This is a genomic window from Paraburkholderia sp. BL27I4N3 (assembly GCF_003386115.1).
GTDB lineage: Bacteria > Pseudomonadota > Gammaproteobacteria > Burkholderiales > Burkholderiaceae > Paraburkholderia.
In genome coordinates this window covers 2,407,451-3,330,196 of record NZ_QREJ01000001.1, presented here as the reverse complement: position 1 = coordinate 3,330,196, position 922,746 = coordinate 2,407,451, and the positions used below count along the sequence as shown (strand labels likewise).

Below are 922,746 nucleotides of genomic sequence, written 5' to 3'. Positions count from 1 at the left end.
ACGCGCATCCATGGTCGGGGACTCTGAGGCATGCCAATCACGACGCTGCGTGACGAGTATTTGTAGCGCGCCCAGAAGCCGTCATCGACGCTGACCCGCTGCGAATCGCTCTCCCACGCATTTGAGTAGCACGCTCCCACCCTGAACGAAGCGGCTTGCAGGTCATTGCCCGATTGGATACGCATGCGAGCTGAAATTCGCGGATCGTAGTCTGGAGTCGCAGTTGTTACGTGATGCGTTGGTGCGCATCCGGCGGTGAGGGCGAAGATGCCGACTAACATCAATGCGCGCATCATCGTGCTTCCTCAATTTTCAGCAGTTGTCCCGATAGCACAGAGAAAGTAAGGTTGAAATCTAAGCCCTTAAACGGCGCGAAAACGACTATCAATTCATTGTCGTTCAAGCCGTTCACCCAGAGGAAACGTCCGCTTACGAGCGATTCCTCGGTCTGGTCTCTATGCCAAAGTCTCTGCCATTCGGGAACCGACGGCGCCCGCGCCGTCCATTCGCGGCCTGAAAGTGCATCGACCCAATTAATTGATGCGCCATCATCAGCGATGTTCAAAGTGCTCATTTCTCACCGAGAATATGTGTTGTTTATCCGGGTTCATTTTGGTAAAGGCTCCTGTGGATGCAATTGCCAGTTGTACATGCCTACTGGCTTCGGCATATTTTTATGGTGTCTCCACCATATGTCATCGCGAATCCGTAGACTTCACGCGATTGCCCGCGAGAGCTATCTACTTCAGAGACGAGACTAATTCTTGCGCGGACGCCGTTCTTGCAAAGGGAGAGGTCGCCGTCTGTCGAAGTTCGTTGCGCCCACCCACGATTCAACAGCGCAAGGCGATACCTTTCCGCGAGATCGCGACTCCATGAGCTTGCATTCACATTTACAAAGTCGACGGCTGTTTGCCCCCCAACGGAACGGTTTAATCCTCCACACACTCCGAACAGACATGTGTTTCCACCCAATGATTGGCCCTTGATAAGATTGTCGGTGGCCTCCGCTTTCTGATCGTCGGTTTTTCCAACGTTATCTGGAATCATGCCGACCACCACCCCTGCTCCTTTCTCACGAGAAGCAGAAACCGAACCACCTGCATAGACATTGCCATCGTGCATATTGATGGTAACGCTGCCACCAAGACCTGCGCCGGCCTGTAGGGTCACGTAGTCAATGGAAGCGGAACGCTGTGCCGCCATCGCGGCCTGTGCCGCATTCTGATCTGCATGCGTATCATCAGCGCTGTAGTGGAACAAGCTGCTTGCCGATGTCTGCCGGACCATTCCTCCATATGACGCCGCCGAGAATGAACTTCCGTTATAGCTGAGCAATTGTTTCTGTTCGTAGATATAACTGGCACCTTCATTTTGCAGCGGGGAGTACTTCGTATAGTCAGCGGTTCCCGGCGCAAATTCGGCTGCGCACTGTACAAGCGCACATCCCGCCGCCTCTAGACGACGTTCCTTGTCCGCGTCGCCATTCGCCAGATTTATGATGATCTGCTTCTCTTCCGGATGCAGCTGTCGGTTGTACATGTCTAGGTCTTAGGTACGGCTCCCTATGCTCTCTATTCGCTCGGATAGTGCCTCGGCAAGGCGATCAAGACTTTCGACATTACCCCACAAGACAACGCGGGTACCGTCCAGATCGACTGTCAACTTGCCACTATGCGCATGTATGTCGTCCGGCAATCGAACGTCTTTGTAGGAGTATGACCGTGCAGCCATGAAGCACACTACAAGGTGTTGCTCGTATGCGCTAAATCTATAAAATGCTCCTCCCGAGCGGAAAGCCGAGTCGCCAAACGATGCGACCGCTCGCGCTTGCGCGATCAATCGGCCGGCGTTTCTATCAACTGCTCGAGAGGCTGCTGGTAGCAGGACAAAGATCAAGAGTACGAGGGCAATCAGCAGTCCGATCACAGCCACCCCTTCTAAGGGGCTAAGAGTTGTCTGGAAGTATGGTTTCATTGTTTCGTCGGGGATTGATACGTTGGATCGACAGAAGCGTTGATGGGCGTACTAAAGCCCGCGCCGATACCAATGGAAACGCCATTGATGTAGCGTGTAGCGTCGTACCACGATTTTTCCTGCCACGCAGTTACATTGCTAGGCGTTACCTGCACGCCAAAGTACTTGCCAATACCTACCCCGATCGACGTCGGACCTGAAAATCGGGGATCGCCCGAAAAGCTGATGTTCGCGCCGAGGTCGCCCAAGCTGCCGAGCGCAATGTCTGGTTTCAGCGAGGCCAAGCCGTCGCTCGGGCTATATGAAAAATTCGGTCCCACTGCGATACCCGGAGAGAGGGGTACCCGACACGGCGAGGGCACCGTTGGTCACCACCTTGCCCGCCGTATTCGACAGATTCCCGGCGAGGGTGAGCGTGCCGGTTCCCGCATGCTGGATCGAACCTGAGTCGTTCGTGACCGATTGGCAGGAGATCGCGAAGTCCGTCGCATTCGATGCGACCGAACCTCCCGTATCATCGATCGTGCCGCCTGCGGAGATGCGCTGGTCGGCCGTGCCGGACTGCGTGATGTGGCCACCCCGGTTGACCAGGTTGCCGCTGCTGGACAACGCGAGCGTATTGCCCTCGATCGTGCCGTTCGAATTGTCGACCGACGCACCGCTCACGATCGTGGCCGCACCGGACAGCACGCCGTTCTGGTTATTGAACGCGCCGGTGCTGCTCGCGTTCAGAGTGCCGCCTGCCGTGATACTGCCCGCGTGATTATCGAGCGTCTGCGCGTGCACCGTCGCATCGCCCAGCGCATTGAACTGCCCCTGGTTCGAGATTGAGCCCGCCGATACATTCTGCGCGCCGTTGCTGCCGACCACGCCACCTGCCGCGCCTGTTGCCGTCGTACCCGTGGCGTTGACGAGCGCACCGCTTGTGGTGACGCGCTGCGTGCCATTGCCAAGCATTGCCACACGGCCTGCGGTGTTGTCTAGCGACACGGCGTTCACGGTTTCGTTTCCGGCAGACTGGATAATGCCTTGCCGGTTGTTCACGGCACCGGCAACGCTGACGTTCTGCGTCGACTGCGAGACGATCTGGCCGCCCTGATTCGACAGCGCGCCCGCCGTAACCGTTTGCGCGCCCGTGGAAGAAAGCACACCGGTGTCGTTCGTGAGCGTGCCCCGTGCGGTGGCCGACAGTGCGCCTCCGGCAATAACACTCGCGCCGAGGAGACCCATGTCGCCATTGCTGGCCAGCAATGTGAGGTTGCCATTTGCTGAGGTCTGGCTGCCGCCCAGGTTCAGTGCTGCCCCGGACAGACTCGCGTTGCCACCTGCCGCCGTGTGCCCGATCGCGGCGAGCGCGCCCGAAGTCGCGACCGTCAGGTCAGCCGCGTTCGCGATCGTGCCGTCGCTATTGATGCCCGCGCCGAGCGTGCCTGTGGAGTTCACGCTACCCGCGCTGACGTTCATGTTCTGCTGCGCGGCGAGGGTGCCGGTATTGGAAAGCGCACCCGACGTGTTGACGGACACCGACTGCTGGGCGTACGTCGTGCCACTGTTCTGGATACTGTTCGCGGTGGCTGCAAGATTGGCGCTCGCCGTGGTCTTGCCGGCAAGCACAAGCTGGCCGTTGGACTGCAGCGTCAGGTCGCCCGCCTGCGCGGCGAGCACTCCCGCATTCGATACGCCTACCCCGAATTCGTTGCTCGCCAGAAATATCCGGTTGGCGTACATACCTCCCAACTGACTGACATCGATGGCAAGCGCCGGAGCGGCTCCATTACCGGCGATGGGTGAGGCGGCCAGCGTGTCGTGATCGACGTGATTCGCGCCGGCCACCACGTTCAGCGTATTGGCATACAGTGCAGCGTTCGCCGCGACGGCTCTGGCGATCAGGTCCACCTGATCCACATTGGTCGCGTTCATGCCCGCGCCCTGAACGGTAATCTGGCCACCCTTCACATCAAAACCAGTCAGACTCCCGTTCGCGCCATAGGTCGGATTGCCGGTGGTGAGAATGGCCCGTGAAGTGTTGATAAAGCCGCCACCATCCAGAATCAGGCCCGCGGAATTCGCTATCACTACTTCTGCGCGACGGCCGGCTACTTCCACATATCCGCGTAACTGGGAGGGATTATTGCTGTTGACCTGATTAACAATAATCGAAGCCGACTGACCCGGCAGGTAATTCGGATTGCCGTTGATATAACCCGCCTGCTGTGTGTTCACAACTGTCGGCGAATTATTAAGTACGATTCCAGGCTTCTGAACGTCGAACTGGCCGTACGTATTAACTGACACGCCAGCGCCGGAAGGCCGGTTCACATTGACCTGCGGGATGCCGCTTTGCGTCTGGATCACAGACGGCGCGTGCGCGCCACCCGGCACGATCTGCGCGTGAGCGGGTGGCGTCGAAATCACGAACGCACCCGCGAGCAGCAGCGAGCCGAATGCGGCGTGGCGCAGCGCGAAGCATGACACTGCCCGGGGCGGTACCTTACCGCCCGACTGCGATTCTCCCAGGTTCGTTTTGCCTTCAGCAGTGGCGGTTTCCGATACCGCCACCAGCATTCCCCGAAGCCGGCTGTATATCAGCCTGTAGGTCTTTTTATTCATTCTGAATAATTGATATTGCGAAACTGTAACAGGATGTAATTTACATCAGAACTTCACTAGAATGCGAACCTGGAATTGTTAAATTGCATCGGGTTCGTTGGAATATTGAAAGATTATTCTTCTTGGACGGGCGAGTGCCGTGGCGAAAGTAACTCAGTCCGTGCCGCTCAGAAAAGCCCGTGGGCTGAGGCGTCCAATTGGTGGAGGGATGCGAAAAGCTGGCTGGCGGCACGGATTCGCTACTCACGACAGCATGTCTCGGAGGCAAGCGTAAGCAACCACGTGCAGCCCGTGACAGCCATCAGAGCGAACGTTCTGTGGGGTTTTTGTTTTGACGCAACGCGACTTCGGACTGTTCGTCGAACAAGGCAGTCACCTCAAACCAGTCACCTGCCAGCCTCAGCGCAATTCCCGCTTGCTGCATCCAAAGAGATCCTCGCTGCGTAAATCCCCTCAAGGACCGCAACCCCCCCCGCACACCTCTTAAATTCACCGCGTGTCCCCAGCTCGAGGAGACGCGTCCATGCCCCATTCCGCACCGACCTCACCACTACCGCGCGGCTCACGGGTCGCGGTCATCGGCGCCGGCATCTCGGGTTTGGCCAGCGCGTATCTGCTGGCGCGCAATCATCGGGTCACGCTGTTCGAATCGGCCGGCTACCTGGGTGGCCACACCAACACAGTGGATGTCACGCTCGACGGCCGCACGCATCCCGTCGACACCGGCTTCCTCGTGTTCAACGACCGCACCTATCCGAACCTGATCGCGCTGTTCGCCGAACTCGGCGTACAGTCGCATCCGAGCGACATGACCTTCTCGGTCTCGCTCGACGAAGGCCGTCTCGAGTGGGCCGGCACAAGCCTGAATACAGTGTTCGCGCAGCGCCGCAACCTGTTTTCACCGACCTTCATCGGCATGCTGCGCGACATCATGCGGTTTAACGGCAGCGCGCAAACCAACCTCGAACTGGCGATCGAAACGCGCGCGTCGATGGGCGAGTTGCTGACGGAAGGCGGCTACGGCGGCGCGTTCCAGCGACAATATTTGCTGCCGATGGCCGCCGCGATCTGGTCGAGTGCTACCGCCGACATCCTCGCGTTCCCGGCCACGACTTTCCTGCGCTTCTGCCTGAACCACGCACTGCTGCAAGTGAATCGCCGGCCGCAGTGGAGGACTGTGGTCGGCGGCGGCCGCGAGTATGTGAAGCGTCTAACCAGCACGCTCGACGACGTCCGCATGAGCACGGCAGTGCGCGGCGTGCGCCGCGACGCCGACGGCGTCGACGTGTTCACTGACCACGGCACCGAGCGCTTCGACGCGCTGGTGCTCGCCACTCACGCGCCGACCACGCTGCGCCTGCTGGAAGACGCCGATCATGACGAGCGCGGCGTGCTGGCCGCCGTGCGCTACCAACCGAACGTCGCGGTGCTGCATACGGATACGAATCTGCTGCCGCGTCGTCAGCGCGTGTGGTCAGCGTGGAATTATCTGGGCAACCGCGGTGTCGACGGCACGCATCCAGTGTGCGTCAGTTATCTGGTCAATCAGTTGCAGCCGCTGCCGTTCAGGACGCCGCTCGTCGTCACGCTCAACCCGGTCGCCCAGCCGGCGCCGGGCACCGAACTACGCCGCTTCGTCTACGACCATCCGCTGTTCGATCTGGCCGCGATCGACGCGCAGCACCGTCTGCCTTCACTGCAAGGCAAGCGCCGCACGTGGTTCGCGGGCGCGTGGACGGGCTACGGTTTTCATGAGGATGGTCTGAAATCGGCGCTGCGCGTCGCCGCCGATTTCGATGCATCGCCGGCATGGGCCAGGCTATGAGCGCGTCGAGCGACAATGCCGGCGCTGATCCAGCAGGCTGGCTGCTGACCGGCAAGGTGATGCACGAACGTCTGCGTCCCAACCATCATCGCTTCACGTATCCCGTGTTTTACGTGCGATGCGACCTGGATCGGCTGGCCTCGCTCGATAGCGGCTGGTTCGGCATCGACCGCTGGCGGCCGCTCAGTCTGTATCGACGCGACCACGGTCCGCGCGACGGCAGCGACCTCGCCACATGGATGCGCGAGCAACTATCAGCCGCGGGCATTGAAGAAGCGAACGGCCGTATCTGGCTGCAGGCTTTTCCGCGCGTGTTCGGCTACGCGTTCAACCCGATCAGTTTCTGGTACTGCCACGACCGCGACGGCCGGTTGCGCGCCCTGCTGGCTGAAGTGCGCAACACCTTCGGCGAGCGCCACAGCTATCTGCTCAGCGCAAACGGCAACGCGGCGATCACCACGAACACGCGGCTCATGTGCCGCAAAGTGCTGCACGTGTCGCCGTTTTGCCGCGTGGAAGGCGGCTACACCTTTCGCGTGAAGGAAGCGCCCGGTAGCGCGTCGGTCTCCATCGACTATCACGACGCCGACGGTCTGCTGATCCGCACCGCACTCGGCGGCCGCCTGACGCCGCTCACGCGCGCGGCCGCGTTCGCCGCGCTGCTGCGTCAGCCGCTCCTGACCGTGGGCGTCGTCGCGAGAATTCACTGGCAGGCTTTGCGCCTTGCCCTCAAGAAAACGCCGTTCCACGGCAGAAACCCCGCGCCGGCCCGCACCGACCACGCGTCCACCCACCACGCCGCAGCCGCCAAACCATCCGCCGCCGCGCGCCCCATTTCGTCCGATTGAGGAGATTCAGTCATGGCGCTTTCAAGAACCCTGAGCGGGCACCAAACCGCCCCCGCGTCAGGCCGTCTGTTTCTGTCCTTGCTCGAGCGGATCCAGGTGGGGCATCTGATCCTCATCACGCCCGATGGTCAGCAGCGCGTGTTCGGCGATCCGCACGCGGCGCCCGGCGCGCGTCTGGAGATGCGTGACTGGCGCGCGTGCGGCGCGATTCTGCGCAAAGGCGATATCGGTTTTGCGGACGCATGGCGCTCTTTCTGGGTCGATACGCCCGATCTGGCCGCGCTGCTGCGCGTCGCGATCCGCAACGAGCGCGCGCTGCAACGCACGGTGTATGGCGGCTGGCTCGCGCAGCTCTGGTACGGACTGCGTCATAAGCTGAGGCCGAACACGCGTTCGGGCAGCCGGCGCAACATTCACGCGCACTACGACATCGGCAACGCGTTTTACGCGCAGTGGCTCGACGCGACTTTCACCTATTCGAGTGCGGTGTTCGACGGCAATTTCCATCAATCGCTCGAGGACGCGCAGCTCGCGAAGTATCAACGCATCATCGATACGCTTGGTTTGCGCGACGGTATGCACATTCTGGAAATCGGCTGCGGGTGGGGCGCTTTTGCGCTGCACGCGGCGCGTCTGGGCATTCAGGTGCATGGCGTGACGATCTCGCCGGCGCAACTCGAATTCGCCCGGCAGCGTGTGAACGAAGCAGGCCTGAGCGAGCGCGTGCAACTCGAACTGCGCGACTATCGCAGCTTGACCGGTCAGTACGATGCCGTCGTATCGATTGAAATGTTCGAGGCCGTCGGCGAAAAATTCTGGCCGACGTACTTTCGGATTCTGCGCGAACGTCTGCGACCGGGTGCTCGCGCGCTAGTGCAAACCATCACGATCGACGACTCGCATTTTGCCGCTTATCGCGCGACGAGCGACTTCATTCGCGAGTTCATTTTTCCTGGTGGCATGTTGCCGAGCCCGCAGCGTTTCGCCGAGGCCGCGCGGCGCGGCAAGCTCACGACGCGCACCTCGCTGGCGTTCGGCCGCGATTACGCGGAGACCTTGCGTCGCTGGCGCGGCGCGTTCGAAGCGCAACTCGATACGATCCGCGTGCAGGGTTTCGATGAGATTTTCGTGCGCACGTGGCGGCTGTATCTGGCGTATTGCGAAGCCGGCTTCGACGAAGGACGCACGGATGTCATGCAGTTCGTGCTTTCGCAAGTGGACTGACGTGCGCGCCTTCGTCGCTCTCGTCCTGGCGTTGTGGGTGAGCGCCGCTTGCGCGGACTGGCGCGGCGACGTCCAGTCCGCACAACTCGTCGGCGAAGGCGATTTCAGTGTGCTGGGCTTCCGGCTCTATCGCGCGCAGATGTGGAGCGAACGCGTGCCGGTCGATTACGACGCCCGCTTCGCGCTGCACATCGTGTACGCCCGCGGCATCAAACGCGAGCGCCTTGCGGACACCGGTATCAGCGAGATCAAGCGTCTGGCGGCCGCGCCGATTCCGGCCGACACGCTGGAACGCTGGCGCGCTGACATGCTGCAGGCCTTCGTGGATGTCGGTCCCGGCGACCAGTTGAGCGCGGTGTATCTGCCGGACAAGGGCGTGCGTTTTTATGCCGGCGAGCGCATGACCGGCGAGTTCGACGATCCCGCCTTCGCGCGCGCATTCTTCGGTATCTGGCTCGATCCGTCCACGCGCGCGCCTAGTTTGCGCAAGCAATTGCTGGGTATGGAGCGGTAGCTACCGCAGGTTGCAGGGGCGCTATTCGTTGACGCCCCGGTTGCTCTGCTTCTCGCAATCGGAGCCGGTGGCGGGCGCTCCTATGGATGCCGCATTGTCACCCGGCGCAGCAGCGGCCTTCGCGCGCTGCCGACGCAATTGATAAACGTTGCCTTGCGCATCGAAAGAGGCGGGCGACGATTGCGTATCACCGCGTGCGGCGCTGCCACGCGAACGCCGCGCTTCATTGTTCGCCTGCGCGTCGATAAACGCACTCGCATCGTCGAGCACCGGCGCAAAGCTGCGCAACGGCCCGGCAAACGCGCCCACCAGCAGCGCATGCCCGACGCGCGGATAGTGCTTCACTTCGACATCCGCGTCGCCCGACGCACGCAGTTTTGCCGCGAGCCGGTCGGTGTTGCCCGGATCGACGGTCGTATCGCGCTGGCCGGCGGCGAGGAACATCGGCGGTTCGTCGCCGATGACAAAGTTGATCGGCTGACTTGCGGCACGCAATGGCCGCGGGAAAATTTCCTCGAGCGTCGCGTCGTGCAAGGGCAGAAAATCATACGGGCCAGCCAGGCCGATCACGCCGCTGATATCGCTTTTGCTCATCTGCTGCGCGGCGAGATAGCGGCCGTCGGTGGCGAGCAGCATCACGATATGCGCGCCCGCCGAGTGTCCCATCAAAAAGATTCGCGACGGGTCGCCGCCGAACTCGGCCGCGTGGTCGCGTGCCCAGCGCACGGCCGCGGCCGCGTCGTCGACGAAACCGGGGAACGCGGTGTCGGGCCACGTCCGATAGTCCGGCAGCACGGCAACGAAGCCGCGCGAGGCCAACGCCGCGCCGACGAACAGATAGTTGCCGCGCGAGCCGTTCTGCCAACTGCCGCCATAGAAGAACACCACCATCGGACGGCCATGCGAAGAACGGGTTGGCGGCGCGTCGGCGGTGGGTACGTAGACGTCGAGTTTCTGGCGCGGCGCGTTGCCGTAAGCCAAGCCGTTTTCGGCGCGGAACTGCTTGTGCGATACGGCGGCATTCAGTACGCCGGCCGCGCTGCAGCCGCCGAGAGCGGCGTGGGCCAGCGTGGCGGTCAGGGTGAGAAGGCGTCGAGGCATGAGAGAGTCGAGTCAGTCCGAAGAGATGCGTTCGAACAATGTACGCGCCAAGCCCACGAGCGGATGCAGGCCTTGCCATGATGCCGCTGGCTCACGCGGCATGAAACGGCGGCCACGGCGAAATGCCGGCCGCTTGCAGCAGCAGAATGAGATTGAGCGCCAGCACGACGACCGTGCCGAGAGTTGCCGCGAAGGTCGTCGCACGACGATTCCGGTAGCGGCCCATCAGGTCGCCGCGCGAGGTGAACCACACGAGCGCGATCATCGGCACGGGCAGGGCGATGCTGAGCACCACCTGGCTCAGCACCAGGGCGCGCGTCGCGTCGACGCCGCAGGCCACTACCGCGAAAGCCGGCGCCATCGTGATCAAGCGCCGGGCCCACACGGGAATATGAAAGCCGACGAAGCCCTGCATGATCATTTGCCCGGCCATCGTGCCGACCACTGAACTCGACACGCCCGATGCGATCAACGCGGCCAGGAAGAGTCCCGCCGCGGCGCCGCCGAGCAGTGGCGTGAGCGTGCGCCACGCGGTCTCGATGCTGGCGATCTCCGGGTGCCCCGCATGAAACGCGCTCGAGGCCATGATCACCATCGCCATGTTGATGAACCCGGCCACGCCGAGCGCGACCACCACTTCGATATTGGAAAAGCGCAGCAGCCTCGCGCGCTCGCCGTCGTTGCGCGGTTTGACGCGATTCTGCGTGAGCCCCGAATGCAGGAACAGCACATGCGGCATTACCGTGGCGCCGATAATGCCCACCGATATCGTCAACGCATTGCTATCCGGCACCCGCGGCGTGAACGTGTGCGCGATCACCGATGGCCAACGCACGGGTGCGATCAGCAACTCGGCGAGATACGACAGTCCGATTACGCCGATCAGCGCCGCGATCGCCAGTTCGAGCGGGCGGAAGCCGCGCTTCTCGAATTGCAGCAAACCGTACGTGACGGCTGCGGTGATCAGCATGCTCGGTATCATCGGCAGATGCGTGAACAACGACACACCGATCGCACCGCCGACGAACTCGGCCAGATCGGTCGCCATCGCCGCGATTTCGCTGATGCCCCACATCGCGAGCATGGATCGGCGCGGCAGCGCTTCGCGGCATAGCTCGGCGAGATTGCGCCCGGTGACGAGACCGAGCTTGGCCGACAGCGACTGGAACAGCATCGCGACGACATTCGCGACCGCCACGACCCATAGCAGCGTATAGCCGTATCCCGCGCCCGCCTGGATGTTGGTGGCGAAGTTGCCCGGGTCCATGTACGCGATCGACGCCACCACTGCCGGCCCGACGAACGGCAGCATCGCGCGCACGCCACGGCGCCGTCCCGCCAGGGTTTCGCGAATGTCGAAACAGGTCTGCTCGGTGAGAGTCTGCGGCACGGTGCCCTGGCTTATCGCTTCGTTCATAGCGGCTCCTGTACGTCGTCAAGCGTTCAACGCAATAGGCACATGACGGCCGGCCAACGGGTCCAGCGCGATCAGCGTCGCGGCGCCCCGTTGCCGGTGCAACTGACACAATCGATAACTCAGCTCACGCGCTCATGTTCAGCGAACCGTTCACGCCGTTCGGGAAGAAGCCGCCTTTGGTCGCCGCCGAACTCGTCAGATAGACGATGTTGAGGACGTTGCTGTAGTTGCGGCTGAATGCGAGCCCATTGCTGTCCAGCGGCACGATGTTGGACGTGCCGGCGGTCGCGCCGGTGATGCCCTGATCGTCGTGGCCGTTATGATCGAGGCTGTTGCGTGCAGCCGAAATCGCGTTGGCGGCGGTGACGAGACTCGTCATGTCAATGCCTTTCGAGTACAGTACCGTGCGCACCAACCCGGCGTGATACGCCTCGGCCGCGAGAATGCCGGCCGCCGCTTCGAGGAACGTCTTGTTGGTGATGAGCGGCGAGGCGCCTTTATAAGCCGTTACGCCGACGTCCTCGAAGATGTAGGCGCCGAGCAGGAAGTTGTTGTCGTTCGCATACGGATTGAACGGGGTGCCGGCAGGCACGAGGCCGGCAGCGCGCGCCGCGTTCGAAAACGCGCCGTTCGGATCCGTGCCGCCGATGTCGATTGCCGGCATGGCAACCGCAGCCGAACCCAACGCGCTGCGCAGGAACGTGACGTGCTCGCGCTCGTCGTTGGCGATCTCGTTGGCGTACGCTTTCACCACCGGATCCTGAAAGGGCACTTGCTGCCCCGGAATCACCGTGCCCATTGTGCCGACGCCGGCCGTCATGCTCGCGGCGAGCCCGGCTCCGGTCGTCGCGTACGTATAGAACTGCGATTCGAGGTACTCCAGATTCAGCGCGAAATTCAGGATTTCGGCGTCGGTCGGCGCGCTCTGGGCCGACACGTTCGAAACCGAGCCGCCCCCGCCGCACGCGCTGATCAGCGTGCCGCCGACAAGTCCCAGACTCAGGCCGCCGGCGTTGCGAAAGAACTGTCTGCGTTGCAGGCGGCGCGTGGCGCGCCGATCGAATGCATCAATAAGGGATGCTGATTTAGTGCTGGACTCCGACATGGCGATGCTCCTCAAATGGTTCGCTGCCGATACCGCGGACTCGCGGCGCACACGCGCGGACAGCCGTTGCTCTCGCGCTGCAAAGACGCAAAATCGCGGACGCAAAGAGGCCTCCGTTCTTCTGAGAAGAACTAAATGATCAAGGGAGAAGAGCGAGTCCTCATTCGCCTTTACGGGGCGAATACTCGGCTAGATGCAAACCTCGAAAAAGATTTCTGTTCGCGTGTGCAGCATGAAGTGCGCGGCATGTGAGGAGCCGGTCGAGCATGCCGCCCGACATCGCCGCGGATCGTTTCGTCCGGCAAGTTTGGCTCGGCTCGCGGAGGATCGGCTGCGATCCTCTGTACAATTGGCCGATCGATTGAACATCGACCTTCCATTCGACCCATATCGACCGAATTCATGGCTATTACCTACAAGACTCCCGACGACATCGCCAGGCTGCGCATTTCCGGCCGCCTCGCGGCCGATGTGCTGGCGATGATCGGCGAGCACGTCAAGGCCGGCGTCTCCACCGACGAGCTGGACGCATTGTGCAACGACTACATTGTCAATACGCAAAAGTCGATTCCGGCAAATGTCGGCTATCTGGGTTTTCCGAAAACGGTGTGCACCTCGGTCAACTCGGTGGTGTGCCACGGCATCCCGAATCGCGCCGAGATCCTGAAAGACGGCGACATCATCAATATCGACGTCGCGATCATCAAGGACGGCTACTTCGGCGATACGAGCCGCATGTATTGCGTCGGCCAGCCGAGCACGGTGGCGCGCCAGCTGGTCGACACGACCTATGAAGCGATGCTCGCGGGCATTCGCGAGGTGAAGCCGGGCGCCACGCTCGGCGACGTGGGCCATGCGATTCAGAAGGTGGCGCAGCGCGACGGCTTCTCGATCGTGCGCGACTATTGCGGGCACGGCATCGGCAAGGTCTACCACGAAGATCCTCAAGTGCTGCACTACGGCCAGCCGGGGCAGGGCGTGCGTCTGAAGCCGGGCATGGTCTTCACGATCGAGCCGATGATCAACGCCGGCCGCGCCGGCACCGCGGTGCAGCGCGACGGCTGGACCGTGGTCACCAAGGACCGTTCGCTGTCGGCGCAATGGGAACACATGATCGCCGTCACCGACGACGGCTATGAACTCCTGACACCGTGGCCGGACGGCACCGGTAGCTACGAAGCGCCATGACCCTGCGTGGCGCGTACCGCGTCCGGGCACTTGCGCCGGAACTGGGCGCGCAACGTGCTGCTGAGTCGGGATACGCTCCGTATGTCGCTTCCCGAGGGGAGTTCCTGCGGCGCATACCCTGTTCCGGTAAAGAATGATTTGACTCTCGCGCCGGTTCGGTTAAAGCTACGCCTTAGGGTTTCAAGGGGTTTTCGTCTGCATGAGTCCGTCATTGACCGTTCGCCGTATCGCCGCTGATCAGGGCGCTGTTTTCCGCGAACTCCGTACTGCGTCGCTGCGGGAGGCACCGTATGCCTTCGGCGCCACGCTTGAGGACGCGTTGTCGGCCGACGCCGCCAGTTTCGACGCCACCGCCGCGGATCATGCGGTTTCCTTCACCTCCACCACCTTTATTCTCTACACCGAGGGCCATCCGGCGGGACTGATCGAAGCGTACTTCGACGATACCGCGGCGCGCCGCGCATTCGTTTGCGAACTGTGGGTGGCGCCGGCCGTGCGCCATCTGCGCGGCGGCGAGTTGCTGGTCGACTCGGCCGCCGCCTGGCTCGCGAACGAAGGCGCCACGGAAATCTACGCGTGGGTCGCCGACGCCAACCGCAATGCCATGCGCTTTTACGAGGCGCTCGGCTTCGGCCCGACCGGCGAGCACCGTCGCGTCACGCGTGCGCCGGACCAGGCCGAAAGCCTGCTGGTGCGCCACGTGCCGACCACGTCCCAGGTGTTTCAGCAGTGATCTCGCGAGCGGCGCGACAGTCTGCCGCTCGATTCCCTTCCGCGTCTCTTCAGCGTCGGTCGCCAGTTTGTCGGCGCGATGCGCGGCCTGAACGTCCGCAGCAAGGCCGTCGCGTTGCCGGTGCGGGAGCGCGTCGCGATGGCGGCGGCCCGTTCTCCCGGCGAAAAAGCTGGCCGCGCGCGTCGACGCCTGTAAAATACGCAAAATTTTTTGCCGAACGCTATGTCGCCCAAGAAATCGCCCTTTTTCGAACTTCGCAGCGGCTCTGTCGACACGCTCCTGTTCGTGGTCAAGACAACCGACCTCGACGCCATGCGTGCCGAACTGACCCGGCGCTTCGAGGCGACCCCCGAGTTTTTCGCTAACGACGTCGTCGCGATCGACGTGCGCCGTCTCGCCGAAAACGAACGTGTGCCGCTCGCCGACATCGCGCAACTGCTCGACAGCGTACGCATGCGCCCCGTTGGCGTGGTCGCCAACGCGCAGCAGGCGTGGGCGGCGGAGTCGCAGCTGCCGTTGCTCGAAGCGCGTGACCGCCGCGGCGCCGCTAACGCTCCCAAATCCGCAGACGAAGACAACGCTGCCGCAGCCGCGCCGGCTGTCACCGCCGCGACGGCCACGCCGCCTTCCGATCTATTCGAACTCGCCGCCGCCGCGCCGGAGAACGGCACGCCGGCCACGGTCGCTGCCGTCGAGCCCGCTCCCGCCGCGGAGCCGGTGCGTCTCGCCACGTCGTCGCAAACCATGGTGGTCGACAAGCCGCTGCGCTCCGGTCAGCGCATTTACGCCAAGGGCGACCTGGTCGTGCTCGGCCTCGTGAGCTACGGCGCGGAAGTGATCGCGGAAGGCAACATCCATATTTACGCGCCGCTGCGCGGCCGGGCTTTGGCCGGCGTGCAGGGCAATCACGACGCGCGCATTTTCTGCACGTGTCTCGAGCCGGAACTCATCTCGATCGCAGGCATCTATCGAACGACTGAGAACCCTTTGCCGGCTGACGTGCTCGGCAAGCCGGTGCAGATCTGGCTCGAAGAAGAAAAGTTGATGATCGAACCGCTGCGGCTCACCTAAACGACGTGAAGCGCGCCGCGTCGGTCAAGCGTGATGCACGCGGCGTTTCACGGCAAATATGGCCGCACATAATTGACGAATTTGACGAACACAAGGTAAGGGTAATGGCAAAAATCATTGTGGTGACTTCGGGCAAGGGTGGCGTGGGCAAGACGACCACGAGCGCGAGTTTTGCATCAGCCCTCGCTCTGCGTGGCAGCAAAACCGCCGTGATCGACTTCGACGTCGGCCTGCGTAACCTCGACCTCATCATGGGTTGTGAACGCCGCGTGGTGTACGACCTGATCAATGTGATCCAGGGCGAAGCCAATCTGAACCAGGCGCTCATCAAGGACAAGAAGTGCGAGAACCTGTTCATCCTGCCGGCCTCGCAAACGCGTGACAAAGACGCGCTGACCATGGAAGGCGTCGAGAAGGTCATCAACGACCTGATCGCGATGGACTTCGAATTCATCGTGTGCGATTCGCCGGCCGGTATCGAATCGGGCGCGCTGCTCGCCATGCATTTCGCCGACGAAGCACTGATCGTAACGAATCCGGAAGTCTCGTCGGTGCGCGACTCGGACCGCATCCTCGGCATTCTGTCGTCGAAGACCAAGCGCGCGATCGAAGGCAAGGAGCCGATCAAGGAACATCTGCTGATCACCCGCTACAACCCGAAGCGCGTCAGCGAAGGCGAGATGCTGTCGCTGACCGATATCCAGGAAATTCTGCGCATCGACCTGATCGGCGTGATTCCGGAATCGGAAGCGGTGCTGCACGCATCGAACCAGGGCTTGCCGGCAGTGCACCTTGACGGTACGGATGTGGCCGAAGCCTATAAAGATGTCGTGTCGCGTTTCCTCGGCGAGCAGAAGTCGCTTCGCTTTACCGATTACCAGAAGCCCGGGCTGCTGCAGCGCCTCTTCGGCACCAAGTAAGGGGAGCGCACGTAATGTCGATTCTTTCGTTTTTGCTGGGCGAGAAGAAGAAGTCCGCGTCGGTAGCGAAGGAACGCCTGCAGTTGATCATCGCGCATGAGCGCGCCGGCGGCCATGCGCCTGCCGATTACCTGCCTGCGTTGCAACGCGAACTGGTGGCCGTGATCTCGAAGTACGTGAAGATTTCTCATGACGATATTCGCGTGAGCCTCGAACGTCAGGACGATCTCGAAGTGCTCGAGGTCAAGATCGAAATACCGCAGGCCTGATCGTTCAAAGGTCTGTTCCGTCTCGCGGCCGGTTTCTTATCACGTGCTGCGCGCTTCGCTGCGTTGCGTCGAGATGACGTGATGCAGGGCGGCGCGCGAGTGTGCCGCTCCGTTGTGCCTCTTTGTCATTCCTGATTCCCCTCTGTGTTCGTGCGCATGGGCATGCATGGGCTTTCTCGCGCGCGTCAGCGGCGCGTCGAAATAATCCGTTGCACTTCGGCCTGTGGCGTTACACGCCCACGGTCAGCCGCTGCGTCCCCTCGCGCATTAAATGGATAACGCCGCCTTCGGCGCCTATCTACAGAGGGATAACATGAACAAGACCTTTCGTTTGCTGCTTGCCAACACCGTATTGATCGCCGCCGGCGCAGCCGCCGTGGCATCGGCCTCGGCCGCGGAAGTCGTCGTGATCGCGCCGTCCGCGCCGCCGCCGGTGCGCTACGAAGCGGTGCCCGCGTCGCGCGTCGGCTACGTGTGGGATCAAGGTCATTGGCGCTGGGATCACGGCCGCTATGTGTGGATCGGCGGTCACTGGCAAGCCGAGCGTGTCGGCTATCACTGGGTGCCGGGCCACTGGGTCGCGCACGGCCCGAATTATCACTGGGTTGAAGGCCACTGGGCGTAACGCCATGTGCTTCGGCATGCACGGCGCGGCGAGTGCCGCGCATGCCATCCCTTCCGTTTCGACAAGCACGGACAAATGCATGCACCGCGCCGCGCGTTCGGCGTAGCGCTCGCCCGCGCGCGCTTCAGGAAACCCTGTGATGAAAAAGAATCTGCTTCTGATCGCCGTGCTGGCGGTCATGCTGGCCGGCTGCGTCGTCGTGCCTGCGCGGCCGATGTATCTGCGCGCCCCGGCCGTCGTCGTCTACCGACGCGGTGCGCCGCCGTTGGCGTCGTCGACGGGCGGCTCACCGTCGACTTGCGCAACCGGCCGGCCGGGCGCTTCGACCTCGGGCACTTCCGGCGTCGGTGCGGGCGCGGGTTGCGGCAACGGCGTCATATAGCGCGCGGCCAGCGACTCATACAGAGGCGGCGCAAAGAGACGCGACACGCGGCTCGAAATCAACGCGGTGGCCATCAGCGAAATCACCAAAGCGTGGCCGTTGATCATCTCCATCACAATCACGAACGACGTAATCGGCGACTGCGTGACGGCGGCCAGGTAGCCGACCATGCCGAGCGCGATCAGCATCGGCAGGTCCATCGAGTCGAACACTCGGTGCAGCAGATCGCCGAAGCCCGCGCCGATCGACAGCGACGGCGCGAAGATGCCGCCTGGAATGCCCGGCAAATAGGAGCCGACCATCGAAATCATCTTCATGAACGGATAAAACACCGACAACTGCGCGTGGCCGTCGAGCAAACCGCGCGCTTCGGCGTAGCCGCTGCCGAAGGTCGTGCCGCCCGAAATCAGGCCGACCACCGCGATCACGAAACCGCACACCGCGGCGAACGCGACCGGCCGCTCGCTGTGCAACTGCCGCAGCGGCGCCGGAATCCAGCGCGCGGTATTCAGCAGGAGCCAGCCGAACAAACCGCCCGCAAGGCCCGTGACGATCGCCGTAAGCAACACCGCGAGTGCCAGCACATTAGGAAAGTGCGCGCCGATCTGGATGGTGCCGAAATAGGTGTAGTTGCCATTCAAGCCGAGCGCGATTACGCCAGCGATGATAATCGCGGTAATCAGCACGCCGCTCGCGCGCGCCTCGAAGCTGCGCGTCAATTCCTCGATCGCGAACACGATACCGGCGAGCGGCGTGTTGAACGCCGCGGACAAGCCCGCCGCCGCGCCGGCCAGCACGAGTTGCCGTTCGATCAGCGCATTCGAGCGTGGATACAGCCGCCGCAAATTGAACATCAAGGCGGCGCCGACCTGCACGGTCGGTCCCTCGCGGCCGATCGTGAGGCCGCCGAGAATCGCTAGAAACGACACGACGATCTTGCCAAACAGAATCCGGAAGGTGAGCAGCCGTGACCCGTATTCGCTCGTCCGGGAGTGAAGGGCGGCGATGACCTGCGGAATGCCGCTGCCTTCGGCGCCGCGGAAGAACTTGCGCGTGAGCCAGACGGCGAGCGCCGCGACCGCGGGAGTGATGATCAGCGGTGCCCACACATGCCGTTGCTGCACGGAGCGAAATTCGTTGTAGCCCCAGTCGATCAGTCTTGCGTACAGTACCGCGGTCAACCCGACTGCAATCGCACCGAGCCAGAAGACGCCGTATTGGCGCCACAGTCGTCTCGCGCGTCGAACGATGGCGGAAGAGCGGATCGGGATGGGCCGGGACATGAGCGTGTGTGGCGCAAAAGGGTGCAGTATAAGTCGCGCCGCGCCCATCACCTGTGTGAAAGTATTCTGAAATGGTGTAAAAGGGCTGCGTGTCAGCCGCTGAACGTAACCCGCCGTAGTAATGACCGAAAGGCCGATGTCCGATTCGGCAAAGGTTATCGGATTCGTCGGCTAAAATACTGTGATGTCCGAACAACTCACAGGTCCTCAATGAAGCGCGTCCTTATCGTCAAGGTCACTTCGCTCGGCGATATCGTGCAAGCCTTGCCCGTGGTCGCCGATATCAAGCGCGCGTTTCCCGGCGTTCAGGTGGATTGGGCCGCCGACGAAGCATTCGCCGAAGTCGTGCACTGGAGCGAGAATGTAGACCGCGTGTTGTGCGCGCCATTGCGCCGCTTCAAGAAAGCGCGCCGCTGGGCCGATTTCAAATCGATCTGGGCGTCCATCGCCGAGTTGCGCGCCTATCGCTACGATTTCATCCTCGACATTCAGGGCGTGTACAAGAGCGCGATTATTGCGTTTCTGGCGCGCTCGTCGCGACGCATCGGCTACCGGGCGCCGGATCTCGGCGAGCAGGGCGCGGCGTTCGCTTATACCGGCCGATTCGGCCCGCGTCCGAAATGCAATGCGTGGCATGGCATGCGCATCAGCGCGGGCGAGGCACTGGGCTACGAAATAGAAGGCCCGGCGGTCTTCAATCTGCGCTTGCCGGAACCGGCCACGCTTCCGTTCGAGACGAACGGTGCGCCGGTCGCGGCGTTCTTTCACGCCACCTCGAAAGACGACAAAAAATGGCCGGTGAGCCATTGGGTGGCGATCGGCCGCGAACTCGCGCAGCGTGGTTTTCAACTGGTGCTGCCGTGGGGCTCAGAAGGCGAGCGGCTCGAAGCGGAGCAGATCGCATCGCAACTGCCGGGCGCGACCGTCCTGCCGAAAATGAGCGTGACGGAAATCGCGCAGATGATCGACGCGTGCTCGCTCGTGGTCGGCACCGACACGGGCTTCGTCCACCTTGCGCACGCGCTGCAGAAGCGCACCGTGATGATCTTCGTGGCGACACCGCCGTCGCATTACGGCATTGAGTCGCCATACCGCTCCGTCTCCATCGGCGACGGCCAGTCGGTGCCGCCCATCAGCGCCGCGCTCGAGGCGATCGACTACGTTCACACCGAGGCGCACGACGTGACGGCACAGCACGGGTCCGCAGCGGTCTGAACGCGGCGTCCCGACGTCTTGCGCAATCGTTTGCTCGAAAAGAAAAGAGGCGTGACGCGCAGTCCGCTCAAACAACCGAGCGCCGCCTCGTGACGCCTCCGAAAACGCCCGTGTCGGGGAACAGCGGGCGGAGAGGAATCGCTGCAATCAATACATTCGGCTACGCATTGAGCGGTGACATCGTGTACACGCTTGGTGTCGACGCGATGACCGCCGTCTGGCGACCGGCCGGGGTGCATCTCGGGTTCATCTGCGGGATAGGGTGCGAATGTCCACACGGTTTCGTGCAGCACCTCGACTTCCCCGCAGCCGCGAATTCAAAAGGCGCCGCGCATTACAGGCCTGTTAAATCTGTCGCTTTTCGTTGAGCGCCGACTTGGCCATTCACGCATTATTCGCGTGACCAAAGGCGACGGCGCGCTGGATGCATTCGTGGGTGCATTGTCCGGCAGATTCACCTTGCGCCGCGTATGCGCCGCCAGCAAGGCACGCGCCGAACCGGCACATTCAAACCAGTATAGGCGGTGATTTCCTCCGATGTGAATTCGACGTGATCGCGCCTCGCGCGCAGTGAGTTACGCGCGTCGATCATGTAACACCTTGGTGATTTTCCCTTACAAATCGCAACGCTCGCGCAGCGCGCCGTCGTGTTCAATCGAGTCATTCGGGGTTTCGGCTCGAATGACTCTGACACGATGGAGAACAACAATGAAACGCTTGATCCTCAGCCTGATCGCAGGCACGCTGCTCGCAACGGCACTTGGTGGTTGCATCGTCGCGCCCGCGCCGGGCTACTACGGCGGCGGTGGCTACTATCATCACGGCGGCTATTACTACCGGTGATCCAACTGACCGAAGCCGCGGCGCCTGCGATGGCGCTGCGGCACCCGTCCGCGTCAGGCCAACAGCATTTCGAACGCAATGACCGCGGCGATGGCCGCGGCATTCGCAGCCAGCGCTTCCACCACGATGCCTTTCCATGTCGCCGGACGAAAGCGCAATGCAAGCAATAGCGAACATAGCAACGCCAGTGCAATGATCATCACGACGTCCGCGTTGTGAAGGTGAACGTTCATCCCTGCCTCCCTGCCTCCCTGCTGCCTGAAGGGTTATTTGAGTCGAGTATAGGCATGTCAAAAAGACGCGCAAGGCAGGGAATTTACTCAGCAAATGCTCGGCTAGCGAAGGGCGCCGCTCGCGTTACATCAGCCGTGTGTCGCGTGTTTCGCGCATGCACAGCACGCCGATCATGCTGACGGCTGCGGCGATCGACACATACGCGCCCACCCATGGCAACCCGCCGCGCGCGGCGAGCATCTGCGCGATATACGGCGCGACGGACGCGCCGAGAATCCCACCGAGGTTGTACGACACACCGGCGCCGGTATAGCGCACATTGGTGGGAAACAACTCCGGCAGGAGCGCGCCCATCGGCGCGAACGTCACGCCCATCAAAAACAGTTCGATCACAAGAAACAGCAGCACCAGCGACGTCTGTCCGCTGCCAAGCAACGGCGCCATCGTGAAGCCCGACAGAATCGCCGCGATGATGCCGACGATCAGCACCGGCTTGCGTCCAAAGCGATCGGCGGCCCAGGCCGACAGCGGCGTGGCGAGTGCCATGAATACCACCGCGATACACAGCAGACCGAGGAACGTCGGCCGCGGAATATGCAACACGGAGACGCCGTACGACAGCGAAAACGTGGTGGCGTTGTAGAAGAGCGTGTAGCAGACCACCATCGCGAGCGCGCCGAGCAGGGTCGGCACCCAGTGTTGCGACAGCAGCGTGGCGATCGGCACCTTCACGCGTTCCTGACGTTCGATCGCCGCCTGGAACGCCGGCGTCTCGGCGATTTTCAGGCGCACGTATAAACCGAGCGCGACCAGCACCGCGCTCACGAGGAACGGCACGCGCCAGCCCCAACTGCGGAATTGCTCGTCGCTCAACGAGAGCGCCAGCGCGAAGAACAGGCCGTTGGACGCAAGAAAGCCGATCGACGGCCCGAGTTGCGGGAACATGCCGAACCAGCCGCGTTTGCCGGGCGGCGCATTCTCGGTGGCGAGCAGCGCGGCGCCGCCCCATTCGCCGCCGAGGCCGATGCCCTGGCCGAAGCGCAAGATGCACAACAGGATCGGCGCGAGGCTGCCGATCGAGTCGTAGCCGGGGACGAAACCGATCAGCGTGGTGGACAGGCCCATCACCAGTAGCGACGCCACCAGCGTCGATTTACGGCCGATCCGGTCACCGAAGTGGCCGAACAGGAACGAGCCGATCGGCCGCGCCACGAAGGCGATGCCGAACGTGACGAAGGCCGACAAGGCCTGCGCCGTCGCCGAGCCGTGCGGGAAAAACACCGGTCCGATGACGAGCGCCGCGGCGGTCGCATAGACGTAGAAATCGTAGAACTCGATCGCGGTGCCGATAAAGCTCGCGAAGATGATCCGCGAACTCTTGTTTTGCCCGGCCGCATTGGGCTGGGCCGCGGAAATCGGCGACGTGGACATGCAGGGTCTCCCTATATCGTGATGCCGCCGGACGCCCGGTTCGTGAGCCGGTGGTGCGTGTGGAGACGACATCTTTGTTCAAATTCGTGGGCCTCGCTTTGTCCGCGGGCCGGCGGGCGGCTCGTGTGACGCAGGCGACGCGAACAACGAAGCAACAGCTTACAACGGCAGCCGGCGAAGTTCGCCCGCGAAAGCGGCCATACCAGGGCAATAACCAGGCGGGAGGCGTGCGACGGGCGAGGTAAGGCGGGGCGGCCGGTGCGGCGCGAAGCCGGGATGCTTTCCGATCCGGGCAACGGCGGGTCGCACCATGCATCAAGCAGGCGGCGCTGGCGGATGGCGCGGCGGCGCTGCAATCGGGCTCATGCCGCGCCGGCGGATGAGCGGGCGGGGTGAGCCATGCCGGAAGGCTCCGGCGCGGGGAATCGGAAAATTATAGCGAGCGCGGCCGCGCCGCAGCAAGGCAGCGCCGGTTTTGCCGCGCGCCTGGCACGACACGAACCGTGTTCAATCGATGGTCTGCGCTTGCGGCGAGGCGAGCTCGCGGAGCTGGAATTTGCCGTTGTCGTTGAACAGCCAGTCTTCGAATAGCTCGAGCTGGCCTCGACCGTTCAGCAATTTGCCGGGCGGTTGCGGCAGCGGCGCGGCGCGCCGCAAGCTGGCGAGCGCGGTGCTCTCGGCTTCGTCGTCGCCGTTGGTGCGATACACCGCCGACTCCAGCACATGGCCATTGCCATCCACCGTGAACGACACGACCACGAGCGAGCGCAGCATCGCTTGCGGCGTGCCGCGCAGCACGTAAGACGGATTGCGTTCGATGATGCGTCTCGCCACGGCCTCACGGTACTGGTCGAGCGTCGCGCTGTTGATGGCGGCCGCGGGCGTCGGCACGCTGGCGCGTGGCGGTGGTGTGATGGTGCAGCCAGCCATGCCGATGACCAGGCCGACAGCGAGGAACATGCCGCGCACATGCGCGGGCCGTACGCCGACGCTGCAAACGCAGCGTCCGTTGCAATGGCGAAGATGACGCGTGCGAGTGAACATGATGAGGGAAACCACAAACACAGAGCCTGATTTGATGGTAGTCAAAATCCGCCAGGAAGCAATTGGCGTTCGCCCGCTCTATGTGGCCCAACCGACTGTAATAGGCGGAAATATGAGCGAATTGGTTGGCGGCGAAAACACGCCTACACTTCGATGGCCTCTTTCGAGAGGCATCGGTGTAAGTCTTTCATTTAGCCCGCTTCGCGCGGGCTTTTTCTTTTGCGGTGAGGTTCACTTGGGCACGTGCGGCGCGAAAAACAAAAGGCGAACCCGATAACGAGTCCGCCTTTCTATCCGCAAGCTGCGTGCAGTAGCCAAGCAGGAGCCAGGCAGGAGACGAGCGCAGGATGCGCGCTCACCGCATGCCGCGCGTCCGCTTACTTCAACGCTTCACGTGCCGCCTTCACCGCCGCGAGCACCTGCTCGGGCGCCGTGCCGCCCGGATGATTGCGGCTCGCCACCGAGCCTTCCAGCGTCAGATACGAGAACACGTCTTCGCCGATCAGATGTGCGACGTTCGGCAGTTCCTTGCGCATTTCATCGAGCGTCAGATCCGCCAGATCGCAGCCACGATCCGCGCAGACGCGCACGGCCAGCGCCACCGCTTCGTGCGCGTCGCGGAACGGCAGGCCACGCTTGACCAGATAGTCGGCCAGATCGGTGGCCGTGGAGAAGCCTTGCAGCGCGGCGTCGCGCATGGCTTGCGGCTTCACCGAAATACCGGCGACCATTTCAGCGAAGATGCGCAGCGTATCCGCAACCGTATCGACGGTGTCGAACAGCGGTTCCTTGTCTTCCTGATTGTCCTTGTTGTATGCGAGCGGCTGGCCTTTCATCAGCGTGAGCAGCGCGATCAGATGGCCGTTCACGCGGCCGGTCTTGCCGCGCGCGAGTTCGGGCACGTCCGGGTTCTTCTTCTGCGGCATGATCGACGAGCCGGTGCAAAACCGATCCGCCAGATCGATGAAGCCGACGCGCGGGCTCATCCACAGCACGAGTTCTTCGGAGAAGCGCGAGACGTGCGTCATGACGAGCGCCGAGGCCGCCGTGAATTCGATCGCGAAGTCGCGGTCGGACACCGCATCCAGCGAGTTCGCGCAGATGCCGTCGAAGCCCAAAGTCTTCGCCACCGCGTGACGATCGATCGGGTAGCTAGTGCCGGCGAGCGCGGCCGCGCCCAGCGGCAGGCGGTTCACACGCTTGCGGCAGTCGATCATGCGTTCGGCGTCGCGCGAAAACATTTCGACGTAGGCGAGCAGGTGATGGCCGAACGTGACCGGCTGCGCTACCTGCAAGTGCGTGAAGCCCGGCATGATGGTCGAGGCGTTCTTCTCCGCCATGTCGAGCAGGGCCGTGCGCAATTCCGTCAGCAAACCGCCGATCCGGTCGATCTCGCCGCGCAGCCACAAGCGGATATCCGTCGCCACCTGGTCGTTACGCGAGCGGCCGGTGTGCAGGCGCTTGCCGGCGTCGCCGATCAGCGCGGTCAGTCGCGCTTCGATGTTCAGGTGGACGTCTTCCAGATCGAGTTGCCAATCGAACTCGCCTCGCTCGATTTCGCCCTTGATCTGCGCCATGCCGCCTTGGATCGCGGTGAGGTCGTCGGCGGCGATGATCTTCTGCGCGGCCAGCATCGAGGCGTGCGCGAGCGACCCTTCGATGTCGACGAACGCCAGACGCTTGTCGAAGAAAACCGACGACGTGTAGCGTTTGACAAGCTCCGACATCGGCTCCGAGAAGCGAGCCGACCAGGCTTCGCCTTTTTTGTGCAGTTGGGACGTCATGGTGTTGGGCAGTTAAGCGGCAGTTGAGCGAGCGGTGAAGAGGCTGGCGACGCGAATGCACATGCCGTGCAAAAGTGACGCCGAAGCGAGGAAAGACAGGGATTTTAACACTGGCCGGGAGGCTTAAAGACGCCGTGCGCCGCGGCTGTGTCCCGTCGCCTACTCGCGCATCAGCACCACCAGTTTCAGATCTTCGCGATGCGCGGGTTTGAACGTGATCTGGTCGTACACGATGCGGCCGTCGCGCGGATGGTTGAACTCGCGCCGTCCGCCTTCGCGGCCGCCCACATCCTGCGAGGCCCAGAAGCGCGCGAACGCGTCGCTCGCGGCGGTGAGCGAGTCGATCAGCGCACGGGTGGGCGCGTCGTTCAGATGGCGGATCGAATCGGCGCGGAATTCGGCGGCGAGCCGCCGCGCGCGCGTTTCCCAATCGACGATCAACTCACGCGCGGCCGCTTCCGTGAAGGTATAGCGCAGCAGATTGCGGTCGTGCGCGCCGTCCAGCCAGCCGACGAACAGGTCCGTGGCGCGCTCGTTCCACGCGAGCGCATTCCACTGGCGGTCGAGCACATAGGCCGGCGCACTGACAAGCTGCACGGTTTGCAGCAAGGTGGCTGGCGCATCGGCGGCGGCCGGATCGGGCTCAGCCGGGTCGCGCTGGGCGGCCAGTTCGAACAGATACGCCCGTTCGGCCCGCGACAGTTGCAACGCGACGGCGATGCGCGCGAGCGCGTCGGCGGACGCGGAGACCGGGCGCCCCTGTTCGATCCATGTGTACCAGGTCGGACTCACGCCGCACAGTTGCGCGACTTCCTCGCGCCGCAATCCCGGTGTGCGGCGGCGTGGACCCGGCGGCAAGCCGACCGCTTGCGGCGAGAGCCGCTCACGGTGAGCGCGGATGAAGTCGCCGAGCGCGCGGGCCGGGGTGGCGTCGAGCGGCGGCGGGTTGTCGGCGGAAGACGGCGTGGTCATGCTGAGCGGGCGATAGGTCGACGAAGGCAGGGAGGTAATGGCGATACCAGAATAATCGCTTAACTTGTACCGGTACACAGCGGGCCCTATTGTAACGGCTGGAATCGCACAACGCGCTTCCAGCGCTGCCCCAAATACATAACCGGAGCCTTCCATGAAGCATCACGATCAGGTCGCCGACGCCTTTGGCTCGACCGCCGCCGCCTATTTGACGAGCCCGACCCATGCCACCGGCGCCGATCTGCGGACGCTGGCCGAATCGATCGCGGCGACGCCGGATGCGACGGTGCTCGACATGGGTTGTGGCGCCGGCCACGCGAGTTTCGCGGTCGCGCCGCACGCGCGAGCCGTGGTCGCCTACGACATCGCGCCGCAAATGCTGGCGACCGTGGAAGGCGCCGCGAAGGAGCGCGGTCTCGCCAATATCCGCACGCAGCAGGGCGCGGCCGAAGTGCTGCCGTTCGCCGATCATTCGTTCGACTGGGTGATCAGCCGGATGAGCGCGCATCACTGGCACGACGTGCCGCTCGCACTCGCCGAAGTACGGCGCGTGTTGAAGCCGGGCGGCAAGGTGCTGTTCATCGATATCGCCGGCAGCGATCATCCGCTGCTCGACACGCATATTCAGGCGATCGAGTTGTTGCGCGACGGCTCGCATATTCGCGATTACCGCGCCGACGAGTGGATCGTGTTATTTGCCACGGCCGGGTTCAGGGCATCGATTCGTGAGCGCTGGCGCATCGATATCGAGTTCAGCTCGTGGGTGGCGCGCATGCGCACGCCGGAAGCGCGTGTGGTGGCGATTCGTTCGATGTGGGCGAATTCGCCGGACGAAGTCCGTCAATATTTCGACGTGCAGGAAGACGGCTCTTTCAAGCTCGACGCGTTGATGATCGAAGCACAATAAAAAGCCGGGCGCGACGAACAACGTCGCGCCCGGCTTGTGTGCTCAAAGGCGTGCAATCAAGCGCTTGCGTGCTTAGCCCGTATTGCGCAAGCCCGCTGCAATCCCGTTGATGCTCAAATGAATCCCGCGCCGCACGCGCGCGTTGGTGTCGCCCGCGCGGTGACGCTTGAGCAACTCCACCTGCAAGTGATTCAACGGATCGAGATACGGGAACCGGTTCTTGATCGAACGCGCGAGCAGCGGGTTCTCCGCGAGCCGTTCGCTCTTGCCCGTGATCTCCGACAACACCTTCGACGTACGCTCCCACTCCGCGACGATCCGCTCGAACACGTGCTTGCGCAGCTTCTTGTCGGACACGAGCGCGGCGTAGCGCGAAGCGACCGCGAGGTCGGTTTTTGCCAGCACCATGTCCATGTTCGACAACAGGTTGGCGAAGAACGGCCACGTCTTGTGCATTTTCTTCAGCAGCGCGAGACGGGTCTTGCGTTCGGCGTCGGTCGGCGCGCTGTCCAGATGCGCGGCCACCGCGCTGCCGAAACCGTACCAGCCGGTCAGCAGCAACCGGCATTGGCCCCATGAGAAACCCCACGGAATCGCGCGCAGATCTTCGATCTTGCGTTGCTTCGGATCTTGCAGTTTGCGCGAGGCGGGCCGGCTGCCAATGTTCAACTCGGCGATCTCCGCGATCGGCGTGGACTCGAAGAAATACTCCTTGAAGCCGGGCGTTTCGTAGACCAGCGCGCGGTAGGACGCCATCGCCGCGTCGGACAACTGCTGCATCGTTTCCTCGAACGCGGGCAGTTGCGCCGGTGCAATGCCGTGCGGCAGCAACGACGCTTCGAGCGTGGCGGCGACCACCGTTTCCAGATTGCGCCGGCCGATTTCCGGATTGCCGAACTTGCTGGCGATCACTTCGCCTTGCTCGGTCAAACGGATCTGACCGTCGACGGTGCCCGGCGGCTGCGACAGAATCGCCTGATAGGTCGGACCACCGCCACGGCCCACGGTGCCTCCGCGTCCGTGGAACAGGCGCAGCGTCACGCCGCGTTCGTTGAAGAGCGACACCAGCGCGAGTTCGGCGCGGTACAACTCCCAGTTCGACGTGAGGAAGCCGCCGTCCTTGTTGCTGTCCGAATAGCCGAGCATCACTTCCTGCTCGTTGCCCTGATGTTCGATCAGCGCGTCGACGCCCGGCAGCGCGATCAGGTCGCGCATGATGTGCGGCGCGTTGCGCAAGTCGGGGATTGTCTCGAACAACGGGATGACCATCAGGCCCGCTTGCGCCGGATCGTTCGCGTCGCCCAGACGGCCGTGCAGCAGGCCGGTTTCCTTTTGCAGCAACATCACTTCGACCAGATCGCTCACGGTTTCCGTGTGCGAGATGATGTAGTTGCGCACTGCGCGCGCGCCGAATTTCTCGCGCGTGATGCGCGCTTCCTCGAGCACGCCGAGCTCGCTCTTCACGAGATCGGAGTAGTCCGCGTACGGCAGGCGCAACGGACGCGGCTGCGCCAGTTCGGCGAGCAGCACCTTGAGCTTGTCTTCTTCCGTGAGCGCCGCGTAGTCGTCCTCGACGCCGGCGCGCTTGAGCAGTTCGGCGATCACCGCTTCGTGAATGTCGGAGCTCTGGCGCAAGTCGATGCTCGCCAGATGGAAGCCGAACACTTCGGCGGCGCGTGCGAGCGGCGACAGACGCGGTGCGGCGAGCGGTGCGCCATGATGCTCGGCGAGCGAATCGATCAGCACGTGCAGGTCGCGCACGAATTCGGCCGAGTCGCCATACGGCGTGGCGCGGATCGGCGCTGCGCCGCGGCCCGCGCTGCGCACCGGCACGCTGCCTTCGCCGAGGCGCACGCGCGCGCTCGCGGCGAGCCGCGTGTACATGCCGATCAACGCCCGGCGATACGGCTCGTCGGTACGATGCGGCGACTGGTCGGGCGAGGCGGCGGCGAGTTCCTTCAGGGCGTCGCTGGCGCCGGCCAGCAGGTTCGACACCGACAACTCCGCGCCGAGCTTGTGCACCTGCTCCATGTAGTGCTCGAAGATCACCGCGGCCTGGCGGGTGATGGCGTTTTCGAGCGTTTCGGCCGTGACGTTCGGATTGCCGTCACGGTCGCCGCCGATCCAGCTGCCCATCTGGAAGAACGGCGGCAGGCGCGCGTCGATGCCGTGCTCGACGAGCGCTTCTTCGATATCGGCGTAGAGCGCCGGGATTTCAGTGAGGAAAGTGGCGCGGTAATACGACAGCGCGTTCTCGATTTCGTCGGCCACGGAGAGGCGCGAATCGCGCAACATGCGCGTTTGCCATAGCGACGTGACGCGGGCGCGCAGCATCGCTTCGTTGTGCGCGCGCTCGCGGTCGGTCAACTGCTGATCGCGTTCGGCGAGCAGGCGCGCGACGTCGTGCTGCGCGTCGAGAATGCTCTTGCGTTGCACTTCGGTCGGGTGCGCGGTGAGCACCGGCACGATCAACGCGTCGTTGAAGAACTGCTGCAGGACCGGCGTGGCGGCCGCATTGGCTTCGACCAGCCGTTCGAGCGCATGGGCAATCGTGCCCGGTTGCGAGGTCGAACCGGCCAGTTCGTGAATCCGGTGACGGCGATTGCGGTGGCGGTCTTCAGCAATGTTCGCGAGATGCGAAAAGTAGCTGAACGCGCGCACCACGCTGACCGTTTGCTCGGGGCTCAGCGAGCGCAGTTTCTTGTCGAGCGTTTGCGCGGCGGCGCTGTCGTCTTCGCGGCGAAAGCGCACGGCGGTCTGGCGGATCGTTTCGACGACATCGAACACCGCGTCGCCTTCCTGTTCGCGCAGCACGTCGCCGAGCAGGCGTCCGAGATAGCGGATGTCCTGGAACAGCGGATGGTCTTTGTCTTCGCGCGTGCGGCCATTGCTCTTCGGCGCGGAAGCGGAAGCCGGCGAAGACGATTCCTCCGGCACGGCCTGCAGCGCGGGCGCTTGCGGCGCCTCGGCAACCACCTTGATCTTCACGGAGCCGCCCTTGGCGGTTTTTTGCGCCTTGGCGGCGGACGCGGCTTGCGTCGTCTTATCCGTTTTGACTGCCTTCACGGGCTTGTCCGTCTTGACGGGCGCGGAGGTCTTGGCGGCCTTGCCGGCTTTGGCGGCGTGAGCAGCCTGAGCGGGTTTGCCGGCGCGTTTGGCCGATGTGGACTCAGCAGCGGTGGTGGCCGAGGCGGCGGCAGAAGCGGCGGGCTGGGCGGCGTCGGCCGCGCGAGTGTTGGGCGATGCAGTGTTGCGGCGGGCAGGGCGCGCCGATCCGGAAGACGTCACGATGGGTTTCCTCAGGGAAGCCAGGGTCTGTTGAGTGATGAACTGCTACTGCGGAACTGCACTATGAACTGCAACGTGAACTGCAACGTGAACTGCAAAGGGAACTGCGCGAAACGGTATGCGCCGACGGCGATACGCCTGAGAGGAGACTGTGCGCCACAACGGTGCCGCGCGTTCGCACGACACTCGTTCGAGGCACCTGCGGCACCTGAGCCAGGTCAGGCCGCATCGCATCATCCCGCATGCGGCGGCCCGGTGCGCGAACGACCGTGCGTGAACATGCCGGGATGGGGCAGGCGCGCACCGCGCGAAGCCCGTCTCCTCTATCGATACCGCTTCAGCACGGTGCCTGGCTGCGTCTTGGGACGCAAGGCCGCGTGCTAACATTGTTTGTTATTACATCCCGTCATTCGATCAGCAAGCTAATGAACACCGAGACGTTTTCCACGCCACCCCACACGCTTGTGATTGCGTCGCGAGAAAGCCGCCTGGCCATGTGGCAAGCGGAGCATGTGCGATGTGCGCTGCACAAATTATATCCATCTTGTGACGTAAAAATCCTCGGAATGACAACACGTGGCGATCAAATTCTCGATCGCACTTTGTCGAAGGTTGGTGGTAAGGGCCTCTTCGTGAAGGAACTGGAAGCCGCGCTCGCCGACGGCCGCGCCGACCTCGCCGTGCACTCGCTCAAAGACGTGCCGATGGAATTGCCCGCAGGCTTTGCGCTGTCCACCATCATGGAGCGCGAAGATCCGCGCGACGCGCTGGTCTCCAACGATTACGACTCGCTCGCAGAGCTGCCGGCCGGCGCCGTGGTCGGCACGTCCAGCCTGCGCCGCGAAGCCATGCTGCGCATGCGTTATCCGCACCTTGAAGTGCGGCCGCTGCGCGGCAATCTGGACACGCGTCTATCGAAACTCGATCGCGGCGATTACGCGGCGATCATTCTGGCCGCAGCCGGCCTGAAGCGTCTGGGTCTGGGCGAGCGCATCCGCGCGCTGCTCGATCCTGAAGACAGCCTGCCCGCAGCGGGCCAGGGCGCGCTCGGCATCGAGATTCGCGCCGATCGCGCCGACCTTGCTGCGTGGCTCGCACCGTTGCATCACGACCACACGGCAGCCGCCGTCGAAGCGGAGCGCATGGTCTCGCGCGCGCTCGGCGGCAGTTGCGAAGTGCCGCTCGCCGCGTATGCCATGTGGCGCGACGGCGCGCTGCATCTGCGCGGCATCGTCGCCACGCCGGACGGGCAACGCGTGCTGAGCGCGCAGGCGTCGGCGCCGGCGCCCAGCGTCGAACGCGCGGTCGCGCTCGGCCAGGAAGTGGCGAACGCGCTCGAACAGCAGGGCGCAATGGACATCGTGCGCGCGCTCAGCACCGCCAGCGGTCCCGCCGCGGCGAAGCAGGGCACGGCGGAGCACGGCGCGGCGGACAGCGCGGCGACCGGCGAGTGATGGCGGCCGATATCCCAGGCAACACTTCTTCATCCGTCGACAAGGCGGTGTTCACGGTCGTAATTACGCGACCGGCCGGTCAGTCGAACGAATTGATTGCGCTGCTGGCCGCCGCCGGCATCGCCACGCTCGACTTTCCGCTGATCGACATCGCCCCTGTCACCGACGACGCGCCCTTGCGCGCCGCCTTGGCCTCGCTCGAACGCTATGCGCTCGTCGTGTTCGTGTCTCCGAATGCCGTCGATCATGCGTTTGCCCATAGCGACGCGATCTGGCCGCATGCGCTGCCGATCGGTGTGGTCGGACCGGGCAGCGTGCAGGCGCTGGCGCGCCATGGCGTCGCGGCGCCGGCGTACAAGGTGATCAGCCCGTCGTCCGGTTCTGATGAAGACACCGCGCGCTTCGATTCCGAAGGCCTGTTCGCCGCGCTCGATGCGGCGCTCGGCGCGACCAGTCTCGAAGGCAAACGCGTGCTGATCGTGCGCGGCGACGGCGGCCGCGAATGGCTCGCCGAACGGCTGCGCGAAGCCGGCGCTGAAGTCGACACGGTCGCGGCATACCGGCGCCTCGTGCCGGAACCGTCGATCGCCGCCTGGGCGCGCGTGCACGAGTTGCTCGCGGGCGAGCCGCACGCGTGGCTGCTCACCAGCTCCGAAGGCGTGCGCAATCTGCACGAACTGGCGCAAGACCACCTCACCGCCGGCGAGATCGCGCAACTCAAACGCGCCGCGCTCGTCACGCCGCATCCCCGTATTGCGCAGACCGCGCGGGCATTGGGTTTTGATAGCATGACGGTGTCCGGCGCGGGAGATGAGCGCATTGCCCGCGCCTTGATTGCCGCCGTCCCGCCCGTCGTCCAACCGGTATCGTCCAATCCGGCTCATTCACCGGCTAAATCACGCATGACTGAAACGAACGCATCCACGAACGCTTCACCCCAGCCGGCCGCGACCACTGCGTTGCCGCCGAATCAACCCTTCACGCCCTACGAAGCGCAAAAGCGCCATAGCGCGAGCGGACCGCTGCTGTGGTTTGTCGTCGTGATCATGGCTTGTGCCGCGGGCGTGGGCGGCTATGCGCTCAATCGCAAGGTCGAGCGCACGGAGCAGCAGATCGTGCAGCGCCAGCAAGCCAACGACACGCAGACCAACGAACTGCGCATCAAGACCGAGCAGGCGCTCGCCACGGTGCATCAGTCGGAGTCGCAGGTTGCGCAACTCGAAGGCAAGCTCGCCGATGCGCAAACCTCGCAGCAGGCGCTGCAACAGCAATACGCGGATCTCGCGCGCAATCGCGACGACTGGACGCTCGCCGAAGTCGGCCAGATGCTCTCCGCCGCCAGCCAGCAGTTGCAGCTCACCGGCAACACCCAGCTCGCGCTGTTCGCGCTGCAAAGCGCCGACACGCGTCTCGCTGCATCGGACAGTCCGCAAGCGGTCGCCGTGCGCAAGGCCATCGCGCAGGACATCGACAAGCTGAAGGCCGCGCCTTCCACCGATCTCACGGGCATGGCCATCAAGCTCGACAACGCGATCGACCAGGTCGACAACCTGCCGCTTTCGGGTGAAGCGCCGATCGCCCACGCCACGCCGCGAGCCGCGACATGGGCCGACACGGCCAAGGTGGCCGCGGCCACCGGCGAGCCGCGCTGGAAGGTGTGGTGGCGTGAAGTGAGCACCGGCATTGGCCAGCAGTTGACGAGCCTCGTGCAGGTGCGCCGCATCGACAACGCCGACGCAATGCTGGTCACGCCCGATCAGGGCTACTTCGTGCGCGAGAATCTCAAGCTGCGTTTGCTGTCGGCGCGTCTCGCCTTGCTGTCGCGCAACGAGACCACGCTGAAGTCCGACCTGCAGGCGGCGCAGAATGCGCTCACGCGTTACTTCGACAACTCGTCGAAGAAAACGCAGACCGTGACCGATCTCGTCAAGCAGGTGGAGGCGGGCTCGGCCGCGGTCGAATTGCCGAATCTGAATACGAGCCTGCAGGCCGTCAATCAATACCGGAGCCGAGGTTAATCATGGCGATCCGGGGACTTCTATGGCTGGCGTTGCTGTTCGTCGTCGCGGTGGTGCTGGCGGTGGTCGGGCGCTTCGACATGGGCCAGGTGCTGCTGATCTATCCGCCGTACCGCGTCGATATATCGCTGAATCTGTTCGTGGTCGGGCTGGTGGTGCTGTTCATCCTGATCTATGCACTGCTGCGCATCTTCCGCAATATCTGGCGCATGCCACAGCGCGTGGCCGCTTATCGCGCGCGCTCGCGTGTCGCGAAAGCGCATGCCGCGTTGCGTGACGCGATCGGCAATCTGTACGCCGGGCGTTTTTCGCGTGCGGAGAAAGCCGCCAAAGACGCGCTCGCGAATGGCGACAACAAGGGCGCGGCCGGGTTGATCGCGGCCACCGCGGCGCATCGCATGCATGAATATGCGCGGCGCGACGAGTGGCTCGCGCAGATCAACGAGGCCGACTGGCAGGATGCACGCCTGATGGCCACCGCCGACATGCGCGCCGACGGCCGTGACGCGGACGGCGCGCTGACCGCGCTGACGCAAATGCAGTCACAAGGCGGGCGGCGCATTCACGCGCAGCAGATCATGTTGCGCGCGCAGCAGCAACTGAAGAACTGGGGCGAAGTGCTCAAGCTCGTCAAGACGCTGGAAAAGCGTGAGGCGATTCATCCGGCGGTGGCGGTGCGTTTGCGCCAGCTCGCGGCGGAAAACCTGCTGCGTGACCGGCGTCACAATGCCGATGCGCTGCTGGAGTTGTGGAATTCGTTGTCGGCTACTGAGCGTCATTCGCCGCGTCTCGCGGATCTTGCCGCGGAGTTGCTGGTGGCGCTGAATCGTCCGCAGGAAGCGCGCAAGATCGTCGAGGAAGCGCTCGCGCAGAACTGGGATGCGCGCTTGTTGCGTCGGTATCCGGATACGGCCGGCGGTGACGCGTTGCCGCTGATTCAGAAGGCCGAAGCGTGGCAGAAGGATCGTCCGGAAGATGCGGACTTGATGTTCGCGCTGGGGCGCTTGTGTCTGCATCAGCAGTTGTGGGGCAAGGCGCAATCGTTCCTTGAGCGCGCGCTGAAGCTCGCGGATAACGAGACGCTGAAGATTCGCTCGCATCGTGCGTTGGCGCGTTTGCACGAGCAACTCGGCGATGCGGACAAGGCGAGCCAGCATTATCGTGAAAGTGCGCTGGCGATGAATATTGTTTGAGGTTTTTTGAGCGGCGCGTTTGTTGTTGGTGCGCTGGTTTGAGAGCTTGAGATTGCTGGTTGATGAGTTGATGGCCGCAGCGGATGCTGCGGCCATTTTTTTATTCATGCTTCACGCCGTGCCTGTTCTGTGGTGTTTGATTTGATCGCTTAGTGCTGCGCAGTGGACGGTTGTTGCGCGGTGTTGGAGGACAACTTGATCATCGCGCTTTTCGTGGATGGTTTTTTGCGGGGCGAAGCGTTTGCTTCTCCGTTGGGCGCTTTTGCTCTTTGCGATGCTTCAGCTAGCAAGTTCGTCGCGTGCTGCGCTGTGATGCGGCTGCGCGGGATGCCCTTCGCGTCGAGTGCAATCACCTGGAACAACTCGCGGTCGCTTTCGAGTTCCTGCTGGTATTGCTCGGCCGTGTCTACCAGCAATTCGAGCAGTGTTCGGTGACGCTTCCTTTCGTCGTGGGTAATCGCAGGATTTCTAACTATTGAGGATGCGAGTGTGATCAAGGTGGCCAGTTGACTCACTTGGCGGTCGCATAAATCGAATGCGGAAAGGGCTAGCTTTTCGTACTGGAGTGCGTCGACTGGCGGGCGCGAAGCTGGTTGATTTTTGACGGACCTGGTCATGGTGCGATCTCCCTGTTGCTTCTTTCGATCGCCCGGACACGCATCTTTTGGGGGAGGGTGAGCGGGCACGTGGCAGGGTGACAGACCGGTGTTACGTCAAGCCGGCGAGCCTCGCGGCTCCCCTACCAAGGCCCGCCCATTGAATATAGACGTGCAGAGGTAGACGCACTCCCGCCTGAGCGGGGTGCGGACGTAACATCAGGCTGTCATTCCTGGTCGCTGGGTGTTTCCCGACGACTTGATAATTATAAGTGAGTGGGGCTGTCTCGGATTTGGTTTTGGGGGGTAAATGGTGGGGGGGCTGAGGGGATAAGGGGGAGTAGGGCGGGAGGGCGACCGCCCGTGCCTTGCCTATTTCCGATTCGATTTCCTAGTTGTGACTGCTAGCGGTCCTTACGATGGTGGGCTTGTGAGTAGCCGGAAGAGTGGGAAGCGCGGGACCGAAATCGGCCCTCAACGGCCCCTCGTATTCCCGGGAAACCGACATTAGGCACTCCGGTGCCCGTTCACCGTCTTCACGAAAGAGATGCTGCTGCTGTGCGGCCCGGAACGCGAGTCGCTGGCTGACCATTCGCGCGCGATTGCGGCAATGGAGGGTGACGCGCTGCTGACGCCCGGCAACGCCGCTACGACTACGTGCTGGGATTGTTATGAATGTGCTCTAGGAAGCAGACGTGCAACCACGTGCGAACACCACTCTACTGCGGGCCGATGAGATGATTGCTTGAACATATTTTGCCCATATGTGCATTTTGTGTTGCAATTCGTAACTTCTTGACTTTTCTGTCGCAGGCGTCAAAGCACGCGACCTATCCCGCAAGCATAAAAATGACCGAAAAACTCAATCCTCAGCAATTTAGAGCTATGGAAGTAGACATCCCCGCTCTCGTGGAGACCATTGCAGGCGGCAGAGCTATCCTTTTTGTTGGATCAGGTTTTGCGAGAAACGCTATCGCCTTGGATGGTACGAAACTTCCAACCGCACAGGCTTTGGCACAGAAGATCGGAAAACTTGGCGATTTTGACTCGGACGACGATCTCCGTTACGCATCCGAAAAGTACCTCCGCATGAATTCGGGTGACGAACTTGTCACGATGCTTTTGGATGCATTCTCGGTGAGAGAGGTACTTCCACATCAAACAGTTGGACTTGCCCCTGCATGACCGGACATGCAGTCACGCTTAGGTTGATGAATTTGCTCGTTGGCGAAACTCGCGTGGTGAGCAGTATTTCAGGGCGCTGTGCGGATGCGACTCGTTGTAGTGGTCAAACGCGATGGCCAGGTTCTGCAACGCCGTTCTCGCGTCCGGCTTGGGCATCCACGAGACGTAGTCTCTCTTCATAGTTTTGACGAAGCTCTCGGCCATCCCGTTGCTCTGCGGACTTCTGACCGGCGTCGTGATGGGTTTCAGGCCCACTTTTTTCGAGAACGTCAGCGTCTCCTCGGCAATGTAGCAGGAACCGTTGTCACTGAGCCATTCGATTTCGTTGTCGGCCTTCAGCGCACCATCGAAACGGTTTTCCACAGCCTGAAGCATGACATCACGCACCATGTCACCGGTATAGCCTCCAGTGGTCGCAGCCCAGCTCATAGCCTCCCGGTCGCAGCAGTCCAGTGCAAAGATGACGCGCAACGGCGAGCCGTCATCACAACGGAATTCGAAGCCGTCCGAGCACCAGCGCGCATTGCTCCGGTCCACCGCGACCTTGCCGTCGTGCCGGCGCGTTGACTGGGCATGGCGAGGCCGGCGTTGGAGCAGCAGACCGTGGGTATGCATAACCCGATAAACCCGTTTTGCATTAACGCGAGGCTGTCCCTGCGCGTCCCGGTTTCGCCGCAGCAGGGCCCATGCACGCCGATAGCCGTAAGTAGGCAAATCAGCAACCAGCCCCTGAAGCTCCGCGACGAGCGGCATGTCGTCACGGGCGGGCGTTTTGCGCTTGTCGACCCATTCAGCTTCGCGCTTTGATTTCACCGCTAGATTAGAGCGCGACACACCCAGGACTTCACAGACCGTCTTCATCGGTCGTCCCCCGGCAGCAATGGCGAGCGCGCAATCAATTTTTTTGCCCGGCCGTACTCCACTGCTTCGCGGAGGATTTCCACTTCCATCGTCTTCTTGCCCAGCAGTCGCTGGAGTTCACGAATCTGCTTCATCGCCTCGGCCAGGTCGGATGCCGGTACCACCTGCTCGCCGGCACTGACTGCTGACAGACTTCCGTCCTGATAGAGCTTGCGCCAGGCGAACACCTGGTTTGCATTCACCTGATGACGACGGGCAACTCCGGAAACGGTTGCGCCGGGCTCGAAGGTCTCGCGCACTATCGCGAGCTTCTCCTCGACAGAGCGCCGGCGGCGCTGTTCGGGCTGGGTCAAAACTTCAATGGGTTCCACGTTAGAGCTGGGCTTAAACATAGGCGTAAGACTACCTCAAAGTTTAAGCGTTACCTCGTGTCCGGTTTTCGCGGGGGCCGGCCCAACAGTTATCTCAACCGCGCCGTGGCGGCGAATTTACACGACGAACTATGATTTAGTCATAGAGGAGGCGGCGAAAAGCGCTGGATTGCGCATAGAGCCTGCTGATTTGACCGACTTTCCCGGGGACTATCTGGCCAAAAGAGCTACCTGCGTTCATTTGAACGGGTCTGTTCGCAACTTGCAAGTAGAAGATTTAAATGACCGCTTCAAGCTGACGTCGTCATCATATCTTTCGGCGGAAACATTCACTAATTCAGCTTGGCACTTCCCGTTCAAGCGTGATCTGGAAATGTGCACCGCCTTAGTATTTGTCGGCTACTCCTTGTATGATATAGAAATCCAAAAAATTCTCTATGAAAACCCAGATTTCGCCCAAAAGACATTTTTCATAACATCACCAGGTGTTTCGGAGCGTGAACGCTTTACACTCGCTCCTTTTGGAAATTGCCTTCCAATTGGTGCTGAGAGTTTTGCGGAGAATATATCAAATTATTTGCCGAAATTCCTGCTTGAACGAAGCGAAGACTTGCTGACCAGTCTTATGAAGTATGATCTATCTGAAAATATACAGGTAGCTAGGGATGCTGATGCTGAACGCTTCTTGATGATTGGAGATGTTAGCGATGCATTGCTGGAGACGAGCCTTCTCGTCGGGGACGGCGCTCCCTTAGCCGTTCGTCGGACGGATGTGAAAATCGCAGTAGAGGCGGCAACAAAAGGATCTCATATCGCCGTTATATCGGACTTCGGCAATGGAAAGTCCGTTTTCCTGCGCTGCTTAACGATCCTGCTGGCGCAGAAGGGCCAAGCTATCTACATCGTGGACAATCCTGATGACTATAATCGGGAGGACCTCGAGATTCTTGCAAAATCGCGTAAGCGCGCATTCTTGGTAATTGATAGTTACGATCAGCACGCCGATTTTCTCCAGCATTTTTCCGATTTATCTCCAGTAAATATCACCTTGTTGGTTGCGGCTCGCACCGCTAAGCATGAGAGAATGCAGGACACTTTGGGCAATCTGAAGATAAACTTTCACGAGTTTGTCATCGATGAGCTTGATGATATCGAGACGGAAGAGCTCGTCGAAATAATTGATAACGTTGGATTATGGGCTGATCTTGTAACTCTAGGTGGGGACAGAAAAGCGGATATAATCAAAGCGAGACATCGTGGGCAATTGCAGCAGACATTGCTGAGCATTTTGCAGGCACCTCAGATGATCACGCGAGTTGCTGAAATCGTTAAACCTATATTCGCCAAAAAAACTTACAAGGATACCATTTTTGCAATTAGCGTGCTTTCAGCACTGGATTTCCCTCTCAAGCCAAGTATTATTTCCGAAGTGGCTGGCAATGATGAAATTTATAATTCTGCATTGCGAAATAATGAGGATTTCAAAAGTCTTGTTAGGTTCGAACGGGGCTCAGTCTTTGCAAGATCGAGCGTATTCTGTCTTTCGCTTATTCGCAATCATTTCATTTCGACATATATAGTTGATCAGCTATTAGCTATTGCCAAGCGAATGGATGAACATGGGGCGAGCGGCCAGCAGAACGATATTTTAAAGGCCCTGCTGAGATTTTCCGGCGTCGAGCGCCTATTTCCTGAGCGTCAAAGAATTAATAATCTCGTTAGATATTATGAGGAAGTTAAGAGGCGTATTACGTGGCTCAAACAAGATCCTCATTATTGGCTTCAATTTGGGATGGCGCTCCTCGCGCATGACGAATATGAAAAAAGCCAGAGAATGCTGTCCCAAGCTTATGAATGGGCAGAAAAGAAGAAGAATTACCACACTATGCATATTGATATGCAACAAAGCCGTTTATACATGAAAATTTCGGCCAAAGAAACCGATGCAAGCCAAAGTTTCAAATACTTTAAAAAGGGTCTGGAGTTCTTGCGGTTGGTCCCCGACGATGTCACAAAGTTTAAGTATGTTGAAAATCTGTCGCCGATATTTTCGGCGAAATTTGAACATTACAGTCACGGTCAACAAATAGAATTTATCAAGGCGTGCCAGAAATTGAACCAAGAAATGCGTACATTCATTGGTCGCGACGGAACTTTCTATGGTGCCGAGCGGAGATTGTCCGACGCCATGACCAAGCTTGAGAACATAATAAGCAACGGCTCAAAAATAATCGAAACTGCTGCTTGAGGGTTAAGCGCGGACTTTGTTTATGTATATACTTCTGCGCCGATAGATGCCCGGCCCGCGTGAGCAGCAAGCACATCGGGCCGGATTCGAACGTTACTGGCCGATTAGGCGGTTATATTCCGCTTCGGTCCGTACGTCTACCATCGCTGAGGACTGCCCAGCTCGATGAGGAACTCCGCCATTCATGGCCAACATCGCATCGTCAAATAGTACGACTGCGATGCGCCCATTGATCGTGTCGTGCAAAAGCAGCTGACGGATCGAGCGGACCTGCACCGTGTTGAGCTGCGCTTGCGCGACGGCCCGGAGTCGACCCCGAGCGGCCGTCCAATCCAGATGCCTCCGACTGACTGTTTCTGATGGCACAAGGGCCGCTCGCAAGTCACTGGCGCCTTACCACGGATTTGCGGTAAGGCGCCGTAGAGCAGGAGTCGCTCGCGAAATGTTTCTCGCCCTCGATGCGTCTACCAGTCGACCCTCTTCATGTCATCGGGTTTCCAGGTCTTATCGAAGAACGCCTGCTTCGGGCTATACAGACGCAATAAAATGAAATAGCCCTTGTTGGGTACTGTCTGAACCCAATTGCCTTGCTTGCCCGCCGGCGCGCTGGGACCAAAATAGATGTCGTAAGAGCCGTCGGAGTTTGGGGTCGGCTTGTCCATGGAATTTAACGATGGCAATGGCTGACCGTTCTCCAGCCCAGACGCCGTGATCGGGTCGTAGACCGTCACCGACCAGAAATTCGCTGCTGGTACATTTGGTGGCAAGTGCAGTTGATAGGTCCTTCCTCCTTCGAGGAAGTTGCCGTCGGCGTCGCGCCAGGTTGAAGGATACTTCGCGCCTTTCTCGACCATATCGACAACCATGCCCGGGCTCGCTGCATAGGCGGACGTGAAGTAGGCAATGCGCTGGACCAGATTCGTAAAGGTGCCGCTTGCCTGGAAGGAGGGATTCTGCCCTGCAAAGACGTTCTCCCATTGGCGGTCCGGATAGTATTTGCCGCCGGGCTGACTGGCGAGTCCATTCCAGATCTCGACCTTGCTCATTCTGAACGCCGTCCTTGCCGCCTTGTCGAGCAACTCACGCTGGTGATCCGTCGGCTGGAATGGCTTGTCCTTCTCGATGCCAATGGCAGCCATCATTCCTCGCCAGTCCATGTCGGCGGGATCGACCGTCTCGTCATTAACGAAGCGCGCGAGCATGTCAAAGTAGGTGCCGTCGTGCGGGAATAACATGTTCGCGGGAGTCGTCGAACCATCGGGAAACTTCATCGCGGTTGCGGAATCCTTCTTGCCCAGCGGATAAATCCGTGTGCCCGCCACCAGCGCGTTTGCGGGGGCCAGGTTTTTTGGATCGCTAAAGAACGCGCGGAAGAAAACAAGAACATTGTTGGTCCTTGACCGATAGATGTAGTAGCCCTTTGGCGTCGGTCCGTTGTAGTTCCACGGCACGATCAGATATTTGCCGCCCTTGCCGCCGTCCGGCCCAACAAAACCGAAATCTCCAAGGTAAGCCTTCCCGTTGATCGTAGGACCAGTAAGTGGACGCTGGAAGAAATCGTCGAGAATGCCCTGATTATTGGGCGGCACTTCGACAACAATTGGGCCGTCTTTCGCAAGGTTGACGTAGCCCATTGCGTAGAGGCAATCGGAATTGGGCGTCGTCACCTTCGTTTTCGCGTTCAACCGCTCCTTCCACACCGGCAGGACGTTGTATCCGGCGCCGTAAGTTTTTTCAGATCCCTCCTTCATTGCAAATATGTTGACCGCAGGCAGAGACCACAGGTACACCTGCACCGCGCGCTGGAAAAACAGCTCGTCGCTGAGGAGATCAGCGGAACCGGCAGTGGGGTAATCGCCGGAAAATGGCGCGTTAGCCAGCGCGCTGCGGCTCGCGGCGATTGTCTGTGCCGACGATGTCTGCGCAGAAACGTTATGCGCGAACGCCGTCAGGAGTGACATCCAAATCGGCGTCATTACCCGGAAGGCAACGGCCGTACGGTGGGTTTTCATCGGGCTCATCCATTCACCTCCTCGAAGTCCAGCATTGTGGATTGTTCAGCGTTAATACGTCGATCGCCCTGTGGAAGCGGAAAGTAGGCATCGGTTTCCCCTTTCGCGGTTCCAATTCATTGCGGGAAAAGAAAAGTGACGATGAGTCGCCCACCCCACCCATGCGGTCCTGAGTCGGGACCCGTTGCCCAATAACGCACGCCGCCGCCAATGCTCACCGGTTGCTTGCCGAATTTCAGCAGCTTGCTGACGGTCGCATTGATCGGTGTCGACCACTGATGATTTTTCCAGTCGTAAGTCGATTCGGTGTTCAAACCAAACGTCCATGCGTCCGTCGTCGTATAACTTAGAAACGGCTGAAAGAACGTGGAGTTGACTCCTTGCCGGTTGCCATCGCCAGCGAACGACCAGATGTGGTTCGCAAGCGCGCCATAGGTCCATCCGTTGGCCTGCCATAGCAGGACAGCCGTTGGGCCGGCGCCCCATTTTTCTGCGCCTAGTAGCCCGTTTGTCTCCGTCGGCAGGAGAAACACCGGGCCGACACCCCAGATCAAGCCACTGTCAGTCGGTTTCTGCGGTGAGAGGAAAAAACTCTGGACGACATCGCCGAGCCCGGTTTGTGATCCGGATCCTGGTGCGATGTTGTCCTGAGATACGACGGGCAGGATGGTTCTTGAAATTAGATTCCAGGTGTCGTTGAGGTGAAACGGAATGACCGGCTGCAAGTTCAGGTAGTACTTGTCGCCGTCGTGGTGAGGACCGACGTTGCCGTCGTAATTGAACTGGAACGGGACGCTGATCAACGCCGCAACCGGATTACTGAGTTGCTTGGCCAGATCAGTGTCGTCTTGAGAATGGACAGGCGGCGATGGCAGGAAGAACCCAAGAGAGCAAGCAGACACCATCGCAAGCCTGCGGATGCTTGTCATCGCCTAGATCCTCGGATTGGCTATGAGTGCGCTAACTACGCGCCGGGCTGTGTAATAGTCTCTTTTTGCGCAAGAGGTTGGGACGCCGGCAATGTGCCGACCAGATTGGGTATATAAAGTCCAGAGAGAAAACGCAAGAAGAATTGTAAGAAGGACAGCTGAAAAGCAATTAGTGCCGAGTCGAATCTCTGCGATGCCGGACTATCGGCAAAAACACCACGTAAATTTTGTTTTCCGATGCATTCTTCGAGGGCGCGCACTCATGATTTCTTAAAATGCCATTTGATGCACACGCGATTGCTGTCTACGCAAGCTCGCGGTCGGGTTTGAAGCGGAAGCCGTCATGCGAGGCGTAAGCGGCTGACGCCTCGAAAGCGAACCATCTATCCAGAGGAGCGATCCATGCAGCAGCTGGTGAGACATCCAATTGTCCTCTTTGTCATCTCTTTCGCGCTGATGTCAATTGCGGCCCGGCTTGGTAGCCGCACTCTGCGTTCGCGGATACAAATCGACGAAGACGCCCGTGACGACTTCAAAATCGTCCAATCGGCGACCCTGACTCTGCTCGCACTGGTCATCGGCTTTGGTCTGTCCATGGCGGTGGGCCGCTATGACCAGCGAAAAAACCTTGAGGAGGAAGAAGCCAACGCTATCGGAACTGAGTTCATTCGCGCTGACCTATTGGCCGAGGGCGAAGCAGCCATGATCCGCTCGCTTCTCGTGCAGCATCTCGCATTGCGTGGCTGCGGCGTATGGCCCTTCATCGAACAGGCGCTTCAACTCCATCCGCGCCTAATCATCGACCCGAAGGTCAACTCGCATACTCGTTCCGTGGGAGGCAGTCACGCCAACGGAACTACCCTACCGCTGTGAAAGTTACATTGCGAGCCGGCTGATGTCGAATGCAAAACTGCCATTCGAGGGACCGCAACTCCTATCAATCGAACGACCACAACTGGCCGACCTGAGCCCACGGCGTGCAGCTCAGATCCTCGTTTGACTGATGATGACGTGCAAGGGACGCAACCGTTGAACCGTCGCGCCTCGGCTACGTGAGATTCAATCCCCCATCCGAGAGCAGGATTTCGCCCGTCAGATAATCCGAAGCGACTAACAAGGCAACTGCTTGAGCAATATCCTCGGGGTTAGCGGCCCGTCGCATAGGCGAACGCTCTTTCCAAAGCTTCTGGGCCTGCGTCCACTCTGCGGTGAGAGGCGTGTCGACCAGGCCAGGGGCGACAGCATTCACGCGGATGTCGGGGGCAAGCGAAAGCGCGAGCAAGCGCGTCACGTGGTTTAGCGCCGCCTTTGTCGCCGCGTAGGGAATGGATGCCCCTTTAGGCCGGACCCCCGCATGCGAACTGACGTTCACGACGCAGCCCGACCTTCCTCGTGTGGCGGCTTCACGCAGTGCGGACTGTGCCTCGGTTACAAGGCGAAACGGCGCGACGACATTGACTTCATGCAACTCGTGCCACACGTCCGGCGTGGCCGCCGCCAGATCGCTATGGGGGATAACTCGACTGATGCCGGCGTTATTGACCAGAACGTCGAGTCGGCCCCAAACGCCGATTGCCTCGCGGATGAGATTAACTCTCTCTGCGTCGTTGACTAGATCGGCTTGCACGTAGGCGGCAGAACCGAGGTCCCGGGCCAACGCGAGGCCCGCATCGACGGAACTGCGCGAGTGCAGAACAACGGAAAATCCATCCTTTGAAAGTCGGCGCGCGATCGCGGCGCCAATTCCGGAGGTCGAGCCGGTTACAAGAGCAACAGGGCTTGAGGTCTTCACAGTGGCCATGCGGGCCCTCTAAAGGCCAATCGTTGGTCGCCGATTGTCGGCGATTCAAGGCCGTGTGTCGAATGGCTCAAAGTGCCCCGACTACAACCGCTCGCCCTCGGCAGTCGTTGGCCAGCATCCGTCGAATTCAACATGCCCGACGGCACAGAGGTCGCTTCTTGGCACGCGCGAAAAGCCTCGGCAGTGCATGATTGCCGAGGCTCGCTCGTCGCTCCTTACTTATTCACCATCTTCGCCGGCACACTGATCGCCAGCAAGCCCCCAAGCACCATGAAAGCCGCAAGCATATACATGCCCGAATCATTCGCCGCCGTAGCCTGCTTGAGCCACCCCACCGCATACGGGCTCAAAAACCCCGCCAGATTCCCGATCGAATTGATCATGGCGATGCCGGCAGCCGCTCCCGTCCCCGCCAGAATCGCCGTAGGCAAACTCCAAAACAGCGGCAAGGTCGTAAGAATGCCCATCGTCGCAAGCGTCAGCGACGCCATGGCCAGCACGGTGTTATGCGCCCAAACCACGGAAAGCACCAGCCCGATCGCCCCCGCAAACGCAGGCAGCGCAATATGCCAGCGCCGCTCGCGCTTACGGTCGGCGCTGCGCGACACGAACACCATCGCAACCACAGCACCCGCGAACGGAATCGCCGAAAGCAATCCGATCATGAACGCATCCGTCACACCGGTCGCCTTAATGATGGTAGGCAACCAGAAGCTCACGCCGTACAAGCCCATCACAAACGAAAAGTACGTAAGACTGAGCATCAACACACGCCCACTCGTGAACACCTGGCGAATCGGCATGTCATGTTTGGTCGCTTCTTCCGCGGAAACATGCCGCTCAAGCAACTGCTGCTCTTCCTTGGTCAGCCACTTCGCCTTCGAAATCCGATCGTCCAGCATGGCGAACACCATGATCCCGACGATCACCGAAGGAATTCCTTCGAGCAGAAACAGCCACTGCCAGCCATGCCAGCCGTTCAAGCCGTTAAAGGTCTTCAGGATATAACCCGACACCGGCCCGCCGATCACGCCCGACAACGCGATTGCCGTCATGAACCACGTTGTCATGCGGCCGCGCCTATGCGCAGGATACCAGTAGGTGAGATACAGAATGATGCCTGGGAAGAACCCCGCCTCAGCAAGACCAAGCAAAAACCGCATCACATAGAACATGGTCGGCGTAGTAACGAACATGGTCAGCATGGAGATTACGCCCCACGACACCATGATCCGCGCAATCCACACTCGCGCGCCGACCTTATGCAAAATCACGTTGCTCGGAATCTCGAAGATGAAATAGCCGACAAAGAAAATCCCGGCGCCGAAACCATACACCGCATCGCTCAGCCCAAGATCGCTGGTCATTTGCAGCTTGGCGAAACCGACGTTGACGCGATCCAGATACGCGACCACGTAACAGAGCATGAGAAGCGGCGCGAGCCGCCAACTGACCTTGCGGTAGGTGGCCTCTTCGAAAGTGGAAGGCGGCGCACCCGCGCCGGGATGGTGGAGCGGATTTGCGGGACTAGCCATGGTGTCTCCTCTTTTCTTGTGGAATTGAAGTACCGCCGTCGATCGATTCTATCCGCGCTGCGTGCTCTGCATGACGAATCGATACCCGGGGAAAACACTGACTGCGGCGAGGGCCGCTGCACACGAAACCCTCGCGGGCCAGATGCGGCGCGGCGCTACACGCAGCGCCCGCCGTCCACTTCCAGACACACGCCGGTGACGAACTCCGCCTCGTCCGAAGCCAGGTAAAGCGCGGCGTTGGCAATGTCCTGCGGCGTCGAGAAACGCCCGAGCGGAATGCCGGCGAGAAAGCGCTGGCGGTTTTCCGGCGTATCTTCGACGCCCATGAATTCGGACAGCAGCGCCGTTTCTCCGATCACCGGATTCACGCAGTTCACGCGTATGCGGTCCGGACCGAGTTCAACCGCCAGCGACTTGCTCGCGATAATCACCGCGCCTTTGCTGCCGTTGTACCAGACGAGCCCAGGCCGCGGCCGCACACCTGCCGTGGACGCAATATTGATGAAGCAGCCGCCGCCTTGCTCGCGGAAATACGGCACGAATTCCTGCACGCTCCAATAGATGCTTTTCACATTCACCGCATAGACGCGGTCGAATTCGGCTTCCGTCACATCCATCACCGGCTTGTTGCGATGCGTGGTGCCCGCGTTGTTGACGACGATCTGCACGCTGCCGAAGTCTTCGAGCGCGGCCTTTCGCAGCTTTTGCCAGTCTTCACGCTGGGCGACGTTGCCCGCCACCGCGATCGCCTTGCCGCCGGCCAACGCGATTTCGCTCGCCACGCGCTCGGCGGCGGGGCCATTCAAATCGTTGACCACCACGTTCGCACCTTCGCGCGCGTAGGTCTTCGCAATGCCTTCACCGAAACCCGAGCCGCCACCCGTGACGATGGCTGTTTTACCTGTCAACCGCATGATGTCTCCGTTGTTTGTTGTGGATGGTGATGCGTGTGTCTGACTAACCGTGCTTGATCGCGATGGTCTTGAGCACCGTGAAGCCGTACAGCGCTTCAAAGCCCTTTTCGCGTCCGTGCCCGGAATGCTTGACGCCGCCGAACGGCAGTTCGACGCCGCCGCCCGCGCCATAGTTGTTGATGAACACCTGGCCGGAGCGCAAACGTCGGGCGAGCCGCATCTGCCGTGCGCCGTCGCGCGTCCAGATGCCGGCGACGAGGCCGAACGGCGTGCCGTTGGCGAGCTTCAATGCTTCGTCTTCGTCGCTGAACGACATGGCGGCGAGTACGGGGCCGAACACTTCGTCGCGAGCGAGGCGGTGTCTCGCGGGCACGTCGCGCAGCAGCGTGGGCGCCTGATAGAAGCCGCTTTCCGGTGCTTCGGGAATCACCTCGCCGTGCGCCGCCATGGCGATGCCGTCGTGTTGCGCATCCGAAAGGAAATCCCACACGCGCCGCTGCTGTTTCGCGTTGATCAGCGGCCCGCAGTCGAGGTCGGCCTGCGAAGGGCCGACGCGCAACGCGTGAAACGCGCCGCTTAGCCGGTCGAGCAAGGGTTCGTAAATGGCCCTGTCGATCAGCACGCGGCTACCCGCCGAGCAGGTCTGCCCGGCGTTTTGCACGATCGCCGACACCAGCACGGGCAGCGCCGCGTCGAGGTCCGCGTCGGCGAAAACGATTTGCGGCGACTTGCCGCCGAGTTCCAGCGTGACCGGCACGTGATTCTCAGCAGCCATTTGCGTGACGAGCTTGCCGGTATCCGGCGAGCCGGTGAACGAAATGTGATCGATGCCCGGATGACGCGCGAGCGCCGCGCCCGCTTCATGGCCGAAGCCGGTCACTATATTCAGCGCGCCGGCCGGCAAACCCGCTTCAGCAGCCAGTTCGGCGACGCGCAACACGGTCAGGCACGCATCCTCGGCCGGTTTGACGACGCATGCGTTGCCGGCGGCAAGCGCCGCGCCCACGCTGCGCCCGAAAATCTGCATGGGGTAATTCCACGGCACGATATGGCCGGTCACGCCGTGCGGCTCACGGATGGTCAGCACCGTATAGCCGGCCTGGTAGGGCAGCGTTTCGCCGTGCAGCTTGTCCGCCGCGCCGGCGTAAAACTCGAAATAGCGGGCGAGGGCGGCCGAATCGGCGCGCGCCTGCTTGAGCGGCTTGCCGGTGTCGCGCGCTTCGAGTTGAGCGAGTTCTTCCTGGCGCGCGGCGACCAGGATGGACAGCCGGTACAGGATGCGGCCGCGTTCGGCGGCGCTGGCTTGACCCCAAGGGCCTTCGAACGCGCGGCGCGCGGCGTGCACGGCGGCGTCGATATCCGCCGCGGTGCCGCGCGCGAGTTGGGTGAAGGGCTGGCCGTCCGAGGGATCGAGTACGGAGATCGTCTCGCCGCCTGAGGCGGCGGACCATTCGCCGCCGATGAAATGCCGGGCTTCTTCCATGCATGCTCCTTGAGGTGTCACGAGCACCGCGCTGCGGTGACGTGGTGTTCACAAACCAGAGGCACAATCGAGAGACGCCAGACGATTATCGCCCCGATCCAACGAGGGATGCCATCGGCCGATTGGCTATAATGGTGTATTCCTCACTGTCCGGCCGCAGCGCCGCCGCTCGAGGCGAGTTTCACGTTGCATCCCGTTCGAGCGAGCGCGCCGCACGCCGTGTTCCGAATTCCATCCCGACCAGAGAGCGCTCATGAGCTTCAATAACGTCCCCGCAGGCAAAGACCTTCCGCAAGATTTCAACGTCATCATCGAAATCCCGGCGCAAAGCGATCCGGTGAAGTACGAGGCGGATAAGGAAACGGGCCTGCTCCACGTCGATCGTTTCATCAGCACGGGCATGCGCTATCCGGCGAACTACGGCTACATTCCGCAAACGCTGTCGGGCGACGGCGACCCGGTCGACGTGCTGGTGATCACGCCGTTCCCGCTGCTGGCCGGCTCGGTGGTGCGTGCCCGCGCACTCGGCATGCTGCAAATGACCGACGAATCCGGCGTGGACGCAAAGCTGGTCGCCGTCCCGCACGACAAGGTCTGCCCGATGACCGCCAACCTGAAGTCGATCGAGGACGTCCCGGCGTACCTGAAAGACCAGATCAAGCACTTCTTCGAGCAATACAAGGCACTCGAGAAGGGCAAGTGGGTGAAGGTCGAGGGCTGGGCGGACATCGAAGCCGCGCACAAGGAAATCACCGAAGGCGCCGCGAACTACAAGAAGTAAGCTGCGTCGCACCTGGTGAATAGAAAGAACCGCGCGAGCCTGCAAAGGCCGCGCGGTTTTTTTCATGGCTAGTCGAAACACGTGGCCGGTGCGCGCCGCGTAGTCCTGGAGGGGGGACATAGACGCAGTGCATCGACAGGATGAACCGAAGCCATTTTTATATCTACGTGTAAACCCGTATTATTGGCCGCCTGCATGCGCGTGCCCTGGCGTCAGCCCTCACGCTGCGCCGACGCAGCGTCAATCCGCGTTTCCTGGAGCCCATCTTTCGGATGCTGAATCGCAAGTCCAACCCGTCGTCTTCGTCGCAACGCTGGTCGAACTGGCTGTATGCCGTCGCCAGCGCGATCTACCGCAAGCGGCCGGTATGGATGGTGTCGTTTTCGACCAGCGAAGCCAGCCTCTCCGAAGGCTTGCGAGCGGCCTGTGCGTCGACGGCCATGCTCGCGCTCGGCAACGTGCTGCACGAACCGTTATTCGCGTGGGCGGCGATCGGCGCGTTCTGGACCTGCCTCGCCGATGCGGCCGGCTCCAATCGCGCCCGCTTTGCATCGATGATGGGCTTCGCGGTGCTGTCCACGCTGTGCGGCGGCCTGACGGCTTACGCTTCCGGAGCGGGGGCCGTGTTCGCCGCGCTCGCGGTGCTGGTGTTCACGACACTCGGCGCGTTCGGCAGGATCTGGGGCGCGGCCACGTCACAGGTGACGATTCTCGCGGCCACCGCATGCGTCGTGATGGTCGACCGGCCGATGCATAGCGTTCGGCAAGGCATGGCGTTTCTCGGCATCTATCTGGTCGGGTGTCTGTTTGCCGTGGCGCTCAGTCTGACGGTCTGGCGCATCCATCCGTTCGGCACGAGCCGCTCGTCGCTGCGCGCCGTGTACCTGCGTCTCGCCGATCTCGCGGTGGACAGCGCGCGGCTGCTCGAACGGCGCGCGGCACGCGGCGAGTGGGCCACGCACGCCGCGAAATTTCGCGCCGATGCGCGCGCCGCGCTGGAGCGCTCGCGCAAAGTGCTGGCGCGTGTGCCGGCGTCGAGAACGGGTGGCCGCGAAACCTACGACACGCTGCTCGACTTGCTGACCGACAGCGAAGCGTTGTTCGCGTATCTGATCGCCGTCTCCGGCGCATGTGAACGAGTTCCGGACCACGCATGGCGCGCGCAACGCGCGGCCCGGCTGCTGACGGTCATGGGCGACGTGCTGCGCGGCATCGGCGCGGCCGCCAACGATGCACAGTGGGAACGTCTCGCCGATTTGCAACTGCGCTTGCGGCGTTTTGCACGGCGGCTCGAAACCGCCTTGATGGAACCGGTAACGCTCAAGTCCGATTTCGAACTGGCCGACTTCGCGCCGGTGCACGCGCAGCCGGAAGGCTGGCGCGACAGCACCGCGCGGCTTTTCACGCGCATCTGGTCCACCTTCAAGGCCAACCTGTCCGTCGAGTCCGTGGGCCTGCGGCATGCGGCCCGCGTCGGCGTGACGACCACCACCGGCTTTCTCGTGATCCGCGCGCTCGGTTTGCCGTTCGGCTACTGGGCCACCATGGCGACGCTGCTGATTCTGCAACCATCGATTGCCGCGACCTGGCCGCGGAGTATCGAGCGCGCGGCGGGCAGCATTGTCGGCGGCGTGCTGGCGGCGGCGATCGGTTACGCGATCCATTCGCCGCTCGGCATTTCGCTCGCGGTGTTTCCGCTGGTGATGGCGACCATGGCGCTGCGTCCGGTGAGCTACAGCCTCTTCGTGCTGTTCCTCACGCCGACCTTCGTGCTGGTCGCCGACTTCGCGACGCCGGGCGCCAGCGAATTCGCCTATGCGCTCACGCGGCTCGGCAACAACGTGCTTGGTTGCGTATTGGCGCTGCTGGCTACGTTCTATCTCTGGCCGACGCGCGAAAAGATCGACTATCGCGCGTATCTGGGCGAGGCGGTGCGCGCCAATCTCGCCTATCTGAGAGCCGCGCTGGAATCGCCTCGCCGCAGCGAGAAAGAGATGGAGCGCTTGCGACGTGCCGCGGGTCTGGGCAGCAATAACGCAGAGGAAGCCATCGGGCGCATGCGCCTCGAAAAACTCGAGGACACGATGGTGGACACGGTCACGCTGACCGTGTTGAGCCTCTTGCGAAGAATGGCCGGCACCGCCACGCAACTGCGCTTGAGTACAAACCGGCGCGACATGCACGATGAACTCGGCGCGTGGATCGCGACCGTGAGCGCGGACATCGACGCCGCGTTGAGTCGCACCTTGCGACCGGTGCGTATTGGGCTCCCGGCGCGAGAAGGGCTCACTTCACTGGAAGCCGATGCGGTGGGCGAGCTTGCGCTGATGCATCGGCTTCTCAACGAGCGGATGCGTGAGGCGAGGGGATAGCCCGCGGCGGTGCCAGAAAGAAGGGCAAACCTGAGGCGCTGTCAGGACGCGCCGGTTTTTTCTTCGGCTTGTTCTTCGTCGACAGCCGGTTCGGGTTCGGGCAACGGCATCACAGATTCGAGCGTGCGCAGTCCCGCTGCGAGCGCCCGCTTCTCGGAAGGCGACAACCGCTTGACCCAATACTCCGCGCGCGAAGCAGTAGACCGATCCATCAATTCGAACGACGCCAGCACCTGCACCGGCTTGCGCGAACGCGTATAACGCGCGCCTTCGCCGCTGACGTGTTTCTCGAAGCGCGCCTGCACATCGACGGCGATGCCTGTGTAGACGCTGCCGTCCGAGCATTCGAGCAGATAAAGAAACCAGGCCATGAATGCGCTTCAGCCTTTGAACGGATTGTGTTCGCGCAACTCGTCCACATACGCGTGGATGCTGTTCTTTTCGTTGTCGAGAAAGTGGCCGACCGCATCGGCGAACGCGGGATGCGCGAGCCAGTGTGCCGAGCGCGTGACCGTGGGCAGAAAGCCGCGCGCCATCTTGTGCTCGCCCTGGGCGCCGCCTTCGAACGCGCCGAGCTTTTCCTCGATGCAGAATTCGAGCGGCTGGTAATACGCGGTTTCGAAGTGCAGGCACGGCACGTGTTCGAGCGCGCCCCAGTAGCGGCCATACAACGTGCCGCCGGTTTTCGCGTCGCGCTGATACACCACCAGCGAACTCGCGATCGGCTTGCCTTCGTATTCGGCGATCACGAGCAGCAAGTTCTCCGGCATCGACGCGCCGATCATGCGGAAGAAATCGAGGTTCAGATACGGACTCGAAAAGTGCTCGCGGTACGTCTGCCGATAGCACTTGCTGAAGAAGCGCCAGTCCGCGTCCTGAATGTCCTCGCCGCGAATCCGGCGCATCGTCACGCCGGCCTCGTGCACTTTACGACGCTCGGCGCGAATGTTCTTGCGCTTCTTCTGTTCGAGCGTGGAGAGGAAATCGTCGAAGTCGCGATAGCCGTCGTTGAGCCAATGAAACTGCACGCCTTCGCGTTGCATCATGCCCATGTCGGTCAACGCTGTCGCTTCCGTTTCGGTGGGAAACAGCACGTGCAGCGACGACACGTCGGCCTGCTCGGCGAAGGCCATCAGCGTCGCGGCCAGGTGCCTGAGCGCATGCGTATCCGCCGACAACAACCGGTTGCCTTGCACCGGCGTGAACGGCACCGCGCACAGCAGCTTCGGGTAATACGGCAAACCGTTGCGCTTGTAGGCGTCGGCCCATGCCCAGTCGAACACGTACTCGCCGTATGAGTGCCCTTTCAGATACACGGGCGCGGCGGCCACGAGCTTGTCCGTGCGCGGGTCGCTCAACGTGACGAATTGCGGCGCCCAGCCGGTATCAGCGACCGCACAGCGGGTCGCATGCAAGGCGCTCAAAAACTCATGCCGCAGAAACGGCGTCGGCTGAGACTGCTGCGCGAGCAGGGCATTCCACTCGGCGGCGTCTACCTCGGAGGGCGACGCCAGAATGCCCGTGCGATAATCAAAGCGTTCCTGGTTCAATCTGTGTGACTGTTCCCAATGAGCGGCGCGGCGCGCTAGTGGTAATCAGGCGCCACGCCGTTCGTTTATCCGATTTGTCCATTCCGTCGAGCTAACCAGCCGCGGTACTCGCAAGCCACGTCGGCTTGCCTGTCGATCCTGCCATGAAGACCCGAATCGCTCTTGCTCAAATCAATGTCACCGTCGGCGACTTCGCCGGCAACGTCGCGAAAATCGTCGCTGCCGCGCGTGCCGCGCACAACGATGGTGCGAAGCTGCTGATCGCCCCTGAACTCGCGCTGTCCGGCTATCCGCCCGAAGATCTGCTGCTGCGTCCCGCGTTCTATGCGGCGAGCGCGGCGGCGCTGGCCGACCTCGCCGTGCAACTGAAGCCGTTCGCCGGCCTGCATGTGATCGTCGGCCATCCGCTGCGCGACATCGCGCATAACGCGGCGCACGGCCATGGTAATGCAAACGCGCCGATCGAGCGCGGCCTGCCGCCGGTCGATACGTTCAACGCGGCCTCGCTGATCGTCGACGGAGAAGTGCGCGGCACTTATCGCAAGCAGGATTTGCCGAACACCGAGGTGTTCGACGAGAAACGCTACTTCGCGTCGGATCCGCAGCCGTTCGTGTTCGAACTCGATGGCGTGAAGTACGGCGTGGTGATCTGCGAGGACGCTTGGCATGCGTCGGCTGCGCAAATGGCGAAGGCGGCGGGCGCGCAAGTGGTGCTGATTCCGAACGGCTCGCCGTATCACCTGAACAAGGAAGCGGTGCGCTTCGACATTCTGCGCGCGCGGATTCGCGAGACCGGACTGCCGATGGTCTACGTGAACATGGTCGGCGCGCAGGACGAACTGGTGTTCGACGGCGGCTCGTTCGTGCTCGACGCGCAAGGCGAACTGGTCGCGAAGATGGCGCAGTTCGAGGAAGCGACCGCGATCGTCGAATTCGAAGACGGCAAGCCGCTGCGCGCGCCGATCGCGCCGGAGCAGTCGATCGAAGCGCAGGTTTACGCCGCGCTCGTGATGGGCGTGCGCGACTACATCAACAAGAACGGTTTCCCGGGCGCGCTGATCGGCCTGTCGGGCGGCGTGGATTCGGCGCTGGTGCTGGCCGTCGCATGCGACGCGCTCGGCGCGGACCGCGTGCGCGCGGTGATGATGCCGTCGCGCTACACCGCGGATATTTCCACTACTGATGCCGCCGACATGGCGCGCCGCGTCGGCGTGCGCTACGACGAAATCGCGATCGCGCCGATGTTCGACGCGTTCCGCAGCTCGCTCGCGGAAGAATTTGCCGGCCGCGCCGAAGACGCCACCGAGGAAAACATTCAGGCGCGCATTCGCGGCACCTTGCTGATGGCGCTGTCCAACAAGTTCGGCTCGATCGTGCTGACTACTGGCAACAAGAGCGAAATGGCCGTGGGCTACTGCACGTTATACGGCGACATGGCCGGCGGCTTCGCGGTCATCAAGGACATTGCGAAAACGCTGGTTTACCGGTTGTGCCACTACCGCAACCAGGCTACTGCCTTCGACAAGCAAGACGTCATTCCCGAGCGGATTCTGACGCGCGCGCCGTCGGCGGAACTGCGCGAGAACCAGACCGATCAGGACAGCTTGCCGGAGTACGACGTACTCGACGCGATCATGCGCATGTACATGGAGGAGGACCGCTCGCTCGCCGAAATCGTCGCGGCGGGCTATGCGGTCGACGACGTCAAACGCGTCACGCGCCTGATCAAGATCAACGAATACAAGCGGCGTCAGGCGCCGATCGGCATTCGCGTCACGCATCGCGCGTTCGGGCGCGACTGGCGTTACCCGATCACGTCACGCTACACCGAACCGGTGGAGTGAGCTTTAAGCGAACCGCTGCGGACTTACCCGTAGCACGCGCCGGATTGCCGCAATGCATCCGGCGCGGCGTAGAATAAAAATCATCCTTTTCCTTTTCACTCTTCCAGACACGAGACGAGGTTCGCCATGAAGCGCATCACTGCAGTCATCAAACCGTTCAAACTCGACGAAGTGCGCGAGGCGCTCGCTGAAGTCGGCCTCACTGGGCTGACCGTGACCGAGGTCAAAGGCTTCGGCCGCCAGAAAGGCCACACCGAGCTCTATCGTGGTGCAGAGTATGTGGTCGACTTTCTGCCGAAAGTGAAGATCGAAGTAGTGGTGGCGGACAACCAGTGCGATCAGGTGATCGATGCGATCATCGGCGCGGCACGCACCGGCAAGATCGGCGACGGCAAGATTTTCGTTGCGGACGTGGAGCGCGTGATCCGCATTCGTACCGGCGAAGAAAACGAAGCAGCGGTTTGACGCAGCCGGGTTCGTTGTCTTAGGCAGGAATCGAGCGGCGGAATTTGCCAACGTAGTCAGCTGTACGACCTCAGCCATGAATGCACCGCGCCGGTGCGCTCAGGCAGTGGTAAAACCGTGCGCTCAAATAAAAAACGGTGCGATACCCTTGCGGACATCGCACCGATACGCGCCTCTCGCAGCAGCGTGAAAAAGATTCTCTTGAAGAACTCTTGATTACACCCCGAAGGAAATTCCTTCGGGGAACACCGTTCGATTAGAACGAATGTTGAATACCTGCGTACACGCCAGATTGGCTATGACCCGGCAGCGGGTTGTCCGTGGCGGTCGACGTACCTGCGTTGTTTGCATTCAGGCCGTAGTTAGCCGTCTTGCTGTTTTGCGTCGTCGCGATCTGGATGTCCAGCAGCGTGCGCTTGGACAGGTTGTACGAGCCGCCGATCGTGTAGATCGTCGCGTTGCCTGCGCCATTGTTGCCGTTCACGTGGTAGACCGCTGCAATCAGCGCCGCTGCCGGCGTTGCTTGCCACGTCACACCGCCCCATTCGTGATCCAGAGTTGTCGGCTGGCCCGGCAGAACGCCTTGGGCACCTGCCGAGCGGACCGCCTGGTAAGCCGCCTGAACCTTGAACTGGCCGAGGAACACGTTCACGAGAGCCGAGTATTCACGCGATGCCGCGAATACGCCGTTGCCGATGTTGCCCGGGTTGACCGTGCTTGCGTTCGGGCCGTACAGGACGCCGTTAGCCGGGTTGCGGATTTCGTCGTACAGACCGCGAATCTGGAACAGCGAGCTCGTGTAGGTGATCTGCGCGCCAGCTTCGCGACCTTGAGCGGTCGTGCCGTTGCCGTTCCAGCTCGTTGCGTTCGACAGCGCGTATTGACCGTAGAAGTCAAAGCCGGCGATCTTCGGCGACTGGTACGCGAAGTTGTTGCTCGATTGCGGCCAGTTGCGGCCACGCACCAGCGACGCCGACGACCAGTTCGATTGACCGAACGGGTCGAAGTCCCACACGCCGTTCGAGATGTACAGCATGCGGCCCATCGTGAACGTACCGTACTGGTCGTTCGACAGGCCAACAGTTGCCCAACGATTGAAGAGACCGCCGCCGCCAGGGCCTGCACCCGTCATGGTGTTGAAGGAGCCTTCCAACTGGAACAGGACCTTGTTGCCACCACCGATGTCCTCAACGCCCTTCAAGCCCCACAGGCTGGTACCCCAGTCACCGCTTTCCGCGCGCCAACGGTTCGTGCTGCCCGTTGCCGAGCCAGCTGCGTTCGAGCCTTGCGGAACGCCCGTCATGTATTCGATACCGGCGTCAAGGCGGCCGTACAGCGTCACGCTGCTTTGGGCGTGCGCAACAACACCGGCTGTCATCAGCGCAGCGGCGAGCAAAGCTTTCTTCATCTTCTCCTCCATACCCTGTCAAAAAGTGAAACCCAGTACTGCGAATGGTGCTCGGCCGCGATTGCGCCGAACAGAAATCGGTACCAGGGAGATTAGCGGGTGGATTGGGTCTCCTGCCGTGACGTGTAGCCTTGGGGCTATCTGGTCGCCATGCCGATCCCTCGCCGACCGGTTCTCCTCTGTGCTTTGAAGTGAAACTACTTTTAATGAACTTTGTTTTGCTACTTTGGTTACTAATTTATCAAAAATACCCTGAACTGGGAGAAGAAATTAGTACCTGCCTTGATCGATGTCTCCAAATTGCAATAACAATGTGCGCGACGACCTGCTGCAAGCGCTTCGAAAAACGCGGAAACCCTTGCGTGACAAGGGAATCACGGATCGGCGAGGGTAAGGTTAAGGATTGCCACTATTGACGCTTGAAATGCGGCAGAGTAGGGCGAAAGAGCGGGAGCGGACGGCTCGCGGAGAGCGGTTTTGGCGGCGGAAATCGCCGGAATGCACAGGTGAGCGAAACAAAAAAGGCGCTAGAAAGCGCCTTGTAATACTACTTTGACTACAACCCAAATAGCGGGCTGCGTTCAAGTCACTATTTGAGCTTCTATTTAAGGCTGCCGGAGAGGAACTGCTTGAGCCGGTCGCTCTTCGTGTTCCTGAATACTTCGTCGGGGTGGCCTTCTTCTTCTACCCGGCCTTGATGCAGAAACATCACGTGATTCGACACGTTGCGCGCGAAGGCCATCTCGTGCGTGACGACGATCATCGTGCGGCCTTCTTCGGCGAGCGTCTGCATGACCTTGAGCACTTCGCCGACCAGTTCGGGGTCGAGCGCGGAAGTCGGCTCGTCGAACAGCATCACATCCGGATGCATGGCCAGCGCGCGGGCAATCGCCACACGCTGCTGCTGGCCGCCCGACAGATGCGACGGATACTGTTTCTCCAGGCGCGGCGCGAGCCCGACCTTTTCCAGATATTCGCGTGCGCGGTCTTCGGCTTCCTTGCGCTTCAGACCCAGCACGTTGACCGGCGCCTCGATAATGTTCTCGAGCACGTTCATGTGCGACCACAGGTTGAAGTGCTGGAACACCATCGATAGCCTGGTGCGCACCCGCTGCAATTGCTTCGGGTCCGACACGCGCAGCGCGCCGTTCTTGCCGATCTGCGTGCGCACCTCTTCACCATCGACGAAGATGCGTCCCGAGTTCGGCTGCTCGAGAAAGTTGATGCAGCGAAGCATCGTGCTCTTGCCAGAACCGGACGAGCCGATCACGCTGATCACGTCGCCGGCGTTGGCCTTGAGCGACACGCCCTTGAGCACTTCGTTGTCGCCATACTGTTTGTGAAGCTCATCGACGAATAGCTTCTGCTTTTTGGTGGTCATCAGGATCCTTGGGCGTGCTTACTTGCTGAGGGCGCGGTGCCTCGGGTTACTTGCCTTGCGGCCGCAGGTAAGCGAGCCAGCGGCGCTCGGCGCGGCGGAACAGCCACACGAGCGCGAATGAAATGCACAGATAGAGCAGGGCGGCAATGCCGAACGCGTTGAACGACTGATACGTCGCGGAGTTCACATCGCGCGCGATCTTGAGGATGTCCGGCACGGTCGCGGTGAACGCGACGGTGGTGGCGTGCAGCATCAGGATCACTTCATTGCTGTAGTAGGGCAGTGCGCGGCGCAGGGCCGACGGCAGAATCACGCGCCGGTACAGCGTGAACGACGACATGCCGTACGCACGCGCCGCTTCGATCTCGCCGTACGGCGTCGCCTTGATCGCGCCGGCGAAAATCTCGGTGGTGTATGCGCAGGTGTTCAGCGTGAAAGCGAGCAGCGTGCAGTGCATGCCGTCGCGGAAGAACGCATTGGTGAGTTCGTTATTGCGAATGATCTCGAGACTGTACAAGCCGGTGTAGCAGAGCAGTAGTTGCACATACAACGGCGTGCCGCGAAAGATGTACGTATACAGCCACACCAGCGTGGAGAGCCACTTCTTCTTCGACACGCGGGCCACCGCGAGCGGAATCGACAGACAGAAGCCGAGTCCGATCGACACCACCAGCAGCCACAGCGTGATCGCGACGCCGGTGATGCGGTAGCCGTCGGTGTACAGATAATTGCGCCAGTATTCCTGAATGATCTCGATCATAGATCCGCCTTTCGCACGCCGGTCGAGTAACGCTTTTCGAGGTACATCAGCACGAAGTTGGACACTGTGGTGATGACGAGATAGATCGCCCCCGCGAACAGGGTGAAGAAGAAGAACCGCAACGTGCCCTTGCCCGCGTCCTGCGAAGCCTTGACCACGTCGGCGAGGCCGATGATCGACACCAGCGCGGTGGCCTTGACCATCACCTGCCAGTTATTGCCGATGCCGGGCAGCGCGAAGCGCATCATCTGCGGGAACATCACGCGCGAGAACACCTGCCAGCCGGTCATGCCGTATGCGGCGCCGGCTTCGAGCTGGCCGCGCGGCACCGCGAGGAACGCGCCGCGGAAGGTCTCGGTGAAGTACGCGCCGTAAATGAAGCCGAGCACAGCGACGCCGGCCACGAAAGGATCGATGTCGATCTGGTCCCAGCCGAGCAAATCGGTCAGGTTGTTCAGCCAGATCTGGATGCTATAGAACAGCAGCAGCATCAGCACCAGGTCGGGCACGCCGCGCACGAGTGTGGTGTAGACGGTGCCGACGCCGTAGGAGAAACGGTTTTTCGACAGCTTTGCCGCCGCGCCGAGCAGGCCCAGCACGAAAGCGAACGCCAGCGACAACACCGCCAGTTTGACGGTCTGCCAGGTGCCGTTGAGGAGCAGCGGGCCGTAGCCTTGAAGGAACATAGGGGGTCCTTGACGATGTGTTTGCGACACACCGCGAAAGACGCGGCCAACTCTGCGCCGCGTTTGCCGCGAGCTTTGGGCTCGCTGTGACCTGCGGCGCACAGCGCACCGCTGTGCAAATCATGACTGCATGACCGTTGCCGGTCTTGCAGCGCGCTTTTCGACTCTTGTTGTGAAACTGCGGGTAAATCTACTGCCGACTGTATTACGAAGCCTCGCGAAAGCCCATGCGGGCGAGCCCCGAGTTTCGTGCGTGCTGCGTGTGTTTCCTCGACTCAGCGTCTGGCCTTAATTGGCCGTCGCTATTCTAGGCGGTCAAAATTGTCGCGCCGCCCGGGGTTGCGGCTTCGCAGCGCGACGCGTCCATTCGACGCAACGAGACAGTCTGACGCGGGTCTGAAACCGGCCGCCGACTCGTCGCGGCCCGCCATGCCGGACCCACCGGCGCACGTTCGGCGCCAACGCGATCGCGAAAAGGGCGGTATTTTACCCGAACAGGGACGAGGCGCCAGTCCGGGACGCCGCCGGCGGCAAACTGGCGTGCGCGGCCGTTGTGCGAGCGCGACGTTATCGCGTTCCTTCACCACGCCTGATTGCGCGGATTTATGAAACGATCCGGTGCACCCGCGCGGATTGTTTAGTGGAGGCCGTGCCGATACATTCCCGGCATCACTGTTTACTCACCAGGAGTCCTTCCATGTTCGAGATTCGCCGCTCCGAAGAACGCGGTCACGCCAACCACGGCTGGCTCGACTCGTATCACAGCTTCTCGTTTGCCGACTATCGCGATCCTCAGCACGTGCATTTCGGCCCGCTGCGGGTCATCAACGAAGACCGTATCGCCGGCGGCGAGGGCTTCGGCACGCACGGCCATCGCGACATGGAAATCGTCACCTATGTGCTCGAAGGCGCGCTGGCCCACCGCGACAGCATGGGCAACGGCTCGACAATCCGTCCCGGCGACGTGCAGCGCATGAGCGCGGGGACCGGCGTGCAGCACAGCGAGTTCAACGCGTCGCAGGACGAGTCCGCGCATCTGCTGCAGATCTGGGTGATTCCGCAACGCGCGGGCGACCAGCCGAGCTACGAGGAAAAGCGTTTCGACGCCGCCGACAAGCGTGGCCGCCTGCGCGTGGTCGCTTCGCCCGACGGCCGCGACGGTTCGGTGACGATCCATGCGGACGCGTCGATTTACGCGGCGCTGATCGATGGCGAAGAAACGGCGACGTTCGCGCTGCCCAAAGGACGCCTCGCCTATGTGCACGTGGCGCGCGGCGCGCTGACGGTGAATGGAAAAGCGCTCCATGCAGGGGACGCCGCCAAGCTCAGCGACACGGAGACGGTTACCCTGGAGAAGGGCGAGAACGCTGAAGTGCTGCTGTTCGATCTTGGGCAGCTCAACGGCTAAGCCGTTATCGCTCGGTGACGCTTTCACTGAAGGAATAGTTGAAGGCGCAACGAGCACGCCTCACGCATGCATCACGGTAGTCCGCGCGCACCGCGCCGCACCGTGTCGCGCCGTAGTAAAAAAACGCCACGGAGGGCAAGCCTCCGTGGCGTTTTTGCATTCAGCAGCACAGACGGCCGACGGCCGCGCGAGCCGCCTGCGCATCCACACTGAGCCGCTTACTGATTGGCCGCCGGCGCCGAAGCCGCGCCCTTACGCTGCTCCCAGTGCTCGCGCATTTTTTCATGACGCGACTCCATCTTCGCAAAGCGCTGTTTGAGCGCCGTGCTGACGGTGGTCTTTTGCTGGTCGTTCAGGCCGTTGTAGAACTTGAGCCAGGCATCCGAAGTTTGCTGACGCAGTTGCGCGTCTTTCTGTTCGACCTGCTGGTGCGTGGCGGCCATGGCGTTCAGATCCAGGATCGGCTGCTGCTGCGCGGCCTTGAACTGGTTCTTGATCTGCTCATGGTTGGCGCGCATGGCTTCGTGGTTCTGCTTCATGGTGTCGAGCGCGGCCTGCCACTGCTTTTCCTGATCCGCGTTCAGCTTCAGCTGATCGTGGAGCTGCGTCAGTTCCTTCATGAAGTGGCCGTGCCAGCCGCCAGGGCCGCCATGGTCGGCGGTGGGTTGTGCAGCATAGGCAGCGCCCGCGCCGATGGCGAGAGCAGTGGCGGCGACGGCGAGAACGCGCGAGATCTTTTTGGTAGACATGTGAGACTCCCTGTAATGGAATAGCCGACGATGCAACCGGTTAAAGTGGACGGCGTGCATCCGGTAAGACAGAGCGTAGAGAACTGCGCAGGTCGCTGTGTTACGTGGCAGGATGCGGCTGTTACGGGTGATTACGCACAGCTTTCACCGTAACACCCGGTAACCCTTGGGGCCGGTTTGAAATCCAAAACCCTTCCTGCCGCGCGTTAAACTTCATCCCATGGCTACTCAAATACTTGTTGTCGACGACGACGTCGAATTGCGCGATCTGCTCCGCGACTATCTGGCCCGCCAGGGCATCGAGGTTTCGGTGCTGCACGACGCGGGCTCGCTCGAGCGCCGGCTCGAACGCGAGCGTCCGGATTTGATCGTGCTCGACCTGATGATGCCGGGCGTCGACGGGCTCACCGCCCTGCGCAAGCTGCGCGCGTCGGGCGACGACATCCCCGTGATCATGCTCACGGCGCGGGCGGACGACGTCGACCGGATCGTCGGGCTGGAACTCGGCGCGGACGACTACCTCGGCAAGCCGTTCAATCCGCGCGAGCTGCTGGCGCGCGTGCAGGCCGTGCTGCGCCGGCGCCGCACGCTGCCGTCGGCGGCGGCGCCGGAACAGCGCGAGCCGTTCAACTTCGGGCGCTTCAAGCTCGACTTCCAGTCGCGCACGCTGTATCTGGAAGACAAGCCGCTCACGTTGTCGGGCAGCGAATTCGCGCTGCTGAAGATTTTCGTCAATCACCCCATGCGCACGCTCACGCGCGAGCGCCTGCTCGAACTGCTGCACGGTCCGGAATACGACGGCACCGACCGCGGTATCGACGTGCAGGTCTGGCGTCTGCGCCGCATTCTCGAAACCGACCCGTCCACGCCGCGCTTCATTCAAACGGTGCGCGGCCGCGGCTACGTGTTCGTACCCGACGGCGAACAGAATGCGCCGGCCCATTGATTCGCTGTTCGGGCGGCTAGCGCTGCTGGTCGTCGCCGTGCTGCTGCTGTCGCATTTCGCGTGGTACGCGCTCATGCGCCTCGAGCGCAGTCAGCTGCAAACACGCTACGCGGTCGAGGAAGCCACCTTCCTCGTCGACGCGGTGCGTCAGCACGTCGCCCGAACGCCGGATCAGCCCTTGCCGTCGCGCGTCAAACTGGTCGACCCGGCGAGCCCGGAAGTGCCGCCGGAGGTCGCGGACATGCCGCCGCCGCTCGAACGTTTCGTCGAAGACGTGCGCGATCGCATGCCGTCCGGCACGCAGGTGCGCATCGGCCAGCCGGGCCGCCCGCCCACGCTATGGGTGCGCGCGCCCTCCGACCGCAGCTGGATCGTCGTGCCGGTGCAGCCGTTGCGCACGCCGCGCTCGCTCGACCGCACGGTGCTGTGGCTTGCCATCATTTTCTCGTTCGCAGTGATGGCGGCGCTGTTCGCCGCCTGGGCGCTGCAGCAGCCGTTGCGCTCGCTGGCCCAGGCGGTCGCGCGTTTCGGCCGCGGTCAGCCGGTGCCGCCGGTGCCGGAGCGCGGGCCGCGCGAGTTGCGTCAACTCACGCACGGTTTTAATCAGATGGTCCAGGAAGTGGCGCGCACGGAGAACGACCGCGCGGTGATGCTGGCGGGCGTGGCGCACGATCTGAAGACGCCGCTCGCGCGTTTGCGGCTGCGCGCCGAAATGATGGACGAAGCGAAGATGCGCGACGGCGTGGTGCGCGACGTCGACTCCATGACGCATATCGTCGAACAGTTTCTGGTGTTCGCTCACGACGGCGCTGATCGCAGCGAGGCGGTCGAAGTGGACGCGCAGTGCGAGCGGATCGTGCGCAGCTATCGCGCGGTGGCCTCCGGTACACCCACCGTGCAGACCGAACTCAACGCGGGGCCGGCGTTCCTGCTGCCGGCCGCCACGCTCGACCGGATTCTGTCGAATCTGCTCGACAACGCGCATGCGTATGGCGCGCCGCCGGTCGTCGTCGCCACGGCGCGTACTGCACAAGGCTTCACTTTGTCGGTGAGCGACAACGGCAGCGGTATCGCGGCCCAGGATCTGATCAATGCGAGCCGGCCGTTCGTACGGCTCGATCCGGCGCGCGGCGGCAACGGCCATAGCGGTCTCGGGCTTGCCATTGTCGAGCGGCTGGTGCGGCGTGCCGGTGGCGAGTGGGAGATCGGCAACCACGGCGGTCGTGGGTTGCGAGTCTTGATGAGCTTTCCGCTCGAAGTGTTGCCGCGGGCCGCGGCAACTTCGGAGAGTGCCTGGGGTTAGTCGGTGCGCGGCGTGGGGCTCGGCAGCCCGTGCCGCGTCTTGAGATCCGGGCGCAAGGTTCAAAAGGCGCGGCCGGAAACCGTTGTGCTAATCCGAAAACAACGTATTCAGCGCATTTGCCGCGTCGCTATCCACCGTATTCCACGTGACCGTTTCCGCTTCGAAAATATAGTGGGTGGTGTATTTGCCGAGACGTGCCAGGATCTCCTCCTGAATCAGTTCCGGCGCGACGGCCAGTTTCAGATACCACGCGGTGGACGACAGGCGCGTCTGGAACGCGCCGTATTCAGCCAGCAGATGGTCGAACGCGTCAGCATCCTGATCGCGGCAGACGATGACCAAATTTCCCTTCATGCGAATCTCCCGTTAAAGCGGTAGCGGCAACCTCGATATCAGGGTTGATGATACCTGCTTCGTCGGAGATGCCCGAGGTCGCGTCTTGCCTTGCGTCAGATTGCGGACTGATTGAGACGCCGGTGTCCGGCCTTTGCCGGACGCATCACCAGACGTTGGCCATTGTGCGGGTAGGCGGCGCGGTGTCGTCGGGCGGCAGGGCCTCGGTGCGGTCGCGGCCGCCCGATTTCGCCGCGTAAAGCGCCATGTCGGCGCGGCTCATGATCCGCTCGGGCAGATCGTCGAGCGAGAGTTCGGTGATGCCGATACTCACGCTCAAGCCCACCGAAGGCGGCAACTTCGGCGAAGGTATCGCTTTCAGGCGCAGCCGCAAGCGTTCGACGACTTCGTGGCCGCCGGCCAGGTCCGTGGCCGGCAGCAGCAGACCGAACTCCTCGCCGCCCAGGCGGCCGATCGCGTCGGCGCCGCGCAGTTCGGCGCGGCAGGTATCGACGAAATGTTCGAGCGCGCGGTCGCCGGCGGCATGGCCGAAGCGGTCGTTGATCTGCTTGAAGTGGTCGAGGTCGGCGATCGCCATGCACAACGGTTCGTTGCCCGCATGCGCGCGTTCGATCTCGTGGCGCAGCAGGTCGAGAAAGTAGCGCCGCGACAGCGCGCCGGTCAGCGCGTCGTGGCGCGCCTCGGCCGACAGCAGCGTGTTGGCGGATTGCAATTGTTCAGCGAGGTCGCGCGTGGCGCGATGGTGGCGCCGCTCGCGCACATACGACACCGTGATCACCCACGCCAGCGCGACCGTGCCGGCCAGCGTCAGAAACACCAGCAAATGATCGCGCTTGTGATTGCGCAGCAGTTCCGGCCAGGCCACGAGCGGATCGACCAGATGTGCCGACAGTCCCGAGTTCAGACCGCCGCGCGTCTGATAGAGCGACGGCATGGGTCGCTCGGACAGGCCGAATAATTGCGCGGCCACGGCGGACGGCACCCACGGCGCCTGTTCGCGTACTTGCGAGTCCACGCTGATCTGGATGTCGGGAATCGTGTCGCGCAGATACGTGGTCTTGCGCTCGGCCGGCGTCATGTGCGTGACGCGCGAGTTCGGCAGTGCGCGGCCTTCGAGCTCGCTGTTGTGCGCCATGATAATGACGCCGTTGTCGTCGGCGACGAAGGTGCCGGCGTGCGCGACCCAGTGGCGCAGCCGCGCGATGCCGACCTTCGCGACGACCACGCCGACCAGCAGGCCGTCCGCGTATGCGGGCGCGGCAATGAAGATGCCGGGCTCGCCGCTCGAGCGGCCGACGCCATAGGCTTCGGAGAATGCGCCGAGCAGCGCGTTCGTCAGATAGCCGCGCACCCGCATGTCGGTGCCGACGAAAGAGCGCTCGGCCGCGAGCGGATTGTCGATGGAGTTGCTCGAGGCGACGCAGACTCCGTTGGCGTTGACGAGCCAGATCTGGTCGAGCCCCGAGAAGCCTTGCGCGTCGTGCAGGAAGTTGCTCACGGCGTTCATCTGCGCGTCTTTGAGCAAGGCGGCGCGCAGGACGGGTTCCGTCACTCCACTCTTCACGGCATAATTCTGGGATTGCACCAGAGCGCGCTGGACCACGTCCATTTCGGCCATGGTGGCGGGGATGGCGCGAGACATCGCAAGGTCGCTGGCGATCACCTCCGCCATGTTGTCCACGACCGAGGTGGACATCTGCCGCTGCGCACGCAGGGCTGCGTCCAGCTCTTGCTGTACCATCCGGTCCGCAACCATGCCGGCCACGAACCAGCAAACCAGGACGATCAGCATGAAGCTGACCGGTCCGGCTGCCTGGCGCAAGGTTGTCCTGTTCATCGACCCTCTGATCCGTCTGGCTGTGGCATGCAACTAGCTCATTCGTGGCAGCGCGCTCGCGCAGTTTCACCGCTGTGGAAGCGGTCGGCAATACGCCGTCGCTGTGGCCCGGGATAAACCGATAACAGGCGTCGTCTTCTGATTTTAACCGTCATGGGGCCAGACGCCACCGTTATTGCGGGAATGCGAAGTGCGTCCACCGCGTCCATCGGGTTCTTAACGGCAGCCCGGCCGGATTCTTGACGGTTGTTCGGGTTTGTCCGGTGAGTTCCAGGCCATCGAGGCAGCGCCGCGAGGGTCGACGATGTGGCCGGTGCGCCACGATAAAAGATCGGCAGCAGGGTCGGCGCATGCTGACTTAAAGGGCGGTGAAAGCAGGTTCTCCGCTATTTATCGCTATTTGCCGCGAAAGGTTGTGCCTGAAACATAGGATGGTGTAGTGTCGTGCCGTCCAAAACAAGGAAAGCTCGCCAGCCCTTACGGGCGGCGCCTGCGGCGACAGGAGTCTGGCTTGACGGCTGAGGTCCTGGGCGGTTCGTCCACGACACATTCGTCACCGGTTCACGTGTCTCCAACGCTAACGATTTACCGCGCTTACGCGTTTTGCCATGCCTGATTTCCGCTTTCCGGACCGTCCTTCAGATTGCCGCGCCGAAGCCGCGTCCTCCTTGCTAGGCTTGAACGCCTGGTTCGTCGGGGAGGGTCTCTGATGGACTTCAGCTTCAATCTGAAGCGCACCGCCAATGCATCGGCATGGCGGGTGCTGCCCAATCGCTGGGACTTCGTCGCCTTCCCGCTGATCATCTGTGTGATCGCCATGGCGGCGATCGGCTTTCACGAGACCTTGGCGCCCATGTCGACGCTCAAGACTCAAGCCATCTCGCTCGATCCGGCGAACCTGCCTGAATATGCGATGCGCACCACGCTGCGCATGCTCGCCGCCATGGTCGCCTCGCTGATCTTCACGCTGGCGTATGGCACGCTGGCCGCCAAGAGCCGCCGCGCCGGCCTCGTGCTGGTGCCGATTCTCGACATCCTGCAGTCGGTGCCGGTGCTGGGCTACATTTCGTTTACGGTCACCTTTTTCCTGGCGATGTTTCCAGGCCGCGTGCTCGGCGCCGAACTCGCGGCGATCTTCGCGATCTTCACGAGCCAGGCGTGGAACATGACGTTCAGCTTCTATCAGTCGCTGCGCACGGTGCCGCGCGATCTGGACGAAGTCTCGCGCGGCTTTCACCTGACTTCATGGCAGCGCTTCTGGAAGCTGGAAGTCCCGTTCTCGATGCCGGGCCTCATCTGGAACATGATGATGTCGATGTCCGGCGGCTGGTTCTTCGTGGTCGCCTCCGAGGCGATCACGGTCGGCAACAGAACGATCATCCTGCCGGGCATCGGCGCCTACCTCGCGCAGGCGATCTCGGACAAGAACCTGCACGCGATCGGCTGGGTGATCCTCGCCATGACGGTCGTGATTCTCGCCTACGACCAGTTGCTGTTCCGCCCGCTCGTCGCGTGGGCCGACAAGTTCCGCATGGAAAACACCAGTTCGGGCGACGCGCCGGAATCGTGGCTGCTCGATCTGATTCGCCGCACCCGCCTGATCCACCGCTTGCTGGTGCCGCTCGGCTGGATGTTTGCCAAGGCCGCGCGCGTGCCGTTCCGGCTGCCGGCGTTCCAGGGGCCGCGCTTCCAGATTCCGCAGATGCAGAAGAGTTCGCGCGTCGGCGATATCGTGTGGGCAGCGCTGGTGCTGCTCACGACCGTCTACGTGGTGTATCGCGTCGTGATCTATGTGCGCACCGGCGTGTCGCTGGACGAAGTCTGGCACGTGTTCGTGCTCGGGCTGATCACGCTGCTGCGGGTGGTGGTGCTGATCGCGATCGCCTCCGTGATCTGGGTGCCGGTGGGTGTGCTGATCGGTTTGCGCCCGGCGCTTGCCGAGAAGATCCAGCCGCTCGCGCAGTTCCTCGCCGCGTTCCCGGCCAATCTGCTGTTCCCGGTGTTCGTGATCGCGATCGTGCGCTTCCATCTGAACCCGGATATCTGGTTGTCGCCGCTGATCGTGCTCGGCACCCAGTGGTATATCCTGTTCAACGTGATTGCCGGCGCGACCTCGTATCCGAACGACTATCGCGAGGCGGCCAAGAACTTCCACATTCGCGGCTGGCAGTGGTGGCGCCAGGCGATTCTGCCGGGCATTTTCCCGTACTACGTCACGGGCGCGATCACTGCGTCGGGCGGCGCGTGGAATGCGAGCATCGTTGCGGAATTCGTGCAGTGGGGCGACACCAAGGTGGCCGCGCACGGACTCGGCGCCTATATCGCGCAGTCCACCGCCGCGGGCGATTATCCGAAGATCATCGTGGGTATCGCCGTGATGTCCCTGTTCGTGACTCTGTTCAACCGCCTGCTGTGGCGTCCGATGTACGCCTACGCCGAAGCCAAGCTCCGGCTCGATTGAAGAAATAAAGGCAAAACGCGATGCAAAATCCTAAAGCTGCTATGACCGCCGCGCCGATCCAGATTCCGCCGAAGCCGCCGCGCCTTGGCGAAGAGATCCTGCGCGTCAAGGACGTGTGCCGCGGGTTCAACAAGTCGCAGGGCGAACTGCTCGTCCTCGACGACGCAAACCTGTCGCTGCGCGAAGGCGAGATCGTGGGATTGCTGGGCCGTTCGGGGTCGGGCAAGTCGACGCTGTTGCGCATCATCGCCGGTCTGATCGAGCCGACCGACGGCGAAGTCACCTATATGGGCAAGCCGCTCGACGGCCCCGCCAAGGGTGTCGCGATGGTGTTCCAGACGTTCGCGCTGTTCCCCTGGCTGACCGTGCTGCAAAACGTGGAAGCGGGTCTCGAAGCGCAAGGCGTCGGCGCGAGCGAACGGCGTACGCGCGCGCTGGCGGCGATCGACCTGATCGGTCTGGACGGTTTCGAAAACGCCTATCCGCGCGAGCTGTCGGGCGGCATGCGCCAGCGCGTCGGTTTTGCCCGCGCACTGGTGGTCGATCCCACGCTGCTGCTGATGGACGAGCCGTTTTCCGCGCTCGACGTGCTGACCGCCGAAACGCTGCGTACCGACCTGCTCGATCTGTGGACGCAAGGCCGCATGCCGATCAAGGCCGTGCTGATCGTCACGCACAACATCGAGGAGGCGGTGTTCATGTGCGACCGCATTCTGGTGTTGTCGTCGAATCCGGGCCGCGTGATCGCCGAGATCAAGGTGCCGTTCAAGCATCCGCGCAACCGTCTCGATCCGGCGTTCCGCAAGCTGGTGGACGACATCTACGCGAAGATGACCGCGCGTCAGACCGACGAAAAGACCCGGAAGGGGCTCGAGCTGCACAGCTGGCTGCCGCATGTGTCGACCAACCTGATGGCCGGTCTGATCGAAACGCTGGCCGCCGCGCCGTACCACGGCCGCGCCGACATGCCGGAAATCGCGCGCTCGCTGCACCTCGAGGTCGACGATCTGTTCCCGGTCGCTGAAGTGCTACAGCATCTCGGTTTCGCGGATATCCGCGAAGGCGACATTTTCCTGACACCGCCGGCGCGCGTGTTCTCCGAGTTCGGCACTCAGGAACGCAAGATGATGTTCGCCGAACATCTGCTGCGTCACGTGCCGCTCGCCGCGCGAATCAAGACGGTGCTCAACGAACGGCCGGGGCATCGCGCGCCGCGCGTGCGCTTCGAGCAGGAGCTGGAGGATTTTCTGTCGGACAGCGCCGCGGAAGAGACGCTCGACGCGGTCATCAACTGGGGCCGTTATGGCGAGATCTTCTCGTACAACGACCAGACCGAAATCTTCAGTCTGGAAGACGTGGAGTCTTGAGCGCGTCCGCGTTGCGCGTTTGAGTCGATCAAGACGCGTGAGGCCGGTTCGAAGCAAAAACGGCAGGGGCGACCCTGCCGTTTTTTCATTGCCGTGCGGTTATTGCAGACTGCCCCAGCGCGTGACGGCCGGTTCCGCGGACGCCCACTTCCAGCCCTTTTCCTGCTGACACGCGCTCGCCGTATACCAGTCCTCATGCGCGCTCGGTCCGTCGCCGTCCTGTACCGAGAAGACGAATTCCTTGCAGAGCGCGAGGGCCGAACCGAACGCGCGCGTCACGCGCACCTGGCCGTGGCCATTCTCGATCGGCAACGTGTGCTTGACCGCCCACGGCCTTGTCTCACCGACCGGCATGGCACCCGCCAACGCGGCGATCATGTTCTGCTGATCGGTGTGCATGACGCGCATGTAGTGGCCGACGGCCTCGTCGGTTGCAGCCTGCACGGCAATGCCGACACCGATGGCGATGGCCGGATTGGATGTCACCAGCCCGGACGCGACGCCCGCCGCCGCGCCGCTTGCCGCGCCGACCGACGAGCAGCCGCTCGTCAGCACACTTGCGCCGACGCACAGCGCGCCGGCCAGCACCAGCCGCAGCCGGCTGCCGGACCAGGCGGCGAGGCGCGGGCGGCGCGCTGTGAAGGCAGCCGTTTGCGAACGCGCCGTCATTGCAACGCGCCCCAACGTTCGGTAGCGGGTTCGGCCGACGCCCATTTCCAGTTGTCGCCGTCGCGGCAAATCGAAGCGACGTAAAACGCGCTGCTTGCCGGCACGTTCTTGGTGGCCGTCTGATCGACCGAGAAGACGATTTCCTTGCAGTCGAGCGCGCCCGCGCTGATCGTGCGGCTGACAGTAACGCGGCCGTGCTCGTCGTCTTCGATCGGCATCGAATGGGTCACACTCCACGGGGCGATTGCGCCGACGTCGAGCGGCCCGGCGATTTTGGCGATGCCGTCCTGGGTATTCTTGTGAACCACGCGTTCCGAGTACTGGACACCCGCACGCGCCGCGGCCACTGCGCCGAGACCGATGCCGGTCGCGACGGCCGCGTTGCTGGTGACTTTCGCCGCGAGCGCGGCGCCTGCGATACCGGCGCCGGCGGTCGCGCCTTCCGAATAGAGCGAGCTACAGCCGCTCAGCGCCGACGAGATCACCACGGCTAGAGCGACGAGCGCCGTTGCATTGGGACGTCCGCGCCCGGCTGTTCTTTTTGCCCATTCGGCCCACACCACACTTTTTTGCATTTCCCTGTCTCTGCTCCTGCAAGTGCCTTTCGTCCGCGCTCGATAACAGCTGCGCGAACGAGCAACACGCGTTCCCCACCTAGCAATGCGTGTGCCGCATTTTGCAGGATGCTATTTGTAATTGGCAGAGGGAAAATGCAAGCAATTGCAAAAGATGGTGCGAGACAAAAGGGTTTCTGTTTGGGCAGGCCCCATTTTGATTGGCGGTGCGAACGGATTTGACTTGCTTTTCAAGGCGCACGAAGCGCGCTTTCTGGCAGCGGTTGGCCAGCCGTTGAAGTCCGCGCGCAGCCAATCAATCCGGCACGCGAGGCACGCACTCACGCCGCTTCACTCCATGAGTGCTGCGGCATAAGTTTATTGGTCGGGGTCTTCTTCGGCGCTTTCGTCGCCGTAAGCGCTCAAGCGGTTGTACAAGGTTTTAAGACTCACGCCGAGCGCTTTGGCCGCGCGCCGTTTGTCGCCGCCGCAATATTTGAGCGTGCCGAGAATGATCTGCTTTTGCGCGTCGGCGAGCGGCGTGCCGATCCATACGCTCATCGCGTCGCCCTGCGTCGTCGGCTTTTTCACGCGCGACGCGAGATGCGGGTGCGGCAACTCCACGATCTTTTCCGCAAGAATGAATGCGCGATAGACCGCGTTCTTCAACTCGCGCACGTTGCCCGGCCATGACCAGGTGCGCAGCGTTTCAATCGAGCGCTTGCTGAAACTTTTGCTCGTGCCTTCCTGCTGATTCAGCAGCGCGAGGAAGTGTTGCGCGAGCAGTTCGCGGTCGTTCTCGCGCTCGCGCAGCGGCGGCGCGCGCAGCGGAAATACCGCGAGCCGGTACATGAGGTCTTCACGCAGACCGTTTTCCTTGACGGCCACCGCGGGGTCGCGATTGGTCGCGGCGATCACGCGCACGTTGCCGCTGATCAGGTCATTGCCGCCGACCCGATAGAAGGTGCCGGTTTCCAGCGCGCGCAGCAGCTTGACCTGACGGACCGGCGCCATCTCGGTAATTTCGTCGAGGAACAGCGTGCCGCCGTTCGCGTGTTCAAAGTAGCCGACGCGGCCCTGGACGGCGCCCGTGAAGCTGCCTTTCTCGTGGCCGAACAGTTCGGCCTCGATGAGTTCGTCGGGAATCGCGCCGCAATTCACCGCGACGAACGGTGCATCCTTGCGGTTGCTTTGATCGTGAATCGTGCGGGCGATCAGCTCCTTGCCGGTGCCCGATTCGCCGATGATCAACGCGGTCGCGTCAGTGCCCGCGACGCGCTCGATCTGCTGGTATAGATCCAGCATCACCGGCGACGAGCCATACAGCAAGCCGTACGATTTGAGTCCCACGATGCCGTCCGCGACGCGCTGCTTCGCCATTGCCGAAGCATTGCCTCCGCCGGTGACGGTGGGCGAGGCGAGGTCGATTGACGCCATAAACGGGGGTCCTGTGCAAATGAATGTGTTGTTACGGCGCGCAGGCCTGGAACGAGATTAACCAGCGAGGCCGCTATCTCTCAAACATTGATTTAACCACTTTGGCACCGTTTTCGGCAAACGATCTGAGGGTTGGAAAACTGCATGGACGTCCGATCGGTCGAAAGTGCCCGACTTGGGGTTTGCTTGCTACGAGCAAGGCGAACTTACCGGGCACGGCGTTTGCGAGACCGATCCGACACGCGTGTGCTTTTTCATGCGATCGCATGGCATATGTTGCGCTACGGCGGCGATCGGCATTCGCCAATTTGCAGCGTTATGCGCACTCGCCGGAACGCACACGCAACGCTGAACTCAGACCAGGAGTGAATGATGACTGACACCACGCAACAGCTTGCACTCGGCGGCCAGAAGATTGTCGAGGATCTGCGAGTGCTGCTGAAGGACTCGGAAGAAATGCTGCGCCTTGCCGCCAATGTGCCGGGCGAAGGCGTCGGCGTGTTGCGCGACAAACTCGGCACGCATGTCGAGACGCTGCAATCGGCGCTTGGCGACGCACAGCAGAATGCGCAACGGCGTTATCGAGCCGCCACCATCAATACCGAACGCTACGTGCGGCACAACCCGTGGCGTTCGATCGGCATTGCCGCGGGCGTCGGCTTTGTACTCGGCGTGCTCACCGCGCGCTAAGGCGCTTCCCAGTTTTAATCCGCTTCATGACGACAAGGAGTTCACGATGGCACGACCCAAGATCGGCATCTTCGGCGCACTGATGGCGCTCGGCGGCTTTCTGGCAGTGCGCTACGTGCAGCAGCGCAACCGCGCCGCGCAAGTCCCGGTGGGGCGCGAGTTGAATCGTTGGGAAAACGAGGGCGGTACGGTCGCGGCGCCGACCGCCAATCAGGCAACTACGGCGGGTAGCGCAAGCCCGAGCGCGCATGGCGCCAACGGCTCCGCTTACCCGAACGGCAACGGCGGCCCTTGGCCGTTCCCGCGTAGTTGAGCCACTTGTCCGCACTGCATCGCCGGCTCGCCGCAAGGACGGGCGGCGCCCGGTATGCATTGCTAATTTGTCTCCGTAAAGCCGTATAATAGGTAAATAAACAACAATGACGGTTTGGGCAGGCGGGTTTGCCCTCATATTGTTGCAAGATTGAATCAAGTCGTCCGGCTTGGCACGTTGGGTTGGAGTTGGTGGGTGCTCACATTAGCGCCCGCGGCAACGGCCAGGCGACAGGTCGGCGGCACGCATTTCAACATGCGCCTTTGCATGTTTTCCCACACCCACGCTTGCAGGCTTTCGAGACGCGATGCCACATGTACTGATTGTCGATGACGATGCCGGTACCCGCGAGGCACTTTCCGCCATCATCGGGGAAGACGGCCTGACCACCGCCACCGCGGGCGATTTGCGCGAAGCGCGCATTCAACTGGTCCGGCAGATGCCGGACGTCGTTTTTACGGACCTGAAGCTGCCGGACGGCAGCGGGGTCGACCTGTTCGAAGATCTGGATCCGCGCTCCGGCGTGGAAGTGATCGTGATTACCGGCCATGCCACGGTGGAGTCGGCCGTCAACGCGCTAAAGATGGGCGCGACCGATTATCTGGTCAAGCCGATCAACATGCAGCGCGTCAAGGCGATTCTTTCGCGCTTGCCGCGCGCCGGCGACCTGAAGGCGGAAATCGGCACGTTGCGCGGGGAACTGCGCCGCATGGGCCGCTTCGGCCTGATGCTCGGCAATTCGCCGGCCATGCAGGAGGTGTACGACCAGATCGGCCGCGTCGCGCCGACGGCGGCCTCGGTCATGCTGGTGGGCGAGTCGGGCACCGGCAAGGAAGTCGCCGCGCAGACGCTGCACCAGCTCAGCTTGCGTCGCAAGCACGCGTTCCTTGCGGTTAACTGCGGCGCGATTTCGCCGAACCTGATCGAATCGGAAATGTTCGGCCACGAGCGCGGCTCGTTCACCGGCGCGGATCGTCAGCACAAGGGCTATTTCGAGCGCGCGAACGGCGGCACGCTGTTCCTCGACGAAATCACCGAGATGCCGATCGAGTTGCAGGTGAAGTTGTTGCGCGTGCTGGAAACCGGCATGTTCATGCGGGTCGGCACGACCAAGGAAATCGAAACGGACGTGCGCCTGATTGCGGCGACCAACCGCGATCCCGAGCAGGCCGTGCTGGAAGGCAAGCTGCGGCTCGACTTGTACCACCGGTTGAACGTGTTTCCGATCAGCCTGCCGCCGTTGCGCGAGCGGGGCAAGGACGTGGAGCTGCTGGCCCAGGCTTTCCTCGACGAACTCAACGAACGCCACAGCACGAAGAAGCATTTCCCCGCAGCCGTGAAGGACATGCTGATGTCCTATCCGTGGCCGGGCAATGTGCGCGAATTGAAGAACTACGTGCAGCGCGCGCACATCATGTCCGGTACGGATTCGGACAGCACGGCAACGGTGCCGCTGCAGATCACGCTGTCGAAGCCCGCGGCCGGTACGGCGATCACGATTCCATTCGGCACGTCGCTCGCCGAAGCGGATCGTCAACTGATCCTGGCCACGCTTGAGCAGTGCGGCGGCGTGAAGACGCGAGCCGCCGAGATTCTCGGCATCAGCTTGAAGACGCTGTATAACCGCCTCGTCGAATACGGCAACGACGCACGTGAGGACGGCGACGCCGCCGACGAGTCGCGCGCACTGGGCGGCGCGGACGCTTAACGCGGCCAGCGCTGCTGGCACACCCGGCGCAGCCAGCCGGGGGCGCAACCGTAACGGCACAAGCCTTGCTGCGAACCAGTGAAACGCAAACGAGGATAAACAATATGCCGGACTACGCTGCCGCCCCCGCGCTTCCCCTGCCGATTCAGGCTCATCGTCCCGAGCCGATCGAGCCGCCGTCGCCGCCTCCGATTGCGCCGCCGAGTCCGGGCGAACCCGACACCATTCCGGTTCCAGGTCCCAGTCCCGATCCGAGTCCGCAACCGATCGAACCGATCGAGCCTGTCGCTCCGCCGATCGGCGATCCGCCGCCGCAGCCGACGCAAACGCCACAAGCCGGCCAGCGTCAGCCTTCGCAGCCGCCACGTATGCAACTCTGACACGTTCTTCGGTTGCGCCGCAGTACGGCGCGCCGAATTTATGTATTTGTTACAAAGCCGGCGCATCTTTTACCGGCAATTTACCCTCGCGACCCCTAGACTGTATTGGTGCCGCCGATCTGGCGGCGGGCTTCCCGTGGAGGCATGGATCATGAGACATCCAGCATTGCGACGTTCAGCGCGCCATTCGAAGCGCGACTCCCGGCCGGGCGGCAGCAAGGATAGTCCGCCGGAATTGCACGATCCGGCAGGACAGAACCGCGTCGCGCCCGATGCGCCGCCAGACGGCGAGCACAACCAGGGCGGCGTGCGTCAGGAAGGGCTGGAGTATCAGCGCGACCTCGGCTCGGAGCAGGACGCCTGAGCCGACTGACGGCCGGTAAGAGCGTTTCGGTTTCGTCATACAAAGCAGAACAAATTTCTTCGCGGCCGGGCGGCGTCGCGTGTTTTTGCTCGTCCGTCACATTTGCATACATTTTTATTTCTACGATTGTTAAAAACGGCACGCGACTTGCATGCACCTTTTCGACACATATCCGTATGCAACGAAACAACTGAACTAGGTGGAGCACCAATGAGCAGACTGATCGTGGTATCGAATCGTGTCGCGCCGACCCAGGAAGGCCGTCCCGCAGCGGGCGGTCTCGCGATCGGCGTGCTGGACGCGCTGAAGGAAAGCGGCGGGGTCTGGTTCGGCTGGAGCGGCGAGACGGTGAGTGAGCCCAGCGCTCCGGTGATAGAAAAACAAGGCAATGTGACGTACGCAACGGTGGGCCTGACCAAGCGCGACTACGACCAGTATTACCGCGGTTTTTCCAATGCGACGCTGTGGCCGACGTTCCACTATCGCAATGACCTGTCGCGCTACGACCGGCAGGAATACGCAGGCTATCAACGCGTCAACGCGACGCTCGCCAAGCAGCTCAAGGCACTGCTCAAGCCCGACGACATCATCTGGGTTCACGATTATCATCTGCTGCCGTTCGCGCGCTGCCTGCGCGAACTCGGCGTGAAGAATCCAATCGGCTTCTTCCTGCATATTCCGTTTCCGGTGCCGGAAGTGCTGCGCACGATTCCGCCGCACGAAGAACTGGTCAAGGCCATGTGCAGCTACGACGTGATCGGCTTCCAGACCGATGCGGATCGCCAGTCGTTCGTCGACTTTATCGAGCGCGGCCAGCATGGCACCTCGAGCGAGGACGGCATGGTGCACGCGTATAACCGCTTCCTGAAGGTGGGCGCGTATCCGATCGGGATCTATCCGGACGCGATCGCGAAGGCCGCCGAGCAGTTCACCGACCGTAAGCCGGTGCGCAGCCTGCGCGACGGCATGCGCGGACGCAAGCTGATCATGAGCGTCGACCGCCTCGATTATTCGAAGGGTCTGGTGGAGCGCTTCCAGGCGTTCGAGCGGTTGTTGCTGAACGCGCCGGGTTGGCACGGTCGCGTGTCGCTCGTGCAGATCGCGCCGCCAACGCGCGCCGACGTGACGACCTACCAGCGGATTCGTCAGACGCTCGAGGGCGAAGCGGGCCGCATCAACGGTCGCTTTGCGCAACTCGACTGGACGCCAATCCAGTACCTGAACCGCAAATACGAACGCAATCTTTTGATGGCGCTTTTCCGCCAGTCCCAGGTCGGCTATGTAACGCCGCTGCGCGACGGTATGAATCTCGTCGCAAAGGAGTACGTGGCGTCACAGGATCCGGCTGACCCGGGCGTATTGGTACTGTCGCAGTTTGCCGGCGCGGCCGAGCAGTTGCCTGGCGCACTCGTCGTCAATCCGTTCGATCTGTCGCAAATGGCCGAGGCGTTGGAACGCGCGCTCTCCATGCCGCTCGCCGAGCGTCAGGCACGTCATGCCGACATGATGGCGCCAATGCGCGAGAATAATCTGTCGGTGTGGCGCGACACCTTCCTCGCGGATTTGCGCAACGTCGCGACGGCATCGTCGGTGGCGGCCAAAGCGGTAAAGCGCGCTGACGTGACCGCGTCGTCGTTGCCGGAGTAACGGTCGCGCGGCTAGCGTTAGAGCCGCGCGTGCTGGTCACGTCATCTGATTGACGGTGTGAAAGTAGGAGCGCAGGGCGTGGCTCGCACAACGTGAGCCGCGCCCTTTTTGCGTTCGTGCGGCTGAGAAAATCCCTTGCGCTGGTCTCAGTCAGGCCGGTTGGACATTGGCACGATGCATGACGCGCATCGTGCTGATCACTGCGGCGACCGCCGAAAAACACGCGGCCACGTAGAGCGCAATGGTCGGTCCATGCTGTGGCGCGATGCCGAAGATCAGCGCGACCAGTGCCGCGCCGAGCGTCTGGCCGGTCAGGCGCGCGGTGCCGAGCATGCCGCTCGCGCCGCCGCTGCGCTCGCGCGGCGCGGCGGACAGCATGGTGCGATTGTTCGGCGACTGGAAGATGCCGAAGCCGGCGCCGCACAAGGCCATGCGCCAGGCGATTTGCATGGCGTCCGGATGCGCGCCGAGTGTGGCGAGCAGCAGCAACCCGGCGGTCATCGCGGCAAGTCCGACGCCGCCTAGCCATCCCGACGACACCTTGTCCGACAGTACGCCCGCAATCGGCGCCGCGATGATGATCACGGCAGGCCACGGCGTCATGAGCAGACCGGTTTCCACCTGCGACAAACCCAGCGAGTCCTGCAGCATGAACGGCAGCGACACGAAGGCGAGCATCTGCGCGCAGAACGAACAGACCGACGTGCCGATCGAGAGCGCGAAGATGGGAATCCTGAGCAAATCGATAGGCAGCAAGGGCGCGGGCTGCGTCAACTGACGGCGCACGAAGAAATAGCCGATCACCAGCGCGCCGAGCGCTTCCAGCGCGACGTAGCCGAATCCCTCGCCGTGGCCGAGTCCGTCGACGGCGAAGATCAGCAGGCCGAAGACGAACGCGTTCATCACCGCGCTCAAATAGTCGTACGGCGATTCGTGGCCGGGGTTCATCGGCAGCGCCTTGAAGCCGCCGACGATCGCCGCGATGCCGATCGGCACGTTGATGGCGAACAGCCACGGCCATGAGGCGACCGCGAGCACGCCGGACGCCACGGTCGGTCCCACCGCCGACGACACCGCGACCACCATCGCGTTGATGGAGACGCCACGTCCGAGCTGCGCGGGCGGATAGATCATGCGCACCAGCGCCGTATTCACGCTCATGATGCCTGCTGCGCCGAACCCCTGAATCACGCGAGCGAGCGCGAGAGTCGGCAGCGAAGTCGACAACGCGCAACCGAATGACGCCACCGTGAACAGGATCAGCCCGGCCAGATAAATGCGCCGGTAGCCGATGCGGTCGCCGAGCGAGGCGAGCGGCAACAGCGAGATGGTGATCGCGAGCTGATAGGCATTGACGACCCAGATCGAGCCGGCCGCGCTGGCGTGCAGGTTGCGCGCGATAGTCGGCAGCGCCACGTTGGCAATCGCGCTGTCGAGCACCGCGAGTGTGAGGGAGAGCGCGATAACCAGCATCGCCCAGTAGCGCTGCGGAATCGGCAAACCTTGTTCGGTGTCTTTGCGCAGCGATGTGTCGGGGGCGAGGGTGTCGGCCGCTTCGGCGGCGATGGTGCCGTCGGTGCTGTCCTTGCGCGGTGGTTGTGCGTGCATCGATTGTTCGAGTTGTAGTGGGGCGGTCCGCCGCTCGCGCGCGCCGCGTGCCGTCGTCGAGGAGCCGGCCGGCGCCGCCTGAGCGCGCCGGCCGGCGCGTCTTCCGCGTTATTTGAGTTCGTACAGGCCGGTGTGAGTGGTCGAGTCGAGTTCGTTCAGATGCGTCATGAAGCGCGCCACCGCGTTGGTGGTGTCCGCGTTGATCGGCAGATTCGGCACCCGCAGCGCGTGCAGACGGAAGATGTAGCGATGCGCCTTGTCGCCACGCGGCGGCGCGGCGCCGCCGAAGCCGACCGTGCCGTAGTCGTTGCGCACCTGCAGCGCGCCTTGCGGCAGCAGCGAGCCGTCCGCCTTGCCGGCGTTGCGCGGCAGCGAACGGGCGTCGCCCGGAATATTCACCACGACCCAGTGCCAGAACCCGCTGCCGGTGGGTGCGTCGGGATCGTGAACGGTGAGCGCGAAGCTTTGCGTGTCGGGGGGCGGCGCCTCCCAATGCAACGCAGGCGAGATGTTCTCGCCGTCCACGCCGAAGGCCTTGTCGTGATATTCGTGGGCTTTCGGCATGAAGCCGTTGGTGGGAAATTCGTCGGACCAGAGACGGAAATCTGCCATGGTGTGCCTCCCTTCTTGAGTGGTTCTGGGATGGTCGGGGCGTGCGGTCTTGCGGCCGGTTTGCAGGGCAGGGCGCCGTGCGGAAGTACCCCGAGTTAGCCAATCGAGTGTATCACCAGCGGCCTGAAGATTCGTGCGGGCCGGGCGGACTACAAGCGGCTTTCAGCCGCGTTCCTCGAAACTCGGCGCGTCGCTCTTCAGCCACTCGACGAGCCGCTGCAAGACACCTTCGATATCGCGATTGGCGCCACGCAAAGCGCATTCCCATATCACCGCGACGCGCCAGCCGCTGGCGAGCAGCGCCGCGCAAACCTTGTCGTCGTTGCTGCGATTGCGGCCGATCTTGTCGCGCCAGAATTCCGGCCGCGTTTGCGGCCATTTGAAAAGATGACAGTCGTGGCCGTGCCAGAAACAGCCGTGCACCAACACCACGGCGCGGTAGCGCGGTAAGACGATGTCCGGGCGTCCGGGCAGATCGCGCGCATCCAGCCGGAACCGAAAGCCCTGTCGATGCAACAGGCTGCGGATCAGAATTTCCGGTTTGGTGTTGCGACCGCGAATGCCGGACATCATCCGGCTGCGGGTGGCGCTATCGACGATGTCGACCATCTCTCTTCTAGCGCTTGAAGAGCGGGTCGGCGGGCCGGCTATTCACACCGACTGACCGTTCACGCGTAGAGCGAGAGGGTTTGCTTCGAAGCATGGCGAGTGTCCTCGGCGAGCAGGGCTTGCACGTGCGGCAGCATGATGCGCGCCACTTCGCGCATTACCGGCATCACGACGCTGTTGCCGAACTGCCGGTAGGCTTGCGTATCGCTCACCGGGATTCTGAAGGTATCGGGAAAGCCCATCAGCCGCGCGCATTCACGCGGCGTGAGACGGCGCGGGCGCAGCGACTCGCCCTGATAGACCAGGATCTCGGAGCCGTCCTTGTGATAACGCGCCGACAGCGTGCGCGTCACGCTGGTCGGATAAGCCATGCCGAAGCCGAAGCCGTTGCCCGCCGCACGATGTTTCTCCGCGTAGTTCTGCAGGTAAGTCCAGAGATTCGGCGTGAGGGTGTACTTGGGTTGCACGCGTCGGCCGGCGTGGTCGAAGAAACGGTCGTGGTCCCACGGCAGCACCGGCTCGCTGCCATCCGTGCGATGCAGAATCGAGCCGAGACGCGGGCCTTCTTCCGGCAGGCGCAGGTCGTCCCACGAAAACGAAGTCTTGCCGCGAAAGCCGACGATGATGATCCGCTCCCGATGCTGCGGCGTGAAATGCTGGCCGTCGACCACGCGATAGTGCACTTCGTAGCCGAGTTCGTCGCGCAAGGTTCGCAGGATCACGTCGAAGGTGCGGCCCTTGTCGTGCGAGAGCAGGTTCTTCACGTTCTCCAACAGGAACGCGGCGGGTCGTTTGGCGGCGATGATGCGCGCGACATCGAAAAAGAGCGTGCCCTGGGTCGTGCATTCGAAGCCGTGCGGCCGGCCCAGCGCATTCTTCTTGCTCACACCCGCGATCGAAAACGGCTGGCACGGGAAGCCGCCGAGCAACACGTCGTGGCTCGGCACGTCTTCAGCCGGAAACGAGACGATGTCGCCGATCAGCGCATGCTCGGCGCCGCCGGGGTAATTCTCGCGGTAGGTTCTGGTAGAAAAGTCGTTCCACTCGCTCGTAAAGACGCAGTCGCCGCCATGCGCCTCGAAACCCATGCGAATTCCGCCGATGCCGGCGAACAGGTCGATAAAGCGGAACTGAGCGTCGCCGCCCACGCTGCCGCGGGTTCGCACGCGGTTTCGCAGCAGATCGCGCAAGGCCGGTTCAAGCATCGCCGGGCACTGCGTTTCGCCTTTTTCCCAGCGACGTACCGTCTTGATGTCCTTGCCGACATGCGCGGCGATTTCGCGTTGAGTGAAGCGGGCGCGCGCTTGCTTGAGCAGTGCGAGCGGTGCGGCGACGGTCACGGGTGTCCTTGCTGGGAATTTTTGCGGACATTATGACCTAAGGTCGTCCCATTTCCCTATTTTTTGCGTAGCTTGGGCAGAAAATTTCGCGCGTTTGAAACACTGCACAGGCGAGTCCACGGCTAAATGCGGCTGTCACAGTTGCGCGTGTACGCTTATAACGTGACGCGAATTCCCCGCGTTGCGACGTGTTGAGGCCGCGACATGGTTCGCGGCCTTTTTTTAATCGCGCAAACGGAATGCCGCCGGCCCGGAACGAACCGGAGTTCAGGCGCTCAGCCGGTCAGACCCGGTGGCTGGTGCCGGCCGGGTAGGGCGGCGGGAACAACGCGGCGGAGGCCGGCGCCAATGCGTCCCAGGCCAGTTGAGGTTCAGCTTCGTACTGATCGAGCTGGAGCAGGAGGCTGTCGACCGTGCACAGTTGCGCGTGGGAAAGATTGCCGGCGTCGAGCAATTGGTACAGACGCTTGCGCCAATACCCGGCGGGCAGGATCGGGCCGCCCAGATCGCCGTGTAAAGACGGCCGCATCACCCGCGCAATATGGGTAATGTCGCGATCGATCAAAGCGGCTTGGGATGATCCCGAAACGGTGATGGCTGTGCGATCCATGGCGCCTCCTTGGCAGCTTTACGGCACGCCGCAGCGGGACTTTAGGCCTGTTTGAAAATATTTTCTTGCGATACGGTCTGAGGAAACCAAACCATGCGCGGGCACGGGCACACCCGTTGCTCACTACGGATACTGGCGTAATGTCGCGCCGGCATTCCAAATAGTGGAGCCGAACATGAACAAGGACCAGGTGAAGGGTGTGGCTGAGCAGGTTAAGGGCAAGGTCAACGAAGCAGTCGGCAAGGCCACGGACAACCCGGGCAAGGAAATCAAGGGCGATCTGCAACAAGGCGCGGGCAAGGTGCAAAAAGCCTATGGCGACGCGAAGGAAGACGCCAAGGACAATGCCAAGCGCAACGCGCCGTAATTTGGTTTGCGACGAGGGTCGACGGAAAAGGCGCTGCGGCGCCTTTTCCTTTTGCCGATGCCTTTGCGTCGCACACCGGACTTTTCTGCCGATGGCGGATTTTGCCTGGGAGTAACCCGGGGTTGGGGTCGGGAGCATTCCGCATGCCGTGCGCCGCCTTTAGACTTGGCGCATCCAAATACGGAGACGGCGCCCATGACACCCGAAAAAGTTCTTTCGATGTTCGAACGGCAATACCTCGAGGGCAAAACGCCCGTCGACCTGGAACAGACCTGTGCGAGCTTCGCCAGTTGGCTCGCGGCCGCCTGGGACTTGCTCGACGGCGAGCAGAAGACGCTGTTGCTGAGCGTCGGCGCGTCCTTGTGGCGCGAAGGTTATAACTCGCGCGCCGGCACCGCGACCAAGGATCTGTGGTGAATGCCGGTTAGCGTGCACGTTTTGCGTTCGCGAGCCGCCGGTTACGTCGGCTGTAAAACCTTGAGTGTCGATATACGCGTTGGGCCGCGCCCGCACGCGTTGCGCCGAGTCGGTTTATATTTGGCGATCCTGGGTTGGGATCTTCGCCACCGGTCGTCCGGCCGGCAGCGGACGCCCGATTCTCTTTTCAGCCGCCGCATTCGCACAAGGGTTACACCGTCAGATGACCGACCTATCCGCTTTTCCGATCACGAAGAAATGGCCTGCCGAGCATCCGGACCGGATTCAGCTTTACTCGCTGCCCACGCCCAACGGCGTGAAGGTGTCGATCATGCTCGAAGAAACGGGCTTGTCGTACGAGCCGCATCTCGTGCGCTTCGATACCAACGATCAGATGACGCCGGAGTTTCTGTCGCTCAGTCCGAACAACAAGATTCCGGCGATCATCGATCCGAATGGGCCTGACGGCAAGCCGTTGCCGCTGTTCGAATCCGGAGCGATCCTGATTTATCTCGCGGACAAGAGCGGCCAGTTGATTCCACAGAATGCCGCCGGCCGCTATGAGGCGATCCAGTGGGTGATGTTCCAGATGGGCGGCATCGGGCCGATGTTCGGCCAGGTGGGTTTCTTCCACAAGTTTGCCGGCAAAGAGTACGAAGACAAGCGTCCGCGCGACCGCTATATCGGCGAAGCGAAACGCTTGCTCGGCGTGTTGGACCGGCAACTCGAAGGACGTGACTGGATTCTGGGAGACGCGTACTCGATCGCCGATATCGCCACGTTTCCTTGGGTACGCAATCTGATCGGCTTCTATGAAGCAGGCGATCTCGTCGGCATTCAGGACTTCTCTAACGTGACGCGTGTGTTGGCCGCGTTCGTCGCACGTCCGGCCGTGGCGAAGGGACTGGATATTCCTAAGCGTCCGTCGTAATCGATTCATGCGGCCGGGCTGCGAGCTTCGTCGGTCGGCCGCCGTTAGCCTAAATCCGCCACGAGTTCTTTTGCGTGGATCTTGCGTTGCCTCTCTGTCTTCTGTCGTTCGCGTGGCGGCGCGTCGACCAAGTCATCATTGTCCGCGAAGTCCTCAACCATGTGATCGACGAATGCCCGCACTTTGTTTGCGGCGGGAGATAACGGTTTTGTCGATTGGGCAATAGAAAGTCTGTGCGTCATTTGCACTGATCGCCCGGCGCTCGTTGCATCCTCGAGTGGCTTTACGTAGAGCAGGTAGCTTTTACGACTATTGCCCAGCGAGAACGAAAACATTTCCGCGCCGTGGAGAAGCGAGATGATTTGTTGAACTTCTCATAGCCGAATCCTTACCAACCGTTTCAGAGCTTATGGGCTATCAATACCCGCGCGGCGAGCTATCCGCCCCGTCTTCTCCAAACAGGCATGAGTCACATTCAACACACCCGGATTGCCGGTCTCGACGGCTTGCGCGCGCTTTCCGTCATTGCCGTATTTCTTGCGCATACGGGTCTCGCAGGCGTCGTGGGCGGCGGGTATGTCGGCGTCGACGTATTCTTCGTCTTGAGCGGCTATCTGATCACGAGCCGGCTGATCGCGGAGCATCACCGTAACGGCCGCATCGATTTGCCGAGATTCTATTGGCGGCGCGCTCGCCGGCTTTACCCGGCCTTGTTACTGATGCTTGCCGGAGTCGCGCTCTATTGTCTGGTGTTTCCCGGTTCTTTGAGAGTGGAGTTTGAAGTCCTGCCCGCTTTCTTCTATGTAATGAACTGGGTCCGCGCGTTCGGCATTTACGACGCGCATCTCACGGGACATACGTGGACGCTCGCGATTGAAGAGCAGTTTTACCTCGTCTGGCCGCTCATCCTGTTGGGCGTGTTGAAATTCTGGCCACGTCGGCTCGTGCTCGCAGTCGCACTCCTCGCGGTTGCAGTGATCGCGTGGCGCTCGTTTCTGATGTCGCAGCACCTTTCGATGGCGCGCATTTACTGTGGCTTCGATACGCATTCCGACGGACTGCTGATGGGGGCTTTGCTGGCGGTGATGCCGCGCCAATGGACGGCTCGGGCCGGCAAGTTATGGCCCCTTGCCGTAGCCATTCTGTTGATCGTGACGTTGAGCGAAAACGCACTCGATTTTTCGTTGCTGGCGTGGGGTTACCCACTTACGCCGTTAGCCGCGGCGCTCATTATTGCGAAGGTCGTCACGGCGCAGCAGGCCGCGCTGGTGCGCTCGCTCGATATCGCACCTTTGGCTGGGCTCGGTCGAGTTTCGTACGGGTTTTACCTGTGGCACTACGTTGTCCTGCAGTCGATGCTTTACGGTGGGCATGAGAGGATGGGCGCATTTTTCGGTCGTTTCTCTCACCCGAATATCGCCATGGTGACGATCACTTTTGTCATATCAATGGCGCTCACGTTGGTCTCCTGGTTTGCCGTCGAAAAACCGGCGATGCGATTGCGGTTTCCGTGGCGGAGAAGCGCGGCGATGGCCTGAGTCGCCGCCGCGTCGAGAAACGGAGTCAGCCGCGAGTTGATTGCTTAAGCGGCGGTGTACGACGTGCCAAGTTGCACTGTTGCCTGTTCTAACGCCGAGAGGTGGTTCATGAATCTGGTTACGACGCTGCGCCGCGGGCATCTGCTGAAACATACCGATCTATCGGGAGTCGGTCTTGAGATAGGACCGTATGATCAGCCGACCGTGTTCAAGTCGGAAGCAGACGTGCGATATCTGGACTGGAAAGACAGGGAGCAACTGGTCCGGGAGTGCACGCACCCGGACATGATCGCCGACATACCCGAAATCGACTACGTGGTTCATTCGAATCGGTACGGCGAGTACATCAGCGATAAGTTCGACTACGTTATCGCGAATCATGTGATGGAGCACGCGCCCAACATGATTCAATGGCTGTCCGATCTATGCGACATGATGCGGCCTGGCGCAGTGCTGTTTCTTGCCCTGCCCGACAAGAAGTTCAGTTTCGACAAATACAGGCAGGACACGGCGTTAAGTCATTTCGTGGCCGAGTATGTCGCGAGTGTCGAGGACATCCCGCGTGAACATCAAATCGAATGCGAGATCTATTACGACGAAGCATTCGTCAACAAGCCGATGCACGTGGCCGATAAACTCGATATGAACCGTATCAGGCACAAGCTGCAGGCGCCTCCGCATGTGGGCATTCACAGCCACGTTTTCGAGAGCAGCACGATTGTTTCCAAAGTCCTGAAGCCGATCCTGATGATGGGTTTCTTCGAATTCAATCTCATCGATTTTGTGCCGGCGCGCGGTGAAACCGGCGGAGAGATGATCATTGTGCTTCGCAAGGAACCGCCTCGCGTTGAACTCACTACTGCGGAGTTCTACAGCGCCCCAGTGGATGCTGAGACAGCGGAGCGCCTCGCCGAGGCCGAGACAGCGCTTGCGGAAACGCGGCAGAAGTTTGTGGCGACACAGGAGCAGGTTGTGACGATGCAAGAGGCGGCTGCTGTTATGCAGGAGAAAGTTGTCGCGATGCAGGAGGAGATTGCTTCGAAGGATTCGACGATCAGGGCGCTGGAGTCGTCGACGTCGTGGCGGATCACGGCGCCGTTGCGCGCCGCGGTAACCAGGCTTCGAGGGCGTGGCTCGAAAGGGCGAAACATATCGTATTGAATGCGCGCGTGGGCTTGCTTTTCAATTCTCCACGTCTCCTGGCCGTCCCGCGATTGACTCGGATCGCCTTCGCTGGAGATGCTGGCACTGGCAATACCGCTTCTTTGTGTGATATTTGCTGAGACATCCTTCACCATTTATCGGAGAGGCCATGAAACCGATCAAATTGCGTGTGCCGCGCGAGGAAGCGGCCGATCTGCCGGACGATCTCACCGCGTGGGCGAGCGTGTCCGGTATCGATCCCGGACTGACCGTGTTGAGCGAGCCTGGGTCCGCGACCGACCGTAGTTCGCCGGTCTTGTATCAGATATACGTGAGTCAAAGCTTCTTCGAGCAGTTTCCGGAATGGCGCATGTATATCGAGCAGTAGCGGATGACGGTCCCAGGAAGTATGCGTTGCCGCCATGCGGGCAGAAATGCCGCGACCGTATGGCCGGCCGATTGCAACCATCATACGAAATCCCTGGTTATATTTGCCGATAGGTGTATGTAAGATAACAGTTCACATCAGCGCCCCGAGCGCGGTGTGTGTGTTTTGAGCCGCAGCATTGCTGCGGCTTTTTTTTGCCCGCGTTTTTGCGCAGTGGCTTGAGCGCGAATGGTGTTTTCCCTGGCGTTCGATTCTGGGGCACGGCGGTTGCGCGACCTTGGCTGCATACGCGGACCGCCGCGTCGGGAGAGTGATCATGCCTTGCCAATCCTATGCACCGTATCGCGGGTTCGAAATTGACGTTCAGGTCACGACCGGGAAGACGTTGTGTTTGCACAATGTCGGACGCCGGTACAAGGTGTCCTGGACTATCAGTTCGTCCAGTCAGCCCGCACAAAAGGTTGCAAGTTTTCCAGAGCAACTGGAATTCATGTCTGAGGTCGATGCGTTCAGGTATGCCGAGAAGCGTGCGCGGACGTTCATCGACTGCATGCTTTCGGGGAATTCGGCTGTTGCGTCCGGTCGTGATTGGGAGGGCGTTCGCGAGGACGCGCCGCGCGTTTGACGTTGATGTCTGCGTTTGGGCCGACGCGAGCGTTCGGCGGTGGCGTCTTGGCGATCGGCCGAGCTGGCCGGAAGGTCCTCGGGATTCTGTTTCCCTTGCGCGCCTCTGGCCGGCGGCGAAACGCGATGCCGGATGCCGCGTTCACGCATGTTACGATCTCCGCCGTCAGGCCGTCAGGCCGTCCGACGGACGGTACGCACACGCGGCACAACTGAGCGTTCAGCATGCCCATCAACTATCTTCGTGGCTTTACTGCACCGGAACGGACCGATGTGACCAACCGTCGTTTGGGGCGGTCGCTGGCATTTGTCGCCGGAGCGGCGAATGCGGGCGGATTTCTGGCCGTTGGTCAATACACTTCGCACATGTCCGGGATCGTCTCGTCGCTGGCCGATAATGCGGTGCTCGGGGAGGCAAGCCTTTTCGTTTCGGGGCTCAGTTCGCTTTTTTCGTTTCTTGTTGGCGCGGCTGCATCTGCCATCCTGATCAATTGGGGGCGTCGGCGGGATTTGCACAGCATCTACGCGACACCGCTTGCGATCGAGGCAATTCTGCTGCTGTGCTTCGGGTTGCTGGGCTCCAACCTTGAACACCATCGGGTTCTTTTCGTGCCTGCGACCGTCTGCGTCCTGTGCTTTGTCATGGGTCTACAGAATGCGATGATCACGAAAATTTCGCGATCGGAGATCCGTACGACCCACGTCACCGGCCTGGTTACGGATGTCGGCATCGAACTGGGCAAAATGCTCTACTGGAATACACGGTCGATTGCAGGGGAAGAGGCCGTTAGGGCGGACAAGCAGAAGCTCGCGCTGCTCGGTTCGCTGCTTCTTTCGTTTATTGCCGGCGGTCTGGCGGGGGCCATCGGTTTCAAATATCTCGGATTTATATCGAGCGTGCCGCTCGCTATCGTTCTGCTCACGCTAGCCGTTGTGCCTCTGGTCGATGACGTGCGTGGTACGCGCTGCTAGTGCGCACTTAGCGACGGTGCCCATGGCTCACGCGTAAGTCCGAACGTCTCCATTAGCTGCGCCCAGCTCACCCGCTATCTGCCCGAGCGCGATCCGCTGCTGCCAATCGAAGCGTGCTCCATTTGCCTTGCACCAGATGCGCCCTGATTCAACCAGGTGATCGGTGCGCAGCCAGTCGCCGGCGCGGGCCATCGCCACGAGTTGCGCGACGACGAGGTAGCAAAGTAGCTCGGCGCGTGAGTCGTCACCGAGGTTATTCGCTGGCGAAATCAAGTTCTTGTTGGCCACCGAAACGAGTGGTGATCTTCGATTCGCGAACTTGAGAGATGCTGGGACGCTATCTGGTCCCCCTGACAGGAATCGAACCTGTATCTAGCGCTTAGGAGGCACTTGTTCTATCCATTGAACTACAGGGAGATGGATATCTGCAATGGGACGACTGAGCCCTTGCTGCTACTGGCTGCGGCCTTGTCCCGTGGGCGTTTCCGGCCTTTTCTGCTTCTTCCTAAATGAAGCGCCGCGACAGCCCGCGAAGCCAGTTTACAGCAGTCTTTGCTACCGTTTCGCTACTGCGTGACCCTGTAGCCACGAAACGAGGCTTGGCACTGCAACAGTTCGGAACGAGGTAAAACATGGCTTCAGTCCTGCCAGTCGGCAGTTGTTGGCGTGCTCAAGTACGCCAGCGAGGGCAGAGTATAACAAAATGCGATTAAATCTAGAGACGCCGCAATAGCCCGGACGCGGCGAGCGAGGTCGAGACCGGTGCTCACGGAACAGGGCGGCCACTTCTTCAGATCTAGCCCCGACAAAGCCGTCCCACAAAGCAAACGGCCCAGCAGTCAACGCCTGCTGGGCCGCACGAACCTCCAACGCCTGCAACGAACCAAAACAGTAAAGCAGCGTGCCGGCAATCCGACAAATCCGCCTCAGAACTCCACCACGGCGAACTCAGCCTTGCCCACGTCGCACAGCGGGCATCGCCAGTCTTCGGGAATCGCGGCGAAGCGCGTGCCCGGTGCGATGCCTTCCTCGGGCAGGCCTTCTTCCTCGTTGTAGATCCAGCCGCAAATCAGACAGACCCAGCTCTTATATTCAGTCACTTCAATTACTTCGCTCACGACGCACTCTTCTCTAGTTCAATGCAAAACCCGCTCAGTCTGCCCCTTTTTTGGGCACGGCGGCGACCCGCAATATTACCGGAATTCGTCAATCCGGCAGAAAACTCCCGATGCGGCAACGCCACAGAGCGCCCGCGTCACGGCCGTACACGCTTGACGAACCCGGTCATACACAGCGTGTATGCTCTGATCCGCAGCTGATCTTTTGGACCGGCGCGCCGGCGCGCTTGACATGAACTGCGACGATCGGCCTCAGGCCACTCAGGCCAATCGAGGCGCCGTCGTCGCCGGCATATCCCGCGCGTGACTCTCGTTTCCCAAAAAGGAGAAAAACGATGTTCAAGCACAAATGGTTGGTCGGTGCGGCATTGGCCGGATTGCTCGCGGTATCCGCCGCGGCGCAGGCCGCCGGCGTGTCGTTCGTGCAGCCGGCGGACGGCGCGACCGTCAGCAATCCCGTCCACGTGGTGTTCGGCGTCGACGGCATGAAGATCGCGCCGGCCGGCACGATGACGGAAGGCACGGGCCATCATCATCTGCTGGTGGACGGCAAGCCGCTGCCCAAGGGCGAGGTCATTCCCGCGAACGACAAGTCGCTGCACTTCGGCAAGGGCCAGACCGAAACCGATCTGACGTTGCCGCCGGGCGACCACACGCTGACGCTGCAGTTCGGCGACGGCGCCCATCGGTCGTACGGTCCGGAAATGAGCAAGACCATCACGGTGCATGTGAAGTAAGCCGCTGCACCGGACAGCCGGGCGCGTGCCGACGTGCTCCGGCTTCTGGACCCTGCGCACCGGGCTTGTTCGCGGTCCGCAAGCCGGCCATTCGATCTATCTCTTCCGGCATACGGGCACCCGCTCGCGCGCCCGGTACAATGGGCAGTTCCGACCCATCGCTGTCTTCTCCAATTCTCCATGTCGCTTTACACCATTACCGGGGCCCAACTGGCGTTCGGTCACGTCGCGTTGCTCGATCACGCGGATTTCTCTCTCGAAGCGGGCGAACGCGTCGGCCTGATCGGCCGCAACGGCGCGGGCAAGTCGTCGCTGCTGAAGATCGTCGCCGACCTGAGCAAACCTGACGACGGCCTCGTCACGCGTCAGCAGGGCCTGACTTCGGTCTACGTGCCGCAGGAGCCGGAGTTCGATACCGACGACACAGTGTTCGACGCGGTCGCCGCCGGCCTCACGCACGCCCGCGCGCTGCTGGACGAATACGACGCGGTCGCCAACCAGCTCGCCGACGAGCCGGAAGGCGCGGAGCACGACGCGCTCATGTCGCGCATGAACACGCTGCAATCGTCGCTTGATCATTCGGACGCCTGGAACTGGAGCACGCGCGTGGCCACCACGCTGCAACAGATCGGCCTGAACGGCGAGGCGCGCGTGGGCTCGCTGTCGGGCGGAATGCAAAAGCGCGTGGCGTTGGCGCGCGCGCTGGTCGTACAGCCCGACGTGCTGCTGCTGGACGAGCCGACCAATCACCTCGACTTCGACGGCATCCGCTGGCTTGAGGACCTGCTGGTCTCGCTGCGCGCAGGTCTGCTCTTCATTACCCACGATCGCGCGTTTCTCGATCGCGTCGCCACGCGCATCGTCGAACTGGATCGCGGGCGTCTGCTCTCGTATCCGGGCAATTTCTCGGCATACCAAACGCGCAAGGCGCAACAGCTCGAAATCGAGCAAGTGGAAGCTGCCAAGTTCGACAAGCTGCTCGCGCAGGAAGAAGTGTGGATCCGCAAGGGCGTCGAGGCGCGCCGCACGCGCAGCGTCGGCCGGATCGCGCGGCTTGTGGAGATGCGCAACGAGCGCGCGGAACGCCGCAACGTGCTGGGCAACGTCAAGCTCGATGTCGGTCAGGGCGAGAAGTCCGGCAAGATCGTCGCCGAATTGACCGACGTGACCAAGCGCTACGGTGCGCGCACGGTGGTCGACAGCTTTACGGCCACGGTCATGCGCGGCGACAAGATCGGCTTTGTCGGTCCGAACGGCGCGGGCAAGACCACGCTGCTCAAGATGATCCTCGGCGAATTGGCGCCGGACGAAGGCACAGTGCGCATCGGCACGAATCTGCAGGTCGCGTATTTCGACCAGATGCGCGCGCAGCTCGATCTGGAAAAAAGCCTCGCCGACACCATCAGCCCGGGCAGCGAGTGGGTCGAAGTCAACGGCCAGAAGAAGCACGTCATGAGCTACCTCGGCGACTTCCTGTTCGCGCCGGAGCGCGCGCGTTCGCCGGTCAAGTCGCTGTCGGGCGGCGAGCGTAACCGCCTGCTGCTCGCGCGTCTGTTCGCGCGTCCGGCCAATGTGCTGGTGCTCGACGAACCGACCAACGACCTCGACATTCCCACGCTCGAACTGCTCGAAGAGCTGCTCACGGAATACGACGGCACGGTGCTGCTGGTCAGCCACGACCGCGCGTTTCTCGACAACGTCGCGACCTCGGTGATCGCGTCGGAAGGCGGCGGCAAGTGGCGCGAGTACGTGGGCGGCTTCACCGATTGGCAGATCCAGCGCGACCGTTCGCAGCAGATGGCGCTGGACGCACAGAAAGAAGCGGGCAAAGACACGGCCGTGGCCAAAGACAGTTCCGCGGGCCGCAATGCGCCGCAACGCGCCGTGAAGCTGTCGTTCAAGGAGCAGCGCGAACTGGATGCGCTGCCGGAAAAAATCGCCGCGCTCGAAGCCGAGCAGAAAGCGATAGGCGCACAACTCGAAGACGGCTCCGTGTTCGCCAAAGACGCGCAGGAAGGGACGCGTTTGACGGAGCGCTATGCGGCGATCGACGAAGAACTGCTGGTCGCGCTCGAACGCTGGGACGAGCTGGAAAAGCGGCGCAAATGAGGTGCGGGGGCGGCGCGGGATTGCACCGCGCCACCGCCGTCCCTTATCCAGACGGCCAATCCCGTGCATCGTGAATTGCCGCGCGGATCGAAATCAGTAAAATACCCCGCGAACAGGCTTCCCCGGCGTTCGCACCGGCGTCGACGTTGCCCGCCCTGCTATATGCGGGACAGGCTTCGAGCCGCCGTCGAGCGCGCCAACGGGAAGCCATGCGACAAACAGTTTGCCCGCACGGCGGGCACCCCACCTAACCCCGTTGTTTCGTTTCGCTTTTTTTGAAAACTCAACGCATTGTCCACAGCTTTCTGAACAGGACCTGTGGACAACGATGAACCGACGCATCCGAGTCAACCATGTCTACGAAAAAGCCAAACGCCGCGTATAGCGAAGCGTCGATCAAGGTGTTGAAGGGCCTGGAGCCGGTCAAGCAACGGCCCGGGATGTATACCCGCACCGAGAATCCGCTGCACATCATTCAGGAAGTCATCGACAACGCATCGGACGAGGCCCTCGGCGGCCACGGCCGGCAAATCACCGTGACGCTGCACGCGGACCATTCGGTCTCCGTCGAAGACGACGGCCGCGGCATTCCGTTCGGTCTGCATCCGGAAGAAGGCGTGCCGGTCGTGGAAATCGTGTTCACGCGCCTGCACGCGGGCGGCAAGTTCGATAAAGCCGCCGGCGGCGCATACACGTTCTCGGGCGGCTTGCACGGTGTCGGCGTGTCCGTCACCAACGCGCTGTCCACGCGCCTCGACGTCACCGTGTGGCGCGACGGCAAGATCGCCGAATTGAGTTTCGCCAACGGCGACGTCGCCAAGGAACTCGAAGTGCGGCCCGCCACGAAGGGCGACAAGAAGTCCGGCACACGCGTCACCGCGTGGGCCAATCCCAAGTACTTCGATTCGCCGAACCTGCCGCTCGGCGAACTGCAACGTCTGCTGCGCTCGAAGGCGGTGCTGCTGCCGGGCGTTGAAGTCACGCTGATCAACGAGAAAACCGGCGAACAGCAAACCTGGAAATACGAAGACGGTCTGCGCGGCTATCTGCTCGAAGGCATGAACGGCAGCGATCTGCTGATTCCGCTGTTCGAGGGCGAGCGTTATGCCGAAAACTCGCGCGCGAGCGAAGAGACGTTCGCCGAAGGCGAGGGCGCCGCATGGGTCGTCGCATGGAGCGAGGAAGGCACGCTCATGCGCGAGTCGTACGTGAACCTGATTCCCACGCCCGCGGGCGGCACGCACGAATCCGGCTTGCGCGACGGTCTGTATCAGGCGGTGAAGAGCTTCGTCGAACTGCATAACCTGCAGCCGAAGGGCGTCAAACTTTTGGCGGAAGACGTGTTCGCGCGCGTGTCGTTCGTGCTGTCGGCGAAAGTGCTCGATCCGCAATTCCAAGGGCAGATCAAGGAACGCCTGAACAGCCGCGACGCGGTCAAGCTGGTGTCGTCGTTCGCGCGGCCGGCGCTGGAATTGTGGCTGAATCAGCACGTCGAGCTCGGCAAGAAACTCGCCGACCTCGTCATCAAGCAGGCGCAGGCGCGCACGCGTGCTGGGCAGAAGGTCGAGAAGCGCAAGAGCTCGGGCGTCGCGGTGTTGCCGGGCAAGCTGACCGATTGCGAATCGACGGAAATCGGCCGCAACGAACTGTTCCTCGTCGAGGGCGACTCGGCGGGCGGCTCCGCGAAGATGGGCCGCGACAAGGAATACCAGGCCATCCTGCCGCTGCGCGGCAAGGTGCTGAACACGTGGGAAACCGAACGTGACCGGCTGTTTGCCAATAATGAGGTGCACGACATCTCGGTGGCGATCGGCGTCGATCCGCACAGCCCGGACGACAAGGTCGATCTGTCGAACCTGCGCTACGGCAAGATCTGCATTCTGTCGGACGCTGACGTCGACGGCTCGCACATTCAGGTTCTGCTGCTCACGTTGTTCTTCAAGCATTTCCCTCAACTGATCGAACGCGGACATGTGTGTGTGGCGCGGCCGCCGCTGTTCCGGGTCGACGCGCCCGCGCGCGGCAAGAAGCCGGCGCAGAAGCTGTACGCGCTCGACGAAGGCGAACTCGAAGCGATCCTCGACAAGCTCCGCAAGGACGGCGTGCGCGACACGCAGTGGTCGATCAGCCGCTTCAAGGGCCTCGGCGAAATGAGCGCGGAACAGTTGTGGGACACCACGATGAACCCCGACACGCGGCGCTTGAGCCCGGTGGCGCTCGGCGCACTCGACTACGACGCCACAGTCGCGCGCATGACGATGCTGATGGGCAAGGGCGAAGCGGCATCGCGCCGCAGCTGGCTGGAAGAAAAGGGCAACGAAGTGGAAGCGGATATCTGAGCGAGCGCTTTTGTGGGCATTTTTGCCCGCGCTCTGACTTCGCCTGACAACTTCACGCCAAACACGGATACGGAATCTAGATGGACGACGATAACACTCTCGACCTTTTCACCGAGCCGCCGCCCCCCGAAGGCGACTTTCTCACGCTCGGCAATTACGCGGAACGCGCGTACCTCGACTATGCGGTGAGCGTGGTCAAGGGCCGCGCGCTGCCGGATGTGTGCGACGGCCAGAAGCCGGTGCAGCGCCGCATCCTGTTCGCGATGAACGACATGGGGCTGTCTGACAACGCGAAGCCGGTCAAGTCGGCGCGCGTGGTCGGCGACGTGCTCGGTAAGTATCACCCGCACGGCGACCAGTCCGCGTACGACGCGCTGGTGCGTCTTGCGCAAGACTTCTCGATGCGCTATCCGCTGATCGACGGTCAGGGCAACTTCGGTTCGCGCGACGGCGACGGCGCGGCGGCCATGCGCTACACGGAAGCGCGCCTCACGCCGATCGCGAAACTGCTGCTCGATGAAATCAACCAGGGCACGGTCGATTTCATGCCCAACTACGACGGCTCTTCCGAGGAGCCGAGGCTGTTGCCCGCGCGCCTGCCGTTCGTGTTGCTGAACGGCGCATCGGGTATTGCGGTCGGGTTGGCCACGGAAATTCCGTCGCACAATCTGCGCGAAGTCGCGGCCGCGACGGTCGCGATGATTCGCAATCCGAAAATCGAACACGCGGAGTTGATGCGGCACATCGCCGGGCCGGATTTCCCGGGCGGCGCGCAAATCATTTCGAGCGACGCCGAGATTTCCGCCGCGTACGAAAGCGGCCGGGGCAGTTTGAAGGTGCGGGCGCGCTGGAAGATCGAGGAACTCGCGCGTGGTCAGTGGCAACTGGTGATCACCGAATTGCCGCCGAACACGGCCGCGCAGAAGGTGCTCGAAGAAATCGAAGAGCAGACCAACCCGAAGATCAAGCTCGGCAAGAAAGCGCTCACGCCCGAACAACTGCAAACCAAGCAGACCATGCTGGCGCTGCTCGATGCCGTGCGCGACGAATCGGGCCGCGACGCGCCGGTGCGTCTCGTGTTCGAGCCGAAGTCGAGCCGCATCGATCAAACCGATTTCGTCAACACGCTGCTTGCGCATACGAGCCTTGAATCGAATGCGTCGCTCAATATGGTCATGGTCGGCGGCGACGGCCGTCCGCGTCAGAAGGGCTTGAGCGAAATCCTGCACGAGTGGATCGCGTTCCGCTTCGCCACGGTGACGCGCCGCACGCGGCATCGTTTGAGCAAGGTCGACGACCGGATTCATATTCTCGAAGGCCGGATGATCGTCTTTTTGAATATCGATGAAGTCATCCGCATCATTCGCGAATCCGATGAACCGAAGGTCGCGTTAATGGCCGCGTTCGGTTTGTCCGATCGCCAAGCCGAGGACATCCTTGAAATCCGGCTGCGTCAGTTGGCGCGGCTTGAGAAGATCAAGATCGAGAAGGAACTCGCCGAACTGAAGGACGAGAAGGCCAAGCTCGAAGAATTGCTCGGCAGCGAATCGGCGATGAAGCGTCTGCTCATCAAGGAAATCGAAGGCGACGCCAAGCAGTATGGCGACGAGCGCCGCACGCTGATCCAGCAGGAAAAACGCGCGACGTTCGAAGCGCGCGTGGTCGACGAGCCGGTGACGGTCGTGGTGTCGCAGAAGGGTTGGGTGCGCGCGTTGAAGGGTCACGGACTCGACGTCGCGGGCTTCACGTTCAAGGCCGGCGACGGGCTCTATGCGGCGTTCCAGTGCCGCACGCCGGACACGCTGGTCGCGTGGGGCAGCAACGGCCGCGTCTATTCGGTCGCAGTGGCGATGCTGCCGGGTGGCCGCGGCGACGGTGTGCCGGTCACGTCGCTGATCGAGCTGGAGTCGGGCAGCCATCTGATGCATTACTACGCGGCGTCCGCGGATCAGGCGTTGCTGCTGGCGTCGAGCAACGGCTTCGGCTTCGTCGCGAAGGTCGGCGACATGGTGAGCCGCGTTAAGGCCGGCAAGTCGTTCATGACGATCGACGCCGGCGCCGTGCCGCTCGCGCCAATGCCGATGCTGCCGGACGCGACGCACATTGCGTGTCTCTCCTCTGGCGGACGTTTGCTGGTGTTCGGCCTCGACGAGATGAAGACGCTCTCGGGCGGCGGCCGCGGCGTCACGCTGATGGCGCTCGACGACAAGGAAACGCTGGTACAGGCGCTCTCTATCAACAACGCGGGCGTCGTGTTGATCGGCACGCGCCGCGGCGGCCGTGTCGATGAAGAGAAGGTGAGTGGCGCCGCGCTCGCGCCGCATATCGGCAAACGGGCGCGCAAGGGCCGCGCGCCTGAGAGCAAGATGAAGCTCGAAGGTATGCGTCCGGTGCTGGCCGCTTAACGAAGATTGACGTTGGAACATGGCAAGCGTCTGCTAGCATTCGAGACGCTTGTCGTGCGTAGTTCGTGCGTAGTGAGAGTACAAAACCGGGGAGCAGCATGGCCATTACGGTCGACATGCTGCGATAACAACTACAAAAACGGCGCGAAAGCCACGGGCGTCATGGAACTGCGTGCATTGCACGCGGTCGAATGCGCTCAATAGCCGCTTGCTAATAGCACTCGTTATAAGCGGCGTGGCGTCGTCGGGAGAGGAAAACAACATGAACAAGGCTATCGAACTCGCGCTCTTTCTCCATTTGCTCGCGGTTGCTGTGTGGGTAGGTGGGATGGTGTTCGCGCATTTCTGTCTGCGCCCGGCCATTGCCGATCTCTCGCCGCAATTACGCTTGCCGTTGTGGGAATCGGTGTTCGGCCGCTTCTTCAATTGGGTCGCGGCCTCGGTGCTGGTGATTCTCCTCACCGGCGGCTTCCTGCTCATGCAATTCGGCGGCGGCCATGCCACCTGGCCGCTGCATGCCATGGCCGGCCTCGGCATCGTGATGATGCTGATCTTCGGGCATATCCGTTTTGCCGTATTCCCGCGCATCCGCCGCGCGGTGCAGGCGCAAAAATGGCCGGATGGCGCACGCGCCGTCGGCACGATCCGCCGTCTGGTGCTGATCAATATCGTGCTCGGCGTGGTGACGATCGGCGTTGCGGTGCTGTCGCGCGGTTTTTAAGGCGTCTAGATCAGCGAGCCATACGCGAGCCACAGCCCGCACACCACCGCTACCGTCCCGTACACCAGGTACACCGGCACCTTCAGCTTGGCGAAGCACATGGCGGAGAACAGTGCGGTCAACAGATAGATCGGTTTGAACGGCACATGCGCGGCAATGCGTAGCACGGCCACCGCGAGAAATGCGGTGGTGACCGCGCGCAGAATCCGCATGCCGTGCTCGAAGCGCGGATTGGCCTTCAACTGATGCAGATGCCGCTGTGCCAGCACGACGAGGCACCCCGACGGCACGAACAGCGCGAGGGTGGCAATCAGCGCGCCCACCCAGCCATCCACCAGATAGCCGAAGAACGGCACCACGTTCAACAGCGGTCCGGGCGACAGCGGCGACAGCGAAAACGCCAGCGTGAAGTCGTTATCGGAGACGCCGATCGCCGGCGTGACGAACAGCGTCTTGAGCACCGGCAGCGCCGAGAAGCCGCCGCCGAACAACGTCATGCCGGCGCCCGCCAGCCGTGGCCACAGCAGCGCCAGCTCATAGCGATGCGGCAACGGCATCGCGAACAACGCAAGGAAGATGGACAGAGCGCTCAGCATCTGCCAGTCGCCGCGCGCGAACGACACGACGACGCGCGCATTGCGCACCGGGCTAACGAACCAGCCGGTACCGAAGGCGGCCCCGAGCATGACGACATAAGCGGCCGGACTGCGCGCATAGAACAGCGCGATGCATCCCAGCACCGTCGCGCCCCATTCGAGCTTGCCGCGCACGAGCGCACGCGTCTGTTTGTACCAGGTGATCGCGATCAGTGTGGCCAGCACGACGCTGAAGTGAGCGAGCAAGGTTTGCGAGGCGGCGGCGCGCACGAACGGCGTGCGGTAGAAGATCGCGAACAGCGTCATCAGCATGAAGAAGGGCAGGACGCTGGCAATGCCCGCGACCCAGGCGCCGGCGCGTCCGCGCAGCGCATGTCCGAGTTGCACGGCGACGTTGCAGCCCACCGGGCCGGGGACCATCCAGGCGAGCGCGATCAGATCGGAGAAGGCGATACGTGAGAGGCGTCCTTCGCGTTCGACATAATGGTTTTCAAGTTGCGCCATGAGCGCGAGGCCGCCCCATGACAACGCGGACAGGCCGAACACGACCCGGAACAGCGTCCATAGCGGTTCCCGTTCGCCTCGTCTGGCAGCATCGTGGCTCGTGATCGTCTGCATGGCGCCAAGAGCGCCCGGTACGCGGGCGCTAGTCCTTTGAGATCATCGTTGAGTGGTCCGACGCGGCCGGCGGGCGGCATCGCGCTGTGATGCGGTACAGCGAAAATGTAGCCGGTTTTGCGGCGCTGCGGGTGACGACCCGCGACGACGCGCAACGGGCGCCGCGCTCAGGTGTTGGTGCTGGATACGCTGCTGGTGCTGTCGGCCTCGTGCGCGATGCGGCGGCCCGTCATGCCGCACACGCCGAAGCGGTCCAGCAGCGCCGCAATGGCGTCCACCGGCACGGGGCGCGAGAACAGGAAGCCCTGCGCCTCGATATGACCGAGCGCGGCGAGCCAGGCAATCTGCTCTTCGGTCTCCGTGCCTTCGACCACCACCGTGAGACCGAGCGAACGGGCCAGATTGACGATCGCGGTGACCATCACGCAGACGCTGCGGTCGCCCGGAATTGCCTGGATGAACGAACGGTCCACCTTCAGCGTGTCCACCGAGAAGCGGTTCAGATAGGACAGCGACGAATAGCCGGTGCCGAAATCGTCGAGCGCGATGCGCACGCCGAGGCGCTTCAACGCGAAGATTTTCTCGGAGACCAGTTCGGGATATTCCATCATCGCCGTTTCGGTGATTTCGAGTTCGAGGCGGCGCGCGGAGATGCCGCTCTCTTCGATGGCGTGCGAGATCGTTTCGTACAGGTCGCCGCGCCAGAATTGCACCGCCGAAATGTTCACCGCGAGCGACAGCGTGTCGTAGCCCTGTTGTTGCCACAGCGCGAGTTGCCGGCAGGCGGTCTCGATCACGAAGTCGCCGATCGGCACAATCAGTCCGGTCGATTCCGCAACCGGAATGAACTCGTTGGCCGGAATCAAACCGTGTTGCGGATGATTCCAACGCACCAATGCCTCGAAGCCGGTAATGCAGCGGCGCGTCAGATCGATCTTCGGCTGATAGGCGAGGAACAGTTGCCCTTCGGCGAGCGCCACGCGCAATTGCTGTTCCCACTTCATCAAGTGATCCGCGCGGTGCGACAGTTGCGGCGAATAAAACTGATAGCAGTTCTTGCCCGCGTCTTTCGCGCTGTACATGGCGAGGTCGGCTTTCTTCAGCAGGTCGATCTCGCTTTCGTTGGCGACCGAGTAGAGCGCAATGCCGATGCTCGCATGCAGCACGAACGAACTGCCGCGCACGTCGAACGGCTTGGCGAACGCTTCGGCCGCGGCTTCGGCAAGCGCGACGGCGCGCTTCTCGACGTCGTCGCCCTTGATCACGACGACGAACTCGTCGCCGCCGATGCGGCTCAGCGCACCGCCTTCGCCGACCGCGGCGGCGAGCCGCGAGGCCGTCATTTGCAGCACGATGTCGCCGGCATTGTGGCCGAGCGTGTCGTTGACGGTCTTGAAGTTGTCGAGGTCGATAAAGAGAATCGCGAGGCGGCCGAGGTTGGTCTGCTGCGCCACGTCGTGACGCAGTGTCTGCAACGTCGCGTAGCGATTACGCAGACCGGTGAGCAGATCGTATTCGACCAGATGCGTCATCTCGCGCTCGCGGCCGAGCAGCTTGCCGATCAGGCCGGTGGCCACGGCGAAGAAGCTCAGCATGGCGAACGAGATGAAACCCGCCATCATCAGATAGACGTTGCGCGTGTGGTTGTAGTCGGCGAATTCCTCGGCTTGCGAGAGACCCACCAGCACGCCGAGCGGATAACCGTCGATATGCCGGTACGACACGATGCGCGTGACGTTGTCGATCGAATCGACGTAGGTGCCCGACACATGTTCCGAGTTCGGATACGAACCGCTCGCCGAGAACACGCCGTTGGCGGTTTCGGTGCTGCCGGTGCGCCGCGCGAGCACGGTGCCGTTGTCCGAGATCACCGCGATCACGCCTTCACGGCCGATCGCCGCGTTGTTGTAGAAGTCGGTGGTGAAGTAGCTGGGATCTTCCGAGACCACCACCACGCCCGCGAACGAGCCGTCTGGATGATTCAGACGCCGCGTCATCTGCAGGGTCCAGTGGCCGGACACACGGCCGAGCACGGGCTTGCTGATAAACAACTGGTCGTCGTTCTCGTGTTCGTGGACCTTGAAGTGTTCGCGGTCGGACAGGTCGATGCGCTTGGGGTTGAGTTCCGCCGTGTTGGCGATCAGCGTGCCGTGTTCGTCGATCAAGGACACCTGCACCAGCGTCTCGCTTTGCACGACGCCTTTTTCCACCGTGCTCGCCAGATCGAAATGATTCGGCGTTTTCTCGAACTCGAATTTGACGAAGCGGGTGATCTGATCGACCTGGTGAATCGCCTTGACCGTGTGCTGCTCCAGCGCCGCGGAGAGTATTGCAGCAGAGGCCATGGCCTCGCGATACGTGGCTTCTTTCTCGACCGACAGGCGCGCGAAGATCACGGTCCAAAGCAGGATCAGGACCAATACGCCGAGCGCGGGAATGGCGAGCAACGCACGCCGGCGCGACACTGCGGGGTCGCGGCGGGCTTTGGCATCGCGCTGGTCGGAGAAGCGGGATTGGCTCATCGGGCGGCCCGTGCCTGGGTGCCGGCCGGTTGCAAACGAGCGAGCGTCGACTGCGCTGAATTCATGGGTGGCTGCATGGTGACCAAGGTGCCGGAACTGCTGCGCAGAAGAAATAAGCGTGGCGCCGTGCCTGACCATCCGCAGGTCATCGGGTACGTCTTGATATTACTTAATGCCACTGGATTAAGGAAGAGGCGGGGCATCGGGTATACGAGGGCGCGGCCAGATGCCCGTTGCGACGAATTTGGCATCCTGTGCAACCGCTCTCGAGGCCGCCGCATCGCGGTCATATTCGGATATTTCATCGGGATTCGGCGGCGAGGCGCGCCAGCATTCAGGTGTGCCAGGCCTTTAACAGGCCTCTCCCGATGCGAGGTGCATTTAATAGTGCAAACGATGCGGCGTTTTGTGGTCAGGCGCGGCCAGGCGGGGCGAACCCTATGCCGCTTCCTGTTGCGTGCCCGGCGCATAAGCAAGGCAAGGGGCGTGCCGGTCAGGGCAGGCGAAACGTGCCGTCGACAATCGTCACCGACGAGCCGCCAATCCATGTCTTCCCGCGCGCGTCGTCGTAGTGCACCGAGACCTGGCCGGCCCGGCCCAGGGCGGTGCCTTGACGGGCTGAATAGTGCGTGCCCGGGCGCAACTGCTGGGCGCTCAGCAGGCCTGCAAGCGCGGCATTGGCGCTGCCTGTCACCGGGTCTTCCCCGACGCCGAAACCGCCACCGGCCATCAGGCAGCGCACCTCGAAGGTCGCCGGCCCGTCAGCCTCGTGCGGACCATACACGGCGAGGCCGTGCGTACCCACCGAATGCGCAATGTCGGCGAGCGCGCCCGCATCGGGTGCTAACGCGAGGCATTCGCGCGCCGATTTGACGCGAACCACGAGCCACGGCGCACCATTGTCGACCGCGCAGGGCGGCGCGCTGAAATCGATTGCATTGCTACGTAAAGCCGTAGACAGTGCCGCGTAGCGATCCTCTGCAAGCGGCGTGACGCGCGCGGGCGGCGCGGCGAAAGCCCACGCGCCGTCCGATCCCGGCAGCGCCTCCAGTTCGACGAGTCCCACGCCGCATTGCTGCACGAGCTTGCCGGCCTGCTTCGGCTGATAACCGCTTTCGAGCAACGCGTGCGCGGTGCCGAGCGTCGGATGACCCGCGAACGGCATTTCGCCGAGCTTACTGAAGATGCGCACACGATAGTCGGCGGCCGGGTCGGTCGGCTTTACCAGGAACGTCGTTTCGGACAGATTGGTCCAGTGAGCGATGGCCTGCATCTGAGTCGTATCGAGTGCGTCGGCATCGAACACGACGGCAAGCGGATTGCCTTTGAACGGCACCGACGTGAACACGTCGACTTGTTTGAAACGGACAGTGTGGGCGGGCATCGGGCGCAGTCCAGCGAATCAAACGAATGGATAGGATGGGCGGATTCTATCCGTTGACGACGTAACGATCCACCTCTCACAAATGCAAAACGCGCCGCGGGTGGCTGACACCTCGCGACGCGTTGCTGTCTCGCTGCGCCGGACGGCCGGCGGCTCTGACTGCGTTACTGCGTTACCGCATTACTCGACTTCGGCGATCATCTCGATCTCGACGCACGCGCCGAGCGGAATCTGCGCGACGCCGAATGCCGAGCGCGCATGCTTGCCGCGTTCGCCGAACACGTCCGCGACCAGTTCGGACGCGCCGTTGGTGACCAGATGCTGTTCGGTGAATTCGAGCGTCGAGTTGACGAGACTCATCAGCTTGACGATGCGCGTGACGCGGTTCAGATCGCCGACATGCGCGTGCAGCGTGGCGAGCAGGTCGATGGCGATCGAGCGCGCGGCGGCCTTGCCTTCCTCGGTGGTGAGCGTGGCGCCGAGCTTGCCGGTCCACACCTTGCCGTCCTTCTTGGCGATATGTCCGGAGAGATACACCGTGTTGCCGCTTTGCGCGCTCATCACATACGCGGCAGCCGGCGCGCCGGCGGTCGGCAGTTCGATGCCCAGTTCCTTGAGCTTGTCGTACACATTCGTTTGAGCCATGGTGTGTCCTTGGTCAGTAATGGAATTCCGTGGGCGCGCGCCGGGCGAAAATCATGCAAACGGCGCGCATGAAAAACGCCCTTAGCGCGCGGCGGCGTTCAGAGCTTCGCGCGGATCAGCGCGCCGAGACGCGACACGCCTTCGTCGATTTTTGCCGGCGGCACCGTCACGAACGACAGGCGCAGCGTGTTGTGTTGCGGCTCGTTCGCGAAGAACGGACCGCCCGGCACGAACGCGACGTTCTGCGCGACCGCTTCTTCCAGCAGCTTCATGCTGTCGATCTGCGCGGGCAGATTCACCCACACGAACATGCCGCCTTCCGGGCGATTCCAGCTCACGCCTTCCGGCATGTAGCGTTCGAGCGAAGCCAGCATCGCCGCGCATTGATCACGATACAGTTCGCGAATGGTCGGCACGTGCGTGTCGAGGAAGCCGTCCTTGATCACTTCGTACACGATGCGCTGCGTGAAGCTCGGCGTGTGCAGATCGGTCGCTTGCTTGGCTTGCACGAGTTTGAAAATCAACTCTTCGGGCGCGATGATGTAGCCGACCCGCAGGCCCGGCGCCAGCACCTTCGAGAACGAACCGAGATGGACGATGTGGTCCGGCGCCATCGACAGCATGGTGGGCAGCGGTTCGCCGGCGTAGTCGAGCGCGCCGTACGGGTCGTCTTCGATCACCGGGAACGGTGCGGTCTTCGCGAACTCGGCGAGCGCGCGGCGGCGTTCGACCGGCAGACGGCGGCCCGTGGGATTCTGGAAATTGGGTTGCGCGTACAGCAGGCGCGCGCCGGCGGTTAGCTCGGGCGTGAGGCCTTCGGGAACGAGGCCATGTTCGTCGGTCGGCACTTGCACGTAACGCGGCTCGTACATGGAGAACGATTGCAGCGCGCCGAGGTAGGTCGGCGTTTCGACCAGCACCGGGCTGCCCGGGCACACCAGCACCTTGCCGAGCAGGTCGAGCGCCTGCTGCGAGCCGGTCGTGATCAGCACCTGAGTCGGACGGATCTGCGCGCCGTTCACCGAATAGCGCTTCGCGATCCATTCACGCAGCGGCAGGAAACCTTCGGTCGCGCTGTATTGCAGCGCCGCGGCGGGTTCGTCGCGCAGAATGCGGTCGGACGCGGCGCGCATGCGTTCGGCCGGAAAGGTAGCCGGCGAGGGCAGGCCGCCCGCGAACGAAATGACTTCGGGCCGCTCCGTGACCTTCAGAATCTCGCGAATCGCCGAGCTCGTGAGCTTGCGTGCGCGTTCGGACAACTGCCACGTGGGGGCTTTCAAGTCGCTTTGGTCCATGGTCTCCTCTGCTGGTACTGGAACCGGTCAAAACTTCGATTATCGCGCGAGTCGGCGACCCGCGCGCGCTGCTTATTTAAGGGTCCGTAGACCGTCGGGCGTTTCAAATTCGGCGATGAGCGCCGGCGCGCCTTCCGTGGGCTGCAACGCGATCAGATGCGTCGCGCCGAGCCAGCGCAGCTGCGCCGCCACCGTGTCGGCTTGCGGATGCAGGCCTTTCAAGGCTTTCAGCGAAATCCCGGTTTCCGGCAAGGACGTCGACGGATGCTTCGTCGTGTCCCACTGAATCAGCGAGGGCAGTACGCCGTCGCCGATGCCTTGCCAGGCGGGAAACGCGCCGTCGTCCGGCACGGTGAGGCCCCACGTGAAATCGCCGCGCGTCAGCGGCACGACTGGAGCAATGCGCTGCGGATACTGCGCTTGCCATGTCGGCAGGTGTTTCGGCCGCTCGACCCGGGCAACCCAGTGCGATAGATACGGCCCGTTTTCGAGCCGCGCGTGTGTTGCCGGGTCGTCGAGCGCGAACAGTCGGGGGCGCGGCGCGCTGCCGTCGGCGGGCGCGTTGTCCTGGGACACGGCTTGCGGATCGATCGCGATCACTTCCAGATACACGCCGCCCCACAGGTTCAGCAGGCGGTTATGCGTGCGCATCAGCGGATGCGAGCCGCCGCCGGACGGGGCGACGCCGAGCGTATCGGCGACGTACTGCGTGCCTTCGTCGAGGGTGCGGGCGGAAATGACGAGGTGATCGAGGCGGAGCGGATGAGCAGTCATGACGGAGCGGGGAAACGGTTTTCTGCGGTAAACCGGGGCGGGCCGGGTGTCGCGGCAACGCCGCCGGGGCCGTTAGCATAACCGTTTGCCGGATCGGCGGGCCATGCGGATGGTGTTTGGCAGGGTTTTGCCGGAGAGCGTAGGCGGCGTCGTAAAACCCGCTGTGCCGCCATCCCATCCTTTACTTGTCTCAAATGTAGCGACGCCGACCGGCACAGTAACGGTACAATCAATTCGATACTGTTCGGTACAGTTGGAGCCCGTCATGTCCGTCCCGCTTGCCCAGATTCCCACCCCGCACGACACCGCGTCGCTCACGCTCGTCGAGCAACTCGTCCAGTGGGCGCGCCGCCGCATCGAGGAGCGCGTGTTCCGCCCCGGCATGCGCATGCCGTCGATCCGCAAGCTGGCGCTCGACAAGGGCGTGTCGCGCTTCACCGTGGTCGAGGCGTACGAACGGCTCGTGGCGCAGGGTTTTCTGGAGTCGCGGCGCGGCTCCGGGTTTTACGTGCGCGAGCGGCTGGGCGGCGCGGCCAGCGCTACCGCCGAGATTCATCCGCACGCCGCGGCGCCGGCGCCGGCCACGATCGACGTGGTCTGGCTGCTGCGCAACATGCTGCACACCGGCGCGCGGCCCGAGCGCAGTCCCGGGCTGGGTTATCTGCCGGCGCGCTGGCTCGACGGCGACCTGATCACCAACGCGCTGCGCACGCTCGGCCGGCAGAGCGGGGCGCAGATGCTCGGCATCGGCACGCCGCAGGGTTTTCTGCCGCTGCGCCAGCAGTTGCAGACGCGGCTCGAGGAACTGGAGATCGGCGCGTCGCCGGATCAGATCGTGATGGTGTCCGGCATCACGCAGGCCATCGACCTGATCTCGCGCATTTACGTGAAGCCGGGCGATGCGGTGATCGTCGGCGATCCGGCGTGGTTTCAGATGTTCGGGCGTTTCGCGTCGCAGGGCGCGCGACTGGTGGGCATGCCATACACGCCGGACGGCCCGGATCTCGACGCGCTCGAGTCGCTGGTGCAAACCTGGCGGCCGAAAATGCTGGTGATCAATTCGGTGTTGCAGAACCCGACCGGCACGTCGCTCACGGCGGCCCAGGCGTTCCGCATTCTGCGCCTTGCCGAAGCGTACGATTTCATCGTCGTCGAGGATGATATTTACGGCGATCTGTGTCCGCCGAGCTATCCGGGCACGCGCCTCGCGAGTCTCGACCAGTTGAAACGCGTGATCTATCTCGGCAGCTTCTCGAAGACGCTCGCGCCGAATCTGCGCGTCGGTTTCATTGCCTGCGCGCCTGAAGTGGCGACCGCGGTCAGCGACCAGAAAATGCTGGTCGGCATGACGAGCCCGGAACTGAACGAGCGTGTGCTGTACAAGATTTTGACCGAAGGCCATTATCGGCGGCATGTCGAACGGCTACGCGTGCGGCTCGACGGCGTGCGCGAAAAGTCCGTGCGGATGCTGGAGAAGACCGGCCTGAAGCTGTTCCTGACGCCCATGGCCGGGATGTTTCTGTGGGCCGACACGGGCGTCGACGCCGACGCGCTGGCGGCCGCCGGTCACGAAGCCGGCTTTCTGCTGACGCCCGGCAGTCTGTTTTCCCCGCAACAGTCGTCGACCACCTGGATGCGCTTCAATATTTCCAACTGCGGCGATCCGGAACTGGCCACTTTTTTGTGCCGCTATCTCGACAGCGTGGCGCGCCGCGCCTCTTGAAACCGCGCCGGCTTGCCCCCAATTAGGCGGACAATCCGGCGGGCCGCGCATTCAGCGGCCGACACATCGGCCTAGTGCCGGCCCAGCGGCCTGCAGACAGCAGGCCGACGGCAGGCCGAGGTCGCCGGCGAACCGCAACGCACGGCGCCACGCCCGACTTGAACCCCCATTCGCAACAGAGAGGAAGTCCGACCATGGCACAAGAAACCATGAGCTTTCAGGCAGAAGTGAAACAGCTTCTGCACCTGATGATCCATTCGCTGTACAGCAACAAGGAAATTTTCCTGCGCGAGCTGATTTCGAACGCCTCCGACGCGGCCGACAAGCTGCGCTTCGAAGCAATCGAAAACAGTGCGCTGTACGAAAACGATCCGAACCTGCGGATTCGCGTGTCGTACGACAAGGCCGCGCGCACCATCACGCTCGACGACAACGGCATCGGCATGAGCCGCGACGAAGCGATCGCCAACCTCGGCACGATCGCCCGCTCGGGCACCAAGGAATTCTTCGGCAAGCTCTCCGGCGACCAGCAGAAAGATGCGGCGCTGATCGGCCAGTTCGGCGTGGGCTTCTATTCGGGCTTCATCGTCGCGGACAAGATCACGGTCGAAACGCGCCGCGCCGGTTTGCCGGCCTCGGAAGGCGTGCGCTGGGAAAGCGCGGGCGAGGGCGATTTCGCGGTCGAGCAGATCGAGCGCGCCGCGCGCGGCACGACCATCACGCTGCATCTGCGTGCGGATGAAGATGAGCTGCTGTCGTCGCATCGTCTGAAATCGATCATCCAGAAGTACTCCGACCACGTTGCGCTGCCGATCCTGATGCAGAAGGAAGAGTGGGACGCGGAAAAGAGCGAGATGGTCACGAAGGACGAGGACGAGACCGTCAATCAGGCCAGCGCGCTGTGGACGCGCTCGAAGAACGAGATCACCGACGAGCAGTACAAGCAGTTCTATCAGCACCTCTCGCACGATCATCAGGATCCGCTCACGTGGACGCATAACCGCGTGGAAGGCCGCAGCGAGTACACGCAATTGCTGTACGTGCCGACCCACGCGCCGTTCGACATGTTCAATCGCGATTATCGCGGCGGCCTGAAGCTGTACGTGAAGCGTGTGTTCATCATGGACGACGCCGAGCAACTGCTGCCCGCGTATCTGCGCTTCGTAAAGGGCGTGGTCGATTCGGCGGATCTGCCGCTGAACGTGTCGCGCGAAATCCTGCAGGAAAGCCGCGACGTGAAGGCGATCCGCGAAGGCGTAACCAAGCGTTCGCTGTCCATGCTCGAAGAGCTGGCCAATTCGGATAACGAGGCCGACAAGGAAAAGTACGCCGGCTTCTGGAAGGAATTCGGCCAGGTGCTGAAGGAAGGCATCGGCGAAGACTTTGCCAACCGCGAGCGGATCGCGAAACTCGTGCGCTTCGCGTCGACGCATACGGAGACGCCGGAGCAGACCGTGTCGCTGGCCGACTACGTGGCGCGCATGAAGCCCGAGCAGACCAAGATCTACTATGTGACCGCCGACACTTGGCAGGCCGCGACCCACAGCCCGCACCTCGAAGTGTTCCGCAAGAAGGGCGTGGAAGTGCTGCTGCTGACCGATCGCGTGGACGAGTGGATTCTGTCGTTCCTGAACGAATTCGAAGGCAAGCCGCTGCAAAGCGTGGCGCGCGGCGATCTCGATCTGGGCGCGTTGAACGACGAAGAAAAACAGGCACAGGAAAAGGTCGGCGAAGAGTTCAAGCCGCTCGTCGAGAAGATGAAGGAAGCGCTGAAGGACAAGGCCAAGGACGTGCGTCTCACGTTCCGCCTGACCGATTCGCCGTCTTGCCTCGTTGCCGACGACGGTGAAATGAGCGGCTATCTGCAGCGCATGCTCAAGGCCGCGGGTCAGACGGCGCCGTCGTTCCATCCGATTCTCGAAGTGAATCCGGAGCACGCGCTGGTGAAGGGCCTGCACGCGGACAGCGCGAACTTCGACGACTGGTGCCATCTGCTGTTCGATCAGGCATTGCTCGCCGAAGGTGGCGCGCTGGACGATCCGGCGAGCTTCGTGAAGCGCACCAATGCGCTGCTGCTGGCGCGCGCGAATTGAGCGTGGGTCGAGTTTGATGCCGCGGCGTCGTTCTGACGCTTGAGGTTGAAAAATGCGCTGCTTCGGCAGCGCATTTTTTTTGCCCACGGCGTGTGACTGGACGTGAGTTGGCGAAGCGAGGTTGGCTCCGCCTCCGCCGCTTCAGGGCGAGCGTTCAACGCGCGGGCGCCGGCCCCTCGAGATGACGTACTTGCGAGAGCACGCTACCGGCCAATTCCTTGGCCTCGTGACATGAAGTGTGATCGGCCAATACTTTCGCAGCAAGACTGCCGATAGCCCTGCTGGTCTGTTTCGACGTGTGATGTTGAGCCAGCGCTGAGCCCGCCAGTTCTTTCTCCAGTTGCGCGACGCCCGCGCGCCGTAAAACGACCGCAGCGAGATGAGCAATGCTGTCGGATGTTTCCTTCGATTTTCCAGTATTCAAAGCTTGCTCCATGTTGTAGTTGATCGATCGGATCGACTTACGGCGGCTACTCATAGTCGACTTGAATTAATTATGGTTAACTAACTAAACACAATCAATGGAATTAAATCGAGATTGGTTTATGAGATGTAAAAGCGCGGTTTTGTCTTATGCTCGCGCGATTTTCATTCGGAGACTTGAAGGGTTATTTCCAGTCTTTAAGCATTGAAAGCACCAAGTCCTATTTTTGTGATTACGCCTTCGCATGCCAACCACAACACACTGAAATCTCATGTCCGATTCCGCTCTGGCAGTCCCTCTCGATTCCGTTCATCTCCTGTGGTCCATCTTGCGCGAGCAAGGTTTCGATGCCGCCGCACGGCACGCAGTCGAAATGGCCGTGGCAGGCGCGACGGCGCAGTTGCACGCCGACCTGTGCGCGAGCGCCGGGCGTTTCGAAGAGGCGTATCACAGCGCGTCGCAGGCGCAGGCGTGCGCTAACGGAGCGCGCCATGGGCGGGTCGCGTTGTTCGCCGACGCGCTCGGCTATGCCGCCGCCGCGCAGCGAAACAGCGAGCGAGCGGTGGCCGCGCAGCCGGTCGAGACGACGATCGACTGGGTCGCCTGGCTGATGTCCACGTGCGGCGCGCACTCGGCGGCCGCGCGAATCTTGCGTGCCTATGAGCGTCGCGCACCGCAGGAGGCGCGCGCGCCGTGGTGGTTGTCGATCGCGTTGGCGGCGCTGCCGGAGACGAGCGCGCGGGACGAGCGTCGTGCGGCGTTGTTGCGGGCGTATGCGCTCGACCCCGCGATCGATCCGGCGTTGCCCTTGCAACTCGTGCTGGCGTTGCGCGAGATTCGCGATTGGCCGATGGTCGAGCGTATCTGCCGCGAATGTCTTGCGCGCAATCCCGCCGATGCGGAGATGGCGTGGCAGCTCAGTCACGCGCAATGGCAGTGCAACGACGCTGCGGCAGCGGAGACCACCATGCGCGCCGTGGACGCCGTCGCGCCCGGCAATGCGGACGTGCTGGCGGCCGTCGGCATGTATCTGAACGAGCAGGCGCGCTATGAGGACAGCGAGACGGCGCTGCGTGCGGCGCTCGCAATCGATCCGTCAGCGGTGCAGGCAGCGGTCGATCTGGCGGACCTGGAACTGCGGCGCGGCGATTGGTCGAGCGCGTGGCCGCGTTTCGAGGCGCGTCTTGCGCGCGAAGACCGCGAACAGAACAATGTCGTCAGCGTCATGACGCGCTTGTGCCCGCGTTGGCATGGCGAAGCGCTCGCCGGCAAGACCCTGGTCGTGCACAGCGAGCAGGGCAACGGCGACGACATCCAGATGGTGCGCTTCGTTCCGCAACTGGCGGCACGCGTGCGTGACGAAGGCGGACGGCTGGTGCTGGCCGTGCGTCGCGCGCTGCAACCGCTGTTCGCGCGTTGCTACGCGAATTGCGTGTCGATCGAAGAGGGCCCGCTCGGCGCACCGGATTACGCATTGCCGCTCATGAGCCTGCCGCTCATGCTCGGTCTCGAACCGGAACAGGTTCGCGGCGCGCCCTACCTGCAAGCCGATACAACGAAGGCGGCGGCCTGGCGCGAACGGATCAGCGCGCACGCACCCGACGCGATGTGGCACGTCGGTCTCGTCTGGTCGGGCAGCCCGACGCATCGGCGCGACGCCATGCGGTCGATTCCGCTTGCGGCGCTGACGCCGCTGCTGGCGCTTCCGGATGTCGTCTTCCATCCGCTCACGCCCGGACGTCACGCCGATGTGACGGCGCTCGCCGCGCAGGGATATCGGCTGTGCGATCTGACCGGCGACTACATAGACGGCTTCGACGACGTGGCGGCGCATCTCACCGCGCTGGACGCGCTGGTGACGATCGACAGCGCGCCGTTGCATCTCGGTGGCGCATTAGGGCATCGCGTGCTGGCGATGCTCGATCACGTCTCGCATTGGTCGTGGGGCAACGACGAGGCGCAGCCCTGGTATGACTCGGTCGAGTTGTTCCGGCAGCCGCAGCCTGCGCAATGGGCGCCGGTGGTCGAGCGGGCCGCAGCGCGTCTGAAGACGCTGATGGCGGCGAACCGGACGGCCCGAACGGCGCAATCCACGCCAGCTTGAGTCACACACGCAACTGATCCACGTCGATGCACGAACCCGATTTCTCTCTCCCCACCAGCGTCTCCAACGATATCTGTGCAATCGCCGCGCACGCCGACGCCTGCTTCGCGGCAGGGCGTCATGACATGGCGATTGCCGACTACGAACGCGTTCTCGCGGCGCAGCCGCACAATGTGCACGCGCTCCATCGCCTTGGCCTTGCCCTGTTTCGCGTCGATCGGCTCGACCGTTCGCGCGTGTATTTCGATCAGGCATTGAATGTCGCACCTGAGCGCGCGGACATCTGGGAGCATCGCGGCTTGATCGCCGCGCTGGGCGGCGACTTGATCGCGGCCGAAGCGTTCTACCATCGCGCTGTGGCTTTGAGTGGCGGCACCGCGAGCCTGCATCGCAATCTGGGCGATTGCCTGAAGCTTTCGAAGCGTCTCGTCGAAGCACGCGGACATTATCTCGAAGCGCTTGAACTCGAACCGACCTTACATCATGCCGTTCGCTCGCTCGCGCGAGTCAGTACCGAGCTGGAACGCTATCAGGACGCAGCGGACTACTGGCTGCACGCGTGGTCGCTCGAGTCGACGCATCTGCCGGACGCGCTCGAATTGATCGCGGCGTTGTCGAAAGCGCGGCGCGGCGCGGAGATCGACAGCGTGCTCGCTGACCTGCGCATTCGCTTCGCCTCAGATGCGTCCGCGTTGCAACAGTTGGCCTTTGCATTGAACGAGGCAGAGCGTTTCAGGGACGCGATCAGCGTCGCCATTGAGGCGCTCGCCGTCGATCCTCTCAATGGCTGGCTGCACCACAACGTGTCGTTTGCGTTCAACATGCTGGGCGACTTCCCGGCCATGCATGCGCATGCCGTCGAAGCCGCGCGGCGGCTGCCCGATCATCCGCTGATGCAATTCAACCTCGCAGCCGCGCAACTGCGCGCGGGCGACTACGAAAACGGCTGGAAGCAATATCGATGGGGTGAAGCCCTGCCGGAAAATCACGATCTGGTTCGCCCCGCTTACCCAGAATGGCAAGGCGAGCGGGTAACGGGCCGCCGCTTTCTGCTGGTCGGCGAGCAGGGGCTGGGCGATCAATTGCAGTTCTTGCGTATGGCCGACTGGTTGCATCGGCGCGGCGCACAGGTCGATGTCTGGGTCGAGGCTCCGCTCGGCGAAGTGGCGCGAAGCGCGGCCGGCGTGCGTGCCGCGTGGACGAGCGCGCCGCCCGGACCGTACGACTACTGGTGCCGCATGCTGAGCATGCCGGAGTCCATGAAGCTGGAGCTGCCGATGTTGCCGCTCGCGACGTCTTATCTGCGAGCGGAACCGGCGCAGGTGCAACGCTGGCTGGCCCGGCTCGACTCAATCGGTGCAGCCGATGCGCGCGATCCGCCCGGAAAACGCGTCGGCATTGTCTGGGCCGGCAATCCGGCGTACGAGCTCGACCGTTATCGGTCGATTCCGTTGCGCCAATGGCTGCCGGTTTTGCAGCAGACCGGCGTGCAATGGTTCGCGCTGCAAAAGGGCGAGACGCAGAACGACGCCGTGGCGTCGCGTGCGGATAGCAGCATGCACAGACTCGGGCCGGAAATCGGCACGTTTGCCGACACGCTGGCGATCGTGCAGTCGCTCGATCTGGTGATTACGGTGGACACGGCGGTTGCTCATCTGGCCGGCGCCTGCGGCACGCCTGTCTGGGTGCTGGTGCCCACGTTCACCGACTGGCGGTGGCTGACGGCGCGCGACGATAGTCCGTGGTATCCGTCCGCGCGACTGTTCAGGCAGCGCGAGTTGGGGCGTTGGGATACGGTGCTTGACGAGGTGGCGCAAGCATTGCGCGATTTTGTCGCTGGCTGAAAACCGGGCGGTCTGACAGCGCCCGGTTTTTCAGTTGAAGATGGCCGCGAAATAGCTTCGCTTACTTCTTGCCCATCAAGGTATCCATCGTCTCGCCACGCACGACGATCTCGGTACGGCGGTTCAGCGCGCGGCCTTCCGGGGTATCGTTGGCCGCTACCGGGTTGTTGTACGCGTTACCCTTCGTGCGAATGCGGTCCATTGCGACGCCGCGCGCCACGAGCGCGTAACCCACCGCGGTCGCGCGCGCTTCGGACAGTTGCTGGTTGTATTCGAGCGTGCCGACATTGTCGGTGTAGCCCTCGACCACAATCGGTTTCTTGCTGCGCTTGAGCAGCACGGCCGAACGATCGACGACCGTGGCCGCGTCGCCGCGCACGTCGGATTTGTTGAAATCGAACAGGGCGGTTTCGGGCAGCTTGACCGCGACACCGCCGGCGACCGGCGCCACCTCGATACCGACAGCCTTGTTCAACGACGTCTCGGTGTCGCGGTTCAGTTGCGCCGCGCAGCCTGTCACCAGCAGGACCGAGATCGCGCATGCGGTTGTGCTCAGAATATTCTTCATCTTCGTGTCTTTTCCTTGGTTGTGCGTTCATGTGGCGCGCCGTTCGATTGCGGGCGGCCGGCTTTGCAAAGCACGGAGGTTTTATCGCGCGACGCAAGTCGTGGAGAATCGGAACTATCTGAAATCGACACGCCGGTGAGAGCGCTTCGCTACCTCTGTCGTAATGGATGAAATCTGCTGAAGGGCAAGGCCTGGGTGTTGGCGAATGGTCCGACAGCCGCGCCGTTATAATCCGACACCATGTCCATCCGTTTCGATGCCGCCGACGCCCACTGGCGCGTCGCGCCCTTACCCGGCTTCAGCGCCGCCCAGAAAGACTGGCTGACCCGTGGCGGTTCACTGACCGCGCATCTGCGTGCGCTCGGTGCCGTCGCGGTACGCGTCACGCACGAAGGCGTCGCGCTGCCGTGGGCCGACGAGCGCGCGGCGCTCGGCCTCGTGTCGCGTGCGCCGGTCTGGGTTCGGGAAGTCGCGCTGTCGGTCGACGGCATACCGTTTGTCGCCGCGCATAGCGTCGCGCCGCTCGCCGCCAGCGCCGGTGTTTGGCAGGCCATGCGGCGTCTGCGCACGCGGCCGCTGGCTGAGTTGCTGTATAGCGATAGCAGCGTGGCGCGTTCGTCGCTGGTGAGCCGCAGGTTGACCGCGCGGCATCCGCTTTATCGTCTGGCCGCGCGTGAAATTGAAGGGTTGCCGCCGCACGCGTTGGTCGCGCGCCGCTCGGTATTCGAGCGCCATGGCGCGCCGTTGATGGTCACCGAATGCATGTTGCCCGCGTTATGGACGCATCTGGCGACCTTGTCCGGCGCGAGCCGATCGGACGAGCGGCTCGCGCATCCGCGGGTGCGCGAACACGGCCGTCCGCTCGAGCACACCGCATCGCGCGCGCATCCCGCGATGCGCGCGTCCGACGAAGGGAGCCGCTGATGCTGCGCGGTTTTCCTCCGGTCGCCGCCGCGGATACGCATACGCTGATTCTCGGCAGTTTTCCCGGCGAGGCGTCGCTCGCCGCGACACAGTACTACGCGCATCCTCGTAACCAGTTCTGGCGCCTGCTCGGTGCCGTGCTCGACGAACCGCTCACCGAACTCACTTACGAGGAGCGTTTGCGCCGCCTGCTCGCGCACGGCATCGGCGTGTGGGACGTGCTCGCCGCCTGCACGCGCGAAGGCAGTCTCGATGCCGCGATCCGCAACGCCAGTCCGAATGATTTTGCCTCGCTGCGCGCGCACGCGCCGAAGCTCGCCAAAGTCTGCTTCAACGGCAAGACGGCGGGCCGCTTTGCGCCGGTGATCGGCGCGGCGGGCTATGCCACCCTCGTATTGCCTTCGTCGAGTCCGGCGAATGCTATGCTCTCGTTCGACCAGAAATTGCGTCTTTGGCGCGACATCCTTACATGACGAAATTGATCAGGCGCGCTTCGGCTGAAGCGCGTGCCTTCCGCAACCGCGACGCTGACGCCGCCGGTGGAAAACAGAAAACGCAGAAACCGCAGAAATCGCAGAACCCCGCGCGCAACAAAACGCGCGTTTCGCACGACGACGATCTGCACGACGCGCCGCAAATCGAAGCGCCGCGCAAACCGCGCTTCGCGCCAGTGACGTTCTCCGAAGAAGGCGGCGTGCGCTTTCTGCATTTCGGCACGGAGTGGGTGCAAGGCGCGATGCGTCTGCGTAAGCCGGATCACATCGAACTCGAATACGCGCAGCAGATGATGGCCTGGCTGCTGTTTATCGAAACGCCCAAGCGCATCGTCCAGCTCGGTCTGGGCGCCGCGGCGCTGACCAAGTTCGCGCATCGCTTCCTGAAACGCGCGAAGGTCGAGGCGGTGGAGGTGAACCCGGCGGTCGTCGTGGCCGCGCGCACGATGTTCGAGCTGCCGCACGACGACGCCCGTCTGACCGTGCATGAAGCCGACGCATGGGATTTCGTCAACGACCGCGCCAACCACGGCACAATCGGCGCGTTGCAGATCGATGTCTACGACGCAACGGCGCGCGGTCCGGTGCTCGACAGCGTCGGCTTCTATCGCGCGGTGCGTGCGTGCCTGACCGACGCGGGCGTGGTGACGGTGAACCTGTTCGGCGATCACCCGAGCTTCGTGCGCAACATGAAGCGTCTGAACGAAGCCTTCGACGGCCGCGTGGTCGCGCTGCCGGAAGTGCACGACGGCAACCGCATCGCGATCGCGTTTTCGGGCCCGGCGCTCGAGGTGCCGTTCGCGGCGCTGCAGGCGCGCGCCAGGCTGATCGAAGCGGAACTCGGTCTGCCTGCGCGCAAATGGATCAAGGGCCTGCAGGAATCGACCGGGCAAAACGGCGCCGCGTTCTCGATCTGATTGCAACGACCCATCCGGTCGGGCCGCGCAAGCCGGTCCGATCCAAAGCAGTGCATGGGCTAAGTGTCGCAGCCGGTGCGCCGCGCGCCGTTGCGTCCACGCGACGTTCGCGGCCCTCATCCATCGCGCATTGAACGGCCGGTCCTCTTCCTCGCGATGCGGGCCGGCCTGTCAGACCCAAGCGGCACGGCTTGATGCGCCTCGCCGCAGCGCTTTCACTCCTCTTGCAGAAACACCTTCGCGCCGACCTCGAAAGCGCGATCGTGCTGGGGTCGCCCCTGCTTGACCGCGCTCTCGCCGCTCCTATACTCTTTCGAAGCTTTCGGGGCACCCGTGGGCATTCGCGGGGCCACCCCTCGCAGCGGGATCCACCACCCGTCAAACACGGGCCAACATTTCAATAATAGGGAAGAGGAGACGTCATGGCTCACGACGCCGACGCGAACAAAGCCAGCAAGCACTGGCTCTGGTTGCTGCTGTTGCCCTGGATCGCGATGATCTGGGTGCCGTCATATAACAAGGTCGAACCGGTGCTGTTCGACTTTCCGTTCTTCTACTGGTATCAGCTCCTGTGGGTGCTGATCAGCGCAATCATCACGGCGCTCGTGTACTTCAAGACCAAGACGCGCTCCAGCGGCCGTCCGCAGGGGGGCGCACGATAATGAACGCCATCGCAACTTTCGTCTTCGTTCTGTTTTTCATCGGCGTCACGATTCTCGGCTTTATCGCGGCCCACTGGCGGCGCGGCGATCTGGCGCATCTGGAAGAGTGGGGCCTCGGCGGCCGGCGCTTCGGCACCATCGTTACGTGGTTCCTGCTGGGCGGCGACCTGTACACCGCGTACACCTTCATCGCCGTGCCGGCGCTGGTGTTCGGTGCGGGCGCAACGGGTTTCTTCGCGCTGCCTTACACGATCCTGATCTATCCGTTCGCGTTCGTGGTGTTCCCGAAACTGTGGAGCATCGCCAAACGTCAGGGCTATGTGACGTCGGCGGACTTCGTGTCGGCGCGTTATGGCAGCCGCATGCTCGCTCTGGCGATCGCCGTGACCGGCATCGTCGCGACCATGCCGTACATCGCGTTGCAACTGGTCGGTATCGAAGTGGTGATCGGCGCGCTCGGTTTCGACACCAAGGGCTTCGTCGGCGATCTGCCGCTGATCATTGCGTTCGCGATCCTGGCGGCGTACACGTACACCTCGGGTCTGCGCGCGCCGGCCATGATCGCGGTGGTCAAGGACGTGCTGATCTACATCACGATCTTCGCCGCGATCATCGTGATTCCGCCGCAACTGGGCGGCTTCGGTCACATTTTCAGCGCGGTGCCGCCGGCCAAGCTGCTGCTGAAGGCGCCGGACGTCTCGAGTCTGAACGGTTACAGCGCGTACGCGACGCTCGCGGTGGGTTCGGCGCTCGCGCTGTTCCTGTACCCGCACTCAATCACGGCGGTGCTGTCGTCGAAGTCGGGTAACACGATCCGCCGCAATATGGCGATGCTGCCGGCTTACTCGCTGGTGCTCGGCCTGCTCGCGCTGCTCGGCTTCATGGCGTTGGCTTCGGGCGTGAAGGACATGCCTGAGTTCGCGCCTTACTTCAAGGCGTTCGGTCCGAACTTCGCAGTGCCGGCGCTGTTCCTGCATTACTTCCCGTCGTGGTTCGTGGGCGTGGCGTTCGCGGCGATCGGCATCGGCGCGCTGGTGCCGGCGGCGATCATGTCGATTGCGGCGGCGAACCTGTACACGCGCAACATCCACAAGGAGTTCGTCAACCGCAACATGACGCATGAGCAGGAGACCAATGTCGCGAAGCTGGTCTCGCTGATCGTCAAGGTCGGCGCGGTGGCGTTCATTCTCGGCCTGCCGCTCACGTACGCGATCCAGTTGCAGTTGCTCGGCGGTATCTGGATCATCCAGACGTTGCCGGCCATCGTGCTCGGTCTGTACACGCGCGTGCTCGACTATCGCGGCTTGCTGGCGGGCTGGGCGGTCGGTATCGCAACCGGCACGTGGATGGCGATTTCACTGAAGCTGGCCGGCTCGATCTTCACGATCCACCTGTTCGGCATGGCGATTCCGGGCTACGCCGCGGTGTGGTCGCTGATCGTGAATCTGGTGGTGTCGGTGGTGGTGAGCTTGCTGGTGCGCGCGGTCGGCATGCAGCGCGCTGAAGACCGTACCCGTCCGGAAGACTATCTGGACGTGGTCGAAAGCTGATCGAGGCATGCTTCATGTCGTACCGCTCTACGCGGGCGGCAGCCTGAAAACAGCAACGCCCGCACACGAAAGTGTGCGGGCGTTTGTCTTGATGAGGCACTCTAGGGCAGGATAGCGGAACCGTCCTTCACCGTATCGAGCGCGCCGCCATGGCTTCTGCCGATTCCCACACTGTGATTCCACGCCGCTCGGCGCTCAGCCGGATGGTTCGCGCGGTTACGTCGCCTTACTACCGCTATCGCCACGCCAGGGTGCTGCACAGTCTGCGTGTCGGGCTGGCCATGCTGGTGTCGATTCTGGCGACCACCGGCATCGACATTCCGCACGGAATCTGGTCGTCGGTCACTTTGCTGGTGGTGATCGGCGGCTTGCAGCATCACGGCAACATCCGCAAGAAGGCGGCGGAGCGGGCGGCGGGCACGCTGCTCGGGGCGTCGATCGGGCTCGCGCTGATCGTGTTGCAGAACCTGACCGACTCGCCGCCGCTCACTTATGTGCTGATGTCGATCGTCGCGGGCATCTGCGCGTGGTTTGCGATCGGCTCGTCGGGCTATATCGGGCTGTTGACGGCGATCACCATGTGCATCGTCGCGGGTCACGGCGACAACCAGATCGACGTCGGCCTGTGGCGTACGGCGAATGTGCTGATCGGCATTGTGATTGCGCTGGCGTTTTCGTTTGCGCTGCCGCTGCATGCCACCTATTCGTGGCGCTATGGGCTCGCGACCAATCTGCGCGAATGCGCGCGAATCTACACGCGGCTGCTGGAGGGCGAGACCATCAACGAGGAAGAGCAGGTCAAGCGCTTTCTGGCGATCAACAAGCGGCTCGTGCAATTGCGTTCGCTGATGCCTTCGGTGGCGAAGGAAATCGAGGTGCCGCAGTCGAAGCTCGAAGAGATTCAGCGGCTGCACCGCTCGGTGCTCAGTTCGCTGGAGTTGCTCGCCACTGGTCCGCTGATGCACGCCGACGCTACGGCGCGCGCCGCGTACGCCGAGCAATGCGGCGTCGAGGTGCGCACCGTGCGGGCGATTCTGCTGGGGATGGCGCGCGGCCTGCGTTTTGGCCGGGCGACGCACTTCGGCATTCCGTCCGCGTCGGCGCTCGCGCAGACGCACGGCGACGCGGCGCTGAGGCTGCCGCCCGAATTTCAGGGGCCGTACTGGCTTGGACAACGGCTTGCCGAACAGGTGGACCGCCTGCGCGAGCGGTTGCTGGAAACCGAGCCGAACTGGAACATCGAACGGCGTGCGTGGCCTTTGTTGAAGGCTTGATGGGGCGGCGCCCGCTCCTGGGCGGCGCGGCGGGCTGACCGAATCGAGAGCAGTGACGAGCGCAATCGCGGCCGCCTTCGCGAGCGCCGCTGCGCTGCTGCGAACGCGGCACCGCGGCAACCGCGGCAACCGCCACAATCGTCGTAACCGCCGCTGGTGTGCACGCTCACTGTGGTCTGCGGCGCCGTCGCGCTTAACTATCGGGCGCTGTCACCATCCACATGAGACCGAAGCGATCGACCACCATGCCGAAGCCTTTGCTCCAGAAGGTTGGCTGAAACGGGAGCGTTACCTGACCGCCGTCGGCGAGCGCATTGAAGAACTGTTTGGCGGACCCGTCGTCGTCGGCGGTTAGCGAGAGGCTGAAGCCGTTCATGGTGGCGGCGGGATCGCAATGACCGTCGGAGGCCATCCAGTCGGTTGAACCCATGCGCACATTGGCGTGCATGATTTTTTCTTCGAGACCGGGTCGCGCCTGATTTTGCGGATCGGGCGGCGCCTCTTTGTAGCGCATCTTGAAGGTGACTTGAGCGCCGAGCTTAGCGCAATAATAGTCGAGCGCTTCCTCGCACCGTCCATTGAAAAATACGTAAGGTTGAACAACCATGACCGTCTCCGGAAGGGGTGAGCAGCGCGACATCCCGCAAGAGCCCACGGATTGAAGAAGTACCGCGCCGCCGCGCGCAGCGCCGCCGGAAGAATGAGTGCCTTGTCACGAAAGCGGAATGTGCGAGAACACAGATTCCAGATGCACCACTACCGCGACTGTGCGGGGGCTCCGCTTATGAGCTGGCGGTGTGAAGCGGCTTTCTTTGCCTACTTTCTTTGCCGCGGCAAAGAAAGTAGGTGCCGCCCCGCACAGCAATGCTCTCAACTTAAGCCTCGAAGGGCTTGTATACAGGGCGTTAGCCCTGTAAACTTCATCGCATAACTCACTGATAAATCAACGATATGAACTCAAATACCAGCGTCCTCAAGGCTTCTGGCTGAGTTCTCCGAATTCCTGTTCGATCCGGCGCTCGCCGATCGCGTGCGTCGTTCTCCCACCGCCTTTACCCGCAATCGCACACTGACCTTGCCGCGCATGGCCGCGCTGATGATGTCGGGCATGTGCGCCAGTGTGCAGGCCGAACTTGACGCGCTATTCGGCGCACTGGGAAGCCGCGGCGGGCGCACCCGCGCTGTCAGCGCACAGGCCTTCAGCAAGGCGCGACGGGGCGTGTCTGCCGAACTGTTCGAGCTGGCCCGCGCCCGCCTGATCTCGCTGGCCCAACCCCATATCGATTCGATGCGCTGGCACGGCCTGAGGCTGGTCGCCGCTGATGGCAGCCGCCTGCGTGTGGGCACGCGTCGCGGCCATGAACTGCGCGCCGATCACTACGCGTTTGCGCTATTCCTGCCGGGTTCCGAACTGACCCTGCACGCTGCACTTCATCCCGCCGACGGCGGCGAGCGGCAGATGCTGTTCGAAGCCCTCGATGTGCTGCAACCGCATACCGACCTGCTGCTGCTCGATCGCGGCTATATCGGCAACGCGATGGTGGCCGCGCTCGCACAGCGCGAAATCCCGTTCTGCATGCGCGTCGATGCGCGTAACTGGAAATGCGTCAGCGCCTTTGCCCGCAGCGGTAAAGCCGAGCGTGTGGTGACACTGGACGCGCCCAGCGAACTGGATGCCCGCGACTATGAACTGGCGCGTACGCCCACCACTGTGCGCCTGATCCGCGACGTCACGCCGGGCGGTCGCGTGCGGGTGCTGATGACCTCGCTGCTCGATGGCGGGCGTTATCCGGCGGCATCGTTCGGCGCGCTCTATCATCAGCGCTGGCGGGTCGAGGAAGCGTTCAAACGACTCAAGCACCGGCTGCGGCTGGAAGCCGTCACAGGCCTCGATTACCTGGCGTTACAGCAGGACTTCGGCGCAAAAATCCTCGCCGACAACCTGTTCACCCTGCTCAGCGATCTCGATGCGCCGCACGACGACAGACATGCCAGCCGTCCCAACCGGGTGTATGCACTGGGCGCACTCAAGCCCATCCTCGGCGCGTGTCTTCTGCGCATCCAGCGCTGCCTGGACGGCCTCGCCGGTGTGCTGGAACTGATCCGCCAGACCCGATGCCGGATACAGCCCTCACGCTCCTATACAAGACCACCCAGAAAGGCCAAGCCCCACTTCCATCTCGCGTACAAACTCGCATGATCCAGCGGAGCTTAAGTTGAGAGCATTGCCCCGCACAGGGGCGACGCCAATAGACCACCGAGAAAGGCCCTTGCAAAAAGATTCTAGTCGTCGATCAGGCGTCAATTGTGACTAAATGTCGTAGACGCGACGGCGCGCGACGCGGTTCAAACGCAGCAGCAAACAGGTGCTTCAGGGGAGTAAACGGCACACGGCCCTGAACCGTGGAGTCCAGGGCCGTGTATGTCGCGCAGCGGCTAAAAGAAGCGCAAGCGACTCTTACCGCAAAGCTTCGATCAACTTCTCCAACTTAACCGCATCAGCGGCAAACGCCCGAATCCCTTCCGCGAGCTTCTCAGTCGCCATAGCCTCATCATTGACGAGAAACCGGAACGACGCTTCATCAACCGGCACGCGTTCAATATCCGCATCTTTAGCGCTATCCGGCGACAGCTTCCGCTCCACCTTCTCCGTGCTCTCCTGCAGCTTCTGCAGCAAATCCGGACTGATAGTCAGCAGATCGCACCCAGCCAGTTCGAGAATCTGCCCCGGCGTGCGAAAACTCGCGCCCATCACCTCGGTCTTGTAGCCGAACTTCTTGTAGTACGCGTAAATGCGGCGCACCGATTTGACGCCGGGGTCATTGGCGCCGCCGTCTTTCGCTTCGTCCCACGCGCTGCCGGCGTTCTTCTTGTACCAGTCGTAAATCCGCCCGACGAACGGCGAGATCAACTGCGCGCCAGCCTCAGCACAGGCCGCCGCCTGAGCGAGCGAGAACAGCAGCGTCATGTTGCAGTGAATGCCTTCCTTCTGCAGCACTTCCGCCGCGCGGACACCTTCCCACGTGGAAGCCAGCTTGATCAGCACGCGTTCGCGGCCGATACCGTGCTCCTTGTACAGCGAGATCAGTTCGCGGCCCTTGGCGATCGACGCTTCGGTGTCGAACGAGAGGCGCGCGTCCACTTCCGTCGACACGCGGCCCGGAATGATCTTGAGAATTTCGGTGCCGAAGGCGATCAGCAACTGGTCGATGATCGCGCCGACCGGCTTCGACGCGTGAGCCTTCACTGTCTTTTCGAGCAGCGGCTTATAGTCGTCTTTCTGCACCGCTTTCAGAATCAGCGACGGATTGGTGGTCGCGTCCTGCGGCTTGTACTGGGCAAGCTGCTGGAAGTCGCCGGTATCGGCCACGACGGTGGTGTATTGCTTGAGTTGATCGAGTGCGGTTGTCATGTTCGAGCCTTCAAGGCGCGTGCGCGCCGTGGTTCAGGAGAAATGAGGTTGCCACCGGTCTGAAACGCAAACCAGTTCCGGCGGCCGCGGGTCACGCTGCAGCGCTGCCCGTCATCGTGCCGGGAAATTTTGACGGAAAGCGCTGCCGGATGCTTCTATTCTATGGCGGATCGGCTGATGCAGTGTTGACACTTGCCCATGGCGATCCGTTCACATCGATATCACGCGGCATTTTCCGCCGATCGATCCAGCGCTGACCGATTCTGCCGAGCGGATTTTACCGACTGATTATTGCCAACCGATTTTGCCGGCAACAGGCAACAGGCGAAAGGCGGCTGGACGTCGAGCCGTCGCCTCGCGCAGCGGACGCATCAAGCGCGCAGGGCGTTCAACACCCGCTCCGCGGCAGCGCGGCTGTCGCCCGCCGCCAGATCACCAGGCCGCCGCCTCGCGCCGCAGGCGCATCAAGCGCGCCGCGCATTCAACACGACTTGCGTCAGCACACCCGCCACCAGGCCCCAGAAAGCCGAGCCGATGGACAGCAAAGTCAGCCCCGACGCCGTCACCATGAACGTGACCAGCGCCGCCTCGCGCTGCTTCAGGTCCTGCATCGCGTTGGCGAGGCCACTCATGATCGAGCCGAACAACGCCAGCGCCGCGACGGACACCACCAGCGCCTTTGGCAAGGCCGCAAACAGTGCGGCGATGGTCGCGCCGAAAACCCCGGCGATCAGATAGAAGATGCCGCACCACACCGCCGCCATATAGCGCTTGTTGCGGTTTTCGTGCGCTTCGGGGCCGGTGCAGATCGCCGCGGTGATCGCCGCAAGATTGATGCCGTGCGAACCGAACGGCGCGAGCAGCAACGAGGCGATGCCGGTGGTCGAAATCAGCGGCGCCGAGGGCGTGGTGTAGCCGTCCGCGCGCAGCACGGCGATGCCCGGCACGTTCTGCGATGCCATCGCCACGACGAACAGCGGAATTCCGATGCTGACGCCGGCCGCTACCGAAAACGCCGGCATCGTGAACACCGGATGCGCCAGCGCGACGTGAAAGCGGCTGAAGTCGAGCAGCCCGAGCCCGCCGGCAGCCGCGGTGCCGACGATCAGCGTCGTGACGATCGCGTAGCGCGGCGCGAGCCGTTTGACGATCAGATAGGTGAAAAACATCGTCAGCACGAGCGCGGTCTGGAATTGCGCGGCGCGGAAAATCTCGATGCCGATCTCGAACAGGATGCCCGCCAGCAAAGCCGAGGCGATGCCCGCCGGAATCTTCTTCATCAGCGTGTCGAACCAGCCGGTCAGGCCGACCAACGTGAGCAGCAGCGCGCAGACGATAAACGCGCCGATCGCTTCCGCATACGCCACATGCGGCAGCGAGGACACCAGCAGCGCCGCGCCGGGCGTCGACCAGGCGATCACGATCGGTGCGCGAAAGCGCAGCGACAGGCCGATCGTGCAGACCGCCATGCCGATCGACAAGGCCCAGATCCACGACGAAATCTGCGCGTCGGATAGATGCGCGGCCTGGCCGGCCTGGAACATCAGCACGAGCGAACTGGTGTAGCCGGTCATCATCGCGACAAAACCGGCGACGATGGCGGACAGCGACGTGTCGGCGAAAGGATTGAGGCGCCCGGGCGGCGCGGCGGCCGGGGACAAATGGGGCGTGCTAGACGGACTCATGCAGATGCTTTCTTATCGAAGATGGTAAGGCGAAGGTAGAACGTGCCCTGCTATTTGCTCAGCATGCGCATGGCGGCCTCGAGGCCGGCGAGCGTGAGCGGGTACATGCGATGGCCGAGCACTTCGCGGATCGCGCTGACCGACTGCCGGTACGCCCACAAGCCTTCCGGTTCGGGATTGAGCCACGCGTGATGCGGGAAATGATCGGCGAGCCGGCGCAGCCAGACCGCGCCGGCTTCGGCGTTGTTGTACTCCACCGAGCCGCCCGGCTGCAGGACTTCGTACGGGCTCATGGTCGCGTCGCCGACGAAGATCAGCTTGTAGTCCGAGGTGAATTTGTGCAGCACGTCCCACGTCGGCATGCGCTCGGCGTGACGGCGGCGGTTGTTTTTCCACAGAAAGTCGTACACGCAGTTGTGGAAATAGTAGAACTCCAGGTGCTTGAACTCGGCTTTGGCGGCGGAGAACAGCTCCTCGGTGCGCTTGATGTGATCGTCCATCGAGCCGCCCACGTCCAGCAGCATCAGTACTTTCACCTTGTTGTGCCGCTCTGGCACCATCTTCAGATCGAGCCAGCCGGCGTTCGCGGCCGTGCTGCGGATCGTGTCGGGCAGATCGAGCTCTTCGGCGGCGCCTTCGCGAGCGAAGCGGCGCAGGCGCCGCAGCGCGATCTTGATGTTGCGCGTGCCGATTTCCACCTGGTCGTCGTAATCGCGATAGGCGCGCGCTTCCCAGACCTTGACGGCGGTGCGGTTGCCCGCCGCGTCGCCGCCGATGCGCACGCCCTCCGGGTTGTAGCCGCCATTGCCGAACGGCGACGTGCCGCCCGTGCCGATCCACTTGCTGCCGCCTTCGTGGCGCTCCTTCTGCTCTTCGAACAGTTCCTTCAGGCGCTCCATGAGCTTGTCGAGGCCGCCCATCGCCTCGATCTGCGCTTTTTCCTCCGGCGACAGGTCGCGTTGCAGCTTCTTTTTCAGCCAGTCGAGCGGGATGTCGAAGGCGAGTTCCGAAGCTTGCGCGACGCCTTGGAAATACGCGCCGAACGCCTGGTCGAACTTGTCGAAGTACTGCTCGTCCTTGACCAGCGTGATGCGCGCGAGATAGTAGAACTCGTCGAGCGACGGCGCGATCACGTTGGCCTTGAGCGCCTCGAGCAGCGTCAGGTATTCCTTCACCGACACCGGCAGTTTGGCGGCGCGCAGCGAGTAGAAGAAGTCGATCAGCATGCTGGGTCCTCTGCGGCGGCGGGTGGTCGGGGCGGCGCGCTTTTCAGTGGCGGCCTCGCGACCATCCGGCTCCTGGTCACGATCATCGGCGCTCGTTGAACGCTCGATCAACGGTTATTGCGGTTCATGAAGATCAGCCGCTCGAACAGGCTCACGTCCTGCTCGTTTTTCAGCAGCGCGCCGTGCAGCGGCGGAATGATCTGCTTCTGGTCGGACGAGCGCAGCGCTTCCGGCGGAATGTCTTCGGCGAGCAGCAGTTTGAGCCAGTCGAGCAGTTCCGAGGTGGACGGCTTCTTCTTCAATCCGGCGACGTTGCGCAGTTCGAAAAAACTCTGCATGGCGGCCGCGAGCAGTTCCTTCTTGATGCCGGGGTAGTGCACCTCGACGATCTGCTGCATGGTGACCGGATCGGGGAACTTGATGTAGTGGAAGAAGCAGCGGCGCAGGAACGCGTCCGGTAGCTCCTTCTCGTTGTTCGACGTGATGATCACGAGCGGGCGCTGTTTCGCGCGGATCAGCTCGTGCGTTTCGTACACGTAGAACTCCATGCGGTCGAGTTCACGCAGCAAATCGTTCGGAAATTCGATGTCGGCCTTGTCGATCTCGTCGATCAGCAGCACGGTTTGCTCGTCCGACTCGAACGCCTGCCACAGCACGCCCTTGACGATGTAGTTGCGGATGTCCTTGACGCGCTCGTCGCCGAGTTGCGAATCGCGCAGGCGCGACACCGCGTCGTATTCGTACAGACCTTGCTGCGCCTTGGTGGTGGACTTGATGTGCCATTGCAGCAGCGGCATGCCGAGCGCGGCGGCGACTTCTTCGGCGAGCATGGTTTTGCCCGTGCCGGGCTCGCCCTTGATCAGCAGCGGGCGCTTGAGCGTCATCGCGGCGTTGACCGCGAGCTTGAGGTCGTCGGTGGCGACGTACTGCGATGAGCCTTCGAAACGCATGGCGAGCTGCTCTTTTTTGGGAAAAAACCCAGTATAAGTCAGAAGGCCTGTTGGCCTGAAACCGCCTCGCGTAAGGTGTCTTCCGCGGTGCCGTGGCGTAAAAGAGTGCGCACGCGGCGTCCGCGAGCGGGCCGAATGCTCGCCCGGCGCGCCCGGTGGGCGGGCGAGCCGGGCGAGAGCGGGCTGGGCGGGGCGTCGGTTGCCGTGCTGGCCGCGGTATCGAACGGGTGCGCACCAGCGTGAGCAGCCCATATGCGACGGTGGCCGCCATGCCCCGCGGATCGGCTGCGGCGAAGCAAAGCGGCGCTAGCCGTGGCTTTGCGGCGGCTGGACGCGCCGCCGCCCCGCGCGGTGGACGTTCGGCGCGGCGTCGCGGTACAATTAGCCCGATTTTTTTGGCCTGCGTGGCTACCCTATAAGAATGACGGCGCGGGCCGTTGCCTTCTGGTCGCCCGTTTCCCCTCAAGCCAGGTTACATGCTATGAACAAATTCGTTGGCAAAAACGTCGTGATCGCAGCGCTGTCGGTGCTCGCGGGCTATACGGCCAGTGCGCAGGCAGCGGATGTCGTCGGCAACGCGAAGGCGGGCCAGGGCAAGGTCGCGATGTGTATTGGCTGCCACGGCATCCCTGAATACCGCACGGCTTACCCTGAGGTCTACCGCGTGCCAATGCTCGGCGGGCAGAACCAGGCGTACCTCGAGAACGCCCTGCATGGCTACAAGAAGGGCGACCGCCATTTCGAAACCATGCGCGCCATTACCGCGTCGCTGTCGGATCAGGACATCGCCGACATCGCGGCCTACTACGCAGCGCAAAATTCCTCTTCGAAGAGCAATCCCGACAAGTGACCGGCTGCGGCTCGTCCATCCAGTCACTCGGCTAATAAATTCGCGGGATAGGAGAATTCATGAATAAGCCCCAACAGGCACTCCACACGGTGTTCAAGGCTGCATGCGCGTCGGCGGCAGTGATCGGTCTGGTTGCAGCGAACCTCGCGCACGCGGCCGACGCAGGCAACGGCAAGGTGCTGTCCGACAGCCACAACTGCGCGGCGTGCCACGGCGTGAACCTGAACAAGCCGGTGAGCCCGGAATATCCGAAGCTCGCGGGTCAGCACTCCGACTATGTCTACTTTGCGCTGCGTCAGTATCAGATGGGCAACGGCAACCCGCATTTCGGCCGCAACAACCCGATCATGCAGGCCCAAGTGCAAAGCCTGTCGCAAAGCGATATGAAAGACATTGCGGCTTATGTCGAATCGCTGAACGGCGATCTGGTGCAGAAGAAGTAAGCGCGTCGCACCATCTTCGCGCTGCTTTCGGATTGAACGACACCCCGCTTCGGCGGGGTGTTGTGTTTTTGGAGCCGCGGTCTTTGCCCGCTCGCCCCCGCTCGCCCTTGTACGCGCGACGCCGGCCTCAATCGCGCGTGGCGCGCCGCTCGATGCGCTGCAGATACGCGTCCGTGTCCGGCGGCGTGCCGGTGCGCTGCGCTTCCCAGATGGTTTCGCCAAGGCAGTCCATGATCGCGTGCTGCGCTTCGTGGGTCGAGCCGAGGCGTGCGGCAAGCCGTTCATGCGCCGCGCGAATGCCGGGCGGCTGGTCGATCGAGAGCTGTTCGGTGATCGCCAGATGCATCGACAGATGCAGAAACGGGTTGGTCTGGCCGCGTTCGGGCGAGTAGTCCTGAGCCTGGGCGGCGTCGCCGTCGGTCAGGTCGGCGTGGTATTCGGGGTGTTCGACGATCCAGTCGGCGGCAATGGCCTCCAGCGGCGTCAGAATTTCGCCTTTGCGCTGCTTGCGCCAGGTGTCGGTGAAGAAGAGACGGACTTCGTCGCGGCTGGGATTGAACATCGTGAGACCGTGCGTTGAGTGGGCGTGGGACGTGAGCCTGTGAAGGCGTCGGTTCGCGAAGCGGACGAGCCGACGAGGCAGGGCGTCATTTTACGCCGGGGCGGCGCGGGCTGCTGGCGGCGCTCCGGCGCTGAGCGAGGCGCCGGTTGCGCTTACAGATCCGGCGGCGGCGTTTTCGGCCGGAACTCGCACAGCGGCTCGATCACGCAATGCCAGCATTCAGGCCGGCGCGCCTTGCACACATAGCGGCCGTGCAGGATCAACCAGTGGTGCGCGTCCTGTTTGAACTCGGCGGGCGTGAATTTCTCCAGCGCCACTTCGACCGCGCGAACGTCCTTGCCGGGCGCGAGGCCGGTTCGATTCGCAACCCGAAAGATGTGCGTATCGACCGCAATGGTCGGATGACCGAACGCCGTGTTCAGAATCACATTGGCCGTTTTCCGGCCGACGCCCGGCAGACTTTCGAGCGCTTTGCGATCCTCGGGCACTTCGCCGCCGTACTGGTCGAGCAAAATGCGGCACGTCGCGATGACGTTCTTCGCCTTGGTGCGATAGAGGCCGATAGTCTTGATGTAGCCGGTCACGCCTTCCTCGCCCAGATCGAAAACCTTCTGCGGCGTGTTCGCGACCGGGAACATCTTGCGCATGGCCTTGTTGACCGACACGTCGGTGGCCTGTGCGGACAGCAACACGGCGATCAGCAGTTCGAACGGAGTGGTGTACTCGAGTTCGGTTGTCGGATGAGGATTGAGACTCTGAAGCGTCTCGTAGATGGCGCGGCGTTTGTTCGCGTTCATGCTGGGCGTGACGGTGCGGTTAGCGCTTGTCGGACGGCGTGCTGGTGTCGTCCGCGGCGAGGCCGAGACGGCGGCGGCGTGCTTCGGCGGCGTCGATCTGCGCCTGCACATCCGCGCTCACGCGCTCGGTGTTGAGCGGGCCCTGGCCTTTGGCGGCCAGTTCCTCTTTCTTCTTGCGAGCACGTTCGAGCGCGGCCTGGATAATCGCGCGTTTCTTTGCATCGGCGTCGTCCGCGGCGGGCGCAGCCGATGGCGTCGCCTCGCTGGCCGCAGTTGTTTCGGTAACCTGAGCAGTGGGAGTGCTGCCTGCTCGCCGCGCTGCAGCACGTGCTTCGGCAGCCTCGCGCTCGCGTGCGAGACGCGCTTCGCGCCGGTCGTGGCGCGCGCGCGCGGCGTCGGCCTGCGCCTGGCTCCATGCATTCCAACCGGTCGCTTCACCCGTGACCGGCGGCAAGGCGATGCAGTCGACGGGGCAGGGCGGCACGCACAGGTCGCAACCCGTGCAAAGCTCGACGATCACCGTATGCATCTGTTTCGGTGCGCCAACTATTGCATCGACTGGACAGGCCTGCATGCACAACGTGCAACCGATGCAAACTTGCTCGTCGATAACCGCCAACGGGCGCGGCCTTTCGACGCCATTGGCGGAATTGAGCGGAATCACCGGCTTGCCGAGCAACGCGGCAAGCCGCGCGATGCCTTCGGCGCCGCCCGGCGGGCACTGGTTGTAATTGGCCTCGCCGCTTGCAACGGCTTCGGCATAGGGACGGCATGCGGGGTAACCGCACTTGGTGCATTGCGTCTGGGGGAGCAGATCTTCGATGCGGTCTGCGAGGGTTCTGGTATCTGTCACGGTCACGGCGTGGGGCTCTGACTGGTGCTTTGGCTTGCGGCCGCACAGCTTGAACTAAATAGCACATTATCGCCGATTTCCCCAATTGCCATCCGCAATCCATGTGCCATAATCGAAGCGCTTTTTCGAAAGACCGCAGAAGGGTATTCCCCCAACCAGCCCGTTCAGTGCTGTCGGTGCAAGGCCCGAGGAGAGGCCGGCGGCGCGATCCGGATAACGCGGCTCACGAAGACGATGCCACCATGAATCAGCCGAAAATCAAAAGAGATCCTGAAGGCACACGGCGCCGCATTCTGCTCGCGGCGGCCGAAGAGTTTGCAAATGGTGGGCTATTCGGCGCGCGCGTCGATCAGATCGCTCGCCGCGCGGAAACGAATGAGCGCATGCTCTATTACTACTTCGGTAGCAAGGAGCAACTGTTTACCGCGGTACTCGAGCACGCGTTCAGCGCGCTCAACGAAGCGGAGCGCACGCTCGAACTCAATGGCATTGCCCCGGTCGAGGCCATCACGCGTCTCGCGCATTTTGTTTGGGATTACTACCGCGATCATCCCGAGTTGCTGCGTCTCATCAATAACGAGAATCTGCACGAAGCACGCTATATGCAGAAGTCCACGCGCATCCGCGAAATGATCTCGCCGATCGTCGCCACGCTCGGCGGCATTCTCGAACGCGGTCAACGCGCGGGGCTGTTTCGCACCAATGTCGATCCGCTGCGCTTCTATGTCACGCTGTCCGGCATGGGCTATTACATCGTGTCGAACCGCTTCACGCTCGAAGCCACGCTCGGCCGCGATTTCAGCAGCGCGAGCGAGCGCAGTGAAGTGATTCAGATGAACACCGAGTTGCTGCTCGCCTATCTGTTGCGGAAGTAACGTCGCGCCGCGCACCGAGGCTTCGGGATCCTCAGAAACGACAACGGCCTCCGAAGAGGCCGTTGTTTATCGACTATGCGTGCGACGCTCAGGCTTCGACTTTTTCCTTCGCAACCTTCGGCGCCTTGTTGTGCTCGAGGATGAAGTCGCGCAACTGCGGATAGATGATGGTGCGCCAGCGGCGCCCTGAGAAAATGCCGTAGTGCCCGCACTTTTCCGCGGTGAAGTGACGCTTGTTCGCTTCCGGAATGCCCGTGCACAGATCGTGTGCGGCATAGGTCTGGCCGTCGCCGGAAATATCGTCCAGTTCGCCTTCGATCGTGAAGAGCGCGGTCTTCGTGATGTCCTGCGGTTTCACCCGTTCGCCGGAGACGTCCCACGTGCCTTCGGCAAGGCTGAATTCCTGGAAGACCACGCGGATCGTGTCGAGATAATAGTCAGCGTCCATGTCGAGCACGGCGTTGTACTCGTCGTAGAAGCGGCGATGCGCTTCCGCGTCGTCTTCGTCGCCGCGCAGCAGGCTCTGGTAGTAATCCCAGTGCGACGCCGCGTGGCGTTCCGGATTCATGGCCACAAAGCCGGTGTGCTGCAAAAAGCCCGGGTAAACCTTACGGCCCACGCCCGGATAATTCGGCGGCACCGTGAAGATCACGTTGTTCTCGAACCATTCGTACGAGTGCTGTGTGGCGAGCGAGTTGACCGAGGTCGGGCTTTTGCGCGCGTCGATCGGGCCGCCCATCATCGTCATGGTGCGCGGCGTGTCTTCGCCGCGGCTCGCCAGCAGCGAGATGGCAGCGAGCACCGGCACGGTCGGCTGACACACCGAGATCACGTGCAGATTCTTCGCGCCGATGTGACGGATGAATTCCTGAATGTAGGCGACATAGTCGTCCAGACCAAACTCGCCGGCTTCGAGCGGCACCATGCGCGCGTCGATCCAGTCGGTCAGGTAGACCTTGTGATCCTGCAGCAGCGTTTTAACGGTGTCGCGCAGCAGCGTGGCGTGGTGTCCTGACAACGGTGCGCACACCAGCACGACCGGTTCATCTTTCAATTGGATGACAGCGTCGCTGTCGTCCGCGAAACGCTTGAAGCGCATCAGGCGGCAGAACGGCTTCTCGATGATCGTCTGTTCGATGATCGGGATGTTATGGCCGTCTTTGACAATCTGATGAAGATTGAACTCGGGCTTTTCGTAATCTTTACCAAGCCGGTAGAGCAGTTCGTAACCGGCTGAGAGGCGCGTGGCGCCAGGCACGTAGGCCAAAGGGCTGGCGGGATTCGCAAAGGATTTCGATGCGGCCTGAGCCCAGGCGGTGAGGGGGCTCAACATCGCCCGTTGGAATTCGTGCAGTTGGTAGAGCATGGGTGCTCCGTTTTAAGCGGTTCGCATGGGGCTTCGCAAACACGCCTGTGGCGTTGCAGCGGGCCAAATTGTTTGTAGGCACATTGTTTTTCGGCCGACAGTCTCGTCGATCATATCGAACAAAGCGTACTTGTGCAATGCAGCATTTTACGCGCACATGGCACGCAAACTGTCATTAAATCATGCTACTGGCGATGTTGCCGCGCCGCTATCCGGAGTTGCAGCAGCATCAAGTTCCGTGTCTCCGGTGCCGTTACGGGAGGGGTGCCCGGTTGCCTGCGCCATGGCCTGTTCATGTTTCATCAGGTTCAGGCCGGTGTGGACCAGCGCCACGTGCGAAAACGCCTGCGGAAAATTGCCGACAAGACGCTTCGCAGCCGGGTCGTATTCCTCCGCGAGCAAACCGACATCGTTGCAGAGCGCGAGCAGCCGTTCGTACATCGCGATCGCTTCGTCGATACGGCCTTGCAGCGCCAGGTTGTCCACCATCCAGAACGAACACGCTAGAAACGTGCCTTCTCCCGGCGGCAGGCCGTCGTCGTATTCGGTCGTGCGATAGCGCATCACGAAGCCGTCGTGCATCAGGTCGCGTTCGATCGCCGCCACGGTGCCTTTTACGCGCGGATCGTTCGGCGGCAAGAAGGCGACTAGCGGCATCAGCAGCACGCTCGCATCGAGCTGGTCGGTGCCGTAGCACTGCGAGAACGCGTTGAGCACGGGATTCCAGGCCTTCTCGCAGACTTCCGCATGAATTTTCGCGCGGGTGGCGCGCCATTCGTCGAGCGGCCCGTCGAGCTTGAACATTTCCGCCGACTTGATGGCGCGGTCGTAGGCGACCCACGCCATGACCTTCGAGAAGGTGAAATGCTGCCGGCCGCCGCGCGTTTCCCAGATGCCTTCGTCGGGTTCCTGCCAGATCGTGTCGAGGTGCTTCAGCAGCGCGCGCTGCACGTTCCATGCGGTGTCGTCCGCCTGCAGGCCGCCGACGCGCGCCAGATGCAGCGCATTCATCACTTCGCCATAGACGTCGAGCTGGCGCTGGCCGACCGCGTTATTGCCGATCCGCACCGGTTTCGCGTCCTGATAGCCCGGCAGCCAGTCGACTTCGAATTCGGGCAGGCGCCGCTCGCCGGCGATGCCGTACATGATCTGCAACTGGTCCGGCGCACCGGCCATCACGCGGCCGAGCCAACTGCGCCATGCGCGTGCTTCGTCGTAGTAGCCGCCGCGCATCATCGCGAGCAGCGTGATGGTGGCGTCGCGCAGCCAGCAGTAGCGGTAGTCCCAGTTGCGCGTGCCGCCGAGTTGCTCCGGCAGCGACGTAGTGGGCGCGGCGACGATGCCGCCGGTCGGCTCGTAAGCGAGCGCCTTCAGCGTGATCAGCGAGCGGCGGATCGGTTCGGCCCAGCGTCCTTTGACCGTGCTGCGCGCCGACCATTCGAGCCAGTGATTCTCGGTGCGTGCCAGCGAGGTGTGCGCATCGCGCGCCGGCGGAATGCGCAGATGCGAGGCCGCATAAGCCAGCGAGAACGGCACCCGTTCGCCTTCGCTGATGGTGAATTCGGCGACTGTCTTCATGTCTTCGCCGCGCAAGTCGACCGGCGTGCGCAGCACGGCGGTGTCCGGTCCGACGATCGCCTTGATGCCGCTGTCGTGCTTCAGGCGGTCAACCCACGGAACCGAGAAGCCGTAATCGAAGCGCAGCACCAGTTCCATTTTCATGGGCACCCTGCCGCGTCTGCCGACCACGAGCCGCACCATTTCCGACCAGCCGTTACCCGGCGGCATGAAATCGATCAGCGTGACGGCGCCCTCGGGCGTCTCGAAGTCGGTTTCGAGGATCAGTGTCTCGCCACGATAGCGACGCGTGATGGTCGGCGGCGTGTCCGAGACCGGCGAGATCAGCCAGCGGCCGTTTTCGGGCGTGCCGAGCAGGGCGGCGAAACAGGCGCCGGAATCGAAGCGCGGCCAGCAGAGCCAGTCGACGGATCCCTCGCGGGAAACTAGCGCGGCCGTATGGCCGTCGCCGATGAGCGCATAGTCTTCGATAAGTGCGGGCATGGGGAGCGAGTCAGTAGTGCGCGCGGCGAGTCGCGCCCGCGCGAGGTGTCGTTGAAGTGTCGTTGCCTTTACCCGACTGGCTGGATGCGTTTTGGTTCATCGCCAACGCAGCGAAACGCGGGTTGGTAATTGTCAAATCAATGCCTACAATCAGATTTCATACCGACGCCCGGAGCTTTCCGGATTATGACCCAGCCCCGCCCATGGCGCATACAGACGCCGTTTCCGAGGACTAAAGCTATGCTGAACCCGTCGAAATCTGATTGCATCACGATTCTCTCGGCCGCCAGCGAACTTGCCGACGATTCGATGCTGCCACTCGATCATGGCCGCCTGGGCCTGACCCGCAACGGCTTGATGACCGCCGCCGCCTTTCTGGTCGAACGGGCCTGCTTCCGCCGCTATCAGACAGGCGACGGCCATTATGCCGTCGGCGCGCTGTCGCTGCAGGGACGCCTGCGTCTCGACCAGCTTTCGAACGGTTGACTGACGGCGCTTCATGCACACCGGATGGTGACTTCGCCGCACTGGCCGCAAACTCTCTATGCTTCGGCCGAACGAACGGTGCTTCGCCATGCCGTCCGGGTTCATCGCTTGCATCGAGCTTCACGGCCAGTCGGCGCGTGAAGCTTTCGCACATCTCATGTCCTGACTCGATGCGGGGCGCAGCCGGGCCGGCGCTGCGCCCGGTCGCGCGTTGCATGCTTGCGTAACCCTTGCGTAAGCGCTTGCCGCCGTTCAGAAGTGCGACGACCCCACGCCGAAGATCCCAATGATGCCGATGATGATCAGATAGAGCGCGACGATGTAGTTCAACAGGCGCGGCATGACGAGAATCAGAATACCGGCGATCAACGAAACCAGCGGGCCCAGGCTGAGTGTGACGTTCATGAAGACTCCGTAGTGTGAGACGCGATTAAAAAAACGCCCCGTCAGGCGGGACAATTGCTACTCATGCTGCCGATTGCCGTTGGACCGGATGCCGGTCGGCGGATTCGCTGCATGATCCGACACAACGCTTTTATACTTCTTTCGATAAGAACAACGCTCGACCGATCGCGCGGCAGACCAGCGACACCATGACAACCGATTCAACCAATAACCGCTGTCCGAGGAGGTCATATGCTTCGTCGTCACCGAGCCGCCGCGATGCGTGCCGTTGCGGATTTCCACTTGCCTTCTGCTGCTGATCCCACTTCACGGCGCGTAACGCATGGTCCACTGCGCTCCGCCCGCTCGATAATAAAAGGTTTCGTGCTCATGGTCTCGATTGTTGCTTCGCATGCGTTTGCGCAAGATTCCGGCCCGGCTCCCGCCGACGGCGTCTATGACATGCTGGTCGGCACCTATACCGGCCCAAAGAGCGAAGGCCTGTACGTCTATCGCTTCGACACGAAGACGGGTGAAGCGACACGCCTCTCGGTCGCGCAGACGGTCAATCCGTCCTACCTCGTGGTGAGCCGCGACCGCCGCTTCGTCTACGCGGTCAACGAAATGCCCGGCGACAATGGCCCGGCCACGCAACGCGGCGGTATCAGCGCGTTTCGTTTCGACGCCGCGAGCGGCCAGCTGACCTTTCTCAACAAAGTCTCCTCGGACGGCAACGATCCGTGCTATCTGAGCCTTTCGCCGGACGGCAAGTATTTGCTGACCGCGAACTATTCGGTGGCCGCGGATCCCGGCGGCAGCTTCGCAGTTTTCCCATTGCAGGCCGACGGCCAGGTCGGCGCGTCGGTGCTCACCGTGCATCACGAAGGCGGCGGCCCGGTGAAGGGACGTCAGGACAATTCGCACGTTCACTCCACGGTGTTCTCGCCGGATGGCCACTATCTGTTCGCGCAGGATCTCGGCGCGGACAAGCTGTACTCGTATCGCTACACGCCTGACGGCAGCCGCGGCCTGTTCGGCCCGACCGACTGGCGTTACAACCAGGAAAAAGCCGGCTCGGGTCCGCGCCATTTGGTGTTCGGTGCCGACGGCAAACACGCATATCTGACGAGCGAAATGGCCGCCACGGTCAGCACGTTCAATTACAACGACGGCAAGCTCACGCAGGTGCAAACGTTGCCGCTGACCGAACCCGGCTTCAAGGGCGCGGTGGGCGCGGCGGCGATTCATCTGTCGCCGGACGGGCGCTTTCTGTATGCCACCAATCGCGGCGACGCGAACGACATCGTGATCTTTTCGGTCGATCCCACCAACGGGCACCTGAAGAAAATCGGTCATCAATCGAGCATGGGCAAGTCGCCGCGTGAATTCGCGATCGACCCGACCGGCAACTGGCTGATCGTCGGCAATCAGAACAGCGATACCGTGTATGTGTTCAAGCGCGATCAGCAGAGCGGTTTGCTCGAAGCGAATCCGAAGCATTTCGAACTCGGCGCGCCGGTCGATTTCAAGCTGGTCTCGCCGTCTTAAGACGAGATGCCGACGACGCGGTGAAAGACGAGGCGGGTGATGTCGACGCGCCGCGCGCGGGATGAAAAAACGGGCCGCTGTTATGAAGCGGCCCGATTTCTTTTTTTGTGGTCGATTTCGCGGCGAGGTTGTTTGCGCTTGCGTCTTCGGCCCTCGGAAGCGCCGGCGATCAACTGCAATCAGCGGCGTTCACCGGCCATTCGCCGCTCATTCCGCCTGCCCCGGCGCCAGCACTTCGCGGCTGCCGTTGATGCCCATCGCCGACACGAGGCCCGCGGTTTCCATCTGCTCGACGAGCCGCGCCGCGCGGTTATAACCGATGCGCAACTGCCGCTGCACCGACGAGATCGACGCGCGCCGCGTGCGCACCACGAAGGCGACCGCTTCGTCGTAAAGCGGATCGGCTTCCGCATCCGGCGACTCGCCGAACAGGTCTTGCGCCGCGCCGCCGTCGGTGGCCGGGCCGTCGAGAATACCTTCCTCGTACTGCGGCTCGCCGAACTGCTTCAGATATTCGACGATCCGATGCACTTCCTCGTCAGCGACGAACGCGCCGTGCACACGTTGTGGATAGCCGGTGCCGGGCGGCAGGAACAGCATGTCGCCCTGGCCGAGCAGCGACTCCGCGCCCATCTGATCGAGAATCGTGCGCGAGTCGATTTTTGACGATACCTGGAAGGCCACCCGCGTCGGAATATTCGCTTTGATTAGGCCGGTGATCACATCCACCGAAGGACGCTGCGTCGCCAGAATCAAATGTATGCCGGCAGCGCGAGCCTTCTGCGCGAGGCGCGCGATCAGTTCTTCGATCTTCTTGCCGGCCACCATCATCAGGTCGGCGAGTTCGTCGATTACGACCACGATCAGCGGCAACGGCGCGAGCGGTTCCGGCGCTTCCGGCGTCAGCGAGAACGGGTTGCCGAGCTTCTTGCCCTTGGCCTCGATATCGCGGATTTTCTGGTTGAAGCCGGCCAGGTTGCGCACGCCGACTGCGGACATCAGGCGGTAGCGCTTTTCCATTTCGCCGACGCACCAGTTGAGCGCGTTGGCCGCCAGCTTCATGTCCGTGACCACGGGTGCGAGCAGATGCGGAATGCCTTCGTAGACCGACAGCTCCAGCATCTTCGGATCGATCATGATCAGGCGCACTTCTTCCGGCGTCGCCTTGTAGAGCAGCGAGCAGATCATCGCGTTGATCGCCACCGATTTGCCCGAACCGGTCGTGCCGGCCACCAGCATGTGCGGCGCCTTCGCCAGATCGGCGACGACCGGATGGCCGGTGATGTCCTTGCCCATGGCGAGCGTCAACTGCGAATGCGAGTTCTGATAGACGCTGGCTTCGAGGATTTCAGAGAGGCGGATCGTCTGGCGCCGGGCGTTCGGCAATTCGAGGCCCATGCAGGTCTTGCCGGGAATCGTCTCGACCACGCGGATGGACGTGAGCCCGAGGCCGCGTGACAGATCCTTCATCAAGCCGACGATCTGACTGCCGCGCACGCCGAGCGCCGGCTCGACTTCGAAGCGCGTGATGACCGGGCCGGCCGACGCGCCGACGACGGTGACCGGTACCTTGAATTCCTGCAGGCGCTGTTCGATCAGCAGGCCGGTTTCGATGAGTTTTTCTTCGGAGACCGGTTCGACGTCGATGTCCGCGGGAGCAAGCAGGTCGAGCGTGGGCAATTCGACCATCGATGCCGCGGGCGCGCGGAACTCGAAGCCGTTGGCGGGGCTGTGGCCGCGCAGGGGAGGGCGTGGTTGGACGGCGGGTTCGGTGGGCTCTGTGGCCTCGGTTGCTTCGGTTGCTTCTACGGATGGGGCCGCGTTTGTGAATGGCGCCGCGAGCGATGCCGATGCTGCCGGCGCTTGCGGTGGGATAGCGGCGTTGTCAGGACGTTCTTCAACGGCGAAAGATTCGTAGTCAGCGACATCGGATGCCACGGGCGCGGTCTGAACCGCGAAGCCCGGAAAGCGAACCACGTTCGATGCTTGCGGCGCGAGGTCCTGCGGTGGCACCGCCGTAGGCAGGTTCGACGCATGCGCGTTAGCCGACGAGCCTGAAACCTGCGGCGCGATGCTTTGCGGCGCCGCTGCGGTGCTCATGTTCGCCGCGTGTGCTGCGGTCGGTGTCTCCGAGACGTGCGGCATGACATTCTGCGGCGGCGTTGCGGCGGTTATGTTCGCCTCGTGCCCAACGGTCGACGAGTCCGATGCTTCAGGTACGCCTGACAGGGCAGGGGCGTGCGCCGTTTCGGTTTCGACGGGCGTGGCGGACTCGACAGCGCGCGCCATGTTCAGCGATGGCATGGCGTCATGCGTCGGGCCGGCTCCGCTCGACACACCGACGCGGCTGACACCCGGCACGCTCGATGACGAAGCCGTGTGCTGCGCGAGTACCGCATCGAGTTCGGCTTCCCAAGGCGCGAGCGTTTTTTCGATCACCACTTCAGCAGCCGACGCAGGCGCGGCGAGCTGCGGCTCGACGCGCGGTGCGATGACTTCTGAATGGTCCGCAGCCTGGCTGAGCGTCGGTGCGGTTTCAACGCTCGGGCTCGTGTGATGGTCGGCGTATGTTGTCGATACAGTCGGATCGTCTTCGAACGACGTTTCATCCTCGTGCGCTTCGCTTGCTTGCAACTGCGCAGCGAAAACCTGGAACGGCGTCGGTGTAGCGGCCGGCGGCACATGCTGCGATCCAGGTGCAGGTGCAGGTGCAGGTGCAGGTGCAGGTGCAGGCGAAACAATCGACACGTGCTCAACCACTGGCGCAGTTATTGGCGCAGGCGTAGACGTAGACACAGACACTGGCGCAGACGTCGGCGCTGGCGTAGCAACCAGCCCGTGCTCACCCACTGGCGCCGCCGTCAACGACGGTCGAATAATCGGCGGCTCGATTGGCCACTGCACGACGGGCTCGTGGCTCACTTCGGGCGGCACCTCGACCACTGCTTCCATGCGCGGCGTGTCGGGCGGGGCGTCTGACGCGTGATCGGCCGGGGCGCTGTCTGCAGCTTCAAGCGAAGGGCGATGCGCATCCGGCGTCAAAGCCGCTTCAGCCGCATCCGTTCGTGGCACATCGACAATCGACTGCTCAGGCTCGAACGACGGCGCCGCGTTCGGCGCGTCCGTCACTTTCGCATTTTCCGAGCCGGTGCTGCGCGCGAGGCTCACGCCCGCAATATCGGTCCAGCGTGCGGCGTTTTCCGCGATGCTGCGAAGGGTCTCCTGGACGCTGGCAGGTGGCGTGACTTTCTGCGTCACCGGCATTGGACGCGTGTAGCTCGGTGCCGGCCGGCTCGCTGCTCGCGTCGGCGTGACTTCGTTCGAACGCGGGGCGCGCGAGAAAGCTTGCCGGGGCGCCGACGTGCGGTTGACGGAAGCCGCCGAGGCCGCTGTGTCATGGGCCATCGTCGAAGGACGGCCCGCGCCGGCCGCCGCATTTCCAACTGAACCTGCGGCGGAATGAGAGCCCACGCTGCCCGACACGGCCCGCGCCGTTGCTGATGACGTATGCACCGCTGCCTGAGTTACCTTGGCGGCAGCACCCGCAGCTCCCGCAGCTCCCGCAGCGAAAGCGCTCCCGGCTACCGATCCCACGTGCCGTTGCTCGCCGGCAGAACGACGTCCAACCTGCGACGCGCCAACGCGAGCGGAAGCTCCGGAAGCTCCAGACACCCCCGACCCTGCTGCCGCACCCGAGACTGATCCCGCCATCGATCCTGCTCCCGGCAGAGCCGCCCGCGTCCCCGACTCGCGCAACCAGCCGGCCGGCGCAACCGGTTCAGCCGGCATCCAGGCAGCCTTGTCCGCTTTGAGTGGTTGCGTTTGCATCGGCCCATGTCGCGGCGGTGTCGCCGCGGCGCCCGTGCGCAGCACCGGCTCGGTCTGCGTCGCCTGGCCGCGCGGCGCGGCCGCGCCAGTGCGCCAACTCGCTGCACCGCTACGCGCCGCTGCATCCTTGCCCGCCACGCTCGCTGCGGCACCAACCGCAGCCGCGTCGCGTCCACGCGCCGGCGGACGCCAGACCGTCGGGCGCGCGTAACGACCATTGGTTTTAGGGGCCATCGTATTGGTGGCCGGCGAAACATGCGACGGCAAACCGTCATCGACGCTGCGATGGCGGCGCGCTTCCTCGTCGCGTTTCGCGAGGCCGCGCGACAGGCCGAGGCCGAACGCGCCGTCGGCCCAGGCAGCGAAATCGCGCCAGCGGAAGTCGATCAGCCAGGGCAGGCTGATGAAAAGCAGCGCGAGCGCTGCGAGAGGCGTGCCGATATGCCCGAGCAGATGGCCGAAGCCCGTGGCCAGCGCATGGCCGAAGCCGTTCACGCCGGCCATGCCGATCAGCGACGCCTCGAGTGTGCAGCTCGCCACCAGCACGCAGACGAAGCCGAGCCACAGCCGGATCGTGCCGGGGCCGCGCAGACCCGCGCCGCCCGGCAGAACCGACTTCACGAGACGCCACAAAAGAGGAATGAACCAGACGGCTGACCCGCCGAACCAGCCGAAAACTACCGTGTGCATACTAGACATCAACGAATGACGGACGCGCAAAAACGCAATCCGACGAGTTTAACCGGCGAAGCCCGATGCTTCGAAGGCAGACGCAAGTATGCTGGCGTCCAATTGAAAAACAGACCGGCGCGCGGCGTGCCGTCGGTGAAAAACAACGGCTGTCGGGACAGCCTTCACCCGTCATATGGACCGTCTGGCGCGCGGCGCCGCTGTGCAGCCCGCTTCGGTCAGCAGCGCGCCGAGGCGTCGACGGGAGGATCCGCGACGCGTTCATTTCGCGCTGCTGTCGAAGGTCAGCGTGTCGCCGTTGTCGAGCACCAGTTGCATCTGCTGCGGCGCGCGCATCTGCACGCCGGTGCGGTCGATGTGCGTGAGCGCATTGAGATAGGCGCCTTCGATCTGTCCGCCCGGCGTCATGCATGCCATGCGCGTGCCGCCGAGCGTGCCGAAGCTCAGCTTGCCGTCTTTCAGCGCGTACGAGCCCATGTAACGGTTGCAGCCGGAAAAGCCGCTGGCGTGGCGCTGGCCGGTCGAGGTCGAAAGCGTGAGGGTAATCGGCGCGCCCTGGTCGGCGGACGGAATCGCGCGCGCCGTGCCGTCGGCCTGTTTCCAGGCGCTCAACACCCAACTGGTGTCGTCGAGCAGTTGCGCGGCGGCGGGATTGAATGGATCGGGCGCGGCGGCTTGCTCGTCGGGATGTTTCGGGATCGCACAGGCGCCCAACAGCGCGGCGACGCTCAACGCGGCAATGGCGGTGCGCAGATACGGGGTGAAGCGCGCAATACGTCGCGCGGAGGAGCTTTGGAGCATGGCGTCGTTCCTCTTCAAACTGGCGAAGGCGTAAGGGTAACGCACTAAGCTCGCCGCACGCGAGAGCAACGGCACGCGAAAGCGCTGATTCGGAGCGCCGCGGCGCCCTTGCGCGCCGCCTGCTTGCTACGCCGTTGCCCTGCACGCGTGAAGCATGGTGCGGCCGCCGCGAGCAAGGCGCGGCGAGGGGCCCGCATGTTAACATCGTGCTCTACCCAATCCCACCCTCATCCGACTTTTATCTGGAGACCTCATGCAGATCGGCCAACGGATCGGCACACCCCTTTCTGAATCCGCCACGCGCGTCATGCTGCTCGGCGCCGGCGAGCTCGGCAAGGAAGTGATCATCGCGCTGCAGCGGCTGGGCGTCGAAGTGATCGCCGTCGACCGTTACCCGAATGCGCCGGGTCACCAGGTGGCGCACCGCGCGCACGTGATCGACATGACCGACCGCGCCGCGTTGCGCGCGCTGGTCGAACAGGAGCGCCCGCACCTGATCGTCCCCGAGATCGAGGCAATCGCGACCGACGCGCTCGCCGCTATTGAAAGCGACGGTCTCGCCGAAGTGATCCCGACCGCGCGCGCCACGCAGCTCACCATGAACCGCGAAGGCATCCGCCGTCTCGCCGCCGAGGAACTCGGCTTGCCGACCTCGCCGTATGCCTTCGCCGATTCGCTCGACGAGCTGCGCGCGGGCATCGCCAAAGTCGGCTATCCGTGTGTGGTGAAGCCGGTCATGTCGTCGTCGGGCAAGGGGCAGTCGGTGCTGCGCAGCGACGCCGACGTCGAACCCGCATGGCAATACGCGCTGGCCGGCGGCCGCGTGAATCACGGCCGCGTGATCGTCGAAGGCTTTATCGACTTTGAATACGAAATCACGCAATTGACCGTGCGCGCCATCGATCCGGCAAGCGGCGAAGTCAGCACGTATTTCTGCGACCCGATCGGCCACGTGCAAGTGGCGGGCGACTACGTCGAATCGTGGCAGCCGCAGCCCATGAGCCCGCTCGCGCTGGAACGCTCGCGCGAGGTCGCGCACAAGGTGACGGCCGCGCTCGGCGGCCGCGGCCTGTTCGGGGTGGAACTTTTCGTGCGCGGCGATGACGTATGGTTTTCGGAAGTGAGTCCGCGTCCGCACGACACGGGTCTCGTCACGCTGTGCTCGCAACGCTTTTCGGAATTCGAATTGCATGCGCGCGCGATTCTCGGTTTGCCAGTGGATACGTCGTTGCGGGCGCCGGGTGCGTCGGCGGTGATTTACGGCGGGCTCGACGAGGCAGGCATTGCCTTCGAAGGCGTCGCCGCGGCATTGGCGGTGCCGAACTCGGACTTGCGTCTATTCGGCAAGCCGGAGAGTTTCATCAAGCGCCGCATGGGCGTGGCGCTCGCCACCGGCGAGAACACGGACGAAGCCCGTTCGCGCGCGAAGCAGGCCGCAGCGGCCGTGCGGCCGGTGTCGGCAAAGTAAGTCGCGGCGCAACGCATGGCGAATCGCTGTAATGAGGCGATTTGCCATGCGCTGCCCGACCCGCGTGCCCGGCACCATTGCCGCGCGCGCAATCTGAATGATTGGGCTCGTCGGGCTCATCGGAGTAAAGGTACGTATGGCGCTGGAAATCCGCAACACCACGCGGCGCGCTTGGACCGGCCGTCTCTGCGCACTCGGCGTGCTGCTCGCGCTGTGCGCGGGATTGTCGGGGTGCGGCCTCGCGGCGGCGCCGTGCCGGGTCGCCTCGGCAGGCTTGAAGATCGTGCCGCTGGTGGGGCATGTCGCCGCCGCGCCGACCGACGCGTGCGCCGACGTGATCGATCCATAACCGATCCGTCGTCGGACGTTTAGCCGCAGCGCGAGGCGCAATGGGCGGCGCGTCACCCGTGTTAGATTGGTAGCAACGATCGAGGCATCCAATGAAGAAATGGCTTGTTGCAGTCGCCACAGCGGCGGGTCTCGCGGCGCTATACAGCGAGGCGTGGGCCGCGCCGTTGCAGTTCTCCGAGATTCAGACCAAAAACCGTCAGACGCACAAATACACCTGCGCGACCGGCAAGATCCTGCAAGTCACTTACTGGAACACGGCGAACGGCCAAAGCTTCGCGCTCGTGCCGGTGAAGGGCAAGCAACTGCTGTTCGTCAACACGCTGTCGGCGTCCGGCGCGAAATATCAGGCCGGCAGCTACACGTGGTGGACCAAGGGCCCGCGCGCCGACCTGTATGACGCCATGGCCGGCCAAGACGCGCCGCCCATGCTTTCCGACTGCATCGCCATCAATCGCTGAGTGCGAGATATGGCGGCATTCTCCACCCATGCCGCCGTTTCTTCTTTCCCCCTGCCTTGCGGCGCTGTCCGCCGGCGCACACCGTTTCCATTCGAGTAGTAAGCTGTCCCGCATGGCATTGCCGCCGTGCCGCCGCGTCATGCCGTCGTAGTCATGCCGGGCATTGCCGGCGTCGTTTTCGATCGCCAGTTTCCGGGCCCCGGCGACGGGGTCGCGGCCCGCGTCCGTATCATCAAGCGAGACCCTCAATGAAAGCATCGGACCTGTTCGTCAAATCGCTGGAAGCCGAAGGTGTCGAGTACGTGTTCGGCATTCCCGGTGAAGAAAATCTCGATCTGCTCGAATCGCTGCGCCGCTCGAAAATCCGTCTGATCCTCACGCGCCACGAACAGGCGGCCGGCTTTATGGCCGCCACGTACGGCCGTCTCACCGGGCGCACGGGAGTGTGTCTGGCCACCCTCGGACCGGGCGCGACCAACTTCGTGACCGCCGCGGCCTACGCGCAACTCGGCGGCATGCCGATGCTGATGGTCACCGGGCAAAAGCCGATCAAGTCGAGCAAGCAAGGACATTTTCAGATTGTCGACGTGGTGCGCATGATGGAGCCGCTCACCAAGTACACGCGGCAGATCGTGTCGATCGCCAATATTCCGGCGATGGTGCGCGAGGCGGTTCGTCAGGCGGAGGAAGAGCGGCCGGGCGCCACGCACCTTGAATTGCCCGAAGACGTCGCGCATGAAGAAGGCGACGGCAAGCCGATTCCGAAGAGCTACAGCCGCCGTCCCGTCGCCGAGGAAAAAGCCGTGGCGCGCGCGGTCGAGGCGATCACCAGCGCGAAGCATCCGTTGCTGATGATCGGCGCGGGCGGCAATCGCAAGACCACCACCAAGATGCTGCGCGAGTTCGTCGACCAGATCGGCATTCCGTTCTTCACGACGCAGATGGGCAAGGGCGTGATCGACGAATCGCACCCCATGTGGCTCGGCAATGCGACGCTCTCCGACGGCGACTTCGTGCACCGCGCGATCGACCACGCGGACTGCATCATCAACGTCGGTCACGACGTGATCGAGAAGCCGCCGTTTTTCATGCGCAGCGGCGACGCGGGCGAGAAAACGGTGATTCACGTCAACTTTCTCGGCGCGGAAGTGGACACCGTGTACTTCCCGCAGATCGAAGTGGTCGGCGATATCGCCAACGCGGTGTGGCAACTCAAGGAAAGCCTCAAGGAGCGGCAGGAGCATTGGGACTTCACGCGCTTCAAGGAAATCAAGGAGCACTTCGAGGCGCATCTGGCCAAAGGCCAGCACGACGACCGCTTTCCCATGTATCCGGTGCGCGTCGTCAACGACGTGTACGAGACCACGCCGGTGGACGGCATCGTGTGTCTGGATAACGGCATGTACAAGATCTGGTTCGCCCGCTACTACCGCGCGCACGAACCGAATTCGCTGCTGCTCGACAACGCGCTGGCGTCGATGGGCGCGGGCTTGCCGTCCGCGATCGCCACCAAGATCGTGCACCCGGACCGCAAGGTCATGGCCGTGTGCGGCGACGGCGGCTTCATGATGAACTCGCAGGAACTGGAAACGGCCGTGCGTCTGAAACTGGATCTGGTGATTCTGATCGTGCGCGACGACGCCTTCGGCATGATCCGCTGGAAGCAGGAAAACATGAACTTCCCGGACTACGGCATGACGCTGAGCAATCCGGATTTCGTCGCGTATGCCGAGAGCTACGGGGCGAAGGGGCACCGCATCGAAACGGCGGGGGAATTCGCGCCGCTGCTGCGCGAATGTTTCGCAACGCCCGGCGTGCATGTGATCGATCTGCCGATCGACTATTCGGACAACGAGCGCGTGCTGAATCGCGAAATCAAGCGGCTTTCGGCGCAACTGTGAAGGCATCGGATCAAGGAGACGCGTCATGTTGCAGAAGACTTACCCGTACTACCTGGCGAACGTTGCGGTGGCCGCCAACACCGACCTCGAAGTCACCGATAAATTCAGCAGCGAAGTCGCGACCCGCGTCGCGATGGCCGACGCCGCCGCGATCGACAAAGCGATCGGCCATGCCGTCGACGCCATGCCCGCGTTGCGCGCCTTTCCCCCGTTCAAGCGCCAGGCGGTGCTCGAACATTGCGTGAAGCGCTTTCGCGAGCGCTACGACGAGCTGGCGCTGGCGCTGTGCATCGAAGCCGGCAAGCCGATCAACGACTCGAGAGGCGAGGTCACGCGCCTGATCGATACGTTCAAGGTGGCGGCGGAGGAATCGGTGCGCATCGACGGCGAGATCGTCAATCTGGAGATATCGCCGCGCGCCAAGGGCTATCACGGTTATGTGAAGCGTGTGCCGATCGGCCCGTGTTCGTTTATCTCGCCATTCAATTTCCCGCTGAACCTGACCGCGCACAAAGTCGCGCCGGCTATCGCGGCGGGGGTGCCGTTCGTGTTGAAGCCGGCGAGCCGCACGCCGGTCGGCGCGCTCATCATGGGCGAGATTCTGGCGGAGACCGGCCTGCCGAAAGGTGCATTCTCGATTCTGCCCGCGCATCGCGACGGTGCGGATCTCTTCACCACCGACGAGCGCTTCAAATTGCTGTCCTTCACCGGCTCGCCGGCGGTGGGCTGGGACCTCAAAAAGAAAGCCGGCAAGAAGAAGGTGATTCTGGAGTTGGGCGGCAACGCGGCGGCGATCGTCGACGGCGATCAGGGCGAGAAGCTCGACTACGTGGTCGAGCGGCTCGCGTTCGGTGCGTTCTATCAATCGGGGCAGAGCTGTATCGGCGTGCAGCGGATTCTGGTCCACACGAAAATCTACGATGCGCTGCGCGAGAAGCTGATCGCGAAGACGAAGTCGCTGGTGATGGGCGATCCGAAAGACGAAAAGACCTTCGTCGGGCCGATGATCTCCGAATCCGAGTCCAAACGCCTCGCCGGCTGGATGGACAGCGCGGTGCAGGCGGGCGCGAAAATCGTCGCGGGCGGCAAGGTGGACGGCGCGATGTTCGAAGCCACGCTGCTCGAAGGCGTGAAACGCGACACGGATCTGTATCGCAAGGAAGCTTTCGGGCCGGTGGCGATCCTGGAGCGCTTCGACGATTTCGGCGCCGCGCTCGCAACCGTCAACGACAGCGATTTCGGGCTGCAAGCGGGCGTGTTCACGGATTCGCTCGCGCATGCGCATCGCGCGTGGGACGAACTCGACGTGGGCGGCGTGGTGATCAACGACGTGCCCTCGTTCCGGGTCGACAACATGCCTTATGGCGGTGTGAAGGATTCCGGGCTGGGGCGCGAAGGCGTGCGCTACGCGATCGAGGACATGACCGAACTGCGCTTGATGGTGATGCGCGAGACGTGGTGAGGCGGTCAAGTGGTAATGCGTGAGCGGTGAGGCGGGACACGACCTAGCCGCAAAGACGGCTGAGACGCGCCGGCGCCGAACCCACATGCTGTCACACAACTGTCGTCCCCACGAACTACGCTGCGAGCGGGGCGCGCCACGGCTTTGCCGCGATTCTCCGGCGGCGGCGGAGCGTCTCGGCGGCTGGCTTTCACGGGCGTAAGCAGAAAGCCGCCGCATGCGCCATGAGTGTTTTTGCTGAAGTGCTACAATACCGGCCTTTCCGGCGGGTGTTTCCGCCGGCCGGAGCCGGCCGCAATTTTTCCCGCCGTACCGACAGTACCAACGGGTCCCGTGCGGAACGCCGTGGCTCCGCCTTCATCACAATGCCCTCTGCGGTTCCGACCGCTACCGCGCGCACGCGCGAAGCGCATTTTTAGCGAAAGCCACCATGTCCGACACAGCCGTCACGCCCAGTACTGCGACTTTTGATCAATTCGGCCTCGCGCCCGACATCCTGAAAGCCGTCAAAGAGTCGGGCTACACCATCCCCACGCCGATCCAGGAGCAGGCGATCCCTGTCGTGCTGGCCGGCCGTGACATGATGGGCGCCGCGCAAACCGGCACCGGCAAGACCGCGAGCTTCTCGCTGCCGATCATCCAGCGTTTGCTGCCGCAGGCCAGCACGAGCGCTTCGCCCGCGCGCCATCCGGTGCGCGCGCTGATCCTCACGCCGACTCGTGAACTGGCCGACCAGGTCGCCGCGAACGTGCAGGCGTATGCGAAACACACCGCGCTGCGCAGCGCGGTGGTGTTCGGCGGCGTGGATATGAATCCGCAATCCGAGCAACTGCGCCGCGGTGTCGAGATTCTGATCGCCACGCCGGGCCGTCTGCTCGATCACGTGCAACAGAAAACGGCCAATCTCGGCCAGGTGCAGATCCTCGTGCTCGACGAAGCCGACCGCATGCTCGACATGGGCTTCCTGCCGGATTTGCAGCGCATCCTGAACCTGCTGCCGAAAGAACGTCAAACCCTGCTGTTTTCGGCCACGTTCTCGGGCGAAATCAAGAAGCTTGCCGCCACGTATCTGCGTGACCCGCAGACCATCGAAGTCGCGCGCAGCAACTCGACCGCAACCAACGTGACGCAGGTCGTGTACGAAGTCGCCGAGGGCGACAAGACCGGTGCGGTCGTGCAACTGATTCGCGAACGCGGTCTCAAGCAGGTGATCGTGTTCTGCAACAGCAAGATCGGCGCGAGCCGTCTCGCGCGCAGCCTCGAGCGCGACGGCGTGGTTGCGACCGCGATTCACGGCGACCGCACGCAGAATGAGCGGATGCAGGCGCTCGACGCGTTCAAGCGCGGCGAGATCGAAGCGCTGGTGGCTACGGACGTCGCCGCGCGCGGCCTGGATATCGCCGAATTGCCGGCGGTGATCAACTTCGATCTGCCGTTCAATGCGGAAGACTACGTGCACCGGATCGGCCGTACCGGCCGCGCGGGTGCTTCGGGCGATGCGCTGTCGCTGTGCAGCCCGAACGAGCGCAAGCAGTTGGCCGATATCGAGAAGCTGATCAAGCGTCCGCTAGACGTGCAACGCCTGACGGTGGAAGCGCCGGTGCGGCATCACCATGAAGAACGCGCGCCGCGTCGCGAGCGCAGCAGCGACGGCCGTGAGGATCGCGGCAGCCGTCGTCGCACGGGTGCGTCGTCGTCGGGTTCGTACGACCGGCCGCATCATCATCGCGCGCAGCCCGTGGATGATTTCTTCCTGAAGCCTTATGAGCCGTCGCCTTCTTCGGTTCGCAAGATCGAGGAGGCCGCTGCTTCCGCCGCGCCGCAGAAGGCGGCGTCCAAGCAGCCGCTGGCAGCGCTGCTGGGCGGGTTTGGGATGCCGCGGAAGTCGTCCTCGTCTACCTGATTTGTAGTTCGCTGCTTGCGGCTCGGTTTATCTCAAGGGACCGGGCTCGGGCGCAAGCAGGGCGCCGTTTGAAGCGCGGCAAAATTTGAAGCGTGTCGAATACTTACGCCGCACCGCACGCCGTGCCGGTTGCCGCAGCCGGTTTGCGCAATGCGGGCCGCGCACGGCAAGATTTTCAGACGCGAATCGCGCTCACGCTTTCGGTAAGCCCATCCGTTTTGACCATGCTGCCGTGGCGGCAGCATAAAAGCCGTCTAGCGTCGTATAGGTCGCAGCGTTTCCCAGATCGAGCCCAAGATGCCGTGCCGCGGCGCTCAGCGCTTCAAGCGGCTTGTCATGGTCCAGTGCTGTGGCTCCGTTCTGCTTGCTGAGTTTTTCGCCCTCTTCATTCGTGACGACGGGCACATGCAGATATTCGGGTGTCGGCACGCCCAGGCAGCGCTGCAAATAGATCTGCCTAGCCGTTGAATCCATCAAATCCGCGCCGCGCACGATGTGCGTGATGCCCGCGTCCGCGTCGTCGACGACCACCGCCAGTTGATACGCCCATTGGTCGTCCGCGCGCTTCAGCACGAAGTCGCCGACCTCGGTGGCCAGATTTTGAGTCTGTTTGCCTTGCCAGCGGTCTTCGAACGTGATGATCGCCGGGTTGCCGTCCGGCACGCGCAAGCGCCATGCGCGCGCCGGTTTGCCGTGCAGGCCGTTGCGGCAGGTGCCGGGATAGGCGAGCGTCGTATTGCGCGTGTGCGCGTTGAGCAGCGAGTCGGCGATTTCCTTGCGCGTGCAGCCACATGGATAAATCACGCCCGTCGCTTTCAATTGCTCCAGCGCTTCCTGATAGCGCGCCATCCGCGTGCTTTGCCAGGCAGGCGGTTCATCCGCATGCATGCCGAAGCGTTGGAGCGTGGCGAGGATGTCTTCCGCGGCGCCGGGCACTGTGCGCGGGCCGTCGATGTCTTCAACGCGAACGAGCCATGCGCCGCGATGAGCACGTGCGTCCAGCCAGCTTGCGAGCGCGCTGACCAGCGAGCCGAAGTGCAATGGCCCGGTGGGCGAGGGCGCGAAACGTCCGCGATAGGTCATGGGCCAGTGGTGGCGTGGTACGCCGCCGCCATCACGCGGCGCGCGCCGCCTTGCCGTCCGGATGGCATTCCGGACACGTCTTGCCCGCCACGTACAGCGGCGATTCTTGCGCTTGCGGCGGGACCACCGCGCGGCAGCCGAAGCATTGCGTGGTCTTGCTAGGCTCGAGCTGCGGATTGAGCGCGGTGCGGTAGTCGAATACGAAGCAGTCGCCGTGATAATGCGCGCCGCCCACTTCCTCGAAGTACTTCAGAATGCCGCCTTCGAGTTGGTATACGTTCTCGATGCCGACTTCCTTCATGTGGATCGCGGCCTTCTCGCAGCGAATCCCGCCCGTGCAGAACGACACGACCGTCTTGCCTTCCAGGTCCGCGCGATTGTGCTCGATCACTTCGGGAAACTCGCTGAATTTCGTAATGCGGTAATCGAGCGCGTTGTCGAATGTGCCGACGTCGACCTCGAACGCGTTGCGCGTGTCGAGCATCACGACTGGACGGCCCTGGTCGTCGTGACCGCGGTCCAGCCAGTTTTTCAGCGTGGGCGCGTCGACGAACGGCGCGCGGCCGAGTTCCGGCCGGATGGCCGGCTTCTTCATCGTGATGATCTCGCGCTTGAGCTTGACCAGCATACGGGTGAACGGCTGCTTGTCCGACAGGCTTTCCTTGAACTGCAGATTCACGAACTTGCCTTCGAACAGCGCGTCGTGGCGAATGTAGTGGATGAAGGCGTCGGTGTTTTCGCGCGTGCCGGCGACGAACAGGTTAATGCCTTCCGGCGCGAGCAGAATGGTGCCCTTCAGGCCGAGCGCATTGCAGCGTTCCGTGACGAACGGGCGCCATGCAGCGGTGTCTTCGATAGTCGCGAAATGATACGAAGAGAGATTAACGATACTCATGAGTGTCCAGCGGTAAGAAGTGACCGGCCTCGCGGAAAACGGGGGCGCATTGGGCTGCCCGCCTTCAAACGCCATGCGGCGCGGCCACGTCGAATAGGGCGAAACCCGTATTATCCCTCAACCCGGCGCTTTACCCGACTCGGCCGAATGGGCAAGGGTTTGCGGTAGCGCAAATCGTTCGTCAACTTGCTGTCGATTTGCTCTGCGCGAGCGTCCGCTCGCGTGCCCGGCCAACGTAGAAGCGCCTGTGCAAGCGGCTCGCCTATTTGTGTCCTAAGCCGATCGGCTAACGCGCTGCTTTGGCCTGAAAACTCCGGAAGGGTGGAGTTACAATGTCGCCCATGTCAGATCCCCGCTTCGTTCATCTCCGCGTTCACTCCGAATTCTCGATTGCCGACGGCATCGTGCGTCTTGACGACATCGTCAAGGCCGCTGCCAAAGACGGTCAGGGCGCGCTCGCCCTCACCGATCTCGGCAACGCCTTCGGCCTCGTCCGTTTCTACAAGGAAGCCCGCGGCAAAGGGGTCAAACCCATTGCCGGCTGCGACGTCTGGATCACCAATCCGGACGACCGTGACAAGCCTTCCCGATTACTGCTGCTAGTGAAAGACCGGCGCGGCTATCTGAATCTGTGCGAACTGCTCAGCAAGGCCTCGCTCACGAATCAGTATCGCGGCCGCGCAGAGGTCGAGGCGAGCTGGCTGGAATCCGGTCTCGGCGAAGGGCTGCTTGCTTTGTCCGGCGCGCAGCAGGGCGACATCGGTCTCGCGCTCGCGGCGGGCAACGAAGAAGCGGCAAAGCGCAACGCGTTGCATTGGGCCAAAGTGTTCCCGGGCGGCTTCTATATCGAGTTGCAGCGCTGTGGTCTGCCCGGCGGCGAGCAGTATGTGCAGCAGGCGGTCGCGCTCGCGGCGTCGCTGAAATTGCCGGTGGTCGCCACGCACCCCATGCAGTTCATGACGCCGGACGACTTCACCGCGCACGAAGCGCGCGTGTGCATTTCCGAGGGCGATATTCTGGCGAATCCGCGCCGCTCGAAGCGCTTTACGTCCGAGCAGTACTTCCGCACACAGGAAGAGATGGCGGCGCTGTTCGCGGACATTCCGTCGGCGCTCGCCAACTCGGTTGAAATCGCCAAGCGTTGCAACCTCACGCTCGAACTCGGCAAGCCCAAGCTGCCGCTGTTCCCGACACCCGACGGCATGTCGCTCGACGACTACCTCGTGCAGCTGTCGAAAGAGGGGCTCGAAAAGCGTCTCGAGCAGTTGTATCCCGACGCGGCCGAGCGCGAAGCGCAACGCGAAACGTATTACGCGCGCCTCGAATTCGAGTGCGGCACGATCATCAAGATGGGCTTTCCCGGCTACTTCCTGATTGTGGCGGACTTCATCAACTGGGCCAAGAACAACGGCGTGCCGGTCGGACCGGGCCGCGGTTCGGGCGCGGGTTCGCTGGTCGCGTACGCGCTCGGCGTGACCGACCTCGATCCGCTGCGCTACAACCTGCTGTTCGAACGTTTCCTGAATCCGGAGCGGGTGTCCATGCCCGACTTCGACATCGACTTCTGCCAGCACGGCCGCGATCGCGTGATCCAGTACGTGAAGGAAAAGTACGGTGCGGACGCCGTGTCGCAGATCGCCACCTTCGGCACGATGGCGGCAAAGGCGGCGGTGCGCGACATCGGGCGGGTGCTCGACCTCGGCTACATGTTCACGGACGGCATTGCCAAGCTGATTCCGTTCAAGCCGGGCAAGCACGTCACCATCGCCGACGCGATGAAGGAAGAGCCGCTCCTGCAGGAGCGCTTCGACAACGAAGACGAAGTGCATCAGCTACTCGAACTCGCGCAGCGCGTGGAAGGGCTGACGCGTAACGTCGGCATGCACGCGGGCGGCGTGCTGATCGCGCCCGGCAAGTTGACTGATTTCTGCCCGCTATATACGCAGGGCGATGAAAGCGGCGTCGTGAGCCAGTACGACAAGGACGACGTCGAAGCCGTCGGCCTCGTGAAGTTCGACTTTTTGGGTCTGACCACGCTCACGATTCTCGACTGGGCCGAGCGCTATATCCGCCGTCTCGATCCGTCGAAGCAGGACTGGTCGCTCGGGCAGGTGCCGCTCGACGATCCAGCGTCGTTCTCGATCCTGAAGAAAGCGAATACGGTCGCCGTGTTCCAGCTGGAAAGCCGCGGCATGCAAGGCATGCTGAAAGACGCGCAGCCTGACCGCTTCGAGGACATCATCGCGCTGGTCGCGTTGTACCGTCCGGGCCCAATGGATCTGATCCCGAGCTTCTGCGCGCGTAAGCACGGCCGGGAAGTGGTGGAGTATCCGGATCCGCGCGTCGAATCTGTTCTGAAAGAGACCTACGGCATCATGGTCTACCAGGAGCAGGTGATGCAGATGGCGCAGATCATCGGCGGCTACTCGCTGGGTGGCGCCGACTTGCTGCGTCGCGCGATGGGTAAGAAGAAGGCCGAGGAAATGGCCGAGCATCGCGAGTTGTTCCGTCAGGGCGCCGCGAAGAACGGTCTGACCGCGGAAAAAGCGGACGAAATCTTCGACTTGATGGAGAAGTTCGCGGGCTACGGCTTCAACAAGTCGCACGCTGCCGCATATGCGCTGCTCGCGTACTACACCGCGTGGCTGAAGGCGCACCATCCGGCGGAATTCATGGCGGCGAATATGTCGCTCGCCATGGACGACACGGACAAGGTCAAGATCCTGTTCGAAGACTGTCTCACGAACAAGATGGCGGTGCTGCCGCCGGACGTGAATCTGTCCGCGTACCGCTTCGAGCCGGTTGCCGAGCCTGACGGCAAGCGTTCGAAAACGATCCGTTACGGCCTCGGCGCAATCAAGGGCAGCGGCCAGAACGCCATCGAGGAAATCCTGCGCGCGCGTGAAGAAGGTCCGTTCATCGACATCTTCGATTTCTGCAACCGGGTCGACCGCCGCATCGTCAATCGCCGCACGGTCGAAGCTTTGATCCGCGCCGGCGCGTTCGACACCTTGCATGCGAATCGCGCGCAACTGATCGCGTCCGTGTCGCTCGCCATGGAAGCCGCCGAGCAGGCGAGCGCCAATGCCTTGCAGGCGGGTCTGTTCGACATGGGCGACGCGCCCTCGCAAGGTCATGAGCTCGTGGACGAAGCGGAGTGGCCGGAAAAGAAGAAGCTGCAGGAAGAGAAGGCCGCGCTCGGCTTCTACCTGTCGGGCCATCTGTTCGACGCCTACAAGGGCGAAGTGCGCCGCTTCGTGCGCCAGAAGATCGGCGAGCTGAAGGAAGGACGCGACAAGCTGATCGCGGGCGTGATCGCCTCGCTGCGCACGCAGATGACCCAGCGGGGCAAGATGCTGATCGCGTTGCTCGACGACGGCACCGGCCAGTGCGAAGTCACGGTGTTCAACGAAACGTTCGAGGCGCACAAGCAGCTGTTCAAGGAAGACGAACTGCTGGTCGTGCAAGGCCAGGCGCGTAACGACGCGTTCACGGGCGGTATCCGCTTCACCGTCGACACGGTCATGGACCTCGGCCGTGCGCGCTGCCGTTATGCGGAGGCGGTCAAGGTGCAGATGAACGGCAATGCGGACGCGCTGGCGTTGCGTCGCGTGCTCGAAGCGCACAGCGCGGGTAAGGACGAACCGCAAGCTGTCGCGGCGCCGGCGGCATCATCGCGTGGTGGAAATGGCGGCGGCAACAGCGGCGGCCGTAATGGCGGCGGCTATGGCGGAGGTGGCCAGCGTCAGGCGGTACAGATTCCGAACGGGCTCGCCGTGCAGGTGGTCTATCGCAGCCAGAATGCGGAAGGTGAAATGCGCCTGGGCGACGCATGGCGCGTGAAGCCGACCGACGAACTGCTCGCAGCGTTGCGCGGCGAGTTCGCGGGAAGCTCGATCGAGATCGTCTATTGATCGGTGATGCTGCCGGCGCGGCTTACGTCCCAGAACCTACCGCCGCGCCTTCTCCCCCAGCCGCGCCAGCTTCAAAAACCGGTAATACACCGTCTCCGCATTGAACACCGCGATCATAAAACCGGCGCGGCCGTCCAGGAAACCGCGGCGCAGCAGGTAAGTCCGCACGAACGCCCACGCGCCGCGCCCGAGCGCCTTGCCAAAGCTGCCGCGTTGCCCCGCCGCGTGACGTTGCTGGGCACCCGCCGTCGAATATGCGTCGAGCTTGCGCAACACGCCTTCGAAGTCCTCGTAGGAGTAATGCATCAGCTTGCCGTCGAGTCGCTGCGCGGGCGTGTCGAACACCAGTCGCTCATGCACCAGGTCGTCGGAGAATCGCGCGGCGCCGCGTTTGAAGAGGCGCGGAATCCAGTCCGGATACCAGCCGCTGTGATGAATCCAGTGGCCGCAAAAGCTCGACAGCCGGTCTACCGCGTAGACCTCGGCAGTGGGAGTCGTCATCGCGGCGCGAATCGCGGAGGCCAGTTCCGGTGAGACGATCTCGTCGGCATCGATCGAAAGAATCCAGCTTGTGCTGAGCGCGTCGACCGCGCGATTCTTTTGCGGGCCGAAGCCCGGCCAATCGGTTTGCTCGATCACGCGTGCGCCGTGCGCGCGGGCGATCTCGGCTGTGCCGTCGGTGCTGCCGCCGTCGATCACGACGATCTGATCGGCGAAGGCCACGGCTTGCAGACATTCTGCCAGCCGCGCCGCCGCGTTTTTGGTGATGATGGCGACGCCGAGGGTGGTTTCTTGCATACCTGAAGTAGCGTGGTGGGCGGAATGACGGAACGGGTCGCGCAAGCGGAATGCGCCAGGCGAGTTGCACGAGGAGTATACACAGCCGGTTCTCAACCTTCGACGCTCACCCCCAAGCGTTTACAATGCTCTTTTTCGATATTCCGCCCGGCCGGCCTTCCGTCCGCCGCGCGGCTGCCGTTCCGCCTTCTCAGAGGATTCCTTGAGCGCGAAGCCAACGTTAAGCAAACCCATCGGTTCAGGCGAGGCGTCGTCGGCCGCCGTCGTCTTTAAACGGCTGTGGCCGTATATCCAGCCGCTGATCTGGGTTCTCCTAGGCGCAATCGTCGCAATGGCCGTCAGCGCCGCCACCGACGCGGCGATCCCAGCCTTGCTCAAGCCTCTGCTGGACAAGGGCTTCGGCGCGCACGCCAACGACAAGACCAAGTGGTTCGTGCCCGCCGCGGTGATCGGCCTCGCCCTGGTTCGCAGCCTGTCGCAATACGCGTCCGGCTATCTGCTCGCCTACGTGACGAACAAGATCCTGCTCGACCTGCGCCTGAAGATGTTCAGCCGCATGATTCACACGAGCGTCGCCTTCTTCCAGCGCGAAACCGCGAGTACGGTCATCAATGCGATCGTCTTCGAAGTGAACCAGATTCTCAACGTGCTGCTGAGCGTGCTGGTCACGCTGGTGCGCGATTCGCTCACCGTTGTCTTTCTGCTCGGCTATCTGTTCTATCTGAACTGGCGTTTGACGCTGATCGTCGCGGTGCTGCTGCCGGCCATCGGCTGGCTGGTCGGCAAGATCAACCGCCGTTTGCGCCGTCTGAACCGCGAGCATCAGTTGCTGACCAACGAGCTTTCGTACATCGTCGAAGAGTCGGTGGGTGGCTACAAGGTCGTCAAGGTGCACAACGGCGAGCAGTACGAGATGGACCGCTTCGAGGCAATGAGCAAGCGTCTGCGCGGCTACGCCATGCGCATGACCGTGTCCGGCGGCCTCGCGCAGCCGTTGACGCAGTTCCTTGCGTCGATCGCGCTTGCTGTAGTGATTACGATCGCGGTGGTGCAGTCGTCGTCGGATCAGACCACCGTCGGCGGCTTCGTCGCCTTCGTCACGTCGATGCTGCTGATCATCTCGCCGCTCAAGCATCTGATGGACGTGAACCAGCCGCTGCAACGCGGCATGACGGCGTGCGAACTGATCTTCGGTCTGATCGACGAGCCGTCTGAACCGGCAGGCGGCGGCAAGCCGCTCGATCGAGCGCGTGGCGAAGTGGAATTCCGCGACGTCTCGTTCAACTACAGCGCTAACGCGACACACAACCGCCACACGCTCGACCAGGTGTCGTTCAAGGTGGCGCCGGGCGAAATGGTCGCGCTCGCGGGCCCGTCGGGCAGCGGCAAGACCACGCTGGTGAATCTGCTGCCGCGCTTTTTCGATCCGACCGCCGGCCAGATTCTGGTCGACGGCGTGGCGATCCCCGAATACGATTTGCACGCGTTGCGCAGTCAGATCGCGATGGTGAGCCAGGACGTGGTGCTGTTCAACGATACGGTCGCCAATAACGTCGCCTACGGCCAGACCGCGGATCCCGAGAAGGTCAAGGCGGCGCTGCGCGCTGCCAATTTGTGGGACACCGTCGAGGCCATGCCGAAAGGCATCGACACATTGGTCGGCGACAACGGCTTGATGCTCTCGGGCGGCCAGCGGCAGCGTCTGGCAATCGCGCGCGCGATCTACAAGGACGCGCCGATCCTGATTCTCGACGAGGCGACCTCGGCGCTGGATTCCGAGTCCGAGCGGCACGTCCAAGCCGCGCTGGAAACCTTGATGAAGGGCCGCACGACGCTCGTCATCGCGCACCGCCTCTCGACCATCGAGCGCGCCAACCGGATTCTCGTCATGGAAGCGGGGCGCATCGTCGAGAGCGGCAGCCATCGTGAACTGCTGGCGCGAGACGGGCTGTACGCGCATCTGCACCGCATCCAGTTCCAGCAGACCACGGCCTGACGCGCGCGACACGTCGTTCCGCCATTCGGCTTTCCATTCACGCGGTCCGCTGGCCCGGACCGCGCATGACTTCCCCTTAACATTTGACGAGGCGCAGGCGCGCGCGGTCTGAATGAAGAAACTTGGACTCTCCAGTAACGCCCTGCGGCATAGCGGCGGGCTCGAGCGCTACGCCATGGATCTGGTGCGGGGCTTCGCCGCGCTCGGCGTCGAACCGGCTTTCTTCGCGCGCCGCTTCGACGCGTCGTTGCCCGAATTCAAACTGGTCGAGCCGCACCGTATCAACGTCTCGTTCCTGCCGGGCAAACTGCGCGATCGCTGGTTTTCGTGGCGCTTGCGCGCGGCGCGGCGCGCGGCGCAGGTTGATGTGCTGATCGGCTGCAACCGCGTGGATTCGTCGGAGCTGGCGATCTGTGGCGGCACGCATCTTGGTTTTCTGCGGGCGACGGGGCGCGCGCAGAAGCCTTCGGACGGCTGGCAGATCGCGCTCGAGCGCCGTCAGTACGAGCGCTCGAAAGTGGTCGTGGCGCATTCACAGTTGATGCACGACGAACTGCGCGAACTATACGGGGTCGACGAAGCGAAGATCCGCGTGCTGTTTCCGCCCGTCGATGCCACACGTTTCGCGCCGACCGACGCCGCCACGCGCGCCGCGTTGCGCCACAAATATGGTTTCGCCGACAACGAAATCGTCCTGCTGTTTCCGTCGAGCAGCCATGAGCGCAAGGGCTTGCCGCTCATCGAAGCCGCGCTGCGTGACACGTCGCTGCCCGTGGTTGTGGCCGTGGCGGGGCGGCCGCCCGCGCGCGCATCCGAACGGCTGCGCTATATCGGCTACGTGAAAGAGCTCGCGGAGTGCTATCAGGCCGCGGACTTCACAATCCTCGCATCGACGTATGAGCCGTTCGGCCTGGTCGGCATTGAATCGGTGATGTGCGGCACGCCGGTCATTTTCCCGTCGAGCATCGGCTGCTGCGATGCGATCGCGCCGCACGCGAAGTTCGTTTTCGCGCCGGACGACCTCGCCGACCTGCGTGCCACTCTCGAGCGGGCAGTGCGCGCGCATCGCGATGGCACGCGTCGCGCGCCGTCCGAACTTGCCCGCGACGCGGTGCTTTACGACGCAAGTGTGGCCGCTCACGCCAGCGAGCTGTTGACGCTGGCGCGGCAGATCGACGCCGCGCGTTAGGACTCGCCGCTGCCTTGCCGTGTAAGGCGCGGGCGGCCCTGCTGGCGCGGTGTTGCGTCGTTCGGCGGCAGGGCCACATGTTATAATTTCGAACTACCAACGCTCGAACTCAAATCGAGCGGAACGCCCCATTTTATTTCATCGAGCTTTCCATGCCGGCCTGGACAGGCGGCGGGCCAAAGGCGCCGCGTCCCGAGCCGCGCCAGCCCGCCGTGACGGGACCGTCGCCGCTGCGCTGGAGGCCTTCGGGAAGAATACCGCTGGAGATTGTGCATGGCGAACGCGACCTCACGCCGGGTATCGGCGTACTGCAAGATCGCGGCGGGAACCCACGCGCCGATGAGCCTATGAGTCGGCTTGCCGGGCGTCTTCGTATTTTTGCGCGGGCTATCCCGCGACTGCTGATCAAGCCACTGCGCCGCGAGTCGCGGCATCCGCGCCGTATCCTGATTGCGCATCATCTGTTGCTGGGCGACACGCTGCTGCTCACGCCGTTGCTCGCCAAGCTGCGCGAGCAATACCCTCAGTCGCAGATCGTTCTCGCCTGTCCGAAGGCGATCGTGCCGCTGTACGCCGGCCGGCCCTTCGACGTCACGGCCTTGCCGTTCGATCCGCGGGATTCGAAGTCCGTGCGCGACGTTCTGCTTTCCGGCCCTTACGACCTCGGCATGGTGCTCGGCGACAATCGTCATAGCTGGCTCGCGCTGGGCGCGGGTTGCCGCTGGATCGTCGGACACTCGGGCGATCGGCCGGCCTGGAAAAACTGGCCGCTCAACCGCAGCGTGCCGTATCCCGACACGGCGGCGGCCTGGGCCGACCTCGCCACGGAACTGATCGACGGGCCGCCGCCGCGCGCTTATCGCCCCGCCGACTGGCGCGCGCCGCAACATGCGGCGCTGCCCGAGCCGTCGCTGCTGACCCAGCCTTACGTCGTGCTGCATCCGGGCGCGAGCACCAGCGTCAAACGCTGGCCCAACGCGCGCTGGCGCGATCTGGCGCAACGCGTGGAAGCACTCGGCTATCTGCCGGTATGGACCGGCGGTCCGGGCGAGGCCGAACTGATTCGCGCGATCGATCCGGACCCGCATCATCCGAACCTGGCGGCGCGGCTCGGCCTCGGCGAGTTGTGGCATCTGTTTGCCGGCGCGCAAGCCGTGGTTTGTCCCGATACCGGCGTCGCGCATCTGGGGCGTCTGATTGGGGTGCCCACGCTCGCGCTGTTCGGGCCTGGCAACGCGCTGATTCACGGCGCGGGCCGCTATTGGCGCGAGGTGCCCTTCGTGCCGATTACGATCGCCGACATGCCGTGCCGCGATCAGCCTTTTATTTTCCGCCGAGAGGTAGCATGGGTGCGACGCTGTGATCGCAACGAGACAACCTGCGTCGCGTGGCGCGGCGACCATGCCGACTGCATGGGCCGGCTGTCGGTCGAGTCGGTATATAACGCATTGCAAAATGTTCTGGTGAAAGTGTAATGACTCACACGGCTGCGCGAGTGGAGCGCGTGTTCTGGGTTGCCTGTCCGGTCATTCTGTTCGTGGTGATGTTCGGCCACATGACGGCGATCGTCTTCAACGCGCTCGCCCTGATGGCGCTCGGTGTGGCGGCGGCGGCCTGGTCGCCCGAGCGGCCCTCGCCGCGGCACTGGCCGCTGGCGCTGCCCATCGCGGGCTGGGCCGGCTGGAGCCTCGCCTCGGTTGCGTGGTCCATGTATCCGATGATCAGTCTGCACGCCTGGTGCGACGAAGTGCTCTATCCGCTGGTGTCGTTCTGGGGCTTCTGGCTATTCGGCACCCAACTGCGGCGGCCCGAGCCCGTGGTGGCCGTCAACTGGATCGCCTGCGTGGCGGTCGCCGTGATCAGCGCGCTCAACTGGGGGCATTTGCAACCGCCCACCGCCAATACCTTCCCCATGCATTTCTATAACCGCGTCGGCCACACCAGCACGCTCGCGGTATTTGCCATGGCGCTGTTCGCGGGCTTCATGCTGCGGCCTCGTTGGCGCGTGATCGGCGCGAGCGGCATCGTGCTGTGCCTCTTCATTGGCCTCGCAACGCTCAACCGGTTCTTCTGGCCGGCGGCTGCCGCGACGCTGCTGGTCGCGCTGTTTCCGCTGTACCGGCGGCGCCTGCCGCTGGCGTTGCTGGTCATTGCCGTGGTGGGCGCGGCCGGCGTCGGCACGCTCGAACTTAGCTCCCGCCTGCGCACGGCTGCTCTGCCTCCTTCCGTGCAGCAGCCGCACGACCTGGCGATCGACGGTCATCCGGTCTATGTGCCGGGTTCGCTTTCCGCGATCGGCGACACGGTGTCGGCCGACACGCGTCCGAAGCTATGGGCGTTCTATATCCACGAGGCCGAGCGCCACCGGTGGATCGGCGTGGGTTTCGGCAAGCCGCTGCCGGGTATCGTCTATCGCAGCGAGATGCCGGCCAGTTTGCTGGCGGTCGAACCGCAAGCGCTGACGCATGCGCACAACCTGTTCATCAACACGTGGTTGCAGACGGGATTCGTCGGCGTGGTGCTGCAGACCGTGCTGTTGCTGTGCCTCGTTTTTCGTTTCTGGCGGCTGCGGCGAGTCAAGCCGTGGCAGTGCGCCGCGGGCGTTGCGCTGGTGGCCGGTATGATCGCGAAAAATTCGACCGACGACTTCATGTGGCAGACCACCATGCTGGCATTCTGGGCTTTTGCGGGCCTGCTGCTAGGTTGCGCGGAACAGGCGCGCGCGCCGGGCGCAGCGTCGAGCGGGACCGCACGTGGGCAATCCACGGCGGCGCGCAGTGAACAGCGGCGCGAAGCGCCAACGGCCGAGTTGGGCGAATAACCAGGATGACAAACGTGAACACCCGCTCTATCGAAGCCGACCGCACCCCGCTGCGCATCCTGTTTCATATCAACGATTTCGGCAAAGGCGGCACCGAGACCGCGTTGCTCGCCTGGCTGAAGACGCTCGACCGGCGCCTGTTCGCGCCGAGCCTGTCGGTGGCGTATCCGACCGACGACCTGGCGTTCTGGCGCGCGCAGTCCATTCCCGAAGACGTTCCCGTTCACGTGCTCGCCTCGTCGAAATGGATGTACGCGCTGCATGACGCGGCGCGCCGGCGCAAGCTGGGCACCGGCGAGAAGTTACTGCACAAGCTGTCGACCTACGGCGCGATCCGGCCGCTGCTGGCGCTGCGTATGCGGCATCTGGTCAAGCAACACGATCTGGTTTGCGATTTCGACTTTTCGCTGCGCCATATGGCGGGCAGTGGCAACGTGCCCTGGTTCGGCGTCAATCATTTCAGCCTGGCGGCACGGCTCGGCGGCAAGAGCGCGCGGTACATCGCCCGGCGCGTGCGGCATTACGCGCGTTACTCGGCGATCACCGTGCTGATCCCCGCCATGCTGCACGAGGCGCGGGAACTCTTTTCGACAACCGGCGTGGAGATGGACATTGTCGAGTTGCCGAATGTGATCGACGTCGACTCGCTGCGGCAGGCCGCGCGCGCGGAGATCGAACGTCCGGCTGAGTCGTTCATCGTTTCCGTGGCGCGTCTGGACGAAGGTCAGAAGGACCACAAGACCTTGTTGCGAGCCTACGCCCAGTTGCGCGAGCGCGGCCGCTGCGAGGCGGCGCTCGTTCTGATCGGCGAAGGGCGGGACCGGCGCGAACTGGAGCAACTCGCCGACCAACTGGGGATCGGTGCATCGGTACAGTTTCTTGGCTTCTGCGCCAATCCGTTGCCCTATATCCGGCAGGCAGAAATGCTCGTGCTGAGCAGCCGCTATGAGGGTTGCGCCGTGGTGCTCGGCGAGGCGATGGCGCTCGGCACGCCGGTGCTGTCGACGGATTGCCCGACCGGTCCGCGAGATATGCTGGAAGGTGGCAAGGCCGGTCTGCTGGTGCCGATCGGCGACGTGGACGCCATGGCGCTCGCCATCGAACGCCTGCTGACGGACACCGAGCTGCGCCGCAGCGTCGCGCAAGCCGCGCTGCAAAAAGTCGAGACGTTCACGCCGCCACGCGCCAATCAGCGGATGCTGGAACTGGCGGTGCGCCTGCTGGCGAAGCAGGGCTCGCCGTCGGGCGTGCTGGAGCCTCGCTGAAGCGCAAGCCCGAGATTCACACGCCGCCAGTCACTAGCGGCAACACCGTCAGGTCTGGATGCGTGCCATCTACGATACTGCGGCCCACGTGCACGGCTTCATACACGGCTTCGTCCTCGCCGGCAAAACTCTCTTCGCCGTCGGGGTGAAACGGCACCGCATGGCCGGGAATGGCCGGGTCCGCGCCCGGATGGCAAACGTAGCCGATATACGTGTAGCGCAGATTCGCCGCGCTCGGCGTGTGCCCTTCGCTGGGCGGGTTCTTCAGGAACGGCGCTACGTGAATCTCGAATCCCTCGTACTCCACCATCTGCCAGGCTGCGGTTTGATCGGCCATGGCCGCCTCCGTCTAGTCACGCGCTTGTCAAAAAGTCTAGGTGATTTAAACGTAACGCGCGCTCAAAACGGCTACGGCTAAACCGTTACGGCTTGATGGCGCCGAGTTGCTTGAGCAGCGTCAGGTTGTCTTCGAGGTGCCAGTTTTCGACAATGTGGCCGTCTTTCACGCGATATAGATCGAAGGCCTGGAAATCGACGGTCTGGCCGTTGCCTTTGAGGTTCTGGAACTGCCCGGTGAAATGACCATGGAAATGCAGATGAACCGAGGCGCGATCGCCGGCCACCACGAGGTCGTCGATTTCCGCGTGCAGGTCGGGCACCGCCGCGCGAAAACCTTTCGACGCCTGCAGCGGACCGTCAGGACCTTGCGGGCGTCCATCCGGCAAGGTGCGGTCGATGAAGGCGGGCGAGAGTGCGAGCTTCGCGTAGGCCTCGTCGCCGGTATTCCAGAAGGCGGCATATCGGCGGGCGGTTCGCACGACTTCGGCGCTTTGCGCCGAGTTCGACGCGACGGCGACGTGGTGCGGCACGGGCAGGTCTGCGTCGCTGGCGGCGTGGGCGCTCAAGGCGCCGGCGAGGCTCGCGGCGATCAGCACGTGGCGGCCGATTCGCGAGAGGGAAGAGGTGGACATGGTGCGCTCCCGAGAGAGTTGAAGTGGATGAAGCGTATTCTCCGGAGTAAGGCCGTGTTTGATAATCAGTCTGTCGCTTAAAGGATTATCTGTTTTTATTTGAAAATGACCGCGACGCCGTGAACGCCCGGGCGACGAAGTAACAGAGTCCTTCCAGCCGACCGCGCGACATCTATCGTCAGATAGAATGGTGCGCTTTGCCCGTACACGACTCCGCCCATGTGGTTCAAAAACCTTCAGCTTCACCGTCTTCCCGCTCCGTGGTCCGTCACTCCGGAACAGATGCAGAAGTGGCTCGCGCCGCACGCGTTCGCGCCCGGCAACAGCGTCGAGATGCAAAGCCATGGCTGGGCATCGCCGCGCGATAACGACTCGCTGGTCTATTCGCTCAATGGCCAGATGTTGCTGGTGTTTCGCGCCGAAAAGAAACTGCTGCCGGCGTCGGTCGTCACGCAGGTGACCAAGGAACGCGCGCTCGAACTCGAAGATCAGCAGGGCTTCAAACCCGGCCGCAAGCAGATGCGCGAACTCAAGGAACAGGTCACCGACGAACTGTTGCCGCGCGCTTTCAGCATTCGCCGCGACACGCGCGTGTGGATCGATTGCAAGAACGGCTGGCTCGTGATCGACGCGGCTTCGCAAGCGGTCGCCGATGAAGTGCGCGGCCTGCTGGTCAAGTCGATCGATCAATTGCCGCTCGGCACGGTGCGCGTCACGCACTCGCCGGTCGCCGCCATGACCGAATGGCTGCTGTCAGGCGAGGGCCCCGCCGGCTTCACGCTCGACCAGGACACCGAGTTGCGTTCGCCCACCGAAGGCAACGCGACCGTGCGCTATGTGGGACATACTTTGGATGCCGAAGATATGCGCCGTCATATCGAAGCCGGCAAGCAATGCATGCGGCTCGCAATGACGTGGAACGACCGCGTGTCGTTCGTGCTGACGCCCTCGCTGACGATCAAGCGCATCGCGCCGCTCGACGTGCTGAAGGAAGCGAGCGACCCCACCGCGCAAAACGATGACGAACGCTTCGACTCCGACGTCACGTTAATGACCGCCGAACTCGACCGCATGCTGAGCAATCTGCTCTATGCGTTGGGTGGCGAGCAGGGCGGCGAAGCCATGCCGCAAGCCAAGGCGGCGTAAGCAGCTTCTGGTTTCATGGTTCGTTGCAGGCCGGCGCGTTGAAGTCATTTCCGCGCCGGCCTTTTTTGTGGCCAATCGATCTGGGCGCGAAAGCGCATCGGCGTGAGCGGCACAAAAATACGCGAGCGAGGCGTGGCAAATGTGCGCTGTCGCTTCGTGGATCACTCCCGGGCCACGCGCGCCCGCGCCGCCAAACTGGTTAAGATGGCGATCAGCAGAACGCATCAGTCACGGAGGACTCGCAATGGTTCGTCTGGTCATGATTCTGTTGGGCGTCGATTATCTGCGCACGCGCTGGCGATCGTTGCGGATTGCCGGTTGCATCAGTTTTCTGCTCGGCGTGTTCGTGTTCATCGACGCGCTCGATAGCGCGCTCTATTTTCCCATCACCCCGTTTGTCTCGTTGCTGTTGCTCGAAGGCCTTGCCACGCTAGCCGTCGCCTGGACCGGCATGGGCGGGCAACGCACGCTGCGCTACGTGAAAGGCATCGCGTTCACCACTGCCGCGGCGCTGATTCTGATCGGCCACGAGCACGGCAATTTCATTCTGTCGATGATCTTCGGCACGCTCTTTTTCGCCGATGGCCTCCTGCAGATCGTCGCGGCAAGAGTGGTCCGCTTTCGCACATGGCGGCTCGCGATGATCGGCGGCGCCGTCGAAATTGCGCTGGCGATTTTCTTCTATCAACCCTATCCGACCCACTACGTGGGCACGGTGCCGTACTGTGTCGGACTCGGGCTGATCTTTGGCGGATGGAACATGATCCTGCTGAGCACGCGGGTGCGGCGGCTCGCGTCGAACCCCGCGGTCGCCGCCGGCGACTCCGCGGCCGACGCCGGCATTGCCGCCGCGAGCGCGCTGGCCGCCTGCCGTCTGATCGCGCACGAATGGGACGGCCCGCCGGCCGCCGACGAAGCCGCGTTGACCGTGCATGTGTGGACGCCGGTCGGTTCGGCCAAGGGCGAGGCGCGCCGGCAATTGATCGTGGATCGCTATATCGCGGCGGTGGATCGCAACGGCGTGATATCGACCGGCCATGCCGCGCTCGAATCGCCCGAGGGCGTCTATATCAGCCTGTATCCCGGCGTCGAGATCGATCGTTCGCCGGACGACTTCGCGCGGCTTCTGCGTGCCACGCGCGAGAACGACATGCCGGGACTATTCCAGCCCGATTACCCGACCGAAGCGAAAGCGTGGTGTCCGTCGACGGTTCAGGTGCGCATCCGCAACTACGATCCGGTTCGCCTGAGCCGCTTCTGGGAGACGTATCGACAGGACACGACTTACAACCTCACGCATCGCAACTGCTCGAGCAGTGTCTCGCGGGCACTGGAAGCCGCGATCGAAGGCGCCTCGTCGCGCGTGTGGGGTAATCTTGGCGGCTGGCAGCCGTTTTTGCGCGTGATCTCGACGCCGGAATTGTGGGTCGCCGCGCAAGTGCGCAAGCGAGCCGCGACGATGGCGTGGACACCCGGCCTCACGCTCGACTACGCGCGTGCGCTGAGCATGCTGGCCGACCCGCGGCCTTCGGGCTGGGTCAAGATGGCACGGCTCGCGGTGCGCAGAATGGTTCGCTCGCGTCAGCGGTGGCGCGAAGAGGCCCGTCACGCGCACGTTGCCGACGACGCGGCGCGCGGCACGGTGCGCGAATGACGCGCGCCGGGTGCATGCGCTGCCTAACTTCGGCGTCGCGGCAGAAACGGCAATCGCATCAACGGCTTGCAGTTTTTGCCGGATAGTTATGCACAGATTTGCGAACAGATTCTGTGGATAAATCTGTCCCGCGGAGCACATGGTTCACGAACTTCCGTTCCGTTTGAATTCAATAGGTTAGTTGTTGGCACGCTGGCTCCGGTTGTTCATCTCATCGTGGCACCGCAGTGTGTTGCGAGGAATATCGTGGGGAAAAATCGTTCGCAAGCGTTAGCGAAGGGACGCTCCTTAAACCTGGCGACGCCGATCGCGGCCGCATCGTGAACGATGGCAGTCGACTGTCTGGCCGAGTGAACGCAAGGCGAAAGGAATCAACGTCCACTCCCGACTCACGAATCAATGCGCTCTCACTCCGTGGGCACTGACAAGACGCTGTTCAAAAGTTGTATCTGGCAGGTGGATGACTGGCGTGGAGCTGTTTTCCTAAGTCGCGTGTAGGTGTAGATGAAGGCCAGCATATCCTTGCGAAAAGTAAGCGCAATCTTGGGAGATTTCGGATTTTCTGGTCACTGCGGTCCGGATAGAGTGCTTGGTCCTGAGCCGAGTGCTACTAATGCGGATAACTACGAAAAGAAACAGAATTAAAGAGAGTCCAGCGGGAATGGTGGCCCGCCTGCTGACCGCACTCGTGCTGCTCACGATCGCGTTCGGGGCCAACGCGGAGGCAGGAGATGGCGTGTGCGCCCCTCTTTATGTCAGATCGGGAGCGATACAGGGAACGCCGACCTGTTTCGCAAACGCATGGGGTAATACTCCAATCAATCTGTCGAATCATTATTGCGTCAACGAGCCGTCGCGAATCACGAGGTGGTGTGGAACGCCGCCAGACGATACTAGTGCCGATAACAGTTGTTCGGTAGCCGACCCGGTCTACGCGAGTTCAGGCGCAACCACGGTCAGGGAAGTTGATTTTCATAGCGGTGACGATCGGCCTTTTGTATTCAGCCGCACCTACCGCGGCCGCCCGGTTGCACGGCCGGATTCCGGCTTGGGGTCACTTTGGTTTCACAACTGGCAGCGCCAGCTTAATCTTGCGAGCGTAAATGGCATCCCGGCACGGGTAACGGCTTACCGTGAAGATGGCCATCCAGCGACTTTTAATAAGGCTTCTGGCGGATGGCGTCCTGCGGACGGAGCGCCACTGTTGCTGACGCAAGCCTCTTCATCGTGGACGCTCGATGACTTAACCAACGGCAGCAGGGAAGCCTATTCCGCACAAGGCGTTCTGTTGTCTGTTACTGAACACGATGGTCGGGTGGCTACGCTCACATACAGCGATGCGAATACCCCAGCTTCCGTGGCGCCAGCAGCGGGACTGCTCGTCGCGGTTACCGACCACGCGGCAGGATCGAACCCGTACTACGACTTAAGTATCCGTCTGACCTACGATGCCAGGCAGCGCATTACCCAACTGACGGATTCAATCGGGAACGTTACGCAGTACGCCTACGACGGATACAACAACCTCGTTTCCGTTACCTGGCCAGATGGAAACGTCCGCCGTTATGCCTATGAGGACGCCCGCTTCACCGGTGCTTTAACTGGTGTGATTGACGAAGCAGGGACTCGCATAGCGACTTGGGCATACGACGCAGTGGGGCGTGCCACGGCAGTAACCCATCCGAATGCACAGCAGAATGTGGCGTTTGCCTATGGCGTTAACACATCGACCATAACCAGTAGCCAGCGCGCAACGACCGTGAACTTCGCCCCGTTCGGAGGAATGTTGCGCGCGACGGGAAGCGATGCTGGCTACAGCATGGGTTGGGACGCGGGGGGCAAACTCACGAGCGAGGTCGCACCGTACGGGAAGAACGTCCAGTACGAGTATGACGATAGCAATCGCCCCATCCGGGCAATTTCGATCAGTAGTTCCGGCGCGACAGCGATCACGTCGGTGCGCTACGCTGACTCCGCGAGCCTGCGCCCATATATGGTCGCGACACCAGGATGGCTCCGTACGTATGTTTATGACGCGAATGGCAATCCGACCGGCATCAGTGAACGACGGACAACGGATACGACAGGTGCGGACGGATTGGCGGCGACCCTGGCCGATGGCCCAACCCGTGCTTATGGGATGGTGTTCGACTCATCGAACCGGCTGACGTTCGCCCAGATGTACGACGACGGTCAGTTAACCGGCGAATGGGGAATAACGCAAGACGCGACTGGCAACCTCCGCTCGATCAATGACAGGAAGTCTGGCAAGGTACTTTTTATAGGTCTTCGAGATTCAGCGCACCGGGCAATCCAGTTCAGTAGTCCGGGCTTCACTGCGAATCCCTATTACGATGCACGTGGACGCCTGATTGGTTTTCAGTACTTTGAAGACGCGAGCCCACTCAATGGCAACGTTAAACGCGCTCTCAAAGTCAGTTATACCTACGCGGCTGACGGAACTCTGGCTGCGCGTGCGGGTACCGTGTCGACAAATCTTGGCCCGGACCTGTCCATCTCCGATGGCGAGATTGATAAGTGGCTTGAGAATATCGAGTCTGGAGTCTTGCCCGCAGGGCCATCGCTGAACCTGCTCGGTATGGTTAAGGCATTGCAGTTCGCGCAGGAACCGGGGCTGGAGCCGGTGTGTCCCGAATGCGCAATTGCTGCGGGCGCTCGATTTGCGTGGCTCGTGTTCCAGCTTGCCAAAGATCCGATGTGGGCAACGAAAAATGGAATTCAGCAAGCGACAGAAGCGAAACAGTGCAAACCTACGGGCGGTAACAATGCTGCAGACATTGTCTTCAAAAGGGACCACTATATAAACCGAGCGGTGCGCGACGGTCTTAATCTCGATCACGCGGAGCCGCAGGTGGCTGATGAGATTAATGCAATGAGGTCGGATATGCTTCCCAACACAAACACGATCAAACAGATTACCGTGGATGGACTTCCTGTGGAATTCCGGGCATATGTGCACGCGGACGGACAGGTGAGTGTTGGCACAATTTTCGTGGTCAAATGATGCTTCGTGAACTAACTGATGGCGAAAGAGCCTTTATTCGCAGTATTGCATTCCGGCTTGATGACAAGGAGAGGGGCGAACTCCTGTCTGACCTTGAACGGGCCCGTGCAGAACCGACACTTGACGATGGGTCGTTGATTCTTTTCCACATCGAGGGTTACCAGCGGCCCCACCATGTCGGGCAGCACACATTTCCATTTGAGGGACGGGTACTGGATGCGGACGGCGCAGAAGTTTGTGTTCTGTTATTCGCTGACCCGGGCAACCGACTATTGGAACTCGAGTTCCTACGTTGGGCAGACGGGGGGCTGCAGGGACCGGATTGGGCTACATTACAAATAGTCCCAAAACCGTCACCCATCCAATAGCGCCGGGCCGTACTCCAAAGAGCGCGCCCGTGCCGCCTTTTTACGGCGGGATTCAGGACAGTCCTTCTGTCGGGGACGAAGCTTTTCCCGCACGCCGCCCCGCCAAGCTTCGTGCGGCGGGGCTGTTTATCGCAGAGTGTGATTTGTCCACAGCCCCGCGAACAGATTCTGTTGATAACTTCCCCGCGCGATGCCGCGGCCAAATGAGTACTTTCAACCAATATGGCGGGTGTATGCTCAACCCGTCAGTTTCTGTTTGAGAGCACTCGACCACACCGCAACCCGGCCGTGGCTCATTGAAGATCAAAACCGCGCCGCGCGCTTTTTTGTCCGCAGCGGCAGCGGCTTTTTACAAGCGCGAACGCGATGGACACGATGAACCCGGCGGCATCCATCGGGCGGTCGGATGAATGAGCCGCAGCGTTTCACGGTGCGCCACGTCAGCGTCTACCGTTACTCGGAGCCCGTGCGCTTCGGCGAACATCGCATGATGTTCCGGCCGCGCGCGAGCCACGATTTGCGGCTCGTCACGAACAAGCTGGTGATTACGCCCGAGCCGTCGCGGCTGCATTGGCTGCACGACGTGTTCGACAACTCGGTGGCGGTCGCGAGTTTCGCGGGCAAGGCGAGCGAATTGCGCTTCGACAGCGAAGTGACACTCGAGCACTTCGAAGCGCCCATGCCCGATTATGCGCTCGAGCCGTATGCGGTGAACTGGCCGTTCGCGTACACCAACGAGGAAGCTTCAGATCTCGTGAACGCGCGCAGCCGCCAGTATCCGGACAGCGACGTGGACGAATGGGCGCGCCGCTTCGTGCCGATCCTGGGCAGTTCTGCGAAGACCGGCGGCAAAGGTGGCAAAAGCAGCGCGGGTAGTGGCGGCACGATGGCGCTGCTACGTGCCATGACGCTCGAAATCAAGAGCACGTTTTTCTATGTGCGCCGCACGGAAAAAGGCGTGAACCGTCCCGGCGACACATTGCGCAGCCGCAGCGGCAGTTGTCGCGATTTTGCCGTGCTGATGATTGACGCGGTGCGCTCGCTCGGCCTCGCGGCGCGCTTCGTGAGCGGCTATCTGTTCGTGCCCGAGCATGACGCCACGCAAGGCGGCGGCGCGACGCACGCGTGGCTGCAGATCTATTTGCCCGGCGCCGGCTGGGTCGATTTCGACCCGACCAATAGCATCGTCGGCAATCGCCATCTGATTCGCGTGGCGGTGGCGTGGAACGCCTATCAGGCGCTGCCGTTGTGGGGCACGTGGCATGGCGCGCCGCATTCGTTTCGCGGCTTGCAGGTGGACGTGAGCGTGACCGAAGGCGAATGACGGCCAGCCAGCGCGAATAAGGCGAATGAACGCGCGCCGAAAATCACGGCGCGTCGAATCGAAAAGTGTTTGCGGGAGTGACGCTGCGGGCGGCTCGCCGTCCGGGTCAATTGAATGTTTCAACTGGAAAAGGGCGCTGCGATGAAATTGCGCGTTGGCTACGAGCTGGTCTATGAGTGCGTGCAACCGACGCCGATGATGCTGATGTTGAACACCCACTATTCGCACGCGAAAGAGGTGCTGAATCCTGATGTGCTGGTGGTCGATCCGCCGGTGCCGATCCGCCAGTATCGCGACTCGTTCGGCAATCTGTGCAGCCGGCTGGTGGCGCCGCCGGGAAAAATCTCTTTTTCGACGAGTGCGGTGCTGGAGGTGTCGTCCGAGCCGGAGATGCGGCCGCCGTACACCGAACAGCATCCGGTGGAAATGCTGCCCGACGATACGCTGGTCTTTCTGCTCGGCAGCCGCTATTGCGAAACCGATCTGCTCTCCGAATTCGCGTGGCAGACCTTCGGCAAGCTGCCGCTCGGCCGCGGGCGCGTGGATGCGATCTGCGACTACGTGCACAACCACATCGTGTTCGGCTACGACTTTGCACGGCCGACCAAGACCGCCTGGCAGGCGTGGCAGGAGCGCAAAGGCGTGTGCCGCGACTTCGCGCATCTGGCCGTGGCGCTATGCCGGGCCATGAATATTCCAGCGCGTTATTGCACGGGCTATATCAGCGACGTCGGCCTGCCGCCGCCGTACGCGACGATGGACTTCGCCGCGTGGTTCGAGGCCTACATCGGCGGATGCTGGCAAACCTTCGACCCGCGCAACAACGCGCCGCGCACGGGACGTGTGCTGATGGCACGCGGCCGCGACGCCGCCGACGTGGCGCTCAGCAATGCATTTGGGCCCACGCAGTTGTTGAAGTTCGCGGTGGTATGCGAGGCGGTCTAGCTGTGTTGCGGATAACGACCTCAAGCCACCCGGGCGCAGCGTAGCCCGCGCCCGAGATTGATCACGACATTCGGGCAAGCCGCTGCGGCTTCATTCCCCGAGCGCCAGTGCGCGCTTCCGGCTTCGCACCAGCGCCGCGCCGATCGACACCGCCGCGCCGATGCCGCCCATCGTCAGTGAAAGAATGACGATCAGCGGCCCGGTTTGCGTGCGCGCCGAGAATACGCTGACCAGCAAGCCGGCGAGCGGCTGAGTCATGTTGTTCAGAAGGATCACCACGCCGGTCGTCTTGCCGTAGTCTTGCGCTGGAATGATTTGTTGCCGCGCGCTGCGGATGTAGACGTTGAACATCTTGTCGAAGCCGACGATCAGCAGGAAGCCGAGCGCATAGCCCCACGGTGCCGCGCTCGCGCCGGCGATCACGCCGCCCGCGCAAATCGAGACGAAGGCGACCAGTCCCAGCGTGCGCGCCGGCCATGCGGCGCGTGCGATCGTCAACAGGATCAGCACCGTGGCGACAGCGCCGGCGGTTTGCAGTCCGGCATAGTAGCGATTCGATTGCGCGTGAAGGCCGGTCACCATGGCCGCGGACGTGGCGAGCGTCACGCCGATCACCAGATTTTCGGCCGCGGCGAGCAGCACGACTTTCTTCAGGCCCGGCAGCACCAGCACATGACGCAGCGCGATGCGCAGCGGCAGCGTCCAGTGGCCCGGCGCCAGAGGCGGCGGCTCGGCGGCGCGAAAACCGCTGGTGCGCTGCCACAGCAGCAGGGCGGCATCGGCGAGAAGAAACAGCATGCCGGTTACGCCGACCACCCATTCCCAACGCCACAGGCCGAGCAGCAGCGCGGCGAGCATCGGACCGAGCACGAAGCCCAACTGGTCGGCCAACTGCGAGTAGGCGAGCACGCGCTGGAACTGCTGCGTGCTGAAGATCTGCGGCAGCATGACTTCACGTGCGACGAGGCCTTGGCTCGTCAATACGCCGCACACCGCCGAGAGTGCGATCAACCAGCCGATGCCACCAAACAACGCATAAGCGAATATGCCGCCGAAGCAGGCCAGCGCCCGCACCGCCTGGCTGACGCGCATCAATCTGAGCGGCGAGATGCGATCGCACAACGCGCCGAAGAAAGGAAACACCAGATAGCGCGGCAGCGTTTCGATAAAGAACGCGAGGCCCGACCACGAGACTTGATGCGTGGTCTGGAAGACGACGAGCGGCACGAGAAACAGCAGGACCTGATCGGCGAGACGCGCGACAAACAGCGAGCAGAAGAAAGCCTGATGGTTGACGCGCACCGTTCATGTCCCGCCGTTAATGGGTCGAGACCGATCCTATCAAAGATGGAGCTGTCGCGCCCTTCGTCCGCTCGCTGCGCTGTGAATGCACAACGCATGCAAGCGGCCCGCGCGCCGACGCCAGCGCGCGGTCAGGGGCGCACTTCAATCGCCGCGATAAGCCGCTTCGAGCGGCGCGATATCGAGCTTGACCATGCTCATCATCTGTTTCATCACGCGGCTCGCCTTGACGGTGTCCGGGTCGCGCAGCATCTCGCCGAGTACGTCGGGCGCGATCTGCCACGAGACGCCGAAGCGGTCCTGAAGCCAGCCGCATTGCCACTCCTTGCCGCCGTCCAGGAGTTTCGTCCAGTAACGGTCGATTTCCTCTTGCGACTCGCAGTGCACGAACAGCGAAATCGCCGGTGTGAAGGGGAACTGCGGGCCGCCGTTCAGGGCCATGAACTCCTGGCCCTCGATCTCGAACGTGATGGCCAGCACGTCGCCCGCCGGCCCGGGTCCGGCGTCCGTGTAATGCATCGTGGTGGCAATGCGGGAATCGGAAAACACGGACGTATAGAAGCGGGCCGCCTCTTCGGCATTGCCGTCGAACCACAGGCACGGCGCAATCTTTTGCATGACGTTTCTCCTCCTTCTCACCGAACGGACCGCGCTTTACTTCATGCAGTCCATCATGGCTTTCTGGATTTCTTCCGGGCTCAGGTCGCGCTTGTGCGTGGCCAACGACCAGCTATGGCCGAACGGGTCTTTCACCTGACCGTACCGGTCGCCCCAGAACATGTCGGTGACAGGCATGACGACGGTCGCGCCGGCGTCGACGGCCTGTTTGAAGCTGGCGTCGACATCTTCCACATAGTAGTGAATCGTAACCGGCGTGCCTTTCAGCGTGTTCGGGCCGAACGACTGGTGCTCGGGCCATTCGTCGGTCAGCATCAGCATGGAATCGCCGATCTTCAGCGTGGCGTGCATGACCTTGCCGCCAGGGCCCGGCAGGCGGACCTGTTCGACGGCGTTGAAGGCTTTCGTGTAGAACGCGATGGCTTCGGCGGCATTGGCGCAGATCAGATACGGGGTGAGCGAATGCATTCCCTCGGGGATCGGTTTGACAGCGTTGCTGGACATGACGGCGACTCCTTTAAGTAACAGGTTCGTGAGTTGAAAGACCGACTCGGTCGAGTCAGGTCTTCAACGTTACGACGGTTACGTGACCGGTGAATCGACACTCCGGGAAAAATATTTTTCAGGCGCGCGTCTCAACCGGCCGGATTGTCCTCGTCGGGCGGCGCGGCGGACGGCGCCGGCGCGCCACCACGCGGCGCGCCGAGGATGCTGATCTGGAACGTCGGCGTCGCCGCGAGCGATTGCAACGTGGCGTCTTCGGGAATGTGTTCGAACAGCGGCAGAATCACCGAGCCGCCGATCACCGCGCGCCGGCTGTCGTCGGCGGGCCGCAAGCCCCATACGTCCTGATAGACGACCGGCACCGCGCTGCCGTTGCGGGTGGTGTTGCCGATATACAGCATCACATGCCCACCGATGTAGATCAGCGTGCGCAACGGCTCGCCGTGCTGCGCCAGATAGTCGAGCCGCTGCGCGGGCGTGGACGACGACAGGTCGATCATGCGGCCGGCGCTCATCTGCGTGGACGAATGGCGCGGCAGCCAGACGCCGAACGCGGCGAAGATGCTTTGCAGTTCCGACGAACAGTCGTTGTAGAGCCCGCTATTGCCCCAGCCGTACGGGCGGCCGATCAGCGTTTTCATCAGCATCGCCAGATGGCGCGGCGTGGCGGCGAGCGGCGCCGGCGCGATTTGCGCGTCGCTCAGGGCGGCGGTGCGGATCAGCGCCTGGCCGTCCGCGTCGCGGGCCGGGACGAGTATTTGACGCGCCGCTGCCGGCTCGGCTGCGGCGCCAATGTCGCTCGCGGCAGGTTTCGCTTGCGCCGGTCGCGCGGCGTTGGCGGGCACGATCGGCAGCAGCGTGCCGGCCGGCGCGTCGAAGCGGAACACGCCGCGGCTGTCGCGCACTGGCGCCGACGCCACGATCACCGCACCGAGCGCTTTGCCCGTTGCGGCGCGCCATGTATCGACGAAGCGATCGTCGGCCATGCCGACGCCGTCGCTGCGCACCCAGCCTTGCACGTCGGGCGTCTGCACGTAATGCCACGCGCCGTCGACGCTGCCGCCGAGCACGTAAAGCGGCGTGCCGGGACGCACGGCCGAGATCTGCAGGTTGTCGAACGGATAGCCTTCGCCGGCCAGGCGGTGGTCGTAGAACGACGGGTCGGTGGTCGGCAGTTCGCGCACCATCAGATTGCTGGTGGCGATTGCGCGGCGCTGCGGCTGATAGACGGCCGTCTGCGTGAACTGCGCGACATTCATGTTTTGCGCGATGGCGTCGATCCACGCCTTGTCATGCGGCCGAAAATTTTCGCCGTAGCCGATGTCCGCGCCGCTCTTGCCGGTGTTATCGAACCTGGCGATGCGCCGCTGCTGCAACGCGGCAATGTCCGCGCCTTGCTGGCGATAGACGCGCATCGTCACGAAACTGGCATTCCACGGTGAAGGCGCCGCGGTGCCAGTGCCGAAGTAGCGTGCGTAGAGCGCCTTGAAGTGCGCCTGCTGTTCCGCCGCGCTCAGGAACGGCTGGTCGTAGCCTGGACTGTCCGGTTCGAGCCAGTGATCGACGTTCTGGTCGTAATGCGCGATGGGGAACAGCGTGACGGTGTCGAGTTGGGTGTGCGTGTCATGCGTCGGCGACGGGTTGCTGCACGCGGTGATCGCGGCGAGCATGGCGCATAGCGCGGCGCCGCGACGGGCGCTCGGCCAGGCGGCGGCAAGGCGGGATGGAACGGCAACGGGCATAGGTTTCGGCGAAGAAGGTCCAGGGCACGATGATACGGTGTCGGCGCATTGTGCGGCACGTTCGACCGGCGCCGCGCTGTGCACGCCCATGCATAATGCTTATGTGGTTTCATTGGGCGTTCGCATTGTTCATGGCGGCTGCGCGATACCGCGCTTTACGCGCAGCTTTCCGCAGCCGGCGAGCATTTCACGACGCTCACCGCTCAACCCGACAGATGGCTTCCAACCAACGTTCGTACGAGGTCGCCTAACCAGGGAGAACAACATGCAAACCAGCGCGCGCAATCAATTCGCCGGCGAAATCACCGAACTCAAGCATGGCGCCGTGAACGACGAAGTCACGCTGCGCACTCAGGACGGCCTGGAGATCGTCTCGATCATCACCCATGGCAGCGCAACGTCGCTCGGTCTCGCGGTGGGCAAACAAGCCTTTGCGCTGGTCAAGGCGTCGTCGGTGATCGTGATGGTCGATGCCGCGAAGAATCAGGTGTCGGCGCGCAATTGCATCGCCGGTACGGTGTCGGCGCTCACGAAGGGCGCGGTGAATTCCGAAGTGTCGATCAGCGCCGGCGGCGCGCAGATCGCGGCGATCATCACCAATGAAAGCGTCGATCGCCTGGGTCTCGCGAACGGCAAAGCGGCGACGGCGATCTTCAAGGCATCGAGCGTGATCATCGGCGTCGATCAGTAATGGTCGTGTGGTTGTTCCGTTGGTTTCCGCCTTGCGCGGAGGCCGACGGGTCTGCCGGAACCGGAAGGAGAACGGGCTTTGCTGTGTGGCCGTCGCCGTGCGCGTGCGCGCCGTGAAGGAAATGGCGGCTTGCTTTAAACTGCACGACTCGCTGTTCCTCCTTCCGCTTTCATCACGGACGCCGTCATGTTCGAAGTCTCCTCTGCCTCGCATCTGCCCAAAGCCGCGCACTACGAAGAACTCGTCGCGCAGGCGCGCTCGCTGCTCGCCGGCGAAACCGACTGGATCGCCAACGCCGCGAATTTTTCCGCCTTCGTGTTTCATTCGCTCAGCGATCTGAACTGGGCCGGCTTCTATTTCCACGACGGTCGGGAACTGGTCGTCGGACCGTTCCAGGGCAAGCCCGCGTGCGTGCGAATTCCGCTCGGCAAGGGCGTCTGCGGCACGGCCGCGCAGACCCGCGAGACACAGGTGGTGCGCGATGTGCACGAGTTTCCCGGCCATATCGCCTGCGATTCGGCCTCGCAATCGGAAATCGTCGTGCCGCTCGTCGCGCCGGACGGCACGCTGATCGGCGTGTGGGATGTGGACAGCCCGAGCGTCGCGCGCTTCGACGAAGAAGACGCGAAGGGCATGGAAGCACTGTGCGCGGTGTTCATCGAAGCAGCGCTTCCGCGCGCCGCGTAAAAAACGGAACGGCGGCGCCTTCTGCTTTTCCGTATATAGAGTCAATGCAGTTCCGGGATCGGTCGGCGGATCTCATCCCGCCATAGTTCTCTCCAACGCGCTCGAGGCAGCTCGCGAGCGCGACGAACCGCCTCCAGGTTCTGGCGACACGCATGCGTTCCGCCACCACTGCCACCGCCAGCCCGCTGACATTTCAACGTCCGCCGCCGCGGCCAATTCGGCGGGGGCGCGAAAGCCGTTATCATACGCACGGTTGCCCGCAACATCGGACCGGAATTTCGGGGCTACTGGTTGCGCCCACGCGTCAAAAAACGCTCGATCGCTTTCACTACTCAGGAAAATCAAAGGCCGGCGCGATGCACGTCCCCCTCTACGCTGAAACGCGTACGCGCGATGCCGCGCTTGCGTCGGCGCCTTATGGCATGTTTACCTGCACCGCGGACGGCACGTTCGACTCCATCAACGCCGCTTTCGAGAAGCTGACGGGATGGGCGGCTGAAGAACTGATCGGTCGGCGCACCTTCGAGTCTTTGTTCGATCCCGCCGAACTGGCCAAACGCCGCGCCGAATTGCCGCCGCTTGCCATGGTGACGTCGCGCTATGAAGGCGAGTGGAGCTTTTTGCGGCGCAACGGTACGCCGGTTCGCGTGGTGCTGGCGTTGGCGCCGCTCGTCAACGAGCCCGCCCAGGCCGCTTGCGCGGCGCTGTATGTGGGCATCGCCATCGACATGACGCGTTACGCGCAATCGGAAGCGCGCCTCTGGTACGTCGCGCATCACGACGGCGTGACCCGCCTGCCGAATCAAACGCTATTCACCGAACGGCTGGAACTGACGATTGCGCGTTGCGAGCGTAGCGGCAGCGGTTTTACCGTGCTGATCGCCGAGCTCGATCATCTGCGCAAACTGCGCGACGCGCTCGGCTTGCATGCGGCTGAACTCGTGCTGCAGATTGTTGGTGAACGCTTGCGCGGTCTCTTTCCGAACGACGGCACCATCGCTTCGATCGGCGGCACGCAGTTCGCGTTGCTGGTCAACGAAACCGGCCCGGCGGCCGATGCGTTCGCCGCCGAAGCGCTAGGCCGCATCGCCGAGGCGATCGACTACGCCGGCACCGCGTTGACCATTACCGCAAGCATCGGCATCGTGGCTTATCCGGCCGACGGCGGCGATGCGCCTACGCTGATGCGTCGCGCGGGCGTGGCGCTGTCGGCGGCTTCGGCGGTGAACGGTAACGCGGTGCGGCGGTTTTCCACCGCGCTCGAAGGCCAGGCCGCGCGCCGCTTCGAACTGCAGACCATGTTGCGCGACGCAATCGAGCGTCAGCAACTGCATCTCGTGTATCAGCCGCAGGTTACGCTGTCCAACGGCCACATCGCGCAAGTGGAGGCGCTGCTGCGCTGGAACCATCCGCAACGCGGCCTGATCAGTCCCGTCGAATTCGTGCCGGTTGCGGAGGAGGCGGGTTTGATCGAGCAGATCGGCGAGTGGGTGATCCGGACCGCGTGCCGCGACGCCGGCAAGTTGCTGCGGCTGACGGGCCACTTGCCGCGCTTCGCGGTGAACGTCTCGCCGCAGCAGTTCCAGCGGCACAATCTGTTCGAAACGATCCGCGAGGCATTGGAAGATGCCGCGCTCGACCCCTCGTATCTCGAAGTGGAAATCACCGAGGGCGTGCTGCTCGGTGACACCGAACAGGCTTTGCAGACGCTTTTTGCCCTGCGCGATCTAGGCGTTGAGGTCGCAGTGGACGACTTCGGCACCGGCTATTCGAGCCTGGCTTATCTGACGCGTTTTCCGCTGAACCGTTTGAAAATCGACCGCTCGTTTGTGATGCGCATGAGCACCGATCCGCAGTGCGCGGCCCTGGTGGGCGCCATCATCGCGATGGCGCACGCGCTCAAACTGCGCGTGACGGCCGAAGGTGTCGAAACGGCCGAGCAGGCCGCGCAACTCGAAGCGCTCGGTTGCGATGAAGCGCAAGGCTTCTGGTTCTCGCGACCGGTTACTGTTGCGGCACTGCGTAATCTGCTGAGGCCTTTGGGCACTCTTTGAAGCCGGGTTGCCGCAAGCATGGATCGCCGTGCGCGTGGTGTGTTTAGCCATCCGTATCAATTCTTCAATCGATGCAACGCGTCGCCGCGATGAACGGCATGCTTGCCACTCTTCTCGCTTTGTACCTCGTAGTGTGGGTCGGATGTCGAGGCATCGACGGTTCTGCCGTCCACGGTCGTATGAGTTGAAATGACACGCACGACTTTGCCGTGCGTGACGCCTTGCGGCGTGTTCCAACTGACACGGTCGCCAGACTTCAGATGTTGGGACATGTGGCGCTCCTTTTTGCCGGACCAAGGGCAGCAGTGAAACTGCCTCGCTCATCAGGCTTCGCATGATTCGCACAGGTACTGTTCGCATTGGCCAGCAAGCCGCGTGCCTTCGCACGTGAAATGTAAGGGGTGGGAACGTATCCTGCTTCGGTGCGTCAGGGCACTTACACCGTAACGGAGCGAAGACTCGAGATGAACGATCTCTTAACCCGACTCTTTCACTTCCAGCCGTCGTTGCTCGTCATGCTGACGCACGACGCCCTTCATATCGTGCTGGCCGTGCTGATCCTCGCGGTCGGCTGGTGGCTGTCGAACCGCATCGGCTCCATGTTCGCCCGCACGCTCGCGCGCACGCATGCTGACCCGACGCTCGCACCGATGCTGGCTGCCATGAGCACCTGGGCCGTGCGGGTGCTCGTATTCATCGCGGCGCTCAGCGAAGTCGGCATCGCCACTGCGAGCGTGCTCGCGGTGCTCGGCGCCGCCGGTCTCGCGATCGGACTCGCGCTGCAAGGCACGCTGCAAAATATCGCGGCCGGCATGATGCTGCTGATGCTGCGTCCGTTTCGAGTCGGCGACGTGATCGAGGGCAGCGGCGCGGCAGCGGGCATCGTGCGCGAAGTGGGGCTCTTCACCACGCGCATCGAACGCGGCGACGGCAATGCCGTGTTCGTGCCGAACAGCCAGATCTGGAGCAATCCGGTGATCAACTACAGCAGCGGTGGCACGCAGCGCATCGAGGTCGAAGTGGGCCTTGCGCAGCGCAAGGACGTCGACGCCGCGATCGGCGAATTGAAGAAACTCGTCGCCGACGAACCGCGCGTACTGAGCGGCGCCACGCTCGCGCCGGTCGTCACCGTCGCCGACTATCCGGACGACGGCGGCGCGACACTGCGCATCGCGGCGTGGGTGCGCACGCCGGACGCGTCGCTGACCAGCGGCGACCTGCACGAGCACGCGCAGGCTGCGCTCGAACAGGCCGGTTGCCCGGTTGCGGCTTAGGTCGCGGCGCTGTCTTTAGCGGAGCCTTTTACTGTCCGTCGGCGCCGGTATAGAGCGAGGCGTCTCGTATCATCAGGCCACCGTCTCTACAGCCAGGCAGCGGTCACTCATGTTGAACGCGATCGATCTGGCTCGACGCCGCGGTGCAGGCTCAATGCATACGCGGATGGGCGAGAAAGAATCGCACCATTTCCGCGGCGGCGTCGGGGCCGGACGGGTCCGTGTACGAACCGCGCTGACTGCCGCCTGCCCACGCGTGGCCCGCGCCGTGAATCGACCACGACTCCGCTTCCACGCCGTTCGCCGCGACATGCCGTTGCCGCGTATACGCGCGCCGTCCGCTTGCGGCGCCTGATTGCTCGCTGACGGTAGTGGTGCCCGCGTCGAAGGCCGCGACGATCTCGGCCGCATTCGACGGATGGACGGTGGTGTCAGCGTCGCCATGAAACACGATCAACGGACGTTGCGGTGTGCCATGCGCGCGTTTGCGTTGCGCCTTGCCGCCCTTCATCGCGCCGAGCGCCGAAGGCAAGTCCTTCGCGCAACCGTAGGCGAGGCCCGAATGCACGCCAGCCGCGGCGTAGAGATCGGGCGACGTCTTCAGCATGATGTCCGCCATCGCGCCGCCCGCCGACAGGCCCGCGACATACACGCGCGCCGGATCCACGCGATAGCGGCTCATCACTTCTCGCGTGATGCCGGCGATCAACGACGGCTCGCCCTGGTCGCGTAGTTGATCGGCGGGCTTGAACCAGTTCCAGCATTTCGAATGATTCACCGCTTGCGCCTGATTCGGATACACGACGATAAAGCCATGACGCTCGGCCATTTCGTTCATGCGCGTGCCGGCGGCGAAATCGTCCGCGTTCTGCGTGCAGCCGTGCAGCATGACGATCAGCGGCAATGGTTCGCTGTTGTAGACAGCCGGCACGTAAAGTTTGTACTGGCGTTGTCCGGCTGCGTTGCTGAACGTGTGCGTGCTGAAGGTGCCCGGCGAGTCGGCGTCGAAAGCCGGCGCGGCAGGGGCGTGCGGAGCGGGGCGCGCCTGGGTCTGCGCTTGGCTTTGCATCTGCGACCACGCTTGCGCCCATTCGCTCGCATTCGACGGCGTGTTCGACGCTGGTACGTGGTCCACGCGGGCCTCGTTCGCTTTGCCGCCCGCGAGCGCGCGCTGAACCGCCGCGGTGGCTTCCTGCGGGCCCTTCGTGCGCAATAGCTCGAAGGCGTCTGTCATCGATTTCAGGAAATCTTCGTTCATTTTCATGATGGTTGCAGTGACCTGTGTGGGCCGTGGATGAGCGAGTCGACTGATGAGCCGCTGCTTCAGCCACGGTAATGAGTCGAGCGCCGCGCCTAGCTGATGCGGCCGGCGAGCGCCGCCTTGACCGCGGGCGACGCGTGAAAGGCGCCGAGCACCACCACCGATGCAATCGTGGCCGCCGCGAGTTCGGGCGGCACATCGGCTGCGATGCTGGCGAGGCCTAGCACGTGAATGTCGAGTTGCTCGTGCGCGGCTTGAGCCGCCTCGAGGTCCTGCCGCGAGAAGTGCTGCATGCCCAGCACCATGGCGCGCCGGATCACCGTCTCCGCGACGACCTGGGCATGCACCGCGATCTGGTTGCGGATCGCCGTGCGGATCAGGTCGGTGCGGTTCGAGTAAAAGCCTTCTTCGACCAGCAGGTCGATCTGGCCGAGGTCGATCGGACCCAGGTTGATGGTGATTTTTTCGGTCTCGCCGCCTTTGGGGCGTGAGGCGTCGACGAGCTTGAGTTTCGGCATTTGCACTCCGGGTGGCATCCGTAGACCATCCAAATAACATCCAATGGGATGGTTATACGCTTGTCGACGGAGTACGGTCAAGGAGGAAATTGGGGGCTCGTTCGGGAGTTACCCGGCAGTTGGCCGATGAATTGGCGTGAGACGACAGCATTCTTTTTTATCAGTAGAATGCTGCAATCGCAAAGGGCCGTATTGTCCCGAAGCCGGCCTTCAGGGCCACCGGGCTAACAAGTCTCGTTGAAGCCGTGATGCCATTAGCACGCGCGCTGCCGCGAGATGAGCGGACAGGTCGAATGCATAACTTGTCCGGCCGATGCAGTTCGGGAGGAAGGGGTACGCAGCCGGAAAATGAGTTGCTGCTGCGACAACTGAAATATCCATGGCGACGCTTCGTCACCGGGACCTGAGGAAACCATCGACGCTGAACCGGCCGGTCTGCTGGCCTGGTATCGCACCAGATTCCAAACCAACTTCTCGTGGTACTTTCCTGGCCGCCATACTGTGTATTCCAAAACGCAAATCGATCCGGTAGTGAGCTTCCTCAACTCGCAGGGCGAGCAGGTGCGGGGCACGATCATCAATCTCCAGCGAAAGTCCCTGGTGATGGAGGTCTATAACCCGTACTCGATCGTCCAGGTCAGTGAGGTACTGAGCGACCTGTCGGTCAAGATGGGCGTGGAGCACGCCTATTCGGGCAAGGCGGTCGTGATCAGCATGGTTAACACGGGCCTGACAGCCATTGTCTCAGTCACGCTGATCGCCGAGTGGCGGGAACTGAGCGGCGGCGTGCTGGAGGCGCGCGCGGTCGGGGAAGAAGCGCGCCGGTTCTCGCAGGACTGGGCCGAGCGCTTCAAGATCCGCCGTGACTACCAGATCGCGGTCAACCAGATCCGGGCTTTTCTCTCGGACATGTCCCGCTGGGTCGAGCAGGCGGATCTGGCCGACACCATGCCGAAGGATGGCAAAAGCCTGCGCGAGGATTTCTTCCTCGAACTGGCATCGCCGCTGATGGAAAGGACCAAGGTCTACTTCGACGAATTCGAAGGCGAGGCGCGTCTGGTCGACGAAGAACTGGCGCCGGCACACCGTGCCTTTGCCCAGGCCGCGCTCCATCCGCTGCTGCTGCGTTCGCCCTTCGTCTTCCGCACCTTCACCAAGCCGCTGGGCTATGCCGGCGACTACCAGATGGTCAACCAGATGCTCGACGATCCCCGCCAGGGCCCGAGCACCTATTTCCAGATCGTCAACGCGGCCTTCCTGCAGACGGCCGTGGCACGCGCGCACCGCAATCGCGTCGAGTTGCTGGTGGACTACCTGACCCGGCTGGCCAATGAGGCGCGTGCCGCGCGGCGGCCGTTCCGGGTCCTGAACGTGGGCTGCGGCCCCGCTCAGGAGATTCAGCGATTCATGCGTGAATACGACGAACCGGAGTGGCTGACGTTCGAACTGCTCGACTTCAGCCAGGAGACACTGGACTGGACGCGCGACCGCCTCGCGGCGATTGCACAGGAAACGGCCAGGCCCATGACCATCAGCTACACGCATGACTCGGTCCACCACCTGCTCAAGCGCCGGATGGATGCGGACGCACCGGACGTCCGCGAGTTCGACGCTGTCTATTGCGCCGGCCTGTTCGACTACCTCTCGGACAAGGTCTGCGCCCGGCTGAACCAGCATTTCGCCAGCCGCACCCGACCGGGCGGCCGCCTGCTGGTCACCAATGTCCACGCCGACAACCCGGAGCGCCTCAGCATGGAGCACGTGCTGGAGTGGTACCTGATCTATCGCAACGAGGCACAGATGGCCGAAATCATGCCGGAAAACTGTGGCGAGCCGCGCCTGTACACGGATGCGACCGGGGTGAACGTATTCGCCGAGGTAATGATCGGCCGGCAACAAGTAGCCTGAGATGACGACATCCCTGGCTGGGCTGCGTTCGAACTATCGTGAAGAACTGCGCGACTACCGGTTGCTGTGCAGCAAGGCTGGCGGCCTGACCGTGATCGTGCTGGTGCTGATGGGCGTGGCGCTGGACTATGTCGTGTATCCGGCCGAGCAGAAGCGCTTTGCCATCATTCGGGTGCTGACCAGCGCGGCCATCGGCCTGGCGTTGCTCTCGCTGTACACGGAAACGGGCAAACGCCAGGTGCAGGTCATCACTTTCTTCTGGCTGCTGCTGCCGCAGGCCATGATCTCGTGGATGATTTATGTCACGCAGGGCGGGGAGTCGCTGTTCTATGCCGGGCTTATGCTGACGATCTTCGCGGTCGGGATTCTGTTCCCCTCCGGCTACTGGCAGACGCTGGCATTCGGCCTCGCCACCGTCTTGCTCTACTACATTGCCTGCGCGGCGCATCCGGGCGGCATACAGAACCCAAGCAAGTTTCAGTTCCAGCTCATCCTGATCTTCTTCTGCGCGTTGGCCAGTTCCATTTACACCTACTTCAACGAGAAAGGCCGCTTCCAGCTTTTCCGGCTGAAGGACGAGGTGGCGCACAAAAACGACCAGCTCGCGCTGACCAATGAAAGCCTGTCGCAGATTAAAGGCCAGTTGCTGCAGCAGGAGAAGATGGCTGCAATCGGTACGTTGTCCGCAGGGCTGCTCCACGAGGTCAACAACCCGGTGAATTTCTGCCTGATGGCCATTGAAATAGCCATGGAAGAACCGGAGGTCAAGGACAGCCCGTCGCTGCAGGAGTGCCTGACGGACGTCAAGCAGGGCATGCACCGCATCCAGCATATCGTGTCGGACCTGAAAACCTTTGCCTACCGCAAGCCCGGTGCGGCGGCAGACGACGTGCCGTTCCTGTTCGAGAAGGCACTTGACTCGTCGATCCGGCTGAGCGCGCATGAACTGCGCGGCGTGAGCGTCACGCGCGAGCTGCCCGGCGATACCCTCGTGCTGGGCGACGAAGCCGCCATCATCGGCGTGCTCATCAACCTGTTTTCGAATGCCGCGCTGGCCATGCACAAGGCCGGCACCGCATCGCCGAAAGTCCATGTCACGGCGCAATGGCGGGACGACCGGCTGCACGTAAATGTGCGCGACAACGGCCCGGGGATCGCCGCGGAGAATCTGGCACGGGTGTTCGAACCATTCTTCACTACGCGCGAAGTCGGCCAGGGCTTAGGCCTTGGTCTGTCCATCAGCTATGCGGTGGTGGAGCGGCACGGCGGCACACTGTTTGCGGAAAGCCAGTTGGGCGAGTGGACGGCGTTCAACTTCGACCTGCCGCGTCTGGAGTGATGTGGAAATGAGAGAGACCCAACAAGCGCGGCAGACTGTCGTTTATGTCGATGACGAGGAGTTGGCTCGCAAGTACTTTGCGCGCTCGGCGGGTCGCGATTATGACGTGCTGCTCGCCGGCAACGCGGACGAGGCCATGTCGATCCTGCGCCGCGAAGGTGCGCGGGTGACGATTTTGGTGACCGACTTCCGCATGCCTGGCCGGCACGGCGACGACCTGCTGCGGCAGGTCTCCCAGGAGTATCCGCATATCGTCCGGATCCTGGTGACGGCCTACGCGGACAGCAACGCGCTCCTGGGCGCGGTCAATTCCGGCGAAGTGTTTCGAATCCTGGAGAAGCCGCTAGGCGTGGCCACGGTCCGCGAGGTGCTGGCATCCGCGGCTACGGCCGCGGTGTCGCGCCCGAAGTGATGCAGCGCATGCCGGTCGACCCGTTATCACGAACGCGGGCGTGAGCGGCCGGGACATGATTTTCTGCAACCGCGTCATGCAGTGCTGCGGCGAGCGTATCAGGATCGCGTCCGCGTCCGGCGCCGGCATGACCGTGACGCTGGAATTCCCAAATTTCAAGGATCGAATCAGGAGTTACCCATGAGCGATACGATTGCCAACCAGACGCCGCCACCGGCGATTCTGTTCGTCGATGACGAAGCCACCGCGGTCAAATATTTCGAGCGTGCCATCGGTGCAATCGCGCCGGTGGTGACGGGCGCCTCCGTGGAGGACGGCAAGGCAATGCTGGATGCCCACGCCGGCAGCCTGGCTGTGCTGGTGTCCGATCAGCGTATGCCGGGTGAATATGGCAACGAACTTCTGCGCTATGCGCGCGAGCGCTATCCCCACATCGTCCGAATTCTGACGACGGCTTATTCGGAGCTGGACCAGACCGTCGAGGCCGTCAACCAGGGCCAGATACATCGCTATATCAAGAAGCCGTGGGACATCAGCGCGCTGCGCATGGAGATGAAGCAGGCGCTGGAGTTGTCGGGACTGCGCAAGGAACGCGACCAGCTCGTGCGCGAGAAGCTGAGCGTCCTGCAGACGCAGACCGTGGCTACTCGCATCGGCATCGTGCAGACGTTGTGCGTCAGCCTGATCGGGCCAAGGCGCTTTCAGCCGGTGGAGACCTATCTGGCCGGTGCCGATCTGGCCGGTACGCGCAACGTGGAGCCGGACTGGCAGCGTATGGATTACGCCGATCTGGTACGGGTCGAGAGCGAATGCAGCGGCAGTTTTGGCCATGCGGTTGGCACGCGCCTGGCGGAACTGCGTACGCGGAATGCGGGGCGCAGCGCTGTCGATGCGGTGCAGGTTTTCGCTGACGTTCTCGGCGCCACTGTACGCGGCGATGGCGATGCGCTGATCTGGACTTCGCCGGCCACGTTGAGTGAGTTCCTCACCCGACCCGTGGCGCAGGCCGTATCGGCCGAGCACGCCGCCTGGCTCGCCTGCCTGCTGTGGCTGGAAGAAGCTGGCGGCGCCCTGCGGTTTGCGCGTGAAGGCGACACCATCGTCTGCCGCGCCGGCACACGCGCCGCCAGTTTTGCGGCCGACCGCCTGGCGCTCTGGATCGAGCGCTTCTCGGAGCGGGCGTTCGACTAGGCGAAGGAGACGATCCGCTGTGCGAGAACCCACGCATGACCGGCTGCGGCAATCAGTGCTTAGGCGCCCGCGCGCCCTTGACGCCGTAGGACCATGTGCGTGGCTTTCTCCGACGCTACGAATTCGACGCATTCGTATCCCAGAGCCCGCAAGTCAACCCCTTCGAACAGCCGTTCTCCTCCGCCGAGCAGGACGGGCGCGATAGCAATGTGCAGTTCGTCAATGAGGCTCTCGCGAAGATACTGCTGAATCGTTTTCGCTCCACCGCCGATGCGCACGTCCATTCCGCCGGCCGCCTCGCGTGCCCTTTCAAGCGCTTCGCGAATGCCACCCGTGACGAAATGGAACGTCGTGCCGCCTTCCATCTCGATGGGTGGACGTGCATGATGCGTCACGATGAAGACCGGAACGTGATACGGCGGATTGTCTCCCCACCAGCCTTTCCAGTTCATGTCCGGCCAGGGCCCGCGAACGGGGCTGAACATGTTTCTGCCGAGAATCCAGGCCCCGACATTCTCAAAGCCGCGAGCCGCGAAGTCGTCGTCTGCCCCGGTCGTGCCGCCGTCCTTGCCGAACAAGGCCCGCTGGAACGTGCGTGTTGGAATCAGCCAATGGTGCAGATCCATCCCGCCAATGCCGAGCGGATTGTCGATGTCCTGGTTTGGGCCTGCTCCGTATCCGTCGAGCGAGATGGTAAAGCCGTTAACGCGAACTCGTGTCATCTTGTGTCTCCGCCTGGACGCCTAACTATTCGTTCTGGGACAGTGCCGTGTAGGAACTCTACAAGTGGCGCGTCTGGACGTGTTCGTTTGCAGGCGTTGAAGTGTTCAAGTACGACGGGTATTGCATTCGGGAAGGGAAGAACGGCAGCCAGAGGAGAAGCTGGCTGCCGATCTCTTTACAGATGTTTGTTTCTAAACAAAAAGCACTTTCACATCAGCACAATATCGTACTGCTCCTGGCTCAAATTCGACTCCACCTGCAGCGACACCGGCTTGCCGATGAAATCAATCAGCATTGCCAGATGCTGCGACTCTTCCTCGAGAAACAGGTCGATCACCTGCTGCGACGCCACCACGCGAAACTCGCGTGGATTGAACTGGCGCGACTCGCGCAGAATCTCGCGCAGCACGTCATAACACACCGTGCGGGGCGTCTTGACCTGCCCCTTGCCCTGGCAAACCGGACAAGGCTCGCACAGCACATGAGCAAGAGATTCACGCGTACGCTTGCGCGTCATCTCCACAAGGCCGAGTTGCGAGAACCCATTCACCGTCACACGCGTGCGATCGCGCGACAACGCTTTCTTCAGTTCGCCCAACACCTGATCGCGATGCTCGACGTTCTCCATGTCGATGAAGTCGATAATGATCACGCCGCCCAGATTGCGCAGACGTAATTGCCGCGCAATGGTGTGCGCGGCTTCGAGGTTGGTCTTGAAGATCGTATCGTCGAAATTGCGCGCGCCGACGTAGCCGCCGGTATTCACGTCGATGGTCGTCATCGCTTCGGTCTGGTCGATCACGAGATAACCGCCCGACTTCAGATCCACCCGGCGCGACAACGCGCGCTGAATTTCCGCCTCGATGTTGTACAGATCAAAGAGCGGCCGCTCGCCGGTGTAGTGGTGCAGCTTCGACGACACCGCCGGCGTGAACTCGGCCGCGAAATCCGCCAGCATCTGATACGTCTCGCGCGAGTCGACCTGAATGCGCGACGACTCGTCGTTGACGAAATCGCGCAGCACGCGTTGCGCGAGATTCAGATCCTGATACAGCAGGCTGGTGGGCGGCATGCGCTGACCTTGCGACAGAATCGTCGCCCACGTCTTGCGCAGATACGCGACGTCGCCGGCCAGTTCCTCGCTAGTCGCATCTTCGGCGATAGTGCGCACGATGTAGCCGCCTTTCTCGTCGGCGGGCAGCACGGCGGTCAGACGCGCACGCACGGCTTCGCGCTCGGCTTCGCTCTCGATCTTCTGCGAGATGCCGATATGCGGCTCCTGCGGCAGATACACGAGCGTGCGCCCGGCGATGCTCACTTGCGTGGACAGTCGCGCGCCCTTGGTGCCGATCGGATCCTTCACGACCTGCACCATCAACGTTTGCCCCTCGAAGACGATTTTTTCGATCGGCTGATGCGGTGTCTGATGCTGGGGCTCGCCGGCAATGCGCGGGTGCCAGATGTCGGCTACATGAAGGAACGCGGCGCGTTCGAGACCGATGTCGATGAAGGCGGACTGCATGCCCGGCAACACGCGTACGACCTTGCCGAGATAGACGTTGCCGACGCGGCCGCGCGACAGCGTTCGTTCGACGTGAAGTTCCTGGACGGCGCCTTGCTGGACCAGCGCGACGCGCGTTTCCTGCGGCGTGACATTGATCAGGATTTCTTCATTCATGGTGTTATTTTAGAAGTCGATGCGCGCTGCACGCAGGAGGGCAGCGGATTCAAAAAGCGGCAAACCCATGATACCTGAATAGGACCCGTCGATATGCTCGATAAACTCCGCGGCGCGCCCCTGCACACCGTACGCGCCCGCCTTGCCGAGCGGCTCGCCGCTCGCGGCATAGCGGCGGATCGCGTCTGCGTGCAGTGCAGCAAAACGTACCTTCGACACGGATAGCGCAGCCGGCAGTAGCGTGCCTTCGGCATCGACCACGGCCACGGCCGTCAGCACTTCATGGTCGCGGCCGGCGAGGCGCTTGAGCATCGCGACGGCGTCGTCAGCATCGACCGGCTTGCCGAGAATCGCGTCGTCGATCGTGACGGTTGTATCCGCAACCAGAATCGGCCGCGCGGCATGGCCGCCGGCCACGAGGCGCGCGCGCGCCGCATGCGCCTTGGCGACGCACACCCGCTGCACGTAGTCGTGCGCGCGTTCGCCGGGCAGTTCGGCTTCGAGTGCTTCGGCGTCTTCATCGGGACGCGGCAGCAGCAGTTCGAAACGCACGCCGAGCTGTTGCAACAACTCCTGGCGGCGTGGACTCTGCGAAGCGAGGTAGACGAACGGATGCAGCGAAGCGGCGGACGTGGACATGAACAGGTCTCGATGAAGCGGATTGCGTGAGGGCGCGACGGGTGTCGAGCGTCGATCGGTGCGGTGGGAAACCAGCGGTGCGAGCATGACGACGCGTGCTACGCGCACGTTGTTGTGCACGCCAGCATGCACGTCGGTCAGCGCCGCAAATGCGAGCCGAAAAACACGGCGAAGGCGCGACTGCAACATGCGACTACGACACGCAACCTGGCGTCGCGCCCGCCAACCGCACCTGCGCATTCTCAGCGCCGCCTCATTCGCTCACACGCGATGATAGGGGTGATTTTGCGTGATGGTCCACGCGCGGTAAAGCTGTTCGGCAAGCAGCACGCGGACCATCGCGTGCGGCAAGGTCAGGCTGGAGACGCGCAGCAGCATATCGGCACGCGCTTTCAACTGAGGATCGAGTCCATCGGCGCCGCCGATCAGGAACGCCACGTCGCGGCCGTCCTGCTGCCAGCCGGGCAGGGCGCCGGCGAGCTGCATGGTGGTCCAGTCCTTGCCGCGTTCGTCGAGCGCGACAATGCGCGCGTTCTTCGGCAACGCGGCTTCGATTTTCAACCGCTCGGCGGCCATCACGCTTTCCGCGGGCCGTCCCGACGAACGCTGCTCGGGTTTGATTTCGCGCAACTCGATGCGCAGCTCGGGCGGCATGCGCTTCGCGTATTCGTCGAAGCCGGTGGCGATCCAGTCCGGCATCTTGTGGCCGACGGCGAGGATATGCAGTTTCATGACGGATCGAAGATCGCGAATGTCATCGCGGACCGGAACGGTGTGAGTCGCCCAAAGCCCGCCGGCTGACTTACTTGCGGCGCGCGGCCGTCTTGCGCGCGGGCTTCTTCACGGCCGGCGCTGCTTCGTCTTCGTCTTCGTCCTCATCGGGTTCGCTCGAACGCGCGCCGCCAAACGGGTCCGGCGTGGACAGCTTGATGCGCACCGGCTTGTCGCCCCAGATTTCCTCGAGGTTGTAGTACTGGCGCAGCGCCGGTTGCAGGATGTGCACGATCGCGTCGCCGCAATCCACCAGCACCCATTCGCCGATGTCCTCGCCTTCGGTACTGATGATGTCGCCGCCGTTTTCCTTGACGCTCTCGCGCACGCTCGAAGCGAGCGCCTTGGTCTGGCGATTGGAGGTGCCGCTCGCGACGATCACGCGATCGAACAGCGCGGTCAGGTGGCTGGTGTTGAACACCTTGATGTCTTGCGCCTTGACGTCTTCGAGAGCGTCGACGATCACGCGTTGCAGTTTGCGAATATCCATAGGGTTACCGGTGGTACAGATGATGTTGAAGAATATAGTCCCACACTGCGGTGGGGACATGGCTCGCCGCCTGGTCTTGCTGTTCGTCGCCCGCGAGGGCGAGCCGCTGGCTCACCTGTTCGCGCAGATGCGCGCGAATGTCGGTGGCCGAAACGTTGAACGCAAGCGTCGTATCGATCAGCAAGTGGCCGCAGGGCGTGGCTTGCAGAACGTCGGCGCGGGCACGGCGCGCGTCGATTTCTTTTGCGACCACGGGCGGAATCGACGCGAGGTCGAAGCCTGGCCGCGTGGCCGCGCAAATATGCGCAAAGTCGAACAGGCGCCGCCAGTCGTGCCATGTATCGAGATGCACCAGTTGATCCGCGCCGATCAGGAGCGCAATCGAGGCGTCCTGACCTTCGCGTTCACGCCAGCGTTGCAGCGTGTCGACCGTGTAGGTCGGGCCGTCGTGCTCGATCTCGTCGGTCGCGACACGCACGGTCGCGCCCGGCAGCGCCAGCTCGCTGGCCGCCGCGCGCGTCATGGCCAGCCGATGCACGGCCGGCGAGACGTCGGCTTTCTGCCAGGGCTGGCCGGCCGGCAACAGCACGAGTTCGGTCAGATGCAGCACGTGCGCGAAACGCCGCGCGAGCGCGAGGTGGCCGTCGTGGATCGGATCGAAAGTGCCGCCGAGCAGTCCGATCCGGCGAGGCAGGGCAACAGGATGAGCGTTCGGCTTCAGGTGAAGATCCTTTGTCGTGACGATGCGCGGCGCGGTGCGGGCCTGATGAGCCTCACACCCACTCGCGCGGCACGAGAAAATCGCTATAAAGACGCGCTTCCGGCGTGCCCGGTTCGGGGTGCCAGTTGTAGCGCCAGTTCACCACAGGCGGCATGGACATCAGGATCGATTCCGTGCGCCCGCCGCTCTGCAGCCCGAACAGTGTGCCACGGTCGAAGACCAGATTGAACTCGACGTAGCGCCCGCGCCGGTATGCCTGGAAATCGCGCTCGGCCTGGCCGTATGGAATGCTGCGGCGCTTTTCGATGATCGGCAGGTACGCTTTGAGGAATGCGTCGCCCACGCTTCTGAGCATCGCGAACGATTGGTCGAAGCCCGGCGCCGAGAAATCGTCGAAGAAAATCCCGCCGATGCCGCGCGCTTCGTTGCGGTGCTTAAGGAAGAAATACTCGTCGCACCAGCGCTTGAAACTCGGGTAGAGGTCCGCGCCATAAGGTTGCAGCGCGTCGCGGCAAGTGCGATGAAAATGCTGCGCGTCTTCCTCGTAGCCGTAGTACGGCGTCAGATCCATGCCGCCGCCGAACCAGAACACCGGCTCTTCGCCGGCCTTGGTCGCGATCAGCAGACGCACATTCATATGCACGGTCGGGCAATGCGGATTGTGCGGATGCAGCACGAGCGATACGCCCATTGCTTCGAAACCGCGGCCGGCCAGTTGCGGACGCGCGGCGCTCGCCGAACCCGGCAAGGCGTCGCCGGCCACGTCCGAAAAACCGATGCCGGCCCGCTCGAAGAAGTTGCCGCCTTCCAGAATCCGCGTGTAGCCGCCGCCGCGCAGCTTCTCGCCGGGCGCGCGCTGCCATGCGTCGGTGGCGAACGGCGTGCCGTCGAACGCGCCGAGCGTGTCCGCGATATGCGTTTGCAGGCCTTGCAGCCAGCTGCGCACGGCCTGTGCGTCGTAGCTCGAGTCGGTCATGAATGCAGATGCTGAGGGCGGCACGCTCGTCGTGCCGCGGGTTCATCGTGAAGGGCGACGGCCGGGCCGGCGTCAGGGGGAACCTGCGAAGGCGCGGCCATACGGTTTTTCGCTGCGGGCGGGATACTGCCGCCGCGGCGGGCTTCGGTCAGGCCACGTTGGGCCTGCGTCGGTTCATATCGCCCCAGGTCATGCCGCGGGCGCGGATAGCGAAGCGAAACCCGCCGCGAAAACCCGCAGTGTAGCGCCGTTGGCGCCGCACGCGGGCGAGTGGGGTCGTGGCTTAGTGCTTGCCGTCGGTCTTGACGTCGTGCTTGCGATTCAACGCACGGTAGCCGATGTCGCGGCGATACTGCATGCCGTCGAACGAGATCTGGTTGATCGTTTCGTACGCGACCGACTGCGCGCTGCGTACCGAATCCGCCAGTCCCACCACGCACAGCACGCGGCCGCCCGAGGTGGTCAGCTTGCTGTCCGCCAGCGTAGTGCCGGCGTGGAACGTGACCGAATCCGCGGTTTCAGCCGGAATGTCGTTGATGCGGTCACCCTTGCGCGGTGTGTCCGGATAGTTGTACGCGGCGAGCACGACGCCGAGCGCGGTGCGGCGATCCCACTCCAGTTCCACCGTATCCAGCGTGCCGGCAATCGCCTGCTCGACCACCTTCGAATAGTCGCCCTTCAGACGCGCCATGATCGGCTGCGTTTCCGGGTCGCCCATGCGGCAGTTGAATTCGAGCGTTTTCGGGTTGCCTTGCGCGTCGATCATCAGACCGGCGTACAGGAAACCCGTGTAACGGATGCCTTCCTTCTCCATGCCGCGCACTGTGGGCAGGATGATTTCGCGCATCACGCGGGCGTGCAGTTGCGGCGTGACGATCGGCGCGGGCGAGTAGGCGCCCATGCCGCCCGTGTTCGGACCCTGGTCGCCGTCGAGCAGACGCTTGTGATCCTGGCTCGACGCGAGCGCCAGCACATGCTTGCCGTCCACCATCACGATGAAGCTCGCTTCCTCGCCGGTGAGGAATTCCTCGATCACGACACGCGCGCCGGCGTCGCCGAGCTTGTTGTCCGACAGCATCATGTCGACGGCGGCGTGCGCTTCTTCCAGCGTTTGCGCGACCACCACGCCCTTACCCGCGGCGAGGCCATCGGCCTTGATGACGATCGGTGCGCCTTTGGCGTCGAGATACGCGTGCGCGGCGGCGACGTCGGCGAAGGTTTCGTATTCGGCCGTCGGGATCGCGTGGCGCTTCATGAACGCCTTGGCGAAGTCCTTCGAGCTTTCGAGCTGAGCGGCTTCCTTCGTCGGCCCGAAAATCTTCAGACCGCGCGAGCGGAACAGATTGACGATGCCGGCTGCCAGCGGCGCCTCCGGCCCGACCAGCGTGAAGGCGATCTGTTCCTGTTCGACGAAATCGGCGAGCGCAGCCGGCTCGGTGATGTTGACGTTGCGCAGACGCTCGTCCTGGGCGGTGCCGCCGTTGCCCGGAGCAACGTAGACGAGCTGAACCCGCGGCGATTGCGCGAGCTTCCATGCGAGTGCATGTTCGCGACCGCCGGAACCGACGACGAGTAACTTCATGTGAATCCCCGAGACTTAAAAACCATAAACGGCTGACGCAGCACGCTCAGCCGTGGAATGACAGCAAGGTTCGCAAGGAGCCCGCAGCAGCCGGTGGCGGCGCGCAGGGCACAGTACGAACGCGGGTGGTCGCGCGATGTGAGGTCACACGCCCGCCCGCTCAGCAACGACACGAGGGCCAGCCGGCGGCGCGGACGTGGGTGCATGCAAGTGCAAGTGCCACTGCAAGTGCATGCGCCACGCGCTGCCGTGGCACGCTCATTCGTCGGCGATCGCGGCGTTTGTATAGACTTCCTGCACGTCGTCCAGATTCTCCAGCGCGTCGAGCAGCTTCTGCATTTTCACGGCGTCTTCGCCGGTGAACTCGACTTCCGTCTGAGGTTTCATCGTCACCTCGGCCAGTTCGGCCTTGAAGCCGGCGGCTTCCAGCGCCGACTTCACCTTCGGGAAATCGTTCGGCGGGCACAGCACTTCGATACTGCCGTCTTCATTCGTGACGACGTCGTCGGCGCCGGCTTCGAGCGCGGCTTCCATCAGCTTGTCTTCCGCCGTGCCGGGCGCGAACAGGAACTGGCCGACGTGATCGAACATGAACGACACCGAGCCGTCCGTGCCCATGTTGCCGCCGTTCTTCGAGAACGCGTGACGCACTTCCGCCACCGTACGCGTGCGGTTGTCGGTCATGGTGTCCACGATCACCGCCGCGCCGCCGATGCCGTAGCCTTCGTAGCGGATTTCTTCGTAGCTTGCGCCGTCCACGCCGCCCACGCCACGCTGGATCGCGCGGTTGACGTTATCTTTCGGCATGTTGGCGTCGTACGCCTTTTCGACGGCGAGCCGCAGGCGCGGGTTCGAGTCGATGTCGCCGCCGCCCATGCGCGCCGCGACCTGGATTTCCTTGATGAGCCGCGTCCAGACCTTGCCGCGCTTGGCGTCGGCCGCTGCTTTCTTATGCTTGATGTTGGCCCATTTCGAATGACCCGCCATACCTGTTCTCCATCGCGCGCGCCGGTGGGGCGCACGCATTGTGCAATTGTCGTTGCGATGTCGGGCGCTTGCTCGTGTTCGCGCGCCTGTGCGCGCGTTCGCGGTATTGTGCGCCTCGCTGTCAAACCGCCCGCTGCCTGACTGTCCGGCTCAACTGTTCGTGGCCAACCCGCCGTGGCTGAGCGTCTCGAGCCTGCTCGCGGTCCGCCGGGCCCCGCTGGCGGGACCGCGAGTCGGCAGCGCGATTGGGACGGGGCGGTGCGGCTGGCATGCGGCAAACGCCGCGCCGGCCTGCCAGGCCCCGCGAAAGGCGCGATGCGCCAGGCGGTGTGGTCGACGGTAATGCGAGTTGAGCCGCTCTTTGAGCGGATTCGAATTTTATCACGCCGCAGGGGCGCGGCAGAGGACGAGATAGCGGCGAACGCCGCGAAAAGTGCGTGATGACGGCGGCCGGCGCGCGCCGTCACGCGCTTTTCAGGCCGCTTTCAGTTTTTCGTGCCGAACAGGCGGTCGCCGGCGTCGCCGAGACCCGGCACGATGTACGCGTGCTCGTTCAGATGCGAATCGAGCGAGGCGACATACAGCTTGACGTCCGGATGGGCGTCCTGGAACACCTGCACGCCTTCGGGCGCGGCGACCAGCGCGAGGAACATGATGTTCTCGCCGGCCACGTTGCGGCGCTTGAGCACGTCGACCGCGTGCACGGCGGAGTAGCCGGTGGCGACCATCGGATCACACAGGATGAACACGCGGTCTTCGAGGTCGGGCAGACGCACCAGATATTCCACCGGCCGATGGTCTTCGGCACGATACACGCCGATGTGGCCCACCCGCGCCGACGGCACCAGTTCCAGCAGGCCGTCCGACATGCCGATGCCGGCCCGCAGCACCGGTACGATCGCCAGCTTCTTGCCGGCGATCACCGGCGCGTCGATTTCGACGAGCGGCGTGGTCAGGCGGCGCGTGGTCATGGGCAGATTGCGGGTGATCTCGTAGCCCATCAGCAGCGTGATTTCACGCAGCAGTTCGCGGAACGTGCGAGTCGAGGTATCCCGGTCGCGCATATGCGACAGCTTGTGCTGGATCAGCGGGTGATCGAGGATGAAGAGATTGGGAAAACGGCTGTCCTGGGTCATGGCGGGTGCGCACGGGGCGGCTAGAGGGATCGGTTCGGCGCGCCGCGCGGCCGGGAAACCGGCAGGCTGGCGGACGCGCCACGGCGCAAGTTTACCGAAAGAGTGCCGCCGGAAGATACCGGAGATTGCAGCGGCCCGCCGCAGTCCGGCACCGATTCTTCTAGAATCGGGGAAACTTGCCGCGCGAGGGTCCGGGATATCTCGCCGGGGCCGAGGCCGAGGGGAGAGCGCGCGAGGCGGTCCGGGGTTATCGCGAGAATGCGGCCCCGGACCTGTCGCTTTACGCCAGGCCTCTGAGGAACGTAAGAAAACTTGCGGCGGCCCGGTGTCTGGCACGCGGCACAACTTCACGAGGAGCACACATATGGACATGGGAATCGCAGGACGCACCGCGCTGGTGTGCGCGGCCAGCAAAGGCCTGGGGCGCGGCTGCGCGGAAGCGCTCGCCGCCGAAGGCGTCAACCTGACGATCGTCGCGCGCACCGCCGAGACGCTGGAAGCGACCGCGGCGGAGATTCGCAAGCAAAGCGGTGTGGAAGTGAAGACGGTGGCATGCGACATCACCACGCCGGAAGGCCGGGCCGCGGCGCTCGCCGTCTGTCCGCAGCCGGACATTCTGGTCAACAACGCGGGCGGCCCGCCGCCGGGCGACTTCCGCGACTTTACGCACGAAGACTGGATCCGTGCGCTCGAAAGCAACATGCTCACGCCGATCGAGCTGATACGCGCGACCATCGACTCGATGAGCGCGAAAGGTTACGGGCGCATCGTCAATATCACGAGTTCGGCGGTGAAGGCGCCGATCGACGTGCTCGGGCTGTCCAATGGCGCGCGCTCGGGGCTGACCGGCTTCGTCGCGGGACTCGCGCGCAAGGTCGCGCCCACCGGTGTGACCATCAACAACCTGCTGCCGGGGCTGTTCGACACCGACCGCATCGGCGTCACGTTCGCGGCGCAAGCCAAGGCGCAGAACATTTCGGTCGACGAGGGGCGCAGGCAGCGCACGAAGACGATTCCCGCCGACCGTTTCGGCACCCGCGAGGAATTCGGCGCTGCCTGCGCGTTCCTGTGCAGCGTGCATGCCGGCTATATCACCGGACAGAACTGGCTGATCGACGGCGGCGCCTATCCCGGGACGTTCTGAACGGCACGTCCTAAAGCATCACCACAAGCACCACCACAAGCATCACCACAACAACGACAATCACAACGGTTTCAGGAGTCTTACGTCATGACCACCCGCATCGCGCTGATCGCGCACGATCACAAAAAGGACGACATCGTCAAACTGGCCGGCGAATACGTCGATACGCTCAGGCGCTGCGACATCGTGGCGACCGGCACGACCGGCGGGCGCATCGCCGACGCGCACGGCCTCGTGGTCGAGCGGATGCTGTCGGGCCCGCACGGCGGTGATCTGCAGATCGGCGCGCAGCTCGCGGAAGGGCGCGTGGACATGGTGATCTTCCTGCGCGACCCGATGACGCCGCAGCCGCACGAGCCCGACATCAACGCGCTGGTGCGCGCGTGCGACGTGCACAACATTCCCTGCGCCACCAACATTTCGACGGCGCGCATGGTGCTCGACTCGCTGACCTTGCGACTCACGCAACAGGTTTGAGCTTTCGCTCCCGGCACGCCTGAATCAAAACCAACCTCAAGGAGACGAGATGACCAAAGCAATCCGATTCGATAAAACCGGCGGTCCCGAAGTGATGAAGTGGGTCGACGTCGAAGTCGGTGAGCCGGGCACGGGCGAGATCCGCGTCAGGCAGACGGCGGTCGGGCTGAACTATATCGACGTGTACTTCCGCACCGGTCTCTATCCGTTGCCGTTGCCCGGCGGTCTCGGCATGGAAGCGGCCGGCGAAGTGACGGCGCTCGGCCCGGGCGTCAGCGGTCTGAAGGTGGGCGATCGCATCGCATACGTGGGACGTCCGCCCGGCGCGTATGCGCAGGAGCGTGTGCTGCAGGCGGCGCAGGCGGTGAAAGTACCCGACGCGTTGAGCGACGAGCAGGCCGCCTCGGTGATGCTGCAAGGCCTCACCGCGCAATATCTGCTGCGCCGCACGTATCCCGTGAAAGCCGGCGACACGATCCTGATCCAGGCCGCGGCGGGCGGCGTCGGTCTGCTGGCGTGCCAGTGGGCGAAGGCGCTTGGCGCGACGGTGATCGGCACAGTCGGCTCGGATGAGAAAGCGGAGATCGCCAAGGCGCACGGTTGCGATCACGCGATCGTCTACACGCGCGAGAACTTCACCAAACGCGTGCGCGAGATCACCAACGGCGCGGGCGTGCCGGTGGTGTACGACTCAATCGGTAAAGACACGTTTACGGGCTCGCTCGATTGCCTCGCGCCGCTCGGCATGTTCGTGAGCTTCGGCAACGCGTCGGGGCCGTTGCCGCCGATCGATTCGTCGGAATTCGCCGGACGTGGCTCACTGTTTTTCACGCGGCCAACGCTCTTTACCTACATCGCCAAACGCAGCGACTACGAGGCAATGTCCACCGAGTTGTTCGACGTGCTGGTGTCGGGCAAGGTCAAGACGAGCATCAATCAGCGTTACGCTTTGTCGGACGTTGGCCGGGCGCATGCGGATCTCGAAGGGCGCCGCACAACGGGCTCGACGGTGCTCCTGCCGTAACGCACGACGATGACCCGAGCGCGATAGTAACGGCCGTATAAAAACGAAGCTCATTGAAGGACTCGCCCAAGCCGTAGTGAAACCGGCGCCGCACGCGGCAACACCAGGCCCAGCCCACCCAAGGCTGTTCCATCGCAGGATGGAACAGCCTTGTTCGTTTACGCGATTTTTATACACGCCACTCCATCTTTGACCAGGCCTTTACACGGATCGGCATAACGTTGCGGCTATCCAAAGTCCGTGTAATGGAGAACAAAAATGGATGTGCTGTATGTCGGAGGGCTGGTGCTGTTTGCCGCGCTGACCTTCGCGTTGATTGCCGGCTGCGAGAAGTTGATGCAGTTCCGCCGTGGGCAGGGAGCGCGCTCATGAACTGGATTCTGTGGTTATCGGGCGCGGCGACCGCGCTGCTGTTCGCCTATCTGGTCTATGCGCTGTTGCGCGCGGAGGACATTGAATGAACTCGAACAATGTCCTGCAAGCGGGCCTCTTCATCGTGGTGCTGCTGGCAGCCGCTGTGCCGATGGCCCGCTATCTGAGCGCCGTGATGGACGGCAGTTCTCGCGTGGTCCGCTTCGGCGGTCCCGTCGAGCGTCTGCTATATCGCATCGCGGGCGTCGATCCGTCGAAGGAAATGAGCTGGAAGCACTACGCGATCGCCACGATCGCCTTCAACGTGCTCGGCGTCGCGTTTCTCTACGTGCTGTTGCGCGTGCAAGGCTGGCTGCCGGGCAACCCGCAGCAGTTCGGCCCGATGACGGTCGACGGCGCGTTCAACACGGCGATCAGTTTTGTGACCAACACGAACTGGCAGGATTACACGCCCGAGCAGACGGTGGGTTATCTAACGCAGATGCTCGGTTTCACCGTGCAGAACTTCTTCTCGGCGGCCACCGGCATCGTGGTGGTGATTGCGCTGATTCGCGGCTTTGCGCGTCACACGGCACAAACCATCGGCAACTTCTGGGTTGATCTGACCCGCGTGACGCTGTACGTGTTGCTGCCGATGTCGGCGATCGTCGCGGCGCTGTTGATGAGCCAAGGGGTGATTCAGAACTTCAAGGCCTATCAGGACGTGCCGACGCTGCAAACCACCACCTATGCCGCGCCGAAACTCGACGCGCAAGGCAACCCGGTGAAGGACGCCAAGGGCAATCCGGTCACGGTCGATACGCCTGTGAAGACGCAAACCCTTGCAATGGGCCCGGTCGCGTCGCAGGAAGCGATCAAGATGCTCGGCACCAACGGCGGCGGCTTCTTCAACGGCAACTCGGCGCATCCGTTCGAGAACCCGACGCCGTTCTCGAACTTCCTGCAGATCTTCTCGATCCTGATTATCCCCGCGTCGCTCGCGCTGGTGTTCGGCCGCATGATTGCGGACCGCAAGCAGGGCGTGGCCGTGCTCGCCGCCATGACGATCGCGTTTGCGGTCTGCGTGTTCGGCGAGATCAGCGCGGAGCAGGCCGGCAATCCGGCCATTGCCGCCTTGCATGTCGACCAGTCGGCTAACGCGCTGCAATCGGGCGGCAATGCGGAAGGCAAGGAGACGCGTTTCGGCATCGCGCAGTCGGGCATCTTCACGGTCGCAACTACCGCGGCTTCGTGCGGCGCGGTCACCAACACGCACGACTCGCTGACGCCGATCGGCGGCCTCTATCCGATGCTGCTGATGCAGCTCGGCGAAGTGATCTTCGGCGGCGTGGGTTCCGGCATGTACGGGATGCTCGTGTTCGCGATGCTGGCCGTGTTCGTGGCCGGCCTGATGATCGGCCGCACGCCGGAATACGTGGGCAAGAAGATCGAAGCGTACGAGATGAAGATGGTGTCGATCGTCGTGCTGCTCACGCCGCTGCTGGTGCTGGTCGGCACGTCGATCGCGGTATTGAGCGACGCGGGCAAGGCGGGCATCGCCAACCCCGGCGCGCACGGTTTCTCCGAAATCCTCTACGCGTTCAGTTCGGCGGCCAATAACAACGGCAGCGCATTCGCGGGCCTCACCGTGAGCACGCCGTTCTACAACTGGCTCACCGCAATCGCGATGTGGTTCGGCCGCTTCGGCACGATCATTCCGGTGCTCGCGATTGCCGGTTCGCTGGCCGCGAAAAAGCGTATTGGCGTGACGGGCGGCACGCTGCCCACGCACGGTCCGCTGTTCGTCGTGCTGTTGCTCGGCACGGTGCTGCTGGTCGGCGCGCTGACTTATGTGCCCGCGCTCGCGCTCGGTCCTGGTGTCGAACATCTGATCATGATGGGCGCCCATTGAGGCGGCCCGTCGGGATGGCACAAGCGGCCAACGACTGAACAGGCGCAAACGGGAAATTCGAGGATTCAATGACTGAACATAATGCAACCCGGTCCATGTTCGACCCAGCGCTGCTGCGCCCGGCGATCGTGGACTCCTTCAAGAAGCTGACGCCGCGCACGCAGTTCCGCAATCCGGTGATGTTCTGCGTGTACGTGGGCAGCATTCTCACGACCATTCTCTGGATCGCCGCGCTCGGCGGCCAGGCCGAGGCGCCTGCGGGCTTCATTCTCGCGGTCACCTTGTGGCTGTGGTTCACGGTGCTGTTCGCCAACTTCGCGGAAGCGCTCGCCGAAGGCCGTTCGAAGGCCCAGGCGGCGTCGCTGCGCAGCGCGAAGAAAGACGTGATGGCCAAGAAGTTGAACGAGCCGCATCCGAAGTCGCCGATCCGCATTCTGACGGCTTCCGATCTGCGCAAGGGCGACGTCGTGCTGGTCGAAACCGGCGACGTGATTCCTGCCGACGGCGAAGTAATCGACGGTGTCGCGTCGGTCGACGAATCCGCGATCACGGGCGAATCCGCGCCGGTGATCCGCGAGTCGGGCGGCGACTTTTCGTCGGTGACGGGCGGCACGCGCGTGCTGTCGGACTGGATCGTGGTGCGCGTCACGGCGAATCCGGGCGAAGCGTTCCTCGACCGCATGATCGCGATGGTGGAAGGCGCGAAGCGTCAGAAGACGCCGAATGAAATCGCGCTGACCATTTTGCTCGTCGCGTTGACGATCGTGATGCTGCTCGCCACCGCCACGCTGCTGCCGTTCTCGATGTTCTCGGTCGAAGCCGCGAAAGCGGGCCACGTGGTGACGATTACCGCGCTGGTCGCGCTGCTGGTGTGTCTGATTCCGACGACCATCGGCGGTTTGTTGTCGGCGATCGGCGTGGCCGGCATGAGCCGCATGATGCAGGCGAACGTGATCGCAACCTCGGGTCGCGCCGTGGAAGCGGCCGGCGACGTCGATGTGCTGTTGCTCGACAAGACCGGCACCATCACGCTCGGCAATCGCCAGGCTTCGCAATTCGTGCCCGCGCCGGGCTTGACGGAAGAAGCGCTCGCGGATGCCGCGCAACTGTCGTCGCTTGCTGACGAAACGCCGGAAGGCCGCAGCATCGTCGTGCTGGCGAAGCAGCGCTTCAACATCCGTCAACGCGATATGGCCTCGCTGCATGCCACGTTCCTTGCGTTCACCGCGCAAACGCGCATGAGCGGCGTCGACCTGCCGGGGCGTGAAATTCGCAAGGGCGCGGCCGACGCGGTGAAGAACTACGTCGAAGCCAACGGCGGCCGTTTCCCGAATGAAGTCAGCAACGCCGTGGCCGACGTCGCGCGGCGCGGCAGCACGCCGCTGGTGGTCGCCGAGAAAGGCGAGCAGGGCGCGCGCGTGCTCGGCGTGATCGAGTTGAAGGACGTGGTGAAGGGCGGCATCAAGGAACGTTTCGCCGAACTGCGCAAGATGGGCATCAAGACCATCATGGTGACGGGCGACAACCGCCTGACGGCGGCGGCGATTGCCGCGGAAGCCGGGGTCGACGATTTCCTCGCCGAAGCCACGCCGGAAGCGAAACTCGCCACGATCCGCGCGCACCAGGCCGAAGGGCGCCTCGTCGCGATGACCGGCGACGGCACCAACGACGCCCCGGCGCTCGCGCAGGCCGACGTCGCGGTGGCGATGAACACCGGCACGCAGGCCGCGAAGGAAGCGGGCAACATGGTCGACCTCGATTCGAATCCGACCAAGCTGATCGAGATCGTGGAGATCGGCAAGCAGATGCTGATGACGCGCGGTTCGCTCACCACGTTCTCGATTGCCAACGACGTCGCCAAATACTTCGCGATCATTCCGGCCGCGTTCGCCACGACCTATCCGGCGCTGAATGCGCTCAACGTGATGCATCTGGCCACGCCGACCTCGGCGATCATGTCGGCGGTGATTTTCAACGCGCTGATCATCGTGCTGCTGATTCCGCTGGCGCTCAAGGGCGTGCGTTATCGCGCGCTGGGCGCGGCGATCCTGCTGCGCCGCAATCTGCTGATCTACGGTTTGGGCGGGATCATCGTGCCGTTTATCGGCATCAAGCTGATCGATATGGTGCTGGCCGCATTCGGTTGGGTCTAAGCGTTAGTGCGCCAGTGCGCCAGTTCGCCAGTTCACAAGGAATCATTCATCATGAAAAATCTGTTGCGTCCGTTGATCGTGATCTTCGCGGTGCTCGCCGCCGTCACCGGACTTGCTTATCCCGCCGTGATGACCGCGGTCGGTCAGGCGGCCTTCCACGATCAGGCCAACGGCAGCATGCTCGAACAGGACGGCAAGGTGGTCGGCTCGAAGCTGATCGGCCAGCAGTTCGATGCGCCGCAATACTTCTGGGGCCGCCTGTCGGCCACCAGTCCGATGCCGTACAACGCGCAGGGTTCGGGCGGCTCGAACCTCGGCCCGACCAATCCGGCGTTGCTCGATGAAATCAAAGGCCGCCTCGACGCATTGAAAGCCGCCGGCACCGATATGTCGAAGCCGGTGCCGGTTGATCTGGTGACGTCGTCGGGCAGCGGTCTCGACCCGGAGATCAGCCCCGCCGCAGCGGCTTATCAGATCGAACGCGTCGCCAAGGCACGCAAGCTCGCAGCGAATGACGTGCAGGCGCTGGTGGATCGTTATACGAGCGGCCGTCAGTTCGGTATTCTCGGCGAGCCGCGCGTGAACGTGCTGCAACTGAACCTGGCGCTGGACGAGATGAAGCACGGCTGATCGACGTAACGCAACAGCGCTTCGCTTCACAAAGGCGGCGTCCGCGCGACTCCGCCTTTACCTTTTGACGGCGCCACGCAATAGACGCGACAGTGCCCGTTATTTGCGGCCGCGCCGACGCCGTGCCACCATGCATACACCGACGCTCGTCCAACGATGAAAACCATTGAGCATGAACCGCCCCGATCCCGATGAGTTGCTCGACAAGCTGCAACGCGACGAAGAAAAACGTCAGCGAGGCAGGCTGAAGATTTTTTTCGGCGCGTCGGCGGGCGTCGGCAAAACCTATGCGATGTTGCAGGCCGCGCGCCGCCGTCATGACGAAGGCGCGGACGTGGTGGTCGGTATCGCCGAAACGCATGGCCGCACTGAAACCGCGGCGCTGCTCGACGGTCTCGACGTGCTGCCGCTCGCGCATATCGAATATCGCGGCCGCAAGCTCAACGAGTTCGATCTCGACGCCGCGCTGGCCCGCAAGCCGGCGCTGATTCTCGTCGACGAACTCGCGCATTCGAATGTGCAAGGCGCGCGGCATCTGAAGCGCTGGCAGGATGTGTATGAGCTGCTCGACGCGGGCATCGACGTCTATACGACGGTCAATGTCCAGCACCTCGAAAGTCTGAACGACGTGGTCGGCCAGATCACCGGCATTCGGGTCTGGGAGACGGTGCCGGACCGCGTGTTCGACCGTGCCGACGAAGTCACGCTGGTCGACCTGCCCGCCGAGGAACTGCTCGACCGGATGCGCGACGGCAAGGTGTATATGCCGCAGCAGGCCGAGCGCGCGGTGCGCAACTTCTTTCGCAAAGGCAATCTGATCGCGCTGCGGGAGCTGGCGTTGCGCCGCACCGCGGATCGCGTCGATGCGCAAATGCACGAGTACCGCGCTGACCGTTCGATCCAGCGCATCTGGCAGGCGCGCGAGCGCTTGCTGGTGTGCGTCGGCCCCGGCCCGGAAGCGCCAATGCTGGTGCGCGCGGCGGCGCGTCTGGCTGCCAGCCTGAAGGCCGACTGGATTGCCGTCTATGTGGAGACGCCGGCCTTGCAGCGTTTGCCGGATGCGCGCCGCGAACGCACGCTCAACGCGTTGAAGCTCGCCGCGGAACTCGGCGCCGAAACCGCCACGCTCGCGGCCGCCGACGCGGCTGTCGCGTTGATCGGCTACGCGCAGGCGCGCAACGTGTCGAAGCTGGTGGCCGGCGCGTCGGCACGCACGGGCTTGAGGCGCTGGCTGCGTCGTCCGCTCGGCGAACGGATCGCCGAAAACGCGGGCGATCTCGATCTCACGTTGATTCGCGCCTCGTCCGAGCGCGACGGCGGCGAGCATCGGCATCTGTTGAACACCACCGCGAACGCATGGCGCGAGGCGCTGAGCGCGGCGCGCGAGCGCCGCTCGCCGCCGCGCGCCTACGGTTTCGCGCTGTTGATCTGCGCGGCCATCACGTTGCTGGCCAGCCAGTTGATCGACCATATCGATCTGACCAATCTCGTCATGCTGTATCTGCTCGGCGTGATCTTCGCGGCGGTGAAGCTGGGGCGCGGGCCCGGCGTGCTGCTGTCGTTCATGAGCGTGGCCGCGTTCGATTTCTTCTTCGTGCCGCCGCGCATGTCGCTGTCGGTCTCCGATACGCAATATCTGCTGACCTTCTTCGGCATGCTGCTGACCTCGCTGGTGATCAGCCATCTCACCTCGAGCCTGCGCCACGAGGCGAGCGTGGCGCGGCGCCGCGAGCAGCGCACCGGCGCGATGTACGCGATGGCGCGCGAACTGGCCGCGGCGCTGACCACGGAACAGATCGTCGGTATCGGCAGCCGTCATGTCAGCGAGGTGTTCGGCGCGCGCGTGGCGATTCTGTTGCCGGACAGCGCCGATCAGGTGAAGCAGAAGATCGAGGATCCCGACGCGGCGATCACGCTCGAAGGCGAGATGCTCGATAGCGATGTCGGCCAATGGGTCTACGATCAGCAGAAGCCGGCCGGCCACGGCACCGACACGCTGCCGGCCGCCGCCGCGCTTTACCTGCCGTTGAAGGCGCCGATGCGCACGCGCGGCGTGCTCGCTGTCGTGATGCGCAACGAAGGCGAGCTCGACGTGCCCGAGCAGCAGCGCATGCTCGACGCGTTCGCCGCGCAGATCGCACTGGCGCTTGAGCGGGTGCATTACGTCGACATCGCGCGCGATGCGCTCGTCAACATGGAATCGGAGCGCTTGCGCAACTCGTTGCTGTCGGCGATCTCGCACGATCTGCGCACACCGTTGACGACCATCGTCGGCTTTTCGTCGATGCTGGAGCAAGCGCCCGAGTCGCAGCCCAACCGTGAGTTGGTCGAAGCGATTCACGAGGAAGCGCTGCGCATGACCGGCATCGTTACGAATCTGCTCGACATGGCGCGGTTGCAGGCGGGCAGTCTGCAACTGAACCAGCAATGGACGCTGCTGGAAGAGACGGTAGGCGCCGCGCTGCGCGCGTGCAAACGCGTGCTGGCGGATCATCCGGTGCAGGTGAAACTGCCCGCCGATCTGCCGCTCTTGCACCTCGACGCCGTGCTGATGGAGCGCCTCTTCTCCAACCTGTTCGAGAACGCCGCCAAATACACCGCACCGGCCACGCCGCTGACGATCGGCGCGCAGCGTCTCGATACGGACGGCAAGTCGTTCGTGCGCGTGACTGTGGACGATAGCGGCCCGGGCCTGCCGGCCGGCATGGAAGCGCGCGTGTTCGAGAAATTCACGCGCGGCGAGAAGGAGTCGGCCAAGCCGGGCATCGGCCTGGGACTCGCAATCTGCCGCGCGATCGTGGAAGCGCACGGCGGTACAATCGGCGCGCTCAATCGCGTTGCGGCGGACGGCCGTGTCGAGGGCGCGCGCTTCTGGTTCACGCTGCCGGTGGACACACAGCCCGACGCACCGGATGCATTGGAAAACGAAGGCGCCGATTCCTTGACCCGCGCCGACACCGCCAGCGATTCAACTCTTAATTCGCTTTCCAAGCCTAGTCATGAGTGACCCGAGCATCACCGTCGTCCTGATTGAAGACGAAAAGCAGATTCGCCGCTTTGTGCGAACCGCGCTGGAAGGCGAGGGCATCGTCGTGCACGATGCCGAAACCGGCAAGCAGGGTCTTGTCGAAGCCGCGACGCGCAAGCCGGATCTGGTGATCGTCGATCTCGGCCTGCCCGACACCGACGGTCTCGACGTGATCCGCGAACTGCGCGGCTGGAGCGAGCTGCCGGTGATCGTGCTGTCGGCGCGCACCCAGGAAAGCGAGAAAGTCGCCGCGCTCGATGCCGGCGCGGACGACTATCTCACCAAGCCGTTCGGCGTGTCCGAATTGCTGGCACGGATTCGCGCGCACATGCGGCGGCGCAATCAGGGCGGCGCGAACGAGACGCCGCAAGTGCGCTTCGGCACGGTCATGGTCGATCTGGCCTTGCGGCAGGTGAGCCGCGATGGCGCGGCGGTCCATCTGACGCCGATCGAATACCGGCTGCTGGCGACGCTCGTGCGCCACGCCGGCCGGGTGCTGACGCATCGCCAGTTGCTGCGCGACGTGTGGGGGCCGTCGCATGTCGAGAGCCATCACTATTTGCGCATCTATATGGCGCATCTGCGCGGCAAGCTGGAGCGCGACCCGGCGCAGCCGGAACACATCGTCACGGAGACGGGTGTCGGATACCGGCTGGTGGGCGCGATTTGAGCGTGTCGGGGCACTTTGCGGCGACAGGGGCTTTTCCGGCAGGGCGGCTGCCGGCCGGCCTCCAGCAAGTTTGGTATGATTACAGACCGTAAGGACGACCTTGCGGTTTCACAAACGGGGACGGCCCCATCTGACCATGGAGCTGTCTCATGTCCTGGATTCTTCTGTTGATTGCCGGTTTGCTCGAAGTCGCGTGGGCAGCCGGTCTCAAAACCTCCGAAGGTTTTACCCGGCTCTGGCCGTCCGTGTTCACGATCGTGACGGCGCTCGGCAGCTTTGTGCTGCTCGCCATGGCCATGCGTCAGTTGCCGCTCGGCACCGCGTACGCGGTATGGACGGGGATCGGCGCGGTTGGTGCGTTCATCTTCGGAATCGTGATGATGGGCGAGGCGCTGAGCGTCGCGCGAGTCGCGAGCGCGGCGCTGATCGTGATCGGATTGATCGGCCTGAAGCTGTCTTCCGGGCACTGAGTCTTGCACTTCAAACCGCCGCCGGGCGTCGTCAGCCATCTGTCTGCGCCCGGCCCGCACCTCCATTAAAGCCGCCCATTTATTCGCCGCTCTGCGTTCTGCGAATTAACGTGGCTATAATGAGATCGAATCCAACCTGAAATTGTCCGCGGCCCATTTGGCGCGACCGGCTTGGCGCGGGTCTGACGACTTCGATGCTCGGCCCCATTTGTGGCCCGTCGAAACGCCCGGCACGCACAGCGCGCCTGGAGGCGGCCATGCTTGAATCACTTTCGCTCGCGGCGGGGCTCTCATGGGGCAGCGGCCTGCGCCTCTATCTGACAGTCCTGCTGGCCGGCGTGTTCGCCCGTCTCGGCCTCGTCCATCTTCCCGATACGCTGTCCGCGCTGTCCTCGCCGTGGGTCATCGGCGTGGCGGGCGTGCTCACCGTCACCGAATTCCTCGCCGACAAAATCCCCGCGTTCGATTCGCTGTGGGACGCGGTCCATACTTTCATTCGTATTCCGGCGGGCGCTGTGCTTGCGGCCGGCGCGCTCGGCCATGCCGATCCGGCGCTGCTGACCGTGGCCGCGCTCGCGGGCGGCACGCTCGCCGGCACGGCGCACCTCGCCAAGGCCGGCACGCGCGCGTTGATCAATCTGTCGCCGGAACCGGTGTCGAATGTGGTGACCTCCACCGCTGAAGACGGGCTCGTGTTCGGCGGCATGCTGCTCGCGCTGTTCGTGCCGCTGGTGTTTCTGGTGCTGATGATCGGTTTCCTGATGCTGGCCGGCTGGGCGTTGCCGCGTCTCTGGCGCGGGGTGCAGGGCGGTTTTCGCGGTATGGCGACGCACATGGTGTCGCGCTTGGCCAGGAGCAGGCACGATTGAGCGATACGGTACGGGGTTCCGCCGCGCGCAGAGCGTTACCGACGACGACGCGCCGGTTCGGTGGCATGGATCTGGTGCGCCAGTCCATTCGCATGACGTCGCGCGACTGGCGCGCGGGCGAGTTGACGATGCTTCTGCTGGCGCTGGTGCTGGCCGTCGCGGCGCTGTCGAGCGTCGGCTTTCTGGCCGACCGCTTGCACCAGGGGCTCGAGCGCGACGCGCGGCGCATGATCGCCGCCGACTTCATCGTGCGGGCGGATCATCCAGTCGATCCGCAATTCGCCGGGCAAGCCAGGGCGCTCGGCCTGAATTCCGCCAGCACCGCGATCTTTCCCAGCATGATCAATTCGACCGGTGCGCAGCCGGTCTCGCGGCTCGCCGCCATCAAGGCGGTGTCGCCGGGTTATCCGCTGCGCGGCGCGTTGCGCATTGCGTCGGCGCCGGGCGCGGCGGACCATCCTGCGCACTCGATTCCGCCGCCGGGCGTTGTGTGGGTCGATCAGGCGCTGCTCGACGCGTTGAAGGTGCATGTCGGCGATAGCGTGAAAGTCGGCGGCCGCAACTTCACGATCGGCGCGGTGATCACGCGCGAACTCGACCGCGGCTTCTCGTTCGTCAATTTCTCGCCGCGCCTGATGCTGCGCGCCGACGACGTGCCGTCCACCGGTCTCGTCACCTACGGCAGCCGCGTAACTTACCGCCTGCTGGTCGCGGGCGCGGACGAGTCCGTCAAGCGTTTCGCGCAGTTTGCGCATGAGCGAGTGGACGGCGGCAAGATGCGCGGCGTCGCGCTCGAATCGTTGCAGGACGGTCAGCCGCAAGTGCGCCAGACGCTCGATCGCGCGAGCCACTTCCTCACGCTCGTCTCGCTGCTCACCGCGTTGCTGGCGGCGGTGGCGATCGCGATGGCCGCGCACAGGTATATGCGCCGGCACCTGGACGGCTGCGCGGCGATGCGTTGCCTCGGCGTCAGCCAGTCGACTTTGCGTGCGCTCTTCACGCTCGAATTCGTCGGGCTCGGGTTGATCGGCGGCGCGCTTGGCGTGGCGCTCGGTTTTCTGGGGCATCTCGCGCTGCTCACGTGGCTCGGCAGTCTGATCGACGTCGCGCTTCCCTATCCGACGGCATGGCCGGCGCTCGAAGGCATCGCGGCCGGCCTCGTGCTGCTGCTGGGCTTCGCATTGCCGCCATTGTTGCCGCTCACGCGCGTGCCGCCGGTGCGCGTGCTGCGCCGTGAGTGGGGCGAAGCAGGGCGCACGGCGTGGGCGGCTTACGCGCTCGGCATCGCGCTGTTCGCCGCGCTGCTGATCATTGCGGCGGGCGAGTTGAAGCTCGGCGGAATCGTCGCGGGCGGCTTCGCGGGCGGGATGCTGGTGTTCGCGTGCATCGCGCGGCTGGCGCTGTGGGGCGCGGCGCGTGTCGTGCGCAGCGAGCGCGTGAATGCGAGCATCGGCTGGCGTTATGCGCTGGCGTCGCTCGAACGGCGCAGCAGCGCCAGCGCATTGCAGATCACCGCGCTCGGCATCGGCCTGATGTGCCTGTTGCTGATCGCGATGACGCGCAACGACCTCGTGGCCGGCTGGCGCAAATCGACGCCGCCCGATGCGCCGAACGAATTTATCATCGACATCCAGCCCGACCAGCGCGACGCCGTCACGCAGTATCTGAGCACGCACGGCGTGCCCGGCACGGTGCTCGCGCCGATGGTGCGCGGACGGCTCACGGCGATCAACGGCAAGCCGGTCAACCCGGATTCATTCAAGGGCGACGACGCCAAGCGTCTGGTGGATCGCGAATTCAATCTGTCGTACACCACCGAGCTGCCCGACGACAACCGCCTCGCCGCCGGCACCTGGTACGGCGACACGAAAACGCCGCAGATTTCGATCGAGCAGGGCCTCGCCAAACTCATCAACGTGAAGCCCGGCGACATGCTGCGTTTCGACGTGACCGGCTTGCAGATCGACGCGCCGGTCACGAGTGTGCGCAAGCTCGACTGGGGCTCGTTCAAGGTCAACTTTTTCGTGCTGATGCCGCCCGCCGCGCTGCAGGATTTCCCGGCGACGTTCATCACGAGCTTCCATTTGCCGCATGAAAAACAGTCGACCATCGACGGCCTGATCGGCGCCTATCCGAACCTCACTGCCATCGACACCGGTCCGATTCTCGCGCAGGTGCAGCGCGTGTTGCAGCAGGTGATCGGCGCGGTGCAATTCCTGTTCGCGTTCACGCTCGCGGCGGGCGTGCTCGTGCTGTACGCGGCGCTCGCGGGCACGCGCGATGAGCGTATGCGAGAATCCGCGCTGCTGCGCGCGCTGGGCGCGTCGCATCGCCAGGTGCGGGCGGTGCAGATCGCCGAGTTCGTCGCGATGGGCGCATTGGCGGGCGCGATGGCGGCGGCCGGCGCGCAGGCCATCGGCTACGTGCTGGCGACGCGCGTGTTCGAGTTCTATCTGAGTTTCAATCCCTGGTTGTTGCCGGCGGGCGTTGCCGCCGGCATCGCGTGCGCCGGTGTGGGCGGCTGGCTGAGCCTGCGGCATGTGCTGGCGCGGCCCGCGTTGCAATCGTTGCGGGACGCGTGAATTTTCTTATCGGTTGGTGAGCAGGTATGAGTGATTTGAACGACGAGGTGTCCGCGGCGCAGCCGACGGCCTTCGAACTGGTGGGCGGCGAAGCGCGTGTGCGCGAACTGGTCGACCGCTTTTACGATCTGATGGATCTCGAAGCGGACTTCGCCGGAATCCGTGCGCTGCATCCCGAATCGCTCGACGGTTCGCGCGACAAGTTCTTCTGGTTTCTGTGCGGCTGGTTAGGCGGACCCGATCACTACATTAGCCGCTTTGGGCACCCGCGTTTGCGCGCGCGGCATCTGCCGTTCGCGATCGCCTCCAGCGAGCGCGATCAGTGGCTCAGGTGCATGGCGTGGGCAATGGAAGATGTCGGTCTCGACGAGCCGCTGAGAGAGCGCCTGCTCGGCTCGTTCTTCGAAACGGCTGACTGGATGCGCAACCGGAATGGCTAACGCGTCGAGCTCGGCATCCGGCGCGGCATCGCCGCACTACGCTGACTTGCCTCAGGAAGCGCGCGAGGTCCTCGACTGCTGGTTTGGCGTACCGGGCGCGCCGGAATACGGCACCGAGCGCAAAATCTGGTTTTCACGCAATGCGGCTTTCGACGCGATGCTGCGCGAGCGCTTCGGTGCGTTGATCGACGCGGCGCGTGAATCCGCGCTCGATAGCTGGACGCAAACGCCACTCGGCGCGCTGGCGCTTGTCATCGTGCTGGATCAGTTCTCGCGCAATTGTCATCGCGGCACAGCGCGCGCGTTTGCTGCCGATCAGAAGGCATTGCTCGTCACGCGGCAAATCGTCGTCAGTGGCGCCGACCGCGAGTTGCCCACCGTGCACCATCGCGCGTTCGCCTGTCTGCCGTTCGAGCACGATGAAACGCTCGAGGGCCAGCGCGAGTCGCTGCGTCTTTTCAGGCAACTGGAAGCGGAGCCGGGTGGCAAATCGTACTACCGGTCCGCGGTGCGGCACGCGGAAATCGTCGAGCGCTTCGGGCGCTTTCCGCATCGCAATGCGACGCTCGGGCGTCCCTCGACGGCTGAGGAAATAGCCTTTCTGGGTACGCCCGGTTCATCGTTCTAGGCGCGCGGCGCCGGTACTATTCGTCGATCACCGCTCTCGCGGCCCTCGGGGTAAGCACGCAAATCACGCCAGTTCGCTCGCGTCACGCCCGAAAGGCAAAGCGGGCGCTCGTGCATGCATGCGGCCGGTTATAACGGGAAAAGCGGGAAGCGGGCGGGCGCCTAGCGGCCCCCGGACACGTCGAGCAGCGCGCCCGTCACATACGAGGCGGCATCGCTCAACAACCAGACGATGGTCTCGGCCACTTCATCAGCCGTGCCGGGGCGGCCCAGCGGCGTGGTCGCGCCGAGCTGCGCGGCGCGCTCGGGTTTGCCGCCGCTCGCATGAATCTCGGTGTCGATCAGGCCGGGGCGCACCGCGTTCACGCGCACGCCGCGCGGGCCGAGTTCCTTGGCGAGTCCGAGCGTCATTGTGTCGACGGCGCCTTTCGAGCCGGCGTAGTCGACGTATTCGTTCGGTGAACCGAGACGCGCCGCCGCCGACGACACGTTGACGATCACGCCGCCCGCGCCGCCGCGGTCCGTCGACATGCGCCGTGCGGCTTCGCGCGCGCAGAGATACGCGCCCAGCACGTTGACGTCGAACATGCGCTTCAGGCGCGCGAGGTCCATGTCGGCAAGCTGGCTGGACGGCGCGACGATCCCGGCGTTATTGACGAGCGCGTCGATCCGCCCGAACTTCTGCTGAAGCGCGTCGAACATGGCGAGCACATCGGCTTCATTCGCGACGTCGCCGGCGATGGTCAACGCGCGGCCGCCGGCGCGCTCCACTTCAGCGGCAGTATCTTGCGCGGCAGCGAGATTGCGCGCGTAATTCACGCCGACGGACCAGCCGCGCGCACCCAGCAAACGCGCCGTCGCGCGGCCAATGCCGCGGCTGCCACCGGTGATCAGAACGGCTTTCGTCATCGCAACCTCGACGTTAAGGGGAAGTCAGACCGCGTCGCGCTTGATCGCCCACTTGTCGGCGACGGGCGGTTGATAGCGTTGCAGCTTGCCGATCAAGGCGACAGGATCGGCGTCGATCTGCAGGATGTCGAAATAGGTCTGGCGCATGAAGCCTTCGTCGACCGTGTGCTGAAGCATGTTGATCAACGGATCGTAGAAGCCGTCGATATTCAGCACTGCCACCGCTTTCTGGTGATAGCCGAGTTGCGCCCACGTGTAGACCTCGAACAGCTCTTCGAGCGTGCCCGCGCCGCCCGGCATCGCGACGAACGCGTCGGACAGGTCGGCCATCATCTTCTTGCGATGATGCATGTCGGGCACCACGTGCAATTCGGTCAGGCCGTTATGGCCGACTTCCTTGTTGACCAGCAGCTCGGGAATCACGCCGATCGCGCGGCCGCCTTCGGCCATCACCGTGTCGGCGATCACGCCCATCAGGCCGACCTTGCCGCCGCCGTACACCAGTGCAAGATCGGCTTGCACCAGCGCGCGGCCGAAGGCGCGCGCCGCTTCCGCATACAACGGTTTGGCTCCGTTGGAAGAGCCGCAATACACGCACACCGACTTCATGCTCAGACGTCCTTCGGTTCGTTGCGGGGCGCGGCGCCTTCCTTGGGCGGCAGGTAGTCGTAAAACTCGCGCTTGGGCAGCTTGCCCGACACGAGGTCGTCGAAAATCTGCCGCGAGCGGCCGCGCAGATAAGGCGCCATCAGCGACACGATCTGCACGCTCACCTGATGCAGTTCCGCGCGAATCGCTTCCTGCTCGTTGTATTTGCGCGGATTCATCACGAACTGATACGAGAGCCAGTACGTGCCGATCACGCCGACGTTGGTAGCGATCACATGAAGCTCTTCCGGCGTGACGACCATTTCGCCGTCGGCCACGAGCTGCTCGCAGAACTGGCTTGCAAAGCGCACCTTGTGGCTGATGATCTGCTTGAAGTGCGTTTCGAGCGTGCGATTGCGCGCCAGCAGATCGTTCAGATCGCGATACAGGAAACGATAGCGCCACGTGAAATCGACCATGTACTGCAGATACGACCACATTTCGTCGATGGTCGCGCGGTGGTCTTCGGGGAAACGCAGACGCTTTTCGATCTCCTGCTCGAACTGGCTGAAGATGCTGTTGATGATGTCGTCTTTGTTGCGGAAGTGGTAGTACAGGTTGCCTGGACTGATTTCCATTTCCTCGGCGATCGTCGTCGTCGTGACGTTCGGCTCGCCGATTTCGTTGAACAGTTTCAGCGACAGTTCGAGAATCCGTTCGCGCGTGCGGCGGGGAGGTTTGGCTTCCATGTCGTCCGGCCCTGGTTACGCCGGGGGGCACACGGCGGCGTGCCGCTCTTCGCGTGATCCGCCCGGACGCGGTTGGTGTATCGGACGATTATAAACCGAGCGTTCTAATCTCAAACGGATAGTCAGGGTTTTCATTCCCGCGACCATTTCGCGCGTCGCTCGAACGCGCTTCCACGGCGCTAAAACAGCGTGCGGCGCGCCTTCACAGCCATGCCTGAACCCAATGCACGACGAGCGGCCCGACGATCAACAGCCACGTCATCAGGCACATGCCCAGCGCGGCCATCACGGCCGCGCTGCCGAGATCCTTCGCGCGGCGCGACAGTTCGTGGCGTTCGAGCGAAATCCGGTCGATGGCCGCTTCCACGCTCGAATTCAGCAACTCGACGATCAACACGAGCAGCACGGAGCCGAGCAGCAACACGCGCGACACCGGCTCGACCGGCACCAGCACGCCGCAGGGAATCAGGATCGCGGCGAGCGTGAGCTCCTGGCGAAACGCGCTTTCCTCGCGAATCGCGACGCGAAAGCCGGCGAGCGAATTTTTCATCGCGTGCCAGGCGCGGGTGAGGCCGCGATTTCCTTTGTAGGGATTGAAAGGCAGCGGCGCGAGCGGATCGTCGGGACTGAGCGGTTCGTTCTGCGTGTCGTGTTGCGTGCCGTTCGCAATGCTCGCGCCGTTCGAACCATGCGCGTGATCTGCATGATTCGGCGTGCCTGGCTCGCTCACGTCGTCGAACGGTTCGATGCTCGCGGTGTCGTTGTCGTTACGGTTGCCGGTTTCGACGGCACGCAGCGCGCCGTTCGACGCGCGCCCCACGGTGGATGGTCTGGTTCGCATGGACGGCTCGGCGCGCCGCATCACGCGGCGGCGCTTTCCTCGCGATACGAGGCGCGCGGCAGCGGTTTCAGATGCGCGGCGAATTGCTCGGAGGCCGCCGCCCACGAGAAGCGTTCGGCCCACGCGCGCGCATGGTTGCGATCGATCTTCAAGGCTTCGAGGCAGGCTTCGCGCAGGTCTTCATGCATTGCGCCCGCGCCGCCGTCGCCGAGTACATCGATCGGACCGGTGACGGGATATGCCGCGACCGGCGTGCCGCAGGCGAGCGCTTCGAGCAGCACCAGCCCGAATGTGTCGGTGCGGCTCGGGAAGACGAAGACGTCCGCCGCCGCATAGACCTTCGCCAACTCGGCCTGGGTCAGCACGCCCAGATAGTTCGCTTGCGGATAGCGCGACTTCAGTTCGGCGAGTGCCGGACCTTCACCGGCAACCCATTTCGAACCGGGCAGATCGAGCTTCAGAAATGCCTCGACGTTTTTCTCGACGGCCACGCGTCCCACGTACAGGAAGATCGGCCGCGCGCTATTGAGCACCTTCGAATCCATCTGGTGAAAGATGTCCAGGTCGACGCCGCGCGTCCACAGCACGACGTTGGTGAAACCGAATTTTTCGAGGTCGCTCTTGACGACCGGCGTAGGCGCCATCACAGCCAGCGACGGCTTGTGAAACCAGTGCAGGAACTTGTAGGTCGCGGCGAGCGGAATGCCGAAACGCGCCTGCACGTACTCCGGAAAACGCGTGTGATACGCGGTGGTGAACGGCAGCTTGTGCTGGATTGCGTAGGCGCGCGCGGCCATGCCGAGCGGACCTTCGGTGGCGATGTGCAACGCGTCGGGCGAGAAGGCGTCGATACGCTCGCGCAGTTTGCGGCGCGGCAGCAGCGAGAGGCGGATCTCCGGATAAGTCGGGCAAGGGATCGTCTTGAATTCGAGCGGCGTCAGCAGATCGACGTGATGGCCGAGCGCGCTGAGTTCGCGCGTCGTGTTTTTCAGTGTGCGCACGACGCCATTGACCTGCGGTTCCCATGCGTCGGTGACGATCATGATCTTCATCGGTTTCGGCCCATTAGAGGAGTTGACAAGCAGGGACTACGCGGTCGCCCGGGCTTTTTGCACGCCCATTTCCGGGGAGCGCATCACGGTCCAGTAGATCACCTTGAGTTCGCCTTCATACGTCTCGACGAGAGCCGACAGGCTTTCGACCCAGTCGCCGTCGTTGCAATACAGGACGCCGTCGATATCGCGTATCTCGGCTTTATGAATATGCCCGCAGACCACGCCGTCGCAGCCGCGGCGGCGCGCTTCGTCGGTCATCACGCGTTCGAACGAGGAGATGAAATTCACCGCGTTCTTCACCTGATGCTTGAGGTACTGGGACAGCGACCAGTACGGAAAACCGAGCCGGCTGCGGATCCGGTTGAACCAGCGGTTCAGGATCAGGATCATCGTGTAGAGCGTGTCGCCGAGATAGGCGAGCCACTTGGCGTGCTGGATCACGCCGTCGAACAGATCGCCATGCACGATCCACAGACGCTTGCCGGCGAGCGTGGTATGGAACGCCTCGCCGCGCACGTGGATGTCGCCGAACGCGAGGTCGCAGAACTGGCGCGCGGCTTCGTCGTGATTGCCGGGCACGTAGATCACTTGCGTGCCTTTGCGTGCCTTGCGCAGGACCTTCTGCACGACGTCGTTGTGAGCCTGCGGCCAGTACCAGCCTTTCTTCAACTGCCAGCCGTCGATGATGTCGCCCACCAGGTACAGATACTCCGACTCGTTGTGACGCAGGAAGTCGAGCAGATAGGGCGCCTGGCAGCCGCTCGAGCCGAGATGGATGTCGGACAGCCAGATGGTGCGGTAGCGATGCGGCTCGGCGTGATCATCGTCGTGCAGGCCGGTGCGGGCGTCGAGCGGCAGTGGCGCCACGGGCAACGGCAAGCCGTGACTGGGGTTGGGTTCCGGGCGGAACGCGACGGGGTCGACGCTCGGGCCGGTCTGGCGGAACAGGGAAGTCGCGGACGTTTTGGGGTCCATGGCTCACGCGTCGAGTTGCGGTGCCCGTATTGGGCCGGGTGTGCGTGACTGTGCCGTGACAGTCATGAGAAGTTCTTATTACTGCGGGGCGGGGAGGCGGGGAGCGGGAAGAGTGATGGCCGCGCTGGGCTTAACTCGCGCGGCGTGGTGACTGGCTATGGGGTGGTGATCGAGAGATCGACACGACTGCGACCGGCGCCGCGCCCAGTGTTGTGGCGGCCCGACAGCAAAGCGCATTCGCGTCCGGTCGGCACGGCCGCGAACGGCATGATGTGCGCGGCGTGACGGCGGCCCGACAGGCGGGCGACATCCCGACCGGCAACCCGGCGCGGGTCAGCGCGAGACGCTGACGACTCGCGTGCCGGCGAGGCGGTCGTGCAGGAATCGGCGCTGCGGATCGAAACGGCCGGTGGCCGCCCACAGCAGGAACCAGATGCCGGCGATCATCAGCGTCTGCGGCAGCTTGAGTCCGAGCAGCGGATGCAGCGCCAGCGGCGGCAAAAACCACAGCCACGCAAGCGCGTAGCGGGCAATGGCGCGGCCGGTGGAAAGCGGCGCGCCGTCGGCGGCGACCACGCGCAGACGCCAGGTTTTCATGGGTAAGGTCTGGCCGCTATGAGTCCAGAACCAGACGAAATACAAGCCGAGCACGAGGCCGATCCACGCCGCCAGCAGGTTGTGGTGGGTCAGGCCGTTGCGCTGCTGCGTCAGCGTGCTGAACAGATAGCCAGCGACGAACACTACGCCGAACAGGATCAGCGCTTCGTAGAGCAACGCCGCGAGGCGTCGGCGGACGGTAGGTGCGTTGCCGTTGCTGCTGTCGGCGGCGATGGCCTGGCTCGCGAACGGTTCGGACACGGCGGCGCCTGGGCTCAGGAGCCGTTGAAAATCGACGGCGCTTCGGCTGGCGAAACCGGCAGCGGCGTGGCAGGCACGAAGCTGCCGGCGGCGGGAATCGGCGGCACGACGACGGGGCTCGGCAGCGAAGCCGCGGCGGCGCTGGCCGCTGTCACGTGGCTTGCGCCGTGCTCACGCGCGTTGACGAGCCGATCGATCCCCTTGATCTCCGTGCGGCCCGAGGGCGGCGCGCTGACCACGCTGGGGCGCCGCTTGCGCTCGCTGGCGGCAAGGCGTTCTTTCTGCTCTTCCGGTAACTGCTGATAGGCTTTCCACGCGTTCTGGCGGGTTTCGCGCGGCAATTCCTTCGATACCTGATAGTTTTCACGCGCGACGCGCCGCTGGTCGGGCGTCATGCGGGTCCATTCAGTCATGCGGTCATGCAGGCGTTTTTGCGCATCGACCGACATTTTCGGGTAACGCGACGCGATCTTGATCCATTTTCGCTTGCGTTCTTCACTGAAGGAGTCCCATTGGGCTTCGAACGGCGCCAGCGCGATGTGCTCGGCCGAAGTCAGCCGCGACCACGCCATCGGGCTGTTGCTGCCGGGCAGGCTGGGCAATTCGACGGCGAGCGTGGGCGCGGGCGCCTTGGCGGTGACGTTGCCGCCCGCAACAGGCGCGCTGGCCGGAGACGGGCTCGGATAAAAGCGCGGATAAGTCGCGGCAAACGACACCAGGGCCGCGATCGTGCATCCGAAAACAACGGCCAGGCCGCGCTTGTAACTCACCCGAAGAATCTCCCGCTCAGTGGGCGCGTGAAAGGTACGCGTTGAAACCGTGGTCGAGATAGGCATTGAGCGGCAGGTCGTCGCTTAACATGGCGGCATCGATATCGGCGAGTTCGGCGGTGCGTTGCTGATCTTCCCAATAGGCAATGCCCACGAGGCTGATCACCAGCGCGGCCAGCGGCCACGCAAGCGCGAAGCGGCGCAGCGGCGAACGGCGGCGCTGCGGCAGTTCGACCGGCGGCAGGCCGGCTGCCATGCCCGCGCCGGCAAAGGCCGGCACGAACACCGGCGCGCTCACGGTTTCGGGCTTCTTGCGGGCGAGCGCGGCATGGCGCGCCGCAGCGAGCCGATCGGCGGTGGCGGACGGAATGCTGGCAGCGTTTTCGTCGAGCGCGCGGCGCACCTGGCGGGCGAACTCGAGTTCTTTAGTTTCTAGGGAGCTCATAGCGTGATTCCTTTGGCCTTGAGCGCTTGCGCCAGCGTGTGGGTGGCCCGCGAGCAGTGCGTTTTCACACTGCCTTCGGAGCAGCCCATAGCGGCGGCAGTCTCGGCGACATCCATATCTTCCCAATAACGCATGAGAAACGCCTCCCGTTGACGTGCCGGTAACTTTTGGATCTCGTCGTCGATTAACTGCAGGACCTGTTCGCGCTCGAGTTTCTGTTCGTTGCTCTCCGAGCCCGCCGAGCCCTGCTGGGCTTCGAAGGTTTCGAGCGGGTCGAAATCTTCGTCGTCGGCGTTGCCGAGCGACGAGAAGAGACTCACCCAAGTATTGCGTACTTTGGCACGACGGAAATAGTCGTGCATCGCATTCTGCAGAATACGCTGAAACAGCAGCGGAAGTTCGGCTGCCGGACGGTCGCCGTATTTTTCGGCGAGCTTGATCATCGCGTCCTGCACGATATCCAGCGAGGCGTCGTCGTCCCGCACGGCGTAGACCGTCTGCTTGAATGCGCGCCTTTCGACGCCCGCCAGAAAATCGGCGAGTTCCTTGTCTGATGCCATCCGTTGGGGGTCGGCGCAGCGAGCGTGCGCGTAATCGGTCGAAAAATGTCGTAAAACTCGCGGATGCTAACAAACTTTTGCGCTGCTGGGGCGAAACGTGATGCACCTTGCATCTCTATAACAAGGTTTCGGTCGCTTTTGGTTAGTTGGCGAGTTTCGGTTGATGGCGCCACGGCAAGATTTGCTTGACCGCGCGGGCGTCTGCAGATATCGTCGCTGGTTCGCAACATAAGTGACTTGTCTCAATTGAGGTGTGGCCCAAGAAGCTCACCTGTCAACTGGACGCGCCGCTTGAACCCGAGCCACAAGCCCGGCAGAGAGCACCCGATCAAATTTTTGCCGAAATTTCGAAAGGTGAATTAATGAATATGCCCAGCGCGGAATTCTCCACGTCGGATACGACACCCCATCCTGAAGCTGACTCTATCGGCGCCACCGTGCTCATGAAGGCACTGGCTGACGAAGACGTCGAGTTTGTGTGGGGCTATCCCGGCGGCTCGGTACTCTACATTTACGACGAGCTGTACAAGCAGGACAAGTTCCAGCATATCCTCGTACGCCACGAGCAGGCCGCGGTCCACGCCGCCGACGCTTACTCGCGTTCCACCGGCAAGGTCGGTGTGTGCCTCGTGACCTCCGGCCCCGGCGTCACCAATGCGGTGACCGGCATCGCCACGGCATACATGGATTCGATTCCGATGGTCGTGATCAGCGGTCAGGTGCCCACTGCCGCGATCGGCCAGGATGCGTTCCAGGAGTGCGACACGGTCGGCATCACGCGTCCTTGCGTGAAGCACAACTTCCTTGTGAAGGACGTGCGCGACCTCGCCGCCACCGTCAAGAAAGCCTTCTTTATCGCCCGTACCGGCCGTCCCGGCCCGGTGCTGATCGACATTCCGAAAGACGTGTCGAAAGCGCCTTGCCAGTACGAACCGCTCAAGACTGTTTCGCTGCGCTCGTATAACCCGGTTACCAAAGGCCACTCCGGGCAGATTCGCAAGGCCGTGTCCTTGCTGCTGTCGGCCAAGCGTCCGTATATCTACACCGGCGGCGGCATCATTCTCGCGGATGCATCGCGCGAGTTGAACCAGTTCGCCGATCTGCTCGGTTATCCCGTCACCAACACGTTGATGGGTCTGGGCGGCTACCGCGCGAGCGACAAGAAATTCCTCGGCATGCTCGGCATGCACGGCACGTACGAAGCCAACATGGCGATGCAGCACTGCGACGTGCTGATCGCGATCGGCGCGCGTTTCGACGACCGTGTGATCGGCGACCCGGCGCACTTCTCGTCGCGTCCGCGCAAGATCATCCATATCGACATCGATCCTTCGTCCATCTCCAAGCGCGTCAAGGTTGACATTCCGATCGTCGGCGACGTGAAGGAAGTGCTGAAGGAACTGATCGAGCAGTTGCAAACGGCCGAGCATGGCCCGGACACCGCGGCGCTCGCCGACTGGTGGAAGGACATCGAAGCCTGGCGCGCGAAAGACTGCCTCAAGTTCGACCGCAAGAGCGATATCATCAAGCCGCAGTACGTGGTGGAAAAGGCGTGGGAACTGACCGACGGCAATGCCTTCGTGTGTTCCGATGTCGGCCAGCACCAGATGTGGGCGGCGCAGTTCTATCGCTTCAACAAGCCGCGCCGCTGGATCAACTCGGGCGGTCTCGGCACGATGGGCTTCGGCCTGCCGGCGGCGATGGGCGTGAAGATGGCGCACCCGGACGACGACGTGCTCTGCATCACGGGCGAAGGCTCGATCCAGATGTGCATTCAGGAGCTCTCCACCTGCAAGCAATACGAGACGCCGGTGAAGATCATTTCGCTGAATAACCGCTATCTGGGCATGGTGCGCCAGTGGCAGCAGATCGAATACAGCAAGCGCTATTCGCATTCCTACATGGATGCACTGCCGGATTTCGTGAAGCTCGCCGAAGCGTACGGCCACGTCGGCATGCGTATCGAACGCACGGCAGATGTCGAGCCGGCGCTGAAGGAAGCGCTGCGCCTGAAGGATCGCACGGTGTTTCTCGATTTCCAGACCGATCCGACCGAAAACGTCTGGCCGATGGTTCAGGCCGGCAAGGGCATCACCGAGATGCTCATGGGTTCGGAAGATCTATAACGACGGCGCGTTGAGTTAAACGCAGCGCCGGCTTCGTCATGCGCGCCTTCATGAAAGGCGACAAGCGGACGAAGCGGCGCGAACCGTTCGCAGACATCGACAAAACATCTGGAAGAAGCGAATCATGAGACACATCATTTCCGTCCTGCTGGAAAACGAACCGGGCGCGTTATCACGCGTGGTGGGTCTGTTCTCGGCACGCGGCTACAACATTGAAACCTTGACGGTGGCTCCGACCGAAGACCGTTCGCTGTCGCGCATGACCATCGTCTCCATTGGCTCGGACGACGTGATCGAACAGATCACGAAGCATCTGAACCGCCTGATCGAGGTGGTGAAAGTGGTCGACCTTACCGAGGGCGCCCACATCGAACGCGAGCTGATGCTGATCAAGGTGAGGGCGGTCGGCAAGGAACGTGAGGAGATGAAACGGATGTCGGATATTTTCCGCGGCCGCATCATCGACGTCACCGAAAAGACCTACACGATCGAACTGACGGGCGCGAGCGACAAGCTCGATGCCTTTATCGAAGGGCTCGACGCCACGGCGATTCTCGAAACGGTCCGCACGGGCGGCTCGGGGATCGGTCGCGGCGAGCGCATTCTGAAGGTGTAACGCGCGAGCGTTCAACCGTCTCGATCCAGGCCGGGCCGTGCCTGCACCAACCCGGCCACGCAACACACTATTTGCAGCATTTGATTTTCACTGAATCATCGAATTTAGCCAAGGAACCGACATGAAAGTTTTCTACGACAAGGACGCTGACCTCTCCCTCATCAAGGGCAAGCAAGTCACCATCATCGGCTATGGCTCGCAAGGCCATGCGCACGCGCTGAACCTGAAGGAAAGCGGCGTGAACATCACGGTCGGTCTGCGCAAGGGCGGCGCATCGTGGAGCAAGGCTGAGAACGCCGGCCTGCAAGTCAAGGAAGTGGCGGAAGCCGTCAAGGGCGCGGACGTGGTCATGATGCTGCTGCCGGACGAGCAGATCGCCGAAGTCTATGCGAAGGAAGTGCACGCCAATGCCAAGCAAGGCGCGGCGCTGGCATTCGCGCACGGCTTCAACGTTCACTACGGTCAAGTGATTCCGCGTGCCGACCTCGACGTCATCATGATCGCGCCGAAGGCACCGGGCCACACGGTTCGCGGCACCTATTCGCAAGGTGGCGGCGTGCCGCACCTGATCGCTGTCGCGCAGGACAAGTCGGGCGCAGCACGTGACATCGCTCTGTCGTACGCTGCGGCGAACGGCGGCGGCCGTGCCGGCATCATCGAAACGAACTTCCGCGAAGAAACGGAAACCGACCTGTTCGGCGAACAAGCCGTGCTGTGCGGCGGTACCGTCGACCTGATCAAGGCCGGCTTCGAAACGCTGGTGGAAGCGGGTTATGCGCCGGAAATGGCGTACTTCGAATGCCTGCACGAACTGAAGCTGATCGTCGACCTGATCTATGAAGGCGGCATCGCGAACATGAACTACTCGATCTCGAACAACGCCGAATACGGCGAGTATGTGACGGGTCCGCGTATCGTGACGGCTGAGACGAAGAAGGCGATGAAGGCTGTGCTGACCGACATTCAGACGGGCGAGTATGCGAAGAGCTTCATCATCGAAAACAAGGCTGGCGCACCGACGCTGCAATCGCGCCGCCGTCTGACGGCTGAACACCAGATCGAAACGGTCGGCGCCAAGCTGCGTTCGATGATGCCGTGGATCGCCGCGAACAAGCTGGTCGACCAGTCGAAGAACTAAGCTGCTTTTCCAGCTGATGTCCGGTGCGGCGCTATGCCGTAACAGCCGGACAGATCAAAAAGCCGTCCAAGGGTGCTGAACCCTGGGCGGCTTTTGCTATCCTACGGTTTTACGTGCGACACGCACGCTCGTGTCCGTCAGCCCCACGTTACGGGGCATCGACTAGAGGGTTATTGAGGAAGGTCTCGACTGGACTCACCATGCCCTCCGCAGGCGGCTCCCTTGTGAGCCGCACTTTAAGCAGTAGATGTGTCCTTAGGGGCACACCTTAGTAGTGAACACGGGACACGGTGCATTCCGCCGTCAACCGTATTGCATTGACCTGATTATCGTCAGGTCCCGCCCAGTCAGCGGCTTCATCTCCGCCGACAGGGCGGGGTGATGTTTGCAATTCCTGCGCCTCAGGGCAACGGAGTCGCTAAACGATACGAGCGAAAAGCTCGGCGTGTCATTGTTCGGCCTCGCTGGCTACATTGGCGAGGGTAGTGAACCTGCTGTACGACCAGCAGTAGCCTAGGAAGACATGCGTCACTGGCAACGGTGGGGTGTGAAGCTCTTCTAACAATGTATCCCCCCGGAAGTTCGGGCGGATGGTGGTTGCGAAATGACCATCCGGAGACTCCCAGCAGCAACGGGGTTGAGGGGCTAGGCTGGCTGATACGGTTAACGCAAGTGAACTGCTGATAAACCTCGTAAGTAGGACGGTGCCAAAGCTGCTGACAGGCATCAACCAAACAGGTGTGCGGTCGGATAACCCGCTGTAAATTCGGGTTACGTCGTCATCGGACCGCCGGGGAATAGGCAGAACCTAAGTCAGTCGTGTGACATGCCGGGAACGTGGTAAGCCTGTATGGTTGCCGGTCGTAGTTTGACTGGCAGGCGAACCGTGAGGGACGCTGTTGATTGTGCAGGTATGGGATGACGGAGAAAGCGAAAGCCGGTCTGTAATGGGTCGGATAGGGGTTGGGACATTACCCCACGCGAAAGCGGGCAGACTTCCGTCTGGTCTACCGTCGCAAGATGGCTGATTAACCCTTTAGCTGGAAGATGATTGCTGTCGGACTTCTGGACCGTCAGCATATGTTTTAACCCCCTTGCGGGAGCAGATCGCTCCCGCAAGGGGCGATCTGTTCTCCGCTCGGGATTCACTTCTTCGAGTAGGAGAGCAGCATGAGAGTATCTGTCCGAAAGGACGGATCTGCGCTTTCCCACGCGCCGGACAACTGGTATGCCGTAGATTGGCGGCGGGTTGAACGGAACGTGAGAGGGATGCAGATTCGAATTGCGAAGGCGACGCGGGAAGGCAACTGGCGCAGGGGGAGAGCCCTGCAACGGATGTTGACTCGCACGTTGTCCGCGAAGCTGTATGCGGTACGACGTGTTACGCAGAATCAGGGTGCGCGAACGGCTGGAGTCGATCGCGAACTTTGGGACTCGCCTGAGAGCCGATGGCTTGCTGTCGGCAAGTTGAAGCGGCGTGGATACAAGCCTCTGCCTTTACGGAGAGTCTTTATCCCCAAGGCCAATGGGAAGGAGCGCCCTCTGGGTATTCCGACCATGCGGGACAGGGCGATGCAAGCCCTGTATCTGCTGGCCTTGGAGCCGGTGTCGGAATCGACGAGCGACCCGAACTCTTACGGGTTCAGGCTAAACCGCTCGACGGCCGACGCTATGTCACAGATTTTCGTTGCCATGTCCCAGAAGGGCTCTGCTCGCTGGGTACTGGAAGCGGATATCAAGGGCTGCTTTGACCACATCAACCATGACTGGTTGGAAACCCATGTCCCAATGGACAAGGAAATCCTCCGGAAATGGCTGAAAGCTGGCCTGGTTTACAAGGGGCAGCTTCAGGCGACAGAGGCCGGTACGCCGCAAGGAGGGATCATTTCTCCGACGCTGGCGAATGTGACGTTGAACGGGCTAGAGCGAGAACTGCTGGCGCACCTCAGTGCGAAGTTTGGGATCGCAAAAGCCAACAAGCTTAAAGTCAATGTAGTGCGGTACGCGGACGACTTCGTGATCACCGGTGACTCGCCAGAGTTGCTGGAGCAGGAAGTCCGACCTTGGGTGGAAGCATTCCTTGCCGTTCGAGGTCTGCAGCTGTCCGAGGAGAAAACGCGTATCACACACATCGATTCGGGCTTCGACTTCCTGGGGTGGAATTTCCGTAAATACTCGGGGACCCTACTCATCAAGCCGAGCAAGAAGAACGTGAAAACGTTCTATCGCAAGGTGGCGGATACGATCAGCGGTCACAAGACGGTAAAGCAGGAGAATTTGATTCGACTGTTGAACCCGATGCTACGGGGCTGGGCGCAGTATCACAGTCCCGTGGTCGCCAAAGAGGCATACAGCCGTATGGAGTCTTTGATTTTTCGAAGACTTTGGCGGTGGTCGACGAGGCGGCACCTGAACAAGAATGCCGACTGGGTGAAGAAGAAATACTTTCACTCGGAGGGCAATCGAAATTGGGTGTTCGCTGTTCCTGTAGCTCGTGACGACGGTAGTAAGGGGTTGCTTAGCCTGTACCAACTTAGCGGTACGGAAATTAAGCGACACAGGAAGGTCAAAGGAGCATTCAATCCCTTTGATCCTGAGTGGGAGCAGTATGGCGAACAGTTGCGACAGGCGCGCATGGAGCACTCAATGCGTTACCGGAAACAATGGGTCTCGTTGTACATGTCGCAAGACGGGCTTTGCTCGCATTGCGGCTGTGCCTTGACGAAGGAGACCGGCTGGCATGACCATCATCTGGAGTATCGGATGCATGGTGGTACGGACGCTCTCTCGAACAGGGTTCTGCTTCACCCGCACTGCCATCAGCAGGTGCACGCAGGTAAAATTGCGGTAACTAAGCCGGCCCGGTCCTAAGACCGGGCTTTGTTTGTAGATTTGAGCCGTATGCGGGGAAACTCGCACGTACGGTTCTTAGGGGGCCCTTCTTCCGCGAGGAAGGGGGGCTACCCTCCAAAAACACAGAAGCCATTCATGAATTACCCTCATCCGATCATCGCGCGAGAAGGCTGGCCGTTCATCGCCATCGCGGCCGTCGTTGCATTGCTGGTTCACTTCATCGCGGGGTTCGGCTTTTCATGGCTGTTCTGGCTCCTCCTGATCTTCGTCGTGCAGTTCTTCCGCGATCCGGCGCGTCCCATCCCCACGCAGGCGAATGCCGTGCTGTGCCCGGCCGACGGCCGTATCGTCGCGGTCGAAACCGCGCATGATCCGTATGCCAATCGTGAAGCGCTGAAGATCAGCGTGTTCATGAACGTCTTCAACGTCCACTCGCAACGCTCGCCGGTGGATGGCGCGATCTCCAAGGTCGAATATTTCCCGGGCGCGTACCTGAATGCCGCGGTGGACAAGGCTTCGACCGAAAACGAGCGCAATGCGGTGGTGATCGAAATGGCCGGCGGCCAGACGGTGACTTCGGTGCAGATCGCCGGTTTGATCGCGCGGCGCATTCTTTGCTACGTACGGGCAGGTGAGCCGCTCACCCGTGGTCAACGTTACGGATTTATCCGCTTCGGTTCGCGCGTCGACGTGTATCTGCCGGTGGGCAGCCGTCCGCGTGTGTCGATCGGCGAGAAGGTTTCGGCGTCGTCCACGATCCTCGCTGAACTATAAAGCGGCACCAAGGAGGTTTCCGAATGGCCGCATTCAAACCGCGTCGACCCCGTAACAGCGGACCGCTTCCGCGTCCGTTCCGCCGTAACAAGCCGATGGTGACCGAGGCGGCGGTCGACAGCCGGCGCGCCCAGCGTCAGCAGTTCCTGAGAAAGCGCGGCATTTATCTGCTGCCGAACGCCTTCACCACGGCGGCGCTGTTCTGCGGCTTCTTTGCCGTGGTGCAGGCCATGAACGTGCGTTTCGAGGTCGCGGCCATCGCGATCTTCGTGGCGATGGTGCTCGACGGCATGGACGGCCGCGTCGCCCGCATGACGCATACGCAAAGTGCGTTCGGCGAGCAGTTCGACAGCCTCTCGGACATGGTGTCGTTCGGCGTGGCGCCGGCGCTGGTCATGTACGAGTGGATTCTGAAAGACCTCGGCCGCTGGGGCTGGCTCGCGGCGTTCGTCTACTGTTCGGGCGCGGCATTGCGTCTCGCGCGGTTCAACACGAACATCGGCGTGGTCGACAAGCGTTTCTTCCAGGGCATGCCGAGCCCGGCCGCGGCGGCGCTGATCGCCGGTTTCGTGTGGCTCGCTACGGACAACCGCGTGCCGCTCAAGCTGGTGTGGTTGCCGTGGGTTGCTTTCGTGCTGACGATTTACGCCGGCGTGACAATGGTGTCGAACGCGCCGTTCTACAGCGGCAAGGCGCTCGACGTGCGGCATCGCGTGCCGTTCGGAGTGATTCTGCTGGTGGTGGTCGCGTTCGTGCTGGTGTCCTCCGACCCGCCGCTGATGCTGTTCGGCCTGTTCGTGCTGTACGGCCTGTCCGGTTACGTATTCTGGGGTTATCAGGCGGTGCGGGGCAGGGCGAATCCGGCCCGGTCGGTGTCAGTCGACCGGTAGCACCGGTGGCGACGGATTTGCGTGCGCTGCCAGGCATGGCATGGAAAACGGCAGCCTTCGGGCCGCCGTTTTGCTTTCGGCGAGGTCGCCCCGCGGCGCTCCGCGGGCCCTCTCACGCAGGTCCGGCGCTAATTGCACGGCAGCGGGAATGTCGCTATAGTCGTTGGATCAATGCGTCTACATTTCTTGCCGAGCCGCGCAACGAGTCTCGACACGCGGCGTACCGCTGACCGTGCTTGTGCCGGAGTGTGCGCCGCGCGGACCGTCACGCCGAACGTCACGCTTTTGGTCACGCTGATCGTGTTTATCCCCGGTTCGCTTCGTCCGTGATCGAGCGTCGCCAGTGGTAGCGCAAACAGCCAATTCCAATATCCCCTCCCCATAATTGAACGACTCCGCAGGAGACTCGACATGTCCGACAAACTGATCATATTCGACACCACGTTGCGAGACGGCGAACAATCGCCCGGCGCGTCGATGACGAAAGAAGAGAAAATCCGTATCGCGAAGCAACTCGAGCGGATGAAAGTGGACGTGATCGAAGCAGGCTTCGCGGCAAGCTCGAACGGCGACTTCGATTCGATTCACACCATCGCGAGCCTGATCAAGGACAGCACGGTCTGCTCGCTCGCGCGTGCGAACGACAAAGACATTCAACGCGCGGCCGACGCGCTCAAACCCGCCGATCACTTCCGCATCCACACGTTCATTGCAACCTCGCCGTTGCACATGGAAAAGAAGCTGCGCATGACACCGGACCAGGTGTTCGAGCAGGCGAAGCTGGCCGTGCGTTTCGCCCGCAAGTTCACCGACGACGTCGAGTTCTCGCCCGAAGACGGCAGCCGCTCGGATATGGACTTCCTGTGCCGCGTGCTGGAAGCGGTGATCGCCGAAGGCGCGACCACGATCAATATCGCCGACACAGTGGGTTATGGCGTGCCGGAGTTGTACGGTCAGCTCGTCAAAACGCTGCGCGAGCGCATTCCGAACTCGCACAAGGCGGTGTTCTCGGTGCATTGCCACAACGACCTCGGCATGGCGGTGGCGAATTCGCTGGCCGGCGTGCAGATCGGCGGCGCGCGTCAGGTCGAGTGCACGATCAATGGCCTCGGCGAGCGCGCGGGTAACACGTCGCTCGAAGAAATCGTCATGGCGGTGAAGACCCGCAAGGATTACTTCGGCCTCGACATCGGTCTCGATACCACGCAGATCGTGCCGGCCTCGAAGCTGGTGTCGCAGATCACGGGTTTCGTCGTGCAGCCGAACAAAGCCGTGGTCGGCGCGAACGCGTTCGCGCACGCATCCGGTATCCATCAGGACGGCGTGCTGAAGGCACGCGATACCTACGAAATCATGCGCGCCGAAGACGTAGGCTGGAGCGCGAACAAGATCGTTCTCGGCAAGCTGTCAGGCCGTAACGCGTTCAAGCAACGTCTGCAGGAACTGGGTATCGCGCTGGACAGCGAAGCGGAATTGAACACGGCATTCGCGCGCTTCAAGGAACTGGCCGATCGCAAGTCGGAAATCTTCGACGAAGACATCATCGCGATCGTCACGGAAGAATCCGCCGAGGCGCAGGAGAGGGAGCACTACAAGTTCCTGTCGCTGTCGCAACATTCGGAAACCGGCGAGCAGCCGCACGCGAAGATCGTGTTCACCATGGAAGGCAAGGAAGTGACCGGCGAAGCGCGCGGCAATGGCCCGGTCGACGCCACCCTGAACGCGATCGAAACGGAAGTGGGCAGCGGCTCCGAACTGCTGCTGTACTCGGTGAATGCGATCACCACCGGCACGCAGGCGCAAGGCGAAGTGACCGTGCGCCTGTCGAAGAGCGGACGCATCGTCAATGGCGTCGGCACCGATCCGGATATCGTCGCGGCGTCGGCGAAGGCGTATATCTCGGCGCTCAACAAGCTGTATTCGAACGCGGACAGGTTGAATCCGCAGCGTTCGGAGTGAGCGGCGTGGCAGCCGCGCGCTAACGGCGTGACGGCGTAGATAGCGTTGTCGTTGTCGTTATCGTCGGCCTATGAATCGGAACAGCCCCGTGCCTTGATTGGCACGGGGCTTTGTTCATTGCGAGCCGCGTTACTCCGTCGCCGCGCGCCGCATCGACCAGCCGCGTGACGCGCGCGCCTGTGCCTGCACCTGATGCCGCACTTCGACGGCGATGCCGCGGCGCGGCGCATCGGCCACGAACGTGTCGAGCAGTTCGCGTACATCGTGATCGACGAAATCGGCGCGCGTCGCATCGACGATCACGGTGGCGCCGTCGGGAATCTGTTGCAGGTAGTGCTTGAGCGGCACCTTGCCGAGAAACGACACGTCCTTGCGAAACGACAGCAGATAGTGGTCGCCATGTTGCGCGAGCACGATCGGACTGCGCAGATTCGCATACAGCGCGAGCAGCACGCTGCACAGAATGCCGAGCACGATGCCGATCAGCAGATCCGTCGCGAGCACGCCGACGAGGGTGACGATAAACGGCGCGAACGGCGCAAAGCCCTGTTTCGCGATGGCGACGAACAGCGACGGCTTGGCGAGCTTTATCCCCGTGAAGATCAGAATCGCCGCGAGACAGGCGAGCGGAATCAGGTTGATGACACTGGTGAGCGCAAACACGCTGACGAGCAGCAGCATGCCGTGAATGATCGCCGAGAGCCGGCTTTGCGCGCCCGCATGCACATTGGCTGAACTGCGCACGATCACCGACGTGATCGGCAATCCACCGATCGCGCCGGCAATCAGGTTGCCGATACCTTGCGCCTTCAGTTCGCGATCCGGCGGCGCGGCGCGTCGCTCGGGATCGATCTGCTCGACGGCTTCAAGGCTCAGCAGCGTTTCCAGGCTCGCGACGATCGCCAGCGTGATGGCGACGCGCCAGACATCCGGATTGATCAGCTGCGCGAAGTGTGGCCCGAAGTCGGCCCATTCGAGAGCGACCCGCAACGCGGCGAACGATTCCAGCGGCGGCAGCGCCACGCGATGTTCAGCGGGCGGCGCGAGCGACGGCGCCAGCACGCCGAGCAGCAACGTCGCGCCGATCCCCAGCAGAACGACGGCGAGCGGCGCCGGTACGCGGCGCACCAGTGCGAAGCGGCGAAATGCGCGAGTTTCCCAGCCGATCAGAATCGCCAGCGACAGCACGGTGATCACGCAAGCCGCCAGCGAGATCGAACCGAACGGCGTGGCAATCGCCGCTGCTGTCTGCGCGGTGGCTTGCGCACCGGATGCGGCATCCACGCTGGACAGCCCCAGCGCGAGCGGAAACTGCTTGACGATCAGCAGCACGCCAATCGCCGCAAGCATGCCCTTGATTACCGGCGACGGCACATAGGCCGCAAAACGGCCGGCCTTGAGCATGCCGAAACCGAACTGGATCGCGCCGGACAGCAGCACGGCCGCCAGGAACGCGGAGAAGCTGCCGAGCTGCGCGATCCCATCGACAACGATCACGACAAGGCCCGCCGCTGGCCCGCTCACGCTCAGACGTGAGCCGCTCAGCACGGCCACCACCAGCCCGCCTACGATGCCCGAGACGAGCCCGGCAAACGGTTCGACGCCCGATGCGTTGGCGATGCCCAGACAGAGCGGCAGAGCCACCAGAAAAACGACCGTGCCCGCCAGCAGGTCGCGCTGAAATGTGGAGAAAAAAGCTCGAAGGTTCATGGTGTCGGTGCAGTAAGGAGTGGCGCCTGGTATGCGGCGAAAGCTGAACCGGATCGGATTCGCAGAAAGTCTCGCGCGGCTATCGCGCTAGGCGGCCGCGCTGTGGGCGGCGGTCGCGCAGGTCATGGCGTCGTCGGCGTCGTAGCCCGACGTGAGGACCTTGAGGCGGCCGTCTTCGAGCGCGAAGATCCAGCCGTGCACGAGCGGCGCCGGATCGGCGTCCCGCACGACGGGGTGCGCGCGCAACCCGCGCACCTGTTCGAGCACGTTCAGCTCGGCGAGGTGATTGACACGCTCACGTTCGCTCTCGAGGTCCCGCAGTTCTTCGCGATGCGCGCTGGCGAGCGAGCAAAGCGGCGCGATCCGCCGATTCACATGCGGCAGGCTCGGTTCGGGCGGCAGCAGTGCGGCGCGCACACCGCCGCATCCGTAGTGGCCGCAGACGATCACGTGGCCGACCTTCAGCACCTTCACCGCATACTCGAGAACGCTCGCCGAATTGTCGTCGTCGGGCTGAAAGAGGTTGGCGATGTTGCGGTGGACGAACAGGTCGCCCGGCTCACAATGCGTAATGGTCTCGGCGGGCACGCGGCTGTCCGAGCAGCCGATCCACAGTACGTGGGGATTCTGACCTCGCGCCAGATCACGGAAAAACTGGGGGTTGCGCACGGCGGTTTCATGCGCCCACGCAACATTGGCAACTAGCAGGCGTTTGGGACGGTTCATCGAGAGCGGCTCCGTAAATGGGGCGTATTCATTCGGCGCCGAAAATCACGGCTAAACCGTGCGGCCTCATGTGAGGCCCGCGCCGAATCAATTCTTACGAAAGCCTTTCTATCAAAAAATAAATCCTCTGTGCACGAAATAATATTCGCCGTGATGCGCAATAAATAAAAAAAAGCCGCCCGGGAAGGCGGCTTCGTAGATTCATGCGGATTGGTTCGCGAGGCGCTCAGAACAGGCTGCGACGATCCGGATCGTGCAATGGATCGGGTGTTTTCTGCGTAAGCCGCACGATGCCCTGCTCGTCGAAATAAAAGCTGTACATCATGTACCAGACGTTGTCTTCCAGGTAGCGATAGGTCCAGACTTCGCGTTTCATCAGCGGGAAGTAAGAGGTTTCGACCGGGCGGCCAAAGTTCACCAGCACGTCGCTCTTGGTCCATTTGCCGATTTCGGCGCGATAGAACTCGTTCGGTTGCAGCACCTGGCGCACGTTGACGATCTTGCCGGCCGCGTCGATGTCGGCTGCGGTGGTGGTTTCGCCCATCGGCTGGGTCGGCCACATCAGCCGCTTGCCGCCGTCCGGCAGGTCGTAGCTTTCGCGCGGCGGGCCGAGGCGCGCGACGATCGTCGATTCGTCCGCGCCCTGGGTGTATTGCTGCCACGGCTGCACGCAGCCGGCGAGCGCCAGCGCGCTCAGGCAAACAAGCGCCGCGCGGCGCAGGCGCCCAGCGGCAGGCGCTCCGATCGAGGCCGCCGTGCCGTGATGGCGGTTGAACATGTATTCCTCCGATGGCGTTTGAGTAGCGGTTTTTATCATCGAGACGCATTATTTTGACACGCGCTGCGGCAAAAGATTGCGCTGCGTGCAGAGCCGGCCCGGCAATACGACAACGCTTGCGCCAGCTTGCTTATTCCATGCTGAACGACCTATGATCCGCGCTTTCACCAGGCAGGCGGGGCGATGACGATGGCGAAGTGGCAACGGAGCGCGGCAGCGGCGCTGGCGGCAATGTCGATGGCCGTGGCGGCAGCGGTTGCGTATGCAGCAAGCGAGCCGGGCGCGACGGCGACTAACGCGGCGGCTAACGCGGCGGCCGGCCCAGCGGCTAGCCTGGCGGCTAACGCGGCGGCTAAACCCGCGAGCAAACCCGCCGGCGCGCCGATCCAGTTGGCGCTTATCGAAGGCATGTCGGGCCCGTTCGCCAACGCGGGTGCGGCGGTGGAGCGCAACCTGCGCTTCGGCGTCGAACAGGTCAATGCGCATGGCGGCGTAAAGCTCGCCGACGGTGCGCATCTGTTCGAACTGGTCGTGCTCGACAGCAAAGGCGGCACCGAAGAAGCGCTCACGCAACTGCGCGCGGCCGCCGACCGCCGTATCGGCTACATCATGCAGGGCAACAGCTCGGCGGTTGCCGCCGCGCTGATCGGCGCGATCGACAAGCAGAACAGCCGCGAACCGGGCAACCGCGAACTGTTTCTCAACTATTCCGCCGACGACCCGGCGCTGACCAACGCCAACTGCAGCTTCTGGCATTTCCGCTTCGACGCGCACGCGGGCATGCGCATGGATGCGCTGGCCGACGTGATCCAGCGCGACAAGGCGGTGAAGAAGGTCTATCTGCTGAACCAGGATTACAGCTTCGGGCACGACGTCAGCAGCCTCGCGCGCTCGACGCTGGCGACGAAGCGTCCGGACATCGCGGTGGTCGGCGACGAATTTCATCCGATTGGCCGCGTGAAGGACTTCGCGCCGTATATCGCCAAGATCCGCGCGAGTGGGGCGGACGCCGTGATCACGGGCAACTGGGGCAACGATCTGACGCTGCTGGTCAAGGCCGCGCGCGAGCAGGGGCTGGACACGAAGTTCTACACGTTCTACGGCAACAGCCTCGGCGCGCCGGCAGCGTTGGGCGACGCCGGTGTCGGTCACGTGATTGCGGTGGCTGACTGGCATCCGAACGCCGGCGGTGCGGCGTCCGATGCCTGGTACGCCGCCTTCCGGACCCGTTTCCCGGCCGCGCAGGACGATTACCCCGTGCTGCGCATGCCGCTCATGATCGAAACCCTGGCCGCGGCGATGACCCGCGCCGGCAGCGCCGACCCGACGGCAGTGGCGAAAGCGCTGGAAGGAATCCGCTTCGACAACGGCTTTCACGCCTCGCGGATGCGCGCCGACGACCATCAACTGATTCAGCCCCTTTACGTGATGGAGATGGACAAGGCCGGCACGCCGGGCGTGCATTTCGATAACGAAGGCTCCGGCTACGGGTTTCGCACGGTGCTGGCGTTGCCGCCCGAGCGCACCGTCTTGCCGACCGTCTGCAAGATGAAGCGGCCGTAACGCGGATCGGGCGCGCGCCATCGCCCGGCACAGCCGGGTTCGCGGCCGGAATCGGCTGTGCTACAATACGCGTCCCGTTATGAGGCAAGCCTGTATCCAGGGCGTGTCAAATACGGGTAACCCACGGCACGGCCTTTCTTCCGTGACCGCCTGTCTAGTTCTTAAGGAAATCGACATGTCCGCAGTTGAAACAAGCAAGAAGTCCGAAGTCGTTGCGCAATTCGCACGCGCAGCCAACGACACCGGCTCCCCCGAAGTTCAGGTCGCGCTGCTCACGACCCGCATCAACGAACTGACCGTTCACTTCAAGGCACACACGAAAGATCACCACAGCCGCCGCGGTCTGCTGCGCATGGTGAGCCGCCGTCGTAAGCTGCTCGACTACCTGAAGGGTAAGGACGCGGATCGTTACCGCGCACTGATCGAGAAGCTGGGTCTGCGTAAGTAATCGGCCAGTCGTTCAGCAAGATGCCTGTGTCAGTTCCACTGATACAGGCATTTTGTTTTTGCACGGTGCGCTTCATGTGATGCGCGCCGGCTGTTCTCCGCAGTAGCGTGCCGGTTCATGCGGCGGGAGCAGCGAAGCAGTAATCAGGCAGTAGAGCAGGCAGTAAAGAAGGGATTCACGGCCGGGCTTCAGGGGCGGAGCTTTGTGTCATTCCAGCGGTTCGCGCGTACTCATCGTAAGGCGTGGTTCTCTGGAATGGCATAACACTACTCTTCCCATGTGGCGCCGGTCCTGGCGTTGCCGCGCCGCTTCTGGTCCGCGCGGCATTACGAAGAGGAAAAGCAATGACTATGTTCAATAAGATCGTCAAAGAATTTCAGTGGGGACAACACAAGGTTCGCCTCGAAACCGGCGAAATCGCTCGCCAGGCGAGCGGTGCCGTGATCGTCGACGTCGAAGATACCGTGGTGCTGGCCACCGTGGTCGGCGCCAAGACCGCCAAGCCGGGTCAGGACTTCTTCCCGCTGACCGTCGACTACCTCGAAAAGACCTACGCCGCCGGTAAGATCCCGGGTGGCTTCTTCCGCCGTGAAGGCCGTCCGTCGGAAGGCGAAACGCTGATCTCGCGCCTGATCGATCGCCCGCTGCGTCCGCTGTTCCCGGAAGGCTTCTACAACGAAGTCCAGGTCGTGATCCACGTCCTGTCGCTGAACCCCGAAATCCCCGCCGACATCCCCGCGCTGATCGGCGCGTCGGCGGCGCTCGCCGTGTCCGGTCTGCCGTTCAATGGCCCGGTCGGCGCAGCACGCGTGGCCTACATCAACAATGAATACGTGTTGAACCCGACGCGTCCGCAAATGAAGGAATCGGCGCTCGACCTGATCGTCGCCGGTACGGAACGCGCGGTGCTGATGGTGGAATCGGAAGCGCAGCAACTGAGCGAAGAAGTGATGCTCGGCGGTGTGGTGTTCGGTCATGAGCAAATGCAGATCGCGATCGACGCGATCCACGATCTGGTCCGTGAAGGCGGCAAGCCGGAATGGGATTGGCAACCGGCGGCGAAGAACGAGCCGTTGATCGCACGCGTGACGGAACTGGCGCAAGCCGACCTGCTGGCTGCGTATCAACTGCGCGACAAGCAAGCCCGTTCGACCAAGCTCAAGGAAGTCTACGCGGCGACGTCGAAGAAGCTGGAAGAAGAAGCTGCAGCGGGCGGCACGGTGGCGGCCGACAAGGCAACCGTCGGCAATGTGCTGTTCGACATCGAAGCGAAGATCGTCCGTACGCAGATCCTGAACGGCGAACCGCGTATCGACGGCCGCGACACGCGTACCGTGCGCCCGATCGAAATCCGTACCGGCGTGCTGCCGCGTACCCACGGTTCGGCACTGTTCACGCGCGGCGAAACGCAAGCGATGGTGGTGGCCACGTTGGGCACCAAGGGCGACGAGCAGAACATCGACGCGCTCGAAGGTGAGTACCGCGAACGCTTCATGCTTCACTACAACATGCCTCCGTTCGCGACCGGCGAAACGGGCCGCGTCGGTTCGCCGAAGCGCCGTGAAATCGGTCACGGCCGTCTGGCCAAGCGCGCGCTCGCTGCATGCCTGCCGAGCGCCGACGAATTCGGCTACTCGATTCGCGTCGTGTCGGAAATCACGGAATCGAACGGTTCCTCGTCGATGGCTTCGGTGTGCGGCGGTTGCCTCGCGCTGATGGACGCCGGCGTGCCGATGAAGGCGCACGTCGCCGGCATCGCCATGGGCCTGATCCTGGAAGGCAACAAGTTTGCCGTGCTGACCGACATCCTCGGCGACGAAGATCACCTCGGCGACATGGACTTCAAGGTGGCGGGCACGGAACAAGGCGTGACCGCGCTGCAGATGGACATCAAGATCCAGGGCATCACCAAGGAAATCATGCAGGTCGCCCTCGCGCAAGCGAAGGAAGGCCGTATGCACATCCTGAGCAAGATGACCTCGGCGGTGTCGGGCGCGAACACGGTGCTGTCGGACTACGCACCGCGCATGATCACCATCAAGATCAATCCGGAAAAGATCCGCGACGTGATCGGCAAGGGTGGTTCGGTGATCCGCGCGCTGACCGAAGAAACCGGCACGACGATCGATATTTCGGACGACGGCGTCGTCACCATCGCCAGCACGAGCAGCGAAGGGATGGCCGAAGCGAAGAAGCGTATCGAGAACATCACGCTGGAAGTCGAAGTGGGCCAGGTGTACGAAGGCACCGTGCTCAAGCTGCTCGATTTCGGCGCGATCGTGAACATCCTGCCGGGCAAGGACGGTCTGCTGCATATTTCCGAAATCGCCAACGAGCGTATCAAGGACATCAACGACTACCTGAAGGATGGCCAGCAAGTGAAGGTCAAGGTCATCCAGACGGACGAAAAGGGCCGCGTGCGTTTGTCGGCCAAGGCGTTGCTGAACGAAGGCGCGAATGGCGCAAGCGGCGCGCCGCAAGGCGAGCCGACGCCGCAGTAATGCGGTAGCGGAACAACGGCCGGCAGCGCGAATGCGCGCCGGCCGTTTTTTATGAAGGCTGCAGGGTGGATTGCGTTGCAGGTAATTAGAAACGGGTACTCTACCTGTTCATTCCGGCATGCAACGCAATCCAATCTTGGAGTTGACGCAGATGAAAGCGATCGAAATCACCGAATTCGGAGCGCCGGAAGTCCTGAAGCTGGCTGAGCGGCCCACGCCGCAGCCTAAAGCAGGCGAGGTGCTGATCAAGGTGGCCGCATCCGGCATCAACCGTCCGGACGTGTTCCAGCGCAAGGGCGGCTATGCGCCGCCGCCGGGCGCATCGGATCTGCCGGGGCTGGAAGTGGCGGGCGAAATCGTCGAAGGAAACATCGACGAGAAGAACAACCCGTTCGGTCTGAAGGTAGGCGATCGCGTGTGCGCGTTGCTGGCCGGCGGCGGCTACGCGGAATACGCGGTTGCGCCATTGTTGCAATGCCTGCCGGTGCCGGCCGGTTTGTCCGATGTCGAAGCTGCTTCGCTGCCCGAAACATTCTTCACGGTGTGGAGCAATGTGTTCGACCGTGCGCAACTCGGCAAGGGCGAAGGCGCGCCGAACGAAACGCTGCTGGTGCAGGGCGGTTCGAGCGGCATCGGCGTGACGGCGATCCAGATTGCGCATGCGCTCGGCTTTCGCGTGTTCGCAACCGCCGGCTCGGACGAAAAGTGCCGCGCATGTGAAGCGCTCGGCGCCGAGCGCGCGATCAACTACAAGACTGAAGATTTCGTCGAAGTGATCAAGTCGCTGACCAACGATCGCGGTGTCGACGTGGTGCTCGACATGGTGGCCGGCAGTTATGTGCCGCGCGAGCTGACGGCGTTGGCGGATGGCGGCCGCATCGTGCTGATCGCGTTGCTGGGCGGCGCGAAAGCGGAGCTGAACCTGAACGAAGTGTTGCGCCGCCGTTTGACGGTGACGGGTTCGACGCTGCGTCCGCGGCCGATCGAATTCAAGGCGAAGATTGCCGCGCAGTTGAAAGAGCACGTCTGGCCGCATCTCGAAGATGGGCGCATCAAGCCCGTGGTGCATCGCGTATTTCCAGCCGCGCAGGCTGCTGACGCGCACACGCTGATGGAGAGCAGCACGCACGTCGGCAAGATCGTACTGTCTTGGGGTCAGGACGCTTGACAGGTCGGTTTGACCCGATCCACCCCACGCAGTAAAATTGCGCGTTTTGCGCACGCCGCATGAAACCGAAAGGCGGACTGTAAGCGCAAACGAAGTCCGCCGCCAAGACAAGACGAGACGATGTCGAAACAACGAGCCAAGCTGGTAGTCGGTAACTGGAAGATGCACGGGCGCCTCGCCGAGAATGCCGCGTTGTTGCAGGCGGTGGCACAAGGCGCGGGCGAATTGCCGGCCGACGTGCGCGTCGGCGTCTGTGTGCCGAGTCCGTATCTCGCGCAGTCTCAATCGTTGCTGGACGGCAGCCGGGTCGTGTGGGGCGTGCAGGACGTGTCGGCGTTCACGCACGGCGCCTATACCGGCGAAGTGGCCGCGCCGATGGTGGCGGAGTTCGGCGCCACGCTCGCGATCGTCGGGCACTCGGAGCGCCGTGCCTATCATCGCGAAAGCGCTGAGCTGGTCGCGGTCAAAACGCAGCGCGCGCTGGAAGCGGGTCTGACGCCGGTCGTTTGCGTCGGCGAAACGCTTGAAGAGCGCGAAGCCGGTTCGACCGAGCAGGTGGTCGGCACGCAGCTGGACGAAGTGCTGGCGAAATTGTCGGTGCAAGAGGCGGCGAAGCTTGTCGTCGCGTATGAGCCGGTTTGGGCTATCGGCACCGGCAAGAGCGCGAGCGCGGAGCAGGCGCAGGCGGTTCATGCGTTCCTGCGTGCGCGTCTGGCGGCAAAGGGCGCGGCGGTGGCGGATGTACCGTTGCTGTACGGCGGCAGTGTGAAACCGGAGAACGCGGAAGAACTGTTCCGCCAGCCGGATATCGACGGTGGCCTGATCGGCGGCGCGTCGTTGAAAGACCAGGATTTCCTGGCGATCTGCAAGGCGGCGGCCGCAACGAGCGTCGCCGGTTAAGCAGGGCGCCTTGGCGAGGATGACCCCATCCCGTGCAACACGCAGTGTGTGGCGCGGTTAAATAAAGACTCAGGTGAGTGTGATGCTGTATTTGAAAACATTGATTATCGTCGTTCAGCTGTTGTCGGCACTTGGGGTGATTGGCCTCGTTTTGCTGCAACACGGCAAAGGCGCCGATATGGGCGCGGCTTTTGGTAGCGGCGCGTCCGGCAGCCTGTTCGGCGCGACCGGTTCGGCGAACTTTTTGTCGCGTACAACGGCGGTTCTCGCAGCGGTGTTTTTTGTCACCACGCTGACGCTCACTTACCTCGGCGCGTATCGTGCGAAACCTTCCGCAGGCGTGCTGGGCGCGGCTGTCACCGCACCGGTCGCGGCCTCGGCTGCTTCGGCGCCGGCAGGTGGCTCGGCTGTTTTGCCGGCGTCGGCTGCGTCGGTCCCGGCGACCGACGTGCCGAAATAAATTTTCGTTCAAACGTGCTTTTGTGCGTTGAACAATCTGTTTAGACCAGTTACAATCTAAGTCTTGAAGCGATTCGCGGGTTTTATAAGTTGTTTTCCCGGATTGCATGCAGTGCCGACGTGGTGAAATTGGTAGACACGCTATCTTGAGGGGGTAGTGGCGAAAGCTGTGCGAGTTCGAGTCTCGCCGTCGGCACCAAAATGTTATCTAAATGCCAGCCGCTTGCTTCGCTTCGGCTGGCATTTTCACTTCTGGCGTGCGGCTTGCGTTGGGCTTGCGGCATGTGCGTTTCGGAAGTGATTTCGCGTCAGGAGTGCTATGCTCCTGACGGCACTCAGAACCAACCGATTGAGGATAGTCTTGAACCTCGCAGCCTATTTCCCCGTCTTGTTGTTCCTCGTTGTGGGCACCGGTTTAGGCGTAGCACTGGTCAGTATCGGCAAGATCCTCGGTCCCAACAAGCCTGATACCGAGAAAAACGCACCGTACGAGTGCGGCTTCGAAGCATTCGAAGACGCGCGCATGAAGTTCGATGTGCGCTATTACCTCGTCGCCATTCTCTTCATCATTTTCGATCTTGAAACCGCGTTCCTGTTTCCGTGGGGCGTCGCCCTGCGCGACATCGGCTGGCCCGGTTTCATGGCAATGATGATTTTCCTGCTCGAATTCCTGTTGGGCTTCGCCTATATCTGGAAGAAAGGCGGCCTCGACTGGGAATGATGGATTAATCGCCGGTTTGCGTGGGTGGCCAAGGCTTGCCACCCCGTCTGGAGTGGAGAGCAAATGAGTATCGAAGGGGTCTTGAAGGAAGGGTTTGTCACCACCACAGCTGACAAACTGATCAACTGGACGCGCACCGGCTCGCTGTGGCCGATGACGTTCGGTCTTGCGTGCTGTGCGGTCGAGATGATGCATGCGGGCGCTGCCCGTTATGACCTCGACCGTTTCGGCGTGGTGTTTCGTCCGAGTCCGCGTCAGTCGGACGTGATGATCGTCGCCGGCACGCTGTGCAACAAGATGGCGCCGGCTCTGCGCAAGGTCTACGACCAGATGGCCGAGCCGCGTTGGGTGATCTCGATGGGCTCGTGCGCGAACGGCGGCGGCTATTACCACTACTCGTATTCGGTGGTGCGCGGCTGTGACCGGATCGTGCCCGTGGACGTCTACGTGCCGGGTTGTCCGCCCACGGCGGAAGCGCTGGTGTACGGCGTGATCCAGCTGCAGGCCAAGATTCGCCGCACCAACACAATCGCCCGTCAATAAGGCCAACGCCTCCCCCACAATATGGCAAGCAAACTCGAGACCCTGAAAGCGAACCTCGAGGCGGCCTTTGGCGGCCTCCTGCTGAACCTCAGCGAAGCAATCGGTGAGTTGACGATCGTCGTGAAGGCTGGCGACTACCTCAACGTGGCAACGCGTCTGCGCGACGACCGCTCGCTCGGTTTCGAGCAATGCGTGGATCTGTGCGGCGTCGACTATCAGACTTACGCCGAAGGCGCTTACGACGGTCCGCGTTTCGCGGCCGTGCTGCATTTGTTGTCGGTGCAGAACAACTGGCGTCTGCGCCTGCGCGTGTTCGCACCGGACGACGAAGTGCCGATCCTGCCGTCTGTCGTCGAAGTCTGGAATTCGGTCAACTGGTACGAGCGCGAAGCATTCGACCTGTACGGCATCGTATTCGAAGGTCACCCGGATCTGCGCCGCATCCTCACTGACTACGGTTTCATCGGTCACCCGTTCCGCAAAGATTTCCCTGTCTCCGGTTATGTCGAAATGCGTTACGACCCGGAAGAGAAGCGCGTCGTCTATCAGCCTGTGACGATCGAGCCGCGAGAAATCACGCCGCGCGTGATCCGCGAAGATCGCTATGGCGGTCTGAAACACTAAGAGAACGCCATGGCAGAGATCAAGAACTACACGCTCAACTTCGGCCCTCAGCACCCGGCAGCGCACGGTGTGCTGCGCCTCGTGCTCGAGCTCGACGGCGAAGTCATTCAGCGCGCCGATCCGCACATCGGTCTGCTGCATCGCGCGACTGAAAAGCTCGCCGAAACCAAAACATTCATCCAGTCGGTGCCGTACATGGACCGTCTCGACTACGTGTCGATGATGGTCAACGAGCACGGCTACGTGATGGCGATCGAAAAGCTGCTCGGCATCGAGGTGCCGGTGCGCGCGCAATACATTCGCGTGATGTTCGACGAAGTCACGCGCGTGCTGAACCACCTGATGTGGATCGGCGCGCACGCGCTCGACGTCGGCGCAATGGCGGTGTTCCTGTACGCGTTCCGTGAACGCGAAGACCTGATGGACGTGTACGAAGCGGTGTCCGGCGCACGGATGCATGCGGCTTACTATCGTCCGGGCGGCGTCTATCGCGATCTGCCTGACGCAATGCCGCAATATAAAGCGTCGAAGATCCGCAATGCCAAGGCATTGTCGAAGATGAACGAGAACCGTCAGGGTTCGCTCCTCGACTTCATCGACGATTTCTTCACGCGTTTCCCAAAGTGCGTCGACGAATACGAAACGCTGCTTACCGACAACCGGATCTGGAAGCAACGTCTGGTCGGTATCGGCGTGGTCAGCCCGGAACGCGCGCTGAACCTCGGCATGACCGGCGCGATGCTGCGTGGTTCGGGTATCGAATGGGATTTGCGCAAGAAGCAGCCGTACGAGGTCTATGACAAGCTCGATTTTGACATCCCGGTGGGGGTCAACGGTGATTGTTATGACCGATATCTGGTACGCGTCGAAGAAATGCGCCAGTCCACACGCATTGTGAAACAGTGCATTGAGTGGCTGCGTAAGAATCCCGGCCCCGTGATGATCGACAATCACAAGGTTGCGCCGCCGTCGCGCGTGGGCATGAAGTCGAACATGGAAGAGTTGATTCACCACTTCAAGCTCTTCACAGAAGGCTTCCATGTGCCGGAAGGCGAGGCATACGCCGCGGTCGAGCATCCGAAGGGCGAGTTCGGCATCTATCTGATCTCCGACGGCGCCAACAAGCCGTATCGCCTGAAGATCCGCGCACCGGGCTACGCACACCTGTCCACGCTCGATGAAATGGCGCGCGGTCACATGATCGCCGACGCCGTGACGATCATCGGCACGCAGGACATCGTGTTCGGCGAAGTGGATCGCTAGGACGTATTCATCAGAGCGCGCCTTCAGATTGCACCGAAGCGCGCGTCAAGCAAAGGAACGCCGGGTCTGTCGCATCATGCAGCGCGCGACAGGTTTTCGTTCGGTAGGAATTGAAAGAGTCGTGTCTGAAAATGATCTCAGCTGAAGGCCTGAAAGAAATCGATCGCGCGATCGCGAAGTATCCCGCCGATCAGAAACAGTCCGCCGTGATGTCGGCGTTGGCCACTGCTCAGGAAGAGCATGGCTGGCTGACGCCCGAACTCATGCAGTTCGTCGCGGACTATCTCGGCATGCCGGCAGTCGCCGTGCAGGAGGTGGCTACCTTCTACACGATGTACGAGACCTCGCCGGTCGGCAAATACAAGATCACGCTCTGCACCAACCTGCCGTGCCAGCTCGGCCCGGACGGCGGCTCGGACAGCGCTGCTGAATATCTGAAGCAGAAGCTCGGCATCGACTTCGGCGAAACCACGCCCGACGGCAAGTTCACCCTGAAAGAAGGTGAGTGCATGGGTTCGTGCGGCGACGCGCCGGTGATGCTGGTGAACAACCATCGCATGTGCAGCTTCATGAGCCGCGCGAAGATCGACCAGCTGCTCGAGGAACTTTCGAAATGACGTCTTTACACGATCGTCACATCAAACCGCTGATTCTCGCCGGCCTGAACGGTGACAACTGGCATCTCGAAGACTACGTGGCGCGCGGCGGTTACGCCCAGCTGCGCCGTATTCTTGAAGAGAAGATTCCGCCGGAGCAGGTGATCGCCGACGTCAAGGCGTCGGGTCTGCGTGGCCGCGGCGGTGCAGGCTTCCCGACCGGTCTGAAGTGGAGCTTCATGCCGCGTCAGTTCCCTGGCCAGAAGTACCTCGTCTGCAATTCGGACGAAGGCGAACCGGGCACGTTCAAAGACCGCGACATCCTGCGCTTCAATCCGCATTCGCTGATCGAAGGCATGGCCATCGGCGCGTACGCGATGGGCATTACGGTCGGCTACAACTATATTCACGGCGAGATTTGGGAAGTCTACAAACGCTTTGAACAGGCGTTGGACGAAGCTCGCCGCGCCGGGTTCCTCGGCGAAAACATCATGGGTTCGGGCTTCTCGTTCGAGCTGCATGCGCACCACGGTTACGGCGCCTATATCTGCGGCGAAGAAACCGCGCTGCTCGAATCGCTGGAAGGCAAGAAAGGCCAGCCGCGCTTCAAGCCGCCGTTCCCGGCGAGCTTCGGCGTGTACGGCAAGCCGACCACGATCAACAACACCGAGACGTTCGCCGCAGTGCCGTTCCTCCTCGCAATCGGCCCGCAGAATTACCTCGAAATCGGCAAGCCGAATAACGGCGGCACGAAGATTTTCTCGGTCGCCGGCGACGTCGAACGTCCGGGCAATTACGAAATTCCGCTCGGCACGCCGTTTTCCACGCTGATGGAACTCGCCGGCGGCATGCGCGGCGGCAAGAAGATCAAGGCCGTGATTCCTGGCGGCTCGTCGGCACCGGTGATTCCGGGCGACATGATGATGCAGACCGACATGGACTACGACTCGATCGCCAAGGCCGGCTCGATGCTCGGTTCAGGCGCGGTCATCGTCATGGACGAGACGCGTTGCATGGTGCGCTCGTTGTTGCGGCTGTCGTATTTCTATTACGAAGAATCGTGTGGTCAATGCACGCCTTGCCGCGAAGGCACGGGCTGGCTGTACCGCGTCGTGCATCGTATCGAGCATGGGCTCGGCCGTCCGGAAGATCTGGATCTGCTGAACTCGGTTGCTGAAAACATCATGGGCCGCACGATCTGCGCGCTCGGCGATGCAGCGGCCATGCCGGTTCGCGGCATGCTCAAGCACTACTGGGACGAGTTCGAATATCACGTTGCCCACAAGCATTGCCTTGTCGGCGGTCATGCCGGCGCAGCGGCGGCGTCGGAAACCGTAGCGGCTTGAGTCTGCGGATCGATAAGCAGATAAGTACGCAGAAGAACACGTCATCCGCGGGATTCATCGCCTGAAACGGGCGATGAACGGGCGAACGATTGAGCGGTAACAGGTTAAGGAAGATTGACCATCATGGTTGAACTTGAAATAGACGGCAAGAAAGTAGAGGTGCCTGAAGGCAGCATGGTGATCCAGGCTGCGCATAAGGTCGACACGTACATTCCTCACTTCTGCTATCACAAGAAGCTGTCGATTGCGGCCAACTGCCGGATGTGTCTGGTCGATGTCGAAAAGATGCCGAAGGCGGTGCCCGCATGCGCCACGCCGGTATCGGCCGGCATGATCGTGCGCACCAAGTCGGACAAAGCGGTGAAGGGCCAGCAAGCCGTGATGGAATTCCTGCTGATCAATCACCCGCTGGATTGCCCGATCTGCGATCAGGGCGGCGAGTGCCAGTTGCAGGATCTGGCCGTGGGCTATGGCAAGTCGGGATCGCGCTATAGCGAAGAAAAGCGCGTGGTGTTCCACAAGAACGTCGGCCCGCTGATCTCAATGGAAGAAATGTCGCGCTGCATTCACTGCACGCGTTGCGTCCGTTTCGGTCAGGAAGTGGCCGGCGTGATGGAACTCGGCATGCTGGGCCGCGGCGAGCATTCGGAAATCACATCGTTCGTCGGCAAGACGGTGGATTCGGAACTGTCGGGCAACATGATCGATCTGTGCCCGGTCGGCGCGCTGACCAGCAAGCCGTTCCGCTACAGCGCCCGTACGTGGGAACTGTCGCGCCGCAAGTCGGTGAGCCCGCATGATTCCGTCGGCGCGAACCTCGTGGTGCAGGTGAAGAACAATCGCGTGATGCGCGTTCTGCCGTTCGAAAACGAATCCATCAACGAATGCTGGATTTCGGATAAAGACCGCTTCTCGTACGAAGGCCTGAACAGCCCCGAGCGTCTGACCCAGCCTATGCTCAAGCAAGGTGGCAAATGGGTCGAGACCGACTGGCAAACCGCGCTCGAATATGTGGTGAAGGGACTGAAGGGCATCAAGGGCGACCACGGCGCGAATGCGCTGGCCGCGCTCGGCAGCGCCCACAGCACCGTCGAGGAATTGTTCCTGTTGAAGCAACTCGCGCAAGCGGTCGGCACGCCTAACGTCGACTTCCGTCTGCGTCAGTCGGATTTCTCCGCACCGGTCAGCGGCACGCCGTGGCTCGGCACGGCGATCGCCGATCTGTCGAACGTCGACGCCGCACTGGTGGTCGGCTCGGATCTGCGTCGCGATCATCCGCTGTTCGCCGCGCGTCTGCGTCAGGCCGCCAAGGGCGGCGCGAAGCTTACGCTCGTGCAATCCACTAACGACGATGCGCTGATTCCGCAAGCGGAGCGCGTCGTGGCAGCGCCGTCCGCATGGCTCGAGGCGCTGGCTGGGATCGCCGGCGCGGTGTCGGAAGCGAACGGCGTGGCACTGCCGGAAGCCTTCGCCGGCACGCAACCCTCGGATGCGCACAAGAAAGTCGCGAAGTCGCTCGCCACGGGCGAACGTCGCCTGGTGTTGCTGGGCAACAGCGCGGTTCGTCATCCGGACTTCGCTGTCATTCACGCAGCCGCCCAATGGATCGCGGACGCGACCGGCGCAACGCTCGGCTTCCTGACGGAAGCGGCCAACACGGTCGGCGCGCATCTCGTGAACGCGTTGCCGGGCGAGGGCGGTCTGAACGCTCGCGAAGTATTCGAGCAACCGCGCAAGGGTTATGTGCTGCTGAACGTCGAACCGGAGTTCGACACGGCCAATCCGGCGCAGGCTTTGGCCGCGCTGAAGCAGGCTGAAATGGTTGTCGTGATGTCGCCGTTCCAGACCGGCGCGGAATACGCCGACGTGCTGCTACCGATCGCTCCGTACACGGAAACGGCCGGCACGTTCGTCAACGCCGAAGGTACGGTGCAGACGTTCAACGGCGTCGTGCGTCCGCTCGGTGACACGCGTCCGGCATGGAAGGTGTTGCGCGTGCTGGGCAGCCTGCTGGGCCTGCCCGGCTTCGAATTCGACACCTCGGAAGAAGTGCGCGCGGCCGCTCTCGGCGACGGCGAACTGAACTCGCGTCTGTCGAACAAGACGGGCGCCACGGTTGCACGCGGCAAGGCGGCGAAGGCAGCGGAAGGCAAGTTCGAACGTATCGCGAACGTGCCGATCTATCACGCCGATGCGCTGGTGCGTCGCGCCGAGTCGTTGCATTTGACCGCTGCAGCACGTGCGGCGAATACGGTCGGTCTGCCCGCTGGGCTGTTCGACAAACTGGGTTTGAAGGAAGGCGACGCGGTGCGCGTGCGCCAGGGCGAGCAATCGGTGCAGTTGCCGGCCGTGCGTGACGCTAATCTTGCGGAGACGGTCGTCCGCGTATCGGCGGCTACGCCTGCCGGTGCAGCGCTGGGCAGCCTGTTCGGTGAACTGGTGGTGGAGAAGGCGTAAATGAGCTTGTTCGATACGATCAACTCGGGCGGCACCCAGCTTCTCGGTGTGGCATGGCCCACGGTGTGGGCACTGGTGCGCATCCTGGTGGTGGCCGTCGTGATCCTGCTGTGCGTGGCTTACCTGATTCTGTGGGAGCGTAAGCTGATCGGCTGGATGCACGTGCGTCTCGGCCCGAACCGCGTCGGCCCCGCAGGTTTGCTGCAGCCGATCGCCGACGTGCTGAAGCTGTTGCTGAAAGAAGTGATTCAGCCTGCGCAAGCGAGCCGCTGGATCTACCTGATCGCGCCGATCATGGTGGTGGTGCCGGCGTTCGCGGTCTGGGCGGTGATTCCGTTCCAGGCGGGCGCGGTGCTCGGCGACATCAACGCCGGACTGCTGTACGCAATGGCGATCTCGTCGATTGGCGTGTACGGCGTGATCTTGGCCGGCTGGGCGTCGAACTCGAAGTATGCGTTCCTCGGCGCAATGCGCGCCGCGGCGCAGATGGTCTCGTACGAAATCTCGATGGGCTTCGCGCTCGTCGTCGTGCTCATGACCGCCGGCACGCTGAACCTGTCGGGCATCGTCGCTTCGCAGGAACATGGCATCTTCGCGTCGTACGGCTTGAACTTCCTGTCGTGGAACTGGCTGCCGCTGCTGCCCATGTTCGTCGTGTACTTCATCTCGGGCATCGCCGAAACGAACCGTCACCCGTTCGATGTGGTGGAAGGGGAGTCGGAAATCGTCGCGGGCCACATGATCGATTACTCGGGTATGGCGTTCGCGCTGTTCTTCCTTGCCGAGTACATCAACATGATCGTGATCTCGGCATTGGCTGCAACGCTGTTCCTTGGTGGCTGGAGCGCTCCGTTCGGGTTTCTGTCGTTCATCCCGGGCATCTTCTGGCTGGTCCTCAAGGTTTTCTTCCTGTTGTCGGTGTTCATCTGGGCGCGTGCCACATTCCCGCGCTATCGCTATGACCAGATCATGCGTCTGGGCTGGAAGATCTTCATTCCGGTCTGCGTGGTGTGGCTGGTGGTGGTCGGCTTCTGGATCATGTCGCCGTTGAACATCTGGAAATAAAGGGCGGATGAACCCATGACCGCAATCCAAAACTTTTTCAAGACCTTCTTCCTCACGGAACTGCTCAAAGGCCTCGCGCTGACCGGACGTTATACGTTCCAACGCAAGGTGACCGTGCAGTTCCCGGAAGAGAAGACCCCGATTTCGCCGCGTTTCCGCGGCCTGCACGCGCTGCGCCGTTATGAAAACGGCGAAGAGCGCTGCATCGCCTGCAAGCTGTGCGAAGCGGTGTGCCCGGCGCTCGCCATTACGATCGAGTCGGAAACGCGCGCGGACAACACCCGTCGCACCACGCGTTACGACATCGACCTGACCAAGTGCATCTTCTGCGGTTTCTGTGAAGAAAGCTGCCCGGTCGATTCGATCGTCGAAACGCACATTCTCGAGTATCACGGCGAGAAGCGTGGCGACCTGTACTTCACGAAAGACATGCTGCTGGCCGTGGGCGATCGCTATGAAGCGGAGATCGCGGCGAACAAGGCAGCCGACGCACCGTATCGTTGAAGCGCTTTATCCAGTTAAAGCAGTAAATGCAGCAATCACGGCCTGTTGTCGGGCCGGGCGCCGCAGCCCGAACGCCGCGGCACGGCGCACCTGTGCGGCTGTTCTGGCGGTATGCCAGCGGTATGTCAACCACAAGTGCCAAAGAACAATGCCTGACGATGGCCTAACGATGAACCGGTAATCATGGAATTCACGACCGTACTGTTCTACATCTTCGCGCTGCTCCTGGTGGTTTCAGGGCTGAAGGTGATCACCTCGCGCAACCCGGTGTCGTCCGCACTGTTTCTGGTGCTGGCGTTCTTCAACGCAGCCGCGATCTGGATGCTGCTGCAGGCCGAGTTCCTTGCGATCCTGCTGGTGCTGGTCTACGTCGGCGCGGTGATGGTGCTGTTCCTGTTCGTCGTGATGATGCTGGACATCAACATCGACGTGCTGCGTAAAGACTTCAAACGCTTCGTGCCAATGGCCACGCTGGTGGGCGCGATCATCGTGATCGAAACCGCGCTGATTCTCTGGCACGGTTACGGCGCGACCGCCACGGCGCTGCGTGACACCACGGCCGCCGCGAATGGCATGGGCGACTGGTCGAACACGCGCCTGATCGGCAAGGTCATCTACACCGACTATATCTTCGCGTTCGAAGTGGCCGGTCTGGTGCTGCTGGTGGCGATCATCGCGGCGATTGCGCTGACCACGAGTCATAAGAAAGACAGCAAACGTCAGAACGTCAGCGAACAGGTCAAGGTACGGGCTCAAGACCGCGTGCGCGTCGTGAAGATGAAATCGGAAAAGACCGCGGCAACCGTCGCGGCGGAAGAAGCCGCGGCAGCGGCAGCGGCAGCGGCCGACTCGGCACCAGCCAAGAACAGCTGAGCGGACAGGAGATAGAAATCATGTTGACCCTTGCCCATTACCTTGTCCTCGGCGCGATCCTGTTTGCGATCAGCGTCGTCGGCATTTTCCTGAACCGTCGCAACGTCATCATCATTTTGATGGCGATCGAATTGATGCTGCTCGCGGTGAACACCAACTTCGTCGCGTTCTCGCATTACCTCGGCGACGTGCACGGCCAGATCTTCGTCTTCTTCGTGCTGACGGTTGCGGCAGCGGAGGCGGCAATCGGCCTCGCGATTCTGGTGACCCTGTTCCGTAGTCTCGACACGATCAATGTCGAGGATCTCGATCAGCTCAAAGGTTAATTTCAGGAAAAGCGGTTATGTCCACGATACTCAATGAAAACCTGCTGCTGGCGATCCCGCTGGCACCGCTGGCCGGCTGTCTGGTTGCCGGTCTGGCCGGAAAAGCGGTAGGGCGAGCCGGTGCGCATTCGGTCACGATCCTCGGCGTCGCGATCTCGTTCATCCTGTCGGCGATCGTCTTCTTCCAGGTACTGGACGGTGCGAGCTTCAACGCGACCATCTACGAATGGATGTCGATCGGCAAGACGAAGTTCGAGATCGGCTTTCTGGTCGACTCGCTGACGGCCATGATGATGTGCGTGGTGACCTTCGTGTCGCTCATGGTGCACATCTACACGATCGGCTACATGGCCGGCGAGGACGGCTACCAGCGCTTCTTCTCGTACATCTCGCTGTTCACGTTCTCGATGTTGATGCTCGTGATGAGCAACAACTTCCTGCAGCTGTTCTTCGGCTGGGAAGCGGTGGGTCTGGTGTCGTATCTGCTGATCGGCTTCTACTTCACGCGTCCCACGGCGATCTACGCGAACATGAAGGCGTTCATCGTGAACCGCATCGGCGACTTCGGCTTTCTGCTGGGTATCGGCCTGCTGTTCGCGTTCGCCGGTTCGATGAACTACGGCGACGTGTTCGCGAAGCGCACCGAACTCGCGGCACTGACCTTTCCCGGTACGGACTGGGGTCTGCTGACGGTGGCGTGTATTTGCCTCTTCATCGGCGCAATGGGTAAGTCGGCGCAGTTCCCGCTGCACGTCTGGCTGCCGGATTCGATGGAAGGCCCGACGCCGATTTCCGCACTGATTCACGCGGCAACCATGGTGACGGCCGGTATCTTCATGGTCACGCGCATGTCGCCGCTGTTCGAACTGTCGGATACGGCGCTCTCGTTCGTGATGGTCATCGGGGCGATTACCGCGCTGTTCATGGGCTTCCTCGGGATCATCCAGAACGACATCAAGCGCGTGGTGGCGTATTCCACGCTGTCGCAACTGGGGTACATGACGGTCGCGCTGGGCGCGTCGGCCTACTCGGTCGCCGTGTTCCACCTGATGACGCACGCGTTCTTCAAGGCGCTGCTGTTCCTCGGCGCGGGTTCGGTGATCATCGGCATGCATCACGATCAGGACATCCGCAACATGGGCGGCCTGCGCAAGTACATGCCGATCACGTGGATTACGTCGCTGGTCGGTTCGCTGGCGCTGATCGGCACGCCGTTCTTCTCAGGCTTCTACTCGAAAGACTCGATCATCGACGCAGTGAAGCTGTCGCATCTGCCGGGTGCGGGCTTCGCGTACTTCGCGGTGGTGGCGAGCGTCTTCGTGACCGCGTTGTATTCGTTCCGTATGTACTTCCTGGTGTTCCACGGCGAGGAGCGCTTCCGCGGTCCGAAGCATCCGGAATCGCCGATGGGCATCGAAGCCGCGGCGCATGCGCATGACGCACACGGCCACGACGCGCACGGCCATGGTCACGACGACCACGCTCACGAGCCGCACGAAACGCCGTGGGTGGTCTGGCTGCCGCTGGTGCTGCTGGCGATTCCGTCGGTGGTGATCGGCGCGATCGGCATCGGCCCGATGCTGTTCGGCGACTTCTTCCAGCACGGCGTGGCGTTCGACAAGGTGATCTTCATCGGCGAAAACCATCCGGCGTTGCATGAGATGGCCGAAGAGTTCCAGGGCTGGGCGTCGATGGGCCTGCACTCGGTTGCGGGTCTGCCGGTCTGGCTGGCGCTCGCGGGTGTGGTGGTCGCGTGGTTCCTGTACCTGGTTCGTCCGGACCTGCCGGCTGTCATCAAGCGCGCGTTCGGCCCGATCTACACGCTGCTCGATAACAAGTACTACATGGACAAGATCAACGAAGTCGTGTTCGCGCGGGGCGCCGTGGCAATTGGCCGTGGTCTCTGGAAGGAAGGCGACGTCGTGGTGATCGACGGCATCGTCAACGGCAGCGCACGCTTTATCGGCTGGTTCGCCGGCGTGATCCGCTTCCTCCAATCCGGCTACATCTATCACTACGCGTTCGCCATGATTATCGGCATGCTGGGGCTCCTGACCCTGTTTGTAACGCTCGGCGGCAAATAAGGCGAGGGACACTAATGCACGCTTATCCGATTCTCAGTATTGCGATCTGGTTGCCGATCCTCGTCGGCCTCCTGGTCCTGGCCATCGGTTCCGACCAGAACCCGGCTCCCGCGCGCTGGATTGCGCTGATCGGTTCGGTCGTCAGCTTCCTCGTGACGATTCCGCTGATTACCGGTTTTGATTCGAGCACCGCCGATCTGCAGTTCGTCGAAAAGGCGAACTGGATTGAGCGCTTCAATATCACGTATCACCTGGGTGTCGACGGCATCTCGATGTGGTTCGTCGTGTTGACTGCATTGATTACGGTGATCGTCGTGATCGCCGCGTGGGAAGTGATCACGAAGAACGTGGGCCAGTACCTCGCCGCGTTCCTGATCCTCTCGGGCATCATGGTCGGCGTGTTCAGCGCGGCCGACGGCATGCTGTTCTACGTATTCTTCGAAGCGACGCTGATTCCGATGTACATCATCATCGGCGTGTGGGGTGGGGCGAACCGCGTGTACGCGGCGTTCAAGTTCTTCCTGTACACGCTGATGGGCTCGCTGTTGATGCTGGTCGCGTTGCTGTACCTGTACATCGAGACCGGCACGTTCGACCTCGCCACGTGGCAGCATGCGCAGATCGCCATGACGCCACAGGTGCTGATATTCATAGCGTTCTTCATGGCCTTCGCCGTGAAGGTGCCGATGTGGCCGGTTCACACGTGGTTGCCTGACGCCCACGTGGAAGCGCCGACCGGCGGCTCGGTGGTGCTGGCCGCGATCATGCTGAAGCTGGGCGCATACGGTTTCCTGCGCTTTTCCCTGCCGATCACGCCTGACGCGAGCCACTTTCTGGCGCCGGTCGTGATCACGTTGTCGCTGATCGCGGTGATCTACATTGGCCTCGTCGCGATGGTGCAGGCCGACATGAAGAAGCTGGTCGCGTATTCGTCGATCGCGCACATGGGTTTCGTCACGCTCGGCTTCTTTATCTTCAACCAGCTCGGCGTGGAAGGCGCGATCGTGCAGATGATCTCGCACGGCTTCGTGTCGGGAGCGATGTTCCTGAGCATCGGCGTGCTGTACGACCGTATGCATTCGCGTCAGATCGCCGATTACGGCGGTGTCGTCAACGTGATGCCGAAGTTCGCGGCGTTCGTAATGCTGTTCTCCATGGCGAATTGCGGCCTGCCGGGCACCTCCGGTTTCGTCGGCGAATTCATGGTGATTCTGGCGGCTGTCCAGTACAACTTCTGGATCGCGGGTGGCGCGGCAGTCACGCTGATTCTCGGCGCGGCCTACACGCTGTGGATGTACAAGCGCGTGTACTTCGGCGCGATCGCCAACGATCACGTGAAGGGTCTGCTCGACATCAACCGTCGCGAATTTTTCATGCTGGCAGTGCTTGCCGCACTGACGCTGTTCATGGGCCTGTATCCGAAGCCCTTTACCGATGTGATGCACGTATCCGTGGAAAACCTCCTCGCCCACGTTGCGCAGTCAAAGCTGCCGTTGCCTCAGTAACGCCGAGCGAGGAATTTAGAGACCATGCAAAACGCCCCTATGACTGCTCTGTTGCCCGACGCGCTGGTGATGCTCGCCGTTGTCGTCGCGTGGCTCAACGACACGTTCGTCGGCCAGGCCGGTCGCCGTACCACGTACTTCATCGCGTTCTTCTCGACGCTGGTTGCCGGCGTCTGGTTCGCGATGAACGCGTTCGACCCGCAAGTGCGCTACTACTTCGGCCATATGTACGTGGTGGATTCGTTCGCCAACGTGATGAAAGCCGTGGTGACGCTCGGCTACGCGGTGTCGATCGTGTATTCGCGCCGTTACCTCGAAGATCGCGGCCTGTTCCGCGGCGAGTTCTTCCTGTTGGGTATGTTCTCGCTGCTCGGCCAGCTCGTCATGATCTCCGGCAACAACTTCCTGACGCTGTATCTCGGCCTGGAACTGATGTCGCTGTCGCTGTATGGTGCGATCGCCCTGCGTCGTGACGCGGCGCCTTCGAACGAAGCGGCCATGAAGTATTACGTGCTGGGCGCGCTGGCTTCCGGTTTCCTGCTGTACGGCATCTCCATGCTGTACGGCGCGACCGGTTCGCTCGACCTGAACGAGGTATTCAAGGCGATCGGCACGAGCCACTACGACCCGAGCGTGCTGCTGTTCGGCGTGATCTTCATCGTGGCGGGCGTGGCGTTCAAGATGGGCGCGGTGCCGTTCCACATGTGGGTGCCCGACGTGTACCAGGGCGCGCCGACGGCGATGACGCTGATGGTCGGCGGTGGCCCTAAGGTTGCCGCGTTCGCCTGGGGTCTGCGTTTCCTGGTGATGGGCCTGTTGCCGCTGGCGGTGGAATGGCAGCAAATGCTGGTGATTCTCGCGGCGCTGTCGCTGATCGTCGGCAACATTACCGGTATCGTGCAACGCAACGTCAAGCGGATGCTCGCGTATTCGGCGATCTCGAATATGGGCTTCGTGCTGCTGGGTCTGCTGGCCGGTGTGGTCGACAGCAAGACCACGGGCGCCGCCAATGCATACGGCTCGGCGATGTACTACAGCATCGTCTACCTGATCACGACGATGGGCACGTTCGGCGTCATCATGCTGTTGGCTCGCCGCGATTTCGAGGCGGACACGCTCGAGGACTTCAAGGGTTTGAATCAACGCAGCCCGGTGTTCGCGTTCGTGATGATGATCATGATGTTCTCGCTCGCCGGCATTCCGCCCGCGGTCGGCTTCTACGCGAAGCTCGCGGTGCTGCAGGCCACCATGAACGCCGGCTTGACCTGGCTGACGGTGCTGGCCGTGATCACGTCGCTGTTCGGCGCGTTCTACTACCTGCGTATCGTCAAGCTGATGTATTTCGACGATCCGCAAGACAAGTCGCCCATTCTCGCTGACACCAGCACGCGTGCCTTGCTCGCGTTCAACGGTGTGGCAGTATTGGTGCTCGGTATCGTGCCGGATCCGTTGTTGAAGGCCTGCCTGCAGGCTATCCAGCACACGCTGCTGCTCTGATGTCGGCAGCGGGTTGGTTTATCGTGCTGTTGGCGCTGGTCGGCGCCAACCTGCCGTTCCTGAATCAGCGCCTCTTCGCCGCCGTGCCGTTGAAAGCGGCGAAGAAAAGCGCCTGGATCCGGATTGCCGAATTGATCGTGCTGTACTTCGTGGTTGGCGCGCTTGGTTTTCTGCTGGAAGCGCGCGCGGGTAACCGCTTTGAACAGGGGTGGCAATTCTACGCGATCACGTTCGCACTCTTCGTGGTGTTCGCATTCCCTGGCTTCACCTTCCAGTATCTCGTCAAACGCCGCTGACGGCGTCTCGCCGTCGGCGCACCCTGTCCTAAGGTCCGCATATGGCTGAACTTCCCGATCACGACGCCGCGCTCAAAGAGACCTGCATTGAGAGCAAAACGATCCATCAGGGACCGTTTCTGACGCTCAAATGCGACACCGTTCGCCTGCCGGATGGTAAGCACGCCACGCGCGAATATGTTCAGCATTCCGGCGCCGTCATGGTGATTCCATTGTTCGACGACGGCCGCGTGCTGCTCGAAAGCCAGTATCGCTATCCGATGGGCAAGGTCATGGTCGAGTATCCGGCCGGCAAGCTCGATCCGAACGAAGGCGCACTGGCCTGCGCGATACGTGAACTGCGGGAAGAGACCGGTTATAGCGCGCGCGAGTATGTTTATCTGACGCGCATTCACCCGATCATTTCCTATTCGACCGAATTCATCGATATCTATCTTGCGCGCGGTTTGACCGCCGGCGAGCGCAAGCTCGATGAAGGCGAGTTTCTCGAACTGTTCACGGCAACCGTGCCGGAGATGTCCGAGTGGGTGCGTACCGGCAAGGTGACTGATGTCAAGACGGTGATCGGCACGTTCTGGCTGGAGAAAGTGTTGTCGGGTGCGTGGCCATTGGCGGAGCCCGAATAACGCTGTAGCGAAGAATACGCGCGCGCCGCTAGCCGCTTCGGAAGTCTGAGAAAGCCCTTGTTGGTCTAAGACCGGCAGGGGCTTTTCTCATTGCGACGCGCGCGAAATTGCGCAATTGCCGGCATGTTGGCCGGCGTCTTAAAAGTGTGTCGTTTGCCTTATGCCATTCGACAGTCTCGTCCCGCGGCCTTTGTCCCTCTAGTATCGACCTTCGAGATCGACTTCCACTGTTCGTTTTATTTCGGATGACGAAGTGGTGGCGGGCGCATTTGATTTTGGGTGTGGATCAGGTTGTCACTTGACAACCTGATCCACACCCGCTAAATTGGAGGACATCAGATGGTTCGAGGAACCCATTCCAAGAAAGAGGTTGAGGCCGCGTTGGTGTACGCCGAGAAAAACGGCTGGCGTGTTCAGGGTGGTGGCAAAGGTCACGCTTGGGGACGAATGTACTGTCCTGATAAAGACGCGGAGTGTCGGTGTGGCGAGTTCTGCATATCGAGCGTCTGGAGCACGCCGAAGAATCCGGGCAACCACGCCAGACATCTGAGGCGCATCGTCGACAACTGCACGGCTCGCCGGTAGCAAATCCGTTCTTTGGGTGAAAGCTTTGGGACTGAATGAAGGCAGGAGTAACTTATGGAATACGTATTCACGCTGAAGTACCGTCTCGCGGTTGAAGACTGCGATCTTGACGCGATCGTCGAGCGTCTGGGCGAAGCCGGGTGCGACGACGCCACCGTGGGTATCGGGCAACCGGGCCGCATCGCGCTGTTTTTCACTCGCGAAGGCGAGTCCGCATTCGAGGCGGTGGTCAGCGCTCTCCAGGACATCAAGCGGGTGGTGCCGTCCGCGCGTCTTATCGAGGCCGGCCCCGATTTCGTAGGCCTGACTGACGTCGCAGAAGTCGCCGGCGTGTCGCGGCAAAACATGCGCAAGCTGATGCTGAGCCACGCAATCGACTTTCCGCCGCCGGTCCACGAGGGCAGTGCGTCAGTATGGCATCTGTCGGACATCCTTGACTGGCTCGCTGCGCGCGGCGGCTATGAAATCAAGCCAGACGTGTTCGACATTGCGAGAGCGGTCAAGCAGATCAACCTCGCAAAAGAGGCACGCGAGCTTGAGCCCCGGCTTGGCCGTCAACTGGAATGTCTCGTCGCGTAAAAGCGCTAGGGCAGGCAGCGTGCGAAGCTTCGCAAGCGTAGGTGATCGGCACGCCTGTTTGCCTTCCGGAGCACCTTCGGCAGTCCTTTGCGCAAAGCGTTAAAATCGCCCACCGCGTTCGGATTGTCCGCAACTTCCGGCGCCGGTACCCTTGTCCGTAAAAATTTACGAACGACCGTTCACAAATTTACGTTTTGCGCTAAACTGGCACGCAAGCCCTGATTCCACATGAAGGTCCTCGATTTACAGTGTCCGCATGGCCATCGGTTCGAAGGCTGGTTCGCTTCGACTGATGACTTCGAATCGCAGCAGTCTCGCAAGCTCGTCGAATGTCCGATCTGCGGTGCGAACGAGGTGAGCCGTTTGCCGTCGGCCCCGCGCCTGAACCTGTCGGGTGCGACCGAAACGAAAGCGCCAGCGGGCGCGGGGGAAATGCAGGCGCGTGTCATGCGCGCCCTGCGCGAGGTACTGGAAAAGACCGAGAACGTGGGCGACCGCTTCGCCGAGGAAGCACGGCGCATTCACTACAATGAAGCGCCCGCACGCAATATTCGCGGTGTCACGACACCGGAAGACGCGAAAGCCTTGGTCGAAGAAGGCATTGAAGTGATGCCGCTGCCGGTCCCAGCTGCCTTGAAGGAACCGCTGCAATAGCGCAGTGGCTCACTGGCGGCGGATGGTGGCGGCCAGGAGACACGACGCATGGATCTGGACTATTCCGCTGCTGATAACGCGTTCCGCGCAGACATCCGCGCCTGGCTCGAAGCGAATCTGCCTCGTGAGCTGAGCGACAAGGTACTCAATCACAAGCGTCTTGCCCGCGAGGACTTCGCAGGCTGGCATAAGCTGCTCGGCACGCGCGGCTGGTCGGCAATCGCGTGGCCAAAAGAGTATGGCGGCCCGGGCTGGGACGCGACCCAGCGGCACATCTGGGACGAAGAGTGCGCGCGCATCGGCGCGCCGTCCGTGCTACCTTTCGGCGTCTCCATGGTGGCGCCGGTACTGATGAAGTACGGTAACGAGGCGCAGAAGCGTCACTATTTGCCGCGCATTCTCGACGGTACGGACTGGTGGTGTCAGGGTTATTCCGAGCCGGGCTCGGGTTCGGATCTGGCCTCGCTGCGCACACGCGCCGAGCGCGTCGGCGACCATTACGTGGTTAACGGTCAGAAAACGTGGACCACGCTCGGCCAGTACGCCGACATGATGTTCTGCCTGGTGCGCACGGACAGCGGCGCCAAAAAGCAGGAGGGCATCTCGTTCCTGCTGATCGACATGAAAACGCCTGGCATCACCGTCCGGCCGATCATTACGCTCGACGAGGACCACGAAGTCAACGAAGTCTTTTTCGAAGACGTGAAGGTGCCGGTCGAGAATCTGGTTGGTGAAGAGAATCGCGGCTGGACTTACGCGAAATATCTGCTCGGCCACGAGCGCACCGGCATTGCGCGGGTCGGCCAATCGAAGCGCGAACTCGTTTTTCTGAAACGCCTTGCGCTGAATCAGAGAAAGAACGGCAAGCCGCTTCTGCAAGACCCGGTGTTCGCCGCGAAAGTCGCGAGCCTCGAGATCGAGTTGATGGCGCTCGAAGTCACCGTGCAACGCGTCGTCGCAAATGAAACGGGCGGACGCGGACCGGGACCGGAAGCGTCGATGCTGAAGATCAAGGGCACGGAAGTGCAGCAAGCACTGACCGAACTGATGTTCGAAGCAGTCGGGCCGCTCGCCGCACCATTCGACGTTCCGTTCCTCGAAGGCGAACGCGAACACAGCCTGGCCGGCGACGACGATGCCGCGCCTCTCGCCGCGTACTACTTCAACTTCCGCAAGACGTCGATTTACGGCGGCTCGAACGAAATTCAAAAGAACATCATCGCGCAGATGATTCTCGGACTCTGAGGAGCGACGCATGGACTTCACTTTCAACGACGAACAGCAGCAATTTGCCGATGCGCTGCGCCGGTATCTGGACAAGAACTACGGGTTCGAGGCGCGCCAGGCGATCGTGCGATCGGAAACCGGCGTGTCGGACGCGCATTGGGCCGCGTTTGCCGAACTGGGTCTGACAGCGTTGCCGGTGCCGGAAGCGCAAGGCGGTTTTAACGGCGGCCCGATCGACATGCTGGTCGTGATGCAGGAACTCGGCCGTGCGCTAGTCGTCGAGCCTTATTGGGCGACTGCGGTCGGTATCGAGGCGTTGCGCCTTGCAGGTAGCGACCAGGGCGAAGACGCGTCGCTGCTCGAACGTGCTGCTCAAGGCGAGATCAAGCTGGCCGTGGCATTTCACGAACCGCATGCGCGCTACGATCTGTTCGCGGTCGAGACAGGCGTAAGCGGGCAGGGCGAGCAGCAGACATTGAGCGGCACGAAGTCTGTGGTGCAACACGGCGGCCAGGCGGATCACTGGATCGTCCCGGCCCGGCTGAATGGCGAGATCGCGCTCTTCGTCGTGGCGCGCACTGCGGCCGGCGTCAGGATCACCGACTATCGCACGATCGACGGCCAACGCGCCGCCACACTCGAGTTCAACAACACGCCCGCGCGCCGGCTTGCCGGCAAGCACGCCGGCGCGGCGGCGCTCGAACATATCGCTGACTACGGCACGGTGCTGTTGTGCGCCGAGGCGATCGGCGCGCTCGACGCCCTGAATCTCGCCACCGTCGACTACACCAAGACACGTCAGCAGTTCGGCCAGCCGATCGCGCGGTTTCAGGCTTTGCAGCATCGCATGGTCGAGATGCTGATTCACGCCGAGCAGGCGCGCTCGGTCACGTATCTGGCCGCGATGCGCTACACGAGCTCGGATGCGGACGAACGTCGCCGCGCGGTTTCCGCCGCGAAGGCGAGGGTCGGTCAAGCCGCGCGTTTCGTCGGCCAGCAGGCGGTTCAGTTGCATGGCGGCATGGGCGTCACGAATGAGGTGGCCGCGGCGCATCTGTTCAAGCGGCTTGCTATCATCGAAACCACACTGGGCGATGTCGATCACCATCTCGCGCGGTTCGCCGCGCTACCTGGCTTCGTGACTGCCGAAGCCTGATCGGACATTCGAATTGGATACACGGAGGTGCGAGGATGGGCTTGAGTTACGAAGACTTCATAGTCGGCACGAGCATCGAGATCGGCAAGCACACGTTCACGCGCGAAGAGATCGTCGAGTTTGCACAGAAGTTCGATCCGCAACCGTTTCATCTGGATGAGGTCGCCGCCGCCGAGTCGCCATTTCGCGGCTTGGTCGCGAGTGGCTGGCATACCTGCTCGGTCATGATGGGCATGCTGGTGCGCAACGCGTTCGCGGGTTCCACGTCGATGGGCTCGCCCGGTATCGACGATATCCGCTGGTTGAAGCCGGTGCGTGTCGGTGACACGATCACCATGATGAACGCCGTGCTCGACAAACGCGTCTCGGAGAGCAAGCCGGATCGCGGCATCGTGTCGACGCAGTGGGAAGGCATCAATCAGCATGGCGAAACGGTGATCACGGTGCGCTCGAAGGGACTATTCGGCCTGCGTAATCCAGGCGCCGCGTCATGACGGGCAGCGCGGCGCCCGCCGCAACCTTCGGCAGCGCGGCGGCATTGCGCGCGTTGGTGGGCGGCGAGCCGCTCGTGAGCGAATGGCTGACGGTGGATCAGGCGAGCGTCGATCGTTTCGCCGAAGCGACCGGTGACCATCAATGGATTCACGTCGACCCCGAGCGGGCGCGGCGCGAGTCGCCGTTCGGCGGTCCCGTGGCGCACGGCTTCCTGACGCTATCGTTGATTCCGGCGCTGCTCGGCAAGACAGTGGCGCTCGAGCAGCGCATGGGCGTCAATTACGGATTGAATCGCGTGAGGTTTACCGCGCCGGTGCCTGTCGGCTCACAGTTGCGCGCTAAATTCGCGATCGAGTCCGTTACGGAAGTCGATAACAATGGCGTGCAAGTGGTGTGGAACGTGAAGCTGGAGCGGCAAGGCAGTGAACGGCCGGTGTGTGTCGCGGAGTTCATTACGCTGCATTATTTTTAGCGTTTCGGCGGCACATGCGAGTTAGAAAAAGCGCGAGCCGGCATGAATGCCGTTCGCGCTTTTTCACAGAGGCAAAACGCAGATTCAGACGTGGCTGCGCATTCAATGTTTCGCGTATTGCGTCGCACCGAACAGTATTTCCTTCGCCTTGTCGTCCATGAGCGGTTGACGCGCGGACGCCAGCACTTCGACCCCGCGCACGACCGCTGGACGTGCGGCGATCTCTTCATGCCAGCGCTTCACATTCGGAAACGCATCGAGTTCCAAGCCCTGGTTTTGCCACGAGCGAGTCCACGGGAACGAGGCGATATCCGCGATCGTATAGTCGTTGCCCGCGAGATACTTCGTCTTGCCGAGTTGCGTGTCCATTACGCCATAAAGGCGCTTCGTTTCGTTCGTGTAACGGTTGACCGCGTATTCAATCTGCTCCGGCGCGTAGTTGCGGAAGTGGTGCGTTTGACCGAGCATCGGACCGAGACCGCCCATCTGAAACATCAGCCACTGCAGCGTGGAATAACGCGCGGCCGGATCGGTCGGCAGAAACTTGCCGGTTTTCTCGGCGAGGTAAATCAGGATCGCGCCCGATTCGAACAAGGCGAACGGCTGACCGTCGGCGCCCTTGGGGCCCTCGGAATCGACGATTGCCGGGATCTTGTTGTTCGGGCTGATGGCGAGAAACTCGGGTTTGAACTGGTCGCCCGTGCCGATATTTACGCCGTGAACGTTGTACGCGAGACCCGTCTCTTCGAGCATGATGTGAATCTTGTGGCCGTTCGGGGTTGCCCAGCTATAAACGTCGATCATCGTAGTTCCTTTGTCTCGTGAAAGCGGCGCCTCGAAGGGCGCCGCTGTTGACGAAAATTAGAGCATAGATCGCGCGATGCTGCTGGCGGCGCTGCAAGTCAGTCGCGGCTTCGCGGCGCCGGGCTGAACTTCCGGGCTGGGCAGGGCTCGGCTCAGCTCAGCATCAAACCCGCGTGATCGGCGTCTCCACACGAGCCGCCGCGCCCGCATCCATATAACGCGCGAGTTCAAGCTTGGCGATCGCGTTGCGGTGCACCTCGTCGGGGCCGTCAGCGAAACGCAGCGTTCGTGCCGACGCGTAGGCATACGCGAGCGGAAAATCGTCGCTGACGCCGCCGCCGCCGTGCGCCTGAATCGCCCAGTCGATCACCTGACACGCCATGTTCGGCGCAACGACCTTGATCATCGCGATCTCGCCGCGCGCGCCTTTGTTGCCGACAGTGTCCATCATGTAGGCCGTTTTCAGCGTGAGGAGACGCGCCTGCTCGATCATGCAGCGCGCTTCGGCGATACGTTCCTGCGTGACGCCTTGCGCGGCGACCGGTTTGCCGAACGCGACACGGTGCAGCGAACGTTTCGACATGAGTTCGAGCGCGCGTTCAGCAAGACCGATCAGACGCATGCAGTGATGGATGCGTCCCGGCCCGAGTCGGCCTTGCGCGATCTCGAAGCCGCGGCCTTCGCCGAGCAGCATGTTGCCGACCGGCACGCGCACATTCTCGAGCGTGATTTCCATGTGCCCGTGCGGCGCGTCGTCGTAACCGAACACGGTGAGCGGACGATGCACGGTGATGCCGGTGGCGTCGGCGGGAATCAGTATCATCGACTGCTGCTGGTGACGCGGCGCTTCCGGATCGGTCTTGCCCATGACGATATAGATCTTGCAGCGCGGATCGCCCGCGCCGGACGACCACCACTTGTGGCCGTTGACCACGTAGTAATCGCCGTCGCGCACGATGCTGGTCTGGATATTGGTCGCATCCGACGATGCCACTTCAGGCTCCGTCATCAGAAACGCCGAACGGATCTGACCTTGTAGCAGCGGTTCGAGCCACGCGCGCTTGTTGTCGTCGCTGCCGTAGCGCTCGATCGTTTCCATATTGCCGGTGTCGGGCGCGTTGCAGTTGAATACTTCAGGCGCCCAGGGCACGCGGCCCATGATCTCGCACAGCGGCGCGTATTCGAGATTCGTCAAACCGGCGCCGCGCACGGAGTCGGGCAGGAATAGATTCCACAAGCCGGCGTCGCGCGCTTTGTGCTTGAGTTGTTCGATCAGTTCGGTTGGCAGCCACGCGTTACCGCTTTGGCGATTGCCTGCAATCTCTGCATAGAATGCCTGCTCGTTCGGATAGATGTGCTCGTCGAAGAATGCGAGCAGTTTTTCGCGCAACGCCTGAACCTTTGGGGTGTAATCGAAATTCATGTAAGACCTCGCGAATGACAGGTAACGGACGACGTTTTGTTCAGAGCGCAGCAGAACGCGCAACCAGACGCGCGATTCAGCACGCGGTGCCAGTCAGCGCACTTTCTGCGCGTAGCGCCAGGCGAGTTCGGCCATCGGCTTCGCGCGGCGGCCGGCATCGAGCGCCTGAGCGCTGGCTGCCGTACCGTCGACGACGCGTTTCATGATCCCTTGCAGGATCGCGGCGATGCGAAACATGTTGTACGCCAGATAGAAATTCCAGTCGCCGTGAATCTCGAAGCCGGTGCGTTGGCAATAGCGCTCGACATACTGTTGCTCGTCAGGAATGCCGAGGGTCGCCCAATCGAGGCCCGCAATGCCGCGAAATTGCGCCGGGTCGACGTGCCACGCCATGCAGTGATACGCGAAATCGGCGAGCGGATCGCCGAGCGTCGACAACTCCCAGTCGAGCACGGCGAGCACGCGTGGTTCCTCGGGATGAAAGATCAGATTGTCGAGCCGGTAGTCGCCATGCACGACCGATGCGCGCTCGCCCGTTTCGGCCGGCATATGCTGCGGCAGCCATTCGATCAGGCGCTGCATCGCATCGATCGGTTCGGTCTCGGATGCGATGTACTGCTTGCTCCACCGACCGATCTGGCGTGCGAAGTAATTGCCTGGCTTGCCGTAGTCGGCGAGACCCACGGCCGGGACGTCGACGCTGTGCAGCGCCGCGATCACGCGGTTCATTTCGTCGTAGATGGCGGCGCGTTCGGCGGGCGTCATGCCGGGCAACGATTGATCCCACAGCACGCGGCCCTCGACGAACTCCATGACATAAAACGCGCGGCCGATCACGCTTTCGTCCTCGCACAAGGCGAGCATCTTCGCGACCGGCACGTCGGTGTCGGCGAGTGCGTGCATCACGCGATATTCACGTTCGACGGCGTGCGCCGAAGGTAGTAATTTCGCCGCCGGCCCTGGTTTGGCGCGCATCACATACGAGCGTGACGGCGTGAGCAGCTTGAACGTCGGATTGGACTGACCTCCGGCGAATTGCTCCTGTGTGAGGGGGCCGGAAAATCCGTCGACATGTTGGGTCAGCCAGGCGGCGAGCGCGCCGGTGTCAAAGCGTTGCCGCTCGCTGACAGGGCGCGTGCCTTCGAAATCCGAATAATCCGGTTGGTGTTCTGGTTCGCCGGTCTGTGTGGCTTGCACCATCTGTCTCCTCCAGTTCGGGGTTCAGCTACGCTTGTATTGAATGAATTGTGCGTAGAGCATTTCCATCGTGGTGTTGCGGACGTCGCGATGCAGCGGCGACGGCGGTGAATAGTTGATCGTGCGCAGCACCCAGTCACGCGGCGCGGCGCCCACGTCGAGCGCGTTGATGCAGCCGGTGGCTTGCGCCAGATGGCCGAAAAACGTGCGGCCGCCGGCCGTAAGAGCATGCGACAGGATTGCCCGGTTCACGCCGCCATGCAGAACGAGCAGCACGGTGTCCCACGACCTGTCTTCGCGCAGCGCCGCGACCGCCGGCAAGACGCGATCGAACAGCGCGCCGATGGTCTCGCCGTTAAGAAACTGTGTGCTTTCCGGCACGATACCGTCGAACACGCCAAGAAACGCCGCTTCTATGTCTTGCAGCGGAATATTGCTGAGCTTGCCGCCGCGAATCTCTTCCCAGGCGGGTTCGATTTCGAGTTCGATCTGCTGGCCGGTCTCGGCCAACACGCGCCGCGCGGTTTCGATGGTGCGCGGCAAACCGCTGACGATCACCCGGTCGAAATGGACCTGCTGTTGCGCGAACACGCGGCCCGCCGCGCTGGCCTGCTCGCGGCCGTTAGCGTTCAGCGGCACGGTTTCGGGACCGATCGCGCGGCCGGAGTCGTCGAAGTACGTGACGTCGCCGTGACGCATCAAAAAGATGCGGCGGCGCTTGGGCAGTTGATAGTCGGGCATCGTTCCTTCGTTCACTTATAGACCGGCGCGCGTTTCTCGAGGAACGCGGAAATCCCTTCAAGCCCGTCACGGTGATGCAGCGAGGCGACAAAACTGTCGCGCTCCGCCACCAGATGATCGGCGAGCGGCTGCGTGCCGGCTGCGCCGATCAACCCCTTGATGCGCGCGACCGAGTTGGGCGAAATCTTGCCGAGCTCGTCGGCCCATGCGACCGCGGCGTCGCGCACGGTGCCGGTCTTGACCAGCTTGTTGACGACACCGAGTTCATGCAGGCGTGTCGCCCCGATCGGTTTGCCTTCGATCAACACTTCCGTGGCCAATTGACGCGGCAGGGCTTGAGCGAGAAACCACGACCCGCCGCCGTCGGGCGTCAGGCCGACGCGTGCATACGACATGACGAATTTGGCTTCGTCCGCGGCCACGATCAGGTCGCAGGCCAGCGCGAGCGAGAATCCCGCGCCGGCCGCGGCGCCATCGACTGCGGCGATCACAGGCTTCGACGAAAGACGCACCGCCGAGATCCATTCGCCGAGCAGATCGATGCTCTCCGCTTGCACGGACGGATCTTTCGCGCGGTTCTCCAGCAAGCGGTTCAGATTGCCGCCCGCGCAGAAGAAGTTGTCGGCGCCGGTGATCACGACGGCGCGAATCGACGGATCGCGTTCCACCGAGCCGAGCGCCTCGATGCCGGCGGCGTACATGTCCGGGTGTAGCGCGTTGCGTGCGCCCGGGTTCGAGAGCGTGAGGACTAGTGTCGATTCGCTTTCGGTGGGGCGCGAAGTCAGCAGTTCGGCGCTCATTGTTGTGTCTCCTGAGTCTTCGTTTCGATGTCGGCCGCGTCGCGCTGGGTCAACGACATGCCAAGTTGCGCTCGCCGCGCGAGCCATGGCGACGGACGATAGCGCGGATCGCCGAGCACACTGAACATGTTGCGCAGGATTGCCAGGATCGTTGTCGAGCCGAGCGCGTCGCCGAGGGCTAGCGGGCCGCGCGGGTAACCGAGGCCGAGCGTCACGGCGAGATCGATGTCTTCCGGCGTGGCGATCTGTTTTTGTGCGATGTCGCAGCCGATGTTGACAATGGTCGCCACCACGCGTTGCGCGACGAAGCCGGTCGAATCGCGGATCACGGTGACGGGCACGCCGTCGGCGGCAAAGAGCGCGTGCGCCGCGTCACGCGCGCTGCGCGCGGTGGCGGGCGTTGTCATCAGCGTGCGGCGTTGCGCGCCGACGAGCGGGAAGAGCGCATCGATCGCGACGACGCGGGTTGCGTCCAGCGCTTCATCGACCGCGGCCGTGGTCGCATCGTGACCGAACGGTGTGACGACGATCAGCGAATTCGCTGCGGGCATGGCGCCGTCGTCGAGCTTCACGCCGGCTTTCTCGATGAGTTGCACGACCGCGTCGCGGGCTTGCGGATAACGCTTGCTGACCCAGACGCTTGCCGGCAGTCCGGTCGGTATGGGCGCTTCGGCGGCCACTTGCTGCTTGCCGTCTTCGTAGCGATAAAAGCCTTCGCCGGTCTTGCGGCCGAGCAGTCCGCCGGCGAGCCGCGTGCCGGTAATCGGCGACGGCGTGAAGCGCGGCTCTTCATAGAACTGATGGTAGATCGACTCCATCACCGGATGCGAGACGTCCAGCGCCGTCAAATCGAGCAACTCGAATGGGCCGAGGCGAAAGCCGGCCTGCTCGCGCATGATGCGGTCGATGTCGGCGAAACTCGCCACACCTTCACCGGCCACGCGCAAGCCTTCGGTATTCATGCCGCGGCCCGCGTGATTCACGATGAAGCCGGGCATATCCTTCGCACGCACCGGCGTGTGACCCATGCGGCGCGCGAGATCCATCAGCGCATTGCCTGCCGCGGGGTCGCTGCGCAGACCGTCGATCACCTCGACGACCTTCATCAACGGCACGGGATTGAAGAAGTGATAGCCGACCACGCGCGACGGGTCACTGCAGCCGGCGGCAATTGCCGTAATGGACAGCGAAGACGTGTTGGACGCCAACACGCAGCGGCCGCTCACGACGGTCTCGAGTTCGCGGAATAGCGCCTGCTTCACGTCGAGTTTCTCGACGATCGCCTCGACGACCAGATCGCAGCCGGCCAGTTCGCCGATGCTCTGCGCGCCGCTCACGTTCGCGAGCGCCGCAAGCGAGCGGGCCTGATCGAGCTTGCCTTTAGCGGTCAATTTGGCGAAAGTCTCGGCGAGGTAGTCGCGCGCGGCGCCGATCGCAGCAGGGTTAGTGTCGTACAGACGCACACTGAGACCGGCCAGTGCGGCGATCTGGGCGATACCGCGGCCCATTGCTCCGGTTCCGACAATGCCGATAGTCTCGATGCTGAAATTGCGAGAGGTCATTGGAAACTCGACTCCATGGTTATTTTAGAATAGCACGATCGTGCAATTTACTGGATGATTGATCGAAGGCCGCTGTTGTGACGTCGATGAGCGGTCGCAGACAACTCAAGGGAAGGAGACACCCAATGATCAAGCTGTGCGGTTTCGCGCTGTCTAACTACTACAACAAAGTGAAGTTCGTGCTGCTCGAACACGACATTCCTTTTGAAGAAGTGTCCGTAAAGCCGAGCCAGGACGAGGCCATGCTTGAGCATTCGCCGCTCGGCAAAGTGCCTTATCTGCAGACTGAAGACGGTGATCTGAGTGAATCGCAATGCATTGTCGAGTATCTGGCCGCGCGCTTTCCCGACAAGGCGATTTTCTCCGCCGACCCATGGGAAGCGGCCAAGGAGCGCGAACTGATCATGTTCGTCGACGTGCATCTCGAACTGACGGTGCGCAATCTCTACAAGGAAGCATTCTTTGGCGGCACCGTGACCGAGGCGACCAAAGGGCGTGTCGAGAAACTGCTCAGGCATCACATTGCCGGCTTCAAACGGATCGCGAAGTTCGGGCCGTATCTGAGAGGCGAGCGTTTCAGCGTCGCGGATACGGCCGGTTATGTGAGTTTGCCGCTGGTGGGCATGGCGACGCAGACCATCTACGGCAGCGATTTTCTGCTCGACGCTGGGATCGACTGGAAGAGCTATATGAAAGCGATCAACGTGAGACCTGCCGCGCAGCGTGTGACCGAGGACCGCAAGGCGTATGTCGCGGCGTCGCGCCCGGTTTGACGGGCGCGGCCCGGAACCAGGCGAACCGGGGCGTGCCGCGCACGCCCGGGCCGCTACGCGCGATGGCGAGGAACGTTGGTTCGTTCTCAGCATCGCGCGCCACATGCTAGAGGCGCGCCAGCCGCTCGAGTGCGGTGGCCAGCGTGCTTTCCTGCTTGGCAAAGCAGAAGCGCACGACGCCCGATTCATGGGCCTCGTGATAGAAGGCCGAGACCGGAATGGCCGCTACGCCGATTTCGCCGGTCAGCCATTGCGCGAATTCGGCTTCGGGCAAGTCGCTGATCGCCGAATAGTCGACGCACTGAAAGTACGTGCCCGTGCACGGCAACAGTTTGAAGCGTGAGTTCGCGAGGCCGGCGCGGAAGAAGTCGCGCTTCTTCTGATAAAACGCGGGCAGGCCGAGATATGGCGCGGGGTCGTTCATGTAATCGGCGAGGCCGATCTGCATTGGCGTGTTGACCGTGAACACGTTGAACTGGTGCACCTTGCGGAACTCGGCGGTGAGCGCGGCGGGCGCGGCCACATAGCCAACCTTCCAGCCCGTTACGTGATACGTCTTGCCGAAGCTCGACACCACGAAACTGCGTTGCGCAAGTTCGGGATAGCGCGCCACGCTCTCGTGCGGCGCGCCGTCGTAGACCATGTGCTCATACACTTCGTCGGACAGGATCAGCACGTTGGTGCCGCGCACGATCTCTTCGAGCTTGCGCATGTCTTCCGCGCGCCACACCGTGCCGGTCGGATTGTGCGGCGTGTTGATCAGCAGGAGCCGTGTTTTCGGCGTGATCGCGGCGGCGAGCTTGTCGAACGGGATCGCGTAGTCGGGCGCGTCGAGCGTGACGAACACCGGCTTGCCGCCGGCCAGTTCGATGGATGGCAGGTAGCTGTCGTAGGTCGGCTCGACCACGATCACCTCGTCGCCCGGGTGGACCGTGCAGAGAATCGCGGTCAGCAACGCTTGCGTCGCGCCCGCTGTCACGGTGATCTCGGTGGTGGCGTTGTAGCGGCGGCCGTACAGCTTTTCGATCTTGTCCGAGATCGCCTGACGCAGCGGCGCGACGCCCGCCATGGGCGGATACTGGTTGTGGCCGTCGCGCATGGCGTTCGCGACCGCATCGACGATGCGCGGATCGCAGTTGAAATCGGGAAAGCCCTGGCCCAGATTGACCGCGCCTTTTTCGGCGGCGAGCGCGCTCATCACAGTGAAAATCGTCGTGCCGACGTCCGGCAGCCGAGACGGAAACGTGGGGCTCGAAGGCGTGTCGTGCGGTGCATTCATGGCGCTGTCCGGAGCGTGGGCAAAAGGGTTAGACAAAGGCGTCGGGTGAAACGGGCGAAGCCTGATTGTAGGGAATCGCGGCGCGCTGTGCGCACCATGGAACTCACGTTAGCCGTCTGGCCAGGGCCATGCGGCTGGCGGGTCATGCGGTTAAAGGCTCGCCGGCCGCGTTCAGCGACATGCCGATGGCGGCGACGAACGGCGCCGGTTGGGCGATCTGAAACCCGAAGTCGCGTGCAATCCGCTTGGCCAGCTTCAACACGGCGCGATCCTTCGAGACCAGCCAGTCGGCCTGCGCGGCGTGCGCAAGCTCGAGAAACTTCTGGTCGTCGCGGTCTTTGCATTTGGGCAAGGGCCTTGCATCTTCCGCTTGCGCTTCGGGTTCGACCAACTGCGCGAGCCGTGAAACGACCGCCAGCGCCACGGCCTTGTCCACATTCCGATGCACGAATTGCGGATAGTCGAGCACGTAGGTAAGTTCGGCGAGGCAGCGTGCGTCGATCAGCGCGATCAGCGCGCCGCTTTCGAGCGCGGCCGCGATCGGCCGCGTGTGCGGGTCGTCGAACACGAGAATGTCGATCCACACGTTGGAATCGAGGACGACGCGCAAAGCGTCGGGTGAGGCATGGGAACCGGGCATTCGTTACAATCTGGCTTTCGTCTTTGACCGCCAGGCACGGCGTGCCTGCAAGCCTCTATGATAATCGTTCTGTCGCCGGCGAAATCGCTCGACTACGAAACCCCGCCTCACGTCAAAAAGCACACGATCCCCGATTTTGTCGACGACGCGGCCGAATTGATTGGCGGATTGCGTCGTTTGTCGCCGCAGCAGATCGCCTCCCTGATGGACATTTCGGATCAACTCGCGCACCTCAATTTCCAGCGTTACGCGGAGTGGTCGCCCAAGTTCGGCACGCACAACGCCAAGCAGGCGGTACTGGCGTTCAACGGCGACGTGTACGAGGGCTTCAATGCGAAGACGCTGTCGTCGGCGGATCTGGACTATGCGCAGAATCACGTGCGCGTGCTGTCCGGCCTGTACGGTTTGCTGCGGCCGCTTGATCTGCTGCAGCCGTACCGGCTCGAGATGGGTACGCGTTTCGCCAACCCGCGCGGCAAGGATCTGTACGCGTTCTGGGGCGAGCGGATTACGCAGGCGTTGAATGCGCAACTGAAGAAGAATGCCGTGGCGTCGCGAGTGCTGGTGAACTGCGCATCGGGCGAATACTTCAAGTCGGTCAAGCCGAAGCTGCTTGAAGCGCCGATCATCACGCCCGTTTTCGAAGACTGGAAGGGCGGCCGCTACAAGATCATCAGCTTCCATGCAAAGCGCGCGCGCGGCCTGATGGCGCGCTATGCCGTGGAGAATCGCCTCGACCGGCCTGAGCAACTGAAGGACTTCGACGCCGACGGCTACGCGTTCGACGCCGAAGCCTCGAACGATTCCACTTACGTATTCCGCCGTCGCGTTGCTGAATAAGCGTCGCCGCGCGGACAAGCAGGGAAGAACATCATGACGTTATCGATTACAAGCAACTTCGACGCGGGTGCGATCGAAGTGCTCTCCTGCGAAGAAGCAGGCAACATCCGCTTGCGCGTGCGGCCGGACAGCCATGCCGAGTTCGCGCAATGGTTTTATTTCCGCTTGTCGGGCGCGGCGGGCCAACGCTGCGTGATGACTTTCGAGAATGCGGCAGCGTGTGCCTTTGCCGAAGGCTGGCGCGACTATCAGGCGGTGGCGAGCTATGACCGCGTGAACTGGTTTCGCGTGCCTAGCTCGTACGACGGCCGCGTGCTGACGATCGATCACACGCCGGATTTCGACCGTATTTACTACGCGTACTTCGAGCCGTACAGCGAAGAGCGCCACTCGGAGTTTCTCGGCGCGGTGCAGCAGATGCCGCAGGCCACGCTCACCGAGTTGGGCACGACCGTCGAAGGGCGGCCCATGTCGCTGCTTACGCTCGGTACGCCGCAAACCGGCGACACGCCCAAGAAGAAGATCTGGCTGATCGCGCGCCAGCATCCGGGCGAAACGATGGCCGAATGGTTTATCGAGGGTCTCGTGAAGCGGCTCGCGGGTTGGGGCGATTGGGCGGGCGACCCGGTCGCGCGCAAGCTCTATGATCACGCGGTCTTTTACATTGTGCCGAACATGAATCCGGACGGCAGCGTGCACGGCAATCTGCGCACGAATGCGGCCGGCGCGAATCTGAATCGCGAGTGGATGGCGCCGGATGCCGCGCGCAGCCCCGAGGTGCTGGTGGTGCGCGACGCGATTCACGCCACTGGTTGCGATCTGTTCTTCGATATCCATGGCGACGAGGCGCTGCCTTACGTTTTCGTGGCCGGCTCCGAAATGCTGCCGGGTTTCACGGAGCGGCAAGGGCAGGAGCAGAAGGCGTTCATCGAAGCGTTCAAGCAGGCGAGCCCTGATTTTCAGGACAAGTATGGCTATGCCGCGAGCAAGTATCGCGAGGACGCACTGAAGCTGGCGTCGAAGTATATCGGCAACGAATTCGGCTGCCTGTCGCTGACTTTGGAGATGCCGTTCAAGGACAACGCCAATCTGCCCGACGAACGAGTGGGCTGGAACGGCGAGCGCAGCGCCGCGCTCGGCGCTGCAATGCTGCAGGCGATCTTGCGGCACGTGGAAACATTTGCCTGAACGTCGCCGCACATAAAACGAGGCACACACTTCACAGTGTGTGCCTCGTTTTTCATTAGGGCGCGTGGTTCACTTGGCGCACTGGCAGGCGGACGCCGCCAGCGTGACCCGTTAATGAGTTTTCTTCTTCGCCACTGCCTTCTTCGAAGCTGCTTTGTTCGAGCTTGCTTTCGATGATTTGCCCGAGCTTGGCTTGGACGACTTGGTGGTGGCTTTCTTCGTAGTCTTGCCGCTCGCCGAGTGCTTGCCTTTGGCGCTCTTGTGCTTGCCCGACGATGCATGCGACCCCGACGGTTCCGAACTGCGCGCGCGGGCCGGCGGCACCGGATCGTTCCAGCTGAACGCGAGCATCTGCGCGCCGACGTAGCCGCAGCGGAACTTGAGATCCGCGGGATCGCCGCTGCCGCTCTGGCGGATGCCGAGCCCTTCGACGGTGACGATATTGTCTACCTTGACGCGCTGCTTGCCCTCGTCGAACGAATCGTTCCACGGCGTGACCGACGCATGCGCGCTGTCGAACGAACTAGGAGGAAATTCGACGTGGTCGAAGGCGGTCGACGTGCTGGCGACAAAGTTGCCATGGGCCGCGCAGTCCGCAACGAGCGGGTCCGCGTGGAGGTCATTGACAAATTTGTTGACGAGATCGTTGTGCTGTTCGAGTTGATCGGCGAGTGCGGGAGCAGAGCATATGAGCGAGAGACTCGCCGCACATGTTGCCAACCGGCCGACCAGCCGCAGCAATCGGCGCGGTACGTTGGTGCGATCCATCTAGTTAGTTAGACGCTAATGAGACATGAGGCACGTAAGATGCCCGGCAAGAGGGTGGAGTTCAATCCTGACACAAATATTTTCCTGTTGGGAGTGTGTGGACCCGGGCGGCTCGACGAAGCCGAGTCGCTGTTCGCCGTCAATATGCGTTCGGTGCCCGCGCGAGTGTCAGGTGCGTGGTCCGCCCAGTCGGTATCTCCGCACATCATAGGTGGTGACCCACGCCGGACGGTAGACCGAGATCAACGCCGTGGACATGCCAGTGAACCACGATTCCCCGATGGCAAGCAGGAACACGCTGAATGCGTAGCCGGCGGGCACCACGGCCATCGAACCGTCGGCGAGTGCGATATGAATGCCGAGGGCGGCGGCCGCCGTGAGCGACACGGCGATGGCAGGCGAAACAAAGCCCTGGCCGAGAATGAACATGAAGAGATTGCGTGGCAGCCACGCGATGCTGATGCGCTGGAGCAAAGTGGAAATGCCGACCGGCAGTGCACCGTACACGAGGAACGTGAGTGCGATGCCCTGCCATGGCGCATCGAAGACGACGGCGGCAAGACCCGTGACCACCGCCATGGCGATCAGCGCCAACGCCCAGTCGAACAACGTGACGACTAGCGTGGCGCCGAGCAGATGCATGACCGTGCCGTCGTCGAGCCACGCATTACTTGCCCACAGCACCGACACTGCGACGATGATCGCAAGCCAGACATGCTGCAGTGTGCCGTCCTGAAGTCGTTTGAAAGGATTTTTCCACAGCGCGAGCGCGACCACTATCGCAGTGGCGATCCAGCCACCGACAGCGACCCAGAACGGAAGCGGTGTGTAGAGGAAACCCATGAGTCTCATATTACTCGTTGGACGAGAAAAGGTGTGAGCGGATTCCATGCCAGCAGGCGCAAACGCTGTCGGAAAGTGCTCGCCCGGATTCCATTGCGCGCGCCGGCCGCGTTCATCCAGGGCCTGGTGCGAGCGGGTCCAGTGCGGGCCCAACGCACGGCGCGTCTCCATACGGTGCACCTGGTTCTGCCGCCATGGGCAACAATGCGGCGGTGTCGTTAGCCGGCAACGGATACTGGAAGCGCCGCCGCGCGCGACGCCGTAGCGGCACCATGCCGGGCTGGCCCATGATCGGGCGCACCGGGCCGTCGCCGCCATTACGCAGCACCTGCAAATGGTTCGACAGCCAGCCGTTATAGAGCGCGACCGCGGCCGCGCGATTGGGCGCGCCGAGCTGCTGGAATATGCTGGTCAGATGGATCTTGACTGTGCCTTCGCTGATGCCGAGCGTGCGTGCGATCATCTTGTTGGTGCTTCCCATATGGACGCAGCGCATGATCTGCTGCTGACGGGGCGACAGTACGTTGGCCAGTCTGGCGCGTCGCGGCGGCGGGCTCTTTTCGTCGAACGGCCGGATGGTGATGTCCGGTGGCAGCGGGGGATCGAGCGCCAGCGCGCCGGGCGGCACGTAGTGACCGCCCAGCAACACCATTTCGAACGCGCGCACGATCAAGCAAGGATCGGTGTCGCGCGGCACGACGCCGAGCACGCCTTCGTCCATGAGATCTCGCACGGCGGTCGGCGAGATCTGATCGGACAGCACGGCAATGCGCAGATCGGGGTAATGGCTGAGCAGATGGCGAATATCGGCGATCGACATCCAGTCCTGCCAATCGACCAGCAGCAGGTCGGGCCGCTGACGCTTGAGCGTGCGTTCGACCTGACGCCAGTCTTGTGCTTCGTTGAAACGCGCCAGGCGGTCGATTTGCCGCAGCAGTGCTTTGAGCCCGTCACGTCGTTCCGCGTCTGAGTTGAGTATCGAGAATCGCATGCATGTCTCCAGATGAGTCGGGCGAAGTGGCGCGATGCGTGCGCACGGCGCGTGAGAGCCGGATGCGTTCGCGATGCGTCGCCATGCCTATGATGACAAATTCCCTTCTGTTTGACGGCCTGTCCAAAAGGCATAAGAGGAATGACGTAAAACCGGGCGAGCACAAAAAAGCCCCGCGCGCGGCGGGGCTTTTTAATGTCGACTCCGACACGCAAAAATGCGCCGGCGAAGAGGGTCAATGGAAGTGCGGCTGCGCGGGTTCCGCGTCCTCCGGCATTTCGGCGTGGACGATTTCGCCGAGCGGATCGGCATACAGCGGTACGCCGCAATCGTCGCAATATTCCGGCTCGAAGCGGCCGGCGTGGCGGCGCACTTCGGTCACCCCGGTTTCCTTGAGCAACGCGACGATCTCTTCGAGCGGGTCGTCCGAAGCGGCGGTTTCCTGCGGTTCTTCGTCGATGCCGGGTTCGCCGTTCTCACGGCCGTACAGCGGCCACACGACGCCGTAGATCACGTCATTGCTGCCGCGGCGCGTGAAGCCGACGCGGTATTCGTCGATGCGGCGCTCGCCGAAGCCTGCGACAACGGCGCGCAACTCCTGCGGCGCCGCGCCGATCGTGTCGAACAGATAGCGCACGGCAGTGCGCACCGTGTGAGGACGCACGCGTTCGTCGGCGTCGCGGCAGGCCGAGTAATAGGCGTCCGGCAGCAGGCATTCGAATTCGCAGCCCGGCAACACCAGCGACAGATTGGCGCCGCCTTGCGTAGCCCATTGTTCAAGGCACTGCCCGCGTTCGATCCGGTTGCCGTGCTCTTCTTCCTGCCAGCGGAATGTCGGTTCGCCGACCGGCGCCGCGACCACGGCCAGCAGGAAGCGCGGGTCGGCCAGTATCGGCGAGGTTTCCGGCAACTCGCCGAAATTCAGTTTGACGTTGCCGCCAGCCATGGCTGCCTGCGCGAGTTGCTGGGCGATGCGCCAGGTTTCGACATGATGACGCGGCAATTGATCGATGCTGTACAGGAACGGCGCAAGGGCGACCCGCGTGTTGGTCGCGAGCACGTGCGCTTGCAGATGTGCGCGCAGGGCGTCGGCGGCGTCGGCCTTGAGCGGGCCGGACGGGATCATGTAGCGCGTCCATGCGAGCACCGGCGCGGCGATCAGCAGCGCCTCGTAAGGCACGCCTTCATGTTCGACGATGAACGACTCGCTATGGGTTTCCGCCATATCGGCGAGCGCCCCGTAGGCATCGGGATGATTTTGCTGCAGATGGTCGAGCGCGGCATCCAGCGTAGTCTGGTTGGCGTTGCGAACGATTTTGGCCAGCAGCGCATCGAGTTTCGCTTCCCAGAAGCGGTCCTCGGTGCGGCTGCCCGACGCGAAAAGCGCGAGCGAGAGACCGACAAGCTTGTCGGCATCGGGGGGGAGACGTTTGGCGATTCGCGAGCGCATAAATCCGGAAATTGGGGTGCACAGAACCTTATATTCTAGTCTTTTCTATGCCGCCATATTGTTTGGCCGGCAATGCCGGATGAATTAAGACGTTTCTACACTAAAAATCAGAGCTGCCGAGCGGACCTAGAGGGGCCTTTGCATGACGAACTGACCTGATGATATAAGACGCCCCGGGCGCATGACTCGCTCCTATACTGACCCTTTCAGGGCGCTCGATAAACCTACGTCCGCTCGTCACTGGAGCTTGGCGCAACAGGAGATTCATCGTGAAATCGGACCAACTGATCGAACGTCTTGCCGCGGTTTTCGCGCTGATTATTCTGGTAGGCGGCTCGCTGCTGGTGCTGGCGCCCTTTACGACCGCGCTGCTGTGGGGCGCGATTCTCAGCTATAGCTCGTGGGGCTTGTACCGGCGGCTGACCGCTGCTCTGGGCGGCCGTCGCAAAGGGGCCGCCACGTTGATCGTGTTGATCATTCTGGTTGTGGTGCTTGGCCCGTTTGTGTACGCGGGCTTTGCCTTTGGGGCGCACGTGCACGAGATCGTCGCGCTGGTGCAGCGGCTCTTCGAGGCCGGCTTGCCGGATTTGCCACCGTGGGTTGCCCGGATTCCGCTGGTGGGTTCTAACATCGAGGCATTCTGGGAGCGGCTCACAAGTAGCAATTCGGAACTGATCGCGCAATTGCGTACGCTCGCGGCGCCCGCCGGCAAGTGGATTCTGGCGGCCGCGATTGCTATTACGCACGGTCTCGGGCTGCTGGCGTTGAGCATCGTGCTGGCTTTCTTTTTCTACACAGGGGGGGAGGGCGCGGCCGCCTGGCTGACTGCGGGCATGCGGCGTATTGCCGGCGAGCGCGCCGATTATCTGTTGGCACTCGCCGGCAGCACGGTGAAAGGCGTTGTCTACGGAATTCTCGGTACGGCGCTCGTGCAAGGTATTCTGGCTGGTTTTGGATGCTGGATCGCCGGTGTGCCGGCGCCGGCGTTGCTCGGGTTGGCCACATTCTTCCTGTCGGTGATACCGGGCGGCCCGGTTGTCGTCTGGTTGCCCGCGGCAATCTGGCTGTACCACGGCGGCGCGACTGGGTGGGCGATCTTTTTGGTGGTGTGGGGCGTGCTGGCCGTCGGCATGTCCGACAATGTCATCAAGCCGATCCTGATCGGCAAGAATAGCGACATGCCTCTGATTCTGGTGATGCTAGGTATCTTGGGCGGTGCATTTGCTTTTGGATTCCTTGGGGTTTTCATCGGACCGACTTTGCTGGCGGTCGCGTATACCGTGCTTCACGACTGGACGATCGGCGCGCCCGCTGCGCGCGCCTCGACGCCCGACGTAAAGGCGCTCGTTGTCGATGAGTCAGGCGCCGTAAAAAAGGCGCCCTGAATAAATTCCAGATAACGCTTGCAAGGCGGAGTCCGGCTCGCTAGAATCTCGCTCTTTCGTGCTTCGGACAACGGAGCGCGGGAGGCGGGAGAGCCAGCAGTGGCAAGGCTTTCGGCGAAGCGGGCAGGTTCAGAAAGTTAGAAAAACCTGTTGACGGCGTAGCGGAAATTCTTCATAATCTCGTTTCTCTGCTGCTGATGCAGCGACGCAGAACGAAGTGGTGCCGGGTGGTTGTGATGTTGACGACTGGCGGTGCGGGTTCGGTAGTGAATGCGTAATCGATCTTTAAAAATTAACAGCCGATAAGTGTGGGCGCTTGATGCGCGACGCGCCGGCGGGTCCTTCGGGATCTGCCGGAAGAAGCGAAAGTATCAAGTCTCACACAGTAATGAAAGGAAGGTTTTTCCATTGAAAGATGGAGAGATCATTCGTCAGTACGTTGAGTGAGCGACCGGTTCTTAACTGAACCGAAAAACAGTAACAGGTTTGAACTGAAGAGTTTGATCCTGGCTCAGATTGAACGCTGGCGGCATGCCTTACACATGCAAGTCGAACGGCAGCACGGGAGCAATCCTGGTGGCGAGTGGCGAACGGGTGAGTAATACATCGGAACGTGTCCTGTAGTGGGGGATAGCCCGGCGAAAGCCGGATTAATACCGCATACGATCTGTGGATGAAAGCGGGGGATCTTAGGACCTCGCGCTACAGGGGCGGCCGATGGCAGATTAGCTAGTTGGTGGGGTAAAGGCCTACCAAGGCGACGATCTGTAGCTGGTCTGAGAGGACGACCAGCCACACTGGGACTGAGACACGGCCCAGACTCCTACGGGAGGCAGCAGTGGGGAATTTTGGACAATGGGCGCAAGCCTGATCCAGCAATGCCGCGTGTGTGAAGAAGGCCTTCGGGTTGTAAAGCACTTTTGTCCGGAAAGAAAACCTCTGGGTTAATACCCTGGGGGGATGACGGTACCGGAAGAATAAGCACCGGCTAACTACGTGCCAGCAGCCGCGGTAATACGTAGGGTGCAAGCGTTAATCGGAATTACTGGGCGTAAAGCGTGCGCAGGCGGTCCGCTAAGACAGATGTGAAATCCCCGGGCTTAACCTGGGAACTGCATTTGTGACTGGCGGGCTAGAGTATGGCAGAGGGGGGTAGAATTCCACGTGTAGCAGTGAAATGCGTAGAGATGTGGAGGAATACCGATGGCGAAGGCAGCCCCCTGGGCCAATACTGACGCTCATGCACGAAAGCGTGGGGAGCAAACAGGATTAGATACCCTGGTAGTCCACGCCCTAAACGATGTCAACTAGTTGTCGGGTCTTCATTGACTTGGTAACGTAGCTAACGCGTGAAGTTGACCGCCTGGGGAGTACGGTCGCAAGATTAAAACTCAAAGGAATTGACGGGGACCCGCACAAGCGGTGGATGATGTGGATTAATTCGATGCAACGCGAAAAACCTTACCTACCCTTGACATGTATGGAATCCTGCTGAGAGGTGGGAGTGCCCGAAAGGGAGCCATAACACAGGTGCTGCATGGCTGTCGTCAGCTCGTGTCGTGAGATGTTGGGTTAAGTCCCGCAACGAGCGCAACCCTTGTCCCTAGTTGCTACGCAAGAGCACTCTAGGGAGACTGCCGGTGACAAACCGGAGGAAGGTGGGGATGACGTCAAGTCCTCATGGCCCTTATGGGTAGGGCTTCACACGTCATACAATGGTCGGAACAGAGGGTCGCCAACCCGCGAGGGGGAGCCAATCCCAGAAAACCGATCGTAGTCCGGATCGCACTCTGCAACTCGAGTGCGTGAAGCTGGAATCGCTAGTAATCGCGGATCAGCATGCCGCGGTGAATACGTTCCCGGGTCTTGTACACACCGCCCGTCACACCATGGGAGTGGGTTTTACCAGAAGTGGCTAGTCTAACCGCAAGGAGGACGGTCACCACGGTAGGATTCATGACTGGGGTGAAGTCGTAACAAGGTAGCCGTATCGGAAGGTGCGGCTGGATCACCTCCTTTCTCGAGCTAAACGCGTCAGTTGTGTAAAAGCAATGCGTTGAGCGCTCACGCTTATCGGCTGTGAAATCAGGACAGACTCAGGGGTCTGTAGCTCAGTCGGTTAGAGCACCGTCTTGATAAGGCGGGGGTCGATGGTTCGAATCCATCCAGACCCACCAAAGTCTTGTCTGGTGTGCTGATCGTCTGAAACCTCTGGGGTAGCTGTATGACTGGGGGATTAGCTCAGCTGGGAGAGCACCTGCTTTGCAAGCAGGGGGTCGTCGGTTCGATCCCGTCATCCTCCACCAATCCTCAATGCGTAGCGTTCTGCGGGCAGTAAAAGGCAGAGCGTTGTGCATTGGCGATTGAGCCAGTCAGAGTGATATGAAGCAGAGCTTTATATCGGCTGTCGTTCTTTAACAATCAGGAAGAAGTAGTAAAGAGATTCACGAAAGATCACTTAGAGATGGGTGGTTGAGTAGGTGAATCAGGGTTGTGATTGTATCAATGTATGAAAAGAGAGATCGAAAGATCGCTTTTGGAATACGGCGCAACACGAATACTCAACCTGTAGCGAGGGTGGCGAGCGTGTGATTCCCCGTGGATCATGCAGGAGACACACCCGTTATAGGGTCAAGCGAACAAGTGCATGTGGTGGATGCCTTGGCGATCACAGGCGATGAAGGACGCGGTAGCCTGCGAAAAGCGGTGGGGAGCTGGCAAACGAGCTTTGATCCACCGATATCCGAATGGGGAAACCCGGCCCGTATGGGTCATCCGTAGCTGAATACATAGGCTACGTGAAGCGAACGCGGTGAACTGAAACATCTAAGTAACCGCAGGAAAAGAAATCAACCGAGATTCCCAGAGTAGTGGCGAGCGAAATGGGACCAGCCTGTACTCTTTATCTTCATTGTTAGTCGAAGGCTCTGGAAAGTGCCGCCATAGCAGGTGATAGCCCTGTAGACGAAAACAGCGAGGAAGAACTAGGTGTACGACAAGTAGGGCGGGACACGTGAAATCCTGTCTGAAGATGGGGGGACCATCCTCCAAGGCTAAATACTCGTGATCGACCGATAGTGAACCAGTACCGTGAGGGAAAGGCGAAAAGAACCCCGGGAGGGGAGTGAAACAGATCCTGAAACCGCATGCATACAAACAGTCGGAGCCTCTGCGAAGGGGTGACGGCGTACCTTTTGTATAATGGGTCAGCGACTTACATTCAGTGGCAAGCTTAACCGATTAGGGCAGGCGTAGCGAAAGCGAGTCCGAACAGGGCGATTCAGTCGCTGGGTGTAGACCCGAAACCAGGTGATCTATCCATGGCCAGGATGAAGGTGCGGTAACACGTACTGGAGGTCCGAACCCACTAACGTTGAAAAGTTAGGGGATGAGCTGTGGATAGGGGTGAAAGGCTAAACAAACCTGGAAATAGCTGGTTCTCTCCGAAAACTATTTAGGTAGTGCCTCGTGTATCACCTTCGGGGGTAGAGCACTGTCATGGTTGTGGGGTCCATTGCGGATTACTACGCCATAGCAAACTCCGAATACCGAAGAGTGCAATCACGGGAGACAGACATCGGGTGCTAACGTCCGGTGTCAAGAGGGAAACAACCCAGACCGCCAGCTAAGGTCCCCAAATATTGCTAAGTGGGAAACGAAGTGGGAAGGCTAAAACAGTCAGGAGGTTGGCTTAGAAGCAGCCATCCTTTAAAGAAAGCGTAATAGCTCACTGATCGAGTCGTCCTGCGCGGAAGATGTAACGGGGCTAAGCAATATACCGAAGCTGCGGATGCACATTTATGTGCATGGTAGGAGAGCGTTCCGTAAGCCTGCGAAGGTGCACTGGAAAGTGTGCTGGAGGTATCGGAAGTGCGAATGCTGACATGAGTAGCGATAAAGGGGGTGAAAAGCCCCCTCGCCGTAAGCCCAAGGTTTCCTACGCAACGTTCATCGGCGTAGGGTGAGTCGGCCCCTAAGGCGAGGCAGAAATGCGTAGCTGATGGGAAGCAGGTTAATATTCCTGCACCATTGTTAAATGCGATGGGGGGACGGATCGCGGAAGGTTGTCCGGGTGTTGGAAGTCCCGGTCCTTGCATTGGAGAAGGCGCTTTGGCAAATCCGGGCGCAGGATTCAAGGGTGCGAGGCCATTCACTTCGGTGAAGAAGCAATCGGAAGTGGTTCCAAGAAAAGCCTCTAAGCTTCAGTTTAACAAGACCGTACCGCAAACCGACACAGGTGGGCGAGATGAGTATTCTAAGGCGCTTGAGAGAACTCGGGAGAAGGAACTCGGCAAATTGGTACCGTAACTTCGGGATAAGGTACGCCCCTGTAGCCTGATGCGCCTGCGCGCAGAGGGTGAAGGGGTTGCAATAAACTGGTGGCTGCGACTGTTTAATAAAAACACAGCACTCTGCAAACACGAAAGTGGACGTATAGGGTGTGACGCCTGCCCGGTGCCGGAAGATTAAATGATGGGGTGCAAGCTCTTGATTGAAGTCCCGGTAAACGGCGGCCGTAACTATAACGGTCCTAAGGTAGCGAAATTCCTTGTCGGGTAAGTTCCGACCTGCACGAATGGCGTAACGATGGCCACACTGTCTCCTCCCGAGACTCAGCGAAGTTGAAGTGTTTGTGATGATGCAATCTCCCCGCGGCTAGACGGAAAGACCCCATGAACCTTTACTGTAGCTTTGCATTGGACTTTGAACCGGTCTGTGTAGGATAGGTGGGAGGCTTTGAAGCGTGGACGCCAGTCTGCGTGGAGCCGCCCTTGAAATACCACCCTGGTTTGTTTGAGGTTCTAACCTTGGTCCGTAATCCGGATCGGGGACAGTGCATGGTAGGCAGTTTGACTGGGGCGGTCTCCTCCCAAAGTGTAACGGAGGAGTACGAAGGTACGCTAGGTACGGTCGGAAATCGTGCTGATAGTGCAATGGCATAAGCGTGCTTAACTGCGAGACCGACAAGTCGAGCAGGTGCGAAAGCAGGTCATAGTGATCCGGTGGTTCTGTATGGAAGGGCCATCGCTCAACGGATAAAAGGTACTCTGGGGATAACAGGCTGATACCGCCCAAGAGTTCATATCGACGGCGGTGTTTGGCACCTCGATGTCGGCTCATCTCATCCTGGGGCTGTAGCCGGTCCCAAGGGTATGGCTGTTCGCCATTTAAAGAGGTACGTGAGCTGGGTTTAAAACGTCGTGAGACAGTTTGGTCCCTATCTGCCGTGGGCGCTGGATATTTGAAGGGGGCTGCTCCTAGTACGAGAGGACCGGAGTGGACGAACCTCTGGTGTACCGGTTGTCACGCCAGTGGCATCGCCGGGTAGCTATGTTCGGAAGAGATAACCGCTGAAAGCATCTAAGCGGGAAACTCGCCTTAAGATGAGATATCCCCGGGGCTTCGAGCCCCTTGAAGGGTCGTTCAAGACCAGGACGTTGATAGGTCAGGTGTGGAAGCGCAGTAATGCGTTAAGCTAACTGATACTAATTGCCCGTAAGGCTTGATCCTATAACAGGTGTGTTTCGCGATGATCGTCAGTGCTTCAGCACTGGACGGGCATCCCACCCCCGAAGGGGGCAAGGCCACTCAGGTTAAGTGATCGTGTTGTGCCAGAAACAACACAACCCCAACAGCTTTACCCCTGGTGAGCATCACCAGAAACTACTTCTTCCCGATTGGCTGTATTGCTCCACAAGCAGTGCAGCAACAAGTCATGCCTGATGACCATAGCGAGTCGGTCCCACCCCTTCCCATCCCGAACAGGACCGTGAAACGACTCCACGCCGATGATAGTGCGGATTACCCGTGTGAAAGTAGGTAATCGTCAGGCTCCCCAGCAGCAAACAGAAACCCCACCCCGCAAAGGTGGGGTTTCTGCGTTTAGCCCGCCGCCATACGCGGAAAAACCCGCCGCATAACCCCACCGCAGAACCCGCCTTCACTCCCGCCCCATCCGCCGCGCATCCGCGTAACCCGTCAGTTCCAGATACGCCCGTCCGGCATCCACATCTTCACGCCGCAGGATTCGTCGATTGCGAGGTAAGGCGTCGGCAAACCCGTCTTGACGGATGGAGGCTAGCCGACGATCGCAGTCGGTTGCCAGCGCCTCTCCCCGCGCCAACTTGCCAGCATCCCTCCGTCTTAACATTCATCCCAAAATACTGTATAAATATACAGTGAAAACTCGTCACCTCTGCTTGCTCGATGCCGGGCAGGGCGGAGCATTCCCTAATTCAAGAGCGTGTCTATGGCAGCAGCGATTCAGCTTGCGACGACCGCCCTGACGTCTCAATTACGGCGTCAGGTATGGCAGGGCAATGAACTTGCCGAGGCAGATTCGCGTGTGATTTCCAGCGGCTATGCCGCGCTGGATCGGGTGTTGCCGGGACAAGGCTGGTCAGCAGGCGGTCTGACGGAGTTGTTGATCGAGCATGGTGGAGTGGGTGAAGTACGTCTGCTAGCCCATGCACTGTGTCATCTGACGAAACACGCCAAGCGGCATGTCATGCTCGTGGCGCCTCCGTATCAGCCGTGCGCCGCCGCATTGAGAGCTTGGGGTGTCGATGTCGAGCGAGTCTTATGGGTCCGCTCGAGTGAAGACCAGGCCTTGTGGGCCGCCGCTCAGGCCTTGAAGCAGGACGGCATCGGCGCGGTCCTGGTTTGGCTGCCGAATGCTCGTGCCGACAAAGTCAGGCGTCTGCAAGTGGCGGCTCAAGAATCGGCATCGCTGGCATTTTTGATTCGGCCTGTCGAGGCCGCCACGCAATCTTCCCCGGCGCCATTGCGAATGATCTGCGAGCCGCTGCTGCCGGCCAATGCGCAGACGATCAACCGTCGTCAATGGCTGCAGGAGATTGGTTTGTCGATCGACATCTTCAAGCGTCGCGGGCCGCCGCTAGCCGAGCCTCTTCGTCTCGTTTTACCTTTACAAAGCGTCTTGTTGCCGGAAAACGGAGTCGGTGGCCATCAAGGGCCAGAGATCAAACATGCTGTGGATCGCAGTCACATTGCCACTCTTGTCGCTGGAAGCGGTGAAGTCTCTCGCGCCGCTCCCGGATGGTTCGCTCGCGAAGCCGAATCGGCGTGAATCGAGCGACGAGACAAGCCAACTTCACGATGCCGACAACATCGTCGAAGAGCGTTGTTACGCGCTAGCCGACCACGCGCACATCCTGATGCCGGATCTCGACGCACTGCGTGCCGGCGTGCACGCGGGGCATTCGCGTTCGTACGCCTTGGCGTTGGCGCCGGGGCTTGAACTGCTTGCTGCCGATCTCGCCCGCGAAACTCAGGCATTCGAAGCCATAGCGCTTGCCTTGCTGACGTACACACCCAAAGTGTCGCTTGCCGACGCGCACACCCTGTTGCTGGAAGTCGGCTCCGGTTTGAGGTTGTTTGGCGGCTTGCGCGCGTTGTTGTCGCGGATGTCTGCCACGGTGGCGGAATTCGGCTATACGGCACGCATCGCCTGTGCGCCGACTGCCTGGGGCGCGTGGCTATTGGCGCAGGCCCGCGCCGCTCGGCAGAAGAATCGTTGGCACGTGGTCAAGGAGACCTCACTCGCGCGTGTCCTCGATGGCTTATCCGTATCGCTGCTGCCGGTCACGCAAACGCATCGCGAGGCGTTTGCGCATGTCGGCTGCGCGACGCTGGCCGATTTGCGTCAATTGCCACGCTCCGGTGTCGTGCGACGTTTCGGCGGCGGCATTCTTGATTTGCTGGCACAGGCGTACGGCACGCGCCCGGATCCACGCGAATCGTTTCGTGCGCCGGCGTCGTTTCATGCGCAACTGGAGTTGCCCTCCCGGGTCGATAACGCGGATGCGTTGCTGTTCGCCGCGCGTCGACTGATCGTGCAGTTGGCCGGCTGGCTGAGCGCGCATCATGCGGCGCTCAGCGGCTATACGTTGCTGCTCGAGCATGAATTGGCGTCGCGTCATGCACCGAAGACATCAAGCCTGAAGGTCGCGTGGGCCATACCGTCACGCGATGCCGAGCATCTGATCTGGTTGCTGCGGGAAAAATTGAATCAGACCGTGCTGGCGGCACCGGTTATCGAATTGAAGCTGGTAGCGGATCAAATCGGCGAATATGCCGGCCAGTCGGATACTTTGTTTCCCATGCCCGAATCCGATGGTGATTCGATTGCGCGTCTGCTCGAACGCCTGAGCGCGCGATTGGGACCGGAGAATGTGCTGCAGATGTCGGTGCAGGACGATCATCGTCCCGAGCGGACAATGCGCGTCGAAGCCTACGAGGCGCGAGCGTTTTCGCGCAAGAAGCGTTCGCCGGCGAAAGCCCGGACAAAAATTAAAGCAGACAACGCCTGGTTGACCGATGCATTGCAGCACGCCGCATCGGCGGAGGAAGGGGACGCGGACGGAGATGCGCTTGCGCGAGTGGCACAAGCAACACAAGCGACACAAGCGACACAAGCGACACAAGCGACACAAGCGACACAAGCAGTCCAACAGCCCAACGAAACCGCCAACGCAAAAAGACATCACCAATCCGGCGCGCAACCGGCCAGTACCCAAACTTCGCTTGATCTACCCGACAGTGCGCTGCCGTCGCAGCCTCGACCGCTCTGGATGCTCGACAAACCGCTGCGCCTGATGATGCGCGACCAGCGGCCGATCTATCGTCGGCCATTGAAAATGCTCACGCGCACCGAGCGGATCGAAGCGGGATGGTGGGACGGCAACCGGGTGGAGCGCGATTACTATGTCGCGGCCGACGACCGGGGCCACATGTTCTGGGTATACCGCGAACGCCTTAGCGGCGAGTGGTATCTGCAGGGTTTGTTCGGCTGATTATCATGCCACTAACCCAGCCGTCGTTCCTCTCGCAACAGCCACTCGCCTCTCAGTTGCCGGCGTATGCGGAATTGCATTGTCTGACTAATTTCTCGTTTCTGCGGGGCGCATCGCATCCCTATGAACTCGTCGAACGGGCGATGTCGCGCGGCTACAGCGCGCTCGCCATTACCGACGAATGCTCGTTGGCCGGCGTCGTGCGCGCTCACACGGCGTTGAAGGAAATCAAAGAGGAGCGGGACCGTCAGCGGAAAGAGCGCGAGGACAGGGCCAAAGCTGCGCAATCGGAAGCGCCTTCGGAAGACGCGACAAAAATCGAAGCGTCGCAGCAGGAACCCACGGAAGCTGCGGAAACTGAGGCACTAAAACCCCTCCCTCACCTGATCATCGGCAGCGAACTCAATCTGACCGACGAAACCGGCGAACCCTTCTGCACCCTGGTTGCGCTTGCAACCAACCGCAACGGTTACGGCAATCTTTCCGAACTGATCACGCTGGCTCGATCACGAGCGGACAAGGGCAGCTATCGCCTTAGCCCATCCGACTTCACCGATTCACTCCCCCATCTTGAGCATCTAAAAACCTTACCCGATTGCGTCCTGATGCTCGTGCCGCAGCGCGCGGCGACGCTCTCGCATACGCTGCGTTGCGCGCATTGGCTCGCCTCGTTCGCTGCACAACGGGCGTGGATCGCGCTCGAACTCTGGCAAACGGGCAGCGACGATCTTCAGATCGACGCCTTGCGCATGATTTCAAAAGCGAGCGGTTTGCCGCTGGTCGCGGCAGGCGGCGTTCTCATGCATGCCCGATCGCGCAAGCCGTTGCAGGACACGATGACCGCCATCGGCCTCGTCACGCCGCTATCGCAATGCGGCCATGCGCTCGAGGCGAACGCGGAGCGGCACATGCGTACACGTGTGCGGCTTGGCAAACTGTATCCGCGCGACACGCTGGAAGAAACGCTGCGTATCGCCGCGCTATGCCGTTTCTCTCTCGACGAACTCAAGTACGAGTATCCCGAGGAACTGGTGCCCGCCGGCGAGTCGCCAGCGAGTTATCTGCGCAAGCTGGTCATGGCCGGCGCGATGGAGCGCTGGCCCAAGGGCATGGACCTGAAGCGAATCGGTCAGATCGAAAAAGAGTTGGGGCTGATCGCCGATCTGAAATACGAAAAGTATTTTCTGACGGTGCACGATATCGTGAGTTTCGCGCGCTCCAGAAACATTCTCTGCCAGGGGCGAGGTTCAGCGGCGAATTCGATCGTTTGTTATTGCCTGCACGTCACGGAAATCGATCCGGTGCACATGAACATGCTGATCGAGCGTTTCATCTCGCGCGCACGCAACGAGCCACCTGATATCGACGTCGATTTCGAGCATCAGCGGCGCGAAGAGGTGATTCAATATATTTATACGAAGTACGGCCGTCATCGGGCGGCGCTGACCGCATCGCTGATTACGTATCACGCACGCAGTGCGCTGAAAGACGTCGGCAAGGCGCTGGGTCTCGAGGTGTCCTTGATCGAGCGGATCAGCAAGTCGCAACAATGGTGGGACGGCACGGATGCGGTTGCCAAATATCTGGCCGAAGCGGGCTTCGACGCCAACTCGCACATCACGCAGAATCTGATTCGCCTCACGAAGGAGTTGCGCGCATTTCCGCGTCATCTGTCGCAACATGTCGGCGGGTTTGTGATTGCGAAAGACAAGCTGTCGCGACTCGTGCCGATCGAGAACGCGACGATGAAAGACCGCAGCGTGATCGAGTGGGACAAGGACGATATCGACGCGCTCAAACTGCTGAAAGTCGACGTGCTGGCGCTCGGCATGTTGTCGGCGATCCGGCGCGCGTTGGAATTCGTCGCGTTGAGGCGCGGCTTTCCGAAGTTCAGGGTGCAGGATATTCCGCGCGAGGATCGAGCCGTCTACGAAATGTGCGGCCATGCCGATACGATCGGCGTATTCCAGATCGAATCGCGGGCGCAGCAAAGCATGTTGCCGCGTCTGAAGCCCAACAAGTACTACGATCTCGTAATCGAAGTGGCGATCGTGCGGCCCGGGCCGATTCAGGGCGGCATGGTGCATCCCTATCTGCGCCGCAAGCAGGGGCTCGAGGCGGTCGACTACGCGAAGGATGAATTGCGTCCCGTGCTCGAACGCACGCTCGGCGTGCCGATTTTCCAGGAACAGGTCATGCATCTGGCGATGGTTGCGGCGAAATATACCGGTGAGCAGGCCGATCAGTTGCGGCGCGCGATGGCCGCATGGCGGCGCAGCGGCAACCTCGCGAAGTATCAGAAGGATTTGAACGAGCGGATGCTCAAGCGCGGCTACGAACAGGAGTTCATCGACCGCATCTGCAAACAGATCGAAGGCTTCGGCGAATATGGTTTTCCGGAGAGCCATGCGGCGAGCTTCGCGCTGCTCGTCTACCTCAGCGCGTGGTTGAAGCGCTATGAACCGGCTGCTTTTCTGGCGGGTTTGCTGAACAGTCAGCCGTTGGGGTTTTATTCGCCGTCGCAACTCGTCCAGGACGCGAAGCGTCACGGCGTCCAGGTATTGCCGCCCGACGTGACGCTGAGCGATTGGGAATCGACATTCGAGAGACGTGGTCATGAAGGACAGCGGATCTCAGCGGACGAAACCTGTTTGCATCGTCAGCAGGCCGTACTATCCGCGCAGCAATTGCGCGATCTTTCGCTGCGGCGTCTGACGGTGAGCAGGACGGTCCGGCGCGCGGCACAGCGATTGACTGCCCGCGTGTTTCAACCGTCGAACACCTATGGCGCGCGCGGCCCCGCTGTGCGCATCGGCATGCATCTGATCAAAGGCTTCTCGCAAGCGGCCGCTGAACGCATCATGGCCGCACGGAACGAGGCGCCATTTACCGATGTCGACGATCTGGGCCGCCGCGCGGCCCTGACGCGGCGTGATCTCGAAGCGCTGGCCGCGGCGAATGCGCTGGTCAGTATCGCGGGACATCGGCGCGAGGCATGGTGGGCCGTGACGGCGCAGCACACGGTGCCCAAACTGCTGCGCGATGCGCCGATCGCCGAAGCGCCGCTGACATTGCCGCAGGCAGCCGAAAGCCGCGAAATCGTCGACGACTACGCGAGTATTGGCCTCACGCTCAATCGACATCCGCTTGCGCTATTGCGTGCACGCCTTGCAAAGCATCGTTTTCGCACGGCCGCGGAACTCGCCGCATGTCAGCACGGCACGCTGGCGCGAGCGTGCGGCATTGTCACCGTGCGGCAGCGGCCGGGCACGGCAAACGGCACGGTGTTCGTTTCCATCGAAGACGAGACCGGTTCGATCAACGTGATCGTCTGGCCGTCGCTGGTGGAAAAGCAGCGCAAGGTTTTGCTGGGCGCATCGTTGCTGGCGGTCTACGGTGTTTTGCAGCGCGACGACGGCGTAGCGACCGGTGGAGACAATGCCGGCAACCCGATGAGCGCGAATCAGGCTAAGGCGAAACGGAAAAACAAGGGCGAGGTGATCCATCTCGTCGCTCATCGCCTCGAGGACCACAGCGAATGGCTGGGTGAATTGGCCACGGCGAGCCGCGATTTTCATTGAGGGCGGTTCGCGGTGGCCACGCGCGCCGGCTCGACGTACGGCCGTCGTGCCGGCGCGCATCGACCGAATAACGACACGGGCGACTTGCCGCGTTCAGCTCTGGCTGCCAGACAAAACGTTCTACGCTTGTGCGGCGCCGCGCCACGGAAACGCCGCTAACACTTGCCGAATCGCCGTATCGAACGGCGTGCGCCGGCCTATGCCAAGCGCTTCGAGGCGGGTCGATGCCAGGTGGCAGTTATGCGGCCGAGGCGTCGAATCGGTCGGCACAGGTTGCGGCGTCAGATGCGCGTCGAGTTGCAGCGCTTCGGCGAGGCGCAAGGCGATCTCATACTTGTTCATCGGTTCGTCGCCGGACCATTGCACGACGCCGCGGATCGCATCGCCTTGCGCGTGCCGTTCGAGCATCTGCCGGATCACGAACGCGACGTCCGGCGTGAAGGTGGGGTAGCGGATCGCCCACGCATCCATGACAGCGGGTTTGCTCCCGGTCGCGGCCGACCCGGCGATCGCCGGCACGAGACTCGTCACCGCTGACTCCGCCCAACTGACGATGGGGCCGTACAGCAGCGGCAAACGCAGCACGCAGCCGAGGTCGGTCGATTCCGTCAGCGCTCGCTCGCCCTCAAGCTTGCTGTGCCCATAGGCGTTGAGCGGCGCGGGCACGGAATCGTGCTGGTAGGGCGGGTGCGTGCCGTCGAACACGTAATCGGTCGAGATCGATAGCGTCCATGCGCCGCGCCGGTTCGCCGACGTGGCAAGGGTGCGCACCGCATCGACATTCAGCGCGCGGGCCAGCGCGGGGTCATGCTCGCACACGTCCGGTCGACGCTCCGCCGCGGCAATCACGAGCGCGTCCGGCGCTTCGCGTTCGACGAACTGCTCGACCGCCCGCGTGTCGCGGATATCCAGCGCGACCTTGCCCGGCACCGGCCGGCTGAACGCTGTGGCGACGACTTGCCAACCGGTCTGCTGCGCCAGTTCGGCGACGAGCGCGCGGCCGAGCAGCCCGGATGCACCAATGACGGCAATTTTGAACATGACGTGAACTCGCTTAACGGGCCGCGCCGGGCGAACTGCTGGTCGTGCCGTTTGCGACGCCCGTCACGGTGTAGCCGGCTTCGTCGATGGCAGCCTTCAGCGTCTCGGCCGGTTGCGCCGATTCCACGGCGACGCGCCCGGACGCCAGATCCACGTGGACTTGCGCGGTGTCGTCAAGTTCGCGGATTGCATTCGTGACCGCCGTCACACAATGCTGGCAACTCATGCCTTCAACCTGAAATTCGATCGTCATTGGGATTGCCTCGAAAAAATGGATAGTGCGACCGTTGAATTATGCCTGCCGATACGCAATTCCGTGGATGACCTTCCCACCATGGGAAGGTGTACGATCGACGCACACACTGGAGAAACGGCCATGAATATCGGTGAAGCGGCCCGCGCGTCGGGCCTCACGGCGAAAATGATCCGCTACTACGAGAGCGTCGGTTTGCTGGCGGCGAAATCGCGTACCAGCGCCAACTACCGCGTATACGGTCGGCAAGAGGTTCACTCGCTGCGCTTCATCCGCCAGGCGCGCCGGCTTGGCTTTCTGATCGAAGACATTCGACGGCTGCTGGCACTGTGGCACGATCGCTCGCGGGCCAGCGCCGAGGTGAAAGCCATCGCCCTGGAGCACGTCGCGGAACTTGATCGCCGCATCGCCGAACTGACCGACATGCGCGACACGTTAGCGCACCTCGCCGACCATTGTCACGGCGACGAGCGTCCTGATTGCCCGATCATCGAACGTCTTGCCGACACCGATCTGGTTTCGGGGCAGGGTTGTCATCCTGTTTGAGATTGTGTTTTGCGGAAGGTGCAACCTTTTGCTGTGATTTATCGCAACCGCGACCGTATTTGCACCGCAATCGTGCATAAAAATATGGGGCGGCATGAGCTAGAGCGACAAATTGAAGTCAACCCGAGTTAAATCAATCACTTGACCGCACCACGCGCGTGCACCATTCCAAAACGGAATGCACGTCATGCGGGCATTTCACTAGTCAGGTTGCACTATAGGGCTATAATCCGGGTTAACCCTTTTACGGGAAATCCCTGATGCCCAATCCACCGGGGATTCAATCTGATCCTTGGAGAACATCATGTTTGCATACGTACTGGAAAAGCTGAGCACCTGGTTTGAAACCGCTGAACGCACCCGTCGTGAAGCCTACCTCGCATCGTCGTCGGATATCGTCCAGCTCGAACAACGCATCCGTTCGCTCGAAACCAACGGCTACTCGCTGTAAGTTTCATCGGCATCGCGTTTGATCCGGCAGCGCTCATTGCGCAGCCACGGCAGTAAAAGCGTCAAGCCCCGTCTATACGGGGCTTTGTCACATCTGGACTACGAGAATTGCAGTCGGGCGGCGTTTGAATGCTACGCGTGGCGAATATCGACTAGCCTCGCGGCGACCGTCGCGGTAAGGTAAAGCGTTTTCCGCGAAATCCGGCTTTCCCAAACTCAACCGGTCCGCCCATGCCATCTGTCCGCCCGCTCAAATCCATTCTGGCCGTGACCATTGCAGCCTCGCTGACCTCGATCTTCGCCGGGTCGGCTGCTTATGCTGCGTCGACCAGCGCGCGTAAGCCGGTGATTCTCGACTCGCAGAACGGCATCAACGACGGACAGAGCGGAACCGTTTTGCAGACCGCGCCGTTTTCGCATCAGCCGATCGTCGAAGCGCCGCCCATTGCGACGCCGGCCGAACTGGCACCGAATTCGTCGATCCCGATCGTCGTTGCGCCTTATATCCAGTTGCCAGCAGGCGGAGGTACGCCGCCGCCACGACCGCAGCCGCAGCCCCGCCCGGTGCCTCGGCCGCAATAGGCGCTCGCTTTCAGTTTCAGACCCAGCCGGCGTACGCGGCGGACCGCTACCGCCGCCGTATCGTCCAGTGCGTGGACCTTGGCAAGAGCTGGAGACGCGAGCGCTTCCGGCAGTGCTTTTCCATTTCAGTCAATGCCTGGCCGCGCATGGACAGATCGTCGACGCACGTGCGCGCATCTGATTGACCCAATTTCCCCTTTTTGATCAACGATCACAATGCGCTCCTGGGCGCGAGCGCAGACACGACTCATACGCCGACGCATCGCGTGCGCCATTGGGGTTTGGGCGCATGGCGCACGCGCAGCCGTCCGACGACAATCATCGCGCGCGGTCTCTCGCCAGCGACTCGGGCGAGACATCGAGCCCAGCCCGACCGCATCGAACGAAAAACAGAACAAGGAGACATCGAATGCCGACTAATCAATGGATGCGGCAGGCCGCCTGCGCCTGCGTCACGCTGCTAGCACTGGCCGCGCTGCCTGGCGCCGCGCTTGCCAAAGACACTCCGGAAAAACCCGCGCTGACCATGGCAGTCGGCGGTCTGCCTGGCCTCTACTATCTGCCGGTGCTCGCCGCGCAACAGTTGGGCTATTTCAAGGACGAAGGCCTCGACGTCACGCTAGAGGATTTCGCGGGCGGATCGAAAGCATTGGAAGCAGTCGTAGGCGGCAGCGCCGACGTGGGCGCCGGCGCATTCGAGCACACGCTGTTCATGCAGGAGAAAGGGCAGCATTACCGGGCGTTTGCGTTGATGGGGCGCGCGCCGCAAATCGTCGTTGCCGTGCTGAAATCGAAGGCCGATCAGTTCAAGACGCTCGCGGACTTCAAAGGCGCGAAAGTCGGCGTGAGCGCGCCGGGTTCGTCGACGGATCTCGTGCTCACCGTGGCTTTGCGCAAAGCCGGCGTGCAGCGCAACGAAATTTCGGCGATCGGCGTGGGGAGCGGCGCCTCCGTGCTCGCGGCGGTAAGCGGCGGTCAGATCGACGCGCTCTCCAACGTCGATCCGATGATGACCAAGCTGGCGCGCAGCGGCGCAATCAAGGTGCTGGTCGATACGCGCACCGTGAAGGGCACGCAGGAGGTATTCGGCGGGACGATGCCGGCGGCGACGCTGTATGCCTCGGACAATTTCATTCAGAAGTATCCGAAGACGACGCAAGCGCTCGCCAACGCAATCGTGCGCGCGGATCACTGGCTGCAGTCCGCGAGCGATGCCGATCTGCTGAAGATGGTGCCGCCGGCCTATCTGCTCAACGACTCTGCGCTTTATGTCGAGGCCTTTCACAACGTGCGCGACGCTTATTCGCCTGACGGCTTGATGCCCGCGGACGGCCCGGCGACCTCGTTGCGCGCATTGTCCTCGTTCGATAACCGGCTCGATCCGAAAAAGATCGACCTGAACGCGACATATACCAACGACTTCGCCCGTAAGGCCGCGGCCCAGTTCAAGTAGTCGGCGGCTTGGGCTGACCGAGCAACCGGACCGGCCGCGCGCGTCGGGCGCGCGTGGCGGGCGAAAACAACGCTAAGCCCGGCTCCGCCAACTGCGTGCGGCTCAGTGGCCGCAAAAACGTGAAGGCTGCAGAAAGCTCGCGGCCAACAAAATCTCGTAGCCCAACACAAAACTCAGTCGCCGCGATACTCCACCTTAAACTGCGCAGCCTTATCTTCGCCAAGCGCCTGGACGAGCCAGGGCATCTGGTCCTTCAGCGTTTTTGCCAACGTATACGGCGGGTTCAGAATGAACATGCCGCTGCCGAAGAGCCCGAAACCATCCTCTGGCGGATTGCTGACAGTCAGGCTCACGTGCAGCCAGTTCTTATCCTGCAGTTTCTTCAACTGCTCGGGGAAGCGCTGCGACTCCGGGCGCCTCACCTGTGGATACCACACGGCATACGTGCCGGTCGGAAAACGCTTCAGGCTTTCTTCGACGCAGCGCAGCGTGCGAATGTAGTCACGCTTGTCCTCATACGACGGATCGAGCAGCACCAACGCGCGACGCGGAGCCGGCGGCAGCAAGGCAAGAATGCCGTCGAAGCCGTCGCCCGCATACAGCATGGCGCGACGGCCCGCGTCGCGGAAATTGTGGCGCAACACGTCAATTTCGGTGGTGTGTAGTTCGAACAGGCGCATGCGGTCCTGTTCGCGCATCTGCCGCCACGCGATATACGGAGAGCCGGGATAGAAGCGCAACTGGCCGTCCGGATTGAGCGCGCCCACTTCGTCGACATAGTCCGCGAAGATCGGCGGCAGGTCGTCGCGTCCCCACAGTTTGCCGATGCCGGTCCGGAACTCGCCGGTCTTGGTCGAGTAACCTTCCTTCAGCGAATAGACGCCGGCGCCTGCATGCGTGTCGATATACCAGTAGGACTTGTCCTTCTGGCCGAGGTAGCGCAGGAGCTGCAACACGACGGCGTGTTTCAGAACGTCGGCGTGATTGCCTGCATGAAAGGCGTGGCGGTAGCTGAGCATGATGAGGAGACGCTGAAAGAGGGCATGCCGCTCCAGGGCGGATTCGGCGATGCGGATGCAATGCGGCTGCACAATGGGCATGCGGCGCCGGTGTGCAGCGCGGTCGCGTATTGTACGCGACGCCGCGTTGCGCACCGTGCATGACAGCGGATTGCACGCGTGACGCGACCATGGCCGCGAGGCTGCCACGGCCATGTTACGCGCTCACGCGAGTCCGGTCAGTCGTGCGCGTCGCCGATAATTTCCTCGATTCGCGTTTTGATCTCCGGCGTGATGCGCTCGGCCACCTCGGCGGACTTCATGTTCTCGCCGATCTGTTCGACCCGCGATGCCCCCGTGATCACCGTGCTGACATTCGGGTTCTTCAGAATCCAGCCGATCGCAAGCTGGCCGATCGTGCAGCCCAACTCGTCCGCCACTTTGCCGAGCTTGCCGACTACGTTGTTCTTGCCCGCGTCGGTGACCTGCGTGCGCAGCCAGTCGTAGCCCTGCAATTGCGCGCGGCTGTCGGGCGGCACGCCGTCACGGTATTTGCCGGTCAGCAAGCCGGATGCAAGCGGGCTCCAGGTGGTCAGACCGAGGCCGATATCCTCGTAAAGCCGCTTGTATTCCTGCTCGACGCGGTTGCGATGGAACAGGTTGTACTGCGGCTGCTCCATGACCGGCTTATGCAGATGATGCCGCTCCGCGATGTCGTAAGCGGCGCGGATTTCATCGGCGCTCCATTCGGACGTGCCCCAGTACAGCGCCTTGCCGCGGGTGATCATGTCGCTCATGGCCCAGACGGTTTCCTCCACCGGCGTGTTCGGGTCCGGACGATGACAGAACACGAGATCGACATAGTCGAGTTGCAGCCGTTTGAGCGACGCGTCGATTGCGTTCAGCAGATATTTGCGGTTCAGCGTGTGGTACTGGTTCGGCGCTTCCGCGAGTCCCCAGAAGAATTTCGTCGACACCACGTAGCTCACGCGCGGCCACGCCAGTTCCTTGAGCGCCTGGCCCATGATTTCTTCGGATTTGCCGCCGGCATACACCTCGGCGTTGTCGAAGAAGTTGACACCCGCGTCGCGCGCGGCCGCGAGCGATTCGCGCGCCGCGTGGGTGTCCACCTGATTGCCGTAGGTGACCCACGAGCCGATGGACAGTTCGCTGACCTGCAGGCCGGAACGGCCCAGACGTCGATAATTCATGCATGCCTCCTTGTTGGTGATGCCACCGGAATCCCGCCGAAAACGTCCAGTTTAAAGAGATACGTTTCGACGTGCTTTTAACCGGTGGAGTTCACACGGTTCATGCACAATAGCAGCGTCGGCCGCAGTGCAGCATTCAGCCGAACGGTCTATGCCGTTTGGCTGACTTCACGCCGCCCGCGGCCCGTGGTCTCATTGTCATCAACTGCATGGAGGTTCTGGATGTCGTCAACGAACACGAATCTGAGTGGCAAAGTCGCCGTGGTTACCGGCGCCGCAAGCGGCATCGGCAAGCAGATTGCGCTGACTCTTTCCGCAGCAGGCGCGGCTGTCGCGATCGCCGACCTGAATCAGGACGGCGCGAACGCCGTCGCTGAGGAAATCAAAAAGGGCGGCGGCAAGGCAATCGGCGTGGCGATGGACGTCACGAACGAAGACGCCGTCAATCAGGGCATCGACAAAGTGGCCGCGGAACTTGGCTCGGTCGATATTCTTATTTCCAACGCCGGCATTCAGATCGTCAATCCGATCGAAAATTACTCGTTTTCGGATTGGAAGAAGATGCAGGCAATCCACGTGGACGGCGCGTTCCTGACCACCAAGGCGGCGCTCAAGCACATGTACAAGGACGATCGCGGCGGCATCGTGATCTACATGGGCTCGGTCCACTCGCACGAAGCGTCACCGCTCAAATCGGCTTATGTCACGGCCAAGCATGCACTGCTGGGACTCTCGCGCGTGCTCGCCAAAGAAGGCGCCAAGCACAACGTGCGCTCACATGTGGTGTGTCCGGGTTTCGTGCGCACGCCGCTCGTCGACAAGCAGATTCCAGAACAGGCCAAAGAACTGGGCATTAGCGAGGAAGACGTGATCAAGCGCGTCATGCTGGGCGGCACGGTCGACGGCGTCTTCACCACGGTGGAAGACGTCGCGCAAACGGTGCTGTTCCTGTCTACCTTCCCGACGGCGGCGCTGACCGGCCAGTCCTTTATTGTGAGCCACGGCTGGTACATGCAATAAGGAGGTGCCTATGGCGCAACGCAATCTCAAGCGGGCGCGCGTCGGCGCGCCCGGCGACGGGGAAGGCGAGGGCGCCGGTCCGGCGCCCTCCGCGCATCCCGGCCGGCATCTCCACTTGCCCAAGTACGAAACCGTCGCCTTGATGCTGCAAGGGGGCGGCGCATTAGGCGCCTATCAGGCGGGTGTTTTTCAGGGACTTTACGAAGCGGGGATCGAGCCGAACTGGCTGGCGGGCATTTCGATCGGCGCGTTGAATACGGCGATTATCGCCGGCAATCCGCCCGAAAAGCGGGTTGAACGGCTGCTGCAATTCTGGGAAACGATTTGCCAGCCCGCCTTCGGGCCGCCGTTGCCTGCGTTTATCGAGCACGCGCTCTTCAATTCCAGCGACGCCATACGCAAGGCCTTTACGGCAACGCAAGCCGTGGGCGCCATCGTCGAAGGGCAGAAGGGCTTTTTCGTGCCGCGCTTTCCGCCGCCGTTGCCCACGGTGTCCGGGCCGCCGCAATTGGCCAGCTACTACGACACCACGCCGTTGAAGGCCACGCTCGAAGCGTTCTGCGATTTCGACCGGATCAATTCGAAAGAAATGCGCGTCTCGGTGGGGGCGGTCAATTGCGGCACGGGGAATTTTGCGTACTTCGATAACACCCATACAACGCTGAGGCCCGAGCATTTCATGGCGTCAGGCGCGTTGCCGCCCGGCTTCGCGGCGGTCGAGATCGACGGTCAGTACTACTGGGACGGCGGCTTGATGTCGAACACGCCGCTCTATGAGGTGATCCAGTCCACGCCGCGTCGCGACACGCTGGCCTTTCAGGTCGATCTCTGGAGCGCGATCGGACCGGTGCCGGACAATATCACCGACGTCCAAGGGCGCATGAAAGACATTCAGTATTCGAGCCGCACGCGTCTCGTGACCGATATGCTGCAGCGGTCGCAGCGTTTCCGGCACGTGTTGCGCGAAGTGCTGGATCGCGTGCCGTCCGATCAGCGTGACGATCCGTGGTGCAAGTTAGCCGAGGATCTGTCGTGTTCGAAGCGCTACAACGTGGTCCATCTGATCTACCGGCACAAGGAATACGAAGGGCACTACAAGGACTTTCAGTTCGGCCTGTCGACGATGCGCGAACATTGGCAAAGCGGTTTGGAAGACATCCGCCATTCGCTCGCGCAACCCGAGTGGCTCGACATGCCGGATAACGATGCGGGCTTTGTCACGCACGATATCCATCGGGATGCGCGCTGAAAGAGCGACGAGCCTAAGCGCCGCGTGACCGAAGCGCGGCGCGGCAATTGTGGCAGTCCTTGCGGTATCGAAAGCGGCTTTGTTCGAGCAACAAGCAACAAGCAGCAGGCACGTTGCAAACTGCAATCGGGCCACAAATAGAAACGGCGCCCTGAAAAGGGCGCCGTTTCCGCAATCATTCGCAGCAGAGCGCGTGCAATGAATGCCCGCGCCCGCCAGCACCTTACTTCAACACGTGAGCGACCGCATTGGCCACCACGTCGAGATTGCGCGTATTGAGCGCGGCCACGCAGATGCGACCCGTGCTCACGGCGTAGATGCCGAACTCTTCGCGCAGACGGTCCACTTGCGGCGCCGTCAGACCCGAGTACGAGAACATGCCGCGTTGCGCGTTCACGAAGCTGAAATCGCGATCCACTCCGCTAGCCTTCAGGCGTTCAACCAGACCGTTACGCATGGCGCGAATACGGTCACGCATTTCAGCCAGTTCGGTTTCCCACGTGGCGCGCAGTTCCGGCGAGGCCAGCACGGCCGCGACCACCGAGCCGCCATGCGTTGGCGGGTTCGAGTAGTTCGTGCGGATCACGCGCTTGAGTTGCGACAGCACGCGAGCGGCTTCTTCCTTGCTCGCCGTGATGACCGACAGCGCGCCGACGCGCTCGCCGTACAGCGAGAACGACTTCGAGAACGACGACGACACGAACACGTTCAGTTCCGACGCGGCGAAGAGACGCACGGCTGCAGCGTCTGCTTCGATGTTGTCGCCGAAACCTTGGTAAGCGATGTCGAGGAACGGCACCAGGTTGCGCGCCTTGACCACTTCGACAATCTGCTTCCATTGCTCGACGCTCAGGTCCACGCCGGTCGGGTTGTGGCAGCACGCGTGCAGCACGACGACGGTGCCCGCTGCGTAGCTGTTCAGCGCGCTCAACATGGCGTCGAAATTCACGCCGTGGGTTTGCGCGTCGTAGTACGGATACGACACGACTTCGAAGCCTGCGCTTTCGAACAGCGCACGGTGGTTTTCCCAGCTCGGATCGCTGATCGCGACCTTCGCGTTCGGATTCAGGCGCTTCAGGAAGTCCGCGCCGATCTTCAACGCGCCCGTGCCGCCCAATGCCTGCGCGGTCACGACGCGGCCCGCTGCGATCAGCGGCGAGTCGTTGCCGAGCAGCAGTTTCTGCACGGCGGCGTCGTAAGCGGCAATGCCTTCGATCGGCAGATACCCGCGCGGCAGCGCAGCTTCGACGCGAGCCTTTTCGGCGTCGCGCACGGCGCGCAGCAGCGGAATCTTGCCTTCTTCGTTGAAATACACGCCGACGCCAAGGTTGACCTTGGTGGTGCGCGCATCGGCGTTGAAGGCTTCGTTCAGGCCCAGAATCGGGTCGCGGGGAGCAAGTTCGACGGCGGAGAACAGAGACATGATGGGTGGCAGCAGTAGTGAGAAGAGGGCGGCTCCGATCGCGGACGGCCGGCCCAGCGGCGTCCGGCGCAAAACGTGGACGCGCTGCGGGCGGCGGCGACCGAGCGCAACTTCGCATTGTAACGAATTCGCGGCCGTTTTTCGGACGGCAACGCCGCTCGTAGGGAATTTTTTGCTTGAAAAACAGGCACTCCGGCGCCACTTGGCAACAACGGGGCTCCCCGCCAAGCCGCCTGGAGAAAGCCGGAAAGCGGCCCGCAGCCGGCGAAATCAAGGCTCGTGGCGGCAGTTCCGTCGTCGTGAGCCAATGTCGTGCAACTGCGCCCAAAGGGCCACACCATTGCGTCCGCATCTGCCCGCGCAACTCCCCAAAACCCTACGCAGACCCGCTCGATCTTCGATTCACGCAACCCGTTAGAATAGTTCTTTGCCCCCAAGGCCCGGTACCGCCCCCATGTCCGAACAACATCTGACTGAAGCCGACGAAACGCTGGACGAATCCAAATTTGTCCGATTCGAAGGCTCGCCGTTCCAGCTCTACCAGCCGTATCCGCCCGCCGGCGACCAGCCCACGGCGATCGACACGCTCGTCGAAGGCGTCGAAGATGGCCTCTCGTTCCAGACGCTGCTCGGTGTGACCGGTTCCGGCAAGACCTTCACGATGGCCAATACGATCGCGCGGCTCGGCCGCCCGGCCATTGTGTTCGCGCCGAACAAGACGCTCGCCGCGCAGCTCTACTCCGAGTTCCGCGAGTTCTTCCCGCGCAATGCGGTCGAGTACTTCGTCTCGTACTACGACTACTACCAGCCGGAAGCGTACGTGCCGCAGCGCGATCTGTTCATCGAAAAGGATTCGTCGATCAACGAGCACATCGAGCAGATGCGGCTGTCGGCCACCAAGAGTCTGATGGAGCGGCGCGACGTGGTGATCGTCGCCACCGTGTCGGCCATTTACGGTATCGGCAACCCGTCTGAATATCACAAGATGATTCTGACGCTGCGCACCGGCGACAAGCTCGGCCAGCGCGACATCATCGCGCGTCTGATCGCCATGCAGTACAACCGCAACGAGGCCGACTTCCAGCGCGGCTCGTTCCGCGTGCGCGGCGACACGATCGATATCTTCCCGGCCGAGCATGCCGAGATGGCGGTGCGCATCGAGTTGTTCGACGACGAAATCGAAACCCTGCAACTATTCGATCCGCTCACGGGCCGCGTGCGCCAGAAGATTCCGCGCTTCACGGTGTATCCGTCGTCGCACTATGTGACGCCGCGCGATACCGTGGTGCGCGCGGTCGAAACGATCAAGGCCGAACTGCGCGAGCGGCTCGAATTCTTCTATAGCGGCGGCAAGCTCGTCGAAGCGCAGCGGCTCGAACAGCGCACGCGCTTCGACCTGGAAATGCTGCAGGAACTCGGCTTCTGCAAGGGCATCGAGAACTACTCGCGGCACTTCTCCGGCGCGGCGCCGGGCGAGCCGCCGCCTACGCTGGTCGACTATCTGCCCTCGGACGCGCTCATGCTGCTCGACGAATCGCACGTGCTGATCGGCCAGCTGAACGGCATGTACAACGGCGACCGCGCGCGCAAGGAAAATCTGGTCGACTACGGTTTCCGATTGCCGTCGGCGCTCGACAACCGGCCTCTTAAGTTCAACGAGTTCGAACGCAAGATGCGTCAGGTTGTGTTCGTATCGGCCACGCCGGCGGACTACGAGCAGAAGACAGCAGGTCAGGTGGCCGAGCAACTGGTGCGTCCGACTGGCCTCGTCGATCCGGAAATCGAGGTGCGCCCGGCGCGCAGCCAGGTCGACGATGTGCTCGGCGAGATCAACGAGCGCGTCAAGGTGGGTGACCGCGTGCTGGTCACGGTGCTGACCAAGCGCATGGCCGAACAGTTGACCGAGTTTCTGGCCGACCACGGGGTCAAGGTGCGTTATCTGCACAGCGACATCGACACCGTGGAGCGGGTGGAAATCATCCGCGATCTGCGTCTGGGCACCTTCGACGTGCTGGTCGGGATCAACCTGTTGCGCGAAGGGCTGGATATTCCGGAAGTGTCGCTGGTCGCGATTCTCGACGCGGACAAGGAAGGCTTTCTGCGCGCCGAGCGCTCGCTGATCCAGACCATCGGCCGGGCGGCGCGGAACGTGAACGGCAAGGCGATTCTCTATGGAGACAAGATCACGGACTCGATGCGCCGCGCCATCGACGAAACCGAACGGCGGCGCAACAAGCAGATTGCCTTCAACCTGGAGAACGGCATTACGCCGCGCGGCGTGGTCAAGCGCATTCGCGACATTATCGACGGGGTGTACAACGTCGACGACGCCCGCGCCGAACTGAAGGAACAGCAGGCGCGCGCGAAATTCGAGGACATGTCCGAGAAGCAGCTTGCCAAGGAACTCAAGCGTCTCGAAAAGCAGATGATGGAGCACGCCAAGAACCTCGAATTCGAGAAGGCCGCGCAGACCCGCGACCAGCTCGCGTTGCTGCGCCAGCGCGTGTTCGGCGCGAACGTCGGCGATCACGTGTCGGGCGTCGATTAAGTCGTCCGCGCGCCTGGGGCGCGGCAATGCGCCGCGCCCGGTTAATCCATGCCGGGCACTCGCCCGCCATCGCCTCACTTCCTCCCCAGCGCTTCCTTAAGTCTGCCTTAAGACCCTGCTGCCACAAGGCTTGCCGCGCGCTCTCATTTGTTCTCCCTCGCGATCAATGATAAACTCGACCAATATTGAGAATGGTTCGCATTAACGTTCGTAACGGCCAGCCCGCCGGCGATCGATCGGGGCGCTCATGCGCCGCTGCATCGCAAGGCGTGCGCGACGCACTGTTCCAATGGGTTCGATTCCAGTCTGATAAAAACAAGGAGTTTCAATGCGGATTTCTTCATTTGTACGTGGCGGCGCGGCAGCGGTGGCCGCGGTCGCGGCTTTCTCGGCAGCGGCGGCGGAATATCCCATCGGCAAACAGCAGATTCACGGCGGCATGGAAATCAACGCGGTCTATCTGCAGCCGATCACGATGGAACCCGAAGGCATGATGCGCAAAGCCTCGGATTCGGACATCCACCTCGAAGCTGACATTCACGCGGTCAAGAACAATCCGACCGGTTTCGCGGAAGGCGACTGGATGCCGTATCTGCAAGTGCACTATGAACTGACGAAGGCCGGTTCGACTCAGACGCAAAAGGGCGACCTGATGGCGATGGTCGCCAACGACGGCCCGCACTACGGCGACAACGTCAAGCTGCAAGGCCCGGGCAAGTACCACCTGAAGATGATCGTCGAAGCGCCGATGCAAACAGGTCATATGGCGTTCGGCCGCCACGTCGACAAGGAAACCGGCGTGGGTCCGTGGTTCAAGCCGATCACCCTCGAATACGACTTCGCCTATGCCGGCATCGGCAAGAAGGGCGGCTACTGATCGCCGCGCATCATCGCGCGCGAGCACGCGTGGCCGCGCGTGCGCGGGTGATCAGCGAGTGTCAATGAGTGACCGAACGAGGCTGAACGAGCCAGTGCAGCAGACGGCGCGTCGGCGGTCGACCGCCAACGCGCTGCGTTTTCCGGAAGGGCTAATGAGAATCAACCGAAAGATCGCGACCTTCGCCGCCACGATTTTGCTGGCAAGCGCGGCCCATGCAGCCGACCTGCCGACCTTCAAGCTGGAAATGAACGACGGCAAGCTGAACCCGGCCCGCATCGAAGTGCCGGCGGGGCAGCGCATCAAGATCGAAGTGCGCAACACGGGCAAAGGCGCGGCCGAATTCGAAAGCGTGCAGTTGCGTAAAGAAAAGGTGTTGGCGCCGGGCGCGGATTCGTTCGTTGTGATCGCGCCGCTCGAACCGGGCGAGTACAAGTTTTTCGACGATTTCCACCAGCAGGCGCAGGGCGTCATCGTCGCGAAGTAAGGGCTTGGAACGCGAGTGCAGGCCGTGAACGGCCCGTCGTTCGCACAAGCAGTAGAAGGGCAGAGGGAGAGCTTGATGGGGCAGATTCTATTCATCGTGTGGCGGGAAAGTGTCGAGGCGTTGCTGGTCGTCGGCATCCTGTACGCGTGGCTGAAAAATGGCGACGACGACGCGCGCCGCGGTTTGCCGTACCTGTGGGGCGGCGTGGCGGCCGGTTTGATTGCGGCGGTAGCGCTCGGCGCCGCGCTGGTCGGTTTCACCGAAGTGCTCTCCGGCGACGCGCAGGATTATTTCCAGACCGCGATGGTGCTGGTCGCCTGCGTGCTGATCGTGCAGATGGTGCTGTGGATGAAGCAGCACGGCCGCACGCTCAAGCGCGACATGGAACAGTCGCTGCAGAAAAGCCAGCGCGATTCGAACTGGTGGGGTGTCGCGTTGCTGGTGGCCCTGGCGATCGCGCGTGAAGGCAGCGAGACGGTGATCTTTCTGTACGGACTCGGCTTCGGCCAGTCGGGTCACGTGGGCGCCAGCCAGATGCTCGCGGTCGTGATCGGTCTGGCGCTGGCGTTCCTGACCTTCTATATCCTGCAGTTGGGCGGCAAGATCTTCTCGTGGCGGCTCTTTTTCCGCATCACGGAAATCATGCTGCTGTTCCTCGGCGCGGGTCTGTTTCAGACCGGTGTGGACAAGCTGATCGACAAGGAAATCCTGCCGACCATCGTCGGCCAGATCTGGAATTCGTCGGCGATCCTCGACGATTCGAGCACCTTCGGTTCGCTGGTCGCCACGCTCACCGGCTATCGCGCTCACCCGGCGCTGATGAATCTGATCGCTTATGCGGCTTACTGGGGCGTGGTCTACCTGCTGCTGCGCCGCGCGAATCGCAAGCCGGCACGACAAGCCGCTGGGCGCACGGCATGAGTACGGTAATGACCCGCCCGGGCCGCCTCGCCGCGGCCGGGCAGTGGATGCAGCGTCACGGTGCCGCGATTCGCGGCATTCAGTGGGTCGTGGTGGCGGTGTACGCGTTTCTCATTCTGGTGCCGGCAGTGATGCCGCTGCCGGACGACTCGGCGCACTTGTGGAACAACCTGACGCTCGCGGCGCAGTTCGTGTTCTGGGGTATATGGTGGCCGTTCGTGTTGCTCTCGATGGTCATGCTCGGCCGCGTCTGGTGCGGCGTGCTGTGCCCCGAAGGCGCGCTCGCCGAATTCGCCAGCAAGTACGGGCGAGGCTGGGCGATCCCACGCTGGATGCGCTGGGGCGGCTGGCCGTTCGTCGCCTTCGGCATCACCACCATCTACGGACAGATGGTGAGCGTCTACCAGTATCCGAAAGCCGTGCTGCTGGTGTTAGGCGGCTCGACCTTCGCGGCGATGATCATCGGCTTGCTCTACGGGCGTGAGAAGCGTGTCTGGTGCAAGTATCTCTGCCCCGTCAACGGGGTTTTTTCGCTTCTGGCGCGGCTCGCGCCGTTTCACTACAAAGTCGATGAAGAGGCATGGCGCCGTTCGTACAAGAACGGCGAGCATGGGCATCGCGTGATTCCGATCAATTGCGCGCCGCTCGTGCCATTGCGCAACATGAAGGGCGCATCGGATTGCCATATGTGCGGCCGTTGCAGCGGCCACCGCGACGCGATTGCGTTGACGTGGCGCGCGCCGTCGTCGGAAGTGGTGCAGTTGGGCGACAAGCAGGCCAACCCGTGGGACACCGCGTTGATCCTGTACGGCCTGCTCGGCATCGCGATCGGCGCGTTCCACTGGACCGCGTCGCGCTGGTTCGTCGATCTGAAGATTTTCCTCGCGAACTGGCTGGTCGATCACGACATCACATGGCCGCTCGACACCAACGCGCCGTGGTTCCTGTTCACGCATTACCCCGAGCAGAACGACGTCTTCTCGTGGCTCGACGGCACCATGCTGATCGGCTACATCCTTGCCACGGCGCTGGTGTACGGCACCGTGCTGCTAGTGCTGCTGATGGGCGCGACGCGCATGCTGGGGCGCTTCGATGGCGTGCGTCTGCATCATTTGACGCAAGGACTGATTCCGATTGCCGGCGCGGGCGTGTTTCTCGGCCTGTCCGCGACCACGCTGTCGCTGCTGCGCGCGGAGCATCTGTCGTTGTGGTGGGCGTCGGATATGCGTATCGCGATTCTGGCGATTGCCAACCTGTGGAGCGCATGGCTCGCCTGGCTCGTAACGCGCCGCTACAGCGAGCGTTTCGTTCAACGCGGCCTCGCGATGGTGTGGTTCGCCGCGGCACTGGCCGTGGTCGACAGCGCGTGGTGGCTGATGTTCTGGGGCTGGGCTTCCAAGTAACTCATTCGACGCATTAGCGCGCTTGCAGTAGTCCGCGCCTGCCCAAACAAAAAGCCGTGGAGATGAAATCATCCCACGGCTTTTTCATTTTTCGCATGATCGACGCACGTTCAAGCGTGTCGCCGTATCGAGTGAGAACCAAAAAAGCGGCCTGGCTTGCTGCGACGGCTGGCTTGGTGTCTGCACGAAGGGGTCTAGTTCTCACGTGCAAGCCGTCGTGGCTGGCTACTGCCCAACACCTCTCTGGGAGGTGGTCCCCACAATACCCGGTACTAACTGCTGTTCGTTCCTACTTCGTCAGGATCAGCTTGCCTAAGCGCGTTGCCCGCAGCTGGTAGGTCTCGCCGTTATGGACGATGCTGACGTGGCTATGTCCTTGCAGCAAAGCGTCGCTGTGAACGACCCGCTGCGACGTCTCGCCCGAACCGTTGGTGCGATCCGACGCGCCGGGTTTCTGACCGGTCACCGTTGCCGTCGACGTTTTCGGACGGCTGGTCAGCGCGGCAGCCGGGCGGCGCAGGCTGAGTGTGGAAGGGCGCGTGAGATCGGTCATTCGTTTTAGCTGTTAGTCGATTCGATGGACTAATTCTAAATGATAACTATTCCTATTTACAAGAAAGAGAAATTGATCGGATTTGAGTTTCGATAGTGAGAGAGGCTTTAGGGCGGAACAGGGTCGGGAAAACGACCGCCAGGTCGTTCGGCGGTCTTGCGCTCGATGGCGGGCAGCGGTGCCCGCGCGATGTTCAATGCAACGTGCCGGGCTCCTGCTTCGCCTGCACGTATTGACGAATCAGCCGAACGGTGTCGATATCGTTCTCCCGATACGCCGACTTCACGATCTCCTGCGTCTGATGCGCATCCGGATCGGTCGATTCGGGCAGCGTGGTCGCGTATTCGAAGCGCAGGAACAACTGCAACTCGTCCGGCTGCTCGATGGTCATGGTGAGCGAGCCGCCCACGTAGTCGGCCGTCGGCAGAATGTCGTAGCGCACGCTCTGGCTTTCCTCGAGCGTGACGCGGTCGCGCACCGTGGCCTGGCCGTAGTGCAATTCCCGTTCGAGTACGTTGCCTTCGCGCGAAAGGATCGTGCAACTGTCGAGCCCCATCACGAACAACTGCGGCTGTTCGGCGCGCAGCACGAGACCTTCCCACAATTGCGCGCGGGTCATCGATTCGACAAACGGATTCAACGGGTCGTTGATCTGGATAAGGTGTTCGAAATTCAAAACGACAGCTTCCTATGAAAGCGTTTAAGCGACGGCGAGCCCCGAACGGATCGTGATCGAATGCGTGAGGATCTTGTGAACCGGGCACTGGTTGGCTATCTGCAAAAGCCGTTCCCGCTGCTCGTCGGACAGATCGCCTTCGAGCACGATCTTACGGTCGATGGTCGTGCCCGCGTCGCCGGTTTCGAGCGACAGCGTCACGCGCACGTCGGCGAGCGGCCAGTCCTTGCGCTGGGCGTACATCTTCAGCGTAATCGACGTGCATGCGCCGAGGCTCGACAGCAGCAGCGAAACGGGCGTCGGCCCGCGATCACCGCCGCCGAGCGACTCGGGTTCGTCGGCTAGCCATGTGTGCTTGCCGTCGTCGAAATGAACCTGGAAATTCGTCGAGCCGATGTGGGCGGTGACGGTGGACTCTGCCATGCGCGCTCCTGAACAGGGACGGAAATTGCCGCGCGCCACGGCCCGTTATCAGTGAACGGCGTGGCGCGCGGCCTGAATTGCTATTGTGAACGAATTTACCGGCCTTCGCGCCTTAGCTGCGACACGCTCGCTGGCGATTCAATGCGTGATCGCGCCCATGCGCCCAGCCTGGTAGTCGACGACGGCTTGGCGGATCTCGTCTTCCGTGTTCATCACAAACGGTCCGTAGCGCACCACGGGCTCCTTCAGCGGCACGCCGCCTAGCAGCAGCACCTCGAGCGGCTCCGCGCCCGCGGTGAGCGTCACCGAGTCTCCGTCGTTCTGAAACACGACCATTTTCTGCGCGTCGATTTCCTGACGCGCTTCGCCTTCGCCGTAAAAGCCCTTACCGGACAGGCTGTACGCAAACACGCGATAGTCGTCCGGCACTGGCTGCCGGATCGTCGCTCCAGGTTGCAGCGAGAAATGCTGGTACAGGATCGGTGTACGCGTTTCGATTGCTGCTTTAACGCCGAGCGCTTCGCCGGCGATCACCTTGACGCGCACCTTGCCGTCCGCGGAGGTCGCCACGGGAATGCTCGCTGACGGCATCTCCTGGTAGCGCGGCGCGATCATCTTGTCGCGACGCGGCAGATTCACCCAGAGCTGCAGGCCGTGCACGCGTCCGCCCGTGCGCACGAACGACGGGTCCGGCATCTCGCTGTGCACGACGCCCGCGCCCGCGGTCATCCATTGCACGTCGCCGGCGTGCAGGGTGCCGGAGTGGCCGGCAGAATCCTTATGGCCGAACTGGCCCTCGAGCACATACGTGACCGTCTCGAAGCCGCGATGCGGATGGTCCGGTGCGCCTTTTGCCTCGCCCGGCGCGTAGTCGATCGGCCCCATTTCGTCGAGCAGCAGGAACGGATCGAAGTCCATCAACAGGCGGGTCGGAAACGGGCGGTGGACGATAAAGCCGCCACCCTCGGTCGTGCGAACGGCCGGAAAGGTACGTTCGATCGTGCGGGTCGTGCTCATCAAAGTCACCTCAAAAAATCGGGAATAGCGTTATTTTTGAAACATGGAGCTATTATAGGGACCGTTTTAGGGGGTGCCAGCCGTCCTCACGCAATGGATTGTTCTATTACTGGAACGATGAGATGAAGATCGATTCACACAATCTGAATGACCTGATGTATTTTTCGCAGGTCGTCGAACACGGCGGTTTTTCCGCCGCCGAACGCGTGCTGGGAATTTCCAAGTCGCGCCTGTCGCGCCGGCTGACCGAACTGGAGGCGTCGCTCGGCGTGCGGCTGCTGCAGCGATCCACCCGCAAGCTGGCGTTGACCGAAGCTGGTCAACTGTTCTACCAGCATTGTCAGGCGATGCTGAGCGAGGCGCAGGCGGCCGTCAACGTCGTCCAGCAACTGCGCTCGTCGCCGCGCGGTACGGTGCGCGTCAGCGTGCCGGTCACGGTTTCGCAGACCATCCTGTCGCAGATTCTGCCCGAATTCATGCATCGCTACCCGGAAGTGCGCGTGGTGATGCGCGTCACGAACCGCGTGGTCGATCTGTTCGAGGATTCGATCGACGTCGCGCTGCGCGTGCGCTCCGATCCGCCCGAAAATGCCAACATCGTCGTGCGGCCGCTGTGGCGAACGGAACAGATGCTCGTCGGCGCGCCGAGCCTGTTGCAACAGAACGCGCCGCCGTTGCTGCCGGCCGACCTGAACGGTTTCGAAACGCTCGACGTGCCGACCGGCGACGGGCGCCACGTCTACAACCTGATCGCGCCCGACGGCACGCGTCACGCGCACGAACACGAACCGCGCCTCGTGACCGCCGATCTGATGACGATTCGTGAAGCGGTGCTCGCCGGCGTCGGTATCGCGGCGTTGCCGGAGATGATGTACGGCGCTGCGCTGCGAGCCGGGCAATTGTCGCCGGTGATGCCGGGCTGGACCTTTCCGACGCCGCAGTTGTACGCTGTATTCGTGTCGCGCCAGGGAATGGTGCCGGCCGTGCGCGCCTTTGTCGATTATCTGGTCGAGATGCTCGATCCCGACGAGGGTAAGCACATCATGGGCGAGTGTCCGACGCGCGAGGAAAAGGTCGTGCTTGCGCAGCCGATGTTCGCGATCGCGTCATAGCAGTTCTCACGGGCCGTGGCATCGCTTTTAGCATTTAAGCGTGGCCTGTCATGAGTACTTTCAATGGCTGTTTGCTTGATTGCGCGGGCTCGCGGGCATATAGTGAAATCCCTTCGCTAAGGAGTCTCTTATGCGGAAACTCATGGCCGCTATGATAGCCGGCCTGATAGGGCTGACCGCGCTGTCCGTGTCGATCACGGCTGTCGCATGCGGTGATTCGAGTAGCTATCAATCTTCGACCGATGGCAAATGATCCCGCCGCCCGAAGGCGCCGAGTGCGCACAAAAAAGGCCTTCATCTGACGATGAAGGCCTTTTACTTTTTGGCCCTTGTTTCAAGGGCTTTTCACCACATTACCTGCTTTTCGGCTGGGTCACGAAGCCGATCTTCGTGAGGCCGCCGGCCTGTGCGGCCGCCATCACCTGCGCCACTTTCTCGTACGGGACCTTGCGGTCCGCGTCCAGATGCAGCTCAGGCTGCGGGTTCGCTTGCGCGGCTTCCGCGATCTTCGCGCTCAGCGCGGCTTCGTCGACCTTCTTGTCGTCCCACGTGACGTTGCCGTCGGCGTCGACTGTGACCGTGACTTGCGCGGGCTTGGTGTCTTCCTTCTGACTGCTTGCGTGCGGCAGATCGATTTTCACCGCGTGACGGATCACCGGAATTGTCACCATGAAGACGATCAGGAGAACCAACATCACGTCGACGAGCGGCGTCATGTTGATTTCGTTCATCAGGCCGTCGTCATCGTCGCCGGCGAAGGGGCTCATTGCCATCGGAGTGCCTCGTCGATCAGTTCGTGCGTGCGGCCAGACGCAGGCCGTCGCCGCGCTTGGACGACGACAGGCGCGCGCCCGTCACGAAGAATGCATGCAGGCCATGCGCAAAGCGGCTCAGTTTGGCGACCAAGGCCTTGTTGGCGCGCGTCAGTGCGTTATAGCCGAGCACGGCCGGAATCGCGACGAACAGGCCGAACGCGGTCATGATCAACGCTTCGCCGACCGGACCCGCGACCTGATCGATCGACGACTGACCGCTCGCGCCGATGGCCAGCAGCGCGTGATAGATGCCCCACACCGTGCCGAACAGGCCGACGAACGGCGCCGTGCTGCCGATCGACGCGAGAATCGCGAGACCGCTCTGCATGCGCGCGACGCTTTCGTCCATCGTGTCTTTCAGGCAGCGCGTGACCCAGTCCGACACGTCCATGCGGTCATGCAGATGGGGCTGCGTCTGATGATGATGATCGGCCGCTTCCTGGCCCGACAGCGCCAGCGCGAGGAACGGATTGTCCTGCGGCGTCGACGAACCTGCGCCGAGCTTCTTCACGCCGTCGGCGAGATCATCCGAATGCCAGAACGCCTGTTCGGCATTCTTCGTGAGGCGGTTCAGGCGCATCACATTCCAGCCTTTGATGACGATCACGCTCCACGACATCACCGACATGATCAACAGCGCGAGCGCGATGCCGCGCGTCACGAAATCCCCTTGCGCCCAGACGTGCGCCAGTCCGTAGTTTTGCATTGCAATTCCTTTTTTTAAAAGCTGCCTCAATCGTTCAGATTGAAGTCGTAACGCTGGGTGGTCGGGACCCGTACTGGCTGCCCGTTCTCAAGATAGGGTTGGCAGGCGCTCGCGCGCACCGCTTCGAGCGCGGCGTCGTCGAGGCGGCTGAAACCGCTGCTCTTTTTCAGAGCGACGTTTTCGAACTTGCCGGTCACGCCGACCACTAGACTCACGATCACCGCGCCAGTCTCGCCGCGGCGCCTGGACAGCGCCGGGTAATCCGGCTTGACGATATTGCACGTGAGGTGCGATATGTCTTTGGGCGCGCTGATCTCCATCGTCTGACGGCCGATCGCCGGAGCAGCAGGCGCGGGCGGTGCAACCGGTGCGGCAGGCGCGGGTGGCGCGGGTGGCGTGGGATCGGGCGCGGCGACGGGCGTGGGTGACGGCGCGGCGGCCACCGGTAGAGGCGTGGGCGTCGGTTTGAGCGTCGGGGCCGGTTTAGGCTGAACCTTCGGCTTGGTGCGAACCGGCGGCGTCGGCGTGGGGGGCGGCGGCGCGATCGACTGAATCGCGACCGGCGCGGCAACCGGCGCCGGCGGCAGCAACTGCGCGGTCATGACGCGCGACTCGAGCACGGGCTGCACGGGCTCATGACGCAAGGTCATGACCACCGCAAGCAGCGCGACGTGAATCGCTGCAACCACGGCGGTTGCGGTCAGGACGCGGGAGTTCAGTCGGGTGGACGAAGCCGGCACGGCGCCGGCTGAAACGATAGGCGAGGCCGGCATGTTAACGTGGCGGCGCGCTGTCGATGCAGCGCGTCAGACAGGACATCGTCATGTTCGAAAAATCAGCAGCGAAATGAACAAAGTAGTCACGAAACCAATCAGCAATTCCATCTCGAACTCCTGTGACGGGTGAGCGGGTAGCTGGCTGGTACGAATACTGGCTTGCTGACGGCAGTGGGATAACGCTGGAACAGCGAGAACGGCATTGGGCGCGAGGCGCCCGAGGCGCGGAGCGAGCCGCGCCTTAATGGCTGGCTTAGGCCGCTTTGCGTTCGTAAAACGTCAGCGGTACAGCTTGCGGGTGATGCTCGAAACCACAGCGGCTCGCACAGACGCCGCTTTTCATCATGACGTCGCGCACGGAATCGGCGCACTTGCCACAGCAGGATGCGACGCCGAGCTCGAACTGGAGCTCGTCGAACGAATCCATGCCTTCCTCGATCGAAGCACGGATCTTTCGGTCAGAAACAGACTTGCAGACACAGACAATCATGGCAGGCGTCATAGCTAACGTTAATGCGAATTATTATCATTTTGTTTGGGCCGTTTGGCAAGCGTCCTGCGTGATTTTTTGTAACAAAACCAGACTCTTAGAAGGGTTTCGTCTATGGAGCGGTGACGCGCGTTGTTGGCGGGCGGCGCGCGAAATGGCCTAAAAGCCGTCGAAAAGCCGCTCGGTGCCCCGAAAAAACGCGCTTGGGCGGCAGTTATGCGGCTTGGGAATCAGGCGCTGCCGTGCGGCGCGAGGGAATCGACACCTGTTCGACCGTGGCGTCGATATGCAGCAGGGTAGCGGCCAATTGCTGCTGATGTGTGCCGTCGCCCGTGGAAAAAAAACGGGGCAGAACGGTGGCCGCACTTTGCGGCGCCGCGCGCAAACCATGCTGGTCGAGCACGCGTTCGAGCTGCCGCGCAATGGCGACGCTCGTGTCGATCAGCATCAGCCGGTCGCCGACGATATCGCGAATCGCCGCATCGAGAAACGGGTAGTGCGTGCAGCCGAGCACCAGCGTGTCCGCGCCAGCGTCGAGCATCGGCTGCAGGTAGCCGCGCAGCAGCGCACGCAATTCCGCGGAGCCGACGTCGCAGCGTTCCACGGCCTGCACGAGCCCGTGGCCCGGCTGGCAGAGAAAGCGGCAATCCGCCGCGTAGCGTTCGAGCAGCGCCTGAAAGCGGGCGCTGCGCAGCGTCACTTGTGTGGCGAGGACGCCGGCGACACGGGTTTTCGATTGCAGCGCCGCGGGTTTGACGCCAGGTTCGACGCCGACCAAAGGAATAGGCAGCTTTTCGCGAACCAGCGCGATCGACTGCGCGGTGGCGGTATTGCAGGCAACCACCAGCGCTTTCGCGCCTTGCTTGACGAGCCATTCGCCGATCGCGAGCGTGCGGTCGGCGATGAAGTCGTCGTCGCGCTCGCCGTAGGGGGCGTAGAGCGAGTCGGCGACATACAGGATCGCTTCGTCAGGCAGTTGTGCCCGGACCGCCCGCAACACCGACAGACCACCCAGCCCCGAATCGAAAATGCCGACCGGTGTGCGCGTTCCGGCGCCAGACGTGAACATTCCTGTATTCGCGGTGGAGGATTCTGCGGGCATAGACGGCGAGGACGCGTGCGGCACGGCGCTCAAGGGACACTCGGAAAAACGGGACGGTGCGCAAGTATATCGCCCGCGCGGCGTGGATCATCGCAAATAAACTGAGCCATGAACGGCGCGCGGGTGGGTGCGGCGTGGGCCGATCACGACTCGACCGAGCCCATTGCGGATTGCTGGTAGTTCTGGATGCCGATCTTGTCGATCAGGTCGATTTGCGTTTCGAGCCAGTCGATATGTTCTTCGGTGTCGTCGAGAATCTTCGTGAAGATTTCACGGGAGATGAAATCGCGCACCGTTTCGCAATACGCGATAGCTTCTTTACAGGTGCTCTGCGAAATCTGTTCGAGCTTCAAATCGCATTCGAGGATTTCTTTCGTTTCCTCACCGATCAGCAATTTGTGCAGGTCTTGCAGATTCGGCAGACCGTCGAGCATGAAAATGCGTTCGATGAGCCAGTCGGCGTGCTTCATTTCACCGATCGATTCGTCGTATTCGTGCTTGCCGAGTTTCTCGAGACCCCAGTGCTTATACATCCGCGCATGCAGGAAGTACTGATTGATGGCGGTCAGTTCGTTCTTCAACTGCGAGTTGAGATATTCGATGACCTTCTTGTCGCCTTGCATGGTGTGTCCTTATAGGGGCTTTGAATTTCCCAGAACAATAAACGGCGAAACGCAAAAAGCCAAGGCAAAAAATCAGATTTTCGCCTGATTTCAGAGGGTTTTTCGCGTGATGCGTACCGTTCTCATTTCATCATAAAAAAGCCGGGGTTTGAGGCCCCGGCTTTGAATTATTCAGCGGATGTCAATAGTTCAAACCGTCGCGACCGGAATCTTGCCGATCTTTGCTTGCCATTCCTTCGGCCCGGTTTGATGAACGGAAGTGCCGTTCGAATCGACGGCCACGGTCACCGGCATGTCCTGCACGTCGAACTCGTAGATCGCTTCCATGCCGAGGTCTTCGAACGCGAGAACCTTCGCGCTGCGAATCGCTTTCGACACGAGGTACGCCGCGCCACCCACCGCCATCAGATACGCGGCCTTGTGCTTCTTGATCGCCTCGATGGCGACCGGACCGCGTTCCGCCTTGCCGATCATCGAGATCAGGCCGGTTTGCGACAGCATCGTCTCGGTGAACTTGTCCATGCGCGTTGCCGTGGTCGGGCCTGCGGGACCGACGGCTTCGTCGCGCACCGGATCGACCGGGCCGACGTAATAAATCACGCGGTTCGTGAAGTCGACCGGCAGCTTCTCGCCCTTCGCGAGCATGTCGGCGATGCGCTTGTGAGCGGCGTCGCGGCCCGTCAGCATCTTGCCCGACAGCAGCAACGTCTGGCCCGGCGTCCACGCAGCGACTTCTTCAGGCGTCAGCGTGTTCAGATCGACGCGCTTGCTCTTCTCGGTGTCCGGTTCCCACTGCACCTTCGGCCATGCGTCGAGCGACGGCGCTTCGAGCTTGGCAACGCCCGAACCATCCAGCGTGAAGTGCGCGTGACGCGTAGCCGCGCAGTTCGGGATGATCGCGACCGGCTTGGACGCGGCGTGCGTCGGCGCGGCCATGATCTTCACGTCGAGTACGGTGGCGAGGCCGCCGAGACCTTGCGCGCCGATCCCGAGCGCGTTGACCTTCTCGTGCAGTTCAACACGCAACTCTTCGATCCAGTCCTTGGGGCCGCGTGCGATCACGTCCTGAATGTCGATCGGGTCCATCAGTGATTCTTTCGCCATCACCATCGCTTTCTCAGCAGTGCCGCCGATGCCGATGCCGAGCATGCCCGGCGGGCACCAGCCCGCGCCCATGGTCGGCACGGTCTTGAGAATCCAGTCGACGATCGAATCCGACGGATTCAGCATCGCGAACTTCGACTTGTTTTCCGAGCCGCCGCCCTTGGCCGCGACCTGCACGTCGACGGTATTGCCCGGCACGATCTCGTAGTGGATCACGGCCGGCGTGTTGTCTTTCGTGTTCTTGCGGCCACCTTCCGGCGGGCTCACGATCGACGCGCGCAGCACGTTGTCCGGGTTCAGGTAACCGCGGCGCACGCCTTCGTTGATCATGTCGGTGACGCCCATCGTCGCGCCGTCCCAACGCACGTCCATGCCGACCTTCACGAACACCGTGACGATGCCGGTGTCCTGGCAGATCGGGCGCTTGCCTTCGGCGCACATGCGGCTGTTGGTGAGAATCTGCGCGATGGCGTCTTTCGCGGCGGGGCTCTGTTCGAGCTCGTAGGCGCGGCCGAGCGCCTGGATGTAGTCGAGCGGATGGTAATAGCTGATGTACTGAAGCGAATCAGCAATGCTCTGAATCAGATCTTCCTGTTTGATGACGGTCATGGCTAGCTCAGTGGGGACGGTGGCGCTTGTTGTCAGTCGCGCGCCTTCAGGGGAGTGGAACCTTTAGCGGAGCCCACGGCGTGCAAGACGGCGGGCTCTTCGAAATGCTTTGGATGCGTGTGCGTGGTGAGGCGGTCGACCAGCGCCATTACGAGCGCAGACACAAGGAATGCGACGTGGATGATCACTCGCCACATGATCGTATGCGTCGAATTCTGGTCCGGGCTGATGAAGGTCTTCAGCAGATGGATGGACGAAATGCTGATCAGCGCCATCGACAATTTGACTTTGAGGACGCCGGCGTTCACGTGATCGAGCCATTCCGGTTCGTCTGGATGACCCTCGACGCCGAGGCGCGACACGAACGTTTCATATCCCCCGATGATCACCATGATCAGCAGGTTCGAGATCATGACCACGTCGATCAGGCCGAGCACGACGAGCATGATGTTGGTTTCGTCGAGCGTCATGGAAGCCGTGACGAGATGCCAGACTTCCTTGAGGAACAGCACGACGTAGACGGCCTGGGCCACGATCAGGCCCAGATAGAGCGGCAACTGCAGCCAGCGGCTCATGAAGATGATGGAAGGGATCGGGCGCATCGGGCGGCGCTGATGGGCGAAGTCGGATCGCGGAGCGGTCATGGGCAAGAGTCAGACGAAACGCAGGTGACGGAACATGGACTAAATGCGCGGACTAAATGCGCCGGCGCGGCATGCACGGTATGCGGCACATACATGACAAACACGCGGCCTATACGCGGCCTGTGCGCGGCGGACCAGGCGCGCAAACCACGGAGTGGACGGCGCGACCCACGGCCGGAGAAGACCGGACAAGCTCGCATCAGGCGCGCTATTGTACAGCGCCGGGTGAATTTGCTGCGTTGCGGCGGGCAGGATGGCGGCGCTGCGACAGGCGGCGCGCTTGACCGAGTACCTTGCGGACGGCGGCCGAGGGCTGGCGGCCGCGCCTTAAACAGTCACGACACCACGGGCGGCACCCGTCTGGCCTTCAGGCTCGCCAGCCCGATCCCCGTGACCACGCAGGCAAGCGCGATGCCGTGCGCCAAGGTGGGCCGCTCGCCGAGAAACGCGATGCCGTAGATCGCGGCCGCCACGGGCAGCACGGCGCTGAACACGCCCGCGAGACTGCCCGGCACATGACGGATGCCCTTCATCCACAACCAGAACGAAAAGATGCTCGCCGACAGTCCGTACCACAGCACCAGCGTCCAGACGCTGAGCGGCACAGCGCGATAGTCGAAGTCGAGCAGCGCGCTCGCGCCGAGCGGCAGCATCAGCAGAAGGCCGAAGAGATGCGTGTACGCGCAGATGTCGATCGGTGCGAGCGTTTGCGTGAGACGTCGTGACAGGATGATGTAAAGCGATTCGCAGCACACCGCGCCGAGCACCATCAGGTTGCCCGCGAACGACGTCTCGCCGCCCGAACTCCGATCCACGTGCGCGAGATTGATGACAACCACGCCGACGATCGCCAGTGCGATCGACGCAAGCGCCCGACCGTTCGGACGCTCTTTGAGGATGAGCCACGCGAGCAGCGCGACCACCGCGGGGATCGTGCTCATGATGACGCCGGCCGCGAGCGCGCTCGTGCGTTGCACGCCGCCGAGCATCAGCAGCGTAAACCCGAAGGTGCCGAACAGGGCCTGCAGGAAAAGGTTGAACCACTCGTCACGCTTCACGCGGCGCAGTCTGGACACGCGCAGAAGCGGCCACAGCACGACTATCGCGATCACGAAGCGCAGTAGCGCGAACAGAGGGACGGGGAGGAACTCGACGATCGATTTACCGATTCCGACATTGCTGCCGACCAGCAGCATCGAGGTGATGAGAAGCAGGGAGTAACGATTCAAGCTGGAATCCGGACGGCTAGTTCAGTTAGCATTGTAAGAGGCCGTGCGAGCCAGCGTAAAGGCGCGTCACGGGTATGCGACGCTCGCACGGCGTCACGGCATGCGGCGTGTTCGTCCGCGGCGGGTCTATGCGCGGGCTCGGGTACATGATTGTCGTGGAACGCGTAGCATGCGTTGCTTCGCGCTGCATTCATCATTCGACGCTGGAGTCACAGGAGCGGCGTTAGGGTTTTCGCTGGCTATCCGGCGCGTTGCGCGTAAGTGGCTGGTAAGTTGCAGCGCTTATGTTTGAGCGTGAGGGCGGAACGTCGTCTGACATGCACTCATGCTGCGGTGCCGCATGAGTGTTACATGCAGACGGATGCACCGTGGCGCAATGATCGGTGATCGGCGCGCGAGGGTTGGAGACAGCGCCGCTCGTTGCGGCGTCAACAAGACAGAGGGCGCGCAACCGGCGCGCCGGCACAGGTTTTACGTTTCATCTTCACCAAGGGGTTGTCGATGTCAGCGATTGAATCGGTTCTTCACGAACGCCGTGTTTTCCCTCCCTCCGCTGAAGCAGCGGCAGGTGCCGCGATCTCCGGCATGGACGCGTACCGCGCGTTGGCCGCCGAGGCGGAACGCGATTACGAAGGTTTCTGGGGACGCCTCGCTCGCGAGACGCTAAGCTGGAATACGCCCTTCACCAAAGTGCTCGACGAATCGAACGCGCCGTTCTACACGTGGTTCGAGGACGGCCAGATCAACGCGTCGTATAACAGCATCGACCGTCACGTCGAGGCCGGCAACGGCGAGCGCGTCGCAATCATTTTCGAAGCCGACGACGGCACCGTTACCAACGTCACGTATCAGGATCTGCTGCAGCGTGTATCGCGCTTCGCGAACGCGCTGAAGAAGCGCGGCGTGAAGAAGGGCGACCGCGTGGTGATCTATATGCCGATGTCGATCGAAGGCATTGTCGCGATGCAGGCATGCGCGCGGATCGGTGCGACGCATTCGGTGGTGTTCGGCGGCTTCTCGTCGAAGTCGCTCAACGAACGGCTGGTGGACGTGGGCGCGGTCGCGCTCGTCACCTCCGACGAACAGATGCGCGGCGGCAAAGCCTTGCCGCTGAAGAACATCGCCGACGAAGCGCTGGCAATGGGCGGTTGCGAAGCAGTCACGAGCGTGATCGTCTATCAGCGCACCGGCGGCAAGGTCGCATGGAACGAAGGCCGCGATCTGTGGATGCACGAACTCACGCAGGCTGAATCGGATCAATGCGCGCCCGAATGGGTCGGCGCCGAGCATCCGTTGTTCATCCTGTACACGTCCGGTTCGACGGGCAAGCCGAAGGGCGTGCAGCACAGCACCGGCGGTTATCTGCTGTGGGCCGCGCAGACGCTGAAGTGGACCTTCGACTGGAAGGCGTCCGATGTGTTCTGGTGTACTGCTGACATCGGCTGGATCACCGGCCATAGTTACATCACGTATGGTCCCTTGACGCTCGGCGGCACGCAGGTCGTGTTCGAAGGCGTGCCGACCTATCCGAACGCCGGCCGCTTCTGGGACATGATTGCGAGGCATAAGGTCTCGCTGTTCTACACGGCGCCGACCGCGATCCGCTCGCTGATCAAGGCCGCTGACGCTGACGAGAAAGTGCATCCGAAGAGCTACGACCTGTCCACGTTGCGCATCATCGGCACGGTCGGCGAGCCGATCAACCCGGAAGCGTGGATCTGGTATTACGAGAACGTCGGCGGTAGCCGTTGTCCGATCGTCGATACGTGGTGGCAAACTGAAACCGGCGGCCACATGATCACGCCGCTGCCGGGCGCGACACCCCTGGTGCCGGGTTCATGCACCTTGCCGCTGCCGGGCATCATGGCCGCGGTCGTCGACGAAACCGGCCAGGACGTGCCGGACGGGCAGGGCGGCATTCTGGTGGTGAAGCGCCCGTGGCCGTCCATGTTGCGCAACGTGTGGGGCGACCCGGACCGCTACAAGAAGAGCTACTTCCCCGAGGAACTCGGCGGCAAGCTGTATCTTGCGGGCGACGGCGCGGTGCGTGACAAAGATACGGGCTACTTCACGATCATGGGCCGTATCGACGACGTGCTCAACGTGTCGGGCCACCGGCTCGGCACGATGGAGATCGAGTCGGCGCTGGTGTCGAACCCGCTCGTCGCGGAAGCCGCTGTGGTGGGGCGCCCCGATGCAACGACCGGGGAAGCCGTGTGCGCGTTCGTCGTGCTGAAGCGCGCGCGTCCGGATGGCGAGGAAGCGGTGAAACTCGCCAACGAACTGCGCAACTGGGTTGGCAAGGAGATCGGTCCGATCGCCAAGCCGAAGGACATCCGCTTCGGCGAGAACCTGCCGAAGACACGTTCGGGCAAGATCATGCGCCGCCTGTTGCGCTCGCTCGCAAAGGGCGAGGAAATCACGCAAGACGTATCGACGCTGGAGAACCCGGCGATTCTCGATCAACTGGGCGAGTCGCTTTAAGCTTGTATGGGTCTGTGTGAAGGGCAAGGGTTTGTCGACGGCATACCCTTGGTCCCACGCAGATTGCTGGTCATGAAGCCGCGTTGTTGAAGCCACTGGGCGGACAATCCCGATTGCCTGGCCGGTGGCTTTTTGATACATAGGCGCATGGCCGCGCCGCACCACTCCTCTCATGCCACGCTCAATCCCCTGCCTGAACCGCCCGCGGTCTCGGCAGCGATGGCGCGCGCGCATCAAAAGTATTGGCGCTTCAACCTCGCATTGATTGCGACGTTGATGACCTTGGGCTTCATCGTGTCGTTCGTGTTGCCGCTGATGGCGCCCGCTCTCGCGCAGGTGCGGGTCGGCGGCTTCAGGTTGCCGTTCTACTTCGGCGCGCAGGGTGCGATCCTGATCTATCTCGCGCTCATCGTCGTGTATATCGTGCTGATGCAGCGCGCCGACCGCCAGTTGAAACGCGCCTTTGACGCGGATGCCAGCGCCAGCGCTAGCGTCGGCACCGACGCTTCGGTCGCGCGCGGAAACTGAGCCGATGAAGCTCACGAACCGGCTGATCAGCTCCTACGCCCTTTACACGCTCGGCTTCCTGCTTTTCATCTATGTGATGTGGCGCATCGAGCGCACCACCGGCCCCGGCGTGTGGATCGGCTATGTGTTCCTGTTCGTGCCGATCGCGGTCTATGCGGTGATCGGCCTGCTGTCGCGCACGTCCGATCTGGTCGAATACTACGTGGCCGGGCGGCGCGTGCCGTCCGTCTTCAACGGCATGGCGACAGCGGCCGACTGGCTTTCAGCAGCCTCGTTCATCGGCCTTGCCGGGTCGATCTATGCGACCGGATATGACGGTCTCGCTTATCTGATGGGTTGGACCGGCGGCTATTGTCTCGTCGCGTTCCTGCTCGCGCCGTATGTGCGCAAGCTCGCGCGCTACACGATTCCCGATTTTCTCGGCACGCGGTTTTCGAGCAACGCCGTGCGCGGCCTTGCCGCGCTGGCGGCGATTCTATGTTCGTTCGTTTATCTGGTCGCGCAGATCCAGGGCGTCGGCCTGATTGCGACGCGCTTTATCGGCGTGGATTTCGCCGTCGGCATCTTCTGCGGACTGGCGGGCATTCTGGTGTGTTCGTTTCTTGGCGGCATGCGCGCCGTGACGTGGACGCAGGTCGCGCAGTACGTCATCCTGATCGCGGCGATCCTGATTCCCGTGTCGATGATCGCGCACAAGGACGGCCTCGGCTGGGTGCCGCAATTCAACTACGGCCGCTTGATGGTGCGTGTCGAAGGCCTCGAGAAGCAGGTGCGCGACGCGCCGCTCGAGCAGACCGTGCGCGACGATTATCGCCGCCGTGCCGCGTTGATGCAGATGCGGCTCGACACCTTGCCGCAATCGTTCGTCGACGAGAAACTGCGTCTCACGCAGGAAGTCGCCGATCTACGCCGTCATAACGGCCCGCTGCGCGAGATCAAGGAGCGCGAGCGGTCGCTCGAACAGTTTCCACGCGACGCCGCCGCCGCGCAGATCGTCTGGGCCCAGCGACGCGATGAAATGCTGATGCGCGCGGCCGCGCCGGTGCCGATGCATGAGCCGTTCCCCGCCGTGAGTGATGAAGACCGGCGCATTCATGAACGCAATTTTCTTTCGCTGCTGCTGTGCCTGTCGCTCGGCACGGCGAGCTTGCCGCATATTCTGACGCGCTATAACACGACGACCTCGGTGGCCTCGGCGCGACGCTCCGTCGGATGGACGCTGTTCTTCGTCGCGCTGTTCTATCTGACGGTGCCGGTGTTGGCGGTGCTGATCAAGTACGAGATATTGACCAGCCTGGTCGGCCATCACTTCTCCGACTTGCCGCAGTGGCTCATGCAATGGCGCAAGGTGGAGCCGAGCCTGATCAGCCTTGCCGATACGAACGGCGACGGCATCGTGCGCTGGAGCGAGATTCAGATGCAGCCCGACATGGTCGTGCTTGCCGCGCCGGAGGTTGCGGGGCTGCCGTATGTGATGTCGGGGCTGATCGCGGCGGGCGCGCTGGCCGCGGCGCTCTCCACCGCGGACGGTTTGCTGCTCACCATCGCCAATGCCTTGTCGCACGATGTGTACTACCACATGGTCGATCCGAATGCGTCGAGTCAGCGGCGCGTGACGATCTCGAAGATTCTGTTGCTGGGGGTGGCGCTGTTCGCGTCGTATGTGGCGTCGCTGAATACGGGGAACATTCTGTTTCTGGTGGGCGCGGCGTTTTCGCTGGCGGCTTCGAGTCTGTTTCCGGTGCTGGTGCTCGGCGTGTTCTGGAAGCGCACCACGCGGCTCGGCGCGGTGGCGGGCATGGTGGCGGGGCTGGTGGTGTGCATCTATTACATTGTCTCCACGTACCCGTTCTTCACGCAGATGACGGGTTTCGCCGGCGCGCGGTGGTTCGGGATCGAGCCGATCAGCTCAGGCGTATTCGGCGTGCCGGCGGGGTTTCTGGTGGCGATCGGCGTGAGCCTGATCGACCGGAAACCGGACGCTTACACGCGGGCGCTGGTGGACTATATCCGGCATCCTTAGGCCGGTTCGCGCATGGGTATGGCGCGGCGCGCGAAGTTTGCTATAATTCGGCTCCCCGCCGGAGAGATGGATGAGCGGTTTAAGTCGCACGCCTGGAAAGCGTGTATAGGTTAATAACCTATCCGGGGTTCGAATCCCCGTCTCTCCGCCAGGAACGAATGATAAGCCGTTGAATCCGTAAGGATTCAACGGCTTTTTGTTTTCTCGCCAGCCTTTCTGGCATCTCGCCGCCGCAAAGATTCTGTAATCTGTAGAATGCGCGGATGGAGACACATAGCATCCGAGACGCAAGCTCTTTGCGCTACGTGACCGGCCTCGATGGACTCCGAGCCATTTCGATGATGCTGGTCGTTCTATTCCACTACACGAGCTATTTTTCCAGCAGCCTCTCGGAGTCGGGTGGCGCATGGTCCGGCATCGTGCGTATCGCGTCGACCGGCTGGATAGGCGTGGACGTGTTTTTCGTGATCTCGGGCTTTCTCATCACCACGACGCTACTAAAGCGGCCCGTCAATTCAGTCGCGTCCTACGCAAAATTCATCCAACGCCGGGCCATCCGGTTGCTGCCGGCCTACGTCGCGAGCTTGCTGATATTCACGCTTGTCGCGCTGCTGATCGACCCGCATAGCAAGGTGTTGAAAAACGAGTACCTGCTATGGACATTCACGGCCAGTCTGCAGTCGCTGTTCGGCGATCGGGTCGCGCTGGCCGATCAACATTTCACCATGGCGCATTTCTGGACGCTGGCCGTGGAATGGCATTTCTATATTGTCTTCCCGATTCTCGTCGCCCGTTTCCATTCGTACTTTCGCCCGGCCTTGGCGCTCCTGCTGGTGGCGATATCGTTCAGAGTGGCGTGCCATTTTGCCGGAATTTCCGATAACGGCATCTATACTTTCACGCTTTGCCGGATCGACTCGATTGCAGTAGGCTGCCTGCTCGCGCTCGTGCCTTCCCACCTTCGTTCCAGGCAGTCCGCAGCGGCAGGCGTACTCGGTGCGGCGATGTTCATGGCGATCTGGATTGCGTTGGCATGTTCAAATGTCCCGTTCAAAACCCTGGCGTGGCTTCAGACGTTCGGATATACGCTGCTAGCCGTGTCAGTCGCATTGATGATTTACCGGGTCATCCATTCCTCTCCGCGTTCGCCGATCGTGCGAGCGCTGGAATTCAAGCCGCTTGCCTCAATAGGGCGCGCGAGCTATAGCCTGTACATCTGGCACGTGCCTTTTTATCCCGCCATTGCGCTGCTGGCGCAACGCAATTTCGCGGACATCCGGCTTGCGTATCTGGTCGCGGTAGCGGCCGGCGTCGTGGTGACGGCGGCGCTCGGCGGCCTCTCGTATCTGCTCGTCGAATCCCGATTCACCCGGGCGCGTCCGCCGGTTCTCGCCTGAAGGCACCGAGCCGTTTTGTCGCTGCCGGCGCCGCGCGCCGCGCGAGGCCGTAAACCAAAACAAATCATCTTGCTCTAAACTGGCGGCCGTCCAAGCCCGCCCAGTCAACAGCACGAACACCATGCCTCCAGCGCCCGCCGAACCGCCCGGCTCTTCATCCGTTAGTTTGCCGAAACACCCCGCCTTTCAACGTTTCTGGTGCACTCGCATCCTCTCGTCGCTGTCGTTCCAGATGCTTGCGGTGGCAATGGGTTGGCACATTTACGCGCTCACGCATAGCGCCTTCGCACTCGGCCTCGTCGGCCTCGCGCAATTTCTGCCGATGTTCGTGCTGACGCTCGTCGTCGGCCAGGTCGCCGACCGTTACGACCGCCGCCGTATCGCGGCCATCTGCCAAAGCCTCGAAAGCGTCGCTGCGTTTTTATTCGCTGTCGGCACCTTCGGCGGCTGGATCAGCGCACCCATGATTTATGTGCTGGCCGCATGCGTCGGCGCGGCGCGCGCCTTCGAATCGCCCGCGGTCGCTTCGCTATTGCCGGGCGTCGTGCCGCGCGGGCAGTTGCCCAAAGCGACGGCATGGGCCACTTCGGCGAATCAGACTGCGCAGATCGCGGGCCCGGCGTTGGGTGGTCTGCTCTACGGCATCGGCCCCGGCGCGGCCTATCTCGCCTGTACGCTGTCATTCGCGGCTGCGGCCGCAGCCGTGTCGGGCATCTCGCTACAGGCGAAGCCGGCAAACCGCGCACCCGTCACGCTCGAATCGGTGTTCTCGGGCATTGCCTTCATTCGTCGCGAACCGGTGATTCTCGGCGCGTTGTCGCTCGATCTGTTCGCCGTGCTGTTCGGCGGTGCGACCGCGCTGTTGCCGATCTTCGCGCGCGATATCCTGCACACGGGGCCGCTCGGACTCGGCCTGCTGCGTTCGGGCACCGCCATCGGCGCACTCGCGGGCACTATCTGGCTCGCGCATTTCCCGCTGCGCAACCGGCCGGGCGCGGCGATGTTCGGCGGCGTGATCGCGTTCGGCGCGGCCACGGTCGTATTCGGTCTATCGCATCAATTTCTCGCGTCGCTCGTCGCGCTGATGGTGCTCGGCGCCTCCGACACCATCAGCGTGGTCGTGCGTCTTTCGCTCGTGCAACTGCGCACACCGGAAGAAATGCTGGGACGCGTCAGTGCGGTCAACTCGCTTTTCATCGGGACGTCGAATCAATTGGGCGAATTTGAATCCGGCGTGACGGCGGGGTGGTGGGGCGCGCAACCGGCCGTGCTGGTGGGCGGCGTGGCGACCATCGCGGTCGCCTTGCTCTGGATGCGCTTCTTCCCGGAACTCAGACGCACGCGCTCGCTGGAGCGCGAAGAGGATCTGGCGCCGAGCCGTTGACCGACGCAACACCCTGCTTCAGGCCTGCGCGGCGCTCACGCGCAGCGCGGTCCATCGCACCGTCGCCAGAATCGATGCCGCGACGATCAATGCCCCGCCGACCCACGCGGTCACCGAAATTCGCTCGCCCAACCAGATGCAGGCAAACAATGCCCCGAACGCCGGTTCGCTGCCCATCAGCAGCGAGACGCGCGTCGGGCTGCTGCGCTTGATCGCGAAGTTCTGCGCGAAGAACGCGAACAGCGTGCACGCGATCACCAGATAGCCGACATAGCCCCAGAACGCCGCATGATCCGCAACCGAGGGCACGGGTTGCCACTGCTGCGGCGCGAACAGCCAGGCGGCCGCGGCGCTGCCGAATGCCACCACGCCAGACTGAACCGCTGTCACCGACAGCGCCGGCAGCGCCGTATCGCGCATCACGCGTTTGGTCACACACACCGTCAACGCGCGCAACAGCGCCGCAAGCAGAATCAGCGCGTCGCCGGGATTGAGGCTCAGTTCACCGTCGCCGGCGAGCAGCCACGCGCCCAGCAGCGAAAGCGCCACCGCCAGCCATTCGATGCGGCTCGGCTTGCGCTTGAGCAGCAACCATTCGACGAGCGGCGTCAACACCACGCACAAGCTGATCAGAAACGCGGCGTTGGCCGCACGCGTCATCAGGATGCCGAAGGTTTCGCACAGAAAGATGCCGAGCAGCAGCGCGCCGGCGACCAGCACGCCGCGCAGTGTGCGGGCGTCGGCCGCGCGCAGGTGGCGCAGGGCAGGCGACAGGATCACGAAAGTGATACCGAAGCGCAGCGCGAGCAAACCGAGCACCGGATAAAACACCAGTGCGCTTTTGACGACGCCGTAACTGGTGCCCCACACGACGGCGACGGCGAGCAGCATCAGATCGGACAACATGAGCAGGCGTTCTTGTTTCGACATGGACGACCTCGAGCTAATAAGATCGTATTGTCGAACTTTGCGCCACGCGTGATAATCGGGTCTCGGCGCATAGCATTTGTGTCGAAAACGCATCAATGCATGACCACACTCACGGACCCGGAACGATGACCCCAAGCGAGCTTTTCGCCTTGCTGCCGGACATGGCGGTTTTTGCACGCGTCGTCGACGCCGGCAACTTCTCGGTGGCGGCGCGGCAACTCGGCAGCACGCCGTCCACGGTCAGCCGTCAGATCAAGCGGCTCGAAGACGCGCTGGCAAGCCGGTTGCTGGAGCGTTCCACGCGCACGGTGCGGGTGACGGAATCGGGCGCTCAGGTGGTGCGATTCTGTCGCGACATGGTGAGCGCCGCGTCGGGCGCGGTCGACGCCGCCGGGCAATTGGCGGGCAGGCCGCAAGGCAAGGTGAGCGTGAGCGCGCCGACCCAGTTCGCGAGGTCGGTGATCCACCCGCTGATTGCCGGCTTCTTGCGCGCTTTTGACGAAGTGGATCTGCAACTCCTGTTCACCGATCACGACGTCGACCCGCTCGCCGACGATGTCGATCTGGTGATCCGCCTGACCGAGCATCCGCCGCAGGGACTCGCGGGGCGCCGGTTGGGCGCGGTGCGCTGGCTGCTGGTGGCGACGCCGGCGTATTTGCGTGAGCGAGGCACACCGGCGCAGCCACGCGATCTGCAGAAGCACGCCTGCATTTACCTGGGCGAGACCGCCGACGACAACCGCTGGCGCTTTCGTCGCGGCACGGAGACACAAAGCGTCGACGTGAAGGGTCGCTACATTGCCAATCATGCCGGCGCGCGACTCGAAGCCGCGCTGCAGGACTTCGGCATAGCGTGTGTACCGGAATTTGCAGCCGTCGAATCGCTGCAGAGCGGCGAACTCGTGCAGGTGCTGCCCGACTGGAATCTCGAAGCGCGCGCCTACGTGGGCTCGGTGTGGCTGCTGTATCCACCAAATCGTTTTCTGCCGCCGAAGGTGAGGGCATTGATCGACTACCTCGTCGAGCATCTTCACGACACGCTCGATACCGCATGAGAACCACCGCGCGCGCGACGAAAGTGGAATCGCCCGCGTAATTCATGATTCAATGCAGTCCCAGTGATTCGATCGATGACGAGGAGAACCAGCATGAGCACGCGCGATACCGGGCCGATTGCGGCCACTGTCTACCGTGGCGCTTCGATTGAGAACACGCATGTGGCGCACGTCGCGGTGGTCGATGCGAGCGGCCGCGTATTGGCGTCATTCGGCGATCCGTCACGCGTGACGCTGGCGCGTTCCGCGGCGAAGCCTGCGCAAGCGTTGGCGGTGTTGGAGACCGGCGCACTGGAGCGTTTCGGTTTCGACGAAGCCGACCTTGCGCTGATGTGCGGCTCGCATAGTAGCGAAGCGCGCCATATCGAACGGACACGACAGATGCTGGCCAAGGCGCAGGCGAGCGAAGCCGATTTGCGCTGCGGCGGCCATCCGCCGTTATCCGACGCCGTCTACATTGACTGGATCAAACGCGACTTCAAACCGGGCGGCGTATGCAGCAACTGCTCCGGCAAACACGCGGGCATGCTGGCCGGCGCGCAATCGATCGGCGCATCGATGGAGGGGTACGAACGACCCGATCACCCGATGCAGGTGCGAGTCAAACATACGGTCGCAGACGTCTGCGATTTACCCGACGAAGCGGTGCAATGGGCGACAGACGGCTGCAATCTACCGACACCGGCTTTTCCGCTCGATCGCCTTGCACGCCTGTTTGCGAAACTGGCCGCCGCACAAGACGACGTATAGTCGAACGTACAGTCCGTCACAGCGCGCACGACGGCGCTCGCCCGAATCTATCGCGCGATGACAACGCATCCTGAGTGGGTAGCGGGCGAGGGGCGTTTCTGCACGCAACTGATGCGGGCTTTCGACGGCGCGCTGGTCGGCAAGGTTGGCGCGGACGGAAGCTACGCGATAGGCGTCCGTGCATCGGAGCAGACAAAGAAGGCGGGGGCGCAAGGCGCGCTGGGCCTCGCGATAAAAATCGAGGACGGCAACGTCGGCATACTGTACGCGATAGCCGCGGAAGTACTCGCGTTACTAGACATTGGAACGCGGAAGCAACGAGCGAAACTCGCGGCGTTCCACGCCCCAAAGATGTTGAACACAATGGGCATCCAAACGAGCCGAATAACATACTCGATCGCACTCACCCGCGCACCGAACGCCGCCGCGCGCTGAACGACCGCATCGGCGCGCGCAGCGCCGCCGGAAGAATGACGCCCTTGTCACCGAGGCGGAATGTGCGAGAGCACAGATTCCAGATGCACCACTACCGCGGCTGCGCGGGGGACCCGCTTATGGGCTGGCGGTGTAAAGCCGCTTTCTTTGCCTACTTTCTTTGCGGCAGGCAAAGAAAGTAGGTGCCGCCCCGCACAGGGGCAACGCCAATAGACCAAAAAGAACTCAAGGAAAGGCCAAAAAACTTAGGAAAACAGACAAAAAAGCTCACTCAAGCCGCAACCCCACACCCCACAACCCCAACCGCATTCCGAATAGCATCCGCCAACTCCGCCGCAGCAAACTTCGCCACATACCCGTTAGCCCCAGCATTCTTCACATGCGCCTCATTCGCAGCACCAGTAAGAGAAGAATGAATAATGACTGGAATATCCCTCATCCGCTCATCAGCCTTGATCTGCCGCGTGAGCATAAACCCATCCATCTCAGGCATCTCAAGATCTGTCAAAACAAGCGCAATGCTATCCTTGACACGAGTCCCATTAGCCTGCGCCTCACGCGCGACCTGCTGCAAGGTATCCCAAGCCTCTTCCCCGGTCTTGGTCATCACATAATCCGCGCCAATAGCACTCAAAGCCTGCTCAATAAGCTTCCGGGCAAACCCGGAATCATCCGCAGCAAGAATCTTCGCTCCCTGCGGAATCCCCAACGCATCTCCAACTGAAGTCGGATCCACACTAGGATGCTGTGACGGAAACACATCCCGCAAAACCTGCTCGACATCGATCACTTGCGCCAAGCGTGAATCCCCGGTATTCCCATCGATCCGCGCAATGCTGGTAACCAGGTTGCCCCCAGCCGCACCTTCGGCGGACAACACCTGATTCCACTCCAGCCGCACGATATCGTCGACCTCTTCAACCGCAAACGCCTGGGTCGATCGCGCAAACTCCGTCACCAGCAAAATATTCAGCCCGCGCGTGGGCTCACACCCCATCAGTCGCGGCAAGTCGATTACGGGAATGATCTGGCCGCGAATATCCACCGCGCCCATCACGAACGGCGACGAACCGGCGATCGGCGTAACCGTCGGCATCGTCGAGATTTCCCGCACCTTGAAGACGTTGATGCCATAAAGCTCGTGCGCGTCGCTACCGGGCACCGAGCCCAGGCGGTACAGCAACAACTCGAACTTGTTGGAACTCGTCAGATTGCTGCGTTCATCGTTCGCGCGGTTTTCTACTGCCATCGAATCTCTCCAGGATTGCGGTGCGTGTGATGCGCCATCCAACCGTGTCGTTCGATGCTGGCGCGCGCCCTACCTTTCTGTTATCGGCGCGGCGCACGGAAAGTTCAGCGATTCCGCACGGTTTTCCTCACATCCTCTGGTTAACACGCAACCGATATCGAGGACGAGGCGACACGAACACATTGGCCGCAATACAGGCCTGTCAAGGCATTGATATGAAGGTTACCTGCCGTTACAGAAGCGACAGCGTCGTATCACATGCCGCACGGCGCGCCTCATAGAATTCACAGCGATTAAAGCGTGGTGCCGTCAGCGGCCCGCAAGCCGACTGCAAGGAAAGCACGTAGTCGGCCCGACGCCTGAGGCGCACACGCATCGCCGTCGTTTCGCTTCCACCCCAAGGAGAACGTATGATCCGCTTGCCTCTCGCCACTATCACCAGCGCCTGCATGGCTGGACTGCTCGTCGTCGCCGGCGCGGCCAACGCTCAAACAACGCCGGCGGCACCGGCAGCGGCCGCGGCAGACGCCGGCCGTCTGCATGCCGCCGACCAGACGTTCATCGCGGACGGCACCAAGGCCATCGCGACGCAACGCGACGCCGCGCGCATCGCGACCTCGCGCTCTACCGACCGCGACGTCAAGGCCTTCGCGGAGCGCGTCTCCACTGACAACGCGAAAATCTCCGACGCACTGCGCGCGGCAAGCCCACGCGGCGTCGACGTGCCGAAGAACGATCCCGACGCAGCCGTGCTCGCGAGCATCAACAATCTGCGTGGCGCCGATTTCGACAAGGCGTATATCGAACAGGTCGCGCTCGCCGGCGAACAGAAAGCGCTGTCGGCATTCCAGGCGGAAATCGCGTCGGGCCGCGACGAGCAGTTGAAGGATGCGGCGAAGAAGGCATTGCCGACGATCCAGGAACACTACGCCATGGCGCAGGATCTCGCCAAGCGTAAGCACCTGCCGACCGCGCAGTAAGCGGTTGAACGCGCGTCACGTTGCGGCGTGACGCGCGGCCGTCCGGATGCGTGGTTTTCGGCGATAATCGGCTTCGCTCTTTCGAGTCCGCTGCGCGCCTGGTCTTGCGGCGCCCGCAACCCGAAAGCTCTCACGATTTTCTCGCGCATTCGATCGAAGCTCTCCGCATGAGCAAGCCCGCCAATCTGCCGCAACAGCTGGACCATATGCTTCGGCAAGCCGTCGCGCTTCAGCAGAACGGCGCATTCGCCGAGGCCGAAGAACTCTATCGCGAGATTCTCGAACTCAAGCCCCGTCATTTCGACGCGCTGCAATTGCTCGGCGCGTTGGCGCTGCAAGCGGGCCGCTTGCAAGAGGGTGTCGAGTTGCTCAGAAAAGCGCTTGCCATCAATGCGAAACAGGCGCCGCTTCATTCGAATCTCGCCTATGCGTTGAACGCCTTGCAGCGGTTCGATGAAGCTCTCGCGAGCGCCGATCGCGCACTGGCTTTACAGCCGCAATTCCCCGACGCCCTGAATAACCGCGGCAACGCGCAAGCCGGTCTGAATCGCCCGCTCGATGCGCTCGGCAGTTTCGATCGCGCGATTGCACTGACGCCGGATTTCGCGCAGGCCTGGAACAATCGCGCGTGCGTGCTGCGCGATCTGGGCCGTCCCGCCGATGCGCTCGCAAGCTGCGATCACGCGCTGGCGCTGCAACCGAACTATCCCGACGCGTGGAGCAATCGCGGCAATGCGTTCAGCGACCTGAATCAGCCGGAGGAAGCGGAACGCTGCTACCGTCGCGCACTCGAGTTGTCGCCGGCATTCGCCGATGCCTGGAACAACCTCGGCCTCACGCAGATCGATCTCAACCAGCACGCGCTCGCGCTCGTGAGTTACGAACGCGCACTGGCCGTGAATCCTGATGCTGCGGAAACGCATTGGAACGAAGCACTGTGCCTGCTGCAAATGGGACAGTTCGAAGCCGGCTGGCAGAAATATGAATGGCGCTGGGAGCGCAGCCGCATCAAGGCGAGCCGGCGCAGTTTTGCGCAGCCGCTGTGGCTGGGCGATTTTTCGATCGACGGCAAGACGATTCTGTTGCACGCGGAGCAGGGTCTCGGCGACACGCTGCAGTTCTGCCGCTATGCCGCGCAAGTGTCGAAACTCGGCGCGAAGGTCGTGCTCGAAGTGCCGCGCGAGTTGATGCGTCTCATGGCCACGCTCGACGGTGTGGACCAGTTGATCGAAGCCGGCCAAACGCTGCCGTCGTTCGATTGTCACTGCCCGCTGCTGAGTCTGCCGCTCGCATTCAGAACCGGCCTCGACAGCATTCCATCGGCAACGCCCTATCTTTTCGCTGACGCCGAAGCGGCTCGCCAATGGCGCGACCGCCTTCACGCAAAAGCAGACGCGCGCCTCAAAGTCGGACTTGTGTGGGCCGGCGGAAACCGTCCGCATGTCGCGGAACTGCGCAAGAACGATGCGCGCCGTTCGATCGCTTTCGCGCAACTCACGCCGCTTCTCGACGTGCCGAACGTGCAGTTCTTCAGCCTGCAAAAAGGACCGGCGGCGCGGCAACTCGACAGCGCCGCGCGGGGCGAACATGTGATCGACTACACAGAAGAACTCGACGACTTCGCGGACACCGCGGCATTGGTGGCGAACCTCGGCCTGGTGATTTCCGTGGACACGTCCACCGCGCATCTGGCTGGCGCACTCGACAAACCGGTCTGGATTCTGAACCGTTTCGACACCTGCTGGCGGTGGATGCTGGAGCGCACGGATACGCCCTGGTATCCGCGTGCCCGGTTGTTCAGACAACCGGCGCTCGGCGATTGGGGCAGCGTGACGCAAGCCGCGCGTGACGCGCTGAACGCATGGGCAGCGGGTACGGCGCATTCACGATAAGGACCCCGTTCGCACCCGCCACGATCCCTGCTCGCTGGCCGACGCAATTGCTCTGACGCGCGTAGACTGAACGTCCGCTTATCGACGGCTAAGCCATGGGGAGTCATCAATGGAATACAGACATCTGGGTGCGTCCGGTTTCAAGGTGCCGGTACTGAGTTTCGGCACGGGCACGTTCGGCGGCAAGGGCGAGTTCTTCCAGGCGTGGGGCGCGACCGACGTCGCCGAAGCGCGGCGTCTGCTCGACATCTGCTTCGATGCTGGCGTCACCATGTTCGACACCGCGGACATCTATTCGACCGGCGCTTCCGAGTCGGTGCTCGGCGAGGCGCTCAAAGGTAAGCGCGACAAGGCGATCATCTCGACCAAGGCGACCTTCCGTTTCGACGACGGCCCGAACAGCGTCGGCTCGTCGCGTTTCCATCTGATCCGGGCCGTGGACTCGGCGCTCAAGCGCCTGCAGACAGATTACATCGATCTGTTCCAGTTGCACGGCTTCGACGCCAGAACGCCGATCGCCGAAGTCATGTCCACATTCGACGATCTGGTGCGCGCGGGCAAGATCCGCTACACCGGCGTGTCGAATTTTTCCGGCTGGCATCTGATGAAATCGCAGGACGTGGCGGACCGCTACGGCTATCCGCGCTATGTCGCGAATCAGACCTACTACTCGCTGGTCGGCCGCGATTACGAGTGGGAGTTGATGCCGCTCGGCATCGATCAGGGCGTGGGCGCGGTGGTGTGGAGTCCGCTCGGTTGGGGGCGTCTCACCGGCAAGATCAAGCGCGGCCAGCCGCTGCCCGATTCGAGCCGCCTGCATAAAACTGCCGGCATGGGGCCGCCGGTGCCGGACGAATATCTGTTCCGCGTGCTCGATGCAATCGATGAGATCGCGGCGGAAACCGGCAAGACCGTGCCGCAGATCGCGCTGAACTGGCTGCTGCAGCGGCCGACAGTGTCGACGGTGCTGATCGGCGCGCGCAACGAGGAACAGTTGCGGCAGAACCTCGGCGCGGTGGGTTGGAATCTGACGCCCGAGCAGGTGGCGAAGCTCGACGAGGCGAGCGCCGTGCGTCCCGCGTATCCATACTGGCATCAGGAAGGATTCGTGGAGCGCAATCCGAAGGCGGTGTAAGCGGGCCTTCGCCCGAAGGCACGCTGATTGAACATGCCGAGTTCGAGCGGATGCAACGGGACGCCCTGCGCTTTCGCGAACTCGCGCATCGTCGCGTAGCCGATGTGTCCGGCTTCGGCGAGAGACTGTGCGCTGAGTTTGCCGATACCCGTAGCGGCGCCCGTCGCGAAGATGATCTGCGTCTGCGTTTTTCTTCTCCGATCGACGAGAGTGGGGCGGCTCGTCGGAGCCCGCCCAGACAAAAAACGTATCGAGCGCGTCAGGCAATGCCGCCGTTGGCGCGCAGAATCTGGCCGTTGACCCAGCCCGCGTCCGGACCTGCGAGGAACGCCACCACCGACGCGATGTCGTCCGGCTGGCCGAGGCGTTGCAGCGGCGGCATCTTCGCGAAAGTCTGAATCTGTTCTTCGGTCTTGCCGTCGAGAAACAGTGACGTCGCGATCGGACCCGGCGCCACGGCATTGACGGTGATGCCGCGGCCGCGCAGCTCCTTGGCGAACACATGCGTGAACGCCTCGACCGCTGCTTTCGTCGCGTTGTAGATCGCATAGCCCGGCATGTTGAGCGCCAGCGTGGTGCTCGAAAAATTGACGATGCGGCCGCCGTCGTTCAGGCGCGCCGCAGCTTCGCGCAAGGTGTTGAAGGTGCCGCGCACGTTGATGTCGAAGGTCTGGTCGAAGAGGGCGTCGCTGGTGTCGGCGAGCGGCACGGTCTTGAGCACGCCGGCGTTGTTGATCAGCACGTCCACCTTGCCGAGCTGCTGTTCAGTGAGTTCGAACAGGCGGCGCACGTCGTCCGCGTTCGATACGTCGGCTTTCACCGCGATGGCTTTGGTGCTGGCCGCCGTGAGTTCGGCGACGAGCCGATCGGCTTCGGCCGAGCTGGATGCGTAATTGACCGCAACGGCGAAACCGTCCTTGGCCAGACGTTGAGCAACCGCTGCGCCGATGCCGCGCGACGCGCCGGTGACGATTGCGACCCGAGCGTTGTTGAGCATGTTCACGATTCGCTTCCTTGAGTCCGATGAGTGGGTGAGATAAATCATGGACGTTTTCGACACCTAGATAATCGGGGTAGACTTGGTATTACCATTCCATTTGCTTTAACAATAGCCCGTGCCGACCTCCCTACCGGCGCCACACACAGGCAACAACAGGCACCGACCATGGATCGTTTCGAGGAAATGCGGGTTTTCATCCGGATCGCCGAGCGGCAAAGCTTCACGCGCGCCTCGGACGATCTGCAGATCCCGCGCGCCACCGTCACCAACCTGATGAAGCGCATGGAGCAGCGGCTCGGCGCGCGGCTGCTTGAACGCACCACGCGCACCGTGCGTCTCACGCACGACGGCGAGGCGTATTACCGCCGCTGTGTGCGTCTGATCGCCGACATGGAGGAGGCCGAGGGCTCGTTTTCGAACCTCGCGCCGAAGGGTCTGTTGCGGGTGAATTTGCAGGGCACGCTGGCGCGGCATTTCGTGGTGCCCGCGCTGCCGGCGTTTCTCGCGCGCTTTCCGGGCATCGAACTGAGCATCGGCGAAGACGACCGGCTCGTCGATCTGGTGCGGGAAGGCGTGGACTGCGTGTTGCGCGCGGGCAATCTGCAGGATTCGTCGATGGTGGGGCGCCGCGTCGCGCAACTGGCGCAAGTGACGGTCGCGAGTCCGGCGTATCTCGCCGCGTTTGGCGAGCCGGCCGAGCCGTCGGCGCTGTCCACGCATCGGGCGGTCAACTACGTGTCGAGTGCGACCGGCAAGGCCGTGCCGCTCGAATTCAGCGTGGCGGGCCGCGAGGTGGCGATGGTCCTGCCGTCGGCGGTATCGGTGAGCGGCACCGAGCTCTACACCGGCTCGGCGCTCGCCGGGCTCGGCATCGTGCAGGTGCCGCAATACCGGGTGGCGGCCGAACTGGCGGCGGGGCGGCTGAAAATCATCCTTGCGGACTTTCCGCCGCCGCCCATGCCGGTGTCCGTGCTGTATCCGCAGAACCGTCAGTTGTCGTCGCGGGTGAGGGTATTCGCGCAGTGGCTGCGCGATATTTTCGAAGCGGCTGCGGCGACGTCGGACGGCGCGCTGTGAACGCGCTCGCTTAGGCGGCCGTGCGGCGCGGAGAAATCCTGAACCGGGCCGAGCGGCACGATGCCGGTCGGGTTGATGCCGCGATGGCTCTCGTAGTAATGCTGTTTGATATGCGCGAAATCGACGGTCTTCGCAATGCCGGGCAACTGGTAGATGTCGCGCGTATAGGCGGACAGATTCGGGTAATCGGCGATGCGGCGCAGATTGCACTTGAAGTGGCCGACATACACGGCGTCGAAGCGGATCAGTGTTGTGAACAGCCGGATATCGGCTTCGGTGAGTTGCGCGCCGGTCAGATAGCGCTGTGTCGCGAGTTGCGCTTCGAGCCAGTCGAGCGTTTCGAACAGCGGTGTAACGGCTTCTTCGTAGGCTTGCTGCGTGGTGGAAAAGCCGGCCTTGTAGACGCCATTGTTCAGCGTGTCGTAAACGCGCGCATTGATCGCGTCGATTTGCGGACGCAACGGCGCCGGATAAAAATCGCCGGGTTTCGCGCCGATGCCGTCGAACGCCGAATTCAGCATGCGAATGATTTCCGACGATTCGTTGCTGACGATCGTGGCCCGCTGCTTGTCCCACAGGATCGGCACCGTGACGCGGCCGCTGTAGTGAGGATCGGCGGCGGTATAGACCTGGTGGAGCAGCTTTGCGTGATTGACGCTGTCGGGCACGACGCCGGGGCCGTCCGCGAAGGTCCAGCCGTTCTCCAACATCAGCCAGTGCACGACCGAGACATCGATCATTGCTTCGAGGCCCTTGAGCGCCCGCATGATCAAGGTGCGATGCGCCCACGGGCAGGCGAGGCTCACGTACAGGTGGTAGCGTCCCGCTTGCGCTTCGAAGCCGCCGCTGCCGCTCGGACCCGGCGAGCCGTCGGCGGTGACCCAGTTGCGGAACGCCGCGTCCTTGCGCACGAAACGGCCTCCGGTCGAGTGGGTGTCGTACCAGCGGTCCTGCCATTTCCCGTCCACTAAAAGTCCCATGTCGCTGCTCCTTGTGCGTGCGCGTCGGCGTGCTACGGCCGTGCGCAATGAATGTTCCAGACGCGGCGCCGGCGGCGTTTGCAGTGACGCGTCGGCGGCTCGTGCGGCTTTTCCGAAAGCTTACGCGAACTGTGCTCGCCGCCGACGTTGCCGTCATATCACCATAGTGGACTGGCGTCGACGCTTTGCCGTACCATCGTTTCGTCGAACTCGTTCGAAGGAATGGAACATGTTGTCGGAAGACGAACTGGCTTTGCTCGACGCGATTCGCGAGACCGGCAGCCTGTCGCGCGCGGCGGCGCGCCTCGGCAAGGCGCCGTCCACGGTCTCGCACGCCGCCCGGCAACTGGAGACGCGCTTCGACGCGCTGCTGTTCGACCGGCGTCGCTACCGCTTGCAACTCACGCCCGCCGGCCAGCTTCTCGCGGATGAAGCCGCGCGATTGATGCTCGACATGTCGCGCATGACGCAGCGCGTGAAGCAGATTGCGAGCGGCTGGGAAGACCGTCTCTGGATCGTCACGGACGAGATCATCGAATTCGAACTGCTGATGCCGGTGGTGCGCACATTCGATGCGCTCGACTCCGGCGTCAAGCTGCGCTTTACGCACGAAGTATTGAGCGGCACCTGGGAGGCGCTGCGCGACGGCCGCGCGGATCTGATCGTGGGCGCGACCAATGAGCCGCCGGCGATTCCCGGCCTGCGCTGGTTCGAACTCGGCGTGATGGAATGGGTGTTCGCGGTGTCGCCGCGGCATCCGTTAGCGGCCGTCGAGGGACCGCTCGGCCGTGAGCGAATCCTCGAACATCGCGCGGTGGTGGTAGCGGATTCATCGCGTGCGACGGCGGGGCGTGCTTATGGTGTGATCGGCGGACAGGCGTCGCTGGCCGTGCCGTCGATGCGCGCAAAAATCCTGGCGCAGCGCGACGGCCTCGGCGTGGGCTGGTTGCCGCGTCAGCGCGTCGCGTCGCTATTGAAGCAGGGCGAGCTGGTCGAAAAGGCCACGGCCGATCCGCGCGAACCGAACGTGCTGTACGTTGCGTGGCGCGGTGATCATGAAGGGCGCGCATTGCAGTGGTGGCTCGAACAGTTGCGGCAACCGCGACTGGCGAAGCGCCTTGTGCGCGGCGTCGATATGTCGATCGGCGCGTGACGCCCACGCCGTTGGTTCGCGCCTGAGCGGCGTTTTTTATGCAGCCATTAGCCGCGTCTCGTGGGATCATACGCGCCGTGCTGGGCGATTCTGCTTTCCGCACGGTACGCAACAAGAGGAGCAGGGCGATGATCGATGGACTGGTGGGCGGGCGGTTGTACGGCGAGGCGCAGATTCGCACGGGGCAGAACGGCAGGCGTTTCGTGACCTGCAAGGTGCGCGCGGCCACCAACGACGGCGACACGATTTTCGTCAACGTAATCGCTTTCGACGACGACGTGCAAACCGCGCTGCTCGCGTTGAGCGACGCGGACAGCGTCGCGCTGAGCGGCACCTTGACGCCGAAAGTCTGGACCGACAAGAACGGACTCGTCAAACCGGCCGTGGACATGGTCGCCCACAAGCTGTTGACGGCTTACGCAGGCCGCCGCGAAGCGGACGAATGAGCGCTGCCCGGCGGCTTGCCGCCGGCGTCCCTGAGATACTCGACGAAGCGGTCCGCCACAGGTTCCGCGTCGCCGCTCCTGCGCACTGCGCACTGCGCGATGATCAGATCGGGAACACGAGGTAATTCGTCGGTCGTGGTTAACCCCACGTCATAGTCGGCCCACATAATGTCATCCTCAACCGCGCAAAAGCCGCCTACCATCAGGGCGGGCGGCAAAAAAAACGTCGGGGGGAAGTCATCATGAATCGCTATCGTTCGCTGGGCGTAGTGACGGGCGCGGCGCAGCTCGCCAGCGCCGATGTTCTGTGCCGCTTGACCGCTGCCTGGGACCGGCCAGGCGCGGCGCGGTCCTACGATCTGATTCTCGAGCAGCGGTCCTGGCAAGGGCCGGCCTCGCAGAGCGAGGCGAACAGTCAGTTCAAGATTCACGTGTTCGACACCATGCGCGCGTTTGAAAAGCGCGGCGTCGAGGCAATCGTGCTGCCGTGTTTCCTGAGCCATACCTTCATCGATGAACTCTCGGCGAACGTCGCCGTGCCGGTCGCCAACATCATGACGGCGCTGTCGGCGCACGTGCTCCACGCGTTTCCGTCGGTGCGGCGGATCGGCGTGCTGACTTCGGACGCCATCCGCAATAACGGTCTCTTCGAGCGTTATTTCGACGCCACGCGGTTCGACGTTCTGCATCCGCGCAACGAAGCGGGCGTCGATTGCGTGACGAGCGCCGTCTATAGCGATGAAGGCATCCGCAACGGCCGTCTCCATGGACGCCCGGTCGAGTTGTTGCGCGCGGCGTGCGCGGACCTCATCGCACAGGGCGCGGAAATCATTCTGCCGGGCCTCGCTGAAATCGCGCTGGTCGCGCGCGCGCTCGGCCGGCTCGACGTGCCGCTCGTCGACGCCAATCTGGTCTACGCGCGCTACGTCGCGGCAGCTCAGTTTTCGCAGCACGAGCGGCGCTTCAAGGTGGGCGTGCTCGGCGGCGTCGGGCCGGCGGCGACGGTCGACTTTCTGGGCAAGCTGGTGCGCAATACGCCCGCCGCGTGCGATCAGGACCACATCAAGATCATGGTCGAGCAGAATCCGCAGATTCCGGATCGCACCGCCGCGCTGCTCGGTAACGGCGACGATCCGACGCTCGCACTGTATGCCGCCTGCAAGACGCTCGAGGACGGCGGCGCGGATCTCATCGCGATTCCGTGCAATACGGCGCATGCGTTCGTCGAGCGGATCCAGCCGTCGCTCAGCATTCCGATTGTCAATATGCTGACCTGTACCGTCGATTATCTGCACGAGAGCTTTCCGGGGCTGCGTGAAATCGGCGTGCTCGCCACTTCAGGGACGCTGGCGAGCCGCGTCTATGAACGGTCGCTTGAAGCGCGGGGGCTCGTGCAGGTTGCGCCTGGCGAGGCGGCGCAGGCGCGGCTGATGAGTGCCGTCTATGGGCCGAAAGGCGCGAAGGCGGGCTTCACGTCGGGCGAGTGCTGCGACGATCTCGCCGCTGCCGTCGACGATCTGGTTGCGCAAGGCGTGCAGGTGATCGTGCTGGGCTGTACCGAGTTGCCGCTGTTGCTGCGCGACGCGACGCTGGCGTGCGCGGGCGGCCTGGTCGTCAGGCTGGTCGATCCTACCGAGGTGCTGGCCAGGCGGTGCGTGGCGTATGCGCTTGGGGAAAGCGGCGCGCTGGATGCGACGCCGCCGGCTGCGATGCCGTCAGTGGGCCGATCAGCGCGGAAAGCCTTTGGCGTCAACCGCGACGCGCTCGTGCCGACCTCTCGCCGGCTTGCAAAAGCCTAGCGCGACAGCGGCTCTCATTCCCGCGCCGCTTCGAACGGCTTTAAACCCTTCTCATCCCGATCGGCACAACGCTTGCTGCCGTGCTCAGCGGCGCGCGTTTTTCGCCGCCGGCCACCGCCTGACGCGCCTCCCAGGCACCGCTTTGCCGCGTCGTGGAAAACTGTATAAATATACAGTATAGTATCCCGTTGCGAGCAGGGCTTCGGCGTGCGTCTCCGCCGGCCAGCCGCACCGAACTTGCGCGGTCGCGAGGCGTCCGTGAGAGGTGGTCCACTCATTCAGACGGTCGGAAAAATTGGCATCTAACGGCAAACACGGCACAAACGGCACTATCAGGATTCGCGGCGCACGCCAGCACAACCTCAAGAACGTCGACCTCGACGTACGAACCGGCGAAATGACGGTCGTCACCGGCCCGTCCGGTTCCGGCAAGTCGAGCCTCGTGTTCGACACGCTGTATGCGGAAGGGCAGCGGCGTTACGTCGAAACATTCAGCGCTTACGCCCGGCAGTTTCTTGACCGTATGGACCGGCCGCAAGTCGACCGTGTCGACGGCGTGCCGCCGGCCATCGCGATCGACCAGACCAATCCGGTGCGCAGTTCGCGTTCCACCGTCGGCACCATGACGGAGCTCAACGATCACCTGAAGCTGCTCTACGCGCGTGCCGCCGAACTGTTCGACCGCAAGACGGCTCATCAGGTGCGTCACGACACGCCGGAAACGATCCACGCGGAGTTGCTCGAACGCACGGCGGAGAACGAACCGAGACTCGTCGTCACATTCCCGGTCGAGTTGCCGGAATCCGCGTCGGAGCAGGAAGTCGAGCAATGGCTATCGGCCAGCGGCTATACGCGCGTCCAAGCGCAGCGCGAAGTCGATTCGCCTACCGGCAAACGCAAGCTGCTCGACGTGGTGGCCGACCGCTTCCGGCTTCGTTCGGTGGACAAGCAGCGGGTGGTCGAGGCAATCGAGGCCTCGCTCAAGCGCGGCGGCGGGCGCGTCAATATTTATGTGCTGCCGGCCTCGCCGGAAGGGCCGGAAAGTCAGGAAACCGAACCGAAAATCTGGCGTTTCTCCACCGGCTTGCACAGTCCGGAAAGCGATCTGCGCTACGCCGACCCGCAGCCCGCGCTGTTCTCGTTCAACTCGGCGTACGGCGCGTGTGAAGTCTGCCGCGGCTTCGGGCGCGTGATCGGCGTCGACCTCGGGCTGGTGATTCCGGACGCGCGCAAGACGCTGCGCGACGGCGCGATCAAGCCCATGCAAACACCCGCGTGGAAGGAGTGCCAGGACGATCTGATGCGCTACGCGGCGAAAGCCGATATCCGTCGCGGCACGCCGTGGGGCGAGTTGACGGACGCCGAGCGCGACTGGGTCATCAACGGTTCGCCGGACTGGAACGGCAAGTGGCAAAGCCACTGGTACGGCGTCAAACGCTTTTTCGAGTATCTCGAATCGAAAGCGTACAAGATGCATATTCGCGTGCTGCTGTCCAAGTACCGCAGCTATACGCCGTGCGAAACATGCGGCGGCGCGCGCCTGAAAACGGAATCGCTGTTGTGGCGCCTCGGCAGCAAGGCGAACGCGGACGAGGTGCTGCCGCCCGGCAAGCGTTTCCTGCCGCGCGGCGTCGACTGGACGCGCGGGCAACTCGAAGCGTTGCCCGGTCTGACCGTGCACGATCTGATGCTGATGCCGATCGAACGCATCCGGCGCTTCTTCGACGAAATCAGCTTGCCGAGCGCCTTGCTCGACGACGCACTCAAACTGCTGCTCGCCGAAGTGCGCACGCGCCTCAAATATCTGTGCGACGTGGGCCTCGGTTATCTGACGCTCGACCGGCAAAGCCGCACTTTGTCGGGCGGCGAGGTGCAGCGGATCAACCTGACCACGGCGCTCGGCACCTCGCTCACCAAGACGCTCTTCGTGCTCGACGAACCGAGTATCGGCTTGCATCCGCGCGATCTGAACCGCATCGTCGAAGCCATGCACCGGTTGCGCGATGCGGGCAATACGCTGGTGGTGGTCGAACACGATCCCTCCGTGATGCTCGCGGCGGATCGGTTGATCGACATGGGTCCGGGGCCGGGCGAGCGCGGCGGCTCGATCATTTACGACGGCGTGCCCGAGGCGATCCGTTCGTCAGGCACGCTCACTGGCGAGTACCTCGGCGGCCGGCGGCATGTGGCCGACGCGGCGCATTGGTCGCAGCGGCCGGTGGATGCCACCACGCCGCGCATCGTGCTCGAAGGCGCGACCGAACACAATCTGCGCGATGTCACCGTGGAGATTCCATTGGAGCGGCTCGTCTGCGTGACGGGGGTGTCGGGTTCCGGTAAATCCACACTGCTGCAAGACGTGCTGTATCCGGCCATGGCGCGGCACTTCGGACTCGCCACTGAATCGCCCGGCTCTTTCAGAAGCCTGAGCGGCGCCGATCAGGTCACCGACGTCGTGTTCGTCGACCAGTCGCCGATCGGCAAGACCGCGCGCTCGAATCCGGCGAGTTACGTCGGGGCGTTCGACGAAATCCGCAAATTGTTCGCCAAGGCGCCGCTTGCACAGCAGCGCGGCTACGGCCCTGGCATGTTCAGTTTCAATTCGGGCGAAGGCCGTTGCCCGACCTGCGGCGGCTCGGGTTTCGAACATATCGAAATGCAGTTTTTGAGCGACGTGTACCTGCGCTGCCCCGATTGCGACGGGCGGCGTTATCGCGCTGAACTGCTCGAAGTGAAGATCGAACGCGGCGAACCGGCGCGCGCGCTGAGCATTGCCGACGTGCTGGAATTGACGGTGAGCGAAGCCACCGCGTACTTCGCTAAAGATGCCGAAGTATTGCGTGTGCTGCAGCCGATCGTCGACGTGGGCCTTGAATATGTGAAGCTCGGCCAGCCGGTGCCCACGCTGTCGGGCGGCGAAGCGCAGCGGCTCAAGCTCGCCGGTTTTCTCGCGGAATCGGCCCAGGCGCGGACCGCACGCAGCGCGAAGCAAGCGGTCGCGAAACGTTTGTTCATGTTCGACGAACCAACCACCGGCCTGCATTTCGACGACATCGCCAAGCTGATGCAGGCGTTCGGCAAGCTGCTCGCAAGCGGCCATTCGCTAATCGTGATCGAACACAATCTCGACGTGATCCGTGCGGCCGACTGGTTGATCGACCTCGGTCCCGAAGGCGGCGACGGCGGCGGGCGCGTGCTGTGCGCCGGCACGCCGGAAGACGTCAAAACATGTCCGGAGTCGCATACCGGCGAAGCGCTGCTGCAATACGACCGCGCCATGGGCGCGGCGGCCGAACCGGCGTCGCAAGGCATTCCGCTGCAAAAGGCGCTGAGCGCCGCGCGCGCGCGCCGGGCGATCGAAGGCGAAGACGTGGTGCGCATCGTCAACGCGCGCGAGCACAATCTGAAATCGCTGGACGTGGACATTCCGCACGGCAAATTCAACGTGATTACCGGCGTGTCCGGTTCGGGCAAGTCCACGCTCGCCTTCGACATTCTGTTCCACGAAGGGCAGCGCCGTTACCTCGAATCGCTGAACGCCTACGCGCGTTCCATCGTGCAGCCGGCCGGGCGTCCCGAGGTCGACGCCGTGTACGGCATTCCACCGACCGTCGCGATCGAACAGCGGCTCTCGCGTGGCGGCCGCAAGAGTACGGTCGCGACCACGTCCGAGGTGTGGCACTTCCTGCGTCTGCTGTATGTGAAGCTCGGTTTGCAGCATTGCATTCACGACGGTACGCCGGTCACGTCGCAGAGCGTCGAATCGATCGCGGCGCAGTTGCTGCGCGATCACAAGGGGCAGCATGTCGGTTTCCTTGCGCCGCTGGTCGTAAATCGCAAGGGCGTCTACACGGATCTGGCGAAGTGGGCGAAAGCGCGAGGCAATACCCATCTGCGCGTGGATGGCGAATTCGTGCCGGTGGACCCGTGGCCGAAGCTCGACCGTTTCCGCGAACATACGATCGAATTGCCGGTGGCCGACCTCGTCGTGTCGCCGGACAATGAAACCGAACTGCGTCGGGCGCTCGATCAGACGTTGGAAGTCGGCAAGGGCGTGATGCATCTGCTGGCGCCGTTGGACGGTTTGCACGACGCGATCAGCGGTGGCCGCGCCACGGCGAAACTCGGCGCGGTGAAGGTGTTGTCCACCAAGCGCGCGTGTCCGACGTGCGGCACGAGTTATCCAGAACTCGATCCGCGCATGTTCTCGTACAACAGCAAGCATGGCTGGTGTACGACCTGCGTCGGCACGGGCCTCGCGCTCACGCGCGAACAGCGCGCAGTGTACGACGATACGATCGTCGTCGAGGACAATCGTGGTCGCGAACAAAGCCTGCCGTCGGAAGAACAGGAGCCCGAAGGGCTTGTCGACGAACCGTGTCCGGATTGCGCCGGTACGCGTTTGAATCCCACCGCGCGCGCGGTCACGTTCGGCGCGCAGGCGATTGTCGATGTCGCGCAATGGACCGTGTCCGACACGCGCGCCTGGATCGACACGCTGGAGATGACCGGTCGCGATGCGGAAATCGCGCGTGACGTGGTGAGCGAAATCGGCAGCCGTCTGCAGTTTCTCGAAGAAGTGGGCCTCGGCTATCTGAGTCTCGATCGCGCGGCGCCGAGCCTGTCGGGCGGCGAAGCGCAGCGCATCCGGCTTGCCGCGCAGCTCGGCAGCAACCTGCAAGGCGTCTGCTATGTGCTAGACGAACCGACCATCGGTCTGCATCCGCGTGACAACCAGATTCTGCTGAACGCGTTACGCAAGCTCGGTGACAAGGGCAATACGCTGGTGGTCGTCGAGCACGACGAGGACACGATCCGCCGTGCCGATCACATCATCGACATCGGGCCGGGCGCCGGCAAACGCGGCGGCACGCTGGTCGCGCAGGGCAGTGTGGCGGATCTGTCGGCGCAGCCCGATTCGCTGACCGGACAGTTTCTTGCACAACCGATCGTGCATCCGCTGCAGCCGCGTCGCGAAGTGGTCGCGCCGGGCAAGCGCGCGGCCGCGGTGCCGGAGAACTGGCTGACCGTGCATGGCGGCAAGCTGCATAACCTGCGCAACGTTACGGTCGGCATTCCTTTGTCGCGACTCGTCGCGGTCACTGGCGTCAGCGGTTCCGGCAAGTCCACGCTCGCACGCGACGTGCTGATGACCAATCTGCTGGATGCCGTGGGGCGTTCGGTGTTGTCATCGCCGGCCACGCGGCGCGCGCGCGCCGCGGCCGAAGAAAAACCGGCAACGAACCGGCGCTCCAGCGTGCTGGCGCGCACGGCGCCGCGCGCGCCCTTGAACGTGACGCATGCGTGGCAGGGCTGCGATTCGATCAACGGCTGGGAAACCATCGACCGTGTACTCGAGGTCGATCAAACGCCGATCGGCAAGACGCCGCGTTCGTGTCCGGCCACCTACATCGGCGTGTGGGACGCGATCCGCAAGCTGTTCGCCGGCACGCTCGAAGCGCGCGCGCGTGGCTACACGGCCTCGCGTTTCTCGTTCAATACCGGCGAAGGCCGTTGCCCGGCTTGCGAGGGGCAGGGCGTGCGCACCATCGGCATGAGCTTCCTGCCCGACGTGAAAGTGCCTTGCGATGTGTGTCACGGGCAGCGCTTCAATCCGGAGACACTCGCGGTCACGTGGCGCGGCAAGAATATCGGCGACGTACTGACCATGGAAATCGACGAAGCCGTCGAATTCTTTGCGCCCATCACGAACATTGCTCATCCATTGCAGTTGATGAAAGACGTCGGGCTCGGCTATCTCACGCTGGGTCAACCGTCACCCACGTTGTCCGGCGGCGAGGCGCAACGCATCAAGCTCGTCACCGAATTGAGCAAGGTGCGCGACGACATCACGCGGCGCGGGCAGAAACCGCCGCATACCTTGTATGTGCTGGACGAACCGACCGTGGGCCTGCATATGGCCGACGTCGCCAAGCTGATTCGCGTGCTGCATCGTCTCGCGGACGGCGGCCATAGCGTTGTCGTCATCGAGCACGATCTGGATGTGATCGCCGAGGCGGACTGGATCATCGACCTCGGTCCGGAAGGCGGCGTAGGCGGCGGCTCGATCGTCGCTGCTACCGATCCCGAAGGCTTGTCGCGCATTGCGGCGAGTCACACGGGCGCCGCGTTGCGGCCGGTTCTCGCGCGATCGCGTGACAACAACACTGTCGCGGCGGGAGAGGGCACGAACGGCTAATGCAGCAGAGCGGCGCGATCGAGGGAGCGCCGCTTCTCCCTGCTCGTTTATTTGTTTGTTGAACCCGCGAGAGTTTGCCGACGCGTGATTCATGTCGCTCTGGCGAGGCCATTCGGTCCGCGCGGAATTGCTCTGCTTGTGACGTTCACGTCGCGCGGACGTCACTCGTGTCCGGCATTGCCCGCTTTGTTGGCGTAATGTAATTTGTTGGAATTGTTTTGTAATTCAATTCAACGTGTAATTGGGATGCGTATAAAGAGTGTCGTAAATACCGCTAAAAATATTTTTAAAGACTTCTTTCCTTCTGCTATCGTCTCGCCGTCGGCGGCGGTCATAGCCCGGCGCCCGATTACCACGACAACGTCATGCCCACCATCCACGCAAGTCACGCTGCGAGGGCGTCTAAACGCCTGCCCAGTGGGACCTCCGCATTCCGGTTTAGACGTTCGTCGGGTAGTTTTTCGTGCATCGATGCACGCCGAAAGTGCAGTAAATTCCCAATTGTCGGGCAGAAACATCCGAATGCTTATCTGCTCCACAAACGCTTATTCTTTTAAAGCGGCGCGAATTTGGCATGAGTTAGAGTTACCTCTCTAAACTAAGTATGCCGCCATCAAAAAAAGTTTGACCGTACATTTTTTGTCCTGCTATTGTTGCCTCCCATGAAACGCGTGTGACGTTTGCGCAAAAAGTTCCAGGCGCTACGAGTTATAGAGATCAGGTTCTCTCCAGCGTTCATGCAAGGCAGAAGCGAACGGCTCAAATTTAATCTATTAGTAGTTCTACTTAGATCGGTTGTTCGGCTCACATGACGCACGGCCACCGTCTTCCAGAGAGGCGTCCGTGTCGTCGGATCGGAGCCGGGTAGTGTCACGTCCGTTTTGGACTCCGAATCAAAGGCCACTGGTTGCCAGATGGTTGAAGTGAATGCTGTTTGTGGCAGGTAAGCGCACTGCAGTTACAGAAATGGACGGTTCACGCCGGAGGAGTAAAGGTGGGTACGAAAGTCGAAGGGCATTTTCCGGCAGCAGCGGCCCGTATGGAGAGGCCAGGGCGCCCGCGCGAGTTTGGGCGCAAGCAGCAAAACCCAGTACGCCGCTTTGGCGGCATCGCAGTTGTTCTGCTTTTGCACATCGTGCTGATTTATGCGCTGATCAACGGCCTCGCCACCAAGGTCGTGCAGGTCATTCAGCATCCGATCGAAACGAAAATCATCGAACCGGTGAAGCCGCCGCCTCCGCCGCCGTTGCCCACGGTGCAATTGCCGCCGCCGAAGTTTGCGCCGCCGCCGCCGCCGTTCGTGCCGCCGCCGGAAGTGCAGGTGCAGACGCCGCCGCAGCAGCCGACTATTACGCATCAGGCCGCACCGGTCGTCTCGGCGCCCGCCGTGGCGCCACCCGCACCGCCGGCGCCGCCCGCGCCGACGAAGCCTGTGAGCACCGAAGTCGGCGTGGTGTGTCCGAACTCGGATCAGATCCGTTCGTCGATCCGCTACCCGAAGGAAGCGCAGGAAAACAACGTGACGGGTGATGTTGTTGTTGAATTCGTCGTCGACCCGCAGGGCCATATTACGAATGAACGCGTTGCCAAATCCTCGGACGACTCCTCACTGGATCGTGCCGCATTCAACGCAGTCAAGCAGTTCACGTGCGTTTCCCAAGGCCAGGCTGTCCGTGTGCAAGTTCCGTTCTCGTTTAACCTGAACTGAATTCACAGGCTGTTCGGTACCGGTAGCGATTTATCAGTCTTAGTTTAGAAGTTGTACTAATGAACTTGGAGCAGGCATGAAGAAGCGTACTCTCGCCGCACTGGCGGCAAGCATGTTGATCGCCGTGACCACGGTGGATTTCGTTGCACCGCAGATGGCCCACGCGCAGGCCAGCGACGCCACGGCGTCGGCTGCCGCGGCACCGGCCACCGCCGCGCCGCAAACCGCCAGCGCGGCCGCTGACGAAGCAGTGCCGCCGCCGGCACCGGCTACATCTGAAACGGTCAGCAACCCTTACGGGCTCAGCGCCCTCTGGAATAACGGCGACTTCGTCGCTCGCTTCGTGCTGATTCTGCTGGTGCTCATGTCGATGGGCAGCTGGTACATCATGATCACCAAGTTCGTCGAACAGTTCCGCGCGAACCGCCGCGCGAAGAGCGCGGACGAACAGTTGTGGACCGCACCGTCGCTGGTGGAAGGCGCGAAGCTGCTCGACGAAACATCGCCGTTCCGCTTCATCGCCGAAACGGCTATCGAAGCGGGCGAGCATCACGAAGAAGCATTGCTTGAGGCCGTGGACCGCAACACGTGGATCGATACCTCGGTCGAGCGTGCGATCACCAATGTGTCGAACCGGCTGCAAGACGGCTTGGCGTTTCTCGGCACGGTGGGTTCGACGGCGCCGTTCGTCGGCCTGTTCGGTACGGTGTGGGGGATCTATCACGCGCTGACGGCCATCGGCATTGCCGGCCAGGCATCGATCGACAAGGTCGCGGGTCCGGTGGGCGAGGCGCTGATCATGACGGCGATCGGTCTTGCGGTGGCAGTGCCCGCGGTGCTCGGCTACAACTTCCTGGTTCGTCGCAATAAATCGGTGATGGAGCGTGTCCGGGCATTCGGCGCGCAACTGCATACCGTGTTGCTGGCCGGCAGCCGTCGCCCGGCGCGTGCTACGGCTCGCGAAGCGTCGCTGGTTCAATAAGCGGAGTCCGTCATGGCAATGAGCGTTGGGCAGGACGACAACGACGAGGTCATCTCCAGTATCAACACCACGCCGCTCGTCGACGTGATGCTGGTTCTGCTGATCATCTTTCTGATCACGATTCCGGTCGTGACGCATACGGTGCCGGTGCAATTGCCGAAGGAGACGATTCAGCCGCTGCAGACCACGCCGAAGAGTATCGTCATCGCGGTGAATCGTGACGGCGACTTCTTCTGGAACGAGAAGCAGGTCGATGCTCCGACGCTGCTGGCGCGTTTGAAGACCGTGTCGGTCATGACACCGCAACCGGAAGTGCACGTTCGCGGCGACCAGAGCGCGCGTTATGAGTTTATCGGCCGGGTCATCACCGAGTGCGAGCGTGCCGGTATCGCCAAGGTTTCGTTTATCACTGAGCCGCCCGCACGCGGCGGCTGATTTTGAGCCCGACAGGAGCCAAAAATGGGAATGAACGTATCGTCAGGCGGCGGCAGCGAACCGGATGTGATGGTCGACATCAACACCACGCCGCTAATCGACGTGATGCTGGTGTTGCTGATCATGCTGATCATCACGATCCCGATTCAGACGCACGCCATCAAGATGAATCTGCCGGTCGGCAATCCACCGCCGCCGATCACGCAGCCTGAAGTGGTGCAGATCGATATCGACTTCGACGGCACCACGACCTGGAACGGCCAGCCGGTGCCGAATCGCGCGGCGCTCGAATCCAGGCTCGCGCAAGTGGCCGCCGAACCGGTTCAAGCCGAGATCCATCTGCGGCCGAACAAGCTGGTGCCGTACAAAGATGTCGCGGAAGTCATGGCGTCCGCGCAACGGCTGGGCGCGACCAAGATCGGCCTGATCGGCAATGAGCAGTACATGCAATAGGGAAGGGCAATGCAAACGATTCACCACCGCTTCAAGCGCGCCGTCATCGCGGCCGCTCTCGTGCTGCCGCTCGCCGCTCATGCCGCCGACACCTTGCGGCCGGACGTGGCGAAGCCGCTGAATGCCGCGCAGGATCTGTATCGCGCGCACAAGTACAAGGACGCGTTGACAAAGATCGATCAGGCGGCGGCCGTGCCCGGCAAGACGCCGTACGAAAGCACCATGATCGAGCAGATGCGTGGCGCGGCCGCGGCGGCGGCGGGCGAAACCGGCGTGGCTGCTCAGGCCTACGAAACGTTGCTGGGTTCCGGCAAGCTGAGCGGCGCTGACGAACAGCGCACGACGGCGGCATTGGCGGGCATCTACTTCCAGCAGAAGAACTATGCGCAGGCGGCGAAAGTCGCGCAGCGCTATCTGAAGACCGGCGGCAGCGATCCGGACATGCGCACGCTGCTGGTTCAGTCTTACTACCTGTCGAACGATTGCGCGAGCGTGGTGAGCCTGCTCAAGCCCGGCATCGATGCACAGGTGCGTGCGGGTCACGCGCCTGACGAATCGCAACTGCAATTGCTCGGCACGTGTGCGCAACGCGTGAAGGACGATGCCACGTACCGCAGCACGCTCGAGAAGCTGGTTGCCTATCATCCGAAGCAGTCTTACTGGGAGGATCTGTTCTCGGCGATTCGCAATAAGCCGGGCTATTCGTCGAAGCTCGATATCGACACGTATCGCCTGCGCCGCGCTACCGGATCGCTCTCGACCGCCGACGACTATATGGAAATGACCCAGCTGGCGATCGTGGCGGGCACCACCGCGGAAGGCAAGCAGATCATCGATCAGGGCTTTGCGTCGGGTGTTCTGGGACGTGACGCGCAAGCGGACCGCGAAAAACGTCTGCAGGCACTCGCGGCCAAACGCGCGCAAGCGCCCGCCGATCCGGCAAATCCCGTTGCCCCCGTCGACGTGGGTTTCAACCAGGTTTTCGCGGGGCAGGCGAAGCAGGGGCTGGCGGCGATGGATGCCGCGATCGCCAAGGGTGGACTCGACCATCCGGACCAGGCGCAGCTGCATCTCGGCGAGGCGTACTACATCGCGGGCGACAAGGCTCGCGCGGTGCAAACCTTCCGTGCGGTGAAAGGCACCGATGGTTCAGCCGACCTCGCGCGTTTGTGGGTTCTGGTGGCGTCGAAATAAGAGCACCCCCGCTCCCTTCAGGTTTTCTCAGTTAAGGCGCGTCCCCTCGCGGCGGACGCGAGGGAGTGCGCGCGTTCCAATTAACGTGGGCTCGTCTTCGATGTCGATGTGTGGTTGCAGCCGCAACTATCAAAAGGATTGTTGGGAGCGGGCAAAGTCTTCTGGATAACAGATTGATGCGGTTATCCATGGCGGACTGTCAGCAGGGCTATCAGGGACGTTTTAGGGAGAACGTTGCGCTAGACGAAACATAATTTGTATATATCAAACTATTTTTGACTACGGGATTCTGTCTTGCTATGGTCTTGCCACTCAATAACAAGGCACATGTTGCAATCTCTATAGGAAGCAAAATCCGCGCGCTGCGCCAACGGCTCAGTCGCACGCTGGATGAAGTGGCAACGACCGCGGGTATTTCCAAGCCCTTTTTATCGCAGGTGGAGCGGGGTCATGCAACACCTTCGATTACCTCGCTAGTCGGTATTGCGCGAGCTTTGGGTGTCACGGTGCAGTACTTCGTCGACACGCCGACCGAAGACAAGTCGGTGCGTAGAGGAAGCGAGCTGAAGTACTTCGGATTTGACGGAACCGCCAATCTGTTTGGAAGGCTGACGAACCTGTCGGTCGGCGGCAAGCTGGAAGTGATCCTCGTCAGGATGCCGGTGGGGCAGAACCCGTCGGAAGTCACCACGCATGCCGGCGAAGAATTTTTGTATGTGATGAGCGGCCAGATCTCGCTCACGCTGGAAGGCACAACGTTCGTATTGCAGGCAGGCGACACCGCGCATTACGAGTCAACCGTGCCGCACTCCTGGTCCAATACCGCGCGTGAAGAAGCGGTGGTCGTGTGGGTCGGGACGCCGAGATTGTTTTAGTGTCGCAGGCCGTGCTTTAGAAAAAAGCAGTCACTCGATATTTGTAAGCATTACTTAAGTGTGTGCCCGCGATTTGGGAAGCCGGACCGACGCATGGCGGAACCCACTCGCGCGGCAGTAGATATGTAATCGATTGGAAAGCGCTGCGCATTCCGATTGCAATAAATTAGTAGTCCGACGCTGACTTATTTGAAGTTGCTTTAACGGAACGCGGCGCAAGATCGCCGTATATCGAGTAGAGCGGTTCACGAGACCACTCTTCACATACTGCTGTGGCCTTACTGACGAGCGAGAAGGGGAAAAATGAAACAAAGGGCATTGGCGCTGGCCATTAGAAGAATAGTCTGGGCTGAACTGGCGTTGTCGGCCGCAATCGCCGTACCGGCGTTTGCGCAAAGCCAGCCGGCGACCACCGGCACCGCGGCAGGCGCGACGACGACGGAAAGCACCCCGGCAACGGGCACGGCCGCCACACCGTCTGCGGACAACACCACCGCGACGCCGGCGGGCAAAGGCGTCCAGCAACTCAAGAAATTCGAGGTGACCGGGTCGCTGATCCGCACGGCGGACAAGGTCGGCAACACGGAAGTTCAGACCATCACGACCAAGGATATCCAGCAAAGCGGCTACACGACCGTGGCCGATTTCCTGCGCGGCACGTCCGCGAATTCGGGGAGCAGCTGGGGTCAAACGACAATGAATAGCTCCGCGCAAGGCGGCGGCGGTATTGCATTGCGCGGTCTGAGCGAGAAGTACACCCTGGTGCTGGTGGACGGGCAACGGGTGGCGAATTACGGCAAGGCGGTGAACTTCACCGACACGTTCTTCGACGTGAATTCGATCCCGCTCAACATGATCGACCACATCGACATCGTGAAGACCGGTGCGGTCTCGGTGTATGGTTCGGATGCCATTGCGGGCGTGGTCAACATCATCACCAAGAAAGACTTCCAGGGCTTGCAGATCGATGGCCAGCTCGGCAAGGCGCAGCACCCGGGCGACGCGCAGGGCAACTTCAGCGTGCTCGGCGGTATCGGCGACCTGAATGGCGACCGCTTCAACGTGACAGCCGCCGCGAGCTATTACCGCGACACCGGCTCGTCGCTCGGCGATCGCGACATGACTGCGGGTCAGGACTTCAGCCAGTTCCCGGGTGGTCTCGCGGGCCCGCTCGGTCCGAACCAGCAGTCGTACTGGACCACGGCCGACGGCACCAACATGGCGCTCAATCCCTGTCCTCCGGGCAGCGTGTCGGCGAACGGCGCATCCACGTGTAAATCCAATCCGGCCAGTACCACCTCGCTGGTGCCGGCGATCACGCGCCTGAACGCGAAAGTGCGCGGCACGTTCAAGATCAATGACGACATGCAGGCTTACGCCGATTTGTGGGTGAGCCGCAACGAAACCGTGCAGAACGAAGGTCCGGCCGTGCTGAGCAGCCAGACCAACGCGTTCAACCCGGCCACCGGTTCCGCGTTGCCGATCTCGCGCACGGTCTCGGGCACCAATCCGTACAACCCGTTCGGCGTGCCCACGCTGATCAACTATACGTTCCCGAATACCGTCTCGGCGGATACGGTGTCGACGTTCTGGCGCGCATCGACCGGCGTGAAGGGCTCGTTCACCACCCCGAAATTCGGCGATTGGGATTGGTCCGCGGATTACGGCCATTCGCAGAGCACGGTCGACACGACCTACGGCAACGCGATGAATGTTGCAGGCCTCGAGAACATTCTGCAGAACGGCGTATTCAACTTTTCGAACCCGTCGGCCACGCCGAACGGTTTGAACGGCGTCTTCCAGAACGACTATGAGCAGGCGATCTCGAAGCTCGACAGCGTCACGGCGAAGACCTCGACGACCAACCTGTTCACGCTGCCGGGCGGTCCGGTCGGTGTCGGTTTTGGTACGGAATTCCGTCACGAAAGCAACATCATCAACTCGCGTACGTATAGCGCGCTCGGCATTACGGCGCCGGCCAACGTGCAAACGGTCGACGGTGAGCGCAATGTGGCCGCCGTGTACTATCAGGTGGATATTCCGATCATCCACAACCTGACGTTCACGCAGGCGGGCCGTTACGACCACTACAGCGATTTCGGTGGTGCGTTCTCGCCGAGTTTCGCGTTGCGCTTCCAGCCGGTCCGGGCTCTCACGGCTTTCGCCTCGTATAGCCGCGGCTTCCGCGCGCCGACGCTGGTCGAAAACTCGCAGGCAACCTATCTGGCTCACCAGAACCTGGTGGACCCGAACGACCCGAGCGGCACGCCGACCAAGCACTTCACGACGGAGCAGGTCAACGGCAATCCGGCGCTGCAGCCTGAGCGCACCAAGAACTACAACATCGGCTTCCAGCTTTCGCCGGACTCGTCGACGGATATCGGTGCGGCGTTCTACAAGATCCACATTGACGGTGTGATCGGCACGGACGATCCGAACGCGGTGATGGATGCGAACAACCCGTCGAACGTGATCCGCAATCCGGACGGCACGGTGGCGTACATCAAGGAACAGTTCGTCAACCTCGGTTCGCTCGACACCGACGGCTTCGACATGAACTTCCGCAAGTCGGTGGGCACGAAGTACGGCACGTTCACGCTGGCGGGCGACTGGGCCTATGTGTGGCACTTCAAGCTGAACAGCCCGGGTGCGCCGACGCAGGACTTCGCCGGCAACAACCTCGCGCTGTTGCAACCGTTTGGTGCGTCCAATCCGCGCTGGAAGGGTAATACCAGCCTCTCCTGGGATTACCGCAAGCTGACCACCACGCTGACGTGGCAGTACACCGGCCCGTACACCAACGCGGTGGCGTCCGAGTTCGGCGACGGCGGCACGCTGTCGGTGGCATCGTATAGCCAGTTCAACCTGATGGCCACGTATCGCGGCTTCAAGAACTGGACGATCTACGGCGGCATCAACAACATCTTCGATCGCAAGCCGCCGTTCGACGTCGAGTGGCAGGCCACCCCGGATATCACGGGCTACGACCAGTCGCTTTACACTAACATCGGCCGCTTCTTCCAGGTCGGCGCGTCGTACCGCTTCTGAAGTCCTCGATGTTTGTGATGCACCCGCTGTCTGTCCAGGCGGTTGGCCGCTCCGGCTCCCATTGTTGGTGCCGGAGCGGCGCAAAATTGTTAGCGATGTACCGAGGCATGCCCGCGTGCACAATGCTCGTTCAGAATCACGGCGAGCGGCGGCGGGCGGCAACGAGTTAGCGCGCAGAGCAGCGCTGGCGGGGCAAAGCTACAGGAGCGAAGGCGTCATGCCGGCACTCTTGCCGATTCGATTTACCGCGCGCCGGCCTGAAGCCGGCGCGCGTTCTTACGCATTCCGAAGATGAGACTTGTGAAGTTTCACTGGTCGCGCGCCGTGCGAACTGCAGCGGCCGCGGTGCGCCTGCCTGGCACTGCCGCGCGGATCGCGCTGTGCGCAGGGGCGTGTCTGGCATTGGGCGCGGTCGGCGCGCAGGCACGACCCTCGATCGCGCAGTACGACGAACCCAAATATCCCGCCGGCTTCACGCACTTCGACTACGCGGATCCCACGGCGCCGAACGACGGCAAGCTCAGCTTCCAGAACTTCGACGAACTGCAGAGCTACGATTCGCTGAATCCGTTTCTCGTACGCGGTGCGCCCGCGCCGGACATTCTGCATCTGATGTTCGATACGCTGATGCAGCGCAGTTGGGACGAGCTCGCCTCTGAGTACTCGCTGATCGCCGACGATGTCGAGGTCGCGCCGGACCTCGGTTCGGCCACTTTCCACATCAATCCCGCCGCGCGCTTTTCGAACGGCGATCCGATCACCGCGGCCGACGTCAAATACTCGTTCGACACATTGACGAGCCCAAAGGCCTCGCCGCTCTTCAATGCGCAGTTCTCGGTCATCAAGAGCGCGACCGTGATCGACAAAAACACGATTCGCTTCGAATTCAAGCACGCCGAACGCGACGCAGCGCTGATCGCCGGCGATTTACCGATCTTCTCGCCGAAGTGGGGCATGCGCGCGGACGGCATACGTCTGCCGTTCGACCAGATCGCGAACGAACCGCCGATCGCGAGCGGCCCGTATCTGATCGAGTCACGCAAGAACGACAAGCAGATCACTTATCGCCGCAACCCCGATTACTGGGCCGCGAATCTGCCGTCGCGGCGCGGCATGTTTCGTTTCGCGAGCATCACCTTCAAACTGTATCGCGACCATTACACGCAACTGGAAGCGTTCAAGGCCGGCGACACCGACGTGCTTGTCGAATACAGCGCAACGCAATGGGCGCGCAAGTACGTCGGCAAGAACTTCGACAACGGACTACTGAAGAAAGGCGAATTCGCCGACGGACCCGCGCAAATGCAGGGCTTGCTGATGAACCTGCGCAAGCCGATGTTTCAGGACCCGCGCGTGCGTCACGCGCTGACGATGGCATTCGACTACGACTGGATGAACCGCATGATGTTCTACGGTCAATACCGGCGCACCAGCAGCTATTTTGCGGCGAGTCCGTTCGGTGCGACCGGCATGCCCGGTCCGAAGGAACTGGCCTTGCTTGAGCCGTTGAGGGCCGACGTGCCGCCGGAAGTATTCGGCCCCATGCTCAAGCAGCCCACGACGATCGCGCCAGATTCCTTGCGCGGCAACTTGCGCGTGGCGCGCGATCTGTTGGCGCAAGCGGGCTGGCACTATCGCGACGGCGCCTTGCGCGACGCCAACGGCACGCCGATGACGATCGAGATCATGGACGATCAGCCCGGTATGGATCGACTGATCCTGCCGTACATGCAGGCGCTCGGCATGCTCGGCATTCAGGCGCATATGCGCGAGATCGACAGCGCGCTGTACCAGAAGAGGCTGGATAACTTCGAGTACGACATGACCACGTTCATCTATCCGCCGGTGACGATTCCCGGCGCGGAATTGACGCGCCGTTTCGGCAGCGCGGCGGCGTCGGAAGTCGGCTCGGAAAACTATCCGGGCATCCGCTCCAAAGCGGTCGACTCGCTGATTCACTCGGCGCTCTCCGCCGACAATCTCGACGACCTCGAAGCGGCAACCCGTGCACTCGACCGCGTGCTGATCTATTCGTTCTACATCGTGCCGGAGTATTACGCGCCGGGCGCGCGGATCGGATACAAGTCGACGCTCGGTCATCCGGACAAAGTGCCGACGTCGTATGTATACGAAGACTGGGTGATCGACTACTGGTACAGGAAAACGCCGGGCGCCCAGACCGCATCCTCCACCGCGGCTACGGCCGCTACGGCTCACTGAGGCACAGCATGCTTGCCTACATTCTCAGACGCTTGTTATTGATGGTGCCGACGCTGCTCGGCGTGGTCACGCTGACCTTTGTCGTCACACAGTTCGTGCCGGGTGGGCCGGTCGAGCAGGTGATGACGCAACTCCGCCACGGCGCTGGCCGTGGCGGAGAGGCGGGGGCGGGCGGCGGCGGTTATCACGGCAGCCAGGGCGTCGATCCGCAGCAGATCGAGCAGATCAAGAAACAGTTCGGCTTCGACAAGCCGCCGCTCGAACGCTATGTGCTGATGCTCAAGCACTACGCGACGTTCGATCTCGGCCAGTCCTACTATCAGCACGACAGCGTGTGGGACGTCATCAAATCGAAGCTGCCGGTGTCGATCACACTCGGCTTATGGACGGTGCTGCTCACGTATCTGATATCGGTGCCGTTGGGGATCGCGAAAGCGGTGCGCAACGGCTCGCGCTTCGATACCGTCACGAGCGTGCTGGTGCTCGCCGGCTATGCCATTCCGGGTTTCGTGCTGGGCGTACTGCTGCTGATGTTATTCGGCGGCGGCACGTTCTGGCAGGTGTTTCCGATGCGCGGCCTCACGTCGGATAACTTCAACGATCTCAGTGCGTTCGGCAAAGTGCTCGACTATCTGTGGCACATCGTGCTGCCGGTCACGGCCTCGGTGGTGGGCAACTTCGCGATCGTCACGATTCTGACCAAGAACACGTTCCTCGAGGAAATCGGCCGACAGTATGTGCTGACCGCGCGCGCGAAAGGCGCGCCGGAGCGCGACGTGCTGTGGAAACACGTGCTGCGCAATGCCGCGATTCCGCTGCTTACCGGTTTGCCGGCGGCCTTCGTCGGCGCGTTTCTGAACGGCAATCTGCTGATCGAAACGCTGTTCTCGCTCGACGGCATGGGCCAACTGTCGTACGACTCCGTGATTCGCCGTGACTATCCGGTCGTACTCGGTTCGCTGTTTCTGTTCACGCTGATTGCCCTCGTAACCAAACTCATTGCTGACGTCTGCTATGTCCTCGTCGACCCCCGCATCCAATTCAACCGCCTGGACCGCTGACGCGGCCGGCGCGGCGCACGCGGCGTCGCCGTCTCCGTGGCGGCGTACGTGGCTGCGCTTCAGGCGGCAGCGTCTCGGTTACTGGAGCCTCGTGATTTTCGTGTCGCTGTTCGCCATCAGCCTGCTCGGCGAGGTGTTGTCCAACGACCGCCCGTTGCTCGTCCGTTACGACGGGCACTACTACTTCCCGATCGTGAAGGACTACCCGGAGACGCTGTTTGGCGGCGACTTTCCGGCGCGTACCAATTACCTCGATCCGTATATCCGCTCGCGACTCGAATCGAATGGCAACTTTGCGATCTATCCGCCAAATCATTTCCACTACGACACGATCGACTATTTCGCCGCGCATCCATATCCGGCGCCGCCCACCGCAAACAACTGGCTCGGCACGGACCAGTTCGGTCGCGACGTGCTGGCGCGGCTGCTGTACGGCTTCCGCTTGTCGGTGCTGATGGCGCTGGCGCTCACGGTGTCCGGGGTGGTGGTCGGCGTGCTGACTGGCGCGGTGCAGGGCTTTTACGGCGGACGCACCGATCTGGTCGGTCAGCGCCTGATCGAAATCTGGAGTTCGATGCCCGACTTGTACCTGTTGATCATCTTCGCGTCGATCTTCGAGCCCACGTTGTGGCTGCTCTTCATTTTGCTGTCGATGTTTGGCTGGCTCGTCCTGTCCGACTACGTGCGCGCCGAATTCCTGCGCAACCGTTCGCTCGATTACGTGAAGGCGGCACGTACCATGGGTCTCAGCAACTGGCAGATCATGTGGCGTCATGTTCTGCCGAATAGTTTGACGCCGGTGATTACCTTCCTGCCGTTCCGCATGAGCGCCGCGATTCTCTCGCTGACCAGCCTCGACTTTCTTGGCCTCGGCGTGCCGCCGCCGACACCTAGCCTCGGCGAACTGCTGCAGGAAGGCAAAAACAATCTCGACGCATGGTGGATATCCATGTCGGCGTTTGCCGCGCTGGTGATCACGTTGCTGTTGCTGACCTTCATGGGAGACGCATTGCGCAATGCGCTCGACACGCGTTCGCGCGGTTCGGCTTTCGGCGGAGGTCCGCGATGATTGCCACTCAGGCGCCGATCGCTCGGCCGTTGCTGGAAATCGATCGCTTCTCCGTGCGCTTCGGCGACAAGGTCGCTGTGCATGAACTCAGCCTCTCCATTGCACGCGGCGAGCGCGTGGCGCTGGTCGGCGAATCGGGCTCGGGCAAGAGCGTCACCGCACTGTCCATTCTGCGGCTTGTCGAGCATGCAGAATTGAGCGGCCGCATGTTGCTCGACGGCGAGGACCTGCTGCAAAAAACCGAGCAGCAGATGCGCGGTCTGCGCGGCGCCGACGTCGCAATGGTGTTTCAGGAGCCCATGACGGCGCTTAATCCGCTCTTCACGATCGGCAAGCAGATCGCCGAGAGCCTGCGTCTGCATGAAGGTTTGAGGCCGAATGCGGCGCGCGAGCGCGGCATCGAGTTGCTCAGGCGCACGGGCATTCCCGAGCCGGAGCGGCGCATCGACAGCTTTCCGCATCAGTTGTCCGGCGGCCAGCGGCAGCGCGCGATGATCGCCATGGCGCTCGCCTGCCGTCCGCGCTTGCTGCTCGCCGACGAACCGACCACGGCGCTCGACGTCACCGTGCGCCAGCAGATTGTCGATTTGCTGATTTCGTTGCAGGAACAGGAGGCGGCCGAACGCGGCATGGCCGTGCTGTTGATTACGCACGACCTGAATCTGGTGAAACGTTTTGCGCAGCGCGTCGCGGTGATGGAGAAGGGCGTGCTGGTCGAAACCAATACGACCGACGCGCTATTCGCGAGCCCACAGCATCCGTATACTCGGCGGCTGCTCGACAGCGATCCGCAACGCGCGGTCGAACCGGTCGAGGCGGGCGCGCGCCGGCTGCTCGAAGTGCAAGGACTGGCCGTCGATTACCGCACGTCGGCGAAAGGCTGGCGGTCCATGTTCGGGCGCTCCACGTTCCGCGCGGTGCACGATGTCGACCTGAGCGTGCGGCGCGGCGAAACGCTCGGCATTGTCGGTGAATCGGGTTCGGGGAAATCGACTTTGGCCGCGACCGTCCTCGGTCTGCAACAGCCGGCCGCCGGCCATATTCATATCGACGGTTTGCCGCTGTCCGCGCTCAAGACGGCGAGCTCGCGCCGCGCGCTGTATTCGCGCATGCAAGTCGTGTTTCAGGACCCGTTCGGCTCGCTGTCGCCACGCATGACGGTGGAGCAGATCATCGGCGAGGGTTTGGCCGTGCATCGGCCGGAAGTGGATGCGAAGGCGCGGCGCGCGCGCGTCGGCAGCCTGCTCGAAGAAGTCGGCATGCCAGCCGACGCGATGCTGCGCTACCCGCACGAATTCTCCGGCGGCCAGCGTCAACGTATTGCGATTGCACGCGCACTGGCCGTCGAACCGGAATTGATCGTGCTCGACGAGCCGACCAGCGCGCTCGACGTGTCGATCCAGAAACAGGTGCTGAATCTGCTGACAAATCTGCAGAAAAAGTACAAGCTAAGCTATCTGTTCATTACGCACGATCTGGCGGTGATGCGAGCCATGGCGCATCGCGTGATCGTGATGAAGTCCGGACGCATTGTGGAGGCGGGCGACACACTCGATGTGCTGCATGCGCCGTCGCATCCTTATACCCAGTCGCTGCTCGCCTCGTCGCTCAATGTGCCGGAGCCCGGCACGGCCGCGACTCATACGGGACCTGCCAATGATTGACGAACGTTGGGCGCAAGCCGCCCAAACGCTGAAGAGCCGCGCCGCGTTCTGGTCGCTGCGCATTGTGGACGAACAGATCGACGACCACGAGATTCGCAACGACATCGCGCAACCGCTGCGCACCGTGCGCGATCGCGGTGCGATGCTGATCGCGTGGGTGGGCGCGGGGGCGGGTTATGCCGCGACCGCGAATCTCTCGGCGGCCGGTTTGCAGGCCGCGCTCGATTTAGCCACCGCACGCGCTGAGGCGAGCGCGGCCTTGTCGCTGATCGACCATCGGGAAGTCGCGCGACCCGCGGCGAGCGGCCAGTACGTGTCGCCGAATGCGCAACGCGCGTTGCCGAACCGTGCCGAATGGCTCGAGCTTCTCGGCGCGGAATGCGCGGGCGCGAACCTGGATGCAAAAATCGTCGAACGTGTGGCGGCAGTGCAGATCACGCACACCGATCAACTCTACGTCACCGGCGACGGTGTACGCATCGACCAGCAGTTCCGTTTCGTGATGCCGCAATTGAGCGTCGCCGCGCACGCGAACGGCGATACGCAAGTGCGCACGCTGGGCGGCAACTACGGCACGCTCGGACAGGGCGGCATGGAAGTGCTGACGCGTTTCGGCTTCGAAGGCTCGGGCGCGCGCGTCGCAAATGAAGCGCTGCAATTGCTGGCCGCGCCGAATTGCCCATCGGGCAAGCGCGATCTTTTGCTGATGCCCGACCAGATGATGCTGCAGATTCACGAATCGATCGGCCATCCGCTCGAACTGGATCGCATTCTCGGCGATGAACGCAACTTCGCGGGCTGGAGCTTCGTCAAGCAGGACATGTTCGGTTCGTATCGCTACGGCTCGGAACTGCTGAACGTCACCTTCGATCCGTCGCTGCGCGAAGAAGCCGCAGCCTACGCATTCGACGACGACGGCACCGAAGCGCACAAGCAATATCTGATTCGCAACGGCGTGCTGGAGCGTCCGCTCGGCGGCGCGTTGTCGCAACAGCGCGCACGCATGCCGGGCGTCGCGAACTCGCGTGCTTCGAACTGGAACCGGCCACCGATCGACCGCATGGCGAATCTGAATATCGAGCCGGGCGAGAGTTCGCTGGAGGCGATGATCGGCAATATCGAACATGGCATTCTGATGCGCACCAACACGTCCTGGTCGATCGACGACCATCGCAACAAATTCCAGTTCGGCTGCGAGTTTGGCCAGTTGATCGAAAACGGCAAGCTCACGCAGGTCGTCAAACAGCCGAATTACCGCGGTATTTCCGCGAATTTCTGGCGCAGCCTGAGTGCGGTGGGCAACGCGAGCACGCGCGAAGTGTATGGCACGTCCATGTGCGGCAAGGGCGAGCCGGCGCAGATCATTCGCGTCGGCCATGCGTCGCCGGCTTGCGTGTTCAGCAACATCGACGTATTCGGAGGCGCATGATGAGCCAGTTCATCTCTTCGCGCGCTGCCACGTCGGTGGATTGGGAGCGCCATTTCACTTTGCTCGCCGATGCGATCGAGCGTCTGCAGCAAGGCGGCGAAACTACGCTCAGTTCATTTGCCGGCGAGCAGTCCGACTTCATCCGTTTCAATTCGGGCAAGGTGCGGCAGACCGGCAGCGTGTCGCAAGGCAAGCTGACCTTGCGTCTGATCGACGGTGCGCGTCAGGCCTATTCCACGCTGACCGTATGCGGCGATCTGCAGCAGGATCTCGACGAAGTGAGCGCCGCCCTCGCCACCTTGCGCGAAGGTCTGCGCGGTGCGGCGGACGATCCGCATCTACTGTTCGACACGTCGAAATGGCAGCGCACCACGCAGCGCTCCGGCAAGCTGCCGAACCCCGACGGGCTCGCGCACATCGTCGCGGAATGCGCGCGAGGGCTCGACTTCGTGGGCTTCTATGCGGGCGGCACCATCGTGCGCGGTTTCGCATCGACGAACGGCAGCCGCGGCTGGTATGAAGTGGACAACTTCAATTTCAGCTGGTCGCTGTACGACCCGAGCGGCCGCGCGATCAAAACCACCTACGCCGGCGACGACTGGAGCGATGCCGTGTTCGCGGGCAAAGTGGAACAGGCCGCGACACGTCTTGCCGTTCTGGCGCGCACGCCGCGCACGTTGGCGCCGGGACGTTACCGTTCCTATCTGGCGCCCGCCGCGCTCGCGGAGCTGCTCGGCGTCACCGCATGGAGCGGCTTCTCCGCTCGCGCTCAGGCGAGCTCGCGCAGCGAGTTGTACAAGCTGCATGTGGGAGAAGTCGTAGTCGACCCGCGCGTGACGATCAGCGAAGATCTCGGTCTCGGCATCACGCCAGGATTCAATGACGACGGTTACCTGCGTGACAGCGTCCCGTTGATCGAGGCCGGCCGCAGCGCCGAACGCCTGACCAACGCACGCAGCGCACGCGAATACGGTTTGACGCCGAACGGCGCGTTGGCCAGCGAATCACCGGCCGCGCTCTCGATGCAAGCGGGCGACCTGCTGGAAGAAGAGGTGCTAGCAAAGATCGACACGGGTCTCTACATCGGCAACCTCTGGTACGTGAACTTCTCGGACCGCATGAATTGCCGCCTCACCGGCATGACGCGCTTCGCGACGTTCTGGGTCGAGAACGGAGAAATCGTCGCACCGCTGGAAGCCATGCGTTTCGACGACAGCCTGTACCGTTTGCTCGGCAGCGAACTCGAACAACTCGGCGCGCAAGCGGAACTGCTATTGAGCGATTCGACATGGGGCGAGCGCGCCACGGGCGGCATGCAATTGCCGGGCATTCTGGTGAGGTCATTCGAATTGACGTTATAAGCCTATGGATCAACACGAAAAAACAAAATCAAAACCTGAGAGCTTGCCGGAGGGCCTGACGCTGCGCGCACGGCGCGTGGCCGACGCGGAACAATTTCACGCCATGCTGCAATTGCCCGTGGCGATGAACGGCAATCCGCAGGTGCCGTTTCGGACCGTTGCCAGCACACGCGAGCACCTGGAAAAATTCGAGGCCCCTGGCGTCGCGATCGCGGCGACGGTCGGCGACACGCTGGTCGGTCAGGCCAGCCTCAGTCCTTTCAAGGGACGCCGCGCGCATGCCGCCTCGCTCGGCATTGGCGTGCACGACGCATGGCAGCGGCGCGGCATCGGTCATGCGCTGATGGCGGAGCTGCTCGATCTGGCCGACAACTGGCTCGGCCTGCGCCGCGTCGAGTTGCATGTCTACACCGATAACCACGCGGCACTCGCGCTATACCGCAAGTTCGGCTTCGAGATCGAAGCGCATCAGCGCGGTGCCATATTGCGTCGCGGCGTACTGATCGACTGTTACTTCATGGCGCGGCTGCGCGAACCGGCGCCGTGGATGTCGCCGCCATCTGTCGCCCATCTAGCAACGGAATAAAACCATGAACGAAACAAGGTTGCCGGACGACGCCGAACATTACAAATGTATTATGGTGCGCGCGTTCGAATCGTCGGACATGGATGCGTTCGCCGAAATCATGAGCTTGCCTGGCGTGCGGCGCGGCACGCTGTCGGTCGGCTATCGCAGTCCTGAACAACTCGCGGCGTGGTACGAGCGGAGCCTCAAAGGCGGCGTGAACGTGTGCGCGCTTATCGACGGACGCGTGGTCGGCCACGCGGGCCTGGAGGTCCACCGGTCGAGCCGCGCGCACTGCGCGCATTTAGGCCTCGCCGTGCACGACGCATATCATGGCCGCGGTGTCGGCACCGCGCTTTTGCAAGGCTTGATCGATTGCGCGGACGCGTCGCTCGGTTTGCGCCGCATCGACCTCACGGTGTTTGCCGACAACGCGCCGGCCATCGCGCTGTATCGCAAGTTCGGCTTTGTCGAAGAAGGCCGTTCGCGCGGTTTTGCCGTGCGTGACGGTGTGCTGGCCGACGCGCTGCATATGGCTCGCCTCGTCGACGCACCGCGCCTCCAGACAATCTGAACGGATTCATTGAGTGCCATTTTTCTTCATCGACCGCCCGGTCTTCGCATGGATCGTCGCGCTCGCCATTGTCGTGGCGGGCGCGCTAGCTATTCCGCAACTGCCGGTGGCGCAGTATCCGCGCCTTGCGCCGCCGCGCATTGTGATATCCGCCATGTATCCGGGGGCGTCGACTGAAGTCGTGGACGAGAGCGTCGGCAGCATCATCGAGGAGAGTCTCGATGGCGCCGACAATATGCTTTACTACCAAACGACCAGCGACAACCTGGGCGAACTCGAAATCGACGCGACCTTCGCGCCCGGCACCAATCCGGATCTCGCGCTGGTCGACATCCAGAACCGGCTCAAGCAGGTCGAGCCGCGTCTGCCGCAGCAGGTGGTGCAGCAGGGCATCAGCGTGTTCAAGGCGGCCAACACGTTCCTGATGCTGGTCGCGCTGAGTTCCACCGACGGCACGCGCGACTCCGTGCAATTGAGCGACTATCTGAGCCGCTACGTGTTGCGCGAGTTGAAGCGCGCACCCGGCGTGGGCTCAGCCCAACTCTGGGACGCCGACGAAGCGCTGCGTATCTGGCTCGATCCCATGAAGCTGCGCGAATACGGCCTCGGCGCCGCCGAAGTCAACGCCGCCATCGCCGCGCAGAACGCGACCGTGACGGCGGGCACGCTCGGCGACGCGCCATTCGTGCCGGGCCAGCAATTGACCGCCTCGGTGAGCGTGAAAGGCCAGTTGATCTCGCCGGCCGAATTCGGCCAGATCGTGCTGAAGGCGCGGCCGGACGGCTCGGCTGTGCGCCTGCGCGACGTCGCGCGCGTCGAACTCGGGCGTGACAACTACTCGTACTATTCGCGCCTGAATGGCAAGGCCGCTGCAACGGTCGGGATTCAACTCGGGCCGCGCGGCAACGCGCTCGAAACGTCGAACGCGATTCGCGCGCGGCTTGCCGAACTGGCGAAAGGCTTGCCTTCGGGCGTCGCCATCGAAATCCCGTTCGACAACGCGCACTTCGTGAAGATCGCCATTCACGAGGTGCTCGTCACGCTCGCGGAAGCGGTCGTGCTGGTGTTCTTCGTGATGTGGCTGTTCCTGCGCAATCTGCGCTATACGCTGGTGCCGACCGTCGTGATTCCGGTCACGCTGATGGGCGCGTTTCTCGCCATGTATGCGTGCGGTCTGTCGATCAACGTATTCACGATGTTCGGCCTCGTGCTCGCCATCGGCATTCTGGTCGACGACGCGATCGTGGTGGTGGAGAGCGTGCATCGCGTGATGGAAGAAGAGGGCTTGTCGCCACGCGAGGCCACGCGCAAAGCCATGTCGCAGATCGGTGGCGCGATTGTCGGCGTGACGGCGGTGTTGACGGCGGTGTTCGTGCCGATGGCGTTCTTTCCCGGCGGCGTTGGCGGAATCTACCGGCAATTCGCGGTGGCGATGATCGCGTCGATGCTGGTGTCGTCGTTCATGGCCTTGTCGCTGACGCCCGCGTTGTGCGCGAATCTGCTGAAGGCGCACACGCAGTCGGTGCGTCAACGCGATGCGCGCCGCGGCATTCGCGGTTTCGCGGCGCGTGCGGCGAGCCGCTTCACGTCCGGCTTCGATCGCGCCGCGCGTGGTTATCGCGGGTTGACCGCGCGCACGTTGCGCCGTATCGGCCCCATGCTGGCCATCTACGCGGTGCTGGTCGGCGTGTGCGGCGTGCTCTACTGGCAGATGCCCGGCGGTTTCCTGCCGAGCGAGGACGAAGGCCAGTTGCAGGTCATGATTCAATTGCCCGCCGGCGCCACCCAGGCGCGCACGCTGGCCGTGGTGCAACGCGCGGGAACGATTCTCCATGCCGAGCCCGCAGTCGCGAACGTTACGAGTGTGATCGGCTGGAGCTTTTCGGGCAGTGGTCAGAACGTGGCGATGGGATTCGTCGAACTCAAGGACTGGGGCAAGCGCGATATCGATGCACTGGCCCTGCGCGACCGGCTCAACGCAAAGTTCGACCAGATTCTGGACGGTAGCGTCGAGGCTCAATTGCCGCCTTCGGTGCCGGGACTCGGGCATTCGGACGGGTTCGTGTTCCGCCTCGAGGATCGCGGCGGCGTGGGGCTCGACGCGCTGAAGGCCGCGCGCGAGCAACTGTTCACGCAGGCCAAGGCGAGTCCGGTGCTGGCCTCGGTGCACTCGGAAGATCTGCCTGACGCGCCGCGCGTCGAGCTCATCGTCGATCGCGCGAAGGCTTATGCGCTCGGCGTGTCGTTCGACCGCATCGCGGACGTGCTGGGCAGCACCTTCGGCTCGACCTATATCGACGATTTCCCGGCCGGCGGCCGCATGCGCCGCGTCATGATCGCCGCGGACGCCGCCGCGCGCATGACCGAAGACGATTTGCTCGCGCTCTCCGTGCCCAACTCGACGGGCGGCATGGTGCCGCTCTCGGCTATCGCAACGCGTCAGTGGACGATCGGCCCGGTGATGCTGACGCGCTACAACGGCTACCCGTCGCTCGACGTGAGCGGCCACGCGGCGCCAGGCTACAGTTCCGGCGCGGCCATGGCGGAGCTGGAGCGGCTTGCGGCTTCCCTGCCGGTCGGCGTGAGCTACGACTGGGTCGATGCGGCACGCGAGGAAACCGCGGCCGCGAGACTCACGCCGCTGTTGATCGGCCTGTCATTGCTGGCGGTGTTCATGGCGCTGGCCGCGCTCTACGAAAGCTGGACGATTCCGCTTGCCGTGCTCATGGTCGTGCCGCTCGGCGTGATCGGCGCGGTTGCGGCGGTGCTGTTGCGTGGCATGCCTAACGATGTGTACTTCAAGGTCGGCATGATCACGGTGATCGGCCTCGCGGCGAAAAACGCGATTCTGATCGTGCAATTCGCACGCGATCTGTACCAGGGCGGCATGCCGTTGACGCGTGCGGTGACCGAGGCCGCGGGCGCCCGGTTCCGGCCGATCGTGATGACCTCGGCGGCGTTTCTGCTGGGCGTTGTGCCGCTCGTGGTGTCGAGCGGCGCGGGTGCCGAAAGCCGCCGCTCGATCGGCACAGGCGTCTTCGGCGGGGTGCTGGCTGCCACGCTGTTCGGGCTGGTGTTCGCGCCGGTCGCGTTCCATGCGGTCGCTTCGCTCACGCACGGACGGCGGCGGCTGGCGGCATTGCATCGCAGGCGCGCCGAACGGCAGGGCCGCCGTGCCGCGACCGCGATCGAACGCGAGTCGCTCGACGAGTCGCCGACGGCCTGAGCGTTCAGATAGCTGCGTCGTGACCGGCGTGGTGCGCTGGCCGGCGCCGTCAGGCGCCGCAGCGCAACTTCCAACGCGCCCGATTCTTCGGGCGCGGCAAGCCTTCAATCCTCCGATGTTTATAGTTATTGTGCACTGCAAGCACGAATTGTTCATACGTATAAAACCGCCAATGTTTCAATATAGAAACGTTTTAGGACGTTCGAAAAATGCGTTTGGAAACGATTAATAGATATCGATTGGTTAAATACAGGCCGATTGCACCCGGTGGTCAACAAATTCCCGATTTGCGAATAAATCGGCTATTGAATGGTCATTATTTGCGAGGTTTGCATTTCAAGTTTGAAACACTTTTGGATACCGCTTTGCCATACGCAGGTCATAATCAGGAGGCGTTGCGGAGCCCCGGCACGCGCTCCGTCAGTGCCTCGAAAGCCTTGCTGGCGGTGGTTTGGCGGCAAGCTGCCGAAATCGCCGGGTGTGCCCGGCTGAGGCGCGGACTCATCACGCCGTTGTCATATCAAACGCGAGATAACGGTTTTCTTCATACGTTCTACTTCTCGACAGTAATTTGTTTTTCAAATTTACTATAGCGAGCCATTCCGCTACCATCACGCTTAATCCGTTAAGCGGCCAGCTGCGATTTCCGCTGGCAATAATCATTCCGTCATAACGGCGGCTAACGGCGATCGGGGTCCACAATGTACGACAGTTTGGGGAAATATCATGCCGCACATGCACCTTGATACTGCGAGGATCACCTGGTTACATACGCCGACGCTGAACGTGCGTGGTGCGACGCGGCGCATCGGCGTGTTGCTGTTTGACGGCTTCTGGCTGCTCGGCCCAGGCACGGTGGTGGAGATGTTCCAGACGGCGAACGAACTCTCGGGTTCGCGCGCCGGTGAGGAGCAGCCTTACGAAGTGCAATTCCTTTCCATGGACGGCGGCAGCGTCGCCAGTTCTTCTTCCGCGCGCATCTGGACGGACCGTATCGACGCGCGCTTCGCCAGCGGTTTCGACGTGCTGTTCATCGCAGGCGGCTACGGCGCGCATGTGGCCGCGCGCGACGAGCGGGTGCTCGGCTGGCTGCGCGCGGTGCAATCGCGCACGCGTGCGATCGAAACGATCGGTGAAGGACGGCTCGTGCTGGAAGCGGCTGGCCCGACGGATAGCGACGGACCGCAAGTGAACCGCTATCTCGGCAGTGTCACGGGCGAGTCCGCGCTCAACGCGTCCAATGACCGTAACGACTGTGCCCGCAGCGCGCTCATGTTTATCAAACGCGATCTCGGTGCGGAGCTTGCCCGCAGCGTCGCCGACCGCGTGATGCCCGGCATGGCTGCCACCTGGGTGCCGCTACCGGCGGAGGGCGGCACGCTCAGCGTGGCCGAGAAGATCCGCGCGGCGGCCCGCTGGATGGAGGCCAACTGCGACCGTCCGGTTTCAGTGGCCGACGCCGCGCAGGTCGCGGCGATGAGCGAGCGCAATTTCCTGCGGCGTTTCAAGCATGAAATGCAGGTCACGCCGTCGGACTATCTGTTGCAGGTTCGCCTGCGCATTGCCTGCAACTTCCTCACCGAGACTGAACTGCCTGTCGACAAGATCGCGCGGCGCAGCGGTACGGGCAACGGCGATCGTCTCGCGAAGATTTTCCGCAAGCGCATGGCGCTGTCTCCAACCGAATATCGCGCGCGCAGCCGCGTGGCGAGCGAGGCGTAACATCATGCAGGCGCCCGAGCCGGCGGCGGGGCGCCTTACGACACTTGGACGCGTTCTCCGTCGTGGCGGCAGCGTTTTCGCCGGTCAGGCTTCTTACGAGCACAGCGGCAATGGGCAACAAGGTGATCGCGACGGCATTGCCGGAGGTGAAACTCATCGAGCCCGAGGTGTTTTGCGACGAGTTCGGCTTCTGCTTCGAGAGCTTTAGCTCGGACGAGTTTAGCGACGACGTCTCGCAAGCTTTTCAATGGGTGCAGGACCGGCATTCGCGCGCGGTGCGTGGCGTGTTGCGGGGCTTGCACTACCAGGTGCAACGCCCTCAGGGCCGGCTCATGCGGGTCGTGGTGGGCGAAGTGTTCGCCGTCGCCGTCGACGTGCGGCTCAATTCGCCGAACTTCGGCAAGTGGTGCGGGGAATATCTGAGCGCGTCCAATTACCGGCAAATCTGGGTGCCTCCTGGCTTCGCGCACGGTTTCGTGGTGCTGTCCAATACCGCCGAGTGTTTGTGGAAGACCACGGAATACTGGTTTCCCGAACTGGAGCGCTGCATTCTGTGGCGCGATCCCGACATCGGCATCGAGTGGCCGATCGATTTCGAGCCGACCCTTGGCGCGAAGGATGCCGCGGGCCGGCGTCTTTACGAAGCGGAAAACATCGCCTGAGCCAGGCGCACGGTCTTGCGCGCGCTCCGGCGCGCGCCGAGGTGTGCGCCGAGGTGCGCACTCGACCGTGCCGCGGATTTTCAGCGCGCCACCATCACCGCGCCGACGCTTGCGGTCACCACCAGCAGCGTGCCCATGATTTGCAGAATTCCCATCGGCTGATGCAGTACGACGAAGCCGGCCAATGCGCCGATCGCCGGCTCGACGCTCATCAGGATGCCGAATGAAGCGGCCGGCATGTGCCGCAACGCCACCATTTCCAGCGCGTACGGCAGAAGGGGGACCAGCAGCGCGAGGCCCGCTGTCGCCATGACCTGGGCCGCCGCCACATGCAGACCGCTTTGCGCCAATCCGAATGGCGTGGCCACGAGCGCCGCAGCGATCAGCGACACGGACAGTCCTTCGAGTCCCGCGAACAGGGTGCCGGTCTTCTTCATCAACACGATATAGGTGCCCCATCCGAGCGCCGCGCCGCAGGCGAGCAGCACGCCGAGCGGTTCACCGATCCAGCCGGCCCGATCGCGCGAGAGCAGGATCACGCCGGCGATCGCCAGCACAGGCCAGAGCAATGCGCGGGCGCGACGCACCGCGAAAGTCGCGACGGCGAGCGGTCCGAGAAAGTCGATCGCGACGGCGAGTCCCAACGGAATGCGCTGAAGCGCCGCGAAAAAGCACAGTGTCATGCCCGCCATCGCGGCGCCGAGCACACCCGCGGCAGTCCAGTGAGCGCGCGAGTAACTCAGAAGGCGCGGACGCACCAGCAAGGCGAGTACCAATGCAGCCCAGCACAGGCGCAGCCAGGTGGTGCTGAGTGAACCGTACGTGGCCATCGTCGGTGCGGAAAGTGCGGCGCCGAACTGCACGCACGACATCGACAGCACGCACAGCAGGGCCGCACCGGCCGCGCTGCGAGCGGGTTTCACGCTGGTTTGCGCGGGATTCAACGCGGGTTGGAGAGTGGTGTCCTGCATGGTTGTCGGCGAGTTGGCGTTCGTTCGGGGGTTCGTCATTGCTATCTTATCGGTGCTCGCGGTATTAAGATAAGTTGATATTTCTTATGCCGACTTCAAGAACCTTTATGACCCGAGATCTCGACAGCAGCCTGCTGCGCGCCTTTGTCACCGTGGCGGAGACGGGCGCGGTGGGCGTGGCGGCGACGCGCCTCGCGCGCACCCAGGCCGCGGTGAGCATGCAACTGCGCCGGCTCGAAGACGAACTCGGGCAGCGTTTGCTCGACCGCTCGCCGCGCGGTGTGCAACTCACCGAAGCGGGACATCTGCTGTTGCCCTATGCCCACACGATACTCGGCGCGGGCGCCGATGCGCGCCGCGCGTTGAGCGCGGGGCAGGTGTCCGGCACCGTGCGGCTCGGCATGCTGGAGGACATTGCCGTCGGCCGATTGCCGCGGGCGTTGCGGCGCTTTTCGATTGCTTATCCGCAAGTGGCGTTGGAGATCGTCGTTGACAGCAGTGCGGCGCTGTCGAACCGGCTCGCGGATGGCAGCCTCGATGTAGTGGTCGGCGATCCCGCGCTGGTCGACGCGGCGCCGCATCTCACGTGGAAGCAGCCGCTCTTCTGGGTCGGCGCGCGCGGCTTCAACCGCGACGCGCAGGCGGCGTTGCCGGTGGTGGCGTTCGGCGACGCGTGCCTGTGGCAGCAGCAGGTGTTGACGGCGTTGCGGCGCGCGGGGATCGCGTGGCGCATCGTGTGCACGAGCACGAGTCTGCCGGCCGTGCAATCCGCGGTTGAAGCGGGGCTCGGTGTGTCCGTGCTGCTCGACGGCAACATTCGCTCGGAGTCCATGCGCGTGCTCGGCCAGGCCGATGGTTTGCCCGACGCGCCCACCGCGGACTTCGGTCTCTTCATGCGCGAGGTTGCCGGCGCGCAGGCGGCCGCCGTGCAAACCTTGCAAACGTTCCTCTGCGAGGAATTGCATCTCGGTCTGCGCGAAGGCGAACCGCAGCTTGCGCCGGCTTTTGGCTAATACGTCCGCAGCGGCTTTCATGTGAGTTTTTACGACATTTTTTCTTGAGACGCACCCACGCGAAATCTACACTTCGGGCATCTTGATACCGCGAGGTGCTCAACGTGAAGCGACGTGCAGCGAAGCAACAATCCGTTCGTATCGACTACGTGTGTCACGGCGTGGGTCGTGTCGAGTTGCGCCGCTTCGATCCGGCTCGCGATTCGTTCGTGGCATTGACGGCGCTGTTGCATCGGGCCTTTACGCAACTCGGCGCGATGGGCCTCAATTGCACGTGCGCGGATCAGACCGTCGAGACGACACGCATGCGCGCAACGCGCGGTGATTGCTACGTGGCGGTGTGCGACGGGCGCATTGTCGGCACGATGACCCTCTACGCGACAGAGCGTGGATCGGCGTGCGAGCTATACCGGCGCGACGGTATCGCGAGCTTGCGCCAGTTCGCGGTCGAGCCCGCGTGGCAGGCGCGCGGTATCGGTACGTTGCTGATTGCCTTCGCCGATCATTGGGCCGCGGCGCGCGGTTATGCGGAGCTTGCACTCGATACGCCACAAGCGGCCGCGCATCTGATTGCGTTTTATCGTGGGCAGGGGTTTCGCATCGTCGATTTCGTACGCTTCGATGGCAAGAATTACGACAGCGCGATCTTGAGCAAGCCGTCGGTGGCGACGCGGACGCTCGCTAACTGGTCGCATCGGTTGAGTGCGCGTGCGCCGATTGCGCGGGCGGCGTGAAGACAAGGAAGGTCAAACGAAGCGATAAAGAAAACGAACAAGTGGTGCAGTGCAATGCGTGGGTGAAAACGTCTGGATGCAGGGCTAGCCTGAAGTGAGAACCCGGCGCGGTCAGCAACAATTGCAATACGGTGCGGCAAGTATTGCAACGGAGTGCCGGTTTGCGCGCCGGGGCAAGTGTGATTCAACCTATACAGTCGACGCGTTCATCAGCGTCGCATCACGCCCATCAGCAAGGTAACGAGGAAGATCACCACGAAGATGAAGAACAGGACCTTGGCGATTTCAGTCGCGCCTGCGGCAATGCCGCCAAAGCCGAATACCGCGGCGATGATCGCGATGATGAAGAAGATTGCAGCGTATCGAAGCATGGGGCCTCCCACCGATGGATTGCTGGATTAAATGGAAAACGGCGACTCGTTGTGGGCACTGCGTGCTTTGACGGGTTATTTGCCGGCGAGCGGAATAGAGCAATAGGTGTGCCCAGACCGAACGCACCAGAGGGAGACCGTGCGATTGTGGCGGCAGCTTCGCGTTTCTGCCTGGCCGCGTGATGCACGGCGTCAAGATCGATCTGCCGCTGCGGAGACAACCCGATCAGGTGGAAAGCGATCCGCTATATCGCGAGTACGTTCTGCGGTTGTCGAAAGGGAGGGTGTGTTCTGGTCACGATCGCGATCACGACGCGGCGGCTGCGTCGTTCACGAACTGCCGCGGCCGGCCACGCCGGCCGCGGCAAACGTCATGTCGATGTCGATATAAGTCAGCTCATCAACGCGCGGCGGCGTCCGTGACTTCATCGTTCCAGTAGGGCGGTAATGCCTTATACGGATTGCCGCCGGAGAGCGACGTGACATACACGCCACCCGCGCCATGTGTCTTCGCGTATTGCACGACACCCGGCAACTGGGCAGCGGTCGCGCCGTACACCATGTGCACGAAGCGGCTCTTCGGATAGGCGGCCTGCCAGCTCATCGGCTGATATTTCGCGTAGCTCTTCGCGGTACTTTCGAATACGACGAACTGGTCGGCCGTCGGCAAGCTCGCGTAAAGCTCGGGAATGTTGGTGCCCGGATTGGCCGTCACGGAGTAGGTGGCGTTCAAGCCTTTGATGTAGTTGTAGATCGACTGATAGAACTGGATGTGCGACATCTGGCTGTCGGACGTCATCTCGTCGATGAAGAAGCCGTCCACCTTATACATCGCCACGTAGGCGTTGATGTCGGTCACGACCGCGGAAAGCGAGCGCTTGCCGTACGAGGTGGAGATATAGCCCAGCACCTTGCCGCCGGCGGCGCGAAGCTTGGCGGCGGCCGCCGCGTAGTTGGGATCTTCCTTGGCGCCAGGGCCGCTGTTGGGATTCAGGATGGCCGTGGTCGGCACCTTGCGCGCCGAGGTCACGAGGCTGTTCCAGTTCGCGACGCTGCTGGTGGCATTGAAGTAGGAAGGTACGACGAGACTAGTGGTTGTCGTGGTCGTCGTGGTGGCCGCGAAGGCGGTGCCATTCAGGCATCCCACAACTAGCAGGCCCGCGATCAGTCCGGCCCGTTTCAGACTTCTACCTGTGCGGCCCAAAAGACGGACTGCTTCCGCCGATTCCGAAGCCACAAACGCAACTGCACCCATTCCCCGATTTTCCAGCATGTAGCCTCCTGACGCGGCGTGGTCACCGCTGTCGATTGGCCCGCCGTGGATACGGCGGGCAACTGGCAAACTCCCGCAAGGGAGTCCCTGTAGCTTTGCGTCGCCGGATCGCTCCGGGTTTGCCCAAACTGCGCTTACGGCATCTCCTGAATTTTCTTTAGGGTGCCGATTTATTTATTCGCAGCGTTTGAATCGAATGCCCGTGAAGGATATCGGAAAATTAATTCCTGTCTATGCGTTTCGGTACTTATTGCTGGGTGCGGTGCCCGAGCCGAGACGGCGAGCAGTCAAATGCGCGTGTTAGACATGTCTTAAAAAGATTTGGCGATTTCGACGAAGTACTGGGGCACATCTGATTTAATGATCAGAAGAATTAAGCGCCGCGAGCGTGATCGGGACTGTCTGAGGTGATTTTCCAACACACCGTCGATTCGCTTGACGAATTAGTTTCAGGCAGTGCCGCCTTTACTGTCCGGCTTTTAGAGCCGCGCAATCGTTTGCCTTTGAATTCAAGCGGATGCATTTGCCTTTATTTAACTATCTGGATTCACGCGATGGCATAAGCGAGCTTGAGACACCCCATGTCATGTGATATCTTCCACCGCCTTACCAGTAAACAAACAAAAAGTCGGTATCGCATCCGCCGCAACGCTGCTTTTGCGCGATGTAAATAATGCCGACGGGCCGGCTAGAAAATCCGCAAGCGGAAACTTTCTCCCCATAGGGAGAACGCCGCTCGCGTTCAGACTGAACGGGGAAAAGATTTTGGCGATGAAGAAGCGGACCCGGGCATGCGCCGGCGGGGACTCTTGCGGGGTTGTGGAACGTGCGGGCGAAAGATTTCTTACGCGAACCTTGATTGCGGTAGTGCTTGGCGCGGCCGGTATTGCACCGCTTGCGGCACACGCAGTGACTCAAGCAGCGACGCAGGCTGAAGCTGCACCGTTGCAGTCCGCTGCGGCGGCTCACTCCGCCGCGTCTCAACCGAACCTCGCTTTCTTCTATGCAGCCAATCCGCCTGTCGGCGAATTGCAAGCATTCGACGCCGTCGTGATCGACCCCGCCACGGGTTTCGAACCGGCGGCTCATCTGCTGGCGCACACCACGTGGATCGCGCGCACCAGTGGCGCCGAGTCCGCGGGTTCAGTCGAGGCGTTTTTCACCAGCCAGATCGAGCCGTTGTGGCAGCGCGGCTATCGTGGCTTCCTGCTCGACACGCCCCTCGCTGTGGCCGCAGCCAGCCGCATTCATCAAGCTCATCCGGACGCGCGCCTCGTAGCGGGTGGCGCCGATGTCATGCGCAACGCGCTGCCGGTGGCGAAGTCGCTTTACGCGGTAGTCGGCGATTCGCTGGTGCGCGGTATCAACGATAGCGGCCAGCTTCTGGAAGTCCCCGAAGCGTTGCGCGCACAACGCATCGCGGATGCACGCGCGTTCACGCAACAAAGCGGTGTGCCGGTGGTGTCCGTCGAATATTGCGCGCGCAACGACCGCGAATGCGCCCGCGAGACCGCCGCGCGCGTCGTGTCGGCCGGCATGCTGCCTTATGTGACGAGCACGGCACGCGACGTGGTCGGCATCGGCAAGATCGAGGTCCTGCCGCGCAAGATTCTCGTCGTGCAGGACCGCGATACCAAAGATCCGCTCGACCTGAGCGCCGGCGTGCGCGATCTGGCCACGCCGCTCAACTATATGGGTTACGACGTCGAGTACGCCGACTTCTCGTCGCGTCTGCCCGACGCCATTACGCCGGACCGTTACGCCGGTGTCGTCGCGTGGATCCAGCGCGGCGCGGTGCCGGATCCCGAGGCGTGGCAGCGCTGGGTCGCGGCTCGCATGGCGGATCACGTGCCTGTCGCCTTCCTCGGCGCGTTCGGTTTCGACGCGGCCGGTTCGGCAGGCGCGGCGCTCGATCTGCAAGCCGTGGGCGGCACGCTGGCCGCACCGGTCACGGTGGTCAGGAGCGACCCGATGGTCGGCTTCGAAATCAGCCCGAAGCCCGAACCGCGCGATCTGCAAGGCGTGCGCGTGGGCTCGCACAGCCAGTCGTTGCTGCGTGTTTCGGCCAACGGCGTGCTGGTCGATCAGGTCGCGCTCACACCGTGGGGCGGCTACGCGCTCAGTCCGTACACGGTGGCCTCGCTCGACAGCATCGAGCAGGAACGCTGGGCGATCCAGCCTATGGCGTTCATGAAAGCCGCACTGCATTTGCAGGACATGCCGTCGCCGAGCGTCACGACTGAAAACGGCCGGCGTCTGCTCATGTCCCACGTGGACGGCGACGGTTTCGCCTCGCGTGCCGAATTCCCCGGACCCGACTATTCCGGCGAAGCGCTATACCAGCAGATCTTCACTCGCTATCAGGTGCCGATGACGCTCTCGGTGATCGAAGGCGAAGTGGGTCCCAAAGGGCTGCATCCGGATATCTCGCCGCGTCTCGAAGAGATCGCGCGCAAGATGTTCGCGCTGCCGAACGTCGAGATCGGCACGCACACGTACTCGCATCCGTTCCAGTGGGAGCAGGTGGACAGCAAGACCGGCGCACAGGTGGATCGCGGAGGCGGCGACGCGGCGTTCTCGCTGAACATTCCGGGGTATCACTTCAATATCGACCGCGAGATCACCGGTTCGATCGACTACATCAACACGCGCCTCGCGCCGCCCGGAAAGAAGACCGTGCTGCTGCAATGGTCGGGCGACTGCCGCCCGCCGGGTTTCGTCGTGCGCAAGGTGTACGAAGCCGGGGTCTACAACTTCAACGGCGGCGACACGGTCATCACCCGATCAGCCAATAGCTGGACCAATATCGCGCCGATCGGCGTGGACAAGGGGCCGGGCGCTTATCAGGTGTATGCGCCGAATCAGGACGAGAACGTTTATACGAACGACTGGCAGGGGCCGTTCTATGGCTTCACGCGCGTGCTCGAAACTTTCTCGATGACCGACAAGCCGCTGCGCTTCAAGCCAATCGACATCTACTACCACATGTATAGCGGCACGAAAGTGGCCTCGCTGCGCGCGCTCGACCAGATTTTTTCGACGGTGCTCAAGCAGCCGGTCATGCCGGTCTACGTGAGCGAGTACATCCGCAAGGTGCTCGACTGGCACACATTCGCGGTGGCGAGAGAAGTGGGTCCGCAAGCCGGCGAGTGGCTCGTGCGCGGCAATGGCGAGGTGCGCGAATTGCACTGGCCGCAAGCAACCAAACCGGTGCTGGCCGACGCATCGGGTGTGACCGGTTTTGCAACAGGCCCCGACGGCACCTATGTCCATATCGACGGCGGCAGCGCCCGCTTTGCGATCGGCGCTGTCGCGAACGCGGCGCCGTATATCGGCGAAGCCAACGGTTTCGTACGCAATTTCCAGCGCACGGCACAGGGCATGCGTTTCGAGTTCGCCGGTCACTACCAGCCATTCGTCAAGCTGGCCAACGCGCAGCAGTGCAGGGTCAGCGTCGACAGGCAGGCTGTCGCCACGCGTCGTGAAGGCGATTTCCTGCGTTTCGATACGCGGGCTGACCTCGGACCCAAGTTGAACTACCAGTCGATCGAGGTCGCTTGTGGTCGATAATCGCCCTCGCATCGCGCCCACGTGGCTCGTCCTTCTGCTCGCGGGCGTCGTGTTGATCACGCTCTATCTCGTGCATCCGCGCGGCGGTCTGCGCAGCCGGATGACGTCGACCGACGCGCCGAGCGATCTCAGCATCGCGTATCTGGAAGCATGGCTGCGCGTGCAGCCTGGCAACCCGGAAATTCTCTCGGTGCTCGGCACGCAGTACGTGCGTCTGGGCCGCAACGAGGACGCGCGCCGTATCGCTGCCCGCATGGAGGCGATTCCGGACGATCACCTGCGCCGCGCGGCGCAGTTGCTGCGTCTGACCGTCGACACGCGCGAGACGTTCGCGCTGCCCGCCAACGATCCGGGCCGCGAGGCCGCGCTCGGCCGTTTGCGCACGCAGCTCACGAATGCGGCTGCGCTGACGTGGTCGAATGCCGATCTGCAGATGCTGGCTGAAGCAGCCGCTTCGGTGAATGCGCAACAGCTTGCCGGGCAGCTCTATGCTCGCCTCGCCGAACAGGATCCGGCGCAGCAAACGCGCTGGAACCGCGAAGTCGTGCGCTTCGCCATGTATGGCGGCGACTATCGCGGCGCGGCGAACGGCTGGTTCCGTTTGCAAGCCAGCGCGGCGACGTTCGATGCGAGACGTCAGTGCTTTATCGAAGGCATCAAGGCCTTGCAGTCGGGCAGTCTGCTCGATGACGCGCTTGCTGCCGCCGATCAACACGGTGCCGAATTCAGGCACGATCACGACACGCTCGTGGTGCTGCTGAATCTTGCGCGCGCGGCGCATCGTCCGGATCTCGTGGACCGTTACGCGAAGGCGCTGGCCGGCTACGCGCAGGCTCAGCCTGAAGAGGACGGCGCGCTGCGGCTCGTCGACCTTATCCGCGAGCGTGCAAGTGAAGAGGGCGCGCAGGGGCAGTACGCCTATATGGATGGTCCGCAAGTTCGGGCCGGTTTTGCCATGCGCGCGAGTACCCATGGTTCGCGCGAGGTGCATGTCGTGCGCGTCGCTGCGTCCATCGCTGCACCGGCGTCGGCGAAACCCGCTGCTGCGGCGTCCGCCGCAACGGCATCAGGCGCTGCGGCTGCGCCGGCTGCCGCGTCGAACTCCGCCGCTTCCAACGACGTGCCGGGCCTCCTCTATCAGTCGTTCCTCGAATCGAGCGATCTGCCGAACGCTCAGCGCGTGGCGGCGGAGCAGGTCAGCAAGAACCCGGGTTCGCCGGTCTGGACCAGGCGCCTCGCTCAGGTCGCCGAATGGAATCACGCGTCGCCGCTCGCCTTGCAGATGTGGCTCGCCTACGCGCAAGCCACGCACGATCCAGAAGGCTGGAAAAACGTAATGCGCCTCGCGCCGATGCTTAACGACGACAACGCCTATCTGGCCGCGTTGATCCAAGCATCGAATGCTTCGCCCGGCGACCTGAAGCTCGTCGACTCCGTAGTCGCGGCTTACGAACGCCTCGGCCGTCCTGACGACGCGCTGGCGTTCCTGCGCGGCCGCCAGCGCAATTCGCCGGCGGAAGCGATCGACGCGCGTTTGGGTCAGCTCGCCGAGCGCTCGGGTCACGACGACGAAGCGCTGAGTTATTACCGCAAGCTGAACCAGCTTTATCCGTCGAACACGCAATACGCGCTGCGCACGGCAAGCCTTCTGTATCGTCACGGCGACTACAAGGGCGCGCTCGACACGCTGCTCGCCGCGCGCCGCGGCGCCAAGGACGACGACGTGCTGTTCTGGCGCAACGCCGCGCAGCTCGCGCGCCTGCTGCAGCGTGACGACATCGCGAACGACGCCTACAAGCATTTGCTGGCAAGCGGCCAGGCGGCGCCTGAGGACCTGAGCGCGATGACGTACTTCTACGACGCCTATCCGGTCGACGCGGCGCGTACGTCCGAGCTGCAGTTCCGTCGCGATCACTCGCAGCGCGCGCTGCAGAGCGCGATTCACTGTTACACCGATGCCGGGCAATACGACCGCGTCGACGCTTTGCTAAAGAGCCTGACACCCGAACAATTGACGGCTGGCGAAGCCGACCCGGCATTCCTGCGCGTGCGGGCCGAATACTATCGCCAGATCGATCGTCCGTTCGACGCGCTGCACGATTTGCAGCACGCTGTGTCCCTGCCCGGCACGACGCTCGACTTGCGCGCCGCACTGCTCTGGACGCTGGTGGACTACGGCAGCGAAACGCAATTGCGCGAGGCGGTCGCCGAATGGCGCGATGCGCCCGCCCAGGCGCCCGTTTTGTGGGGGCCGCTCGCCGCCGCGCAGATGCGTTTGAACCGGCCGGAAGCGGCGCTCAAGTATCTGCGCCTGCAGTCGGCGTCGATGTCGCGCGATCCGTTGTGGCAACTCGCCTACGCCGAAGCGCAGGAAATGGCGGGGCGCAGCGATCTCGCCTGGTCGATCCGCCGCAACGTCTGGCGTCAGATGCAGCAGGAAGAGGCCGAGATTCGCGCCAACAGCGCGCAAGGTCAGATCGTGCTGCGCACGCGCGCCTCGCAGGGCGGCGAAGTGCGTGAGCAGATGCTCGGTCGTCGCGTCACGCTTGCGTCGATCTTCGAAAACGCGGACGTGTCGAAGGCTTTCCTCATCGATCTGCTCGCGAGCGACGCGGGCCGCAACGACAACGCCGATGCGCGCCGCACGTTGCTCGGCGACGCGGCCGGCCTGCCGCCCGCGCAACCGGTGAAGGCACCCGCCGCGGCGAAGTCGCCGGATCAGGCGCAATTGACTTCGTCGGTGGCGCGCGACGTGGCGCTCGCCTGGGCGATGTCGCATGAAGCGAGTCCGCTGGCGAAGCGCTGGCTGGCTCGCCAGTACGCCGACGTGCTGATGCAGCCTTCGGAACAGTTGATCGCGATCGCACTCGCTGAAAACGACAAGCCCGCGATGGAGCGTCTGCTCGACCAGCAAGGTGCGCGCTTGCCGCTCTACAACCGCATCGATGCTTCGATCGCGGTGGATCGTCCGGGCGCGGCGGAAAACCTCGCGTTTCAGGGCCTGGAAGGCGCGCCCTACGATTCGGAGTTGCACAGCCGCCTGCAGCAAACCGCGCTGACCTGGCCGCAATCGCTCGACGCGACCGTGACGAGCTTCGTCGAACATCCGCTCGACTATATCGAGCAGACGTTGGCGGGCAGCATCAAGGTCGCCGATCTCTACATGGTCGGCGTGAACGGTGTCCAACGCTTTCAGCACTCGACGGATGAGTCGCAACTGACCAACGTGCCGTCGGTGGATCGTTCGGTGGAGTTTTACGCGCGCCGTCAAACGTACGACACCGCCTTCATGGTGACCGCCGGCCGCCGCGAAGCACTCGACAGTTTCTATAGCGTGTCGGTGGGCGCGGAGTGGGGCAGGAACTCGCCGCTGTCGATCGCGCTGAAAGCGGGCCGCAATCAGACGGCACGCGAATCGCAGGCACTGCTGGTCGGCGGCATGAAGGACAACGTGGTCGGCACGATCACGTATCGCGCGACGCAGCATCTGTATGCGACGGGCACGGTCGAAGCCGATCGTTTCTATAGCCAGGCGCGCAACTACCTCGGCAGCGGCGTGCTCTCGACGGGTGAGATCGGTTATCGGATCCGCACGAACTATCCGGACTTTACGGTACGTCTGATCGGTACGCATGGCGACTACGGTGCGAGCGGCTCCGCCGACGGTCTGATTTCGCGGCTGATTCCGGCGAGCGCCGGGCCGGTCGATGCATCGACCTTCGTCCCGCAGACGTACTCGCAATACGGGGCGTTCTTCGGTTTCGGTAACGATCTGATCGACCAGTACACGCGCGCATGGCGGCCGTTTCTCGACGTCGGCGTGCTGCACGACTCGTTCCAGGGTTGGGGGCCATCGATCAGTCTGGGCCTCGCGGGCACCGTGTTCGGCGGCGATCACGCGGCACTCTTTTTCTCGCATCAGCGCGTCTCGCGTCTCGGCACGCCGGTGACCCAGATCGGCGCGCGCTATAGCTGGTTTTATTGAACCGGATTTCGCATAGTTATCCCAAGGAGAATTCTTCATGTACGGCATTAAACGATTGGCTCGTACGAGCGCCTGGTGTGTCGCGGCAGCCGCGCTGGCCCTGATGGTGAGCGCCTGCGGCACGGTGCGCCAGACCTCGGGCCCCGCGCTCGCGCGCGGCGACAAGGTGGCGGTGGTGTCGATCGCCAACTACACTGAAACGCCGGATGCCGGTCACAGCGCCGAGTCGATCGCGGCCAACACGCTGCGCGCGGGCGGGATCGCCGATGTGCGCATCGCGCCGGCCGATTCGAACCGCAACTCGCTGTTCGACACGACGCAGCGCGCCGACAGCGACAAGGCGCTCGAATGGGCGCGTTCGCAGAACGCCCGCTATGTGCTGTCGGGCGCGGTCGAGGAATGGCGCTACAAAACAGGCGTGGACGGCGAGCCGGTGGTCGGCGTCACGTTCGAACTGATCGACGTGTCGAACGGCGCCGTGGTGTGGAGCGCGACGGGCACGCGTACGGGCTGGAGCCGTTCGGGTCTGTCGAGCGTGGCGACCTCGCTGATCGCCAAGGTTCTGTCGCCATTGCAAGCGCGTCAGTAAAAGCATCACCAAGCATATCCCCAAGGTTGCGGTTTGCGCCCGAAGTGCGGGCCGCCGGCCGCAACCCGACATGTGAAAAGGAAATGGCCGTGAATACCGCAGCCGTGGAAAACAACCCAGGCGCCTCGAAGCCGCGCCATGCGCATCCGTTCGGCAATCTTGGACGCGTGCGCCGCTTTCTGGCGCCCGCGGTGGCGCGGCCGTTCGCGATCGTGGAGACTGTCGTGCTCGCGCTGGCCGTATTGGCCGTGGCCCGCTGGCTTCATCCTGAAGACCCGTTGCTGCTGCACAATGGGTTTCCGTGGCTATGGCTGGCATCGCTGCTCGTGGCCTTGCGCTACGGCAGCCTGCTCGGCCTGCTGAGCGGAGCGTTGATGCTCGGCGCGTGGGCGCTCTTTTATCCGCACGGCGGCCCGTTCCCCACGCTGTATTTCGCGGGCGGTTTGATCCAGACGATTCTCGCGGGGCACTTCGGCGATACGTGGGGCAGCCGCGCCGAGCGCGCGTCCTCGCTGAACGATTACCTGAACGACCGTCTCGTCGCGTTGACCAACAGTCACTATCTGATGCGGCTCTCGCACGAGCGGCTCGAAAAGGATTTGTTGTCGCGTCCGACCACGTTGCGCGATTCGATTACCGAGCTGCGCCGTCTGTCGGTCGCTACCGATACTGCACTCGCCGTGCCGGCCGCGGGCAAGGAAAACGATCCGCCGGGCGGCGATCCGCAGGGCGGCGATCCGCTCGGCGGCGCGAGCGGTCTGCTCGAATTTGTCGCGCAAGCCTGCCAGATCGAAGTCGCCGCGTTGTATCCGGTGCATCACGGCAAGCTCGGCGCGCAGGCCATCGCGCGGATCGGCGATCCGTTCGAACTCGCCGTGCATGACGAACTCGTCACGCATGCGCTGAATACGCTGAGCGTCGCGCATCTGAAGAACGAAGACACCGTCGTGCCGGTCAGCCAGTACCTGGTGTGCGCGCCGCTCGTATCGGCGGACGGTGAACTGCGCGCGCTGCTCGTCGTCAAGCGCATGCCGTTCCTGTCGCTCAACTTCGACAACCTGCAGTTGCTGCTGGTGTTGCTCGGCTATTACGCGGACGGTGTCGAGCATTCCGCATTCGTACAGCGCATTCTCGACCGTGTGCCGAACTGCCCGTACGAATTCGCGCTCGACCTGAGCCGCCTCACGCGTCTTCAACAGAAGGCGGGCGTGGCGTCGTCGCTCGTCGCGCTCGCGTTTCCGCGCGATGAAGAGGGCGACTCGCTGTTCGAGCACGTCATGCGCCGCCGCCGTTCACTCGACGTGATGTGGCCGGTGCAGACCGCGAAGCAGTCGGTGCTGGTGAATCTGATGCCGGCCACCGATACGACCGGCATCGACGGTTATCTCGCGCGAATCGAAGCCAGCCTGACGGCCCAGTTCAACACCGACCTCGAACGCGCGCGCGTCGGCGTTCATACGCTCCACCTCGAGGGCGACGAGCCGGGCGCGGCGCTGATGCGTCTTCTCAAACGAAGCGGCCTCGATGTCTAAGACCCTTTCTCTCATCGTCGGCGCGCTCGCGGCCGTGGTGGCCGTGATCGTGCAATATCTGGCGATCGCGAGCCTGCTGCAACCGGCCGGCGCGATCGATCCGCTGCTGCGCTTTTTCGCGTTGCAGGCGTTGGCGGGACTCGCGGAGGCGGTCGCGTTCCGCTCGTGGCTACCGTTGAACTATCGCGAGCCGCGCGGCATTACGTTGCTGTTCCTGTGGCTCGCCTGCACCGTCGTGCCGCTGTTCGGCGGCCTCGTGGTGCTGATCAGTTGCGTGTGGGCGGCGCTCTTTCCGGGCAGCAAGGAGAGCGATCAACTCGCCGATGTGCCGCGCCCGGAATTCGTCACTTACCTGGTGTCGCGCGTATCGCACGGCGGCGGCGCGCGTCTGCAGGCGCGCCTCGCCAACACTCAGGTATCGCCCACCGACCGGCTGTCCGCGCTGGTGGCGATCCAGAGCATGCCGACCCGCACCACGGGCACGTTGCTGCGCGAGTTGCTTGCCGATCCGCTCGAAGACATTCGGCTGATCGCTTACGGCACGCTGGACCACGCCGAAAACGAGATCATGCAGAAGATCTTCCGCACCAGCAAGGCGCTGGAAGCGACGGACAACGACGTTGAGCGCCACGCACTGAACCGCCTGCTCGCCGAGCTGTACTTCGAACTTGTGTACCAGAACCTGGTGCAAGGCGCGGTTTACCGCCATACGCTGCAACAGGCCGACCGCTACGCCCAGGCGGCGCTCGAAACCGATCCGGGCGACGCCGCGCTGTGGCTGATTCGCGGCCGTCTCGCGCTGGCGAACGGCTTGCCCAATGCCGCGCATGAATACATTGGCCAGGCGCTCGCACTCGGTTTCCCGCGCGAACGGCTGGTGCCGTGGCTCGCGGAAGCCGACTTCCTGCGCGGCGACTACGCTCGCGTCAAGCAGCTTCTCGCATCGCTGGGCAATGCCGCCGCGTTGCCCACACTCAAACCGGTTGTGAAGTACTGGTCATGATGAAAGAACTCCCGATCCGCCGTGCCGCCGATGCCGATGTCTGCCTGCTGCTCGAAGGCACGTTCCCGTTCGTGCGTGGCGGCGTGTCGAGCTGGGTCAATGAAATGATCCGCTCCTACCCGGAGACCCGCTTCGCGATTGTGTTCATCGGTAGCCGGGAACAGGACTACAACGGCGCTGCGTATGCGCTGCCGGACAACGTGGTGCATATCGAAACGCACTTCCTGTACGAGCAGGTCGTGGCGGATTTTCAGCCGCGTGCCGTCGCCGGCGACACCGCGGCGTTCGCGCGCTCGCAGAGATTGCACGACGCCTTGCGCGATCCGCGCAGCGGGCTGGATGTCGGCGCTCTGATGGCGAGCATGATTCCGATGCTCGGGGCGAATGGCGCGTTGAACGAAGAGCAGTTCCTGTCCAGCCGCGCGGCCTGGGACACGATCGTCGATCAGTATCAGAAGTACTGTACCGATCCGTCGTTCACCGATTACTTCTGGACCGTGCGCATCATGCACAAGCCGCTGTGGCAACTCGCGCGCGTCGCCGAGAAGCTGTTGCCGGCGAAGGTCTATCACACGGTATCGACGGGATACGGCGGCTTTCTCGGCGCATTGATGCATTACCGCACGGGCCGTCCGCTGCTGATCTCCGAGCACGGCATTTACACGAAAGAGCGCAAGATCGACCTGTTGCAGAGCCAGTGGATTCGCGACAACCGCGGCGTGTTCGAACGCGATATTTCTCGCGTCAGCTATTTCCGCGAATTGTGGGTGCGTTTCTTCGAAGCGATCGGCAAGCTCGCGTACGACGCCGCTGACGATATCGTCGCGCTGTACGAAGCGAACCGCCAGCGCCAGATCACGGACGGCGCGCGCGTCGAGCGCACGCAATGCATTCCGAACGGCATCGACGTCGACGCGCTCGCGCCGCTAATAGCCGAACGCAAGCCGCGCTCGCACCGCGTGGTCGCGTTGATCGGCCGCGTGGTGCCGATCAAGGACATCAAGACCTTCATTCGCGCGATCTTCATTGCGTCGCGCACCATGCCGGATCTCGAAGGCTGGATCATCGGGCCGGAAGAGGAGGATCCCGCTTACGCGCTCGAATGCCGCGCGCTCGTGGAGAGTCTCGGCTTGAGCCGCAATGTGAAATTCCTCGGCTTCCAGCGCATCGACGACATGATGCCGCAGATCGACGTGATCGCGCTGACCTCGATCAGCGAGGCGCTGCCGCTGGTGGTGCTGGAAGGTTTCGCGGCCGGCGTGCCGGCCATCACGACGGACGTGGGCTCGTGCCGTCAACTGATCGAAGGCGCGGACGACGAAGATCGCGCGCTCGGCTCGGCGGGCATGGTGGTTCAACTCGCCGATCCGGCGGCCTTCGCGCAAGCCGTGCTGGCGCTGCTCGCCGATGAAACCCGCTGGCAGGCCGCGCAACAGGCCGGCCTCGCACGCGTGCGCCGCTATTACACCAGGAAGCAGATGATCGACAGCTATCGCACGCTGTATGAGCGTCTCGCCGCCATGCCGGATCGCGAGCGCAACTATACGGCCGCCGATGCGGCGCGCTGCCCGATGCATCACGGCACCCAATCAAAGGCGGAGCCGCACGCGAGTTCGGCGCAGCCCGTTCAATCGCAGGAGACACGCTGATGGCGGGTATCGGCTTCGAATTACGCAAGATCATGCGCCGCGACACGCTGGTGGGCGTGGCGCGCGCTTACGCCTACGCGGGCCTGATCAGCTCGGGACCGTTGATCCTGTCGATCTTCGGCATCCTGATCATCGGGCTGATCAGTCTGACCTCGGTGATTCCGAGTTTCGCGATCGTGCAGTTTCAGGTGTCGGTCACGTATCTGATCGCGCTCAGCCTGATTCTGACCGGGCCGCTGCAACTGTCGTTCACGCGCTTCATCTCCGACCGGCTGTTCGAAAAGCGCGACGACCTCGTGCTGTCGAACTATAACGGCGTGGTGCTGGTGTCGTCGGTGCTGGCGAGCGTGGTCGCGCTGGTCGCGATGCTGGTCGGCTTTCGCGAGGAGCCGCTGATCTACCGCTTGCTGATGATTACGGGCTTCGTGGTGGTCAGCAATATCTGGATCGCTGTGATCTTCCTGTCGAGCGTGAAGCAGTACCGGCAGATACTGATGGTGTTCGCAGTCGGTTATGCATGCGTGGTGTGCCTCGCGCTCGCGTTGAACGGCTATGGACTGGTCGGCCTGCTCGGCGGCTTCGTGGCGGGGCACATCGTGCTGCTCGCCGGTCTGTCGGGTCTGATTTACCGCAACTACCGCAGCGAGCGTTTCGTTTCATTCGAAATGTTCGAGCGGCGCTTCGCCTATCCGAGCCTCGCGCTCGTCGGTCTGCTATTCAATATCGGCGTGTGGCTCGACAAGTTCATGTTCTGGTACGCGCCGGGCACGGGCACGCACGTGATCGGACCGCTGAACGCGTCGGTGATTTACGACATTCCGATTTTTATCGCCTACGTGTGCGTGATGCCTGGCATGGCGACGTTCCTCGTGCGCATCGAGGCGGATTTCGTCGAGTACTACGACGCCTTCTACGACGCCGTGCGCAGCGGCGCGACGCTGCGCCATATCAACGAAATGCGCGACATGATGGTGGGCAGCGTGCGGGCCGGCCTGTATGAAATCATCAAGGTGCAGACAGTCGTGCTGCTGCTGATCATTGCTTTCGGTGAGCGCGTGCTCGGCTCGCTCGGCATTTCGCCGCTGTATATGCCGCTGCTTGTCGTCGACGTGGTGTCGGCGAGTCTGCAGGTGTTGCTGCTCGGTCTGCTCAACGTGTTCTTCTATCTCGACGGACGGCGTATGGTGCTGCGGCTCACGGGCGCATTCGTCGTGCTGAATGGACTCTTCACCGGTATCACGCTCAGGCTCGGGCCGGATTTCTACGGCTATGGATTTGCGCTGGCGTTGCTGGTCGTGGTGATGGCAGCCGTGAAGGTGCTGGACCGCAAATTCATGTCATTGGAATACGAAACGTATATGTTGCGGGGTTGAAGGGCGGTATATCGTTTCCGTGGCCGATCGGCGGCATGATCGCGGGACAGGTCTTCTTGCCGTCGACGGCGTTGCCTGAATAACATGACAGGGGAGCCGGATTTGTCAGAGCACGATCACGACCGACGTTTCAGCCTGCGTGCGCTGCTGCGTCATGTCAGCCGGTTCGCGCGCATGGCCGCGCTCGGCGCGCTGGCTTCGGTGGCGCACGCGCAGAGCGCGGCGCACGCGCCAGCGGGACCGTCGGTAGCGCTGTACTACGGCACGAATCCGCCCGTCGAGGAACTGGCCGCATTCGATATCGTGGTGGTCGACCCCGACGCGCACTTCGATCCGCGCGCTCACGCGAGTGCGCATCCGGCGTGGTTCGCGTATGTGAGCGTGGGCGAGGTGAACCCGCATCGTGCGTATTACCGCGCCATGCCGCGGCAGTGGCTGCCGGGCGTCAACGAGGCATGGGCCTCCCATGTGGTCGATCAGACGGCCGCGCAATGGCCGGCGTTTTTCGTCGACAAGGTGATCGCGCCGTTATGGAAAAAGGGCTATCGCGGCTTCTTCCTCGACACGCTCGACTCCTACCACCTGATCGCCAAGACTGATGCCACGCGCGCCGCGCAGGAAGCGGGGCTGGTGCGGGTCGTCCGCGCGATCAAGAAGCGTTATCCCGACGCGAAGCTGATTTTCAACCGCGGCTTCGAGATCTTGCCGCAGGTCCATGATCTCGCCTGCATGGTGGCGTTCGAATCGCTGTACCGCGGTTGGGATGCCGGCAAGCAGCGTTATACGGAAGTGCCGCAAGTAGATCGCGACTGGCTGCTGATGCAGGCGGCAACGATCCGCGATCAATACAGGCTGCCGGTGCTGTCCATCGACTATTGCCCGCCCGCCGACGGCGCCTGCGCGGCCGCCACCGCCGCACGGATTAAGGAGGCCGGCTTCGTGCCCTACGTCACCGATGGCGGACTCGCGACCGTCGGCGTGGGTGCGGCCGGAACCGGCAACGCACGGCCGTGACAACCGGATTGAATCAAGACGGCTTCTCTGCCTGCCAAAGCCCCACTCATAGTTTGCTAGTCGCTCGCAATCCAAACGGCGGCTAGGTTCTCATCCTCAGTACGCATGGGCGTCATGCCCGGAGCGCAAACTGCTCCGCGACGATCATTGGATTGCGCAAAAACCTGTATGAATGTACAGTACCCTGCATGAAATCTCGTCGCGCTGCTGCAACGGCGGCGGCGCGTGCGGCGGAGCATAGGGAGAGAACATGTTTCGATTTTTGGGCTTGGGCATCATGCTGTGCGCGGCGGCTTCAACGGCAATGGCCGGCGAGCACTATGTCGAGGCCTGGAACCCACCGGAAGCGCGAGTTGGCAAGCCGCATTGCGCAGTCGTCGCCCGTCGGCCTGTCGCGAGTCGGCACATCGTTCCCCACGCAATGAAAGCTCGCACGCGCACCGCGCCGGCGCCGGTTGGGAGACTCGTCGCGAAATCGGATCGGCGGGAAAGCGTGCCTGCACACGCACCGGACATGTCCGAGATTCCGCGGCAGATCACGCCCGAGGGCAATGTGCTGCGAGTCAGCTCGCGAGGTGTCACGCCTGAGGTGACACGTTAATGGAGTCCCAGACTTATCACGGCTACACCGTCTGGGGTCACGCCATCTTGCAGCAGGAGGACATTTTGCAGCCCGAGCGATACGGCGCTAGCGGGACCATCACGCTCGCCGGCAAGCTGGTCGAAGCGTCGGGCATTCTCGCCTACTTCGATACCGAAGACGAAGCGCAACGTGCGGGTCTCGAATGGGCGCGTGCATGGATCGACGGTCACGGGTGAGCAGCGCGAATCCGATGCGCGGACTTCTGACTCGGCGAGCGCGACCACCGGCCGTGATAAGGCGTTCATCGCACGCATGCGGAAAGCGTTTTTCGTAATCTCGAATGTTCAACGCGCGCCGCGGCTGCGTTGAAGGCGTCCGCGCTCCGCTGCATCCAGGCGGGAACGCTATAGACGGTTCGCCGTGGCGCAAGGCGCTCCGTACTGTGGGGCGTGCTGTGTGCTCGCCGACATCGTGCAACGACGACCGCGCCCACGCCGCTTACCGCAACTGCGTCACCGCGAGCAGGAGCACCATGCTGCCGATCGCGCCATCCAGCACGCGCCATGCCGTCGCCCGCTTGAAGAGCGGCGCGAGAGCGCGCGCACCGTAACCCAGACCGATAAACCAGATTCCGCTGACGGCCATCGCACCCAGCGCAAAGGCGACCCGCGCGCCTTCGGGTTCGCGTGCGCCGGCCGTGCCGATCAGCAGGAATGTGTCGAGGTACACGTGCGGATTGAGCCATGTGAACGCGAGCGTCATCAGAATGATCGGCACGGCGCGCTGCACGGGCGCCGCGCTGACGTTCTCGCCATCCAGCACCGCATGCTCCGGCCGCACCGCGCGTCGCAATGCGTTGATGCCGAACCACGCCAGATAGGCGAGCCCGACATACAGCATCGCGTGGACGAACAGGGGATAGCGCTCGACCAGCACCGATGCGCCGCCCACGCCCGCGCCGATCAGAATGAAATCCGACAACGCGCACAGCACGACGATCTTGCCGACATGCGAGCGCATGATGCCCTGACGCAGCACGAAGGCGTTCTGCGCGCCGATGGTCACGATCAGGGATGCGCACAAGGCGGCGCCGTGGGAAAAAGACAGCCAGTTCATAATCGATCCAGTAGACGGGAGCCGGGAACGAAGCTAGTCTGCGGGTTTGCCGATCATAAGAGAAGCTAATTCACTTAATGCCGATTAAGGAACGCTAATGCTCGACTATGCGTTGCTCGACGCGCTGGCCGCCGTGGTGCGCCACGGCTCGTTCGACCGTGCCGCCGGCGAACTGAATGTGACGCCGTCCGCGGTATCGCAGCGGGTCAAACTGTTGGAGGAGCGCGTGGGCAGCGTGCTGGTGAAGCGCGGCCAGCCCTGCGTCGCGACCACCTCGGGCGCGCTGCTGTGCCGCCACACCGAACGCGTGCAATTGCTCGAAGCGGAACTGACCGGCCGGCTGCCGGCGCTGCCCGGCGCGCTGGTCGAACCATGGCCGGCGCTGCGCATCGCCGTCAACGACGACAGCGTGGGCACCTGGTTCATCGACGCGGTCGCGCCATTCTGCGTCGAGCGGGAGATGCTGCTCGATCTGGTGATCGACGATCAGGACCACACCGCGCAGCGGATTCGCGACGGCAGCGTGCAGGGCGCGGTCACCACGCAAGCCGAGCCGGTGCAGGGTTGCCGCTCCACGCGTCTCGGCCGGATGCGTTATCTGGCGGTCTGTTCACCGGACTTTCTCGCGCGTCACTTTGCCGACGGCGTGACGCGCGAGAGCTTGCGGCGCACGCCCTGTGTCGATTTCAATCCGAAGGACCAGTTGCAAAAGCGCTTCATGCGCCGCATCACGCGCGCGGAAGTCGATCCGCCGTTGCACTGGATTCCGCACGTCGCCGGTTTCTTGCGTGCCTGTGTCACGGGCCTCGGCTGGGGCATGTGCCCGGAGCGCATGATCGCCTCGCATCTGACTAGCGGCGAACTGGTGGAGATCGCGCCGGGCAAGCATATCGACGTCGATCTCTACTGGCAGAGCTGGCGTTTGTCGATCGGCTGGCTCGACGACTTCGGCGCGATGCTGCGCAAGCGGGCGACCGAGTTTCTGGACTGACCTGCAGGGACGCCGACCGGTTGGCGCAGAAGCAATCAGCCCGCTGCGGTCTCGGCATTCGTGTCGTAGTTCGCGGGCCAGGGCGTGTCCGTCAATGTCTTCAAACGTCCTTCGTGCATGGAGAAGATCCAGCCGTGAATCCGCACCGGGCGCGGTGCGCGCTGAATCAGCGACATGGCTTGCAGCGCCTGCACTTGCGCCAGCACGTTGAGCTCGGCGAGTCGATCCGCGCGCGCCTCGAAGCTCGGCAGCTCGCGCAATTCGGCGGTGTGCAGCGCGCACAACCGGCGAATTCCTCCTATGCGGCGATTGACGTTCGGCAACTCGGGCGCGGGCGGTCGCAATGCCGCCTGCACGCCGCCACAGCAGTGATGCCCGCAGACAATTACATGTTCCACCTGCAGCACGGTGACCGCGTATTCGAGCACGCTCGACAGGCTCTCGTCGTTATCGGCGACGAGATTCGCGATGTTGCGATGTACGAAAATCTCGCCGGGCTTCGCCCGTGTAATGGCTTCCGGCACGCGGCTGTCGGAGCAGCCGATCCACAGCACATTCGGTTGCTGATTGCCGGCGAGGCGCCGGAAATAAGCGGGATCGCGGGTAATGATTTCGTCGGACCAGGCGAGGTTTTCGACGAGCATGTGTTTCGGAGATGTCATGAATGGGCTTCCGTTGATGCAATATTCGCGTTGGGGAGTGCGCTTGCGCAATGTTTCATCGACCCCTCTGCAGGTTGATCGGGATGGCTGAGCAATATCGAACAGGCACGGACATTGTGCGGGACTCGGGATGAGACCGTAGTGATCACCGCATGATAGTTTTGTCATCGTGCGGGCGCGTGCTTCGCCTAGCTGATCGGCGGATGCTTCGGAAAGCGCAGGCTGAAGGTGGTGCGCAAGTGCGGTACGCTTTCCACGCTGCATTCGCCGTCATGTTCGTCCATGATCGACTTGACGATGGCGAGTCCGAGGCCGGTGCCGCTCGCCGAGTTATGCCGCGATGGATCGACCCGGTAGAAACGGTCGAAGATGCGCTCCAGATGCGGCGTCGCAATGCCGGCGCCGGTGTCCGACACCGATATGTGCGCATGGCGCCGGCGTTCCGCGCATCGCACGTCGACAATGCTGCCGCGCGGCGCGTGGGTCAATGCATTTGAAATCAGGTTGCTGAGCGCCCGCTGCACCATCAGCACATCGCCTTCGAAGCGCGCGTTGCCCGAGACGACGATCTCGACGCCGGCGTCGGCGGCCATCACTTCGTAATAGCCGGCAATGCGCAGCGCTTCGGCGCGTGCGTCGACACACTGCAGCGTCAGCCGGTGGCGAACGCTGTCCGCGCGCGCGAGAAACAGCATGCTGTCGATCAGGCGCGCGAGGCGCTGGCATTCGTCCACGCTCGATTCGATCACGCTGCGATATTCGTCGGCGGAACGGGGTTGAGAGAGTGCCACTTGCGCTTCAGCCAGTAGATTGGTGAGCGGAGTGCGCATGTCGTGCGCAAGGTCGGAGGAAAATTGCGTGAGACGCGTGAACGACTCATGCAGGCGCGCGAGCATCCGGTTGAACGCCCGGCTCAGTTCCTTTAGTTCGCCGGGCATCTCGTGTTCGGGCAAGGGCTCCGCAAGATGGCGGCTGGAGATCTGCTCGGCGCGCGCCGTCAAACGGGCCAGCGGCCGCAGTCCGAAGCGCGCGATCGACCATGCAAGCAGCGCATTCGCCAGCGTCCCCGTCACGATGACGACCAGAACGTTGAGCGCATAGGCGCGCAGCAGCGCGCGTTCGCCGCTTGCGTCGTATTGGACGACCACTCGCACCTGCGTGCCGGCGCCATCGCCGAGCGGCGCCATCGCCACCAGAAAGCGCAGCGGCAGGTTTGCGATCGACACGCGCACCGGCGCCAGGTCGGTGCTGACGGTCATCGTCTGCGCATTCGGCCAGTAGCCGTTGGTGCGGATGAGCGGTGCGCTGTGCGCGTCGAATAGCGCGATATCGAGGTTCTGATGACCGTATAACTGGTTGTGCCACGTCTCGCGATCCGCGCTGACCGCCTGGATGCTGGGCATGGTGTGGAGACGCAATTGCAGCGCGGCGAGGGTCGTGGTCATCTCGCGAGCCGACGCCGCTTCGATACGCGTTTTCAGGCCGTGATACAGCAATACGCCATTGAATATGAGTAGCACCGAGGTCGAAAGCGCGAACAGGATCGACAGCCTCGCACGCAAAGTCCGCGGCACGAGCAGCGCCGCGAGTAGACGTCGAATCATGGCTGCGCCGGGCCGCGCTCTTCCAATACGTAGCCCATGCCTCGCACGGTGTGGATCAGCTTGGGTTCATAGTTGTCGTCGACCTTTGCGCGCAGGCGGCGGATCGCGGCGTCGACGACATTGGTGTCGCTGTCGAAGTTCATGTCCCACACCTGGGAAGCGATCGTCGAACGCGGCAGGATTTCGCCCTGACGGCGCATCAGCAGCCATAGCAATGCGAATTCCTTGGCCGTAAGCAGAATCATGTCGCCGTGGCGTGTGGCCTTGCGGCGCGTCAGGTCGAGCACCAGGTTGGATACTTGCAGCGAAGCAGCGTCGCGGGTTTGGCCACGTCGCAGAATGGAGCGGACACGGGCCAGCAGTTCGGCGAAGTCGAACGGCTTGACGAGATAGTCGTCGCCGCCCATGTTGAGGCCACGCACCTTGTCGTCCACCTCGTCGCGTGCGGTGAGCAGCAGGACCGAAGTCGAATGAGTGCGGCGCAGGTTTTTCAGCAACGTCCAGCCGTCCTGGCCGGGCAGCATGACGTCGAGCACGATCAGATCGTAGTCCTCCGTCAACGCCCGGTGCTGGCCGGTCACGCCGTCTTCCACCCAATCGACGATAAAGCCCGCTTCGGTCAAGCCTTTCCGAAGATACGTGCCGGTTTTGATTTCGTCCTCGACGATCAGGATGCGCATGATTTTCTTTCAGTGCTGCTGGTCAGCGGCCGGCGCGAGTGGGCGCGCATGACGCGGACGCATTGGGTGCATCGAGTTCGTGATGCGCTGCGGCGGGCGGACCGGAGGGCCGCGGCATGGTGCGGGTCATCGTGGAAAATACCTCGAGCGAAAGCAGGCCTCGCTCGATGAACGGCTCCTGCGGACCAGCCGGCGGTCCATATGCCGAAGGACAGGCGGGGTCGCCGCCGTCGAACAGCCCGTCAGGTTGATTCCACCAGAACGCCAGCGAACTGAGTGCAATGACGAGCAGCGCGGCCCCGAGCGAGACCGGATGATCGATACGCAGTCGCTCCCAGCGCTCCGGGACGTTTGCGCCGAAGTGCGTGATGCGCGTCGTCAGGCTTCGCATTCGTTGAAAGTGGCGCATACGGTTCACTTTGAGGACGGGACGAACCTATCGTACGGATACCTGATCGCTGCCAGCATGAGATAAACATGACAATTCCGTCATATATGTCGTGTGCATCTTTTATGGCGGCGCATGGCACGCATGACAGGATCGTCATGACGATCGCGTTCGGCGAGTCGCTCCGATCTGGCATGAGGACTCGATCGGACGGAAACGGAGGTTGGATTGTGCGGAATGCGAGGGAGTTGGCAAGAGTCGCCGATACAGCGCCGAGGACGTGAAGCGCGAGCGGGCCGTGGTGCGCGCGTTCCACGGCGGACGCGTTTCAGATGCGGTGGATTGAAGCAGGGAACAGGCCGCTCACTTGCCGAACCGATCGCATCGGTCGGCCCATGAGCAGCGAAGTGTTATCTAGTGCAGACGAATCACCGGGTGCACGCGTCTGCGCAACCAGTGGCTCGCCGAATCGAGCGCCATGCGCGCGAAGCCGGTCAGTGTCATCACGTGCCGCCGATAGATGAGCTTGTAGACCGCGGTGGCCAGCCATCCGTCGACGAACACCGGCTGCGTCAGCAAGCTGCTGCTGAGGCTGCCTATGGTGCCCTCACGCCCGAAGCCGACCAGCGTGCCGGCGTCGCGGTACACGAACTCGGGCAGCGCTTCGCCCGCAATCCGGCACTTCAACACACGCGCAAGAAACAGCGCCTGCTGATGCGCGACCTGCGCGCGCGGCGCGAGGAACGCGCCGGCGTCGTCGGCGGGACAGGCCGCGCAGTCGCCGAGGCCGAATACGTTTGCGTCGTTCGTGCACTGCAAGGTGCGATTCACTTGAATCTGCGCGTTGCGATTCACCGCGATGCCGTCCAGCGTGCGCAATACAGGCGGTCCCGAGATGCCCGCCGTCCAGATCGCGATGTCGCTCGCGAGCGGAGCGCCGCCGTCGGTCAGCACGGCGTCGGCGCGCACTTCGGTGACGCGTGTTGCGCTCAGCACGTCCACGCCGAGGCTGGCGAGCATGCGCTGCGCGCGCGCTGAAATCGTTTCGGACAAAGCGGGCAGCACGCGCCCGCTGCTTTCGATCAAACGGATGCGGAAGTCACGTACCGGATCGAGCGAGAACGGCGTGTAGCGATTCAGCAGACGTACCGTGTCGCGCACCGCGGCGGCGAGTTCGACACCGGTTGCGCCCGCACCGATGATGTTGATCGACACCGGCGTGTCCGCCTGCGCGGTCCGCGCCCGGCGTGCGTGATTCGCACGCAGACAGGCATCGAGCAGCTTGCGGCGGAATGCTTCCGCATGCGCGACCGATTCGAGGGGCAACGCATGTTCGGCGGCACCTGGCACGCCGAAATATTGCGTCACGCTGCCCATGGCCAGCACCAGCGTATCGAAAGCGATCTGTCGCGACGGCAGAATTTCGCGGCCGTCGGCGTCATGCAACGCACTCAGCGTGATATGCCGCTCCGCGCGATCGAGCGCGGTGAGTTCGCCCTGTTCGAATTCGAAGCCATGGCGTTGCGCCTGCACTGCGTATTGCAGTTGATGGGTCGCGGGATCGAGTTGGCCTGAAGCGGCTTCGTGCAGCATGGGCTTCCAGAAATGCGTGGGCCAGCGGTCGACCAGCACGATTTGCGCGAGACCCGCACGCCCGAGCGATTCGGACAGACGCGTGGCCAGACCGAGCCCACCCACGCCACCGCCGACGATCACGACGCGATGCGCCGCCATCCTGTCCATGCGTTGCGCGGACTGCGCGTGGTGCGCCCGTTGCGCCTGTTGCGTTGTCGTGCCTACCGGCTGATCGATTGCGGCCATGATCGCTATCCTCCTGAGGTTGTTCGTGCCGGGCCGGTGCTGGCGCCGCGTTGCGTGCGATTCCATACATTTCCCGGCTCATCTGTGAGGCCAGTATAGAATCGGCGGAAACCGCAGCACAATTTAATGTTTATACAAAACATATAGGTTTTCACTTATGTTAAAAGCCGCGACGTTTCGTCAGTTGAAGACCTTGCATACGATTGCGAAGCTCGGCAGCGTGTCGCGCGCGGCCGAGGAATTGCGGCTCACGCAACCGGCTGTTTCGCTACAGGTGCGGCTGCTAGAAGAGGCGGCGGGCGCACCGCTCCTGCAGCGTGTGGGCCGCGGGGTGCAACTGACCGCGGCCGGTGAGATCCTCGCCCGCTATGCGCTGGAGATTCTCGACCTGTGGAACGGCGCGGCCGACGATCTGGCCGCGTTGCACGGCGAGCAGGGCGGCACGCTGCGCATCGGCGCGATTACCACCGCCGAGTATCTGATCCCGCCGTTTCTGGTGCGATTCACCGAATCGCGTCCGCAAGTGAAGGTGCAGTTCAAGGTCGGCAATCGTGCCGACATCATCCGTATGCTGGCGACGCATGAAATCGATCTCGCGGTGATGGGTAGCGCGCCGCGCGAATTGCGCACGGCTGCGACCGCGTTCGCCAAACATCCAATGGCATTCGTCGCCTCGCCCGCGCATGCGTTGATGAAGAAAAAACGGTTGTCGCTCGACGATCTGCAAAGCGCGAATCTGTTCGTGCGGGAACGCGGTTCGGGCACGCGTTCGACCGTCGAGAATCTGTTTCGCCTTGCGGGCCTCAAGCTTCATATCGGCTCTGAACTATCGAGCAATGAGGCGATCAAGCAGCTGGTCGAAGCGGGACTCGGTATCGCATTCCTGTCGCTGCACGCCTGTTCGCTGGAGTTTCAGGCGGGCTTGCTCGCGCTGTTGCCCATGTCCGCCAACCCGATCGAACGCGACTGGTATGTGATGCACGTCTCGGACAAACGTCTGCCGCATGTGGCTGGGCTGTTCCGCGATTTTCTGATCGAGCATGGCATGTCGGGCGCGGTGCCGGTGCCGCTGCCTGCTGTGGCCGCCGCCAAAAAACGCCGCCAGGCGCGCCAGGCGGGCGGTGCGGACGCGGCGTAGAGCCGCCAAAAAAGCGTGGGGCTTCTCGCGATTCGCTTCGACGTTTGCGCTTCGCCAGCGCTGCGGGAAGTCCCTATACGGCCTTTCCGTTGCCCACGGAGCCTTACCGGACGGGACTTGCGACTTACATCGCCGGAGATCGAAGTAAAGGTTGGGCAGACGATATTTTTGCCCGCGCCGATTGTCTTTACAGTGGCGTCCAGACATCTGAGAAAAGTGGACGCCACATCCCCGTGGCGAGCCATTGTGATTGACCTGGCCGTTACAGGAGTCGGAGACAATGAGCAGCAACAGCATCACTCAAGTCGAAACGTTCGGTTTCGAACGCATTCCGGATCGCTCGCGCTATGCGCGGCCGATCGATCTGTTCCGCTTGCTGTTCGGCGGGTGCAACACCTTTTCCACCTCCGTGCTCGGCAGCTTTCCGGTGCTGCTCGGTTTGTCGTTCAAGGCGGGGGTCTGGTCGATTGTGCTCGGCGTGCTGATCGGCTCATGCATTCTCGCGCCGATGAGCCTGTTCGGTCCGCGCAACGGCACGAGCGACCCGGTCTCGTCGGGCGCGCATTTCGGCATTCACGGGCGGATCGTCGGCTCGTTTCTGGCGGTACTGACAGCAGTGGCGTTTTTCTCGCTGGCGGTGTGGAGTTCGGGCGATGCGCTCGTGGGCGGCGCGAATCATCTGCTCGGCTTGCCGGTCAACTGGATGACGCTGAGCTTTGCGTACGGCCTGTTCGCGGTGCTGGTGCTGACCGTATGCGTGTATGGCTTCCGCTTCATGCTGTGGGTCAACAAGATCGCGGTGTGGGCGGCGAGCATTCTCTTCGTGGTCGGTCTGTTCGCCTTCACCAAGTCGTTCGATGGCGCATACGCCGGCAAGGTCGCGCTCGGCTCGGTGGGTTTCTGGCCTGCCTTCGTGAGCGCCGTGCTGGTCGCGATGAGCAATCCCGTATCGTTCGCCTGCACGCTCGGCGATTGGGCCCGCTATATTCCGGAGAACACGCCGAGAAAGCGCACGATCCTCGCGGTGATGCTGGCGCAACTGGCCACCTTCGTGCCGTTCTTCTTCGGTCTTGCCACGGCGACGATCATCGCCAGCAAGGCGCCGGATTTCATCGCGTCGAATAACTACGTGGGCGGTTTGCTGGCCATCTCGCCGAACTGGTTCTTCCTGCCGGTGTGCCTGATCGCAATCATCGGCGGCATGTCGACGGGCACGACCGCGCTGTATGGCACCGGCCTCGATATGTCGAGCATGTTTCCGAAATTCCTGAACCGCGTGCGCGCCACGTTGCTGATTGGCAGCCTCGCGATCGGCTTCATTTTCGCCGGCCGCTTCGCCTTCAATCTGGTCGAAAGCGTGTCGACGTTCTCGGTGCTGATCAATGTGTGCAGCTGCCCGTGGATGGTGATCATGATCATCGGCTTCGTCACGCGGCGCGGTTTCTATTTATCCGACGACTTGCAGGTGTTCAATCGCGGCGGCCGCGGCGGTCACTACTGGTTCACGCACGGCTGGAACTGGCGCGCGATGGGCGCGTGGATTCCGAGCGCGGCGATCAGCCTGTGCTTCGTCAATCTGCCGGATCAGTTCGTCGGCCCGCTTGGTCAGCTCGCCGGTGGTCTCGACATCAGCATGCCGGTTTCGCTGACGCTCGCGGCCGCACTGTATATCGCTTTGTTGCAGTGCTTTCCGGAACCGGACGGCGTGTATGGACCGCAAGGCCGACGTTGGCTGCGTGGTGGTTCGCAGCACAATGTGACCGTGCATCCCGTGGTGCCGGCGACTAAGCTTAAGGCAGTCGCTCAGTCGCGGGCGCGGGCGGAACGCGAGCGTGAGGCAGAACTGGATATGCAGGACGCGGGTTGAAGCGCACGCCAATGTGCGCGGCTTCGCGCAGTACAAGCAATGGTATTTAATTTGAGTAGGCAAACAGCATGAGCGAGTCAGTAAAGCGCGCGTTTGAAGGGGTAAAACTGTTTCCGTTCTGGCTGGACAATCCGCGCGCGCCGGCTGTCGAACGGGAATTGATCGGTCCGACCACCGCCGATCTGGTCGTGGTGGGTGGTGGCTTCACCGGCCTCTGGGCCGCGATTCAGGCGAAAGAAGCCGACCCGTCACTCGACGTCGTGCTGGTCGAGGCGGGCAAGGTGGCCTATGGCGCCTCGGGACGTCCGGGCGGCATCATCTCGACTTCGGTGATGCACGGCCTGCCGAATGCGACGCGCGTCTTTCCGCAAGACCTGGATGTACTCGAAAAGCTCGGGCAGGAGAATCTCGACGGCTTCAAGGAATCGTTGACGCGCTACGGTATCGAGGCGGACGTCGAATGGAACGGCGAGATGACGGTCGCGGTCGATCCGGGCCACCTTGGTCATCTGAAGGGCGATTACGAGCTGCACGTCGCCCATGGACACGACGTGGTTTTACTCGACAGCAAAGGCGCACGAGAGCAACTCGATTCGCCGCTATTTGCCGGGGCGATGTGGTCGCGTAATCGCAGCGGCACGATTCATCCGGCGAAGCTCGCATGGGGTTTGAAGGCCACCGCACTGAAGCTCGGCGTGCGTCTGCATGAACATTCGCCGATCACGCGTCTCGAAGATTGCGGCGCGAAGATGATCGTGCACACGCAGGCGGGCCGCATCGAAACGCCGCGCGTGCTGCTCGGCACGGGCACCGCGGACGTCGGCGTGACCGACATCAAGCGCCGCGTGATGCAGGTGCGCGATCACATCATCGCGACGGCGCCGTTGAGCGAAGAACAGATGGCGCGCATCGGCTGGAAGAACCGCCAGGGGATTTACGACACACGTACGCAGCTTAATTACTTCCGGCTCACCAAGGACAACCGCATTATCTTCGGCGGACGGGTGAGTTATCACTTCGGCGGCAATCCGAACCCTGCGGAAGATCGCGACGAAAGCACCTATTACAAGCTCGCCGAAGCGTTCTATCGCACCTTCCCGCAACTCGACGACGTGCGCTTCACGCATGCGTGGGGCGGCCCGATCGACTACTGCTCGCGCGGCGCGGTGTTCGCGCGGCGCTATCACGGCGGCAAGAGCGTGTTCGTCGCCGGTTATACGGGCTTTGGCGTGGCGGGCAGCCGCTTCGGTGCGAAGATGGGCCTCGATATGCTGTGGAATCGCGAGACGATCATCACGTCGCTCGATATTTCACGCAAGGGACCGTCGTACATTCCGCCGGAACCCGTGCGCTGGATCGCCGCGAAGATCACCTTCAACGCCTTCGACGGCGCGGATGATCGTGGTGGCTGGCGTCGTCTGTGGATCAATTCGATCAAGGCGCTCGGTTTTCCGATGTAATGCGAAGGCGTCCGCGCAGTGTGCGTGGACGCAGTTTTTTCTGGGGCATAAAAAACCGCATCTTGAAGAATGCGGTTTTCGACGAAGCGGCAATGCAATGCAGTACTCGAATCAACCGCAGTACACGATGCTGTACTTCTTGGTCGCCACCGGCATATGCCACGTGCCCGAGAAGCCTTTGTGCAGGATGAAGGCGTCGCCGGCGGCATAGCGTTCGCTGCGGCCGTCGTCGCTGGTGATCACGACTTCGCCTTCGATCAGCACGCACACTTCGTGAATGGGCAGGTCGGCCAGCTTCAGCGTGCCCGCATCGCATTGCCATACGCCGGCGGACAACATGTTGGTGGCGTCGGAGTAAGCGTTGAGGGCGTGCGGTGCCTTGGCGCCGTCGAGAATGACGTCGGCCGGATCGTGCAGCGCCGGGTTCAGACCGGAAGCGCCAGGGCCTTTAGCGTCGATGCGGGTGAAAGTAATGTTGCTCATGTGTCTCTCCTGGTTGATTGGATCGAAGTCGCACTCGTTGAGACGAGGCGAAAAATGGATTCGAAGCCGGAGTCTGAGCCAAAGCTGCGTAGCGATGAATTTCGATTTGAAGACATTCAGATTGAGCGGCGTCGATGTATAGCAGGCGATGCCGCCGCGGGTGCGATTTGCTCCGCGTCTGACCTGAAACTTTCATATAGAGGACAAGCCCCATGCAACACGCCAAGCAGTTTTATATCGACGGTCAGTGGGTCGACCAGGCCAACGCGGCCACGCTCGATGTAATCGATCCGTCCGCCGCTGCCGCGTTTGCGCAGATTTCGCTCGGCAGTGCGGCGGATGTCGATCGCGCCGTCGCGGCGGCGAAGCGCGCGTTTCCCGCCTACAGCGAGACGACGATCGCGCAACGCATCGACTTGCTGCAAGCGATCCTCGACGTCTATCGCAAGCGCTATGACGACATGGTGCATGCAATCAGCCGCGAGATGGGCGCACCGCTGCAGTACGCGAACGACGCGCAAGCCTGGACCGGCGTCGCGCATCTGGAAACCATGATCCGCACGCTCGATACCTTCGAGTTCGAGTACGTGAAGAGCGGCATTCTGATCCGCAAGGAAGCGGTCGGCGTGTGCGGGCTGATTACGCCGTGGAACTGGCCGGCCTTGCAGATCACCACCAAGGTCGCGCCCGCGCTCGCGGCCGGCTGCACGATGGTGCTCAAGCCTTCGGAACTGGCGCCGCTGTCGGCCATTATCTTCGCCGAGATTCTCGACGAAGCGGGCGTGCCGGCCGGCGTGTTCAACCTCGTGAACGGCGAAGGCCGCACCGTGGGCGAAGCGATGTCGTCGCATCCGGATATCGACATGATGTCGTTCACCGGTTCCACGCGCGCGGGCGTGCAAGTCGCGAAGGCCGCGGCGGATACGGTCAAGCGCGTGCATCAGGAACTGGGCGGCAAATCGGCCAACCTGATTCTCGAAGACGCCGATCTGAAAGAAGCCGTGATGCGCGGCACGCGCGCGTGTTTCGACAACAGCGGCCAGTCGTGCGATGCGCCCACGCGGATGTTCGTGCCGCGTGCGCGCGAAGCCGAAGCACTCGCCTATGCGAAAGAAGCCGCGCAAGCGCTGACCGTCGGTCCCGCGGATGCGAAGGGCACGGACCTCGGCCCCGTGATCAGCGAACAGCAGTTCGACAAGATCCAGCGGCTGATCGGCGTCGGCATCGAAGAGGGCGCGGCGCTGGTGGCCGGCGGCGCGGGCCGCCCCGAAGGATTGAAGGACGGCTACTTCGTGCGTCCGACGGTATTCGGCAAGGTCACGCCCGACATGACGATCGCGCGCGAGGAAATCTTCGGGCCGGTGCTGTCGATCCTCGCCTACGACTCCGAAGACGAAGCGATCGCCATGGCCAACGACAGTCTCTACGGTCTCGCAGGCTACATCCAATCCGGCTCGATCGAGCACGCGCGTGCGGTGGCGAAGCGCCTGCGCACCGGCACGATCTATCTGAACTACGCGGACTACAACCCCGAGGCGCCGTTCGGCGGCTTCAAGCAATCGGGCAATGGCCGCGAGTATGGTGAGTTCGGTCTGGAGGACTTTCTGGAGATCAAGGGCGTGGTCGGTTACGAGGCTTGAATCTCTACCGCGCGGCGAAATAACTAAAGCAGCAGCTCGATCGAATGAAACAGCCGGCGCTGCTCGGGCTCTTGCGAGCGCGCCCCTTCGTCGATCACTTCACGCAGGCATTCGAGAAAGCACGCGGCCGCCGGACTCGTCGGCGCGCCGCGGCGTGAGGTGATGCTGACGATGGTTTCATCGACCGTCTCGCGCAGCGGCAGCGCCCACAACTGCTCCTTCGCGAGCGTCACTTCGACGAGCGGCCACGGAAAAATGCTGAGCATGTCCGTGTGTGCAAGCAAACCGAGTACGACCGCCAGCGAATGCGCGAGCAGAATGGTATGCGGCACCTGCATGCCGCGCTTGCGGAACACATTGTCCGAAATCGACTCGCGACTCGCCGGGTCCCAGTTCAATATCCACTCCGCGTCTTCCAGTTCGAGCAGCGTGCGGCAACCGGCCTTGGGATGATCGCGCCGCGCGACCACGGCCGAATGCGTGGAAAACAGCGGTACGTTGTGAAACTCCGATTGCGGCGACGCCGGTGGCGGGCGGCCGATTGAAAAGTCCAGGCTGCCGTCGCGCAAACGCGGCTGAACGACCGCCAGCAAACCTTCGAAGAACTCCAGTTGCACTTCCGGCATGCGCTGCCGGAAGCGCTGCACTGCGGGCGGCAGAAACGTCAACGCGACCCATGGCGTGACGCCGATCGACAGTTTGCCGGCCGCTGCGCCGCGAAGTGCTTCGATCTCCGCTTGCGCCCGCTGCAGTTGCCCCAACACCAGGCGCGCATGCACGACCAGCGCGCGACCGAACTCGGTAAACGCGACGCCGCTCGCGCTGCGTACCACCAGCGGCGCTTGCAGATCGGCTTCCAGTTCGCGCATCGCCTTGGTCACGGCGGCGGGCGACAGGTCGAGCGAACGGGCCGCGGCCCGGATACTTCCAGTATCGGCAATGGCCGCTAAGGTGCTGAGCTGATGCAGTTTCATCTGACAAGGCGGGCGGTGAGGTGGCAACCACGAGTTGCTGCCGCAACGATTCTACGCCTGCCACTGGAATTTCGGCATCGTTATGCTGGGTTCACGCTTTCAATGACGGAGACACGACGTGAACACCATGGCCATTCCGGCGGGCATCGCCGAACTCGAAGACGAAATGATCGCGCTGCGCCGCCAGATCCACGCGCATCCCGAGTTGGCTTACGAAGAGTTCGCCACCGGCGACCTGGTCGCCGAACGTCTGCAGGAGTGGGGCTACACCGTGCATCGCGGGCTGGGTCAGACAGGCGTTGTCGGTCAGTTGAAAGTCGGCGATGGCGCACGCAAGCTAGGGCTGCGCGCCGACATGGACGCATTGCCGATTCACGAAACCACCGGTCTGCCGTACGCGAGCAAGCTGCCCGGCAAGATGCACGCATGCGGACACGACGGCCACACGGCCATGCTGCTTGCCGCCGCCAAACACCTGGCGCAGGAAAAGTGCTTCAACGGTACGTTGAATCTGATTTTTCAGCCTGCCGAAGAGGGCTTGGCCGGCGCGAAGAAAATGCTCGAGGACGGCCTGTTCGACAAGTTTCCGTGCGACGCGGTGTTCGCGATGCACAACATGCCGGGCTATCCGACCGGCAAGTTCGGTTTCCTGCCGGGCTCGTTCATGGCTTCGTCGGATACGGTGATCATCAAGGTGACCGGGCGTGGCGGTCATGGCGCGGTGCCGCATAAGGCCGTCGATCCGGTGGTGGTGTGCGCGCAGATCGTGCTGGCCTTGCAGTCCATCGTGTCGCGCAATATCGCGCCGCTCGACATGGCGATCATCACCGTCGGCGCGATTCACGCGGGCGAAGCGCCGAACGTGATTCCAGAAACCGCCGAGATGCGCCTTTCCGTGCGCGCATTGAAACCCGAGGTTCGCGATTATCTGCAGGAACGCATCACGGCGGTGGCTTGCGCTCAGGCGGCCGTGTTCGGCGCGCAGGCGCACGTGGACTATCAGCGTCGCTATCCAGTGCTCGTCAACGATATGGCCATGACCGGGCTCGCGCGGCAAGTCGCGCTCGACTGGCTCGGCGACGACGGCCTGATTGCCGACATGCAACCGCTCACCGGCAGCGAAGACTTTGCGTTTCTGCTCGAGCGTTGCCCCGGCAGCTACCTGATCATCGGCAATGGCGACGGCGAGGGCGGTTGCATGGTCCACAACCCTGGCTACGATTTCAACGACGCTTGCCTCGCCACCGGCGCCGCCTACTGGGTGAGGCTCGCGCAGACGTTTCTGGCCTGAGGCCGCAGCGTTTGCATAAGCGGGCAAAACCGCCGCGCATTAGCAGGAAGACATCAAGGAGACACAGATGGACTATTCCGCCGCACCGCAATCCGCCGGCACCGACGCGTTGAGCATGCAGAGCACGCCGGCCGCGCAGCCTGTCGAACGTACGAGCCACGCCAAGGCGATTGCCGCGATCACGCTCGGCAACGGCCTCGAGTTTTTCGACTTCACGATTTACAGCTTCTTCGCGACGATCATCGGCAAACTGTATTTCCCGGTGGAAGGGCAACTCGCGCAACTGATGCTGGCGGTCGGCACGTTCGGCGTCGGTTTCATCATGCGGCCGGTGGGCGGCATCGTGCTTGGCGCGTATGCGGACCGCGCGGGCCGCAAGGCCGCGATGAGTCTCACGCTGTGGCTGATGACGCTGGGCTCCGCGATCATCGCGTTTGCGCCGACGTATGCGGCGATCGGGGTTGCCGCGCCGTTGCTCGTGATTCTCGCGCGATTGATTCAGGGATTTGCTTTGGGGGGTGAGGTCGGTGCGTCGACGTCGTTGTTGCTGGAGTATGGAAGCAATAAGACGCGTGGGTTCTACGGCAGTTGGCAGTTCGTGAGCCAAGGTTTGAATACGGTGTGCGGGTCGTTGTTGGGCGTCGCGTTGGCGGCGGCGCTCTCGACCGCGGCGCTGGAGAGTTGGGGGTGGCGTGTGCCGTTCGTGATCGGCATGGCCATGGGGCCGATTGGGATCTATATCCGGCGGCATCTGAATGAGACGCTGCCTGGTGTGGAAGATGGCGCGGCGGGTTCGCAGCCAGGTTCACAGCCTGCCTCGCAGCCGGTGCGCAAGTTGTTTCGCGACCATTCGCGCGTGATCACGACGGGTGTGTTGACGACGATCGGTGGGACCGCGGCTAACTACATCGTGCTGTTTTATCTGTCGACCTACGCGATCAGGATTTTGCATTTGCCGATGTCGTCGGCGCTCTGGGCTGCGTGGACCGCTGCCGTGGTGACGGTGATCTGTTCGCCGTTCGCCGGCGCGTTGTCCGATCGCGTTGGGCGCAAGCGTGTCTTGTGGATTTCGCGCGTGTTGCTGATTGTGGCGGTGTATCCGGCGTTCATGATGATCAATGCTTCGCCTACGGTGCCGGTTCTGTTGTCCGTGGTCGCCGGATTGGCCGTGCTTGTTGCTTTTACTGCTGTGCCTAATATCGTTATGTTGCCGGAGATGTTTCCTCGCGAGATTCGTGCTACCGGGATGTCGATTGTCTATTGCCTCGGGGTTTCTATCTTTGGTGGGTTTGCACAGTTTTTCGCTACGTGGTTGATCCAGATTTCTGGCAGCAACCTCGCGCCGGCTTGGTATCTGATTGGGTGCGGGGTGGTTTCTTTGTTGCCGTTGCCGTTTATGCGGGAGACCGCGGGGCAGGATATTGGTTAGGTTTTTTGCCGGCGTGGCGGGTTGGGGTGTGTTCTCGCTGGTGTTGGCCTTTCCGTGCTTTGTTAGCGGTCTATTAGCGTTGCCCCTGTGCGGGGCGGCACTTACTTCTCTTTGCCGACCGCAAAGAGAAGTAAGCAAGAGAAAGCGGCTCACACCGCTAATTCTTAAGCGGGTCCCCCGCACAGATGCGGTAGTGGCACATCTGGAATCTGTGTTCTCGCACATTCCGCTTTCGTGACAAAGCGCTCATTCTTCCGGCGGCGCTGCGCGCGCCGTCGCGGTCGTTCAGTACCGTTGACGGCTTTGCGGTTGAGCGTCTCGTCGAGACGTTGGCAGTTTTCTCGCGGGCAACTCTTAGGGCGCGCGGTCGGAATGTCTATTTGTGCGTGACCCTTCAAACTGCCATTTTTTGCTGCCTCGTCTACTCTTTCAACGTGGTACCGGCCGCCCCCCGCGCGGATAATGCAGGAATCCATACAAACCGATCACGCGTCATCGGATGCAAACACCGCGCCGATCGAAAAACAGTGGACCAACCTCGAGCGGCTCGCAGCTGAAGCACCGCGACGGCGCGCGTAGCGCCGCCGGAAGAATGAGCGCCTTGTCACTGACGCGGAGTGCGCGAGAACACGGATTCCAGATGCTCCACTACCGCGACTGTGCGGAGGACCCGCTTAAGAATTAGCGGTGTGAGCCGCTTTCTCTTGCTTACTTCTCTTTGCGGCCGGCAAAGAGAAGTAAGTGCCGCCCCGCACAGGGGCAACGCTAATAGGCCACTAACAAAGCAAGGAAAGGCCAACACCCGCGAGAACACAACCAACCCGCCACGCCGGCAAAAAACCTAACCCCATTCACCGCACCGCCGACTCCCCCCCATCTGCCACCGGCGCTTCATCCTCGGCCGCGGCATCGCGGGTTTCGGGCATGGCCGCCCACACCAGCAAAACAGCCAACGCGCCAGCCGCAGCCAACCCAAAAAAACTGACAGCATTGCCGAAGCGATCGGCGATGAAACCCGCAGCGGTAGTACTCAACGTAGCCCCAATCCCGGCCGCCAGCCCAAACAACCCGATACAGAGGTTATAACGCCCCTTGCCGCCAGCCACATCGGCGGCAATCAACGGCAGCATCACGCCGAACACCGCGGCGCTCAACCCGTCGAGCATCTGCACCGGCACCAGCAAATAAGGGCTGCTGATTCCAGCAAACAACAACGCCCGTATCGGCAACGCTGAGAACCCGAGCAGCAGAATCGGCCGACGCCCCCATCGCTCGGCCGAACGTCCGACCCACGGCGACATCATCGCCACGATCGCCTGCGGCACGATGATGCACGCCGCGATCACGAGTTGCACGTTATCGCCCATGCCGGCCGTCACTTCGCCGGCCGCGAGATTCAGCATCGCCGCATTCGACAAATGAAACAGCACGATGCACGCCGCGAACAACAGCATCCGCTTGTCGCGCAGCAACTCGCGCAGACTCTCGCGCCGCTCGATCTGCTGCGGCGTCGGTCCGGCCTTGGGCAGCTCGACGGTGTCGGTGCGTTGAATCATCGTCAGCGCGAACAGCGCGGGCACGGCGAGCGCGGCGGTCAGCCAGAACACCGCGCGCGGCGAATAGTATTCGCCGAAGACGCCCATCAGCCCGGCCGCGACCGCGCTGCCGATCGACGCCCAGCGCGCGTTGCGCCCCAGCCGGTCGCCGAGATTCGCCCGTCCCACCAGCGCGAACGAGATCGCGGCGAGCGCCGGCGTCAGCATGCAACTCGCGAAGCCGTGAAAGACTTCGGCGGCGATCACCGGCAGCACCGTCGGACTGACGGCGAGCAGCACCGCGCTCAGGATGATCGCGACGATCGCCCAGGCCGCGGCGCCTTTCTTGTTGCGCAAGGCATCGACAGCGGCGCCGCCGGGCACCTGGCTCACCATCGCGCTGATGGTGCCTACGGAGAGCGCCATGCCGATCTCGCCCTGCGTCCATTTATGCGAGGCGAGATAGGAGGCGATGAACGGTCCAAATCCCGTTTGCACGTTGGCGACGAAAAAATTCAGCCAATCGAGCGCGCGCAAGCTGCGCGCCGTTACCAGAGTGCGGCCTGTCATCGGGCCGCCCGTGCGTTGGACACCGCCGTGGACGTAGCCGCGGCGGCCGGCGCCACCGCAGCGGCGGGCACGGAAGCAGGAGCGGGCGACGGTGGTGGCGCCGGCGACACCGCGCGTATCGGTTTGTCGCTCGCGTAAGGCGGTGTCGCGTTGATCTGCGCATCGCTCAGATCGATGAGCGGATGCAATTCCTTGTCCTTCGTGACGAAACGCAGCGCCGACCAGTTGGCGGCAATCGTGCGCCGTTCGGTGCTGACCATGCCGTTGACGTCGAGCACGACCGCCTGCGGTTGCGCGTTGGCGTCGATCAGCACGTCGATCACGCGGCCGACCTTGGCGCCGTTCGAGCGCTCGACAGTGGCGTCGATCAGCGGCAATTGCACGGCAGCCGCGGCCGCCTTGGCCGCGTTCGCCGGAACCGCGGCGGCATTGAGCGTAATGGGAGCGGTTTTCGCCGCTGGCGTGAAGCGGAATGCGTTCCACGGAAAGGTCACCTTGCGGTCGCCGACACCCAGGAAGCCTTGCAGGTTCACGACCATCTCGCGCGGCTTGCCGCCGGCGTCCGCGATCAGATCGACCGCGCGCCCGACCACCTTGCCATCTGGCTTTCGCACTTCGCTATCGAGCAGCGCGTGCGCCTCATTGCGCTCGATGGTGCGCAGCACGATCAGCGGCGGGGGCGGCGGTGGAGGCGGCGGAGGCGTCGTGACAACAGGCGGCGGGGGCTCGACTTTGTGCGGCTTGACGACCGGCTTCTTCGGCCTTTTCGATTGCTCGGGTTCGGCCGCCTCGGTCTCGACAGGCTCGGGCGCGGAGGCGGCCACGGGCGCGCTGGCGGGCTCGACGGGCATCACCGTGGCTTCGACAATCGGCGCCTGCTGCGGGCCCCACAGCAGGCTGCAACCGGACAGCGCGAACAGCGCGAACACAGCGAGAAGCAAGAGACGCCAGGCAGGACGCGAAAAACCGCCGCTCATCAAGAAAGACTCCATGGGCCGGTGCGGTCGGGCGCAGTGGGCCGCCGCAGTTAGACAGGTACGGGCCAGAGTGTAACCCGCGGCGTCGGGCGGCCCCGGTTTGCAGGCGATCTGACAGGTTGCCCCAAGCACGGTTTGTGCCGCGGCTGGCCGATTGACCGGCTCGTCGAACTCCGTTTTCAGGCGTGAAAACCCTCAAAAGCCTTTCAGATCTATGTGACCCACCGTAGGTGTAAACGAGCGGGCCGCGAAGCTGCTTTGGCGTCCGCTAAAGGATATAAGCATCGCGACATGTCAGGCATGCCATCCATGCGATGGGAGATATATTTGTGTTGCCCTACATTTCGAGACAGCAGAGAGACTCACCCACATTAAACCAACGCAACGAGACGACCCTGATGGCGGCCGCACCGCGACCGCTTCAGCACGCTGATAAAGGAGGCACTCATCATGATGGAACCCCACGCCCAACCGATTTCTGACGTCGGCGCCGAATCATTCGACGGAAAGGGCTTTCTCGACCGCTACTTTGAAATCTCTTCACGCGGCAGTTCGCAGCGCCAGGAAATCGTCGCGGGTATCACGACCTTCCTCGCGATGGTCTATTCCGTGTTCGTCGTGCCGGGCATGTTCGGCAAAGCGGGCTTCGACACCAGCGCGGTGTTCGTCGCCGTGTGTCTGACCACGGCGTTCGGCTCGCTGCTGATGGGCGTATGGGCGCGCCTGCCGATCGCGATCGGCTGTGCGATTTCGCTGACCGCGTTCACCGCGTTCGGCCTCGTGCTTGGCAAGGGTCTGCATCCGAACGTCGCGCTCGGCGCGGTGTTTCTGATGGGCGTGGTGTTCACCGCGATTTCGGTGACGGGTGTGCGTTCGTGGATTCTGCGCAATCTGCCGACGGGCATTGCGCACGGCACGGGGATCGGCATCGGCTTGTTTCTGTTGCTGATCGCCGCCAACGACGTGGGTCTCGTGGTGAAGAATCCGGGCGCGGGTTTGCCGGTTGCGCTCGGCAATATCACGGCGCTGCCGGCCATCATGTCGGTGGCGGGTCTCGCGGCCATCTTCGGTCTGGTGCGCCGCCGCGTGCCGGGCTCGATCCTGATCGTGATCGTGGCGATTTCGGCGATCGCCTTCGTGATCGATCCGGCCATGTCGTTTCACGGCGTGTTCGCGGTGCCGTCGCTGAGCGCGCCGGGTCACGCTTCGCTGATCGGTGCGATGGACATCAAGGGCGCGTTGTCCATGGCCGTGCTGCCTAGCGTGCTGGCCCTCGTGATGACCGCGGTGTTCGACGCTACGGGCACGATCCGCGCCGTTGCAGGACAAGCGGGGCAACTCGATGAAAACGGCCGCATCATCAACGGTGGCCGCGCCTTGACGGCCGACTCGCTGAGCTCGATTTTCTCGGGCCTGCTCGGCGGCGCGCCGGCTGCCGCGTATATCGAATCGACGGTCGGCGTGGCGGCAGGCGCGAAGACCGGCATGGCCGCGGCGGTGGTCGGTCTGCTGTTCCTCGTGGTGATGTTCTTCTCGCCGCTCGCCGCCCTCGTGCCTTCGTATGCAACGGCGCCCGCGCTGATGTACGTGGGTCTGCTGATGCTTTCGAACGTCAGCAAGCTGCATATGGACGACATGGTCGACGCCATGTCGGGCCTGATGTGCGCGGTGTTCATCGTGCTGACCGCCAACATCGTGACGGGCATCATGCTCGGCTTCGCGACGCTGGTGATCGGCCGCGTGGTCAGCGGCGAATATCGCAAGCTGAACGTGGGCACGGTTGTCATCGCGATCGTGCTGGTCGGTTTCTATCTCGGCGGCTGGGCGATCTGATCGTTATGTCGTGAACTCGGGTGCTGCCCGGGTCTCGCCGGGTGCAGTATCGGACTGTTGAATCTGTGCTGGAAAGCGAGAGCAGGGCGGTGCGTTTCTGGCTGCTTTGCTTGAGCCCGTAGTCGTTTGTTCTCCACCTTTGACGCGGCGCGTTGCAGGCTTGATCTGCGGCGCGCCGCGTATCTTTTTGCCGTGCTCCCCACTTTACGTTTCGCGGGTTTTACGAAGACGCGCACCTGTCCTTGACTTTACTTGCTTCGTTTCTATACTTAACCTCATGGTTAAGTTTAACGAAGCGCTACTGGATCGCACCTTTGCCGCGCTGTCCGACCCGACACGGCGTGCGTTGCTCGCGCGTCTGTCGTCGAAAGATCTGTCGGTCAGCGAACTCGCCGAGCCGTTTGCGATGTCCTTGCCCGCTGTGATGAAACACCTCGACGTGTTGAGCGAGGCGGGTCTCATCACGCGCAGCAAAACCGGCCGCACAGTGGCGTGCCGCCTGTCCGCCGGGCCCATGGAAGAAGCCATGGAATGGCTCGGCCGCTATCAACGCTTCTGGTCCGAATCACTCGATCGTCTTGCCGCTTTCGTCGAAGAGGAACAAGCTCCATGTCCACCCAGCCCAGCCTCACCCTCCAGCGGCGGCTCAACGCCGCGCCCGCCAAAGTCTTCCGCGCCTGGACGGAACCGGCGCAATTCATGACGTGGATGCATCCGGGCGGAGCGGACGTGGTGCGCGTGGAAATGGATGTGCGCGTCGACGGACGTTACGCGATCGTCTATCGCAAGCCGGACGGTAACGAGGTCGAGGTCGGCGGTGTGTATCTGGAGGTGGTGCAAGACCGCAAACTCGTTTTCACATGGGTGTGGCGCTACAACCCGGAGCATGAATCGCAGGTCACGCTGCTGCTGGAACCGGACGGCGACGCCACATGGCTCACGCTCACGCACGAACGTCTCGCCGACGACGCGCAGTGCGACGATCATCGCCGCGGCTGGGCCGATGGGATCGATTCGCTGGAACGCTACGTGGCGTGAGTTCGTTTGTTGTCGTTAGTCTGCTCGATGCAGCAAAGGAGACGCATATGGAACCGCAACACCGTACGGGATCGAGAGAGGAATGGCTGAGCGCCAGCAAGGCATTGTTAGCCGAAGAGAAAGCGCACATGCGCGCGGGCGACGAACTCGCGCGCAAACGCCGCGCGCTGCCTTGGGTCAAGGTCGACAAGACGTATACGTTCGATACGCCGCAGGGCCGCAAGACGCTAGCCGATCTGTTCGATGGACGCAGCCAGTTGATCATTTATCACTTCATGTTTGGCGCGGACTGGGAAGAGGGCTGCGTCGGCTGCTCGTTCCTGTCGGATCACATGACGGGGATCGTCACGCATCTGGAGCATCACGATGTATCGTACGTGACGGTGTCGCATGCGCCGCTCGCGAAGATCGAGGGTTTCAAAAAACGCATGGGCTGGACCTTCCCGTGGGTGTCATCGGCCGGCAGCGATTTCAATTTCGACTATCACGTGTCGTTCACGCCCGAACAGTTGGAGAGCAAGAATGCGTTCTACAACTTCACCGAGCAGGACGTCGGCATCGACGAGCAACACGGCCATAGCGTGTTCTACAAAGACGGAAAGGGCGACGTATATCACACGTATTCCGTCTACGGACGCGGCGACGAACGCTTCATCAACACGTACGCGCATCTGGATGTCACGCCGAAGGGCCGCAATGAAGATCACAGTCTGACCGATTCGGTCAGACATCACGACCGCTATGAAGAGAAGCCGCAACGCGGCTGCGCCGCATGTGGTTCTTGATGGGGTGCAACGCCAGCCTCGATCTGCGCGGTTAGAGGGGGCCGTCAAACACCCTGGCGTCCCGCTTCGTAAAACAGCGCGAACATTTGTCGTGCCTTGATGGAACGGCTAGCGTCCAGTTTCAAAGCGACATGTCGAAGGCGGGCCTGAAAAACAGTTCGATCGCCATCACGACGAGTCCCATCGCGGCCGCTGACAACGTCAGTGTGCCGTATTCGTCGTAGCGTGCATCGTAGAGACACGCCACGACGAAGAGAATCGCCAGCAGATTAGTTAGCCAATCGAAATTCAGCGCCAAAGTCATCGATCAAATCCGGGCTCATGTGCGGCTCGGATTGTCGAATCGCACCATCAGGTGAGCGCGATTCTATCGAGTGGAGCTTACGGATTCGCAACGACAACGCTTACACTAATTACGCCCTGGCCATCATGTCGTGTTCGATCCAGTCGATCACCGACGTGCGCTTCGGTTCCCACCCGAGTAGCTTGCGGGCGCGTTCACCGCGCACGCGGCTATTCGAGCCGAGGCCGTACGAGGCCATTTCGTAGCCCCATTCCTTTTGCGCGTCTTCGAGCGGCCAGTCTTGCGGCTCGCCGAGCTTCATCGCGCGCGCAATCGCAGCGCTCATGTCGCGGAACGACGCCTCGCCGCTTTCGACGAAGTAGAAGGTACCCGCCGGCGTTTTGTCCAACGCGAGGCGATACAGTTCGGCGACATCGTCGATAAACACGTTCGACCAGATATTGCCGCCGCTGCCCACATGACGCACCACGCCGCTTTTCCGCGCCTGACGCACGAGGCGCGGCAGTTGCACGCTCGCGCTGCCCGGCACCGCGCCGTGGCCGTAGATCAGCGTGTTGCACAACACGGCCGAGCGGATATTCAGCTTGGCCGAATTGAGCACCAGCAGGTCGATCGCGACGCGCGCCACTTTGTCGGGAGTCGGCTCGGGCAGCGCGTCTTCGTGATAGATGCGCGCCTGACCCGCCTCGCCGCCCGACGCATCGCCGACGATGCTCGAACCGCTCGTATGCAGAAACGTTTTGCCGGAGCCGGCGAGTCCGTCGATCAGCGCCTTCACCGCGCCTTCATGATCGCTGCTCGCGGCGTTGATGACGGCGTCGGCGGCTTGCGCTTCGGCGATCAGCAACGCGCGGTCGTCGAGCGTGCCGATCACGGGTTCGATGCCGAGGCGTTGCAGCTCGGCGCTATGTTCGGGGTTGCGGATCAAACCGTGCACGGAATGGCCGGCGCGCACCAGATGCGCTGCAATCGAACCACCGATAAAACCGCTTGCACCTGTGATGAAAATCTTCAAGACGTTCTCCTTGATGAGAAACACGATGACATGCACGCAGTATCCGCCGACTTGATTCTCGCAAAAACCGTGTTAGTCTCAAATCAATCTTGATTTCAAATCAACAATGAAAACTTCGACGGACGAGTTGCTGGTGTTCGTCACGGTGATCGACAGCGGCTCGATCACCGCGGCCGCGGAGAAATTGAATCAAACCGTCTCCGGCGTGAGCCGCGCGCTCACGCGCCTCGAAAGGAAACTCGACACCGCGCTGGTGCGGCGCACGACGCGCCGTCTGCAACTCACCGAGGAGGGCGAGACCTTCCTGCAGCGCGCGCGAGCGATTCTGGACGCGATGGAAGAGGCCGAGGAGTCCGTCACGCGCGGACGCGCGCGGCCGTCGGGGCGGCTGCGTGTCGATGCGGCGTCGCCCTTCATGCTGCATTGCGTGGCGCCGCATATGACGGCGTTTTCGGCGCTGTATCCCGAGATCAGACTGGAGTTGACCAGTAACGAACGGATCGTGGACCTGCTGGAGCAGAAGGTGGATATCGCGATCCGCATCGGCGAATTGCAGGATTCGACCTTGCATGCGCGCGCGCTCGGCACCAGCAAGCTGCGCGTGCTCGCAAGTCCGGTGTATCTGGCCGAATACGGCGAGCCGAAATCGGTGGAAGCGCTGCGCGAACATCGGCTGATCGGCTTTACGGCGCCGGAGCATCTGAATCGCTGGCCGTTGCGGGAGGGGCGCAAGGGCGGCGCGGATTCGCTGAAGATCGAGCCGGCGATCACCGCCTCGAGCGGCGAGACATTGCGGCAACTGGCGCTATCGGGCTGGGGCATTGCCTGTCTCGCCGATTTCATGAGCGCGGCCGACGTGCGCGAAAAGCGTCTCGTGCCGATTCTCGGCAACGTGCTGGCGGACGAGCGGCAACGGGTGAGCGCGGTGTATTACCAGAGCGCGTCGCTGGCGGGGCGCGTGCAGTGCTTTCTGGATTTCATCGCGGCGCGCGTGAAGCTTTAGCGATGCTGTTTCATCACTAGTTCAATCAGCGAAAGCCTGCGGCTCGCCTGAGCGCGCGGGCTTTTTGCGTCGTCTCCAGTCGTCGCTTCTACAACGCTTTTATAGGCCCCGAAACGCGCGGTTTCTGGGCGAGATCTTTTTGTCCGCCTCGCGCCTGCCATTTTGAACGTGTATATACAAGCAGAAACGCGCGGGCGGTGGGAGCGCCATCCGCAATGCGCGGCGGCGGGAAATTACGGCAGGGGCAAGATCCACGCCAAGCTTGCGTTTCGCCCTAATGGAAACCCCTAGGCGAAATCCTCAAAAAACAAGTTGTATATACAAGCCGACGCCGCTAGACTTCTCTCAAATTGTATAGACAGGACGACAACCATGATGACTCTGAAGCCCGGCTACCTGACCCTCCCGCAACTGCGCCAGATCGCTCGCGAACATGTCGCGTTGCAGCTCGATCCCGCCAGCCACGCCGCGATCGACGCGTGCGCGAAAGCCGTGGCCGATATCGCCGCGAAGGGCGAGCCGGCCTACGGCATCAACACGGGCTTTGGGCGCCTCGCCAGCACGCACATCCCGCACGATCAACTCGAACTGCTGCAGCGGAATCTGGTGCTCTCGCATGCGGTCGGCGTGGGCGAGCCGATGTCGCGTCCGGTTGTGCGTCTGCTGATCGCGCAGAAGCTGTCGAGCCTCGGCCGCGGTCACTCGGGCATCCGCCGGGAAGTGATGGAAGCGCTGATCACGCTGTACAACGCCGACGTGCTGCCGGTCATTCCGGTGAAGGGGTCGGTCGGCGCATCGGGCGACCTCGCGCCGCTCGCGCATATGTCGGCCACGCTGCTCGGCGTCGGCGAAGTGTTCGCCAAGGGCGAGCGCATGCCGGCCACCGAAGGCCTCGCGCTCGTCGGCCTCAAGCCGCTCACGCTGCAAGCCAAGGAAGGTCTGGCGCTGCTGAACGGCACGCAAGCTTCGACCGCGCTCGCGCTCTACAACATGTTTGCGATCGAAGACCTGTACCGCACCGCGCTGGTGTCGGGCGCGTTGTCGGTGGACGCGGCCATGGGTTCGGTCAAGCCGTTCGACGCGCGCATTCACGAACTGCGCGGCCATCAAGGCCAGATCGATGCGGCCGGAGCCTACCGTTCGCTGCTGCAAGGCTCGGGCATCAACGTCTCGCACGCCGATTGCGACAAGGTGCAAGATCCGTACAGCCTGCGCTGCCAGCCGCAAGTGATGGGTGCGTGTCTGGATCAGATGCGCCACGCCGCCAACGTGCTGCTGCTGGAAGCGAACGCCGTCTCCGACAATCCGCTGATTTTCCCCGACACCGGTGAAGTGCTGTCGGGCGGTAACTTCCACGCAGAGCCGGTCGCGTTCGCCGCCGACAATCTCGCGCTCGCCGCCGCCGAAATCGGCGCACTGGCCGAACGCCGCATCGCGCTGCTGATCGACGCGACGCTGTCAGGTCTGCCGCCGTTCCTCGTGCGCGATGGCGGTGTGAATTCGGGCTTCATGATCGCTCACGTCACGGCGGCCGCGCTCGCTTCGGAGAACAAGACGCTGGCACATCCGGCATCGGTCGACTCGCTGCCTACGTCGGCGAACCAGGAAGACCACGTGTCGATGGCCACGTTCGCTGCGCGCAAGCTCGGCGACATTGCTGAAAACACCGCGAACATTCTGTCGATCGAACTGCTCGCCGCCGCGCAAGGCGTCGATCTGCGCGCGCCGCACAAGACCAGCCCGAACCTGCAGAAAGTGATGGACGCAGTGCGCAAGGATGTCGCGCATTACGAACTCGACCACTACTTCGCACCGGACATCGCGGCGGTCACGCGTCTCGTGCAGGACGGCACGATCGCGAAGCTGAGCCCGCTCTCCTTCGCGTCCGAACAGTAAGCAGCCAGCGAGGCACAGCAAGCCAATGAACGCACCGGCCTATCAGGGCATCAAGGACTTCATCCTCGCGCGCATTCATGCGGGTGAATGGGGTGAAGGCGACCAGGTGCCCTCCGAAAACGAGCTCGCGCGCGAATTCAACGTGGCGCGCATGACGGTCAACCGCGCGTTGCGCGAGCTGACCTCGGAGCAGGTGCTTACGCGCGTGCAAGGTTCGGGCACTTTCGTGGCCCGTCCCAAGTACGAATCGACGCTGGTGGCGATCCGCAGCATTTCCGACGAAATCGTCGCGCGCGGTCATCGCTATCAGGCCAACGTGCTGCACATCGGCGCGAGTATCGCCGACGAAGCGCTCGCCGAGGAAATGCAGGTGAGCGCGGGCAGTCCGGTGTTTCATTCGCGCGTGTTGCATTTCGAAAACGACGAGCCGGTGCAACTCGAAGAGCGCTGGGTCAATCCCGCGGTCGCTCCCGAGTACGCTTTGCAGGACTTCACGAACACCACGCCGAATCAGTATCTCGTGCGCGTCGCGCCGTTGCAGCGGGTCGAGTACCGCATCGAGGCATTGGCCGCCGATGGCGACACGCGCGAGTTGCTGACCATGGACGAACTCGAACCGTGCCTCGTGCTGCATCGGCGCACGTGGTCGCAAAGCCAGGTCGCTTCGATCGCGAATCTCTGGCACCCCGGCAGCCGTTATCGCTTCACCGGACATTTCTGACATCGCCGCTTTTGCCGTACCTGAATCTTTTTCGACCATCTTCAAGCATTCCGAGGGCCATCATGAACAACCCGAAACACATCGACCCGCGTCTCGATCCCACCCGCACGATCCGCGCACCGCGCGGCGCGGAGAAGACCTGCAAGACCTGGATTGCGGAAGCCGCGTACCGGATGATCCAGAACAATCTGGATCCGGAAGTCGCCGAGCATCCGCATGCGCTGGTCGTGTACGGCGGTATTGGACGTGCCGCGCGCAACTGGGATTGCTTCGATCAGATTCTCAAGTCGCTGAAGGATCTCGAAGAAAACGAAACGCTGCTGATTCAGTCGGGCAAGCCGGTCGGCGTGTTCCGCACGCATGCCGACGCGCCGCGCGTGCTGCTGGCGAATTCGAACCTGGTGCCGCATTGGGCAACGTGGGAACACTTCCACGAACTCGATCGCAAGGGCCTGATGATGTACGGCCAGATGACGGCGGGCAGCTGGATCTATATCGGCAGCCAGGGGATCGTGCAGGGCACCTACGAGACGTTCTTCTCGGTGGCGAACCAGCATTTCAACGGCGATCCTTCGGGCCGCTGGATTCTGACGGGCGGCCTGGGCGGCATGGGCGGCGCGCAACCGCTGGCGGCGACCATGGCCGGCTTCTCGATGATCGCGGTGGAATGCGACGAGACGCGCATCGACTTCCGTCTGAAGACGCGTTACGTGGACAAGAAAGCAGCCACCCTCGACGAGGCGCTCGCCATGCTCGAGGAAGCGAAGAAAGCAGGCAAGCCGGTGTCGATCGGCCTGCTCGGCAACGCAGCCGATGTGTTCGCTGAATGCGTGACCCGTGGCATCACGCCGGATTGCGTGACCGACCAGACCAGCGCGCACGATCCGATTCACGGTTATCTGCCGCAAGGCTGGAATGTCGAAGACTGGCGCGAGCGTCAGAAGACCGTGCCGGACAGCATCGTATTGCCGGCCAAGCAGTCGATGGCCAAGCAGGTGCAAGCCATGTTGACGCTGCAGGAACGCGGCGCCGCCACGCTCGACTACGGCAACAACATCCGTCAGATGGCGCTGGAAATGGGCGTGGAAAACGCGTTCGATTTCCCGGGTTTCGTGCCGGCGTATATCCGGCCGCTGTTCTGCGAAGGCAAGGGCCCGTTCCGCTGGGTCGCGCTGTCGGGCGATCCGGAAGACATCTACAAGACCGATGCGAAGGTCAAGGAACTGATCCCCGACGATCCGCATCTGCACAACTGGCTCGACATGGCGCGCGAACGGATCGCGTTCCAGGGCTTGCCGGCGCGGATCTGCTGGGTCGGCGTGAAGGACCGCTATCGTCTGGGCCAGGCGTTCAACGAAATGGTGAAGAACGGCGAACTGAAGGCGCCGATCGTGATCGGCCGCGATCACCTCGACACCGGTTCGGTGGCGAGCCCCAATCGCGAAACCGAATCGATGAAGGACGGCTCGGACGCGGTCAGCGACTGGCCGTTGCTCAACGCACTGCTGAATACGGCCGGTGGCGCTTCGTGGGTGTCGCTGCATCACGGCGGCGGTGTGGGCATGGGCTTCAGTCAGCACTCGGGCGTCGTGATCGTCGCTGACGGCACGGATGCGGCGAAGGAACGCCTTGGCCGCGTGCTGTTCAACGATCCGGCGACGGGCGTGATGCGTCACGCGGATGCGGGCTATGAGCTGGCGCAGGAAACGGCGCGCGAGGCAGGGCTGAATCTGCCGATGCTGGGCCGTTGAGCGTGGTGTTTCAAAGCATGCCTGCCGGCAACGGCGCAAGCCTCACGCTGATTCGCGGCGCCGACCTCGTGGCGGCGCCGTGGAAGAACGGCGGCGGCGTCACGCGTGAAGTGGCGGCGTTTCCCGCAGGCGCGGGACTCGATGCCTTCGTGTGGCGGGTGAGCGTGGCCGATGTGGCGCAAGCCGGGCCGTTCTCGCGCTTTGCCGGCATCGATCGCACGCTTGTGCTGTTGTCCGGCGCGGGCATGTTGCTCGATGAAGCGGGCGGCGCGCAGGGCATGCAAGGTGTGAAAACGCACGCGTTGACGCAAACGCTCGACATGGCTCGCTTCGCCGGCGAGGCGCAAATCGACGCGCGTCTGGTCGACGGCGCGACTCGCGACTTCAACCTGATGGTGCGGCGTGACGCGGCGCAGGGTGAGGTAGAAGTGTGGCGCGGCGCAACGCAACGCACGCTTTCCGCCGACGCGGTCCTGCTGTATTGCGCGGAAGGTTCAGTCTCGGTCACAGCAGGCGACGCTCAACCGCTGCCGCTCGCAGCCGGCGACACGCTGCGCATCGACACGCCGGGCGCGCTGTCATGCGCGGTTGAAGGCAAAGGCGCATTGCTCGCAATCAGCATCCGGTACACGCAACGATGACGACGATTCGCGTGCGTGCTCGCCGCCGCTTATGTCATGGCAGCCGCAGCTCGCGCACGCGAACCACCACAGACACGCAACAAGCTGCAAAGAGCACGCGATGAAGCAAACCGTCTGGCATCACCTGAAACTTTGCCCGCAGGGCGATCCCCAACACACGCTGCCCGAAGCCGCGATCGCCGTTGAAAACGGCACGATCGTGTGGCTCGGCGCGGCTTCCGCATTACCCGCCGACTACGCCGCATGGCCGCACGAAGATCTGCACGGCGCGTGGGTGACGCCGGGTCTCGTCGATTGCCATACGCATCTCGTGTACGGCGGGCAGCGCGCGGACGAATTCGCGCAACGCCTCGCGGGCGTCAGCTACGAAGAGATCGCGCGGCAGGGCGGCGGCATCGTCTCCACGGTGCGCGCCACGCGTGCCGCGGACGAAGCCACGCTGTTCCGCCAGTCGGCCGCGCGCCTCGAACCGTTGCTCGCGGAAGGCGTGACCACGGTCGAGATCAAATCCGGCTACGGCCTCGACCTCGTCAGCGAGCGCAAGATGTTGCGCGTCGCGCGGCAATTGGGCGAACGTTATCCCGTGACCGTCTACACGACGTTTCTCGGCGCGCACGCGCTGCCGCCCGAGTTCGCCGGCCGCGCCGACGCGTACATCGATGAAGTCTGCAACACCATGCTGCCCACGCTCGCCGATGAAGGCCTCGTCGACGCCGTCGACGTGTTCTGCGAGCGAATCGGTTTTTCGCTGGAACAGAGTGAGCGCGTCTTTGAGGCAGCGGAACGTTACAGGCTGCCGGTGAAAATGCATGCCGAGCAATTGTCGAACGGCGGCGGCACGGCACTCGCGGCGCGCCATCATGCGCTGTCCGCCGACCACCTCGAATTTCTCGACGAAGCCGGCGTCGCCGCGATGAAGGAAGCGGGCACGGTGGCCGTGTTGCTGCCGGGCGCGTACTACTTCATCCGCGAGACGCAGTTGCCGCCTTTGGAATTGCTGCGGCGCTATCAGGTGCCGATCGCGATTTCGACCGACAGCAACCCCGGCACATCGCCCGCCACGTCGCTGCTGCTGATGATGAATATGGCCACTACGCTGTTCCGCATGACAGTGCCGGAAGTGCTGCAAGGCGTGACGTCGCACGCGGCGCACGCGCTCGGCAAGGCGGATCGCCACGGCTCGCTGGAGGCGGGACGCGCTGCAGATTTCGCGGTGTGGTCGGTCGACTCGCTGGCCGAGCTGGCTTACTGGATTGGACGTCCGCTATGCGCGCGAGTCGTGCGCGCGGGCGAGACCGTTTATACGCGGCGTGAATTGAGCCAGGGCCTGAAATGACTGAACCGCACAAGCAAACGAATCAATCGCTGTTCGCCGAGTACGCATACCTGCCGGATGGCTGGCGCCGCAACGTGCTGCTGGAGTGGGACGCAACCGGCACGCTCACCGCCGTCACGCCCGATACGCCGACGCCGCCCGCCGGTGTGCAGAAGGCCGCGGGTCCGGTACTGCCTGGCATGCCGAACCTTCATTCGCACGCGTTTCAGCGCGCGATGGCCGGCCTCACCGAATATCGCGCATCCGGCGCGGGCGCCACGGATAACTTCTGGAGCTGGCGCGATCTGATGTATCGCTTCGCCGCGCGCATCACACCGGAAGGCCTGGCGAGCGTCGCGCAATGGCTGTACATCGAAATGCTGAAAGCGGGCTATACGTCGGTGTGCGAATTCCATTACGTGCATCACACGCCGCAAGGCAGCCGCTATGCGAATCAGGCGGAACTCGCGCAACGCGTAGTGGATGCGGCGTCGGCGAGTGGCATCGGCATGACCATGCTGCCGGTGCTGTATCAGTACAGCGGCTTTGGTTCGCGTGCGCCGCGTGAAGATCAGCAGCGCTTCATCAATACGCCGGAGAGTCTGCTCGATCTGCTCAGCACGTTGCGCGCGGCGCGCCCCGAGACTGGCGCGTTGCGTTATGGCGTGGCGCCGCATTCGCTGCGCGCCGTCTCCGCTGAGTCGTTGCATACGCTGCTCGGTGGTATCGAGGGCACGGCGCCCGTTCATATCCATATCGCCGAGCAGACCGGCGAAGTCGATGCCTGCCTCGAAACCGAAGGCGCGCGTCCGGTGCAATGGCTGCTCGATCGTTTCGATGTCGACAGCCGCTGGTGTCTCGTGCACGCCACGCACGTCGATGCGAACGAAACCCTGGCGCTCGCGAAGAGCGGCGCGGTCGCCGGTTTGTGCCTGACCACCGAAGCCAATCTCGGCGACGGCATTTTTCCGGCGCAGGAATATCTCGATGCGCACGGGCGCATCGGCGTGGGCTCGGATAGTCATATCGGCGTCGATTGGCGCGCGGAACTGCGCTTGCTCGAATATGGCCAGCGTCTCACGCGCCGGCAACGCAACGTGCTGGCGTCGGCGCAGGCCACGCATGTCGCCGATCGTCTGTTCGACGCCTCGCTCGAAGGCGGCGCCCACGCAACGGGTCGCGCGGTCGGCGCGCTGCAGGCGGGCCGCCGCGCCGATTGGCTCGTGCTCGACGCGGATCATTCAAGCATCGCCGAGCATGCGCCGAACGCCTGGCTCTCGGGCGTTGTATTCTGCGAGCATGGCGAAACGCCGATTCGCGACGTCTACGCGGGCGGCGACAAGGTCGTCGACAATCGCAGGCATCGCGATGAAGAGGGCGCTTACGCGCGCTATCGCGTGGCGCTGGCGGACCTGCTCAAATGAATGGCGTGCCAACGTTCCGCGCATTGACTCGCTGAACCGGCCCTTCGACTCTATCGATTCCGGACTGACATGACTGCTTCGAACACTCCGCCGGTCTTCTCGCTGCATCAGGGAAGCCTGCCACTGCTCATTTCGATTCCGCATCTGGGTACGCAAATTCCGGCCGACATCGCCGCAACGATGACGCCCGCCGCGCAGCGCACCGACGATTGCGACTGGCATCTGGACCGTCTCTATGCGTTCGCAAAACGCATGGGCGCGTCGATTCTCGCGCCGACCTACGCGCGATATGTGATCGACCTGAACCGTCCGCCCGACGGCGCGAATCTGTACCCGGGCCAGGACACCACCGGACTTTTGCCCGTCGATACGTTCGACAAGGAACTGTTGTATCTGGACGGCCATCTGCCCAACGAGGCCGAAGTCGCGCGTCGTCGCGAGGCTTACTGGAAGCCTTACCATGAGGCGCTGCAAGGCGAACTCGCGGCGCTGAAAGCAAAACACGGCAAGGTGCTGCTGTGGGAAGCGCATTCGATCCGCTCGCACGTGCCGCGTTTTTTCGAGGGACGCCTGCCCGATTTCAATTTCGGCACCTCGAACGGCGCGAGCGCGGCGACGGGACTGGCCGAGGAGATGGCCGCTACTGTCGAGCGACACGACGGCGGCTATACGGCTGTCGCCAACGGGCGCTTCAAGGGCGGTTATATCACGCGCGAGTATGGCCGGCCGTCGCAAGGCGTGCATGCACTGCAGCTCGAACTTTCGCAGATCACGTATATGGAAGAGCACTTGCCGTATGCGTATGACGAATCGCTCGCCGCGAGAGTGGAACCTCTGCTGGAAGCGCTCGTCGTGAAAGCATTGGAACGCGTCAGAACGGCGTGACGCGCCGCTCGTTTTCTCTTCCTTTCCACGCGCTTCACGATCGCCACGCAAGCTGCGCGGCACGGTGAGGCGCGTCGGCTGACACCGCAAAGGTGTAACAGCATGTGTCCGTGATTGCATGCTGCCGTTTTCGCGCAGAACGTATAGAGCGCGTTGAAGCAATCTGCCTGCTCCGCATCGACTCGATGGCAAAAAAAGCCCCGCATTGAGCGGGGCTTTACGATGTGCCGTGCCGGTCAGAGCGTGGCACCGCCATTAATGGCAGCGTTTTTCCCAGTGATGATGAACGCGCACCTTGTGGCACTCAGGATGATGATGATGCTCATAAGCTTGTGCGGGAGCGATGGCGCTCAGGGCTGCGACGGCTGCGGCGATGGCGAGGACGATCTTCTTCATTACAGAATCCTTAAATCGGTGTTGGGGTACGAACGGTTCAGCACGGGGCGTGCCGCGACCGCTCGCAAGCATGCCACATCGCGCGCGTGGAGCGGAGGAACGCTGAGCAAACGCAGGTGTCAATTCAGCACGACGATCGTTGCGAGCCGCCACCGGCAATGGATGACGGCCAACGCCGCGCAATCGCGCAGTGGCGTGTATTTACGACAGATCGGCGCTCACGCAACGGCATTCCGGGATTGCGCGCCATGCGGTGAAGCGTCTACCCTTTCAAAACGATAACGCGCGCAAGCGTGCGATCTCTACAGCGGGCAAAAGATGGAAGACCCAGCGATGGAAGATTCCGACGAATTGCTGCTCCCGGTCTGGCGAGCAAACCTGGTGCTGTTGACTCGCGAAGTCGGCGCGGCGACACGACTCGCGCGCATGATGACCTTCTCCGCGAGCTATCTGAAACTGATGTTGTCGGGCCAGCGCGAATTCAGCGAGGAATTCGTGCGCGGCATCGAAGCGGTCACGGGACTGCCGGGCGGCTGGATGAACGTGCCCCATACCGAGCAGGACGTCCCGCTCAAGGCGCGTGAAGCGATCGACAATGAACAGCCGCTCGCGCGGTTTCGGGGCACGGCGCATCCGGTGCGCAAGAAGTCGGTGCTGCGGCCGCCCGAACCGATTTTCGGCCAGCCGGGGCCGGCCAGGCGCGTCGAGGAAGAAATCCTCGACGCGGAAGCGCATCGACGTCAGGCGTATTTTCGCAAGGTCCGCGATCTGGCGATTCAGGACGTGCGGCGTTTCGAGCGGCATCTGACGCACGCGCCGGTCGAACTGGCAACGATGCGCGCCAAGGTGGAGGACGTGATCGCCGCCGCCGATCTCGACGACCCGATCCAGGCCGACCTCGCGGGACGGCTGGAGCAGATCGAAAAGCATCGGCATCTGCTGCTCAGGCACGTCGAGCGATTGCAGGCATTGCTTGGGCAACTCGGCGAGACGGAATGAGGCGGCGCGCCGCGAGCCAGTACTCGCTTACGCCGGCTGATAGGCACTCCTGCGGCGGCCGTGAAGCTCGGCTGCGAATGTCCACATACGCGATCCTGCGCGAGCGCCACGCCGGTCCGACGGAACGAATCCCGAGTGATGCCGATAGAGGTTCATCGAATCGGCGTGCCGTCGCATCGATCGGCGTCTGCGCAGCGAGGCCGGATCGCGCAGGCCATCATGTGCTAAAACCACGATACGGACTCAGCCGAGGTGCATCTTGGGGAAAATTGCCGTCACGCTGCAGCGGGCGCTTGCCCGTAGTCGACAGGATGGCGCGCGGGGCAGGGCGCGGCGCACATGACGCGGTGCATGGCGTTTGTTCTCAGGCTGGCCAGTGGGTCGGCGCTGGGCGCGTGCGTCGCGTTCAGCGCGTTCGCCGACGACGGCGCGTCGACCGCATCCGGCGACGATCGCGCGCCTTCCACGATCGAGCGCGACGTCCATCTCTTCACGATCCAGAAAGACGGCTCCGTCGAGGAGCATGACGACACCGTTCTGCGCGCCAATACGACGAGCGGCGTCGACGATATCGCGCAACGCTACGTGTGGTTCAACAAGGACATCGAGCAGGTGCAGTTGCTGGCCGCCGAAACGATCGACGTGAACGGCGTGGCGCATCCGGTCGGTCCCGAGGCGATCCGCGACGTGCAGGAGCCGCGCTCGGCAGGCGCGCCGAGTTTCGAGGACGGCGTGTTGCGCACGGTGATCTTCCCAGGCGTGGAGCCGGGCTCGCGCGTGCATCTGGCGTTTCGCAAGACGCGCACGAAGCCCTTGCAGGCGGGCACCTTCGCGTACCTCGTCGAGCCGACGCGCGACCCGGTCGAACTGCAGCGCCTGATCTTCGATCTGCCCGCCGACGTGCCGCTTTACGCCGACGCGCGCGGCTACGTCGCCGTGCCGCCGGTCACGGCAAACGGCCGTACCCGCTACGAGTTCGACTACCAGCACGGAGCGTATGCGCCGCTCGAAGCGGGCGCGGTTGGCTACGCGAACTGGGGCGATCGCCTGATGGTATCGACAGTGCCGGACTTCGCGAATTTTGCCGCGCGCTATCGCGGCCCCGCAACCGACGCGACGACTGGCGATCCGGCGATTGTCCGCCTCGCGCAAGCGCTGAGCGCCGGCACCGACGATCCGCGCGTGAAGGCCCAACGGCTCTACGACTGGATGCGTCTGAATATCCGCTACGTCGCGTTGTTTCTTGGCGAAACGGCGGCGATCCCGCACAAGGCGACCGACATCCTGCGCAACCGCTATGGCGACTGCAAGGACCACGTCGCGCTCTACGGTGCGTTGCTGGCCGCGGTCGGCATCCGTAGCGAGGCGGTGCTGCTCAACCTCGGGCCGTACTACAGTTTGCCGGACGTGCCCGGCTACGGATCGAGCGCGATCAACCATGCGATCGTCTGGATTCCTGAGTTGTCGTTGTATGCGGACACGACGGCGGGCGGCACGGCGTTCGGCTATCTGCCTCCGGGCGTGATGGACCGGCCGGTATTGCTGGTCGGCGAGGGCGTGCTGTCGCGCACGCCGGCCACGCAGTCGCGCGAACGCAGCGCGCGCGTGCAGATCGACATCGATGAAAGCGGCGCGGCGAATTACGCTTACCGGGTCGAGGACGCGGGTTTTACCGCCGAAATCGAGCGCAATACCTTTCGGCGCTCGACGCGGCAACGCACGCAGCAGATCGCCGCGAACCGTCTATTGCAGACGGGTTTGCACGGCACGACGCAATTGCGCACGGCGGATCTCGGCGCCACGACCGGACCATTCGCCACGTCGATGCAAGGGAAGGTGGAACACTTCGTCTGGACTGACGGCACCACGGCCGTACCCGCGTTGACGAGTTTCTCCGGCGGCATGGGCTCGCAGGTGCAGGCGTGGCTCGCGGAGCCTGCGAGAACTCAGCCCTGGACGTGCATCGGCGGAGAGTTCGACGAGACCCTGGAAATGACGCTGCCGCGCTTCGTACGAGTGACGGATTTGCCGTCCGACACGGCGGTGCAAGACCGCTTTCTGATCTTTTCATCCAGCTACGTCTACGATCCGGCCGCGCGGGTCTTGCAGGTCAGGCGGCACCTGCGCGCCGCCTTTGATCATCAGATGTGTTCAGCGAGTGAATTCGCCGGGATGCACGACGATCTCGTGCGAATCCAGAGAGACCTGGATGCCGAACTGGTGGTCAAGGTCGCCAATTCCAGGAAGCCACAGTGATTCCACCGGCACGGCGCAAACGAGCAAACCGTGCCGGAATCGGAACCTGGCTTAACTTCCGCTCTTGGTCACGATGGGCACCCACGCTCCATTCTTGACCTGATAAAGCGTCGATGCGCCGCTCTTCAACGCGCCGGTGTTGTCGAAGGAAATCCTGCCGGTTACGCCTTCGAAATCGATGGCCTTGAGCGCGGGCCTGTAGTCGTTCGGCGAGCTGGACTTGGCCTTCTGCATCGCCTTGATCGCGGCCCACGCGCCGTCATAGCCGAACGGCGCATAGGACAGGATATCCACGCCGAAACGCTTCTTGAACTTCGCGGAGAAATCCTTGCCGCCCGGCAACTGTGCGAGGGGCCGTCCATATTCCCAGGCCATCACGCCTTCAGCGGAATCGCCCGCAAGCTTGATGAAGTCCTGATCCATCACGCCGCCGCCGCCCACCAGTTGCGCGTTCATGCCCAGCTGCTTCATGCGCTTGGCGAAGCCCGCGGCCTGCGTGTCCAGGCCGCCGAAGAAGATCAGGTCGGCATTGGTCGATTTGATCTTGGTGATCTGCGTGCTGAAGTCGACCGCTTTGTTGTCGGTGTACTCACGCGCCACGAGATTGCCGCCGTGCGCTTTGACGGCTTTCTCGAACTCGTCGGCCTCGCCCTGGCCGAACGCGGTGCGGTCGTCGATGATCGCGATGCGCTTGGCCTTGGTCACTTCCACGGCATAGACGCCTGCGTTGCCGGCGTTCTGCGCGTCGGTGGAAATCACCATGAAGGTGTTCGCGAAGCCGCGTCCGGTGATGATCGGATTGGTGGCGGCCGGGTCGATCACCGGAATGCCGGCTTGCTCGTAGACCTGCGAAGCGGGAATCGTCGTGCCCGAGTTGAAGTGGCCCACCACGGCCGACACGCCCGCGTCGACCAGTTTCTGCGCGGCTTGCACGCCGATGCGCGGGTCGGCCTGGTCGTCTTCGGAGACGATCTGGAATTGCGCCACCTTGTCGCCGATCTTGATCTTTTGCGCGTTGGCTTCCTCGATTGCGAGCCGGACACCGTTTTCGAGGTCCTTGCCGTAGCCGGCGTTGGCGCCGGTCAGCGGGGCGGCGAAGCCGATCTTCACCGGCAGGTCGTCGGCGAAGCTGGCCGGCGGCGCGATGGCGAAGATAGCACCAACGAACAGGGCAAGCGGTTTCAGCGTGTAGCGAAGACTCATGGTCTCTCCTTCCATCGACAGTTTCAGGTAGTGAAAGCGGCAAGGCGGTAACGCTGGATCGACGCGCGCGCATGGACTTCGCATGGCGCGCATCGAGAGACTACGAATGATCGGTCGCTTTGAACAATGCGGGAATGCGCGCACTTGCGCGCATTCGCGTTCAAGCGGCGATCAATCTGGCGCGAATATAGAAAGCCAATTTGCCACCGTCTTGGCAGTTCGAGGCGCTTTGAATGAGCATTTCGGCATAACCCGCGCAGCGCGTTGGCTGGCGGCGTCCCGGCGCGGGCGCGCGGGTGCGGATTGCTGCATATGAACAATGCGCGGGCAGCGTGGCCGCCGCGGTTTAGCGGAGCAAGGTTGCTGCCGCCTGTCAGAATGGAAACTCGTAACGGCTTCGAAACCGGCCGCTCAACGCTCGCCTTGCTGGCGCAACAACTCCTCGCGCAGACGCAGGAGCGGCGCCTTGGTGTCTTCGTCGGCCCATGTGTCGAGATCGTCGAGGGCGCGCTGGCAGCCGTCGAGCACAAGGTCGATATCCACCGGCACGCCGTTGTTCAGCGCGAATTCGATGGTCTCGGCGAACTGCTGGCATTCGTCTTCGCCGTACGAGATGTCGAGGTTGTCGGCGATCACTTCGGCGATATTGCTGCGCGCCTTGTCGTCCGGCGTCACCATGTCGACGATGCCGCGCGCCACCGCCGGCGAATAGTACAGAGCGATGTCGAGCCACTGCGCGGGATCGAAGTCGGCCTGGTCGAACTGGCTCTCGAAGAGCTCGATCGCTTCCTGTTCGTGGGCCTCGTCGGCGTCGACGCTGATGCACAACTGCTCAAAAAATTCTTCCCGCTCGCTGCGGATATAACCGTCCATCGATGCCTCGTCTGCTGAAAACTGAATGCCGGATGCCTGAAAAATGCGCTGCGGGCGGTCAGGCAGGTGCCTTGTCCACGCGGCACGCATTATAGGACGGCCGGCTGACAGTCGAGAGACGCGGCAAGAATCGATTGCCACGACGCGCACCAGAGACGGTTTGCGTGGGCTGCTCGAATCTGCGCTTTGCTAACGCTGAGGATTGCCTGAAACGTCGTGCGCGCCCGCCACCTACGCCACCTACGCCACCTACGCCGTATCCGCCACCCACGCATCGAACCACTCGCGCGGCTGCGCGATTTCATTCTGTGCGGCCACCAGTTCGAGCTCATAGCGCCCAGCCTGCCAAGTCGTCTTGACCACCGCGTTCACGGCGGCGAGCGTGTGCTCGAAGGCCGCGCGAATCGAATCGCCGAGCAGCGTGCGCGCGACGAACACCGCGCTCGTCAGATCGCCCACGCCCACCGGTTGCCGCGCGAACGGATAGAGCGGGCGTTGCGCCATCCACGATTCGCGCTCGGTGACGACCAGCATGTTGAAGCGGTCGGCGGGACTGTTTCGATCGAGCAGATGCTTGACCAGCACGAGCTTCGGCCCGCGTGCGATAAGCTCGCGGCATGCCGTCACGGCTTCTTCCAGCGTATCGATCTCGCGCCCCACGAGGCGCTGCAATTCTGTGTGGTTCGGCGCCATGGCGTCGGCCATCTCGGGCATGGTGCGCACGAGAAACTCCTGGATGCCCGGTTCCACCTTGCAGCCGCTCGCCGCGCCCATCACCGGGTCGCAGAAGTACCAGGCGCGCGGATTGACGGCCTTCACGGCCTTGACGATCTCCAGCACCGACTGCGCCTGTTCGGGCGTGCCCAGATAGCCGGATAGCACGGCGTCGCAACGCGGCAGCATGCCGATCGCGCCGATGCCGTCGACCAGATCTTCCATTTGCGAGCCGTCGATCGCGCTGCCTGTCCAATGGCCGTATTGCGTGTGGTTCGAGAACTGCACGGTGTTGAGCGGCCAGACGTTGACGCCGAGCCGACGCATCGGAAACACCGCCGCGCTGTTGCCGGCGTGACCGAAGACGACATGTGACTGGATGCTCAGAACGCTTTTGGTCATGGTATGGCCCGCGCAACGGGTCTGCGCGATCAATGAAAACGGGAAGGGTGCACCGCGGCGGCGATCCGGCAAGCACCGGACGCCTCATGCGGCAGGAATGCTTCAGATGGTGCAGGAAACCCGCACGCGCTGCATTGTCAGGAAACAATACATGACTTTGCCGCGCGCGAGTCGATCCGTCCCCGAGTTGTTGCGCCGAACCATCACACGCGCACGCGGCGGAGGACGGCTGCGAAGTCAGCCCCGGCTCCCGAAATGCTGCGGGGCTGCTTGCTCAACGGCTTTTTTCAACTCACGCGAGCTCGCGGTACAACGCCAGATAACGCTCCGCCGAGGCGCCCCAGCCGAAGTCCTGGCGCATCGCGCGCCGCTGGGCCGCCTTCCATTCGGTACGGCGCCCATAGAGCGCGAAGGCGCGGCGGATGGCTGCGCCGATCCCCTTCGGTTCGAATCGTTCGAACACGAAACCGGTGGCGAGGTCGTCGGCGAGATTTTCGAGCGACGCATCCACCACCGTGTCCGCGAGACCGCCCACGCAATGCACGAGCGGCAGCGATCCATACGCCAGCGCATACAGTTGCGTGAGGCCGCACGGCTCGAAACGCGAGGGCACCGCTATCACGTCGCTGCCCGCGACGATCGTATGCGCGAGCGTTTCATCGAATCCCAGCTCCACCGCCACAGACTCAGGGTGCGACTGCGCGACGCGTTTCAAACCGTTCTCCAACGCCGGGTCGCCGGTGCCGAACACGACCAGCTGCCCGCCGTGTTTGATGATTTCCGGCACGGCTTCGAGCAGCAGGTCGAGGCCTTTCTGCTCGGTCAGCCGGCTCACCACGCCGAATAGCAGCGCGTCGCTTTTCTGCGCGAGGCCGAAGCGTTTTTGCAGCGCGTCCTTGCACGCGAGCTTGCCGGCGAGCCGCGTCGCGCTGTAGTGGTTCTCGAGCAGCGTATCGGTGCCGGGACACCAGACCGTGTAGTCGACGCCGTTCAGAATGCCGCTCAGATCGTGTGCGCGATGGCGCAGCAAACCGTCGAGGCCGCCACCCTGGGCGAGCGTCTGGATTTCGCGTGCATAGGTCGGGCTGACCGTGGTGATGCGGTCGCTGTAGTAGAGGCCCGCCTTGAGAAAGGACATTTGCCCGTAGAACTCGACGCCATGCACGCTGAAAAAATCGTCCGGCAGGCCGAGCTGACCGAACTGGTGCGCGGGAAATACGCCTTGATACGCGAGGTTGTGCACCGTGAAGACGCTGCGGGCGAAGGGCCTGCCATGCTGGCGTTCGGCCGCCTTCAGATAGGCCGGCGCGAGCCCCGCGTGCCAGTCGTGCGCGTGAACGATCTGCGGCGACCACGCCGGGTCCAGTTGCTGCGCAAGTTGCGCGGCGACCCAGCCGAGCAGCGCAAAGCGCTGCGCGTTGTCGCCGTAGGGCACGTGCTCGTCATTCAGATACGGATTGCCGCGCCGGTCGTACAGCGTGGCCGCGCGGATCACATAGACGACCAGGCCGTTCGACGCCAGCGTGCCCCGTTCGAGCGTGACGCCCGGCGCGTCGAAGCGGCGGCCCAGTTGCGCGACCGGCGTCAGGTCGGTCAAGCCGGCGACTACCGCCGGAAAGCCTGGCAACAGGACCCGCACATCGGCGCCGCGCTCGATCAGCGCAGGCGGCAACGCGCCCGCGACGTCGGCGAGACCGCCCGTTTTGAGGAGGGGATACAGCTCGCTTGCGACGTGCAGGGCGCGAATCGTCATAGGCTCAGTCTCTGTCCTGTTGGTTCGGGTTGGGCGCGGCTGAGCCGGCGGCAGCCGGCCCTGGCTAGATCTTCTGCTTCAGCGCCTCCGGCGTGACCAGCACGACGCCGTCCTCGGTACGGTAGAAGCGCTCGGCGTCGCTCACCGGATCTTCGCCGATCACCGTGCCCTCCGGTATCGCACAGCCGCGGTCTATCACCACTTTCTGCAGCCGGCAGCTCGCGCCGACGGTGACCTGCGGCAACAAGACTGCCTCATTGATGTTACAGAATGAACTCACTTTGACATTCGACGAGAGCACCGAGCGCGAAATCTGCGAGCCCGAGATTACGCAGCCGCCGCACACGATCAGATTATTGCCCGAGCCTTGCAGCCCCTTCATGTCGCGCACGAACTTGGCGGGTGGCAACTGTTCCTGGTACGTCCAGATCGGCCAGTTGCGGTCGTAGAGATCGAGCGTCGGGATGGTGGAGGCGAGGTCGAGATTGGCGGCCCAGTAAGCGTCGATCGTGCCGACGTCGCGCCAGTACGGCTCCACGTTCGGATCCGACGACACGCACGACATGCTGAACGGATGCGCGATCGCCATGCCTTGCGTAACGACGCGCGGCAGGATGTCCTTGCCGAAGTCGTGATCGGTGTCGATCGTGGAGATGTTCTCTTCGAGCAACGAATACAGGTAATCCGCGCTGAACACGTAGATGCCCATGCTGGCCAGCGCCTTGTCCGGGCGGCCGGGAATGCAAGGCGGGTCGGCGGGCTTCTCCAGGAAGGCGGTCACGCGGCGGTTTTCATCCACGTGCATCACGCCGAAGGCCACCGCCTCCATGCGCGGCACCTCGATACAGCCGACCGTGCAATCCGCGCCGCTTTCGGCGTGGTCGGCGATCATGCGCGTGTAGTCCATCTTGTAGATGTGGTCGCCCGCCAGCACCACCACGTACTTCGGCCGGATCGAGCGGATGATGTCGAGGTTCTGGAACACCGCGTCCGCGGTGCCGCGATACCAGTGCGCGCCTTCCACACGCTGCTGCGCGGGCCACAAGTCGATGAATTCGCCCATCTCGCCGCGCAGGAAACTCCAGCCGCGCTGCAAGTGGCGCAACAGCGAGTGCGCCTTGTATTGCGTGACGACCGCGATGCGGCGGATGCCGGAATTCAGACAGTTGGAGAGTGCGAAATCGATGATCCGGTACTTGCCGCCGAAGTGCACCGCCGGCTTGACGCGTTTGTTGGTAAGCGGCCCGAGCCGCGTACCTCGTCCGCCCGCAAGGACGATGGCGAGGGTGGTGCGTTGCAGATCGTTCAGCCGTGCCGGAGTGTCCATGTCTGTCTCCTGATTAGTATGCCCCGGATGCGTGGGTCGCTTGCTCTCCACTGATGAATCGTGCTGCGCGCCGGCTCCGTCTTCGCGGACCCGTCTGCTAGTTCTAGCACTGATTTGCCGCGGACGAGTAGTCTGAATTGTGCCGATGCCGCGCGAGCGCCCACCTTGCGCACGATCACCTGTTGCACCGCGGCGATCCGTGCGCCACGACACATATAAAGCGTGCGGTGCCGAGCCGCAATATGCGTGCCACGACCGCCGTGCCGCTGTCAGCCGGCGCCGGCGGCAGCAGAGTCGGGCGGCGCGTCGTAGAATCGTGCGCTCCCGGCCGGGGTGTCGGCGATGCTCGCGCCGTGCGTTTGCCCCGCATGCCTCTTGTGCTTTCCCTTTAGAAAAAACTTCGATGAGTTTTCGCCGCCTGTCCTTGTTCGCCACGTTGAGCGTTTGTGCGCTATTTGCCGCTTCCGCGCCCGCCGTTTTTGCGGCTTCCGCCGCCACGCCTGCGAGTGCCGCCGCGTCCGCGGGCGTTGACGCACGGAGTCCGGGCAGCCCCGCCGCTTCAGTCGCCACGAACATCGCGAGCGATACCGGCCCCGCGTATGGACCCGAGTTGCAGGGCTTCAACTATCCGGCACCGGTCAGCCAGTACGACTTCACCTCGCAAGGGGTGGCCCTGCATATGGCGTACATGGATATCAAGCCGGCCAAGGCGAACGGCCGCACAGCGGTGCTGCTGCACGGCAAGAACTTCTGCGCGGCGACGTGGGACGCGACCATTCATCGGCTGAGCGACGCCGGCTATCGCGTGATCGCGCCGGACCAGATCGGCTTTTGCAAGTCGAGCAAGCCTGAGCACTATCAGTACAGTTTTCAACAGCTCGCGCGCAATACGCATGCGTTGCTGGAATCGCTCGGCGTGACCGACGCGACGGTGATCGGGCATTCCACCGGCGGCATGCTGGCGATCCGCTACGCGCTGATGTATCCGCGCGAGACGCAGCAACTGGTGCTGGTCAATCCGATCGGTCTGGAAGACTGGAAGGCGAAGGGCGTGCCCTCGTTGTCAGTGGATCAGTGGTACGAGCGCGAGTTGAAGACGACCGCCGAAAGCATTCGCCGCTACGAGCAGTCCACCTATTACGTGGGGCAGTGGCGCGCCAACTACGAACCGTGGGTGCAGATGCTGGCCGGCATGTATCGCGGTCCGGGCAAGCAAATCGTCGCGTGGAATTCGGCGTTGCTGTACGACATGATCTATACGCAGCCGGTGGTGTATGAGCTGGGACAGTTGAGCATGCCGACGCTGTTGCTGATCGGTCAGAAGGACACCACGGCGATCGGCAAGGACGCTGCGCCTCCCGACGTACGCGCGAAAATCGGCCATTACCCGGAACTCGGCAAAGCCGCCGCCAAGGCAATTCCGCACGCGACGCTAGTCGAATTCGCCGGGCTGGGGCATGCGCCGCAGATGCAGGATCCGCAGGCGTTTCATCAAGCACTGCTGGACGGTCTCGCGGCGGTGCCGGCGAACCATTGAATTGATGACGCGGTCGAGTCGCGCCGATCGACAAACAAGGGCGGCCACCGGCTACCCTTTTTGCATTCGTCGACGAAGTTACCGGTCTTATTTGCCGCCCGCCAACTCCTCACGCACTTGCGCGCCGATCTCGAATGAGCGCAGCCGCGCCTTGTGATCGTAGATCTGCGCGGTGAGCATCAACTCATCCGCACCGGTTTGCTCGATGATCGACTTCAAGCCTTCGCGCACCGTATCGCGATCGCCCAGCGCCGTGCAGGCGAGCGAGTGCGCCACGCCATTCAATTCCATCTCCGACGCCTCGAGCCGTTCGACCGGCGGTTGCAGCTCACCCGGCGTGCCACGTCGCAGATTGATGAACTGCTGCTGCAGTGAGGTGAAGAGACGCTGCGCTTCTTCATTCGTATCCGCGGCGAACAGATTCACGCCGACCATCGCATGCGGCTTGTCGAGCGTAGCCGACGGACGGAATTGCGAGCGATACACCTGCAACGCCGTGAGCATGTAATCCGGCGCGAAATGCGAGGCGAAGGCGAACGGCAAACCGAGCGCCGCCGCGAGTTGCGCGCTGAAGAGCGACGAACCGAGCAGCCACAGCGGCACGTTCAGGCCTGCGCCCGGCACGGCGCGAATGCGCTGCCCCGGCACGGGGTCGGCGAAATAACGCTGCAATTCGACGACGTCGTCAGGGAACGAGTCCGCGCTGTTTTGCAAGTCGCGGCGTAACGCGCGCGCGGTGCTCTGATCGGTGCCGGGCGCGCGGCCGAGGCCCAGGTCGATACGGTCGGGATAAAGCGACGCGAGCGTGCCGAACTGTTCGGCGATGACGAGCGGCGCATGGTTCGGCAGCATGATGCCGCCCGAGCCGACGCGGATCGTTTTCGTACCGCCCGCGACATAGCCGATCACCACCGCAGTCGCGGCGCTGGCAATGCCCGTCATGTTGTGATGTTCCGCGAGCCAGAAGCGGCGATAGTTCCAGTTTTCCGCGTGCTGGGCGAGGTCGAGCGTATTCCTGAACGCGTCGGCCGGCGTGGCGCCCGCGGTGACCGGCGAAAGGTCGAGGACCGAGAAGGGGATCATTGTCTGTTCACTTGTTGTTTCCGGCGCTGTCGCGCGATGGGGCATTCTCCCAAAGCTTGCGCTTTTCTGCTGACGGCGTCGCGATGTCCACGTTCTTGAAAGGGGGTTTGCTCGCGCAGGCGTGGCAAGGGCGAAACGGCGAACTGGAGACGATTAGGCGTTACATGCAAACCCGCATCGCAGCGCGAGCGAGCAGCAGGTGGCCGATATCTTCGCACGTGGCGCCGTGATCGAAGGGCGTGCCGATGTGTCGCACTGTTGTTGACCGACACCTTCAACGCCGCACTCGCTCGTGGTGCGTGAGCGCCGTCGATCAGCGCCATCCAAACCTGTCTTCTCAACTATCGATGACCCAGGCCCTGATGGCCGGACCGCCTACGCGAGTTCGCCGGCCGGATTACGGCGCTCGTCGATCACACCGTGTGGGCTTGATCCACGCGCCGCGTGGCGCGGAAATTGCGCAGCATCTCCGTACCGCCGAAGACAGCACACTGCGAAAAACAGCCGCAGCCAGGCAGTTCGACGCCGGCGCCGTGGATGCGGTGTCGCCTTGCACCGGTGATGTTCATCGTGTGAGCGACGCGTTTAGTGACCGTACGTCGATCAGCATTCACGTGTACGGTGCAAATATCGGTGCGGTGACACGCGGTCCGTCTATCCGGGCGGTGCGCCCGCAAGCCGCTCATCTCCGGCTACGCGAACGACGTGTTGCCGAACATCTGGAATGTGGCAAAGGAGTCCTTCATCTCATGAGTTTCGTTCAGGCATTTCGTACCCGATCATTCGAAGACGTGCGCCGCACACTGCTCGATCGCGAGGAAATCGCGCTCGTGGACGTGCGCGAGGAAGATCCGCACGCTCGCAGTCATCCGCTGTTTGCCGCCAATCTGCCACTGTCGCGGCTCGAACTCGACGCGCCCGTGCGCTTGCCGCGCCAGGCCGTGCCGATCGTCGTATTCGACTCTGGCGAAGGACTCGCAGAACGTGCCGCGCGCCGTCTGGACCAGTTGGGCTATACCGACGTTGCCTTGCTCGAAGGTGGTTTGCAAGGTTGGCGCGAGGCCGGCGGCGAGCTGTTCCAGGACGTCAACGTGCCGAGCAAGGCGTTCGGCGAACTGGTGGAAAGCGTGCGGCATACGCCGTCGCTCACGGCGCCGCAGGTGCAGGCGCTGCTCGATCAGGAAGCGGACGTGGTGGTGCTCGACGCACGCCCCTTCGACGAATATCAAACCATGAATATTCCCGGCAGCATCAGCGTGCCCGGCGCGGAGCTGGTGCTGCGCGCGCGTCAGCTTGCGCCGAATCCGGCGACGCGGATCATCGTCAATTGCGCAGGGCGCACGCGCAGCATCGTCGGGGCGCAGTCGTTGATCAACGCGGGCGTGCCGAATCCGGTCGCGGCGCTGCGCAACGGCACGATCGGCTGGACGCTGGCCGGCCAGGCGCTGGCGCACGGCAGTTCGCGCCGCTTCGAACCGATTGCCGACGATCAGCTGCGTCTGGCGGCTGCCGATTCCGCACGCGCGGTGGCGGATCGCGCGAGGGTGGGCCGCACGTCACGCGACGAAGCACGCCGCTGGGCCGGCGAAGCGGTACGCACCGTATATCGCTTCGACGTGCGTACGCCGGAAGAATACGAAGCGGGCCACGTGCCGGGGTTTCGCAGCGCGCCGGGCGGCCAGCTCGTGCAGGAAACCGACATGTTCGCGCCAGTGCGCGGCGCGCGCGTGATCCTCGCGGACAATGACGGCGTGCGCGCGAACATGACCGCGTCGTGGCTCGCGCAGATGAACGTCGAGGTATATGTCGTCGATGGTTTGATGGCCGCGGACTTCGGCGAGAAGGGATCGGCGCCCGCGGTCCGCCATGCTCCGACGCCGCCCGACGCCGATGAGCTCACGCCGGCCGGCTTGGTGACGCTGCTGCAATCGCGCGGCACCGCCGTGCTCGATTTCACCAGCAGCGCGAACTATGTGAAGCGTCATATTCCCGGTGCGTGGTTCGTGATTCGCAGCGAACTCGCGAAGGCGCTGCACAAGCTGCCGGATGCGCAGCGTTATGTGGTCACCTGCGGCAGCAGCCGGCTCGCGCGCTTCGCCGCGCCCGACGTTGCGGCATTGACCGGCAAACCGGTGCAGGTGCTGAGCGGCGGCACGGCGGCGTGGATCGAAGCGGGCTTGCCGGTCGAGAGCGGCGAGACACGCATGGCATCGGCGCGCATCGATCGTTACCGGCGGCCTTATGAGGGCACCGACAACGCGCGCGAAGCGATGAACGCGTATCTGGAATGGGAGTACGGTCTCGTCGCGCAACTCGGACGCGATGGCACGCATGGGTTTTGCGTGATCTGAGCGCATCAGCCGCGCGCGGCGCGCTTGCTTGCTTGAACCGCCGCGCGTGAGCGCGTCGCGCCGCGCGAGAAAATCTCGCATATTTGCTTGGCAGAATAACGCGTTTGTCTTATACAAAGGCCTGCCTTATCGTCGATGGCAAATCCACTCGTTGCCACGACGTACGCGCTGCCCATGACCACCTCCCGTTTTTGTTTCGCAATCCGATCTGTTCTGAAGCGCGCGTTGTTTGCAACGCCCGGCATTGCGGCGCTCGCAGCGTCGGCCTTGCCGTGCGCGGCGGAATCAAACATCGCAGAATGACTCGCTGCTGCAGGCGGTCGGACGCACTGCCTTTACGTCGATTTCGCGCCCTTGAAACGCACCGTCGAAAAGCGCTGAGAACCTCGCGGCCCAACGCAAATCATCTGCCGATTCGGTGTAAACGCGCTCTCGTCTAAACCCGCCAATGCGTTTAGATTAGTCACACTTGGAAGGCTTATCGAGGGACCAGGGCGGCCAATCAAGCAGCGGTTTGCCATTCCGGCGATGGCGCAAGGTGAGCAGCCAAGGTTGCTCACCGCTTCGTCCGGAACCAGACCGCTGCGCGTCGTCCGCGGTGCTTCGTTGTCAGGCGGCCGAAACGGCCGCTTCCATTTTCCGGTTGACCGTATCGACCGACCCGGCGACGCTTTGCACAGCGTCGCCTTTTTGCTTGTGGCGACGGTTTTCAACGTGCTTCGCCGCGTGAACCCCCGCCATCGCCGCCGCCTCCCTCCGCCATCGTGTACGACGGTGCACACCGCCTTGCCGCGCCCGCTCGCGGTTTTCCTCATGCGCGGTTATCCTGTAGCAGACACTACACAACGGGATGCGCGCCTTCGCGGCCCGCGTCCGTACAGGAAAAACTCGCTGTGAGCCTCAAACTGCTGACTGTCGCCATGCTGGCCGCGTGCGTCGCGTTGACCGGTTGCGACGACCAATCGAGCGACCGCGCCGTGCAAAAACTCAAGGAATTCTTCAACGCCGTCAAACCGGATGCGTTGCTGCTCAAGGACATGACGCCGGGCGTCACGACCGAAGCGCAAATCCGCGACCAGATGGGCAAGCCGGAAACGGAGCGCACGTTCACCGACGGTTCCAAACGCTTCGAATATCCGCGCGGCCCGCAAGGCCTGAATACGTACATGGTCGACATCGATCGTGACGGCAAATTGCAGGCGATCACCCAGGTGCTCACGGCGGCCAACTTCGCAAAGATCCGCATGGGCATGAGCGAGGACGAAGTGCGCCGGCTGCTCGGCAAGCCCGGTCAGGTCGCGGTGTTTCCGCTCAAACCGGAAACCGTCTGGAGCTGGAAGTGGCGCGAAGGCGGCGTGACCGAAGAGGGTATCTTCAACGTGCATTTCGACCAGTATCAGAAGGTGTACACGACATCGCGCTCGGACGTGATCCGGGGACGATAGAAGTGAGAAGACACAAGCGGGGAAGAAGATGATTCGTCGACGTCGATACAGCCGGATCGGGCTGGTGTTAGGGGGCGGCGCCGCGCGCGGCTGGGCGCATATCGGCGCGATTCGCGCGCTGCACGATGCGGGCATCAAGCCCGATGTGATCTGCGGCACGTCGATCGGCGCGCTGGTGGGCGCGGTATACGCGAACGGCGACCTCGACTGGCTCGAGGAGTGGGTCTCGCGGCTCACGTGGCAGACGGTGGTGCGCCTGCTCGATCTGCGGCTCTCGGGCGGCCTGCTCGGCGGCCGCAAAGTGATCCAGCTCTTCGCCGACAAATTCAATGGCCGCTCGATCGCGCAACTGAACATGCCGTTCGCGGCCGTCGCCACCGAACTCGATTCGGGCCGCGAGAGCTGGTTGCAGGACGGCAGCGTGGTCGACGCGGTGCGCGCCTCGATTGCGATTCCCGGCATTTTCACGCCGGTGTGGCACAACGGCGTCTGGCTGGTGGACGGCGGCCTGAGCAATCCGGTGCCGGTTTCCGTGGCGCGGGGCATGCGCGCGGACTGCGTGATCGCCGTCGATCTGAACAACGACATTCTGAATGGCCGCGATTTCGGCGGCGCGGTGGTCGATACGCCCGCCATCGATCCGACGGCGCCGCCGCCACTCGCGCTGCGCCGCAACGGCAAACCCTGGCCGAAGTGGCTCGCGCCCGCCGACGCTCGCACCACCGACGACGTGCGCGTGCCGCCCGCGCCGAGCGCCCGCGTGCCGTCCATGCTGAGTTCGATCGCGCAGAGCATCGACATCATGCAGGTGCGGATCACGCGCAGCCGCCTCGCGGGCGAGCCGGCGGATATCCTGATCCAGCCGCGTCTGGGCGGCATGGGGATTTTCGACTTTCACCGCGCGGCGCCGGCCATCGAGGAAGGGCGCGCTGCGGTCGAATATATGCTGCCGGCGATCCGCGCGAGGCTGGGGATCGATTAGGGAGATGCGGCGCCGTGGCCGAGTCTAATGGAGCAAGGCCGCGAGCGTCGGCGGCGCATTTTCAAATACGAATGGATTGAGGAACTGGCGCCGCCACATCAGATTACGATCCACTTCGCTCAGCTGAGCCTCGGTGCAAACCGGGTTCCATCGATCGCAGATCACCTCGATCTGATGCTCGGCCAGCGCAGCGGCTTCGTCGGCGGAGAGCAGAAATAGCGGCGCTGCCTTCAGGCAGGTTTCAATTCTGCTGAAGCGCTCGTTGCCGACGATCAGCATGGCCTGGGTGGCTTCATTGCCGGCTCGCGCCTGTGGACAGATGTCGTACGCCGGCGTGAGCGCCAACTCCTTTCCATTCCAGTAGGCTGCGTGGTTGCGCGCATGGTCGTCGGTATTGCCGCACAGCACGTTGAAGAGCATGCGCGCGAACAGTTCTTTGAGCGTCGCTTTCGGGGCGCTGAAGCGATGGCGGATCAGCGTGGCGAAGTCCTCATAGCTTGCATAGCGCGCCATCATTTCGTCGAGCCCGAATAGCGTCAGCGCCGACACCATCGCGCGGCGTTGCCAGCCGTCTGCTGCGCGCACGCGGTCGAACCGTTCCACGAGCAATACATCCTTGCCGCCGACGTGCTTGAGCGTGACCGGCGCGGCATGAATGCCGACTTCGGACGCAAGGCGCATGGCAATGTATTCGGCTTTCACGACGCTGTAGACGTCGCTTTGGGAAGAAAACTTCGCGATGAATTTCCGGTTGTGCGTGGTGATCAGCGCTTTGGGGCGCGCGCCGCCGATCGAACTTCCATGAAACAGCGCGCGCTCGAGATCGGGACTCAGCGGCACGCCACGTTCGACACTTGCAACTGCGTTCAATAGATCGCTGAAGGATGCAGTGGCCGTTTCCCGAGGTACGTACTCGGTTGGCGACAACTGGAAGTCCAGGGCCCCGATTCGATCCGAGCCCGACTCGAGCAGATACGTCAACTCGTCGAGGTCGGCGGTGCCGATCTGGGAACCCCGCACGCCAAGCTTGCGACTGATGATGACCCGCCGGCCCCACGCGTCCGGGGCTCCGTCGCGGATGCTTCCCGGAATCGATAAACCGTCGGACAGAGGGATCGTCCCGCGTTGCAGCGGCAACTCGGGCGCATAGAGCGGGATGGCGTCGTCGCGTCCGAGGTAACTTTGGCCGTAGTTGAAGAGAATCCGGTCGCCGACAACGGCCAGTCGCCCAGCGACCACGGGTTCGGCTGCGCCCGGGAGCCAGAACCAGACAAAGGCTTCCTTATACGAGGCTTCAGAAATCATCTTTTGTTTCGATGCGAGGTGCGCGCGCGGCGCGTGGCAACAGCGTCAACATGTCTGCGTTGGCCTGAATAGCATTTGCCAGACTCGTGCGGTCGGCATCGAAAAGACGTACGCCGACCACGGCGGCTGCTTCGAACACCGCACCGATCGAGCAGGATGGATCGCCTTTCTCGATCCGCTGTATGAGGCTGCGGGACAATCCTGTGCGCTCGGCTAACTGGACCAGGGGGATTTTTCGTTCGAGGCGCGCGCGGCGAATCAATTGCCCGAGCAGCAAGGCAGCTTCCAGACTGTAGCGCGAGGCGGGACGTGTCACCGAGTTAGGCATAAGAGCGGTATGGTTCATATATGAGTCACAAAGGGCCTTCGTGACTCGTTTGTGAACCATTATGGGTCAGTTCAAAGCGAAAAACAACGAATGACTTGTATATGAATCACGAAGGCCCTTCGTGATTCATATACGAGTCGCCGAAGCCATTTCCGAGCGGCTTATCGCCTCGCGCCGACGCCCTTGATCTATCGAAAAAGCGACCCGAAACTTGCTAATTCGCAGCGGCGCTCGGCGCGCGCGTCCCGCTTGACCAACGCCAATTCCCTGCAAAACCAAGCCCTGCAAGCCTCGCCGCGCGCCACAGCCCGTCTTGTTGCGTCGCAACAAAGCTTCCGCCCGCCTTTGAGAAATTAATTTTCGCTTGCGAGACTGCGCGCCATGCTGGACGAGTGGGGCAGAGACAAGCCGACGCCGTCCGAGACATCCTCAAACAACCTGGATGGAGACACGCGTGTTCCTATACGGCTTTGGTCCGGTGTTGCTGGCCGGCACGATCCAGACGATCGAGCTGTCCGTCCTGTCGCTGGCGGCCGCCGTGCTGCTCGGCCTCGCGGGCGCGGCGGCGAAACTCTCGTTCAACCGCCCGCTGCGGGCAATCGCGACCGGCTACACGACACTGATCCGCTCGGTGCCCGACCTCGTGCTGATGCTGCTGCTGTTCTACAGCATCCAGATCGCGGTCAACAATCTCACCGACGCGCTGAATCTGCCGCAGTTCGATATCGATCCGTTCGTGGCCGGCGTGCTGACGCTCGGCTTCATCTACGGTGCGTACTTCACCGAGACCTTCCGCGGCGCCTTTCTGGCGGTGCCGCGCGGCCAGCTCGAAGCGGGCAGCGCCTACGGCATGAGCGGCGCGCGCGTGTTCACGCGCATCCTGTTCCCGCAGATGATGCGTTTCGCGCTGCCGGGCATCGGCAACAACTGGCAGGTGCTGGTGAAGGCGACGGCGCTGGTGTCGATCATCGGTCTCGCCGACGTGGTCAAAGCCGCGCAGGACGCCGGCAAAAGCACCTTCAACATGTTCTTCTTCATCCTGGTCGCCGCGTTGATCTATCTGGCGATCACCACCGCGTCGAATCTCGTGCTGATCTGGCTGGAAAAGCGCTATTCGATCGGCGTGCGGCACGCGGAACTCTAAGACCATGATCGACATCCTCAATCAATTCTGGCGCGCGTTCCTGTACTGGGACGGCCAGCGCATGTCCGGGCTCGCCGTCACGCTGTGGCTGCTGGTGGCGTCGATCGGCATCGGCTTCGTGCTGGCGATTCCGCTGGCGGTGGCGCGTGTATCGAAGAAGCGCTGGCTCTCCACGCCGGTGCGTCTTTACACTTACGTGTTTCGCGGCACGCCGCTGTACGTGCAACTGCTGCTGATCTATACCGGCCTGTACAGCCTTGAATTCGTACGCTCGCATCAGGTGCTGGACGCGTTTTTCCGCAGCGGTTTTCATTGCGCGATTCTTGCCTTCGCACTGAACACCTGCGCGTACACCACGGAGATTTTCGCCGGCGCGATCCGCTCGACCTCGCACGGTGAAGTGGAAGCGGCGCGCGCCTACGGCATGAGCTGGTTCACGATGTACCGGCGCATTGTGATACCGTCCGCGCTGCGCCGGGCCTTGCCGTTGTACAGTAACGAAGTGATCCTGATGCTGCACGCCACCACGGTCGCGTTTACAGCCACGGTGCCGGACATCCTTAAGGTGGCGCGCGACGCGAATTCGGCCACTTACCAGTCGTTCGACGCGTTCGGCCTCGCGGCGCTGATTTACCTCGTGGTGTCGTTCGCGCTGGTGGCTTTGTTCCGCCGCGCCGAGCGTCATTGGCTGGGTTACCTGGCGGTGCGCACGCATTGAAACGCGCCGTGTTTGCACAGGACGGCGCGCGCAATGCGTGCCGTCACGAAGATTGATCCGTATTTTCAAAGGGAGAGCATCTTGCTCCACACGACGCAAACCGAAGCTTGCAAGCTCGCCGTACAGGACATCCACAAGCGCTACGGCGACAACGAAGTGCTCAAGGGCGTGTCGCTCAATGCGAACAAGGGCGACGTGATCAGCATCATCGGCGCGAGCGGGTCGGGTAAGAGCACCTTCTTGCGCTGCATCAATTTCCTCGAGCGGCCGAACGCCGGGCAGATCGTCGTCGACGGCGAGATGGTGAAGACGAAAACCGATCGCGCCGGCAATCTCGAAGTCGCCGATCACAAGCAGTTGCAGCGCATCCGCACGAAGCTCGCCATGGTGTTCCAGCACTTCAACCTGTGGGCGCACATGAATGTGCTCGAGAACATCGTCGAAGCGCCGATTCATGTGCTGGGTCTGAAGCGCAAGGAAGCCGAAGACCGTGCGCGCGAATATCTCGAGAAGGTCGGTCTCGCGCCGCGCCTCGAAAAGCAGTATCCGTCGCATCTGTCGGGCGGGCAACAGCAGCGTGTGGCGATTGCCCGCGCCCTGGCCATGAACCCCGACGTGATGCTGTTCGACGAGCCGACTTCCGCGCTCGATCCCGAACTGGTCGGTGAAGTGCTGAAGGTCATGCAGAAGCTCGCCGAAGAAGGCCGCACCATGATCGTCGTCACGCACGAAATGGGTTTCGCGCGCAACGTGTCGAACCATGTGATGTTCCTGCATCAAGGACGTACCGAAGAAGAGGGCTTGCCCGCCGAAGTGCTCAGCGCGCCGCGCAGCGAGCGGCTCAAGCAGTTCCTGTCCGGCAGCCTGAAGTAACGCGCGGGTCGCGCGGATTCACTCGATGCCTCGCACGTCCAGCCCGGCTCGCACCACGCAGGTCGCCATTGTCGCCTTGCCGCCCGTGTCGATGTCGGGCGTCGGGCCGATTGTCGACGCGCTCAATCTCGCCAATGAAATCGACGGCCGCGCGCTGTACCGCCTGCAGGTGTGCTCGTGGGACGGCCGCGCGGTGCCGCTCGCGGGCGGCGCCCAGTGGCCCGCGGACGCCGCCTTCGGCGACGCGATTGCGTGCGACTGGCTGATCATCGTCAGCGAGCGCTTTCAGCAATTTGCCGACTATCGCCTCTTTCTCGCCAGCCTTTCGCGCGTCGGCCAGCGCACGCCGCTCGTCACCGGCATTCATCACGGCGTCTGGTGGCTCGCCATGGCAGGGCAGTTGTCCGGCTATCGCGTGAGCGTCAACTGGGAAACCTATCAGCAGTTCTCGGAGCAGTTCGAGCGCTCCATCGTCACGCAGCAGATCTTCGAAATCGACCGCGATCGCGCCACTTGCGCGGGGGGCCAGGCGACCGTCGACTTCATGCTGGCGATGATCGGCCGCGAGCACGGCCCCGAACTCGCGGACCGGATTGCCGACACGCTCGGCGTCGGCGTATTGCGCGCGGGCGAGGAGCGTCAGCGCATTCCGTTCGTGACCGCGCCGGGCGAGCGTCATCCGCGCCTGAACGACGCGCTGCTGCTGATGGAAGCGAATATCGAAGACCCGCTCACCACCGACGAGATCGCCGGTCTGGTCGGCGTGTCGCGGCGGCAGTTGGAGCGCCTGTTTCGCCAGTATCTCGGCTCGATGCCGTCCAAATACTATCTGGGACTGCGGCTTTCGAAAGCGCGCACGCAATTGCAGCGCACCAGTAAGTCGGTGGTGCAGATCAGTCTCGCTTGCGGGTTTTCGTCGGCGGCGCACTTTTCGAATGCGTACCGCGAACGCTTTGGTGTCACACCGCGAGAGGATCGTCGTAACTGGATCGACAAGCAGACGGGCGCAAGCGGTGCGGCGGCCAGCGAGCCGCGGCCGGGTGCGCTGATCGAGCGGCCGGATCAGGCGGATTGATCCGAACGAGCGCGTGGCCAAGGCTCAAGCCCGGCCGATTCGCGTGGAACCTCATAGAAAGCGTCGCGTATGCGCAAGACGTATTGCGTGCGGTTTCCTACACTACCTGTATTACCTCTCACCTGTAACGAGGATTTGCCATGAACGACCTGACAGTGACACGCCAGACCTTCGACGAAGTCATGGTGCCGGTGTTTTCGCCCGCCGCCTTCGTGCCGGATCGCGGTCTCGGCTCACGCGTCTGGGATACGCAAGGCCGCGACTATATCGACTTCGCCGGCGGCATCGCCGTCACCGCTCTCGGTCATGCGCATCCCGAACTGCTGAACGTGCTGCACGAGCAGGGCGGCAAGCTGTGGCACATCGGCAATGGCTATACCAACGAACCGGTGCTGCGCCTCGCCAGACGGCTCGAAGACCTGACGTTCGCCGACCGCGCATTCTTCGCCAACTCGGGCGCGGAAGCGAACGAGGCCGCGCTGAAGCTGGCACGCCGCGTCGCGTTCGACCGCCACGGCGCGGATAAATACGAAATTATCTCGTTCACGCAGTCGTTCCATGGCCGTACGTTCTTCACGGTCAGCGTCGGCGGCCAGCCGAAGTATTCGGAAGGCTTCGGCCCGGTGCCGGCCGGCATCACCCACTTGCCGTACAACGACATCGAAGCGGCAAAGAAAGCCATCGGCGCGCAAACCTGCGCGGTGATCGTCGAGCCGATTCAGGGCGAAGGCGGCGTGATCCCGGCGGATCCGGCGTTCCTGAAAGCACTGCGCGAAGCCTGCGATCAGCACGGCGCACTGCTGATTTTTGACGAGGTACAAACGGGTGTGGGCCGCAGCGGCTATTTCTACGCGTACGAAGAAACCGGCGTGACGCCGGACATTCTCACCACCGCGAAGGCGCTGGGCAATGGTTTCCCGATCGGCGCGATGCTGACCACCAATGAACTGGCCGCGTATTTCAAGGTCGGCGTGCATGGCACGACGTACGGCGGCAATCCGTTGGGCGCGGCGATCGCTGAGAAGGTGGTCGAGCTGGTCAGCGACCCGAAGCTGCTGGAAGGCGTGCGCTCGCGCAGTGAAGCGTTGAAAGGCCACCTCGCGAAGTTGAACGAACGCTTCGGCCTGTTCACGGAAGTGCGCGGCCGGGGTCTTCTGATCGGTGCGGAATTGACCGATGCCTTCAAGGGCCGAGCGAAAGATTTCGTCACGGCGGCAGGCCAGCACGGCGTGATCATGCTGATGGCCGGTCCTGACGTACTGCGTTTCGTGCCGTCGCTGATCATGCCGCTCGACGACATGAACGAAGGCTTCGAACGACTCGCCAAGGCCATCGAAAGCATTGTCGGCGCGAAGGCCGAAGCGGCGTCGAACTGAGCCACGGCATTGATCATGCGTCACATTCAACAGGAACGATGATGCTCTTCGTACGCCCAGGCCGCCTCGCCGATCTCGACGCGCTCGAACATATGGCGCGCACCGCGCAACCGGTGCTGCATTCCCTGCCGCACGACCGGCGTGCGCTCGAAGCGCGCGTCGCGTTATCGGAAGACTCGTTTCGCGCGGAAGTCGATTTTCCGGGCGAGGAGTTCTATCTGTTCGTGCTCGAAGATGCGCAGAGCGGCAAGCTGATGGGCACGGCGAGCATTGTCGCCGCGGCCGGTTATTCGGACCCGTTCTACGCATTTCGCAACGACGCGCTGATTCATGCGTCGCGCGAACTGCACGTGAACCGCAAGATTCACGCGCTGACCATGTCGCATGAGTTGACCGGCAAGAGCCGCCTTGCGGGGTATTACATCGATCCGTCGCTGCGTGGCGACGCTGCCGCGCATCTCATGTCGCGTGCGCGAATGATGTACATCGCCGCCAATCGCAAGCGCTTCACGCCCGAGGTGTTTTCGCTGCTGCTCGGCGTGACCGACGAAAACGGCGTGTCGCCGTTCTGGGAAGCGGTGGGGCGCAAGTTCTTCGGCCGCAACTTCGCCGACATCGAGATCGAATCGGGCGGCCGCAGCCGCACGTTCATCGCTGAAGTAATGCCCACGTATCCCATCTATGTGCCGTTGCTGCCCGAGGCGGCGCAGCGCGTGCTCGGCGAGCCGGATTCGAAGGCCTTGCTCGCGTATGACATTCACCTTGAAGAAGGCTTCGAGACGGATCGCTATATCGACATTTTCGACGCGGGTCCGGTGTTGACCGCGCAGGTGGATCGCAGCGCCTGCGTCACGCGCAACGAAACGCGTGTGGTGCACGAGAACGATGCCCCCGCCGACGGTTCGACGTATCTGATCGCATATAACGGCGCCGATGGCGAGTTCCGCTGTGTACTCGGCGAATTGACGGCAGCTAAAGAAGCCGGCGCCTCGATGCCGCACGCGGCGCGAGCGGCGCTCGGCGTCGAAGAAGGCGACACGGTGCGCTGCGTGCCCCTGCACCAGCCGCATCAGGATGAACAATCGGGAGAGGCACGATGATCGTCGTTCGCGTTGTGCAACGAGGCGATGTGGACGCGCTCATGCGGCTCGCGCAGGAAACCGGCCCGGGTCTCACCACCTTCAAGCCGGACCGCGACGCACTCGCGGCACGCGTGGAACGCGCGCGCCGTACGATGGAAGACAAGGCCGAGCCGCATGAAGCCGGCTACTTCTTCGTGATGGAAGACACGGACACGGGCGACGTCGCCGGTGTGTGCGGCATCGAAACCGCGGTCGGCCTGCAACAGCCGTTCTACAACTACCGCGTGAGCACCGTGGTGCACGCAAGCCAGGACCTCGGCATCTGGACGCGCATGCGCGCGCTGAACATTTCGCACGACCTGACGGGTTATGCCGAAGTGTGCTCGCTGTTCCTCAGCCCGCGTTATCGCACGAGCGGCGTGGGCGGCTTGCTGTCGCGCTCGCGCTTCATGTTTCTCGCGCAGTTTCGCGAGCGTTTTCCGCAGCGTCTGTGCGCGGAATTGCGCGGCCATTTCGACACCGAAGGCACCTCGCCGTTCTGGCGCGCGGTCGGCTCGCATTTCTACCAGATCGATTTCAATGCGGCGGACTATCTGAGTTCGCATGGCCGCAAGGCGTTCCTCGCCGAGTTGATGCCGCGCTACCCGGTGTATGTCGAGCTGTTGCCGGAAGAGGCGCAGGAGTGCGTCGGCCTTACGCATAACGACACGATTCCGGCGCGCCGCATGCTCGAATCGGAAGGGCTGCGCTACGAGAATCACGTCGATATCTTCGACGCGGGTCCGGTGCTCGAATGCCATATCGCCGACTTGCGCACCGTGCGCGAGAGCGTGGTGGTGCCGGTCGAGATCGCCGCGTCGAACACCTCGGGCGCGCCGCAGGATGGACCGAAATCGATGGTGTCGAATACCTCGTTGGGCGATTTTCGCGTCGGCGTGGTGGCGGGCGTGCCGCAGGACGGCGTATTCCGTCTGAGCGCGATTGAAGCCGCGGCACTCGACGTCAAGGCAGGCGACCTCGTGCGCGTGCTGCCGCAGAAACACAAACAGGGATGATCATGAGCGAGCTTTTCATCGACGGCGAATGGGCCGCCGGCACAGGACCCGCATTCGCGTCGCGCAACCCGGGCACGGGCGCGACGGTGTGGGAAGGCAACAGCGCCTCGGCGGACGACGTCGACCATGCGGTGCGCAGCGCGCGCCGCGCCTTCGCCGCGTGGTCGGCGTCGAGCCTCGACGAGCGTTGCGGCGTGGTGCGCCGCTTCGCCGCGCTCGTGACCGAACGCAAGGAAGCGCTGGCTGAAGCGATCGGCCGCGAAACCGGCAAGCCGTTGTGGGAAGCGCGCACGGAAGCGGCTTCGATGGCGGCCAAGGTCGAGATCTCGATTCAGGCTTATAACGAGCGCACGGGCGAAAAGCGTTCGGCGATGGCGGATGGCACAGCGGTGCTGCGGCATCGTCCGCATGGCGTGGTGGCTGTGTTCGGGCCGTACAACTTTCCGGGGCATTTGCCGAACGGGCATATTGTGCCGGCGCTGATCGCGGGCAATGCGGTTGTCTTCAAGCCGTCGGAACTCGCGCCCGGCGTGGCCGCGCTCACCGTGCAGATCTGGCGCGACGCCGGCTTGCCCGCGGGCGTGCTGAATCTCGTGCAAGGCGAGAAGGACACCGGCATTGCGCTGGCGAATCATCGGCAGATCGACGGTTTGTTCTTCACGGGTAGTTCGGATACCGGAACATTGCTGCACAAACAGTTTGGCGGCCGCCCGGAAATCGTGCTGGCGCTCGAAATGGGCGGCAACAATCCGCTCGTGATCGGCCCGGTGGCCGACGTGGATGCCGCCGTGCATCACACGATTCAGTCGGCGTTTCTGTCGGCAGGGCAGCGCTGCACCTGCGCGCGCCGCATTTTCGTGCCGAACGACGCGGGCGGCGATCGCTTCATGGAACGCTTGACCGAGGTCACGTCGCGCATCACGGTCGGCGAATACAACGCCGATCCGCAACCGTTCATGGGCGCGGTGATCTCGGCGCGCGCGGCGTCGCGGCTCGTTGCCGCGCAGGAACGTTTGCTGGCTGACGGCGCAAGCGCTTTGCTGAAGATGGAACAGCGCGACCCGAAGCTCGGCTTCGTCACGCCCGCGATTCTCGACGTCACGAGCGTGAAGAATCTGCCCGACGAAGAACACTTCGGTCCTTTGGCACAAATCATTCGCTACGGCAGCTTCAACGAAGCGCTGGAGCAGGCCAACGACACCGAGTTCGGTCTCTCCGCCGGCTTGCTCGCCGACGACGAAACGCTCTGGACGCATTTCCAGCGCACCATCCGCGCGGGCATTGTCAACTGGAACCGGCCGACCAACGGCGCCTCGTCGGGCGCGCCGTTCGGCGGGCCGGGCCGCTCGGGCAATCACCGGCCGAGCGCGTACTACGCAGCCGACTACTGCGCGTTCCCGATGGCATCCGTCGAAAGCGCGCAACTGCAAATGCCCGCGAGCGTCTCGCCGGGCCTTCAATTCTAAGGATCGACGATGCAAGCCACTGAAGCCAATTTCGACGGCCTGGTCGGCCCGACCCACAACTATGCGGGGCTCTCGTTCGGCAACGTCGCGTCGCAGAACAACGAGAAGTCGGTTGCGAATCCGAAGGCGGCGGCGCGGCAAGGCCTGCGCAAGATGAAGCAATTGGCCGACCTCGGCTTTCATCAGGGCGTGTTGCCGCCGCAGGAGCGTCCGTCGATGCGCCTGTTGCGCGAACTCGGTTTCTCCGGCGACGACGCCACCGTAATCGCGCGTGTGGCCAAAGACGCGCCCGAGTTGCTGGCCGCGGCGAGTTCGGCGTCGGCGATGTGGACCGCGAATGCGGCGACCGTGAGCCCATCCGCGGATACGCACGACGGCCGCGTGCATTTCACGCCGGCCAATCTGTGCAGCAAGCTGCATCGCGCGATCGAACACGAGTCGACGCGCCGCACGCTGCGCGCGATCTTCAACGACGCCGACCGCTTCGTGGTGCACGAGGCGCTGCCCGGCACGCCCGCGCTCGGCGACGAAGGCGCGGCGAATCACACGCGCTTCTGCGCGGACTATGCGGCGCGAGGCGTCGAATTCTTCGTGTATGGCCGCAGCGAGTATCGGCGCGGGCCGGAGCCGAAGCGCTTCCCGGCGCGTCAAACCTTCGAGGCGAGCCGCGCGGTCGCGCATCGTCATGGCCTTGCCGAAGCGGCTACGGTGTACGCGCAGCAGAACCCTGACGTGATCGACGCGGGCGTGTTTCATAACGACGTGATCGCAGTCGGCAATCGCAATACGCTGTTCTGTCATCAACTGGCGTTCGTCGAACAGAACGCGGTGTACGACGAACTGCGTTCGAAGCTCACCGGCCTGAAGGCGGACTTCAACGTGATCGAAGTGCCGGACGCGCAGGTGAGCGTGGCCGACGCCGTCACCTCGTATCTGTTCAACAGCCAGTTGCTGACGCGTCCGGACGGCAAGCAGGTACTGGTGGTGCCGCAGGAATGCCGCGAAAACCCGCGCGTGGCGGCATATCTCGACGATCTGGCATCGCATGCGGGCCCGATCGACGACGTGCTGGTGTTCGATCTGCGCGAAAGCATGAAGAACGGCGGCGGTCCGGCGTGTCTGCGTCTGCGTGTCGTCCTCGACGACGCGGAACGCGCGGCGGTGACGCAAGGCGTGTGGATCAACGACACCTTGTTCGGCCGACTCGATACGTGGATCGAAAAGCATTATCGTGATCGCCTCGCGCCCGCCGATTTGACCGATCCGCAATTGCTCGCCGAATCGCGCACCGCGCTCGACGAACTGACGCAGATTCTCGGTTTGGGCTCGCTGTATGACTTCCAGCGCTGAGCGCGATATGCCGGTTCCGATGCTCGACGATTTTCTGGCCTATACGCTGGCGGGCACGCGACCGGCCGCGAATGAAGTCCAGGGCACGTGTGCCGGCGGCGTGCGCTGGTCGTGGCTGGACGACGGCGTGTTGTTGATGGAGCCGGCGGCGCAGGAAGAGGGCGTGCGCAGCGTGCTCGTCTCCGCCGGCGTGCACGGCGACGAGACCGCGCCGATCGAACTGCTGGGTTTTCTGGTGCGTGACATCGCGCAAGGCACGGCCGCGCTGACTTGCCGCCTGCTGGTGGTTCTCGGCAACGTCGACGCCATGCGCGACGCGTGCCGCTATCGCGACGACGATCTGAACCGGCTCTTCAGCGGGCGTCATCTGCAAGTGCCGCAGAGTTATGAAGCACCGCGTGCCGCCGCGCTCGAACAGGCGGCGACGCAATTCTTCGCGGCAGCATCGAGCGAGCCGGGCGCGCGCTGGCATATCGACATGCATACGGCGATCCGCGCATCCGCTTTCGAGCGGTTCGCGTTGCTGCCGCATACCGGCAAGCCGTTTTCGCGCGCGATGTTTGAATGGCTCGGCGAGGCGCGTATCAGTGCGGTGCTGTTGCATACCACCAAGGGCAATACGTATTCGCATTTCACCGCGCAGGCGTGCGGCGCCGAAGCGTGCACGCTGGAACTCGGCAAGGTGCGTCCGTTCGGTCAGAACGATCTGACGCGTTTCGCCGGCGCCGATCACGCGGTGCGTCATCTGCTGGCGGGCATGCGCGGCGAGGTTCGTGCGGAACTGCCGCGCGCATTCACGGTGATCGATCAGATCACCAAGCAAAGCGACGCGTTCGAATTGCTGGTCGCCGCCGATGTCGCGAATTTCACGCCGTTCGCGAAAGGCACCGTTCTCGCGCGCGATGGCGAGTACCGCTATGTCGTGCGGCACGAAGAGGAACGGCTCGTGTTTCCGAACGCGACGGTCAAGCCCGGTTTGCGCGCCGGCTTGATGGTTGTCGAGACGACGCACGACACGTTATCGAAACTCGTGTAGTCCACGACTACGCAAGCCACTAACGTTGCGCGCCAGGGCGCGCAACGTTTCTCACGTGCGCCGCCGTTTAAGCCGCGTTCGCGCGGATCAGACCTTCCGCTACCATCGCTTGCCGCACCTTCGGCCGTGCCGCAACGCGCTCCAGATACGCCTCCAGCTTCGGATAAGCGCCAAGATCGATCGACAGCATGCGCGCCCAACTCAGCACGGTGAACGCATACGCATCGGCGGCTGAGAACCGTCCCGTCAGATAGTCGCGTGCCGCGAGCACCTTGTCGAGTTCGCTAAAACGCGTGGCGAGTTTCGCGCGGCATTCAGCCTTCGTCGACTCGGCCGTCTCCTGATGCCAGAGCCACGGGCTGAACGTCTTGTGCAATTCCGTGCTGATATACGTGAGCCAGCCGAGCGCTTCGAGCCGTTGCGGCGATTCCGCGGGCGGCAGCAGATCCGACTCGGGCGCAAGATCGGCGACGTATTGGAGCAGCGCGGCGCCTTCGGTGTGGCGCGAGCCATCGGCGAATTCGAGCAGCGGCACATAGCCGCGCGGCGAGATTGTGTAATAGTCGTCGCCGTTGGCGAGCTTGTGCGTTTGCAGATTGACCTTGATGCCTTCGAAGTCGAGATCCGCTTCGCGCAATGCAACGTGAACCGCCAACGAACAGGCGCCCGGCGAGTAATAGAGTTTCATGGTTTCACCGCTATAGATGAGGATAAAGTCCCGGCAGGTGCCGGTGGCAAAGCTCGTCGGCCGACAAGTCCATGTGGTAAAAGTAGCCCGGATCGCATTCCGGATAAACAGGCGGCTTGCCAAACCATGCGTGCAAAAACGCAATACGAACTGACCTCGGCGGATACGCAGACCATTCTCGCGCTCGTGCGCGCCGGCACGCTCGCGGAAGCCGCGCAGCGTTTGGGTATCGACGCCTCGACCATCTTTCGCTCGGTGCAGCGGATCGAACGCGGGCTGGGGCAGCGTTTGTTCGAGCGCTCACGCAGCGGCTATCGCGCCACGCCGCTCGGCGCGCAACTGGCGCGTCACGCCGAGCGCATTGAAAGCGAACTCGCGGCGGCGCGCTCGACGGTGCAGGCGAGCAGCGATCGCGTGTCCGGCAGCGTCCACGTGACGACCACCGATACCGTGCTATACGGCCTGCTGTTGCCCGCGCTGCATGATTTCGTGGCGCTGCATCCGGCGTTGTCGTTCGAGCTGACGGCGACCAACAGTCTCGCGAGTCTCACCAAACGCGACGCCGATATCGCCGTGCGCGCCACGCGCCGCGCGCCGGATCATCTGGTCGGCAAGCACGTGGGCCCGCTGCGTATCGCGGTGTTCGCCGCCAGCAGCAGCGGCATCCAGGCGAGTGATGTCGATGCGCTGGCGCGCTGCGACTGGGCGGCCCCGGACGCCTCGCTCGGCGATCATCCTTCCGTGCTCTGGCGCAAGCGTCATTGCCCGACAGTTGAGCCGCGCTACAAGACCAACAGCGTGATGGCGGTGTTCGAACTCGTGGTGCGCGGTTTTGGCGTCGGCATCTTGCCGACCTTTCTCGCGCGCGGCCGCGACGATCTCGTGCAATTGACGCCGCCGCTCGACGAAGCCGAGTCGCAGGTGTGGGTGCTTGCGCATCCGGAGTCGCGTCATTTGCCGCACGTGGCTGCCGTCTATACGCATCTGTCGCAACAACTCAGCGGCGCTTTCGCAGCCGGCGACGGTGCGCTCTAACACGTTCGGCTTTGCCTGAACGCGACAGCTATTTACACCTTTACGCGTGAGCCCAAGGCGCGTGCGCAGCGACGCGTCACACGGCGCGCCCGCAGGCGCGGCAAACGCAGCCTGTACAATCGCGGCCTCGCGGCTGTTGCGCTGCACCACAGCGGCCGCACGAGTTTGAAGCGCAATTTTGGCCCGGCAATCATGCTTGCCCGGAGTCGGCTCTGTCTTATTCAATACCGTAGAGGAACACCCGTAATGAAGATGAATTGGCGAAACATGGCTGCGCTCGCGCTGTTCGCAGCGGCTTCGGTCACGGCCGGCACCGCAGCGGCGGCCGATATCAAGGAAGTGCATTTCGGCGTCGAGGCGTCGTATGCGCCGTTCGAATCGAAGTCGCCGTCGGGCGAGCTGCAGGGTTTCGACATCGACGTCGGCAATGCCGTGTGCGCGAAGCTGAAGGCCAAATGCGTGTGGGTGGAGAACTCGTTCGACGGTCTGATCCCGGCCTTGCAAGCGCGCAAGTTCAACGCCATCAACTCGGACATGACGATCACGGATCAGCGCCGCCAGGCGATCGACTTCACGGATCCGATCTATACGATCCCGAATCAGATGATTGCAAAGAAGGGCAGCGGTCTGCTGCCGACGCCGGCGTCGCTCAAGAGTAAGCATGTCGGCGTGCTGCAAGGCACGATTCAGGAAACCTACGCGAAGGCGCGTTGGGCGCCGGCCGGCGTCGACGTGGTGCCCTATCAGACGCAGGATCAGATTTACGCCGACCTCGCGTCGGGGCGTCTCGACGCCGCGTTCCAGGACGCGGAAGCCGCGTCGAAAGGCTTCCTGAAGAAGCCGCAAGGCGCGGGCTTCGAGTTCGCCGGTCCGGCCGTCACCGATGAGAAGCTGCTCGGCGCGGGCGTCGGCTTCGGCATCCGCAAGGGCGATAAGGCTCTGAAGGACGCGCTGAACCAGGCGCTCAAGGAACTGAAGGCGGACGGCACGATCGACCGTTTCGCAGCGAAGTACTTCGATGTGAAGGTGGTGTTGAAGTAACGCGCGTCTTAAGTGATTCGTTGTAGCTGATGCAGACGGCCGCTAATCGCGGCCGTCTGCATTTGAGGCGTTGCGAAAGGCGACCGCTAATCGATCAACGCACGTTTGCTTCCGGCTGATCGAGATAGTCGAACACGACTTCGCCGAGACCGAGCGTGAGATCGGCAAGCAGATGGCGTGCTTCGACGATCTCCAGCACCGGCAATTCCGCGACCGGCGCGAGCGCGTGCGGCGCCAGTTCGAGTGCGGCCGGACCGGTCCATGCGCCTTTCAGATCGATGTCCTGCAGGTAGTAGCGCACCAGTTCGCAGATACGCGGCGTGCCGTCCACATGCGGAATCACCTTGAGCAAGAAGTTCGGCGTTTCGAGGCGCTTTTTTTGCTGCGCCAGATCGAGTTGCCGATGCTTGTAGCCCATGGTGCCGGTGGCGATGCGCACCGGGCCGTAGTCGAGCGTGCCGACAAGCGTGTCGGTATGCACGGCGAGCACCGGGTTCGCGAGCTTCTTCGGAAAGCCCCACAGTTCTCGGCCGCCGGCGATGGGCGGATGGTCGTCCAGATACATGGCCAGCGTGTAGCCGCCGGCCACGCCCTTGTACGACACGGGGATCACCTGGCCGCTTTCCGTGTAATCGCCAAAACCCGTCGAATCCGGCATGCGGATGAACTCGTAGTGCACCAGCGGCTCGCCGATCTCGAGCGGCTCGGGCACCACGGCGCGCAGTTTGTCCGGATCGGTGCGGTAGGTGATGATCAGAAATTCGCGGTTGATGAACCGGTACGGACCCATGGGGAATGCCGGGCTCGTGATCGGCATGGCGAAGGCATTTGACAGCACGCTTTTGACGTCCATGTTTTTCCTTGGTGGTTAAACGCGGGTGGAACGCTTCTGCACTGCACAAGAGTATCGGCGATTTTGCGTCGCCTCGCTTTCAGACTGATCTCCAATTATTTCCAGATATTGCTTCACGGACGTGTCCACGCATGGCGGCCTGCGCTAAAATTGCCGAGCCCATCGCGGGCGCTACAGCCTTGATGGCTTGAGACGCGCGCTAGCGGTACGGCGAAAATCAAAATACAGCAGTCAGCGCCGGGGCGGCGCTTAGCGGGGGAGTGCAATGACCACCATCGCAGTCGAGAATCCGGGCCACGCGGGTGCAACGGACAATGCGCAATTGAATGCCAGTTTCGCGCGGCAGCCTATTCTCAATCGGGACGGCATGCTGTGCGGCTACGAGATCAAGGTGCGCGCACCGGAATGGTCCGCGCAGACGGCGGACACCGCACATGCCGCGGGGCATGAGAGCAGCGATGCCGGCGCATCATCGCACCGCGCGCCCGATCCGGCGCAACGTGTGGCGCAAGCCATCCTTCACGGCCTGCTTCAGGGCAATGTGCGCGGTGCGCTGACCGGACATCCTGCATATGTCGACGTCAGCCGCGAGATGCTTTTCGACGACGCGATTCTGAGCTTGCCCGCCGAGCGCTTCATGCTCGAACTGGTGCCCACCATCGAGATCGACGAGGCGCTGGTGGCGCGTATCGTCCATTTGCATGGGCGGCGCTATCGCTTCGTGCTCGACGAGGTGACCCAGCCCAACGAAGGCTTCGCCAGACTGCTGCCTTACGCCGAAGTCGTCAAGATCGATTTCATGCACGCGCCGCGCGCGCTGCTGCCGAAACTGGCGAGCGTGCTCAAGTCGGCGGGCAAGCTGCTGGTCGCCTCGGGCATCGACGCGCAGGCCGATTTCGAAACGGCGCATGGACTCGGCTTCGACCGCTTTCAGGGCTACTTCTTCGCGCGCGCGCAGAACTCGGCGACGCGCCGTGTCAGCGCGCCGCGCCATGCGCTGCTGAACCTGCTGCAACTGCTCTCGGGCGATCCGACCGTCGCGCAGCTCGAAGCCGAACTCAAGCTGAACCCCGTGCTGGTGATGCACCTGATGAAGCTCGCCAATTCGAGCGGGCTGGCGGTCGGCCACAAGGTCACGACACTGCGCGAAGCGATCAACGCGACCGGCACCAACCGCATCGCGCGCTGGACCCAGCTGCTGCTCTACGCCGACGGCCGCAAGGTCGCGCTCGAGGACGACCCCTTGCTGCAACTCGCCGCGACCCGCGCGCGCTTCATGGAGCTGGCAATCGAGCGTCTGCCCGAAGCCGGCCGCGACGAAGCCGACGCGGCGTTCCTGACCGGCGTATTTTCATTTGTCGACGCGGTGTTCGGCGGCTCGCTCGAAAGCACCCTGAACGTGCTGACGTTGTCGCGTCCGATCCAGGCGGGCATTCTGCATCGGCAGGGCGTGCTGGGGTTGCTGCTGAGCGCGGTCGAAGCGCTCGAATGCGGCGCGTGGGATGAGATCGGCGCGCTGTGTGAACGCTTGCAGCCGTTGACGGTGGAAGAGGTGGCGGAACTGGGTCTGGTGGCCGGCGCGTGGGCCGGTGTCGCGGACCGCAGCGCGCAAGGTCTGGAAAGAATCGAGGATTGAGTTCAGCGATTCAGCCGGAGACCGCTGCATGTCAGGCGCGGCGGTCCCGGCGGGACTGGCTCAATTTCAACTTGGCGTCGGGCAAACACAGAACAGGTGAGAGTGAAGCGTCGTGATCAACGATCACGCCAGGTCTTCACATCATCTCCATTTCCCGCATCTGCCCCAGGCCGAAAAAACGGCCTAACTCCTTGGCCAGTTCATTCAACACGCTCATCTCTTTCTGTGAGATGCGCCGTGGCTCCTGACTATGCGACCAGTCGCCATAGAGCAAAGCCACGGTGGTGTCGCTTTCATCGACAACTGGCAGCAGCACGAAGGCCCGGGCGTCGTCGAAGGAGCGGCGGAACCATTCGGGCAGCCGCGCGACCATCTTTGGATCGCGTGCGTTTTCGATGAATATGCCCACCGAGTTCGCGATCGCCAGATGAAACACGTCGGGCTCGAAGGCGGTATTGAACGTTAGTTTTGGCAACGCGGCGTCGATCTTCGGGCCGAGACCGAGGCGCGCCTTGAAGGTGCCGTTGCTGTGCTTGACGAACACCACGGTGCGCGCAAAGCCGAGGCCGGCCAGCAGCGTTTCCGCTGCCATCGCCAGCGCCGGCGCGAGCGGACTGCCGGCCGGCAGCCCGCGCAGATCTTCGACGCCCACCGCGATACGCGCCTCGGGATTGAGCGCCTCGCGCGCGATCGCATCCGCATTCGCGCGCAACTCGACGATTTCGCGCATCACGCCGTCGCCGCCTTCTTCGCGGGCGAGCGCCACGCTCATTTCGAGCAGCACTTCGGGATCAGTGTTCAGCGCGCCGCAATATTCCTGGGCCAGTTCGGCGATGCGTTCCTCGCGCTCCCAGTCCGGCATGTTCTGCTGGGTGAGCACGTCGGCGACCGCCGTCGAGTAATTGGTGATGGCGCGCAGCCATTGCACCTGGCGCGGCTGTGTGACGTCTTGCGGGTCGAACTCGCCCATGCCGGAGCGGATCATGTCGGGCAGCCGCCAGCGCACAGCGGCTTCGGCGCCGATTTCGTCGAACGTGACGCCGAGCACCAGCACGCAGGCATCGGCTTCGAGCGCGCCGTCGTCGATATGGCGGCGAATCTGGTCCCATTCGGCGTCGAGATAGAACACCACCAGCAGTTTGCCGATCTGCCGCATCAGCGTGCAGACCACGGCTTCTTCGCCGGCGCGCAGATCGCCGCGCTCGGTCAGCTTGCGCGCGACGCAGCCCGAGAGCAGCGTGCGGTTCAGTTCGAGTTTCGCGTCGATGCGGCGCGGCGCGCTGTGATGAAAGTGATCGACGATCTTCAGGCCGACCACGAGATGGCCGACCGCGTCCATGCCGAGCACCATCAGCGCGCGCGACACAGTCGTGATGTTGCCGCCAAACGCCATGTACATCGCGGAGTTGGCGAGCCGCAGCACTTTTTGCGTGAGGGCGAAGTCGGACAACACCACCTGCACGAGGCCGGTGAAGTCGAGGTCGTCATTGTTCATCGCCGCCATGGTGGAGCGCAGCGACTGCGACAGCATGGGGAAATCGCCGCGCTCGCTCATTCGTGTCCAGAGCCGGTCGAGCACCGCCGCCTTTACCATGTGAGTCCCGCCAAAGCCATACATGTTCCAATGAGTGCCACGCCGGCCAGGGACCGGCTTGTTCCGCTGCATGATTCACGACATGAGCGCTTCGCCTGCATGGCTAGGCGCTATGCAAATGAAGCGTGCGCGCTTCGAAACGCTGCGCGAGTTCGTCGGAGGGCAGCGCCTTGCAGACGAGCCACCCCTGAATGTGGTCGCATCCCATCTCGGTGAGCAGGGCGCGCTGCGCTTCCGTTTCGACGCCCTCGGCCACCAGCTCGAGATCCAGTGTCTGAGCGAGGCCCACGACGGCGCTAACGATTGCCTGATCGTTCCGGGAGGTTAGCAGATTCTCGACAAAACTCCTGTCGATCTTGAGCTTGGCCAGCGGGAAGCGTTGCAGGTAAGCCAGGCTCGAATAGCCGGTGCCGAAGTCGTCGACCGCGAAGCGAATGCCCATGGCGGTCAGTTCTTCGAGCAGACCCTTGGCATGCGCGGGGTCGTGCATCAGCAGGCTTTCGGTGATCTCGAACACGAGCCGGCGCGGATCGATGCCGGTCAACTCGATCGCCTCGCGCACCGAGTCCTTGAAGCGCGGATCGCGGAACTGCTGCGGCGACACGTTCACGGCCACGTATTGCAGGGAGATGCCCTTCGCATCCCACTGGATCAATTGCATGCAGGCCACCTTCAACACCCAGTTGCCGAGGAAGTTGATCAGGCCGATCGACTCAGCAAGTGGGATGAACATGGACGGCGGCACCAGCCCATGCACCGGATGCAGCCAGCGGATCAGCGCTTCCACGCCGACCACGCCGTGCGTGCGGCTGCTCGTGATCGGCTGGAAGTGTAGCGAGAACTCGCCGTTGCGCACGCCGTCGTAAAGGTCGGCCTCCAGCTTCAGGCGTTCGGCGTCGGCGGGGTTGTCGTCGGGGACGTAGAAGGCGAGCGTGTTGCCGCCGGCCGCCTTGGCCTGCAGGAGGGCGTGGTCGGCCCAGCGCAGCAGATGGGTGTCGTGGGCGGCGGTGTCGTTGGCGTGGCGCACGTCCGGATAGAGCGCGATGCCGATGCTCGCCGACAGATGCACCTGCTGGCCGTTGAACACATACGGCTGCTGGATCGCGGTCAACAGGCGCCGCGCCAGCGTTTCGGCGGCGGCCGCCGCGTCGGTGCGGCTGGCGGCGGGCTTCACGAGAATCGCGAACTCGTCGCTGGCCACGCGCGCCACGGTCTCGCTCGGGCTCGTCATGTTCAGGATGCGGCGCGAGGTGTCGCGCAGCATTTCGTCGCCGGCATCGTAGCCGAGCGCGCGGTTCACGCGCTGATAGTCGTCGAGGTCGAGCAGCAGCAGCGCCGCCGGCGTGCCGTGCGCGTCGGCTTGCTGCTGGGCGTCGAGGAGCGCCGGAATCAGCGCCGACTGGTTGGCCAGATTGGTCAGGCGGTCCAGATGCAGCGCCTGGGTCAGACGTTCTTCGGTGGCGCGCCAGGCCGACACGTCGAAGCCGGCGATCGCATAGCCCGCGGTGCCGTCGTGACTGCTGCGCACCACGCGCAGCTCGACTGTGATCGGATAAGTCAGCGACTTGATGAGGCTGAGCGTGGCCTTCTCGACGTTGCCCGAGACGGCGGCGCGCGTCAGCAGCGTGTCGAGGCGCGGCACGTCGGCCGGCGCCACGAGGTCGTGCAGCGTGATGGTCTCGAGATACTCGCGGTGATAGCCGATGAAGCGCAGGCTGGCTTCGGACACATAGATGAAGCGCAGTTCGTCGTCGACGTGCGCCAGCAGGTCGACGGCGCCGACCACCTGTTCCAGTTGCGCAGCGCGGCTTGCGGCCGTCTGCGGCTTGCCGTCCACGCGCCGGCCGAACGCACGAAGCCGGTCCATGACCGTGCGCAAGGAGCCCCGGCGGGGCGCGGTGATCCTGTTCGCTTCCATGTTTATCGCTGGCAACCTGTATTCGTCTGCAGGCGGGCGGCCCACCTGCCCGCCAATCAGGGCGGTCGGGAGGTATCACGCCGCCCCATCAGAACGAGATAACGACCTTTGCGGCGAAATCTTTAGCGCCCGGCGCAAAAAACATCCGGTAAGGAAACGCTTGCACGGCCTGGCGGCGGCGCGGGAACGATTCAGTTAAAGTGCGGCTGTGCGACGTCCGTTAATAGGACAAACCTGTTGTGCAGTACCGGCTGAGACGTCGCTGCTGCGTAGCTTACCGAAGACTTCCCCCGATGCTCCATGTCTGAACGCCATCAAGCCAAGGCCACTGCCCGGCATAACGAGGTGCTCGACGCAGCTGCCGACGGCGCCGAACCGTGGCCCGGCGCGCAATTCGTGTATCTGGGCCGTCAACCGATCCTCGATCGCGACGGCGCGCTGAATGCTTATGAATTGTTGTTTCGAGCCGGCGCGCATAACTACGCCGAAGTCACCGACGACGCCCAGGCGACCGCGCAGGTGGTGGCGCGCGCGATCGGCGGGATCGGCGTGCCGACGGTGTTGGGCCCGCATCGCGGTTTCGTCAATATCGACCGCGCGCTGCTGTTCAACGACATCGTCCATCTGATGCCGCCCGAGCGCTTCGTGCTCGAAATCCTCGAGACCGTGAAATTCGACGCGCAACTGGTCCGCCGTCTGGGCGAGTTGCGCCGCGCCGGCTTTCAGGTGGCGCTCGACGACGTGAGCGAACTGTCCGACGAGCTGAGCGGCGCGCTGCCGCATGCCGACATCGTCAAGATCGACTTTCTGCAGACCGACCGCGCCGTGCTGCCGAAGCTGGCGTCGCTGGTGCGCGGGCAGGGCAAGACGCTGATCGCGGAGAAGGTCGAGACGCGCGAGGATTTCGCGCTCGCGCGGGACCTCGGCTTCGATCTGTTTCAGGGCTACTTCTTCGCGCGGCCGCAGGTGCTGGCCGCGCCGCGCAACCGTTCGCTGCGGCCGGGCCTGATGCGCCTGCTGGCGTTGCTGTCGCGCGATGCCGGTATCGTCGAACTCGAAGCGGAACTCAAGCTGAACCCGAGCGTGGTGGTGCAGCTGCTGCGCCTCGTCAATTCGGGTGCATTCGGGCTGGGACGCAATATCGCGTCGTTGCGCGAGGCGATCATTGCCACCGGCACACGGCAGATCGCGCGCTGGGCGCAACTGCTGTTGTACGCCGACAGCGGCGAGCTGCCGTGGCGCGCCGATCCTCTGGTGCAACTGGCGGGCACGCGCTCGCGTTTCATGGAACTGGCCGCGGCGTGGCTGCGTCCCGCCGACGACGAATTCGCCGATGCCGCCTTCATGACCGGAATTTTTTCGCTGATCCACGTGGTGCTGGGCAGCACGCCCGGTGCGGTGCTGGAGAAGCTCAGCCTCGCGCCGCAGATTCGCGAGGCGATCGTGTCGAGGCGCGGCGAACTCGGCACCTTGCTGCGGCTGGCCGAGGCGGCGGGCGAGGGCGTCGACGCGGCATCGATCGCACTGGGCCCGGATGCGCCGGCCGGCTTCGTGGCCTTTACGCCCGACGTGCTGGCCGAGCTGAACCTGTCGGCCGCGGCCTGGTTCGGCGCGCATATCGAGGAAGCGGTCGTCTGACGGGCGGGGCGGCGCCGTCGCGGGCTTTCAGTGTGCATGCCGTGGCGCGTTCATGTCAGCGACTTCTGCATCCTTCAGGCCGGTTCTTACGTACCTTGTGAGTACGTGGGCCAATAGCGGAGTTGGCCGGCGTTCTCATGAACGCGGCGGCCCTGGGTTCTTTGGACGAACCGCGTGCATCCACGCCTGGAGAAAAGCAGATGAAGAAGAAATTCATATCGGCGGCACTGGCCGCCGCCGTGTCGGTGGGATTCGCCATGCATTCGCTAACCGCCTCGGCGACTCTCAAGCCGGGCGACGTGGCGCCGTCGTTCACCACGCAGGCTTCGTTGGGCGGCAAGACTTACACCTATTTGCTTGCCGACGAGTTGAAGAAGGGACCGGTGGTGGTGTATTTCTATCCGGCGGCCTTCACCACGGGCTGCACGATCGAAGCCCACGAGTTCGCCGAAGCGGTCGACGAATACAAGAAGTATGGCGCGACGGTGATCGGCGTGTCGCACGACGACATCGACACACTGACGAAGTTTTCGGTAAGCGAGTGCCGCAGCAAATTCCCGGTGGCAGCCGATGCCGATTCGAAGGTGATCGGCCAATACGACGCTGGCATGCCGATGCATGCGTCGATGGCGAATCGCGTGTCGTATGTGATCGCGCCGGATGGCAAGATCATTTACGAGTACACGAGCCTCTCGCCGGAGAAGCACGTCGAGAATACGCTGAAGGCCGTGAAGGATTGGGCGGCGGCGCATAAGCAGCCTTGAGGTCAAGCGGCGCGTCCGCGCAATTTTCGCAATGGTTCTTTGCGGTGTTCCTGCGGCGAGCGGCGAGCACCGCTCGTGCTAGGCTGCGTTTTTTCTTGTGAGCTTGCGATGCCGATTGTCGTTGCGTTGATTGCGCTGATCGCGCTGGGGTATGGGGCGGTGCGGGCGTTTGATGCCTTGCAGGCGGATTTTGGGTTGGGTGTTGCTGTTGGCGTTGCTGTGCTGGTGGGTTTGTTGCTGATTGCCGCTTTCGCTTATTGGTTGCGGCGTCGCAAGGAAGTGGCTTCCAACGTCCGTGACGGAGATTGGACTCATGAACTCAAGGGGAGTTGGGGGGGCGTGCGGCTCGCTGCCGATAAGCGGCTTTGTGAGATCCGGTTGGGCCAGGAGCAGGGGGCCTATATTTTTGCCGACCTGCTAGGGGCGGAGGTGCAGCGGCCTGGCGCGCAGTGGCAGGTTGTCTTGAAAGTCAAGGATCCTAAGCATCAGGTTTGGGTTTTGCCCATGCGGGATGAGAGGCAGGCTCGGCAATGGGTGAGGGTTTTTGAGCTTGCTGTGGGGCAGAGGCTTTAGGGTTTTGGTTTTTTTTTTGGTCTCTGGAGTTGGCCTTTTCTTGATTTGTTTGTGGTCTATTAGCGTTGCCCCTGTGCGGGGCGGCACTTACTTCTCTTTGCCGGCCGCAAAGAGAAGTAAGCAAGAGAAAGCGGCTCACACCGCTAGTTCTTAAGCGGGTCCCTCGCGCAGTTGCGGTAGTGGTGCATCTGGAATCAGTGTTTTCGCACACTCCGCGCCAGTGACCAAGGGCTCATCAGCTCCCGCTTCGCACTGCGTGCGTCGCGGACGGGTATGCCTGGGAAACCTAAGGTTTTGATGAGCGCAGCGCGTCAGCAGCGGCAGTAAAAGTGTCGGGGGTACTGGCGATTTGAACGTACGGGAGGCGTTATGAACGGCGCTTCGGCGCGCGCAGCGCCGCCGGAAAAATGACTGCTGTGTCACTCACGCCGAATGTGCGAGAGCACAGATTCCAGATGCACCACTACCGTGGCTGTGCGGGGGACCCGCTTAAGAATTAGCGGTGTGAGCCGCTTTCTCTTGCTTACTTCTCTTTGCGGCCGGCAAAGAGAAGTAAGTGCCGCCCCGCACAGGGGCAACGCTAATAGACCACAAACAAAGCAAGGAAAGGCCAAAAAAAAACCGCGCACTACAACAAACATCAACTAGCCGCCGCCCCAGCCCGCCGACCCTTCCGACCCTCCCACCTAACCCGAACCCGATCCATATAAAGATACACAACCGGCGTCGTATAAAGCGTGAGCATCTGACTAACAATCAACCCACCCACAATAGCAATCCCCAGCGGCGCCCGAAGCTCAGCCCCTTCCCCGCGCCCGAACGCCAGCGGCAAAGCCCCCAACAAAGCAGCAAACGTCGTCATCATGATCGGCCGGAACCGCAGCAAACAGGCCTGGTGAATCGCATCCCGCGACGACAGTCCATGCCGTGACGCTTCAATAGCAAAGTCCACCATCATGATCGCGTTCTTCTTCACGATCCCGATCAGCAGAATCACCCCGATCAACGCAATGATGCTGAACTCCGTCTTGAACAACAGCAATGCCAGCAACGCGCCCACGCCCGCCGAAGGCAGCGTCGACAGAATCGTCAGCGGATGGATATAGCTCTCATACAGCATCCCCAGCACGATATACACCGCGGCCAGCGCGGCCAGAATCAGAATCGGCTGATCGGACATCGACTGCTGGAACGCCTGCGCGGTCCCCTGGAAACTGCCGTGGATAGTCCCCGGCATGCCGATCTGCGCCATCGTGTCGTAAATCGCCTGCGTTGCCGTCGACAGCGAAACGCCCGGCGGTAAATTGAACGAAATCGTCGAGGCCACGAACTGGCTCTGGTGGTTCACGGAAAGCGGCGTGCTACCCGGCCCGAAGCTCGCGATCGCCGACAGCGGCACCATCGTTTCCTTCGCCGTCGATACCGCCGCGCCCGACGACGCGCTCGACTTGCCGCTCGCCGCAATCGAATTGATCGCCTGATTGCGCGCGGAGTCGGCGGCAATGCTCGCCGCGCTCGAAGCGGTCGTGCCCGCCGTGCCGCCCGTCGTCGCGCTCGTGGACGTGGTTGTCGCGGCGGCGGTCTCCTTCGTCACCGTGCCTGCCGGAGCGTTGGTGGTCTGCGCGCCGCTCGCGCTGCCGCCCGACGTGCTGATGTAAATCTGCTTCAGCATGTCCGGACTCTGCCAGTACTTCGGCGCGACTTCCATCACAACGTGATACTGATTCAACGGGTTATAGATCGTCGACACCTGGCGCTGGCCGAACGCGTCGTACAAGGTGTTGTCGATCTGCGCCGGCTTGATGCCGAGGCGCGCCGCGGTGGCGCGGTCGATCGTCACCATCGCTTCGAGGCCGCCTTGCTGCTGGTCGGAATTCACGTCCGCGAGTTCGGGGCGCGCCTGCAGCGCTTCGGTGAGCTTCGGGCCCCACAGGTACAGGTCGGGCGTCGAATCGGCCAGCAGCGTGAACTGGTACTGCGCGTTCGATTGCCGTCCGCCGACGCGAATGTCCTGCACCGCCTGCAGGAATGTCCGCGCGCCGGCCACGTCGCCGAGCGGCGCGCGCAGTTGCTGGATCACCTGATCGGCGGAGGCCTTGCGCTCGGACTTCGATTTCAGCGTCACGAACATGAAGCCGGAATTGGTCTGCCGTCCGCCGGTAAAGCCGGCCACGCTTTCCACCGCCGGATTCTTGCCGACGATCTCCATCATCTGCGCGAACTTGCCTTTCATGGACTGGAACGAGGTGGACTGATCGGCCTGAATGCCGCCGATCAGCCGGCCCGTGTCCTGCTGCGGAAAGAAACCCTTCGGCACGATGATGTACAGCCACACGTTCAGGCCGATGGTGAGCAGCAGGATCGTCACGATCAGGCGCGGATGCAGCAGCGCCCAGCCGAGCGTGCGCTCATAGCCGCGCTGCATCGACGCGAAGCCGCGTTCCAGCCAGCGGCCGAAACGTCCTTCTTCGTTCTGCTCGTGCGGCTCGCGCAGGAGGCGCGAGCACATCATCGGCGTGAGCGTGAGGGAGACGATCAGCGACACGCCGATCGCGAGCGAGAGCGTCAGCGCGAATTCGCGGAACAGGCGGCCGACAATGCCGCCCATCAGCAGAATCGGCAGGAACACGGCGACCAGCGAAATGCTGATCGACAGCACGGTGAAGCCGACTTCACGTGCGCCGAGGAAAGCCGCTTTCATGCGCGGCACGCCATTCTCGATGTGCCGCGAGATGTTCTCCAGCACCACGATCGCGTCGTCGACCACGAAGCCGGTCGCGATGGTCAAGGCCATCAGCGAGAGATTGTCGATCGAGAACCCGAGCATGTACATCGCGCCGAACGTGCCGATGATGGAGATCGGCACGGCCACGCTGGGGATCAGCGTGGCGCGCCAGTTGCGCAGGAACAGGAACACCACCATCACCACCAGCGCGACCGCGACCACCAGCGTGAGCTCGGTGTCTTTCAGCGAGGCGCGGATCGTGGTGGAGCGGTCGGCGGCTGGCGCGATGTCCACGTCCGCAGGTAGCGACGCGTGCAGTTGCGGCAGCATTGCCGTGACACGGTCGATGGTGTCGATGATGTTCGCGCCCGGCTGGCGGTACAGGATCACCAGCACCGAACGCTTGCCGTTGAAGAGGCCGAGGTTGCGCAGATCTTCGACCGAATCGACCACCTCGGCCACGTCGGAGAGCTTCACCGCCGCGCCGTTGCGATAGGCGATGACCAGGTCCCTGTATTGCGACGCCTTGCTGGCCTGGTCGTTGGTATAGATTTGCACGCGGTTCGGGCCGAATTCGATCGAGCCTTTCGGGCTGTTCGCGTTGGCCGCGGCGAGCGCCGCGCGCACGTCTTCGAGACCGATGCCGTAGTGCGAGAGCGCATTCGGCTCCAGCTCGACGCGCACGGCCGGGTTGGCCGAGCCGCTCACATCCACTTCGCCGACGCCGTCCACCTGCGACAGCGACTGTTGCAGCACGGTGGCCGCAGAGTCGTACAACTGGCCGGCCGTGAGCGTTTTCGACGTGAGCGCGAGAATCAGGATCGGCGCGTCGGCCGGATTGACCTTGTGGTACGTCGGATTGCTGCGCAAGCTCGCCGGCAAGTCGGCGCGCGCCGCGTTGATGGCGGCCTGCACGTCGCGCGCGGCGCCGTCGATGTCACGATTCAGGCCGAACTGCATGGTGATGCGCGTCGAGCCGACCGAACTCGACGAGGTCATTTCGGTGACGTCGGCGATCGAACCGAGATGCCGTTCGAGCGGACTGGCGACGCTGGTCGCCACGGTATCCGGACTCGCGCCAGGCAGCGAGGCCTGCACCGAAATGGTCGGGAAATCGACCTGCGGCAGCGGCGCGACCGGCAGCTTGGTGAACGCGAAAATGCCGGCCAGCGCGATGCCGATCGCCAGCAGCGTGGTGGCGACCGGGCGGGAGATAAACGGACGCGACAGATTCATCGCTCAGTTCCCTGCATCGCTGACGGGCGGCGTGGCGCCTTTGGACGGCCCGCCGCGATTGAAGCGCTCACGCGCGCGGCGGCCGAGCGAGTCGAATGCGAGGTAGATCACCGGCGTGGTGAACAGCGTCAGCAACTGGCTGACGATCAGGCCGCCGGCAATCGCGATACCGAGCGGACGGCGCAGTTCCGAGCCTGCGCCGGTGCCGAGCATCAGCGGCAGCGCGCCGAGCAGGGCGGCGAGCGTGGTCATCAGAATCGGCCGGAAGCGCAGCAGGCACGCCTGGTAGATCGCTTCGCGCGGCGGCTTGCCTTCCTCGCGCTCGGCGTAGAGCGCGAAGTCGATCATCATGATCGCGTTCTTCTTCACGATACCGATCAGCAGCACGATCCCGATGATGCCGATGATATCGAGATCATGTCCGGTGATCAGCAGCGCCAGCAATGCGCCGACACCGGCCGAAGGCAGCGTCGAGAGAATCGTGATCGGATGGATGAAGCTCTCATACAGCACGCCCAGCACGATATACATCGTGACGATCGCCGCGAGAATCAGGAACAGCTCGTTCGACAGCGACGCCTGGAACGCCAGCGCCGCGCCCTGGTAGCGCGTCTGGAACGACGCGGGCAAGCCGATGTCCTTCTCCGCCTGATCGATCGCCTTGACCGCCGCGCCGAGCGACGAACCCGGCGCGAGGTTGAACGACACCGTGGTGGCCGGGAACTGGCTCAGATGCGTGACGAGCAGCGGCGCGGGCTTTTCGATGAAGCGCGCGATCGACGACAGCGGCACCTGGCCGCCCGTGGAGGTGGAAGAGGGCAGATAGATCGACTTCAGCGATTCGGTGTAATGCTGCATCGCCGGTTGCGCTTCCAGAATCACGCGGTACTGGTTCGACTGCGTGAAGATGGTGGAGATGATGCGTTGGCCGAACGCGTCGTACAGCGCACTGTCCACAGTGGCCGGCGTGATGCCGTAACGCGATGCGGTGGCGCGGTCGATTTCGATGTAGACCGACTGGCCGTTGTCCTGCAAGTCGGTGGCGACGTCGGCGAGTTCGGGCGATTGCTTCAGCCGTTCGACCAGCTTGGGAACCCACGTAGTGAATTCGCCGATGTTCGCATCGGTCAGCATGAACTGGTACTGCGTCGGGCTGACGGTCGAGTCGATCGTCAGATCCTGCACCGGTTGCATGTACAGCGACGCGCCGGCGATATGCGCCACGTCCTGCTGCAACTGGCGGATCACTTCGCTCGCGGTGTTGCTACGGTCGTCGCGCGGCTTCAGATTGATCAGCATGCGGCCGCTGTTCAGCGTGATATTGCTGCCGTCCACGCCGATGAACGAGGTCAGGCTCTCCACATCCGGATTCTTCAGGATCCGCGCGGCAAGTTCCTGCTGACGCTCGGCCATCGACGCATACGACACCGACTGCGGCGCCTGCGTGATCGCCTGGATCACACCGGTGTCCTGCACCGGAAAGAAGCCCTTCGGAATGAACACGTACAGCACGCCGGTCAGCACCAGCGTGAGCACCGCAACGACCAGCGTGGAGCGTTGCCGGTTCAGCACCCACGTGAGCGCGACCGCGTAACGCGCGATCACCCAGTCGATCGCGCGGTGCGCCTTGGCTTCGAAACGATGGCTCTCATGCGGCGGCGCGTGACGCAGCAGTTTGGCGCACATCATCGGCACGAGAGTGAGCGACACGACCGCCGAAATCACGATCGTCACGGCAAGCGTAATGGCGAATTCGTGGAACAGGCGGCCGACCACGTCGCCCATGAAGAGTAGCGGAATCAGCACGGCGATCAGCGAGACCGTCAGCGAAATGATCGTGAAGCCGATCTGTTTCGAGCCCTTCAACGCGGCTTCGAGCGGCGCTTCGCCTTCTTCCACGTAACGCGCGATGTTCTCGATCATCACGATCGCGTCGTCCACCACGAAGCCGGTCGCGATGGTCAGCGCCATCAACGATAAGTTGTCGAGTGAGAAGCCGCACAGGTACATCACCGCGAGCGTGCCGATCAGCGAGAGCGGCACCGAGAGGCTCGGAATGATGGTCGCGTAGACGTTGGCGAGGAACAGGTACATCACCAGCACGACCAGCACGACCGACATGGCCAGTTCGAACTGCACGTCGCGCACGGATGCGCGGATCGTGGTGGTGCGGTCGGTGACGACTTCCACGTCGAGCGCGGCGGGCAGCGCCTGTTGCAACTGCGGCAGCAGCTTCTTGATACTGTCCACCACCTGGATCACGTTCGCGCCCGGCTGGCGCTGCACGTTCAGAATGATCGCGGGCGTGCCGTCGACCCACGCGCCGAGCTTGGTGTTCTCCGCACCCTGCACGATGTTGGCGACGTCGGTCAGCATCACCGCGCGGCCGTTCTTGTACGCGACCACGGCGCTCTTGTAGGCGTCGGCGTCGGTCAACTGGTCGTTCGCGTTGATCGTGTAGTTGCGCGTGGGACCGTCGAAGTTACCCTTCGGCGTGTTGACGTTCAAATTCGAAATCGTGGTGCGGAGGTCGTCCAGGTTCAGACCGTACGCAGCAAGCGCGCGCGGGTTCGCCTGAATCCGCACGGCCGGGCGCTGACCACCCGACAGGCTCACCAGACCCACGCCCGCCACCTGCGAGATTTTCTGCGCGAGCCGCGTGTCGGCCAGATCCTGCACCTGCGTGAGCGGCAGCGTCTTCGAGGTGATCGCGAGCGTGATGATCGGCGCGTCGGCTGGATTGACCTTGGCGTAGATCGGCGGCGCGGGCAGGTCCGACGGCAGCAGATTGCCGGCCGCGTTGATGGCGGCCTGGACTTCCTGCTCGGCGATATCGAGCGGCAGGTCGAGGCTGAACTGCAGCGTGATGATCGACGAGCCGGCCGAGCTTTGCGACGACATCTGATTGAGCGACGGCATCTGCCCGAACTGACGCTCGAGCGGCGCGGTGACCGACGACGTCATCACGTCCGGGCTCGCGCCCGGATAGAAGGTCTGCACCTGGATGGTCGGATAGTCGACCTGGGGCAGCGCCGAGAGCGGCAAGAAGCGCAGCGCGACGAGACCGACCAGCATGATCGCCGCCATCAGCAGCGCGGTGCCGACGGGACGCAGGATAAAGGCGCGAGATGGATTCATGCGGTAAGTGCCGTGCCTTTATTGCGAGGCTTGCGCCGCGTGTTTGCCATGATGCGCGTGGGCGCCGGATGCGCCCGACGCAGCGGCCGCGCCACGGGCGCCCGAGGCACCTGAGGCACCTGAGGCACCGCGAGGCTTGTCGGCCGGAATCGTGATTTTCGCGCCTTCCTTCAGACGGTCCGAACCGTCGATCACGACGCGCTCGCCGACGGCCAGGCCGGACTTGATGCTGGTGCGCTCGCCATCCACGGGGCCGAGCTTGACCGGGCGCACCGTCACGGTGTTATCGGCCTTCACGACGTACACGAACGGGCCCATCGAACCGTTGAGCACGGCTGGCGTCGGCACGATCACCGCGTCCTTGATCGTATCGACCAGCAGGCGCGCATTCACGAACTGATTCGGGAACAGCAGGTTCTTGCTGTTCTGGAAGATCGCGCGCAGCTTGACCGTGCCGGTGGTGGTGTCGATCTGGTTGTCCAGCGTTTCGAGCATGCCGCCTTCGAGCGAGGTGGTGTTGCTGCGGTCATACGCGGTCACCGAGAGCTTCGCGCCCGACTGGGTCTGCTGGATGATCTGCTGAAGGTTGTCTTCAGAGGTCGTGAAGATCACGCTGATCGGCTGTAACTGCGTAATCACGACGATGCCGTTGGTCAGGCTCGGCGTGACGTAATTGCCCGGATCGACCTGGCGCAGACCGACGCGTCCCGACACCGGCGCGGTGATGCGCGCGTAGACGAGGTCGAGCTTGTAGGTGTCGATATTGGCTTTGTCGGACTTCACCGTGCCTTCGTATTGACGCACCAGTGAGGCCTGCGTATCCACCTGCTGGCTGGCGATGGAGTCTTGCGAGAGCAGCGTCTGATAACGCTTCAGGTCGAGGCGGGCGGTTTGCAGCAGAGCCTCGTCGCGGGCGAGCGTGCCTTGCGCGTTATCCAGCGAGATTTGATAGGGGCGGGGGTCGATCTGGGCCAGCACGTCGCCCTTCCTGACCATCTGGCCTTCCTTGAAATACACGTCCTGCAACACGCCGCTCAATTGCGGCAGCACGGTGACGTTAGCCAGCGGCGTGACCGTGCCGAGTGCGGTCAGCACCACCGGCATTTCGCCCTGCGTCGCGGCCGCCACGTGAACGGGCTGCGGCATATTGCCCATCGCTGCACCGCGTCCAGCGCGGCCGGCGCGGGCACCGCTCGCATCGCCCGCGCTCGCTGCGCCGCCGGGACTGCCCCACGGGTGCCAGCGCCACAGCACCACCCCGAGGATGACCAGTGCGGCGATGATCAGCGCGATATTGCGGCCGCGATGCCGCTTCACCATGCCTGGCGGCGGGTTCGGTGTGCCGGTGGGGCCGCTGCGGGAGGACGGTTGGGAAGCCGGAGGAACAGGGCGTGTGGTTTCCGAATGCTGTTGTTGTTCGTCCATCGGTTCGGTCAGGTGACTGGCTTGGATGTGAGCCGCGTGCGCGTTCGCGCCGTTTCGACAGTTCGGCGGAGCGGCACGCGAATGGCATGACAGGCGGTTTCGACAACGGGTGCACCGCGCTCGTTCCGCGCGATCCTACCCAAGGCGCGGGACAGCGATGTTAGCGCAATGCGGCGTCGGAACAGGCGGCCGGAACGTTATCGAAGGAGAAAACCGCAAGCCGGGCGCGCGTCCCGCGACAGGAAGGCATGATCCTACGTCGCGGGCTCTGTAACAGTCCACCCGCGTATTTTTCTGTTGATTACGAAGGTTACAGGATTGCTTGCACAAACCTCCACTGCTCGCCGGCGAACGCCGCGGTCGGTTCAGGTATCCAGGCGGCGCCCCGGCGTGCCGCCGATCTCCAGCACGATTCTCGCGACGCACTCGAGCAGCGCCGGGGCGGCACGCGAGATCAGCCAGTCGCGTGGGCATTGGTCGGCTGAACCGCCGCAATTGACCGCATAGCGTTCGCCCGACGGTCCTGTGAAACCGAGTGCGATCGCGTTGAGCCCGTCGTGCCATTCGCCCGTTGCAATCGCGAAGCCGCGCTCGACGGTTTCCTGCAATGCACTGTCGAGCCTGCTGCTGAGATGGCCCCAGTCATCGCCTTCAGCCGCCTGCAAGCCGATCAGCAATTTTTCCCGCTCCGGTGCTTCGAGCGCGGCCAGATAGGCGCGGCCGACGGCGGTGCGGCTCAGATTCATGCGCGAGCCAATCTCAAGGCGTGACACCAGCACTGCCGAACGCGGCCGGATCGCGTCGATCACCACCATGTCGAGGCGGTCGCGCACGGCCAGATGAACGGACAACGCCGTGCGTTCGGCCAGCTCGATCAGGAACGGCCGCGCGCGAGCGCGGATATCGAAGTTGCGCAGGAAGCCGTTGCTCAGCTCGAGCACCGACGAGGTCAGCACGAAACGCTCGCTGTCGGGCAGCCGGAACAGAAAGCCCGCGCTGACCAGCGTCGCGGTGATGCGCGACACGGTGGGCTTGGGAATGCCGGTCAACTCGGTCAGTTCGCGGTTGCTGAGCGGCGCGTCCGCGGCGGCGACCGAGCGCAGCACGGTCAGGCCGCGCGCGAGGGCGGTGACTTCGTCGCCGGAGCCGTCTTTGTCTCTGGTCGGGTCCGCGGCAGCTTGGGAGCGCGTGGGTCGGTTCATATGTTTTTTTGGAACTTTATTTCAATTTCTTTCTTCGCGGCCCAAGCTGGAGCCCTCTCTCAAAGCGCCGGCGGCGGCCCCAACATGGGGCATCGAAGTGATTTTTCATCGGAAGATTCATTGTATCGGAATATTTTTCCGCCACGAACGAAGCGTCTTTAGATTTTGCTTGACTTAGTCAGCATAACCATAAAAAATGGAATCTCATTTCGAAAGACGGTTTCAGGTTCCGCGTTTTGAAGTTCTGAACCTGCCGTGGCCCGCACAGTGTCTGTGCCGAGTGTCTTCTCATAGTCCACCGTAACGATCTACGGCGCTCTGTACAGGCGCCGCATCGCAGGCCCAACTTTCGAATACCGTCTCTCAGGTTCTAGCACGGCCCTCGGAATGGCTAGAACTTTTTAAGGCGTCACGGCAACGTGACGTCTTTTTTTTTGTGCGTATGAGCGCACAAAAAAGTTTGCTTCCGGAATCTCTTCCAATTCTCTACCACGCATCCTTCCAGTGGGCGCTGGTGAACTTCAACTACACAGCGCCGCCGCCGGTCTAGGTCCGTGAGCGTGTTCATGTCTCGCGCGACTCCCTGAGCGTGTCGTAATCAACCTCGAAAACCGGCGAGATTTCCCGATTACCGCCTGTTACAGAATTGACAATCCGGCTGCACCTGCTACGGATTGGCCCCCCTACAATCCGCCTCGTTCGTCGTTGTCTGGCATCCGCCAGAACCGGGCAGGACTGGAGAACTTCATGAAGCGCGCTACCCTTTTTCTCGCGGTGGGAATTCCCGCTGCCTGTGCGTCCAGCGCGGCTTTCGCTCACGCGGACATCGGCGTTTATCTGGGCGTTCCTGGTCCCATGTATGTCGCGCCACCCCCGGTCGTGTACGAGGCGCCGCCGCCAGTGGTCTACGCGCCGGCCCCGGTCTATGGCTACGGATATCGCTATGAAGGCGACTACGGCGACGAGCGCCGGTGGCATGACCACGGCCGGCACCGTGGATGGGAACACCATCGCCATGAAGACGACGACTGATTTGTCACGCGCGGCTCGTCAAGTAGCCGCCAGGTCATGTCCTGCTGTCGCGTGTCAATGGCCGGGTCGCCAGCGCGAACAGCGTTGCGATACAGAATCCCGCCCCGGCATAGAACGTCGTACTCGCTCCGAAGCGGTCCCAGAGTTGACCGGCAACGACACTGGCGACAAGCATCGCCAGCCCGCTCATCAGGCTGAAGAAGCCGAATGCGGTGCCCTTCAGCTCGGGCGGTGCCGATTGCGCGACCATGGTCGCCAGCAGACCTTGAGTCAACCCCATATGCAGCCCCCAAAGGGCTACCCCGATTATCACAACTGGCCATGAGTTGCCATGAGCCAGCACGATGTCAGATGCGACGAGCACCAGAATGCCGGCGGCCAACAGCCTGGTGTGACTCATCGAGTCAGCCAGTTTTCCGAATGGGTACGCCGACAGCGAGTACACGACATTCATTGCCACCATGGCGAGAGGCACGAGGGCTATCGGGATACCACCCTGCATCGCACGCAACACCAGGAAGGCTTCGCTGAAGCGTGCGAGCGTGAAGACTGCACCGACGCCGACGACCCACCAATAAGGCCCGCTCAGTTTCTTCAGGCTGTCGAGCTCAATCGGGTTGACGCGCTTTGCTCCCGGCTGCCGTGCAGGTTCCCTGATACCGAAAACGAGTAACGCAACGGCAACAAGTCCCGGCCCGACTGCGACCCAAAATACCCGACGGAAGTTGTCCGCCCACAGCAGCATCAGGGCGACCGCGAGCAACGGTCCAACAAAGGCGCCGATTGTGTCGAGCGATTGCCGCAGGCCATAGGCCGCGCCACGCAGATGGGCGGGAGTGATGTCAGCCACGAGCGCGTCGCGCGGTGCACCCCGAATGCCTTTTCCTACCCGGTCGACCACACGTGCCGTCAATACGATGCCTGCGGTGGGCGCCAGTGCAAACAGTGGCTTGCTCAACGCCCCCATGCCGTATCCGATGACCGCGAGCCACTTCCGGTTACCAAGGTAGTCGCTCAGCGCGCCCGAAAACACCTTGACGATGGGCGAAGCCGCCTCCGCCGCGCCTTCAATCAGGCCGACCATCGTGGCGCTCGCACCGAGACTTGTCACGAGGAACATCGGCAGAAGGCTATGGATGATTTCCGACGAGATGTCCATGAACAGGCTCACGAAGCCCAGCATCCAGATGCCGCGGGGGATCTGGCTGAGCGTACTGGCACGCTGGGGGGAATCTGTCTGCACGTGTCCTCGGATTGGTAATGGACTGTGTCAATCCCAGTATTGTCACACCGCCGAGCAATGGTGATAAACGCAATCAGCCCGGGAGACACACGGCGCAGTCAGGGCGGGAGTTCTCGGACTCTGACCCACCCGCTGTGTCATGATGGCAAGTGTGACAATGCAAACGCGTGGTCACTTGCCCCATGCAAAGGGGAGGTCAAAGTGCCGGTTGACAGTGGATTCGCCGACGACCCGGAGCATGCCCCGGAATTACTGAGAACACTCGCCGAATATCTGGAGCGGTCGCTCGATAAATCCACAAGCGTAGCAATGATGCGACACACGGCCAGTGCGGATTTTCCAGGCGCCCCTGCGGGTCCGACCGAAAGCCCTGAAACAGATTGGCACGATTGCAACTTCGCTCGCAAACGACAAGCTCGAATGGACCGTTTCGGGTGCGAATCAACTGCATATCGGCGGCAGGGTTTTTTCCGTAGATTAGCCGCAGATCATCACTAGCAAGTTGAACCTGCAGCGGTTGTGAGTCGTAGACGATGAGATATCCTCCCAAGGTCGCCTGCTGAGGAACGTCTGTGAAATATCCACTGATTCTGGGATTCGGTATCGTCGCTCTCGACATCATCGTGTGGCGTTTCCGACTCCCCGCGCATGAATTCGCTCGGCTCCTGATACGGCTTACGCTTTTTTCGGTGTTGAGCTGGGTACTTTTCGCGTCCGGCCTGAGCCCATTCACCCAGGCGCCCTACGCGGACGCCGTCGAATTGCACTGGGTCGGGCAGGTGCTTGAAATAATCTGGTGGCTGATGGCAGCGCGTCTGCTTACGCTTTCGCTCGATACGCTGCTACTACCAAGCGCCTGGCGACGGCAGCGGCTATTCTCGGACGTGTTCGGCGCGGTGGTATTCCTCGCCGCGGTCGTGGCCGCCCTTGGGTTTGTCCTCGAGCTGCCGGTGCGCGGACTCGTTGCTACTTCGGGTGCCCTCGCCATTGTGCTTGGCCTCGCAATCCAGAGCACACTCAGCGACGTCTTTGCGGGAATCGTACTCAATACCACGGAGCCGTATTCTGTCGGCGACTGGGTGGAGATTGACGATGTCGAAGGCAAGGTCGTCGAGATGAACTGGCGCGCCACGCATCTGCTGACCGGTCAGGGCAACACTCTTATTGTTCCCAATGCCGTCGCCGCAAAGGCAAAAATATCCAACAACAGCAGGCCGACGAATGTTCACGGCCTCTCGCTGGTCCTGGAGATTGAGCCGGAGGCACGGCCGAAGACCGTGCTCGACGCCTTAAGCCGCGCCCTGACCGGGTGCAACGCCATCCTTGACGTTCCCGCTCCCTCCGCTCGCATGAAACGCACCACATTGAACTCGGTGCAATACGAGGTGGTTGGCTTTGTCGACGATATGTCCAAAAAACTATCTGCATCCAACGAGCTTTTCGATCTCTGTTATCGGCATCTCGCGGCATCAGGTGTGGCACTGCGTGCACTAGGGATGCCCGCGCCAATCGCTACCGCGCATGACGCCAAGGAAGCACTTCTAAAACGAGTGAATCTATTCGAAAGCCTGACTAGCGATGAAGTCACACGGCTTGCAGCGCGACTTTCCAGACACGAATACCAGGCTAATCAGCAGGTTCTGGCGTCTGAAACGGTCCCGGATAGTCTGTCAATTGTCCACTCCGGCGTACTGGCCGTTACCTATGCTGAATCGTCCGGCGCCCGTGAAATTGCCCGTATCGGGCCGGATGAAACATTTGGCGAAACGGGGCTGCTCGCCGGACTTCCTATGCACGTTTCCATTGCGACGCTTACCCCTTGCCTGCTATATCAGGTAAGCAAGGAGGATATGACTTCGTTCCTGAAAGAGCATCCGCAGGTGGCGAAGCAGATGTGTCAACTGCTGGCCTATCGCCAGAATGCAATCAGCAAGCTGATGACGCCGATTCCTGCGGAGCAGGAGACAGACCATTCAGTTTTCCAGTGGCTTTTCGACAAGGTTCGGCAACTGCACTCTCTGCGTAACGATTCGTGAGTCCCTTCGTCGCACACGGAAAATAGGTATCCACTTCAGGAAGCTGCGCTACAGGCACAGTCGACCAACCGCCGCAGGCATTTCGTCGCAACGCGCGCATATTGGAGTGAAGGGGTTGCTGAAGTATCGCGTGCCCGATAACCGGCTGTCCAACACCGTCGACGTCCTGTGCCAAACCCCGAGATATGACGGATATCACCGCCCCGAATCGTTACGGGGTGCAAAGCTTATCTTCTCCTCCTCGTACAGCCGATAGATGAGTTCAAGCATTTCCCGAATGTCGCGCGACTCGTCGAGCGCACGCATGCTCATGATGATTGGCGATACCAGAGTAGGGTCGTCCAGTTCCTTGTAGCTCACATCGTCGCGCTTCAGGCCGTACACGCTACTTGGAACGACGGAAATGCCTTCCCCCGCTGCTACGAGGCCTAGCGCAATCTGCAACTCCCGCACTTCGTAGATCCGGCGCGGCTTGAGACCGCGGTCTTCGAATGCCGACAGCACCTGGTCTGCATAACTGGGGCGCGGCGCCTTAGGGAAAATAATCAGCGTTTCGTTGACCAGGTCGCTGAGACCAAGGACGGGTTTCGCTAGTGAGAGTGGATGGCCCTCCGGGAATGCAACGATCATCTTCTCCTCGCGAAGAATCACCCGGCGGATGTTGGTGTCCTCGTGCCGAATACGACCGAACCCGACATCGATCTGACCGTCTTTTAGCGCTCGGATCTGGTCCATTGTCGACATCTCGTGAAGGCTGAGTTCGACGGTAGTGTTCTCGTCGCGGAAGCGCCGGATGATTTTGGGCAGCATTCCATATAATGTCGAACCCACGAAACCGACAGAGAGGCTGCGCTCGATGTTGCCCACGCGCCGCGTCATGGATTCGAGTTCGGACGTCTGGGCCAGCAACTGGACGGCGTGAGCATAGAAGAACTTACCCGTCTCGGTGAGCTTCAACGGACGCGAATCACGCTGGAATAGCTGCACCTCGAGCAGCTCTTCGAGCTGCTGGATCTGCCGGCTCAAAGGCGGTTGCGCCATGTTCAGCCGCTGTGCCGCGCGCGTGAAATTGCGTTCCTCGGCTACGGCGACGAAATAGCGAAGATGCCGCAGTTCCATGTCAATACCTCACAGATATAGACCGATACCAAATCAGTGTTGGACGGCGCCTTGCCGGGTCAATTATTCTGCATTCACACTCTGTTTCAGCACTCATTATACCTCTCAGGCATATTCTGGAGGGCGCTAAACCGAGGGTTTACCCGATCAGAAAATAGAGATTCAGGAGAAGACATGAGCGTCAAAGTGTTCGATACGAAGGAGGTGCAAGACCTGCTGAAGGCCGCTACCAACGTCGGTAGTCAGGACGGCGGTGCTCGCGCGAAGCAGATAGTCAATCGACTGCTCGGCGACCTGTTCAAGGCCATCGACGACCTCGACATGACGCCCGACGAAATCTGGGCCGGCGTCCACTACTTCAACAAGCTCGGCCAGGACGGTGAAGCAGCGCTGCTGGCTGCCGGCCTCGGTCTGGAGAAATACCTCGACATCCGCATGGACGCGGAGGATAAGGCGGCTGAAATTACCGGCGGCACGCCGCGTACCATCGAAGGTCCGCTGTATGTGGCCGGCGCGCCGGTGCGCGATGGCGTGGCGAAAATCGATATCGATCCGGACGACGACGCCGGCCCGCTGGTTATCCGCGGCACGGTAACCGGCCCGGATGGCGAGCCCGTGGCGGGCGCGTTGGTCGAATGCTGGCACGCGAACTCGAAAGGCTTCTATTCGCACTTCGACCCGACCGGTGCGCAGAGCGACTTCAATCTGCGCGGCGCGGTCGGCACCGGCTCCGACGGCAAGTACGAGTTCCGTACGCTCATGCCGGTCGGCTATGGTTGTCCGCCGCACGGTGCGACTCAGCAACTGCTGGACGTGCTCGGCCGCCATGGCAACCGCCCCGCGCATGTGCATTTCTTCGTCACCTCCAACAACTCCCGCAAGCTGACGACGCAAATCAACATCGAGGGTGATCCGTTGATCTGGGACGACTTCGCTTACGCCACTCGCGAAGATCTGATTCCCCACGTGGTTGAAAAGACCGGCGGCACTGCGCTGGGAATGAAGACCGATGCGTATAAGGAAATCCAGTTCGACATCGAGTTGACTCCGCTGATTCAGGGCAAGGATAACCAGCTCGTGCATCGTCTGCGGGCGTCTGCTAGCGCCTGAGCGCTGAACGCGGCCGCTGCGTCGTACCACTGCTGCCGCTCAATCCTTCGCAAGAATCTTTCGACACTGATGCGCGTGCGCCATGAGCTGAAGCACGCGTAGGAGAGCACTCATGTCCGCAACTTTCGATAAAGCCTCGCAACTCGATGAACTGCTGCACACAGCGGTTCAGGACGACAAACAAAACGGCGTATTCCGTTGCCGCCGCGACATCTTCACGAACGCTGAATTGTTCGAGCTCGAAATGAAGCACATTTTCGAGAGCAACTGGGTCTATCTCGCGCATGAAAGCCAGATTCCCAATAGCAACGACTACTACACCGCCTGGATTGGCCGTCAGCCTGTTGTGGTAACCCGCGACAAAAGCGGCGAACTGCACGCGGTCATCAATGCCTGCGCGCACAAGGGCGCGATGCTGTGCCGTAAAAAGCACGGCAACAAAGGCACTTTCACGTGTCCTTTCCACGGCTGGAGCTTCGCCAACACCGGCAAGCTGCTGAAAGTGAAAGACGTAAAGACCACCGAATATCCGGTGCAATTCAATACCAACGGTTCGCATGATCTGAAAAAAGTCGCACGTTTCCAGAGCTATCGCGGCTTCCTGTTCGGCACGCTCAACGCGGACGCGATTCCGCTCGAGGATTACCTCGGCGAGACACGGGTCATCATCGATCAGATCGTCGACCAGGCTCCGGACGGGCTGGAAGTGTTGCGCGGCAATTCCTCGTATATCTACGACGGCAACTGGAAGATGCAGATGGAGAACGGCTGCGACGGCTACCACGTCAGCACTGTGCACTGGAATTACGCCGCCACGATGGACCGGCGCAAGGTCGAGGGCACCAAGGCCGTGGATGCAAACAGCTGGAGCAAGTCGGTAGCGGGCGTGTACGGGTTCGAGCATGGCCACATCCTGCTGTGGACCAGGACGATGAACCCGGAAGTGCGGCCCGTCTATCAATACCGCGACGAAATCAAGGCACGCGTGGGCGAGGTGAAGGCGGACTTCATCGTCAACCAGACGCGCAATCTTTGTCTGTATCCGAACGTGTTCCTGATGGACCAGTTCAGCACGCAGATTCGCGTCGTACGTCCGATCAGCGTGGACAAGACCGAAGTCAGCATCTTCTGTTTCGCACCGAAGGGCGAGAGCGCATCCGACCGGGCTACCCGCATTCGCCAATACGAAGACTTCTTCAACGTCTCGGGCATGGGCACCGCGGATGACCTCGAAGAATTCCGTGCCTGCCAGGCGGGTTATGCCGGCACCGCTGCAATGTGGAACGACCTGTCGCGCGGCGCGCCGCTGTGGGTCGAAGGGGCCGACACAAATGCAAAAAATATGGGTCTGAAACCACGCATTTCAGGCGAGCGAAGCGAAGACGAAGGCCTGTTTGTGTGTCAGCACGAGTACTGGGTCCATGTGATGCGCGACGCACTCAGGAAGGAACGAGGGGAGGCTTTGGCATGAGCTTCGATCACCAGAAAATTTGCGCCGCGCTGTTCCGCGAAGCGCGCCTGCTCGACGACCGTCAATGGGACGACTGGCTTGCCTGCTATACCGAGGACGTCACGTACTGGATGCCCGCATGGGATGACGATGACCAACTCACCGACGACCACGAGAGTCAGATTTCGCTGATGTATTACCCGGACCGTGGCGGCCTGGAAGACCGCGTGTTCCGCATCAAGACCGAGCGCAGCAGTGCCTCGATGCCAGAACCGCGAACCAGTCACAACGTCACCAATGTGGAAGTGCTGGCCGAGCGCGAGAACGAAGTGGACGTGCGCTACAACTTCAACACGCTCAGCCACCGTTATAAAGCCACCGACCAGTTTTTCGGCGCGATGTTCGTCACTCTGCGCAAGGTCAACAATGAACTGTTGATCTGCTACAAGCGCATCGTATTGAAGGACGACTACATCCGCCAGGTACTCGACGTCTATCACGTTTGAGCGCAAACACCGCGGAACAGAGAAGTACAGGAGGCAAGATGTCCAGCTACAACATTGCACTGAATTTTGAAGACGGCGTGACCCGCTTCGTGACATGCAAGGCGGGCGAGAAAGTGCTCGACGCCGCCTTTCGCGCAAAAATCAATCTGCCGATGGATTGCTCCGACGGCGTGTGCGGCACCTGCAAGTGCCGGGCGGAGAGTGGAAGCTACGACCTGGGCGACGACTACATTGAAGACGCGCTGAGCGACGATGAAAAGGAAGGTGGTCTCGTGCTCACCTGCCAGATGGTGCCGCAAAGCGATTGCGTCATTGCGGTGCCGGCCTCTTCCACTGCATGCAAGACCGAGCAGAGCAAGTTCGCCGCGACCGTATCGAAGGTCGAAGCGCACAACGATGCGGCCATCGTGCTTGAACTGGATGTGGATGCAACCGCCCCGGTGTTTCTGCCGGGCCAGTATGTCAACATCGACGTGCCTGGCAGCGGTCAGCACCGTTCGTATTCTTTTTCGTCGGCACCGGGCGAATCGAAAATCAGTTTTCTGATCAAGAAAATTTCCGGTGGCGTGATGAGCACGTGGCTCGAATCCGCCCAGGCAGGCAACAAAGTGGAGCTGACCGGACCGCTGGGCAGCTTCTATCTGCGCGCTGTCGAGAGACCCTTGCTGTTCCTCGCCGGCGGCACGGGCCTGGCACCGTTCCTGTCGATGCTTGAAGTGCTGGCTCGCGCGAATTCGCAGCAGAAAGTCCATCTGATTTACGGCGTAACGCGAGACCTCGACCTCGTGCAGGTCGATGCAATCGAAACCTACGTGGCGAAGTTGCCGAACTTCACCTACAGCACGGTCGTCGCCGACACGGAGTCGACCCATCCTCGCAAAGGTTGGGTGACGCAGCATATGCCGGCGGAGGCCGTCAATGACGGCGACGTGGACGTGTACCTGTGCGGACCCCCGCCGATGGTCGACGCAGTGCGCAAGCATTTCGACGACAACGGTGTGAAGCCCAACAGCTTCCACTACGAGAAGTTCACGCCTAACGCCGCCCCGAGGACCGCATGAACACGCAACGATTCGCCGGCAAGGTCGTGGTGGTCACCGGCGCCGCGCAGGGCATCGGTCGCGCGGTGGCGCTTCGCGCAGCAGCCGAAGGCGGCAAGGTGCTGTTCGTGGATCGCGCCGGGTTCGTGGCGGAAGTCGCCGCCGAAGCGCATGGCGCGGAAACAGCCGGGTTTGTCGCCGATCTCGAGGCGTACGAAGGCGCCGCGTCGGCGATGGCCTTCGCCGCGCGCGCGTTCGGCGGCATCGACATTCTGATTAACGGCGTGGGGGGCGCGATTCGCATGCGTCCCTTCGCCGAGTTCGAGCCTGCGCAGATCGATGCGGAAATCCGCCGCTCGCTTATGCCGACGCTGTACGCATGCCATGCAGTCTTGCCGTACCTGCTCAAGCGCGGAGGCGGGATCATCGTGAACGTGTCGTCGAACGCCACGCGCGGGATTCGCCGCGTTCCGTATTCGGCGGCCAAGGGTGGCGTCAACGCGATCACGCAGTCGCTGGCGATGGAATACGCGGAGCACAACATCCGCGTAGTCGCTACTGCGCCTGGCGGGACCGATGCGCCGCCGCGACGTGTCCCGCGCAATGCTGTCGGCGACAGCGAGCAGGAAAAAATCTGGATGGGCGAAGCGGTGAAGCAGGTCACTGAATCGACTTTCCTGAAGCGCTACGGCAGCATCGACGAACAGGCCGCGCCGATCCTGTTCCTCGCCTCAGACGAGGCGGGTTATATCACCGGCACGGTGTTGCCAGTAGCGGGCGGCGACACGGGTTGATTCGTCACGCTTATCGGTCAACGGGCTCGCGCAATCAGCAGGGCTGGCGGCGGCACGCACCTCGCGTTGTTCGCGGGTGCATCGTTTAGCGTGCCTCGTGAGACGAAGCCTCCTCGGGGCTCTCGTTAATATACGTAGCGACACTGTGCCGCTGCAGCGCGTCCCTCCGTTCCATGCGAAAGAAGCTGCCGGTCGTGTAACGCGTCACGTCCGAGCAATATCGGGCGACCAAGCCGTTCACCATTTCAGAATACGCATCGACGACTTCGGGCGCTATCGTCGGCGGCCGAGTCCAGGCACAGCTGTTCCAGTGCCACGGCGATTTCGCTCAGTCGTAAGAGTACACGTCTCGCGCGGTCTCTTTTCGAACCTTGTGGGAGTCGGCCGCGGGATGCGCGAGGACATCGCGTTACCTTTCCGCAGCGCGCTGTTCAGCACAGAACAGGTGCCTCGCAGTTCACTTCCGTGCATCCGACAAACCCCATCGCCCTCCAACCAGGCGGCCCGTAAATGCGCGCCGGGCAAAAGCTCGACTATCGGGCGTTTGCTCAGTCCGGCATGCAACTTGCGTATCAAATGCGCAGCGTCATCAGGAAAACCTCGGTCTTCGTCGCTGACTCGGCGGGTGGATGCAAACGTCCCGGCTAGGTTCGTTTTCTTCGGGAGAGCCAGTTCAACAGCATCCGCTTTTAGCTGCCAGAAATCGCAGGAGGGCTTCATGCTTCGGTCCACGCCAGTCATCGCCAGCAAAACCGTCGGCGATGAGGAGATTCACGCTGAGTTCCTCAGCGATACGGGACGACTGCGAATCATGGGCGGCGTGACAGTGCGAGCAGAATGGTTTCCGCCGCATTCCTGGTTCGCCATTGCGTCGGTTGCGGGATACAGCCGATGGGGTACGCGGCCGGATGAGGCGGACTTGCTGCGGCTCATCGAAAACTTCATGCGCTTGCCAGGGCAATTGGCGAAATGAAGAGGCGACGAGCGCCATCGGCTATTACGTCTTCCGGCTGGCCCGAGGGACGTTTTTTTGACCCGGCAGCGGTGCGAATTGTCGGTATGTGAAGCCGGCCGCGGGCAGCGGCATTCCCACCTGAGGCAGCGCGTCATTGCGAACATTTTGCCGGGCGCGCAGACGATGAACCGTCTCGCGCCGGCAAGCTTTCAGGCATTCATTGCACTGTTTTATCCGGCACAGTGTTGTAGTTGGGAGTCATGCCGGGCATGTCCTGATGCGCCGTGTCCGCGCTCTTGCTCAGGTCGCCAGGAACCCGGTTCCAGGGGCTCGAGACGGGCTCGCTGTGGTACGTCATGCCTGCGGTCGCGGCACCGTGAGCACCGCCGCCGCCAGACCCGCCATTGCCATTCCCGCCAGCCTGCGCAAGCGTCGCGGCGCACGCGCAAAGCGACACGACAGCGACACGCGCGAACAGAAGTTTCGCCGCCAACTTTTCCATGGTGTTTCTCCTTTGATGCAGACGCGTGCGTCAGCCGCGCCAAAGTCTCGTATGCCGCTAAAAGCTGACCGGTTGCGCAGCGGCGATTCGCAAGCAGCTTCCCCCCGCATCAGGGCAGACATTGGCTGCGTCCCGATGCGAGGCATGCAGGTGAGTCGTGGCCCAGCACCGAAAATGACAGCGCTACGCCGAATTCGAACGCCTGAGGTCGATTGCCTGTCCTGTTACTTCGGCATCGGCAGACGGCGCAACAGCGCGATAGCGACGAACATAGTCCCGTATTTCATGGTGTATACCTCCAGAGGCGCCACGCGTCATCGCGCGGATCTGATTGCATATACGAGGAATACTCGCGACTGGATTCGAAAAAGGGTGTGCGCCTGTTCACACTGCGTTGCTGCGTGCCAATTGTCCTGGGCGGTTACCGCGCCGCAGCGCGACCGTCATGCTCGCGCGAGTCGAGTCGAATCGTTGGCGGGACAACGCGATGTATTGTCATATTCGGTTGCTATACAGGATGGGCAATCCACGAAGGAGGTTGATTTGGACGTTCGAAAGTCAGCGTTACACGTCGAGAGCATAACGAAGCATCCATTTGAGAGCTGCTTCGTCGACCTGGGTGGGCACTCCGCAGAACGAGCCCTCACTGTGCTTACCGCGGCGGTGCATGCCGCTCAACGTGAAATGAATGCCTTTGATTGGATTACTCACGCACTTCCCGGTGCCACTCTCAAACCGGCCCTGGCATTCGGCACGGTTGGCGAGTTGTACCGGTCATACACGAGACCCGCTGAACTGGGGCGCTTGAAAGGCGTACTGCGCTCCTGATAGCTGATTGGGATCGGCGTCGCGGTAGCTCACACGTAAACGAGCAGCGCAAGGCTGCGGCGTTCGCGCTTGCTTTACGGCTGGCGGTTCAATACGCACTTGCGACACGCTTCACATAAGCGTCGACTTGCATGTCGATTAACGGCGTCGCCGTCACTGCGACCGCCACGTCATCCGACTCGGGCAGCAACCCGACAAATGCTGCGGTGCCGGCGCCGCAGACCACCACGACAGAGATGGCAGCGGCGGCGACAAGTGAAGACGCACGCAGCGGAATGGCATTAACGAAACCCTGCAAGACGCACATGATGGCAACCTCCGTTGAGGCAGCCATATTTGCAACGATCGTGCCGACGGAGAGGTCGTTTCCGCAGAGCCATTCGAGTCGGGGCTGCAAGCCTTGTTGATGCCGATTTAGCCGGGCGAAGGCGTGATCCGATGTTGGGTTTAGGCGAACATTTCAGCTTGTCCGCCGCCGTCGAGGCCAACACTTACGCGAACCGCATGCCCTGGACAGGGCGGCAATCGTCAGTTCAGAGGTGATGTACGTTAGAACTCAGTCGCGTCGTCTGGCCGCCGTTGTCGGCAGCGTTGGAAAGTCTTGCGCTAAACTCTTCGAACAATCGACCACGGTGACCAATCGACCACGGTGACTCATGGGGCATGTTTCATGGACCGTACTGAATTCCTCCAGGCCACTCGACAGCTAGCAGCAGCCGCCGAGATTCTAGCCAGGGCGGGTCCTAAGGATTCGCGATTGGATGCGTCGCAAATGCTCGAATTCTTTCGCCGGTACGACCGTCCCGGTCCCGAGGCGAGTGCCGTCGTAACATCTGACGACGATCTGTTCGTTCGCACAGGCAAAGCGGCGCTGACGATGGCAGGGCGCAATGAGTTCGCCGCGTCGCAAGCTCTCCTCGAACAGGCGAGGTCTCTTTTAACCCTGACATGAAATCAGCGACTGCGAGCCAGATTCGGTAAGCTGCTTCGAGTGCCGCCTCATGCGGCGGCACTGTGAACGGTCTCGTGACCCTGCCGCAGGCATAGGGAATTTCGCTCGCGAGCGACCGCACTTTTAACAAGGCAACGACATTCGAGGAGGGCCGGTGCATTTAAAGCGATTTCTGCCAATGCTGCTGTCAATGGCGGCTTTGGGTCCAACCGGAGCATGGGCAAGCGATATTCAATGTGCAACCACGCGACAACCGGCTGAACGCGTCATATGCGACCACGCCATCCTGAACAACGAATACGACGATATCTCCGCGCAACAACAGGCTCTGTTGAGCAGCGGCAAGCTTTCGCGCGAACAGGTCGCTCAGTGGCGGCAATCGCGCAACGCATGCAGCGACGTTCATTGCATTGATACGGTATTCGCCAGGTGGAAGGCGCTGGCCAGATCGGCCGAAGCGAGTTCTAACGCCGCACAGGCTCCGGCCATGGCTTCATCCACTGAAAGTGCTCCTGTTGGTCCGATTGGGGATACCGTTCCTGCGGTCGCATCTCAGGCGTCCCCGACGTCGGAGGCCTCTCTCGTGCGCCAGGGAAGTGCCGCCGGTGTGGCGCTCCCGAAGCCGGTTGAAACGCCGAGCTCTTCGCCTGCTGCCGCTTCCGCTGCTTCCAGTCCGGATGAAAGGCGCGGCACGACGGGCATGAGCGCCGGTCTGATAGTGGCCTTGCTTGTCGCGCTTGGATTCGCTGTGCTCTTCAGGCGCCGGGCGAAGAGTGGTGGAAAATCGAGGGTTCGCTAAAGAGCTCAAGGCGCAAGCTCGCAGACGGTCTCAACCGTCGGCAAGGAGCGCTTCCACTCAAATTTTGATGGACCGAAACCGGCGTCGCTATGAGCGTCGATTTGTCGCCAGCCCACTCGCAGTACGGTGCCAATAGCGGCCGGGTCTTCGGATTCGGCCGTGCGCGCGTCGCTGACCGGTTGAACATCGCGCAACCCGCGCTGAGTCAGGCGCTCACGCGCAGGGAAAAGGCGCTGGGCGTCAAGCTGTTCAATCGGACGCGGCGTGGCGCGGACCTGCACGCCGCCGGACTGGCGAGCGTCGAAGACGTGCGGATGAGCGAATCGAGAAGAGTGCGACTTCAGCGAGACAGCAGCGACACCGTCGCAACGCCAAGCATGGTCATCAGAAGCGACGCGGCCACGTGAATCACGATCTCGCCCGCCGCCCAGCCGAGCCGGCCGTCTTGCAGGCGCTGCACCACTTCCGCTGAAAAAGTCGAGAAAGTCGACAGACCGCCCATCAAGCCGGTGATGACGAAGAGCCGCCATTCGGGCGCGATCTGCGGCGCCCGCGCGAAGCCTGCGACCGCGAGGCCGATCACATATCCGGCAATGACGTTGGCGGCGAAAGTGCCGAGCGGCAAGTCGCTGAAGACGCCGTTCAGGCGAATGCCCAGAAACCAGCGGAATAACGAACCGAGCGCGCCGCCGATGCCGACAGCGAGTATGGACCAATACATGAGAGGAGGCCTGGCAAAACCGGAGTGTCGACAAACCGGGCAGAGCGAGGAGCACGACGCCGACTCCGCGTTCATCCGGACGAAGCAGGCATCATCAGCCACGAGGGCGGTTAAGGGAGAATGCCATCTCCAGCGCGGAAGTCTAACAGCGGCGCGCGCATGCGGGGACAGGTCGGGGCGTTCGCAAACGGGTTGCTGCCGAGTACGGCCCGAAGGAATGCCGCTGATTCGGCTCCGGCGCGATCCGTGCGCCGGAGCTGAAAAGCCACCGGCGCGACGCGTACGCGAGACGAAAGCGCCGACCGGCGCTCCCGGTCGCATTTCACTCCGAGGTCGCGGAAATCTTATGGATCGACAGATCGGCGCCGTTGTATTCGTCTTCCTGATCGAGCCTTAGCCCCACCGTCAACCGGATCGCGCCGTACACGAGCGTGCCGCCGAGCGTCGCGACCACGATTCCGCCGAGCGTGCCCACCAGTTGCGCGCCGAACGAAACGCCGCCCAGGCCGCCGAGCGCGCGCAGGCCGAAAATGCCTGCGGCGATGCCGCCCCACGCGCCGCACAAGCCGTGCAACGGCCACACCCCGAGCACGTCGTCGATGCGCCAGCGGTTCTGCACGCAGGTGAACATATAAACGAACAGCACCCCGGCGATGCCGCCTGTCACCAGCGCGCCGAGCGGATGCATCACGTCGGAGCCCGCACAGACCGCCACCAGTCCGGCGAGCGGCCCGTTGTACGTGAAGCCGGGGTCGTTGCGGCCCGCGAGCCACGCGGTGAGCGTGCCGCCGACCATCGCCATCAGCGAATTGACGGCGACGAGGCCGCTGATTTTGTCGATGGTCTGCGCGCTCATCACGTTAAAGCCGAACCAGCCGACCGCCAGCACCCAGGCGCCGAGTGCGAGGAACGGAATATTCGAAGGCGGATGCGCGGCGATCCCACCGTCGCGATGATAGCGGCCGTGACGGGCGCCGAGCAGCAGCACGGCCGGCAACGCGACCCAGCCGCCGAACGCATGCACGACGACCGAGCCGGCGAAGTCGTGGAACGGCACACCGAACAGGTGGGCGAGCCAGTCCTGGACGCCGAAGCGGTTGTTCCACGCCATCCCTTCGAAGAATGGATAGATGAAGCCGACCAGCACGAACGTCGCGAAGAGTTGCGGGTTGAACTTCGAACGTTCGGCGATGCCGCCGGACACGATCGCCGGAATCGCGGCGGCGAATGTCAGCAGGAAGAAGAAGCGCACCAGTGCATAGCCGTTGTGCGCGGCCAGCGACTCGGCGCTGCCGAAGAACTGTACGCCGTACGCGATGGTGTAGCCGATGAAGAAATACGCGACTGTCGAGACCGAAAAGTCCACCAGAATCTTGACCAACGCGTTGACCTGATTCTTTTTGCGCACCGTCCCAAGTTCGAGAAACGCGAACCCCGCGTGCATGGCGAGCACCATCGCGGCACCGAGCAAAAGAAAGAGCGTGTCGGTGCCGGTTTTCAGACTTTCCATCGATATGTCCCGCGTATGCCAAAAAAGCGGGCAGTGAATGCAAGAAGTGGGCCAAATTTATGCGCGAGCCGCGTCGAGAAGGTGCACATCGGCACCGGTGAAGGGATTGCGCGTGCATTCTGAGCAACACGCACACCGTCGTGGTTGCACCTCGACTCACACAAAAACGCACAATTTATGTGCATATGCTCTCCGCCGCGAAAGATGCGAACCAAATCGGGGCGAATTATTCGATTTTGTTTACGTTTAGTTCAGAACGCTGACGTTTTGCGTACGACTGTGGTGCGCGCTGGCCGCGCAGGCCTGGCCGATGGCGGGCGCGCTTTGTTTTCCCGCACAACGCCGACATAATGTCCCGTCCCCGAGCATGATCTGTCGGGCTACCGACCCCCAATGCGCACGCATGAGACTGACCACTAAAGGCCTGTTGCTGATCGCGATTCCGGCCCTCTTCGAGTTGTCGCTATTGTCCGGACTGGTCAAGGCGCAAGCGGATGCGACACAGGCGGAGCGCTGGGCTATCCATAGCCAGGACGTGCTGCGCCAGACCACCGCGATTCTCGAACCGGTACTGGGCGAGTCGGTTGCGCTGCGCGGAGCGGTGCTTGCCAACGACGCCCGCTTTTCCACGCCCGTGTCGGTGTGGATGGACGTCGACCGGCGTATCGATCAATTGGCCGAACTGGTCGCCGACAATCCGGCGCAAGTCGAGCGCGTGGTTCAGGTGCGCCAGTCGGTGCAGGCTTACCGGCAATGGTCGGATCGCATCCAGGACCTGCTGCATTCGGGCCGGCGGCGCGACGTGCTCGCGCGCTTCCGCGACCTTGCGCCGTCCGATGTGCTCGACCGCTTTCGTCAGCAAATCGCGGCGTTCCAGACGGAAGAGCGGCGTCTCGACACATTGCGTTCGAATGCCGCCGACGCCGCCCGCGAGTGGCAGCAGACCCTGGTGGTCGCGGCCGTGTTGGGCTCCCTGCTGTTCGTCGCGCTGGCCGTCTGGTTGTTCACGCGCGGCGTGCGCGGCCGGCTTGCGGTCCTCGCCGACAACGCCGGGCGCCTCGCGGGCAATGAACCGCTGGCGCCGATCGGCCCCGGCCGCGACGAGATCGCGCGCCTCGATCTGACCTTGCACGAGACCAGCCGGCGCCTGCTCGAAGCCGAGCGCATAGAGGCGCGCTTCCGGGCCGATCTTGCGCGCCGCACTGGCGAACTGGCGCGGATCAACGAGACCTTGCGTCAGCAGACCCAGGAAAACGAAATGTTCATCTACAGCGTGTCGCACGACCTGCGTGCGCCGCTGGTGAATCTGCAAGGCTTCTCGAAGGAGTTGATTCGTTCGTGCGACGAACTGCGCGCCGCCGTGCGCGAGTCGTCGCTCGCGGCCGAGACGCGGCAGCGCATCGAGCGGGTGGTCGACGAGGACATCGGCGAAGCGTTGCACTATCTGCAGACGGCGGTGCTGCGCGCTTCGCACATCATCGACGCGTTGTTGCGGCTGTCGCGCGTCGGCCGGGTCGAGTATCGGCAGCAGAAGGTCGAGGTGCGCGATATCGTGCCGCGCGTCATCGACGCGATGCAAGCCTCGATCCGCGCGCGCCGCGCTCCGGTCAGCGTGGGCGAACTGCCCGCCGTGTGGGGCGATCCCACTGCGCTGGAACAGGTGTTCGCGAATCTGATCGGCAACGCGGTGAATTATCTCGACCCTTCGCGGGAAGGCCGGATCGAGATCGGTACGACGCCCGCGCCGCCGGGTGTGCACTCGCTGCGGATCTTTTACGTGCGGGACAACGGCCTGGGGATTCCGGCGGTCGCCTTGCCGCGGCTATTCAACGCGTTTCAGCGCTTGCATGGCAATGTGGCGGCGGGCGAGGGCATCGGCCTCGCGCTCGTGCGCCGCGTGGTGGAGCGGCACGGCGGACGTGTGTGGGCGGAGTCGAAAGAAGGCGTGGGCACGACGTTCTATCTGTCGCTGCCTGAAGCCGAGGCGCGGATCGCGCAGCAGGCGGTCGGCACGTCGGCGCCACCGGTGGTGACGAGTGCTCAAGCTATTCGCGAGGCCCGTCCGGGCGTGGAAGATCGCGATCGAAGGAGTGGAAGTGATGGCGCCGCCGCACACGCGGCGGACGCGCGGCCCGGCATCAGCACGCCGTAGCCGTTACGCGGTAAAGAGACGGCGTGGCTTGAGCATTTTTCTACCGCGAATCGACCAGTAGCAGCCGCACGCTATCAGGATCGTAACGCCTGTCAGGGCTTCCAGCGGCGCCGGATGCAGACCCGGCAACCCGTCCAGGGCAAAGAGGCCGCGCGCGGCGAGCAACAGCGCAGCCCATACCGAACACGCGGCCTGAACCAGCATGCGCGTGCCCGCCAGACGGCGCGCGCGGTTTTCGCGCGACCAGTTGGCCGGCGTGCGTCCGTAAAAAAACGCAATTGCCATCAACACGACGGCGAGAATGACGATCCAGTCGGTCAGTTCCATTGAAAAAGCTCTCCCAAGTCAGCCGGCGACTATAGAAAAGCCTTGCGTTACGAACTATCGGACGAGTCTCAATTACGGGAAGTTTTGGCGTGCGCGCGTTGTCGCAAGGACAACGCGCGCGCCGATGAATCAGGCAGACAGATCAGAGTTCGATGCGCGTGCCGAGCAGCACGAGGAATTGGCGCAGCCATTCGGGATGCGCGGGCCACGCCGGTGCGGTGACGAAATTGGCGTCGGTGATCGCGGCGTCGACGGGAATGTCGGCGTATTCACCGCCCGCCAGCTTTACTTCGGGCGCGCAGGCCGGGTAGGCGGAAATGCGTTTGCCGCGGATCACGTCGGCGGCGGCCAGCAGTTGCGCGGCGTGGCAAACGGCCGCGATCGGCTTGCCGGCTTCAGCGAATTGCCGCACGAGCTCGATCACCTTGTGATTGAGCCGCAGATACTCGGGCGCGCGGCCGCCGGCGATCGCGAGCGCGTCGTATTGGCGCGGGTCGGCATCGTCGAAGGTGGCGTTGAGTGTGAATTGATGGCCGGGCTTTTCAGTGTAGGTCTGATCGCCTTCGAAATCGTGAATCGCGGTCTTGATCCGGTCGCCCGCCTTCTTGTTCGGGCAGACCGCGTCGACTACATGGCCGACTGCCTGCAGCGCCTGGAACGGCACCATCGTTTCGTAATCCTCGGCGAAGTCGCCGGTTAGAAACAGAATCTTCTTTGCCGCCATCGTATGCCTCCAATTGATCAACGGAACACAGCGAACGAGCTGTGACGCTCACTCGTCGACGCACATAAGCTCAGGCAGTCTACTCCACTACGTTTGACAGAACCGCGACGGATCATGCGATGGACGCGACCGGACGCGTGCGTCCGGGCCGCGGAACTCCGCGCCGGCGGAAGGCCTGGCGCGCGGCGCTGCTTCGAGCGAACCGCCTTGCAGGCGCTCGTTAAGGCGCGCGTGCAGCGCAACGGCGTATCATTGGCGCGTTTTCGCATGCGGAAGCCGCTCGACGCGGCTCACACACAATCATGATTTTATCCATCCGTTCAACCTTGCTGCGCCGTGCCGCGTTCGTTGCCGTCGTGTTCGGCGGCCTCGCTGCCTGTCAGAAGAACGACGCGTCCGCCGGCCAGGTTGCCGGCAAGCTCAACGACGCGGCCCAGGTCGCCGGCCAGAAGCTCGATCAGGCGGCCAGCTACGTCGGCCAGCAGGTCGACGCGACCAAGTCCGCCGCGCAGCAGAACCTCGACTCGGCCTCGGCGCCCACGATCAAGATCGACCCCAACGCGTTGGCTTCGACGGCGCAAGCGAACCTGCAAAGCGCGGCGAGCGCCACCAATGCGCAACTCGGCAAGGCGGCCTCGCTGACCGGGCAGGGGCTCGAATCGGCGGGGCGCAAGCTCCAGGAATGGTCGGCGCAAAGCTCGGCGTCGTCGACGAATGCGGCGGCTTCGTCGTCATCGGGCGATTCGGGCGATGCGCAAAAGCAGATGGACAAGTGACATGCCGGCTGGATCGCCATATCGTTTGACAGTCGGATTAAATGTAATTACTATGGTTACACATTGTCGTCGCCGGGCGGGTTTGTTGTGAACACGAGTAGCCGGTTTGCATTCGCGGTGCATGTGCTCGCGCTGCTGTCGTTGCAGGAGGGCGCGCCGTTGTCGTCGGACATGATCGCGGGGAGCGTGAATACGAATCCCGCGCTGATCCGGCGGCTTCTGAGCATGCTGGCGGAAGCGGGCCTCACCACCTCGCAGCTCGGCGCGGGCGGCGGCGCGCTGCTGGCCCGGGCGCCTGAGCAGATCACGCTGCTCGACGTGTATCGTGCGGTAGACGACGCGCAATTGTTCGCGTTGCATCGCGAGGAGCCGAATCCGGCGTGCATGGTCGGGCGCAACATCCAGGGCGTACTGCGCGGCATTATCGACGAAGCGCAGCAAGCCATGGAAGCCTCGCTCGGCGCGCGCACGCTGGCCGACGCCACAGCCGACGTGGTGCGTGCCGAAAAGCAGCGCGAACGCAAGAAGCGCTCGCACGGGTGACGTAGCAAAAAAGCAGTACGGAAGGGCGCGTGGCGGTCAATCGCAACATGCGCCTCTCAACGAACGGGGGCTCAAGCCCCTCTTTTTTCCGCGTTATATGTAATCGATACAGTTACATATATGCTAACGATAGGAGCAGTGAAAATGAGCAAACAGTTGAAGATCGCATTGTTCGGCGCCACCGGCATGATTGGTTCGCGGATCGCCGCCGAAGCGGCCCGCCGCGGACATCAGGTGACGGCCCTGGCGCGCAATCCGGCGCGCGTGCCGACCAACGTGGCAAATCTGAAAGCAGCGCAAGCGGATCTGCTCGATGCCGCGAGCGTCGGCGCGGCGGTGCGCGGCCACGACGTGGTGGCGAGCGCCTATGCGCCGCCGCAAGACGATCTCGCGGCGCTCGGCAAAGCGACTCGCGCGCTTATCGAAGGCGTGCGCGCGGCGGGCCTGAAGCGCCTCGTCGTGGTGGGCGGCGCGGGTTCGCTCGAAGTGGCGCCGGGCAAGCAACTGGTCGATTCGGAAGGCTTTCCTGACGCCTACAAGGCCATCGCGCTCGAGCATCGGAAGGTGCTCGACGACTACCGCAGCGCGACCGACCTCGACTGGACCTTCTTTGCTCCAGCTGCGATCATCGCGCCGGGCGAGCGCACGGGCAAATTCCGCACTGGCGCGAACACGTTGCTGGCCGACGCCGAGGGCAACAGCCGCATTTCCGTGGAAGACTACGCCGTTGCTTTCGTCGATGAACTGGAGCAGGGCCGTTTCATCCGTCAGGTCGCAACGGTCGCTTATTGAGCCGGAAACGAGGCTGAACGGGCCGCGCGCGGGAACTGCCAACGCCGACGCGACGTCAGGACTCGCGCGCGGTCCTCACAACGGTTGAGGCCGCGCAAGCGTCCTAACATTCGGTTACGCAAGTTCGGTCGCTCCCGATAAAAGTGCGGATACACTGGCGTCTCCCGTTTTCTTACGGATTGCCATGCAGTCATGCCCGTCGCGGCGTGAGTTCGAGGCTGCGCCGTCCAACGGCGGGCAGCCGGCGACCCACGCCGCCTTTCATTTTTCTTCTGACCGTAGCGCATGGGAGGCCCGCCGTGGCGCGCGCCCGCCACTCGCCGCACGGTTCAGCGCATGGGCGGCCGCAGTTTTTGTCGCGCTGATCCTGAGTGCCGTCGGCTGGTTGCCCGCGAACGCGTTTGCCGCGGGCGCGGCCACCGGCACGCCCGTCATCCCGGCCTTGCAGAGCCTGATCAACAGCGCGACGGTCTCGGCGACCCCCGCGTCCTCCGCTTCAGGCGCATCGGCCGCGGAGGAGGCGTCCGCGCCGTCGCCGGCCAGCCAGGCGGAATTGGCGCGCTCGCTCGACAGCGTAATCTCCACGCTCGACAACGACCGCCAGCGCACCGCGCTCGTCGCCCAGCTCAAAAAATTGCGCGACGTCTCGCAAAACGTCGCGCCGCCCGCGCCTGCGCAGCCGAGCGCCGGCCTGCTCGGCGCGATCGCGTCGGGCATCGCGTCGTTCGAATCGGACGTGCATCAAGGCCGTACGCCGGTCCGCTATTGGGGCGGCCGCTTCAACGCGGCGGGCAATGAGCTCTACACGATCGTCTCCGGGCAGGGGCACGAGAGCTTCGGCCGGATTCTGTTTTCGATGGCGGCAATGCTGGCCGGCTGGGGCGCCTGCGCCGGCGCGCTGATCTATGTGCAGCATCGCCTGTACCGGCGCTTCGGCATTGTCATGGGATTGCAGCCGAATCCCACCACGCGCGAACTGCTGATCTTCGCGCTGCGCCGCGTCGGCCCCTGGATCATCGCCTTCGTGGCCGCGCTGCTGTTCGTGCGCGCCATGCCCGACGCGCTCGGCCGTACGCTCGGCATGGTGGTCGCGTATGCGATCGTCGCGGGCGCGGTGTTTTCGGCGATCTGTCTGATCATGTTTTCGCTGTTCGGCTCGGGGCACCGGCGGATCGCCGTGCGCCTGCTGATCGATCATGCGCGGCGCGTGCTGTTCGTGGTCGGCGTGTGCGGCGCGCTAGGCGACGCCGCCGTCAATTACGACGTCGCGCATCAACTCGGCTCGAACCTCGCCGCCTTGATTTCGACGGCGGCCAACATGACGGCCGCTGTGCTGACCGGCTATTTCGCGCTCGCGTTTCGCCGGCCGGTCGCGCATCTGATCCGCAACCGGCCTTACGAGCAGCGCACCAATCACAAGGCCGCGACCGATGCCTTCGAGGTGCTCGCCGCGCTCTGGCACGTGCCCGTGCTGGTGCTGGCCACCGCTTCGGTGGTGGCGACGCTCGGCGGGTCGGGCTCCAGCGAGAACGTGCTGCAGATTTCGGTGGTGACCGCGGCCCTGCTGGTGCTGGCGTTTTTCCTGTCGGCCATCGTGCTGCGTCTGACGCGCCCGCGCAGTGCGCGCGCGCGTCGCCGCTCGCCCTATCTGACACGCTTGCTGCGCTTCTTCGGCACGCTGCTGACGCTCTTCATCTGGCTGTTCTTCTTCGAGCTCGCCGCGCGTTTGTGGGGCGTGTCGCTCGCCGCGGTGGTGGAGGAAAACGTTGCCGCGCGCGGGATCGCGCATGCGGTGACGGCGATCGTCGCCACCGTGTTCATTGCCTGGCTGTTGTGGATTCTGGTCGACACGGCGATCACGGAAGCGCTCAATCCCGCCGGGCCGCGCAACAAGGCGCGTGCGCCGAGCATGCGCGCCCGCACGATGCTGCCGCTGGTGCGCAACGTGCTGCTGGTCTCGATCATGACGATCGCCGGCATCGTGACGGCGGCGAATCTCGGCATCAATGTCACGCCGCTGCTGGCGGGCGCCGGCGTGATCGGCCTCGCGATCGGCTTCGGCGCACAGTCGCTCGTGACCGACCTGATCACGGGGCTGTTCATCATCATCGAGGATACGATTTCGGTGGGCGACTGGATCGACGTGGACGGCGGCCATGCGGGCACGGTCGAGCACCTGTCGATCCGTACCGTGCGGTTGCGGGACGGTCAGGGCGCCATTCACGCGATCCCGTTCTCGCAGATCAAGATCGTCAAGAACCTCTCGCGCGACTTCGCGTATGCCGTGTTCGAAGTGCGCATGTCGTTCACCACCGACGTCGATCAGATCACGCAGCTGATTCGCGAAGTCGGCGCGGATCTGATGGCCGACTTCCGCTACCGGCGCGAGATGCTGGGGCCGATCGAGGTGTGGGGGCTGGACCGATTCGATCCGAACTGGATGGTCGTGAAAGGGCAGATCAAGACGCGGCCGTTGCAGCAGTGGAGCGTGGCGCGCGCCTTCAATCTGCGTCTGAAGCGCAAGATGGACGAAGCGGGCATCGAGATTCCGGTGCCGCAGATGCGTGTGTACACGTCGTCGAAAGATAGCGAAGGGCAGCCTTTGCAGGACGACGAAGTGTCGGGAATCGCTGCGCATGCGCATGAGCAGGTCGGAGCGGCGTCGGCGGCGCGCGCGGTGCATGCGCCGCTTGCTGTCGCACGCGATGTGTCGCACGAACCGCGGCCGGCGCCGCCGCCGACCGGGCAAACCGCGCCGATTCCGCCACAGATTCCGACGGCAGGCGAGGCGGGTGGGAAGAGTTGATAGCTGCCGGGAGCGCGAAGTTGGTCTTTCGTGCCCGCGTCGTGTCCATGCGAGCGTACCGAGGTCACACGCTACTTCTGGATGTCCGGCTTGCGACGAGGCCGCGCGGCTCAAGCTGTACGTGAGTTTCAGCAGGCACGGCATGCGTGCCCGTTTTGCGTATCACAAGGGTCGGGGGCGCCCGTGCCGCGTGCCGTTTCAGGCTAGCGCCGACACATCCGCCGTACGCACGATGTCATTGACGTGTGTCGCGATCTGCGCGCCCGCGACGCCGTAAATATGCAGCGAAACGGCCGGCGCTTCGCTGCGATTACCCAGCTGATGAATCCCGCCGCGGCCACCGCGCACGAACGACACCGCGCCCGCTTTGCGCGCTTGTGTGCGCGTGGCGCTCGCGCAATGCTGCGCGCCGTTCCATTCGAATACTGTTTCGCTCAGCGTGCCGTCCACCACGGCGTAGCCGCACCACGTGTGATGCGCATGCACGGGGCTCGCCTGTTGCGGCAGCCACACCAGCGCGGCGATCGCGTAACGGCCGTGCGGATCGGCAGCCAGCAGATGACGCCGGTATTTCTCGACCGCGCCTTCGCGTTGTGCCGCCGTGAGCAATTCCGGGTTCGCCGCCGCCTCGGCGAGCGCGATGCGCATGCCGCGCGCGAAAAAGGTCGAATCTGAAGGTTCGGGGAAATGGGCGCAGGCGTCGAATATCGCATCCAGGGTGTCGCAGAGGCGCGCGAGCGGCGCGTTGCGCACGGCGCGCAACAACATGTCCACCTGCTCGCACGAGGCCGCCTGAGCCGCGTTGACGGGTAGCAAGCGTTGGGCTTGGAGGCATTCGAGGGATGCGGAGCGAAGGTCTTGACTCATGATGATCAGGCAGCGGCTGGGCTGCTCATCGGTTGTTTTCGGATAGGGATATTTATACCGGTTTGCCTGGAGAAAGAGTTTCCATATAATTCCCTCTGGAATCTGAAAAGTAGAATAATTTCCTATGGGGATGTCATGACGGGAATGGATATCATCGACCGGAAACTGCTGGAGTTGCTGCAAGCGGACGCGACCATGCCGATCGCCGAACTGGCGCAACGCGTGAATCTGTCGCAAACGCCGTGCTGGAAGCGGCTGCAGCGTCTGAAAGAGGCGGGCGTGATCCGCGCGCAGGTCGCGCTGTGCGACGCGCGCAAACTCGGCGTGGGCACGACGGTGTTCGTCGCGGTGCGCACCAATCAGCACACGGAGGAGTGGGCGCGAACCTTCACGCATGCGGTGCAGGAGATTCCGGAGGTGGTGGAGGTGTACCGGATGAGCGGCGAAACCGATTACCTGCTGCGCGTCGTGGTGTCCGATATAGACGACTATGACCGTGTGTACAAGCAACTGATCGCCGCAGTGCCGCTATACGACGTGAGTTCGAGTTTTGCGATGGAGCAGATCAAGTATTCGACGGCGTTGCCGGTGAGACCGGCCATGGTGAGGTAGGTGGGGCAGCGGGTGCGTCGTTTGCTGCTTTTCAGGCAGCGAATCGTACGAGCGCGTGGCGGCAGTCGAGGCTTTCCGGCAAGCTCACATGTCATGCCATTGAGCCCGTCCGCTGCAAGCTGTGTGCAAGCTCAGTGGGCGTAGAATGCCGCCTTCCCAGACACCATCCGCGACTGCTTCGCGAACCGAGCCCGCCTCATGAACAAACCGCCGCGCAAGAAGAACCCGACCTTTGGCATTGCTGCGTTCATCGTGGTCGCGGTGTTGCTGGTGATCGCCACGCTCTTCTATAACGCCATCAAGGAAAAGCACGACTTCGACCGCCAGAATGCGGAGGCGCCGTCGATTTCATCGGGTGCGGCCGCAGCGGCGACTGCCGCCAAGCCGGCAAGCGGCGTTGCTCAATAGGGCGACGCGCACGTCGACGCCATTTTTCACTCGTCCGGCAGACGAATCACGCTCGCATCCTTGCGAATCTGCGCCGCCGCCGACAGCATTTGCTTGCACTGATGCGCAAGCAATTTCATGTCATGCACGGCATCCGCCGAATAGTCCGGTGACTTCTCCGTTTCGACCACCATCGCATCGAGTTCGCGGCCCAGCAGTTTGATCTGCTCGCTTTGATCGGCGGCCGGCGCGGTGCCGGTTTCAGCCTCGGTGAGATTGTCGCGCACGACGCTCAGCGCGCGCTGCAGCGGCTGCAGCGAGACGCCGTCGACCTGCTGTTGCGCCGAAGTGCGCAGCAGTGGCGCGGCCGCGGTGATCTGCGAGGCGAGCACGTGGCTGCGCACCAGCAGGCCGTTCAACTCCGGCACGAACTTCTGCGCGGACTTCGGTTCGAGCATCATGCGCTGAAATGCCTGGCCCAGATTGGCGAACGCTACGTGAACGTTCTTGCGGGCGAGCCGGTAGCGGTAGTCGCGATCGAGCGCAGTCGCCGCCGCAGCAGCGGCAGCGGAGGCGCCGGAGACGGGCTTCGCGGTCGGGATGCTGACCGTGGTCGTGCCCGCACTGGCGCTGGCGTCGGCGATTGGTTTTGCCGTTGCGCCAATGGACGCTGTCGCCGCCGCATTAGCGACACCGTTAGCGACACCGTTTGCGCCAGCGTTCGCGCTGCCGCCCGCACCAGCGCTGGCGTGACCGTTTGCAACGCTGCTGCCGCCGCGTGCCCCACCACCGGCCGCTGCCAACACCGGCTTGCCGAAGTCGATCGCCGGATCGGCCATCGCCGCCGCCGGCGCACGCGCCCCGGCTTCGGTCACGGTAGCGACCACCGCGGCGGCCGGCTTGCCGCTCCACCACCAGCTCGCTTCCAGATACTGCCGCGTCGCGTTGATCATGTTGTTGACCAGCTTGCCCATCAAGCGATATTCCCAGTACGGGAACAGATGGCTCGCCGCGATCGCGATCGCGCAGCCCACCACGGTGTCGATCGCGCGCTCGCCGATGATGCGCATGCTGCCCGGCGCGAGCAGATGGAACATGAGCAGCACATATGACGAGGTGAACACCACGCTCGCCGTGTAATTGAACAGCAGCAGGCTGTAGCTCATCACCATCGACGCGAACATCACGACCAGCAGGATGTGCGGTTCCTTGACGAAAATCATTAGCGCGATACTCGCCGCGCAGCCGATCAGCGTGCCGACAATCCGCTGTCCGTTGCGCTGTTTGGTCAGCGAATAGCCGGGCTTCAGAATGATGACGGTGGTCATCACGATCCAGTAGGCGTTGGTGAGCGGCAGCAGCCGCCCGAGCCAGAAGCCCACGGCGACGGCAATCGTCACGCGCAGCGCATGACGGAAGCTCGGCGAGGCCATGGTCAGATTCGAGAAGATCTGCCCGAACGGCACGCGCCGGCTGGATACGAAACGCGTGAGCGCCTGATCGAGCCGCAGTTCGGTCTCGCTCGTGCTGGGCTCGCTGGAGAGACTTTTGCGCATCTTGTCGATCAGACGCGTGGCGCTCCAGACGCGCCGGAAAGTCGACGAGATCGCCGAATAAGCCTCGTGGTTTTTTGCCGGCAGATCCTGCTTGCGCATCAGCTCGATTTCGAACTCGATGGCGCGCAATTCCGCCTTCACGTTCACGCGCCCACGCGGCGCCTGGTTCTGCAGCACCGCGAGGCCGATCTCTTCCAGATCGGCAGCCGCCTTGCGAATCAGATCGCGGTAAAACACCAGCAGATCCGAGCCGCCGAAGGTGGTGCGCACCAACGGGTAATCGGTATGGGCGCCGACGAACAGCTCGTGAAGATCGACCGTGTTGATGAACAGATTGAACAGCATGGCGCGGCGTGGTTCGAGCTTGCCGCTCTTGAATCTGGGCAGATTGCGCAGCACGATGTCGCGCGCGGCGTCCTGGCGCTCCACCGCGGTGATCTGCTTGTCGACGAGGTTGCGATAGCACTCGTCGAGATCGTTATCGAGGTCGTAGAACTCGGCGCGCGCCAGCAGATAGTCGGCGCACGCGAACACGCTTTCGGCCAGCGCCTGCTGTTCGATGCGATGCATCATCCAGCGGCTCACGAAGGTCGACCAGTAGGTGTACCAGAGGCCGCCCACCAGAATCCACGAAGCGTTGACGAGCGCCTGCATGGGCGTGAAGTGCTCTTCCAGCGTCATGATCATCATGAACAGCGTGGCAAAGCTGATCTGAGGCCAGCGGTTGCCGTACACGACGATCAGGGACAGCAGGAAGGTGAGCGGCACGACCGTGCACCACAGCGCCACCGCGTTCACCGTGGCGAGCCCGGTGGCAAGCGCGGACAGGAAGCCGATCACCGTGCACGCCAGCATCTCGTTGTGCTTGTACTTGAGCGGCCCCGGCATATCCACCACGCACGCGCCGAGCGCGCCGGTCGCGATCGTGAAGCCGAGCTCGCGATCGTGAAATACGATCAGACACAGAACCGCCGGTAACGACACGCCGACTGCGATGCGCAGGCCGCCATAAAAGTACTGGCTGTAGAGGAATTTTTTTATTTCAACCGAATAACGCATCGACTGCCTGGATTCCATTCACTGAGAAAACCGCGGTTGATGGGGCGGACCCGGGCAAACCCGGGCAGCCCCGGGGCAGCCCCGAACTGCCGTCGAGTCTAACTGATTTTATGGCTGATCTGACCTCGTCCGTTCGGCCAGGTTCTGCCCTGGGGATGCGTTTGTTATGCTGTCGCTTCAATGTCTGTCGCGGCTTGTGGCGTTCCGCCCGTGCCGCCCGCAAGCCCCAGGATCCATGCTCCAGCTCTTCTACTCGAATCGCTACGAAACCCTTGTCGGCGCGCTGCTCGACGACCTGGCACAAGCGCCGTCCGATCCGTGGACTGCGCAGCCCGTGATCGTCCCAAGCGCGGCGGTGCGGCGCCGGCTCGAACTGGATATCGCCGCGCGCCAGGGCATCTGCGCGAATGTCAACTTTGGTTATCTCGCGCAATGGCTATGGGCGCAGATCGGCGGCGTGATCGAGGTGCCGAAGCATTCGCCGTTCGCGCCGGACCGGCTCGTGTGGCGTTGCTACCGGCTGTTGGGCGAGGCTGACGAAGCGCTACCGTGGAATGCGTCGCCGCGTCTACGCACGTATCTCGATGCAGCGGACGCGTCGATGCGCTATGAACTCGCGCGCCGGGTGGCGACCGTGCTCGACCACTATCTGACCTATCGCCCGGAATGGCTGCTGCAATGGCAGAAGGGCGGCTCGATCTTCGCAAGCGGCGCGGCTGACGACACCGGTCCGCGCCTTGTCGGCGCGAGTGAAGCGGCGCGCGAGGACGAGCGTTGGCAAGCGGCACTGTGGCGCGCTGTGCTGACGGAACTCTCAGGCGACGCGCAAACGCCCGCGGCTGCGTTGCCGCCCGCTTATCGTTTTCTCGACGAAATCGGCACGCTCGACCTCGAGGCGATCTCAAATGCGCAGTGGCCCGAGGCGGTCAGCGTATTCGCGCTGCCGACCATGCCGCCGTTGCATGTGGCGTTGCTGCGCGCGCTCTCGCGTTGGATCGACGTGCGGCTGTACGTAATGAATCCGTGCCGCGAGTTCTGGTTCGACGTCGTCAGCGCGGGGCGCGTCGAGGCGCTCGACGCCGCCGGCCAGCTCGACTATCAAGAAGTCGGCCATCCACTGCTTGCCGAGTGGGGCCGCCAGACCCAGGCGCAGTTGCACATGCTGCACGAGTTGACCGAGAGCGCTGCTTCTGGCGAGGCCGGCGATTTCGCTGAGAACCCGGAGCCGAGTTGGCTTGCCGCCGTGCAGAACGGCATTCTCAATCTGCAGGACGAGACTGAGGCTGACGAATTGCCGATCGAGAGCGGCATCGAAGTCCACGTCTGCCACAGCCTGTCGCGCCAACTCGAAGTGCTGCACGATCGTCTGCTCGGCTGGTTCGACGAGTTCGACGACCTCCAGCCGTCCGACGTGCTGGTCGCCGTGTCCGACCTCGCGGCGGCCGGTCCTCTGATCGACGCCGTGTTCGGCACCTCGCCGCCCGGCGACACGCGCCGCATTCCGTATCGGATTACCGGCTTGCCACCCTCGCAGGCCAATCCGGTTGCACGGTTGCTGCTCGATTGGCTGGCCTTGCCCGAGCGCAGCGTGGGGGCGCCGGATCTGATCGAATGGCTGCGCGTCGACGCGATTGCCGTGCGTTACGGAATCGACGCCAGCTCGCTCGAAGCCGCGCAGGAATGGCTGGCGGCGGCAGGGGCGCGTCGCGGGCTCGCACCGGTCGAGCCGTCCGGCGAGCACGTGCCGATCGCCCGTCATACGTTCGCGGATGCGCTCACGCGTCTCTATCTCGGCTACGCAATGCCGGATGGCGGCGAACCGGTCGATGCCTGGCTGCCAGTCGAAGGCGCCGACGGTTCGGAAGCAGAATTGCTCGGCCGCCTGTCGCGTTTCGTCGACGACATCGACAGCTTCGCGGCGAATTGCGCGATCGAGCGCACGCCCTCCGAATGGACGCAACTGCTGCTCGAAACGCTGGCGCAATGTTTCGACGGCGGCGTCGAGTTCGCCGACTCGCTCGCCGCCGTGCGCGACGCGATCGACAAGATGGGCGACGCGATGCAGGCCGGCGCGCAGGAAGTCGCCATGCCCGCCGCGGTGGTGCGCGGCGCACTCACCGAGGCACTCGACGACCCTGCGCGCGGCGGCGTGCCTTGGGGCAGCGTGACGTTTTCATCGCTGACGAGTTTGCGCGGCTTGCCGTATCGCGTCGTCTGCCTGCTCGGCATGGACGACGGCGTGTTGCCGAGTCTTGCGCGCGCCGACGAGTTCGATCTGATGGCCGCCTTCGGCAAAGCCGGCGACCGTCAACGGCGTGACGATGAGCGCAATCTGTTCCTCGACCTTCTGCTCGCGGCGCGAGATCGTCTCTTCATCGCTTATACGGGCCGCAGCATTCGCGACAACGCGCCGTTGCCGCCGGCCGCGCTGGTCGACGAATTGCTCGACCATCTCGCGCAGGTGTCGGCGGGCGAGGGCGCGAGTCCCGCGGAAGTCGAGAGCGCGCGGCAAGCGTTTATCGTCGATCATCCGTTGCAGGCGTTCGCGTCGGACTATTTCTCGTCGCAATCCGGGTTGTTTAGCTACGACGCGGACCGCGCCGAGCTGGCCACGTTACTGGCCGCGCCTACACATCCGGCTGCTGCGCCGTTCTTCGATCGGCCGTTGCCTCCCGAAGAACCCGCACCGATTGCCTTCGACGAATTCGTGCGTTTCTGGCGGCATCCTGCGCGCGCGCTGTTGCGCGACCGTCTGGGTATCGTGCTGTCGGAAGCGCAAGGCGAACTGCTCGATACCGAGCCGTTCGATCTGGATTACGCGGGGCGCGATGCATTGGCGGACCGTCTGTTGCCCGTGCTCCTCGACCTCGATACGGACGACGACGTCGTGTTCGAACGCGTGCGCCGCGTGGCGGCAGCGAGCCCGGAATTGCCGGGCGGTGCTACCGGCGCGGTGTGGAGAGCGCGCGAACTCGGCGCGTTGCGTCAACTCGCCGACAGCGTGCGCCGCGAGGTGGCTTCGGGTGTCGAGCGATTGCCATTCGTGCTCGACATCGTGCCGCGTTGGCCCGACAGCGCCGGGACGGCCGGTGCGCTGTTCGGCCCGTATGACGCGCAGCTTCGTCAAGCCGCCGAAACGCCGCTGGAACTGCACGTCAGTCTGAACCTGCTCACCGAAACAGGACAAGTGATTTTCCGCTACGCCAAACCTACCGCCCGCGACTATCTCTCGGCATGGCTCGCGCATCTGGTCTATTGCGCCGCGCAGCCAAATGGTCCGCGCCGTACCGTTTGGCATGGCAGCGGCGAGAGCTTCGAACTCGCGCCGGTCGCCGCACCGCTCGACGAACTGGCGCCGCTTGCCGCGTTGTTCAAGGCAGGCCGCATGCTGCCACTGCGCTTCTTCCCGAAGAGCGCATGGGCCAAGGTCAGCGAAAGCGATTCCGCGGCGCAGGGCGTGTGGATCAACGACCGCGTGCGCGGCGAGTCCGACGACCCCGCCCTGCGCATTGCCTTGCGCGGCACGCCGCTCACGCTCGACGAACCGTTCGGCAGCCTAGCCGCGATCGTGTTCAAGCCGCTCCTGCAACATCTGCGGAGCGCATCATGAGCGGCGCCACGAAGCATCACGCGCTGGTCGCCGAAGAACTTGATGTCTTCGCCTGTTCGCTCGACGGCGTGAATCAGATCGAGGCGTCGGCGGGCACCGGCAAGACCTGGAATATTTGCGCGCTGTACGTACGGCTGCTGCTCGAAAAGAACCTGAACGCGGATCAGATTCTCGTCGTCACGTTCACGAAGGCGGCGACCGCGGAATTGCACGAACGCATACGCGGGCGTCTCGCGGAATTGGACCGCGCCATCGACCTGGACGACGACGGCGGCGATCCATTCATCCGCCGTCTCTTTGAAACGACGCTGGCGCCGGAGCGGGGCATCGCGCGCGAGAACGCATTGAAAGTGGTGCGGCGCGCGCTGCGCACCTTCGACCAGGCGGCGATCCACACCATCCACGCGTTCTGTCAGCGCGCGTTGCAGGAAGCGCCGTTCGCTGCAGCCATGCCGTTCGCCTTCGAAATGGAAGCCGACGACGCGGCCTTGCGCTTCGAAATGGCGGCTGACTTCTGGCGTGAGCAGGTGGAACCGGTGGCGCATGCGCATCCTGCGTTCGCCGCGTGGCTGGTGGCCAAACGCGCCGGTCCCGCGTCACTCGACGAACAACTCGCGCGTCGCCTGAAAAAGCCGCTGGCGCAATTGCGCTGGGGCAAGGTCGATGCGAGCGGCGCAGGTGCCGACCCGCAAGCCGGCTTCGACGCTGCCTGCGAGCTCTGGCATGCGGAGCGCGACGCGATTGTCAGTTTGCTGACGCAGGCGCAAGACCGACTGAGCAAGACATCGCACAAGCCCGACCATGTGTGCGCCGCGATCGCCGCATGGACCGAGTACTTCGCGCAGGGCGATTGTCATGCGCCGCCGCCGAAGGCCGCGTTGAAGCTGACGGCTTCGGCGTTGAAGAAGGCTACCAAGGTCAAGTTCGAGGCGCCCGAACATGCGTTCTTCGAGCATGCCGAAGCGCTGGCGGCGGCCGTGGTCGCGGCCGAGGCCGCGCAACGCGCGCGCTGGCTCTCGCTCGTGCAGACCTGGCTCGGCTACGCGCCCGCCGAACTGGTGGCGCGCAAGCGCACGCGCCGCGTGGTGTCGTTCGACGATCTGCTGTCCAACCTGTATCGCGCGCTCGCGGCGCATCCATGGCTTGCCGATGCGTTGCGCACGCGTTATCCCGCCGCGCTGATCGACGAGTTCCAGGACACCGATCCGCTGCAGTTCGCGATCTTCAGCCGCATCTTCGCGCCGGCCGGCCCGCTGTTTCTGGTCGGCGATCCGAAGCAGGCGATCTATAGTTTTCGCGCGGCGGATCTGCATACCTATCTTGCGGCGCGCGAGGCGGCTTCCGCGTGCTATACGCTGGCCGTCAATCAGCGCTCGACCGCGCCTATCGTCGAGGCGTGCAACCGGCTCTTCGAAGCCAACCAGCAAGCGTTCGTGCTGGAAGGTCTCGACTATCAGCCGGTGCGCGCGGGCGATCGGCGCAGGCCGCCGTTCTCCGATCCGGACGCGAGCGCCGGCGACTTCCGTATCTGGACCTTGCCGCAAGGCGACGCCGCGTTGACCAAACGCGAGGCCCAGCGCGAAGCGAGCGAAGCGTGTGCCGCCGAGATCGTGCGTCTGCTGCGCGGCGCGCGCGAAGGCGCGGTGACGATCGGCGATGAGCCGCTCGCGCCTGGCAACATCGCGGTGCTGGTGCAAACGCATAAGCAGGGCAGTTTGATCAAACGCGTACTGGCCGCCTGGGGTGTCGGCAGCGTGGAGTTGGCGCAGGCGTCCGTGTTCGCGACGCTCGACGCCGAGCAGATCGAGCGCGTGCTGGCCGCCGTCGATACGCCCGGCGATCTGCGCCGTCTGCGCGCCGCTCTGGCCACCGACTGGCTGGGTCTCGACGCCGCCGCGTTGTGGCGACTCGAGCAGGTCGCCGACGCGCCATCGGTCGCCGACGATCCCGCGCACGCCGCCGACGCGATGGGCTGGGTCGAGCGTTTCTTGCGCTATCGCACGCTGTGGCATGAGCGCGGTTTCGCGGTGATGTGGCGCACGCTGATGCGTGAGCTGCGCGTCGCGCAACGGCTGGTTGCCGCGGCGGATGGCGAACGCCGTCTGACGAACGTGAACCATCTGGCCGAACTCGTTCAGGCGCGCGCCGCAACGCAGCCCGGCATCGCGCCGACCTTGCGCTGGCTCGCCGCGCAACGCACGCAGGGCGGCGGCGAAGACGCGCAGTTGCGGCTTGAGTCCGATCGCAACCTCGTGCAGATCGTCACGGTCCATAAATCGAAAGGGCTCGAATACGCGGTGGTGTTCTGCCCGTTCCTGAACGACGGCGGCTTGCGCGAGCCGCCGTCGTCCGGTTTGCCGGATGCGCGCGAGTATCACGACGACATGGGCGACGCGGTGCTGCACTACGGTTGCGACGACGTTGAAGCGGAGCACGCGTCGCGCTACGCGGTGCGCGAACAGGCGGCGGAACGGGCGCGGCTCGTTTACGTGGCGTTGACGCGCGCGGTGTACCGCTGCTATCTGGTGGCCGGTACGTACCAGTCCTCGCGCTCCACCAAGGAGTCGCGCCGCAGCGTGTTGAACTGGCTCGTGGCCGGCGAGGGTCATGAGTTCGGCGACTGGCTCGCCGAGCCGCCCGACGAAGCCGCATTGTCGGCGCGCTGGCAGGCGCTGGCGGGCGGCCCGATCACGCTCGCCGCACTGCCGAGGCCGGAGCGCCGCGTGCCGCTCGAAAGCCTTCAGGACCGCAGCGCGCGCATGCAGGCGCGAGCCAATCGCAGGCCGTTGCGCGATCAGTGGCGCATGGCGAGTTTTAGCGGGCTGATCGCCGCCGGCAGTAAGAGCGAAGAGACGCACGCGCCGGTGGAAGAGGTGCGTCCCGATCACGACGAGATCGCCGATGCGCTCGTCGTCGCAACCGCGCCCACGCCTCAGGCTCCGGCCTACGCCGAGGACGACATCCTCGCGTTTCCGCGCGGCGCCGCTGCGGGCGACTGTCTGCACCGCATGTTCGAACTCGCTGATTTCACCGAGCCGCATACATGGACCGACGCCATTCGCGGCGCGTTGCGCGAGCGTCCGGCGCCGGCTGTGCCCGAACTCGCCGCACGCTTGCCGGCGATGATGCACAACCTGCTCAGGGACGTGGTCACCACCGAGCTACAGCCCGGCATGACGCTCGCCAGGCTGAACCCGCGCCGGCGCCTGAACGAGCTCGAGTTTCTGTTCGCCGCGCCGTCGCTGGACTTCCCCGCGTTGCGCGAACTGTTGATCGAACATGGCTATCCCGACGTCGCGCTGGAACCCGGCGTGTTGCGTGGATTTGTCAAAGGATTTATCGACATGATCGTCGAGTACGACGGGCGTTTCTGGATCGTCGACTGGAAGTCGAACCATCTGGGCGACACCGCTGCCGACTACGCCGCGGCTCCGCTCGAAGCGGCCATGGCGAGCCACGCGTATCACCTGCAGGCGCTGCTTTATACGGTTGCGCTGCATCGTTATCTGAGAACGCGAGTGCGCGATTATTCGTACGACACGCATATCGGCGGCTATCTGTATCTGTTTGTGCGCGGCGTGCGCCCGCATTGGCGCGACGCCGATGGTCCAGCAGGCGTGCATATGCGGCGTCCCGCATTCGAGCTGGTCGCGCTGCTCGATGCGGCCATGATCGGAGGTGCTCAATGAGCACATTCGAACAGAGCGCATCGGCGCCGCCCGAGCTCGACGACATTGGCGTGAGTCTGCCCGCGCCGGCGGATTTCAGTATTGCGCTCGCCGAAGGTTTCGCGCGCCGCATCGGTGCGCTGGCGCGGCGCGGCGGCGCGCCGGCCGAGGCGGTCAAGTGGGCGGCGCGGAGCGCGTTTGCCGCGAGCCGCGCGACAGCCGAAGGCCACGTATGCGTGCCGCTCGCGGTGCTGGCGCGACGCTTCGAGGCGTCGAGCGCTGAAGTGCGTGCCGCGCTCTTCGCAAGCGGCATGGCGAGCGATGGTTCGCAAAGCTCGGCGGCGTTGCGGCCACTGGTGGTCGATGGGCAAGGGCGACTGTATCTGGCTCGCTATTACGACTACGAGCGGCGGCTTGCGCGCGCGTTGGTGGCGCATGCGCGGGCGGGAGAGGGTGTCGGGCGATTGGCCGACGCCGGGACACTCCACCAACGTCTCCTGCGCTACTTCGGTCCGCCGAAGGACGACCAGGTCGACTGGCAACGCGTCGCGGCGGTCATGGCGCTGTCCGGGCAACTCACCATTGTCAGCGGTGGACCGGGCACCGGCAAGACCACGACCGTGGTCGGCGTGCTCGCCTGCCTGCTCGATACACGCGCGGATCTGCGCGTCGCACTCGCGGCCCCCACCGGCAAAGCCGCGCAGCGCATGCAGGAGGCCTTGCTCGCGCGCGCCGGCGATTTGCCGCCTGAACTCGCCGCGCGTTTGCCGCAGACGTCGTACACGTTGCACCGTCTGCTCGGCTCCGGGCCGGGAGGACGTTTCCGGCATCATCGGGACAATCCACTGCCTTACGACGTCGTCGTGATCGACGAGGCGTCGATGATCGACGTCGCCATGGCCGCGCATCTGCTCGACGCCATCGCCCCGCAGACTCGTCTCGTGATGCTCGGCGACAAGGACCAGCTCGCCGCCGTCGAAGCCGGCGCGGTGTTCGCCGAACTCAGCGCGCGCCCGGCTTTCACGCAGGGTGGCTTGCGGCGCATCGCCGACGCGCTCGGCATCGACGAAACGCAACTCGCGCAGGCATTGCCCGGCGCATCGCGAGGCTTCGGCGGAGAGCCGGCGGATTTTTTCGCGCAGCCTGATGCACCCGACGACGATCTGTTTGCACACACGAATTCGCCTGGTGCTTTCAACGAACTGCCCGTTGGCGACCTTTTCGAAAGCGTCGCGCCACCACCTTCGCACATGGCCGGCGCGTCGCCCATGCAGAACCCGCTCGCCGATTGTGTCGTCTGGCTCGAGCGCAACTATCGGTTCGGCCTGGAATCGCCCATCGGTCGTCTGTCGCTCGCGATTCGCAATGGCTCGGCGAGCGCGGCGCTCGATGTCCTGCGGACCGATCCGACAGAAACGTGCGCAGCGGCGCTTTACGAAGACACGCACGCGACGCTTGCCGAGCGCACCGTCGCACGGCTCGCCACAGGTTTCGCGCCGTACGCCGACGCGCTTGCTACAGCGCTGGCAGCCGAAACGCCCGACCCATTGCCACTGTTCGACGCGTTGAACCGTTTTCGCATTTTGTGCGCGACCCGTTCCGGACCGCGCGGCGTCGATCAGGTGAATGCGGCGATAGCGGCGCAGGTGCGGCGCGCGGCGGGCGTGACGCTGGCAGTGGGCGCGCAGTGGTTCGCCGGCCGGCCCGTCATGGTGACGCGCAACGATTACGCGCTCGGTCTCTTCAACGGCGACATCGGTATTGCGCTGCCGGGCGCGAACGGCGCGTTGCGCGTGTATTTCCGGACCGGCGACGCCGGCTTGCGAGCGGTATCGCCGGCGGCGCTGCCGCCGCACGACACAGCGTTCGCGCTCACGGTTCACAAATCGCAGGGCTCCGAGTTCGAGCACGCGGTGCTGATGCTGCCTTCCGTATTTAGCCGGGTGTTATCGCGCGAACTGGTGTACACGGCGATCACGCGCGCGCGCGAACGGGTCGAAGTGATCGGCGCGCGCGCCGTGCTGGCGCAAGCGATTGCGACGCCGACACAGCGCGACTCGGGGTTGGCGGCGCGGATAGTGGAGGTGTGGCGCGGCGTTGAATAGCGCCCATTTCACACCAAACCCGCTCAACCAGCTGCGCCGCCCGACTGCACGCCAACGTCGACGCGGCCACGCATGGTCTTCCGATACCAGAACGTCCACAACGCGAGGCCGCCATAAATGCCGTAGCCGATAAACGGCGATACGACCAGGAAGCGCTCGATCGGCCACGTGAGCGCCATCCACGCACGCAACGCCGTCTCGCCCGTCAGGCCGACGCCCCACACCAGCGTCATCAAGCGCATCGCGCTGACGAGAGCCGGTCGCTCCTGCCACAGGGCCTCGAAGCGCTCGGCGCCGCCTTCCATTTCGCGCGCGACGGTGGCGCGCGCGAGATAAAAGATCAGCGGGCGGCGCATCGGCAACGAGAGCAGAAACACCACGCCGATCGCGCCGGACACCATCGACTCGCGCAACAGCAGCATGCGCGGACTGCCACCGAGCGCCATCGCCGCGACCGAGAGTACGATGCCGGCCACCACCATCACGCTGAGCGCGTCCACGCGCCGGAAACGCGCGAGTTCGATCAGGCTCCACACGATCGGCGGCACGGCTGACGCGATCAACGCGCCGGTCTCGCCCAGATGCGGCAGCGCAAGCCGGTAGGCGAGCCACGGCAACAGAAAGTTGACAGCCAGTTCCAGCACAAACCCGGGGCGGAGCTTCATGTGAATTTACGCTGTAAGCGAAAAACGCAGTATCGGTGAACTGCCCGCGTCGACGCAAATAGTTTTTCGCATCGACGCGCGCGCTCGATAGTCCGTAGTCGGTGATCGGTCGCGCGCTGTGTACACTCATGTTTTCCGACTCAAGCTCGTGTCATGACATCCCGTTATCCGATCCCGCCGAACGAAATCGAACTGACCGCGGTGCGCGCGCAAGGAGCGGGTGGTCAGAACGTCAACAAGGTGTCGAGCGCCATTCACCTGCGCTTCGATGTGCAGGCATCGTCGTTGCCGGAAGTGTTGAAAATGCGCCTGCTCGCGCTGTCCGATCACCGGCTCACGCGCGACGGCGTGGTGATCATCAAGGCGCAGGAGCATCGGACGCAGGAGATGAACCGGGTGGCCGCGCTGGCGCGGCTCGATGAACTGATTGAAAGCGTCAGCGTGACGCGCAAGCCGCGCGTCGCGACCCGGCCGACGCGCGCGTCGAACCTGCGGCGTCTCGACGGCAAAGCCAAACGCAGCGAGATCAAATCCGGCCGCGGCCGGGTCGACGACTAGCGCTTGCCGCCGCGTCCCGAAGGACCGGGTCCGGAAGGGCGCGCCACGGTGGTCGTGGCGGTCGGCACGAAATCGACGCACAACACATGCGGGCCGTCATGCTCGAAGGCGAGGGCCGCGGTGTAGCAGTCCTGACCGTCGGCGAGCGAATAATGCGGACCCATCATCGCGACGCGCCCCGGCGCGGCGAGCGCGTGCTTGAAGTAGGCACGCCGCGACCAGTTGCTGCGCGTATCGGTGTAGAGCGGCGCGAGCCGTAGCGGAGGCGGCGGCACCGAGGCGGCCGTCACCGAAGGCAGGGTTTGCTCACCCAGCCCGTTGGTGATGAATACGCGGCGTGCCTCGCGCAGATGCCAGACCTTTTGCGCCGCCTGGCGCAGATCGCCGGTGGCCTTGTAGGTCTCGGCGGCGCTCAGCACCGCTTCTGCGAACCCTTCAAAACCGAGCCGCTGGTGGCCGGCATGCTCGCGTTCGTACTCCGCGAACTTGCTCCACATCGATTCGATCACCTCCGGCACCTTGGCGCAGGCTGCCTTCACGGAACTCTTCGGCTGGCCGAGCCAGAAACCCTGCACGAAATCGACATCGGCTTCCATCAGGATCATCAGCTCTTCATCGGTTTCGACGCCTTCGGCCAGCACCAGCGTGCCGGATTGATGCAGCATCGAGACCAGATGGCCGATCATCGAGTCGTCGCCTTCGCGCCTGCCGGCGCGCGCGACCAGTGAACGGTCGAGTTTGACGATGTCCGGGCGGAAGCGCCACACGCGGTCGAAATTCGAGAAGCCGGTGCCGAAGTCGTCGATCGCGATCAGGAAATCGCGCGGCTGCGACGCGGCGAGCATGCTGGCGACAGCGGATTCGTCGTCGGCGGGCTGCTCAAGCACTTCGATCACAATGCGTTCCTGCGGCAGACCGAAATGCGACGACAGTTCGTCGATGAACGCGCGTTGCGGCCAGCCGGTTTCAAACACCTGCGGGCGCGTGTTCAAAAACAGCCAGCCGGTGCTGATGCCTTGCTCCATGAAATTCGCCACATGCAGGCAGCGCGCGATGCGGTCGAGTTCGCGGGCGTCCGCGGCCGAGCGGGTGCCGGAAAACAGCACGTCGGGCGAGACCGGCAAACCGACCGGATCGAAGGCACGCAGCAAGCCCTCATAGCCGACCACGCGCTGGTGCGTGACCGACAAGACCGGCTGGAACACGCTATGCAAAGTCAGCGCGCGCCAGGTCGCGGTCCAGCCGGACTCGTCCCGGACCAGATGCGGAAGCAGGCCGCTCAGGGTCAATTCGCTGACGGATGGCATAAAGGCGGGTAAGAGAGCGGACATGGCGACATCGCGGCAAACGGGTGACGGGACGCGCCAGGCAATGCGACGCGCAACGAATGCACGGCCCACGCGCGCGCAGGGCAACTCGGATACAGCCCGGGAACGCGGAGAGCGATGCCAGCCATGCTGGACTCCGGCGAATTAGTCAAAACCAGTCTATCAGTTTGCAATTCGCGTGAATGTGCGGGTAATCACAGACGCAGGGTCATATCCGCGGTGATGCCGGTCTCCACGCCGACCGGCCGTCCGGCGTGAGTTTTGCGCGCGTTCGCCGCGCGAACCCGGTTGCGCCTCGCGTAATCAATCGCCTGTATGAAACCGAGCGTAACAGGGCGGCAAGCGGACACCCGCCAAACTCCAGGCAAGGACGGTACTCGGACGGAAGGATGTTGAACCGGTTATGAGTCAGTGCAGGCGATGCCTGAACACGCGCGCCGCTCATTTGCGCGCGGCCGCCTGCAGCTTTGACGAGCGCCCGGTATGCTGCTGCCTTTCGTGAAAAGAGAGGTCAGGCATGTCGGAAATCGCGGTGGTCGCAATCTCGGTGGCGAAGCCGGGCTATGAAGAGCAACTGCGGCAGGCGCTCGAAGGGCTGGTCGGGCCGACGCGCAACGAGCAGGGAGCGCTTCAATACGATCTGCACCGCGACCTGCAGGAGCCGCGCCGGTTCGTATTTGTCGAGCGTTGGGAAAGCCAGGAAGCGCTCGCGGTGCATGCGAAATCGGCACACATCGAGGCGTACAGGAAAGCGGTGGCAGACTGGGTGGAACACGCGGAGATTCGCGTCGTGTCGAAAATCGCCTGAACCTTCAGGCGAATCGCACAACGACGAGCGCGCTGCCGGGCACGAGCGGCCCGGTGCGGCGCTCGCCGTTTGTGCTGTTTGTGCTTTTAATGCGTGGCTTGCGGAACGTCGAGAATCAGGATGATGGTCCAGTCTGCGTCGCCGTCATGGTGATACTGGCGTTCCGCGACGATGAACGGCTGCTGCTTGCCGTCCGGGCCGAGAAACAGCACGTCGCCTTCCATCGGCAGGCATTCGACGGGCGGCAGCGCCAGAAACGCTTCCTGACCGCCGCGCGGCATCAGTTTTTCGATTTTGCGAGATGCTGCTTCAGTCCATTCGATATCAAGCTGAATGTTGCTCATGCTGTCCTCCGCACCAAGGTGCGCACGGGTTAGGGGATTCCGGCCAGGCGCCGGTCGGTGCGCGACTTTAGCACACCGCCCGCCGGGCGCCGCAAGGCTCGAGCCGCCGGCGCGGGCCGGCTCGGCGCGCCGCGCTGCTCCGCGTCTGGCGAGTCTTTCGCCAGCCCATTAAACAACAAAAAGCCGAAGCCGGCGGCGCCGGCTTCGGCTTTTGCTCGCTCGCGGCGTGGCCGCGGGTGAGTTGGGTGGCTATGCTTACGATCCGGCGTCGGCCTTGGGCGCTTTCTTGTGATGCATGCTTCCCTTGTGGTGCTTCATCGGCATGGCCGGTGCGCTGTCCATTGCTTGCTGGCGGTTTTGCAAATCTTGCGCACGCTGCTCGACGTCGGCGGCCTTGGCCGGATCGGTGCTCATCATGACGCCGTTGTCCTGCGCATAGGCCGCGCCCGCTACGGCACTGAGGGAAACCAGGATCGCCAGGGACACTTTCTTCATTGCTACCTCCGCAGAGTGGTTGTGACCTGAGTACTTGCCTGTCCAAACGGAAAGACAATGCATTCTAGCCAGCAATATCCGCTCCAACAGAGGGTTTTGTAACTCCAATGACAATTCGTTACATCTGGTTACGTTCGGGTCCCAATTGCGATGCGTGTTGACTGACGCGAGAGGTCATGACGACGTATCACCACTCAAGCACATGGTTGGCATCTCTAAATAATCGTTTTGTCATGCGACTCGAATTTCAGAACCAGCCAATCGCGCGATAGACGTGAAATTGCGCGATGCCAATCAATTCGTGCAACGCGATCTCCGCGCTCGCCAGATTGTCATATCGCGGGAGTACACCAAGACGTGCGCCGATCGCGTTCGAGATCATCGGCTGCGGCGCGAGGCCGAAGCGGTGGAAGTCGAGCAGAGCGCGCGGCATCTGATAGGCCGAGGTGATAAGGATCAGCGAATCGTAACGCGAGCCCTGCAGAATGCTGGAGACGTTGCGTGCATTCTCGTAGGTCGTGCGGCTGCTGTTTTCCAGCACGATGTCGGCGCGTGGCACTTGCCGACGCAGCAGGTAAGGCAGATACGTGTCGGCTTCGGTCGCGCGATGCCGCTGCGGATTGCCGCCGCTCACGATCACATGGCACGTATCGGCCGCGCGTTTGCAGGCGGCGTAGTACTCGGCGCTCGCCGCAATGCGCGCCAGCACGTCGCGTGGAGGCATGAGGACGTGGTCGTCGCCGTAGATCGTGCCGCCGCCCAGCATGATGATCGCGGTGCGCGGCGCGAACGTGGCCGGCGTCTCCGTCCGCCAGTGCGGCTGTGCCAACCGTAGCAAGGGCGCGGTGAGCCAGCCTGCGGCGAGCAGCCAGAAGAAGGCGACCATGCAGATGGCGAGAGGGCGGCGGGCGCCTTTCCATAGCACGATTGCTGCAAAAAAAAGCGCTAATAAAGTGAATAGAATCAATTTAAATGGGGTAACGTATGTCTTTCGGGACAAATCCATGGGCTTGCTATCGCGCCGCAGCGGTTGCATCGCCGGCTCGTGGACAGAACGCTAACATGCCGTTCAGACGGGGGTTCCGAAAACGAGACCAGGCAGCACCTGGCGGAATTCGACTGCACACGTTGCAGTCAGCTTCCAGCCAAGGGCGGGTGCTAAGCGCGTCACTGGTGGCGCGGTGACGTGTTGGGCATAAATGTGTCATAGCTGCACTTTAAGAAAGAAGTGAGATGACCACGTATTCCAACGAAGCGGTACTTGAAGCGCTGCGGCGGGCGCAATATCGCCAGGTCCCATGGGCTAGAAGGCCGGGTGTTTTCCAATATCTTCGCGCACTAGGCTTGATGGACACCGTTCGGCAGCGCACTGTCGCGCCGGCTCCGGGCTTTCACGCACCTGTCGATATCGCCGTGCTCACGGAGCGCGGCAGAGCCGAGTTTGCACGGCTCGCCCATGACGAACGTCTGCTCAGCTGGACAGCGCAGCGCATGAACGACTACGTCGTCGCCACCGCCGACACGCGGCCTACCGCCGCGCTCGAAGTCCGGCCTTAGGTCCGGCGGGCGGCAGGCGTTGTTTCCCGGCCGCTTCGAGCGGCTGGCGGCGTCCCCATTGCTCGGTCTTCGCTTCATTGCGCTTGCGTTACGTCGTGTGTCTTACGCGCCCGCAGGCGGTGCGATTTGCTTAAGGACAGCGCAAAAAAAAGCCCGTATCGCGAGGATACGGGCGTACCGGAATTACTACTGCCACGCTGTGCTAATGGCGTTAAATCAGACCGGCACGACGCGCGGTGGTTCCCCCAATTACTTAATATGCGCTGCGGAACTTCGCCGGCACGGCGCATGGCCGCTGCTCATGTCCGGCCCCGCCTAACGCCGGCGTGTCGCATCCGGCCGAGGCGGCTCCGGCCGCGTACGCACATTGCTGGCGATATCGCCGCGCAAATCCCCACGCGGCGCCGGCGGTGTGAAGTCGCGAGCGCGTGTATCGCTTTGCTGCCAGGCTTCGATGGTAGCCGGACGATCCGGCCTCCAGTTCCAGGCCTGTTGGCGCTCTTGAGCGAGCACCGGTGCGGCCATTGATGAAACGACAATGCCGCACAGAAGCAGTGACATTGGTTTCATGCTGAGCTCCCGTCAAGCCGATCAACAAGGCCTGTTTGCATACATATAAGGTATGCCCAGTCGCGAAAGCACGCTGTAAGTAATAGTAAATGGATGTTTCACCCGCAACGATGGCGCCGCTTCAGACCTCTGAAGCAGCGCGCAGGCTGGGTGTGGCGGGAAGGGACGACTGTGGTGGGCGCGCCGGCAGCGGTGCCCATATCAGGCAGGGCGTGCATGAAGACGCGTCGACCTGGGTTCGATACATGCCGGGCGCCAGCAGGCGCCCGGGGGAAAACAGTATGCGTCAGGCCATCTTGACCGGCGCGCGCCACGATTCCGGATTGGTCCAGAATGCGCCGCGCAGACGGTCACGGCTCGGCGGTGCCGGCGGTTTCGCGGCGGTCGCGCCAATCCGGCCGCGCAGCGAAATTTCACGGCCGCTCGTGCCGAGTCGCTTAACTATTTCGGCGAGCGTACCATCGGCTTGCCACTCGTCGAAACGGCGGCGGCAAGTCGGCGGCGACGGATAGCGGCCCGGCAGTTTGGACCAGCCTTCGCCTGTCGATAGCACCCACAGCACGGCGTTGACAACCGCGCGCGCTTCCACGCGTGGCCGACCGCGCCGTTCGCTCCGTGCGGGCTCCGCACAGAACAACGCCTCGACCAGCGCCCACTCGTTGTCTCTCAAATCGTCGAACAGCATCATGTTTCACCTCAGCGAAGCTAACTCCGGTGCGCTGCCCCGCGCCGCGCACTCTCCATGCACTCGATAGGCGAGTGCCAAGGAGGGTCGGGCTTGCCACGGTCTGCTATGCAGTCAGAATCATGGCGCCGACCCTTGTGTGCATCTAAATGCAGGAAGTGTGCCAAGTTGAGTCCAACCGCCTGAAAGCCCTGTGACAGCGGGCCAGCGCGGGCGCTAGCTAGGGCCGTATAAGAATCCAAAAAACCCATCTCGCAAATCGGGACAATCACCAATCTTGTGCAATCAGGCCCGACCAGCGTGCGTTTGCGCCTTATTGCTGCATTGCAGCGAAATGGCGAAAAGGAGGTGAGGTGCTGTCTTTAGCCTTACAATGCGCATCAAATGATGCAATTGATGAGGTCGGTAAATGAATGTCACGCTGCGCCAGCTAAGGGTTTTCATCGAGGTCGCCCGTTTGCAGAGCTTCAGCCGCGCCGGCGATGAAATCGGCCTGACGCAGTCAGCAGTCAGCCGCTGCGTGCGGGAACTGGAGAGCGAGATCGGCCTCAAGCTGATCGACCGCACCACCCGGGAAGTGCAACTCACGGACGTCGGCGGCAACCTGGTGTCGAGCGTGTCGCGTCTGCTGACCGACCTTGACGACGCGCTGCGCGAGATCCGCGAAATCGGTGAACAGCGCCGCGGACGCGTGGTGGTGGCCGCCAGCCCGACAGTGGCATGCCGGCTCATGCCGCGCGTGGTGGCCTCGTGCGGACAGCAATTCCCCTATATCGCGCTCGGCTTGCGCGACGACGTGCAGAGCGACGTGGTGCGCAAGGTCAAGTCGGGCGAGGTGGACTTCGGCGTGATCATCGGCCCGTTTTCCGCCGATGACCTGCTAAGCGAATCGCTGATGACGGATTCGTTCTGCGTCGTCTCGCGCGACGATCATCCATTAGCGGCGCAGGAGCAGGTGGCGTGGACTGACCTGGACGGCCAGCAGCTCGTAATGCTCGATTACGCATCGGGCAGCCGGCCGATCATCGACGCCGCGATGCAGGAATACGGCGTGAGCGCCACGGTGGTGCAGGAGCTGGGGCACTCCGCGACCGTTTTTGGGCTGGTCGAGGCGGGTGTCGGCGTGAGCGTGCTGCCCTGGCTGGCCTTGCCGCTACCTGCGGGCGCGGCGCTGGTAGCCCGGCCGCTCGAGCCGCGCGCGGAGCGTACGGTCGAGCTGGTGCGGCGGCGCGACCGCTCCCTGTCGCCGGCGGCGGAGGCGGTGTGGGGACTGATTCGCCAATTGCCGGGGAGGGCGGAGGACTTGAACTAGTTCGTGGTTGTCGAAGGTGCGCGATGTTCCAGGGAATGGCGAATGCGCGGCCGCCTAGGGAGTGCAATGTTCCCGTGGGCAGAAGGCGCGGCGGCGCGACGAGTGCGATACCCTGGGCTCGGGCGGTGCGACGGGGCGATCGGCGCGGCTCTCGAGGCATGGCGCCTGGCCGCGCCCCATCCGCGACCAATCGTCCGCCACGCATTCTCATCCGGCGGTTTCGCGGTCCCGAAAGACGCACCAAGCTAAACTAACTCCTCTGCTGAAGTTCAACCCATACCCTTCACCCGTCTGGAAGCCTCGATGAGCGAATCGGACCTGCCTGTGCCATCCATCCCGAACGCGCGCGATGCCGTGCGCGCACTGCGTCCTTCGCAGATCCGCGAAGTCGCCAACGCCGGTTTCGGCGTCGCCGACGTGCTGCCGTTCTGGTTCGGCGAATCCGACCGCGTCACGCCCGCCTTCATCCGCGACGCTGCTAGCGCGTCGCTCGCGGCCGGTGCGACGTTCTACACGCACAACCTCGGCATCGCGCCGCTGCGCGCCGCGCTGGCGGGCTATGTCAGCGACCTGCACGGCGCGACGTTGGCGCAGCACGTCGCGGTGACGAGCGCGGGCGTGAATGCGCTGATGCTCGCGGCGCAACTCGTGGTGGGCGCGGGCGACCGCGTCGTCGCGGTTACGCCGCTCTGGCCGAATCTGGTCGAGATTCCGAAGATTCTCGGCGCGCATGTCGAAACAGTCGCGCTGGGGTACGGCGAGCGTGGCTGGCAACTCGACCTCGGCCAACTGCTGGCAGCGCTGACGCCCGACACGAAAATGCTGCTGATCAACTCGCCGAACAATCCGACGGGCTGGGTGATGAGCCGCGACGAGCAGCGTGCCGTGCTGGCGCATTGCCGGCGCCACGGCATCTGGATCGTCGCGGACGAGGTCTACGAACGCCTTTACTATGCGGACGCCGAGCCCGGCGCGGCCGGGGCGCCCTCGCGCACGGCGCCGTCATTCCTCTATCTGGCCACCCGGGACGAACGCGTGATCTGCGTCAATTCGTTTTCGAAGGCATGGTTGATGACAGGCTGGCGGCTCGGCTGGATCGTCGCGCCGGCCGCGTTGATGGACGATCTGGGCAAGCTCGTCGAGTACAACACTTCGTGCGCGCCGGCCTTCGTGCAGCAGGCGGGCATCGCGGCCATCGAGCAAGGCGAGCGCTTTACGCAGGAACTGGTGCGCGACCTGAAGGCGTCACGCGACCATCTGGTGAGCGCGCTCGCCTCGGTGCCCGGCGTCGACGTCAAGGCGCCGCCCGGCGCGATGTATCTGTTTTTCTCGATGCCGGGCGCCTCGCGCAGTCTGGAGCTTTGCAAGGCGATGGTGCGTGACGTCGGGCTGGGCGTGGCGCCGGGCAGCGCGTTCGGTCCGCAAGGCGAGGGCTTCGTGCGCTGGTGCTACGCCTGCGACACGGCGCGCTTGGACGCGGGCGTCGAGCGCCTGAAACGGTTCTTGAGGGAACATGCAGCGGCACAATGAACTCGTGGCGGAAAAGGTGGCTGCCTGAAGCTATTGAGCCAACCAGGCGAAGATCAGCGGAAAAAAAGCGGGTTTTTATCAAATTAGGCCCGCTTTTTCACTAAAGTACGTCCGTGAAGCCGGGGTTGGAAAATGCGCGGGGGATTTCGTCTTTACGCACTGATTGTTTTTGCGTAATATGGCGCTCAGTCACGCGGTTCCCTTCAGGAATATCGCTGCTCCGTCCGGCTGGGTTTGGTTCGATTGTCTGTTTCGCCTCCCCCCGGTGCGTGCTCCCATCAATATGACCGATCAGAATCGGGCGAGCGCGTCTTCAGTTCCACATCGTCTGTTTGATCCGGTTCTTTGACCACAGGGTCTGACCTAGCTGCATGAATACCCAAGAGGCGAAGATCGTCCTCGAGACTGCCTTGATCTGCGCGCAGGAGCCGTTAAAGCTCGGCGAGTTGCGCAAGCTCTTTGCCGACGGCGTGTCGGCAGACACCGTTCGGACGTTGCTCGAAGACCTCAAGCAGGACTGGTCTGGGCGCGGTGTGGAGTTGGTCGGGCTGGCGTCGGGCTGGCGATTTCAAAGCAAGCCCGCGATGCGCTCGTATCTGGATCGTTTGCATCCTGAGAAACCGCCGAAATATTCGCGCGCGGTACTCGAAACGCTCGCGATCATTGCATACCGGCAACCGGTGACGCGCGGCGACATTGAAGAGATTCGCGGCGTCACGGTGAATACGCAGGTCGTCAAGCAACTCGAAGATCGCGGCTGGATCGAAGTGATCGGTCATCGTGACGTGCCGGGTCGCCCGGCACTGTACGCGACCACGCGGCAATTCCTCGACGACCTCGGGCTGACGGCGTTGGACGAATTGCCGCCGCTCGCCGATCCGTCGGCACAGTTGAACGCGGATCTGCTCGGCCAGCACGCAATCGAGTTCGCCGAGGCCGATGTCGCGCAGGTTTCGGCTCCGGAAGAAGAGCAGGTGGATTCCGGCGTGGTAGTTGAAGCAGGCGCTGTTGCTGATGAGCTTGTGAGCGCAACTGCCGATGGCGAGGCGGAGAATATTCCGCAAGCCACGAGCGAAGCGCCGCAATGCGACTCCGCCGACGCAGTTGGCCATGCCGCTGACAGCCCGTTTGGAGCACTGAACGAGGCGTCAGGAACAGAAATCGCTGACGAGCTTGCTGAAGCGCACGAGACGCAGCACGCTGAGCCGGTGGAATCGGCGCAGGCGGCCGACGCGGCGGTAGAAGTTGCCGCGCAAAACGCATCGGCATCATCCGGAGCGCATACGGACGCCGCTGCCACGCTGGCCGCGCAGGAGCAGGCTGAGGTTGCGCACCCGGCGAACGTTGTACCGCAGACCGGCGTCGCCGAGTCCGCACAGAATCACGATCCGGTCTCCCAGGCCGATCCGGCAATACCCGCGCACGACTCGGGCGTACTCCGCAATACGGAGCACGCCGCCGAGTCGAACCCGACCAAGGCGGCGCACGGCGATCCTCTGGATCGTCGCGATGCGGCGCAGGACGCAGGCATTCTGACCGACGACGAACCCGAGTCGCGCAGCGCCTGACGTAACCGAACTTTTTTTGCCACGCCCGCAACGGGCGTGCGCGACCTGACATTTTGAGGTTGTTTTGACACATACCCACGACACCGATTCGTCCGAATCCGAGCGCGCCGTGCCATCGGCGCGCGCTGACGAAACGCGCACCAAGCAAGCGTCGGCAGGCGAGGGCGAGCGCCCGGCGCAGACCACGGAAGCAGACGGCGAAGACCGTCCGCGCCGCGGCCTGCGTCGCGGCCCGCGCAGCCTGATCGCCCGGCGCCGCGCCGGCGCGAAGACGAAGGGCGCCGAAGGCGCGCCCGCGCAAGGGGCGCCGGTCGTCACCGAGGCGCCGCCGGACGGCGAAGTCGTCGCGCAAGTGCGCATGCCGCGCAAGGACGCGGGCGCCAAGGGTCAAGGGCCGCGCCGCAATGCGGGCGGCGCGAAGCGCGAGGGCGCACCGCGTGACGGCGCGCCGCGCGAAGGTCAGCGTGAGGGTCAACGCGAGCGTCAGCCGCGCGAAGGCGGCCAGCGTCAGAACAGCCGCCGCGGCGGTGAAGCGCCGGCGGCCGCGGCAGTCGCGGGTCAGGACGATCTGTTCTCGTATGTCACATCGCCCGCGTTCGACGCGGACAACAGCACCAGCGGCGGCGTGCGCGCGCCGATGCTGCGCCGTGGCAAGCCGGCCGCGCCCAAGCGCGTGCTCGCCGCTGACGACGACGCGCCGAAGCTGCACAAGGTGCTGGCCGAAGCCGGCATGGGTTCGCGCCGCGACATGGAAGAACTGATCGTCGCCGGCCGCGTGTCGGTGAACGGCGAGCCGGCTCACATCGGCCAGCGCATCATGCCGACCGACCAGGTTCGCATCAACGGCAAGCCGGTCAAGCGCAAGCTGGCCAACAAGCCGCCGCGCGTGCTGTTGTATCACAAACCGACCGGCGAAATCGTCAGCCACGCGGATCCGGAAGGTCGTGCGTCGGTATTCGACAATCTGCCGCCGATGAAAACCGCCAAGTGGCTCGCGGTCGGCCGTCTCGACTTCAACACTGAAGGTCTGCTGATGCTGACCACGTCGGGCGATCTGGCGAACCGTTTCATGCACCCACGTTATAGCGTGGAGCGTGAATACGCGGTGCGCGTGGTCGGCGAACTGGCCGAAGGCATGCGTCAGAAGCTGCTGAACGGCGTCGAGCTGGAAGACGGCCCCGCGAACTTCCTGCGTATCCGCGACGGCGGCGGCGAAGGCACGAATCACTGGTATCACGTCGCGCTCGCCGAAGGGCGTAACCGCGAAGTGCGTCGTATGTTCGAAGCGGCCGGCCTGATGGTCAGCCGCCTGATTCGTACCCGTCACGGCCCGATCTCGCTGCCCAAGGGCCTCAAGCGCGGCCGCTGGGAAGAGCTCGAGGACAACCAGGTGCGCGCGCTGATGGCGTCGGTCGGCCTGAAGGCGCCGGCGGAAGACAAGGGCGGTCGCCGGGAAGCGCCGGAGCGCAAGCAGCCGGATCCGATGCAGACGTCGATGGGCTTCATCGGCCGCGAACCCGTGCTGATGTCGCATGGCCGCTTCGACCAGCAACAACCGCGTGGCCAGGGCCAGGGACGGCGAGGTGCGGCGGGCGGTGGCTTCGGCGGTGGTGCGGGCGCAGGTTTCGGCGGTGGCTACGGCAATCGCGGCGGCGCGCGTGGCGCCGGTGGGTTCAGCGGCCCGATGGGCGGCGGCGCGGGCGGCCCGCGTGGCGGCCGTGAAGTCGATGGCAATCGCGCACCGTCCGGCAGCGGCAACCGTGCGGCCGGCGGCGGCAAGCGCGCCGGCGGCAGCGGCGCTCCCAATCCGGGTAGCGGCGGTGGCAATCGCGGGCCGGGCGGTAATCGCGGCGGTGCCGGCAACCGTGCGGGCGGCGGCAACGCCGGCGGCGCCAATCGTGGTGGCGGCGCTCCTCGTGGCCGTTCGCGCGGTCGCTAAGCACCACGCCGGTCATGCAATGGCGGTCAGCCGCGGATCTTTTTCAAGGATCTATTGCCGGCGACTGGCAGAGTCGATCGACGAAAGGCATTAGCCCGGCGCCGCTCACATTTCATGTGACGCATAAAACCGCGGCGTAGGGGGAAGTGGGGGCGGATTTCATCTGCCCCGCTTGTCCGGTGCGGGTGCGGGGGCGGCGTCAGCCGCCTTGCAAAAGCCCCGAAGCGCCGTCATATCGTTGAAAGATTCCCATGAAATCAAGCGGAAAAGCGCGTTGGGCGGCGTTCTGCGGTTTGCGTTTGTCCCGAAAAATGGCTACAATCGCGAAGTCGCTGGGCGTGCGGCTTTTTATGTGCGGCTCAGGTGCGACCACCGGCAATAAGATGATGGGCGTTTAGCCCATTTTTTTTTGCCGCGCAGTTCTCAGTGGTTCGGCATCTCGGGTAGCACGAACGTGCGCCGGCTTGGCGCGCGGCCCGCATTGGTTGTTTGCAAAACAAGCGGCAGGCTCGCTGCGCGAACATCTAAGAGGGCACTGTGCAACTGACGGAACTGATTGAAACCACGGTCGTGGGACTCGGCTACGAGCTCGTCGATCTCGAGCGCACCGGGCGCGGCATGTTGTGTATCTATATCGACCAGCCGGCCGGCATCGCGATCGAAGACTGCGAGAAAGTCACGCGTCAGCTCCAGCACGTTTTGACGGTCGAAAATATCGATTACGAGCGGCTTGAAGTATCGTCGCCGGGGCTCGACCGCCCGCTGAAAAAACTGGCGGATTTTGAACGCTTCGCAGGCAGCGAAGTGGTAATCACATTGAAAAAGCCATTGGACGGACGGAAATCGTACCGGGGCATCCTGCATGCTCCGCAAGACGAGACGATCGGTCTGGAATTTGAAGGGAAGGAAGGCGCCGCGATGCTCGATTTCACGCTCGCGGATATCGATAAGGCACGCCTCGTTCCGAAGTTTGACTTTAGGAGCCGCAAACAATGAGTCGCGAAGTGTTGATGCTGGTGGATGCGCTGGCACGCGAGAAGAACGTCGACAAAGACGTGGTATTTGCCGCGCTCGAGGCGGCCCTCGCTTCGGCCTCCAAGAAACTCTTCGAAGAAGACGCGGATATTCGCGTCCAGATCGATCGTGAAAGCGGCGAACACGAAACGTTTCGACGCTGGAAAGTGGTGCCGGACGAAGCCGGTTTGCAGGAGCCGGATCAGGAAATCCTGTTGTTCGAAGCACGTGAACAGAAGCCCGAGATTCAACTCGACGAGTTCATCGAGGAACCGGTGCCGTCGATCGAATTCGGCCGTATCGGCGCGCAGGCCGCCAAGCAGGTGATCCTGCAGAAGGTGCGCGACGCCGAACGCGAACAGATCCTGAACGACTTCCTCGAGCGCGGCGAGCACATCATGACCGGCTCGGTGAAGCGTCTCGACAAGGGCAACTTCATCGTTGAAACCGGCCGTGTCGAAGCGCTGCTGCGCCGCGACCAGCTTATTCCGAAGGAAAACCTGCGCGTGGGCGACCGCGTGCGCGCCTACATCGCGAAGGTCGATCGCACCGCGCGCGGTCCGCAGATCGAACTGTCGCGTACGGCGCCCGAGTTCCTGATGAAGCTGTTCGAGATGGAAGTGCCGGAAATCGAACAAGGCCTGCTGGAAATCAAGGCGGCCGCGCGCGATCCGGGCGTGCGCGCAAAGATCGGTGTGGTCGCGTACGACAAGCGCATCGATCCGATCGGCACCTGCGTCGGCATTCGTGGTTCGCGCGTGCAGGCGGTGCGTAACGAGCTCGGTGGCGAAAACGTCGACATCGTGCTATGGTCGGAGGATCCCGCACAGTTTGTGATCGGCGCGCTCGCGCCGGCAGCCGTCCAGTCGATCGTCGTCGATGAAGAAAAACATTCGATGGACGTCGTCGTAGACGAAAACGAACTGGCGGTCGCGATCGGCCGCAGCGGCCAGAACGTGCGTCTTGCCAGCGAACTCACCGGCTGGCAGATCAACATCATGACGCCGGACGAATCTGCGCAAAAGCAGAATCAGGAACGTGGCGTTTTGCGTGACCTGTTCATGGCGCGTCTCGATGTCGACGAAGAAGTCGCTGACATCCTGATCGACGAAGGCTTTACGAGCCTCGAAGAGATTGCCTATGTGCCGCTCAACGAAATGCTCGAAATCGAAGCGTTCGACGAAGACACCGTCCACGAACTGCGTAACCGCTCGCGCGACGCGCTGTTGACGCAGGCAATCGCGAATGAAGAAAAGGTCGAAAATGTAGCGCTCGACCTGAAGAGCCTGGACGGCATGGACGCCGACCTGCTCGCCAAGCTGGCCGAACATCAGATCCAGACGCGCGACGAACTCGCCGAGCTGGCTGTGGATGAACTGGTCGAGATGACCGGAATGGAAGAGGATGCCGCTAAGGCGTTGATCATGAAAGCACGTGAACACTGGTTCCAGTGAGAAATGACCATGGCGCACTAAATTGAAGCGGCCGTCAGGCCGCATGACCCGATGCTAACCGCAAGGAATCGGTCCTTGCATTAAGAGGAATGAATGGCGAGTAACAACGTAGCCCAATTTGCCGCGGAACTGAAAATGCCTGCAGGCGTGCTGCTTGAGCAGCTGCAGGCGGCGGGCGTCACAAAAGCGAGCGAAGACGATAGCTTGTCCGAAACGGACAAGGCGCGTCTGCTCGACCACTTGCGCAAGTCTCACGGCTCGACTGATGCTGACAAGCGCAAGATCACGCTGACGAAACGGCATACGTCGGAAATCAAGCAATCCGATGCGACGGGCAAAGCTCGCACCATTCAGGTCGAGGTGCGTAAGAAGCGCACTTTCGTCCGCCGCGACGAAACCTCCGCTGAAAACGGAGATGCATCGAATCATGTGGCTGAGGCCGACATCGACGATCTGGAACTCCAGCGTCGTGAAGAGGAAGCTCGTCACGAAGCCGAGTTGCTCGAAAAGCAGGCTCAGGAGCTGAAGGCGCGTCAGGAACAACTCGAGCGCGAAGAAGCGGAACGTCAGGCGCGCGAAGCGGCTGCTGAAGCCGAGCGTCGCCGCGCCGAAGAAGAAGCCGCGAAGAAGCGTGCTGCGGCCGAGGCGGCAGCTCGCGAGCAGGCGCAGGCTACCAAGCCGGCACAAGCTGCGCAACCTGCGGCCGCGAAAGCTGAACCGGTCGCCGCCAAGACAGCGGAGCCGGCGGTCGCCAAGCAAAGCGAGCAGGACGACGAGCGTGCCGCAGCGGAGCGCGCCGCGCAACGCGAAGCCGCAAAGAAAGCAGAAGACGCAGCGCGTCAGGCTGCTGAAAAAGCGCGTGCCGAGCAGGAACAGATCGCCAAGCGCCGTGCCGCGGCTGAAGCCGAAGCGCGCGCGATTCGCGAAATGATGAACACGCCGCGCAAGGCGCAGGTCAAGGCGCCGGAACCGGCACCGAAGCCCGCTGAGCCGGCCAAGGCCGCGGAAGCGAAGGGCACGCTGCACAAGCCGGCGCGTCCGGCTGGTGAAGCACCGGCGCGTCCGGCAGCCAAGAAGCCGGCAGCTGCGGCTCCGGCTGCCACGACCACGCCTTCCGCCGGCGACAAGAAGAAGCCGGGCGGCGGCAAGGGCGGCTGGCAGGACGACGCCGCGAAGCGCCGCGGCATCAAGACGCGTGGCGATACGAGCGGCGGTGTCGATCGCGGCTGGCGCGGTGGCCCGAAGGGTCGCGGCAAGCATCAGGATCAGAACACCACGTTCCAGGCGCCGACCGAACCGATCGTGCGTGAAGTGCACGTGCCGGAAACTATCACGGTCGCCGATCTGGCGCACAAGATGGCGGTGAAGGCGTCGGAAGTCATCAAGTCGATGATGAAGCTCGGCCAGATGGTCACGATCAACCAGATGCTGGACCAGGAAACGGCGATGATCATCGTCGAGGAACTGGGTCACCACGCGGTTGCGGCCAAGCTGGACGATCCGGAAGCCATGCTGGTCGAAGGCGAGATTTCCGATGCGGAATCGTTGCCGCGTCCGCCGGTCGTCACGGTCATGGGTCACGTCGACCACGGCAAGACGTCGCTGCTCGACTACATCCGCCGCGCCAAGGTTGCGGCGGGCGAAGCGGGCGGGATTACGCAGCACATCGGCGCTTACCACGTCGAAACGCCGCGCGGCGTCATCACGTTCCTCGACACGCCGGGTCACGAGGCCTTTACGGCCATGCGTGCCCGTGGTGCGAAGGCAACGGACATCGTGATTCTGGTGGTTGCAGCCGACGACGGCGTGATGCCGCAAACGAAGGAAGCAATCGCTCACGCGAAGGCAGGCGGCGTGCCGCTCGTCGTCGCGATCAACAAGATCGACAAACCGGATGCCAATCTGGAACGCGTGAAGCAGGAACTCGTCGCGGAAGGCGTCGTGCCGGAAGAGTACGGCGGCGAATCGCCGTTCGTGCCGGTGTCGGCCAAGACCGGCGCGGGCATCGACGATCTGCTCGAAAACGTGCTGTTGCAAGCCGAAGTGCTGGAATTGAAGGCACCGGTCGAAGCGCCGGCCAAGGGTCTCGTTATCGAAGCGAAGCTCGACAAGGGTAAGGGTCCGGTTGCAACGATCCTGGTCCAGTCGGGTACGCTGAACCGCGGCGACGTGGTGCTGGCAGGTAGCGCCTACGGTCGCGTGCGAGCCATGCTCGACGAAACCGGCAAGCCGACCAAGTCGGCGGGCCCGTCGATCCCGGTCGAAATTCAGGGTCTGTCGGAAGTCCCGCAGGCAGGCGAAGAAGTCATCGTCATGCCGGACGACCGCAAGGCGCGTGAAGTCGCACTGTTCCGTCAAGGCAAGTTCCGCGACGTCAAGCTGGCCAAGCAACAGGCCGCGAAGCTCGAGAACATGCTGGAGCAGATGGGCGAAGGCGAAGTGGCGTACATGCCGCTCATCGTCAAGGCCGACGTGCAAGGTTCGCAGGAAGCGTTGGTGCAGTCGCTGCTCAAGCTTTCCACCGACGAAGTGCGCGTGCAGATCGTGCACGGCGCCGTGGGTGGCATCAGCGAGTCCGACGTCAACCTGGCAACGGCCTCGAAGGCGGTCATCATCGGCTTCAACACCCGTGCGGACGCGCAGGCGCGCAAGCTGGCGGAAGCCAACGGCGTCGATATTCGCTACTACAACATCATCTATGACGCAGTGGATGAGGTGAAGGCCGCGATGTCGGGCATGCTGGCACCGGAGAAGCGCGAAATCGTCACGGGTACGGTCGAAGTGCGTCAGGTCTTCAAGGTACCGAAGATCGGCGCGGTGGCCGGCTGTATGGTCACGGACGGTTTCGTCAAGCGCTCGTCGTCGGTGCGCGTGCTGCGCAACAACGTCGTCATCTTCACGGGCGAGCTCGATTCGCTCAAGCGCTTCAAGGACGACGTGAAGGAAGTCCGTCAGGGCTTCGAGTGCGGTATGTCGATCAAGAACTTCAACGACATCGTCGAAGGCGATCAGTTCGAAGTCTTCGAGATCACCGAAGTCGCGCGTACGCTGTAATTCACGCGGCACGGCTCTAGGGGCGGAGCGGGCTTTAACGCCCGCTCCGCCCGTTGTTTTTGGGGCCACACTTTTTGTTCGTGTCCGTCGCGCAGAGCGCCTGCGCGCGAGTTTCTTCCGGTCATCCTGGGCCGTTTGAATGCCGCGAGGATAAAGCCCAAAACGCAGCGGCGCGAACCACTTTTTTGCATCCGTCAGAACGGATCACATCACACCATGCCTAAAAAACGTTCTTCACCCAATCGCAACGTGCAGATCGCCGATCAGATCCAGCGCGATCTGTCCGAACTGCTTCGCGAGGTCAAAGATCCGCGCATCGGCATCGTCACGATTCAAAGCGTCGAACTGACGCCGGACTACGCGCACGCCAAGATCTATTTCACGACGCTCACCGGCGATCCGCAGCAGACGCTCGAGGCGCTCACGCACGCGGCCGGCCATCTGCATAATCAGTTGTTCAAGCGCCTGCATATCCACACCGTGCCGACGCTGCATTTCCATTACGACAAAACGATCGAGCGCGCCGTCGAGATGTCGCGTTTGATCGACGAAGCCAACGCCAATCGCGCGAAAGAAGACTGAACGCGCTGTTTGCCGCGGCGCTCGCTGCCATGCCTGAGCCGCCATGCGCTCAGTGCTGTTTTCCGCACCCTTCGAAGACTTTCGTCTTTCTGACATGACCGCACCTCAACGCCCCCGCGTGCCGCGTCGCGCGCTCGACGGCGTGCTGCTGCTCGACAAGCCGCTCGGCCTGTCGAGCAACGACGCGCTGATTCGCGCGAAGCGTCTCTATCTGGCGAAAAAGGCGGGCCACACCGGCACGCTCGATCCCTTGGCCACAGGCTTGCTGCCGCTCTGTTTCGGCGAAGCCACCAAGTTTTCGCAAGACCTGCTCGAAGCCGACAAGACCTATGAGGCCACCATGCGTCTCGGTGTCCGCACGACCACCGGCGACGCCGAAGGCGAAGCGATCGACACGCGTGAAGTCACGTGCGACGAAGCGGCGGTTCAGGCGGTTCTACCGAAGTTCGTCGGCGAAATCACGCAAGTCCCGCCGATGTATTCGGCGCTCAAGCGCGACGGCAAGCCGTTATACGAATACGCGCGCGCGGGCCAGACGGTCGAGCGGGAAGGGCGTCAGGTGACGATCCTCGCGCTCGAGATGCTCGCCTGCGCATTGCCGGACGTAACGTTTCGCGTGACGTGCAGCAAGGGCACGTATGTGCGCACATTGGCCGAGGATATTGGCGAAGCGTTGGGCTGTGGCGCGCATCTGGTGGCGCTGCGGCGCACCGGCGTCGGCGCACTGACGCTCGACAATTCGGTGACGCTCGACGCGTTGTCCGACGCAGCCGAAAGCGAACGCGATGCATGGCTGCAACCTGTCGATGCGTTGCTGTCGACATTCCCGCTGGTGCACTTGAACGAAGACGAGACGCGCCGCTTCCTGCACGGCCAGCGGTTGAAACTGTCCGAACTGACCATCACGGGCGATGCGGTGAATGCGCCGCGCGTCCGGGTGTACGCGGCGCAAGGGCGTCTGCTTGGCGTCGCCAGACAAGGCGAGGGTGTGCTGGCACCCGAACGGCTGGTCATCACGACGGCAAGCTGAAAACCATGCAGGTGGCAAGCGCGCGATAAACGCGCTGGAAAGAAAAAGGCGGGACCGCTCAGAAGAATCGGTCCCGCCTTTTTTATATCGTTCTGCCGGATACGGACTTGCGCCAACAGCTCAGTGCGCCGCCGCGGCCGCCGCGCCCGCGTCGCCGCCGGCACGTTCAGGTCTGGTGATCCAGATCAACGCGATCAGCGCGATAAAGATGCCGGCGGACACGAAGAACAGGTCGTTCACACCGAGTTGTGCGGCCTGCTGCGTCGCCATCGTATTGAACAGTCCGTATGCCTGCGGTTGACTGAAGCCCACCGCGCCCATCTGCCGGATCGACTGGTCGAACACCGGGTTGTACGCGTTAGCCTGTTCGGCCAGTTGCGCGTGATGCATGATCGTGCGGTGATCCCATGCCGTCTGGAAAATCGATGTTCCGATGCCGCCGCACATGATCCGCACGAAATTCGACAGGCCCGACGCCGCCGGAATCCGGTTGCCCGGCAGTCCCGACAGGGTGATCGACACCAGTGGGATGAAGAACCCGGCCATGCCGATCCCTTGAATCAAGGTAGGCACCAGCAGCGAAAACGTATCGACGCCGGTCGTATAACGCGAGCGCATCCAGAAACATAGTGCGAACACGAGGAACGACAGGGTCGCGATATAGCGCGGATCGGTGCGCGGCAATATCTTGCCGGTGATCGGCGACAGCAGCACGGCGAACAGGCCGACCGGCGCCATCACCAAACCGGCTTCGGTCGCGGTGTAGCCGATGTCGGTTTGCAGCCACAACGGCAGCAGCACCAGATTGCCGAAGTAAAGCCCGTAGCCGATCGACAACGCGACGGTGCCGCCCGTGAAATTGCGCCGGCTGAACAGCGACAGGTCCACCACCGGGTGCTCGGCCGTCAACTCCCACACGATAAAGAATGCGAGCGCGATCACCGCCACCAGCGCCAGGACGACGACGGTCGTCGACGAAAACCAGTCCAGATCCTTGCCCTTGTCGAGCATGACCTGCAGCGAGCCAACCCAGACGATCAGCAGGCCGAGACCGACGCCGTCGATCGGCGCTTTTCTGATGACCGAATCGCGATTGCGGAAGATCGTCCACGTGGCCACGGCGGCAATCGCGCCGACCGGAATGTTGACGTAGAAAATCCACGGCCACGAAATGTTGTCCGAGATCCACCCGCCGAGAATCGGGCCGGCCACCGGCGCGATCAGCGTGGTCATCGCCCACATGGATAACGCCATGGGCGCCTTGGCGCGTGGATAGCTCGCGAGCAGCAGCGTTTGCGACAGCGGAATCATCGGACCGGCCACCGCCCCTTGCAACACGCGCGAAGCGAGCAGAAAGGGCAGGGTCGGCGCAAGGCCGCACATCCACGACGAGATCACGAACAGGATGATCGACGCCATGAACAGCCGCACCTGGCCGACGCGTTCGGTCAGCCAGCCGGTGAGCGGCACGGAGATCGCGTTGGCGACCGCGAACGAGGTGATCACCCACGTGCCCTGATCCGACGACACGCCCAGGTCGCCCGAAATCGAGGGAATCGACACATTGGCGATCGACGTGTCGAGCACGTTCATAAAAACGGCGAGCGACACCGCGATGGTGCCGATCACCAGTTGCGCGCCCTCGAGCGGCGGATGAGGGACTTGCGCCTGAGCCTGAGCCATTAAAGAAGCCTTGTGTGAATCGTCGCGTGCCTTACATCACTTTCGCTGCGACAGGCTTCGCGCCGTCGGCCTGGGTCGACTTTTGCGAGCCGCCGTTCGGACCTGCGTTTTGCGAAATGATGCGGGCGATTTCCGCGTCAGCCTGGTCGCCGTACTTCTCGAACACGTTGGTCTGATAGACCGTGTTCGGCGCCTGGCCGAGCTGGCCGCCGTTGTCGTCCTTGATGCTGACGTCGGCTTGCATGGACAGGCCGATCCGCAGCGGATGCTGTTCCAGTTCCTTCGGATCGAGCGCGATCCGCACCGGCAGACGCTGCACCACTTTGATCCAGTTGCCGGTCGCGTTCTGCGCGGGCAACAGCGAGAACGCCGAACCCGTGCCCGCTGAGAAGCCGACCACCTTGCCGTGGTACACCACCGACGAACCGTACACGTCGGCCGTCAGTTCGACCGGCTGGCCGATGCGCATGTGCTTGAGTTGCACTTCCTTGAAGTTCGCGTCGACCCACACGCCGCCGAGCGGCACGATCGCCATCAACGGGGTGCCCGGTGAGACGCGCTGGCCGACCTGCACCGAGCGCTTCGCCACGTAGCCGGTGACCGGCGCCGGCAGGTTGTTACGCGCGTTGTTCAGGTACGCGTCGCGGACCTTCGCGGCGGCGGCCTGCACGTTCGGGTGATTCGCGATCGTGGTGTTGGCGGTCAGCGCGCGGTTCGAGTTCAACTGCTGCTGGGCGGCATCGACGGCGGCTTGCGCACTCTTCACGGCGTCGCGGGCATGCGAGATTTCTTCCTGCGACACGGCGCCGGTTTGCGCGACCGTCATACGGCGCTTCAGGTCGTCCTGGGCGCGCGACAGGTCGGCCTGGCGCTGGGCTACTTGCGCCTGGTATTGATTGTCGTCGGCGAACAGGCCGCGCACCTGGCGCACCGTCTGCGCGAGGTTCGCTTCGGCCTGATCGAGCGCGACGCGGGCGTCGGCCGGATCGAGCACGACGAGCGGGTCGCCCGCCTTCACCGTTTGCGTGTCGTCCGCGTTCACGGCGACGACCGTGCCGGTAACTTGCGGCGTGATCTGCACGACGTTGCCGTTCACGTACGCGTCGTCGGTGTCTTCATGGAAGCGCGCGACGAGGAAGTAGTAAAAGCCGTAGGCGATCGCGGCGATCAGGATCACGATGACGAGCAGCGTCATCATGAGTTTGCGTTTGCCGTTGTTAGCCGGCGGTTGTGCCGGCGGTTGCGTCGGCTGCTGGGCCGACTGGGTCGGCTGGGTCGGCTGAGTCGTAGCCGCGGGCTGTTGGGTGGTGCTCATTAATGTGCTCCGGGTTCTTTCAGACGTCGTCGTTTATTCGGATGTTCGTGCGTGTGTTCGATCTGGCCGTGGTTCGCGCGCTCAGTTCGCAGCGGTGGTCGCGGCGGAGGCCGATGCCGGAGCATCGGTCGGCACCACGAGGCCGGTCTGCGTCGCGTCGAAGCCGCCGCCGAGCGCCTTGATGAGCCCGATCTGCATGTCGCGGCGGCGCATCTTGAGGCCGGTCACCGTCTGGTCGGCGGCGAGTCGGTTCTGGTCGGCGGTCAGCACCTGCAACTGCGGCGACAAACCGGCCTTGTAGCGGATCACAGCCAGCTCATATGCCTTGGTCGACGCGTCGAGCGCGCGTTGTGCGTCGCCTTGCTGCTGGTCGATCGAACGGATCGACGACACTTGCGTCGCGACGTCAGAGAGGGCGCTGATCAGCGTCTGGTTGTAGTTCGCCACGTCCAGGTCGAAGTCGGCGAAGCGGCCCTTCAGCTGCGAGCGCAGCGCGCCGGCGTCGAAGATCGGCAGGTGAATGGCCGGGCCGAATTGCATCTGACGGCTGCTGGATTTAAGGAAGCGGCCCCAGCCGAACGCGTCGAAACCGAAGCCGGCCGCGAGGTTCACGTCCGGGAAGAATTCCGCTTTGGCTTCCTTCACGTCGTGCATCGAGGCTTCGACTTGCCAGCGCGCGGCGACGATATCCGCGCGGCGCGCGACGAGGTCGGCGGGCAGGTTGTCCGGCAGCGCCACGACGTTGCCGTTGGTCAGCGCGGGCTGCGCGATCTGCAGGCCGCGATCCGGACCCTTGCCGAGCAGTGCGCCCAGTTGATAGCGCACGACCGTGATCTGACCGTCGAGGTCGGTCAAATTGGACTGGCTGGTCGCAATGTTGCCGTTCGCGGTTTGCCGTTCGACATTGGTGTCGAGGCCGGCCGTCACGCGGCCATTCGTGATGCGGCCGATATCCTGGCGGTTGGCGATTTCGCGCGCAGCGATGTCGCGGAACGCGTACAACTGCGCGAGCTGGTTATACGTGCTCGCCACCGACGCCGCGAGCGTCACGCGCGCCTGCTGCATGTCGGCCTCGGCGGCCTTTTCCTGCGACACCGCCTGACCCAGCCGCTCACGATTCTTGCCCCACAGATCCAGATCCCACGACGCACTGGCCAGCACGTTGTTCTCGCTATACCAGGTGCCGCCGTACGGAGGCGGGTAGAGCGCGTTGGCCGAGAACAGTTCGCGGGTCCACGAATAGCTGCCGTTCACCTTCGGGTACAGCGCCGCGCGCGAACTCTCGATATACGACGAGGCCTTGGCAAGACGCGCTTGCGCCTGCGCGATCGACGGGCTGCCTTCCAGCGCTTCGGCGATCAGCTTAGGCAGTTGCGGGTCGCCGAACTGGTTGGCCCAGTCGAGCGACGGCCACTGGCCGCCCTGACCAGCGAGGCTCTGGGCGGACTCGTACTGAGCGGGCGACGAGATCTGCTTGTCGCTTTTCATGCCGAAGTAGTTCGCGCACCCCGTGAGGGCGAGCGCCGTCACCACTGCGGCGACGGCGGCCCGGCTCGAAAGCGCGGGCGCGGACAGGGAAAGGGATTTCATCGCTCGACTCTTTGAGTGGAATGTAATGATGGACACTGCAAGCAATTTCTTACGATTTGCTGTCAAAATTGCTTGCTGCATCACGGGTTAGTCCCGTTTGATCGCCGGAGTTGACGAGCACGCGACGCAGCATGCTCTTCAGAAAACCCACTTCTTCCGCGGTGAAGCCGCCTAGCAAACTGTCCAGCACGCCGGTGAAAATAGCCGGCATTTTGGCGGCGATGGCGTGACCTTCCGGCGTCAGCGCGAGGCGCACGACTCGTCGGTCCTCATTGCTGCGAACCCGCGTCAGCAGACCGCGTTTCTCCAAGCGGTCGATCAACCGCGTGACGGCGCTCGCGTCGATGCCGTATTCGCGGGCCAGTTCGGCCGCCAGCAGGCATTTGCCGCTCGCCACCATAAACAGGATGCTGCCTTGCTGGCTCGTAATGCCCAACTCGGCCATGCTGCGCTGGGTGACCAGGTTCGACAGGGTCGATTTCACTCGCGAGATCAGATAGCCGACGCTTTCGCCTAGCTGGTATTCGCTGATCTCCGGCGGGGGTGTAGCGGACGGCTCCGTCATGATTCTCGTGCGAATGCAATGGTTGACTAGGCAGGATTATAGGGGCCGGTTGGTTGACGCGGCAAGTGTTATTACAGCTTAGGCAAGGAACTTTCTCCGCTCAAGTCATAATCCGCGTGATTTTGCGTAGGATTTCGCCCACCTGCTTACGTTTCGTTTCTGACGGCCGCTGCGCAGCCGACCCCGGCCCTATCAGGGAATACCAGAAAGCTTCATTTGCACGTGCTACAATATTGGGTTCCCAAAAGTGCGCTTTGGGCTTTGTTGGTTTCGTTCACACAATGCTGCTGCTGGCGCACTCAACTGTCTCCAGGTTCCTATGACTCGCGCCCTACGCAACATCGCCATCATTGCTCACGTCGACCACGGCAAGACCACGCTCGTCGACCAGCTCCTCCGCCAGACCGCCACGTTCCGTGACAACCAGCAGATCGCTGAGCGCGTGATGGACTCGAACGACATCGAAAAAGAACGTGGCATCACGATCCTTTCGAAGAACTGCGCGGTCGAGTACGAAGGCACGCACATCAACATCGTCGACACGCCGGGCCACGCCGACTTCGGCGGCGAAGTGGAGCGCGTGCTGTCGATGGTCGACTCGGTGCTGCTGCTGGTCGACGCCGTCGAAGGCCCGATGCCGCAAACGCGCTTCGTGACCAAGAAGGCGCTGGCGCTCGGTTTGAAGCCGATCGTCGTGATCAACAAGGTGGACCGTCCGGGCGCGCGTATCGACTGGGTGATCAACCAGACGTTCGACCTGTTCGACAAACTCGGCGCCACCGACGAACAACTCGACTTCCCGATCGTCTACGCATCGGGCTTGAACGGCTACGCGGGCTTGACCCCGGACGTGCGTGAAGGCGACATGCGCCCGCTGTTCGAAGCCGTGCTGCAACACGTGCCGGTTCGCCCGGCCGATCCGACGGCTCCGCTGCAACTGCAGATCACGTCGCTGGACTACTCGTCGTATGTCGGCCGTATCGGCGTGGGCCGCATCACGCGCGGCACGATCAAGCCGGGCATGTCGGTCGCCGTGCGTTCGGGTCCTGACGGCGCGATTCTGAATCGCAAGATCAACCAGGTGCTGTCGTTCAAGGGTCTCGAGCGCGTGCAGGTCGACTCGGCTGAAGCCGGCGACATCGTGCTGATCAACGGTATCGAAGAAATCGGCATCGGCGTGACTATCTGCGCACCGGAACAGCCGGAAGCGCTGCCCATGATCACTGTCGACGAACCGACGCTGACCATGAACTTCCTCGTCAATTCGTCGCCGCTGGCCGGCCGCGAAGGCAAGTTCGTCACGAGCCGTCAGATCCGTGACCGCCTGATGAAGGAACTGAATCACAACGTCGCGCTGCGCGTGAAGGAAACCGGCGACGAAACCACGTTCGAAGTGGCAGGCCGCGGTGAACTGCACCTGACCATTCTGGTGGAAAACATGCGCCGCGAAGGCTACGAGCTGGCCGTGTCGCGTCCGCGCGTGGTGATGACAGAAGTCGACGGCGTGAAGCACGAGCCGTACGAAAACCTGACGGTCGACATGGAAGACGGCCACCAGGGCGGCGTGATGGAAGAACTGGGCCGCCGCAAGGGCGAGATGCTCGACATGGCGTCGGACGGTCGTGGCCGTACGCGCCTCGAGTACCGTATTTCGGCGCGTGGCCTGATCGGCTTCCAGTCGGAATTCCTCACGCTCACGCGCGGCACGGGCCTGATGAGCCACACGTTCGACTCGTATCAGCCGGTCAAGGAAGGCGCGGTCGGCGAGCGCCGCAATGGCGTGCTGATTTCGCAGGACGACGGCGCGGCAGTCGCGTACGCACTGTGGAAGCTGCAGGATCGCGGCCGTATGTTCGTGTCGCCGGGCGAGCCGCTGTACGAAGGCATGATCATCGGCATTCACAGCCGTGACAACGACCTGGTCGTGAACCCGATCAAGGGCAAGCAGCTGACCAACGTACGTTCGTCGGGTACGGACGAAGCGGTGCGCCTCGTGCCGCCGATCCAGATGTCGCTGGAATACGCAGTCGAGTTCATCGACGACGACGAACTGGTCGAAGTTACGCCGCAGTCCATCCGTCTGCGCAAGCGCTACCTCAAGGAACACGAGCGTCGCAGCGCAAGCCGCAAGGGCGCGGTGGACTAAGCAGGCGGACATCGGCCTTGGCCGGTGCAGCGCACCCTGGCAGTCAGGCAAAAGCCGCCTTCGGGTGGCTTTTGTCGTTTCCGGCCTTCCAGTCGCAGCCGATATGCCGCGCCTGGCGCCGCTTTGACCGTTTGTCCCCGATTTCCGCAGAAGACTGTTGCGACTCCCGAAAGTGGCCCGAAAGCCCGTCGCGACGGGCTTCAGCGGCAATCCGTCTGCTATCTGCACTATCCGTTCTGTGATATGCTCCCCGGGTGCAAAGTTTTAGGTCCTTCCAAGCAAGACTTGATTCGCGCAATCCGCTAAACGGTCAGGCCGTGTCGCGGAAGGTTCTGTAACCCGCTATTTCTCGAGAAACTCGAAGAAAGGTGAGCGTAAAAATGATGAAGCAATTCCAGTCGAACTCTTATCTGTTCGGCGGCAATGCTCCGTACGTAGAAGAAATGTACGAAGCGTATCTCGATAATCCGGCGTCAGTGCCCGAGAACTGGCGCAGCTATTTCGACGCGTTGCAGAACGTTCCTGCATCGGATGGCAGCAATGCCAACGACGTGGCCCACGGCCCGATCGTCGAATCGTTTGCACAACGGGCCAAGGCTAATGCCTTCATCCCGCGCACGGCAGCCGGCGGCGAAGATCTCGCTACCGCTCGCAAGCAGGTCTATGTGCAGTCCCTCATCGGCGCATATCGCTTCCTCGGCTCGCAATGGGCCAATCTCGATCCCCTGAAGCGCCGCGAACGTCCCGCTATTCCCGAACTCGAACCCGCGTTCTACGACTTCACCGAAGCCGACATGGACCAGGAGTTCAGCGCCACGAATCTGTATTTCGGATTCGAGCGCGCGTCGCTGCGTGAGATCGTCAAGGCTCTGCGCGACACGTACTGCGGCACGATCGGCGCCGAGTACATGTACATCAGCGATCCGGAACAGAAGCGCTGGTGGAAAGAGCGGCTCGAATCGATCCGCTCCACGCCGAACTTTTCGAACGAAAAGAAAAAGCACATTCTGAATCGCCTGACGGCCGCTGAAGGCCTCGAGCGCTTCCTGCACACCAAGTACGTCGGCCAGAAACGCTTCTCGCTCGAAGGCGGCGAAAGCTTCATCGCGTCGATGGACGAAGTGGTGCGTCACGGCGGCGCCAACGGCGTTCAGGAAATCGTCATCGGCATGGCTCACCGTGGCCGTTTGAACGTGCTGGTCAATACGCTCGGCAAGATGCCGGCTGACCTGTTCGCCGAATTCGAAGGCAAGCACCACGACGACCTGCCGGCCGGCGACGTGAAGTACCACAAGGGTTTCTCGTCGGACGTCTCGACCGAAGGCGGCCCGGTTCACCTGTCGCTCGCATTCAATCCGTCGCACCTCGAAATCGTCAACCCGGTGGTCGAAGGTTCGGCGAAAGCCCGTATGGACCGTCGCGGCGACGACAGCGGCCTGCAAGTGCTGCCGGTGCAGATCCACGGCGACGCGGCTTTCGCGGGCCAGGGCGTGGTGATGGAAACGCTGAACCTCGCGCAAACGCGCGGTTACGGCACGCACGGCACGCTGCATATCGTCATCAACAACCAGATCGGCTTCACGACGTCGGACCCGCGCGACTCGCGCTCCACGCTGTATTGCTCGGACGTCGTCAAGATGATCGAAGCGCCGGTGCTGCACGTGAACGGCGACGATCCCGAAGCGGTCGTGCTGGCTACGCAACTGGCGATCGACTTCCGGATGCAGTTCCACAAGGACGTCGTCGTCGACATCGTCTGCTTCCGCAAGCTGGGCCACAACGAGCAGGACACGCCGGCAGTCACGCAGCCGCTGATGTACAAGACGATCGCCAAGCACCCGGGCACGCGCGCACTCTACGCTGAAAAGCTGGTGCAGCAAGGCGTGATCACCGCGGAGGAAGGCGAGGAGTTCGTCAAGGCCTACCGCAAGGCCATGGACGAAGGCCACCACACGGTCGACCCGGTGCTCTCGAACTACAAGAGCAAGTACGCGGTGGACTGGGTGCCGTTCCTGAACCGCAAGTGGACCGACGCTGCGGACACTGCGGTGCCGCTCGCGGAACTGAAGCGTCTGGCCGAGCGCGTCACCACGGTGCCGGAAAACTTCAAGGTTCACCCGCTGGTCGAGCGCGTTCTCAACGACCGCCGCGCGATGGGCCGTGGCGAAGCGAAGCTCGACTGGGGCATGGGCGAACACCTGGCTTTCGCGTCGCTGGTTGCGTCGGGTTATGCAGTGCGCCTGACGGGTCAGGATTCGGGCCGCGGCACGTTCACGCACCGTCACGCGGTGCTGCACGATCAGAACCGCGAACGCTGGAACGACGGCACGTATGTGCCGCTGCAGAACATCGCCGAAGGTCAGGCGAAGTTCACGGTGATCGACTCGGTGCTGTCGGAAGAAGCGGTGCTGGGCTTCGAATACGGTTACTCGACCGCTGAACCGAATACGTTCGTCGCGTGGGAAGCGCAGTTCGGCGACTTCGTGAACGGCGCGCAAGTTGTGATCGACCAGTTCATCTCGTCGGGCGAAGTGAAGTGGGGCCGTGTTTCGGGTCTCACCATGCTGCTGCCGCACGGCTACGAAGGTCAGGGTCCGGAGCACTCGTCGGCACGTATCGAACGTTTCCTGCAATTGTGCGCAGACCACAACATGCAGGTCGTTCAACCGACCACGCCGGCGCAGATTTTCCACCTGTTGCGCCGTCAGATGATCCGCCTGTTCCGCAAGCCGCTGATCGTCGCCACGCCGAAGTCGCTGCTGCGCCACAAGGAAGCCGTGTCCGATCTGTCGGAACTGGCAAAGGGCGCGTTCCAGCCGATCCTCGGCGAAGTCGACGAAGCCATCGACGCGAAGAAGGTCAAGCGCGTGATCGCCTGCTCGGGCCGCGTGTATTACGACCTGCTGGCGCATCGCCGCGAATCGAAGTCGAACGACGTCGCGATCATCCGTATCGAACAGCTCTATCCGTTCGCGCACAAGCAGTTCGAAGCGGAAATGAGGAAGTACGACAACGCGACCGAAGTGGTCTGGGTGCAGGACGAGCCGCAGAATCAGGGTCCGTGGTTCTACATCGAGCACCACCTGAAGGACGGCATGAAGGAAGGGCAGAAGCTGGCATACAGCGGACGTCCGGCTTCGGCCTCGCCGGCAGTCGGCTACTACGCGAAGCACTACGAGCAGCAGAAGGCGCTGGTCGAAGGCGCTTTCGGCCGCCTCAAGAGCGCGTCGATCGCTAAATAATCACAAGAGCTGAACCGGGAAAGCGCAGGGCGCTTTCCCGTGCCGCATCTGAAAGATCAGCGCGGCAGTCAAGGTTCGCAGGCGGTGACGGGTCCATGGATCGCGCGCCGTCACCCGATACGTATTCAGGATATTCATAATGGCTATTGTTGAAGTCAAGGTTCCCCAGCTTTCCGAGTCGGTCTCGGAAGCCACGATGCTCCAGTGGAAGAAGAAGCCGGGCGAAGCGGTTGCTCAAGACGAAATTCTCATCGAAATCGAGACCGACAAGGTCGTGCTCGAAGTGCCGGCACCCTCGGCCGGCGTGCTCGCGCAAGTCATCGCGAACGACGGCGACACCGTCACGGCGGATCAGGTCATCGCCAAGATCGACACCGAAGGCAAGGCAGGCGCCGCCGCTGTCGAAGCCGAAGTGAAGCCCGCTCCGGAAGCCGCACCGGCACCCGCCGCTGCACCGGCTCCGGCGGCTCAAGCTGCATCCGCAACGGGTGCGAACACCGCTGCTTCGCCGGCTGCCGGCAAGCTGATGGCCGAAAAGGGCCTGGGCGCGGGCGATGTGTCCGGCACGGGCCGCGACGGCCGCATCACCAAGGGTGACGTGCTGACCGCGGGCGCTCCTGCTGCCAAGGCCGCACCGGCACCGGCACCGGCCGCCGCACCGAAGGCTGCGAAGCCGTCGCTGCCGGACGTCAAGGCGCCGGCTTCGGCTGACCAATGGCTGAAGGACCGTCCGGAACAACGCGTGCCGATGTCGCGTCTGCGCGCGCGTATTGCCGAGCGTCTGCTCGAGTCGCAGCAAACCAACGCCATCCTGACCACGTTCAACGAAGTGAACATGGCGCCGGTGATGGACCTGCGCAACAAGTACAAAGACCGCTTCGAAAAGGAACACGGCGTGAAGCTCGGCTTCATGTCGTTCTTCGTGAAAGCCGCGGTCCATGCGCTGAAGAAATTCCCGCTGGTGAACGCGTCGATCGACGGTAACGATATCGTCTATCACGGCTACTTCGACATCGGTATCGCAGTCGGTTCGCCGCGCGGTCTGGTGGTGCCGATCCTGCGCAATGCGGACCAGCTGAGCCTCGCCGAAATCGAGAAGAAGATTGCTGAATTCGGCCAGAAGGCCAAAGACGGCAAGCTGTCGATCGAAGAAATGACCGGCGGTACGTTCTCCATCTCGAACGGCGGTGTGTTCGGTTCGATGCTGTCCACCCCGATCATCAACCCGCCGCAATCCGCGATTCTGGGCGTGCACGCCACCAAGGAACGCGCTGTGGTCGAGAACGGCCAGATCGTAATCCGCCCGATGAACTACCTGGCGCTGTCGTACGACCACCGCATCATCGACGGTCGCGAAGCGGTGCTGTCGCTGGTCGCCATGAAGGATGCGCTGGAAGATCCGGCGCGCCTGCTGCTCGACCTGTAAGCGCGGCTCGGCTGGCGTCGGCTTGCCTTAGCGCAAACCGACGCCATATAAGCATCACGTCTTTCGCATTCCGCAGTACAGGAACGCCGTGCGCCACGAAGCGTGGCCGCGCGCCGTTCCGCCATCAAAAGGATTGTCATGTCCAAAGAATTTGACGTCGTCGTGATCGGCGCAGGTCCTGGCGGTTACATCGCCGCCATCCGCGCAGCGCAGCTCGGCAAGACCGTCGCATGTATCGAAAAATGGAAGAACCCGGCCGGCACGCTGAAGCTCGGCGGCACGTGCCTGAACGTGGGTTGCATTCCGTCGAAGGCGCTGCTCGCGTCGTCGGAAGAATTTGAAAACGCATCGCATCACCTCTCTGACCACGGTATTTCCGTGGAGAACGTGCAGGTCGATATCTCGAAGATGATGGCCCGTAAAGAAGGCATCGTCGAAAAGATGACCAAGGGCATCGAATTCCTGTTCCGCAAGAACAAGATCACGTGGCTCAAGGGCCACGGCAAGTTCACCGGCAAGACAGACGCCGGCGTGCAGATCGAAGTGAGCGGCGAAGGCGAAACCGAAGTGGTCACGGCTAAGAACGTGATCATCGCCACGGGTTCGAAGGCACGTCATCTGTCGAATATTCCGGTCGACAACAAGATCGTCGCGGACAACGAAGGCGCGCTGAGCTTCGACTCCACGCCGAAGAAACTCGCCGTGATCGGCGCGGGCGTGATCGGTCTGGAACTGGGCTCGGTGTGGCGCCGTCTGGGCGCGGACGTGACCGTGCTCGAAGCGCTGCCGGAATTCCTCGGCGCGGCTGACCAGGCGCTCGCGAAAGAAGCGGCCAAGCAGTTCAAGAAGCAGGGTCTGGACATCCACGTCGGCGTGAAGGTCGGCGAAGTGACAACGACCGATAACAGCGTGACGATCAACTACACGGACAAGGACGGCAACGCGCAAAAGCTCGAAGCCGACCGCCTGATCGTGTCGATCGGCCGCGTGCCGAACACGGACAACCTCGGTCTCGAAGCGATCGGCCTGAAGGCCAACGAGCGCGGTTTCATCGACGTCGACGACCACTGCGCGACCTCGGTGCCCAACGTGTACGCGATCGGCGACGTGGTGCGCGGCCCGATGCTCGCGCACAAGGCGGAAGACGAAGGCGTGCTGGTCGCTGAAATCATCGACGGTCAGAAGCCGCATATCGACTACAACTGCGTTCCGTGGGTGATCTACACCGAACCGGAAATCGCGTGGGTCGGCAAGACGGAACAGCAGCTCAAGGCCGAAGGCCGCGAGATCAAGACGGGCCAGTTCCCGATGATGGCGAACGGCCGCGCACTCGGCATCAACAAGGCGGAAGGCTTCGTCAAGATGATCGCCGACGCGAAGACCGACGAAATTCTCGGCGTGCACATCATCGCCGCGGATGCATCGGACCTGATCGCGGAAGCCGTGGTGGCGATGGAATTCAAGGCGGCGTCGGAAGACATCGGCCGTATTTGCCATCCGCACCCGTCGCTGTCGGAAGTCATGCGCGAAGCGGCACTCGCCGTGGACAAGCGCGCGCTGAACATGTAATTCCGCGCACGCCTGACTGACAGTACTCCGGCATTACCACGAAGGCGGGCGGGTTCACTCCCTCCCGCCTTTCTATTTGCAGCAACACGATGAACGTCACCGAATACTACGAAAAAGAACTGCAGACGCGCGGCTACCAATCGGATCCGGCGCAGCGCGCGGCGGTCGACCGTCTGCAGCGGTGCTATGAAGAGTGGGTCGAATACAAGTCGCGCCGCTCGAACGCGTTCAAGAAGCTGATCATCCACCCGGACCTGCCGCGCGGCGTGTACATGTGGGGCGGCGTAGGGCGCGGCAAGAGCTTTCTGATGGACAGCTTCTACATGATCGTGCCGGTGCAGCGCAAAACGCGTCTGCATTTCCACGAATTCATGCGCGAAGTGCATCGCGAACTGGAAGATCTGAAAGGCCAGGCCGATCCGCTCGACGAACTCGCGCGCCGCATTGCCAAACGCTACCGGCTGATCTGTTTCGACGAATTCCACGTGTCGGATATTGCCGACGCGATGATCCTGTACCGCCTGCTCGACAAGCTGTTCGAAAACGGCGTGCAGTTCGTGATGACCTCGAATTACGATCCGGACACGCTGTATCCGGACGGCCTGCATCGCGACCGCATGTTGCCGGCGATCGAACTCATCAAGCAGAAGCTCGACGTGATCAACGTCGATGCGGGCATCGACTACCGGCAACGCACGCTGGCGCAGGTCGAGGTGTATCACACGCCGCTCGGCGCCGCCGCCGACAAAGCCTTGCGCGACGCATTCGCGCGTCTTGCCGCGGTGCCCGACGAAAGCCCGATCCTGCACATCGAAAAGCGCGAGTTGAAGGCGCTGCGCCGCGCTGACGGCGTGGTGTGGTTCGACTTCGCGACCTTGTGCGGCGGACCGCGCTCGCAGAACGACTATCTGGAACTGGCGAGCCGCTTTCACGCGGTGGTCCTCTCCGGCGTGCCGCAGATGTCCGCGCGCATGGCCTCGGAAGCACGCCGCTTCACGTGGCTGATCGACGTGTTCTACGATCACAAGGTGAAGCTGCTGATGTCCGCCGCGGTGCCGCCCGATCAACTGTATACGGATGGTCCGATGGCTAACGAGTTCGCGCGCACGGTGTCGCGCATCGTCGAAATGCAATCGAAGGAATATCTCGACACGCCCCGGCGGATCGTCGACACGTCGCTGACCTGAGGCGCCGCAGGCCGTGGCCGGCGGCGCTTTTGCGATAGATCACGCGCCGTTCACCGACAGCGCGGCGTCGTCCGGCGTAATTTCAAGATTCGGATTGGTCTTATATTCCGTGCGCGGACGACTGGATATCTTTTGTCAAGGTTTTGACAAAGGAGAAACCATGAATCCTTACCGTGATATCAACGACGAAGAATGGCAACGTGTCGCACCGTTGCTTCCCGAATTGCGTCCGCGCTCCGAACTGCGTGGCCGGCCGCTCGCCAATACGCGCTCGGTGCTCAACGGCGTGCTGTGGGTCATGTACAGCGGCGCCACCTGGTCCGCCATGCCGCGCAAGTACCCGTCCTACCAGACCTGCCATCGCCGCTTCAAGGCGGCTGCAATCGGTGGGGCCATTGTACAGCAAGGGTTTGCGACGAAGGCCGATGCCACTTCGGGACCGGCGTTGGTACAGAATTGGTACGGAGCGGGTCGCAATTACTAGCGAGCCGAATCCGTACCAAGCGTGAGTAACGAGCCAATCCAAAGATGCCACACAGATACCTACTAGGAGGCTTACGCCTTCCAGTAAGGGCTTCCAACCGCCAACGGCAGCGCTTTCAGAACTTCGTGGAATGCACTGAGATGAGTCGCTGGTTCTTTGTACACGTACCGTTTCAGCAATTCAGGAACTGCGCCGGTCTTTCCGTTCTCGGAAAACACCAAGGTGATGATTTGGAACTGATCGCCCTTCTTTCGCTTTTCTTGTATTGCGTAGTCCACCTCTGAAGCCAAATAGTTCTCATCTTTGTAGTTCGGTGTTATGAAGAACACCGCTGCGCATGAGTCAGAGAATCCCTTGAGCAATGCGCGCTCCAATTCCGCTCCCGCACTCATAGCATCCTCATCCAACCACGGATCGAATCCCAATTGATCGAGAAGTTGTTTGAATTGCCGCACCAGCGGCTTGTCCGCAGACTTGTGGCTCAGGAAGATCTTCATTGGTATTAATCCGCGTGCCGTCTCATGCCGAAGCATCATAACGTCGAGTTCGATAGGGTCAAATCCCTCCGGGGGCCAGAAAATCAGCGCATCTTCCGGCGCTAACCCGTGCATCTCAACCATCCGCCGCCTGACGAATTCAACATTGTCACGCGTGATGGCTTCGGCCCCGACGATCTCGGGCGTAAGCAGTCCCATGCCATCGTTTGACCGGAACGCCTTAACGCCGGTGTGTTTGAAAAGCAAAATCATCCAGCCTTTGAAATGCCCCACTTGCAGGTTGCACCCCGACACCACCGGCCACCGCGCTGCCAGCTTCGAATGCTTACCGCGCACGCGCTCCGCATAAGGCTCTTCAACGGTTTCACGAATTTGTCGAATAAGTTTCTGATTCTCGTTTTCCGGCATGTTCATCTCTAGGTGATTCCAAGTTAGTCCGTCGCCGGAACAGCGGCCCGCAAAGCCATTAGGGCGTCAATAAAGTTCTCCGCATCCTTACGGTCGGACACATACACATCGGCAAGTTTCCGCCCCTGCGCAGTGCGCGGCTCTACGATGTACCAATGGCCCTTCAACGAAGCACGATCGAGAAGCTTCGCCTCGACCATCGTCCGGTAGTACAGCCGCGTTACATCCTTCTTGGACGAATGGTTGTACCCGGTCAGCGTCTCACGGGACGAGCCTTTGCTGCCTGCCCCATACTCCACATAGTCGTCTGTTACTTCGACGTATTCAGGGCGTTTGCTCTCGGGCTGCTCGTACATGATGCGTTCTACGATTTTCTTCGGGTCGCCATGCACCGGACCAGCCGTGTAATCAGCCGGAACATAGACACAGGCCGTGAGGGCAAGTGCGGGCAGTGCTATGGAAAGGGTGATTTTCATTTGGTCCCTGTGGTTGTAATCGTATTTGTGCGGCCGCTATTTCGCCCCGTCCCGCCTCTCGATCCCTTTCAGCGCCCGCTCAGGTAGCGTCCCGAATAGTTCGGCAATCTTTTTGGGCTGTGTGACCTGCTGTTCCACAATAATGTTGACCAGCCCGAACAGTTGATTGACTGTGGCCTCTACGTCGGCTTGATCCATCTTCCCCGCGTGGACCGCATTATTTCCGATCACGCGTACCGTGTCGAGCGCCTGCTGCACCTGAACGGGCAAGCCTTTAGACACTAGATCGCCAATCATTCTGTCGATGGTGTCGCCCTGCGCGCCAAGCTCTCTAGCCAGCTTTTCGATAACCAGTCGCAGCAGCGCCGCAGCACCGCGAGGGGAAGCCCGCGAGATTGATCGCGCTTCCTCAAAGTCGGCCTGAAGGTCAGGGTATAGATCGGGATGTGCGCGAGGGGCAGTAACGTCAGCAGGCCACATCATGCGGCCGGTTGTGCCTAGACCATCTGCGCGGGCCTCCTCTAGCCACCAACTAGGTTTGTGACAGGCACCACAAGCTGCCCTAAAGACTGGAGTGGCGGTTCGGTTGTACCCACACTGATCCCACGTCATTTGGGCAAAAGCCCCGCATGTCGGGCAATTAAACGCTTCAAGCCTTAATTGTGGTGTGACTTGGTTTTGCATGTGATGACCCTTGGACGAATGGCTGAGTGTATCGTCCGACCCAAAAATGATCCAGATGGGTGCGAGCACTTACGCCGCGCACGCGCTTGCGCGCTCCCCCGTACGCGTGCGCGGGCGCATTTCATTAGCAGGCGGAGGGTGTCACGGTGCCCGGTCGATGACCAACGCTTGCAGTCAAGCAGCGTAGCGGACACACATGCGGCTGGCGTACACCGCCCACAGCGGGCTGCGTCTGCCTCGAACAAGCCAGCACATACAGGCGACCGCCGCCTCGCTGTTGGCCGGTACGTTAGGGCATGCGATAACGGAACTATCGAACGGTATCGAATAGCGGTTACGTAATTAGTGTATTGACAGCTTATTCGTTACTGGTTACGATTCAAGTTCCTAAACGTTACCGAGCCAACATCATGGCCATTCGCGCATACCTTCGAGCATCCACAGCAGATCAAGACGCAGACCGGGCACGCGACAGCCTTACCAGCTTCGCAGCCGAGCACGGTGCGCGTATCACAGCCTTTTATGTTGAGAACGCATCCGGTACGAAGCTGGACAGGCCAGCGCTGGATGATCTGTTGACCGAGGCGCATGCAGGTGATGTGCTGCTGGTGGAGGGCATCGACCGATTGACGCGTCTCACACAGGACGACTGGGAAGCCCTGAAAGAGCGTATCCGGTCGAAGCGAGTGCTGATCGTCGCCAAGTACGTGCCGATGACTTGGAAGCTGCTGAAGGCTACGCAGGCGCAACGTAATGACTGGGCACACGATGCGACCGAGGCCGCGCTACGTGACCTTATGGTTGAACTGGCCGCAGCCAAGGCACGCGAGGACTACGAGGTGCGGCGCGAACGCGCTGCGCAGGGAGTCGAGCGCCGGAGGGGCAGGGATGCCGCTGGATTGACTGACACGAAGGGCTACGCGGGCCGCAAAGCAGATGCCGACATGCACCGCAGGATCGTTGACCTACGACAGCGGGGAATGAGCTACAGCCAGATCGCGGACACGCTTAAGACCACGCGCCCGACTATCGCACGAGCGCTGCGAGCAGCGGGCCTCTTGCAGGAGGGCAAGGCCGAATAAGACGCGCTGGCACCGCACACCGTAGCAACCCGGACAGTCTTGGCGGATAGACCGGGCAACCAACTCACACGCGGGCCAGTGCGCCTGCACATTATCGCAAACATCATGAACCAGAACATCGCACTGAACATCGAAGCCGACCCTATCGCCGCTGACATCGACGGCACGGAACTGCACGACGAGGCGTACAACGATGGTGCGTTCTACGCCGAGACGGATTGGCAGCACTGCCGGAAGCGTCCTGGCTTCTTGTGGGGGCCGAATAGCATGGCCGAACATTGCGCCGTGGTGTGGGCTGAAGTGGCAGCGAACATCTGCCCGGAGTGGAATAACGAGCACGCACGCCTCGCGTTCTTTATCGGCTATGAGGATCGGGCCACCGAACTTGCATACGCTGGTGAGGCCGGATACGAGGCGCTGGTCGAGGCAGGGACGTTGGCTGACACCGAGGGATGGGTGCTCCAGTGCGAGCCGTGGGCCGCGAAGGCTACGGACAGCGAGAAGGCGCTGCGCGCGGTGCGTGCTGCTTGGGCAGGTGCGGCGAGATGGCAGGCAGTGGCCGAGGCGAGCGGCGAGCAGTCCGACGCGATTCAGGCATTGGACGCGGTGATCCGGGCCGAGGCCGCAGGCGAGCTTCTGCTGCATAGCGGATACGTGGCGGGAGCCTTGACGCACGCCCACTGATCGGCGGCGCTGGCCGCTGGATAACCGAACGAGGCCCGCCGCTGCGCGGGCTTCTGTCATTTCGGGACGCTCGCCGGACACAGTGATTCCCGATTATGTAGGGCTCTCCAGACACAGAAGCGCGCTCCTGGAATCCGCCCCGCGAGTGTGAGTCAATTCGAACGACTTAGCAGACACAGAGCAGCCGACTTCAATGGCACGCGTTGCTAGCCGATCCAGAAGCCGACGCAGGAGCGCGGGCAGCCGACCCTATCCCGCATGTCATTAAGCGTACGAGAGGCGTGCGATCCGGTCAGGTAAGCACGCGACTAGCCGAGCGGCGGCATGACCAATGGCTCACTTTTGAGAGGTGCGATCCCTTATCAATCAATGGGTTACATAGCACCCTTTAAAGATACATAGGGCCGCTGCTCGGAGCGCGCGAATCATTTGCCGCCGCCATGGGCAGGCAGCACAGAGCCGACAGATCACTTTCCTGCATTGCGATTCCTTACGAATCAGTCACTTAGCTGACACTCCATAAAGATACATAGCGCCATGCTGCGAACGCGGCAGGCCGAGCAGCACCCGCAGTAATCCCACATCCCACCGTCTGAGGTATCCAATGCAACCAACGAATACGCTGTACAAGAACGGCCTGTGCTTTGCTGAACTGATCCGCAGTACGAGCCAGCGCGACTCGGTGGATGACTGGGCGGTGTACGAGGTAGATGCACGCTGGCGTCGCATGTCGAAGCCTTTGAAGGTGAACGGCCACACTGTCACGCGCTACAAGTCCGTCACGGTGAAAAGCTACGTGCACCTTCCGACCGGAGAAGTCATCCCGGCTTCGGCCGCCGCGACTCATGGCATTAGTATCGCCGGTGACGTGGGCGAGAAGGCATGCCGACGCATCAACATTCTGGCCGAGCTTCGCCCGGAGGTGCGGGCATTCGCCCAGTTCTGCCTGAAGTTCCTGAACAAACGTCGGGGCGTTACTCCGGGCTTCGAGAAGCTATGTCACTGGTACGCGCTGCTGACTGGGAAGCAGGCTAAGAACGTGCGCCGGATGCTGCCGAAGTTGCGAGAGGTGGGCATCATGGCCGGGGAATCGCTGGCCGGTCCTGACTGGCAGGTAGCTGGCAAGAACACCACAGCAGCGGATCATCTGAACGAAGACGATACCGCCCTTGCGACCTTCGGGGAGATGCTGATGAATAACGGCGCGGCAACCACATTGACATGTCAGCAGTTGTTGGCCGAGATCACAGGTCGCCTACCTAGTACGCCGCATTGGGCCGAGGTGATGGACGCAGAGTACGAGATGTACCTCGCATCAGGCGGTAAGCCCGACAGAGTCCATCCCGAGCCGATCACGGCGGCGAACATCACGCCCACACAGGAGACCGCGCTACTCCGAGCTATGGCATTTCTCACTGCGCATCAGCAGGTCTTGCACGGTGCCCATTTGACGGCAGGCCAGCAATGAGCCGCGACCACCGAGAAAAGCGCGAACCTATCGCCACCATGCTCGCCCGCCAGCGTGCGGACCTTGACCGGGTGTGGAATGAGGCGAAGCGGCGTCGATCCGGGGCAGCCGTCTTGCGCGATCCCGACCAACTGCGGCGCATCCGAGAGGCGCGCGAAGCCGAAGCAACCTTCACCCTTGACCTAAACGAATGACGCCCGCAGCGGCGTCCTATGGAGTACAGCATGAAGAACATCGCACACCCACTGGAACACAACGCCGATGCGCGCGCCTACTATGAATCGCTCACCAAGCGTGCTTCACGCGGCGGCGTGTGCATCTGGCGGGAAGTAGTCGAGCAATGTCACGGCAGTTTGCCGACGTGGGCCGCGCGCAAGCAGCGCGCCCGCGAAAAGGCAGCAATGAAGCAGGCCGCAGAATCGGCTAACTGACCGACCCACAAACACGCGCCGTAAGCGCGTGCGAATCACAGGCCCGCTATGCGCCTTCGAGCATGGCATCGTCACAACCTCGCGGCATTTAAATAAGGAGTACACATTATGGCAGGTGGAGCATACATCGTTCGTCGTGGTGCTAATGGCGTAGCACCTTCGCAGTTCAACGGCCAACTTCCCGGCAGCGGTAGTGGCGTGAAGCAATCCAACCGTTTCGGGGCCGCTGGCTCCCCGGTCCAATACGACCGTAACGTTGAGGACTGGATTAGGGCAGGCGCAATGCCCGAATCGTTGCGCGATGGCACCGGCGCAAGCTGGAGCTACCAGACACATCCGTTCGAGTACGCGGCGGCAGCGGGGCTTGTTCCGGCAACTGATCAGGACGCAGAGAACCTGCGGAAGTATCCCGAGCTTGCATTGCACGGACTGGCGGGCACGACGAATCAGGACGTGGGCCGCTTTCATTCAAGCGCGGTCATCGTAGGGCCGCGAACGATTCACGCCGTTGGCGGCACCAATACGCCGGCAGATTGCCGCTGCACCTTCCGCATGATCGCGGGCCGACTCTAATTAAGGAACTACTATGACGATTCAAACCGTAACCAGCATTACCACCACCCACGAAGGCGAGACGCACCTGCTGCGCTCGCGTACCGTCAGCTACACAGACGTGGAGGGCGCTGCCCGCACGCTTCGCCTCGAAGGTGTTGATCCGCGAGATAGCGCCACGGTCGCACTGGTAGCCGCGAAGTTGCCTGCCGACATCGTGGCCGCTGCAAGCGGCTTGGGATGGACCACGGCAGCAGCACAGGCCGCAGCATGGATCAGTGGAGCAAGGCGAGGCGCTATGCACGGCCCTGTGGACCCGACCTTGCACAATCCGTTCGGTAATCCGTCGAACGTAAGCGACTGGTAATGGCAACGCTCTCCCGCGATCAGGTGCTAGCTGGCCTCGAATTGCTGACTGACCCGGAACACCGCGCAGTGCGTGCGACATCCACTGTACTGGCCGTACGCATGGCCGAAGAACGCGCAGCGTATCACGCGATGGTTTTCCGACGCGGCCAATTAGGCCAGCCTCGTCCCGAAGGCGAGACGCCACTGTGCAAGTGTGGCCGCTGTATCGGCGCATAGCGCAGGCCCAGTAACACGCCAGCCGCGAGCGACATCGCGGCACTACCAACTCACAGACCAAAACAGGAGCATCACATGGCAACAAAGAGATTAGAACAGTTCGCACTCCATACCACTATCGCAGGGGCACAGTCCCGCATGCACGAGCTTTCGGCATTAATCCGCGACGCCAAGCCCCTTGTCGAACAGCTTGAGAAACTTCTCGCGTCCAAGGACGTGCTTCGCGCAGCAGAGGCCGAAATGGCGTTCATCAATGAAAACCTCGAAGGCATCCGGCGCGCGGACTTTGAGCGGCAGGTGGACGACTACGAGATCACTGCCATCGAAGATACGTTCGCCGGTGACGAGACACACGGGCGCGCGGGCTTCCCGACCTACAACGTATTCGGCACGTACCGTGGCGCATCGTTCAAGGCACCATTGGCTAACCAGTCCCGCGTTCTACTCGCCGCCGTGACACGCCGCTCGGAGCTTATCCCGTTCGATGTCTTGCAGCGCGCGGATAACCCGATGGATGCACTGCTGCGCAATGTGGCCGACGTGAATCGCGGCTATCGCAACTAATGCATGAGAGGGCCGCTGCGCCGCTGGCGTGGCGAGCCGCTACGTTCGCATCACCGAACACTAACCAAGCCGCTGCGAGCGCCGCACATGCGCCGCAGGGCAACTACTGAACGAGAGAACAATGAAACTCCTGACCGCACAAGAAATTCGCGCTGCACGCATCGGCTTCGATGGGGAGCGTTTCACCGACACCGCGAAGCGTATGGGATGCCATCCCGCCGACGTGCACCGCGCGGTGGCCTACGAAAGTCTGACACCTGAGGAACGAGACAACATCATCAGCGCCTTTCTAAGCGCCGAGCGTGTGGGCGACATTGCGAACCGCCTCGGTACTTCGCAGACGGCCGTACTCAAGGCAGTGCGCGGCGCACTTATTCACGCTCGTGTGGAGGCCGCGATGACGGGCAACGCATGCTCATCGACCGCACAATTGTCATGATGCAGCGGCGAGCGCGCCGCGAAGGAATGCGTCTCGTGCAATACCACTCCACACCGCCAGCGCTGGCCCACATGTACGAAATCGAAACCGATTGGTGGTACGGGCGCTGGAGTCGCAATGGGCGACGGCGCGAGCGATTCCATGAAGCCGCGAGGAAGTAAGAACGTTAGGACGCGCGGGCTGTGGCAAGTCGCGCCGTACGCATCCAAGCTGACGCGAGCACACCGCGACGCAGCGCGCACAGACGACGCATTCGCGCGGGCGCTTCGTGAGCAGACATTGTACCCCGCGCGTATTGATGCGCTCATTGCAGGCCGCACATGGTTCGAAGGCCGCGAATGTGCGAAGTGCGGCGGCACGCGCAGGCGCGTCTACAACCTGTCTTGCTATGACTGCACAAAGCGGGATGGCTTCAAGACGGACGCCAAGGGCCGCTGCATCGCGCTGCCGCCCGCCAAGCTTTCGCGCGATGGGTGGCTGGCGCGCAATGATGAGCGCAAGCGGGAAGCCGCTGGAGACTACATTGAGTACCGCAGCGGTGAATGGATGGCCCGTCAATACCCGACGGGACGCCTCCTCGTGCGGTGTATTCGTTACCACATCGACAACCCGGACTTTGGCAAATTGCCCGGCCCGCGCATCATCCAACTGTGCGGACAGCATTCGGACCTAGTTATTCTGCTGCGACAGGCAGGCTGGTCAATCTAACCAACAGACAATAAGGAATACGAATGAGCATCAATTTCAGCCTCGACAGCGACGGCGGCGTAGTAGTCCAGCAAGGCCAAGCAGCGAGCGGAAGCTCCACCACCTTCAACGGCGGTGTGAGTGGCGGCTCGCAGTCCAGCGGCAACATCGCGCAGGGTGGTACGGACATCAACGCCTTCGCTAACGCAGAACGCGCACAGGGTGTATTCGGCTCTGGCGTAAGCCTCGACAGTTTCAACAAGCTGACGCAGGGCATGATCCAGCCGTACATCGACCGCGCGAAGAAGGAGCAGTACGCGGACGGTATGGCGCAGGCAGCACAGGGGAAGTCGCTCATCAGCATTGAGAACGACCAGCCGTGGTACACGAAGATTTACGGCCCGGATGCATCGGTGCAGGGCGCTCAGATGTTCAACGTGAACGCCGCGATGAACGACGCGCAGACCAGCTTCATGCAGGCCATGCCGCAGTTGCGCGAGCGCTTGCCCGATCAGGTGCGCTCGTACCTCGTGGATAAGATGTCGCAAGTGCAGAGTACCGGCGATCAGTACACCGACGCAATGGTGCAGCAGAAGCTCTCGGAGCAGCTTCCGCAGATGCTCAATCAGCACATGCAGCAGTACTCGCAGTTCACGCAGGAGCAGAACTACCTCGGCTTCACGAACATGGGCACCAGCGCGGCTCGCAGCATGCAGGCAACGCTCGCGGCCAGCCCGGATAACTCGGACGAGGAGATCGCCAAGGCGCACGCCAGCTACACGGCGAACCTCGCCAAGCCCGACAACATGACGACCGAGGCGTACCAGCGCGGGCTGAAGGACATCACGGTCTCCAACGCCATGACCGGGAACTGGCAGGCCGTGCGAGCCGTGAAGCAGATGCCCGAATTCCAGCAGCTTGACCCGGAGATTCGCGCGCAGTTGGATGACAAGATTCCTCTCCTCGAAGCGCAGGCGGCAGCCAAGAACCCGGAGTACGCACAGTCACTCGACAATGCAGCTACGCTGGAGTTCGCCATTACGAAAGGCGGTGGTGCTTTCCCGACCTCGCCAGCAGGCCACGCGGCAGCGATGCAGAAGATGGAAGATGTCAACGCCGCGTACAAGGCGCAGTGGGGCGATGCAACCGTGCCGTTCCCGCCCGCGAAGCAGAAGCAGGTACTTGAGCAAATGGACGCGAACAACCAGCGCCAGCACCTCGCGGCCCTGAAGGCGCAAAACAGACAGTTGAACTACAACGAAGCCGCCACGCTGGTGCAAACGAAGTGGGCAGCCGACCGCCCGGAAGATTTAAAGGGTATCCCGATTCCCGAAGGCGCGCAGGTGACGGCACTGAATGCGGTGTATCAGGATGCCACGGCGGCAGGGCCGGATAGCCCGCAGGCGAACACCTTCTGGCAGCACGCGTCGGCCAACGCACGCGACCCGCAGATGCACCCGCAGATGCTCGACGGCTACATCAAGTCCACGCTCGGCAGCTTCTTCGACGGCGCGGGGCCAGCCACGCCGCAGCAGATGAACGTGGTTGACATGGCTCAGAAGCTCCGCAGCGGGCCGGGTGGAGTCGATGCCGTGAAGTCCTACTTCGGAGATCACGCGGAGGCCACACTGGCGATTCTGGACAGCGGCGCGAACATCAGTGACCCGCAGCAGTTCGACATGATCCGCACTCAGTGGCAGCGAGGCAAGCTCGCCACGGCCTCGGCGCAGGACAAGAAGGATGCGCTCGACTACGTGACGCGGCAGGACACGGCGTGGTGGAACCCGTTCCGCAAAGGCGACCTGTCTGGATGGGACATCAGCGACGGCGCGAAGCAGCAGCTTGCGCAGCAGGTGGCACCGCTCATGGCGCAGAAGCAGCGCGCCTTCGGGCTGTCGCCGGATGACGCAGCGCGAGCAGCGTACACGCAGGTGATGGGCAATGCGGACCTAGTGCCCGGAACCGTCGTGCCCGAAGACAAGGGCAAGTGGGGCAAGGGGCAGGGCTGGATGGATTACGTTGGCAAGGTGCCCGGTGCGGTGTCGAGCCAGAACTCTGCGCTGTATCAGGACACGATGCGCTCGTACATCAACGAGCTAGCCACGGACTCGGTTAAGGCCGCAGGCGGTGACATGTCGAACTTCAAGCCCGACGACTACAAGGTGCAGTACGGCCAGTACCTCGGTGGCGGCTTGATGCACCTGTACCTGTCCAAGGGCGACGGCGCATTCCTGCCAGTCACCATGAAGGCCGACGACTTCGGCAAGCGCGTATCAGACGCAGTGCAGTCACACAGCTACGGGGCCAACGGCTCCAAGGCACCACAAGGTATGCCCGAAAAGAACGCCTTCGGGTGGGGTTACTAAGCGCAGTGCGGCAGCGGCTTCACACGAGGCTGTTGCCTCAACTGCGTTTGACGCCATTGACCTACCCGAGCTTGCGGGCGAGGTCGCTGACTTGCAGGTGAGTGTACCGCCGCAGCATTCTCACATCCTGATGGCCGGTGATGCTTGCCACTTCCATAATTGACAAGCCCTTCTCGAATAGCCGCGATGTCGCTTCGTGTCGAAGATCATGGAATCGGAAGTCCGCGATCCCGGCTCGCTCGACGGCGCGGCGAAAGGCCAGCTTCAAGGCGTTCGGAGTGAGGCCGGGGAAGACGTGGCCTTTCGGTTCACCGCCGCTTGCCAGTCGGAGTGCGGACAGGGCTGTCACTGCGCGGCTTGACAGAGCCACGCCCCTTGGCCTTCCTGTCTTTGTCTGCGTAAGTTGCACTGACGGCTCGTGCAAATGCACGCGCTCCCATTCCAGCCCGACTATCTCGCTTCGACGCATCGCCGTTTCCAACGCAAGAACGATGATGGGGCGGACATACGGGTTTTGCGTGACGGTGCATGCGCGCATCAGCGCGGCTTCTTCAGCAGGAAACAAGCGTCGCTCGCGCGAATAGCCCTGCGGAGGTCTCCGAACAAGCTGGAATGGGTTCACCTCGAAGTCCACCTCCCACTCACGGCGACCTATCTCTATAACGTGCCCGAGCAGGTTCATGTCCCGGTTGACCGTTGCACCGCTTACCCGGTTCATTCGCTCGTTGCGCCATTCAGCAACGCGGGCGGCACTCAAACCTTCTAGTGGACAAGCGGCTAGGGGATGCTTGAGCAACCCGCGCAGACGAACGGCTTCCTCGCTGGCGGCTCTCTTGCTCGGCGTCACTTCGTCAAGATAACGGCGCATCAGATCACCGAACACGCGGTACTGGGGCGCGCACTCCGCAGCTATGCGCTGTTGGTCTTCAATGGCTTGTGTCGCAGTAACGCGGGCCGTAATCGCCGCTTCTTGCGCGGCCATCCACGCTTCGGCTTCACTTCGCGCAGGGAATGTGCGGGAAAGCGATGGAAAGCCCTTGCGGCGGATTTTGGCTGTGTACGTCCCGTTCGCTCGTTTCTGCATGGTGCCCATACCTGTCTCCAATTGAAAGGATGTGCAGGTGCAGGCCGGTCATTGCCGCCGCCACTCGGCGGAGCCAGTATGCCATAGCGAATTCCACATCTGTTGCGCGCGGGCGTCAGCCGAGCGAGGCGAAGCCGACGCGAGCCGCGCAAACCTATTTAGTGTCAAGCCCGGATAGCAGTACACTGGCCATAACTCGGTTAGCGGAGAACAGCATGAGCAACACACAAGAAGAACCAGCGGATTACGAACATCCGTGTCGTGGCTGCGTCCCGGCCGGTGGTTTGCCGGATGACGGAGCGGACGACGACACGGACGATTGATTCCTGGCTCAGTCAAGCTTGGAAAGCAGGTGATCCATGGACAGGTGGGAATAGCGGCGCAGCATCGAGAGCGTTTTGTGGCCGGTGATCGAGGCGACTTCCATCGTATTCAGTCCCTTCTCGAATAGCCGCGATGTCGCTTCATGGCGCAGATCGTGAAACCGGAGATCGGGCATTCCGGCCTTGTCTCTGGCGCGCATGAAGGCATGGCGTATCACAGTGGCTCCGACCCAACGGAACGGGCCGTCCGTGTTGTGTTTCGTCCACTCGTACACTCGTACCAGCTTCATAGCCGCTAGGGCAGCAACGGCACGGCGGGTAAGCGGCACTGGCCGTGGTTCTCCGTTCTTCGTGGCCGCGAGTCGTACCACACGCTTCTCCAAGTCGATCCGATCCCACGTAAGCGCCAGCATCTCCGATTGCCGCATGGCCGTTTCAATGGCGACGATAACGGCGTGCTCCAAATAGGGCGCTCTGGCGGCGCGGCACTCGGTGAGCAGGACGGCTTCCTCGCCGGGGCGTAGCCGCCGCTCGCGTGCCGCGTTCTCCTTCGGGAGACGCACCATGCGTACCGGGTTCTCAGCCAGATAGACGCCCCAATCGCGCCTCGCATGGTCGATTACCAGCGCCATGACCTGCATCTCCTTCCGGGCTGTCGATCCCGACACCGCTTGCAGCCGTTGCTCCCGATACTCGGTGAGGGCGTTGCGCGTGAGGTTCGCCAGTGAGTAGGCGCAGATCGGGTGATGGAGTAGCTGGCGGATGCGATAGCCTTCGGTCTTAGCGCCCTTGTGCAGCGGCGTGACTTCTGCTAGGTAGCGACGAAGGGCATTGCCTAGCGACATCTCGCGGGCGTCCCGCTGGTCGATGGCGTGGCCCTTGTCGTACTCGGCCTCCACGTCGCGCGCCCATGCCTCCGCTTCTGTCTTCGTCGGGAATGAGCGGGTCTGTGCCGGGAATCCGCTCCGCCGCACTCGGGCCTGCCAGCGGCGCTCGGCGCGCTGCTCGTCTCTCTTCGTAATGGTTGCCATTCGATCTCCAATTGGTACAGGATTGGTACAGAGACCGATTGCAGACCTTTTCAACGTCGCGTGCTGTGGGTCATAGAGGAGGGCGCGGGACGCTGTAACCCGCGCCCGACGTAGCGGCGCCACCTGGTCCGCCATGCCGCGCAAGTACCCGTCCTACCAGACCTGCCATCGCCGCTTCAAGGCGTGGTACGAATCCGGTGTGCTCAACCGCGTCATGGAGCAACTGTTCGGCGCGGCGAGCGAAGAGCTTTGCGGCCTGATGGAAGCGCGTATGCGTACGCACGTAAACGAGAAACCGAAGAGCGGCGAAGCTGAAAAGGCGCCGGTTGTCGCACCAGCGGTGTACAGCCCGCCCACCAGCCAGCCACTGCCGTCCTCGCCGTTCCCGTTCCATTCGCCCTTCAAACACGCTGCATGACCCACACAGCGCAGCGTCTTCCAATAAAAGAAACGGCCGAACGATTGCGATCGTCGGCCGTTTTTTTTCGTTCCATGCGGGCTCTGTAACGAGCCCCGAGCTACCCGCGCATCATTGCTGACGAATCCACGTCTGCGAGCGGCCCAGCAGCGACACGCCGATATACCCTCGCACGACCAGTTTGTTCCCACCGTCTTCCAGGTGCATCTTGCACTTGTAGAGCTTGCCATTTTCCGGGTCGAGAATCTGCCCGTGATCCCAGGCGTCGCCATCCTTCTTCAAATCGCTGAGGATCGTCATGCCGAGAATCGGCTGATCCTTGCGCGCGTCGGTACAGGCCGTGCAGCGGCGATCCGGCTGGTCGTTCGCGCCGAGACCCTTGATGACCTTGCCGCTGAGCGCGCCGCTGCCGTCCTGCGAGATCTGCACGAGCGCTTTGGGCTGGCCCGTATGATCGTCGATGGTTTGCCAGGTGCCGACCGGACTGTCGGCTTGCGCCATGGCCGTCACGGCGCTGGCGAGCAGGACGCCGGCGAGCGCCGCATGTCGGGCTGTGCGAAGCGCGACTGCGCGCGCGCGGTGGGTGAATTGCATCATTGTCTTCCTCCTTGATTAAAGACGGCGCGATCATGGTCGCGCGGCGTTATTGACATCTCGGGCGGTTCTCAGATCACGGCCGCCGTGATGCCTTGCATGGCCCCTCAGGTTCGACTTCTGCTGCCCTCGTGTGCCGCCCGCGGCCTGTGGATTGCTGCTTGCCCGCCGCCGGCGACACGTCATCAGCGCAGAATACGTGAAAGTGCGCGCGTCGTTTGATAGTGGATACTCTAATCAGGACGCGGCACTTCCACCGATCAATTCAGCTGATACGAGAACGTCGCGTTGATGCGCGGACTACGCGACGCGTTTTCCACCGGCGCATCGCCGATCGCTTTGGCCACCGAGAGATCCAGGCTGTAGTACTTCGCATCCGAGATGCGGAAGCCGAACGCGATCGACGAAAGCTTCGAAGGCGAGGGCGTGCCCGCATGCAGATAGACGCGCGCCATATCGAACGAAACGTAAGGTGTGAGCGTGCGCAGATAGGTGAAGCCCGGCGTGAACGCACGGTTGACTTCCAGTATCGCGCCCCAGCCCGAATCGCCTGATGCCTCGCCCGGCTGATAGCCCTGCGCGAAACGCTGCGCGCCGAACGAGATCTGCTCGGAGGTCGGCAGCGATACTCCGCTGTATTGGCCTGTCAGCGAGACCGCCGTGCCGATCTTCAACGGCCACTCGTTGGTTTGCGAGAAGCTCGCGCCGGTGCGCACGAAGTTGATCGACGCCGGATTGGTGACGGGCGAGCCCGGCACATTCGAGTCGCCGGACTTGGACGCACCGAGAATGTCGAACGCTTTCGCCACGTTGACGCTCGCGCGGCGCACCTGGCTCGTCTGCACGCTGGTGTAATCGGCCTGCAACTGCATGACTCGCACTTGCGAGCGAAAGCCGATCTGGGCGCCGGTGTCGTGGTTGTGGTAGCGATCCTCGTCGTGCGACGCATAGACCGACGCCGTGCCGATCACGCTTTGCGTGTTGCTCAAGAGGATCGGATACGCCAGCGAACCGCCGATCTTGTCATTGATGACCGTGCGTTCGATGGAAGAGGGCAGGCCGGGATTGTCGGTCGGATTGCCGCGATAGTGCGAGGCGTCGATCTTCGCGATCAGCCCGTTACTGCCGATCGGCACCGCGCCGTGCGCGGCGAGATAGGTGACATTGTCACGCCCCTTCGGCAGCAAGGCCGACACGCTCAGCTGTTCGCCGAACGAGGTCAGCCCGTTTTCAGTGGCGGTCAGAAGCCCCTGCACGCCGGGGTGATTGAAGTCGATCCCGGTGCTGACGTCGAACGGTTTGCGCTCCACGTTCAGTTCAAGCGTGGTGGCGCCGTCGGTGTTCTGGGGCGGCGGCACGTTGGCCGCAACCTTTACGCCCGGCAGCAGGCCGAGCACGTTGATGTAGCGCTCGAACGTAGCGCGCCGCAACGGCCGGTCGGCGGTGATGTGATCGGCAATCGCGCGGATCTTGTCTTCCACGGCGCCGGCCTTGCCCGTCACCTTGACCGCGGACACGTAGCCTTCCACCACCGTCACGCGTACCACACCGTCTGCGAATGTCTGCGCCGGAATGAAGGCGAACGAGAGCGCGAAACCGCGGTCCTGATAGAGCTTCGTGACGCCGTTGGCGACCTGGATCAGATCGCCGATCGTCGTGTTCTTGCCGACGAGCGGCGTGAAGCGCTGCGCGACATCGTCGAAGGGAATGGACTTCACACCCTCCACCTGCACGCGCGAAGGCGTGATATGACGCGCAAGCAATTCTTCGAGTTGAGGGGCTTGCGGCGCGACCTGCACGGTCACGTTCGGGCCTTTGTCGGGCGCCTTGATCTGCGGCAGCGAGTCCAGCGGATTGCCGCCGACCGCCGAGCCGCCAGGGCGGGACTGCGCATGCGCTTGCATTGGCAGAGTGCCCGCCGCAAATGCTGCGAGTACCACGCTCCCTAGGCTGCTGTACCCGAGTTTCATCGGATGTTCCTCGTATATCGTTCTTGTGTGTAGCGGACGCACCGCCTGGCCGGGCGGGTCGCGAGCCCTTATGTGCGGCTCGACGTATAGTGCGGCTTACGTGTATTACGTCACGTACCAAGTGGGGCTTGAGCGCTCTGGGCAACCGCGCGAAGCACGTGACGAGTCGGACTGTTAGTGCGCATTGCGTCACTCGCTGCGGCTTGCATCATTCAATGAACAGCCGCACGGGAGTTCTCACCGGATGGCTGATGCACGCCGCAGCGAATGAATAGTTAGGCTAACTACTTATGGTTCGCTGGCGTCAGACCGCCTAGCAGGGTCGTCAGGCCGCTCGTCGCCGTGCCCGAGCCGCTCGTCGAACCTGCGGCCGAGCTGAGCGTGCCGGTCAACTGGCCGACCAGCGCGGTCACTGGCGCGAGCGCCTGGCCGCTGCCGCCCGAACCCGAGCCGCCGTTCGTGACGCCGGACAGCGCGCCCGTCAACGTCGACAACGGATTCGATGCGTTACCCGAGCCAGCGAATGCCGAACTCAACGAACTCAACGGCGAACCGCTCAAGCCCGAGGAAGTCAGCGAACCCAGCGGCGTGCCGCCGAGCGCCGAGGTCAGTCCGGCCAGCGGCGTGCCGCCGAGCAGCGTCGACAGCGAGCCGAGCGGATCGCTGCCGAGCCCAAGACTCGCCAGCGAACTTTGCAGCGGGCCGAACGGATTGCTGCTGGCGGGCGGCCCATTGGCGACGCTCACGCTCGTGGCGCCGACGAGGCTCGTCAGCAGTCCGGGAATCGGTAGCGCGCCATTCGGGCCATTCGGATTGACCAGGCCGCCTGCGTTGGTGACGGTGTTGCCGAACGAGCCGGCCAGCGTGCCGAGATCGCCGCCGACCGGATTCTTCGTGGCACCGCCCACTTGCGAGCCCGCGGAACTCAATGCGCCGCCCACTTTCGCGAGCACGCCGCCGAGCGGCGCACCGAGGCCGGTCTGCGTACCGACTGCTTGCGTGACGAGTCCTGCCGTCGTCACGATCGGCGTGATGGCGGTGCTGATCGGTTGAGCGATCTGCTGCACGGGCACCGAGCCGAGCGCGCTGCCGAGCGTCGCGCCACCGGCGTTGAGTGCGCCGGCAGCGGTGGAGAGCGTGCTGGCCAACGGTGTCGTGAGCGGCGCCAGCGGCGCGAGCTTGCCGCTGCCGAGGCCGCCGACGACCGTGCTCAGCCCTTGCACGACGCCGCTCGTCGAACCGACCACCGAGCCGAGTCCGGCGACCGTGGTGCCGACCGGATTGGCCGTCGTGCCGGTCTGGCCGACGCCGTTGCTGACGGCATCCGCCAGCGAGTTCAGCGTGCCGCTCGTGCTCGACACTGCGTTGCCGAGCCCTTGCGTGACTTGCGGGCTGAGGCCAGGAATGGTCTGCGAGGCGATCGCCGTGCCCAGGTCGCTGGTGGTCTGCGCGGCCGCGGTGGCGACGCCGGTCGTGCCCGTCTTCGCGGTGGTGCCGCTGCCGGTATCGGTCGAACCCGAGCCGCTGCCGGTGCTTGAGGTGGCGGGCGGCGCGCTGACGGTGCTGCCACCGCACGCCGCGAGCAAGCCGGCGGCCGCCACGGCAATCAATGGCGCGCGCAACGACGACACCGTCGCGCACGTCGCAGGGAGAGAGAAAAAACGTTGAGTGGACATGTGTGCTCCTCTGTGTCTTCTGGATGTCGTGTGCGTTGGTTTCAGTGCGCCGTTGCAACAGATGTCTGAGCGGCGCGGCCCAGTTCAGCCAGGTTTCGCGAAGCGTAGGGGCGCAGCTGGCGGGCCGCGCTCCGGCTGGGTCTCGCTCAACGTTTTTCGCTGTTCCCGAGAGGGCCGCTTACTTCTTGCCCAACCCGCCGAGCAGGCCGCCGACGAGCGACGTCACCGGTGCGAGCGGATTGTTCGCGGTGCCTTTGCCCGTGCTGGTCGACAGCGACGGACCCGCGCCCGAGTTGGTGGATGCGGCGGCGGTCGTGGTGGTCGGCGCGGCGCTCGCCGTGCTGGTGACGCCGCCGAGTGTGCCGGTGACACCGGACAGCAAGCCGGTGACCGGTGCGAGCGGGCCGCTGCTGCCGCCGGCCGCGCCGGAGAGGCTGCCTGTCACGGTAGAGAGCAAGCCGGTGACGGGCGCGAGCGGGCTGCCGCCGCTCGATGCGCCGCCGGTGCCGCCAGTCAATCCACCGAGCGCGCTGGTGAGCGGCGCGAGTGGCCCGCTGCCGGTGCCGCCGGTCAAGCCGCCAAGTGCGCTGGTGAGCGGCGCGAGCGGGCCGCTGCCGGTGCCGCCGGTCAATCCACCGAGCGCGCTGGCGAGCGGTGCAAGCGGGCCGCTGCCGGTGCCGCCGGTCAATCCACCGAGTGCGCTGGCGAGCGGCGCGAGCGGATTGCCGCCGCTGCCGCCCGTGAGCAAGCCGCCCACCGAAGCGACCGTCGTGCCGGTGTCGGTGACCGTATGGCCGAGGGCGGCCGTGACCGGGTTGCCGCCGGTCGCCGTCAACAGGGCGCCGGCCTTGCCGAGTCCGCCGCCGACCGTCGAGAGCAGGCCGTTGAGCGGCGCGCCAAGACCCGTGGTATTGCCGACCGTTTGCGTGGTCGCGGCGACCATCGACGTGATCGGCGTGATCGCCGTGCTGAGGGTTTGCGTGACTTGCTGGACCGGACCCGTCGAGAGGGCGGTGGCGAGCGCGCTGCCGCCGTTGGCGACCGCGCCGCCGAGCGTGTTGACGACGCCGCCGAGCGGCGTGGTGATCGCCGACAGCGGAGCGAGCGGACCGCTGCCGAGACTCGTCACGAGGTTGCCCGTGTCGGTCACTGCGCCGCCGACATGATTCAGGACACCGCCCACGCTCGAGACTGTCGTGCCGACCGCGTTGCCGCCGGTGCCGAGTTGGCCGAGCCCTTGCGACACGCCATTGCCGAGCGTCGAAACGGCCGAGCCGACTTGTTGCACGATGCCGCCGGCGGACTGGGTGGTTTGCGAGCTGACGCCGGGCAACGTCTGCGAACCGATCACGGTACCGATGCCGGTGACCGCCGAGCCGGCGTCGCTCACCACACCGCCCGTGTTGCCGACTACCGCGCCGAGCGCGTTGGTGACGGGCGTCGTGCCTGTACCCGTCCCTGTGCCTGTGCCCGTACCGGTGCCTGTTCCCGAACCGTTGCTACCCGTGGCCGTGTTCGTACCTGCGCCCGCACCCGAGCCCGAGCCGCCCGCACCCGTCGAGCCGCTGCCGGTCGTGGAAAGTGTGCCGCCGGCGGAGCCGCTGCCGCTGCTGCCGGTGCCGGAACTCAGGCTGCCGGAGCCTCCGCAAGCACCAAGAGAAAGCATCGCAGCCACGCCGGCTGCAATCAGGGTTGCCCGTACTGTCGTGTTGGTCGTTTGAATGTTCATGTCGCCCTCGCATCGCATGTGTTATTGGATGTTGCTGCGTGCCTGTCTCTGCACGAGCCGTGCCATTTCGGCTGAACAATGCGAGGACTTTTTCGGCGCGAGCCGCGGCGCTATATGCGATAAGGCTTTGCGAGGAATTGACGGAGCGTGCGCTAAACGAGATTGCGCTCACATAAGGCACTGCGCGGCGCGTTCGCACGGCCGGCGTAACGTAACGAGCCCCGCGCGCCGTTACGATGTACGGCGTAACGCGGGCGGCCGAAACTGGTGGGTGCGCTTGAAACGTTCTGTTCAAACGAATAATTAGTGGAGCGAATCTAACTCATGGTTATTCCTATGTGCTGCAACGCACGAACTGCCGTTAACTAGAGTGAGTGGTAAAAATGCCTACGGGATGAGATTCGGCGCAGCGGACAATTGCTTAAAAATGATTGTTCGGCTATAAAACCCGAAAGCATTGAAGATTGATGACGGAGGTGGGTTATCGAACAGACAACTCATGCGTCAGTGTTTTAATGAAGGGCGGCTGCAGGGCATGGCACTGCGATGCAATAAACGAGACTGGGAATGAGAGCTCAACGGTCCGCGCATCCAAGGCACATGGTCGAGAATTGCAGAACGTATACGAACGAAATAAATGAAGTTCGAGGGTTCAAATGAAAAAATTCGCACAACGCTTTCTGGCCGATAACAAAGGCGTAACGGCTATCGAATATGGCCTTATCGCAGGCCTCGTCGTGCTCGTGATCGCTACCGCGGTGACGAATGTCGGCACGAACGTCTCCAATGTTTTGCAGCAAGTCGCGGATAAAATCTCGCCGTCCACCGCGAAGACCGGACCGTAAAGGCAAACGGTAAGCGCTGCGCGAAGCAGCCGGCGTTTCGACGTCCGCCCGCTTCGTGGGCGTAATAACGCATCGCTGAATCGTTAATGTGGATTGCATTGCAATCCACATGGCGCAGCTTCGCCTGTCGAGTTCGAGATGAATGTTTCCGTGGGCATGTTGTTATTTATCGCGTGGGCAATGACTGTCGCAATTAGCGATTGCCGTTGGCGGCGTATATCCAATTCAGTAGTTGTCGCCGGCCTGGCGGCGGCATTTTGCTGCGCGTTTTTTCAATGCGGGCCTTTCGGCATTTCGCTGACTCAGGCAGGCATTGGCGCAGTAATCGGTCTTGCTGCATTGCTGCCGTTTTTCGCGCTTGGCGTGATGGGTGCTGCGGATGTCAAAGTCTTCGCCGTTCTCGGCGCATGGTGCGGCATGCACGCGTTGCCCGGTCTATGGATGGCCGCGAGTCTCGCGGCCGGTCTGCACGCAGCGTGGCTTCTGATTACCACCCGCACGCGGCTCGCCGGCCTGGCCCGTCGATCCGGCGCCACGTTCGAACTCGCCGGCAAAGCAGCCACGCCTTACGCTGCGTGTCTCACCGTGGCCGCGAGCGGCTGGCTCGTTCTGCACGGCATGGCGGGAAGCGTTCGATGAAAACCGTCATGACACCACGCGCGCGCTCGCCGCATCGGCGCATCAACGTGCGCCGCGCGCGCGCGCAACGCGGCGCCACGGCCGTCGAATTCGCGCTGGTGTTCCCGCTGTTCTTCACGATCCTGTACGCGATCGTCACGTTCAGTCTGATTCTCGTCGCACAGCAGAATCTGACAATGGCCGCGGAAGAGGGCGCACGCGCCGCGCTGAACTGGCAGAGCAACACCTCGATGCAAAGCGCGTTGACCAATCGCGGCAACGCGGCCTGCGCGGCGGCGAAGCTGGTAGCCGCGACGCTCGTGCAGTCGATGCAATGCACGCCGTCTTCCAAGGCATGCGGGCCGAACAGCGCGATGCAATGCGTGAATGTCCTGGTGAGCTACGACTACCAAACCAATCCGCTGGTACCGAGCTTGCCATTGCTGGGATTCGCGCTGCCGAACACGCTCACGAGCAGCGCCACGGTCCAGCTCAATCCGGAGAACATACAGTGACGCACGCGCCGGCACCCAGCTCGCTCGACCTCCCGGTCCGTCCACGTGTGATCGAACGCGCGCACGGCATGGCATCGTTTAACCGAAGCAGTCAACCTTCATGCCGAATCTGACCAAAATTCTTGCCGGCGTCCTGATCGCGGTCGCGCTCGTGCTCGGCCTGTTCGCGTGGTCGCTGTCGCGCCGCCCGGCGCCGGTGGCCGTCACGCCCGCCACGCAAGCAAGCTTCCCAGTCGTGGTGGCGACTCACACGCTGCCGGCGGGCAAAGCCATCACCGTCAACGATGTGCGTGTGCAGTCGCTGCCGATCAATCCGAACGGCGCCTTCACGGACCCGGCGCAACTGGCCGGCCGCGTGCCGAACGCGGAGATCGGCGCGCAATCGCCGGTGCTGGAAAGCCAGTTGTCCTCGGGACTCGCCGAGCGCGTCGAACCGGGCGAGCGCGCGCTTGCTGTCCGGGTAGACGAAGGCAACGCGGTCGGCAACCGCTTGCGGCCGGGCAATTTCGTCGATGTGTTTTTCACGCTCAAGCGCGACGGCAGCCTGGGTAACGGCGGAGAAATCGATCGGACCCAGGCGCGTTTGCTGATGTCGAAGGTGCGCGTGCTCGCGTTCGGCAATGCGACCGCGAGCGGCGACAGCGCGGGCGATCCGAACGGCATGGTCCGCACCGCGGTGCTGGCGGTGCCTGTCGCCGATATCGACCGTTTGACGCTCGCCGAGAGCGCCGGCCGTCTGATCTTCGCGTTGCGCAATCCCAAGGATCCCGAAGTAATCGATCAAACCGTGCTGCCCGCCTATCCTGGCGTGCTGAAGACGGCGGCGCATGCGGGCGCGGCCGAGCCGCTGAGGGACTCGACGCGCGCCGCAGCCGGCGTCGCGCTCGACACGCTGTCGGGCACCGCCAATGCGAATGGCGCGGGTGCCGCCGCGAGGCCGTCATTGCCGCATATACCGCTGCCGCCCACGCGCGTGGCGGGCACTACAAACAGTACAAAGAGCGGTATCGAAGTGATACGGGGTGGGCGCGCCGAAACGGTCGCCTGGTAAGCCGTGGTTTCAGGAGCGGACGGCCAGTCGCGTCCAATAACTACATGACAGAACGGATTTTTGTTTTCAGGAAGGCGGCGTGCCTCGGCCTGGCTTTGCTGGCCGTATCGGCGGCGACCGATGCAGCCGGTCCGGCGCAGCGGGGCCAAGCGGCGCCAGCGGCGCAGCCGGCTCAGGCCGAGTTTGCCGCGCCGGCGCAAAGCATCGACCTGACGGTGGGCGCGCAGCGGCAACTCGCAGTCGGCCACACGTTGCAGCGGATTGCGATCGGCGATCCGTCGGTGGCCGACGTGCTGATCATCAAGGGCGACAAGCGCGGCGGCGTGCTGCTGGTCGGCAAGGCCGCGGGCACCACCAACCTGATGCTGTGGGCGCGCGATCGTGACGCGCCGCTGCAATACACCGTCAACGTGACCACGCCGGCGGCTGCGTCGCTGCTCGGCGCCGATACGCCGGCCGTCAAGGTGCTCGGCGGCACGGCGATCGTGTCCGGCACGTCGGCGACGATGGAGGCGCACCAGCGCGCCGTGGTCGCGGCGGAGGGCTCGCTCGGCAAGGACGGTGCGGTATTCGATACGTCGACGGTCGCAAGCCGCGCGGTCGTGCAGGTGGATGTGCGGGTCGTCGAGTTCAGCCGTTCGGTGCTCAAGGAAGTGGGCTTCAACTTCTTCAAGCAGAACAACGGCTTCACGTTCGGCTCGTTCGCGCCGTCGGCATTGAGCTCGGTCTCGGCGACGGCGGGACAGGCGCCGAGTATGACGGCTGTGACGCCGATCTCGTCGGCGTTCAACCTGATCTTCAACTCCGCCACGCACGGCCTGTTCGCCAATCTGAGCCTGCTGGAAAGCAACAACCTCGCGCGGGTGCTGGCCGAGCCGACGCTCGTGGCCTTGTCCGGCCAGAGCGCGAGCTTCCTCGCCGGCGGCGAGGTGCCGATTCCGGTGCCGCAGGCGCTCGGATCGACGTCGATCGAATTCAAACCTTATGGGGTAGGGCTTACGCTCACGCCGACCGTGCTGAGCCCGCAGCGCATCGCGCTCAAAGTCGCGCCGGAGGCGAGCCAGTTGGACTTCGCCAACGCCGTGACGATCAGCGGCGTGTCGGTGCCCGCGTTCACCACGCGGCGTGCCGATACCACCGTCGAACTCGGCGATGGCGAGAGCTTCGTGATCGGCGGGCTGATCGATCGCGAGACGGCGTCGAATGTCTCGAAGGTGCCGTTGCTCGGCGATTTGCCGGTGATCGGCACGTTCTTCAAGCAGCTGAACTATCAGCAGAACGAGAAGGAACTGGTGATCATCGTGACGCCGCATCTGGTCTCGCCGCTCGCCAGGGGCGCGACCTTGCCGTCGACGCCGGGCGAGCAGTCCGAGCAGCGCAACGGGCCGGTGTGGCGTTCGCTGATCGGCGGCGTGGTGGCGCGCGATTCGTCGCCGGGATTTTCCAGGTGAAGCCGGCAGGCGCCGTCGCGGCGCGGCGGCTGACTACAGGTGTGAGCCGGCGCGCGCGCGAACTGCGTGCGCCCACGGGCAAGCAGTACGACGTGGGAGCTTTGCCGCCTATGCGGCATAAGGACGTGCAACATGAACGCGAGAACGCATTCATTGACTGAAAGGGCGGTCACCGATTATTTCGTGTTTGCGTCGCTGGCCGACGAGCACGTGCATTGGCTCGCCGATACGCTGGCGGGCGCCGGCGTGGTCGAAGCGGCCACGCTCGATCCGTCGATGCTGATGCAGCGCATCGCGACGCTCAATCCGTCGCTGGTATTCGTCGATTTTTCCAGCGGCCGCGCCGCGGCGGCGAGTGCTGCCGCGAGCGCGGTGCGCACCGCTTATCCGGGCATGCAGATCGTCGCACTGGGCTCGCTCGCCGAACCCGAAAGCGCGTTGGCGGCGTTGCGCGCCGGCGTGCGCGATTTCATCGATCTGTCGGCGCCGGCCGGAGACGCGTTGCGCATCACGCGCCAGGTGCTCGACAATCTCGTCGAGCCGGTCAGCCGCCATGGCCATGTCACCGCGCTGCTGGGCGCACGCATCGGCATGGGCGTGAGCACGCTGGCCGCGAATCTCGCGGTGCTGCTGCAGCGGCGCGACATCGCGCAGGGCCGGCAAGCCGCCTTGCTCGATCTCGGCCTGCCGGCCGCCGACGGATCGCTGCTGCTGAACACGCGCAGCGAATTCAATTTCGTCGAAGCGGTGCGCAATCTGCGCCGCTTCGATCAGACCTTCGTGCATACCGCGCTGTCGCATCACACGAGCGGCCTCGCGCTCACCACGTTGCCGCCGAACCTCGCCGACATGCGCGAGGTGTCGTATTCGTCGTCGATCGGTTTGCTGAACCGTCTGCGCGCGTTCTTCGACCAGCAGATCGTCGACCTCGGCGGCTTCACCAATAGCGAGTTCATCGCCCATGTCGTGCAGGCCGCCGATGAAACCTGGCTGCTGTGCGACCAGGGCGTGGCCTCGATCGTGTCGGCCGTCGGCGTGCTCGACGCGTTGCGCGAAGAGGGCGTGGATACCGCGAACGTGCGGTTGATCGTCAACAAGTTCGACGCCGATCTCGGCCTTGCCGCCGCGCAGATCGCGCAGCGTCTGGATATCGCGCTGCTGACCACCTTGCCGGAGCGGCGCATCGCGCTCGGGCAGGCGGTCAATCAGGGACATCTGCTGGTCGATGCCGCCGCGCGCGATCCGTATGTGCGCGCGCTCGAGCCGTTGATCGAGCGGCTCGGCGGCGGCGAGCGCGCGGCGGCGCAGGCACGTGGCAAATCGGCACTCGGCGCGCTCAGGCGCTTCATTCCAACTACTCAAAAGCGGTCATAGACGATGGCAAAAGAGATCGAATTTGCCGACGACGCGGCTTCGTTCGCGCATAGCCAGCAGTTCCAGGACATCAAGAACGCGGCGCACGAACATCTGCTCACGCGTATCGAAGAACTCGGTTCCGAGTTCGGCCGCTGGTCGCGTAACGCGATCAACCAGTTCGTCGATCTGGAGATGGACAGCTTCGTCAGGCTGCGCCGGATACCGATCAACGAAAGCGAGGTGCGCCTGATTGCCGAGGCGTTGACCAAGGAGCTCGCGGGCTTCGGTCCGATCGAGGATCTGCTCGCCGATCCGGCCGTCGAAGACATTCTGATCAACGGCTACAACGACGTGTACGTGTCGCGCCACGGCATTCTCACGCGCATCCAGGTGCGCTTCGCGGACAATGCGCATCTGCTGCGGATCGTGCGGCGCATTCTCGCGCCGATCGGCCGGCGTCTGGACGAATCGAATCCGATGGTCGATGCGCGTTTGCCGAACGGCGGCCGCGTGAACGTGGTGATCGAACCGCTCTCGATCGACGGGCCGATCGTCTCGATCCGCAAATTCCGCAAGGATCCGATGCGGCCCGACGATCTGCTCGGCAACGGCACCTATAGCCCGGAAATCGGCGCGCTGCTCGAAGCGGCGGTGGCGGCGCGCTGCAACGTGCTGGTGTCGGGCGGCACGAGTTCGGGCAAGACCTCGCTGCTCAATGCGCTGGCCTTTCACATTCCCGAGCCGGAACGCGTCGTGACGATCGAGGACACCGCGGAACTGTCGCTGAACCATCCGCATGTGGTGCGGCTCGAAAGCCGGCCGGGCGGTTTCGACGGCTCGGGCATCGTGACGATTCGCGACTTGCTGCGCAATACGTTGCGGATGCGGCCGGACCGCATCATCGTCGGTGAAGTGCGCGGCGGCGAAGTGCTCGAAATGCTCCAGGCGATGAACACCGGCCACGACGGCTCGATGGGCACCGTGCACGCCAGCTCGCCGCGCGAATGTCTGTACCGGCTTGAAATGCTGGCCGGTTTCGCGGGCTTCCAGGGTACCGAGTCGAGTCTGCGCCGCCAGATCGCCAACGCGATCGACTTCATCGTGCAGATCGGGCGGCTTTCCAACGGACGTCGGCGGATTCTTTCGATCACGGAAGTGACGGGGCTGTCCGACAACATCATCGCGACGCAGGAGTTGTATCGCTATGAGCCGATCCTGACGGCCGAAGGCGACGAACTCGACAACTGGGTGTCGCTCGGCATTCACCCGCACTCGCCGAAGCTGGCGCGTTTCCGTCAGGCGCTGGGCGGCGGCGAGGCAAGTCACGCGTTCGGCAATGCGGGCTTCGGCGGATCGGGCGGCGGCGGTTTCGGTGGCGGCGGCAGTGGCGGCTTTGGTGGCGGCGGTGGGTTCGGCGGAGGCTTCAATGTCTAGCGCGGTTCTGGTCTTCGCGGCGCTTGCGCTGCTCTGCGCAGCACTTGCCTTGCTGCTCTGGCAGCGCGGCGCGCAACGCAAAGGCCAGGCGAGCGCGGAACGTTATCTCGACAGCCGCATGGCGATGCCGGCCGGCGCGGCCGTGGGCGGCATGGGCGGCGGCGCGGCAAGCACGGCGCGCAGCGCCCCCTCGCGCGTCACGGCCCAGCACGCCGTGATCGCGCCGCAGGCGCCGCCGGCCGATGCGGGCTGGCTCGCGCGCTGGCGCTACTGCCAGGCACGCGTGCGCTTTATGGTGCAGCACGCGATGGCGCGCGCCGGTATTGTCAATGCGAAAGGGCCCGCCGCGATCGCCGGCACGATCGTGGTGCTGCTGTGCGGCTCGGCCGCCATGGTGGGTGGCGCGCTCGCGGCCTGCGTCGCGTTGCTCGCCTGCGTGATGTTCTTCTATTTTCTGCTGACGATGCGAGTGAACAAACGCCGTCAGCAGATCGTGCGGCAACTGCCGCTTTTTCTCGACGGCATCGTGCGGCTGATTACGCTCGGCAACAGTGTGCCGGCCGCCTTCCAGGCCGCGCTGCAAACCACCGAGGCGCCGCTGCGCGAATGCCTCGACTACGTGTCGCGGATGCTGCGCACCGGCGTCGAAATCGATCGCGCGCTCTCGCAGGTGGCCATGATCTACGGCGTGCGCGAACTCGAACTGGTCGGCGCCGTGCTGCGTCTGTCGGTCAAATACGGCGGCCGCGCCGACGTGATGCTCGAGCGGATGGCCTCGTTCATGCGCGATCTCGAGCACGCCGAGCGCGAGCTGGTGGCGATGTCGTCGGAAACGCGGCTGTCGTCGTGGGTGCTGGCCATGTTGCCGATCGGCATCGGCGGTTTTCTGATTCTCTCCAATCCTAAGTATTTCGCTTCGATGTGGTTCGACCCGATGGGGCGACAGCTCGTCTATCTGGCGTTCGTGCTGCAGGTGGTCGGGGCGTATCTGCTGTACCGCCTCGCGAATCTGAGGAATTGACGATGCAGACCCAACAACTCGCCGCGCTTGCACTGGCTCTGGCCGCGCTCGCTTTGCTGCTGATCGCCGGCCTGGTGCTGGCGCGAGTGGCGGCAGCACGGCGCAGCGAACGCACGTTGCGCAACGCACTCGACGAGCGCGCGTTGCAAAGCGCGGCGCTCGCGGCCGCCGCGGCGCGTGGGGCAGAGGGCGTGCAGGGTGGCGCGAAGGGTGGCGCAAACGCTGCCGTGCGCAGCGCGCCGCCGGCGGGTTCCAAGGGCCTGTTCGAACGCTTCGTGCATACCGGGATTCGCTGGCTCGACACGCCTTTCGGCCGCCAGGTCGTCGCTGAAGAAGACCGCCGGCTGCTGGAGCAATGCGGCTTCGTGGATACGCGCACGCGCGGCCTGTTTCTGCTAGCGCGGCTGCTCGGCGCTCTGGTGCTGCCGGTGCTCGCCGGCACGCTGGCGAGCGCCCATCTGGACGGGTCCCGTTATGTGGCGCTGGTGATCATCGCCGTGATGGCGGGCTTCATGTTGCCGAAGTTCGTGTTGCAGCGGCGTGCCGGCAAGCGCCGTCGCGCGGTGGTCGACGAATTGCCTTTGCTGGTCGACTTGCTGCGTCTTCTGCAAGGCGTGGGTCTGTCGCTAGATCAGAGCTTGCAGGTGGTGGTCAACGATTTTCGCGGCATGCTGCCGGTGCTCGCCGGCGAACTCGAAATCGCGCAGCGCCAGTTCGCTGCCGGCCGCACGCGTGAGCAGTCGCTGAACCGGCTCGCGTCGAGTTACGACAACGAAGATCTGCGCGCCGTGGTGCGTTTGCTGGTGCAGGTCGACCGGCACGGCGGCGCCGTGCAGGAACCGCTCAAGCAGTTCGGCGACCGCCTGCGCGAGGCGCGCCGCGCGATGCTGCGCGAACGCATCGGCCGGCTCGCCGTGAAGATGACGGGCGTGATGATCGTCACGCTGCTGCCCGCGCTGATGATCGTCACGGCTGGTCCCGGCGTGCTGGCTGTTCAGCATTCGCTGGGCAAGGTGAAGCACTAAGGATTTGCCATGACTCACAGTCTCTCATTCGATTCCGTCAAACCGGGCACGCGCTGCGTGGCGGCGCTGGCCGCGTTGTCACTGCTCGGCGCGTGCGCGTCCAAAGACGTCGTGGGCTATGGCGTCGGGCCGCAGGCGGAACGCGCCGTGATGACGCAGCAGGCCAGCAAGGATCCCGCGCCGGACACGCCGGGCATGTACCTCGGCCTGATCGATCAGATGCAATCGCAAGGGCTGTACTTCGCGTCGCTCGCGCATATCGACGCGTACGACAAGCAGTACGGCGCAAGCCCCGACTCGATTCTGCTGCGCGCCGACGCGCTGCGCATGACCGATCAGCCGGCCGCCGCCGCGAATGCATACGGACAACTGCTGAAGACGCCGCTCGCCACGCGCGGCCACCGCGGCCTCGGTCTGATCGCGGGCGCGGCCGGCGACTTCGGGCGCGCCGCGCAGGAATTGCAGCAGGCCGCCCAGCTCGCGCCGACCGATGCCACGACGCTCTCGGACCTCGGCTATGCCCGATTGCGCGACGGCGATGTGGACGGCGCGCGCGTCCCGCTTATGAAGGCGGCGGAACTCGACCAGACCAATCCGAAGATCGTCAGCAACGTCGCGCTTTATCTGCTTGCCAATGGCAACCAGGCGCAGGCGCTGGCGGTCATGAACCAGCAGAAGCTCGCACCAGACGTGCGCGCCGCGATCCGCAGCGATGCGGCGAAGGTGGCCGCGGCGGCGCGCGCACAAACACGCGGCGCGCTGCCGCAACAAGACTCGGGCGCGCTCGGCGCGGGCGCGCGCACGGTCGCGAGCGCGCAGGGCATCGAGCCCGCGCCGCGTCTGTTGCAGCGCTTCGCGCAATGAGCGCGCGGCGACCTCGTGGTGATGCATCAGGGAATCAGGGAATCAGGGAGCAGCAATGAGAAACACAACAACGAAGCGGGGCTGGAGCGCGTCGATGCCGTGCCGGTGGTTGGCAACAGCTGCGGCGGCCGGTGCGCTGCTGGGCGCGTCCGTCTCGGCCATGGCGCAGACGAGCGAAATGACCCCGGCCGATCAGAGCGCGCCGCCGGCAGTGCAAGCAAGCGAAGTGGGTCACGCGACCCGCGCATGGCGCGATCTGCAAAGCAGCAACAAGGAAGCCGCGCCGGCGCTCCCGATGCTCGGCGCCGAAGCCGGGCTGGCCTACCGCCGCTACATGGAATCGTTCAAGAGCAAGATTCCCGATCTGTACGGCTCCGCGTTGAACGCGGGCAGCGGCGGCAATGGTGCGATGGCAGTCAACAGCGGTCTCGGCGGAAGCAGCGGCGGATCGAACTGACATGCGCCAATTGCCTTGCGCCATGACCCGTGCCGCGCGCCACGCGCATCCTCTGTGGATGCGGCGCGCGGGCGCGCGCCGTCAGCATGGCTCGGTCGCGGTGGTCGCGGTGATCTGGCTGAGCGTGGCGATCGCGGCGCTCGGCGCGCTCGACGTCGGCAACGTGTTTTTCGCGCGCCGGCAGTTGCAGCGCACGGCCGATCTGGCGGCGCTGGCGGCGGTCCAGATGATCGGCTCCACGGGCGGCTGCGCGACCGCTACCACGGCCGCGCAGCAGAACGCGGCGGCCAACGGTTTCACGGCCGGCACCACCACGACGATCAACACGACCTGCGGCCGCTGGGATACCAGCAAGAGCACCTATTTCGGCACTAGCGGCAATCCGCTGAATGCCGTGCAGGTGACGACGACGCAGATCGTGCCGTACTTCTTCCTCGGACCAAGCCGTAATGTCTCGGCGACGGCCACCGCGTTCGCTTCCAACATCGACGCGTTCTCGCTGGGCACCGGCATTGCGTCGATCAATACGCAGCAGTCGGCGCTGTTGGATGCGATTCTCGGCGGCTTGCTGAATGCGAACGTGTCGCTGAGCGTGGGGGATGTGCAGAGCCTCGCGAGCGCGCACATCAAACTCGACGATCTGCGTGTGGCGCTGGGTGCGGCGACGATGAAGCAGTTGCTCGGCACCTCGGTGAGCGTTCATGACCTGATGGTCGCGATGGCCACCGCCTTGACTGCGGGCGGCAACACAATCAGCGCCGGCATTTTGAATGCGCTGGCGCTCGCCGTTCCCGGCGGCCAGAACATCGCGTTGGGCAACGGCGTTTCGTCCGCGCCGGGGCTGCTTGCGCTTGGACTTGCCAATCCGGAGTCCGCGGCAAGCGCTAGCATCAATGCCCTTGATGCATTGCTGGTGGCCGCGCAGATCGCGCAGAGCCCGCATGTCAATCCGGACGGCACCACCACGCAGCCTCCGGCGATCAACGTCGCGGCAGCGTTACCCGGTGTGGCGGCCCTGTCGCTACAGGTCGTCAATCCGCCGGTGCTCGCAGTGGGAGAGGGCGGCACGGACGCCAGTGGCCAGCCGCGCACCGGCGCACGAGCAGCGTCGATCCTGCTCAATGTGACACTGCCGCCATTGCTGCCGCAGCCGCTGAACCTCGGCATTGCGACGATCTCGGCGCTCAGTACGCCCATCGTATTGACTCTCGCGATCGCACCGGCTACTGCGACGTTGAGCGCGGTCGACTGTGAAAGCTCCAAAGCAGCGACCCGCGCCACGATGCAGGTTACGCCGGGTATCGCTTTGCTTTGTCTCGGAGCGGACTCGAACTGCAGCCTGGCCGCGAATCCGGCTCCCATGAAGGTGGCATCTATTTCCCTGGCGCTTCTGGGACAGGTCGCGGAAGTGCAATTAGCCGGCATCAAGGGGCAAGCTATGCCCGGACAGGCGTCACTGGTTTTTGACGGTTCGTCGGGTAGCTTCGACGTCACCCAAAGCACAAACTCGAATGCCATCGGCAGCGACCTGTCCACGTTGACGACTGGACTGCTGGCGAACCTGGGCGCGCCCGGTGCGCTGTCCATCAAGCTACTGGGTTCCACCGACCTGGGCGCGCTTCTGCAGCCGATTCTTAGCGCAGTCGGCACCGCTCTGTCGGGGTTGCTGCAGCCGGTGTTCGACCTGCTGAATGTCCTGATCATCCCCACACTGTCACTGCTCGGCGTTCAGGTCGGCACCGCCACGGTCCACAACATGTCGCTGACGTGCGGCGTTTCGCAACTGGTCAACTAGCCAATCCAAGATGAGAACCACCACCAAAATCGAGGAACTCGATATCTACGTCTGGGAGGGCAAGGCCGACATCGTCGACCGGGTCGCGCGCTGCATGGCGAGCTTCGATGTCGAAGTGATCCGTGCGGACGACGTCGCGATCTCGCCCGAGCGGACCGCGCTGCGGCCGTCGCTTGCGATCATCAGCGTGTCGGTGATCGACAGCGGCGCGCTGATCCTGCGCGACTGGCAGGCCGCGCACGGCATTCCGGTGGTCTGGGTCGGCGCCGCGCCGCGCGAGCACGATCCGGCCGCCTATCCGTCCGAGTACTCGCATATTCTGCCGCTCGACTTCACCTGCGCCGAACTGCGCGGCATGGTCATGAAGCTCGTGCTGCAAATGCGCGCGCACAGCGCCAAGACGCACGAGTCCGATGCGATGATCGCCAACTCGGAGTGCATGCAGGCGTTGTTGCACGAAGTCGACACCTTCGCCGATTGCGACACAAGTGTGCTGGTGCACGGCGAAACCGGCGTCGGCAAGGAGCGCATCGCGCAACTGCTGCACGAAAAACATAGCCGCTACGGACAAGGCCCGTTCGTCGCGGTGAACTGCGGCGCGATTCCCGACGGTCTGTTCGAATCGCTGTTCTTCGGTCACTCGAAAGGCTCGTTCACCGGCGCGGTGGTTGCGCACAAAGGCTACTTCGAGCAGGCCGACGGCGGTACGCTGTTTCTCGACGAAATCGGCGATCTGCCGCTCTATCAGCAGGTCAAGCTGTTGCGCGTGCTCGAAGACAGCGCGGTCACGCGCATCGGTTCGGCGACGCCGGTCAAGCTCGATTTCCGGCTGGTGGCGGCGACCAACAAACTGCTGCCGCAACTGGTGAAGGACGGCACGTTTCGCGCCGACCTTTACTACCGGCTCGCCGTGATCGAATTGAAGATTCCGTCGCTGGAGGAGCGGGGCGCCGTCGACAAGATTGCGATCTTCAAGGCGTTCATCGCGCAGATCGTCGGCGCGGAGCGTCTCGCCGCGTTGCCCGATCTGCCGTACTGGCTCGCGGACGCTGTCGCCGACACGTATTTCCCGGGCAATGTGCGTGAGCTGCGCAATCTGGCCGAACGCATCGGCGTGACCGTGCGGCAAATCGGCGCGTGGGATGCGGCGCGCCTGCAACGGCTTCTCGCGCTCGCGCGCACCACTCAGCCGGTGCCGGCGGAGAGCGTCGCCGAGGTGCTGGTGGACCGCAGCAAATGGGACATGGCCGAGCGGAATCGCGTGCTCGCCGCGCTCGACGCAAACGGTTGGCGCCGCCAGGATACGGCGCTCTATCTCGGCATTAGCCGCAAGGTGTTATGGGAGAAAATGCGCAAGTATCAAATTTTCGACGAGGAGCCCGAAACGCGGGAAAGTGAGTAATAATGGGATGGTTGTACTAAAACAAAAAACTGTTCGAGCATAAATTACATGGACCGAAAGTCGAAACTGCGACAGATTGCGCTTGCCGCATTGATCGCGATGGGCACGGCGCAAGGCGTCAATGCGCAAGCTCTGCAGAACAGCGGCGCGGGCACCGGCGCCATCGGCGGTGTCGTTTCCCAGCCAGGCACGACGGCCGCCTTGCCGGCTACCTCGCAGACAGGCCAGGCGCAGACTTCCGCCCTCACGTCGGACGAAGCGAAGCAGTCCGCGGCAGGCAACGTGGCGGAATTGCAGCAGATGATCCACGGGTCGGATCTAAGCGAATTGCGCACCACGTATAACGGCAGTTACGGCGCGAGCTTGCTGTTTTACGGCAAGGAAATGACGTACTACGTGGCGCTGTTCCAGCAGAAAAATTTCTGGCGTGTCATCAAGACGCAGGACGCGACACGTGCGGACATGATCTACAAGGATTTCGTGCGTCAGACGGTGCAACTGTCGGACGTCGAGATTCGCCGCACGCAACTCGAAGCGCAAAAAGCGTTCACGGAACGGATGATCGCGTTGCAGCAGGACAATGCGAACCGCTTGCAGGCGGACCTCGATGTCGCGCGTCAGCAGCAGAGCATCGTGGCGACCCAGCAGCAGCAAACTCGCGCCGAAGCGACGTCGCTGGCTCAGCAGAAGGCTTCCGCGCAGGATCAGCTGCGTGCCGCGCAGCGCCAGGTGCGCGATCTGCAACGCCAGTTGGAAAGCGGGTTGCCCTCGCGCTGAGCGTGACGGTCTAAAGGGCATCCGGTGGCGGGGCGGCGCGGTGTTGACCGTGTCGCTCGGCTTCACCGCAACGATGGCTCGTTGTTCAACTGCATTCGTGCAATGCGCATCGTTCGCGAGGCCCGCGCGAACGCCGTTGCCGGTTCACGCACTCGCCCGATTTTCCAATTCCTGCAGCAGTAATAGCCGCCCGCGTTTATTTCACGCGTGTTCGCGTGAAGTCTCACGCGCGGCGGGCGAGTGGCTCGGCGCAAATTCTCCCAATTATTTTGCACGCGCACTAGCGGCAGCGCTTAACGCACCGCGTACGTGATGGCGATAGCGGCGGCCATGCTTTGGCTGCTGCTTCGTTTTCGCTGTGCTCCGCCAGCCGATAACGCGGCCAGCTCTAATGCCGCTTCTTTCCCTCCGAAGCCCCCTCCTTGTCCGACGCGTGATGCGGGTCTCCCACGTCGACGGCGATCGGATCGCTGGCGGGGAAGCTTTCCTGGAGCGCCTCGTCAAGACGGCTGTCGTCGGATTCGGCGGGTGCTTGCGTTGCCGCGGGAGGGGATTCGTGTTGCTTCTTGCTGGTCATGACGTGCTCCGTGAGAAGAGAGTCTGCAAGTCAGCATAGCGCAAAGCAGGCCTCGACGAACATCGGCTGAACGGTCCAGGACCGTGCGCCGTAAGTGCCCGCTGCAAACCCCCGAGCCGAACGATGCGCGAACCGGTGCGGGTTTATCAGCCGAAACTTAAAAACCATTGCGCATCAACTCGTTTTCCGTGTGTCGACACAGGGCGGCGCGCGAAAGAAAAGCAGGCACCGGCTGCGTGGGCCGGTAGACCGCAGCGCATGCCGCGAACCGGCGATATCGCGCTCGGGAGGGGCGCAACCAGAACCCGTGAACAACAAGGCAGCGAATAACATGAACCGGAAAAAAACCGCGTGCGCGTCGCAGCGCCTCAACGCGTCGCACGTCGTGGAAGCTGAGCTGGAACACCTGGATTGGGCAACGAAGCAACCGGCGCAGCGCTGGCTGGACGCCGTGTATTGGCGCCGCCGCGTGCTGGCGGTCAAATGCGGATTTGAACTGACAGACCTGCAGGTAATGCGTCTGGAGAAGATATTGCAGCGGCTCGGCCATTCGCCGGAGTAGCCGAGCGCCGCCGCGGCGGCTTACTCGCTGCCGCCATTACCGCCGTGATTGCCGCCACCGTGGTTACCGCCACCGTGGTTGCCACCGTCGCCGCCCGTGCCGAACAGACGCCGGCGGCGCGTAACGACCACGGGGCCGTCCGACGTGCCGCTGCTTCGATCCGACGCAGGCCGGTCCGAAGACGGCGCGCCATACGACTCGCGCGGTTCACGCGGTTCGCGCGGCTCGCGATGATCGCGCGGTTCACGCGAGCCGTGCGGGCCGCGCGTGGTGTGCTCGCCGTGCGCGGGACGCCCCGCGCGCGGAGCCGGACGCGTGCCGGTGTCGAGCTGGATCGTCGAGATCGCGCGCTTGTAGATGCCTTGCAGGCCGACAGGCGTGCGCAGCATCACCAGATACTGATCGAACGACTCGATGCACCCGGTCAGGCGGATGCCGTTGACAAGGTAAATCTCGACGCGCTTTCGTTCTTTGCGCGCAGCGTTCATGAAGTCGTTTTGCGGATGCGATTCTGCGGAAGCCATGGACAATTCAGGTTAGAAAGACGGTTGTTCGCCGCGATTCTACCCTGTGTGGGGGCGGAACGCGTCGGCGGGCGAACTGCGTCCACTATAACGGCTTGTGGGCGCATAAGCATCTGATAACTATTGACTGTAACGTTGAGTTACGAATCTGCGGATGAATGCCGCGTTCTTCCGCCACGCGCGGCCCTGCGCGGCGCGGATGGCGGAAAAAGATGGCGGGCGCGGTGTATCGGATGGAATAAAGCGCCGCCCGACCGCGTTATATCAGGCATGGCGACACTGCATCGTGCGCGTCGCCGATCGGCTTGTGCCGGCCGCACCGGATATTCGGGCGCTCATCCGCAAGCTTCTCGCATGAGAGCCGAGTCAGGCGCGAAAGCGCCAGCTCTGGCCGACAGGAGACTCACCATGAAAGTATCGCGCATCCTTTCCGCTGTTTTCGTTCTGCTGGCACTGGCGGGGGGAACCCTCGCGACGAGCGCGTGCACGTCCGCGACCGATAGCGGCGCCTCGAGTTCGAGCGGCGGCGGCAGCGGCGGCTACTGAGCGCCGCTCGCCGGGTGAATTTCGAAGCCGAAGTGATTTCGTGGCTCCCGCAGCTGCGCCGCTACGCGCGCGCACTGACGGGCGACCGCGCATGGGCCGACGACCTCGTACAGGATACGGCGGAGCGCGCGCTCGCCCGTTGGGCGGCGTTCCGGCCGGACAGCAATTTGCGCGCATGGCTCCTGACGATCCTGCGGCATCTCTACATCGATCAGCTGCGCGGCCGCCGCGAGATTGCCGTCGATGAAGAGAGCGCGCCCTGGCGCAATCTCGAAGCGCCGCAAGGCGAGGTCGACGGCCTCGTACTGCGCGATCTGCAGCGCGCGTTGTATTGTCTGCCCGTCGAACAGCGTGAAGTGCTGTTGCTGGTCTGCGTGGAGGAGCTGTCTTACCAGGAAGCGTCGCGCGCGCTCGGCGTGCCGATCGGCACGGTGATGTCGCGGCTCTCCCGCGCGCGCGAACACATGCGCGCGTTGCTGACGGAGGAACCGGCGCAGGGACCAGCGCGTAAAAGTCCACCGTTGAAAGTAGTGAGAAACCCGTGATGAACAGCGACGACTACGATTCCAGCTTGCCCGAAGGGCTCGATCTGCGAGCGCTGTCGGCGTATGTCGACGGTGAATTGCCAGGCGCGGAGCGTGCCGCGATCGAGGCCCAGCTGGCGCAGCATCCGCAGGCCGCCGCGCGCGTGGCCGCGTGGCGCGCGCAGAAAGCCGCGTTGCGCGTGCTATGCGGCGCGCCGCAGCGCAGCGAGCGCGATGAGCGCAACGAGCGTCATGAACGCGAGGCGGCCGATGAACCGGCCTTCATCGTGCTGCGGCGGCGCACGCCGTGGTGGCAACGCGCGGGCGTCGCGGCCTGCTGGCTCGCGGCCGGCGCCGGGCTCGCGCTCGCCCTCGGGCCGCTCGCGCCGCGTCTGACCGGCGGCGCGTGGGGCGGTCTCGGCGGCAGTCCGCCGAGCTTCGCCGAGCGCGCGGACATCGCTTATGCGGTGTACACGCCGGAGCGGCGTCATCCGGTGGAAGTCGCCGCGAACGAAGAAGAGCATCTGATCAACTGGCTCTCCAAACGGCTGAACCGGCCGCTCTCGGTGCCGTCCTTGCAGGAATACGGCTACTCGCTGGTGGGCGGCCGGCTGTTGCCGGGCGAAGCGGGTCCGGCGGCCCAGTTCATGTACGAGAACACCAGTGGCGCGCGGCTCACGCTCTACGTCACCGGCATCTCGCGCGACGAAACCGCGTTCCGCCTGTTTCGCGACGGCAACCGCCGCACCTTCTACTGGGTCAGCGACGGCATGGGCTACGCGCTCTCCGGGCCGATCGCGGAAGGCAAGCTGCGCACGATCGCCATCGACGTGTGCAGCGCGCTCGGCGGCAAACCGGAGTCGTGGCAGTAGGGGCATGTGCGAGTTCGCGCCGCGCGACTGTCGTGTCGGTCGGCAGAGGCCGTGCAACACCCGGTAACAGAAACGGCGTGCGCTTGCGCCGCGCGCACGGAATAGCGTCGCGCGGCGCTGCGTTTACTTGTTGCTGGATCGTGCCGTTCCCGCGTGCGTACATGGGTACATGGCAAGGTCTTCAGCGAGGCAAACGACGGTGTCTTCACAGTGCCGACACGGTTCTTGCGGTCGCAACGGCGGTGCGCGTCGGACAGCATAAAGGCAGCAAAATCATGCTCACATTTCATCAATTCGGCAGCGGGCTGTATTGCGGCTTAGCCTGTGTGTGCCTGTGCGCCGCGTGCGCGGCGCCGGTCGAGGCGCAGGCGGATGCGTCGGTGTGCCGGTTCGTGGCGGGGCAGGCGGAAATCGACGGCGTCATGCAGCAGATCACCGGCCGCGCGTGCCTGCAACCCGACGGCACGTGGCAGATCGTCGAGGACGATGCCGCCGCGCAGGCCTTGGCGGATGGCCCGGTCTACTACTACGATCCATGGTATTGGGGGCCGCCGGTGGTGTTCGGCGTCGGCGTGTCGTTCGTGTTCGTCGACCGCTTTCATCATTTCCACCATATGGATCATGTGCGCTATGTGCATGGCGTGCACGGATCGTTCGGCGCGGGCGGACGCGGCGGTTGGCACGGTGCGGCGCCCATGCACACGTGGGGCGGCATGTCGCACGGCGGCGGAGGAATGCGCCGCTGACTCGTGTCGATGACTCGTGCCGCTGACTCGTGCGAATGACTCGCCGCCAATGACTCGTGCCGCTGACTTACCGCCGCGGATTCGCGCGGCGGCCAGGGAGACGCTTTGATTCGCAACTTGCCGCCAAAAGTGTCCGCCGCGCAGTTCGACCGCGCGCTCGCCGGTTGGCGTTCGATTGTCGGCGAGCCGCAGGTGGTGACCTCGGCGGACGGCCTCGCCGCGTATCTCGATCCGTTCGCGCCCGGCGAGCGCGAAGCGTTTTCGGCAAGTGCCGCCGTCTTGCCCGGCTCCGTCGATGAAATCCGCGCGGTGCTGCGCATTGCCAATCAATTTCGCATTCCGCTGTGGACCGTTTCGACCGGACGCAACTTCGCGTATGGCGGCGCCGCGCCGCGTCTCGCCGGTTCGGTCGTGCTCGATCTGCACAGGATGAACCGCATCATCGAAGTGAACGAGGCCATGGCGTACGCGCTGGTCGAGCCGGGCGTCAGCTACTTCGATCTGTATGCGCATCTGCGCGACAAGGGCTACAAGCTGTGGGTCGATCCGCCCGCGGCCGGTTGGGGCAGCGTGGTCGGCAATACGCTCGAACGCGGCTTCGGCTATACCGCGTACGGCGATCACGCGGCGTCGCAGTGCGGCATGGAAGTGGTGCTCGCCAACGGCGATGTGTTGCGCACTGGCATGGGCGGCATTGAAATCGGCACCGCGTGGCAGTTGTACCAGCCGGGCTACGGGCCGTCGTTCGACGCGATGTTCATGCAGTCGAATTACGGCATCGTCACCAAGCTCGGCGTCTGGCTGATGCCCGCGCCGCCCGCTTATCTGCTCGGCGAAATCCAGTTTCAGCATGAAGCGGATCTTGAAGCGATCGTGGAGACTTTGCGGCCGCTGCGGCTCGATGAAACGATCCGCAATCACGCGGTGATCGAAGGCGGTTTGCGCCGCGCGGCGGGCTTGTCGGCGCGCGCGCAGTGGTATGACGGACCGGGCGCGATGCCCGGGAGTGCGGTGGACGCGATGCTCGAGAAGCTGAATGTGGGCCGCTGGAATCTGCATTACGCGCTTTACGGTACGCCTGAATCGATCGACGCGCGCCATGCGATCTTGCAGCGCGCGTTTGCGCGCATACCGCAGGCGCGCTTTCTGGCGGCGCGCTACGCGGGCGACGCGCAGCCCACGGCCGGCGGCGACCGCAACCTCGCCGGCATTCCGGCGATGAGCGCGTTTCGCATGCTCGACTGGCGCGGCGGCGCGGGCGCGCATGTGGACTTCGCGCCGGTGTGTCCCGCGACCGGGCGCGACGCGTTGCGTCAATATACGATGGTCAAGGCGCGCGCCGCGGAATACGGCTTCGATTACTACGGCGGTTTTACGGCGGGCGTGCGCCATCTGCATCACATTTTCGCGGCGATCTTCGACCGCGACGACGCGAACCAGGTCGAGCAGGCCGGCGCGCTCTTGCGCTCGCTGATGAGCGACGCGCGCGCGGCGGGCTACGGCGAATACCGCGCGCATCTCGCGTATATGGATTTTGCCGCGGCCCAGTACAGCTTCAACGACGGCGCGTTGCTGCGGTTCTCGGAAACGATCAAGGACGCGCTCGATCCGAACGGCATTCTCGCGCCCGGCAAGCAGGGCATCTGGCCGGCGGCGTGGCGCGATCGGCGCGGCTATACCTGAGGGCGCGGCCGCAAACGAGGCATGACGACAGGAGCAATGCATGGACCGGCGCACTTTCATGATGACCGGCGCTTGCCTCTCGACCGCGGCAGGCAGCGCGTGGCCGTGGCTCGCGCATGCGGCGGCGCGTAGCAATACGGTGGCGGTGGTCGACTCCACGTTGGCGTATGGCGCCGCATTCGCCGGCTATGCAGCACACCGGCAGTTGCCCGTGTTCGAAACCGGCGACGATATCGGCGCGCTCTGGTACACGACCCTGGCACCATTGCTTTGCGCAACGCCGACACCTAAGTCCACGCCCACGTTCCTGTCGATTTCGCTAATCGGCCTCACGCGCGCTTCCGATTACTTCGTGCTGAACCAACTCGCTAAAAGCGCGGGACGGGTGATCGAACACAGTCACGAGCAAAACGCCGGCTCGGACAGGCAGCATGGTCACGTCGCATTTGCCTTCGCCTTCGCGCCGCGCGTATTGCACGAGAGCTAGAAGCTGTACGCCTTGTTCTTCGGATCGAAGGTCGAGTCGTCGAATGTTTTCGGCGTGATGGTTTCGAACACGATCTTCTCGAACATCTTGCCGTCGTTGTCATAAGACTCGACGGTGCGGAAATATGGATGCCGCAGGTCGAGGCCGAGCGTTTCTTTCTTCGCGTAGAACTGCGGCTGGCCAGTCGGCGTTTCGAAGGTGAAGGCCACCACGCGCACGCCGTCGACCGTTTTGACTTCCACCTGGGTCGAACGCGGCAAACCGGCCTCGATGTATTTCTTGCCTTCGCTGAGGTACTGGTTCGCGATGTATTCCGTGCCGAGATCGCGCACCTGATGGTTCGATTGCGCGCGGGCGAGGGCGCCGGTCAGCGAGGTCCACACCGGCATCACGTTCATGATGCCGCCCAGATGCCCGTACATCTCATCGGTCCGTTTGGATTCGTCGTAGATGATTTCCTGGCCGGCGTGCGCGCCGTCGGGCAGCCACTTCGCGTAGATGCGCAACGGGTCGTGCGCGACGCGCACCAGCATGTGATCGGGCTTGTCGGGCCATTGGCCGTGAATGCGTTCCGAACGCGCCATGGTGAACTCGTACGACGGATAACCGTTCGGCCCTTCCTTGATATAGCGCGGCAACGCGAGTGGGTCGAGCGACTGGAACAGCGCGACCAGTTGCGCGTCACTGAGCTTTTCCATCGCGCCGCTTTGTTGCGCGGCGCGCAGCCACTTGACCTGTTGATCCAGCGTGAGCTTGCCGACCTGCGAGGAGGGGGTGGACGGCGCCTTGACGGCACTGGCGCTGTCGAGCGCGGGCGGTGTGTCGTCGTTTTGCGCGAACGCCACCGGCGTGGCAAGTGCGGCCACTCCCGTTACGAGCGCCGCGATCAGGAGCTTGCGCGACCGCACGCTTTGCAACGACGCACGCAACCGTGCGAATAAGTCCGCACGCAAACCAGCTGTCCGCGGCGACGAAAGCGACGAAAGCGACGAAAGCGACGAAAGCGACGAAAGCGACGACAGCGACGAAAGCGACGACAGCGACGACAGCGACGACAGCGACGACAGCGACGACAGCGACGACAGCGACAAACCGGCGAGGCGCATGAAGACGGGCGTGCGGCGTGATCGTGCGGACAGGCGGTGCTTCATGAATCTCTCCGAAAGGTGACGCGAGGCGCCGTCCCTGTCAGGCAGGCTTTTGCTTCGCGAGTTCCTCGTCGCGCAGGGCGCGGCGCAGAATCTTGCCGACATTGGTTTGCGGCAGCTCGTCGCGGAACTCGACAAGCTTCGGCACCTTGTAGCCGGTCAGGTTCTTGCGGCAGTGGGCGATCACCTGTTCCGCCGTCAGGGAAGGATTGCGCTTGACGATGAATACCTTCACCCGTTCGCCCTGCGCGGCGTCGGGCACGCCGATTGCGGCGACTTCGCGCACGTCCGGAAGCGCCGCGATCACGTCTTCCACTTCATTCGGATAGACGTTGAAGCCCGACACCAGAATCATGTCCTTCTTGCGGTCGATCAGCCGGATAAAGCCGCGCGAATCCATGACGCCGATGTCGCCGGTGGCGAGCCAGCCGTCGTCGTCGATCACCTTGGCGGTTTCTTCCGGACGATTCCAGTAGCCTTTCATCACCTGCGGTCCCTTCACGCACAGTTCACCCGCCTCGCCGATGTTCGCCCAATGGCCGTCGTCCTTCCTGAAACGGACCTGCGTGGACGGCGCGGGCAAACCGATCGAGCCTTCGAAGTCACGCATATTGGAGAGGTCGACCGGATTCATCGACACGATCGGCGAGCATTCCGTGAGCCCATAGCCTTCGATGATCGGCTTGCCGGTCACCGCCTTGAAGCGCTCGGCCACCGACTTCTGGGTGGCCATGCCGCCCGCCATCGCCAGCTTGAGATCGGAGAAGTCGCGCTTGCAGAATTCCTCGTTGTCGAGGAACGCGTTATAGAGCGTGTTCACGGCGGTCATGCCGGTGAATTTCTCGTGACGGATGATCATCATCACGCGCTTCATGTCGCGCGGATTGGCGATCAGAATGTTGCGCCCGCCCAATCCCATGAAGATCAGCGCGTTCACCGTCAATGAATAGATGTGATAGAGCGGCAACGGTGTGAGCACCGTTTCGACCTCGCCGGTCAGTTGACCTTCTGACCACGCCTTGGCCTGCAGTAGATTCGCAATGACGTTCCTGTGCGTGAGCATCGCGCCCTTGGCGACGCCGGTCGTGCCGCCGGTGTACTGCAGAAACGCGATATCGTCGTGGGTGGGGCGCACGGGCGTCAACGGCCGCGAGTAGCCGGTGGAAAGCGCGTCGAGCAGCTGCACCGCCTTGGGCAGGTCGTACGGGGGCACCATTTTCTTCACGTGCCGCAGCATGAAATTGAGCAGACGTCCCTTCAGATTCAGGCCATCGGCGAGCAGATCGCCGAGTCCGGTCACGATGACGTTCTGCACTTTGGTGCCGGGTAGCGCGTCTTCGACCGTCTTCGCGAAGTTCTCGAACACGATGATGGTTTGCGCGCCGCTGTCCTTCAACTGATGCGCGAGTTCGCGCACCGTATAGAGCGGATTCACGTTGACCACCACGCCGCCGGCCTTCAGTACGCCGAACAGCGAGACCGGATACTGGAACGTATTCGGCAACATGATCGCGACGCGTTCGCCCGGCTTCACGCCGAGGCTCTGCAGATACGCGGCGAACGCGGTTGCCTTGCGGCCGAGTTCACCGTAGGTCATGCTCGCGCCCACGCTCACATACGCGACACGCTCGCGGAACTGCGCGATGCATTCGTCGAAGAACTGTACGACCGACTCGTATTTCGACACGTCGATTTCACGCGGCACATCCGCCGGATAGGACGCGTACCAGATGCCGTCGGTGTTGGGCGCGTGGTGCGGCGCGTGAGCCTGCGCCGACGCGAAGGCGGGGGCCGGATCCGCTGCGTTCGGCGCCGCCGGTTCGCCGCCAGGCGCAAGCGTGGTTTGAGTGGGCTGGGTCATGGTCGTCTCCTGAAGCTGTGGCTTCATCTCTTTTGTGTGCCGGCCCGGTGGCCGGTCATCGAAGCAATCCGCGCGAGTGTGGCAGCGCGTGAAACAAAAGCATGCGGCGAAGCAAACACTGAAACGCATCTCGTTCTCAGCGCTCCAGAATCGCGACCACCCCCTGGCCGCCCGCCGCGCAGATTGAAATCAGCCCACGCGCGGCGCCGGCCGGTTTGTCGAGTTGCGCAAGCATTTTCGCGAGGCCGGCGACGATGCGTCCACCCGTCGCCGCGAATGGATGGCCTGTGGCCAGCGAGCTGCCGTTCACATTCAATTTTGTCCGATCGATCGCGCCGAGCGGGCCCGATAAGCCGAGCTGCGTGCGGCAATACTCGTCATCCTGCCATGCCGCGAGCGTGCACAACACCTGGGCGGCGAACGCTTCGTGGATTTCGTACAGATCGAAGTCCTGCAACGTGAGCCCGGCGCGCGCCAGCATGCGCGGCACGGCGTAGGCGGGCGCCATCAGCAGGCCTTCTTTCTTGTCGAAGAAGTCGACGGCGGCGGTTTCGGACCAACTCAGGTACGCGAGCACCGGCAGTCCATGACGCGCGGCCCATTCTTCACTCGCGAGCAGCACGGCGGAAGCGCCGTCGGTGAGCGGCGTCGAATTGCCCGCGGTCAGCGTGCCGGCGTCGCGATCGAATACCGGTTTCAGGCTCGCGAGTTTTTCGAGCGTGAGGTCGGAGCGCAGATTGTTGTCGCGCGCGAGACCGCGGTACGGCGTCATCAGATCGTTGACGAAGCCGCGCGCGTACGCCTCCGTGAGCTTGCGGTGGCTGTCGTAGGCGAGCACGTCCTGGGCCTCGCGGGAGATGTTCCAGCGCTTGGCCATCAGTTCGCAATGCTCGCCCATCGAAAGGCCCGTGCGCGGTTCGCCGTTGCGCGGCAGAAGCGGCTTGAAAAACATGCCGGGCCGCAGCTTGCTCAGCGCGCTGACGCGTTGCCCGGTGCTCCTGCCGCGATTGGCTTCGAGCAGGATCTTGCGCATCCGCTCGTTGACGCCGATCGGCGCATCGGAGGTCGTATCGACACCGCCCGCGATGCCCGCTTCGATCTGCCCCAAGGCGATCTTGTTGGCGACGAGAATGGCCGCCTCGAGTCCGGTGCCGCAGGCCTGTTGCACATCGTAAGCGGGCGTTTCCTTGGCAAGCGTGGTGGACAGCACGGATTCGCGCGTCAGATTGAAGTCGCGCGAATGCTTGATGACGGCGCCCGCGGCGACTTCACCCAAGCGTTCGCCGTGCAGGTTATAGCGGTCGATCAGCCCTTGCAGCGTGAAGGTCAGCATGTCCTGATTCGACGCGGTCGCGTAGGCGGTGTTCGAGCGGGCAAACGGAATCCGGTTGCCCCCGACGATGGCGACTCGGCGTACGGCTGGCAGCGGGTTGGACATGCTCGGCTCCTTCGGGTCATTCCCTGAGTATTGAATGGTGCGAATGGTCTAACAATGGTCTGACGGCCGGTCGCGACGGTCCTGATTCAACAACGATTCAGCCGCCCGCAATTCCACGATTCCACGACTCGACGCACGACGCGCGCACCTCATTGCAACCTCCATTGCATGCGGCCGCGCAAATGCGGTTTCTGCCCCGCGATATCGCGCACCTCGATGTCGCGTTCGATCAGCGAAGGCGACGCGCTCCACAGCGACGCCTCGCCGGGCAGCAGCATCGGCAGTTTGAATTCGGCGCTGAGGCTGGCTTCCGCAAGCGGCTTCGGCGGTTGCAACGCGGAGGCGGCGCGCGCCAGCGTCCACATGCCATGCGCGATCGCGCGCGGAAAGCCGAAGGCCTTCGCGGACAGCGCGCTCAGATGGATCGGGTTGTAGTCGCCGGACACGCTCGCGTAGTCGCGGCCCAGCTGCGACGCGAGTTGCCAGCGTGCGATGCGTTGCAACGCAACGGCGCCGGGTTCGAGCGGATCGAGCACGCTGCCGCTCGCCGGCACGCCGCGTTTCAGATAGACGCTATCGCCGTCCCAGACCGCTTCGCCGCGCCGGTACATGCGCGTATGCAGCACGAACGCCTGGCCTTTGTCGTGGCGCAGCAGCGCGCCGAACTCCACCTCGACGCGCAGCATCTCCTTGTAGGCGAGCGGCCGGCGCAGACGCACATGGTTGGCCAGATGCACGAGCCCGAGCGCCGGCCATGGAAACGCCGGGTCGGTCAGCATCAGCAGATGCAAGGGAAAGGCGAGCAGATGCGGATACGTGAGCGGCACGCCGTGCTCGGGAATAAAGCCGCACACGCGCGCATAACGCCAGATCGGCCCGGGGTCGAGGGCGACGGCGGGGCGCACCAGCCGCAGCGGCGGCAGATGCGTCTCGCGCCCGCGTTTGACGAGGCCGGACAACGCGCGCGCATAGAGCTTGGCGGGCGCGGGCAAGGTCTCGATCACGACGGTCTTGGGCCGCACCGCATCCGGCCGCGCCGGGTTCGATAGAGGACTGCCTTCGAACGGATCGCCGGGCTCAGCCATGGTCACGCTCCGATCAGGCTTTGTCCGCACACGCGCACGATCTGGCCGCTCACGGCGGCCGATCCCGGATGCGCGAGCCACGCGATGGTCTGCGCGACGTCGACCGGCTGGCCGCCCTGGCTCATCGAATTCATGCGGCGTCCGGCTTCGCGGATGGTCAGCGGAATCTTCGCGGTCATCTGCGTTTCGATGAAGCCGGGCGCGACCGCGTTGATCGTGATGCCGCGCGCGCGCAAATGCGGCGCCATGCTCTGTACGCGGCCGATCACGCCGGCCTTCGACGCGGCGTAGTTGGTCTGGCCGAGATTGCCGGCAATGCCGCTGATCGACGACACGCCGATGATCCGGCCGCCGTCGCGCAGAATGCCGGCGGCGAGCAGGGCGTCGTCGATCCGCTCCTGCGCGGACAGGTTGATGTCGATCACGCTTTGCCACGCGGCCTCGGTCATCTTCGCGATTGTTTTGTCCTTTGTGATGCCGGCGTTATGCACGACGATATCCACGCCCTGTTCGTCGAGCGCGGCCGCGATCTGCGCGGGCGCTTCAGGTGCGGCGATATCGAAGGCGAGGGCGGTGCCGTTCAACTGGCGCATGGTCGCATCGAGCGCGTCGCGGGCCGTCGGGATGTCGATGCCGATCACGTGCGCGCCTTCGGCGGCGAGCACGCTCGCAATCGAGGCGCCGATGCCGCGTGCCGCGCCGGTCACGACGGCGCGCCGGCCCGCGAGCGGTTGGTGCCAATCGAAGGCGGGTGCCGTCTCGCCGCCCGCGCCGGCGGCGACGCGCACGACCTGGCCCGACACATAGGCCGAGCGCGGCGACAGAAAGAACCGCAAGGTCGCTTCCACCCGGTTTTCCGCGCCTCGCTCCACGTACACGAGATTCGCGGTGATGCCGCGCCGCGCTTCCTTGCCGAGCGAACGCGTGAAGCCTTCGAGCGCCCGTTGCGCGGTCCATTGACGCGGCGTCGCGCAGCTCTCCGGCGGCCGTCCCAGCACGATGATGCGGCCGCACTTGCCGAGCGAGCGCAGCGTGTCGTGAAAGAAGCCGTGCAAGGGTTCGAGCTGGGTGCTGTCTTCGATGCCGCTTGCGTCGAACAGCAGGGCCGCGAGTTTGCCTTGCGAACCGGCGTCGGCCGCTTCGAAGCGGCCCGTCATGAGGCCGTGGCGGTTGGCGAGCGGCACCCACAAGCCGGCGCTTTCATGCGCGACGCTCGTTACGCCGATGCTCGCCACGAGGCTCGCGAGCGCGTCGAGCAGATGCGGTTCGCGGCCCGCGCCGAGCGCGACCAGTCCGCCGAACTCGGGCTGATCCGCGCGATAGCGGCGCAGCACCTCGGGCTTCGGCAGGCCGACCGAGCGCGCGAGGCGCGCGCCGAACGGCGAGTTGACGAAGTTCAGATAAGAGTCGTTCATATTATTAGTCGCTCCGCTGGCCACGCCCGAGGGAAGTGCCCTTGAGAGACGCCCCGCAGGAAGTCTCTCTGAGGGACGTCGAACGTGTGTCAGTGTGCACCGAGTTCGACGCTCGCGGCGCGCCTTCCCCGGATGTTTTTTTAAGCCGGCGCCAAACTCAGGTCGCGAGCTCCAGCGCCTTTTCCAGCGCCTCCTTGCGCTTTTGCAGGTTGGCGAGCATCTCGAAGTCGGCGGGGAAATCGTCCACCTTCACGACTTGCGCGCCGTAACGCGCGTAGTCGTCGAGCACGCGCCGGTCGTCGGCGTCGAGCAGGCCTTTTTTCTGTGCGGTGTCGGTCCAGGCGGCGAGTTGCGGCAGGCTTTGCGGCATCGGTTCGAGCAGTCCTTGCTTGACGGCGTCGCGCAGCTTCTGCTCGATCTGCGTGAAGCGCGGGTTCAGCTCGAACACCAGCTCGCCGTAGCCGAGCGCGTCGACATCCGGGTGCGGCACGTACGAATCGGATACCAGACGTTCGCGCGCGGCGCCTGGCGTTTGCATCAATGCGGCGATCTCGCTGCCGAGCTGGTCGGACGGCTCGCGGTGCGGCAGTCCGAACGGAAACGCGAGCACGCGCACGAGGCCGGCGGCGAGCCGGTTCGGATAGTTGGCGAGCACGCCGTCGAGCGCGTGTTGCGCCTTGTATAGCGAATCCTCGACACCCCAGCGCACCAGCGGCAGGTCTTCTTCCTGACGGCCTTCGTCCTCGAAACGCTTGAGCGTGGCGGAGATCAGGTAGAGCTGCGATAGCACGTCGCCCAGACGCGCGGAGATGCGCTCGCGGCGTTTCAGATCGCCGCCGAGCACGAACATGGAGACATCGGCGAGCAGCGCGAACGCGGTGGAGAGCCGCGTGGCCGCGCGATAGTACGCATGCAATGGCGCATGCGCCGTGCGCGGTTTGGCGATGAATGCGCCGCCCGTCACGCCATAGACGAAACTGCGCACCACGTTGGATAGGGTGAAGCTGACGTGGCCGAAGAACGCCTCGTCGAAATCGCGCAGCGCCTTGGCGCGATCCGTTTCGCGTGTGGCGGCCATTTCCTTCAGCACATACGGATGACACCGAATCGCCCCTTGCCCGAAGATGATCAGGCAACGCGTGAGAATGTTCGCGCCTTCCACGGTGATCGCGATCGGCACCTGCTGATAGGCGCGCGCGAGAAAGTTCGACGGCCCCATGCAGATGCCCTTGCCGGCGGCGATATCCATGCCGTCGTTGATGACCATGCGGGCGCGCTCGGTGATGTGATATTTGGCGATCGCCGAGATCACCGAAGGCTTTTCGCCGAGGTCCACCGCGTGCGCCGACAGGCGGCGCGCGGCGTCCATCACGTACAGGTTGCCGCCCATGCGGCCGAGCGCTTCCTGCACGCCTTCGAACTTGCCGACGGCGGTGCGGAACTGGCGGCGAACCGCGGCGTAGGCGCCGGTGCCGCGTACGGCGATCTTTGCCATGCCCACGTTCGACGACGGCAGCGAAATCGCCCGGCCCGCCGCGAGACATTCCATCAGCATGCGCCAGCCGTTGCCGACCTGGGCGCGGCCGCCGATCACCCAGTCGAGCGGAATGAACACGTCCTTGCCCGAGTTCGGGCCATTCTGAAATACCGCGTTCAACGGCCAGTGACGGCGGCCGATGTTCACGCCCGGATGGTCGGTCGGAATCAGTGCGCAGGTGATGCCGGGTTCGTCGTCATTGCCGAGCAGATGCTCGGGATCCAGCGCGCGAAACGCGAGGCCGAGCACGGTAGCTATCGGGCCGAGCGTGATGTAGCGCTTGTCCCAGGTGACGCGAAAGCCCAGCGTCTCGCGGCCTTCGAACCGACCCTTGCACACGATGCCGACGTCAGGAATCGCCGCTGCATCGGAACCTGCATACGGGCTGGTCAATGCGAAGCACGGTATTTCCTCGCCGCGTGCGAGGCGCGGCAGGTAGTGGTTTTTCTGCTCTTCGGTGCCGTAGTGCATCAGCAGTTCGGCGGGGCCGAGCGAGTTCGGCACCATCACCGAAACGGCGGCGGCCGAGCAGCGCGTGGCGAGCTTCATGATGACCTGCGAATGCGCGTAGGCGGAGAACTGTTTGCCGCCGTACTGCTTCGGAATGATCATGCCGAGAAAGCCGTGCTCCTTGATGTACTGCCAGGTTTGCGGCGAGAGGTCCTGCCAGACCATGGTGGTTTCCCAGTCGTTCGCGAGGTCGCACAGCTTTTCGCATTCGACGTCGAGGAACGACTGTTCTTCCGCCGTCAGCGTGGCCGGGCCGTAGCCGAGCAGCTTGTCCCAGTGCGGACGTCCCGAGAACAGTTCGGCGTCCCACCAGACCGTGCCGGCTTCGATCGCATCGCGCTCGGTCGGCGACATCTCCGGCAGGATGTTGCGGAAAATGTCGAGCACGGGCTTGGCGAACCATGTGCGCCGCAGCGGTTTGAGCGCAAGCACGAGGGCGGGGAGGACGAAGACGATGGCGAGCAGCGTGGTGGCCACCGGACCCGCCACGCCGCTGACATGCGCGGCCGCCACCCAGACGATCATGAAGGCAAGCCACCATGCCGCGCGCGCCTGAACATAGACGAGCGCGAAGGCGGCAATCACTAACACCAGGATGAACCACGGCATGACGTTTCCTCCTCTTTCGATGGTGCGTGCGGACGCATCCACGCAGCGCGGATGGTTCGCGTTCTATTGATTTTCTGCTTCACGCTCGCGTTGCCTCGTTGCGCGTACTGCATTTGCGCGGCGTGTGTGCAGTTCGACAGCGCGGCGTTGCTTAGGTGCGGAACTTAGACGTGCTGCTCAGGTATGCGGCGTTCATCGTGTTCGGCTGCCTTTCTGCTGAGTGTTGACTGAGTACTTGTTGCCTGTTTCGCGCTGACCGGCGGCGTAGGGATTGCCGGCTGGCTACGGGTTCGATACTGCGGCATGCTAACCATCTTGTGGCATGTCCGCATGACGCGGTACTGATTCGCTCGCCTGCTCGCGCAGGCGCCGCATGCGGGCAACGGCTGATGACGGCGCGTTGCCCGCAGCGTCAGATCGTCAAGCCGCGCCGTGCAATGCGTGCTGGCGCGAACCTGCTTCCATGTTGCCGCCGCGATGCTCGCCGTCCGATACGGCCGGCGATGTCGGCTCCGATCCACCCTCTGTGCGTGCCGCGCTCGCAGCTTCAGCACCGCCGATGCCGGCGCACTCCGAGCCGCCTTCGCTGGCGTCGCCAAGGACGGCGGCGAATGCGGCCAGTTGCGTGCCGTCAGGCAACGGTGCCTTGAGCGCGGCCACCATCAGCGAAGCGAGGCGGGCAATGAGTTGCAGGTCGTTCATCGACTTGCCTTGCGAGAACTCGGAAAGCAGGCTGTCCGTGTCGGTGCCGGCCAGCACGCCCGACAGCGCGCCGATCGCGAAGTGCAGACGCCAGCCCAGTTCCTCGCGCGGCAGATGCGGCAGCGCGCGCTGAAAGGCATCGAAAAAACGCACCGCCACTGAGGCGTAGTGTCCGTTGAGAAAATCACGAATGAACGACGACGGATCGGTATAAGCGCGGCCGAGCAAACGCAGAAACGCCTTGCCGCCTACCCGCGGATCGCGCGACAGGCGCAGCGCCGGAATGAACATCGCGCCGAGCACGTGCTCACAGGTCAGGCGCTCGCCGAGCAGGGTATCGAAGCGGTCGAGCAGCTTGAGCCGCTCCTGGTTGAGATGGTCGAGGCGGCGCGACAGCATCGAGTGAATCAGCGATTCCTTGCTGCCGAAGTGATAGTTCACTGCCGCGAGATTCACTTCGGCACGCGAAGTAATCTGGCGCAACGACATGGCCTCATAACCGCAGTCGATAAAGAGCGTTTCGGCGGCGTCGAGGATGCGGGACTTCGTATCGCCGGCATGCCGGCCTGTTGTGCGAACTGCCATGTTGCGTCTCCCAGTTGCCGGGCGTCCGGCCCGCAAACAAGCGATTCAAATATTGATTTGAAACGGCCGTTTTTTTCAGGATAAGAAGAAATGATGCGTGCGATCAAGGGGTCACAGTCGACTAACTCCTCTAGAAGACCTGACGAAGGTCCGTCTTTCCATGCGCGCGGCACGTCAAACCGCGCGGAAATAAAAAAGGCCGTTCCGATGGAAATCGGAACGGCCTCGTATTGCTTGCTAACTTGTTTGGCCCTGCGTTTGCTGGCTGACGCGTGCTCTGCGTCGCGGCGGTTCAAGCCGCCTTTGGCGTCTATTGTGCCCGATAACGCGCCGGCAAAATAGCTGTTTGGTTCGAACGCTTAAAGCTGCGCCGCGACCTGTTTCGCCGACTGCGTCATATCGATGCCGCGGCGCTCGCGGCTGAACGGAATCAGCACGGCGATCACCACGGCCACGATGCCGATCACGACGGCCATGATGAGCGCGTAGTTGTTGCCGTGCGCTTCGGCGGCGCTCGCCTGCAACGGACCGTTCACCGACGCGATCAGATTGCCGAGCTGGTACACGAGGCCGGGGAAGGTCGCGCGAATTTCATCGGGCGAGATTTCGTTCAGGTGTACTGGAATCACACCCCACGCGCCCTGCACGGAGATCTGCATCAGGAAGGCGCCCACCGCAAGCAGCACCGGCGTGGTCGAGAAAGCCCACAGCGGCAGCACCGGCAACGCGATCAACGCCGCAATGAAGATCGCGCGCTTGCGGCCGATCTTCTCCGACAAGGCGCCGAAGAACAGTCCGCCGCAAATCGCGCCGATGTTCAGCGTGATCGTGATCCACGAGACGGTGTGCGCGTCGAACTGATGCTGCACGCGCAGGAAGGTCGGGTACAGATCCTGCGAGCCGTGCGAGAAGAAGTTGAACGCGGTCATCAGAATGATCGCGTATAGCGACAGCTTGACGTTCTGCCTGAGCGTGGCGACGAGACCCGGACGCGCTTTCTTTTCGAGTGTCTTGAAGGCGGGCGACTCCGGCACGTGCGCGCGCACGTACAGCACGAGCAAGGCCGGCAACACGCCGACGAAGAACATGCCGCGCCAGCCGATGTATTGATAGAACACGCCGAACACGACCGAAGCGAGCAGATAGCCGCTCGGATAGCCGGCTTGCAGCAGACCCGAGACAATGCCGCGCGATTTCGGCGGCACGGTTTCCATGGTCAGTGCGCCGCCGACGCCCCATTCGCCGCCCATCGCGATGCCGAACAGCGCGCGCAGCACGAGCAGAGTGGCAAGATTCGGCGAGAAGCCGGACAGCAATTCCAGCAATGAGAAGCACGCGATGTTGACCATCAGCGTGGGACGGCGGCCGTACTTGTCGGCGAGCCAGCCGAAAATCAATGCGCCGAGCGGACGCATCACCAGGGTCAACATAATGCCGAAGGCGACTTCGGGGATTTTGGTATTGAACTCCGCCGCAATATCTTTCAATACGAACACCATTAGAAAGAAATCGAATGCGTCGAGTGTCCAACCCAGATAGGCAGCGATCGTGACGTTTCTCTGTTCCCGTGTCCAACTCATTGATTGTTCTCCTGGTTCTCCATTCACCCATATTCAACGACCGGTGGCTCCGCAGCCCCGCACGCCCCCGGGCGTAGGCTCCGAGCGAGTGTACGCCGACTGTTAAACGCTTGCATGGATGAAGGCGCGTTTATCCGTATTAATCCCTGGGGCGGAGTTCACGCAGAATAGCGGCGTGTGCGTCGTGTCGGGTAAATGTAATTATCGTATTAGCGGGCGTGCAATTTCGTTTGTTATTTGTAATCCATTTAGAGTTTGATTTCGCGCTAATCCGGTCACTTTTACGCGGACGGATCTGTGCCTATCGGATCGAACGAGGCCACGCAGGTTGAAATGCAAGCTTTGCCAGTGCCCGGAAAGGCTGTCTGTTCGATATATGCGGTACACGCATCAGTCAAGCCGAAAAATCAATTTGATTCATGTTGCGCCGCGGAATAAGATCGTCGCCATCCTACTCATTCCGCTTTTGTCGACGCACCATGTCAGTCAAACCAATCACTTCCGAGCCTGTACGCCGCGAGCGGAGTCCATTTGCCGTGGTCGCCGCTGTCACGCTGCTTACGGGCCTCGGTGCCGGCCTCGGCGGCATGCTGCTCGCGCTGCTGCTGCACGGCATCCAGCATCTTGCCTACGGCTACAGTGTGACGCACGTGATCAGCGCCGAGAGTTTTCTGCAGGGCGTCAGCGCTGCCGCGCCCGAGCGCCGCCTGCTCGTGCTGACCATCTGCGGCCTGGTTGCGGGAATCGGCTGGTGGGCCCTGTATCGGTTCGGCCGGCCGCTCGTGAGCATTCGCCAGGCCGTCAAGTCCGACGATCCGCAAATGCCCGTCATGAGCACGACGATTCACGCGGTGCTGCAGATCGTCACCGTGGCGCTCGGCTCGCCGCTCGGCCGCGAAGTCGCGCCGCGCGAAATCGGCTCGGCATTGGCCGGCTGGCTGTCGCGCCGGGCGGGTCTGTCCGTCGCGCAGAGCCGGATCATGGTGGCATGCGGCGCGGGCGCCGGTTTGGCCGCTGTCTACAACGTGCCGCTCGGCGGCGCGGTGTTCGTGCTCGAAGTGCTGCTGGGCACGTTCGGCTGGCCCGCCTTGGTGCCGGCCGTCGTGACCTCGTCGGTGGCCGCGCTGGTTGCGCAACTGGGATTGGGCAACGAGCATCAATACCTCGTCCCGTCGATGACGTTGAGCCCCACGCTTGTGGTCTGGTCCGTGGTGTGCGGTCCGATTTTCGGCGTGGCGGCGTGGAGCTTCGCGGAACTGATGAAGCGCTCGCGCGCGGCGGCGCCGAAGAACTGGCGCTTGCCGGTGTTGTCGCTGCTGAACTTCGCGATGATCGGGGTCCTCGCGATGCATTTCCCGCAGTTGCTCGGCAACGGCAAGGGACCTGCGGGGCTGGCATTCGACGGAGGCCTGACCATCCGTCTCGCCGCGATGCTGCTGGTGTTGAAAGTGGTGATTTCAGCGAGCAGTTTGCGCGCGGGCGCCGAAGGCGGGCTGCTCACGCCGGGGCTCGCTAATGGCGCGTTGCTGGCGATCGTGCTTGGCGGCTTGTGGAGCCTCGTGTGGCCGGGGGCGTCGCTGGGCGCATTCGCGGTGGTCGGCGCAACGGCGTTTCTCGCTGCCTCGATGCAGATGCCGATCACGGCCGTGGTGCTCATGTTCGAATTCACCCGCGTGAGCCAGGACTTTCTGATTCCCGTGTTGTTTGCCGTGGGCGGCGCGCTGTTGGGTTTTCGTACGTGCGCGAAGTGGGCGCCCGCGTTGCAGTCGAGCTTCGGGTTTGGCTGGAGTGATGCAAGCAGCGCGCGATAAGGCATGGTCGGCTGATCGTGACGCGGACGGCGAAAAACGAAAGGAGAGCGAAAGGAAAGCCGGCGTGCGCCCCGCATTGATATACGCCAACGAGAACGACGGCAGGAGCGGTACGTTCTCGAAGCTCGCGACTCGGCGTGCTTCGTCCCGAGCGACAAGCCCGCGCGTCGGCTAATCGCGAACGCACAGTTACAGCAGATTAATGCGCACCTTCTGATATGCTTTTTCCCGTGCTCCGGCGCGTGAATTCGGCGTCGGTACCGACGGCAGGCGGTATCCACTCAAGAGGGTTGCGATCATCATGACCAGTCAGTCGAATTCCCGGGGCGTCATCGGCGTCATCACCTTGCTCTTTACCGTGCTCACCGCGCTTTATTTGTTGATAGGTGGCGCGTGGCTTCTTGCGGTCGGCGGCTCCGCTTACTATCTCATCACGGGCATTGTGCTGCTGGGCGTGGCGTGGCTGCTGTGGCGGCGCAGTCCCGCCGCGCTCGTGCTGTATGCGCTGGTGCTGATCGGCACGGCGATCTGGGCATTGATGGAGTCGGGTCCCGACTTCTGGGCACTCGCGCCGCGCTCCGGCGTGCTCGTCATCTTCGGCGTGTGGTTGCTGCTGTTCGTGAGTTGGCGGCTCGTCGGCGAGCGCAAGCTGGGTGTGGTGTCACTCGTCGTCGCGCTCGTGGCATGGGCGGGCGTGCTGGTGTACGCGAACTTCAACGATCCGCAACAGGTCAACGGCACCTTGAGTGCTTCCGCGCCCGCGAGCGGCGCGGGCGCCGGCAGCGCAATCGACGCCGCCGACTGGCCCGCCTATGGGCGCACCCAGGAAGGGACGCGCTACTCGCCTTTGCAGCAGATTACCCCTGAGAATGTGAAGGATCTCCAGGTGGCCTGGACCTTCCGCACGGGCGACATGAAGGGGCCCAACGATCCTGTCGAGATCACCGACGAAGTCACGCCGATCAAGATCGGCGATCTGCTTTACCTATGTTCGCCCCATCAGATTCTGTTCGCGCTCGACGCGAAGACGGGCACGCTCAAATGGAAGTTCGATCCGAGGCTGAAGTCCGATCCGTCGTTCCAGCATGTGACTTGCCGCGGCGTGTCGTATGTCGATTTGTCGGCCAGTGGAGCGGCGGCCGCGCCCGCTGCTGCTCCGGCGAGCAATGCCACCGCGGCAGCAGCGGCGCCGGCGAGCGATGCCACCGCAGCCACTGCCACGCCTGCAAGCGATGCCGCCAAAACCGCCGCCATGCCGGCGAGCGACACCACCGCAGCCTGCACACGCCGCATCTACCTGCCGGTCAACGACGGCCACCTCTACGCGCTCGACGCGCTCACAGGCCAACGTTGCGACGGCTTCGCGAACCACGGCGACCTCGACCTCCAACACGCCCAGCCGGTCACGACAGCGGGCATGTACGAGCCCACCTCGCCGTCGATCATCACCAGCAAGGTGATCATCGTGGCAGGCTCGGTCGAGGACAACTTCTCGAACCGCGAGCCGTCGGGTGTCATTCGCGGCTTCGACGTGCGCACGGGCGAACTGCTCTGGGCATTCGATCCGGGCGCGAAGGACCCGAATCATATTCCGGGCGCGGGCGAGCATTACACGTGGAACTCGCCCAACTCGTGGGCACCCGCTGCCTACGACGCGAAACTCGACATCGTCTATCTGCCGATGGGCGTCACGACGCCGGACATCTGGGGCGGCACCCGCACGCCGGAGCAGGAGCGTTACGCCAGCGGCCTGCTCGCACTGAACGCCTCGACCGGCAAGCTCGCCTGGTTCTACCAGACCGCGCACCACGATCTGTGGGACATGGATCAGCCGTCGCAGCCCACGCTCGCCGACATCACCGGCAAGGATGGCCAGACCGTACCGGTGGTCTACGCGCCTGCTAAAACCGGCAACCTGTTCGTGCTCGACCGCCGCACCGGTGTGCCCGTCGTGCCGGCGCCCGAAACGCCCGTGCCGCAAGGCGCCGCCCCCGGCGACCACGTATCGCCGACGCAGCCGTTCTCGCAGCTCACCTATCGCCCGTCGAAGAAGCTGACCGACGCCGACATGTGGGGCGCGACGATGTACGACCAACTCATCTGCCGTGTGATGTTCCACAAGCTGCGGTATGAGGGCACGTTCACGCCGCCGTCGCTGCAGGGCACGCTCGTGTTTCCGGGCAACCTCGGCATGTTCGAGTGGGGCGGCATTGCCGTCGACACCGATCGCCAGATCGCCATTGCGAACCCGATCGCGCTGCCGTTCGTCTCGCGTCTGATTCCGCGCGGCCCCGGCAACCCAATGGAGCCGGTGCCGGGCGCCAAGGGCAGCGGCACGGAGTCGGGCATTCAGCCGCAGTATGGTGTGCCGTACGGCGTGGTGATCAACCCGTTCCTCTCGCCGCTCGACTTGCCGTGCAAGCAGCCGGCGTGGGGCTACATCTCCGCGATCGATCTGAAGACCAATGAGATCGTGTGGAAGAAGCGTATCGGCACGACGCGCGACAGTTCACCGATTCCGCTGCCGTTCAGGATGGGCATGCCGATGCTGGGCGGTCCGATAGTCACCGCGGGCGGCGTCGCGTTTATCGGCGCGACCGCGGACAACTACATCCGCGGGTTCGACGTCAACAACGGCAAGCAGGTCTGGGAGGCCCGCCTGCCCGCGGGCGGCCAGGCCACGCCGATGAGTTATTCGATCGACGGCCGTCAGTACGTCGTGATCGCGGCGGGCGGGCATGGCTCGTTCGGCACGAAGCTCGGCGACTATGTGATTGCCTACGCGTTGCCACAGCAGTAAGGGGTATGTGCCGCCGCGGTTGATGCAGTGCGGCGCGCCCGAAGGCACCTGCCTCATACAACGGCATGCCGCGCGCGCGGGAAGCGCGCCGCGCATGCCGTTTTTCTTGCGATCCTTTTTTGCTTCGCGCCGGCTGCTGTTCAATAACTGGGACGACCGCGCACGCAATAGCCGGGAAGCCGCGAAGCGCGGACAATAATTTCTAAATGGAATTCGCAGCCTTACAGCAACCTCTTTGCGTGGGATCGAAGTGAACGCTATGCGCTAAGCTCCGGTCGACCGCGTTCTGCGTGGGACCGGAGCCAGTGCCGAAGCACTCGTTCCGCTCGACAGTGGAGTCCGCCGTGGATCTCACCGGATACGAGTTGGAGCCGCTGCACGACGACGGCGACTTCTCTCTCTATCGCGCCAGGAGACCCCGCCATGCCATCTCGGTGCTTGCGCTGGTCGTTACGCGCCCGGCCGCGCAGAGCATCACCCGGCTCGAGCACGAATACGGATTAGCCCCGCTGCTCGATGCCAGCTGGGCGGCTCGGCCGCTCGCGCTATACCGCCGCAGAGAGCCGCCCATGCTGGTTCTCGACGACGACGGCGGCGAGCCTCTGTATCGCTTGCTGGGCCGTCCGCTGGAGCTCACGCGCTGGTTGCGCATCGCCGTCAATCTGGCGCGGGTCATCGGCCACGTTCACCGATGCGGGCTCGTTCACAAAGACATCAAGCCGGCGAATGTGCTCGTCGACGGGAACGGCAACGTACGGCTCACCGGCTTCGGCATCGCCTCGCAACTGCCGCACGAACATCAGCCGCCCGCGCCGCCGGAGATTGTGGCCGGGACCTTCGCGTACATGGCGCCGGAACAGACCGGCCGCATGAACCGCTCGATCGACACGCGCAGCGATCTCTACTCGCTCGGCGTCACCTTGTACGAGATGCTCACCGGCGCGCTGCCGTTCACCGCATCGGACGCGATGGAGTGGATTCATTGCCACATCGCGCGCAGGCCGACACCGCCAGGCGAGCGCGTCGACGCTCTGCCGAAGCCGATCGAAGGGATCGTGCTGAAGCTCCTCGCCAAAGCCGCCGAGGACCGTTACCAGACCGCGGCGGGTGTCGAAGCCGACCTGCGGTCGTGCCTCGTGGCATGGGAGGCGCACCATCGCATCGAAGCGTTCCCGCTCGGTGCGCACGACGCGTCCGACCGCTTGCTGGTGCCCGAAAAACTGTACGGACGCGAGGCGCAGATCGAAGCGCTCGTGACCGCTTTCGATCGCGTCGTGGGCAGCGGCGCGGTCGAACTGGTGCTGATCTCGGGCTATCCGGGCATCGGCAAGTCGTCGGTCGTCAATGAGTTGCACGGGGTGCTGGTGCCGCCGCGCGGCCTGTTCGCGTCCGGCAAGTTCGACCAGTACAAACGCGACATCCCTTATGTGCCATTTGCTCAAGCCTTCCAGACGCTCGTACGCAACCTGCTGAGCCAGAGCGACGCGGAGGTCGAGCCGTGGCGGCACGCGCTGATGGAGGCGCTCGGGCCCAACGCTCAGTTGATGGTGAATCTGATTCCCGAGCTTGCGCTGATTATCGGCGAGCAGCCGCCGGCGCCCGTGCTGCCGCCGCAGGATGCGCAAAACCGCTTCCAGATCGTATTTCGGCGTTTTCTCGGCGTCTTTGCGCGGCCTGAGCATCCGCTCGCGCTGTTTATCGACGACCTGCAATGGGTCGATACGGCGACGCTCGATCTGCTCGCGCATCTGGTCACGCATCCGGACGTGAAGCACGTTCTGCTGGTCGGCGCGTACCGCGACAACGAGGTGGACGCATCGCACCCGTTTGCGCGCACGCTCGAGTCGATCAGCCACGCCGAAGGGAAGGTGCGGCAGATAGAACTCGCGCCGCTCGCAGCGGAGAACGTCACGCAACTCGTCGCTGATTCGCTTCATTGCGACAGCGCGACCGCCGGCCCGCTTGCGCAACTGGTGCACGAGAAGACGGGCGGCAATCCATTCTTCGCCATCCAGTTTCTGACCGCACTCGCCGATGAAGACCTGCTCACCTTCGATCAGCGCGCCGCGGCGTGGCGCTGGGATCTGCCGCGCATCCGCGCGAAGGGCTTTACCGAGAACGTCGCCGATCTGATGGCGACGAAGCTGAGCCGCTTGCCTGCGCCCACGCGCGACGCATTGGGGCAACTGGCGTGCCTCGGCAACATTGCCGAAGTGATCGCACTGACGTGGGTTCAGGGCGGTTCCGAAGAGACGATGCACGCGAACCTGTGGGAAGCCGTGCGAATGGGGCTCGTTTTTCGCGTGGGCAACGCCTATGCATTCGCACACGACCGCGTGCAGGAGGCCGCTTATGCGCTAATCCCCGCCGACGAGCGTGCCGCCGCCCATCTGCGGATCGGCCGGGCGCTGGTGTCGCGGACCCCGGCAGAAGCGCTGGAAGATGCCATCTTCGACATCGTCAACCATCTCAATCGCGGCGCTGCGCTAATCGTGACGGAGCCGGAGCGCGAACAGGCCGTTGCGTTGAATCTCATCGCGGGGCGGCGCGCGATGAATTCGACCGCCTACGCGGCCGCGCGCAGCTATCTGGCGCAGGGCGTGGCGCTGCTGTCGCCCGATGCATGGACGCAGCGCTACGACAGCACGTTCGATCTCTATCTCGCGTTTTCGGAGTGCGAATATCTGGTCGGCGATTTTGCGAAAGCCGACGCGCTGGCCGACATGATGCTCGCGAGAGCGCGCTCGAATCTCGATCGTGCGAAGGTCTTCAGCCTGCGGATCGAGTTGTATCAGCTCGCCGGGAGATATGACGAGAGCTTCACGGTCGCGCTGGTTGCGCTGCGCGATTTCGGCATTCTCTTTCCTGAGACCGATCAGGACATCCAGGCGGCCCTCGACCATGCATTGCGGGACGTTCACGTGAATCAGGCCGGGCGCGCCATCGGCGAACTGGTTGAAGTGCCGGTGGCGACGGATCCTTCGATCCGTGCGATCGTCAACCTTCTCCTTCAGGCGATGAACTGCGCTTTCGCCGCGCGGCCCGCGTTCTATCCGCTCATTACCCTCAAGGCGGTCAACCTTTCCTTGCAGCACGGCAATACCGAGAACTCCAGTTTTGCTTACGGCAATTACGCGTTGATGCTGGTGTCCCTGATCGGCGATATCCCCACCGCGGTGCAATTTTCAGAGATGTCGCTCAAGCTCAACGAGAAGTTCGGCAATCGGCGCCTGAAAGGCAAGCTGCTGCATCTGTACGGCGCCCATGTCAATTTCTGGCGCTGCCACATTGCAGCTAATCTGCCGGTTCTCGAACGGGCCACCGCGGCGTGCCTGGAAGCGGGCGACCTGGTTTTCGCGGGCAATGTCGCCTTCAACGCGGTTTGGCAGACGATCGAGAAAGGAGTTGCTCTCGAAGATGTGCAGACGCTCGCGGAAAAGTACGCGGCGCTCGCGCGCGAGAGTCACAACGACGCGGTGTATGAGTTGATCCGGGTCGAGCGGCAATTCGTCACCAGTCTTCGCGGCAAGACGACCGAACCGTTGAACCTGAACGACGAGACGTTCGACGAAGCAGCCTGCTTCGAGGCTATCATCAAATCGAATTTCGGCTGCGCGATCGGCGTGTATCGCATCATCAAGGTCATGCTCGCTTTTCTCGATGGCCGGTACGCCGAGGCATTGGAGGCGGCCGGCCGGGCGGAGGCGGTCCTCAGTTCCGTCATGGCATTGGCGATCGAACCGACCTTTCACTTCTTCCATGCGCTCATCCTGACGGCGCTCTTTCCGCAGGCATCCCCGGAGCAGCAGCAAGTCTACAAGCACATTCTTGCAGCAAAGCTGAGGAAGCTCGAAAGATGGGCTGAGCACTGCCCGGAGAACTATCAGAACCGCTACGCGCTCGTTTGCGCGGAGCTCGCGCGCGTGGAGGGCCGCGATCTCGACGCCATGCGCCTTTATGAACAGGCTGTCCACTCCGCTCACGAGAATGGCTTTCCACAGCACGAAGGCATCGCCAACGAACTCGCCGGTCGCTTTTATCTAGGCAGCGGTCTCAGGACGAATGCCGATGCGTATTTGCGCAACGCGCGTCATTGCTTTGCCTTTTGGGGCGCGGAGGGCAAAGTCGCGCAACTCGACGCGGAGTTTCCCCGCCTTGCCAATCAGGACGGGAGCACGGCGACGTCGACGCTCAGCTTCGATTGGCGGCAGTTCGACGCCGCGACGCTGCTCAAGGCGTCGCAAGCCCTTTCCAGCGAGATCGAACTGGATGGCCTGATCGAGCGCCTGATGACGATCGCGCTGCAGACCTCAGGCGCCGACCGGGGCCTGCTAGTCGTGCCGCAGCAGCCGGACGGCTACCTGATCGAGGCGGAGGCGCGTATCGATGGGCGCGGGATCGCGTTGAACCGGCCGCCGCTTGCCCATTGCGCCGTTCCCGCCGCCATTTTGCGTTACGTGATGCACACGCAAAAGAGCGTCATCATCGACGATGCCTTGACACCCAATATGTTCTCGCAGGACAGCTACCTGGCAAGTGGCGCGACGCGCTCCCTGTTCTGCCTGCCGCTGGTCAGACAGGGCACACTCAGCGGCCTGCTGTATCTGGAGAACACGGCCACGTCGCACGTTTTTACGGCACGCCGCTCCTCGCTGCTCGATTTGCTGGCGTCACAGGCGGCCATTTCGCTCGAGAACACGCGTCTTTATGCCGATCTTCAGGAGCGCGAGGCAAAGGTTCGGCGGCTGGTGGATTCCAACATCATCGGGATCCACATCTGGGATTTCGAAGGCAATGTTGTCGAAGCCAACGACGCTTTTCTGCGCATCGTGCATTACAGCCGGGACGATCTTGTCTCAGCGCGTATCCGCTGGCCCGATCTGACTCCGCCTGAGTGGCGTGAGCTCGATGAACGGGTGAGGGCGGAATTGACGACCACGGGAAGCGCCAAGCCGTTCGAGAAAGAATACATCCGCAAGGATGGCAGCCGCGTGCCCGTGCTGGTCGGCGCGGCAGCGTTCGGCGACCGCGAGGGGCAGGGCGTCGCTTTCATACTCGACCTGACTGACCAGAAGCAGGCGCAACAGGACGTGCGCGACAGCGAACGACGATATGTCGGACTCCAGATGGAGCTGGCGCATTCCAATCGCGTGGCGACGATGGGCCAGTTATCGGCGTCGATTGCCCACGAGGTGAAGCAACCCGTTACCGCAACCATCGCCTACGCCAGCGCGGCCTTGCGCTGGCTGGCGGCGCGCCCGCCGAATCTGGACGAAGTGCGTGAGGCGCTCAACCGGATCGTCGCGGATGGCGGCCGCGCCAATAACATCGTCGACCGCACGCGCGCTTTCTTTAAAAAGGAGCCGCAGCGAAAAGACGGCCTCGACATCAACGAAACCATTCTCGAGTTGATCGCGTTCATGCGCAGCGAAGCTCGCAAGCATGGTGTCGAGCTGACCGCGCAACTGGCCGACGGGTTGCCGCAGATTCAGGGCGACCGGGTACAGTTGCAGCAAGTCATGCTGAATCTGATGATCAACGCCCTTGAAGCGATGAGCGCCACGGATGTCGGCGAGCGAGTACTTCTGATCCGATCCGGCAGGTCCGGCGTCGACGAACTCTGCATTAGCGTGGAGGACTCCGGACCGGGTCTCGACGCCGAGCATCTGGACGGCGTTTTCGAAGCATTCTTTACGACCAAACCCAACGGGCTGGGGATGGGACTGCCGATCTGCCGCTCGATCGTGGAAAGTCACGGTGGACGGCTATGGGTAACATCGAACGCAGCGGGAGGCGCCACGTTTCAGTTCACATTGCCCGCGCAAGGCAACGTAGCGCACCCAGGCAATGCCTAGCGCGCGACGCGACCGCCACCGCGACGCGCACGCTGAAGAACCGACGGATTGTTAGCCGACTCACTTCTGCAATATCTCGCCGATCAGCGCGAGTAGCCGCGCATCATCCACTGGCTTCGAGAAGAAGCCGGAGGCTCCGCTAGCTTCAGCTCGTTCGAGAAGCGCTTGCGTCGCGTAGGCGGTAATGAAAATAACAGGAACAGGCCGCTTCCATAGCTTGATCGATTCAAGCAGCGCAAAGCCGTCCATGCCAGGCATGTGAATATCCGCGACAACAAGTTTCAGTGCCGCGCGGCGCGTATCACCTAGAAGATGGCTGGCGGACTCATAAACCATCACCTTCCAGTTTGCCGAACGGAGCAGACTGGACGTCGCCATCCGGACGAATTCGTCGTCGTCCACTACCCCAATAACTGCAGGAGAGCGCTTTGTTCTCATCTCGAGTCCGCAGGGCGTCGAAAGGATTCAGAAAGGCTGAATTCTCTAGGCAAATTACAGGCCCACGGAACCGGCGACAATAAGACCTTGGAATGATTTTAGTGACAGTTCGTATTAGATGCGGCTCGACCTGGCGCGGAAAGCGCGCGGTGAATCTGCATCTTGCCGACGCCTCAGTGCAACGGCAGAACCTGTTGCAACTTCCTGACGACATCTGGCACTGAGCGCGCCTGCAGCTTATGCATCGCTTGCGCGCGATGGATCTTGACCGTCACTTCGCTCAGGCACAGGAGGTCGGCAATCTGCTTGTTCAACAGTCCGTCGGCGACCAACCTGATGACTTCCCGCTCGCGCGCTGTCAGCGAGTCATAGGTTTGACGGATGCCCGCCACGATCCTCTCCTGGCGTTTCAATTCGCCATCCCTTTTGAGCGCTGCGGCAATCGTGTCGATCAGATCCTGATCCCTGAATGGCTTGGTCATGAAATCGAAAGCGCCTGCTTTCATTGCCTTGACGGACATCTCGATGTCGCCATGCCCGGTCAGAAATATGACAGGAAAGCGAATACTTTCCTTGAAGGGATCCTGCTGCAACGTCAGGCCGCTCGTGCCGCGCAGACGCACATCGAGAATGAGACAACTCGGCACGTCCGGCATGTCCGCGGCGAGAAAATCGTCGGCCGATTCGAATGCTCTCACGTGAATGCCAACCGACATGAGCAGGGAGGTTAGGGCGCCGCGAATGGACTCGTCGTCGTCGACCACATAAACAAGCGAGTCCGGCAATGATTCTCTTCCCGCCCCAACGTTGTCATGTTTCATCGCTCGATCTTCGAAAAGTTCGTCACGCTAAGCTGACGCCGATACTTTTCGTATAGTAAGCAATGCTCGCGCTTATCGCTACCCGTTGCGCATGGTCTTCGCTGGTTTCATTCCGTCGCTGTTATTTCGTTGCCGGGAAGCGCGAGCGGTTATCCGCAACGACGCTGTTTCTTCTGACGAATCGAGTGATGCTCGTGAAAGAAACACCCCGGATTGCCGGGTTGAATCACTGCAGGCAGACGCGGCTCAGATCCACTGTCCGCCGGTACACGTTTTTGTTGAGCCACGGCACGAAGGTGTACTCGTCGTAGGCGTGAGTGCCGACAAAAATCCAGTTGTGCAATACGCGGGACATATTCACCTCCTCAATCAAGTGCGTCGACGCCGCAACCGCATTCCTGTCGAGGACGCTATCGCTCGCGTGAAAGTCTGTCTCGCGACGATGCGACGGCGAATGCCAATATGCACGCGGCCTTGCTGAAGCATTCGATCGAAGAAAAGATTGCTATCGCGAAGGAATGGTGGAATTCCATCGGTAGTGCGGGTGCGATGGCCAACACGCTCGCACCGCAGAGAAACACAAACGTTCCGCGAGCGAAGCGTGCTTTGGCAACGGCAGCGAGACCAGTGCCGACCACGAGGAGCTTCGACAGGAGCAGGGCAAGCAGCCCGGTGTGAGCGTCGGCACCGTTTAACTCCAGCGGCGCTTCAATGAGGGACCATCCACATACAACAAGCACGAGTATTTTGAATACCCGCTCGGAGAGCGCATTCACTGTGGCGCTGTCGCTATGTATTTGGAGTGCTGTCGACTGGAGTGCACCGCGGCGCAAGCCGATCCCTGAATCTGCTGTTTCTCTTGCATTCACGACTCGCCCTCCAGGTGACGGCGCGCGAGACAGCCGTCTTGCCATGAAATTAAGGTACACGGCCTTGCAGGTGAAAACCATTGTGCGAAAGGGTGGAGTTGCCTCTGAAAAAGCGTGGGGAACTCATACGGCCGTATATCCGATGGGAGCGAAATCCGGTCTCGCGGATATCGACACGGGCAGACCGCGCGCCATCCCTGCGCAACAACGAAGGCGGGGAAAGAATCGGGCCAAAGCCGGAAACATTGCCGAGGAAAAAGAAAAAAGCCCTTTTCCTGAACGCGCGTTCTGTCCAGGCTTCAATAGCCGTATCATGGCTTCAGAGCAAACACGCAGACGGATGGATTGAGAGATGGACAAGCGGTAACCGTCCTTGGGCGTTTGAGTCACCGACCGTCTGTGCGGGCGCTTACCGTGTTGCTGCCGGCGGTGGCGTCCTATTCAACGAAAGTGAAACATTACGTTTCGATTCATAAGGAGCGCGGCCATGCTGGTTAGTCGAATCGACCCGTGGAGTCAAACGATACGACTGTTGTCGTCCGGATTTCGACGCGCCAATGTGGACGCTGGTACGCAACTCGTGCCGGAACGCGCGACATCCTGTGGTTTCGAGGCGACGCCAGATACGAGTCACTTACCTCATCTGAAGGTAAGTCTGATCGAGCGGACTACCTCGCTCACCGTGACCATTGCGTGGCGCGATTCCACGAGTTGCTTTTACGGCGCACAGGTCTGGCGGGTCGCGAACGCCAAGGTGTCAGGGACATGCGTGTTGAGCGGGCAACGGATCAGGCGCGGGAACCGCATATTCCATCCGCAGCGCTCGAAACCCTCGCCGGTCAATGCCCGCGCGATGATCCTCGAATCGGCCCTCAATGCGCTCGAGCCGTTGCAGATAAGCCCGATCTAGATTCTTTCATTTGCCAGTCGATTTCGCCCCTGTATTTTCGCCCTCCCGAAGCATCACGACATCTCGTCATCACATGAAGCGTTGCGATCGCCGCGTCCTGAGACCGTGCATAAGTTGCCGGACGAGCATTCAGGCCGGATAGGTGCGCGCATCCGAACGTATTAGGCGGGCACGCGAGTGCACGATGCGTGACACCATATCGAACGATGGTGCCCCGCAGCGTTCGCGCTTACGCTTCATCCGTTCTCCGGCTGTTTGAATTGTCTCCCCGGTGACGATTCGCGGCATCTGGATTCTCTGCTCTACATCTCTACATTGACTAGTGAGGTGCGAGATGGACCAGCTTTACATGTTGCGTGCATTCGTCGCGGCCGCGCGGTATCAAAGCTTCAGCAAGGCTGCGGAGTCGTTGAACGTGACCACGGGGTCGGTCTCGAAAGCGATCGCCAAGCTCGAGGGGTGCATTCAGACGAGGGTCTTGCTCAGGACGACAAGGTCCGTTTCCTTGACTGAAGCGGCGCAACCCTACTATCAGAGTTGCTGCCGCTTGCTCGAAGAACTCGACGAAGCGAATCGTCGCATTACACGCTCGCGTGAAGTCGATAGCGGAAAGCTGCGGCTGATCGTGCATCCGATGCTGATGAGCGAAACGTTTTCGCGCCTGGTGCGGGGCTATCACGCCATTGCCCCCAATGTGAATCTGATCGTCTCCGTTCAGGAGGGGGCCGCCAACCTGTACGACGGCCGGTTCGATATGGCGATCCTTCCGCCGCATCTTGTCGAGCAGTCTGCCGTGATTCGCCGTACGTTGTCGAAGTCGCTGCGCATCTTCGTCGCAGCGCCTGCCTATCTCGAGCAATATGGAACTCCCAAAGTGGCCGCCGAGTTGAGCCGCCATTTTCTCCTGCTGGACATGGATTCACGGAAGAAGGGCGTGGACGTAGTGGAACTGCTCGAGAACGACACACGGGTGAGCGTGTCTCCCATGTCGTCGATGGACGGGAACGAAATCTTGCTCAGGGCAGCGGCCCTCATGGGGACAGGCATTGCCGCATTGCCTGAAACGATGGTGCGTGAGGATATCGAAGCCGAGCGGCTTACGCATATCTTGCCGCTGTGCACGACATTCGACAGCAAGGTTGAAATCTGTCTGTTCTACTCGCACAGGGAACTGCTTCCGGCGCGGCTCAGGACATTCGTCGATTATTGCACCCAGTTCTTCAGGTCATCGGCTCGATACGACGTCAAGGATGCAGCGACTGTTTTGCCGTTGAATGACTACCGGGAAGATTACAGCCGGCGGCCGGCTGAGGCTCGGCATGCGCGGCCATCACCGTTCGAATCGGTAGGCCGGTGAGCCGGGCAGCGTTGGAATGAAGGTTCTTCTGCGCTGACTGGATCGACGTAAGCACGCAGCCGCCGAAATAGAACCAGGCGGCTGATGGCACCACCAGCTACGAGGCGCGTGAAATTATCTGTCCGGTTGATTGACCTGGCCGGTGTACCGGTCGAGATGAATCTCCACGTCAGGATTCTTCTGCAGTCCGAGTTCCATCAGCTTGCTGATATCCCGCTGTGCAGCAGGACGTTGTACGGAGGCAATGAACGCGTCCCACTGTGGCCCAACCTCGCTATCGGGAGGGAGAGTGGCAATGTTCACGAAGTGCTTGATTTCCCCGATGGTTTGCTTGTCGAAGGATGCGATGCGGCGAGCCAGCGTATCGACGAACTCATCCAGTTCGGCATCCGGAAGGGAGCGGTTGACATAGCCGTAGCGTTCCGCAAGTTCGCCGTTGATGTCGTTACCGCTCAGCAGTATTTCCAGTGCGCGGCCTCGCCCCATCAGACGGGGAAGGCGGGACATCGGTCCGCCGCCGGGAACGAATCCGGCGCCCACTTCGAATTGCGAGAGCACGGCTTTCTCACGGCTCGCGAAGCGCATGTCGGACGCAAGGGACAATTCACTGCCAACGCCCGTAGCCCTGCCCCGGATAGACACGATCGACACCACGGAAGAGCGGCTCAGACGCGTGAGCATATCGGGTAGCGGGGGCATGCCTGTGGGACCGGGCGGCATGCGCGTCGTGACTTCGAGAGGCGGTACGAAGTCGTAGTGAGTCAGGAAGAAACCCGGTACTGCGCTATCGAACACCACGACCTTCAGTTCGGGATCGTTCTCTATCTGCGTGATCACGCTATTCAACTGCGGTATGGATTCCGGACCAAAGATATTGAAAGGAGGGTGGTCGATGGTGACGCGCCAGTATGCCGGTGTCACGCGCTTGATTCTGAACTCCGGCTTCGCGCCGGCTTCCGGTTGCGCATTTCGATTCGCAGCGGTGCTTGGCTGGTCGCTCTGCGTTATTGTCGATTGGGTCTGTTTCATGTTGCTTCCTTTTAGGGCTGAGGAAAGTCGCGGAAGAGAGAGTGCACGGGGCATCCGTCCACACGAATTAGTGTAGGCAGCCGTTCGGCAGATACCAATGAGCATGACTGCACAATCAATCAAGAATCAGGGCGAGATATTGAGCGATGCGAAGGAATGCTGGATTTGTTCGCGGCCGACACAACTGTTGTTCTAACCTGATCGTTTACCCGGCGGGCGTGCTTCCACACAATCGGAACAACTTCCGCGAACTACGGTTTGCGGTTGGTCGAAGCGATAACGATGCGAGGCTTGCCAACCGGCTGCCTCTACAGGCGGCTCAATTGGACAATCGTGAAGGTGCCTGCCCAAAATATTGCGTTGCTGCCGTACTCATCGCTTCGCCTCATTGGACTCTTTGCCAACAGGAGCTTGTATGGCAGACACTATTCTTCCCCAGACCCCGTCGCGCCGCCGGTTTATCGGCGTGGCCGCGGCGGCCGCTGTTGCGGGCTCGTTAAGTCGACTCGCGTTCGCGCAGACGAGTCAACCAATCACGGAAGTCACGAAGTCGAGTGGGGGTGACAAGGCCGCCATTCGTCCACTTCGTGTGCACGCGCCGGAATCGCAACTCATCGAATTGAAGCGGCGCATCAAGGCAACCAGGTGGCCCGACCGCGAGACGGTAACTGATGCGTCACAAGGCGTGCAGCTTGCGACCATGCAGAAGCTCGCACGGTATTGGGCGACCGACTATGACTGGCGCAAAGTCGAAGCGAGGCTGAACGCGCTGCCGCAGTTCGTCACCGAGATCGATGGGGTCGACATTCATTTCATCCACGTTCGTTCGAAGGATGCCAATGCGTTGCCGATTTTCGTCACGCACGGGTGGCCCGGTTCGATCATCGAGCAGTTGAAGATCATCGGTCCGCTGACCAATCCGGCCGCCCATGGCGGAGCGGCGTCGGACGCATTCGATGTGGTGATTCCGTCGCTCCCCGGTTACGGGTTCTCGGGCAAACCGACGGCGACCGGCTGGGATCCCGTTCGGATTGCACGCGCCTGGGTCGTACTGATGAAACGGCTCGGCTACACGCGATATGTGGCGCAAGGCGGCGATTGGGGCAATGCTGTCACGGAGCAGATGGCTCTGCTGGCACCGCCGGAACTGCTCGGCATTCACACCAATATGCCGGCAACGGTGCCGGACAACGTCGCACAGGCACTCAAGCTCGGAGAGCCGGCGCCAGCAGGTCTCTCGCCCGATGAAAAGCACGCGTTCGATCAGCTCGACTATTTCTACAAACACGGCTTGGGGTACGCATTGGAGATGGCGAACCGCCCGCAGACGCTGTACGGCATCGAGGATTCGCCGGTCGGTCTCGCCGCGTGGATGCTCGACCACGATTCGGCCAGCCAGGCTTTGATCGCGCGCGTGTTCGACGGCCAGCCCGAAGGGCTCACGCGAGACGACGTGCTCGACAACGTGACGCTCTATTGGCTCACGAACACGGCAATCTCGTCAGGCCGGTTGTATTGGGAAAACAAGCTCAACTTCTTCGCGCCCAAACACGTTGCCATCCCGGTTGCCGTCAGCGTCTTTCCGGATGAAATCTACGCTGCCCCGCAGAGCTGGACAGTGAGCGCGTATCCGAAGCTGATTCACTATAATCGCCTTCCCAAAGGCGGACATTTTGCGGCCTGGGAGCAGCCGCAAGTTTTCTCGGAAGAGGTTCGCGTGAGTTTCCGGTCGTTGCGTTGAAAACAGGAATATAGGTGATGCTGCAACGGTTGGCGGGGTCGTAAAGATGCATGTTCGCCGGCCTCCTGTTTGCGGAGGCCGGCGACGGGAACATGGGCTTCATAGAGACATCTTGTTGTACGCGGCAGGGCACGGTTTCAACGAGCACTGTCCTGCCCGGCATACGTCGATTCCCATCCACCACCCAGCACCTTGCACAGCGTGATGAGGTTCGCGTCGGCTTCAGCCCTGCTTTGCTCCAGATTGCTCTGCGCTTCAAGCAGTTGTCTCTGCACATTCAGCACGTCGAGGAAATCGACTGCACCCGCCTTGTACCGTTGCTGCGCAATCGACAGCGCGCGCTGGTTCAGACCCACAACCGTTTTCAACCGGTCGCGCCGCCGCTGTTCGGCGTCATAGACGACCAGCGCGTCGTCCACCTCACGCCATGCCTGAAGCACGGTATGCTGGTAGACAATCGCCGCCTCCTGCTGCTGTGCCTCGCGCAGATGAAGCGTGCCCTTGAGACGTCCGCCTTCGAAGATCGGCAGCGTGATCGAGGGTCCCACGACAAACTGGCCCGACGCCCAGTCGGCGAGATTCGACAGTTGCAGGCTCTGGAATCCGGCGCTGCCGTTCAGCGAGATGCGCGGATAGAAGTCGGCCTTCGCCATGCCGATCGTCGCGGTGGCCGCATGCAGCTGGGCCTCGGCTTTGCGGATGTCGGGCCGGCGCTGCACCAGTTCCGACGGAACGCCGATCGGCACCTGATCGGGCAGTGCCGGCACATCGCGCGGCTCGGCGAGCACCGCTTGCAACGCGCCCGGTTCCTTCGCCAGCAGCACGCCTATCGCGTTGATGGTGGTCGTGCTGCGCGATTCGAGTGTCGGGATCAGGCTTTCGATCGACTCCGCCTGGGCCATCGCGTTGGCCACGTCCAGGTCCGTCGTGACGCCTTCATGCACGCGGTTCTGCGTGAGCTTCGTGGCGTCGTGGGCGATGTCGAGGTTCTGTTTGGCGATCTGCAGCAGCGCCTGCGTGTCGCGCAACTGGATGTAGTCGCGCGCGAGTTCGGCGCGGGCGGACAGCAGGATCGCGTTACGGTCCTCGTACGAGGCATCGGAGAGCGCCGAGGCGGCCTCGACACCGCGTCGCACGCGGCCCCAGAAGTCGAGTTCCCATGACGCGTCGAAGCCGAACTGGTATAGATCGTAAGCGGGCGAGCCCTTGGCGCCCGGCAGCGGCGCGACACCGAGCGGCGCGCTGCCCGAGGCCGACTGCGTCTGACTTGCCGTCGGCGTGACGCCAAGCAGCGACAGGATGCCGTTCGGACTGCCGCGCTCGCGGTTGTAGGAGGCGGCACCGGTCAGCGTCGGATATTCGTCGGCACCCGCGATGCGCTGTTGCGCCCGGCTTTGCCGCAGACGCGCCGAGGCCGCCGCGACATCCAGGTTTGCGTCGGTCAGCTGCTGTTCCAGCGAGTCCAGTACCGGATCGTTGAACAGCGTCCACCATTGCGGCGTGAATCCGGATTCGACGGCCTTGCTCGCGGCCTGCGCGGTCTGGGTGCGGTTGAACACATCGGGCGTGGCCGTCTGCGGAGCTTCGAAGTTCGGACCGACCAGGCAGCCCGTGAGCAGGGAGCACAGCAGCAACGCGAGCGCCGGCGTGCGCAGGGAGAAGTCGCTCGCGTTCATTTCGCGTCGGCTCCCGCGATCCGCGCGATCCGTGCATCGGCATGCCTGCCGACGGCGACCTCCGTTTCCACCGACAACCCGACGCTCAACGCGGACGCGGCCTGCTGTCCGTGATCGATGGTGATCCTGACTGGCACGCGCTGCACGATCTTGGTGAAGTTGCCCGTTGCGTTGTCGGGTGCGATAGGCGCGAAGCTCACACCTGTAGCAGGCGCAAGACTATCGACGTGTCCGCGGATCGTCACATCAGGCATGCTGTCGACCTTGATACGCACGCTGTCGCCGGGGCGCATCCGGGCGAGCTGGTTCTCCTGGTAGTTGGCGACGATATAGGCGTTCGACAGCGGGACGATCGCAAGCAGCGGCGCACCGGTCGTCACGAATGCGCCGACACGTGCCGAGCGCCGTCCGACCTTGCCGTCGATGGGCGCATGAATCTCCGTGTACGACAGGTTGAGTTTCGCCTGTTCAAGCATGGCTTCGGCATGCGCCAATGCACCCGTCGCCTTGTCGCGCTGTGTCTTCAGAACGTCGAGGTTCTGCCCGGTCGCCACGAGTGCGGCGCGGTTGCGCGCCTGCTGCGCGAGTTCCTCGGCCAGCGCGCTCGCGGCATGCTGCTGCTCCTGTGTCGTTCCCGCACCGGTCTCCGAAAGATTGCGATAACGCGCGGCGTTGGCGCGCGCGAATTCGAGCGTCGCGTCATCCGCGCGCAGCGTGGCACGCGCCTGATCGACGAGCGCGGGCTGCCGTGCGATTTCGGCTTCATAGTTCGCCACCGATGCTTTGGCGGCCACCACGTCCGCCTCGGCACTCATCAATGCGGCGCGAAAGTCGCGATCGTCGATGCGAACCAGCAATTGCCCGGCCTTGACCTGCTGGTTGTCTTCGACGAGCACCTCCGAAACCTGACCCGCGACACGCGGCGCGACCAGCGTGAAATCGGCCGTCACATACGCATCGTTCGTGGTCTCGGTAGATGAACTGGAAAATAGCGCTATACAGGCCAGCACGGCAGCGCCGAGTATGACCGCATACGCGGCAAGACGAATCGTTCCGGGAGAAAATCGGGTAGCGGATGACATGGATAGCGTCGCTTAACGGGAGGAGGGCTGCGTCGTGCTCCAGGGCGGATAGACCCGCACGGGCAACACCGGGATAACGAAAAGAAAGGCGACGGCGATGCCCGCCATCACGCGATAGAGATCCGCCGATGTGAGCACGACGGCCTGCTCGTGGATCCGGTGTGCGAGTTCGCCGAGACCGTGAGTGGCATCGAGGCTCTGGCTCGTGACTAGCGCGTTATCGCCCAGGTGGTCGACCAGCATGCCCGAATGAAAATGCTCGCGCGCCGTGCCGAGACCTTCAATGAGGCCGGTTGCCGCGGCGCCGGTAAACGTCTTGAGCGTGTTGAACATGGCCGAGGCAAACGGGCCCTCCGTTGGCGGCAAGCCGGTCGTGACGCCCATCAGGATTCCCATGATGACCATCGGTTGCGCGAGGATCTGTAACGACTGAAGCCAGTAGAAATTATTGCGAATCCAGTCGGAGGTGACGAAGCTCCCCAGAAAGCACGAGATGGCCATCAGGCAAAGTCCAGTGGCCATGACCCAGCGGTGGTCGACCTGCTGGAGATTGAGCAGCGCGGCGGTCGCGGGCAGCGCAATCAGAAGGGGAAGGGCCACCAGCAAAAACAGCGGCGTGGTTTGCAGCGGCCTGTAACCGTGAATCTGCGCGAGATACTGACTGGGTATGGCGGCAACGCTCACCAGCAGGATCACCGCACCCACCAGGGTCAGCAGCCCATGCGCGAAGTTCCTGCGGGCAAGCAGCTGAAGCTTGAAAAACGGCACAGGATGAAACCACTCGTTGACCAGAAACGCCGCGAACAACAGCGTCCCGCCGCAAAACATGGTGGAGATGAAGGTGGAGTGCAGCCAGTCGAGGCGATCACCCTGCAGCAGGCCGATCACGAGCATGGCGATGGCGGGATATCCGAGCAGGAATCCGGTCCAGTTGAATGAACGCAGCCGTTCGAGTCTGGCGGGATCCGCCGGCAGTCCCTGATGGATTGCCACGCAGCTGACGAGTCCCAGCGGCACGATCTGCCAGAAGGCCATTTGCCAGCCGACATATTCCGTCCACAACGCGGCGAGCGGCGTGCCGAGCGCCGGTCCGAAGGTCGCGGTCAGCGCATAGCCCGCGAGCCCGTATAACTTGACCTTCGGTGGCAGATAACGCAGCGCGACGATGATCAGCATCGGCGGCAGACATCCACCGGCGACGCCCTGCAGCGCACGCAATACATAGAGCGTCAGCAGGTTCGGTGCAAACGGGCAGAGCAATCCAAGGATCATCACGGCGAGCACGGCGCCGATCGTGAAGCGCTTGAGCGTGAACGTCACGCCGAACCATGGCGCGAATACCATGGTGGCGACGTTGGTCGCTTCGAACAGGGTGGTCAGCCAGGTTCCGTCGTCCCGTCCGATCGAGAACGCGCCGCGAATATCCGCGAGCGCAACTGCGGTGACCTGTTCGTTCAATATCGCCAGCAGAGAGGCCAGCAACATGCCGAGCAGGCCGATCGCGAGGCGTGGGGGCAGTGTCGCCTGGGTCGGCGCTTGCTGTACTGGAGTTGCCGAGGCGGAGGCCGACGTCGACGATGGCGCGAGCTTCGTTTCTCCTGTTCCAGTTATCGGTGGGTTGGCGATGTTCATAAGGGTCCGGCTACCAGTGTTCATTGCGGCATGTCGTTGGGAAATCTCCGTGTTGCGCCCGGCGCTCGCAAAGCATTGCTGCCGCGCATCGGGTTTATGAATTCTAGGAGGAGGCCCGGCTTTCTAACAGCCGATACAGGTCGCGTATCAGGCCATTTCATGCGCGAATCTGGCCAATGTCAGCGTCGCTGAAAAGACCAGGACAACACACTCGCCCCGAGTTGATGAATCTGCTCTTTGGACGGAACAGATTTCATCAGCCTGGGGCAGCGCGAGCAGTGGCCTCGTGACGGGATGCCGGTATTGCGCTACGCCCGGCTCATGCCTTGGGCTGCACCTCTGCGAAGTATTGAGGCGCTTCGCGGCGATCGAACATTCCGTACTCCCGGACAACGCGAATGTGCCGCAAGCGCACGGACTTCGGCAGCGTCGTATTGCGCTCGAAGGCTTCAGCGGCCGCAAGGTTGTCCCACGTCGCTACCGCAATGACGTCGCCCGGCGTTATCAGCGCGTCGAAAGCGTCCCAGGCGACGAGGCCGGCTGCCGTCGTATCGAGTCCGAGCGCATGGGCAACCGCCTCCGCACCCGCCTGCTTGACCCAGTCCGGCGCGTGTTGCGCGTCGAGTAGCGTGACCGCCTTGCCAAGTCCCGTTTCGGTTGCATCTAGGCGTTGCTCGACCAATGTCTGCCCGGCCGGCACGCACGTATCCGCGACGGTCTGGCCAATGCGCAGCCGATAGTCGGCAAACACGCGGTCGCGCGCCGCCTGCTGCACCTTGTGATGGTTCGTCGTCACTCGCCAGCGAACCAGCGACTTCTCATCGCGCCAGCTTGATAGCGAGAGCAGCCATCCCTGGCGTGTCAGGCTCGCGTAGCGGGTGTTGTCGACGAAACCATCGATCGCATCGAGTTCCGGGCGCAGCATCCTGGCCATGCCGAGATAGGCGTCGAATTGTTCGGATAACGGATTGACTTCGAGCATTGCAGAAAACATGGATTCCTTGGTCTGATTGAGGACGCCTGGCCGTGTGGCAGGACATGGAATCGCAGCGATGCAGTCGATTCATCACCATGTGACTGTCGCGCGATGGGTGAGCTGATTGTCGGAGAAGCAGAGGGTTTCTTGAAGCGCCAGCAGGCCGCATATTGGGCCATTCCATGTGCGAATTCTGCCAGGCTGTCATGGATAACCACGCGCCGCGCCGATCCGGAAACAGTCACTTTCCGTTTGCTCAACAAAGCTAATGCCAGCGGGAAGGAATATCGCAAAGGCCGTTTTCGTTTGCTGGATTAAAGAGTTCGAAATTGGGCCATTTGTGGTCTTCTTCGTGCCAACCACACAAAGAGCGCGTCTCCATGCAAGGCATGGCGCTTAATATCGCGGCATCTCCCTGGCGTCCGATGACGCGACGTCCCTATAACGAGGGCGCAGGTCTAGCGGCAAGCTGCAAACACATTGAAGTTGGAATCAGGATGGACAGATTACGTGAGATGGAGGTATTCGTAGCCATCGTCGACGGAGGCAGTTTTACCAGCGCGGCGGACAAACTTGGCATGTCCGCCCCCGCGGTGTCGCGGGCGCTTACGTCGCTCGAAGCCCGCTTGGGTGCGCAACTGCTTGCGCGAACAACCCGTTCAGTCAGGCCGACCGAGGCGGGTATGTCGTACCTCGATGCCTGCCGCAAGGTGTTGGATGCGGTCACGGACGCCGAAGCCGATGTCGCGGCCTGTCAGGACAACCCGGTGGGCACGCTGACTATTTCCGCGCCGGTGCTGTTCGGCCAGCGCTTTATCGCTCCGTTAATCGACGCATACGCCCAGCGGTATCCGGACGTCAGCATCAACGCGGTGTATGTCGATCGCACCACGCGGCTTCTCGAGGAGGGCGTGGATGTCGCCATCCGCATCGGCCACCTGGGCGATTCGTCGATCTATGCCATTCCGCTGGGTTTTGTACGACGTCGAACCTATGCCGCTCCGGCTTATCTCGCAGCGCATGGCGAACCGGTTCATCCGAGGGAGCTTGCGGATCACCACTGCGTGTCCCTGACGGGCGTGACGAATCCGCTGGAATGGACGTTTTACGAAAACGGCTCGCGGCTGTCGGTCCGGGTTCAGCCGCGAATGACCGTCAATCTGGCGCCCGCGGCCGTGATGGCCGCCGTCGATCGGGTGGGAATAACGCAACTGTTTTCCTATCAGGCGGCCCCCGAGGTGCTCAATGGAACGTTGCTGCCGGTCTTGACGGCATTCGAACCCGAGTCGACGCCTGTCAACTTGCTGCATGTGGAGCGGCGCGGCGCGAGCGGTAAGATTCGGGCCTTCGTGGAGTTCGTCACCGAGACCCTGCGCAGAAACGTGCATCTTCAACAACACATGGAGACCGCGACGGCTCTAAATGAGACCGCTGGAATTTTGCGTTCGGTGTGACAGGGTGTGCCGGGGGCGCGAGTCTTTCTATGCGAGCTCGCCGATACTGCGAATCTTTCAAGCCGACCTGACCGACCCCGCGGGCGCGACGGCAAGACGAAGTTCGCGGTAGGCAGTCACCAGCGCATCGAGGCTGAATGTCCGGTTCAGGCCGCTGGGATTGGGCAGCACCCACGCGCGGGCGCCGCCGAATGCAGTGGGCTGCTGCCCCCACTCGATGTCGCGGCTGCCCGACATTGCGCTGAGCGCCATCTTGCCGAGGAAGGCCACGCATTGCGGCGCGTAGCCTTCAATCTTCCGCTCGAACTCCGTCGCGGCCGCCTTGAATTCCCATGAGGACAGCTGGTCCGCTCGCGCGGTCGGACGCGAGACTACCGTGGTGAGACCACAACCGTACTGGAGAAGCGTGTAGTCGTCGTCGGGCCCGATCTGTTCGGGAGTGAAACCCGCAAGATGAATGGTCCGCCAGAACCGGTTGCCTCGGCCGGCAAAATGGTGGCCAGTCGACGCCGCTTGCACGCCGGGATTGATACCGCAAAATACAACGGATAAACCCGGCTCAAGGAGATCAGGAAGAGATTGAGGTGAATCGGCGCGAGTCACGGAGGGTGCAAGTCGATTCATTGCATAAAGTACATTCGAGGCATTGGGCGGCAACAAACCTGCGTAGATGCGCGATCTAGTCGACCGTTTCCAGTTTCGCAGTTTCGATCAGCTCTTTCACGTCGCTCGCTACCCGCGGCTGGCTGGCCACCGTACCACGGAATCGTTGGCGATACTGTCTGGGCGTGACGTTGAGGCGTCGGAAGAAAGTGGCTCGCATATGCGTGGCGCTGTGAAAACCACAATTGAACGCCACGGTCTTCAGAGGGGCATCGGTCTCTTCGAGCAGTTTCCTCGCGGTGTCGACGCGAACCTGTTCGACAAACGCCGACGGCGTCACCTTCGCATACTTCGCGAACAGGCGCGAAAAGGTACGGCGGCTGACCGACACAGCACTGGCAAGCTGTTCGATCGACAGTGCGTCGGTTATGTGCTCGGTCACGTAGCGCAGCACCTTGCCGACTATCGGATCCTGGTCCTTGCGCACTCCCATATAAGGACTGTACTGAGACTGTCCACCTTCCCGCTGGATGTAGACCACCAGACGTTTCGCAACCCGCACCGCCAATTCGTGCCCCCAGTCTTCGGCCACGAGCGCAAGACACAGGTCGATGCCCGCCGTCACGCCGGCTGAGGTGAACAGGCGTCCATCGCGGATGAAGATCCGGTCGGGCTGCACGGACGCCTGCGGAAACTCGTCGGCGAGCCGGCTTGCATCGGCCCAGTGCGTGGTCACTTCCTTGCCGTCGAGCAGCCCGGCGCGCGCGAGCACGAATGCGCCGTTGCAAACGGAACCGAACCGGCTTGCGCCGTCTGCCTGGTCTTTCAGCCACTTCAGGAATTCGGGCCGTGGCTCGACATCGGGCAAGCGCGGTCCGCCTGCCACCAGCAGCAAGTCGAATGGCGTGTCGAAGTCCGCATAGGCGTGGGGAACCGTGAGTTGCATCCCGTTCGAGCAGGCCACAGTGCCGGCCTCGTTTGCCATGAGAACGACTTCGTATTGCTGGTGCTCGGGCAAAAATGTGTTTGCTTCCGCGAATACGTCCAGCGGGCCAGCGACATCCAGTGCCTGCACATCATCGAATATAACAATGGCGACTTTCATGGCGTGACCCTCGTTCCTCGTTGCTGGCGTTCATGCGCGCGTCCGGTGAGCGGCTTGCCCGCCGGTTCGCGACACAGGTGTCTCTTCGCTGCGCCTACTATAAGAGCGAAGCGCCACGGGATAAATGCGCTGGCCCGAAATTCACTTGTTACACCAGGTGAGGGTATATAGACCGCGCAATATTGCCAGGCAGCGCGCAGACACGTTCGTTCGCCGTCGCGCATGGCGCCACCGGCTACGTGGCCCAAACCTCATCTTTATTGGCCAGCGACGGCGCTAACCATGCACACAGTCGCTGCGCCGACTACCTATGCTTGTTCTCATCAATGCGGCTGGGAACGTTAAGCCCTGGCGCACCAGAGAATCTGTCGCCGGCGAAATGCACGTCCGTCCCTGGCCCCTGGTTGCGCGCCGGACTGGCCACGATGGGGCGACAGCCGCCTCACACATGTCACGGTCGAAGTTCGGACCTGACGCGAATGGAGGACAGATTCATCATGCTGACGGAAAAAATTCAAAGCTCTTTTCTGTTCGGGGGCAATGCGCCCTACGTCGAGGAGCAATATGAACTCTATCTGGCCGACCCGGCATCGGTCGCGCACGAGTGGCGCGCGTATTTCGATGCGTTGCGCGAAACACCCGCCATCGACGGCAGCGACCGCGACGACGAGCCGCACGCGCCCGTGGTTTCGAACTTCGTCGATCTGGCCAAGCGCTCGCGCGCCACCGAGATCAGGCTCGACGACGGCCTGGCGATCGCCAGAAAACAGGTGGCCGTGCAGTCGCTGATTGCCGCGTTCCGCCTGGTCGGCACCCGCAAGGCGAAACTGGACCCGCTGCTGTGGACGCCGCCACGGGCTTCGGTCGAACTGACGCCGGCGTTCTACGGTTTGTCGGCAGCCGATATGTCCACGCGATTCAGCACCGCCGACACGTTTCTATTCGACGAAGACGCCACGTTGCAAGACATCGTGACGGCACTCGAACAGACCTATACGGGCACACTCGGCGCCGAGTTCATGCATTTGACGGATGCGGGCGAACGCCGTTGGTGGCAGATGCAACTCGAGTCGACCCGCGCAAAACCTTCGTTTTCGGTAGCGGAGAAAAACCGCTTTCTCGAACGTCTGACCGCTGCTGAAGGACTGGAGAAGTACTTGCATACGCGCTATGTCGGGCAAAAGCGCTTCTCGCTGGAAGGCGGTGAATCGTTGATCGTGTTGCTGGATGAACTCGTCCGCTATGGCGCATCGAAGAAGGTCGACACGGTGGTGATGGGCATGGCGCACCGTGGGCGTTTGAACGTGCTGGTGAACATTGTCGGCAAGCCTTTGCGCGCGCTCTTCGACGAGTTCGAGGGCAGGAGCGGCGACCCTTTGCCGGCCGGCGACGTCAAGTATCACAAAGGCTACAGTAGTGTCACGCAGACGGACGACGGACCCGTCGACGTCGTGCTTGCGTTCAATCCCTCGCATCTGGAAATCGTCAACCCGGTCGTGCAAGGCATGGCTCGCGCGAAGGCAGACGCTTCGGATGAAGGCGACAGCAGCGGTGTGCTGCCCGTCGAAATTCACGGCGACGCGGCGATGTCCGGGCAGGGCGTCGTGATGGAGACGTTGAGCCTGACTTACACACGCGGACACGGCACGGGCGGAACCGTCCACGTGGTCGTCAACAACCAGATCGGCTTTACGACCTCGGATCCGCGCGATACGCGCTCGTCGTTCTACACCACCGACATCGCGAAGATGATCGAGGCGCCGGTTCTGCATGTCAACGCGGACGACCCGGAAGCGGTGGCCATGGCGGTGCGCCTCGCGCTCGACTATCGCACGGCCTTCAGGCGCAGCGTGGTGATCGATCTCGTCTGCTTTCGCAAGTACGGACATCAGGAACAGGACACGCCCGCCATCACGCAGCCTCTCATGTACCGTGCAATTGCCAGCCATCCGGGCGTGAGGACCGTGTATGCCCAACGGTTGATCAAGGAAGGCGTGGTGACGCCGGACCAGGTCAAGGACTACTTCGACGCGCAGCGCGAAAGTCTCGAACACGCGAGAGAGAGCAACGCGGTCGAGCTGGCCGTTCAGGCGGACGACATACCCGCATGGCCGACGTTTCTCGAAGACTATGCCGGCCCGGTGCAGTATGGCCCGCCGTTGGCTGACCAGGTGCGTGCGCTGGCGCAGCAGGTCTCGACCGTTCCGGACGGCTATGAATTGCATCCGCTGGTCGGCAAGATGATCGCCGCACGCCGCGAGATGGCCGCCGGCAAAAAGCCGCTGGATTGGGGCATGGGCGAGCACCTGGCATTCGCCTCATTGCTGGACGCCGGGATCGATGTCCGCCTGAGCGGGCAGGATAGCGCGCGAGGCACCTTCAATCACCGACACGCCGTTCTGCACAATCAGACGCGCACGTGCCGCTCGGAGGGCGTCTACATTCCGCTGGAGCATATCGGCGAGGAGCAAGGCCGGTTTACCGTGACGAACTCCATTTTGTCGGAGGCGGCCGTGCTGGCTTTCGAGTATGGCTATTCGACGGTGAACCGCAATGCGCTCGTCGTATGGGAAGCGCAGTTCGGGGACTTCGCGAATGGTGCGCAGGTCGTGATCGATCAGTTCATCGCGGCGGGCGCCGCAAAGTGGGGGCAACTCAGCGGGTTGACGCTGTTCCTGCCACACGGACAGGACGGGCAGGGACCGGAACACGCGTCGGCGAGGCTCGAGCGATATCTGCAACTTTGCGCGCAGGACAACATGCGGGTCGTCCAGCCGACCACGCCCGCGCAACTGTTCCACTTGCTGAGAATGCAGGCGGCTGTCTTCGATCGCCGGCCGCTCGTCGTGATGACGCCCAAGTCGCTCTTGCGTCATCCGGAAGCCGTCAGCACACTCGACGATCTGGCCACGGGTGCGTTCCGCGAGATCCTGGCGGATACGCAAGCCGAGGCGTCGCGGGCGTCGAGTGTGGAGCGCGTGATCGTGTCTTCAGGCAAGGTCTATTTCGATCTGCTGGAACATCGCCGCTCGTCTGGTGCTGGCGATACGCCGCTCATCCGCGTCGAACAACTCTATCCGTTTCCGTCCCGGCAACTCGCAGCGGAGTTCGCGCGTTATCCGAATCTGAAGACGGTGGTCTGGTGTCAGGAGGAGTCGCGCAACCAGGGCGCGTGGAGCTTCGTCGAACCGCAGTTGCGTGAGATCCTGCCTTCGGCCGCGCAACTGCTGTATGCGGGGCCGGCGGCTTCCGCGTCGACCGCACCCGGTTATCACGCGGTCCACGCGGCGAGGCAGGCAGCGCTGATTTCGAGTGCATTCGCGGGCTGACGGCGCATACGTATTGCGGTGATGCCGGTGCATCGCCGCAATGGCCCAAATCCGGCCTATCCTGGCCCGGATCCAAGCTCCTTTATGCGTGTGCGCAGCCTCGATCGTTGTCAGAATGAATAAAGCCGTTTCTCACGATACTTCCAGACGCACATCATAAAAGTGCTAGATGGGTTGCGCTTTGTACGGAGAACCCGTCGAAACAATCGCCCATAAGCTGGTAAGGAACATACGCTGTTCTCGAGTTGGAAGGGAAATCGTCCTTAATTTGGCCGCTGATATTTTCAGCGCCCGTTTCCTTGCGAGTCAGCCATGACCCAAAATCCAAATGTTGCTTTAGACGTTCTCATGAAACCGCCGGCTGCCGGCGAATCGATGTCGGGCGCCGACATCATCCTGCGCGTACTCAGCGAACAGGGCGTCGATACCGTATTCGGCTATAGCGGCGGCGCAATTTTGCCGACGTACGACGCCGTGTTTCGCTTCAACGAAATGCACGCGCAAACGCCCGAGCGCCAGATCAAACTCGTCGTGCCCGCCAATGAACAGGCCGCCGGCTTCATGGCCGCCGGTTACGCGCGCGCGAGTGGAAAGGTCGGTGTATTCATGGTGACGTCCGGCCCCGGCGCGACGAACGCGGTGACGCCGATCGCCGACTGCAACGGCGATTCGATCCCCATCGTCCTCTTATGCGGACAGGTGCCTCGGGCCATGATCGGCACGGATGCATTTCAGGAAGCGCCTGTCTTCAACATCATGTCGGCGTGCGCGAAACAGGTGTTTCTGGTGACCGACCCGGCGAAGCTCGAACAGACGCTGCGGACTGCGTTCGAAGTCGCGCGCACTGGCCGTCCAGGTCCGGTCGTCGTGGATGTGCCGAAGGACATCCAGAACTGGACGGGCACTTACCGCGGGCAAGGTACGCTGGAATTCAGAGGCTATTCCGACCGTCTTCGAATGGTGGCGAATGGCGCTCGCCTCGACGAGGACAAGCGCACCCGCTTCTTCGATCTGCTGGCGCAAAGCAGGCGGCCGCTGCTGTATGCCGGCGGCGGCATTATCACGGCCGGCGCGACGGCTGAACTGCGTCAGTTTGCCGAGCGTTTCGGCATCCCCGTGGTGACCACGTTGATGGGTCTTGGCGCCATATCCGTAAAACACGAACTGGGGCTCGGCATGCTGGGCATGCACGGCGCCGCGTGTGCGAACTACGCGGTGGAAGACTGTGACTTCCTGATCGCGGTGGGCGCCCGCTTCGACGACCGGGTGGCCGGTGGCCGGCCTGATGCCTTTGCGCCCAGAGCGCGGTATGTCGCGCACATCGACATCGACGAGGCGGAAATCAACAAGGTGAAACGCGCGCAGTGGACGCACGTCGGCGACGCTAAGGATACCTTGCTGTCATTGATGAAGCATGGCCCGGCGGCGCCGCGGACGATGGAATGGCTCGATCGTATCGAGGAATTGAAGCGAGTCTACGGGATGAACTACGACCGCAATAGTCCGGCAATTCAGCCGCAATTCGTCGTCGAAAAGCTGAGTGACCTGACCGGCGGCCGAGCGATCGTTACCACGGGCGTCGGCCAGCATCAAATGTGGGCGGCGCAATTTTTCGACTTTGTGGAACCGCGCAGTTTCCTGACTTCAGGCAGCATGGGGACCATGGGTTTCGGACTGCCTGCGGCTATCGGCGCTCAATTGGCGCGGCCGGATGCGCTTGTCATCGATATCGACGGTGACGGCAGCATCCGCATGAATATTGGCGACCTGGAAACGGCCACCACTTATGGCGTGCCGGTCAAAGTCCTGTTGCTCAACAATCTCGGTGACGGGATGATCCGGCAATGGCAGCGTCTCTTTTACGACGGGCGCCTGTGCGTGAGCGACAAGTCGCTGCATCGCAAGGATTTTGTCATGGCGGCACAGGCCGACGGATTTGAGTTTGCGCGTCGCGTTGCAACCATGAGCGAACTCGAGGAGCAGCTCAAGGCCTTTGTGGAATTCGACGGACCAGCCTTCCTCGAAGTGATGGTCGACGAGAACGCCGATGTGTTTCCGATGGTGGGGCCGGGGCAAAGCTACGCGAACATGGTCACCGGGCCGTTCATTCCGTCCCGGGCGGAGCCTGAAGCCAAAGGGAAGGGCACGGAGCGTCAGGCGGCCGCGGATATGTTCTAGCCATGCGAGACGCACACCGTCGCTGTCACGCAAGCCAGGCAGAGGAGGGCCGCGAGGAATTCATGGCTTCTCTCCTGGTTTGCCGCGCACCAGCGACTCCGGATGGCGCTCCAGATAGTCGGCCAGCGCGTTCAGCGATTGCAGCGTGCGGGTCAACTCCTGCAGCGCCTGATGCACATCCGACTGCATGGGCGAGTCCTGCTGCAAAGTCGCCTCGGCGGAGCCGAAGGTTTGCCGCGCGGCGGCGAGTGTGTCGCGCGCCTGCGGCAGGACCTCGTTGTTCAGCCGGTTGAACAGCGCGTCGGCGTTTTTCAGCGACGTGTTCAGATTCGAGCCGATCTGATCGAACGGAATCCGATTGAGCTTCTTCGCAATGTCGGCCACCTGCGTCTGCAACGCGTCGAGCGTGTTCGGAATGGTCGGCAGCCGGATCGGCTCGCTGTTGGTGTCGAACTTGACGGGCGCGGCGTTGGGGAAGATGTCGAGCGCGATATACAACTGGCCCGTCAGCAGGTTGCCGGTGCGCAATTGCCCACGCAGGCCGCGCTCGACGAGCCGGCGCAATAGTTCGTGGCTGGCCGCGCTACCCGCCTCGGGCATCGTCGCGCCACGGGAGCGCCGGCGCAGCCGGTCGGGGTACAGATCCAGCGTTACCGGCATGACAAAGCTGCGCGCGTCCGGATCGTATTCGACGCCGATGTCCGTCACCTGGCCGAGCACGATGCCCCGGAAGTCGACCGTCGCGCCAACCGACAGCCCACGCAGCGACTGATTGAAGATCATCACGGCACGTACCGGCGCGCCGTCCGGCGCGCGCATGGCATCCACTTCGTCGGCGGCAAGCCGGAAGCCGGTTTTCTCCGCGGCGAGTGTACCCATCGGCTGGCCTGGCGGCGTCTGGAATGCGAGGCCGCCGACCAGAATCGCCGCGAGCGACTGCGTGTTGACGACGAAGCCGTCCGAATCGAGCCGCACATTGACGCCGCTCGCATGCCACCAGCGCGAATTGGTGCCGACGTACTGATCGTACGGCGCGGCGACGAACACCTGCATCGTCACGCCCGTGCCGTCCTTGTCGAGCGAAATACCGTAGACCTGGCCCACCTGCACGCGCCGGTAGAAAATCGGCGAGCCGATGTCGATCGAGCCGAGCGAATCGCCATGCAGCGTGAAGCGATGGCCTTTCTGGTTTGCGGTGATGGGCGGCGGCGCCTCCAGTCCGACGAACTCGGTTTGCGTTTGCGTGGAGCGGCCGACGTCCACGCCGATATATGCGCCCGAGAGCAGCGTGCCGATACCCGATACACCGGCGGCGCCCACGCGGGGGCGAACCACCCAGAAGCGGGTGTCCTTGACCGCGAAGCGCTCCGCCTGCTTGGTGAGTTGCACGGCGATCTGCACGTGGGTCCGATCCTGCGACAGCGTGATCGACTTCACCGAACCGATTTCGACGTCCTTGTACTTGACCTGGGTCTTGCCGGGTTCGATGCCTTCGGCGTTGTCGAAGACGATCGTGATCGCCGGACCGCGCTCCGTGACCGCCTTGATGACGAGCGCGAGACCGATCAGCGCCGCGATCAGCGGCACGACCCAGACGAGCGAGGGCAGCCAGCTGCGCCGTGGCGTGATGTCGGGATCGGGCAGCTCGGGCGGCAGGGCGGGTCCTTGTTGGCTACTCATGGCGAGGTACCGAAGCATGGCTGCGGCTTGCCGCGCGGGTCGGCGAGCGGACGCGGGGCGGGCATGGATCGAACCGCCTCGTCATGCCTGGCCTGGTCCCCGGCGCCGCGCACCTGGTGCCGCCTGCGGGTGGCACCGATGCCGCGCTCAGGGCTGCACGGCCTCCCACGACGAGTCCGGATCAAACGATTTGAGCGCGGCAGCGGCGCGCGCCGACTGCGGGCCGAGGTTCTTCTGGTAGATCTGCCCATCCTGATTGACGATAAAGCTCATCACGCCCGTCTTGCCATAGTCGGCGGGCCACGCGACGAGGCCATAGCCTTTCGTCAGCGTGCCGTTCTCGACGTAGTCCTGACTACCGCCTTTGGCATGCGGTCCTTGCGCGGTCAGGATGCGGAAGTGATAGCCATGATAACCGTCTTTCGAGACAGACTCGGTGTGCGGCATCGTCGCGGCGAGCGGGCCAAGCGGGCTCTCCGCTTCACCCGGCGCGCTCGGCCAGTACAAGCCGTCGCGCTTTCCCGGCGTGCTGAGAATGCGCTGCGCGTAATGCTGCGTCAAGCCTTGATAGGCGCGTTGCGCGTCGAGATAGGCGAGCGACGTCTGCATCGCCGCGCGCTCGTTGCGGCCGATGCGGCGCGTCGCGATTTCGTCGCGGCCGGCTACGGGATCGAAGCGCCAGCCTTTGGAAGTCTGCACGAGCGGAATCGGCAGCGACCAGCCACTGGTGCCGACCGTCAGATGCTTGCTCGCGTGACCGCCGGCCGGCGCGGGATCGTCGACGATCTGGTGTCCTGCCGACCACGCGCCGAGAAAGTCGTAGATGTCCTCTTCGCCGACGTCTTTGGTTGGGATAAAGCGGGTGAAGTCGTTGCCGAGCACGTGCTGCATCGCGCCGTGATCGTTGCTGGCGAGCGCGTCGACAAACGCGTTGGCCGCGGCTTCGGGCGTGGGGTAGACAGCTTGCGCATGCGCCGCGGACGCGCCGAACACAAGCATGGCAAGCGCGAGCGCGGCAGCGACGAGGCGCCGGGTTAGCGCGGGGGCGCCGGCATGAGGTGCGCCGGCGGTATGGAACATGCGGATGCGGATCATGAGCGGCTCCTGTGAGATCGGTTTCAACGTTGCCGGCCGAAGTGACGCTGACCGCCGCCTGCGCCCAGCCCACCGCCGGTGCGTTGGCCGCCGCCGCCCGCGCCGAAACCGCCGCCGCGCTCGCCCGCGCCGCCCGCGCCCAGATTGCCACCACGTTGCTGAGCGCCGCCATTCGCGCCGAGGCCGCCGCCGCGGTTGTTCGCCTGCGCTTGCCGGCTGGCTTGGCCGCGCTGCATGTCCCGCTGCGCGTCGCCGCCATTGCCCGCGCCGCGCAAGGCGTTGTCGCGGTTCACGTGCTGCGCGCTGTCGCGCAGGCTGGCGGGCGAGTTGCCGCCCTGGTGGATGCCCTCCACGCGCTGGCTGGCGGTGCCGCCCAGATTCTGGCCAGTGCGGTTCTGCAAGGTCTGCTGTGCCTGCGCGCGCGATGTTGCCGCTGCCGACGTATCGCGCCCGCGATATGCATCGCGTTGCGCGCTGCCCACGTTGGTCGAGGTATTGCGGTTGAAGGTCGAATTCCGGTTCCAGTTGGTCGTGCTGCTATTCACGTCGAGCCGCCGGTTCACATTGATGTTGTTGTATTGATTCACGTTGATGTTGACGCTGTGATTGTTCCAGTTGACATTGCTCCACAGCGAACTGGTGATGGCGACGCCGACGCCGAACGCGAGGCCCGCGGCAAGACCGTTGGCCACGGCATAGCCGGGTGGGGGCGGCACGTATACGGGCGGGTAGGCCGGATAGGGCCACGCGCCGTAGACGACCGTGGGGTTGTACGTCGGCACATAGACGACCTGCGGGTTGACCGGCACGATCTGGATCGTGCTCTGCTCGACCACCACTTTCTGCTGCGGGTTGGTCTGCAGGTTGCCGGCCTTCTGCGCCTGCTTGCGCAGCCGTTGCACGGAGTCCATCACGTCGTCCGGCTGCGCGAGGAAGGCGTTGCCGAGTTGCGTGACCCAGTCGGGTTTGGACGCCATGGTGGCGAGCACCTGCGGAAACGCCACCAGCGATTGGACGCTCGGGTCCCACGGCTCCGACGCGACCGCCTTCACGGCGTCGTCGCCCTGGAGTTTCGGATTGGCTTTCGACCACGCCGCCGCCGACGGCACCTCCTGCGGAAAGGTGGAAGCCATCAGCACTTGCGCGAGGAGGGCGTCGGGGTAGAGCGCGATCGGCGCGGTCAGCGAGTCCAGTTGTTGATTCGAGATCTTCGCCGGCGTCTGCGCGGCAGTTTGTGCATGAGCGACCGGCGCCGCCACCTCGGGCAAAAGCGGCGAGCCGGCCAGTGCGGTCAATGCGGCCAGAAGAATTCGCGATCTTCTCTGGTATGCCCTGGAGCGTTTCACGATCAGGTCTCCCTTGTTGGAAGTTGTTTGCGGCGCAATGCTGCGCTGTATGAGACGTCGACGCCGTGACCGTGCCGCGAAGCGGCCGGTCGCTTGAGACGGGGCCGATCACCCGTGCGGCAACCGGTGATGCAAGGACCCGCGAAAATCGGACTTCAAATGGACTCCGAATTGTGTGCCTGGCAGCGTGTGTCTGATCGTCCGCGCCATGCATTCGTGGCACGTTCGCGACGACACTAAACCGCGCCCCGCGCAGAGAGCGTGATGCGTGCGTGCGAGATACCGTGCATCTTACGCAATGGCGACTACTAATAAACCTTTTCCGCGAACATGTGCAAACTTTTGCTCAAATAAATTCTAGTTGAATTTCTTTCGTTCATGGATTAACGGCGCGATGCTTGCTGGGTTTTTTCGACGGTTGGCGCTTCTCAGAAGCTCCTTGCCTTGCGCGCAAGATCCATCGGGATCGCTGCAGTCGCGGTGCATGGATTAAGTCTTTCGCATAAGTTGCGTAAGTTAGTTATGCGTTGGGTCATAACGTCCTCGAAAAACGCGCGTGCGTGCGACCGGACATTAAAACGGACTAGCGTCATTCGATCCAGCCGAACATGCGTTTTTGTTGACGCGTGATGCCGGCGTCTCGCTCAGCCCGGTTGATCGGCGACGTGGCTCCGGTGCTACAGGTCGTCGCCGACGAATCGGCGGAGTAGGGGTTGTCCGGCTGCGCCTGCAACGCATCGCGAATCTCGCTAGACCACGCCTCACGCTCGCCGCGATATGCGTCGAGACCTGCAGCATAGAAACTTTGCAGCGCGCCGCGCAGCGCTAGCAGATGCGTGAACGTATCCGCGAAACTGTTTCGCCGCACCCACGCCGCATATTCGATGCGCGGCGCGATCCGCGGCCCATCCAGTTCGATCGACTGCATCGAACCATGCGTCCGACCGGGTGCAGGTCGACAAGAAGAAGGGCTGTTGCACAACCGAGGTGATTGAAGCGGCGCCACAACCGGGCGAGGATGCATGGCTGCGTAACTGGAACACGTCGGCCGCCGTGTTTCTGCAACAACGCTTTCAACAGGAATGCTTAGGGAAGTCGGGTCGCGCGCCGTGAAGCGATTTCTATCCGGCGTTGCAATGCTGGTTGCTTTATTCGCGGCTGCATCCGCGCCGGCCGATCCCGCGCCGCGCATCATGGCGCGCGCATCTCGAACGTTCTGCGTGTCGAGCGTGCGCTAACTCGCGCGTGGCAGCGCTGGTTGGCAAGCGACGCGCTCGCTTGGCGAAACTTCGCGGCGGCCGCGCGCAAAGGAGAGTGGCGGCAGACCATTCCGGCCTTGAATGCGTGGATAGACAGAGCAGGCGACTTCGGTCGTCCCGCGCGGTACCCGCTGGACTGCGGCTCGGACGCGGACCAAGCGCAAGAACGACAGCTTGCCGGGACCGCTGAACCGGTACCAGGCGGCCGTCGATTCCCACGCGCACAGTCGCGCGCTGCATCGTTTCTGGAACGATATGAACCGTCCCTTAAAGGCTCAGGATTACCCACTTCTTGCAAGCGAAAGGTTTCCTCTGCCCATTCGTCGCGTTTGAAGTCGAGCCAGCGTTGGGCCATGCGATGAAGGGCGCATTCGGCCGCGCGAAAATCGTCGATGTCAGCGGAGTTCAAGGAATCTGTAGAAACAAAAAACCCCGTAAGACGTTGATCTTACGGGGTTTCTCGAACTGCTTCGGCTTGCGCCGTAACTGCTAATGGTGCCAGGAGAGGACTCGAATGATAAATATAACTATTTGATTGTAAATAAAAAAATATCGTTGTTCGTGTTGCATATACGTATGCGTATACGCAAAATCATTGGATTCCCCGGGATGTTGTCTCATGGCCGAGGTTTCGAATACCGCGACGCTGGGCAGGCTCTTCAGGTTGGGGAAATTTGCTCCTTTTATGGGGTGCAGGTGGTCGGAGGTTCAAATCCTCTCGCCCCGACCAATAGATATAAGGCTCTCATGGCTTCGGCTCTGAGAGCCTTTTTCGTTTGGGGCGATTTTGCCCCCACGTTTGCCCCCACAGGACGGACGGTTCTCCCGGGAACAAAGCGGAATTTTGGGTCGCGTCGAGGGGCCGGCGCGCATTCGCTGCTCACGAGATTGAGACTCGTATATCAATGCGCGAACTGTGCTCGCGACAACCTGTTTACTGGTAACGCAGTCCCATTTCTGACGGCTCGGGGGCTGCCAGCGCTCCAACTGTAGGGCGGCGGAGCAGCAGTTCATTCGCTCAGGAAAACCAGGAATGCGCGTTGGATACTAGTACGGCCTATCGATAACAGCCTGAGGGAATCTCTATGAGGACACTGCAAGGTGGTGGATCGCTGCTCAGATCGAAACATCGATTAGGCTCCTATAGGTTTATCACTCCGCAGAGCGCAGCGCTGTTCGATCACTCCCTCTCCGCCAGAAGCGGCGGCAAACCCCGCAGAGTCTGGGCCTAGTCGCATTTTGATTTTGCGCGATCCACACAACGACATCAAGTCATAGCCGGATTCCGGCGGACCTTCTTGTATGTCGGTCCAATGCATGGACCGAACTTATGTCCAGTCGCCGACAAGACGTTGATGACGTGTGCTTTATTAGCCACCATCGCCAACTCCAACGCAGCGACGATGCCGTACAACTCGCCCTTAATGTTGACGTCGACCATGCGATCGCAGTCCCCTACGTGCAAGCGTTCAAGCGTCGAGCGAGCGAGGCGTGAGTTTCGTATAGTTGAGCATGACATCGATGCGGGCATGCGTCTTGATGGCGTGGTCCACGAGGTGTTAAGCCTAGTGGTGGTGGGGTTGTCGTCCCTCAACCTCACGGAGTGGCTTGTCTCTAGTCTTCGTCGTACTGTGGGATCCCGGCCAACGGTTGCGCAGAGGATGCGGGCGGCATATCTCGTCGCATGGAATTCAACGCCAAGGCGCCCGCCGTTGAGCAAGTGACCGACACCGCGCCCGCCAAGAATCCTGGCCCAATTCCCGCATGTCCGGTCAGCAAGCCAAGAAGCGGCTTGTCACGCCAAGCGTCGTGTCGAAGTACGGGGTGGACGCACCATCGCAGCGCCATTGCTCGCGGCGGCGCGCCACGCACGGCCTCGACGCCGAAACCCGCGTAGACGAGTGCATAGCTGATCGCCGTCAATGCCGCCGTGCGATGGCGATTGAAAGCAAGTATCGGCACGGAGTTGCGGCGACAGGCTGAAATCGTTGGCCGTACAGGCGAAGATCACCAAGGAGGACGACTGTTTGACGCGGGCAGCGCAATTTGTGCAGTTGAAATAGGACAGTGCTAAGCTAAGCTATTACTTGTCGGAACGCGAATTGTTTCATAAAGCTTTCGAACATGACAAATGTAATATCCGAACTAGGTTTTGTTTGCCCTAAGTGCGGCGTCCCGATGGAAGACTGTTGGGAAGTCCTCGCCGCGGGGGAGATTCACCGCCTTACTTGCCAGTGCTGCGGCACCGAGTATGACGGTTTGATTGTCGAATGTCTCGCCTGTGGATCTGAAGACTTTATCACGAGCGTCTCGATGATCGATCTTGAAGGGATCGCCTGCTCTTCGTGTGGTCATCGCAATCGCCCTGCCGGAGCCGATGATGAAGAGTCTTGTTTTTGAGCGCGGGCTCAATCTCGGTGGGGAACACGTCGTGCTCAGCCTTTTCCAAACGGCGCGCGGTTTTTCGCTTGAACGGCGGCTTATTGAAAGGGATCAAACAGCATCTGTCCAAGTGCTGCCGATTTCTGCGCTAGGCGATCTACACCGATTTGCAGACGCGGACCCGTATTCGGAGGAACTGGCTCCGTTGTATTACGAAGTTCGGCGTCACCTCGTGGAAAATCGCGTGGCCGAATAGCTACGCAAGCGCCTGAAGGGGTTGAGGAGGGTGAGGAAATGATTGCCCAACAGGCGCCCCCTGAAGTTGGCGGTCTCTTCGAAGAGCTCATGGTCGCCAAGGACGACTCTGAACTGGCAAGTTGCGTCAAATCAATCGTCACCGCGCTTGGCGGTGAGTCGTACGTGTTCGTTTCACTCCATCCCAGCGCGACAACGGCTACCCGTGCGACGCATCGTTTTCTCATTGGCTGCCGCCCGGAATGGTGTCAGATGTATAACGCCAATAAATGGTACATGACTGACCCGTTTCTAGAGTATGCGCGAAGCAACACCGCTCCAATAACGGGGTCCGAGATTGTCGCCGAAACACAGGGCCAGCGCGAAATGCTCGTCGCGGCAAGCAAACACGGCTTCAGAAGCGGGATCGTGGTGCCAGTCCACGCCAGCGCCACAGAGCGTATGGGTGTTCTGTACATCGGATCAGACGATAGCCAGGCTGTCGGGGAAAAGAGGCTGACCGTGCACCGATTGTATTTCAGAGCACTTGCCATGGAATTGCTCGATTGGTCCATCCGAATGACAAAACGCGAGATCCTTGAGGCGCATGGTATTACTGAAATGGATCTCCGCGTAGTGGGCTACCTTAAAAATGGATTTACCGCGGAAGACATTGCTCGCGAGATGGACATCTCCGTTCAGACCGTCTACGTAAACTATAGAAAAATAAAAGACAAGATTGGTGTTTCGCATATCTCGGAAGCGGTTAAGTTCGCGGAAATGAATGACCTTCTGGCGTAACTCGGGTAGAGCGTTTTGGCTCTCGCTCACTTTACCCACGGCTGCAGGCGCCCTGTTCCTTGTCGGACGCCCTTGGACATTTGTGGCTGTGGTCCTGTTCGTTGTTCCTGCGCTGGACGCAACGATAGGGCGAGGAGCCCCCAAGTCGGGGCAAGCCATCGAGAAAACAGATGAAGATCAGGTACCTGGCTGGTTTGCTTGCTCTTGGGCCTTGGCACTCGGAATCGGTGCATACCGTGCGTCAACTGCATCAGGGGTGGAACTGATCGGACTTGTTGTCGCGTGCGGAGTGTTAAGCGCTACCGCAATGGCACACCTGCATGAGCTTACGCACCGACCAGCCAGAATATGGCAGCACGTTAGTGACCTGGCATTCGTCATTGCCGGCTATCCGCATTACCGAGTTGCGCACCAATTGCATCATCGACATGTTGGAAATCCGCAATTCGGTTCGACTGCTTCATTAGGCACGACGGTATGGTGTCATGTTGGACGCTCCTATGCAGCGGGGTTGGTCTCGTCGTTTTCGCGGCGTTCCCATCCGGGGGGAAAGGTACCGTATAGCCTTTTTCGAAATGCACTGTTCGCAATATTGTTGCTGGGCTTCGCCGCGCTTCTGCAATGGAAGATTGCGCTTTTCTACATCGGATACGCTGTTGTGAGCGTGTTTGTCGTTGAGGCAGTCGGGTACATGCAGCACTACGGATTCGACGCGGACATTTCTCGCACTGCGCTTACGTCGTGGGATGTTGACTTTTGGTTGTCGAACTGCCTACTCGTGAACAACGGCTTCCATAACGCTCATCATCAGGACGGTGAAACGCCATATCTGGGTCTCACCGCGCAACGAACCACTTTGCCGGGTGGCTACTTTCAAATGCTTTGGTTGACGCTTCTCTCGCCGTTCTGGTTTTCGATAATGAATCGACGAACGAAGGTCTTACTCAGGCGGCGGCGACGTCAGAGCGTCACTGTCAGAAATCAAACGTCTTGCGACGTTTGCGAGATACGATGAGTCAAGCGTTTCAAGTTGGATCTTTATGGCGTGCTCCGTATGCAAATAATTTTTCTTCGTCGAGCGAGTGTACGCAGGGTCGTAATAGTCGACCATGATGCTCTCGAAGAGAGCTTCGATCTCGCAGCGTTCAGCCATCGACGCCCACTTCTGTAGTGTCGCCCCGCTTACGAGTGCTTTTAGGTGTCCAAGTTGTGTGACTAGGCCCGTGGGGTCTCTTTCGAAGTGGGGATACTCGCGACGCCACATTGCAATTCTTTCGCGCATCGGGGTCTCGACAGCGAATAAACGTCCGCCATGCATTCTATGGAACAGCGCAGTCGGTAATTGGACGTGACCGATTCGCTTGCTTTCACTTTCGATCCAAATCCGCTTTGCCGAGTCCAGACGACTTATCTCGGCAAGCAACAGGCTGTCAAAAAATTTCTGGCTTGGTTGGGCTCGCCCTGGAATTGCCCCAATGATCGAGCCGCGGTGCGAGGCAAGCTCCTCTAGATCGATGACCTGTGCACCTGCCGTCCGTAGCGCGAGTAGCAGTCGAGTTTTTCCGCATCCGGTGGGGCCAGAGAGCACATTGAACTGCAAGTGCGCGGGGACCTCTTCGAGAGTTTGACGCACCCAATTTCGATATCCTTTCCAACCAGTCGGCAGCCTGTCGACCTTGTAGCCGATCGTTTCCAGAGCGTCTGTCCAAAGCTTGCTTCGCTTCCCACCACGGAAGCAATAAACCAGGACTGACATTCGTCGATCGCTCCGAAAAAACGGAAGCTCGAGGTGCCGGGCGATGTTCTTTAGGGAGTAGGCGACACCGATCTGATACGCGCGCATCGGATTGGTGCGATGAGTAGTACCGACTTCCGCATACTCATCGTCGAAGACGACCGGAAGGTTTATGGCCCCAGGCAGATGGTCTTCGGCAAATTCGCGCGGGCTTCGTGCGTCGATAATCAGGTCAAATTTCTTGAGAGCATCCAAATCATACATATTTCGCCCTCTCTAGCATGGTGTACTGGAAAAGTCAATGCAAAATGGCGTTGCCCCGATCCTAGGTGTGTCGGACTAAACTTTCGCTTAGTGACCGGCTAAGGGGCTGTAGCCCCGTTTTGAGTCGGCAATAGCTTCTGCGCTGACCGAACGATCGTTGTGATTTCGACGCCTCGCTTCAGCATAAGCTCTCTGGCGTCGGCCGTCAGAAGAGCGATGGATATTTTTCTTTTAATGTTGGGCGCGTCATCGCGCGATGCGATGGGCCGCGGGACCAGGCGATTAAGGCCGATGGCCGACGCGACCACTCCTTGATGTCGCAGAGAGCAGCCGAAGGCTGAGGGTGACGCGGCATAACGCCGCAAGCAATGAGGACGTATGATGGATCACTCACCTAACCCGTGTCAGCCACCGGACGCTCGCGACGGAACCGTTTCAGCGTCTACCCTGAACACATTGCAGCGGCGCGTAGATCAGGCTGAAGCTGATGTTCGTCGGTTAACGGAGCGGTTAAAAGGAAAGGATCGACAGTTAGCCGAGATGGGGAAGGCACTCCTGCGCACCGTGGCTATGTATCATGCGATCGAGGAAAAGCAGGAAGAAGAGATCGAGTCTTTGCGTGCGATGATTCCCGCTTGGAAGACCTGCCAGTGCTTAAGCGACCGTCCGTCGGAGCATTCCGACGGGGTTACGGTTCACCTGCCTTTCATTACCGAGATTCTTTCGGGGTTGTTCGACGTTATGCACACTTTCTGGTCTGATTATGATGAGAACAAGCCGCCTAAATCGTCTGCGGTCGCGCGCGCAATCGACGAACGATTAAACTTCAAAGCGCAACCCGACGGCGAAGCGTCGCGCAGCGGACAAACGTACGCTTCAGCGATTCGGCCCGACTGGCTGAAGGATGCCGACAATCGGCATCCCATGCGACCGCGATCCTGACGGGGCATCCTGACGGCGAAACGGGTTGCCCGTCGCTTGATCCCATTGCTTGAATGACCCCAGTATCTCGTTAGCCGCTAGCGACAACACCCAGTCTAGTCATGAGCAGAAAAATACGCGATGCGCTTTCAGTTCTTCGGTGCAAGCAGAGCACGTGGGAAGCGAGCTATCGCGGTCGACGATCTACCAGCCGTCAGCAAACTTGACGGACGATGCACTTTGACTCGACGAGTGTCTGCGCAAAGCGGTTCAGCTTCCTCACCTAACAGACACTCTCGAAGCTCTTTTCTTTTGTAATTCCAAAGGATTAGTCGTAGTGGGATGAGGATCCTCTATCCAGATCCTCGGCCGTTGCCCGCGATTGACGAAAGACGTGGCCTCAATGAGCACGCCGATGCGGACGCCCGCGCAGTATGCAGAACTTTGCTGCCGCTCCAAGGCTGGACTCAGTCTTTGAATCCAGTGGCCGTCTGAGCTGCCCCTGACTACCGGACGGGACGTTCCGACGATATGACGGGCTTGCCCGTCAGGCTCTCCCGCTGCTTGAATGGAGCCCATGCAGGAACTGATTCGGGCGATACAGAGGGAGGTCGATCATGTCCGATAGATTGCGCGGAGTGGGGGCGATTTTGCGGCGCGGCCAGGTCGAACTGGAAGTTGGTCTAAAGCGATCGACAATCTACCAGCGCATGCAGGAGGGGACGTTTCCGCGCCCGATCCGTCTTGGCGAGCGAGCTGTTGGATGGCGTGCGTCTGATATCGAACTGTTTCTCGAAGATCCCGCTGGGTATCGCGTTGCGCCGTCAGATGACGAGGTCCGCGGTGGATGATCTTCCGAAAACGCCTTCCCTCGATGCCCGGCTGGATAACTGGGCGAGTGCGAATCGCGGTTCGTATGACCCGGCGGATGCAGATCTGATAGAAGAGGCGTGGAGGCGGCTTGCAACTCGTCAGCGGGACTTGCTACGCATGGTTTATCTGTGGCGCGCCGGTCGTGAAGTGATTTGTCGTCGACTAGGGATTCCACGACATCCGTGGTGCCGGTTTGAACTCGAATTGAGCTCTGCCAAGCAGTCGTTAGCAAGGTTGCTGGTGAAGCAGGCATGAGGTAGCACCGCCCGGCCGTATGCCGGGAGTCGGAGCAGATGGCTCATTGAGATTCAATTAACGTGCCTCCGGTAGAGCTCCGTTCGAAATTTCGACAACCTGTTCCGGTCAACGTGCAATGCGCACGACCGAGTACGCGTGAGCGATCCCGACGTATCGACGGATGCGTGTGTGCATAGTGGTTAGGCCATGCCCGAAAGCCTGCGTTTGCGGGCTTCTCTGCTTTGATCCCCCTTGAGCTTGCGGCGAGTTTCCCGTCGCCGCAGGTTTCTTTTTCCTCGCTTCCGGTTCCGTACGTCGGCGTCGCACTGATGGAAGGGAAGCGGATTATGAAAATGTCGCGATCAGTAGTGAGCGGGCGGAGGCCGGGGATGGTGCGCCGTGCATCGCGCGGATGGTCGCTTGCCCTGGTAGTATTCGCTGGCGCGTCCATGTTCGCCCCCAGCATGGCTCGCGCGGATGACTGGGGCTGCCAGGTGCTGCTGTGCCTGTCCAATCCGGGCGGCCCGGAGCAATACAGCGCGTGCGTGCCGCCTATCGAGAAACTGTGGCGTGCGCTGCGTCACAGCGATCCGTTCCCGACCTGTGATTTCGGCGCGGGCGGTTCGCAGGGGACGTTTGCGACCAACACTTTCGCGAGTGGCAGCTACTGCCGTGAGGATCTCCTGCACTGGGGCGGTTCCGAACAGAGCGAGTTGCTATGCGGCGCCACCGCTGCGATCAATGTCGACATCGATAACCAACTCTATAGCCGTGTCTGGTGGGGTGTGGCAGGTGCGGGTTCAACGATTACCGAATTCTACGGCGCGGGCAGCGTGCAGGTACCCTACGACCCGTCGCAGTCCGCTGCGGTTTTCCTGCAACGGACCGAACAGCAGAGCCGCTTCGGCGATGGGGGGCAATGATGCTGCCGCTCGATTTCACCACGCTCGCGCAGCAGTGTGCGCCTCAGGTCTCACCGGTCACGATGACTGCCATTGTGCGGACGGAGTCGGGGTTCAATCCGTATGCGATCGGCGTCGCGCACGGCCGGTTGGTGCGTCAACCGGTGAGCGAGGCCGAAGCGGTGGCCACCGCCCATGTGCTTGCCGCCAATGGCTGGAATTTCAGTGTCGGCCTTGCGCAGGTGAACCGCGCCAACTGGGCCGCGTACGGACTGACTGAGCGGAGCGCATTCGATACCTGCCGCAATCTGGCTGCGGGCGCCGCGATTCTGCAGGGCTGCTTTACGGCAGCGCGCTACGCACAGACGGATGTCCGGCGTGATCCGCAGGCTGCACTTCGCGCGAGCCTGTCGTGCTACGCAAGCGGCAATTTCTCGGCAGGGTACCGCACCGGCTATGTACAGCGGGTGGTCGATAACGCGCGGCTGCCAGTGCCACCGTTCTCTCATGCAGTCGTACCGGCGATTGAGCCCATTACGGTTATTCCGGTTGATCCCGCCGTGCCTTCGAATCCGGTGCGATCCCGATCTCCTGGTCACCCGGTATCGGAGCTACCCGCCACCGCACCGGGCACAGATGTTCGCGAGCCAGGCAGCAGCGCCGTGGTGTTCTAGTCCACTGGCCAGACGATAGCAGATCCATCGAAAGCAGGAAGGAGTCAATGATGAATTCAGGAATACTTAGTGTAAATCGGTGTTATCGGAATATGCCGGGCAGGACTCAGCCCGATCGAAAGATGGCGCGTCAAATCGCCGCTGCAGTCGTGTCGCTGCTGCTCGCCTCTCCTGCCTGGGCACAGCTCTCGCAGGTCAACACCCTCCTGAGCACGATCCAGACGACGCTGCTCGGCGTGGGCGGTGTGATCTGCTCGATTTCCATCATCTGGGCGGGCTTCCGGATGATGTTCCAGCATGCCCGGTTTGGTGATATCGCAAACGTGTTTATCGGCGGTCTCTTTGTCGGTTGCGCGACGGTGATCGCCGGCATGCTGATTCCGACGAGCTGATCCGAGGCGGCGAATCATGAACTCGCTCAAGGATCTGGTTTTCAAGGGATGCACGCGGCCCGCAATGATCTGGGGTGTACCGCTCGTGCCATTCCTCATGATTGGCGGCGGCATGCTGATTCCGGCTATCTGGGCGCTGCTGGCCAGTCCGCCGCTCGGCGTCGGACTGTTGTTCCTGATGATCCCGGTGTTCGTTGCCATGCGCGTCATCACGCGCCGCGACGACCAGCGCCTGGCGCAGTACGCACTGCGCTTGCGCATGGTCCTGCGTCAGGGTAACCGCCGCTCCTGGGGCGTACACGCTTACGTGCCGGTCCGCCTCAAAAGGAGGGCGTGACATGCCAGCTACCGCGAAACACGTCGCCGTCGCGAACCGCGAAGTGGCACTCGCCGACACCATCCCGTATTCGACGCACGTGACGGATCAGGTGATCAGCACGCGCGAGGGCGACTACCTGCGGATCTGGAAGCTTGCGGGCATCGCATTCGAGGCCACCGATCCGGCCGACATCCTCGTGCGTCACGACGGATTCAACCAGCTGGTGCGTGGGCTACCCGGGGGCCACGTGGCACTCTGGTCGCACCGTCTGCGTCGGCGCGTGTCGGATCACTTTGCCACCCCATACGGCAACCGATTCTGCCAGGAACTGGCGACACGCTATTACGCGGGCTTCGCAGGCTACCGGATGATGGCAAACGAGCTTTATCTGACGCTCGTCTACCGGCCGAACCGCACGAAGCTGGGGCGCGTATTCAGTCGGGCTGCGCGTCGCACGCGTGACGATATCCGGCACGACCAGCATGAAGCACTCAAGGCAATGGACGAGCTGGCAGCTCAACTCGAATCAAGCCTGAAATCCTATGATCCGGTGGCGCTCGGGGCCTATCGAAAGCCAGGCCTTCATACCCGGCGTCCTCGCCGGTATTCGTCGGCGCTGGAACTGCTTGGCTATCTCGTCAATGCCGTCTGGGAGCCGCAGCCGGTTCCCTCGGGGTCAATCCGTGAGGCGCTGCCGACCTCCCGCCTGTTCGTCGGAGTGGAGAAGGTCGAGATCCGCATGCCAGCCGCGACACGGTATGCCGCGTTACTCGACCTGAAGGATTACCCCGAAGACACCGAGCCCGGCATGCTCAACGGCCTGCTGTACGGCGACTTCGAATATATCGAAACGCAGAGCTTCACCGTCCTCGACAAGCCTGGCGCAAAGGAAGCGCTCGAGCGGCAGCGCAACCAGCTCATTGCCGGCGAAGATGTGGCGCTCTCCCAGATAGGGGCGATGGATCAGGCATTGGATGACCTGATCAACGGCGATTTCGTGCTTGGCGAGTATCACTATTCGCTTGCCGTACTGGCCGATACGCCTGGAGACGTGTCGAAGCACGTCGCGAAGGCGCGCACGCAGCTCGCCGACGCTGGATTCCAGACGGCGCTGATCGATCTCGTGGCCGATGCCGCGTGGTTTGCGCAGCTGCCGGGCAACTGGCGCTACCGGCCGCGTGAGGCAAAGCTCACGTCCCGGAATTTCTGTGGACTGTCCAGCCTGCACAACTTTGCGACCGGTAAACGCGACGGCAATCCATGGGGCGAGGCGATCACGATCGTCAGGACGCCGAGCGGTCAGCCGCTGTATCTGAATTTCCACGTCACACCGGAGAAGCAGGATTCGGCCGATGCAAAGGCGCTCGCCAACACCCAGATCGTCGGCCAGGCCGGTGCGGGCAAAACGGTGCTTGAGCTGTTCCTGCTCGCAATGGCGATGAAGTACGGCGTCACGGCCGTGCTGTATGACAAGGACCGTGGTACCGAGATCGCGATTCGCGCGATGGGCGGCACTTACACCGTGTTTCGCCGTGGCGTGCCGACCGGGCTCAACCCGTTCCAGATGACACCCGATGAATCCGTGCTCGATTTCTGGGAGCGGCTCGTGCGCAAGCTCGTTGACACGGGTTGGCCGCTGTCCGCGAAAGACGAGCTCGACATCTCGCGCGCGGTGCGGGAAGTCGCCCGCATGGACAAGCCGTTGCGACGCCTTTCGATGCTGCGGCAACTGCTGCCAAACGTGGGCGAGAACAGCCTGCATGCGCGCCTCGCGAAATGGTGCATGGGCGGGCGGCTCGGCTGGGTGCTTGACAACCCGACCGACCGAATTGATCTTGCGCGCTCGGGTCTTTTCGGGTTCGACGATACCGAGCTGCTCGATGACGCAGAAGTCTCAACGCCCGTCACGATGTACCTGCTGCATCTGACGGAAAGCCTGATCGATGGCCGGCGCTTCATCTATGTGATGACGGAGTTCTGGAAACGGCTCTCCGACCCCGTCTTCACGGATTTCGCGAAGAACAAGCAGAAGACGATCCGCAAGCAGAACGGCCTGGGCATTTTCGATACGCAGTCGCCGGCCGATGTGCTGCGCAGCGATATTGCGCGTGCACTGGTCGAGCAGAGCGCGACCTTCTTCTTTCTGCCGAACCCCCGGGCGGATTACGATGATTATGTGCACGGTTTCAAGCTGACCGAAGCCGAGTTCAACATTGTGCGCAATCTCGGCGAGAACAGCCGCATGTTCCTGGTCAAGCAGGGCCACCGCTCGGCCGTCGGGCGGCTTGATCTTGCGGGCGTGGGCGATGTGCTCGATGTGCTGTCTGGCACCACCGATAACGTCGAACTGCTCGACACGATCCGCGCACAGGTTGGCAACGACCCCGACGTGTGGCTGCCGGTTTTCCACGCGCAACTGGCGAAGCGCCGCGCAGCGCAGCGGGGAGGCGTGTAATGAGTGGCCTCTTCACCGCGATCGGCGGCACGCTCGAGAACGGCATGTCGACCTACGTGACGAACGTGTCGTCCGCGCTGTCCGGCGCGCTTGTCCCCGTTGTGACCACCGCCGTCACGATCTGGGTCATCGCCTATGGTCTGGCGATCGTGCGGGGCGAGGCGCAGGAAGCCGTGCCCGCGTTCGCGTGGCGCGGGCTCAAGGTTGCCGCGATTCTCACCTTCGCGCTCGGCAGCGGCATCTATCAGCAGCAGGTCGTGACGGCCATCAGTGGTGCGACGGCGGGCCTCGCCCAGGCGATCCAGAACGCGGCGAACACGACGGGCGGTGGCAATCCCGGATGCGGATCAGTCAGCGGCAGCAGCGTGACGGCAACTAGCGCCACCAGTATCTACCAGACCCTCGACTGCTACGACCAGCAGATCGATCTCGTGCTGGATGCCTATTCTGAAAAGGCCACGCATGAAGGGCTCAGCCCGAGCGGACTTGCCGCGGCTATTGGCGACATCGTGTGCGGGTTCGTGGCCGCCGTGGGTGGCTCGATTTTCCTGATCGTGCTCGCGTTCGAGGTCCTGATGGGCCGCATGCTGCTTGACCTTGTGCTCGGCATCGGACCGATGTTCATAGCGTGCGCCGCGTTTGCACCGACTGCCCGCTTCTTCGAAGCGTGGACCGCCAAAGTCGCGAATTACGCCCTGCTGCAGGTGCTGGTTGCGGCTTTCCTAGGTATGGCCCTGACAGCATTCTCGACCGAGCTTGCACCGTTCCAGGTGACAACGTCGGCGCCCGGTACCAACCCGGCGGCCCTTGTTGCAGCGGGTCAGGCGGCGCTGGAGGCGTCGGCCGCGTGGGGCGCGGCACTCGGCATGTTTGCGACCGCGATTTTCCTGGCGATGGTTGGCTGGCAGTTGCCCTCTGTGGCATCCGGCCTGTCCGGCGGCGCCACGGTATCCGGATTCGGTGCGTTCGTCGCCGGTGTCGCGTCGCGCCGCATTGTGACCGCGATCGGACAGGCACTCAATCGCAGCGGAAACGGTCCGCGCCCAGGCGGCACGATCCGCGACCGGACGGGCCCAGACGGCGGATCGCGAAATTCAGGAGGTGGTTCGATGCCCGCGTATCAACGCGCGGCGCGCGCCAACCTCGGACAGCAGGGTAGTTGAGTGAGGTGATCATCATGACAGGACGATTCAGGGTAGCCGGTATCGCCGCCATATGGGCGGGGCTTTCTTCCGCGGGTCATGCGCAGGGTATTCCGGTATTCGACGCGCAGAACGTGGCACAGGCCATTGCGACAGTGCTCCAGCTTGAGCAGCAGGTCCAGCAGGAAATCCAGATCTATCAGTCGACGGTCGGCACGCGCGGCTTTGGTGCGCTTCTGGCTAATCCCGTGGTTGCCAGCTCGCTGCCGTCGAACTGGCAGAGCGTCTATACCGCGGTTCAGAACGGAGGTTACGACGGGCTGACGGGGAGCGCTCAGTCCCTGCGCTCGGCGAGTGAGATTTACAACTGCCAGGACCAGGCGGGTATCGACCAGCAGGTGTGCCAGCGCGCGCTGAACAAGCCGTTTCAGGACAAGGCGTTCGGCCTGCAGGCGTATCAGACCGAGTTGCAGGAACTGAACCAGATCCAGAGCCTAATGCAGCAGATCGACGTGACGCAGGACCCGAAGGGCGTGGCGGAGCTGCAGGCGCGCATCCAGACTGAGACCACGACGGTCGGCAGCGAAATGACGAAACTGCAGCTTTTCCGGATGCTGGCTGAGACGGAAGACAGGCTGGTCGCCGAGCAGCAGAGCGAGCTGGTACTGAGCCGTGCAGGGAACACTACCCGGCTGCAGGACCAGATGGTGCCGGCCTCGTTTGGGAACTGAGGGGACGGCCATGTACAGAATTCTGATTGGATCATTTTTGGTAAATTTCGTTATCCTGATCAGTGGGTGTTCGTCAGGCTCACCGAAGCCCGTCCTGCCGGATGGATCACATCGCGTGCCGATCAACCGCGTGTTCCCCGTTCCTGCGTCATCCGTTCCGTTGAAACCGCCCGCCGCATCGACCGTCGGAGCCGGATCATGAGCGCGCACGGAGACTATGGGCGGGTACTTGACATCGAGGCGTCGCTGACGCATCTGCAGGAGCGCTCCGAACGGCGGGCATGGCATGTTGCCTACGCCGCAGTCTGCGTTGCGGCGCTCAGTGCGGCGGCACTTGCTGTGATGGTGCCGTTCTACCGGGTTGTGCCGTTACCGATCGAGGTTGATCGCCTGACAGGCGAGTCGCAGGTGATCGACGTGCTCGATGCGCGTCATGTGCACACGAAGGAAATCCAGGACAAGCATTGGGTCGAGGCGTACGTGCGTGCTCGTGAGCGCTTCGACTGGGGCCTGCTGCAGATGGATTACGACAGCGTGCTGGCCATGAGCGATGACGTGGTCGCACGTGATTACCGGGGTATTTATAGCGGACCGGATGCGCTGGACCGGCAGCTTGGTCCGGGCACCGAACGGCGTGTGCGGATTCTCTCGACCACGCTGCCGCCCGACGAACCAGGGCATGCGGTGGTGCATCTCGAGCGCACGACGTTTAAAAACGGCCAGGCGAACGCCGAGCCCACGCAGCGTTTTGTGATCACGCTCGCTTACACCTACCGCCCACCGGTATTCACGCGCGAAAGCGTTGCGGTCGCGAATCCGTTCGGTTTCAGGGTGACGGCTTACAGCCGCGATCCCGAATATACGCCGCCGGCTTCGACCGCGGCAGCGGGAGGTACGCCATGAGAGCAGTTTCTGTCCCGGTGCTCTGGTTTGCTTGCCTGCTGGTCGTGAGCCTGTCCGCCCGCGCGTATGACGTGCCTGGCTGGTCCAACGATTCGCGGGTCCGGCAGATCGTGTATGCGTCTGACGCCGTTGTGCGTATCGAAGCGCAGCGCGGCTTTGCCACCCATATTGCGCTTGATCCGCACGAACAGATCCAGGTGGTGGCGCCCGGTGACCGCGACGGCTGGCAGGTGGTGGCGAACAGGGGGGAACACGACGTGTACCTGAAGCCGCAGCTTGCCGCGCATGACTCGAATCTCGAAATCCGTACGGACAAACGCAGCTACAGCTTCGATCTGGTGGTGCTGCCGCTGAAGGCGAGGTTCGCAAACGGCGACGAGATGTATCGCGTGACGTTCGTGTACCCGGGGGAGATGAAGGCTCAGGCGCAGGCTGAAACCGATGCTGAAGTCGTTTCCCGGCGCCTCGCCCAGTCGCCCGCGATACGCAACACGCGTTATTCGATGCAGGCCATGCTGCATTCGGACGATATCGCGCCGACTGCGGCCTGGGATGATGGCCGGTTCACGTACATCCGCATTCCCAGCAACCGGCGCATCCCGGCGACGTTCCGGGTGGCGGACGACGGTACGGAAAGCGTGGTCGACAAACATATGGAAGGCGACACGATCGTCGTTCACGAGGTGGCGAAGCGCTTCGTGTTACGTCTCGGTGAGGAGGTTGTCGGTATCTGGAACGACGCGTATGACATGGATGGCGTGCCGCCCAGTAATGGCACGACGGTTAGCGGCGTGAAACGCGTGTTGCGGAGTCGCGATGATGAATGACGATACCCGCAACACGATCGAACCGGATGACCCCACTGATCGAGGCCGGGAGGCGCGTGACAGGGATTCCGCCGGTGAACCCGGAGCGTCTGCTGATCGCGGTATGCCGGTGCTCGGGCAGTACCGGGGCACGCGCCCGCGCGCCTGGTGGCTGACGCCGCTTGTCATCGTCCTCGTAGCCGGTGCCGGCGCGGTCTGGACGATTCACACGTTCCTTGCGCGTCACGACGCAGAAGCGAAAGCGCATCGCGATGCCGTGGCGGAAACATCGACTCAGGGGCGCGTGTTCAAGGACACGCCGGCTGCGGCGAGCGCGGCATCCGCGCCACCCGTGGCAAGCGCACCTGTCCCGGGGTCGGTGCCAGTCGTGGGCCGTCCACCTGTTTCGGTTCAGCATCGGGCACCTGCTCGCAGCTACTACGATGCACCGTTACTCGCGGCGGGCAGCACGTCCGGGGCGGGGGGCCAGGAAGGTGGCGCGACGGGGACGCTCCCGGCGGCGGGTATATCTGGCGGAGTCGCGGAAGCAGCCTCGTCGGTGGCGGCAACCGTCTCTGCCGGGTCGGCTGCCGCACCCGGTCAGAGCGGGACCGGAGCACTTGCCCAGGCGTTGACCCCGACCGCCACGCCGCGGGTGCGCGCGGACATGCTGGGTAACCGCAGCCTCATCCTTGCGCAGGGTGCCAAGATCGACTGCGCAGGCGACACGGCTTTTGATTCGACCGAGGCAGGGCTGTCGAGCTGCACGGTGACAAAGAACGTCTATTCCGATGACGGGCGGGTGGTGCTGATCGAGCGCGGGTCCCAGATCAACAGCCAATATCGCTCGAACCTGGCACCTGGGCAGAAGCGGACCTTTATCCTCTCGGCCCGCATCGAGACGCCTCACGGTGTGACCGTCGAGATCGATTCGCCAGCGGCTGACTCGCTCGGGCGCATGGGGATTGACGGGTACGTGGATAACCACTGGCGTGCGCGTATCGGCGCGGCCATGCTGCTCGGCTTCACCCAGGACGCGATCGGCTATCTCGCCACGCGCGGCGGCAACAGCAATGGGTCCGTCGTTTACGAGAACACGCAGCAGCAGGGCAACGACATGGCCACGCGGGTGCTCGACAGAACGATCAACATCCCGCCGACGCTGACGCAGAAGCAGGGAGCCGAATTTACGATTGTCGTGGCTCGCGACCTGGATTTCGGATCGGTCTATGCGCTCCAGCCGGGGAGCACGCCATGATCGCCCGCGCTGCCATTCAGGATCGTTCCGGCGATGCGGTGCTCGCGCGCCTTCCCGATGACGCATCCGTTCGGGAGTTGATGCGGCCGTTCGCGCCACTGCTCGACGATGCCGATGTGACTGAACTGGTCATCAATCGGCCGCAGCGCGTGCTGACAGAGACACACCTCGGCTGGCACGGCCACGACTATACCGATCTTGACTACGAGCGTCTGATGTCGTTCGCGGTGGCGGTCGCGACACTCACAAACCAGGAGGTGTCGGCCCAGCATCCCGTTCTGTCCGCGCTGTTGCCCGGCGACGCGCGTATCCAGATTGTGGTACCGCCCGTCGTGCCACCGCGTACGGTCTCGGTCACGATCCGCCGGCCGTCCGCACGCGAAAAGGGCCTCGACATGTATCGCGACGAAGGGTTGTTCGACGACACCGTGTGGCATCGTCCGGATGGCCTCGACGCGGCGCTGCCGGCGCTGCGCCCTGAGGATCGCAAGCTCGTCCAGTGCCTGGAGGCGCGGGACTGGGGCACGTTCTTCCGGCTGGCTGTGACCGGGAGGCTCAATATCGTCATCGTCGGCAATACGGGCTCCGGCAAGACCAGCTTCATGAAAACCTTGTGCCGGTCGATTCCGTCAACCGAGAGGATCGTGACGATCGAAGATGTCCGGGAACTGTTTATCCGACACATCGAGAACTGCGTCCACCTTCTGTACAGCAAGGGTGGGCACGGGCAGGCGCGCGTAACGCCGGCCGATCTGATCGCGAGCACGATGCGCATGCGGCCCGATCGCGTGCTGCTTGCCGAACTGCGCGGTGCTGAAGCCTATGACTTCCTGAAGTTGCTGACAACCGGACACGCAGGCTCGATCACCAGCTATCACGCATCGAGTGCAACGGTTGCGATCGAACGCTTTGCCCTGATGGCGAAAGAGCATCCCGAAGCCGCCGCATACGACGATGCCGCGCTGAAGCGCCTGCTGTTTCTGACCATCGACGTGATCGCGCACATGGAAGCGCACGCCCGTTACAACGGCGCGGGTAAGCAGATCGGCAAGCGCTGGGGCATGACGGAAATCTGGTTCGATCCTGTGCGCAAGGTGCGCACGGCGTTCGCGTGAGAACGGCATGAACACGAACCATCGATCCCTGACTCACGTGGAAGCCGCCGACACGGTAGCGCATCACGCGCGGACCGCCCTGGTCACGCTCGTGATATTGGTGGTGGTAACGGGCGCTCTGGTGGCTTCGCTGTGGCTCGCGTCCTTCTTCCTGTACGCGAGCCTGCGACTCAATCCCTTCCATGCGGAGCTATGGGGTTGGCGCGATGCGCTGCTTGCCTGGCATGACGGCCGGATGCCGCACGGCGGCCGGCGCCTGGCGGGTGCCGCGCTTCTGGGCTTACTCGTTGCGGTGGGAGGGCCCTTGATGGGGCTTTACACACTACGGGAGCACTCTGGGCGTCGGCGCGTCTATGGCAGTGCCCGGTTTGCAAGCGAAGCGGAAATCCGTGCCGCGGGGTTGCTATGAACGCGCGACCCAATGTGGATGCACCAGCCATTGTCGTCGGCGTATGGCGCGGGCGTTATCTGCGCTTCACCGGTCAGCAGTTCGTGCTGCTTGCTGCCCCCGCACGCTCGGGCAAGGGTGTGGGTATCGTGATCCCGAACCTGTTGAGCTACCCCGATTCAGTTGTGGTACTCGACGTCAAGCGCGAAAACTATGCGCTGACCGCTGGGTTCAGGCGCGCACACGGGCAGGAGGTGTACCTGTTCGATCCATTCGCCGAGGACGGCCGCACACATCGATACAACCCGCTATCGGCAATCTCCGACGGGCTTTTCCGAGTAGGCGACATCCTCGCGATCGGTTATGCCCTGTATCCGCCGGGTGGGCACGATGATTTCTGGAAGGACCAGGCGCGCAACCTGTTTCTCGGCATCGTGCTGCTGCTCTGCGAATGGCGCGATGCGCGGCGGGCGGGCAAGGGCGAGTCGATTACCGATTACCCGGTCACGATCGGAGAGGTGCTGCGGCAGTCGTCGGGCAACGGCATGCCGGTCAAGGCGTACCTGCAGCGTGCGCTTGTCCAGCATCGCGGTTTGCTGACCGGGCCATGTGTCGATGCGCTGAACCGATTCCTGTCGAACGACGACAAGGTACTTGCGAGCATTCTCGCGACGTTCCACGCGCCGCTCACAGTCTGGGCCAATCCGATTGTCGATGCGGCCACGAGCGCCAACGACTTTGATCCGCGCGACCTGCGGCGCCGTCGGATGTCAGTCTATATCGGGATCACACCCGATCACCTGTCGGAAGCAGCCCTGATCGTGAATCTGCTGTTTTCGCAGGTCGTCAATCTCAACACGAAGCAGTTGCCCGAGGCCGATCCCGCACTCCGGTTCCAGTGCCTGTTGCTGCTCGACGAGATGACGGCGATTGGCAAGATCCACATCATCGCCCGCGCAGTCGCTTACATGGCTGGCTACAACCTGCGCCTGCTTTCCATTGTGCAGTCGGTTGCGCAACTCGAATCCGTCTACGGCCGGGCCGACGCACGTACCTTCCTGACGAACCACGCGATGCAGATCCTGTATGCACCGCGCGAGCAGAAAGATGCGAACGACTACTCCGAAATGCTCGGCACCTTCACAGATCAGTCCCGTAGCATCAGCCGTTCGAACGCGATCTTCGGTGGCCGGGGCGGATCGAGCGAGAGCATATCGGAGCAGCGTAGGCCGCTACTGTTGCCGCAGGAGATCAAGGAGCTCGGGCGCGACAAGGAAATCATCGTGCTGGAGAACACCAAGCCGATCCTCGCCGACAGGATCTCCTACTGGCGTGACCCCGTCTTTGCCTCGCGGGTGTTAAGCGCACCATCGGTGCCTGCGATGAATCTCGCGCGTTTCAGTGCCCAGGTCGAGCGGCGGCTGCGCGAGGTGCAGCCCGAGGAGATCGATCCGGAAGGCGCCGGCCTCGTTCATCTGCCGGCTGAGTATCTGGAAGTGCTGCAGGCCTGGGATCCGCGCGACCTGCCGCCGCGTCTGGCTGATCTCAGTGAGGACGAAGTGACAGCCTATGTCGAACGGCACTTCATGCTGCTGGGTGTCCCGGCCGCACGGCTTGCGCAGGCGAAGCGTCGCTTGTCGGTGGCGGACCTCGACGTCGCGGATCTGGTGCCAGCTAAACCCATTCGTGCGAAGCGCAGACCTGTGCCCGCCGCCAGATCGGGTGTTGTGCAGATACAGGGAGGCCGGAAATGAGTGCACCGCATGTTGACGAGACCGCACGCGCGCGTGCTGCGCTCGCTGTAATTCCCGCGGACGAATACGGTACGTGGGTAGACATGGCATTTGCGCTCAAGAACGGCTTTGGTGACGCTGGTTTCGAGATCTGGGACGAATGGAGCCGTACGGCCGGCAATTACAACGAGCGTGCTGCGCGCACCACGTGGCACTCGGTGAAGGAGTCGGGTGGCAAGACGCTCGCCTCGCTGTTCTGGCTCGCGCGGCAGCACGGTTTCGATCTGAAGCGCACGCATTATCCCGACCGGATGGCGACAACATTTGCGGTGAGTCCCGAAGTGCTTGAACGGCGGGTACGTGAAGAGGCACGGCAGCAGGCCCGTCATGAGGCGGTAGCCAGCGAAGCGCAGGCAATCTGGCAGTGGGCGCGACCAGTCGGTCCGGAACACCCGTATCTCGTACGCAAGCACCTCCAGCCGGTGCCGGCACTGCGTGAGCTGGAGGCCGTTGAACTGCACGCGTTGCTGGGCTATGCGCCAGCGAGCGAAGAGCAGCCGCTCACGGGACGCGTGCTGGTGGTGCCATTCTGGATCGGCGAGGCGATCTCTACGCTGGAGCTGATCGACGAACATGGCCTCAAATCTTCACTGGCAGGTGGCCTCAAGAAGGGTGGGTACTGGATTGCCGGGCCGGCACCGGCTGCCGGAGACCCCTCCGCACCGATCCTGATCGGCGAGGGCATGGCCACCGTACTGTCCGCCTACCGGGCGACGGACTGGCCGTCACTCGCGACGCTGTCGAGCGGGACGCTGCCTCAGGTCGCCGCAATCCTGCGCGAACGATATCCCGACGTCGGGCTGGTTGTGCTTGGGGATCTCGGGCCGGGCGAGAGCAGAGCCCGTCAGGCGGTGGAAGAGTCGCAGGCTCGTCTGGCACTGCCGGTATTCGCCGGCGGCGCGCGTATCAACGACAAGGTGCCGACCGATTTTAACGACATGGCGGTGCTGTCGGGCTTTGGGGATGTGGGCGATTGCCTGCGGGAAATCGCGTACCGGGATGTTGGGCTGGCGGCTGTGGGTATGGAGTCGACAGTAGGTATTGCAACCGGCGGAAAGCTGGACGACCTGAAGGAGGAAATCATGAGCCGCGTGAAAGAAACCTTGGTGAACGATGCAGAGGATGTTTCTCGTCGTCGCTCGTCGAAGCGTACCGAGCCAAAGCAGCACAACATGCCGGAATCCTCTGCGCCGACGAGCGAATCAGCGACTCCAGAGCGCCCGCCAACCGAGCCTTCCGTGGTACCTCCGGTTGGTGGTTCTCCTGCGGTCGAGTCGCGACGTCTGGCGCCGATACGCCCACCGGTGGGTGAGCCGCTGTTCGAAGTGGCCGATGTGCCCAACGAGATCCGGGCGCTGGCCGAACATCGTTTCGGCACACCGTTGCGCATGGGGACACCCCGTGAGAACGGCGGCCCCTACCGCGGCGAGGTGTTCAACACTGAGCACTACCTGATCCAGGAGGTGGCGGCGCGCAGTGTCGTCTTTCATCCAAAGGCGCAGATGGAGTTCGCCTCCGACCGGCTCAGATGGATGGATCAGAACGCCCGGCTGAATGGCTCGGAATTGCAGGTCGGTTATGACGGTGACCGGCCGAAGGTCTATCCGTGGGATCGGGCGCGTGACCTGCTGGAGCGCACCGTCGGCTCACTCAAGAAATCCGCGCGTGAGTTGAATTTCAGTCCGAACCTCGAGGGAATGCTCGACCAGTTGCAGGCGCGATCGTGGGCACGAATACGCGAAGCACGCGCGGCGGCGCTGGAGCAGTCAAAGGAGCGGGCGGCGTCGCAGGATCCTCCCGGGCCGGACCGCTAAACCGTCTCACGTGTCGCCGGTTGTGGCGAGTCGTACCTGATCAGGAAGAGATCGCATCATGACTGAAACATCACCTTTTACCGCTCCGGTCATCAACGTGATCGAGCAGGATATTCCCGGGCGTCCGGGCTTTGCGGAGCAGTCCGGTAACGATGGTCGGAGCCGTCAACTGGACGCCGCCGCGGTGGACGCTGTATCAGTCCGGCGCCGCCGCGAATTTGACGCGGCGCGGGCACGTCTGCGTGATCAGACGATCCGCGATGACGCCGGGGTGGTACGGCAGCCCGGTATGCGTCCGACCGCAGATGCGCCGCCGGGGACTAATGACACAGCGCGCGTGCCACTCGATCAGCCGCCCGAACGGGTTCGTAAGCGATATCTGCGTGCGGGTCACCAGTATTTCCTCAAAGATGCGCCGTATCAGCTCGCGTTCGATGATGTGGGACCGTACCTCGTCACGGAACACAATCGGCCGGATGTGGTGGAGTCGATGATGGACATCGTGGCGGCAAAATCGTGGCGTCGGGTTCGAGTGTCGGGACATGAGGTATTCCGAAGCGAAGTGTGGCTGCGGGGGACATTGCTCGGCATCGAGGTAAGTGGCTACGAGCCGAAAGCAGCAGACCTCGCGCGTCTGGCGGATGCCCGGCAGTCGCGCATGAACAACCGGCTCGAGGCCGATGCGTCGATGCACGCGGCCACGTCGCAAGCGCGTGCCGAAGAGACCAGCACGTCGGCGCCCGCATCCGCGTCCACAGCCGGAATACCTAAGGAGGTGAGCGACGCATTTCGCGCGGCGCCGTCCCGCACCGGAGAACATGTGGGATCGCGCCGGGTTGGACGACAGCTGGCGAGTAGCGACGAGCCCGATGCTCCGCGGCGGTATGCCGGCGAACTGCGCGAACATGGCCGCGCACCCTATCAGAACAACCCGGCTCGCAGCGACTCGTATTACGCGGTGTTCCGCGATGCGACGGGTGCCGATCACGTTGTCTGGGGTGTGGATCTCGAACGGGCGGTGCTGGAGTCGCATGCTGAACCCGGGCAGCAAGTCGCGCTGGAAAACCTGGGTCGGCGGCTCGTCACTGTCAATGTGCCGATCCTTGATGACCGCGGCATGGTGGTGGGCGAGGAAGAGAAGGACGCTTACCGCAATACCTGGCAGGTCGAAGTGGTGGAGCGCGAACGCTCGGCGGCCGGGTCTGTTTCCCGCTCCGGGCGCGCACTCGATCGTGCCACCGCTCCTATTGGCAACCCGACTAACGAGGACAGGCAGGAGCGTCAGCCTTCCACGATATCCGACGAGGATAAGGTTCTTCACCTAGCGGTTCTGGTCGGCGCCATGCGGGAGCAGGGGTTTAGCGCGCGGTCGATTTCACGCGTGCAGCGGCGTGCCGAACAGATGCTGGACGCGTTTGGCAGGGAGGGTATCCCATTGCCGCGGCCGAAGGTCTTTGATCCGAAAGCACCTTCGGAGCGGGACCGCCGGGCACGGCCGGGTGACGGGCGTGCATCGGTCCGCGAGATCGAGCGGACACCTACCGAACCCTCACCTGCGCGCTAGAGGGAGCCATGCCTCAGCGCGAACGCCTGTGCGTCGAACTTGGTGAAATGCGGCCGGGTTGGGATCAATGGTGCGCGCGCAGGGGCATGACGGTTGGTGAAGGCGTGCGGCAACTGATGGCATCCGCACTGCGTGCCGATGCTGACGACACGGACATCCGTGCCGAAGCAAATCCCCGATGGAGTGCTGTCGGCGTTTCTCGCACTCGAATCGAGATCAGGCTGACGCTCGCTGAACAGGAGGCGGTCGAGCGGCGTGCAGTGGTGTCGGGCCTGACCAGCAACCGCTGGATTGTGGCGTTGATCCGAGCGCAGTTCTTGAAGGAACCTCAGTTCGGCGTGCAGGAGATGCAGGTGCTGACGGATTCGAACCGGCACCTTGCTGCGATCAACCGGTGGCTTGGACAGATTGCGCGTGACGGAAGTTTGGCGGATATCGGACGAAACGGGGGTGGGAATATGGACGCAATCCGGGACGTGATAGATCTTCATCTGCGCGCCGTGGCAGCCATAATTCGCGCGAATCTTGATCGATGGAGTCGGTGACATGCCTTATCCGAAGGTCTACATTGATGCGATGCTTTTGAACTGGGGCGACCGTCTGTTTCAGGAACCGTTCAGGCATGCCCGCGCGCAGCGGCTTTCGGGTGCAGGCATGCGTGATGAAGCCACGCGCACGCGCGATCAATTGGCCCGGACACTCAGGCGCTCGCCTGAAGTCATGGTCAAAATCACCAACAAGGCGTCGAGTGCTCAGGGTATGGGCGCGGTGCGTCGGCACTTGCGCTACATCTCCCGCAACGGGCAGGTCGAACTTGAAGACCAGAACGGGGACTCGATTGCTGGTGCCGACGCTGTACGTGACCTTATGCGGACCTGGCAACTTGGAGGGTGGGGGATTCCGGAGACGAATACCCGTCGTGAGGTATTCAATATTCTGCTGTCGATGCCGCCGGGGACGAACCGACAGGCCGTGCGCGATGCTGCACGGAATTTCGCAGCGCTCGAGTTCGGGGATGGGCGCGCTTATGTGTTTGCGGCGCACGACGACGAGGCTCATCCGCATATCCATCTTAGCGTGCAAGTGCGTGGGCCGGATGGTCGGCGTCTCAATCCGCGTAAGCAGGATCTTTGGCGCTGGCGTGAACGGTTCGCAGAGCAGCTTCGCGAGCACGGCGTCGAGGCGAATGCGACACCCCGGCGCACGCGCGGTATTACGCAGCGTTATCCCAGTCAGGGTGTGGCGCACATGCTGGCGCGTGGAGAAGTGCCGATGTACTGGCGGGCGGGCGCGAGCATGGAGCAGAGGCAGGCAGGCTGGAAGTCTCACGATGGAGTATTTGCTGCGTGGCGGGAGGTAGCGCAGATGATGGCAGCCTCGCCCACAAGAGCGGATCGAGCGATGGCTGTCGACATTGTGGATTTCGTGAAAGCAATGCCAGTGCAGCGGGATGCGCCAGCTATTGAACCGCGTCCGGAAAGGGAGCCCGTCGGTGGAAGTCCCATAGTGCCGGAGCGTGACGCCCAACCCGATAAAACAGGACCGGACGTCGAGCGTTGATGCGGAGATGCCAGATTGCCTCGGATCGGCGGCAAGCGGCGTCTCGCCGATATCCTGCTTTTGCGCTTTCCGCCGCATCTCTGACATATGGAGATATTTGCCGACGACGCGGCACTGTTCGTCATGCGGCCGTGAGCGGGCGCCGACTGATGAGCCCATATTCAACGATTATGGATCGACAAACCATGCAGGGCCGCCCTTATAAGTCGCGAAAAGCAGGAAAAACATCACGATCACGAGAAGCGGAATACCGTAGAGGGCAACAGGGAAAAACAGTACGAACTGGAGTAACGAGCCGCCGATGCCGTGAAGAAAGTCGGTGTCACGAACGTTTTCAACTACCAGCCAGATCGCCATAGCGAGGCCCATCGCCATGAGGACAAGTCCGCCGGACGGCTGCGTATGGCGAAGCGGGGCAGTTACCCAGAAATAGTATCCCCACCAGAGGAAATTGATGCCGATTGCCTCGAGCCAGAAGCCACGCACCGAAAAGAAACTGTAAGCGAAGCGACGCTGGCAATGGCGACTGAATAGCTGGATTCCCTTTGCAACTCCGCACAGGATAGCCACGACTATGGCGAGCTTCAGGATGTCCATGCGACATTCTCCTTTGCGAGGTGCTCCTTTCAGCGGTGGATTCGCGGGAAAGACATGTCTCGCTATCTTCTCCCCAATATAGACGGTCGTCAGACGAATGCAACTTGGCTTTCGTAGGGCGGTCAAGAATGGTGTGGTTGGACACACGGCGTGGCACATCACTATGCCGGTCACTGATTGTCAGAGAACGCGACAGGATGATCGCTGTCTCCGTGCGTCCACAGCAAAACTGTGGTCGGGTCCTTGCCACTGATCATGTGGGTGCTTCACCGGTTTAACGGAGAGGAGTACATTGAGTGCGGGAACGCTGTCGTTGTCTGCGAATCGCTGAAAAGGAGTAGTTGAAATACTTAGCCAACCGAAATATTTCATGCCAGATCGCAGCGCCCATTGCAGACTCGAACTTGCGACAAGCGGTTTGCAAGACGGCGGACGGTCAAGGATCAGTCGAGTCTTGCGGGGCTTGGTTTGCGTCAGGCGACTTAGTGGCCGAAATACAGCTATTACGGTAAGAAAACTTATCTTAATAGAGTGCTATGCGTACACGATTTTGGGACGACCGAGGTTTCGGGGAACCGCCCACGGGGCGAACGTCAATCTCAAGCGCCACGTTGATCGGGCTTGCAATCAGATGGCCCGGTGCGGAAATCGAAATGAGGGAGTTCGTAGTGGCCACTTGTGTGCCTTGACGTGGCCGAAACTGCGAATCTCGTCAGGCAGATTCGCGAGCTCGAGCGCCGCATCGAAACGCGCGATATCCAGCGTCGCGCAGAATTCGTCGACCAGTGCGAAGTACTGCTCCGATCAGATCACGTTCGTTGCGCCGTTCCTCCGTCTTGGCAAATACGTCGGACTTCGTACCGCTCAGGAATCTGAATTTTTCGAGCACGCGAAATATCTTGAGCGTCCATTGCCCGAATCGTTGCTTTTTCAGCTGGCCCTGTTCGTCGCGTTCGGCGAGCAATGGCGGCGCGAGATGGAACGCCGAGCTTGTAATCGCGAACCGGCTCGCCTTCGAACTGAGCGCACAGCTTGTCCATATAGGCCGGGTCCGCATAGGGACGGGCCACTTCGTACTCGTCCTTATAGGTCATCAGTTTCGCCAGATTGCGCGCGACCACCGGCGTGAGGCGAAGCTTCGACCCGGGCACAGCAGCCGCTTCCTTCTCGCGCAGCCGTTCGACGGCTCCAACATAGCGCGCGGCATAGCGCGGATTCTGATAGACGCTCAGCCGTGCGACATTGCGCTGGATCAGTCGGTCCAGCGATTCGGGCATCTGCACGACAATGGCTTGCTACTTGCCGACCAGCGGCGTAAAGCCATCCGCGGCGGCTTCACCGTGCTGCGCGAGATAGCGGCCCCATTCGAACGCCGGACGATTCTTTTCGACGGCTATGCCATTCAGTTCGATCGCGCGACCGAGACTGTCGTAGCTGAGCGGCCGCCAGCCGCGTTGCTAGGCAAAGCCGAGCAACAGGGGATTGGCATAGAGCGTGTCGCCTAACAGCGCGAGCGCGAGGAACGGCGGAAGCATCTCCAATGTGACTATCCATGGAAAGGCCCCGGTGGCGAAGTTCTTCGCGAAAATCCCGAGTTACTCGATGCGAGACTCCGCAATATTTCGTCCGGGGGGCGAGCTTTTCATGACGAAGAGGCCATCGTATTCACTCGCCGGTTTGAAAGCGATGTGTAAGTCCGTCGATTGCCTGCAAGCGTTGGCCAGGCATCAACGCTGCGAGCAGCATGTTTATATACGAGTCGTATCGTGTCGATAAGTCGGGTTTTTCCTACGTTCAGAAGCGCTATAGCCAGGGGTAATCCGCTTGTTATGCAAGAGGCAAAGGCATATTATGAGTCTTATCGTATCGATATTGACGTGATAACTTGCAGGTGGTCCGCTAGTCGAAGCCAACCGCCCGCAGAACCTGATGAACGTTCAAGTCCGTCCTGGCAGCGGTGGACGCGGACGGCCGGAGCGTCGCATTCGCTGGCAACGTTATGGCGTTTGGGCGTGTGAGAGCCTCGTAGGGCTCGCACGGCGCCCAGTCTGTGTCGGAAAGCTGTTATCTGACGGGCGCTATGTATCGATCCGATATTGTGTAATCCAAACTAAGTTGCGAAAGCGGCAAATAAATCAAGGAGACAGTCATGGATCGGAGGTGCGTTGTCGGGACGGCGGCCGCAGTAGCGTCGAGTTTTCTGCTTGCGGTATCGGCTCATGCGCAAGGCAGCGTCACGCTGTATGGTATTGCGGACACTGGCGTCCTCTATCTGAGCAAGACGCTGAATATGGCAACCGGGGGTGACGGCGGCAAATTTGTGGGTTTCCAGAACGGCGGGGTTGCACCAGCCATATTCGGCCTGACGGGTACGGAGGATCTCGGCGGTGGGCTCAAGGCGATATTCAAGCTCGAGAGCGGCATTGGCTTCTCCAACGGCGGATTTAACAACGGCAATGGCAACCTGTTCGGCCGCGAGGCCTACGTCGGGCTGAAGGGCGGCTTCGGCGAGGTCAAGGCAGGCCTGCAGTTTTCGCCATTTTTCCTGTCTGCCTGGGCGCTCGATCCGCGTGTCTTTTCGGAGTTCGGCAGCATCCTGGCCATTTATTCCAACAACGTCAGCGTGACGGGCTCGTTCAGCTCGAATGCGATCTCCTATACGAGCCCGGAACTGTACGGTCTCCAGGCGAGCGCGATGTACTCATTCGGCGGCGTAGCCGGGAACTTCCAGTCGGGCCGTCAGTATTCCGCACGTCTTAAGTACGAGTTGGGCGGCTTGACGCTCGACGCTGCCTTTTTCGACAGCAACGCCGGCGGGTCGGTGGTCACCGTTCCCCCCGGCAATGTGCCGTTTGTGGGACGGGTGATCGGCGCGGCCTACAAGTTCGGCCCCGTCACCGCGAAGGCTTCTTTCGAAAGTTTCAAGGTCCAGGGCGGCGCGACCAACAACGTGTACGGCGGTGGCGTCGATTACTTCGCGTTGCCTCAACTGGACCTCAATGCCGGTGTCTGGTACGTCAGCGATCGCAACGACTCATCAAGCCACTCGCTGATGGGTGCCATGGGCGCGACTTATTTCCTGTCGAAACGCACGGGCGTGTATGCGCAAGTCGGCGTGGTGAACAATCACGGGAAGGCGAACCTGGGCCTGACGCCCGGAGTCGGGACGACGTCGCTCTTTGCGCCTGCGGGAACCACCACCGGTGCCACGATCGGGATCATGCACATGTTCTGATCGCACTCGTCAATGGCCGGTCGCGCAGTGAGCGCGGTCGGTCATTGCCAGCCACTTTACCCCAAATGTAATATGGATAACGAAGCATAATGAACATGCTTTCCTGGAGGATCGGTGCCCGGCTCGCTGCGGGGTTCGGAATTGTCCTCGTTCTGAACAGTATTGCGGTGTGCATGGGCCTGTCAGGTCTCAATGCGCAGCGGCGCAGCGCCGGATATGCCACTGGGCAGGTCTATGCGGCCCTGGCCGCTGTTCACGCGGACGCGCTGCTCGACCTCGATAGCGCGCGCCTCATCCGCAACCTGATCCTGCGCACTGACGTCCAGTCGATGGCGGGCGACCTGAAAGGACTCGAGGAGGACCGGAAGCGATCCGACGCGCATCTGGCCCAGCTCTCAACCTTGCTCGACACAGGAGAAGGCAAACAGCTTTATGAGCATGTCGTCGCCGCACGCGAGCGCTATGGCCGTTATGTTGGCACAGTTATCCAGCTTGCCATGCAAGGTCGGAAAGCCGAAGCCACCGTGGCGCTTTATGGATCGGATTCAACGGTGCAGGACACCTATCTGTTGGCGCAGCACAGGCTCGCGGCGTATGCCGAGTCACAGATGTCGGCGGCGCGCGCCAGGATAGATGCGGCCTACCGGCAAGCGCTGCTGTGGCTGGTCGTGTGTGGACTCGGCGCGCTGCTTTTCGGTATGGGTCTGGCATTGGCTGTTACCCGTTCGATCGTGCGCCCACTGTCTGACGCGGTTCGTGTATCCGAGGCAATCGGTTCGGGCCACCTCACCAGTGCCATTGAAACGCCGCACGACGACGAGCCGGCGCAGGTCATCAAAGCGTTGGGGCGCATGAATCTGAACCTCGCTCAAATGGTGGGATCGGTGCGCGATGGCTCCGATCAGATAGCCATCGCGTCGAGAGAAATCGCGGCGGGCAATCAGGACCTGTCGGCGCGCACTGAACAGCAGGCTGCGTCGCTGGAAGAGACGGCTGCCAGCATGACGCAGCTCACGCAGACGGTGAGGCAGAACGCCGACAACGCGAGACATGCCGACCACCTTGCCTCTAACGCGAGCGATCTCGCGCACGCCGGCAACGAGGCGGTCGAGCGCATGCTTGAATCCATCGGCAGGATCAGCGCGAGCTCGGGCAGGATTTCGGAGATTACCGGCGTTATCGAGGGCATTGCGTTCCAGACGAACATACTGGCGCTGAACGCAGCCGTCGAGGCGGCGCGCGCCGGCGATCAGGGACGCGGCTTTGCTGTGGTGGCTAGCGAGGTGCGCGGCCTGGCGCAACGTTCGGCGTCTGCAGCCCGCGAAATCAAGGATCTCATCGGTTCATCCGTCGCGACGGTCCGCGGCGGCGCGCAAGAGGCTGCGCAGGTAAGTCAGACGATGGCCCGCGTGAAGCAGGCAATCGGCGACGTTTCCACCATCGTTGGCGAGATCATGACGGCCTCTGATGAGCAGAGCCGCGGTATCGAAGGAATCTGTCGGGCCTTGACGAGCATGGACGAGATAACGCAACGCAATGCGTCGCTCGTTGAGCAGGGGGCTGCAGCGGCAAGCGCGCTGGAAGAGCAGGCGAGCCGGCTCAGCGCCAGCGTGGCGGTATTCAGGCTGGCCGCACGGCCGCTGCGCGGGGAGGCGGGCCTCGTCGGGATCCGGAACGGTCCATCCACCGCACCGCTCGGGGCCTGAGCAAGGCGTCATCGGCTGACGCCGCTCCCAGGTTCTAGCGCAGACCAAACAGCCGGGTTCTCACCGAGCGCAGATGTTCACGCATCAACTGCTCGGCCAGCGCCGGGTTGTGCGTCCGGATCGCATCGACCATTTGCCGGTGTTCGCTATCGGTATCGTGTCGAGGTCCCGTCTGGGACGTAAATACCTCTTCCATGCGCGTGTCCAGATTAAGACGCACCTGCAACCGCATCGTGTCGTACAGCATGAGCAGCAGGGCATTATGCGTCGATTCCGCAATGATCCGATGCAGGTGCTCGTCCAGGCGCTTCCACGGTATGAATGGCGCTGTATCCGCCATGTCGGCCAGGCACTGGTCCATCGCCGCGAGGTCGGCGGCCGTGGAGTGGACTGCCGCCTGCGCGGCCAGTTGGGGTTCCAGAACGAGCCGGGCGTCCATGATGTCGTCGACGCTGATCGAGGATGACCAGGTCTCGTCGTCGGGCTTCACATGTCTGGGACCGACGAACGTGCCCTTGCCGACGTGTCGCCAGATGAGTCCCTCGTCTTCCAGCCTTTTAAGCACCGTACGCAGCCGCCCCCGCGAGACACCGAGCGTCTCGCTAAGCTTGGGTTCTGGTGGCAGACGCAGGTCTGCGCTGCCGGCCACGTGGCCCTCGATGTACTCGCGTAGTCGCAGCACATCCTGATCGATCATGTTCGCTTGTTCCGACATATTCCTTGACCTCCAGCGCCGGGAGGCTCTCCTGCCCGATTATGGCATCCGCTTGTAAAGACGAACCGCACAGGCCGCGCGCCCCGCAGTCCCGTTCGTGGGAATCGGGCGGCACCGCGCCGGTCACGGTTAATTGATGCGCGATCGAACGCATCAATGCGTGGGTCATTATGCACGATTCCGCCATTGAATTCGACCGTTACGCCCCGGCGATATGGTTTAGACGTGCATCAATAACTAAAGAGATACGTTTCAATGCTTGCATTGATGCGTTCTGGCGGTTAGCATTCGGTTCATAAGAACGGTCCCAAGGGTGGGATTGGAGACACTGCATGCTGAACATCCTGTTGCCATTGCTATGGACTTCGTTGCCGAAGGCCGCCGTCATCGAGCCGGGTACGGCGTCGGCGCGCGCGCCGTGGACGTTCGAGCCGGCACATACCCACATCAGCTTTTCGGTCCGTCATCTGGGGCTTACGCGCACGCCCGGGATCTTCGGGCGTTTTGATGCGCAGCTGGCGTTCGACGACCAGCGTATCGAGGCCTCGAGCGTGTCGTTCGAAATCGACGCCGCGTCGATCGACACGGCCTTCGACATGCGCGACGAACACCTGCGCGGCGCCGACTGGCTGGATGCGCAGACACATCCGAAGATCGTCTTCGGGTCCCGCGCCGTGCGGCGGGCAGAGGAGCGCCAGTATGTGATCGACGGAGATCTCACCATTCGCGGCATCACGCTGCCGGCCACCTTCGATGCGGCGCTGATCGATCGCGCAGTGAACCCCTGGACGCTGGGCCCGGTGATCGGGTTCGAGGCGACGGCCAGCATCAGTCGCAGTGCTTACGGGATGGATGCGATCCCTCATGCACTGTCGGACAACGTCCGTCTGAAGATCGCGGCGGAAGTGACCCGCCAGGCCTCATCTGGCGTGCCACACGTGCATTCGTAAAAACACGCATCAATTCCGTATCCCGACAACTGCGTCCGCCTTATCGCTCTCGAGTCCTTCGCCAGCTGGCCACACAGGCCGTGCGACTGGCCGAGCCCTTCAAGTCACTCCCTGTTTCCGCCCATGACCACTTCCCCGTTTGCCCCCGTGTTTGTCTCCAGCGAGGCCGCCAGTACCGTCTTTGTCTGGAAGGACGCCATCCGCGCGCTCCAGACGGCGTACGCCCGTCCCATCCCGCCTAAAAGCACTCCGCCGCGCACCGTCGCAGTCGCGGGCAAGACGTGGCTGCGTACGCTGCCGGCCGTGCCCGTGGGCAGCCGTTACTACGGTGCCAAGGTCATGGGCATGGCAATGGGTTCGAAGGCACCGGGTGTGGAGTATGTGATCGTGCTGTTCGATCAGGAAACCAGCCGCATCGCGGCGTTTGTCGACGGCAATCTGGTGACAGGCTTTCGCACGGCCGCCACGTCGGCAGCCGCGCTCGACCGGCTGGCACCCGCGAAAGCGGCCCGCCTGGCCGTACTGGGCAGCGGCCTCGAAGCGTCGATGCACACGCGGGCCATTGCCAGCGTGCGGGATCTGACGGAGGTCGTCGTGTTCAGTCCGACGCCCGAGCGTCGGGCCGCGTTTGCGGACGCCGTGACGCGCGACCTGGGCGTTCCCGCCCGCGGTGTTGCGTCCGCGCAGGAAGCAGTGGAGGCAGCCGATCTCGTGCTTGCGGCGGCCCGCTCCCGGGATGAGCAGCCGATTCTTTTCGGCGACTGGCTCAAACCCGGTGCGACTGTCGTGTCAATCGGTTCGACGATTCCCGAGCAGCGTGAGATCGACGTCTCGGTGGTTGCCCGAAGCGACATCATCGTCTGCGACATGCTGGAGGAAGTACTGGAGGAGACGGGTGACATGCTCGCTGCTCACAGGGCCGGCGTCGCGTTCCACGACAAATCATTCAGCCTGGCCGATCTGATGACGGGTGCGCTCGACGAGCGCCTGAAGGACACCAGGGCCCGAATGTACAAGTCGGTCGGAGGAGGTCTGCAGGACATCGTGGTGGCCGAGCTGATCCTCAACAAGGCGATCGAGGCTGGTCTGGCCACGACGCTACCGATCGAATTCGAAACCAAGCGCTAATGCGCGCGACGTTGAACATCAACGCAGACTAAAGGAGCATTGCATGGCTCGCTATATCAAAAAGGAAGCCCGCGAATGGGCGCGTGAACATCTTGTTGGCGTCGCCAACGTGACCATTCCGACCATGACGTCGGACTTCAGGCGTATTAACGAAAAAGCAGTTCGCCACGACGTCGAACTGGCTATCAGGCACGGCTTCGTCGGCTCCCTCTCGTGCTCGGAAGTGGCCATCACGCAGGAGCAGTATGGCGAGTTCTGCGGCATCATGGCCGACCAGGCCGCGGGCCGCCTTGTGATAGTGCATCACGCGGTGTTTAATACGCTCGAGGACAACATCGAGGCGATCAGACTGGCAGAGGCGGGCGGTGCCGACCTGGTGTTACTTGGCTATCCCCCGTACTTCTACCCACAGTCCTACGACGAGGTGTTCGAGTACACCAGGGCGATCTGCGAGTCGACGAGTCTCGGCGTGATGGTATTCCCGCTGCCGGCGTGGGGCTTCTCCCGCCTGCATCCTGCCGACATCCCGCTGCCGGTACTGCGCCGGATGGTCGACGAGATTCCCAACGTCGTCGCGATCAAGGCCGAGGGCGGTCTGCCCTACATCATGTCGGCGATCGAGGTGCACCGCGAATTCCACAAGGAAGTTGTCATCTCGTCCCCGCTGGAATACGAATACGTGCCGCTGGCGCAGGTCATGGACATCCCTTTTTGCGGCACCAACTATTCGGCCTACTACGGCCCGCTGCTGCCGCAGATCCACAAGCTGATCCGCGCGGGCGAATACGATCAGGCGACACAGCTCTGGTACAAGATGGATCCCGCACGCAAGGCTTTCGCGAGCCTGCCCATCGCGGCCAACGGGCTGCTCAACCGCATGCTGTGGAAGTACCAGGCATGGCTGCAGGGCTATAACGGCGGCCCCATGCCGCATCCGACCCAACGTGTGTACCAGCGCGACATGACCGTCCTGCGCAAAGGCCTGGAAGCAGCAGGCCTGCACCCGACCAGCGATCCCGACGAGGCCTTCTTTGTCGGCCGTAACCCGGTGTGAGGCCGACTGACATGAGTGAACTCATCACGCTTCCCCTGAAGGACCCGAGCCTGCTGCGTCAGGCGATGCTAATCGATGGCGAATGGGTACAGGCTGATAGCGGCAACACACTGGAAGTGCGCAACCCCGCCACGGGCGAACTGGTTGCGCGCGTGCCTGACGGTGGCGCGAATGAGACGCGGCGTGCGATCGCGGCGGCTGAGCGGGCGATGCGGGGCTGGCGCAAGACCTTGCCGAAGGAACGCGCCAGGGTGTTGCGCACCCTGTATGACCTGATGCTGGCACACATTGATGACCTCGCTGTCATCATGACGGCAGAGCAGGGCAAGCCGCTGGTCGAGTCGCGCGGCGAAATCCTGTACGCCGCAGGCTTCATCGAGTGGTTCTCGGAGGAAGCGAAGCGGGTCTATGGCGACATCATCCCGCAGAACGTCGACGGCCGTCGAATCCTGGTGCAGAAGGGGCCGATCGGTGTTTTTGCGGCGATCACGCCGTGGAATTTTCCGTCTGCCATGATTACCCGCAAGGCGGGCCCTGGCTGGGCCGTCGGCTGTGCCGGTGTCATCAAGCCGGCGAGCCAGACGCCGCTGTCTGCTCTCGCGCTGGCCGTCCTTGCAGAGCGCGCTGGTCTGCCGCCGGGCGTATGCAACGTCGTCACCGGCTCGGCTCGCGCGATTGGCGGTGAGCTCACCGCCAATCCGGTGGTGCGCAAGCTGTCGTTCACGGGTTCGACCGAGGTCGGGGCGCAGCTGCTGGCGCAGTGCGCACCCACCATCAAGAAGACCAGCATGGAACTGGGTGGCAACGCACCGCTCATCGTATTCGACGACGCCGATCTCGACGCTGCTGTAAAGGGTGCGCTCGCCGCGAAATACCGCAATGCAGGTCAGGCCTGCGTCGCGGCGAATCGCATACTGGTGCAGTCGGGCGTCTACGACGCTTTCGCAAGGAAACTGGCCGACGCATCCGCCGCGCTCAAGGTTGGCAATGGTATGGAGGCGGGCGTGGTGCAGGGGCCGCTGATCAATGAAGATGCCGTTCAGAAGGTGGAAGAGCATATCTCCGATGCGCTGTCCAGAGGCGCCCGTGTGCTCGCGGGTGGCAAGCGCCACGCACTGGGAGGGTTCTTCTTCGAGCCCACTGTGCTGGCCGACGTTCCCGTGGACGCCCTGATCTTCCATGAGGAGACGTTCGGTCCGATAGCGCCGCTGTTCCGGTTCGAGACGGAAGAAGAGGCGATTGCGCTCGCCAACGACACGCCCTTCGGTCTGGCATCCTATGTGTTCGCGCGTGATGTGGGCCGGATCTTCCGTGTGGTCGATCAGCTTGAATTTGGCATGGTGGGCGTCAATGAGGGGTTGATCTCGACCGAGGTTGCGCCGTTCGGAGGTGTCAAGACGTCCGGACTGGGTCGCGAGGGATCCCGATATGGTGTCGACGACTACCTCGAGATCAAATACGTGGCGTTGGGGGGGCTCTGAGCGACACGTCAGGCGCAGCGCGGGACGCCGCGTGTGATGGCCGGTCCCGATGACCGGACCGGTCAGCCCGCTACCCATCGGTCGGCGAGCCCGCGGCGAACAGGTGTCCTTCCAACTGGCAGGTAATTAAGGCACGATGTGTCTTATAATTCCGTGATACCGTTCGGGACACCCCTCAACACGGCTGTCCAGCTTCCCACAAGGGAAGTGGGAGCACTTGCCGGTCGACCTTCCGTTACGCCAATGAAGACAAAAGCTCAGCTTCCCGTTCCTGGACCTGCCGCCGAGCGAGGTGTCGGCAGGCCGCGCAGTGAGGAGACCCGTACGCAGATTCTCGCTGCGACGGTTCGGCTGCTCCACACCAGCACCATACAGTCGATCTCCATCGAAGCAATCGCCAGGGAGGCGGGCGTTGGAAAGGCGACGATCTACCGCTGGTGGGACTCAAAAGCGCTCGTCGTGATCGATGCGTTTATGGAGCACCACATAGTCAAAACCCCGATGCCGCACAACCTGCCGCCAGGTGAAGCCATTGCAGTGCATCTGATGGCGCTGATTCGCGAATATGCGGGATGGTCTGGCCGGATCGTCGCACAGATTATTGCCGAGGGGCAGGCCGATCCGGCCGTTCTGCGCGAATTCCGCGAGCGGTTCCACTATGGGCGTCGGGCGCTTGTACGGGAAATGCTCGAGGCCTGGCGGAGTACGGCGCGCATTCCCGTCCCACCCAACATTGAGACCCTGAGTGAGCTGTTGTATGCGCCGGTCTATATGCGTCTGATGGTCGGAAACGGACCACTCGACGATCATTTCGCGCGGGAACATATCAGCTACATCTACACCCTGCTGGGTGTCGAGGTGCCTGATGTGCTGAAGGCGGGCGAACCGCCGAAAAAGCAGAAAGCACCCACGAGGAAGACGGCGGTTGCCGCACGTTGAGCCGTGGCGGTGGGTCCCCCCGATCGCCAGGCAGGCAGTGACGTTCCGAGAAAATAAGCGCGAGGCCGCCCGGCCATATCAGTCGGGCGGCGGCAAATCATGCGGCGGCGAGCAGCCTCGCGATCCTGCAGGTCGAAAACGAGAGATTGAGGTGGAGCGGGAGGATGAAGAACGTTGATCAGCTCCCGGTGGGTAATCCTGGTGATGTGCTGGCTGAGAATTGGCTCATCCGTCGCTTCGTTGAAGTGGACCGGGCAATTTCTCGATCCACTGATCAACAGCTGAATTCGCTGGTTGGGATTTCGTCTACACAGGCTAAAACCATCGCATGTCTGGCTCATCAACCATGCCTGACGCAGGCCCAGCTCGCACATCGATTGAATTACGACGTGGGGGCGGTATCGAGGCTCATATCACATCTTGTCGCATCGGGGATTGCAACGAAGAGGCGGCAACCTCAAGATCGCCGGTCATGGAGCATCTCGCTGACCGGGCGGGGTGCGGACATGTTGGCGGACATTGCGGCGATCCTTAAAGCAGTCGACGACAGGTCGACCGGTGCCTTGACCAACGACGAAGAATATTTTCTCGTGGCTTTGCTCAAGCGCCTGCTCGTCAACGCCGCGCGCCACATGGAGAGGGTCACAAAATCCGCCTGACGCGGGTTTCGGTGATGCATGCGCTTTCCGTCGCACTGTTCGCGTTACTGATCGTGCCGCACCGAGAACACCAGCGCGAGAGTCAGAGGATACCGAAGTCACGCTATTCGACTTTCATGATCGCGGGTTCGGTCTTCAACTGAGCGATGTAGCGACCGTTGCGTTCTGGCTGAAAGTTGCTGATCAGGAGGCGCTGGCAACGTCGTGGCGAGCGTTTCTGCAGGGCTATGGTATCGAGCCAGATTCGTCGCGCGCGAACCACCCGCTGGTTCGTGCTTGCGCGGCTGTTAGCGGCGGTGTAAAAGCGCCATTAGATGGCGGCGCAAAGTTGAGTAGAAGCGTCAACAACAGAGGCGGTTATGGGCCGCTGTTGTTGGGTGATGGTCATCAGAATGGATCGTCGATGTCACGAGGGTGAGGATTGTCGGGAGGCGCGCGTTGTTCGTGCAGCAGGTCATTGAGCGGAATCTGATAGTGCGCGGCGATACGCTCGCGTAGATCGTCGATGAGTTCCACGACGGCGAGCGCCTGATCTGCGGACCAGTTGTCTGGGATCAGGAAGTCCAGCCCGTGAGTGATGCCCGAAGGCAGGTGAAGGCGCTTCATGATTTCTTCTTCTCCATACGTGCTGCGCTGCGTTTCTTTGCGCGCTGCTCCGCCCGTTCACGCGCCTCCTTCACCCGGTAGGACTCGCCTTCGATCGCGACGACTTCGGCGCGATGCACCAGCCGGTCAACCAGCGAGACGACGCAGGCGGCGTTCGGAAACACCTCCGACCATTCTGCGAACGGCCGGTTTGTGGTGACCACGGTGCTCGCTGCGCCATACCGGCGGCTGATCAGCTCGAACAGCAGGTCGGCGTGGCGATTCGAGTAGGACAGGTATCCGACCTCGTCAATTACGAGCACGTCAGGCGTGGCGTACCGGTGCAGCCGCCGGCGTAACGCTGAGTCACTGTCAAGCGCGGCGAGCTCGCCGAGCATCTGGCCAGCAGTTGTGAACAGCGCCGTGTGCCCGTTGACGAGCGCCTGGTAGGCGAGGTTCAGCGCCAGGGTCGACTTGCCCACGCCGTTCGGGCCGATCAGTACGACGTTGGCGGTGTCTCTGACGAACTCGAGCGACATCAGTTCTTCGACGGCGGCCCGGTCGCAGCGCGTGGGCCAGGTCCAGTCAAAGTCGCACAGCGGTTTGAAGCTGCCCAGATGGGCGTCCCGGATGCGTCGCTCAAGCGAACGGCGGGCACGCTCGTCTTCTTCCCACTGCAACAGCGGCGCAACCCAGCCGGCGTCAGTGAGTTCCGGCCAATGCGCCAGCAGCCCGTACAGGCGCAGGGCGTTCGCGCGTTCCTGCAGGTTCTCAGGCGAGCTCATCAGTACCTCCCGTTATCTGGTCGTAGATGTCGAGCCGGTGCGGGGTCACCAGCGTGTCCTTGCTACGCACGTGCTCGGGCAGGTTCACCGTCACTGGCGGCGGTACCTGACGCGACTCGCGCCGACGCTCCAGCGCCAGACGCACCGGATTCTGGTGAGGCGCGGCATCGCTGGCGAGCGTTTCCTCGATCGCTGCCTGCAGTTCGGCTGCACCATAACGGTCGAGCAGCCGCAGCAGGTGGGCGGTGATATTACCCAGATTGGCGCCGCGTTCAGCCGCGCGCAGCATGAGTGTGTGACTGGCCGGCGCTGCGCGGGCGAGATGGTCGAGGCCGCGATGGTGACGGGCTTCGCGTTTGCGTGCAACGAGGGCGTCGATGTGTGCGGGAATCTCGATTTGCGCGCCGCGATCGTAACTGCGCACATGAGTTGCAAGCAGATCGGCGCCGTCGAGAATGCGCACCTGCCGGGGATCAGCCCGGACCGTAAGTACGCGCCGCACGTGGGTATGCGGGATCGTGTAGTCGTTCAGATCGAAGCGCACATACGGCTGCTTGCCGACCTTCACGGCCAGTTGCAGTTCGCAGGGGTACGGATTCTCCGGCAACGCAAGCAGGCTGGGCTGCTCGCGGGCGAAGGCTTCGCGCACCGTGATCGTGGGTTCTTCCCGGCAGGGACGATCCGCCGCCATGCCCGCGCACCATTGCGCGGCCTGGATGTTCAGATCGTCGAGATCGGTGAACTTGCGCGCGGCAAAGAAATTCTCGCGTACATACCTGATAGCTCTTTCGACGCGTCCCTTCTCGTTTCCTCTGGCCACTGCCACGGGACGCGGCTCGAAGCGATGATGAGCGGCGAACGCGAGAAGCGTGGGGTTGAAGCGGATCGCATCACCCTGACGCTCGAGCACAGCGCTCCTGAGATTGTCGTAGAGGAGGATTCGTGGCAATCCGGACCACGCCGCGAACGCGCCGGCGTGGCCCGCCAGGAAGCTGTCCATGCGGGCATCGAGGAAGAAGCGCAGATAGATCTGCCGAGACCATGACAGCACCATGACGAAGGCCATGAGTGGCCGGCGCGCGCGCCCGATCTGCAGGTGATCGAAATGGGCCCAGTCAACCTGGCCCTGCTCTCCAGGCAAGGTGCGCAGCCGCAGATAAGCCTCTGGTGCAGGACGCGGACGGTGTACCGCGATCAGGTGCCGGAAATGATGAGGGTTGCCACGGTAGCCGCGCTCGGTGACCATCGCATACAGCCGGCTGGCCGTGAGCGACGGAAACCTCTTGAGCGTGTCATGGATAAACGGCAGGTAGGCATCGATCTGCGAAGGTCTGAGCATCCCGCCGATGCGGGGCAGACCGGCCTGCGCCAGCACGCGCTGGACCGTGCCACGGTGCACGTGCAACTGCCGTGCGATGGTGCCGCAGCGCCACTTCTCGACGTGGTAGTAGCGCAGGATCTGCGCCTCAAGTTCAACTCCAATGGTCATGGGTCACTTCCTGTGCAGTAGGTAGTAGTACGAACATCACGGAAGACCCGACGGCGTAGTGGCCCCAGGCGCACGAAGCCCGGGCAGACGCAGTGGCAGAAATGGCACTGCTCAGGCACAGCTGGGGCGGTGGCGGATACCGCCGCTGTTGCCGCCGACGTCGTCGAAGTCGGTGCCAGTAGAGCATCGGCGGCAGGCGCAGAGGAACCCTGATGCGTCACTTTATTCCGGCGGCTGCGATAGCGGCGCATCCGTTCGGCATGCGCGAAGCGGCCGTGACGACTGCGCTGATAGCGCTGGCCGGCCACGCGCATGCTGGCCTGACGTGCGACCTCCGAACAGTCGCCGTCGCAATAGATCTGGCCGCGGTCGCAACGGCGGCAAACGATGACCTGCGCCCGGCAGCGGGCGCACACAAACAGGCGGCCGGTGGCCGGCATCGGCAATCCCCGTCAATGCCGAAACGCTATCGACGGGACTGGTGGACCGTGCCATACTGGGCCGGCACCCGTGCCCATGCGCGTGTGGGGCTCGACATCGGAGTGAACTTGGCGGTTTGAGCCGGTGTCGGGCCTGTTTCTTCGGCGGTATTCCTTCTTCTACCGCATCTTGACCTGAGCGTCACCACTTCCTGAAATGAACCGCGTCGGGTGCGTCTGCACTCGCCCTACGGGCTCCTTCCGACGCACCGGGTAGCGCCTCTCGCTCTCCGCGCAAACCATTCCCAAACCGTTTAGCAGAGCATGACCATTCCGCATCTCTGATTGACGCCGCCGTTTAGTGTCGGATTCTCACAGCCGTTCACAGCGGCAGATCCGCGTGACGGAATGGCTGATTGACTATTGTGCTCTTTCTGACCATGTGTGGAAGACGCGAGGCATGGCTATGTGCGATACAACCGGCGGTCCCAAGGCTCTGGGACCCTCCTGAGCCGATAGTCGCCAGATGGAAGGCGGAGATTCGCGCTCGCATGAAGCCAGTAACCGTATCGGGAATCCGAACGCTTTTGCGACCAACGTGATTCGGTAGCCTGAACAACGGACTATCAGCAATCGTAAGCGGGCGGCCTGAACCTTCACCGGTTGGCCACCCTCGATCAGCGCAAAGCTGCTCGGTAATTGCGCGAGATCCGGTTAGTGGGCTGCCTCCGCGGCGGGGGCGTGCACGGACTGGGTGCGGCGGCCCGCTTGCCAGAAACAGATAACGCTGATCGTCGCTGCGACGAGGATGGCCCAGCCGATGCTTTCGTATCCGAAATGTCGAGCCACTGCGCCGCCCAGAATGGGGCCAATTGCGGATCCCGTCATCGCCATGACGGGGGTCGCCGCCACCGCTCTTGTTGACGGATCGTTCCGCGCGAGGAAGGCAAACACGAACGTGTGAGTGAAGATTATGACCGTCGGGAAGATGACTCCCGCAACGGCGTATGGCGCAAAGTACGTCGAACGGGTCAGTGCAAAGCCTAGCGCACCCTGTAGCACCGGACCGGCAACCATGACCGCGCGGGCCGACACCTTGCGTTCGAGGAGCGCGGCCAGCAGTCCCGGCAACATATTCACCATCCCCATGACGAGCAGTACGTTCATAACCTGCCCCACGCTGAATCCGCGTGCGAGACCGATGGGTTCAAGGAAGCTGAGCATCATCGAATGACTCAGGGTGAGCAGACCTGTTCCCACCATCGCAAACCAGACGCCATGAGACAGGCGTTCCCGCTGACGTGGCACGCCGTCACGCGATGCCAATGTCGGGCGATCTGGAAAGCCAAGCAGCCCAAAGAGTGCGGCAGTGAGCATAATGGCGCCAAGGACTAGAAATACAACCTGGCCACCCAGCGCGGACACCATTCGCGGCACACCTCCCAGAAATCCCAGTGACAGGATGCTGAGCGCGGTGAATCCGATGGCGATCAGGCGATGTGGATTCGGGCTTGCGCCGATGGCTGAATGCGTGAGGGAAAGGGCGCATCCGACCGCGAGTCCACCGACGATGTGCAACCCGACCAGTACGGTGTAGTCGCGTGTCAGTGCCATGCAGAAAAACGCAACCGCCGCAAGTGCGAATCCCGCAGGCGCTGCGATCGTCCCGCGGATACGGTCTATCCGCGAAGAGATGAACAGGCTGCTTACCACCGCCGCTCCGAGGAATGAAGTGGCCAGCGCACCGGCACTTTGTGGATCCAGTCCATAGTATCGGATCAGGACGATACCTACCCATACGGGGAGTGCGACGACATCAATCATGCCGGCACAGTGACCCAGCACAAGCGACGTCCGGCCTTTCGGTCCGCCAATAGATCTGTTCATCGTGTCTCCATGGGGCAACGCCCGCCATTTATATACGAAACGGTGTGTCTCGATTTGGCACATGATAGCTGCGTGCTCCGTTACGGATATTGGGTCAAACCCGTGGACCCGAAGCATGTCGCTGAACGCTGCTGAGACTAATGCATCTTCCGCTATCGTAGCCCCCGCTACGTCTGTTTTTGTGCGAAAGCTTGTGCGCAGTATCCTGACCCGGCGATATGCCCGGAGCCCGGTTCGCCCGATGCGGATCTGGATTCCAGAACGGCAGACAGTAGGTAAATTAGAATACGGAGTGTATTATAATTGAACGCTCCGTTTTTGAATGTGTATCGCTGAGTGGCATTGCAACGTAAAGTCGTGATGACGTTGTTCACTATCCAACTCTCCTGCCAATGAAAACAGATATTCAGGGTTCCGCCGGGTTGGTCGTCCCAAGAGGGGTCGGTCGGCCCCGCAGTGAGGGCACACGCACCCAGATTCTCGCGGCGACCGTTCGCCTGCTTGAGACCCGCACGGTCCAGTCGATTTCGATCGAAGCGATCGCGAGGGAGGCTGGTGTGGGAAAGGCGACCATATATCGCTGGTGGAACTCGAAGGCGCTCGTCGTGATAGATGCCTTCATGGAGCACCACATAGTCAAAACCCCGATGCCGCGCAATCTGCCTCCTGGGAAGGCTATCGCATCGCATCTGGTGTCGCTGATTCACGAATACGCGGGATGGTCAGGCCGGATCGTTGCGCAGATCATCGCCGAAGGTCAGGCCGATCCTGCCGTGCTCAGGAAATTCCGCGAGCGCTTCCACTACGGCCGCCGTGCACTTGTGCGGGAAATGCTGGAAGAGTGGCGTGTTGCCGAGCCCATACGTGCCCCGGAGAATGTGGAGACATTGGCGGAGCTCCTGTATGCGCCCGTATATATGCGGTTGCTGGCGGGCAGTGGACCGCTCGACGACCGGTTCGCGCAGGACCACATCAACTACATCTATACGCTGCTAGGTGTTGAGCCACCGAGCATTGCGGAACTCGACGTGGTGAAGCGGAGCGCCCCTGCGGAGAAGACGGCTGCCACGCGCTGAGGTGTGGCAGCCGATGCAGGACGGGGTTGCGCCCGGCGTGGATTGGGTCCGTTCAGGCTAGAAATTCACCTGGTCAGCACCCTTCAGGTTGAGTATCTGCCTCGCTTCATCTGGCGAGGCGATCTCAATGCCCAGTTCGTCGAGAATCCGGCGGATCTTGCGGACCTGATCGGCGTTGCTCTGTGCGAGCTGTCCGCGTCCGATGTAGAGGCTGTCTTCGAGACCGACACGGACATTACCGCCCATCAGGCTTGCCATGGTCGCCATCGGCATCTGGTGTTTGCCAGCAGCGAGTACGGACCAGTGGTAGTCATTGCCGAACAGCCGGTCGGCGGTACGCTTCTGGTGCAGCAGATCCTCGACGTGTGCGCCTATCCCGCCGCGCAGTCCGAATACCGTTTGCACGAACAGTGGAGGCTTGACAAGCCCCTTCTCCAGGAAGTACTGAAGTGTGTAGAGGTGGCTGACGTCGTAGCATTCGAATTCAAACCGCGTGCCCCCGGCCTTGCCGATGTGCTCCAGAATCCATTCGATATCGTCGTAGGTGTTGCGGAAGATCAGCCCGCGCGTGCCTTCCAGAAAGGGCACTTCCCAGTCATATTTCCATTCACGCCTGCGCTCGGCCATCTCTGCCAGGACCAGGTTGAGTGATCCCATATTCAGCGAGCACATCTCCGGCTTGAGCGCACGTCCTGCCGCCGCGCGGTCCTCGATCGACATGTGCGGCCCTCCGCCGCCCGTCGAGATGTTGATGATTGCGTTGCTCGACGACTTGATGGCGGTCACGAAGCGCCGGAAGATGTCGGGGTCGCCCGAGGGACGACCATCCTCGGGATGACGGGCGTGCAGGTGAATGATGGCGGCACCTGCCTCAGCCGCTACGATCGACTCGGCCGCGATTTCTTCCGGCGTGACGGGAAGGAACTGCGACATCGAGGGGGTATGGGCGCCGCCTGTTACGGCGCACGTAATGATCGCTTTGCTCACAGCGGCTCTCCTTCGGCGAGGTCAAGCAGTACGAATGCCATGCGGCACGGCTTGCCGGAGCGGTTCGCCCAGCTGTGGTTGGTTGCGCGCTGGATCAGTACGTCGCCGGCGCGCATGAGCTTTTCGCCTTCGTCCAGCAGGGCCCAGATTTCTCCCTCAAGGACAAAGGCATAGTCGAGCGATTCTGTCTTGTGGAACCAGAAATGCCGGGGGTTGCTCCTGTCGCGGACGCCATTCGCGTCGAGAAACTGTTTCAGCTGGGATTCATCGTAGGTTTCATCGGGCGGAAAATCGACAATGCGCAGCAGCGATCCGCCTCGCGAATGGAACTCGAACGCGTGACCGGCCGGCGCGGGTTCTGCGCCGGGCGCGCGCGCTTCACCCGTTGCCCACAGCACATGGGCGACGGGCAGGCCGGGGCGGGCCGTCCTGTTCGGTGCTGGCTGGTCAGACAGAAAATACGACTTTCCATCCGAATTGGTGTCTGTGATGATCCGTCTCACCGGCCGATAGCCATCAGCCTGCGCATGCTGCACATTGTCCGTGTCTGCCGTCGTTTCCATTTTTTCTCCATTAACGAGTCGATTCGTTTCGTATTGAATCGTTAACCACGGCGGTGACCCTGTCAATAGGGACAATCATCGCGGATGCAGGCGCGTCGCACAAAATCCAGGCTTGACAAAACAGAACGATCCGTTCTGTAATTGAAAAGGGCTGACTCAGACAGGATGACACCATGGATAAACAGACGATCCGGGTGATGTGGTTCGTACCGCCACTGCTTGCAATGGTCGCTGCTCAGGAGCGGCGCTCCGTGGTGACGCAGGCAATCCGCAACCGCTCGTCCGACGAGCAGTTCAATGCGCTTGTAGCGGGTGAAGTCGATGCTGTGGTGACGTCGATGGACAACATTATTGGATGGAACCGGAGGGTGGGGCCTCAGGACTTCCGCGTTGTCGCACAGATCGAGCGGACCACCCCGTTAATACTCGTTGCGCGCGCCGGCCGGTCGAACATGAGCTCGCTTCGCGGCGCCGATATCCTCGTCGACGCACCCGATAACGGCTTTGTCACGGCGCTACGGGTAATGCTCGACGATGCGGGTATCGGCCGTGACGAATATCGTCTCGTGCCGGCGGGAGGGGTGCAGGAGCGCCTGGATGCACTGATGGCCGGGCAGGGCGTTGCCACTCTTCTGGGACCTCCATTCGACGCGATGGCTGTCAAGGCGGGTTTTGTCCGGAATGCCAGCGTCCAGGAACACTATTCCGACTTCCCTGGTCAAGGGATCGTCATGCGTACGGGAAGCCGCGTGCGTGCGTTGGTGGGTGCCTGGCTGGAGGACCTGGAGCGGGCGCGACAGGTGGTCCAGGAGCGTCCCGCCCTGGCCCGGCAGGCGGTTCTTTCCGCTGGTCTGCCCGTTGCTGCCGCCGACGGGATGATCGCGCTGAACCCACAGTCGTTGCGGCCGACATCCGAAGGTGTGGCGCTTCTCATTGCACATCGTCGGGTACTTGGTCTGGCAGGCGCGGACAGTGATTACCCGGCAATCGTTGACGATTCGCTGGTCCAGAAACCTATCGGAGAAAAGGCGTGAAGCCATATTCACTTGGGACATTTTCTGCGCGCGACGGTGTGCGTTTCACTGGTCTCGTCATGAACGATCGGGTCGCGTCTCTTGCGAAGCTCGCAGCGAAGCATGGCGACAGCATGCTTGCGGGCGCAACGACGGTGCTCGCGCTGCTCGAGAACTGGGGCGTGAGCCAGCAGGCGCTGGCGCGCCTCGCGGCCGAGGTTTCCCCCGAGCGGAGCGAATGGCAAGACGTTGCCGACCTCCACACGCATCCGGCCATCGATCTGCCGCGCCAGATCTTCTGCACCGGCGCCAACTACCGCAAGCATGTGGTCGACCTCACGGTCGATTCGAAAGTCGGCCCCGAAGGGATGGATGAAGCGCAGTTGCGGCAATGGGCAGAAAACATGCTCGACGAACGTGTGGCGCACGGCGAGCCGTATGCGTTCACCAAACCGGTGTCGGCAGTCTCCGGCGCATTCGATCCGCTGGTGCTGCCCGACACGACGACTCAGCCGGACTGGGAGCTCGAACTGGCCGTGGTGATCGGCCGCGGCGGTTATCGGATCTCACGCGAGGACGCGCTCGATCACGTGGCGGGGTACACCATCGTCAATGACATATCCGCTCGCGACCTGATTCCACGAACCGACTACAAAATGCTCGGCACCGACTGGCTGCGCTCCAAAGGCCAGCCAGGATTTCTGCCGCTCGGTCCGTACTTCGTGCCGGGTGCGTTCGTGCCAGATCCGCATCGTTTGAAGATGCGGCTCACTGTGTCGGGCCGCGTCATGCAGGATGAAACGACGGCCGACATGCTGTTCGGCATCGAGCGGCAGATCGAATATATCTCGCGCTACACGAGGCTGCTGCCTGGCGACGTCATCTGTACGGGATCGCCGGCCGGCAACGGCACGCACTACAACCGCTTTTTGCGCGAAGGCGACGTGATGGAGGCGGAGATCGAAGGTCTGGGCCGTCAACGGCAGGTTTGTACGAGGGGCGGAAATGACTGAAGGATTTTCGACGACGGGTAGTTCGATCAACGCTGACAATCCAGACCGCGCCTTTATCGAGCAGGCTCTGGCCACCGGTGCGCGCAACGTCGCACTCGAGATGAACCCGGCATTGATATGGCTTGGCGCTTTGCTACTGGGAGGCGAGAAAGGCGCGCTGTCGGTCGGGTTCACCGCGCCTCGCGAGTCGATTCAGGGCAATGGCGTCGTGTCTGGCGGCGCGCTCACATCGATGCTCGATCATGCGATGGCGCTTGCGTTGCTCTCCCGACTTCAGAGCGGCCGCACGTGCGCGACCATCAGTCTGACCGTCAACATGCTCGAACCGGGCCGTATCGGCAAATTCACCGTGGAGGCACGCGTAAAGCGGCTAGGCGGCCGCATCGCGTTCCTCGATGCGGATCTTTACGACAGCGCCACCCGGACGCGTTGCGTCGCCAATGCGACGGCCTCGTTCGCCGTATTCGATGTGCGCGGCCAGGCACACGCTCTCGCGCCTCGCGCGGGCATGAACGAGAGGTAGGGCGCGTTCAAGGTTGTGCACAGGACTTGAATAATGTCACTGGGAGATACCCCTACCTTCCGGTTCGTTGACAAAACGATACGTTCAGTTTCATTATGAGCGTCATTCTATTCTTACAGTGGAGAAGCAAATGAAACTCGGGCGATTCGTGGTCGAAGGTCTGGACGGGCCGGTACAGCGCATCTGCGCAGTGCAGCCGGAGCAGGGCCGCGTCATCGATCTGCGCGCGGCCGAAGCGCTGCGCCTGCAGGCGCAAGGCGCAACCCGCGAGGCCGCGCTGCGTTATGCGTCGGTCGTATTTCCGCAAAGCATGTCCGCCGCCATCGCCCTCGGGCAGCGTTTTCTCGACACCGCGACGGAGGCGATCGCAAAGTATGGCGACGACGCGTCCCTCGCAATCGACGGCCTGCGCTGGGGCGCCGCCTGCGATCCGTCCGTCGTGCGCGACGGGCTGACCTTTACGAAGCACATTCGCCAGTTCCATGAGCGGATGAACATCAGCCCGACGCCGGCACTGCTCGAAGTGCCCGGCTATTTCAAGGGCTCGCCGTGGACCGTGATTGGACACGAGGCGGAAGTGCCTTGGCCTGCCCGCTCCGAGCGGCTCGACTACGAGCTGGAGCTCGGCTGGGTAGTCGGCCGGCAGGCGCATAACATCACTCCCGACGTCGCCCGCTCATACCTCTTCGGCGTGACGATCTTCAACGACTTCAGCGCCCGCGATCTGCAGGGCAGTGAGTTTGCGATTGGCATGGGACCCACCAAGAGCAAGGACTTCGCGTACGGCATCGGGCCGTGGATTACCACTATCGACGAGTTTCCGCGGCTCGACAACATTCGCATGTCTGTGCGCGTTAACGGCGAGACGTGGGGCGAGGGCGACACGTCGGAAATGCTTTGGACGCCGGAAGAACTGATTGCGTACGTATCGCTAGGCGATCACGCGCAGCCCGGCGACGTGATCGGATCGGGAACGATGGGCAACGGCTCGGCGCTGGAGCTTGGGCGAAGCGTCAAGCCTGGTGACGTTATCGAGCTCGACGTATCGGGCATCGGTGTGCTACGCAATCGCATCGCCCAGCATCCTCAAAAAACGTGGTGGCCCGAGCGGCGCGCACCTTTCATGTAAGCCGCTCGCGCGGAGCGCAGGAGTTTGCGGCGTAGGCATGGAATCGGCTGGACACGCATCGACTGGCGCAGGTTCAGCGGTTTCAGCGATGGTCAAATCGATCGTATCCACCGCTGAAATAAAAAATAGGAGACAGGGAATGAAAGCCAAACGCGTGCTCATCGTCGGCACCGGAATCGGTGGCGCCACGGCGGCGATTACACTCGCCCGGCAGGGGCTCGACGTTCACTGCATCGATATCAAGCCCGAGCGGCCCGCTACAGGCGCCGGCATCTGTCTGCTTCACAACACGATGCGCGCGCTATCGACGATTGGCCTCGCCGAAGCCTGCCAGGAAAGCGGCATGCCGTTCGCGGTATTCAAGGAGTTCGACGACTCTGGCCGTCTGCTGCACGCGCACCCCGCGCCTCCGAGTTGCGGCATCCGCAGGCCGGAGCTTGCCCGCATCCTCGAAACGGCCGCGCAGGAAAGTGGTGCAGTGCTTGAAAAGGGCATGACGGTGCAGGATCTGACGGACCGCGGCGAGTACGTTGACGTGCGGCTCTCTGATGGCCGCGAGGTTTCGTATGACCTCGTCGTCGCCGCGGATGGCGTCTATTCAGGCCTGCGAAAGCGCGTGTTCGGTACGGATTACGAACCGCGCTTCGCCGGCCAGAGTGTGTGGCGCTTCAATGCACCGCGTCCTGCGGAGGCGGACGGGTTCTGTCTCTATCGGGCCCCGTCCGGCAAGGTATTGGGCATTTTTCCGACCTCGCGGGAAAGCTGCTATATGTTCTACCTGGAAAGCAGCCGGGAGCCAATGCGCATTACTGAAGACCGCTCGCATGTGCTGATCCGCGATCGTCTAGCCGAATTCGAGGCGCCGGTCATACGCAATGCGCTCGACCTGATCACCGAGCCCTCGCAGGTGATTTTCCGGCCTCTCGACATCACGCTGGTGCCGACCTCGTGGCACCGTGGGCGTGTCGTGCTGTTGGGCGATGCCGCGCACGCGCCGACGCCACAAATGACCTCGGGCGCCGGCATGGCGGTGGAGGATGCCATCGTGCTCGCGGAATGTTTTGCCGGCAGCGATTCCGTGAATGAGGCGCTGGCGGCTTATGACACACGGCGGTTCCACAGGGTAAAAAGAATCTACGACGCCTCGCTGCAGTTATGCGTGAACGAACAGCAGGATGCGGCCGGCAGGAAGGACCGCTCGGCTGCGCTGTTGCTCGAGACTTATCAGTATTTGGGCGAACCTATCTGATTGCACGACGGCAGGAGCGTTGCCTGCATTTCGTTTCGGACTGAGCGAGACCGCTTCACCAACTGGACAACTACGATGAAAATCCTCGGACCTGACACACTGGTCTTCGGTGTCGAAGACCTCGACGGCTGCACGCAGTTTCTTGTCGATTACGGACTGACGCCGCGAGGCGACGGTCACTTCGAAGCTCTGGACGGCACGGGTGTCGTCATTCGCGCGAAGGACGACCCGCGCCTGCCGGCATGGCCATTTCCCACCGCTAACCAGTTACGCAAGACTGTTTACGGCGTAGCGGATCAAGCGGCGCTGGATGAAATCGCGAGCGAACTGCATAAGGACCGCGAGGTGAAACTGTTAGCCGACGGCTCGCTCGAATCCGTCGACGACACCGGTTTCGTGCTCGGCTTTCAGGTGACGGTACGACGCGGACCCGCGCTTCCCGCCGAGCAGATCAACGCGCCCGGGGACGCGCGGCGCGGCGTGAACGTCACCGGATCGGTCACTGGTCAGTGCGAAGCGCCGCCGCGTCCGAGGACGTTGTCGCATGTCGTCTATTTCGTTCCGGACACGGAGAAGGCCGAAGCATTCTATGTGAACCGGCTTAAATTCCGGCTGAGCGACAAGTTTATCGGCATGGGCCCGTTCCTGCGGCCCGCCGGTACGCTCGATCACCACACGCTGTTCCTTATCCAGACACCGCCTTTCATGCAAGGCTGCGAACATTTCACGTTCCACCTGGGCGGCCCGACTGAGGTATTGCGTGCGGGCAGCGCGTTTGCCGCTAAAGGCTACGAATCGTACTGGGGACCGGGCCGCCACCAGTTCGGTTCGAACTGGTTCTGGTACTTCAACTCGCCGTTTGGATGCCACGTCGAATACGATGCCGACATGGATCTGCACGACGACTCCTGGGTGCCGCGCGTTGCCCCCGCCCATGCCGATCTCGCGCAGGAGTTCCTGCTGCAATGGCGCGAGAAATGGGCGCCGGGCGGGCCGCCGCCGCCGCCGCCCTCAGGGAAACATGAGGCGTGACGTGATGTGCGCAGACGGCGTTCCGCAGTGGGTCCGCCTGTGCGAACTCAGCGCGCTCCCCACGGTGGGGGCGCGCGGTTTCGATCTTCGGGCCCAAGGGGTTGATGATATATTTGTTGTCCGCCAGTACGACCTGCTGCGTGGCTACAGAAATTCGTGCCCGCACTGGCCTGGGGCAACACTGCCGTGGTGCAAGCACGGCTACCTCGATCCTACGATGCAGTACATCGTATGCCATGGACACGGAGCCAGATTCACGCTCGATGATGGACTGTGCGTACTGGGTCCGTGCCTTGGCCAAACGCTCGAAGCCATTCCACTACGAATCGAAGAAGACGCATATCTGAGCGCGTATCTTCCGCTCGATGATCCGGCGCTTTAAACCGAATAGCAGCCCCATCCTGCTCATATGACGAACAGTTGATCCGGCTTTTCATTCCCGCGTTGCTCAACATCCGATCGCGGCGCGGCGGGAACCTGCAAAGGGTTGGCTTTCCGGAACGGTGGAATCGCAGCCGTGACATAAGGGCAAGAGGTTCTGGAAGCGCCACTATCCGTGGCGCTTTTTCGCTGACGGGCGACTCGCGGAGTCAATTCGCTGACAGGCCGAGTCCAACGTTCGGGTGAGCCGACGTGAGAATAGAACCGGCTCTGCTGTCGCGTGATAGGGAAACTGGAATGCGGCTTGTCGAATGCAAAGAGTCTTTTTACTAAGGGGTCGCTTGAGAAATCGGAAAATAGTTTATGATCGCCCCGTTTTTGCGATGTTGAAGTGGTGAGGCGGTTGGCTTGCGTAAATCTATTCGGCGTCGTTGTGGGGATCGCTCCCCGTGCCACGATGGGATTCGCGCCTGACGGTCCCAAAAAGCACGACGGCTTCTGGAAGCGGATATTTTCCACAGGTTGTCCGTCAGGCCGGTGGGCCGTTCACGTCATCAGAGTCCAACAGTCGCAAAACCGGGAAGGTGGATCCAGATGAGGCACGATTCGAACTTAAGGCATCACGTTTCCAGCGCGCTTCCAGTCCGGTTGAACAAGGCGTCCCGCGCCGATAGCGCCCACGCGATGCGCGCGTTTTGTTCGCTAATGACTACTCTTGCCGGATTGTCCTGCACGATGCAGTCATCGACACATTCGGGAAGTAGTGCGACCTGCTTGCGGTCATCGCTTTCGACGAATCGCTTCATGAGTCACCCGGTCTCAGGGCGTTGACTCAGTTTAGGCGATCAATGTGTTTCACACAGCCTAGACCCCTTGCTGTCCGTCACTCGCTCATTCTGAGAGGCCGAAGACAGGCAGTGAGCGGCCGATCAAACGTCTTGTTCAGTCGTCCAGGCTTTGCTAACAAACGTCGGCGTGCTGCTTGTTTCGGTAGCGGTGCGTCGACGGAACTGACGCACCGTTCCCGCTCAAGCTAGCGGACGACCCATTTCACAAGCAGGCCGAGCGATGTCCGCCGTGCTGCAGCGTCTGGATGACAGCGTGGGCTCAGCCAAGCCAGCCCTTGATGGTATCTGCCATGACGGTGGTCGAGATGCCATAGCGATCGTGCAAAGTCGGCAGCGCGCCCGCACCAAGAAATTCATCGGGCAGGGCGATCTGGCGGTAGATCGGCGTGACGCCCGCCGTGAGCAGCGTGGTCGCGACCGCTTCGCCAAGACCGCCGATCACCGAGTGATTCTCGGCGACCACCACCATGCGACCCGTACGTCGGGCTTCGCGCAGGATGGTCTCTGTGTCGAGCGGCTTGATGGTCGGCACATGCAACACCGCGACGCCGACGTTGTCCGCTTCCAGAGCCTTCGCGACTTCCAGCGAGCGCATGGTCATGATGCCCGACGAGATGATCAGCACCTCGGCGCCGTCGCGAAGCAGCTTCGCCTTGCCCAGTTCGAACTGATAGTCGTATTCATCGAGCACGGCCGGAACATTGCCACGCAGCAGACGCGCATACACCGGGCCGTTATGCGCGGCGATGGCGGGGACCATCTGCTCGGTATCGAGCGCATCGCACGGATCGATGACCGTCATGTTCGGCATCGCGCGCATGAGTGCGAGATCCTCGGCTGCCTGGTGGCTCGGACCATAGCCGGTCGTGAGACCTGGCAGCGCGCAGATGATCTTCACGTCGAGGTTGTCCTCCGCGATGGCCTGGTGCATGAAGTCATACGCACGGCGGGTCGCGAACACCGCGTAGGTCGTCACGAAAGGCTGGGCGCCTTCATGCGCAATACCGGCGGCCGCGCCCATCAGCAGTTGCTCCGCCATGCCCATCTGGTAGTAACGTTCGGGGAACTCCTTACCGAAGATGTGCAAGTCGGTGTATTTGCCGAGGTCGGCGGTCATCCCGACCACGTTCTGCTTCTCGCGAGCCAGTTGAGCCAGCGCATGGCCGAACGGAGCAGAACGGGTGATCTGTCCTTCGCCAGCGATCGACGCAATCATCGCCGAAGTCTTCAGACGCGGCTTTTGGGTGGTGGTGTCGCTCATGCTTGTCTCCCTGCTTCGAGTGCTGCGAGCGCCAGTTGCCACTCATGGGCATCGACGCGGATGAAATGATTCTTTTCCCGTTCTTCGAGGAACGGTACGCCGCAGCCCATGCGGGTATCGCAAACGATAATCCGGGGCTGCTCTTTCGGATGATTGCGTGCAGCATCGAACGCCGCCTTCACTGCGTCAATGTCGTTGCCGTCCACGCGCTGTGTGAACCAGCCAAATGCTTCCAGCTTCTCGACGAGCGGCTCGAACGCCATGATCTTCGAGGAGGGGCCGTCGGCTTGCTGGTTGTTGACGTCGATCATGGCGATCAGGTTGTCGAGCTTCCAGTGAGCGGCCGACATAAGACCCTCCCAGATCGCGCCTTCGTCGAGTTCGCCGTCTGAGAAGAGCGTGTAGACGAACGCATTTGAGCCCTTGCGCTTCAGTCCCAGACAGCGACCCACCGCGATCGTGAGACCGTGGCCGAGCGAGCCGCCGGACATCTCCATGCCGGGCGTGTAGCTCGCCATGCCGGACATCGGCAACCGGCTGTCGTCGCTGCCGTAGGTTTCGAGTTCTTCCGGTGGCAGGAAGCCGGCTTCGAAAAGCGCGGCGTAAAGCGCGATCGCATAGTGGCCGTTAGACAACAGGAAGCGGTCGCGGCCTTCCCATTCTGGATCGTCGGCCCTATAGCTCATTGCGCCGAAGTAGGAAACCGCGAGTACATCGGCGATATCGAGTGCCTGGCCGATATAGCCCTGGCCCTGTACTTCGCCCATCAGCAAGGCGTTTCTACGAATCCGATAGGCGCGCTCAGCGAGCGTCACCGCGTCTGATGACAGACTGTTCATGATGTCTCCTTGAATCAAAAAGTGAGTCTTTGCTGCGAACGGTGTCAGCGATTGACGGTTTTGGCTGGCACGAGGAAAACAAGCCCGGCACCGATGACGATAGCGACCGAGATAAAGATGAGCCCAGCTGTCGATTTACCGGTCAGGTCGTTCAACCAGCCCACGATGGCCGGCGAGAAGAAGCCTGCGAGATTGGCGAAACAGTTCACCGCGGCGATTCCCGCTGCGGCGGACATGCCGCCAAGGAGCGCGGTCGGCAGCGACCAGAACTGCGACGATGAAGCGAGGATGCCGGCGGCGGCCACACTGACACAGACCAGCGACGCACCTACACCGCCCAGCATCGGAAGCGTGGCAAAGCCTGCCGCCGACACCAGCATCGGAATTGCAAGATGCAGACGCCGTTCGCGATGGCGGTCGGCACTTGCGCCCACCAGCGGCAGCGCAATGATCGCGCAGAGGTACGGAATGGCCGTGAAGATGCCTACCCACAGCGGGTCGGCGACGCCCGACTTGCGGATGATCGTCGGAAGCCAGAACGTCAGGCCGTACTGCCCGAGCACCACGCAGAAGTAGATGGCAGCCATCAACCACAGGCGACGGTCGCCGATGAAAGACCTGATCGAGACGTGGGCGACCTTCTGGGCGTTGTCATTCGCCACGTTGCGTGCGAGAAGCGCCTTCTCCGCATCATTGAGCCATTTAGCGGCAGCGATCCCATTGTCGAGATACATCAGGATGGCGCAGCCAAGAAACAACGACGGCAGTGCTTCGAGGATGAACAGCCACTTCCAGCCAGCGAGACCCTGCACCCCATGGAAGGCATGCAGGATGTAACCAGACAGCGGACCGCCGACAATACCGGCAAGCGGAATCGCCATGAAGAATAGGGAAAGCGCCTTGGCGCGCCGCGCCGAAGGAAACCAGTAGGTCAGGTACAGGATGACGCCTGGCGCGAACCCGGCCTCGGCCACGCCCAATAGAAAGCGTAGAACATAGAAGGAGGTGGGCGACTTGACAAAGACGAAGCAGGCCGAGATCACAGCCCACGTCAGCATGATGCGGGCGAGCCAGTTTCGTGCGCCCACTTTGTGCAACATGAGATTACTCGGTACTTCGAAAAGGAAATACCCGAGGAAGAAAATGCCGGCCCCGAAGCCATACACGGTTTCGCTGAATCGCAGGTCATTGAGCATCTGCAGTTTCGCGAAGCCCACGTTGACACGATCGAGATAGGCGCCCAGGTAGCACAGCATCAGGAACGGTATCAGGCGCCGGCCGACTTTCGCATACGTTTTTGATTCGAAGCTCGCCGGATCGGCGAACGACGTGACATCGCCCGTCATTGACGGCGCAGTGGACTTCGTTTTCATGCTTGTCTCCTGCCATATCGCCCCGGCTTTTCCCCGGGTGCGTTGACTCATCCGCCGCGATCGCGGCGAATGTCTTTCTTAGTGAATCAACATGCCGCCGTTGACGTCGAGCGTGATGCCCGTCAGGTAGGTCGACAGGTCGCTCGCGAGGAACAGGCAGGCGTTCGCCACGTCCGCAGCATCGCCGAGGCGGCCGAGCGGAATGCCCTTGATGACTTCGGCGCGCATCTCCGTCGTGAGCTTGTCCCCGGTGATGTCGGTCTGAATGAGACCGGGGGTGATCGAGTTGACGCGGATGTTGTCCGGGCCGAGCTCACGCGCCATCGCGCGAGCGAGACCGAGCACACCTGCTTTGGCGGCGCTGTAGTGCGGGCCGCCGAAGATGCCGCCGCCGCGTTGCGCGGAAACGGACGACATACAGACAATGCTGCCGCTTTTCTGCTCTCTCATTTGCGGAATGACCGCTTGCGACATGTAGAGCGTGCCGCGCAGGTTCACGTCGATGATTGCATCGAAGTTGGCTGCTTCGATGTCCATCGTCTTTAGAGGCTGGGTAATACCTGCGTTGTTGATCAATCCATCGACGCGGCCGTATTTCTCGACGACCGCCGTGGCGGCAGCAACGCATGCAGCCTTGTCGGTCACATCGCAGGCCAGGCCGAGGTGTCCTTCGCCGAGATCGCGCGCGGCGCTTTCGGCATCTTCCTTTTTAAGGTCCAGGATCACCACTCGCGCGCCCTGTGCAGCTAGTGCTTTTGCGGTCGCCTTGCCGATACCGCGCGGCGAAGCTGCACCCGTGACGATTACCACTTTGCTGTCAAGCAACATGTTTGTCTCCATTGATCGTGTTAGTTGGTAGACGAAGTTTCAGCGCCTTAACCATCTCGATCAATGCGGTCCTGCTCAACTATCGCTGACGAATTTTCAGGTGTCGCGGTGGCGCTGGGTCGCTGGTTGAAAGGAGGTCACCATTTGGGATCGAACGCCCGGCTCCGGCGTCTGACAGGCATGGCCTAGCGCGCCGTCGAGTCCCCGCTGACTTCGTGCTCGACCCAGGCGAGAAACCTGGCGACACGCGGCAGATCCCCGTTCTGGGAAGGGAAAACGAGATGATGAGCGCTGACCTCGACCGCATACGTGCGATCGAAGACCGGGACCAGCGACCCCCGTTTGAGATGGACCGATGCGAGCATCGTGCTTTCGAGCGCGATGCCGTGTCCCAGCGCCGGGGCTTCCAGCGACATGTACGAACGGTCGAATGCGAAATCGTATGCCTTGTGGGACACCCGCGACGCCGAACTTTCCGAACCATTGCTTCCACTGCACGAGCGGAGTCTCCGAGAAGATCAGGCGACGCTCGTGCAGGTCGTCGGGAGTGCGCACCGGAAATTTTCTCAGGTATTCCTCCGATGCAAGAGGCGCGATGAATTCGTTGCGAAGGGTTTTGATCTCGCCGTCGGTCCAATGCGCATAGCCGTGTCGCACGTCGACATCGTAGTAGCCGGACGTGAATGAAACATCTTCATATGAGCACGCCAGATTCAACTGAATGTCGCCGTTCGCTTCCTGAAATGAAGCGAGGCGTGGCAGCAACCACATCAGTCCGAAGCTGGGACTCGAACGAATGCGAAGGATCTCCACGCCCGACTCGCTCGATGCGCGCTCGGTTGCGCGGCTCAGATCGGCGAGCGATCCGGTGACGTCGGCCAGATATTGCTGACCGGTCGGCGTCAGGACGAGTCCCCGCCCCAGTCTCGTGAACAGGGCCCTTCCGACCATGGATTCGAGGTTGGCAATCTGATGGCTGACCGCCGATGGCGTTAACCCTAATTAATCAGCCGCCCGATTCACACTTTTTGTGCGGGCGACACTCTCGAACGCGATGATGGATTTTAGTGGTGGGATGCGCATGGTTCCTGGATGAAGAGGTTGCGAACCGTTCTGGGTCAAGGTCTACTGCTTCGCTACTGGCAATTCCAGAAATGTCGCGTACACAGGAGCTAAAGGCAAGCCGGGGTTCCGCCGATAGGCGATCGGCTCACCGAGGCGCGAGACGTTGTGCGAGTACGGGAGCCAGGCGACCGAACGCATCCGGCAGTCAGAACGTGGCAGGTCCCGGACCGACAGCCGACGCTCAGACCGTCTGACCTCTGGCGGCTTGGGGGCCGGGCAGCGACCCACTATTGCCGTCTGTGATCTACCGCTCAAGCCTCGGTCTGTTCAGCCATTTCTAGCGCGTCGTCGACTTCAATGCCGAGGTATCTGACTTTGCTTTCAGGTTTGGTGTGGCCGAGCAGCAACGGTACGGCCCGGAGATCTAGTACGGCGGTAGATCAAGGACGCTTTCGTTCGACGCATCGTGTGCGTGCCATAGGCTGTGTCGTCGAGCCCGATCGATTTAATCCAACGATGAACAATCCTTGCGTACTGGCGGGTCGAAAGATGGGGCGACGAATGAATCCGGCCCGGGAACAGGAAATCTGAAGCGGACAGCCCCGCTGCCTCGATCCAGCGTTCAACACTATCCCGCATTTGCTCGGTGATCTCGAAGTGCAACGGTCGCTGCGTCTTCTGCTGCATCACAGTCGTCCGAGCCGCTACGCGCGTGCCCAGGCAAACATCGCGCGCCCGCAGTTCGTCAGGTTGCTCGCTCGCAGCTTGCTGTCGATCGCCAGATTGAACATCGCAAGTTCGCGGGTTTTCGCCCCCAGTTGCAGGCGAACTCGGATGGCCCAATTTACCTTAAGCTTCAGCGGCCGACTTCTGCCCGGTTTGGTTGTCTTTGTTCCACGCCACGTGCGACGCGCCGGTGCTGATAGTTGCTTTCATGACGATTCTCCTTTCAAAGAAGAGAGAATCAGTCTGCGCCAATCGCCGATGGGCGCTACGCGATCCGATCCAGCCAACCGCCAGGGCGGCCTGTATGACCCGTCACCGCCCGCAAGCGGTGCCCATATCCGGCAACCGCTCGGATCGTCCAGAGCAACACCTGGCAGAGTGGGCGCCGTCTGCCATCAGAATTTATGACGGATGCCAACGCGAAACGAAGCCTGCCTGGCGTTTGTTGACGGCGTTAGGCCGGTAATCTGCGCCACAGCGCTCTGCCCCAACGAGTCAGTGCCACTTACCTTCTCATAGACCGCGATGGTGTAGACGTCGGTGCGCTTCGACAGGAAGTAGTCCAGTCCCGCGCTAAACAGGTCGTAGTTCGCCCCCTCTTTACCACCCGCCCCGCCGTTACGCGTGTGATCGTAGGCAACGCCTGCAAGAAGAGACGGCGTGAATTGATACTTCGCGTTCACTTCTACGTTGTTAAATGCCGCCGTACCTTTGTAGTGCAGCGTGTTCGGTCCAGACGCGGTACCCATATCTTCGAACCGTGTGTTCGAATAGGCGAGGTTGACATTGAGCGAACCCAGCGTCAGACCAGCGCCGACGCCTGCGATTTCTAGCCGATTCGCAGAGGCGTATCCGGCAAAGACCGGGTTACTCTGGGGACTCGTCGCGCTTCCGAAACTACCCAGATTGTTGGTCGTAGCCGGTCCCGCATTTGGATTGGCCCCGAAGAACGACGTGTTCGGGTTCCGAATGTTGAGGTAGCCTGCGCCGATTGAAAACGGACCATTCGCGTAAGCAGCGCCGCCGCCCCAGATCCAGCTATTCGAAAACGAACCCGGCGTACCACCCAACGTCATCATGGCCTCGACGGTCAGCCCGCGGTAGCTGTTACTGCGGAACTTGATCGAGTTGTTGATCCGACGTGTGTTGAGCGCGTTATCGAGATCGCTTGGGTGCGAGGACATGTATCCGCCCCATTGCGGCGCCGCGAGAAACGGTCCGTACAGATCTACGACGGGATCATACTGACGACCCAACGTCACCGTGCCAACCGGATTGCCCAAACCGACGTAAGCCTGTCGGCCGAACATCGCGCCCCCCTGATTCAGCACGCCGTTGTTGCTGTAGAAGCCGCTTTCGAGCACGAAGAGCGCCTTGAGACCGCCGCCCAGATCTTCAGTCCCCTTCAGCCCCCAGCGGCTGCCCTGCAAGCCAGCCGAGCCGCCTTCAATCATTGCAATCTGGTGTCCGCCTTTTAGACCTGTAGCGGCCTTCGCCGTTTGGACGTTGTTCGTGTAGTTCACGCCGCTGTCAATGATGCCATAGAGCGTGACGTTACTTTGTGCGTGTGCAATCTCGGCCGAACAGCTAAGTATAACTAATAGAATAAAAGACTTTTTCATTGGGAATTCTTCTCCAGAATTTAGTTCTTGTCTCGCTGGGAGGCGTCGGGCGTTGACCTGACGCCCGGGCGCGCACTCATTGTCTAGTGGCTGTGATTGGCGACAGCTCCGGGGGCATCAACCGCGTTCTGCTCATTGATCCGGATGAAGAAGGTCATCAGGAACGACAACACGAGCAATGCCGAAAGGAACAAAAGACCCGGTGTCGCACTCTGCCCAGACCCCTTGATATATCCAATCGCAAACGGTCCCACAAAGCCACCGAGATTACCGACTGAGTTAATCACGGCAATCGATACCGCAGCGGTCGAACGCGTGAGGAACAGCGTCGGCAAGGCCCAGAACGGCGACTTGAAAGCGTAAAGGCCAGCAAGACTCAGGCTAATCATCGTGATCGACACATACGGATTAGTCGTGAGCCCGGCGCCAAGCAGCGCCAATGCGGCGACCGCCAGCGGTATGGCTGAATGCAGGCGCCGCTCACTGTGACGGTCCGAACTGCGCGACCACAACACCATGACGATGGTCGCAAAGATATAGGGAATCATCGCGATGAGCCCAACCTGGGTGTGGCTCAATGCCTTCGAAAATCCCCTGATGATCTGCGGCATCCAGTAACCAACGCCCAGACTGCCACACTGATACACGAAATAGATGAACGACAGGTACAACACCTTCGGGTTGGTCATCGCCTTGAGCGAGCCGAAGTGTTTCGCGTCCGGACGCGCTTTCCGGTCATTGGCCAGTTCGTTAAGCAGCCAGTCCCGCTCTTCGGGTGTGAGCCACTTTGCGTCGGCAGGTCGATCGGTTAGATAGAGAAAGCACATGACGCCGCCAATCAAGGCCGGAATGCCTTCAAGAACGAGCATCCACCGCCACCCGCTCCAGTTCAACCAGTCGACGGTATCCATGATCCAGGTGCTCAGCGGCGCACCGATGATGTACGACACCGGGATAGCCGCGGTAAAGAGCGCAACTGTCGTGGCGAGTTCTTTAGCACGGAACCAATAGGTAAGGTAGACGATGATGCCGGGGAAGAAGCCTGCCTCTGCCACCCCCAGCAAAAAGCGAAGAACATACAGCTGCGTGGCGTTCTGCACGAAAGCGGAGATAACCGAGACGATCCCCCACGTAACAAGGATACGTGCGATCCATACGCGCGCCCCGAACCTGTTGAGCATGACATTGCTGGGCACCTCGAACAGAAAATAGCCGATGAAAAAGATGCCCGATGCGAAGCCGAACGCCTCGCTCGTCAAGGCCAGATCCCGGTTCATCTGTAACGCGGCATAGCCAATGTTTGCGCGGTCAAGGTAAGAGATGATGTACAGGATGAAAACGAACGGAATGATGCGCCAGGCTATCTTGCGAACAAGGGCACGCTCGTCGATTGCGGTTGTAGCTTGCATGTGGACCTCCATCTACGGGCGCGCCCGCTGGATTTCTTGAAATCTAAATTGCGGGTTACGCCTGATGCTGCGAGAACACCATGCACACAGGGCTGCCTGATTCGACAGAAAAACCCGTGGGCTTCAGTTGTCCCATGGACGGATCGACGGCGAACGCAACAATACTGTCGCTTTCCTCGTTCAGTGCGTACATGAAGCGACCGTCGGGTGTGCAGGTCATGAAGCGCGGCGTGCGTCCCAGTGTCGGCACCGCGTCGACAAAGGTCAGGTGTCCGCTTGTCTGGTCGATACGGAACAGTGCGATGCTGTCGTAGCCACGATTCGATGCGTACACGAAGCGGCCCGTGCGATCGACTTCGATCTCCGACGCCCGGCTATTGCCCGTGAAGGTATCGGGCAACGAAGACACGATCTGCACTGGCGTCAAGGCGCCGTTGGTGGCTGAATACCGGTAGGTCGTCACCGTCGAGTCAAGCTCGTTCACGACATACGCATAGGCGCCATTGGGGTGAAAAGCCAGGTGGCGCGGGCCCGACGTCTCACGTGCAACGACGAACGCCGGGGATGCGGGCGTCAATTGGCCATCCCTGAAGCGGAACGTGAAGATACGGTCAAGTCCCTTGTCCGGAACGATGACAAACTGGCCGGTCGGATCGAACGGATTGAAGTGGGGTTTGGACTGCTTCTGCTCGATACGATGTGGACCGATCGGGCCTTCGAGATGAACCAGTTGACTCAGTTCCTGCAGCGAGCCGTCTGCGGCAATTGGCAGAACGGCGAGGCTCGAGCCAATGTGATTCGACACCACGATGTAACGTCCCGAAGGATCGATCGCAAGATGCACCGGATTCTTGCCCTGGGTGCTCTGCCGGTTCATAAACGTGAGCTTGCCCGACGTCTTGTCCACCTTGAACGCGCTGATGTCGCTCATGTCACCGTGAACGGTGTAAAGACGTTCGCCGTTGCCGCTCAGAGCGAGGAACGATGGGTTGACCAGGTCTTTGACGAGTTGGACGAATTCGAGCGCGCCCGTTTCCGTATTGACCTGATACACGCTGATCCCGTCGCCGTGAGCGTTGCGTTCGCGGGTCGTCCGCGATCCGACATAAGCAAACATGGGTTTCTTTCCTTTGAAATCTGAATAAGGTGCCGCCGTTTCCCCCGCAGAAACCGAGCGGGCGATAGGACCTAATGCGGCCAACGCGCCGAGCGCCGTAGCGCCTTGAACGAGACGTCGTCTGGCATGGTTCGGGCCCTCTTTACGCCGGTCGCGACTGTTTTTTTCCACGTGGTGTCTCCAGATTGTTGTATTTGGGGTTTGCACTAGATTGCATTTTTACCTGGCAAAGTGCAAAAATACAGTCATGGAAAACACTTACTCCCCCACCGAGGCCCGGCTGAACGTCGATGGCACGTCGTATCGCTACGTCGACCTGCCCGGGCTGTTCGGCGACAAGCTCCGCGAATTGCCCGTCGTGCTGCGTCTGCTGCTGGAAAACGTCATCAGGAACACCGAAGGCGAAGAACGCCAGCAGGCCGTGGACGGCATCCTCGGGTGGGCTGTGCACGCGACCAGCGAAGCTGAGATCGCGTTCCAGCCCAACCGGGTGTTGATGCACGACACGACGAGCACACCCGCGCTGGTAGACATTGCCGGTATGAGGGACGCATTGGCGGAGGCGGGAGCAGACCCTGCAACCCTCAATCCGGTACTGCCTGTCGATTCGTCGGTCGATCATTCGCTGGCCGTCGAATACTTTGCGCAGCCAGATGCGGCGCCGCTGAATCTGCAGCTCGAACTGCGTCGCAATGCAGAGCGCTACCGGTTTTTGCGGTGGGCATCGAAAGCGCTGAAGGGTGTGCGCATTCATCCGCCGGGCACCGGGATCATGCATACGATCAATCTGGAGCAACTCGCCACCGTCGTGACAGCGGTGGAGCGTGACGGAGAGCAGTGGGCGGTGCCGGATACGCTGATTGGCACGGACAGTCACACGCCAATGATCAATGGCATTGGCGTTCTTGGCTGGGGCGTGGGTGGACTCGAGGCGCAAACCGTCATGTTTGGCATGCCGGTGATGCAACGCATCCCCGATGTGATCGGCGTGCGGCTGACGCAGGCCATGCGCCCCGGCGTGCTGGCCACTGATCTGGCGCTGACCGTCACGCAGCGCCTTCGCGCCATCGGTGTGTCAGGCGAGTTCGTCGAATTCTTCGGGCCCGGTGTCGCGACGCTCAGCGCGGGCGACAGGGCCGTGGTTGCCAACATGGCCCCGGAATACGGCGCATCGACCGGGTTCTTCCCAGTCGATCAGCACACGCTCGACTATCTGCGCGCGACAAACCGTCGGGAACCGTCAATCAGGCTGGTCGAAGCGTTCACGCAAAGAGCCGGTTTGTGGTTCGATCCGCAGGCCGAGCCGCGTTACACGCGCACCATTGACATTGATTTGGCCAGCATCGGCATGCACGTCGCTGGTCCTCGCCGACCGCAGGACCTGCTCGATTACACGCAGACCGCAGAAGCGCTCGCAAGGCTCGACTTCCATCCAGCGGAATCACATCCGTTGATGCCCAAGCATCCAGTTGCGATTGCCGCGATAACAAGTTGCACGAACACGTCCGATCCTGCGCTACTCATCGCCGCCGGTCTGCTTGCTCGCAAGGCGCGGGCATCAGGCCTGAAAGTGCCGTCGTGGATCAAGACCTCTCTTGGTCCCGGGTCGCCCGCTGCCGCCGACTACCTCAAGCGGGCCGATCTGATTGACGATCTGTCAGCTGTCGGATTCGACATCGTCGGCTACGGCTGCACGACCTGCATTGGAAATTCAGGGCCGTTGACTGCCCCGGTCCGTGATGGGATGGCTCAGAGAAGCATCTATCCTGTAGCGATGCTGTCGGGAAACCGGAACTTTCCAGGCCGCATCCATCCGGATCTTGATCTTGGCTTCATCATGTCGCCACCGCTCGTAATTGCCTTTGCGCTTGCGGGTGACGCGCAAATCGACCTGAGCCGTGACCCGATCCAGCGGACTGTCGACGGCAAACCCGTCTATCTAAGCGACCTCTGGCCCAGCCGCGAAGAAGTCGCCGAGCTCGTTGCCTTAGCCGCCGATCCGCGTGATTATCCGCGTGCCTTCGCGCTCGCCAGCGAAAATCCGGCCTGGCACAAGCTCGACGCACCCGATAGCGCGCAGTTCCCCTGGAATCCGGCGTCGACCGCCCTGCGCAGACCGCCTTTCGCCTCCGCGACCCAGGGCAGCCAGCTCGGAGAATACAGCGCGTATCCGCTGCTTGTGCTCGGCGACGACGTAACGACCGATCACATCTCGCCTGCCAGCGCGATCCCGAAAGACAGCTATGTTGCCGATTTTCTCGTCTCGCGAGGCGACGATCGCGACGACCTTAACGTCTTTGCGTCACGTCGCGGCAACTGGGAAGTGATGGTGCGCGCGGCCTTCTACAACAGGACGCTCGTCAACCACCTGCATGCTGGCATGCCCGTCGCGCATACGCTGCACGTACCGAGCGGTGATGTGCTGCCGATTTTCGAAGTCGCCCAGCGCTACCAGCGGGATGGCGACTCTGTCGTGCTCGTCGCGGGTGAACGTTACGGCACCGGCTCGTCGCGCGACTGGGCAGCCAAGGGTCAGCGGTTGCTCGGCATCCGCGCGGTGCTGGCTGCCAGCTTCGAGCGTATTCATCGCTCGAACCTGATTGGCATGGGCATTCTGCCGCTTCGGTTCGCGTCCGGCTCGGGCCCGGATTCCCTTGATCTTGGGCCGGGTGATAAGCTCGAAGTCGACGCACCGGCCGATATGCTGTCACCCCGCTGCAGGATCCCCGTGCGTATCGTGCGAGCGAACGGAAAGGTGCAAGCCGTCGAGGCGACGGCGGCGGTTGAAACCCGGCTCGAATGTACGTTGTTGCGTTCGGGAGGCGTCATCCCGCTGATATTGCAAAGAAGTCTGGCGAAGCAGGAGGTTTGAGACATAGCCACTGCTGCGTTTGCGTTTAAAGCAGAAGGCAAAACTCACATGATTGACAGATCCATTGCGACCCAGATTGTTGAACTGATCAGGACAGAAGAACTTGACGCAGGCGCGCATCTGCCGGCGCAGATGCTCGCGGACCGCTTGCGTGTCTCCCGTTCGCCCGTCAATGAGGCGCTTGCCCTGTTACATGAAAAAGGCATCCTGACGCGCGAGAAGAATCGGGGGTTCTTCGTCGCAAAGCCTGTCATCGAACCGCTATCGGATCTCGTGGGAGAACTGGGGCTGGCCGAAACCGACCTCGTGACAAGTGCGTATTTCCAGATCGCGGATGATCGCCTGAAAGGCGAATTGCCTGACGAGTTCTCCGAACAGCTGATTCGCAACCGGTACGGATTGACCAGCGCACAGCTGACGACCGTGCTGGGACGTATCGCACAGGAGGGCTGGGCCGAGCGCAAGCCCGGTTACGGATGGCAGTTCTCATCGATGCTGACAACGCCCGACAGTCTCTTGAAATCATACCGGCTGCGTCTTGCGCTCGAACCGGCCGCGCTGCTGGAGCCTGGATACCGGCTCGAGCGCAAGGTGCTCGAACGATGTCGCGATGTGGAAAAGCATCTGCTTGCAGGCGGCATCGAAACCGACACCGCGGACCAACTGCACGAGCGGGGTGTGCGGTTTCACGAGTCGCTGGTCGAGGCTTCCGGAAACGGTTTTTTTATTGACACGATCCGGCGGGTCAACCGCGTACGCCGCCTGCTGTCGTATCGCTCCATGCAGCATCGGGAGCGCTATGTCGAACACGCGAAGCAACATCTGCATGTCCTTGATCTGCTCGAACGTGAGCGAAACGAGGAAGCGTCCGAGGCAATGCGGGAGCACCTGCTTCACACGCTCGATGCGTTGTCCCGTATCAGCGAAATTCTTGAACCTTAGACCGCGTGCTCAAAAATGCGGTCACAACGAAAGCATCCATGAACATCGATCAATCCGTTGTCGCCGCGTTCACGCCAACTGGCAAGCTCCGCGCATCTATCAATCTCGGCAATCCGATTCTTGCGAATAAAAGTCCGGAAACCGGCGAGCCCTTCGGCGTCTCGGTCGATCTTGCGCGGGCGTTCGCCGGGAGGCTCAACGTCGAACTGGAGCTGGTGGTCTTTGACGCGGCCGGGAAATCAGTTCAGGCAGTGAGTGAGGAGCGCGCTGATTTCGGCTTCTTTGCCGTCGATCCACTGCGTGGAGAGACAATTGCATTCACGGCACCCTACGTATTGATCGAAGGCTTCTATCTCGTGCGCGATGAATCACCCATCAAAACCAATCAGGATGTTGATCACAGGAAGAACCGCGTCGCGGTTGGCCTGGGAAGCGCCTATGACCTGTTCCTGACCCGTGAGCTGAAGGCGGCCCAAATCGTTCGCGCGCCGACTTCACCGAGCGTCGTAGCGACTTTCCTCGAACAGAAACTGGAAGTGGCAGCGGGAGTGAAGCAGCAACTCGAGGCCGATGCACGAAAGGCCGTTGGTCTGCGATTGCTCGACGAGCGGTTCATGGTGATCCAGCAGGCGATGGGTACGCCGAAGAGTCGAGGCAGTGCCGCGGCCGAGGTGCTGGGCACTTTTGTCGAGGACATGAAGGCGTCGGGATTCGTGGGTGATTCGCTGAGGCGCCATGGAATCGTCGGCGCGACCGTGGCGCCGGAAGCATAGTTGCGCTGGTGTGGATCAGTGACTGCTTTGAGCTGGATGCTGTTGGAGAAGTCGCTGACCACCTTTCCCACAAGGTTTTCAGGGGTCTTCTTACCCTCAGCCGACATTCGCGTGCGGTTTGTAGAGCGATCTAAGCGGCACTCTTGCCTCGGACCGCCGATGTTCTGAACAATCTTGATCAGCCGAGATTGACGGGCAAGTCGTCGTAGCGCCTGTGCTTGTAGAACAGTACAGAAGCCAACCAGCTGACGACGAAGATGCCAATCACCGCGTAGCCGAGCAAGCCAAAATTGTCCGACGCGGCGCCGACGAGTTCCCAGAAACCACCCTTCAGATCCAGCTTGTCGGCGATCAGTGCCAGCGCTTCGATGCCGCCGATCAACACGGCCACGACCACCGACACGAACGTGATGGTGATGTTGTAGTACAGCTTGCGAACCGGCTTCATGAACGCCCAGCCATAGGCGCCGAGCATCAGTACGCCGTCGATAGTATCAATCAGGCATATGCCAGCGGTAAAAAGCGCCGGAAAAATCAGGATCGTCGCGAGCGACATGCCGTTAGCGGCCTGAGCAGCGGAAATGCCGAATAGCGCGACTTCCGTGGCGGTATCGAAGCCGAGCCCGAACAGGAAGCCGATCGGATACAAATGCCAGCTACGCGAGACGAGCCGGAACAGCGGACGAAAGACTCGCGACAGAAAACCGCGCTTGTTGAGCAGCATGTCGAGATCTTCCTCGACAAGGCGCTCGCCGCGTTGGACACGACGGAAAGTCTTCACGACCGATACGAGAATCATCACGTTCACGATTGCCAGTACCAGAAGGAAGCCTGCTGAAACGGAGGTGCTGATCACGCTGCCGATCGATTTTGGGCAAGCTCGGTGAAACGATGCCATGCGGCAAAGCGCTCAGCGAGCTCTTTGCGGTAGAGCGAAGCGCGCAACAGATGCCGCTTGAGTGCGAAGTGCTGCCGGATCGGCCCGAAGCTCGAGAGGAACGCCTGAGTCCGTTTGGGCGCACGGAAGCCGCGCATGCGCCTCTCACGTTCACGCGTAGGTTGATGGCTATTCTCGGCCCGATTATTCACGCGGGCTGCTGCTTTGACGAACACATGTTTGACGTTCGCCAGTTCGGGAATGTCGGCCTTCGCTGCCGGATAACTGCGAAGCTGATCGGTGACGATCTTGCGCGGCACCGGGCATGAACGAAGCACGCGCCTGAAGAACCGCTCGGCGGCCGCCTTGTCCCGCCGTTTCTGCACCAGGATGTCGAGTTCGGCGCCATGTTCATCAACCGCACGCCATAGCAGGTAAGGCTCACCACGCAACGATACAAACACTTCATCAAGATGCCAGGTAGTGCCCGGCGTCCGGCGAGCCGCCTTGACGCGTCGTGCGAAGCCTGCGCCAAACTTCTCGCACCACCGGCGGACCGTCTCGTAGCTCACGACCACGCCACGTTCAAACAGCAGCTCTTCGATGTCGCGCAGACTCAACTGAAACCGAAAGTACCAGCGAACCGCGCAGCTGATGACGACTGCAGGAAAGCGATGGCCGTGATAGAGCGATTTCGTCTTTTTCATCGCCACATGTTACGCGACCAGCTCCGCAACGTGACAACGCCCACGCAACACATAGGGAACGGTACGCATCGGCGCGTCATACACAGTGATGGGATACTTCCTCCCGGAAATACTGGCGAGATTCAGGGCCAGTTACCCACATTCATTTCGAATTGCAGGATCTTGACCGTCTCACGCTGGAGCAGGCCGTTCTGTCGGGCGAGATTAAAATCGGAGTTGCGCTACTGTCCAATGTGATTGAAATCGGTCGCTTTGAGCACCGCAGCCTGACCCGCTCGCAACGTAAGCTATGGGTGGCGCCGTCACATCCGCTTGCGCAATTGCAAAACCCTTCGCTCCGCGAGATTGCCGAGCATCCGTACATCATGCTGACAGTTGACGAAGGCGAACAGTCGTCTATGCGATACTGGAAAAAGGAACGGTTGACCCGCAATGTCATCCTCCGCACGGGCTCCGTGGAGGCGCTCCGTGGACTTGTTTCACATGGATTCGGGGTGACGATTCTTTCCGAAATGGTATTTCGGCCGAGGTCACTCGAAGGAAAACGGATTGAGGCGCGCGACGTGGCGAACGCCATTCCGCAGATGGACGTCGGTATGCTGTGGCGCAAAAATTCATCCCCATCACCTGCCGCCCGGGCATTTATCGACTTCCTCGGCTATACCCGGCAGAACTAATACATTCGCCGCTTCTAAGGAGACCCCGATGTGGCAACCGGACCCAACATCACTGCGGCTATTCGTCGCAATATGTGAGGAGGGCAGTATTGCACGCGCGAGCGAGCGGGAAGCCATCGCCGCAGCAGCTGTGAGCAAGCGGATTACGGATATGGAGCAGTTGCTGGGTACCCCCCTGCTGTCCAGACGCGCGCGTGGAGTGAGCCCAACGGCCGCCGGCGAGATACTCTTACGTCATGCCCGGCACCTCATGCATAGCGTGGAGGTCCTTCAGGCAGATCTCAGCGAATTTTCGACGGGCGTTCGGGGCCTTGTGCGCGTGATGGCAAACGTCTCCTCCATTGTGGAATTTGTTCCCGACTTGATCGCGTCCTTCTTGCAGTCGAACGAAAAAATTGGCGTCGTCCTGGACGAGCGGGTCAGTACCGAGATTGTGCGGGGCGTTGCCGACGGTATCGCAGACATTGGCATTTGTCGCGACTTTGTAGGAGGCACAGAAGTGCAGATGCTACCGTTCCGCGATGATCACTTTGGTGTCGTGGTACACAAGGACCACCCTCTTTCTGGTATGTCCATACTTGCGTTCGCTGACACCTTCGAGTACGAGCAAATCGGCCTTTCTGTGAACGCAGCTCTCAACTCGTTGATGAAGCGTGTCGCCTCCGAGCACGACCGTCCGCTCCGATACCGCGCCAACGTCTCAACGTTCGACGCAGCGCTCCGTCTCATCCAGCTAAACCTCGGGCTCGCTGTACTTCCGATTGAGGCCGTTGCAAGGTATCGCCAGACATACGATATTTGCACGATACCGCTATCCGATGACTGGGCGACCAGGCAATTCGTGATATGTGTGCAGCACGTTGATAGACTGTCGGTTGCGGCCCGTCGCTTCTTCGGCCACCTCATGAGTTCCGATTCGCACCGTTCACGCCCCCCCAAGTTACCCTTACAGGGATTGCCCGTACTCCCTCTACCCCCCGTCCAGTGAGGTTTTGGAGCCATCGCGATCAACGATGGAAGCCATCGCACCACGCTGATTGTTGTATATGGTTGAAACCGGCACTCTCGGATCTCATTGCATGAGCAGAGGGTTGCAACGTGACAACTAAGAAAGTAGTCGTGCAGGAAGTGGGGCTTCGGGATGGCCTACAAAGCATTCCCCAAATCATGCCTACGGAAGCCAAGAAGGCATGGATCGATGCTGCATATAGCGCCGGCATCCGACACATTGAGGTCGCGTCTTTCGTCCCGCCGAGGCTCCTTCCTCAAATGGCGGACGCCGAGCAGGTTGTTGCACATGCGCTGACACTGCCGGGACTCCGCGTCACGGCGCTTGTGCCGAATGTGAAGGGTGCCGAGAACGCTCTGAAAGCCGGCGTACATCGCGTCGTCGCGCCAATCTCGATCAGCGAGCAGCATAGCCTTGCCAACGTCCGCAAGACGCCCGATGCAATGCTCGAGGAGTTTCAGCGAATACGTGAACTCCGGGACAGCGAGTTGGCATGGGCGGAAACCACCGTGGTCGCCGGCCTCTCAACAGTCTTCGGATGTTCCTTTCAGGGATATGTCCCGGAACAGGACGTATGCAGAATCGTTCTGAAGGCGCTTGATGCCGGTGCTGACGTCATCGCACTCGGAGATACCACAGGCCACGCCACACCCCGGCATGTTCGCCGTCTCCTCCAACTTCTCTCTTCTGTAATCGAGGGTAAGGTCACCAGCCTTCACTTTCACGACACGCGGGGGATGGCTCTCGCAAACACGGTGGTCGCGCTGGACCATGGCATTCGGGAGTTCGACTCGTCGCTCGCCGGCCTGGGAGGTTGCCCGAACGCTCCAGGCGCAACCGGTAACGTCGCAACCGAAGACCTCGTCTACATGTTGCAAAGCATGGGTTTTGAGACTGACATTGATCTTCAGAGACTCGTGGAAAGTCGCGACATTTTGAGGCGCGCGGTACCTGACGCCCCGCTCTACGGTTATATCGCCCGTGAGGGAATTCTTGAGGGCTCTGTTCCACCGCAACTGAGCTCGCACGGGGTGCAATCATGAGCAGTCTAAAGCCTGAAAATCGTGCCTCTGCTTCGGGGCTGCCCCTTGCAGGCATCCGCGTAGTCGAGCTCTCACATATGGTTATGGGCCCTACATGCGGCATGGTCCTTGGCGACCTTGGAGCGGAAGTAATCAAGGTTGAGCCTCCGAAGGGAGACAACACCCGCCGTCTTCTCGGAGCCGGCGCTGGCTTCTTTCGGACATTTAACCGGAACAAAAAAAGTGTCGCCCTCGACCTTGGCAACGCCAACGGGCCTGAGGCGTTGTTGAAACTTATTGAGACCGCAGACGTCTTCGTGGAAAACTTCAAGCCCGGGAGGATGAAGGAACTCGGGCTCGACTATGACACCCTTAGCAAACTCAACCCCTCCCTCGTCTATGTATCCCATAAGGGTTTTCTGAGCGGCCCGTATGACAAGCGACTCGCCCTCGACGAAGTAGTACAAATGATGGCCGGCCTGGCCTACATGACCGGCCCGGTAGGGCGTCCGCTTCGAGCCGGCAGCTCAGTCAATGACATTATGGGCGGCATGTTCGGGGCGATCGGCGTGTTGGCTGCGCTGTATGACCGCAAGACAACCGGCAAGGGCAAAGAGGTCCAATCGGCCTTGTTCGAGAACTGTGTGCTGCTTTCCGCGCAGCACATGCAACAGTATGTTGTGACAGGGCAGCCTGCCGCGCCAATGCCAGAGCGCATTAACGCGTGGGCTGTTTATGACGTGTTCGAGTTGGCCGACGGGCATCAGATGTTCATCGCCGCCACTGGTGACGCACAATGGGCAGCACTATGCAATATTACCGACCGGCAGGATCTGCTGGGAGATGTCCAGCTGCAATCGAATAACGACCGCGTGCACGCGCGGGAATGGATTATCCCGACTCTCGCGGAGACCCTCCGAACCCTCAGTCCATCGAAACTCGCCACGGCTTTTGAGTCGAATAACGTGCCGTTCGCGAACATTACGCGTCCCGAAGAATTGTTCGATGATCCACATCTCAAGGCCAGTGGGGGGCTCGCAAAGCTACAACTGGATGACGGATCGGAAACCGAAATGCCACTATTGCCGCTGTCCATAGGCGGTGCCCGCCTACAGCCTCGCTTACCTATTGCCTCGATCGGCCAACATACTCGGGAAGTACTCGAATCACTCGGTTACACGTCTCAGCAGATCAGCGACATCTCGCGTGTCGCACCATTGAAGGCTCCCAACAACGCCGCCGACGCAAGGTAGCGCCGGTATCCATTTCCCGACCGGCGCACGCCTGTCGTCGCAAGAAAGAGGACAATCTTATGCCAATTTTACGGTTGGGTGAGCTTCTTCCCGCCATCGCGGAATCCGCCTTTGTCGCAGAAGATTCAACTGTTATTGGTCAGGTCACCATCAGCCCGGGCGCCAGTATCTGGACTAACGCCGTATTGCGAGGTGATAACGAGCCAATTTTCGTCGGCGAGAACACTAACGTTCAAGAGGGGGCCGTACTCCATGCCGACCCGGGGTTCCCGCTCGTAGTTGAGGACAATGTAAGCATTGGTCACCAGGCGATGCTGCACGGCTGCACGATTGGCGCCGGAAGTCTCGTGGGAATCCAGGCGGTCGTCCTGAATGGTGCGGTGGTCGGAAAAAACAGCCTGGTCGGTGCTGGCGCGCTTATCACGGAAGGAAAGGTCTTTCCTGACAATGTGCTGATCGTCGGCGCACCTGCGAAGGTTGCAAGAGAGCTGACGGCCGACGAGATTAAGAACATCGGCGCAAATGCGACGGCGTACGCCGACAAGGGCAAGGAATACAAGCAGACGCTAAGCAGGGTTGGATAGGGAGACGCCCCCAATTTGAGACAGCCAGTTCTCGGGGGTTAGTACACCTATCAGAGTCAGCTTTATATCAAATCAAGGAGACACAAAAATGAAACTGTCCAGGGCGATGAGCTATCCCGACGATGATATATCGTCGCGAGATAGAGCGCGGGAACGTGACCGGCTTGAGGATAGAGACAATTTATCTGTGGGCCGCATTGGTGCGAGACTCGATCGCCTTCCTCCCACGATGGCGGTTTGGAAGATGGTGATCATGCTGAGCCTCGGAATGTTTTTCGAGATCTACGACCTCATGTACACCGGCTATATCGCCCCTGGGCTCGTCAAGAGCGGTGTTCTCACGCAGACAACCCACGGTCTTTTCGGGACATCCGGCATCGCCAGTTTCATTGCTGCATTGTTCTCTGGCCTGTTCCTCGGAACCCTCACGTGCGGGTTCCTTGCTGACAAGTTTGGGCGCCGCGCCGTCTTTACATACGCGCTTCTCGGCTACGTCCTCGCAAACACCGTAATGGCTTTCCAGGATACATCGCTGGGCCTGAATCTTTGGCGTTTTCTCGCGGGCGTTGGCTTGGGTGTCGAGCTGATAACGATTGGTGCGTATATCTCGGAACTGGTTCCTAAGCAAATCCGGGGGCGCGCCTTCGCGACATCGCAAGCGATTGGATTCTCTGCGGTACCCGTCGCCGCGTTTCTATCCTATCTGCTTGTCCCCCAGTCGTTTCTGGGACTCGAGGGGTGGCGATGGGTCGTTTTACTTGGAGCGCAAGGGGCAATCTTTGTGTGGTGGATCCGATTGTCGCTCCCCGAAAGCCCACGGTGGCTCGCCCAAAAAGGACGGTTGGCCGAAGCCGACGCGATCCTTAAGACACTCGAATCGAAAGTCGAGCGGGAGTACGGCCAGGCTCTCCCACCTCCTGCTGAACCTGGGCCGGTCTCGTTGCGCGCCAGCTTTCGCGATATGTGGGTCAATCCCTTTGGCAAACGAACTGTGATGTTGATATTGTTCCACGTCTCTCAAACCATCGGTTATTACGGGTTCGCCAGCTGGGTCCCTACCTTGCTAATGAAACAGGGAATCACGGTTACGCACAGCCTGATGTATTCCAGCATCATTGCACTCGCCGCGCCGATCGGCCCATTGATTGGACTGCTGATCGCAGACCGCTTTGAGCGAAAGACGGTCATTGTTTTTATGAGCGTAGTGAACGTCGTATGCGGCTTGCTGTTCAGTCAATTCCGCGACACATCGCTATTGGTCGCCATGGGAGTGTGTCTCACACTTTCCGGAAACATTATCTCTTACACCTACCACGCTTACCAGACTGAGTTATATCCAACCAGAATTCGCGCACGTGCAGTTGGTTTCGTCTATTCATGGAGCCGGCTGTCCGCAATTTTTTCAGCCTTTGTGATCGCAGACATACTCAAGCACTTTGGTGTAAGCGGCGTCTTCGTTTTTATCGCCGGTGCCATGGCGGTTGTCATGCTTTCAATCGGTATCCTGGGTCCGCGCACTCGCAATGTCGGGCTCGAAGAACTTTCAAGATAGTCACACGCAACCGGATGTGCGTGGACCTTTTGTTAATTAAATAAGTATAACTAACGGAGGCAATAATGAAGAAAGCTACTACGATCTGGATCGTGGGTTCGTCTTTGTTTAACGTAGCGGCACACGCCCAGAGCAGTGTCACCCTCTACGGGGTAATCGACGAAGGATTCAATTACACAAGCAACGTAGCCACGCCTACAGGCGGGAAACAGCTTTACAACCTGTCAAGCGGAGTGCTTCAAGGAAGCAGGTTTGGATTTAGGGGAACCGAGGACCTAGGTTCTGGCCTCAAGGCAATCTTCATTCTTGAGAACGGATTCGACGTCAATAACGGCCGCTTGAGCCAGGGAGGCTTGCTGTTCGGACGGCAGGCAAACGTAGGTCTGTCCAGTTCCAAATTCGGGACGGTCACCTTGGGCCGGCAATATGACTCGGTGGTGGACTATGCTTCTCCGATGGCTATCAGTCACCAGTGGGCCGGCTATATTGGCGCGCATCCTGGCGATATCGACAATTTCAACAATGGTCAGCGAACCAATAACGCCATCAAGTACACAAGTCCGAACATTGCAGGCGTTACTTTTGGCGGACTATATAGTCTCGGCGGCATTGCCGGAAACGTTACGCAGAATCAGGTGTGGTCTCTGGGTGCAAGCTACGCCGGCGCCGGACTTACCGCTGGCGTGGGGTATTTGAATGTTCGCAACGCGAACGCCGGTTTCTTTGGAAGCAGCTCATCGACGACGCTGACTTCCGCCACGGCAAATTCGACTACGCCCGTTATCAGTGGATTCATGTCCGCGCACACCTATCAGGTTTTCGGAGCCGGGGCCGCGTATACGGTCGGGTCCGCAACAGTTGGCGCAACCTATTCCTACACTCAGTTTGCCGGCTTGGGTGACACTGCTACTTCCGGACCGAATCCGAGTCGTTACCGAGGGTCGGCCGACTTCAACAACGCTGAAGTGAATTTTCGATATCAGGTAACTCCAGCATTACTGCTGGGTGTCGCATACGATTACACCAAAGGTGGCAGCACGGCAACGCCAGCAGGTTCCAACCCTGGCGCGACCTACCATCAGGGTTCGATTGGCGCCGACTATTTACTCTCCAAACGCACCGATGTGTATTTCATTGGGGTTTTGCAAAAGGCGTCCGGAACCGATTCGACAAACAAACCGGCGGTTGCTGCCATCAACGGCTTGACCGCATCGACCAGTGACCGCCAGACAGCTTTGCGCATTGGCATACGACACAAGTTCTAATCGGCCCGACTGGGACAGTCAAAAAGTGCTATTGCATACTGAACTTTAACTGTCCCTTTTTCTTAAGAACACCGCGTTGAACTTTCTATGCTAAATCGAAGCTAAAGGCGATCCCGATTTTTCGGATCCCGCGTTTCTGAGAGAGCGTGGTCACGACAGCCGTTTTCCGGCGGTTGACACCTCGACCCGCGCGGTGCAACGAAGAACTCACAACCGAAGTATGCGTCGCGCCAGGGCCGTTGAGAATTATTTGGACAAGCGTCGGAGAATGCGGCAGGCTAAGCCTACCGCAGGCAGGGGGGATCAACCCGATGAAGGTGCAGATGGAAGCAGGTGCTGGTTCTGTCGCAATAAGGAAGGTGGCCAGCGAGAGCGCCGAAATACAAAGGAGTGCTTATGCAGAGAGCGAATAGAATTGCTGGACGGGAGGGCGTTGTCACGTTGCGGAGCTGGTCGCGTAACATGTGGCGATGAAAAAGACGAAATCGCTCTATCACGGCCATCGCTTTCCTGCAGTCGTCATCAGCTGCGCGGTTCGCTGGTACTTTCGGTTTCAGTTGAGTCTGCGCGACATCGAAGAGCTGCTGTTTGAACGTGGCGTGGTCGTGAGCTACGAGACGGTCCGCCGGTGGTGCGAGAAGTTTGGCGCAGGCTTCGCACGACGCGTCAAGGCGGCTCGCCGGACGCCGGGCACTACCTGGCATCTTGATGAAGTGTTTGTATCGTTGCGTGGTGAGCCTTACCTGCTATGGCGTGCGGTTGATGAACATGGCGCCGAACTCGACATCCTGGTGCAGAAACGGCGGGACAAGGCGGCCGCCGAGCGGTTCTTCAGGCGCGTGCTTCGTTCATGCCCGGTGCCGCGCAAGATCGTCACCGATCAGCTTCGCAGTTATCCGGCAGCGAAGGCCGACATTCCCGAACTGGCGAACGTCAAACATGTGTTCGTCAAAGCAGCAGCCCGCGTGAATAATCGGGCCGAGAATAGCCATCAACCTACGCGTGAACGTGAGAGGCGCATGCGCGGCTTCCGTGCGCCCAAACGGACTCAGGCGTTCCTCTCGAGCTTCGGGCCGATCCGGCAGCACTTCGCACTCAAGCGGCATCTGTTGCGCGCTTCGCTCTACCGCAAAGAGCTCGCTGAGCGCTTTGCCGCATGGCATCGTTTCACCGAGCTTGCCCAAAATCCGTCACCTGCCTGAGCAAACACATGCCTTGTGCAGGTGTTGTGTCGTCGACGAGTCAACGTGACAACGCCCTCATCGCACAGCATCAGCTGACGGCGTTGACCGTTTTCGGTGATCGTGATCTGCGAAGTTGCGGGCTTCCCACAAACACTGCACTCGGCCATGATGATCTCCTGTTCGTCGTGAGCGCATCGCTTCCCGGGCGGGTAATGGGTAGGTGGAAAATATTTGTTCCGCTGCTTATTCCGACGCCGCCTTGTTCGCGCGCTGGGCTCGCGCTGCACCCGAAACAAGCAAATCAGTCGACGGCACGTGGGTTGATCGGTTGTTCCCGCGCCTCCCAGTTCCTCCAGCCGTGCGCAGGAACGCATCGGCACATTGTCCACTTGCACTAGCACCACCGCGTGCCGCCACGCGTCGGGTAATTGGCTCACCAGCCCGCCCGGGAGCGAGTGCACTTCAAGCCCGCTCGCTGCCTCTTTGGGTTCTTCGTCGCTGCCGGGCCGCACGTCTTCGACCTTGAGCGTTTTGTCCGGTTGCGAGAATTCGAAAATCTGCTGATCGCCCCGCCGATTTCGTCTGGGGTCCGAACGAGCCTCGCGGCGCCGCGAGGTTCAAGCGGAAACCCATCGTCCCCTGTCGCGTTTTGTCGATCATGTCAACCAGCGTCGGGTAGTCGCTCGAAAGCTGACGGGCTGTTTCACGATCGGCCTGACCGCGGAGTGCGGATTGCGTTATTTGATCTCGATGCGCCGCTTCGCTGCCGGTTCTCCGGCCGCTTTGGGGACACGCAGCGTCAGCACGCCATTTTCAAATCTGGCCTCTGCCCGATCGAGATCGATGCCCGCGGGCAGCGGAATCGCGCGCTGAAAGTGTCCAAACGACCGCTCGACCCGATAGCATCCCTGTTCTTCGCTCGTCGATTCGAAGCGCTTTTCGCCGCTGATGATCAGCATGTCTTCAATCACTTCGAGTTCGACGTCGTCGCGGGTCATGCCGGGCAATTCGGCGACAATACGCAGTGCGTCGCCCTCGTCGGTGACGTCGATCCGCGGTTGAAACTGGCTGGCGCTGAAGTCGCCGAACCAGCTTCCGAGCGGTCCACGGCCGCCGAACGGATCACGGATCAATTCGGAAAACAGATGAATCGGATCGGGCGGCGGCCAGCTGGCAGGCGCAAGTGCTACCGGCGCAGCAGCGCCTGCCATCGGTGCCCCGTCACCCGTTTGCGTGCCGCCAGTCTGCTGCGCATTTTGCCGCGCGCTTTGCTGGCTGGTGCGCGGCGCACCGGCGTGGCCGGATGCGTTTTCCTGCGCGGAGTGCGAGCGCAAAAACCGGAATGGATTCCATTTGTCGAGATCGAGAAGCATGTGATTCTCCTTACGTCAGGTACGCCAGAGCCAGACCCGAGGCTGGACCACTGGAGACGACGGATAGTCCATTCGACCTCTGGATGCGAGGGGCGCGGCTGCTGTCGTGGCCGGGTGACTACGCATCCCCGCGAGCGGTGCGTTTACGGATGCAATGACGCGTGTGGCTCGCCGGTCAGGCCGTCATGGTGCCAGGCGCGCGCAGTGATGCCGAGTACGAACAGCAGCGCGCCCGTGAACAACGCATACACGCCGATCAGCCAGACGAGCGCGAGTGCGCCGGCGCCGGGAAAGAGCACCACGAGGATGCCGAACAGCACGGATAGCACTCCGGTTAGCACCAGCATCCACGCATTGCGCAGGCGCCTATGCAGGCGCGTTGCTGCGATCAGATCGAGTACGCCGGTGATAATTGCGTTTGCGCCGATGACGGCGACCAGCACGAGCGTGGTGATGCCCGGCACCAGCGCGGCAATCACACCGGCGCCGATACTGCAGACGCCGAGCAGCAAGGGCACCCACCAGCCGCTGTGCGTCGCGCGGTAGCGGATGGCCGCCACAATCGCGACAATGCCGCCAGCGATTGCGTAGACGCTAAAGAGGGTGATGAGCAGCAGCAGAGTGGGACCGGGCCAGAATAGCGCCAGAGTGCCGAACAGCAGCGCGACCGTGCCACGCAGAATGAGCATCCACCAGGCGCGTCCAAGCAGTTCATCCATGTGGGACTCCAGGCTGTGCCGTCAGGTGATGGACTTCAGTCTACGCTCCACGCATCGGCGATTCTTTCGCGTTTCTGCCATGTGTTTCGCAATTCTGCGTTCATTCATGAGGCGTGCTGAATGGCATCCAGATTGGCATCCCGGATGCACCAAAATAAGCTGATCCGTCTCCGCTTTTTTACAGCGGCTTGCCGTGAGGCGTTCTAACATGAACTTATGCTGCGCACGGTCCGGCATTAGCGTGATCATTGTCGGCCCGGTGTCGCGCCGTCAACACCATCACGAAGGGAATCTCATGAAAACGAATCTGCTTGTATGGCTGCTCGCGTCGTCGCTCGGACTCCCGCTAGACGTGCACGCCCAGGTGGCCGGCGCCCAGCCGCTTGGTGTCAGCGTGGAAGAGTCGGCCGCGATCGTGGCAGGCTGGAGCGTGAGAAAGTCGGTCATGGACAAGCCGGTCTTCAACGAGAAGGGTGAGCGCGTCGGCGTCATTCATGACATTATCGTGGCACCCGACCGGTCGGTATCGTTTGCAATCGTCGCCGCAAACCAGTTTCTGGGGGTGTCGCATCACGACGTGGCCATTCCGATCGAGCAGCTCGATTTCAACAACGGCAAACTGGTGCTGGCCGGTGCGACGAAAGATGCGATCAAGGCGCTGCCCGAGTTTCAATACGCAAAGGTACGCGCGACACCCAAGGCAAGGTCCGACTACAACAGCGAGCATCACTGACATATGTCTCGCATCGTCCGTGATCGATGCATTTGGCGCGCGGCACATTCGTTCCATGGGCAGTACGCCGATGAGTGCGCCGCCGCGTGACTATTCGTCGTGCCGCATGATCGCCGCCTGCTCTTCAGGCGACTTTCCTAACCAGCGCCGGTGCAACGCACGCTCGATGCTCCCGCCCACCGAGAGCAACAGCAGGAGCAGGGCGGTGGCAATACCCGCAATCTGCCATGCGCCGATGCCGCACACAATGCCGAGCGCGGCGGTGACCCAGATCGAAGCCGCCGTCGTCAAGCCGCTGATCCTGCCGGTCGCGCGGTTCTGCAGGATCACCCCGGCGCCGAGAAAGCCGATGCCTGTAATGACGCCTTGAATCGCACGGCCGGCGTCGCTGCCGTCGGTGAAACCGTGTAGTTCGAAGGACATACCGGCCATCGTGACGAGACAGGAGCCAAGCGCAACGAGGCCTAGCGTCTTGACGCCGGTTGGCTTGCCATGCAGGTTTCGATCGAGCCCGACGATACAACCCAGCAGCACTGCTGCGACCATGCGCAAGATCGCCTCAAGCAATTGCACGTGTGAAATCATCGGCTGCCCCGCTAAGGTTTCCTGGTACCGTCGCGTACGGCAAGCACCTGGCTGCTCACTACAATCTAGCGTCGAGGCGAGGTCAAGTTCCTGCATGCCAGTCTCGCGCAAGCCAGATGGAACGCCGAGCCCTCGTCGAGGCATCGAAGACACCATGCGCAGCGCTCCCGCCGCCTGGCGCGTGCCAGATTCGTGTCATGGCCTCACGCGACGCAGTGCTGTTGTATGCCAGTGCGTAAGGCAATATGATCGCGTGTGCTTACGCACGCCGCAGCCTGATGCTTCCGCCAAGAGTATGACAAAGCTTGTGATGCTGCGCCATTCCCACGTGCCCCAGCACACAGCCGCATAGTCATGCGCCGAAGAAACAATCGCTGCGCGCTAACAGGCTTTGGAGTCCGTTCCTGATGCCGCGCACTCCGGTCGCCAACGCACGTATTCCTCCTTCAGCCATCATCGACATGACTGGTTTGCCGTCATGGGCATACATCCCCTCCGCCGCATGCGCAATGGCATTGAGGCCGCTCACGAAAGACAAGCCGGGCGGCAATTAACGTGACAGCTCGGCGTCGTAGATCACTGCCTTGGGCAAGACACGCACGCCGCGTCCCCTACCTTTCAGACCGCCTTCGGTCAGGCCATAGATCGGTGTCATCTCTGAGCCTGCATACGTGGTCGGTATCGCGATGAACGGTCGGCTCGACTCGAGCGCGATCGCCTTACCCAAGCCAAATCCGATCGATGTTCCCAGATCGCGGACGCGCGTGCGGTGCGCATGACATGCCGTTTCGCGAACCCGACCGCTTTCGAACGCTGCGCAATACCCGACGTAAGCGTTGACTTGCAAAAAGCCTTCACGAGTTATGGATTGCTTCGAATCCCGGCTAACAGCGTGTCGAGCGTCGTCCCGAGTTGCCCAGCAACATAGCTCAGCAGCAACTCCACCAACGAAGTCGGGTTGTTTCCGCCCATATTACGAATCCGCCTTAAGCGGCCTTGAATTCGACGTAAGCTTAGCTATGCGACGAGGCAGCAAGAAGACTACTGCTGATCATGAAGCCAGTAGCAAGATCGACCCGGGATCACGGGTTACGCTGCCAACCGATGAATGGCGCTTTCACCAACGGCGGGCTGAATTCGGTGCAGGGATTTCGGCTCGTTATACCGACGGGTAGCACTGTTGTGCAGGCTGCGGGCTGCGACGACGGCGGCATGAGTCGCTCGATCCTGATAAGTGCACCATTTGTCGCGGTTATTCCTGCCGGGGCGCAATTGGCCACCATCGCTGACAACGATCCCAGGGGATGGGTTATCGCACTCAGACCGGGCGTTCTAGGGCAAGTCTCGAAAGAAGCGTTTGGCGCGGTCCCGAAATGGTCCAAGTCCTGGGATCCGTTCCTGCGCGAGGCCGCGGATACATTGGGTGCCTTGCATAACGCGGATCTGATCGACGCTGCCTGCGCCGACGCCTTTGCCGATGTCATCTCGGTGCACATCGCTCTGCGCTACGGGCACTGTGCGGGCGCGGTCGAGCCGGACTTGCCTCTTACGCGCCAGATGTTGACTCGCATTCAAGCCTTCGTTCATGAGCACATCGCCGAAACCATTCTGGTCAAGCAACTCGCAGTTCTGGTGCACATGAGCGCATCAAGCTTTGCACGCGGTTTCAAAACGGCGACAGGTAACCCGCCCCACCTGTATGTGACACTCGAACGAGTGAATTTTGCCAGGACGATGTTGTGCGAGGAGACCATTCCCCTTGTTGACGTTGGCGCGCGCGAAGGGTTTCAGACTCAGCAGCGTTTCACCGTAAGCGCCAAATCTGCCACACATCGTTAGGTCTCGCGTTACCGGGTAACATGTTTCACATCGATAGTTACCGGGTAACGACAGTGAGGAGGTGGGAGATGACGCAAACGACGGCGCAGCGGCAAGCGGCTTATCGGGCAAGGCGCGAGACGGCAGGCAAGGACGGCAACGGTGATCGACGTCTGGATATGTGGGTGAGTACAGAAGCCTATCTTGCTTTAACACGGTTGGCTTGCCGTTACTCGGTAACGAAGCGTCAGATGCTGGAACGACTGATCACGCGGGCAGACGACGCGATCGTGCGCCGACTCGATCCCGACTCGGAACAGTGGGACCAATACTTCGGCCAAGCGCGGTAGCGACGTGCGTTACCCGGTAACGGGCTGCTGCTTGGCGAAGTTGAACGGTAGTAGGTCGCTAATATTGGCGTCCGGAGCACGCTGCGGCAGTTCGGTCAGCACGTGCAGCAGATAGGCATGCGGCTCGACGCCACAGGCTCGACACGTGAGCATCAAGCTGTAGATCATCGCGCTCGCTTTCGCGCCGTCGACCGTATCGCTGAAGAGCCACGATTTTCTCGCGGTGGCAAACGGCCTGATGTCCCGCTCGATGACGTTGTTGTCGATTGGGGACCGGCCATCGTCCACATAGCGGCTCAGATACGGCCATTGCCTGCGACAGTAGCCAATCGCCTCGCCGAGCAGACTCTTGGGCAGAACCTTTGGCGCGAGCTCGTCGAGCCAACTCTTGAAGGCGCTTAGCAACGGCACACTGTGCTGCTGCCGCAGGCGGTGCCGGTAATCGGCTAGCGTCTCGCCTTCGGGCAACGTCTGTTTGGCGAGCGCCTCGACCTGGTATAGCGCTTGGAAGAATTCGAGCGCCTTCGTGATACGGGGGCTTGGTTTGTTCTTCTGCCCCTTGAGCGCGTCCGTAAACAGGCGGCGACCATGGGCAAGGCATCCGAGGTGCGTGGCCGATTTGAGCGTCCGCCACGCGGGCCAGCCGTCCGTCATCAGCGTGCCCGCGTAGTCTCCGAGGAAGTCTTTCGGGTACTGCTGGCCACGCCCCGGCTGGTACTCGAACAGCACCACCGGTTGCTCACTATCCTCGGCGCTTCGGTAGACCCACATATATGACGTGTCCTGTGCGTTTCGGCCTTTTTCCTTCAGGACCTGGACGGTGGTCTCGTCGCCGTGAATCAGCCACTGGCGCAGCAGAATCTTCTTGAGCGCGTCAAACAGGCGCTTGTAGTGACGCTCGGCGGGACGGATGATCCAGTTCGCCAGCGTACCGCGACTGACCCGGATGTTCGAGCGGGCGAGCACGTCCTCCATTCGGTACAGCGGCGTGCCGTCGACATATTTGCCGGCCGTGACGGCGGCGATCATCGACGCACTTGCATGGCTGCCCGGCAAGGGTTGCGCCGGCATCGGCGCGACCACGATCGGCGTGCGCATGCCGTGATGCTCGCAGTGGCGACACGCGTACTTGAAGCGCGCGTGCTGCAGCACCGTCACCTTGACCTCCATGTGCAACTGCTCGCTGACTTCCTCGCCCATCCGATGCATTGCCTTGCTGCAGCACGGGCAAATCTTCTGGTCCTCGGGCAGGTCGTACTCGATACGCTCGCGCGGCAGATTCGCTGGCAGCGGCTTGCGGCCACGCTTGCGCAGTTCGGGCTTGTCGACCTCAGGCAACCCGGTGTCTGGCATCGTGGGCAAGTCGCCGTCGTCCTCCCCGGCCGGCTCCGCTTGGGCCGCCTCTTCCGCCTCGTTGAACACGCGGTCACGACGCTTCTCGCTCTTGGGAGCGTACTGTCGGGCCAACGCGAGACGATATTGCTCTTCAAGCGCATCCAGACGCCTGGTCAGGTCATCGATCCTGGCGTCGCGCTCGGCCAGACCGGTTTCGAGTTCGTTGATGTAGGCCTTGGCGGCCCGAGGCAATCGCGAGAGATCGGCGGCTTTCATGTGCTCCACGGTAGCGAAGCTCAGCGCCGGATGGGTTTACCGAAATGTGTAACAGCCGAGCCGGCCGTTGTTTACTCGCGACACCCCGAAGGACGGCCCTTGGCGGGGGCATCGGCGATACTGCAATTCAGCTCGCGTGGCAGTACTGTCGCGCAGGATGACGGCGCAGCGCGTCGACATCGACGCCGTCGAGCAGCAGGTGAAGCTGTTCGGCCGTGAGCTCGATCACGGCCTGCTGACGACGGGGCCAAACGAAACGGTCCGCCTCGAGGCGTTTCAACAGGAGCCAGAATCCGGCCCGGTCATAAAGCAGAAGCTTCACGCGATCGCGTTTGCGGTTGTGGAACGCGAAGACGGCTCGTGCGAGTGGGCCAAGCTGCATCGACTGCTCGACCAGCGTGACCAGGCTGTTGATTCCGGCCCGGAAGTCGATCGGCTCGCGATGCAGGTAGATCCGAAGATCGGCGTCGAAGCGGAACATCAGTGCGCCCCCAGCGCAGCAATCATCGCCGTCAGGAGCGAACCGTCTTGCCCCGAGCATTCGAGTTCAACCATGACGCCGTTGGGCAGTGTCGCCGACAAACGCGCCGACGGCGCCGAGCACAGTGACACACGAGATGCCTCGCCACGATCCGGAGCTAACGACGCAGCAGGCGCACGGGAGAACACTGACGCCGTGTCGCCAACCGCAACGACCGGCACGAACGTTGACGGTGACGTCTGCGCGCTATCAGGCCCGGCGAGCGCAGCTTCGTTCGCCCGTGTGCGTGCGCAAATCCATTTGCGCAACTGGTTCGCGTTTACACCGGCCTTGAGCGCCATGCCCGATACCGATACTCCAGGCCGCCGGCATGCATCGATCAGTCGCCGCTTATCCTGAGGGTCAAACACCCGCCTGCCGCCCCGATCTATATGCGTTACCTTCAGCGGCAAAAAAGCCAAGTCATCTTCAGTCATGTTGCGTCCGCAAGTCGTGGTTGCGGACCCAAGCCTGCGCTCGTTCAGATGCGAATTCTAGGTGCGCTTAAATTCGCGCTTACGTTTCACCGACGTGTTTCATCGATATACCGGAGTGACGCCGCGCGCATTCAGAATTGCCCACCGGAACGTCGGTAGCTGATTCATTTAGCGACGTTGCGGACAAAACAATAACCGCGGGACTCCAGCGCTCGCGCTTAAACCAGAGCGACAAGAGTTTCTCGAAGTAGCTTATCTGTTTTCTGCCTTGGCAGTGGACGTGTCAGCGTTGATCGGGGCCGTGGCCCGGCGTTTTCGCGTGGTACAAAATAAAGTTGCAAGCTCAGGCACATGTATCACGTCGCTGGATTGGTTTCGGCTTTCGGACCTGCTGGCCCCGGTCGTCTTTGCCATGACTCGCTCCTTCAACTCAAGCGTCGTCTGAGGCGATGCTCAGCCTCGAGAGCAGCGCTTTTGCTGCTGCTTCCGACGACGCGGGATTCTGGCCAGTAATCAGGTTTGCCGCGACAACCACATGTGATTGCCAGTCTGGCCCCTTCGAATACCTGCCTCCATTCTTCTTCAACATCTCCTCGACGAGGAAAGGCACTACGTCCGTAAGACCGACGGCCGCTTCTTCCGAATTGGCAAATCCGGTGACGGGCATATTGCGCACGAGTGGAAAGCCATCGGGCAGCTTTGCATGACGGAGTGCACCGGGAGCATGGCAACCCGCGGCGACTGGCTTTCCCGCCGCATACATGGCTTCGATCAATGCGATCGACTGCGGATCTTCTGCCAGATCCCACAGCGGTCCGTGCCCGCCGGGATAGAACACGGCGTCATAGTCCGCAGCCGAGACAGTTGAAAGCTTCGCTGTACTTGCCAAGTTCGCTTGCACTTCGTTGTCCTTCTTGAGACGCTGGGTCGCTTCGGTTTGCGAATCCGGATCGTCACTCCTGGGGTCGAGGGGCGGCTGCCCGCCTTTGGGCGAAGCGAGCATCATCTCGACGCCTGCCTCCTTGAACACGTAATAAGGCGCGGCAAACTCTTCGAGCCAGAATCCGGTTTTCCGGCCGGTATCGCCAAGCTGGTCGTGTGAAGTCAGTACCACCAGGATTTTCATGACAACCTCGCGAGCCGGTTCAATTCAAGTTGCAACGAGCCGACGAGCGGTGTCATCGACCCAGGTCATTCTGGCAGAATGCGGCTGTCAGGAGCGCCGAGGGCGTTTCCGGTTTTGGCGCGTGTCCTTTCCCGCCCCTCGGCCATTCGGTACGCAAGCGAGCCGCGCGGTCTCCAGCGGCCTGTCAGTAATCGATGGTGATCCGGTTGTCGACCCGCATCACACCGGGGGCAAGCCATGCGACCCGCTCGGCCTCCTCGCGCTCGGCCCACGAGCGGACCGTACCACGCAGGACGACCTTATTGCCTTCGGCCTCCACCGTAATGTGCTGAGCGTCGACTTCCGCGTTGCGCTTGAACGCGTCCTCGATCTTGCGCTTGAGATCCTCGGGCTTGACCTTCGGCTTGATCTCGATCTCGTTGGTCACGCCGGTCACGCCGCTCACCCGCAGCGCCGTGTCGGCCGCGCGGCGGCGCTGGTAGTCCCATTCGACTTCGCCCTTCAGCGTCACGTCTCCGTCCTTGACGACCGCCTTGATGGTGTCCGCCGCATAAGGCAGCTCGGCCTTCAGTTGGGCAATGATCTCGCGCGCGATCTCCGGGTCGGGTCGTTTGTCGATCAGCGGCACTCGCACTTCCACGTCATTGGCGACCCCCCTCACGCCGCGCACACGCGTCGCGTCCTCTTCGGCCTTGCGCCTTTGCCGGAAGCTGCGCGCGAACCCGGACAATGTGACCGCACCGTCATTGACCGCAACCCCAATATCTGATGGATCGATGTCCGGATCCCACTTCAGTTCGTACTCCACGTCTCGCTTGATGTCTTCGTCGGTTCTCATCGCCGCTCCTCGTCGGTTTGTTGATGGACTAACGCGGGCACGCGGGCCACGCCCAGCGCCACACGCATCCGTCCACGGTAGGGCAACGGTAGGGCGCGCCGGGCCGATTTTCTTCCCTACGCCTGCGCCGTTTTTGCACAATGCTGCCGTACGTTGACACCGGAAAGCCCGCGCAGCAGAAGCGCAGAGATCCGACACGTCTTGCAGGAATGAGGAAGAAGTGCAACCGGCAAGAATCTAGTCTTGATGTCATCGTCATCGGACTAATGGCCCTGTCAACATCCGACGGTACGCGCCGGGCGGGACATGCATGGCTGGCTGGCACCGCCGCTGCTTCGCGGCGCGGTCGATGGCTTGCGCGCTGAGCTGAGCTCAGCATGGATTCAACCGTCTTGCGGCGAAACGGTCTCGTTTTATTTTCCAGAGCAAAGGAGCAAATCGATGAGCGATCTGGTCGTTGTAAGCTTCAAAGGCGAAGAGACGGCCGACCAGGTGTTGGCCAAACTCCAGCAGATGCAAAAGGAACACCTGATCGACCTTGAGGATGCCTGCATCGTGGTCCGTAGCGCGAAGGGCAAGGTACACCTCAAGCAAGCCGTCGATCTCGTCAAGATCGGCGCGCTCAGCGGCGCGGCCTGGGGTGGTCTGTTTGGTGCGCTGGTTGGGCTGATGTTGCTCAATCCGCTCGTCGGGCTGGCAACAGGCATGGCCGTCGGCGCTGGCACGGGCGCGTTGTCGGGCGCGCTCTCGGACTATGGAATCGATGACGATTTCATGCGTTCGACAGGCCAGAACATTGAGCCGGGTTCGTCGGCGCTCTTCATCCTCGTGCGTCGCGTGAATTTCGACAAGGTTCTGCCGGAACTGAAACCCTTCGGGGGAAAGGTATTGAAGACGTCTCTGACGAACGATCAGGAGGAACGCCTGAGGAAGGCGCTAGAGAGCCTGAACAGCAGTGGCGCGACAGCATGAGCTTCCCTGTGCTGCATCAGGGTTGTGATCTTGAATTCTGTTGAAGTTCACATTTGGGCCGGATCGACACCCCGACAAGTTATGCGGATTATTCCGCGTGGACGTCCATCACATCGACGCGCAGTTCGAATTGGAGAGTGCTTACGCTTAAACTTGCGAAGACTGATACGACCGAATCTAAGGGCCGAAAAATCGAAATCGAGCAGTTGCGCGAACTGAGCGTCGGCCGACCGTGCTGTAGCGGACGCTTCGTCACTGGATGTGCTTCCTGGAGCAACGAGGTCGTTGAGAACACATGTGCACGCGGGACAAGCGGCCGGGCAAGGTCTCTTTCGGGTGTGCGCCGTGAAAAGGCGGCGTTTTCCAGCGGGTGCAAGCCCCGCCCGGCAACCGCTCCAGCCGGAAGCAACTGGAGCAGTCATGGAGGTAACGAAGTGGCTGAAGCCTCTGGTAATGCGTGTCACGAATAGGTGACAGCGCGAGTGTGCAGGCCGTAACGCGAGTGAACGCCGAGCAAACCTCGAAAAGGACGATGCGCAGGCCGACCCGGCAACCCTATCGGGGAAGGCTGATACGACTGGGTGAATGAGCAGGCTGGACGCCCAGTCGCTGCGCCGGGGTAGTGGCGACAGCATGTACACAAGGAAAGCGTACGCAACACGGGAAGTCCCTCGGCGTGGTCAGGGATGACCAACCGGACGCCCGCGAGGGACAGGCCGGGCGCCTTGGGATGACGGAGAGGCCCGTAGTACCGGTGAAGCCGGGTAATGCCGGTGGAGGGAAGGGGCCTCAGTTCAAGACAGACGCAATACGTAGTGAGGACGTGGAGATTGGGCAACCTATCAACTCCGATTCGTGTTCAGAAGCTGCAGATGGCGTTACACGCGAAAGCGAAGGCAGAAGCCGGGTATCGCTTTTACGCGCTGTACGACAAGATCTATCGCGAGGATGTGCTGGCGCATGCGTACGCACAGTGTCGATCGAACAAGGGCGCACCGGGTGTCGATCGACAGGACTTCGCGGAGGTCGAAACGTACGGGGTGCAGAAGTGGCTCGGCGAACTGGCGCTTGCGCTCAGGCAGGAGACTTACCGGCCGGACCCTATCAGAAGAGTGTTTATCCCGAAGGCCAACGGCAAGCTGAGGCCATTGGGTATCTCGACCCTGCGGGATCGGGTGTGCATGACAGCAGCGATGCTGGTGCTCGAACCGATCTTCGAAGCGGACCTTCCACCGGAGCAGTACGCTTATCGTGCGGGCCGCAATGCCCAGCAGGCGGTGATCGAGGTGGAGGAGCGGTTGCATCGAGGGCAAACGGACGTTGTTGACGCTGATCTCGCGGACTACTTTGGAAGTATTCCGCACGCCGATTTGATGTTGTCGCTCGCGCGACGCATCGTTGATCGGCGTGTGCTGCATCTGATCAGGATGTGGCTGGAATGCCCCGTTGAAGAAACCGAGGACCGAGGTCGGCAGAAACGGACGACGGAGGCTCGAGACAATCGGCGCGGGATTCCACAGGGCTCCCCCATCTCACCACTGCTGGCGAATGTTTACATGCGCCGGTTCGTGCTGGCGTGGAAGAAGCTCGGGCTTCAGCGCAGTCTTGGCAGTCGAATAGTGACCTACGCAGACGATCTCGTGATCCTGTGCAAGCGAGGCAAGGCTGAAGAGGCGTTGCTGAAACTGCGCGAGATCATGAGCAAGCTGAAGCTGACGGTCAACGAGGAGAAGACGCGAATCTGCAAGGTGCCAGAAGGTGAGTTCGACTTCCTGGGTTTTACGTTTGGGCGGATGTACTCGGCAACGACTGGTCAGGCCCGTATGGGCATGAAGCCGTCGAAGAAGAGTATCCGGCGCATGGTCGAAAAGATTCATGCAATGACCGCCCTCAGGACGGTATGGCAAGAGACCACGGAGTTGGTGGGCAAGTTGAACCGCACGTTGCGCGGCTGGGCGAATTACTTCCAGGTAGGAAGCGTCAGCCGGGCATACCGAGCAATCGACAGCTACACCGCGACGCGGTTGCGCCGGTGGCTACGCAACAAGTACAAGCTCAGACGTCGCAGGGGCGGGACTTATCCATCCCCGCATCTCTACGGGTACTTCGGTCTCGTACGTCTGAGCGCACGTGGGGGCGTAGCCTGGCGTGTGTGAAGGCGTGATGTCTTGTCCGAGAGCCCAGTGCGGGAGATCTGCACGCTGGGTTCGATGAGCGGGATGTGGAAACGGGGTTACGGCGAGGTTATTGGGGCACCGCCAGACGAAAGCGGCGGTAACAGACAAACCGAGCCTACCGCTACCGCGCCACATCTCGACTCTACCGTGAGTTCCGGAGGTAGAGCAACGGACTTCGAATCCGTTGGTCACCGGCTCCAATCCCGTACGGCGCGTCCGGTGGAGGCGGCATGAAAGCAGGAAGCACCACTATAGCGGCGCTCGCAGCGGTCGTCCTGTCAGGGCTCGTCTATGTGAATTGCCCACAGATAAGATCGCTGTGCGCCGAAGGCAAAACACTCGACCTAGCCCTCTGCGCTGCGTCTAAGATCCAGGTCGCTTGTAAGACGGAAGGGTCCAACTCAGGACCGACCTTCGCGAGCAGCTTGTTCGACGCAGTGCCAGTCGAGCGCGCGGGACCTGTGGTGTCGAGCCTCTCCTGCTTCACGCAGGCGATGGTCTCTCGCGCTACCCGGCAGACCGGTGACGTCGATTTCGATGCCGTCGATGCCGCGATTTTCGATCTGAGTAGGAAGGTGGCGATCTCCGCCTGCAATAACCGTGATTGCATGCAGACAACGCCGCTGCAATAGCGAAATGCCGCTGGTTCTCTTATGGAGATCAACATGACAAAGGAAAGTCGCGTCGACATCCCGAAGTCGAAAGCCGGGGCGCAGGAAGCGCCGATGACCCCGGACGAGCAACTGGACGAAGCGCTCGAAGAGACCTTTCCTGCGAGCGATCCAATTGCCGTTCACCCCGAGCCCGAGCCCCCGCCTGCGTGTGGTCGATGCCGTACGCTGCAATGATTGCGGGGATTGCCAGGGTAAACATCTGCACATCGAGAGCATCGAGGCCCCAACCCGCAAAACATCCCCAGAAGGTGCTGCGTTCGACAGGTGTGCCTTGCTTGTACCAGGTGAACATCGCCGACTCCAGATAAATTCATATATTCATGTATATGACTGTATGTTTAGTTTAAGCGCCTCGACGAAGAAGTCATTGGGGATTTACCCTTGTCCCTGCAGATGTTGTACAGTGACTACTCCTGTGAACAACTATATGAATCATGGATATGCAGTCGTTCTCGGCCAAGCCAGACGGTCGTTTGCCGCGCTACCAGCAGCTACGCGATGACCTGGTGCGCCGCATCGCGGAGGGCGAGTGGGCGCCGGAAAAGGCAATCGACACAGAGGCGGAACTCAGCCTGTTTTATAACGTTTCGACCGGCACACTTCGGAAAGCCATTGATTTGCTGGTAGCCGACGGAGTGCTCACCCGCACCCAGGGAAAGGGGACGTTTGTGCGGCGCCCGCGCTTTGATTCGTCGTTGTTCCGCTTCTTCCGATTCAAGTCAGCTGACGGGAAGCCGGTCCGACCGACGGCGAAGGTGCTCAGCCGCGACGTCGTCAAGCCAAACGAGACGGTTCGCTCGACCTTGCGGATGAAGGCGACGGAGAAGGCTGTTCATCTCTCACGGGTACGACTGATTGACGGACAACCCGTTTTGTCGGAAGAAATATGGCTACCTCGAAGCCGTTTCGAAGCGCTGGCGACGCTGCCCCTTGGTCGCTTCGAGGATTTGCTTTATCCGCTTTACGAGCGGCTTTGCCGCCAAATCGTCGCATCCGCAACCGAGATCCTGAACGTCGAACAGGCGACGGACGCTGATGCAGCGCTCTTGCATATCGACGTTGGCAGCCCGGTAATCCTTGTGCACCGTGTGGCATCCGATTTCGCCGGGACGCCTATTGAATGGCGCACCACGCGTGGTGCTGCTGCAGCGTTCCAGTATCAGGTCGATATTCGCTGACAACGCGACTCCCTCGCCGCGTTCGGTGCCGTCAAAGGGACCGACAACGCGAACTGACTTTCTGTCACCCGGCAAGTCGCATTTTTCCGCGACTTTCAGGCTCTACACCTCGTTCGCCGAATACGTCAATGGCCGCCAGTTGCGGCCGCAGCTCGCTTGCGTGCGCTCGTCCGGGTTATACCTCATTGCAGCCCGACCTCAAACATACAAACATATATATGACTATATCAATCTGCCTGTTTTCGTCAGACTGACGGTTTTCGAAACGCCAGTCGAGCGGCAGCGGGCATGGAACCGGAACGAACATGTCTACGTCCGTAACACGTGAGCAGCAGGTAATGAAGAAAATGGCATGGCGGCTGATGCCGCTGCTGATTGTCATGTTTCTCATCGCATTCATCGACCGGCAGAACGTCGGCTTCGCGAAACTGGAAATGGTTCAGGCACTCGGCATGACGGAAGCCGCGTATGGCCTTGGAGCGTCGCTGTTTTTCATTGGCTACCTCCTGTTCGAGGTGCCCAGCACACTGGCGCTTCATCGTTTCGGGGCCCGGACGTGGCTCGCTCGCATCATGATTACGTGGGGCATCGTTACAGTGCTAATGGCATTCACACGGTCCCTGCCAGTTTTTTATTCGTTCCGGTTTGCACTTGGCGTTGCTGAAGCGGGGTTCTATCCAGGCGTCATTTACTACCTGACGCAGTGGTTTCCTCAAAGCTACCGGACACGTGTGCTTGGCCTTTTTACCCTTGGTAGTTCGCTGGCAAACATGCTTGGCGCGCTGGTCGGAGGGCTGCTCCTTTCCTTGGGCGGAACACTGGGACTGGCGGGTTGGCAATGGGTCTTCCTTGCCACCGGTCTTCCGGCAATACTGATTGCCTTCGTAGCACTTAGATATCTCCCGAGCTCCGTCAAGGAAGCGAACTTCCTTTCTCAGGATGAGAAGGACATTGTGGTCGCAGCGCTTGTGCGCGAAGCGTCCGCGGAAGCAAAGGAGTCCCGGCCATGGGCGGCATTGCTTGACCCGAAGGTTCTCATGTTCGCAGCAACCTACATGCTGATGTCGACGTCGCTGTACGGTGTGACGTACTGGTTGCCTACGCTGGTCAAGAGCTGGGGCGTTTCGTCGAGCGTCAACGGCCTGCTCAACATGATTCCGTGGGCACTCGCGACACTTCTTCTCCTTTGGCTTCCCGGGAAGCTCAAACGTGAACAGGTGGTGTTAAAAGCAATGGTCGTGGTCGCAGGCATCGGCGTTGTATGTTTTGCCTCCAGCCTCGTATTGCCGACCGTCTCGTTGCGCTTCATCGCCCTGTGTGTGGGTGGCGCCTGTATTCCTCTGCTGTACCCTTGTTTCTGGTCGCTTCCCCCGCGCTTCTTTTCCGGCGCTCGAGCCGCGGCAAGTGTCGCCGCCATCAACTGCATCGGCAATCTCGGCGGGTTTTTCGCACAGAACCTGATGCCGTACGTCGGCAAAGTTAGTCATAGCCATGTCGCACCCATGCTTGTTCCGACTGCATGCCTGTTAGCTCTCGCAATCGGGACCGCGATTGCGTGGACAGTCGGTGGGCATCGCAAGGCGGCGCTTGCATCGTCGACGGTTCCGCTTTGACGAGAGCGCTGACACGCCTGAGCTCTTTGCACAGATGCAACGTGCACTTCTTCGAGCCGCACTTTTCGTGCTGGTTGCAGGCTGAGTGCGGTTCAACATCGCGAACGGTTAAAGCCATCCGGGCTGGCTGGAGGCAGTTCCGTAGCGAGGCTCAAATTTGAAAGCACAGTGCGGTACCTTGGCATCGAGGTCGACGATGCGCTCGAGATGGCACAGCAGACTGAAGTTTGAACCGAGGTACCTCCGGACGGTGGTCTGCATCGGGCGCTGTCCAGCCAACGTCTGCCGCTCACAGTGCACTCAAAGTGGTCATTCGAGCGACCGGTTCGCGCCCCAACTCGCCGGATAGCTAACTCCACTGCTCTACGTCAGTTTGATGTGCAGCGCGGCCGCCTTGTTTTTGTCCCTCGATACCCTCGGATGGTAGCCGGCGTAACAGGGCACGCTGCCGGGGTTCCGCAAATGGCCTGACGAATATTGCAATTCAAAAACCAAGTGCAAGCACGTAGATTGCGATGCGTCAGTTGGCGGTATACTCGCAAAAGCCGTCCAAGGGATCGACTTCAGGTAGAGATGCCAGGAAGAGGTGGCCGATCATGAACTGAATTCGTCGCTGTTCGCGCTATACCGATTCGCGCAGGAAGTAGGCAAGGTGAAGGGATGCAGGAGAAATAACGCTCTGGAAGTATTCCGGAAATCAGGCGACGGACACGGAGATCGTGTCTGACTGTTTGCCGCTGACTCGGCCACGACGATGCACATTGACGATCAGTTTCTCGAGCGCAAAATGATCGAGATCGAGCAGGCGAGGTCATGGAGTCCGCGTGTCATTTCCAAGCTCGAGACTCTGATCAGGAGCGGCGACGATCTGTCGGTTTACCGGGTCAACCCGCTGGCGTTTGCGCGTGATCGCGGCATAGGCGAGGGTGAGTGCATCGACCTCTTTCTTCATGCGGCGCGATACGGACTGTTCGGGATGAACTGGAACGTTCTTTGTCCGCAGTCAGGAATGGTCCTCAATAGCTTCGGATCGTTGCGCACGCTCAAGACCCACTATGTCTGTGGACTATGCGACGTTACGGGCGAAACCGACCTGGACGATTTCATCGAAGTCACCTTTTCTATATCTCCCGAACTCCGGAGGCTGACCTTCCACGATCCCGAGTCGCTTTCCGTGGATGATTTCCATTGGAAGCTACGATTTAACGGTGACGGTCGTTTCGCTGGCCAACAAGTTCGGTTTCTCGACTTTTTACGGGGTCTGGTGCGCGGCCTGACGTTTCTGCCGCCAGGCTCGACAACGACTCTGCAGGCGGACCTTGGCCCCGGCGCCTTGTCGGGCGTGAATGTCGAAACACAGGCCGCTCTCGTGGTTGCGATTGCCGGCGAACCGGTCACGTCGCCGACGCTGTTGCAGGTGGGATATGACGGGCAGCGGTTTGCCCCGGCGCTCTCCGTTGTGCCGCCCGGCCCTGTAGTCGTTGAGGTGAGGAATACGGGAAGCAAGCGCGGGTCTCTGCTCCTGATCAATTGGCCTCCTGAGGTTGTCGCCCAAGTCATCAAGCCGCCGCTCGAATTCGAACCGTATCTCTCCGGGGGGACGCTAGTGGCGCGACAAACCTTCCGGCGCCTGTTCCGCTCGGAACGCGTCGACGAGAAGGAGGGGCTCGGGATCCGGCAAGTGACATTTGTTTTCACCGATCTCAAGGGTTCGACGGCCATGTACGAACGCCTCGGCGATCTGAATGCGTACGGGCTAGTCAGACAGCATTTCGCATTGCTCGAGGTGGTCGCACAACGGTATTCCGGCGCGATCGTAAAGACGATTGGGGATGCTGTGATGGTCGTCTTCTGTCGACCAACGGACGCTGTTTCCGCGTCGTTAAGGATTGTCGATGAAATCGGACGCTTCAATCGCGAGCGTGGAGAACCGGCGATCATTCTGAAGATCGGGGCGCATTGCGGGCCATCGTTAGCAGTGACGCTGAACGACAATCTCGATTATTTCGGCCAGACCGTCAACGTCGCCGCGCGCGTGCAGTCTCTCGCTGAGGCCGGAGAGATTTGCATCTCGGAAGCGCTCTATAGCTCACCTGGCGTCCGCGACCTTCTTGCTGGCCGCACTGTCGTCGAATTCGAAACTCCACTTCGCGGCGTCCAAGGCAGGGCAAGCGCATATCGCATCGCGTCCGGGTGATGACGATCACCGCATTGGTCTCGCCACTGAGTTGGAAGACGGGAAGAACGTCATTGAGTCGAGCAACTGTGCGTGAAGTCACGAAATGGTCCCAAGGGATTGAATACGTGCAGAGCACAATCTGCCGGCTTGGCGCATAGCCATCGGCCGTGTGGCTGCGCACCCCATTGGAGCTCCGCGAAATCTGGGCGATTCGGACGAGACTTCAGATGTCGTCCAATGTTCGTGAGTTGGCACTGTTCAGCCTGGCGGTTGATAGCTGGCTTCACACGTGCGACCTGACGCGGCTGCGAGTGCAGGACATCTGCATAGGAGACCACGTGGTCTCGCGTGCGACGTCCTTGCAGCAGAAAACTCAACGGCGGGTGCAGTTCGAAATTACGGAGCAGACTCGGTGGAGTATCGCGGGGTGGATTTTGCGCGAGGACTGAAAAAAACCCGCCGACCATCACCTTTTCGAGCCGGTGCATGCCTTAGGGCAGCAAGATGAAAAAGCACGATCCGATGGGCATCGATCATCCCGCATCGGGCGCGATGCCGCAGTATGCGGGCGTGGGTGGCGAGGCCGCGCACGCGGCGGCAGGGCTCGTTTCATGCGTCGATCACCAGGCAGCGCGCAGTGCTTCATCGGCGACTGCGAGTCGCGACGCGATCGTCTTGATCAGAAAGCGATGAAACTGCTGCGCGGTGACCGGGTCATCGCGTTCGAGCGTGAGAAGCGCGGGCACCGACAGACGGTGAACGCGTGTCGGCGCTTCGGCGATCACGTCGGCGCTTCGCGCCGTCTGGGTGTACACGGCCATTTCGCCGACGATCGTGCCCGGACCGAACGAGCGCAGCCGCACCGGCCGGCCATCGAGCAGCGGCAACGAAACGGCGACGCGTCCGCGCTCGACGATATAAATCGCATCGCCCGGCTCGCCACACGAGAACAGCGGCTGCCCGGCATCGAGATCGCACGCTTCGAGACATGCACACAGCTTCTCCAGCGCGCACGGCGTGAAGTGCGGCGCGAGCGTCGCATAAAAATCGTGCTCGCCGGAGCGATCCGTGTCTGCATCGGATGCGAGCAGTTGATCTTCGATCCATTCGAGACCGGCATCGAGCGTTGGGAACTCGCGTATCCGTAAGTGCAGCGTCCCTGTCTTCACGAGCAGATTGCGCGAGCGTACGGGCAACGCGGTCAGCACGAGATCCGCACCCGACGTTGCGCAGAGTTGCCGCAGCTTCACGAATGCAATCGATACCGACGCGTCCATGCCATTGGTGGACGCGAAATCGAGTACGACATAGCGCACGGGCAATGCGTCGAGTACTTCGAGGCGTTCGCGCACGCGTTGCAGGATCGAGTTGGCGGTGCCGAAGAACAGGAAGCCTTGCAGGCACACGCCGAATAGCTGCGCGCCGACTTCGCGCAGACGCGCGGCGTTTTCGATACTGCGCTCGACTGTCGAGGTACGCGTAGTAGCATCGAATTCCATTCGCACGCAACTGACGCGTCCATACAGCAGCGCGAACATCACGCACGCGGCGATCACGCCCGCAATCACACCCGCAACGACGCCATAAAACGCGACTACGGCGAGTATGCCCGGCACGAGCGCGTACTCATACCAGTTCAGCCGCGCATACGCGCCAACCAGCCATTGCAGCATCAGGCGCAATCCCATGAAGAGTTGCAGCCCGACCAGCACGGGCACGGGAAACAGCGCGACCAGATCGGGTGACGCAGCGAGCGCAACGAGGCATGCGATCGCTGCGAACACGCCCGCCATCCGGCTCGTCGCGCCGGCGCGCGCGTTGAGCATCGAGCGATTGTACGACTGATAGCCGACCATGCCGCCCAGCAATCCGCTCGCGATGTTTGCGAGTCCCGCCGCGCGCATTTCGCGGTTCAGGTCGATGTCTTCGCCCGTTACCGCGCCGATGGCCGTCGAGTTCATCAGGATCGTGATCGCCGATGCAGATGTCACGACGAGCGTCTCAGGCAGATGTGCGCCGATCGCGGCCCAGTCGATCACGCCGCGCGCGAGCGGCGCAGGGATATGGAGATCGGGGAATAATTGCAGTTTCACACGCGGCAGTAGCAGGCCCATGTTGCGCGCATCGTCGAGCGACAGTCCGGCGAGATGCAGCAGCAAATAGAACAGCGCGATTCCGCACAGGAGTACGATCGGCAGTGCGGCAATGTGCTGCCAGCCGCGCGTAAGCGCGGTTGTGAGCACGCCGATGAAGAGCGCGGGTGTCCATGCGAGCCAGTGCAGATGCGCTAGCAGCCCGAGGCTATGCCATTGAGGCGACGCGCCCGTCAGCACGCGAAACGCGCCCGCGAGCAGCAGATAACCCGTGCCGGCGAGAAACCCTCCGACCACGGGGTACGGCAGGAACTGCAATGAACGGCTGCGCTTCGACGAACCGATTGAGAACAGCACAATGCCCGTCAGCACCGAACACAGCGCGATCGAAATCAGTACGGTCAGCAGAATGGTTGGTGGCGAGCCGCCGTCGGCGCGTGCGCTGCTGGCGACGCCCGCCGCTACACCCGCGAGAAACGCCGTCGCGTTACTGTCCGGCCCGGCGATATTCAGACGCATCGAACTGGTCAGCGCGATCACGAGCGCAGTGACGATACAACTGACGAGCGCTGTAGGCACGCCGAGTTGGGCATAGCGCGCGAGGTCCGCGCTGAAGACCAGCGTGCCCAGGCTCATTGCGTAGCAGAGCATGACGAGCGTCGAGACGGCGCCCGCCGCCAGGTCGCCGAGCAGCCCGGTGACGTTCGACGCGAATTCCGACGCAGACCCGGACGCAGAACCTGTGGCACCTTCCTTCACGGCGCTCTCCCGCAACGCGCGGCGCCGAGACATGCCAGCGCGCCGCGCGACCCAGTATCCGCCGTCGTCCTTGCGCGTGTCAAACGGCCTTCATACACCCGTCGGTGCGCGCAACGCCTACACTGAAACAGGCGAGCGCCGTCGTATTTCTTAAGCGCTCAACGGGAAACAGGTTCCGGCGGTGACGCGATGGACATCGAACTGTGGCTGCGCGAGCTCGGGCTCGAGCAGTACATGCAGGTATTTGCCGACAACGACATCGATGGCGCGACGCTGCGCGAGCTCAGCGATGCGGACCTGAAGGAGCTCGGCGTGCGCTCGCTAGGGCATCGCAAGCGGCTGCTGACTGCGATAGCGGAGAAACCGTCGTCCACGGTACAGGCTTCTGTCGACCAGCCTGTCGCGCGAGCGGACGAGCGCAGGCAAGTCGCAGTGCTCTTCGCCGACATCTGCGGCTATACGGATCTCAGCCGGGCGCTCGATCCGGAAGAATTGCTCGTTGTGCTCGGCGGCTATTTCGAGCAGGTGGATGACATCGTCGTTCGCCATGGCGGGCACATCGACAAGCATGTCGGCGATTGCGTCATGGCGGTGTTCGGCGCGCCGCGTTCGTACGGAAACGATCGGGAGCGCGCAGCGCGGGCCGCACTCGCGATCATCGACGCGATGCCGAATCTGTCTCGAACGCTGGTGCGCCCGCTCTCCAGTCACATCGGTATTGCGGTCGGCCAGGTCGTCGCAAGCGACACGGGCAGCGCGGCGCATCGCGAGTACACCGTGACGGGCGAAACAGTCAACCTCGCGTCGCGTCTGACCGACGCGGCCGGACCGGGCGAAATCCTGGTCTCGGAAACTTTGTGGCGCCCGCTGGCTGACCGCATCGCGTGCGAAGCCCGCGGCGCACTTGCCGTGAAAGGCTTCGCCGAGCCCGTTCCCGTGTGGCGTCTCACCGGCTTTCGACGTCCGTCTGCCAGTCGACCACTCTTTGGCCGTCGCGACGAACTGCGCCATTTTCGGGCGATCCTCGAATCATGCCGGGAGACGAGACGCGGCTGCGTCGTTCGTCTGCGGGGTGAGCCTGGTATCGGAAAGACGCGTCTGGTCGAGGAATTTCAGCGCGAGGCAAACGGACTAGGCTTCGTGTGTCACACGGCGTTCGTGCTCGACTTCGGTTCAAGAGCCGGTCGCGACGCGATCCGATCACTTATGCGTGGGCTCCTGGCGTTCGACGACGCGAGCCATGAGGAAGCCGCCAAGTCCGCCATGACGCGAGCCATCGCCGACGGTTTGGCGGACGCCGGCGATGCGCTTTTCCTCAACGATCTGATCGAGGTGCCGCAGCCGCCCGAACACCGGGCGGTCTACGAAGCCATGAACAACGCGATGCGCGTTCGAGGCCGGCAGGACGTGATGGCCAGACTCGTGCAACGCGCGAGCCGCGTGCAGCCTCGATTGCTCGTCGTTGAAGACATTCATTGGGCGGACCCATCGACGCTGCAGGACCTCGTCGAACTCAGCTTGGCAGCGGCGGATTGCGCGGCCGTGCTGGTCCTGACAACGCGACCGCAAGGCGATCCGCTCGACTCGTCATCGGGCGCAGCGGCGAACGCGCCGTGCTCGCTATTCGATCTGGGCCCTTTGAACAACGGCGACTCCCGCCTGATGGCCGAGTCGTTTTCCTGTGCAACCGAGGTGGTGGCGCGCTGCATCAAGCGGGCCGCGGGTAATCCGCTCTTTCTCGAACAACTGCTCAGCAGCACAGATAAAACGGCAGAAACGGGCGTGCCAGGTTCGGTGCAAAGTTTGGTGCAAGCGCGGCTGGATGGACTCGATCCCGTCGACAAGACCGTCTTGCGTGCGGCGTCGGTGTTTGGCCAATTCTTCGAGCCGCAGGCCATCAGCCACATTCTCGAACGCACGGATGTGACGTTTGAACCGATGGTGACGGCGCGCCTGCTGCGTCGACAGGGCAGCGGACTCGTCTTCCATCACGCGCTCATTCGCGACGCCATCTATGATGGATTGCTGAAGAGCCAACGCCGCGAGTTACATCGGCGCGCCGCGCAGTGGTTTGCGCAGCGCGATACCGTACTGCGCGCTGAACATCTCGATCGGGCAGGCGATCGTGACGCGGCTCGTGCTTATTGCGACGCGGCGCGCTCGCAGGCGGCCGGCTATCGCCATGAATTTGCGCTTCAGCTTGTCGAACGCGGGCTTGCATTAGCGGATACCTGTGCCGACCGCGTCGCACTCGAATTGCTCCGCGGCAACATCCTGCATGACATCGGCGCCATGACGTCGGCACTCGGTGCGTTCGAAACGGCGCTCACGGCGGCGACGACCGATGCTGAACGTTGTCACGCATGGATTGGACGCGCTACGGTGAAGCGGGTCATCGACGATCTCGACGGCGCGTGGACCGATCTCGACTGCGCGGCCGCAGTGGCCGCAGCCGAGCGGCTCTCGCGCGAACAGGCACGCATTCACTTTCTGCGCGGCAATCTCTGTTTTCCGCGCGGCGACAGCGACAGCTGCGTGCGAGAGCATGAACGCAGCCTTGCGCTCGCGCGCGAGGCGTGCGACTACGAACAGGAGGCGGCCGCGCTCGGCGGGCTTGGCGACGGTGAGTACATGCGTGGACGGATGATCAGTGCACATGACGCATTTAGCCTTTGCATCGAGCTGTGTCAGCGCCACGGCTTCGGACGAATAGAGGTCGCCAATCTGCCAATGCGCGCGATTACCGCGTGGTTTGCCGGCAAGGCGAGCACCGCGCTCGACGCGGCCCTGGCAAGCGTGGCGGCGGCGGAAAAGGTCGGGCATCTGCGGGCGCTGGCCGTCTCTCATCATGCCGCGTGGCATTGCCTGCACGATCTCGCGCAGTGGGAGCGCGCGTGGGAGCATGCCGGTTCGGCGCTGAACTGTGCGCGCGAACTGAAATCGAGGCGCTTTGAAGGCGAGGCGCTTGCGTTTCGCGCGGAACTGCATCGGGTCGCCGGGCGCCGGCAGGAGGCGCTCGACGATATCGCACAGGCGCTGGCGATCAGCCGCGAGACGGGCATGGCCTACCTCGGCGCGTCGTATCTGGGCACGCTCGCGCGCGCGACCGACGATGTCACCATCTTCAAGCAGGCTATCGAGGAGGGCGAGGCTCTGCTTGCCGCCGGGGCGGTGAGCCACAATCACTATCTGTTTCGACGTGACGCGATCGAAGCCTGTCTCGAGCGCGGATGGTGGGACGCGGCTGCAGCACATGCTGCGGCCCTTGAGGCGTACGCCCGTCGCGAGCCGTCGCCGTTTTCCGCATTCGTCGTCGCACGGGCGCGCGCGCTACTCGCCTGCGGGCAGGGAAACCAGGTCGCGGCATCGCACGACGAACTTCTGCGCCTGAAAAAAGAAGCACGAAGGCTTGGAGCGCTGCACTCTCTTCCCGCAATAGACGATGCGCTGTCGCACTGTGAGTTCAGGTGACGAGGTACACGAGGTCAATCCCGCTCGCATTGGGTCGCGGGTGTTTCCGGAGGTGCTCATTTCCCGGTTGGTGGCGACAGTCGTGACCACGTTGAAGGCGCTGATTCATCGACGCAGCGGTGCGCTCGTTGCCGCGCCGACTACCTCGTTGCCCGAAGCTTCCGGCGGCGAGATGAACGGGGACTACCGTTACTGCCGGCTGCGCGATGCGAGTTTCACGATGACCGCGTTGCTCAACGCCGGCTGTCACGAAGAGGTGGGGCGGCCCGTATGTCATCTTCTGGAAACGTCGTATGCACAAAGCTGGCCGCCACAGGCATTGCCGTTACTCCTTTACGCTTACTGCAGCGCGCGCGTGGTGATGCCGCGTGTATGAGTATCTTGCTCGGCATGACCATGTGTGCGCTCCGGCCTCACTGATTGACGTCGATGAATTTGTGCTCAAGCGGGACCACGATACTTCTATAGCCTACCGAGAGGTGCGTGAGATTCTTTCGGCATCGCGTTTAAACGAGCTTTCCTCGCGTGATACCTTGCAGATCGTCGATAATCTGATGCCTAGTTCGTCGAACTGGCGTGGCTCGCTGCGGGTGGCCCGCTGGACGGCCATCCAGCAACTGCCGTTCGGGGAGACGCTGCCTATGGTGCATGTTGGCAATCCGCTGCAAAGAGGACGAACACCGAGCCCGTATCGTTACTTCTGCCAAATCAACATGACTTCTTCGCTATCTTCTCTCGTCATTTCCAATGTCCGGCTGGCCGACGGCCAGCCGGTGGTCGTGTCGATTGCCGGCGGGCGCATCGCCGCTCTCGGCCCGGACCTCGTGCCGCAACCGGGCGTCGCTGTGGAAGACGGCGGCGGCGCGTTGCTGCTGCCTGGTTTCGTCGAAGGGCACACGCATATCGACAAAACCAACTGGGGCAGGCCGTGGTATCGCAACGAGGTCGGCGCGACGTTGCTCGATCGCATCAACAACGAGCGCCGCTGGCGCAAGGAATCGGGCCACGACGCGGGCGCGCAGTCGCTCGCGCTTGCGCGTGCCTTCGTAGAGGCGGGCACCACGCGCCTGCGTACGCATGTGGACGTCGATACCGACGCGGGTTTGCGCTACCTCGAAGGCGTGCTCCAGACCCGCAAGGCGATGCGCGATCTGCTCGACATCCAGATTGTGGCGTTTCCGCAGTCCGGTCTGTTGGGCCGTCCGGGAACGGACGAACTGTTGGGCCGCGCGCTCGCCGACGGCGCGGACGTGCTCGGCGCGCTCGATCCGGCATTGATCGACGGCGATCCGGTCGCGTCGCTGAATCTGACGTTCGCGCTTGCCGGGCGCTATCACAAGCCGATCGATATCCATCTGCACGAACCCGGCGAGGTGGGCGCATTCACCTTCAAACTGCTGCTCGATCGTGTCAAGGCGCTCGGAATGCAAGGGCAAGTCGTGGTCAGCCACGCGTTCTGTCTGGGCGCACTGCCGGAGCGCGAACGCGATGTGCTGCTCGAACGGATTGCCCAGTTGAACGTGGCGCTCCTGACTTCGGCGCCGCCGTCGCGTCCGGTTCCGCCATTGAAGGCTTGCAGGGAAAAAGGCATCACTATCTTTGGCGGAAACGACGGCATTCGCGATACCTGGTCGCCGTATGGCTCGCCTGACATGCTCGAACGCGCGATGTTGATCGGCCTGCGTTACGACATGCGCCGTGACGACGAACTGGCCGTCGCTTTCGATTGCGTCAGCGCAGCGGCGGCACGCGGCTGCGGGTTCCGCGACTATGGGCTGCATGCCGGTGCAAGGGCCGACCTCGTGCTGGTCGACGCGGAAACCGTTGCGCAAGCGGTGGTCGCCCGGCCCAGGCGCAAGCTGGTGGTGGCCAACGGGCGCATCGTCGCGCGCAACGGCGAACTGGTCGGTGCGGCGTAATGTGACGGCTTCAGAAGGATCATGCTCGGCGAGGGCAATCCGGGTAGGAACAATCGGGCACGGATCGATGTACTGATCAAACACCGCTGTGTGATCACGGTCGATTCACAGCGCCGTGTGATCGAAGATGGCGCACTCGCGGTGTAGGGCGAGCGCGCCGTCGCTGTCTGCGAGACGCCCGCGCTGGCGTCGCATTACTGCGCGGATCGGGTGATCGATGCGCGCCTTGCTTCATTTGCGGGCGCGAAACGAATTCGCTCAAACCCTCACGAGCAACTTGCCGACATTACCGCCTTCGAACAGGCTATTCAGCGCAGCAGGCAGTTGTTCGAATCCATCGACGAAAGTCTCCTTGAATACGATCTCGCCGCTCTTAACCCACGGCGCCACTTGCGCGACCATTTCGTCCATACGATTGGTATAGTCTCTCGCCAGCACGCCCTGGATGGTGGCGCGTTGAAAGAGCATGTGCTGGAGAAATCGTGGGCCCACGTCCGGCGTGTCCAAGCCACCGTCGTATTGACTGATCGCTCCGCAAATCACAATGCGAGCCCGGCGCTTGATAAGCGGAATCACGGCATCCGTGATCGGGCCGCCGACGTTGTCGAAATAAACGTCCACCCCTCCTGTGGCCTCGAGCAGCGCGCTCGTCAAGCCTTCGTGCGTCTTGTGTTCCCGATAGTCGACCGCGCGATCCAGTTTCAGTTCTTCGAGCAGGAATCGGCACTTGTCTGGACCACCGGCAATGCCCACGACCTTGCAGCCCGCCTTCTTGCCGAACTGTGCAACCAGCGAGCCGACGGCCCCGGCCGCACCGGATACAACCAGCGTATCACCAGGGCGCGGCCGGCCGGCTTCCGTGAGGCCAAACCAGGCGATACGCCCCGGCATGCCCAGCACACCGAGTGCCGTGGAAACTGGCGCGCTTGCCGGATCGAGTCTGGTCAGTTCGCTGTGATGGCAACGTGCATACAACTGCCAACCCGAATAGGCCGACACCCAGTCGCCTTTGGCGAACAGCGGGCTGGCTGACTCGACCACTTCTCCCACTACGCCGGAGCGTTGCACGATGCCGAGAGGATGAGGCACGTCGTACGTGTTGCGCTCGTGCTGCTGGATGCGAATGTACGGGTCCACGCTGATATAGCGCGCGCGGACGATGACTTCGTTCTCCGCCAATGGTCCCGAGATTTCGCTTTCACGAAGCTCGTAGTGTTCCGATCCAACGCGACTCGTGGGACGTTTTACATAGAACCATTGGCGATTCGAATAGGGTGCGTTCATGGATTGGTTTTCCGGTGTGACTTGCGATGCCGTGGGAACGATTCAATTGAGTTGCGCGAGGCGTTTGCAATGTTGGTATGACGGATTCAACAAGGCAAGACAGCGATCTTCGGCGGCTGGTTTCGTGCGCCAATATTTTAATTTTATGGACAGCCGCCGTCGACTCATTATTTATCCCGCCGCGAGATCCCCTTCCACGTGTTGTTCGCTGGACAGAGCGACGCCTGGGCCCAATCGCGGCATCGATTGCACGGGCGGGATGGCCGGCAGCGCGGTTTGCTCAAAACGGAAACTGCCGGCGGTTGGTTGTCCATCCGGACGGAAGGCAAGAACGATCTGTCTGGAAGTGTCTATTTTCTCATGGCGAATATCCGCTTCGTCAGGACACTCGCCCGTCAGATCCCGGAGGATCTACTGCAATACCGAAGCACATAATTTCGCCAGCCTGTCGTCGAGCGAGCGGCCTTGTACGTCGATCTGGGCGCTGTGGAACTGGCTGAGTTGGGTCGACGGCTTATCGTACTCGATCGTCGTGCCACCCTGTGCGTTTTCGTAGACCATGATACGCAACGGCGCATAGAGTCCCGCCGCCATATTGACGCTGGTCATCTCTGTCGCGGTGAGAACATTGCCGGTGAAATACTCGGTGCCGTTCCTGCGCTGTCCTTTCAGCACGAGCCAATCTCCATGCAGCCCGATGTAGTGAATCACAAGACCGTCGTTGCCGGCGGCTTTCTGAAGGGCCACACGCAATTCGTCGACCTTGTCCTGCTTCAGCAGCGTGCGGATATGATCGTCGAGTCGGCCGAGGCGGCTCTCCAGATCCTGTTTGACGGAAGCGTAGGGTTTGCTGGAAGAGACGGTCACGTGATCGATAATCGTCTTTGTTTCCGATACCTCGACGGTCGCCGCCGTCGCGGACGCACAGAACATGTTCATGCTGATCGCAGCAATGGCGGCCATTGGCAATGCAACTCGTGAAGCGGTAATACGTAGGTTAATCACTGTTGTCTCCTTGTTGGACAGATAAGTAGGGCGCTCTCTCGCCTCAGTGTTCCGACGCGGCTTCCGCTCCGAGGCCGCTTAGCATTCGAAGTTGCTGCGCATCGAAGGAGGCGTCGGCGGCGTTTTGGCGTGTCGTGACCGATCCGATCCAGCCCGCGATAAAGCCCACCGGAATGCTGAACAGGCCGGGATTCGAGAGCCAGAAAGGCGGGGTGGAATCCTTGAAGATGATGCCTTTCGCTCCGATAACGGCCGGCCCCAACAGCACGAGCCCGATCGAGGAAAGGGTGCCGGCGAGCACGGCGGCCGCTGCGCCTCGATCCGTGAAACGCCGCCAGTACATCGAGAAAAGAATCACGGGCAAGTTTGCGCTGGCAGCAATGGCGAACGCGAGACCGACAAGAAAAGCGACATTGAACGTCTTGACGAGCAGTGCGAGTCCCATCGCGGCGATACCAAAGACTATCGTGGCGATCTTCGCGATCACGACCTGCCGGCGTTCCTTGTCGCGAGACGCCGAGAAGAGTTGGCCGAAGATGTCGTGAGAGATGGTCGAGGCCGAGGAAATCATGATGCCGGAGACGACCGCAAGAATCGTCGCGAAGGCGATTGCCGAAACGCAGGCGAGCAGCAGTTCACCGCCGGCAGAACCCGCACCGCCGCCGAGTGCCGTGGCGAGCAGGGTGATGGCGCTGTTTCCCGAACTGTGTGTGGCGAGAATCGCCGCCGGCCCCACGATGGCGGTGGCGGAAAATCCGAGCACGATCATCATTACCGCGAAAGACGTCATGACGATCAGGCCGATTTTCGCGGACTTTCTTGCCGCGACGGCGGACGGCACCGTGTAAAACCGGGTCATGACGTGCGGCAGTCCTGCTGTGCCCAACGCCAGAGCGAGGGTGAGCGACAGCGTATCCAGCGGATCCTTGAAGTAGCCGCCCGGCACAAAGTACTGCGCCGGATGCAGCGAAGAAAGGCGTGCCTTACTGAATAGCGCACCCACGTCGAAGGAAAAGTGGGCGAGAGCGAGCAGCACAAGCACCGCGCCGGCAGTCCAGACGAGAACAGCCTTGACGATCTGCACGTAAGTCGCGGCCACCATTCCGCCGAACAGCACATACGCGATCATGAGTACGCCGATCAGCACGATCGCGGCGTTGGTGCCGATCGGCAGTAGCAGACTGGCCAGTGCGCCGCCGCCGACGAGTTGCGCGAGTAGATAGGCTAACGAAATGATCAGCGAAGAAACCGATGTGGCCGCTCGAACGCCGCGGCTGCGCAAACGCAGTGCGACCACATCGGAGAGCGTGTATTTGCCGCAGTTCCTGACCGGCTCCGCGACGATCAGCATGATCATGATCCATCCGGCAATAAAGCCGACCTGATACACGATCCCGTCGAATCCGAACAGGGAAACGAGTCCCGTCACACCGAGAAACGAACCGGCGGACATGAAGTCTCCCGCCAGCGCGAGGCCGTTCTGAAACGGCGACAGATTGCGTCCGGCCACGAAAAATCCGGAGGTTCCGCGCGATCGGCGAGCGCTCCATCCGGTCAGAATGAGGCTGAGTCCGATAAATCCCACGAAGGCGATGATTCTGAGGCCGCCATGACTGATCAGATTATTCATGTCGATCACCGTTCGATTGTGCAAACGCGCTTTTAAGCAGTTCGGCCGCTATCGGGTCGTAGACTCGCTCGGCCCATGCGCAGTAGCCCCAGAAGGTAGCGATCGTGAGCGCAAACTGAGCGACTACCGCGAGCAGTCCGAGGTTGAGTTCGCCATAGACGGATAGGGACATCGCGCCGGGAAACTCCAGCACCGCGATCAACAGGCCGAAATAGATTCCCAGTGAGGTATAAAGCAATGACCACACGAAGCGGTTCCTGAACTTTGCGAGCGCTCGCGTCTTCTCGACGAGCGATAAGCCGGATGATCTGACTTTCGTCACGTTTTGCCTCTCGAACTCCGCGTTGATTGATTCCATCGATTGCATGTCGGGTCTCCTCCGTTATGGTGTTCATGACAGACATTTGAAGAGGTTGGGTCGCTAGAGTTTTGCGGGCAGAACTTCGCCGCGGCTTTCGCCAAATCCGATTCGCGCAAAGCCTGCTTTCTCACAGTAGCCGCGCAGGATAATGGCGTCGCCATCCTCCACGTAGCTGCGCTTTTCGCCTGTATTCAGCGTGACCGGCTCGCTTGCGTTGCGTGCAAGTTCCATCAGCGCGCCCGCTTCTGATTTCTCGGGACCTGAAATGGTGCCGCTGCCAAGCAGGTCTCCAGCACGCAGATTGCAGCCACCCACGGTGTGATGCGCGACCATCTGTGCGATGCTCCAGTACTGATGCCTGAAACTCGTGAGTGAGAGTTGCGCCGCAGGAACATTCGCGGCTTGATGGCGAGAAGTCTCCATGCAGACTTCCAGTTGGATATCGATGGCGCCCGCCGTGCTATTGCGGTCGGAATCCAGATAAGGCAGTGGCTTTCCATCCGTGTGCGGGCGCGGCAGAGGTAGCCTGAACGGCGCCAGTGCCTCCATGGTCACGATCCATGGCGAGATCGTGGTGGCGAAATTCTTCGCCAGAAAGGGGCCTAATGGCTGCATCTCCCAGGCCTGAATATCGCGAGCGGACCAGTCGTTGAGCAGACACAGCCCGAATACATGACTGTCGGCTTGATCCAGGTCGATCGGCTCGCCGGCCGCATTGCCTTGTCCAATGTAGATGCCAAGTTCGAGTTCGTAATCCAGCTTGCGCGACGGCGAGAAGATCGGCGCATCTTCGCCCGGAAGCATGATTTGGCCCGCTGGGCGCCGGAAGCGCTGACCGCTGAGCCCGATGCTCGAGACGCGGCCGTGGTAGGCAATGGGTATCGATTTGAAATTGGCGCTCACACCGCTCAGGCCGAGTAGCTTGCTGATGTTGGTCGCGTGATGAATCGACGTGTAGAAATCCGTGTAATCGCCGATCTGCGCAGGCAGGCCGTATTCCACTTCCGATTGCGGGACCAGACACGCTTCGATGGCCGCGCGATCGTTCGAAAAGACTCGCTCGTGAAGCGCCGCAAATAGCGCGTGTCGTACAGCGCGCCATGCGGGCGGACCCAGTGAGAAGAACTCGTTGAGCACGGGCTGCGCGCACGCCCGCGCGGCCTCGCCCGCGATTCCATTCAGGCCGGCACGAGCCGCCCAGGCGGCCATATCGACGACCTGATCGCCGATTGCGACCGCGCCTCGGAACGCCGCACCGGAATGCTTTCTGCGGAAAACCGAAAACGGCAGATTCTGGATTGGAAAGTCACACGCCGGTGCATTGGCCGATTCGACCCAGCTGCGCGCAGCGGGGTCATGCGTCTGATTCAGAGTGTGTTGCATGTTCGTCCCGATTCATTCGGTTAAGGCGCGAGCGGCTCGCGTCATAGCAGCGACGTTCAGTCGAACGGGCGCGTGGGGCTGTGCCTGCTGAGAAGAATTCCGCGCTCCTGCAAATCCCGAATGAACGCTGCGCTAAGTTTGCGTTTCGAGAGAACCTCGGCGTTATGCTCGCCCTGGAAAGCAGGGCTGCCCGGCTGCGGCAACTCGGACTGGCTGAAATGCCAGGGCGCGCCGGGCATGCGTGTCGTGCCGCCGGATCTGTCGTCGACATCGACTAGCGCGCCCCATTCCTGCACCCACTCGGAATCGGCGAACTCGTTGACGCTGCGGACCACGCCAATGGCCAATCCCGCTTCGCTGACCTGCGTCTGGAGCTGATCCAGGTCATTGAACGTGAGAAGCCATGCGCGCACTTCCGCCAGCAAATCAGCAATGTTTTGCCGGCGCAACAGCGCCGTGCCGAAGCGGGGATCGCTCAGCAAATCGTTGCGGCGCATCATCGCGCAGTAACGCGAAAACATTGGCGTGTAAATCGGGCTGCCTGCAATGGTGAGTCGACGTCCATCGGGCAAATCGAAGATGTGCGAATCGGGCGCGGAGAGAATAATCGGTTCGCCCTCCGTATCGATTTCCGACAGTTGGGCACCCACGCGTTCGTTCACCGATAGCATGGTCGCCGCCATCGAGACGTCCACGTGTTGTCCCTCGCCGGTTCGCGCGCGATGCTGAAGCGCGGCCAGAATACCGATTACGCCGTGAAGGCCGGTGTACATGTCGGCGTGGCTGCATGCGTCGTTACGAACTTCGGTGAGCGCAGAGCCGAAATGGTGCTGGACGATGTCGGTCAGTCCCGACTCGGCTTGCACGGTCGGCGCGAAGGCGGGGCGGTTGCGCCATGAGGTCGATTGTCCATAGCCGCTCAAAGAAGCGTAGATCACGGACGGGTTGAAAGCGCGTACCTGCTCATAGCCGAGCCCGAACCTGTCCAACGTGCCGGGGCGAAAATTCTCAACGATGATGTCCGCGTCCCGGCACATGTCGATCATGATCGAGCGTGCCTCCGGGAAGTTGAGGTCGAGGCTCACGTTGCGCTTGCCGGCGTTCTGTTGCACGTAATACAGCGACATGTCGCCGATATGCGGCATGCTCACGCGGCCGATATCGCCGGAGGGTGGTTCGATCTTGGTCACGGTGGCGCCGAGATCGAGGAGCGTTTTGGTGCAATGCGGTCCGGCCAGCACTCGCGTGAAATCGATCACACGAATACCTTCGAGCGGTGCTGACATGATCAATCTCCCTTGAATTCGGCGGTGGCGGGCCCGGTGGAAAAGAACGAAGCGAAACCTCGTTCGCGATCGCCCGTCTGCCAGATCATGTTGTTGAGGTTGATCTGTTCGAGGTCGGCGCTGCGCACGCCGCCGTTTGCGGCGAGATTGGCCTGCTGTTTGATGCCGTAGAGAACCTTGGTCGGACCTGCCGCCAGTTGCCGGGCGAACGACATGGCGGCGCTCTGGAGTTCGGCTTCGGGCACGACGTGATTGATGATGCCCCAGCGCTCGAATGCTTCCGCTGCGTGCCGCCGTCCGATTAGCGCGATTTCCTTGGCGCGCACGACGCCCGCTCGCTGTACGAGTCGTTGCGTGCCACCGAGCAGGGGAATCAGACCAACGATGTTCTCGACCTGGCCGAAGTAGGCCGTGTCCGCGGCGACGATCATGTCGCATGTCAACGCCAGTTCGAGGCCGCCGCCGAGCGCGGCGCCGTGAACGGCGGCGAGTGTCGGAACCGGCGCGTTTTCCAGCACGTCGAGGAACTCGAGGAATTGATCGGCGTTGTGCTGGATCACTGTCTTGCCGTCGGTAAATGAACTCATTTCCGCCCCGGCGGAGAAGTGCCGCATGTCGCTTTTGAGCACGATCGCGCGCGCGCCTTCAGCGACCACGCCGCGATACGCGGCGAGCAGATCCGCAATCATCGCGTCGTCGATCAGGTTGTGCGGCGGCTTGGCTAATGAAACGATTCCGACGGCGCCATCCATTTCAATCTTTACTGTGGTCATGGTTCTCTCTGCAAGGTGATCGCAATATGGCCTGTGTGTGGGAGTGCCGGCTGACGGGTCTGTTATCGGTGTATTAAACCGATGCGGCAGCGGTGCTTATCAGCGGAGCGTGTTGCGTCGCCGCATTGACGGGACCGATTGCGCCAACCACGGTCTCAGGATGCGCGCCGATCAGGGTTGTCACTAGTGTCCGCGCGGGGTCAACTGAGGGCTTCATAGCTTGTCTCCATCTGTTTTTCGGCATGCGCCGTTGATGGTTACTATCTCAGCGAGCTCATTGAGCGGCAACGTCCAACCCTGCCAATTGCCGTGTCAAACTGTGCCAAACGCGCCCAACGAAGATCGAGAAAATGTGCGAGCATGTCCGCAATTGCAGTGAGGCATATCGTGCGACCACCGAAAATCATCACGCCATTGCATCCGGATCTCGACGCGCCAACGCAGAGTCTTCTGGGCTTGGCCGCGCTCGCCGCCGAACTGGCCGCCGAGGGCGTTTCCGTCAACAAACTGTTTGCGAATACGGGCGTCCATGCGAACCAGTTGGAGGATTCGCAGGCGAGAATTTCGCATCGTCAGCGCCTCGCCATTTATCGAAACGCTCAACGGCTAGCGACACGAGCCGATGTTGGATTGCTCGCCGGCGCACGTCAGAGGATCAGTGACTTCGGCATCTATGGCTACGCCATGGTCAGCAGTACAACCTTTGGTGACGCGCTGAAATTCAGCGTCGAAAATGTCAGGATGGCCGGCGCGGTTCTGCAGATCAGCTATTCCACCAAGGGGGACACCGGCATTCTGAGCAGCCACGGACTCGCATCGCTTGGCGACATGTTGCCGTTTGTCGCCGAGTTCTGGCGCAGTTCGATGACAGTGTTATTCAGCCGCGTGCTGGAAGCGCCTTTTCCGTCGAAGCGCATGGTCATGGCGTATCCGGCGCCGCCGCATTGGCGGAATTACGAAAGGATGTTCGACTGTCCCGTGGAATTCGGCGCCGATACGATGGAGTGGCATTTCGACGTGCATGTACTGGACCGTCCGTGTCCGAATGCGAATCCGATTACCGCGCAAATCTGCCAGCAACTGTGTGATCGCATTCTCGAAGAACGCGATGGCATTCCCGAACTTCCGCGGCAAATCCGCATGGCGTGCCTGAACGCACCAGGCGTGTTCCCATCCGCGGAGAAGATGGCCGCGCAGCTCGGCATGTCACTGCGAACCTTGCATAGACGGCTCGCCGACGATAACTACTCGTATCAAACCTTGTTGAACGATGTGCGCCGGTCGCTCGCCATTGAATTTCTCGAGAACACGCGACTTCCTATCGAACAGGTCGCCGAGCGTATTGGATTTTCGGACGCGGCGAGCTTTCGGCGGTCGTTCAGGAAGTGGACCGGAAACTCACCCAGTCTTTATCGGAAGGGAACGGGCCAGGATGGGTGACAGGCGCGGCGCGCCTGCATAGGTCTGCGCACGGTGCGATGGCGAGCGCAGATGATCATTCAGTTGCAGACCTTCAACGTGTCGGTCAGAATTGACGACCGTGTTCCCAAGGGCCGATTGCAAGTCACACTCCGCCGTCGGAACCACCCCTGAATCCAAAGGAAACATGAGACGACTATTCTTCGCTTCACTCGCGGCCATCTCTTTGGCGACCTCCGTTCATGCGCAGAGCAACGCGCCCGGCCCGCTCGCCACGCCTTCGGGCGCACTGGAATTCGCTCGCGCCGAGCGCGATTTCGTGGGGATGCTCGATAAGGAAGTTTTCGATCGCTTCGGCGCCGACACACTCACGCATTTCGATGAGGTCGGTAATGCAAGCGACACCGTCACGCGCACGCTGGTGCAGACCGATTCCGGTCCGGTGCTGTACGACTTTCGCCGTCGTCCGCCGCTTGTGCAGCGCTCGGGTAAACGCATGACGGTCAGGCGCGTGTTCTGGCAAGGCGATGAAGTCGTGATGCAGAGCTCGCAAGGCTGGTTCAGATTCAAGGGCGGTGTACTGACCAAGCTGCAATCGTCGACGACGACTTACCATTGATTTCGCGGCGCATCCCGAAGCGAGGAGGGCGAGCGGCTTGCGTCGACGATAGATATCGCGGGGCAGCAAGCTCCGTCATTCCTTACTGCCGTCCCGGCTCCCATGCAGCCAGTTGATGCTCGCGAAGAGCAGCACGGCGAACACGATCAGCATCGTGGCCACGGCGAGGATCGACGGATCGATCGAGTCGCGAATCCCACTCCACATCTGCCGCGGTACGGTTTTTTGATCCGGGCCGCCAATGAACAGAATAACGATGACTTCGTCGAACGAGGTCGCGAAAGCGAAGACGCTGCCGGTCGCGACCGCCGGCGTGATGAGCGGTAAGGTCACGCGCCTGAACGTGATCCAGGGCGTCGCCCCGAGTCCGGACGCGGCGCGCAACAGACTCTGATCGAATGAAAGCAGCGACGCCGTCACGGTGATCACCACGAACGGCGTGCCGAGCGCCGCATGCGCCAGCACCACGCCGGGATACGAGTTCACGAGGCCGAGCGGCGCGAAGATCAGATAGAAACCCGCGGCCACAACGACAATCGGCACGATCATCGGCGAGATGAGGATCGGCATGATCAGCGAGCGCAGCGGAAACTGCGTGCGTGAAATGCCCAGCGCGGCCAGCGTGCCGAGACACGTGGCGATCAGCGTGGACGCCGCGCCTATGCCGATGCTGTTCAAAAGCGATCGCTGCCAGTCCGCGCTCGTGAGCGCCTGCTCATACCAGCGCAGCGAAAAGCCCTGCAACGGGTAGGAGAAGTACGAACCCGAATTGAACGAGAGCGGAATGATCGCGAGAATCGGCGCAATCAGGAAGAACAGCACAAGCGCTGTATGTAGCCGCACCCAGCGCGCGGCGACGCGTTCCGTCAGCACCTTGTTGCGTTGTTCTTGCATGTCGATCTCTCGTCGTGTCAGCGTGTTTAACCGAAGCGCAAACGGTCGATGCCGACGATCCGGTTGAACAGGAAATAGAAAATCGCCGTGAAAATCACGAGATACGCCGATAGCGCACCGGCGAGGCCCCAGTTGAGTTGCGTGTTGGTCTGTATGGCAATGAGCTGGCTGATCATCTCGTCGCCGGCGCCGCCGAGCAGCGCGGGTGTGATGTAGTAGCCGAGCGCGAGCACGAACACGAGGAAGCAGCCCGCTCCCACGCCGGGCAGCGTTTGCGGAATGTAGATCCGCACGAACGCGGTGAACGGGTGCGCGCCGAGCGATTGTGCGGCGCGTACGTACACGGGCGATACGCTCTTCATCACCGAATAGATCGCGAGAATCATGTACGGCAGGAGCACATGCGTCATGCCGATGAGCACGCCCGCGCGGTTGAAGATGAGCGGCAGTGGATGGGTGGTGAGGCCGAGACCCATCAGCAGGCTGTTGATGACGCCACCCGGTTGCAGCAAAACGTACCACGCGGTCGTGCGCACGAGCAGCGAGGTCCAGAACGGTACGATTACGAAGAGCATCAGGCGGTTGCTGCTTCTCGCGGGCAGATTCGCGAGCAGCCATGCGACCGGATAGCCGAGCAGGAGGCACAGCAGCGTGACCGTGGCGCTGATCGAGATCGTGCGCACGAACGCCTGCCGATAGATCGAAGCGTTATCCGGCACGAAGGCGACCGCGCCTTGCGGTGTCACATGCGCATCGACGGCCGCGAGCAGATAGTCGGGCGTCGGCGAGGAGGCGGCGCGCTTCAGCAAGCGCCAGATCTCGGGCGAATTCCAGCGTGGGTCGAGTTCGATGAGCGCCGCTTTCCATGCGGGCGGCGCGTCGGCTGGCAACTGGCGCGCGGTACGCATCAACAGGCTGCGGAACTCGGCCTGATCGAAGTTCAGCCGCCGCGCGACCGTGCCGAGCTGGCCGCTTTGCTGCGCTTCCCTGAGCCCCGCGGCGAGCAGGGTGAACATGCGCTCTTCCGGCACGCCGCGCCCGTCCCATGCATCGAGCGCGCGCGTGAGCGCGGGCATGCTGTCGGGCAATTCATGGTTCTGTACGCTGCGGGCAAGGAGCAGCGCGATCGGCGCAATGAACGTCGACAGCAGAAACACGATCAGCGGCAGCGCGAGCAACAGCGCTTGCACCGAGGCACGGCGGCGCGCCTTTTGAAACGACGCGCGGCCGTCGGCTCTCGTCGGAGAGCCCGGGGCCGGGGCGCGGGCCGAAGCGGGCATGTGAGTAGTCAAGTCGGGCTCTCGTCGGACGGTTGTGTTACTGCGTCAGCCACACCTGGAAGCGCTTGTTGATCTGGTCCGCGTTGTCGGCCCAGAAGTTCGCGTTGATCTGCAAGGCACGCTTGAAGTTCTCGGGCGCGGTCGGCAGATCGGCGAGACGTTGCTTGTCGATCAGCGCGATCGCGTCCTTGCGCGGCGGCGCGTAGGCGATGTACTTCGACAAGTCCGCGTACGCCTTCGGCTGCGAAGCGGAGGCGATGAACTTCGCGGCGGCGTCGGCGTGCTTCGCGCCCGTCGGCACGGCCCACCAGTCGAAGTCGTAGACCTGCGCGTCCCACACGGTCTTGAAAGGCTTGTTGTCCTTCTTCGCGGCGTCGGATATGCGGCCGTTGTAGGCCTGGGTCATCACGACGGCGCCGTCGGCGAGCAACTGCGGCGCCTGCGCGCCTGACTCCCACCACACGATGTTCGGCTTGATCGTGTCGAGCTTCTTGAACGCGCGATCCACGCCGGCAGGTGTCCCGAGTACTTTGTAGACATCCTTCGGATCGACGCCGTCGGCAATCAACGCCCATTCCATCGTGACCTTCGGCGATTTGCGCAGGCCGCGCTTGCCCGGGAATTTCTGCAGATCGAAGAAGTCGTTGACGGTGGTCGGCGCGGTCTTAAGCTTGCTCGCGTCGTACGCGTCGTACGCGTAGACCGTGGACCAGACCATGCTCGCGACCGCGCAATCGCTGATCGTGCCGGGAATGAAGTCGCTCGTCTTGCCGATCGTCTTCTTGTCGAACTTCTGCAGCAGGCCTTCGTCGCAGGCGGTGATCGCGTCGTTCGTTTCGAGGTCGATCAGATCCCACGTGGTGTTCTTCGCCTGCTCCATCGCGGAGAGCTTCGCGAGGCCGCCGTCATACGATTCGGTCGAGAAGCCGATGCCGGTGGCCTGGGTGAACGGTTCGAAATAGGCCTTCTTTGCCGCCGCTTCGTATGCACCGCCGAAGGTCACGACGGAAAGCGTCTCCGCGGCCTGGGTGGTCACGGTGGTCAAAGCGGCTGCGGCGAGTACTGCGAGTGCGACGTTTTGTGTTTTGATGAGAGTGCGCATTTTAGTTGGCTCCTGCAGGTGCGGTCGTGATGATGGAGGGTGAGAGCGGGGTGGATGCGGGGATCACGGGCGCGCTGCGCGGCACGCTTATCGCGAGAATCTTGCAGTCGTCGTGGCGCCATGCGATTTCGATCTCGCTGCCGGGCAAAGGCAGCGCATGGCGCTGCGTATTAGGTACTTTCACGACAAAGGAATCGCGTGAACCGAGCGTGAGGTGCACGCGGTGATGATCGCCGCAATACACCAGTTCCTGGACCTGTGCGCGCACCACGTTGCTGTGTTCGTCGATCTGCACGCCTTCGGCGCTGGGAATATGCGCGCGTTCAGGGCGCAGCGCGAGCATCGCTTCGTCGCCCGCGCGCAGGCCGGGCTCGCTGCGGCCGCGAATGACGCTGCCGTCCGAGAGCGCGAGCGTCGCCCAGTCCTCGCCCACACTGACGACGCGCCCAGTCAGACCATTGTTCTCGCCGACGAAGTTCGCGACGAAGGCGTTCTGCGCGTTCTCGTACAGTTCGCTCGGCGTGGCGGCCTGCTGAATCCGGCCATCGGAAAACACGGCAACGCGGTCCGACATGGTCAGCGCTTCGGCCTGATCGTGCGTCACGTAGACGATCGTGAGCGACAACTCGCGATGCAGGCGCATGATTTCGTATTGCATGGTTTCGCGCAGGCGTTTGTCGAGTGCGCCGAGCGGCTCGTCCATCAGCACGACGCTCGGCTCGAACACGAGCGCGCGCGCGAGCGCCACGCGCTGCTGCTGTCCGCCGGAGAGTTGCGCGGGACGCCGGTTCGCCAGATGCGGCAGCTCGATCATCTCCAGCGCGCGCTGCACACGCGTTTTCTGCTCGGCGCGGCTCACGCGCCGCACGGAGAGCGGAAACGCAACGTTCTCCGCAATCGTCAGATGGGGAAAGAGCGCGTAGTTCTGGAACACCATGCCGATGTCGCGCTGATGCGGCGGCTTGTCGTCGAGCCGGCGGCCGTCGAGGCGAATCTCGCCGTGCGTGGGCGATTCGAATCCCGCGAGCATCATGAGCGTGGTCGTTTTGCCCGAGCCGGACGGGCCGAGCAGCGACAGGAATTCTCCCTTGCGCACGTCGAGGTTCAAATCGTCGACGACGTATTGGGCGCCGTCGTACGATTTGCTCACGCCCGAGAACGAAATGAAGGAAGGGTTTGACATCGTGATCGCGTCCTGTCGATGGTGCGTCGTAATCAATGCGTGCCGGTCTGCGTCGCGCCGATTTTGCCGACGATATAGCGCGCGAAGTCATAGTTGGGACGCTCGAGCGGGCTCAGGTGACCGGGCTTTGCGAGCGGCGCATGCACGCCGCGAAACACGGCTTCCACGCCGCGTTTGTCTTCCGCGTTCACTTCGTCGAGCAGCTTCTTCAGCGTCGTCATATGGGCGTTGGCCTCGGGATCGGCGATGAACTCCGGTGCAAGGCCGCCGCCGAAGCGGATATGCACGTGCTCCACGCCTTGCGGCTGCAGCACGAGATACCAGAAATAACCCGGCGTGAGCGTGACGAGATGCGTGGGGTAGATCGCGAGCAGCGCCGTGGTCTTGCGCCAGTGTCCCGCGAGGCGCGTGTTGTCCGGATGCGCGTTGCCGATGGGCAAGGACGCTTCCTTCGTGATCCAGTGATAGTTGAAGGCGGGATAGCCCGGCGGGCATTCCATTTCCTCGAGCCGCGAATGCGGTCCTACCGTCGCGCGATGCAACATGGGCAGGTGATAGCTTTCCATGAAGTTTTCCGCGAGGATCTTCCAGTTCGTGTTCCACACGTGTTCTTCATGGAAGGTCTCGACGTAGTCCGACATGCCGTATGCGCCGATGAGTTCGCTCAGTTCGTCGAGTTGGGCATGAACGGGCGGCGCGTGTTCGTCGAGCGTCACGTAAATCCAGCCTTGCCATTCTTCGCAACGCAAGGTGGGCAGCCGGTAGCTTTCCTTGCAGAAGCTTTCCTGCCGATCCATGAGCGGCGCGCCTTGCAGCGCGCCGTCCAGTGAATAGTTCCACGCGTGATAAGGGCAGACGATGCGGCGCACGTTGCCGCGTCCTTCGAGCAGCACAGACATGCGATGCAGGCACACGTTCGACATCGCCTTGAGTTGCATCTGTTCGTCGCGCAATACGACGACAGGTTGCGCGCCGATCCGCGCCGTCATGTAGTCTCCAGGCACCTTGAGCGCACTGGCGCGGCCGATGCATTGCCATTCCCGCTCGAATATAGCGCGCTCTTCCAGTGCGAGGAATTCGGGCAACGTATAGACGCCGGGCGGCATTGCGTGCGCGTCGCCGAATGGACGTTCACAACCCGCGCGCAGTTCGTCGACAAGTGCTTGCACTGCGATCGTCCTTGCCGGGTTGGCCATGGTGTCCCCCTTGATTCGTCACGGTGAGAGCGCGTCAACGCGAGGCTTTACGGCGTAGCGCTCAACATGGACACCAATCTAACAAGCCAAATTGCAAGCCAAAATATTGTTTTCAGATACAAAGCAAAGCTTTTGTCTATGCAGCGCGCGTGGCACTGAAGTAGAGAATCGCGCATTTCTCATCATGCGTCGAAATGCAGCCTCTGGATATAGGTCTCGCAGAACGAGGCGAAGCGATGCACCACTTGGCGCGGCTTCATGGTGCGCGATTGCGCGATGCCGAGCATCGTTGCATTGACATTGTCTTTGAAACGCTTAATGACGAACTCTTCGCCGTCCACGGTGCGGTTCGATTTGAGCGGAAAGTTCAGGAGGCTATAGCCGAGACCGTTGGCCACCATGCCGCGCACGACCTCCGGCTGCGACGAACGGAATGCGGGTACGGGACGGCTGCCCACCGCATCGAAGAGCGCGGCGAAATACTCGCGGCTGTGCGGCAGGTCGAGCATCACATAAGGTTCGGGAAGGAGGTCGGCGAGCGATACCTTGCGCGCGCGTGCCAGACGATGCGTCCGCGGCAGGATCGCATAAGGCGGCAGCGAGAGCAGCGGCGTGAAGGCAATGTCTTCAGCCAGGTCGAGACTGTAGGTGAGGGCAATGTCGAGCGAGCCGTCGTGCAGGCCGCGCAAGAGACCGTCCTGATGCGCCTCCACCGTGCGAAACGAGATGCCCGCGTGCTCGTCGATGAATCGGCTGATCAGTCGTGGCATCAGCGGCGGCGCGAGCGAGACCATGCAGCCGAGCGTGATGGCGCCGGTCATGCCGCCGTCCATTTCCTTCGCGGTTGTCTGCAACTCCTCCGCAAACTTCAGGAGATTGCGCGCTTGCCCGAGCAGATCGCGTCCGGCTTGCGTGAGCGAGAGGCCGCTTGCGTGATGCCGGATGAACAGTTGCACGCCGAACGACACTTCGAGATCCGCGAGCGCTGTCGAGATCGACGGCTGGGAGATGTGCAGGCGTTTCGCGGCGGCGGTGAAAGACAGCACTTCCGCGGTAACCACGAAATAGCGCAACTGGCGCAACGAGTAACGCAACGGTTGACTCTCCATCGACGACGCTCCGTGTTTTAGATCTGTCATGCGCGGCATTGTGAGGCGATCAAAAAGCCTTGCATAGGCAAATCCGATGCGATGCATTTTTTAAATATATTTTTCAAATTCTGAAGGGACGCGTAGATTTTGAAGAGAGACAAACGGACCGGGTGGCAACGCATAGTCGGAAGACACTGCCTGGTCCGAAACGATCGCGAGCGCTTAAAGGCCGTGACGCCGCGATCGAATCGAAATATTCCGCTTTTTTAGAAGGACTCAGCCATGACAGTGGAAGCAACGTCAATCGACACGCTCGTAGTCGGCGCCGGTCAGGCCGGCGTCGCCATCAGCGAACATCTGGGCAAGCTTGGCGTGCCGCATCTCGTGCTGGAACGCGCCCGTATCGCCGAGCGCTGGCGCACGGGACGCTGGGATTCGCTGGTTGCCAATGGCCCCGCGTGGCACGATCGTTTTCCCAATCTCGAGTTCGCGGACTTCGATCCCAACGCATTCGCTTCGAAGGAGCAGGTCGCGGATTATTTCGTCGCCTATGCGAAGAAATTCGACGCCCCGATCCGCACGGGTGTGGAAGTGAAGAAGGTCGTGCGCAATGCGGGGCGCCAGGGCTTCACCGTCGAAACCTCAGAAGGCACAATCGAGGCCAATCGTGTAGTGGTCGCAACCGGGCCCTTTCAGCGCCCTGTCATTCCGCCAAACGCCCCGCAAGATTCAGGTCTTACGCAGATTCATTCCGCCGACTATCGCAATCCCGCTCAATTGCCCGAAGGCGGCGTGCTGGTGGTCGGCGCGGGTTCGTCGGGCGTGCAGATCGCGGACGAGTTGCAACGCGCGGGCAAGCGCGTCTATCTGTCGGTCGGCGCGCACAATCGTCCGCCGCGCGCCTATCGCGGCCGCGACTTCTGCTGGTGGCTCGGCGTACTCGGCGAATGGGATGCCGAGGTCATGAAGCCGGGCAGGGAGCACGTCACGATTGCGGTGAGCGGTGCGCGTGGCGGCCATACGGTGGACTTCCGGCGTCTCGCGAATCAGGGCATCACGCTCGTGGGTCTGACGAAATCGTTCGATGAAGGTGTGGTGACCTTCGAAGCGGATCTCGCGGAGAACATCGCGCGCGGCGACGAAAACTATCTGTCGCTGCTCGACGCCGCCGACGCCTACGCCGTGCGCAACGGCCTCGATCTTCCCGAAGAACCCGAAGCGCGCGTCATTCCCGCGGATCCGGAATGCGTGACGCACCCGCTGCACGATCTCGATCTGGCGAAAGCCGGCGTGACGTCGATTATCTGGGCGACTGGTTATGCGGTCGATTTCAGCTGGTTGAACGTCGACGCGTTCGATGAAAAGGGCAAACCGAAACATCAGCGCGGCGTATCGAAGGAGCCCGGCGTCTATTTCCTCGGTCTGCCGTGGCTATCGCGCCGCGGTTCCGCATTCATCTGGGGCGTGTGGCACGACGCGAAGCACATCGCCGATCACATCGTCACGCAGCGCAAATACGCGGCCTATTACGGCGACGCGCAACAGCAGGCACTGAGCCACGGCGAGGAAAGCGTTGAAAACCTATCCGCCGGTTCACGCGTTCACAAAGTCAGCGAGATGGGCGTGAATTGATGCGTACGCCTCTCTCATCCGCGATCCATTCCTAACATTGAGGTGCATTGATGAACCAGCCTACGCATACCCGTATCCGCATGTTCAACACGAAGGACACATATCCGAACCAGACGCTCGACAACGATCTTTGCCAGGCCGTGCGCGCCGGCAACACGGTCTATGTGCGCGGTCAGGTAGGCACGGATTTCGATGGGCGCCTCGTCGGCATCGGCGATCCGCGCGCCCAGGCCGAGCAGGCCATGAAAAACGTCAAGCAGTTGCTGGAAGAAGCAGGCAGCGACCTGTCCCACATCGTCAAGACGACGACGTTCCTGACCGACGTCCGCTACCGCGAGCCGGTCTACCAGGAAGTCGGAAAGTGGTTGAAGGGTGTGTTTCCGATTTCGACAGGACTGGTGGTGGTCGCGTTGGGTCAGCCACAGTGGTTGATGGAGATCGACGTTGTCGCGGTGATTCCGGACGGATGGACGCCGCCGCAAGCCTAAGGAGCGGGACATGACATTCTCAATCGTCGGACATTGCCCGCAATCCGGGCAGCTTGGCATCGCGATCAGTTCGTCCAGTATTGCGGTGGGCGCGCGCTGCCCATGGGTCCGCGCAGGCGTGGGCGCGGTGGCGACGCAGAACGTCACGCTGCCCGCGCTTGGGCCGCAGATTCTCAACCTTCTGGAGCACGAACAACTCGACCCCACCGCGGCATTGGACCGAATGCTCGGCGCGAGCGAGTGGAGCGAGTACCGCCAGGTCACCGTGATCGATGCGCAGGGCCGCACGGCGTTCTTTAGCGGCAAGGAAGCGCTGGGCACGTATCACGCCGTCGCCGGCAAGCAGTGTGTGGCGGCAGGCAACATGCTCGCTAGCGTCGATGTGATCGAGGCGATGCTTCCGGCGTTCGAGCAGGCGACTGGCACGCTTGCCGATCGGCTGCTCGCGGGCATGCATGCCGCGATAGCCGCTGGCGGCGAAGCAGGACCCGTGCATTCGGCCGCGCTCAAGATCGTGGGCGACGTGAGCTGGCCGATCGTCGACTTGCGGGTCGATTGGGCGGATGACGACCCCATCGGCCAGCTCGCCGCTCTGTGGCAAGCATACCGGCCGCAGATGCAGGACTACCTGACCCGGGCGTTGAATCCGACCGCCGCGCCGAGCTACGGCGTGCCCGGCAATGAATGAGCGCTCCAGCCGCGCGCTGCTCGAACGGCTGATCGGCTTCGCCACGGTCAGCCGCGACTCCAATCTCGACATGATCGAATTCATCCGAAGTTACCTCGATGAACTCGGTGTGGACAGCGAACTGTTTTACAACGCCGAGCGCACCAAGGCGAATCTGTTTGCGACCATCGGCCCGCGTGAGCGCGGCGGCATCGTGCTGTCGGGCCATACCGACGTGGTGCCCGTCGATGGCCAGGCATGGACCGTCGATCCATTCCGTCTCACCGAGCGCGACGGACGGTTATATGGCCGCGGCACTGCCGACATGAAGGGATATATCGCTTCGGTGCTGGCAACGGTGCCCGGCTTGCTCGAACGCGAGTTGAAGCTGCCGGTGCACCTCGCTTTTTCGTACGACGAAGAAGTCGGATGCCTCGGCGTGCGGCCGATGCTGGCGGAATTGGCGCGGCGCGCGCACAAGCCGGCGCTGTGCCTGATCGGCGAACCGACGGAACTCATGCCGGTGCTGGGCCACAAGGGCAAGCTGGCGATGCGCTGTCAGGTGAAAGGCGCGCCTTGTCATTCGGCTTATGCGCCGTATGGCGTCAACGCCATTCAATACGCGGCGCGCATGATCGGCCGCCTGGAAGAGATCGGCGAGCAACTGGCGCAGCCCGAACATCACGACGAGCGCTTCGATCCGCCATTCTCGACTGTGCAAACCGGGCTGATCAAGGGCGGCCGTGCGCTCAACATCGTGCCGGCCGAATGCGAGTTCGACTTCGAAGTGCGCGCGCTGCCCGGCTTCGACGCCAACCGGGTGGCCGACGAGTTGCAGACCTACGCCGAGGCCGAGTTGCTACCGAAGATGCGCGCGGTCAAGCCGGACACCGAGATCCGCTTTGAACCGCTGTCTGCCTATCCGGGATTGGCCACCTCTCCCGACAGCGAAGCGGCGCGTCTTGTGGCGCTGCTGAGCGGTTCCGTTGAGTTCGGCACCGTCGCATTCGGCACCGAGGGCGGGCTATTCAATCAGGCGGGCATTCCGGCCGTGGTGTGCGGACCCGGCAGCATGGACCAAGGGCATAAGCCGGACGAATTTGTCACCGTCGAGCAACTGCGTGAATGCGACGCGATGCTGGCTCGCCTGGCGGAATACGTTTCGGCCGCGTCCTGAGACGACACAACAGAAGGAGACGAACTTGAATACTTCCGAACACAATGCCCCGGCATTGATCGAAAAACACACCATTGGCTATGTGCCGCCCGAGGATCGCCATGGCAAGGTACGCGATCTGTTCACGCTATGGTTCGGCGGCAATATCGCGCCATTGCCCATCGTCACCGGCGCGCTCGGCGTGCAGATTTTCCACTTGAACTTGCTGTGGGGCATCGTCGCGATCGTCGTCGGTCAGGCGGTCGGCGGCGTGCTGATGGCGCTGCATTCGGCGCAGGGTCCGCAAATGGGCATCCCGCAGATGATCCAAAGCCGCGCGCAGTTCGGTTCATGGGGCGCGCTGCTGGTCACCGTGATCGCAGGCGTGATGTACGTGGGTTTCTTCGCGTCCAATATCGTGCTTGCCGGGAAGTCTCTTCACGGCATCGAGAAGGCTATTCCGGTTCCTGTCGGCATCGTGATCGGCGCGCTGGGTTCCGGGCTGATCGGCATCATCGGTTACCGGATCATCCATATCCTGAACCGCATCGGAACCTGGGTGCTCGGGATCGGCATCGTGATCGGATTCGGCTATATCCTCACGCATATCGCCACGGACGACTTTCTCACGCGCGGCGGATTCAACATCGCCGGATGGCTCGCGACGGTTTCGCTGTCGGCGCTCTGGCAAATCGCTTTCGCTCCGTACGTGTCCGACTATTCGCGCTATCTGCCGGCGAATGTGCGTGTTGCATCGACGTTCTGGGCGACCTACCTCGGCTGCACGATCGGCTCGACGCTCGCGTTCGTCTTCGGCGGGGTAGCCGTGCTCGCAGTCGCGCCCGGCGCCGACGCGATGGATGCCGTCAAGCAGGCCACCGGACCGCTCGGGCTGCCGATGCTCGTCCTCTTCCTGCTGAGCGTGATCAGCCACAACGCGCTGAACCTGTACGGCGCGGTGCTTGCTGCCATCACGTCGCTGCAGACCTTCGCCTATCGCTGGATTCCCACGGCGAAAGCGCGGGCCGTGCTGTCGATTGCGATTCTTCTGGCATGCTGCTATGGCGCGATCGGCGCGTCGACGAATTTCGTCGGCAATCTGGTCGATCTCGTGCTCGCGCTGCTGGTCGTGCTGGTGCCGTGGACCGCAATCAATCTGATCGACTTCTATGTGATCCACAAGGGCAAATACGACATCCAGTCGATTTTCCAGGTGGACGGCGGCATCTACGGCCGCTTCAACCCACAGGCGCTGATTGCCTATGGAATCGGCATCGTCGTGCAGATTCCGTTCATGAACACGCCGATGTATGCGGGTCCAGTGCCGAAGTATCTCGACGGCGCGGATCTCTCCTGGGTTATCGGACTGCTTCTGACGTCGCCGCTGTATTACTGGCTCGCCTCGCGCGACTCCAGCTATCGGCGCAGACAAACGGCTGCCGGTGTTACAGCTTGCGCGGCGAGACAGTCGTAACTGTCGGCGTGCTTGCGCGCGAGAGTATGGAGATATTCCGCCAGCTTGACAGTCGTCCGGATCGGCTCCATCGAAGAATGCGATCCATCGTCAGCGCGAGCTGGCTGGAGAGGTGAGTAAGATCAGGACGCCGGGATAGATCGGCATCCTGATCGATTCTTATCGGCCTTGAATCAAAAACGGGCGCAGTTAATCTTGCACGGCAGCGGTCTTGGCCTCGACGCCATCGCGGCCGAGGTTGATTACGTCCCCGGAGCGACGTTACGAACGCTTTTGCGCCAGCGCTTCGGACGAGGAGTCCGCGATCTTCGAGCCGACCTGCGCTGACGGCGCTTGCGTCGTTAGACGAGAGATATGGCCGCGATTTCAGGCAGCCGCGCCCCGTCTCCGGTCAGGGTCTGCTGTCGGTGCGGTAACGGTGCCCAGGCCGGCGACGTCGCGCGCTCTGGCACTACGCCGGCGATGAGGTGAATGACGCCATTCTTCGGGCCTGATATTGCAAGCGGAATTATTCGGAAATCCTATCGCCGCGTGGTTGCAACTGCGATGTACACTTTCCTGCAGGGACATTCCACGGTTCAAGGACCGGGCAGAACATGCAGGATCGGCGATGAAAAGAATCTACGGGTACAAAGGCTTTGAGGTCACCGTGGAGCTAGAACCCGTTTGGGAGACTGCGGGCAGCGTGACGCTGCTGCCGCCGCGAGGCTTTGTCGCCGTCGTGCACGTCAGAACGATGGGCGCGGTGGGCGCCACGCGCCCCGTGATTGCGCCGATCCGCCTTGGGGCGGCCATCCAGCAGCCGTTCCCGACACAAGCCGAGGCGCTCATGGCGGGGTACAGCGCCGGGCAGCGGGTAGTGGACGACACGTTCGCGCGCTGACCCTATTCTCCGGACGAAAAAAAGCCGCAGCGATCGCCACGGCCCGAGCACAGCCGGAACGCATGAGACGCTGGCGCCGGTATCCGGTTATCTGGCCGGGACCTTCGCCGGTCTTTCGTTCTGCCGGGCCAACGAACCAGGGTTCGTCATCGTGGGATGATCGTCACGCGCATCGATCCACTCAATTGCCCATTGCCGCGCGAGCTCGATAGCCTCGTCTTCGGTTTCGAACCAGGCAAGATTGCGCTCGATGTGCATTTCAGTATCCACATCGTCGTCAGGGGAAGTTCGGATGATCCGCGCATGCGCGAAGAACTGACCCAGCGAAAAATCCGCGGTTGCGTCGATGACCCAGCCGCCGTACTCGTACTTCATGTTGCCTCCGATACCTGCTAATCGAAATTCGAACAGACAAAGCATGGATCCATCAGGCTGCCTTCGCTAAGCCTCCACCGTTGAATGGCCGACTTGGGGGCGGCCGGACAGCACGCAGCCGTCCACTCCGCAGCGCCTTATTGTTATAGATCATTCGTGGTTGAACGGTTGTGCGGAGCGGGGGCACGCAGTGTCAGCAAACACGCAGGCGGTTCAATTGTCGTCCGATCTGCTCGGCAGATGCTCGTGCGGCACCGGTTCTGCTTCCGCGGCGTCGGGAACATCGGGCTTGGTGCGTGGTGCAGATTTGGCGGTCGCCGACCGGGTGCCCGGCGTAACGCCGCGGACTGGATGGTCCGGAATTCCTGGCCGGTGAATGCGGCGTGTGGGCGGTGTTGAAGGCATGATTTCCTCCTGCGCGGACGTGACTTGCAACATCCATCATACCTCTGTCGAAGAGGCACAACATACCGGCGGAGGCCGGTATCTGGCCAGCTTTCGTCGAATCGGAGATGAGCGATATGGTCCGCCGGCCTTTCAGCCGACGCCGTGCGACAAATACGACCACCGTAATAAATATTTCGCAATTTTGCGATAATCGTAACGGGTGGGGCTTAACGTATAAATATACGATTCAAATATAAACTGGGTATTAGACTCGCGGCCGATAAGTTGCGGTAAGTAAGTGAGCTATTAAAACAATAATATGTAATAGGGATGGATGAAAGCCGCGCTGGTAAAGCGTTTCGGATATTTCTCAGACAAATTAAAAATCTTCGAGTTGCGCTTCACATAAAAAGAAAACGCATCGACGCAAAAAAAGCATTCCACATATTGCGTTCAAAAATTGAGCGGTTATGATGGCGTCTCCGTGATTCGATTTCTCGCACGATTGCTTCGCGGAGCGAGTGGCAGGAAATTTGCCGGCAGTTATGCAGGAGACGTAATCCATACGCTTGGCGTAGAGAGACTAAATCGAGGAGACGCTATGTTGAGTCCCCATGAGTTCGCTACCTTGATGCTCATCAAGAGCGCACCGGACCAGATCGAACTGGGCCGCGCCGAACTCGACACGCTGCTGGAGCGGCAGCTCATCTCGCTGGAAAATTTTGCGTCAGGAAGCCCGCGTGCTCATCTTACGAGCGACGGCGATTCTATTCTCAGGGCGGTCGCCCGGATGCGCTAAATATTCGCGGCGCTCGCCTCCCGGCGAGCACGGCGAAGACACAGTCATGAACGCAGTGTTCTGGCTGCGGGCTGGTTTGTAGTGCCTGTTGATGTAACGACCGTCGAAGTTCTGGCGACGCATTCTGCCTGACAGGCGTCCTTGCGCTTCGATTTATCCACCATCACGATCCGTCGCAACACTCCCGTCCGATCGGGGGTTTCGTGCACCGGATCGAATTTTGAGGAATTCAACCATGGCTCTATCGAGTCCCGACCAGACCGTTGCCGTGAAGGCCAGCCTCGACGCATTTTTCGGGTTGACAGGGAAGGTCTTTGAAGGCGCGGAGAAACTGGTTGCGCTGAATCTGCAGGCCGTCAGGTCCACGCTTGCTGAGGCGCAGGAGAATATAACGAAGTCGCCCGGCACGACAGACCCGCTGCAATGGTTCGCGCTGCAATCAGGCCTCACCGGGCCTTTCGCGGAGAAATCGCTGTCATACGGCCGGCAAGTGTTCGACATCGCATCGGCCACGCAGGCTGAACTCACGCAGTTCGCACAGGCGCAGTACGAGCGGCACAACGCGCGCGTGCAGGCGTTCGTCGAGGAAACGGCGAAGAATGCGCCGGCAGGTTCCGAAGCGGCGATCGCCGCGTGGAAGTCCGCGATCAGCGCCACGACCACACTGTACGAAACTCTGCAGAAAACCGGGCAACAGGCCGTGCAGGCCGCCGGGAGCAATTTCGACGCTGTCACAGCCACAGCCTCGAAGGCCGCGCGACGCGCCGAACAGGTTCCCGTAGCCGTCGGCGCGAAGGGATAAGACCAAACGCGGGCAGCGATGCCCGCGTTGCCGTTCCTGTTTTATCTGAAGGAATACTGAAGGAGCGGCGCAGGCCGGTTTCCAGTACATCAAGTTCTTGACTGAATGCAGCGTGGCTCCAGGTATTTACGAGGCCGATTTTTTGCGAGGACGATTCGATGGCAAAGCAGATCGCGGTGGTGACGGGTGGAATGGGCGGACTTGGTGAAGCAATCAGCATCAAGCTGCATGACGCCGGGTATGCGGTCGTGGTTACCTGTTCGCCGGCCAACACCGGCGCGAACGAGTGGCTCGCACGGATGGAAGCGAAGGGACGACAGTTCCGCGCATACGCGGTCGATGTCGCCGACTACGACTCGTGCAGCCGATGCGCGGCGCAGATCGGAGCTGAAGTCGGCCCGGTCGATATCCTGATCAATAACGCCGGCATCACGCGCGACGCGAGCTTCAAGAAGCTGGACAAGGTCAATTGGGACGCGGTAATCCGAACCAACCTCGATTCGGTATTCAACATGACGAAGCCGGTGTGCGACAGCATGGTCGAGCGAGGCTGGGGCCGCATCATCAACGTGTCGTCGATCATCGGCTCGAAGGGCGGCTTCGGTCAGACCAACTATGCGGCGGCCAAGGCGGGCGTGCATGGCTTCACGAAATCGCTGGCGCTCGAGGTGGCGAAGAGAGGCGTGACCGTCAACACGATCTCGCCAGGTTATATCGCAACGAAGATGGTGATGGCGGTGCCCGAGGAAATCCGCGAGACGAAGATCATTCCGCAGATTCCGGTCGGCCGGCTCGGACAGCCCGACGAAGTCGCCGCATTGGTGCTCTACCTATGTTCGCGCGAAGCCGGTTTCGTGACGGGAGCCAACATTGCGATCAATGGCGGGCAGCACCTGCAATGAAGCGGATAGTCAGCAACGGAGGTTCCGATGAATGAAGCAGTGGCAATCGTCGTAGGTTCGTTCGTGATGGCGACCGCAGCCGTGTTCGTCGCCGCTCACTATCACCAGGAGCAAATGCGTCGAAAGCGGCTTAGGCAGATGGGGCACCATCACTACTGGCCGCATTGGCGCAGCGCACGGCATTGAGCCGGTTACCGCGCTCCAGGGCGCGGTGAATTGTCGATGGAAAGAGGACTTGTTGCCGCGCTCGACGGCCAACTGTTCTTCGTGATGAGCGCGATGACGATTGTCGTGACGCTTTAAGCGGACCACGAATGTTGCGCGGGCGCACGGCGCGTGACATTGCCCCTTTATATCAAGCGTTTTTCGCACTCTTCGCCCGATGTCGACGGGCGCTGTCATCGGCGTAGCCGGGCGTGATGAGCTGCCTGCATACCCGGTCCCGAGGCACGTCAGTTGCTAAAAAAGATAAGCGGCTCCGCGTACATAACGGCCTTCGTTCTCAGGCCATGTCAACCGGTATTTTTCGCGCTATGGTGAAGTATGTTCAGGCAGCCCCGGGACAGTGTGCCGCTGCACAATAAGGGGAGAAGCACGGTGCATGAAGATCTTGCAACGTCGCGCGAAAGGATGGTCGAGCGGCAACTGATCGCGCGCGGCATCGCGGATTCGCTCATTCTGAACGCAATGCGGCGCGTGCCGCGCGAGGTGTTTCTAAGCCCTGATTTGCGCGCGTGGGCTTATGCGGACGCAGCCCTGCCGATCGATGCCGGCCAGACCATCACGCAACCGTTCATGGTCGCGCGCATGCTGCAGGCGGCGCGCCTCGAGCCGGAAGACCGTGTGCTCGAGATCGGCACGGGTTCCGGCTACGCGGCGGCCGTGCTCGCGGAAATGGTCGCGCGCGTCGACACGATCGAGCGTCATCGGCAGTTGGCTGAGAGCGCCATGGATCGGCTCCGCGCGCTCGGTTACGGCAACGTGAACGTCTACACCGCGGACGGCACGCTCGGGTTGCCGGCGCGTGCCCCGTTCGATGCCATCGTCGCCACCGCATCCGGTCCGGGCGTGCCACCGGCGTGGAGCGCGCAACTCGAGATCGACGGCCGGATTGTGATGCCCGTGGGCCCGGATCCGGACCATCAGCGGCTGATCCGCCTCACTCGGGTCAGCAGCACAACCTACCACGAAGAAATACTCGATCTCGTGCGTTTTGTGCCGTTGATCGGTGCCCAGGGCTGGGGCGACATGGACGGGTGGTAGGTCGATGCGGGCGCGTGAGGCATTCGTCGGACAGCGGACGCGGAAAGGATGCTGTTACCCCGATGACAATGCGCAGGGACAAAAATACGCGTCTAGCGCCCACGGGAGCGCGACCAACCGGCCCACCATCGCCGCGAGCGTGTCGGGCGACACCGCCGTGAATGTCACGGTCATTTCTTCGTAGCAGTGACGCCGATCCACACGGATGCGCACGTGGTCCGCCTGCGGTGCTTCGCAACCGAGAACCTGCCACGCGGCAACGACCCTCAGATGCCCCGCCTTTGCGCGCACGGTGAGCCGGTAACGATCTCGCTGATCCGCTGTGCTGTTTTCAGCCGCCATCTTTTTCGCGGCGGGATCATCCGGTGGCACTGCGACTTGCTCGTCAGTCGATTGCATTCTGAACTCCGAATGGCCAGTCACGCGGGCAGGAGCGGGAGCCGATCGGCCGCTCGCAGGAGGTTCACTGTATGAGTACCGTTATAGTCCGCCCGTTCACCGAACGTGAGGACTGTGCACCGTAATCGGCGACGTTTGCGTGCGGAAACCCGCTGAATCACTCGTCGATACTATGGTGTGGCGTGTCGTTGCGATGGGGCGACTGGTCGGTCACGAAGAGCGGCGAATTGCGATCCATTAGCGGTTTATAGAAGAAGCACGCATAGACGCGAATTTTTTGCACTGCATTGCAAGCCGAGCGAAGCAATGTAAGCCGTGTGGCGACCGGCCAGTTTCAGAACCGTGCGGGTATAGCCTTTGCTCAAGCTCATACGGCCATTCTCACTTCCCATGCAACGTGAGATCCGCACTTGGGGACGACACTGTCCGGCTTCTGTTATCCGGCGCGCTCTGCATCTTCATGCTTCGTCCGTGCGCGTACCGATCAGCGAACGACAGTAGGGCGCCGGACTCGCCGCGACACCGGCTCGCATCGCCGCATGCACTTTTTTAGGAGAAACGCAGCATGGACAACGATCTCGAAGCCCGCATTCGTACGCGGGCATATCATCTCTGGGAAAACGATCCGTCACCCGACAACAACGCGGAAAGGCACTGGGAGGAAGCGCGCCGGCAGATCGAAGCCGAGGGTGACGATGCGCGGGACAGTCCTGAACCCAGCGCCGATCAGTCAGCCGAACGGGAGCGGGGCGGCCGTATCGCGCCGGAAGAGCAATTGCAGGACGTGTCTGGCGACGGTGTGGATGCGGGGACTGGAGAAAACCGGTAGCGTCGGCGCCGCCGTGGCGTTGGGAGCGCACGGCTCGCAGATGCTGGGCGCGACTGATCGGACTATCCGAACTGCGTTGCGGGCGTCGGCAGGATCGCCTCACACTGCCGCGCCTCGCCTGCGTGGATTGAGGCCGCATACTCGCCGCCTCGGATGTCCAGGTTTGAAACGCCCGCTCTTTTAGGGCGCTTCAATGCGCCGCGTTCAAACGAGCCTTGACGTCCGCGGCGTTATCGTCTTTCGGCGTTTGAGACAACGAAGCAGTGACCTCCGCGCCGAAAAGAAAAACGATGCCGCAAAAATATAACCACATCATCAACACAGCGAGCGAACCTGCTGCACCGAATGCGCCCGCGGTTCCAGCATGCGCGAGATATAAACCAAACAGGTGTCGGCCCACGGTGAACAGCAGCGCCGCGACGGCCCCGCCGATCAACGCGGAACGGAAATTGACCCGCTTGTCGGGGAGCCACTTGATCAGAGCGCCGAGTCCGAACGTCAGTATCACGAGGCCGAAAATGGACTGCGCGACGTCGGCAACGACGCTAAGCGTCGAGCTACCGAAAACGGCGCTGCCGGCCGTCTGTATCGCGGCGTCGAGTACCAGCGAGACCACCAGCAGAAAGCTGAGTCCCATGAGCAGGCCGAGCGAGACGAGTCGCGCCCGTATGACCCACGCGAGGCCCGCAAGGCCTTTAGGCGATTTCGCCGCGAACACGACATCGAGTGCTGTATTCAGGCAGGAAAACGTCGCCGAAGCCCCGACGAGAAGCAGCACGACAGAGAACGCCGCCGCCACGCCGCTACCATTGGAACGATGCGCGTGCTCGACGACAGCCTGCATCGCACTGGCGGCGTCATTGCCAAGCAACTGCCTGATCTGACCGAAGAATTGCCCCTGCGCGATGTCGCGGCCGACGAACCAGCCTGTAATGGCGAGGACGATCACTAAAGTCGGAGCCAGCGAAAACGCGGAGTAGAAGCCGATGCTCGCGCCCATCATCGCGCAACGGTCCGACGAAAATCGCTCGACGGCGTCCCTCATGACGGCCACTGCGCCGCCTGCCCGGCTGGATCGGGAGCCTGCATCGCGTCGCTGATATTCCATACTGTTCTCCGGCCGGCTGGTTGTCTTCCGTGTTCTCGATCAGAGCAATTTCCGAGCCGCCGCGACGTCAGCGATTGTTCTTTATCGACGCCTAGCGCAGTTCGAGCCACATCGGCTGATGGTCCGAGGCCTCGCTATCCTGATCGACCTCGCAAGCTGCGATGCGCGATGTCAGATCCTCCGTTACGAAAATGAAATCGCAGGCGAAGGGCCCCTCCGGCCACTGGTCGTGATCATATAAACCCACTGTAGGGGCACGCGGCGCGCGAGGGTGCGAACTGGCCCACGCATCGATAAAACGGGGAGCGTCGGCAATCGGTTCGAGCATCCGGCAATACGCGCTGCTTTCGAACGCACTGTTAAAGTCACCACAGACAATCGCGTCCACGGGTCGCGCGGTGTCGTAAAACGGGCTGTCGATTTTCTCCGCCTTGGCGGGCGCTTGCGCGTGAGCGCACGCTTCTCTGTGCAGTTCCCGCAAACTGGCGACCTGCGCGAGCCGCTGCTTCTCCGAATAGAACTCGAGGTGCGTGGAGACCACCCGAATCGCGCCGATATCGGTTTCGATCACGGCTTCGAGCGCGACTCTCATCATCGACGGCTTGGCGGGGTCCGCAGGCCACGGCAGCGAATGACGCAGTACTTGCCTGACGGGCAGGCGCGTGACGATCGCGTTGCCAAACTGACGCCGGTGCCGGCTCGCGCCGAGCGCCGGAAGATCGGAGCCCACTGCGTCGAGCACCGTGAACTGCGGAAGCAGTGCGGCCAGCTCGACGAATTGGTCGGCGGATGGGCCGCCGGCCAAACCGCCCGACGCCGGGCCTTCATGAAAACCGCGCGTGACTTCCTGCACGCAGAGAATTTCGAAATCGCACAGCGCGCGCGCTTCGCGCACGATTCGGGCGAGGTCGACCCGGCCGTCCACGCCGCGTCCCCATTGAACATTCCAATCGACGAGTTTCATGGCGGTTTAAACTCCATTCGGCTTGCGCCGCCCGGTTGTCCGGGGCAGAGCTAGCCCACTGTGTCCGGACCGAGGTAGCCGGGCAGTCCCAGCGCCGCCTTGGTCTTTGCCAGGCCGATCGCTTCGTCCACTAGCGCGGCGAATGTCTCGTCACTGTCCGGTCTTGGCAGATTCGAGCGAAAGAAGTCGGCCCAGCGGAATTCTTCCAGCGGGACATTGGTTTTCTCATAACCGCCGGCATCGCGCACTGCCGCTGCGAGGCTGCGGTACTCGTCATCGGGCAGCGCCCAGATGTGTTCCGGCAAATCGGAAAACGGCCGACGTTTGCCTTCAGCGTCGAACGGATACGCCCACCGTTCGTTTTCCATGCTCAGCCAGAAAGACGCCTGCGAATAAGAGGAAAGATCCCTGACCAGAACGACCGGCAGGGACTTGACGCCCACGTGCCAGAGCGCGGCAGCGACGTGATGATGGTCGATCGCAAACGGCATGTTGCCCGGGCCGTAGACGACGGGTATCGGTTTCTCAGCGATCGCCATTTCCAGATCGTGCCCGCTCAGCGCTTTATATTGGCTGATTTTATTGCGGACCTCCCGCGCGCCGTGTGTCAGTTGAGTGGGACGCAGGCGTTCGATTTTTAGTGTGATCATGCCGTCTCCCTTGCAAAAAGCGGTCGACCAGAGTCCGCCTGTTGAGTCCTCGCGCAAGATGCATGCCGCTGCGAATAGAAGCAGCGCGCGTGTCTGGCAGTCGTCATGACGGACCCTCATTCTCGCGCCGGGCCTGCACCTTGCTCCACGTCAAGCCGGCGCGGCAACGCGTGTATGACGCGATTGTCGCTGCCCTTCAACACGCGGACAAGCTGAGCGGCAAGCGCAAACAATCGAGGTAATGCTTGTGGTCCGCGCCGAAATCCTGCCTTCCGTTTACGCCACCGAATGCACGGCTTCTAAGCTGAGCCGTTCGATCAACCGCTGCGCGTCGAAGGGCGCATGTGTTTTGGCATCGTTGTCGAAATAGCAGTACACGTCGCGGTGCGCCCGACGCGGAGGATGAAGATTCGGCGCGATCAACCGCGCGTCGGCGGGCTGCGAACCGCGGCGCCATGCGTCGATCCGGGCGGCCCAGTCGTCTAGCGCTTCGTCCGCGTAGGCGCCGGAATAACGCGATTCGGTGCCATGCAGTCGGATGTAAACGAAGTCAGCGGTGACGTCTTCCGCCAACGGCCACGGTTCGGTCGAATCGGAGACGACCAGCGCGGTGTCGTATTGCCTGAGCATTTCGATGAAGGCGGCGTCCATAAAACTGGCGTGACGCACCTCGACGGCGTGGCGCAGTTTGCGCTTGCGGTCCATCGCGACATAGGGCGTCTTGACCCGCGCATCGTGTTGCTCCGCCAAAGAGAGCGCGGCCGCGGTGTCGCGAGGCAGGAAACGTAAAAAGCGTTCCATGGCCGCCGGCTCGAAGCGGAACGAAGGCGGGAACTGCCACAGAATGGGGCCCAGCTTTTCATTCAGGGCGAGCAGGCCCTGCGCGAAAAAGTTGGCGCTGGCGACTTGCGCGCTGTCGTCGCGGAAACGCAGTAGATGCGTCAGATACCGCGCGCCTTTCACACTGAAGACGAAGTCGGCGGGCGTCTCGGCATACCAACGCCGCCAACTGTCGAGCGACTGAAGGCTGTAATGCGTACCATTGATTTCAATGCTCTGAAAAAGCGACGACGCAAACTGCAGTTCGGCGGCCTGTTTCAGCCCACGGGGGTAGAACGCATCTCTCCATCCCTTGTAGCGCCAACCCGAAATGCCGATACGTACGTCGCCGATCTGTTTCATGGGTCTATCGCGCGATTGCATGTGTGAACCAAATGCAGACGACGCGAGCAACCGGTGTTCCCGCAGTGTCGCGGCGTCCGGGGTTCAGTTCACGGGGTACGGATCGCCTGACTGCAGGGCGCTTAACAACGGACTATCAAGGAGTAAGAAGTCGTGCCGAAAGCTTCTCCATCAACTGCGTTTGGAATTTTCGAGCGCGTGGTCGTTAGCCTCTACGACGGTGGCGTTCTGTCGCCGGCGGTGCTGGAGCGCGTCATTGGCGCGTTCGCGCAAGCGGATGTCGACTGGCATGGCAGCCCACGAGTCCGTTCCGTCGATGGCCGCTCGCTGCATGAAATCGTCGTTCAGACGATGCTTCCGGGCGCTGACCAGCAGGCGGCGGCGACCTCGTTTATGACGGTGGTCGAACACATCGCGGAAACCGCACTTTCGGCTGGCGCTGCGAGTGAAACTGCCAAGGAAGCCGAACCGCGGCGCGCCAGAAGCAGAAAACCAGCCGACGCGAACGAAGAATCCGCTGCGGATGAACTGCTGGCGCAATTGTCGGGCAGTGCACCCTCAGCCAAGCGGCGTCGCTCGAAAAAAGCCGATACGCCGGCCGGGTCGAGCACCTTCAATCCGTTTCTGAATGCGGCGCTACCGCGTACGAAGAAGTCCTGACAGCCGTCCGCTTCACTGCGAATTGGCCCACGCAATAGCGTCCTCACCGGCGGCGATGCGCAGCGGGGCCGATGGGTCGTTCGCCGCGCGCCACACGGCCTGCGCTACGTCGAGCGAGCGTGTGATCGCCGACTCCTGCTGCCATTGGGCGAAGACGCGTTGCGCCAGATCCGAATACGCTTCGGGAACGCCGCCCTGCATGCGGGACTGCGCGTTCTCGCCGAAGCGGGTTTCCGGCGCGCGTCCCGGCAGGACGAGGCGCACGCGTACATTGAACGGCTCCAGTTCCAGCGCCACGGATTCGCTGAACGCGTTGATCGCCGCCTTGCTGGCGGTGTAGACGGAGAGCAGAGGGAGCGGCCTCAAGGTCACACTCGAAGTGACGTTGACGACGACGCCTCCTCTGCGTTCCCGAAACTGCGGCAGAACCGCCTGGGTCATCGCTATCGTGCCGAGCGTGTTCGTTTCGAAGACTTCGCGAGCGATGTCCATCGAGGTGCCTTCTAGGGCGTTCAGCACGCCAATCCCCGCGTTATTGACGAGCACGTCGAGCGGCCCGGCAGCCTCCACGGCATCACGGATGCTCTGCGGATCCGTCACATCGAGGGCAAGTACGTGCAGACGTTCGGAGCGCGGCAGAACATCCTCGCGCGGCGTGCGCATGGTGGCGATGACGCGCCAGTCACGATCGAGGAAATAGCGGGCGGTGTCGAGGCCGAATCCGGACGAGCATCCGGTGATCAGGACGGTTTTCATGGCGAGTCCAATAGAGGGTGGCGAGATCCACACAATAAGTCGCCACCGCCGGACTTGCTACAATCGAGCGTCCGGTTTTCATTCGAAGGAGTCCGGTTATGGTGGACCCTCTTGCCGAGATCGTCACGCTGCTGCAGCCGCTCGCCACGTTCTCGAAGGTGGTCAGCGGCGCCGGTCGCTGGCGCGTTCGCCGCTCAGAAGCCGGGCAGCCGTTCTACTGCGTGATCCTCGCCGGTTCGTGCCGCCTCGCGGCGAATGGGCACGAGCCGATCATTCTTCAGGCAGATGATTTCGTTCTGATCCCTGAGGTATGCGGCTTCACGATGTCCAGTCTCGAGCCACCCGAACAGGAAGACGCCGACACTTCGCCCGTCGCGCTGCTCGACGGCGGATTCAGGCTCGGCGTCGAGAGCGACCCGGCTGACGTACAGCTGCTTGTCGGCCACTGCGTGTTCGGTTCACCGGACGCGGCCTTGCTGGTGTCACTTCTTCCTGATCTCGTGCATGTTCGCGGCGAGCCCAGGCTGGCCACCCTGGTGAAACTCGTGAGAGACGAATCTCGCGAGCAGCGGCCCGCGCGGGAGGTCGTGCTCGCGCGGCTGCTCGAGGTTCTTTTCATCGAAGCGCTCCGGTCGACGGGAACGGCAGCATCGCCCGGCCTTGTGCGCGGACTCGCCGACGGACGTCTTGCGCTGGCCATACGTCAGATGCACGAAAGTCCTGGCAAGTCCTGGACGGTTGCGCAACTGGCGGCAGCCGCCGCGCTGTCCCGCTCGGCATTTTTCGAACGCTTCAGCCGCGCAGTCGGCGTCGCGCCGATGGAATACCTGTTGTCCTGGCGCATGGCCTTGGCGAAGAACCTGCTGCGGCAGAATGGCAGCGGCGTCGCGAAAGTAGCGGAGCGCGTCGGCTACAGTTCGGCAAGTGCGTTCAGCGTCGCGTTCACTCGCCATGTCGGACTACCGCCGACTCAGTACGCGCACGAGCAAAGCGACACGTCACGCCTGTGATGTGCGCCGGAATGGAGCCGAGTTGCCTGCATATTTTCAGGTAGTATTTGTTCGCGGTGAACTGCAACGTCGATTAGAACAAGTCATGCATTCGGCCCGAGACGCTCTTGCCAATCAAAGCTGTGCCAGCCGGCTTTGAGTTTCTCCAGCATCGCTGCAGAGCGAGGCCGCTCCAGGAGGATCTGCCATGAATACGAAGCAGGGTAAAAAAGTGCATCTCGATGCTGCCGCATCGCATCACGAGCAGGCGGCGCGCTTTCATCGCGAGGCATCGCAGTACTACGAGGCGGCCAAGAATTACGATCACGCTGCTCATCAGGCCGTATTGGCGCAAGGCCATGCGCTGTATGCCATCGAGGAATCCAATCTCGCCGCCAGGCATTCAGGCGCTCCGTTGCCGGCAGGGTCCGTCGATAGCGGCCTGACTGCCGCGCAACATCATGCAGCGGCGTCGGAACTTCATGGGCAGGCGGCGCAACATCTTCGGCGCGCGGCAAAAGTCTTCGACGAAGACCGCAGCGCAGTCGCCCATGAAACTCAGGTGGGATTCTCTCTGGCGTCACGGGCGCTCGCGCATGGCAACGAAGCCGCCAAACAATATGTCGCATCGCTGCGGGAAAAATAGGAAACCGGTGCATGGACGACAACGCACGTGCCTTTAACGGGCTGCGCCCGCGCTTGCAGAAGATTGCTTATCGAATGCTGGGGTCGGTTGCCGAGGCCGAAGATATCGTGCAGGACGTCTGGCTGCGTTGGCATGCAACAGCCCGTGATGCCATCGACAACGCGGAGGCGTGGCTGGTCGCGGTCACGACACGGATGTCCATCGACCGTCTGCGCGCGGCGAAGATTCAACGCGAACACTACACGGGCATCTGGTTGCCCGAACCGCTGATGAGCGATTTGCCGGCAACGCCGGAGGAGGCCACGGAGCGCGCCGACGACATCTCCGTGGCTTTTCTGGTGCTGCTCGAGCGGCTGACGCCTGAAGCCCGCGCGGCGTTCCTGCTGCGCGAAATATTCGACGCCGACTATGACGAGGTCGCCCAGGCCATGGGCAAGACGGAGGCGGCGTGCCGTCAGCTGGTAAGCCGTGCGAAAGCGCAACTGCGCGACGAACGTCCACGCTACGAAGTACCGCGCGAAACGCATCTGCGCTTGCTGAGCACATTCGTGCAGGCGCTGCAGCGCGGCGACTTTCACGCGATCAACGCATTGCTGGCCGAAGACGCAAAGCTGATCGGCGACGGCGGCGGCAAAGTCCAGAGCTTCCCGAAACCAATGGTTGGCGGCCAGCGCATCGCGCAGCTGTTCTACGCGTCGTCCCGGCGTTATGGCGACGAACTCAGCGTCAAGCTCGTGGTGCTCAACGGCCAATGGGCGATGCTGCGGTTTATCGAAGGCAAACTCGAATCGGCGCAGTCGTTCGAAACCGACGGCGAACGCATCGTTCGTATTCATGTGCAGCGCAACCCTGACAAGCTCGCGCGCATCGCGGCAGCACACGCCAACGACTGAAGGCCGGTTTCTCCGCGGCGCGGGCGCGCGTCGACGACTCGATTGGTGCCGCGCGGACAACATGGTGAGCGCGTCTCCAGGCCTACCGTGACACGCCGCGCCCACCTACGATGACTTTGTGCGGCTCATTGCCGCTAACGCCACCCGCAAGGCAGGGTGGCCACTCATCGTCGCCAGGAGAAATCATGACGCAGCGTATCAACTATGTGCAGCAATCGCCGGAACTGTTCAAGAAGTTTTTCGAACTCAGCAATCTGCTGAAGGACAGCACGATCGAAGAATCGATCCGTGACCTGGTGTCGATCCGGGCGTCGCAACTCAATGGCTGTGGATTCTGTCTGGACATGCACGTGAAGGAAGCGCGCATGCACGGCGAGCGCGAGTTGCGCGTCCATCACCTCGCGACGTGGCGCGAGTCGACGCTTTTCGCGCCGCGCGAACGCGCCGCGCTGGCATGGACGGAAGTGTTGACCCGGATTCCCGAGCACGGCGTGCCCGACGAGCTCTACGAGCGCGTGCGTGGCCAATTTTCCGAAAAGGAACTCTCGGACCTGACGTTCGAAGTGATGGCGATCAACGGATGGAACCGTGCGAACGTCGCGTTCAAGACGGTGCCGGGTTCGTCCGACAAGGCATTCGGTCTGGACAAGGCGAACCTCGTCTGAGCAGACGGGTTTCGCTTTTGTCCAGTTCAGGCCCGCGCGGGCGGGCCGCGTTATTCATGGACACACTTATCATGCCTCGTTTGAGAAATACGGCACTGGCCGCGCTCGTCGTCGTGAGCGCGTCGTGGAGCGTGGCGCGCGCCGAGGCGCCCGCCGCAGTCGTCACGCCGTTGATGACGCAGCCTCTTGACGACTATCCGGGCAAGGAAGCCTTGATGATCGCCGTCGAGTATCCGCCGGGTGCGGCGGACCCAGTCCATCGGCATCATGCGCACGGTTTTATCTATGTGCTGGAGGGATCGATCGTGATGCAGGTCAAGGGCGGCAAGGAAGTCACGCTGACACCCGGGCAGACCTTCTATGAAGGCCCAGGCGATGTTCACACGGTCGGGCGCAACGCCAGCCAGACGAAGCCGGCCAGGTTCCTCGTGCTACTGCTGAAGGATAAGGGCGCACCGGTTCTCGTTCCGGAGAAATAGCCGCCTCTGCGCCGCATCCGGTTTCAAAAAAGGGCGGACGGTGTCACAAATGGCAGTGCTGATACGTCTAGTCGCTATGGACTTTACGAACAGCGCTTCCATGTCAGACGACCCCTCACGCCGCCGTATCGCCGGCGCCGCCGATCCGTTCGCCAGCAGTTTCGCGACCAGCTACGCCGGCGTCGTTTCCTTTCTCGCCGTTGCCAACGAAGGCAGCTTTGCCCGCGCGGGCGATCGCCTCGGCATCGGGCGTTCCTCCGTTAGCCGCAACGTGCAGAAGCTCGAGGCCCAGCTCGACGCGCGCCTCTTTCTGCGCACCACGCGCAGCACGTCGTTGACGCGCGAGGGTGAGCTGTTCTACGAGAACTGTCAGCCTGGCATCGAGCGCATCGCCCAGGCGCTGGAAGACATGCGGGAGCTGCGCAACGGGCCGCCGCGCGGCCATCTGCGCATCGTCTCTCCACCGGGCTTCGGCCGCAAGATCGTCGCGCCGTTGCTGCGGGGCTTTCATGCGCGCTATCCCGAGATCGCCCTCGAACTGCTGCTGAACGATCGACCCGCCGATTTCACGGCCGACCGTGTCGACGTATCGTTTCACGACGGGCGTCTGGCGGACAGCGGAATCGTGGCGCGCCGGCTGATTCCGATGCAGATGCTCGTCTGCGCGTCGCCCGCTTATGCGCGAAGACACGGGCTGCCACGGCATGTCGATGAACTGGCGGAGCATCGTTGCATCAACTTCCTCGCCGCGTCCGGCCGCATCAGTGAATGGGAGTTCAAGGTGGACGGTCTCCCGCAGCGCCACCAGCCCGTTGCGCAGCACACATTCAACGACCCCGACCTGATCGTGCAGTCGGTGCTGGACGGGCTGGGAATTGCGCAGTTGCCCGCCTATCAGGTGTGCGACCTGCTGGCCGACGGGCAGTTGCTCAGTTGTCTCGGGCAGCACGCGCCGGAAGATGGCGGCCATTACCTCTGCTATCTCAGCCGCAAGCAGCTTCCCGCACGGGTCCGCGTGTTCGTCGACTACATGACCGAGCACACGCGCGCGCTCGACCTCCAGTGCCTGACGTCGATGACGACGCGGTCCTCGTTATCGACGGTCGAGTGACGGCGTCTGAGCGACCTTGCGTTGATTGAGGCTCTTCATGCGACACGGTGCGTTTCGCCGCGGCTCTACCGCATGAGGCGGTGTGTCGCTGCCATGTTTTCTGTACGCATGGCACGTGCGGGGTGTCGTGGCGTTGCGTGAGTTTTTGTTGTGAACTGATTGTCTAACAGCAGGGAAGAGGGCTTCGCCGTGTCATTCGTTTTTTACTGCTGCTCTTTCGTTGTAGTCGGCGTGGCGGATTCAGCCAGCTCACGTGCCCGGATGAGCGCGTTGCTGATCTCGACCAATATTTTGTCGCGGTCCGCGTCGGTCTGCTGCCGTAACGCGAACGACGGATGATAGGTGGCGATGCCCCAGCCGCCGTCCACGTTGAATGGTGCATCGAGATAATCTTTCAGGCTGACCTTCCCGCGCAGCAAGGCAGTCAGCGCCGTGGCGCCAAGCGCGACAATCACCGCCGGGCGCACCGCGTGCAACTCGCTCTCGAGCCAGTAAGAACACGCTTCGATCTCACGCTGTCCCGGCGTTTTGTGCAGCCTGCGCTTGCCGCGCGGTTCCCACTTGAAATGCTTCACCGCGTTGGTCAGATAGACCTGCTCGCGCGACAAGCCGGCGCGCGTGATCGCAGTCTCCAGCAATTGCCCCGCCGGCCCGACAAACGGCTGGCCGCTCAGATCTTCCTGGTCGCCGGGCTGCTCGCCGATCAGCATGATGCGCGCGTCGCCTGGCCCCGAACTCCCGACAGCTTGCGTCGCATTGCGCCACAGGTCGCAACGCCGGCAGGTATCGAGCGACGAGGGCTGGACGCGAATCGGTTGCGCCATGTCCGCTTCGATCGGAATGATTTTGCCGCCCAGCGCGCCGACGCCGCTCGCCTGCGCCACACGGCGTGCGCCGCTTTTCGCTTCGCTGATCATGGCGGGGATCAGATGACCTTCGGGCAAGCCTTTCCAGAAGCGTACCGGCATGTGCTGTTCGAGCGCCGCCTCGTTCAGCCGCGCCGGATTGAACGTGCTGCGGTAGTAGGCGAGCCATAGCGCCTCGGCTTCGTCGGCGGTATCGCAACGATGGTCACGAGGCAGGGCGCGGCGCTGCTTCAGATGCAGTTGCTGACCGTCCCAGAAAGCGGCGCCGCGCGGCGTGGTGATCATCCAGGTCGCGCGCCCCATGCGTTGCGCAAAATGTTCCGCGGCCCACGCCAATACATCATGCTCGGGTTCGTACCGGGCGATGTATTCGGGCGTCTGCACCGCCGCCGTTGACGCCGACGCCTGCTTGCGAAACCGCACGTAGGCAATCATGTCGTGCTTGGCGCGCCGCACGCTTTTGGCCATGCGATAAAGGCGTGCGCCATCCGCGTCCGCCGGCGAGGCGGCCGCGCGGTCGCCGTGATGCCAGCGCCACAGGACCTTGTACAGAAACGCCCAACGCTGTGATTCGCGGCACAGGGCGGCGTCTTGCAATAGCGCCGCCAGCTCCTTCGAAACATGCACGGCGGTGGATCGAGCCTCGGCTTCCTCTGACGTCGTGCCATAGTCGAACAGCGCCTGCTCCTGCGATAACTCAGGTTCCTGCTTGATGCGCCATTCAATCGTCTCCGGCGCGAGGCCATCAGCTAAAGCGCCGAGCGATGCGGCGCGCCAGGCGGCGAAATGATCTTCGATAACAATGCAACGCATTGCGACGCTTCACAACAACGCCAGTTGCACCGGCGGCGCCAATACCCGGCGCAAGCGGGCCGACGACGCGTCGTGCAGCGCCGCGCGATAGTCTTGCGTCACGACAAATGGCTTGATCTTTTCCAGCGGACAACGCAGCCGCACGAGGTCCTCGTAGCGCACCCGGCGCGAACGCCGTAACTCCACCAAACGTTTTGCGTTGCGCATGCCGATGCCCGGCACGCGCGCGATCATGCGCAGCGGCGCGCGGTTCAGGTCGACCGGAAACTGCTCGCGATGCGCCAACGCCCACGCGAGCTTCGGATCGATGTCGAGCGACAGGTTGCCAGGCTGTTCGAACAGTTCGTCCGCACTGAAGCCGTAGCCGCGCATCAGGAAATCCGCCTGATACAGCCGGTGTTCGCGTAACAACGGCGGCGCCTGAGCCGGCAATGCGGAAGGACTGTCGGGAATCGGACTGAAGGCGGAGTAGTAGACGCGCTTGAGCTTGTATGACCCGTAGAGCGTCGCGGCGGTCTGCAAGATCGTGCTGTCGTTCGTCTGATCCGCGCCGACGATCATCTGCGTGCTTTGGCCCGCGGGCGTGAACTTTGGCGCTCCGGCGTCGCTATGCGCTTCTTCCTGCGCAAGGCGGATCGAGCCCATGGCGAGCTTGATGGTGCGGACGTTCTTTTCCGGCGCGAGCAGCGCGAGGCTGCTGTCCGTAGGCAGTTCGATGTTCACGCTCAAACGGTCGGCATAACGCCCGGCTTGCGCAATCAGCTGCGGATCGGCGTCGGGAATCGTCTTCAGATGAAGATAGCCGCGAAACTGATGATCCTCACGCAACGACTGGGCGACGCGCACGAGCTGTTCCATCGTGTAGTTCGACGACCGAATGATTCCGGAACTCAGAAACAGTCCGTCGATGTAATTGCGCCGATAAAAATCCAGCGTCAGGTCGACGACTTCCTCGGGCGTGAAGCGCGCGCGCGGCACGTTGCTCGAGCGCCGGTTGACGCAGTATTGACAGTCATACAAACAGAAATTGGTGAGCAGGATTTTCAGCAGCGAGACGCAGCGCCCGTCTGGCGTGAAACTGTGGCAGATGCCCGCGCCGGTGCTGGCGCCGAGGCCCGCAATGCCGCGCGAGCCGCGTTTGGGCGCGCCGCTGCTTGCGCATGACGCGTCGTACTTCGCGGCGTCGGCCAATACTTCCAGCTTTTTGAGCAGTTCCACGTTGCCACCAATACTGTATGGATGTACAGTATTGTACGTGGGGAGGCGGTGAGTGCAAGCGGTTTTTTATGGGAAACGGCTGTGGGCGGAATTGTGCTGCCTTTGCCTGCAACGGGGAGCTATCTCATGAGTAACGACCGGGTTTGATAAAGGCGATCGCGGAACCTCGCACAGTCGAGCGGTCTGAATAGAGCAGGTACCGCGGGTGAGCCCGCACAATGAACGGAGATTCATCCACATGCCGGCTTTATCCGGTCAGGAACGCCATGCCTGAACAACTTTGGCTGCCTGGGCTCGAGGCGCCGCCAACGCCGACAGACGGCCTGTTCTTCGCCGTTTTTCCCGATACCGCCACAGCGGCCGGCATCTCGAAGCTCGCGCAACAGCTTTGCGGGGAGTCGCGTGCACGGAGCAAGCCGCTTGCGGCGGGTCGTCTGCATGTCACTTTGCATCACCTGGGAAATTTCGCCGGTGGTTTGCCCCAGAAGCGAGTCGATGCGGCGATCCAGGCGGCTGCGTCGATCAGAATGGAGCCGTTTAGCGTCGAATTCGACACGGCGGTCAGCTTTGCCTTGAAGCCAAGGCCCGGCCCGCTGGTGTTGGGCGGAGGCGAAGGCGTCGCAGGCTTGCACGTACTGCACGACGCCTTGGGCCGTGCGTTGCAGAGCGCCGGGTTGGGTGAGCACGCGGTCTCGTCCGCGGCGCAGTACACACCGCACGTCACGCTGGCGTATGGGATGCCATGGGCCGCGGCACGCCCCGTCGAGCCGGTCTGCTGGAACGTGCGCGAGTTTGCGTTGATGCACAGTTTGCTCGGGCGTACGCGGCATGTCGCATTGGCGCGCTGGACTTTGACTGGCGCCGAATCCTAGCGCGCGTTGCCCTGGGTGACGGTGGCGTATTGTAGGACGCCGAGCTAGAACCGCATGCCGGTCGCGCAACCGCCGGCGAAACCGGCACCGCTTCCGCCCGCGCCACCGCAGAACACGCCGCAACCGGAGAGCGCGAACACCATGGTGACGCCGGCCAGCGTCGCGCATAGCCACGGTTTTCGAGTGCGCTTGCCTGGATTGATGAGATCCACGGCCGGCTGCGGACTGATGCGGGCATGGAGAGCGATGGAGGTGTGACTGCGGCTTGAAGTGATCATTCGGGGTTTCATGGCGTGGATGACTGTGGGAGCGGTAAGGGAAGGCGTGCAGGGCGCCGTCTGTTGAAAGTGTTTTGTCAGATTTGGCCGTGGAAAATGGGGCGGCAAGTGCCGTGGTAACGAATCGCCGAGGCTAGCGCACGACCGTGTGCCCTCAAATACGCGGAATCTGAAAACGTAGGAGGTTTCGTCGGTTCGAGAAGCGGAACGATCGTGCGCGCCCTGATAGAATGCTTGGGCCGCAACGTAGTGGATTGCAGATGAAATTGCTTGATGCGTTAGTCGAACAGCGTATTGCCGCCGCCGCCGCGCGAGGCGAATTCGACGAGTTACCGGGCGCCGGCGCGCCGCTGTCGCTGGACGACGATACTTTGGTCCCCGAAGAAGTGCGCGTCGCCAACCGGATTTTGAAGAATGCAGGCTTTGTGCCGCCCGCTATCGAGCAGTTGCGCGCGTTGCGCGACCTGCAAGCGGAGTTGAATGCCGTGAGCGACCGGGCTACCCGTTGCCGTCTCCAGGCGCGCATGCTCGCGCTCGATATGGCACTTGAATCGTTGCGTGGCGGCCCGCTGGTTCTGCCGCGCGAATACTGCCGGCGTATCGCCGAGCGGCTATCCGAGCGCGCGGGCAACCTCGATACGGCAGACGCGGGTTCGCAGTGAGCGAGCCGCTTGCCCAGTCCACCGCGCCGGATTCAGACTCTGTCGAATCTCACGGAGCGCTGAATGTGCCGGGTTCCGAACGCTCGGTGAGCGATGTCGCTGAATCGGCAGCGACCGAGTCGGGCGCCGCCGTCTCGGCGGGTTCAGAGGCCGCCCTTGGCGAACCGCCCACCTGTTCCACCGTCCCCGAAGTCACGGAGCGCGATCGCCGTTTCATGGCGCTGGCGCAAGCCGCCGCCGAAAAAGCGCGCGCCGCCGGTGAAGTGCCCGTGGGCGCAGTCCTCGTCCGAGGCGACGAAGTCATTGGCACAGGTTTCAATCATCCGATCGGTGGGCACGACCCGTCCGCGCATGCGGAAATGGCCGCTTTGCGCGCCGCGGCGCAAGCCGTCGAGAACTATCGTTTGCCGGGCTGCGAACTCTACGTCACGCTGGAGCCGTGCCTGATGTGCGCGGGCGCGATCATGCATGCGCGCATCGCGCGAGTCGTATTCGGGGCGCGCGATCCGAAAACGGGGGCGTGCGGCAGCGTCGTCAATGCGTTCGCGAATCCTCAGTTGAATCATCACACCACGGTGATCGGCGGCGTGCTCGAAAATGAATGCGGGGCCGCCCTCAAGTCGTTCTTTGCCGCGCGGCGGCGCGCGAGCCGCGAAGCGCGTGCGGCGGCACGGGGCGACGCAGCTGCGGCAGCCAGCGCACCGGGCATCGCACCGGGGCCGGCCCAGTCGCTCTAAAACAACAACGTCCAGCAAGGTCCTGCCAATGACCGTCCATCGCACCATTGAACTGATCGCGCCGTCCGGGTATCCGCACGACCCCGAGGTGCTGCATCGCGCGTTGGCGCGCTTCCATGCGCAGGGGCATCACGTCGAGGGCGTGGAAGCGACGAAGCGTCGCTTCCAGCGCTTTGCCGGCACCGATGGCGAGCGCGCGGCCGAGCTGAACCGCCTCGCCGATCCTTCGCGTAAGTTGCCGGACATCGTGCTGGCCGTGCGCGGCGGCTACGGCGCGGTGCGCATCCTGCACGGCCTCGACTACGAAGGCTTGCAACGGCGGCTCACCGATCAACCGATCGCACTGGTCGGACACAGTGATTTCACCGCGATCCAGCTTGCGCTGCTGGCGCGCGCCGGCGTGAAGAGCTTCGGCGGCCCGATGGTGATGAGCGACTTCGGCGCGGAGGAACTGAGCGAGTTCACCATGCAGCGCTTCTGGTCGGCGGTGACGAAGCCGACCATGACGATCTCGAACAACACGCCGCAAGCGCAGCCGGTCGACGTCTCTGGCATGTTGTGGGGCGGCAATCTGGCGGTTCTGACGTCGCTGATCGGCACGCCGTACATGCCGCCGGTGCGGGGCGGCATCCTCTTTATCGAGGACGTCAACGAGCAGCCGTTCCGGGTCGAGCGGATGATCTACCAGTTGCACCTGTCCGGCATTCTTGCGCAGCAACAGGCGCTCGTGCTGGGCGATTTCTCCGGCGCCAAGCCCTACGAATACGACAACGGCTACGATCTGCACGCAATGATCGAGCAGGTGAGGTCGGTGATCGGCATTCCGGTCGTCACCGGCCTGCAATTCGGGCATGTCCGCAACATGGTGACGCTGCCCGTGGGCGCGGACGCGCATCTCGTCGCGAATGCGCACGGGTTCAAACTGAGTTTGTCGGGCTATCCGTACCTCGCATGAGTTAGCTGGAAGGGGACGCGGGCGATTGTCCGCTTTCTTTTTGACTCGATTAACGCAACTAACGGTCGATTTCTACGGCCTGCCACCAGCAGAACAGCTCCCGGAAGGTCCGCCGATTTTGTTGACAAAATTAGCCACCAAAGAACGATCCCAGCCAAGCCAAATTAAACCTGTACTGAGATCCCACCGGATACGCATGCCGGGCCGGCAGTCCGTCAGCTCAACCTCGCCGCCAGGATTGTCGAAATTCAAGACAAAAATTGTTGACAATTTTTATGTCCATCCTATGATGACCAACATACCGAGACGAACATCATGTCCGACACAGACTCCGCTGCTGCGAATAGTTTGAAACCCGAAGCGATCACCGAGCGCATCCGCGCCGCGATCCTCGAGCATCGGCTCGCGCCTGGCGCCAAGTTGACAGAAGCACAGTTGTGCGAAGTATTCGGTGTGAAGCGAGGTCCGATCCGGCAGGCGCTGGCGCAGTTGGCAACCGACCACCTCGTCGATCTCGAACCGAATCGCGGGGCGTTCGTGGCAAGTCCGTCGCTGCAGGAAGTGCACGAAGTGTTCGAGATGCGCCGCATCATCGAACTGGCGGTGGTCGAAAAGATCTGCAGCGGCCACGGCATGCGCCGTTTGAAGAGCATCGGCAGCATGATCGGCCGGGAACGCAAAGCATTTGAAACACGTGATTTTCCGGCGTGGATTCGCCTGTCGGGCGAGTTTCACACCGAGTTGGCCGGACTCACCGGCAACGCTGTGTTGTGCGACTGCCTGAACGGTCTGGTGGCGCGCTCCACACTGATTTCCGCGCTGTACGAGTCGCTCGGACGCAGCCCATGCTCGTTCGAGGACCACGAAGCCATTCTCGCCGCACTCGACGCCGGCGATGCAAAAGAGGCGGCGGCCCTGATGTCGCGCCATCTGCAAAGCGTCGAGTTGAAGATGCTGGACCGCCCCGCACGTGGCGCGGCCGATCTGCATGAAGTGTTCGGCGCCCTCAACGGCGCAGCCAGAGATTCATCGAAGACCAAGTCCGCGCCAGGCTGAGGCAGGCGGCCGGCGTGCGCCCGTTCCCGGTGCGCGCCGCACTGAATTGAACTGAACGAATCAAGCGTTGCAAGGCGGCTCGGCGTGAGCGCTGCCGGCTTGTGCACGCGTGTCCGCCGTCGGGCGACGGACCTCGGGTAATAACGCATCGCCGGACTTCGCGGCTGCTGGCGGTGCGATAACCACAAGTACTTCAAGTACGGAGACATCCGCGGCACGGCCGGACAGACGCGCCAGGACCCTCGATTCAGACGGACGAGGAGGGCGCGACTGGCATGGCCGATGCAACGTCCTTCGATTCGCTATCGACGGTCCCTATTCCAAGGAGGAATCATGGCTCAGTTCAGTGCAGCGCCCGGCAATCCCGCAATTCCCACTTATGCAGGCGACGGCGCATCCAGCGAACCGTCGATGCCCGCAGGCTACAGCGACCGCCTCTACAATGAGGATCTCGCGCCGTTACGGCATCAAACCTGGGGCGCCTACAACATCTTCGCGTTCTGGATGTCGGACGTGCACAGCGTCGGCGGCTACGTGTTCGCGGGCAGTCTGTTCGCGCTCGGCCTGACGAGTTGGCAGGTGCTGATCGCGCTGCTGGTCGGCATTACGATCGTCAACCTGTTGTGCAACCTGATCGCCAAGCCGAGCCAGGCGAACGGCGTGCCGTATCCGGTGGCGTGCCGCGCCACCTTCGGCGTGCTCGGCGCGAATATTCCCGCGGTGATTCGCGGCCTGATCGCGGTCGCGTGGTACGGCATCCAGACCTATCTGGCGTCGAGCGCGCTCGTGATCGTCGTGTTGAAATTTGTTCCGCAATTGCTGCCTTATGCGGATGTTCATCATCACGGCTTCCTGGGGCTTTCGATGCTTGGCTGGACCGGCTTCATGGTGCTCTGGGTGTTGCAGGCGCTGGTGTTCTGGCACGGCATGGAGACCATCAAGAAGTTCATCGACTTCGCCGGTCCCGCGGTCTACGTGGTGATGTTCATCCTCGCGGGCTACATGGTGTATCGCGCGGGGTGGCGCAACATCGGCATCAACCTGGGCGGCGTCAAATATCACGGCATGCAGGTCGTGCCGGTGATGATCACGGCCATCTCGCTGGTGGTGTCGTATTTCTCCGGCCCAATGCTGAATTTCGGCGACTTCTCGCGCTATGGCAAGAGTTTCCGCAGCGTGCAGCGCGGCAACTTCTGGGGCCTGCCGGTCAACTTCCTGGCCTTCTCGCTGGTGACGGTCATCACGACCGCGGCCACGCTCCCGGTGTTCGGCGAACTGATCACGGACCCGGTCGAAACCGTAGGCCGTATCGACTATCCGACCGCGGTGATTCTCGGCGCGCTGACCTTCACGATCGCGACCATCGGCATCAACATCGTCGCCAACTTCGTCTCGCCGGCTTTCGACTTCTCCAACGTCGCGCCGCGCCTCATTAGCTGGCGCATGGGCGGCATGCTCGCGGCGGTGGCGTCGATTTTCATTACGCCGTGGAATCTGTTCAACAACCCGGCTGTGATCCATTACACGCTCGACGTGCTAGGCAGTTTCATCGGACCGTTGTACGGTGTCCTGATCGTCGATTACTTTCTGGTGAAGCGTCAGAAGATCGTTCTCGACGATCTGTACACGGTCTCGCCGACAGGTTCGTACTGGTATCGCAACGGCGTCAACTACCGGGCGGTCGCCGCGTTGCTGCCGGCTGCCGTGATCGCGGTGGCCTGCGTGATGGTGCCCGCGCTCGATGGCATGGCGAATTTCTCGTGGTTTATCGGCGCAGGCCTCGCTGCGTTGTTCTATCGTGTTCTTGCACGCTGAATTTTGCGGAAGCACCAGGAGTCGATATGCGTATCAAACTGATCAACCCGAACACGACCCAACGCATGACGGAAGCCATGGGCCGCTGCGCGCGCGACGTCGCCGCGCCGGGCACCGAAGTCATCGCGGTGAATCCGACCATGGGGCCGCCGTCGATCGAAGGGTATTACGACGAAGCGCTCGCCACGCCGGGTTTGCTGGCCGAAGTCGCCGCCGGCGAACGTGAAGGCTGCGACGGCTACGTGATCGCCTGCTTTGGCGACCCCGGTCTGTACGCCGCGCGCGAACTGGCGCGCGGCCCGGTGATCGGCATTGCCGAGGCGGCGATGCACGCCGCCAGCGTGCTGGCGCCGGGCTTCTCGGTGGTGACCACACTGGCGCGCACGTGCGGCATGGCGTGGCACCTTGCCGAGCGTTACGGCATGAAGCGGTTTTGCCGCAACGTGCGCGCTACCGACGTCGCCGTGCTCGACCTCGACAAGCCAGGCTCGGCGGCGCGCCGCATCATCCTCGACGAATGCCGGCGTGCGCTCGCGGAAGACGGTTCGGACGCGATCGTGCTCGGCTGCGCGGGTATGGCCGAACTGTGCGCGGAAATCGAAGACGCGCTCGGCGCACCGGTGATCGAGGGCGTGACGGCAGCGGTGAAGTGGACCGAGGCGCTGGTCGCGCTGCGTCTGTCGACGGCCAAACGTGGCGATTACGCGCGGCCGCTGGCCAAGCGCTACGACGGCGCGCTGGCGTCCTTCAGCCCCACCGACGCCGACCCGAATCCGCTCGCCCCGCGCGGCTCTACCGGCATTTCCGCCGCAAAGTCGCCGGAAAACGAAAGAACGGCCGATTTATCGCGGGTAAACACTACAGAACCGGGACCGCACATACATTCAGTCTGACACGCACTATCTGCCCGGGTGTATGGGCGCACCCGGGTGTTTTCGCTACACTGGTCCAACTCGGCGCGGGCTGCCTGAAAGGCTTTTTTCTGCTGCTTTCGGTACTGCTTCTGATGTTTTTCCACCCGCGCCGGCGTGAGTCGTTTGCACTCAGCGCGCGAGTCCGCGCAACCTCATGTGCATGCCACGTGAGTTCCACGCGAATTTTACGTACCGTCACCACGCATTCGTCAAACCATGCCACTCGACCCGAACTACCCACGCGATCTGATCGGCTACGGCCGCCACCCGGTGCAGGCAAACTGGCCGGGTCGAGCGCGTGTCGCAGTGCAATTCGTCCTGAATTACGAAGAGGGCGGTGAAAACTGCGTGCTGCACGGCGATCCGGGCTCGGAACAGTTTCTGTCGGAAATCGTCGGCGCCGCCTCTTTTCCGGCACGTCACATGAGCATGGAGTCGATCTACGAATACGGTTCGCGTGCGGGCGTCTGGCGTATCCTGCGTGAATTCGAAAAGCGCAAGCTGCCGCTCACGGTGTTCGGCGTCGGCATGGCGGTTGAACGGCATCCGGAATTGGCGCGGGCTTTCGTCGAACTCGGGCATGAGATTGCCTGCCACGGGTATCGCTGGATCCACTATCAGGACATGGCGCCGGAGAAAGAAGCGGAACACATGCGCCTCGGCATGGAAGCGATCGAGCGCGTGACGGGCGAGCGTCCGCTCGGCTGGTACACCGGGCGCGACAGTCCCAATACGCGGCGCCTCGTCGCTGAATATGGCGGATTCCTGTACGACTCGGATTACTACGGCGACGATCTGCCGTTCTGGATGGACGTCGATGTGACCGGCGGCGCGAAAGTGCCGCAACTGATCGTGCCGTACACGCTCGACACCAACGACATGCGCTTTGCGAGCCCGCAAGGCTTCAACACCGCGGACCACTTCTTCACGTACCTGCGCGACGCCTTCGACGTGCTCTACGAAGAAGGCGACGAAGCGCCGAAGATGCTGTCCATCGGCATGCACTGCCGTCTGCTCGGACGCCCTGGGCGTTTCCGCGCGCTGCAACGTTTCCTCGACCATATCGAACAGCACGATCGCGTGTGGGTCACGCGGCGCGTCGATATTGCGCGCCACTGGCGGGAACATCATCCTTATCAACAAAACGACCGCGGGGCTGCGGCATGAAGGCGATGCAATACACTCTGGACCAACTCAACAGCATCTCGACCGACGCGTTCGTGGCAGCGCTGTCGGGCATTTTCGAGCACTCGCCGTGGGTCGCGGAAATCGCCGCGCAGCAACGGCCTTTCGCCAGCATCGACGAGGTGCATCGCAAGATGTCGAATATCGTCGAGACGGCGGGCGAAGAGAAGCAACTGGCGTTGATCAACGCCCACCCGGAGCTCGCCGGCAAGGCCGCGGTGCGCGGTGAACTGACCGCCGAATCCACGCGTGAGCAGAGCGGCGCCGGCCTCGCGCAATGCACGCAGGAAGAATTCGACAGACTGCTCGCGCTCAACGCCGCATATCGCGAAAAATTCGGTTTTCCGTTCATCCTTGCCGTGCGCGGGTATGACCGTCACGGCATCATCGCGAACTTCGAGGCGCGCGTGAACAACAGCCGCGCCGACGAACTGCGCGCGAGTCTCGATCAGATCTATCGCATCGCACGTTTCCGGCTCGACGACCTGATCGACGCGTAAGGTTTTGCCACGCGTCGCTGGACTCGAACCAAAACGTTTTTTGAGCACTGACTAACACTAAGGAAGACAAAGATGGCACTCCCGATTCTCGACCCCAACGCACCGGAATTCACGCGCCGCTATGTGAATCTGGCGGACCCGCGCCTGGGCGCGCAGGCGCTCGAGGCCAGCGACGATTTCTTCGCACCGAAGGAACGCATGCTGAATCCGGAGCCGGCCGTCTTCATTCCGGGCAAGTACGACGACAACGGCAAGTGGATGGACGGCTGGGAAACGCGCCGCAAGCGCGCCAACGGCTACGACTGGTGCGTCGTGAAGCTGGCGCGGCCGGGCGTGATCAAGGGCCTCGATCTCGATACCAGCCACTTCACCGGCAACTTCCCGCCGGCGGCGTCGGTGGAAGCCGCGCGCGTGGTGGATGGCACGCCTAATCAGTCGACGCAATGGACCGAAATCGTGCCGTCGACCACCTTGCAAGGCAATAGTCACCACTACCACGAAGTCAGCGACGCGAATGCGTACACGCACCTGCGCGTGAACATCTATCCGGACGGCGGCATCGCGCGTCTGCGTGTATATGGTCAGCCGCAAGTCGATTGGGCCGGCGCGAGCCGCACCGAGCAGTTCGATCTGGCGGCGATGGAAAACGGCGCATATCTTGTCGCGGCGAACAACCAGCATTTCGGCGCGGCGTCGACAATTTTGATGCCGGGCCGTGGCGTGAACATGGGCGACGGCTGGGAAACGCGCCGCCGTCGCGAACCGGGCAACGACTGGGCGATCGTCGCACTGGCGCAGCCGGGCGTGATCAAAAAGATCGAAGTCGATACGGCGCATTTCAAGGGCAACTTTCCGGACCGCTGCTCGATTCAGGCCGCGTATGTCACGGGCGGCACCGACAGCTCGCTGATCACGCAGGCCATGTTCTGGCCGGTGCTGCTCGGCGAACAAAAGCTGAAGATGGACAACCAGCACTATTTCGAAAGCGAAATCGCGGCACTGGGTCCGGTGACGCACGTGCGCTTTAACATCATTCCGGACGGCGGCGTGTCGCGTCTGCGTTTGTGGGGCACACTCGCATCATGAAAACGCTCGCGATCGAACCGTTGACGAAGGAAGCGTTCGCCGTGTTCGGCGACGTGATCGAACTCGAAGGCGCGAAGCAGATTCCGATCAACCTCGGCACGACGATCCGCTTTCACGATCTCGCGAAAGTGGACGTCGCCGACGAGAACGGCCGCACGCTCGTCAACCTGTTTCGCGGACAGCCGCGCACGCTGCCGTTCGAAGTGAAGATGCTCGAACGGCATCCGCTTGGCAGCCAGGCATTCGTGCCGCTGAACGACAAGCCGTATCTGGTGGTCGTGGCGCCGGCGGGCGAGTTGGACGCGTCGAAGATTCGCGCGTTCGTGACGAGCGGCTGGCAGGGCGTGAACTATGCGAAGGGCGTGTGGCACCATCCGCTGATCGCGTTGGGCGACGTGAGCGACTTCATCGTTGTCGATCGTGGCGGGGATGGACTCAACCTCAATGAGCAGGATCTCGCGGAGTCGCTGTGGCTCACGGAAGATGCGTTGAGCGCGGTGGCTGTTTGAGTTTGATCGCTTTCATGTAGCACGCAGGTCGCTTAAAAGAACCCACAGCATCACACCGATGCTGTGGGTTCTTTGCTTTGGTGGCGAAACATAAAAGGAGCAGCGCGACGCCGTCGTTGCGCGTCTAGCCACGCTTGCCAAGAAGCGGCGAGCGTCCAATCACCTCGCGAGCGCGTTCCGCCGGCTCCGGCATGGAAAAACCTGCGGCTTCGATCGCCGGTTTGAGTCCTTTGAATTGCAGACTCTTCTTCGGTGAGCGCAAGGACGCCATGCCGTCGTCCCAGGCGTGAAGCATGTGCTTCGCGACGGTGTGCCATTGCGGTTCGTTGCGCGCTGCTTCGATCAACTCCTGACCGACGGCGACGGCCGAATCGCACAACGCCTCGACCATCTGCGCGTATTGCCGCGGCGCGATGCCCATGCGCGTGTTGAAGAAGCGCTCCAGCGTTTTGCCGGCTGCCCAGGTTTTGCGGCCGTCGATCGGCAAGCCCGGAGGATTCGCCGCGAAACGCGGGTACGCCTGCGTCGTGACGATGTCGTAGACGGGCGTGAACGCGACATCGTCGACCGATGTATAGAACAACGCCACGTTCTTCGTATGGCAATCCGCGTTGCGTACGACGTAGTTCGTCAACATATGCCAGCCGAGATGTTCCAGCTGCTCGCGCATGGTGTCGCGATCGAGCAGATAGGCTCGCGCGGCGTTGAGCATTTTCTCGCTGGTCGAATTGTATTTTTCGTGCGGCGGCAAACCAAGAAGACCGCACAGGTCCTCGACGCCATAGGCCGGCTTTCCCTGTGCGTCGACGTCGAAGCGCTCGACGATCAGCGCCCGGCCATCGTCCGACATCTTCGTGCGCGCGACCGGCGCGACGCGGAGCCGCTCCAGTACGCGCATGGAATAGAACTCGTTGAAGCCGAGAAACGGCGTGCTGTCGTCCGAGCCTTTGATGATGTGGCGGCTCGTCCGGATGGTGGGTTTGCCGAGCGGCATCGACGCGAATGGCTGCGAGACATCGTCCTGTGGCGCGATGAACTTGGGCACGGCGCCCGAGATGGCCGCCCGCGCATATTCGCGCACGAGTTGCGCGAAATGTTCGGCCGTGTTGTCGCCGTGCAAAATGTCCTGCACGTCGAGCGCTCGCAGTTCCGTTCCAGGTGCGACGCCTTCCGGCGTCACGGTGACACGGCCGATCCCCATCGCGCCGACCACCGCGAGCAGCGACAGGTCGGTGCCGTCGAGCAACGGTCCGAACTGCTCGCGAATCAGATTCAGCAGATAACCCTCCGGCAGGTTTTGCCGGAAAAACGGATGCAGATCGCGCGGCCAGCGCCAGGGTTCTTCACGCACCGGCATGGTCAGGCTGACGAAATCCGCCGCGCTCGCGTCGCGGTTGTATTTGAGGACGTAGTCGTCGCGCTCGCGAAATAGCGTGGCGACGTTTTTGCCCAGTACCTGGACGTCGAGCCTCATTGGTTGGCGTCCGGATTGCGTTGTTCGGCGAGGATGTCTTCGAGCGTGCGCCCGTGGCCATGCGCGACAAACTTGAGGTCGTAGCCTGCCGCTTCGAGCAGGCGCACGAGCACGGACACGCTCATGTCGTTTTTGGCGAGCGTTTCCATACGCGCGACGGTGGTGCGCGCGACGCCCGCCCGGCGCGCCAACTCCTCTTGCGACAGATGGCTTTCGTGGCGAACGGCCTTCAGCATCTCAGATACATCGGCGAGATTGGTCATTTGTAGCCCCGGGGCGTCAATTTCGACGAATTCACGCCTTATTGTAGCCTATCGAGCACAACGAGGTCTCTGGAATTTGTGCCTCATGGGCTACATTTCAACGGAATTCGTGAGAAATTGTAGCTCATAGGCTACAAGTCGGCCACGCCCCGCCTTGGAGACGCCGACACCAGTGCGGCCAAAGAAAAGCGGGCTTCCCGCTAGCGCGAAAAGCCCGCTCCGTATTGCTTCATCCATCGCCACGCCGGGCAGGATGCCCGGCTCGACTATCACTTCACTGCGCCACCCTGGAACCAGGCGGCGATTTTCATCCGCTCGTCGTCGGTCATGTGCGTCACGTTGCCGAGCGGCATGGCCTTCAGCGTCACGGCCTGCTGGTAGATCCGCTGCGCGTTCTGCGAGATTTCATCCGGCGTATCCAGCAGCACGCCGGCGGGGGCGCTGCCCATCATCGTCGGATGCGCGGAGTGGCAGGCCACGCAGCGCTGTTGCAGCACCGGTGCGATGTCAGCCACTTTGATCGTCGGCGCGTTGGCCGCTTGCGCTTGCGGCACCATCGGTTTCGGCATGGTCCAGAAGAGGGCGCCGAACATCAGGGCAATGCCCGCCAGCGGCAAGTACCACAACACCTGGCCACGGTGACGCATCACGAAGAACTGACGGATCAGCGCGCCGGCCAGCATGATGACAAGCAGCACGGCCCAGTTGTACGGATGCGTGTAGGTCATCGCGTAGTGGTTCGACAGCATCGCGAACACCACCGGCAGCGTGAAATACGTGTTGTGCACCGAGCGTTGCTTGCCGCGCTTGCCATAAATCGGGTTCGGTGTCTCGCCTTTGAGCATGGCGTCGACCATCTTGCGCTGGCCCGGAATGATCACGAAGAACACGTTGGCCGACATGATCGTGGCCAGCATCGCGCCCATGATCAGGTAAGCCGCGCGGCCCGCAAAGATATGACACGCGAGCCACGCCGCGATCAGCACGTACACGCCGACGCAGATGCCGAGCACCTTGTCCTTGTTGCCGAGAATGCGGCACAGCGAGTCGTACACGATCCAGCCGGCGGCGAGGAAGCCGAGCGCCGAGGCGACGGCGACCACCGGGCCCATATCCAGCACGTTCTTGTCGATCAGGTAAGTGCTCGGCGAGAACAGATACAGCACGGTGAAGAGACCGAAGCCCGACAGCCACGTGGTGTACGACGGCCACTTCGACCAGTGCAGATCGTCCGGCATTTCCGGCGGCGCGACAGTGTACTTCTGCATGTTGTAGAAGCCGCCGCCGTGCACGTGCCACAGTTCGCCGAACACGCCGCGCCTGCGCTGGTTCGGGTCCGTCGGCGGTTTCAGGCTGTTGTCGAGCGCGACGAAATAAAATGATTCGCCGATCCATGCAATCGCGGCGATGACGTGAAACCAGCGAATCGCCAGATTCAACCAGTCTGTGATAAAGCCTTCCATGAAACTCCTCCACTTCTGATTCGTTGTACTCGCAGCGACGTCATGTGCCTTTTGAAACCCGGCTGACGGGTCGTTGGCAGGGCAGCACGTCGCTGCGCAGACTGCGGGGTGAAGACGCGATGCGCTCAGTTCGCACAGCGCCATTTTTTATTGGCTAGTCGGGCTGGCCGCGGTCGGTTCGAAGTGGGTCGAGTCGCGTGCGTTCGATTGCGTTTCGCGGGTGCTCGCCGGTGTGTCCCTGAGCATCTGCGCAATGCAATCGAGCGCGGTGGTTCTGCTGCGCGAACTCGACCTCGCTTCGTCCAACCTCTTTCCAACACTTCGCGGCAGATGTCTCCTTAGCTGCCGCGATAGGTGCTATACGACCACGGCGACACGAGCAGCGGCACGTGATAGTGCGCGCCGGCATCGGCCACGCCGAAGCGCAACACGACGCGATCGACGAAGCGTGGTTCCGGCACCTTCGTGCCGATCGACGCGAAGTAGTCGCCTGCGCCGAACACGAGTTCGTATTCGCCGGCGACTAGCGCATCGCCTTCGAGCAGCGGCTGGTCGCAACGGCCGTCGTCATTGGTGGTGGTGGTTTTGAGCGCGCGGCGCGTGTCGCCCGAGAGCGCGAAGAGTTCGACCGTGATGCCCGCGCCTGGACGGCCGTTGGCGGTGTCGAGCACATGGGTAGTGAGCTTTCCCATTCGCAATTTTCCTTATGTGAATGCGAGGTTTCGGCGGCAGCCCGATCCAGATACGTTTGCGGCGGATCGAGGCTCCACGTCAGTGGCTACATACCCGTCGGCGAATTGAAGCGAGCGCCGTGACAGCCATTGTAAAAAGGTTGTTCCGTCCAGCGCGCGCGAGATAGGAAAGATAATAGCTGGCGCATGACGGACAGCCTGTTGAAAGCCGCAACGACCCGATTCCTTCGACTATTACAGCGCATTTGCCTTACCGGCGGATCGTACCGGCGCCAAAAAAGGCCCACTATATCGGCAGCGTGAAGTTGGGTATCGCATTGGCGTGAGTTGTCAGCATTATTTTGGCCGTCGAAGGTTACGTCCGTGCATTGCGGCAAACACGAAGACGATTCAGCCGCGACGCACCCCGAAGACGGCGGAAAACACGCTGGGTAACCGGGCCAACGGCGTTCGACGGGACGCGGCGGCACGGTGGCGTGCCGTCACATCGCGTTCGAACGGCTTTGCACGGAAGCAATGAAGCGGAGAAACGAATGACGATGGAACAAGCGGCTAACAAGCCTAAGAAGACGATGTTGGTGAAGCACGCGGACGTGCTGGTCACGATGGACGGCGCCCGGCGCGAACTGCGCGACGGCGGCATGTTTATCGAGGACAACCGCATCGTCGCGGTTGGACCGACGGTGGAATTGCCGCAAACGGCCGACGAAGTGCTGGATATGCGCGGGCATCTGGTGATTCCGGGGCTCGTCAACACGCACCACCACATGTATCAGAGCCTGACGCGCGCGATTCCCGCCGCGCAGAACGCCGAACTGTTCGGCTGGCTGACGAGCCTCTACAAGGTGTGGGCGAACCTCACGCCGGAGATGATCGAAGTCTCGACGCTGACGGCAATGGCGGAGTTGCTGCTGTCCGGCTGCACGACGTCGAGCGACCATCTGTATATCTATCCGAACGGCAGCCGGCTCGACGACAGCATCGCCGCGGCGCACCGGATCGGCATGCGCTTTCACGCGGCGCGCGGCAGCATGAGCGTCGGGCAGAAAGACGGCGGCTTGCCGCCGGATTCAGTGGTCGAGCGTGAAGCCGACATTCTGAAGGACACCCAGCGCCTGATCGAGACGTATCACGACGAAGGACGTTACGCGATGCTGCGCGTGGTGGTCGCGCCATGCTCGCCGTTCTCGGTGAGCCGCGATCTGATGCGCGAATCCGCGGTGATGGCGCGGCAATATGGCGTGTCGATGCACACGCACCTGGCGGAGAACGTCAACGACATCGCGTACAGCCGCGAGAAGTTTGGCATGACGCCGGCGGAGTACGCGGAAGACCTCGGTTGGGTCGGCCATGATGTGTGGCATGCGCACTGCGTGCAACTCGACGACGCCGGCATCGACCTGTTCGCGCGCACCGGCACCGGAGTCGCGCATTGCCCGTGTTCGAACATGCGGCTCGCGTCGGGTATCGCGCCGGTGAAGCGCATGCGTCTGGCGGGCGTGCCGGTGGGCTTGGGCGTCGACGGATCGGCGTCGAACGACGGCGCGCAGATGATTGCCGAAGTGCGTCAGGCTTTGTTGCTGCAACGAGTCGGTTTCGGACCCGATGCGATGACCGCACGCGAGGCATTGGAGATTGCGACGCTAGGCGGCGCGAAGGTGCTCAATCGCGACGATATCGGTGCGCTGGCGCCAGGCATGGCGGCGGATTTTGTGTCATTCGATCTGCGTCAGCCGCTTTTCGCGGGCGCGTTGCACGACCCGGTCGCGGCGCTCGTGTTCTGCGCGCCGTCGCAAGTGAGCTTTAGCGTGATCGGCGGCAAGGTGGTCGTGAAGGACGGGAAGTTGATGACGCTGGAACTCGGGCCGGTCATCGAGCAGCACAACCGGTTGGCGAAGACGCTTTACGAAGCTGCGGCGTAAAAGAAGGAACGGGTTATCGGCGACGCCGATAACCCGCGCAAAGCAAAGCAAAAACTCAAGGCTTGTCGATCAACGTCTTGGTCGCCTCGGCGACCAGACTGCGCAGCCAGCGCACTTCATCGGAGTAATGCACGCGCTCGTGCCACAGCTGGTAGTACTGCATCGGCGGGAAATCGAGCGGTGCGGGCACGACCGTGAGCGGCAGGAACTTGGCGTAGTAATCGGCAAAGAGGCGCGTCGTCGTGAAGATCAGATCGGACTTGATCAGCACGTACGGCGCCAGATTGAAGTACGGCAGCGTCACGACTACATGGCGCTTGAGCCGCTCGCGCGCGAGATGCACGTCGATCGCGCCGCGCTGGCCCACTGAATAGGGAGTAGGCGCGAGATGCGGCGCATTCAGGTACTGATCGAGCGTGAGACCGCCGCGTTTGGCAAACGGATGCGTGTTGCTCATCAGGCAGACGATCTGATCGACGAACAGGTTCGACAGGTGCAACTGTTCCGGCGGCTCCGGCCAGTTTCCGACCACGATGTCGAGCTTGCCGTCTTCGAGCGCGAGTTCGTAGTCGAAGGCCGGCCCGAGCGAGTGAAACTCGAGCGTCGCGTTCGGCGCGGCCTGACGAAAGCGTTCGACCACCGTCGGCACGAACAGCACGTTCAGGTAGTCCGGACAGCCGATCCGATAGCAACGGATGGACGTGGCCGGATCGAAGTTGTGCTGCTGGAACTTGATGCGTTCGATCTCGCGCAGCGCGTTCTGCACCGGTTCGAGCAGGCGCAGGCCGTATTCCGTGGGCACCATGCCGGACTTGCCGCGCACCAGCAGCGGGTCGCCGGTGATGTCGCGCAAACGGCGCAGCGCCGCGCTGATGGCGGGTTGCGATTGATTCAGTTTGACGGCCGCGCGCGTGACGCTGCGTTCCATCAACAGGGTATGCAAGACGCGTAACAGGTACGTATCGATCGCCTCGCGTTGCTGACTCATGACTTCTCCGAAATATATGTTCTGGCTGATCGAGCGGGCGTGGGTGTATATGACTTTTAATATGAACGTAAAGCCGCGTCAAGAGTGGGATACCCGCAGAGCTCGCTGCGACGCGGGTTTGCGGGGAATTTTGGCGGCTCGACTGACTGGGTCGAATTAGGTATTGTCATCCGGTTGTGGTGACGGATCGCCTGCCGGCAAGGTGGACGGACGCGCTGTAACCGGCAGTCACTGACGTACTACGGAATCACATGAGCGACTCTTCTTATAGCGACGGCGCCGCCGCGCAGCCGGCAGACAGGCCGGAACAGGCGGCGCCCCGGTTGATGCTTCAGGGCATCACCAAACAATATCCGGCCGTGCGAGCCAACGACGACGTCACGTTGATCGTCGCGCCGGGAGAAATCCATGCGGTGCTCGGCGAGAACGGCGCCGGCAAAAGCACGCTGATGAAAATCATCTACGGCGCGGTGCGGCCCGACGCCGGCGAGATTCGCTGGGAAGGCCAGACGGTCGAGATCGCCAACCCGGCGGCGGCGCGCAAGTTGGGCATCGGCATGGTGTTCCAGCACTTTTCGCTGTTCGAGACGCTCACGGTCGGCGAAAACATCGCGCTTGCGCTCGACGAACCCTTCGATCTGAAGGCGCTTTCGAGGCGCATCCGCGAAGTCTCCGCCGACTACGGCCTCGATATCGATCCGCAGCGCCACGTGCATAGTCTGACGGTGGGCGAGCGGCAACGCGTGGAGATCGTGCGCTGTCTGCTGCAGAATCCGCGTTTGCTGATCATGGACGAGCCGACTTCGGTGCTGACGCCGCAAGCGGTCCGCAAGCTGTTCGAGACGCTGCGGCGGCTCGCTGCCGAAGGCTGCAGCATCCTCTATATCAGCCACAAGCTCGACGAAATCCAGGAGTTGTGCGATACCGCGACGGTGATGCGCGGCGGCCGCGTGACCGGCCATGTGAAGCCGAAGGGCGAAACGCATGCGTCGCTCGCGCAATTGATGGTCGGCCATTCGCTGCCCGATTACACGCGGCGCGAACACAATCCGGGCGCGGTGCTGCTCGACGTGAAGCAACTCTCGGTGGAAAGCGACGACCCGTTCGGCACTTCGCTGCGCGACGTGTCGTTCGGCGTGCATGCGGGGGAAATCTTCGGCATCGCGGGTGTCTCGGGTAACGGCCAGGCGGAACTGCTGTCGGCGCTGTCGGGCGAAAAACGCGGCGTGCGCGCCGACGCGGTCACCATTTGCGGCAAGGCGGCCGGGCGCCTCGGCGCGGGCGGCAGACGTGCGCTCGGCTTTGGCTTCGTGCCGGAAGAGCGCCTCGGACGCGGCGCGGTGCCGGCTATGACGCTGTCGGAAAATGCGCTGCTCACCGCCCATCGTCAGCAGATGGTGAACTCGGGCTGGATCAAGGCCGGCGCGATGCGCGCATTCGCGAAACGCTGCATCGAGGCCTTCGACGTGCGCTGCGGCGGCTCCGAAGCGCTCGCGCAAAGTCTGTCGGGCGGCAATCTGCAGAAATACATCATGGGCCGCGAGATTCTGCAGGCGCCGAAGGTGCTGGTGGTCGCGCAACCTACGTGGGGCGTGGACGTCGGCGCGGCGTCCTTTATTCGCCAGCAGTTGCTCGATCTGTCGGCGCGCGGCGTGGCGATTCTGGTGATCTCGGAGGAGCTGGAAGAGTTGTTCGACATCTGCGATCGCATCGCGGTGCTCGCAGGCGGCAGACTCTCGCCGGTGCGCGCCACGGGGGCGACCAACGCCGAGGAAATCGGCCGCTGGATGGCGGGCCTGTTCGGCGACCGCGAGGGCGCGGCGCCCTCGGCGGAACAGCCGGCGCATGCCTGAGCCGGCGTCTGTCTCGCGAATACGTGTGACGTCGCCCGGCATCATCAGAACCATATAAATCACACACTACCCATGATTCTTCCGTATCGACTCGAAGCCCGCACGACGCCCTCGCGCACCATGCAGCTCGCCGTGCCGCTGATCGCCGCGTTGCTCACGCTCGCGATCGGCTTTCTGATCTTCAGCCTCGTCGGCCGCGATCCGTTGCAAGCCATGCACGCGTTTTTCATCGAGCCGCTGTCCAGCGTGAACGGCTGGTCCGAGCTGCTGCTGAAGGCGTCGCCGTTGTGCCTGATCGGCCTCGGTCTTGCTATCGGCTATCGCGCCAACGTATGGAACATCGGCGCGGAAGGGCAGATGCTGCTCGGCGGCATCGCCGCGAGCGGCGTCGCGATCTATTTCGACCAGGCCACCGGCTGGTGGATTCTGCCGACCATGATGATCGCCGGCGTGCTCGGCGGCATGGCGTGGGCGGCGATTCCGGCGCTGCTCAAAAGCCGCTTCAACACCAACGAGATTCTCGTCAGCCTGATGCTCACGTATGTGGCCACGCAGTTGCTGATCTACCTGGTGAGCGGGCCGTGGCGCGACCCGCAGGGTATGAACTTCCCGCTCTCGGAGATGTTCAGCGGCGACGCGCTCTATCCGACTTTCTCCGGCGACTGGCACATCAAATGGCTGCGCGGCACGCGTCTGAACGCTTCGGTGTTCGTCACGCTGATCGCGATTCCGCTCGTGTGGGTTTTCATGCGCAAGAGTTTCGCGGGCTATCGCATGAACGTCGGCGGTCTCGCGCCGCTTGCCGCGCGCTACGCCGGTTTTTCCGACAAGAAGACCATCTGGACGTCGCTTCTGATCAGCGGCGGCCTCGCGGGTCTCGCCGGCATGGGCGAGATCTCCGGCCCGATCGGTCAGTTGCAGGCCACGTGGTCACCGGGTTACGGCTTCACGGCCATCATCGTCGTGTTCGTGGGACGGCTGCATCCGCTCGGCATCGTGCTCGCGAGCCTGCTGATGGCACTGCTGTATCTCGGCGGCGAAGCCGTGCAAACCTCGATGCAACTGCCGCAGGCGCTTTCCGGCGTGTTCCAGGGGCTGTTGCTGTTCTGCCTGCTGGGCGCCGACCTGTTCGTGAACTACCGCGTGCGCCGACGCACGCTAGCCGCCCAGGCTCACTGACTCGCCCACTGCTCACCGTTCACTGATTTTTGCGCCGGATCCAAATGGACATTCAACAAGCCAGCTCGCTCACGTCGAGCGCCGTCACCGCCGCGATTCCGCTGATGTTCGCGGGCGCGGGCGAACTCGTCACCGAAAAATCGGGCGTTCTCAACCTTGGCGTCGAAGGCATGATGCTGATGGGCGCGGTGACCGGCTACGCGGTCACCGCGATCACCGGCAGCCCGTGGCTCGGCGTGCTCGCCGCGATCGGCGCCGGTCTCGCCATGTCGCTGCTGTTCGCGTTTCTCACGCTCACCATGCTCGCCAATCAGGTCGCCACCGGCCTCTCGCTGACGATCTTCGGCATCGGTCTGTCGGCGTATGTCGGCAAGCCGTACACATCGGCGGCGGTGCGCGCGACCATCGACACGTGGACCATTCCCGGTCTCTCCAAGATCCCGGTGCTCGGCCCCGCGTTCTTCAGCCTCACGCCGCTCGATTACCTCGCGTTCCTGATGTTCGCGGTGATCGGCTGGTTCCTGTACCGCACGCGCGCGGGACTCGTGTTGCGCTCGGTCGGCGAATCGCCGCAGGTGGCGCACTCGGTCGGCTTTCCGGTGATCGGCGTGCGCTACGGCGCGGTGGCGTTCGGCGGCGGCATGGCCGGGCTTGCGGGCGGTTACTACTCGATCGTCAATCTGCACTTGTGGCAGGAGCAGCTCACCTCAGGGCGCGGCTGGATCGCGCTCGCACTGGTCGTGTTCGCGACCTGGCGCCCAGGACGCCTGCTGATCGGCGCGCTGCTGTTCGGCGCAGTGACAGGCCTGCAGTTTTACGCGCAGGCGATCGGCGTGCCGGTGCCGACGCAATTCCTCGCGATGCTGCCATACGTCGCGACAGTCGTCGTGCTGGTGCTCATCTCGCGCAATCCGAACACGATCCGTCTGAATGCGCCGGCCTCGCTGGGCAAACCGTTTTTCTCGGCGGGCTGACCGACCATCGACTCCGCTTTTCACATCATTCGATAAACATGACAGGAGAAAACATGAAGAGAAGAAATCTGCTGACCGCTTTCGCTTGGGGCGCGGCCTCGCTGGCGCTTGGTGCTGCGGTGACCGCGCCGCTCGCGCAAAGCGCGCAGGCCGCCGATGCGCCGGGCGTGGCCTTCGTCTACCTGGGCAATCCGGGCGATGCCGGCTGGACCTTCGCGCACGATCAGGGTTCGAAGGAAGCGGAAGCGAAGTTCGGCAGCAAGATCAAGATCACGCGCATCGAAAACGTGCCGGAATCGGCCGACTCCGAGCGCGTGTTCCGCGATCTGGCGAACAAGGGCAACAAGATCATCATCGGTTCGAGCTTCGGCTATCAGGACTTCGAACTGAAAGTTGCGAAGGATTTCCCGGACACCGTGTTCCTGCACGCAACCGGCTACAAGAAGGCGCCGAACTTCGGCACCTATGACGTGCGCATGTACCAGGGCGCGTATCTCGCTGGCGTCGCCGCGGGCTACGTGACGAAGACCAACACGCTCGGCTTCGTCGCATCGGTGCCGATTCCCGAAGTGATCCGCAACATCAACGCATACACGCTCGGGGCGCGCTCGGTGAATCCCAAGGTGCATACCAAGGTTATCTGGATCAACAGCTGGTTCGATCCGGGCAAGGAGAAGCAGGCGGCTGAAACGCTGATCGGCCAGGGCGCCGACGTGCTGCTGCAAAACACCGATTCAAGCGCCACGCTCGCCACGGCGTCGGCCAAGCATGTGCATGCGTTCGGCTGGGATTCGGACATGAAGAAGTTCGGTCCCGATGCGCACCTCGGTTCGGTGGTCGCGCACTGGGGCGTGTATTACAACGCGGCGATCCAGCAGGTGCTGGACGGCAAGTGGAAGAACGATCCGGTGTGGTGGGGTATTCCGCAGAAGGCCGTCAACCTGGAAGATCTGAACACGTCTGCAATTTCGGCTGACGCGCAGAAGCAAGTCGCGGCCAAGCGCGACGAATTGGCGGGCGGCAAGTGGGACGTCTTCACGGGTCCGATCAAGGATCAGTCCGGCGCGGTGAAGGTGCCGGCCGGCAAGACGCTGACCGATCCGGAATTGCAACGCCTTAACTGGTATGTGGAAGGCGTGGACGGTTCGCTGCCGAAGTAACGCCGACGCCAAATCGACCAGGCGGAGGTTTCAGCAACCGCTGTTTTAAGAGGCTGCGTCCGGTGCGGACGCAGCTTTTTTTCGTCGGAGTTTTAGAGCGCTGACGGCCAGGCCGTCGGCGCGTCAGTCGATGCGCAGGCCGACCTTGATGGTCACCTGCCAGTAAGCCACCTTGTCGTTTTCGATCTGGCCTCGCGTTTCCGTCACTTCGAACCAGTGCAGATTGCGCAGCGTCTTCGACGCTTTCGCGATTGCCGTGCTGATGGCGTCATCGATCGATTTCGTCGACGAGCCGGTCAGTTCGATCTGTTTGTAGACGTGTTCGGACATGGACTTCCTCCTTTGATCTTCGTTGGTGTTCAAAAAGTATAGGCAACGCAAGCGCCGCGAACGGCCTCGTGTGAGCGAGTCATGTCGCACATGCCGTGCCCGGTATGCCGTGGCGGGACGCCGCCGTTATGATGTCCGCGCAACTCAATCTGATAGCCGACGAGGTTCGAAGTGGAAATTGGTTTTTGCGGTCCTGGTTTGATGGGCGCGCCGATGATCCGGCATCTGCTGCGCGCGGGACATACGGTGCATGTCTGGAATCGCACGCGGGCCAAGGCCGAAGTGTTAGTGCCGGACGGCGCCCGGGTGGTCGACACGCCGCGAGAACTTGCGACACGATGTGAAGCCGTGCTGCTATGCGTCGCGGATGCGGCGGCGGTGGAAGAGACCGTGTTCGGCGCCGCGGGCCTTCTTGGCGCCGATGCGCCCGTATCGGGCCGGTTGCGCTGGATCGTCGATCACTCCAGCATCCCGCCGGCCGCGACGCGCGTATTCGCGCAGCGCGCGGCGGTGCTGACGGCGGTTCGCGCGGACGGCGCGGGCGGCGCGCACGCCGGCGAAGGCGCGGGTGTGCGAGCCGCCGAGGGCGCTGGCGTGGACGTGAACGTGAACGTGAACGCAGGCGCGGACAAGCCGGCCGGCAGCATCGGCTGGATCGACGCGCCGGTTTCAGGCGGCGTGGCCGGCGCCACCGCCGGCACGCTGGCAGTCATGGCGGGCGGCGCCGCTGCGGACGTCGAAGCCGTCAAGCCGTTGCTTAGCGCCTACGCGTCGCGTGTCACGCACATGGGCGAGGTCGGCGCGGGCCAGACCGCCAAGCTGTGCAATCAAACCATCGTCACGGCGACGCTCGCGGCGATTGCCGAAGCGGTGAGCCTCGCGCAGCGCAGCGGCCTCGACGCTTCCCGGCTGACCGAAGGTCTGGCCGGCGGCTGGGCCGATTCGGTGCTGCTGCAAACATTCGTGCCGCGCATGACGCAAACCGGCCTCGCGCCGATCGGCGCGTTCCGGACCTTTCAGAAGGACATCGACACGGTGGCGGCGACCGCCTACGAGACCGGCACGCCCATGCCGGTCTCGTCGACGGTTCAGCAATTGCTGCGGCTCGGCGCGGCGATGGGGCTGGGCGAGGCCGACCTGTCGGCGTTCATCGACGTTCTGCAGACACCGCGAGGCATTCAAAGCCGGTAGCGCGACGGGCGTGCGGGTTGAATTCGCGATAACCTGCTAAAATATTGGGTTTTTCGCCGATATCACATTAAAGGGACGCGCCGTGCTGTCTACCGCCAATATCACCATGCAATTCGGGCCAAAGCCCCTCTTCGAGAATATCTCGGTCAAATTCGGGGGAGGGAACCGCTATGGCCTGATTGGTGCGAACGGCTGCGGCAAGTCCACTTTCATGAAGATCCTGGGCAGCGACCTGGAGCCGAGTTCGGGCAACGTCATGCTCGAACCGAACATCCGCCTCGGTAAATTGCGCCAGGATCAGTTCGCCTACGAAGACGTGCGCGTGCTCGACGTCGTGATGATGGGCCACGCCGAAATGTGGGCCGCCATGACCGAGCGCGACGCGATCTACGCGAACCCCGACGCGACGGACGACGACTACATGCACGCCGCCGAACTCGAAGCGAAGTTCGCCGAGTACGACGGCTACACCGCCGAAGCGCGCGCGGGCGAGCTGCTGCTCGGCATCGGCATCGCGATCGAGGACCACAACGGCCCGATGAGCAACGTCGCACCGGGCTGGAAACTGCGCGTGCTGCTCGCGCAGGCGCTGTTCTCGAAGCCGGACGTGCTGCTGCTCGACGAGCCGACCAACAACCTGGACATCAACTCGATCCGTTGGCTGGAAGACGTGCTCAACCAGTACAACTCGACGATGATCATCATCTCGCACGATCGGCACTTCCTGAACCAGGTCTGCACGCACATGGCCGACATGGACTACGGCACGCTGAAGGTCTATCCGGGCAACTACGACGACTACATGCTGGCAAGCACGCAGGCGCGCGAGCGTCAGCAGAACGCCAACGCGAAGGCGAAGGAACGTGTGGCCGACCTGCAGGACTTCGTGCGTCGCTTCTCGGCGAACAAGTCGAAGGCGCGCCAGGCCACCAGCCGTCTGAAAATGATCGACAAGATCAAGATCGAGGAATTCAAGCCGTCGTCGCGGCAGAACCCGTTCATCCGCTTCGAGTACGAGAAGAAGCTGCACAACATCGCGGTGGTGGCCGAGAAGATTTCGAAGAAGTACGAGCGTCAGATTTTCAACGACTTCAGCATTAGCGTGCAGCCGGGCGAGCGGATCGCGATCATCGGCGAGAACGGCGCGGGCAAGACCACGCTGTTGCGCTCGCTGCTGGGCAAGCTTACGCTCGATCACGGCACGGTGAAGTGGGCTGAGAACGCGAACGTCGGCTACATGCCGCAGGACACGTACGAAGAGTTTCCGGACGACGTCACGCTGATGGACTGGATCGACGGCTATCGGCAGGAAGGTGACGACGAGCAAATGGTGCGCGGCACGCTCGGCCGGCTGCTGTTCAATGCCGACGACATTCGCAAGTCGGTCAAGGTGCTCTCCGGCGGCGAGAAGGGCCGCATGATCTGGGGCAAGCTGATGCTGGGCCGCCACAACGTGCTGCTGATGGACGAGCCGACCAACCACATGGACATGGAATCGATCGAATCGCTGCAGATCGCGCTCGACAAGTTCGAAGGCACGCTGATTTTCGTGTCGCACGACCGCGAGTTCGTGAGCGGCCTGGCGAATCGGATTATCGAAGTGAAGACCAATGGCACGTTGAACGACTTCGGTGGCAACTACGAAGACTTCCTGTTGAGCCAGGGCGTGCAGTAATCAGGACTGAACCGCTCGTTGCGCCGCAGAGCCCGCTTCTCCGAAGCGGGCTTTTTTCATGGCGCGCGCGTCGCCACGTGCTTCCTGAACTCCGGGCAAACCTGTTCGGCGCACACGCGCATCGAGGAGAGCGCCGAACTGGTGACGGGCGGCACGTGGAACATAGCCGCGCCGTTCGGCGGTTTCAAAAAGTCGGGCTTCGGCCGCGAAAACGAGGTCCATGGACTCGAAGAGTATCTCGAACTCAAGTCCATGCAGTTCAAGGTTTGATCCGGCTGACCGATATCAAATGATCGACACAATGACTAAAGCTTTGGCTCACCCATTGACCTGAAGCAACCCAGGCTGCGCCCGACCGACGATTATCAGCGTTTCGATAATCCGCCATCGGGCCAGTCATGCTCACCTCTCACTCCCTCCCACCGCTCGTCATTCGCGGCCGCTCGTTACTGCCGATCGTGCAAGGCGGCATGGGCGTCGGCATCTCGGCGCACCGGCTGGCCGGCAGCGTCGCTCGCGAAGGCGCGCTGGGCACCATCGCCAGTATCGACCTGCGGCATCATCATCGCGATCTGATGGACCGCTGCCGCGAGTCGCCCGAGCGTGCCACGCTGGAAGAAGCCAATCTCACCGCGCTGGCCCGCGAAATTCACTCCGCTAAAGCACTCAGCGAAGGCCGCGGCATGATCGCCGTCAATGTGATGAAAGCAGTCAGCGCGCAAGCCGACTACGTGCGCGTCGCATGCGAAAGCGGCGCCGATGCGATTGTCATGGGCGCCGGCCTGCCGCTCGATTTGCCCGACATGACCCAAGGCCACGACATCGCGCTGATTCCAATTCTGTCGGATAGCCGCGGTGTCGCGCTCGTGCTGAAGAAGTGGATGAAAAAAGGCCGTTTGCCCGACGCGGTGGTGATCGAACATCCGGCGCATGCGGGCGGCCATCTCGGCGTCAGCAACCTGACCGATCAACACGATGGACGCTTCGATTTCTTCCGCATCCTCGAAGAACTCGACACGGTATTCGTCTCGCTCGGTGTGAACCGGCAGGACGTGCCCTTGATCGTCGCGGGCGGCATCAATAGTCACGAGGCCGTCTGTAAGCTGCTGAGCGCGGGCGCCAGCGGCGTGCAACTCGGCACGCCGTTCGCCGTTACCGAAGAAGGCGACGCGCATCCGAATTTCAAGCGGGTACTGGCTGAAGCCACGCCGGAGGACATCGTCGAATTCGTCAGCGTAACGGGACTGCCCGCGCGCGCCGTGAAAACGCCCTGGCTGATGCGCTATCTGCGGCATGAAACGAAAATCCGCGAGAAAGTCGGCGCGCTCAAACATATCTGCCCGACCGCGCTGGAATGTCTCAGCGCGTGCGGCTGGCGCGACGGTATCGAGAAGTTCGGCCACTTCTGTATCGACACGCGGCTCGCGGCGGCATTGCGCGGCGACGTGGCGAACGGTCTGTTCTTCCGCGGCCGCGAAGCGTTGCCGTTCGGCACGGCGATTCGCAGCGTGCACGATCTGCTCGAACTGCTGTTGACGGGCGCGACGCGACCGGCTGTCGCAGGTCGCTGGGCATTCTCGCTGGGTTGATACGCGTCAACCCGCCGCGCGACGAGAACTTCGACAATCCCCGCATCCAAACAAACCAAGCGGGGAAGCACATGAAGCACTCGTTCAGAAACAGGAACAGAATCCGAACCGCCGCCATCGCAGCGAGCCTGCTGTTCACGGGCGCGCTCGCGCCGCTGGCGCATGCGGCCGGCGACGACGCGATGAGCGGTATTCACGCCGGCGACGTGCTGGTGCGCTTGCGCGCCATCAGCATCATGCCGAACGTGAGCACGACGCAATCGCTGAGCGCGCTCAACGTCGGCGTCAATAACGCGACCGTGCCGGAACTGGATCTGACCTACATGATTCGCGACAACCTCGGCGTCGAGTTGATTCTCGGCACGTCGCGGCATCAAGTGACTTCGAACCTCGGCGGCCTGGGCGGAGTGAACGTATTGCCGCCCACGCTGCTGTTGCAGTATCACTTCAATCACGCGGGCCGCATTCGCCCATATGTCGGCGCGGGTCTCAACTACACACTGTTCTATAACAGCGGCCTGAGCGCGGGCGGCCAGCCGATCTCGATCAACAATCACAGCTGGGGACCGGCGTTGCAGGCCGGCGTCGACGTGCAGGTCACCAAGTCCCTGTTCGTCAACGCGGATATCAAGAAGATCTGGATGCACACGGACGCTTCACTCGGCGGGCAGCCGCTTGGCCGCTTGAGCATCGATCCGGTGGTGGTTGGTCTGGGTGTCGGGATGCGGTTCTGATTGTCACGCATCGCATGCGCGCTTGACCAACATGCGTTGCCATGTGAAAACGCCGGGTGCAATTTCGTCCCGGCGTTCTCTTTTGACATTGAATCTGAGCGGCCAGCGCCGCAAGCATCGGGCGACCGGAGCCGCCAGGCCAATCTACAGCTTGTCGTTCGCAAACCGCATGGCCGTGCCTTCCTGCTCGATGCGAACCCACACGGCGCGCTTTTCCTCGTCGCTCAGGAAAACCCAGTTGGACACTTCGACGGCAGTACGACCGCAGCCTTTGCAGATGTCGTCAAACAGCGTGGAACAGACGCCGATGCACGGGCTGTCGGGGAGATCGTGGAGATTCGAAGCCATCGGAAACCTTGGGGCGGAGAAGCGAAGTTCCGCTATGTTAACCGATGCGCGCCATGCGCCTCGCCGCGTGCCGCCGGCATGGCCGCGGTTTGCGCATTGTTGGCAGCATCTGCCGCATGTTTCGACGCCTTCGACGCGCGATATCGCCCGCTCGCATCAACGCGCGATGCTGTAGCCGATCCGCGCGATCCAGTGCTGGCGGTTGTTGTAGTCGAGCAGGTCTTCGCCGTAGCCGTTGAAATAGCCCACCCACACATAGCCGCCCCACGCGCTGCCCAATAGCTTGGCGAGCGGATAGGTGAATTGCGAATCCACGCTGCCGTACCAGTGCTTGGTGCCCTTGCGCAGCGTGGTCGCCAGTTGCCAGCCATCGGGGCTGCCGTATTTGACGAGCAGGTCGACGTAGCCGCGATAGTCGGCGATATCGGGGTTGCTGCTCGTGCCGAGGTAGTAATAGATCTTCGGCGACACGGTCAGGTGGTTGGCCGTCAGATCGCCGAATTCCCAGGTGGGCCGGATAAACGGCATGTTGATGCTGCGCGAGTCCGCGCCGGCTTTGCCGTTCGACTCATGCGCAACGCCGGCCGCGAAACCCATGCGCGTGTACAGCGGGCTCTGCCAGCCGGTGTCCGGCACGTAGTAGAACAACTGCGGCGAATAGGTCGTGTCGTGGAACGGCCGCGAATCGGCGGACAGATCCCAGATCGAGGTCTGCGTATATGCGAAGTACAGGTTGTCGAGGAAGGCTTTGGAGCGCAAATCGTCCGGGATCAGGATGCGGTATTTGAAGCTCAGTTGCAGCCGCGCGTTCGTGTCGCCGTTGTGGCCGAACGCGATGTACATCGGATCGTAATAGGAAAGGTGCGAGAGCACGCCGCGTCCGGTGGTCGCGAGCGAATCGCCGGGCGGCGCAATGGCGTCGCCGGTCGGGCCGCCGACCACGGCTGCCGTCGCCGCAACTTGAGCGGGCGTGGTCGCCTGGCTTTCCGCGCGTTCGGCCTGGGCAATCGCGTCCTGCTGCGGCCCGCGATTGATCGCCACGAGCGCCGGCGACGCATCGAAGCCCACCGGGTCGATGCGGACCTCGCCGCGCGCCGACTGCGGCCAGGGCGCCGAGAAACGCACCTTGCGGAACTGGCCCGGCCGCAGATGCAGCGTGTCGGGCACGCCTGCTTCGCGTTTTAAATCGAGCGGCTGCGGCGACTGTTCGCCTGCGCTCAACGTTACGCGGATGGTCGGCGGGACGGTGATGGTCAGGGGCTTGGCGTCGTCGGCGGAGTAGAGCAGTGTGATCTGCAACGGCTCGTTGGCGGCGGCCACGCGGGCGGGTTGCAGCATCGCGACCGTCGCGCGTGCCTCGCCGCTGAGGAGGGCGCAGGCGGCGCAGACGGCGAGCGTGGCGAGCAGCGTGACGCGGGAGAAGCGCGCCGTGAGTTGACGGGACTGAGGGGAGGCGTTGCGGGCAAGGCAGTCGATTGAGGCGTCAAAACGCATGAGGCTGTCGTCCTGGAGCAAGGGCGGCGAGCGAAACGGACATGCTAGGCATCGAAAGACGACACCCGCAACGCTCACCGGATCGGTCGCGCGGAAGCGCTGAAGGGCGCAAAAATGGGCACAAAAATGGCTGCCGCAAACAACCCGGCAGCCGGGATGAAACAGGCCGCACAGCCGGCGCGCCGCGCAAGCAGACAGCGTCGCCGGTGATGGCGAGATACTCAGAGAATACTTACAAAGTCACTTGATTGACAGGCCGGTCGAAAAACGGCCTCTCAGACACCGAACGCGAGTTGCCACAACAACGCGCCGTTGAGCATGATGATGAACGCCGCCGATAGCCACGCGAGCACGAGCGGCACGCCGCGCACGCGCCAGCCGCGCATCAGCGCGGCGTCCGACGTAAAGCGGATCAACGGCACGACCGCGAGCGGCAATTGCAGGCTCAGCACCACCTGGCTTGCCACCAGCAACTGATTGGAACCGTGCTGGCCGAACAGCGCGACCGCGAAGAGCGCCGGTCCGATCGCCAGCGCGCGGGTCAGCAGGGCGCGTTTCCAGCGCGGCAGGCGGATGCGCAGAAAGCCTTCCATGACCGCCTGGCCCGCCAGCGTGCCGGTGACGGTCGCGCTCAGTCCACAGGCGAGCAGCGCCGCAGCGAACAGAATGCCCGCCCAATGCGTGCCGACGAGCGGTGCGATCAGACGGTGGGCATCCGCGAGATCGGTCACGTCGCGATGACCGCTCACATAGAACACGGCGGCGGCTACGATCAGCAGCGCCGCATTGATCACGAAAGCAAACGACAGCGAACCGAAAGTGTCCAGATTGACCACGTGCAGCGCGACCTTGATCTGCGCGTCGCTGCCGTCGGGCGCGTGATGCTTGACGAGCGCCGAGTGCAGATAGAGGTTGTGCGGCATCACCGTCGCGCCGACGATGCCTGCCGCGAGCCACACCATGCCCGCGTTGCGCAGCAGTTCGACGCTCGGCACGGTGCCGGCGAGCGCCGCGTGCCAGTCCGGCCGTGCCAGCGCGAGCTGGACCACGAAGCACAGGCCGACGAAACCGATCAGCACCGCGATCACCGCTTCCAGTTTGCGGCCTTTCTGCTGGAGCGCGAGCAGCGCGAAGGTGCAGACCGCCGACATCAACACCCCGACCGTGAGCGACACGCCGAGTAGCATTTGCAATGCGACGGCGCTGCCGACCACTTCGGCGACATCGCACGCGATGATCGCGACCTCGCTGGTCAGCCACAGGAACAGGGTGCCGCGGCGGCCCGTGCGTTCGCGGCAGACCTGCGCGAGATCGCGCCCGGTCACGACGCCCAGGCGCGAGGACAGCCACTGCAGCAGCATCGCCATCAGGCTCGACAGCAGCACCATGCCGAGCAGGCGGTAGCCGTAGCCCGCGCCGGCGCCGAGCGCGGTCGCCCAGTTGCCCGGATCGATATAGCCGACCGCGATCAACGCGCCCGCGCCGACGAACGAGAACCAGTGCGGCGGACGTGCGCCCTCATCGGCCGGTAGACGCCGGCGGCGGTTGGGACGCAAGGCGAACGGATTCGTGTTCATCGATGCCTGAGGGTTAAGACTGCATCCTCTTGCAAGCCACGTGCCCGCCATGCGGACGGCGGGCGGCGCGTCGAGGCCGGGACGCGGCAACGCGATGGGCGGCGTGCCGTCGCTCGGCCTGTGAGAGCTATTGTGCACCGTCGAACGCTTCGCGGCTTGAGTGCACTCCGACCTTGGCCGTTCGGCCTCGAAGTCACGGAATACGGCCGCGCGCCACCGCCGTTTGCCCGAACGAAGCGCGCCCTGCGCAGCGTCAACTTGACAACCAGATAACGGCGCGCCGGTACGGGTGTTTTTTTCGGGTGGACACGCGCGCATAACCCGCTAAAATTGCGGCCAATTTTCCAGCGGTGCGGCTGACGCTGTACCGTTTGCGCGACAGCCTGGCAATTTTTTTGGTCCGCGCAATAATTGATGGTACTTTTCGGTTTTTTCAGGGGAGCCGTGGGCGCAGTGCCGCGGCGCGGGTGAGGACGGCCGGCAACGGGCCGGTCAGGATCGGAGAACGGAATGAAAAGACGGGTTGTGGGGCAAGTGGCGGCGCTGGTGTTGTGCGCGGCGCCGTGGTTGACGGCCGCTGCGAAAGACACGCAGCTCAACGTGTATAACTGGTCCGATTACATCGCCAAGGACACCATTCCGAACTTCACCAAACAGACCGGCGTTCAGGTCAAATACGACAACTACGACAGCGACGACACGCTGCAAGCCAAGCTCCTCACCGGCAATTCCGGCTACGACATCGTCGTGCCGACCAGCAATTACGCCGGCAAGCAGATCGCCGCCGGCATTTTCGCGCCGCTCGACAAATCGAAGCTGCCGAACCTGAAGTACCTCGATCCCTCGCTGATGGCGCTCGTCGCCGGCGCCGATCCGGGCAACAAGTTCACGGTGCCCTGGGCATACGGCACGACCGGCCTCGGCTACAACGTCACCAAAGCGCAGCAGATTCTCGGCAAGAACGTGCCGCTCGATAGCTGGGACGTCCTCTTCAAGCCGGAAAACATTTCAAAGCTGAAGGCGTGCGGCGTGTCCGTGCTCGACGCGCCGGACCAGATGTTCGCCGCCGCGCTGCATTACATCGGCAAGGATCCGATGAGCACGAACCCGGCCGATTACCGCGCCGCGCTCGAAATGATGAAGAAGATCCGCCCGTACATCACGCAGTTCAATTCGTCGGGCTATATCAACGACCTGGTTGGCGGCGACGTGTGTTTTGCGTACGGCTGGTCGGGCGACGTCGTGATCGCCAAGCATCGCGCGGTCGAAGCGAAGAAGCCCTACAAGGTCGAGTATTACATTCCGAAGGGCGGTGCGCCGGTGTGGTTCGACGTGATGGCGATTCCGAAAGACGCGAAGAACAAGGAAGCCGCGCTCGAATGGATCAACTACATCGAAACGCCCCAGGTTCACGCCGCGATCACCAATGCCGTCTACTACCCGAGCGCCAACCTCGAAGCGCGCAAGTACGTGGACAAGGACGTGGCGAACGACCCGGCCGTGTATCCGCCGCCTGAAGTCATCAAGACTCTGTTCCTGCTGAAGCCGTTGCCGCCGGAAATCCAGCGGCTGCAAACGCGGCTGTGGACTGAATTCAAGTCCGGCCGCTGACCAGCGGCCAGAATGAACGGGTAAGCATCATCAAGAAGCCCTCGGTGTTCACCGGGGGCTTTGTTCGTCAAACGCCGGAGTCAAGCATTGTGATGAGTAGTGACCAGTCGGGCGCGCTGGCAGGGGCCGTCGCGCCGTCCCCGGGCCAGAACGCCGTTGCAGGCGACGCCACGGACAACTTCGTCCAGGTCGTCGATGTCGTGAAGAAGTTCGGCGAGACCGTGGCGGTCAAGGGCGTCAACCTCTCGGTGAAGAAGGGCGAGCTGTTCGCGCTGCTCGGCAGTTCCGGCTGCGGCAAGTCGACCTTGCTGCGCATGATGGCCGGACTCGAAAGCGTGAGCTCGGGCAAGATCCTGATCGACGGCGAAGACCTCGCGCAATTGCCGCCGTACCGCCGGCCGGTCAACATGATGTTCCAGTCGTACGCGCTGTTTCCGCACATGACTGTGGAGGGCAATGTTGCCTTCGGGCTGAAGCAGGAAGGCGTGCCGAAGGCCGAACTGAAGGACCGCGTGCAGACCGCGCTCGAACTCGTGCAGATGGGCCGCTTCGCGAAGCGCAAACCCAATCAGCTTTCCGGCGGTCAACAACAGCGCGTGGCGCTCGCGCGTTCGCTGGTCAAGCGGCCCAAGCTGCTGCTGCTCGACGAGCCGATGTCCGCGCTCGACAAGCAGATCCGCCAACGCACGCAAATCGAACTGGTCAACATTCTCGACAAGGTCGGCGTAACCTGCATGATGGTGACGCACGATCAGGAAGAGGCGATGACCATGGCGGGCCGCCTTGCCGTGATGAGCGAAGGCGAGATCGTGCAGCTCGGCACGCCGCACGAAGTGTACGAATATCCGAATAGCCGTTTTTCGGCCGAATTCATCGGCTCGACGAATCTGTTCGAAGGCCATACGGTTGAAGACGAGCCCGATCACGTGTTCATCGAAACGCCGGATCTGTCTTGCCGTTTGTATGTGAGCCACGGCATTACCGGTCCGCTCGGCATGCCGGTGACGATTTCGGTGCGTCCCGAGCGGATCGCATTGACGCGCAAACCGCCTGAGGGCGCATACAACTGGGGCAAGGGCGTCGTCACGAATATCGCCTATATGGGCGGCTATTCGCTTTACCACGTGAAGCTCGACGCCGGCAAAACCGTGATCGCGAACGTGACGAGCCTCGCGCTGACCGAGATCGATCCGCCTACCTGGGGCGACGAAGTGTACGTGCGCTGGAGCGCATCGGCCGGCGTGGTGCTGACGTCATGAAGCGCTCGTTCAATTCCTTCGCCACGTGGCCGGTGCGGCGTTTCAACCTGACCGGGCGTACCGCGGTGGTGGCCGGTCCGTTCATCTGGCTGCTGCTGTTTTTTCTGGTGCCGTTCCTGCTGGTCGTCAAGATCAGTTTCGCCGATCTGCAGCTCGGCATTCCGCCTTACACAGAGTTGACCCAATTCGCGGACGGCGCGATTCACGTCACTCTGGATCTGTCGCATTACGCGTTTCTGCTGACCGACAGCCTCTATTTCGCGACCTACGTGAATTCCGTGGTGGTCGCGGCGATCTCGACGCTGTTGTGTCTGCTGATCGGCTATCCGATGGCGTATTACATCGCGCGTTCGAATCCGGGCAGCCGCAATCTGCTGATGATGGCCGTGATGCTGCCGTTCTGGACGTCGTTTCTGATTCGCGTGTATGCGTGGATCGGGATTCTGAAGAACAACGGCTTGCTGAATAACTTTTTGATGTCGATCGGGTTGATTCACTCGCCGATCGAGTTGTATCACACGAACACCGCCGTTTATATCGGCATGGTCTATTCGTATCTGCCGTTCCTTGTGATGCCGCTGTATGCGCACCTCGTGAAGATGGACATGACGCTGCTGGAAGCCGCCTACGACCTCGGCGCGAAGCCGTGGAAGGCGTTCTGGCAGATCACGTTGCCGCTCTCGAAGAACGGCATTATCGCCGGTTGTTTGCTGGTGTTCATCCCGGCGGTGGGCGAGTACGTGATTCCCGAATTGCTAGGCGGCGCGAACACGCTAATGATCGGCCGCGTGATGTGGAATGAGTTCTTCGACAATGCCGATTGGCCGATGGCGTCTGCCGTGACGTGCGCAATGGTGTTGTTGTTATTGGTGCCGATGGCGTTTTTCCAGTACGCGCAGGCGAAGGCGATGGAGGAAAGGCGCTGATGAAACCGAACCGGATTTTGCAGTTGATTGCCTTGGGGATCGGGTTTCTGTTTCTGTACATTCCGATCGTGAGTCTGATTGTGTATTCGTTCAACGAATCGCAACTGGTCACCGTGTGGACGCGCTTTTCGACGCGCTGGTATGCGGCGTTGCTGCAGGATGACGAGTTGATCGCGGCGGCGTGGTTGTCGTTGCGGGTGGCTTTGTTGACGGCGTTTGCTTCCGTTGTCATTGGCACGTGGGCCGGTTTCGTGCTCGCACGCATGGGGCGGTTTCGCGGTTTTACGCTGTATACCGGGATGATCAATGCGCCGTTGGTGATCCCCGAGGTGATTCAGGGGATTTCGCTGCTGCTGCTGTTCATTGAAATGGCCAAGTGGTTGGGTTGGCCTGCCGGGCGCGGCATTTTCACGATCTGGATCGGGCATGTGATGCTGTGTATTTCTTATGTGGCGATCATCGTGCAGTCGCGGGTGAAGGAGTTGCATCCCTCGCTCGAAGAGGCGGCGCTGGATCTTGGGGCCACGCCGTTGCGAGTGTTTTTCTTTATTACGTTGCCGCTGATTTCTCAAGCGCTCGTTTCCGGGTGGCTGTTGTCGTTCACTTTGTCGATTGATGATCTGGTGCTGTCGGCGTTTTTGTCTGGGCCTGGGTCGACTACTTTGCCGCTCGTTGTTTTCTCGCGTGTTCGGTTGGGGTTGAATCCGGAGATGAATGCGTTGGCTACTCTCTTTATTGCTGTGGTTACTGTTGGGGTGGTGGCGGCTAATTATTTTATGCAGCGGGCGGAGAGGAGACGGGCTGGGATGGCGGTTTGAGTTTTTGAGTTCTGTTGCGTCCAGCGCTTTCGCCTAGAACTGCGCAGTCATCTGAAACCCGACCGTCCAGCGCGCGGTCGGGAATCCTTCAGGCTTGCAGATCGGCGTCCCTGCAAACAGGTCATACGAGACGCCAACAACCTTCGCCGGCACGCCGCCGCGAATGCCAATCACTGCCCCCGCCAGTTGCGTCCCCGCCAATACCGCCGTGTTAGGTCCGAACACGCGCCCGTAGTCGATCCCCGCATACAATGTCTGTCCCGTCTGCAAGATCGGCCATTGCAATTCGTTGCGCCAGTAGAAGCCGCGTTCGGCCGCGAGCATCGTTTCGCCGTCGAAGCCGCGCACGGTGTACCGGCTGCCGATGGTCAGGTCGTCGATATAGAAAAGCGTGTCGTTCGTGAACTGGCCGTGGAATGTGGTCACATACCTGAACGGCTGGTTCGCGATGGCGAACGGAACCGATAGATTCGCGTCGAGCACGGCCATATGGAAGCGGTACGTCGGGCCGTCGATGTAAGGATCCGGCGTCGCGCCAAGCCCGCCGATGCCCTGACGGTAGGCGAGCGTGCCGTCGAACTGCGCCGCGCCGAAGTAATGCCGGTCGGTCGCGCCGAGTTCGAGAAACGTGTTGTTGCGCGCCTGTGTCGGAATCGTTGTGTCGTCGATGAAACTGTCGCCGAAGCGCTTCGATAAGTGCACGTATCCGCCAAGCACGTCGTTCTGGCCGCGCGACAGCACGCGCGCGATGCGTAGTGCGGCCGTCTGTGAATTGCCGCTCGACACGAGCGTCTGGTTCACGCCCGCGATGTTCTGGTAGTAGGTGTTGGTGTTGCCCGACAGGGTCGCCGTCCAGTAGCCGAACGGAATGGAATACGAACTATTGAACCCGTGCGAACCAAGTGACTTGTTGCCGAACGACAAATCCTGATTCGCGCCAACTGTGAACACGTCATTGAGCCCAAGCGGGTTATCAATGCCAAGGCTGACGTTGCCTTGCCACTTGCCCGTCGACGACGTGCCCGAGTTATCGACCGAAGCGACGAACGTCCAGGGCTTCGCGCGCCTCACTGTCACGACGACATCGCTGCCGCCTGGGATGTCGATCGGTTCAATCTTCATGTCCACGTCCTGACTTGCGACGCGCTTCATCTGCTCCAGACCTTGCTCCAGATCGCGCATGTTCAGCGGGTCACCGCCGCTGACCGGAAACGCGTTTTTCCACGTTCCCCACATGGAAGGATCGGCCAGCCGGACCTGCCGAACCAGACCCGGCACGAGCGCAAACGACAGCGTGCCCGTCGTCAAATCCTGCTGCGGCACAAGTACGCGGGTGGTCACGTAGCCTCGGCCAAGAACCGCTTGCTGCAATCCCTTTGTGAGCGCGTCGATGCCTGCCTTGCCTATACATTGCCCTTTGTAGTGGGCGAGCCATTCGCGAGCAAATGCGAAAGGGTCGAGAGGCAAAGCGGACGCGCCTTTCGCGTGCGCCGCGGCCGACAGCGTGTCGGGCACGTCAAGCGCGAACCGGTCGATGCGAAAGCACGGCGTTTCAGCCGGAAGGGCGGGAAAGCCTTCGACCTTCTGCAAGGTCGAGCGCACGGCCGGCGCTTCGACTGCGGCTTGGCGCTGTTGGGCGTCGCGCCGCTGCTGCTGGTTCTGTTCTGTTTCCAGTCCGCCGAGGCTTTGCCCCTGCACATTGGGCGCGAGCGCGACCAAAGCCGATAGCGGCAGCGCCGCCAGGCTCTTTCTGATTTTCATAGGAGATGCGAGATAGAGCCGGCCCCCTGTCAGGAGTTCGGCGTGCTGATTAACGTGCGTACGGGTCGTTAGAGATCTTTATCTTCTGTTCCGTACCCAGGCCACGGTCGCGAGTACGGAAAATACAAGCCCCATCAATGTGCCGTTCACAATCACGAACTTCGTGTCGCGAATATCCCAACCAAAGCCACCGCCGTAAAAAATTGCGACATAGACTTTCACGAACAACTCGACGGCCACAAAGCCTAGAAACGCAAGAAAAAAAGCTATGAAATATAGAAGTATGAGTCGAATCATGTTATTCACTTGCCAATCCGGGCTTTCGCATCGTTGATCGCTTTAGTTCCCGCTTCCGAGCCAGCCGCACCAAAAGTGCCGGAACCGATAACCGGAAGATTATTCGGAATAAACAGATTTTGACCTGACGAGCCCGCCCAAACGTCCGTACCCGACCAGTTAAAGCTATTGGTCGCAACCTTCGACAAGCCAGCAAGCGAATTCTGCACCGCAAGACCAATGCCGTAGCCAATCGCCGACGCGCCAGCATTCACCGCCGCGCCAGTGGCGACGCTGTCATGCTTCCCTGAAATCGCGTTATTGGTCACCGTATCGAGGGCCCCGGTCACAGCGTTTATTGCAACATTCCCGATGAGTTTCGTATAGGTTCCGGCGCCTGCCGCCAACGAGGCATAACCAACATCCACGAGGTTAATTGTGCCGTTCTGTATGTACTGCGATGTCGCATTTACACCACCGGTAATGGCCGCGATTCCAAGAGGCGAGGCCAGTGTGCCAGACCCCAGCGCACCAGTGGAACCGAAGACAGGTGTGCCCGGTATCGACGCAATTCCAGCAGCAATCTCTGGAGCGAAACCCGCCGTCGCCAGACCAGCCGCAATCGCAAGACCGGTCTTTGGACTCGCGACCGCGCCCGGTAATGCTTTCTGTTCCGGCGACAACGAATGATCGCCATTGCCATAGAGGAACGGGCTGTTGTATTCGGCCGTAGTCGCGCGGAACATATTGCCCGCGTTCTGGCTAATGAACGCTGTCGCGTATCTGCTGCCGTCCGGCGCCGGTCCCGCGCCCGCTGCCGCGTCGACCAGCCGATATCCGCTCGCGAGCAACATCTGTTGAGCCTGGTCCGCAGTGATGGTCTGTCCGGTCTGGTCTTTGTAGAACTGCGCGAACTTGCTCGCATTGTCCTTCGCAAATTGCCGCTCGTCAGGGTGCAACTGCCGGTTAAAGCGGTCGACGTTGTAGCCCGAAACCGCTCCTGCGTTACCGCCGATTGCGCCGCCCGCACCGGTCGCGATTGCGTTCGCGACGATGTTCCCGAGTGCGGTATTCACGTCGCCGCTGCCGGTCGGATTCGCGCCCGCAATCGCGCCGCCAAGTTCGTTCAGTTTGCCCGCAGCGATAGAAGCGATAGCAGCGCCAGCCGCGCCACCCACGGCGTTGCCGCCCGCGAGACCGGTCACGATAGCCGCGCCTGCCGCCTGCATGTCCGCTCGCGCAATGCCGCCTACCTTCCAGGCATCCATGCCGGCCTGGTCGCCATTGGCCTTCGCCTCGTCATACTTCGACTGCGCAAAGTCGCCCACACGGCGGGAGACCGCTTCGCCCGCGGCACTTGCTGCCGCCATCATGTCGGACTGCCTGTCGAGCAGGTTATTCACGTCTGGCAGTTTAGCGACCGTGCCGTTCGTATTCGTCGTATCGCGCGACAGGCTTGCAACGGCCTGCGTCTGGTGAGTCGCGTCCGTCACGTTGACCGTGCCTGCGCTGATCGCGCTGCGTGTCGTCGCACTATCACTGCCGCTGTCGTTCTGGCTCAACATCGGCGCCGCACCGCCCGTGTTCGTACCCGACGTACTGCCGTGCGTTGCGTAGTTCGAGCCACCGTCACCCAATGTCACGCCGCCGCCGATGCCACCCGAATGTGCGTTGTAGCTTGAACTGTTCTGGATGTCGCTGAACGTGAGCGTACCGGTCGAGAGGGTATTGTTTGCTGCGTCTGCCGTGCTCGCAATCGTTCCGCCTTTCAGGTCCGTGTTGCCTTTGACGTTGACGTTAAACCCACCGTCTCCAGCTTGGATTCCGCCCTGTTCGTTCACTCCCGCATAGTTTCCTGTAGCGTCGCCATGCTGCGAACTGAAATTGCCGCTCGCACCGCCTTGACTGACGGAGAAGCCGCCGCCCGAGCTTTCCTGATGAGCGGCGCTATTCATGGTGTCCTGCACACTGGCGATGTTCAGGTTGCCGCCGACATCGGCATTGACCTGCTTCCCGCTCACGTTCGCGCCGGTGATGTTGGTGTCGCCGCCCGAGAGAATCGTCGCCGAGTTACCCGCATTGATGTGCGTGTTGTTCACGATTGCGGAATCGCTGTTGGTGTTGCCGTATGCCTTTGACATGGAAGCATCAACACCGAAGCCACTCGTGCCGTATGAAATCCCCACGCTCCCACTGCTGGATTCGTTTGTGCTGCGCGTCGAATCCGTGTCGGTTGTGTTAAGCAGATTGACCTTGTCATTGGCGGCGAGAATCACGTCGTTAGCGTTGACGTTCGAACCGGCAATCGTCAGGTTGCCACTTCCCGGCGTCCCGTCACCCGTCGCCGCGAATGCGGCTGTGCCGCCCGCCGCAACGCTCGAACCCCGGTTCGCAGTGCTGTCTTCGGTATAGGTGTTCTTGCTGTGGCTGCTGCCGTAGCTAAGTTCGATCTTGGCTTCTGGCGTGCCGCCGCTCGCAAGACTGCCGAGGGCTCCGCCTGCCGCACCAATCGAATCAATCGCGCCGCTTGCGGCTGCCATGCCGTGAAGCGCCGCCGCACGGTCGTCCTGACTGCGGCTGGCCGCGCGCGACTGGTCAACCGTGTTCGAAATTGCGTCGATGACCGGTGCTTTGATCGCGAGCGTAAAGCCGGATTGTTTGACTTCGTGCGTCTCGTCGTGGTGCATTGTGTCGACAGCCGAGTCTATCATCACGTTCTGGCCCGTGCCCGTGACGTTCTGCGCCGCAATCAGGTTGCTATCCATTACGTGAAGGTCTTTGCCGGCCGTAACGTTCACGCTGCCATTCAGCGAGCCGACCGTGCTTGCATTGTTGATTGCGGTCGTGTCGTTGGCCGTGTCTGTTTGCGCTCTGGTGCCGTAGGAAATGCCGATGCCGCCACCCGCACCGAAGCCCGTGCTGCGCTCGCTATAAGACGATTGCGAGGTTTGAGTATCCTGTGACGTCGTGATCGTCACATTGCCTACAGCGGCAAGGTTCACGTCGTTCGTGGCGGCAATAGTGCTGCCCTTGACGTTGATGTCGTTTCCGCTCGCGATTGACACGGCGTCCGCAGACACGAGACTGCCTTGCGAGAGCGTAGTGGTCGTGTTGCTCGAACTCGCCACTTCCTTGCCGCTCACGACATTACTGTGCTTGTGCTGCTCCTGCGTATTCTCGACGTGCGTTTCCGTTGCCGCGCCGATGTTGACGTTGCCTGCTGCCGCGAGCGTCGCAGTTCCCGTGTCCAGACCGATTGCGCTGCCCGTGACGTTGATATCCTTGCCCGATGCCATGGTCAGCGAGTTGCCCGCGTTGAACGTGGTTGCGGTAAGCGTATCGTCGGAGCGGTGCAGAGATTCCGAGTAGCTGCCGTGGCTGTCGCTGCCCGAACTGTTGCTATCCGTGGTCGACGTGGCTTTTGCAGCCTGCAAGGTCACATTGCCGTTCGCGGCGAGCGTTCCACCGCCCGCTAGATTGATGTTCGCACCGGTCGGTGTCAGATCGCCGCCGACGCCAATCACCGACATGCCACCGACCTTGATCGAACTGCCGTTCGTCTGGTTGATGTCCGTATTCGACACGCCGTTCGCGCGCTCGACGACCTTGTGTTCGCCGGTCTGCACCGAGCCGATATCGTAGTTGCCGCCTACGGCCATACCGAGATTGCCGCCGACATTCAGATTGCCCGCGTTCTGCTCGAAATTGCCGCCTGTGACGATAGCCGCGTTACCGGCGACGTTCAGGTTCGCAATGGGCCCGAGCGTGGTCGTGGTGCGTGTCGCGCCGGTCGCGCTGACCTGGTCGACAGTTTTGACCGCCGTATTCAGCAGCAGGTCGCCGCCTGCGTTCAGCGCGAGACTGCCGGCGTTCACGGTCGCTGAAGTCAGGTCGACGTTGCCCTTCGTCGTCAGCGACATCAGGCCGCCGCTTTGCAGCGTGCCGAATGCATTGCTGATCTGGTTGCCCTGGATCGACAGCGCATTGCCTGCCTGCACCGTGCCGCTATTCGTGAAGGTCTGGGCGTTCCGGATGTCGATGTCGGTTGCCGCAATCAGCGGGCCGTTCATGTTCTGCTGGCTGGCCTTCGCGAGATAGACGACTGGCACGAGCACCTGCTGCCCGTTGACGATCTCCGTCTGCATGATGACGACATTGCTGGTCAGCGCCGCCACCTGTTCCGGCGACAGGCTCATGCCAAGCGGCAGATCGAGCGACTTCGACAGCGACGCGCCCGCCTCCAGCAGGGACTGATACATCCCCTGAAGGTCGGTGTATGGACCGAGTACCGCCTTGCCGGTCAGCGACGTAATCTGGTTGCGTACAATCTGCTGCTCGTAGAAGCCGTCGCCAAGACGCTTCTCGGTCGTCTGCGGGTTCAGGCCAAGCTGTTGCAGGTAGTAGTCGCTCGAAAGAAACGTCTTCTGGTTGGTGAATGCCGGGGTTGTTTCGATCAGGTACGTGACGCGCGGCGTAGTCGCGGGGCTGAACAGTCCGCCTTGGGGAACTGAGAGGTTTTGCAGCACGTTCTGCGCTGTGGCGCTCGCAATCGCCGGGTCGACCGTGCTGCTGCCGCCATTGACCGACGCCGCGCCAGATTTCCCGCCGCTCGCGTTGCCGCTGATACCGTTGATGTTCACGCCCGACATGGCCTGACCCGGTGCGAGACCGAGCGAAGGAATACCGGCGTTGCCCGCCGTGTTGTCGATGCTGATGCCGTTGCCCGAGAGCGTGCCGCCCGCGACAAAGCTCGACTCATGGGATGGTAGTGCGTAGTTGCGGATATCGGCGGGTGCTGCCTGCGTGTAGCCGCCCGGGGTGGGGCCCGTGAACGGCGCATCGCCAAACGGCAATGTCCAGTCCGCAATGCTGTGGTCGTAGTTCGTATAGTGGTAGTAGCCTGAATACGTGACCTGCACACCCGGTGCCGCCTGGCCCTGCCAGCTATTCTGGTCGAGCGAGACGGGCGCTGCGATGCTGCCGACCGCTGCGACCGCGCTCCAGTAGTTCTGCAACAGACCGACCGACGAGGCATCGAGATTGCCCCCGGCGATGATCTGCCCTTGCGGGCTGATGCCTGCAATCAGGTTCGCGACCGCTACACCGGTATAGGTCGTGTACTGGTAGCCGCTGTTCCACTGGCCGCCGTGCGGCGGATCCGTATCGACACCGCCGATCATGTCCGGAGTTGCGTTGGACCAGCCGACATTCTGCCCCGAGCACGCGGCCATCGTTACTGCCGTGCATCCGGACAGGCTGATGCCCAGTTGCTCCAGCAGCGCCGGATCGACCGGCTGGTTGAAGCCGGTTGTTGTCATCCTCGTGCGCGTGTTCGTGACCTGGGCGGCGTGCAGTTCCATGTCGCCGGCCGATTCGATCAGCCCCGACTGGTTGCGGATCAGGCCCGCGTTCGTGTAACTGCCGTCCGCATTTTTTCCGCCTGCGAGCACCACCTTGCCAAGACCGTAAATCGCCGTCGTCGCCTGGGTGTCGGTCGCCGTGGTGTCGTCGCGATTCTCAATGTCGTTCGACAGCAGTTCTAGCGTCCCGCTACTGTCGGTTGCGCCAATCAGCGCGGTCGGCCCCGTGTTCGACAGCGATTGCGTCGCGTTGAGCGCGACGCTGCCGCCGACCAGCGTTCCGGTGTTCTGTAGCGTGTTCGAGTGGGTCGCGAGCGTGCCGCCCGCCATCATGACGCCGCTGTTCTGGACATCGCCGGCATTGATGTTCAGGTTATTCGCCGCCTGAACCAGCGCGTTATTGCTGAATGTTCCCGGCAGGGTAAAGGACAGGTCGTGGCCCGCGTTGAACTGGAGATCGGGTGTCGGCGCGAAGTCGCCCTGAACGCTGACCGCGACATCGTTGGCCGCGCTGTACGCGCCGCCGCCCGTGAGCGTCGCGGCAGTCACGGCGAGGTTATGTGTCGCGCCGATCTGGCCGTTTGCGTTCGTCAGCGCGCCGGTCGTCGTAATCGACACGTCGCCGTTCGAACCGGCGAAGGTGCCGATCTGGCCGCCGCTGTTGTCGACGGTGTCGCCTTGCACGGTGACGCCCGCACCGCTGATCTGGCCACCGCGCTGGCCGTTCTGCGTATTCACGAGTGACGAAGTATTGACGGCAACATTGCCGTTGCCTGTTATCACGCCGCCGCTGTTGACGGTCTGGCTGCCGCCTTGCACGGTCATGTCGCCCGAGCCGAGATTGCCGACGAGGCCGTTCGTGTTGTTGACCGACGAGGCCTGAATGCCGAGCGTGCTCACGTCGCCGGCCGCGCCTGTGCCGGACTGGATCTGTCCGTTCGTGTTCGTCAGCGCGCCGCCGCTCGCGAGTGACAGCGACGAGAGCGAACGAACGGAGCCTTGTGTATTGTTCAGGTCGCCGGCGATATTCGCTGCGATATTGCCATGCGCCGCGAGCACGCCGTTGGCGTTGTCCAGGCTTGCGGCGCGTGCTGCTATCTGTCCCGCTGCGATGATCTTGCCGCCGACGTTCGAGAAGTTGCCCGCGCCATTGCCGGGAGCAATCGTCAGCGTGCCCGTACCGGCGTCGATGATTGACCCGCCATCGTTGACCAGCGCGCCGGGGGCAAGCGTCAGATCGGTGCTGCTGGTCTGGAATGTGCCGCCGTTCGAATTGTCGAACGTGCCGCCGATGGTAAAGCCCATTGACGACGTGCCATACTGCGTGATGGTGCCGCCGTGGTTCAGCAGGTCCGTCGCTTTCAGTGTGAGCTGGTTTGCCTCGATGTCGCCGCCGCTGTTATCGAGCGTCGCGCCAGTCGTCAGCGTAAGGTCAGGCGCGACCATCGAGCCGCCGCTGTTCGTCAGCGAACCCGTGCTGATCGTTTCCTTTGTGCCCGCACCGATCTGGCCGCCATTGTTATTGAGCGTGCCGCTCGCAATGCTTGTATCCGTGTTCGAAAGCAGCTTGCCATTCGTGTTGTCCAGCGCGCCGCCGAATATCGCCGTCAGGCCGTTCTGTCCAATGATCGAACCCGATGCGTTATTGAGCGCGCCGCCCTGAATCAAGCCCTGGCCGTTCGTGGCAATCCTGCCGCCGACGTTCGAGATTGCGCCCGCGCCGTTACCCGAATTGATCGACAGCTTGCCGGTCCCGGCGTGCGTGATCGTGCCACCGTCGTTATCGAGTGCGGCCGGTGCGAGCGTCAGGTCCGTGCTGTTGGTCTGGAGTGTGCCGCCTGCCGAGTTGTCGAGCGTGCCGGTCACGGCGAGCGTCGTCGCGCCGGTTCCCGTCTGCGTGATGGTGCCGCCGTGATTCAGCAGGTTCGCGGCGTGCAGCGTGAACTGGCTGGCGCTCGCAGTGCCGCTGCTGTTGTCGAACGTCGCGGCTGATAGCGCGAGCACACGCGTCGCGCCGAACTGACCGGCGTTCGTGAGCGTCGTACCGGCCGACAGCGTCATGTCCGCATTGGTCGCAAGCGTGCCGCTGTTGAACAGGGCCTGCACGGCGCGCGCAATCAGCGACTGCACCGCCGTTATCGAACCCGCGTTCGCAATCTGCGCACCTTGCAATGTAACCGCGCCATTGCCGCCGATGCTGCCGCCCGCGCCGTTATTGAGCAGGCCGGTCGTCGAAATGGAAACGCCGTCTGCATTCAGCGACGCGATGGTGCCGCCAGAATTGTTGAGCGTTCCGCTCGACGAGGCGAGCGCGCCCGCGGCCTGCATCGTGCCGCCCTGGTTGTTCGTCGCGCCAGAGACGTTTTCGGTCAGTGTGCTACCCGCAACGATCTGGCCACTTCGGTTCGAGAGTGCGCCCGCCGTGATGGTCTGCGCGCCGCCTGACGACATCGCGCCGTTATCGTTCGTGAGCGTACCGCTTGCGCGCGTGTCGAGTGTGCCGCCTGCGGTCGTCGTCGCGCCCGACAGGTTCAGGTCGCCGCTGTTTGCCGCCAGCGCAAGCGCACCGTTCGCGGAATTCGTTGCGCCCGCGAGATTGGCCGACGCGCCGCTTATGCGCGCATTGCCGCCCGCCACATTTCGGCCCGTCGCCATGACTGCGCCAGACGCGTTCACATTAAGGTCGCCTGACTGCGCCAGCGAGCCGTCGCCGTTCACGCCCGCCGCGAGCGTGCCGGTCGAACTCACCGAACCCGCGCTTGCGGTCGTGTTCTGCTGCGCGGCAACCATGCCGCTGTTCGTCAGCGCGCCAGACGTGGTCAGGCTGACATTCTGCTGCGCGTAGGTCGTGCCTGTGTTGTCGATGTCCGGTGCGTTCGCAACGATATTGCCGCTTGCGTTCGTCTGGCCTGCAAGCACCAGCCTGCCCGCCGATGTCAGCACGAGGTCGCCCGATTGCGCAGCCGCGATGCCCTTGAGCGAAACTCCTACGCCCAATTCTGTCCCGACCAGCTGGATGCGGTTCGCGTACATGCCGCCGAGATTGCTGACGTCAATCGAAACGCCAGGCGCGGGGCCGTTGCCCACAATCGGCGTCGCGTTGAGCGTGTTGTAGTCGACGCTGTTCGCGCCGGTTACGACGTTCAGGTTTGTCTTCGCGTAAACCGCGGCATTGGCCTGCACGGCACGGGACAGCAAGTCCACCTGATCGACGTTCGACGCATTCAGGCCCGCGCCGCTGAACGCGATGTTGCCGCCCGTGACATTGAAGCCTGACACGGAGCCGTCCGCGGCGTAATTCGGCGTGCCGGTTGTTAGCGTCGCGCGGCTCGTGTTGATGAATGTCCCACCGTTGACAGAAATTCCTGACGGATTTGCCAGAATCACGTTCGCGCGTTGGCCCGCGACTTCGAGCGCGCCGTTAAATTGCGATGCGCTAGCACTGTTGACCTGGTTGACGATGACCCTTGCGGCTTGTCCCGGCGCGAAGTTCGGATTGCCGTTAATCATGCCGCCGAGTTGCGACTGCACCATCGTCGGCGAGTTGTTCAGGATGGCGCCGCGCTGCTGTACGTCGAACTGGTTGTAGGTATTGACCGACACGCCCGCACCAGACGGACGGTTAATGTTCACCTGGTCGAGCCCGCTCGGCGTCTGGATGACGTTCGGGGCGTGCGCGCCGCCCGGTACGATCTGTGCCGCGCCGATCTCCGGAGCCACCCCGAGCAGAACGAGCGCCGCGAGCGCGATGCTGCGCAGCGCGAAACGAAGCGATACGCTGGATGGCCGCGTCCACGCGCGGCGCGTTGCCGCAGTCTCGCCATCGCCTTTTCCCGATGCCGTGGCCGTTTCCTCGACGGCGACCAGCATGCCTCTCAGTCGGCTGAATACCAGCCGGTAGTTGTTCCTGTTCATCTGGCCCGTTCGGTATGCTAATTTTTAACGACCTGTAAACTAGCGCCAGATGAAACGATCAGGGTCTGAGTTTTTACCTCACTTGAGCCAGATACAACGCTTCGAAGTAAATCAGACTCGTCCTATCGATCGTTGAGTGGATATGAAGTAGCGAAAAAAAGCCCGCACGATATCGTCCGCGACTCGTTGTGCGCTGCTCGAGCAAGAGCGGCGCCTACATCAGACAGGGCAGCTTCGAACAGGGCGAATGGGGGCGAAAATTCCCGACCGTGGTCGACGCCAAAAATCAAAAACCAAAAACCAAAAACCAAAAACCAAAAACCAAAAACCCTCAAACCCGATACCCAACCCGAACCCCACCCCAATGCCGCCCACCGACAAAAACCGGCGCCGACGCATCCTTCATCAGCACAAACTCCCCACCCCCCATATCCCGCCGATACGTCTGCAACAAAAACCGTTTGGTATGTGAAGCGGCGGCAATCCCGGTCCGATCATCGAACATCCGGCGGTTCCGGCAATTCGCAGTATTCCAGACCACATCACCATCACGCTGCGGCATAGAAAACTTCAGATTGTGCGTCGGCAAATACCCCCGCGAATCGACCGCGGCACAAAAGGCGACACGCGGGTCGAGATCGAGCAAAGGCTCCTGAATAGCCGGCAAAACACGATCGGTCAACGCGGTAAACCGCGTCAAAAACTGCGGCGGATTACTCCCAACCACCGGCACATAATGCCGGTCAAACAGATCCTCAATCGACACTTCACCACGCGCCACCGCCGTTTCGAATACTTTGCTCACGGCGGCCGCCGCCCGCTGCACGGCCTCGATAAAACGCGTATCCGCCGTTTCCACACCCGTCGCGGCGGTCAGTTCGATCAGGGTTTCAGACACGCCAAGCAAATTCCCCAGCCGGTCCTTCGCCTGCACGAAATTCTCGCTCGAATCCTCGACGCCGCTCGCCATTTCCAGCACCTGCGCCTCGAGTCCGCCGCACTGCGATTCGATCTCGCCGGTCAACACGGCGATCTGCCCGGCCTCGTCATTCAGATGCGCGATCGCATCGCCCGTTGCATGCACGACGTCGCCGATCTTGCGCGTGCCTTCGCGCACGCGGTGCGCCCGCGCGGTGTTGACGGATCCCTCGCTGATCAGCTGCTCGGTCTGTTGCGTGAGCTGCGCCAAGGTGGTCTCGATCTGCCCGGTGGCCTGCGCGGTCTTCGCCGAGAGGTTCTTCACTTCGGCCGCGACCACCGCGAAACTCTTGCCGGAGTCGCCGGCGCGCGCGGCTTCGATCGCGGCATTGAGCGCCAGCAGATGAGTCTGACGCGCGATCAGCGAAATCTCCTCGGAGACTCGGCTCACATGCGCCAGCGCGCTGCGCAACGCGCCGATCTGGCTTTCGATGACGGTCACGCCTTCCACGAGTCCATGAATGTCGGCCAGCGACGCTTCGAGCGTTTGCTGCGATGCCTGCACGCCGGTCGCGGCTTCGGCGGATACGTCGCTCATTTTTCGCGCGGCAGCGGCAATGCGATGATTGCCCGCGAGCGTCTGCGCGGCCGATTCGCGCAGCGCGCGGCATACTTGCGCCTGGTGTTGCACGCGCGCGGCTACTTCCTCGACGTGGCCCGATACGTCGCAGATTTCAATGCCCAGTTTGCCGGCTTGCGCGGCAATATCGCCGACCACCGTGTGCGAACGGGCCGAACGGCGAAAGCTGAAACGCGTCATGGTGGTCTCCTTCCCATGCAATATGTTCTCCGCCGCCGCGCCCCGGCGCATTCAATCGGCGCAATCACCCAACGCGTTTTCAGCGCCTCCTCGACGCGTTTACGGCAGTCTTTCATGCGACTTGATCCGGGGTATCCCGCAGTCGCTATGATGTGCGGTCCAACTGCGATCCACACGCTTATCCGTAGACCTTTCCGTTTATTACCGGTAACTCATGATCGACTCTTTCGCGCGCGTTTCGGGCTGGCAACAGCTCTATCATCTGTGGGAGCTGATCGTCATGCTCTGCAAGTTTCTCTGGGGACTGTTGCGTTTGCTGGGCGGCGGCTGAACGCGTCGCGCGAGGCGAGGGAAGGGCGCGCGGACTCGCGCGCCATATGCACGCGCGAGCCCGCGCGAAGCATCGATTGATTGACTTGCGGGGACGAAGCAGTCGGGTCAGGCCGGTGCGCGACGTGTGCCTTCGTCAACCGGAACACGTGCGCCACGCGTGCCGAGAAAGGCGCGCAGATCGGCCATCACGCGCTCGGGCGCTTCTTCCATCGGAATATGGCCGAGCCCCGGATACATGATCGACTTCGCGCCCGGAATGCGGCTGGCGAATTCGGCGGCGTGCGCAGTCGGAATCCAGCGATCCTTCGCACCCCATAGCACGAGCGTCGGCACGTGGAGTGTCTTCAGCACGTCGGTGTCGACTTCCTTGAAGTCGAGCGTGGGCACCATCTTGCCGATCGCGGCGCGCGTGCCTTCGCCGTGAAAGAACTCGACGTAGCGCCGTAGCGTCACCGCATCGATCTTGCGCGGATCGCCATACACGTTGCGCACGGCGCTTTTGACGATGACCTCAGGCAGCCACCACGGCGAACTGACCCGCACCAGCGCGCTGTTGAACAGGCCGATGTAAATCGGCAGTTTCATCGGAAAGCCCGCCGAGTCGATCAGCACGAGCCGTTCAACCGCTTCGCGATGCCGCACCGCATAGTCCCACGCAATCAGGCCGCCAAGCGAATTGCCCATGAAGGTCGCGCGCGAGATGCCGAGCGCCTGCATGAATGTGTCGATGAAACGCCGGTAGGTCGGCAGATTCATCGTTTCGATCGCGCCGCTGCTGGAGCGCAGCGGTCCTGTCACGCCGAACGGCGGCAGGTCGAGGCGGATCACGCGATGCTCGCGCTTGAGTTCGTCGGCGACGCGATTCCAGGTATGCAGCGAAGACGCGAAGCCATGGATCATCACGATGATGTCGCCAGTGCCTTCGTCGACGTAATGCACGTCGGCACCCATGATCTTCACGAAACTGGAACCGCTTTGCGTATAGCGCCGGCGCAATTCGTCGCGCGGCAGGCTGGTGATGCCGAGGCGCGCGGCGAGCGAGCGCGGCGGTAACGGGGATGTCGAGGCGGGCGTGCCGGAGTCGATGCTTGCCATGTTTGTTATCTCCCTTGTAGTTCGATTTCTGGTTCGCGTGGCTTCGAATTGGATCGCATGGGCGGTGTCGTGTTCTCCCGGGTTGTCAGCCGCCGCTCACTGCGTCACGGCGTCAGGGCGCGAAACGATAGTCGTGCGGTCGCGCGCGGCGAGTGCGTTTGCGAAAGCTGAAGCTGAAGCCCGGCCACAACGCGGTCACTTTGCCGCTGCGGGTCTGGTAGTAGCTACGACATCCGCTCGCCCATACCGAGTGCTGCATGTCTTTCTGCAAACGCGTGTTGAAATCGCGCTGCACGTCGGGCCGCAGATTCATCGTGCGTGCCTTGCGGCGACGCAGTACGCGCAGGCAATCGGCGATGTATTGCACTTGCGACTCGATCATGTAGAGCAGCGAGTTGTGGCCAAGGCCCGTATTCGGCCCGACGATCATGAAGAAGTTCGGAAAGTTCGCGACGCTCACGCCGAGGTAGGCTTCCGGGCCGTCCCGCAGCCACTGAGCGCTGAGATCCGCGCCGTCGAGACCGGTCACTTCGAACGGCGCGCCGACGTCGTTGACCTGGAAACCCGTACCGCAAATGATGGCGTCGGCGGGGCGATGCACGCCGTCTTCCGTCACGATCCCGTCGGCGACGATCTCGCGGATGCCGCTCGTCACCACATTGACGTTCGGCTGACTGAGCGCGGGATAGTAGTCGCTCGAGAGCACCACGCGCTTGCAGCCGAACCGGTAGTTCGGTGTCAGCTTGGCGCGCAGCTCCGGATCCTTGACGCGTCGTTCCAGGTAGCTCAGGCCGAATTTCATCGGCACCTTCAGCAGCTCAGGATTGACGACGAACGCGATGGCGCGCGATTCGAGCTGCCAGTAGATCGCGCTGCGCAAGAAGCGCTGCGTGAACGGCAGATGCTCGAACAGCCAGCGGGCGCGCGCGTCGACCGGTTTGTCGGGCTTGGGCATGACCCACGGCGCGGTGCGCTGGAATAGATCGAGATGCGCGACACGTGGCTGGATTTTCGGCACGAACTGCGCCGCACTCGCGCCCGTGCCGATCACCGCGACGCGCTTGCCTTCGAGCGGATACGCATGGTCCCAGCGCGCCGAATGAAACAGCTTGCCTTCGAAGCGTTCGAGCCCCGCGATTTGCGGCATGGCCGGCCGCGATAGTGGACCGCTTGCGGCGATCACCACATCGGCCTCGATGGTTTCGCGCGCGCCGTTCACGTCGATGTCGACATGCCAGACCTGGCGCGCTTCGTCGAACCGCGCCGCGGCCACGCGCGCATTGCAACGCACGTAACGCTCCACATCGTATTTGCGCGCGCAGCGTTTCAGATAGGCGAAGATTTCCGCCTGGCCGCCGAACGCGCGCGACCACGCCGGATTCGGTTCGAACGAAAACGAGTAGAGGTGCGAGGGCACGTCGCAGGCCGCGCCCGGATAGGTGTTGTCGCGCCAGGTGCCGCCGATATCGCCGGCCGCCTCGTAGATCGTGAACGACGTGATGCCCATTCGCTGCAGACGAATCGCCATGCCGATCCCGGCAAAACCGCCTCCGACAATGACGATGCGCGGCGCGGCGGGCGGGGCGGATGAGGCAGGCGTCACGGCGGTCTCCGGCATGGGGCGAATTTCAGGCGTCTACAGATGCATGCTGCGGCATAACGCGCAGGGTAGACAACTGTGCACCTGGCGTCAAGATCGTTTAGAGTACTGCTATTAAACGCGCATGGCGCGCATCGATTGAAAACACATGACATTCGTAGCCGAAGCGGCGCCCGTCGCCGAACACGGCGCAACCGTCGGGCAGGAATTGCCGGCCGGCAAGCGCAAACTGATCGAAGCCGCGTTGCGACTGACGGCGGGCGGCCGCAGTTTCACGAGCCTGGGTTTGCGCGAACTGGCGCGCGAGGCCGGACTCAATCCCAACACCTTCTATCGTCATTTCGACACGCTCGACGAGCTGGCGCGCGAAGCTCTCGAATCGGTGAGCCGCCGGTTGCGGCCGATGCTGCGGCGTGAGCGCTGGCTCGCCGCGCACGACGAACCGCATAGCGTGCCGCGCCGCGCCTGCGTCGCGTTCTTTGCCTTCGCGCTGAACAACCGCGCGGCGTTTCTGAGCGCGCTCGCCGAATATCATGGTACGTCGCCGGCATTGCGCGAAGCCGTGCGCGCGAACCTGCACGAGGTATCGGCGGAAATGGCCGACGACGTCGTTCAGCTGGAATTGATGCCGACACTTTCCCGTGAGACCGTCGACGAAATCTGTACGCAGATCGTGCTGCAGCTCTTTCATCTCTCAGCCGAATATATCGACGCGGACGACGCGCGCCGCGATGCGCTGATCGCCTATGCGGAGCGCTTCATCATCCGACTGTTCGCGGGTTCGGTGGTGCTGGCGCAGCATGCATCGGCCAGTGAACGGGTGACGATGCGGACGTGAAGCCTCGGAAACGGATCGCCATAACGAAACAGGCTCCGTAAAGGAGCCTGTTTCAATGACGCGCGCTTGTGCAGCCTGATTCGATTTCAGCCGCGCGGCGAACCTCAGGTGTTGTCGTTCCAGCCGCCGGAGTCGTCGCTGCTGCCCAGATCGACACCGCCACCGTTGTCGTTCCAGTCGTTCGAACCCTGACCGAAGTCGAGGCCGCCGCCATTGCCGCCATTGCCGCCGTCGGTGCCACGACGGCGCGCTTCGTCGTCGACGATCACGTCGCGCTCCACCACGCGCTCGCGCCCGGAATTCAGCGCTTCGCCGAGCAGCACGCCGGTCAGCAGACCGCCCATGCCGCCGCCGAAACCACCGCCGCCTTGCTGCACGATAACCGGCGGCTGTTGCTGATACGGACCTTGCTGCGGATAAGGCGCTTGCGGCGGGTTGCCGAAACGTTCGGCTTCCCGCGCATATGGCGACTGTTGCTGCGCGCTGGCGGCCGGTGCGGCATACGGATCGGGCCGGCCCTCGAGGCGCGCGCGCATGCTGCCGAGTCGTTGCTCGAGTTCGTCGAGCTGATACGGCGGCAGCGGATTCTTGCTGTTCGACAACGTTTCGACGAGGCCGCGCAACTGGTCTTCAGTGGCTTCGACTTCCTTCTCCAGCGCCTCATGACCTTGCACGGTGGAGAGCTTCACATCGAGCTTGAGCGCGCGCACGGTGTTGAGCATCTCCGTGGCGCGCTTGAGCTGCACGCGACGCTCGTCGTCGGCACGCGTATCGCCTTGAGTGCGGGCGCGGCGCAAGGTCCAGCGCAGCACCAGCGCGATCACGCCGACGAGGACAAGAATGCCGATCCACATGCCCATGCCCGGACCATGCCGCTGCGGCGCCTGCGGCACGATCGCCGACTGTTGCTGCACGGACGGCGCCGTCTGCTGCTGCGCGAACGGGTTGGGCGCACGGCTGGTCGTGTTGCCGCCCATGGCGCCTGCCCGTTCCGCGTCCTTGCGAATGCGCGCTTCGGTCTGCGCAAAGCGGGTCGGGTCGGTGAAGCGGATTTGCGGGTCGAGTGTCTTGGCTTGCTGCACCTGGGCGAGCGCGTCGGCGGAACGGCCTTCGCGATCGAGCACCTGGGCATACAGATAGTGCGCGCGCGCATTGTTCGGATGCGCCTGCAACACTTCGCTCAGGCCGGCGTCGGCCTGTTGCCAGTTGCCTTGCGACATGGCCGATTCGATCTGCTGAACGGTGGGCACTGCGAACGCCGCGGCCGACACGAACAGCAGTGAGGCAAACGCGGTTGCGAGAAATTTTTTCATTTACGGACCGGGCGCGTTGCGCCCGTCTCCTTCAGTCGATTCCGGCGGCTCACACGAAGGCCGCCGGTATGTACTGCTGCCGACGCAATTACTGGGCCGGCGTATTGATCTGCTTCTTCAATGCTTCGAGACGATCTTCGACGGACGGGCCGCGGTTCAGATCCGCAAGCTTGTCGTCGAGCGCCTTGCCGCTCTTCACGTCGGCCGAATTCAGGCGTGCGTCCGAACGGGCATTCGACAGCGCGACCTTGTCTTCGAGTTTCTGGAAATCTTCGGACAGATTCTTTCCGCCGATGCCGCCCAATGCCGTGGCCGCCACGTCTTTCGCCTGGGCGATCTGCTGCTTGGCTTGCAGAATGTTGGAGCGCGCGTTCAGGTCGTTGCGACGCGTGCGCATGTCTTCGATCTGGCTCTTGAGCTGCGCCACCGACGGCTCCAGCGTAGTCAGTTCCTTCGCGAGCGCATCGCGTTCGGCTTCGGCCGTGGCTTGCGCGCCGAGGGCTTCGCGCGCGAGCGCTTCGTCGCCGGATTGCAGCGCGCGCTTCGCGCCGTCTTCGTATTTCTTCGCCTTGTCCCCGGCAACATCGCGCTTGCTTTGCTGCGTGGCCACTTGCGCCTGAATCTCGATCAGCGAGTTCTCGGCTTTGGCGATGCTCTCGTCGAGTTCGCGCACGATCTGGCGCGAGTCGCGCGACGGATCCTGCACGGAGTCGGCTGCGTCGTTCAGGAGACCTTTAAGCGTGCGGGAAATGCTGTCAAAAAGCGACATGAAAACCTCCAAAGAATGTAAACGGCGCTGAATAGTCCCGCGCGCTCAACTGCATTCAACTGCTACTTTACGCCGCTGCACGCGAAGCTGCGCGACGTTCGGACCGGAGTTCGGGGCGCGCTCGCTGATTGCATTAGCGGCAACGTAAATTGTTCGATTCGAATATCGAGGGGCAAACAGCTCGAAGGTTAAATCGCGCGATGCGTCATTCAGCCGCTCGCGGATATTACACCACGCGCTCTCTTAAAACCCCCTTAAAGGGCGCGATGACAGATTAGCCAACTTTGCGCGCAACACGTGTCGTGGGCGTGAATAGGCGCGGTGCGAGCGGGCGGTGTTTGCGTCGATAGTCGTCGTGCGCGAGCAGGGTCGACGATGTCCAATAGTCGTGCATGCAACCACACAAAAGACGCCAACGTCGAAGCTGCTTTCAATATGCAAACGCCGCTTCTGATCGCCGGAGAATGCCAGGCGTGCGGTGCCGAAAGCTCACGCATTTTGAATGGCGCCGACGTAATGATGTGCAACGCGCCGACGCAATCAGCGCGCCAAGCATCGCACCAACCCATCACGCGAAACGGCCGCCTTTCGTGGTGGGATCGCCCAGTGGATCGTCGTCGTCGCGCGGAGTGTCGACGCGAGGGTGTTTAAGCACGCTGCGCAGTTGCGTTTCCGTATCGGTCTGCGCTGGGAGTCCTCCCGCCGATGCCGCTTCAGCTGCTGCCACGCGCGCGACGGCTTCGGCGGTTGCCGCGGCTTCCTCGTCTATGCCGGCGGCGAGCGCGGCGGCGAGGCCCGCCGGCAACAACGGCGCGGGCTCCGCCTGTCCGGATGCATAGTCCGGCAGTCCGCCCGGTGCAGGCGCGTTGGAACCCGCCGCGCCCTCCGTAGGCGCGGCGCTTGTGCTGTCGCCGTGCGTTTGCAAAACCGGCGGCAATGCGGCGCGCGCGTGCCGTGTGCCGCGCGCGACCCGTTGCAGCGCGGCGTCGAGCGCGTCCGGCGCGCGGGGCGCGCGCAGGCGGTCGACGATGCTGGCCGCTTTCACCTGTTCGCTGGTCGCGCCGAAGCTCAGGACCGCGCGCCGCATCAGTTCGCTGACGCTGATGCCCATATTTTCGGCGGTGGTGGTGATCGCGCGCTTCTGCGCGGTCGTGACGAATACGACGATGCGTTCGCTGGGCTTATTCATGGTCGGCTCGCATACTTGTTGGCATGGGCGGTTCAAAGCGGCCATTTGGCGGACGCCGCGGCGCGAGGCCGTGTTAGCGCGCGCCGAGTCCATCATATGACGAGTTGCCCCGATGCGGAACGGGCGCGACATGAAAATCCCATGGCATCAACGAGTTGTAACGTTTGCGGGCAGCTTGTCCACAGGCCTGCGAACATTTTCTGTGAATAACTCCGGCAGCGCGTGAAAGCGCTCGTGGGTTCATCCGAAACTACAGACTCCTTTCGCGCGAAGGGAATTCTTACAAAAAAACTAACTTGGACCGTGCTCGATTTCTTTTAAAATGCGCTGTTACGTTGCGCCGGACTCGACCCGGCGCGCGCCGTGCGGCCTGCCGGGGGCAAAGGGCCGTGCGGTGGTTTGCGCCTCAGGCTACGATTCTCGATCACGATTCATGTGCGCGCCATGCGCGCGTGCAGAAAGGCGTTCAGTCATGCGCCCACTATTCCAGTCATGCCAATCATCAAACGACCGCATTCATCCAATTCTCCGTCTGGTGAAGACCGGGATTCCTACCAACGCACTCCAGGACGCAACGCAGCTTCGCGCGACGCCGAGGCCGGCCGCCGTTCCCTCGGCGCGACCCTCGTCATCTGGTTCGCCAGCCTGCTCGCGACCCTCGCGGTGGTGGGCGCGCTGATCGTCGGCTATGCGCTGGTGGTGATGGGGCCGCAACTGCCGTCGCTCGACGCGCTGACCGACTATCGTCCGAAGGTGCCGTTGCGTGTCTATACGGCGGACCATGTGCTGATCGGCGAGTTCGGCGAGGAGCGGCGCTCCCTCGTGCGCTTCCAGGACATTCCCGATCAGATGAAGAAAGCGGTGCTCGCGATCGAAGACTATCGCTTCTACGAGCACGGCGGCGTCGACTTCATCGGCATTCTGCGGGCGGGTATCTCCGACCTCTCGCACGGCGGCGCCTCGCAGGGCGCGAGCACGATCACCATGCAGGTGGCGCGCAACTTCTTCCTCTCGAGCGAGAAGACCTATACGCGCAAGATTTACGAAATGCTGCTCGCGTACAAGATCGAGCGCGCGCTGACCAAAGATCAGATTCTCGAGCTGTACATGAACCAGATCTATCTGGGCGAACGCGCCTATGGTTTCGCCGCGGCCGCGCGCGTGTACTTCGGCAAGGATCTGAAAGACATCACGCTGGCGGAGTCGGCGATGCTGGCCGGCTTGCCGAAGGCGCCGTCCGCGTATAACCCGGTGGTCAATCCGAAGCGCGCGAAGATCCGTCAGGAGTACATTCTGCGGCGCATGCTGGAGCTGAAATACATCAGCCAGGATCAGTACGATCAGGCCGTGAAGGAAGAGATTCACACCAAGAATCCGGGCAACGAATATAGCGTGCACGCCGAGTACATCGCCGAAATGGTCCGGCAGATGATGTACGCGCAGTACAAGGACGAAACCTATACACGCGGCCTGAATGTCACCACCACGATCGACTCCGCCGACCAGGACGCCGCTTATCGCGCGGTGCGCAAGGGCGTGATGGATTACGAGCGGCGCCACGGCTATCGCGGGCCGGAAGGTTTCGTGCAGCTGCCCGCTCCGGGCGACGACCGCGACCAGACTATCGACGACGCGCTCACCGATCACCCCGACAACGGCGAGATCATCGCCGCCGTGGTGACGGACGCGGGTCCGAAGCAGGTCAAGGCGCAACTCGTGGACGGCACGCAGGTGACGATCAGCGGCGACGGTTTGCGTTTCGCTGCCGCCGCATTGAGCGCGCGCGCCACGGCCGCCACGAAGATCAAGGCCGGCTCGATCGTGCGCCTGATCGCGGACGACAAGGGCAACTGGCAGATCACGCAACTGCCGCAAGTGGAGGGCGCGCTGGTGTCGCTCACGCCGCAGGACGGCGCGATTCGCGCGCTGGTGGGCGGCTTCGACTTCAACAAGAACAAGTTCAACCACGTCACGCAGGCGTGGCGTCAGCCGGGCTCCAGCTTCAAGCCGTTCATCTATTCGGCTGCGCTCGACAAGGGTCTCGGACCGGCCACCATCATCAACGACGCGCCGTTGTACTTTCCGTCGAGCACACCGGGCGGCGACGCGTGGGAGCCGAAGGACGATGACCAGCCGGACGGTCCGATGCCGTTGCGTCTCGCGTTGCAGAAGTCGAAGAACCTCGTGTCGATCCGCATTCTGTCGTTCATCGGCACCAAGTACGCGCAAGACTTCGTCACGCAGCGCTTCGGTTTCGACGCCGACAAGACCCCGCCCTATCTGCCGATGGCGCTCGGCGCGGGCCTCGTCACGCCATTGCAGTCTGCGGGTGCGTATTCGGTGTTCGCGAACGGCGGCTTCCGGATCAATCCGTATCTGATCAACGAGGTGACGGATGCGCGCGGTCAGCCGCTCTCCAAGGCGCAGCCGCTCACGGCCGGTCGCGATGCGCCGCGCACGCTGGAACCGCGCAACGCATACATCATGAACAGCCTGCTGCACTCTGTGGCAACGGCCGGCACGGGCGCGGGCACCAACGTGCTGCATCGCACGGACCTGCAGGGCAAGACGGGGACGACCAACGACGCGAAAGACGGCTGGTTTGCCGGTTATCAGCAGTCGCTCGTCGCGGTGGCGTGGATGGGTTACGACCAGCCGAAGAGTCTCGGCAGCCGCGAATTCGGCGCGCAACTGGCGTTGCCGATCTGGGTGGAGTACATGCAGCGCGCGCTGCGCGGCGTGCCGCAAAGCGAACCGGCCCAGCCTGACGGCGTGACTTCGGTCGACGGCGAACTGTTCTATACGGATATGACGCCGGGCAACGGCTTCGTCGCCAGCATCGGTCTGGACTCGGCGAATCCGACCGCCGGCGTGAGCGATGCGGTCGGTGGCGTCGGCCCGGCCGGTATGACGCCGCCGACGGTGCCGCCGCCGAGTGTCTCGTCGAACGAGAAGAAGCAGATTATGGATCTGTTCGAGTCGAACAAGCCGTGATGTTTTCCGGGGGAATTCCCTTGGGGCGCGGCGGGCGTGTGCGGACCGTTTGAATCTGGCGGCCGCGCACGCAGGCAAGTTTTTGAAAGAGCAGGAAAGCGCCGCCCGGCAATGCTTTCTTGCCGTTCGCCGGGTGGTCTGCCCGGTGGATTGTGTATCCGGCACGCGCGGTGTGTTTTAATCACGCCGGCGGTGCCTTTCTCAAGGGTCCTAAACGACGCCTGATCCCTGCACGGGATCGGCTTCCGGCACCGCGGCATTTCGCCACAAGCGAGACGTCCATTCTCGAATCCGCGCCGCGCGAGACCCGTTAAGACGCGCGCGTATGTCACTTCGTCCGCCGGCAATGTTGTGGTTGCCGCGGCCGGCGTGTTTGCCATCCAGCATCCACCGGGTCCCGCCTTGTGAAAAGTCGAATCCTGATCTGTCTGATGACGGGTCTGCTGCGCGCGTTTGCTTTTTTGCCGTATAGCGTCGTCGCGCGAATCGGCACCGGTATCGGCGCCTTGCTGTACCGGATTCCCAGCACGCGCCGGCGCGTCGTGCATACCAATCTGAAGCTGTGTTTCCCGGACATGAGCGACGAGGCGCGCGAACGTCTGGCGCGCGCGCACTTTTGTCACGTGATCCGCAGTTACGTCGAACGCGGGCCGCAATGGTTCGGCAATGCGCAGGCGCTGGCTCGCCTCGTCGAAGTGGAGAGCGCGATTGATCTGTCTGACATGGAAGGGAAGCCGACGATTTTTGTCGGCTTCCATTTCGTCGGCATCGAGGCGGGCTGCATGATGTATTCGACGCGGCATCCGGTCGCGTCTCTCTATACGCCGATGTCAAACCTCCTGCTCGATGCGATGGCCAAGCGACAGCGCGGCCGCTTCGGCACCGAGATGATTCCGCGCAGCGACAGTGTGCGACGCGCGTTGCGCGCGCTGCGCGACGGCAAGCCGGTGATGCTCGCCGCGGATATGGATTTCGGCTTGCGCGATTCGGTGTTCGTGCCGTTCTTCGGCGTGCCGGCCTGCACGCTCACATCCGTCTCGCGGATGGCGCGCGCGGCGAATGCGCGGGTGGTGCCGTTCGTGACGGAAGTGCTGCCGGATTATCGCGGCTACAAACTGAGCATTTTCGAACCGCTAAGCGATTTTCCGTCCGACGATGTGGCCGTCGACGCGCGGCGCATCACCGAGTTTCTCGAGACGCAGGTGAGGCGGATTCCTGACCAGTACTATTGGGTGCACAAGCGGTTCAAGAATCGGCCGGCGGGTGAGGCGAGTGTTTATTGAGGCGGGGCGGCGTTAACTGCGTCTGGGGATGAATGTCGTGTGGGGTCAAGTACTTAGGTAGGATCTCCTGGTGTTATCAACAAGCTTGCGAACAATTTCTGTGGATAAATTCGCCCGCGACGCTCAAGAGCTACAAACATCTGTTCCGTTCGAATTTAACAACCTGGTTGCGGGCACACGGACTCCGGTTGTCCGCATCATCGGGACACGGCAGGTGTTTTGCGTGACCATTTAGGGCGACTCCGGTCGCCCTTTTTCATCTTGTCGCTTGCTGCGCGTTCCCGGATTTGTCCGATGTCGGGGCTGCGTACACGACCCGCGCATTGATTCTGCATGTCGGCACAATTCCCATCCTGATCTGCAGACACTCTCTCGTTGCCTGCGCCGACGCCAGCCCGGTGGCCCGTGTTGACGCATGATGCATAACATGCTCAGGACGGGTAGATAACCGTCAATGCAACTGGACGCCGCTGACATTTCCCAGCGTTATTGCGAAATAGTCCTGCTGACTATCCAACGACTATCCCCGATGATTGAAAGAACTCGGGGAAGAGGTCAAACGATGAAAGCTGTACGCTGCGACAGGTATCCACGTCTTACGTATCCACGCCTCACGGCTCCTGTCTTTCCCGTGCGGGCCGCATTAGGCGCGTCGTGATTGATGGAGCGCGCCCGCTTCGATCTGCCCATGCCCAGCGTGGCGTTTTCACCGGAAAGCGTTGAACGTCTGATGGCCGAACCCTGGCGCTACGGGTCTATTTCCCCGCTGCGCCGTATCGGCGCCGATCCCCGCATTGACCCGGTCGGCACCGCGCGGCGTCCACAGGCGGAGCCGTTCCGCCTCGGCCAGGCACCGAGCCTCGCATTCGCGCCGCGCGAGATTGCCGACGTGCATGAGGTCAACGGGCGTCTGAAGATACGGCTTCTCAGTCTGGGCATGTTCGGGCCGAACGGGCCACTGCCGATTCACATGACCGAGATTGCGCGCGAGCGTGAGCAGAACCGGCGGGATGCAACGCTCGTCAACTTCCTCGACATCTTTCACCACCGCTACCTGACTCTGCTGTACCGGGCGTGGGCCTCCGCCCAGGCCGCAGCGGGCCTCGACCGGAAGGACGACGAAACATTCTCCTTTTTTGTCACGAGCCTCGCCGGCCACGATCCCGCCGAGATTGCCAGCCAGCCGTTTCCTGCCCATGCGCGCCACGTCCCGATGCATACCTTCGTGCAGACCTCGATGCGCTCGGTACAGCGCGGCCCCGTCGCGCTCTGGCCGCCCCGCATGGGCACCCGTAGCACGGCCTGAGCGGCCTGAGTGGCCGTCAACCACATTCATTCTGGAGGAAGGACACTCATGCTGGATTTTTCGACCCGCCGCACCATCACCGTGAGCGGCGCGGCGCTGCCGGAATCGCCGTCAGGCGAGCCCGCACTGGTGCTCAGATCAATCCGTGGCGAGGAAGCCCTGTCGGAAATCTACGCCTACACGCTGGACATGGTGACGCCGCAAGACCTCGACATGTTCGGCGACGACGCGGCGAACCTCGACCTGCGTGCGATGATCGGCAGGCCGCTGACCGTGGCTATCCAGCTTGAAGGAATGAGCGGGGTTTCCGGCCCTTCGTGGATGTCGAACATCGGCTGCGGCATGCGTGAGATCAGCGGCATCGTGACCAGCGCGCGCTTTGTCGAACAGCAGGACCGGCAGAGCCATTACCGGCTCACGCTGCAACCCGGCCTCTGGCTTGCCGGGCAGCGCTCGGACTACCGGATATTTCAGCGTAAGAATGTTATCGACATCATTCGTGAAGTGCTGCGGATCTATCCGTTTTCCTGCGCCTGGCGCACCAGCCGGATATACCCGCGACTGGACTATCAGGTCCAGTATGGCGAAACGGATTTGAATTTCGTGCAGCGGCTGATGGCTGAGAACGGCATCTACTGGTTTTTCGAGCACTCGAAGGGCTTTCACCGGATGGTGTTCGTGGACCACGTGGGCGCGCACAAGCCGGTGCAGAGCGAGGCGTATCACACGCTCGCGTACTACCCGCCGGGGCACAGGATCGACGCGGAGTATATCGACGCGTTCGATATCGCCCAGACGTTGCAGTCGGGCGTCTGGACGGCCGGCGACTATGACTTCAAGCAGCCCGAAGCCAATCTCGGGGTGCGCAAGGTCCAGCCGCAGAAGACGATTCACAATGATCTGACGCGCTACGAGTGGCCGGGCGACTTCACCAGCACGGCCGAGGGCGAGAAGTTCGCGCAGATCCGCATCGAGGAACTGTTCGCGCGCGGCGAGCGCGCCGAAGGCCGGGGCGCGCTGCGCAATGTCGTATGCGGGACGACCTTCCATCTGGAGAACCATCCGTATCGCAAGGCGAACCAGGAATACATGGTGATCCGCGCGAAGCTCGATGCCGAAGAGACGATGGAATCGACCGGTCCGGGCGTCTACCGGTTCGACACCGACTTCACCGTGCAACCGGCGACCAATGTATTCCGTCCGGCGCGCACGGTCCCCAAGCCGCGCACGACCGGACCGCAGAGCGCCGTGGTGACGGGCTTCGATAGAAACGTCGTGTCCACCGAGCCGTATGGCCGCGTGACGCTTAAATTCCGCTGGGACCGTTCGCCGAACCGGGACGAGAATTCGTCGTGCTGGGCGCGGGTCATGTCACCGTGGGCGGGCAATAGTCACGGGGCCATCAGCCTGCCTCGCATCGGCACGGAAGTGATCGTCGATTTCATCGACGGCGACCCGGACCGGCCGTTCGTCATCGGGCAGGCCTACAACGCGGACAACATGCCGCCGTGGCCGCTGCAGGACAACCATGCCCTGTCAGGCCTGCTCAGTCGCAATCTGGAAGGGAGCGGGTCGAACCAGTTCGTTGCGGACGACACGCCGGACCGGTTACAGGCGCAGGTGACGAGCGATCAGGCGAACTCGCGGCTGGTGGTGGGTTACAACACGCGCATCGTGCCCGGCGAGGGGCGCAAACAGGCGCGCGGCATCGGCTGGGAACTCGCCACCGATTCATGGGGCGTGGTCCGCGCAAACCGGGGCATGCTGGTGACCACCGAGACGCGCAGCGGCGCGCAGTCGCCCGCCAAGGACATGGGCGAGACGGTGCAGCGCCTGACGCAGGCGCGCGCGCAACACGAGGACATGGCGCAGCTCGCGCAGCAGCACAACGCGCAGTCGTCCGACGCGAGCCAGCACGACGCCGCGAAAGCCATCAAGGCGCAGAACGACGCGATCCGGGGCGACACCGCCCACTGGCGTGAAAATCCGTTCCCCGAAATGACGCGACCCGATCTTGTCGTTGCGAGCGCGGCGGGCATCGGAATGACCGCCACGCAGGGAACGCACATCGTGAGCGGACAGGATCATGCGGTGACAGCAGGTCGCGACGTGAGCGTGTCGTCGGGGCGCTCACTGTTCGCGTCGGTGCGCGGCGCTATCTCGATGTTCGCCTACCAGCTTGGGCTGAAACTGGTCGCCGCGAAAGGCAAGGTCGATATCCAGGCGCAGAGCGACCAGATGGCGCTCGCGGCCCTGAAGGACATCACGATCAGCAGCTCGGACGGCAAGGTCGTCATCACCGCGTCGAAGGAAGTCTGGATCGGCGCGGGCGGGTCGTATGTCCAGATCAACGGCAGCGGGATTATTAACGGCTCGCCGGGGGTGATTCTGGAGAAGGGGCGTTGGGATGTGCAGAATCCAGATTCGAAGCGCATGCCGTTGCCCGATCTGCCTGGCGAGAAACCTTTCAGTGCGCAGTTCACGCTTCGGGACCGTAGCGGCGCCATCCTGCGCAACTACCCGTACCGATTGGACGCAGAGAACGGGCCAACCTGGTATGGCATAACGGACGAAAACGGCCTGACCCAGCGCGTCTGGACTGCCAGCGAGCAGAATCTCACGGCGCATCCGCACGATGCGCAGCAACCGGACGATGCCCCGCCTGACGACGATCCCCACGATTGCTGAGCATTCCTTATTCAGAAAAAAGGACGATAGATGACTGGCCCGAATCAAACCCCGATCGGCAGCATGACGTGCGGACCGAACATGCCGACACAGACTGCGCAATGCATGACGCGCAAGGTGAGCTTTACTTTTTATTGCGCGCCACGAGACGATTCCGGCCTCAATCCTCTGTATAACGCTGCGTATCCTAATGACGACACGCACAAAGGTGTCACCGACTCCGCGCCGTACCTAAACGGAATGCCGTACGTGGTGGTCGATGCCGATACGCACGCGGTGATCTATCCGTACAACAGTACAGATGGCAGGACCGCAACTTTTCCGGCCAAGGTGTCGACAAACACCCTGCATGATGGACAGCGTTTCAAACATTCACTGCCCCCGATCAATATTCCCGATCACGTCGTCCGCATTGCACTGCACATTGCTAACGATGCGTATGCACAGCACCGCAACTTCCAGCTTTTTGCCTGGACGGTGCCGGATGTCGCGCACAGCAAGGTCCATGTTTACGAGGTCAGATCCGACTTGGAGGAGCGGTTCTCAATAGAAAACCATTTTGGTGCCCCGCCCGCCGAAAATACATTTGGACTCAAACCCGGAACAACTGACGAATATCAGGGGTATCTGAACGGTGATCTGTGGCTGCGAATTAGCCATGAATTCACGGATGACGAAATTGCCCGGCTTTGCCCACCGGAAACGCTGACGCGTTCCCTACTTCCCGGACAACATCCGGCGGCACCGCAGGGCAATGCGAGAAGCACCATTCCGCCAGTGGCCCCAGCAGCCGCGCCGGGAACACAAGGCGTGCAACCGAACCCGCAGACCTACGCCGGACCCGTCACCGGCGCACCACATCCCGCTTCTCCATTACCGCAGGCGCAGCCACAAACGTCGCCCCACGCGGCTGGCAACACCCAGTCACTGAATGTTAACTGGCGAGAGGTGCTTCAGCCTATTTATGGCGCGGGAGCGGATTCCCGCTCAATGGCCGCTTTCAGCGTCCGGGTGGACGCGCTGGGCATCACTGTGACGTTCGCCGCGCGGGCCGTTGCTAATGCTGTGAATACCAGCAATCGTACAACCGTCCAACAGGCGTTGCGCCGGACCTCCCCGCGTGCATTTGCAGTCGTTCTGAAGGCGGCGTGGCGCCTTCACATCAGCTCGGTTGATTTTTCCAGTTCATGGCGACCCATGCTGGGTTCCAAATTGCACAGGATGGGCGTTGCGCTGGATGTCACGCACTTTGACGATGCCGATGAGAACATTCATTTTACGGTTCACAATCACGACCATCACGATAGAAATCATCCGTTCCCGACTGGTCCTGGAGGCCAGAAACTTGCAGCCCTGTACGGTGAGTTGAGAACGGACCACCAAGTGACGCCAGCAGCGGTTTATACGCCATGGCTTAACTGGGTTATTCCGCATGACACGCATATGCATGTCACAGTTAAAGAATAATTAATGTTCTCGAATAGGGAAACGGGATTTTTATGACTATAAAAAAGATAGGGATTCTTCTTGCGGCATGTATCTTTTTGGGAATCTATCGCATTGGCGTAGCAGCGGAAAGAACAGTATTTTTTAACGGAACAAAGATACATTACGATAATGAGGCCGCTTATTTGCAACCCCGATGTGCGTTGTTCCTCCGGCATCAACCTGCGGACTTGAAGAGTCGTTATGCAATGGTATCTAACGATGTATGTAGGAAATATCAAGCAACACAAGATGAAAACTATTCCTTTCCCGGCGCCCAAGGCGAGGCGCCCGTAAAGACTCCAAAGAGAGACTTCGTTACACTTGATGAAATTCCATTGTGGAAAGGAAAGCCCCCCGTCCGAGCTAAATTTAATATCAGTTTTGCAGTTGACGATCCCGATCCTGATATTAACCCATCCTACCTGCCATATATTCGGAAGAACAAAATCAGTGATTATCTGTTGATAGACGAAGAAAATTATGAAACAAGCCTCGCAACGGGGAAGCGAACCGGCTACCGGTTTTATCGATTCGAGGACATGTGCTTTCTGGCAACAGAAAAGAAGCCACGGTCATTTAAATTTGAAACCGCATGCGTGCATGCCGGAAATCCTAACTACGCGTTTCCAAAAGCCGTGGATACGATCAGTCATCCATGGATCAACATCATGGAGCGTAACACGATCGATCTGGATGAACGTATGCCGAATGCGGTCGAAATTGACGGTTCGTCACCGGTCAAGCCACTGATCTATTCCGATTTTCCGATCGACAACAGCGGTCGGGTGACTCAAGGGCGTGCAATGTGCATGGCTGACTGCGCGCCGGGCATGCTGTTTCGGGTACTTCACAAACACCAAAGTATCTGGGGCGCTTCAGGTAAACCGCCGGCTACCGTACGGTGAGGTAAAAATCTCATGACCGATCTCATCCGGCTCGGTGACATCACCGACCACGGCGCGAAGTTATCACCGCCTCAGAAGTGATGCGCTATGGCGGCGTGCGCGTGGCCCGCAAGGGCGACGAAGTGACCGGTCCGCTCCACCCTGAGGTCGTGCCCAACGTCATCGTCGAGGGCGACGACAGGATCACGGACCACGGTGTGCCCATCGCGCGTCAGGGCCATCATGCCACATGCGGTTGCAGCCTTGTATCCAGCATCGCCTGATCTCACGTGCTCAGGTCGCTTCCACGACATGGGAACTTGCGTGTGATGAGAAATCGAGCCATGAAAGGACGGGGCGACTGTGTGGTGGTCGAAGCCGAAGCAAAAAAAGCCCGCCAGGCTGCTGATAAACAATCGAAGGGAAAAAAGAAAAAGCTCGGCAATCCTTACCCGGGATACCCCGATCTGTGTTTCCCAGTGCTCGGTCGGTACGGCCTCGAAGGGCTGCATCAATATAAAAAGGTTGTGCGTGCGTCGACGTTAGACTTTGAAGCAGCGCTGAAATCTTGCTCTTGGGGAGGATTCCAGATACTTGGCGAATATTTTTTAAAATGTGGATGTTCGAGCGTATTTGAATTTGCCAATAAATTCATGTCGGGTATGAACGGCCAAGTTGAGATTTTTGTTGCCTTTATGAAAAACATCAAGCCCGACGCCATTGATGGTCTACGAGAGCGCAAGTGGGAAAAAGTAGCGGCTTCATATAACGGTAGTAACTGGAAAAAGTATAACCCTCACTATGTCGAACATCTCGGTAAATATTATGAAAAATTTAAATAAGGGACTTTTATTATTCTTTGCTTCATTTGTGGCTTCGCATGCCTGGGCGGCAAATGTTTTAATATTTGATAGCCCCAACCTCATAGGAGTTGATGATAATGGGTTTTTATCAGGATTTTATTCTGCCAACAACGGAAAAACTTCATGCTTCTATCTGTTTGTGCAACGTCATACAGAGAGGAATTTACCGGATTCCGGAGAATATTCGGCTAGAGAGATACTGACGTTTACTCCGCAAGACAGGTCTTTTTTGTTTGGCGACAGAAATAAGGATTATGACATAGGGGGATATCTATATGGACGGGGCGACACTATGATAATTAGGACGTCCAAGACACAGGCTGGATGCGGAAATGCTATGGGTGCATTTGAATTTGGACCAGAGGAGTCCGGGGCATTTCCCTACACAGTAGAAAAGAGAATTCCTGCAATTGGCATTCGACTTATAAAAAATCGGTCGCTTTTTTACGACTATAAAGACGGAAAATTTGTCGCAAGAAAGGGGTATTTAACCAAATGGGATGGCGTCGTTGTACTTCGAACGCGCGATCGGTTTTCTTATGTGCGGTTTGCAGACCCCGGAGCGAACGTTGCCGATCCGGGGCGCGTGACGACCGGCTGGATACATTCGGCTGACCTTGTGAACCCGTTTCCCCCATCCACCAATAAGGACCAATCGCATGATTGATCTCATCCGACTCGGTGACACCACCGACCACGGCGGCGAAGTTATCACCGCCTCAGAAGTCATGCGCTATGGCGGCGTGCGCGTGGCCCGCAAGGGCGACGAAGTGACCCTGTCCGCTCCACCCTGAGGTGGTGCCCAACGTAATCGTTGAGGGCGACGACAGGATCACGGACCACGGTGTCTCCGTCGCGCGTCAGGGCCACCATGCCACATGCGGTTGCAGCCTTATATCCAGCATCGCCTGATCTCACGTTCTCAGGTCGCGTCCACGACATGGGCATTTGCTGGGCGTACCGCACAACCACGGCATGCTGGTGACCACCGAGACGCGCAGCGGTGCGCTGTCACCCGCCAAGGACATGGGCGAGACGGTGCAGCGCCTGACGCAGGCGCGCGCGCAACACGAGGACATGGCGCAGCTCGCGCGGCAGCACAACGCGCAGTCGTCGGACGCGAGCCAGCACGACGCCGCGAAAGCCATCAGGGCGCAGAACGACGCGATCCGGGGCGACACCGCCCACTGGCGTGAAAATCCGTTCCCCGAAATGACGCGGCCCGATCTTGTCGTTGCGAGCGCGGCGGGCATCGGCATGACCGCCGCGCAGGGAACGCACATCGTGAGTGGACAGGATCATGCGGTGACAGCGGGTCGCGACGTGAGCGTGTCGTCCGGGCGCTCACTGTTCGCGTCGGTGCGCGGTGCGATCTCGATGTTCGCTTACCAGCTTGGGATGAAACTGGTCGCCGCGAAAGGCCGCGTCGATATCCAGGCGCAGAGCGACCAGATGGCGCTCGCGGCCCTGAAGGACATCACGATCAGCAGCACGGACGGCAAGGTCGTCATTACCGCGTCGAAGGAAGTCTGGATCGGCGCGGGTGGGTCGTATATCCAGATCAACGGCAGCGGGATTATTAACGGCTCGCCGGGGGTGATTCTGGAGAAGGGGGCGAACTGGGATGTGCCGGGCCCGGATTCGAAGCGGATGCCGTTATCCACCATGCCTCAAGGCAACCTGAAAACGACAAGTCTGTACCCTAAATCTCGCTAAGGCTACACTGAACAAGCCGCGAAATTGGCGACGCGTTAGCAATTTGAACGTCGTCAAGTCATGAGGCCGAGCTTGCGCCGTTGCTTTGCGGCCCTCGCGGGCCTTGTGGGCGGGCACTTTGCCCGCCTTTGGCCCACTATGGGCGTACCGATGCCGTCAGTTGCCTGCGCGACAGGTAGACGTTGGCCAGCGCGAGCGCGACGAACGCCCGGTTGGCGTTCTTTGCCAACCCGCGATAGCGCACCTTCGTAAATCCCCATAGTCGCTTCACGACCGCAAAGACATGCTCGACCCGGGCCCGGATCTTCGACTTGTTGCGATTCCTGCCGCGCTGCACCTCGTCGACTTCTCCGCCCGCACGACGCGTCCGCTGATTGGTGAAGTCGCGTGCCTTCGGCGCCTTGCCGTGAATCAGGTCTTTCTGGCTCGCATAGGCGCTGTCGCCGTAGACGCGCTGCTCCTGGCCGTGCAGCAATTGCGGCAGCGGGTGCTTGTCATGCACGTTGGCCGGAGTGAGCACTGCGCTGTGCGCCAGCCCGCTTTGGCTATCGACACCAATGTGCAGCTTCATGCCGAAGTACCACTGCTTACCCTTGCGGGTCTGATGCATCTCGGGGTCGCGCGCCTTCTGTTCATTCTTTGTCGAGCTCGGCGCACCGATGATCGTGGCGTCCACGATGGTGCCGCTCCTGAGCTTCATGCCGCTGGCCTGAAGTACCCGGCCCACTTCGGCGAAGAGCTGCTCACCCAGTTGGTGGGTCTCCAGCAGGCGCCGGAATTTGAGCAGCGTCGTCGCGTCCGGCACGGCTTCGCAGCCCAGATCAATACCCACAAAGCGACGCAGGCTAGCACTGTCGTACAGTGCCTCTTCGCAGGCGAAGTCGGCCAGATTGAACCAGTGCTGGATGAAGTGAATCCGCAACATGCGCTCCAGACCAATTGGCGGGCGGCCATTGCCGCGTTTCGGATAGTGCGGCTCGATCACCGCGCACAACTGCGCCCATGGCACGATCGCATTCATCGTGTCGAGAAACTCGTCGCGCCGCGTGCGTTTGCGGTGCGTCTCAAAACCCGCACCTTGATCGGCTGCCATCGCCAGCGTCTGCTGCTTCATCCTGGTTCGCCTTCCTCATTCAATCCGATCTCTATAACGCTTGACGTACCGGATCGGCGGACTTAATCAGCGTTGCCCTAACTTATGATTATCAGCCCACCCTTCCTGCCGCAGTCGGCGCTCAATTCCGGCGACGATACCGACACTGATGCGATGATGACCGCGGTCGAAGCATACGAACCGGGCTATCACGGTGTCTTCCCTGTGACATTCGATCGTCGCTGGCACGGTGGCATCCATCTTGTGCCAGGTACCCGCGATGAACCTGTGCGGGCCATCGCAGATGGCGAAGTGATCGCCTATCGCGTTAGCCAGAATCCCATTTCCGACGGACATATAGATGACGCGACAGGCCAGGAGGCACTGAATACTAACAATGGATTCGTGCTACTTCGTCATGTCACCGACACGGGAGACGGGCGCACAATAACCTTTTATTCGCTGTATATGCACTTGTTGGATCTTACGGCGCAGCATGCGCTAATCGCACCGCTATCAGCGAATCCGTCGTCGCACGCTTCGCCCTTCGCGCTCGCGGCGTGGCTGCTTGAAGCTGGCGATGGTGTCAAAGAGGGCAATGGCAGGAAGGTCTATCGCAAGGATATCCTCGGTCATTGGGGGCAATCGCAAGGGCTATGGCATTTGCACTTCGAAATCTTTATGAGCGGGGATGATTTCACTGCCTGGTTTCAGCAGACTGGTCATACAGTCCAGCTTGGGGAAAATACTCCGGTTCAGCCCAGTTCGAAAGACTGGTGGGGTCATGCCTATTATGTGATCCCTGCCACAGTAGAATTTCTGGACCGGCCAGGCACACCGCATGACGAAGCCTGGTTTCCAAGGCTGAATGCGGGAAGGCTTCCAAAGGAAAGCAGCAAACTGTATGTGGAGGCCTATTTCCACAAGGGGCAGCGTTACACGCGCGCCTGGATGGATGAAAACGGCGACGGCCGATGCGTACAACTGACAGCCCAGCCCTTAAGGGAGCGATACAACGACTATGAGTACAAGCTCTATGAGCGTGCGATGGCATTGTATCCAACATGTCCGAGCGACGGGTACGAACTGCTGCGCTTCGGGCGCATTCTGGCCGATTCTCCGACGCTTGTCTCCGCCTCGGATAGAACAACATGGGTCGCGGTGCCCTTCGACGCAAACGGTACGCAAGGCTACGTGGATATCAACAGGACATCCATCGTCAAACTTTCGGATGCGGACTTTCCATTCTTCACCGGCTGGCAGAAGATAAGTAGTGAAAACGCGCCGCTCGATGCGGATGGTCTGTTCAGTTACCGCAAGCTGCGGCAGCTTGTTGGCGACGCAACCGCAACCGCGTTTGATGCTTCTCAGAGTGATTCAACCTTCAGCCTCGATGAACAGCTCTCTTCCTACGTGCAGGGCAACGATAGTGTGCAAACTGGTCTCTCCGGCCTGGTGTGCCATACAAAAAGCGAGTGGGATTCAGCCAACAATGACCAGCGTTATAGGGATCTGAACAAGCCCGATGGTTATTTTGGCAAGTGCAAGGATACGGACCCCGACGGCTACGACAGGTTTTTAGGTTTTTTGAATAAAATCCAGTTCATGGATCACGTGCCATCGCTGGCAGGCGGAAAGGAATTCTGTTTTTTTCATCCACTTGCATTCATTCGACATTTCAGAAAATGCGGATGGCTGTCCGCATCTGAGCTGGCCCAATGTATACCGCGTCAAATTATTGACGAGACTAAAAACGCCTCGCATCATCGAACATATCCAACTGGGACGATACCCTGGACCAGAGCACTGCAACGGGCAAACCTTTTTGTGCGGCATTTAAATTCGACTTTAAGAAAATACTCAATTTCGACCAACGGATTAAGGGTGGCGTATTTCTTGGGAAATGCGATTCAAGAAACGATTTACCTTTCCACAACTGCCGAGGTCGGCGGAGCTCATGCCACCTACGCCCCATGGTATGGTCGCGGGGTTATCCAACTTACTTTTGAGGCGAATTATACGAAGTATGGGCGCTACAAGGGCTGGAGCGGTCCAGCAACGGCATATCGCGATAGACTTGAAACGGATAGAGATGTCGCCTGCGATTCGGCCGGATTTTACTGGGTTACTTGCGCGAAGGAAGTGCAGTCGGCACATAATATAAATGTCGAATCCGACATTGTTCCAGTCGTTTCCAACTCAAGACTCGAAAATGTTTGCGACAATTATGATTACCATCAAAAATCTTGCAGATCTCATCCCGAGAGCATTGATTTTCGTGTGTGCCCTCAATTTGAAAGGGCGGCCCGCGCAGTCAATACTGGAAATCCAAATAGTACCGGACCTATGAACGGACTTGTGCCGCGAACAAATGTCTTTCTTTCTGCGCTTGCGAAGACTACTGATACTATCATTGACTATGAAAAAGCATACACTCAAAAAAGCAATTGATCTCTTTAAAGTTTCGCGACAGCGTTCTTTAAAAATAATTTTTTTGATCGTAACGCAAGTCGTTCTTCTTCAAAACGGGCTAGTGTTAGCGAAGGAAGTTGCTGCTTCGGAAATAACATTGTCGGGACGGGAACTCCGCGTGATCACAGCAGAAACAAAGCAGACCATTTGGTTAAATCATGATGTGAACAAGAAAGATATATCCTGGGAGGACCTTAACTTCGATGGTCATCCTGATTTAAAAATACTTTCATCCAGAGGGGCGAGTCAAGAGTTCTATGATGTGTATTTATTCAATTTTTCGGTGAAAAAGTATGTTTATTCAAAGCGATTAAGTGCTTTGCCGTGCATTCAGGCAGACTTGAAGAGGCACCAGATTGTCGGTACTTGTTTTCATGAAAATGCTTGTGAAAACTGGAGTGAACGGTATTCCATAAATAAGAGCGGGAAGCTTAATTTATTAGAGCGCGTTGGAACGTATTGCGATACGGCAACAGGTGAGGCATTTTCTTATGTTGATCGTTTTAGCAACGGCAAGCGCATATCGTCTAAAGTTGCTCCGATGAAGAATGAGTCCATGGTTCAGTAATAAGGGCTGCCGGAGAACTTGGAGTTCCGCAATGAGTGAGTCTGCGTCCAATCCCAGTGTATTGTCCAAGTAAAACGGCAAGCACAAAAATGTTGAGCAATGTGCAAGGAACAAATCCATGACCGATCTCATCAGTCTCGGTGACATCACCGACCACGGCGGCGAAGTTATCGCCGCCTCAGAAGTCATGCGCTATGGCGGGGTGCGCGTGGCCCGCAAGGGCGACGAAGTGACCTGTCCGCTTCACCCCGAGGTGGTGCCCAACGTCATTGTTGAGGGCGACGACAGGATAACGGATCACGGCGTCCCCGTTGCGCGTCAGGGCCATCACGCAACGTGCGGTTGCAGCCTTATATCCAGCGTCGTGTAGCAGGTGTATCCACGCCGTTTCCTGCGGCGTGGATACACGACGAAGGAATCACAGGACGTGATTGTGACGAACCCGGACACTATCAGGTTGTTGCGCCTGTGGATTGCGAAGGAGCCCTATCACCAGACTCCGTGAGGAAAATCCATGTCGTCCCCCATACGCCCACACCGCAGCATGGACAACTCACCTGTCCGAATGTAAACAAGTCACTTGCCGTGTTAGCTCCCGTTAGGGATCGCCGTTAGCGCGAATGCTTTACAAAACACATGTCTAATATGTCGGCCCTTTCCCATTCAGGGGAAAGGCAGTTTCCCCGCGCCGTAGCGTATGGAGAAACGTGGGGGAACGATGTTTGGCGGCCTGTGGGGAATGCTCAATTTTCCCTCACATGGCCCGCAAAGCATTATGGCGTGGGGTTCAGCGCTGTGGGGAGAGACTTATCCACGGACTTGCGAACACAAACTGTGGATAAGCTGCAGCGCCGCCAGTCATCCCCACGGCGCGCGACGTTGCTGCATCCACCGGCACCTCAAGTAACAAAACCATTCGGGTCAAGCACTTAAGCGGGTAGCCCCGGAGTTATCAACAACGCTGTCAACACAAACTGGGGATAACGTCGAGGCCTCCCAAGGTCTTCGTTTCGTGAAAGAGCCATTGTTCAACGCCGGCTGGTTGATTCCGTACCGCACACACAAATCCCCATGCGTTCAAGCAGTTAGCCTGCTTGTCAGATAGTTTTCAACAGGCTCTTCAACAAAAAGTGGGGATAAGTTTGCAGCGATCAGTACGGAATCCCAGGTTTAGCTATTCGACAACATCCGGATTCGCTGCCGGAGCGGCCGAAGCCGACGCCGAAGCCGAAGCCGCGCTCGCTGCATTTGCGGAAGATGCCGCCGATCCCTCCGGCGGATTCCCCATCGCCTGAAACAACGCCGCTGTATCCGTCAAACGCGCGCTCGTATAGCGGATCTCATCGAGTTGCGCGTTGCGGAACTGCTGCTCGCTCGAGCGCGCCGACGCAATAGGCAACGCACCCAGCCGATAGCGCCCGGAAGTCTCGTCGAAGATGCCTTGCGCGGAGCGCGCGGCAACATTCGCCGCGTCCAACGCCTGCGAATCGTGCTCCAGCGCGGCGAGCGTATCGGCGACATTCTGGAACGCGGCCAACACCGTCTGTTTGTAGTGCGAGACCGTGGCATCGTAGGTATCGACCGCCGCGCGCCGTTGCGCGAACAGGGCGCCGCCGTGGAACAGCGGCTGCGACAGCGACGCACCGATGCTCCAGATCGCCCCCGCGCCGGAAAGCGCGACCGGCCAGCTAAAGCCGCCTTGTCCCATCGACGCGCTCAGCGACAGGCTCGGGAACATCTGCGCGGTGGCCACGCCGACATCGGCCGCCGCGGCTTTCAAGGCGGCGTCGGCGGCCTGGATGTCGGGACGCGAGCGCAGCAGTTCCGACGGCACCACCACGGGCACCTGCTCAGGCACATGCAACCGCGCGAGTTCGAGATCGTCCGGTGCGGCATCCGGCGTGCGGCCGAGCAGCACCGCCAACGCGTGGCGCGTTGTGAGCCACTGCTGCTTCAGGCCCGGCAAACTCGCGGACAGACTCGCGGCGCTTTGTTGCGCGCTCAACTGATCGGCGTGCGAGACGGCCCCCAATGCATAACGCCGCTGCGTGTCGCGCGCCTGATCGTTGGCGATCGTCACAAGCCTTTCCGTCGTCTCGATCTGCCCGCGCAACGCGGCACTGGTGATGGCCGCGCTCACGATGTTGGCGGCCAGCGCCCGCCGCGCGGCGTCGAACTGATACGCCTGCACGTTGACGCGTGCGGCGAGCGCCGCGTCGGCGAGGCGCGCCGCACCGAACAGGTCGAACGTATAGTGCGCCTGCAACTGACCGACGAAGATGTTGTACAGAAACGTGTTCGGTCCGATCTCGGGGATCGCCAGCGCGCGATTACGCGTGACCTGGCCGCCGGCGTCGATGGTCGGCAGCATCGAACTGCCGATCTGCGCGCGCAATTGCTCGCGCGCGGCGGCGAGGCTCTTGTCGGTCGCGGCGAGCGTCGGACTGTTGCGCAGGCCTTCATCGACCAGCGCGTTCAGCGCGTCGGATCGGTACAGCTTCCACCATTCGGGCACCGGCTTCGCGCCGACGACGAACTCCTGCGTGATGCCTTGCGCGGGCACGGTTTGCGTCGGCTGCGCTTCGGCGCCGTAGTGCGCCGGCTGCGGCATGGCGGGCGGTTCGCCGCTCGGCCCGAACGAACAGGCGGCGAGCGCGCATGCCATGCCGGTGAGCGCCGAGATACGCGCGGATCGGGAAAGTGCGAAAGTAATCATGCTCAATTCCCCGTATGCGTCGTGCCGGACGCGGACGGCGCCTGCGGCTCGCGTTCATCGGCACGCACGCGGAACGACACGGCGTAGAGCGCGGGCAGATAGAACAGCGTGAGGATCGTGGCGCTCGTAATGCCGCCCATCAGCGCGGTGGCCATCGGTCCGAAGAAATTCGAGCGCAGCAGCGGAATCAGCGCAAGCACGGCGGCCGCCGCGGTCAGCGTGATCGGCCGGAAGCGCCGCACGGTCGCGCCGACAATCGCGTCGAAACGCTTATGTCCCGACGCAATGTCCTGTTCGATCTGATCGACCAGAATCACCGAGTTGCGCATGATGATGCCGAACATCGCGATCACGCCGAGCATCGCGACAAAACCGAACGGCTGGCCGAACAGCAGCAGCGTGAGCACCACGCCGATCAAGCCGAGCGGCGCGGTCAGCACGACCATCAGCACGCGCGCAAAACTTTGCAGCTGGATCATCAGGAGCGTCAGGACGGCGATGATCATGATCGGCATCTGCGCATTGATCGAGGTCTGACCTTTGCCGCTTTCCTCAACCGAGCCGCCGATTTCGATCCGGTAGCCGACCGGCAGTGTCGCGCGAATCGGGCCCAGCGCTTTGTCCACCGCATGCGTGACGTCGATGCCTTGCGCGCCGGGCGCGACGTCGGACTGAACGGTGAGGGTCGGCTGACGGTCGCGTTCCCAGATCACGCCGTATTCCAGGTCGTTGCGCAAATGGCCGAGCGTGCCGAGCGGCACGGGACCATTAGGCGTGGGAATGGCCAGTGTGACGAGTTGCGCGGGGTCGACACGCTCGGCCTTCGGCGCGCGCAGATCGACGCTGATCAGCTTGTCGCGTTCGCGATACTGCGTGACGGTGTAGCCGGAGAGCGTCATCGCGAGGAAGCTCGAAATGTCGTCGGAGCTGACGCCGAGTTCGCGTGTTTTTTTCTGATCGACTTCGAAGCGCACCGAGCGCTCGGCGGGTTCGTCCCAGTCGAACTGGACGTTGCTGGTGCCGCGATCCGCGCGCATGGTCGCGGCGACGCGCTCGGCGATCGAGCGCACGGTGGCGATGTCGTCGCCGCTCACGCGGAACTGCACCGGATAGCCGACGGGCGGTCCATTTTCGAGGCGCGACAGGCGCGTGCGAATCGCCGGAAAGTTGTTGCGCAATTCCGGTTCGAGCCATTGCGCGAGTTTCTCGCGATCCTTCACCGACTTCGCCGTGATCACGAACTGCGCGAAATTGGGCTGTGGCAATTGCTGATCGAGCGGCAGATAGAAACGCGGCGCGCCGGTGCCGACGAAGTCGACCGTATGATCGATTTCCGGGCGGCCCACCAGCGCTTTTTCGAGCCGCTGGGCCTGGCGCAGCGTAGCTTCGAACGACGCGCCTTCGGGCAGGCGCACGTCCACCAGCAACTCGGGACGGTCCGAACTCGGGAAAAACTGTTGCGGCACCAGCGTGAAACCCGCCATGGCCAGCACGAACAGCGCGACGGTGATGGCCAGCACGACGAAGCGCCGCTCGATGCACCAGCCGATCCAGCCGCGCAGCCGCCGGTAGAAACGCGTGTCGTAAATATCGTGCTCGTGATCGTCGGGCAAATGCGCTTCGTGCGCCTCGCGTTTGCGCTCGGGCAGCAGATGATAGCCGAGCAGCGGAATCAGCACCACCGCGGCGAGCCACGAGGCGATCAGCGCGATCGCCGATACTTCGAAAATCGAGCGCGTGTATTCACCGGTGCTCGACTTGGCCAGCGCGATCGGCAGAAAACCGGAGACCGTGACGAGCGTGCCGGTCAGCATCGGAAACGCGGTGCTGGTGTACGCATACGCTGCCGCGCGCGCGCGGTTCCAGCCTTGCTCCAGTTTCACCGACATCATCTCGACTGCGATGATCGCGTCGTCGACGAGCAGTCCGAGCGCGAGCACCAGCGTGCCGAGCGACACCTTGTGCAGACCGATATCGAACAGATACATGCACAACGCGGTGACGGCGAGCACGACCGGGATCGAGATCACGACCACCATGCCGGTGCGCACACCTAGCGAAACCAGACTCACCACCAGTACGATCGCCACCGCTTCGGCGACGGCTTCGAGAAAGTCGTCGACCGAATGCGCGACCGCATCCGGCATGCTCGACACTTCGACCAGTTGCAAGCCGGCGGGCAGCGCTTTGCGCAACTGTGCTATCTGCTGATCGAGCGCCTTGCCGAGGCGGATCACGTCGCCACCCGGCTGCATCGTCACGCCGATGCCGAGCACGGCCTTGCCGCCGGCGCGCATTTGCGTGGCGACGGGGTCGTCGTAGCCGCGCTTGATCGTGGCGATATCGCCGAGACGGAACGAGCGGTTGTTGATGCGGATCAGCGTGTCGGCGAGCGCGTTGATGTCTTTGAACTGCCCGGTGGGACGGACGAACACGCGGTCGTCGGCGGTGGTCAGCGTGCCGGCTTGCGACACGCTGTTCTGCGAGTTGATCGCCTGGCCGAGTTGCTGCGGCGAGATGCCGAGACGCGTGAGTTGCGTGTTGGCGATTTCGATGTAGATGTGCTGGTCCGGATCGCCGAAATAATCCACTTTGCCGACGCCCGGCACGCGCAGCAGCACTGTGCGCAACTGGTCCGCGTAGTCGTGCAGTTGCGCGGCAGAGAAGCCGTCGCCTTCCAGAGTGTAGATGTTGGTGTAGACGTCGCCGAACTCGTCGTTGAAGAACGGTCCCTGAATGCCTTGCGGCAGCGTCGCCGCGATATCGCCGACTTTCTTGCGCACCTGATACCAGGTCTCGGGCACGTCCTTGACCGGCGCCGAGTCCTTCATCGAGAAGAACATCAGCGATTCGCCGGGGCGCGAGTAGCTGCGCACGAAATCGATGGCGGGCGTCTCCTGCAATTTGCGGCCGATGCGGTCCGTGACCTGTTCCTGCATTTGGCGCGCGGTGGCGCCGGGCCAGAAGGTGCGGATCACCATCACGCGGAAGGTGAAAGGCGGATCTTCGGACTGCGCGAGCCGCGTATAAGCGAGGATGCCGAAAGCGGTCGCGAGCGCGATCAGGAAAACCACCAGCGCCTGATGGCGCAGCGCCCAGGCGGACAGGTTGAAGCGTCCTTCTTCATGCGTGGTGCTCATGAAGCGAAGTCCTCGGGATGCAGCGGCGCGATCGCCCGGACTTTTTCGCCGGCGGTCACCGTATGCACGCCTTGCAGCACGACGCGTTCGCCGTCCTTGAGACCTTGGCCGATCACGACGGTGCGTTCGTTGTAACGCGTAACCGTCACGCGGCGCAGTTCCAGCGCGTTATCCGCGGCGCGCACGATCCACACGGCGGGCTGCGTGCCGTCATGGAACAGCGCCGTGGCGGGCACGGTGAACGAGCCGTGCTGATTGGCCGACGCGTTAGCTGGTGTGGCGAGTTCGATATCCGCGGTCATGCCGAGGCGCACGTCCGGACCGGGATTGTCGAGCGTGAGTTTGGCGCGATAGGTGCGGCTTTGCGGGTCGGCGGCGGGCGACAGTTCGCGCACGCGCGCGGTGAATTTGCGCCCCGGCAGCGCGGCGAGCGTGACGTGGGCGGTTTGCCCGACCGAGAGCGCGGCGAGCGCGCTTTCCGGCACGTCGCACACCACGTCGATGTCGCCGCTCCACGCGAGGTTGTAGACGGCCTGACCCGCGGAGACGTTCTGGCCCGTGTCGGCCTGTTCGGCGGTAATCACGCCGGCGTGATCGGCGGCGAGCGTGGTGTATTGCAACTGGTCTTTCGACAACGCCGCCTGCTGCGCGGCCTGATCGCGCTGCGCGAGCGCGGATGCGTATGCATTGGTGGTCTGTTCGAGCTGCGCGGGCGCGATCAGGTTTTCCTTGGCCTGCGCCTGATCGCGATCGAGTTGCTGCTTCGCATACACGAGAGCATGCTGCGCGGCGGCGAGTTGCGCCTGCGCGCTCGCGGCGTTCTTCTGCTGATCGGCCGGATCGAGGCGGGCGACGATCTGCCCGTTCTTCACCACATCGCCGAGACGCACGCGCCGCTCGACGATCTTGCCGCCGACGCGAAACGACAGCGGCGTCGAATAGCGCGCCTGCACCTCGCCGGGTAAGGATGGCGCCTGCGTGGCGCTGCCGTCCGCATGCACGGCGACGGCCACCACCGGACGCGGCTCGGGCGCCACGGCTTGCTGCTTCGAACACGCGGCCAGCGTGACGGCGCCGGCCAGAACCAGCACGAATGCGGCGCGCCGCAGGCGCGCTCGCTGACGATGCCGACGGGACTGCGGACGCATCGCGGACGATGCGTGAAGACCGGGACGCTTCACAATTACCCCAACTGGAGACAGCGAACGAACAGGGCAAGCCGCAGCGGCCCGCCAACGAAGACGCGCCGGCCGTTCATGCAATTGGCATACGCGACTGATTCGGAATGACGAGATGCATTCTAATACACACATGTATTTGAATGTTGGAGTGAATTCGAATTCTTTTCGGTGCTAGACTTGCGCCCATGAAACGGCAACGACTGACACGCGAGCAGAGCAAGGACCAGACGCGCGAGCGTCTGCTCGACGCTGCGCAAGCAATTTTTATGAAGAAAGGGTTTGTCGCGGCGAGTGTCGAAGACATCGCGGCGGCGGCGGGCTATACGCGTGGCGCGTTCTATTCGAACTTCGGCAGCAAGAGCGAGTTGTTTCTCGAACTATTGCGGCGCGATCACGAGGTCATGCAGGCAGGGCTGCAGGCCATCTTCGCGAACGCGGCATCGCGTGAGGAAATGGAAGAGCGCGTGCTGCGCTACTACAGCAACCTGCATCGCGAGAACAAGTGTTTCCTGCTGTGGGCGGAGGCGAAGCTGCTCGCGGTGCGCGACGGCCGGTTCCGGATTCGCTTTAACGCGTTCATGCACGACAAGCTCGAGCAACTGGGCGCGTATATTCGCGAGTTTTCGGCGCGGGTCGGCACGCCAATGCTGATGCCGCCGGAGACGCTGGCGATCGGCTTGATGAGCTTGTGCGACGGCTTGCAGTTCTTCTACACGGTCGACCCGCAGAACGTGCCGGCGGAGAGAGTTGAAGCGGTGCTGGCGGGATTTTTCGCGCGCGTGGTGTTCGGGCGCGACGCGTAAGCGCGTTGAAGCGCGCGATCAGTTGGTCGGCAATTGCGCGCAGGTGTCCGCCACCGGCGTGGCGCATACATACGAATACTGACCGCTGTAGCGCAGCACTTCTTCGCCTACGTGCAGCACCACCTTGATGTCCGGGCAACGCTCATAAGCGATGAAAGCCGAGCAGGCCGCGGCGGACCAGCAGACCAGCGAGAACGCGATTTTTTCGAGAAGCTGAAAACGGTGTGTCATGGCGGCTTGATTGCAATTGATTTCCATTCGGACGCTATGGTACCAGAATACTAGGGTTTATACCTAGTCGAAATCCGCAATAAAGCGCTCAATCAAAGCGCGTTATGAGCCTGCAGGCGTGACGCAAGCGTCTCGGAAACCTGTCCGGATTGTCATGTTCAGGTCAGGGTTGGGACATGATCGGGTCGATACAATCGGAACGTTGGGCAAGCCCGCGCGCGCCTTGCCGCGCGGGTCGACACAGGCGCGAGGCGTGCGCCGGCCCGGCTTTACCGAGGCAGGAGTCGTCCCATGAACCAATTGCAGTCGATGCGCGTATTCGTCAAAGTGGCCGACCTCGGCAGTTTCGTCGGCGCGGCCGGCGCGCTGGATCTTTCCACGGCGGTCGTCACGCGCCACGTCGCCGATCTGGAAGCGCGTCTCGGCACGCGCCTGCTCAATCGCACCACGCGCCGGCTGTCGCTGACCGAGTCCGGCACGACCTATCTGGAGCGCGTGCGTCACATTCTCGACGACCTGGAAGGCGTGGAGCAGATGGTGGTGGCGCGCAATCACGAGCCGGTGGGCACCTTGCGCATCGTCGCGCCGGTGGTGTTCGGGCTGCACAGCCTCGCCCCCGTGGTGCAGTCTTATGCCGCGCGTTATCCGGATGTCGTTCCCGACGTCACGCTCGCGGATCGTCATGTCGACCTGGTGGAAGAGGGCTTCGACGTCGGCATTTTCGTGGCGCGGCACATGCGCAGCGCGAGCATCGTCACGCGACGGCTCACGACCGGCTATCTGACGGTGTGCGCGACGCCCGCTTATCTGGCGCAGCACGGCACGCCGACGCGGCCCGAGCATCTGCTCTCGCATCCTTGTCTGAGCCGGCCGTCCGAGCAGGGCGGCGAGGAGCGTGTGTTCACCGGACCGGATGGCGAAGTCCGCCTGCGCCCGCCGAATGCGATCGTCGCGAACAATACGGAGATGCTCAGGCAGTTCGCGCTGCTGGGCATGGGCGTGGCGATCCTGCCGAGCTATCTGATCGGCCGCGACCTCGCGTCCGGACGGCTGGTGCCGCTGCTACGCGAATACCGTTTGCCGCAGATCGAAGTCTCGATCGCCTATCCGAGCCGGCTGCATTTGCCGGCGAAGGTGCGCACCTTCATCGATCACCTCGTCGAGTATTTCCAGCAGCCGGGGCAGCAGACACGTGATCCGCGTGCTGTGACGCCAGTGCGTTCCGCGAACGGGGTGACGGACGTTGCAGCGGATATCGACGACCTGTCGGTGCCGGAATTGACTGCCGACGCAGCGCGCCCTTTGCACAAGACTGCGCGCTCGCGAATCGCGGCTTCATCGCCGTTTTGATGCCGTTTTGACGACGTTTTGACGCCGGGCGCGGCAGGCGTCGGCTTTTGACGCACGGCGTCAGTTGGGATGGCGGGCTAGCCGGCATGCCTGTCGGCGCTGTGTGCTGCGTCTCGCTTCGCAGCGCCGCCCTGAAACCGCGCTAACGCTTCAAATCCACACGTCGTTTGCCGCCGTCCGTTCGCTGACTTCCTCGCCGGTATTCTTCACGCCGCGCGGCTCGATCAGCAGCAGCTTCACTTCGTGCTCGGCGTACGGCTTGTGCTCGATGCCCTTCGGGACCACGAACATTTCCCCCGCCGAAATCAGCACGGAACCATAGCGCATGTCGATGCGCAATTGCCCCTCGAGCACGATGAACGTCTCGTCGGTGTCGGCGTGCTCGTGCCAGATGAAATCCCCTTCGATTTTTACCAGCTTGAACTGATAGTCGTTCATTTCGGCGACCACGCGTGCTTGCCACTGGTCGTTGAAGAGCCGCAATTTTTCCGCGAGATTGATGGCCTGATACGGCCGTTGAGTGACCTGTGCGTCGGACATCGCAGTGCTCCTCCTGAGCGGTTATGTCAGGCAGGAGCGTACGACGCCGCGGGTGGCCGGGTCTTGAACGTTTGTGCGCACGGGCTGTGCGTCGAAAACACCTTCGCTCAGCGCGCTCCGGCTCCCGACGATCCGAGCATCTTCAGCCATTGCGCCGGTGCGACGCCCCAAGTGTGCTTGAAGTGCCGCGTCATGTGACTCTGATCGGCGAAGCCGCTTGCCGCCGAGGCGTCGGCGAGCGACATGCCCGCGAGCACCCGTTGCCGCACGAGATCGAGTCGCCGCATGGTCAGATAGCGGTGCGGACTGGTGCCGAACAGTGCGCGAAAATCCCGCGACAAACTCCAGCGGTCGCGGCCCGCTGCGGCCGCGAGTTCATCGAGCGTGACGGCGTGATCGAGCGAGGCCAGCAGGTAGTCGCGCGCAAGCGTTGCCGCGCGGTAATCCATCGGACGCGGTGTATCCGGCGCGCCTGCCACCGTGTCGAGTGCGACCGCAAGATCGTAGAGCGCGCTGTCCTGTTCGAGCGGATCGATGGCGCTGTCCATCGCGCGCAGCAGGCTTTCGGTGGCGGCGAACAGGCGCGGATCGTTCGACAGCCCGCCTTCCAGGAACGGCAGCGGCTTGCCGCCGAGCGCGTGCTGGAACAGCGCCGGATCGACATAGATCATGCGGTAGTGGAAGCCGTCGCCGGTGCCGGCCTGGCCGTCGTGCGGTTCGTCGGGATGCAGCACCATCGTGCCGCCCGGCAAGCTGTTGCGGGTGCTGCCGCGATAGCGAAAGCTCTGCACGCCGGACAGCGTGCGGCCGATCGCATACGTATCGTGGCGATGCATCGCGTAGCCGGCCTGGTGAAAGAACGCCTCGATCCGCTCGATGCCGCTCGCGCCGGCCGTCTGCGGCGAGCGATGAATCCAGTCGGAACCGCGCCCGTTGCGCGTAGACGAAAGCGGCAGGGAACGCGCCGGCGATGAAGCCGGTTCCTCGCTCATCCGCCGAGCCCCGGGCCGTAATTGCCGCTGATGTAGCGCGTCACGGAGGCCACGTCCGCGTAATCCTGTTCCGGCAGGCCGTCGAGCATCGACAGCACTTCGTTGCTCGCGCCGGCTTCGCGCGCGGCATCGACCAGCGCGTCCTTGTAGGTGGGAAATTGGACTTCGCTCAGAAGATCGGTGATCTGCAGGTCAATCGATTCGCCGGGAATAGCCGAGGCGGTCATGCAAACGCTCCTGTTGATACGGTTGGACGTGACGAGGACGTGATTGTTGCCGCTGAAAGAAACGCCAGAGGCCGCGCTAGTTGCCGTATGCCGCATGAGAAAAAGAGCCCGGCCGCGCACGCCGTCGTCACCGCTGACGGGCCGCGACGTCTCACGCATGCAACCGGCGCGCGCTTCCGTACATGCCGGTGTCAGGTCTGCAAATGCTCGTTCTGTCCGGTGAAGCTTCGATCGAGATGCCGTGACTTGGGCAGCGCGATATGTTGCCATTGTTGCGGACGAGTGTTGTCCGTGGCGGCAACATCCGGTGCCGCCGGGGCGACGGGTGCTGCGTTGGCGCGTTCGGCAAGACTATTGGCGTTCGTGCTGTCCGGCGCGGTGTGAACCGGTGCGGCGAAACACGAGGCTGACAGCGTCACCATGGTCAACAGCGTCGAGGTTTTCATCCCGACCTCCTAAGCTCATGCGGCGCTGACAGTGGAGCAAGTGCTGTGCCGCAAGCGCTGTGCCGTCCCCGCGTCGAAAGGACGGCGCATGCTCTGCGCGGCGTGGCCGAGGTGTATGTCGGCGGCTACCGCGCACCTTTCCATCTTACGCGCGCAAATTCTGCACCGCGCGCACGTTTGCGGCAAAACGGTATTGTGATTTTAGATAATGGCAGAGACGCGGCGACAACGCAGCAGCGCCATCGCGAACGGCCGTGCGGCGTGAATGTTGCGATGCGGCAGGTGCCGTGAACGCGGCCTCTAGCGCAGCACGTCGAAGCGCGTCCACGGCCACGAAGGCCGGTCGCGCATGTAGCCGTTGAGCCAGTTCCACTGCGGATGCCGCTTCATGAACGCCTGCGCGTCGAACGGCCGGCCGCAAGGGTGGCCCCAGCGCGCGCTGAACGCCATCTCGCGCGCCATTTCACTGTCGACCACCTTGCCGTCGTTGGCGCCCCAAGGATTGAACGGCCCGTGATCGGTGCCGCCGAAGCGCGCGTCGTCCAGTTCCAGATGCCCGCAGATGGTGCGCGAGCAGGGGTTGTCGTTGCGGTCGAGATAGACGTCGTGATGATCGGCGATCATCTCCTTGGCCAGTTCCACGTCGATCTTGCCGCGATGCATTTCCTCGAGCTGCATGAAGCGCAGGCGCCGTGCGCCGTTCTTGCGAACGTCCGTATAGTCTTCGCCTTCGCCGAGGCATTCCTGGTTGCGGATCTTCAGGTCGGTCGCGGTGTTGTAGCCGCTGTAGAAACCGTCCCTGGTGCTCTCGAAACCGGAGAAGTGCAGGCCCAGTTCGTAGCGCGCGATCTCGCCGGTCTTGGCGTCGCCCAGCAGCCAGCTGTTCGCATAGCCGCCGTTATTGGCGATCGCGAACATTTCGCACCATTCGCCGATGCTGTTCGCGTACTGCGACGCGCGCCGCGAGCGATAGAACTCGGGCGCGCCCGCCGCGTTGTAGCCGGCGAAGTTGGAGATGGTGGTTTCCGTCACCATCAGCCCCGCAGCGGTGACCCAGAAATCCGTCAGACTGGAAATGCAGCCGGGCAGCCCTTGCATCAGGATGCGGTTGCCCTCGTCGGGCACGATGTCGAAGATCACGTTGAACGCGTCGCCGGCGGCATAGCGGTCCCACGAGTTGTGTGCCATCACGATGCGGCCGTCGCGCGTTGCCCGGCCGGTGGCAATGAATGCGCTGCAGTGGTGCCCGCGCCGTCCGCGCCAGGGCTTCACGCCGAGGTTCGGCTGCTTCTGCGAAGCGTGGGTCGGCCACCAGCTTTGCAGCAGATCCATGTAGCCGTTCCATGCCAGCACTTCGGCGAACGGCAGCTTCGCGCCGTCGGCGATGCCCTGGATTTCGTCGGCGAATTCGGTGTCGAGTTTGTTGGCGAACTGGGAGACCGCGGCGTTGACGAAGGTGTCGAAATCTTCGCCGGTGTCCCATTTCGCGAGATAGCGGGCGGTGTGGATCGCGTTGCGGATTTCGCTGGCGAGCAACTGGCCGTGCTGCTCGCCGCGATCGTACGGCTCGCCTTCGATATGCAGGAAAATCCAGCCCGCCTGGTCGCGGCGCACGGCATCGAGGGACGGTTCGCTCATCTTCGCTCCGATCGAAGGACGGGCGTCTCGGCTCGCCCGTTCTGGCGTAACGCGCGCTGCCGGCGTTCGCCGCAGCGGTCTGTCCATTGTAGAGAATTTGCCGCGCTTTGCACGGGCCCCAAAGAGACCGCGAGCGCGGCCTTCAGGCGGATCGCGCGCGGTGTCTAACGCGTCGGATTCATGCGGAAATACGCGTCGAGCAGCGAGCTTTTGTAGACCACGCCGGCGAGCGTGGGATGCGCGGCGCTTTCGATCACCGGCAGGCGTTCACCCTGAAACGCGAGGAAGTGCTGCAACGCTACGCCGAGCGGCATGTCCGGCGTCAGCACGTCGAAATGCGGCTGCAAATAGTTCGCCGCGGTCTTCGCGGACGTGTCGCTGCCGTCGAGCAGATCGGAGGTGATGTCCTTCAGAGCGACCACGCCTAGAAACGCGCCAGACTCGTTCGCCACGTAGAGATACTTCACTGGATATTCGAGGAATACGCGTGTCATGTCGTGCACGGTGGCGTTGGGCGGCACGACGGTTTCGGCGGGGCGGATCAGCTCGCGCATCTGCGTGGCGCGCAGTCGCGAGCGCTCCTGTTCCTCGTGATTGCGGCGCAGCGTGATTTCGTACATGGAGTTCTTGCCGATCGCGCGCGACACGAAATAGGCGACCACGCACGAGAGCATCAGCGGCAGCACGACCTGATAGCTGAGCGTCATCTCGAAGATCATCAGGATCGCCATCAGCGGCGCCTGGGTCGCGCCCGCCAGAAACGCGCCCATGCCGACCATCGCGTACGCGAACGGCGCCGACGTGCCGTGCGGCCACAGCGCGTGCATGCCCTGGCCGAACAGCGAGCCGACTACCGCGCCGACGAACAGCGTCGGCGTGAACACCCCGCCGACCGCGCCCGAACCCGCCGTAGCCGCCGTGGCGACGACCTTGAACGCCAGCACGAGGACGAGTGCGGTCCACGTCCACGGCGAATGCAGGATCGCGTTGACGACGCTGTAGCCGTTGCCCCACACCTCGGGCGTCCAGACCGACAGAATGCCGACCACCAGGCCGCCGAGCGCGAGCCTCACGGGCAGCGGCACCGGCAGTTTGCGAAAGCTTTGCTTCGACAGGTCGAGGAGCCGCAGAAACTGCGGCGCGGCCGCGCCGCACAGCGCGCCGAGCGCGACGAACAGCAGCACCTCAAGGCCGGCCACCGGCGGAAACACCGGCATTTCGTACGGCGGCTTGTAGCCGGCGAATTCACGCATCGTGATGTTGGCGACCACCGCCGACACCACCACGGGCCCGAAGCTTTCCATCGCGATCGAGCCGAGCACGATCTCGGTGACGAAAAATGCGCCCGCGATCGGCGCGCTGTACGCGGAGGTGATCCCGGCCGCCGCGCCGCAGGCCACCAGCAGGCGCAGCCGCGGCGGATCGAAATGCACCCAGCGTCCGATCAGCGAACCGGCGAGCGCCGCGAGTTGCACCATCGGACCTTCGCGGCCAATCGACCCGCCGCTCGAAATCGTGAACAGCGACGACACGCTGCGCCACATGCTCAGCTTGACCGGCACCACGCCGTCGCCGATCGCGACCGCTTCCATGTAGTCGATGTGATTGCATTTGTCCTCGTAACGCCGTGCGATCAGCAGAAAGAACCCGGCGATCAGGCCGCCTGCCGCGGGCAGCCAGATCCGCACGGTCCACGGCAAGCCGCGCGCCATTTCGACGAAACTGCCGGACTTGCCGACGATCGCGAATTGCAGCAGCGCGATGCCCTCGCGAAAGCCGATGGTCGCGAAGGCGCCCGCCACGCCGACCACGACCGACCAGATCAGCATGGTGTGAGCGTCGGAAAGGCGGAACAGATCTTGGGCGCGGGTGCGCAGCTTCAGCAGGAATGAAAGCACGTCGGCGGTACAGGGCGTGAAAGTGGGTTGGACAGCGCGCACGGTAACAGCATCGCGCCCGCTTTGGACGGCGGGCGCGCAACGTTGAGCGAACGAGTGAAGAAGGGGCGGCTCAAGTCGCCGCCTTGTCGAGTTCCGGGTAGTGCCGGAAGATGCAGGCCTCGTTGTGTTCGATGCGCCGCTCGGACTGCAAATACGCGGCGATGTTCGGCCGCTCGATCACCGCATCGTGCAACGCGGCGAGCCGCGGGTAGTGTTCGCCGAATCGCCTGAGCGCGCGGGGAAACGCGTACAGCAGGCCGTCGATCAACTGGAACATCGACAGGTCGACGTAAGTGAGCGCGTCGCCCACCATGAACTGATCGCCGGCCGGATTCTGTTTGAGCACGCGCTCGAAGTACGACATGAACTTCGGAATACGGTTGTCGATGAAGTCATGCGCGCGCGCCTTGGCGGCGTCTTTCTGGTCTTCGTAGTACAGCGCGCTGGCGAGCGGGTGATGCGTGTCGTGCGCCTCGGTGACCATGTCCGCGATGGTCAGTTGCAGGCCGTTGGCCACATAGCGCAAGCTCTCCACCGAGGGCGCGAGGTTCAGCCGCGGGCCGAGATAGAACAGGATGTTGGCCGTCTGCGCGATCACCAGGTCGCCGTCTTTCAGAAACGGCGGCGCGAACGGCGGATAAGGCTCGTCCTTGCTCTTCATCACCGACATCATCGCCTTGGTGCCGAGACCGTCAGACGGTTCGCCGCGCGCCACTTCCACGTAGTCGGCGCCGGCTTCTTCCAGCGCGAGCCGCACGAATTCTCCGCGGCCTTGCAGGCCGTCCCAATAGTAAAGTTCCAGGCTCATCGATCGATCCTCATTTCGGTTGCATTGACACTGACGCGAAGACGGGGCGCGAAGCGAAGCGCGGAAGCGGCCCACCTTGGCATGCTGCATGAGCTGACAACGTCGGCAGCCAGTATGCCGCGTGAGCGGGCAGATTGGGTCTCCAGAATGCGCAAAACCCCGCACGCGGCGGGGTGGGTTTGAAGGCGAGGGCGGCTTAGCCGAACAGGTGCTGGACAGTCCATGTAATTCCGAGTCCGCCGGCAATCAGCCACACATACAGGATGAAACCGGTGGTCAGCGCGCGGGGCCCGGCCTGACGGATCTGCGCAATTCGCGTTTCGATGCCGAGCGCGGTCATGGCCATGGTCAGCGCGAAGGTGTCCAGCGTGTTGAGCGTGCTGGTCGCGGCTTCCGGCAGCACATGCAGCGAGTTGATCACGACGAAGGCGAGAAAGCCGAGCGCGAACCAGGGAATCGCCAGCTTGCGCGGCGCGTTGCCGTGGGCGTCGTCGTGCGCGCCGGCTGCGGCCGAATCGCGACGCGCCGAGCGGTTCACCCACATGCCGACCACCAGCAGCACCGGCACCAGCAACATCACGCGGGTCATCTTCACGATGGTGGCAATGTGTGCCGCTTCCGGGCTCACGTTGCTGGCCGCGCCGACCACCTGCGCCACTTCATGGATCGTGCCGCCGAAGAAGAGGCCCGCGCCGACCGTGTCCAGATGCAGCCAGCCTGCCTTGAACAGAATCGGGTAGAGGAACATCGAGAGCGTGCCGAACAGCACCACGCTGCCTACCGCCATCGCGCTTTTATGCGGCTTCGATTGCAGCGTCGATTCGAAGGCGAGCACGGCGGCGGCGCCGCAGATCGCGCTGCCCGCGGCGGTCAGCAAGGCCGTGTCGCGGTCGAGCTTCATGATTTTCATGCCGGCCCACGTGCCGATCACGAGCGTGCTGACCACGATCAGGACGGATTCCGCGAGACCGGGCACGCCGACCTGAGCGATTTCCTGGAGGCTCACGCGCAGTCCGAAGAAGGCCACCGCGATCCGCAACAACTTGCGCGCCGAGAAATTGACGCCGGCCGCCCAACTGGCGGGCATGCCATCGCGCAAGGCGTTGCCGTAAATGGCGCCGGCCACGATGCCGACGATCAGCGGGCTCAAGCCCAAGCCGGCGATGGCGGGAATCGCGGCGATGCGCGTGACGGCAGCGGCGAAAAGCGCGACGAACAGAACGCCGTTGAGCTGCCCGCGGGTGGAAAACCCGGCGGGCGTCGTGCTGGAGGCGGTGAGATGAGCGGTGGACATGAAGCAGCCCTTTTCTGTAACTGACGGAAGATTCGATGGGGCTAATCCTAAATTAGATATATCGATATGAAAAATCATGATTTAGAATGTAAGGTATCGCCTCAGCCGATACTTCGCCCTCCATGACCCCCGATCAACTTATAACTTTCGCTGCCGTCGCCGAGCATCGCAACATTAGCCGGGCGGCTGTGGCGCTGCACTTGTCGCAGCCCGCCGTGTCCGGCCAGTTGCGGCAGTTGCAGGACGAATTCGGCGAGCCGCTGTATCAGCGCGACGGCCGCGGCGTGCGTCTCACGCCCGCGGGCGAACAGCTCGCCAGCTACGCCACGCGGCTGCGCGACACCTGGCGGCAGGCGCATGCGTACCGTGATGCCTTGCGCGGGCTCGAGCAGGGCACCTTGCGGATCGGTGCGAGCACCACGCCCGCGAGCTACCTGCTGCCGTATCTGATCGCCGACTTCCATCGCCGCTATCCGGACGTCACGCTGCATACGGCGGACGGCAATACCACGGAGATCGTCGCTGCGCTCGATTCGGTGGACATCGCGATGATCGAGGGGCCGGTCGGCGTGGATCTGCCGCCGGACACCGCGGTGCATTCGTGGCGCGAAGACGAGATCGTCGCGATCATGCCGCGCGCGCATCCGTTGGCGCAGACGGCGGAGTCGGCGCAGTCAGGCAGAGGCGGCCCGGCCGGGCTGGCGGCTTTCGGCGACTATCCACTGGTGTTGCGCGAAGCGGGCTCGGGCGTGCGGCAGATCGTCGAGCGCGCGTTTGCGCGGGCCGGTGTGCCGATGCGCGTCGCCTTGGAGATCGCCGGCGTCGAAGGCGTGAAGGAAGCGGTGCGCGCGGGCATGGGCATTGGTTTCGTGTCGGCCATGTCGATGCGGCACGAAGACCACGCGCTGTGTCTGCTGTCGCTCAGTCCGGAGCCGCTCACGCGGCGGCTGTCGATTCTGGTGCCGCATGCGAGCGCGCCGTCGCGGGTGGTGGAGCAATTTCTCGCGCTGTGTCTCGCGGAACAGCGTTGAGTCTTTGGCGCGGCTGCCAGCACGTCGATCGCACACCATGCCAACCGACGCCTGGGGATTTCCACTATGGTGCATAACGGCGCCCTCGGCGCACTATTCGGGCATCGGAAGCGCCTCGGCGCTTTTTTTCGAAGCGTGTTTGGAACCGGTTCCAAATGCCGATCGCGAGACAGATTTGAGTAAATTCGACATGGCTGACGCAGTGGAAGTGGTGATCGTCGCAAGCGCATTCGGGATGGACGCGGTCCGCACGGACGGTCATCTGAAGTGGGCGCAGGCGAGCAAACAGGCCGGCGCGGCGGGTTTCGAAGTGCGCCGCGAACTGTTCGCTGACGAAACAGACGCCGCGCCGCACAAGCTGCGCGCGCTCGGCGAGCAGATCGCAGAGCTGGGACTATGGTCCGTGTACTCCACGCCGGCTGCGCTGTACACGGCGCAGGGCAAACTCGACGCCGAAGCATTGCGCCTTTCGACGGAAGAAGCGCGCGCGCTCGGTGCGCGCTTCGTGAAGTTGCAACTCGGCGGGTTCGCCGCCGACGCCAATGCTGCGGTGATCGCCGATCACATGCGCTGCGCGGAGTTGCGCCTCGTCGTCGAAAACGGGCAGTTGGCCGAGGGCGGTTCGCTCGCGCAATTCACCGGCCTGTTCGACGCGCTGGCGCGCGAAGGCCACGCCGACGTGCTCGGCATGACCTTCGACATCGGCAACTGGGCCTGGCGCGAGGTGATGCCGCTCGACGCCGCCCTGCCGCTGGCTGCGCATGTGGACTACATCCATTGCAAGACGACGGTGGGTGAGGGCGCACGACGCTTCCCCGCGGCCCCGGCCGCCGACGACGCCCAGTTCGCCGCCGTGCTGGACAAGCTGCCGCGTCATGTGCCGCGCGGCATCGAGTTTCCGTTCGATACGAGCCATACCGAAGCAGACGCGGCGCATTACGTCGCATGGCTGGCCGCCGCGTGAGCGGCATGTGGAACCTGAGAGAAGCAGCGACACCGGGAAAAGCACGCGGCAACAGGCACGCGGCAAATGGGTCGTGGCAAAGGAAAGCAGCAAGCGGTGGACGCAAAGCGGCAGACCCAAACGGCACGCAGCAAATCTGACGCTGCAAACCGTAAGCGATAACCACCCACGCAAACACGCGAAACACGCAGCAAAAAGGATCACGCAGGAGCGAAGCATGAGCAAGCCAACCGCAGCACTCGATGTCATCACCTACGGCGAAGCGATGGCCATGTTCGTGGCCGCCGAAACCGGCCCGCTCGCGGGAGTCGGCCAGTTCACGAAGCGTGTCGCCGGCGCCGATCTGAACGTGGCGATCGGTTTGTCGCGCCTCGGCTTCAAGGTGGGCTGGATGAGCCGCGTCGGCAACGATTCGTTCGGCCAGTACGTGCGCGACACGCTGACGAAAGAGGGCATCGACCAGGGCTGCGTCACGACCGACGAGCGCTATCCGACCGGCTTCCAGCTGAAGTCGAAAAACGACGATGGCAGCGACCCGGCGGTCGAGTATTTCCGCAAGGGTTCGGCGGCGAGTCATCTGTCGCTGGCCGACTATGCGGCCGACTACGTCTTGCAAGCGCGCCACCTGCATCTGACCGGCGTGGCGCCCGCGATTTCGGCCAGCTCGCGCGAACTCGCGTTCCATCTGGCGCGCGAGATGCGTGCCGCCGGCAAGACGATTTCGTTCGACCCGAACCTGCGCCCGACGCTGTGGCCGTCGCGCGCCGCGATGATCGACGGCCTGAACGCGCTTGCCGCGCTGGCCGACTGGGTGCTGCCCGGCATCGGCGAGGGCGAGATTCTGACCGGCTACACACAGCCGGAGGACATCGCGAAGTTCTATCTGGATCACGGCGCGCGCGGCGTGATCATCAAGTTGGGCGCGCAGGGCGCGTACTTCCGCACCGCCGGCGATGCCGCCGTGATCGCCGGTCAGCCGGTTGCGAAAGTCGTGGACACGGTCGGCGCGGGTGATGGTTTCGCCGTCGGCGTGGTCAGCGCTTTGCTCGAAGGCAAGTCTTTGCCGCAAGCGGTGGCGCGCGGCAACCGCATCGGCGCGCTGGCGATTCAGGTGATCGGCGATTCGGAAGGGCTGCCGAGCCGGGCCGAACTCGACGCGCTGGAAGAGGCCGACACAGCTTCCGTGGCCGCTGCGGCCTGACGACCGAGGGACCTCGCGGCTCGCAAGACCGCAAGCCGCGTTGAACCCGACCGCCTCGATAACAGCAAGAGCGCTCGAACAGAGCGCCCCATGACCGTCCATCATTGTTTCGGGAAGCCGTCCAAGGAGACACCCTATGACTTCATCGCTTGCGATTCGCCGTTGGTGGACGATCATGCCGATCGTTTTCATCACCTACAGCCTCGCTTATCTGGATCGCGCGAACTACGGTTTCGCGTCGGCCGCCGGCATCAACCAGGACCTTGGCATTAGCAAGGGACTGTCGTCGCTGATCGGCGCGCTGTTCTTCCTCGGTTATTTCTTCTTCCAGATTCCCGGCGCGATCTACGCGGAACGCCGCAGCGTCAAGAAGCTCGTGTTCTGGAGCCTGATTCTGTGGGGCGGGTGCGCGTCGCTCACCGGCATGGTCAGCAACATTCCGTCGCTGATGGTGATCCGCTTCGTGCTCGGCGTGGTCGAAGCCGCGGTGATGCCGGCCATGCTGATTTTCATCAGCAACTGGTTCACCAAAAGCGAGCGCTCGCGTGCCAACACTTTCCTGATTCTCGGCAATCCGGTGACGGTGCTGTGGATGTCGGTGGTATCCGGCTATCTGGTGCATTCGTTCGGCTGGCGTCACATGTTCATCGCCGAAGGCGCGCCCGCAATTCTTTGGGCCGTGTGCTGGTGGTTCATCGTGAAGGACAAGCCGCAACAGGTGTCATGGCTCACGCAGCAGCAGAAGGACGACCTCGCCGAAACGCTGCGTGCCGAGCAGGCCGCGATCAAGCCGGTGCGCAACTATAGCGACGCGTTCAAAACGCCCGCGGTGATCAAGCTGTGCGCGCAATATTTCTGCTGGAGCATCGGCGTGTATGGTTTCGTGCTGTGGCTGCCGTCTATCTTGAAGAACGGTTCGACGCTCGGCATGGTCGAAACCGGCTGGCTCTCGGCGCTGCCTTATCTTGCCGCGACCATCGCGATGCTTGCAGCTTCGTGGGCATCGGATAAACTCAACCGCCGCAAGGTATTCGTGTGGCCGTTCCTGCTGATTGGCGCGGTCGCGTTCGCGGCTTCGTATGCGCTCGGTTCCACGCATTTCTGGCTCTCGTATGCCTTGCTGGTGATCGCCGGCGCCGCGATGTACGCGCCGTATGGCCCGTTCTTCGCGATCGTGCCGGAACTGCTGCCGAAGAACGTCGCGGGCGGCGCGATGGCGCTGATCAACAGCATGGGCGCGCTCGGTTCGTTCGTCGGCTCATATGTGGTCGGCTATCTGAACGGCGCGACCGGTTCGCCCGCCGCGTCGTATGCATTCATGAGCGTGGCGCTCGTCGCCGCCGTGATTCTGACGCTGATCGTCAAACCGCAGCAGCAGGAAACCGGCAACGCGGCCGCCGTTCGTCATACCGTTGCAAGGAAAATAAGCTGATGAACAAGATCGTCGCCTGGAAGTCGTTGCCCGAAGATGTGCTCGCGTATCTGCAGCAGCATGCGCAAGTCGTGCAGGTCGACGCCGCGCAGCACGACACCTTCGTGGCCGCGCTGAAAGACGCGGACGGCGGCATCGGTTCGAGCGTGAAGATCACGCCGGCGATGCTCGAAGGCGCGACGCGGCTCAAGGCGCTCTCGACCATCTCGGTGGGCTTCGACCAGTTCGACGTGGCCGATCTCACGCGCCGCGGCATCGTGCTCGCGCACACGCCCGACGTGCTGACCGAGTCCACCGCGGACACGGTGTTTTCGCTGATTCTCGCCTCGGCGCGGCGCGTGGTCGAACTCGCCGAATGGGTGAAGGCAGGGCATTGGCAGCACAGCATCGGCCCGGCTTTGTTCGGCGTCGACGTGCAGGGCAAGACGCTCGGCATTGTCGGGCTCGGGCGGATCGGCGGCGCGGTGGCGCGGCGCGCGGCACTAGGTTTCAACATGAAGGTGCTGTACACCAACCGCAGCGCGAACCCGCAGGCGGAAGCGGCGTATGGCGCGCGGCGCGTCGAGTTGGCGGAACTGCTTGCCGTGTCCGACTTCGTTTGCCTGCAAGTCCCTTTGACGCCGGAAACGAAGCATCTGATCGGCGCGGCCGAGTTGAAGTCGATGAAGAAAAGCGCGATCCTGATCAATGCCTCGCGCGGCGCGACCGTCGACGAAAAGGCGCTGATCGAGGCGTTGCAAAACGGCACGATTCACGGCGCGGGTCTCGACGTGTTCGAGACCGAACCGCTGCCGGCCGACTCGCCGCTGCTGAAGCTGGCGAACGTGGTCGCGCTGCCGCATATCGGTTCGGCGACTCACGAAACCCGTCACGCCATGGCGCGTAATGCGGCGGAAAACCTGGTCGCCGCACTCGACGGCACGCTGACCAACAATATCGTCAACCGCGACGTTCTTTCGAAATGAGCCCGTTCCGCTCGATGAGCAGCCGATGAGCACGACGCCGCAGTCCACGCCGCGCCGCGCGACGATCACCGACGTCGCGCGCGAAGCCGGCACCGGCAAAACCAGCATCTCGCGCTATCTGAACGGCGAGATGAGCGTGCTGTCGCCGGAACTGCGCGCGCGCATCGAGGCCGCGATCGCGCGCCTCGACTATCAGCCGAACCAGATGGCGCGTGGCCTCAAGCGTGGCCGCAACCGTCTGATCGGCATGCTGCTCGCCGACCTCACGAACCCCTACACGGTCGAAGTGCTGCAAGGCGTGGAAGCGGCATGCCACGCGCTCGGGTTGATGCCGCTGATCTGTCACGCGGCGAACGAAGTCGAGATGGAGCGGCGCTATCTGCAACTGCTCACCACGTACCGGGTGGAGGGCGTGATCGTCAACGCGCTCGGCGTGCGCGAGGAAACATTGCGGCCGGTGGGCGGCGGCGGAATTCCGGCGGTGCTGGTCGATCGTTCGGTGGATGGGCTCGTCACGGATATGGTCGGTCTCGACAACCGGGCGGCGGCTGAACTCGGCACGCGGCATCTGCTGGACAATGGCTTCGACGATATCTGGTTCGTGGTTCAGCCTTTCGAGCAGGTCAGCTCGCGGCAACTGCGCGAAGCGGCGTTTCGTGAGGCGATCAGCGCTCAAGGCGGGCAACGCGGCAAGCGCGCCGCGCGCGGGCACACGTTGGTGTTGAACCTCGCGGACGCGGACGAGGTGGCGCGCGGCCTCGCCGAACTGGACCGCGCGATCGACGCAGCCGCCCACGCGCTCGACGCCGCCACGAGCAACGCGGCGCGCATCGCCCTGTTTGCGGCCAATGCGCCCGTCGCGCTGTGTCTCGCCTTGCATCTGAAAGCGCGCTACGGCGCCGACTGGCAAGCCCGCGTCGCGCTGCTCTCCATCGACGACCCCGACTGGGCCGAACTGACCGGCGTCACCACGATCCGCCAGCCGACCTACCAGATCGGCTACCGCGCGGTCGAGTTCCTGCACGAACGCATCGAAGGCGTTCAGACCGCCGCGCGCGACTGTCTTCTGCCGGGCGAACTGATCGTCCGCGCCTCCACTTTGCGCTGAATTCCCGCCGATCTGCGATCATTCGGGCTGCGGCGCGCAGCGGGTGCGCGCCGGACATCGCAAGGAAACTCATGGTTGTTGCACCGCTTACCCTCTCGAGCCTCGCCCTCGCGACGCTGCTCGTCGCCGCTTTACCCTTCCTGATCTACCGCCGTCTGCGCCGGCCGCTCGCGCTCAAGCCGCGTGACGCCATCACCGGCATCGCCGTGTTCGCGCTGTTCGCCATGGTGATCGAGCGCGCGCTGAACGACTACGTGCTGCATCGGAACGAAGCGACCGCGAACTTCCTGTCGAATCCGCTCGCCTTCGTGGTGTACGGCGCGCTGGCCGCGGGTATTTGCGAAGAAGTGGGGCGGTTCATCGGCATGCGGCTGCTGCTCAAACGGGCGGCGGCGAAGGCTGGCTCCACGTCGCTCGCGGCAGGCACGAACGACGGCACCGCGCTGACCTACGGCCTCGGACACGGCGGCGCGGAAGCCTGGCTCGTCGGCGTGCTGGTGCAGATTCAATGGATCCTGTTCGCGGTCTTCGAAAACCGCGGCCAGCTCGACAGCTATCTGAGCAATCTGCCGACCGATTCGTTGATGCGCATCCACCTGATTCTCGCCAGCCTGACGCCGCAGACGGCCGGCATTTTCGCGCTCGAACGGGTGGCCGCGCTGGTGTTCCAGATCGGCTTGTCGGTGCTGATGTGGCGCGGCTTGCGGGCCGGCTGGCGCGGCATCCTGCCGCTCGCGATCGTATTGCATGCGCTGGTGGACGTGCCCGCCGCGTTGTTCCAGGCGCAACTCGTGCCGCTGGCGGCGGTGGACGCCTTGTATGCAGTCGGAGCGGTGATCGTGGCGGGGTTGCTGTTCCGGGCGTACAGGCGTCCTGTCGTGGCCGCTTGATGCGCGCTTCGTACTACACGTTCGACAATCGCGTGACCACCACGAGATAGCCACGCAATGGGCGCGTGACGGTCGCTCGATGGCGCGCATCAGACGCGCTCCGTCTTGAGCCGTCAACCGTTCTCTACAATTGGCCTCTTTTCGAGGCCACCCTTTCGGCACACTTCAATGGAAGAAGCTTACCAATACGACTGCGCCAATCCCGAGTTCGAGGAACTGGCGCGCGTGATCAGCGATCTGTTTCCCGAGCAGACGCAGTTCATCCAGCGCGCCGCGGAAGACGGCACGCCGACGCTGGCCATTCACTGGGTAGCGATGCGTTTCGGTTCCACCGCGCGCCGTATCGTGATGACCGTGGTGATCGCACCGGCCGCGTTGGCGCGTTATCGCGCAATGCCGGCGCGGCTGCGCGGCCGCAGTTTCGCGGTGCTGCGCGCGTATGTCGAAGCGAGTATCGGCTCGCTCGAAGAACAGTATGCGAATGGCGAAGCGGTGCCGCGCGACGTCACCGTGGATCTGGGTGACGAGTTCGCTTGATGCACATGCGGAGCCGGCTCAATCGGCGAGCCGGTAGACCTTCGCGAAGCGGGCGGCCTGCACCACGCCGTAGTCGCCTGGCGCGTATTGCATGACCCAGTCGCCGGCGACGCCGCGCAGCACGTCGCCGCCGTTTGCCGAGCGCGCGAGCGTGAACGCCTCATGCATCTGTTTGGCCAGCACGACGGCGGGCCGGTTGCGGTACGCGCCGGCTTCGCCGTGCGAGACGGCTGCGTCGGCGGGAACGTATTTGGCGTCGAAGCGTTCGCGCGAGACAACCCAGCGGTCGCCCGTCGAACCGGTGATCAGCGCGTCGCCGCGGACATAGCGGTTGGGGCCTTCGAGGCTCATCAGTTCGCCTTCGGCGGCGGCGAATTCAACGCTGACCGTTTCGTCTTTGACGACGCGGCAGGCGTCGGCGTCTTGGCTCAGGTCGAGATTTTTCAGTTCGGTCATGAAGCGGGCAAGTATGGAGAGTTTGGCAGCGGTGCCGGACTTGAAGTCTTCGGGCCGCGTACGACTCACATCATGCCAGATGCATCTGGCGACCGGTTTCTTTTGCGAAGGATGGCGGGCGCGGATCGTCTGTTTGTCGCGCGGAATCGCTAAGGCGGGAAGAGCCGGATCGGCGTGTGGACCGCAGGAAAGTTCGACGTGCGGCAAGCGTAAGGGCGCCCCCCCCGCCGCCGCGCACGGCAAAAAAATCCGCCGCGCGCAGCGTGCACAAGCGACACTGCGCGCAAGCGGTTTTTTTACACTTACGGCTTTACCGTGGCGTCGCTTGCGGGCGCGGCAGCGGCCTTGCCGCCTTTACCCTTGCCACGATGACCATGGCCTTCCACGCCGCCCGGCTGATGGAAGGTCACGTCAGCCAGCTTCTTCTGTTCCGGCGAGAAGCTGTTGTACAGCGGGTCGAACGCGTCGACGAGCTTCTTCATGCCGTCCGCGTGCGCTTGCGCGATCGTCGCGTATTGCTTCATGTCGTCGAGCGCCGACAGGTTGGTGGCGGCCCGGCGTTGCTGGAACAATTGACCCATCGTCTGGCCGTTGCCGCGCATCACGTCGGCGAACGCGTTCCACTGCGATTCCTGCGCCGAGGTGATCTTCAGTTGCGAGTGCAGGTAGGCGATGCGGTCTTCGACGTTGCGCTCATGACCGGCCTTGCCGGCGGGTGCGGAAGCGGCGCTCACCGGTGCCGACGCCGACGCCGGCGCGGAAGTTTGTGCGAACGCGCCGCTCATGGCGACTGCGGTGGCCAGCATTACCAGTGCTTTTTTCATCGAAACTCCTGATGTCTATTCGAATTGGGACAAGGCTCGCGAGCGAGCGGCCCGTGGTGCGTCAGTCATGCACGAGTCAAGACGACGCACGGCGGCCGGCTGCCCACTTTGCCGTCGCCGCTATTAGTATCACGATATCCCTACAATGCGGCTCTTATGCGACAAACGCTTACAACCGAAACGAACAGGAAATAGCGGGTGGACAAATTCGTCAGCATGGAAATCTTCGTCGCCGTGGTCGAGGCGGGCAGCCTGACGGCGGCCGCCGAGCGCTTCGACATTTCGTCGGCGATGGTGGGCAAGCATATCCGTTCGCTCGAAACGCGGCTCGCCACGCGGCTATTGACGCGCACCACCCGACGGCAAAGTCTGACGGAGATCGGCCGGCAGTATTACGAGCAATGCCGGCGCATTCTGGCCGAGGTGAAAGAAGCCGAGTCGCTCGCCGAGGCAATGGCCGCCGCACCGCGCGGCGTGCTCAAGGTGACGGTGCCGCTCACTTACGGCGTGGAAGTCTTCGCCCCGGCGATGACCGAGTACCTCACCGCATGGCCGGACATCACGCTCGAACTCGATCTGTCGAACCGCTTGATCGATCTGGTGGAAGAGGGCTTCGACGCGTCGGTGCGCATCGGCCGGTTGCCGGATTCGAGTCTCGTGGCGCGGCCGTTGAAGCCCTACCGGATGCGCGCGTGCGCGTCGCCCGCGTACCTCGCGCGCGCCGGCACGCCGCGCACGCCAGAAGATCTGTTGCATCACGAATGTCTGGGGTTTCTGCATTGGGGCCGCGAAGGTTTGTGGCGTCTCGGCGGCGACCACGCGGAGGAATGCATAGGCGCTCAAGGTCGCCGCGCTGCACGGCTTCGGCCCCGTGTTGCAGCCGGAGGCGCTGCTGGCGAGAGAAATTGCCAGCGGCGAACTGGTGTCGGTGCTGGAAGATTATTTGCCCGATGGCGCACCGGTGCATCTGCTGTATCCACGCGATCGCCGCGCCACGCCCAAGCTCACCAGCTTTATCGATTTCGTGGTCGAACGGTTCGGCGTATGAGCCTGGCGGCGCACGTTTCGTGACCTCTCGTGCGACTCACACAATGTGTTCATCGCGATAGCCCCGGTGACTGCTCCATTTGCCGATGAAGACGCGCGATAATCCGCCTCACCTGAGCCACTTCCTTTTCCCTCCATGAGACCTCCGCGCCTCGACCAACTCGATGATCTCGATCGCAACCTCGTTGCGCTGCTGCAGGCGAACGCGCGCGAGAGCGTCGCCAACCTCGCTCGCCAACTGGGCGTGGCGCGCACTACGGTGATCGCGCGCATCGCGCGGCTCGAGCGCAGCAACGTGATCGCGGGGTACAGCGTGCGGCTCGGCCAGGACGTGCTCGATTCGAGCATCGTGGCTTATGTCGGCATCATCCTTGCGCCGAAGCATGGGCCTGCCGTGCAGAAACGCCTCGGCAAGATGCCCGAGGTGCAGTTGCTATGCGCCGTGAGCGGCGAGTTCGATTACGTTGCGTGGCTGCGTGCCGATTCGCCTGATCGCCTGAACGATCTGCTCGATCAGATCGGCGAACTGGAAGGTGTGGAGCGGACCACGACTTCGATCATTCTGGCGCGCAAGATCGATCGCGGCATGGTGTGAGCACCGTCTGGCGTTTACACCGTTTTAACACCTTTTCGACATATTGAATGATTGGTTCGTCATAACGTCGAACCTCATGGTCATACCGCAGCATTTTGCACGTATGAACTGTTTTTGCTTCTCCCTAAACTGTTGCTGAAGGGTACAGCCCGCCGGGCGCCGCGCCACAAGCGCAGCGCACTTCCCAAAGCTGGAGACAGCACACAATAATCAGGAGAAGCGCATGAAAGTAGCCATCGTTGGCGCAGGTTTGATCGGTCACACTATCGCCCACATGTTGCGCGAAACCGGCGACTACGACGTCGTCGCATTCGACCGCGACCAGCACGCGCTCGACAAACTCGCCGCCCAGGGCATTCCGACCCACCGCGTGGATTCCGCCGATGCCGCCGCGCTGCGCGCCGCCGTGCAAGGCTTCGACGCGCTCGTCAACGCGCTGCCGTACTACCTCGCGGTGAACGTGGCCTCGGCGGCCAAGGGCGCGGGCGTGCATTACTTCGATCTCACGGAAGACGTGCGCGCCACCCATGCGATCCGCGCGATCGCCGACGACGCCGATCACGCTTTCATGCCGCAGTGCGGTCTCGCGCCGGGCTTCATCGGCATTGCCGCGCACGAACTGGCGAACCGCTTCACGGAAATCCGCGACGTCAAGATGCGGGTGGGCGCGCTGCCGGAATTCCCGACCAACGCGTTGAAGTACAACCTGACGTGGAGCGTCGACGGTCTGATCAACGAGTACTGCCAGCCGTGCGAAGCGATTCGCGATAGCCGCACGCAGTGGGTGCAGCCGCTCGAAGGCCTCGAACATTTCTCGCTCGACGGCACCGAATACGAAGCCTTCAACACTTCCGGCGGTCTCGGCACGCTGTGCGAGACGCTGTCGGGCCGGGTCGAGTCGCTCGACTACAAGTCGGTGCGCTATCCGGGCCACCGCAACCTGATGCAATTCCTGCTCGAAGACCTGCGCCTTGCCAGCGACCGCGACACGCTCAAGACCATCATGCGCCGTTCGGTGCCTTCCACCGCGCAAGACGTGGTGCTGGTGTTCATCACGGTGAGCGGCATGCGCGACGGTCAACTGGTGCAGGAAGTCTTTACCCGCAAGATCTTCGCGAAGACCGTCTGCGGCGTGCCGATGAGCGCGATCCAGATCACCACGGCCGGCGCGATGTGCGCGGTGCTCGATCTGTTCCGCGAACAGAAGCTGCCGCAAAAGGGCTTCGTGCGCCAGGAGCAGGTGTCGCTGCGCGATTTCCTCGCGAACCGCTTCGGCCAGCTGTATGAGGGGCAGGCGCTGGAGACCATGGCTACGGTCTGAAGGATCGGCGCCGAGGGCCGTGCGACAACGCGGCAACACGCATGAAATGTCTGCCGCGAGCAGCTAGGAAGGCTTCGTAGAGAGCCGAGGAAGCGCCCCGTTATTCGGGGCGTTTTTATTGATGCCGACGTTACGCTACACAGGCATCGGCGGCATGAGCGTCGCCGCCCGCGGCTCGCCGACGATGCGCGCGAGCAGGGCTTCATAATCCGCCGACGTTGGCGCGGTATTGTCGAACATCAACAGGTCGTCGCGGATATCGCCGCTGGGCTCGAAACGGCGCTGCCGATACTCGTCCCAGTGCGCAAGCTTGTAGGCATCGTCCGGATTGGCGCGCTCCACGATGCGCCGATGCGCCGTCTCTTCCGACGTATGGACCCACACGACCCGGAGCGCCACGTCCGCATCCACCCCCAGCCACGCGCGATCAAACAAACGCCGCTCACGTACTTCGCGCGAGAGCGGCCCGACCACGATCGCGCTAATGCCGAGTTCGAGATTGTCGCGGGCGGTGTCGAGCAGGCCGCGATACTCGGGGTTGCGCAGATGCTCAAGGAACAGCGGGCTGTCGCGGTCGTTCGAATCGCCGGTCAGCATGGCCATGGCGGCCGCGCTGTAGCCGCCGTAGAGCGTGTCTTTATCGAGCAGGCAGAAGGGCGTGGCGCACGCTTTCATCAGCGGGCCGACGAGTTTTTTCGCGAGCGTGGTCTTGCCGGTGCCCGCGTGACCGCAGAAGAAAACCAGATGAGTCACGAAGGGCGGTCCTCGGGCGTGGCAGGTACGGCGCCGGCGCGTTGCGGGTCACGCGCGAACTTGTCGCCGGCCTCCAGCCACATCACGTTGATGATGCCGAAGCCCAACGCCACGCCGATACCGAGAATCCAGGTGAAATACCACATTGCAGTCTCCTTGATCTTATGTCGGACGAGGCCGGACCTGAAGCGTTGCGCGTTGTCGTCAGAGCGATGGCGAGCTGCCGGCGGGCGAAGGTATGCGCTGGAACCGAGGGTAAATCCGCAACGCGGACCTCGCACGCGGTAGCACACGGAACCGCCCTTTGCAGCGATCATGAAGAAGAACGCGGCGCCGTGCAAGAGGTCGCGGGGTCGGCCGTTCGGCCAGGCTGGCGGAACGGGTGGCCGTTGCTATGATGCATGGCAAAGGTTGGGCGGCAGCAGCGGTCAGCAATCAGGACGGCCAGGCATTGTCCCGCATACCGATCAGAAAGAATACGCACACGAGCGGGACCGTAATTAACAACATGGGAGACCAGCATGCCGACGCGTCCCGGCCACCACCGGCAGGCCGCACTGGTCGCATTGGCGCGGCTGGGCGCGCTTAGTCTCGCGTGCTCGCCGGCTGCGCCTCGACACCCGCCGAGCCGGTTCCGTTCAAGCCGGTGCCGGCCGCGCGCGTCGTAGGCTGCGAGGCTTAACAATTCGATACATGGCCTTCACGCGTAGCCCTTAACATGGCGGCTAAAGCAAATTCGTTCATGCAGAGCGCCGCCAAGCTTACGTATCGTAAGCGTGCGGCCGGTCTGTTCCGTTTTCAAGGTAACTCAACATGCTGATCAATTGCGCCGCGTATCAGGACGGCCGGAAGCTGGCAGACATCGACATCGATAGCATCAGCGACTACGTGGCTCGGCCCGAGTGTTTCGTCTGGGTAGCGCTGAAAGACCCGGGGCCGGGCGAGCTGGCCGTGATGAAACACGAGTTCGGCCTGCACGAGCTCGCGATCGAAGATGCGCAGAATGGCCACCAGCGTCCCAAGATCGAGGAGTATGGCGAGTCGCTGTTCGCCGTGATGCACACGGTGGAAATGGATGAAGAGGGCGAACTGCTGATCGGCGAAGTCGACGTGTTCGTCGGCGCCAATTACGTGCTCTCCGTGCGGCGCGGCACCCGCGCCGGCTTCCAGAACGTGCGTGCCCGCTGCGAGCGCGAGCCGCAACTGCTCAAGGAAGGCTCGGCGTTCGTGCTGTATGCGCTTGCCGACGATATCGTCGATCGCTATTTCCCGATTGTCGAGACCATGAACACCGAGATCGAAGCGCTCGAAGACCGCATTTTCGACCGCAACAATTCGGCGGCTTCGCGCGCGATCATCCAGGATCTGTACTCGCTCAAGCGCCGCCTCGTGATCCTGCAGCACCATATCGCGCCGTTGCAGGAAGCCCTCAGCAAACTGACGGGCGGCCGCATTCCGAGCATCTGCGAAGGCATGCAGGCTTACTTCCGCGATGTCTACGACCATCTCGACCGGATCGTCAGAATCATCGACGGCCGGCGCGAAATGGTCGTCACCGCCGTGCAGGTCAATCTCGGCATGATCTCGCTGGCGGAGAGCGAGGTGACCAAACGGCTCGGCTCGTTCGCGGCGCTGTTCGCGGTGCCGACCATGATCGCCGGCATCTACGGGATGAACTTCCAGAGCATTCCCGAGTTGCATTACCAGTACGGCTATCCGATCTGTCTGCTGGTCATGCTGAGCGTCGACCTCGTGCTGTATTGGCGCTTTCGCAAGGCCGGCTGGCTCTGATGTGAGGCGGTGCGGCGTTCGTCCGCGCCGCTCCGTGCTTGCACCGCGCGCAATAAAAGTCCAGCATAGGCGGCCCGCCGGCTTGCGATCTTGCAACCGGCGGTCAATCCGACACGCACGGACCAAGCGAGGAACCCTTTGCCACACGCCGTCTGCCGGCGCGCCGACGCGGCGCGCCGCTTCGATTCGACCATATGTAGTGCATCGCCGTGCGTCCCGCATGCCGATGCACTGCAACACCGCGCATCGTTGACAATCAGAATAGACTGCGCTGAGAATGGGCTTCGCAAACGTTTGCGCACTAATTAAAAATAAGGCTCCGCCGCGAGCCTGCCAGACCCTGGAGATATGCATGAGCCAACGCATTCGCCGCCGCATCCTGACGGCCGCCGTCCTCGCCACCGCCACCGCCGCGTTGCCGTTTTCCTCCGCGTACGCGCAAAGCGCGCCCGCTCATAAACCGAAGGTCGCGCTCGTGATGAAGTCGCTCGCCAACGAGTTCTTCCTCACGATGGAGACCGGCGCGAAGGACTATCAGAAGCACAATCCGTCGCAGTTCGACCTGATCACCAACGGCATCAAGGACGAGACCGATACGGCGAACCAGATCCGCATCGTCGAGCAGATGATCGTCTCGAAGGTCGACGCCATCGTGCTGGCGCCGGCCGATTCGAAGGCGCTGGTGCCGGTCGTCAAGAAAGCGATCGACGCGGGCATCATCGTCGTGAACATCGACAATCGGCTCGACCCCGACGTGCTCAAGTCGAAAAACCTGAACGTGCCGTTCGTCGGCCCGGACAACCGCAAGGGGGCGCAGAAGGTCGGCGACTATCTGGCGAAGAAGCTGAAGTCGGGCGACGAGGTCGGCATTATCGAAGGCGTGTCGACCACCACCAACGCGCAGCAGCGCACCGCGGGTTTCAAGGATGCGATGCAGACGGTCGGCGCCAAGGTCGTCTCGGTGCAGTCGGGTGAATGGGAAATCGACAAGGGCAACGCAGTGGCGTCGGCCATGCTCAACGAATACCCGAACCTGAAGGCGCTGCTCGCCGGCAACGACAACATGGCGATCGGCGCGGTCTCGGCGGTGCGCGCGGCGGGCAAGCAAGGCAAGGTGCTGGTGGTCGGCTACGACAACATCAATGCGATCAAGCCGATGCTCAAAGATGGCCGCGTGCTCGCCACCGCGGATCAGTACGCGGCCAAGCAGGCCGTGTTCGGTATCGACACCGCGTTGAAGGCGCTCAGCGAGCACAAGAAGCAGGCGGATCTGTCCGGCGTGGTGGAAACGCCATGCGATCTGGTCACGAAGTAAGCATTGCCCGGTCAGTCCCGGGGTAAGTCGGGTACGCGGGTTCGCGCCGGCGCCGTTTCATGCTTGATGCTCGACCTGCGCCCGCCAAACCCGCGTCTTTTCAATAAACGCTCAAGAAACCTGCCGCGCCGCCGTTAATTCCAGAGGTAAGCGTCATGACGGTGCCGCGCGACGGGAGGGTGCGTGGCTGTTAGCGCCGGCGCATTCCGCGCATTGGGCCGGCATGACATGGGGCGCAAGGGCTGCTACTTCACCCGGTCGAATCGGATGAGGCCGCGGCTGCTGCCCTGGAACCAGGATTGCGATGGATTCAACCGATCACGACGCCGTGCCTGCCGTCCTGTCTGTCAGCGGCATCGGCAAGACCTACGCCGAACCGGTGCTCGCCGACATTTCGTTGTCGCTGCGCGCCGGCGAGGTATTGGCGCTGACGGGCGAGAACGGCGCGGGCAAGAGTACGCTGTCCAAGATCATCGGCGGGCTGGTCGATCCGACCGCCGGCACGATGCAGCTCGGCGGCGTGCCGTATGCACCGGCGAGCCGTACCCAGGCCGAGGCGCTCGGCGTGCGCATGGTGATGCAGGAACTGAATCTGCTGCCGACCTTGTCCGTGGCCGAAAACCTGTTCCTTAACCGCTTGCCGCGCGCCGGCGCGTTCAGCTTCGGCTGGATCGACCGGCGCAAGCTGCGCGAGGACGCGCGTCACGCCATGGCGCAGGTCGGGCTCGACGCGATCGATCCGGACACGCTGGTCGGCGAGCTCGGCATCGGCCATCAGCAGATGGTGGAGATCGCACGCAATCTGATCGACGATTGCCGCGTGCTGATCCTCGACGAACCGACCGCGATGCTGACCGCGCGCGAAGTCGATCTGCTGTTCGAACAGATCGACCGGCTCAAGGCGCGCGGCGTGGCGCTGATCTACATCTCGCACCGGCTGGAGGAACTCGCGCGGGTGGCCGAGCAGATCGCCATTTTGCGCGACGGGCGGCTGGTGCATGTCGACGCGATGGCCAACCTGACCAGCGACGAAATCGTCACATGGATGGTCGGCCGCGAACTCGGCGAGCGGATCGAACTGGGCGTGCGCAACATCGGCGCGCCGCTGTTGAAAGTGGACCGGCTGACGCGCGGCAAGGTAGTCCGCGAGGTGTCGTTCGAAGTGCGCGCGGGCGAGATTTTCGGCATCAGTGGGCTGATCGGCGCGGGCCGCACGGAGTTGATGCGGCTGATCTACGGCGCGGATCCGAAGGACAGCGGCACTGTCTCGCTGGCCGCAACGCCGGGCGCGCCGCCCACGCCGGTGCAGATTGCTTCGCCGTCGGACGCGGTGCGCGCGGGCATCGCGCTGATCACCGAGGACCGCAAAGGCGAAGGCCTGCTGTTGCCGCAGCCGATCGCGGCCAACGTATCGCTCGGCAATATCGGCAGCGTGGCGCGGCACGGCATCGTCGATGCGAAGCGGGAGAACGCGCTGGCGCAGACGCAGATCGCGGCGATGCGGATCCGCACTTCGGGGCCGGGGCAGATTGTCGGCGAGCTGTCGGGCGGCAACCAGCAGAAGGTCGTGATCGGCCGCTGGCTGGCGCGCGACTGCCGCGTGCTGTTATTCGACGAACCGACGCGCGGCATCGACGTCGGCGCGAAGTTCGATATTTATGGCCTGATGGGCGCGCTGGCCCGTGAAGGGCGCGCGCTCGTCGTGGTGTCGAGCGACCTGCGCGAGCTCATGCTGATCTGCGACCGGATCGGCGTGATGTCCGCGGGTAGCATGACGGGTGTGTTCGAGCGCGATAACTGGTCGCAGGACGCGTTGCTGGCCGCGGCTTTCGCCGGCTACCGCAGCCGCGAAGCGTTGCTGCACGCCGCCCCCGACACCAGCGAAGCAGGGAGTGTGTGATGAACGATCAACCGTTGCGGGAAGCATCGGGCGACAAGCCAGGCACGGCGAGCGGCACAGGCACGGTGACACCGCCGCCCGATCCGTCGGCGCCGCTCGCGAGCGGCAAGCCGGCCGGCACGCGGCTGGGCTTTTCGAATTACCTGGGGCTCGCCGGCGCGTTGCTCGGGATGATCGTGCTGTTCTCGCTGCTGAGTTCCCACTTTCTGACCTACGACACGTTCAGCACGATCGCCAATCAGATTCCGGATCTGGTGGTGATGTCGGTCGGCATGACCTTTGTGCTGATCATCGCCGGCATCGATCTGTCGGTGGGATCGGTGCTGGCGCTCGGTGCGTCGGTGGTGAGCGTGGCCGCGCTGAAGTGGGGCTGGGGGGCGTTGCCGTCGGCGCTGCTCGGCGTCGCGGCGGCGGCGCTGACCGGCACCATCACCGGCGCGGTGACGGTGGGTTGGCGGATTCCGTCGTTCATCGTTTCGCTCGGTGTGCTGGAAGCGGCGCGCGGCATGGCGTATCAGATGACGAATTCGCGCACCGCCTATATCGGCGACGCGTTCGACTTCCTGTCGAACCCGATCGCGCTCGGCATCTCGCCGGCGTTCCTGATCGCGGTGGCGGTGATGGTCATCGCGCAGCTGGTGCTCACGCGCACGGTATTCGGCCGCTATCTGGTCGGCATCGGCACCAACGAGGAAGCGGTGCGGCTCGCGGGCGTCAATCCGCGGCCCTACAAGGTCATCGTATTCGCGCTGATGGGCGCGCTCTCGGGGCTGGCCGCGCTATTCCAGATTTCGCGTCTGGAAGCGGCCGATCCGAACGCGGGCCAGGGCGTGGAACTGCAAGTGATCGCGGCCGTGGTGATCGGCGGCACGAGCCTGATGGGCGGACGCGGCTCGGTGATCAGCACTTTTTTCGGCGTGTTGATCATTTCCGTGCTGGCGGCCGGCCTCGCGCAGATCGGCGCCAACGAGCCGACCAAGCGGATGATCACCGGCGCGGTGATCGTGGTGGCGGTGGTGCTGGATACATATCGCAGCCGCCGCAAGCGGGCCTGACCGGTGAAGGTCGACGCAAGCCGGCAGAGTAACGCGACCTGGGCAGTCACAGCGTCATGAGCGGTAAAGCGTAAGAATTCACGGATTGAGTCGATCTTCGATGAAGAGTCCGGCGGGTCGCCAGGTGGCGCGGCCGGCGGTAAAACAGGCGGGAGAGCAACAGGTTATGGCGACGATCAAGGATGTAGCGGCTGCGGCAGGCGTGTCGTTCACGACGGTATCGCACGTGGTGAACAATTCGCGGCCGGTGTCGGCGGACGTGCGCGCGAAGGTCGAGCACGCGATCCGTCAACTCCACTATGTTCCGTCGGCGGTGGCCCGCTCGCTGAAGGCGCGGGCGACGGCGACCATCGGGCTGGTCGTGCCGAACGCGACGAACCCATATTTCGCGGAACTGGCGCGCGGCATCGAGGACGGTTGTTCGCGCAACGGCTACTGCGTGTTCTTCTGCAATTCCGACGACGATCCGGCCAAGCAGCGTAACTATCTGCGCGTGCTGCAGGAAAAGCGCATCGACGGCCTGATCGTCGCGTCCGCCGGCGACGACGCCGTGCTCGCGCAGACGCTCGCCGACTCGCACGAGCCGCTGGTCATTCTGGATCGCAACATCGAAGGGCTGAACGCGGATCTGGTGCAGATCGATCACGAGAAGGGCGGCTATCTGGCGACCCGGCATCTGCTCGAACTGGGGCATGTGCGGATCGGCTGCATCACCGGGCCGGTTCAGACGGCGGTCAGCGCGATGCGCGTGCACGGCTTTATCCGCGCGATGACGGAGCGTGGCATCGAGATTCCGCCCGACGCGATCGTGGAAAGCGATTTCTCGGGCACCGGCGGCCACCGTGCGGCCGCGCAACTGTTCGACACGCTCAGGCCAACGGCGATTTTTGCCGGCAACGACATGATGGGCATCGGCGCGCTGCGCGCCGCCGCGGAACGCAATATCAGCGTGCCGCGCGATTGCTCGATCATCGGTTTCGACGATATCGAACTGGGGCGTTTCACCTATCCGGCGCTCTCGACCGTCGGGCAATCGGTCCGCGCGCTCGGCGATATGGCCGCACAGACGCTGATCGAACGGATCGCCGGGACCTCGTCGGGCACGCCACGCGCGCCGGGTCGCCGGCGCGTGGTGTCGCCGCGGCTGATCGTGCGCGAATCCACCGCGACATGGGCCGGCGCGGCCAGGCGCGATCTGGCGGCGTGACCGCAGACGGATGCGCGGATTTCAAACGCGCATTTGTGGTTAGCGGAGCGGTTGCTCGCGCGAGGCGATTTCTTTCGCGCAACGCGTAAGCCTTCGAGTTTCACTCGCAGTGACCAGCGGCGGGCTGCTGAACAGTTCGGCGACCCCGCGGACGCTGTCGGATGCGGCGCTGGAAACGCGCGTATGTCCCGGCGCTAAACAGTATTTCTACGCTTGTCTTGTCACATCGGGATCAGGCAGTCGGACGGATTCAACCATGCGGCGCTCGCTATCGTCGCGCAATCCAGCACCTTCGCGGCGACGCCGCGAGCACACCGCCAGCCGCCGCAACGGTGCGCCGCCTCGCTCTGCCGGCCCTCAGCCACAGTCGCACCGGTTCCACATCGGCTGCCTGCCAACCCGCAGGCTGTCAGCCTTTTGTAATTTATTCCGTTGCTTACGGCGTCTTTCCTCCTACCATATAAATCCTTCAAGTACGCGGTCACCTTGCCGTAAACAGGCTTATTAGAGCGCAGCATCGAAAGAGCGCCACTACGCAGACGCCACACCCCAAACCGCGTTGCGGACGCAGCCTCTCATTTTGTCAAGCACAGGAACAAGCATGTTGAACAAGGGCATTACGATCAAGGCGCGGATAGGCCTCACGATGGCTTTTCTCGCCGCGCTGCTCGTCGCCATCGGCGTATTCGGTCTGATCGGCATGAGCCGTTCGAATGACGCCTATAAGGACACGTTCACCAACGCCATGCCGAGCGCGGTCAATATCGGCAACGCCGAGCTGTTTGCGGCGCGCGAACGGCTCGCGCTCGACCGCGCGGCGTTCATGATCGGCACACCGGAAGCGCCGCCGACGCTCGAGCGCGCGCGCACCATGCGCGCCACGTCCGATACGTGGTGGAAGAAGTACATGGACCTGCCGCGCGATGCGGATGAAGACCGCCTCGCGCAAGACGTCGTCTCCAAACGTGAAGCGCTGCATCAGCAGATGGACGCCTTCGCGACGATCGTCGCCGCGAACGACTCGCCGAAGCTGGTCGACGGCGCCAAGCGTCTGCAAGCCGCCTACAACGATCTCGCCAATTCCGACGACGCGCTGCGCAAATACCAGTTCACGTCGGCGAAAGAGGGCTACGACACGGCGCAAGGCAGCTTCGAGGTGTTCCGCATGGTCAGCGCGGGTGCGTTGCTGATCGGCGTGCTGGCGGCGGTGATTTCGTACCTGACGCTCAGCCGCGCGATCGCCCGGCCGCTCGATGCCGCCCTCGGTCATTTCGACGCGATTGCTGCCGGCGATCTGCGCCGCCCGGTCGTCGTGACCTCGCGCGACGAAATGGGGCAGTTGCTCGAAGGCATCGCCAAAATGCAGCGCAGCCTCACCGAAACGGTGCGTACCGTGCGCAGCGGCAGTGAATCGATTGCGACGGCCACGCGCCAGATCGCGGCCGGCAACATCGACCTGTCCTCGCGTACCGAAGAGCAGGCGTCGGCGCTGCAGGAAACCGCGTCGAGCATGGAAGAGCTGACCGGCACGGTCAAGCAGAACGCCGACAACGCCCGCCAGGCGAGTTCGCTGGCGGCCAATGCGTCGGAGATCGCCAACAAGGGCAGCGCGGTGGTCGGCCAGGTGGTCGGCACGATGGGCGACATCAATCAAAGCTCGGCCAAAATCGCCGACATTATTTCGATCATCGAAGGCATTGCGTTCCAGACCAACATCCTCGCCTTGAACGCGGCCGTGGAAGCGGCGCGGGCCGGCGAGGAAGGGCGCGGCTTCGCGGTCGTGGCCGGTGAAGTGCGCAGCCTCGCGCAGCGCTCGTCGGCGGCGGCGAAGGAAATCAAGGAACTGATCGACACCTCGGTGGAGCGCGTGCAGTCGGGCTCGGCGCTGGTCGACGAAGCCGGCCGCACCATGACCGAGATCATCGGCGCGGTGCAGCGCGTGACCGACATCATGGGCGAAATCGCCGCGGCATCGGAAGAGCAGAGCAGCGGCATCGATCAGGTGGCGCGCGCCGTCACGCAGATGGACGAGGTCACGCAGCAGAACGCCGCGCTAGTCGAAGAAGCTGCGGCCGCAGCGTCGTCGCTCGAAGATCAGGCCGGCAAGCTGCGTACCGCGGTGGCCGTGTTCCACCTCGAAGAAAGCGGGTACAAGGCGCCCGTCGGTACGCCACCGAAGCGCGTCGCCACGCCGCAGCGCTCAGTCGTCGCGCGCAAGGTCTCGCATACTCGCGCCGAGCAACCCGCGCCGCACGCCGCTGTTGCGACGAAGGCGTCGGCCGCGACGGCACAGGCCGCTGCCGCACCGGCACGCGCGCCTGCTAAAGCCCCGGCATCCGCCGGTGCAGGGAGCGATCAGGACTGGGAAACGTTCTAAGCGGAAGTCAGTCGCAACATTCATTCCCGGTGCTGCGGTCAATCCCATTAGATGGGTACGCGCTGTGGAAAGAAAACGCCGACTGGCTTCGAAAGACCGCGATTGCGCAGGCATTCGCGGTCTTTTTTTATGGCGTGCGCATTAAGTAACGTTTGCGGCGTCGGCCGACCCCCTGGCGGGCGTCATGATCCGGTACATTGACGGACGCACCGAAGCAACCGTGCCTGGGCAATGCGGCCCGGCATTGTGCGGCAAGAGCCGACCGCCCGTTAGCCCACGCGCGTGGTTCCGCCGCCCGCGACTACCGCAATGCACCACCCAAACGCATGGCCCGACGCACGGCCACCACCCACCAGCACGCCACTCCCAATCGCTCAATGCGCCAGCCCCAAAGGACCGACATGACGCCATACGACTTCGCGAACCGCCTCGTCGAAGCACGCCGGCAACATCGCCCGATCGATGCGCCCGCACCCGACAGCCTGCCGCCCGACGCGGCAACCGCATACGCGATCCAGCAGGCGGTTATCGCAGGTCTCGGCGACTCGACCGGCGCCTGGAAGATCGGCGCCAAAGCGCCGGGCGCGGCCGCCGCGGGCGCGCCGATTCCGGCTTCGCTGGTGCTGCGATCGCCGGCGCGCGTCGCGCATGACGGCTTCTTCAGAGTGCTGGTCGAGCTGGAGATCGCCTTCCGTTTCGTGGAGGCGATCGAACCGCGCGGCCGCGCCTATGCGCGCGACGAGGTGCTCTCGAAGGTCGGCGTCGTTTTGCCGGCCATCGAGATCGTGGACAGCCGCTTCACTGAGTGGCCGAATGTCGCGCCGCTCGCTCAACTGGCCGACGCCCAGAACAACGGTGCGTTGATCACGGGCCATCCGGTCGCGTATGCGGGTCTCGCGCGCGGCTTCGACTTCGTCTCGCCGGAACTGGAGCTGAGCTTCGAGGGCGCTTCGCTGCTACCCGAAGCCACCGGCAATCCGGCTGGCGACCCGCGCGAACTGCTGGTGTGGTTCGTCAACCATTGCGCCGCCATGGGCATTACGATCGAGCCCGAGTGGACCATCACTACCGGTTCGTATGTCGGTGCCCACAGGCTGGATAAAGCGGGCGTCGTGCGCGGCCGCATCGACGGCCTCGGGGAAGTGGAGATTGAACTGACCTGAGGTATCGCACGCTTGTAACAGTGCATTACGAAGCTTCGTTCAAACGGCTGCCTGAGGGTGGCCGTTTTACATTCTTCGCATCTGTGAGGGCGGTCTCGCCGTATACACCTATTGAAGCGATGCGGGCTGATGTCGTCATCCAGTTATACATGCGGCTAACCATGCTCTCGACGCGGTTAATGCGCGCATGTCGCACGGGGCGATTCATGAAGAGCTGTGTAAATGACGCGGAACAAAACCGTTCATCAGTTGACGAAGCGCATGAAACCGCACGGACTTTGCTTAAGCTTGAGACGGCCTACGAGGCGCGCACGAAGCGCGCATGAACATGTAACAGTCTGGTGTCGGTGTCGACCGAACGCTCGTGTCGCGCGTTGAAGAAAAAGTACCCGGACATAGAAAGCGGGCAGACGTCCGCGCTTTTAGCAACAAAGTGTGCGTGTGCAGACATGCCGTCTCATATTGCGGTGGGATCGTTCGATGAACGTAACGGCTGGTGCAAGAGAATATTGCGGGACACTTCGAACAGCACGAGCAGCATTGCAGCAGGCTGCTGATAAGGCGGCAAGGCAGCAGTAGAAGGGCAACGACGGAAGGGCAACGACGAGTGACCGCAATCGCTGCGATATGAGCGCAAGATTGTAGGTGGTCGAAACTTTGTTTCCAAGTGACGAGTGTTGGGAGACGAATACGGCGCGATTTTCGCAACGTAGTTCGTGAAAAAAAATTTAAAAGGGTTTAGGATGAATTCGAGCGATGTCGTTTCCGAATAGCGCGCCGCGCACGACATCGGTCTAGACTTCGGCGAGGAGGTAGCATGGATATCTACAGCAGTTTCGCGACCCGCTTCGAGAAAACGCGAGAAGATGAGCTCTCGCTCGAGGAGTATCTCGCGCTCTGCAAAGACAATCCCGCCGCGTACGCCACGGCTGGCGAACGCATGTTAACGGCGATCGGGGAGCCGGAACAGATCGACACTCGTAACGATCCGCGCATGTCGCGCATCTTCGCGAACAAGGTCATCAAGGTATACCCCGCATTCCGTGAGTTCTACGGAATGGAAGAGGTGATCGAGCAGGTGGTCGCCTACTTCCGCCACTCGGCCCAGGGGCTCGAAGAAAAGAAGCAGATCCTGTATCTGTTGGGCCCGGTCGGCGGCGGCAAATCGTCGATCGCGGAACGTCTCAAGCAGCTCATGGAACGCGTGCCGTTCTACTCGATCAAGGGCTCGCCCGTGAACGAGTCGCCTCTCGGTCTGTTCGACTACGAGGAAGATGGCCCGATTCTCGAAGAACAATACGGTATTCCACGCCGCTACCTGAAAAGCATTCTGAGCCCGTGGGCGGTCAAGCGCCTGCACGAATTCAACGGCGACATCCGCAAGTTCCGCGTGGTGCGCCGCTACCCGTCGATCCTTCGCCAGATCGGTATAGCCAAAACCGAGCCGGGCGACGAAAACAATCAGGACATTTCGTCGCTGGTCGGTAAGGTCGACATCCGCAAACTCGAACAGTACGCACAAGATGACGCGGACGCATACAGCTACTCCGGCGGCTTGTGTCTCGCCAATCAGGGGCTGCTCGAGTTCGTCGAAATGTTCAAGGCGCCGATCAAGGTGTTGCACCCGTTGCTCACGGCAACCCAGGAAGGCAACTTCAAGGGCACGGAAGGCTTCGGCGCGATTCCATTCGATGGCGTGATTCTGGCTCACTCGAACGAGTCCGAATGGAAGGCATTCCGCAACAACCGCAACAACGAAGCACTGCTCGACCGGATCTTCGTCGTGAAGGTGCCGTACTGCCTGCGCTACGGTGAAGAGATCAAGATCTACGAGAAGCTGCTGCGCAATTCGTCGCTGGCCAATGCGGTGTGCGCGCCGGGCACCTTGAAGATGATGGCGCAGATGTCCGTGCTCACGCGCTTGCAGGAGCCGGAGAATTCGAGCCTCTTCTCGAAGATGCAGGTGTACGACGGCGAGAACCTGAAGGACACCGATCCGAAGGCCAAGTCTTATCAGGAGTACCGTGATTTCGCGGGCGTGGATGAAGGGATGACCGGCGTGTCGACCCGCTTCGCGTTCAAGATTCTTTCGCGCGTGTTCAACTTCGACTCGACCGAGGTCGCGGCCAATCCGGTGCATCTGATGTACGTGCTCGAACAGCAGATCGAACGCGAGCAGTTCCCGCCGGAAACGGAACAGAAGTACCTGTCGTTCATCAAAGACGTGCTCGCCTCGCGCTACGCGGAGTTCATCGGCAAGGAAATTCAGACCGCTTATCTGGAGTCGTATTCCGAGTACGGCCAGAACATCTTCGATCGCTATGTGACGTACGCGGACTTCTGGATTCAGGATCAGGAGTTCCGCGACCACGACACCGGCGAGAGTTTCGACCGCGCGGCGCTGAACGCCGAACTGGAGAAGATCGAAAAACCGGCGGGCATCAGCAACCCGAAGGACTTCCGCAACGAGATCGTGAACTTCGTGCTGCGTGCGCGTGCTGCCAATGGCGGGAAGAATCCGGCATGGGTCAGCTACGAGAAGCTGCGCGTGGTGATCGAAAAGAAAATGTTCTCGAACACGGAGGAACTGCTGCCGGTGATTTCGTTCAACGCCAAGGGCTCGGCGGAAGAACAACGCAAGCACGAAGACTTCGTCAATCGCATGGTGACGAAGGGCTATACGCCGAAGCAGGTGCGCTTGCTGTGTGACTGGTATCTGCGCGTGCGCAAGTCGTCATGATGCGCATTGCGTGCCGCCCGCGCGGTCCGACCGCGTGGGCACCCTGCGAGGCGCAAGCTGCATGGACATAACGTTGCCTTGGGCAGCTACGTCTCGCAAACGCGATATTACAGCGGGAGACCGGGCGTGCTTCATCAAATCATCGACCGCAGGTTAGCAGGCAAGAACAAAAGCATTGCGAATCGCGAACGTTTTTTGCGTCGCGTTAAGAACTATATTCGTCGCGCCGTTTCGGAAGCCGTGCGCGACCGCAGCATCAAGGACATTCAGAACACCCAGAGCATCACCATCCCGCGCAAGGACATTGCGGAGCCGTCGTTCCGGCATGGCCCAGGCGGCAAGCGGGAAATGGTGCATCCGGGCAATTCCGACTACATCCGCGGCGACAAGATCCAGCGCCCGCAAGGGGGTGGCGGCGGAGGCGGGGGCAATCAGGCCAGCAATGAAGGCGAGGGTCAGGACGACTTCGTGTTTGAGCTGAGCCGTGAAGAGTTCATGCAGTATTTCTTCGACGATCTCGAACTGCCGCGCCTCGTCAAAACCCATCTGCTTGCCGTGCCGACGTGGAAAAGCATCCGCGCGGGTTGGGCTGCCGAAGGCACGCCGAACAACATCGACGTGGTCCGTTCGCTGCGCAGCGCGCTCGGCCGCCGCATCGCGCTCGGGGCGCCGCTCGTCAACCAGTTGCACGAGATGGAGCGGCAACTGGAGGTCATGAAAGCCGATCCCGACGACCGGCGCGAGGACATCAAACTGCTCGAAGAAGAGATTCACCATTTGCGCGGTCGTATCTGGCGGATTCCGTTCATCGATCCGTTCGATCTGCGCTACGTGAACCGCGTGAAGCAGCCCACGCCGTCCAGCCAGGCCGTGATGTTCTGTCTGATGGATGTGTCCGGTTCCATGGACGAGCAGCGCAAGGACCTCGCCAAGCGCTTCTTTATCCTGTTGTATCTGTTCCTCAAGCGAAACTACGAGAAGATCGAAGTGGTGTTCATTCGCCACCACACGCGCGCCGAAGAGGTCGACGAAGACACGTTCTTCCATTCGACCGAAAGCGGCGGCACGGTGGTGTCGAGCGCGCTGGAATTGATGCAGAAGGTAATGGACGAGCGTTATTCGCCGACTGAATGGAATATTTACGGCGCTCAGGCGTCGGACGGCGACAACTGGACCGACGACTCGCCGAAGTGCCGCAAGATACTCTCGGATGACATCCTGGAGAAGGTGCGCTATTTTGCGTATATTCAGGTGACGCCGGAAGAGCAGAATCTGTGGCTGGAATATGCGCAGCTGGCGTTGAGCCAGCCGCACATGGCGATGAAGAAAGTCGAGACCGCGGCTGACATTTATCCGGTGTTTCGCGAGTTGTTCGAAAAGCAGGCGGCGAATTCATGACGAACAAGCCCCTGCACAACGAAGTGCGCGGCGAGCCGGCGAACGGCGCGCCGGAGCACGGAAAAGGCGTGCCGCAGCAGCAACAGTCGGGGCATGCCGAGGCGAGGGCGGACGATACCGGAACCGCCGCAGCCGGAGCAGTCGACACCGCTGCAGCACGGGGACACACCGGAACGCCCACTCAGGGGCAAAGGGAAGTCCGTATGAACGTAGCCGATAGACGGCCTCTGCCGTGCCCGTCCGACTGGACCTTCGAATTGATCGAAGAGTACGACTCGCATATTGCCCGTGTTGCAGAGCAATATGAACTCGACGTGTATCCGATCCAGCTCGAACTCATCAGCGCCGAACAGATGATGGATGCGTACGCGTCCGTCGGTATGCCGGTGAACTACCGCCACTGGTCGTTCGGCAAACACTTTCTCTCCACCGAAAAAAGCTACCGTCGCGGGCAGATGGGGCTGGCGTACGAGATCGTCATCAATTCGAACCCCTGCATCGCGTATCTGATGGAAGAGAACACGATGACGATGCAGGCGCTCGTCATCGCCCATGCGGCCTATGGGCACAACTCGTTCTTCAAGGGCAACTATCTGTTCAGGCTGTGGACGGATGCGCACGCGATCATCGACTACCTTGTGTACGCGAAGAATTACATCGCGGAGTGCGAGGAGCGTTTCGGGCTCGACCGGGTCGAGGAACTGCTCGATTCCTGCCACGCGTTGATGAACTATGGCGTGGACCGTTACAAACGTCCGCAGAAGCTGTCGCTGCAAAAGGAGTTTGCGGCGCGCCGCGAACGCGAAGCCTATCTGCAGTCGCAGGTGAATGAACTGTGGCGCACCTTGCCGACCCGGCATACGCCGCTGCCCGAGGAAGTCGAGGAGCGCTATCCGCCGGAGCCGCAGGAAAACCTGCTGTATTTCGCGGAGAAAAACGCGCCGCTGCTCGAACCGTGGGAGCGGGAAGTGATCCGCATCGTGCGCAAGGTCGGCCAGTATTTTTATCCGCAACGGCAGACCCAGGTGATGAACGAGGGCTGGGCGACATTCTGGCACTACACCCTGCTCAACACCATGTACAACCAGGGCAAGCTGGAAGACGGCTTCATGATGGAGTTTCTCCATTCGCACAGCAACGTGGTCTACCAGCCGCCGGTCACGAAACCGTACTACAGCGGGATCAATCCGTACGCGCTGGGTTTTTCGATGATGAGCGACATTCGCCGCATCTGCGAATCGCCCACGGAAGAAGACCGCAAGTGGTTCCCGGAACTGGCGGGCAGTCCGTGGCTCCCGGCCATGCACTACGCGATGCGCAACTTCAAGGACGAGAGTTTCGTCGCGCAGTATCTGTCGCCGCATCTGATCCGCGAAATGCGCCTCTTCTCCGTGCTCGACGACGACATGCGCGATGCGCTCGAAGTCTCGGCCATTCACGACGACAGCGGCTATCAGTACGTGCGCCAGGCGTTGTCGCGACAGTACGACATGCATCACCGCGAGCCGAATATTCAGGTGTGGGCGGTGAACACGCGCGGCGACCGGAGTTTGACGCTGCGGCACTTCATGAGCGACAACCGGCATCTTTCCGGCGATAGCGACGAAGTGCTCAAGCACATGGCGCGGCTGTGGCAATTCGACGTGTATCTGGAAAGCGTCGATGAGAATGGCACGGTTCGCAAGCGTTACGAGTGTCGTTATGTGCCGCCGGCGGTGAGAGTGTGACCGGCTGCCGCAGTGCAACGCAGCGTGATTGATGTGTCGTGACCCAAAGAAGCCAGCTTTCGAGCTGGCTTTTTTCTTGGCTGCCCGACCGCGATCAGGCCGGTTCTCAACACTGCCGCGCCGCAACAAGACGGACGGCGCGCATTCGCCGGGCCCTAACAAACTCCCATCTTTGCCTTGCGGTTCTGTAAAATTCGCGCACGCGTGCGACGACGTGCCGGCAGGGCACTTCGCCGCGCGTGATGAAGGCGGCGCCAAGACCACTACCTCCGTTCAAAGATAAGGAAAGAGACCAGCATGACCGACCTAACCGACCAAACCGTGGCCTCGGCTCACGATACCCGGCGCCGCATCTTCGCGATTGTTGGCGCTTCATCAGGCAATCTCGTCGAGTGGTTCGACTTTTACGTGTATTCGTTCTGCGCGCTGTACTTTGCGCCGGCGTTCTTCCCGAGCGGCAATACCACCACGCAGTTGCTCAACACGGCGGGCGTGTTCGCCGCCGGCTTCCTGATGCGTCCGATCGGCGGCTGGTTCTTCGGCCGCCTCGCCGACAAGCACGGCCGCCGCACCGCGATGATGGTGTCGGTATTCATGATGTGCGGCGGCTCGCTCGTGATCGCCGTACTGCCCACCTACGCGCAGATCGGTGCGCTAGCGCCGGCGCTGCTGCTGGTCGCGCGGCTGTTCCAGGGCCTGTCGGTGGGCGGTGAGTACGGCACCAGCGCGACCTACATGAGTGAAGTCGCGCTCAAGGGCCGGCGCGGTTTCTTCGCGTCGTTCCAGTATGTCACGCTGATCGGCGGGCAATTGTGCGCGCTGCTGGTGCTGGTGGTGCTGCAACAGACCCTTTCCACCGAAGAGCTGAAGGCGTGGGGCTGGCGCGTGCCATTCGCAATCGGCGCGGTCGCGGCACTGGTCGCGCTGTATCTGCGTAAATCGCTCGACGAAACCACCACCGCCGAAACGCGTCGACGCAAGGAAGCCGGCACGCTGCGCGGCCTGTGGCTGCACAAGGGCGCGTTCATGACGGTGCTCGGTTTCACGGCTGGCGGCTCGCTGATTTTCTACACGTTCACCACCTACATGCAGAAGTACCTGGTCAACACGGCGGGCATGCATGCGAAGACAGCCAGCAACGTGATGACCGCGGCGCTCTTTGTCTACATGGTGATGCAGCCGGCGTTCGGCGCGTTGTCGGACCGCATCGGCCGCCGTCGTTCCATGCTGTTCTTCGGCTTCTTCGCGACCATCGGCACCGTGCCGCTGTTGCACGCGCTGAAAGACGTGACGAGCCCGTATGCGGCCTTCGGTCTGGTCGTGGTGGCACTCGCGATCGTCAGTTTCTACACGTCGATCAGCGGTCTGATCAAGGCGGAAATGTTCCCGCCGGAAGTGCGGGCGCTCGGCGTGGGGCTTTCGTATGCAGTGGCGAACGCGATCTTCGGCGGCTCGGCGGAGTATGTGGCACTGTGGCTGAAGTCGGTCGGCAACGAGTCGATGTTCTACTGGTACGTGACCGCGTTGTGCGCGGTCGCCGGTCTCGTTTCGCTGCGCATGCGCGATCCGTCGAAAGAAGGGTATCTGCGTCTCGAGCCCTGAATCTTTGAAACGCGGTCCGCTCGCGCGAAAAGTATGTTCGGGCGATGCGTGAGAACGGCGGTCAGCGGTTAACCCTGGCCGCCGTTTTTTATGCGCGTGAGCAGTCGGAGCAATCCGACTGCGCATCGAAAGCAGATCGCAGGCTCACGCCACGACGATCTCCGTGCCCAACGCATGCAGCAGATCGCGCAGCGTCTCGGCCTGCGCCATTTTTGCGTCGCTGCGTAGATGAATCTGCAGCGCCCGCCCCGCAATTCCGTCGACGGGTTGCGCGAGCCATAACTCCACTGCGAGGCCCAATCCTTCAGGCTGGTTGACGACGACAGGTTCGATCACACGCGGCTTGAAACAGGCACTGTCGGACATGCGAGTTACCTCGAGACGGGTGTAGGTTCGCTCTCATCGTAATCAGTGCGCCACACCGCACCAAGCAACAAATCCGCGATTGCTTAGCATTGGATGCTTAGCACAAAACACGCTTATTGCCCGGCGCTTGCAGGTGTTCCGCGCCCGATGGCGTCGCGTCAGACCGGTTCCGAACGGTCGCTGACCAGTTCGGAGACGAGTTCCTTCACCACGCCGGCCGGATCCGCGGCCACAATGGGTGCGGCCGCCACCGCGGCGCCCGCGGCCGCCGCGACGGCCTGCTGAGGCGCGCTGAGCGCGGCACGCGCGAGCATCAGAAGATGATAGTAAAGCCGTGCGCTCAAGCCGTAGTTGTACGCGAACAGATGCGTGAAGGCGACCTTGAACCCTGCGAGCACCTGACGATTCCTGGCGTGGATAGACACCACGATCGGCGCGAGCCGGCGCAATGCCAGCTTGCGCGACGGCTCCAGTTGCACCGGCAGCCGCAACGCCTTGACGTACGCATACGCGCTGACCGTTGCCGCGACCGCTGTGCCGCGCGTGCTATGCGAGATCGAGCTTGCCGTCTTTCGATACACCGAAACGTAGTCGTGCAGATAGAACACCTCGCGCGCGGCGAGACAGAGTTCGGTGCCGAACACGAAGTCGCAGCACACGCCGTACTTTTCCGGGTAGCCGATCCGCTTCACCAGTTCGGCGTTGGCCATCCAGCCGTTATTCGGAAACATCTGGACCAGACCGGTTCGGCCCGTCAGGGACTGCAGGCCTTCGGCGTCCTTCGTACGCCGAAATGCGGCGTTCAGGTCCGCGCTCGCCTGGAAGTCGATGGCGCCGCCGTGATCGGCTTCATACTGATCGCCGAATGCCACCTCGAGCAGCGGGTAAAGCGTCCATAGCGACACGAGCTTGTCGACGCCGTCCGTGGTGAGCAGGTCGTCGTCGTGGATCAGCAGGATTTTGTCGCCGCGTGCGCGCTCGAACAGGCTCGCGACATTGCCCGCCTGGCCGAGCGGCGGCTGATTTTTCATGTAGCGCACGCGCGGTTCGCGCGCGTAGCGCGCTGCGATCAACCGCTCAGTGCGCGCGTCTTTCGAGTCATCGCCGATCACGATCTCCAGATTGTCGTAACTCTGCGCAAGGCACGAATCGATGCACGTCGCGATCAGCTCAGGACGATTGCAGGTCGGCAGACAGATCGAGACTTTCGGGCGGTGGGAGAGAGTCGGGGAGATGGACATAAGCGTCGCCTTTGTTATCTGATGAGGGGCGGCAGCGGGTCCGCCTGGCGCACACGTCGCTGCAAGCAGAAAAATAGTCCATCACGCGGGAAAAATAATCGGTAAAAAACAGGAAGAAATGTTTGGCTTATGAAAGCCGTCAGAAGGGAAAAATTTATGCGGCATCGCTGTTTAAATACAGCAAAGCCGCTCCTGGATTGATGCTAACTATTTCAGCCAACCGGCGGCTCACCCTCGCCGGGCTTTTTGCCGGGCCGGTCCGACGGCGCTTGATCGCGGCTTGCGTCGTCGCGTTCGGGCAGCTTGCTCTTTTCGTTGTCGCTGTGCGCGGCGGGTTGCGGATGTTCGACGTCGGCCGGTTTGTCTTTGGCGCTTTGTTTGGTTTCGCTCATGATCCTCTCCTGGGTGGATGACATGAGCATTGCAGCAAGCGGCAGACCTGGGCTCGTGCCTGGCGTTGCGGTCGGCTCTCGCCATCGCTGCGCGGAATTACAAACAAGCCCTTGACCCGTGCCCCCATTCAGCGCAACGTGGAACGAGAATCCTATAGTGCGGGAGTACGACATGTCCCTCAACTTCCCGAATCCCAGCCGCAGCTACGACGCCTCGCATCACTGCGTGAATTTCTGGGGCTACGACAACGCGCGCGAAATCGCTTTCGCCGTCAACCGTTCGGTGATTTCCAATCTGAGCCCGAGCGTGGGCTCAGACGAACCGGCGGTGCTCGCTGCGTTCGACCAGCATCGCGAGCAGATCCTCACGCTCGCGCGCGGCCTCTACCTCGGCGGCCCGCAGAACCGTTACACGATCTCCTGACGCGGCGCAGCACGTGGTGCCGACGCGCGGGGCGCGAGCGAATACGGGCTCAAGCCGCTGTTTCGCGCGGCGCGCCGCCTGTCAGCGAGACGACGAAATCGTAAAACGCCCGGACCTTGGCCGGCGGATGATGCCGCGAAGGATAGAGCGCATACAGCGGATAAACCTCGTCGCCCCAATCGGGAAATAGCTCGACGAGTTTTCCGCTCGCCATCAACGACTCGGCGCCGAGCGAGAGAATTTGCGCGACGCCCTGGCCGGTCGTGCAAGCGCTATGCAGGGTGCCCACGTCGTTCACGGTCAAACGGCCCTGCGGCGTGATCACGATTTTCTTGCGGCCGCGATGAAATTCCCAACTGAACGGGTAGCCCGTGAGCGGATCGCGGAACTTGATGCAGACATGCTTGCCGCTTTCGAGTTCGGCCGGATTCGCCGGGTGCCCGTGCTTCTTCAGATACGCCGGCGCGGCCACGGTGAGGATCCGCGTCTCCAGCAGTTTGCGCGCGATCAGCGTCGACACCGGCGGATCGCCGAAACGGATCGCGAGATCGAATCCGTCGCCGACCAGATCGCCCATCTGGTCGCGGGTGATCAGTTCGAGCTGCAGATCGGGATGCCTGTCGATGAAGCCGCCCAACCGTGGCCCGAGCACGAGGCGCGAAAAGAACGGGTCCATGTTCACACGCAAACGTCCGCGCACGGCGGTCGCGCCCTGCGCGGCGGAAGCCGCCGCTTCTTCGAGGCCGCCCAGCAACGGCACGATCTGCTCGTAGAAGCGCCGCCCTTCGTCGGTCAGCGTGACCGAACGCGTGGTGCGGTCGAAAAGCCGGATGCCCAGACGCGCTTCGAGCCGCGCGACCGAACGGCTCACCCCGGATTGCGACATGTCGAGCGCAACGCCAGCCGCCGCAAAACTCCCGGAATCGACAATCGCCGTCAAGACGCCCATGCCGTTCAGCATGCGCTCGTCAAATGGCATGTGATAGTCCTTTGTTATTTACTAATGCGTGACATGCTAACGCGAAAGTCCGTTTGAATTCACATGCCGGCTCGGGCAAACGCCGCCTGGTAAGGCGGACGAATGATGTCATGTCATGAGTGGAATGACAGTCAGGCTATCGCGTCAATTGAGCGGCGGGAGTTAGTCTGTTGATGTTCGCCCGAAGCACCGAGTCATGCGATTCTCGTCATGCATCAGGCATATTCGGATTCAGTTGGACTGAACAACGGAGAACACGCCATGTCGCGCATTTTTATTACCGGTTCCGCCGATGGTCTCGGTCAAATGGCCGCGCGTCTGCTCGTCGAGGCCGGCCACCAGGTGGTGTTGCATGCGCGCACTGCCGCGCGCGCGGACCAGGCACTGCAAGCCGTACCGCAAGCGGAAGCAGCGCTGATCGGCGACCTGTCGGGCATCGCGGCCACGATCGCGCTCGCCGGGCAAGTCAACCGGCTAGGCCGTTTCGATGCGGTGATCCATAACGCGGCGGTCGGCTATCAGGAACCGCGCCGGATTGCCACTGTCGACGGCTTGCCGCATGTCTTCGCGGTGAATACGCTGGCGCCTTACATTCTCACCGCCTTGATCCAGAAGCCGCGGCGGCTCGTTTATCTGAGCTCCGGGCTGCATCGCAGCGGCGACGCGAGCCTCGACGATCTTGCCTGGGAGCGGCGTCCCTGGCGGGGCACGGCGGCGTACTCGGACTCGAAACTGCACGACGCGTTGCTGGCGTTCGCGATGGCGCGGCGCTGGCCGCAGGTAATGTCGAATGCGCTGGAGCCGGGTTGGGTGGCGACGAAAATGGGCGGTCCGGGCGCGCCGGACGATTTGCAGGCCGCGCCGAAAACCCAGGTATGGCTTGCCGTCAGCGACGAGCCGGAGGCCACCGTCAGCGGCGCGTACTTCTATCACATGAAGCGCTGCGAGACACATCCGGCGGTTCACGACGTTGCCGTTCAGGAGCGTTTGATCGAGGCGTGTGCGGGGTTTTCCGGCATCCGCTTGCCGGACTGACGCAAGCGCCGAATCAGCGGCCCGCGCCCTGCGTCGCTTGCCGGCCCACCGGGCGCGAGGCAGGCGCTTCGTCGAGGTGACGAAACACCCACGCCGACACCAGCGTGATGATGCCGACGCACACGAAGGCGAGCCGAAAACCGAGCGCGGCCGATCCGACTTGCGCCGAGAAGAGATTCACCAACCCGCCGCCGATCGACACGCCCAGCCCGATAGCCAGCATCTGCACCATCGAAAAGAGGCTGTTGCCGCTGCCGGCGTCTTCATGCGAGAGGCCTTTGAGCGTGACGCTGTTCATCGCTGCGAATTGCATGGAGTTGGCCGCGCCGAACACCGCCAGGATCGCGATCTCGACCACGAGCGGCGTGCCGCGCGTAATCAGTGCGAACGCAACGATCGACGAACCGACGATGATCGTGTTGACCAGCAGGAAGGCATCGTAGCCATAGCGGTGCACGAGCGGCGCGATCCAGCGTTTGGCGACGGTGCCGGCGAGCGCCGCGGGCAGCATCATCAGACCGGAATGCAGCGGCGAGTAGCCCAGTTGCAATTGCAGCAGCAAGGGCACGAGAAAGGGCACGGCACTCGAACCGATGCGGCACACCAGGTTGCCGATCAGGCCCACGCTGAAATTCGGCTCGCGAAAGAGCGACAGTTTGAAGAGCGGATTGACGCGGCGTCTCGCATGCGGAATGTAGGCGAGCGCGCTGGCGACGGCAAGGGCGAATAGCGCCACCGACCATGCCGCGCGATGCGTTGGCATCGGCGAGTCCACGGCGAGCGAGAACGCGATCATGCACAACGAGAGCAACCCGCAGCCGACGAAGTCGAACGGCG

The 922,746-nt window shown here is 62.5% G+C and carries 782 protein-coding genes, 5 tRNA genes, 3 rRNA genes, 22 pseudogenes and 2 riboswitches (2 of these 814 only partly in view); of the genes and pseudogenes, 491 read left to right on the top strand and 321 right to left on the bottom strand.

Going from position 1 to position 922,746, the window contains the following annotated elements; genetic code table 11:
* The 6 genes and pseudogenes from B0G71_RS15180 to B0G71_RS41980 form a co-directional block, all read right to left on the bottom strand.
* Positions 1–296: the 5' end (the start) of a hypothetical protein gene (locus B0G71_RS15180; RefSeq protein WP_116142592.1), read on the bottom strand. Its footprint begins 334 nt before the window's first position; only the first 296 of its 630 coding nucleotides appear in the window; the start codon lies at positions 294–296; its stop codon lies beyond the left edge, outside the window.
* A complete protein-coding gene (locus tag B0G71_RS15175) occupies positions 293–574 on the bottom strand; it encodes a hypothetical protein (protein ID WP_116142591.1) in 282 nt (93 codons plus the stop codon). The genes B0G71_RS15180 and B0G71_RS15175 overlap by 4 nt, the downstream gene beginning before the upstream one ends.
* 80 nt (positions 575–654) lie before the next feature.
* Positions 655–1,542: a hypothetical protein gene (locus tag B0G71_RS15170; protein WP_116142590.1), complete on the bottom strand. Its 888-nt coding sequence runs from the start codon at positions 1,540–1,542 to the stop codon at positions 655–657.
* A 431-nt stretch (positions 1,543–1,973) separates the two neighbouring features.
* Complete coding sequence (locus tag B0G71_RS15160) at positions 1,974–2,261, bottom strand: hypothetical protein (protein WP_116142588.1); 288 nt, start codon at positions 2,259–2,261, stop codon at positions 1,974–1,976.
* A 34-nt stretch (positions 2,262–2,295) separates the two neighbouring features.
* Positions 2,296–4,587 (bottom strand): annotated as a pseudogene (locus B0G71_RS15155) (filamentous hemagglutinin N-terminal domain-containing protein); the annotation flags it as partial.
* Between the two features lie 301 nt (positions 4,588–4,888).
* Positions 4,889–5,011, bottom strand: a complete 123-nt coding sequence (locus B0G71_RS41980) for a hypothetical protein (protein ID WP_258875607.1) — start codon at positions 5,009–5,011, stop codon at positions 4,889–4,891.
* A gap of 99 nt (positions 5,012–5,110) precedes the next feature.
* Between B0G71_RS41980 and B0G71_RS15150 the strand changes: the two genes are divergently transcribed.
* From B0G71_RS15150 to B0G71_RS15135, 4 genes are read left to right on the top strand one after another with little or no spacing between them, the layout of a single operon-like run.
* Positions 5,111–6,412: an NAD(P)/FAD-dependent oxidoreductase gene (locus tag B0G71_RS15150; RefSeq protein WP_116142587.1), complete on the top strand. Its 1,302-nt coding sequence runs from the start codon at positions 5,111–5,113 to the stop codon at positions 6,410–6,412.
* A complete protein-coding gene (locus B0G71_RS15145; protein WP_258875606.1) occupies positions 6,397–7,260 on the top strand; it encodes a DUF1365 domain-containing protein in 864 nt (287 codons plus the stop codon). The genes B0G71_RS15150 and B0G71_RS15145 overlap by 16 nt, the downstream gene beginning before the upstream one ends.
* A 12-nt stretch (positions 7,261–7,272) precedes the next feature.
* Positions 7,273–8,484 (top strand): cyclopropane-fatty-acyl-phospholipid synthase family protein, encoded by a 1,212-nt coding sequence (locus B0G71_RS15140; protein ID WP_116142586.1) that lies wholly within the window; start codon positions 7,273–7,275, stop codon positions 8,482–8,484.
* Positions 8,450–8,998 carry a chalcone isomerase family protein gene (locus tag B0G71_RS15135; RefSeq protein WP_116142585.1) on the top strand — a complete coding sequence of 183 codons (549 nt, stop codon included), beginning with the start codon at positions 8,450–8,452 and terminating at the stop codon, positions 8,996–8,998. The genes B0G71_RS15140 and B0G71_RS15135 overlap by 35 nt, the downstream gene beginning before the upstream one ends.
* Positions 8,999–9,019: 21 nt before the next feature.
* On the opposite strand, the gene B0G71_RS15130 is transcribed toward B0G71_RS15135, so the two are convergent.
* The 3 genes from B0G71_RS15130 to B0G71_RS15120 all read right to left on the bottom strand — a co-directional run bounded on the left by B0G71_RS15130 (position 9,020) and on the right by B0G71_RS15120 (position 12,621).
* A complete protein-coding gene (locus tag B0G71_RS15130; RefSeq protein WP_116142584.1) occupies positions 9,020–10,099 on the bottom strand; it encodes an alpha/beta hydrolase in 1,080 nt (359 codons plus the stop codon).
* 91 nt (positions 10,100–10,190) lie between these two features.
* Positions 10,191–11,516 (bottom strand): Nramp family divalent metal transporter, encoded by a 1,326-nt coding sequence (locus B0G71_RS15125; protein ID WP_116142583.1) that lies wholly within the window; start codon positions 11,514–11,516, stop codon positions 10,191–10,193.
* 124 nt (positions 11,517–11,640) lie between these two features.
* Positions 11,641–12,621 carry a ferritin-like domain-containing protein gene (locus B0G71_RS15120; protein ID WP_116142582.1) on the bottom strand — a complete coding sequence of 327 codons (981 nt, stop codon included), beginning with the start codon at positions 12,619–12,621 and terminating at the stop codon, positions 11,641–11,643.
* 402 nt (positions 12,622–13,023) lie between these two features.
* On the opposite strand from B0G71_RS15120, the gene map reads away from it, so the two are divergent.
* The 6 genes from map (at position 13,024) to B0G71_RS15090 (ending at position 17,427) form a co-directional block, all read left to right on the top strand.
* On the top strand, positions 13,024–13,809 hold the full coding sequence (gene map, locus B0G71_RS15115) for a type I methionyl aminopeptidase (RefSeq protein ID WP_106279976.1): 786 nt from the start codon (positions 13,024–13,026) through the stop codon (positions 13,807–13,809).
* Between the two features lie 199 nt (positions 13,810–14,008).
* Positions 14,009–14,542, top strand: a complete 534-nt coding sequence (locus tag B0G71_RS15110; protein WP_106279978.1) for a GNAT family N-acetyltransferase — start codon at positions 14,009–14,011, stop codon at positions 14,540–14,542.
* Between the two features lie 222 nt (positions 14,543–14,764).
* Positions 14,765–15,613, top strand: a complete 849-nt coding sequence (gene minC, locus B0G71_RS15105; RefSeq protein ID WP_116142581.1) for a septum site-determining protein MinC — start codon at positions 14,765–14,767, stop codon at positions 15,611–15,613.
* Between the two features lie 104 nt (positions 15,614–15,717).
* The gene (gene minD, locus B0G71_RS15100) at positions 15,718–16,533 is read left to right on the top strand and encodes a septum site-determining protein MinD (RefSeq protein WP_006048490.1); all 816 of its coding nucleotides are present in this window, start codon (positions 15,718–15,720) and stop codon (positions 16,531–16,533) included.
* 14 nt (positions 16,534–16,547) lie between these two features.
* Positions 16,548–16,802: a cell division topological specificity factor MinE gene (gene minE / locus B0G71_RS15095; protein WP_012432104.1), complete on the top strand. Its 255-nt coding sequence runs from the start codon at positions 16,548–16,550 to the stop codon at positions 16,800–16,802.
* Positions 16,803–17,115: 313 nt separating this feature from the next.
* Positions 17,116–17,427 (top strand): YXWGXW repeat-containing protein, encoded by a 312-nt coding sequence (locus B0G71_RS15090; protein ID WP_116148613.1) that lies wholly within the window; start codon positions 17,116–17,118, stop codon positions 17,425–17,427.
* Between the two features lie 243 nt (positions 17,428–17,670).
* Here B0G71_RS15090 and B0G71_RS15085 read toward each other — a convergent pair whose 3' ends face one another.
* Positions 17,671–19,092 (bottom strand): chloride channel protein, encoded by a 1,422-nt coding sequence (locus tag B0G71_RS15085; RefSeq protein WP_116142580.1) that lies wholly within the window; start codon positions 19,090–19,092, stop codon positions 17,671–17,673.
* Positions 19,093–19,302: 210 nt separating this feature from the next.
* Between B0G71_RS15085 and waaC the strand changes: the two genes are divergently transcribed.
* Both waaC and B0G71_RS41975 read left to right on the top strand, forming a co-directional pair.
* A complete protein-coding gene (gene waaC, locus B0G71_RS15080; RefSeq protein ID WP_116142579.1) occupies positions 19,303–20,307 on the top strand; it encodes a lipopolysaccharide heptosyltransferase I in 1,005 nt (334 codons plus the stop codon).
* Between the two features lie 708 nt (positions 20,308–21,015).
* Complete coding sequence (locus B0G71_RS41975) at positions 21,016–21,150, top strand: hypothetical protein (RefSeq protein WP_012432108.1); 135 nt, start codon at positions 21,016–21,018, stop codon at positions 21,148–21,150.
* A gap of 53 nt (positions 21,151–21,203) precedes the next feature.
* On the opposite strand, the gene B0G71_RS15075 is transcribed toward B0G71_RS41975, so the two are convergent.
* From B0G71_RS15075 to B0G71_RS15055, 5 genes are all read right to left on the bottom strand, one after another.
* Positions 21,204–21,383 (bottom strand): hypothetical protein, encoded by a 180-nt coding sequence (locus tag B0G71_RS15075; protein ID WP_106279985.1) that lies wholly within the window; start codon positions 21,381–21,383, stop codon positions 21,204–21,206.
* A 124-nt stretch (positions 21,384–21,507) separates the two neighbouring features.
* Positions 21,508–22,815 carry an MFS transporter gene (locus B0G71_RS15070; protein ID WP_116142578.1) on the bottom strand — a complete coding sequence of 436 codons (1,308 nt, stop codon included), beginning with the start codon at positions 22,813–22,815 and terminating at the stop codon, positions 21,508–21,510.
* Positions 22,816–23,322: 507 nt separating this feature from the next.
* Complete coding sequence (locus B0G71_RS15065; RefSeq protein WP_258875764.1) at positions 23,323–23,775, bottom strand: TonB family protein; 453 nt, start codon at positions 23,773–23,775, stop codon at positions 23,323–23,325.
* A gap of 461 nt (positions 23,776–24,236) precedes the next feature.
* Entirely contained in the window at positions 24,237–25,643 is a 1,407-nt protein-coding gene (argH, locus tag B0G71_RS15060; RefSeq protein WP_116142576.1) for an argininosuccinate lyase, read from the bottom strand.
* Positions 25,644–25,802: 159 nt separating this feature from the next.
* Entirely contained in the window at positions 25,803–26,615 is an 813-nt protein-coding gene (locus tag B0G71_RS15055) for a helix-turn-helix transcriptional regulator (protein WP_116142575.1), read from the bottom strand.
* Between the two features lie 154 nt (positions 26,616–26,769).
* On the opposite strand from B0G71_RS15055, the gene B0G71_RS15050 reads away from it, so the two are divergent.
* Entirely contained in the window at positions 26,770–27,522 is a 753-nt protein-coding gene (locus tag B0G71_RS15050; protein ID WP_116142574.1) for a class I SAM-dependent methyltransferase, read from the top strand.
* Positions 27,523–27,594: 72 nt separating this feature from the next.
* Here B0G71_RS15050 and ppc read toward each other — a convergent pair whose 3' ends face one another.
* Entirely contained in the window at positions 27,595–30,810 is a 3,216-nt protein-coding gene (gene ppc, locus B0G71_RS15045; protein ID WP_116142573.1) for a phosphoenolpyruvate carboxylase, read from the bottom strand.
* 425 nt (positions 30,811–31,235) lie between these two features.
* On the opposite strand from ppc, the gene hemC reads away from it, so the two are divergent.
* From hemC to B0G71_RS15030, 3 genes are read left to right on the top strand one after another with little or no spacing between them, the layout of a single operon-like run.
* On the top strand, positions 31,236–32,264 hold the full coding sequence (hemC, locus tag B0G71_RS15040; RefSeq protein WP_116142572.1) for a hydroxymethylbilane synthase: 1,029 nt from the start codon (positions 31,236–31,238) through the stop codon (positions 32,262–32,264).
* A complete protein-coding gene (hemDX, locus tag B0G71_RS15035; RefSeq protein ID WP_116142571.1) occupies positions 32,264–34,282 on the top strand; it encodes a fused uroporphyrinogen-III synthase HemD/membrane protein HemX in 2,019 nt (672 codons plus the stop codon). The genes hemC and hemDX overlap by 1 nt, the downstream gene beginning before the upstream one ends.
* A 2-nt stretch (positions 34,283–34,284) precedes the next feature.
* The gene (locus tag B0G71_RS15030) at positions 34,285–35,475 is read left to right on the top strand and encodes a heme biosynthesis protein HemY (protein ID WP_116142570.1); all 1,191 of its coding nucleotides are present in this window, start codon (positions 34,285–34,287) and stop codon (positions 35,473–35,475) included.
* A gap of 149 nt (positions 35,476–35,624) precedes the next feature.
* Here B0G71_RS15030 and B0G71_RS15025 read toward each other — a convergent pair whose 3' ends face one another.
* Positions 35,625–36,092, bottom strand: coding sequence for a hypothetical protein (locus tag B0G71_RS15025; protein WP_116142569.1), 468 nt, complete (start codon positions 36,090–36,092; stop codon positions 35,625–35,627).
* Positions 36,093–36,920: 828 nt separating this feature from the next.
* Between B0G71_RS15025 and B0G71_RS15020 the strand changes: the two genes are divergently transcribed.
* Positions 36,921–37,256, top strand: a complete 336-nt coding sequence (locus B0G71_RS15020) for a hypothetical protein (RefSeq protein ID WP_116142568.1) — start codon at positions 36,921–36,923, stop codon at positions 37,254–37,256.
* An 18-nt stretch (positions 37,257–37,274) separates the two neighbouring features.
* On the opposite strand, the gene B0G71_RS15015 is transcribed toward B0G71_RS15020, so the two are convergent.
* A protein-coding gene (locus B0G71_RS15015; protein WP_181916731.1) for an IS3 family transposase occupies positions 37,275–38,509 on the bottom strand; the annotation gives its coding sequence in 2 pieces (ribosomal slippage) (positions 37,275–38,155 and positions 38,155–38,509; 1,236 coding nt in all).
* On the opposite strand from B0G71_RS15015, the gene B0G71_RS15010 reads away from it, so the two are divergent.
* Positions 38,478–40,736 carry an SIR2 family protein gene (locus B0G71_RS15010; RefSeq protein ID WP_116142567.1) on the top strand — a complete coding sequence of 753 codons (2,259 nt, stop codon included), beginning with the start codon at positions 38,478–38,480 and terminating at the stop codon, positions 40,734–40,736. The genes B0G71_RS15015 and B0G71_RS15010 overlap by 32 nt on opposite strands.
* A gap of 464 nt (positions 40,737–41,200) precedes the next feature.
* Here the strand turns inward: B0G71_RS15010 and B0G71_RS15000 are convergent, their stop codons facing one another.
* Complete coding sequence (locus B0G71_RS15000) at positions 41,201–42,757, bottom strand: DUF1254 domain-containing protein (RefSeq protein WP_258875605.1); 1,557 nt, start codon at positions 42,755–42,757, stop codon at positions 41,201–41,203.
* 107 nt (positions 42,758–42,864) lie between these two features.
* On the bottom strand, positions 42,865–43,677 hold the full coding sequence (locus B0G71_RS14995; protein WP_258875604.1) for a transporter: 813 nt from the start codon (positions 43,675–43,677) through the stop codon (positions 42,865–42,867).
* 402 nt (positions 43,678–44,079) lie between these two features.
* Between B0G71_RS14995 and B0G71_RS14990 the strand changes: the two genes are divergently transcribed.
* Complete coding sequence (locus tag B0G71_RS14990) at positions 44,080–44,550, top strand: hypothetical protein (protein WP_258875603.1); 471 nt, start codon at positions 44,080–44,082, stop codon at positions 44,548–44,550.
* A 175-nt stretch (positions 44,551–44,725) separates the two neighbouring features.
* Here B0G71_RS14990 and B0G71_RS14985 read toward each other — a convergent pair whose 3' ends face one another.
* The 4 genes from B0G71_RS14985 to B0G71_RS14970 all read right to left on the bottom strand — a co-directional run bounded on the left by B0G71_RS14985 (position 44,726) and on the right by B0G71_RS14970 (position 49,410).
* Positions 44,726–45,478: an SDR family NAD(P)-dependent oxidoreductase gene (locus B0G71_RS14985; protein ID WP_116142563.1), complete on the bottom strand. Its 753-nt coding sequence runs from the start codon at positions 45,476–45,478 to the stop codon at positions 44,726–44,728.
* A gap of 215 nt (positions 45,479–45,693) precedes the next feature.
* Positions 45,694–47,013: an MFS transporter gene (locus tag B0G71_RS14980; protein ID WP_116119279.1), complete on the bottom strand. Its 1,320-nt coding sequence runs from the start codon at positions 47,011–47,013 to the stop codon at positions 45,694–45,696.
* A gap of 155 nt (positions 47,014–47,168) precedes the next feature.
* A complete protein-coding gene (locus tag B0G71_RS14975) occupies positions 47,169–47,927 on the bottom strand; it encodes an SDR family oxidoreductase (RefSeq protein WP_116142562.1) in 759 nt (252 codons plus the stop codon).
* A 43-nt stretch (positions 47,928–47,970) separates the two neighbouring features.
* Positions 47,971–49,410: an aldehyde dehydrogenase family protein gene (locus B0G71_RS14970; protein WP_116142561.1), complete on the bottom strand. Its 1,440-nt coding sequence runs from the start codon at positions 49,408–49,410 to the stop codon at positions 47,971–47,973.
* Between the two features lie 253 nt (positions 49,411–49,663).
* Between B0G71_RS14970 and ppa the strand changes: the two genes are divergently transcribed.
* Both ppa and B0G71_RS14960 read left to right on the top strand, forming a co-directional pair.
* Positions 49,664–50,191 carry an inorganic diphosphatase gene (gene ppa, locus B0G71_RS14965; protein ID WP_106280020.1) on the top strand — a complete coding sequence of 176 codons (528 nt, stop codon included), beginning with the start codon at positions 49,664–49,666 and terminating at the stop codon, positions 50,189–50,191.
* Positions 50,192–50,463: 272 nt separating this feature from the next.
* On the top strand, positions 50,464–52,563 hold the full coding sequence (locus B0G71_RS14960; protein ID WP_116142560.1) for an FUSC family protein: 2,100 nt from the start codon (positions 50,464–50,466) through the stop codon (positions 52,561–52,563).
* 41 nt (positions 52,564–52,604) lie between these two features.
* On the opposite strand, the gene B0G71_RS14955 is transcribed toward B0G71_RS14960, so the two are convergent.
* Positions 52,605–52,934, bottom strand: coding sequence for a GIY-YIG nuclease family protein (locus B0G71_RS14955; RefSeq protein ID WP_116142559.1), 330 nt, complete (start codon positions 52,932–52,934; stop codon positions 52,605–52,607).
* A 9-nt stretch (positions 52,935–52,943) separates the two neighbouring features.
* Positions 52,944–54,113, bottom strand: coding sequence for a GNAT family N-acetyltransferase (locus B0G71_RS14950; protein WP_116142558.1), 1,170 nt, complete (start codon positions 54,111–54,113; stop codon positions 52,944–52,946).
* A 143-nt stretch (positions 54,114–54,256) separates the two neighbouring features.
* Here B0G71_RS14950 and B0G71_RS14945 point away from each other — a divergent pair, with 143 nt between their 5' ends.
* Complete coding sequence (locus B0G71_RS14945; protein WP_116142557.1) at positions 54,257–55,957, top strand: NAD+ synthase; 1,701 nt, start codon at positions 54,257–54,259, stop codon at positions 55,955–55,957.
* A 126-nt stretch (positions 55,958–56,083) separates the two neighbouring features.
* Positions 56,084–56,422: a P-II family nitrogen regulator gene (gene glnK / locus B0G71_RS14940; RefSeq protein WP_006048444.1), complete on the top strand. Its 339-nt coding sequence runs from the start codon at positions 56,084–56,086 to the stop codon at positions 56,420–56,422.
* A gap of 256 nt (positions 56,423–56,678) precedes the next feature.
* On the opposite strand, the gene B0G71_RS14935 is transcribed toward glnK, so the two are convergent.
* The 4 genes from B0G71_RS14935 to B0G71_RS14920 form a co-directional block, all read right to left on the bottom strand.
* On the bottom strand, positions 56,679–57,830 hold the full coding sequence (locus B0G71_RS14935; protein ID WP_116142556.1) for a porin: 1,152 nt from the start codon (positions 57,828–57,830) through the stop codon (positions 56,679–56,681).
* Between the two features lie 601 nt (positions 57,831–58,431).
* The gene (locus tag B0G71_RS14930; protein WP_106280031.1) at positions 58,432–59,211 is read right to left on the bottom strand and encodes an ABC transporter ATP-binding protein; all 780 of its coding nucleotides are present in this window, start codon (positions 59,209–59,211) and stop codon (positions 58,432–58,434) included.
* Positions 59,212–59,257: 46 nt separating this feature from the next.
* Complete coding sequence (locus B0G71_RS14925; RefSeq protein ID WP_116142555.1) at positions 59,258–59,971, bottom strand: ABC transporter permease; 714 nt, start codon at positions 59,969–59,971, stop codon at positions 59,258–59,260.
* Positions 59,968–60,657, bottom strand: coding sequence for an ABC transporter permease (locus tag B0G71_RS14920; RefSeq protein ID WP_106280035.1), 690 nt, complete (start codon positions 60,655–60,657; stop codon positions 59,968–59,970). The genes B0G71_RS14925 and B0G71_RS14920 overlap by 4 nt, the downstream gene beginning before the upstream one ends.
* Positions 60,658–61,354: 697 nt before the next feature.
* Between B0G71_RS14920 and B0G71_RS14915 the strand changes: the two genes are divergently transcribed.
* Positions 61,355–62,065 (top strand): pirin family protein, encoded by a 711-nt coding sequence (locus B0G71_RS14915; RefSeq protein ID WP_116142554.1) that lies wholly within the window; start codon positions 61,355–61,357, stop codon positions 62,063–62,065.
* Positions 62,066–62,283: 218 nt separating this feature from the next.
* On the opposite strand, the gene B0G71_RS14910 is transcribed toward B0G71_RS14915, so the two are convergent.
* On the bottom strand, positions 62,284–62,814 hold the full coding sequence (locus B0G71_RS14910) for a periplasmic heavy metal sensor (protein WP_106280038.1): 531 nt from the start codon (positions 62,812–62,814) through the stop codon (positions 62,284–62,286).
* A gap of 220 nt (positions 62,815–63,034) precedes the next feature.
* On the opposite strand from B0G71_RS14910, the gene B0G71_RS14905 reads away from it, so the two are divergent.
* Together B0G71_RS14905 and B0G71_RS14900 are read left to right on the top strand one after the other, a co-directional pair.
* Entirely contained in the window at positions 63,035–63,760 is a 726-nt protein-coding gene (locus B0G71_RS14905; RefSeq protein ID WP_116142553.1) for a response regulator, read from the top strand.
* A complete protein-coding gene (locus B0G71_RS14900; RefSeq protein ID WP_116142552.1) occupies positions 63,744–65,063 on the top strand; it encodes an ATP-binding protein in 1,320 nt (439 codons plus the stop codon). Before B0G71_RS14905 ends, B0G71_RS14900 begins: the two co-directional genes overlap by 17 nt.
* An 87-nt stretch (positions 65,064–65,150) precedes the next feature.
* Here B0G71_RS14900 and B0G71_RS14895 read toward each other — a convergent pair whose 3' ends face one another.
* Both B0G71_RS14895 and B0G71_RS14890 read right to left on the bottom strand, forming a co-directional pair.
* Positions 65,151–65,417: a hypothetical protein gene (locus B0G71_RS14895; protein ID WP_074763386.1), complete on the bottom strand. Its 267-nt coding sequence runs from the start codon at positions 65,415–65,417 to the stop codon at positions 65,151–65,153.
* 145 nt (positions 65,418–65,562) lie between these two features.
* Complete coding sequence (locus B0G71_RS14890) at positions 65,563–67,254, bottom strand: sensor domain-containing diguanylate cyclase (RefSeq protein WP_116142551.1); 1,692 nt, start codon at positions 67,252–67,254, stop codon at positions 65,563–65,565.
* A gap of 709 nt (positions 67,255–67,963) precedes the next feature.
* Between B0G71_RS14890 and B0G71_RS14885 the strand changes: the two genes are divergently transcribed.
* Both B0G71_RS14885 and B0G71_RS14880 read left to right on the top strand, forming a co-directional pair.
* Entirely contained in the window at positions 67,964–69,715 is a 1,752-nt protein-coding gene (locus B0G71_RS14885) for an ABC transporter permease subunit (RefSeq protein ID WP_116142550.1), read from the top strand.
* A gap of 20 nt (positions 69,716–69,735) precedes the next feature.
* Positions 69,736–71,082 carry an AAA-associated domain-containing protein gene (locus tag B0G71_RS14880; RefSeq protein WP_106280048.1) on the top strand — a complete coding sequence of 449 codons (1,347 nt, stop codon included), beginning with the start codon at positions 69,736–69,738 and terminating at the stop codon, positions 71,080–71,082.
* A 99-nt stretch (positions 71,083–71,181) separates the two neighbouring features.
* Here B0G71_RS14880 and B0G71_RS14875 read toward each other — a convergent pair whose 3' ends face one another.
* From B0G71_RS14875 to B0G71_RS14865, 3 genes are all read right to left on the bottom strand, one after another.
* A complete protein-coding gene (locus B0G71_RS14875; RefSeq protein ID WP_258875602.1) occupies positions 71,182–71,751 on the bottom strand; it encodes a hypothetical protein in 570 nt (189 codons plus the stop codon).
* Positions 71,748–72,326, bottom strand: a complete 579-nt coding sequence (locus tag B0G71_RS14870; protein WP_116142549.1) for a hypothetical protein — start codon at positions 72,324–72,326, stop codon at positions 71,748–71,750. The genes B0G71_RS14875 and B0G71_RS14870 overlap by 4 nt, the downstream gene beginning before the upstream one ends.
* A gap of 357 nt (positions 72,327–72,683) precedes the next feature.
* The gene (locus B0G71_RS14865; protein ID WP_116142548.1) at positions 72,684–73,742 is read right to left on the bottom strand and encodes a sigma-54-dependent Fis family transcriptional regulator; all 1,059 of its coding nucleotides are present in this window, start codon (positions 73,740–73,742) and stop codon (positions 72,684–72,686) included.
* A gap of 372 nt (positions 73,743–74,114) precedes the next feature.
* On the opposite strand from B0G71_RS14865, the gene B0G71_RS14860 reads away from it, so the two are divergent.
* The 6 genes from B0G71_RS14860 (at position 74,115) to otsA (ending at position 78,844) form a co-directional block, all read left to right on the top strand.
* Positions 74,115–74,432, top strand: a complete 318-nt coding sequence (locus tag B0G71_RS14860) for a YqjD family protein (RefSeq protein ID WP_116142547.1) — start codon at positions 74,115–74,117, stop codon at positions 74,430–74,432.
* A 46-nt stretch (positions 74,433–74,478) separates the two neighbouring features.
* Positions 74,479–74,745 (top strand): hypothetical protein, encoded by a 267-nt coding sequence (locus tag B0G71_RS14855; RefSeq protein WP_116142546.1) that lies wholly within the window; start codon positions 74,479–74,481, stop codon positions 74,743–74,745.
* Positions 74,746–75,052: 307 nt separating this feature from the next.
* Entirely contained in the window at positions 75,053–76,453 is a 1,401-nt protein-coding gene (locus B0G71_RS14850; protein ID WP_106280057.1) for a sigma-54 dependent transcriptional regulator, read from the top strand.
* 104 nt (positions 76,454–76,557) lie between these two features.
* Positions 76,558–76,833: a hypothetical protein gene (locus B0G71_RS14845; RefSeq protein WP_116142545.1), complete on the top strand. Its 276-nt coding sequence runs from the start codon at positions 76,558–76,560 to the stop codon at positions 76,831–76,833.
* A gap of 151 nt (positions 76,834–76,984) precedes the next feature.
* Positions 76,985–77,197 carry a hypothetical protein gene (locus B0G71_RS14840; protein WP_116142544.1) on the top strand — a complete coding sequence of 71 codons (213 nt, stop codon included), beginning with the start codon at positions 76,985–76,987 and terminating at the stop codon, positions 77,195–77,197.
* Positions 77,198–77,407: 210 nt separating this feature from the next.
* Positions 77,408–78,844: an alpha,alpha-trehalose-phosphate synthase (UDP-forming) gene (gene otsA / locus B0G71_RS14835; protein WP_116119294.1), complete on the top strand. Its 1,437-nt coding sequence runs from the start codon at positions 77,408–77,410 to the stop codon at positions 78,842–78,844.
* A 150-nt stretch (positions 78,845–78,994) separates the two neighbouring features.
* Here otsA and B0G71_RS14830 read toward each other — a convergent pair whose 3' ends face one another.
* The 5 genes from B0G71_RS14830 to B0G71_RS14810 all read right to left on the bottom strand — a co-directional run bounded on the left by B0G71_RS14830 (position 78,995) and on the right by B0G71_RS14810 (position 83,623).
* The gene (locus tag B0G71_RS14830; protein ID WP_116142543.1) at positions 78,995–80,452 is read right to left on the bottom strand and encodes an MFS transporter; all 1,458 of its coding nucleotides are present in this window, start codon (positions 80,450–80,452) and stop codon (positions 78,995–78,997) included.
* A 108-nt stretch (positions 80,453–80,560) separates the two neighbouring features.
* Positions 80,561–81,064, bottom strand: a complete 504-nt coding sequence (locus B0G71_RS14825) for a YbhB/YbcL family Raf kinase inhibitor-like protein (RefSeq protein WP_116142542.1) — start codon at positions 81,062–81,064, stop codon at positions 80,561–80,563.
* Between the two features lie 162 nt (positions 81,065–81,226).
* Positions 81,227–81,673, bottom strand: a complete 447-nt coding sequence (locus B0G71_RS14820) for a very short patch repair endonuclease (protein ID WP_116142541.1) — start codon at positions 81,671–81,673, stop codon at positions 81,227–81,229.
* Positions 81,674–81,732: 59 nt separating this feature from the next.
* Positions 81,733–83,013, bottom strand: a complete 1,281-nt coding sequence (dcm, locus tag B0G71_RS14815) for a DNA (cytosine-5-)-methyltransferase (protein WP_116142540.1) — start codon at positions 83,011–83,013, stop codon at positions 81,733–81,735.
* 283 nt (positions 83,014–83,296) lie between these two features.
* The gene (locus B0G71_RS14810; RefSeq protein WP_116142539.1) at positions 83,297–83,623 is read right to left on the bottom strand and encodes a hypothetical protein; all 327 of its coding nucleotides are present in this window, start codon (positions 83,621–83,623) and stop codon (positions 83,297–83,299) included.
* 175 nt (positions 83,624–83,798) lie between these two features.
* Here B0G71_RS14810 and B0G71_RS14805 point away from each other — a divergent pair, with 175 nt between their 5' ends.
* The 3 genes from B0G71_RS14805 (at position 83,799) to B0G71_RS14795 (ending at position 85,338) form a co-directional block, all read left to right on the top strand.
* On the top strand, positions 83,799–83,990 hold the full coding sequence (locus B0G71_RS14805) for a CsbD family protein (RefSeq protein WP_012432185.1): 192 nt from the start codon (positions 83,799–83,801) through the stop codon (positions 83,988–83,990).
* A gap of 195 nt (positions 83,991–84,185) precedes the next feature.
* Positions 84,186–84,407, top strand: a complete 222-nt coding sequence (locus B0G71_RS14800) for a hypothetical protein (protein WP_106280071.1) — start codon at positions 84,186–84,188, stop codon at positions 84,405–84,407.
* A 223-nt stretch (positions 84,408–84,630) separates the two neighbouring features.
* Complete coding sequence (locus tag B0G71_RS14795; protein ID WP_116142538.1) at positions 84,631–85,338, top strand: glutathione S-transferase N-terminal domain-containing protein; 708 nt, start codon at positions 84,631–84,633, stop codon at positions 85,336–85,338.
* Between the two features lie 44 nt (positions 85,339–85,382).
* Here the strand turns inward: B0G71_RS14795 and B0G71_RS14790 are convergent, their stop codons facing one another.
* On the bottom strand, positions 85,383–85,673 hold the full coding sequence (locus B0G71_RS14790) for a hypothetical protein (RefSeq protein WP_116142537.1): 291 nt from the start codon (positions 85,671–85,673) through the stop codon (positions 85,383–85,385).
* Between the two features lie 129 nt (positions 85,674–85,802).
* Between B0G71_RS14790 and B0G71_RS14785 the strand changes: the two genes are divergently transcribed.
* From B0G71_RS14785 to B0G71_RS14765, 5 genes are all read left to right on the top strand, one after another.
* Positions 85,803–86,876, top strand: a complete 1,074-nt coding sequence (locus B0G71_RS14785) for an acyltransferase (RefSeq protein ID WP_116142536.1) — start codon at positions 85,803–85,805, stop codon at positions 86,874–86,876.
* 108 nt (positions 86,877–86,984) lie between these two features.
* A complete protein-coding gene (locus B0G71_RS14780; RefSeq protein ID WP_116142535.1) occupies positions 86,985–88,037 on the top strand; it encodes a methyltransferase domain-containing protein in 1,053 nt (350 codons plus the stop codon).
* A 151-nt stretch (positions 88,038–88,188) separates the two neighbouring features.
* The gene (locus B0G71_RS14775; RefSeq protein ID WP_106280077.1) at positions 88,189–88,407 is read left to right on the top strand and encodes a hypothetical protein; all 219 of its coding nucleotides are present in this window, start codon (positions 88,189–88,191) and stop codon (positions 88,405–88,407) included.
* 178 nt (positions 88,408–88,585) lie between these two features.
* On the top strand, positions 88,586–89,032 hold the full coding sequence (locus B0G71_RS41360; protein WP_181916775.1) for a hypothetical protein: 447 nt from the start codon (positions 88,586–88,588) through the stop codon (positions 89,030–89,032).
* Positions 89,033–89,256: 224 nt separating this feature from the next.
* Positions 89,257–90,003, top strand: a complete 747-nt coding sequence (locus tag B0G71_RS14765) for a YoaK family protein (protein ID WP_116142534.1) — start codon at positions 89,257–89,259, stop codon at positions 90,001–90,003.
* 27 nt (positions 90,004–90,030) lie between these two features.
* Here B0G71_RS14765 and B0G71_RS14760 read toward each other — a convergent pair whose 3' ends face one another.
* The 3 genes from B0G71_RS14760 to B0G71_RS14750 all read right to left on the bottom strand — a co-directional run bounded on the left by B0G71_RS14760 (position 90,031) and on the right by B0G71_RS14750 (position 91,121).
* Positions 90,031–90,291: a hypothetical protein gene (locus tag B0G71_RS14760; protein WP_116142533.1), complete on the bottom strand. Its 261-nt coding sequence runs from the start codon at positions 90,289–90,291 to the stop codon at positions 90,031–90,033.
* A gap of 54 nt (positions 90,292–90,345) precedes the next feature.
* Positions 90,346–90,420: transfer RNA gene (locus B0G71_RS14755), tRNA-Arg, on the bottom strand.
* A 509-nt stretch (positions 90,421–90,929) separates the two neighbouring features.
* A complete protein-coding gene (locus B0G71_RS14750; RefSeq protein ID WP_007175738.1) occupies positions 90,930–91,121 on the bottom strand; it encodes a rubredoxin in 192 nt (63 codons plus the stop codon).
* Positions 91,122–91,456: 335 nt separating this feature from the next.
* Here B0G71_RS14750 and B0G71_RS14745 point away from each other — a divergent pair, with 335 nt between their 5' ends.
* From B0G71_RS14745 to B0G71_RS14725, 5 genes are all read left to right on the top strand, one after another.
* Complete coding sequence (locus B0G71_RS14745; protein WP_116142532.1) at positions 91,457–91,858, top strand: DUF4399 domain-containing protein; 402 nt, start codon at positions 91,457–91,459, stop codon at positions 91,856–91,858.
* Positions 91,859–92,038: 180 nt separating this feature from the next.
* The gene (locus B0G71_RS14740) at positions 92,039–93,967 is read left to right on the top strand and encodes an ATP-binding cassette domain-containing protein (RefSeq protein ID WP_116142531.1); all 1,929 of its coding nucleotides are present in this window, start codon (positions 92,039–92,041) and stop codon (positions 93,965–93,967) included.
* 353 nt (positions 93,968–94,320) lie between these two features.
* Complete coding sequence (locus tag B0G71_RS14735; RefSeq protein ID WP_116142530.1) at positions 94,321–96,306, top strand: DNA topoisomerase IV subunit B; 1,986 nt, start codon at positions 94,321–94,323, stop codon at positions 96,304–96,306.
* 80 nt (positions 96,307–96,386) lie between these two features.
* Positions 96,387–98,711 (top strand): DNA topoisomerase IV subunit A, encoded by a 2,325-nt coding sequence (gene parC, locus B0G71_RS14730; protein ID WP_116142529.1) that lies wholly within the window; start codon positions 96,387–96,389, stop codon positions 98,709–98,711.
* Between the two features lie 262 nt (positions 98,712–98,973).
* Entirely contained in the window at positions 98,974–99,432 is a 459-nt protein-coding gene (locus B0G71_RS14725; RefSeq protein ID WP_012432243.1) for a CopD family protein, read from the top strand.
* A 5-nt stretch (positions 99,433–99,437) separates the two neighbouring features.
* Here the strand turns inward: B0G71_RS14725 and B0G71_RS14720 are convergent, their stop codons facing one another.
* The 6 genes from B0G71_RS14720 to B0G71_RS14695 all read right to left on the bottom strand — a co-directional run bounded on the left by B0G71_RS14720 (position 99,438) and on the right by B0G71_RS14695 (position 107,266).
* A complete protein-coding gene (locus B0G71_RS14720) occupies positions 99,438–100,646 on the bottom strand; it encodes a chromate transporter (RefSeq protein ID WP_116142528.1) in 1,209 nt (402 codons plus the stop codon).
* Between the two features lie 167 nt (positions 100,647–100,813).
* Entirely contained in the window at positions 100,814–103,168 is a 2,355-nt protein-coding gene (locus B0G71_RS14715) for an EAL domain-containing protein (RefSeq protein ID WP_106280181.1), read from the bottom strand.
* A 493-nt stretch (positions 103,169–103,661) separates the two neighbouring features.
* Positions 103,662–104,552 carry a PhzF family phenazine biosynthesis protein gene (locus B0G71_RS14710; protein WP_116142527.1) on the bottom strand — a complete coding sequence of 297 codons (891 nt, stop codon included), beginning with the start codon at positions 104,550–104,552 and terminating at the stop codon, positions 103,662–103,664.
* A 180-nt stretch (positions 104,553–104,732) separates the two neighbouring features.
* Entirely contained in the window at positions 104,733–105,197 is a 465-nt protein-coding gene (locus B0G71_RS14705) for a RidA family protein (protein ID WP_012432248.1), read from the bottom strand.
* A 98-nt stretch (positions 105,198–105,295) separates the two neighbouring features.
* Complete coding sequence (locus B0G71_RS14700) at positions 105,296–106,492, bottom strand: PLP-dependent aminotransferase family protein (protein ID WP_116142526.1); 1,197 nt, start codon at positions 106,490–106,492, stop codon at positions 105,296–105,298.
* A 72-nt stretch (positions 106,493–106,564) separates the two neighbouring features.
* Positions 106,565–107,266, bottom strand: coding sequence for a VOC family protein (locus B0G71_RS14695; protein WP_116142525.1), 702 nt, complete (start codon positions 107,264–107,266; stop codon positions 106,565–106,567).
* Positions 107,267–107,531: 265 nt separating this feature from the next.
* Here B0G71_RS14695 and B0G71_RS14690 point away from each other — a divergent pair, with 265 nt between their 5' ends.
* Positions 107,532–108,989: a PLP-dependent aminotransferase family protein gene (locus B0G71_RS14690; protein WP_116142524.1), complete on the top strand. Its 1,458-nt coding sequence runs from the start codon at positions 107,532–107,534 to the stop codon at positions 108,987–108,989.
* Between the two features lie 194 nt (positions 108,990–109,183).
* Complete coding sequence (gene htpG / locus B0G71_RS14685) at positions 109,184–111,082, top strand: molecular chaperone HtpG (protein WP_116142523.1); 1,899 nt, start codon at positions 109,184–109,186, stop codon at positions 111,080–111,082.
* Between the two features lie 154 nt (positions 111,083–111,236).
* Here the strand turns inward: htpG and B0G71_RS14680 are convergent, their stop codons facing one another.
* Complete coding sequence (locus B0G71_RS14680) at positions 111,237–111,518, bottom strand: hypothetical protein (protein ID WP_116119356.1); 282 nt, start codon at positions 111,516–111,518, stop codon at positions 111,237–111,239.
* A gap of 259 nt (positions 111,519–111,777) precedes the next feature.
* On the opposite strand from B0G71_RS14680, the gene B0G71_RS14675 reads away from it, so the two are divergent.
* Together B0G71_RS14675 and B0G71_RS14670 are read left to right on the top strand one after the other, a co-directional pair.
* Positions 111,778–113,610 carry a hypothetical protein gene (locus tag B0G71_RS14675; RefSeq protein WP_116142522.1) on the top strand — a complete coding sequence of 611 codons (1,833 nt, stop codon included), beginning with the start codon at positions 111,778–111,780 and terminating at the stop codon, positions 113,608–113,610.
* A gap of 26 nt (positions 113,611–113,636) precedes the next feature.
* On the top strand, positions 113,637–115,454 hold the full coding sequence (locus B0G71_RS14670; RefSeq protein ID WP_116142521.1) for a tetratricopeptide repeat protein: 1,818 nt from the start codon (positions 113,637–113,639) through the stop codon (positions 115,452–115,454).
* A 61-nt stretch (positions 115,455–115,515) separates the two neighbouring features.
* Here the strand turns inward: B0G71_RS14670 and B0G71_RS14665 are convergent, their stop codons facing one another.
* Positions 115,516–116,022 carry an OmpA family protein gene (locus B0G71_RS14665; protein WP_116142520.1) on the bottom strand — a complete coding sequence of 169 codons (507 nt, stop codon included), beginning with the start codon at positions 116,020–116,022 and terminating at the stop codon, positions 115,516–115,518.
* A 240-nt stretch (positions 116,023–116,262) separates the two neighbouring features.
* Between B0G71_RS14665 and B0G71_RS14660 the strand changes: the two genes are divergently transcribed.
* The 6 genes from B0G71_RS14660 (at position 116,263) to B0G71_RS14635 (ending at position 121,843) form a co-directional block, all read left to right on the top strand.
* The gene (locus B0G71_RS14660) at positions 116,263–116,946 is read left to right on the top strand and encodes a chorismate lyase (RefSeq protein WP_116142519.1); all 684 of its coding nucleotides are present in this window, start codon (positions 116,263–116,265) and stop codon (positions 116,944–116,946) included.
* A complete protein-coding gene (locus B0G71_RS14655) occupies positions 116,946–117,419 on the top strand; it encodes a DNA-deoxyinosine glycosylase (protein WP_116142518.1) in 474 nt (157 codons plus the stop codon). Before B0G71_RS14660 ends, B0G71_RS14655 begins: the two co-directional genes overlap by 1 nt.
* Positions 117,416–118,357 (top strand): spermidine synthase, encoded by a 942-nt coding sequence (locus B0G71_RS14650; protein WP_116142517.1) that lies wholly within the window; start codon positions 117,416–117,418, stop codon positions 118,355–118,357. The genes B0G71_RS14655 and B0G71_RS14650 overlap by 4 nt, the downstream gene beginning before the upstream one ends.
* 422 nt (positions 118,358–118,779) lie before the next feature.
* Complete coding sequence (locus tag B0G71_RS14645) at positions 118,780–119,019, top strand: DUF3311 domain-containing protein (RefSeq protein ID WP_106280205.1); 240 nt, start codon at positions 118,780–118,782, stop codon at positions 119,017–119,019.
* The gene (gene mctP, locus B0G71_RS14640; protein WP_116142516.1) at positions 119,019–120,569 is read left to right on the top strand and encodes a monocarboxylate uptake permease MctP; all 1,551 of its coding nucleotides are present in this window, start codon (positions 119,019–119,021) and stop codon (positions 120,567–120,569) included. Before B0G71_RS14645 ends, mctP begins: the two co-directional genes overlap by 1 nt.
* A gap of 149 nt (positions 120,570–120,718) precedes the next feature.
* The gene (locus tag B0G71_RS14635) at positions 120,719–121,843 is read left to right on the top strand and encodes an FUSC family protein (RefSeq protein WP_181916774.1); all 1,125 of its coding nucleotides are present in this window, start codon (positions 120,719–120,721) and stop codon (positions 121,841–121,843) included.
* 193 nt (positions 121,844–122,036) lie between these two features.
* Here B0G71_RS14635 and B0G71_RS14630 read toward each other — a convergent pair whose 3' ends face one another.
* Positions 122,037–122,450: a VOC family protein gene (locus tag B0G71_RS14630; protein ID WP_116142514.1), complete on the bottom strand. Its 414-nt coding sequence runs from the start codon at positions 122,448–122,450 to the stop codon at positions 122,037–122,039.
* Positions 122,451–122,804: 354 nt separating this feature from the next.
* Between B0G71_RS14630 and B0G71_RS14620 the strand changes: the two genes are divergently transcribed.
* Positions 122,805–124,043 (top strand): IS4 family transposase, encoded by a 1,239-nt coding sequence (locus B0G71_RS14620; RefSeq protein ID WP_309546282.1) that lies wholly within the window; start codon positions 122,805–122,807, stop codon positions 124,041–124,043.
* A 258-nt stretch (positions 124,044–124,301) separates the two neighbouring features.
* On the opposite strand, the gene tal is transcribed toward B0G71_RS14620, so the two are convergent.
* From tal to B0G71_RS14600, 4 genes are all read right to left on the bottom strand, one after another.
* Entirely contained in the window at positions 124,302–125,255 is a 954-nt protein-coding gene (tal, locus tag B0G71_RS14615; protein ID WP_116142513.1) for a transaldolase, read from the bottom strand.
* Between the two features lie 464 nt (positions 125,256–125,719).
* Positions 125,720–126,940: a benzoate/H(+) symporter BenE family transporter gene (locus B0G71_RS14610; RefSeq protein WP_116142512.1), complete on the bottom strand. Its 1,221-nt coding sequence runs from the start codon at positions 126,938–126,940 to the stop codon at positions 125,720–125,722.
* 50 nt (positions 126,941–126,990) lie between these two features.
* A complete protein-coding gene (locus B0G71_RS14605) occupies positions 126,991–128,166 on the bottom strand; it encodes a VWA domain-containing protein (RefSeq protein WP_116142511.1) in 1,176 nt (391 codons plus the stop codon).
* A gap of 107 nt (positions 128,167–128,273) precedes the next feature.
* The gene (locus B0G71_RS14600) at positions 128,274–129,116 is read right to left on the bottom strand and encodes a MoxR family ATPase (RefSeq protein WP_012432267.1); all 843 of its coding nucleotides are present in this window, start codon (positions 129,114–129,116) and stop codon (positions 128,274–128,276) included.
* Between the two features lie 481 nt (positions 129,117–129,597).
* Here B0G71_RS14600 and B0G71_RS14595 point away from each other — a divergent pair, with 481 nt between their 5' ends.
* Positions 129,598–129,966 carry a c-type cytochrome gene (locus tag B0G71_RS14595; protein ID WP_106280215.1) on the top strand — a complete coding sequence of 123 codons (369 nt, stop codon included), beginning with the start codon at positions 129,598–129,600 and terminating at the stop codon, positions 129,964–129,966.
* Positions 129,967–130,025: 59 nt separating this feature from the next.
* Positions 130,026–130,409: a c-type cytochrome gene (locus tag B0G71_RS14590; protein ID WP_106280217.1), complete on the top strand. Its 384-nt coding sequence runs from the start codon at positions 130,026–130,028 to the stop codon at positions 130,407–130,409.
* A gap of 127 nt (positions 130,410–130,536) precedes the next feature.
* Here B0G71_RS14590 and B0G71_RS14585 read toward each other — a convergent pair whose 3' ends face one another.
* The 3 genes from B0G71_RS14585 to rsxB form a co-directional block, all read right to left on the bottom strand.
* A complete protein-coding gene (locus tag B0G71_RS14585; protein WP_012432270.1) occupies positions 130,537–130,971 on the bottom strand; it encodes a DUF1841 family protein in 435 nt (144 codons plus the stop codon).
* A 152-nt stretch (positions 130,972–131,123) separates the two neighbouring features.
* On the bottom strand, positions 131,124–131,768 hold the full coding sequence (gene nth, locus B0G71_RS14580; protein WP_116142510.1) for an endonuclease III: 645 nt from the start codon (positions 131,766–131,768) through the stop codon (positions 131,124–131,126).
* A 19-nt stretch (positions 131,769–131,787) separates the two neighbouring features.
* Positions 131,788–132,621: an electron transport complex subunit RsxB gene (rsxB, locus tag B0G71_RS14575; protein WP_116148609.1), complete on the bottom strand. Its 834-nt coding sequence runs from the start codon at positions 132,619–132,621 to the stop codon at positions 131,788–131,790.
* A gap of 242 nt (positions 132,622–132,863) precedes the next feature.
* Between rsxB and B0G71_RS14570 the strand changes: the two genes are divergently transcribed.
* Positions 132,864–133,496 carry a TetR/AcrR family transcriptional regulator gene (locus tag B0G71_RS14570; RefSeq protein ID WP_012432273.1) on the top strand — a complete coding sequence of 211 codons (633 nt, stop codon included), beginning with the start codon at positions 132,864–132,866 and terminating at the stop codon, positions 133,494–133,496.
* Positions 133,497–133,584: 88 nt separating this feature from the next.
* Here the strand turns inward: B0G71_RS14570 and B0G71_RS14565 are convergent, their stop codons facing one another.
* Positions 133,585–134,862, bottom strand: a complete 1,278-nt coding sequence (locus B0G71_RS14565; protein ID WP_116142509.1) for a polyhydroxyalkanoate depolymerase — start codon at positions 134,860–134,862, stop codon at positions 133,585–133,587.
* A gap of 180 nt (positions 134,863–135,042) precedes the next feature.
* Complete coding sequence (locus B0G71_RS14560) at positions 135,043–136,923, bottom strand: glycoside hydrolase family 15 protein (RefSeq protein ID WP_116142508.1); 1,881 nt, start codon at positions 136,921–136,923, stop codon at positions 135,043–135,045.
* Between the two features lie 240 nt (positions 136,924–137,163).
* Between B0G71_RS14560 and B0G71_RS14555 the strand changes: the two genes are divergently transcribed.
* Entirely contained in the window at positions 137,164–137,409 is a 246-nt protein-coding gene (locus B0G71_RS14555) for a hypothetical protein (protein WP_116119369.1), read from the top strand.
* 252 nt (positions 137,410–137,661) lie between these two features.
* On the opposite strand, the gene B0G71_RS14550 is transcribed toward B0G71_RS14555, so the two are convergent.
* Complete coding sequence (locus B0G71_RS14550) at positions 137,662–137,814, bottom strand: DUF3096 domain-containing protein (RefSeq protein ID WP_007175701.1); 153 nt, start codon at positions 137,812–137,814, stop codon at positions 137,662–137,664.
* Positions 137,815–138,045: 231 nt separating this feature from the next.
* Here B0G71_RS14550 and B0G71_RS14545 point away from each other — a divergent pair, with 231 nt between their 5' ends.
* On the top strand, positions 138,046–139,341 hold the full coding sequence (locus B0G71_RS14545) for a lactonase family protein (RefSeq protein ID WP_116142507.1): 1,296 nt from the start codon (positions 138,046–138,048) through the stop codon (positions 139,339–139,341).
* Between the two features lie 207 nt (positions 139,342–139,548).
* Here B0G71_RS14545 and B0G71_RS14540 read toward each other — a convergent pair whose 3' ends face one another.
* Positions 139,549–143,859, bottom strand: coding sequence for a DNA translocase FtsK (locus B0G71_RS14540; RefSeq protein WP_116142506.1), 4,311 nt, complete (start codon positions 143,857–143,859; stop codon positions 139,549–139,551).
* A gap of 261 nt (positions 143,860–144,120) precedes the next feature.
* Positions 144,121–144,660, bottom strand: a complete 540-nt coding sequence (locus tag B0G71_RS14535) for an META domain-containing protein (RefSeq protein WP_116142505.1) — start codon at positions 144,658–144,660, stop codon at positions 144,121–144,123.
* A 253-nt stretch (positions 144,661–144,913) separates the two neighbouring features.
* Here B0G71_RS14535 and purT point away from each other — a divergent pair, with 253 nt between their 5' ends.
* The 6 genes from purT (at position 144,914) to B0G71_RS14500 (ending at position 152,203) form a co-directional block, all read left to right on the top strand.
* The gene (gene purT / locus B0G71_RS14530) at positions 144,914–146,128 is read left to right on the top strand and encodes a formate-dependent phosphoribosylglycinamide formyltransferase (RefSeq protein WP_116142504.1); all 1,215 of its coding nucleotides are present in this window, start codon (positions 144,914–144,916) and stop codon (positions 146,126–146,128) included.
* A 136-nt stretch (positions 146,129–146,264) separates the two neighbouring features.
* Positions 146,265–146,477, top strand: coding sequence for a DUF6726 family protein (locus tag B0G71_RS14525; protein WP_116142503.1), 213 nt, complete (start codon positions 146,265–146,267; stop codon positions 146,475–146,477).
* 91 nt (positions 146,478–146,568) lie between these two features.
* Positions 146,569–146,937, top strand: coding sequence for an MliC family protein (locus B0G71_RS14520; RefSeq protein WP_106280236.1), 369 nt, complete (start codon positions 146,569–146,571; stop codon positions 146,935–146,937).
* 248 nt (positions 146,938–147,185) lie between these two features.
* Entirely contained in the window at positions 147,186–148,838 is a 1,653-nt protein-coding gene (locus tag B0G71_RS14515; RefSeq protein ID WP_106280237.1) for an acetolactate synthase large subunit, read from the top strand.
* A gap of 25 nt (positions 148,839–148,863) precedes the next feature.
* Positions 148,864–150,300, top strand: coding sequence for an aldehyde dehydrogenase family protein (locus tag B0G71_RS14510; protein ID WP_116142502.1), 1,437 nt, complete (start codon positions 148,864–148,866; stop codon positions 150,298–150,300).
* Between the two features lie 430 nt (positions 150,301–150,730).
* Complete coding sequence (locus B0G71_RS14500) at positions 150,731–152,203, top strand: DEAD/DEAH box helicase (protein WP_116142501.1); 1,473 nt, start codon at positions 150,731–150,733, stop codon at positions 152,201–152,203.
* 192 nt (positions 152,204–152,395) lie between these two features.
* Here B0G71_RS14500 and gluQRS read toward each other — a convergent pair whose 3' ends face one another.
* The gene (gene gluQRS, locus B0G71_RS14495) at positions 152,396–153,286 is read right to left on the bottom strand and encodes a tRNA glutamyl-Q(34) synthetase GluQRS (RefSeq protein WP_116142500.1); all 891 of its coding nucleotides are present in this window, start codon (positions 153,284–153,286) and stop codon (positions 152,396–152,398) included.
* A gap of 31 nt (positions 153,287–153,317) precedes the next feature.
* A complete protein-coding gene (locus B0G71_RS14490) occupies positions 153,318–154,181 on the bottom strand; it encodes a sulfurtransferase (RefSeq protein WP_106280245.1) in 864 nt (287 codons plus the stop codon).
* 332 nt (positions 154,182–154,513) lie between these two features.
* Between B0G71_RS14490 and dnaE the strand changes: the two genes are divergently transcribed.
* Positions 154,514–158,095: a DNA polymerase III subunit alpha gene (gene dnaE / locus B0G71_RS14485; RefSeq protein WP_116142499.1), complete on the top strand. Its 3,582-nt coding sequence runs from the start codon at positions 154,514–154,516 to the stop codon at positions 158,093–158,095.
* A gap of 36 nt (positions 158,096–158,131) precedes the next feature.
* Here dnaE and B0G71_RS14480 read toward each other — a convergent pair whose 3' ends face one another.
* Positions 158,132–158,893: a glycosyltransferase family 2 protein gene (locus B0G71_RS14480; RefSeq protein ID WP_116142498.1), complete on the bottom strand. Its 762-nt coding sequence runs from the start codon at positions 158,891–158,893 to the stop codon at positions 158,132–158,134.
* Between the two features lie 202 nt (positions 158,894–159,095).
* Between B0G71_RS14480 and msbA the strand changes: the two genes are divergently transcribed.
* The 5 genes from msbA (at position 159,096) to B0G71_RS14455 (ending at position 166,164) form a co-directional block, all read left to right on the top strand.
* Positions 159,096–160,889, top strand: coding sequence for a lipid A export permease/ATP-binding protein MsbA (msbA, locus tag B0G71_RS14475; protein ID WP_116142497.1), 1,794 nt, complete (start codon positions 159,096–159,098; stop codon positions 160,887–160,889).
* A gap of 112 nt (positions 160,890–161,001) precedes the next feature.
* Positions 161,002–162,078 carry a glycosyltransferase family 4 protein gene (locus B0G71_RS14470; protein WP_116142496.1) on the top strand — a complete coding sequence of 359 codons (1,077 nt, stop codon included), beginning with the start codon at positions 161,002–161,004 and terminating at the stop codon, positions 162,076–162,078.
* A gap of 347 nt (positions 162,079–162,425) precedes the next feature.
* Positions 162,426–163,553: a glycosyltransferase family 9 protein gene (locus B0G71_RS14465; RefSeq protein ID WP_116148607.1), complete on the top strand. Its 1,128-nt coding sequence runs from the start codon at positions 162,426–162,428 to the stop codon at positions 163,551–163,553.
* Positions 163,553–164,899, top strand: coding sequence for an O-antigen ligase (locus B0G71_RS14460; RefSeq protein ID WP_116142495.1), 1,347 nt, complete (start codon positions 163,553–163,555; stop codon positions 164,897–164,899). Before B0G71_RS14465 ends, B0G71_RS14460 begins: the two co-directional genes overlap by 1 nt.
* Before the next feature lie 5 nt (positions 164,900–164,904).
* Positions 164,905–166,164: a glycosyltransferase gene (locus tag B0G71_RS14455; RefSeq protein ID WP_116142494.1), complete on the top strand. Its 1,260-nt coding sequence runs from the start codon at positions 164,905–164,907 to the stop codon at positions 166,162–166,164.
* A gap of 16 nt (positions 166,165–166,180) precedes the next feature.
* Here B0G71_RS14455 and B0G71_RS14450 read toward each other — a convergent pair whose 3' ends face one another.
* Together B0G71_RS14450 and B0G71_RS14445 are read right to left on the bottom strand one after the other, a co-directional pair.
* Positions 166,181–166,501: a hypothetical protein gene (locus B0G71_RS14450; RefSeq protein ID WP_116119385.1), complete on the bottom strand. Its 321-nt coding sequence runs from the start codon at positions 166,499–166,501 to the stop codon at positions 166,181–166,183.
* 85 nt (positions 166,502–166,586) lie between these two features.
* A complete protein-coding gene (locus tag B0G71_RS14445; protein ID WP_116142493.1) occupies positions 166,587–167,135 on the bottom strand; it encodes an ester cyclase in 549 nt (182 codons plus the stop codon).
* A gap of 219 nt (positions 167,136–167,354) precedes the next feature.
* Between B0G71_RS14445 and B0G71_RS14440 the strand changes: the two genes are divergently transcribed.
* The 6 genes from B0G71_RS14440 to B0G71_RS14415 all read left to right on the top strand — a co-directional run bounded on the left by B0G71_RS14440 (position 167,355) and on the right by B0G71_RS14415 (position 175,597).
* Positions 167,355–168,281: a recombination-associated protein RdgC gene (locus tag B0G71_RS14440; RefSeq protein WP_116142492.1), complete on the top strand. Its 927-nt coding sequence runs from the start codon at positions 167,355–167,357 to the stop codon at positions 168,279–168,281.
* A 244-nt stretch (positions 168,282–168,525) separates the two neighbouring features.
* Entirely contained in the window at positions 168,526–169,935 is a 1,410-nt protein-coding gene (locus B0G71_RS14435; protein ID WP_116142491.1) for an HdeD family acid-resistance protein, read from the top strand.
* A gap of 661 nt (positions 169,936–170,596) precedes the next feature.
* On the top strand, positions 170,597–172,960 hold the full coding sequence (locus B0G71_RS14430; protein WP_181916773.1) for a DUF6531 domain-containing protein: 2,364 nt from the start codon (positions 170,597–170,599) through the stop codon (positions 172,958–172,960).
* Positions 172,957–173,328, top strand: a complete 372-nt coding sequence (locus tag B0G71_RS42645; protein WP_116142489.1) for a DUF6984 family protein — start codon at positions 172,957–172,959, stop codon at positions 173,326–173,328. The genes B0G71_RS14430 and B0G71_RS42645 overlap by 4 nt, the downstream gene beginning before the upstream one ends.
* A 406-nt stretch (positions 173,329–173,734) precedes the next feature.
* Positions 173,735–174,652 carry a transglutaminase family protein gene (locus tag B0G71_RS14420; protein WP_116142488.1) on the top strand — a complete coding sequence of 306 codons (918 nt, stop codon included), beginning with the start codon at positions 173,735–173,737 and terminating at the stop codon, positions 174,650–174,652.
* Between the two features lie 141 nt (positions 174,653–174,793).
* Positions 174,794–175,597: a transglutaminase family protein gene (locus tag B0G71_RS14415; protein ID WP_116148605.1), complete on the top strand. Its 804-nt coding sequence runs from the start codon at positions 174,794–174,796 to the stop codon at positions 175,595–175,597.
* 90 nt (positions 175,598–175,687) lie between these two features.
* Here the strand turns inward: B0G71_RS14415 and B0G71_RS14410 are convergent, their stop codons facing one another.
* From B0G71_RS14410 to B0G71_RS14395, 4 genes are all read right to left on the bottom strand, one after another.
* On the bottom strand, positions 175,688–176,899 hold the full coding sequence (locus tag B0G71_RS14410) for an MFS transporter (protein ID WP_116142487.1): 1,212 nt from the start codon (positions 176,897–176,899) through the stop codon (positions 175,688–175,690).
* A gap of 144 nt (positions 176,900–177,043) precedes the next feature.
* Positions 177,044–177,517, bottom strand: coding sequence for a VOC family protein (locus B0G71_RS14405; RefSeq protein ID WP_116142486.1), 474 nt, complete (start codon positions 177,515–177,517; stop codon positions 177,044–177,046).
* 36 nt (positions 177,518–177,553) lie between these two features.
* Positions 177,554–178,021: a VOC family protein gene (locus tag B0G71_RS14400; RefSeq protein WP_116142485.1), complete on the bottom strand. Its 468-nt coding sequence runs from the start codon at positions 178,019–178,021 to the stop codon at positions 177,554–177,556.
* Between the two features lie 131 nt (positions 178,022–178,152).
* Positions 178,153–179,763 carry an SH3 domain-containing C40 family peptidase gene (locus B0G71_RS14395; RefSeq protein WP_116142484.1) on the bottom strand — a complete coding sequence of 537 codons (1,611 nt, stop codon included), beginning with the start codon at positions 179,761–179,763 and terminating at the stop codon, positions 178,153–178,155.
* A gap of 265 nt (positions 179,764–180,028) precedes the next feature.
* Between B0G71_RS14395 and B0G71_RS14390 the strand changes: the two genes are divergently transcribed.
* The 3 genes from B0G71_RS14390 (at position 180,029) to B0G71_RS14380 (ending at position 183,195) form a co-directional block, all read left to right on the top strand.
* Complete coding sequence (locus B0G71_RS14390; RefSeq protein ID WP_116142483.1) at positions 180,029–180,454, top strand: molybdopterin-binding protein; 426 nt, start codon at positions 180,029–180,031, stop codon at positions 180,452–180,454.
* 186 nt (positions 180,455–180,640) lie between these two features.
* Positions 180,641–181,141: a GAF domain-containing protein gene (locus B0G71_RS14385; RefSeq protein WP_106280276.1), complete on the top strand. Its 501-nt coding sequence runs from the start codon at positions 180,641–180,643 to the stop codon at positions 181,139–181,141.
* Positions 181,142–181,497: 356 nt separating this feature from the next.
* Complete coding sequence (locus tag B0G71_RS14380) at positions 181,498–183,195, top strand: bifunctional diguanylate cyclase/phosphodiesterase (protein ID WP_116148603.1); 1,698 nt, start codon at positions 181,498–181,500, stop codon at positions 183,193–183,195.
* Positions 183,196–183,251: 56 nt separating this feature from the next.
* Here B0G71_RS14380 and B0G71_RS14375 read toward each other — a convergent pair whose 3' ends face one another.
* Positions 183,252–183,467: a DUF2945 domain-containing protein gene (locus B0G71_RS14375; protein WP_106280280.1), complete on the bottom strand. Its 216-nt coding sequence runs from the start codon at positions 183,465–183,467 to the stop codon at positions 183,252–183,254.
* 192 nt (positions 183,468–183,659) lie between these two features.
* Between B0G71_RS14375 and B0G71_RS14370 the strand changes: the two genes are divergently transcribed.
* The gene (locus B0G71_RS14370) at positions 183,660–184,469 is read left to right on the top strand and encodes a mechanosensitive ion channel family protein (protein ID WP_116142482.1); all 810 of its coding nucleotides are present in this window, start codon (positions 183,660–183,662) and stop codon (positions 184,467–184,469) included.
* A 151-nt stretch (positions 184,470–184,620) separates the two neighbouring features.
* Here B0G71_RS14370 and B0G71_RS14365 read toward each other — a convergent pair whose 3' ends face one another.
* Together B0G71_RS14365 and B0G71_RS14360 are read right to left on the bottom strand one after the other, a co-directional pair.
* Positions 184,621–185,733 (bottom strand): PHB depolymerase family esterase, encoded by a 1,113-nt coding sequence (locus B0G71_RS14365; RefSeq protein WP_116142481.1) that lies wholly within the window; start codon positions 185,731–185,733, stop codon positions 184,621–184,623.
* An 89-nt stretch (positions 185,734–185,822) separates the two neighbouring features.
* Entirely contained in the window at positions 185,823–186,248 is a 426-nt protein-coding gene (locus B0G71_RS14360; RefSeq protein WP_116142480.1) for a CopG family transcriptional regulator, read from the bottom strand.
* Between the two features lie 501 nt (positions 186,249–186,749).
* Here B0G71_RS14360 and B0G71_RS14355 point away from each other — a divergent pair.
* From B0G71_RS14355 to B0G71_RS14340, 4 genes are all read left to right on the top strand, one after another.
* Positions 186,750–188,156, top strand: a complete 1,407-nt coding sequence (locus tag B0G71_RS14355; RefSeq protein WP_116142479.1) for a class I SAM-dependent methyltransferase — start codon at positions 186,750–186,752, stop codon at positions 188,154–188,156.
* A gap of 1 nt (position 188,157) precedes the next feature.
* Positions 188,158–189,495 carry a sensor histidine kinase gene (locus tag B0G71_RS14350; protein ID WP_116142478.1) on the top strand — a complete coding sequence of 446 codons (1,338 nt, stop codon included), beginning with the start codon at positions 188,158–188,160 and terminating at the stop codon, positions 189,493–189,495.
* Between the two features lie 7 nt (positions 189,496–189,502).
* Positions 189,503–189,907, top strand: a complete 405-nt coding sequence (locus B0G71_RS14345; RefSeq protein WP_116148601.1) for a response regulator — start codon at positions 189,503–189,505, stop codon at positions 189,905–189,907.
* 180 nt (positions 189,908–190,087) lie between these two features.
* Entirely contained in the window at positions 190,088–191,098 is a 1,011-nt protein-coding gene (locus B0G71_RS14340; RefSeq protein WP_116142477.1) for a response regulator, read from the top strand.
* Positions 191,099–191,157: 59 nt separating this feature from the next.
* Here the strand turns inward: B0G71_RS14340 and B0G71_RS14335 are convergent, their stop codons facing one another.
* The 10 genes from B0G71_RS14335 to upp form a co-directional block, all read right to left on the bottom strand.
* Positions 191,158–191,820, bottom strand: coding sequence for a dihydrofolate reductase family protein (locus B0G71_RS14335; protein WP_116142476.1), 663 nt, complete (start codon positions 191,818–191,820; stop codon positions 191,158–191,160).
* 209 nt (positions 191,821–192,029) lie between these two features.
* Positions 192,030–193,499, bottom strand: coding sequence for a ribonuclease G (gene rng, locus B0G71_RS14330; protein WP_012432329.1), 1,470 nt, complete (start codon positions 193,497–193,499; stop codon positions 192,030–192,032).
* A gap of 9 nt (positions 193,500–193,508) precedes the next feature.
* Positions 193,509–194,138, bottom strand: coding sequence for a nucleoside triphosphate pyrophosphatase (locus B0G71_RS14325; RefSeq protein ID WP_116148599.1), 630 nt, complete (start codon positions 194,136–194,138; stop codon positions 193,509–193,511).
* A gap of 261 nt (positions 194,139–194,399) precedes the next feature.
* A complete protein-coding gene (rlmH, locus tag B0G71_RS14320) occupies positions 194,400–194,870 on the bottom strand; it encodes a 23S rRNA (pseudouridine(1915)-N(3))-methyltransferase RlmH (RefSeq protein ID WP_106280297.1) in 471 nt (156 codons plus the stop codon).
* A gap of 70 nt (positions 194,871–194,940) precedes the next feature.
* Positions 194,941–195,399 carry a ribosome silencing factor gene (rsfS, locus tag B0G71_RS14315; protein ID WP_116142475.1) on the bottom strand — a complete coding sequence of 153 codons (459 nt, stop codon included), beginning with the start codon at positions 195,397–195,399 and terminating at the stop codon, positions 194,941–194,943.
* Between the two features lie 4 nt (positions 195,400–195,403).
* Positions 195,404–196,120 (bottom strand): nicotinate-nucleotide adenylyltransferase, encoded by a 717-nt coding sequence (locus tag B0G71_RS14310; protein WP_404935469.1) that lies wholly within the window; start codon positions 196,118–196,120, stop codon positions 195,404–195,406.
* 52 nt (positions 196,121–196,172) lie between these two features.
* Positions 196,173–197,096: an oxygen-dependent coproporphyrinogen oxidase gene (gene hemF / locus B0G71_RS14305; protein ID WP_116142473.1), complete on the bottom strand. Its 924-nt coding sequence runs from the start codon at positions 197,094–197,096 to the stop codon at positions 196,173–196,175.
* Between the two features lie 283 nt (positions 197,097–197,379).
* Positions 197,380–198,678: a phosphoribosylamine--glycine ligase gene (gene purD / locus B0G71_RS14295; RefSeq protein ID WP_116142471.1), complete on the bottom strand. Its 1,299-nt coding sequence runs from the start codon at positions 198,676–198,678 to the stop codon at positions 197,380–197,382.
* Positions 198,679–198,936: 258 nt separating this feature from the next.
* A complete protein-coding gene (locus B0G71_RS14290; protein ID WP_106280309.1) occupies positions 198,937–199,665 on the bottom strand; it encodes a YebC/PmpR family DNA-binding transcriptional regulator in 729 nt (242 codons plus the stop codon).
* Positions 199,666–200,150: 485 nt separating this feature from the next.
* The gene (gene upp / locus B0G71_RS14285; RefSeq protein ID WP_012432337.1) at positions 200,151–200,801 is read right to left on the bottom strand and encodes a uracil phosphoribosyltransferase; all 651 of its coding nucleotides are present in this window, start codon (positions 200,799–200,801) and stop codon (positions 200,151–200,153) included.
* A 364-nt stretch (positions 200,802–201,165) separates the two neighbouring features.
* Between upp and B0G71_RS14280 the strand changes: the two genes are divergently transcribed.
* From B0G71_RS14280 to B0G71_RS14210, 15 genes are all read left to right on the top strand, one after another.
* Positions 201,166–201,945 carry an SDR family oxidoreductase gene (locus B0G71_RS14280; protein WP_116142470.1) on the top strand — a complete coding sequence of 260 codons (780 nt, stop codon included), beginning with the start codon at positions 201,166–201,168 and terminating at the stop codon, positions 201,943–201,945.
* A gap of 87 nt (positions 201,946–202,032) precedes the next feature.
* Entirely contained in the window at positions 202,033–202,422 is a 390-nt protein-coding gene (locus B0G71_RS14275) for a methylglyoxal synthase (protein WP_106280312.1), read from the top strand.
* Positions 202,423–202,471: 49 nt separating this feature from the next.
* A complete protein-coding gene (locus B0G71_RS14270) occupies positions 202,472–203,446 on the top strand; it encodes a quinone oxidoreductase (protein ID WP_116142469.1) in 975 nt (324 codons plus the stop codon).
* Positions 203,447–203,704: 258 nt separating this feature from the next.
* Positions 203,705–203,818 carry a hypothetical protein gene (locus tag B0G71_RS14265; RefSeq protein ID WP_007175652.1) on the top strand — a complete coding sequence of 38 codons (114 nt, stop codon included), beginning with the start codon at positions 203,705–203,707 and terminating at the stop codon, positions 203,816–203,818.
* Entirely contained in the window at positions 203,815–203,907 is a 93-nt protein-coding gene (kdpF, locus tag B0G71_RS14260) for a K(+)-transporting ATPase subunit F (protein ID WP_007583461.1), read from the top strand. The genes B0G71_RS14265 and kdpF overlap by 4 nt, the downstream gene beginning before the upstream one ends.
* The gene (kdpA, locus tag B0G71_RS14255; protein ID WP_116142468.1) at positions 203,904–205,709 is read left to right on the top strand and encodes a potassium-transporting ATPase subunit KdpA; all 1,806 of its coding nucleotides are present in this window, start codon (positions 203,904–203,906) and stop codon (positions 205,707–205,709) included. Before kdpF ends, kdpA begins: the two co-directional genes overlap by 4 nt.
* 68 nt (positions 205,710–205,777) lie before the next feature.
* Positions 205,778–207,862 carry a potassium-transporting ATPase subunit KdpB gene (kdpB, locus tag B0G71_RS14250; RefSeq protein ID WP_116142467.1) on the top strand — a complete coding sequence of 695 codons (2,085 nt, stop codon included), beginning with the start codon at positions 205,778–205,780 and terminating at the stop codon, positions 207,860–207,862.
* A gap of 51 nt (positions 207,863–207,913) precedes the next feature.
* A complete protein-coding gene (gene kdpC / locus B0G71_RS14245) occupies positions 207,914–208,492 on the top strand; it encodes a potassium-transporting ATPase subunit KdpC (RefSeq protein WP_116142466.1) in 579 nt (192 codons plus the stop codon).
* A gap of 172 nt (positions 208,493–208,664) precedes the next feature.
* Complete coding sequence (locus B0G71_RS14240; protein WP_116142465.1) at positions 208,665–211,499, top strand: DUF4118 domain-containing protein; 2,835 nt, start codon at positions 208,665–208,667, stop codon at positions 211,497–211,499.
* Positions 211,492–212,190: a two-component system response regulator KdpE gene (gene kdpE, locus B0G71_RS14235; protein ID WP_106280323.1), complete on the top strand. Its 699-nt coding sequence runs from the start codon at positions 211,492–211,494 to the stop codon at positions 212,188–212,190. The genes B0G71_RS14240 and kdpE overlap by 8 nt, the downstream gene beginning before the upstream one ends.
* A 149-nt stretch (positions 212,191–212,339) precedes the next feature.
* Positions 212,340–212,660: a quaternary ammonium compound efflux SMR transporter SugE gene (gene sugE / locus B0G71_RS14230; RefSeq protein WP_116119413.1), complete on the top strand. Its 321-nt coding sequence runs from the start codon at positions 212,340–212,342 to the stop codon at positions 212,658–212,660.
* 257 nt (positions 212,661–212,917) lie between these two features.
* Entirely contained in the window at positions 212,918–213,529 is a 612-nt protein-coding gene (locus tag B0G71_RS14225) for a DUF4126 domain-containing protein (RefSeq protein WP_116142464.1), read from the top strand.
* Positions 213,526–216,111, top strand: coding sequence for an ABC transporter permease (locus B0G71_RS14220; RefSeq protein ID WP_181916772.1), 2,586 nt, complete (start codon positions 213,526–213,528; stop codon positions 216,109–216,111). The genes B0G71_RS14225 and B0G71_RS14220 overlap by 4 nt, the downstream gene beginning before the upstream one ends.
* A gap of 26 nt (positions 216,112–216,137) precedes the next feature.
* Positions 216,138–216,551: a group II truncated hemoglobin gene (locus tag B0G71_RS14215; RefSeq protein ID WP_116142463.1), complete on the top strand. Its 414-nt coding sequence runs from the start codon at positions 216,138–216,140 to the stop codon at positions 216,549–216,551.
* Entirely contained in the window at positions 216,544–217,179 is a 636-nt protein-coding gene (locus B0G71_RS14210; protein WP_116142462.1) for a DUF924 family protein, read from the top strand. The genes B0G71_RS14215 and B0G71_RS14210 overlap by 8 nt, the downstream gene beginning before the upstream one ends.
* Positions 217,180–217,340: 161 nt before the next feature.
* Here the strand turns inward: B0G71_RS14210 and B0G71_RS14205 are convergent, their stop codons facing one another.
* From B0G71_RS14205 to B0G71_RS14160, 10 genes are all read right to left on the bottom strand, one after another.
* Positions 217,341–218,087 (bottom strand): SDR family oxidoreductase, encoded by a 747-nt coding sequence (locus tag B0G71_RS14205; RefSeq protein ID WP_116142461.1) that lies wholly within the window; start codon positions 218,085–218,087, stop codon positions 217,341–217,343.
* A gap of 24 nt (positions 218,088–218,111) precedes the next feature.
* Positions 218,112–218,696: a TIGR00730 family Rossman fold protein gene (locus B0G71_RS14200; RefSeq protein ID WP_106280332.1), complete on the bottom strand. Its 585-nt coding sequence runs from the start codon at positions 218,694–218,696 to the stop codon at positions 218,112–218,114.
* A 2-nt stretch (positions 218,697–218,698) separates the two neighbouring features.
* On the bottom strand, positions 218,699–219,424 hold the full coding sequence (locus B0G71_RS14195) for a TetR/AcrR family transcriptional regulator (protein ID WP_106306725.1): 726 nt from the start codon (positions 219,422–219,424) through the stop codon (positions 218,699–218,701).
* Between the two features lie 202 nt (positions 219,425–219,626).
* Complete coding sequence (locus B0G71_RS14190; RefSeq protein WP_116148595.1) at positions 219,627–220,265, bottom strand: diacylglycerol kinase; 639 nt, start codon at positions 220,263–220,265, stop codon at positions 219,627–219,629.
* Between the two features lie 20 nt (positions 220,266–220,285).
* Complete coding sequence (locus tag B0G71_RS14185; RefSeq protein WP_106306728.1) at positions 220,286–221,317, bottom strand: glycosyltransferase family 1 protein; 1,032 nt, start codon at positions 221,315–221,317, stop codon at positions 220,286–220,288.
* 36 nt (positions 221,318–221,353) lie between these two features.
* Positions 221,354–222,295 (bottom strand): UDP-2,3-diacylglucosamine diphosphatase, encoded by a 942-nt coding sequence (locus B0G71_RS14180; RefSeq protein ID WP_116142460.1) that lies wholly within the window; start codon positions 222,293–222,295, stop codon positions 221,354–221,356.
* A 333-nt stretch (positions 222,296–222,628) separates the two neighbouring features.
* Positions 222,629–223,153, bottom strand: a complete 525-nt coding sequence (locus B0G71_RS14175; RefSeq protein WP_116142459.1) for an RDD family protein — start codon at positions 223,151–223,153, stop codon at positions 222,629–222,631.
* A gap of 14 nt (positions 223,154–223,167) precedes the next feature.
* Positions 223,168–223,923, bottom strand: a complete 756-nt coding sequence (locus B0G71_RS14170; RefSeq protein ID WP_116142458.1) for a DUF3106 domain-containing protein — start codon at positions 223,921–223,923, stop codon at positions 223,168–223,170.
* Positions 223,924–223,939: 16 nt separating this feature from the next.
* A complete protein-coding gene (locus B0G71_RS14165; RefSeq protein ID WP_116142457.1) occupies positions 223,940–224,368 on the bottom strand; it encodes a DUF3619 family protein in 429 nt (142 codons plus the stop codon).
* Entirely contained in the window at positions 224,365–224,928 is a 564-nt protein-coding gene (locus B0G71_RS14160) for an RNA polymerase sigma factor (protein ID WP_012432361.1), read from the bottom strand. The genes B0G71_RS14165 and B0G71_RS14160 overlap by 4 nt, the downstream gene beginning before the upstream one ends.
* Positions 224,929–225,290: 362 nt before the next feature.
* Between B0G71_RS14160 and B0G71_RS14155 the strand changes: the two genes are divergently transcribed.
* The 7 genes from B0G71_RS14155 to B0G71_RS14125 all read left to right on the top strand — a co-directional run bounded on the left by B0G71_RS14155 (position 225,291) and on the right by B0G71_RS14125 (position 235,284).
* Positions 225,291–227,054, top strand: coding sequence for an acetolactate synthase 3 catalytic subunit (locus B0G71_RS14155; RefSeq protein WP_012432362.1), 1,764 nt, complete (start codon positions 225,291–225,293; stop codon positions 227,052–227,054).
* A 124-nt stretch (positions 227,055–227,178) separates the two neighbouring features.
* Positions 227,179–227,670 (top strand): acetolactate synthase small subunit, encoded by a 492-nt coding sequence (ilvN, locus tag B0G71_RS14150; protein ID WP_012432363.1) that lies wholly within the window; start codon positions 227,179–227,181, stop codon positions 227,668–227,670.
* A gap of 121 nt (positions 227,671–227,791) precedes the next feature.
* Complete coding sequence (ilvC, locus tag B0G71_RS14145; protein ID WP_074763518.1) at positions 227,792–228,808, top strand: ketol-acid reductoisomerase; 1,017 nt, start codon at positions 227,792–227,794, stop codon at positions 228,806–228,808.
* A 1,170-nt stretch (positions 228,809–229,978) separates the two neighbouring features.
* Positions 229,979–231,679, top strand: coding sequence for a group II intron reverse transcriptase/maturase (ltrA, locus tag B0G71_RS14140; protein ID WP_116142456.1), 1,701 nt, complete (start codon positions 229,979–229,981; stop codon positions 231,677–231,679).
* Positions 231,680–231,796: 117 nt separating this feature from the next.
* Positions 231,797–232,435 (top strand): phosphatidylserine decarboxylase, encoded by a 639-nt coding sequence (locus B0G71_RS14135; protein WP_012432365.1) that lies wholly within the window; start codon positions 231,797–231,799, stop codon positions 232,433–232,435.
* 23 nt (positions 232,436–232,458) lie between these two features.
* Positions 232,459–233,325 (top strand): CDP-diacylglycerol--serine O-phosphatidyltransferase, encoded by an 867-nt coding sequence (pssA, locus tag B0G71_RS14130; protein WP_012432366.1) that lies wholly within the window; start codon positions 232,459–232,461, stop codon positions 233,323–233,325.
* Positions 233,326–233,736: 411 nt separating this feature from the next.
* Positions 233,737–235,284, top strand: coding sequence for a 2-isopropylmalate synthase (locus B0G71_RS14125; protein ID WP_106280347.1), 1,548 nt, complete (start codon positions 233,737–233,739; stop codon positions 235,282–235,284).
* Between the two features lie 129 nt (positions 235,285–235,413).
* Here B0G71_RS14125 and B0G71_RS14120 read toward each other — a convergent pair whose 3' ends face one another.
* The 3 genes from B0G71_RS14120 to B0G71_RS14110 form a co-directional block, all read right to left on the bottom strand.
* Complete coding sequence (locus tag B0G71_RS14120) at positions 235,414–236,994, bottom strand: SulP family inorganic anion transporter (RefSeq protein WP_116142455.1); 1,581 nt, start codon at positions 236,992–236,994, stop codon at positions 235,414–235,416.
* 87 nt (positions 236,995–237,081) lie between these two features.
* Positions 237,082–237,720: a carbonic anhydrase gene (locus B0G71_RS14115; RefSeq protein WP_116142454.1), complete on the bottom strand. Its 639-nt coding sequence runs from the start codon at positions 237,718–237,720 to the stop codon at positions 237,082–237,084.
* 226 nt (positions 237,721–237,946) lie between these two features.
* The gene (locus B0G71_RS14110; RefSeq protein WP_106280353.1) at positions 237,947–238,498 is read right to left on the bottom strand and encodes a hypothetical protein; all 552 of its coding nucleotides are present in this window, start codon (positions 238,496–238,498) and stop codon (positions 237,947–237,949) included.
* Between the two features lie 183 nt (positions 238,499–238,681).
* Here B0G71_RS14110 and B0G71_RS14105 point away from each other — a divergent pair, with 183 nt between their 5' ends.
* From B0G71_RS14105 to B0G71_RS13960, 30 genes are all read left to right on the top strand, one after another.
* A complete protein-coding gene (locus B0G71_RS14105) occupies positions 238,682–240,061 on the top strand; it encodes a branched-chain amino acid ABC transporter substrate-binding protein (protein WP_116142453.1) in 1,380 nt (459 codons plus the stop codon).
* A gap of 175 nt (positions 240,062–240,236) precedes the next feature.
* Positions 240,237–240,509, top strand: coding sequence for a 30S ribosomal protein S15 (gene rpsO, locus B0G71_RS14100; protein WP_011487489.1), 273 nt, complete (start codon positions 240,237–240,239; stop codon positions 240,507–240,509).
* Between the two features lie 344 nt (positions 240,510–240,853).
* Positions 240,854–243,010, top strand: a complete 2,157-nt coding sequence (pnp, locus tag B0G71_RS14095; RefSeq protein ID WP_181916771.1) for a polyribonucleotide nucleotidyltransferase — start codon at positions 240,854–240,856, stop codon at positions 243,008–243,010.
* 151 nt (positions 243,011–243,161) lie between these two features.
* The gene (locus B0G71_RS14090; protein WP_116142451.1) at positions 243,162–244,178 is read left to right on the top strand and encodes an NAD(P)H-quinone oxidoreductase; all 1,017 of its coding nucleotides are present in this window, start codon (positions 243,162–243,164) and stop codon (positions 244,176–244,178) included.
* 120 nt (positions 244,179–244,298) lie between these two features.
* Positions 244,299–245,078: a triose-phosphate isomerase gene (gene tpiA / locus B0G71_RS14085; protein WP_116142450.1), complete on the top strand. Its 780-nt coding sequence runs from the start codon at positions 244,299–244,301 to the stop codon at positions 245,076–245,078.
* Positions 245,079–245,160: 82 nt separating this feature from the next.
* Positions 245,161–245,538 carry a preprotein translocase subunit SecG gene (gene secG / locus B0G71_RS14080; protein ID WP_095419939.1) on the top strand — a complete coding sequence of 126 codons (378 nt, stop codon included), beginning with the start codon at positions 245,161–245,163 and terminating at the stop codon, positions 245,536–245,538.
* Positions 245,539–245,651: 113 nt separating this feature from the next.
* A tRNA-Leu gene (locus B0G71_RS14075) sits at positions 245,652–245,736 on the top strand.
* A 162-nt stretch (positions 245,737–245,898) separates the two neighbouring features.
* Positions 245,899–246,258, top strand: coding sequence for an NADH-quinone oxidoreductase subunit A (locus B0G71_RS14070; RefSeq protein WP_013339872.1), 360 nt, complete (start codon positions 245,899–245,901; stop codon positions 246,256–246,258).
* Between the two features lie 63 nt (positions 246,259–246,321).
* A complete protein-coding gene (locus tag B0G71_RS14065) occupies positions 246,322–246,801 on the top strand; it encodes an NADH-quinone oxidoreductase subunit B family protein (RefSeq protein ID WP_006052903.1) in 480 nt (159 codons plus the stop codon).
* Between the two features lie 21 nt (positions 246,802–246,822).
* On the top strand, positions 246,823–247,425 hold the full coding sequence (locus B0G71_RS14060; protein WP_116142449.1) for an NADH-quinone oxidoreductase subunit C: 603 nt from the start codon (positions 246,823–246,825) through the stop codon (positions 247,423–247,425).
* Between the two features lie 9 nt (positions 247,426–247,434).
* Entirely contained in the window at positions 247,435–248,688 is a 1,254-nt protein-coding gene (locus tag B0G71_RS14055; RefSeq protein WP_012432378.1) for an NADH-quinone oxidoreductase subunit D, read from the top strand.
* 131 nt (positions 248,689–248,819) lie between these two features.
* Positions 248,820–249,305 (top strand): NADH-quinone oxidoreductase subunit NuoE, encoded by a 486-nt coding sequence (gene nuoE / locus B0G71_RS14050; protein ID WP_106280364.1) that lies wholly within the window; start codon positions 248,820–248,822, stop codon positions 249,303–249,305.
* The gene (gene nuoF / locus B0G71_RS14045) at positions 249,302–250,630 is read left to right on the top strand and encodes an NADH-quinone oxidoreductase subunit NuoF (protein ID WP_116142448.1); all 1,329 of its coding nucleotides are present in this window, start codon (positions 249,302–249,304) and stop codon (positions 250,628–250,630) included. Before nuoE ends, nuoF begins: the two co-directional genes overlap by 4 nt.
* Before the next feature lie 123 nt (positions 250,631–250,753).
* On the top strand, positions 250,754–253,087 hold the full coding sequence (gene nuoG / locus B0G71_RS14040) for an NADH-quinone oxidoreductase subunit NuoG (protein WP_116142447.1): 2,334 nt from the start codon (positions 250,754–250,756) through the stop codon (positions 253,085–253,087).
* On the top strand, positions 253,088–254,152 hold the full coding sequence (gene nuoH, locus B0G71_RS14035) for an NADH-quinone oxidoreductase subunit NuoH (RefSeq protein ID WP_116119428.1): 1,065 nt from the start codon (positions 253,088–253,090) through the stop codon (positions 254,150–254,152).
* A 15-nt stretch (positions 254,153–254,167) separates the two neighbouring features.
* Positions 254,168–254,656 (top strand): NADH-quinone oxidoreductase subunit NuoI, encoded by a 489-nt coding sequence (nuoI, locus tag B0G71_RS14030; RefSeq protein WP_012432383.1) that lies wholly within the window; start codon positions 254,168–254,170, stop codon positions 254,654–254,656.
* Positions 254,657–254,839: 183 nt separating this feature from the next.
* On the top strand, positions 254,840–255,529 hold the full coding sequence (locus B0G71_RS14025) for an NADH-quinone oxidoreductase subunit J (RefSeq protein ID WP_106306767.1): 690 nt from the start codon (positions 254,840–254,842) through the stop codon (positions 255,527–255,529).
* 20 nt (positions 255,530–255,549) lie between these two features.
* Positions 255,550–255,855, top strand: coding sequence for an NADH-quinone oxidoreductase subunit NuoK (gene nuoK / locus B0G71_RS14020; RefSeq protein WP_013339863.1), 306 nt, complete (start codon positions 255,550–255,552; stop codon positions 255,853–255,855).
* 17 nt (positions 255,856–255,872) lie between these two features.
* Positions 255,873–257,939, top strand: a complete 2,067-nt coding sequence (gene nuoL / locus B0G71_RS14015; protein ID WP_116142446.1) for an NADH-quinone oxidoreductase subunit L — start codon at positions 255,873–255,875, stop codon at positions 257,937–257,939.
* A 14-nt stretch (positions 257,940–257,953) separates the two neighbouring features.
* The gene (locus B0G71_RS14010; RefSeq protein ID WP_116142445.1) at positions 257,954–259,444 is read left to right on the top strand and encodes an NADH-quinone oxidoreductase subunit M; all 1,491 of its coding nucleotides are present in this window, start codon (positions 257,954–257,956) and stop codon (positions 259,442–259,444) included.
* Between the two features lie 24 nt (positions 259,445–259,468).
* Positions 259,469–260,941, top strand: coding sequence for an NADH-quinone oxidoreductase subunit NuoN (nuoN, locus tag B0G71_RS14005; protein ID WP_106280378.1), 1,473 nt, complete (start codon positions 259,469–259,471; stop codon positions 260,939–260,941).
* A complete protein-coding gene (locus B0G71_RS14000; RefSeq protein WP_007175603.1) occupies positions 260,941–261,237 on the top strand; it encodes a DUF2818 family protein in 297 nt (98 codons plus the stop codon). The genes nuoN and B0G71_RS14000 overlap by 1 nt, the downstream gene beginning before the upstream one ends.
* A 41-nt stretch (positions 261,238–261,278) precedes the next feature.
* Positions 261,279–261,863: an NUDIX domain-containing protein gene (locus B0G71_RS13995; protein ID WP_106280380.1), complete on the top strand. Its 585-nt coding sequence runs from the start codon at positions 261,279–261,281 to the stop codon at positions 261,861–261,863.
* A gap of 339 nt (positions 261,864–262,202) precedes the next feature.
* Positions 262,203–262,448, top strand: coding sequence for a hypothetical protein (locus B0G71_RS41970; RefSeq protein ID WP_106280382.1), 246 nt, complete (start codon positions 262,203–262,205; stop codon positions 262,446–262,448).
* Between the two features lie 54 nt (positions 262,449–262,502).
* The gene (locus B0G71_RS13985) at positions 262,503–263,027 is read left to right on the top strand and encodes an AlpA family transcriptional regulator (protein ID WP_106280384.1); all 525 of its coding nucleotides are present in this window, start codon (positions 262,503–262,505) and stop codon (positions 263,025–263,027) included.
* A 228-nt stretch (positions 263,028–263,255) separates the two neighbouring features.
* The gene (locus tag B0G71_RS13980) at positions 263,256–263,681 is read left to right on the top strand and encodes a DUF1178 family protein (protein WP_106280386.1); all 426 of its coding nucleotides are present in this window, start codon (positions 263,256–263,258) and stop codon (positions 263,679–263,681) included.
* 48 nt (positions 263,682–263,729) lie between these two features.
* Positions 263,730–264,926, top strand: coding sequence for an acyl-CoA dehydrogenase family protein (locus B0G71_RS13975; RefSeq protein WP_106280388.1), 1,197 nt, complete (start codon positions 263,730–263,732; stop codon positions 264,924–264,926).
* 10 nt (positions 264,927–264,936) lie between these two features.
* Complete coding sequence (locus tag B0G71_RS13970) at positions 264,937–266,064, top strand: acyl-CoA dehydrogenase family protein (RefSeq protein ID WP_116142444.1); 1,128 nt, start codon at positions 264,937–264,939, stop codon at positions 266,062–266,064.
* 35 nt (positions 266,065–266,099) lie between these two features.
* Positions 266,100–266,558, top strand: coding sequence for a MaoC family dehydratase (locus B0G71_RS13965; RefSeq protein ID WP_116142443.1), 459 nt, complete (start codon positions 266,100–266,102; stop codon positions 266,556–266,558).
* Positions 266,555–267,031, top strand: a complete 477-nt coding sequence (locus tag B0G71_RS13960; protein WP_116142442.1) for a MaoC family dehydratase — start codon at positions 266,555–266,557, stop codon at positions 267,029–267,031. Before B0G71_RS13965 ends, B0G71_RS13960 begins: the two co-directional genes overlap by 4 nt.
* Positions 267,032–267,133: 102 nt before the next feature.
* Here the strand turns inward: B0G71_RS13960 and B0G71_RS13955 are convergent, their stop codons facing one another.
* The 6 genes from B0G71_RS13955 to B0G71_RS13930 all read right to left on the bottom strand — a co-directional run bounded on the left by B0G71_RS13955 (position 267,134) and on the right by B0G71_RS13930 (position 273,558).
* The gene (locus tag B0G71_RS13955) at positions 267,134–267,835 is read right to left on the bottom strand and encodes a glutathione binding-like protein (protein ID WP_116142441.1); all 702 of its coding nucleotides are present in this window, start codon (positions 267,833–267,835) and stop codon (positions 267,134–267,136) included.
* Between the two features lie 163 nt (positions 267,836–267,998).
* Entirely contained in the window at positions 267,999–269,258 is a 1,260-nt protein-coding gene (locus tag B0G71_RS13950; RefSeq protein WP_116142440.1) for an acyl-CoA dehydrogenase family protein, read from the bottom strand.
* 93 nt (positions 269,259–269,351) lie between these two features.
* On the bottom strand, positions 269,352–270,458 hold the full coding sequence (locus tag B0G71_RS13945; RefSeq protein WP_116142439.1) for a phosphotransferase: 1,107 nt from the start codon (positions 270,456–270,458) through the stop codon (positions 269,352–269,354).
* Positions 270,459–270,479: 21 nt separating this feature from the next.
* The gene (locus B0G71_RS13940) at positions 270,480–271,196 is read right to left on the bottom strand and encodes a histidine phosphatase family protein (RefSeq protein WP_116148593.1); all 717 of its coding nucleotides are present in this window, start codon (positions 271,194–271,196) and stop codon (positions 270,480–270,482) included.
* Positions 271,197–271,207: 11 nt separating this feature from the next.
* Positions 271,208–271,996: an oxepin-CoA hydrolase, alternative type gene (locus B0G71_RS13935; RefSeq protein WP_116142438.1), complete on the bottom strand. Its 789-nt coding sequence runs from the start codon at positions 271,994–271,996 to the stop codon at positions 271,208–271,210.
* Entirely contained in the window at positions 271,993–273,558 is a 1,566-nt protein-coding gene (locus tag B0G71_RS13930; RefSeq protein ID WP_116142437.1) for a 3-hydroxyacyl-CoA dehydrogenase, read from the bottom strand. The genes B0G71_RS13935 and B0G71_RS13930 overlap by 4 nt, the downstream gene beginning before the upstream one ends.
* 125 nt (positions 273,559–273,683) lie before the next feature.
* Between B0G71_RS13930 and B0G71_RS13925 the strand changes: the two genes are divergently transcribed.
* Positions 273,684–274,331, top strand: coding sequence for a glutathione S-transferase family protein (locus B0G71_RS13925; protein WP_116142436.1), 648 nt, complete (start codon positions 273,684–273,686; stop codon positions 274,329–274,331).
* A gap of 106 nt (positions 274,332–274,437) precedes the next feature.
* Here the strand turns inward: B0G71_RS13925 and B0G71_RS13920 are convergent, their stop codons facing one another.
* Together B0G71_RS13920 and B0G71_RS13915 are read right to left on the bottom strand one after the other, a co-directional pair.
* Positions 274,438–275,610, bottom strand: coding sequence for a pyridoxal phosphate-dependent aminotransferase (locus B0G71_RS13920; RefSeq protein WP_106280409.1), 1,173 nt, complete (start codon positions 275,608–275,610; stop codon positions 274,438–274,440).
* A gap of 142 nt (positions 275,611–275,752) precedes the next feature.
* Positions 275,753–276,250 (bottom strand): putative toxin-antitoxin system toxin component, PIN family, encoded by a 498-nt coding sequence (locus B0G71_RS13915; RefSeq protein WP_116142435.1) that lies wholly within the window; start codon positions 276,248–276,250, stop codon positions 275,753–275,755.
* A gap of 57 nt (positions 276,251–276,307) precedes the next feature.
* Between B0G71_RS13915 and yaaA the strand changes: the two genes are divergently transcribed.
* Positions 276,308–277,090, top strand: coding sequence for a peroxide stress protein YaaA (gene yaaA, locus B0G71_RS13910; protein WP_116142434.1), 783 nt, complete (start codon positions 276,308–276,310; stop codon positions 277,088–277,090).
* 33 nt (positions 277,091–277,123) lie between these two features.
* On the top strand, positions 277,124–278,278 hold the full coding sequence (locus B0G71_RS13905) for a M14-type cytosolic carboxypeptidase (RefSeq protein WP_116142433.1): 1,155 nt from the start codon (positions 277,124–277,126) through the stop codon (positions 278,276–278,278).
* Between the two features lie 111 nt (positions 278,279–278,389).
* Here B0G71_RS13905 and B0G71_RS13900 read toward each other — a convergent pair whose 3' ends face one another.
* The 4 genes from B0G71_RS13900 to B0G71_RS13885 all read right to left on the bottom strand — a co-directional run bounded on the left by B0G71_RS13900 (position 278,390) and on the right by B0G71_RS13885 (position 282,330).
* Positions 278,390–279,046 carry a BspC domain-containing protein gene (locus B0G71_RS13900; protein WP_116142432.1) on the bottom strand — a complete coding sequence of 219 codons (657 nt, stop codon included), beginning with the start codon at positions 279,044–279,046 and terminating at the stop codon, positions 278,390–278,392.
* Positions 279,047–279,214: 168 nt separating this feature from the next.
* Entirely contained in the window at positions 279,215–279,889 is a 675-nt protein-coding gene (locus B0G71_RS13895) for an energy-coupling factor ABC transporter permease (protein WP_116142431.1), read from the bottom strand.
* A gap of 112 nt (positions 279,890–280,001) precedes the next feature.
* Positions 280,002–280,880: a response regulator transcription factor gene (locus tag B0G71_RS13890; RefSeq protein WP_116142430.1), complete on the bottom strand. Its 879-nt coding sequence runs from the start codon at positions 280,878–280,880 to the stop codon at positions 280,002–280,004.
* A gap of 235 nt (positions 280,881–281,115) precedes the next feature.
* Positions 281,116–282,330 (bottom strand): DUF2863 family protein, encoded by a 1,215-nt coding sequence (locus B0G71_RS13885; RefSeq protein WP_106280423.1) that lies wholly within the window; start codon positions 282,328–282,330, stop codon positions 281,116–281,118.
* A gap of 269 nt (positions 282,331–282,599) precedes the next feature.
* Here B0G71_RS13885 and B0G71_RS13880 point away from each other — a divergent pair, with 269 nt between their 5' ends.
* The 9 genes from B0G71_RS13880 (at position 282,600) to B0G71_RS13840 (ending at position 296,112) form a co-directional block, all read left to right on the top strand.
* Complete coding sequence (locus tag B0G71_RS13880; RefSeq protein ID WP_116142429.1) at positions 282,600–283,715, top strand: AI-2E family transporter; 1,116 nt, start codon at positions 282,600–282,602, stop codon at positions 283,713–283,715.
* A 488-nt stretch (positions 283,716–284,203) separates the two neighbouring features.
* Positions 284,204–285,734, top strand: a 16S ribosomal RNA gene (locus B0G71_RS13875).
* Positions 285,735–285,815: 81 nt separating this feature from the next.
* A tRNA-Ile gene (locus B0G71_RS13870) sits at positions 285,816–285,892 on the top strand.
* A gap of 53 nt (positions 285,893–285,945) precedes the next feature.
* Positions 285,946–286,021 (top strand) — tRNA-Ala (locus B0G71_RS13865).
* A 323-nt stretch (positions 286,022–286,344) separates the two neighbouring features.
* Positions 286,345–289,226 (top strand): 23S ribosomal RNA (locus B0G71_RS13860).
* A 208-nt stretch (positions 289,227–289,434) separates the two neighbouring features.
* Positions 289,435–289,548: ribosomal RNA gene (rrf, locus tag B0G71_RS13855) — 5S ribosomal RNA — on the top strand.
* The 16S, 23S and 5S rRNA genes sit together here with 2 tRNA genes alongside, the layout of an rRNA operon.
* 417 nt (positions 289,549–289,965) lie before the next feature.
* A complete protein-coding gene (imuA, locus tag B0G71_RS13850; protein ID WP_116142428.1) occupies positions 289,966–290,805 on the top strand; it encodes a translesion DNA synthesis-associated protein ImuA in 840 nt (279 codons plus the stop codon).
* Positions 290,705–292,531, top strand: a complete 1,827-nt coding sequence (locus B0G71_RS13845; protein ID WP_116142427.1) for a DNA polymerase Y family protein — start codon at positions 290,705–290,707, stop codon at positions 292,529–292,531. The genes imuA and B0G71_RS13845 overlap by 101 nt, the downstream gene beginning before the upstream one ends.
* Positions 292,532–292,536: 5 nt before the next feature.
* Positions 292,537–296,112, top strand: a complete 3,576-nt coding sequence (locus B0G71_RS13840) for an error-prone DNA polymerase (protein ID WP_116142426.1) — start codon at positions 292,537–292,539, stop codon at positions 296,110–296,112.
* 120 nt (positions 296,113–296,232) lie between these two features.
* Here B0G71_RS13840 and B0G71_RS13835 read toward each other — a convergent pair whose 3' ends face one another.
* Both B0G71_RS13835 and B0G71_RS13830 read right to left on the bottom strand, forming a co-directional pair.
* The gene (locus B0G71_RS13835) at positions 296,233–297,153 is read right to left on the bottom strand and encodes an SDR family oxidoreductase (RefSeq protein WP_116142425.1); all 921 of its coding nucleotides are present in this window, start codon (positions 297,151–297,153) and stop codon (positions 296,233–296,235) included.
* A gap of 13 nt (positions 297,154–297,166) precedes the next feature.
* Positions 297,167–297,406, bottom strand: a complete 240-nt coding sequence (locus B0G71_RS13830) for a heavy-metal-associated domain-containing protein (RefSeq protein WP_116142424.1) — start codon at positions 297,404–297,406, stop codon at positions 297,167–297,169.
* Positions 297,407–297,529: 123 nt separating this feature from the next.
* Between B0G71_RS13830 and cueR the strand changes: the two genes are divergently transcribed.
* The 4 genes from cueR (at position 297,530) to B0G71_RS13810 (ending at position 300,437) form a co-directional block, all read left to right on the top strand.
* Entirely contained in the window at positions 297,530–297,952 is a 423-nt protein-coding gene (cueR, locus tag B0G71_RS13825; protein ID WP_116142423.1) for a Cu(I)-responsive transcriptional regulator, read from the top strand.
* Between the two features lie 304 nt (positions 297,953–298,256).
* On the top strand, positions 298,257–298,403 hold the full coding sequence (locus tag B0G71_RS13820) for a DUF3563 family protein (RefSeq protein ID WP_012432419.1): 147 nt from the start codon (positions 298,257–298,259) through the stop codon (positions 298,401–298,403).
* Positions 298,404–298,633: 230 nt separating this feature from the next.
* Positions 298,634–298,984, top strand: a complete 351-nt coding sequence (locus B0G71_RS13815; protein ID WP_116142422.1) for a hypothetical protein — start codon at positions 298,634–298,636, stop codon at positions 298,982–298,984.
* Between the two features lie 409 nt (positions 298,985–299,393).
* Positions 299,394–300,437, top strand: coding sequence for an ABC transporter substrate-binding protein (locus B0G71_RS13810; protein WP_116142421.1), 1,044 nt, complete (start codon positions 299,394–299,396; stop codon positions 300,435–300,437).
* Positions 300,438–300,610: 173 nt separating this feature from the next.
* On the opposite strand, the gene B0G71_RS13805 is transcribed toward B0G71_RS13810, so the two are convergent.
* Together B0G71_RS13805 and B0G71_RS13800 are read right to left on the bottom strand one after the other, a co-directional pair.
* Complete coding sequence (locus B0G71_RS13805; protein ID WP_116148591.1) at positions 300,611–301,456, bottom strand: 23S rRNA (adenine(2030)-N(6))-methyltransferase RlmJ; 846 nt, start codon at positions 301,454–301,456, stop codon at positions 300,611–300,613.
* A gap of 218 nt (positions 301,457–301,674) precedes the next feature.
* Positions 301,675–302,646, bottom strand: coding sequence for an aldo/keto reductase (locus tag B0G71_RS13800; protein ID WP_116142420.1), 972 nt, complete (start codon positions 302,644–302,646; stop codon positions 301,675–301,677).
* Between the two features lie 222 nt (positions 302,647–302,868).
* On the opposite strand from B0G71_RS13800, the gene B0G71_RS13795 reads away from it, so the two are divergent.
* Positions 302,869–303,666, top strand: a complete 798-nt coding sequence (locus B0G71_RS13795; protein ID WP_106285035.1) for a 3-hydroxybutyrate dehydrogenase — start codon at positions 302,869–302,871, stop codon at positions 303,664–303,666.
* Positions 303,667–303,676: 10 nt separating this feature from the next.
* On the top strand, positions 303,677–304,915 hold the full coding sequence (locus B0G71_RS13790; RefSeq protein ID WP_116142419.1) for a patatin-like phospholipase family protein: 1,239 nt from the start codon (positions 303,677–303,679) through the stop codon (positions 304,913–304,915).
* A gap of 223 nt (positions 304,916–305,138) precedes the next feature.
* Here B0G71_RS13790 and B0G71_RS13785 read toward each other — a convergent pair whose 3' ends face one another.
* The gene (locus B0G71_RS13785; RefSeq protein ID WP_116142418.1) at positions 305,139–306,338 is read right to left on the bottom strand and encodes an amino acid aminotransferase; all 1,200 of its coding nucleotides are present in this window, start codon (positions 306,336–306,338) and stop codon (positions 305,139–305,141) included.
* Between the two features lie 454 nt (positions 306,339–306,792).
* Here B0G71_RS13785 and uvrB point away from each other — a divergent pair, with 454 nt between their 5' ends.
* The 5 genes from uvrB (at position 306,793) to B0G71_RS13760 (ending at position 312,574) form a co-directional block, all read left to right on the top strand.
* Positions 306,793–308,886 (top strand): excinuclease ABC subunit UvrB, encoded by a 2,094-nt coding sequence (gene uvrB / locus B0G71_RS13780; RefSeq protein ID WP_116142417.1) that lies wholly within the window; start codon positions 306,793–306,795, stop codon positions 308,884–308,886.
* A gap of 328 nt (positions 308,887–309,214) precedes the next feature.
* Positions 309,215–309,763 (top strand): iron transporter, encoded by a 549-nt coding sequence (locus tag B0G71_RS13775; protein WP_116142416.1) that lies wholly within the window; start codon positions 309,215–309,217, stop codon positions 309,761–309,763.
* 154 nt (positions 309,764–309,917) lie between these two features.
* A complete protein-coding gene (locus tag B0G71_RS13770; RefSeq protein ID WP_106285048.1) occupies positions 309,918–310,250 on the top strand; it encodes a cupredoxin domain-containing protein in 333 nt (110 codons plus the stop codon).
* A gap of 75 nt (positions 310,251–310,325) precedes the next feature.
* Positions 310,326–311,171, top strand: coding sequence for an FTR1 family protein (locus B0G71_RS13765; protein ID WP_116142415.1), 846 nt, complete (start codon positions 310,326–310,328; stop codon positions 311,169–311,171).
* Entirely contained in the window at positions 311,168–312,574 is a 1,407-nt protein-coding gene (locus B0G71_RS13760; protein WP_116142414.1) for a 4Fe-4S binding protein, read from the top strand. Before B0G71_RS13765 ends, B0G71_RS13760 begins: the two co-directional genes overlap by 4 nt.
* Before the next feature lie 289 nt (positions 312,575–312,863).
* On the opposite strand, the gene B0G71_RS13755 is transcribed toward B0G71_RS13760, so the two are convergent.
* The 4 genes from B0G71_RS13755 to B0G71_RS13740 all read right to left on the bottom strand — a co-directional run bounded on the left by B0G71_RS13755 (position 312,864) and on the right by B0G71_RS13740 (position 315,243).
* A complete protein-coding gene (locus B0G71_RS13755) occupies positions 312,864–313,127 on the bottom strand; it encodes a hemin uptake protein HemP (RefSeq protein WP_116116440.1) in 264 nt (87 codons plus the stop codon).
* Positions 313,128–313,320: 193 nt separating this feature from the next.
* The gene (locus tag B0G71_RS13750; RefSeq protein WP_106285027.1) at positions 313,321–313,803 is read right to left on the bottom strand and encodes an SRPBCC family protein; all 483 of its coding nucleotides are present in this window, start codon (positions 313,801–313,803) and stop codon (positions 313,321–313,323) included.
* Positions 313,804–313,827: 24 nt separating this feature from the next.
* Positions 313,828–314,226, bottom strand: coding sequence for an OsmC family protein (locus tag B0G71_RS13745; protein ID WP_116116442.1), 399 nt, complete (start codon positions 314,224–314,226; stop codon positions 313,828–313,830).
* A gap of 138 nt (positions 314,227–314,364) precedes the next feature.
* Positions 314,365–315,243, bottom strand: coding sequence for a pirin family protein (locus tag B0G71_RS13740; protein ID WP_116116444.1), 879 nt, complete (start codon positions 315,241–315,243; stop codon positions 314,365–314,367).
* A 122-nt stretch (positions 315,244–315,365) separates the two neighbouring features.
* Here B0G71_RS13740 and B0G71_RS13735 point away from each other — a divergent pair, with 122 nt between their 5' ends.
* Positions 315,366–316,355, top strand: coding sequence for a LysR family transcriptional regulator (locus B0G71_RS13735; protein ID WP_116148589.1), 990 nt, complete (start codon positions 315,366–315,368; stop codon positions 316,353–316,355).
* A gap of 353 nt (positions 316,356–316,708) precedes the next feature.
* Here the strand turns inward: B0G71_RS13735 and B0G71_RS13730 are convergent, their stop codons facing one another.
* The 9 genes from B0G71_RS13730 to B0G71_RS13690 all read right to left on the bottom strand — a co-directional run bounded on the left by B0G71_RS13730 (position 316,709) and on the right by B0G71_RS13690 (position 324,453).
* Positions 316,709–317,128, bottom strand: coding sequence for a biopolymer transporter ExbD (locus tag B0G71_RS13730; RefSeq protein ID WP_116142413.1), 420 nt, complete (start codon positions 317,126–317,128; stop codon positions 316,709–316,711).
* 16 nt (positions 317,129–317,144) lie between these two features.
* On the bottom strand, positions 317,145–317,876 hold the full coding sequence (locus tag B0G71_RS13725; protein WP_116142412.1) for a MotA/TolQ/ExbB proton channel family protein: 732 nt from the start codon (positions 317,874–317,876) through the stop codon (positions 317,145–317,147).
* Positions 317,877–317,902: 26 nt separating this feature from the next.
* Entirely contained in the window at positions 317,903–318,649 is a 747-nt protein-coding gene (locus B0G71_RS13720) for an energy transducer TonB (RefSeq protein ID WP_116142411.1), read from the bottom strand.
* A gap of 256 nt (positions 318,650–318,905) precedes the next feature.
* A complete protein-coding gene (locus B0G71_RS13715; protein ID WP_012432441.1) occupies positions 318,906–319,142 on the bottom strand; it encodes a bacterioferritin-associated ferredoxin in 237 nt (78 codons plus the stop codon).
* A gap of 214 nt (positions 319,143–319,356) precedes the next feature.
* Positions 319,357–320,211 carry a glutamate racemase gene (gene murI, locus B0G71_RS13710; RefSeq protein ID WP_258875592.1) on the bottom strand — a complete coding sequence of 285 codons (855 nt, stop codon included), beginning with the start codon at positions 320,209–320,211 and terminating at the stop codon, positions 319,357–319,359.
* Between the two features lie 176 nt (positions 320,212–320,387).
* Positions 320,388–320,867, bottom strand: coding sequence for a bacterioferritin (gene bfr / locus B0G71_RS13705; protein WP_012432443.1), 480 nt, complete (start codon positions 320,865–320,867; stop codon positions 320,388–320,390).
* 189 nt (positions 320,868–321,056) lie between these two features.
* Positions 321,057–322,580, bottom strand: coding sequence for a fumarate hydratase (locus B0G71_RS13700; RefSeq protein WP_116142409.1), 1,524 nt, complete (start codon positions 322,578–322,580; stop codon positions 321,057–321,059).
* 32 nt (positions 322,581–322,612) lie between these two features.
* On the bottom strand, positions 322,613–323,182 hold the full coding sequence (locus tag B0G71_RS13695) for a TIGR00645 family protein (protein ID WP_220377345.1): 570 nt from the start codon (positions 323,180–323,182) through the stop codon (positions 322,613–322,615).
* A 377-nt stretch (positions 323,183–323,559) separates the two neighbouring features.
* Positions 323,560–324,453, bottom strand: a complete 894-nt coding sequence (locus B0G71_RS13690; protein ID WP_116142407.1) for a DMT family transporter — start codon at positions 324,451–324,453, stop codon at positions 323,560–323,562.
* A gap of 501 nt (positions 324,454–324,954) precedes the next feature.
* On the opposite strand from B0G71_RS13690, the gene acs reads away from it, so the two are divergent.
* The 6 genes from acs (at position 324,955) to B0G71_RS13660 (ending at position 332,269) form a co-directional block, all read left to right on the top strand.
* Entirely contained in the window at positions 324,955–326,937 is a 1,983-nt protein-coding gene (gene acs, locus B0G71_RS13685; RefSeq protein ID WP_116142406.1) for an acetate--CoA ligase, read from the top strand.
* Between the two features lie 147 nt (positions 326,938–327,084).
* Positions 327,085–327,465, top strand: coding sequence for a DUF4212 domain-containing protein (locus B0G71_RS13680; protein ID WP_181916770.1), 381 nt, complete (start codon positions 327,085–327,087; stop codon positions 327,463–327,465).
* Between the two features lie 4 nt (positions 327,466–327,469).
* Positions 327,470–329,488, top strand: a complete 2,019-nt coding sequence (locus tag B0G71_RS13675) for a sodium:solute symporter family protein (protein ID WP_116142404.1) — start codon at positions 327,470–327,472, stop codon at positions 329,486–329,488.
* 60 nt (positions 329,489–329,548) lie between these two features.
* Positions 329,549–329,639: transfer RNA gene (locus tag B0G71_RS13670), tRNA-Ser, on the top strand.
* A gap of 112 nt (positions 329,640–329,751) precedes the next feature.
* Entirely contained in the window at positions 329,752–330,885 is a 1,134-nt protein-coding gene (locus tag B0G71_RS13665) for an acyltransferase (protein ID WP_116142403.1), read from the top strand.
* Positions 330,886–331,006: 121 nt separating this feature from the next.
* Positions 331,007–332,269 carry an MFS transporter gene (locus B0G71_RS13660; protein ID WP_116142402.1) on the top strand — a complete coding sequence of 421 codons (1,263 nt, stop codon included), beginning with the start codon at positions 331,007–331,009 and terminating at the stop codon, positions 332,267–332,269.
* A gap of 18 nt (positions 332,270–332,287) precedes the next feature.
* Here B0G71_RS13660 and B0G71_RS13655 read toward each other — a convergent pair whose 3' ends face one another.
* Positions 332,288–333,199 (bottom strand): DMT family transporter, encoded by a 912-nt coding sequence (locus tag B0G71_RS13655; protein WP_116142401.1) that lies wholly within the window; start codon positions 333,197–333,199, stop codon positions 332,288–332,290.
* A gap of 125 nt (positions 333,200–333,324) precedes the next feature.
* Here B0G71_RS13655 and B0G71_RS13650 point away from each other — a divergent pair, with 125 nt between their 5' ends.
* Both B0G71_RS13650 and B0G71_RS13645 read left to right on the top strand, forming a co-directional pair.
* Complete coding sequence (locus B0G71_RS13650; RefSeq protein ID WP_116142400.1) at positions 333,325–334,254, top strand: LysR family transcriptional regulator; 930 nt, start codon at positions 333,325–333,327, stop codon at positions 334,252–334,254.
* 93 nt (positions 334,255–334,347) lie between these two features.
* Positions 334,348–335,439: pseudogene (locus tag B0G71_RS13645) on the top strand (asparaginase).
* Between the two features lie 271 nt (positions 335,440–335,710).
* Here B0G71_RS13645 and B0G71_RS13635 read toward each other — a convergent pair.
* Positions 335,711–336,688: a chemotaxis protein gene (locus B0G71_RS13635; RefSeq protein WP_116142399.1), complete on the bottom strand. Its 978-nt coding sequence runs from the start codon at positions 336,686–336,688 to the stop codon at positions 335,711–335,713.
* Between the two features lie 410 nt (positions 336,689–337,098).
* On the opposite strand from B0G71_RS13635, the gene B0G71_RS13630 reads away from it, so the two are divergent.
* The 3 genes from B0G71_RS13630 (at position 337,099) to B0G71_RS13620 (ending at position 340,695) form a co-directional block, all read left to right on the top strand.
* Positions 337,099–337,668, top strand: a complete 570-nt coding sequence (locus B0G71_RS13630; RefSeq protein WP_106285008.1) for a DUF4142 domain-containing protein — start codon at positions 337,099–337,101, stop codon at positions 337,666–337,668.
* A 167-nt stretch (positions 337,669–337,835) separates the two neighbouring features.
* Positions 337,836–339,560: a tetratricopeptide repeat protein gene (locus tag B0G71_RS13625; RefSeq protein WP_116148587.1), complete on the top strand. Its 1,725-nt coding sequence runs from the start codon at positions 337,836–337,838 to the stop codon at positions 339,558–339,560.
* Positions 339,561–339,669: 109 nt separating this feature from the next.
* Positions 339,670–340,695, top strand: a complete 1,026-nt coding sequence (locus tag B0G71_RS13620; RefSeq protein WP_116142398.1) for an aldo/keto reductase — start codon at positions 339,670–339,672, stop codon at positions 340,693–340,695.
* Here B0G71_RS13620 and B0G71_RS13615 read toward each other — a convergent pair.
* Together B0G71_RS13615 and B0G71_RS13610 are read right to left on the bottom strand one after the other, a co-directional pair.
* Complete coding sequence (locus B0G71_RS13615; RefSeq protein WP_116142397.1) at positions 340,656–340,937, bottom strand: hypothetical protein; 282 nt, start codon at positions 340,935–340,937, stop codon at positions 340,656–340,658. The two genes, B0G71_RS13620 and B0G71_RS13615, sit on opposite strands and share 40 nt — an antisense overlap.
* 17 nt (positions 340,938–340,954) lie before the next feature.
* Positions 340,955–341,692: an SDR family oxidoreductase gene (locus B0G71_RS13610; RefSeq protein ID WP_404935468.1), complete on the bottom strand. Its 738-nt coding sequence runs from the start codon at positions 341,690–341,692 to the stop codon at positions 340,955–340,957.
* Between the two features lie 168 nt (positions 341,693–341,860).
* On the opposite strand from B0G71_RS13610, the gene B0G71_RS13605 reads away from it, so the two are divergent.
* Entirely contained in the window at positions 341,861–342,772 is a 912-nt protein-coding gene (locus B0G71_RS13605; RefSeq protein ID WP_116142396.1) for a LysR family transcriptional regulator, read from the top strand.
* Here B0G71_RS13605 and B0G71_RS13600 read toward each other — a convergent pair.
* The gene (locus B0G71_RS13600) at positions 342,685–343,752 is read right to left on the bottom strand and encodes a glutathione S-transferase family protein (protein ID WP_258875590.1); all 1,068 of its coding nucleotides are present in this window, start codon (positions 343,750–343,752) and stop codon (positions 342,685–342,687) included. The genes B0G71_RS13605 and B0G71_RS13600 overlap by 88 nt on opposite strands.
* Positions 343,753–343,981: 229 nt before the next feature.
* On the opposite strand from B0G71_RS13600, the gene B0G71_RS13595 reads away from it, so the two are divergent.
* The 23 genes from B0G71_RS13595 to rfbC all read left to right on the top strand — a co-directional run bounded on the left by B0G71_RS13595 (position 343,982) and on the right by rfbC (position 377,597).
* The gene (locus B0G71_RS13595) at positions 343,982–344,905 is read left to right on the top strand and encodes a LysR family transcriptional regulator (RefSeq protein WP_116142395.1); all 924 of its coding nucleotides are present in this window, start codon (positions 343,982–343,984) and stop codon (positions 344,903–344,905) included.
* Between the two features lie 128 nt (positions 344,906–345,033).
* The gene (locus B0G71_RS13590; protein WP_116142394.1) at positions 345,034–345,351 is read left to right on the top strand and encodes a single-stranded DNA-binding protein; all 318 of its coding nucleotides are present in this window, start codon (positions 345,034–345,036) and stop codon (positions 345,349–345,351) included.
* A gap of 242 nt (positions 345,352–345,593) precedes the next feature.
* On the top strand, positions 345,594–347,150 hold the full coding sequence (locus B0G71_RS13585) for an amino acid racemase (RefSeq protein WP_116142393.1): 1,557 nt from the start codon (positions 345,594–345,596) through the stop codon (positions 347,148–347,150).
* A gap of 265 nt (positions 347,151–347,415) precedes the next feature.
* Complete coding sequence (uvrA, locus tag B0G71_RS13580; protein WP_116142392.1) at positions 347,416–353,349, top strand: excinuclease ABC subunit UvrA; 5,934 nt, start codon at positions 347,416–347,418, stop codon at positions 353,347–353,349.
* Positions 353,350–354,388: 1,039 nt separating this feature from the next.
* On the top strand, positions 354,389–355,057 hold the full coding sequence (locus B0G71_RS13575; protein WP_106284998.1) for an energy transducer TonB: 669 nt from the start codon (positions 354,389–354,391) through the stop codon (positions 355,055–355,057).
* A 76-nt stretch (positions 355,058–355,133) separates the two neighbouring features.
* Positions 355,134–356,039 carry a MotA/TolQ/ExbB proton channel family protein gene (locus B0G71_RS13570; RefSeq protein ID WP_116142391.1) on the top strand — a complete coding sequence of 302 codons (906 nt, stop codon included), beginning with the start codon at positions 355,134–355,136 and terminating at the stop codon, positions 356,037–356,039.
* A 12-nt stretch (positions 356,040–356,051) separates the two neighbouring features.
* Positions 356,052–356,474, top strand: coding sequence for a biopolymer transporter ExbD (locus B0G71_RS13565; RefSeq protein WP_012432473.1), 423 nt, complete (start codon positions 356,052–356,054; stop codon positions 356,472–356,474).
* Between the two features lie 24 nt (positions 356,475–356,498).
* On the top strand, positions 356,499–356,927 hold the full coding sequence (locus tag B0G71_RS13560; protein WP_011487696.1) for a biopolymer transporter ExbD: 429 nt from the start codon (positions 356,499–356,501) through the stop codon (positions 356,925–356,927).
* Positions 356,928–356,936: 9 nt separating this feature from the next.
* Positions 356,937–358,121 carry a lipopolysaccharide assembly protein LapB gene (locus tag B0G71_RS13555; RefSeq protein ID WP_116142390.1) on the top strand — a complete coding sequence of 395 codons (1,185 nt, stop codon included), beginning with the start codon at positions 356,937–356,939 and terminating at the stop codon, positions 358,119–358,121.
* Positions 358,122–358,420: 299 nt separating this feature from the next.
* On the top strand, positions 358,421–358,996 hold the full coding sequence (locus B0G71_RS13550; protein ID WP_012432476.1) for a helix-turn-helix domain-containing protein: 576 nt from the start codon (positions 358,421–358,423) through the stop codon (positions 358,994–358,996).
* Between the two features lie 303 nt (positions 358,997–359,299).
* Positions 359,300–362,044: a TonB-dependent siderophore receptor gene (locus B0G71_RS13545; protein WP_116142389.1), complete on the top strand. Its 2,745-nt coding sequence runs from the start codon at positions 359,300–359,302 to the stop codon at positions 362,042–362,044.
* Between the two features lie 291 nt (positions 362,045–362,335).
* Positions 362,336–364,264 (top strand): extracellular solute-binding protein, encoded by a 1,929-nt coding sequence (locus B0G71_RS13540; protein ID WP_116142388.1) that lies wholly within the window; start codon positions 362,336–362,338, stop codon positions 364,262–364,264.
* Between the two features lie 8 nt (positions 364,265–364,272).
* Positions 364,273–365,325 carry a microcin C ABC transporter permease YejB gene (locus tag B0G71_RS13535; protein WP_116142387.1) on the top strand — a complete coding sequence of 351 codons (1,053 nt, stop codon included), beginning with the start codon at positions 364,273–364,275 and terminating at the stop codon, positions 365,323–365,325.
* Positions 365,279–366,394, top strand: coding sequence for an ABC transporter permease (locus B0G71_RS13530; protein ID WP_116142386.1), 1,116 nt, complete (start codon positions 365,279–365,281; stop codon positions 366,392–366,394). The genes B0G71_RS13535 and B0G71_RS13530 overlap by 47 nt, the downstream gene beginning before the upstream one ends.
* On the top strand, positions 366,391–368,058 hold the full coding sequence (locus B0G71_RS13525) for an ABC transporter ATP-binding protein (protein WP_116142385.1): 1,668 nt from the start codon (positions 366,391–366,393) through the stop codon (positions 368,056–368,058). The genes B0G71_RS13530 and B0G71_RS13525 overlap by 4 nt, the downstream gene beginning before the upstream one ends.
* Positions 368,051–369,487, top strand: coding sequence for a TldD/PmbA family protein (locus tag B0G71_RS13520; protein WP_116142384.1), 1,437 nt, complete (start codon positions 368,051–368,053; stop codon positions 369,485–369,487). The genes B0G71_RS13525 and B0G71_RS13520 overlap by 8 nt, the downstream gene beginning before the upstream one ends.
* A complete protein-coding gene (locus tag B0G71_RS13515) occupies positions 369,487–370,848 on the top strand; it encodes a TldD/PmbA family protein (RefSeq protein ID WP_116142383.1) in 1,362 nt (453 codons plus the stop codon). Before B0G71_RS13520 ends, B0G71_RS13515 begins: the two co-directional genes overlap by 1 nt.
* A gap of 4 nt (positions 370,849–370,852) precedes the next feature.
* A complete protein-coding gene (locus B0G71_RS13510; protein ID WP_116142382.1) occupies positions 370,853–371,434 on the top strand; it encodes a GNAT family N-acetyltransferase in 582 nt (193 codons plus the stop codon).
* Positions 371,435–371,438: 4 nt separating this feature from the next.
* The gene (locus tag B0G71_RS13505; RefSeq protein WP_116142381.1) at positions 371,439–371,987 is read left to right on the top strand and encodes a GNAT family N-acetyltransferase; all 549 of its coding nucleotides are present in this window, start codon (positions 371,439–371,441) and stop codon (positions 371,985–371,987) included.
* A gap of 13 nt (positions 371,988–372,000) precedes the next feature.
* The gene (locus tag B0G71_RS13500; protein ID WP_116142380.1) at positions 372,001–375,213 is read left to right on the top strand and encodes a multidrug efflux RND transporter permease subunit; all 3,213 of its coding nucleotides are present in this window, start codon (positions 372,001–372,003) and stop codon (positions 375,211–375,213) included.
* A 209-nt stretch (positions 375,214–375,422) separates the two neighbouring features.
* Complete coding sequence (locus B0G71_RS40940; protein ID WP_147308676.1) at positions 375,423–375,806, top strand: hypothetical protein; 384 nt, start codon at positions 375,423–375,425, stop codon at positions 375,804–375,806.
* Positions 375,807–375,939: 133 nt separating this feature from the next.
* Entirely contained in the window at positions 375,940–376,935 is a 996-nt protein-coding gene (locus B0G71_RS13495; RefSeq protein ID WP_116142379.1) for a GlxA family transcriptional regulator, read from the top strand.
* A 110-nt stretch (positions 376,936–377,045) separates the two neighbouring features.
* On the top strand, positions 377,046–377,597 hold the full coding sequence (rfbC, locus tag B0G71_RS13490; protein WP_116142378.1) for a dTDP-4-dehydrorhamnose 3,5-epimerase: 552 nt from the start codon (positions 377,046–377,048) through the stop codon (positions 377,595–377,597).
* 80 nt (positions 377,598–377,677) lie between these two features.
* Here the strand turns inward: rfbC and B0G71_RS13485 are convergent, their stop codons facing one another.
* Complete coding sequence (locus B0G71_RS13485) at positions 377,678–378,568, bottom strand: DMT family transporter (protein ID WP_116142377.1); 891 nt, start codon at positions 378,566–378,568, stop codon at positions 377,678–377,680.
* 107 nt (positions 378,569–378,675) lie between these two features.
* Between B0G71_RS13485 and B0G71_RS13480 the strand changes: the two genes are divergently transcribed.
* A complete protein-coding gene (locus B0G71_RS13480; RefSeq protein ID WP_116142376.1) occupies positions 378,676–379,581 on the top strand; it encodes a LysR substrate-binding domain-containing protein in 906 nt (301 codons plus the stop codon).
* 104 nt (positions 379,582–379,685) lie between these two features.
* The gene (locus B0G71_RS13475) at positions 379,686–380,315 is read left to right on the top strand and encodes a GNAT family N-acetyltransferase (protein WP_116148583.1); all 630 of its coding nucleotides are present in this window, start codon (positions 379,686–379,688) and stop codon (positions 380,313–380,315) included.
* Positions 380,316–380,524: 209 nt separating this feature from the next.
* On the opposite strand, the gene B0G71_RS13470 is transcribed toward B0G71_RS13475, so the two are convergent.
* Both B0G71_RS13470 and B0G71_RS13460 read right to left on the bottom strand, forming a co-directional pair.
* On the bottom strand, positions 380,525–380,686 hold the full coding sequence (locus B0G71_RS13470; protein ID WP_007182451.1) for a DUF1328 domain-containing protein: 162 nt from the start codon (positions 380,684–380,686) through the stop codon (positions 380,525–380,527).
* Between the two features lie 400 nt (positions 380,687–381,086).
* Positions 381,087–381,959, bottom strand: coding sequence for a spherulation-specific family 4 protein (locus tag B0G71_RS13460; protein WP_116142375.1), 873 nt, complete (start codon positions 381,957–381,959; stop codon positions 381,087–381,089).
* Between the two features lie 54 nt (positions 381,960–382,013).
* Positions 382,014–382,093, bottom strand: a riboswitch (cyclic di-GMP riboswitch).
* A 637-nt stretch (positions 382,094–382,730) separates the two neighbouring features.
* On the opposite strand from B0G71_RS13460, the gene B0G71_RS13455 reads away from it, so the two are divergent.
* The 10 genes from B0G71_RS13455 (at position 382,731) to B0G71_RS13410 (ending at position 397,493) form a co-directional block, all read left to right on the top strand.
* Positions 382,731–385,529, top strand: coding sequence for a sugar ABC transporter (locus B0G71_RS13455; RefSeq protein ID WP_116148581.1), 2,799 nt, complete (start codon positions 382,731–382,733; stop codon positions 385,527–385,529).
* On the top strand, positions 385,519–389,514 hold the full coding sequence (locus B0G71_RS13450) for a tetratricopeptide repeat protein (RefSeq protein WP_116142374.1): 3,996 nt from the start codon (positions 385,519–385,521) through the stop codon (positions 389,512–389,514). Before B0G71_RS13455 ends, B0G71_RS13450 begins: the two co-directional genes overlap by 11 nt.
* A 37-nt stretch (positions 389,515–389,551) precedes the next feature.
* Entirely contained in the window at positions 389,552–390,103 is a 552-nt protein-coding gene (locus tag B0G71_RS13445) for a hypothetical protein (protein ID WP_012432521.1), read from the top strand.
* A gap of 89 nt (positions 390,104–390,192) precedes the next feature.
* A complete protein-coding gene (locus B0G71_RS13440; RefSeq protein WP_116148579.1) occupies positions 390,193–391,635 on the top strand; it encodes a PelD GGDEF domain-containing protein in 1,443 nt (480 codons plus the stop codon).
* Positions 391,628–392,638 carry a hypothetical protein gene (locus B0G71_RS13435; protein WP_116142373.1) on the top strand — a complete coding sequence of 337 codons (1,011 nt, stop codon included), beginning with the start codon at positions 391,628–391,630 and terminating at the stop codon, positions 392,636–392,638. Before B0G71_RS13440 ends, B0G71_RS13435 begins: the two co-directional genes overlap by 8 nt.
* Entirely contained in the window at positions 392,635–394,287 is a 1,653-nt protein-coding gene (gene pelF, locus B0G71_RS13430) for a GT4 family glycosyltransferase PelF (protein WP_116142372.1), read from the top strand. Before B0G71_RS13435 ends, pelF begins: the two co-directional genes overlap by 4 nt.
* A complete protein-coding gene (gene pelG, locus B0G71_RS13425; protein WP_116142371.1) occupies positions 394,287–395,660 on the top strand; it encodes an exopolysaccharide Pel transporter PelG in 1,374 nt (457 codons plus the stop codon). Before pelF ends, pelG begins: the two co-directional genes overlap by 1 nt.
* Before the next feature lie 102 nt (positions 395,661–395,762).
* Entirely contained in the window at positions 395,763–396,674 is a 912-nt protein-coding gene (locus B0G71_RS13420; RefSeq protein ID WP_309546258.1) for an endo alpha-1,4 polygalactosaminidase, read from the top strand.
* Between the two features lie 250 nt (positions 396,675–396,924).
* Positions 396,925–397,275, top strand: a complete 351-nt coding sequence (locus B0G71_RS13415; RefSeq protein WP_116142369.1) for a hypothetical protein — start codon at positions 396,925–396,927, stop codon at positions 397,273–397,275.
* A complete protein-coding gene (locus B0G71_RS13410; RefSeq protein ID WP_116142368.1) occupies positions 397,275–397,493 on the top strand; it encodes a hypothetical protein in 219 nt (72 codons plus the stop codon). The genes B0G71_RS13415 and B0G71_RS13410 overlap by 1 nt, the downstream gene beginning before the upstream one ends.
* Positions 397,494–397,755: 262 nt before the next feature.
* Here B0G71_RS13410 and B0G71_RS13405 read toward each other — a convergent pair whose 3' ends face one another.
* On the bottom strand, positions 397,756–398,373 hold the full coding sequence (locus B0G71_RS13405) for a LysE/ArgO family amino acid transporter (RefSeq protein WP_106284971.1): 618 nt from the start codon (positions 398,371–398,373) through the stop codon (positions 397,756–397,758).
* Between the two features lie 97 nt (positions 398,374–398,470).
* On the opposite strand from B0G71_RS13405, the gene B0G71_RS13400 reads away from it, so the two are divergent.
* Positions 398,471–399,364: a LysR family transcriptional regulator ArgP gene (locus B0G71_RS13400; RefSeq protein ID WP_116142367.1), complete on the top strand. Its 894-nt coding sequence runs from the start codon at positions 398,471–398,473 to the stop codon at positions 399,362–399,364.
* 35 nt (positions 399,365–399,399) lie between these two features.
* On the opposite strand, the gene B0G71_RS13395 is transcribed toward B0G71_RS13400, so the two are convergent.
* From B0G71_RS13395 to B0G71_RS13375, 5 genes are all read right to left on the bottom strand, one after another.
* Positions 399,400–400,026 (bottom strand): carbonic anhydrase, encoded by a 627-nt coding sequence (locus B0G71_RS13395; RefSeq protein WP_116142366.1) that lies wholly within the window; start codon positions 400,024–400,026, stop codon positions 399,400–399,402.
* Between the two features lie 188 nt (positions 400,027–400,214).
* Complete coding sequence (locus B0G71_RS13390; RefSeq protein WP_116142365.1) at positions 400,215–401,630, bottom strand: heavy metal sensor histidine kinase; 1,416 nt, start codon at positions 401,628–401,630, stop codon at positions 400,215–400,217.
* The gene (gene irlR / locus B0G71_RS13385; protein ID WP_106284967.1) at positions 401,627–402,310 is read right to left on the bottom strand and encodes a heavy metal response regulator transcription factor IrlR; all 684 of its coding nucleotides are present in this window, start codon (positions 402,308–402,310) and stop codon (positions 401,627–401,629) included. The genes B0G71_RS13390 and irlR overlap by 4 nt, the downstream gene beginning before the upstream one ends.
* 22 nt (positions 402,311–402,332) lie before the next feature.
* Complete coding sequence (locus tag B0G71_RS13380) at positions 402,333–402,719, bottom strand: hypothetical protein (RefSeq protein WP_241974625.1); 387 nt, start codon at positions 402,717–402,719, stop codon at positions 402,333–402,335.
* A gap of 393 nt (positions 402,720–403,112) precedes the next feature.
* The gene (locus B0G71_RS13375) at positions 403,113–404,441 is read right to left on the bottom strand and encodes an NAD(P)/FAD-dependent oxidoreductase (RefSeq protein ID WP_404935467.1); all 1,329 of its coding nucleotides are present in this window, start codon (positions 404,439–404,441) and stop codon (positions 403,113–403,115) included.
* A 235-nt stretch (positions 404,442–404,676) separates the two neighbouring features.
* Between B0G71_RS13375 and B0G71_RS13370 the strand changes: the two genes are divergently transcribed.
* The 3 genes from B0G71_RS13370 to B0G71_RS13360 all read left to right on the top strand — a co-directional run bounded on the left by B0G71_RS13370 (position 404,677) and on the right by B0G71_RS13360 (position 408,984).
* Positions 404,677–405,657 carry a LysR family transcriptional regulator gene (locus tag B0G71_RS13370; RefSeq protein WP_116142362.1) on the top strand — a complete coding sequence of 327 codons (981 nt, stop codon included), beginning with the start codon at positions 404,677–404,679 and terminating at the stop codon, positions 405,655–405,657.
* A gap of 280 nt (positions 405,658–405,937) precedes the next feature.
* On the top strand, positions 405,938–407,524 hold the full coding sequence (locus B0G71_RS13365; protein ID WP_116142361.1) for a cytosine permease: 1,587 nt from the start codon (positions 405,938–405,940) through the stop codon (positions 407,522–407,524).
* 68 nt (positions 407,525–407,592) lie between these two features.
* Entirely contained in the window at positions 407,593–408,984 is a 1,392-nt protein-coding gene (locus B0G71_RS13360) for an FAD-binding oxidoreductase (protein WP_116142360.1), read from the top strand.
* A 111-nt stretch (positions 408,985–409,095) separates the two neighbouring features.
* Here the strand turns inward: B0G71_RS13360 and B0G71_RS13355 are convergent, their stop codons facing one another.
* Entirely contained in the window at positions 409,096–409,467 is a 372-nt protein-coding gene (locus B0G71_RS13355; RefSeq protein ID WP_012432544.1) for a cupin domain-containing protein, read from the bottom strand.
* Positions 409,468–409,679: 212 nt separating this feature from the next.
* Here B0G71_RS13355 and B0G71_RS13350 point away from each other — a divergent pair, with 212 nt between their 5' ends.
* Positions 409,680–411,107 (top strand): aldehyde dehydrogenase family protein, encoded by a 1,428-nt coding sequence (locus B0G71_RS13350; RefSeq protein ID WP_116142359.1) that lies wholly within the window; start codon positions 409,680–409,682, stop codon positions 411,105–411,107.
* A gap of 23 nt (positions 411,108–411,130) precedes the next feature.
* Here the strand turns inward: B0G71_RS13350 and B0G71_RS13345 are convergent, their stop codons facing one another.
* Entirely contained in the window at positions 411,131–412,081 is a 951-nt protein-coding gene (locus B0G71_RS13345; RefSeq protein ID WP_116142358.1) for a LysR substrate-binding domain-containing protein, read from the bottom strand.
* A 118-nt stretch (positions 412,082–412,199) separates the two neighbouring features.
* Here B0G71_RS13345 and B0G71_RS13340 point away from each other — a divergent pair, with 118 nt between their 5' ends.
* Both B0G71_RS13340 and B0G71_RS13335 read left to right on the top strand, forming a co-directional pair.
* Positions 412,200–413,372: a M20 aminoacylase family protein gene (locus B0G71_RS13340; protein ID WP_116142357.1), complete on the top strand. Its 1,173-nt coding sequence runs from the start codon at positions 412,200–412,202 to the stop codon at positions 413,370–413,372.
* A 67-nt stretch (positions 413,373–413,439) separates the two neighbouring features.
* A complete protein-coding gene (locus tag B0G71_RS13335; protein WP_116142356.1) occupies positions 413,440–414,801 on the top strand; it encodes an MFS transporter in 1,362 nt (453 codons plus the stop codon).
* Between the two features lie 851 nt (positions 414,802–415,652).
* Here B0G71_RS13335 and B0G71_RS13330 read toward each other — a convergent pair.
* Both B0G71_RS13330 and B0G71_RS13325 read right to left on the bottom strand, forming a co-directional pair.
* The gene (locus B0G71_RS13330; RefSeq protein WP_116142355.1) at positions 415,653–416,906 is read right to left on the bottom strand and encodes an MFS transporter; all 1,254 of its coding nucleotides are present in this window, start codon (positions 416,904–416,906) and stop codon (positions 415,653–415,655) included.
* A complete protein-coding gene (locus B0G71_RS13325; protein ID WP_116142354.1) occupies positions 416,903–417,883 on the bottom strand; it encodes a PRC-barrel domain-containing protein in 981 nt (326 codons plus the stop codon). Before B0G71_RS13325 ends, B0G71_RS13330 begins: the two co-directional genes overlap by 4 nt.
* A 450-nt stretch (positions 417,884–418,333) precedes the next feature.
* Between B0G71_RS13325 and B0G71_RS13320 the strand changes: the two genes are divergently transcribed.
* From B0G71_RS13320 to B0G71_RS13305, 4 genes are all read left to right on the top strand, one after another.
* Positions 418,334–419,716, top strand: a complete 1,383-nt coding sequence (locus B0G71_RS13320; RefSeq protein WP_116116550.1) for an NCS2 family permease — start codon at positions 418,334–418,336, stop codon at positions 419,714–419,716.
* A gap of 277 nt (positions 419,717–419,993) precedes the next feature.
* Positions 419,994–420,419 (top strand): helix-turn-helix transcriptional regulator, encoded by a 426-nt coding sequence (locus B0G71_RS13315; RefSeq protein WP_106285950.1) that lies wholly within the window; start codon positions 419,994–419,996, stop codon positions 420,417–420,419.
* Positions 420,416–420,754 (top strand): SRPBCC domain-containing protein, encoded by a 339-nt coding sequence (locus B0G71_RS13310; protein WP_258875586.1) that lies wholly within the window; start codon positions 420,416–420,418, stop codon positions 420,752–420,754. Before B0G71_RS13315 ends, B0G71_RS13310 begins: the two co-directional genes overlap by 4 nt.
* Before the next feature lie 47 nt (positions 420,755–420,801).
* Positions 420,802–421,539 (top strand): thioredoxin family protein, encoded by a 738-nt coding sequence (locus B0G71_RS13305; RefSeq protein ID WP_116142353.1) that lies wholly within the window; start codon positions 420,802–420,804, stop codon positions 421,537–421,539.
* Between the two features lie 121 nt (positions 421,540–421,660).
* On the opposite strand, the gene B0G71_RS13300 is transcribed toward B0G71_RS13305, so the two are convergent.
* A complete protein-coding gene (locus B0G71_RS13300) occupies positions 421,661–421,843 on the bottom strand; it encodes a hypothetical protein (RefSeq protein ID WP_116142352.1) in 183 nt (60 codons plus the stop codon).
* Positions 421,844–421,952: 109 nt separating this feature from the next.
* Complete coding sequence (locus tag B0G71_RS13295; RefSeq protein ID WP_116148577.1) at positions 421,953–422,858, bottom strand: NAD-dependent epimerase/dehydratase family protein; 906 nt, start codon at positions 422,856–422,858, stop codon at positions 421,953–421,955.
* A gap of 106 nt (positions 422,859–422,964) precedes the next feature.
* On the opposite strand from B0G71_RS13295, the gene B0G71_RS13290 reads away from it, so the two are divergent.
* The 8 genes from B0G71_RS13290 to hutG all read left to right on the top strand — a co-directional run bounded on the left by B0G71_RS13290 (position 422,965) and on the right by hutG (position 432,494).
* A complete protein-coding gene (locus B0G71_RS13290) occupies positions 422,965–423,861 on the top strand; it encodes a LysR family transcriptional regulator (protein ID WP_116142351.1) in 897 nt (298 codons plus the stop codon).
* Between the two features lie 372 nt (positions 423,862–424,233).
* Positions 424,234–425,757 (top strand): histidine ammonia-lyase, encoded by a 1,524-nt coding sequence (gene hutH / locus B0G71_RS13285; protein ID WP_116142350.1) that lies wholly within the window; start codon positions 424,234–424,236, stop codon positions 425,755–425,757.
* Between the two features lie 25 nt (positions 425,758–425,782).
* Positions 425,783–426,478: a histidine utilization repressor gene (hutC, locus tag B0G71_RS13280; RefSeq protein WP_012432558.1), complete on the top strand. Its 696-nt coding sequence runs from the start codon at positions 425,783–425,785 to the stop codon at positions 426,476–426,478.
* 62 nt (positions 426,479–426,540) lie between these two features.
* Positions 426,541–428,229 (top strand): urocanate hydratase, encoded by a 1,689-nt coding sequence (hutU, locus tag B0G71_RS13275; protein WP_012432559.1) that lies wholly within the window; start codon positions 426,541–426,543, stop codon positions 428,227–428,229.
* A gap of 17 nt (positions 428,230–428,246) precedes the next feature.
* Positions 428,247–428,870 carry a HutD family protein gene (locus tag B0G71_RS13270; protein ID WP_116148575.1) on the top strand — a complete coding sequence of 208 codons (624 nt, stop codon included), beginning with the start codon at positions 428,247–428,249 and terminating at the stop codon, positions 428,868–428,870.
* Positions 428,871–428,970: 100 nt separating this feature from the next.
* Positions 428,971–430,206: an imidazolonepropionase gene (gene hutI, locus B0G71_RS13265; RefSeq protein WP_116142349.1), complete on the top strand. Its 1,236-nt coding sequence runs from the start codon at positions 428,971–428,973 to the stop codon at positions 430,204–430,206.
* Positions 430,203–431,609 carry a formimidoylglutamate deiminase gene (locus tag B0G71_RS13260; protein WP_116142348.1) on the top strand — a complete coding sequence of 469 codons (1,407 nt, stop codon included), beginning with the start codon at positions 430,203–430,205 and terminating at the stop codon, positions 431,607–431,609. Before hutI ends, B0G71_RS13260 begins: the two co-directional genes overlap by 4 nt.
* A 69-nt stretch (positions 431,610–431,678) precedes the next feature.
* A complete protein-coding gene (gene hutG / locus B0G71_RS13255; protein ID WP_116142347.1) occupies positions 431,679–432,494 on the top strand; it encodes an N-formylglutamate deformylase in 816 nt (271 codons plus the stop codon).
* Between the two features lie 255 nt (positions 432,495–432,749).
* On the opposite strand, the gene B0G71_RS41355 is transcribed toward hutG, so the two are convergent.
* The gene (locus B0G71_RS41355; protein WP_166679090.1) at positions 432,750–432,890 is read right to left on the bottom strand and encodes a hypothetical protein; all 141 of its coding nucleotides are present in this window, start codon (positions 432,888–432,890) and stop codon (positions 432,750–432,752) included.
* A gap of 333 nt (positions 432,891–433,223) precedes the next feature.
* On the opposite strand from B0G71_RS41355, the gene B0G71_RS13250 reads away from it, so the two are divergent.
* Both B0G71_RS13250 and B0G71_RS13245 read left to right on the top strand, forming a co-directional pair.
* Positions 433,224–433,889 (top strand): hypothetical protein, encoded by a 666-nt coding sequence (locus B0G71_RS13250; protein ID WP_106285958.1) that lies wholly within the window; start codon positions 433,224–433,226, stop codon positions 433,887–433,889.
* A gap of 339 nt (positions 433,890–434,228) precedes the next feature.
* Positions 434,229–436,145 carry a DUF3857 domain-containing transglutaminase family protein gene (locus tag B0G71_RS13245; protein WP_116142346.1) on the top strand — a complete coding sequence of 639 codons (1,917 nt, stop codon included), beginning with the start codon at positions 434,229–434,231 and terminating at the stop codon, positions 436,143–436,145.
* A gap of 51 nt (positions 436,146–436,196) precedes the next feature.
* Here the strand turns inward: B0G71_RS13245 and B0G71_RS13240 are convergent, their stop codons facing one another.
* From B0G71_RS13240 to glgC, 5 genes are all read right to left on the bottom strand, one after another.
* A complete protein-coding gene (locus tag B0G71_RS13240; protein ID WP_106285960.1) occupies positions 436,197–437,348 on the bottom strand; it encodes a branched-chain amino acid ABC transporter substrate-binding protein in 1,152 nt (383 codons plus the stop codon).
* A gap of 411 nt (positions 437,349–437,759) precedes the next feature.
* Positions 437,760–438,221 (bottom strand): hypothetical protein, encoded by a 462-nt coding sequence (locus B0G71_RS13235; RefSeq protein ID WP_116142345.1) that lies wholly within the window; start codon positions 438,219–438,221, stop codon positions 437,760–437,762.
* 249 nt (positions 438,222–438,470) lie between these two features.
* Entirely contained in the window at positions 438,471–439,337 is an 867-nt protein-coding gene (gene pdxY, locus B0G71_RS13230) for a pyridoxal kinase PdxY (protein WP_116142344.1), read from the bottom strand.
* Between the two features lie 292 nt (positions 439,338–439,629).
* Complete coding sequence (glgA, locus tag B0G71_RS13225; protein ID WP_116142343.1) at positions 439,630–441,090, bottom strand: glycogen synthase GlgA; 1,461 nt, start codon at positions 441,088–441,090, stop codon at positions 439,630–439,632.
* A gap of 64 nt (positions 441,091–441,154) precedes the next feature.
* Positions 441,155–442,417 (bottom strand): glucose-1-phosphate adenylyltransferase, encoded by a 1,263-nt coding sequence (gene glgC / locus B0G71_RS13220; RefSeq protein WP_116142342.1) that lies wholly within the window; start codon positions 442,415–442,417, stop codon positions 441,155–441,157.
* Between the two features lie 403 nt (positions 442,418–442,820).
* Here glgC and B0G71_RS13215 point away from each other — a divergent pair, with 403 nt between their 5' ends.
* Entirely contained in the window at positions 442,821–443,954 is a 1,134-nt protein-coding gene (locus B0G71_RS13215) for an alpha/beta fold hydrolase (protein WP_116142341.1), read from the top strand.
* A gap of 87 nt (positions 443,955–444,041) precedes the next feature.
* Here B0G71_RS13215 and B0G71_RS13210 read toward each other — a convergent pair whose 3' ends face one another.
* Together B0G71_RS13210 and B0G71_RS41350 are read right to left on the bottom strand one after the other, a co-directional pair.
* Positions 444,042–445,037, bottom strand: a complete 996-nt coding sequence (locus B0G71_RS13210; RefSeq protein WP_116142340.1) for an LLM class flavin-dependent oxidoreductase — start codon at positions 445,035–445,037, stop codon at positions 444,042–444,044.
* 413 nt (positions 445,038–445,450) lie between these two features.
* A complete protein-coding gene (locus tag B0G71_RS41350) occupies positions 445,451–445,606 on the bottom strand; it encodes a hypothetical protein (RefSeq protein ID WP_181916769.1) in 156 nt (51 codons plus the stop codon).
* Between the two features lie 180 nt (positions 445,607–445,786).
* Between B0G71_RS41350 and B0G71_RS13200 the strand changes: the two genes are divergently transcribed.
* Positions 445,787–447,388 (top strand): rhodanese-related sulfurtransferase, encoded by a 1,602-nt coding sequence (locus B0G71_RS13200; protein WP_116148574.1) that lies wholly within the window; start codon positions 445,787–445,789, stop codon positions 447,386–447,388.
* 5 nt (positions 447,389–447,393) lie between these two features.
* On the opposite strand, the gene B0G71_RS13195 is transcribed toward B0G71_RS13200, so the two are convergent.
* The gene (locus B0G71_RS13195) at positions 447,394–447,633 is read right to left on the bottom strand and encodes a hypothetical protein (protein ID WP_147308675.1); all 240 of its coding nucleotides are present in this window, start codon (positions 447,631–447,633) and stop codon (positions 447,394–447,396) included.
* Between the two features lie 648 nt (positions 447,634–448,281).
* Here B0G71_RS13195 and B0G71_RS13190 point away from each other — a divergent pair.
* Positions 448,282–448,833, top strand: a complete 552-nt coding sequence (locus B0G71_RS13190) for a hypothetical protein (RefSeq protein ID WP_116116581.1) — start codon at positions 448,282–448,284, stop codon at positions 448,831–448,833.
* 28 nt (positions 448,834–448,861) lie between these two features.
* On the top strand, positions 448,862–449,815 hold the full coding sequence (locus B0G71_RS13185) for a patatin-like phospholipase family protein (protein ID WP_106285970.1): 954 nt from the start codon (positions 448,862–448,864) through the stop codon (positions 449,813–449,815).
* Positions 449,816–449,839: 24 nt separating this feature from the next.
* Here the strand turns inward: B0G71_RS13185 and B0G71_RS13180 are convergent, their stop codons facing one another.
* Both B0G71_RS13180 and B0G71_RS13175 read right to left on the bottom strand, forming a co-directional pair.
* Complete coding sequence (locus tag B0G71_RS13180) at positions 449,840–451,120, bottom strand: type II toxin-antitoxin system HipA family toxin (RefSeq protein ID WP_116142337.1); 1,281 nt, start codon at positions 451,118–451,120, stop codon at positions 449,840–449,842.
* A complete protein-coding gene (locus B0G71_RS13175; RefSeq protein WP_199730111.1) occupies positions 451,110–451,466 on the bottom strand; it encodes a helix-turn-helix domain-containing protein in 357 nt (118 codons plus the stop codon). Before B0G71_RS13175 ends, B0G71_RS13180 begins: the two co-directional genes overlap by 11 nt.
* 436 nt (positions 451,467–451,902) lie before the next feature.
* Between B0G71_RS13175 and B0G71_RS13170 the strand changes: the two genes are divergently transcribed.
* The 10 genes from B0G71_RS13170 to astE all read left to right on the top strand — a co-directional run bounded on the left by B0G71_RS13170 (position 451,903) and on the right by astE (position 462,623).
* Complete coding sequence (locus B0G71_RS13170; protein WP_012432581.1) at positions 451,903–452,592, top strand: ABC transporter permease; 690 nt, start codon at positions 451,903–451,905, stop codon at positions 452,590–452,592.
* 4 nt (positions 452,593–452,596) lie between these two features.
* Positions 452,597–453,310, top strand: coding sequence for an ABC transporter permease (locus B0G71_RS13165; protein WP_116142336.1), 714 nt, complete (start codon positions 452,597–452,599; stop codon positions 453,308–453,310).
* 81 nt (positions 453,311–453,391) lie between these two features.
* Positions 453,392–454,183 carry an ABC transporter ATP-binding protein gene (locus B0G71_RS13160; protein ID WP_012432583.1) on the top strand — a complete coding sequence of 264 codons (792 nt, stop codon included), beginning with the start codon at positions 453,392–453,394 and terminating at the stop codon, positions 454,181–454,183.
* A 25-nt stretch (positions 454,184–454,208) separates the two neighbouring features.
* Positions 454,209–455,258 (top strand): GlxA family transcriptional regulator, encoded by a 1,050-nt coding sequence (locus tag B0G71_RS13155; protein WP_116142335.1) that lies wholly within the window; start codon positions 454,209–454,211, stop codon positions 455,256–455,258.
* 140 nt (positions 455,259–455,398) lie between these two features.
* Complete coding sequence (locus B0G71_RS13150; RefSeq protein ID WP_116142334.1) at positions 455,399–456,634, top strand: aspartate aminotransferase family protein; 1,236 nt, start codon at positions 455,399–455,401, stop codon at positions 456,632–456,634.
* Between the two features lie 41 nt (positions 456,635–456,675).
* Positions 456,676–457,734 (top strand): arginine/ornithine succinyltransferase subunit alpha, encoded by a 1,059-nt coding sequence (gene aruF, locus B0G71_RS13145; protein ID WP_116142333.1) that lies wholly within the window; start codon positions 456,676–456,678, stop codon positions 457,732–457,734.
* Positions 457,731–458,771: an arginine N-succinyltransferase gene (gene astA, locus B0G71_RS13140; RefSeq protein WP_116142332.1), complete on the top strand. Its 1,041-nt coding sequence runs from the start codon at positions 457,731–457,733 to the stop codon at positions 458,769–458,771. Before aruF ends, astA begins: the two co-directional genes overlap by 4 nt.
* Before the next feature lie 2 nt (positions 458,772–458,773).
* Positions 458,774–460,237 carry a succinylglutamate-semialdehyde dehydrogenase gene (astD, locus tag B0G71_RS13135; protein ID WP_116148572.1) on the top strand — a complete coding sequence of 488 codons (1,464 nt, stop codon included), beginning with the start codon at positions 458,774–458,776 and terminating at the stop codon, positions 460,235–460,237.
* A 9-nt stretch (positions 460,238–460,246) separates the two neighbouring features.
* On the top strand, positions 460,247–461,587 hold the full coding sequence (astB, locus tag B0G71_RS13130) for an N-succinylarginine dihydrolase (RefSeq protein ID WP_116142331.1): 1,341 nt from the start codon (positions 460,247–460,249) through the stop codon (positions 461,585–461,587).
* Positions 461,571–462,623: a succinylglutamate desuccinylase gene (astE, locus tag B0G71_RS13125; RefSeq protein WP_258875583.1), complete on the top strand. Its 1,053-nt coding sequence runs from the start codon at positions 461,571–461,573 to the stop codon at positions 462,621–462,623. The genes astB and astE overlap by 17 nt, the downstream gene beginning before the upstream one ends.
* Before the next feature lie 67 nt (positions 462,624–462,690).
* Here the strand turns inward: astE and gstA are convergent, their stop codons facing one another.
* Positions 462,691–463,311, bottom strand: coding sequence for a glutathione transferase GstA (gene gstA, locus B0G71_RS13120; protein WP_116142329.1), 621 nt, complete (start codon positions 463,309–463,311; stop codon positions 462,691–462,693).
* A gap of 126 nt (positions 463,312–463,437) precedes the next feature.
* On the opposite strand from gstA, the gene B0G71_RS13115 reads away from it, so the two are divergent.
* Complete coding sequence (locus B0G71_RS13115; protein ID WP_116142328.1) at positions 463,438–464,346, top strand: LysR family transcriptional regulator; 909 nt, start codon at positions 463,438–463,440, stop codon at positions 464,344–464,346.
* A gap of 246 nt (positions 464,347–464,592) precedes the next feature.
* Positions 464,593–465,387 carry an ABC transporter substrate-binding protein gene (locus tag B0G71_RS13110; RefSeq protein ID WP_116142327.1) on the top strand — a complete coding sequence of 265 codons (795 nt, stop codon included), beginning with the start codon at positions 464,593–464,595 and terminating at the stop codon, positions 465,385–465,387.
* 94 nt (positions 465,388–465,481) lie between these two features.
* On the opposite strand, the gene B0G71_RS13105 is transcribed toward B0G71_RS13110, so the two are convergent.
* Positions 465,482–466,240, bottom strand: coding sequence for an acetoacetate decarboxylase (locus B0G71_RS13105; RefSeq protein ID WP_106285981.1), 759 nt, complete (start codon positions 466,238–466,240; stop codon positions 465,482–465,484).
* A gap of 265 nt (positions 466,241–466,505) precedes the next feature.
* On the opposite strand from B0G71_RS13105, the gene B0G71_RS13100 reads away from it, so the two are divergent.
* Positions 466,506–467,876, top strand: a complete 1,371-nt coding sequence (locus tag B0G71_RS13100; protein ID WP_116142326.1) for an EAL and HDOD domain-containing protein — start codon at positions 466,506–466,508, stop codon at positions 467,874–467,876.
* 136 nt (positions 467,877–468,012) lie between these two features.
* Here the strand turns inward: B0G71_RS13100 and B0G71_RS13095 are convergent, their stop codons facing one another.
* Entirely contained in the window at positions 468,013–469,470 is a 1,458-nt protein-coding gene (locus B0G71_RS13095) for an HDOD domain-containing protein (protein WP_116142325.1), read from the bottom strand.
* 103 nt (positions 469,471–469,573) lie between these two features.
* A complete protein-coding gene (locus B0G71_RS13090) occupies positions 469,574–471,388 on the bottom strand; it encodes a bifunctional diguanylate cyclase/phosphodiesterase (RefSeq protein WP_116142323.1) in 1,815 nt (604 codons plus the stop codon).
* A 300-nt stretch (positions 471,389–471,688) separates the two neighbouring features.
* Between B0G71_RS13090 and B0G71_RS13085 the strand changes: the two genes are divergently transcribed.
* The 3 genes from B0G71_RS13085 (at position 471,689) to B0G71_RS13075 (ending at position 474,363) form a co-directional block, all read left to right on the top strand.
* Entirely contained in the window at positions 471,689–473,026 is a 1,338-nt protein-coding gene (locus B0G71_RS13085) for an EAL and HDOD domain-containing protein (RefSeq protein WP_116142321.1), read from the top strand.
* 200 nt (positions 473,027–473,226) lie between these two features.
* Positions 473,227–473,790, top strand: a complete 564-nt coding sequence (locus tag B0G71_RS13080; RefSeq protein WP_116142318.1) for a peroxiredoxin — start codon at positions 473,227–473,229, stop codon at positions 473,788–473,790.
* A gap of 108 nt (positions 473,791–473,898) precedes the next feature.
* Positions 473,899–474,363 carry a hypothetical protein gene (locus B0G71_RS13075; RefSeq protein ID WP_116142316.1) on the top strand — a complete coding sequence of 155 codons (465 nt, stop codon included), beginning with the start codon at positions 473,899–473,901 and terminating at the stop codon, positions 474,361–474,363.
* A gap of 640 nt (positions 474,364–475,003) precedes the next feature.
* Here the strand turns inward: B0G71_RS13075 and B0G71_RS13070 are convergent.
* From B0G71_RS13070 to B0G71_RS13055, 4 genes are all read right to left on the bottom strand, one after another.
* On the bottom strand, positions 475,004–478,324 hold the full coding sequence (locus B0G71_RS13070) for an efflux RND transporter permease subunit (RefSeq protein WP_116142313.1): 3,321 nt from the start codon (positions 478,322–478,324) through the stop codon (positions 475,004–475,006).
* Between the two features lie 3 nt (positions 478,325–478,327).
* Positions 478,328–481,462 (bottom strand): MdtB/MuxB family multidrug efflux RND transporter permease subunit, encoded by a 3,135-nt coding sequence (locus B0G71_RS13065; protein WP_116142311.1) that lies wholly within the window; start codon positions 481,460–481,462, stop codon positions 478,328–478,330.
* Between the two features lie 18 nt (positions 481,463–481,480).
* A complete protein-coding gene (locus B0G71_RS13060; RefSeq protein ID WP_116142309.1) occupies positions 481,481–482,887 on the bottom strand; it encodes an MdtA/MuxA family multidrug efflux RND transporter periplasmic adaptor subunit in 1,407 nt (468 codons plus the stop codon).
* Positions 482,888–483,252: 365 nt separating this feature from the next.
* A complete protein-coding gene (locus B0G71_RS13055) occupies positions 483,253–484,089 on the bottom strand; it encodes an IclR family transcriptional regulator (protein ID WP_116142306.1) in 837 nt (278 codons plus the stop codon).
* A 747-nt stretch (positions 484,090–484,836) separates the two neighbouring features.
* On the opposite strand from B0G71_RS13055, the gene B0G71_RS13050 reads away from it, so the two are divergent.
* Entirely contained in the window at positions 484,837–485,121 is a 285-nt protein-coding gene (locus tag B0G71_RS13050; protein ID WP_106284525.1) for a hypothetical protein, read from the top strand.
* Between the two features lie 34 nt (positions 485,122–485,155).
* Here B0G71_RS13050 and B0G71_RS13045 read toward each other — a convergent pair whose 3' ends face one another.
* Positions 485,156–486,364, bottom strand: coding sequence for an MFS transporter (locus B0G71_RS13045; protein ID WP_404935333.1), 1,209 nt, complete (start codon positions 486,362–486,364; stop codon positions 485,156–485,158).
* Between the two features lie 572 nt (positions 486,365–486,936).
* Between B0G71_RS13045 and B0G71_RS13040 the strand changes: the two genes are divergently transcribed.
* Entirely contained in the window at positions 486,937–488,400 is a 1,464-nt protein-coding gene (locus B0G71_RS13040; RefSeq protein WP_116142304.1) for a mechanosensitive ion channel family protein, read from the top strand.
* Between the two features lie 195 nt (positions 488,401–488,595).
* Here B0G71_RS13040 and B0G71_RS13035 read toward each other — a convergent pair whose 3' ends face one another.
* On the bottom strand, positions 488,596–489,519 hold the full coding sequence (locus B0G71_RS13035; RefSeq protein WP_116142302.1) for a LysR family transcriptional regulator: 924 nt from the start codon (positions 489,517–489,519) through the stop codon (positions 488,596–488,598).
* Between the two features lie 174 nt (positions 489,520–489,693).
* Here B0G71_RS13035 and catA point away from each other — a divergent pair, with 174 nt between their 5' ends.
* The 6 genes from catA to B0G71_RS13000 all read left to right on the top strand — a co-directional run bounded on the left by catA (position 489,694) and on the right by B0G71_RS13000 (position 495,392).
* Positions 489,694–490,629 carry a catechol 1,2-dioxygenase gene (gene catA, locus B0G71_RS13030; protein WP_116142300.1) on the top strand — a complete coding sequence of 312 codons (936 nt, stop codon included), beginning with the start codon at positions 489,694–489,696 and terminating at the stop codon, positions 490,627–490,629.
* 112 nt (positions 490,630–490,741) lie between these two features.
* Positions 490,742–492,100 carry a Rieske 2Fe-2S domain-containing protein gene (locus tag B0G71_RS13025; protein ID WP_116142298.1) on the top strand — a complete coding sequence of 453 codons (1,359 nt, stop codon included), beginning with the start codon at positions 490,742–490,744 and terminating at the stop codon, positions 492,098–492,100.
* Entirely contained in the window at positions 492,097–492,585 is a 489-nt protein-coding gene (benB, locus tag B0G71_RS13020; RefSeq protein ID WP_116142296.1) for a benzoate 1,2-dioxygenase small subunit, read from the top strand. The genes B0G71_RS13025 and benB overlap by 4 nt, the downstream gene beginning before the upstream one ends.
* Positions 492,586–492,623: 38 nt before the next feature.
* A complete protein-coding gene (benC, locus tag B0G71_RS13015; protein ID WP_116142293.1) occupies positions 492,624–493,646 on the top strand; it encodes a benzoate 1,2-dioxygenase electron transfer component BenC in 1,023 nt (340 codons plus the stop codon).
* Positions 493,643–494,419: a benzoate diol dehydrogenase BenD gene (benD, locus tag B0G71_RS13010; RefSeq protein WP_116142291.1), complete on the top strand. Its 777-nt coding sequence runs from the start codon at positions 493,643–493,645 to the stop codon at positions 494,417–494,419. Before benC ends, benD begins: the two co-directional genes overlap by 4 nt.
* Positions 494,420–495,137: 718 nt before the next feature.
* Positions 495,138–495,392, top strand: coding sequence for a hypothetical protein (locus tag B0G71_RS13000; RefSeq protein ID WP_116142289.1), 255 nt, complete (start codon positions 495,138–495,140; stop codon positions 495,390–495,392).
* A 199-nt stretch (positions 495,393–495,591) separates the two neighbouring features.
* Here B0G71_RS13000 and B0G71_RS12995 read toward each other — a convergent pair whose 3' ends face one another.
* Positions 495,592–495,876 (bottom strand): hypothetical protein, encoded by a 285-nt coding sequence (locus B0G71_RS12995; protein ID WP_116142287.1) that lies wholly within the window; start codon positions 495,874–495,876, stop codon positions 495,592–495,594.
* A 916-nt stretch (positions 495,877–496,792) separates the two neighbouring features.
* Positions 496,793–497,011 carry a hypothetical protein gene (locus B0G71_RS12985; RefSeq protein WP_116148568.1) on the bottom strand — a complete coding sequence of 73 codons (219 nt, stop codon included), beginning with the start codon at positions 497,009–497,011 and terminating at the stop codon, positions 496,793–496,795.
* A 363-nt stretch (positions 497,012–497,374) separates the two neighbouring features.
* Here B0G71_RS12985 and B0G71_RS12980 point away from each other — a divergent pair, with 363 nt between their 5' ends.
* The 3 genes from B0G71_RS12980 to B0G71_RS12970 all read left to right on the top strand — a co-directional run bounded on the left by B0G71_RS12980 (position 497,375) and on the right by B0G71_RS12970 (position 498,862).
* Positions 497,375–497,656 (top strand): hypothetical protein, encoded by a 282-nt coding sequence (locus tag B0G71_RS12980; protein ID WP_116142285.1) that lies wholly within the window; start codon positions 497,375–497,377, stop codon positions 497,654–497,656.
* Positions 497,657–497,810: 154 nt separating this feature from the next.
* Positions 497,811–498,455, top strand: a complete 645-nt coding sequence (locus B0G71_RS12975) for a hypothetical protein (protein WP_116142282.1) — start codon at positions 497,811–497,813, stop codon at positions 498,453–498,455.
* An 89-nt stretch (positions 498,456–498,544) separates the two neighbouring features.
* Entirely contained in the window at positions 498,545–498,862 is a 318-nt protein-coding gene (locus B0G71_RS12970) for a LysR family transcriptional regulator (protein WP_116142280.1), read from the top strand.
* Here the strand turns inward: B0G71_RS12970 and crcB are convergent.
* Positions 498,796–499,176, bottom strand: a complete 381-nt coding sequence (gene crcB / locus B0G71_RS12965) for a fluoride efflux transporter CrcB (protein WP_116116634.1) — start codon at positions 499,174–499,176, stop codon at positions 498,796–498,798. The genes B0G71_RS12970 and crcB overlap by 67 nt on opposite strands.
* Before the next feature lie 78 nt (positions 499,177–499,254).
* Positions 499,255–499,316: riboswitch (Fluoride riboswitch) on the bottom strand.
* A gap of 182 nt (positions 499,317–499,498) precedes the next feature.
* A complete protein-coding gene (locus B0G71_RS12960) occupies positions 499,499–500,686 on the bottom strand; it encodes an ammonium transporter (protein ID WP_116142277.1) in 1,188 nt (395 codons plus the stop codon).
* A gap of 403 nt (positions 500,687–501,089) precedes the next feature.
* Between B0G71_RS12960 and B0G71_RS12955 the strand changes: the two genes are divergently transcribed.
* On the top strand, positions 501,090–502,838 hold the full coding sequence (locus tag B0G71_RS12955; RefSeq protein ID WP_116142275.1) for an ATP-binding protein: 1,749 nt from the start codon (positions 501,090–501,092) through the stop codon (positions 502,836–502,838).
* A gap of 3 nt (positions 502,839–502,841) precedes the next feature.
* Here the strand turns inward: B0G71_RS12955 and B0G71_RS12950 are convergent, their stop codons facing one another.
* Both B0G71_RS12950 and B0G71_RS12945 read right to left on the bottom strand, forming a co-directional pair.
* Complete coding sequence (locus B0G71_RS12950) at positions 502,842–503,165, bottom strand: hypothetical protein (protein ID WP_116142273.1); 324 nt, start codon at positions 503,163–503,165, stop codon at positions 502,842–502,844.
* A 142-nt stretch (positions 503,166–503,307) separates the two neighbouring features.
* Positions 503,308–503,889 carry a DJ-1/PfpI family protein gene (locus B0G71_RS12945; RefSeq protein ID WP_106284545.1) on the bottom strand — a complete coding sequence of 194 codons (582 nt, stop codon included), beginning with the start codon at positions 503,887–503,889 and terminating at the stop codon, positions 503,308–503,310.
* 302 nt (positions 503,890–504,191) lie between these two features.
* On the opposite strand from B0G71_RS12945, the gene B0G71_RS12935 reads away from it, so the two are divergent.
* The 4 genes from B0G71_RS12935 to B0G71_RS12920 all read left to right on the top strand — a co-directional run bounded on the left by B0G71_RS12935 (position 504,192) and on the right by B0G71_RS12920 (position 508,806).
* A complete protein-coding gene (locus B0G71_RS12935) occupies positions 504,192–504,665 on the top strand; it encodes a hypothetical protein (RefSeq protein ID WP_116142269.1) in 474 nt (157 codons plus the stop codon).
* 87 nt (positions 504,666–504,752) lie between these two features.
* Positions 504,753–505,208, top strand: coding sequence for an Rrf2 family transcriptional regulator (locus B0G71_RS12930; protein WP_116142266.1), 456 nt, complete (start codon positions 504,753–504,755; stop codon positions 505,206–505,208).
* Between the two features lie 144 nt (positions 505,209–505,352).
* A complete protein-coding gene (locus B0G71_RS12925; RefSeq protein WP_116142264.1) occupies positions 505,353–506,000 on the top strand; it encodes an NAD(P)-dependent oxidoreductase in 648 nt (215 codons plus the stop codon).
* Positions 506,001–506,184: 184 nt separating this feature from the next.
* Positions 506,185–508,806 (top strand): mechanosensitive ion channel family protein, encoded by a 2,622-nt coding sequence (locus B0G71_RS12920; protein WP_116142262.1) that lies wholly within the window; start codon positions 506,185–506,187, stop codon positions 508,804–508,806.
* A 198-nt stretch (positions 508,807–509,004) separates the two neighbouring features.
* Here the strand turns inward: B0G71_RS12920 and B0G71_RS12915 are convergent, their stop codons facing one another.
* Positions 509,005–509,574: a cysteine dioxygenase family protein gene (locus B0G71_RS12915; protein WP_116142260.1), complete on the bottom strand. Its 570-nt coding sequence runs from the start codon at positions 509,572–509,574 to the stop codon at positions 509,005–509,007.
* A gap of 243 nt (positions 509,575–509,817) precedes the next feature.
* Between B0G71_RS12915 and B0G71_RS12910 the strand changes: the two genes are divergently transcribed.
* Positions 509,818–510,285, top strand: coding sequence for an Lrp/AsnC family transcriptional regulator (locus tag B0G71_RS12910; protein ID WP_181196667.1), 468 nt, complete (start codon positions 509,818–509,820; stop codon positions 510,283–510,285).
* A 198-nt stretch (positions 510,286–510,483) separates the two neighbouring features.
* Positions 510,484–510,693 (top strand): hypothetical protein, encoded by a 210-nt coding sequence (locus B0G71_RS12905; protein WP_116116650.1) that lies wholly within the window; start codon positions 510,484–510,486, stop codon positions 510,691–510,693.
* Positions 510,694–510,719: 26 nt separating this feature from the next.
* Here B0G71_RS12905 and B0G71_RS12900 read toward each other — a convergent pair whose 3' ends face one another.
* Positions 510,720–513,287, bottom strand: a complete 2,568-nt coding sequence (locus B0G71_RS12900; RefSeq protein WP_116142258.1) for an FUSC family membrane protein — start codon at positions 513,285–513,287, stop codon at positions 510,720–510,722.
* A gap of 235 nt (positions 513,288–513,522) precedes the next feature.
* Between B0G71_RS12900 and recC the strand changes: the two genes are divergently transcribed.
* Genes recC through B0G71_RS12885 form a run of 3 tightly spaced genes read left to right on the top strand, consistent with a single transcriptional unit; the run spans position 513,523 to position 522,670 of the window.
* The gene (recC, locus tag B0G71_RS12895) at positions 513,523–516,897 is read left to right on the top strand and encodes an exodeoxyribonuclease V subunit gamma (protein WP_116142256.1); all 3,375 of its coding nucleotides are present in this window, start codon (positions 513,523–513,525) and stop codon (positions 516,895–516,897) included.
* Positions 516,894–520,586 carry an exodeoxyribonuclease V subunit beta gene (recB, locus tag B0G71_RS12890; protein WP_116142254.1) on the top strand — a complete coding sequence of 1,231 codons (3,693 nt, stop codon included), beginning with the start codon at positions 516,894–516,896 and terminating at the stop codon, positions 520,584–520,586. Before recC ends, recB begins: the two co-directional genes overlap by 4 nt.
* Positions 520,583–522,670: an AAA family ATPase gene (locus B0G71_RS12885; RefSeq protein WP_116142251.1), complete on the top strand. Its 2,088-nt coding sequence runs from the start codon at positions 520,583–520,585 to the stop codon at positions 522,668–522,670. The genes recB and B0G71_RS12885 overlap by 4 nt, the downstream gene beginning before the upstream one ends.
* A 23-nt stretch (positions 522,671–522,693) precedes the next feature.
* On the opposite strand, the gene B0G71_RS12880 is transcribed toward B0G71_RS12885, so the two are convergent.
* A complete protein-coding gene (locus B0G71_RS12880; RefSeq protein ID WP_116142249.1) occupies positions 522,694–523,335 on the bottom strand; it encodes a VC0807 family protein in 642 nt (213 codons plus the stop codon).
* Between the two features lie 153 nt (positions 523,336–523,488).
* Here B0G71_RS12880 and arfB point away from each other — a divergent pair, with 153 nt between their 5' ends.
* The gene (gene arfB, locus B0G71_RS12875; protein ID WP_116142247.1) at positions 523,489–523,893 is read left to right on the top strand and encodes an alternative ribosome rescue aminoacyl-tRNA hydrolase ArfB; all 405 of its coding nucleotides are present in this window, start codon (positions 523,489–523,491) and stop codon (positions 523,891–523,893) included.
* Here the strand turns inward: arfB and B0G71_RS12870 are convergent.
* Positions 523,890–525,224, bottom strand: a complete 1,335-nt coding sequence (locus B0G71_RS12870; RefSeq protein ID WP_258875577.1) for an EAL domain-containing protein — start codon at positions 525,222–525,224, stop codon at positions 523,890–523,892. The genes arfB and B0G71_RS12870 overlap by 4 nt on opposite strands.
* Before the next feature lie 514 nt (positions 525,225–525,738).
* Here B0G71_RS12870 and B0G71_RS12865 point away from each other — a divergent pair.
* Positions 525,739–526,029 (top strand): putative quinol monooxygenase, encoded by a 291-nt coding sequence (locus B0G71_RS12865; RefSeq protein ID WP_116116656.1) that lies wholly within the window; start codon positions 525,739–525,741, stop codon positions 526,027–526,029.
* Between the two features lie 86 nt (positions 526,030–526,115).
* On the opposite strand, the gene B0G71_RS12860 is transcribed toward B0G71_RS12865, so the two are convergent.
* The 3 genes from B0G71_RS12860 to B0G71_RS12850 form a co-directional block, all read right to left on the bottom strand.
* Positions 526,116–526,373, bottom strand: a complete 258-nt coding sequence (locus tag B0G71_RS12860) for a hypothetical protein (protein WP_007182306.1) — start codon at positions 526,371–526,373, stop codon at positions 526,116–526,118.
* A 255-nt stretch (positions 526,374–526,628) separates the two neighbouring features.
* Complete coding sequence (locus B0G71_RS12855; RefSeq protein ID WP_116142243.1) at positions 526,629–526,868, bottom strand: hypothetical protein; 240 nt, start codon at positions 526,866–526,868, stop codon at positions 526,629–526,631.
* Between the two features lie 247 nt (positions 526,869–527,115).
* Complete coding sequence (locus tag B0G71_RS12850; RefSeq protein WP_404935332.1) at positions 527,116–527,835, bottom strand: YdcF family protein; 720 nt, start codon at positions 527,833–527,835, stop codon at positions 527,116–527,118.
* 266 nt (positions 527,836–528,101) lie between these two features.
* Between B0G71_RS12850 and B0G71_RS12845 the strand changes: the two genes are divergently transcribed.
* Positions 528,102–528,425: a hypothetical protein gene (locus B0G71_RS12845; RefSeq protein WP_091794922.1), complete on the top strand. Its 324-nt coding sequence runs from the start codon at positions 528,102–528,104 to the stop codon at positions 528,423–528,425.
* 315 nt (positions 528,426–528,740) lie between these two features.
* Here the strand turns inward: B0G71_RS12845 and B0G71_RS12840 are convergent, their stop codons facing one another.
* On the bottom strand, positions 528,741–528,995 hold the full coding sequence (locus B0G71_RS12840; RefSeq protein ID WP_116142239.1) for a hypothetical protein: 255 nt from the start codon (positions 528,993–528,995) through the stop codon (positions 528,741–528,743).
* A 289-nt stretch (positions 528,996–529,284) separates the two neighbouring features.
* A pseudogene (locus B0G71_RS12835) lies at positions 529,285–529,680 on the bottom strand (transposase); the annotation flags it as partial.
* A 409-nt stretch (positions 529,681–530,089) separates the two neighbouring features.
* On the opposite strand from B0G71_RS12835, the gene B0G71_RS12830 reads away from it, so the two are divergent.
* The 9 genes from B0G71_RS12830 to truB all read left to right on the top strand — a co-directional run bounded on the left by B0G71_RS12830 (position 530,090) and on the right by truB (position 543,163).
* Entirely contained in the window at positions 530,090–530,992 is a 903-nt protein-coding gene (locus B0G71_RS12830; protein ID WP_116142237.1) for a LysR family transcriptional regulator, read from the top strand.
* 303 nt (positions 530,993–531,295) lie between these two features.
* On the top strand, positions 531,296–532,522 hold the full coding sequence (locus B0G71_RS12825) for a pyridoxal phosphate-dependent aminotransferase (protein WP_116142235.1): 1,227 nt from the start codon (positions 531,296–531,298) through the stop codon (positions 532,520–532,522).
* A gap of 371 nt (positions 532,523–532,893) precedes the next feature.
* Complete coding sequence (scpB, locus tag B0G71_RS12820) at positions 532,894–534,090, top strand: SMC-Scp complex subunit ScpB (protein ID WP_116142233.1); 1,197 nt, start codon at positions 532,894–532,896, stop codon at positions 534,088–534,090.
* Positions 534,091–534,154: 64 nt separating this feature from the next.
* Complete coding sequence (gene rluB, locus B0G71_RS12815; protein ID WP_116142231.1) at positions 534,155–536,029, top strand: 23S rRNA pseudouridine(2605) synthase RluB; 1,875 nt, start codon at positions 534,155–534,157, stop codon at positions 536,027–536,029.
* A 537-nt stretch (positions 536,030–536,566) separates the two neighbouring features.
* Positions 536,567–537,025, top strand: coding sequence for a ribosome maturation factor RimP (gene rimP / locus B0G71_RS12810; protein WP_106284567.1), 459 nt, complete (start codon positions 536,567–536,569; stop codon positions 537,023–537,025).
* Complete coding sequence (gene nusA, locus B0G71_RS12805; RefSeq protein WP_012432652.1) at positions 537,022–538,497, top strand: transcription termination factor NusA; 1,476 nt, start codon at positions 537,022–537,024, stop codon at positions 538,495–538,497. The genes rimP and nusA overlap by 4 nt, the downstream gene beginning before the upstream one ends.
* A gap of 93 nt (positions 538,498–538,590) precedes the next feature.
* The gene (gene infB / locus B0G71_RS12800) at positions 538,591–541,551 is read left to right on the top strand and encodes a translation initiation factor IF-2 (RefSeq protein WP_116142229.1); all 2,961 of its coding nucleotides are present in this window, start codon (positions 538,591–538,593) and stop codon (positions 541,549–541,551) included.
* A gap of 216 nt (positions 541,552–541,767) precedes the next feature.
* Entirely contained in the window at positions 541,768–542,133 is a 366-nt protein-coding gene (gene rbfA / locus B0G71_RS12795; protein ID WP_007182294.1) for a 30S ribosome-binding factor RbfA, read from the top strand.
* 94 nt (positions 542,134–542,227) lie between these two features.
* Positions 542,228–543,163, top strand: coding sequence for a tRNA pseudouridine(55) synthase TruB (gene truB / locus B0G71_RS12790; RefSeq protein WP_116148566.1), 936 nt, complete (start codon positions 542,228–542,230; stop codon positions 543,161–543,163).
* Between the two features lie 120 nt (positions 543,164–543,283).
* Here truB and B0G71_RS12785 read toward each other — a convergent pair.
* The 4 genes and pseudogenes from B0G71_RS12785 to B0G71_RS12770 form a co-directional block, all read right to left on the bottom strand.
* Positions 543,284–544,858: pseudogene (locus tag B0G71_RS12785) on the bottom strand (DHA2 family efflux MFS transporter permease subunit); the annotation flags it as partial.
* 19 nt (positions 544,859–544,877) lie between these two features.
* The gene (locus tag B0G71_RS12780; protein WP_116142226.1) at positions 544,878–546,161 is read right to left on the bottom strand and encodes an EmrA/EmrK family multidrug efflux transporter periplasmic adaptor subunit; all 1,284 of its coding nucleotides are present in this window, start codon (positions 546,159–546,161) and stop codon (positions 544,878–544,880) included.
* A gap of 81 nt (positions 546,162–546,242) precedes the next feature.
* Complete coding sequence (locus B0G71_RS12775; RefSeq protein ID WP_116142224.1) at positions 546,243–547,751, bottom strand: efflux transporter outer membrane subunit; 1,509 nt, start codon at positions 547,749–547,751, stop codon at positions 546,243–546,245.
* Positions 547,752–547,800: 49 nt separating this feature from the next.
* The gene (locus tag B0G71_RS12770) at positions 547,801–548,316 is read right to left on the bottom strand and encodes a MarR family winged helix-turn-helix transcriptional regulator (RefSeq protein WP_116142222.1); all 516 of its coding nucleotides are present in this window, start codon (positions 548,314–548,316) and stop codon (positions 547,801–547,803) included.
* A gap of 319 nt (positions 548,317–548,635) precedes the next feature.
* On the opposite strand from B0G71_RS12770, the gene typA reads away from it, so the two are divergent.
* From typA to B0G71_RS12740, 6 genes are all read left to right on the top strand, one after another.
* Positions 548,636–550,462, top strand: a complete 1,827-nt coding sequence (typA, locus tag B0G71_RS12765; protein ID WP_116142220.1) for a translational GTPase TypA — start codon at positions 548,636–548,638, stop codon at positions 550,460–550,462.
* A 380-nt stretch (positions 550,463–550,842) separates the two neighbouring features.
* Positions 550,843–553,704 (top strand): 2-oxoglutarate dehydrogenase E1 component, encoded by a 2,862-nt coding sequence (locus B0G71_RS12760; RefSeq protein WP_116142218.1) that lies wholly within the window; start codon positions 550,843–550,845, stop codon positions 553,702–553,704.
* A 139-nt stretch (positions 553,705–553,843) separates the two neighbouring features.
* Entirely contained in the window at positions 553,844–555,130 is a 1,287-nt protein-coding gene (odhB, locus tag B0G71_RS12755; protein WP_106284574.1) for a 2-oxoglutarate dehydrogenase complex dihydrolipoyllysine-residue succinyltransferase, read from the top strand.
* A 138-nt stretch (positions 555,131–555,268) separates the two neighbouring features.
* Positions 555,269–556,699: a dihydrolipoyl dehydrogenase gene (gene lpdA, locus B0G71_RS12750; RefSeq protein ID WP_116148564.1), complete on the top strand. Its 1,431-nt coding sequence runs from the start codon at positions 555,269–555,271 to the stop codon at positions 556,697–556,699.
* An 89-nt stretch (positions 556,700–556,788) separates the two neighbouring features.
* Positions 556,789–557,886, top strand: a complete 1,098-nt coding sequence (gene zapE, locus B0G71_RS12745; protein WP_106284576.1) for a cell division protein ZapE — start codon at positions 556,789–556,791, stop codon at positions 557,884–557,886.
* Positions 557,887–558,046: 160 nt separating this feature from the next.
* Positions 558,047–558,370: a transposase gene (locus B0G71_RS12740; protein ID WP_116142217.1), complete on the top strand. Its 324-nt coding sequence runs from the start codon at positions 558,047–558,049 to the stop codon at positions 558,368–558,370.
* Positions 558,371–558,441: 71 nt separating this feature from the next.
* On the opposite strand, the gene B0G71_RS41735 is transcribed toward B0G71_RS12740, so the two are convergent.
* Genes B0G71_RS41735 through B0G71_RS12725 form a run of 3 tightly spaced genes read right to left on the bottom strand, consistent with a single transcriptional unit; the run spans position 558,442 to position 560,234 of the window.
* The gene (locus B0G71_RS41735; RefSeq protein ID WP_220377322.1) at positions 558,442–559,281 is read right to left on the bottom strand and encodes a toll/interleukin-1 receptor domain-containing protein; all 840 of its coding nucleotides are present in this window, start codon (positions 559,279–559,281) and stop codon (positions 558,442–558,444) included.
* A gap of 17 nt (positions 559,282–559,298) precedes the next feature.
* A complete protein-coding gene (locus tag B0G71_RS12730) occupies positions 559,299–559,751 on the bottom strand; it encodes a hypothetical protein (protein WP_116142215.1) in 453 nt (150 codons plus the stop codon).
* Between the two features lie 36 nt (positions 559,752–559,787).
* On the bottom strand, positions 559,788–560,234 hold the full coding sequence (locus tag B0G71_RS12725; protein ID WP_181916768.1) for a DUF4145 domain-containing protein: 447 nt from the start codon (positions 560,232–560,234) through the stop codon (positions 559,788–559,790).
* Positions 560,235–560,845: 611 nt separating this feature from the next.
* Between B0G71_RS12725 and B0G71_RS12720 the strand changes: the two genes are divergently transcribed.
* The 11 genes from B0G71_RS12720 (at position 560,846) to B0G71_RS12670 (ending at position 569,293) form a co-directional block, all read left to right on the top strand.
* Positions 560,846–561,517: a recombinase family protein gene (locus B0G71_RS12720; RefSeq protein ID WP_116142211.1), complete on the top strand. Its 672-nt coding sequence runs from the start codon at positions 560,846–560,848 to the stop codon at positions 561,515–561,517.
* A 105-nt stretch (positions 561,518–561,622) separates the two neighbouring features.
* The gene (locus tag B0G71_RS12715) at positions 561,623–562,201 is read left to right on the top strand and encodes a hypothetical protein (protein WP_116142209.1); all 579 of its coding nucleotides are present in this window, start codon (positions 561,623–561,625) and stop codon (positions 562,199–562,201) included.
* 604 nt (positions 562,202–562,805) lie between these two features.
* Positions 562,806–563,669: a hypothetical protein gene (locus B0G71_RS12710; RefSeq protein ID WP_116142207.1), complete on the top strand. Its 864-nt coding sequence runs from the start codon at positions 562,806–562,808 to the stop codon at positions 563,667–563,669.
* Complete coding sequence (locus B0G71_RS12705; RefSeq protein ID WP_116142205.1) at positions 563,666–563,863, top strand: hypothetical protein; 198 nt, start codon at positions 563,666–563,668, stop codon at positions 563,861–563,863. Before B0G71_RS12710 ends, B0G71_RS12705 begins: the two co-directional genes overlap by 4 nt.
* 30 nt (positions 563,864–563,893) lie before the next feature.
* Positions 563,894–564,100: a hypothetical protein gene (locus B0G71_RS12700; RefSeq protein WP_116142203.1), complete on the top strand. Its 207-nt coding sequence runs from the start codon at positions 563,894–563,896 to the stop codon at positions 564,098–564,100.
* A 108-nt stretch (positions 564,101–564,208) separates the two neighbouring features.
* Positions 564,209–564,673, top strand: a complete 465-nt coding sequence (locus tag B0G71_RS12695; protein WP_181916767.1) for a hypothetical protein — start codon at positions 564,209–564,211, stop codon at positions 564,671–564,673.
* 13 nt (positions 564,674–564,686) lie between these two features.
* Entirely contained in the window at positions 564,687–565,019 is a 333-nt protein-coding gene (locus tag B0G71_RS12690; RefSeq protein ID WP_116142199.1) for a hypothetical protein, read from the top strand.
* 293 nt (positions 565,020–565,312) lie between these two features.
* Positions 565,313–565,801, top strand: coding sequence for a hypothetical protein (locus tag B0G71_RS12685; RefSeq protein ID WP_147308673.1), 489 nt, complete (start codon positions 565,313–565,315; stop codon positions 565,799–565,801).
* A 121-nt stretch (positions 565,802–565,922) separates the two neighbouring features.
* Positions 565,923–566,240 (top strand): hypothetical protein, encoded by a 318-nt coding sequence (locus B0G71_RS12680; RefSeq protein ID WP_116142195.1) that lies wholly within the window; start codon positions 565,923–565,925, stop codon positions 566,238–566,240.
* 117 nt (positions 566,241–566,357) lie between these two features.
* Entirely contained in the window at positions 566,358–566,948 is a 591-nt protein-coding gene (locus B0G71_RS12675) for a hypothetical protein (RefSeq protein WP_116142193.1), read from the top strand.
* Positions 566,949–566,971: 23 nt separating this feature from the next.
* Complete coding sequence (locus B0G71_RS12670) at positions 566,972–569,293, top strand: hypothetical protein (protein WP_116142191.1); 2,322 nt, start codon at positions 566,972–566,974, stop codon at positions 569,291–569,293.
* Positions 569,294–569,354: 61 nt separating this feature from the next.
* On the opposite strand, the gene B0G71_RS12665 is transcribed toward B0G71_RS12670, so the two are convergent.
* Positions 569,355–570,386, bottom strand: coding sequence for a site-specific integrase (locus B0G71_RS12665; protein ID WP_116142189.1), 1,032 nt, complete (start codon positions 570,384–570,386; stop codon positions 569,355–569,357).
* 322 nt (positions 570,387–570,708) lie between these two features.
* The gene (locus B0G71_RS12660; protein ID WP_116142188.1) at positions 570,709–571,731 is read right to left on the bottom strand and encodes a site-specific integrase; all 1,023 of its coding nucleotides are present in this window, start codon (positions 571,729–571,731) and stop codon (positions 570,709–570,711) included.
* Positions 571,732–571,819: 88 nt separating this feature from the next.
* On the opposite strand from B0G71_RS12660, the pseudogene B0G71_RS12655 reads away from it, so the two are divergent.
* A pseudogene (locus tag B0G71_RS12655) lies at positions 571,820–572,149 on the top strand (transposase); the annotation flags it as partial.
* Between the two features lie 111 nt (positions 572,150–572,260).
* Here the strand turns inward: B0G71_RS12655 and B0G71_RS12650 are convergent.
* The 4 genes from B0G71_RS12650 to B0G71_RS12635 all read right to left on the bottom strand — a co-directional run bounded on the left by B0G71_RS12650 (position 572,261) and on the right by B0G71_RS12635 (position 578,118).
* On the bottom strand, positions 572,261–572,746 hold the full coding sequence (locus B0G71_RS12650) for a DUF2147 domain-containing protein (protein WP_116142184.1): 486 nt from the start codon (positions 572,744–572,746) through the stop codon (positions 572,261–572,263).
* 257 nt (positions 572,747–573,003) lie between these two features.
* Entirely contained in the window at positions 573,004–574,713 is a 1,710-nt protein-coding gene (locus B0G71_RS12645) for a ShlB/FhaC/HecB family hemolysin secretion/activation protein (RefSeq protein WP_116142182.1), read from the bottom strand.
* 284 nt (positions 574,714–574,997) lie between these two features.
* The gene (locus B0G71_RS12640) at positions 574,998–576,389 is read right to left on the bottom strand and encodes a collagen-like triple helix repeat-containing protein (protein ID WP_116142180.1); all 1,392 of its coding nucleotides are present in this window, start codon (positions 576,387–576,389) and stop codon (positions 574,998–575,000) included.
* Positions 576,390–576,567: 178 nt separating this feature from the next.
* The gene (locus B0G71_RS12635) at positions 576,568–578,118 is read right to left on the bottom strand and encodes a collagen-like triple helix repeat-containing protein (RefSeq protein WP_116142178.1); all 1,551 of its coding nucleotides are present in this window, start codon (positions 578,116–578,118) and stop codon (positions 576,568–576,570) included.
* A 656-nt stretch (positions 578,119–578,774) separates the two neighbouring features.
* Here B0G71_RS12635 and B0G71_RS12630 point away from each other — a divergent pair.
* From B0G71_RS12630 to B0G71_RS12565, 14 genes are all read left to right on the top strand, one after another.
* Positions 578,775–578,963 (top strand): Flp family type IVb pilin, encoded by a 189-nt coding sequence (locus tag B0G71_RS12630; protein WP_116142176.1) that lies wholly within the window; start codon positions 578,775–578,777, stop codon positions 578,961–578,963.
* 138 nt (positions 578,964–579,101) lie between these two features.
* Positions 579,102–579,602: a prepilin peptidase gene (locus tag B0G71_RS12625; protein WP_116142174.1), complete on the top strand. Its 501-nt coding sequence runs from the start codon at positions 579,102–579,104 to the stop codon at positions 579,600–579,602.
* On the top strand, positions 579,599–580,096 hold the full coding sequence (locus B0G71_RS12620) for a TadE/TadG family type IV pilus assembly protein (RefSeq protein ID WP_116142173.1): 498 nt from the start codon (positions 579,599–579,601) through the stop codon (positions 580,094–580,096). The genes B0G71_RS12625 and B0G71_RS12620 overlap by 4 nt, the downstream gene beginning before the upstream one ends.
* Positions 580,097–580,196: 100 nt before the next feature.
* Positions 580,197–581,147 carry a Flp pilus assembly protein CpaB gene (cpaB, locus tag B0G71_RS12615; protein WP_116142171.1) on the top strand — a complete coding sequence of 317 codons (951 nt, stop codon included), beginning with the start codon at positions 580,197–580,199 and terminating at the stop codon, positions 581,145–581,147.
* 44 nt (positions 581,148–581,191) lie between these two features.
* Positions 581,192–582,598: a type II and III secretion system protein family protein gene (locus B0G71_RS12610; RefSeq protein ID WP_116142169.1), complete on the top strand. Its 1,407-nt coding sequence runs from the start codon at positions 581,192–581,194 to the stop codon at positions 582,596–582,598.
* A gap of 132 nt (positions 582,599–582,730) precedes the next feature.
* Positions 582,731–583,972 (top strand): fimbrial protein, encoded by a 1,242-nt coding sequence (locus B0G71_RS12605; RefSeq protein ID WP_116142167.1) that lies wholly within the window; start codon positions 582,731–582,733, stop codon positions 583,970–583,972.
* 3 nt (positions 583,973–583,975) lie between these two features.
* Positions 583,976–585,388, top strand: a complete 1,413-nt coding sequence (locus tag B0G71_RS12600) for a CpaF family protein (RefSeq protein WP_116142165.1) — start codon at positions 583,976–583,978, stop codon at positions 585,386–585,388.
* Entirely contained in the window at positions 585,381–586,409 is a 1,029-nt protein-coding gene (locus B0G71_RS12595; RefSeq protein ID WP_116142163.1) for a type II secretion system F family protein, read from the top strand. Before B0G71_RS12600 ends, B0G71_RS12595 begins: the two co-directional genes overlap by 8 nt.
* 2 nt (positions 586,410–586,411) lie before the next feature.
* Positions 586,412–587,434 (top strand): type II secretion system F family protein, encoded by a 1,023-nt coding sequence (locus tag B0G71_RS12590; protein ID WP_116142161.1) that lies wholly within the window; start codon positions 586,412–586,414, stop codon positions 587,432–587,434.
* A gap of 9 nt (positions 587,435–587,443) precedes the next feature.
* Positions 587,444–588,298, top strand: coding sequence for a tetratricopeptide repeat protein (locus B0G71_RS12585; protein WP_116142159.1), 855 nt, complete (start codon positions 587,444–587,446; stop codon positions 588,296–588,298).
* 55 nt (positions 588,299–588,353) lie between these two features.
* Positions 588,354–588,755, top strand: a complete 402-nt coding sequence (locus B0G71_RS12580) for a DUF3613 domain-containing protein (protein ID WP_116116700.1) — start codon at positions 588,354–588,356, stop codon at positions 588,753–588,755.
* A gap of 1 nt (position 588,756) precedes the next feature.
* Positions 588,757–590,550: a TadG family pilus assembly protein gene (locus tag B0G71_RS12575; protein ID WP_116142158.1), complete on the top strand. Its 1,794-nt coding sequence runs from the start codon at positions 588,757–588,759 to the stop codon at positions 590,548–590,550.
* A 10-nt stretch (positions 590,551–590,560) separates the two neighbouring features.
* Positions 590,561–591,952 (top strand): sigma 54-interacting transcriptional regulator, encoded by a 1,392-nt coding sequence (locus B0G71_RS12570; RefSeq protein WP_116142156.1) that lies wholly within the window; start codon positions 590,561–590,563, stop codon positions 591,950–591,952.
* A gap of 48 nt (positions 591,953–592,000) precedes the next feature.
* Entirely contained in the window at positions 592,001–592,729 is a 729-nt protein-coding gene (locus B0G71_RS12565; protein ID WP_116142155.1) for a DUF2968 domain-containing protein, read from the top strand.
* Positions 592,730–593,117: 388 nt separating this feature from the next.
* On the opposite strand, the gene B0G71_RS12560 is transcribed toward B0G71_RS12565, so the two are convergent.
* A complete protein-coding gene (locus B0G71_RS12560; RefSeq protein ID WP_116142153.1) occupies positions 593,118–593,306 on the bottom strand; it encodes a hypothetical protein in 189 nt (62 codons plus the stop codon).
* A 331-nt stretch (positions 593,307–593,637) separates the two neighbouring features.
* On the opposite strand from B0G71_RS12560, the gene B0G71_RS12555 reads away from it, so the two are divergent.
* On the top strand, positions 593,638–593,868 hold the full coding sequence (locus tag B0G71_RS12555; RefSeq protein WP_106284596.1) for a hypothetical protein: 231 nt from the start codon (positions 593,638–593,640) through the stop codon (positions 593,866–593,868).
* Between the two features lie 20 nt (positions 593,869–593,888).
* Here the strand turns inward: B0G71_RS12555 and hfq are convergent, their stop codons facing one another.
* Positions 593,889–594,392 carry an RNA chaperone Hfq gene (gene hfq, locus B0G71_RS12550; protein WP_106284597.1) on the bottom strand — a complete coding sequence of 168 codons (504 nt, stop codon included), beginning with the start codon at positions 594,390–594,392 and terminating at the stop codon, positions 593,889–593,891.
* Between the two features lie 154 nt (positions 594,393–594,546).
* On the opposite strand from hfq, the gene B0G71_RS12545 reads away from it, so the two are divergent.
* From B0G71_RS12545 to B0G71_RS12520, 7 genes are all read left to right on the top strand, one after another.
* Positions 594,547–594,750: a hypothetical protein gene (locus B0G71_RS12545; RefSeq protein WP_116142151.1), complete on the top strand. Its 204-nt coding sequence runs from the start codon at positions 594,547–594,549 to the stop codon at positions 594,748–594,750.
* 50 nt (positions 594,751–594,800) lie between these two features.
* Entirely contained in the window at positions 594,801–594,938 is a 138-nt protein-coding gene (locus B0G71_RS41345) for a hypothetical protein (protein WP_166679092.1), read from the top strand.
* 14 nt (positions 594,939–594,952) lie between these two features.
* Positions 594,953–595,483 carry a sigma-70 family RNA polymerase sigma factor gene (locus B0G71_RS12540; RefSeq protein WP_116142149.1) on the top strand — a complete coding sequence of 177 codons (531 nt, stop codon included), beginning with the start codon at positions 594,953–594,955 and terminating at the stop codon, positions 595,481–595,483.
* Positions 595,483–596,334, top strand: coding sequence for an anti-sigma factor (locus tag B0G71_RS12535; RefSeq protein WP_116142147.1), 852 nt, complete (start codon positions 595,483–595,485; stop codon positions 596,332–596,334). Before B0G71_RS12540 ends, B0G71_RS12535 begins: the two co-directional genes overlap by 1 nt.
* Positions 596,335–596,609: 275 nt before the next feature.
* Positions 596,610–597,080: a hypothetical protein gene (locus B0G71_RS12530; protein WP_116148560.1), complete on the top strand. Its 471-nt coding sequence runs from the start codon at positions 596,610–596,612 to the stop codon at positions 597,078–597,080.
* A gap of 105 nt (positions 597,081–597,185) precedes the next feature.
* Positions 597,186–598,763 carry an FAD-binding oxidoreductase gene (locus B0G71_RS12525; RefSeq protein ID WP_116142145.1) on the top strand — a complete coding sequence of 526 codons (1,578 nt, stop codon included), beginning with the start codon at positions 597,186–597,188 and terminating at the stop codon, positions 598,761–598,763.
* Between the two features lie 40 nt (positions 598,764–598,803).
* Positions 598,804–599,250 (top strand): hypothetical protein, encoded by a 447-nt coding sequence (locus B0G71_RS12520; RefSeq protein WP_116142143.1) that lies wholly within the window; start codon positions 598,804–598,806, stop codon positions 599,248–599,250.
* On the opposite strand, the gene B0G71_RS12515 is transcribed toward B0G71_RS12520, so the two are convergent.
* From B0G71_RS12515 to B0G71_RS12480, 8 genes are all read right to left on the bottom strand, one after another.
* Complete coding sequence (locus B0G71_RS12515; RefSeq protein ID WP_258875573.1) at positions 599,247–600,401, bottom strand: DUF1571 domain-containing protein; 1,155 nt, start codon at positions 600,399–600,401, stop codon at positions 599,247–599,249. The genes B0G71_RS12520 and B0G71_RS12515 overlap by 4 nt on opposite strands.
* 37 nt (positions 600,402–600,438) lie before the next feature.
* Positions 600,439–602,259, bottom strand: coding sequence for an AMP-binding protein (locus B0G71_RS12510; RefSeq protein ID WP_116142141.1), 1,821 nt, complete (start codon positions 602,257–602,259; stop codon positions 600,439–600,441).
* A 136-nt stretch (positions 602,260–602,395) separates the two neighbouring features.
* A complete protein-coding gene (locus B0G71_RS12505; protein WP_116142140.1) occupies positions 602,396–603,697 on the bottom strand; it encodes an acetyl-CoA C-acetyltransferase in 1,302 nt (433 codons plus the stop codon).
* 149 nt (positions 603,698–603,846) lie between these two features.
* Positions 603,847–604,782 carry a MaoC family dehydratase gene (locus tag B0G71_RS12500; protein ID WP_116142138.1) on the bottom strand — a complete coding sequence of 312 codons (936 nt, stop codon included), beginning with the start codon at positions 604,780–604,782 and terminating at the stop codon, positions 603,847–603,849.
* A gap of 2 nt (positions 604,783–604,784) precedes the next feature.
* On the bottom strand, positions 604,785–606,197 hold the full coding sequence (locus B0G71_RS12495; protein ID WP_116142137.1) for a 3-oxoacyl-ACP reductase: 1,413 nt from the start codon (positions 606,195–606,197) through the stop codon (positions 604,785–604,787).
* A 157-nt stretch (positions 606,198–606,354) separates the two neighbouring features.
* Entirely contained in the window at positions 606,355–608,853 is a 2,499-nt protein-coding gene (locus tag B0G71_RS12490; RefSeq protein WP_116142135.1) for an acyl-CoA dehydrogenase, read from the bottom strand.
* Between the two features lie 420 nt (positions 608,854–609,273).
* Positions 609,274–610,140, bottom strand: coding sequence for a TetR/AcrR family transcriptional regulator (locus tag B0G71_RS12485; RefSeq protein ID WP_116142133.1), 867 nt, complete (start codon positions 610,138–610,140; stop codon positions 609,274–609,276).
* 359 nt (positions 610,141–610,499) lie between these two features.
* Positions 610,500–611,720, bottom strand: coding sequence for an MFS transporter (locus B0G71_RS12480; protein ID WP_116142131.1), 1,221 nt, complete (start codon positions 611,718–611,720; stop codon positions 610,500–610,502).
* A gap of 479 nt (positions 611,721–612,199) precedes the next feature.
* On the opposite strand from B0G71_RS12480, the gene B0G71_RS12475 reads away from it, so the two are divergent.
* From B0G71_RS12475 to B0G71_RS12465, 3 genes are all read left to right on the top strand, one after another.
* Complete coding sequence (locus B0G71_RS12475; protein ID WP_116142129.1) at positions 612,200–613,531, top strand: chloride channel protein; 1,332 nt, start codon at positions 612,200–612,202, stop codon at positions 613,529–613,531.
* A 301-nt stretch (positions 613,532–613,832) separates the two neighbouring features.
* Positions 613,833–616,331, top strand: a complete 2,499-nt coding sequence (locus B0G71_RS12470; protein WP_116142126.1) for a glucose/quinate/shikimate family membrane-bound PQQ-dependent dehydrogenase — start codon at positions 613,833–613,835, stop codon at positions 616,329–616,331.
* A 344-nt stretch (positions 616,332–616,675) separates the two neighbouring features.
* Positions 616,676–622,186 carry an ATP-binding sensor histidine kinase gene (locus tag B0G71_RS12465; RefSeq protein WP_116142124.1) on the top strand — a complete coding sequence of 1,837 codons (5,511 nt, stop codon included), beginning with the start codon at positions 616,676–616,678 and terminating at the stop codon, positions 622,184–622,186.
* Between the two features lie 60 nt (positions 622,187–622,246).
* Here B0G71_RS12465 and B0G71_RS12460 read toward each other — a convergent pair whose 3' ends face one another.
* From B0G71_RS12460 to B0G71_RS12450, 4 genes are all read right to left on the bottom strand, one after another.
* Positions 622,247–622,588 (bottom strand): response regulator, encoded by a 342-nt coding sequence (locus B0G71_RS12460; RefSeq protein ID WP_158608162.1) that lies wholly within the window; start codon positions 622,586–622,588, stop codon positions 622,247–622,249.
* 209 nt (positions 622,589–622,797) lie between these two features.
* Positions 622,798–623,445, bottom strand: a complete 648-nt coding sequence (locus tag B0G71_RS12455) for a response regulator transcription factor (RefSeq protein ID WP_116116718.1) — start codon at positions 623,443–623,445, stop codon at positions 622,798–622,800.
* A 226-nt stretch (positions 623,446–623,671) separates the two neighbouring features.
* Positions 623,672–623,800 carry a hypothetical protein gene (locus B0G71_RS41965; protein ID WP_258875571.1) on the bottom strand — a complete coding sequence of 43 codons (129 nt, stop codon included), beginning with the start codon at positions 623,798–623,800 and terminating at the stop codon, positions 623,672–623,674.
* 55 nt (positions 623,801–623,855) lie between these two features.
* Positions 623,856–624,314: a hypothetical protein gene (locus B0G71_RS12450; protein ID WP_181916766.1), complete on the bottom strand. Its 459-nt coding sequence runs from the start codon at positions 624,312–624,314 to the stop codon at positions 623,856–623,858.
* Between the two features lie 70 nt (positions 624,315–624,384).
* Here B0G71_RS12450 and B0G71_RS41340 point away from each other — a divergent pair, with 70 nt between their 5' ends.
* The 3 genes from B0G71_RS41340 (at position 624,385) to B0G71_RS12440 (ending at position 626,581) form a co-directional block, all read left to right on the top strand.
* On the top strand, positions 624,385–624,663 hold the full coding sequence (locus B0G71_RS41340) for a hypothetical protein (RefSeq protein WP_181916765.1): 279 nt from the start codon (positions 624,385–624,387) through the stop codon (positions 624,661–624,663).
* Between the two features lie 138 nt (positions 624,664–624,801).
* Positions 624,802–625,224, top strand: coding sequence for a DUF3331 domain-containing protein (locus B0G71_RS12445; protein WP_116142120.1), 423 nt, complete (start codon positions 624,802–624,804; stop codon positions 625,222–625,224).
* Positions 625,225–625,558: 334 nt separating this feature from the next.
* Positions 625,559–626,581 carry a LysR family transcriptional regulator gene (locus tag B0G71_RS12440; RefSeq protein ID WP_116116721.1) on the top strand — a complete coding sequence of 341 codons (1,023 nt, stop codon included), beginning with the start codon at positions 625,559–625,561 and terminating at the stop codon, positions 626,579–626,581.
* Positions 626,582–626,695: 114 nt separating this feature from the next.
* Here the strand turns inward: B0G71_RS12440 and B0G71_RS12435 are convergent, their stop codons facing one another.
* Complete coding sequence (locus B0G71_RS12435) at positions 626,696–627,610, bottom strand: enoyl-CoA hydratase/isomerase family protein (protein WP_181916764.1); 915 nt, start codon at positions 627,608–627,610, stop codon at positions 626,696–626,698.
* A 415-nt stretch (positions 627,611–628,025) separates the two neighbouring features.
* Between B0G71_RS12435 and B0G71_RS12430 the strand changes: the two genes are divergently transcribed.
* Positions 628,026–629,351 (top strand): epoxide hydrolase family protein, encoded by a 1,326-nt coding sequence (locus B0G71_RS12430; RefSeq protein WP_116142118.1) that lies wholly within the window; start codon positions 628,026–628,028, stop codon positions 629,349–629,351.
* Between the two features lie 137 nt (positions 629,352–629,488).
* Here B0G71_RS12430 and B0G71_RS12425 read toward each other — a convergent pair whose 3' ends face one another.
* From B0G71_RS12425 to B0G71_RS12410, 4 genes are all read right to left on the bottom strand, one after another.
* A complete protein-coding gene (locus B0G71_RS12425) occupies positions 629,489–631,027 on the bottom strand; it encodes an efflux transporter outer membrane subunit (protein WP_116142116.1) in 1,539 nt (512 codons plus the stop codon).
* Positions 631,024–632,109, bottom strand: a complete 1,086-nt coding sequence (locus tag B0G71_RS12420) for an HlyD family secretion protein (RefSeq protein ID WP_116142114.1) — start codon at positions 632,107–632,109, stop codon at positions 631,024–631,026. Before B0G71_RS12420 ends, B0G71_RS12425 begins: the two co-directional genes overlap by 4 nt.
* A gap of 12 nt (positions 632,110–632,121) precedes the next feature.
* Positions 632,122–633,741, bottom strand: a complete 1,620-nt coding sequence (locus B0G71_RS12415) for an MFS transporter (RefSeq protein ID WP_116142112.1) — start codon at positions 633,739–633,741, stop codon at positions 632,122–632,124.
* A gap of 319 nt (positions 633,742–634,060) precedes the next feature.
* Positions 634,061–634,735 (bottom strand): antibiotic biosynthesis monooxygenase, encoded by a 675-nt coding sequence (locus B0G71_RS12410; protein WP_116142110.1) that lies wholly within the window; start codon positions 634,733–634,735, stop codon positions 634,061–634,063.
* Positions 634,736–634,828: 93 nt separating this feature from the next.
* On the opposite strand from B0G71_RS12410, the gene B0G71_RS40935 reads away from it, so the two are divergent.
* Positions 634,829–635,035 carry a hypothetical protein gene (locus B0G71_RS40935; protein WP_147308672.1) on the top strand — a complete coding sequence of 69 codons (207 nt, stop codon included), beginning with the start codon at positions 634,829–634,831 and terminating at the stop codon, positions 635,033–635,035.
* A 179-nt stretch (positions 635,036–635,214) separates the two neighbouring features.
* Entirely contained in the window at positions 635,215–636,171 is a 957-nt protein-coding gene (locus B0G71_RS12405) for a LysR family transcriptional regulator (RefSeq protein ID WP_116142108.1), read from the top strand.
* Between the two features lie 57 nt (positions 636,172–636,228).
* Here the strand turns inward: B0G71_RS12405 and mug are convergent, their stop codons facing one another.
* Entirely contained in the window at positions 636,229–636,795 is a 567-nt protein-coding gene (gene mug, locus B0G71_RS12400) for a G/U mismatch-specific DNA glycosylase (RefSeq protein ID WP_116142106.1), read from the bottom strand.
* Positions 636,796–636,850: 55 nt separating this feature from the next.
* Positions 636,851–637,879, bottom strand: coding sequence for a GlxA family transcriptional regulator (locus B0G71_RS12395; protein WP_116142104.1), 1,029 nt, complete (start codon positions 637,877–637,879; stop codon positions 636,851–636,853).
* Between the two features lie 497 nt (positions 637,880–638,376).
* On the opposite strand from B0G71_RS12395, the gene B0G71_RS12390 reads away from it, so the two are divergent.
* A complete protein-coding gene (locus B0G71_RS12390; RefSeq protein ID WP_181916763.1) occupies positions 638,377–641,208 on the top strand; it encodes a 2-oxoglutarate dehydrogenase E1 component in 2,832 nt (943 codons plus the stop codon).
* A 312-nt stretch (positions 641,209–641,520) separates the two neighbouring features.
* Positions 641,521–643,386 (top strand): biosynthetic-type acetolactate synthase large subunit, encoded by a 1,866-nt coding sequence (gene ilvB, locus B0G71_RS12385; protein ID WP_181916762.1) that lies wholly within the window; start codon positions 641,521–641,523, stop codon positions 643,384–643,386.
* Between the two features lie 60 nt (positions 643,387–643,446).
* Here the strand turns inward: ilvB and B0G71_RS12380 are convergent, their stop codons facing one another.
* The 4 genes from B0G71_RS12380 to B0G71_RS41335 form a co-directional block, all read right to left on the bottom strand.
* Positions 643,447–645,066 carry an intermembrane transport protein PqiB gene (locus B0G71_RS12380; protein ID WP_116148552.1) on the bottom strand — a complete coding sequence of 540 codons (1,620 nt, stop codon included), beginning with the start codon at positions 645,064–645,066 and terminating at the stop codon, positions 643,447–643,449.
* Between the two features lie 147 nt (positions 645,067–645,213).
* Positions 645,214–646,161 (bottom strand): DUF2950 domain-containing protein, encoded by a 948-nt coding sequence (locus B0G71_RS12375; protein ID WP_116142100.1) that lies wholly within the window; start codon positions 646,159–646,161, stop codon positions 645,214–645,216.
* 23 nt (positions 646,162–646,184) lie between these two features.
* Positions 646,185–647,507, bottom strand: coding sequence for a DUF3300 domain-containing protein (locus B0G71_RS12370; RefSeq protein ID WP_116142098.1), 1,323 nt, complete (start codon positions 647,505–647,507; stop codon positions 646,185–646,187).
* A gap of 589 nt (positions 647,508–648,096) precedes the next feature.
* Positions 648,097–648,435 (bottom strand): hypothetical protein, encoded by a 339-nt coding sequence (locus B0G71_RS41335; RefSeq protein WP_181916761.1) that lies wholly within the window; start codon positions 648,433–648,435, stop codon positions 648,097–648,099.
* Between the two features lie 2,654 nt (positions 648,436–651,089).
* Between B0G71_RS41335 and B0G71_RS12355 the strand changes: the two genes are divergently transcribed.
* The 3 genes from B0G71_RS12355 to B0G71_RS42640 are packed head-to-tail and all read left to right on the top strand — an operon-like array spanning position 651,090 to position 653,198.
* A complete protein-coding gene (locus B0G71_RS12355) occupies positions 651,090–651,404 on the top strand; it encodes a hypothetical protein (protein WP_147308671.1) in 315 nt (104 codons plus the stop codon).
* Between the two features lie 38 nt (positions 651,405–651,442).
* The gene (locus tag B0G71_RS12350; RefSeq protein WP_116142092.1) at positions 651,443–652,183 is read left to right on the top strand and encodes an autoinducer binding domain-containing protein; all 741 of its coding nucleotides are present in this window, start codon (positions 651,443–651,445) and stop codon (positions 652,181–652,183) included.
* A complete protein-coding gene (locus tag B0G71_RS42640) occupies positions 652,167–653,198 on the top strand; it encodes a fatty acid desaturase (RefSeq protein ID WP_116142090.1) in 1,032 nt (343 codons plus the stop codon). The genes B0G71_RS12350 and B0G71_RS42640 overlap by 17 nt, the downstream gene beginning before the upstream one ends.
* Here the strand turns inward: B0G71_RS42640 and mnmH are convergent.
* Positions 653,124–654,182, bottom strand: a complete 1,059-nt coding sequence (gene mnmH, locus B0G71_RS12340; RefSeq protein WP_116142088.1) for a tRNA 2-selenouridine(34) synthase MnmH — start codon at positions 654,180–654,182, stop codon at positions 653,124–653,126. The genes B0G71_RS42640 and mnmH overlap by 75 nt on opposite strands.
* A gap of 378 nt (positions 654,183–654,560) precedes the next feature.
* On the opposite strand from mnmH, the gene B0G71_RS12335 reads away from it, so the two are divergent.
* The 20 genes from B0G71_RS12335 to B0G71_RS12235 all read left to right on the top strand — a co-directional run bounded on the left by B0G71_RS12335 (position 654,561) and on the right by B0G71_RS12235 (position 674,029).
* Positions 654,561–655,124, top strand: coding sequence for a hypothetical protein (locus tag B0G71_RS12335; protein ID WP_258875569.1), 564 nt, complete (start codon positions 654,561–654,563; stop codon positions 655,122–655,124).
* 596 nt (positions 655,125–655,720) lie between these two features.
* A complete protein-coding gene (locus B0G71_RS12330) occupies positions 655,721–655,954 on the top strand; it encodes an AlpA family transcriptional regulator (RefSeq protein ID WP_116142086.1) in 234 nt (77 codons plus the stop codon).
* Complete coding sequence (locus B0G71_RS12325) at positions 655,947–656,231, top strand: hypothetical protein (RefSeq protein WP_309546257.1); 285 nt, start codon at positions 655,947–655,949, stop codon at positions 656,229–656,231. Before B0G71_RS12330 ends, B0G71_RS12325 begins: the two co-directional genes overlap by 8 nt.
* A 329-nt stretch (positions 656,232–656,560) precedes the next feature.
* The gene (locus B0G71_RS12320; protein WP_116142082.1) at positions 656,561–657,136 is read left to right on the top strand and encodes a hypothetical protein; all 576 of its coding nucleotides are present in this window, start codon (positions 656,561–656,563) and stop codon (positions 657,134–657,136) included.
* Complete coding sequence (locus B0G71_RS12315; RefSeq protein ID WP_116148548.1) at positions 657,136–657,789, top strand: lytic transglycosylase domain-containing protein; 654 nt, start codon at positions 657,136–657,138, stop codon at positions 657,787–657,789. Before B0G71_RS12320 ends, B0G71_RS12315 begins: the two co-directional genes overlap by 1 nt.
* Positions 657,790–657,881: 92 nt before the next feature.
* Positions 657,882–658,181, top strand: coding sequence for a TrbC/VirB2 family protein (locus B0G71_RS12310; RefSeq protein WP_404935331.1), 300 nt, complete (start codon positions 657,882–657,884; stop codon positions 658,179–658,181).
* A gap of 16 nt (positions 658,182–658,197) precedes the next feature.
* On the top strand, positions 658,198–658,518 hold the full coding sequence (locus B0G71_RS12305; protein ID WP_116142078.1) for a type IV secretion system protein VirB3: 321 nt from the start codon (positions 658,198–658,200) through the stop codon (positions 658,516–658,518).
* 1 nt (position 658,519) lies between these two features.
* Positions 658,520–660,955: a VirB4 family type IV secretion/conjugal transfer ATPase gene (locus B0G71_RS12300; RefSeq protein WP_116142076.1), complete on the top strand. Its 2,436-nt coding sequence runs from the start codon at positions 658,520–658,522 to the stop codon at positions 660,953–660,955.
* Positions 660,955–662,118 (top strand): type IV secretion system protein, encoded by a 1,164-nt coding sequence (locus B0G71_RS12295; protein WP_116142074.1) that lies wholly within the window; start codon positions 660,955–660,957, stop codon positions 662,116–662,118. Before B0G71_RS12300 ends, B0G71_RS12295 begins: the two co-directional genes overlap by 1 nt.
* Before the next feature lie 14 nt (positions 662,119–662,132).
* Positions 662,133–662,828 carry a P-type DNA transfer protein VirB5 gene (gene virB5 / locus B0G71_RS12290; protein WP_116148546.1) on the top strand — a complete coding sequence of 232 codons (696 nt, stop codon included), beginning with the start codon at positions 662,133–662,135 and terminating at the stop codon, positions 662,826–662,828.
* 198 nt (positions 662,829–663,026) lie between these two features.
* Positions 663,027–663,731 carry a virB8 family protein gene (locus B0G71_RS12280; RefSeq protein ID WP_116142070.1) on the top strand — a complete coding sequence of 235 codons (705 nt, stop codon included), beginning with the start codon at positions 663,027–663,029 and terminating at the stop codon, positions 663,729–663,731.
* Positions 663,728–664,558 (top strand): TrbG/VirB9 family P-type conjugative transfer protein, encoded by an 831-nt coding sequence (locus B0G71_RS12275; RefSeq protein WP_116142068.1) that lies wholly within the window; start codon positions 663,728–663,730, stop codon positions 664,556–664,558. Before B0G71_RS12280 ends, B0G71_RS12275 begins: the two co-directional genes overlap by 4 nt.
* Positions 664,551–665,795, top strand: coding sequence for a type IV secretion system protein VirB10 (gene virB10 / locus B0G71_RS12270; protein ID WP_116148544.1), 1,245 nt, complete (start codon positions 664,551–664,553; stop codon positions 665,793–665,795). Before B0G71_RS12275 ends, virB10 begins: the two co-directional genes overlap by 8 nt.
* The gene (virB11, locus tag B0G71_RS12265) at positions 665,792–666,910 is read left to right on the top strand and encodes a P-type DNA transfer ATPase VirB11 (protein ID WP_116142066.1); all 1,119 of its coding nucleotides are present in this window, start codon (positions 665,792–665,794) and stop codon (positions 666,908–666,910) included. The genes virB10 and virB11 overlap by 4 nt, the downstream gene beginning before the upstream one ends.
* Before the next feature lie 7 nt (positions 666,911–666,917).
* On the top strand, positions 666,918–667,319 hold the full coding sequence (locus B0G71_RS12260) for a hypothetical protein (protein ID WP_116142064.1): 402 nt from the start codon (positions 666,918–666,920) through the stop codon (positions 667,317–667,319).
* Entirely contained in the window at positions 667,316–669,052 is a 1,737-nt protein-coding gene (locus B0G71_RS12255) for a type IV secretory system conjugative DNA transfer family protein (protein ID WP_116142062.1), read from the top strand. The genes B0G71_RS12260 and B0G71_RS12255 overlap by 4 nt, the downstream gene beginning before the upstream one ends.
* Positions 669,049–670,905 (top strand): PriCT-2 domain-containing protein, encoded by a 1,857-nt coding sequence (locus tag B0G71_RS12250; protein ID WP_116142060.1) that lies wholly within the window; start codon positions 669,049–669,051, stop codon positions 670,903–670,905. Before B0G71_RS12255 ends, B0G71_RS12250 begins: the two co-directional genes overlap by 4 nt.
* Before the next feature lie 58 nt (positions 670,906–670,963).
* Positions 670,964–672,469, top strand: a complete 1,506-nt coding sequence (locus tag B0G71_RS12245; RefSeq protein WP_116142058.1) for an LPD7 domain-containing protein — start codon at positions 670,964–670,966, stop codon at positions 672,467–672,469.
* A gap of 8 nt (positions 672,470–672,477) precedes the next feature.
* Positions 672,478–673,014: a plasmid stabilization protein gene (locus tag B0G71_RS12240; protein ID WP_116142056.1), complete on the top strand. Its 537-nt coding sequence runs from the start codon at positions 672,478–672,480 to the stop codon at positions 673,012–673,014.
* Between the two features lies 1 nt (position 673,015).
* Positions 673,016–674,029: a relaxase/mobilization nuclease domain-containing protein gene (locus tag B0G71_RS12235; protein WP_116142054.1), complete on the top strand. Its 1,014-nt coding sequence runs from the start codon at positions 673,016–673,018 to the stop codon at positions 674,027–674,029.
* A 168-nt stretch (positions 674,030–674,197) separates the two neighbouring features.
* Here B0G71_RS12235 and B0G71_RS12230 read toward each other — a convergent pair whose 3' ends face one another.
* Positions 674,198–674,626, bottom strand: coding sequence for a hypothetical protein (locus B0G71_RS12230; RefSeq protein ID WP_116142052.1), 429 nt, complete (start codon positions 674,624–674,626; stop codon positions 674,198–674,200).
* A gap of 684 nt (positions 674,627–675,310) precedes the next feature.
* Positions 675,311–676,146: pseudogene (locus B0G71_RS12225) on the bottom strand (DUF6537 domain-containing protein); the annotation flags it as partial.
* Positions 676,147–676,775: 629 nt separating this feature from the next.
* Between B0G71_RS12225 and B0G71_RS12220 the strand changes: the two are divergent.
* Both B0G71_RS12220 and B0G71_RS12215 read left to right on the top strand, forming a co-directional pair.
* A complete protein-coding gene (locus tag B0G71_RS12220) occupies positions 676,776–677,861 on the top strand; it encodes a porin (protein WP_116142050.1) in 1,086 nt (361 codons plus the stop codon).
* 89 nt (positions 677,862–677,950) lie between these two features.
* On the top strand, positions 677,951–679,567 hold the full coding sequence (locus B0G71_RS12215) for a methyl-accepting chemotaxis protein (protein WP_116142048.1): 1,617 nt from the start codon (positions 677,951–677,953) through the stop codon (positions 679,565–679,567).
* A 34-nt stretch (positions 679,568–679,601) separates the two neighbouring features.
* Here B0G71_RS12215 and B0G71_RS12210 read toward each other — a convergent pair whose 3' ends face one another.
* Positions 679,602–680,264, bottom strand: coding sequence for a FadR/GntR family transcriptional regulator (locus tag B0G71_RS12210; RefSeq protein WP_258875565.1), 663 nt, complete (start codon positions 680,262–680,264; stop codon positions 679,602–679,604).
* Positions 680,265–680,614: 350 nt separating this feature from the next.
* Between B0G71_RS12210 and B0G71_RS12205 the strand changes: the two genes are divergently transcribed.
* The 6 genes from B0G71_RS12205 (at position 680,615) to B0G71_RS12180 (ending at position 686,493) form a co-directional block, all read left to right on the top strand.
* Complete coding sequence (locus B0G71_RS12205) at positions 680,615–681,232, top strand: YceI family protein (protein ID WP_116142044.1); 618 nt, start codon at positions 680,615–680,617, stop codon at positions 681,230–681,232.
* 123 nt (positions 681,233–681,355) lie between these two features.
* Positions 681,356–682,360 (top strand): ornithine cyclodeaminase family protein, encoded by a 1,005-nt coding sequence (locus B0G71_RS12200; protein ID WP_116142042.1) that lies wholly within the window; start codon positions 681,356–681,358, stop codon positions 682,358–682,360.
* 43 nt (positions 682,361–682,403) lie between these two features.
* Positions 682,404–683,414, top strand: a complete 1,011-nt coding sequence (locus tag B0G71_RS12195) for a dihydrodipicolinate synthase family protein (RefSeq protein WP_116142040.1) — start codon at positions 682,404–682,406, stop codon at positions 683,412–683,414.
* 11 nt (positions 683,415–683,425) lie between these two features.
* Positions 683,426–684,895: an NAD-dependent succinate-semialdehyde dehydrogenase gene (locus tag B0G71_RS12190; RefSeq protein WP_116142038.1), complete on the top strand. Its 1,470-nt coding sequence runs from the start codon at positions 683,426–683,428 to the stop codon at positions 684,893–684,895.
* 243 nt (positions 684,896–685,138) lie between these two features.
* Positions 685,139–685,834 (top strand): TetR/AcrR family transcriptional regulator, encoded by a 696-nt coding sequence (locus tag B0G71_RS12185; RefSeq protein WP_116142036.1) that lies wholly within the window; start codon positions 685,139–685,141, stop codon positions 685,832–685,834.
* Between the two features lie 164 nt (positions 685,835–685,998).
* Positions 685,999–686,493 (top strand): MarR family winged helix-turn-helix transcriptional regulator, encoded by a 495-nt coding sequence (locus tag B0G71_RS12180; protein ID WP_116142034.1) that lies wholly within the window; start codon positions 685,999–686,001, stop codon positions 686,491–686,493.
* A gap of 387 nt (positions 686,494–686,880) precedes the next feature.
* Here the strand turns inward: B0G71_RS12180 and B0G71_RS12175 are convergent, their stop codons facing one another.
* The 3 genes from B0G71_RS12175 to istA are packed head-to-tail and all read right to left on the bottom strand — an operon-like array spanning position 686,881 to position 689,352.
* A complete protein-coding gene (locus tag B0G71_RS12175) occupies positions 686,881–687,099 on the bottom strand; it encodes a hypothetical protein (protein ID WP_116138983.1) in 219 nt (72 codons plus the stop codon).
* A complete protein-coding gene (istB, locus tag B0G71_RS12170; RefSeq protein ID WP_116138981.1) occupies positions 687,096–687,863 on the bottom strand; it encodes an IS21-like element helper ATPase IstB in 768 nt (255 codons plus the stop codon). The genes B0G71_RS12175 and istB overlap by 4 nt, the downstream gene beginning before the upstream one ends.
* Positions 687,850–689,352, bottom strand: coding sequence for an IS21 family transposase (istA, locus tag B0G71_RS12165; protein WP_116138979.1), 1,503 nt, complete (start codon positions 689,350–689,352; stop codon positions 687,850–687,852). Before istA ends, istB begins: the two co-directional genes overlap by 14 nt.
* A 212-nt stretch (positions 689,353–689,564) precedes the next feature.
* On the opposite strand from istA, the gene B0G71_RS12160 reads away from it, so the two are divergent.
* The gene (locus B0G71_RS12160; RefSeq protein WP_116138977.1) at positions 689,565–689,912 is read left to right on the top strand and encodes a hypothetical protein; all 348 of its coding nucleotides are present in this window, start codon (positions 689,565–689,567) and stop codon (positions 689,910–689,912) included.
* Positions 689,913–690,485: 573 nt separating this feature from the next.
* Here the strand turns inward: B0G71_RS12160 and B0G71_RS12155 are convergent.
* Positions 690,486–691,658, bottom strand: a complete 1,173-nt coding sequence (locus tag B0G71_RS12155) for an MFS transporter (RefSeq protein ID WP_116148542.1) — start codon at positions 691,656–691,658, stop codon at positions 690,486–690,488.
* 392 nt (positions 691,659–692,050) lie between these two features.
* Between B0G71_RS12155 and B0G71_RS12150 the strand changes: the two genes are divergently transcribed.
* Positions 692,051–692,734, top strand: coding sequence for a TetR/AcrR family transcriptional regulator (locus B0G71_RS12150; protein WP_116142032.1), 684 nt, complete (start codon positions 692,051–692,053; stop codon positions 692,732–692,734).
* Between the two features lie 57 nt (positions 692,735–692,791).
* Here the strand turns inward: B0G71_RS12150 and B0G71_RS12145 are convergent, their stop codons facing one another.
* Complete coding sequence (locus tag B0G71_RS12145) at positions 692,792–693,721, bottom strand: 3-keto-5-aminohexanoate cleavage protein (RefSeq protein ID WP_116142030.1); 930 nt, start codon at positions 693,719–693,721, stop codon at positions 692,792–692,794.
* Entirely contained in the window at positions 693,718–694,284 is a 567-nt protein-coding gene (locus B0G71_RS12140; RefSeq protein WP_116142028.1) for a cupin domain-containing protein, read from the bottom strand. Before B0G71_RS12140 ends, B0G71_RS12145 begins: the two co-directional genes overlap by 4 nt.
* Positions 694,285–694,457: 173 nt before the next feature.
* On the opposite strand from B0G71_RS12140, the gene B0G71_RS12135 reads away from it, so the two are divergent.
* The 7 genes from B0G71_RS12135 to B0G71_RS12105 all read left to right on the top strand — a co-directional run bounded on the left by B0G71_RS12135 (position 694,458) and on the right by B0G71_RS12105 (position 700,625).
* Positions 694,458–695,318: an ABC transporter substrate-binding protein gene (locus B0G71_RS12135; RefSeq protein WP_116142026.1), complete on the top strand. Its 861-nt coding sequence runs from the start codon at positions 694,458–694,460 to the stop codon at positions 695,316–695,318.
* Positions 695,319–695,377: 59 nt separating this feature from the next.
* Complete coding sequence (locus tag B0G71_RS12130) at positions 695,378–696,310, top strand: fumarylacetoacetate hydrolase family protein (protein WP_116148540.1); 933 nt, start codon at positions 695,378–695,380, stop codon at positions 696,308–696,310.
* Positions 696,303–696,833 (top strand): PaaI family thioesterase, encoded by a 531-nt coding sequence (locus tag B0G71_RS12125; protein ID WP_116142024.1) that lies wholly within the window; start codon positions 696,303–696,305, stop codon positions 696,831–696,833. Before B0G71_RS12130 ends, B0G71_RS12125 begins: the two co-directional genes overlap by 8 nt.
* A 130-nt stretch (positions 696,834–696,963) precedes the next feature.
* Positions 696,964–697,962 (top strand): fumarylacetoacetate hydrolase family protein, encoded by a 999-nt coding sequence (locus B0G71_RS12120; RefSeq protein ID WP_258875564.1) that lies wholly within the window; start codon positions 696,964–696,966, stop codon positions 697,960–697,962.
* A 139-nt stretch (positions 697,963–698,101) separates the two neighbouring features.
* Positions 698,102–699,211 carry an FAD-dependent monooxygenase gene (locus B0G71_RS12115; RefSeq protein WP_116142022.1) on the top strand — a complete coding sequence of 370 codons (1,110 nt, stop codon included), beginning with the start codon at positions 698,102–698,104 and terminating at the stop codon, positions 699,209–699,211.
* 75 nt (positions 699,212–699,286) lie between these two features.
* A complete protein-coding gene (locus tag B0G71_RS12110; protein ID WP_116142020.1) occupies positions 699,287–700,243 on the top strand; it encodes a VOC family protein in 957 nt (318 codons plus the stop codon).
* Positions 700,146–700,625, top strand: coding sequence for a Rieske 2Fe-2S domain-containing protein (locus B0G71_RS12105; protein ID WP_309546255.1), 480 nt, complete (start codon positions 700,146–700,148; stop codon positions 700,623–700,625). The genes B0G71_RS12110 and B0G71_RS12105 overlap by 98 nt, the downstream gene beginning before the upstream one ends.
* Positions 700,626–701,244: 619 nt before the next feature.
* Here B0G71_RS12105 and B0G71_RS12095 read toward each other — a convergent pair.
* From B0G71_RS12095 to B0G71_RS12050, 10 genes and pseudogenes are all read right to left on the bottom strand, one after another.
* Complete coding sequence (locus tag B0G71_RS12095) at positions 701,245–701,430, bottom strand: hypothetical protein (protein WP_116142016.1); 186 nt, start codon at positions 701,428–701,430, stop codon at positions 701,245–701,247.
* Positions 701,431–701,731: 301 nt separating this feature from the next.
* A complete protein-coding gene (locus B0G71_RS12090) occupies positions 701,732–702,733 on the bottom strand; it encodes a transketolase family protein (RefSeq protein ID WP_116142014.1) in 1,002 nt (333 codons plus the stop codon).
* The gene (locus B0G71_RS12085) at positions 702,730–703,572 is read right to left on the bottom strand and encodes a transketolase (protein WP_116142012.1); all 843 of its coding nucleotides are present in this window, start codon (positions 703,570–703,572) and stop codon (positions 702,730–702,732) included. Before B0G71_RS12085 ends, B0G71_RS12090 begins: the two co-directional genes overlap by 4 nt.
* Positions 703,573–703,616: 44 nt before the next feature.
* On the bottom strand, positions 703,617–704,945 hold the full coding sequence (locus tag B0G71_RS12080) for an MFS transporter (RefSeq protein ID WP_116142010.1): 1,329 nt from the start codon (positions 704,943–704,945) through the stop codon (positions 703,617–703,619).
* Between the two features lie 78 nt (positions 704,946–705,023).
* Complete coding sequence (locus B0G71_RS12075; protein ID WP_116142008.1) at positions 705,024–705,773, bottom strand: SDR family NAD(P)-dependent oxidoreductase; 750 nt, start codon at positions 705,771–705,773, stop codon at positions 705,024–705,026.
* 185 nt (positions 705,774–705,958) lie between these two features.
* Positions 705,959–706,856 (bottom strand): annotated as a pseudogene (locus tag B0G71_RS12070) (LysR family transcriptional regulator).
* Positions 706,857–707,149: 293 nt separating this feature from the next.
* Positions 707,150–707,774, bottom strand: a pseudogene (locus B0G71_RS41730) (tyrosine-type recombinase/integrase).
* Positions 707,775–707,959: 185 nt separating this feature from the next.
* A complete protein-coding gene (locus B0G71_RS12060) occupies positions 707,960–709,186 on the bottom strand; it encodes a porin (RefSeq protein WP_116142006.1) in 1,227 nt (408 codons plus the stop codon).
* Between the two features lie 83 nt (positions 709,187–709,269).
* Positions 709,270–710,595: an MFS transporter gene (locus B0G71_RS12055; protein WP_116148534.1), complete on the bottom strand. Its 1,326-nt coding sequence runs from the start codon at positions 710,593–710,595 to the stop codon at positions 709,270–709,272.
* Between the two features lie 55 nt (positions 710,596–710,650).
* Positions 710,651–711,712, bottom strand: a complete 1,062-nt coding sequence (locus B0G71_RS12050; protein WP_116142004.1) for a lactonase family protein — start codon at positions 711,710–711,712, stop codon at positions 710,651–710,653.
* A gap of 247 nt (positions 711,713–711,959) precedes the next feature.
* On the opposite strand from B0G71_RS12050, the gene acnA reads away from it, so the two are divergent.
* Genes acnA through B0G71_RS12035 form a run of 3 tightly spaced genes read left to right on the top strand, consistent with a single transcriptional unit; the run spans position 711,960 to position 716,299 of the window.
* Positions 711,960–714,584, top strand: a complete 2,625-nt coding sequence (acnA, locus tag B0G71_RS12045; RefSeq protein WP_116142003.1) for an aconitate hydratase AcnA — start codon at positions 711,960–711,962, stop codon at positions 714,582–714,584.
* 48 nt (positions 714,585–714,632) lie between these two features.
* Positions 714,633–715,526 (top strand): GntR family transcriptional regulator, encoded by an 894-nt coding sequence (locus B0G71_RS12040; protein WP_116142001.1) that lies wholly within the window; start codon positions 714,633–714,635, stop codon positions 715,524–715,526.
* Positions 715,527–715,564: 38 nt separating this feature from the next.
* Positions 715,565–716,299, top strand: a complete 735-nt coding sequence (locus B0G71_RS12035; RefSeq protein ID WP_116142000.1) for an ABC transporter substrate-binding protein — start codon at positions 715,565–715,567, stop codon at positions 716,297–716,299.
* Positions 716,300–716,477: 178 nt separating this feature from the next.
* Here B0G71_RS12035 and B0G71_RS12030 read toward each other — a convergent pair.
* Both B0G71_RS12030 and B0G71_RS12025 read right to left on the bottom strand, forming a co-directional pair.
* Positions 716,478–717,170: pseudogene (locus B0G71_RS12030) on the bottom strand (HoxN/HupN/NixA family nickel/cobalt transporter); the annotation flags it as partial.
* The gene (locus tag B0G71_RS12025; RefSeq protein WP_116141996.1) at positions 717,152–717,883 is read right to left on the bottom strand and encodes an IS6 family transposase; all 732 of its coding nucleotides are present in this window, start codon (positions 717,881–717,883) and stop codon (positions 717,152–717,154) included. The pseudogene B0G71_RS12030 and the gene B0G71_RS12025, both read right to left, overlap by 19 nt.
* A 55-nt stretch (positions 717,884–717,938) precedes the next feature.
* On the opposite strand from B0G71_RS12025, the pseudogene B0G71_RS12020 reads away from it, so the two are divergent.
* From B0G71_RS12020 to B0G71_RS11985, 8 genes and pseudogenes are all read left to right on the top strand, one after another.
* Positions 717,939–718,560 (top strand): annotated as a pseudogene (locus tag B0G71_RS12020) (LysR substrate-binding domain-containing protein); the annotation flags it as partial.
* A 28-nt stretch (positions 718,561–718,588) separates the two neighbouring features.
* Positions 718,589–719,548, top strand: coding sequence for a LysR substrate-binding domain-containing protein (locus B0G71_RS12015; protein WP_116141994.1), 960 nt, complete (start codon positions 718,589–718,591; stop codon positions 719,546–719,548).
* Positions 719,549–719,658: 110 nt separating this feature from the next.
* Positions 719,659–720,612 carry a hydroxymethylglutaryl-CoA lyase gene (locus B0G71_RS12010; protein ID WP_116141992.1) on the top strand — a complete coding sequence of 318 codons (954 nt, stop codon included), beginning with the start codon at positions 719,659–719,661 and terminating at the stop codon, positions 720,610–720,612.
* Complete coding sequence (locus B0G71_RS12005) at positions 720,609–721,844, top strand: CaiB/BaiF CoA-transferase family protein (RefSeq protein ID WP_116141990.1); 1,236 nt, start codon at positions 720,609–720,611, stop codon at positions 721,842–721,844. Before B0G71_RS12010 ends, B0G71_RS12005 begins: the two co-directional genes overlap by 4 nt.
* Positions 721,845–721,903: 59 nt before the next feature.
* Positions 721,904–722,428 carry a gamma carbonic anhydrase family protein gene (locus tag B0G71_RS12000; protein ID WP_116141988.1) on the top strand — a complete coding sequence of 175 codons (525 nt, stop codon included), beginning with the start codon at positions 721,904–721,906 and terminating at the stop codon, positions 722,426–722,428.
* An 88-nt stretch (positions 722,429–722,516) separates the two neighbouring features.
* A complete protein-coding gene (locus B0G71_RS11995; protein ID WP_116141986.1) occupies positions 722,517–723,980 on the top strand; it encodes an MFS transporter in 1,464 nt (487 codons plus the stop codon).
* Between the two features lie 65 nt (positions 723,981–724,045).
* A complete protein-coding gene (locus B0G71_RS11990; RefSeq protein WP_116141984.1) occupies positions 724,046–725,245 on the top strand; it encodes a porin in 1,200 nt (399 codons plus the stop codon).
* 470 nt (positions 725,246–725,715) lie between these two features.
* Positions 725,716–726,447 (top strand): IS6 family transposase, encoded by a 732-nt coding sequence (locus B0G71_RS11985; protein ID WP_116141982.1) that lies wholly within the window; start codon positions 725,716–725,718, stop codon positions 726,445–726,447.
* A 719-nt stretch (positions 726,448–727,166) separates the two neighbouring features.
* Here B0G71_RS11985 and B0G71_RS11980 read toward each other — a convergent pair.
* Both B0G71_RS11980 and B0G71_RS11975 read right to left on the bottom strand, forming a co-directional pair.
* Positions 727,167–727,802, bottom strand: coding sequence for an Hsp20/alpha crystallin family protein (locus B0G71_RS11980; protein WP_116141980.1), 636 nt, complete (start codon positions 727,800–727,802; stop codon positions 727,167–727,169).
* A 143-nt stretch (positions 727,803–727,945) separates the two neighbouring features.
* Positions 727,946–728,521: an HdeD family acid-resistance protein gene (locus B0G71_RS11975; protein ID WP_116141978.1), complete on the bottom strand. Its 576-nt coding sequence runs from the start codon at positions 728,519–728,521 to the stop codon at positions 727,946–727,948.
* A 295-nt stretch (positions 728,522–728,816) separates the two neighbouring features.
* Between B0G71_RS11975 and B0G71_RS11970 the strand changes: the two genes are divergently transcribed.
* The gene (locus B0G71_RS11970) at positions 728,817–729,254 is read left to right on the top strand and encodes a PRC-barrel domain-containing protein (RefSeq protein ID WP_116148532.1); all 438 of its coding nucleotides are present in this window, start codon (positions 728,817–728,819) and stop codon (positions 729,252–729,254) included.
* 90 nt (positions 729,255–729,344) lie between these two features.
* Here the strand turns inward: B0G71_RS11970 and B0G71_RS11965 are convergent, their stop codons facing one another.
* Positions 729,345–729,839: an MgtC/SapB family protein gene (locus B0G71_RS11965; protein ID WP_116148530.1), complete on the bottom strand. Its 495-nt coding sequence runs from the start codon at positions 729,837–729,839 to the stop codon at positions 729,345–729,347.
* Between the two features lie 63 nt (positions 729,840–729,902).
* Positions 729,903–730,590, bottom strand: a pseudogene (locus tag B0G71_RS11960) (iron-containing alcohol dehydrogenase); the annotation flags it as partial.
* A gap of 461 nt (positions 730,591–731,051) precedes the next feature.
* Between B0G71_RS11960 and B0G71_RS11950 the strand changes: the two are divergent.
* Together B0G71_RS11950 and B0G71_RS11945 are read left to right on the top strand one after the other, a co-directional pair.
* A complete protein-coding gene (locus B0G71_RS11950; protein WP_258875561.1) occupies positions 731,052–731,678 on the top strand; it encodes a helix-turn-helix domain-containing protein in 627 nt (208 codons plus the stop codon).
* 68 nt (positions 731,679–731,746) lie between these two features.
* The gene (locus B0G71_RS11945; protein WP_116141974.1) at positions 731,747–732,007 is read left to right on the top strand and encodes a hypothetical protein; all 261 of its coding nucleotides are present in this window, start codon (positions 731,747–731,749) and stop codon (positions 732,005–732,007) included.
* Between the two features lie 9 nt (positions 732,008–732,016).
* Here the strand turns inward: B0G71_RS11945 and tnpC are convergent, their stop codons facing one another.
* The 5 genes from tnpC to B0G71_RS11920 form a co-directional block, all read right to left on the bottom strand.
* Positions 732,017–733,618, bottom strand: coding sequence for an IS66 family transposase (tnpC, locus tag B0G71_RS11940; RefSeq protein WP_116141972.1), 1,602 nt, complete (start codon positions 733,616–733,618; stop codon positions 732,017–732,019).
* 127 nt (positions 733,619–733,745) lie between these two features.
* Positions 733,746–734,099, bottom strand: a complete 354-nt coding sequence (tnpB, locus tag B0G71_RS11935) for an IS66 family insertion sequence element accessory protein TnpB (protein WP_181916759.1) — start codon at positions 734,097–734,099, stop codon at positions 733,746–733,748.
* A complete protein-coding gene (tnpA, locus tag B0G71_RS11930; RefSeq protein WP_116148528.1) occupies positions 734,099–734,575 on the bottom strand; it encodes an IS66-like element accessory protein TnpA in 477 nt (158 codons plus the stop codon). Before tnpA ends, tnpB begins: the two co-directional genes overlap by 1 nt.
* A 430-nt stretch (positions 734,576–735,005) precedes the next feature.
* On the bottom strand, positions 735,006–735,701 hold the full coding sequence (locus B0G71_RS11925; RefSeq protein WP_116141968.1) for a type 1 glutamine amidotransferase domain-containing protein: 696 nt from the start codon (positions 735,699–735,701) through the stop codon (positions 735,006–735,008).
* Between the two features lie 184 nt (positions 735,702–735,885).
* Positions 735,886–736,539, bottom strand: a complete 654-nt coding sequence (locus tag B0G71_RS11920; RefSeq protein WP_116141966.1) for a BON domain-containing protein — start codon at positions 736,537–736,539, stop codon at positions 735,886–735,888.
* A gap of 441 nt (positions 736,540–736,980) precedes the next feature.
* Between B0G71_RS11920 and B0G71_RS11915 the strand changes: the two genes are divergently transcribed.
* From B0G71_RS11915 to B0G71_RS11895, 4 genes are all read left to right on the top strand, one after another.
* Positions 736,981–737,511 (top strand): DUF1269 domain-containing protein, encoded by a 531-nt coding sequence (locus B0G71_RS11915; protein WP_116148526.1) that lies wholly within the window; start codon positions 736,981–736,983, stop codon positions 737,509–737,511.
* Between the two features lie 767 nt (positions 737,512–738,278).
* The gene (ltrA, locus tag B0G71_RS11905; RefSeq protein WP_116141964.1) at positions 738,279–739,667 is read left to right on the top strand and encodes a group II intron reverse transcriptase/maturase; all 1,389 of its coding nucleotides are present in this window, start codon (positions 738,279–738,281) and stop codon (positions 739,665–739,667) included.
* 251 nt (positions 739,668–739,918) lie between these two features.
* On the top strand, positions 739,919–740,320 hold the full coding sequence (locus B0G71_RS11900; protein ID WP_116141962.1) for a hypothetical protein: 402 nt from the start codon (positions 739,919–739,921) through the stop codon (positions 740,318–740,320).
* A 33-nt stretch (positions 740,321–740,353) separates the two neighbouring features.
* The gene (locus B0G71_RS11895; RefSeq protein WP_116148524.1) at positions 740,354–740,536 is read left to right on the top strand and encodes a hypothetical protein; all 183 of its coding nucleotides are present in this window, start codon (positions 740,354–740,356) and stop codon (positions 740,534–740,536) included.
* On the opposite strand, the pseudogene B0G71_RS41960 reads toward B0G71_RS11895, so the two are convergent.
* A pseudogene (locus B0G71_RS41960) lies at positions 740,496–740,654 on the bottom strand (MFS transporter); the annotation flags it as partial. The gene B0G71_RS11895 and the pseudogene B0G71_RS41960 sit on opposite strands and share 41 nt — an antisense overlap.
* A gap of 142 nt (positions 740,655–740,796) precedes the next feature.
* On the opposite strand from B0G71_RS41960, the gene B0G71_RS11885 reads away from it, so the two are divergent.
* The 5 genes and pseudogenes from B0G71_RS11885 to B0G71_RS41950 form a co-directional block, all read left to right on the top strand.
* A complete protein-coding gene (locus tag B0G71_RS11885; protein WP_116141960.1) occupies positions 740,797–741,540 on the top strand; it encodes a GntR family transcriptional regulator in 744 nt (247 codons plus the stop codon).
* Positions 741,541–741,845: 305 nt separating this feature from the next.
* The gene (locus tag B0G71_RS11880; protein ID WP_116141958.1) at positions 741,846–743,153 is read left to right on the top strand and encodes an MFS transporter; all 1,308 of its coding nucleotides are present in this window, start codon (positions 741,846–741,848) and stop codon (positions 743,151–743,153) included.
* Positions 743,154–743,306: 153 nt separating this feature from the next.
* A pseudogene (locus B0G71_RS41955) lies at positions 743,307–743,384 on the top strand (integrase); the annotation flags it as partial.
* Positions 743,385–743,940: 556 nt separating this feature from the next.
* Positions 743,941–745,350, top strand: a complete 1,410-nt coding sequence (locus B0G71_RS11870) for an adenylate/guanylate cyclase domain-containing protein (RefSeq protein WP_241974583.1) — start codon at positions 743,941–743,943, stop codon at positions 745,348–745,350.
* Between the two features lie 158 nt (positions 745,351–745,508).
* A pseudogene (locus tag B0G71_RS41950) lies at positions 745,509–745,783 on the top strand (integrase); the annotation flags it as partial.
* Positions 745,784–745,952: 169 nt separating this feature from the next.
* Here the strand turns inward: B0G71_RS41950 and B0G71_RS11860 are convergent.
* Entirely contained in the window at positions 745,953–748,184 is a 2,232-nt protein-coding gene (locus B0G71_RS11860; protein WP_258875558.1) for a SulP family inorganic anion transporter, read from the bottom strand.
* 189 nt (positions 748,185–748,373) lie between these two features.
* Between B0G71_RS11860 and B0G71_RS11855 the strand changes: the two genes are divergently transcribed.
* The 3 genes from B0G71_RS11855 (at position 748,374) to B0G71_RS11845 (ending at position 753,574) form a co-directional block, all read left to right on the top strand.
* Positions 748,374–751,655, top strand: a complete 3,282-nt coding sequence (locus tag B0G71_RS11855) for an adenylate/guanylate cyclase domain-containing protein (protein WP_116141952.1) — start codon at positions 748,374–748,376, stop codon at positions 751,653–751,655.
* Positions 751,627–752,031: a glycoside hydrolase family 15 protein gene (locus tag B0G71_RS11850; RefSeq protein ID WP_116141950.1), complete on the top strand. Its 405-nt coding sequence runs from the start codon at positions 751,627–751,629 to the stop codon at positions 752,029–752,031. The genes B0G71_RS11855 and B0G71_RS11850 overlap by 29 nt, the downstream gene beginning before the upstream one ends.
* A gap of 337 nt (positions 752,032–752,368) precedes the next feature.
* Positions 752,369–753,574: an amidohydrolase family protein gene (locus B0G71_RS11845; RefSeq protein WP_116148520.1), complete on the top strand. Its 1,206-nt coding sequence runs from the start codon at positions 752,369–752,371 to the stop codon at positions 753,572–753,574.
* A gap of 258 nt (positions 753,575–753,832) precedes the next feature.
* Here B0G71_RS11845 and B0G71_RS11835 read toward each other — a convergent pair whose 3' ends face one another.
* The 7 genes from B0G71_RS11835 to B0G71_RS11805 form a co-directional block, all read right to left on the bottom strand.
* On the bottom strand, positions 753,833–754,858 hold the full coding sequence (locus B0G71_RS11835) for an NADP-dependent oxidoreductase (protein ID WP_116141948.1): 1,026 nt from the start codon (positions 754,856–754,858) through the stop codon (positions 753,833–753,835).
* 411 nt (positions 754,859–755,269) lie between these two features.
* Positions 755,270–755,821, bottom strand: coding sequence for a DUF302 domain-containing protein (locus B0G71_RS11830; RefSeq protein ID WP_241974588.1), 552 nt, complete (start codon positions 755,819–755,821; stop codon positions 755,270–755,272).
* Positions 755,822–755,906: 85 nt separating this feature from the next.
* Entirely contained in the window at positions 755,907–757,493 is a 1,587-nt protein-coding gene (locus tag B0G71_RS11825) for a cation acetate symporter (protein WP_116141944.1), read from the bottom strand.
* Entirely contained in the window at positions 757,486–757,860 is a 375-nt protein-coding gene (locus B0G71_RS11820) for a DUF485 domain-containing protein (RefSeq protein ID WP_116141942.1), read from the bottom strand. The genes B0G71_RS11825 and B0G71_RS11820 overlap by 8 nt, the downstream gene beginning before the upstream one ends.
* A 54-nt stretch (positions 757,861–757,914) precedes the next feature.
* A complete protein-coding gene (gene fahA, locus B0G71_RS11815; RefSeq protein WP_116141940.1) occupies positions 757,915–759,237 on the bottom strand; it encodes a fumarylacetoacetase in 1,323 nt (440 codons plus the stop codon).
* A gap of 56 nt (positions 759,238–759,293) precedes the next feature.
* Positions 759,294–760,523 carry a CaiB/BaiF CoA-transferase family protein gene (locus B0G71_RS11810; protein WP_116141938.1) on the bottom strand — a complete coding sequence of 410 codons (1,230 nt, stop codon included), beginning with the start codon at positions 760,521–760,523 and terminating at the stop codon, positions 759,294–759,296.
* 2 nt (positions 760,524–760,525) lie between these two features.
* On the bottom strand, positions 760,526–761,296 hold the full coding sequence (locus B0G71_RS11805) for an enoyl-CoA hydratase/isomerase family protein (RefSeq protein WP_116141936.1): 771 nt from the start codon (positions 761,294–761,296) through the stop codon (positions 760,526–760,528).
* A gap of 387 nt (positions 761,297–761,683) precedes the next feature.
* Here B0G71_RS11805 and B0G71_RS11800 point away from each other — a divergent pair, with 387 nt between their 5' ends.
* Together B0G71_RS11800 and B0G71_RS11795 are read left to right on the top strand one after the other, a co-directional pair.
* Positions 761,684–762,736 (top strand): AraC family transcriptional regulator, encoded by a 1,053-nt coding sequence (locus B0G71_RS11800; protein WP_116148518.1) that lies wholly within the window; start codon positions 761,684–761,686, stop codon positions 762,734–762,736.
* Positions 762,737–762,902: 166 nt separating this feature from the next.
* Positions 762,903–763,334, top strand: a complete 432-nt coding sequence (locus B0G71_RS11795) for a hypothetical protein (RefSeq protein WP_116141934.1) — start codon at positions 762,903–762,905, stop codon at positions 763,332–763,334.
* A gap of 75 nt (positions 763,335–763,409) precedes the next feature.
* On the opposite strand, the gene B0G71_RS11790 is transcribed toward B0G71_RS11795, so the two are convergent.
* From B0G71_RS11790 to B0G71_RS11765, 6 genes are all read right to left on the bottom strand, one after another.
* Positions 763,410–764,228, bottom strand: a complete 819-nt coding sequence (locus B0G71_RS11790) for an ABC transporter permease (RefSeq protein ID WP_116141932.1) — start codon at positions 764,226–764,228, stop codon at positions 763,410–763,412.
* A 26-nt stretch (positions 764,229–764,254) separates the two neighbouring features.
* Positions 764,255–765,508: an ABC transporter permease gene (locus tag B0G71_RS11785; RefSeq protein ID WP_116141930.1), complete on the bottom strand. Its 1,254-nt coding sequence runs from the start codon at positions 765,506–765,508 to the stop codon at positions 764,255–764,257.
* 37 nt (positions 765,509–765,545) lie between these two features.
* Positions 765,546–766,610 (bottom strand): ABC transporter substrate-binding protein, encoded by a 1,065-nt coding sequence (locus B0G71_RS11780; RefSeq protein ID WP_116141928.1) that lies wholly within the window; start codon positions 766,608–766,610, stop codon positions 765,546–765,548.
* Position 766,611: 1 nt separating this feature from the next.
* A complete protein-coding gene (locus B0G71_RS11775) occupies positions 766,612–767,793 on the bottom strand; it encodes an ABC transporter ATP-binding protein (RefSeq protein ID WP_116148516.1) in 1,182 nt (393 codons plus the stop codon).
* 32 nt (positions 767,794–767,825) lie between these two features.
* Positions 767,826–768,989 carry an SRPBCC family protein gene (locus B0G71_RS11770; RefSeq protein ID WP_116141926.1) on the bottom strand — a complete coding sequence of 388 codons (1,164 nt, stop codon included), beginning with the start codon at positions 768,987–768,989 and terminating at the stop codon, positions 767,826–767,828.
* A gap of 182 nt (positions 768,990–769,171) precedes the next feature.
* On the bottom strand, positions 769,172–770,098 hold the full coding sequence (locus B0G71_RS11765) for a LysR family transcriptional regulator (RefSeq protein ID WP_106285537.1): 927 nt from the start codon (positions 770,096–770,098) through the stop codon (positions 769,172–769,174).
* A 264-nt stretch (positions 770,099–770,362) separates the two neighbouring features.
* On the opposite strand from B0G71_RS11765, the gene B0G71_RS11760 reads away from it, so the two are divergent.
* The 7 genes and pseudogenes from B0G71_RS11760 (at position 770,363) to B0G71_RS11730 (ending at position 776,380) form a co-directional block, all read left to right on the top strand.
* Positions 770,363–771,712, top strand: coding sequence for an NAD(P)/FAD-dependent oxidoreductase (locus tag B0G71_RS11760; RefSeq protein ID WP_116141924.1), 1,350 nt, complete (start codon positions 770,363–770,365; stop codon positions 771,710–771,712).
* 50 nt (positions 771,713–771,762) lie between these two features.
* Positions 771,763–772,200 carry a RidA family protein gene (locus tag B0G71_RS11755; RefSeq protein WP_106285539.1) on the top strand — a complete coding sequence of 146 codons (438 nt, stop codon included), beginning with the start codon at positions 771,763–771,765 and terminating at the stop codon, positions 772,198–772,200.
* A 10-nt stretch (positions 772,201–772,210) separates the two neighbouring features.
* Positions 772,211–772,888 carry a DUF1028 domain-containing protein gene (locus B0G71_RS11750; RefSeq protein WP_116141923.1) on the top strand — a complete coding sequence of 226 codons (678 nt, stop codon included), beginning with the start codon at positions 772,211–772,213 and terminating at the stop codon, positions 772,886–772,888.
* Positions 772,881–774,044, top strand: a complete 1,164-nt coding sequence (argE, locus tag B0G71_RS11745; RefSeq protein WP_116141921.1) for an acetylornithine deacetylase — start codon at positions 772,881–772,883, stop codon at positions 774,042–774,044. The genes B0G71_RS11750 and argE overlap by 8 nt, the downstream gene beginning before the upstream one ends.
* A 25-nt stretch (positions 774,045–774,069) precedes the next feature.
* Positions 774,070–775,497 (top strand): cytosine permease, encoded by a 1,428-nt coding sequence (locus B0G71_RS11740; RefSeq protein ID WP_116141919.1) that lies wholly within the window; start codon positions 774,070–774,072, stop codon positions 775,495–775,497.
* A gap of 183 nt (positions 775,498–775,680) precedes the next feature.
* A pseudogene (locus tag B0G71_RS42510) lies at positions 775,681–775,824 on the top strand (AraC family transcriptional regulator); the annotation flags it as partial.
* A gap of 283 nt (positions 775,825–776,107) precedes the next feature.
* Entirely contained in the window at positions 776,108–776,380 is a 273-nt protein-coding gene (locus B0G71_RS11730; RefSeq protein WP_106285543.1) for a hypothetical protein, read from the top strand.
* A gap of 87 nt (positions 776,381–776,467) precedes the next feature.
* On the opposite strand, the gene B0G71_RS11725 is transcribed toward B0G71_RS11730, so the two are convergent.
* Positions 776,468–776,755, bottom strand: a complete 288-nt coding sequence (locus B0G71_RS11725; RefSeq protein ID WP_116141917.1) for a hypothetical protein — start codon at positions 776,753–776,755, stop codon at positions 776,468–776,470.
* Positions 776,756–777,743: 988 nt separating this feature from the next.
* Between B0G71_RS11725 and B0G71_RS11715 the strand changes: the two genes are divergently transcribed.
* From B0G71_RS11715 to B0G71_RS11700, 5 genes are all read left to right on the top strand, one after another.
* Complete coding sequence (locus B0G71_RS11715) at positions 777,744–777,941, top strand: hypothetical protein (protein ID WP_106285546.1); 198 nt, start codon at positions 777,744–777,746, stop codon at positions 777,939–777,941.
* 235 nt (positions 777,942–778,176) lie between these two features.
* Entirely contained in the window at positions 778,177–778,743 is a 567-nt protein-coding gene (phaP, locus tag B0G71_RS11710) for a TIGR01841 family phasin (protein ID WP_116141913.1), read from the top strand.
* 158 nt (positions 778,744–778,901) lie between these two features.
* On the top strand, positions 778,902–779,645 hold the full coding sequence (phbB, locus tag B0G71_RS11705) for an acetoacetyl-CoA reductase (RefSeq protein WP_116141911.1): 744 nt from the start codon (positions 778,902–778,904) through the stop codon (positions 779,643–779,645).
* Between the two features lie 27 nt (positions 779,646–779,672).
* Positions 779,673–779,831, top strand: a complete 159-nt coding sequence (locus B0G71_RS41330) for a hypothetical protein (RefSeq protein WP_166799213.1) — start codon at positions 779,673–779,675, stop codon at positions 779,829–779,831.
* Positions 779,832–780,242: 411 nt separating this feature from the next.
* On the top strand, positions 780,243–780,908 hold the full coding sequence (locus B0G71_RS11700; protein WP_116141909.1) for a protein-L-isoaspartate(D-aspartate) O-methyltransferase: 666 nt from the start codon (positions 780,243–780,245) through the stop codon (positions 780,906–780,908).
* Positions 780,909–780,962: 54 nt separating this feature from the next.
* Here B0G71_RS11700 and B0G71_RS11695 read toward each other — a convergent pair whose 3' ends face one another.
* Entirely contained in the window at positions 780,963–781,307 is a 345-nt protein-coding gene (locus B0G71_RS11695; protein WP_116141907.1) for a hypothetical protein, read from the bottom strand.
* A 565-nt stretch (positions 781,308–781,872) separates the two neighbouring features.
* Between B0G71_RS11695 and B0G71_RS11690 the strand changes: the two genes are divergently transcribed.
* Positions 781,873–782,136, top strand: a complete 264-nt coding sequence (locus B0G71_RS11690; RefSeq protein WP_116141905.1) for a DUF2934 domain-containing protein — start codon at positions 781,873–781,875, stop codon at positions 782,134–782,136.
* A 190-nt stretch (positions 782,137–782,326) separates the two neighbouring features.
* Here B0G71_RS11690 and B0G71_RS11685 read toward each other — a convergent pair whose 3' ends face one another.
* The 4 genes from B0G71_RS11685 to B0G71_RS11670 form a co-directional block, all read right to left on the bottom strand.
* Positions 782,327–783,244 carry a YihY/virulence factor BrkB family protein gene (locus B0G71_RS11685; protein ID WP_116141903.1) on the bottom strand — a complete coding sequence of 306 codons (918 nt, stop codon included), beginning with the start codon at positions 783,242–783,244 and terminating at the stop codon, positions 782,327–782,329.
* A gap of 91 nt (positions 783,245–783,335) precedes the next feature.
* On the bottom strand, positions 783,336–784,208 hold the full coding sequence (locus B0G71_RS11680) for an endonuclease/exonuclease/phosphatase family protein (protein ID WP_116141901.1): 873 nt from the start codon (positions 784,206–784,208) through the stop codon (positions 783,336–783,338).
* Positions 784,209–784,258: 50 nt separating this feature from the next.
* Positions 784,259–784,858, bottom strand: a complete 600-nt coding sequence (locus B0G71_RS11675) for a ParB-like protein (RefSeq protein ID WP_116141899.1) — start codon at positions 784,856–784,858, stop codon at positions 784,259–784,261.
* Positions 784,859–785,134: 276 nt separating this feature from the next.
* The gene (locus tag B0G71_RS11670; RefSeq protein ID WP_116141897.1) at positions 785,135–786,040 is read right to left on the bottom strand and encodes a DUF72 domain-containing protein; all 906 of its coding nucleotides are present in this window, start codon (positions 786,038–786,040) and stop codon (positions 785,135–785,137) included.
* Between the two features lie 153 nt (positions 786,041–786,193).
* Here B0G71_RS11670 and B0G71_RS11665 point away from each other — a divergent pair, with 153 nt between their 5' ends.
* Entirely contained in the window at positions 786,194–786,700 is a 507-nt protein-coding gene (locus B0G71_RS11665; RefSeq protein ID WP_116141895.1) for a hypothetical protein, read from the top strand.
* Positions 786,701–786,712: 12 nt separating this feature from the next.
* Here B0G71_RS11665 and B0G71_RS11660 read toward each other — a convergent pair whose 3' ends face one another.
* Positions 786,713–787,456, bottom strand: coding sequence for an SDR family oxidoreductase (locus B0G71_RS11660; protein ID WP_116141893.1), 744 nt, complete (start codon positions 787,454–787,456; stop codon positions 786,713–786,715).
* Positions 787,457–787,554: 98 nt separating this feature from the next.
* On the opposite strand from B0G71_RS11660, the gene B0G71_RS11655 reads away from it, so the two are divergent.
* From B0G71_RS11655 to B0G71_RS11630, 6 genes are all read left to right on the top strand, one after another.
* Positions 787,555–788,466: an AraC family transcriptional regulator gene (locus B0G71_RS11655; RefSeq protein ID WP_116141891.1), complete on the top strand. Its 912-nt coding sequence runs from the start codon at positions 787,555–787,557 to the stop codon at positions 788,464–788,466.
* 187 nt (positions 788,467–788,653) lie between these two features.
* The gene (locus tag B0G71_RS11650; RefSeq protein ID WP_116141889.1) at positions 788,654–789,091 is read left to right on the top strand and encodes a hypothetical protein; all 438 of its coding nucleotides are present in this window, start codon (positions 788,654–788,656) and stop codon (positions 789,089–789,091) included.
* An 11-nt stretch (positions 789,092–789,102) separates the two neighbouring features.
* Positions 789,103–789,984: an RNA polymerase sigma-70 factor gene (locus B0G71_RS11645; RefSeq protein ID WP_116141887.1), complete on the top strand. Its 882-nt coding sequence runs from the start codon at positions 789,103–789,105 to the stop codon at positions 789,982–789,984.
* Positions 789,985–790,169: 185 nt separating this feature from the next.
* Positions 790,170–790,649 carry a carboxymuconolactone decarboxylase family protein gene (locus B0G71_RS11640; RefSeq protein ID WP_116141885.1) on the top strand — a complete coding sequence of 160 codons (480 nt, stop codon included), beginning with the start codon at positions 790,170–790,172 and terminating at the stop codon, positions 790,647–790,649.
* Positions 790,650–790,720: 71 nt separating this feature from the next.
* Entirely contained in the window at positions 790,721–791,128 is a 408-nt protein-coding gene (locus B0G71_RS11635; RefSeq protein ID WP_116148514.1) for a cupin domain-containing protein, read from the top strand.
* 100 nt (positions 791,129–791,228) lie between these two features.
* On the top strand, positions 791,229–792,239 hold the full coding sequence (locus tag B0G71_RS11630) for a LysR family transcriptional regulator (protein WP_116141883.1): 1,011 nt from the start codon (positions 791,229–791,231) through the stop codon (positions 792,237–792,239).
* 203 nt (positions 792,240–792,442) lie between these two features.
* On the opposite strand, the gene B0G71_RS11625 is transcribed toward B0G71_RS11630, so the two are convergent.
* Together B0G71_RS11625 and B0G71_RS11620 are read right to left on the bottom strand one after the other, a co-directional pair.
* Positions 792,443–793,918 carry a UdgX family uracil-DNA binding protein gene (locus B0G71_RS11625; RefSeq protein ID WP_116141881.1) on the bottom strand — a complete coding sequence of 492 codons (1,476 nt, stop codon included), beginning with the start codon at positions 793,916–793,918 and terminating at the stop codon, positions 792,443–792,445.
* Between the two features lie 9 nt (positions 793,919–793,927).
* The gene (locus B0G71_RS11620; RefSeq protein WP_116141879.1) at positions 793,928–795,136 is read right to left on the bottom strand and encodes a putative DNA modification/repair radical SAM protein; all 1,209 of its coding nucleotides are present in this window, start codon (positions 795,134–795,136) and stop codon (positions 793,928–793,930) included.
* Between the two features lie 266 nt (positions 795,137–795,402).
* Here B0G71_RS11620 and B0G71_RS11615 point away from each other — a divergent pair, with 266 nt between their 5' ends.
* Entirely contained in the window at positions 795,403–796,008 is a 606-nt protein-coding gene (locus B0G71_RS11615; protein WP_116141877.1) for a 2'-5' RNA ligase family protein, read from the top strand.
* A 44-nt stretch (positions 796,009–796,052) separates the two neighbouring features.
* Here B0G71_RS11615 and B0G71_RS11610 read toward each other — a convergent pair whose 3' ends face one another.
* Positions 796,053–796,286, bottom strand: a complete 234-nt coding sequence (locus B0G71_RS11610) for a hypothetical protein (protein ID WP_116141875.1) — start codon at positions 796,284–796,286, stop codon at positions 796,053–796,055.
* Positions 796,287–796,546: 260 nt separating this feature from the next.
* Between B0G71_RS11610 and B0G71_RS11605 the strand changes: the two genes are divergently transcribed.
* The 10 genes from B0G71_RS11605 to B0G71_RS11560 all read left to right on the top strand — a co-directional run bounded on the left by B0G71_RS11605 (position 796,547) and on the right by B0G71_RS11560 (position 805,705).
* Positions 796,547–796,948 (top strand): DnaJ family domain-containing protein, encoded by a 402-nt coding sequence (locus B0G71_RS11605; RefSeq protein WP_106285565.1) that lies wholly within the window; start codon positions 796,547–796,549, stop codon positions 796,946–796,948.
* Positions 796,949–797,013: 65 nt separating this feature from the next.
* A complete protein-coding gene (gene tadA, locus B0G71_RS11600; protein WP_404935330.1) occupies positions 797,014–797,685 on the top strand; it encodes a tRNA adenosine(34) deaminase TadA in 672 nt (223 codons plus the stop codon).
* A 28-nt stretch (positions 797,686–797,713) separates the two neighbouring features.
* Complete coding sequence (gene ldcA, locus B0G71_RS11595; RefSeq protein ID WP_116141873.1) at positions 797,714–798,640, top strand: muramoyltetrapeptide carboxypeptidase; 927 nt, start codon at positions 797,714–797,716, stop codon at positions 798,638–798,640.
* Between the two features lie 315 nt (positions 798,641–798,955).
* Positions 798,956–799,696, top strand: a complete 741-nt coding sequence (locus B0G71_RS11590; RefSeq protein WP_106285568.1) for a GntR family transcriptional regulator — start codon at positions 798,956–798,958, stop codon at positions 799,694–799,696.
* Positions 799,697–800,029: 333 nt separating this feature from the next.
* Positions 800,030–801,511 (top strand): NCS1 family nucleobase:cation symporter-1, encoded by a 1,482-nt coding sequence (locus B0G71_RS11585; RefSeq protein ID WP_116141871.1) that lies wholly within the window; start codon positions 800,030–800,032, stop codon positions 801,509–801,511.
* Positions 801,512–801,537: 26 nt separating this feature from the next.
* Positions 801,538–802,404 (top strand): aspartate/glutamate racemase family protein, encoded by an 867-nt coding sequence (locus tag B0G71_RS11580; protein ID WP_116141869.1) that lies wholly within the window; start codon positions 801,538–801,540, stop codon positions 802,402–802,404.
* Between the two features lie 237 nt (positions 802,405–802,641).
* Positions 802,642–803,592, top strand: coding sequence for an allantoinase PuuE (puuE, locus tag B0G71_RS11575; RefSeq protein ID WP_116141867.1), 951 nt, complete (start codon positions 802,642–802,644; stop codon positions 803,590–803,592).
* Entirely contained in the window at positions 803,589–804,110 is a 522-nt protein-coding gene (gene uraD, locus B0G71_RS11570; RefSeq protein ID WP_106285572.1) for a 2-oxo-4-hydroxy-4-carboxy-5-ureidoimidazoline decarboxylase, read from the top strand. Before puuE ends, uraD begins: the two co-directional genes overlap by 4 nt.
* A gap of 72 nt (positions 804,111–804,182) precedes the next feature.
* The gene (gene alc, locus B0G71_RS11565; protein WP_116141865.1) at positions 804,183–805,196 is read left to right on the top strand and encodes an allantoicase; all 1,014 of its coding nucleotides are present in this window, start codon (positions 804,183–804,185) and stop codon (positions 805,194–805,196) included.
* Entirely contained in the window at positions 805,193–805,705 is a 513-nt protein-coding gene (locus B0G71_RS11560) for an ureidoglycolate lyase (protein ID WP_116141863.1), read from the top strand. Before alc ends, B0G71_RS11560 begins: the two co-directional genes overlap by 4 nt.
* A 124-nt stretch (positions 805,706–805,829) precedes the next feature.
* On the opposite strand, the gene B0G71_RS11555 is transcribed toward B0G71_RS11560, so the two are convergent.
* The 4 genes from B0G71_RS11555 to uraH form a co-directional block, all read right to left on the bottom strand.
* Positions 805,830–807,179, bottom strand: coding sequence for a type II toxin-antitoxin system HipA family toxin (locus B0G71_RS11555; RefSeq protein ID WP_116141861.1), 1,350 nt, complete (start codon positions 807,177–807,179; stop codon positions 805,830–805,832).
* Positions 807,176–807,442, bottom strand: coding sequence for a helix-turn-helix transcriptional regulator (locus B0G71_RS11550; protein ID WP_116141859.1), 267 nt, complete (start codon positions 807,440–807,442; stop codon positions 807,176–807,178). Before B0G71_RS11550 ends, B0G71_RS11555 begins: the two co-directional genes overlap by 4 nt.
* A gap of 269 nt (positions 807,443–807,711) precedes the next feature.
* The gene (locus tag B0G71_RS11540; protein ID WP_116141855.1) at positions 807,712–808,905 is read right to left on the bottom strand and encodes a urate hydroxylase PuuD; all 1,194 of its coding nucleotides are present in this window, start codon (positions 808,903–808,905) and stop codon (positions 807,712–807,714) included.
* A 338-nt stretch (positions 808,906–809,243) separates the two neighbouring features.
* Positions 809,244–809,597: a hydroxyisourate hydrolase gene (gene uraH, locus B0G71_RS11535; protein ID WP_116141854.1), complete on the bottom strand. Its 354-nt coding sequence runs from the start codon at positions 809,595–809,597 to the stop codon at positions 809,244–809,246.
* A 533-nt stretch (positions 809,598–810,130) separates the two neighbouring features.
* Here uraH and B0G71_RS11530 point away from each other — a divergent pair.
* Positions 810,131–811,519 (top strand): 8-oxoguanine deaminase, encoded by a 1,389-nt coding sequence (locus B0G71_RS11530; protein ID WP_116141852.1) that lies wholly within the window; start codon positions 810,131–810,133, stop codon positions 811,517–811,519.
* A gap of 55 nt (positions 811,520–811,574) precedes the next feature.
* On the opposite strand, the gene B0G71_RS11525 is transcribed toward B0G71_RS11530, so the two are convergent.
* On the bottom strand, positions 811,575–812,507 hold the full coding sequence (locus B0G71_RS11525; protein ID WP_074764203.1) for a LysR substrate-binding domain-containing protein: 933 nt from the start codon (positions 812,505–812,507) through the stop codon (positions 811,575–811,577).
* Positions 812,508–812,758: 251 nt separating this feature from the next.
* Between B0G71_RS11525 and B0G71_RS11520 the strand changes: the two genes are divergently transcribed.
* From B0G71_RS11520 to B0G71_RS11505, 4 genes are all read left to right on the top strand, one after another.
* Positions 812,759–814,360 carry an ABC transporter ATP-binding protein gene (locus B0G71_RS11520; RefSeq protein ID WP_116141850.1) on the top strand — a complete coding sequence of 534 codons (1,602 nt, stop codon included), beginning with the start codon at positions 812,759–812,761 and terminating at the stop codon, positions 814,358–814,360.
* 72 nt (positions 814,361–814,432) lie between these two features.
* Positions 814,433–815,539, top strand: coding sequence for an ABC transporter permease (locus B0G71_RS11515; RefSeq protein WP_012433316.1), 1,107 nt, complete (start codon positions 814,433–814,435; stop codon positions 815,537–815,539).
* A gap of 44 nt (positions 815,540–815,583) precedes the next feature.
* Entirely contained in the window at positions 815,584–816,513 is a 930-nt protein-coding gene (locus tag B0G71_RS11510) for an ABC transporter permease (protein ID WP_012433315.1), read from the top strand.
* 53 nt (positions 816,514–816,566) lie between these two features.
* Complete coding sequence (locus tag B0G71_RS11505; RefSeq protein WP_116141848.1) at positions 816,567–817,673, top strand: BMP family ABC transporter substrate-binding protein; 1,107 nt, start codon at positions 816,567–816,569, stop codon at positions 817,671–817,673.
* Between the two features lie 123 nt (positions 817,674–817,796).
* Here B0G71_RS11505 and B0G71_RS11500 read toward each other — a convergent pair whose 3' ends face one another.
* Positions 817,797–818,003, bottom strand: a complete 207-nt coding sequence (locus B0G71_RS11500) for a dodecin (protein ID WP_091793652.1) — start codon at positions 818,001–818,003, stop codon at positions 817,797–817,799.
* Between the two features lie 171 nt (positions 818,004–818,174).
* On the opposite strand from B0G71_RS11500, the gene B0G71_RS11495 reads away from it, so the two are divergent.
* From B0G71_RS11495 to B0G71_RS11475, 5 genes and pseudogenes are all read left to right on the top strand, one after another.
* On the top strand, positions 818,175–819,194 hold the full coding sequence (locus B0G71_RS11495; protein ID WP_116141846.1) for an NAD(P)-dependent oxidoreductase: 1,020 nt from the start codon (positions 818,175–818,177) through the stop codon (positions 819,192–819,194).
* An 82-nt stretch (positions 819,195–819,276) separates the two neighbouring features.
* Positions 819,277–820,869 (top strand): ABC-F family ATPase, encoded by a 1,593-nt coding sequence (locus B0G71_RS11490; protein ID WP_106285582.1) that lies wholly within the window; start codon positions 819,277–819,279, stop codon positions 820,867–820,869.
* A 144-nt stretch (positions 820,870–821,013) separates the two neighbouring features.
* Positions 821,014–821,139: pseudogene (locus tag B0G71_RS41945) on the top strand (aldehyde dehydrogenase family protein); the annotation flags it as partial.
* A gap of 128 nt (positions 821,140–821,267) precedes the next feature.
* Entirely contained in the window at positions 821,268–822,458 is a 1,191-nt protein-coding gene (locus B0G71_RS11480) for a nitronate monooxygenase family protein (protein ID WP_116141842.1), read from the top strand.
* A 71-nt stretch (positions 822,459–822,529) separates the two neighbouring features.
* Complete coding sequence (locus tag B0G71_RS11475; protein ID WP_277872786.1) at positions 822,530–823,192, top strand: OmpW family protein; 663 nt, start codon at positions 822,530–822,532, stop codon at positions 823,190–823,192.
* A 144-nt stretch (positions 823,193–823,336) separates the two neighbouring features.
* Here B0G71_RS11475 and B0G71_RS11470 read toward each other — a convergent pair whose 3' ends face one another.
* The 3 genes from B0G71_RS11470 to B0G71_RS11460 form a co-directional block, all read right to left on the bottom strand.
* Positions 823,337–823,540, bottom strand: a complete 204-nt coding sequence (locus tag B0G71_RS11470; protein WP_116117190.1) for a DUF1289 domain-containing protein — start codon at positions 823,538–823,540, stop codon at positions 823,337–823,339.
* A gap of 156 nt (positions 823,541–823,696) precedes the next feature.
* Positions 823,697–825,034, bottom strand: coding sequence for a phospholipase A (locus B0G71_RS11465; protein ID WP_116141840.1), 1,338 nt, complete (start codon positions 825,032–825,034; stop codon positions 823,697–823,699).
* Positions 825,035–825,309: 275 nt separating this feature from the next.
* Positions 825,310–826,611 carry an Nramp family divalent metal transporter gene (locus B0G71_RS11460; RefSeq protein WP_116141838.1) on the bottom strand — a complete coding sequence of 434 codons (1,302 nt, stop codon included), beginning with the start codon at positions 826,609–826,611 and terminating at the stop codon, positions 825,310–825,312.
* A 510-nt stretch (positions 826,612–827,121) separates the two neighbouring features.
* On the opposite strand from B0G71_RS11460, the gene B0G71_RS11455 reads away from it, so the two are divergent.
* The 4 genes from B0G71_RS11455 (at position 827,122) to B0G71_RS11440 (ending at position 831,225) form a co-directional block, all read left to right on the top strand.
* Positions 827,122–828,222, top strand: a complete 1,101-nt coding sequence (locus tag B0G71_RS11455; protein WP_106285588.1) for a polyamine ABC transporter substrate-binding protein — start codon at positions 827,122–827,124, stop codon at positions 828,220–828,222.
* 92 nt (positions 828,223–828,314) lie between these two features.
* Positions 828,315–829,481: an ABC transporter ATP-binding protein gene (locus B0G71_RS11450; protein ID WP_181916758.1), complete on the top strand. Its 1,167-nt coding sequence runs from the start codon at positions 828,315–828,317 to the stop codon at positions 829,479–829,481.
* The gene (locus B0G71_RS11445) at positions 829,478–830,407 is read left to right on the top strand and encodes an ABC transporter permease subunit (RefSeq protein WP_116117187.1); all 930 of its coding nucleotides are present in this window, start codon (positions 829,478–829,480) and stop codon (positions 830,405–830,407) included. Before B0G71_RS11450 ends, B0G71_RS11445 begins: the two co-directional genes overlap by 4 nt.
* On the top strand, positions 830,407–831,225 hold the full coding sequence (locus tag B0G71_RS11440; RefSeq protein WP_116117186.1) for an ABC transporter permease subunit: 819 nt from the start codon (positions 830,407–830,409) through the stop codon (positions 831,223–831,225). The genes B0G71_RS11445 and B0G71_RS11440 overlap by 1 nt, the downstream gene beginning before the upstream one ends.
* Positions 831,226–831,258: 33 nt before the next feature.
* Here B0G71_RS11440 and B0G71_RS11435 read toward each other — a convergent pair whose 3' ends face one another.
* The 6 genes from B0G71_RS11435 to B0G71_RS11410 all read right to left on the bottom strand — a co-directional run bounded on the left by B0G71_RS11435 (position 831,259) and on the right by B0G71_RS11410 (position 847,306).
* Entirely contained in the window at positions 831,259–832,986 is a 1,728-nt protein-coding gene (locus B0G71_RS11435) for a ShlB/FhaC/HecB family hemolysin secretion/activation protein (protein ID WP_116141836.1), read from the bottom strand.
* Positions 832,987–833,064: 78 nt separating this feature from the next.
* Positions 833,065–833,208, bottom strand: coding sequence for a hypothetical protein (locus B0G71_RS41325; RefSeq protein WP_181916757.1), 144 nt, complete (start codon positions 833,206–833,208; stop codon positions 833,065–833,067).
* Between the two features lie 80 nt (positions 833,209–833,288).
* Positions 833,289–842,537 (bottom strand): hemagglutinin repeat-containing protein, encoded by a 9,249-nt coding sequence (locus tag B0G71_RS11425; RefSeq protein WP_116141832.1) that lies wholly within the window; start codon positions 842,535–842,537, stop codon positions 833,289–833,291.
* 331 nt (positions 842,538–842,868) lie between these two features.
* On the bottom strand, positions 842,869–844,275 hold the full coding sequence (locus B0G71_RS11420; RefSeq protein WP_116141831.1) for a methyl-accepting chemotaxis protein: 1,407 nt from the start codon (positions 844,273–844,275) through the stop codon (positions 842,869–842,871).
* Between the two features lie 438 nt (positions 844,276–844,713).
* Positions 844,714–845,703, bottom strand: a complete 990-nt coding sequence (locus B0G71_RS11415; protein WP_116141829.1) for an alpha/beta fold hydrolase — start codon at positions 845,701–845,703, stop codon at positions 844,714–844,716.
* A gap of 112 nt (positions 845,704–845,815) precedes the next feature.
* Positions 845,816–847,306 (bottom strand): NAD(P)/FAD-dependent oxidoreductase, encoded by a 1,491-nt coding sequence (locus tag B0G71_RS11410; RefSeq protein WP_116148508.1) that lies wholly within the window; start codon positions 847,304–847,306, stop codon positions 845,816–845,818.
* A 145-nt stretch (positions 847,307–847,451) separates the two neighbouring features.
* Here B0G71_RS11410 and B0G71_RS11405 point away from each other — a divergent pair, with 145 nt between their 5' ends.
* A complete protein-coding gene (locus tag B0G71_RS11405; RefSeq protein WP_181916756.1) occupies positions 847,452–848,141 on the top strand; it encodes a TetR family transcriptional regulator in 690 nt (229 codons plus the stop codon).
* 104 nt (positions 848,142–848,245) lie between these two features.
* On the opposite strand, the gene B0G71_RS11400 is transcribed toward B0G71_RS11405, so the two are convergent.
* The 3 genes from B0G71_RS11400 to B0G71_RS11390 form a co-directional block, all read right to left on the bottom strand.
* Complete coding sequence (locus B0G71_RS11400; RefSeq protein WP_116141828.1) at positions 848,246–849,454, bottom strand: M48 family metallopeptidase; 1,209 nt, start codon at positions 849,452–849,454, stop codon at positions 848,246–848,248.
* Between the two features lie 88 nt (positions 849,455–849,542).
* Complete coding sequence (locus B0G71_RS11395) at positions 849,543–850,223, bottom strand: PspA/IM30 family protein (protein ID WP_116141826.1); 681 nt, start codon at positions 850,221–850,223, stop codon at positions 849,543–849,545.
* A gap of 568 nt (positions 850,224–850,791) precedes the next feature.
* Complete coding sequence (locus B0G71_RS11390; RefSeq protein WP_116148505.1) at positions 850,792–851,412, bottom strand: hypothetical protein; 621 nt, start codon at positions 851,410–851,412, stop codon at positions 850,792–850,794.
* Positions 851,413–851,904: 492 nt separating this feature from the next.
* Here B0G71_RS11390 and B0G71_RS11385 point away from each other — a divergent pair, with 492 nt between their 5' ends.
* From B0G71_RS11385 to B0G71_RS11335, 11 genes and pseudogenes are all read left to right on the top strand, one after another.
* The gene (locus tag B0G71_RS11385; RefSeq protein WP_116141824.1) at positions 851,905–854,406 is read left to right on the top strand and encodes a penicillin-binding protein 1A; all 2,502 of its coding nucleotides are present in this window, start codon (positions 851,905–851,907) and stop codon (positions 854,404–854,406) included.
* A gap of 404 nt (positions 854,407–854,810) precedes the next feature.
* On the top strand, positions 854,811–855,689 hold the full coding sequence (locus B0G71_RS11380) for a lipid A biosynthesis lauroyl acyltransferase (protein ID WP_116141822.1): 879 nt from the start codon (positions 854,811–854,813) through the stop codon (positions 855,687–855,689).
* A gap of 688 nt (positions 855,690–856,377) precedes the next feature.
* Positions 856,378–856,935: pseudogene (tssG, locus tag B0G71_RS11375) on the top strand (type VI secretion system baseplate subunit TssG); the annotation flags it as partial.
* A gap of 108 nt (positions 856,936–857,043) precedes the next feature.
* Positions 857,044–859,683, top strand: coding sequence for a type VI secretion system Vgr family protein (locus tag B0G71_RS11370; protein WP_116141818.1), 2,640 nt, complete (start codon positions 857,044–857,046; stop codon positions 859,681–859,683).
* Between the two features lie 81 nt (positions 859,684–859,764).
* Positions 859,765–861,150, top strand: coding sequence for a hypothetical protein (locus tag B0G71_RS11365; protein WP_147308670.1), 1,386 nt, complete (start codon positions 859,765–859,767; stop codon positions 861,148–861,150).
* Positions 861,151–861,182: 32 nt separating this feature from the next.
* Positions 861,183–862,076 (top strand): hypothetical protein, encoded by an 894-nt coding sequence (locus B0G71_RS40930; RefSeq protein WP_147308669.1) that lies wholly within the window; start codon positions 861,183–861,185, stop codon positions 862,074–862,076.
* Positions 862,077–862,088: 12 nt separating this feature from the next.
* Positions 862,089–862,339: pseudogene (locus B0G71_RS11355) on the top strand (PAAR domain-containing protein).
* A 60-nt stretch (positions 862,340–862,399) separates the two neighbouring features.
* Positions 862,400–862,897, top strand: a complete 498-nt coding sequence (locus tag B0G71_RS11350; protein ID WP_181916755.1) for an N-acetylmuramidase domain-containing protein — start codon at positions 862,400–862,402, stop codon at positions 862,895–862,897.
* On the top strand, positions 862,881–863,585 hold the full coding sequence (locus B0G71_RS40925; protein ID WP_147308668.1) for a hypothetical protein: 705 nt from the start codon (positions 862,881–862,883) through the stop codon (positions 863,583–863,585). Before B0G71_RS11350 ends, B0G71_RS40925 begins: the two co-directional genes overlap by 17 nt.
* Positions 863,578–863,830: pseudogene (locus B0G71_RS41725) on the top strand (PAAR domain-containing protein). The gene B0G71_RS40925 and the pseudogene B0G71_RS41725 overlap by 8 nt, the downstream one beginning before the upstream one ends.
* 54 nt (positions 863,831–863,884) lie before the next feature.
* Positions 863,885–864,634 (top strand): annotated as a pseudogene (locus tag B0G71_RS11335) (DUF2345 domain-containing protein); the annotation flags it as partial.
* A gap of 136 nt (positions 864,635–864,770) precedes the next feature.
* Here the strand turns inward: B0G71_RS11335 and B0G71_RS11330 are convergent.
* Positions 864,771–865,748 (bottom strand): IS5 family transposase, encoded by a 978-nt coding sequence (locus B0G71_RS11330; protein WP_116140668.1) that lies wholly within the window; start codon positions 865,746–865,748, stop codon positions 864,771–864,773.
* 84 nt (positions 865,749–865,832) lie between these two features.
* Between B0G71_RS11330 and B0G71_RS11325 the strand changes: the two genes are divergently transcribed.
* From B0G71_RS11325 to B0G71_RS11320, 3 genes are all read left to right on the top strand, one after another.
* Entirely contained in the window at positions 865,833–868,178 is a 2,346-nt protein-coding gene (locus tag B0G71_RS11325; RefSeq protein ID WP_116141806.1) for a M23 family metallopeptidase, read from the top strand.
* Positions 868,147–868,767, top strand: a complete 621-nt coding sequence (locus B0G71_RS40920) for an XAC2610-related protein (protein ID WP_147308667.1) — start codon at positions 868,147–868,149, stop codon at positions 868,765–868,767. The genes B0G71_RS11325 and B0G71_RS40920 overlap by 32 nt, the downstream gene beginning before the upstream one ends.
* Before the next feature lie 118 nt (positions 868,768–868,885).
* On the top strand, positions 868,886–869,137 hold the full coding sequence (locus B0G71_RS11320) for a PAAR domain-containing protein (protein WP_116141804.1): 252 nt from the start codon (positions 868,886–868,888) through the stop codon (positions 869,135–869,137).
* A gap of 804 nt (positions 869,138–869,941) precedes the next feature.
* Here the strand turns inward: B0G71_RS11320 and B0G71_RS11315 are convergent.
* From B0G71_RS11315 to B0G71_RS11305, 3 genes are read right to left on the bottom strand one after another with little or no spacing between them, the layout of a single operon-like run.
* On the bottom strand, positions 869,942–871,483 hold the full coding sequence (locus tag B0G71_RS11315; RefSeq protein WP_116141802.1) for an efflux transporter outer membrane subunit: 1,542 nt from the start codon (positions 871,481–871,483) through the stop codon (positions 869,942–869,944).
* A gap of 2 nt (positions 871,484–871,485) precedes the next feature.
* The gene (locus B0G71_RS11310) at positions 871,486–874,623 is read right to left on the bottom strand and encodes an efflux RND transporter permease subunit (RefSeq protein WP_116141800.1); all 3,138 of its coding nucleotides are present in this window, start codon (positions 874,621–874,623) and stop codon (positions 871,486–871,488) included.
* Positions 874,620–875,771, bottom strand: a complete 1,152-nt coding sequence (locus B0G71_RS11305; protein WP_116141798.1) for an efflux RND transporter periplasmic adaptor subunit — start codon at positions 875,769–875,771, stop codon at positions 874,620–874,622. The genes B0G71_RS11310 and B0G71_RS11305 overlap by 4 nt, the downstream gene beginning before the upstream one ends.
* Before the next feature lie 218 nt (positions 875,772–875,989).
* Here B0G71_RS11305 and B0G71_RS11300 point away from each other — a divergent pair, with 218 nt between their 5' ends.
* A complete protein-coding gene (locus B0G71_RS11300; RefSeq protein WP_116117168.1) occupies positions 875,990–876,607 on the top strand; it encodes a TetR/AcrR family transcriptional regulator in 618 nt (205 codons plus the stop codon).
* 18 nt (positions 876,608–876,625) lie between these two features.
* On the opposite strand, the gene B0G71_RS11295 is transcribed toward B0G71_RS11300, so the two are convergent.
* On the bottom strand, positions 876,626–876,838 hold the full coding sequence (locus B0G71_RS11295; RefSeq protein ID WP_116148503.1) for a hypothetical protein: 213 nt from the start codon (positions 876,836–876,838) through the stop codon (positions 876,626–876,628).
* 291 nt (positions 876,839–877,129) lie between these two features.
* On the opposite strand from B0G71_RS11295, the gene B0G71_RS11290 reads away from it, so the two are divergent.
* On the top strand, positions 877,130–878,188 hold the full coding sequence (locus tag B0G71_RS11290; RefSeq protein WP_116141796.1) for a LysR family transcriptional regulator: 1,059 nt from the start codon (positions 877,130–877,132) through the stop codon (positions 878,186–878,188).
* Positions 878,189–878,338: 150 nt separating this feature from the next.
* Here B0G71_RS11290 and B0G71_RS11285 read toward each other — a convergent pair whose 3' ends face one another.
* From B0G71_RS11285 to B0G71_RS11245, 8 genes are all read right to left on the bottom strand, one after another.
* Positions 878,339–878,728, bottom strand: a complete 390-nt coding sequence (locus B0G71_RS11285) for a cupin domain-containing protein (protein WP_116141794.1) — start codon at positions 878,726–878,728, stop codon at positions 878,339–878,341.
* A gap of 107 nt (positions 878,729–878,835) precedes the next feature.
* On the bottom strand, positions 878,836–879,720 hold the full coding sequence (locus tag B0G71_RS11280; protein ID WP_116141792.1) for an AraC family transcriptional regulator: 885 nt from the start codon (positions 879,718–879,720) through the stop codon (positions 878,836–878,838).
* Positions 879,717–879,947, bottom strand: a complete 231-nt coding sequence (locus B0G71_RS11275) for a DUF2795 domain-containing protein (protein ID WP_106284269.1) — start codon at positions 879,945–879,947, stop codon at positions 879,717–879,719. Before B0G71_RS11275 ends, B0G71_RS11280 begins: the two co-directional genes overlap by 4 nt.
* Positions 879,948–880,138: 191 nt before the next feature.
* The gene (locus tag B0G71_RS11270; RefSeq protein ID WP_116141790.1) at positions 880,139–880,393 is read right to left on the bottom strand and encodes a hypothetical protein; all 255 of its coding nucleotides are present in this window, start codon (positions 880,391–880,393) and stop codon (positions 880,139–880,141) included.
* 300 nt (positions 880,394–880,693) lie between these two features.
* Positions 880,694–882,031 carry a C45 family peptidase gene (locus tag B0G71_RS11260; protein ID WP_116141786.1) on the bottom strand — a complete coding sequence of 446 codons (1,338 nt, stop codon included), beginning with the start codon at positions 882,029–882,031 and terminating at the stop codon, positions 880,694–880,696.
* 164 nt (positions 882,032–882,195) lie between these two features.
* Positions 882,196–883,929 (bottom strand): ClcB-like voltage-gated chloride channel protein, encoded by a 1,734-nt coding sequence (locus B0G71_RS11255; RefSeq protein WP_116141784.1) that lies wholly within the window; start codon positions 883,927–883,929, stop codon positions 882,196–882,198.
* Between the two features lie 112 nt (positions 883,930–884,041).
* Positions 884,042–884,779 (bottom strand): glutathione S-transferase, encoded by a 738-nt coding sequence (locus B0G71_RS11250; protein ID WP_116141782.1) that lies wholly within the window; start codon positions 884,777–884,779, stop codon positions 884,042–884,044.
* A gap of 196 nt (positions 884,780–884,975) precedes the next feature.
* Positions 884,976–886,073: a YeiH family protein gene (locus tag B0G71_RS11245; protein ID WP_116141780.1), complete on the bottom strand. Its 1,098-nt coding sequence runs from the start codon at positions 886,071–886,073 to the stop codon at positions 884,976–884,978.
* A gap of 122 nt (positions 886,074–886,195) precedes the next feature.
* Between B0G71_RS11245 and B0G71_RS11240 the strand changes: the two genes are divergently transcribed.
* From B0G71_RS11240 to B0G71_RS11205, 8 genes are all read left to right on the top strand, one after another.
* Positions 886,196–887,104 carry a LysR family transcriptional regulator gene (locus B0G71_RS11240; RefSeq protein ID WP_116141778.1) on the top strand — a complete coding sequence of 303 codons (909 nt, stop codon included), beginning with the start codon at positions 886,196–886,198 and terminating at the stop codon, positions 887,102–887,104.
* A 190-nt stretch (positions 887,105–887,294) separates the two neighbouring features.
* Complete coding sequence (locus tag B0G71_RS11235) at positions 887,295–888,068, top strand: TIM barrel protein (protein ID WP_116141776.1); 774 nt, start codon at positions 887,295–887,297, stop codon at positions 888,066–888,068.
* Positions 888,069–888,285: 217 nt separating this feature from the next.
* Positions 888,286–889,269 (top strand): sugar kinase, encoded by a 984-nt coding sequence (locus tag B0G71_RS11230; RefSeq protein ID WP_116141774.1) that lies wholly within the window; start codon positions 888,286–888,288, stop codon positions 889,267–889,269.
* A gap of 136 nt (positions 889,270–889,405) precedes the next feature.
* Entirely contained in the window at positions 889,406–890,701 is a 1,296-nt protein-coding gene (locus tag B0G71_RS11225) for an MFS transporter (protein WP_106284277.1), read from the top strand.
* Positions 890,701–891,666 (top strand): D-glycerate dehydrogenase, encoded by a 966-nt coding sequence (locus tag B0G71_RS11220; RefSeq protein ID WP_116141772.1) that lies wholly within the window; start codon positions 890,701–890,703, stop codon positions 891,664–891,666. The genes B0G71_RS11225 and B0G71_RS11220 overlap by 1 nt, the downstream gene beginning before the upstream one ends.
* 25 nt (positions 891,667–891,691) lie before the next feature.
* Positions 891,692–892,774, top strand: coding sequence for a LacI family DNA-binding transcriptional regulator (locus B0G71_RS11215; protein ID WP_116141770.1), 1,083 nt, complete (start codon positions 891,692–891,694; stop codon positions 892,772–892,774).
* Between the two features lie 71 nt (positions 892,775–892,845).
* Entirely contained in the window at positions 892,846–893,664 is an 819-nt protein-coding gene (locus B0G71_RS11210; RefSeq protein WP_116141768.1) for a YhfC family intramembrane metalloprotease, read from the top strand.
* A gap of 168 nt (positions 893,665–893,832) precedes the next feature.
* A complete protein-coding gene (locus B0G71_RS11205; protein WP_106284281.1) occupies positions 893,833–894,201 on the top strand; it encodes a DUF3022 domain-containing protein in 369 nt (122 codons plus the stop codon).
* A gap of 18 nt (positions 894,202–894,219) precedes the next feature.
* On the opposite strand, the gene B0G71_RS11200 is transcribed toward B0G71_RS11205, so the two are convergent.
* Both B0G71_RS11200 and B0G71_RS11195 read right to left on the bottom strand, forming a co-directional pair.
* A complete protein-coding gene (locus B0G71_RS11200; RefSeq protein WP_106284390.1) occupies positions 894,220–894,657 on the bottom strand; it encodes a PGDYG domain-containing protein in 438 nt (145 codons plus the stop codon).
* Positions 894,658–894,959: 302 nt separating this feature from the next.
* Positions 894,960–895,481 (bottom strand): Spy/CpxP family protein refolding chaperone, encoded by a 522-nt coding sequence (locus B0G71_RS11195; protein WP_116117155.1) that lies wholly within the window; start codon positions 895,479–895,481, stop codon positions 894,960–894,962.
* A 198-nt stretch (positions 895,482–895,679) separates the two neighbouring features.
* Here B0G71_RS11195 and B0G71_RS11190 point away from each other — a divergent pair.
* The 3 genes and pseudogenes from B0G71_RS11190 (at position 895,680) to B0G71_RS11180 (ending at position 898,444) form a co-directional block, all read left to right on the top strand.
* Positions 895,680–896,529 (top strand): annotated as a pseudogene (locus tag B0G71_RS11190) (LysR family transcriptional regulator).
* Between the two features lie 135 nt (positions 896,530–896,664).
* A complete protein-coding gene (locus B0G71_RS11185; RefSeq protein WP_116141766.1) occupies positions 896,665–897,123 on the top strand; it encodes an Lrp/AsnC family transcriptional regulator in 459 nt (152 codons plus the stop codon).
* 223 nt (positions 897,124–897,346) lie between these two features.
* Complete coding sequence (locus B0G71_RS11180) at positions 897,347–898,444, top strand: saccharopine dehydrogenase family protein (protein WP_116141764.1); 1,098 nt, start codon at positions 897,347–897,349, stop codon at positions 898,442–898,444.
* Between the two features lie 135 nt (positions 898,445–898,579).
* Here B0G71_RS11180 and B0G71_RS11175 read toward each other — a convergent pair whose 3' ends face one another.
* Entirely contained in the window at positions 898,580–899,197 is a 618-nt protein-coding gene (locus B0G71_RS11175; protein WP_116141762.1) for an ATP-binding protein, read from the bottom strand.
* The gene (gene cydX / locus B0G71_RS11170) at positions 899,194–899,343 is read right to left on the bottom strand and encodes a cytochrome bd-I oxidase subunit CydX (protein ID WP_116117151.1); all 150 of its coding nucleotides are present in this window, start codon (positions 899,341–899,343) and stop codon (positions 899,194–899,196) included. The genes B0G71_RS11175 and cydX overlap by 4 nt, the downstream gene beginning before the upstream one ends.
* 667 nt (positions 899,344–900,010) lie before the next feature.
* On the opposite strand from cydX, the gene corA reads away from it, so the two are divergent.
* The 11 genes from corA to B0G71_RS11110 all read left to right on the top strand — a co-directional run bounded on the left by corA (position 900,011) and on the right by B0G71_RS11110 (position 917,472).
* Positions 900,011–900,988, top strand: a complete 978-nt coding sequence (gene corA / locus B0G71_RS11165) for a magnesium/cobalt transporter CorA (protein WP_116141760.1) — start codon at positions 900,011–900,013, stop codon at positions 900,986–900,988.
* Positions 900,989–901,340: 352 nt separating this feature from the next.
* Positions 901,341–902,303, top strand: a complete 963-nt coding sequence (locus B0G71_RS11160; protein WP_106284289.1) for a sugar ABC transporter substrate-binding protein — start codon at positions 901,341–901,343, stop codon at positions 902,301–902,303.
* Positions 902,304–902,607: 304 nt separating this feature from the next.
* On the top strand, positions 902,608–904,203 hold the full coding sequence (locus B0G71_RS11155) for a sugar ABC transporter ATP-binding protein (RefSeq protein ID WP_116141758.1): 1,596 nt from the start codon (positions 902,608–902,610) through the stop codon (positions 904,201–904,203).
* Positions 904,203–905,258: an ABC transporter permease gene (locus B0G71_RS11150; protein WP_106284291.1), complete on the top strand. Its 1,056-nt coding sequence runs from the start codon at positions 904,203–904,205 to the stop codon at positions 905,256–905,258. The genes B0G71_RS11155 and B0G71_RS11150 overlap by 1 nt, the downstream gene beginning before the upstream one ends.
* A gap of 166 nt (positions 905,259–905,424) precedes the next feature.
* Positions 905,425–906,465: a LacI family DNA-binding transcriptional regulator gene (locus tag B0G71_RS11145; RefSeq protein ID WP_106284292.1), complete on the top strand. Its 1,041-nt coding sequence runs from the start codon at positions 905,425–905,427 to the stop codon at positions 906,463–906,465.
* 601 nt (positions 906,466–907,066) lie between these two features.
* Positions 907,067–908,842, top strand: a complete 1,776-nt coding sequence (locus B0G71_RS11140) for a methyl-accepting chemotaxis protein (RefSeq protein WP_116141756.1) — start codon at positions 907,067–907,069, stop codon at positions 908,840–908,842.
* A 401-nt stretch (positions 908,843–909,243) separates the two neighbouring features.
* Positions 909,244–910,005, top strand: coding sequence for a hydratase (locus B0G71_RS11135; RefSeq protein ID WP_116117148.1), 762 nt, complete (start codon positions 909,244–909,246; stop codon positions 910,003–910,005).
* A gap of 817 nt (positions 910,006–910,822) precedes the next feature.
* Positions 910,823–912,745 (top strand): PrkA family serine protein kinase, encoded by a 1,923-nt coding sequence (locus tag B0G71_RS11125; protein ID WP_012433254.1) that lies wholly within the window; start codon positions 910,823–910,825, stop codon positions 912,743–912,745.
* Between the two features lie 126 nt (positions 912,746–912,871).
* Positions 912,872–914,143 (top strand): YeaH/YhbH family protein, encoded by a 1,272-nt coding sequence (locus B0G71_RS11120; protein ID WP_116117146.1) that lies wholly within the window; start codon positions 912,872–912,874, stop codon positions 914,141–914,143.
* A complete protein-coding gene (locus B0G71_RS11115; RefSeq protein WP_116141752.1) occupies positions 914,140–915,870 on the top strand; it encodes a SpoVR family protein in 1,731 nt (576 codons plus the stop codon). Before B0G71_RS11120 ends, B0G71_RS11115 begins: the two co-directional genes overlap by 4 nt.
* A 297-nt stretch (positions 915,871–916,167) precedes the next feature.
* The gene (locus B0G71_RS11110) at positions 916,168–917,472 is read left to right on the top strand and encodes an MFS family transporter (RefSeq protein ID WP_116141750.1); all 1,305 of its coding nucleotides are present in this window, start codon (positions 916,168–916,170) and stop codon (positions 917,470–917,472) included.
* A gap of 144 nt (positions 917,473–917,616) precedes the next feature.
* On the opposite strand, the gene B0G71_RS11105 is transcribed toward B0G71_RS11110, so the two are convergent.
* From B0G71_RS11105 to B0G71_RS11095, 3 genes are all read right to left on the bottom strand, one after another.
* Entirely contained in the window at positions 917,617–917,838 is a 222-nt protein-coding gene (locus B0G71_RS11105; protein WP_012433250.1) for a hypothetical protein, read from the bottom strand.
* Between the two features lie 158 nt (positions 917,839–917,996).
* Entirely contained in the window at positions 917,997–919,079 is a 1,083-nt protein-coding gene (locus B0G71_RS11100; protein WP_116141748.1) for a glycosyltransferase family 2 protein, read from the bottom strand.
* Between the two features lie 212 nt (positions 919,080–919,291).
* Positions 919,292–919,471: a hypothetical protein gene (locus B0G71_RS11095; protein WP_106284300.1), complete on the bottom strand. Its 180-nt coding sequence runs from the start codon at positions 919,469–919,471 to the stop codon at positions 919,292–919,294.
* Between the two features lie 172 nt (positions 919,472–919,643).
* Between B0G71_RS11095 and B0G71_RS11090 the strand changes: the two genes are divergently transcribed.
* Complete coding sequence (locus tag B0G71_RS11090; RefSeq protein WP_106284301.1) at positions 919,644–919,895, top strand: DUF1488 domain-containing protein; 252 nt, start codon at positions 919,644–919,646, stop codon at positions 919,893–919,895.
* 49 nt (positions 919,896–919,944) lie between these two features.
* Here B0G71_RS11090 and B0G71_RS11085 read toward each other — a convergent pair whose 3' ends face one another.
* Positions 919,945–920,874 carry a LysR family transcriptional regulator gene (locus B0G71_RS11085; RefSeq protein ID WP_116141746.1) on the bottom strand — a complete coding sequence of 310 codons (930 nt, stop codon included), beginning with the start codon at positions 920,872–920,874 and terminating at the stop codon, positions 919,945–919,947.
* A gap of 261 nt (positions 920,875–921,135) precedes the next feature.
* Between B0G71_RS11085 and B0G71_RS11080 the strand changes: the two genes are divergently transcribed.
* Positions 921,136–921,909: an SDR family NAD(P)-dependent oxidoreductase gene (locus tag B0G71_RS11080; RefSeq protein WP_116141744.1), complete on the top strand. Its 774-nt coding sequence runs from the start codon at positions 921,136–921,138 to the stop codon at positions 921,907–921,909.
* A 13-nt stretch (positions 921,910–921,922) separates the two neighbouring features.
* On the opposite strand, the pseudogene B0G71_RS11075 reads toward B0G71_RS11080, so the two are convergent.
* Positions 921,923–922,746, bottom strand: a pseudogene (locus B0G71_RS11075) (DHA2 family efflux MFS transporter permease subunit) (its annotated part continues 619 nt past the right edge of the window); the annotation flags it as partial.

Coding starts and splice junctions, on each gene's coding strand:
- B0G71_RS15175 (WP_116142591.1), bottom strand. CDS start 574: ATGAGCACTTTGAACATCGCTGATGATGGCGCATCAATTAATTGGGTC.
- B0G71_RS15170 (WP_116142590.1), bottom strand. CDS start 1,542: ATGTACAACCGACAGCTGCATCCGGAAGAGAAGCAGATCATCATAAAT.
- B0G71_RS41980 (WP_258875607.1), bottom strand. CDS start 5,011: ATGCAGCAAGCGGGAATTGCGCTGAGGCTGGCAGGTGACTGGTTTGAG.
- B0G71_RS15150 (WP_116142587.1), top strand. CDS start 5,111: ATGCCCCATTCCGCACCGACCTCACCACTACCGCGCGGCTCACGGGTC.
- B0G71_RS15145 (WP_258875606.1), top strand. CDS start 6,397: ATGGGCCAGGCTATGAGCGCGTCGAGCGACAATGCCGGCGCTGATCCA.
- B0G71_RS15140 (WP_116142586.1), top strand. CDS start 7,273: ATGGCGCTTTCAAGAACCCTGAGCGGGCACCAAACCGCCCCCGCGTCA.
- B0G71_RS15135 (WP_116142585.1), top strand. CDS start 8,450: ATGTCATGCAGTTCGTGCTTTCGCAAGTGGACTGACGTGCGCGCCTTC.
- B0G71_RS15130 (WP_116142584.1), bottom strand. CDS start 10,099: ATGCCTCGACGCCTTCTCACCCTGACCGCCACGCTGGCCCACGCCGCT.
- B0G71_RS15125 (WP_116142583.1), bottom strand. CDS start 11,516: ATGAACGAAGCGATAAGCCAGGGCACCGTGCCGCAGACTCTCACCGAG.
- B0G71_RS15120 (WP_116142582.1), bottom strand. CDS start 12,621: ATGTCGGAGTCCAGCACTAAATCAGCATCCCTTATTGATGCATTCGAT.
- map (WP_106279976.1), top strand. CDS start 13,024: ATGGCTATTACCTACAAGACTCCCGACGACATCGCCAGGCTGCGCATT.
- B0G71_RS15110 (WP_106279978.1), top strand. CDS start 14,009: ATGAGTCCGTCATTGACCGTTCGCCGTATCGCCGCTGATCAGGGCGCT.
- minC (WP_116142581.1), top strand. CDS start 14,765: ATGTCGCCCAAGAAATCGCCCTTTTTCGAACTTCGCAGCGGCTCTGTC.
- minD (WP_006048490.1), top strand. CDS start 15,718: ATGGCAAAAATCATTGTGGTGACTTCGGGCAAGGGTGGCGTGGGCAAG.
- minE (WP_012432104.1), top strand. CDS start 16,548: ATGTCGATTCTTTCGTTTTTGCTGGGCGAGAAGAAGAAGTCCGCGTCG.
- B0G71_RS15090 (WP_116148613.1), top strand. CDS start 17,116: ATGAACAAGACCTTTCGTTTGCTGCTTGCCAACACCGTATTGATCGCC.
- B0G71_RS15085 (WP_116142580.1), bottom strand. CDS start 19,092: ATGTCCCGGCCCATCCCGATCCGCTCTTCCGCCATCGTTCGACGCGCG.
- waaC (WP_116142579.1), top strand. CDS start 19,303: ATGAAGCGCGTCCTTATCGTCAAGGTCACTTCGCTCGGCGATATCGTG.
- B0G71_RS41975 (WP_012432108.1), top strand. CDS start 21,016: ATGAAACGCTTGATCCTCAGCCTGATCGCAGGCACGCTGCTCGCAACG.
- B0G71_RS15075 (WP_106279985.1), bottom strand. CDS start 21,383: ATGAACGTTCACCTTCACAACGCGGACGTCGTGATGATCATTGCACTG.
- B0G71_RS15070 (WP_116142578.1), bottom strand. CDS start 22,815: ATGTCCACGTCGCCGATTTCCGCGGCCCAGCCCAATGCGGCCGGGCAA.
- B0G71_RS15065 (WP_258875764.1), bottom strand. CDS start 23,775: ATGTTCCTCGCTGTCGGCCTGGTCATCGGCATGGCTGGCTGCACCATC.
- argH (WP_116142576.1), bottom strand. CDS start 25,643: ATGACGTCCCAACTGCACAAAAAAGGCGAAGCCTGGTCGGCTCGCTTC.
- B0G71_RS15055 (WP_116142575.1), bottom strand. CDS start 26,615: ATGACCACGCCGTCTTCCGCCGACAACCCGCCGCCGCTCGACGCCACC.
- B0G71_RS15050 (WP_116142574.1), top strand. CDS start 26,770: ATGAAGCATCACGATCAGGTCGCCGACGCCTTTGGCTCGACCGCCGCC.
- hemC (WP_116142572.1), top strand. CDS start 31,236: ATGAACACCGAGACGTTTTCCACGCCACCCCACACGCTTGTGATTGCG.
- hemDX (WP_116142571.1), top strand. CDS start 32,264: ATGGCGGCCGATATCCCAGGCAACACTTCTTCATCCGTCGACAAGGCG.
- B0G71_RS15030 (WP_116142570.1), top strand. CDS start 34,285: ATGGCGATCCGGGGACTTCTATGGCTGGCGTTGCTGTTCGTCGTCGCG.
- B0G71_RS15025 (WP_116142569.1), bottom strand. CDS start 36,092: ATGACCAGGTCCGTCAAAAATCAACCAGCTTCGCGCCCGCCAGTCGAC.
- B0G71_RS15020 (WP_116142568.1), top strand. CDS start 36,921: ATGACCGAAAAACTCAATCCTCAGCAATTTAGAGCTATGGAAGTAGAC.
- B0G71_RS15010 (WP_116142567.1), top strand. CDS start 38,478: ATGGGTTCCACGTTAGAGCTGGGCTTAAACATAGGCGTAAGACTACCT.
- B0G71_RS15000 (WP_258875605.1), bottom strand. CDS start 42,757: ATGAGCCCGATGAAAACCCACCGTACGGCCGTTGCCTTCCGGGTAATG.
- B0G71_RS14995 (WP_258875604.1), bottom strand. CDS start 43,677: ATGACAAGCATCCGCAGGCTTGCGATGGTGTCTGCTTGCTCTCTTGGG.
- B0G71_RS14990 (WP_258875603.1), top strand. CDS start 44,080: ATGCAGCAGCTGGTGAGACATCCAATTGTCCTCTTTGTCATCTCTTTC.
- B0G71_RS14985 (WP_116142563.1), bottom strand. CDS start 45,478: ATGGCCACTGTGAAGACCTCAAGCCCTGTTGCTCTTGTAACCGGCTCG.
- B0G71_RS14980 (WP_116119279.1), bottom strand. CDS start 47,013: ATGGCTAGTCCCGCAAATCCGCTCCACCATCCCGGCGCGGGTGCGCCG.
- B0G71_RS14975 (WP_116142562.1), bottom strand. CDS start 47,927: ATGCGGTTGACAGGTAAAACAGCCATCGTCACGGGTGGCGGCTCGGGT.
- B0G71_RS14970 (WP_116142561.1), bottom strand. CDS start 49,410: ATGGAAGAAGCCCGGCATTTCATCGGCGGCGAATGGTCCGCCGCCTCA.
- ppa (WP_106280020.1), top strand. CDS start 49,664: ATGAGCTTCAATAACGTCCCCGCAGGCAAAGACCTTCCGCAAGATTTC.
- B0G71_RS14960 (WP_116142560.1), top strand. CDS start 50,464: ATGCTGAATCGCAAGTCCAACCCGTCGTCTTCGTCGCAACGCTGGTCG.
- B0G71_RS14955 (WP_116142559.1), bottom strand. CDS start 52,934: ATGGCCTGGTTTCTTTATCTGCTCGAATGCTCGGACGGCAGCGTCTAC.
- B0G71_RS14945 (WP_116142557.1), top strand. CDS start 54,257: ATGAAGACCCGAATCGCTCTTGCTCAAATCAATGTCACCGTCGGCGAC.
- glnK (WP_006048444.1), top strand. CDS start 56,084: ATGAAGCGCATCACTGCAGTCATCAAACCGTTCAAACTCGACGAAGTG.
- B0G71_RS14935 (WP_116142556.1), bottom strand. CDS start 57,830: ATGAAGAAAGCTTTGCTCGCCGCTGCGCTGATGACAGCCGGTGTTGTT.
- B0G71_RS14930 (WP_106280031.1), bottom strand. CDS start 59,211: ATGACCACCAAAAAGCAGAAGCTATTCGTCGATGAGCTTCACAAACAG.
- B0G71_RS14925 (WP_116142555.1), bottom strand. CDS start 59,971: ATGATCGAGATCATTCAGGAATACTGGCGCAATTATCTGTACACCGAC.
- B0G71_RS14920 (WP_106280035.1), bottom strand. CDS start 60,657: ATGTTCCTTCAAGGCTACGGCCCGCTGCTCCTCAACGGCACCTGGCAG.
- B0G71_RS14915 (WP_116142554.1), top strand. CDS start 61,355: ATGTTCGAGATTCGCCGCTCCGAAGAACGCGGTCACGCCAACCACGGC.
- B0G71_RS14910 (WP_106280038.1), bottom strand. CDS start 62,814: ATGTCTACCAAAAAGATCTCGCGCGTTCTCGCCGTCGCCGCCACTGCT.
- B0G71_RS14905 (WP_116142553.1), top strand. CDS start 63,035: ATGGCTACTCAAATACTTGTTGTCGACGACGACGTCGAATTGCGCGAT.
- B0G71_RS14900 (WP_116142552.1), top strand. CDS start 63,744: ATGCGCCGGCCCATTGATTCGCTGTTCGGGCGGCTAGCGCTGCTGGTC.
- B0G71_RS14895 (WP_074763386.1), bottom strand. CDS start 65,417: ATGAAGGGAAATTTGGTCATCGTCTGCCGCGATCAGGATGCTGACGCG.
- B0G71_RS14890 (WP_116142551.1), bottom strand. CDS start 67,254: ATGAACAGGACAACCTTGCGCCAGGCAGCCGGACCGGTCAGCTTCATG.
- B0G71_RS14885 (WP_116142550.1), top strand. CDS start 67,964: ATGGACTTCAGCTTCAATCTGAAGCGCACCGCCAATGCATCGGCATGG.
- B0G71_RS14880 (WP_106280048.1), top strand. CDS start 69,736: ATGCAAAATCCTAAAGCTGCTATGACCGCCGCGCCGATCCAGATTCCG.
- B0G71_RS14875 (WP_258875602.1), bottom strand. CDS start 71,751: ATGACGGCGCGTTCGCAAACGGCTGCCTTCACAGCGCGCCGCCCGCGC.
- B0G71_RS14870 (WP_116142549.1), bottom strand. CDS start 72,326: ATGCAAAAAAGTGTGGTGTGGGCCGAATGGGCAAAAAGAACAGCCGGG.
- B0G71_RS14865 (WP_116142548.1), bottom strand. CDS start 73,742: ATGGCGTCAATCGACCTCGCCTCGCCCACCGTCACCGGCGGAGGCAAT.
- B0G71_RS14860 (WP_116142547.1), top strand. CDS start 74,115: ATGACTGACACCACGCAACAGCTTGCACTCGGCGGCCAGAAGATTGTC.
- B0G71_RS14855 (WP_116142546.1), top strand. CDS start 74,479: ATGGCACGACCCAAGATCGGCATCTTCGGCGCACTGATGGCGCTCGGC.
- B0G71_RS14850 (WP_106280057.1), top strand. CDS start 75,053: ATGCCACATGTACTGATTGTCGATGACGATGCCGGTACCCGCGAGGCA.
- B0G71_RS14845 (WP_116142545.1), top strand. CDS start 76,558: ATGCCGGACTACGCTGCCGCCCCCGCGCTTCCCCTGCCGATTCAGGCT.
- B0G71_RS14840 (WP_116142544.1), top strand. CDS start 76,985: ATGAGACATCCAGCATTGCGACGTTCAGCGCGCCATTCGAAGCGCGAC.
- otsA (WP_116119294.1), top strand. CDS start 77,408: ATGAGCAGACTGATCGTGGTATCGAATCGTGTCGCGCCGACCCAGGAA.
- B0G71_RS14830 (WP_116142543.1), bottom strand. CDS start 80,452: ATGCACGCACAACCACCGCGCAAGGACAGCACCGACGGCACCATCGCC.
- B0G71_RS14825 (WP_116142542.1), bottom strand. CDS start 81,064: ATGGCAGATTTCCGTCTCTGGTCCGACGAATTTCCCACCAACGGCTTC.
- B0G71_RS14820 (WP_116142541.1), bottom strand. CDS start 81,673: ATGGTCGACATCGTCGATAGCGCCACCCGCAGCCGGATGATGTCCGGC.
- B0G71_RS14810 (WP_116142539.1), bottom strand. CDS start 83,623: ATGGATCGCACAGCCATCACCGTTTCGGGATCATCCCAAGCCGCTTTG.
- B0G71_RS14805 (WP_012432185.1), top strand. CDS start 83,799: ATGAACAAGGACCAGGTGAAGGGTGTGGCTGAGCAGGTTAAGGGCAAG.
- B0G71_RS14800 (WP_106280071.1), top strand. CDS start 84,186: ATGACACCCGAAAAAGTTCTTTCGATGTTCGAACGGCAATACCTCGAG.
- B0G71_RS14795 (WP_116142538.1), top strand. CDS start 84,631: ATGACCGACCTATCCGCTTTTCCGATCACGAAGAAATGGCCTGCCGAG.
- B0G71_RS14790 (WP_116142537.1), bottom strand. CDS start 85,673: ATGTTTTCGTTCTCGCTGGGCAATAGTCGTAAAAGCTACCTGCTCTAC.
- B0G71_RS14785 (WP_116142536.1), top strand. CDS start 85,803: ATGAGTCACATTCAACACACCCGGATTGCCGGTCTCGACGGCTTGCGC.
- B0G71_RS14780 (WP_116142535.1), top strand. CDS start 86,985: ATGAATCTGGTTACGACGCTGCGCCGCGGGCATCTGCTGAAACATACC.
- B0G71_RS14775 (WP_106280077.1), top strand. CDS start 88,189: ATGAAACCGATCAAATTGCGTGTGCCGCGCGAGGAAGCGGCCGATCTG.
- B0G71_RS14765 (WP_116142534.1), top strand. CDS start 89,257: ATGCCCATCAACTATCTTCGTGGCTTTACTGCACCGGAACGGACCGAT.
- B0G71_RS14745 (WP_116142532.1), top strand. CDS start 91,457: ATGTTCAAGCACAAATGGTTGGTCGGTGCGGCATTGGCCGGATTGCTC.
- B0G71_RS14740 (WP_116142531.1), top strand. CDS start 92,039: ATGTCGCTTTACACCATTACCGGGGCCCAACTGGCGTTCGGTCACGTC.
- B0G71_RS14735 (WP_116142530.1), top strand. CDS start 94,321: ATGTCTACGAAAAAGCCAAACGCCGCGTATAGCGAAGCGTCGATCAAG.
- parC (WP_116142529.1), top strand. CDS start 96,387: ATGGACGACGATAACACTCTCGACCTTTTCACCGAGCCGCCGCCCCCC.
- B0G71_RS14725 (WP_012432243.1), top strand. CDS start 98,974: ATGAACAAGGCTATCGAACTCGCGCTCTTTCTCCATTTGCTCGCGGTT.
- B0G71_RS14720 (WP_116142528.1), bottom strand. CDS start 100,646: ATGCAGACGATCACGAGCCACGATGCTGCCAGACGAGGCGAACGGGAA.
- B0G71_RS14715 (WP_106280181.1), bottom strand. CDS start 103,168: ATGAGCCAATCCCGCTTCTCCGACCAGCGCGATGCCAAAGCCCGCCGC.
- B0G71_RS14710 (WP_116142527.1), bottom strand. CDS start 104,552: ATGCCCGCCCACACTGTCCGTTTCAAACAAGTCGACGTGTTCACGTCG.
- B0G71_RS14705 (WP_012432248.1), bottom strand. CDS start 105,197: ATGGCTCAAACGAATGTGTACGACAAGCTCAAGGAACTGGGCATCGAA.
- B0G71_RS14700 (WP_116142526.1), bottom strand. CDS start 106,492: ATGGACCAAAGCGACTTGAAAGCCCCCACGTGGCAGTTGTCCGAACGC.
- B0G71_RS14695 (WP_116142525.1), bottom strand. CDS start 107,266: ATGACTGCTCATCCGCTCCGCCTCGATCACCTCGTCATTTCCGCCCGC.
- B0G71_RS14690 (WP_116142524.1), top strand. CDS start 107,532: ATGTCCGTCCCGCTTGCCCAGATTCCCACCCCGCACGACACCGCGTCG.
- htpG (WP_116142523.1), top strand. CDS start 109,184: ATGGCACAAGAAACCATGAGCTTTCAGGCAGAAGTGAAACAGCTTCTG.
- B0G71_RS14680 (WP_116119356.1), bottom strand. CDS start 111,518: ATGGAGCAAGCTTTGAATACTGGAAAATCGAAGGAAACATCCGACAGC.
- B0G71_RS14675 (WP_116142522.1), top strand. CDS start 111,778: ATGTCCGATTCCGCTCTGGCAGTCCCTCTCGATTCCGTTCATCTCCTG.
- B0G71_RS14670 (WP_116142521.1), top strand. CDS start 113,637: ATGCACGAACCCGATTTCTCTCTCCCCACCAGCGTCTCCAACGATATC.
- B0G71_RS14665 (WP_116142520.1), bottom strand. CDS start 116,022: ATGAAGAATATTCTGAGCACAACCGCATGCGCGATCTCGGTCCTGCTG.
- B0G71_RS14660 (WP_116142519.1), top strand. CDS start 116,263: ATGTCCATCCGTTTCGATGCCGCCGACGCCCACTGGCGCGTCGCGCCC.
- B0G71_RS14655 (WP_116142518.1), top strand. CDS start 116,946: ATGCTGCGCGGTTTTCCTCCGGTCGCCGCCGCGGATACGCATACGCTG.
- B0G71_RS14650 (WP_116142517.1), top strand. CDS start 117,416: ATGACGAAATTGATCAGGCGCGCTTCGGCTGAAGCGCGTGCCTTCCGC.
- B0G71_RS14645 (WP_106280205.1), top strand. CDS start 118,780: ATGGCTCACGACGCCGACGCGAACAAAGCCAGCAAGCACTGGCTCTGG.
- mctP (WP_116142516.1), top strand. CDS start 119,019: ATGAACGCCATCGCAACTTTCGTCTTCGTTCTGTTTTTCATCGGCGTC.
- B0G71_RS14635 (WP_181916774.1), top strand. CDS start 120,719: ATGGCTTCTGCCGATTCCCACACTGTGATTCCACGCCGCTCGGCGCTC.
- B0G71_RS14630 (WP_116142514.1), bottom strand. CDS start 122,450: ATGGTTGTTCAACCTTACGTATTTTTCAATGGACGGTGCGAGGAAGCG.
- tal (WP_116142513.1), bottom strand. CDS start 125,255: ATGACAACCGCACTCGATCAACTCAAGCAATACACCACCGTCGTGGCC.
- B0G71_RS14610 (WP_116142512.1), bottom strand. CDS start 126,940: ATGAGTCCGTCTAGCACGCCCCATTTGTCCCCGGCCGCCGCGCCGCCC.
- B0G71_RS14605 (WP_116142511.1), bottom strand. CDS start 128,166: ATGCTGATCGACTTCTTCTACTCGCTGCGCGCCGCCAAACTGCCGGTG.
- B0G71_RS14600 (WP_012432267.1), bottom strand. CDS start 129,116: ATGCGTTTCGAAGGCTCATCGCAGTACGTCGCCACCGACGACCTCAAG.
- B0G71_RS14595 (WP_106280215.1), top strand. CDS start 129,598: ATGAACAAATTCGTTGGCAAAAACGTCGTGATCGCAGCGCTGTCGGTG.
- B0G71_RS14590 (WP_106280217.1), top strand. CDS start 130,026: ATGAATAAGCCCCAACAGGCACTCCACACGGTGTTCAAGGCTGCATGC.
- B0G71_RS14585 (WP_012432270.1), bottom strand. CDS start 130,971: ATGTTCAATCCCAGCCGCGACGAAGTCCGTCTCTTCTTCACCGACACC.
- nth (WP_116142510.1), bottom strand. CDS start 131,768: ATGAACGCGAACAAACGCCGCGCCATCTACGAGACGCTTCAGAGTCTC.
- B0G71_RS14570 (WP_012432273.1), top strand. CDS start 132,864: ATGAATCAGCCGAAAATCAAAAGAGATCCTGAAGGCACACGGCGCCGC.
- B0G71_RS14565 (WP_116142509.1), bottom strand. CDS start 134,862: ATGCTCTACCAACTGCACGAATTCCAACGGGCGATGTTGAGCCCCCTC.
- B0G71_RS14560 (WP_116142508.1), bottom strand. CDS start 136,923: ATGCCCGCACTTATCGAAGACTATGCGCTCATCGGCGACGGCCATACG.
- B0G71_RS14555 (WP_116119369.1), top strand. CDS start 137,164: ATGCTGAACCCGTCGAAATCTGATTGCATCACGATTCTCTCGGCCGCC.
- B0G71_RS14550 (WP_007175701.1), bottom strand. CDS start 137,814: ATGAACGTCACACTCAGCCTGGGCCCGCTGGTTTCGTTGATCGCCGGT.
- B0G71_RS14545 (WP_116142507.1), top strand. CDS start 138,046: ATGCTTCGTCGTCACCGAGCCGCCGCGATGCGTGCCGTTGCGGATTTC.
- B0G71_RS14540 (WP_116142506.1), bottom strand. CDS start 143,859: ATGCACACGGTAGTTTTCGGCTGGTTCGGCGGGTCAGCCGTCTGGTTC.
- B0G71_RS14535 (WP_116142505.1), bottom strand. CDS start 144,660: ATGCTCCAAAGCTCCTCCGCGCGACGTATTGCGCGCTTCACCCCGTAT.
- purT (WP_116142504.1), top strand. CDS start 144,914: ATGCAGATCGGCCAACGGATCGGCACACCCCTTTCTGAATCCGCCACG.
- B0G71_RS14525 (WP_116142503.1), top strand. CDS start 146,265: ATGGCGCTGGAAATCCGCAACACCACGCGGCGCGCTTGGACCGGCCGT.
- B0G71_RS14520 (WP_106280236.1), top strand. CDS start 146,569: ATGAAGAAATGGCTTGTTGCAGTCGCCACAGCGGCGGGTCTCGCGGCG.
- B0G71_RS14515 (WP_106280237.1), top strand. CDS start 147,186: ATGAAAGCATCGGACCTGTTCGTCAAATCGCTGGAAGCCGAAGGTGTC.
- B0G71_RS14510 (WP_116142502.1), top strand. CDS start 148,864: ATGTTGCAGAAGACTTACCCGTACTACCTGGCGAACGTTGCGGTGGCC.
- B0G71_RS14500 (WP_116142501.1), top strand. CDS start 150,731: ATGTCCGACACAGCCGTCACGCCCAGTACTGCGACTTTTGATCAATTC.
- gluQRS (WP_116142500.1), bottom strand. CDS start 153,286: ATGACCTATCGCGGACGTTTCGCGCCCTCGCCCACCGGGCCATTGCAC.
- B0G71_RS14490 (WP_106280245.1), bottom strand. CDS start 154,181: ATGAGTATCGTTAATCTCTCTTCGTATCATTTCGCGACTATCGAAGAC.
- dnaE (WP_116142499.1), top strand. CDS start 154,514: ATGTCGCCCATGTCAGATCCCCGCTTCGTTCATCTCCGCGTTCACTCC.
- B0G71_RS14480 (WP_116142498.1), bottom strand. CDS start 158,893: ATGCAAGAAACCACCCTCGGCGTCGCCATCATCACCAAAAACGCGGCG.
- B0G71_RS14470 (WP_116142496.1), top strand. CDS start 161,002: ATGAAGAAACTTGGACTCTCCAGTAACGCCCTGCGGCATAGCGGCGGG.
- B0G71_RS14465 (WP_116148607.1), top strand. CDS start 162,426: ATGAGTCGGCTTGCCGGGCGTCTTCGTATTTTTGCGCGGGCTATCCCG.
- B0G71_RS14460 (WP_116142495.1), top strand. CDS start 163,553: ATGACTCACACGGCTGCGCGAGTGGAGCGCGTGTTCTGGGTTGCCTGT.
- B0G71_RS14455 (WP_116142494.1), top strand. CDS start 164,905: ATGACAAACGTGAACACCCGCTCTATCGAAGCCGACCGCACCCCGCTG.
- B0G71_RS14450 (WP_116119385.1), bottom strand. CDS start 166,501: ATGGCCGATCAAACCGCAGCCTGGCAGATGGTGGAGTACGAGGGATTC.
- B0G71_RS14445 (WP_116142493.1), bottom strand. CDS start 167,135: ATGTCCACCTCTTCCCTCTCGCGAATCGGCCGCCACGTGCTGATCGCC.
- B0G71_RS14440 (WP_116142492.1), top strand. CDS start 167,355: ATGTGGTTCAAAAACCTTCAGCTTCACCGTCTTCCCGCTCCGTGGTCC.
- B0G71_RS14435 (WP_116142491.1), top strand. CDS start 168,526: ATGGTTCGTCTGGTCATGATTCTGTTGGGCGTCGATTATCTGCGCACG.
- B0G71_RS14430 (WP_181916773.1), top strand. CDS start 170,597: ATGGTGGCCCGCCTGCTGACCGCACTCGTGCTGCTCACGATCGCGTTC.
- B0G71_RS42645 (WP_116142489.1), top strand. CDS start 172,957: ATGATGCTTCGTGAACTAACTGATGGCGAAAGAGCCTTTATTCGCAGT.
- B0G71_RS14420 (WP_116142488.1), top strand. CDS start 173,735: ATGAATGAGCCGCAGCGTTTCACGGTGCGCCACGTCAGCGTCTACCGT.
- B0G71_RS14415 (WP_116148605.1), top strand. CDS start 174,794: ATGAAATTGCGCGTTGGCTACGAGCTGGTCTATGAGTGCGTGCAACCG.
- B0G71_RS14405 (WP_116142486.1), bottom strand. CDS start 177,517: ATGCAAAAGATTGCGCCGTGCCTGTGGTTCGACGGCAATGCCGAAGAG.
- B0G71_RS14400 (WP_116142485.1), bottom strand. CDS start 178,021: ATGTCCAGCAACGCTGTCAAACCGATCCCCGAGGGAATGCATTCGCTC.
- B0G71_RS14395 (WP_116142484.1), bottom strand. CDS start 179,763: ATGCCCGTTGCCGTTCCATCCCGCCTTGCCGCCGCCTGGCCGAGCGCC.
- B0G71_RS14390 (WP_116142483.1), top strand. CDS start 180,029: ATGCAAACCAGCGCGCGCAATCAATTCGCCGGCGAAATCACCGAACTC.
- B0G71_RS14385 (WP_106280276.1), top strand. CDS start 180,641: ATGTTCGAAGTCTCCTCTGCCTCGCATCTGCCCAAAGCCGCGCACTAC.
- B0G71_RS14380 (WP_116148603.1), top strand. CDS start 181,498: ATGCACGTCCCCCTCTACGCTGAAACGCGTACGCGCGATGCCGCGCTT.
- B0G71_RS14375 (WP_106280280.1), bottom strand. CDS start 183,467: ATGTCCCAACATCTGAAGTCTGGCGACCGTGTCAGTTGGAACACGCCG.
- B0G71_RS14370 (WP_116142482.1), top strand. CDS start 183,660: ATGAACGATCTCTTAACCCGACTCTTTCACTTCCAGCCGTCGTTGCTC.
- B0G71_RS14365 (WP_116142481.1), bottom strand. CDS start 185,733: ATGAAAATGAACGAAGATTTCCTGAAATCGATGACAGACGCCTTCGAG.
- B0G71_RS14360 (WP_116142480.1), bottom strand. CDS start 186,248: ATGCCGAAACTCAAGCTCGTCGACGCCTCACGCCCCAAAGGCGGCGAG.
- B0G71_RS14350 (WP_116142478.1), top strand. CDS start 188,158: ATGACGACATCCCTGGCTGGGCTGCGTTCGAACTATCGTGAAGAACTG.
- B0G71_RS14345 (WP_116148601.1), top strand. CDS start 189,503: ATGAGAGAGACCCAACAAGCGCGGCAGACTGTCGTTTATGTCGATGAC.
- B0G71_RS14340 (WP_116142477.1), top strand. CDS start 190,088: ATGAGCGATACGATTGCCAACCAGACGCCGCCACCGGCGATTCTGTTC.
- B0G71_RS14335 (WP_116142476.1), bottom strand. CDS start 191,820: ATGACACGAGTTCGCGTTAACGGCTTTACCATCTCGCTCGACGGATAC.
- rng (WP_012432329.1), bottom strand. CDS start 193,499: ATGAATGAAGAAATCCTGATCAATGTCACGCCGCAGGAAACGCGCGTC.
- B0G71_RS14325 (WP_116148599.1), bottom strand. CDS start 194,138: ATGTCCACGTCCGCCGCTTCGCTGCATCCGTTCGTCTACCTCGCTTCG.
- rlmH (WP_106280297.1), bottom strand. CDS start 194,870: ATGAAACTGCATATCCTCGCCGTCGGCCACAAGATGCCGGACTGGATC.
- rsfS (WP_116142475.1), bottom strand. CDS start 195,399: ATGGATATTCGCAAACTGCAACGCGTGATCGTCGACGCTCTCGAAGAC.
- hemF (WP_116142473.1), bottom strand. CDS start 197,096: ATGACCGACTCGAGCTACGACGCACAGGCCGTGCGCAGCTGGCTGCAA.
- purD (WP_116142471.1), bottom strand. CDS start 198,678: ATGAAGTTACTCGTCGTCGGTTCCGGCGGTCGCGAACATGCACTCGCA.
- B0G71_RS14290 (WP_106280309.1), bottom strand. CDS start 199,665: ATGGCGGGTCATTCGAAATGGGCCAACATCAAGCATAAGAAAGCAGCG.
- upp (WP_012432337.1), bottom strand. CDS start 200,801: ATGACCCAGGACAGCCGTTTTCCCAATCTCTTCATCCTCGATCACCCG.
- B0G71_RS14280 (WP_116142470.1), top strand. CDS start 201,166: ATGGACATGGGAATCGCAGGACGCACCGCGCTGGTGTGCGCGGCCAGC.
- B0G71_RS14275 (WP_106280312.1), top strand. CDS start 202,033: ATGACCACCCGCATCGCGCTGATCGCGCACGATCACAAAAAGGACGAC.
- B0G71_RS14270 (WP_116142469.1), top strand. CDS start 202,472: ATGACCAAAGCAATCCGATTCGATAAAACCGGCGGTCCCGAAGTGATG.
- B0G71_RS14265 (WP_007175652.1), top strand. CDS start 203,705: ATGGATGTGCTGTATGTCGGAGGGCTGGTGCTGTTTGCCGCGCTGACC.
- kdpF (WP_007583461.1), top strand. CDS start 203,815: ATGAACTGGATTCTGTGGTTATCGGGCGCGGCGACCGCGCTGCTGTTC.
- kdpA (WP_116142468.1), top strand. CDS start 203,904: ATGAACTCGAACAATGTCCTGCAAGCGGGCCTCTTCATCGTGGTGCTG.
- kdpB (WP_116142467.1), top strand. CDS start 205,778: ATGACTGAACATAATGCAACCCGGTCCATGTTCGACCCAGCGCTGCTG.
- kdpC (WP_116142466.1), top strand. CDS start 207,914: ATGAAAAATCTGTTGCGTCCGTTGATCGTGATCTTCGCGGTGCTCGCC.
- B0G71_RS14240 (WP_116142465.1), top strand. CDS start 208,665: ATGAACCGCCCCGATCCCGATGAGTTGCTCGACAAGCTGCAACGCGAC.
- kdpE (WP_106280323.1), top strand. CDS start 211,492: ATGAGTGACCCGAGCATCACCGTCGTCCTGATTGAAGACGAAAAGCAG.
- sugE (WP_116119413.1), top strand. CDS start 212,340: ATGTCCTGGATTCTTCTGTTGATTGCCGGTTTGCTCGAAGTCGCGTGG.
- B0G71_RS14225 (WP_116142464.1), top strand. CDS start 212,918: ATGCTTGAATCACTTTCGCTCGCGGCGGGGCTCTCATGGGGCAGCGGC.
- B0G71_RS14215 (WP_116142463.1), top strand. CDS start 216,138: ATGAGTGATTTGAACGACGAGGTGTCCGCGGCGCAGCCGACGGCCTTC.
- B0G71_RS14210 (WP_116142462.1), top strand. CDS start 216,544: ATGGCTAACGCGTCGAGCTCGGCATCCGGCGCGGCATCGCCGCACTAC.
- B0G71_RS14205 (WP_116142461.1), bottom strand. CDS start 218,087: ATGACGAAAGCCGTTCTGATCACCGGTGGCAGCCGCGGCATTGGCCGC.
- B0G71_RS14200 (WP_106280332.1), bottom strand. CDS start 218,696: ATGAAGTCGGTGTGCGTGTATTGCGGCTCTTCCAACGGAGCCAAACCG.
- B0G71_RS14195 (WP_106306725.1), bottom strand. CDS start 219,424: ATGGAAGCCAAACCTCCCCGCCGCACGCGCGAACGGATTCTCGAACTG.
- B0G71_RS14190 (WP_116148595.1), bottom strand. CDS start 220,265: ATGCGAACCAGACCATCCACCGTGGGGCGCGCGTCGAACGGCGCGCTG.
- B0G71_RS14185 (WP_106306728.1), bottom strand. CDS start 221,317: ATGAAGATCATGATCGTCACCGACGCATGGGAACCGCAGGTCAATGGC.
- B0G71_RS14180 (WP_116142460.1), bottom strand. CDS start 222,295: ATGGACCCCAAAACGTCCGCGACTTCCCTGTTCCGCCAGACCGGCCCG.
- B0G71_RS14165 (WP_116142457.1), bottom strand. CDS start 224,368: ATGAGCTCCCTAGAAACTAAAGAACTCGAGTTCGCCCGCCAGGTGCGC.
- B0G71_RS14160 (WP_012432361.1), bottom strand. CDS start 224,928: ATGGCATCAGACAAGGAACTCGCCGATTTTCTGGCGGGCGTCGAAAGG.
- B0G71_RS14155 (WP_012432362.1), top strand. CDS start 225,291: ATGAATATGCCCAGCGCGGAATTCTCCACGTCGGATACGACACCCCAT.
- ilvN (WP_012432363.1), top strand. CDS start 227,179: ATGAGACACATCATTTCCGTCCTGCTGGAAAACGAACCGGGCGCGTTA.
- ilvC (WP_074763518.1), top strand. CDS start 227,792: ATGAAAGTTTTCTACGACAAGGACGCTGACCTCTCCCTCATCAAGGGC.
- ltrA (WP_116142456.1), top strand. CDS start 229,979: ATGAGAGTATCTGTCCGAAAGGACGGATCTGCGCTTTCCCACGCGCCG.
- B0G71_RS14135 (WP_012432365.1), top strand. CDS start 231,797: ATGAATTACCCTCATCCGATCATCGCGCGAGAAGGCTGGCCGTTCATC.
- pssA (WP_012432366.1), top strand. CDS start 232,459: ATGGCCGCATTCAAACCGCGTCGACCCCGTAACAGCGGACCGCTTCCG.
- B0G71_RS14125 (WP_106280347.1), top strand. CDS start 233,737: ATGTCCGACAAACTGATCATATTCGACACCACGTTGCGAGACGGCGAA.
- B0G71_RS14120 (WP_116142455.1), bottom strand. CDS start 236,994: ATGAACCTTCGAGCTTTTTTCTCCACATTTCAGCGCGACCTGCTGGCG.
- B0G71_RS14115 (WP_116142454.1), bottom strand. CDS start 237,720: ATGAACCGTCCCAAACGCCTGCTAGTTGCCAATGTTGCGTGGGCGCAT.
- B0G71_RS14110 (WP_106280353.1), bottom strand. CDS start 238,498: ATGTTCAACCGCCATCACGGCACGGCGGCCTCGATCGGAGCGCCTGCC.
- B0G71_RS14105 (WP_116142453.1), top strand. CDS start 238,682: ATGACGATGGCGAAGTGGCAACGGAGCGCGGCAGCGGCGCTGGCGGCA.
- rpsO (WP_011487489.1), top strand. CDS start 240,237: ATGTCCGCAGTTGAAACAAGCAAGAAGTCCGAAGTCGTTGCGCAATTC.
- pnp (WP_181916771.1), top strand. CDS start 240,854: ATGACTATGTTCAATAAGATCGTCAAAGAATTTCAGTGGGGACAACAC.
- B0G71_RS14090 (WP_116142451.1), top strand. CDS start 243,162: ATGAAAGCGATCGAAATCACCGAATTCGGAGCGCCGGAAGTCCTGAAG.
- tpiA (WP_116142450.1), top strand. CDS start 244,299: ATGTCGAAACAACGAGCCAAGCTGGTAGTCGGTAACTGGAAGATGCAC.
- secG (WP_095419939.1), top strand. CDS start 245,161: ATGCTGTATTTGAAAACATTGATTATCGTCGTTCAGCTGTTGTCGGCA.
- B0G71_RS14065 (WP_006052903.1), top strand. CDS start 246,322: ATGAGTATCGAAGGGGTCTTGAAGGAAGGGTTTGTCACCACCACAGCT.
- B0G71_RS14060 (WP_116142449.1), top strand. CDS start 246,823: ATGGCAAGCAAACTCGAGACCCTGAAAGCGAACCTCGAGGCGGCCTTT.
- B0G71_RS14055 (WP_012432378.1), top strand. CDS start 247,435: ATGGCAGAGATCAAGAACTACACGCTCAACTTCGGCCCTCAGCACCCG.
- nuoE (WP_106280364.1), top strand. CDS start 248,820: ATGATCTCAGCTGAAGGCCTGAAAGAAATCGATCGCGCGATCGCGAAG.
- nuoF (WP_116142448.1), top strand. CDS start 249,302: ATGACGTCTTTACACGATCGTCACATCAAACCGCTGATTCTCGCCGGC.
- nuoG (WP_116142447.1), top strand. CDS start 250,754: ATGGTTGAACTTGAAATAGACGGCAAGAAAGTAGAGGTGCCTGAAGGC.
- nuoH (WP_116119428.1), top strand. CDS start 253,088: ATGAGCTTGTTCGATACGATCAACTCGGGCGGCACCCAGCTTCTCGGT.
- nuoI (WP_012432383.1), top strand. CDS start 254,168: ATGACCGCAATCCAAAACTTTTTCAAGACCTTCTTCCTCACGGAACTG.
- B0G71_RS14025 (WP_106306767.1), top strand. CDS start 254,840: ATGGAATTCACGACCGTACTGTTCTACATCTTCGCGCTGCTCCTGGTG.
- nuoK (WP_013339863.1), top strand. CDS start 255,550: ATGTTGACCCTTGCCCATTACCTTGTCCTCGGCGCGATCCTGTTTGCG.
- nuoL (WP_116142446.1), top strand. CDS start 255,873: ATGTCCACGATACTCAATGAAAACCTGCTGCTGGCGATCCCGCTGGCA.
- B0G71_RS14010 (WP_116142445.1), top strand. CDS start 257,954: ATGCACGCTTATCCGATTCTCAGTATTGCGATCTGGTTGCCGATCCTC.
- nuoN (WP_106280378.1), top strand. CDS start 259,469: ATGCAAAACGCCCCTATGACTGCTCTGTTGCCCGACGCGCTGGTGATG.
- B0G71_RS14000 (WP_007175603.1), top strand. CDS start 260,941: ATGTCGGCAGCGGGTTGGTTTATCGTGCTGTTGGCGCTGGTCGGCGCC.
- B0G71_RS13995 (WP_106280380.1), top strand. CDS start 261,279: ATGGCTGAACTTCCCGATCACGACGCCGCGCTCAAAGAGACCTGCATT.
- B0G71_RS41970 (WP_106280382.1), top strand. CDS start 262,203: ATGGTTCGAGGAACCCATTCCAAGAAAGAGGTTGAGGCCGCGTTGGTG.
- B0G71_RS13985 (WP_106280384.1), top strand. CDS start 262,503: ATGGAATACGTATTCACGCTGAAGTACCGTCTCGCGGTTGAAGACTGC.
- B0G71_RS13980 (WP_106280386.1), top strand. CDS start 263,256: ATGAAGGTCCTCGATTTACAGTGTCCGCATGGCCATCGGTTCGAAGGC.
- B0G71_RS13975 (WP_106280388.1), top strand. CDS start 263,730: ATGGATCTGGACTATTCCGCTGCTGATAACGCGTTCCGCGCAGACATC.
- B0G71_RS13970 (WP_116142444.1), top strand. CDS start 264,937: ATGGACTTCACTTTCAACGACGAACAGCAGCAATTTGCCGATGCGCTG.
- B0G71_RS13965 (WP_116142443.1), top strand. CDS start 266,100: ATGGGCTTGAGTTACGAAGACTTCATAGTCGGCACGAGCATCGAGATC.
- B0G71_RS13960 (WP_116142442.1), top strand. CDS start 266,555: ATGACGGGCAGCGCGGCGCCCGCCGCAACCTTCGGCAGCGCGGCGGCA.
- B0G71_RS13955 (WP_116142441.1), bottom strand. CDS start 267,835: ATGATCGACGTTTATAGCTGGGCAACCCCGAACGGCCACAAGATTCAC.
- B0G71_RS13950 (WP_116142440.1), bottom strand. CDS start 269,258: ATGAATTTCGATTACACCCCAAAGGTTCAGGCGTTGCGCGAAAAACTG.
- B0G71_RS13945 (WP_116142439.1), bottom strand. CDS start 270,458: ATGGTGCAAGCCACACAGACCGGCGAACCAGAACACCAACCGGATTAT.
- B0G71_RS13940 (WP_116148593.1), bottom strand. CDS start 271,196: ATGCCCGACTATCAACTGCCCAAGCGCCGCCGCATCTTTTTGATGCGT.
- B0G71_RS13935 (WP_116142438.1), bottom strand. CDS start 271,996: ATGAGCGCCGAACTGCTGACTTCGCGCCCCACCGAAAGCGAATCGACA.
- B0G71_RS13930 (WP_116142437.1), bottom strand. CDS start 273,558: ATGACCTCTCGCAATTTCAGCATCGAGACTATCGGCATTGTCGGAACC.
- B0G71_RS13925 (WP_116142436.1), top strand. CDS start 273,684: ATGATCAAGCTGTGCGGTTTCGCGCTGTCTAACTACTACAACAAAGTG.
- B0G71_RS13920 (WP_106280409.1), bottom strand. CDS start 275,610: ATGAATGCACCGCACGACACGCCTTCGAGCCCCACGTTTCCGTCTCGG.
- B0G71_RS13915 (WP_116142435.1), bottom strand. CDS start 276,250: ATGCCCGGTTCCCATGCCTCACCCGACGCTTTGCGCGTCGTCCTCGAT.
- yaaA (WP_116142434.1), top strand. CDS start 276,308: ATGATAATCGTTCTGTCGCCGGCGAAATCGCTCGACTACGAAACCCCG.
- B0G71_RS13905 (WP_116142433.1), top strand. CDS start 277,124: ATGACGTTATCGATTACAAGCAACTTCGACGCGGGTGCGATCGAAGTG.
- B0G71_RS13900 (WP_116142432.1), bottom strand. CDS start 279,046: ATGGATCGCACCAACGTACCGCGCCGATTGCTGCGGCTGGTCGGCCGG.
- B0G71_RS13895 (WP_116142431.1), bottom strand. CDS start 279,889: ATGGGTTTCCTCTACACACCGCTTCCGTTCTGGGTCGCTGTCGGTGGC.
- B0G71_RS13890 (WP_116142430.1), bottom strand. CDS start 280,880: ATGCGATTCTCGATACTCAACTCAGACGCGGAACGACGTGACGGGCTC.
- B0G71_RS13885 (WP_106280423.1), bottom strand. CDS start 282,330: ATGCGCTCGCGAATCGCCAAACGTCTCCCCCCCGATGCCGACAAGCTT.
- imuA (WP_116142428.1), top strand. CDS start 289,966: ATGGCAGCAGCGATTCAGCTTGCGACGACCGCCCTGACGTCTCAATTA.
- B0G71_RS13845 (WP_116142427.1), top strand. CDS start 290,705: ATGCTGTGGATCGCAGTCACATTGCCACTCTTGTCGCTGGAAGCGGTG.
- B0G71_RS13840 (WP_116142426.1), top strand. CDS start 292,537: ATGCCACTAACCCAGCCGTCGTTCCTCTCGCAACAGCCACTCGCCTCT.
- B0G71_RS13835 (WP_116142425.1), bottom strand. CDS start 297,153: ATGTTCAAAATTGCCGTCATTGGTGCATCCGGGCTGCTCGGCCGCGCG.
- B0G71_RS13830 (WP_116142424.1), bottom strand. CDS start 297,406: ATGACGATCGAATTTCAGGTTGAAGGCATGAGTTGCCAGCATTGTGTG.
- cueR (WP_116142423.1), top strand. CDS start 297,530: ATGAATATCGGTGAAGCGGCCCGCGCGTCGGGCCTCACGGCGAAAATG.
- B0G71_RS13820 (WP_012432419.1), top strand. CDS start 298,257: ATGTTTGCATACGTACTGGAAAAGCTGAGCACCTGGTTTGAAACCGCT.
- B0G71_RS13815 (WP_116142422.1), top strand. CDS start 298,634: ATGCCATCTGTCCGCCCGCTCAAATCCATTCTGGCCGTGACCATTGCA.
- B0G71_RS13810 (WP_116142421.1), top strand. CDS start 299,394: ATGCCGACTAATCAATGGATGCGGCAGGCCGCCTGCGCCTGCGTCACG.
- B0G71_RS13805 (WP_116148591.1), bottom strand. CDS start 301,456: ATGCTCAGCTACCGCCACGCCTTTCATGCAGGCAATCACGCCGACGTT.
- B0G71_RS13800 (WP_116142420.1), bottom strand. CDS start 302,646: ATGAATTATCGACGTCTGGGCCGTTCCGGCCTGCAGGTCAGCGAACTG.
- B0G71_RS13795 (WP_106285035.1), top strand. CDS start 302,869: ATGTCGTCAACGAACACGAATCTGAGTGGCAAAGTCGCCGTGGTTACC.
- B0G71_RS13790 (WP_116142419.1), top strand. CDS start 303,677: ATGGCGCAACGCAATCTCAAGCGGGCGCGCGTCGGCGCGCCCGGCGAC.
- B0G71_RS13785 (WP_116142418.1), bottom strand. CDS start 306,338: ATGTCTCTGTTCTCCGCCGTCGAACTTGCTCCCCGCGACCCGATTCTG.
- uvrB (WP_116142417.1), top strand. CDS start 306,793: ATGTCCGAACAACATCTGACTGAAGCCGACGAAACGCTGGACGAATCC.
- B0G71_RS13775 (WP_116142416.1), top strand. CDS start 309,215: ATGCGGATTTCTTCATTTGTACGTGGCGGCGCGGCAGCGGTGGCCGCG.
- B0G71_RS13770 (WP_106285048.1), top strand. CDS start 309,918: ATGAGAATCAACCGAAAGATCGCGACCTTCGCCGCCACGATTTTGCTG.
- B0G71_RS13765 (WP_116142415.1), top strand. CDS start 310,326: ATGGGGCAGATTCTATTCATCGTGTGGCGGGAAAGTGTCGAGGCGTTG.
- B0G71_RS13760 (WP_116142414.1), top strand. CDS start 311,168: ATGAGTACGGTAATGACCCGCCCGGGCCGCCTCGCCGCGGCCGGGCAG.
- B0G71_RS13755 (WP_116116440.1), bottom strand. CDS start 313,127: ATGACCGATCTCACGCGCCCTTCCACACTCAGCCTGCGCCGCCCGGCT.
- B0G71_RS13745 (WP_116116442.1), bottom strand. CDS start 314,226: ATGGCAGAGTCCACCGTCACCGCCCACATCGGCTCGACGAATTTCCAG.
- B0G71_RS13740 (WP_116116444.1), bottom strand. CDS start 315,243: ATGAGCACGACCCGCACGATCGAACGTACCTTTCCGGCCGTTCGCACG.
- B0G71_RS13735 (WP_116148589.1), top strand. CDS start 315,366: ATGAAGATCGATTCACACAATCTGAATGACCTGATGTATTTTTCGCAG.
- B0G71_RS13730 (WP_116142413.1), bottom strand. CDS start 317,128: ATGGCAATGAGCCCCTTCGCCGGCGACGATGACGACGGCCTGATGAAC.
- B0G71_RS13725 (WP_116142412.1), bottom strand. CDS start 317,876: ATGCAAAACTACGGACTGGCGCACGTCTGGGCGCAAGGGGATTTCGTG.
- B0G71_RS13720 (WP_116142411.1), bottom strand. CDS start 318,649: ATGCCGGCCTCGCCTATCGTTTCAGCCGGCGCCGTGCCGGCTTCGTCC.
- B0G71_RS13715 (WP_012432441.1), bottom strand. CDS start 319,142: ATGATTGTCTGTGTCTGCAAGTCTGTTTCTGACCGAAAGATCCGTGCT.
- murI (WP_258875592.1), bottom strand. CDS start 320,211: ATGTTCACGTCTGGCGCCGGAACGCGCACACCGGTCGGCATTTTCGAT.
- bfr (WP_012432443.1), bottom strand. CDS start 320,867: ATGCAAGGCGACAAGAAGGTCATCGAATATCTCAACTCGCAGTTGAAG.
- B0G71_RS13700 (WP_116142409.1), bottom strand. CDS start 322,580: ATGACCGTCATCAAACAGGAAGATCTGATTCAGAGCATTGCTGATTCG.
- B0G71_RS13695 (WP_220377345.1), bottom strand. CDS start 323,182: ATGCGCCCGATCCCTTCCATCATCTTCATGAGCCGCTGGCTGCAGTTG.
- acs (WP_116142406.1), top strand. CDS start 324,955: ATGTCAGCGATTGAATCGGTTCTTCACGAACGCCGTGTTTTCCCTCCC.
- B0G71_RS13680 (WP_181916770.1), top strand. CDS start 327,085: ATGGCCGCGCCGCACCACTCCTCTCATGCCACGCTCAATCCCCTGCCT.
- B0G71_RS13675 (WP_116142404.1), top strand. CDS start 327,470: ATGAAGCTCACGAACCGGCTGATCAGCTCCTACGCCCTTTACACGCTC.
- B0G71_RS13665 (WP_116142403.1), top strand. CDS start 329,752: ATGGAGACACATAGCATCCGAGACGCAAGCTCTTTGCGCTACGTGACC.
- B0G71_RS13660 (WP_116142402.1), top strand. CDS start 331,007: ATGCCTCCAGCGCCCGCCGAACCGCCCGGCTCTTCATCCGTTAGTTTG.
- B0G71_RS13655 (WP_116142401.1), bottom strand. CDS start 333,199: ATGTCGAAACAAGAACGCCTGCTCATGTTGTCCGATCTGATGCTGCTC.
- B0G71_RS13650 (WP_116142400.1), top strand. CDS start 333,325: ATGACCCCAAGCGAGCTTTTCGCCTTGCTGCCGGACATGGCGGTTTTT.
- B0G71_RS13635 (WP_116142399.1), bottom strand. CDS start 336,688: ATGGCAGTAGAAAACCGCGCGAACGATGAACGCAGCAATCTGACGAGT.
- B0G71_RS13630 (WP_106285008.1), top strand. CDS start 337,099: ATGATCCGCTTGCCTCTCGCCACTATCACCAGCGCCTGCATGGCTGGA.
- B0G71_RS13625 (WP_116148587.1), top strand. CDS start 337,836: ATGAGCAAGCCCGCCAATCTGCCGCAACAGCTGGACCATATGCTTCGG.
- B0G71_RS13620 (WP_116142398.1), top strand. CDS start 339,670: ATGGAATACAGACATCTGGGTGCGTCCGGTTTCAAGGTGCCGGTACTG.
- B0G71_RS13610 (WP_404935468.1), bottom strand. CDS start 341,692: ATGCTCAACAACGCTCGGGTCGCAATCGTCACCGGCGCGTCGCGCGGC.
- B0G71_RS13605 (WP_116142396.1), top strand. CDS start 341,861: ATGGATCGTTTCGAGGAAATGCGGGTTTTCATCCGGATCGCCGAGCGG.
- B0G71_RS13600 (WP_258875590.1), bottom strand. CDS start 343,752: ATGGGACTTTTAGTGGACGGGAAATGGCAGGACCGCTGGTACGACACC.
- B0G71_RS13595 (WP_116142395.1), top strand. CDS start 343,982: ATGTTGTCGGAAGACGAACTGGCTTTGCTCGACGCGATTCGCGAGACC.
- B0G71_RS13590 (WP_116142394.1), top strand. CDS start 345,034: ATGATCGATGGACTGGTGGGCGGGCGGTTGTACGGCGAGGCGCAGATT.
- B0G71_RS13585 (WP_116142393.1), top strand. CDS start 345,594: ATGAATCGCTATCGTTCGCTGGGCGTAGTGACGGGCGCGGCGCAGCTC.
- B0G71_RS13575 (WP_106284998.1), top strand. CDS start 354,389: ATGGAGAGGCCAGGGCGCCCGCGCGAGTTTGGGCGCAAGCAGCAAAAC.
- B0G71_RS13570 (WP_116142391.1), top strand. CDS start 355,134: ATGAAGAAGCGTACTCTCGCCGCACTGGCGGCAAGCATGTTGATCGCC.
- B0G71_RS13565 (WP_012432473.1), top strand. CDS start 356,052: ATGGCAATGAGCGTTGGGCAGGACGACAACGACGAGGTCATCTCCAGT.
- B0G71_RS13560 (WP_011487696.1), top strand. CDS start 356,499: ATGGGAATGAACGTATCGTCAGGCGGCGGCAGCGAACCGGATGTGATG.
- B0G71_RS13555 (WP_116142390.1), top strand. CDS start 356,937: ATGCAAACGATTCACCACCGCTTCAAGCGCGCCGTCATCGCGGCCGCT.
- B0G71_RS13550 (WP_012432476.1), top strand. CDS start 358,421: ATGGTCTTGCCACTCAATAACAAGGCACATGTTGCAATCTCTATAGGA.
- B0G71_RS13545 (WP_116142389.1), top strand. CDS start 359,300: ATGAAACAAAGGGCATTGGCGCTGGCCATTAGAAGAATAGTCTGGGCT.
- B0G71_RS13540 (WP_116142388.1), top strand. CDS start 362,336: ATGAGACTTGTGAAGTTTCACTGGTCGCGCGCCGTGCGAACTGCAGCG.
- B0G71_RS13535 (WP_116142387.1), top strand. CDS start 364,273: ATGCTTGCCTACATTCTCAGACGCTTGTTATTGATGGTGCCGACGCTG.
- B0G71_RS13530 (WP_116142386.1), top strand. CDS start 365,279: ATGTCCTCGTCGACCCCCGCATCCAATTCAACCGCCTGGACCGCTGAC.
- B0G71_RS13525 (WP_116142385.1), top strand. CDS start 366,391: ATGATTGCCACTCAGGCGCCGATCGCTCGGCCGTTGCTGGAAATCGAT.
- B0G71_RS13520 (WP_116142384.1), top strand. CDS start 368,051: ATGATTGACGAACGTTGGGCGCAAGCCGCCCAAACGCTGAAGAGCCGC.
- B0G71_RS13515 (WP_116142383.1), top strand. CDS start 369,487: ATGAGCCAGTTCATCTCTTCGCGCGCTGCCACGTCGGTGGATTGGGAG.
- B0G71_RS13510 (WP_116142382.1), top strand. CDS start 370,853: ATGGATCAACACGAAAAAACAAAATCAAAACCTGAGAGCTTGCCGGAG.
- B0G71_RS13505 (WP_116142381.1), top strand. CDS start 371,439: ATGAACGAAACAAGGTTGCCGGACGACGCCGAACATTACAAATGTATT.
- B0G71_RS40940 (WP_147308676.1), top strand. CDS start 375,423: ATGCGTTTGGAAACGATTAATAGATATCGATTGGTTAAATACAGGCCG.
- B0G71_RS13495 (WP_116142379.1), top strand. CDS start 375,940: ATGCCGCACATGCACCTTGATACTGCGAGGATCACCTGGTTACATACG.
- rfbC (WP_116142378.1), top strand. CDS start 377,046: ATGGGCAACAAGGTGATCGCGACGGCATTGCCGGAGGTGAAACTCATC.
- B0G71_RS13485 (WP_116142377.1), bottom strand. CDS start 378,568: ATGCAGGACACCACTCTCCAACCCGCGTTGAATCCCGCGCAAACCAGC.
- B0G71_RS13480 (WP_116142376.1), top strand. CDS start 378,676: ATGACCCGAGATCTCGACAGCAGCCTGCTGCGCGCCTTTGTCACCGTG.
- B0G71_RS13470 (WP_007182451.1), bottom strand. CDS start 380,686: ATGCTTCGATACGCTGCAATCTTCTTCATCATCGCGATCATCGCCGCG.
- B0G71_RS13460 (WP_116142375.1), bottom strand. CDS start 381,959: ATGCTGGAAAATCGGGGAATGGGTGCAGTTGCGTTTGTGGCTTCGGAA.
- B0G71_RS13455 (WP_116148581.1), top strand. CDS start 382,731: ATGAAGAAGCGGACCCGGGCATGCGCCGGCGGGGACTCTTGCGGGGTT.
- B0G71_RS13445 (WP_012432521.1), top strand. CDS start 389,552: ATGTACGGCATTAAACGATTGGCTCGTACGAGCGCCTGGTGTGTCGCG.
- B0G71_RS13435 (WP_116142373.1), top strand. CDS start 391,628: ATGTCTAAGACCCTTTCTCTCATCGTCGGCGCGCTCGCGGCCGTGGTG.
- pelF (WP_116142372.1), top strand. CDS start 392,635: ATGATGAAAGAACTCCCGATCCGCCGTGCCGCCGATGCCGATGTCTGC.
- pelG (WP_116142371.1), top strand. CDS start 394,287: ATGGCGGGTATCGGCTTCGAATTACGCAAGATCATGCGCCGCGACACG.
- B0G71_RS13415 (WP_116142369.1), top strand. CDS start 396,925: ATGTTTCGATTTTTGGGCTTGGGCATCATGCTGTGCGCGGCGGCTTCA.
- B0G71_RS13410 (WP_116142368.1), top strand. CDS start 397,275: ATGGAGTCCCAGACTTATCACGGCTACACCGTCTGGGGTCACGCCATC.
- B0G71_RS13405 (WP_106284971.1), bottom strand. CDS start 398,373: ATGAACTGGCTGTCTTTTTCCCACGGCGCCGCCTTGTGCGCATCCCTG.
- B0G71_RS13400 (WP_116142367.1), top strand. CDS start 398,471: ATGCTCGACTATGCGTTGCTCGACGCGCTGGCCGCCGTGGTGCGCCAC.
- B0G71_RS13395 (WP_116142366.1), bottom strand. CDS start 400,026: ATGACATCTCCGAAACACATGCTCGTCGAAAACCTCGCCTGGTCCGAC.
- B0G71_RS13390 (WP_116142365.1), bottom strand. CDS start 401,630: ATGATTCGACGTCTACTCGCGGCGCTGCTCGTGCCGCGGACTTTGCGT.
- irlR (WP_106284967.1), bottom strand. CDS start 402,310: ATGCGCATCCTGATCGTCGAGGACGAAATCAAAACCGGCACGTATCTT.
- B0G71_RS13380 (WP_241974625.1), bottom strand. CDS start 402,719: ATGCGCCACTTTCAACGAATGCGAAGCCTGACGACGCGCATCACGCAC.
- B0G71_RS13375 (WP_404935467.1), bottom strand. CDS start 404,441: ATGGACAGGATGGCGGCGCATCGCGTCGTGATCGTCGGCGGTGGCGTG.
- B0G71_RS13370 (WP_116142362.1), top strand. CDS start 404,677: ATGTTAAAAGCCGCGACGTTTCGTCAGTTGAAGACCTTGCATACGATT.
- B0G71_RS13365 (WP_116142361.1), top strand. CDS start 405,938: ATGAGCAGCAACAGCATCACTCAAGTCGAAACGTTCGGTTTCGAACGC.
- B0G71_RS13360 (WP_116142360.1), top strand. CDS start 407,593: ATGAGCGAGTCAGTAAAGCGCGCGTTTGAAGGGGTAAAACTGTTTCCG.
- B0G71_RS13355 (WP_012432544.1), bottom strand. CDS start 409,467: ATGAGCAACATTACTTTCACCCGCATCGACGCTAAAGGCCCTGGCGCT.
- B0G71_RS13350 (WP_116142359.1), top strand. CDS start 409,680: ATGCAACACGCCAAGCAGTTTTATATCGACGGTCAGTGGGTCGACCAG.
- B0G71_RS13345 (WP_116142358.1), bottom strand. CDS start 412,081: ATGAAACTGCATCAGCTCAGCACCTTAGCGGCCATTGCCGATACTGGA.
- B0G71_RS13335 (WP_116142356.1), top strand. CDS start 413,440: ATGGACTATTCCGCCGCACCGCAATCCGCCGGCACCGACGCGTTGAGC.
- B0G71_RS13330 (WP_116142355.1), bottom strand. CDS start 416,906: ATGACAGGCCGCACTCTGGTAACGGCGCGCAGCTTGCGCGCGCTCGAT.
- B0G71_RS13325 (WP_116142354.1), bottom strand. CDS start 417,883: ATGAGCGGCGGTTTTTCGCGTCCTGCCTGGCGTCTCTTGCTTCTCGCT.
- B0G71_RS13320 (WP_116116550.1), top strand. CDS start 418,334: ATGATGGAACCCCACGCCCAACCGATTTCTGACGTCGGCGCCGAATCA.
- B0G71_RS13315 (WP_106285950.1), top strand. CDS start 419,994: ATGGTTAAGTTTAACGAAGCGCTACTGGATCGCACCTTTGCCGCGCTG.
- B0G71_RS13310 (WP_258875586.1), top strand. CDS start 420,416: ATGACGTGGATGCATCCGGGCGGAGCGGACGTGGTGCGCGTGGAAATG.
- B0G71_RS13305 (WP_116142353.1), top strand. CDS start 420,802: ATGGAACCGCAACACCGTACGGGATCGAGAGAGGAATGGCTGAGCGCC.
- B0G71_RS13300 (WP_116142352.1), bottom strand. CDS start 421,843: ATGACTTTGGCGCTGAATTTCGATTGGCTAACTAATCTGCTGGCGATT.
- B0G71_RS13290 (WP_116142351.1), top strand. CDS start 422,965: ATGAAAACTTCGACGGACGAGTTGCTGGTGTTCGTCACGGTGATCGAC.
- hutH (WP_116142350.1), top strand. CDS start 424,234: ATGATGACTCTGAAGCCCGGCTACCTGACCCTCCCGCAACTGCGCCAG.
- hutC (WP_012432558.1), top strand. CDS start 425,783: ATGAACGCACCGGCCTATCAGGGCATCAAGGACTTCATCCTCGCGCGC.
- hutU (WP_012432559.1), top strand. CDS start 426,541: ATGAACAACCCGAAACACATCGACCCGCGTCTCGATCCCACCCGCACG.
- B0G71_RS13270 (WP_116148575.1), top strand. CDS start 428,247: ATGCCTGCCGGCAACGGCGCAAGCCTCACGCTGATTCGCGGCGCCGAC.
- hutI (WP_116142349.1), top strand. CDS start 428,971: ATGAAGCAAACCGTCTGGCATCACCTGAAACTTTGCCCGCAGGGCGAT.
- B0G71_RS13260 (WP_116142348.1), top strand. CDS start 430,203: ATGACTGAACCGCACAAGCAAACGAATCAATCGCTGTTCGCCGAGTAC.
- hutG (WP_116142347.1), top strand. CDS start 431,679: ATGACTGCTTCGAACACTCCGCCGGTCTTCTCGCTGCATCAGGGAAGC.
- B0G71_RS41355 (WP_166679090.1), bottom strand. CDS start 432,890: ATGAAGAAGATCGTCCTCGCCATCGCCGCAGCCGTCGCAGCCCTGAGC.
- B0G71_RS13250 (WP_106285958.1), top strand. CDS start 433,224: ATGGAAGATTCCGACGAATTGCTGCTCCCGGTCTGGCGAGCAAACCTG.
- B0G71_RS13245 (WP_116142346.1), top strand. CDS start 434,229: ATGACGCGGTGCATGGCGTTTGTTCTCAGGCTGGCCAGTGGGTCGGCG.
- B0G71_RS13240 (WP_106285960.1), bottom strand. CDS start 437,348: ATGAGTCTTCGCTACACGCTGAAACCGCTTGCCCTGTTCGTTGGTGCT.
- B0G71_RS13235 (WP_116142345.1), bottom strand. CDS start 438,221: ATGGACGGTTATATCCGCAGCGAGCGGGAAGAATTTTTTGAGCAGTTG.
- pdxY (WP_116142344.1), bottom strand. CDS start 439,337: ATGACCAAAAGCGTTCTGAGCATCCAGTCACATGTCGTCTTCGGTCAC.
- glgA (WP_116142343.1), bottom strand. CDS start 441,090: ATGACGATTCGCGCCCTGCACGTCGCAAGCGAGCTGTATCCCCTCCTC.
- glgC (WP_116142342.1), bottom strand. CDS start 442,417: ATGGACACTCCGGCACGGCTGAACGATCTGCAACGCACCACCCTCGCC.
- B0G71_RS13215 (WP_116142341.1), top strand. CDS start 442,821: ATGAGTTTTCGCCGCCTGTCCTTGTTCGCCACGTTGAGCGTTTGTGCG.
- B0G71_RS13210 (WP_116142340.1), bottom strand. CDS start 445,037: ATGATCCCCTTCTCGGTCCTCGACCTTTCGCCGGTCACCGCGGGCGCC.
- B0G71_RS41350 (WP_181916769.1), bottom strand. CDS start 445,606: ATGAACATCACCGGTGCAAGGCGACACCGCATCCACGGCGCCGGCGTC.
- B0G71_RS13200 (WP_116148574.1), top strand. CDS start 445,787: ATGAGTTTCGTTCAGGCATTTCGTACCCGATCATTCGAAGACGTGCGC.
- B0G71_RS13195 (WP_147308675.1), bottom strand. CDS start 447,633: ATGCCGGGCGTTGCAAACAACGCGCGCTTCAGAACAGATCGGATTGCG.
- B0G71_RS13185 (WP_106285970.1), top strand. CDS start 448,862: ATGATTCGTCGACGTCGATACAGCCGGATCGGGCTGGTGTTAGGGGGC.
- B0G71_RS13180 (WP_116142337.1), bottom strand. CDS start 451,120: ATGATTTCTGAAGCCTCGTATAAGGAAGCCTTTGTCTGGTTCTGGCTC.
- B0G71_RS13175 (WP_199730111.1), bottom strand. CDS start 451,466: ATGAACCATACCGCTCTTATGCCTAACTCGGTGACACGTCCCGCCTCG.
- B0G71_RS13165 (WP_116142336.1), top strand. CDS start 452,597: ATGATCGACATCCTCAATCAATTCTGGCGCGCGTTCCTGTACTGGGAC.
- B0G71_RS13155 (WP_116142335.1), top strand. CDS start 454,209: ATGCCTCGCACGTCCAGCCCGGCTCGCACCACGCAGGTCGCCATTGTC.
- B0G71_RS13150 (WP_116142334.1), top strand. CDS start 455,399: ATGAACGACCTGACAGTGACACGCCAGACCTTCGACGAAGTCATGGTG.
- aruF (WP_116142333.1), top strand. CDS start 456,676: ATGCTCTTCGTACGCCCAGGCCGCCTCGCCGATCTCGACGCGCTCGAA.
- astA (WP_116142332.1), top strand. CDS start 457,731: ATGATCGTCGTTCGCGTTGTGCAACGAGGCGATGTGGACGCGCTCATG.
- astD (WP_116148572.1), top strand. CDS start 458,774: ATGAGCGAGCTTTTCATCGACGGCGAATGGGCCGCCGGCACAGGACCC.
- astB (WP_116142331.1), top strand. CDS start 460,247: ATGCAAGCCACTGAAGCCAATTTCGACGGCCTGGTCGGCCCGACCCAC.
- astE (WP_258875583.1), top strand. CDS start 461,571: ATGACTTCCAGCGCTGAGCGCGATATGCCGGTTCCGATGCTCGACGAT.
- gstA (WP_116142329.1), bottom strand. CDS start 463,311: ATGAAACTCTATTACTCGCCGGGCGCCTGTTCGTTGGCGGTTCACGTT.
- B0G71_RS13115 (WP_116142328.1), top strand. CDS start 463,438: ATGCGTGCAAAAACGCAATACGAACTGACCTCGGCGGATACGCAGACC.
- B0G71_RS13110 (WP_116142327.1), top strand. CDS start 464,593: ATGAAGATGAATTGGCGAAACATGGCTGCGCTCGCGCTGTTCGCAGCG.
- B0G71_RS13105 (WP_106285981.1), bottom strand. CDS start 466,240: ATGGACGTCAAAAGCGTGCTGTCAAATGCCTTCGCCATGCCGATCACG.
- B0G71_RS13100 (WP_116142326.1), top strand. CDS start 466,506: ATGACCACCATCGCAGTCGAGAATCCGGGCCACGCGGGTGCAACGGAC.
- B0G71_RS13095 (WP_116142325.1), bottom strand. CDS start 469,470: ATGGTAAAGGCGGCGGTGCTCGACCGGCTCTGGACACGAATGAGCGAG.
- B0G71_RS13090 (WP_116142323.1), bottom strand. CDS start 471,388: ATGGAAGCGAACAGGATCACCGCGCCCCGCCGGGGCTCCTTGCGCACG.
- B0G71_RS13085 (WP_116142321.1), top strand. CDS start 471,689: ATGTCTGAACGCCATCAAGCCAAGGCCACTGCCCGGCATAACGAGGTG.
- B0G71_RS13080 (WP_116142318.1), top strand. CDS start 473,227: ATGAAGAAGAAATTCATATCGGCGGCACTGGCCGCCGCCGTGTCGGTG.
- B0G71_RS13075 (WP_116142316.1), top strand. CDS start 473,899: ATGCCGATTGTCGTTGCGTTGATTGCGCTGATCGCGCTGGGGTATGGG.
- B0G71_RS13070 (WP_116142313.1), bottom strand. CDS start 478,324: ATGAATCTGTCGCGTCCGTTTATCTCCCGCCCGGTCGCCACCACGCTG.
- B0G71_RS13065 (WP_116142311.1), bottom strand. CDS start 481,462: ATGAATCCATCTCGCGCCTTTATCCTGCGTCCCGTCGGCACCGCGCTG.
- B0G71_RS13060 (WP_116142309.1), bottom strand. CDS start 482,887: ATGGACGAACAACAACAGCATTCGGAAACCACACGCCCTGTTCCTCCG.
- B0G71_RS13055 (WP_116142306.1), bottom strand. CDS start 484,089: ATGAACCGACCCACGCGCTCCCAAGCTGCCGCGGACCCGACCAGAGAC.
- B0G71_RS13050 (WP_106284525.1), top strand. CDS start 484,837: ATGAAGCGCGCTACCCTTTTTCTCGCGGTGGGAATTCCCGCTGCCTGT.
- B0G71_RS13035 (WP_116142302.1), bottom strand. CDS start 489,519: ATGGAACTGCGGCATCTTCGCTATTTCGTCGCCGTAGCCGAGGAACGC.
- catA (WP_116142300.1), top strand. CDS start 489,694: ATGAGCGTCAAAGTGTTCGATACGAAGGAGGTGCAAGACCTGCTGAAG.
- B0G71_RS13025 (WP_116142298.1), top strand. CDS start 490,742: ATGTCCGCAACTTTCGATAAAGCCTCGCAACTCGATGAACTGCTGCAC.
- benB (WP_116142296.1), top strand. CDS start 492,097: ATGAGCTTCGATCACCAGAAAATTTGCGCCGCGCTGTTCCGCGAAGCG.
- benC (WP_116142293.1), top strand. CDS start 492,624: ATGTCCAGCTACAACATTGCACTGAATTTTGAAGACGGCGTGACCCGC.
- benD (WP_116142291.1), top strand. CDS start 493,643: ATGAACACGCAACGATTCGCCGGCAAGGTCGTGGTGGTCACCGGCGCC.
- B0G71_RS13000 (WP_116142289.1), top strand. CDS start 495,138: ATGCTTCGGTCCACGCCAGTCATCGCCAGCAAAACCGTCGGCGATGAG.
- B0G71_RS12995 (WP_116142287.1), bottom strand. CDS start 495,876: ATGGAAAAGTTGGCGGCGAAACTTCTGTTCGCGCGTGTCGCTGTCGTG.
- B0G71_RS12985 (WP_116148568.1), bottom strand. CDS start 497,011: ATGTGCGTCTTGCAGGGTTTCGTTAATGCCATTCCGCTGCGTGCGTCT.
- B0G71_RS12980 (WP_116142285.1), top strand. CDS start 497,375: ATGGACCGTACTGAATTCCTCCAGGCCACTCGACAGCTAGCAGCAGCC.
- B0G71_RS12970 (WP_116142280.1), top strand. CDS start 498,545: ATGAGCGTCGATTTGTCGCCAGCCCACTCGCAGTACGGTGCCAATAGC.
- crcB (WP_116116634.1), bottom strand. CDS start 499,176: ATGTATTGGTCCATACTCGCTGTCGGCATCGGCGGCGCGCTCGGTTCG.
- B0G71_RS12960 (WP_116142277.1), bottom strand. CDS start 500,686: ATGGAAAGTCTGAAAACCGGCACCGACACGCTCTTTCTTTTGCTCGGT.
- B0G71_RS12955 (WP_116142275.1), top strand. CDS start 501,090: ATGAGACTGACCACTAAAGGCCTGTTGCTGATCGCGATTCCGGCCCTC.
- B0G71_RS12950 (WP_116142273.1), bottom strand. CDS start 503,165: ATGGAACTGACCGACTGGATCGTCATTCTCGCCGTCGTGTTGATGGCA.
- B0G71_RS12945 (WP_106284545.1), bottom strand. CDS start 503,889: ATGGCGGCAAAGAAGATTCTGTTTCTAACCGGCGACTTCGCCGAGGAT.
- B0G71_RS12935 (WP_116142269.1), top strand. CDS start 504,192: ATGATTTTATCCATCCGTTCAACCTTGCTGCGCCGTGCCGCGTTCGTT.
- B0G71_RS12925 (WP_116142264.1), top strand. CDS start 505,353: ATGAGCAAACAGTTGAAGATCGCATTGTTCGGCGCCACCGGCATGATT.
- B0G71_RS12920 (WP_116142262.1), top strand. CDS start 506,185: ATGCAGTCATGCCCGTCGCGGCGTGAGTTCGAGGCTGCGCCGTCCAAC.
- B0G71_RS12915 (WP_116142260.1), bottom strand. CDS start 509,574: ATGTTGTTGCGCGCCGTGCGCAACGCGCCGCTCGCGCGCCTCTGCGAC.
- B0G71_RS12910 (WP_181196667.1), top strand. CDS start 509,818: ATGGATATCATCGACCGGAAACTGCTGGAGTTGCTGCAAGCGGACGCG.
- B0G71_RS12905 (WP_116116650.1), top strand. CDS start 510,484: ATGAACAAACCGCCGCGCAAGAAGAACCCGACCTTTGGCATTGCTGCG.
- B0G71_RS12900 (WP_116142258.1), bottom strand. CDS start 513,287: ATGCGTTATTCGGTTGAAATAAAAAAATTCCTCTACAGCCAGTACTTT.
- recC (WP_116142256.1), top strand. CDS start 513,523: ATGCTCCAGCTCTTCTACTCGAATCGCTACGAAACCCTTGTCGGCGCG.
- recB (WP_116142254.1), top strand. CDS start 516,894: ATGAGCGGCGCCACGAAGCATCACGCGCTGGTCGCCGAAGAACTTGAT.
- B0G71_RS12885 (WP_116142251.1), top strand. CDS start 520,583: ATGAGCACATTCGAACAGAGCGCATCGGCGCCGCCCGAGCTCGACGAC.
- B0G71_RS12880 (WP_116142249.1), bottom strand. CDS start 523,335: ATGAAGCTCCGCCCCGGGTTTGTGCTGGAACTGGCTGTCAACTTTCTG.
- arfB (WP_116142247.1), top strand. CDS start 523,489: ATGACATCCCGTTATCCGATCCCGCCGAACGAAATCGAACTGACCGCG.
- B0G71_RS12870 (WP_258875577.1), bottom strand. CDS start 525,224: ATGTCCGCTCTCTTACCCGCCTTTATGCCATCCGTCAGCGAATTGACC.
- B0G71_RS12865 (WP_116116656.1), top strand. CDS start 525,739: ATGTCGGAAATCGCGGTGGTCGCAATCTCGGTGGCGAAGCCGGGCTAT.
- B0G71_RS12860 (WP_007182306.1), bottom strand. CDS start 526,373: ATGAGCAACATTCAGCTTGATATCGAATGGACTGAAGCAGCATCTCGC.
- B0G71_RS12855 (WP_116142243.1), bottom strand. CDS start 526,868: ATGAAGAAAGTGTCCCTGGCGATCCTGGTTTCCCTCAGTGCCGTAGCG.
- B0G71_RS12845 (WP_091794922.1), top strand. CDS start 528,102: ATGACCACGTATTCCAACGAAGCGGTACTTGAAGCGCTGCGGCGGGCG.
- B0G71_RS12840 (WP_116142239.1), bottom strand. CDS start 528,995: ATGAAACCAATGTCACTGCTTCTGTGCGGCATTGTCGTTTCATCAATG.
- B0G71_RS12830 (WP_116142237.1), top strand. CDS start 530,090: ATGAATGTCACGCTGCGCCAGCTAAGGGTTTTCATCGAGGTCGCCCGT.
- B0G71_RS12825 (WP_116142235.1), top strand. CDS start 531,296: ATGAGCGAATCGGACCTGCCTGTGCCATCCATCCCGAACGCGCGCGAT.
- scpB (WP_116142233.1), top strand. CDS start 532,894: ATGAATACCCAAGAGGCGAAGATCGTCCTCGAGACTGCCTTGATCTGC.
- nusA (WP_012432652.1), top strand. CDS start 537,022: ATGAGTCGCGAAGTGTTGATGCTGGTGGATGCGCTGGCACGCGAGAAG.
- infB (WP_116142229.1), top strand. CDS start 538,591: ATGGCGAGTAACAACGTAGCCCAATTTGCCGCGGAACTGAAAATGCCT.
- rbfA (WP_007182294.1), top strand. CDS start 541,768: ATGCCTAAAAAACGTTCTTCACCCAATCGCAACGTGCAGATCGCCGAT.
- truB (WP_116148566.1), top strand. CDS start 542,228: ATGACCGCACCTCAACGCCCCCGCGTGCCGCGTCGCGCGCTCGACGGC.
- B0G71_RS12780 (WP_116142226.1), bottom strand. CDS start 546,161: ATGAGCACCACCCAACAGCCCGCGGCTACGACTCAGCCGACCCAGCCG.
- B0G71_RS12775 (WP_116142224.1), bottom strand. CDS start 547,751: ATGAAATCCCTTTCCCTGTCCGCGCCCGCGCTTTCGAGCCGGGCCGCC.
- B0G71_RS12770 (WP_116142222.1), bottom strand. CDS start 548,316: ATGACGGAGCCGTCCGCTACACCCCCGCCGGAGATCAGCGAATACCAG.
- typA (WP_116142220.1), top strand. CDS start 548,636: ATGACTCGCGCCCTACGCAACATCGCCATCATTGCTCACGTCGACCAC.
- B0G71_RS12760 (WP_116142218.1), top strand. CDS start 550,843: ATGATGAAGCAATTCCAGTCGAACTCTTATCTGTTCGGCGGCAATGCT.
- odhB (WP_106284574.1), top strand. CDS start 553,844: ATGGCTATTGTTGAAGTCAAGGTTCCCCAGCTTTCCGAGTCGGTCTCG.
- lpdA (WP_116148564.1), top strand. CDS start 555,269: ATGTCCAAAGAATTTGACGTCGTCGTGATCGGCGCAGGTCCTGGCGGT.
- zapE (WP_106284576.1), top strand. CDS start 556,789: ATGAACGTCACCGAATACTACGAAAAAGAACTGCAGACGCGCGGCTAC.
- B0G71_RS12740 (WP_116142217.1), top strand. CDS start 558,047: ATGAATCCTTACCGTGATATCAACGACGAAGAATGGCAACGTGTCGCA.
- B0G71_RS41735 (WP_220377322.1), bottom strand. CDS start 559,281: ATGAACATGCCGGAAAACGAGAATCAGAAACTTATTCGACAAATTCGT.
- B0G71_RS12730 (WP_116142215.1), bottom strand. CDS start 559,751: ATGAAAATCACCCTTTCCATAGCACTGCCCGCACTTGCCCTCACGGCC.
- B0G71_RS12725 (WP_181916768.1), bottom strand. CDS start 560,234: ATGATGTGGCCTGCTGACGTTACTGCCCCTCGCGCACATCCCGATCTA.
- B0G71_RS12720 (WP_116142211.1), top strand. CDS start 560,846: ATGGCCATTCGCGCATACCTTCGAGCATCCACAGCAGATCAAGACGCA.
- B0G71_RS12715 (WP_116142209.1), top strand. CDS start 561,623: ATGAACCAGAACATCGCACTGAACATCGAAGCCGACCCTATCGCCGCT.
- B0G71_RS12710 (WP_116142207.1), top strand. CDS start 562,806: ATGCAACCAACGAATACGCTGTACAAGAACGGCCTGTGCTTTGCTGAA.
- B0G71_RS12705 (WP_116142205.1), top strand. CDS start 563,666: ATGAGCCGCGACCACCGAGAAAAGCGCGAACCTATCGCCACCATGCTC.
- B0G71_RS12700 (WP_116142203.1), top strand. CDS start 563,894: ATGAAGAACATCGCACACCCACTGGAACACAACGCCGATGCGCGCGCC.
- B0G71_RS12695 (WP_181916767.1), top strand. CDS start 564,209: ATGGCAGGTGGAGCATACATCGTTCGTCGTGGTGCTAATGGCGTAGCA.
- B0G71_RS12690 (WP_116142199.1), top strand. CDS start 564,687: ATGACGATTCAAACCGTAACCAGCATTACCACCACCCACGAAGGCGAG.
- B0G71_RS12685 (WP_147308673.1), top strand. CDS start 565,313: ATGGCAACAAAGAGATTAGAACAGTTCGCACTCCATACCACTATCGCA.
- B0G71_RS12680 (WP_116142195.1), top strand. CDS start 565,923: ATGAAACTCCTGACCGCACAAGAAATTCGCGCTGCACGCATCGGCTTC.
- B0G71_RS12675 (WP_116142193.1), top strand. CDS start 566,358: ATGGGCGACGGCGCGAGCGATTCCATGAAGCCGCGAGGAAGTAAGAAC.
- B0G71_RS12670 (WP_116142191.1), top strand. CDS start 566,972: ATGAGCATCAATTTCAGCCTCGACAGCGACGGCGGCGTAGTAGTCCAG.
- B0G71_RS12665 (WP_116142189.1), bottom strand. CDS start 570,386: ATGGGCACCATGCAGAAACGAGCGAACGGGACGTACACAGCCAAAATC.
- B0G71_RS12660 (WP_116142188.1), bottom strand. CDS start 571,731: ATGGCAACCATTACGAAGAGAGACGAGCAGCGCGCCGAGCGCCGCTGG.
- B0G71_RS12650 (WP_116142184.1), bottom strand. CDS start 572,746: ATGATGCAATTCACCCACCGCGCGCGCGCAGTCGCGCTTCGCACAGCC.
- B0G71_RS12645 (WP_116142182.1), bottom strand. CDS start 574,713: ATGAAACTCGGGTACAGCAGCCTAGGGAGCGTGGTACTCGCAGCATTT.
- B0G71_RS12640 (WP_116142180.1), bottom strand. CDS start 576,389: ATGTCCACTCAACGTTTTTTCTCTCTCCCTGCGACGTGCGCGACGGTG.
- B0G71_RS12635 (WP_116142178.1), bottom strand. CDS start 578,118: ATGAACATTCAAACGACCAACACGACAGTACGGGCAACCCTGATTGCA.
- B0G71_RS12630 (WP_116142176.1), top strand. CDS start 578,775: ATGAAAAAATTCGCACAACGCTTTCTGGCCGATAACAAAGGCGTAACG.
- B0G71_RS12625 (WP_116142174.1), top strand. CDS start 579,102: ATGAATGTTTCCGTGGGCATGTTGTTATTTATCGCGTGGGCAATGACT.
- B0G71_RS12620 (WP_116142173.1), top strand. CDS start 579,599: ATGAAAACCGTCATGACACCACGCGCGCGCTCGCCGCATCGGCGCATC.
- cpaB (WP_116142171.1), top strand. CDS start 580,197: ATGCCGAATCTGACCAAAATTCTTGCCGGCGTCCTGATCGCGGTCGCG.
- B0G71_RS12610 (WP_116142169.1), top strand. CDS start 581,192: ATGACAGAACGGATTTTTGTTTTCAGGAAGGCGGCGTGCCTCGGCCTG.
- B0G71_RS12605 (WP_116142167.1), top strand. CDS start 582,731: ATGAACGCGAGAACGCATTCATTGACTGAAAGGGCGGTCACCGATTAT.
- B0G71_RS12600 (WP_116142165.1), top strand. CDS start 583,976: ATGGCAAAAGAGATCGAATTTGCCGACGACGCGGCTTCGTTCGCGCAT.
- B0G71_RS12595 (WP_116142163.1), top strand. CDS start 585,381: ATGTCTAGCGCGGTTCTGGTCTTCGCGGCGCTTGCGCTGCTCTGCGCA.
- B0G71_RS12590 (WP_116142161.1), top strand. CDS start 586,412: ATGCAGACCCAACAACTCGCCGCGCTTGCACTGGCTCTGGCCGCGCTC.
- B0G71_RS12585 (WP_116142159.1), top strand. CDS start 587,444: ATGACTCACAGTCTCTCATTCGATTCCGTCAAACCGGGCACGCGCTGC.
- B0G71_RS12580 (WP_116116700.1), top strand. CDS start 588,354: ATGAGAAACACAACAACGAAGCGGGGCTGGAGCGCGTCGATGCCGTGC.
- B0G71_RS12575 (WP_116142158.1), top strand. CDS start 588,757: ATGCGCCAATTGCCTTGCGCCATGACCCGTGCCGCGCGCCACGCGCAT.
- B0G71_RS12570 (WP_116142156.1), top strand. CDS start 590,561: ATGAGAACCACCACCAAAATCGAGGAACTCGATATCTACGTCTGGGAG.
- B0G71_RS12565 (WP_116142155.1), top strand. CDS start 592,001: ATGGACCGAAAGTCGAAACTGCGACAGATTGCGCTTGCCGCATTGATC.
- B0G71_RS12560 (WP_116142153.1), bottom strand. CDS start 593,306: ATGACCAGCAAGAAGCAACACGAATCCCCTCCCGCGGCAACGCAAGCA.
- B0G71_RS12555 (WP_106284596.1), top strand. CDS start 593,638: ATGAACCGGAAAAAAACCGCGTGCGCGTCGCAGCGCCTCAACGCGTCG.
- hfq (WP_106284597.1), bottom strand. CDS start 594,392: ATGGCTTCCGCAGAATCGCATCCGCAAAACGACTTCATGAACGCTGCG.
- B0G71_RS12545 (WP_116142151.1), top strand. CDS start 594,547: ATGAATGCCGCGTTCTTCCGCCACGCGCGGCCCTGCGCGGCGCGGATG.
- B0G71_RS41345 (WP_166679092.1), top strand. CDS start 594,801: ATGAAAGTATCGCGCATCCTTTCCGCTGTTTTCGTTCTGCTGGCACTG.
- B0G71_RS12535 (WP_116142147.1), top strand. CDS start 595,483: ATGAACAGCGACGACTACGATTCCAGCTTGCCCGAAGGGCTCGATCTG.
- B0G71_RS12530 (WP_116148560.1), top strand. CDS start 596,610: ATGCTCACATTTCATCAATTCGGCAGCGGGCTGTATTGCGGCTTAGCC.
- B0G71_RS12520 (WP_116142143.1), top strand. CDS start 598,804: ATGGACCGGCGCACTTTCATGATGACCGGCGCTTGCCTCTCGACCGCG.
- B0G71_RS12515 (WP_258875573.1), bottom strand. CDS start 600,401: ATGAAGCACCGCCTGTCCGCACGATCACGCCGCACGCCCGTCTTCATG.
- B0G71_RS12510 (WP_116142141.1), bottom strand. CDS start 602,259: ATGACCCAGCCCACTCAAACCACGCTTGCGCCTGGCGGCGAACCGGCG.
- B0G71_RS12505 (WP_116142140.1), bottom strand. CDS start 603,697: ATGTCCAACCCGCTGCCAGCCGTACGCCGAGTCGCCATCGTCGGGGGC.
- B0G71_RS12500 (WP_116142138.1), bottom strand. CDS start 604,782: ATGGCTGAGCCCGGCGATCCGTTCGAAGGCAGTCCTCTATCGAACCCG.
- B0G71_RS12495 (WP_116142137.1), bottom strand. CDS start 606,197: ATGAACGACTCTTATCTGAACTTCGTCAACTCGCCGTTCGGCGCGCGC.
- B0G71_RS12490 (WP_116142135.1), bottom strand. CDS start 608,853: ATGCCGTGGTTCATCCTGGTGTTAGTGATTGCCGCCTTCGCGCTCGTC.
- B0G71_RS12485 (WP_116142133.1), bottom strand. CDS start 610,140: ATGGCAGTTCGCACAACAGGCCGGCATGCCGGCGATACGAAGTCCCGC.
- B0G71_RS12480 (WP_116142131.1), bottom strand. CDS start 611,720: ATGAGTTGGACACGGGAACAGAGAAACGTCACGATCGCTGCCTATCTG.
- B0G71_RS12475 (WP_116142129.1), top strand. CDS start 612,200: ATGTCAGTCAAACCAATCACTTCCGAGCCTGTACGCCGCGAGCGGAGT.
- B0G71_RS12470 (WP_116142126.1), top strand. CDS start 613,833: ATGACCAGTCAGTCGAATTCCCGGGGCGTCATCGGCGTCATCACCTTG.
- B0G71_RS12455 (WP_116116718.1), bottom strand. CDS start 623,445: ATGAAACATGACAACGTTGGGGCGGGAAGAGAATCATTGCCGGACTCG.
- B0G71_RS41965 (WP_258875571.1), bottom strand. CDS start 623,800: ATGTCCCGCGTATTGCACAACTGGATTTTTGTCGGCACTCACGCCTAC.
- B0G71_RS12445 (WP_116142120.1), top strand. CDS start 624,802: ATGCTGGTTAGTCGAATCGACCCGTGGAGTCAAACGATACGACTGTTG.
- B0G71_RS12440 (WP_116116721.1), top strand. CDS start 625,559: ATGGACCAGCTTTACATGTTGCGTGCATTCGTCGCGGCCGCGCGGTAT.
- B0G71_RS12435 (WP_181916764.1), bottom strand. CDS start 627,610: ATGAAACAGACCCAATCGACAATAACGCAGAGCGACCAGCCAAGCACC.
- B0G71_RS12430 (WP_116142118.1), top strand. CDS start 628,026: ATGGCAGACACTATTCTTCCCCAGACCCCGTCGCGCCGCCGGTTTATC.
- B0G71_RS12425 (WP_116142116.1), bottom strand. CDS start 631,027: ATGAACGCGAGCGACTTCTCCCTGCGCACGCCGGCGCTCGCGTTGCTG.
- B0G71_RS12420 (WP_116142114.1), bottom strand. CDS start 632,109: ATGTCATCCGCTACCCGATTTTCTCCCGGAACGATTCGTCTTGCCGCG.
- B0G71_RS12415 (WP_116142112.1), bottom strand. CDS start 633,741: ATGAACATCGCCAACCCACCGATAACTGGAACAGGAGAAACGAAGCTC.
- B0G71_RS12410 (WP_116142110.1), bottom strand. CDS start 634,735: ATGTTTTCTGCAATGCTCGAAGTCAATCCGTTATCCGAACAATTCGAC.
- B0G71_RS40935 (WP_147308672.1), top strand. CDS start 634,829: ATGGGTGAGCTGATTGTCGGAGAAGCAGAGGGTTTCTTGAAGCGCCAG.
- B0G71_RS12405 (WP_116142108.1), top strand. CDS start 635,215: ATGGACAGATTACGTGAGATGGAGGTATTCGTAGCCATCGTCGACGGA.
- mug (WP_116142106.1), bottom strand. CDS start 636,795: ATGAATCGACTTGCACCCTCCGTGACTCGCGCCGATTCACCTCAATCT.
- B0G71_RS12395 (WP_116142104.1), bottom strand. CDS start 637,879: ATGAAAGTCGCCATTGTTATATTCGATGATGTGCAGGCACTGGATGTC.
- B0G71_RS12390 (WP_181916763.1), top strand. CDS start 638,377: ATGCTGACGGAAAAAATTCAAAGCTCTTTTCTGTTCGGGGGCAATGCG.
- ilvB (WP_181916762.1), top strand. CDS start 641,521: ATGACCCAAAATCCAAATGTTGCTTTAGACGTTCTCATGAAACCGCCG.
- B0G71_RS12380 (WP_116148552.1), bottom strand. CDS start 645,066: ATGAGTAGCCAACAAGGACCCGCCCTGCCGCCCGAGCTGCCCGATCCC.
- B0G71_RS12375 (WP_116142100.1), bottom strand. CDS start 646,161: ATGATCCGCATCCGCATGTTCCATACCGCCGGCGCACCTCATGCCGGC.
- B0G71_RS41335 (WP_181916761.1), bottom strand. CDS start 648,435: ATGCAGTCGATCGAACTGGATGGGCCGCGGATCGCGCCGCGCATCGAA.
- B0G71_RS12350 (WP_116142092.1), top strand. CDS start 651,443: ATGATTGCCCAACAGGCGCCCCCTGAAGTTGGCGGTCTCTTCGAAGAG.
- B0G71_RS42640 (WP_116142090.1), top strand. CDS start 652,167: ATGACCTTCTGGCGTAACTCGGGTAGAGCGTTTTGGCTCTCGCTCACT.
- mnmH (WP_116142088.1), bottom strand. CDS start 654,182: ATGTATGATTTGGATGCTCTCAAGAAATTTGACCTGATTATCGACGCA.
- B0G71_RS12335 (WP_258875569.1), top strand. CDS start 654,561: ATGATGGATCACTCACCTAACCCGTGTCAGCCACCGGACGCTCGCGAC.
- B0G71_RS12330 (WP_116142086.1), top strand. CDS start 655,721: ATGTCCGATAGATTGCGCGGAGTGGGGGCGATTTTGCGGCGCGGCCAG.
- B0G71_RS12320 (WP_116142082.1), top strand. CDS start 656,561: ATGAAAATGTCGCGATCAGTAGTGAGCGGGCGGAGGCCGGGGATGGTG.
- B0G71_RS12315 (WP_116148548.1), top strand. CDS start 657,136: ATGCTGCCGCTCGATTTCACCACGCTCGCGCAGCAGTGTGCGCCTCAG.
- B0G71_RS12310 (WP_404935331.1), top strand. CDS start 657,882: ATGCCGGGCAGGACTCAGCCCGATCGAAAGATGGCGCGTCAAATCGCC.
- B0G71_RS12305 (WP_116142078.1), top strand. CDS start 658,198: ATGAACTCGCTCAAGGATCTGGTTTTCAAGGGATGCACGCGGCCCGCA.
- B0G71_RS12300 (WP_116142076.1), top strand. CDS start 658,520: ATGCCAGCTACCGCGAAACACGTCGCCGTCGCGAACCGCGAAGTGGCA.
- B0G71_RS12295 (WP_116142074.1), top strand. CDS start 660,955: ATGAGTGGCCTCTTCACCGCGATCGGCGGCACGCTCGAGAACGGCATG.
- virB5 (WP_116148546.1), top strand. CDS start 662,133: ATGACAGGACGATTCAGGGTAGCCGGTATCGCCGCCATATGGGCGGGG.
- B0G71_RS12280 (WP_116142070.1), top strand. CDS start 663,027: ATGAGCGCGCACGGAGACTATGGGCGGGTACTTGACATCGAGGCGTCG.
- B0G71_RS12275 (WP_116142068.1), top strand. CDS start 663,728: ATGAGAGCAGTTTCTGTCCCGGTGCTCTGGTTTGCTTGCCTGCTGGTC.
- virB10 (WP_116148544.1), top strand. CDS start 664,551: ATGAATGACGATACCCGCAACACGATCGAACCGGATGACCCCACTGAT.
- virB11 (WP_116142066.1), top strand. CDS start 665,792: ATGATCGCCCGCGCTGCCATTCAGGATCGTTCCGGCGATGCGGTGCTC.
- B0G71_RS12260 (WP_116142064.1), top strand. CDS start 666,918: ATGAACACGAACCATCGATCCCTGACTCACGTGGAAGCCGCCGACACG.
- B0G71_RS12255 (WP_116142062.1), top strand. CDS start 667,316: ATGAACGCGCGACCCAATGTGGATGCACCAGCCATTGTCGTCGGCGTA.
- B0G71_RS12250 (WP_116142060.1), top strand. CDS start 669,049: ATGAGTGCACCGCATGTTGACGAGACCGCACGCGCGCGTGCTGCGCTC.
- B0G71_RS12245 (WP_116142058.1), top strand. CDS start 670,964: ATGACTGAAACATCACCTTTTACCGCTCCGGTCATCAACGTGATCGAG.
- B0G71_RS12240 (WP_116142056.1), top strand. CDS start 672,478: ATGCCTCAGCGCGAACGCCTGTGCGTCGAACTTGGTGAAATGCGGCCG.
- B0G71_RS12235 (WP_116142054.1), top strand. CDS start 673,016: ATGCCTTATCCGAAGGTCTACATTGATGCGATGCTTTTGAACTGGGGC.
- B0G71_RS12230 (WP_116142052.1), bottom strand. CDS start 674,626: ATGGACATCCTGAAGCTCGCCATAGTCGTGGCTATCCTGTGCGGAGTT.
- B0G71_RS12220 (WP_116142050.1), top strand. CDS start 676,776: ATGGATCGGAGGTGCGTTGTCGGGACGGCGGCCGCAGTAGCGTCGAGT.
- B0G71_RS12215 (WP_116142048.1), top strand. CDS start 677,951: ATGAACATGCTTTCCTGGAGGATCGGTGCCCGGCTCGCTGCGGGGTTC.
- B0G71_RS12210 (WP_258875565.1), bottom strand. CDS start 680,264: ATGATCGATCAGGATGTGCTGCGACTACGCGAGTACATCGAGGGCCAC.
- B0G71_RS12205 (WP_116142044.1), top strand. CDS start 680,615: ATGCTGAACATCCTGTTGCCATTGCTATGGACTTCGTTGCCGAAGGCC.
- B0G71_RS12200 (WP_116142042.1), top strand. CDS start 681,356: ATGACCACTTCCCCGTTTGCCCCCGTGTTTGTCTCCAGCGAGGCCGCC.
- B0G71_RS12195 (WP_116142040.1), top strand. CDS start 682,404: ATGGCTCGCTATATCAAAAAGGAAGCCCGCGAATGGGCGCGTGAACAT.
- B0G71_RS12190 (WP_116142038.1), top strand. CDS start 683,426: ATGAGTGAACTCATCACGCTTCCCCTGAAGGACCCGAGCCTGCTGCGT.
- B0G71_RS12185 (WP_116142036.1), top strand. CDS start 685,139: ATGAAGACAAAAGCTCAGCTTCCCGTTCCTGGACCTGCCGCCGAGCGA.
- B0G71_RS12180 (WP_116142034.1), top strand. CDS start 685,999: ATGAAGAACGTTGATCAGCTCCCGGTGGGTAATCCTGGTGATGTGCTG.
- B0G71_RS12175 (WP_116138983.1), bottom strand. CDS start 687,099: ATGAAGCGCCTTCACCTGCCTTCGGGCATCACTCACGGGCTGGACTTC.
- istB (WP_116138981.1), bottom strand. CDS start 687,863: ATGAGCTCGCCTGAGAACCTGCAGGAACGCGCGAACGCCCTGCGCCTG.
- istA (WP_116138979.1), bottom strand. CDS start 689,352: ATGACCATTGGAGTTGAACTTGAGGCGCAGATCCTGCGCTACTACCAC.
- B0G71_RS12160 (WP_116138977.1), top strand. CDS start 689,565: ATGCGTCACTTTATTCCGGCGGCTGCGATAGCGGCGCATCCGTTCGGC.
- B0G71_RS12155 (WP_116148542.1), bottom strand. CDS start 691,658: ATGAACAGATCTATTGGCGGACCGAAAGGCCGGACGTCGCTTGTGCTG.
- B0G71_RS12150 (WP_116142032.1), top strand. CDS start 692,051: ATGAAAACAGATATTCAGGGTTCCGCCGGGTTGGTCGTCCCAAGAGGG.
- B0G71_RS12140 (WP_116142028.1), bottom strand. CDS start 694,284: ATGGAAACGACGGCAGACACGGACAATGTGCAGCATGCGCAGGCTGAT.
- B0G71_RS12135 (WP_116142026.1), top strand. CDS start 694,458: ATGGATAAACAGACGATCCGGGTGATGTGGTTCGTACCGCCACTGCTT.
- B0G71_RS12130 (WP_116148540.1), top strand. CDS start 695,378: ATGAACGATCGGGTCGCGTCTCTTGCGAAGCTCGCAGCGAAGCATGGC.
- B0G71_RS12125 (WP_116142024.1), top strand. CDS start 696,303: ATGACTGAAGGATTTTCGACGACGGGTAGTTCGATCAACGCTGACAAT.
- B0G71_RS12120 (WP_258875564.1), top strand. CDS start 696,964: ATGAAACTCGGGCGATTCGTGGTCGAAGGTCTGGACGGGCCGGTACAG.
- B0G71_RS12115 (WP_116142022.1), top strand. CDS start 698,102: ATGAAAGCCAAACGCGTGCTCATCGTCGGCACCGGAATCGGTGGCGCC.
- B0G71_RS12110 (WP_116142020.1), top strand. CDS start 699,287: ATGAAAATCCTCGGACCTGACACACTGGTCTTCGGTGTCGAAGACCTC.
- B0G71_RS12105 (WP_309546255.1), top strand. CDS start 700,146: ATGCCGATCTCGCGCAGGAGTTCCTGCTGCAATGGCGCGAGAAATGGG.
- B0G71_RS12095 (WP_116142016.1), bottom strand. CDS start 701,430: ATGAAGCGATTCGTCGAAAGCGATGACCGCAAGCAGGTCGCACTACTT.
- B0G71_RS12090 (WP_116142014.1), bottom strand. CDS start 702,733: ATGAGCGACACCACCACCCAAAAGCCGCGTCTGAAGACTTCGGCGATG.
- B0G71_RS12085 (WP_116142012.1), bottom strand. CDS start 703,572: ATGAACAGTCTGTCATCAGACGCGGTGACGCTCGCTGAGCGCGCCTAT.
- B0G71_RS12080 (WP_116142010.1), bottom strand. CDS start 704,945: ATGAAAACGAAGTCCACTGCGCCGTCAATGACGGGCGATGTCACGTCG.
- B0G71_RS12075 (WP_116142008.1), bottom strand. CDS start 705,773: ATGTTGCTTGACAGCAAAGTGGTAATCGTCACGGGTGCAGCTTCGCCG.
- B0G71_RS12060 (WP_116142006.1), bottom strand. CDS start 709,186: ATGAAAAAGTCTTTTATTCTATTAGTTATACTTAGCTGTTCGGCCGAG.
- B0G71_RS12055 (WP_116148534.1), bottom strand. CDS start 710,595: ATGCAAGCTACAACCGCAATCGACGAGCGTGCCCTTGTTCGCAAGATA.
- B0G71_RS12050 (WP_116142004.1), bottom strand. CDS start 711,712: ATGTTTGCTTATGTCGGATCGCGGACGACCCGCGAACGCAACGCTCAC.
- acnA (WP_116142003.1), top strand. CDS start 711,960: ATGGAAAACACTTACTCCCCCACCGAGGCCCGGCTGAACGTCGATGGC.
- B0G71_RS12040 (WP_116142001.1), top strand. CDS start 714,633: ATGATTGACAGATCCATTGCGACCCAGATTGTTGAACTGATCAGGACA.
- B0G71_RS12035 (WP_116142000.1), top strand. CDS start 715,565: ATGAACATCGATCAATCCGTTGTCGCCGCGTTCACGCCAACTGGCAAG.
- B0G71_RS12025 (WP_116141996.1), bottom strand. CDS start 717,883: ATGAAAAAGACGAAATCGCTCTATCACGGCCATCGCTTTCCTGCAGTC.
- B0G71_RS12015 (WP_116141994.1), top strand. CDS start 718,589: ATGTGGCAACCGGACCCAACATCACTGCGGCTATTCGTCGCAATATGT.
- B0G71_RS12005 (WP_116141990.1), top strand. CDS start 720,609: ATGAGCAGTCTAAAGCCTGAAAATCGTGCCTCTGCTTCGGGGCTGCCC.
- B0G71_RS12000 (WP_116141988.1), top strand. CDS start 721,904: ATGCCAATTTTACGGTTGGGTGAGCTTCTTCCCGCCATCGCGGAATCC.
- B0G71_RS11995 (WP_116141986.1), top strand. CDS start 722,517: ATGAAACTGTCCAGGGCGATGAGCTATCCCGACGATGATATATCGTCG.
- B0G71_RS11990 (WP_116141984.1), top strand. CDS start 724,046: ATGAAGAAAGCTACTACGATCTGGATCGTGGGTTCGTCTTTGTTTAAC.
- B0G71_RS11985 (WP_116141982.1), top strand. CDS start 725,716: ATGAAAAAGACGAAATCGCTCTATCACGGCCATCGCTTTCCTGCAGTC.
- B0G71_RS11980 (WP_116141980.1), bottom strand. CDS start 727,802: ATGCTTCTCGATCTCGACAAATGGAATCCATTCCGGTTTTTGCGCTCG.
- B0G71_RS11975 (WP_116141978.1), bottom strand. CDS start 728,521: ATGGATGAACTGCTTGGACGCGCCTGGTGGATGCTCATTCTGCGTGGC.
- B0G71_RS11970 (WP_116148532.1), top strand. CDS start 728,817: ATGAAAACGAATCTGCTTGTATGGCTGCTCGCGTCGTCGCTCGGACTC.
- B0G71_RS11965 (WP_116148530.1), bottom strand. CDS start 729,839: ATGATTTCACACGTGCAATTGCTTGAGGCGATCTTGCGCATGGTCGCA.
- B0G71_RS11950 (WP_258875561.1), top strand. CDS start 731,052: ATGAGTCGCTCGATCCTGATAAGTGCACCATTTGTCGCGGTTATTCCT.
- B0G71_RS11945 (WP_116141974.1), top strand. CDS start 731,747: ATGACGCAAACGACGGCGCAGCGGCAAGCGGCTTATCGGGCAAGGCGC.
- tnpC (WP_116141972.1), bottom strand. CDS start 733,618: ATGAAAGCCGCCGATCTCTCGCGATTGCCTCGGGCCGCCAAGGCCTAC.
- tnpB (WP_181916759.1), bottom strand. CDS start 734,099: ATGTTCCGCTTCGACGCCGATCTTCGGATCTACCTGCATCGCGAGCCG.
- tnpA (WP_116148528.1), bottom strand. CDS start 734,575: ATGACTGAAGATGACTTGGCTTTTTTGCCGCTGAAGGTAACGCATATA.
- B0G71_RS11925 (WP_116141968.1), bottom strand. CDS start 735,701: ATGAAAATCCTGGTGGTACTGACTTCACACGACCAGCTTGGCGATACC.
- B0G71_RS11920 (WP_116141966.1), bottom strand. CDS start 736,539: ATGAGAACCGACGAAGACATCAAGCGAGACGTGGAGTACGAACTGAAG.
- B0G71_RS11915 (WP_116148526.1), top strand. CDS start 736,981: ATGAGCGATCTGGTCGTTGTAAGCTTCAAAGGCGAAGAGACGGCCGAC.
- ltrA (WP_116141964.1), top strand. CDS start 738,279: ATGCCGGTGGAGGGAAGGGGCCTCAGTTCAAGACAGACGCAATACGTA.
- B0G71_RS11900 (WP_116141962.1), top strand. CDS start 739,919: ATGAAAGCAGGAAGCACCACTATAGCGGCGCTCGCAGCGGTCGTCCTG.
- B0G71_RS11895 (WP_116148524.1), top strand. CDS start 740,354: ATGACAAAGGAAAGTCGCGTCGACATCCCGAAGTCGAAAGCCGGGGCG.
- B0G71_RS11885 (WP_116141960.1), top strand. CDS start 740,797: ATGGATATGCAGTCGTTCTCGGCCAAGCCAGACGGTCGTTTGCCGCGC.
- B0G71_RS11880 (WP_116141958.1), top strand. CDS start 741,846: ATGTCTACGTCCGTAACACGTGAGCAGCAGGTAATGAAGAAAATGGCA.
- B0G71_RS11870 (WP_241974583.1), top strand. CDS start 743,941: ATGATCGAGATCGAGCAGGCGAGGTCATGGAGTCCGCGTGTCATTTCC.
- B0G71_RS11855 (WP_116141952.1), top strand. CDS start 748,374: ATGGACATCGAACTGTGGCTGCGCGAGCTCGGGCTCGAGCAGTACATG.
- B0G71_RS11850 (WP_116141950.1), top strand. CDS start 751,627: ATGCGCTGTCGCACTGTGAGTTCAGGTGACGAGGTACACGAGGTCAAT.
- B0G71_RS11845 (WP_116148520.1), top strand. CDS start 752,369: ATGACTTCTTCGCTATCTTCTCTCGTCATTTCCAATGTCCGGCTGGCC.
- B0G71_RS11835 (WP_116141948.1), bottom strand. CDS start 754,858: ATGAACGCACCCTATTCGAATCGCCAATGGTTCTATGTAAAACGTCCC.
- B0G71_RS11830 (WP_241974588.1), bottom strand. CDS start 755,821: ATGGCCGCCATTGCTGCGATCAGCATGAACATGTTCTGTGCGTCCGCG.
- B0G71_RS11825 (WP_116141944.1), bottom strand. CDS start 757,493: ATGAATAATCTGATCAGTCATGGCGGCCTCAGAATCATCGCCTTCGTG.
- B0G71_RS11820 (WP_116141942.1), bottom strand. CDS start 757,860: ATGCAATCGATGGAATCAATCAACGCGGAGTTCGAGAGGCAAAACGTG.
- fahA (WP_116141940.1), bottom strand. CDS start 759,237: ATGCAACACACTCTGAATCAGACGCATGACCCCGCTGCGCGCAGCTGG.
- B0G71_RS11810 (WP_116141938.1), bottom strand. CDS start 760,523: ATGTCAGCACCGCTCGAAGGTATTCGTGTGATCGATTTCACGCGAGTG.
- B0G71_RS11805 (WP_116141936.1), bottom strand. CDS start 761,296: ATGACCACAGTAAAGATTGAAATGGATGGCGCCGTCGGAATCGTTTCA.
- B0G71_RS11795 (WP_116141934.1), top strand. CDS start 762,903: ATGAGACGACTATTCTTCGCTTCACTCGCGGCCATCTCTTTGGCGACC.
- B0G71_RS11790 (WP_116141932.1), bottom strand. CDS start 764,228: ATGCAAGAACAACGCAACAAGGTGCTGACGGAACGCGTCGCCGCGCGC.
- B0G71_RS11785 (WP_116141930.1), bottom strand. CDS start 765,508: ATGCCCGCTTCGGCCCGCGCCCCGGCCCCGGGCTCTCCGACGAGAGCC.
- B0G71_RS11780 (WP_116141928.1), bottom strand. CDS start 766,610: ATGCGCACTCTCATCAAAACACAAAACGTCGCACTCGCAGTACTCGCC.
- B0G71_RS11775 (WP_116148516.1), bottom strand. CDS start 767,793: ATGTCAAACCCTTCCTTCATTTCGTTCTCGGGCGTGAGCAAATCGTAC.
- B0G71_RS11770 (WP_116141926.1), bottom strand. CDS start 768,989: ATGGCCAACCCGGCAAGGACGATCGCAGTGCAAGCACTTGTCGACGAA.
- B0G71_RS11765 (WP_106285537.1), bottom strand. CDS start 770,098: ATGGAGAGTCAACCGTTGCGTTACTCGTTGCGCCAGTTGCGCTATTTC.
- B0G71_RS11760 (WP_116141924.1), top strand. CDS start 770,363: ATGACAGTGGAAGCAACGTCAATCGACACGCTCGTAGTCGGCGCCGGT.
- B0G71_RS11755 (WP_106285539.1), top strand. CDS start 771,763: ATGAACCAGCCTACGCATACCCGTATCCGCATGTTCAACACGAAGGAC.
- B0G71_RS11750 (WP_116141923.1), top strand. CDS start 772,211: ATGACATTCTCAATCGTCGGACATTGCCCGCAATCCGGGCAGCTTGGC.
- argE (WP_116141921.1), top strand. CDS start 772,881: ATGAATGAGCGCTCCAGCCGCGCGCTGCTCGAACGGCTGATCGGCTTC.
- B0G71_RS11730 (WP_106285543.1), top strand. CDS start 776,108: ATGAAAAGAATCTACGGGTACAAAGGCTTTGAGGTCACCGTGGAGCTA.
- B0G71_RS11725 (WP_116141917.1), bottom strand. CDS start 776,755: ATGAAGTACGAGTACGGCGGCTGGGTCATCGACGCAACCGCGGATTTT.
- B0G71_RS11715 (WP_106285546.1), top strand. CDS start 777,744: ATGTTGAGTCCCCATGAGTTCGCTACCTTGATGCTCATCAAGAGCGCA.
- phaP (WP_116141913.1), top strand. CDS start 778,177: ATGGCTCTATCGAGTCCCGACCAGACCGTTGCCGTGAAGGCCAGCCTC.
- phbB (WP_116141911.1), top strand. CDS start 778,902: ATGGCAAAGCAGATCGCGGTGGTGACGGGTGGAATGGGCGGACTTGGT.
- B0G71_RS41330 (WP_166799213.1), top strand. CDS start 779,673: ATGAATGAAGCAGTGGCAATCGTCGTAGGTTCGTTCGTGATGGCGACC.
- B0G71_RS11695 (WP_116141907.1), bottom strand. CDS start 781,307: ATGCAATCGACTGACGAGCAAGTCGCAGTGCCACCGGATGATCCCGCC.
- B0G71_RS11690 (WP_116141905.1), top strand. CDS start 781,873: ATGGACAACGATCTCGAAGCCCGCATTCGTACGCGGGCATATCATCTC.
- B0G71_RS11685 (WP_116141903.1), bottom strand. CDS start 783,244: ATGGAATATCAGCGACGCGATGCAGGCTCCCGATCCAGCCGGGCAGGC.
- B0G71_RS11680 (WP_116141901.1), bottom strand. CDS start 784,208: ATGAAACTCGTCGATTGGAATGTTCAATGGGGACGCGGCGTGGACGGC.
- B0G71_RS11675 (WP_116141899.1), bottom strand. CDS start 784,858: ATGATCACACTAAAAATCGAACGCCTGCGTCCCACTCAACTGACACAC.
- B0G71_RS11670 (WP_116141897.1), bottom strand. CDS start 786,040: ATGAAACAGATCGGCGACGTACGTATCGGCATTTCGGGTTGGCGCTAC.
- B0G71_RS11660 (WP_116141893.1), bottom strand. CDS start 787,456: ATGAAAACCGTCCTGATCACCGGATGCTCGTCCGGATTCGGCCTCGAC.
- B0G71_RS11655 (WP_116141891.1), top strand. CDS start 787,555: ATGGTGGACCCTCTTGCCGAGATCGTCACGCTGCTGCAGCCGCTCGCC.
- B0G71_RS11650 (WP_116141889.1), top strand. CDS start 788,654: ATGAATACGAAGCAGGGTAAAAAAGTGCATCTCGATGCTGCCGCATCG.
- B0G71_RS11645 (WP_116141887.1), top strand. CDS start 789,103: ATGGACGACAACGCACGTGCCTTTAACGGGCTGCGCCCGCGCTTGCAG.
- B0G71_RS11640 (WP_116141885.1), top strand. CDS start 790,170: ATGACGCAGCGTATCAACTATGTGCAGCAATCGCCGGAACTGTTCAAG.
- B0G71_RS11635 (WP_116148514.1), top strand. CDS start 790,721: ATGCCTCGTTTGAGAAATACGGCACTGGCCGCGCTCGTCGTCGTGAGC.
- B0G71_RS11630 (WP_116141883.1), top strand. CDS start 791,229: ATGTCAGACGACCCCTCACGCCGCCGTATCGCCGGCGCCGCCGATCCG.
- B0G71_RS11625 (WP_116141881.1), bottom strand. CDS start 793,918: ATGCGTTGCATTGTTATCGAAGATCATTTCGCCGCCTGGCGCGCCGCA.
- B0G71_RS11615 (WP_116141877.1), top strand. CDS start 795,403: ATGCCTGAACAACTTTGGCTGCCTGGGCTCGAGGCGCCGCCAACGCCG.
- B0G71_RS11610 (WP_116141875.1), bottom strand. CDS start 796,286: ATGATCACTTCAAGCCGCAGTCACACCTCCATCGCTCTCCATGCCCGC.
- B0G71_RS11605 (WP_106285565.1), top strand. CDS start 796,547: ATGAAATTGCTTGATGCGTTAGTCGAACAGCGTATTGCCGCCGCCGCC.
- ldcA (WP_116141873.1), top strand. CDS start 797,714: ATGACCGTCCATCGCACCATTGAACTGATCGCGCCGTCCGGGTATCCG.
- B0G71_RS11590 (WP_106285568.1), top strand. CDS start 798,956: ATGTCCGACACAGACTCCGCTGCTGCGAATAGTTTGAAACCCGAAGCG.
- B0G71_RS11585 (WP_116141871.1), top strand. CDS start 800,030: ATGGCTCAGTTCAGTGCAGCGCCCGGCAATCCCGCAATTCCCACTTAT.
- B0G71_RS11580 (WP_116141869.1), top strand. CDS start 801,538: ATGCGTATCAAACTGATCAACCCGAACACGACCCAACGCATGACGGAA.
- puuE (WP_116141867.1), top strand. CDS start 802,642: ATGCCACTCGACCCGAACTACCCACGCGATCTGATCGGCTACGGCCGC.
- uraD (WP_106285572.1), top strand. CDS start 803,589: ATGAAGGCGATGCAATACACTCTGGACCAACTCAACAGCATCTCGACC.
- alc (WP_116141865.1), top strand. CDS start 804,183: ATGGCACTCCCGATTCTCGACCCCAACGCACCGGAATTCACGCGCCGC.
- B0G71_RS11560 (WP_116141863.1), top strand. CDS start 805,193: ATGAAAACGCTCGCGATCGAACCGTTGACGAAGGAAGCGTTCGCCGTG.
- B0G71_RS11555 (WP_116141861.1), bottom strand. CDS start 807,179: ATGAGGCTCGACGTCCAGGTACTGGGCAAAAACGTCGCCACGCTATTT.
- B0G71_RS11550 (WP_116141859.1), bottom strand. CDS start 807,442: ATGACCAATCTCGCCGATGTATCTGAGATGCTGAAGGCCGTTCGCCAC.
- B0G71_RS11540 (WP_116141855.1), bottom strand. CDS start 808,905: ATGGAAGGCTTTATCACAGACTGGTTGAATCTGGCGATTCGCTGGTTT.
- uraH (WP_116141854.1), bottom strand. CDS start 809,597: ATGGGAAAGCTCACTACCCATGTGCTCGACACCGCCAACGGCCGTCCA.
- B0G71_RS11530 (WP_116141852.1), top strand. CDS start 810,131: ATGACGATGGAACAAGCGGCTAACAAGCCTAAGAAGACGATGTTGGTG.
- B0G71_RS11525 (WP_074764203.1), bottom strand. CDS start 812,507: ATGAGTCAGCAACGCGAGGCGATCGATACGTACCTGTTACGCGTCTTG.
- B0G71_RS11520 (WP_116141850.1), top strand. CDS start 812,759: ATGAGCGACTCTTCTTATAGCGACGGCGCCGCCGCGCAGCCGGCAGAC.
- B0G71_RS11515 (WP_012433316.1), top strand. CDS start 814,433: ATGATTCTTCCGTATCGACTCGAAGCCCGCACGACGCCCTCGCGCACC.
- B0G71_RS11510 (WP_012433315.1), top strand. CDS start 815,584: ATGGACATTCAACAAGCCAGCTCGCTCACGTCGAGCGCCGTCACCGCC.
- B0G71_RS11505 (WP_116141848.1), top strand. CDS start 816,567: ATGAAGAGAAGAAATCTGCTGACCGCTTTCGCTTGGGGCGCGGCCTCG.
- B0G71_RS11500 (WP_091793652.1), bottom strand. CDS start 818,003: ATGTCCGAACACGTCTACAAACAGATCGAACTGACCGGCTCGTCGACG.
- B0G71_RS11480 (WP_116141842.1), top strand. CDS start 821,268: ATGCTCACCTCTCACTCCCTCCCACCGCTCGTCATTCGCGGCCGCTCG.
- B0G71_RS11475 (WP_277872786.1), top strand. CDS start 822,530: ATGAAGCACTCGTTCAGAAACAGGAACAGAATCCGAACCGCCGCCATC.
- B0G71_RS11470 (WP_116117190.1), bottom strand. CDS start 823,540: ATGGCTTCGAATCTCCACGATCTCCCCGACAGCCCGTGCATCGGCGTC.
- B0G71_RS11465 (WP_116141840.1), bottom strand. CDS start 825,034: ATGCGTTTTGACGCCTCAATCGACTGCCTTGCCCGCAACGCCTCCCCT.
- B0G71_RS11460 (WP_116141838.1), bottom strand. CDS start 826,611: ATGAACACGAATCCGTTCGCCTTGCGTCCCAACCGCCGCCGGCGTCTA.
- B0G71_RS11455 (WP_106285588.1), top strand. CDS start 827,122: ATGAAAAGACGGGTTGTGGGGCAAGTGGCGGCGCTGGTGTTGTGCGCG.
- B0G71_RS11450 (WP_181916758.1), top strand. CDS start 828,315: ATGAGTAGTGACCAGTCGGGCGCGCTGGCAGGGGCCGTCGCGCCGTCC.
- B0G71_RS11445 (WP_116117187.1), top strand. CDS start 829,478: ATGAAGCGCTCGTTCAATTCCTTCGCCACGTGGCCGGTGCGGCGTTTC.
- B0G71_RS11440 (WP_116117186.1), top strand. CDS start 830,407: ATGAAACCGAACCGGATTTTGCAGTTGATTGCCTTGGGGATCGGGTTT.
- B0G71_RS11435 (WP_116141836.1), bottom strand. CDS start 832,986: ATGAAAATCAGAAAGAGCCTGGCGGCGCTGCCGCTATCGGCTTTGGTC.
- B0G71_RS11425 (WP_116141832.1), bottom strand. CDS start 842,537: ATGAACAGGAACAACTACCGGCTGGTATTCAGCCGACTGAGAGGCATG.
- B0G71_RS11420 (WP_116141831.1), bottom strand. CDS start 844,275: ATGACGCGTTTCAGCTTTCGCCGTTCGGCCCGTTCGCACACGGTGGTC.
- B0G71_RS11415 (WP_116141829.1), bottom strand. CDS start 845,703: ATGGCAAGCATCGACTCCGGCACGCCCGCCTCGACATCCCCGTTACCG.
- B0G71_RS11405 (WP_181916756.1), top strand. CDS start 847,452: ATGACATTCGTAGCCGAAGCGGCGCCCGTCGCCGAACACGGCGCAACC.
- B0G71_RS11400 (WP_116141828.1), bottom strand. CDS start 849,454: ATGAAAAAATTTCTCGCAACCGCGTTTGCCTCACTGCTGTTCGTGTCG.
- B0G71_RS11395 (WP_116141826.1), bottom strand. CDS start 850,223: ATGTCGCTTTTTGACAGCATTTCCCGCACGCTTAAAGGTCTCCTGAAC.
- B0G71_RS11390 (WP_116148505.1), bottom strand. CDS start 851,412: ATGAATAAGCCCAGCGAACGCATCGTCGTATTCGTCACGACCGCGCAG.
- B0G71_RS11385 (WP_116141824.1), top strand. CDS start 851,905: ATGCCAATCATCAAACGACCGCATTCATCCAATTCTCCGTCTGGTGAA.
- B0G71_RS11370 (WP_116141818.1), top strand. CDS start 857,044: ATGCTGGATTTTTCGACCCGCCGCACCATCACCGTGAGCGGCGCGGCG.
- B0G71_RS11365 (WP_147308670.1), top strand. CDS start 859,765: ATGCCGACACAGACTGCGCAATGCATGACGCGCAAGGTGAGCTTTACT.
- B0G71_RS40930 (WP_147308669.1), top strand. CDS start 861,183: ATGACTATAAAAAAGATAGGGATTCTTCTTGCGGCATGTATCTTTTTG.
- B0G71_RS11350 (WP_181916755.1), top strand. CDS start 862,400: ATGAAAGGACGGGGCGACTGTGTGGTGGTCGAAGCCGAAGCAAAAAAA.
- B0G71_RS40925 (WP_147308668.1), top strand. CDS start 862,881: ATGAAAAATTTAAATAAGGGACTTTTATTATTCTTTGCTTCATTTGTG.
- B0G71_RS11330 (WP_116140668.1), bottom strand. CDS start 865,748: ATGAAGCAGCAGACGCTGGCGATGGCAGCCGATCAAGGTGCGGGTTTT.
- B0G71_RS11325 (WP_116141806.1), top strand. CDS start 865,833: ATGATTATCAGCCCACCCTTCCTGCCGCAGTCGGCGCTCAATTCCGGC.
- B0G71_RS40920 (WP_147308667.1), top strand. CDS start 868,147: ATGAAAAAGCATACACTCAAAAAAGCAATTGATCTCTTTAAAGTTTCG.
- B0G71_RS11320 (WP_116141804.1), top strand. CDS start 868,886: ATGACCGATCTCATCAGTCTCGGTGACATCACCGACCACGGCGGCGAA.
- B0G71_RS11315 (WP_116141802.1), bottom strand. CDS start 871,483: ATGATTACTTTCGCACTTTCCCGATCCGCGCGTATCTCGGCGCTCACC.
- B0G71_RS11310 (WP_116141800.1), bottom strand. CDS start 874,623: ATGAGCACCACGCATGAAGAAGGACGCTTCAACCTGTCCGCCTGGGCG.
- B0G71_RS11305 (WP_116141798.1), bottom strand. CDS start 875,771: ATGCGTCCGCAGTCCCGTCGGCATCGTCAGCGAGCGCGCCTGCGGCGC.
- B0G71_RS11300 (WP_116117168.1), top strand. CDS start 875,990: ATGAAACGGCAACGACTGACACGCGAGCAGAGCAAGGACCAGACGCGC.
- B0G71_RS11295 (WP_116148503.1), bottom strand. CDS start 876,838: ATGACACACCGTTTTCAGCTTCTCGAAAAAATCGCGTTCTCGCTGGTC.
- B0G71_RS11290 (WP_116141796.1), top strand. CDS start 877,130: ATGAACCAATTGCAGTCGATGCGCGTATTCGTCAAAGTGGCCGACCTC.
- B0G71_RS11285 (WP_116141794.1), bottom strand. CDS start 878,728: ATGTCCGACGCACAGGTCACTCAACGGCCGTATCAGGCCATCAATCTC.
- B0G71_RS11280 (WP_116141792.1), bottom strand. CDS start 879,720: ATGAGCGAGGAACCGGCTTCATCGCCGGCGCGTTCCCTGCCGCTTTCG.
- B0G71_RS11275 (WP_106284269.1), bottom strand. CDS start 879,947: ATGACCGCCTCGGCTATTCCCGGCGAATCGATTGACCTGCAGATCACC.
- B0G71_RS11270 (WP_116141790.1), bottom strand. CDS start 880,393: ATGAAAACCTCGACGCTGTTGACCATGGTGACGCTGTCAGCCTCGTGT.
- B0G71_RS11260 (WP_116141786.1), bottom strand. CDS start 882,031: ATGAGCGAACCGTCCCTCGATGCCGTGCGCCGCGACCAGGCGGGCTGG.
- B0G71_RS11250 (WP_116141782.1), bottom strand. CDS start 884,779: ATGAGCCTGGAACTTTACTATTGGGACGGCCTGCAAGGCCGCGGAGAA.
- B0G71_RS11245 (WP_116141780.1), bottom strand. CDS start 886,073: ATGTCCACCGCTCATCTCACCGCCTCCAGCACGACGCCCGCCGGGTTT.
- B0G71_RS11240 (WP_116141778.1), top strand. CDS start 886,196: ATGACCCCCGATCAACTTATAACTTTCGCTGCCGTCGCCGAGCATCGC.
- B0G71_RS11235 (WP_116141776.1), top strand. CDS start 887,295: ATGGCTGACGCAGTGGAAGTGGTGATCGTCGCAAGCGCATTCGGGATG.
- B0G71_RS11230 (WP_116141774.1), top strand. CDS start 888,286: ATGAGCAAGCCAACCGCAGCACTCGATGTCATCACCTACGGCGAAGCG.
- B0G71_RS11225 (WP_106284277.1), top strand. CDS start 889,406: ATGACTTCATCGCTTGCGATTCGCCGTTGGTGGACGATCATGCCGATC.
- B0G71_RS11220 (WP_116141772.1), top strand. CDS start 890,701: ATGAACAAGATCGTCGCCTGGAAGTCGTTGCCCGAAGATGTGCTCGCG.
- B0G71_RS11215 (WP_116141770.1), top strand. CDS start 891,692: ATGAGCACGACGCCGCAGTCCACGCCGCGCCGCGCGACGATCACCGAC.
- B0G71_RS11210 (WP_116141768.1), top strand. CDS start 892,846: ATGGTTGTTGCACCGCTTACCCTCTCGAGCCTCGCCCTCGCGACGCTG.
- B0G71_RS11205 (WP_106284281.1), top strand. CDS start 893,833: ATGGAAGAAGCTTACCAATACGACTGCGCCAATCCCGAGTTCGAGGAA.
- B0G71_RS11200 (WP_106284390.1), bottom strand. CDS start 894,657: ATGACCGAACTGAAAAATCTCGACCTGAGCCAAGACGCCGACGCCTGC.
- B0G71_RS11195 (WP_116117155.1), bottom strand. CDS start 895,481: ATGAAAAAAGCACTGGTAATGCTGGCCACCGCAGTCGCCATGAGCGGC.
- B0G71_RS11185 (WP_116141766.1), top strand. CDS start 896,665: ATGAGACCTCCGCGCCTCGACCAACTCGATGATCTCGATCGCAACCTC.
- B0G71_RS11180 (WP_116141764.1), top strand. CDS start 897,347: ATGAAAGTAGCCATCGTTGGCGCAGGTTTGATCGGTCACACTATCGCC.
- cydX (WP_116117151.1), bottom strand. CDS start 899,343: ATGTGGTATTTCACCTGGATTCTCGGTATCGGCGTGGCGTTGGGCTTC.
- corA (WP_116141760.1), top strand. CDS start 900,011: ATGCTGATCAATTGCGCCGCGTATCAGGACGGCCGGAAGCTGGCAGAC.
- B0G71_RS11160 (WP_106284289.1), top strand. CDS start 901,341: ATGAGCCAACGCATTCGCCGCCGCATCCTGACGGCCGCCGTCCTCGCC.
- B0G71_RS11155 (WP_116141758.1), top strand. CDS start 902,608: ATGGATTCAACCGATCACGACGCCGTGCCTGCCGTCCTGTCTGTCAGC.
- B0G71_RS11150 (WP_106284291.1), top strand. CDS start 904,203: ATGAACGATCAACCGTTGCGGGAAGCATCGGGCGACAAGCCAGGCACG.
- B0G71_RS11145 (WP_106284292.1), top strand. CDS start 905,425: ATGGCGACGATCAAGGATGTAGCGGCTGCGGCAGGCGTGTCGTTCACG.
- B0G71_RS11140 (WP_116141756.1), top strand. CDS start 907,067: ATGTTGAACAAGGGCATTACGATCAAGGCGCGGATAGGCCTCACGATG.
- B0G71_RS11135 (WP_116117148.1), top strand. CDS start 909,244: ATGACGCCATACGACTTCGCGAACCGCCTCGTCGAAGCACGCCGGCAA.
- B0G71_RS11125 (WP_012433254.1), top strand. CDS start 910,823: ATGGATATCTACAGCAGTTTCGCGACCCGCTTCGAGAAAACGCGAGAA.
- B0G71_RS11115 (WP_116141752.1), top strand. CDS start 914,140: ATGACGAACAAGCCCCTGCACAACGAAGTGCGCGGCGAGCCGGCGAAC.
- B0G71_RS11110 (WP_116141750.1), top strand. CDS start 916,168: ATGACCGACCTAACCGACCAAACCGTGGCCTCGGCTCACGATACCCGG.
- B0G71_RS11105 (WP_012433250.1), bottom strand. CDS start 917,838: ATGTCCGACAGTGCCTGTTTCAAGCCGCGTGTGATCGAACCTGTCGTC.
- B0G71_RS11100 (WP_116141748.1), bottom strand. CDS start 919,079: ATGTCCATCTCCCCGACTCTCTCCCACCGCCCGAAAGTCTCGATCTGT.
- B0G71_RS11095 (WP_106284300.1), bottom strand. CDS start 919,471: ATGAGCGAAACCAAACAAAGCGCCAAAGACAAACCGGCCGACGTCGAA.
- B0G71_RS11090 (WP_106284301.1), top strand. CDS start 919,644: ATGTCCCTCAACTTCCCGAATCCCAGCCGCAGCTACGACGCCTCGCAT.
- B0G71_RS11085 (WP_116141746.1), bottom strand. CDS start 920,874: ATGCCATTTGACGAGCGCATGCTGAACGGCATGGGCGTCTTGACGGCG.
- B0G71_RS11080 (WP_116141744.1), top strand. CDS start 921,136: ATGTCGCGCATTTTTATTACCGGTTCCGCCGATGGTCTCGGTCAAATG.